This window comes from Mucilaginibacter celer (assembly GCF_003576455.2).
In the GTDB taxonomy this organism is placed as follows: domain Bacteria; phylum Bacteroidota; class Bacteroidia; order Sphingobacteriales; family Sphingobacteriaceae; genus Mucilaginibacter; species Mucilaginibacter celer.
The window spans coordinates 5,473,989-6,396,734 of record NZ_CP032869.1 but is presented as its reverse complement, the minus strand read 5'-3'; the positions used below and the strand labels follow the sequence as shown (position 1 = coordinate 6,396,734).

788 protein-coding genes, 15 tRNA genes, 3 rRNA genes, 3 pseudogenes and 2 riboswitches (1 of these 811 cut by a window edge) are annotated in these 922,746 nt (G+C 44.1%); of the genes and pseudogenes, 350 read left to right on the top strand and 459 right to left on the bottom strand.

What is annotated here, in order from left to right; genetic code table 11:
- Positions 1 to 101 precede the first annotated feature (101 nt).
- The 4 genes from HYN43_RS26635 to HYN43_RS26620 form a co-directional block, all read right to left on the bottom strand.
- Positions 102 to 524, bottom strand: a complete 423-nt coding sequence (locus tag HYN43_RS26635; protein ID WP_119406902.1) for a hypothetical protein — start codon at positions 522 to 524, stop codon at positions 102 to 104.
- Between the two features lie 68 nt (positions 525 to 592).
- The gene (locus HYN43_RS26630) at positions 593 to 898 is read right to left on the bottom strand and encodes a hypothetical protein (RefSeq protein WP_119406901.1); all 306 of its coding nucleotides are present in this window, start codon (positions 896 to 898) and stop codon (positions 593 to 595) included.
- A gap of 105 nt (positions 899 to 1,003) precedes the next feature.
- Complete coding sequence (locus HYN43_RS26625) at positions 1,004 to 2,824, bottom strand: serine hydrolase domain-containing protein (RefSeq protein ID WP_119406900.1); 1,821 nt, start codon at positions 2,822 to 2,824, stop codon at positions 1,004 to 1,006.
- Entirely contained in the window at positions 2,811 to 4,442 is a 1,632-nt protein-coding gene (locus tag HYN43_RS26620; RefSeq protein ID WP_119406899.1) for an amidohydrolase, read from the bottom strand. The genes HYN43_RS26625 and HYN43_RS26620 overlap by 14 nt, the downstream gene beginning before the upstream one ends.
- 130 nt (positions 4,443 to 4,572) lie before the next feature.
- On the opposite strand from HYN43_RS26620, the gene mutL reads away from it, so the two are divergent.
- The 5 genes from mutL (at position 4,573) to cysS (ending at position 10,762) form a co-directional block, all read left to right on the top strand.
- Positions 4,573 to 6,438, top strand: a complete 1,866-nt coding sequence (gene mutL, locus HYN43_RS26615; RefSeq protein ID WP_119406898.1) for a DNA mismatch repair endonuclease MutL — start codon at positions 4,573 to 4,575, stop codon at positions 6,436 to 6,438.
- Positions 6,439 to 6,458: 20 nt separating this feature from the next.
- On the top strand, positions 6,459 to 7,202 hold the full coding sequence (locus tag HYN43_RS26610; protein WP_119406897.1) for a rhomboid family intramembrane serine protease: 744 nt from the start codon (positions 6,459 to 6,461) through the stop codon (positions 7,200 to 7,202).
- 32 nt (positions 7,203 to 7,234) lie between these two features.
- Positions 7,235 to 8,107 carry a rhomboid family protein gene (locus HYN43_RS26605; protein ID WP_119406896.1) on the top strand — a complete coding sequence of 291 codons (873 nt, stop codon included), beginning with the start codon at positions 7,235 to 7,237 and terminating at the stop codon, positions 8,105 to 8,107.
- Entirely contained in the window at positions 8,108 to 9,217 is a 1,110-nt protein-coding gene (locus HYN43_RS26600; RefSeq protein ID WP_119406895.1) for an endonuclease/exonuclease/phosphatase family protein, read from the top strand.
- Between the two features lie 78 nt (positions 9,218 to 9,295).
- Positions 9,296 to 10,762 carry a cysteine--tRNA ligase gene (gene cysS / locus HYN43_RS26595; protein WP_119406894.1) on the top strand — a complete coding sequence of 489 codons (1,467 nt, stop codon included), beginning with the start codon at positions 9,296 to 9,298 and terminating at the stop codon, positions 10,760 to 10,762.
- 199 nt (positions 10,763 to 10,961) lie between these two features.
- Here cysS and HYN43_RS26590 read toward each other — a convergent pair whose 3' ends face one another.
- Positions 10,962 to 11,636: a hypothetical protein gene (locus HYN43_RS26590; RefSeq protein WP_119406893.1), complete on the bottom strand. Its 675-nt coding sequence runs from the start codon at positions 11,634 to 11,636 to the stop codon at positions 10,962 to 10,964.
- A gap of 249 nt (positions 11,637 to 11,885) precedes the next feature.
- On the opposite strand from HYN43_RS26590, the gene HYN43_RS26585 reads away from it, so the two are divergent.
- Positions 11,886 to 12,749 (top strand): Cif family virulence factor, encoded by an 864-nt coding sequence (locus HYN43_RS26585; protein WP_119406892.1) that lies wholly within the window; start codon positions 11,886 to 11,888, stop codon positions 12,747 to 12,749.
- 113 nt (positions 12,750 to 12,862) lie between these two features.
- Here the strand turns inward: HYN43_RS26585 and HYN43_RS26580 are convergent, their stop codons facing one another.
- From HYN43_RS26580 to HYN43_RS26550, 7 genes are all read right to left on the bottom strand, one after another.
- On the bottom strand, positions 12,863 to 13,876 hold the full coding sequence (locus HYN43_RS26580; protein WP_119406891.1) for an LLM class flavin-dependent oxidoreductase: 1,014 nt from the start codon (positions 13,874 to 13,876) through the stop codon (positions 12,863 to 12,865).
- A 137-nt stretch (positions 13,877 to 14,013) separates the two neighbouring features.
- Positions 14,014 to 16,242, bottom strand: a complete 2,229-nt coding sequence (locus HYN43_RS26575; RefSeq protein ID WP_162996643.1) for a response regulator — start codon at positions 16,240 to 16,242, stop codon at positions 14,014 to 14,016.
- 46 nt (positions 16,243 to 16,288) lie between these two features.
- Positions 16,289 to 16,894: a TlpA family protein disulfide reductase gene (locus tag HYN43_RS26570; RefSeq protein ID WP_119406889.1), complete on the bottom strand. Its 606-nt coding sequence runs from the start codon at positions 16,892 to 16,894 to the stop codon at positions 16,289 to 16,291.
- Between the two features lie 178 nt (positions 16,895 to 17,072).
- Positions 17,073 to 18,146, bottom strand: coding sequence for an acyltransferase family protein (locus HYN43_RS26565; protein WP_119406888.1), 1,074 nt, complete (start codon positions 18,144 to 18,146; stop codon positions 17,073 to 17,075).
- Positions 18,147 to 18,243: 97 nt separating this feature from the next.
- Positions 18,244 to 18,705 (bottom strand): DUF1569 domain-containing protein, encoded by a 462-nt coding sequence (locus HYN43_RS26560; RefSeq protein ID WP_119406887.1) that lies wholly within the window; start codon positions 18,703 to 18,705, stop codon positions 18,244 to 18,246.
- Positions 18,706 to 18,914: 209 nt separating this feature from the next.
- Complete coding sequence (locus tag HYN43_RS30540; protein ID WP_162996642.1) at positions 18,915 to 19,076, bottom strand: hypothetical protein; 162 nt, start codon at positions 19,074 to 19,076, stop codon at positions 18,915 to 18,917.
- 76 nt (positions 19,077 to 19,152) lie between these two features.
- Entirely contained in the window at positions 19,153 to 22,281 is a 3,129-nt protein-coding gene (locus tag HYN43_RS26550; protein WP_162996641.1) for a cadherin-like beta sandwich domain-containing protein, read from the bottom strand.
- Positions 22,282 to 22,906: 625 nt separating this feature from the next.
- Between HYN43_RS26550 and greA the strand changes: the two genes are divergently transcribed.
- Both greA and HYN43_RS26540 read left to right on the top strand, forming a co-directional pair.
- Positions 22,907 to 23,380, top strand: coding sequence for a transcription elongation factor GreA (greA, locus tag HYN43_RS26545; protein ID WP_119406884.1), 474 nt, complete (start codon positions 22,907 to 22,909; stop codon positions 23,378 to 23,380).
- A 98-nt stretch (positions 23,381 to 23,478) separates the two neighbouring features.
- Positions 23,479 to 23,874 (top strand): HIT family protein, encoded by a 396-nt coding sequence (locus HYN43_RS26540; protein ID WP_119406883.1) that lies wholly within the window; start codon positions 23,479 to 23,481, stop codon positions 23,872 to 23,874.
- A 116-nt stretch (positions 23,875 to 23,990) separates the two neighbouring features.
- On the opposite strand, the gene ruvC is transcribed toward HYN43_RS26540, so the two are convergent.
- From ruvC to HYN43_RS26520, 4 genes are read right to left on the bottom strand one after another with little or no spacing between them, the layout of a single operon-like run.
- Positions 23,991 to 24,575 (bottom strand): crossover junction endodeoxyribonuclease RuvC, encoded by a 585-nt coding sequence (gene ruvC, locus HYN43_RS26535; RefSeq protein ID WP_119409139.1) that lies wholly within the window; start codon positions 24,573 to 24,575, stop codon positions 23,991 to 23,993.
- A gap of 20 nt (positions 24,576 to 24,595) precedes the next feature.
- Complete coding sequence (gene aat / locus HYN43_RS26530; protein ID WP_119406882.1) at positions 24,596 to 25,234, bottom strand: leucyl/phenylalanyl-tRNA--protein transferase; 639 nt, start codon at positions 25,232 to 25,234, stop codon at positions 24,596 to 24,598.
- A 13-nt stretch (positions 25,235 to 25,247) separates the two neighbouring features.
- Positions 25,248 to 27,185, bottom strand: a complete 1,938-nt coding sequence (locus tag HYN43_RS26525) for a DUF3857 domain-containing transglutaminase family protein (RefSeq protein ID WP_162996640.1) — start codon at positions 27,183 to 27,185, stop codon at positions 25,248 to 25,250.
- Between the two features lie 8 nt (positions 27,186 to 27,193).
- Positions 27,194 to 29,128 carry a DUF3857 domain-containing protein gene (locus tag HYN43_RS26520; protein WP_119406880.1) on the bottom strand — a complete coding sequence of 645 codons (1,935 nt, stop codon included), beginning with the start codon at positions 29,126 to 29,128 and terminating at the stop codon, positions 27,194 to 27,196.
- Between the two features lie 416 nt (positions 29,129 to 29,544).
- Here HYN43_RS26520 and hflX point away from each other — a divergent pair, with 416 nt between their 5' ends.
- A complete protein-coding gene (hflX, locus tag HYN43_RS26515; RefSeq protein ID WP_119406879.1) occupies positions 29,545 to 30,729 on the top strand; it encodes a GTPase HflX in 1,185 nt (394 codons plus the stop codon).
- A 2-nt stretch (positions 30,730 to 30,731) separates the two neighbouring features.
- On the opposite strand, the gene HYN43_RS26510 is transcribed toward hflX, so the two are convergent.
- From HYN43_RS26510 to mqnB, 5 genes are all read right to left on the bottom strand, one after another.
- Positions 30,732 to 31,937: a hypothetical protein gene (locus HYN43_RS26510; protein ID WP_162996639.1), complete on the bottom strand. Its 1,206-nt coding sequence runs from the start codon at positions 31,935 to 31,937 to the stop codon at positions 30,732 to 30,734.
- Positions 31,938 to 32,019: 82 nt separating this feature from the next.
- Positions 32,020 to 32,169 (bottom strand): PIN domain-containing protein, encoded by a 150-nt coding sequence (locus HYN43_RS30535; protein ID WP_162996638.1) that lies wholly within the window; start codon positions 32,167 to 32,169, stop codon positions 32,020 to 32,022.
- Between the two features lie 308 nt (positions 32,170 to 32,477).
- On the bottom strand, positions 32,478 to 32,711 hold the full coding sequence (locus HYN43_RS26500; protein ID WP_119406877.1) for a hypothetical protein: 234 nt from the start codon (positions 32,709 to 32,711) through the stop codon (positions 32,478 to 32,480).
- Positions 32,712 to 32,783: 72 nt separating this feature from the next.
- On the bottom strand, positions 32,784 to 33,653 hold the full coding sequence (locus HYN43_RS26495; protein ID WP_119406876.1) for a menaquinone biosynthesis family protein: 870 nt from the start codon (positions 33,651 to 33,653) through the stop codon (positions 32,784 to 32,786).
- A 10-nt stretch (positions 33,654 to 33,663) separates the two neighbouring features.
- On the bottom strand, positions 33,664 to 34,284 hold the full coding sequence (gene mqnB, locus HYN43_RS26490; protein ID WP_119406875.1) for a futalosine hydrolase: 621 nt from the start codon (positions 34,282 to 34,284) through the stop codon (positions 33,664 to 33,666).
- 75 nt (positions 34,285 to 34,359) lie between these two features.
- Here mqnB and HYN43_RS26485 point away from each other — a divergent pair, with 75 nt between their 5' ends.
- The 4 genes from HYN43_RS26485 (at position 34,360) to HYN43_RS26470 (ending at position 40,260) form a co-directional block, all read left to right on the top strand.
- Positions 34,360 to 34,776, top strand: a complete 417-nt coding sequence (locus HYN43_RS26485; protein ID WP_119409137.1) for a 6-pyruvoyl trahydropterin synthase family protein — start codon at positions 34,360 to 34,362, stop codon at positions 34,774 to 34,776.
- Between the two features lie 9 nt (positions 34,777 to 34,785).
- The gene (gene folE / locus HYN43_RS26480) at positions 34,786 to 35,427 is read left to right on the top strand and encodes a GTP cyclohydrolase I FolE (RefSeq protein WP_119406874.1); all 642 of its coding nucleotides are present in this window, start codon (positions 34,786 to 34,788) and stop codon (positions 35,425 to 35,427) included.
- A gap of 119 nt (positions 35,428 to 35,546) precedes the next feature.
- Positions 35,547 to 36,434 (top strand): ACP S-malonyltransferase, encoded by an 888-nt coding sequence (gene fabD, locus HYN43_RS26475; RefSeq protein WP_119406873.1) that lies wholly within the window; start codon positions 35,547 to 35,549, stop codon positions 36,432 to 36,434.
- Positions 36,435 to 36,522: 88 nt separating this feature from the next.
- Positions 36,523 to 40,260 carry a sensor histidine kinase gene (locus tag HYN43_RS26470; RefSeq protein ID WP_119406872.1) on the top strand — a complete coding sequence of 1,246 codons (3,738 nt, stop codon included), beginning with the start codon at positions 36,523 to 36,525 and terminating at the stop codon, positions 40,258 to 40,260.
- Positions 40,261 to 40,345: 85 nt separating this feature from the next.
- Here the strand turns inward: HYN43_RS26470 and HYN43_RS26465 are convergent, their stop codons facing one another.
- Positions 40,346 to 40,882 (bottom strand): YfiT family bacillithiol transferase, encoded by a 537-nt coding sequence (locus tag HYN43_RS26465; RefSeq protein ID WP_119406871.1) that lies wholly within the window; start codon positions 40,880 to 40,882, stop codon positions 40,346 to 40,348.
- 251 nt (positions 40,883 to 41,133) lie between these two features.
- Here HYN43_RS26465 and HYN43_RS26460 point away from each other — a divergent pair, with 251 nt between their 5' ends.
- Positions 41,134 to 41,424: an RNA recognition motif domain-containing protein gene (locus tag HYN43_RS26460; RefSeq protein WP_119406870.1), complete on the top strand. Its 291-nt coding sequence runs from the start codon at positions 41,134 to 41,136 to the stop codon at positions 41,422 to 41,424.
- Positions 41,425 to 41,438: 14 nt separating this feature from the next.
- Here the strand turns inward: HYN43_RS26460 and treY are convergent, their stop codons facing one another.
- The 10 genes from treY to HYN43_RS26410 form a co-directional block, all read right to left on the bottom strand.
- Positions 41,439 to 45,407, bottom strand: a complete 3,969-nt coding sequence (gene treY, locus HYN43_RS26455) for a malto-oligosyltrehalose synthase (protein WP_119406869.1) — start codon at positions 45,405 to 45,407, stop codon at positions 41,439 to 41,441.
- Positions 45,400 to 47,205 carry a malto-oligosyltrehalose trehalohydrolase gene (gene treZ / locus HYN43_RS26450; RefSeq protein WP_119406868.1) on the bottom strand — a complete coding sequence of 602 codons (1,806 nt, stop codon included), beginning with the start codon at positions 47,203 to 47,205 and terminating at the stop codon, positions 45,400 to 45,402. Before treZ ends, treY begins: the two co-directional genes overlap by 8 nt.
- Positions 47,198 to 49,330 carry a glycogen debranching protein GlgX gene (gene glgX, locus HYN43_RS26445; RefSeq protein ID WP_119406867.1) on the bottom strand — a complete coding sequence of 711 codons (2,133 nt, stop codon included), beginning with the start codon at positions 49,328 to 49,330 and terminating at the stop codon, positions 47,198 to 47,200. The genes treZ and glgX overlap by 8 nt, the downstream gene beginning before the upstream one ends.
- Before the next feature lie 318 nt (positions 49,331 to 49,648).
- Positions 49,649 to 50,500, bottom strand: coding sequence for an NAD(P)-dependent oxidoreductase (locus HYN43_RS26440; RefSeq protein ID WP_119406866.1), 852 nt, complete (start codon positions 50,498 to 50,500; stop codon positions 49,649 to 49,651).
- A 58-nt stretch (positions 50,501 to 50,558) separates the two neighbouring features.
- Positions 50,559 to 51,332: an SDR family NAD(P)-dependent oxidoreductase gene (locus HYN43_RS26435; RefSeq protein ID WP_119406865.1), complete on the bottom strand. Its 774-nt coding sequence runs from the start codon at positions 51,330 to 51,332 to the stop codon at positions 50,559 to 50,561.
- Between the two features lie 80 nt (positions 51,333 to 51,412).
- Positions 51,413 to 51,985 (bottom strand): Crp/Fnr family transcriptional regulator, encoded by a 573-nt coding sequence (locus tag HYN43_RS26430; RefSeq protein ID WP_119406864.1) that lies wholly within the window; start codon positions 51,983 to 51,985, stop codon positions 51,413 to 51,415.
- Positions 51,986 to 52,004: 19 nt separating this feature from the next.
- Positions 52,005 to 54,899 carry a DEAD/DEAH box helicase gene (locus HYN43_RS26425; protein ID WP_119406863.1) on the bottom strand — a complete coding sequence of 965 codons (2,895 nt, stop codon included), beginning with the start codon at positions 54,897 to 54,899 and terminating at the stop codon, positions 52,005 to 52,007.
- A gap of 356 nt (positions 54,900 to 55,255) precedes the next feature.
- Positions 55,256 to 57,310: a M13 family metallopeptidase gene (locus HYN43_RS26420; RefSeq protein WP_119406862.1), complete on the bottom strand. Its 2,055-nt coding sequence runs from the start codon at positions 57,308 to 57,310 to the stop codon at positions 55,256 to 55,258.
- A 144-nt stretch (positions 57,311 to 57,454) separates the two neighbouring features.
- Positions 57,455 to 59,503, bottom strand: a complete 2,049-nt coding sequence (locus HYN43_RS26415) for a M13 family metallopeptidase (RefSeq protein ID WP_119406861.1) — start codon at positions 59,501 to 59,503, stop codon at positions 57,455 to 57,457.
- Positions 59,504 to 59,587: 84 nt separating this feature from the next.
- A complete protein-coding gene (locus HYN43_RS26410; protein ID WP_119406860.1) occupies positions 59,588 to 59,830 on the bottom strand; it encodes a helix-turn-helix domain-containing protein in 243 nt (80 codons plus the stop codon).
- Positions 59,831 to 60,224: 394 nt separating this feature from the next.
- Between HYN43_RS26410 and HYN43_RS26405 the strand changes: the two genes are divergently transcribed.
- Positions 60,225 to 61,364, top strand: a complete 1,140-nt coding sequence (locus HYN43_RS26405) for an acyl-CoA dehydrogenase (RefSeq protein ID WP_119406859.1) — start codon at positions 60,225 to 60,227, stop codon at positions 61,362 to 61,364.
- Positions 61,365 to 61,421: 57 nt separating this feature from the next.
- A complete protein-coding gene (locus HYN43_RS26400; protein WP_162996637.1) occupies positions 61,422 to 62,663 on the top strand; it encodes a peroxiredoxin family protein in 1,242 nt (413 codons plus the stop codon).
- Positions 62,664 to 62,795: 132 nt separating this feature from the next.
- Here HYN43_RS26400 and HYN43_RS26395 read toward each other — a convergent pair whose 3' ends face one another.
- The 6 genes from HYN43_RS26395 to HYN43_RS26370 all read right to left on the bottom strand — a co-directional run bounded on the left by HYN43_RS26395 (position 62,796) and on the right by HYN43_RS26370 (position 69,489).
- Positions 62,796 to 63,491 carry an ABC transporter ATP-binding protein gene (locus tag HYN43_RS26395; protein WP_119406858.1) on the bottom strand — a complete coding sequence of 232 codons (696 nt, stop codon included), beginning with the start codon at positions 63,489 to 63,491 and terminating at the stop codon, positions 62,796 to 62,798.
- 1 nt (position 63,492) lies between these two features.
- Positions 63,493 to 64,968, bottom strand: a complete 1,476-nt coding sequence (locus tag HYN43_RS26390; protein ID WP_119406857.1) for a DUF5687 family protein — start codon at positions 64,966 to 64,968, stop codon at positions 63,493 to 63,495.
- A gap of 66 nt (positions 64,969 to 65,034) precedes the next feature.
- Positions 65,035 to 66,315, bottom strand: coding sequence for a replication-associated recombination protein A (locus HYN43_RS26385; protein WP_119406856.1), 1,281 nt, complete (start codon positions 66,313 to 66,315; stop codon positions 65,035 to 65,037).
- A gap of 71 nt (positions 66,316 to 66,386) precedes the next feature.
- Positions 66,387 to 67,454: an SGNH/GDSL hydrolase family protein gene (locus HYN43_RS26380; RefSeq protein ID WP_119406855.1), complete on the bottom strand. Its 1,068-nt coding sequence runs from the start codon at positions 67,452 to 67,454 to the stop codon at positions 66,387 to 66,389.
- A 148-nt stretch (positions 67,455 to 67,602) separates the two neighbouring features.
- Positions 67,603 to 68,766, bottom strand: a complete 1,164-nt coding sequence (locus HYN43_RS30530; protein WP_162996636.1) for a DUF6515 family protein — start codon at positions 68,764 to 68,766, stop codon at positions 67,603 to 67,605.
- Between the two features lie 150 nt (positions 68,767 to 68,916).
- Positions 68,917 to 69,489 (bottom strand): thiamine diphosphokinase, encoded by a 573-nt coding sequence (locus HYN43_RS26370; RefSeq protein WP_119406854.1) that lies wholly within the window; start codon positions 69,487 to 69,489, stop codon positions 68,917 to 68,919.
- Positions 69,490 to 69,642: 153 nt separating this feature from the next.
- Here HYN43_RS26370 and HYN43_RS26365 point away from each other — a divergent pair, with 153 nt between their 5' ends.
- Entirely contained in the window at positions 69,643 to 70,056 is a 414-nt protein-coding gene (locus HYN43_RS26365) for a hypothetical protein (RefSeq protein ID WP_119406853.1), read from the top strand.
- Positions 70,057 to 70,064: 8 nt separating this feature from the next.
- Here HYN43_RS26365 and HYN43_RS26360 read toward each other — a convergent pair whose 3' ends face one another.
- From HYN43_RS26360 to HYN43_RS26340, 5 genes are all read right to left on the bottom strand, one after another.
- On the bottom strand, positions 70,065 to 70,691 hold the full coding sequence (locus HYN43_RS26360) for a thiamine phosphate synthase (RefSeq protein WP_119406852.1): 627 nt from the start codon (positions 70,689 to 70,691) through the stop codon (positions 70,065 to 70,067).
- Positions 70,692 to 70,797: 106 nt separating this feature from the next.
- Entirely contained in the window at positions 70,798 to 72,480 is a 1,683-nt protein-coding gene (pafA, locus tag HYN43_RS26355; RefSeq protein WP_119409135.1) for an alkaline phosphatase PafA, read from the bottom strand.
- Positions 72,481 to 72,639: 159 nt separating this feature from the next.
- A complete protein-coding gene (locus HYN43_RS26350; RefSeq protein ID WP_119406851.1) occupies positions 72,640 to 73,719 on the bottom strand; it encodes an acyl-CoA dehydrogenase family protein in 1,080 nt (359 codons plus the stop codon).
- 93 nt (positions 73,720 to 73,812) lie between these two features.
- Positions 73,813 to 74,445 carry a nicotinamide riboside transporter PnuC gene (pnuC, locus tag HYN43_RS26345; RefSeq protein ID WP_119406850.1) on the bottom strand — a complete coding sequence of 211 codons (633 nt, stop codon included), beginning with the start codon at positions 74,443 to 74,445 and terminating at the stop codon, positions 73,813 to 73,815.
- 11 nt (positions 74,446 to 74,456) lie between these two features.
- Entirely contained in the window at positions 74,457 to 76,925 is a 2,469-nt protein-coding gene (locus HYN43_RS26340) for a TonB-dependent receptor (RefSeq protein WP_342633820.1), read from the bottom strand.
- A 705-nt stretch (positions 76,926 to 77,630) separates the two neighbouring features.
- Between HYN43_RS26340 and aspS the strand changes: the two genes are divergently transcribed.
- The 8 genes from aspS to HYN43_RS26300 all read left to right on the top strand — a co-directional run bounded on the left by aspS (position 77,631) and on the right by HYN43_RS26300 (position 86,093).
- Complete coding sequence (aspS, locus tag HYN43_RS26335) at positions 77,631 to 79,376, top strand: aspartate--tRNA ligase (RefSeq protein WP_119406849.1); 1,746 nt, start codon at positions 77,631 to 77,633, stop codon at positions 79,374 to 79,376.
- Positions 79,377 to 79,440: 64 nt separating this feature from the next.
- A complete protein-coding gene (locus HYN43_RS26330) occupies positions 79,441 to 79,905 on the top strand; it encodes an FKBP-type peptidyl-prolyl cis-trans isomerase (protein WP_119406848.1) in 465 nt (154 codons plus the stop codon).
- Between the two features lie 82 nt (positions 79,906 to 79,987).
- The gene (locus HYN43_RS26325) at positions 79,988 to 80,443 is read left to right on the top strand and encodes an FKBP-type peptidyl-prolyl cis-trans isomerase (protein WP_119406847.1); all 456 of its coding nucleotides are present in this window, start codon (positions 79,988 to 79,990) and stop codon (positions 80,441 to 80,443) included.
- A gap of 27 nt (positions 80,444 to 80,470) precedes the next feature.
- A complete protein-coding gene (locus HYN43_RS26320; RefSeq protein WP_119406846.1) occupies positions 80,471 to 80,938 on the top strand; it encodes an FKBP-type peptidyl-prolyl cis-trans isomerase in 468 nt (155 codons plus the stop codon).
- Positions 80,939 to 81,047: 109 nt separating this feature from the next.
- Positions 81,048 to 81,647 (top strand): MiaE family protein, encoded by a 600-nt coding sequence (locus tag HYN43_RS26315; protein ID WP_205589831.1) that lies wholly within the window; start codon positions 81,048 to 81,050, stop codon positions 81,645 to 81,647.
- A gap of 201 nt (positions 81,648 to 81,848) precedes the next feature.
- The gene (locus HYN43_RS26310) at positions 81,849 to 83,009 is read left to right on the top strand and encodes a sensor histidine kinase (RefSeq protein WP_119406845.1); all 1,161 of its coding nucleotides are present in this window, start codon (positions 81,849 to 81,851) and stop codon (positions 83,007 to 83,009) included.
- A gap of 2 nt (positions 83,010 to 83,011) precedes the next feature.
- A complete protein-coding gene (locus HYN43_RS26305) occupies positions 83,012 to 83,710 on the top strand; it encodes a LytR/AlgR family response regulator transcription factor (RefSeq protein WP_119406844.1) in 699 nt (232 codons plus the stop codon).
- Between the two features lie 463 nt (positions 83,711 to 84,173).
- The gene (locus HYN43_RS26300) at positions 84,174 to 86,093 is read left to right on the top strand and encodes a T9SS type B sorting domain-containing protein (RefSeq protein ID WP_119406843.1); all 1,920 of its coding nucleotides are present in this window, start codon (positions 84,174 to 84,176) and stop codon (positions 86,091 to 86,093) included.
- 94 nt (positions 86,094 to 86,187) lie between these two features.
- Here the strand turns inward: HYN43_RS26300 and HYN43_RS26295 are convergent, their stop codons facing one another.
- Both HYN43_RS26295 and HYN43_RS26290 read right to left on the bottom strand, forming a co-directional pair.
- A complete protein-coding gene (locus HYN43_RS26295) occupies positions 86,188 to 87,792 on the bottom strand; it encodes an FAD-dependent oxidoreductase (RefSeq protein ID WP_119406842.1) in 1,605 nt (534 codons plus the stop codon).
- Entirely contained in the window at positions 87,789 to 88,505 is a 717-nt protein-coding gene (locus HYN43_RS26290; RefSeq protein WP_119406841.1) for an SAM-dependent methyltransferase, read from the bottom strand. Before HYN43_RS26290 ends, HYN43_RS26295 begins: the two co-directional genes overlap by 4 nt.
- Before the next feature lie 54 nt (positions 88,506 to 88,559).
- On the opposite strand from HYN43_RS26290, the gene HYN43_RS26285 reads away from it, so the two are divergent.
- Positions 88,560 to 89,276, top strand: a complete 717-nt coding sequence (locus HYN43_RS26285) for a hypothetical protein (protein WP_119406840.1) — start codon at positions 88,560 to 88,562, stop codon at positions 89,274 to 89,276.
- Between the two features lie 269 nt (positions 89,277 to 89,545).
- Here the strand turns inward: HYN43_RS26285 and HYN43_RS26280 are convergent, their stop codons facing one another.
- On the bottom strand, positions 89,546 to 91,525 hold the full coding sequence (locus tag HYN43_RS26280; RefSeq protein ID WP_119406839.1) for an alpha-ketoacid dehydrogenase subunit alpha/beta: 1,980 nt from the start codon (positions 91,523 to 91,525) through the stop codon (positions 89,546 to 89,548).
- Positions 91,526 to 91,584: 59 nt separating this feature from the next.
- Here HYN43_RS26280 and HYN43_RS26275 point away from each other — a divergent pair, with 59 nt between their 5' ends.
- Positions 91,585 to 92,436, top strand: a complete 852-nt coding sequence (locus HYN43_RS26275) for a DUF4198 domain-containing protein (protein ID WP_119406838.1) — start codon at positions 91,585 to 91,587, stop codon at positions 92,434 to 92,436.
- 153 nt (positions 92,437 to 92,589) lie between these two features.
- Here the strand turns inward: HYN43_RS26275 and rsmA are convergent, their stop codons facing one another.
- On the bottom strand, positions 92,590 to 93,369 hold the full coding sequence (rsmA, locus tag HYN43_RS26270) for a 16S rRNA (adenine(1518)-N(6)/adenine(1519)-N(6))-dimethyltransferase RsmA (RefSeq protein WP_119406837.1): 780 nt from the start codon (positions 93,367 to 93,369) through the stop codon (positions 92,590 to 92,592).
- 229 nt (positions 93,370 to 93,598) lie between these two features.
- Here rsmA and pdxA point away from each other — a divergent pair, with 229 nt between their 5' ends.
- Both pdxA and HYN43_RS26255 read left to right on the top strand, forming a co-directional pair.
- Positions 93,599 to 94,654: a 4-hydroxythreonine-4-phosphate dehydrogenase PdxA gene (gene pdxA, locus HYN43_RS26260; RefSeq protein WP_119406835.1), complete on the top strand. Its 1,056-nt coding sequence runs from the start codon at positions 93,599 to 93,601 to the stop codon at positions 94,652 to 94,654.
- Between the two features lie 84 nt (positions 94,655 to 94,738).
- Positions 94,739 to 95,926 (top strand): DUF5009 domain-containing protein, encoded by a 1,188-nt coding sequence (locus HYN43_RS26255; RefSeq protein WP_162996635.1) that lies wholly within the window; start codon positions 94,739 to 94,741, stop codon positions 95,924 to 95,926.
- Positions 95,927 to 95,937: 11 nt separating this feature from the next.
- On the opposite strand, the gene HYN43_RS26250 is transcribed toward HYN43_RS26255, so the two are convergent.
- Complete coding sequence (locus HYN43_RS26250) at positions 95,938 to 97,842, bottom strand: DUF4153 domain-containing protein (RefSeq protein WP_119406833.1); 1,905 nt, start codon at positions 97,840 to 97,842, stop codon at positions 95,938 to 95,940.
- 367 nt (positions 97,843 to 98,209) lie between these two features.
- Here HYN43_RS26250 and HYN43_RS26240 point away from each other — a divergent pair, with 367 nt between their 5' ends.
- Positions 98,210 to 99,193, top strand: coding sequence for a pyruvate dehydrogenase complex E1 component subunit beta (locus HYN43_RS26240; RefSeq protein ID WP_119406831.1), 984 nt, complete (start codon positions 98,210 to 98,212; stop codon positions 99,191 to 99,193).
- 80 nt (positions 99,194 to 99,273) lie between these two features.
- On the opposite strand, the gene HYN43_RS26235 is transcribed toward HYN43_RS26240, so the two are convergent.
- Complete coding sequence (locus HYN43_RS26235) at positions 99,274 to 100,824, bottom strand: tetratricopeptide repeat protein (protein ID WP_119406830.1); 1,551 nt, start codon at positions 100,822 to 100,824, stop codon at positions 99,274 to 99,276.
- Positions 100,825 to 100,985: 161 nt separating this feature from the next.
- On the opposite strand from HYN43_RS26235, the gene HYN43_RS26230 reads away from it, so the two are divergent.
- A complete protein-coding gene (locus HYN43_RS26230) occupies positions 100,986 to 101,480 on the top strand; it encodes a hypothetical protein (RefSeq protein WP_119406829.1) in 495 nt (164 codons plus the stop codon).
- A 207-nt stretch (positions 101,481 to 101,687) separates the two neighbouring features.
- Here HYN43_RS26230 and HYN43_RS26225 read toward each other — a convergent pair whose 3' ends face one another.
- From HYN43_RS26225 to HYN43_RS26195, 7 genes are all read right to left on the bottom strand, one after another.
- Entirely contained in the window at positions 101,688 to 102,383 is a 696-nt protein-coding gene (locus HYN43_RS26225) for a molybdopterin-dependent oxidoreductase (RefSeq protein ID WP_119409132.1), read from the bottom strand.
- A 137-nt stretch (positions 102,384 to 102,520) separates the two neighbouring features.
- Positions 102,521 to 103,177 carry a metal-dependent transcriptional regulator gene (locus HYN43_RS26220; protein ID WP_119409131.1) on the bottom strand — a complete coding sequence of 219 codons (657 nt, stop codon included), beginning with the start codon at positions 103,175 to 103,177 and terminating at the stop codon, positions 102,521 to 102,523.
- Positions 103,178 to 103,294: 117 nt separating this feature from the next.
- A complete protein-coding gene (locus HYN43_RS26215; RefSeq protein ID WP_205589830.1) occupies positions 103,295 to 103,846 on the bottom strand; it encodes a hypothetical protein in 552 nt (183 codons plus the stop codon).
- 367 nt (positions 103,847 to 104,213) lie between these two features.
- On the bottom strand, positions 104,214 to 105,089 hold the full coding sequence (locus HYN43_RS26210) for an OmpA/MotB family protein (RefSeq protein WP_119409130.1): 876 nt from the start codon (positions 105,087 to 105,089) through the stop codon (positions 104,214 to 104,216).
- 251 nt (positions 105,090 to 105,340) lie between these two features.
- The gene (locus HYN43_RS26205) at positions 105,341 to 105,832 is read right to left on the bottom strand and encodes a hypothetical protein (protein WP_119406828.1); all 492 of its coding nucleotides are present in this window, start codon (positions 105,830 to 105,832) and stop codon (positions 105,341 to 105,343) included.
- 530 nt (positions 105,833 to 106,362) lie between these two features.
- Positions 106,363 to 108,096, bottom strand: coding sequence for a S41 family peptidase (locus HYN43_RS26200; protein WP_342633819.1), 1,734 nt, complete (start codon positions 108,094 to 108,096; stop codon positions 106,363 to 106,365).
- Between the two features lie 81 nt (positions 108,097 to 108,177).
- Positions 108,178 to 108,393 (bottom strand): hypothetical protein, encoded by a 216-nt coding sequence (locus tag HYN43_RS26195; RefSeq protein WP_090532134.1) that lies wholly within the window; start codon positions 108,391 to 108,393, stop codon positions 108,178 to 108,180.
- A 196-nt stretch (positions 108,394 to 108,589) separates the two neighbouring features.
- Here HYN43_RS26195 and HYN43_RS26190 point away from each other — a divergent pair, with 196 nt between their 5' ends.
- Positions 108,590 to 109,162, top strand: coding sequence for a porin family protein (locus HYN43_RS26190; protein ID WP_119409128.1), 573 nt, complete (start codon positions 108,590 to 108,592; stop codon positions 109,160 to 109,162).
- Positions 109,163 to 109,588: 426 nt separating this feature from the next.
- On the top strand, positions 109,589 to 110,635 hold the full coding sequence (locus tag HYN43_RS26185) for an IS110 family RNA-guided transposase (RefSeq protein WP_119406621.1): 1,047 nt from the start codon (positions 109,589 to 109,591) through the stop codon (positions 110,633 to 110,635).
- A gap of 107 nt (positions 110,636 to 110,742) precedes the next feature.
- Here the strand turns inward: HYN43_RS26185 and HYN43_RS26180 are convergent, their stop codons facing one another.
- From HYN43_RS26180 to prfA, 11 genes are all read right to left on the bottom strand, one after another.
- Entirely contained in the window at positions 110,743 to 112,134 is a 1,392-nt protein-coding gene (locus HYN43_RS26180) for a hypothetical protein (RefSeq protein ID WP_119406827.1), read from the bottom strand.
- Positions 112,135 to 112,147: 13 nt separating this feature from the next.
- Entirely contained in the window at positions 112,148 to 112,948 is an 801-nt protein-coding gene (locus HYN43_RS26175) for a hypothetical protein (protein WP_119406826.1), read from the bottom strand.
- Positions 112,949 to 112,974: 26 nt separating this feature from the next.
- A complete protein-coding gene (locus HYN43_RS26170) occupies positions 112,975 to 113,475 on the bottom strand; it encodes a heavy-metal-associated domain-containing protein (protein ID WP_119406825.1) in 501 nt (166 codons plus the stop codon).
- 72 nt (positions 113,476 to 113,547) lie between these two features.
- Complete coding sequence (locus HYN43_RS26165; RefSeq protein ID WP_119406824.1) at positions 113,548 to 113,937, bottom strand: HYC_CC_PP family protein; 390 nt, start codon at positions 113,935 to 113,937, stop codon at positions 113,548 to 113,550.
- Positions 113,938 to 114,105: 168 nt separating this feature from the next.
- Entirely contained in the window at positions 114,106 to 114,786 is a 681-nt protein-coding gene (locus HYN43_RS26160; RefSeq protein WP_119406823.1) for a YiaD family glycine zipper/OmpA-like lipoprotein, read from the bottom strand.
- Between the two features lie 253 nt (positions 114,787 to 115,039).
- Complete coding sequence (locus HYN43_RS26155) at positions 115,040 to 116,374, bottom strand: sensor histidine kinase (RefSeq protein ID WP_119406822.1); 1,335 nt, start codon at positions 116,372 to 116,374, stop codon at positions 115,040 to 115,042.
- Positions 116,375 to 116,378: 4 nt separating this feature from the next.
- The gene (locus tag HYN43_RS26150; RefSeq protein ID WP_119406821.1) at positions 116,379 to 117,062 is read right to left on the bottom strand and encodes a response regulator transcription factor; all 684 of its coding nucleotides are present in this window, start codon (positions 117,060 to 117,062) and stop codon (positions 116,379 to 116,381) included.
- A 3-nt stretch (positions 117,063 to 117,065) separates the two neighbouring features.
- On the bottom strand, positions 117,066 to 117,974 hold the full coding sequence (locus HYN43_RS26145) for a hypothetical protein (protein WP_162996634.1): 909 nt from the start codon (positions 117,972 to 117,974) through the stop codon (positions 117,066 to 117,068).
- Complete coding sequence (locus tag HYN43_RS26140) at positions 117,964 to 118,224, bottom strand: hypothetical protein (RefSeq protein ID WP_119406819.1); 261 nt, start codon at positions 118,222 to 118,224, stop codon at positions 117,964 to 117,966. The genes HYN43_RS26145 and HYN43_RS26140 overlap by 11 nt, the downstream gene beginning before the upstream one ends.
- Positions 118,225 to 118,492: 268 nt before the next feature.
- On the bottom strand, positions 118,493 to 119,422 hold the full coding sequence (locus tag HYN43_RS26130) for an FAD:protein FMN transferase (protein WP_119406817.1): 930 nt from the start codon (positions 119,420 to 119,422) through the stop codon (positions 118,493 to 118,495).
- Positions 119,423 to 120,047: 625 nt separating this feature from the next.
- Positions 120,048 to 121,121, bottom strand: coding sequence for a peptide chain release factor 1 (gene prfA, locus HYN43_RS26125; RefSeq protein WP_119406816.1), 1,074 nt, complete (start codon positions 121,119 to 121,121; stop codon positions 120,048 to 120,050).
- Between the two features lie 281 nt (positions 121,122 to 121,402).
- On the opposite strand from prfA, the gene HYN43_RS26120 reads away from it, so the two are divergent.
- Entirely contained in the window at positions 121,403 to 121,738 is a 336-nt protein-coding gene (locus HYN43_RS26120) for an SHOCT domain-containing protein (RefSeq protein WP_119406815.1), read from the top strand.
- A gap of 10 nt (positions 121,739 to 121,748) precedes the next feature.
- Here HYN43_RS26120 and HYN43_RS26115 read toward each other — a convergent pair whose 3' ends face one another.
- Positions 121,749 to 122,504, bottom strand: a complete 756-nt coding sequence (locus HYN43_RS26115; RefSeq protein WP_119406814.1) for a UDP-2,3-diacylglucosamine diphosphatase — start codon at positions 122,502 to 122,504, stop codon at positions 121,749 to 121,751.
- A gap of 114 nt (positions 122,505 to 122,618) precedes the next feature.
- On the opposite strand from HYN43_RS26115, the gene HYN43_RS26110 reads away from it, so the two are divergent.
- Complete coding sequence (locus HYN43_RS26110) at positions 122,619 to 122,861, top strand: hypothetical protein (RefSeq protein ID WP_119406813.1); 243 nt, start codon at positions 122,619 to 122,621, stop codon at positions 122,859 to 122,861.
- Between the two features lie 10 nt (positions 122,862 to 122,871).
- Entirely contained in the window at positions 122,872 to 123,219 is a 348-nt protein-coding gene (locus HYN43_RS26105; RefSeq protein ID WP_119406812.1) for a hypothetical protein, read from the top strand.
- A gap of 76 nt (positions 123,220 to 123,295) precedes the next feature.
- On the opposite strand, the gene HYN43_RS26100 is transcribed toward HYN43_RS26105, so the two are convergent.
- Complete coding sequence (locus HYN43_RS26100; protein ID WP_119406811.1) at positions 123,296 to 124,054, bottom strand: hypothetical protein; 759 nt, start codon at positions 124,052 to 124,054, stop codon at positions 123,296 to 123,298.
- Positions 124,055 to 124,397: 343 nt separating this feature from the next.
- Here HYN43_RS26100 and HYN43_RS26095 point away from each other — a divergent pair, with 343 nt between their 5' ends.
- The 4 genes from HYN43_RS26095 (at position 124,398) to HYN43_RS26080 (ending at position 128,440) form a co-directional block, all read left to right on the top strand.
- Positions 124,398 to 126,515: a prolyl oligopeptidase family serine peptidase gene (locus HYN43_RS26095; RefSeq protein WP_119406810.1), complete on the top strand. Its 2,118-nt coding sequence runs from the start codon at positions 124,398 to 124,400 to the stop codon at positions 126,513 to 126,515.
- Between the two features lie 11 nt (positions 126,516 to 126,526).
- Positions 126,527 to 127,297, top strand: a complete 771-nt coding sequence (locus HYN43_RS26090; protein WP_119409127.1) for a GDSL-type esterase/lipase family protein — start codon at positions 126,527 to 126,529, stop codon at positions 127,295 to 127,297.
- Between the two features lie 10 nt (positions 127,298 to 127,307).
- A complete protein-coding gene (locus HYN43_RS26085) occupies positions 127,308 to 128,162 on the top strand; it encodes a hypothetical protein (protein ID WP_205589829.1) in 855 nt (284 codons plus the stop codon).
- An 89-nt stretch (positions 128,163 to 128,251) separates the two neighbouring features.
- A complete protein-coding gene (locus HYN43_RS26080; RefSeq protein WP_119406809.1) occupies positions 128,252 to 128,440 on the top strand; it encodes a hypothetical protein in 189 nt (62 codons plus the stop codon).
- A 3-nt stretch (positions 128,441 to 128,443) separates the two neighbouring features.
- On the opposite strand, the gene HYN43_RS26075 is transcribed toward HYN43_RS26080, so the two are convergent.
- The 7 genes from HYN43_RS26075 to pdhA form a co-directional block, all read right to left on the bottom strand.
- A complete protein-coding gene (locus HYN43_RS26075) occupies positions 128,444 to 133,771 on the bottom strand; it encodes an Ig-like domain-containing protein (protein ID WP_119406808.1) in 5,328 nt (1,775 codons plus the stop codon).
- 325 nt (positions 133,772 to 134,096) lie between these two features.
- On the bottom strand, positions 134,097 to 134,879 hold the full coding sequence (gene trpC, locus HYN43_RS26070; RefSeq protein WP_119406807.1) for an indole-3-glycerol phosphate synthase TrpC: 783 nt from the start codon (positions 134,877 to 134,879) through the stop codon (positions 134,097 to 134,099).
- Between the two features lie 152 nt (positions 134,880 to 135,031).
- A complete protein-coding gene (locus HYN43_RS26065) occupies positions 135,032 to 135,604 on the bottom strand; it encodes an anthranilate synthase component II (protein WP_119406806.1) in 573 nt (190 codons plus the stop codon).
- Positions 135,605 to 135,657: 53 nt separating this feature from the next.
- On the bottom strand, positions 135,658 to 137,067 hold the full coding sequence (locus HYN43_RS26060; RefSeq protein ID WP_119406805.1) for an anthranilate synthase component I family protein: 1,410 nt from the start codon (positions 137,065 to 137,067) through the stop codon (positions 135,658 to 135,660).
- 247 nt (positions 137,068 to 137,314) lie between these two features.
- On the bottom strand, positions 137,315 to 137,740 hold the full coding sequence (locus tag HYN43_RS26055) for a cytochrome B (RefSeq protein WP_119406804.1): 426 nt from the start codon (positions 137,738 to 137,740) through the stop codon (positions 137,315 to 137,317).
- Positions 137,741 to 138,131: 391 nt separating this feature from the next.
- Positions 138,132 to 139,787 (bottom strand): dihydrolipoamide acetyltransferase family protein, encoded by a 1,656-nt coding sequence (locus tag HYN43_RS26050; RefSeq protein WP_119406803.1) that lies wholly within the window; start codon positions 139,785 to 139,787, stop codon positions 138,132 to 138,134.
- Positions 139,788 to 139,923: 136 nt separating this feature from the next.
- Positions 139,924 to 140,919, bottom strand: a complete 996-nt coding sequence (gene pdhA / locus HYN43_RS26045) for a pyruvate dehydrogenase (acetyl-transferring) E1 component subunit alpha (protein ID WP_119406802.1) — start codon at positions 140,917 to 140,919, stop codon at positions 139,924 to 139,926.
- A 467-nt stretch (positions 140,920 to 141,386) separates the two neighbouring features.
- On the opposite strand from pdhA, the gene HYN43_RS26040 reads away from it, so the two are divergent.
- The gene (locus HYN43_RS26040) at positions 141,387 to 141,992 is read left to right on the top strand and encodes a C40 family peptidase (RefSeq protein ID WP_119406801.1); all 606 of its coding nucleotides are present in this window, start codon (positions 141,387 to 141,389) and stop codon (positions 141,990 to 141,992) included.
- Between the two features lie 63 nt (positions 141,993 to 142,055).
- On the top strand, positions 142,056 to 143,186 hold the full coding sequence (locus tag HYN43_RS26035) for a CapA family protein (protein ID WP_119406800.1): 1,131 nt from the start codon (positions 142,056 to 142,058) through the stop codon (positions 143,184 to 143,186).
- Between the two features lie 270 nt (positions 143,187 to 143,456).
- On the opposite strand, the gene HYN43_RS26030 is transcribed toward HYN43_RS26035, so the two are convergent.
- Positions 143,457 to 143,645 (bottom strand): hypothetical protein, encoded by a 189-nt coding sequence (locus HYN43_RS26030; RefSeq protein ID WP_119406799.1) that lies wholly within the window; start codon positions 143,643 to 143,645, stop codon positions 143,457 to 143,459.
- 93 nt (positions 143,646 to 143,738) lie between these two features.
- On the opposite strand from HYN43_RS26030, the gene HYN43_RS26025 reads away from it, so the two are divergent.
- Positions 143,739 to 144,686 carry an SPFH domain-containing protein gene (locus HYN43_RS26025; protein ID WP_119406798.1) on the top strand — a complete coding sequence of 316 codons (948 nt, stop codon included), beginning with the start codon at positions 143,739 to 143,741 and terminating at the stop codon, positions 144,684 to 144,686.
- Between the two features lie 24 nt (positions 144,687 to 144,710).
- Entirely contained in the window at positions 144,711 to 145,271 is a 561-nt protein-coding gene (locus HYN43_RS26020; RefSeq protein WP_119406797.1) for a DUF922 domain-containing protein, read from the top strand.
- 122 nt (positions 145,272 to 145,393) lie between these two features.
- Here HYN43_RS26020 and HYN43_RS26015 read toward each other — a convergent pair whose 3' ends face one another.
- Positions 145,394 to 146,713: an IS4 family transposase gene (locus HYN43_RS26015; protein WP_281024328.1), complete on the bottom strand. Its 1,320-nt coding sequence runs from the start codon at positions 146,711 to 146,713 to the stop codon at positions 145,394 to 145,396.
- Positions 146,714 to 147,163: 450 nt separating this feature from the next.
- On the opposite strand from HYN43_RS26015, the gene dinB reads away from it, so the two are divergent.
- The gene (gene dinB / locus HYN43_RS26010; RefSeq protein ID WP_119406795.1) at positions 147,164 to 148,282 is read left to right on the top strand and encodes a DNA polymerase IV; all 1,119 of its coding nucleotides are present in this window, start codon (positions 147,164 to 147,166) and stop codon (positions 148,280 to 148,282) included.
- Between the two features lie 156 nt (positions 148,283 to 148,438).
- On the opposite strand, the gene HYN43_RS26005 is transcribed toward dinB, so the two are convergent.
- A complete protein-coding gene (locus tag HYN43_RS26005; protein ID WP_119406794.1) occupies positions 148,439 to 150,265 on the bottom strand; it encodes an FAD-dependent oxidoreductase in 1,827 nt (608 codons plus the stop codon).
- 208 nt (positions 150,266 to 150,473) lie between these two features.
- On the opposite strand from HYN43_RS26005, the gene HYN43_RS26000 reads away from it, so the two are divergent.
- On the top strand, positions 150,474 to 151,025 hold the full coding sequence (locus HYN43_RS26000) for a nuclear transport factor 2 family protein (RefSeq protein ID WP_119406793.1): 552 nt from the start codon (positions 150,474 to 150,476) through the stop codon (positions 151,023 to 151,025).
- Between the two features lie 117 nt (positions 151,026 to 151,142).
- On the opposite strand, the gene HYN43_RS25995 is transcribed toward HYN43_RS26000, so the two are convergent.
- The 3 genes from HYN43_RS25995 to HYN43_RS25985 all read right to left on the bottom strand — a co-directional run bounded on the left by HYN43_RS25995 (position 151,143) and on the right by HYN43_RS25985 (position 153,497).
- On the bottom strand, positions 151,143 to 151,760 hold the full coding sequence (locus HYN43_RS25995) for a Crp/Fnr family transcriptional regulator (RefSeq protein ID WP_119406792.1): 618 nt from the start codon (positions 151,758 to 151,760) through the stop codon (positions 151,143 to 151,145).
- A 143-nt stretch (positions 151,761 to 151,903) separates the two neighbouring features.
- Positions 151,904 to 152,671: an SDR family oxidoreductase gene (locus tag HYN43_RS25990; RefSeq protein WP_119406791.1), complete on the bottom strand. Its 768-nt coding sequence runs from the start codon at positions 152,669 to 152,671 to the stop codon at positions 151,904 to 151,906.
- A 94-nt stretch (positions 152,672 to 152,765) separates the two neighbouring features.
- A complete protein-coding gene (locus HYN43_RS25985) occupies positions 152,766 to 153,497 on the bottom strand; it encodes an IS1595 family transposase (protein WP_119406790.1) in 732 nt (243 codons plus the stop codon).
- Between the two features lie 27 nt (positions 153,498 to 153,524).
- Between HYN43_RS25985 and HYN43_RS25980 the strand changes: the two genes are divergently transcribed.
- The 3 genes from HYN43_RS25980 to HYN43_RS25970 are packed head-to-tail and all read left to right on the top strand — an operon-like array spanning position 153,525 to position 156,408.
- The gene (locus HYN43_RS25980) at positions 153,525 to 154,136 is read left to right on the top strand and encodes a hypothetical protein (protein ID WP_205589828.1); all 612 of its coding nucleotides are present in this window, start codon (positions 153,525 to 153,527) and stop codon (positions 154,134 to 154,136) included.
- 25 nt (positions 154,137 to 154,161) lie between these two features.
- Positions 154,162 to 155,685: a DUF5000 domain-containing lipoprotein gene (locus HYN43_RS25975; RefSeq protein ID WP_119406789.1), complete on the top strand. Its 1,524-nt coding sequence runs from the start codon at positions 154,162 to 154,164 to the stop codon at positions 155,683 to 155,685.
- Positions 155,686 to 155,706: 21 nt separating this feature from the next.
- Positions 155,707 to 156,408 carry a DUF4998 domain-containing protein gene (locus HYN43_RS25970; protein WP_119406788.1) on the top strand — a complete coding sequence of 234 codons (702 nt, stop codon included), beginning with the start codon at positions 155,707 to 155,709 and terminating at the stop codon, positions 156,406 to 156,408.
- 212 nt (positions 156,409 to 156,620) lie between these two features.
- Here HYN43_RS25970 and HYN43_RS25965 read toward each other — a convergent pair.
- The 6 genes from HYN43_RS25965 to HYN43_RS25940 form a co-directional block, all read right to left on the bottom strand.
- Positions 156,621 to 156,694 (bottom strand) — tRNA-Asp (locus tag HYN43_RS25965).
- A 144-nt stretch (positions 156,695 to 156,838) separates the two neighbouring features.
- Positions 156,839 to 156,912 (bottom strand) — tRNA-Asp (locus HYN43_RS25960).
- Between the two features lie 166 nt (positions 156,913 to 157,078).
- Complete coding sequence (locus HYN43_RS25955; protein WP_162996633.1) at positions 157,079 to 159,463, bottom strand: hypothetical protein; 2,385 nt, start codon at positions 159,461 to 159,463, stop codon at positions 157,079 to 157,081.
- A gap of 35 nt (positions 159,464 to 159,498) precedes the next feature.
- Positions 159,499 to 160,683, bottom strand: coding sequence for a DUF4249 domain-containing protein (locus tag HYN43_RS25950; RefSeq protein WP_119406786.1), 1,185 nt, complete (start codon positions 160,681 to 160,683; stop codon positions 159,499 to 159,501).
- A 3-nt stretch (positions 160,684 to 160,686) separates the two neighbouring features.
- Positions 160,687 to 163,470, bottom strand: coding sequence for a TonB-dependent receptor (locus HYN43_RS25945; protein WP_119406785.1), 2,784 nt, complete (start codon positions 163,468 to 163,470; stop codon positions 160,687 to 160,689).
- 72 nt (positions 163,471 to 163,542) lie between these two features.
- Positions 163,543 to 164,274, bottom strand: coding sequence for a hypothetical protein (locus HYN43_RS25940; RefSeq protein ID WP_119406784.1), 732 nt, complete (start codon positions 164,272 to 164,274; stop codon positions 163,543 to 163,545).
- A 202-nt stretch (positions 164,275 to 164,476) separates the two neighbouring features.
- On the opposite strand from HYN43_RS25940, the gene HYN43_RS25935 reads away from it, so the two are divergent.
- Positions 164,477 to 164,740, top strand: coding sequence for a hypothetical protein (locus tag HYN43_RS25935; RefSeq protein WP_162996632.1), 264 nt, complete (start codon positions 164,477 to 164,479; stop codon positions 164,738 to 164,740).
- A 217-nt stretch (positions 164,741 to 164,957) separates the two neighbouring features.
- Here the strand turns inward: HYN43_RS25935 and infB are convergent, their stop codons facing one another.
- From infB to HYN43_RS25915, 4 genes are all read right to left on the bottom strand, one after another.
- Positions 164,958 to 168,089: a translation initiation factor IF-2 gene (gene infB / locus HYN43_RS25930; RefSeq protein ID WP_119406782.1), complete on the bottom strand. Its 3,132-nt coding sequence runs from the start codon at positions 168,087 to 168,089 to the stop codon at positions 164,958 to 164,960.
- A gap of 66 nt (positions 168,090 to 168,155) precedes the next feature.
- Positions 168,156 to 169,391 carry a transcription termination factor NusA gene (nusA, locus tag HYN43_RS25925; protein WP_119406781.1) on the bottom strand — a complete coding sequence of 412 codons (1,236 nt, stop codon included), beginning with the start codon at positions 169,389 to 169,391 and terminating at the stop codon, positions 168,156 to 168,158.
- Positions 169,392 to 169,394: 3 nt separating this feature from the next.
- Positions 169,395 to 169,859: a ribosome assembly cofactor RimP gene (gene rimP, locus HYN43_RS25920; protein WP_119406780.1), complete on the bottom strand. Its 465-nt coding sequence runs from the start codon at positions 169,857 to 169,859 to the stop codon at positions 169,395 to 169,397.
- Positions 169,860 to 169,985: 126 nt separating this feature from the next.
- On the bottom strand, positions 169,986 to 170,408 hold the full coding sequence (locus HYN43_RS25915) for a lipoprotein (RefSeq protein WP_119406779.1): 423 nt from the start codon (positions 170,406 to 170,408) through the stop codon (positions 169,986 to 169,988).
- 65 nt (positions 170,409 to 170,473) lie between these two features.
- Between HYN43_RS25915 and HYN43_RS25910 the strand changes: the two genes are divergently transcribed.
- The 3 genes from HYN43_RS25910 to HYN43_RS25900 all read left to right on the top strand — a co-directional run bounded on the left by HYN43_RS25910 (position 170,474) and on the right by HYN43_RS25900 (position 172,821).
- Positions 170,474 to 171,076 (top strand): murein L,D-transpeptidase catalytic domain-containing protein, encoded by a 603-nt coding sequence (locus HYN43_RS25910; RefSeq protein ID WP_245447023.1) that lies wholly within the window; start codon positions 170,474 to 170,476, stop codon positions 171,074 to 171,076.
- 193 nt (positions 171,077 to 171,269) lie between these two features.
- Positions 171,270 to 171,845 carry a Crp/Fnr family transcriptional regulator gene (locus tag HYN43_RS25905; protein WP_119406778.1) on the top strand — a complete coding sequence of 192 codons (576 nt, stop codon included), beginning with the start codon at positions 171,270 to 171,272 and terminating at the stop codon, positions 171,843 to 171,845.
- A gap of 79 nt (positions 171,846 to 171,924) precedes the next feature.
- A complete protein-coding gene (locus HYN43_RS25900) occupies positions 171,925 to 172,821 on the top strand; it encodes an SDR family oxidoreductase (protein WP_119406777.1) in 897 nt (298 codons plus the stop codon).
- A gap of 179 nt (positions 172,822 to 173,000) precedes the next feature.
- Here the strand turns inward: HYN43_RS25900 and HYN43_RS25895 are convergent, their stop codons facing one another.
- Positions 173,001 to 175,361, bottom strand: a complete 2,361-nt coding sequence (locus HYN43_RS25895) for a prolyl oligopeptidase family serine peptidase (protein WP_119406776.1) — start codon at positions 175,359 to 175,361, stop codon at positions 173,001 to 173,003.
- A 70-nt stretch (positions 175,362 to 175,431) separates the two neighbouring features.
- Between HYN43_RS25895 and HYN43_RS25890 the strand changes: the two genes are divergently transcribed.
- Entirely contained in the window at positions 175,432 to 175,959 is a 528-nt protein-coding gene (locus tag HYN43_RS25890; protein WP_119406775.1) for a GNAT family N-acetyltransferase, read from the top strand.
- 5 nt (positions 175,960 to 175,964) lie between these two features.
- A complete protein-coding gene (locus HYN43_RS30680; protein WP_205590003.1) occupies positions 175,965 to 176,516 on the top strand; it encodes an ATPase in 552 nt (183 codons plus the stop codon).
- 45 nt (positions 176,517 to 176,561) lie between these two features.
- Here the strand turns inward: HYN43_RS30680 and HYN43_RS25880 are convergent, their stop codons facing one another.
- The 3 genes from HYN43_RS25880 to pepT all read right to left on the bottom strand — a co-directional run bounded on the left by HYN43_RS25880 (position 176,562) and on the right by pepT (position 179,727).
- A complete protein-coding gene (locus HYN43_RS25880; RefSeq protein WP_245447287.1) occupies positions 176,562 to 177,752 on the bottom strand; it encodes an IS256 family transposase in 1,191 nt (396 codons plus the stop codon).
- A 116-nt stretch (positions 177,753 to 177,868) separates the two neighbouring features.
- The gene (locus tag HYN43_RS25875; protein ID WP_119406774.1) at positions 177,869 to 178,363 is read right to left on the bottom strand and encodes a GNAT family N-acetyltransferase; all 495 of its coding nucleotides are present in this window, start codon (positions 178,361 to 178,363) and stop codon (positions 177,869 to 177,871) included.
- Between the two features lie 113 nt (positions 178,364 to 178,476).
- A complete protein-coding gene (pepT, locus tag HYN43_RS25870; protein WP_119406773.1) occupies positions 178,477 to 179,727 on the bottom strand; it encodes a peptidase T in 1,251 nt (416 codons plus the stop codon).
- 82 nt (positions 179,728 to 179,809) lie between these two features.
- On the opposite strand from pepT, the gene HYN43_RS25865 reads away from it, so the two are divergent.
- The 4 genes from HYN43_RS25865 (at position 179,810) to HYN43_RS25850 (ending at position 183,470) form a co-directional block, all read left to right on the top strand.
- Positions 179,810 to 180,553, top strand: a complete 744-nt coding sequence (locus HYN43_RS25865) for a hypothetical protein (RefSeq protein WP_119406772.1) — start codon at positions 179,810 to 179,812, stop codon at positions 180,551 to 180,553.
- The gene (locus tag HYN43_RS25860) at positions 180,553 to 180,906 is read left to right on the top strand and encodes an MmcQ/YjbR family DNA-binding protein (RefSeq protein WP_119406771.1); all 354 of its coding nucleotides are present in this window, start codon (positions 180,553 to 180,555) and stop codon (positions 180,904 to 180,906) included. Before HYN43_RS25865 ends, HYN43_RS25860 begins: the two co-directional genes overlap by 1 nt.
- Positions 180,907 to 181,091: 185 nt before the next feature.
- Positions 181,092 to 182,837: a M14 family zinc carboxypeptidase gene (locus HYN43_RS25855; protein ID WP_119406770.1), complete on the top strand. Its 1,746-nt coding sequence runs from the start codon at positions 181,092 to 181,094 to the stop codon at positions 182,835 to 182,837.
- Complete coding sequence (locus HYN43_RS25850; protein ID WP_119406769.1) at positions 182,838 to 183,470, top strand: rhomboid family intramembrane serine protease; 633 nt, start codon at positions 182,838 to 182,840, stop codon at positions 183,468 to 183,470. It begins immediately after the preceding gene.
- Here HYN43_RS25850 and HYN43_RS25845 read toward each other — a convergent pair.
- The gene (locus tag HYN43_RS25845) at positions 183,436 to 184,443 is read right to left on the bottom strand and encodes a hypothetical protein (protein ID WP_342633818.1); all 1,008 of its coding nucleotides are present in this window, start codon (positions 184,441 to 184,443) and stop codon (positions 183,436 to 183,438) included. The genes HYN43_RS25850 and HYN43_RS25845 overlap by 35 nt on opposite strands.
- Positions 184,444 to 184,479: 36 nt before the next feature.
- Here HYN43_RS25845 and HYN43_RS25840 point away from each other — a divergent pair, with 36 nt between their 5' ends.
- Positions 184,480 to 185,490: a dipeptide epimerase gene (locus tag HYN43_RS25840; protein WP_119406767.1), complete on the top strand. Its 1,011-nt coding sequence runs from the start codon at positions 184,480 to 184,482 to the stop codon at positions 185,488 to 185,490.
- Between the two features lie 76 nt (positions 185,491 to 185,566).
- On the opposite strand, the gene HYN43_RS25835 is transcribed toward HYN43_RS25840, so the two are convergent.
- The 4 genes from HYN43_RS25835 to HYN43_RS25820 all read right to left on the bottom strand — a co-directional run bounded on the left by HYN43_RS25835 (position 185,567) and on the right by HYN43_RS25820 (position 187,524).
- Complete coding sequence (locus HYN43_RS25835) at positions 185,567 to 185,854, bottom strand: hypothetical protein (protein WP_162996631.1); 288 nt, start codon at positions 185,852 to 185,854, stop codon at positions 185,567 to 185,569.
- On the bottom strand, positions 185,851 to 186,756 hold the full coding sequence (locus tag HYN43_RS25830; protein ID WP_119406765.1) for a prohibitin family protein: 906 nt from the start codon (positions 186,754 to 186,756) through the stop codon (positions 185,851 to 185,853). The genes HYN43_RS25835 and HYN43_RS25830 overlap by 4 nt, the downstream gene beginning before the upstream one ends.
- 233 nt (positions 186,757 to 186,989) lie before the next feature.
- Positions 186,990 to 187,208 (bottom strand): DUF6358 family protein, encoded by a 219-nt coding sequence (locus HYN43_RS25825; RefSeq protein WP_119406764.1) that lies wholly within the window; start codon positions 187,206 to 187,208, stop codon positions 186,990 to 186,992.
- Position 187,209: 1 nt separating this feature from the next.
- The gene (locus HYN43_RS25820; RefSeq protein ID WP_109609949.1) at positions 187,210 to 187,524 is read right to left on the bottom strand and encodes a rhodanese-like domain-containing protein; all 315 of its coding nucleotides are present in this window, start codon (positions 187,522 to 187,524) and stop codon (positions 187,210 to 187,212) included.
- 120 nt (positions 187,525 to 187,644) lie between these two features.
- On the opposite strand from HYN43_RS25820, the gene HYN43_RS25815 reads away from it, so the two are divergent.
- Positions 187,645 to 188,763, top strand: coding sequence for a DUF4407 domain-containing protein (locus tag HYN43_RS25815; protein ID WP_119406763.1), 1,119 nt, complete (start codon positions 187,645 to 187,647; stop codon positions 188,761 to 188,763).
- 164 nt (positions 188,764 to 188,927) lie between these two features.
- Positions 188,928 to 189,548, top strand: coding sequence for a DNA-3-methyladenine glycosylase family protein (locus HYN43_RS25810; RefSeq protein ID WP_119406762.1), 621 nt, complete (start codon positions 188,928 to 188,930; stop codon positions 189,546 to 189,548).
- A 335-nt stretch (positions 189,549 to 189,883) separates the two neighbouring features.
- Here HYN43_RS25810 and cphA read toward each other — a convergent pair whose 3' ends face one another.
- A complete protein-coding gene (cphA, locus tag HYN43_RS25805) occupies positions 189,884 to 192,520 on the bottom strand; it encodes a cyanophycin synthetase (RefSeq protein ID WP_119406761.1) in 2,637 nt (878 codons plus the stop codon).
- 174 nt (positions 192,521 to 192,694) lie between these two features.
- Here cphA and HYN43_RS25800 point away from each other — a divergent pair, with 174 nt between their 5' ends.
- The 6 genes from HYN43_RS25800 (at position 192,695) to HYN43_RS25775 (ending at position 201,390) form a co-directional block, all read left to right on the top strand.
- Positions 192,695 to 193,615: a cyanophycinase gene (locus HYN43_RS25800; RefSeq protein ID WP_119406760.1), complete on the top strand. Its 921-nt coding sequence runs from the start codon at positions 192,695 to 192,697 to the stop codon at positions 193,613 to 193,615.
- Between the two features lie 72 nt (positions 193,616 to 193,687).
- A complete protein-coding gene (locus HYN43_RS25795; RefSeq protein ID WP_119406759.1) occupies positions 193,688 to 194,530 on the top strand; it encodes an isoaspartyl peptidase/L-asparaginase in 843 nt (280 codons plus the stop codon).
- Positions 194,531 to 194,711: 181 nt separating this feature from the next.
- Positions 194,712 to 195,338 carry a tetratricopeptide repeat protein gene (locus HYN43_RS25790; RefSeq protein ID WP_119406758.1) on the top strand — a complete coding sequence of 209 codons (627 nt, stop codon included), beginning with the start codon at positions 194,712 to 194,714 and terminating at the stop codon, positions 195,336 to 195,338.
- A gap of 187 nt (positions 195,339 to 195,525) precedes the next feature.
- Positions 195,526 to 197,670, top strand: coding sequence for a carboxy terminal-processing peptidase (locus tag HYN43_RS25785; protein ID WP_119409124.1), 2,145 nt, complete (start codon positions 195,526 to 195,528; stop codon positions 197,668 to 197,670).
- A gap of 275 nt (positions 197,671 to 197,945) precedes the next feature.
- Complete coding sequence (locus HYN43_RS25780) at positions 197,946 to 198,875, top strand: NAD(P)-dependent oxidoreductase (RefSeq protein WP_119406757.1); 930 nt, start codon at positions 197,946 to 197,948, stop codon at positions 198,873 to 198,875.
- A 235-nt stretch (positions 198,876 to 199,110) separates the two neighbouring features.
- Positions 199,111 to 201,390, top strand: a complete 2,280-nt coding sequence (locus tag HYN43_RS25775; protein WP_119406756.1) for a Tex family protein — start codon at positions 199,111 to 199,113, stop codon at positions 201,388 to 201,390.
- A gap of 135 nt (positions 201,391 to 201,525) precedes the next feature.
- Here the strand turns inward: HYN43_RS25775 and HYN43_RS25770 are convergent, their stop codons facing one another.
- Positions 201,526 to 202,002: an Lrp/AsnC ligand binding domain-containing protein gene (locus HYN43_RS25770; protein ID WP_090532141.1), complete on the bottom strand. Its 477-nt coding sequence runs from the start codon at positions 202,000 to 202,002 to the stop codon at positions 201,526 to 201,528.
- Between the two features lie 151 nt (positions 202,003 to 202,153).
- Here HYN43_RS25770 and HYN43_RS30525 point away from each other — a divergent pair.
- From HYN43_RS30525 to HYN43_RS25750, 5 genes are all read left to right on the top strand, one after another.
- Positions 202,154 to 202,264, top strand: a tRNA-Asp gene (locus HYN43_RS30525).
- 569 nt (positions 202,265 to 202,833) lie between these two features.
- Complete coding sequence (locus HYN43_RS25765; protein WP_119406755.1) at positions 202,834 to 204,024, top strand: ROK family protein; 1,191 nt, start codon at positions 202,834 to 202,836, stop codon at positions 204,022 to 204,024.
- 64 nt (positions 204,025 to 204,088) lie between these two features.
- Positions 204,089 to 207,208 carry a SusC/RagA family TonB-linked outer membrane protein gene (locus tag HYN43_RS25760; RefSeq protein WP_119406754.1) on the top strand — a complete coding sequence of 1,040 codons (3,120 nt, stop codon included), beginning with the start codon at positions 204,089 to 204,091 and terminating at the stop codon, positions 207,206 to 207,208.
- Positions 207,209 to 207,236: 28 nt separating this feature from the next.
- The gene (locus HYN43_RS25755; RefSeq protein ID WP_119406753.1) at positions 207,237 to 209,150 is read left to right on the top strand and encodes a SusD/RagB family nutrient-binding outer membrane lipoprotein; all 1,914 of its coding nucleotides are present in this window, start codon (positions 207,237 to 207,239) and stop codon (positions 209,148 to 209,150) included.
- Positions 209,151 to 209,438: 288 nt separating this feature from the next.
- The gene (locus HYN43_RS25750) at positions 209,439 to 212,861 is read left to right on the top strand and encodes a ThuA domain-containing protein (protein ID WP_119406752.1); all 3,423 of its coding nucleotides are present in this window, start codon (positions 209,439 to 209,441) and stop codon (positions 212,859 to 212,861) included.
- A gap of 243 nt (positions 212,862 to 213,104) precedes the next feature.
- Here HYN43_RS25750 and HYN43_RS25745 read toward each other — a convergent pair whose 3' ends face one another.
- Positions 213,105 to 213,866 (bottom strand): phosphosulfolactate synthase, encoded by a 762-nt coding sequence (locus HYN43_RS25745; RefSeq protein ID WP_119406751.1) that lies wholly within the window; start codon positions 213,864 to 213,866, stop codon positions 213,105 to 213,107.
- A 520-nt stretch (positions 213,867 to 214,386) separates the two neighbouring features.
- Entirely contained in the window at positions 214,387 to 215,790 is a 1,404-nt protein-coding gene (locus tag HYN43_RS25740) for a tetratricopeptide repeat protein (protein ID WP_119406750.1), read from the bottom strand.
- Positions 215,791 to 216,029: 239 nt separating this feature from the next.
- Between HYN43_RS25740 and amaB the strand changes: the two genes are divergently transcribed.
- From amaB to HYN43_RS25675, 13 genes are all read left to right on the top strand, one after another.
- Positions 216,030 to 217,571: an L-piperidine-6-carboxylate dehydrogenase gene (gene amaB / locus HYN43_RS25735; protein WP_119406749.1), complete on the top strand. Its 1,542-nt coding sequence runs from the start codon at positions 216,030 to 216,032 to the stop codon at positions 217,569 to 217,571.
- A gap of 450 nt (positions 217,572 to 218,021) precedes the next feature.
- The gene (locus HYN43_RS25730; RefSeq protein WP_119406748.1) at positions 218,022 to 219,671 is read left to right on the top strand and encodes a S8 family serine peptidase; all 1,650 of its coding nucleotides are present in this window, start codon (positions 218,022 to 218,024) and stop codon (positions 219,669 to 219,671) included.
- A gap of 160 nt (positions 219,672 to 219,831) precedes the next feature.
- Complete coding sequence (locus HYN43_RS25725) at positions 219,832 to 220,353, top strand: YceD family protein (RefSeq protein WP_119406747.1); 522 nt, start codon at positions 219,832 to 219,834, stop codon at positions 220,351 to 220,353.
- A gap of 15 nt (positions 220,354 to 220,368) precedes the next feature.
- Positions 220,369 to 220,560 carry a 50S ribosomal protein L32 gene (gene rpmF / locus HYN43_RS25720; RefSeq protein ID WP_119406746.1) on the top strand — a complete coding sequence of 64 codons (192 nt, stop codon included), beginning with the start codon at positions 220,369 to 220,371 and terminating at the stop codon, positions 220,558 to 220,560.
- A gap of 16 nt (positions 220,561 to 220,576) precedes the next feature.
- On the top strand, positions 220,577 to 221,515 hold the full coding sequence (gene plsX, locus HYN43_RS25715; protein WP_119406745.1) for a phosphate acyltransferase PlsX: 939 nt from the start codon (positions 220,577 to 220,579) through the stop codon (positions 221,513 to 221,515).
- Positions 221,516 to 221,525: 10 nt separating this feature from the next.
- Entirely contained in the window at positions 221,526 to 222,515 is a 990-nt protein-coding gene (locus HYN43_RS25710; protein ID WP_119406744.1) for a beta-ketoacyl-ACP synthase III, read from the top strand.
- Positions 222,516 to 222,770: 255 nt separating this feature from the next.
- The gene (gene accB / locus HYN43_RS25705) at positions 222,771 to 223,244 is read left to right on the top strand and encodes an acetyl-CoA carboxylase biotin carboxyl carrier protein (protein ID WP_119406743.1); all 474 of its coding nucleotides are present in this window, start codon (positions 222,771 to 222,773) and stop codon (positions 223,242 to 223,244) included.
- Between the two features lie 149 nt (positions 223,245 to 223,393).
- Positions 223,394 to 224,728 carry an acetyl-CoA carboxylase biotin carboxylase subunit gene (gene accC / locus HYN43_RS25700; RefSeq protein WP_119406742.1) on the top strand — a complete coding sequence of 445 codons (1,335 nt, stop codon included), beginning with the start codon at positions 223,394 to 223,396 and terminating at the stop codon, positions 224,726 to 224,728.
- 76 nt (positions 224,729 to 224,804) lie between these two features.
- A complete protein-coding gene (gene tatC / locus HYN43_RS25695) occupies positions 224,805 to 225,674 on the top strand; it encodes a twin-arginine translocase subunit TatC (protein WP_119406741.1) in 870 nt (289 codons plus the stop codon).
- 178 nt (positions 225,675 to 225,852) lie between these two features.
- Positions 225,853 to 226,290 (top strand): ribose 5-phosphate isomerase B, encoded by a 438-nt coding sequence (gene rpiB / locus HYN43_RS25690; RefSeq protein WP_119406740.1) that lies wholly within the window; start codon positions 225,853 to 225,855, stop codon positions 226,288 to 226,290.
- An 84-nt stretch (positions 226,291 to 226,374) separates the two neighbouring features.
- Positions 226,375 to 227,976, top strand: coding sequence for a M28 family peptidase (locus HYN43_RS25685; RefSeq protein WP_245447021.1), 1,602 nt, complete (start codon positions 226,375 to 226,377; stop codon positions 227,974 to 227,976).
- 331 nt (positions 227,977 to 228,307) lie between these two features.
- Entirely contained in the window at positions 228,308 to 229,699 is a 1,392-nt protein-coding gene (locus tag HYN43_RS25680) for a LutB/LldF family L-lactate oxidation iron-sulfur protein (RefSeq protein ID WP_119406739.1), read from the top strand.
- Between the two features lie 5 nt (positions 229,700 to 229,704).
- On the top strand, positions 229,705 to 230,253 hold the full coding sequence (locus HYN43_RS25675) for a dihydrofolate reductase family protein (protein WP_119406738.1): 549 nt from the start codon (positions 229,705 to 229,707) through the stop codon (positions 230,251 to 230,253).
- Between the two features lie 240 nt (positions 230,254 to 230,493).
- Here HYN43_RS25675 and HYN43_RS25670 read toward each other — a convergent pair whose 3' ends face one another.
- From HYN43_RS25670 to HYN43_RS25640, 7 genes are all read right to left on the bottom strand, one after another.
- Positions 230,494 to 231,054 carry a hypothetical protein gene (locus HYN43_RS25670; RefSeq protein ID WP_119409122.1) on the bottom strand — a complete coding sequence of 187 codons (561 nt, stop codon included), beginning with the start codon at positions 231,052 to 231,054 and terminating at the stop codon, positions 230,494 to 230,496.
- A gap of 79 nt (positions 231,055 to 231,133) precedes the next feature.
- Complete coding sequence (locus HYN43_RS25665; protein ID WP_119406737.1) at positions 231,134 to 232,057, bottom strand: ROK family protein; 924 nt, start codon at positions 232,055 to 232,057, stop codon at positions 231,134 to 231,136.
- A gap of 60 nt (positions 232,058 to 232,117) precedes the next feature.
- The gene (gene gldD / locus HYN43_RS25660; protein WP_119406736.1) at positions 232,118 to 232,696 is read right to left on the bottom strand and encodes a gliding motility lipoprotein GldD; all 579 of its coding nucleotides are present in this window, start codon (positions 232,694 to 232,696) and stop codon (positions 232,118 to 232,120) included.
- A complete protein-coding gene (locus HYN43_RS25655; protein WP_119406735.1) occupies positions 232,693 to 233,499 on the bottom strand; it encodes a shikimate dehydrogenase family protein in 807 nt (268 codons plus the stop codon). Before HYN43_RS25655 ends, gldD begins: the two co-directional genes overlap by 4 nt.
- Positions 233,500 to 233,576: 77 nt before the next feature.
- Entirely contained in the window at positions 233,577 to 234,587 is a 1,011-nt protein-coding gene (locus HYN43_RS25650) for a hypothetical protein (protein WP_119406734.1), read from the bottom strand.
- 114 nt (positions 234,588 to 234,701) lie between these two features.
- On the bottom strand, positions 234,702 to 236,141 hold the full coding sequence (pyk, locus tag HYN43_RS25645; protein WP_119406733.1) for a pyruvate kinase: 1,440 nt from the start codon (positions 236,139 to 236,141) through the stop codon (positions 234,702 to 234,704).
- 66 nt (positions 236,142 to 236,207) lie between these two features.
- Positions 236,208 to 236,633 carry an IPExxxVDY family protein gene (locus HYN43_RS25640; RefSeq protein WP_245447019.1) on the bottom strand — a complete coding sequence of 142 codons (426 nt, stop codon included), beginning with the start codon at positions 236,631 to 236,633 and terminating at the stop codon, positions 236,208 to 236,210.
- 148 nt (positions 236,634 to 236,781) lie between these two features.
- Between HYN43_RS25640 and HYN43_RS25635 the strand changes: the two genes are divergently transcribed.
- Genes HYN43_RS25635 through rnc form a run of 3 tightly spaced genes read left to right on the top strand, consistent with a single transcriptional unit; the run spans position 236,782 to position 239,031 of the window.
- The gene (locus HYN43_RS25635) at positions 236,782 to 237,018 is read left to right on the top strand and encodes an acyl carrier protein (protein WP_031266521.1); all 237 of its coding nucleotides are present in this window, start codon (positions 236,782 to 236,784) and stop codon (positions 237,016 to 237,018) included.
- 20 nt (positions 237,019 to 237,038) lie between these two features.
- On the top strand, positions 237,039 to 238,292 hold the full coding sequence (gene fabF / locus HYN43_RS25630) for a beta-ketoacyl-ACP synthase II (protein ID WP_119406732.1): 1,254 nt from the start codon (positions 237,039 to 237,041) through the stop codon (positions 238,290 to 238,292).
- Between the two features lie 13 nt (positions 238,293 to 238,305).
- The gene (gene rnc / locus HYN43_RS25625; RefSeq protein ID WP_119406731.1) at positions 238,306 to 239,031 is read left to right on the top strand and encodes a ribonuclease III; all 726 of its coding nucleotides are present in this window, start codon (positions 238,306 to 238,308) and stop codon (positions 239,029 to 239,031) included.
- Between the two features lie 261 nt (positions 239,032 to 239,292).
- Here the strand turns inward: rnc and HYN43_RS25620 are convergent, their stop codons facing one another.
- Positions 239,293 to 240,855: a glycoside hydrolase family 10-like protein gene (locus HYN43_RS25620; RefSeq protein ID WP_119406730.1), complete on the bottom strand. Its 1,563-nt coding sequence runs from the start codon at positions 240,853 to 240,855 to the stop codon at positions 239,293 to 239,295.
- A 338-nt stretch (positions 240,856 to 241,193) separates the two neighbouring features.
- On the opposite strand from HYN43_RS25620, the gene HYN43_RS25615 reads away from it, so the two are divergent.
- From HYN43_RS25615 to HYN43_RS25605, 3 genes are all read left to right on the top strand, one after another.
- The gene (locus HYN43_RS25615) at positions 241,194 to 242,108 is read left to right on the top strand and encodes a hypothetical protein (RefSeq protein WP_119406729.1); all 915 of its coding nucleotides are present in this window, start codon (positions 241,194 to 241,196) and stop codon (positions 242,106 to 242,108) included.
- Positions 242,109 to 242,654: 546 nt separating this feature from the next.
- Entirely contained in the window at positions 242,655 to 245,993 is a 3,339-nt protein-coding gene (locus HYN43_RS25610) for a vitamin B12-dependent ribonucleotide reductase (RefSeq protein WP_119406728.1), read from the top strand.
- Between the two features lie 168 nt (positions 245,994 to 246,161).
- Positions 246,162 to 246,950 (top strand): DUF1835 domain-containing protein, encoded by a 789-nt coding sequence (locus HYN43_RS25605; RefSeq protein ID WP_119406727.1) that lies wholly within the window; start codon positions 246,162 to 246,164, stop codon positions 246,948 to 246,950.
- Positions 246,951 to 246,979: 29 nt separating this feature from the next.
- Here the strand turns inward: HYN43_RS25605 and HYN43_RS25600 are convergent, their stop codons facing one another.
- Positions 246,980 to 247,780, bottom strand: coding sequence for a hypothetical protein (locus tag HYN43_RS25600; protein ID WP_119406726.1), 801 nt, complete (start codon positions 247,778 to 247,780; stop codon positions 246,980 to 246,982).
- A gap of 281 nt (positions 247,781 to 248,061) precedes the next feature.
- Here HYN43_RS25600 and HYN43_RS25595 point away from each other — a divergent pair, with 281 nt between their 5' ends.
- The 4 genes from HYN43_RS25595 to nadD all read left to right on the top strand — a co-directional run bounded on the left by HYN43_RS25595 (position 248,062) and on the right by nadD (position 250,646).
- Entirely contained in the window at positions 248,062 to 248,937 is an 876-nt protein-coding gene (locus tag HYN43_RS25595) for a YicC/YloC family endoribonuclease (RefSeq protein WP_245447017.1), read from the top strand.
- A gap of 87 nt (positions 248,938 to 249,024) precedes the next feature.
- On the top strand, positions 249,025 to 249,597 hold the full coding sequence (gmk, locus tag HYN43_RS25590) for a guanylate kinase (protein ID WP_119406724.1): 573 nt from the start codon (positions 249,025 to 249,027) through the stop codon (positions 249,595 to 249,597).
- Positions 249,598 to 249,708: 111 nt separating this feature from the next.
- Complete coding sequence (locus HYN43_RS30830; protein ID WP_342633836.1) at positions 249,709 to 250,002, top strand: four helix bundle protein; 294 nt, start codon at positions 249,709 to 249,711, stop codon at positions 250,000 to 250,002.
- A gap of 71 nt (positions 250,003 to 250,073) precedes the next feature.
- A complete protein-coding gene (nadD, locus tag HYN43_RS25580; RefSeq protein ID WP_119406723.1) occupies positions 250,074 to 250,646 on the top strand; it encodes a nicotinate (nicotinamide) nucleotide adenylyltransferase in 573 nt (190 codons plus the stop codon).
- 20 nt (positions 250,647 to 250,666) lie between these two features.
- Here the strand turns inward: nadD and HYN43_RS25575 are convergent, their stop codons facing one another.
- The 5 genes from HYN43_RS25575 to HYN43_RS25555 all read right to left on the bottom strand — a co-directional run bounded on the left by HYN43_RS25575 (position 250,667) and on the right by HYN43_RS25555 (position 254,941).
- On the bottom strand, positions 250,667 to 251,530 hold the full coding sequence (locus tag HYN43_RS25575) for a hypothetical protein (RefSeq protein ID WP_119406722.1): 864 nt from the start codon (positions 251,528 to 251,530) through the stop codon (positions 250,667 to 250,669).
- Between the two features lies 1 nt (position 251,531).
- Positions 251,532 to 252,191 (bottom strand): hypothetical protein, encoded by a 660-nt coding sequence (locus tag HYN43_RS25570; protein ID WP_119406721.1) that lies wholly within the window; start codon positions 252,189 to 252,191, stop codon positions 251,532 to 251,534.
- A gap of 44 nt (positions 252,192 to 252,235) precedes the next feature.
- A complete protein-coding gene (locus HYN43_RS25565) occupies positions 252,236 to 252,730 on the bottom strand; it encodes a nuclear transport factor 2 family protein (protein ID WP_162996630.1) in 495 nt (164 codons plus the stop codon).
- Positions 252,731 to 253,031: 301 nt separating this feature from the next.
- A complete protein-coding gene (locus HYN43_RS25560) occupies positions 253,032 to 253,631 on the bottom strand; it encodes a hypothetical protein (protein ID WP_119406719.1) in 600 nt (199 codons plus the stop codon).
- Complete coding sequence (locus tag HYN43_RS25555) at positions 253,628 to 254,941, bottom strand: amidohydrolase (protein ID WP_119406718.1); 1,314 nt, start codon at positions 254,939 to 254,941, stop codon at positions 253,628 to 253,630. The genes HYN43_RS25560 and HYN43_RS25555 overlap by 4 nt, the downstream gene beginning before the upstream one ends.
- A gap of 176 nt (positions 254,942 to 255,117) precedes the next feature.
- Between HYN43_RS25555 and HYN43_RS25550 the strand changes: the two genes are divergently transcribed.
- From HYN43_RS25550 to HYN43_RS25540, 3 genes are all read left to right on the top strand, one after another.
- Positions 255,118 to 256,227 (top strand): ligase-associated DNA damage response exonuclease, encoded by a 1,110-nt coding sequence (locus tag HYN43_RS25550; protein ID WP_119406717.1) that lies wholly within the window; start codon positions 255,118 to 255,120, stop codon positions 256,225 to 256,227.
- The gene (locus HYN43_RS25545; protein WP_119406716.1) at positions 256,224 to 257,840 is read left to right on the top strand and encodes an ATP-dependent DNA ligase; all 1,617 of its coding nucleotides are present in this window, start codon (positions 256,224 to 256,226) and stop codon (positions 257,838 to 257,840) included. The genes HYN43_RS25550 and HYN43_RS25545 overlap by 4 nt, the downstream gene beginning before the upstream one ends.
- Positions 257,841 to 257,913: 73 nt before the next feature.
- Positions 257,914 to 258,375: a MaoC family dehydratase gene (locus tag HYN43_RS25540; protein WP_119406715.1), complete on the top strand. Its 462-nt coding sequence runs from the start codon at positions 257,914 to 257,916 to the stop codon at positions 258,373 to 258,375.
- 109 nt (positions 258,376 to 258,484) lie between these two features.
- Here the strand turns inward: HYN43_RS25540 and HYN43_RS25535 are convergent, their stop codons facing one another.
- From HYN43_RS25535 to HYN43_RS25460, 16 genes are all read right to left on the bottom strand, one after another.
- Positions 258,485 to 258,868 (bottom strand): hypothetical protein, encoded by a 384-nt coding sequence (locus HYN43_RS25535; protein WP_119406714.1) that lies wholly within the window; start codon positions 258,866 to 258,868, stop codon positions 258,485 to 258,487.
- A 1-nt stretch (position 258,869) separates the two neighbouring features.
- Positions 258,870 to 259,940, bottom strand: a complete 1,071-nt coding sequence (locus tag HYN43_RS25530) for a hypothetical protein (protein ID WP_119406713.1) — start codon at positions 259,938 to 259,940, stop codon at positions 258,870 to 258,872.
- Positions 259,941 to 259,962: 22 nt separating this feature from the next.
- A complete protein-coding gene (locus HYN43_RS25525; protein WP_119406712.1) occupies positions 259,963 to 261,912 on the bottom strand; it encodes a polysaccharide biosynthesis protein in 1,950 nt (649 codons plus the stop codon).
- 190 nt (positions 261,913 to 262,102) lie between these two features.
- Positions 262,103 to 263,053, bottom strand: coding sequence for an MraY family glycosyltransferase (locus HYN43_RS25520; protein ID WP_119406711.1), 951 nt, complete (start codon positions 263,051 to 263,053; stop codon positions 262,103 to 262,105).
- 3 nt (positions 263,054 to 263,056) lie between these two features.
- Positions 263,057 to 263,983: an NAD-dependent epimerase/dehydratase family protein gene (locus HYN43_RS25515; RefSeq protein ID WP_119406710.1), complete on the bottom strand. Its 927-nt coding sequence runs from the start codon at positions 263,981 to 263,983 to the stop codon at positions 263,057 to 263,059.
- Positions 263,980 to 264,723, bottom strand: a complete 744-nt coding sequence (locus HYN43_RS25510; protein WP_119406709.1) for a glycosyltransferase family 2 protein — start codon at positions 264,721 to 264,723, stop codon at positions 263,980 to 263,982. Before HYN43_RS25510 ends, HYN43_RS25515 begins: the two co-directional genes overlap by 4 nt.
- A 21-nt stretch (positions 264,724 to 264,744) precedes the next feature.
- Positions 264,745 to 265,878, bottom strand: coding sequence for a right-handed parallel beta-helix repeat-containing protein (locus HYN43_RS25505; RefSeq protein WP_119406708.1), 1,134 nt, complete (start codon positions 265,876 to 265,878; stop codon positions 264,745 to 264,747).
- Positions 265,853 to 266,386 (bottom strand): acyltransferase, encoded by a 534-nt coding sequence (locus HYN43_RS25500; protein ID WP_119406707.1) that lies wholly within the window; start codon positions 266,384 to 266,386, stop codon positions 265,853 to 265,855. The genes HYN43_RS25505 and HYN43_RS25500 overlap by 26 nt, the downstream gene beginning before the upstream one ends.
- Positions 266,383 to 267,522, bottom strand: a complete 1,140-nt coding sequence (locus HYN43_RS25495; protein WP_119406706.1) for a glycosyltransferase family 4 protein — start codon at positions 267,520 to 267,522, stop codon at positions 266,383 to 266,385. The genes HYN43_RS25500 and HYN43_RS25495 overlap by 4 nt, the downstream gene beginning before the upstream one ends.
- Positions 267,519 to 268,985, bottom strand: coding sequence for a hypothetical protein (locus tag HYN43_RS25490; protein ID WP_162996629.1), 1,467 nt, complete (start codon positions 268,983 to 268,985; stop codon positions 267,519 to 267,521). The genes HYN43_RS25495 and HYN43_RS25490 overlap by 4 nt, the downstream gene beginning before the upstream one ends.
- Before the next feature lies 1 nt (position 268,986).
- Positions 268,987 to 269,538, bottom strand: a complete 552-nt coding sequence (locus tag HYN43_RS25485) for an acyltransferase (RefSeq protein ID WP_119409120.1) — start codon at positions 269,536 to 269,538, stop codon at positions 268,987 to 268,989.
- Positions 269,539 to 269,564: 26 nt separating this feature from the next.
- Entirely contained in the window at positions 269,565 to 270,830 is a 1,266-nt protein-coding gene (locus HYN43_RS25480) for a lipopolysaccharide biosynthesis protein (protein WP_119406704.1), read from the bottom strand.
- A 4-nt stretch (positions 270,831 to 270,834) separates the two neighbouring features.
- Positions 270,835 to 271,857 (bottom strand): SDR family oxidoreductase, encoded by a 1,023-nt coding sequence (locus HYN43_RS25475; RefSeq protein WP_119406703.1) that lies wholly within the window; start codon positions 271,855 to 271,857, stop codon positions 270,835 to 270,837.
- A complete protein-coding gene (locus HYN43_RS25470; RefSeq protein ID WP_119406702.1) occupies positions 271,844 to 273,142 on the bottom strand; it encodes a nucleotide sugar dehydrogenase in 1,299 nt (432 codons plus the stop codon). Before HYN43_RS25470 ends, HYN43_RS25475 begins: the two co-directional genes overlap by 14 nt.
- A gap of 80 nt (positions 273,143 to 273,222) precedes the next feature.
- Entirely contained in the window at positions 273,223 to 275,601 is a 2,379-nt protein-coding gene (locus tag HYN43_RS25465; RefSeq protein ID WP_119406701.1) for a GumC family protein, read from the bottom strand.
- Between the two features lie 10 nt (positions 275,602 to 275,611).
- Positions 275,612 to 276,313 carry a polysaccharide biosynthesis/export family protein gene (locus HYN43_RS25460; protein WP_205589827.1) on the bottom strand — a complete coding sequence of 234 codons (702 nt, stop codon included), beginning with the start codon at positions 276,311 to 276,313 and terminating at the stop codon, positions 275,612 to 275,614.
- Between the two features lie 363 nt (positions 276,314 to 276,676).
- On the opposite strand from HYN43_RS25460, the gene HYN43_RS25455 reads away from it, so the two are divergent.
- The gene (locus tag HYN43_RS25455; protein ID WP_119406699.1) at positions 276,677 to 278,092 is read left to right on the top strand and encodes a S41 family peptidase; all 1,416 of its coding nucleotides are present in this window, start codon (positions 276,677 to 276,679) and stop codon (positions 278,090 to 278,092) included.
- Here HYN43_RS25455 and HYN43_RS25450 read toward each other — a convergent pair whose 3' ends face one another.
- From HYN43_RS25450 to HYN43_RS25405, 10 genes are all read right to left on the bottom strand, one after another.
- The gene (locus tag HYN43_RS25450) at positions 278,093 to 278,956 is read right to left on the bottom strand and encodes a hypothetical protein (RefSeq protein ID WP_119406698.1); all 864 of its coding nucleotides are present in this window, start codon (positions 278,954 to 278,956) and stop codon (positions 278,093 to 278,095) included.
- Between the two features lie 109 nt (positions 278,957 to 279,065).
- Positions 279,066 to 280,457, bottom strand: a complete 1,392-nt coding sequence (locus HYN43_RS25445) for a hypothetical protein (RefSeq protein ID WP_162996628.1) — start codon at positions 280,455 to 280,457, stop codon at positions 279,066 to 279,068.
- Positions 280,458 to 280,516: 59 nt separating this feature from the next.
- On the bottom strand, positions 280,517 to 283,492 hold the full coding sequence (locus HYN43_RS25440; protein ID WP_162996627.1) for a TonB-dependent receptor: 2,976 nt from the start codon (positions 283,490 to 283,492) through the stop codon (positions 280,517 to 280,519).
- 860 nt (positions 283,493 to 284,352) lie between these two features.
- Positions 284,353 to 284,464: ribosomal RNA gene (gene rrf / locus HYN43_RS25435) — 5S ribosomal RNA — on the bottom strand.
- 246 nt (positions 284,465 to 284,710) lie between these two features.
- A 23S ribosomal RNA gene (locus HYN43_RS25430) occupies positions 284,711 to 287,591 on the bottom strand.
- A 255-nt stretch (positions 287,592 to 287,846) separates the two neighbouring features.
- Positions 287,847 to 287,920, bottom strand: a tRNA-Ala gene (locus HYN43_RS25425).
- Between the two features lie 90 nt (positions 287,921 to 288,010).
- A tRNA-Ile gene (locus HYN43_RS25420) sits at positions 288,011 to 288,085 on the bottom strand.
- Between the two features lie 241 nt (positions 288,086 to 288,326).
- Positions 288,327 to 289,847, bottom strand: a 16S ribosomal RNA gene (locus HYN43_RS25415).
- The 16S, 23S and 5S rRNA genes sit together here with 2 tRNA genes alongside, the layout of an rRNA operon.
- Before the next feature lie 977 nt (positions 289,848 to 290,824).
- Positions 290,825 to 291,532 (bottom strand): RibD family protein, encoded by a 708-nt coding sequence (locus HYN43_RS25410; RefSeq protein ID WP_119406695.1) that lies wholly within the window; start codon positions 291,530 to 291,532, stop codon positions 290,825 to 290,827.
- An 84-nt stretch (positions 291,533 to 291,616) separates the two neighbouring features.
- Positions 291,617 to 292,030 (bottom strand): BLUF domain-containing protein, encoded by a 414-nt coding sequence (locus tag HYN43_RS25405; protein ID WP_119406694.1) that lies wholly within the window; start codon positions 292,028 to 292,030, stop codon positions 291,617 to 291,619.
- A gap of 247 nt (positions 292,031 to 292,277) precedes the next feature.
- On the opposite strand from HYN43_RS25405, the gene HYN43_RS25400 reads away from it, so the two are divergent.
- On the top strand, positions 292,278 to 295,631 hold the full coding sequence (locus tag HYN43_RS25400) for a response regulator (RefSeq protein ID WP_119406693.1): 3,354 nt from the start codon (positions 292,278 to 292,280) through the stop codon (positions 295,629 to 295,631).
- Positions 295,632 to 295,678: 47 nt separating this feature from the next.
- Positions 295,679 to 296,788 (top strand): sensor histidine kinase, encoded by a 1,110-nt coding sequence (locus HYN43_RS25395; RefSeq protein ID WP_119406692.1) that lies wholly within the window; start codon positions 295,679 to 295,681, stop codon positions 296,786 to 296,788.
- Positions 296,789 to 296,983: 195 nt separating this feature from the next.
- On the opposite strand, the gene HYN43_RS25390 is transcribed toward HYN43_RS25395, so the two are convergent.
- The 3 genes from HYN43_RS25390 to metG form a co-directional block, all read right to left on the bottom strand.
- Positions 296,984 to 297,751 (bottom strand): hypothetical protein, encoded by a 768-nt coding sequence (locus tag HYN43_RS25390; protein ID WP_119406691.1) that lies wholly within the window; start codon positions 297,749 to 297,751, stop codon positions 296,984 to 296,986.
- Positions 297,752 to 298,322: 571 nt separating this feature from the next.
- Positions 298,323 to 298,394, bottom strand: a tRNA-Arg gene (locus tag HYN43_RS25380).
- Positions 298,395 to 298,527: 133 nt separating this feature from the next.
- Positions 298,528 to 300,600 (bottom strand): methionine--tRNA ligase, encoded by a 2,073-nt coding sequence (gene metG / locus HYN43_RS25375; protein WP_119406689.1) that lies wholly within the window; start codon positions 300,598 to 300,600, stop codon positions 298,528 to 298,530.
- A 122-nt stretch (positions 300,601 to 300,722) separates the two neighbouring features.
- On the opposite strand from metG, the gene HYN43_RS25370 reads away from it, so the two are divergent.
- The 3 genes from HYN43_RS25370 to HYN43_RS25360 all read left to right on the top strand — a co-directional run bounded on the left by HYN43_RS25370 (position 300,723) and on the right by HYN43_RS25360 (position 303,753).
- Entirely contained in the window at positions 300,723 to 301,688 is a 966-nt protein-coding gene (locus HYN43_RS25370; protein WP_119406688.1) for a S66 peptidase family protein, read from the top strand.
- Between the two features lie 250 nt (positions 301,689 to 301,938).
- Positions 301,939 to 302,808, top strand: coding sequence for a hypothetical protein (locus tag HYN43_RS25365; RefSeq protein ID WP_119406687.1), 870 nt, complete (start codon positions 301,939 to 301,941; stop codon positions 302,806 to 302,808).
- Positions 302,809 to 302,871: 63 nt separating this feature from the next.
- Complete coding sequence (locus HYN43_RS25360) at positions 302,872 to 303,753, top strand: hypothetical protein (RefSeq protein ID WP_119406686.1); 882 nt, start codon at positions 302,872 to 302,874, stop codon at positions 303,751 to 303,753.
- Positions 303,754 to 303,829: 76 nt separating this feature from the next.
- Here HYN43_RS25360 and HYN43_RS25355 read toward each other — a convergent pair whose 3' ends face one another.
- The 4 genes from HYN43_RS25355 to HYN43_RS25340 form a co-directional block, all read right to left on the bottom strand.
- Positions 303,830 to 304,798: a hypothetical protein gene (locus HYN43_RS25355; RefSeq protein WP_119406685.1), complete on the bottom strand. Its 969-nt coding sequence runs from the start codon at positions 304,796 to 304,798 to the stop codon at positions 303,830 to 303,832.
- Positions 304,799 to 304,950: 152 nt separating this feature from the next.
- On the bottom strand, positions 304,951 to 305,907 hold the full coding sequence (locus HYN43_RS25350; RefSeq protein WP_119406684.1) for a DUF1735 domain-containing protein: 957 nt from the start codon (positions 305,905 to 305,907) through the stop codon (positions 304,951 to 304,953).
- Positions 305,908 to 305,929: 22 nt separating this feature from the next.
- Positions 305,930 to 307,450, bottom strand: a complete 1,521-nt coding sequence (locus HYN43_RS25345; protein ID WP_119406683.1) for a SusD/RagB family nutrient-binding outer membrane lipoprotein — start codon at positions 307,448 to 307,450, stop codon at positions 305,930 to 305,932.
- Between the two features lie 14 nt (positions 307,451 to 307,464).
- Complete coding sequence (locus HYN43_RS25340) at positions 307,465 to 310,656, bottom strand: SusC/RagA family TonB-linked outer membrane protein (protein ID WP_119406682.1); 3,192 nt, start codon at positions 310,654 to 310,656, stop codon at positions 307,465 to 307,467.
- 183 nt (positions 310,657 to 310,839) lie between these two features.
- Between HYN43_RS25340 and HYN43_RS25335 the strand changes: the two genes are divergently transcribed.
- The 4 genes from HYN43_RS25335 to HYN43_RS25320 all read left to right on the top strand — a co-directional run bounded on the left by HYN43_RS25335 (position 310,840) and on the right by HYN43_RS25320 (position 315,853).
- Positions 310,840 to 311,172: a PadR family transcriptional regulator gene (locus HYN43_RS25335; RefSeq protein ID WP_119406681.1), complete on the top strand. Its 333-nt coding sequence runs from the start codon at positions 310,840 to 310,842 to the stop codon at positions 311,170 to 311,172.
- Positions 311,173 to 311,196: 24 nt separating this feature from the next.
- Positions 311,197 to 312,855 carry a PspC domain-containing protein gene (locus tag HYN43_RS25330; protein WP_119406680.1) on the top strand — a complete coding sequence of 553 codons (1,659 nt, stop codon included), beginning with the start codon at positions 311,197 to 311,199 and terminating at the stop codon, positions 312,853 to 312,855.
- 20 nt (positions 312,856 to 312,875) lie between these two features.
- The gene (locus HYN43_RS25325; RefSeq protein ID WP_119406679.1) at positions 312,876 to 313,097 is read left to right on the top strand and encodes a hypothetical protein; all 222 of its coding nucleotides are present in this window, start codon (positions 312,876 to 312,878) and stop codon (positions 313,095 to 313,097) included.
- Between the two features lie 308 nt (positions 313,098 to 313,405).
- Complete coding sequence (locus tag HYN43_RS25320; protein ID WP_119406678.1) at positions 313,406 to 315,853, top strand: outer membrane beta-barrel family protein; 2,448 nt, start codon at positions 313,406 to 313,408, stop codon at positions 315,851 to 315,853.
- A 490-nt stretch (positions 315,854 to 316,343) separates the two neighbouring features.
- On the opposite strand, the gene rplS is transcribed toward HYN43_RS25320, so the two are convergent.
- The 13 genes from rplS to HYN43_RS25255 all read right to left on the bottom strand — a co-directional run bounded on the left by rplS (position 316,344) and on the right by HYN43_RS25255 (position 323,405).
- Positions 316,344 to 316,691, bottom strand: a complete 348-nt coding sequence (rplS, locus tag HYN43_RS25315; RefSeq protein ID WP_119406677.1) for a 50S ribosomal protein L19 — start codon at positions 316,689 to 316,691, stop codon at positions 316,344 to 316,346.
- Positions 316,692 to 316,844: 153 nt separating this feature from the next.
- Positions 316,845 to 317,084, bottom strand: coding sequence for a hypothetical protein (locus HYN43_RS25310; protein ID WP_119406676.1), 240 nt, complete (start codon positions 317,082 to 317,084; stop codon positions 316,845 to 316,847).
- Between the two features lie 6 nt (positions 317,085 to 317,090).
- Complete coding sequence (locus HYN43_RS25305) at positions 317,091 to 317,582, bottom strand: hypothetical protein (protein WP_119406675.1); 492 nt, start codon at positions 317,580 to 317,582, stop codon at positions 317,091 to 317,093.
- 44 nt (positions 317,583 to 317,626) lie between these two features.
- The gene (locus HYN43_RS25300) at positions 317,627 to 318,193 is read right to left on the bottom strand and encodes an RNA polymerase sigma factor (protein ID WP_119406674.1); all 567 of its coding nucleotides are present in this window, start codon (positions 318,191 to 318,193) and stop codon (positions 317,627 to 317,629) included.
- A 253-nt stretch (positions 318,194 to 318,446) separates the two neighbouring features.
- On the bottom strand, positions 318,447 to 319,130 hold the full coding sequence (gene trmD, locus HYN43_RS25295; protein ID WP_119406673.1) for a tRNA (guanosine(37)-N1)-methyltransferase TrmD: 684 nt from the start codon (positions 319,128 to 319,130) through the stop codon (positions 318,447 to 318,449).
- 72 nt (positions 319,131 to 319,202) lie between these two features.
- Positions 319,203 to 319,934 (bottom strand): hypothetical protein, encoded by a 732-nt coding sequence (locus HYN43_RS25290; protein ID WP_162996626.1) that lies wholly within the window; start codon positions 319,932 to 319,934, stop codon positions 319,203 to 319,205.
- A gap of 206 nt (positions 319,935 to 320,140) precedes the next feature.
- A complete protein-coding gene (locus tag HYN43_RS25285; RefSeq protein WP_119406671.1) occupies positions 320,141 to 320,512 on the bottom strand; it encodes a VOC family protein in 372 nt (123 codons plus the stop codon).
- 51 nt (positions 320,513 to 320,563) lie between these two features.
- Complete coding sequence (locus HYN43_RS25280) at positions 320,564 to 320,953, bottom strand: VOC family protein (RefSeq protein ID WP_119406670.1); 390 nt, start codon at positions 320,951 to 320,953, stop codon at positions 320,564 to 320,566.
- A gap of 16 nt (positions 320,954 to 320,969) precedes the next feature.
- Positions 320,970 to 321,170, bottom strand: a complete 201-nt coding sequence (locus tag HYN43_RS25275) for a helix-turn-helix transcriptional regulator (protein WP_022829645.1) — start codon at positions 321,168 to 321,170, stop codon at positions 320,970 to 320,972.
- On the bottom strand, positions 321,167 to 321,604 hold the full coding sequence (locus HYN43_RS25270; protein ID WP_119406669.1) for a hypothetical protein: 438 nt from the start codon (positions 321,602 to 321,604) through the stop codon (positions 321,167 to 321,169). Before HYN43_RS25270 ends, HYN43_RS25275 begins: the two co-directional genes overlap by 4 nt.
- Positions 321,601 to 322,071, bottom strand: a complete 471-nt coding sequence (locus HYN43_RS25265; protein WP_119406668.1) for a hypothetical protein — start codon at positions 322,069 to 322,071, stop codon at positions 321,601 to 321,603. Before HYN43_RS25265 ends, HYN43_RS25270 begins: the two co-directional genes overlap by 4 nt.
- A 161-nt stretch (positions 322,072 to 322,232) precedes the next feature.
- On the bottom strand, positions 322,233 to 322,760 hold the full coding sequence (gene rimM / locus HYN43_RS25260) for a ribosome maturation factor RimM (RefSeq protein WP_119406667.1): 528 nt from the start codon (positions 322,758 to 322,760) through the stop codon (positions 322,233 to 322,235).
- Positions 322,761 to 322,883: 123 nt separating this feature from the next.
- Positions 322,884 to 323,405 carry a 30S ribosomal protein S16 gene (locus tag HYN43_RS25255; RefSeq protein ID WP_119406666.1) on the bottom strand — a complete coding sequence of 174 codons (522 nt, stop codon included), beginning with the start codon at positions 323,403 to 323,405 and terminating at the stop codon, positions 322,884 to 322,886.
- 236 nt (positions 323,406 to 323,641) lie between these two features.
- On the opposite strand from HYN43_RS25255, the gene HYN43_RS25250 reads away from it, so the two are divergent.
- The 3 genes from HYN43_RS25250 to HYN43_RS25240 all read left to right on the top strand — a co-directional run bounded on the left by HYN43_RS25250 (position 323,642) and on the right by HYN43_RS25240 (position 326,185).
- Positions 323,642 to 324,178, top strand: coding sequence for a 5' nucleotidase, NT5C type (locus HYN43_RS25250; RefSeq protein ID WP_245447016.1), 537 nt, complete (start codon positions 323,642 to 323,644; stop codon positions 324,176 to 324,178).
- Between the two features lie 132 nt (positions 324,179 to 324,310).
- Positions 324,311 to 325,582, top strand: coding sequence for a PAS domain S-box protein (locus tag HYN43_RS25245; RefSeq protein ID WP_162996625.1), 1,272 nt, complete (start codon positions 324,311 to 324,313; stop codon positions 325,580 to 325,582).
- Between the two features lie 129 nt (positions 325,583 to 325,711).
- Entirely contained in the window at positions 325,712 to 326,185 is a 474-nt protein-coding gene (locus HYN43_RS25240; protein ID WP_162996624.1) for a hypothetical protein, read from the top strand.
- Positions 326,186 to 326,331: 146 nt separating this feature from the next.
- Here the strand turns inward: HYN43_RS25240 and pfkA are convergent, their stop codons facing one another.
- The 4 genes from pfkA to HYN43_RS25220 all read right to left on the bottom strand — a co-directional run bounded on the left by pfkA (position 326,332) and on the right by HYN43_RS25220 (position 330,492).
- Complete coding sequence (gene pfkA, locus HYN43_RS25235) at positions 326,332 to 327,312, bottom strand: 6-phosphofructokinase (protein ID WP_119406663.1); 981 nt, start codon at positions 327,310 to 327,312, stop codon at positions 326,332 to 326,334.
- Between the two features lie 144 nt (positions 327,313 to 327,456).
- Positions 327,457 to 329,223 carry a protein-disulfide reductase DsbD family protein gene (locus HYN43_RS25230; protein WP_119406662.1) on the bottom strand — a complete coding sequence of 589 codons (1,767 nt, stop codon included), beginning with the start codon at positions 329,221 to 329,223 and terminating at the stop codon, positions 327,457 to 327,459.
- Between the two features lie 20 nt (positions 329,224 to 329,243).
- A complete protein-coding gene (locus tag HYN43_RS25225) occupies positions 329,244 to 329,696 on the bottom strand; it encodes a protein-disulfide reductase DsbD domain-containing protein (protein ID WP_119406661.1) in 453 nt (150 codons plus the stop codon).
- A 19-nt stretch (positions 329,697 to 329,715) separates the two neighbouring features.
- Entirely contained in the window at positions 329,716 to 330,492 is a 777-nt protein-coding gene (locus HYN43_RS25220; RefSeq protein WP_119406660.1) for a biotin--[acetyl-CoA-carboxylase] ligase, read from the bottom strand.
- Between the two features lie 47 nt (positions 330,493 to 330,539).
- Here HYN43_RS25220 and rsfS point away from each other — a divergent pair, with 47 nt between their 5' ends.
- The 10 genes from rsfS to HYN43_RS25165 all read left to right on the top strand — a co-directional run bounded on the left by rsfS (position 330,540) and on the right by HYN43_RS25165 (position 338,287).
- Entirely contained in the window at positions 330,540 to 330,914 is a 375-nt protein-coding gene (gene rsfS / locus HYN43_RS25215; protein WP_119406659.1) for a ribosome silencing factor, read from the top strand.
- A 90-nt stretch (positions 330,915 to 331,004) separates the two neighbouring features.
- Positions 331,005 to 333,122 (top strand): ATP-dependent zinc metalloprotease FtsH, encoded by a 2,118-nt coding sequence (ftsH, locus tag HYN43_RS25210; protein WP_119406658.1) that lies wholly within the window; start codon positions 331,005 to 331,007, stop codon positions 333,120 to 333,122.
- 56 nt (positions 333,123 to 333,178) lie between these two features.
- Entirely contained in the window at positions 333,179 to 333,817 is a 639-nt protein-coding gene (locus tag HYN43_RS25205; protein WP_119409118.1) for a LutC/YkgG family protein, read from the top strand.
- Positions 333,818 to 334,129: 312 nt separating this feature from the next.
- Positions 334,130 to 334,492 carry a hypothetical protein gene (locus HYN43_RS25195; RefSeq protein ID WP_119406656.1) on the top strand — a complete coding sequence of 121 codons (363 nt, stop codon included), beginning with the start codon at positions 334,130 to 334,132 and terminating at the stop codon, positions 334,490 to 334,492.
- A gap of 54 nt (positions 334,493 to 334,546) precedes the next feature.
- Complete coding sequence (locus HYN43_RS25190) at positions 334,547 to 335,206, top strand: hypothetical protein (protein WP_119406655.1); 660 nt, start codon at positions 334,547 to 334,549, stop codon at positions 335,204 to 335,206.
- The gene (locus HYN43_RS25185; RefSeq protein WP_119406654.1) at positions 335,167 to 335,997 is read left to right on the top strand and encodes a sensor histidine kinase; all 831 of its coding nucleotides are present in this window, start codon (positions 335,167 to 335,169) and stop codon (positions 335,995 to 335,997) included. The genes HYN43_RS25190 and HYN43_RS25185 overlap by 40 nt, the downstream gene beginning before the upstream one ends.
- 25 nt (positions 335,998 to 336,022) lie before the next feature.
- Entirely contained in the window at positions 336,023 to 336,604 is a 582-nt protein-coding gene (locus tag HYN43_RS25180; RefSeq protein ID WP_162996623.1) for a response regulator, read from the top strand.
- A 29-nt stretch (positions 336,605 to 336,633) separates the two neighbouring features.
- Complete coding sequence (locus tag HYN43_RS25175; protein WP_119406652.1) at positions 336,634 to 337,704, top strand: PA0069 family radical SAM protein; 1,071 nt, start codon at positions 336,634 to 336,636, stop codon at positions 337,702 to 337,704.
- Between the two features lie 51 nt (positions 337,705 to 337,755).
- Positions 337,756 to 337,941 carry a hypothetical protein gene (locus HYN43_RS25170; protein WP_119406651.1) on the top strand — a complete coding sequence of 62 codons (186 nt, stop codon included), beginning with the start codon at positions 337,756 to 337,758 and terminating at the stop codon, positions 337,939 to 337,941.
- Positions 337,916 to 338,287, top strand: coding sequence for a type II toxin-antitoxin system VapC family toxin (locus tag HYN43_RS25165; RefSeq protein WP_119406650.1), 372 nt, complete (start codon positions 337,916 to 337,918; stop codon positions 338,285 to 338,287). Before HYN43_RS25170 ends, HYN43_RS25165 begins: the two co-directional genes overlap by 26 nt.
- Here the strand turns inward: HYN43_RS25165 and HYN43_RS25160 are convergent.
- The 4 genes from HYN43_RS25160 to HYN43_RS25145 all read right to left on the bottom strand — a co-directional run bounded on the left by HYN43_RS25160 (position 338,268) and on the right by HYN43_RS25145 (position 341,301).
- Positions 338,268 to 338,645: a ribosomal maturation YjgA family protein gene (locus HYN43_RS25160; RefSeq protein ID WP_119406649.1), complete on the bottom strand. Its 378-nt coding sequence runs from the start codon at positions 338,643 to 338,645 to the stop codon at positions 338,268 to 338,270. The genes HYN43_RS25165 and HYN43_RS25160 overlap by 20 nt on opposite strands.
- Before the next feature lie 67 nt (positions 338,646 to 338,712).
- Positions 338,713 to 339,459, bottom strand: coding sequence for a zinc ribbon domain-containing protein (locus HYN43_RS25155; protein WP_119406648.1), 747 nt, complete (start codon positions 339,457 to 339,459; stop codon positions 338,713 to 338,715).
- Positions 339,459 to 340,556: a Nif3-like dinuclear metal center hexameric protein gene (locus HYN43_RS25150; protein WP_119406647.1), complete on the bottom strand. Its 1,098-nt coding sequence runs from the start codon at positions 340,554 to 340,556 to the stop codon at positions 339,459 to 339,461. Before HYN43_RS25150 ends, HYN43_RS25155 begins: the two co-directional genes overlap by 1 nt.
- A gap of 382 nt (positions 340,557 to 340,938) precedes the next feature.
- Complete coding sequence (locus HYN43_RS25145) at positions 340,939 to 341,301, bottom strand: TM2 domain-containing protein (RefSeq protein ID WP_119406646.1); 363 nt, start codon at positions 341,299 to 341,301, stop codon at positions 340,939 to 340,941.
- Positions 341,302 to 341,430: 129 nt separating this feature from the next.
- On the opposite strand from HYN43_RS25145, the gene HYN43_RS25140 reads away from it, so the two are divergent.
- The 4 genes and pseudogenes from HYN43_RS25140 to HYN43_RS30675 form a co-directional block, all read left to right on the top strand.
- The gene (locus HYN43_RS25140; protein WP_119406645.1) at positions 341,431 to 342,411 is read left to right on the top strand and encodes an NAD-dependent epimerase/dehydratase family protein; all 981 of its coding nucleotides are present in this window, start codon (positions 341,431 to 341,433) and stop codon (positions 342,409 to 342,411) included.
- A gap of 4 nt (positions 342,412 to 342,415) precedes the next feature.
- A complete protein-coding gene (locus HYN43_RS25135) occupies positions 342,416 to 343,207 on the top strand; it encodes an SDR family NAD(P)-dependent oxidoreductase (RefSeq protein WP_119406644.1) in 792 nt (263 codons plus the stop codon).
- 3 nt (positions 343,208 to 343,210) lie between these two features.
- Positions 343,211 to 343,483, top strand: coding sequence for a hypothetical protein (locus HYN43_RS25130; RefSeq protein ID WP_119406643.1), 273 nt, complete (start codon positions 343,211 to 343,213; stop codon positions 343,481 to 343,483).
- 306 nt (positions 343,484 to 343,789) lie between these two features.
- A pseudogene (locus tag HYN43_RS30675) lies at positions 343,790 to 346,102 on the top strand (ABC transporter permease); the annotation flags it as partial.
- A gap of 471 nt (positions 346,103 to 346,573) precedes the next feature.
- On the opposite strand, the gene HYN43_RS25120 reads toward HYN43_RS30675, so the two are convergent.
- Positions 346,574 to 347,926 carry a UDP-N-acetylmuramoyl-tripeptide--D-alanyl-D-alanine ligase gene (locus HYN43_RS25120; protein ID WP_119406642.1) on the bottom strand — a complete coding sequence of 451 codons (1,353 nt, stop codon included), beginning with the start codon at positions 347,924 to 347,926 and terminating at the stop codon, positions 346,574 to 346,576.
- A 340-nt stretch (positions 347,927 to 348,266) separates the two neighbouring features.
- Positions 348,267 to 350,432 (bottom strand): DNA helicase RecQ, encoded by a 2,166-nt coding sequence (recQ, locus tag HYN43_RS25115; RefSeq protein WP_119409117.1) that lies wholly within the window; start codon positions 350,430 to 350,432, stop codon positions 348,267 to 348,269.
- 249 nt (positions 350,433 to 350,681) lie between these two features.
- Between recQ and HYN43_RS25110 the strand changes: the two genes are divergently transcribed.
- Positions 350,682 to 353,189, top strand: a complete 2,508-nt coding sequence (locus tag HYN43_RS25110) for a M14 metallopeptidase family protein (RefSeq protein WP_119406641.1) — start codon at positions 350,682 to 350,684, stop codon at positions 353,187 to 353,189.
- A 635-nt stretch (positions 353,190 to 353,824) separates the two neighbouring features.
- Here HYN43_RS25110 and HYN43_RS25105 read toward each other — a convergent pair.
- From HYN43_RS25105 to HYN43_RS25090, 4 genes and pseudogenes are all read right to left on the bottom strand, one after another.
- A pseudogene (locus HYN43_RS25105) lies at positions 353,825 to 354,478 on the bottom strand (phosphatidylserine decarboxylase family protein); the annotation flags it as partial.
- A gap of 26 nt (positions 354,479 to 354,504) precedes the next feature.
- Positions 354,505 to 355,311 (bottom strand): phosphatidate cytidylyltransferase, encoded by an 807-nt coding sequence (locus HYN43_RS25100; protein WP_119406640.1) that lies wholly within the window; start codon positions 355,309 to 355,311, stop codon positions 354,505 to 354,507.
- Positions 355,308 to 355,520, bottom strand: coding sequence for a putative signal transducing protein (locus tag HYN43_RS25095; protein WP_119406639.1), 213 nt, complete (start codon positions 355,518 to 355,520; stop codon positions 355,308 to 355,310). The genes HYN43_RS25100 and HYN43_RS25095 overlap by 4 nt, the downstream gene beginning before the upstream one ends.
- A complete protein-coding gene (locus HYN43_RS25090; RefSeq protein WP_119406638.1) occupies positions 355,521 to 356,465 on the bottom strand; it encodes a CPBP family intramembrane glutamic endopeptidase in 945 nt (314 codons plus the stop codon).
- A 39-nt stretch (positions 356,466 to 356,504) separates the two neighbouring features.
- Between HYN43_RS25090 and dusB the strand changes: the two genes are divergently transcribed.
- Positions 356,505 to 357,497 (top strand): tRNA dihydrouridine synthase DusB, encoded by a 993-nt coding sequence (gene dusB, locus HYN43_RS25085; protein ID WP_119406637.1) that lies wholly within the window; start codon positions 356,505 to 356,507, stop codon positions 357,495 to 357,497.
- Positions 357,498 to 357,542: 45 nt separating this feature from the next.
- A complete protein-coding gene (gene apaG / locus HYN43_RS25080) occupies positions 357,543 to 357,929 on the top strand; it encodes a Co2+/Mg2+ efflux protein ApaG (protein ID WP_119406636.1) in 387 nt (128 codons plus the stop codon).
- Between the two features lie 101 nt (positions 357,930 to 358,030).
- On the opposite strand, the gene HYN43_RS25075 is transcribed toward apaG, so the two are convergent.
- Positions 358,031 to 358,966 (bottom strand): hypothetical protein, encoded by a 936-nt coding sequence (locus tag HYN43_RS25075; RefSeq protein ID WP_119406635.1) that lies wholly within the window; start codon positions 358,964 to 358,966, stop codon positions 358,031 to 358,033.
- Between the two features lie 203 nt (positions 358,967 to 359,169).
- Positions 359,170 to 359,901, bottom strand: coding sequence for a zinc metallopeptidase (locus HYN43_RS25070; protein ID WP_119406634.1), 732 nt, complete (start codon positions 359,899 to 359,901; stop codon positions 359,170 to 359,172).
- A 151-nt stretch (positions 359,902 to 360,052) separates the two neighbouring features.
- Here HYN43_RS25070 and HYN43_RS25065 point away from each other — a divergent pair, with 151 nt between their 5' ends.
- On the top strand, positions 360,053 to 361,198 hold the full coding sequence (locus HYN43_RS25065; protein ID WP_119406633.1) for an NAD(P)/FAD-dependent oxidoreductase: 1,146 nt from the start codon (positions 360,053 to 360,055) through the stop codon (positions 361,196 to 361,198).
- Positions 361,199 to 361,435: 237 nt separating this feature from the next.
- Complete coding sequence (locus tag HYN43_RS25060; RefSeq protein ID WP_119406632.1) at positions 361,436 to 363,094, top strand: glutamine--tRNA ligase/YqeY domain fusion protein; 1,659 nt, start codon at positions 361,436 to 361,438, stop codon at positions 363,092 to 363,094.
- Positions 363,095 to 363,474: 380 nt separating this feature from the next.
- On the opposite strand, the gene pgl is transcribed toward HYN43_RS25060, so the two are convergent.
- The 9 genes from pgl to HYN43_RS25015 form a co-directional block, all read right to left on the bottom strand.
- Positions 363,475 to 364,206 (bottom strand): 6-phosphogluconolactonase, encoded by a 732-nt coding sequence (gene pgl / locus HYN43_RS25055; RefSeq protein WP_119406631.1) that lies wholly within the window; start codon positions 364,204 to 364,206, stop codon positions 363,475 to 363,477.
- 9 nt (positions 364,207 to 364,215) lie between these two features.
- Positions 364,216 to 365,730, bottom strand: a complete 1,515-nt coding sequence (gene zwf / locus HYN43_RS25050; protein WP_119406630.1) for a glucose-6-phosphate dehydrogenase — start codon at positions 365,728 to 365,730, stop codon at positions 364,216 to 364,218.
- Positions 365,731 to 365,755: 25 nt separating this feature from the next.
- Positions 365,756 to 367,180 carry an NADP-dependent phosphogluconate dehydrogenase gene (gene gndA, locus HYN43_RS25045; protein ID WP_119406629.1) on the bottom strand — a complete coding sequence of 475 codons (1,425 nt, stop codon included), beginning with the start codon at positions 367,178 to 367,180 and terminating at the stop codon, positions 365,756 to 365,758.
- Positions 367,177 to 367,803, bottom strand: coding sequence for an HAD family hydrolase (locus tag HYN43_RS25040; protein WP_119406628.1), 627 nt, complete (start codon positions 367,801 to 367,803; stop codon positions 367,177 to 367,179). The genes gndA and HYN43_RS25040 overlap by 4 nt, the downstream gene beginning before the upstream one ends.
- Positions 367,804 to 367,898: 95 nt before the next feature.
- On the bottom strand, positions 367,899 to 368,987 hold the full coding sequence (gene tal, locus HYN43_RS25035) for a transaldolase (protein ID WP_119406627.1): 1,089 nt from the start codon (positions 368,985 to 368,987) through the stop codon (positions 367,899 to 367,901).
- Between the two features lie 148 nt (positions 368,988 to 369,135).
- A complete protein-coding gene (gene rpiA / locus HYN43_RS25030; RefSeq protein ID WP_119406626.1) occupies positions 369,136 to 369,840 on the bottom strand; it encodes a ribose 5-phosphate isomerase A in 705 nt (234 codons plus the stop codon).
- Positions 369,841 to 369,914: 74 nt separating this feature from the next.
- On the bottom strand, positions 369,915 to 371,918 hold the full coding sequence (tkt, locus tag HYN43_RS25025) for a transketolase (RefSeq protein WP_162996622.1): 2,004 nt from the start codon (positions 371,916 to 371,918) through the stop codon (positions 369,915 to 369,917).
- Between the two features lie 32 nt (positions 371,919 to 371,950).
- Positions 371,951 to 372,706: an ROK family protein gene (locus tag HYN43_RS25020; protein ID WP_119406625.1), complete on the bottom strand. Its 756-nt coding sequence runs from the start codon at positions 372,704 to 372,706 to the stop codon at positions 371,951 to 371,953.
- 463 nt (positions 372,707 to 373,169) lie between these two features.
- A complete protein-coding gene (locus HYN43_RS25015) occupies positions 373,170 to 375,554 on the bottom strand; it encodes an alpha-L-rhamnosidase-related protein (protein WP_119406624.1) in 2,385 nt (794 codons plus the stop codon).
- A gap of 302 nt (positions 375,555 to 375,856) precedes the next feature.
- On the opposite strand from HYN43_RS25015, the gene HYN43_RS25010 reads away from it, so the two are divergent.
- The 3 genes from HYN43_RS25010 to HYN43_RS25000 all read left to right on the top strand — a co-directional run bounded on the left by HYN43_RS25010 (position 375,857) and on the right by HYN43_RS25000 (position 380,952).
- Positions 375,857 to 378,259: a DUF2339 domain-containing protein gene (locus tag HYN43_RS25010; protein WP_119406623.1), complete on the top strand. Its 2,403-nt coding sequence runs from the start codon at positions 375,857 to 375,859 to the stop codon at positions 378,257 to 378,259.
- On the top strand, positions 378,231 to 379,469 hold the full coding sequence (locus HYN43_RS25005) for a hypothetical protein (RefSeq protein ID WP_119406622.1): 1,239 nt from the start codon (positions 378,231 to 378,233) through the stop codon (positions 379,467 to 379,469). Before HYN43_RS25010 ends, HYN43_RS25005 begins: the two co-directional genes overlap by 29 nt.
- A gap of 436 nt (positions 379,470 to 379,905) precedes the next feature.
- Positions 379,906 to 380,952: an IS110 family RNA-guided transposase gene (locus tag HYN43_RS25000; RefSeq protein ID WP_119406621.1), complete on the top strand. Its 1,047-nt coding sequence runs from the start codon at positions 379,906 to 379,908 to the stop codon at positions 380,950 to 380,952.
- A gap of 137 nt (positions 380,953 to 381,089) precedes the next feature.
- Here HYN43_RS25000 and HYN43_RS24995 read toward each other — a convergent pair whose 3' ends face one another.
- From HYN43_RS24995 to HYN43_RS24985, 3 genes are all read right to left on the bottom strand, one after another.
- Positions 381,090 to 382,280, bottom strand: coding sequence for an IS256 family transposase (locus HYN43_RS24995; RefSeq protein ID WP_245447287.1), 1,191 nt, complete (start codon positions 382,278 to 382,280; stop codon positions 381,090 to 381,092).
- 165 nt (positions 382,281 to 382,445) lie between these two features.
- A complete protein-coding gene (locus HYN43_RS24990) occupies positions 382,446 to 383,375 on the bottom strand; it encodes a TIGR01777 family oxidoreductase (protein WP_119406620.1) in 930 nt (309 codons plus the stop codon).
- Between the two features lie 2 nt (positions 383,376 to 383,377).
- The gene (locus tag HYN43_RS24985) at positions 383,378 to 384,196 is read right to left on the bottom strand and encodes a DCC1-like thiol-disulfide oxidoreductase family protein (RefSeq protein WP_119406619.1); all 819 of its coding nucleotides are present in this window, start codon (positions 384,194 to 384,196) and stop codon (positions 383,378 to 383,380) included.
- Between the two features lie 931 nt (positions 384,197 to 385,127).
- Between HYN43_RS24985 and HYN43_RS24980 the strand changes: the two genes are divergently transcribed.
- From HYN43_RS24980 to HYN43_RS24945, 8 genes are all read left to right on the top strand, one after another.
- Positions 385,128 to 385,745, top strand: a complete 618-nt coding sequence (locus HYN43_RS24980) for a hypothetical protein (protein WP_119406618.1) — start codon at positions 385,128 to 385,130, stop codon at positions 385,743 to 385,745.
- Positions 385,742 to 386,044, top strand: a complete 303-nt coding sequence (locus HYN43_RS24975; RefSeq protein WP_119406617.1) for a winged helix-turn-helix domain-containing protein — start codon at positions 385,742 to 385,744, stop codon at positions 386,042 to 386,044. The genes HYN43_RS24980 and HYN43_RS24975 overlap by 4 nt, the downstream gene beginning before the upstream one ends.
- 54 nt (positions 386,045 to 386,098) lie before the next feature.
- A complete protein-coding gene (locus HYN43_RS24970) occupies positions 386,099 to 388,597 on the top strand; it encodes an XrtN system VIT domain-containing protein (protein ID WP_119406616.1) in 2,499 nt (832 codons plus the stop codon).
- The gene (gene xrtN / locus HYN43_RS24965; protein WP_119406615.1) at positions 388,578 to 389,930 is read left to right on the top strand and encodes an exosortase N; all 1,353 of its coding nucleotides are present in this window, start codon (positions 388,578 to 388,580) and stop codon (positions 389,928 to 389,930) included. Before HYN43_RS24970 ends, xrtN begins: the two co-directional genes overlap by 20 nt.
- A gap of 365 nt (positions 389,931 to 390,295) precedes the next feature.
- Positions 390,296 to 390,715, top strand: a complete 420-nt coding sequence (locus tag HYN43_RS24960) for a cobalamin B12-binding domain-containing protein (RefSeq protein ID WP_119406614.1) — start codon at positions 390,296 to 390,298, stop codon at positions 390,713 to 390,715.
- Positions 390,716 to 390,721: 6 nt separating this feature from the next.
- Positions 390,722 to 391,504, top strand: coding sequence for an enoyl-CoA hydratase/isomerase family protein (locus tag HYN43_RS24955; RefSeq protein WP_119406613.1), 783 nt, complete (start codon positions 390,722 to 390,724; stop codon positions 391,502 to 391,504).
- A 100-nt stretch (positions 391,505 to 391,604) separates the two neighbouring features.
- Positions 391,605 to 392,684: a glycine cleavage system aminomethyltransferase GcvT gene (gene gcvT / locus HYN43_RS24950; RefSeq protein ID WP_119406612.1), complete on the top strand. Its 1,080-nt coding sequence runs from the start codon at positions 391,605 to 391,607 to the stop codon at positions 392,682 to 392,684.
- Positions 392,685 to 392,774: 90 nt separating this feature from the next.
- Positions 392,775 to 393,491: a 2-phosphosulfolactate phosphatase gene (locus tag HYN43_RS24945; RefSeq protein ID WP_119406611.1), complete on the top strand. Its 717-nt coding sequence runs from the start codon at positions 392,775 to 392,777 to the stop codon at positions 393,489 to 393,491.
- Between the two features lie 271 nt (positions 393,492 to 393,762).
- Here HYN43_RS24945 and HYN43_RS24940 read toward each other — a convergent pair whose 3' ends face one another.
- Positions 393,763 to 394,263 (bottom strand): GNAT family N-acetyltransferase, encoded by a 501-nt coding sequence (locus HYN43_RS24940; protein ID WP_119406610.1) that lies wholly within the window; start codon positions 394,261 to 394,263, stop codon positions 393,763 to 393,765.
- Between the two features lie 172 nt (positions 394,264 to 394,435).
- Between HYN43_RS24940 and HYN43_RS24935 the strand changes: the two genes are divergently transcribed.
- The 3 genes from HYN43_RS24935 (at position 394,436) to HYN43_RS24925 (ending at position 398,707) form a co-directional block, all read left to right on the top strand.
- Positions 394,436 to 395,680, top strand: a complete 1,245-nt coding sequence (locus HYN43_RS24935) for a DEAD/DEAH box helicase (protein ID WP_205589825.1) — start codon at positions 394,436 to 394,438, stop codon at positions 395,678 to 395,680.
- Positions 395,681 to 395,893: 213 nt separating this feature from the next.
- The gene (locus tag HYN43_RS24930; protein WP_119406609.1) at positions 395,894 to 396,889 is read left to right on the top strand and encodes a glycoside hydrolase family 43 protein; all 996 of its coding nucleotides are present in this window, start codon (positions 395,894 to 395,896) and stop codon (positions 396,887 to 396,889) included.
- Between the two features lie 204 nt (positions 396,890 to 397,093).
- Positions 397,094 to 398,707: an aminopeptidase P family protein gene (locus HYN43_RS24925; RefSeq protein WP_119406608.1), complete on the top strand. Its 1,614-nt coding sequence runs from the start codon at positions 397,094 to 397,096 to the stop codon at positions 398,705 to 398,707.
- Positions 398,708 to 398,857: 150 nt separating this feature from the next.
- On the opposite strand, the gene HYN43_RS24920 is transcribed toward HYN43_RS24925, so the two are convergent.
- The 5 genes from HYN43_RS24920 to HYN43_RS24900 all read right to left on the bottom strand — a co-directional run bounded on the left by HYN43_RS24920 (position 398,858) and on the right by HYN43_RS24900 (position 408,785).
- Positions 398,858 to 400,765 carry a beta-N-acetylhexosaminidase gene (locus tag HYN43_RS24920; protein WP_119406607.1) on the bottom strand — a complete coding sequence of 636 codons (1,908 nt, stop codon included), beginning with the start codon at positions 400,763 to 400,765 and terminating at the stop codon, positions 398,858 to 398,860.
- Between the two features lie 194 nt (positions 400,766 to 400,959).
- Positions 400,960 to 402,087 carry an acyltransferase family protein gene (locus HYN43_RS24915; protein WP_119406606.1) on the bottom strand — a complete coding sequence of 376 codons (1,128 nt, stop codon included), beginning with the start codon at positions 402,085 to 402,087 and terminating at the stop codon, positions 400,960 to 400,962.
- Positions 402,088 to 402,223: 136 nt separating this feature from the next.
- The gene (locus HYN43_RS24910; protein ID WP_119406605.1) at positions 402,224 to 404,008 is read right to left on the bottom strand and encodes a RagB/SusD family nutrient uptake outer membrane protein; all 1,785 of its coding nucleotides are present in this window, start codon (positions 404,006 to 404,008) and stop codon (positions 402,224 to 402,226) included.
- Positions 404,009 to 404,031: 23 nt separating this feature from the next.
- The gene (locus tag HYN43_RS24905) at positions 404,032 to 407,565 is read right to left on the bottom strand and encodes a TonB-dependent receptor (protein ID WP_205589824.1); all 3,534 of its coding nucleotides are present in this window, start codon (positions 407,563 to 407,565) and stop codon (positions 404,032 to 404,034) included.
- A 158-nt stretch (positions 407,566 to 407,723) separates the two neighbouring features.
- Positions 407,724 to 408,785 (bottom strand): FecR family protein, encoded by a 1,062-nt coding sequence (locus tag HYN43_RS24900; protein WP_119406604.1) that lies wholly within the window; start codon positions 408,783 to 408,785, stop codon positions 407,724 to 407,726.
- 446 nt (positions 408,786 to 409,231) lie between these two features.
- Between HYN43_RS24900 and HYN43_RS24890 the strand changes: the two genes are divergently transcribed.
- From HYN43_RS24890 to HYN43_RS24850, 9 genes are all read left to right on the top strand, one after another.
- Positions 409,232 to 409,837: an outer membrane beta-barrel protein gene (locus HYN43_RS24890; protein ID WP_119406602.1), complete on the top strand. Its 606-nt coding sequence runs from the start codon at positions 409,232 to 409,234 to the stop codon at positions 409,835 to 409,837.
- 174 nt (positions 409,838 to 410,011) lie between these two features.
- Positions 410,012 to 411,457, top strand: coding sequence for a sigma-54-dependent transcriptional regulator (locus HYN43_RS24885; RefSeq protein ID WP_119406601.1), 1,446 nt, complete (start codon positions 410,012 to 410,014; stop codon positions 411,455 to 411,457).
- Positions 411,458 to 411,459: 2 nt separating this feature from the next.
- Positions 411,460 to 411,660 (top strand): histidine kinase dimerization/phospho-acceptor domain-containing protein, encoded by a 201-nt coding sequence (locus tag HYN43_RS24880; RefSeq protein ID WP_119406600.1) that lies wholly within the window; start codon positions 411,460 to 411,462, stop codon positions 411,658 to 411,660.
- A gap of 157 nt (positions 411,661 to 411,817) precedes the next feature.
- Positions 411,818 to 412,852 carry an AI-2E family transporter gene (locus tag HYN43_RS24875; protein ID WP_119406599.1) on the top strand — a complete coding sequence of 345 codons (1,035 nt, stop codon included), beginning with the start codon at positions 411,818 to 411,820 and terminating at the stop codon, positions 412,850 to 412,852.
- A 162-nt stretch (positions 412,853 to 413,014) separates the two neighbouring features.
- Positions 413,015 to 413,281 carry a YtxH domain-containing protein gene (locus HYN43_RS24870; protein ID WP_119406598.1) on the top strand — a complete coding sequence of 89 codons (267 nt, stop codon included), beginning with the start codon at positions 413,015 to 413,017 and terminating at the stop codon, positions 413,279 to 413,281.
- Positions 413,282 to 413,345: 64 nt separating this feature from the next.
- The gene (locus tag HYN43_RS24865; protein WP_119406597.1) at positions 413,346 to 413,696 is read left to right on the top strand and encodes a phage holin family protein; all 351 of its coding nucleotides are present in this window, start codon (positions 413,346 to 413,348) and stop codon (positions 413,694 to 413,696) included.
- Between the two features lie 3 nt (positions 413,697 to 413,699).
- Positions 413,700 to 414,146 (top strand): hypothetical protein, encoded by a 447-nt coding sequence (locus HYN43_RS24860; protein WP_119406596.1) that lies wholly within the window; start codon positions 413,700 to 413,702, stop codon positions 414,144 to 414,146.
- 281 nt (positions 414,147 to 414,427) lie between these two features.
- A complete protein-coding gene (gene trmB, locus HYN43_RS24855) occupies positions 414,428 to 415,087 on the top strand; it encodes a tRNA (guanosine(46)-N7)-methyltransferase TrmB (protein ID WP_119406595.1) in 660 nt (219 codons plus the stop codon).
- The gene (locus tag HYN43_RS24850) at positions 415,087 to 415,419 is read left to right on the top strand and encodes an MGMT family protein (RefSeq protein WP_119406594.1); all 333 of its coding nucleotides are present in this window, start codon (positions 415,087 to 415,089) and stop codon (positions 415,417 to 415,419) included. The genes trmB and HYN43_RS24850 overlap by 1 nt, the downstream gene beginning before the upstream one ends.
- Before the next feature lie 157 nt (positions 415,420 to 415,576).
- On the opposite strand, the gene HYN43_RS24845 is transcribed toward HYN43_RS24850, so the two are convergent.
- Complete coding sequence (locus HYN43_RS24845) at positions 415,577 to 415,936, bottom strand: VOC family protein (RefSeq protein WP_119406593.1); 360 nt, start codon at positions 415,934 to 415,936, stop codon at positions 415,577 to 415,579.
- A 109-nt stretch (positions 415,937 to 416,045) separates the two neighbouring features.
- A complete protein-coding gene (locus HYN43_RS24840; RefSeq protein ID WP_119406592.1) occupies positions 416,046 to 416,426 on the bottom strand; it encodes a VOC family protein in 381 nt (126 codons plus the stop codon).
- A 115-nt stretch (positions 416,427 to 416,541) separates the two neighbouring features.
- Between HYN43_RS24840 and HYN43_RS24835 the strand changes: the two genes are divergently transcribed.
- From HYN43_RS24835 to HYN43_RS24800, 8 genes are all read left to right on the top strand, one after another.
- Positions 416,542 to 416,889: a carboxymuconolactone decarboxylase family protein gene (locus HYN43_RS24835; protein ID WP_119406591.1), complete on the top strand. Its 348-nt coding sequence runs from the start codon at positions 416,542 to 416,544 to the stop codon at positions 416,887 to 416,889.
- A 95-nt stretch (positions 416,890 to 416,984) separates the two neighbouring features.
- Entirely contained in the window at positions 416,985 to 417,584 is a 600-nt protein-coding gene (locus HYN43_RS24830) for a biopolymer transporter ExbD (protein ID WP_119406590.1), read from the top strand.
- Positions 417,584 to 418,147: a DNA-3-methyladenine glycosylase I gene (locus HYN43_RS24825; protein WP_119406589.1), complete on the top strand. Its 564-nt coding sequence runs from the start codon at positions 417,584 to 417,586 to the stop codon at positions 418,145 to 418,147. Before HYN43_RS24830 ends, HYN43_RS24825 begins: the two co-directional genes overlap by 1 nt.
- Before the next feature lie 235 nt (positions 418,148 to 418,382).
- Positions 418,383 to 421,190 (top strand): DNA polymerase I, encoded by a 2,808-nt coding sequence (gene polA, locus HYN43_RS24820; protein ID WP_119406588.1) that lies wholly within the window; start codon positions 418,383 to 418,385, stop codon positions 421,188 to 421,190.
- A gap of 112 nt (positions 421,191 to 421,302) precedes the next feature.
- The gene (locus HYN43_RS24815) at positions 421,303 to 422,256 is read left to right on the top strand and encodes an AraC family transcriptional regulator (RefSeq protein ID WP_119406587.1); all 954 of its coding nucleotides are present in this window, start codon (positions 421,303 to 421,305) and stop codon (positions 422,254 to 422,256) included.
- A 121-nt stretch (positions 422,257 to 422,377) separates the two neighbouring features.
- Entirely contained in the window at positions 422,378 to 424,768 is a 2,391-nt protein-coding gene (locus HYN43_RS24810) for a TonB-dependent receptor (RefSeq protein WP_119409113.1), read from the top strand.
- A 281-nt stretch (positions 424,769 to 425,049) separates the two neighbouring features.
- Positions 425,050 to 426,474 carry a glycogen synthase gene (locus HYN43_RS24805; RefSeq protein WP_119406586.1) on the top strand — a complete coding sequence of 475 codons (1,425 nt, stop codon included), beginning with the start codon at positions 425,050 to 425,052 and terminating at the stop codon, positions 426,472 to 426,474.
- Positions 426,471 to 427,733 carry a glucose-1-phosphate adenylyltransferase gene (locus tag HYN43_RS24800; protein ID WP_119406585.1) on the top strand — a complete coding sequence of 421 codons (1,263 nt, stop codon included), beginning with the start codon at positions 426,471 to 426,473 and terminating at the stop codon, positions 427,731 to 427,733. The genes HYN43_RS24805 and HYN43_RS24800 overlap by 4 nt, the downstream gene beginning before the upstream one ends.
- 287 nt (positions 427,734 to 428,020) lie before the next feature.
- Here HYN43_RS24800 and HYN43_RS24795 read toward each other — a convergent pair whose 3' ends face one another.
- The 3 genes from HYN43_RS24795 to HYN43_RS24785 form a co-directional block, all read right to left on the bottom strand.
- Positions 428,021 to 428,698 carry a metal-dependent hydrolase gene (locus tag HYN43_RS24795; protein WP_119406584.1) on the bottom strand — a complete coding sequence of 226 codons (678 nt, stop codon included), beginning with the start codon at positions 428,696 to 428,698 and terminating at the stop codon, positions 428,021 to 428,023.
- Positions 428,699 to 429,096: 398 nt separating this feature from the next.
- Positions 429,097 to 429,411 carry a YbaB/EbfC family nucleoid-associated protein gene (locus tag HYN43_RS24790; RefSeq protein WP_109609127.1) on the bottom strand — a complete coding sequence of 105 codons (315 nt, stop codon included), beginning with the start codon at positions 429,409 to 429,411 and terminating at the stop codon, positions 429,097 to 429,099.
- Between the two features lie 151 nt (positions 429,412 to 429,562).
- Positions 429,563 to 430,774 (bottom strand): serine hydrolase domain-containing protein, encoded by a 1,212-nt coding sequence (locus HYN43_RS24785; RefSeq protein WP_119406583.1) that lies wholly within the window; start codon positions 430,772 to 430,774, stop codon positions 429,563 to 429,565.
- Positions 430,775 to 430,882: 108 nt separating this feature from the next.
- Here HYN43_RS24785 and HYN43_RS24780 point away from each other — a divergent pair, with 108 nt between their 5' ends.
- Positions 430,883 to 431,860, top strand: coding sequence for a tetratricopeptide repeat protein (locus HYN43_RS24780; RefSeq protein WP_119406582.1), 978 nt, complete (start codon positions 430,883 to 430,885; stop codon positions 431,858 to 431,860).
- Positions 431,861 to 432,603: 743 nt separating this feature from the next.
- Positions 432,604 to 433,290: a helix-turn-helix domain-containing protein gene (locus HYN43_RS24770; RefSeq protein WP_119406580.1), complete on the top strand. Its 687-nt coding sequence runs from the start codon at positions 432,604 to 432,606 to the stop codon at positions 433,288 to 433,290.
- A 174-nt stretch (positions 433,291 to 433,464) separates the two neighbouring features.
- On the opposite strand, the gene HYN43_RS24765 is transcribed toward HYN43_RS24770, so the two are convergent.
- The 3 genes from HYN43_RS24765 to HYN43_RS24755 all read right to left on the bottom strand — a co-directional run bounded on the left by HYN43_RS24765 (position 433,465) and on the right by HYN43_RS24755 (position 438,330).
- Positions 433,465 to 433,956, bottom strand: coding sequence for a hypothetical protein (locus HYN43_RS24765; RefSeq protein WP_162996621.1), 492 nt, complete (start codon positions 433,954 to 433,956; stop codon positions 433,465 to 433,467).
- 113 nt (positions 433,957 to 434,069) lie between these two features.
- Positions 434,070 to 435,446 carry a hypothetical protein gene (locus tag HYN43_RS24760; protein ID WP_119406578.1) on the bottom strand — a complete coding sequence of 459 codons (1,377 nt, stop codon included), beginning with the start codon at positions 435,444 to 435,446 and terminating at the stop codon, positions 434,070 to 434,072.
- A gap of 46 nt (positions 435,447 to 435,492) precedes the next feature.
- Positions 435,493 to 438,330 carry a TonB-dependent receptor gene (locus HYN43_RS24755; RefSeq protein ID WP_119406577.1) on the bottom strand — a complete coding sequence of 946 codons (2,838 nt, stop codon included), beginning with the start codon at positions 438,328 to 438,330 and terminating at the stop codon, positions 435,493 to 435,495.
- A 225-nt stretch (positions 438,331 to 438,555) separates the two neighbouring features.
- Here HYN43_RS24755 and HYN43_RS24750 point away from each other — a divergent pair, with 225 nt between their 5' ends.
- From HYN43_RS24750 to HYN43_RS30520, 4 genes are all read left to right on the top strand, one after another.
- A complete protein-coding gene (locus tag HYN43_RS24750; protein WP_119406576.1) occupies positions 438,556 to 438,873 on the top strand; it encodes an ArsR/SmtB family transcription factor in 318 nt (105 codons plus the stop codon).
- Positions 438,874 to 439,046: 173 nt separating this feature from the next.
- Positions 439,047 to 439,427, top strand: coding sequence for a glycine cleavage system protein GcvH (gcvH, locus tag HYN43_RS24745; protein ID WP_119406575.1), 381 nt, complete (start codon positions 439,047 to 439,049; stop codon positions 439,425 to 439,427).
- Positions 439,428 to 439,823: a VanZ family protein gene (locus HYN43_RS24740; RefSeq protein WP_119406574.1), complete on the top strand. Its 396-nt coding sequence runs from the start codon at positions 439,428 to 439,430 to the stop codon at positions 439,821 to 439,823.
- Positions 439,810 to 439,953: a hypothetical protein gene (locus tag HYN43_RS30520; protein WP_162996620.1), complete on the top strand. Its 144-nt coding sequence runs from the start codon at positions 439,810 to 439,812 to the stop codon at positions 439,951 to 439,953. Before HYN43_RS24740 ends, HYN43_RS30520 begins: the two co-directional genes overlap by 14 nt.
- A gap of 58 nt (positions 439,954 to 440,011) precedes the next feature.
- Here the strand turns inward: HYN43_RS30520 and HYN43_RS24735 are convergent, their stop codons facing one another.
- On the bottom strand, positions 440,012 to 440,443 hold the full coding sequence (locus HYN43_RS24735) for a DUF1801 domain-containing protein (protein ID WP_119406573.1): 432 nt from the start codon (positions 440,441 to 440,443) through the stop codon (positions 440,012 to 440,014).
- A gap of 558 nt (positions 440,444 to 441,001) precedes the next feature.
- On the opposite strand from HYN43_RS24735, the gene HYN43_RS24730 reads away from it, so the two are divergent.
- The 11 genes from HYN43_RS24730 to HYN43_RS24680 all read left to right on the top strand — a co-directional run bounded on the left by HYN43_RS24730 (position 441,002) and on the right by HYN43_RS24680 (position 449,630).
- A complete protein-coding gene (locus HYN43_RS24730; protein WP_119406572.1) occupies positions 441,002 to 441,217 on the top strand; it encodes a FeoA family protein in 216 nt (71 codons plus the stop codon).
- A 10-nt stretch (positions 441,218 to 441,227) separates the two neighbouring features.
- Positions 441,228 to 443,342 carry a ferrous iron transport protein B gene (gene feoB, locus HYN43_RS24725; protein ID WP_119406571.1) on the top strand — a complete coding sequence of 705 codons (2,115 nt, stop codon included), beginning with the start codon at positions 441,228 to 441,230 and terminating at the stop codon, positions 443,340 to 443,342.
- A gap of 168 nt (positions 443,343 to 443,510) precedes the next feature.
- Entirely contained in the window at positions 443,511 to 444,140 is a 630-nt protein-coding gene (locus tag HYN43_RS24720) for a SprT-like domain-containing protein (RefSeq protein ID WP_119406570.1), read from the top strand.
- Positions 444,141 to 444,196: 56 nt separating this feature from the next.
- Positions 444,197 to 444,721, top strand: a complete 525-nt coding sequence (locus HYN43_RS24715) for a Uma2 family endonuclease (RefSeq protein ID WP_119406569.1) — start codon at positions 444,197 to 444,199, stop codon at positions 444,719 to 444,721.
- 63 nt (positions 444,722 to 444,784) lie between these two features.
- Positions 444,785 to 445,423 carry an MBL fold metallo-hydrolase gene (locus tag HYN43_RS24710; RefSeq protein ID WP_119406568.1) on the top strand — a complete coding sequence of 213 codons (639 nt, stop codon included), beginning with the start codon at positions 444,785 to 444,787 and terminating at the stop codon, positions 445,421 to 445,423.
- A 61-nt stretch (positions 445,424 to 445,484) separates the two neighbouring features.
- Positions 445,485 to 446,711 carry an FtsX-like permease family protein gene (locus HYN43_RS24705; protein ID WP_119406567.1) on the top strand — a complete coding sequence of 409 codons (1,227 nt, stop codon included), beginning with the start codon at positions 445,485 to 445,487 and terminating at the stop codon, positions 446,709 to 446,711.
- A 10-nt stretch (positions 446,712 to 446,721) separates the two neighbouring features.
- Positions 446,722 to 447,093 carry a hypothetical protein gene (locus HYN43_RS24700; RefSeq protein ID WP_119406566.1) on the top strand — a complete coding sequence of 124 codons (372 nt, stop codon included), beginning with the start codon at positions 446,722 to 446,724 and terminating at the stop codon, positions 447,091 to 447,093.
- A 101-nt stretch (positions 447,094 to 447,194) separates the two neighbouring features.
- A complete protein-coding gene (rbfA, locus tag HYN43_RS24695; RefSeq protein WP_119406565.1) occupies positions 447,195 to 447,566 on the top strand; it encodes a 30S ribosome-binding factor RbfA in 372 nt (123 codons plus the stop codon).
- An 8-nt stretch (positions 447,567 to 447,574) separates the two neighbouring features.
- Positions 447,575 to 448,282: a peptidoglycan DD-metalloendopeptidase family protein gene (locus HYN43_RS24690; RefSeq protein WP_119406564.1), complete on the top strand. Its 708-nt coding sequence runs from the start codon at positions 447,575 to 447,577 to the stop codon at positions 448,280 to 448,282.
- 53 nt (positions 448,283 to 448,335) lie between these two features.
- The gene (locus HYN43_RS24685) at positions 448,336 to 449,007 is read left to right on the top strand and encodes a TonB family protein (RefSeq protein ID WP_119406563.1); all 672 of its coding nucleotides are present in this window, start codon (positions 448,336 to 448,338) and stop codon (positions 449,005 to 449,007) included.
- 287 nt (positions 449,008 to 449,294) lie between these two features.
- Entirely contained in the window at positions 449,295 to 449,630 is a 336-nt protein-coding gene (locus HYN43_RS24680) for a hypothetical protein (RefSeq protein ID WP_205589823.1), read from the top strand.
- A gap of 6 nt (positions 449,631 to 449,636) precedes the next feature.
- Here the strand turns inward: HYN43_RS24680 and HYN43_RS24675 are convergent, their stop codons facing one another.
- Positions 449,637 to 450,482 (bottom strand): SGNH/GDSL hydrolase family protein, encoded by an 846-nt coding sequence (locus HYN43_RS24675; RefSeq protein ID WP_162996619.1) that lies wholly within the window; start codon positions 450,480 to 450,482, stop codon positions 449,637 to 449,639.
- Between the two features lie 355 nt (positions 450,483 to 450,837).
- A complete protein-coding gene (locus HYN43_RS24670; RefSeq protein ID WP_119406561.1) occupies positions 450,838 to 451,191 on the bottom strand; it encodes a bleomycin resistance protein in 354 nt (117 codons plus the stop codon).
- 203 nt (positions 451,192 to 451,394) lie between these two features.
- Between HYN43_RS24670 and HYN43_RS24665 the strand changes: the two genes are divergently transcribed.
- Complete coding sequence (locus HYN43_RS24665; protein WP_119406560.1) at positions 451,395 to 451,955, top strand: RNA polymerase sigma-70 factor; 561 nt, start codon at positions 451,395 to 451,397, stop codon at positions 451,953 to 451,955.
- A 23-nt stretch (positions 451,956 to 451,978) separates the two neighbouring features.
- On the opposite strand, the gene HYN43_RS24660 is transcribed toward HYN43_RS24665, so the two are convergent.
- From HYN43_RS24660 to HYN43_RS24630, 6 genes are all read right to left on the bottom strand, one after another.
- Positions 451,979 to 454,216, bottom strand: coding sequence for a histidine kinase dimerization/phosphoacceptor domain -containing protein (locus HYN43_RS24660; RefSeq protein ID WP_162996618.1), 2,238 nt, complete (start codon positions 454,214 to 454,216; stop codon positions 451,979 to 451,981).
- A 349-nt stretch (positions 454,217 to 454,565) separates the two neighbouring features.
- The gene (locus HYN43_RS24655) at positions 454,566 to 454,955 is read right to left on the bottom strand and encodes a cupin domain-containing protein (protein ID WP_119406558.1); all 390 of its coding nucleotides are present in this window, start codon (positions 454,953 to 454,955) and stop codon (positions 454,566 to 454,568) included.
- A gap of 233 nt (positions 454,956 to 455,188) precedes the next feature.
- On the bottom strand, positions 455,189 to 457,345 hold the full coding sequence (locus HYN43_RS24650) for a c-type cytochrome domain-containing protein (RefSeq protein WP_119406557.1): 2,157 nt from the start codon (positions 457,343 to 457,345) through the stop codon (positions 455,189 to 455,191).
- 22 nt (positions 457,346 to 457,367) lie between these two features.
- The gene (locus HYN43_RS24645; protein ID WP_119406556.1) at positions 457,368 to 458,393 is read right to left on the bottom strand and encodes an NHL repeat-containing protein; all 1,026 of its coding nucleotides are present in this window, start codon (positions 458,391 to 458,393) and stop codon (positions 457,368 to 457,370) included.
- Between the two features lie 225 nt (positions 458,394 to 458,618).
- Complete coding sequence (locus tag HYN43_RS24635; RefSeq protein WP_119406554.1) at positions 458,619 to 460,076, bottom strand: DUF1501 domain-containing protein; 1,458 nt, start codon at positions 460,074 to 460,076, stop codon at positions 458,619 to 458,621.
- 5 nt (positions 460,077 to 460,081) lie between these two features.
- On the bottom strand, positions 460,082 to 462,400 hold the full coding sequence (locus HYN43_RS24630; protein WP_119406553.1) for a PSD1 and planctomycete cytochrome C domain-containing protein: 2,319 nt from the start codon (positions 462,398 to 462,400) through the stop codon (positions 460,082 to 460,084).
- A gap of 397 nt (positions 462,401 to 462,797) precedes the next feature.
- On the opposite strand from HYN43_RS24630, the gene HYN43_RS24620 reads away from it, so the two are divergent.
- A complete protein-coding gene (locus HYN43_RS24620; RefSeq protein ID WP_119406551.1) occupies positions 462,798 to 464,012 on the top strand; it encodes an alkaline phosphatase family protein in 1,215 nt (404 codons plus the stop codon).
- A gap of 108 nt (positions 464,013 to 464,120) precedes the next feature.
- On the opposite strand, the gene HYN43_RS24615 is transcribed toward HYN43_RS24620, so the two are convergent.
- The 4 genes from HYN43_RS24615 to HYN43_RS24600 form a co-directional block, all read right to left on the bottom strand.
- Entirely contained in the window at positions 464,121 to 464,609 is a 489-nt protein-coding gene (locus HYN43_RS24615; protein WP_119406550.1) for a TlpA family protein disulfide reductase, read from the bottom strand.
- A 39-nt stretch (positions 464,610 to 464,648) separates the two neighbouring features.
- On the bottom strand, positions 464,649 to 465,665 hold the full coding sequence (locus HYN43_RS24610) for a Gfo/Idh/MocA family oxidoreductase (protein ID WP_119406549.1): 1,017 nt from the start codon (positions 465,663 to 465,665) through the stop codon (positions 464,649 to 464,651).
- A gap of 29 nt (positions 465,666 to 465,694) precedes the next feature.
- Positions 465,695 to 468,136: a zinc-dependent metalloprotease gene (locus HYN43_RS24605; protein WP_119406548.1), complete on the bottom strand. Its 2,442-nt coding sequence runs from the start codon at positions 468,134 to 468,136 to the stop codon at positions 465,695 to 465,697.
- A 125-nt stretch (positions 468,137 to 468,261) separates the two neighbouring features.
- Entirely contained in the window at positions 468,262 to 468,870 is a 609-nt protein-coding gene (locus HYN43_RS24600) for a DUF4142 domain-containing protein (RefSeq protein ID WP_119406547.1), read from the bottom strand.
- Positions 468,871 to 469,075: 205 nt separating this feature from the next.
- Here HYN43_RS24600 and HYN43_RS24595 point away from each other — a divergent pair, with 205 nt between their 5' ends.
- The gene (locus tag HYN43_RS24595) at positions 469,076 to 469,681 is read left to right on the top strand and encodes a hypothetical protein (RefSeq protein ID WP_119406546.1); all 606 of its coding nucleotides are present in this window, start codon (positions 469,076 to 469,078) and stop codon (positions 469,679 to 469,681) included.
- 52 nt (positions 469,682 to 469,733) lie between these two features.
- Here the strand turns inward: HYN43_RS24595 and HYN43_RS24590 are convergent, their stop codons facing one another.
- Entirely contained in the window at positions 469,734 to 470,273 is a 540-nt protein-coding gene (locus HYN43_RS24590) for a hypothetical protein (protein ID WP_119406545.1), read from the bottom strand.
- A 719-nt stretch (positions 470,274 to 470,992) separates the two neighbouring features.
- Between HYN43_RS24590 and HYN43_RS24580 the strand changes: the two genes are divergently transcribed.
- The 9 genes from HYN43_RS24580 (at position 470,993) to HYN43_RS24540 (ending at position 479,872) form a co-directional block, all read left to right on the top strand.
- Positions 470,993 to 472,363 carry an outer membrane protein assembly factor BamB family protein gene (locus HYN43_RS24580; RefSeq protein ID WP_119406543.1) on the top strand — a complete coding sequence of 457 codons (1,371 nt, stop codon included), beginning with the start codon at positions 470,993 to 470,995 and terminating at the stop codon, positions 472,361 to 472,363.
- Between the two features lie 127 nt (positions 472,364 to 472,490).
- Positions 472,491 to 472,823, top strand: coding sequence for a hypothetical protein (locus HYN43_RS24575; protein ID WP_119406542.1), 333 nt, complete (start codon positions 472,491 to 472,493; stop codon positions 472,821 to 472,823).
- The gene (locus tag HYN43_RS24570; RefSeq protein ID WP_119406541.1) at positions 472,820 to 473,728 is read left to right on the top strand and encodes an IS3 family transposase; all 909 of its coding nucleotides are present in this window, start codon (positions 472,820 to 472,822) and stop codon (positions 473,726 to 473,728) included. Before HYN43_RS24575 ends, HYN43_RS24570 begins: the two co-directional genes overlap by 4 nt.
- Before the next feature lie 376 nt (positions 473,729 to 474,104).
- Complete coding sequence (fumC, locus tag HYN43_RS24565) at positions 474,105 to 475,502, top strand: class II fumarate hydratase (protein ID WP_119406540.1); 1,398 nt, start codon at positions 474,105 to 474,107, stop codon at positions 475,500 to 475,502.
- A gap of 50 nt (positions 475,503 to 475,552) precedes the next feature.
- Positions 475,553 to 476,125, top strand: coding sequence for a hypothetical protein (locus HYN43_RS24560; protein ID WP_119406539.1), 573 nt, complete (start codon positions 475,553 to 475,555; stop codon positions 476,123 to 476,125).
- Complete coding sequence (locus HYN43_RS24555; RefSeq protein WP_119406538.1) at positions 476,125 to 476,916, top strand: S1/P1 nuclease; 792 nt, start codon at positions 476,125 to 476,127, stop codon at positions 476,914 to 476,916. The genes HYN43_RS24560 and HYN43_RS24555 overlap by 1 nt, the downstream gene beginning before the upstream one ends.
- Positions 476,917 to 477,199: 283 nt before the next feature.
- A complete protein-coding gene (locus tag HYN43_RS24550) occupies positions 477,200 to 478,153 on the top strand; it encodes an MBL fold metallo-hydrolase (protein WP_119406537.1) in 954 nt (317 codons plus the stop codon).
- A gap of 380 nt (positions 478,154 to 478,533) precedes the next feature.
- On the top strand, positions 478,534 to 479,334 hold the full coding sequence (locus HYN43_RS24545) for an FkbM family methyltransferase (RefSeq protein ID WP_119406536.1): 801 nt from the start codon (positions 478,534 to 478,536) through the stop codon (positions 479,332 to 479,334).
- A 97-nt stretch (positions 479,335 to 479,431) separates the two neighbouring features.
- Positions 479,432 to 479,872: a low molecular weight protein-tyrosine-phosphatase gene (locus HYN43_RS24540; RefSeq protein ID WP_119406535.1), complete on the top strand. Its 441-nt coding sequence runs from the start codon at positions 479,432 to 479,434 to the stop codon at positions 479,870 to 479,872.
- A 243-nt stretch (positions 479,873 to 480,115) separates the two neighbouring features.
- Here HYN43_RS24540 and gltX read toward each other — a convergent pair whose 3' ends face one another.
- The gene (gene gltX / locus HYN43_RS24535; RefSeq protein ID WP_119406534.1) at positions 480,116 to 481,639 is read right to left on the bottom strand and encodes a glutamate--tRNA ligase; all 1,524 of its coding nucleotides are present in this window, start codon (positions 481,637 to 481,639) and stop codon (positions 480,116 to 480,118) included.
- A gap of 297 nt (positions 481,640 to 481,936) precedes the next feature.
- Here gltX and HYN43_RS24530 point away from each other — a divergent pair, with 297 nt between their 5' ends.
- Positions 481,937 to 483,154, top strand: a complete 1,218-nt coding sequence (locus HYN43_RS24530) for a sensor histidine kinase (protein ID WP_119406533.1) — start codon at positions 481,937 to 481,939, stop codon at positions 483,152 to 483,154.
- Positions 483,129 to 483,644 (top strand): DinB family protein, encoded by a 516-nt coding sequence (locus HYN43_RS24525; protein ID WP_119406532.1) that lies wholly within the window; start codon positions 483,129 to 483,131, stop codon positions 483,642 to 483,644. Before HYN43_RS24530 ends, HYN43_RS24525 begins: the two co-directional genes overlap by 26 nt.
- A 14-nt stretch (positions 483,645 to 483,658) precedes the next feature.
- Here the strand turns inward: HYN43_RS24525 and HYN43_RS24520 are convergent, their stop codons facing one another.
- Positions 483,659 to 484,114, bottom strand: a complete 456-nt coding sequence (locus HYN43_RS24520) for a DUF1129 domain-containing protein (protein WP_119406531.1) — start codon at positions 484,112 to 484,114, stop codon at positions 483,659 to 483,661.
- 97 nt (positions 484,115 to 484,211) lie between these two features.
- Complete coding sequence (locus HYN43_RS24515; protein ID WP_342633817.1) at positions 484,212 to 484,589, bottom strand: DUF6249 domain-containing protein; 378 nt, start codon at positions 484,587 to 484,589, stop codon at positions 484,212 to 484,214.
- A gap of 173 nt (positions 484,590 to 484,762) precedes the next feature.
- Here HYN43_RS24515 and pdeM point away from each other — a divergent pair, with 173 nt between their 5' ends.
- From pdeM to HYN43_RS24495, 4 genes are all read left to right on the top strand, one after another.
- The gene (pdeM, locus tag HYN43_RS24510) at positions 484,763 to 485,422 is read left to right on the top strand and encodes a ligase-associated DNA damage response endonuclease PdeM (protein ID WP_119406529.1); all 660 of its coding nucleotides are present in this window, start codon (positions 484,763 to 484,765) and stop codon (positions 485,420 to 485,422) included.
- A gap of 185 nt (positions 485,423 to 485,607) precedes the next feature.
- On the top strand, positions 485,608 to 486,399 hold the full coding sequence (locus HYN43_RS24505) for a succinate dehydrogenase cytochrome b subunit (protein WP_119406528.1): 792 nt from the start codon (positions 485,608 to 485,610) through the stop codon (positions 486,397 to 486,399).
- Positions 486,400 to 486,440: 41 nt separating this feature from the next.
- Positions 486,441 to 488,375 (top strand): fumarate reductase/succinate dehydrogenase flavoprotein subunit, encoded by a 1,935-nt coding sequence (locus HYN43_RS24500; protein WP_119406527.1) that lies wholly within the window; start codon positions 486,441 to 486,443, stop codon positions 488,373 to 488,375.
- A 106-nt stretch (positions 488,376 to 488,481) separates the two neighbouring features.
- Positions 488,482 to 489,267, top strand: a complete 786-nt coding sequence (locus HYN43_RS24495; RefSeq protein ID WP_119406526.1) for a succinate dehydrogenase/fumarate reductase iron-sulfur subunit — start codon at positions 488,482 to 488,484, stop codon at positions 489,265 to 489,267.
- A gap of 282 nt (positions 489,268 to 489,549) precedes the next feature.
- On the opposite strand, the gene HYN43_RS24490 is transcribed toward HYN43_RS24495, so the two are convergent.
- Positions 489,550 to 490,560 carry a zinc-dependent alcohol dehydrogenase family protein gene (locus HYN43_RS24490; RefSeq protein WP_205589822.1) on the bottom strand — a complete coding sequence of 337 codons (1,011 nt, stop codon included), beginning with the start codon at positions 490,558 to 490,560 and terminating at the stop codon, positions 489,550 to 489,552.
- A gap of 97 nt (positions 490,561 to 490,657) precedes the next feature.
- Between HYN43_RS24490 and HYN43_RS24485 the strand changes: the two genes are divergently transcribed.
- A complete protein-coding gene (locus tag HYN43_RS24485; protein WP_119406525.1) occupies positions 490,658 to 491,518 on the top strand; it encodes an AraC family transcriptional regulator in 861 nt (286 codons plus the stop codon).
- On the opposite strand, the gene HYN43_RS24480 is transcribed toward HYN43_RS24485, so the two are convergent.
- Positions 491,515 to 491,973, bottom strand: coding sequence for a DUF4348 domain-containing protein (locus HYN43_RS24480; RefSeq protein WP_162996616.1), 459 nt, complete (start codon positions 491,971 to 491,973; stop codon positions 491,515 to 491,517). The two genes, HYN43_RS24485 and HYN43_RS24480, sit on opposite strands and share 4 nt — an antisense overlap.
- Positions 491,974 to 492,315: 342 nt before the next feature.
- Between HYN43_RS24480 and HYN43_RS24475 the strand changes: the two genes are divergently transcribed.
- The 3 genes from HYN43_RS24475 (at position 492,316) to HYN43_RS24465 (ending at position 495,914) form a co-directional block, all read left to right on the top strand.
- Positions 492,316 to 493,764, top strand: coding sequence for a circularly permuted type 2 ATP-grasp protein (locus HYN43_RS24475; RefSeq protein ID WP_119406523.1), 1,449 nt, complete (start codon positions 492,316 to 492,318; stop codon positions 493,762 to 493,764).
- Between the two features lie 107 nt (positions 493,765 to 493,871).
- Positions 493,872 to 494,807, top strand: coding sequence for an alpha-E domain-containing protein (locus tag HYN43_RS24470; RefSeq protein WP_119406522.1), 936 nt, complete (start codon positions 493,872 to 493,874; stop codon positions 494,805 to 494,807).
- Between the two features lie 96 nt (positions 494,808 to 494,903).
- Positions 494,904 to 495,914, top strand: coding sequence for a transglutaminase family protein (locus tag HYN43_RS24465; protein ID WP_119406521.1), 1,011 nt, complete (start codon positions 494,904 to 494,906; stop codon positions 495,912 to 495,914).
- A gap of 104 nt (positions 495,915 to 496,018) precedes the next feature.
- Here the strand turns inward: HYN43_RS24465 and HYN43_RS24460 are convergent, their stop codons facing one another.
- From HYN43_RS24460 to HYN43_RS24430, 7 genes are all read right to left on the bottom strand, one after another.
- A complete protein-coding gene (locus tag HYN43_RS24460) occupies positions 496,019 to 497,239 on the bottom strand; it encodes a glycosyltransferase family 4 protein (RefSeq protein ID WP_119406520.1) in 1,221 nt (406 codons plus the stop codon).
- Between the two features lie 58 nt (positions 497,240 to 497,297).
- A complete protein-coding gene (locus HYN43_RS24455) occupies positions 497,298 to 497,894 on the bottom strand; it encodes a ribonuclease HII (protein WP_119406519.1) in 597 nt (198 codons plus the stop codon).
- A gap of 75 nt (positions 497,895 to 497,969) precedes the next feature.
- Entirely contained in the window at positions 497,970 to 499,208 is a 1,239-nt protein-coding gene (locus tag HYN43_RS24450; RefSeq protein WP_119406518.1) for a PP2C family protein-serine/threonine phosphatase, read from the bottom strand.
- 41 nt (positions 499,209 to 499,249) lie between these two features.
- Complete coding sequence (locus HYN43_RS24445; protein ID WP_245447011.1) at positions 499,250 to 500,458, bottom strand: ABC transporter permease; 1,209 nt, start codon at positions 500,456 to 500,458, stop codon at positions 499,250 to 499,252.
- A 194-nt stretch (positions 500,459 to 500,652) separates the two neighbouring features.
- Entirely contained in the window at positions 500,653 to 501,783 is a 1,131-nt protein-coding gene (locus HYN43_RS24440) for a glycosyltransferase family 2 protein (protein WP_119406517.1), read from the bottom strand.
- Entirely contained in the window at positions 501,767 to 502,741 is a 975-nt protein-coding gene (locus HYN43_RS24435) for a lysylphosphatidylglycerol synthase domain-containing protein (protein WP_119406516.1), read from the bottom strand. Before HYN43_RS24435 ends, HYN43_RS24440 begins: the two co-directional genes overlap by 17 nt.
- An 82-nt stretch (positions 502,742 to 502,823) precedes the next feature.
- Positions 502,824 to 503,672 (bottom strand): dienelactone hydrolase family protein, encoded by an 849-nt coding sequence (locus tag HYN43_RS24430; RefSeq protein WP_119406515.1) that lies wholly within the window; start codon positions 503,670 to 503,672, stop codon positions 502,824 to 502,826.
- A 216-nt stretch (positions 503,673 to 503,888) separates the two neighbouring features.
- Here HYN43_RS24430 and HYN43_RS24425 point away from each other — a divergent pair, with 216 nt between their 5' ends.
- Positions 503,889 to 505,097 carry a GAF domain-containing sensor histidine kinase gene (locus HYN43_RS24425; RefSeq protein WP_119406514.1) on the top strand — a complete coding sequence of 403 codons (1,209 nt, stop codon included), beginning with the start codon at positions 503,889 to 503,891 and terminating at the stop codon, positions 505,095 to 505,097.
- Between the two features lie 161 nt (positions 505,098 to 505,258).
- Here the strand turns inward: HYN43_RS24425 and HYN43_RS24420 are convergent, their stop codons facing one another.
- The 4 genes from HYN43_RS24420 to HYN43_RS24400 form a co-directional block, all read right to left on the bottom strand.
- Positions 505,259 to 505,639, bottom strand: a complete 381-nt coding sequence (locus HYN43_RS24420) for an RNA recognition motif domain-containing protein (RefSeq protein ID WP_119406513.1) — start codon at positions 505,637 to 505,639, stop codon at positions 505,259 to 505,261.
- A 333-nt stretch (positions 505,640 to 505,972) separates the two neighbouring features.
- Positions 505,973 to 506,425 (bottom strand): 3-oxoacyl-ACP synthase, encoded by a 453-nt coding sequence (locus HYN43_RS24415; RefSeq protein WP_119406512.1) that lies wholly within the window; start codon positions 506,423 to 506,425, stop codon positions 505,973 to 505,975.
- 583 nt (positions 506,426 to 507,008) lie between these two features.
- Complete coding sequence (locus HYN43_RS24405; protein ID WP_119406510.1) at positions 507,009 to 507,806, bottom strand: alpha/beta hydrolase; 798 nt, start codon at positions 507,804 to 507,806, stop codon at positions 507,009 to 507,011.
- A gap of 8 nt (positions 507,807 to 507,814) precedes the next feature.
- Complete coding sequence (locus tag HYN43_RS24400; RefSeq protein ID WP_119406509.1) at positions 507,815 to 508,936, bottom strand: alcohol dehydrogenase catalytic domain-containing protein; 1,122 nt, start codon at positions 508,934 to 508,936, stop codon at positions 507,815 to 507,817.
- Between the two features lie 299 nt (positions 508,937 to 509,235).
- Between HYN43_RS24400 and HYN43_RS24395 the strand changes: the two genes are divergently transcribed.
- The gene (locus HYN43_RS24395) at positions 509,236 to 510,804 is read left to right on the top strand and encodes an alpha-amylase family glycosyl hydrolase (protein WP_119406508.1); all 1,569 of its coding nucleotides are present in this window, start codon (positions 509,236 to 509,238) and stop codon (positions 510,802 to 510,804) included.
- Between the two features lie 221 nt (positions 510,805 to 511,025).
- Here the strand turns inward: HYN43_RS24395 and HYN43_RS24390 are convergent, their stop codons facing one another.
- From HYN43_RS24390 to HYN43_RS24380, 3 genes are all read right to left on the bottom strand, one after another.
- Positions 511,026 to 511,673: a gluconate 2-dehydrogenase subunit 3 family protein gene (locus HYN43_RS24390; RefSeq protein ID WP_119406507.1), complete on the bottom strand. Its 648-nt coding sequence runs from the start codon at positions 511,671 to 511,673 to the stop codon at positions 511,026 to 511,028.
- A gap of 21 nt (positions 511,674 to 511,694) precedes the next feature.
- Positions 511,695 to 513,431: a GMC family oxidoreductase gene (locus tag HYN43_RS24385; protein ID WP_119406506.1), complete on the bottom strand. Its 1,737-nt coding sequence runs from the start codon at positions 513,429 to 513,431 to the stop codon at positions 511,695 to 511,697.
- 135 nt (positions 513,432 to 513,566) lie between these two features.
- Entirely contained in the window at positions 513,567 to 514,226 is a 660-nt protein-coding gene (locus HYN43_RS24380) for a 3-keto-disaccharide hydrolase (protein ID WP_205589821.1), read from the bottom strand.
- A 618-nt stretch (positions 514,227 to 514,844) separates the two neighbouring features.
- On the opposite strand from HYN43_RS24380, the gene HYN43_RS24370 reads away from it, so the two are divergent.
- The 3 genes and pseudogenes from HYN43_RS24370 to hisS all read left to right on the top strand — a co-directional run bounded on the left by HYN43_RS24370 (position 514,845) and on the right by hisS (position 517,931).
- Positions 514,845 to 515,894 carry a phospholipase A gene (locus HYN43_RS24370; RefSeq protein WP_119406504.1) on the top strand — a complete coding sequence of 350 codons (1,050 nt, stop codon included), beginning with the start codon at positions 514,845 to 514,847 and terminating at the stop codon, positions 515,892 to 515,894.
- Between the two features lie 204 nt (positions 515,895 to 516,098).
- Positions 516,099 to 516,305 (top strand): annotated as a pseudogene (locus tag HYN43_RS31020) (hypothetical protein); the annotation flags it as partial.
- A 303-nt stretch (positions 516,306 to 516,608) separates the two neighbouring features.
- Positions 516,609 to 517,931, top strand: a complete 1,323-nt coding sequence (gene hisS / locus HYN43_RS24365; protein WP_425373718.1) for a histidine--tRNA ligase — start codon at positions 516,609 to 516,611, stop codon at positions 517,929 to 517,931.
- Positions 517,932 to 518,153: 222 nt separating this feature from the next.
- On the opposite strand, the gene efp is transcribed toward hisS, so the two are convergent.
- From efp to HYN43_RS24330, 6 genes are all read right to left on the bottom strand, one after another.
- On the bottom strand, positions 518,154 to 518,714 hold the full coding sequence (gene efp / locus HYN43_RS24360) for an elongation factor P (protein ID WP_119406502.1): 561 nt from the start codon (positions 518,712 to 518,714) through the stop codon (positions 518,154 to 518,156).
- 447 nt (positions 518,715 to 519,161) lie between these two features.
- Positions 519,162 to 519,782 (bottom strand): ABC transporter ATP-binding protein, encoded by a 621-nt coding sequence (locus HYN43_RS24355; protein WP_119409110.1) that lies wholly within the window; start codon positions 519,780 to 519,782, stop codon positions 519,162 to 519,164.
- A gap of 121 nt (positions 519,783 to 519,903) precedes the next feature.
- Entirely contained in the window at positions 519,904 to 520,689 is a 786-nt protein-coding gene (gene lpxA, locus HYN43_RS24350) for an acyl-ACP--UDP-N-acetylglucosamine O-acyltransferase (protein WP_119406501.1), read from the bottom strand.
- Complete coding sequence (locus HYN43_RS24345) at positions 520,686 to 522,092, bottom strand: bifunctional UDP-3-O-[3-hydroxymyristoyl] N-acetylglucosamine deacetylase/3-hydroxyacyl-ACP dehydratase (protein WP_119406500.1); 1,407 nt, start codon at positions 522,090 to 522,092, stop codon at positions 520,686 to 520,688. Before HYN43_RS24345 ends, lpxA begins: the two co-directional genes overlap by 4 nt.
- 21 nt (positions 522,093 to 522,113) lie before the next feature.
- Positions 522,114 to 523,163 carry a UDP-3-O-(3-hydroxymyristoyl)glucosamine N-acyltransferase gene (gene lpxD / locus HYN43_RS24340; RefSeq protein WP_119406499.1) on the bottom strand — a complete coding sequence of 350 codons (1,050 nt, stop codon included), beginning with the start codon at positions 523,161 to 523,163 and terminating at the stop codon, positions 522,114 to 522,116.
- Positions 523,164 to 523,419: 256 nt separating this feature from the next.
- On the bottom strand, positions 523,420 to 524,652 hold the full coding sequence (locus HYN43_RS24330; RefSeq protein ID WP_119409109.1) for an HD domain-containing protein: 1,233 nt from the start codon (positions 524,650 to 524,652) through the stop codon (positions 523,420 to 523,422).
- 291 nt (positions 524,653 to 524,943) lie between these two features.
- Between HYN43_RS24330 and porX the strand changes: the two genes are divergently transcribed.
- Positions 524,944 to 526,497 (top strand): T9SS response regulator signal transducer PorX, encoded by a 1,554-nt coding sequence (gene porX / locus HYN43_RS24325; protein WP_119406497.1) that lies wholly within the window; start codon positions 524,944 to 524,946, stop codon positions 526,495 to 526,497.
- A 134-nt stretch (positions 526,498 to 526,631) separates the two neighbouring features.
- Here the strand turns inward: porX and HYN43_RS24320 are convergent, their stop codons facing one another.
- The 6 genes from HYN43_RS24320 to HYN43_RS24295 form a co-directional block, all read right to left on the bottom strand.
- Positions 526,632 to 527,660, bottom strand: coding sequence for a YihY/virulence factor BrkB family protein (locus tag HYN43_RS24320; protein WP_119406496.1), 1,029 nt, complete (start codon positions 527,658 to 527,660; stop codon positions 526,632 to 526,634).
- Positions 527,661 to 527,931: 271 nt separating this feature from the next.
- Positions 527,932 to 528,612, bottom strand: a complete 681-nt coding sequence (locus HYN43_RS24315) for a M15 family metallopeptidase (RefSeq protein WP_119406495.1) — start codon at positions 528,610 to 528,612, stop codon at positions 527,932 to 527,934.
- A 4-nt stretch (positions 528,613 to 528,616) separates the two neighbouring features.
- On the bottom strand, positions 528,617 to 529,843 hold the full coding sequence (locus HYN43_RS24310; RefSeq protein ID WP_205589820.1) for an alanine dehydrogenase: 1,227 nt from the start codon (positions 529,841 to 529,843) through the stop codon (positions 528,617 to 528,619).
- 52 nt (positions 529,844 to 529,895) lie between these two features.
- Positions 529,896 to 530,312, bottom strand: coding sequence for a tRNA (adenosine(37)-N6)-threonylcarbamoyltransferase complex ATPase subunit type 1 TsaE (gene tsaE / locus HYN43_RS24305; RefSeq protein ID WP_119406494.1), 417 nt, complete (start codon positions 530,310 to 530,312; stop codon positions 529,896 to 529,898).
- 213 nt (positions 530,313 to 530,525) lie between these two features.
- A complete protein-coding gene (locus HYN43_RS24300; protein ID WP_119406493.1) occupies positions 530,526 to 533,045 on the bottom strand; it encodes a TonB-dependent receptor in 2,520 nt (839 codons plus the stop codon).
- Between the two features lie 72 nt (positions 533,046 to 533,117).
- Complete coding sequence (locus HYN43_RS24295) at positions 533,118 to 533,441, bottom strand: hypothetical protein (RefSeq protein ID WP_119406492.1); 324 nt, start codon at positions 533,439 to 533,441, stop codon at positions 533,118 to 533,120.
- Between the two features lie 290 nt (positions 533,442 to 533,731).
- On the opposite strand from HYN43_RS24295, the gene HYN43_RS24290 reads away from it, so the two are divergent.
- The 3 genes from HYN43_RS24290 to HYN43_RS24280 all read left to right on the top strand — a co-directional run bounded on the left by HYN43_RS24290 (position 533,732) and on the right by HYN43_RS24280 (position 535,833).
- Entirely contained in the window at positions 533,732 to 534,079 is a 348-nt protein-coding gene (locus tag HYN43_RS24290; protein ID WP_119406491.1) for a hypothetical protein, read from the top strand.
- Between the two features lie 217 nt (positions 534,080 to 534,296).
- A complete protein-coding gene (locus HYN43_RS24285; protein WP_119406490.1) occupies positions 534,297 to 535,010 on the top strand; it encodes a peptidylprolyl isomerase in 714 nt (237 codons plus the stop codon).
- Positions 535,011 to 535,065: 55 nt separating this feature from the next.
- Positions 535,066 to 535,833, top strand: a complete 768-nt coding sequence (locus HYN43_RS24280; RefSeq protein ID WP_119406489.1) for an exodeoxyribonuclease III — start codon at positions 535,066 to 535,068, stop codon at positions 535,831 to 535,833.
- Between the two features lie 123 nt (positions 535,834 to 535,956).
- Here HYN43_RS24280 and HYN43_RS24275 read toward each other — a convergent pair whose 3' ends face one another.
- Positions 535,957 to 537,282: a D-alanyl-D-alanine carboxypeptidase/D-alanyl-D-alanine-endopeptidase gene (locus HYN43_RS24275; protein ID WP_119406488.1), complete on the bottom strand. Its 1,326-nt coding sequence runs from the start codon at positions 537,280 to 537,282 to the stop codon at positions 535,957 to 535,959.
- Positions 537,283 to 537,500: 218 nt separating this feature from the next.
- Here HYN43_RS24275 and HYN43_RS24270 point away from each other — a divergent pair, with 218 nt between their 5' ends.
- Entirely contained in the window at positions 537,501 to 538,592 is a 1,092-nt protein-coding gene (locus tag HYN43_RS24270) for an aspartyl protease family protein (RefSeq protein WP_162996615.1), read from the top strand.
- A 99-nt stretch (positions 538,593 to 538,691) separates the two neighbouring features.
- Positions 538,692 to 541,334, top strand: coding sequence for a zinc-dependent metalloprotease (locus HYN43_RS24265; protein ID WP_119406486.1), 2,643 nt, complete (start codon positions 538,692 to 538,694; stop codon positions 541,332 to 541,334).
- A 60-nt stretch (positions 541,335 to 541,394) separates the two neighbouring features.
- Here the strand turns inward: HYN43_RS24265 and HYN43_RS24260 are convergent, their stop codons facing one another.
- Positions 541,395 to 541,742: a hypothetical protein gene (locus HYN43_RS24260; RefSeq protein ID WP_162996614.1), complete on the bottom strand. Its 348-nt coding sequence runs from the start codon at positions 541,740 to 541,742 to the stop codon at positions 541,395 to 541,397.
- 128 nt (positions 541,743 to 541,870) lie between these two features.
- A complete protein-coding gene (locus HYN43_RS24255; RefSeq protein WP_119406484.1) occupies positions 541,871 to 542,143 on the bottom strand; it encodes a hypothetical protein in 273 nt (90 codons plus the stop codon).
- A gap of 402 nt (positions 542,144 to 542,545) precedes the next feature.
- Between HYN43_RS24255 and HYN43_RS24250 the strand changes: the two genes are divergently transcribed.
- Entirely contained in the window at positions 542,546 to 545,512 is a 2,967-nt protein-coding gene (locus HYN43_RS24250; protein WP_162996613.1) for an outer membrane beta-barrel protein, read from the top strand.
- A gap of 575 nt (positions 545,513 to 546,087) precedes the next feature.
- Here the strand turns inward: HYN43_RS24250 and HYN43_RS24245 are convergent.
- A complete protein-coding gene (locus HYN43_RS24245; RefSeq protein WP_119406482.1) occupies positions 546,088 to 546,459 on the bottom strand; it encodes a response regulator in 372 nt (123 codons plus the stop codon).
- A 286-nt stretch (positions 546,460 to 546,745) separates the two neighbouring features.
- Here HYN43_RS24245 and HYN43_RS24240 point away from each other — a divergent pair, with 286 nt between their 5' ends.
- The 3 genes from HYN43_RS24240 to HYN43_RS30515 all read left to right on the top strand — a co-directional run bounded on the left by HYN43_RS24240 (position 546,746) and on the right by HYN43_RS30515 (position 550,378).
- Positions 546,746 to 548,149 carry a glycoside hydrolase family 30 protein gene (locus HYN43_RS24240; RefSeq protein ID WP_245447009.1) on the top strand — a complete coding sequence of 468 codons (1,404 nt, stop codon included), beginning with the start codon at positions 546,746 to 546,748 and terminating at the stop codon, positions 548,147 to 548,149.
- A gap of 36 nt (positions 548,150 to 548,185) precedes the next feature.
- A complete protein-coding gene (locus tag HYN43_RS24235) occupies positions 548,186 to 549,976 on the top strand; it encodes a cellulase family glycosylhydrolase (protein WP_119406480.1) in 1,791 nt (596 codons plus the stop codon).
- Positions 549,977 to 550,198: 222 nt separating this feature from the next.
- Complete coding sequence (locus tag HYN43_RS30515; protein WP_162996612.1) at positions 550,199 to 550,378, top strand: hypothetical protein; 180 nt, start codon at positions 550,199 to 550,201, stop codon at positions 550,376 to 550,378.
- Positions 550,379 to 550,503: 125 nt separating this feature from the next.
- Here HYN43_RS30515 and HYN43_RS24230 read toward each other — a convergent pair whose 3' ends face one another.
- From HYN43_RS24230 to HYN43_RS24200, 7 genes are all read right to left on the bottom strand, one after another.
- The gene (locus HYN43_RS24230) at positions 550,504 to 551,424 is read right to left on the bottom strand and encodes a DUF6624 domain-containing protein (protein ID WP_119406479.1); all 921 of its coding nucleotides are present in this window, start codon (positions 551,422 to 551,424) and stop codon (positions 550,504 to 550,506) included.
- A gap of 99 nt (positions 551,425 to 551,523) precedes the next feature.
- On the bottom strand, positions 551,524 to 552,975 hold the full coding sequence (locus tag HYN43_RS24225) for a serine hydrolase (RefSeq protein WP_119406478.1): 1,452 nt from the start codon (positions 552,973 to 552,975) through the stop codon (positions 551,524 to 551,526).
- 132 nt (positions 552,976 to 553,107) lie between these two features.
- Entirely contained in the window at positions 553,108 to 553,584 is a 477-nt protein-coding gene (locus HYN43_RS24220) for a hypothetical protein (protein ID WP_119406477.1), read from the bottom strand.
- A gap of 96 nt (positions 553,585 to 553,680) precedes the next feature.
- Positions 553,681 to 554,064 carry a hypothetical protein gene (locus tag HYN43_RS24215; RefSeq protein WP_119406476.1) on the bottom strand — a complete coding sequence of 128 codons (384 nt, stop codon included), beginning with the start codon at positions 554,062 to 554,064 and terminating at the stop codon, positions 553,681 to 553,683.
- Between the two features lie 2 nt (positions 554,065 to 554,066).
- On the bottom strand, positions 554,067 to 554,420 hold the full coding sequence (locus HYN43_RS24210) for a hypothetical protein (protein WP_119406475.1): 354 nt from the start codon (positions 554,418 to 554,420) through the stop codon (positions 554,067 to 554,069).
- 12 nt (positions 554,421 to 554,432) lie between these two features.
- On the bottom strand, positions 554,433 to 555,974 hold the full coding sequence (locus tag HYN43_RS24205) for a YifB family Mg chelatase-like AAA ATPase (protein WP_119406474.1): 1,542 nt from the start codon (positions 555,972 to 555,974) through the stop codon (positions 554,433 to 554,435).
- 113 nt (positions 555,975 to 556,087) lie between these two features.
- Positions 556,088 to 556,495 (bottom strand): hypothetical protein, encoded by a 408-nt coding sequence (locus HYN43_RS24200; RefSeq protein WP_119406473.1) that lies wholly within the window; start codon positions 556,493 to 556,495, stop codon positions 556,088 to 556,090.
- 210 nt (positions 556,496 to 556,705) lie between these two features.
- Between HYN43_RS24200 and HYN43_RS24195 the strand changes: the two genes are divergently transcribed.
- The gene (locus HYN43_RS24195) at positions 556,706 to 557,116 is read left to right on the top strand and encodes a cupin domain-containing protein (RefSeq protein WP_162996611.1); all 411 of its coding nucleotides are present in this window, start codon (positions 556,706 to 556,708) and stop codon (positions 557,114 to 557,116) included.
- Between the two features lie 351 nt (positions 557,117 to 557,467).
- The gene (locus HYN43_RS24190; protein ID WP_119406471.1) at positions 557,468 to 560,176 is read left to right on the top strand and encodes an outer membrane beta-barrel protein; all 2,709 of its coding nucleotides are present in this window, start codon (positions 557,468 to 557,470) and stop codon (positions 560,174 to 560,176) included.
- A gap of 260 nt (positions 560,177 to 560,436) precedes the next feature.
- On the opposite strand, the gene HYN43_RS24180 is transcribed toward HYN43_RS24190, so the two are convergent.
- The 12 genes from HYN43_RS24180 to ruvX form a co-directional block, all read right to left on the bottom strand.
- Positions 560,437 to 562,017, bottom strand: coding sequence for a M1 family metallopeptidase (locus HYN43_RS24180; protein ID WP_119406469.1), 1,581 nt, complete (start codon positions 562,015 to 562,017; stop codon positions 560,437 to 560,439).
- A gap of 99 nt (positions 562,018 to 562,116) precedes the next feature.
- The gene (locus HYN43_RS24175; protein ID WP_119406468.1) at positions 562,117 to 563,040 is read right to left on the bottom strand and encodes a hypothetical protein; all 924 of its coding nucleotides are present in this window, start codon (positions 563,038 to 563,040) and stop codon (positions 562,117 to 562,119) included.
- Positions 563,041 to 563,121: 81 nt separating this feature from the next.
- The gene (locus HYN43_RS24170; RefSeq protein WP_119406467.1) at positions 563,122 to 563,859 is read right to left on the bottom strand and encodes a hypothetical protein; all 738 of its coding nucleotides are present in this window, start codon (positions 563,857 to 563,859) and stop codon (positions 563,122 to 563,124) included.
- Between the two features lie 241 nt (positions 563,860 to 564,100).
- Positions 564,101 to 564,844: an energy transducer TonB gene (locus HYN43_RS24165; protein WP_119406466.1), complete on the bottom strand. Its 744-nt coding sequence runs from the start codon at positions 564,842 to 564,844 to the stop codon at positions 564,101 to 564,103.
- Between the two features lie 113 nt (positions 564,845 to 564,957).
- Complete coding sequence (gene ffh, locus HYN43_RS24160) at positions 564,958 to 566,286, bottom strand: signal recognition particle protein (RefSeq protein ID WP_119406465.1); 1,329 nt, start codon at positions 566,284 to 566,286, stop codon at positions 564,958 to 564,960.
- A gap of 144 nt (positions 566,287 to 566,430) precedes the next feature.
- Positions 566,431 to 567,453, bottom strand: coding sequence for a DUF3078 domain-containing protein (locus tag HYN43_RS24155; protein ID WP_245447006.1), 1,023 nt, complete (start codon positions 567,451 to 567,453; stop codon positions 566,431 to 566,433).
- 131 nt (positions 567,454 to 567,584) lie between these two features.
- Positions 567,585 to 568,373 carry a peptidase associated/transthyretin-like domain-containing protein gene (locus HYN43_RS24150; RefSeq protein WP_162996610.1) on the bottom strand — a complete coding sequence of 263 codons (789 nt, stop codon included), beginning with the start codon at positions 568,371 to 568,373 and terminating at the stop codon, positions 567,585 to 567,587.
- Positions 568,374 to 568,572: 199 nt separating this feature from the next.
- Entirely contained in the window at positions 568,573 to 569,409 is an 837-nt protein-coding gene (locus HYN43_RS24145) for a glucosaminidase domain-containing protein (RefSeq protein ID WP_119406463.1), read from the bottom strand.
- A gap of 63 nt (positions 569,410 to 569,472) precedes the next feature.
- Positions 569,473 to 570,021, bottom strand: coding sequence for a glucosaminidase domain-containing protein (locus tag HYN43_RS24140; protein ID WP_119406462.1), 549 nt, complete (start codon positions 570,019 to 570,021; stop codon positions 569,473 to 569,475).
- Positions 570,022 to 570,024: 3 nt separating this feature from the next.
- The gene (locus HYN43_RS24135; protein ID WP_119406461.1) at positions 570,025 to 570,663 is read right to left on the bottom strand and encodes an O-methyltransferase; all 639 of its coding nucleotides are present in this window, start codon (positions 570,661 to 570,663) and stop codon (positions 570,025 to 570,027) included.
- 224 nt (positions 570,664 to 570,887) lie between these two features.
- Positions 570,888 to 571,298, bottom strand: a complete 411-nt coding sequence (locus tag HYN43_RS24130) for an acyl-CoA thioesterase (protein ID WP_119409106.1) — start codon at positions 571,296 to 571,298, stop codon at positions 570,888 to 570,890.
- 148 nt (positions 571,299 to 571,446) lie between these two features.
- Positions 571,447 to 571,860: a Holliday junction resolvase RuvX gene (gene ruvX / locus HYN43_RS24125; RefSeq protein WP_119406460.1), complete on the bottom strand. Its 414-nt coding sequence runs from the start codon at positions 571,858 to 571,860 to the stop codon at positions 571,447 to 571,449.
- A gap of 180 nt (positions 571,861 to 572,040) precedes the next feature.
- Here ruvX and HYN43_RS24120 point away from each other — a divergent pair, with 180 nt between their 5' ends.
- From HYN43_RS24120 to HYN43_RS24090, 7 genes are all read left to right on the top strand, one after another.
- Positions 572,041 to 573,186: a DNA polymerase III subunit gene (locus HYN43_RS24120; RefSeq protein ID WP_119406459.1), complete on the top strand. Its 1,146-nt coding sequence runs from the start codon at positions 572,041 to 572,043 to the stop codon at positions 573,184 to 573,186.
- 3 nt (positions 573,187 to 573,189) lie between these two features.
- Positions 573,190 to 574,704 (top strand): regulatory iron-sulfur-containing complex subunit RicT, encoded by a 1,515-nt coding sequence (ricT, locus tag HYN43_RS24115; protein WP_119406458.1) that lies wholly within the window; start codon positions 573,190 to 573,192, stop codon positions 574,702 to 574,704.
- Positions 574,701 to 575,183, top strand: a complete 483-nt coding sequence (locus tag HYN43_RS24110; RefSeq protein WP_119406457.1) for a gliding motility lipoprotein GldH — start codon at positions 574,701 to 574,703, stop codon at positions 575,181 to 575,183. The genes ricT and HYN43_RS24110 overlap by 4 nt, the downstream gene beginning before the upstream one ends.
- An 80-nt stretch (positions 575,184 to 575,263) precedes the next feature.
- Positions 575,264 to 575,494, top strand: a complete 231-nt coding sequence (locus HYN43_RS24105; RefSeq protein ID WP_119406456.1) for a hypothetical protein — start codon at positions 575,264 to 575,266, stop codon at positions 575,492 to 575,494.
- An 86-nt stretch (positions 575,495 to 575,580) separates the two neighbouring features.
- Positions 575,581 to 577,008: a DUF4932 domain-containing protein gene (locus HYN43_RS24100; protein WP_119406455.1), complete on the top strand. Its 1,428-nt coding sequence runs from the start codon at positions 575,581 to 575,583 to the stop codon at positions 577,006 to 577,008.
- 78 nt (positions 577,009 to 577,086) lie between these two features.
- Complete coding sequence (locus HYN43_RS24095; protein WP_205589819.1) at positions 577,087 to 578,457, top strand: DNA recombination protein RmuC; 1,371 nt, start codon at positions 577,087 to 577,089, stop codon at positions 578,455 to 578,457.
- Positions 578,458 to 578,852: 395 nt separating this feature from the next.
- Positions 578,853 to 580,172, top strand: coding sequence for an IS110 family RNA-guided transposase (locus tag HYN43_RS24090; protein ID WP_119406282.1), 1,320 nt, complete (start codon positions 578,853 to 578,855; stop codon positions 580,170 to 580,172).
- Positions 580,173 to 580,365: 193 nt separating this feature from the next.
- Here the strand turns inward: HYN43_RS24090 and HYN43_RS24085 are convergent, their stop codons facing one another.
- From HYN43_RS24085 to nadA, 3 genes are all read right to left on the bottom strand, one after another.
- Positions 580,366 to 580,803, bottom strand: a complete 438-nt coding sequence (locus HYN43_RS24085; RefSeq protein ID WP_119406454.1) for a hypothetical protein — start codon at positions 580,801 to 580,803, stop codon at positions 580,366 to 580,368.
- Positions 580,804 to 581,850, bottom strand: a complete 1,047-nt coding sequence (gene thiL, locus HYN43_RS24080; protein WP_119406453.1) for a thiamine-phosphate kinase — start codon at positions 581,848 to 581,850, stop codon at positions 580,804 to 580,806.
- A gap of 472 nt (positions 581,851 to 582,322) precedes the next feature.
- Positions 582,323 to 583,315 (bottom strand): quinolinate synthase NadA, encoded by a 993-nt coding sequence (nadA, locus tag HYN43_RS24065; protein WP_119406450.1) that lies wholly within the window; start codon positions 583,313 to 583,315, stop codon positions 582,323 to 582,325.
- 408 nt (positions 583,316 to 583,723) lie between these two features.
- Between nadA and nadB the strand changes: the two genes are divergently transcribed.
- Entirely contained in the window at positions 583,724 to 585,316 is a 1,593-nt protein-coding gene (gene nadB / locus HYN43_RS24060; protein WP_119406449.1) for an L-aspartate oxidase, read from the top strand.
- Positions 585,317 to 585,447: 131 nt separating this feature from the next.
- Here nadB and HYN43_RS24055 read toward each other — a convergent pair.
- Positions 585,448 to 585,520 (bottom strand) — tRNA-Gly (locus tag HYN43_RS24055).
- A gap of 76 nt (positions 585,521 to 585,596) precedes the next feature.
- On the opposite strand from HYN43_RS24055, the gene HYN43_RS24050 reads away from it, so the two are divergent.
- Positions 585,597 to 586,112, top strand: coding sequence for a gamma carbonic anhydrase family protein (locus HYN43_RS24050; RefSeq protein WP_119406448.1), 516 nt, complete (start codon positions 585,597 to 585,599; stop codon positions 586,110 to 586,112).
- Here HYN43_RS24050 and HYN43_RS24045 read toward each other — a convergent pair.
- From HYN43_RS24045 to HYN43_RS24025, 5 genes are all read right to left on the bottom strand, one after another.
- Complete coding sequence (locus HYN43_RS24045) at positions 586,099 to 587,745, bottom strand: Ig-like domain-containing domain (protein ID WP_119406447.1); 1,647 nt, start codon at positions 587,743 to 587,745, stop codon at positions 586,099 to 586,101. The genes HYN43_RS24050 and HYN43_RS24045 overlap by 14 nt on opposite strands.
- A 115-nt stretch (positions 587,746 to 587,860) precedes the next feature.
- On the bottom strand, positions 587,861 to 589,723 hold the full coding sequence (gene mnmG / locus HYN43_RS24040) for a tRNA uridine-5-carboxymethylaminomethyl(34) synthesis enzyme MnmG (protein WP_119406446.1): 1,863 nt from the start codon (positions 589,721 to 589,723) through the stop codon (positions 587,861 to 587,863).
- A gap of 273 nt (positions 589,724 to 589,996) precedes the next feature.
- Positions 589,997 to 590,242, bottom strand: coding sequence for a CBU_0592 family membrane protein (locus tag HYN43_RS24035; RefSeq protein ID WP_119406445.1), 246 nt, complete (start codon positions 590,240 to 590,242; stop codon positions 589,997 to 589,999).
- On the bottom strand, positions 590,242 to 592,107 hold the full coding sequence (locus HYN43_RS24030) for an ABC-F family ATP-binding cassette domain-containing protein (RefSeq protein WP_119406444.1): 1,866 nt from the start codon (positions 592,105 to 592,107) through the stop codon (positions 590,242 to 590,244). The genes HYN43_RS24035 and HYN43_RS24030 overlap by 1 nt, the downstream gene beginning before the upstream one ends.
- On the bottom strand, positions 592,104 to 592,760 hold the full coding sequence (locus tag HYN43_RS24025) for an NAD(P)H-binding protein (RefSeq protein WP_119406443.1): 657 nt from the start codon (positions 592,758 to 592,760) through the stop codon (positions 592,104 to 592,106). The genes HYN43_RS24030 and HYN43_RS24025 overlap by 4 nt, the downstream gene beginning before the upstream one ends.
- 379 nt (positions 592,761 to 593,139) lie before the next feature.
- On the opposite strand from HYN43_RS24025, the gene HYN43_RS24020 reads away from it, so the two are divergent.
- From HYN43_RS24020 to HYN43_RS24010, 3 genes are read left to right on the top strand one after another with little or no spacing between them, the layout of a single operon-like run.
- Entirely contained in the window at positions 593,140 to 593,919 is a 780-nt protein-coding gene (locus HYN43_RS24020) for an MlaE family ABC transporter permease (protein ID WP_205589818.1), read from the top strand.
- A gap of 1 nt (position 593,920) precedes the next feature.
- Positions 593,921 to 594,712, top strand: coding sequence for an ABC transporter ATP-binding protein (locus tag HYN43_RS24015; RefSeq protein WP_119406442.1), 792 nt, complete (start codon positions 593,921 to 593,923; stop codon positions 594,710 to 594,712).
- Complete coding sequence (locus HYN43_RS24010) at positions 594,709 to 595,539, top strand: MlaD family protein (RefSeq protein ID WP_119406441.1); 831 nt, start codon at positions 594,709 to 594,711, stop codon at positions 595,537 to 595,539. Before HYN43_RS24015 ends, HYN43_RS24010 begins: the two co-directional genes overlap by 4 nt.
- A 261-nt stretch (positions 595,540 to 595,800) precedes the next feature.
- On the opposite strand, the gene HYN43_RS24005 is transcribed toward HYN43_RS24010, so the two are convergent.
- From HYN43_RS24005 to HYN43_RS23980, 6 genes are all read right to left on the bottom strand, one after another.
- On the bottom strand, positions 595,801 to 597,684 hold the full coding sequence (locus HYN43_RS24005) for a retaining alpha-galactosidase (RefSeq protein WP_205589817.1): 1,884 nt from the start codon (positions 597,682 to 597,684) through the stop codon (positions 595,801 to 595,803).
- Positions 597,685 to 597,878: 194 nt separating this feature from the next.
- The gene (locus HYN43_RS24000; RefSeq protein WP_119406440.1) at positions 597,879 to 598,769 is read right to left on the bottom strand and encodes a hypothetical protein; all 891 of its coding nucleotides are present in this window, start codon (positions 598,767 to 598,769) and stop codon (positions 597,879 to 597,881) included.
- Positions 598,770 to 598,833: 64 nt separating this feature from the next.
- Positions 598,834 to 600,069, bottom strand: a complete 1,236-nt coding sequence (locus tag HYN43_RS23995) for a family 16 glycosylhydrolase (RefSeq protein WP_205589816.1) — start codon at positions 600,067 to 600,069, stop codon at positions 598,834 to 598,836.
- Between the two features lie 42 nt (positions 600,070 to 600,111).
- The gene (locus HYN43_RS23990; RefSeq protein WP_245447002.1) at positions 600,112 to 601,998 is read right to left on the bottom strand and encodes a glycoside hydrolase family 30 beta sandwich domain-containing protein; all 1,887 of its coding nucleotides are present in this window, start codon (positions 601,996 to 601,998) and stop codon (positions 600,112 to 600,114) included.
- A gap of 617 nt (positions 601,999 to 602,615) precedes the next feature.
- Positions 602,616 to 604,529 (bottom strand): 7TM diverse intracellular signaling domain-containing protein, encoded by a 1,914-nt coding sequence (locus HYN43_RS23985; protein WP_119406439.1) that lies wholly within the window; start codon positions 604,527 to 604,529, stop codon positions 602,616 to 602,618.
- A gap of 186 nt (positions 604,530 to 604,715) precedes the next feature.
- Positions 604,716 to 606,206 (bottom strand): glycoside hydrolase family 30 protein, encoded by a 1,491-nt coding sequence (locus HYN43_RS23980; RefSeq protein ID WP_119406438.1) that lies wholly within the window; start codon positions 606,204 to 606,206, stop codon positions 604,716 to 604,718.
- Positions 606,207 to 606,429: 223 nt separating this feature from the next.
- Here HYN43_RS23980 and modA point away from each other — a divergent pair, with 223 nt between their 5' ends.
- The 4 genes from modA (at position 606,430) to HYN43_RS23960 (ending at position 609,950) form a co-directional block, all read left to right on the top strand.
- On the top strand, positions 606,430 to 607,206 hold the full coding sequence (gene modA / locus HYN43_RS23975) for a molybdate ABC transporter substrate-binding protein (RefSeq protein WP_119406437.1): 777 nt from the start codon (positions 606,430 to 606,432) through the stop codon (positions 607,204 to 607,206).
- A 15-nt stretch (positions 607,207 to 607,221) separates the two neighbouring features.
- Entirely contained in the window at positions 607,222 to 607,893 is a 672-nt protein-coding gene (gene modB, locus HYN43_RS23970) for a molybdate ABC transporter permease subunit (RefSeq protein WP_119406436.1), read from the top strand.
- Positions 607,890 to 608,522: a sulfate/molybdate ABC transporter ATP-binding protein gene (locus tag HYN43_RS23965; RefSeq protein WP_119406435.1), complete on the top strand. Its 633-nt coding sequence runs from the start codon at positions 607,890 to 607,892 to the stop codon at positions 608,520 to 608,522. The genes modB and HYN43_RS23965 overlap by 4 nt, the downstream gene beginning before the upstream one ends.
- 180 nt (positions 608,523 to 608,702) lie before the next feature.
- Positions 608,703 to 609,950, top strand: a complete 1,248-nt coding sequence (locus tag HYN43_RS23960; protein WP_119406434.1) for an RDD family protein — start codon at positions 608,703 to 608,705, stop codon at positions 609,948 to 609,950.
- Positions 609,951 to 610,021: 71 nt separating this feature from the next.
- Here HYN43_RS23960 and HYN43_RS23955 read toward each other — a convergent pair whose 3' ends face one another.
- The 3 genes from HYN43_RS23955 to HYN43_RS23945 form a co-directional block, all read right to left on the bottom strand.
- Complete coding sequence (locus tag HYN43_RS23955) at positions 610,022 to 610,648, bottom strand: hypothetical protein (protein ID WP_119409101.1); 627 nt, start codon at positions 610,646 to 610,648, stop codon at positions 610,022 to 610,024.
- 119 nt (positions 610,649 to 610,767) lie between these two features.
- Positions 610,768 to 611,046, bottom strand: coding sequence for a NifU family protein (locus HYN43_RS23950; protein WP_119406433.1), 279 nt, complete (start codon positions 611,044 to 611,046; stop codon positions 610,768 to 610,770).
- A 31-nt stretch (positions 611,047 to 611,077) separates the two neighbouring features.
- Entirely contained in the window at positions 611,078 to 612,166 is a 1,089-nt protein-coding gene (locus tag HYN43_RS23945) for an Mrp/NBP35 family ATP-binding protein (RefSeq protein WP_119406432.1), read from the bottom strand.
- 115 nt (positions 612,167 to 612,281) lie between these two features.
- Here HYN43_RS23945 and HYN43_RS23940 point away from each other — a divergent pair, with 115 nt between their 5' ends.
- Positions 612,282 to 614,534 (top strand): transglycosylase domain-containing protein, encoded by a 2,253-nt coding sequence (locus HYN43_RS23940; RefSeq protein WP_119406431.1) that lies wholly within the window; start codon positions 612,282 to 612,284, stop codon positions 614,532 to 614,534.
- Positions 614,535 to 614,790: 256 nt separating this feature from the next.
- Positions 614,791 to 615,420 carry an NAD(P)H-dependent oxidoreductase gene (locus HYN43_RS23935; protein ID WP_119406430.1) on the top strand — a complete coding sequence of 210 codons (630 nt, stop codon included), beginning with the start codon at positions 614,791 to 614,793 and terminating at the stop codon, positions 615,418 to 615,420.
- 133 nt (positions 615,421 to 615,553) lie between these two features.
- Here HYN43_RS23935 and HYN43_RS23930 read toward each other — a convergent pair whose 3' ends face one another.
- A complete protein-coding gene (locus HYN43_RS23930) occupies positions 615,554 to 616,567 on the bottom strand; it encodes a LacI family DNA-binding transcriptional regulator (protein WP_119406429.1) in 1,014 nt (337 codons plus the stop codon).
- Between the two features lie 208 nt (positions 616,568 to 616,775).
- Here HYN43_RS23930 and HYN43_RS23925 point away from each other — a divergent pair, with 208 nt between their 5' ends.
- Both HYN43_RS23925 and HYN43_RS23920 read left to right on the top strand, forming a co-directional pair.
- Positions 616,776 to 617,141, top strand: a complete 366-nt coding sequence (locus tag HYN43_RS23925; protein ID WP_162996609.1) for a response regulator — start codon at positions 616,776 to 616,778, stop codon at positions 617,139 to 617,141.
- A 120-nt stretch (positions 617,142 to 617,261) separates the two neighbouring features.
- Positions 617,262 to 617,492, top strand: coding sequence for a hypothetical protein (locus HYN43_RS23920; protein ID WP_119406427.1), 231 nt, complete (start codon positions 617,262 to 617,264; stop codon positions 617,490 to 617,492).
- Positions 617,493 to 617,679: 187 nt separating this feature from the next.
- On the opposite strand, the gene HYN43_RS23915 is transcribed toward HYN43_RS23920, so the two are convergent.
- From HYN43_RS23915 to HYN43_RS23905, 3 genes are all read right to left on the bottom strand, one after another.
- Complete coding sequence (locus HYN43_RS23915; RefSeq protein WP_119406426.1) at positions 617,680 to 618,414, bottom strand: heavy-metal-associated domain-containing protein; 735 nt, start codon at positions 618,412 to 618,414, stop codon at positions 617,680 to 617,682.
- Between the two features lie 245 nt (positions 618,415 to 618,659).
- Complete coding sequence (locus tag HYN43_RS23910; protein WP_119406425.1) at positions 618,660 to 619,220, bottom strand: helix-turn-helix domain-containing protein; 561 nt, start codon at positions 619,218 to 619,220, stop codon at positions 618,660 to 618,662.
- A 13-nt stretch (positions 619,221 to 619,233) separates the two neighbouring features.
- On the bottom strand, positions 619,234 to 620,304 hold the full coding sequence (locus HYN43_RS23905; RefSeq protein ID WP_119406424.1) for a serine hydrolase domain-containing protein: 1,071 nt from the start codon (positions 620,302 to 620,304) through the stop codon (positions 619,234 to 619,236).
- A 212-nt stretch (positions 620,305 to 620,516) separates the two neighbouring features.
- On the opposite strand from HYN43_RS23905, the gene HYN43_RS23900 reads away from it, so the two are divergent.
- From HYN43_RS23900 to HYN43_RS23865, 8 genes are all read left to right on the top strand, one after another.
- Positions 620,517 to 621,479, top strand: a complete 963-nt coding sequence (locus HYN43_RS23900) for a heme-binding domain-containing protein (protein ID WP_119406423.1) — start codon at positions 620,517 to 620,519, stop codon at positions 621,477 to 621,479.
- 4 nt (positions 621,480 to 621,483) lie between these two features.
- Positions 621,484 to 621,951: a hypothetical protein gene (locus tag HYN43_RS23895; protein ID WP_119406422.1), complete on the top strand. Its 468-nt coding sequence runs from the start codon at positions 621,484 to 621,486 to the stop codon at positions 621,949 to 621,951.
- A 195-nt stretch (positions 621,952 to 622,146) separates the two neighbouring features.
- Complete coding sequence (locus HYN43_RS23890) at positions 622,147 to 622,698, top strand: RNA polymerase sigma-70 factor (protein WP_119406421.1); 552 nt, start codon at positions 622,147 to 622,149, stop codon at positions 622,696 to 622,698.
- Positions 622,695 to 623,678, top strand: a complete 984-nt coding sequence (locus HYN43_RS23885) for a FecR family protein (RefSeq protein ID WP_119406420.1) — start codon at positions 622,695 to 622,697, stop codon at positions 623,676 to 623,678. The genes HYN43_RS23890 and HYN43_RS23885 overlap by 4 nt, the downstream gene beginning before the upstream one ends.
- Positions 623,679 to 623,694: 16 nt before the next feature.
- Entirely contained in the window at positions 623,695 to 625,836 is a 2,142-nt protein-coding gene (locus HYN43_RS23880) for an LA_2272 family surface repeat-containing protein (RefSeq protein WP_119406419.1), read from the top strand.
- Positions 625,837 to 625,927: 91 nt separating this feature from the next.
- Entirely contained in the window at positions 625,928 to 626,098 is a 171-nt protein-coding gene (locus HYN43_RS30510) for a hypothetical protein (protein WP_162996607.1), read from the top strand.
- A 32-nt stretch (positions 626,099 to 626,130) separates the two neighbouring features.
- Positions 626,131 to 626,520: an outer membrane beta-barrel protein gene (locus HYN43_RS23870; RefSeq protein ID WP_162996606.1), complete on the top strand. Its 390-nt coding sequence runs from the start codon at positions 626,131 to 626,133 to the stop codon at positions 626,518 to 626,520.
- Positions 626,487 to 627,128: a hypothetical protein gene (locus HYN43_RS23865; RefSeq protein WP_162996605.1), complete on the top strand. Its 642-nt coding sequence runs from the start codon at positions 626,487 to 626,489 to the stop codon at positions 627,126 to 627,128. The genes HYN43_RS23870 and HYN43_RS23865 overlap by 34 nt, the downstream gene beginning before the upstream one ends.
- Before the next feature lie 74 nt (positions 627,129 to 627,202).
- On the opposite strand, the gene HYN43_RS23860 is transcribed toward HYN43_RS23865, so the two are convergent.
- From HYN43_RS23860 to HYN43_RS23850, 3 genes are all read right to left on the bottom strand, one after another.
- Positions 627,203 to 628,705, bottom strand: a complete 1,503-nt coding sequence (locus HYN43_RS23860) for a TonB-dependent receptor (protein WP_119406415.1) — start codon at positions 628,703 to 628,705, stop codon at positions 627,203 to 627,205.
- Positions 628,706 to 628,888: 183 nt separating this feature from the next.
- Entirely contained in the window at positions 628,889 to 629,500 is a 612-nt protein-coding gene (locus HYN43_RS23855; RefSeq protein ID WP_119406414.1) for a hypothetical protein, read from the bottom strand.
- A gap of 59 nt (positions 629,501 to 629,559) precedes the next feature.
- Positions 629,560 to 630,054 (bottom strand): hypothetical protein, encoded by a 495-nt coding sequence (locus HYN43_RS23850; RefSeq protein ID WP_162996604.1) that lies wholly within the window; start codon positions 630,052 to 630,054, stop codon positions 629,560 to 629,562.
- Between the two features lie 135 nt (positions 630,055 to 630,189).
- Here HYN43_RS23850 and HYN43_RS23845 point away from each other — a divergent pair, with 135 nt between their 5' ends.
- Positions 630,190 to 630,447, top strand: coding sequence for a hypothetical protein (locus HYN43_RS23845; protein WP_119406412.1), 258 nt, complete (start codon positions 630,190 to 630,192; stop codon positions 630,445 to 630,447).
- Positions 630,448 to 630,541: 94 nt separating this feature from the next.
- On the opposite strand, the gene HYN43_RS23840 is transcribed toward HYN43_RS23845, so the two are convergent.
- On the bottom strand, positions 630,542 to 632,995 hold the full coding sequence (locus HYN43_RS23840) for a tetratricopeptide repeat protein (protein WP_119406411.1): 2,454 nt from the start codon (positions 632,993 to 632,995) through the stop codon (positions 630,542 to 630,544).
- Between the two features lie 426 nt (positions 632,996 to 633,421).
- On the opposite strand from HYN43_RS23840, the gene HYN43_RS23835 reads away from it, so the two are divergent.
- On the top strand, positions 633,422 to 634,936 hold the full coding sequence (locus HYN43_RS23835) for a cryptochrome/photolyase family protein (protein ID WP_119406410.1): 1,515 nt from the start codon (positions 633,422 to 633,424) through the stop codon (positions 634,934 to 634,936).
- A gap of 26 nt (positions 634,937 to 634,962) precedes the next feature.
- Here the strand turns inward: HYN43_RS23835 and HYN43_RS23830 are convergent, their stop codons facing one another.
- The 4 genes from HYN43_RS23830 to HYN43_RS23815 form a co-directional block, all read right to left on the bottom strand.
- Positions 634,963 to 635,346 (bottom strand): YybH family protein, encoded by a 384-nt coding sequence (locus tag HYN43_RS23830; RefSeq protein ID WP_119406409.1) that lies wholly within the window; start codon positions 635,344 to 635,346, stop codon positions 634,963 to 634,965.
- A 75-nt stretch (positions 635,347 to 635,421) separates the two neighbouring features.
- Positions 635,422 to 636,192, bottom strand: coding sequence for an isocitrate lyase/PEP mutase family protein (locus tag HYN43_RS23825; protein ID WP_119406408.1), 771 nt, complete (start codon positions 636,190 to 636,192; stop codon positions 635,422 to 635,424).
- A 90-nt stretch (positions 636,193 to 636,282) separates the two neighbouring features.
- Entirely contained in the window at positions 636,283 to 637,095 is an 813-nt protein-coding gene (locus HYN43_RS23820) for a helix-turn-helix transcriptional regulator (protein ID WP_119406407.1), read from the bottom strand.
- Positions 637,096 to 637,116: 21 nt separating this feature from the next.
- Entirely contained in the window at positions 637,117 to 637,581 is a 465-nt protein-coding gene (locus HYN43_RS23815) for a YybH family protein (protein ID WP_119409100.1), read from the bottom strand.
- Positions 637,582 to 637,787: 206 nt separating this feature from the next.
- Between HYN43_RS23815 and HYN43_RS23805 the strand changes: the two genes are divergently transcribed.
- The 4 genes from HYN43_RS23805 to HYN43_RS23790 all read left to right on the top strand — a co-directional run bounded on the left by HYN43_RS23805 (position 637,788) and on the right by HYN43_RS23790 (position 642,332).
- A complete protein-coding gene (locus HYN43_RS23805; protein ID WP_119406405.1) occupies positions 637,788 to 638,783 on the top strand; it encodes an alpha/beta hydrolase in 996 nt (331 codons plus the stop codon).
- A gap of 269 nt (positions 638,784 to 639,052) precedes the next feature.
- Positions 639,053 to 639,775, top strand: coding sequence for a hypothetical protein (locus HYN43_RS23800; protein WP_119406404.1), 723 nt, complete (start codon positions 639,053 to 639,055; stop codon positions 639,773 to 639,775).
- Between the two features lie 105 nt (positions 639,776 to 639,880).
- Positions 639,881 to 641,899: a sensor histidine kinase gene (locus HYN43_RS23795; protein ID WP_119406403.1), complete on the top strand. Its 2,019-nt coding sequence runs from the start codon at positions 639,881 to 639,883 to the stop codon at positions 641,897 to 641,899.
- A 46-nt stretch (positions 641,900 to 641,945) separates the two neighbouring features.
- Entirely contained in the window at positions 641,946 to 642,332 is a 387-nt protein-coding gene (locus tag HYN43_RS23790; RefSeq protein WP_119406402.1) for a VOC family protein, read from the top strand.
- Between the two features lie 64 nt (positions 642,333 to 642,396).
- Here HYN43_RS23790 and HYN43_RS23785 read toward each other — a convergent pair whose 3' ends face one another.
- From HYN43_RS23785 to HYN43_RS23770, 4 genes are all read right to left on the bottom strand, one after another.
- A complete protein-coding gene (locus HYN43_RS23785; RefSeq protein ID WP_119406401.1) occupies positions 642,397 to 642,894 on the bottom strand; it encodes a hypothetical protein in 498 nt (165 codons plus the stop codon).
- 243 nt (positions 642,895 to 643,137) lie between these two features.
- On the bottom strand, positions 643,138 to 643,539 hold the full coding sequence (locus HYN43_RS23780) for a DUF1634 domain-containing protein (RefSeq protein WP_119406400.1): 402 nt from the start codon (positions 643,537 to 643,539) through the stop codon (positions 643,138 to 643,140).
- An 11-nt stretch (positions 643,540 to 643,550) separates the two neighbouring features.
- A complete protein-coding gene (locus HYN43_RS23775) occupies positions 643,551 to 644,384 on the bottom strand; it encodes a sulfite exporter TauE/SafE family protein (protein ID WP_119406399.1) in 834 nt (277 codons plus the stop codon).
- A gap of 4 nt (positions 644,385 to 644,388) precedes the next feature.
- On the bottom strand, positions 644,389 to 645,036 hold the full coding sequence (locus HYN43_RS23770) for a FadR/GntR family transcriptional regulator (protein WP_119406398.1): 648 nt from the start codon (positions 645,034 to 645,036) through the stop codon (positions 644,389 to 644,391).
- A 269-nt stretch (positions 645,037 to 645,305) separates the two neighbouring features.
- On the opposite strand from HYN43_RS23770, the gene HYN43_RS23765 reads away from it, so the two are divergent.
- Both HYN43_RS23765 and HYN43_RS23760 read left to right on the top strand, forming a co-directional pair.
- On the top strand, positions 645,306 to 646,466 hold the full coding sequence (locus HYN43_RS23765; RefSeq protein WP_119406397.1) for a patatin-like phospholipase family protein: 1,161 nt from the start codon (positions 645,306 to 645,308) through the stop codon (positions 646,464 to 646,466).
- Complete coding sequence (locus HYN43_RS23760; protein WP_119406396.1) at positions 646,463 to 648,520, top strand: tetratricopeptide repeat-containing protein; 2,058 nt, start codon at positions 646,463 to 646,465, stop codon at positions 648,518 to 648,520. The genes HYN43_RS23765 and HYN43_RS23760 overlap by 4 nt, the downstream gene beginning before the upstream one ends.
- Positions 648,521 to 648,685: 165 nt before the next feature.
- Here the strand turns inward: HYN43_RS23760 and HYN43_RS23755 are convergent, their stop codons facing one another.
- The gene (locus HYN43_RS23755; RefSeq protein WP_119406395.1) at positions 648,686 to 649,822 is read right to left on the bottom strand and encodes a toll/interleukin-1 receptor domain-containing protein; all 1,137 of its coding nucleotides are present in this window, start codon (positions 649,820 to 649,822) and stop codon (positions 648,686 to 648,688) included.
- Positions 649,823 to 650,118: 296 nt separating this feature from the next.
- Here HYN43_RS23755 and HYN43_RS23745 point away from each other — a divergent pair, with 296 nt between their 5' ends.
- Positions 650,119 to 651,114 (top strand): DUF4062 domain-containing protein, encoded by a 996-nt coding sequence (locus tag HYN43_RS23745; RefSeq protein ID WP_119406393.1) that lies wholly within the window; start codon positions 650,119 to 650,121, stop codon positions 651,112 to 651,114.
- 242 nt (positions 651,115 to 651,356) lie between these two features.
- On the opposite strand, the gene HYN43_RS23740 is transcribed toward HYN43_RS23745, so the two are convergent.
- The 11 genes from HYN43_RS23740 to HYN43_RS23685 form a co-directional block, all read right to left on the bottom strand.
- A tRNA-Pro gene (locus HYN43_RS23740) sits at positions 651,357 to 651,430 on the bottom strand.
- Between the two features lie 308 nt (positions 651,431 to 651,738).
- A complete protein-coding gene (locus HYN43_RS23735; RefSeq protein ID WP_119406392.1) occupies positions 651,739 to 653,442 on the bottom strand; it encodes a DUF262 domain-containing protein in 1,704 nt (567 codons plus the stop codon).
- Between the two features lie 156 nt (positions 653,443 to 653,598).
- A tRNA-Pro gene (locus HYN43_RS23730) sits at positions 653,599 to 653,672 on the bottom strand.
- Positions 653,673 to 653,829: 157 nt separating this feature from the next.
- On the bottom strand, positions 653,830 to 654,540 hold the full coding sequence (locus HYN43_RS23725) for a caspase family protein (protein ID WP_119406391.1): 711 nt from the start codon (positions 654,538 to 654,540) through the stop codon (positions 653,830 to 653,832).
- Between the two features lie 3 nt (positions 654,541 to 654,543).
- Positions 654,544 to 654,927 carry a hypothetical protein gene (locus HYN43_RS23720; RefSeq protein WP_162996603.1) on the bottom strand — a complete coding sequence of 128 codons (384 nt, stop codon included), beginning with the start codon at positions 654,925 to 654,927 and terminating at the stop codon, positions 654,544 to 654,546.
- Positions 654,928 to 655,145: 218 nt separating this feature from the next.
- Positions 655,146 to 656,231 (bottom strand): efflux RND transporter periplasmic adaptor subunit, encoded by a 1,086-nt coding sequence (locus HYN43_RS23715; protein ID WP_119406389.1) that lies wholly within the window; start codon positions 656,229 to 656,231, stop codon positions 655,146 to 655,148.
- A 2-nt stretch (positions 656,232 to 656,233) separates the two neighbouring features.
- Positions 656,234 to 659,488, bottom strand: a complete 3,255-nt coding sequence (locus HYN43_RS23710; RefSeq protein ID WP_119406388.1) for an efflux RND transporter permease subunit — start codon at positions 659,486 to 659,488, stop codon at positions 656,234 to 656,236.
- 11 nt (positions 659,489 to 659,499) lie between these two features.
- Positions 659,500 to 660,891 (bottom strand): TolC family protein, encoded by a 1,392-nt coding sequence (locus HYN43_RS23705; RefSeq protein ID WP_119406387.1) that lies wholly within the window; start codon positions 660,889 to 660,891, stop codon positions 659,500 to 659,502.
- Positions 660,892 to 661,144: 253 nt separating this feature from the next.
- Positions 661,145 to 661,513: a hypothetical protein gene (locus HYN43_RS23700; RefSeq protein ID WP_162996602.1), complete on the bottom strand. Its 369-nt coding sequence runs from the start codon at positions 661,511 to 661,513 to the stop codon at positions 661,145 to 661,147.
- Between the two features lie 126 nt (positions 661,514 to 661,639).
- The gene (locus HYN43_RS23690) at positions 661,640 to 662,341 is read right to left on the bottom strand and encodes a hypothetical protein (protein WP_119406384.1); all 702 of its coding nucleotides are present in this window, start codon (positions 662,339 to 662,341) and stop codon (positions 661,640 to 661,642) included.
- The gene (locus tag HYN43_RS23685) at positions 662,338 to 665,796 is read right to left on the bottom strand and encodes an MBG domain-containing protein (protein WP_119406383.1); all 3,459 of its coding nucleotides are present in this window, start codon (positions 665,794 to 665,796) and stop codon (positions 662,338 to 662,340) included. Before HYN43_RS23685 ends, HYN43_RS23690 begins: the two co-directional genes overlap by 4 nt.
- Positions 665,797 to 666,135: 339 nt before the next feature.
- Between HYN43_RS23685 and HYN43_RS23680 the strand changes: the two genes are divergently transcribed.
- The 8 genes from HYN43_RS23680 (at position 666,136) to cysM (ending at position 674,616) form a co-directional block, all read left to right on the top strand.
- Entirely contained in the window at positions 666,136 to 666,564 is a 429-nt protein-coding gene (locus tag HYN43_RS23680) for a hypothetical protein (RefSeq protein ID WP_119406382.1), read from the top strand.
- A 145-nt stretch (positions 666,565 to 666,709) separates the two neighbouring features.
- Positions 666,710 to 670,036 (top strand): DUF4175 family protein, encoded by a 3,327-nt coding sequence (locus HYN43_RS23675; protein WP_119406381.1) that lies wholly within the window; start codon positions 666,710 to 666,712, stop codon positions 670,034 to 670,036.
- 1 nt (position 670,037) lies between these two features.
- The gene (locus HYN43_RS23670; protein WP_119406380.1) at positions 670,038 to 670,460 is read left to right on the top strand and encodes an ATP-binding protein; all 423 of its coding nucleotides are present in this window, start codon (positions 670,038 to 670,040) and stop codon (positions 670,458 to 670,460) included.
- On the top strand, positions 670,460 to 670,885 hold the full coding sequence (gene ybeY / locus HYN43_RS23665; RefSeq protein WP_119406379.1) for an rRNA maturation RNase YbeY: 426 nt from the start codon (positions 670,460 to 670,462) through the stop codon (positions 670,883 to 670,885). The genes HYN43_RS23670 and ybeY overlap by 1 nt, the downstream gene beginning before the upstream one ends.
- A 42-nt stretch (positions 670,886 to 670,927) precedes the next feature.
- Positions 670,928 to 671,443 carry a glutathione peroxidase gene (locus HYN43_RS23660; protein ID WP_091174940.1) on the top strand — a complete coding sequence of 172 codons (516 nt, stop codon included), beginning with the start codon at positions 670,928 to 670,930 and terminating at the stop codon, positions 671,441 to 671,443.
- 311 nt (positions 671,444 to 671,754) lie between these two features.
- Positions 671,755 to 672,648, top strand: coding sequence for a DMT family transporter (locus HYN43_RS23655; protein ID WP_119406378.1), 894 nt, complete (start codon positions 671,755 to 671,757; stop codon positions 672,646 to 672,648).
- 237 nt (positions 672,649 to 672,885) lie between these two features.
- Positions 672,886 to 673,716: a serine O-acetyltransferase EpsC gene (gene epsC, locus HYN43_RS23650; RefSeq protein ID WP_119406377.1), complete on the top strand. Its 831-nt coding sequence runs from the start codon at positions 672,886 to 672,888 to the stop codon at positions 673,714 to 673,716.
- Positions 673,717 to 673,743: 27 nt separating this feature from the next.
- Positions 673,744 to 674,616, top strand: a complete 873-nt coding sequence (gene cysM, locus HYN43_RS23645) for a cysteine synthase CysM (protein ID WP_119406376.1) — start codon at positions 673,744 to 673,746, stop codon at positions 674,614 to 674,616.
- A gap of 46 nt (positions 674,617 to 674,662) precedes the next feature.
- On the opposite strand, the gene dtd is transcribed toward cysM, so the two are convergent.
- Positions 674,663 to 675,121 (bottom strand): D-aminoacyl-tRNA deacylase, encoded by a 459-nt coding sequence (dtd, locus tag HYN43_RS23640; protein ID WP_119406375.1) that lies wholly within the window; start codon positions 675,119 to 675,121, stop codon positions 674,663 to 674,665.
- Between the two features lie 185 nt (positions 675,122 to 675,306).
- On the opposite strand from dtd, the gene HYN43_RS23635 reads away from it, so the two are divergent.
- Positions 675,307 to 676,545: a cystathionine gamma-synthase family protein gene (locus tag HYN43_RS23635; RefSeq protein WP_119406374.1), complete on the top strand. Its 1,239-nt coding sequence runs from the start codon at positions 675,307 to 675,309 to the stop codon at positions 676,543 to 676,545.
- A gap of 114 nt (positions 676,546 to 676,659) precedes the next feature.
- Here HYN43_RS23635 and rsgA read toward each other — a convergent pair whose 3' ends face one another.
- The 5 genes from rsgA to HYN43_RS23610 all read right to left on the bottom strand — a co-directional run bounded on the left by rsgA (position 676,660) and on the right by HYN43_RS23610 (position 680,969).
- Positions 676,660 to 677,580, bottom strand: coding sequence for a ribosome small subunit-dependent GTPase A (gene rsgA, locus HYN43_RS23630; RefSeq protein ID WP_119406373.1), 921 nt, complete (start codon positions 677,578 to 677,580; stop codon positions 676,660 to 676,662).
- Positions 677,581 to 677,690: 110 nt separating this feature from the next.
- Complete coding sequence (locus HYN43_RS23625) at positions 677,691 to 678,524, bottom strand: N-acetylmuramoyl-L-alanine amidase (protein ID WP_245446999.1); 834 nt, start codon at positions 678,522 to 678,524, stop codon at positions 677,691 to 677,693.
- Between the two features lie 119 nt (positions 678,525 to 678,643).
- Entirely contained in the window at positions 678,644 to 679,699 is a 1,056-nt protein-coding gene (locus tag HYN43_RS23620) for an alpha/beta hydrolase (RefSeq protein WP_119406371.1), read from the bottom strand.
- A 167-nt stretch (positions 679,700 to 679,866) separates the two neighbouring features.
- Positions 679,867 to 680,715: a helix-turn-helix domain-containing protein gene (locus HYN43_RS23615; protein WP_119409099.1), complete on the bottom strand. Its 849-nt coding sequence runs from the start codon at positions 680,713 to 680,715 to the stop codon at positions 679,867 to 679,869.
- Between the two features lie 98 nt (positions 680,716 to 680,813).
- Positions 680,814 to 680,969, bottom strand: coding sequence for a lmo0937 family membrane protein (locus HYN43_RS23610; RefSeq protein ID WP_119406370.1), 156 nt, complete (start codon positions 680,967 to 680,969; stop codon positions 680,814 to 680,816).
- A 163-nt stretch (positions 680,970 to 681,132) separates the two neighbouring features.
- On the opposite strand from HYN43_RS23610, the gene HYN43_RS23605 reads away from it, so the two are divergent.
- Positions 681,133 to 682,296, top strand: coding sequence for a hypothetical protein (locus HYN43_RS23605; RefSeq protein ID WP_119406369.1), 1,164 nt, complete (start codon positions 681,133 to 681,135; stop codon positions 682,294 to 682,296).
- A 157-nt stretch (positions 682,297 to 682,453) separates the two neighbouring features.
- Here the strand turns inward: HYN43_RS23605 and HYN43_RS23600 are convergent, their stop codons facing one another.
- Both HYN43_RS23600 and ku read right to left on the bottom strand, forming a co-directional pair.
- Positions 682,454 to 682,999, bottom strand: coding sequence for a YciE/YciF ferroxidase family protein (locus HYN43_RS23600; protein WP_119406368.1), 546 nt, complete (start codon positions 682,997 to 682,999; stop codon positions 682,454 to 682,456).
- A 214-nt stretch (positions 683,000 to 683,213) separates the two neighbouring features.
- Positions 683,214 to 683,984, bottom strand: coding sequence for a non-homologous end joining protein Ku (gene ku / locus HYN43_RS23595; protein ID WP_119406367.1), 771 nt, complete (start codon positions 683,982 to 683,984; stop codon positions 683,214 to 683,216).
- Between the two features lie 192 nt (positions 683,985 to 684,176).
- Between ku and HYN43_RS23590 the strand changes: the two genes are divergently transcribed.
- From HYN43_RS23590 to HYN43_RS23570, 4 genes are all read left to right on the top strand, one after another.
- Positions 684,177 to 684,875: an SIMPL domain-containing protein gene (locus tag HYN43_RS23590; protein WP_119406366.1), complete on the top strand. Its 699-nt coding sequence runs from the start codon at positions 684,177 to 684,179 to the stop codon at positions 684,873 to 684,875.
- 108 nt (positions 684,876 to 684,983) lie between these two features.
- Entirely contained in the window at positions 684,984 to 685,832 is an 849-nt protein-coding gene (gene ypfJ, locus HYN43_RS23585; RefSeq protein WP_119409098.1) for a KPN_02809 family neutral zinc metallopeptidase, read from the top strand.
- Positions 685,833 to 686,214: 382 nt separating this feature from the next.
- The gene (locus HYN43_RS23575; RefSeq protein WP_119406364.1) at positions 686,215 to 687,540 is read left to right on the top strand and encodes an APC family permease; all 1,326 of its coding nucleotides are present in this window, start codon (positions 686,215 to 686,217) and stop codon (positions 687,538 to 687,540) included.
- Between the two features lie 132 nt (positions 687,541 to 687,672).
- Positions 687,673 to 689,319: a M28 family metallopeptidase gene (locus HYN43_RS23570; protein WP_119406363.1), complete on the top strand. Its 1,647-nt coding sequence runs from the start codon at positions 687,673 to 687,675 to the stop codon at positions 689,317 to 689,319.
- Between the two features lie 191 nt (positions 689,320 to 689,510).
- Here HYN43_RS23570 and HYN43_RS23565 read toward each other — a convergent pair whose 3' ends face one another.
- From HYN43_RS23565 to HYN43_RS23550, 4 genes are all read right to left on the bottom strand, one after another.
- Positions 689,511 to 689,873 carry a TM2 domain-containing protein gene (locus HYN43_RS23565; protein ID WP_119409097.1) on the bottom strand — a complete coding sequence of 121 codons (363 nt, stop codon included), beginning with the start codon at positions 689,871 to 689,873 and terminating at the stop codon, positions 689,511 to 689,513.
- Between the two features lie 324 nt (positions 689,874 to 690,197).
- Positions 690,198 to 690,746: a hypothetical protein gene (locus HYN43_RS23560; RefSeq protein ID WP_162996601.1), complete on the bottom strand. Its 549-nt coding sequence runs from the start codon at positions 690,744 to 690,746 to the stop codon at positions 690,198 to 690,200.
- Positions 690,747 to 690,772: 26 nt separating this feature from the next.
- Positions 690,773 to 691,081: a DUF2752 domain-containing protein gene (locus HYN43_RS23555; protein ID WP_245446997.1), complete on the bottom strand. Its 309-nt coding sequence runs from the start codon at positions 691,079 to 691,081 to the stop codon at positions 690,773 to 690,775.
- Entirely contained in the window at positions 691,074 to 691,484 is a 411-nt protein-coding gene (locus tag HYN43_RS23550) for a DUF4199 domain-containing protein (RefSeq protein ID WP_119406361.1), read from the bottom strand. The genes HYN43_RS23555 and HYN43_RS23550 overlap by 8 nt, the downstream gene beginning before the upstream one ends.
- 156 nt (positions 691,485 to 691,640) lie before the next feature.
- Between HYN43_RS23550 and mfd the strand changes: the two genes are divergently transcribed.
- The gene (mfd, locus tag HYN43_RS23545; RefSeq protein WP_119409095.1) at positions 691,641 to 694,988 is read left to right on the top strand and encodes a transcription-repair coupling factor; all 3,348 of its coding nucleotides are present in this window, start codon (positions 691,641 to 691,643) and stop codon (positions 694,986 to 694,988) included.
- 213 nt (positions 694,989 to 695,201) lie between these two features.
- On the opposite strand, the gene HYN43_RS23540 is transcribed toward mfd, so the two are convergent.
- The 3 genes from HYN43_RS23540 to hpt all read right to left on the bottom strand — a co-directional run bounded on the left by HYN43_RS23540 (position 695,202) and on the right by hpt (position 697,112).
- A complete protein-coding gene (locus HYN43_RS23540; protein WP_245446995.1) occupies positions 695,202 to 695,636 on the bottom strand; it encodes a transposase in 435 nt (144 codons plus the stop codon).
- A 322-nt stretch (positions 695,637 to 695,958) separates the two neighbouring features.
- Positions 695,959 to 696,459: a hypothetical protein gene (locus HYN43_RS23535; RefSeq protein WP_119406359.1), complete on the bottom strand. Its 501-nt coding sequence runs from the start codon at positions 696,457 to 696,459 to the stop codon at positions 695,959 to 695,961.
- 113 nt (positions 696,460 to 696,572) lie between these two features.
- Entirely contained in the window at positions 696,573 to 697,112 is a 540-nt protein-coding gene (gene hpt, locus HYN43_RS23530) for a hypoxanthine phosphoribosyltransferase (protein ID WP_119406358.1), read from the bottom strand.
- Positions 697,113 to 697,267: 155 nt separating this feature from the next.
- Here hpt and HYN43_RS23525 point away from each other — a divergent pair, with 155 nt between their 5' ends.
- The 3 genes from HYN43_RS23525 to HYN43_RS23515 all read left to right on the top strand — a co-directional run bounded on the left by HYN43_RS23525 (position 697,268) and on the right by HYN43_RS23515 (position 700,227).
- Positions 697,268 to 698,500 carry a M16 family metallopeptidase gene (locus tag HYN43_RS23525; RefSeq protein WP_119406357.1) on the top strand — a complete coding sequence of 411 codons (1,233 nt, stop codon included), beginning with the start codon at positions 697,268 to 697,270 and terminating at the stop codon, positions 698,498 to 698,500.
- A gap of 17 nt (positions 698,501 to 698,517) precedes the next feature.
- Entirely contained in the window at positions 698,518 to 699,090 is a 573-nt protein-coding gene (gene def / locus HYN43_RS23520; RefSeq protein ID WP_119406356.1) for a peptide deformylase, read from the top strand.
- 252 nt (positions 699,091 to 699,342) lie between these two features.
- On the top strand, positions 699,343 to 700,227 hold the full coding sequence (locus HYN43_RS23515; RefSeq protein WP_119406355.1) for a sugar phosphate isomerase/epimerase family protein: 885 nt from the start codon (positions 699,343 to 699,345) through the stop codon (positions 700,225 to 700,227).
- A 274-nt stretch (positions 700,228 to 700,501) separates the two neighbouring features.
- Here HYN43_RS23515 and HYN43_RS23510 read toward each other — a convergent pair whose 3' ends face one another.
- The 3 genes from HYN43_RS23510 to HYN43_RS23500 are packed head-to-tail and all read right to left on the bottom strand — an operon-like array spanning position 700,502 to position 702,868.
- A complete protein-coding gene (locus tag HYN43_RS23510; RefSeq protein ID WP_119406354.1) occupies positions 700,502 to 701,311 on the bottom strand; it encodes a molybdopterin-dependent oxidoreductase in 810 nt (269 codons plus the stop codon).
- The gene (locus tag HYN43_RS23505; RefSeq protein WP_162996600.1) at positions 701,286 to 701,993 is read right to left on the bottom strand and encodes a cytochrome b/b6 domain-containing protein; all 708 of its coding nucleotides are present in this window, start codon (positions 701,991 to 701,993) and stop codon (positions 701,286 to 701,288) included. The genes HYN43_RS23510 and HYN43_RS23505 overlap by 26 nt, the downstream gene beginning before the upstream one ends.
- Before the next feature lie 38 nt (positions 701,994 to 702,031).
- A complete protein-coding gene (locus HYN43_RS23500) occupies positions 702,032 to 702,868 on the bottom strand; it encodes a DUF1223 domain-containing protein (RefSeq protein ID WP_119406353.1) in 837 nt (278 codons plus the stop codon).
- A gap of 249 nt (positions 702,869 to 703,117) precedes the next feature.
- Here HYN43_RS23500 and HYN43_RS23495 point away from each other — a divergent pair, with 249 nt between their 5' ends.
- Positions 703,118 to 703,693, top strand: coding sequence for a sigma-70 family RNA polymerase sigma factor (locus HYN43_RS23495; protein WP_119406352.1), 576 nt, complete (start codon positions 703,118 to 703,120; stop codon positions 703,691 to 703,693).
- 3 nt (positions 703,694 to 703,696) lie between these two features.
- On the top strand, positions 703,697 to 703,966 hold the full coding sequence (locus tag HYN43_RS23490) for a hypothetical protein (protein ID WP_119406351.1): 270 nt from the start codon (positions 703,697 to 703,699) through the stop codon (positions 703,964 to 703,966).
- A 13-nt stretch (positions 703,967 to 703,979) separates the two neighbouring features.
- On the opposite strand, the gene HYN43_RS23485 is transcribed toward HYN43_RS23490, so the two are convergent.
- Positions 703,980 to 704,585 carry an HAD family hydrolase gene (locus HYN43_RS23485; protein WP_119406350.1) on the bottom strand — a complete coding sequence of 202 codons (606 nt, stop codon included), beginning with the start codon at positions 704,583 to 704,585 and terminating at the stop codon, positions 703,980 to 703,982.
- Between the two features lie 72 nt (positions 704,586 to 704,657).
- Here HYN43_RS23485 and HYN43_RS23480 point away from each other — a divergent pair, with 72 nt between their 5' ends.
- Positions 704,658 to 704,843 carry a hypothetical protein gene (locus HYN43_RS23480; protein WP_119409093.1) on the top strand — a complete coding sequence of 62 codons (186 nt, stop codon included), beginning with the start codon at positions 704,658 to 704,660 and terminating at the stop codon, positions 704,841 to 704,843.
- Here the strand turns inward: HYN43_RS23480 and HYN43_RS23475 are convergent, their stop codons facing one another.
- The 5 genes from HYN43_RS23475 to serS form a co-directional block, all read right to left on the bottom strand.
- The gene (locus tag HYN43_RS23475) at positions 704,844 to 705,200 is read right to left on the bottom strand and encodes a hypothetical protein (protein ID WP_162996599.1); all 357 of its coding nucleotides are present in this window, start codon (positions 705,198 to 705,200) and stop codon (positions 704,844 to 704,846) included.
- A gap of 60 nt (positions 705,201 to 705,260) precedes the next feature.
- Positions 705,261 to 706,571, bottom strand: a complete 1,311-nt coding sequence (gene thrC / locus HYN43_RS23470; RefSeq protein ID WP_119406348.1) for a threonine synthase — start codon at positions 706,569 to 706,571, stop codon at positions 705,261 to 705,263.
- Between the two features lie 171 nt (positions 706,572 to 706,742).
- Positions 706,743 to 707,741, bottom strand: a complete 999-nt coding sequence (locus tag HYN43_RS23465; protein WP_119406347.1) for a homoserine kinase — start codon at positions 707,739 to 707,741, stop codon at positions 706,743 to 706,745.
- Positions 707,742 to 707,930: 189 nt separating this feature from the next.
- Positions 707,931 to 710,381, bottom strand: a complete 2,451-nt coding sequence (gene thrA / locus HYN43_RS23460; protein WP_119406346.1) for a bifunctional aspartate kinase/homoserine dehydrogenase I — start codon at positions 710,379 to 710,381, stop codon at positions 707,931 to 707,933.
- Positions 710,382 to 710,818: 437 nt separating this feature from the next.
- Positions 710,819 to 712,090, bottom strand: a complete 1,272-nt coding sequence (serS, locus tag HYN43_RS23455; protein ID WP_119406345.1) for a serine--tRNA ligase — start codon at positions 712,088 to 712,090, stop codon at positions 710,819 to 710,821.
- A gap of 159 nt (positions 712,091 to 712,249) precedes the next feature.
- Here serS and rsmI point away from each other — a divergent pair, with 159 nt between their 5' ends.
- A complete protein-coding gene (gene rsmI / locus HYN43_RS23450) occupies positions 712,250 to 712,969 on the top strand; it encodes a 16S rRNA (cytidine(1402)-2'-O)-methyltransferase (protein ID WP_119406344.1) in 720 nt (239 codons plus the stop codon).
- A gap of 123 nt (positions 712,970 to 713,092) precedes the next feature.
- Positions 713,093 to 714,715: an apolipoprotein N-acyltransferase gene (lnt, locus tag HYN43_RS23445; RefSeq protein WP_119406343.1), complete on the top strand. Its 1,623-nt coding sequence runs from the start codon at positions 713,093 to 713,095 to the stop codon at positions 714,713 to 714,715.
- On the opposite strand, the gene HYN43_RS23440 is transcribed toward lnt, so the two are convergent.
- From HYN43_RS23440 to HYN43_RS23400, 8 genes are all read right to left on the bottom strand, one after another.
- Entirely contained in the window at positions 714,712 to 715,293 is a 582-nt protein-coding gene (locus HYN43_RS23440; RefSeq protein ID WP_119409092.1) for a TetR/AcrR family transcriptional regulator, read from the bottom strand. The two genes, lnt and HYN43_RS23440, sit on opposite strands and share 4 nt — an antisense overlap.
- Positions 715,294 to 715,368: 75 nt before the next feature.
- On the bottom strand, positions 715,369 to 716,118 hold the full coding sequence (locus HYN43_RS23435) for an SDR family NAD(P)-dependent oxidoreductase (RefSeq protein WP_119406342.1): 750 nt from the start codon (positions 716,116 to 716,118) through the stop codon (positions 715,369 to 715,371).
- 547 nt (positions 716,119 to 716,665) lie between these two features.
- On the bottom strand, positions 716,666 to 717,532 hold the full coding sequence (locus HYN43_RS23430; protein ID WP_119406341.1) for an N-acetylglucosamine kinase: 867 nt from the start codon (positions 717,530 to 717,532) through the stop codon (positions 716,666 to 716,668).
- Positions 717,529 to 717,909 (bottom strand): response regulator, encoded by a 381-nt coding sequence (locus HYN43_RS23425; RefSeq protein WP_119406340.1) that lies wholly within the window; start codon positions 717,907 to 717,909, stop codon positions 717,529 to 717,531. Before HYN43_RS23425 ends, HYN43_RS23430 begins: the two co-directional genes overlap by 4 nt.
- A 181-nt stretch (positions 717,910 to 718,090) precedes the next feature.
- Positions 718,091 to 719,416: a TolC family protein gene (locus HYN43_RS23415; RefSeq protein WP_119406338.1), complete on the bottom strand. Its 1,326-nt coding sequence runs from the start codon at positions 719,414 to 719,416 to the stop codon at positions 718,091 to 718,093.
- A 6-nt stretch (positions 719,417 to 719,422) separates the two neighbouring features.
- Positions 719,423 to 722,584 carry an efflux RND transporter permease subunit gene (locus tag HYN43_RS23410; protein ID WP_119406337.1) on the bottom strand — a complete coding sequence of 1,054 codons (3,162 nt, stop codon included), beginning with the start codon at positions 722,582 to 722,584 and terminating at the stop codon, positions 719,423 to 719,425.
- Positions 722,585 to 722,590: 6 nt separating this feature from the next.
- Positions 722,591 to 723,673, bottom strand: a complete 1,083-nt coding sequence (locus HYN43_RS23405; RefSeq protein ID WP_119406336.1) for an efflux RND transporter periplasmic adaptor subunit — start codon at positions 723,671 to 723,673, stop codon at positions 722,591 to 722,593.
- A gap of 8 nt (positions 723,674 to 723,681) precedes the next feature.
- On the bottom strand, positions 723,682 to 724,152 hold the full coding sequence (locus HYN43_RS23400) for a MarR family winged helix-turn-helix transcriptional regulator (RefSeq protein WP_119406335.1): 471 nt from the start codon (positions 724,150 to 724,152) through the stop codon (positions 723,682 to 723,684).
- A 180-nt stretch (positions 724,153 to 724,332) separates the two neighbouring features.
- Here HYN43_RS23400 and HYN43_RS23395 point away from each other — a divergent pair, with 180 nt between their 5' ends.
- From HYN43_RS23395 to HYN43_RS23385, 3 genes are all read left to right on the top strand, one after another.
- Positions 724,333 to 726,087 carry a M61 family metallopeptidase gene (locus HYN43_RS23395; RefSeq protein WP_119406334.1) on the top strand — a complete coding sequence of 585 codons (1,755 nt, stop codon included), beginning with the start codon at positions 724,333 to 724,335 and terminating at the stop codon, positions 726,085 to 726,087.
- A 112-nt stretch (positions 726,088 to 726,199) separates the two neighbouring features.
- Complete coding sequence (locus HYN43_RS23390) at positions 726,200 to 726,619, top strand: very short patch repair endonuclease (protein ID WP_119406333.1); 420 nt, start codon at positions 726,200 to 726,202, stop codon at positions 726,617 to 726,619.
- Positions 726,620 to 726,644: 25 nt separating this feature from the next.
- The gene (locus HYN43_RS23385) at positions 726,645 to 727,484 is read left to right on the top strand and encodes a Cfr10I/Bse634I family restriction endonuclease (RefSeq protein WP_119406332.1); all 840 of its coding nucleotides are present in this window, start codon (positions 726,645 to 726,647) and stop codon (positions 727,482 to 727,484) included.
- Here the strand turns inward: HYN43_RS23385 and HYN43_RS23380 are convergent.
- On the bottom strand, positions 727,438 to 728,697 hold the full coding sequence (locus HYN43_RS23380) for a DNA cytosine methyltransferase (protein ID WP_119406331.1): 1,260 nt from the start codon (positions 728,695 to 728,697) through the stop codon (positions 727,438 to 727,440). The genes HYN43_RS23385 and HYN43_RS23380 overlap by 47 nt on opposite strands.
- Positions 728,690 to 728,989, bottom strand: a complete 300-nt coding sequence (locus HYN43_RS23375; protein WP_205589815.1) for a DUF6471 domain-containing protein — start codon at positions 728,987 to 728,989, stop codon at positions 728,690 to 728,692. Before HYN43_RS23375 ends, HYN43_RS23380 begins: the two co-directional genes overlap by 8 nt.
- A 173-nt stretch (positions 728,990 to 729,162) precedes the next feature.
- On the opposite strand from HYN43_RS23375, the gene HYN43_RS23370 reads away from it, so the two are divergent.
- From HYN43_RS23370 to HYN43_RS23350, 5 genes are all read left to right on the top strand, one after another.
- Complete coding sequence (locus tag HYN43_RS23370; protein ID WP_119406330.1) at positions 729,163 to 729,486, top strand: hypothetical protein; 324 nt, start codon at positions 729,163 to 729,165, stop codon at positions 729,484 to 729,486.
- A 139-nt stretch (positions 729,487 to 729,625) separates the two neighbouring features.
- Positions 729,626 to 730,306 (top strand): DUF6134 family protein, encoded by a 681-nt coding sequence (locus HYN43_RS23365; RefSeq protein ID WP_119406329.1) that lies wholly within the window; start codon positions 729,626 to 729,628, stop codon positions 730,304 to 730,306.
- Between the two features lie 18 nt (positions 730,307 to 730,324).
- Positions 730,325 to 730,966 (top strand): RNA polymerase sigma-70 factor, encoded by a 642-nt coding sequence (locus HYN43_RS23360; RefSeq protein ID WP_119406328.1) that lies wholly within the window; start codon positions 730,325 to 730,327, stop codon positions 730,964 to 730,966.
- Positions 730,963 to 731,949: a FecR domain-containing protein gene (locus HYN43_RS23355; protein WP_119406327.1), complete on the top strand. Its 987-nt coding sequence runs from the start codon at positions 730,963 to 730,965 to the stop codon at positions 731,947 to 731,949. The genes HYN43_RS23360 and HYN43_RS23355 overlap by 4 nt, the downstream gene beginning before the upstream one ends.
- Positions 731,950 to 732,197: 248 nt before the next feature.
- Positions 732,198 to 733,955 (top strand): carboxypeptidase-like regulatory domain-containing protein, encoded by a 1,758-nt coding sequence (locus HYN43_RS23350; RefSeq protein WP_119406326.1) that lies wholly within the window; start codon positions 732,198 to 732,200, stop codon positions 733,953 to 733,955.
- 68 nt (positions 733,956 to 734,023) lie between these two features.
- Here HYN43_RS23350 and HYN43_RS23345 read toward each other — a convergent pair whose 3' ends face one another.
- Both HYN43_RS23345 and HYN43_RS23340 read right to left on the bottom strand, forming a co-directional pair.
- A complete protein-coding gene (locus tag HYN43_RS23345; protein ID WP_119406325.1) occupies positions 734,024 to 734,233 on the bottom strand; it encodes a DUF2683 family protein in 210 nt (69 codons plus the stop codon).
- A 164-nt stretch (positions 734,234 to 734,397) separates the two neighbouring features.
- Positions 734,398 to 735,933: a Do family serine endopeptidase gene (locus tag HYN43_RS23340; RefSeq protein WP_119406324.1), complete on the bottom strand. Its 1,536-nt coding sequence runs from the start codon at positions 735,931 to 735,933 to the stop codon at positions 734,398 to 734,400.
- 192 nt (positions 735,934 to 736,125) lie between these two features.
- Here HYN43_RS23340 and dapF point away from each other — a divergent pair, with 192 nt between their 5' ends.
- Positions 736,126 to 736,911: a diaminopimelate epimerase gene (gene dapF, locus HYN43_RS23335; RefSeq protein WP_119406323.1), complete on the top strand. Its 786-nt coding sequence runs from the start codon at positions 736,126 to 736,128 to the stop codon at positions 736,909 to 736,911.
- A gap of 142 nt (positions 736,912 to 737,053) precedes the next feature.
- Here dapF and HYN43_RS23330 read toward each other — a convergent pair whose 3' ends face one another.
- The 5 genes from HYN43_RS23330 to HYN43_RS30505 form a co-directional block, all read right to left on the bottom strand.
- On the bottom strand, positions 737,054 to 737,467 hold the full coding sequence (locus HYN43_RS23330) for a hypothetical protein (protein WP_119406322.1): 414 nt from the start codon (positions 737,465 to 737,467) through the stop codon (positions 737,054 to 737,056).
- A gap of 226 nt (positions 737,468 to 737,693) precedes the next feature.
- A complete protein-coding gene (locus tag HYN43_RS23325; protein ID WP_119406321.1) occupies positions 737,694 to 738,569 on the bottom strand; it encodes a DUF4349 domain-containing protein in 876 nt (291 codons plus the stop codon).
- Positions 738,570 to 738,685: 116 nt separating this feature from the next.
- On the bottom strand, positions 738,686 to 739,012 hold the full coding sequence (locus tag HYN43_RS23320) for a nucleotide pyrophosphohydrolase (protein WP_119406320.1): 327 nt from the start codon (positions 739,010 to 739,012) through the stop codon (positions 738,686 to 738,688).
- A 251-nt stretch (positions 739,013 to 739,263) separates the two neighbouring features.
- Positions 739,264 to 741,636: a TonB-dependent receptor domain-containing protein gene (locus HYN43_RS23315; protein ID WP_162996598.1), complete on the bottom strand. Its 2,373-nt coding sequence runs from the start codon at positions 741,634 to 741,636 to the stop codon at positions 739,264 to 739,266.
- Positions 741,637 to 741,807: 171 nt separating this feature from the next.
- The gene (locus HYN43_RS30505) at positions 741,808 to 741,981 is read right to left on the bottom strand and encodes a hypothetical protein (RefSeq protein ID WP_162996597.1); all 174 of its coding nucleotides are present in this window, start codon (positions 741,979 to 741,981) and stop codon (positions 741,808 to 741,810) included.
- A gap of 168 nt (positions 741,982 to 742,149) precedes the next feature.
- Here HYN43_RS30505 and HYN43_RS23310 point away from each other — a divergent pair, with 168 nt between their 5' ends.
- Both HYN43_RS23310 and HYN43_RS23305 read left to right on the top strand, forming a co-directional pair.
- Positions 742,150 to 742,746: a Crp/Fnr family transcriptional regulator gene (locus tag HYN43_RS23310; protein ID WP_119406318.1), complete on the top strand. Its 597-nt coding sequence runs from the start codon at positions 742,150 to 742,152 to the stop codon at positions 742,744 to 742,746.
- A 115-nt stretch (positions 742,747 to 742,861) separates the two neighbouring features.
- Positions 742,862 to 743,449, top strand: coding sequence for a DUF308 domain-containing protein (locus tag HYN43_RS23305; protein ID WP_119406317.1), 588 nt, complete (start codon positions 742,862 to 742,864; stop codon positions 743,447 to 743,449).
- A gap of 300 nt (positions 743,450 to 743,749) precedes the next feature.
- On the opposite strand, the gene HYN43_RS23300 is transcribed toward HYN43_RS23305, so the two are convergent.
- From HYN43_RS23300 to flxA, 18 genes are all read right to left on the bottom strand, one after another.
- Positions 743,750 to 744,121 (bottom strand): ApeI family dehydratase, encoded by a 372-nt coding sequence (locus HYN43_RS23300; RefSeq protein ID WP_205589814.1) that lies wholly within the window; start codon positions 744,119 to 744,121, stop codon positions 743,750 to 743,752.
- Entirely contained in the window at positions 744,099 to 744,746 is a 648-nt protein-coding gene (gene lolB2 / locus HYN43_RS23295) for a flexirubin biosynthesis protein LolB2 (protein ID WP_162996596.1), read from the bottom strand. The genes HYN43_RS23300 and lolB2 overlap by 23 nt, the downstream gene beginning before the upstream one ends.
- Entirely contained in the window at positions 744,709 to 745,323 is a 615-nt protein-coding gene (gene lolA2, locus HYN43_RS23290; protein WP_205589813.1) for a flexirubin biosynthesis/transport protein LolA2, read from the bottom strand. The genes lolB2 and lolA2 overlap by 38 nt, the downstream gene beginning before the upstream one ends.
- 205 nt (positions 745,324 to 745,528) lie before the next feature.
- Entirely contained in the window at positions 745,529 to 746,302 is a 774-nt protein-coding gene (locus tag HYN43_RS23285; RefSeq protein ID WP_119406313.1) for a polysaccharide deacetylase family protein, read from the bottom strand.
- A complete protein-coding gene (locus HYN43_RS23280) occupies positions 746,296 to 747,345 on the bottom strand; it encodes a beta-ketoacyl synthase N-terminal-like domain-containing protein (protein WP_119406312.1) in 1,050 nt (349 codons plus the stop codon). Before HYN43_RS23280 ends, HYN43_RS23285 begins: the two co-directional genes overlap by 7 nt.
- Positions 747,346 to 747,348: 3 nt before the next feature.
- Entirely contained in the window at positions 747,349 to 748,548 is a 1,200-nt protein-coding gene (locus tag HYN43_RS23275) for a beta-ketoacyl-[acyl-carrier-protein] synthase family protein (RefSeq protein WP_119406311.1), read from the bottom strand.
- Positions 748,549 to 748,554: 6 nt separating this feature from the next.
- Complete coding sequence (locus tag HYN43_RS23270) at positions 748,555 to 748,839, bottom strand: phosphopantetheine-binding protein (RefSeq protein ID WP_281024327.1); 285 nt, start codon at positions 748,837 to 748,839, stop codon at positions 748,555 to 748,557.
- Positions 748,840 to 749,011: 172 nt separating this feature from the next.
- Entirely contained in the window at positions 749,012 to 749,644 is a 633-nt protein-coding gene (locus tag HYN43_RS23265; protein WP_119406309.1) for a hypothetical protein, read from the bottom strand.
- A 23-nt stretch (positions 749,645 to 749,667) separates the two neighbouring features.
- On the bottom strand, positions 749,668 to 750,948 hold the full coding sequence (locus HYN43_RS23260; RefSeq protein ID WP_119406308.1) for an NAD(P)/FAD-dependent oxidoreductase: 1,281 nt from the start codon (positions 750,946 to 750,948) through the stop codon (positions 749,668 to 749,670).
- 4 nt (positions 750,949 to 750,952) lie between these two features.
- Positions 750,953 to 752,089 (bottom strand): beta-ketoacyl synthase N-terminal-like domain-containing protein, encoded by a 1,137-nt coding sequence (locus tag HYN43_RS23255; RefSeq protein WP_119406307.1) that lies wholly within the window; start codon positions 752,087 to 752,089, stop codon positions 750,953 to 750,955.
- Positions 752,090 to 752,098: 9 nt separating this feature from the next.
- The gene (locus HYN43_RS23250; protein WP_205589812.1) at positions 752,099 to 752,524 is read right to left on the bottom strand and encodes an acyl-CoA thioesterase; all 426 of its coding nucleotides are present in this window, start codon (positions 752,522 to 752,524) and stop codon (positions 752,099 to 752,101) included.
- Positions 752,525 to 752,535: 11 nt separating this feature from the next.
- Positions 752,536 to 753,180, bottom strand: a complete 645-nt coding sequence (locus HYN43_RS23245; RefSeq protein ID WP_119406306.1) for a hypothetical protein — start codon at positions 753,178 to 753,180, stop codon at positions 752,536 to 752,538.
- A gap of 8 nt (positions 753,181 to 753,188) precedes the next feature.
- A complete protein-coding gene (locus tag HYN43_RS23240; protein WP_205589811.1) occupies positions 753,189 to 753,611 on the bottom strand; it encodes a hotdog family protein in 423 nt (140 codons plus the stop codon).
- Between the two features lie 3 nt (positions 753,612 to 753,614).
- Complete coding sequence (locus HYN43_RS23235; RefSeq protein ID WP_119406305.1) at positions 753,615 to 754,493, bottom strand: lysophospholipid acyltransferase family protein; 879 nt, start codon at positions 754,491 to 754,493, stop codon at positions 753,615 to 753,617.
- Positions 754,493 to 754,750 (bottom strand): phosphopantetheine-binding protein, encoded by a 258-nt coding sequence (locus tag HYN43_RS23230; protein WP_119406304.1) that lies wholly within the window; start codon positions 754,748 to 754,750, stop codon positions 754,493 to 754,495. Before HYN43_RS23230 ends, HYN43_RS23235 begins: the two co-directional genes overlap by 1 nt.
- An 11-nt stretch (positions 754,751 to 754,761) precedes the next feature.
- Positions 754,762 to 755,982: a beta-ketoacyl-[acyl-carrier-protein] synthase family protein gene (locus HYN43_RS23225; RefSeq protein WP_119406303.1), complete on the bottom strand. Its 1,221-nt coding sequence runs from the start codon at positions 755,980 to 755,982 to the stop codon at positions 754,762 to 754,764.
- A gap of 319 nt (positions 755,983 to 756,301) precedes the next feature.
- Positions 756,302 to 757,030, bottom strand: coding sequence for a flexirubin biosynthesis SDR family reductase FlxB (gene flxB / locus HYN43_RS23220; RefSeq protein ID WP_119406302.1), 729 nt, complete (start codon positions 757,028 to 757,030; stop codon positions 756,302 to 756,304).
- A gap of 33 nt (positions 757,031 to 757,063) precedes the next feature.
- Entirely contained in the window at positions 757,064 to 758,602 is a 1,539-nt protein-coding gene (gene flxA, locus HYN43_RS23215) for a flexirubin biosynthesis tyrosine ammonia-lyase FlxA (protein ID WP_119406301.1), read from the bottom strand.
- A 166-nt stretch (positions 758,603 to 758,768) separates the two neighbouring features.
- Here flxA and HYN43_RS23210 point away from each other — a divergent pair, with 166 nt between their 5' ends.
- The 8 genes from HYN43_RS23210 (at position 758,769) to HYN43_RS23175 (ending at position 770,820) form a co-directional block, all read left to right on the top strand.
- Positions 758,769 to 759,194: a hypothetical protein gene (locus HYN43_RS23210; RefSeq protein WP_119406300.1), complete on the top strand. Its 426-nt coding sequence runs from the start codon at positions 758,769 to 758,771 to the stop codon at positions 759,192 to 759,194.
- Between the two features lie 423 nt (positions 759,195 to 759,617).
- Positions 759,618 to 760,814, top strand: a complete 1,197-nt coding sequence (locus tag HYN43_RS23205) for a DUF2062 domain-containing protein (RefSeq protein WP_119406299.1) — start codon at positions 759,618 to 759,620, stop codon at positions 760,812 to 760,814.
- A 3-nt stretch (positions 760,815 to 760,817) separates the two neighbouring features.
- Positions 760,818 to 764,672, top strand: a complete 3,855-nt coding sequence (locus tag HYN43_RS23200) for a trifunctional MMPL family transporter/lysophospholipid acyltransferase/class I SAM-dependent methyltransferase (protein ID WP_119406298.1) — start codon at positions 760,818 to 760,820, stop codon at positions 764,670 to 764,672.
- The gene (locus tag HYN43_RS23195) at positions 764,673 to 766,187 is read left to right on the top strand and encodes a phytoene desaturase family protein (RefSeq protein ID WP_119406297.1); all 1,515 of its coding nucleotides are present in this window, start codon (positions 764,673 to 764,675) and stop codon (positions 766,185 to 766,187) included.
- Complete coding sequence (locus HYN43_RS23190) at positions 766,180 to 767,862, top strand: C45 family autoproteolytic acyltransferase/hydrolase (protein ID WP_119406296.1); 1,683 nt, start codon at positions 766,180 to 766,182, stop codon at positions 767,860 to 767,862. The genes HYN43_RS23195 and HYN43_RS23190 overlap by 8 nt, the downstream gene beginning before the upstream one ends.
- Positions 767,859 to 768,236, top strand: a complete 378-nt coding sequence (acpS, locus tag HYN43_RS23185) for a holo-ACP synthase (RefSeq protein WP_119406295.1) — start codon at positions 767,859 to 767,861, stop codon at positions 768,234 to 768,236. Before HYN43_RS23190 ends, acpS begins: the two co-directional genes overlap by 4 nt.
- On the top strand, positions 768,233 to 769,534 hold the full coding sequence (gene flxY, locus HYN43_RS23180; RefSeq protein ID WP_245446993.1) for a flexirubin biosynthesis putative acyl-CoA ligase FlxY: 1,302 nt from the start codon (positions 768,233 to 768,235) through the stop codon (positions 769,532 to 769,534). The genes acpS and flxY overlap by 4 nt, the downstream gene beginning before the upstream one ends.
- 23 nt (positions 769,535 to 769,557) lie before the next feature.
- Positions 769,558 to 770,820 (top strand): cation:proton antiporter, encoded by a 1,263-nt coding sequence (locus HYN43_RS23175; protein WP_119406294.1) that lies wholly within the window; start codon positions 769,558 to 769,560, stop codon positions 770,818 to 770,820.
- On the opposite strand, the gene HYN43_RS23170 is transcribed toward HYN43_RS23175, so the two are convergent.
- From HYN43_RS23170 to HYN43_RS23130, 9 genes are all read right to left on the bottom strand, one after another.
- Complete coding sequence (locus tag HYN43_RS23170; protein WP_119406293.1) at positions 770,813 to 771,289, bottom strand: hypothetical protein; 477 nt, start codon at positions 771,287 to 771,289, stop codon at positions 770,813 to 770,815. The genes HYN43_RS23175 and HYN43_RS23170 overlap by 8 nt on opposite strands.
- 142 nt (positions 771,290 to 771,431) lie before the next feature.
- Positions 771,432 to 772,508 (bottom strand): phosphatidylinositol-specific phospholipase C1-like protein, encoded by a 1,077-nt coding sequence (locus tag HYN43_RS23165; RefSeq protein ID WP_119406292.1) that lies wholly within the window; start codon positions 772,506 to 772,508, stop codon positions 771,432 to 771,434.
- A gap of 79 nt (positions 772,509 to 772,587) precedes the next feature.
- Positions 772,588 to 774,204, bottom strand: coding sequence for a RagB/SusD family nutrient uptake outer membrane protein (locus HYN43_RS23160; protein ID WP_119406291.1), 1,617 nt, complete (start codon positions 774,202 to 774,204; stop codon positions 772,588 to 772,590).
- Between the two features lie 27 nt (positions 774,205 to 774,231).
- Complete coding sequence (locus HYN43_RS23155) at positions 774,232 to 777,225, bottom strand: SusC/RagA family TonB-linked outer membrane protein (protein WP_119406290.1); 2,994 nt, start codon at positions 777,223 to 777,225, stop codon at positions 774,232 to 774,234.
- Between the two features lie 366 nt (positions 777,226 to 777,591).
- Positions 777,592 to 778,074, bottom strand: a complete 483-nt coding sequence (locus HYN43_RS23150) for a hypothetical protein (RefSeq protein WP_119406289.1) — start codon at positions 778,072 to 778,074, stop codon at positions 777,592 to 777,594.
- 29 nt (positions 778,075 to 778,103) lie between these two features.
- Positions 778,104 to 778,826: a hypothetical protein gene (locus tag HYN43_RS23145; protein WP_119406288.1), complete on the bottom strand. Its 723-nt coding sequence runs from the start codon at positions 778,824 to 778,826 to the stop codon at positions 778,104 to 778,106.
- A 206-nt stretch (positions 778,827 to 779,032) separates the two neighbouring features.
- Positions 779,033 to 780,073 carry a DUF4097 family beta strand repeat-containing protein gene (locus tag HYN43_RS23140; protein ID WP_119406287.1) on the bottom strand — a complete coding sequence of 347 codons (1,041 nt, stop codon included), beginning with the start codon at positions 780,071 to 780,073 and terminating at the stop codon, positions 779,033 to 779,035.
- Between the two features lie 77 nt (positions 780,074 to 780,150).
- Positions 780,151 to 780,636, bottom strand: a complete 486-nt coding sequence (locus HYN43_RS23135) for a peptide deformylase (RefSeq protein WP_119406286.1) — start codon at positions 780,634 to 780,636, stop codon at positions 780,151 to 780,153.
- A gap of 55 nt (positions 780,637 to 780,691) precedes the next feature.
- The gene (locus tag HYN43_RS23130; RefSeq protein ID WP_119406285.1) at positions 780,692 to 781,138 is read right to left on the bottom strand and encodes a DUF1569 domain-containing protein; all 447 of its coding nucleotides are present in this window, start codon (positions 781,136 to 781,138) and stop codon (positions 780,692 to 780,694) included.
- Between the two features lie 228 nt (positions 781,139 to 781,366).
- Between HYN43_RS23130 and HYN43_RS23125 the strand changes: the two genes are divergently transcribed.
- From HYN43_RS23125 to HYN43_RS23110, 4 genes are all read left to right on the top strand, one after another.
- Positions 781,367 to 782,914 carry a DHA2 family efflux MFS transporter permease subunit gene (locus HYN43_RS23125; RefSeq protein WP_119409088.1) on the top strand — a complete coding sequence of 516 codons (1,548 nt, stop codon included), beginning with the start codon at positions 781,367 to 781,369 and terminating at the stop codon, positions 782,912 to 782,914.
- Positions 782,915 to 782,979: 65 nt separating this feature from the next.
- Positions 782,980 to 783,588, top strand: coding sequence for a TetR/AcrR family transcriptional regulator (locus HYN43_RS23120; protein ID WP_119406284.1), 609 nt, complete (start codon positions 782,980 to 782,982; stop codon positions 783,586 to 783,588).
- Positions 783,589 to 783,689: 101 nt separating this feature from the next.
- Positions 783,690 to 784,715: a glycoside hydrolase family 53 protein gene (locus HYN43_RS23115; protein WP_162996595.1), complete on the top strand. Its 1,026-nt coding sequence runs from the start codon at positions 783,690 to 783,692 to the stop codon at positions 784,713 to 784,715.
- Positions 784,716 to 785,309: 594 nt separating this feature from the next.
- The gene (locus tag HYN43_RS23110; protein WP_119406282.1) at positions 785,310 to 786,629 is read left to right on the top strand and encodes an IS110 family RNA-guided transposase; all 1,320 of its coding nucleotides are present in this window, start codon (positions 785,310 to 785,312) and stop codon (positions 786,627 to 786,629) included.
- 276 nt (positions 786,630 to 786,905) lie between these two features.
- On the opposite strand, the gene abc-f is transcribed toward HYN43_RS23110, so the two are convergent.
- Positions 786,906 to 788,495, bottom strand: a complete 1,590-nt coding sequence (abc-f, locus tag HYN43_RS23105; RefSeq protein ID WP_119406281.1) for a ribosomal protection-like ABC-F family protein — start codon at positions 788,493 to 788,495, stop codon at positions 786,906 to 786,908.
- A 232-nt stretch (positions 788,496 to 788,727) separates the two neighbouring features.
- On the opposite strand from abc-f, the gene HYN43_RS23100 reads away from it, so the two are divergent.
- Positions 788,728 to 789,342, top strand: coding sequence for a PAS domain-containing protein (locus HYN43_RS23100; protein WP_119406280.1), 615 nt, complete (start codon positions 788,728 to 788,730; stop codon positions 789,340 to 789,342).
- Between the two features lie 20 nt (positions 789,343 to 789,362).
- Here the strand turns inward: HYN43_RS23100 and HYN43_RS23095 are convergent, their stop codons facing one another.
- Together HYN43_RS23095 and map are read right to left on the bottom strand one after the other, a co-directional pair.
- On the bottom strand, positions 789,363 to 790,547 hold the full coding sequence (locus tag HYN43_RS23095) for an acetyltransferase domain-containing protein (RefSeq protein ID WP_205589810.1): 1,185 nt from the start codon (positions 790,545 to 790,547) through the stop codon (positions 789,363 to 789,365).
- A 144-nt stretch (positions 790,548 to 790,691) separates the two neighbouring features.
- On the bottom strand, positions 790,692 to 791,456 hold the full coding sequence (map, locus tag HYN43_RS23090; RefSeq protein ID WP_119406279.1) for a type I methionyl aminopeptidase: 765 nt from the start codon (positions 791,454 to 791,456) through the stop codon (positions 790,692 to 790,694).
- Between the two features lie 226 nt (positions 791,457 to 791,682).
- Here map and HYN43_RS31015 point away from each other — a divergent pair, with 226 nt between their 5' ends.
- Complete coding sequence (locus HYN43_RS31015) at positions 791,683 to 791,817, top strand: ATP-binding protein (protein WP_425373717.1); 135 nt, start codon at positions 791,683 to 791,685, stop codon at positions 791,815 to 791,817.
- Between the two features lie 98 nt (positions 791,818 to 791,915).
- Here HYN43_RS31015 and HYN43_RS23080 read toward each other — a convergent pair whose 3' ends face one another.
- The 3 genes from HYN43_RS23080 to HYN43_RS23070 are packed head-to-tail and all read right to left on the bottom strand — an operon-like array spanning position 791,916 to position 795,548.
- A complete protein-coding gene (locus HYN43_RS23080; protein ID WP_119406277.1) occupies positions 791,916 to 793,865 on the bottom strand; it encodes a DUF3732 domain-containing protein in 1,950 nt (649 codons plus the stop codon).
- A complete protein-coding gene (locus HYN43_RS23075) occupies positions 793,862 to 794,326 on the bottom strand; it encodes a three component ABC system middle component (RefSeq protein WP_119406276.1) in 465 nt (154 codons plus the stop codon). The genes HYN43_RS23080 and HYN43_RS23075 overlap by 4 nt, the downstream gene beginning before the upstream one ends.
- 1 nt (position 794,327) lies before the next feature.
- Positions 794,328 to 795,548 carry a hypothetical protein gene (locus HYN43_RS23070; protein WP_119406275.1) on the bottom strand — a complete coding sequence of 407 codons (1,221 nt, stop codon included), beginning with the start codon at positions 795,546 to 795,548 and terminating at the stop codon, positions 794,328 to 794,330.
- A gap of 278 nt (positions 795,549 to 795,826) precedes the next feature.
- Here HYN43_RS23070 and HYN43_RS23065 point away from each other — a divergent pair, with 278 nt between their 5' ends.
- Positions 795,827 to 799,483 (top strand): ABC transporter permease, encoded by a 3,657-nt coding sequence (locus HYN43_RS23065; protein ID WP_119406274.1) that lies wholly within the window; start codon positions 795,827 to 795,829, stop codon positions 799,481 to 799,483.
- A gap of 145 nt (positions 799,484 to 799,628) precedes the next feature.
- Here the strand turns inward: HYN43_RS23065 and HYN43_RS23060 are convergent, their stop codons facing one another.
- Positions 799,629 to 799,916, bottom strand: coding sequence for a hypothetical protein (locus HYN43_RS23060; protein ID WP_119406273.1), 288 nt, complete (start codon positions 799,914 to 799,916; stop codon positions 799,629 to 799,631).
- Positions 799,917 to 800,096: 180 nt separating this feature from the next.
- Between HYN43_RS23060 and HYN43_RS23055 the strand changes: the two genes are divergently transcribed.
- Both HYN43_RS23055 and HYN43_RS23050 read left to right on the top strand, forming a co-directional pair.
- Entirely contained in the window at positions 800,097 to 800,972 is an 876-nt protein-coding gene (locus tag HYN43_RS23055) for an alpha/beta fold hydrolase (protein ID WP_119409086.1), read from the top strand.
- Between the two features lie 126 nt (positions 800,973 to 801,098).
- The gene (locus HYN43_RS23050; RefSeq protein ID WP_119406272.1) at positions 801,099 to 801,347 is read left to right on the top strand and encodes an FUSC family protein; all 249 of its coding nucleotides are present in this window, start codon (positions 801,099 to 801,101) and stop codon (positions 801,345 to 801,347) included.
- A 98-nt stretch (positions 801,348 to 801,445) separates the two neighbouring features.
- Here the strand turns inward: HYN43_RS23050 and HYN43_RS23045 are convergent, their stop codons facing one another.
- Positions 801,446 to 803,716, bottom strand: a complete 2,271-nt coding sequence (locus HYN43_RS23045) for a PAS domain-containing protein (RefSeq protein WP_119406271.1) — start codon at positions 803,714 to 803,716, stop codon at positions 801,446 to 801,448.
- 144 nt (positions 803,717 to 803,860) lie between these two features.
- A tRNA-Met gene (locus tag HYN43_RS23040) sits at positions 803,861 to 803,933 on the bottom strand.
- A 219-nt stretch (positions 803,934 to 804,152) separates the two neighbouring features.
- On the opposite strand from HYN43_RS23040, the gene HYN43_RS23035 reads away from it, so the two are divergent.
- Both HYN43_RS23035 and HYN43_RS23030 read left to right on the top strand, forming a co-directional pair.
- The gene (locus HYN43_RS23035) at positions 804,153 to 804,566 is read left to right on the top strand and encodes a nuclear transport factor 2 family protein (RefSeq protein WP_119406270.1); all 414 of its coding nucleotides are present in this window, start codon (positions 804,153 to 804,155) and stop codon (positions 804,564 to 804,566) included.
- Between the two features lie 28 nt (positions 804,567 to 804,594).
- Positions 804,595 to 804,894: a DUF1330 domain-containing protein gene (locus HYN43_RS23030; RefSeq protein WP_119406269.1), complete on the top strand. Its 300-nt coding sequence runs from the start codon at positions 804,595 to 804,597 to the stop codon at positions 804,892 to 804,894.
- A gap of 49 nt (positions 804,895 to 804,943) precedes the next feature.
- Here HYN43_RS23030 and HYN43_RS23025 read toward each other — a convergent pair whose 3' ends face one another.
- Complete coding sequence (locus HYN43_RS23025) at positions 804,944 to 806,110, bottom strand: hypothetical protein (protein ID WP_119406268.1); 1,167 nt, start codon at positions 806,108 to 806,110, stop codon at positions 804,944 to 804,946.
- Positions 806,111 to 806,313: 203 nt separating this feature from the next.
- Positions 806,314 to 806,415: riboswitch (TPP riboswitch) on the top strand.
- 98 nt (positions 806,416 to 806,513) lie between these two features.
- On the opposite strand from HYN43_RS23025, the gene HYN43_RS23020 reads away from it, so the two are divergent.
- From HYN43_RS23020 to HYN43_RS23005, 4 genes are read left to right on the top strand one after another with little or no spacing between them, the layout of a single operon-like run.
- Positions 806,514 to 807,227 carry a class I SAM-dependent methyltransferase gene (locus HYN43_RS23020; RefSeq protein ID WP_119406267.1) on the top strand — a complete coding sequence of 238 codons (714 nt, stop codon included), beginning with the start codon at positions 806,514 to 806,516 and terminating at the stop codon, positions 807,225 to 807,227.
- A 9-nt stretch (positions 807,228 to 807,236) separates the two neighbouring features.
- Positions 807,237 to 808,289 (top strand): AIR synthase family protein, encoded by a 1,053-nt coding sequence (locus tag HYN43_RS23015; protein WP_119406266.1) that lies wholly within the window; start codon positions 807,237 to 807,239, stop codon positions 808,287 to 808,289.
- Positions 808,289 to 808,957 carry a thiamine phosphate synthase gene (locus HYN43_RS23010; RefSeq protein ID WP_119406265.1) on the top strand — a complete coding sequence of 223 codons (669 nt, stop codon included), beginning with the start codon at positions 808,289 to 808,291 and terminating at the stop codon, positions 808,955 to 808,957. The genes HYN43_RS23015 and HYN43_RS23010 overlap by 1 nt, the downstream gene beginning before the upstream one ends.
- Positions 808,938 to 809,195 carry a Trm112 family protein gene (locus HYN43_RS23005; RefSeq protein ID WP_119406264.1) on the top strand — a complete coding sequence of 86 codons (258 nt, stop codon included), beginning with the start codon at positions 808,938 to 808,940 and terminating at the stop codon, positions 809,193 to 809,195. The genes HYN43_RS23010 and HYN43_RS23005 overlap by 20 nt, the downstream gene beginning before the upstream one ends.
- A gap of 21 nt (positions 809,196 to 809,216) precedes the next feature.
- Here HYN43_RS23005 and HYN43_RS23000 read toward each other — a convergent pair whose 3' ends face one another.
- On the bottom strand, positions 809,217 to 809,855 hold the full coding sequence (locus tag HYN43_RS23000) for a C40 family peptidase (RefSeq protein ID WP_119406263.1): 639 nt from the start codon (positions 809,853 to 809,855) through the stop codon (positions 809,217 to 809,219).
- 215 nt (positions 809,856 to 810,070) lie between these two features.
- On the opposite strand from HYN43_RS23000, the gene HYN43_RS22995 reads away from it, so the two are divergent.
- Entirely contained in the window at positions 810,071 to 812,401 is a 2,331-nt protein-coding gene (locus HYN43_RS22995; RefSeq protein WP_162996593.1) for a T9SS type B sorting domain-containing protein, read from the top strand.
- Between the two features lie 56 nt (positions 812,402 to 812,457).
- Here the strand turns inward: HYN43_RS22995 and HYN43_RS22990 are convergent, their stop codons facing one another.
- The 3 genes from HYN43_RS22990 to HYN43_RS22975 all read right to left on the bottom strand — a co-directional run bounded on the left by HYN43_RS22990 (position 812,458) and on the right by HYN43_RS22975 (position 815,080).
- The gene (locus tag HYN43_RS22990; protein ID WP_119406261.1) at positions 812,458 to 813,588 is read right to left on the bottom strand and encodes an acyltransferase family protein; all 1,131 of its coding nucleotides are present in this window, start codon (positions 813,586 to 813,588) and stop codon (positions 812,458 to 812,460) included.
- A gap of 165 nt (positions 813,589 to 813,753) precedes the next feature.
- Complete coding sequence (locus HYN43_RS22980) at positions 813,754 to 814,422, bottom strand: hypothetical protein (protein ID WP_119406259.1); 669 nt, start codon at positions 814,420 to 814,422, stop codon at positions 813,754 to 813,756.
- A 76-nt stretch (positions 814,423 to 814,498) separates the two neighbouring features.
- A complete protein-coding gene (locus HYN43_RS22975) occupies positions 814,499 to 815,080 on the bottom strand; it encodes a Crp/Fnr family transcriptional regulator (RefSeq protein WP_119409085.1) in 582 nt (193 codons plus the stop codon).
- A gap of 166 nt (positions 815,081 to 815,246) precedes the next feature.
- Here HYN43_RS22975 and HYN43_RS22970 point away from each other — a divergent pair, with 166 nt between their 5' ends.
- From HYN43_RS22970 to HYN43_RS22960, 3 genes are all read left to right on the top strand, one after another.
- Positions 815,247 to 815,597, top strand: a complete 351-nt coding sequence (locus HYN43_RS22970; protein ID WP_162996592.1) for a hypothetical protein — start codon at positions 815,247 to 815,249, stop codon at positions 815,595 to 815,597.
- A gap of 154 nt (positions 815,598 to 815,751) precedes the next feature.
- On the top strand, positions 815,752 to 816,354 hold the full coding sequence (locus HYN43_RS22965; protein ID WP_205589809.1) for a DUF1349 domain-containing protein: 603 nt from the start codon (positions 815,752 to 815,754) through the stop codon (positions 816,352 to 816,354).
- A 254-nt stretch (positions 816,355 to 816,608) separates the two neighbouring features.
- The gene (locus HYN43_RS22960) at positions 816,609 to 817,496 is read left to right on the top strand and encodes a dienelactone hydrolase family protein (protein ID WP_119406257.1); all 888 of its coding nucleotides are present in this window, start codon (positions 816,609 to 816,611) and stop codon (positions 817,494 to 817,496) included.
- Positions 817,497 to 817,640: 144 nt separating this feature from the next.
- On the opposite strand, the gene HYN43_RS22955 is transcribed toward HYN43_RS22960, so the two are convergent.
- The 4 genes from HYN43_RS22955 to HYN43_RS22940 all read right to left on the bottom strand — a co-directional run bounded on the left by HYN43_RS22955 (position 817,641) and on the right by HYN43_RS22940 (position 820,703).
- Positions 817,641 to 819,482, bottom strand: a complete 1,842-nt coding sequence (locus HYN43_RS22955; protein WP_119406256.1) for a transthyretin-like family protein — start codon at positions 819,480 to 819,482, stop codon at positions 817,641 to 817,643.
- Positions 819,483 to 819,492: 10 nt separating this feature from the next.
- Positions 819,493 to 819,699 carry a hypothetical protein gene (locus HYN43_RS22950; RefSeq protein WP_119406255.1) on the bottom strand — a complete coding sequence of 69 codons (207 nt, stop codon included), beginning with the start codon at positions 819,697 to 819,699 and terminating at the stop codon, positions 819,493 to 819,495.
- Positions 819,700 to 819,761: 62 nt separating this feature from the next.
- Complete coding sequence (locus HYN43_RS22945) at positions 819,762 to 820,049, bottom strand: hypothetical protein (protein WP_162996591.1); 288 nt, start codon at positions 820,047 to 820,049, stop codon at positions 819,762 to 819,764.
- A 231-nt stretch (positions 820,050 to 820,280) separates the two neighbouring features.
- Complete coding sequence (locus tag HYN43_RS22940; protein ID WP_119406253.1) at positions 820,281 to 820,703, bottom strand: hypothetical protein; 423 nt, start codon at positions 820,701 to 820,703, stop codon at positions 820,281 to 820,283.
- Between the two features lie 353 nt (positions 820,704 to 821,056).
- Between HYN43_RS22940 and HYN43_RS22935 the strand changes: the two genes are divergently transcribed.
- From HYN43_RS22935 to HYN43_RS22920, 4 genes are read left to right on the top strand one after another with little or no spacing between them, the layout of a single operon-like run.
- Positions 821,057 to 821,548: a hypothetical protein gene (locus tag HYN43_RS22935; RefSeq protein ID WP_119406252.1), complete on the top strand. Its 492-nt coding sequence runs from the start codon at positions 821,057 to 821,059 to the stop codon at positions 821,546 to 821,548.
- 13 nt (positions 821,549 to 821,561) lie between these two features.
- Positions 821,562 to 822,200: a hypothetical protein gene (locus HYN43_RS22930; RefSeq protein ID WP_162996590.1), complete on the top strand. Its 639-nt coding sequence runs from the start codon at positions 821,562 to 821,564 to the stop codon at positions 822,198 to 822,200.
- 24 nt (positions 822,201 to 822,224) lie between these two features.
- The gene (locus tag HYN43_RS22925; protein ID WP_119406250.1) at positions 822,225 to 823,025 is read left to right on the top strand and encodes a sensor histidine kinase; all 801 of its coding nucleotides are present in this window, start codon (positions 822,225 to 822,227) and stop codon (positions 823,023 to 823,025) included.
- Between the two features lie 51 nt (positions 823,026 to 823,076).
- Positions 823,077 to 823,733, top strand: coding sequence for a response regulator transcription factor (locus HYN43_RS22920; protein WP_119406249.1), 657 nt, complete (start codon positions 823,077 to 823,079; stop codon positions 823,731 to 823,733).
- On the opposite strand, the gene HYN43_RS22915 is transcribed toward HYN43_RS22920, so the two are convergent.
- Positions 823,730 to 824,623 (bottom strand): AraC family transcriptional regulator, encoded by an 894-nt coding sequence (locus HYN43_RS22915; RefSeq protein WP_119406248.1) that lies wholly within the window; start codon positions 824,621 to 824,623, stop codon positions 823,730 to 823,732. The two genes, HYN43_RS22920 and HYN43_RS22915, sit on opposite strands and share 4 nt — an antisense overlap.
- A gap of 124 nt (positions 824,624 to 824,747) precedes the next feature.
- Here HYN43_RS22915 and HYN43_RS22910 point away from each other — a divergent pair, with 124 nt between their 5' ends.
- Positions 824,748 to 825,569 carry a phytanoyl-CoA dioxygenase family protein gene (locus tag HYN43_RS22910; protein ID WP_119406247.1) on the top strand — a complete coding sequence of 274 codons (822 nt, stop codon included), beginning with the start codon at positions 824,748 to 824,750 and terminating at the stop codon, positions 825,567 to 825,569.
- A gap of 167 nt (positions 825,570 to 825,736) precedes the next feature.
- On the opposite strand, the gene HYN43_RS22905 is transcribed toward HYN43_RS22910, so the two are convergent.
- From HYN43_RS22905 to HYN43_RS22880, 6 genes are read right to left on the bottom strand one after another with little or no spacing between them, the layout of a single operon-like run.
- A complete protein-coding gene (locus HYN43_RS22905; protein ID WP_119406246.1) occupies positions 825,737 to 826,726 on the bottom strand; it encodes an L-histidine N(alpha)-methyltransferase in 990 nt (329 codons plus the stop codon).
- A gap of 24 nt (positions 826,727 to 826,750) precedes the next feature.
- A complete protein-coding gene (egtB, locus tag HYN43_RS22900; RefSeq protein WP_119406245.1) occupies positions 826,751 to 827,902 on the bottom strand; it encodes an ergothioneine biosynthesis protein EgtB in 1,152 nt (383 codons plus the stop codon).
- A gap of 5 nt (positions 827,903 to 827,907) precedes the next feature.
- Positions 827,908 to 829,479, bottom strand: a complete 1,572-nt coding sequence (locus HYN43_RS22895; protein WP_119406244.1) for an ABC transporter permease/substrate-binding protein — start codon at positions 829,477 to 829,479, stop codon at positions 827,908 to 827,910.
- Positions 829,472 to 830,434 (bottom strand): ABC transporter ATP-binding protein, encoded by a 963-nt coding sequence (locus tag HYN43_RS22890; RefSeq protein ID WP_119406243.1) that lies wholly within the window; start codon positions 830,432 to 830,434, stop codon positions 829,472 to 829,474. The genes HYN43_RS22895 and HYN43_RS22890 overlap by 8 nt, the downstream gene beginning before the upstream one ends.
- Positions 830,435 to 830,447: 13 nt before the next feature.
- Positions 830,448 to 831,833 (bottom strand): mercuric reductase, encoded by a 1,386-nt coding sequence (locus HYN43_RS22885; protein WP_119406242.1) that lies wholly within the window; start codon positions 831,831 to 831,833, stop codon positions 830,448 to 830,450.
- Positions 831,834 to 831,835: 2 nt separating this feature from the next.
- Positions 831,836 to 832,117, bottom strand: a complete 282-nt coding sequence (locus tag HYN43_RS22880; RefSeq protein ID WP_119406241.1) for a DUF427 domain-containing protein — start codon at positions 832,115 to 832,117, stop codon at positions 831,836 to 831,838.
- Between the two features lie 200 nt (positions 832,118 to 832,317).
- On the opposite strand from HYN43_RS22880, the gene HYN43_RS22875 reads away from it, so the two are divergent.
- Positions 832,318 to 832,392, top strand: a tRNA-Glu gene (locus HYN43_RS22875).
- A gap of 85 nt (positions 832,393 to 832,477) precedes the next feature.
- Positions 832,478 to 832,549, top strand: a tRNA-Glu gene (locus tag HYN43_RS22870).
- A gap of 258 nt (positions 832,550 to 832,807) precedes the next feature.
- On the opposite strand, the gene HYN43_RS22865 is transcribed toward HYN43_RS22870, so the two are convergent.
- On the bottom strand, positions 832,808 to 833,863 hold the full coding sequence (locus HYN43_RS22865) for a ligand-binding sensor domain-containing protein (protein ID WP_119406240.1): 1,056 nt from the start codon (positions 833,861 to 833,863) through the stop codon (positions 832,808 to 832,810).
- Between the two features lie 100 nt (positions 833,864 to 833,963).
- On the opposite strand from HYN43_RS22865, the gene HYN43_RS22860 reads away from it, so the two are divergent.
- Positions 833,964 to 834,857 (top strand): winged helix-turn-helix domain-containing protein, encoded by an 894-nt coding sequence (locus HYN43_RS22860; RefSeq protein ID WP_342633815.1) that lies wholly within the window; start codon positions 833,964 to 833,966, stop codon positions 834,855 to 834,857.
- Positions 834,858 to 834,937: 80 nt separating this feature from the next.
- The gene (locus HYN43_RS22855) at positions 834,938 to 835,360 is read left to right on the top strand and encodes a GCN5 family acetyltransferase (protein ID WP_119406239.1); all 423 of its coding nucleotides are present in this window, start codon (positions 834,938 to 834,940) and stop codon (positions 835,358 to 835,360) included.
- Positions 835,361 to 835,457: 97 nt separating this feature from the next.
- Here HYN43_RS22855 and HYN43_RS22850 read toward each other — a convergent pair whose 3' ends face one another.
- From HYN43_RS22850 to HYN43_RS22835, 4 genes are all read right to left on the bottom strand, one after another.
- Complete coding sequence (locus HYN43_RS22850) at positions 835,458 to 835,886, bottom strand: VOC family protein (protein WP_119406238.1); 429 nt, start codon at positions 835,884 to 835,886, stop codon at positions 835,458 to 835,460.
- A 30-nt stretch (positions 835,887 to 835,916) separates the two neighbouring features.
- Positions 835,917 to 836,414 carry an SRPBCC family protein gene (locus tag HYN43_RS22845; RefSeq protein ID WP_119406237.1) on the bottom strand — a complete coding sequence of 166 codons (498 nt, stop codon included), beginning with the start codon at positions 836,412 to 836,414 and terminating at the stop codon, positions 835,917 to 835,919.
- On the bottom strand, positions 836,414 to 836,731 hold the full coding sequence (locus HYN43_RS22840; protein ID WP_119406236.1) for an ArsR/SmtB family transcription factor: 318 nt from the start codon (positions 836,729 to 836,731) through the stop codon (positions 836,414 to 836,416). Before HYN43_RS22840 ends, HYN43_RS22845 begins: the two co-directional genes overlap by 1 nt.
- 210 nt (positions 836,732 to 836,941) lie before the next feature.
- Entirely contained in the window at positions 836,942 to 840,607 is a 3,666-nt protein-coding gene (locus HYN43_RS22835; RefSeq protein ID WP_162996589.1) for an ABC transporter permease, read from the bottom strand.
- A gap of 223 nt (positions 840,608 to 840,830) precedes the next feature.
- Here HYN43_RS22835 and HYN43_RS22830 point away from each other — a divergent pair, with 223 nt between their 5' ends.
- The 3 genes from HYN43_RS22830 to HYN43_RS22820 all read left to right on the top strand — a co-directional run bounded on the left by HYN43_RS22830 (position 840,831) and on the right by HYN43_RS22820 (position 843,548).
- Positions 840,831 to 841,547, top strand: coding sequence for a YoaK family protein (locus HYN43_RS22830; RefSeq protein ID WP_119406234.1), 717 nt, complete (start codon positions 840,831 to 840,833; stop codon positions 841,545 to 841,547).
- A 132-nt stretch (positions 841,548 to 841,679) separates the two neighbouring features.
- A complete protein-coding gene (locus tag HYN43_RS22825; RefSeq protein WP_119406233.1) occupies positions 841,680 to 842,555 on the top strand; it encodes an SDR family NAD(P)-dependent oxidoreductase in 876 nt (291 codons plus the stop codon).
- A gap of 66 nt (positions 842,556 to 842,621) precedes the next feature.
- Complete coding sequence (locus tag HYN43_RS22820; RefSeq protein ID WP_119406232.1) at positions 842,622 to 843,548, top strand: helix-turn-helix domain-containing protein; 927 nt, start codon at positions 842,622 to 842,624, stop codon at positions 843,546 to 843,548.
- Positions 843,549 to 843,576: 28 nt separating this feature from the next.
- Here the strand turns inward: HYN43_RS22820 and HYN43_RS22815 are convergent, their stop codons facing one another.
- Positions 843,577 to 845,205, bottom strand: a complete 1,629-nt coding sequence (locus HYN43_RS22815; RefSeq protein ID WP_119406231.1) for a hypothetical protein — start codon at positions 845,203 to 845,205, stop codon at positions 843,577 to 843,579.
- A 79-nt stretch (positions 845,206 to 845,284) separates the two neighbouring features.
- On the opposite strand from HYN43_RS22815, the gene HYN43_RS22810 reads away from it, so the two are divergent.
- Complete coding sequence (locus tag HYN43_RS22810; protein ID WP_119406230.1) at positions 845,285 to 845,593, top strand: hypothetical protein; 309 nt, start codon at positions 845,285 to 845,287, stop codon at positions 845,591 to 845,593.
- Positions 845,593 to 848,100, top strand: a complete 2,508-nt coding sequence (locus HYN43_RS22805; protein ID WP_119406229.1) for an Hsp70 family protein — start codon at positions 845,593 to 845,595, stop codon at positions 848,098 to 848,100. The genes HYN43_RS22810 and HYN43_RS22805 overlap by 1 nt, the downstream gene beginning before the upstream one ends.
- A 28-nt stretch (positions 848,101 to 848,128) precedes the next feature.
- On the opposite strand, the gene HYN43_RS22800 is transcribed toward HYN43_RS22805, so the two are convergent.
- The 6 genes from HYN43_RS22800 to murQ form a co-directional block, all read right to left on the bottom strand.
- Positions 848,129 to 848,473 carry a HopJ type III effector protein gene (locus HYN43_RS22800; protein WP_119406228.1) on the bottom strand — a complete coding sequence of 115 codons (345 nt, stop codon included), beginning with the start codon at positions 848,471 to 848,473 and terminating at the stop codon, positions 848,129 to 848,131.
- 103 nt (positions 848,474 to 848,576) lie between these two features.
- Entirely contained in the window at positions 848,577 to 849,533 is a 957-nt protein-coding gene (gene metF / locus HYN43_RS22795; RefSeq protein ID WP_119406227.1) for a methylenetetrahydrofolate reductase [NAD(P)H], read from the bottom strand.
- Between the two features lie 145 nt (positions 849,534 to 849,678).
- Positions 849,679 to 853,383 carry a methionine synthase gene (gene metH / locus HYN43_RS22790; protein ID WP_119406226.1) on the bottom strand — a complete coding sequence of 1,235 codons (3,705 nt, stop codon included), beginning with the start codon at positions 853,381 to 853,383 and terminating at the stop codon, positions 849,679 to 849,681.
- A 198-nt stretch (positions 853,384 to 853,581) separates the two neighbouring features.
- A riboswitch (SAM riboswitch) is annotated at positions 853,582 to 853,692 on the bottom strand.
- 132 nt (positions 853,693 to 853,824) lie between these two features.
- Positions 853,825 to 854,556, bottom strand: a complete 732-nt coding sequence (locus tag HYN43_RS22785; RefSeq protein ID WP_119406225.1) for a Bax inhibitor-1/YccA family protein — start codon at positions 854,554 to 854,556, stop codon at positions 853,825 to 853,827.
- Positions 854,557 to 854,741: 185 nt separating this feature from the next.
- The gene (locus tag HYN43_RS22780) at positions 854,742 to 855,308 is read right to left on the bottom strand and encodes a hypothetical protein (protein ID WP_119406224.1); all 567 of its coding nucleotides are present in this window, start codon (positions 855,306 to 855,308) and stop codon (positions 854,742 to 854,744) included.
- A gap of 103 nt (positions 855,309 to 855,411) precedes the next feature.
- Positions 855,412 to 856,221, bottom strand: a complete 810-nt coding sequence (gene murQ, locus HYN43_RS22775; protein ID WP_119406223.1) for an N-acetylmuramic acid 6-phosphate etherase — start codon at positions 856,219 to 856,221, stop codon at positions 855,412 to 855,414.
- A gap of 105 nt (positions 856,222 to 856,326) precedes the next feature.
- Between murQ and HYN43_RS22770 the strand changes: the two genes are divergently transcribed.
- A complete protein-coding gene (locus HYN43_RS22770; protein WP_119406222.1) occupies positions 856,327 to 857,913 on the top strand; it encodes a S41 family peptidase in 1,587 nt (528 codons plus the stop codon).
- Positions 857,914 to 857,976: 63 nt separating this feature from the next.
- Here HYN43_RS22770 and HYN43_RS22765 read toward each other — a convergent pair whose 3' ends face one another.
- The 4 genes from HYN43_RS22765 to era all read right to left on the bottom strand — a co-directional run bounded on the left by HYN43_RS22765 (position 857,977) and on the right by era (position 862,341).
- Positions 857,977 to 858,888 carry an NAD(P)/FAD-dependent oxidoreductase gene (locus HYN43_RS22765; protein WP_119406221.1) on the bottom strand — a complete coding sequence of 304 codons (912 nt, stop codon included), beginning with the start codon at positions 858,886 to 858,888 and terminating at the stop codon, positions 857,977 to 857,979.
- Positions 858,889 to 858,995: 107 nt separating this feature from the next.
- The gene (locus HYN43_RS22760; protein ID WP_162996588.1) at positions 858,996 to 859,664 is read right to left on the bottom strand and encodes a hypothetical protein; all 669 of its coding nucleotides are present in this window, start codon (positions 859,662 to 859,664) and stop codon (positions 858,996 to 858,998) included.
- 337 nt (positions 859,665 to 860,001) lie between these two features.
- Positions 860,002 to 861,303, bottom strand: coding sequence for a ribosome biogenesis GTPase Der (gene der / locus HYN43_RS22755; RefSeq protein ID WP_119406219.1), 1,302 nt, complete (start codon positions 861,301 to 861,303; stop codon positions 860,002 to 860,004).
- A 162-nt stretch (positions 861,304 to 861,465) separates the two neighbouring features.
- A complete protein-coding gene (gene era / locus HYN43_RS22750; protein ID WP_119406218.1) occupies positions 861,466 to 862,341 on the bottom strand; it encodes a GTPase Era in 876 nt (291 codons plus the stop codon).
- Between the two features lie 151 nt (positions 862,342 to 862,492).
- On the opposite strand from era, the gene HYN43_RS22745 reads away from it, so the two are divergent.
- From HYN43_RS22745 to HYN43_RS22710, 8 genes are all read left to right on the top strand, one after another.
- Positions 862,493 to 862,565: transfer RNA gene (locus HYN43_RS22745), tRNA-Met, on the top strand.
- Between the two features lie 175 nt (positions 862,566 to 862,740).
- Positions 862,741 to 863,295 (top strand): type II toxin-antitoxin system toxin DNA ADP-ribosyl transferase DarT, encoded by a 555-nt coding sequence (darT, locus tag HYN43_RS22740; protein ID WP_119406217.1) that lies wholly within the window; start codon positions 862,741 to 862,743, stop codon positions 863,293 to 863,295.
- 4 nt (positions 863,296 to 863,299) lie between these two features.
- Positions 863,300 to 864,337, top strand: a complete 1,038-nt coding sequence (gene darG, locus HYN43_RS22735) for a type II toxin-antitoxin system antitoxin DNA ADP-ribosyl glycohydrolase DarG (RefSeq protein ID WP_119406216.1) — start codon at positions 863,300 to 863,302, stop codon at positions 864,335 to 864,337.
- A gap of 288 nt (positions 864,338 to 864,625) precedes the next feature.
- A complete protein-coding gene (locus HYN43_RS22730) occupies positions 864,626 to 865,033 on the top strand; it encodes an EthD family reductase (RefSeq protein WP_119406215.1) in 408 nt (135 codons plus the stop codon).
- A 123-nt stretch (positions 865,034 to 865,156) separates the two neighbouring features.
- Positions 865,157 to 868,561, top strand: coding sequence for an ABC transporter permease (locus HYN43_RS22725; RefSeq protein WP_119406214.1), 3,405 nt, complete (start codon positions 865,157 to 865,159; stop codon positions 868,559 to 868,561).
- 632 nt (positions 868,562 to 869,193) lie between these two features.
- On the top strand, positions 869,194 to 875,274 hold the full coding sequence (locus HYN43_RS22720) for an NACHT domain-containing protein (protein WP_119406213.1): 6,081 nt from the start codon (positions 869,194 to 869,196) through the stop codon (positions 875,272 to 875,274).
- Between the two features lie 317 nt (positions 875,275 to 875,591).
- Positions 875,592 to 878,063, top strand: a complete 2,472-nt coding sequence (locus tag HYN43_RS22715) for a TonB-dependent receptor (protein WP_119409082.1) — start codon at positions 875,592 to 875,594, stop codon at positions 878,061 to 878,063.
- A gap of 289 nt (positions 878,064 to 878,352) precedes the next feature.
- Positions 878,353 to 879,636, top strand: coding sequence for an MFS transporter (locus HYN43_RS22710; RefSeq protein ID WP_119409081.1), 1,284 nt, complete (start codon positions 878,353 to 878,355; stop codon positions 879,634 to 879,636).
- Positions 879,637 to 879,641: 5 nt separating this feature from the next.
- On the opposite strand, the gene HYN43_RS22705 is transcribed toward HYN43_RS22710, so the two are convergent.
- Positions 879,642 to 880,982 (bottom strand): BamA/TamA family outer membrane protein, encoded by a 1,341-nt coding sequence (locus HYN43_RS22705; RefSeq protein ID WP_245446991.1) that lies wholly within the window; start codon positions 880,980 to 880,982, stop codon positions 879,642 to 879,644.
- A gap of 236 nt (positions 880,983 to 881,218) precedes the next feature.
- On the opposite strand from HYN43_RS22705, the gene HYN43_RS22700 reads away from it, so the two are divergent.
- Positions 881,219 to 882,946 carry a glycoside hydrolase family 13 protein gene (locus tag HYN43_RS22700; protein ID WP_245446989.1) on the top strand — a complete coding sequence of 576 codons (1,728 nt, stop codon included), beginning with the start codon at positions 881,219 to 881,221 and terminating at the stop codon, positions 882,944 to 882,946.
- A gap of 46 nt (positions 882,947 to 882,992) precedes the next feature.
- Here HYN43_RS22700 and HYN43_RS22695 read toward each other — a convergent pair whose 3' ends face one another.
- Together HYN43_RS22695 and HYN43_RS22690 are read right to left on the bottom strand one after the other, a co-directional pair.
- The gene (locus tag HYN43_RS22695) at positions 882,993 to 884,612 is read right to left on the bottom strand and encodes a GH35 family beta-galactosidase (protein ID WP_119406211.1); all 1,620 of its coding nucleotides are present in this window, start codon (positions 884,610 to 884,612) and stop codon (positions 882,993 to 882,995) included.
- Positions 884,613 to 884,874: 262 nt separating this feature from the next.
- Complete coding sequence (locus HYN43_RS22690) at positions 884,875 to 885,894, bottom strand: nucleoside hydrolase (protein WP_205589807.1); 1,020 nt, start codon at positions 885,892 to 885,894, stop codon at positions 884,875 to 884,877.
- Between the two features lie 179 nt (positions 885,895 to 886,073).
- On the opposite strand from HYN43_RS22690, the gene HYN43_RS30925 reads away from it, so the two are divergent.
- Positions 886,074 to 886,208: a hypothetical protein gene (locus HYN43_RS30925; protein ID WP_281024303.1), complete on the top strand. Its 135-nt coding sequence runs from the start codon at positions 886,074 to 886,076 to the stop codon at positions 886,206 to 886,208.
- Positions 886,209 to 886,302: 94 nt separating this feature from the next.
- Here HYN43_RS30925 and HYN43_RS22685 read toward each other — a convergent pair whose 3' ends face one another.
- From HYN43_RS22685 to HYN43_RS22635, 11 genes are all read right to left on the bottom strand, one after another.
- On the bottom strand, positions 886,303 to 887,064 hold the full coding sequence (locus HYN43_RS22685) for an MBL fold metallo-hydrolase (RefSeq protein ID WP_119406210.1): 762 nt from the start codon (positions 887,062 to 887,064) through the stop codon (positions 886,303 to 886,305).
- Between the two features lie 3 nt (positions 887,065 to 887,067).
- Positions 887,068 to 888,156 (bottom strand): NAD(P)H-dependent flavin oxidoreductase, encoded by a 1,089-nt coding sequence (locus HYN43_RS22680; protein ID WP_119406209.1) that lies wholly within the window; start codon positions 888,154 to 888,156, stop codon positions 887,068 to 887,070.
- Between the two features lie 10 nt (positions 888,157 to 888,166).
- Positions 888,167 to 888,544 (bottom strand): nuclear transport factor 2 family protein, encoded by a 378-nt coding sequence (locus HYN43_RS22675; RefSeq protein WP_119406208.1) that lies wholly within the window; start codon positions 888,542 to 888,544, stop codon positions 888,167 to 888,169.
- Between the two features lie 120 nt (positions 888,545 to 888,664).
- Positions 888,665 to 889,399: an SDR family NAD(P)-dependent oxidoreductase gene (locus HYN43_RS22670; protein ID WP_119406207.1), complete on the bottom strand. Its 735-nt coding sequence runs from the start codon at positions 889,397 to 889,399 to the stop codon at positions 888,665 to 888,667.
- 8 nt (positions 889,400 to 889,407) lie between these two features.
- Complete coding sequence (locus HYN43_RS22665) at positions 889,408 to 889,626, bottom strand: tautomerase family protein (RefSeq protein WP_119406206.1); 219 nt, start codon at positions 889,624 to 889,626, stop codon at positions 889,408 to 889,410.
- A 29-nt stretch (positions 889,627 to 889,655) separates the two neighbouring features.
- Entirely contained in the window at positions 889,656 to 890,189 is a 534-nt protein-coding gene (locus HYN43_RS22660; RefSeq protein WP_119406205.1) for a YceI family protein, read from the bottom strand.
- A 383-nt stretch (positions 890,190 to 890,572) separates the two neighbouring features.
- Positions 890,573 to 891,457 carry a PfkB family carbohydrate kinase gene (locus HYN43_RS22655; RefSeq protein ID WP_119406204.1) on the bottom strand — a complete coding sequence of 295 codons (885 nt, stop codon included), beginning with the start codon at positions 891,455 to 891,457 and terminating at the stop codon, positions 890,573 to 890,575.
- Positions 891,458 to 891,595: 138 nt separating this feature from the next.
- On the bottom strand, positions 891,596 to 892,768 hold the full coding sequence (locus HYN43_RS22650; protein WP_119406203.1) for a glycosyltransferase family 4 protein: 1,173 nt from the start codon (positions 892,766 to 892,768) through the stop codon (positions 891,596 to 891,598).
- A gap of 29 nt (positions 892,769 to 892,797) precedes the next feature.
- Complete coding sequence (locus HYN43_RS22645; RefSeq protein WP_119406202.1) at positions 892,798 to 893,670, bottom strand: phosphatidylinositol-specific phospholipase C/glycerophosphodiester phosphodiesterase family protein; 873 nt, start codon at positions 893,668 to 893,670, stop codon at positions 892,798 to 892,800.
- 190 nt (positions 893,671 to 893,860) lie between these two features.
- Positions 893,861 to 894,751, bottom strand: a complete 891-nt coding sequence (locus HYN43_RS22640; protein ID WP_119406201.1) for a glutamate--tRNA ligase family protein — start codon at positions 894,749 to 894,751, stop codon at positions 893,861 to 893,863.
- A 53-nt stretch (positions 894,752 to 894,804) separates the two neighbouring features.
- A complete protein-coding gene (locus tag HYN43_RS22635) occupies positions 894,805 to 895,548 on the bottom strand; it encodes an SDR family oxidoreductase (RefSeq protein WP_119406200.1) in 744 nt (247 codons plus the stop codon).
- Positions 895,549 to 895,740: 192 nt separating this feature from the next.
- Here HYN43_RS22635 and HYN43_RS22630 point away from each other — a divergent pair, with 192 nt between their 5' ends.
- The 4 genes from HYN43_RS22630 (at position 895,741) to HYN43_RS22615 (ending at position 899,010) form a co-directional block, all read left to right on the top strand.
- Positions 895,741 to 896,559, top strand: a complete 819-nt coding sequence (locus HYN43_RS22630; RefSeq protein ID WP_119406199.1) for an SDR family NAD(P)-dependent oxidoreductase — start codon at positions 895,741 to 895,743, stop codon at positions 896,557 to 896,559.
- Positions 896,560 to 896,635: 76 nt separating this feature from the next.
- Entirely contained in the window at positions 896,636 to 897,526 is an 891-nt protein-coding gene (locus HYN43_RS22625) for a helix-turn-helix domain-containing protein (RefSeq protein ID WP_119406198.1), read from the top strand.
- Positions 897,527 to 897,541: 15 nt separating this feature from the next.
- Positions 897,542 to 898,231 (top strand): SMUG2 DNA glycosylase family protein, encoded by a 690-nt coding sequence (locus tag HYN43_RS22620; protein WP_119406197.1) that lies wholly within the window; start codon positions 897,542 to 897,544, stop codon positions 898,229 to 898,231.
- Positions 898,232 to 898,437: 206 nt separating this feature from the next.
- A complete protein-coding gene (locus tag HYN43_RS22615; protein WP_119406196.1) occupies positions 898,438 to 899,010 on the top strand; it encodes a Crp/Fnr family transcriptional regulator in 573 nt (190 codons plus the stop codon).
- A gap of 237 nt (positions 899,011 to 899,247) precedes the next feature.
- Here the strand turns inward: HYN43_RS22615 and HYN43_RS22610 are convergent, their stop codons facing one another.
- The 8 genes from HYN43_RS22610 to HYN43_RS22575 all read right to left on the bottom strand — a co-directional run bounded on the left by HYN43_RS22610 (position 899,248) and on the right by HYN43_RS22575 (position 907,733).
- Positions 899,248 to 900,009: a tetratricopeptide repeat protein gene (locus HYN43_RS22610; protein ID WP_245446987.1), complete on the bottom strand. Its 762-nt coding sequence runs from the start codon at positions 900,007 to 900,009 to the stop codon at positions 899,248 to 899,250.
- 1 nt (position 900,010) lies between these two features.
- A complete protein-coding gene (locus tag HYN43_RS22605) occupies positions 900,011 to 901,858 on the bottom strand; it encodes a BatD family protein (protein WP_119406195.1) in 1,848 nt (615 codons plus the stop codon).
- 24 nt (positions 901,859 to 901,882) lie between these two features.
- The gene (locus HYN43_RS22600; protein ID WP_119406194.1) at positions 901,883 to 902,647 is read right to left on the bottom strand and encodes a tetratricopeptide repeat protein; all 765 of its coding nucleotides are present in this window, start codon (positions 902,645 to 902,647) and stop codon (positions 901,883 to 901,885) included.
- On the bottom strand, positions 902,644 to 903,690 hold the full coding sequence (locus HYN43_RS22595; protein ID WP_119406193.1) for a vWA domain-containing protein: 1,047 nt from the start codon (positions 903,688 to 903,690) through the stop codon (positions 902,644 to 902,646). The genes HYN43_RS22600 and HYN43_RS22595 overlap by 4 nt, the downstream gene beginning before the upstream one ends.
- A gap of 4 nt (positions 903,691 to 903,694) precedes the next feature.
- Complete coding sequence (locus tag HYN43_RS22590; RefSeq protein ID WP_205589806.1) at positions 903,695 to 904,699, bottom strand: vWA domain-containing protein; 1,005 nt, start codon at positions 904,697 to 904,699, stop codon at positions 903,695 to 903,697.
- Positions 904,696 to 905,667: a flagellar basal body-associated FliL family protein gene (locus HYN43_RS22585; protein WP_119406192.1), complete on the bottom strand. Its 972-nt coding sequence runs from the start codon at positions 905,665 to 905,667 to the stop codon at positions 904,696 to 904,698. The genes HYN43_RS22590 and HYN43_RS22585 overlap by 4 nt, the downstream gene beginning before the upstream one ends.
- 5 nt (positions 905,668 to 905,672) lie before the next feature.
- Positions 905,673 to 906,554 carry a DUF58 domain-containing protein gene (locus HYN43_RS22580; RefSeq protein ID WP_119406191.1) on the bottom strand — a complete coding sequence of 294 codons (882 nt, stop codon included), beginning with the start codon at positions 906,552 to 906,554 and terminating at the stop codon, positions 905,673 to 905,675.
- Positions 906,555 to 906,677: 123 nt separating this feature from the next.
- Entirely contained in the window at positions 906,678 to 907,733 is a 1,056-nt protein-coding gene (locus HYN43_RS22575) for an AAA family ATPase (RefSeq protein ID WP_119406190.1), read from the bottom strand.
- A 535-nt stretch (positions 907,734 to 908,268) separates the two neighbouring features.
- Here HYN43_RS22575 and HYN43_RS22570 point away from each other — a divergent pair.
- On the top strand, positions 908,269 to 909,294 hold the full coding sequence (locus tag HYN43_RS22570; protein WP_162996587.1) for an SdiA-regulated/phytase-like domain-containing protein: 1,026 nt from the start codon (positions 908,269 to 908,271) through the stop codon (positions 909,292 to 909,294).
- 183 nt (positions 909,295 to 909,477) lie between these two features.
- Here the strand turns inward: HYN43_RS22570 and HYN43_RS22565 are convergent, their stop codons facing one another.
- The 3 genes from HYN43_RS22565 to ileS are packed head-to-tail and all read right to left on the bottom strand — an operon-like array spanning position 909,478 to position 913,850.
- On the bottom strand, positions 909,478 to 910,083 hold the full coding sequence (locus HYN43_RS22565; protein WP_119406188.1) for a lipoprotein signal peptidase: 606 nt from the start codon (positions 910,081 to 910,083) through the stop codon (positions 909,478 to 909,480).
- A complete protein-coding gene (locus HYN43_RS22560) occupies positions 910,084 to 910,467 on the bottom strand; it encodes a TraR/DksA family transcriptional regulator (RefSeq protein ID WP_119406187.1) in 384 nt (127 codons plus the stop codon).
- Entirely contained in the window at positions 910,467 to 913,850 is a 3,384-nt protein-coding gene (gene ileS / locus HYN43_RS22555) for an isoleucine--tRNA ligase (protein WP_119406186.1), read from the bottom strand. The genes HYN43_RS22560 and ileS overlap by 1 nt, the downstream gene beginning before the upstream one ends.
- Before the next feature lie 72 nt (positions 913,851 to 913,922).
- Here ileS and HYN43_RS22550 point away from each other — a divergent pair, with 72 nt between their 5' ends.
- From HYN43_RS22550 to HYN43_RS22530, 4 genes are all read left to right on the top strand, one after another.
- Entirely contained in the window at positions 913,923 to 914,117 is a 195-nt protein-coding gene (locus HYN43_RS22550) for a hypothetical protein (protein ID WP_119406185.1), read from the top strand.
- A gap of 793 nt (positions 914,118 to 914,910) precedes the next feature.
- Positions 914,911 to 915,228: a hypothetical protein gene (locus tag HYN43_RS22540; RefSeq protein ID WP_119406183.1), complete on the top strand. Its 318-nt coding sequence runs from the start codon at positions 914,911 to 914,913 to the stop codon at positions 915,226 to 915,228.
- 102 nt (positions 915,229 to 915,330) lie between these two features.
- Positions 915,331 to 915,408 (top strand) — tRNA-Val (locus tag HYN43_RS22535).
- A gap of 83 nt (positions 915,409 to 915,491) precedes the next feature.
- A tRNA-Val gene (locus HYN43_RS22530) sits at positions 915,492 to 915,566 on the top strand.
- An 87-nt stretch (positions 915,567 to 915,653) separates the two neighbouring features.
- Here the strand turns inward: HYN43_RS22530 and HYN43_RS22525 are convergent.
- The 4 genes from HYN43_RS22525 to HYN43_RS22510 all read right to left on the bottom strand — a co-directional run.
- The gene (locus tag HYN43_RS22525; RefSeq protein ID WP_119406182.1) at positions 915,654 to 916,688 is read right to left on the bottom strand and encodes a hypothetical protein; all 1,035 of its coding nucleotides are present in this window, start codon (positions 916,686 to 916,688) and stop codon (positions 915,654 to 915,656) included.
- A 173-nt stretch (positions 916,689 to 916,861) separates the two neighbouring features.
- A complete protein-coding gene (locus tag HYN43_RS22520) occupies positions 916,862 to 917,701 on the bottom strand; it encodes an endonuclease/exonuclease/phosphatase family protein (RefSeq protein ID WP_119406181.1) in 840 nt (279 codons plus the stop codon).
- A 17-nt stretch (positions 917,702 to 917,718) separates the two neighbouring features.
- A complete protein-coding gene (locus HYN43_RS22515) occupies positions 917,719 to 919,512 on the bottom strand; it encodes a RagB/SusD family nutrient uptake outer membrane protein (RefSeq protein WP_119406180.1) in 1,794 nt (597 codons plus the stop codon).
- Positions 919,513 to 919,532: 20 nt separating this feature from the next.
- On the bottom strand, positions 919,533 to 922,746 hold the 3' portion of the coding sequence (locus tag HYN43_RS22510; protein ID WP_119406179.1) for a SusC/RagA family TonB-linked outer membrane protein. Its footprint extends 323 nt past the window's final position; the window shows 3,214 of its 3,537 coding nt (coding positions 324-3,537); its start codon lies beyond the right edge, outside the window; its stop codon occupies positions 919,533 to 919,535.

The following is a 922,746-nucleotide window of genomic DNA, read 5'->3' as shown; positions in this document are numbered from 1 at the left end:
AATAAAAAAAGAAGAAATCTGCTGTGTAGTTGATAGTCAATACAAAAAACAGCCGCAAATTCTAAAACTTGCGGCTGCAATTAAAAATATCGAAGAACAGGTTATTTAACCCTCGTGTAAATAGCGGTGTAAGCTGAAGGTGTATCCTTTAAAAAGTACATAGTTATCCTGTTTGCACTGGCATTAAAATAAGCATCATCTCCTTTTAACGGCGCATTTTTAAATATCATGAGTTGGTTGTACCGGGTTGAGCCAATTACAACCGAGGTATCCTTCACTGTATATTTCGAACTGATAACAATGCCCCGGTATGATGTACTACTGTAAACCGAATCGGTAATGACTACCCTCGACACGCCATCGTCGGTAATATTGTGCTTTGTGCCGTCAAGATCAATTTCGGTTGTAACTCTCCATGTGCCGGAAAGATTGTAATTATTTGATTCGGCCGAATTATCATCTTTCGAACAGCCGTTTAATGATAGGATAACCGCAGCCGCTAATACGCTTAAATATTTTTTCATGGGATGTGACGTTATATAAAGATATAACGAAGAAAATAAGACGAGCGCTACAATGGGCACGCAGAAAGTTATTCGCCAATAACTAATAAACCATTACTTGCGGTTTCAAAATACCGAAGCAAACGATTTAATACCTCGTGCTTTTTTAACTCCTTATTCGTTTTACCCTCCAATAACTCAGCTTTAATTAAAGAAATAATAAGTTCAACGTGATCAGGATATATCCGGGTGGTGCCATAAGGATCAATTTCGACACCCGATACTTTCTTCAACTTTACTAATACCTCCTGTAAAGTTCCAAAATCAACATGTTCTATTTCAAAAAGTCTTTGACGATGTTGGGTGTCGGAGATATCGTAAAAATCTAAAGGCATAATTAAAAAATCTTATACTGCTCGTTTCGCAGGTATTCAACATTTAATTGAGATCTCAGCAATAAGCAAATCCGAAATCGAACATCCCAAATCCGAAATCAAAAACTAAAGCCCCTTCGCTATCGCCTCATAAACCACATCCTGAATCCTCGGCCTGATATTCAAACTCAGCAATTTGCTGGCCACCGATGGGTGTACCCTGTTGGATAGGAATACATAAACCAGGTTATACTTCGGATCGACCCAGATACAGGTACCTGTAAAACCGGTATGACCATAAGCCTGATCTGATGCCAGTTTGGATGGGTAGTGCCGCTCGGCAATCGGATCCCAGCGGTCAAAACCCAAACCTCTGCGGCTTACCGGCGATTGTTTGGACGTGAACAGGTCAACCACTTCGGGTTTAATATACTGGTAGCCACCGTAGCTGCCGCGGTTCAGCATCATTTGGTAAAGTATGGCAATATCATTAGCGCTGGCAAATAAACCGGCATGCCCGGCTACTCCGCCAACAAGGGCCGCCGTGGGGTCATGCACATAACCATCCAGTAATGAACCACGGTATTCCCTGTCATTTTCGGTAGGGACAATTTGATCGGGACGAAAGCGGTAAAGTGGTAAAAATCCCGCAGTCTGCATCCCCAGCGGGTTATAAAAATGTTCCTGCACGTATTTGTTTAACGGCACCGCGGTAATGTTTTCAACCACCTCCTGCATAAACAGCATGCTTACATCGCTGTAAACATATTGTCCGCGGGTTTTTAATGGCGAGTTAAGCATATCGGGCAGCATTACATCTTTATAATAATCCTTTCGCAGGTAATAATGATCAGATACCTTGGTTGGATAGGCTGCGGATGAATCGGTGCTATGATCTGCCGGTTTTACTTTTTCGAAGGATTGAATATCGGGTATCAAACCAGCCTGGTGCATCAGCACTTCTTTAATCTGGATATCGTTTTTATTGCTTTTGCGGGCCAATGGGATATAATCCCCCAAGGTTTTTTCAAGGCTTAGTTTACCCTGATTCGTTAGCTGCATAGCTTCCATCGTAGTGGCCGATACCTTGGTCATGGAGGCTACGTCAAAAATATCGGTAAGTTTATCGGGTATTACATTATCATAGGTGTGGTAGCCGTAGGCTTTGTTAAATATTACCTTACCATCTTTAGCAACCAGCACTACGCAGCCGGGGGTGGCATGCTCGCGCATGGCTTCCTGGGCTATTTTATCAATGCTCTGCAAATTGGCTGCGTTAATACCGGCTTCTTCGGGCACGGTGTATTGCAGCCTTGTTTTTTCGGTAACAAAACCCATCCCTGCTTTATAAACATTACTGTAGGTTTTGGTAAGCTTTTGGGTGATGGCAATGCCGCCAAAAATAGCCTCGGCGCTGTACATGGCCGATACCTGCGATACGCGTTCCGTCCATATTACCGGCGCGGTAATAGCGTCCAATTTACCCAGAACGGCCCCGTTGCCAAAGGCTGCCACAATTACGTTTTTATTTTTTTGATTACTGCTGATAAAATCCAGCACATCGGCATTATTCAGGTCGGCATCGTTAACCTGTACAATAATGGTGTTGTAAAATTTAAGATCGGAGGTGAGGTTAGCCAGCGTTTTATTACCGCTGTAGCTGTTGCCATCAAACAAAGTAACCTTGTTGTATTTGGTAAGCAGGCTATCAAAAACAGTTGCATACTGATTACTGAAATGTACACTTGCAATTTTCAGTTCGTCCAGCTTTTGCAGCGGAATCAGGTATGAAGCATTATTAAGCAGCACGGTTGAGTTGCCAACCAACCTTTCTTCGGCAATAAAGGCCTGGCCTGTAAGCATCGGCGGGTTTTGTGCGCAGGCGGTATTAAATAATGCAAAGCCCGATAATACTAAAAAAACCTGGTACCACTTATTTTTTATCATATACTTTAACTCCGTTTATATAGGTTTTGGTTACTTTGGTTGTTGGTAATTCGCTGCCTTTTACTTTCATGATATCTTTATCCAGTATCACAAAATCGGCGTATTTGCCGGGCTCGATGCTGCCTTTCTCTTTTTCTTCAAAATTGGCTTTGGCCGCCCAGATGGTCATGCCTTTAAGCGCCTCAATGCGGCTCAGGGCGTTTTCTTTCTGGAAGCCCGCGGCAGGGAAACCTTTCAAATCCTTACGTTCAACCGCTGCATAAAACGTGTAAAGCGGGTTAATGTTTTCAACCGGAAAATCGGTACCCAAAGGGATCCAACCGTTCTGATCAAGCAATTGTTTGTAAGCATAGGCGGTTTTGAGGCGCTCTTTACCTAAACGCTTGCCTGCCCAGTACATATCTGATGTGGCATGGGTTGGCTGCACCGATGGGATCACGCTGTATTTGCCAAACATAGCCACATCTTGGGGCGATACAATCTGCGAGTGCTCTATCCGCCAGCGTAAATCATTTTTACCCTTTAGGTTGGCGGCATAAATTTTAAGCATGGTGCGCACTGCCGAATCGCCGATGGCATGAGTACACATCTGGAAACCATGAGCGGCAATTTTTGGTGCTATCTCTTCAAAATGTTTAGGGTTACTCAATAAAAACCCGCTCCATTTGGCCGAATCGGCATAAGGTTTTAGCAGGCAGGCACCTCTTGAGCCCAGCGCACCATCAGCATAAACTTTAAATGACCGCACGTTGAGTCCCGGCGTTTTAATTGCACCTTTTTTAAACAGGTATTCATAGTTTTCGGGTCTGTCGGCAAGCATTACATACATGCGCATTTTCAGGTCGCCTTTATGTTGCAGCTCGTTAATAATGTTTACCATGGTGTATGGCAAACCGCAGTCATCAACCGTAGTAAGCCCGGCCGCAAAACAGTTTTTTTGTGCCGAAAGTAAAGCCGTATCAACCATTGCCGATGTTGGTTCAGGTATTTTGCGGGTTACAATGCCTACCGCATTATCAACCAGTACGCCGGTAAGTTTGCCGTTGCGGGTTTCAATTTCGCCGCCAACAATGGTTTGCCCCGGTTTAACACCGGCAATGTTTAAAGCTGCCTGGTTAGCTATAGCGGCATGCCCGTCAACCCGGCTCAGCAGCACCGGGCGCATCGGGAACAACGAATCGAGCTTGGCTTTATCCGGAAAATGTTTGTCGGCCCAGTCGTTCTGGTCCCAGCCGTTGCCTATAATCCAGCCGTCAGTATTACGCTCGGCATAAACCTTTACCGAATCTACTATCTCGGGCCAGCTTTGCGTACCTACCAGGCTAACCTGCTGCAAGCCCATGCCATACTCGTAAAAATGTGCATGAGCATCAATAAAGCCCGGGTATACAGCAGCGCCTTGTGCGTCAATCACTTCGCGGGCATTGTATTTTTGTTCCAAACTATCGGCGCTTCCTACTGCAAGTATTTTTCCTCCGCTCACCACAAATGCACTGGCTGTTGTAAAATTACTGTCAACGGTGTAAACAACTGCGTTTTTCACCAGCATATCGGCATTGTATTCTTTTTGTTTGCAGGCAGCCGCCAGTAAAAGCAGCGCGGGCAATAGTCTCTTCATATTAAAGCAATTGTATATTTATTGTAATTGTATCAAGCTGCAAATGTATATACAACTATCTAATCATAAAGTTATGCCATCAAATATTTAATTTAGCATCGAAATAGAAATTGAAGGGAAATTATTTTAGATGTCAGATATTATACAGCTTTTACCGGATGCCGTTGCCAACCAGATTGCCGCGGGCGAAGTAGTTCAGCGACCGGCGTCGGCGGTAAAAGAGTTGGTGGAAAATGCTATTGATGCCGGGGCCGATAAAATCCAGCTGATTGTTAAAGATGCCGGTAAAGCGCTGATCCAGGTTATTGATAATGGCTGCGGAATGAGCCTTACCGATGCCCGGATGTGCTTTGAGCGCCATGCCACCTCTAAAATACGCAAGGCTGATGATCTGTTTGCCATCCGCACCATGGGTTTCAGGGGCGAGGCTATGGCTTCTATAGCGGCTATTGCCCAGGTTGAGCTGAAAACCCGCCGCCATGAAGATGAACTGGGTACCTGCATCACTATCGAAGGTTCGGAAGTGATCAGCCAGGAGCCGTGCTCGGCCCCAACCGGCACATCAATCGCTGTAAAAAACCTGTTTTATAATACCCCCGCCCGCCGTAACTTTTTAAAAAGCAACCCGGTAGAGATGCGTCATATTATTGACGAGTTTCAGCGAGTGGCTTTGGCACATCCGCAGATCTTTTTCACGCTGCATCATGATAGCCAGGAGGTATATCACCTGCCTGCAACAGCGCTTAAACAGCGTATTGTACATCTGTTTGGCGCTAATTATAACCAGCGTTTGGTTCCGGTTGAAGAAGATACAACTATTATAAAACTACGCGGCTTTGTAGGTAAGCCCGAGTTTGCCCGTAAAACCCGCGGCGAGCAGTTCTTTTTTGTAAATAACCGCTTTATCAGGGATAGTTACCTTAACCATGCGGTAACCACGGCATTTGAGGAGTTGTTACCTGATGATTGCTTCCCGTTTTATGTGCTCTTCATTGATATCGATCCATCAAAAATTGATATCAACGTACACCCCACCAAAACCGAGATCAAGTACCAGGACGAAAAGGCCATTTATGCCATCATCCGCTCTGCAGTAAAACGTGCGTTAGGTAAGTACAACATAACGCCTACTTTAGATTTCGACCAGGAAAACAGCATCGAACACCTCATTACACCAAAACCATTTGAGGAGATCATTGCGCCTACCATATCATTCAACCCCAACTTTAACCCTTTTGCCACCACCGAAGACAAGCCCCGGCAGGAACATCCTTTTTTAAGGGAATCATCCGGAGGAGGGTATCGTAAGGAATCAATCCCGCAAAACTGGGATACACTGTACGAGATCAGCAAAAAAGAAACACTTTTTCAGCATGAAATTCATGAAGAAAAAACCATTGCGGTTGAGGAGCAGGAGGTAAGTAAACCAAGCGAGGCGCAGTTGTTCCAGATCCATAACCGGTTTATCCTGTCGCAAATTAAATCGGGCTTTATGTTGATTAACCAGCAGACGGCACACGAACGCATTTTGTACGAACGGTTTTTGCAACAATTGCAAAACCATTCGGGGGTAAGCCAGCAAAGTTTATTCCCGCAGTCGGTAACACTAAACGGCAGCGATTTTGAGTTATTGAGAGAGTTATTGCCGGATATCCGCGCGTTGGGTTTTGATATCCGCGAGTTTGGTAAAAATACAGTTGTTGTTGAAGGAATCCCCGCCGAACTGAATAACGTAGGTGAACATGAACTTTTAGAACATTTATTGGAAGGTTTTAAAAACAATATGGCCATCCTTAAATTAGATAAACGTGATAACCTTGCCCGCTCGCTGGCCCGCAACGGAGCCATTAAAACGGGTACCAAATTATCGCTGGAAGAAATGAACCAGTTGATTGATCAGCTTTTTGCCTGCCAATCACCCAACCAGGCGCTGAATGGTAAGCCTGTAATCAGTACCTTCACCATGAATGAATTAATGGAACGCTTTGAAAAATAGCCCTGTGGCTAAATTTATATATGAACGGATACAATCAATCGCCTTTTGCCAATATCACGCCCGTTGTTAAAAACCTGCTGATTATTAATATTATCCTATTTATTGGGGTAAATACCATGGAGCTGGTTAATATTAACCTGTATAAATGGCTTGGCGGCTATTACTTTAATGCTCCAAACTTCCACCTCTGGTCGTTTATCAGCTACATGTTTTTGCATGCCGATTATCATCAGCCTGCCCATATTATTTTTAACATGTTCGCCCTTTTTTCGTTCGGGCCGATATTGGAGCAAACCCTGGGATCAAAAAAGTTTTTTAACTTTTACTTTATCTGCGGTATAGGCGCTATGCTTTGCCAGATGCTGGTACAGGCCTACGAGGTGCATGCCATTACCGGCGGTTTTACATTGAGCAATGTAAGCGCCGATCCGCAGGATTTTTCGGCTTTTGCGCCTTACGGTATGTTGGGAGTAAAGTTGTATTCCATATACAATGTACCTATAGTAGGTGCGTCGGGGGCCATTTTTGGTTTACTGGTAGGCTTTGGAATGCTGTACCCTAACCTCGAGATGATGGTATTATTTATTCCTGTACCGGTTAAAGCCAAATACATTATCCCGGCGTATATAGTGTTTGAATTGTATATGGGTTTAAACCCAATGGAAGGCGATTCGGTAGCGCACTATGCCCACCTTGGCGGGGCGCTTGTGGGCTTTTTAATGATTAAAATATGGCGTTTGCAAAGGCCAAACAATTTTTATTAATTACATTAGTTATCATGTAATATAACTTTATTATGAGCACTCTTTGGCAAAATATCCAGCACAAAATATTACGCTCAGGTAATAACATCAGGTTGCTAATCAGCATTAATGTTATTGTTTTTTTGGCTATCAACATCTCGGCAGTTATTGAGCAGGTTCTAACTCATTTTGGCGATGGCAAGATCCTTCAATTTACAGATGAATACCTGAGAATGTCGGCCCATTTGCCAACATTACTTAAACACTTCTGGACGCCTTTAACCTACATGTTTATGCACGCCGGAGTGCTGCATATTTTATTTAATATGCTTTGGCTGTATTGGATGGGGCAGATATTTGAAGAATATTTGGGCAATAAGCGCACTATCGGCCTCTATTTAATGGGGGGACTCGCAGGAGCCCTGTTTTATGTGCTTGCGTTTAATTTACTGCCTGGTTTTACAAGTATCAATGCTGCGCGAGGCAGTACTATTGTAGGTGCTTCTGCCAGTGTGATGGCTATTGTAGTAGCAACGGCCACTCTGCTGCCCGATTATACCATATCGCTAATATTGTTTGGCCCTGTTAAGCTTAAATGGCTGGTTTTTGTTATTTTAGTATTAGACTTTTTAGGAATAGCCAGCGGCAATGCCGGCGGCGAAATTGCCCACCTCGGCGGTGCTTTAATGGGCTTTATCTACATCAAACAATTACAAAAGGGAAATGATTGGGTAGGCAGCATAGCCAAGCTATTTAAACCGAAACCCAAACTAAAAGTGGTATCAAACAACGTGGGTAAAAATCCGGCCGATTACCCTCGCCAGGACGAGATCGACCGCATTTTGGATAAAATCTCGCAATCGGGCTATAACAGCCTGAGCAAGCAGGAACGTGAAACCCTTAAACGAGCAAGTAAACAGGATTAAATGATAAAAAAAAGGCAAGGCATATTCGGCAGGATCCTGTTATGGATCAACCTGTTTTTTTGCGTGGCTTTGCTTATCAGTTACCTGGCGCCTTATGTCGATCCGCGTAAGGCCTGGCTTATCGCCTTTTTCGGGCTGGGTTACCCCCCTTTATTGCTTTGTAATATCATTATGATGCTATATTGGCTGCTGCGCAAACGCTGGCAGTTTTTATTTTCGCTTGTAAGTATTTTGGTGGGATGGACGGTGCTTACCAACAATATCGGCTTCAGGTTTAGTTCGGGTTTCAGCAAAGCTCCCGGGCTTGATGTAATCAGGGCTATGACCTACAATGTGCATAATTTTAAACACTTTGGCTTTGTAAATGATATTTCAACCAAGCACGAGATACTTGAATTAATTAACCAGGAGCAGCCCGATGTAATTGGTTTTGAAGAGTTTTTTACCCGCAATAAAGGCCAGTACGAAATGCGCGACTCGATTTGCAGGGTATTGGGTACAACTTACTTTTATTTTGAGCCTTTTAACTTTAATTACCTCGAGGCTATTGGCATGGCCATTTTTTCAAAATACCCAATTGTTAACCATGGCCTCATCCACCTGTCAGACGAACGGGGTTCGGGCAATCAATGCCTTTATGTTGATGTTAAAAAAGGCACCAAAATGTTCAGGTACTATGCCATTCACCTGCAATCCATCAACTTTAACCCGGAGGATTATAAATACCTCGATAGCGTATCAAAAAAAGGCAAAACCGATTTGGAGGCTACCAAAAAACTGGGCAGCAAGCTTAAGCTGGCATTTATGAAGCGCAGCGAGCAGGTGTTTAAAATTAAGGCTCACGCTGCACAATGCCCCTACCCCTATATTATTGCCGGCGATTTTAATGATACCCCCTCATCCTTTGCGGTTAACCAGATGGCAAAAGGCCTTACCAATACGTTCAGGGAAAAAGGGTCGGGCCTGGGGCGTACCTATAACGGCGATTTCCCTAACTACCAAATTGATTACATCATGACCAGCCCCCAGTTTGAAACGCTGAGTTATAAGGTGATCGAAAAAAAGCTTTCAGACCACTACCCTCTTCGCAGCGATCTCACCCTCAATTAAATTGCCTCGCGTTTGTAAAAATATATAGCGGCAATACCGGGCATTAGCTTAAATTTGAAAAAATCGTAAGTTTGCGCCATGCAACAAAATTTGTTTGTTTACAATACTTTATCCCGTAAAAAAGAATTATTTAAACCGCTTAACGCGCCACATGTTGGCATGTATGTTTGCGGCCCTACTGTTTATAGCGATGTTCATTTAGGCAACTGCCGTACCTATATATCTTTCGATTTAATGTTCAGATACCTTACCGCCATTGGCTATAAGGTACGTTACGTGCGCAATGTAACCGATGCCGGTCACCTGGAAGGTGATGCCGGAGACGAGGGCGAAGATAAAATTGCCAAAAAAGCCAAGCTGGCACAGCTTGAGCCTATGGAAATTGTACAAAAATACACTGTTGGTTTCAGGGATGTGATGCGCATTTTAAATAACCTGCCCCCAAGTATCGAGCCTACAGCCACCGGCCACATCATTGAGCAAATTGAAATGGTAAAGGTGATTCTTGAAAAAGGCTATGCTTACGAGGTAGATGGCACTATTTATTTTGATGTTGAAAAATATAACAAAAGCCAGGATTACGGCATACTGAGCGGCCGCAACCTCGACGATTTGATGAACAATACGCGCACGCTTGGCGGCCAGGACGAAAAACGCGGCAAGCTTGATTTTGCCCTTTGGATAAAAGCCAAACCCGAGCACCTGATGAAATGGCCTTCGCCATGGGGTGTGGGTTTTCCGGGCTGGCATTTGGAATGCTCGGCCATGAGCCAGAAATATTTAGGCAGCCATTTTGATATTCACGGCGGCGGGCTTGACCTTGTGCCTACGCACCACACCAACGAGATTGCACAAAACGTAGCCTGCTGTGGTACAAACCCGGCTACATACTGGGTACATACCAATATGCTTACGGTAAACGGGCAAAAAATGTCAAAATCTTTAGGGAACAGCTTTTTGCCCCATGAGCTTTTCAGCGGCGAAAACTCTATCCTCAATAAAGGCTACAGCCCCATGACGGTACGTTTCTTTATGCTGCAGGCTCACTACCGTAGCACCCTCGATTTTGGTAACGAGGCCATGGAAGCATCCGAAAAAGGTTTTAAACGCCTCATGAACGCTTTTGCCCTGCTAACTGACGGCTTAAAAGCCTCTGCCACTACCGAGGTTGAAATAGCACCATTGATGGAACGCTGCTACGCCGCTATGAACGATGATTTTAACAGCCCGGTATTAATTGCAGAACTGTTTGAGGCATCGCGCATCATAAATTCTGTATATGATGGCAAAATGAAAATAGATGCGGCTAACCTGGAGCAGTTAACTACGCTGATGAACACCTTTGTGGTTGATGTGCTGGGTTTACAAAATGAGCAGGCCGCTAATGACGATCTGCCCAAAGTATTAAACTTTATTGTTGATCTGCGCAGCGGCGCTAAAGCCAATAAGGATTATGCCACATCGGATAAGATCCGCGATGGGTTATCGCAGATAGGTTTCCAATTGAAAGATAGCAAAGAGGGCACTACCTGGAGTAAGGCGTAGGTTAGAGGTTAGAGATTAGTGATTGGAGAATAGAGATTAGTTGTTCGGGGGTAACTATATAAAAAACGTCATTGCTGATAAGTAAAAGCTGAGGCGTCAGAAGGAAATAAGACATCATTTTCTTGTCATGCTGAGGAACGAAGCATGACAATGTTGAATAGGTACAAAGTAATGACGTCATTACATCAAAGATAGCCCCCTAAAGCGAGTTATAATACCCAAATAACTTAGCCAACGCTACATCACTTTTAAAATCAACTTTGTTTGCTTTAAGATATTCCTGCATTTTATCGGCCTTATCATTCATGGCAGCCAGTACTGTTTTTTGCGATGGCTTTATTTTAACCATCTGGTTGTTGGCAAATAAATAATAGCTGTTACTGGTAACAAGCGTTCTGGAAACTATCTGCGATGAAAACTCGGTTGATTCAAGCACTTTCTTTTTGTAATATCTCAGCAGTTTTATTTTCCCGTCGCCAACCACCTGGTAAAAAGTTTTGTTGGTTTGATCATCAACCGCCGGGAAACCGCTGGCAAAGGTGATATCAGCCTGGTCGCTTTCTTCTAATCGAATCCCTTTTATCGAAAAACTTTTCACCGGCTCAACAAAGGCTAAAACCGCCGAATCTTTTGGATTTTTAAACAGTAACTCATCGCCGCGGAGGTTGTAATTTAATATGGCATTGGCCGTTTTGCCGTTGGCAAAATCAACGGTGGCCGTGTACCAGGTTTCGGTAAGCAGCGGATTTCCCTGTACGCCATCATTGGTTTTGAGGTAATACGGGCGCCCTGTATAGTCCTGAAGATACTGTGCTTTAGCCTGCGCGCCAATAAACAGGAACAGCACGATGCAGTATAAATTGTACTTTTTCATGAATAGAGTTTATATTGGTTTAAACAAAAACGGATGTGATCGGTTATGAAGTTAATTATTTTTTTTAATTACTTCAGTTTTAAATGATCAGAGTTATTCTCCGCAATTATTTGCCCGTATTTTCGTTTCATCATCAAATAAAAATAACGCCATTGTTAAATTATGTTATGTGCCTCTGCGCATTTTGACTATTGCGTTTCCTACTTAAAATTTATTACTAAATTGCTCCCTTAAAACCCCGCTACACGCATGAAAAAAATCATATTAGCTGCTACATTTATTGGTTATGGCGTTTTTGCTTTTGCCCAGGACGTTGTTAATGTAAACAAGGTAGTTAGTGTTGAACAGGCTTTTAATAAGTTAGTTGAACGTAAAGGTATAAAAGATGGCTTTTTGGCCGTTGCCGATCCGGAAGGTATTGTATTTAAGCCCGAGCCGGTTAAAATTGTTGATTTTTACAGTAAGATAGATAAACAGGCCGGCAAGCTGAGCTGGGAACCTAAATTTGCCCGCATCTCGGCCAACGGCGATCTGGCTTTTACCGCCGGCCCCTATGTATATCAAAATAGTAAAACCGAAGATGATAAAGTTTTTGGCGACTATGTATCCATTTGGCGCAACAGCGGCGACGGTAAGCTTAAACTGCTGATAGATCTGGGCATTCAGCACCCTGAGGCCGAAGAAGAAGCGATTACCGACTTTAAAGAACCAGATCCGGCGCAGCGCTCGGGCCCGGCTAAAGATCCGTTTGGAGCCAAAAATGTAATTATCGGTACCGATAAAACATTTAACCATGGTTTAAGTCTTTCAGCAATGGCCAGCTATAAAGAGTTTTTAAGCCCGGAAGGCCGTTACTATTTCCCCGGCTTTTCGCCAATGACGGGTACCGATGTGGTGATGAAGTTTATCAATAACGAAGCCATCAGCATCACTGCCGAAACTACCGATGGTGGCCGCTCATCAAGTAACGATCTGGCGTACACCTATGGCCACGCCCGCATTACCAAAGGTAACGTGGTAGGCAATTACAACTATGTACGCGTTTGGGAAATTGACAAAGCCAAAAGGTGGAATATCCTGCTGGAAATTTTCTCACCTATTGAGAATGAGTAATTAGTGATTAGAGGTTGGAGATTAGAGGTTAGTATCACCTCCCGGAGAAAGATAAAAGGCCTTTGCAGTATTAAGTTGCAAAGGCCTTTTACTTTTTATTTATATTATCCTTTTTATACTAATTCAAACTGCTGCGCCAGTAAACGGTATGATTCCAGCCTGTCTTCAAAATCTTCTGTGATGGTAACAACCATAATTTCATCTACTCCATAATCATTGGCCAGCCAGGTAAGTTTAAGTTTCAGCTCGGTTGGCGAACCTGCAATTACCCGGTAGTTATTGGCGCGCAGGCGCTCCTGTTCGGCCGGGGTATATTCAACATCTTTTACATCATCATAGCTCAGCGGCACTATCGGCCCGCCTTTTTCAAATTGTAAAAAACGGTGGTTCATTACAGCGATGTGCCGGCGCACTTTTTCGGGATCTTCCGAACAGAAAACAAATATAGCCACATTGGCTTTCGCCTCCGCCAGATCATCCGAAGGTTGAAAACGGTCGCGATACATTTTAACATTTTCGGGCCCGCCGTTAGGGTTAATAAAATGTGCAAACGAGAAACCCATACCAAAATGCGCGGCAAACAAACCGCTTTGCCCGCTCGAGCTTAGCAACCACATATCGGGCACAGTTTTTACCTGCGGGATAGCCCTGATGCGGGCCTGGATGGTTCCCGGCTCGTAGGTATCGTGAAAATAGCTCTGCAAATCGGCCAGTTGCTCAACAAAATCCTGCTCGCTGAATTGGTTTGAGGGATTCAGCGCCGCGGCCGTAATCCTGTCGGTACCCGGCGCACGCCCCATGCCCAAATCAATGCGACCGGGGAACAAGGCCTCCAGCATCCTGAAATTTTCGGCAACTTTAAGTGTACTATGGTTAGGCATCATAATGCCGCCCGACCCCATGCGCATGTTTTTGGTTTCGCCGGCCAGGTGGGCCAGCAATACCTCGGGTGTGGAACCGGCAATAATGCCCATATTATGATGTTCTGAAACCCAGAAACGGGTATAACCCAGGGTATCGGTAAGTTTTGCCAGTTGTACGGTTTCCTGTATGGCCTGCGCGGCAGTAGCCCCCTTGCGTATCGGCGACTGGTCGAGCACGCTTAGCTTAATTTTATTTGCGCTCATATATTCAGTATAAACACAAAAATAAACATCAGGTTGCAGGCGGGCTTTATGCCAAAGGTTTTATGGCATTAAGATTACCATTCCGGAACGATGCGTCCAATATAAATAATAAAGGCAAGTGCGTTTAGCTAATCGGTTCAGGCAACTGCGCTTTTGCTATTTGATGCTGTATACCATTTGGATAGCTTGTTCATCAACTCATCCAGCTTTACAGGTTTGCTTAGGTAATCGTCCATGCCGGCCTGTAAGCAGTCCTGTTCATCGCCTGGCATGGCGTTGGCCGTAAGCGCTATAATAACGGGTTGTTTAACATCAGCTCTACGGATAACACGGGTAGCTTCAAGCCCATCCATAACCGGCATTTGCATATCCATTAATATCAGTTCATAATTACCCAGTTCCGTGGCTTCTACAGCTTCCAACCCGTTTTTTACCATACCGGGTTTATAGCCCATTTTGCCAAGAATGTGTTTTATTACATGCTGGTTTACCTCGTTATCTTCGGCAATCAGGATGTTGAAAGGGTACTTATCACAAAAATCAACAGAGAGCTTGCTTTTAACCTGTTTATCATCACTGATGGCCGTTTTTTCGCGCAGCGCCATAAAAACCTGCTTGCCCAGCACCTGCTGCTTGATAGGCTTATTCATTACCGAGGTGAACAGGCCGCGCTGATGCTTAATCAGGTCTTCACCTACCGAGCTGAGTAATATGATAGGGATGTGGCTATACTCGTCTTTAATTAGTTTGGCCAGCATAGCGCCATCCATAACCGGCATGTGCATATCGGTAATTATAAGGTCGATATCTTTATTTTTCTGTAACACAACCAGGGCTTCAGCACCCGATTCGGCAAGTATGGGCTGCAGGTTCCAGTTTTCAAACTGGCGGCTTAAAATGGCCAGGTTGGTATGATTATCATCAACAACCAGTATTTTTTTGCCCCTCAAATCTTCAATATCGATGTTGATAGGCGGTGCCGATGAAGCTACGCCCGGATAGGCGTTAATAGTAAAATAAAACTTTGCCCCCTCTCCCGGTTTGCTTTCAACGCCAATGCTGCCGCCCATTAATTTTACCAGCTTCTCACATATAGCCAATCCCAAACCGGTACCGCCATATTTGCGCGTAGTTGATGAATCAACCTGCGAAAAAGCTTTAAACAGGCGGTGCAATTTATCTTTGGGAATGCCGATACCTGTATCCCAAACATCAAAACGCAGTTTCAACAAACCGTCGGTTTCTTTTTGCAGGCAGCTTATTTTGATACCAACCTCACCCTTTTCGGTAAATTTAATGGCATTGCTTACCAGGTTAATCAAAACCTGTTTCAACCGTAGCGGATCACCGATAATATTGGTTGGCAAATCTTCGGTTATTTCGTAAACCAGGTCGAGGCCTATTTGCCCGCCTTTAATGGCAAACATATCCATTACATCCTCTACCGATTGGCGCAGGTTAAAATCCTCCTGCTCCAGATCGAGATTGCCCGACTCGATCTTCGAAAAATCGAGGATATTATTAATTACGTGGATCAGCGTTTCGCCGCAATTGATGATGGTTTCGGTAAACATGCGCTGCTCATCATCAAGCGGCGTTTCGCTCAATAGCGCGGACATGCCGATAACCCCATTCATCGGCGTACGGATTTCATGGCTCATGGTAGCCAGGAAGATACTTTTTTCCTGGTTAGCCTGGTCGGCGGCTAACCGTGCTTTCTGCAATTCCTGGTTCGACCGGTTAAGCTCGGTATTGGCTTTGGCCAATACTTCTTCATTATGTTTACGCTCGAGCGAAAGCAGTGCCTCCTTTTGCAGTTCGGCCATCTGGATTGTTTGAAAAATCCTGATCTCGTTATATTTTTTTAATTGATAGCCCCACAAACCGCATATAAACATAATTACACCGGTAAGCAGCGCGTGGATAACAAAGGTTTGAAAATCGAAATAATTAAGCTGTGTGAAATAGATGCCGTTATAGCCAATATCCTGCAGGTAGCTGAACGTTGCGTGGTGTATAATTACCACAATAAGCAAAGGGATCTGCAGTTTCCAGTTTTGATAGGTGATAAGCAGGGCGCTCGAAATAAATGCAAAAAAATGCATCTCGAACAAACCATGCATCTGGTAAATGTACTGGGCCATAAAAATGCCCAATATAGCTCCCAGCACATACTGATACAGGTTTGAATTGGGCAGCAAGATCTTGGTTGTATAGTACGCCACAAGGCAAATACTGCCAACGCCAATGCCAATAAGCCAGGTATCGTAAAAAAAAGCCAGTACAATGCCCAGCAAAAAGTGAATGGGCAAAAAATAATTCATGAGCCTGTCTGACCGATCTTTGATCTCGGTTTGGAAAAGCATGTTATGTTCGATGGAGGCTGTCAATATTTTAATTTTTGGGGGTATGTTAATTATGACAATCGGGCAGGCGACAACCATAAGAGGTTAGGGCCAGCCTATTAAAAGTTAAACGTGTATTCGCATTCAGCAACCCGTTAATGGCTATTTTGGCAAAGCTTGTTTTCTCGTCGGTACAATAGCGGCTTACGTTGTAGTTACCCCGGTAATACAGTTTTCTGCCGGCATCAAGCAGGGCTATCTGTGGGGTTGAGTAAACACCGCAGGCCTCAGCAACGGATGGATCGAATATCACCGGGAGCTTCATGCCAAATTTATCCTGGATCTCATCAACGGTAAAATGCTTATCACTCATAATCACAATCATGAAATTTACCTGTGCCGAGTATTGCGCTACAATGGCCTTAAACTGGTTGATGTTGAATCTTGAACAGGGGCAATTCGGGTTAAAAAAATGAAGGAACAGGGGTTTACTATTATCGCTATAAACTTTATACAGGTTTTGGTTGAGCTTAACCAACTCGCCTTGATTAACGGGTTTGTAATTTGCCGGGATTGGAGTAGGCAGGCGATATTGCAAATCGTTGTACCAAAACAATGCCCCCACTGCCGTGCAGAGTATCAACAGCCAAACGATGACGAAAGTCTTTTTCATTGTGATACGGCCCTTGCCATAAAGGTTGTTGCAAAATCCTTAACAAAAATGGGCAAAAACAACAATAAATATGATAAATACTACGGTTTATGCGTCATTTAAACACATAGGTTTTAAAAAACTCGCTTTTTAGTGTATTTTCAACACTTTTAAGTAAGTTTGTGGCAGATAATTACTGCTATTTTCGTTTTTTGGTAAGGTAGCTGCGCAACGGGATGTCGTAAACCTGCATCACGAAGTATGCAAAGGCCGGCAGCACAATTAACGCTGCAATAATAATTAAGGTAAGATGAGTAGTATCGGGCTTATTGGCTGCATAATAGTTGCCAAACATCCACAACACGGCATAATGCGTCATATACAACGGATAGGAGATGTTACCAAAAAAATTGCAGATCTTTTTTAATCCGCCAGATAGCGTGGCCCCGGCACCAAGGGATACGATGAGCGGAAAGTAAAAAAGTATTACGAAAGGCTCGCTCAGCCAGTTCCATTTTGAAAAAGGCATGATAAAGGCCAGGAACAACAATATCGAAATGCCGATAAACCCCAGTTTATTTTTAATGATGAGGTTAAACCGGTAAACGATAAGCCCGGCCGTAAACGAGTATAAAACCCTTGCGCCGCCGTGCCAAAAAGTGCCGCCGCTCCAGCCGCCCAACAGGTTACCGGCCTGGTAGCCAACCATACACAAAATAATGCCGGCAATAATTGCGATAGGGACAAGGTAGCGTTTGGCCAGGCGGCAAAGCACCAAAGCGTAAACTATATTGGCTATATATTCCCAAAACAATGACCAGGCCGGGGCGTTTAAGCCAAACAAGTTAAAGTACCTATCCTCCATTACCGGGTACGGGATCAGCAATATCGAACTTAAAAATATCAGGCCCAGTTTACCTAAACTATAGGCCTCGGGATGGCCTCCAAAAGGATCAAAAAGAAAAGTTATCAAACCTAATACCGCCCCAAAAACAACCAGCGGATGCAGCCTGATCAGTCTCGATTTAAAAAACTCCTTAATCCCCATTTTGCCTATCCTGTCGTCATAAGCGTAGGCTATTACAAAGCCCGATAAGCAAAAAAAGAAATCGACGGCTAAAAAACCGTGGCCTATAAAATCCTGGCTGTAATCGGTATAAGCTATCTCCATAAAATGGAAGGTAACCACGGCCAGTGCCGCCACTCCCCTTAATCCGTCTAAAATTTCAAAATGCTGTTTTGTTTTAAGAATACCGGGAGATAATTTTTCCATGCCGTATGCAAGCCCTCCTTTCAGGGCTACAGCAAATAAAACAATATATTTTAAAAGATTGGCCGGGTTTAACGCTTTATCCGTCTAAACCCTAAAATTAAACGCCAAATTGCGTTAGGTGATGATCAAGATGTTTGTAAAACAGGTTATTCCATTGGGTAATGCTTAAAGGCCCAAATGAGTGCGACATTTTACCATCAAACTCACTTTCGCCCAATTGCTGTGTTTTTTTAATATAGCCAATCAGGCGCGCTTTTTCTGTTTCAAAATCCCGCTCGCCGGTTACAATAAAGGCGGGGGCAGTTGGACTGCTATGTTTATAAGGTGCTTCGCTTACCACTTTGTTTTTTACCAGCATTTTCAGCATCAGCCGCATCAATGCACCGGGTTTGGGGTGTTTATCGCCCTCGTACTCCAGTTCGTACGCAACGCAGCAGTGGGCCAGCATTTGCGGTGCATTCATTTTACCCCATTGCGCAGTGGTTGAGGACGTAAGTTTATTGATGCGACCGATAACATCATCGATAACCTGTACGGTAAAAATATTAGGAAATGCCATGTGTACAAGATAGGCACTGTTATCCAAATAACATCAATCTTAATTTATCACAATTAAAATTTGTGTTATCAGTTTTCTTAAAAATCCACCGGTTACTCATGTCACGAAATATCGCACAAAAAAACATACACCTGTATTAAAAAAGTGTATAAACAAAAACAGCTTCCAAGGGGAAGCTGCTATCATAGGTAGATGAAAATATATGTTGATCAGGCAATCATGCCCGGAGTTGCTGGGTTAAAAGCCTGGTTATTACGCAAAAACTGCAGGTTGGTGGCTTTAAAGGCATCAAGATCTTTTTTCAATTTAGCCTTAATGAGATGCGGAGCTTGCAGCGCCTGGAAATTGATGTTGAGATTTAATACTTTCATGCCTGATAGATAACCAAAGCCGTGCCAATAATGCAGGCATCGGGCCATAATTTTTTGACAGGGTTGGTTAACATCCTCAATACCTGATAATAATGTACCCAGTCTGCGTTTTTGAGCCATTACCTAAAGTTAAGGTGTAAAAATAGGTTCCGGGTATAAGCATTTTGCCGGTTACGCCCGAGTGTCCATCAAAAACATCAGTGTTGTTATCATAGCCTTTTTTTTGATACACTATAAACCCGTTTTGATTGACGACGGTGAGGTTATTATCCGGACAGGCGATAATGCCAGCTATAACCAGTCTGTCGTTGACGCCATCACCATTTGGTGAAAGGGCGGATGGTACCACAACTTCTGGTATTCGCTGTATAGCAGCAGCATAAAACGAGCCGGTATTAACTGTTGCGGCCCTTACAACATTAATGTTGTAAGTTTTTGTTGAGATACCGTCATTAGCAGCTACTGTGATTACAATGCTGTTATTACCCGCATTTAAGGATATCGGCGCCGAGGCCAATCTTGAAATTATATCTTTGCCATTTACAGTTGCCGTAGCCAACGAATCGCGGAGTGTTGCCGTTACAGTAACTGTATTTGTTACGCTTGCCACATTTACTGTGTAACTTGTTACATTGGCACTAAACACAGGCGAAAGTGTACCGCTGTTTGTTTTAAGATTAGCAAGGTTTGCCGCTATAGGAGCTGCCAGCCTGGTAATTGTAAGCGTGTATGTTTTGGTTTCGGCTCCGCTCGCGTTTGTTACTATTTTAATAACATTGACACCAATTTTAAGTGGAAAAGACTGCGAAGCGTTTCCTGATATTACCGTAATTCCATTAATGGCGATTGTAGTTGTAGCAGAAGATACCGTTGGTGTTATAGTTAATGAAGGCTGGGCGTTGGCCACAATAGCGGTATAACTTTGTGTTTCGCTACTAAAGGCTGGGCTAAGTGTGCCGCTGCTTATTTTTATATTGCTTAAATTCAGGCTGGCGGGTAACCGCGTAACTTTAACAGTATAGGTTTTGGTACTGATACCATCAATTGCAATTACTTTTATATTAATAATGTTTTCGCCAACATTTAGTGAAATTGGAGTTGATGACTGCCTGGAGCCAACAGAGGTCCCGTTTATTGTAGCTGTAGCCAGCGAATCGCGCAAAGTAGGTGTAACAGTAACAGATAATGTAGCATTAGGCACACTTAAGGTATAATTTGTAATGTTGGCAATAAAGGCAGGCGAAAAGCTCCCGCCGCTTATTTTTAAATTAGCCAGGTTAGCCGAAATAGAAGATGCTATCCTGGTTACCCCAATAGTGTAAGTAATTGGCACCGTAGAAAGAGCCCAGGTTTGCGTAGGTGCGGCAGCAAGCCCACCGGCCGGTGTAAACGCAATCGCCGGTAATGAAAATAATGAAGTATAGTTTTTGTTCACATTTTTAATGGAGCCATCAGATACGACATTGTACATAGCTCCTGAAGCGGACGTCCAGCCATAGTTACGCAACAATAGGTTATTAACAGTAGCCGCGAGACTAACGAGGGTGCCGTAGGTTGCGGGGCTATTGGTACGTGTATTGGTTACTATTAAACTATCAACAACGGCATTGCTTCTGATATTAAGATCACGATTGATATAGTCATAATTTGCCGAATCAATTACGAGTTTATGAATTGCAAGATTGTTTGCACTGGCTGTTCCAAGTGCAAGGGCTATGCCTGTTCCCTTACCCGCCGTTCCGTTGCTTATTATATGATTTTTGACGCTGATGGTGTTAATAACACCGCCCTTGGCCAACAAAATATCTGTTTGGTTTAAATCGCTCGCATTTGCCGATGTAGCAGCCGAAAGGGTTTTATTTAATGTGGTTGAGATATTAGATAATTCAATCAACCGGGCATTAAGTGTAAATTCGGCTTTAACGGTTGGTACGTTAATGTACTGATTTTGCGTGTGCGATACACGATCAATAATAACATGATCAATATTATCATTAATAATGATATACCCGGTTTGCTTATCGCCTGTGGGAATGATGCTGTCAATAGTAGCATTTACATTAGCTATTTTGATAAGCCCGAATTTGCCTGTACCGTATTGCCTTTGATAGGCAGATACTAAAACAACGCTATTGGTCGCCCTGCCTGTAATGCCGTCAATCAGCACGTCATCTAAAAAATAATCCTGACTAAGCAACCTGATCCCTCTTTTAGCATGAATAAAGTTAGTGTTCAGGATGCGCACGTTGGTTATCTGACCGCTTTTTTTTGTGGTTTTTGACTGAGGAACAGGATCGGTACCGCAAACACATATAGCATCATCTGTAGTAATGTATTTTACGTGGTTAACATAAATATTTGAAGAAGGCCCGTAAAAATGGAGGCCATCCTGGTTAAATTCGGTCAAACCACCCGAATTAGTGCTGATATACTGCTGGTTGATAAATATGCTGTCTATATAAATATCACGTCCTTGTATTGCAACCGAAAATGTTCGCATGCTGTCGAGTTGCATATTTTTTAAAGCGAGTTTTTTTATTCCCATTAATTTAACACCAACTATAAACTCGCCGCTATCAATACCAGCCGTGAGGTGGTGTTGTTGCTTTAAATCATTTCCGCTTAATAAAAAGCCTTCAATGGTTATATTGGTGTCGATACCCTCATCACGCCAGTGAGCATTAGTAAAAATTGGTCTGTTGGCGTTATCTGCAAGTCTTACTTTTGCGCCATAGCCCACAAGGTGATTATTAGCATAAAGCGTGTTACCGCTGGTATAAAACAAACCTCCGCTATCAAAAAGTTTAACTTTTTGTGTAGTATCGTTAATATATTGCTGTATAATAACGCTATCGTTTCCCCCTGCGCCGGCAGTTTTGCCATGGGCTGCGGCATACTCTTTAAGGGTTAGCTGCTGTACCGAATTAATTTTACTCATCCCGTTCACTACAACACTAATAGTATTGAGGCCTTGATTTAACGGGATGCTTTGAGATGCCGACCCCGAATTCACATCCTTTCCATTTACCCGGACGGGGGACGCGTTATTGGTAAACGGCAAAAACGTTATAAATGATGTAGTATTAGGAACTACCGCATTGTAGCTTTTTATCGTTTTATTAAATGCGGGGGTAATAGTACCCACTGATAGTGCTAAGGCTTTAAGCGTATCTGCTTTAGATGCCATGCTTGAAACAACAGCCATATTAGACTTGTTAAACGTAAACGCAGGGCAAACTTTAACCGAAGCCAGTAAAAGCGTAACTATAATGAGGCGTTCTTTTTTTACCCTCCTTAACAGAAGAGTAAATAACGACACCGCTTGCAGGCTCACTTGCATACAGATTGTTGAAATTAACATGATAAGGTTACTCATTGAGTTAAGCGGCAATGCGTTTATAAACTAAAAACGCTGCAATTTACTGATTTATAACGAAAATGGGATACCAACAAATGTTTTCAGATACGATTTATCGGTTTCAAAATGATAAATTAATTATACCAATTGTATGTAGTTTCATTATTTTCAGCATTAGCTCAAATAAACTCAAGCTATCCTGAATAAACCGGTGGGTATAAGCTGATGAAATACATAATTCCGGCAATCGGTAATGGGCGGTTATACGTGCTAAAAATCGATAGTTAAAAAATTTGGATATTAAAACTTAAATCACTTATCTTCGTTAATTACCAAAAAGCAAGACTATGTAGGCAAACGGCTTACATAGTCTTGTTTGCTTTTATAAGCATTGCGCGTCCTTTCTTACAAACAGGGAAGGGCGGTTTTTTTTGGATAACGAACAGTAATCATATTAATAAATTTTTGCGTTATGGCAGAGGTATCATACTATACCAAAGATGGTTTAGAGAAATTAAAAGAGGAACTACAACGATTAAAAACAACCGGCCGTGCCGATATATCAAGGGCTATTGCCGAAGCACGCGATAAAGGCGATTTATCTGAAAACGCCGAATATGATGCGGCCAAAGAAGCCCAGGGCTTGCACGAAGCTAAAATTGCGCAACTGCAGGAAACCCTGGCCAATGCACGTTTGCTTGATGAATCGAAAATAGATACATCAAAGGTTTTGGCTTTATCTGTTGTGAAGATCAAAAACCTTAAAAACGGTGCCACCATGAGCTATCAACTGGTATCAGAAAGCGAAGCCGATATGAAATCGGGCAAAATTTCGGTTACGTCACCGATAGCCAAAGGCCTGCTGGGCAAACGCGTTGGCGAAAAAACCGAAATTACGGTACCTGCCGGTAAAATTGAATTTGAGATCCTCGAGATCAGCAGGTAATTCTGTAAAAATATATTAGCGGGGCGGATGATTTAGTTGAAAAGATCATCGGCCCCGTTTATATTAGTACCCTATCTACCCATAAAACAAAACCCGTTATGAGCAGCATTTTTTCAAAAATAGTAGCCGGTGATATACCAGCCCACGTAGTAGCCGAGAGTGTTGATTTTTTGGCATTTTTGGATATTAACCCGCTTACCGAAGGGCACCTGCTGGTGATTCCTAAAAAAGAAGTTGATTATTTGTTTGACCTGGATGATGAAACCTACACTGGTTTACAATTGTTTGCCAAAATAGTAGCCGTAGGTTTAAAGAAAGCCATCCCCTGCCCAAGGGTTGGCGTGGCTGTTATGGGGCTTGATGTTCCGCATGTACACATCCACCTCATCCCGCTTAACGGCATGACGAGTATTAACTTTTCAAACCCAAAACAAAAGTTCGCGCCGGAAGAGTTTAAGGCAACTGCAGAGAAGATAAAGGAAGCGTTGAGATAGATTAGTGGATGTGCAGATTTCAGATATGCAAATGAAGCACCGGTTGAAGTTTAGTGATATCGTAACTTTCACAAATAACCTGCACATCCGCACATCTAAAATCCGCACATGATTCCCTACTTAATCACCCGCTTTGCATTATCCTTCACAAAAGTATCCCAGCCCGAATACGATTTTTTACTGCCCGCTTTGCCTGCACCGGTTGTAACCCGTTGAAAGGAATGACAAACGGCCACGGCCAAACCATCGGTAGCATCTAAAAAATCGGGAGTTTCTTTAAACTTTAACAGGCTTTGCAACATGGCGGCCACCTGTTCTTTAGTGGCACTTCCGTTGCCGGTGATGGATTGCTTTATTTTACGGGGGGCGTATTCGTTAATTTCCACATTACGCGACAGCGCGGCCGCTATGGCCATCCCCTGCGCCCTGCCCAGTTTAAGCATTACCTGTATGTTTTTACCATAAAATGGAGCTTCAATGGCCAGGCAATCGGGGTGGTAGTTATCAATAAGAGCAACTGTTTTTTCAAATATGCGCTGCAGTTTCAACATCTGATCGTCGGTGGCCGGCATTTTTACCACACCCATGGCAAGCAGTTCAATTTTGGGACCGGTTTCCTTAACCAGTCCGTAGCCCATTACCACTGTACCCGGGTCGATGCCTAAAATTATCCGCTCTTTTATATTTACCGCCTGCTGCATATCAATCCAAAGGTAACCAATCAAACCAAACTATTTTGCAGCACGGCCATATATTGCTCCCGGCTTATCATCCGCGCGCCCATCGATTCGAGGTGGCTGGTATGTACCTGGCAATCTATCAACTGGTATAAACCGGTATTGCATAAATAAATCAGCGCTGTTTTGGAGGCATTACTAACATGGCTAAACATGCTTTCGCCGCAAAACACATCGCCAACATGTACGCCGTAAAGGCCGCCTACCAATTGGTCACCCTCCCAAACTTCCACCGAGTGTGCATGCCCTTCAGCGTGCAGGGTATTATAGGCTGCAATCATATCGGCTACTATCCAGGTGCCGTCCTGCCCCTGCCGCGGGGTAGTTGAACAAGCTCTGATCACCTCATCAAAACAGGTATCAACCGTTACCCTAAACTTTCCTGACCGCAACACTTGCCGCATGGATTTGGAAATCTTCAATTCATCGGAAAATAAAACAAAGCGTTCATGAGGCGAATACCACAGGATAGGACTATCATCACCATACCACGGAAAAATACCGCTTTGATAAGCAAGAATCAGGCGCTGGGTGGATAGATCACCACCTACAGCCAAAAGCCCGTCTGGTTCGGCCAGATCGGGCTTTGGAAATATTAGTCGTTTATCAAGCCTGAATATCATTCAGGAGGCAAATTTAAGCTTTGCGGCGAATCACCAGCTTTTTATTTTGGGCTTTGGCTATAGCATCCATATACACCTGCATTTCATTGTATTTAGCAGCAGGGATCACCTGATTTTTTAAATTGAATTTAGTGGTGCTCACTACCTGATTTTTTGTTGCATCGTAAACATACTTAACGTCATAACTGCCATAAGTAAATTTAAGGTTTTGATCGGTCGGCAGTGTTTCTACTTCAAACCCGGCAGGCAAATCAATAGTGGTAACGCATGTTTTAAGCATCGGCACTTCAAAATAATAATCCGTTTTTCGCTTTTCTTCTACCGGGAGTGTTGATTGCCATAAATCAAAAACCCTTGGTTTATAAAACTGCTTACTGCCTGATAGTACATCGCAAAACCTATCGTATTCCAATTCAAGACCCACTTCCTTCACACCATCTTTATCGGACGAAGGTGTAAAGCTGAAAGCCGATGGCTGGCGCATATTCAGCATCCTGATCATGCGTGACTTTTGCTCGTCTTCCTTCAGGTACATCAGGCCCATATAATCGGCACGGTAATCACCGGTGCTTAAAATTTTAACCTGCGCCAGGGCGCTGCCGTCTTCATTAAGTTTAATGTGTACTTCGCTGTTAAACTGGTTATCAACATCCGTACTTGCCGGGGTCTTCACCAATTTGCCCCCATCTTCGGTAACCAGTAAGGCATACCTGTTTTCGGTAAACGGCCCCAGCTTACCAAAAGCCTGGGTAGAGCTGGTGCACTCAAGCCAGGCGGTGTCTGCTTTAAAAGGAATGCAAAGTATCACGTGGTTAAACGGATTGTTCGGAAATGCCGGATCGGCCGGTTGCATATTGGCACCTGCATTAACAATGGCATAGCACGACGGTATATTTACCGCCTTAAGCAGTGCCGACATGTAATTGGACAGAGCCTTGCAATCACCATATTTTTTCTGATCTACAAAAGTTGCCGGGAAGGGCTTCCAACCGCCAATGCCCAATTGTATGCCTACATAGCGCACGCTTTTCTGCATGTACTCGTATAAAAATTTTGCCTTTTCCCTGTCGGTTTTTATATCGGCGGTCATTTTACGTATTTCCTCCGCTCTTTCGGGTGTAAGGCTGCAAACATCAGCATTTAACTGCTGCTGCCATTTGCCGTAACCTTGCCAGGTTGCCATATCGCCGGGTACACCATAAAATTCAAACGCGCCGGCAGCAAAGTAAACCTTAGGTAAAACACGCCAGCTTTGCGAACCGCTTTCGTGCTTAAATGCCTTTAGGTTACTTACCTTCCAGGTGTAGCTGTCAATTTTTTCGGCTGTGGTTTTTACCGGTTTAATACTGGTATTGAAGTTTTTATACCTGAAACCGGCATCGCTGTTAATAGAAATACGATAAGAAGAGTTTTGAACCGATTGCTCATAGTCCTGGTAAGCCCATGCGCCGAGGCTCATCAGGCTTTTTCTGTCGTAATCGTAAATAAATTCTATCGTGCTTGGGTAGGTAGCAACGGTATGGCTTATGGAAAGTATTCTGTCGTCGGTTACCAAAGTTTCGTTATCTACTGCTGACTGATCATACATATCGCTTTTATGATATTTTTTTATCAAAGTTCCATCGGCCCCATAAACACGCATTTCAAATGAACTTAACGAAATAAACTTTTTATTGTACTGCAAAGCTATTTCGGCCTCATCGCTTCCCTTTTCATTTAAAATGGTGATGATGGTGTGATAATGTTCTTCGGCTCTGCCCGGTCCGGTAATGTTACGGTCCTTAAGGCTATATCTAACTACCGAGTTGGCATCCTCTTTTAACGAATCAGGGATGGTTGAGGCAATATAAAGATCCTTCGGGATGTTTTTTTCCTGCGAAAAGCTTTGCCCCGCTAAAACAAACAGTGCTGCTGTGGTTAGCAGCAGCCTGCTAAAATATCTGATACACATGTTATTCATTACGATTTTTTAAGCACAACCTGCTCATTCAACATTTCGAACATTTTTTTCCAAAACTCGTGGAACTCCGGATAATTCTCCTTAAAAAATATAGTCTTTTTGTTGTCGATGCTAAGGCGTACCATTAATGAGCCATCCTGCTCGGCAACCATACGTTTAAAAACAATTGAACCATCGGGCATGGCCATGCTTACACTTTTGGGCAGGGCATCAACCTTATATCCGGCAGGCAGTTTAAAAATGCCGGTTACATTGTAATTATCGCGATAGCCAAAATCAATATCGGTAGTGCGGTTTTCGCTCAGGAAGGGGTTTTTGCCCAAATCTGTAAACAGGTTTGAGTTAAAGTAAATGTAATTCTCGTCCGAACCTGCAAGATCAAGGTTAAAATCAATATTCTGTCTTACCGGAACTGTGTCGATATCAATGTTTTCGATTTTAAGTGACGAGATTTTCAGGTTGTTATTGTTATCACGCAGGTTTTCGATATATTTTTTTTCACCATCGGTTTTATAATGCTTAACTACATTGATGCGATTGTAAGCAAAGCTGCTGATATCGGCAGCGCCGGCCATTTTGCCATCAGGTTTAATTTCGGCATTAATCAAAATCACCTGCCTTACAGGTTCGGCATCCTGTAAAAAGGTCATATCATAAAATTTATCGGCTTTGTTTAGCAGCAAGCCAAACGAATTTAAAAAGTTGGTTGGCACCTGGTTATACAGGTTGTATTTGTTACTGGCATCAAGCACATAATATTTGGCGCTATCGACAGGAATATATGCCACCGTGCTGTTAAACTGGTATGAGTTAGGGAAGCTTGGATTTACGCGGCCATGCTTACGGGTGCTTACCATCATCGGGAAAACATTTATACCTGTTTTTTGCAACAGGTGATAAAGGATCAGGTTTATCTCGGTAGAGTTACCCACCTTTTTCTCCCAGGCCTTAACGGTGCCATCCATGGTGTAGTTGCCATAGTCGTCATTCCATTTCATGGTGTTTTTCACCTCGTTAAAAATGTAGGCTATGCGCTCATCATTTGTTTTAAAGGTTTTGGCTTTGGCTATAATGGCTTCCTCGCCGGTAAGCTTGCGGTTAAGCTGCGCACCAAAATCGTCCCACTCCATTACGTTTTCGCCAACCTTGGTCCAGCTATCCTGAAAGCTTTGGGTATAGGTTAAACGCACACTTAATAACTGAAAAAGAATGCGTTCCATATTATCATTCAGCGCACCCATATAAGGCTCTTCCTTAACCGATGGGATATTCATCAGCGCCTGTGTATGCGTATTGGTACCCGAGGTTTTATCGACTACAAAAGGATAATGCAGGTTTTGCAGGTTTTTATAGGTTAATATATCGGGGATATTGGTGCTTAATTCGCTATAGCGGGTTGGTATGGTGCTTTGAAAATACCAGTCCGGAAAATTTACAACGCTGGCCGAAGTTAAACGATATTTAAACTCGAGGATGCTGCCTGGCTTAACGTTAGGGAACGAAAACACAATGGCCGAACGAAATTTATCTACAGCCTCGGTAAAAATCTGCTTTTTATCAACTTTTACAGGTACAATGGCGCCATTTTCCATGTTGATGGTCTGGGCTTCAACACCGGTAACAAACTGCGAGCGGTTATAGCTCAGGAATTCGATGCGTACGTTAGCCGCGTCCTTTCCGCGGTCGTTAAATACTTTAATACGTTTGTGGCGCTCAAATACAATCTGGTATTGAGTGTCAAAATACACGTCGCCCTTATCGAAAAGTATTTCGGCATTGGCATCGGGTTCAAAATCACATTTGGTCATTTCCAGGTCGGCTTTATCAACTTTACCAAACGACTTGGTAACCGGAATAGCAGCAGGAGCCGGGGTTTGTGCTTTAACAACTGTAGCAAAAGCAGCTAAAGCGATAAGGGTAAAAAACTTATTCATTTTAAATTAATAGGATTTCGGTTTAATTGTGAATAATGGCAAAAGAGAATAACGCAACCGGCGGTTTAAATTTTAAACCGGGTTTGATAGGTTGGATCTGTTGCTGTATTTGTTATTTCGACCGGCTGGGACTTTAGAAAGCCTGTATTTATAGTGATATATTTAATACCACGGGCCGATTTAGTGGGTGTTAAAAGCCTGTTCATCGCAATAAGGTTTGATCGGTACTAAGATAGCAATAAATCAACATTGTTACGAAAAGGATTTAATAGCCATTTTATTTATTTTTTTTGAAAGAAAGCCATTTTACCCGCCTCATGGCATTCAATTATGCTAATTTGGCATTAAAATTTTATTTGGAGCGCCGGTTTAAGTACATTTATTTAACTGGCATTTGGATTGATATACTGTAATTAATGAGACAAAAATTTTATGATACTGCTGTGAAGCAGGAGAAAGCTGTACTTGTGGGTGTGATAACACCCGATGAAACTGATGAAATGGAGAAGGAGCACCTGGAAGAGCTGGAGTTTTTAGCCAGCACCGCGGGCGCTTTAACTGTTAACCACTTCACTCAAAAACTACAGCGCCCGGACAGGGCAACCTTTGTAGGCTCGGGCAAACTCGAAGAAATTAAAGCCTATGTAAAGGAAGAAGAAATTGACATTGTGATTTTTGATGATGGCCTTTCGCCATCGCAGCTGCGTAATATTGAGAATGAATTACAGGTAAAAATTCTTGACAGGAACAACCTGATCCTGGATATTTTTGCCAGCCGCGCGCAAACAGCCCAGGCCAAAACCCAGGTTGAACTGGCCCAGCTGCAGTACCTGCTGCCCCGCCTTACCCGCCTCTGGACTCACCTTGAGCGCCAGAAAGGTGGTATTGGTATGCGCGGCCCCGGTGAATCGCAAATTGAAACTGACCGCCGTTTGATTCTGAATAAGATCTCGCTGCTGAAGGATAAGCTGAAGCAAATTGATAAGCAGAACGAAACCCAGCGCAAAAACCGCCATCAACTGGTACGTACCGCTTTGGTGGGTTATACCAACGTAGGCAAATCAACCATCATGAATATGATTGCCAAATCGGAAGTATTTGCCGAAAACAAGCTGTTTGCCACACTGGATACCACGGTAAGGAAAGTAGTGATAGAGAACCTGCCCTTCCTGATGTCGGACACGGTAGGATTTATCCGCAAATTGCCGCATCATTTGGTAGAGTGCTTTAAATCTACCCTCGATGAAACCCGCGAGGCGGATATTTTGATCCATGTGGTGGATATTTCGCACCCCAATTTTGAAGATCAGATCCGTACGGTTAACGAAACGCTAAAGGACATAGGAGCTATTGATAAACGCATCATCACGGTATTTAACAAAATAGATGCCTTTAAACCCGAAGACCATTTGGTTGAAACCCAGGGCGAGCCTTTAACGCTTGAAGATTTTAAACATAGCTGGATGGCTAAGAATAATGCGCCGGCTATATTTATTTCTGCCACTAAAAAGGAGAATGTGGAGGAATTTAGAGCGTTGTTGTATAAAGAGGTGAAGGCGATACACACGGAGCGATATCCGTATGATCAGTTGTTATATTAAGATCATTTGCCGGCCGGCGTATATTGATACACCACTTCATAAGGCTTATCAGCCAATTTTTTTGAGATACTGCCAATACCCAGGTTTTCGGCCTGTGGTGTTGGCTCGCAAAATGAATATACCCTGCCTCTATAAGTTACAGATGTACCGATAGGCTTATCAAATTGTACCGCCATGGTAATATGAGTAGGATACAAAACGGCTATCATCGGCAAATCATAAATCTCTTTTACGAGGTAAAAAAACAAGGCGGCCCTGTCGTCACAGTCGCTGTATTTGGCAAACAGCGTTTCCTCGGGCGACAGGCGCTTTTCTTTGCCGAAGTTTTCCTCGTCGGTTTCGTATAAAAAGGCGTAGCGGGTAAAGCGCATCAGGTAATCAACACCTTTTTTCTGATCCATATTTTTCACATTTTTCTTAAGCAGGGGGATTAGCGAACTATATGTTTCCTTACTCATCGGGATATTGAAGTACGATTCAAAATCAACCACCGGGTAGTTGGCAAATATGGTTTCCACATCTTTATTCAGTTTGATGTTGAAATAATAAACTTTGTGGTGATAGGTAAACTGAAGCTCTTTATCAATATAGCCTGCCGGGCTAAAATCGGGCATGCGGGTTATTTTGTATGAAAACGCTTTGCTTGCCCCGGGTATGTTAATATTAAAAGGAATGGGTGGATCCTGGTTAAGATTTGTATTGGGATAATCGTGATAATTAAGGCAGATATATTTTTTATCGCCATCCATAAAAAACGGGATGTCTTCCACATCTTCATCATTCAAAACATAAAAAATAACTTTGGTTGATGTAAGCGCCAGCCGGGCATCATACCCGGATTTTGTGAGCAGAAACCATTTATAAAGGGTGTAACGGGCGTAGTTGTTTTCTTTCGGGCTGATTTGCTGCGCTGTTTTGCGAATTAGCTGATAATAAAGCCAGTCGCTCAATTCATAACGTTGTTGAAAGGCCTTTAATGAGTCAATTAAAGATTGATAAGTCGATAAGTTTAGCTGGCTATAAAACACTTTAACATCTTTAGATGTTAGCGTTTGTGGAGCATCAACCCATAAAGAACTGTCCGCAGCAGCATTAAAAAACCCTTCATAAAAGTCAAAGCGAAGCCTTTGATCTTTAGGTTGGCCGTACGCGAAAGTCAATGAAAAGATCAGCAGTAATGTAGCGGGTACATTAAACAGCCGTATCATAAAAGTTTATAATTGGTGGGTTAAATATATGTAATTATAAAGTTAATTACATGTTAAGTTGAAAAATATTTTTATGGGAGGATTATTTATTCGGAGATAATAAATCTTCCGGAGCGATGCGTTTTACCTCCATAAAAATTTGGTGCAGGTGATCGAAATCTTTGTCGGTAGTTACTAAAGTTAAGCCGAGCAGGGCTGCTGTTGATGCTATCCAAAGATCATTTTTGCCCATGTTGCGGGGAGTGGCGAAGCTGTATTCATGAAAGGATGGGTTGCGGCGTTGGGAGTAGGCATCGATTTGGGAATAAGAATTAACCAGAATTTGCGTCGCCTCTATTTGATAACACTCATCTATTATCGGTTAAATAAAATCCCATTTTTCTTTTGTCCAATTGTTTTGAAGAGCAATAGACCGCAACTCAGCCAGGGTAACGACAGAAACATATAACTGCCGATTATCCGGGTTAATAATCGTACTTAAAAGCTTTAATTTGGGATTTCTTGATATGAAAACGAAAATGTTGGTATCAAGCAATAAATTCATCTTTTCTCTTTCAAAATTTCGAGTGCAGCCTTAACATCTTCATCGGTTAAAAATCCTTCATCGGGTAAAGCCTCAAGGGCTTTCTCAATATTTTCCGGCTTTTTACCCATTTTATTCGCGAAGGCCGTAGCACCACCAGCAGCCAAAATTTCTTCTACCGAATATGATTTAGGTATTGGTGGCATATACGGAGTTTTAAATTCCTCTATTTTGAGTTTTGTCGTCTTCATTTTTTATCCTCCTACACAAATATACTCAAAATAAAAGTCGCGTATTTACATATTTACGTAAATACAAATAGATCAATCCGTCAAAAATATGCCATCCTTTATCTCCGGAATAATCCCTTTTTCCAAAGCCGTATCAAACATCAAATTAATCGCCTTACGTCCTTCCACACCCAAATCAACCGAGTACTGATTCACATAAAGCTCAATGTGTTTATACATCACTTCCTCGCTCATTTCCTGCGCATGCTCGCGAATAAACTCCAAACCCGATTTAGGGTTGGCAAAAGCAAACTCAACAGATTTACGCAGCACCCTGTTTATTTTATGCTGAACATCTAAGGGCAATTTGCGGTTGGCTACAATGCCCCCCAGGGGGATGGCGCAACCGGTACGTTGTTCCCAGTAATCGCCAAGATCGATAATCTTTTTCAGGCCTTTATCCTGGTAGGTGAAACGGTTTTCATGAATGATAAGGCCAATATCGATGCGGCCATCCAACACAGAATCTTCAATTTCCGAAAACACTATTTCTTTTTTGTTGGTAGCCTCGGGAAAAGCAAGCCCCAACAAAAAGTTGGCAGTAGTGTATTTACCCGGGATGCCTATTACAGGTACCCGCTTGCCCGATTTCGGATCATTGATCTGGTTTTTCTCCATATCCTCAATCGAAATTTCCAAATCCGAAATCAAAAGCGGCCCTACCCCAAAACCCAGCGCGCTGCCCGAATCAAGCAGCACATACTTATCGGTTACATAAGCAAAGGCATGGTAACTCAGCTTGGTAATATCCAGTTCGCCGCGGAAAGCTTTTTGGTTAAGCGTTTCCACATCATCATAAAATACTTCAAACTCCAGGCCTTCGGTATCAATTTTATGGTGAATAAGGGCGTCAAAAATAAAAGTATCGTTAGGGCAGGGCGAAAATCCGAGCGTTAGTTTCATGGTAGATAGATTACGTGTTAATGATCTGGCCAACCAGGTCGGTAGCAAATGTATTCAGATTTTTAATAGCCAGGCCAATGTTCCAGGCCTCCCGGTTACGTTTTTCAACATAATTTGACACTGCTCTGATTTGCATGCAGGGCACGTTCATTTGCCTGCAGGCATAAAAAAAGGCCGCCCCTTCCATGCTTTCCAACTGCGGGTTTAAGCGTTGCTGTATTTTTTGGATAGATGGCTCATGCCCGTGCACGGTATTAACGGTTATAGCTCGGGCTTTTTTTAAATAAAAGTTCGGGTAAACCTCATTAAGCGATGTGGTGGGTGTAAAAACGCTTTCGCCAAAACCAAGGGTATCTATATTAACAAAAGCTTCGTCATCCTGTGCGCCAAGCTCGGCAAAAGTGTCTTCGGTAACTTCCAGCACATCCCCCAAATTAAAATTACGGTCAAAACTACCTGCAATACCGAGGTTAATGGCCAGATCATAAGTGTGGTTGCTGAGTTGCCGGGCCATGCCAAAGGCAGTTGGCACCATGCCTGCGCCGGTTACAAGTACATCTGCTTTATTGCCAAAAGTGTTAATTAGGGGTTCAACTTCAAACCTGGTGGCTGCAACAATGAGTATAAGCATATTGCATTATTTTGACGGCTAATATAAAACAACTCACCTGTTTTTGTTTTGTATATTTGCACCCAATTTGTTATGATGATACATATAACGCGCAAGGAACATTTTAATGCCGCTCACCGGATGTACCGTGAGGAATGGAGCGCTGAAAAAAACTTTGAGGTGTTTGGCAAATGTGCCAACCCCAACTGGCATGGCCACAATTACAACCTGTTTGTAACTGTAAAAGGCGAGGTTACCCACGCTACGGGCTACCTGATTGATTTGAAAGAGCTTAAAATTATAATTAACGAACACGTGATTGAAAAGCTCGATCATAAAAACATCAACAAGGATGTTGATTTTATGGCAGGCAAAATGGCCTCGACCGAGTTGCTTTGCATCGAGATTTTTAACCAGTTAAAAGGCCCTATTGAAGCTTACGAAGGTGTGTTTTTACACTCGGTAAAGCTGTACGAAACCGAAAATAATTCTGCCGAGTATTTTGGCGGTTAATTTTATACGATGAGCGATTCACAATTTAGCCAGGATACCGACGATGACGACTTCGGCGGATATGTCAAAATAGACCGTTACAACCAGGAGCGTGTAGATAGTTTAAAAGACAACTATCATAACGTGCTTACACAAATTGGTGAGGATGCAAGCCGCGAAGGTTTACTAAAAACCCCCGAGCGTGTAGCCAAAGCCATGCTGTACCTCACCCACGGTTACGAGCTTAATGCCGAAGAGATCCTGAACTCGGCCAAGTTTAAGGAAGACTACAGCCAAATGGTAGTAGTAAAAGATATTGAGGTATACTCAATGTGCGAACATCACATGCTACCCTTTTTCGGCAAGGCTCACGTAGCCTACATCCCCAACGGGCATGTAGTTGGCCTGAGCAAAATCCCCCGCGTGGTTGATGTTTTCGCCCGCAGGTTACAGGTGCAGGAACGTTTAACCAACGAAATCCGCGATTGCATTCAGCAAACCCTGAACCCGATAGGCGTAGGCGTAGTTATTGAATGCCGCCACCTGTGCATGAGCATGCGCGGCGTACAAAAGCAAAACTCAGTAACCACAACATCAGCCTTTACCGGCGAGTTTCTGAAAGAAAAAACAAGAACAGAGTTTTTGAATTTAATAAGTTCGAAGTTGAGTTGATTAGGAGAGATTAGAGGTTGGAGATCAGAGATTAGGTTTTAGAAGCTTGATCATGATACCAGCCTTTAATCGCCAGATAACTAATCTCTAATTAACTAACCTCTAATCTCTAAAACACAATGAAAGCATATATTTTCCCGGGCCAGGGTGCCCAGTTTCCGGGTATGGGTAAGGACCTGTACGAGCAATCAGAAAAAGCGCGTGAGCTGTTTGAAAAAGCTAATGAAATCTTGGGTTTCCGCATTACTGATGTAATGTTTGAAGGTACTGCCGATGATTTGGTACAAACCAACGTTACCCAGCCGGCCATATTTTTACATTCAACCATTTTAGCTACAGTTTTGGGCGATGATTTTAAACCCGAAATGGTTGCCGGGCACTCATTAGGCGAGTTTTCTGCATTAGTTGCCGCCGGTGCGTTATCATTTGAGGATGGTTTGAAGCTGGTTGCTGCCCGTGCCAATGCCATGCAAAAGGCCTGCGAAATTCAGCCGTCAACCATGGCCGCCATTTTAGGTCTGGACGATTTTACCGTAGAAGATATCTGCGAACGCATCAGCGAAGTGGTTGTGCCTGCAAATTACAACTGCCCCGGCCAGTTGGTAATATCAGGCTCAATTGCCGGTATTGACGAAGCCTGCGCAAAAATGACCGAAGCCGGTGCTAAACGTGCTTTAAAACTTAAAGTAGGCGGCGCTTTCCATTCGCCGCTAATGGAAGCTGCAAGGGTTGAACTGGAAGCTGCTATCGTAGCTACCGAGATTAAAGCGCCGGTATGCCCTATCTATCAAAACATTGATGCCAAAGCATATACCGATCCGGAATCGATCAAGAAAAACCTGATAGCCCAGCTTACCGGTGCCGTTAGGTGGACGCAAACCGTACAGCATATGTTAGAAGACGGTGCCACTTCATTTACCGAAGTAGGACCCGGCAACGTTTTACAGGGCCTTGTTAAAAAGGTTGATAAAACCGCCGTAACAGCCAGCGCTGCACTGCCGCAATAAAATTTTTTGAGGGCCGCAATCAACATTGTGGCCCTTGTTTTTGTTATAGGCGTGTAACAAAATAAAAATCTATCTTTATAGCTATATCTTGACCACCTCCGGAAAAATACGCCTTTTACTTGCCCTGCTGGTTGTTACTTTGCTGGCAACAGCCGTTATTGTTCAAAAAACATATACTCCGGCCAATAGCCTGGTACAATCGGCACGCACGCTGGAAGATAATCTGCACAAAAAAGAAGCTTTTATCACCCAAAAGCTCAATAATCCGGCAACATTTAAAAAGCTCATTAACCTGCGCAACAATGATCAGGACGCCATTAATGCTATTGAGGAGTTTACTACCCATAACAATACCTGGTTTATAACCCTTGTTAACCATAAGCTCAGCTTTTGGAGCGGAGTAAAGGTACTGCCCGATAGTACCGATACCATCAAGGAGGGCTTTTCATTTATACAACAACCTAATGGCTATTATGAAACCATCAGGCGAACGGTGGGTAAATTTTCGGTCATTTTCTTTATCCCGGTTAAGATAAACTACGCATTTGAAAACCAATACCTCAAAAATAAATTCTCAAAAGACCTGCTCGATGACGACAATATAGATATTGCCGATTTTACCGATATCAATGTTTATGAGGTACATAGCCTCGATAACGACTACCTGTTTTCAGTAAGGCTCAAAAACAACCCTGCCGATGACAACTTTGTTTATTACGAGCTTTCGTTTTGGGTGTTAACCATCCTGGCCTTGTGTGTGCTGATGTACAACATCTGTAACTACGTTGCTCAAAAGGGATATGCGGCCTTATCAGTAATATTGCTTGGTTTGTTTATTGTATTGCTCAGGTTTATCAACCTGAACTATAACCTGCCCGATTTTACCTATAAACTTCATGTTTTTAATCCATCGTATTATGCCTCAAGCGCCATTTTTCCTTCCCTCGGCGATTTTTGCATCAATATTCTGCTCATATTTTGGTTTGTATCCTTTTTATACAAACAGCGCCATCAGCTTTTAAGTAATGTACAAAACAAGGCCGCCGGTTACATTATAGTTGTTGCATCCATTTTAATTCTGATTGTTTCGTCAACGGCCTTACTGCGTTTATTTTACGGCCTGGTATTAAATTCAAAAATCAGTTTCGATGTAAATAATGTACTTAGCCTCACAGGGTTCAGCATGCTCGGGGTGCTTATGCTTTGTTTTGCCTTTTTAATATTTTACCTGCTTAATGAGGTTATATTAACCATTTGCCTTAAACTTAATGTATCGCGCTCGCACCAGGCATTCCTGTTATTTTTTGGTGTGATGACCACCACCGTAGTGTTTGCATACTACCAGGAGTTTACACTGTTTTATATTTTGTGGATGATACTGGTGTTTATAAGGGCTTACAATTTCATTTATCAAAACGAACAGCTTTTTGCACCACCCTTTTTGGCAATAGTATTTGTTTGCGCACTGATAGCAGCTATTAAGCTTAATCACTTTGAAGATTTAAAAGAGAACGGTACCCGCCGCGCCCTGGTGCAAAAACTGGAAATTCCTGATGATCCGTCAGCCGATCAGATTTTTAAAAAAATAGAAAACCAGATAGTTGCCGATACAGCCATTGTACGCTATTTTGCTAATGGCACCCACAATGGCGATTATCTGAAAACCCGTTTCCAGAAGCTCTATTTTGATGGATACCTGTCGAAATACGAATTCAGGGTACATGAATATGATGATAAGGAGGAACCTACATCTGCTGATAAAAACTATTCGCTCAGCGTTTTTAAGGACCTGGTATTGTACAGTTCGTTTAAAGTATCAGATTATTTTTACCGCGAAAATGAATCATTCGGTTATCAAAACTACTTTGCCATATTGCCGGTAAACACCAATGATAAACAGCTTGGCACTATCGTAATCGAACTTAAATCAAAGCCGCTGCAATCATTCAGTGCTTTTCCCGAACTGCTGATAGACGGTAACCTGAACCGGGATGATGATTTTAAAGATTACTCGTACGCTTTTTATAGTGATAACAAATTGCTAAGCCAGCGCGGCGGCTACATCTACTCGCGCAACAACAACGAGTTTAAAGGCGAATTAAAAAAATATATCGAAAAAACAACTCAAAACCATAGTGCCGTATGGTACGAGCGTTTTACAACCTACAGCCACCTGATATACAAACCCAGCGAGAGAAACCTGATTGTAGTGAGCCGGGAGCAAAACTCGTTGTATTACAGCGTTACTTCGCTTACCTTTTTCTTGGTGGTACTGCTCATATTCAGTGCGGTTATCATCAGCTTAAAATGGTTGTGGGCCCGCATAAAAATTTTCAACGTAGCCACCGATGGATTTAAATTCAGGCTGAGGATAAACTTTGATAAGGTGCTGTATAAAACCCGCATCCAGATCTCCATGATCCTGGCGGTAGTAATTACCCTGGTGCTGGTTGGTTTTATCACCTTTTTATCCATCAGTAACCAATACTATACCCAGCAGGAAAAAATGATCAGGGATAAAATAACCCGGATCTCGGCCACCCTCGAAAACGGGCTTTTTACAAAATATATAGCCCACGTTGACGAGGAAAGCCAGGTACACTTTAACGAACTGGCCAACACCTACGCAACCGACCTTACCCTGTTTGACACAACCGGCGTTCCGTTATTAACTACACAGCCCAAAATTTACGAGAACGGACTGGTTGCCAAAAGAATGAATGCACGTGCATTTATTAATTTAAGCATGCTGCAAAAAACAGGCTTTGTTAACGACGAAAAAATTGGCGATTTGAGCTACAAAGCCGCATATGCCCCCATCACCATCCCTAATACTTATAAAACTGTTGCCTACATCCAGCTGCCCTATTTTAGTAATGAAACAGACTACCGCGAGCGGATAAGCTCGCTGCTAAACGTGATGATAAACGTTTATGCCATTGTTTTTATAGCAATAGGCTTGTTTGCCATTATCATAGCCCGGCAGATTACGGCACCGCTTAACTTTATACAGCAAAGCCTGAGCAAAACCATTTATGGCAAAAAGAACGAGCAAATTAAATGGTCGCGCGATGACGAGATCGGGGCATTGGTGAAGGAATATAATAAAATGATCTCGGCTCTTGAAAACAGTGCCCAGCGATTGGCCCAAAGCGAACGTGAAAGCGCATGGCGGGAAATGGCCAAACAGGTAGCCCACGAAATTAAAAACCCGTTAACACCATTAAAACTGGGCTTGCAGCTGCTTGATAAATCGTGGAAGGATAAAGACCCTAAGTTTGATCAGAAATTTGAGCGCTTCAGCAAATCGTTTGTTGAACAGATTGAAAGCTTATCATCTATCGCATCCGAGTTTTCGGCCTTTGCAAAGATGCCTGATACTAAAATTGAGCAGATTGATATTTTCCAGATGCTTAATCAGGCCGTAACTATCTTTAAGCAGATGGACGGCGTGTTTATAGCCTATGTGCAGCCGGAAGCTCCTTTTATCATTAATGCCGACCGCGACCAGCTACTGCGCTGCTTTAACAATCTGCTTAAAAATGCCATCGAAGCAACTCCGCAGGGTACGCAATGCATTATTGAAGTAAACTACCTCATCACCAGTAAAAATATCCTGCTTACCATTAAAGATAACGGCAACGGCATCCCCGAAGAAATGCGTGAAAAAATCTTCGAACCCAATTTTACCACCAAAAGCTCGGGCACCGGTTTGGGATTGGCTTTTATCAAAAACTCAATCGAAAACGCCAACGGCAAAATATGGTTTGAAACTACCATGGGTGTTGGCACAACGTTTTATTTAAGTTTGCCGGCCGCTTCTTGAAGCTGAAAGCAGAAGGCTCAAAGCCTAAAGCTTGATTGTGCTTTTTGCTTTGAGCCTTTGGCTTTATGCTTTCTGCCTTCGGCTTTCAACTCGCTTTTACAAACTTCTTCACCGTTTCTGTAACATGAGCCAAATGGTGGCGGCTGTGCCATGAGTAGGTTGCCAGGCATTTTTTTAGTGAGATGGTATCGCCCGATGCCGGGTGTACAAACGTGCGTTCCCACTCGTTTTCAGTAAAGCTTTCAAACAGGGCAACCATGTGCTGGTGGATGCCTTCCAGCATTTTGATGGATGGCTCAACCGGCAGGCGATAGTCGGGCAGCAGGGCCCAGTCGGCCTCTTCGTAAGGTTTTATTACCGGGTTGTTTTCGGTAAGGGCCAGTTTAATGCGGGTTATGGAGTTCATATGGCTGTCGGCCATGTGGTGAATCACCTGCCTTAATGTCCAACCTCCTGTACGGTAGGGAGTATCCAGCTCCTGGTAGTTGAGGCCGGCAATGGCATGCCTTAACTTACCGGGCAGTGTGGCAATATCCTCAATCCAGCCACGTAAGTCTTCGGCTGTATATGAAAGCGGGTTTACAAACCTCCCGATAGGGTATCTCATTTGTTCGTCTGTCATGATGTGCTATGTTAAAAAAAATTAAAATAGCTATTATTTTATGCTGTTGCAAGTTGCCGGGTCCACATTAACAGGATAAGGCCGATGCCGGTATGCGGCTAAGCCGATGATACCTCTCACCTGCAACGGTTATGATCTGTCATCAGAATGCCTGTTTTTCTTTTTAGTTACATTTTTTTAAACAAACTTTTTTTCTGTCGTGTTATAAATCAATAACTACAGCCCAAACGGCTGCTAAAACCATAACCCACATGAAAATATTTGTTGCCAATTTACCATATCATATTACCAACGAGGGCATCCGCCAGCTATTCGGATTGTTTGGTGTAGTACTATCTTCAAAAATTGTAACCCACAACGGTAAAAGTAAAGGTTTTGGCTTTCTGGAAATGGCCGATCCTAACCGTGCCGAAATGGCCATCAAAGAACTTGACGGTGCGCCGATAGACGATAGAAATATTGTTGTACGCCCGGCCGATAACCAGGAGATGGAAGAATCTGCAGTGCATAAACGCCCACGCATCTCGTTTAAAATAAAATAAACCCAAGCAAGGTGTTAAATCCTGTTATAAAAGGCGGTCAATTTTTTCAGTTTTTTTACCGGTAATGCCTGCAGATCTGCCTGGGTTAAGCGCCAGGCCCAGTTACCCTCGGTGGTAGCGGGCTGGTTCATCCGGGCGGCATTGTCAAAGCCAAGCAAATCCTGTACAGGTATGATAGCTATATTGGCTACAGATGCAATGGCGGTTTTGATAAACAACCGGTTTATATTTTTTGCCTTTGCTTTTGCGCCGGTATAACGTTCAAGCTCGTTCCGGGCCTTTTTACCGGCCTCCTGCTCAAACCAGCCGCGGGCGGTATTATTGTCATGCGTGCCCGTATAAACTACGTGGTTTTTGGTATAGTTATGAGGGGTATGGGTTGATATTGCGGTACTGCCAAAGGCAAATTGCAGCACTTTCATACCCGGCAATCCCCAGGCATCGCGTAGTTGATATACGGCTTCGTCAATATCGCCAAGATCTTCGGCTATGAAAGGCAAACGACCAAGTGACTTTTTCAATACCTTGAAAAAATCATCGCCCGGACCCTTTTTCCATTCCCCGTTTATGGCGGTGACTTCTGTTGCTGCAACCGACCAGTACGACGAGAATGCCCTGAAATGATCAAGCCTCAACATATCAAACATTCCGATGTTTTTTTGGATTCGTTTTACCCACCAGTCGTAGTGCTGTTGCTTCAGTTTTTCCCAGTTAAAAACAGGCATCCCCCAAAGTTGTCCATCGGCGTTAAAATAATCGGGCGGTACGCCGGCAACAAACTGCATCTCCCCGGCTTTGTCCAGGGCAAAGATCTGCGGGTTGGCCCAAACATCTACCGAATCATAACCTACATAAAAAGGCAGATCGCCTATAATTTTGATATCAAGCTCATTACAATGGCGCTTAAGCGCTTTCCATTGCCTGGCAAAAATAAATTGATGCCATTTTACCTGTTCAATTTTTGCGGCATTGTTAGTTGCTAAATTAAGCAAGGCTTTCCCCTGGCGCATTTTGTATTTAACCGGCCATTGGTACCAGGGTAAATTTTTATACTGAACTTTAAGTACCGAATAAACCGCAAAATCATTTAACCAATAATCCTCCGTTTTGCAAAAGGCCGCGAATGGTTCTGCCAACCAGATACCCTTCTCATTAGTATAGTTTTCCCAGGCTTTATCCAGCAGTAATTCTTTAACACGGGCTGTAGCAGCCAGATCCGCTTTATCGGTTCCTTCTTCAAGATATGGATCAAGATCGGCCTGGGTTAACAAACCATCAAGCACCAACAATTCCAAACTGATTAACGAAACATTCCCTCCCATGGCCGACCATGAGCTGTAAGGCGAAAACTGTGCTTTATCATTTACCGGGCTCAGCGGTAATAGCTGCCAGTATTTTTGCCCGGCCCGGTGCAGCAGGTCTGCAAAAGCCTTAGCTTCTGGCCCCATATCGCCCGCGCCAAAGGCCGAGGGCAGCGAGGTAATATGCGCCAATATGCCTGAGCCTCGTTGGTTGGATTCGCTTTCAAACTTCAAAAAAGCAAGCGGAAGTTGTTTAAATATTGATGAAACCAGTATTTTCCCGGTAGCGTTATCCTTAGTTTTAAACAGCACGTGTTCATATGCGGCAGGCATACTCTCAGGTAAAATTATCGCGGTATCATCCCATTCAACAGCCAGCGGGTCATTAGTTATGCCTGCCAGTCCCAACGGGATAGCAATAACATAGCAGGTATTTTTATATTTGCGGGCAAAGGCCAACAAGTTGGCTTTAAATTTTCCTTCGGTTTGTAGGGTTATATAATCACCTTCGGCAAACAATAGCGAGTTTACTTTGCGTTGCCTCAATACCGCACTAAGCAGGCATTGTTTAATGTGCCCGTTAAATTTGTTGTCCCAAAGCTGCCCAATGTCTGTACCCGCTTCTAATAACCCGTTCCTAAGCACATAATCAACCGGGCGGCGGTTATCCGGGTCAACCATGCTTAAATCCCACAATTCGCATCCCTGGTAAATATCGGGGGTACCGGGGGCGGTTAACTTTAGCAACAATTGTGCAAGCGAGTTAACCACCCCAAAAGCTGCTGCCTTTTGATGGAATGCCTTAAAGCTTTGCCAAAAGTCGCCGCGCTTTTTCAGCAACTCTTTTACAAACTGCATAGTTCCGGCCTCGTACTCCTCGTTTGGCTCGGCCCAGCCCGAATGGAGTTTGGCTTCGCGCAGCGTTTTTTCAAGATACTGCTCTATCCGTTCCGGGTAATTATCCTCATCCTGCCCGGGCATAGGATAGGTACCCAGCAACGTTTCATAAATAAAATACTCATCGTTAGCATCGGGTATGTTATTTTGTTTCAGATGGCGGTTAAGGTTCTGCCACTCGGTTACTTTTTCAATCCATTCGTCGGGTATATCTGTAATCACATTCAGGCGGGCGCGGGCATCTTCGCCTCGTTTGGTATCGTGGGTAGAGGTGCCGTTTATAGACAAGGGCCATTCCTTTAACCGTTTTTTCATCGCTTTATGAAACACTTTTGTTGATAGGCCAAAAGTATCGGGCGTATCCCCAACTTCGTTATGGGCTATGAAACGGTTATAGGTATACATCAGCGTGTCCTCAACCCCTTTAGCCATCAGCGGTCCGGTAAACTGCATGCAGCGTCTGAAAAACCTGATCGTATCCGGGTTTTCCTTATCTTGCCACGCCTTTTTTAACAGGTTTACCGCGTGTTTTAATTCGGGATTGATGTTGATGAGTTCTTTAAAGATTTTTTTTAACGGTGGATGATCTTCATAATACCTATAAACCGGGCAGCAGATCAGCAACTGCGCTATTGCCCTTTTTACCTCATCATCCGATACTCCCGAATCCTTGGCAAAACCGGATGTTAAAAACAAACGGCTAAGGTTTTCCAGTTCTCCTGCCATTTGCTGATGCAGGATGTAGGCTTTTTTACGCCTGATCTGTTCCTGTACCGGAGTAGTACTTCGCGCGAGTTTTTGATAAAATGAGGTAAAAACGGGCTCGCTTTTACGGTTGGTTAGCAGGTTGTTCACCATGGCTAAAAAATCGTAACCTGTATTTCCCTGCACCGGCCACGCGGGCATTTCTTCTTCATGCTCCAGTATTTTTTCTACTATGATATAAGCATCCGGCCCTGTCAAATCCCGCAACTGCTGTAAATATTTTTCGGGATCGTACAACCCGTCCACATGATCAATCCGCAAGCCCTGTATCACATCCTGCTGCAACAACGCGTGGATAAGCTGATGGAAATGGTTAAAAACCTCGTCGTGCTGTATATTAAGGCAAATCAATCCATTCACCGTAAAAAACCTGCGGAAGTTGATCTGCTTATCGGTTTCCTTCCAACTGCAAAACCTGTAGTGTTGTTGCCCCGTGATAGTTTTCAGCGATTCCTTATCACCATTTATAACGGCTAACGTTTTATTTTTAGGTGGATAAGATGCCGGTTGCAAGGGCCAGTGGCTATCGGCATAGTTAAAAAACAGTTTGCCTTTTACCCTTACTATACCGAGCTCTCCGTTATCAATAACCGCATCCAGATCATCACCTAAAAAAGGCACCATAATTGGGCCTTTAAAAAGCATAGCATCGTCAAGGCTTTGTTCAAAATAATGTTTGTATGCCGATTCAGGGCCATTTTGAAGCAGATCCATCAACCAGGTATTATCCGGATGATAAGCGAGGTGATTGGGCACAATATCCTGGATCCAGCCGATGCCTTTAGCCTTTAATTTTGTGCTGATTTTTTTAAGCTGTTCAAGTGTGCCTATTTCAGGATTGATCTGTAAAGGATCGGTACCATCGTAACCATGGTTACTCCCCGGCACGGCTTTAAATATCGGCGAAGCGTAAATTGTACTGATTCCAAGTTTTGCCAGGTAAGGGATGATCTTTTCAAAATGGCGAAAAGTAAAATCTTTATGAAACTGGATGCGGTATGTGCTTACAGGATTAAACATTGCTACTTGTGTATATAATGATAGATTGAGGCCTGATATACCCCTCGGCTGCCCTGCCAGGGCCACGCCATTCCGAGTCGGCCGAGTTAAGTACCACGCTGTAGGTTCCGTTTTCGGGGAGATTAACCGAATGTTCTGTGTCTGAAAAATTCATCAGGCAAAAAACAGATTGGTTTTCATACCAGCGGTGCAGCAATAGTATTTTACCGGCTTCGTAAACGGTAGTTTTTAATTTTTTTCTGTCGAGGATTGCCAGGGCCGGTAATTGTTTCCTGACGCGGATAAGGGCCTGATAAAAGCTTAGCATCTGCTTGTGCCCATCTTTAGCCGGTAAATCCCATTGCAGTTTGGAACGTTCAAAAGTTGCGATGGCCTGTGGGTCGGGGGCTTCTTCATCGGTGTGAAAAGAAGCAAATTCAGCCTTGCGGCCTTTGCGCACGGCTTCAACCAGTTCGGGTTCGGTATGGCTTACAAAGTACTGGAAGGGGTTGGATTCGGCCCACTCCTCGCCCATAAACAGCATCGGAATAAAAGGGCTTACCATTACGGCAGCAGCCATCAGCTTTTGCATTTCGAAACCGAACAGCTGGCTGCTCCGTTCGCCAAGCATGCGATTGCCTACATGATCATGGTTTTGAGAAAATACGATGAACTGCCTTCCGGGGTTATCATTGGCATTAGCGCCAAAAGTTTTTAACCTTCCCGGCGAGTAAATGCCATCATACACATAAGCATCGTTATATGCTTTGGCAAGATGACCGATCCCTTCAAAATCCGAGTAATAACCATCACGCTTTTCGCCCGCAGTTACACGCAAAGCATGGTGAAACTCATCAATCCATTGAGCATCCATCCCGTAACCTCTTTTTTGTATGGGATCAATAAACAATGGGTCGTTCAGGTCAAATTCTATAATAAGGTGATGCTTTCGCCCGGTTTGGGCCATCAGCTCATCTACATTTTCCTTTATTTCTTTAAGGATATGTTTCGCGCTGAAATCTTTAATGGCATGTACGGCATCAAGCCTAAGGGCATCGATATGAAAATCCCGGAACCACATCAGGACATTCTGAATAAAATAATGCCTCACCTCATCGCACCAGGCATCATCAAAATTAATGGCATCGCCCCAGGGCGTATGGTATTTGCCTGTAAAATACGGACCATAAATGCCCATGTAATTACCTTCGGGCCCAAAGTGGTTGTAAACAACATCCAGTATTACGGCTATGCCTTGTTTGTGGCAGATATTTACCAGTTTAGCCAAACCTTCAGCACCGCCATAGGTGTTTTGAACGGCATAAGGAAACACACCGTCATAACCCCAGTTGCGCCCTCCCGGAAACTGGGCCACGGGCATAATTTCGATAGCTGTAATGCCGAGCTGTTTTAGATAGCCCAATTTTTCGGCAATACCTTCAAACGTACCTGCAGGGCTAAATGTACCCGCATGCAGTTCATAAATAACATACTGTCCCAATCCGGGATTTTGCCAGGCAGCATCAGTCCACTTAAATTGATTAATATCGATAGCCATCGATGCGCCGTGTACCCCATTCGGTTGCGACAGCGAAGCGGGATCGGGCAGGGCCATTTTATCGTCCAGTTTAAAACGATACCTGTCTCCCGGTTTTAAAGCCGCGGTTGTTAATACCCAATAGCCATAAGCTACCGTGTTAAGATCTATCACGGTTCCATCATTAATAATGACGGCTACTTTTTTTGCATACGGTGCCCAAACGGCTATTTCGGCCCGGTTATCTTTAAAACGCACACCAGGCGTTGGTTTGTTATTCATGGGTGATGATAGGATGCTGCAATAAAACCACCGAACGGCCCTGTACCGTTATTTTTTCGTCGTTATTTAAAATCTGTTCCTGAAAATTATCGTCGGCCGTATCGAGGATTTTTTTCCAGTCGTCGCCATAAATTTTGGGTGGCATCACATAATCTAAAGCTTCATCATGAGCGTTGAAAATAATATAGAAACTATCATCAATAACCGGCTCGCCTTTGGGCCCGAGGTGGTGCAAGCCCCTGCCGTTAAGAAATACACCTAACGATTTTGCAAAATCGTGGTTCCAGTTCTCTTCATTCATCTCATTACCCTCGGGCAAAAACCAGGCGATATCCTCCAGGCCTTTCCCCATAATGGGCAGGCCCTGAAACCATTTACGGCGGCGAAACACCGGGTGTTCCTTACGCAGTTTAATTACCTTTTTGGTAAATTCAAGCAAGCCCTTATCGGCTTCGGCCCAGTTAAGCCACGAAATCTCGTTATCCTGGCAATAGGCGTTATTGTTACCATTTTGTGTACGGCCAAATTCATCGCCCGCTACCAGCATTGGTACTCCCTGCGACAGAAACAGCGTGGCCAGCAAATTTCGTTTTTGCCGCGCTCGCAAGGCATTAATCACCGGATCATCGGTTGGGCCTTCAACACCGCAGTTCCATGACCGGTTATGGCTTTCACCATCGTTATTATCCTCGCCGTTGGCGTCGTTATGCTTTTCGTTATAGGTTACCAAATCATTCAAGGTAAAACCATCGTGAGCGGTAATAAAATTAACGCTGGCCGTGGGCTTACGGTAATCGTCCTGGTACAGGTCGGGGCTGCCTGTTAAACGCTGCCCAAACTCGCCCAACATACTATCGGCACCAATCCAGTAATCACGCATCGAATCGCGGAATTTCCCATTCCATTCGGCCCAGCCGGGCGGGAATTTACCTACCTGGTAGCCACCCTCACCCACGTCCCATGGCTCGGCAATCAGCTTAACCTGCGATATTACAGGGTCCTGGTGAATGATATCAAAAAAGGGACTCAAACGGTTTACCTCATGCAACTCACGGGCCAAGGTGGCGGCAAGGTCAAACCTGAAGCCATCCACGTGCATTTCGGTTATCCAGTAGCGCAGGCTATCCATAATAAAGCGCAGCACATTGGGCAGCATGGCATTCAGCGTATTGCCCGTGCCTGTGTAATCCATGTAGTAGCGTTTGTTATCATCGGTTAGGCGATAGTATGATGAATTATCGATACCTTTAAATGATATGGTTGGGCCGAGCTGGTTACCTTCGGCGGTATGATTATAAACCACATCCAGTATCACCTCTATCCCGGCTTTGTGCAAGGCCTTAACCATCTCTTTAAACTCCTTTACCTGTCCGCCCAAAACTCCCGAGCCTGAGTATTTTACATCGGGGGCAAAAAAGCCTATGGTGTTGTAGCCCCAATAATTGGTGAGGCCTTTATCCAGCAAACCACGATCATTTACAAACTGGTGCACAGGCATTAGCTCGACCGCGGTTATGCCTAATTCTTTAAGATAGTTGATGGTTACCGGGTGCGCAAGAGCGGCATAGGTTCCCCTGATCTCTTTAGGGATCTCGGTGTTTTGGATAGTAAATCCTTTAACATGGGTTTCGTAGATGATGGATTTATGGTAGGGTATGCGAAGCGGCGCATCATCTTCCCAATCAAATCCGGGGTCGATAACAACCGATTTGGGGATGAAAGGCGTGCTATCCAGATCGCTAAAGCTCAGATCGGCATCCGGATCGCCTATGTTATAGGCAAAAAGGGCGTCGTGCCAATCAATCCTGCCGGCAATTGACTTGGCATAAGGATCAATAAGGAGTTTATTGGCATTAAAGCGGTGCCCGTTCTCAGGTTCGTAAGGTCCCGATACTTTGTAGCCGTATAGCAAACCGGGCTTGGCACCGGGGATATATACATGCCAGATTTGGTGGGTACGTTCGGCAAGTTTAATTTTTTCGTATTCAACTTCATCGGCTTCGCCTTTAAAAAGACAAAGTTCAACGCCGGTGGCGTAATCGGCAAAAAGGGCGAAGTTAACGCCTTCGCCATCCCAGGTTGCTCCAAGGGGGTAAGGTTTTCCGGGGTAAGTTTTTGTTGTCATAACAACATAAATCAATATGCTGTTAAAATGTTTGCCCCCCGGCCCCCTGAAGGGGGTGGAAAAGTGGATTTTTTTGAACTTTTGTGTGTAATTATTACACTAAACATTTCAATAATAATTCAGAAGTTGAGTTATGCCGTTAGCCACGGAAAAACTCTTCAAAAGCAGGAGGATGTGCGATTCCCCTCTTGAGAGGGGCGGAGGGGTGTGTTATTCTACATGTGGCTTATCGCTTGTATAACACACCCCTGCTCCCGCGCTTTCCATCCGCGCCCCCTCTCAAGAGGGGAGCTTTAATATTCTGCTATTGCCGTATGCTTAACCCAAATGTTTTATCACCGCGATAATATCCTCCTCGCCCAAAGCGGCCTCAGCATCCTGATAAGTTTTATACGCAGTTTGCGCAAGCGGCGTGTCGGCGCCCATATCTTTAGCCAGGCGCAAATCTTTGGCGATATATTTCAAAGCAAAGGCCGCGTTAAAGTTATTGTTCACTATTGCTTCGCCTTTTATTTTAATAAGCGGGCTACCCAACGCGCTATTATTAAGCAAAGTTGTTAATGCTTCAGCATCGATGCCGTTTTGGCGGGCCAGGGTAACCGTTTCGGCAAGGCCTTGTGCAACTATGCCCAGCAGGGTATTAATAGCCAGTTTGGCGGTGTTGCCCGCGCCGGTATCACCAACCAACATAGCCAGTTTGCCCAGTTTTTCCAATATCGGCTTCACCTGTTCAAAAGCTGTCGCATCGCCGCCAACCATAATAACCAGTGCAGCATCTTCGGCTTGTTTCACACTGCCCGATACCGGGGCATCGAGGTAATGATTACCCTGTGCAATACATTTAGCGGCCATTTCTTTACTTATCGCCGGCGAAACGGTGCTCATATTAATAATTACCCTGCCGCTAACTTCTGGCTTGAGCAAGCCATTTTCACCGGTAAAAATATCGTCGATGGCCTTATCATCCGATACCATAACAAACACCACATCGGTATGCTGTATCAATTCTGCCGGAGAAGCGGCGCTGCCTATACCCTGTGCTTTAAAAGCATCTTCCTTATCCTTACTGCGATTGTACACGTTTAAAGGGTACCCCGCCTTTACTAAATGCTGCGACATAGGGATGCCCATTTTGCCAAGGCCAATCCAACCAATTTTTACTGTATTCATGATAGTTATTTTACCAATTGTTTATTATAGATTTTATCTATGTTGATTTTTATATGTATTAGGCCGAAAATTTAACACCTGATAAACGTTCACATTCGGCAATAAACCGATCCTGAACCGCAGGATCGGAAGCGGCCGGGTGAACGGTGCGCAACTTCTTGTGGTAAAAATATTTGCTGCTCACCAAAGCGCCAGGCTCATCTGATACGGCAAGCCATACCTGCGTTTTTGGAGCTTCATCCAGACTATCAGGAGCACCCGGGCCTCCCATTTTGGTGGCTACCCAGCCGGGTTCCAAAGCGTTTGAATATACATCGGGCCATAAGCGTGCGGCATAAAATGCAAGGATCACGTTATGTAGCTTCGAATCGGCGTAGGCCGAGAAGCCGTTCCAGCGGCGATTGTTCCACTCCAGGTCTTGCAAGCTTGGGTCGCCGTCCCGGTGCAGGCCCGAGCTCAGGTATACCAGCCGTGCGGGCTTGTTAATTAAACAGGTGAGTATGTATGGCGAAAGGCTGTTAATGGCAAACACATGCGGCAAACCATCAACGGTTGCAATGCGTCGCCCTTCCTGGTAACCAACCGCAGCGTTATGGATTACGGCATCAAAATCACCGAGTTTGTTTACCTGTTCAGCTACTTTTATGGTTTCAGCAATGATGGAAAGATCGCCGGTTACAACGGCTTCCGCTCCCGGTACAGCCGCCATGGCTTCATCGCCTCTGCGCTGGTTGCGGGCGTGTAACACTACCTGGTGCCCATCTTTAACCAATAGCGTTGCTGCCATTTGTCCCAGGCCATCGGCCGATCCTGTTATCAATATTCGTGACATGTAATTTCTGTTTTGTTATCTAACAAAGATCAGGTCGAAATGTATAGCAGGGCTTAACAAATGGTAAAAATGACTGTTGCTCAACGCAAATTTTTTCGCAGCCTGCTCAACGATTGCGGCGTAACCCCCAAATACGAGGCAATATCAGTTAACTGTACCCGCCGCGCAATATCCGGCTGCCGCTCTAAAAATAACTGGTAACGTTCGGATGAATCATGACCCAGGTAAGCGTTACGGGTCTTTATTTTATCCATCAGCGTTTGCTGGCTGATCTGATCAATAAGCTCCTTTACATAGGGTAGCTTTTCGTAAAGCGCGAGCAGGTTATTTTTACTGATCACCAACACATCCGAGTTGCAGGCGGCCTGGATGCTTTCTTCGGCAATCATATTGTTATTAAAGCTGTACAGGATGGTGCAAAACTGGTTATCTTTTAAAAAAAAGTAAGTAACCTCGTTGCCTTTTTCATTACGCTCCATCACCCGCAGCACGCCATCGCAAATAAAAAATAAATTGCGTGCCACCTGTCCCGACGGCGAAAGTGTTTCGCCCTCTTTAAAATGCTTCTGTTCAAAAGCATCCATGATGATTTGCTGATCCTCAACCGGGATGGGTTTTACCTGTTGCAGGCGAGTTATGAGTTGGTGTTGCATGGTCAACAATTAAATTCCCTTAACCCAAAATCTCCTTAATATCCTCGGCAGTGAGCGATTTGATAAAACTTTCTTCGGTAGTGATCAACGCTCTCGACAGGCTAAGCTTACGCTGCTGCAGCGCCAGGATCTTTTCTTCAACCGAATCTTTGGTGATGAATTTATAGATGAATACGTTTTTGGTTTGACCTATGCGGTGCGTACGGTCAATAGCCTGCTGCTCAACCGCCGGGTTCCACCATGGGTCGAGGATAAACACGTAATCGGCTTCGGTAAGGTTGAGGCCTACGCCGCCTGCTTTTATCGAGATCAGGAATACGCGGGTTTTTTCATCTTCCTGGAATTGTTTAACCACATCGCCGCGGTTTTGGGTAGCCCCGTCAAGATATACATAAGGGATACCCGTTCTGTCAAAATGCTCGCGGTAAATGGTAAGCTGTTTTACAAACTGCGAAAATATCAGCACTTTGTGGCCGCCATCCAACACGTTGCCCAGGGTATGCACCACGTCTTCAAACTTGCCGCTGTCGCCCTCATAGTCACCGTCAATCATTACGGGGTGGTTGGCTATCTGGCGTAGTTTAATGAGGCCTTGTAAAACCTGGATCTGTGTTTTGGCAAAGGTGCCATCCTCCAGGCTTTTCAGTAATTCGTTACGATATTCTGATTTTACCTGTTCGTATACCGATGATTGTTCTTCCGTCATCTGGCAATAAAACAGGTTTTCGGTTTTTGGCGGCAGTTCGGTAGCCACCTGCTCTTTGGTACGACGCAATACAAAAGGCTTGATGAGGGCCTGCAATTTACGGGCCTTATCTTCGTCTTTCTTCTTCTCTATAGGCGTTACAAACTCGTTCTGAAAAAACTGCTGCGAACCCAGCAAACCCGGGTTAATAAAACTCATTTGCGTCCACAAATCATTCACCGAGTTTTCTACCGGGGTACCGCTCAATATCAGTTTAAAGCGAGATTTAAGCTGTTTTACAGCCTGGTATGATTTGGACGATGGGTTTTTAATATTCTGGCTCTCATCCAAAATCACATAATCAAAAAAGAAATCTTTAAACATTTCAATATCGATCCTACTTATGCCATATGTGGTAATCACTACATCATAATTGGCAAAAACCTCGGCACTGCGGTAACGCATGGTACCGGTATGCACCATTAGCCGTAACTGCGGGGCAAACTTACGGGCCTCGTTAAGCCAGTTGTATATAAGCGAGGTTGGCATTATTACCAACGAGGTAGCCTTGCCGCCCGCGTTTTCGGTATCTTCTTTATGTTTTTGAATGAGCGACAGGGTTTGTACCGTTTTACCCAAGCCCATATCATCGGCCAAGCAGCCCCCAAAATGGTATTGCTTTAAAAAATGGAACCAGTTATAACCGGCCTTTTGGTACGGCCGTAAGCTGCCGGCAAAGTTAGCAGGCATAGCCGCGTCTTCAAGCTCATCAAAATTGGTGAGTTTTTGCAGTTTGCGGGTCATGGTAACGCTGGCCATTTCACCCTCGGCCAAATCTGTAACCAGGCCTATGTGATGGCGGCGAAGTTTCAGATCATTGCCCCCCTCGGTAAAGTGCAGCAGGTTGCCGTATTGCGAAAACCATTTTTCCGGAATTACCGCAATCTCGCCCGATGGCAGTACAAATTCTTTTTTATGGTTGAGGATATGATTTTTTAGCTGGATAAAAGGGATACGATACGGGCCGAAGCTTACCATGGCGTTGATATCAAACCAATCGTTATTCTCGCTTACTTCCAGTTCAATTTTACTGCTTCCAAATACGTAACGCTTTTGGCCTTCGGGTTGCTCCAGTTCAAAGCCCTGGGCAATCAACTGGTCGTGGTGCTGGTTAAGCCATTCAAAAACCGAGAATGATCGGTCGTCATCATCGTTATGCCCGGCAACTTCCAGGTTTTGAAATAACGACGAGGTTATTTGCAGTCCCAGTTGCTCCAACTGCTGCATTTTACCTTTCTCCCAGGTGGTTGAGCGTTTAATGCGGTGAAACAGGTAATCATCACCCGTTTTCTCCATCCTTACCGAAATATTCCGGCCATCGCCATACGGAAAAATGTAACCTGCATATTTAAACGAAAGCTGCAATTGCGATGTGCCTCCTTCAATATATATAGGCTTCAAAACCGGGCGGGCATCGTATTTTTCGGTATTGATGGTAAACCCCTCGGCATAAACATTATGCTTCTCTATCAGCGGGGCAACAAATTTTTCAAAGTACGATTGTTCCGACGATTTGGGGATGGCGATATAGCGCTTATTTAAAAACGGCTGCAGCTTTTTACCCTCAATCTCCTTATCAAAATAATACAAGGTATCATCAAGCAGCATCCATGCCGGGTGATTGCAAATGATCTCGGCGTTTTTAAACATAAACTCGATGCGCATACCCTGGTATTTAATGGTAGGAAAATACCTGATCTCCTCCTCGTTACGCCTGAAGTGGAATAACACCGAAGCTGCTTCTGTTGCCAGTTGCAGTTTACGCTCGGCAGGGTAACCCTCCTTGCTCATCTGGTACACCTGTTTGCTGCAAAGCAAGCCCAAAGCTTCGGCAATACGCTTTTCAAGCTTGGGGCGGATCATATCAAACATCTGCTCGTTAAAAATCTTCGAGAAAAATTCGAACGGGCGGATGGGCTTTTTATAGTATCGTTTAATCACATTACCCTGCTCCATCTCTTCCAAAAGCTTAATGAGTTTGATATCGGTATCATCCAGAAACTCGCAAAACTCTTTGGCTGTGTTGGAGAAAAGACGTTGATGGGTTAAGGAAAACTCGCCGTTAGGATTAAGCTGAACAATATGAGGCTCAATTACATACGACAGGTAGTCATGCTTGGCAATAGCATAAATAATTTGGCATGGCTTGGAACTGTCTACGCGTAACATGTGCTTCTGAGGTAAAAAATTATTTGAAGCTACATCAAGAAAAAATTCAAACGTAAACAGAATTTACTGCAATTGAAAATGTTTTATATTAAAAAAATGTTAACATGGTGAAATTGACATGTTGTTGATAACATTGATGGTATTTTTGATGGTTGGGATGATTGTCTGAACCGGGATTTGGGGGGATTTTTAGGATTATAGGATTTTGCTTTTCTGTCTTTTGCCTGAACTCGAATTTGGGGAATTATTTGAATTTTTCGAATTTGCCTGGCATTCTGTCAATTCCTTAATTTCATAAATTCGAGTTCAGACAAAATCCTGCCCATCCCAAAAATCCCCCCAAATCCCGGTTCAGGCTACCAAATCTTCACCCGCTTATCCGGATCAATCCACATCTTATCGCCCTTTTTCACACCAAAAGCTTTATAAAACTCCGGCACATCACTAAACGGACCGTTTACCCTTAAAAAGCCGGGAGCGTGAACATCCGTTAAAATCTGGTTTGCAAGGGCTTCGTCACGTTCTTGTCCTAACCAGCCCAGGGCGTAACCTAAAAAGAAACGCTGCATTGGGGTTAAGCCGTTTATCAGTTTGCCTTCTTTATATTGCTTCGTTTTTTTGAACGCGTCGATGCCCAATGCAATTCCGCCAAGGTCGGCTATGTTTTCGCCTAAGGTGGCTTTGCCGTTTACGTGCAGGCTGTCCAGCACTACGTAGCCGCTAAACTGGTCGGCCAGTACTTTGGCGCGTTGGGTAAATTTTACCGAGTCGGTTGCTGTCCACCAGGCGCGGAGGTTGCCTTTGGCATCAAACAGGCGGCCTTCATCATCAAAGCCATGGGTAATTTCATGCCCGATGGTTGACGCGGCAACGTAACCGTAAGCCACAGCATCATCAACCTCGCTATCCTTAACACCAGGGATGCTGAATTGCGCGGCAGGCAGGGTGATCTCATTATTTGATGGGCTATAGCTGGCGTTATAGGTTTGCGGTGTCATACCCCATTCGGTATGATCAATTGGCTTGCCAAGTTTATTGATGTTAAACAGGTAAGCCCAACGCCTGGCCTGCATCACATTGGCAGCGTACGATTCACGGCCGATCTGCATGTTCGAAAAATCCTTCCATTTATCAGGATAGCCAACTTTGGGGTGGATGGCGTTCAGTTTGATTAGGGCTTTTTGCTTGGTTTCGGGGCTCATCCAATCCAGTTTGGCAATGTGCTCGCGATAGGCCTGGCGAATGGCCTCCACCATATCGGTATAGCGTTGTTTGGCTTCGGCCGGGAAGTATTCTTTTACAAACAGCTGGCCCAGCAGCTCGCCCATTAAGCCATTCTCGGTATCCAAAACGCGTTTCCAGCGTGGCAGTTGCTCTTTGCGGCCCGAAATTACCTTGCCGCTAAACCTGAAACTTTCGGCATCAACAGCCGAGTTTAAATATGGAGCATAAGATGAGATCAGTTTCCAGCGCAGGTAAGCCTTCCAATCATCAATACTGAACGATGAAAGCGCGGTGTTTACGGCCCGGTAATATTCGGGCTGCCCAACAATTACGGTATCAATAGCCTGCTTGTATTCCATTTTACCAAACAGCGCCGGCCAGTTAATATTAGGTGTAAGCTTGCCCAACTGGGCAATGGTCATCTTGTTATAGTTGTGGTAAGGATCGCGCAGGTTTTCGAGTTTGCGGCTGCTATCGGCCAAAAACTTTTCTATTTTAAATACGCTGGCCGCGCCCTGCGTTGCCCTTTGCTCGTCCCAGCCCGATAGTTTGAGCATGGTGGGCAGGTGTGTGGTAGTATAATCCGCGCGTATTTTAGTTGTACGGGCATCGGTTTTAAAATAATAATCGCGGTTTGGTAAACCCAGACCCGTTTGATTTAGCTGCACCAGTGTTTTGGCGCTGTTTTTAGCGTCCTGGCGCACGCCGCTGCCAATAAAGTTGCGCGTACCGGTGGTAGTTAATATAGCGGCGGCATTTAAAATACCGGCAATATCAGTGGCCTGGTCAATCAGATCGAGCTGCGCTTTTATAGGGCTCGTGCCTTGCTTTTCGATATTTACCGAATCGAGGCCGCTGTAATAAAAATCGCCAATTTTTTGGGTGGATGAGCCTTTGGGGGCGTTGGCTTTCAGGGCATCTTCGTTAATTTTTTTAAGCCTGTCGCGCAGTTGTTCTGATACCACATTGCCAATCCCCCAGCTTGAATAAGCCGCCGGGATAGGGTTGCGCTTAAGCCAGCCGCCGTTAGCATACTTAAAAAAATCATCGCGGGGGCTAACCGACTGGTCGAGGTTATCATAAACCGGGTCGGCGGGTTTATCGTTAATTTTTGTTTGGTAGGCGCTCAGGGCAAACAAAGCCAAAGCCGCCCCGCCAAAAAGGGTGCTTTTGTAAAATTTGGTCATATCAACTCGTTTTAACAAATCTATTATTCTGAACCGGGATTTGGGGGGATTTTGGGGATTTATAGGATTTTGCTTTTCTGAGGCTGTGTTCCCATAACAAAAAATCCTGCCCATCCTATAAATCCCCCCAAATCCCGGTTCAGACTACCATATCTTCACTCTCTTCTCCGGCGCTACCCACATCTTATCACCCTGTTTAATATGAAATGCCTCATAAAACTCGGGCACATCAGTAAACGGACCGTTAACCCGCAAAAAGGCCGGTGAATGTTCGTTGGTAAGGATCTGGCTTAGCAGGGCCTCTTTCCTGTCCTGCGTTAACCAGCCCAATGAATAACCTAAAAAGTAACGTTGCAATGGGGTTAAGCCGTTAATCAGCTTACCTTCTTTATACTGCTGTGTTTTTTTAAACGCGTCGAGGCCTATTACTATGCCGCCTAAATCGGCAATGTTTTCGCCCTGGGTAGCCTTGCCGTTCACGTGCGAACCATAAACATTGTAGCCGTTAAACTGATCAATAAGCATTTGTGCCCGCGCGCCAAACTTAACCGAATCCTGCGGTTTCCACCATGCTTTCAGGTTCCCATCGGCATCAAACTGGCGGCCCTGGTCGTCAAAGCCGTGTGTCATTTCATGGCCTATGGTTGATGCTGCTGCGTAACCATAAATAACGGCATCGTCAATGTTCTCATCTTTAAAACCGGGGATGGCAAAAATGCCGGCAGGCAATACAATCTCATTATTTGACGGATCGTAATAGGCGTTATACGTTTGTGGTGTCATACCCCACTCCGTCCTGTCAACCGGTTTGCCCAGTTTAGCGGCATTGAAATTATGCCACCAGATGTTACCGCGCAAAACATTAAGGGCATAAGGGCCACAGTTAATCTCCAGCGTTGAAAAATCCTTCCATTTATCGGGATAGCCAACTTTAGGGGTAACTTTCGATAATTTATAATAAGCCTTCTCTTTGGTTTCGGGGCTCATCCAATCCAGCTTTTCAATATGTTCTTTAAAGCTGGCGCGCATTTCTTCAACCAGTTTTACATAGCGTTCTTTGGTTTTTTCGGGAAAATATTCTTTTACGAAGATCTGGCCCAACACTTCGCCCATCAGTCCGTTTTCGGTATCCAGTACACGTTTCCAGCGCGGAAGCTGGGCGGTGCTGCCATAAATCACCTTATTGTAAAAGCGGAAGTTTTCCTCGTCAAAAGGTTTGCTGAGGTACGAGGCAAAAGCCTCCACCAGGTTTTTGCGAAGGTAATTTTTCCAATCGTCAATACTATACGCTTTCAGGGTTTTGTTCAGTGCGCGGTAATACTCGGGCTGGCCTACAATAACGGTATCTACATTTTTGTAGTCCATTTTTTCAAATGTAGCTTTCCAGTCAATATCCGGTGCGAGTTTACTCAGGCCGGCAAGCGTCATTTTATTATAGTTGTGGTAAGGATCGCGCAGATCTTCCAGTTTGCGGCTGCTGTCGGCCAGGAAGGTCTCGAGCGCGTAGGTTTTCTTTGTGGCTGCATCTGCCTGCCCGGCATTGAGGCCGGCCAGTTTAAACACGGTAGGCAAATGCGTTTGCTGATAATCTGTACGGATGGTTACGCTATGCTCATCTTTATTAAAATAGTAATCGCGGTTAGGCAGCCCAATGCCCGATTGATACAGGCTCAGCGCCATCTTCGAGCTGTTTTTGGCATCCTGTCCTACATAGGCACCAATTGGCTGCTCAACGCCAATGCGTTGCAAATGGGCAAATTCATCAACCAGGCTTTTTATATCGGTAATCTGATCAATTTTATTCAACTCCTCTTTCAAGGGGGCGATGCCTTGCTTTTCGATACTTACGGTATCCATCCCGCTGAAATAAAAATCGCCTATTTTTTGTGTGTTGCTCCCTTTTGCTGCATTGGCCTTAAGGGCATCTTCATTAATTTTTTTCATACGGTCGCGCAGCTCTTCCTGCACTACGTTGCCAATGCCCCATGCCGAGTAGGCCGCCGGGATAGGGTGTTTAGCAAGCCATGCACCGTTGGCGTATTTAAAAAAATCGTCGCCGGGTTTTACGGTGGTGTCCCTGTTGTGGGCTACCGGATCATTAGCTTCGTAGATTTTAGTTTTATCGTCCTGGTTACAGGCCGCAAAAAGCAGGCTGATGCCCGTTATTAATAAGGATGAGATTTTGGTGTTCATTTTTTAGATGTGTGTATGAATTAAGATACAGCAACTGTATGGTAAAATAGATTTTAGGACAGTATTTTTTCGAAATAAGATAATTTATGAGATGCCCTGAAAAAAACCAGTTAAGGAAACATCAAAATAATAACAAATTTTTCGCAGCGTTTCCAGCCTGATATCAATAATACCCGTTTCCAACCGCGCGATATTTATGCGCGTTTCGGCAAAAAATTTTTCCTGCGTTACCCGGTTTTGCTTGCGCAGATTCCTGATTTGCTGGGCTACTTTGCGCTTAAACGCGCTATCTGTTTCGTCAAGATACTCAAAATCAGTAAATAACATATCAATATAAGTTTATGTAATTAACATTACTATAAATGTAAAATAACGCGCTGATATTTTATAGGCAGATATTATTGTTTTATAAAAATGAACATTTAGCGTTTAAACATGAAATATTAATGCCACAATTTTATAATTATGGCAACAGATTTGTATATAAATACTCGCCCTGTATCATCTGTGAAAAAAAGAATTTAGTAACATCTACCTGTGAAAAATTAAATTGAATTCTCAGACGCCCAAGTTGAGATTTTTTGTTCTTTGTTTTGGGTTTAATCAATAGTTTAAATTAATTAGGGGAAAGGGAGCTTCGCAAAAGGCTCTCTTTTTTTGTTTACAGATTTTTTACTATGCATGCATAGTAATTTTATATATTTAGGTAATAATTAAACCTATGCATTTCGAACTAACCGACGAGCAAAAAATGATCCGCCAGGCGGCGCGTGACTTTGCCCAAACCGAATTAAAACCCGGTGTTATTGAACGCGACGAACATCAAAAATTTCCGGCCGAACAAATAAAAAAGTTAGGCGAGCTCGGCTTTTTAGGCATGATGGTATCCCCCCAATACGGCGGTGCCGGTTTGGATGCCATATCTTATGTACTGGTAATGGAAGAGCTTTCAAAAATTGATGCCTCCACATCGGTAGTGGTATCGGTAAATAATTCGCTGGTTTGTTATGGGTTGGAGAAGTACGCGAACGAAGAGCAGAAGCAGAAATATTTAGTGCCCCTAGCCAGCGGCCAACAAATAGGCGCTTTTTGTTTATCGGAACCTGAAGCAGGCTCGGATGCAACGTCGCAACGCACCACGGCTATTGATATGGGCGATCATTACCTGCTTAACGGTACCAAAAACTGGATCACCAATGGTAGCACAGCATCTACCTACATCGTATTCGCCCAAACTGATATCGAAAAAAAGCACCATGGTATTAACGCCTTTATTGTAGAGAAAGGCTTGCCCGGCTTTACCATCGGCCCCAAAGAAAACAAAATGGGGGTTCGCGGTTCAGATACCCACTCCCTAATGTTTACCGATGTTAAGGTACCTAAAGAAAACCGCATTGGCGAAGATGGCTTCGGGTTTAAATTTGCCATGAATTTGTTGGAGGGCGGGCGTATCGGCATTGCTTCGCAGGCTTTGGGCATCGCGTCCGGGGCTTATGAGCTGGCTGTTCAATATGCAAAGGATCGCAAAGCTTTTGGTAAATCGCTTGCCGATCACCAGGCCATCCAGTTTAAACTGGCCGATATGGCTACCGAAATTGAGGCGGCCCGGTTAATGTGCTTCAAGGCCGCCTGGCTTAAAGATCATGGTAAGCCTTATGCTCAGGCCTCATCAATGGCTAAACTATATGCATCGGAAGTTGCCATGCGCACCACCACCGAAGCCGTGCAGATTCACGGCGGTTACGGTTACGTGAAAGAATACCACGTTGAGCGCCTGATGCGTGATGCCAAGATTACCCAGATTTATGAAGGGACCTCTGAAATTCAAAGAATTGTCATTTCGCGCGGAGTGTTGAAATAACGCCGTTGTTTTTATACCTTTGAAAGTATATAGATTTAGTAGACTATATATTTAAGTATGACTTTCAAAAATATCGCGGCCGGTATTTGCGGCATGCTATTGCTGCAAACCGGCTTTGCCCAAACCAAACTGCAAACCGGCGTATGGCGCGGCGCCCTAAAAACCAAATCGGGCACCGAAATTCCTTTTAATTTTGATGTAAGCAACACCGGCGGCAAACAACAGCTGGCCATTATTAACGGTGCCGAACGCTTTAAAGTAACCGATGTAAGCGCCAAAGGCGATTCGGTTTTTATACACATGCCCCTCTTCAATTCCGAATTTAAATTGAAGCTGGATGGCGGAAACCTGAGCGGTAACTGGGTGCGTCACCTGGCCGATAATGATTTGCTGATTGAATTTAATGCTACCCCCAATACCTCATGGCGATTTTTAAAAGATGCCGAAAAACCGGCAGCAGATATCACCGGGCGCTGGTCGGCTGTTTTTGGCGAAGGTGCCGGAGCAGATACCACTGTAGCCGAGTTTAAGCAAAGCGGCAATAAACTTACCGGCACATTCCTCACCACCACCGGCGATTACCGGTTTTTAGAGGGATCGGTAAGTGGCCATAAACTATATCTATCCACCTTTGATGGCGGACATGCCTACACGTTTACTGCTACCATTAATGATGATAAAACCATTACCGATGGTAAATTTTACGCGGGATATTCGGCACAGGAAGGATGGAAAGCCCTAAGAGACGAAAACGCTAAACTGCCCGATGCCTATTCGCTTACCTCATTAAAACCAGGCTATAAAAAAATCGCGTTCAGCTTTAAAGATCTGGATGGCAAAACGGTATCGCTGGATGATGCCCGCTATAAAAACAAAGTGGTTATTGTTCAGATATTAGGATCATGGTGCCCCAACTGTATGGACGAAACCGCCTATATGGTTAACTACTACAAAAAATACCATCATAAAGGTGTAGAAGTAATTGGCCTGGCCTACGAGCGCACTACCGATTTTGAAAAATCGAAAAAAGCGCTGCAACAGGTTAAAGACAGGTTTAATGTTACCTACCCACTATTGATAACCGGCTACACCAGCGATAAAAAACAAACCGCCCAAAGCCTCCCCATGCTGGCAAAAGTTGTAGGCTTCCCTACTACTATTATTATTGATAAAAACGGCGATGTGCAAAAAATACACACCGGCTTTAGCGGCCCCGGTACCGGCGAGCATTATACCGAGTTTACCAACGAGTTTGAAAAACTGACGGATGATTTATTGAATGCCCCGCCTGCCCCCTGAAAGGAGTGCTTATACACAAGAGGACTTTCCAAAACCACGAAAAAAGAGGCTGCATCATTTTAATTTATGATACAGCCTCTTAAAAAACTGATAGCCAACCAAGCTCTCCCCCTTTTAGGTAGCAGGCGGCCCCTACACCCCAAAATACGCTTCCAATTCATCCAGCGTTGACGAACCCTTGGCAATATCTTTTATAATCGCACCTTTTTCCATCAGCAAAATGCGGTCGCACACATCGGTAATATGATTCAAATCGTGACTGGACACAATGGTGGTTACGCCTTTATTTTTGTTGAGATCTTTAAGTAAATTTTTGAGCCTGAATTGCGTGCTCGGATCGATATTGGCGAAAGGCTCATCCAGCATCAGTAATTGCGGCTCCTGCAGCAGGCAGGCGGCTACCCCAACTTTACATTGGTTTCCTTTGGATAGATCACGGATGTATTTTCCTTTCTTCAGGATCTCGCCGTTAAAAAAATCGCTGAGGCCGGTCAGCACTTCATCCACATGTGCGCGGTTGTAGTTATGCAATCCTCCAACAAAATAAAAATACTCTTCGGGGGTAAGGTAGTCTATCAAAAAACCCTCGTCGAGATAGGCGGCGGTATAATCCTTCCAGTGCTCGTGCCCAGCAACCGTTTCACCGTTAGAGAGCACCTCTCCGCTTTCGGCGCGGATTAAATCAAGCACCATCCGGAACAGCGTAGTTTTGCCTGCGCCGTTATTGCCAACCAGGCCTACACTTTCGCCCTTGTTTATTTGCAGTTCGGGTACATTTACTACGGTAATGCCGTTGTAAACCTTTTTAATGTTTTTTACTTCGATCATATTATTTGTTTCTGAAGCCTTCGGCAATGGTGTAACGTTTTTGCATAAAATCCTCTTCCAGTTTTTTGATCCAGAAATCGCGGGTTAAAATAAATGTGATTCCCGTAGCGGCAAGGATCGCTAACCCTATATCAGCATGCTTAAACAACTGGAATGGCAGGTAAATGATATACGGCGTTATAATAAGCGGGAAAGAAAGCAGCATTTGCGTTGCGCCTACACCTTCCCAGTTAAATGAGGCCCCTTTCGACAGGTCGATGCGCTTGGCATTGCGGTTGGCAAAAAACAGCACGATGGTGGTGTTGATACCAATATTCCAGAGGTACATTACAAAATGCACCAATACTATTTTCCAACCGAAGTAAGCGTAAGGAGTGGTGAGGATAAAAGCCACCGTAGAGATGATGGTGAACAACAGGTATTTGGCTTTTAAAAAATCGGCAAAATTAATTTTGGTTACCAGCAGGCCATCAAAATGGGCGGCCTGCCAGCTGTACATGAACTGCCCGTAACTGATAATAAAAATACCGGTCATGAACATACCCACAAAAATATACCACGACTGACCGTATAAGGCGTTGGTGTAAAATATCAACCCGTAAAACATAAAAAACAAGCCCATTACCAACGCCGAGCGGGGGCGTTTATTGCGGAAGATCAGTTTCAGTTCGTTAGCTACCAGGTCGCCCACGCGGCCAAAACGGCTTAACAGCGGAAACTCGGTACTGCTTTTATAGGCTGAGGCCTTGCGCGAGCTCAGCTCTTCGAGATACAGGTTTTGTTTGAGATAGGAAAAATTGATATAATACATTGCAGCGGCAAGGATCACGGGCAGCAATACCAATACCGGGTTACTGATCAAGTGTCCGAAATACAGGTAGGAAATACTGCGCACCGAATACAGGTGAAAGCGAAAATCGCCCAGGATAATAAGAATTAACCCAGCCGCAAAGCCCAGAAAAACCCAGCCGTTAAGATTGGCCTTGCGCTTAATAAACAGCGAAAAATAATTATTGAAAAGCATTAAGCCTGCAATAGCTATTATAAAAACCAACGCGGTTACCAGGCCCGAATCGGCAAGGATCACTTTTAATACAAAAGGTACAAAAAGGATGATGGGCCATAGGTTAAAAACAGATAACATGGCCGTAAACGCCAGGTAGCCCACAACCGTGTTTCGTTTAATAGGCAGATGCAGATAAGGCTGCACTTTTAATGTTGGCAACTCTTGTAGCTGCATACGCATCAGCAAATCGAATAAAAAGTAAATAAGGATAATACCACAAAAAGATACTGTGACATCATCGTGCTTAAAAACTCCCTCCAGGATATCATTTAAATACAAACCTGCAAGAAGCACAAGGCCGAACAAGTATAAGATCATTAAGCCCATCACCACGCGTATGGCAATGCTTTTTCCGGTGTTTTTTGATCGCCAGAATGCTTTTAGCTCATGACTGAGAAAGGTAGAGATCATAGATATAAGCGGTTAAGGTTTGCGGCATATATAACCTAAAGTATGCCTTGTAGTACAGGGTGTAAATTAGTATTTATACCTGTCGCCCCAAAGTTTTCTTAACTTTTCTTTTGATTCGTTTTCGCGGGCGTTGTTACCGGGTTCGTAAATTTTTGTTCCGCGCAGGGCATCGGGTAAAAAATCAAGATCGGTAAAATTACCTTCGTAGCTGTGGGCGTATTTGTAGTCTTTACCGTAACCTATATTTTTCATGAATTTGGTTGGGGCATTGCGCAGATGTAAAGGCACGGGCAGATCGCCGGTTTGCTTAACCAAAGCTATGGCAGCACCAATGGCTGTAGTAGCCGAATTACTTTTTGGCGATGTAGCGAGATAGATGGCCGTTTGCGACAGAATAAGCTGCGACTCGGGCATACCTATTTTATTCACCGCCTCAAAGCAGCTTTGCGCCAGCAGCAGGGCATTGGGGTTGGCATTGCCGATATCCTCTGATGCAAGGATCAGCATCCTCCGGGCTATAAACAGCGGATCCTCACCCCCTACTATCATCCGCGCCAGCCAGTAAACCGCCCCGTTTGGATCAGAGCCACGCATAGATTTGATAAAGGCCGAAATGATATCATAATGCTGCTCGCCGGTTTTATCATACAGGGCCATGTTTTGTTGTACATGTTCAAGCACAACCTCGTTAGTTAGCACCACATCACGCTTATCAAAAGCATTTACCAGCAGCTCGAAAATATTGAGCAGCTTGCGGGCATCCCCGCCCGAGAGGCGCAACAGGGCTTCATAATCTTTTATGGTGATCTTTTTTTGCTGCAGCACCTCGTCTTCCTTCATGGCTTTGTTTAGCAGATCGATCAGATCCTGCTCGGCCAGCGGCTGCAAAATATAAACCTGCGCACGCGACAGCAAAGCCGAGATTACCTCGAAGGATGGATTTTCGGTGGTAGCGCCTATCAGCGTAACAATGCCCCGCTCAACAGCGCCCAGCAATGAATCCTGCTGCGATTTAGAGAAACGGTGGATCTCATCAATAAACAAAATGGGCAGCGTGCCTCCCTGCGCTTTCATCAGGGATGCTTTTTCAATCACCTCCCGCACATCCTTTACGCCCGAATTAATGGCACTTAAAGCAAAGAACGGCCTGAATAAGGATTGAGAAATGATATAAGCCAAAGTGGTTTTACCAACCCCAGGCGGCCCCCAGAATATCATGGAGGGTAAGGCGCCCGATTCGATGGCTTTACGCAGTACAGCTCCCGGCCCCACCAAATGCTTTTGCCCCACATAATCATCAAGCGATTTGGGGCGCATACGTTCGGCTAATGGCGGGAGATTGTTCATAAACGTAAAATTCAGAAAAGAAAATGCTAAATCCTAAAAAAATTAGTAAATAACAAATCAACAGCCTGTGCCTACCACCCTTTCAGGCGTTTAATATAAGCGGTAAGCTCATTAGCAATCAATTCATGTTCGGCCAGATCGGGGTGGGTACCGCAACCACTCCAATATCTGCAGGAAAAGAAATACCGGCTTACTTTTTTATCGCCCCTATTATTTACATAAGCTGTGATGGTTGTCAGATAACGCTGCAGCACGGCTGTAAGTTTGGCGTCAGCCATGGGGCTGGTAAGGCAAACAATGTCAGCATCAGGATATTTTGCGCGGAGGGTATCAATAAATTTAACGTAAGTACTGCAAAACAAGGTTGAATCCTGTACACCGTCATTCTGACCAAGGCATACGGTTACCACATCGGGCCGGTAGCGTTTAAAATCCCAGGCCAGTGAATCATTACGGAGGTAAAGTTTATCATATACCTGCGGCATCACCACCTTCATATCGCAGCAACTGTGTACCAGACCTATGCCTGCAACCGAGGTAAGCTGCCATTCAGCATCCAGGTTGCGCGAGGTTCGGGCGCCGTAACTCATGTAAGCATTGTGCTGATCGTACCACTCCCCCTTATCGCAGGGCACTGCCGAAAGATCCATGCCTGCGCCGCTGGTTATCGAATCGCCAAAGTATTCGATTTTATGTTTAGACTGATGTTTAAGCGGCAGCAATTGTGCACAACGGATGCCCGCAAATTCAATATAACCAATGTGCGTTTCGGTATCCTTGCAAATTAACAGGGTGTTTGCACCATCATTAAGCAAACTATCCGGAATAGCAATTACATTTGTTTTTCCGGTGGTTTTAATGCGATAAGGCCTTTTATCGTTAACCACAATCTCTAAATAATTATGGCTTTTGCCGTACATTACCTCATCGTTAACCAGCACTTCGCATTGTTTGCCTTTAAAGCGGGCCAGCATATAAGCACCGGCCGTCCACACGCGGGGAGCCCGCGGGTTAGTCATTTCAAAGCGGCCTACGTACTTTAGTAACGGGTTATCGGCCGTAAAAAGCCTTAACTGGTTGTTTTGGGCAGATGCAAGCTTGCTAAACAATATAAATAGCAGAAAAACGTAGTGTTTCATGGTGCAATAAAATTAGCCATTAGCCGGCTTGCACACTAATACTTTTATAGCATAATGAAGTACCGGCCATCTATGTCAAATATCCGGAAATAAAAAAGGCTGCCTCCTTATAGAAGCAGCCCTGATATATATGCTGAATTTTTATTAATTACTGCTGATTGGGGTTTTGATCGCTATCGCCACCGTTATCTTCCGGATCATCAGATGGGGTGCCTACAATTTTGTAAGCTTTATTGCCATTCTGCTCGGTTTCCTGGTAGTAAAAACCATCAGGCGATACAAACAGCTTTTCGCCGTTTATTTTAATCTTCCTGCAATCGGGAGGCAACTGGCCTACAATATCGCCAATTTGCGGGCCCTGATCCATGGTGTCGGCGCCGCCATTACCCTGATCGGTATTTAACTCGCCATCTTTACCGGCAATTACGTAAACAGTGGTTCCGTCATCTTTGGTATATGGCTGGTAGTAAACGCCGTTTAACTCATAGTACTGTTCGCCGTTAATGGTGATTGATTCGGCACCAGATGGCAGGCTTTTAATTTCGGCACCTACCGGTGGCTCAACCACGGTGTATTGATCATTGTACTGGCGGTAGTACAAACCATCCGAATAGTAATACTGATAATCGCCCCACCAGAAAGGATAATAGCCATAAGGTAAATAACCAATGCTAAAACCTAAACGCGGATAGTAATTTGACCAATAGTAGTTACGATATGGATAATAATAGTGGTTACCAAAATAACCACCGCGGCCACCGTAACGGCCACCATAGTAAGTACCCGGGTAAACCCTGCGGCCGCCATAAGCGTAACCACCGCCACGGTAAAATGTACCGCGACCGCCGTTATAAGCGCGCCTGTCGACAGTGGAATAACCACCGCGGCCTATGCCGCCATATACTGTACGACCGGTGCTGCCATAACTACGTTGCGGAGCAACAGCCGAGCCATTAGGCCTGATACCATAACTGCCGCGCCCGCCGTACTGGCCTGATGACGGGGCTATTGAACCGCCGTAACTGCCACGTGGGCTGCCGCCGTAACTGCGTGATGGGGGTGCTATAGCCTGGCCACCACCAATTGAAGGAGCAGGGCGTGAAAAACTTCCACCCGAAGGACGGGAAAAACTTCCACCACCTCCGCCACTACTACCGCCTCCGGATGGGCGCGAACCGCCACCTCCGCCGCCTCCACCACCGCTACCGCCACGAGATCCACCACCGCGTTGTGCATCGGCATTAAATGCTAAGGATAAGCTCAACAGGCCCCCCAAAGCAATTGTTAACAGATTTTTATATGTCCTTTTCATGATGAAAGATTTTTTAACTGATCAGCATGGTGTTTTTTGCTGATATAAATATATAGACTATTAAATGTTTAAACGGTTTAACGCGTTTTTAATTATTTTTTATTCAAAAAGCCCGCCAATATTAACTATACGTACCGGCAGCTTGTTTAGCTACTCCAGATCTTCGGCAATGAACAAAAAAGATGGTTCAAACTGCAGGGTAAAGAAACCATCATGCGTGGTTTTGTACCTGTTGCTACCAAGCGCTTCAAGGCCACTTGTGTTTAAACTTGTGGGCTGAGATAGTAATTCAATGAACTCATTTGCGGGTTTCCATTTGCTGAAGCCTGAATTAACCGGGTAGATCTTTTGGGAGCCTTTAAACACCACCAGGTTTATCTTATCGGCATACAACTCAAAATTGCCGGGTTCAAAATCATCAACAACTACATTTACCGATGGATAGTTGTTTTGAACCAGGTATTTTAAGGCCGATACAGTTGCCCCATCTTCGCCAACCGGCACCAGCTTTACGTCCGATTGCAGATCTGCTGTATCGTTGTCACTTATTATCCAATCAACCTTTATTTCAAGCGCGTTCAGCTTTTCGGCAGTATCAATAGTGCAAATAACAGTAGGGCTCCACTCCAGCAGCTGGCCCAGCATCTCCTCATCAAAAGTATCCATACTTAAAACCAGTAAAGCAGGTTCCTGTTTTTCGCGTACTATATGATGTGATGACATTGCTAATGTAGATGGATGAGATGAATATTAAATGAAAATATAAAGATGGGGTTTTTATTGGGATTGGATGTAGAAGAGGTGTTTTATGACCGTAGTATAATAATAACGGTCACCTTTTTATTAACCATGTATTAATAGGAGATAAACCAAACTATGAAGAAGCTGATTTTATTATTTGCGCCCATACTGCTCACGGGCTGTATTATGGATTACACCGACTATCGGATGTCTGTTATCAATAACTCGCAGGCTCGTATTGCGGTAGAAGTGAGTAATGATACAACCAAACGTACCAACAATGAAATTGCCTACTATATTTCAGAAAGCATAGCGCCCAGTGATACTTCTTTGATAAGCAAATCGGGAGAAAATGCCTGGCTTGAATATATTAAACAAAGCAAAAGTAAAAGTTTGTATATCTATGTTTTCAGCACCGATTCATTAGCCAAATACCAAAGAGGCGGCGCGGATATGAGCTATCTGCCCGGGAATAAAAAGTACCTCAAACGGTTGGAATATTCGCTTGATGAATTAACCGCAACTAATTGGCAAATAATGTATAAGTAATCCTACTGCTAATAAAGCTTCCTGTAAAACTCTTTAACCTTCGTAGCCGGATCGGCAACAAGATTTATGGCCGACGATACGGCTATGCCATCTACGCCCGTTTGAAGCAGATTTTCTACATCGCCCAATTGAATTCCGCCAACAGCTATTACCGGAATTTCAATGCCCAGTTTCTCCAACTGGCGGTAACCGTTAAATCCTATTGGGATGGAGCCGTCCGGTTCTTCGGTTACAACAGATGCGAAAGGGCCATAAGCATAATAATCAACCACGCCGGTGCTTTGCAATTTTAATAGTTCATCGGTATCAGCAGCCGATACACCGAGGGTTTTATCCTGGCCGATAACCTTGCGGATGGTGGGCAGATCGGCATCGGTATCGTCAATATGTACACCCTGGGCATCAACCCGGTCAATCAGGTCGTAGTGGTTGGCTATGATAAGGGTTGCTCCCCACTCGTCACATATTTCGGCTATTTCGTTTATTTCATCCACCAGCTCGTCTTCGGGTTTGGTTAGGCAACGGTATTGAATCCAGTTGGCGCCGGCGCTGCAGGCCATTTGCACCTGCTGTATGTGGCTAAAGCCAGGGAGATCATGCGTGAGGTAATGAAATTTAGAAACGTATTTTTTCATTGTTAAAATCCAAAAATCGGCCTGAAATATAAAGTCCGAAAAACTACAAAGAATCTTTCGGACTTTAACGTAAACCGGGCCTGCCGGGATCAATATTATTTCAACATTATTTTAAAACTTCGCTGATGGTTTTGCCAACATTACCGTTAGGTGCCTGGATATGCAATAATGAGGCAATAGTGGCCGAAATATCCGTCATGTGGGTTTGGCGGGTAAGGCTGCCGTGTTTAATGCCCCAGCCCATAAATACCAACGGGATGTGCGAATCGTATGGGTTCCAGGTGCCGTGGGTGGTGCCGGTTGGGCCGCGATCATTAGTACCATGACCGGTGTACCATGCCGGTTTCAGGATAATCTGTACGGCACCGCTATGCTCTGCATTATAACCGTTAATGATCATGCTGCGCAAATCATCAGGAATATTGGCAGTTTGTACCCTTTGCAAATCGATAGCGTAAGCTACGCCCGGTTGTTTTTGCAGGTAAGCAATGCAATCCTGTTTAATGGCTTCTTCGCTTGCACCTGATTTTTGCAGGGCGGCGTTGTTAAAATTAACCTGGTAATTATCCATGCTGATGATCAGGTTATTGATCTTGTATTTATCACTAATCATCGCATTCATAGCTTTTGCGGCCTGGCTATCGTCCCAAACACCTGCCGGTATTTTATGATCTCTTAAAAAGTTAGGGTTATGGGCAGCACCATGGTCGGCACTTAAAAATACGGTGTAGTTGCCTTTACCTACTGTTCCGTCCAAATAATTAAAAAACGCGGCCAGATCCTGATCGAGCCTTAAATAAGTATCTTCAGCTTCAACCGAGTTAGGGCCAAACTGGTGACCAACATAATCTGTTGATGAAAGGCTTACGGCTAAAAAGTCGGTTACGGTGTTTTTACCCAGCTTTTCACCTTCTACGGCAGCTTTGGCCAAATCCAGCGTCATGGTATTGCCGAAAGGGGTTGAACGGATCATGCCGATACGGCCTTTGTACAATTCGGAAGTTTTAACAGGCAGGGTGGGCGTTGCTGCGCCATAAAATTTACCTTCATAACGATCGCTGTTATCCGGCGCGCTTTGCACATAGGTACTGATAGGGTACAGCGGGTTCCAATCCTGCTTCAGGTATTTTTCGGCAATTTTTTGATCATTGAACGATTTTACCCATACAGGCAAATCGTTCATATAATAAGTGCTAGTGATCCAGTTACCGCTGGCATCATCAAACCAGTAAGCTGCATTGGCCGAGTGACCGGCAGGCAGGATTCCGCCGCGATCTTTCAACGCAATACCAATAACTTTTGAGCGGAAATTGGTAGCCAAACGCAACTCATCAGTAACAGTAGAAACCAGCAAATTGCGGGGCGACATCTGCCCTGCTTTTGAAGTACTGCCAACAGCTACAACGGTACTATCATCAGTGCAATACATTGATTTACCGGTAGCCTGGATAATAAAATCATTACCCACTATGCCGTGGATAGCCGGGATAGAGCCGGTGTAGATACAGGTATGGCCCGCGGCTGTTACGGTTGGGATATAATCGATATTGGTGTTTTCGCAGGTGAAGCCCTCGTTTAGCATCCGTTTAAAACCGCCCGATTGATAACGGTCATAATAACGGTATAAGTAATCCCAGCGCATTTGGTCAACCACTAAACCAACAACCAGTTTAGGGCGTGGTACTGATGCTGATGCCGGGGCAGCCGGTGTAATCGCTTTCTTTTTTTGTGCCGATACCGAAACGGTGGCCAGGGAGAGGGAAATGAACAGCAGATGTTTAAACTTCATCGCGAAAAATATTTTTTTATTGCGCCAAATATCAGCAAAGCAATTAAAATGCAATATGATGTTTTTGTTAAGCGTGGGGATTGTTACAAAGGCCCCCGCCCCCTGAAGGGGGTGCTTTTGAAAGCCGCATATAAGCACCCCTTCAGGGGGCCGGGGGGGCTAAAACGTAAGCAACGAATGCTGCCCCGCTGTGTGCATATCCCGCCATACCTGGTTAATCTCGGTATCCGGGTTAGCCGCCGATAATCCGCAATAGGTATAAAGCTTATCTACACTATCGCGGGATATTTTGGCCAGCTTGCGGCTGATTACGCTAACCTGATCCAATCCGTTATCATCGGCCGATTCAAATCTCGTCCAACTATTATCCACAGTTTCGTAAAACTCAGCCCTGATTTCATTTAATAAGATAGTCTGCTCGGCCAATAACTGTTTGATATATTCTTTCTGAGGATCTGTTAACCTCGGATTTCTCATCCGCTCATCAAAAGCAGGCCCGCACAGATCGAGAAAATGTACCGCGAGGCCAGAAAGGTTAGCGGCCAGTGTGGCTTCGGCTAATTGCAAAAAGGGATAGCGATATAAAAGCGCATCGGTCACGGTATATTCCGGATCAATTTTAAAACAGCGGTTTTTATCTACATATAAATCTTTAACCTCGTAAGCATCGCTGCCCGTAGCCATCATACCAACGTATTTCCACGCCGGGAAAACGCGTACATCCTTTTTATCAAAAACAAAAGGTAAAATCAACGGCTGCCCATCGTTATTTAAAACAGTTTCATCGCCGTTTTTAATGATGCAGTTGGCGGTGATGTGCGTTGCATGATGCGCCCCGCTGGCGTATTTCCAGGTGCCATTAATAGTGTAGCCATCGCCGGTGATAGTGGCTGTGCCGGTAGAAGCGCCGCTTCCGGCAAAGCATAACTGTGGGTTGGTCATGATGTCTGCAGCAAATCCGGCATCTAAAAACCCACCAAACCAGGCAGCGCCCGCGCAAAGGGTTACCACCCAGCCAAGGCTGCCGTTGGCCCAGGCCAGGCTTTCTTCTAATCTTACCATTTGCGGTAAATCCAGTTGCAAACCCGAGTAAGCCTTCGGCGCTAAAAATTTAAACCAGCCCTGCTCATAAATCAACTCCAGTTGTGATGGTTGCAGCTTCCCGGCTTGTTCAGCTTCGGGAGCAGCTTTGCGTATAATATCAACCCATTCGGGTTTTAAGTTTTGTGATGGATGCATTTTTAATTTTTTTTGCTTAAAGCAAAAAGCTGAATGCAAAAAGCTTTTTCATATAAGCTTTAAGCTTTTCGCTTTCGGCCTTCAGCTTTTTAATTACGCTTTAAGCTTTAAGCCTTCGGCTTTCAGCTTTTTAGCCCACTCAAAATATCCCCAGATAGCCACCATAAACAGGAAAATAGTTAGCATGGCAAATAGCGGCAGCTTTTTATAAAACAGCAGCGGCACCGCGAAAAAGTTAGAGATATTCAGAAAAATCCAGTTTTCCATTTTGCGGCGGGCCAGCAGCCACATGCCCGCCCAGGCGGTTGATGATACCAAAGCATCCCAGCCCGGCACATTTGATGGGGTGAAATATTTAGCGGGCAGATTTTTAATAAGATAGTAAAACACTACCCAACCTATTATACTGATAGCTAAACTAATTACCCACTCGTTTTTGGTAGAATAAGTGATTTTTACCGGTGGCTCATCGCGCTTTTTAATCCAGTAAATCCAGCCGTAAAAGCTCATTACAATGTAGTAGCCGTTCAGTATCGATTCGGCATACAAATGGACTTCCATCAGCAGGAATATGGATATGGCCGTACCCAGTATACCTGCCGGGTACAGCCATATATTATTAACGCGGGCCAGCAGCACTTCGGTAACACCCAGCGCAACGGCAAGCCATTGCAGCCAGGTAGTTTCCTTAATTTGTTCTATGAACAGATCCAGCCAGTGTTGCATGATTTTGCCTTTTAAAATCCTAAACTTAACGAAGCCATAAAGTTGCGCGGCGCCTGCGGGAAGTAGTAGTTATAGTTAATAACATGCCCGCCCTCAATATCGGGGTACGTAGCGCCATTGCTCTCATACTTCTCGCTGAAAATATTATTAACCTGCAGGCCAACAGTTATGTTTTTAACCGACCGAACGCTGAAGCTGTACCTCAGCCTTACATCGTTCACAAAAAAGCTGTTCAGCATGCGGTTGGCAGCATAAGGGTTAGCAGCGCTTTCGGGCGTTACATTAAAACCCTGCGGATTGCGGTTCATGGTATTATCCAGGTACTGCTTGCTTGCATATTTGCTCAGGAAAGCAATTTCGCCGCCTTTAACAGGGCTGTAGCTGATGGTGCTTGAACCGGTAAGCGATGGCGAATAGGCGATATCGGTTTTAGCGAAAACCTGCTCGGCCTGCGTTCCATCATCATAATTGTTAAAAAACTGGTGGTAGTTTTTGATTTTGTTGGTGCTCCAGGTAGCGGTTAGGCCCCAATTTAGCTGACTGGTTATTTTTACCTTCCCGCTAAACTCCAAACCTGCACGGTAGCTATCCTTAACGTTGGTACGCACCGCGCTGCCTACATCATTCAAGGCACCGGTTAATACCAGTTGGTTTTTGTACAGCATATAAAAAGCATTCAGCTCACCACTAAAAACAGACGAGCTAAAGCGATAACCCGCCTCAAAATCTTTCAGGTTTTCGGCCTTTGGGCGGTTTTGCGGCGGCGATTGAACGTAGTCGTCGCGATTGGGTTCGTGGTTGCCTACCGCGAATGAGGCGTACACATTACTGCGATCGTTAAACTGGTAAGTAACACCGGCTTTAGGGTTAAAGAAATTTAACTGTGCTGTTTGCTGCGCGTTTTGCTGATATTGATCAATACCGTAGAATGAGTAATTAATATGGCGGTATTGCATATCGGCATAAATTAAAAACTTATCTACGTGCCACTCGGCCCGGCCAAAAATATTGAAATCTTTTTTGTCGGCCTCATTGCGGTAGTACTCGTAGTTAGGGCTTACGCCAATGCTTTTTTCGCTGTAAATAATATTGCCGTAGTGGCCGCCCCTATATTCGTTATAGGCACCGCCTAAGTTAAAATTCAGTTTGTTGGTAGGCTGATATTTTAAGGCATAGGTAACGCCGTAAAAGTTATTGTTAAGCCATTGGCGGCGCACAAGGTTGGTATTAGTAAGCGTATCCGTGCCGTATATTACAGGTGTTAAACCATAATCGGTAACACTTTCGCCGGTGTGGTTGTAGCCGTCTTTGTATTCCTCATAAAAGCCCTCACCGTGGGTATAATGCAAAGCACCGCTGAAGGATAGCTTATCCGAAAACTTTTTATCGTACAATAGCTGGTAATGGTTTTGCAGGTAATCGTCAACCTGATCTTTGTAATAGGCATTGTTGCCCATATCACCCAGTTCGTTGTAGGTACGATTATCCGGGCGGGAATCATCGCCAATTACATAATCGGCAACACCATTCCAGGCCTGGTAAGTACGCTCGTGGCCCGAAAATATATTTACCCTTAAAGTGCTGTTATCGCCATAATAAGCAGCGCTCACGAAAAACGATTTTAAACGGGATGATGCGCGGGCGATATAACCATCTGAGCGGATTCTCGATAAGCGCCCATCTAAACTAAACCTGCCGCCAAGCAAACCTGTACCGGCGCTCACCGTGTTTTTCAACGAACCGTACGAACCAGCCGAGTTATCCAGCTGCGCATATGCCGTATCCCTGCGGGTAGCAGTTTGCACGTTGATACTACCGCCAAATGCGCCTGCGCCATTGGTTGAAGTACCCACACCACGCTGAATTTGCAGGTTATTGATAGAGGAAGCAAAATCGGGCAGATCGACAAAGAATGCACCCTGGCTTTCAGCATCATTAAGCGGAATACCGTTAACCGTTACGTTAATCCTCGAAGCGTCCGATCCGCGGATGCGGATGCCTGTGTAACCAATACCTGTGCCCCCGTCAGAGCTGATCACTACCGATGGTGTCTGGTTCAATAAATAGGGAAGGTCCTGGCCAAAGTTGTTTTTCTCCAGGTCTTTTTTGCTAAGGTTGGTAAATGCCGTTGGCGAGTTTTTACCCGCACGGGTGGCGGTGATGGTAACCTCATCGGTGGTTAACGCGCCTGCGGTTAAGGTAAAGTTGAGGGTCTGATCGGCTCCCAGCGCGGTGGTTTTGGTTAATGATTGATAGCCGATGTAACTTGCCCTCAACGTATAGTTACCGCTTTTTAAATTGTTAAAACTGTACTTACCGGCAGCATCGGTAACTGCACTTTGCTGCGGATTTAAAAGAGTGATGGTAGCGCCGGGCAATACTTCGCCGGCCTGGTTGGTAACCTTTCCCGAAATGGAAAGCTGGGCCGATGCCATAACAGGCAACAGCAGGGCCATTATGGCCACAATTAAATTTTTCAAAATGTGTTAAAACAAAATTGAGTTAAACCATCTGCACGCCAGGGTAAAGCGACAGTACACTTAACTTATTTACCTTTATCCCTACGCCGGCATTATCCGGATCAGGTGCAACCACCCGGTTCTTTTTAGCGAACCTGATGATATGGGTATGATCTCAGCCTGTCTTTCAGTTTGGTAAAACAACCTGCAGTTTGTTTTGCAACCAAAGCAAGGCACCCCTTGAGAATTGTATTGAGGGCAAAGATAGGTTTTGATTTGGGATTTCGGATGTTGGATTTCGGATTTATGAAGAAACAATCGTTTTTTTAGTGAATTTGTTATTAAAACATACCGGAGGTTGTTATGCACGCTAAGACGCAAAGCCTGTCTTTCTTTTTTGTGCATTGGCGTCTTAAATCTCATTACCCAACCACAAAAAACTTTGCGCCTCTGCTTCTTTGCGCGCTCAACCCTCTTAAACCATCCACAAAAAAACTTAGCGTCTTCGCGCGTGCTCAAAACTCTTGAACTATCCACAAAAAACTTCACACCAAAAAATCTTTGCCTGAAATAATCCAATTGAGATATTCCTAATCCACCCATACAAAAATCCCTTTTTAACCTCTTTATTGGCTTTTAAATTAACATGTTACTAAATTCGAAATCGAAAATCCGAAATCCGAAATCAAAAACTTACTTTAGCAAACTTTTTTATAAAACATTGTTATGCTTAGAACTCATACCTGCGGCGAATTAAATATCAGCCATTTAGGCCAAACCGTTACTTTATGCGGTTGGGTACAAAAATCGCGCGATTTGGGCGGTACTACTTTTATCGACGTGCGCGACCGTTATGGTTTAACCCAATTGATATTTAACACCGATACCGATGCCCAGCTACGCGAGAAAAGCCGCGAGCTTGGTCGTGAGTTTGTGATCCAGGTTACCGGTAATGTAATTGAGCGTACCAGTAAAAACACCAAGATCCCAACCGGCGAAATTGAGATAGTAGTAACTGCTATTGAAGTGCTTAACGCTGCCAAACTGCCTCCGTTTTTAATTGAAGACGAAACCGATGGCGGCGAAGAATTGCGCGCCAAATACCGTTACCTCGATCTGCGCCGTAACCCTATCCGCAGCAACCTGGTGCTTCGCCACAAAATGGCGCAGGAAGTGCGCAAATACTTAGATAAGCTTGATTTTATTGAGGTAGAAACCCCGGTACTGATCAAATCAACCCCCGAAGGCGCGCGCGACTTTGTGGTGCCAAGCCGCATGAACGCGGGCGAGTTTTACGCCCTGCCACAATCGCCCCAAACATTTAAACAATTACTGATGGTAAGCGGTTTCGACCGTTATTTCCAGATCGTAAAATGTTTCAGGGATGAGGACTTACGTGCCGACCGCCAGCCGGAGTTTACACAGATTGACTGTGAACTTTCATTTGTTGAGCAGGAAGATATCCTGAACATTTTTGAAGGCCTTACCCGCCACCTGTTTAAAACCGTAAAAGGTATTGACCTTGGCGAGGTGCCGCGCATGCTATACGCTGATGCAGCACGATTATACGGATCAGACAAACCCGACCTGCGCTTCGGGATGGAGTTTGTTGAACTGAACGATATTGTTAAAGGTAAAGGTTTTGGCATTTTTGATAATGCCGAACTGGTTGTTGGTATCAATGCCAAAGGCTGCGCCAATTACACCCGCAAACAAGTTGATGAATTGACCGAATGGTTAAAACGCCCGCAAATTGGCGTAACCGGCATGATATATTGCCGTTACAACGAGGATGGCACCCTGAAGTCATCTGTAGATAAATTCTATAACGAAGATGAGCTTGCCAACTGGGCCGCCGCGTTCAACGCCGAAAAAGGCGATTTAATGCTGATTTTGGCTGGTGGTACAGATAAAGTGCGCAAACAACTTAACGAGCTGCGCCTGGAAATGGGTAACCGCTTAGGCCTGCGCGATAAAGACACTTTCGCGCCACTTTGGGTTATCGACTTCCCGCTATTGGAGTGGGACGAAGAAAGCAGCCGTTACCATGCCATGCACCACCCGTTCACCTCGCCAAAACCGGAAGATATTGCCCTATTGGATACCGAACCGGGAGCCGTGCGCGCCAATGCTTACGATTTGGTGATTAACGGCACTGAAATTGGAGGTGGTTCTATCCGGATACATGACCGTGCTTTGCAAGCCCTGATGTTTAAACATCTTGGTTTCTCGCCGGAAGAGGCACAAAAACAATTCGGCTTTTTGATGGATGCCTTTGAATATGGTGCGCCTCCGCATGGTGGTATCGCCTTTGGTTTTGATCGTTTGGCATCGATATTTGCCGGATTGGATTCTATCCGCGATGTAATCGCCTTCCCTAAAAACAATTCGGGCCGCGATGTGATGATCGATTCGCCGTCAACCATTGCCGAAGCACAAATGGCTGAGCTAAAAATTAAAACAACGGTTTAAATCAATCCAAAACATAAATTAAGCCTCCTTTATAGCAAAGGGGGCTTTTATTTGCATTACAGTTATGAAAAAATATCTTTTATTGCTAAGTGTGGTAATTGCGGCGTTCATTAGCTCATGCGATAACTCGGTAAAGGTAAAACAGGAAAAACAGGCTGCTACCGATGATTCGCTGATCCGTGTTTACCTCAAGGCCAACCCACAAATCAAGGCGCAAAAACATCCTTCGGGCATTTATTTCCAGATCTTGTCGGAAGGTAAAGGCGAACATCCTAACGAAAATTCGCTGGTTACGGTAAACTACACCGCCGCCATGCTGAATGATATGGTGGTTGATAAAGGCAGCGGTTATTCAAGCTCGCTCGACAGACTGATTAAAGGCTGGCAAATCGGCATTCCTTTGGTAAAAGAGGGCGGCAGTATCTTGCTTATCGTACCATCAGGACTTGCTTATGGCGGTAACGGCGTTGGCCGCATCCCTGAGAATGCAGTACTGGTTTTCTCTGTCGATTTAACAGAATTTAAGTAAAAGCACCAAAATAATATATAGCTTGTAGCGTTTAGCTGCTTTTAACCGTCAGGTTGATTAGCATATATATAACTATTAACTAATGAAGAAATTCCTATTATTCGTATTCGCGCCGCTGGTGATCCTCGCTTCATGCTCAAAAGACAAATTCGATGCCTCCAAACAGGCAGCCACAGATGATGCAGCTATTAAAGCCTATATCGGCACTGATACCGCTTACCATGCTACTGCAGATGGATCTGGTGTTTATTACAAAATTGTAACCCAGGGCACCGGTGCAAAACCAACACTTTCATCTACTGTTAAAGTAACTTACAATGGCAAACTGCTTAACGGCACCTCGTTCGAGTCGGGAACCATTACCCAGCCATTAAGCGGCCTTATTCCCGGCTGGAAATCAGGCTTGCCTTATCTTAAAACCGGCGGGCGTATTATTCTGGTTATCCCATCAAGGGCAGGATACGGTAACAATGCGGCCGGCAGCATTCCCAAAAATTCTGTTTTGGTATTTACAATTGATTTGCTTAGTTTGAGCTAAATCTAACCCATACTATTTTAATCTAAAATGAAAAGAACCCTGTTTGCATTGCTGTTTGCCTCATCGTTGATGCTTACTTCGTGCCTTAAAGATAAATCGCCCGATCCGAAGGAGATTGCTTTAAACGAGGACGGTAATATCAAAAATTACCTGGCCGCCCATCCCGAAATCAGCGCAACCAAAGATACCTCAGGGGTTTATTACCAGGTTATCAGTCCGGGGTCGGGCACGCACTCGGGTCCTAACGCTACCATAACTATTGATTATTCGGGGCAGTTGCTTAGCGGCGTTACTTTTAACGGACAAACCGATTATAAAGGCAAATTATCGGATCTGTTAAGGAGCTGGCAAATCAGCATCCCGCTGATAGCCGCCGGCGGCGAAATTTTGATTATTTCGCCCTCGCGCCTTGCTTACGGCACCGCCGGCACAAGCCAGATTCCGCCAAACTCGACAGTGATATTTGATATCAAGCTAAAAAAAATCGAGCAATAAAAAACCAAAGGCCATCCCCAAAAGATGGCCTTTGCTGTTCTAACGCAAAACAAAACACCTTTTGCCTTTAGCCTTTAACCTTTCGCCTCAAAAAAACTACCTTTGTACCGTGAGCGAGAAAACCATACTTAAACTGCAATTACCAACCGACCCGCGCTGGGTTAAAAACGTGGTAGAGAGCAATATTGAAGAGATATTGACCGATCATGCCTTTTGCGAACAAAAAGCTGCGAGTAATGCGATAACCCTCATAGTTCAAAACCCAAACCTGAGCGAACTGGTGCAGGAAATGGCCATGCTGGTGCAGGAAGAGATGGACCATTTTAAACGCGTACACGATATTATTTTAGAACGCGGATACATCCTTGGTCGCGAGCGCAAGGACGATTATGTGAACGAGCTGCGTAAATTTATGATAACCGGCGGCGGTCGCGAAGCGCAACTGATAGATCGCCTGCTGCTTTCGGCCATGATTGAAGCCCGCAGCTGCGAACGCTTTAAAGTGCTTTCAGAGAACATTAACGACCCGCAACTGGCCGAATTTTATCACGAACTGATGATCAGCGAAGCCACCCATTACTCAATGTTTATCCGCCTGGCAAAAAAGTATGCCGAAGAAATTGATGTTGAAGCCCGGTGGAAGCAGTTTTTAGAGTATGAGGCTATCGTGATTCAGAATTACGGTAAGAGTGAGACGATACATGGGTGAGGTGGAGGTCCGGAAGTCGGAAAGTCCGCAAGTCCGAAAGATTATTGTGTTGGGGCAATTTACCTAATAATTTTCTGTTTAAATTTTTGCTTGCGGACTTTCCGGCTTACGGACTTGCGGACTAAAGAAACTCATCCATACAAAACCACAAATCACCGATACCCGCTTTTATTGCTGTAACATAATGCGTTATTTTACATTATGTGGCGTTTTAAAGCATTTTCGGTTATTATACATATTGCGGGCTGGTTGTTGTTCATGGCCTTTCCGCTGGTGTTTTTAAACAGCCGGGGGCAAAACACTACTATCGTTACTTTTTTACAGGAGCCTGCTTACTGGTTGTTTTGCCTTACCTACATCGCGCTGTTTTACAGCAATGCCTACCTGTTTATTCCTAAGTTTTTTATTACCAAACGATACTGGATCTACAGTGCCATAGTTATTGTTTTATTAGCATGTGTTTTTTTACTCCGCCCTTTTGATAAACTGCTGAGGAGTACCGAGGCCAATCGCTGGCTACGGAACCGCTTTGATATGAATGCGCCGCCACCATTTAACGGTCCGCAATTTGGCGACAGCACCTTTCGTAAATGGGATGGTTTTAGGCAGCCACCGTTTACACAGGATAGTACCGCCCGCTTCTTTCGTCCGGGTTTCAGGCATCGCCAGCCGCTGGATAGCACCAGTTTGTTTATATTTTTGATGATCATGGCCTTGAGCACGGCCATTATAACTGTACAGCAATGGCAGCAAACCGAACAGCGGGCCGCCCGCGCCGAGGCTGATAAAACCAGCGCCGAGCTCTCATTTTTGAAAGCGCAGATCAATCCACATTTTTTGTTCAATACGCTCAATAATATTTATACGCTTGCCGCCATTAAGGATGATAACGCTGCCGATAGCATCATGAAGCTATCAAACATTATGCGTTACGTTACCGATGATGTTACCGAGGATTTTGTGCCCCTGCAAAGCGAGGTGGATTGCATCAGCGATTATATCGAACTTCAGCGCCTGCGCATAGGTAGTAACACCAAAGTTAATTTTGAAGTAATTGGCGAAACAGGCGTTAAAAAAATAGCGCCGCTGGTTTTGATGACTTTTGTTGAAAACGTGTTTAAATACGGCGTAAGCAAGCACGAACCATCCCAAATAGATATCACCATCAACATAGGCGTGCATGATATTTCATTTTATTGCAAAAACCGGGTGTTCGCGGTACAAAACAGTGATTATCAGCGTACGGGCATCGGCATAAAAAATACCATACAACGATTGGAACATTTATATCCTGGCAGGCATTTGCTCAATATCAGCAATACAAACAATCAATATATTGTACAGTTAACCTTACAAACATAACCATGGTGCTTAAATGTATAGCAATTGATGACGAACCGCTGGCCCTGCGATTGATCAGCGAATATGTTTCCCGCTTTCCCTCCCTGCAACTGGTAAAAACTTTTGAAGATGCAATTTCGGGTGCCGAGTACCTGAAAACAGCGCAGATCGACCTGCTTTTTGTGGATATCAATATGCCCGATATTACCGGTATCGACCTGGTGCGTTCGCTGAAGGACAAACCGATGGTAATATTCACCACGGCCTACAAAAATTTTGCGTATGAAGGGTTTGAGCTTGAGGCGCTTGATTATATTTTAAAGCCGATAGATATTAAACGCTTTACAAAGGCAGTAGAAAAGGCAGTGGATTACTTCAATTATAAAAATAAAACCACCGTTGAAGAAACCGACGAAAGCCTGTACGTATATTCAGAATACCGGATGGTGAAGATAGAGCTAAACACCATCGAGTATATCGAAAGCATGGAGGATTACATCAAGATCCATATCACCAACGACAAAACCATCCTTACTTTGATGCCGTTAAAAAAGGTGCTGGAAAAACTGCCATCTACTAAATTTCAGCGCATCCACCGCAGTTATATTGTGCCCGTAGGTAAAATCCGCTCCATCCTTAACCGCAAGGTACAGCTTACAGACGCTGAATTGCCGGTAAGCGAAAGCTATCTTGATTTTGTAAGGAACTGGAAGCAGCGGTAAGTCTGAACCGGGATTTGGGGGGATTTGTCAGAATTGGAATTTTAAAGAATTAAGGAATGATCAGCATATAAAAGCAAATTCGAAATTCTGGTTGTTACGTCCTCACGGCAGCGTGTTCGTGCTTGTCTGAACCTGAATTTATGGAATTTAAGAACCACCCGAATGCAAATCAAATTCAAAAAATTCTAATAATTCCCCCAAATCAGTTCAGACAAAAATCGGTGTAATCCACCAAAATAAATCCCAAACCGAACATCCGGATTCCGAAATTCCCCCGGTTAACCCACACAATCTCCCCGTTTATCGACACATAATTGCCCGCCCAAAAGGCAACACGCATCTTTATATCATTAAACCAGTTATCAAACCCCGATGATTGTTTTAATACCCCTTTTCATAATAGTTGCGATAGTAGCGTCTGTATGTGTGGTACATGCAGGCGCTTTTTTAAAAGTATAAACCCTTGAATGCAAAAGCACTGATTCCCCTGTTTGGTGGCTTTCTACTTTCTTTTTCAACTTCTGCGGCAAACGCTCAAAGCCTTGGCGATCCGGTGGTAAGCATCACTTTTGGTGCAGGCAGTTCAACACATTCGGGCGCTTTGCCTGCTGATTCGGGCACTACGAGTTATACCTACAGCAATGCCGATTTTCCGCAGGATGGTTCATACACAATCGAAAACAGTACTGCAGGTTCGGGCAGCGTATGGTGGTCGGCAACAGATCATACCGGCAATACCGGCGGTTATATGATGGTTGTGAATGCCAGCGTATCCAAAACCGATTATTTTTATAAACGCACAGTTAAGGGGCTTTGCTCCAATACCAAATACCAGTTTTCGGCCTGGATAGTCAATCTGTTGCGGAGTAATGATATCAGCCCGCCCAATATCACCTTCTCTATCGAAAAAACAGACGGTACCGTTATCGAAAGCAATAATACCAACACCATACCCCGCACAAGCGGCAATTATCAATGGATACAAAAGGCTTTTAATTTTACCGTACCCGCGGGCGTAAGCGATATCGTGATCAAAATGACCAACAACAGCGCAGGCGGCGCACCTGCTAACGATTTGGCCATTGACGATATCACCTTCAGCCCTTACGGGCCAGATATTTCGGCCAGTTTCAGCAGCACCGGCTCAAGTATCACAGCCTCGGACTGTGCTGATGTACCGCAAACCTATACCCTCAGCACCGGCATCCCGGCCGGATACAGTGTTTTATGGCAATCGCGCATCGGTAACGGGGCGTGGAGTGATCTGCCTGGTGCAGCCGGCAGTTCATCTACCTATAAAATAACCTCGCCCACCGCGGCGGGCACTTATTATTACCGGGTGGTAACGGCTCAATCGGGCAATATTAATTCGGCGTATTGTCGTTCGGCTTCTAATGTGCTTACTTTAACAGTTGGTTCAGCGCCGGTAGCAACGGCAACTGTAAATACACCGGTTTGTGCGGGCACAACATTATCGTTTAGTGCATCGGCTGGTGTTAGTTATAAATGGACGGGGCCTAACGGCTTTACATCAGCCTTGCAGTCGCCCGCAATTACCCCTGTTACAACAGTCGCTACCGGCACTTATTATGTTACCATAAAGGCATCATCAGGTTGCGAGGTAACAACGCAGGTTAATGTTACCGTAAATGCACAGCCTGTAGCAGTAGCCGATGTTGTTGAGCCAATTTGCGAGGGTAGTTCAGTAACGCTGCATGCCGGCGGCGGCTCAACCTATTTATGGTCGCCGGCAAAAGGTTTATCGGATGTTAATATTGCCAATCCGGTTGCCAGCCCTGCCGATACCACGCTTTATACGGTAACCGTAAGCAACGGCACCTGTACCTCCACGGCAACCGTACAGGTGAATGTGCTAAAAAAACCAATAGCCAATGCCGGGCCCGACAGGTACATAACGCAAGGGCAATCAACAACACTAAACGGCAGCACCGAAGGCACCAACGTAAGCTATTACTGGACACCTGCCGATAACCTGAGCAGCACACTTGAACTGAAACCCACCGCCACACCAACCGAAGACATTACCTACACTCTGCACGTAGTATCAAACGAAGGTTGCGGTGATGAAGCTACCGACGAGGTGTTTGTTCGCGTTTACAAAAAAGTAACTGTGCCGAATACCTTCACCCCCAATGGCGATGGCGTGAACGACACCTGGAATATTGAAGCGCTGGACACCTACCCGACTTCAACCACGCAGGTTTTTAACCGATACGGCACACTGGTTTACAAAAGCACCGGCTACCCTAAAGCCTGGGACGGCACCATCAACGGGCAAAACATCCCCGGCGGAACCTATTATTATGTAATTGATTTGAAAAACGGGAAAGTGATGAGCGGCTGGGTGATGGTAGCGAGGTAGTTTTAAGTCTTAAGTAGAGAGTTTTAAGTTCAAAGTCTATACAGGGGAGACCAGGTATTTTCAATTCCTGGGTGAGACTTTCGGACTGCGGACTTCAGACTTCCGACTTTAAAAATCCCACCACATTCTGCAAATAATTATCCATCATATCAATATCTACCACATCATTCAATAAGCCGATATGCATATCCGGGCGGATCATAAGCGCTTTCTTTTGGTTTTCTTTTACCGCAAAAGCATCAAAAATATGCTGATTTTTTGTAGATGGCGGCAGGTAGAAAAAATTGAGGCTGGCGCCGTATTTTTGGGTGATCCATTTGGCAACGGTAAATAAATCCAGTTCTTTGAGTTTGCCGAGGCAGATGAGCGTGAAACCGGGTTTACTGCACCATTCGTGCAGATCGGATTCCTGCTGGCGTTTTTCGTCAAATACTTTGAGATAAGGAAGCCTGTCGCCGGCTTTTATTTGGATTGATTGGCTCAGGTGCAGGCTGATCTGGCTATCGCGATAGCCGATGCCTGTTTGTGATACCCGTTTAAAAAACATATCGCGCAGTTTGGGTTTTGCCCAAACCCATTTTAGCAGTACGGGCATCAGCCACTTTTTTAACAGGTTAACAAACCAGTTTTGCGACAGGATGATTTTAAAAAGCCTGTCGGTAGTGCTTAACAGCTCTTTGGCCACCGGCATCCGCTCGGCGGCGTAGCTTTCTAAAATGGCTTCGCCCAATTGTCCGTTAACAACTCCGGCCATTTTCCAGGCTAAATTATAGGCATCCTGCAAACCGGTATTCATGCCCTGCCCGCCAACCGGCGAGTGGATATGCGCGGCATCGCCAATCAAAAAACAACGTTGCTCCCTGAATTTTTCGGCTTTGCGATGATGCAGCCTATAGGTTGTGAACCATTTTAGCTGCTCAACCGTTACGGATTGATGCATTACAGCTTCTAAATGCGGCAGCACATCATCAATCTGCAGGTTTTCTTTCGTGTCGAAAGTTTCAGGAAGATTGCCCACCAAACGGTAGTGCTGTTCATCAGGCATCGGAAAAAAACCTGCGAAGCCTTTTTTCGACAGGAACAGATCGACATAATTACCCAGTTTACTGTCAATCTTAATATCGGCAAGGTAAAACTGGTGCGGATAGGTATCACCGTTAAAGGGAATATTGAGTTGCTTACGCACTATGCTATGCGCTCCATCGGCACCAACAAGCCATTTGCAGGTTATAGTTTGAGTTTCATAGCCGCTTTGCAGTTGCAGGCTAATCTCGTTTTTACTTTGATTGAAGGAAGTTAATGATGTATTCCAATAAACCGGGCAGCAGTTAAGCGTTAAAAAATCAAGCAGCAGGCGCTCGTTTTTGCTTTGCGGATACATCTGGATAAAGGGGTAAGGCGTTTGCCCTTCGCCTACATTGGCCAGTGTTAGGGTGCTAACTTCACGGCCTTCCTGGTTAAACTTGGCGCCACCGGCCTGCTTACCGTCCGCCAGCACTTTATCAACTATGCCCATTTGCCGGTAAATCTCCAGCGAGCGGGCCTGTACAGCCAGGGCTTTTGAGTGGCTGGTTGGCCCCTGCCTGCTATCAATTATAACAGGCTGTACACCATAACGCAAAAGCTGGGCGGCCATCATCAATCCCGATGGACCGGCACCTACAATCACTATATCGGTATGCTGCTGGGTGATGGTCATTTATTGCCGTGGTACAGTAAAAATATGGTTGGGCGTTTGTGCAGATCGGGCACTTTTTTTTGCCAGTCGGCAATGGTTTTGGTTTGTACAAACTCGGTTGCAGCAGTCAAATCGGTTGCTATGCAAAGCTTTGTTTTTGGATTGGCCGATTTCAGGATCTCTTCCAGCATAGGATTATTACGGAAAGGCGTTTCGATGAACATCTGCGTTTGATCCAGCTTTATCGCCTGGCTTTCCAGTTCTTTGATCTTCTTGGCCCGCAGCACTTTATCAATAGGCAGGTAGCCATGAAAAGTAAAGCTTTGCCCGCTAAAGCCCGAAGCCATCAGCGCCAGCAAAATAGAGCTCGGGCCAACCAACGGCACAACTTTAATACCCATGCGGTGAGCCTTATCAACAATATCGGCACCTGGGTCGGCAACGCCGGGGCAACCGGCTTCGCTCATCAGGCCAACATCATTACCTGCCTGCAGGCCTTTAAAAAATTCGGCGTTAGTGGTTTCGCGGTTGTGTTTGCCATAGTCATGAATAACCAACTCGCTTTGCGGCGTTTTTAAACCGGCCTCCTTTAAAAAGCGGCGGGCGGTTTTTTCATTTTCCACAATATACTCTTTAATACTGTTGATGGTATCAACAAGATAGGGGGTAAATGATTTGGCAGCCGCAGCATCGGCCAGCGGTACGGGGATTAAATAAAGCGTTCCATAGGGCATATTGCAAAGTTGGTGTTTTTTGATTAATTTAAGCTATCAAAAGGAGACGGAAAAATGAGACAATTAGGCACAAACTGGTTTATTGAAGGTCATATTGATTTCGAACACAAAAAATATATACTGTTAAGCTACCTCCAGGAGATTAATGCCCACTTTGATAAAAGCAGGTTATATCCAAACCTTGCCGATTTGATTTTTCATTACAATAACCTCATCGAGTTTAAAAAAAATAAATCGCTGCTGCAGCAAGCCTTTCCGCAACGCCTTACCCAGGCTGATATTGAGGCGGTAAAATTAACTTATCAAAAAATAATTACCGACAACGAGAGCATGATGGAGATTGAGCAGATCATCAGTTACGCGCTTACCAAAATGGATCCGGCTATAAAAACAGGTAAGGATATTTATGATTATGTAGAAAGCCATCTCAACATCGATCCGATAGGTATTATGCCGCTGATGCCTTATCATGGCTATTTTTCGTTGCGAAACGGCAGGGAGCGCACCCATTTAATATACGAATACCAGATCACAATTTTTGAGGGTAAGGATGATAAGTACCGGGGCATAAATGTAAGCTTTGTGGATACTTATGAGCAAAGTATCACCAATACCCCGCAGGCTATTAAGCTGCACCTCATTAAGCAAAACCGGTTTATACCCAACCCAGCGGTTTATTATGTACACAGCGATATTACTTTCCCGCTTGAGCAAACACTGCTGCCCGTGGCAAAAAGGAGTTTGGTGAAGTATATTTCGAGTGCGGCGTAGGGGGAGAATTCCGGTGCTTTTTTAATTTCCACTACCCTCTCCCAGCTTGCCGTGGAGAGTTTAAAAATTGGGCTTTTAAGTTCCCCTCTTGAGAGGGCGCGCGATGGGTAGGAGCGAAAGCAGGGGTGTGTTATACGAGCGATCAGCCTTGCGTACAGTAACACACCCCTCCGCCCCTCTCAAGGGGAATCGCACAATTCCACCGCTTTTTTGTTTAAGTGACGGCCATGCCTCGCAGGGGAGTGAATCGCATAACCCCGCCGCTTTATTTAATACCCCAACAACTTCTCCATCGTCTCCTCCAACCTCGCCTTGGCCAAAAACTGATCTTCCAAGGCTTTACTCATGGGGATGGCCGTATCCAAACTGCCGCAACGCATAACGGGGGCATCCAAATATTTAAAACAATGCTCGGATAAATGAGCGGCGATTTCGGCACCGAAGCCGCTGGTTAGTGTATCTTCATGCAATATTAACGCGCGGCCTGTTTTTTTAACGCTTGCTTCAACAGCCTCTGTATCCCATGGCTGCAGGCTGCGCAGATCAATGATCTCGATGGATTTGTCGGGATATTTCTCTGCGTATTCCATCGCCCAATGCACGCCGAGGCCAAAAGTGATGATACTGGCCTGTTCACCCTCTCTTATCACATTAGCCTTGCCTATCTCAATCATCACATCATCATCGGGCACATCGCCATGCATGCCGCGGTACAGGTATTTATGCTCAAAATAAATAACCGGGTTGGGGTCATCAATTGATGCCAGCAGCAGGCCCTTGGCATCGGCCGGGAAGGCGGGGTATACAATTTTCAATCCCGGCGTTTTGGTAAACCAGGCTTCGTTACTTTGCGAGTGGAATGGCCCTGCGCCGGTACCCGCACCGGCCGGCATCCTGATTACCACATCAACCTGCTGGCCCCAGCGATAATGCGTTTTGGCCAGGTTGTTCACAATCTGGTTAAAACCGCAGCTTACAAAATCGGCAAACTGCATCTCTACTATGGCTTTGTAACCATTAAGTGCCAAACCCATGGCAGCGCCTACAATGCCCGATTCGCAAATGGGAGTGTTACGTACCCTGCCTTTACCAAATTCTTCAACAAAGCCCTGGGTAATTTTAAAGGCACCACCATATTCGGCAATATCCTGGCCCATAATTACCAGGTTATCGTGTTTGCGCATGGCGCTTTTCAGGCCATCGCTAATAGCATCAATATAACGCTTGTTGCTAACCGCTAAGGCCTGCGACTTTACCGCCGGAAAGCTGTAGGGCTTGTACATATCCCTTACCTCGGTATCCACATCGGGGATAATATCGGCTTCGGCATAGGCTTTTTCAATTTCGGTTTCGATAATTTTGCTGAATTCCTGCCTTATAACCGGGATCATATCTTTTAACAATACGCCCGAGGTGAGCAGGTATTTTTCAAAATTAGTAACCGGATCTTTAGCGGCCCACCACTGAAACAGGTTTTGAGGCACATATTTGGTGCCCGATGCCTCTTCGTGGCCGCGCATCCTGAAGGTCATGCACTCCAGCAAAACGGGGCGCGGGTTTTCGCGGATGGCTTTATTCAGTTCGGTAATGGTATTGTAAACTTCAAGTATGTTGTTGCCGTCAATACGGCGGCCTTCAATGCCGTAACCAATGGCTTTGTCAACCAGTTCGCGGCAATTATACTGTTCGGCGGTTGGGGTAGAGAGTGCGTAGCCGTTATTTTCAATTAAAAATATCACCGGCAGTTTCCATACCGAGGCAATGTTAAGCGCTTCATGAAAATCGCCCTCGCTGGTGCCACCCTCGCCGGTATAAACCAGTGTTGATTTTTTCTTTTTCGATAGCACATCGGCCAGGGCAATACCATCGGCCAGGGCCAGTTGCGGGCCGAGATGCGAGATCATACCGATAATCTTATATTCCTGCGTACCGAAGTGAAATGATCGGTCGCGCCCCTTGGTAAAGCCCGAGGGTTTTCCCTGCCACTGGGCCATCAGCCGCGAAAGTGGGATACCCCGCGATGTGAAAACACCCAGGTTGCGGTGCATGGGTAAAATATATTCATCAGCATTCATGGCCAGCGTACTGCCTACGGCTATCGCTTCCTGGCCTATGCCCGAAAACCATTTGCCTATGCGCCCCTGTCTTAACAGTATCAGCATCTTTTCTTCAACCATGCGGGGGAACAGCAGTTTTTTGTAAAACGCCAGCAAAGTTTCATTATCGAGGTTTTTCCTGTCAAAAATCATACTGTAAAACTACTGAAGTTTTCAAAACTTTGTATGTTTGGTGTTACTATCCAAAAACTATGAAACGTACCACTGTTTCCATCATTATATTGCTGTTGCTTGTTGGTTTTACCGCCAGCGCGCAGGATTTTTTTTTATTGCCACATAATTTTTACGTGCCCAAAGGTGATAAGCTAAGTCTGCACCTGTTAAGCGGCAGCGAGTTTAAACCCGAGAACGAATTTAAATTTGCCAACGCCAAAGCCACTAAGCTGATGCTGTACGAAGGATCGAAAAAAACCGATCTGTCAAAAAGCGGAAGCGCTGCCGATAGTACGTTACTTACCTGTACGCTGCAAAATCCCGGGCTGGCATTGTTTGAACTGGTGAGGGACGACGAAACAGAATCGGAACGAAATAAGTTTTTAAGAAACCTTGAAAACGAAGGCCTTGATAAAATGGCCGAAGAAGCCAAAGCCAGCAGCCAGCAGTATTTTGTTGAAAGGTTTCACCGCTACACCAAAACCCTTGTGGTGGTTGATAAAGCCAGCGGCAAGGATTTTGATAAACCGCTGGGCCAGGATTACGAAATAATTATCCAGCAAAACCCCTACAAAGCCGCATACGGAGATGACGTTACCGCCCAGGTATTGTTTAAAGGTAAGCCTTTAAAAGATGCGGTTGTAATTCAATACGTACGCACCATCAACGGCAGCATCATTCCGCAAAAACTACTAAGCGATAACAGCGGACTGGTATTTTTTAAACTAAGCCGCGAAGGCGTTTACATGATCAGCTCAACCCACGTTGAACCATCGCAGGATAAAAAAGCCGATTACGAGAGCTGGAGTACCACTTTCACTTTCGCCTTTGCCAATACCGATGATGAGCCCAATACTTACCGCGAGTTTGGGTTTGGTAGCAAGCATTGAGTTTAATTAGTAGCAGTTGCAGGTTTTTAGTGGCAGTTAACCGGTAGAGACGCATCACATGCTTCTGCCGTAGGACAAGCCACTTTGCACATCAACTTTGCTGCTCTGATTTGCATAAGGGAGACGCATGTGATGCCTCTCTATATGAAACGGCTATCTGCTTTCTGTTACAGCATTAGTAAGCTTCACAAAATCATCAACCGTTAACCTTTCAGCCCGAAGATCGAGCATGGGCTCGTCGGCCAGTTTTTCTTTATTGATGAGAGATGATATGGCATTACGCAAGGTTTTACGACGCTGGTTAAAACCGGCTTTTACAATTTGCCAGAATAGCTTTTCATCGCAATCCAGTGTTTCTTTCTCATTCCGGCTAAGCCTGATCACGGCCGAAAGTACTTTTGGCGGAGGGTTAAATACGCCGGCCTTTACAGTAAACAGGTATTCAACTTTATAATAAGCCTGCAAAAACACGCTTAGGATGCCGTACTCCTTGCTACCTGCTTTGGCTGAGCAGCGCTCGGCAACTTCTTTCTGAAACATGCCTACCACCTCAACCACCTGCTGGCGGTTATCCAATACTTTAAATAAAATCTGCGATGAAATATTGTAGGGAAAATTGCCGATGATGGCAAAATTATCACTGAAAATACTTTTAAAATCAAGCTCCAGGAAATCGGCATTGATCAGCCTTTCACCAAGTTGAGGATATTTCTTCTTCAAAAAATCGTACGATTCGGTATCGATATCTATCAGCGAAGTTTGATAGGCCTCTTTCTGCAACAAAAAATCTGATAGCACGCCCATTCCCGGCCCAACCTCAAGCACTTCAGTAAAGCGACCTTCGGGTTTCAGGCTGTCAACTATCTTAGCAGCAATGTTTTTATCTGTAAGAAAGTGTTGCCCTAAATGTTTTTTTGCCCTTACCAATGTCATTATTAATCAAATATTTGAGCAAATTAAATCATATTTGTGCTTTTATCAGGAACTATAAGCTTAAAATCTTTTATTTGCGGGATGAAAGCTTAAAGCCAAAGGCCCAAAGCCGAAAGCTTAAAACCTGGTTTGGCATAAAATTTAACAATAAATTATCGCGGTTAAAATCAATGGAATCACCCCAAAAATCGGTGAAATCATCATTTAATCGGTGAAACCACATAAAAAAATGAGCGACAAATTAAAAATAGGGATCAGCATTGGCGATGTAAACGGCATCGGTTTGGAAATAATTATTAAAACTTTGGCCGATAGCAAAATTTATGATTATTGCACGCCGATAGTTTACGGCCATACCAAGGTGGCATCATTCCACCGCAGGGCTACCCATGTTAACGAGCTCAATTTTTTGGTGATCAATGATCCCTCTCAAACTCATTTCCGCAAACCCAACATGATTAACTGCTGGGATGAGGATGTGAAGATTGAGCTGGGCCAGGTTACCGAAACCGGCGGCAAATATGCCTTTAAATCGTTGGAACGGGCCGTTTATGATTTGAAGGAAGGCTATATCGATGCCCTGGTTACCGCGCCTATCAATAAGGATAATATCCAGAACGATAAATTTAACTTCCCCGGTCATACCGAATATTTACAACAGTACGATGGCGCGGCCGAATCGCTGATGTTTTTGGTGAGCGATACATTGCGTGTTGGCGTGGTTACGGGCCACATCCCGGTATCAAAAATAGCCGAAAGCATTACCGCCGAAAAAATACTGGCCAAGCTAAAGCTGATGAACCACAGCTTGCAGAACGATTTTTGGGTGCGTAAACCAAAAATTGCCGTACTGGGCCTTAACCCGCATGCGGGCGATAACGGCCTTATCGGCAGCGAAGAAAAAGAGATCATTATCCCGGCTATTGAAGAGGCCCGTAATAATAACATCCTCGCTTTTGGCCCGTATTCGGCCGATGGCTTTTTTGCCAACGGCACTTACCTGCAGTTTGATGCCGTGCTGGCCATGTATCACGACCAGGGCCTGATCCCCTTTAAACAGATCGCCTTCGAATCGGGTGTTAACTTTACGGCGGGCTTAAACTTTGTGCGCACCTCGCCCGATCATGGTACGGCGTATGACATTGCCGGAAAAAATCAGGCTTCCGAAATCTCTTTCCGCGAAGCTTTATTCACAGCTATACATATTGTAAAACACCGCCGCGAAGGCCTTGAACTGAACGAAAACCCGCTTGCATTTAGCAAACTGAGCCGCGACCGCGACTAAAAAACAGGCTTGTAATAGCAATGTTTCAATTTAATTGCCGTTAAATTAAAACATTTGCCCTGCTTCTGCATTTTACATGTCTGAATGAGTAGTTTTCTGAGTCGTATACGTTCAATTGATGCTTTCCGCGCAGTAACAATGTTCCTGATGATATTTGTGAATGACCTGGATGGCATTCCGAATACCCCAACATGGCTAAAACACGCAGGCGAGAACGTTGACGCGCTTGGCTTGGCAGACACCATTTTTCCGGCGTTTTTGTTCATTGTGGGTTTATCCATTCCCTTTGCTTTTCAAAACAGGTTAAAACAGGGCGATAACTTCAAACTGCTGTCGCGGGTGGTAAGCCGTTCGTTCTCGCTTATCTTTATCGGCTTTTTCCACGCCAATATGGAAACATATAACGAGGCCACAACCCTGCTGCCCAAACCCGTGTGGGAAAGCCTGGTAACCTTCAGTTTCTTTTTCATTTTTTTAGATTACGGTAGGGATACCCCGCCCCTACGACGATATCTGTTACAAGGCTTCGGCATTGTGCTGCTCATTGCCATGGCCGCGCTTTATAAAACCAGCGATCCGGGCCATACCTGGCTGCACTTTACCTGGTGGGGCATTTTAGGGCTGATAGGCTGGGCTTACATGCTTTGCGCTTTGATTTATTATTACTCAGAAGGCCACCTCTGGATCCAGCTGGCGGCCTGGATGTTTTTCATGTTTTTTAACCTCGATGTACATTTCGGCTTTTTAGATTTTATCGACAAGCTGCAGGGTTATATCTGGATAGCCGGCAACGGGGCCATGCAATCGTTCACCATGGCCGGGGTATTTGTTTCGGTACTGTACATGCGCCTCAAGGCTAACAACGAAATGAAAATGCTTTGGGTGGCCATGATATTGATAGCCATTATCCTGTTTAACCTCGGCTTTATAGTGCGTTACTTTAGCGGCGGCATCTCTAAAGAACGCGACACGCCATCGTGGGTATTGATCTGTACCGGCATCAGCCTGGTGGTGTATGCCTTTTTCATTTACCTGGTTGATGTTAAAAACAAGTACGATTGGTTTAAGGTGATTGAACCCGCCGGCACCAATACTTTTACCTGCTACATCGTCCCATTCCTGTTCTATCCCATTTATGAAATGACCCGCATCGGCTACCCCGAATACTTTAGCCAGGGCATAGGCGGATTGATCAAATGCGTTATATTCGCTTTTGTGATGGTATGGCTTACCGGGTTGCTTGATAAGATCAATATCAGGTTGAAGATATAAAAGCTTATCCACTACTTCACTTTAACAAGATATTGGCCCGAAACCGCTAACAACTCGAGTTTGCCTTTCAGTTTTCGCTTAAAAGTTATTTCATCGAATAATAAAGAAACCTTGTACCTTGGGCTTTCCTTAGTGATTTGCATTAAATAAGCCGGGACATCATACGTTTGAGTAGCATATAGCTGGCTGTTTTCTTTTCGTCCAAAAGCCTTCATCTTTACCGTATCAGCAACCAATTTATTAACAATTTGAATGGGTTCGAATTGAAAAGATTCATCATTTACTTTCAAAATAAAAACTTTCTGATCAATATGGGTTTGCATAATTTTCATCCCGTTATAATTATTTATAACGCTATCAGCCGATTGATCAGTGGACAACATAAAATCATAATCTTTTACAACAGTGATGTTGTTTTTTTGATAAAGAAAATACTCATTATCGATGGCTTCTCCATGTCCCGTTGTATCCCCATAAGCGTAATATTTTTCAAAGCGATTTAAACCAAGTGTTTTTTTCGCCCATTCATATTTTGCATCGCGAAGTCCGCTCCGGTAGTAGGTGAGATCACCCTCGGCATCTTTTTTACCGGCTATTGAATCGGCTACCAGTTGCAGATTTCTTTTAAAATATGGCTGCAAAGCAACAAGGTCATATTTGTCAACAAAATAGCTTAACCTGTCAACCGCCTGGCCTCCTTGCAATTTGCTGATCTTTGTACTATCAACCGGTACCAGGTATCCGTTTTTAAAAGCGTTATGCTTTTTAAAAAAACTAACCACCATACGCCTCTGCGAATACATACTTGTGGTAAACGCGCTTTGCGGCCCGTAAATACTCAATAGGGTTAACACGGCAAGCGACATGGGAATAAGCTTAATATTCTGTTTTTTAAACAACAAAAAGTACAGCGAAATACCCAGCAGCCAAACAGCCAGCACAATTAAAAAATACCTGAACTCGGTTACGCCATAGCTAAATACCCTTGTGCCCACAGCCACAAACAGCAAACCTTGTAAAGGAATTAGTAAAAAATAAAAACTACGGGCATAGGTTTTAAGCCATTTGTTTTCGGTTTGCTCGCGGATGGGGTATACCAGCAGCAAGGATAGGATACCGAATACTGCATAACCCAGTATCAGGTTTGATACCGTGCCTTTGGGTAATTTCCATTCAATTAATATTTTAATTTCATAAGCCAGCAGGATGAATACATATACAGTTGATAGTGGAATGAGCACGTACTGTGTAAAAATTTTTAAACCTTTGGGATAGCTTTCATCTTCATCAAGCGCTTTGGTATCGATAGGCACGCCTGCCAAAAAGAATATGGTGGTAAACATCCCCGTAATCCATACCCATAAAATGAAATAAGTATCATATTCAAATTTAAAGTTAAACAGGAAGTTGGTAGCGCCTATTGCCGCCGATAAACCTGCAAACAATACCACACCGTACAACATGCTGGCTAAAATGCGTAAAAACAGCGTTTTGTTAAACTGCCAAAAGCCCTGTATATGTCCCTTGCCGGTAAAAGCCGCGAACGATACCATTAGGTGAAATGCCAAACTCAACAGAAAAAAGCGCACGTAATCAGCTTCGCGGTTGGGCGGGTCAAGAATAAAGATGATGCTGGCAGCTATTATTGCCGCGGCTATTTTTATGCCGGCCTTTTTACCGGCGCCCCAGTTTTTGCTTTGTGCGTATAGCGTGGCCGATAAGCATAACAGGAAACCCAGATTGGCGACCATGATGATGCGCATACACCAGTTTTCGGTGTTCAGGTTCAGCCGGTCGAGTTCAATTTTAACTGTTGCGGCTATGGTGCCGGTTAGGGCGAAAAGTGTTTCGAGCGGATAACGTTTTATGGTATTGCCAGCACTTTGCGCCAGGTTTTTTATGGATGGAAATTTCATTTGTATAAGGTTTGGGAGCTAATGTAGTACTTTGATTTCGGAATTCAGATGTTCGATTTCGGATTTGTTTTTGGGGATTACACCGTTTTTTTTGTCTGAACTCGAATTTGGGGGAATTATTAGAATTTATAGAATTTGCCGGGCACTCTGCTCATTTCTTAATTCTATAAATTCCGGTTCAGACATAATCCCGCCCATCCCACAAATCCAGGTTCAACATAATCGGTGTAATCAATCCTCCAATCGGTGCAATCCCAAACAAAAAATGTAAAATATATGTATTAAAAATCAATAGCATACCACCGTTAATTGCATTTAACACATTAGTGTTTATATTTGCGGTCGCAAAAAACATCATTTTATTATAATGAGAGAAATACAATTCAGAGAAGCGCTAAGAGAGGCCATGGTCGAAGAAATGCGCAGCGACGGAAATATATACCTGATGGGTGAAGAGGTTGCCGAATATAACGGCGCGTACAAAGTAAGCCAGGGCATGCTGGATGAGTTTGGCGCAAAACGTGTTATAGATACGCCTATCTCTGAATTAGGTTTCGCGGGTATAGGTATTGGCTCGGCCATGAACGGCTTACGCCCTATCATCGAGTTCATGACCTTCAACTTCTCGCTGGTAGCTATCGACCAGATCATCAACGGCGCTGCCAAAATGATGTCGATGAGCGGTGGCCAGTTTTCGGTTCCAATTGTGTTCCGTGGCCCAACCGGTAACGCGGGGATGCTTAGCTCACAGCACAGCCAGTGCTTTGAAAACTGGTATGCCAACTGCCCGGGCTTAAAAGTGGTTGTACCATCAAACCCTTACGATGCTAAAGGTTTATTAAAATCAGCTATCCTTGATCCGGATCCGGTTATTTTCATGGAATCGGAATTGATGTATGGCGATAAAGGCGAAGTACCTGAAGAAACTTACTATATACCACTGGGCAAAGCCAAAGTGGTTAAAGAAGGTACCGATGTTACTTTGGTAGGCTTTGGCAAAATTATGAAAGTGGTTGTAGCCGCTGCTGCCGAACTGGCAAAAGAAGGTATCAACGCCGAAGTGATCGACCTGCGTACCGTACGTCCTATCGATTACCCTACTGTTATCGAATCGGTTAAAAAAACAAACCGTTTGGTAATTGTTGAAGAAAGCTGGCCTTTAGGTTCTATTGCTACCGAGGTTGCCTTTAAAGTACAAAAAGACGCATTTGATTATCTTGACGCTCCTATCCTGCGTATTATGGGTGGCGACGTTCCGCTTCCTTATGCTCCTACCTTAATCCAGGAGTTTTTACCAAACCCGGAAAGGGTAATTAAAGCAGTAAAAGAAGTAATGTACGTAGCTAAGTAATTTTAGCAAACGGAAAATATAAAAAATGGCTGGTGTGCAAATACCGGCCATTTTTTGTTTGGATATTTTACAACAGGCTCTTATTGGCCTGCAGGCTGCTGTGATGAAGCCATTAATGCTATATAATCCTGGGTTTTGCGGATATTATCAAAACGCTCATCCTGGGCGATAAACTTTTTTAGGAAACCCAGGTCGAATGCTTTTTTCAGGTAGATATTTGCCTCCGTTGCCTTGTTCATTAAGGATAGCAGGCAGGCCATGTTATAATAATCGCCGGGAAGATCGCTGTTTGATGACGCCAGGAACTTTTTTTGCATGGTGCTAACCGCCAAATCGGCATTGCCGGTATAATATAGCGAAAACACGTACTCGGCAGATTGTTTAGTGCCATCAAGCGTCATCACCTCATTAAAATCCTTCAGGGCAAGGTCTTTTTGGTTTAATTTAAGATAAAGCCGTCCGCGTGTAAAAATTGGCTGCCAAAACAACGGTAATAGCGCTATTGCTGTTGTGCAGTGGCTTATACCTTTCTGGTTTTCTTTAATAATGAGTTCGTTAGCGGCCATGTTATTGTAAAAGATGGCCTGTGTTTTTTTATCGGTTTTATAAAAAGGCAAAGCCTTGTTATAATCGGCTATGGCAAGTGCGCACTCACCCGAATCGCTGTAGGCCACAGCCCTGATCCAGTATAAATGCTCGCGCTGCGGAAACAACTCAATAGCTTTATTTACATCGTTGATTGCTTTTGCCGTTTGATGCAGGTTATTCTCATTAACGGCACAATTTTCATAAAGGATGGCTAAGTTTTGTTTATCGTTGGTATGAAGCGGAATGAGATGCCGGTAATCATTAATGGCAAGCTGGTAATCGCCATGCTTTTCATAGGCCATGCCGCGGCGCCAGTACAGATCGGCGTTTGCAGGTTTTAGCTGGATGGCCATACTCAGGTCATTAATGGCATCCCAGTTTTTTTCGGTGTTTTCGCGGGCCAGGGCGCGGCTGTTATAAATTTTGGCAAGCGCTGCAAGATTATCCTGGTAAAAAAAGGTTGCCGAAGTATAATCGTCAACTGCCTGCTCATAATTGCCCTGGGCATTGTAAGCCAGCGCCCGGTGCCAGTAAGCAGGGCCGTTTTGTCCGTTGGCGCTAATGGCATTGGTAAAATATTCAATTGCTTTGGGGTAATTTTGCAGGGCAATTTCGTTTATCCCAAGGTTATCATACAAGATAGAGAGCCGCGGCTTATCGCCCGAAAAAAACAAAACGGCCTTTGAATAATCTTCTGAAGACTGGCGGATATGACCGCTTAAAAAATAGGCTGCCGCCCTGGTCCAGTAAGCATCGGCACATAAGGGGTCGGCTTTGATGGCATCGTTATCATCATCTATCGCCTCCATAAAGTTCTGAAGGTCAAGCTGGCACTGAGCCCGGCTATCGTATAATTTAGCAAGCAGATTTTTGTTATGTTTATTGGCATTGATAGCTTTCGAATAGCTTGCGATAGCTTTATCATAACTTTTAGCGTTATAAAGCGAATCGCCCATTTTTATATGATCAACGGCTTGCCCGTAAACATTAAACACACCGGGGACTAACAGACCAACAAGCAGAACCCAAAAACACTTTTTCATTAATTGCGACAGGTTATAGTATTTGAATATAAAGCATTGCTTTTAAGTTTCAAAATTACTGGTTTCTGTTTGTTTTTTAAACGCAATATTCGGGTTACTTAAGCATGGCTGCTTGTGTTTTTACAAAAAATACCTACTTTTAAAAATTAACTTTCCAGAACATGCAATACATCTACTTTAAAGCATTTAAGCCACTTTTTTTATTCATATCAGCACTTATTATAGCAGGCAGCGCAGCAGCGCAAACCCAGCCGGCAGCTACACCAACACCAGCAGTTGCCGCTGCTCCGGGCGCGCAAGCCCATATTGATAAGTTTTTTAAAGCGTACGATAAGCAAAGCACAGCGCGTGCAGTTATCGAGATTTTTAAAACCAACAAAAACATCGATTCAACCCGCCTTACAGGCCTTATTGTTAAAATAGATTCGATGCGGAGTATTATAGGCAAGTACATCGGTAAAGACCTTATTATGCAGCGCAAAGCATCAAACAGCCTGGTGCTGTACAGCTACCTGCTTAAACATGAGTTACAACCCGCCCGTATCACTTTCATGTTTTACAAACCCAAAAACGAATGGGAAATTTACCGCCTATACTTTGATGTGGATGTTGACGGCGAACTGGCAGAATCTGCCAAAGTAACGGGAAAGCCTTAGTTTGGGCTGAAAGCGGAAGGCATAAAGCTTAAAGCAATAAAAGCACAGCCTTAGTTTGAGCTGAAAGCGGAAGGCATAAAGCTTAAAGCAATAAAAGCACAGCCTTAGTTTGGGCTGAAAGCGGAAGGCATAAAGCTTAAAGCAATAAAAGCACAGCCGAAGATTGAAGCGTAAAAAGCTTTCAGCCTTCGGCTTTTGCTTTAAGCTTCAGTCATCGTACCGGTCATTACGCCATGGGTAGGCGGTGTTTGAGTAACCCCGGCCTTCCCAGAAGCCTAATTTATTTTCGGTTAAAAATTCAATACGCTTTATCCATTTGCTGCCTTTCCAGGCATAAAGCTGCGGGGTTATCATCCGCAGAGGTCCGCCGTGTTCAACAGGCAGTGGCTGGCCATCAAAGGTGTGTACCAGCAAAACATCGGGCTTCAAAGCCTCCTCTAAAGCTATATTGGTGCTGTAAGTATCATAACCATAACACATAATGTGGGTTGCATTTTCTTTTGGATGAACCAGCGCGGCCAAATCAAGCATACTAACGCCTTTCCAGTGCATATCAAATTTAGACCATGTGGTAACGCAATGAAAATCTGAAGTATCTTTGGTTTGGGGCAAATCCATAAACTGTTTCCAGGTTAACTTAACCGGGTTTTCAACGGCGCCGTCTATAGTAAGCCGCCATCTGTCTAAAGGGATATTAGGATGATAACCTAAATCAAGCACGGGCCATTTAAACGTGGCTGTTTGGCCAATAGGCAAACCGGGCATGCCGTGCCTGTTGAGTTTTCCTGATCCTTTGGGCGTATCATCAGCAACTGATGGTGTAAGCTTCATTTTTTCTTCAAAACGGGCTTTCAGCTTCATGCGGGCTTCTATAATCTTTTCAAGTTTATCCGGTGTTTCCATAGCGGCGGCGGTTTCATATAAAGTTAGGTAGAAAAGCTGAAAGCTCAAGGCTTAAAGCCGAAAGCGATAAACTTAAACCGTTTAAAAAAAAGCTACAAAACGCTTTTTGCTTTCAGCTTTCTGCTTTCCCCTCAAACTCAATCCACCAAAATATTCTCACCAAACTTTTGCGATACGGTGGTATCTTCCCTATCGTCAATTTTAATCACCAGCGAGTTATCATAGCTTATTTTTTCAATCACCTGGATACGGGTACCAATACCGATGTTCAGTTTTTGCAGGTATTGCAAAAACGGGCTGCTGGTATCGCGTACGGCGGCTACGCGGCTTAGCGAGCCGGGCTTCAGGTCAGACAGGGTTACCGAAAAAGGTTTGGGTACTTTGCCGTTTGCCTTGGGGATAGGGTCGCCGTGGGGATCGTATTCGGGGAAGCCTAAAAACTTGTCGAGCCTGTCGGCCAGGGTGGCATCGTTAATGTGTTCCAGTTCTTCGGCAATATCGTGAATTTCGTCCCAGTGATAGCCCAGTTTTTCCAGTAAAAAAACCTCCCACAGGCGGTGGCGGCGCACTATCAGTGTGGCGTCCTTAAGGCCCTGGGGGGTAAGCCTTACGCCTTTCTTTTTATCATATTCTATCAGCTGCTTTTCGGTAAGCTTACGGATCATATCAACCACCGATGCGGGGTTGTTGTTCAGGGTTTCGGAAATAGCAGTGGGGGTTATCTTAAAATCCTTGCCGTGCGATGCAAGGCGGTAAATGGCCTTTAAATAATTCTCTTCCGATAGCGTATACATCTCAGCAATAAATTTGATAAAATACAAACATAAGCAAAAGCGGGGGGCTTATTAACATTGTAATTATTTATAAACAAAACAGGCCCCCAAAACGGAAGCCTGCTGTAAGAACTTTGATTAATGGTGACCATGTCCGCCCGGACCGTGACCTGGGCCATGACCACCGTGCCAACCGCCACGACCCGGGTTGCCACCATGCCAGCCATTATCATGATGGCCGCGGTAAACAACTGTACGGCTTACATAACGGTTTTCGCCGCGCCAGTGATTAGCATAACGCACATCACGGCTGTTGCGGATAATAACCTGATCATGACGACCGCGGTAACCATAGTAGTGATCCCTGTAGTAAGCATGGCGGTACCATGGGTTACGATCGTTCACCACTACCTTATACCCGTTGTACACATTATAATTGCGATACCTCACAGGCAAATACCTGCGGTGTACCCAAACGTTATTTTCATAATATACATAGTTGTGGGCAGGCACATCATAATAAGCGTCAATATCGGGCATGTAATAATAGTTAACATAATCGTAGCCCACCGGCCCCCAATCTGGCTGGCTGCCTATATTGATTCCTAAACCAACACTAACCTGTGCCGAAGCTATTTTTGCAGTGAAGCAGCTTAGTAAAATTGCTGCCGATAAAATGATCTTTTTCATAAAGCGTGTAATAAGTTATATAGGTATGACTATGGTTTGTAATGATAGTTTAACCGTTTTCGATACCTCTTATGGCTTTTATCTCAAAACCGGTGCCATTAGCCTTAACCGCTTAGTGTAGTGGAGGCTTACTGCACCATGAAAACAAAGCCTCTTCAATACATTACCTTATTAATTAATTTAAACTTATTAACAGTTAAAAATTCTGTTTTTCTATCCGCATAAACAGAATTTTAGATTAGAAATCACTTATCTATTTATCTATGCCCTGGTCTGACAAATATTAAACTTGTATACTAAAGCATACAAAAAAAGCCGCTCCTTAATGAAGCGGCTTTTCAGATAGCCAATGATGAGCTATTTAAAATTATTGTTTTGCAGGTGCAGGTTGCTCAGCAGGTGCTTTACCGATCAAATCCATAAACTGATCAAGTTTTGGAGTGATGATAATTTGCGTACGCCTGTTTTGGGCTTTACCTGTCGGGGTTGAGTTATCGGCAATCGGATTGTACTCACCACGGCCACCCGCAGTTAAACGTTTAGGATCAACCTGGTAGGTAGTTTGCAGGGCCTGCACTACCGATGAAGCACGCAAAGCACTTAAATCCCAGTTGTTGCGGATATTTTTCTGCGAGATAGGCACATTATCGGTGTTACCTTCAATCAGCACATCGTAATTACTGTAATCCATAATGATTTTGGCAATTTTGCTTAGCGTAGCGCCTGCTTTATCCGAAATTTCGTAGCTACCCGATTTGTACAGCATATTATCAGACAGCGAAATGTAAACCACGCCTTTTAATACTTTCACATCAACATCCTGTGTTTCCTGCGGAGTTAACGAGCGGGTAAGGTTATTGGTTAACACCATATTAAGCGAATCGCTTTTGTTTTTGGCGTTAACCAGTTGCTGAATGTAGCGGTTTGAGCTGTTGATCTCATCAACCAGTTTAGAGATGTTCACGTTACCCTGGCTGCTGGAGTTTAAACATTTGTTCAAGGCATCCTGCAGGGCGGTCACATTGGCTTTCTGCTGATTGATCTGCTCTTCCAAACTTTGATTACGGCTGCGGGCTACGGCAAGAGCCTGCTCGCTGGTTTGGTATTTTACGCTCAAATCGCGCGTGCTGTTTTGTAATTGGGTGTAGTTAGCGTCCAGTTCTTTGTACTTTTTGCTGCTTACACAACTTTGGCCTAAAACTGCTACTGCAAGCAGCGCCAAAAAGGAGATCCGGTATTTCATAAAGGTAATTTTTGGTTTTTTAAATTTAACAATAAACCAGTTAACTAAGTAACGGATATAATGTATGTAAACTATGAAGAACAACAGTATACCCGCGTAAATTAACCGGAGTGTGACACTAAAGGCAAGTTCTGTGCCGATTAGCTATAAGGGCCCGCATAGCAAACTATAACGGGTTTAGCATAAAAAAAGACCGTCCTCAAAAGAGGACAGCCCTTCATAAAAACAATCAAAATACAACAATATTAAACTTAGTGACGGTGGCCATGGTCGTGATCGTCATCATGGCCGCGGCCACGGTTATCACGCACATCAACCCTGCGTACGGTTTTCTTTTCAACCCAATGGTTTTTGTATTTAACATCGCGGCTATCGCGAATCACTACCTGGTCGTGACGGCCACGGTATGAAGCGTATTTGCGCCTGTACACATCGTTACGTACCCATGGTGTGCGCTCGTTAACCACTACCTTATAGCTGCGGTAAACATCATAGCTGCCAAAGCGTGGAGGCAATACAGCGCCGTGCACCCAAACGTTGTTGTCAAAGTAAACGTACTGGTGGGCGTTGATATCGTAGTAGGCATCAATATCGGGCAGGTAATAATAATCGGCACGATCATAACCTACAGGGCCCCACTCGGGCTGGCTGCCAATGTTAATACTTAAACTGATTTGGGCACTGGCTATTTTTACGCTTAAGCTGCTTAGTAAAATGGCAGCTGTTAAAATTATCTTTTTCATGGTGTGTTATCGTTTTGTTTGTAGGTATGACAATAACAGGGCCACTAAGGTTTAGTGCAATGTGTGTTGTAACGGGTAACTAATTGGTTACAATGTTGGGTGTGTTTTTGAAGTGATTGATTTATAGTATTTTGATTGTTTTTGGTTTGTATTTGTAGTGGGTATCTAAAGAGCGATCTCTTTAGAGTTAAAGAATTACTAAGCTGCACCAGAGGTGCAATATCTTTGTAGAAAACGCATTAATGAATTTTTGCGTGCCAGAAGTACGCAACATTGTAGGCCTCTGCAGTTGTTGGTATTGTCACCACAGCTGTTCGGAAGATTTTTTAATTCCCTCCCTTGGGAGGGGTGCGGTTGGATGGCGTAGTGGCAGGGAGGGGTTTATACGGCTTGCATAGTCGATTTGCAGGGCATATAAACCCCTCCCTACACCCCCCCAAGGGAGGGAATCGCACGTTCCCCCGCTTTTTATTTCTTCCGACCACCAACAACGGCGGGGGCAACTTGTGTTCTAAAAGCGGTTTTCCGACTTACTCGTCGTCGCTATCCTTATCGGCAGCTTTTTTACCGGCCATAGCCAACACAGGTTTGCCAATAACTTTGTAAGTGCCTTCGCCTTTTAATATAGAGGCCAGCTGGGCTTTATCCTGCATGGTTTTAACCGCCTGGGCCAGCTCTTTATCATACTTAAAGTTAGTTTCGTAACGGCCCTTTTCGTAGTAGTAGCGGGATGCTATTTCGTTTTCCAGCACCTGTTTAATCTCATCTTTATGCTGAATAAGATCATTTTTTTTGCTGGCGAGGAGCTTGGCGCGCAGACCGTCGTATTCGGCCTGGATTTCGGTAAACTGCTTTTCTTTCGAGGCTTCGTCCTTCAGCTTATTCAGTATTTTTTCGGATGAAGTGGTGTAACTGTAATTTTTATCGGCCAGGTATTTTACAAAATCGTTGTACTCACCATCGCTTAGTTTAAACGAACGTGCGTCCGAAATTTTGTTGTGCTTATCATGATAAACGGTGGCATAATCAAATATTAACAACTTGCCTACTAATGCCTGGGTTACATTAGCAAATTTTTCCTGCTTAATAAATAAATCGGGGTAAATGCCGCTGCCATCATAAACCGAACGGCCGTTTTTGGTTTTAAACTCGTGGATCAGCGAATCGGCAACTTTCAGCACGCTGCCATCATCCTTACGGTGCGTATAATCAAGCTCCTGGATACAACGACCTGAGGGAATATAGTATTTGGCGATGGTTATTTTAACCAGGCTATTGTATGGCAGGTTAAAGGTTTGCTGAACCAGGCCTTTACCGTAACTTCTCTGACCGATAATAACAGCACGATCAAGATCCTGCAACGAGCCGGCCACAATTTCACTTGCCGAAGCCGAGTGGCTGTTAACCAAAACTACCAATGGTAAACCGGCTTCGAGCGGTGTGCTGATGGTACTGTAAGTGAAATTCTTTTCTTTGATTTTTCCTTTTTGTGATACGATCTCTACATCCTTCTGCACAAAAAGATTCACAATTTTAACGGCCTCCTGCAAAATACCGCCCCCGTTCGAGCGCAGATCGAGGATGATGCCGTTAGGATTTTTCTTTTTTAACTCGGTAAGCGCATTGGTAACTTCGGCAGCCGAATTTTCGAGGAATTTATCCAGTTTGATGTAGCCCATGCTCCCGTCAACCATACCAAAGTAGGATACGTTAGGCTGCTTGATCTCATCGCGGATGAGGTTTTTTTCGAAAGGCTGCGGCGTATTGTCGCGTTTGATAAGCAGTTTGATAGCAGCTCCTTTTGATCCTTTAAGCAAAGCGCTTACCTGGTCGTTATCTTTCCCGTTAAGGTCGATATCGTTTATCTTCAGGATCTGGTCGCCGGGATGTACATCACCTTTTTGAGCCGGGAAGCCGGCGAATACATCAGATACGTAAACCTTTTGGTTACGTAAAAAAATGCTGGCACCAATACCGCCGTACTGCGTGCTTACATAATGCAGTTTGTAATCCTCTATTTCCGATTCGGGAACAAACTCGGTATAAGGGTCAAGGCCATCCAGCATGGCATCAACACCGGTTTTTACCAGTTTGGCCGAATTGATATCGTCGACATAATTAACGTTTACCTCTTTATAAACCGAGGCAAACACATCCAAATTTTTAGAGATCTGAAACAGGTCGTCATTAAACGCTAATATGCCTGTAGCCAAAATGGCTATCCCGGCAAATAAACCAGCTCTTTTGTATACTTTTCTGTTCACTGTACCCTGTTTCATCATTTATCCTAAAAAAAATAAAAATACAAAAAAGCGAGCCAGTTTTTATAACCCGGGTGTCCTATTTTACAGCCTGTTGGTATCGATATTAACCAAAGCCTTTTTTAAGGTGAAAACCACATATTTACGATCGCGGTTTACCAGGTCCATCAGTTTGGTAATCAAGCTTTCTTCCTGTCCTTCGCTGTATTTTAACTGTTCGTCGGTAAGGTGGTTGTATTTGCGTTGAATTTTGATCTTTACACGTTCCCAATCCTTGTTAGTGATACTGATCTCAGCCATGTTCAATTTTATTTTCAGCAAAAATATAAAAAATACCCGTTGGGCATGTTTAAATGTTTGGCCCGGGTATTGATTATATGTTAATACGGCCAAAAAATGGGCCGGGTTATAAACCAATATAAATTAACATGGTAAAGCCGCATACAATTTTAAAGGATTAGTGCGTTAAGGGCTTTACAACTAACAAATGAAAAACATGAAAAAGTATCTATTAAGTGCGCTGATACTGATAGCAGCAAGCATCAGCGCGAAAGCACAGTTCTCATTAGGTGTTAAAGGTGGTGTCAATTTTTCAAAGATCAAATTTGACGGTGCCAGCGACAAAAATCTAACCGGCTACCAGGCGGGTTTATTTGCACGCGTGGGTAACGACCTTTATTTTCAGCCCGAGCTTTACCTGAGCGGTACCGGCGGCAAATTTGAATCGAACCAAAACAATACCGCTTTTGAAGGTAAAGTACGGTTCACTAACCTGAACGTTCCGTTATTAATCGGTAAATCATTTGGCGAGAAAGATTTGAACTTCCGTATTATGGCAGGCCCTATTTATACCTACACGCTTGATCAGAGTACAAGCCTGGGCAATAACATCAGTAATGCCGCCGACAATTTTAACAAAAGCAATTTCGGTTTCCAGGCCGGTGCCGGTGTTGATATCGGCTCCATCACTGCCGATTTACGTTACGAAGGAGGTTTGACTAAAGTAAGCGACAGCTTCGCCAAACGCCAAAACCTTTGGGCTTTGAGCGTAGGCTTTAAAATTTTCTAAATCACAGGTAGTGTGTTCGCAGTTGCGAATGCAGATTTTACAGAACAGCCCGGCAGGATAACCCACCGGGCTGTTTTTTGTAGAGACGCATCACATGCGTCTCCGGCATGCAGATCTGTTTTGCTAAGCGTTGCGCGTTAAATATGGCGGCTTGTCCTACGGTAGATGCATGTGATGCGTCTCCTATGTTTGTCATCAAATAAAAAAGGGAATAAATTAGAAATCTTAAGTGAAAAGAATGAGAGTTGGGTCGCGTCTAAACAACTTTTATAGTATGTACATGTAGAGATCAGGCCTCATTCTTTTTACCTTTTAGAGTCTGAACAGAATGTAAGGAATACAGCAGGTCTGTATATTCAGGATATCCGACCAGGAGACAAGACGAAGAAAGGTTGTTCACTTAAGAAAATACAAACCTAATAAGTGATGGCAAAAATTTTAAAACAGGTAGCAGGCATTGATGTAGCTCAAAAAGAGTTGGTAGTTTCTCTTGGACGTATGGATGATTCTATTGAACCAGATATCTATGCTTTCAAAACATTTGCCAATAAACCATCTGGGTTTTCTGCTTTAGAAGTATGGATAAAGAAACATACGGATAAACAGGTAAAGGTCCGGTTTGTAATGGAAGCAACGGGCGTTTATCACGAAAAATTAGCGTATCATCTTTCAGGCCTGGGCTATGAAGTAAGTATTGTACTTCCTAATAAGATCAACAATTATGCTAAGTCACTCGAAACAAAAACGGTCACCGACAAAACAGCATCACAGGCTATCTGCCAGTTTGGACTGGAAAAGAAGATTAGTTTATGGCAACCACCAAAAAAAATATTCAGAGACCTTAAACAATTGACACGCGAAAGGAATCAGATAATCGCAGAACGTACGGTAGCTAAAAATCAACTGCATGCAGAAAATGCAGAAGCGTTTCCCAACGAAAGAAGCATAGCCAGGCTACACCAACGCATCCGGTTATTCAATGAACAGGAAAAGGAAATTAAAGCAGACCTCGCTGAAATAATCAAAAAGGATAAGGAATTGGTTGAAAAGATAAACAATATCAGCACAATACCAGGGGTTGGGAAGCTTACAGCCATAATTACCATGGCAGAAACCAATGGCTTTAACCTGATTAAAAGTAAAAAGCAAATCGAAAGCTATGCGGGATTTGATGTAAAGGAAAAGCAATCCGGCTCATCGGTAAAAGGAAAATCCAAAATATCAAAAAGAGGGAACAGGCACTTACGTAAAGCCATGTATATGCCGGCATTAGCAGCCATCAGGCATGACGATCGGTTTAAAGCTGTATTTATTCGGCTGGTAAGTAAACACGGTATTAAGATGAAGGCAGCTGTTGCGGTACAAAGAAAGCTACTGGGGCTCATCTATATCGTTTGGAAAACTGATATTAAATATGATCCCAAATTCCTGAACAAAGTAACAGAGAACGAAAAAGTAGTTATAAATAGTTAGAGCGGTGACATCATAAGATGAACCGCCCTAATCTGGCTGGCTTGTGCCGCCTTAATAAACAAATCTAAAAATTATTTGATGTTAACACAGAATCTCTACATAAAAAATTACATCTTCATCATAGCCGGCGTTATCCTTAAATAAACCTCAAACCCAACCGGCGAACTACCATAAAGCGGTTTTAATGCCGATGGCGAAACGTTAAGCGTAGCCTGTAACCCTCCTGTTACGTTGGTGCTTTTAAAGCTGCCCAAGATCCGGTTAACACCCAGCGTTAAAGCGTTGATATTTAAATTAGGGTCGAGCGGGAGCTGTTCTTCCAGGTCGAGCTCGTGGGCGTCTTTCTGTACAAATTCATACCGGCCATAAATAGCTGTTTTATTGAGTTGGAAAGTGTTTTCGAGCAATACCGATGGTTGTGTACGCTTGTTATCCGAATAATGGTTTTGCCCGTAAACCAACGTTGTTGCCACATAGCTGTTGTTGCCCAGCATTTTGGTATGGATGGCCGATGCGGTAAACCTGTTTACGTTTTGCTGCGGTTCAGCTTCTTCCGGGCTGTGAATCCAGCCATCGGATACCTGCAGGGCCCATTCTTTGGATGGGTTACAGGATAAGCGTACCGAGTACGAATCAAACCTTGCCTTATCAAAATTATAACGGTACTCATCCGGTTCGCGGCCGGTAAATATGGAGCCCTCCAGTTTTACATTTTTAATCCTGAAACTCAAAGTGGCCACACCAAAGGTAATGTGCGTTGCATCCTGGTAATGGTGACCCAGCGGAGCATCCGGATTATTCATGGCCGAAAGCCGGTGCATAAACACCGGTGGCCCCAAAGCCGGTTCGCCGGGATAACCTACCGAAAGGGAGATGTCGGCATCTTTGGCCACGCGCTGGGTATAGGCCACGCTCAGTTCGGCAAACAAATCGTGCGGGTGTTGCTTATCAACCAGTTTATGCCCCTGGTATGATTCGCCGGTTTGATAAAGCAACGGATAGCCGCCGGCGCCCACCAAAAAAGGATCGAACGAGAACATGGTATTTACCGAAAACAAACCGCCCGAACCAACCTTGCGCTGTGTCATAAACATGAGCCAGTTGGGTACATCAAACTTGTTTTTACCGCCGCGTTTGCCGTTGTTAAACAAATCCTGGTTGTTGTAGCGGGCAAAAAAACTGCCATGTACCATACTCATCCATTTTTTACCGTGAATCATGTAGGCATACATCGGCGTTTCATCCGGCACCCATGATGTTCCGGAACCATCGCGGTTCATGGGCAAGTCGCGCGAGAACTGGCTGGTCATCATCATGTGGTGACGCATGGGGGTATCCATTTTCATATCGCCCATATCCATACCATCCATCATCATGGGTTTGGTGCTTTTCATGTTCAGGTTTTTCTTCGCGCTATCGGTCATGTTCATTTCATGGTGATGCTGGGCGAAGGTTGCCGTGCTTATCAACAGCACAGCAACCAGTAACGTATATTTCATAGCAGATATAGGGTTAAAGGTTAAACAAATTGTACTCCAGCCTGATGAGGTACATGTTTTTAGTGTTGCGCACCATATCATTATAAATAGGGGTACGGTACGAAAAATCGAGTCTGAACGTACTGTTGAATATAAACTGCACGGCAGGGGCTACGTCGAGATAGCTTTGGCCTTTGCCCGGATTGGTTTTACCCAGCAGTTCCACATACAGGTTAAGATTGGTTTGGCTGTAATCGCGGTACTTGCGCGGTAGCAGCAGGTATCCACCCGATAGGGTATAAGCAGCCGCGTTACGGGCCTGCCCATCCGGCAGGCTATAGCCTCCGCGATTATCAAACGCATGCAGATAACTCACCGAACCCGAAAGCGCCAGTTTATGCAAAAGCTGCGTAAACACAACACCGCTTTGCAAGCCACTGTTATCGCCCTCGAGGGTGATTTCCTGGTTAACTATCGGGTTGTTAATGCTCGAAACTTTGGCAAATACAGCCCCCCTAAAGTGCTGCTGTACGGTATCGACAGATAAAAACCTAAATTTGGCGTACACACTGCCGCCTTCGAAATGCTGCCCGCTGCTGTAGTAGTTTGAAGTGTACAACGAGCCATGCACCATTACCGACCGGCTAAGGCCATACATTCCCTCAAACGTGCTGCGGTTTTTAAAATCGGGTTTAAAGTAGCCCTGGTTTTCAAGGCGCAGGCCTAACGAGTTGGTGGCCATATTGCTGGCAGGCTCGGTATTTACATACAGTTCCTGCGCGAATAAAGGGCAGGCTATAGCTATAAGGCAAACAGCCAATAAGATCTTCTTCATAAAAAATAAAATTTAAATGAAGAGGCTTAGATAGCTAAATGATAAACCCTGCCACTTGCAGGTGTAGCGTCGGTAACCTGGCTCAGGTATTTTTTGGATACTGATTTTGGTGCGAAACCGTTATCAACCACGGTTACATTAACATCGCCGGTAAATGATTTATCGCCGGCATTAAGCAGGTGATAGGTATCGCCGCCGTAGGTAAACTTGCTTTCGGCCACTTTGGTGTTGGCAAAATTGTAGGTAGCTTTTAAACTGTTAACCGAAAAGCCTGAACCCTGTACTTTTTTGCTGATCTGCTCGAAGTTTACCGGAACATCATTTTTAAAAGTGATGATATAGGTATTACGGATCAGATCGGTTTTAATTTCGCCTACAAAGGGTAATGTGCGCAGGGCTTTTTCGGTTGATTTGGCGCAAAGGGCGCAGGTTAAACCGCTAACCTGTAATTCGGCTTTAGTAAATTGGGCTTTTGCCGCGGTTACCGACAGGGCGAATATGATGACAAATATTTTTAGAGCTTTCATGTTGATCTTTTTTAATTAACTGTTTGAGAATAAACTGTGGATAAGGTTTATCGGGGTTAAACAATTAAAAGATCAGATACGGAAGATGCAATTTTTAATAAAGGTGGCGATGCTTTGCACGGGAGGATCGGGCGGGCCGCGATCATAAAATTTTTCGGAAACCGACGATGGCAATGCCGGGAAAAGGCTATCTAACGACAGATTTGGCAATTCAAAGCCAAACACTTTAGCAAGGAACGAGGTTGCTTCGGCCTGGTGAGCGTCTTTCACCTTTACCTCAACCTGCTTGTCCTTGCAGCATTTCATTTTGCCTTCGGCCTTATCCATGCCGCAGTTAACCGCCGGCGAATCAATTTTCACCGAGGCCACATAATCGCCGCAGATATGAAAGTTTAGCGCAAAACCCAATACCGTAACTGTGTACAGCATAGTAAGTAATATTGCGCCGGTCCTTTTTACCATAAAACAAAAGTAAGGGATTAACTTGTTGATTGCAAGTTGTTTTTAAGGGAGATGGAAAGATTGAATTAACAAAGGTTAGAATCGCATATACGGAAATACATTACAAACAAAAAATCCCTGGCGTAAAGCCTGGGACTTTCAAAACTATTAACTGATCTTATTAGAATTTTACTGAGCCTGCTGTTTAGCCTGCTCTTTCATTTTATCATTAGCCACAATAGTAATTTCTACGCGGCGGTTTTGAGCGCGACCATCAGCTGTGGTATTATCGGCAATAGGCTCGCTTTCGCCTTTACCGGTAACTGTCATACGTGATGAAGCTACGTTGCCGGCCATTAAATATGATTTAACCGCGTCGGCACGTTTTACCGATAGTGTTTGGTTGTAGGTATCCGAACCGGTGTTATCAGTATGACCAATGATGGTAATATTGGTTTCCGGATTTTTTTGCAATGAAGCCGCAAGATTTTGCAGGTTGGTTTGCGCTGCTGCTTTCAGATCCGATTTATCGGTATCGAACAAAATGCCCGAATCAAATTTTACCAAAATACCTTCGCCTTCGCGGGTTACGGTAGCACCTGGTACGGTTTGCTTAATTTCGGCGGCCTGCCTGTCCATATTACGGCCAATAAAAGCGCCGGCGGTACCGCCAACGGCACCACCAATAATAGCACCTAAGGCGGTGTTACCTGCGGCTTTACCAATAAAAGCACCTACAGTACCACCCGCGCCCGCGCCAATTGCCGCTCCTTTTTGTGTTTTTGTTAGCGAATTACATCCCGAGCCTAATAATCCCACGGTAGCCAGTGCTACACCCAGGGTAGCTATTTTTATCTTTAACGTTCTCATTGTACTTGTATAATATGTTGTACAATACATTTACAAAGCAGATGCCAAAGCGGTGGCGTGGCGGCATTGATCCGTTATAATCATTAAAGAGACAGTAGCCCTCCTGTCAAGCAACATTTTTTTAATGATTAGTAAAGTAAATATCAGGAAAGTAAAAATAGGTTTTAGCAGAATATTCTAACCGACCGGTTTTTAGTACAATTATTACAGTAATATTGTTGCTACAAGGCAATTTGACACACCTGCTTTTGTTTTAATTCACTATGATAAGGGTGGCCGGTAAAATTAATTTAAAAGTAGTGCCCTTTCCTTTTTCGGAAGACACGTCAATTTCGATATCATGAAACAGGGCTATCGATTTTACAATAGGTAAACCCAGACCGAAACTATCCTGCTGCAGGGCCTGCCGCAATTTTTTAAAGCGGTTAAAAATGAGCGGGATAACATCGGCATCAATCCCAATGCCGGTATCAGTAATACTGATCACGTATTTATCGTACACTGGTACGCCGGTTATGTTGATGCTGCCTCCCTCGTTATTGTATTTGATAGCGTTGTTAATGAGGTTGAAAAACAGGTTAAACAACAAAAACTTGTTTATATTGACAAAATGCCAGTTATGGGGCACTGTCATGTCATAACTAATATCCTTGTCCTGCAATCGGATCGAGATTTCATCGTAAACCTCCTGCAACAGTTCGGCCGTCTGTATAGTATCCTCCTTTAAAAACTGTTCGTTTTCAATCTGCGAGATCAGGAGCAGCGTTTTGGTGATGCTTTTAAGCCTGTTCAGGATGCGTTGCATTTCCAGCAGGCGGCTTTTCAAATCATCGTTAATATCCTCTTCCTCAAACATGTTTTCAATTTTTGATTGGAGGATGGAGATCGGCGTCATCAATTCGTGCGAGGCGTTGGAGATAAACTCACGCTCTTTATGAAATTTGTCGGCAATGGTTTCTATCATGTTATGGATACTGATATCCAGGTGTTGAAAATCCGATGTCGTGGTTCGCACTTTCCGGTACGAATGAAAATTGGGGAACTTTTGTCCTACCAGTTTGGTTTTGATAATGAGCCGCAGGGGTTTAAGCACATAGGTAGAGTATACCTGGTCGGCCAGTACGGTAAGCAATATCATGCCCAGCAATACCTGGAAAGCAATGTTTTGCAGCGGTGCGCTGGTTTCATCAAGCGTATCAACGCTTTTGCCTATTTCCAGCAGATAGTTTTTTTGTTTTATTTTGAAGGTATGGCTCAGAATACGGTACTCCAGCGTATCGCCCTCGCTAAAAAGGCGCTTGCCGCGTTTTATGGTATCGAGGTAATAATCCGGGTCAACCTCATCCAAACTAATGTATTCTTCTTTTAAGGGTAGGTAACTACCGTAGCTCTCGCCATTTTCAATATAGGTTTCAATGCCTTTGCTTTTTACTATTTGCAGCAGTTTGTTTTTTTGTTTGATAAGCTGGCTGTCAACATAGTTACGGCTGATGTTTTTAATCAATACCGGTAGCAGCAATACAAACAGTATCACAATCACCAGTTTTGATATGGCGTTAAAAAGTGTAAGTTTTGTTCCTAATTTCAAATACTCAGGCGTTGATCTTTATTTTGTAGCCCAAACCGCGTACCGTTTCCAGCCAATCGGGCGGGGCAAAGGCATTTAATTTTTTGCGGATGTTTTTTATGTGGGCATCAATGTAATTGCTGTCGTAATCATTATTTACAACGCTGCCCCAAATATGTTCGCTTAGCTGCATACGGGTAAGCGTACGGTTTTTATGCAAAATTAAATAGGCAATCAGGTCAAATTCTTTTTTGGTGATGGTATTAACAACGCTGTTATAGTACGATATAGTACGCGCTGTTAAATCAATCAAAAAGCCACCCAGTTCAACAATATTATTTTTTACGCCAAATTTGCGGCGCACAATAGCCTGCATGCGGCTTTGCAGCTCGAGCAGTGAAAATGGCTTGGGCAGGTAATCATCGGCACCAAGGTCAAGGCCCTTTATGCGGTCATTGATCTCGGCACGGGCAGTGAGAATAATGCATGCTGCTTCCTGGTCGTGTTTTTTTGCTTCGCGTAACAAATCCAGGCCATCATAATCGGGCAGGCCGAGGTCTATCAAAATAAAGTCGTACAAACTGGTGGCAATTTTTTCGGATGCGGACGTGCCGTCAAAACAAACCTCGCATACATAATTATAATTGGTAAGGAAAATTTCCAGTTCGCGGGCCAGTGCTGTTTCGTCTTCTATTATTAAAACATTCATATATTAATAAAAAACGTAGTAAAAGGTTAGGTTATAAAACGATTCGCGGCGGTTAAGTAATACCCCTTCCACATTAACGGGGATAGAGTATTTGTACGAAAACTCGAAGGTATAATGAGGTCGATTATAGGCCACCGGTACTTTAAAGCTGTAATTAAGCATATTAAACCGGCGGTTACGGGCGGCATAACGCGGATCATAGTGAGCCGAGATATTGCTGGCCTCATCCCTGAAAGTATGATCGAGCGAGTAACGCTGCACAAAGTTTTGCGTACCCATTATAAAATTGAATGAGGGATTGAACGATAGATAATCCTGATCATCAAAAATACTCCAGCTGCTTTCCCAATATTTAGAATGGCTTACAGTAACAAAAAAATCGTTCGATTTGCCAAAAAGGTAATCAAGCACCACACTCGATTTCAGAAATTTCCAATCGTACGAGTTTTTAAAGTTGATATCATTTGATGAGGCCGATTTAATAACCTTAGCTGCATCACGCGCAAAAAAGAAACGGGTATAACTTGCCGAGCCCGAAAAAGCTTTCGAAAACTTATAAAAATATCCTCCGCCCACATCAACCTCATCAACCGGCGCATATCCCAAAACCTTAAAAGCCGAACCATACAAAAACAAGCCCGATTTGGTGTTGTAAATCAAATCGGCAGTTACAAAAGGATATTTTACCGGCCCTGTACGCCCAAAAAAAAGCACATCGCTGCCATAGCTCACCCCGGCAGATACCGAGCGCTTGCGGATAATGGTATCAGTATCGGCTGTTAATTGATGCTTACCCATAAATAGGTGCAGGTTAACCGGGGCGCTGAAAACAGCACTGCTTGCAACTACAAATAAAAGTAAGCAAAGGTATCTCATCAATATGGTAGATTGTTTAACCAGTTTAATTGCCATTTCTCCTCGGTATTTCGGGCGGGCGCTCCATGCCTTCGGGGCGGCGCTGCCTTTTGGGTTTAGGTTTGGGTGGCGTGGCGGCATCGTCGTCAACCGTAGCCGGTTTGGCCTGCTTTTTTGCCTTGGCTATCTCTTTAATCTTTTTCTTTTCATCCTCCTGCTGCTTTTTAGTTTTAGTAGTTGTATCGGCCAAAGCTTTTGGATACGACACCGCAACCAGCATTTTGTTACCGGCCGGCGCAATTAACATAATATCCTTAGTGTTAACGTTGGCAGATGATATACGTGGTGCAAATATCAATAACAAGACAATATACGCAAACCACTTTATCATTGAGGGGAAGAAAAGCTTAAAATTATTTTCAAATTTCGACCAATTTAAACTTTATTACAAAAAGCTGACGGATGCATCAAATAAAAAATCAGTTACATTGGCACCAACCGTACCAATGCAACTGAGGCAAACAATCTTAATTATGATGTAGGTTTAATAATATTTAAATTGATCGGGCTGATCCTTACAGGCTTATATCCTTCGAGGTATAAACGCGGCTCTGATCATCTATAATAACGCAGGCAACCTGGTTAAGCTGGTTTATCATGTACAAACCGGCGTTAACACCCATGGTAAGTACAGGGGTTGCCATGGCATCGGCAAACTCGGCAGTTGGGCTCAGGATGCTTACGCTGCTGATGCCGCTAACCGGGAATCCTTTTTTGGGGTTAAGCACGTTAACAAATTTTTTGCTGCTGATGCTGGTATAGTTTTCGGCATTAACCGAAGTAGCAAAAGCCATATTACTGATCTCCAGATCGGCAAAAGGCTGGTTAATTTGTTCAGCATTGGCATCGGCCACCGTCCAGGGCATTGCTCCTGGCTGTAAGCCCCATGTAAGCAAATCGCCGCCGGCATTAATCACACCGCTATCAACACCGTTTAGCTGCAAAATATATTTGGCCCTGTCGGCAGCATAACCTCTGCCATTGGCACCAAAGCCAATGCGCATACCTTGTTCCTTTAAAAATACGGTTTGGTTAACAGCGTCAAGCACAATGTTTTTGTAGCTGGCCAAAGTTTTGGTTTGTTTGGTAGCTTTAACGGCAACGTCGCCTTTATCTTCATTTTTACTTGCCAGGTAAGTAATATCAAAAGCGCCGTAAGTAAGTTCAGAAATCTGCACCGCGCGGCTAATCAGCCTGAATGTTTCACCATCAGCCTTTACCGGAGCGATACCTGCGTTGCGGTTTATCTGGTTAATGCTGCTGTCATCGCTAAACGCCGAAAGCAGTTTTTCAACACGGTTTATTTCATTAATGGCAATGTCAATTTGCTCATCGGCCAGCAGCGGGTTACTACCCACCACACTAATTTCAAATTTATCACCCATTAAACGCACCGCACGCCTGTAGATGGTTAAATTATCGGTTAAAGTTTTTATAGCCAGCATAGAATCAAGTTTTTAAAAATTTCGTTTACACTAATGCAGTGTTAAAAGCTTTACGGTTGTAAGTGCATTTACGCTACATACTCCTTTACAAAAACTAAAATAGGCCCGCTTTATGAAATTGAGATGAAAATGCCTTTTCAATTAACATAATTAACTGATTTTGACATTTTTTAACATTTGGGTGATAAAGGCATGATTGAGGTGGGGAGAGGGATTTTAAGGTTGTCTGAATCAGAATTTACAGAATTTTAGAATTAGCAAAATATTTGTCGTTAAAGCTTTTTTATTCTACTAATCTGTCTATGTCTGTCGTTTGCGATTCCAGTTAAATAATATAGTAGGTTTTCTCTCTATTATTCTGTAGTCGCAGACTACAAGCATAGTCTTCCGAAGTTGTAAACTTCGGACAGCGGGGAATGAGCAGAATAAAAGCAAACTCTCTACCCCGGCGGCCGTGTCCTCACGGCAGCATGCTCGTGTTTGTCTGAACCCGAATTTATAGAATTAAGGAATGAACGGAATGCTAAGCAAATTCAATAAATTCTAATAATTCCCCCAAATTCGAGTTCAGACAAAATAAAGTCAACCGCAAACTGCCTACTCAAAACTGCCAACTGAGAGGGGCTTACGCTACCGTTCCCTCTTTCAGTTTCTCAGCATTTTCAGCAAACTGCAGCGATTCTAAAATCTCCTGCAAATCACCATTTAAAACACCCGGAAGGTTATAGATAGTTAAACCGATACGGTGCTCGGTTAAACGGCCCTGCGGATAGTTGTAGGTACGTACCTTGGCCGACCTGTCGCCGGTTGATACCATGGTTTTACGTTTTTTGGATGTTTCTTCAAGGTGTTTCTGCAACTCCATTTCGTACACCCTTGAGCGCAGTACCTGTAAAGCCTTATCGTAGTTTTTTAACTGCGATTTCTGGTCCTGGCATTGCGCTACTATACCTGTAGGCAAGTGGGTTAACCTCACCGCCGAGTAAGTGGTATTTACCGATTGTCCGCCCGGGCCTGAAGCACAAAACAGGTCTTTACGGATATCGCTTACATTCAACTCAATATCGAACTCATCAACTTCGGGCAATACCACCACCGATGCGGCTGAGGTGTGAACACGGCCCTGGGTTTCGGTATCAGGCACGCGTTGCACGCGGTGCACGCCCGATTCATATTTCAGGGTACCATAAGCATCTTCGGCGTTTACGTTAAATACAATCTCTTTGTAGCCGCCGCTGGTGCCCTCAGTATAATCAACCAGTTCGGTACGCCAACCACGTTTTTCGCAGTAGCGCATGTACATACGGTATAGGTCGCCCGCAAAAAGGGCTGCTTCATCGCCACCGGTACCACCACGAATCTCGACAATAGCGTTTTTCGAATCCTCAGGATCTTTCGGGATCAGCATCAGGCGGATCTCCTCTTCCTTGGCTTCCTGCTGGGTTAACAGTTCGTCGAGCTCCATTTTGGCCATCTCCCTAAACTCCTCGTCTTTTTCGGTAGCCAGAATGTTTTTATTGGTATCGATATTGCTCATGATGTTGCGGTAGATATAATACTCGTCAACAATCTTAGCCAGATCTTTATATTCCTTATTTAACTGGGCAAAACGCTTCATATCCTGCATGGCATCAGGACTGCTCAATTCACCTTCAACATTTTTCCAGCGCTCGTATATCAGCTCTAATTTATCTAACATAATAGTATAAAATATAAGTGCAGCTAAGCTGTTGACATTGAACCGGCTTTTGAAAGGCTTAGCATTTCGGGCGGTTTACAAACCTGCTGCAAAAAAGTGTACAAAAGTACGCATTTTTCTGCAAAGAAATACCGCAACCCTAATGCCCGCGCTGTTATTGTGGTAAGGTTATTACACTTTACAAACAAAAACAAAACTTGATTTAGCCAACCTCTACAATTAATTATATTTCCTTTTATTCATATATCCGATCAATTATTATAAACTTAAATCTTAAAATTATGGGATTAGGCGCACCGGAAATTATTTTAATCATTGTAGCTTTTGGAATACTTTCAGTATTCGCCGTTATTTTTCCGATATGGGGATATAAAGCAGGATCTGTACGTAAAATCGGAGCAGTGCCCGGATTGCTTTTAGGCCTTTTTTTGAATTTTATAGGGATAATTATTGTTTACAGTAGTCCAAAAATTGAAAATATCAATCCGTTTAGCTTCCCGCCGCAATCTTCGGCAGATGAGCTTCAAAAATTTAAACAACTATTGGATAGCGGTGCCATGACCGAAGCGGAATACAACAATCAAAAAGCAAGAATCCTCAATTCGGGTTACAAATAAATAGCGCAAATCAGGGTTGCTTCTCAAAATATTCCAGTTTCAGCTCATGTCCGTCAAAAACAGCATAGCTAAAATAGCTAATCCATTCGCCCAGGTTGATATACCTGCTTTCGGGGGTTAGCTGTATATCAAGCGGCAGATGCCGGTGGCCAAAAATCAGGTAATCGTAAAAGTTGGTTTGCAATTCTTCGCGGCAAAATTTAACCAGCCATTCCTGCTCGCCTGGTTTGGGGTTATCCTTTTTTTCGTTGGTATCGCGGCTGTGCTGGCTCCAGTTATTGGCTATGCCTACGCCTAAATTAGGATGAATGCGCGCAAACAACCACTGGCAAAACGGGCTACGGAAAAAATTCTTTAAAATTTTATAAAAATTATCGCCGGGGCCCAGGCCATCACCATGATGGATAAAAAACTTTTTGCCGCTACGTTCAATTTTAAGTTCGTTGCTGATGATGGTGGCGCCAAACTGTTTTTCAAAATAATCAAACATCCACATATCGTGGTTGCCTTTAAACATATAAAGCTTTACGCCGGCATCGCTCAGCTCGGCCAGTTTGCCTAAAAAACGGATGTAACCTTTAGGCACAACGGTTTTATACTCAAACCAGAAGTCAAACACATCGCCCACCAAAAAAACTTCGGCGGCATCGTGTTTAATCATGTCCAGCCAGCGTATTATCCGGTCTTCGCGTGCGCGGGTAACGGTGTGTCCGCCGGCACCCAAATGAATATCAGAGGCAAAATAAAGTTTATCGCGTACGGGCATAGGCGCAAAAGTACGTTTTAAGCATCATACCAAAAAGATAAACATTGTTACATAACAACCCGCAAACAACACCGTAACTTAGGGGTTATTAATGGTACACAAAAAACTAAGGTTATGCCACTACCCGAAAACCCCAACCTTGACGATGCCCGGGAAGATAAAGACCCCGGCAACGAATTTGAGCAGAACGAAGGCCAGGATACCGGCAATGAAATTATTGATAACAGCGAACCGGATGTAAAAGGTTTAAACGCAGCCAGCCGGGCTTCCGAATCATCGTTTACATTGAATTATGAAGATGGTTATGCCCCGACCCCTAAAAAAGAGGATGGGGACGGGCAATCCCTCAAACACTGAAATACTGTATATGAAAAAACTACTGATCCCGGCATTGCTGCTGGGTTTGTTTGCCGGTAAAGCTTCGGCCCAGTCAAAAGATTTCACCATGGCCGATTTTAAAAATAACCTGGGCAAAACCGGCACCCTTTGCGATACTGTTTACTCGCTTAAAACCGTAAGTGATACGCTTACCCTACTTAATATGGGAGGCATTTACCCGCATCAAAAATACACCATTGCGGTAAAAGGCAAACAGATAAAACTCGATTTGCCAAACATAAAAGGCAAGCACGTATGCGCAACCGGCGTGTTCGAAATGTTTAAAGGCCAGCCCGAAATTGTGTCTGATAAGCCTGAACAGATCACGGTTAATTAAGCGCTACCGATCATTAATAAAACAAAAAAAGCAGCTCTGTTAAAAGAGCTGCTTTTTTTGTTTTATGGTATTGATATTAAAACGCTTTGGTTAAGCCAAACACAATCTGCCCTTCGGTAATAGGTTGTTTGGTTACCAAACGGCCAACATTCAGGGTACGGCCGGTGGTAGTAACATCATATCCGTCGCTTTTAACGTAGTTGCCTTTTAATGATAAGCCCCAGCCTGCCCCCATATCAAAACGGATAGCGGCGCTGCCGCCGTAGGCAAAGGCATATCCCTTGGCACTTTGCTGTACAATGCTGCCGCTTTGTGCATCAACACCGGTTACGCTGATGGTAAGTTGCGGCGATGTTTGGCTTTTAATAGCACCGGCCGATGCCCTTAAATCAAACGCCAGCCTGCGCCAGGTAAAAGTGTATTGCGGGCCGAGTAAAAAGTTATAGCTGCGGTAACGCTTATCTGCAGTTACTGTGGCTCCATCTGCTTTAAAATCTTTGGCATAGCCATTTCCCAAAATCAAATCGTCATCGTACGAAAAATTGCTTTGATCCTGTTTGGTAATGGTATAACCAATCCCAAAATGCCTGTATACGTAAATGGCACCATCCAGTTGAAAAACAACGCCCCTGTTGGCAAAACCGGCTTTGTTGTTGCTGTAATCTGCTTTTGCAAAATCGCCCAATGCATATGATACACCCATACTTAAGCCAACATAGCTTCTGAGCTTTTTTGGCTTGCTTTCGTCATCGCTATCGTTATTATCCTGTGCTTTTACCGTATACGCCATCAGCATTAAAAGGCCCGCTGTAAAAAAAGTAAGGGTTTGTTTCATGTTTTATTCTGTAACTATATTACTGTATGTTTTGCCTGCGTACTATTAATTGCAAAGCAAAAACGTGTAAAAAAAAGCATTATTATTGATACCTGCACGATGATATTTCGGCTATCCGAACTTAAAAATCAAGCCCGCTATCCTGCATTTTAAAGCAACATCTTTATTATTAAGCCATTACCCGGATACCAGCAATACTTTTTTACGCTGCTAATATAGGCTGCCCCGCCCAATTAAACAGCACAAGGCGGTAAAATTAACAACTTTTAACCTTTTAAGCTATAAATAGCTTGGCCATGCGGCGGGCGGATACTATCTTTAGTAACCTGTAATTTAAGCCGACATGAAAAAAAACCTCAGTTTATTGTTATCAGCTGTTTTACTTCGCAGCTCCACTTTTGCACAAATGACTATCAAAACACTTCCCTATCCCCAAACAAAAAAAATTGATGTTACCGATACTTACTTCGGCACCGCCGTTGCCGACCCGTACCGCTGGCTGGAAAACGACCGCGCCGATGATACCAAAGCCTGGGTACAGGCCGAAAACAAGGTAACTTTTAATTACCTGGGCCAGATCCCCTATCGCGACGAGATTCATAAACGCCTTGAGTTTTTATGGAATTACGAAAAATACAGCGCTCCTTTTAAAGAAGGCCAACACACCTATTTTTATAAAAACGACGGGCTGCAAAGCCAGGCCGTACTTTACCGCCAGCCGGGCGATAACGGCACAGCCGAAGTGTTCCTCGATCCGAACAAATTTTCGGCCGATGGCACTACCTCGCTGCAGGGTATCGAGTTTACCAAAAACGGCGAACTGGCCGCCTACCAGATCTCGGAAGGCGGATCGGACTGGCGCAAGGTGATTGTTATTAAAACCGATGACAAAAGTGTTGTTGGCGATACCCTGAAAGACGTAAAATTTAGCGGACTGGCCTGGCACGGCACCGATGGCTTTTACTACAGCAGTTACGATAAGCCCGCCGAAGGCAGTCAGCTTTCTGGCATGACGCAGTATCATAAATTATATTACCATAAACTGGGTACGCCGCAAAGTACTGATAAACTGATTTTTGGAGGCGATAAAACCCCGCGCCGCTACATCGGCGCTTACCTTACCGAGGATGAGCGCTTTTTGGTTATTACCGCTGCTACCTCAACAACCGGCAACGAACTTTACATTCAAGACCTGAGCAAGCCGGGCAGCGGGATAGTTAACGTTGTGAATAATTTTGATAACCAGCACAGCGTGCTTGATAACCTGGGCAGCAAACTTTATATCCTCACCAATATTTACTCGCCCAATTTTAAAATTGTAACTGTGGATGCTGCCGACCCGGGTGTTACGCATTGGAAAAATTTGATTGAAGAAACCAAAAATGTATTGAGCGCCACAACCGGCGGCGGTAAAATTTTTGCCGAGTATTTACAGGATGCCACTTCAATGATTCAACAGTATGATATGAACGGCAAACTTGAACGTACCATCACTTTACCGGCGGTAGGTACGGCATCTGGTTTTGGCACAAAAAAGGAAGAAAAGGAAACCTATTACACTTTTACCAATTACGTATACCCGCCAACTATTTTTAAGCTGGATATAGCCACAGGGCAATCAAGCGTTTACAAAAAATCGGGAGCGAAGTTTGATCCGGAGCAGTACGAATCGAAACAGGTTTTTTATACATCGAAGGATAAAACCAAAATCCCGATGATCATCACCTATAAAAAAGGCACGGTGCTTAACGGGCAAAACCCAACGCTGTTGTATGCTTACGGCGGTTTCGGCATCAGTTTAACCCCGGCCTTCAGCACATCAAACATTATTTTGCTTGAGCATGGAGGCATCTACGCAGTGCCCAACCTGCGTGGCGGCGGCGAGTACGGCGAAACCTGGCACCGTAAAGGCATCAAACTAAAAAAACAAAACGTGTTTGATGATTTTATTGCCGCGGCCGAATACCTCATCAAAAATAAATACACCTCCAAAGATCAGCTGGCCGTTTCGGGCGGATCAAACGGTGGTTTGCTTATAGGAGCCATGCTCACCCAGCGGCCCGATCTGTTTAAAGTAGCCTTCCCGGCCGTTGGCGTACTGGACATGTTACGTTACAATAAATTTACCGCCGGCGCCGGCTGGAGCTATGATTACGGCACGGCCGAAGATTCGGAGCAGATGTTTCAATACCTGTATAAATACTCGCCGTACCATGCTTTAAAACAGGGCGGATACCCCGCCACCATGATCACCACCGCCGATCATGACGACCGCGTTGTACCGGCCCACTCCTTTAAATTTGCAGCACGTTTGCAAGAGCTTCAGCAGGGCCAGGCCCCGGTTTTAATCAGGATTGAAACCAATGCAGGTCATGGTGCAGGGCAAAGTACCGCGCAGTTAATTAACGGCCAGGTTGATAAATGGGCCTTTATGTTTTGGAATGTAGGCTTAAAATGGTAAAGCGAAAATTCATGAAAAAATATATTGCCGTGCTGGTGCTGGTGTTATTTATTAGCTCATCTTTTACACAACGCAATAAGCCGGATCTTAATATCGTATTTATTGGTGACAGCATTACGCAAGGCGTACAATTGGCCGATGCCTCTACCGAAGCACCACCGGCCACAACAGTCGCTTATCTGCAAAAACAAAAAAACTTAGGCAGGGTAAATTTCAGCAACCAGGGGCACAGCGGTTATACCACGCTTGATTTTTTGCCCGGAACGGATACGTTTGCTAAGGTTGAGGAAGCTGCCAATGGCTTTGCTGATAAAAATGCACTGCTGATATTTTCGATAAAATTGGGAACTAACGACAGCGCGATACAAGGCCCGCACGGAGCACCGGTATCGTCGGATGATTATCAAAAAAACCTGAAAACCATTGCCGATAAACTGCTGGCCGATTTCCCGAAAGCGGTTATCATTTTTCAACACCCTTTATGGTATAGCCCCAACACCCACAACGGTGCCCGGTATCTGCAGGAAGGCCTTAACAGATTGCAAAGCTATGTACCGATGATTGACATCCTGGTTAACAGCTACAGCCTAACCAACCCCAAACAGGTTTTTACTGGTGATACCAAAGCCTTCGACTATTTTAAGAAACATCATCTTACCGACCTCATCCCCGAAAACGGCAAGCAGGGAACATTTTATCTGCACCCCAATAAAAAAGGAGCCGCAGCGTTAGGTGTTTTTTGGGGGAAGGCCATCAACAAAATAGTTAAACGCAATTTTTAAACCCGCAGCAATGAAAAGGCATAGCAAGATCAGTAAATGTGTTTTATTTATTTTGCTCTGCCTTTTTTGTTTTGCATGTAAGCAATCTGCAAAGCAAACCTTAGCAGCCCCGGCATCCAATCCACCCAACCCAAACGTTAAAAACATCAGTTATGCTGATCCTGCCATCAGGGTAATTCATGTGTTTGTTGCCTTGTGCGATAATAAATACCAGGGGATAGTTCCGGTGCCTGCTGCCATAGGTAACGGCCAGGATCCCGAAACTAACCTGTACTGGGGTTGTGACAACGGTGTACGTACCTATTTTAAAAAAAGCCGCGACTGGCAATTAATCAAAAGACAAAAAGGCCACACCATGGTGCTTGAACGGCTTGTTTTTAAACACCGCAGCAAAAACGTTTACCTTGTAGCCGATGCCTGGGACGGGCAGGCCATTGAAAAAACCACCGAAGATTATTTGTTCAGCAGCTCGGGGCAATTGAAAGACACCTTACATATTAACAAAAAAATTATAGGCATTAATGGCAACGCAAACCTGCTGGCTTATATAGGGCATGATGGCTTGATGGATTTCGGCCTGGCCAATAAGTTCAGTAATGCAGATCATAAAACCCGCGATTGCATTATATTGGCCTGTATCAGCAAAAAATATTTTAAAGATTTTATTGCCTCAGCTAAAGCCACCCCACTGGTTTGGGCAACCGGCCTGATGTGCCCCGAAGCCTATACCCTGCATGACGCCATTACCGGGTATCTGAATAACGAACCCACCGAAAAAATACAGCAACGGGCAGCCCAGGCTTATGCCAAATACCAAAAATGCAGTTTTACAGCCGCTAAAAACCTATTGGTAACGGGTTGGTAAATAACAGTCGGCCTTAATAACCCTGTTCATTCCGTTCAGTTTTTGCAATCGTTAACTAAAAATTAACTGCGGTGTTTAATTTTATGTTAATGAAATATTTTTTGCTTTACATACCGCTTGTGTTATTCCTGCTATCCTACGGTTATAGCCGAAGATATTATCGCCTTATCCACTATGGCAGGGCTACTGATATTATACAGGCCAATCAGCGGTCAAAGCAATTTATAACGCTTGCCGTGCTCTCCGTGATATTCCTTGCAGTAATCAAACTGCTGTAATCTTTATTTTAATACCACCACGTAACCAGATAGCCGCAGTTTTTCCTGCTTGCTGTTAATTACGTAATAGTAGGTACCGCTTGGTACCAGCTTACCATTAACGCCGCCATCCCAGGGTTTTGGATAACCTAACGAATGGAATACAGGCTGGCCGTAGCGGTTATACACATCTACGGTAACGTCCTCATAAGCTATCAGGCCCGTAATTTCCCAGTAATCATTCACGCCATCGGCATTAGGCGTAAAGGTGTTTTTTACAACAATGTTTGGCGCAACCTTTACATTTACAAAACTGCTGTTAGGGCACCCGTTCGACAGATCGGTAATGGTAAGCTTGTAGGTTATATCTACATCACCGGTTACTTCGGGGTTTTTAATGTTAGCATCGCTCAGGCCTGTAGCCGGGGTCCATGTATAACTTACGTTTTCATTGCTTACTACCGGGTTGAGGGTTATGGTGTGGCCTTTTAAAACATACCTTGTATCGCCCGCAGCATCGGCCTCAACAGTTGGCGGCGGTACAAAGTTTATGGTCATATCATCGGTAGGTGTATGGCATTCATCTGCACTGGTAGCAGTAAGTGTTAACTTAACAAAACCTTTGGCTATATCGGCCGGATCAGGCTCGAATGTAGGATTGGTTACATTGGCCGATGGAATGAACCTGCCTTTGCCCGAGGCCGAACTCCAGGTTACCGTGCTGCCCGAAAGCGGTGTGCCCTGTAACTGAACCATCGGGTTTTGATTACAGATATTATTTTGATCGGGCCCGGCATTGGCACCAGGGCTTGGGGCAAAATTAATTTTAACAAAAGATGAAACAGGATCGCAATAACCGGTGGATGTTAATTTAAGTGTTATAAAATCTTTTTCTCTATCAGCCGGCGAGGGGGTGTAGGTAGTTTTAGGATCATCAACCTTAGTAAATTGTCCGCTGCCTCCGCTCCATACGCCGGTGCCCCCGGTTGGTATCGAACCATCAAGCTGAATAACGGGTATTGTTTTACAATAGGTAACCTCGGGACCGGCAATTACTACCGGTGTAGGTTTTACCTCTATCCGTACACCTTCAGATGGTTCGCTGAAACAGTCGCCTATTTTAATAAAAAGCCTGTATGTACCAGCATTGGCTGCTGTTGCACCTGGTATGGTTGGCGAACGATCTGTTGATTGATAATTATTTGGCCCTGTCCATAAATAGGAAGCTCCCGAAACCGGGGCGGTATCAAAATGTATGGGTGTGCCTTCGCAAACCGGTGTGGTTCCGTTACCCACGGGCTTCGCTATCTGCGATAAAACAAACCTGGTATAGGTAAACGGCTTGCCGGCACAACCGTAGGCAAAAGGCGTTATAATGTAAGTTACCCTAAGCGGGAATACACTGGTATTTACAAGCGTTTCGTTAATTGTTGCATCGGTTTGATTGTCTACGGCAGGGTTGTCGCCGGCTGCAGCACGGCTCCATAAAAAGGTTGACGAAGGAATACTTGATTGTATAGTATATGCTAACGGAACATTGCTGCAAACAGGCGTACCGTTCGTTGGGTCGTCTATAATCTGGGGCTCGGGGTTAACGGTTACCTTAACCTCACGCGGTTCGCCGGGGCACAGGCTTGTTCTGTAATTAAATACATAAGTTACATCAACAGGGGCTGTTGTGGTATTAAACAAAACCTCTTTGATGGTAGCAGCCGCCTGCCCCAAAACCGGGGCATTGCTGATACCCGGCACCGCAGCCCTGCTCCAGGTAAAGCTGGTACCGGCGGTATTGAAAGTTACCGCATAATTTGTACTTGTGCCATTACACACAGGCTGAGGATCGGGACTGGTAACCACTGGTGTTGGGTTTACCGTAACTTTATAATTAAATGAAGGGCCCGGGCAGGTGCCGTTATAAGCTGTTATCACATAAGTAACATTTACGGGAGCAGCTGTGGTGTTAATTAAAGTTTCGGTAATGGTACCCGAAGTTTGGTTTGTTACCGCCGGGTTACTGATACCCGTTACGGCAGCGCGGCTCCACGAAAATGTAGCATCGGCCCTGTCGGCAGTTAAGGTATAATTTAATGCGGTGCCACTGCATACGACATCAGTATTATTGGTGTTGGTTATATTAGGCACAGGTGTCACCAAAACATCAACTTCCGTTCGGGGGCTGGTACAGCCGTTAGCAGTTGCATCTACATAGTACTTTTTGTTGGTGGTTAATGCTCCGGTGGTAAATGTATCGCCTTGTTTTACCAGGCTGCCGCCAACCGGTAAATCATACCACCTGTAAGTTCCGGTTGATCCGGAGGCCACCAGCGTAGCCGGCGAACCTTCACAAACAGTTACCGGTGTAGTAACTACCGGCGCTGCAGGTTGTGCTATGGCTTTTACCAATACCGCTTTCCGGGCGCTGGTTATACCGCCTTTGGTAACGGTAACATAATAAGTTATATCGGCTGTAATTGGCGGTGCGGTAAATATCGGCCCGGTTTTTAAAAGCGTACCGCCGGTGGGGGCATCATACCAGCGATAGGTACCGCCGGGTGCCTTGGCCACCAGTGTTGCCGGGCTGCCAACGCATACCGGTTTGGCATCAACTACCGGCTCGGGCGGAACGGGGTTAAAGGTAATAGTCACCTCATCGCTAACCGGCCCGCAGGGGCCCGAAGGAATATCTGAAGTTAAAGTTAGCGTAACCTCCGTTTCGCCTGGGGCTGGTGTGTAAATAGCCCTCGGCCTGGCCGGGTTTGAAAAAGTTCCGGCTCCACCTGTCCATTTGCCTGTTGTAATACCGCCCTTGATAGAACCCTGCAACTGCACAGGTGTTCCCTGTAGTACTGTACGGTCGGGTCCGGCATCAACAACAACCTTGGCGTTGATAGTAACCTGTGTAGTATAGGTGCTTGCAGCACAGCCCGCACTGGCAGCTATGGTGTTGGTAACTGAATAGGTTCCGGGAGCACTCTTGTCAAGATTAATTTCGCCCGTGCTTGTATTTATAAAAACAAGATTTGACGATGATGCACTGAACACGCCTGCACTTGCCCCCGCAGTAAAAACCGGTAGCGGATTATTATCGCTTTGGCAAAAGGGGCCGTTATACGTGAAGCGGGCATCCGGCGTGGTTACAATAGCTATTTTCTGGCTCGCTGCACCTGCGCAGGTTCCGCCGAAGGTAAATATTACGTTGTAGGTGCGTGGTACACTTGCGGCTACATCTATTTCGCCTGTTTTGTTATCCACAAATACCAAACCTGCCGGTGAACTGGTAAATGTGCCCCCGGCCGGGTTAAAAATAACCGGTTTAACATTGGCTCCCGAGGTACAAACCGTGCCCGAAGGATACTGAAACTGCGGATTGATAATCGGCGTTATAGATACGGTAAAAGGCGTGCGGTCGCTTGTACATGTGCCGTTTGATACCTGCACGTAAAAAGTTGTCTGGCTAAATAATGGCGATGTGGTATACGAATTACCGGTAAATAAAAGCGTACCGCCTGTTGCCGCGTTATACCATTGTACGGTTCCTGTTGCCGGTGTACTTAAAACTGCCGAAGTGCCCGGGCAAACCGCACTGGGGCCATTTACATTGGGTGCACCCGGCAAAGGGTTAACGGTTATCGTAACAGTCGTTCTGGGGCTTGCGCAGCCATTGGTAATACTCTGCACATAGTAAGTGGTTGTGGTGGTAAGTTCGGGAGTTACATAGGTATCGCCGGTAATAAGCAGGTTGCCACCTGTTGGCTGATCATACCACTCATAATCATCGGGCGAGCCCGTAGCCGTTAATGTAACCGATGTACCCGCACAAACAGGCGAAGTATTTACTACAGGCTGCGGTATGGCATCAAGTACTGTTACCGTTACAGATGCACGTGAGCTAACGCAGCCGCCGGCATCAGTAACCTGGGCATAGTAAGTAGTTGTTTTGGTTAAAGCCGGCGTTACAAAGGGCGAGCCGGTAAATGCTGTTGCCCCACCGCTTGCCGTTGCAAACCACCTGATGGTACCGCCCTGGGCCGACGTGGCTGTTAATGTAGCCTGCGATCCGTTGCAGATAATCGGCCCTTCTGAAACAACCGGCTGCGCCGGCGCAGGTGTGATGGTTACGGTGATGGCCGTGCGTTCGCTGGTGCAGCTACCGTTTGTGTGCTGTACGTAATAGGTAGTTGTGTTGGTTAATACGGGCGTTGTAAAGTTATTTGAAGTTGATACTGCAGTACCGCCAACAGCAGTGGTATACCAGGCATAACTTCCGGTTGGATTGGCATCGGCTGCTAACGTAATATTTGTGCCGTAGCAGGTTGAAGGCGATTGCGAAGCAGGGGCCTGTGGTACGGGTGTAACCGTTACCGGCACAGCTGTACGGGGGCTTACGCAATCGCCAACGGTTGATTGTGCGTAGTATGTTTTGGTTTGATTAAGGGCAGGCGTGGTATAATCAGGACTGGAAATTACCGGGGTGCCGCCGGTTGGTACATCATACCACTCAACAACCCCCACACCATCGGCGTGCAGGTTTACCGAAGAGCCTGCACATACTGTATAAGTACCCGTAACGGTAGGCTTATCGGGTGGTGGGGTTACCTTTGCAACAACGGGTATAGGATTACCAGGACAGCCCTTAATAACCGCTACCAGGTAATAAGTTGTGGTTTTGGTTAAAGGAGGAGTTTGGTATGTAGGTGAATTACTCAAAGCAGTACCCGTACCCTGCGCGTTGGCATACCACGCATAGCTATCAGCACCCGAAGCTATTAACGTAGCCGGGCTGCCCGAACATACCGGATCGGCAACAATGTTAGGCCTGCCGGTTACATTTACCAGTACCGGGCTGCGAAAGCTTGTACAACCGCCAACGGTGGTTTCAACATAAAAAATAGTGGCTCCGTTTATAGGGTCGGTAACGTAAGGGTTACCCGTAAAAAGAAAATTACCATTGGCATCATACCATTGGTAGGTACCGCCCGGTGCCGTAGCTCTAAGCGTGGCCGGGGTTCCCGGGCAAACAATTTGCCCCGCAACCGTAGGCGGATCGGGTGTGGGTGAGGCGGTTACCTGTTTGCTGGCCGTTTTAGGCGAGCAGCCCGGAGTTTTATCAGTTACCGTAACCGTATAGTTGCCTGCGCGGTTTACATCAATTGATGCGGTGTTTTCGCCGGTATTCCAAAGGTAGGTAAACGGCCCGGTGCCGCCTGTGAGAGCGGCTGTTAAAGTAACTTTACTACCCGAACAGATAGTATTAGCCGAAGAAGATATGTTGACGTTTAGCGTACAATTTTGACAGAAACCCGTAAATGAGCAGATGAGCAAAAAGAATAGTACAAGTAATGGCTTATTCATAAAATCATAAGTCTCCCTTCATACACAATAATCGTTACTACAGGTGGGCTCCGGTTGATTAAGATTACCCGCCTGAGCATCGTTTTCGGGCGGAAGGCAGATGATGTTTTAATTAACCAACCCGAAAATCCGGCCTTTATACGTAAAAGGTCGGCATTTTGTTCGAGAAAATTTGAACAAAATGAACAAAAGTCGTTTACGGATATTATTTATTTCAGAGGTTAAAAAAATACCCGGACAGGAAATTGCCGGGTAGGTTTTTCACTTTCTCTAAAGGAAATGAGCGCATACTATTTTCAGCATTCCTGACAAAGCGTTATAAGCACTACAACAAAGCTACAAAATCACGCATGCCCTGCCCCGGATCTGCCTGCTTCATAAAAGTTTCGCCAATAAGGAAGCCATTAAAACCTTCCAGTTTAAGATGGCGGATAGTTTCGGGATCGCTGATGGCGCTTTCCGAAATTTTCATAAATTCGGCAGGAATGTGTTTGGCCAGTTGGTAGGACGTTTCTACCGATACGGTAAAATCGGCCAGGTTGCGGTTGTTTACGCCGATGGCATCAAGGTTAGGGTTGATACTGCGCTCGAGCTCTTCGAGGTTATGCACCTCGAGCAATACATTTAAACCAATGCTTTTGGCCAGTTTGGCTAATGTATCGATTTCGGTTGGAGTAAGGATAGCGGCTATCAGCAGGATAATATCCGCACCTAAAGCTTTGGCTTCTATCACCTGGTACTCATCTATCATAAAATCCTTGCGCAATACCGGGATGTTATTTACCGAGCGGGCTTTTACCAGATCGGCTTTGCGCCCCATAAAAAATTTACGGTCGGTAAGTACAGATAGTGCCGAAGCGCCGGCGGCGGCATAATCGGTAGTGACGGCGCTTACCCTTACCTTATCATTTATAATACCTTTTGACGGCGATTTACGCTTAAACTCGGCAATGATACCCGTACGTGCCGGATCAAGCAAAAAACTCTTAAACGAACAGGTGTCCCGGTGGAAGTATTCCGATTCTTCAAGCGCTATGTACGATGTACGTTTTTTGGCAGCAGCTACTTCTCTTTTTTTATTGGCAACTATTTTATCAAGTATGGTCATTTGGCCCCATTTTTAAAACTGTCATGTTGAGCAATAGCGAAACATCTTTTTCGCCCTGCAAATCCGCTATGCATATCGAAAAAGATCCTTCGTTCCTCAGGATGACAAATTGTATTAGCTTAATTTTTCAAAGTTATCATTATTCATCAAAACTAAGCTTTCAGCCAGTTTTGCATCATCTCCTTACCGTATTCGGTTAATATCGATTCGGGGTGGAACTGTACACCACGTACATCGTACTCTTTATGGCTCAAAGCCATGATCGAGTTATCTGCCTCATCAATGGCGGTAATATGCAATGAATCGGGCAAGCCGTTTTCACTTACTACCCACGAGTGGTAGCGGCCAACCTTAAAGTTTTCGGGTAAGCCAACAAAAAGCTCCTCGGCTCCATCGGTAACCCTTATCGGCGTAGCTATCCCATGCATAGGCTGGTTAAGGTTATGCAACTGCCCACCAAAGGCCTCGGCAATAGCCTGTTGGCCTAAACATACGCCAAAAATACTTTTGGTTGGCGCATATTTCTCGATCACATCCAGCAACAAACCCGCTTCCGACGGGATACCCGGCCCAGGCGAAAGAATGATCTTATCAAAAGCTTCCACATCCTCAATTGCAAACTGATCGTTCCTCCAAACTTCGCATTCCAGGCCAAGCTCGTTTACCAAATGCACCAGGTTGTAGGTGAATGAATCGTAGTTATCTATTATTAAAATATTTTTCATGTCTCTTTTCTAAAAATTCAACTAACCTCTTATCTCCAATCTCTAACCACTAATTACAGCTCCTCCGCCAGCTCAAACGCCCTTCTCAATGCCGAGATTTTGGTATCCACTTCTCTCAACTCACTTTCCGGTACCGAACCAGCTACAATGCCTGCCCCGGCCTGGTAATGCAGCGTATTGTTTTTGCTGAGGAACGAGCGGATCATGATAGCGTGATTAAAATCGCCGTTGAAGCCCAGGAAACCAATGGCTCCGCTGTAAAAGCTGCGTTTAATGTTTTCATTTTCATCGATGATCTCCATGGCGCGATATTTTGGCGCGCCGCTTAGCGTACCTGCGGGGTAAGTATCGGCCACTACTTTAAATGCTGACACACCGGGTTTGAGCTTACCGCTTACGTGCGATACGAGGTGGATAAGGTGCGAGTAGTACTGAACTTCCTTAAATGCCTTTACGGTTACGTTTTCGCAATGGCGGCTTAAGTCGTTACGGGCCAGGTCAACCAGCATTACGTGTTCTGCTGATTCTTTAGGGTCGTTTTCGAGGTTGCGCGCTATTTCGGCATCCTTCTCGTCATCGCCGCTTCGTTTAAAGGTTCCGGCAATTGGAAAAATGTTGGCTACGTTGTTTTTTATGGTGATTTGCGCCTCGGGTGATGAACCGAAGATCCTGAAATCGCCAAAATCAAAATAGAACAAATATGGCGATGGGTTGATAGAGCGTAAAGCACGGTAAACATTAAACTCATCGCCTAAAAAAGTGCGGGAGAAAGCCCTTGAAGGTACTATCTGGAATACATCGCCACGGTAAATGTGCTGCTTCATTTTCTCTACTATAGCAATGAACTCATCGCCGGTAAGGTTCGATTTTTCGTCGCCATTGCTTTTGAAGCTATATTCAGGAAAATTTTTGTTTTTGATGAGGTATTCGAGCTTTTCGATCCCGCCGTTGGTTGGGGCACCTTCGGGCTGGTTGTGGAATATGTAGAGTTCGTTTTTAAAGTGATCGATGGCGATGATGTAACGGTAGATGTGGTACTGCATCACCGGGATCTGGCGGGTGGTATCGTCGCTTTGTTTTAGCTTGATGGTTTCGTAGTGTTCAACTGCCTCGTGGGTAAAATAGCCGAACAAACCGTTGGTGATCATTTTTAGCGGTAGCGAATCTGTTTCAAAACTACCGGTAAAATTATTGAGCTGTTCTATCAGATCGAAAGTACCGGCCTCATGTGTTTCCTGGCTACCATCGGGGTAATTTTTTTTGAGGGTGCCGTTGTTCAGCACAATGCCGCTTAATGGTTCGCAGCAAATGTAGCTGGTACTGTTTTCGCGGCTATGGTAATCCGAACTTTCCAGCAGCAGCGAGTTGGGGAATACATCGCGCAGGCGCAGATAAATACTTACCGGGGTAGTGGTATCGGCAAGTAGCTTTTTATAAGTAGTAACAATTTTAAATGTGCTCATCTTTATTTTCAAAATATCTTAAAACAAAAAAACCCGACGAATTGGGGTCGCCGGGTTTCCTATTTAGGTTCACAATTGATTAGTTGTCTCTGATCAAAAAGCGCAAGCCGGCTGCCAATTTAATTGGTGCCACCAGCTGTTTTTATGTGTGTTTTTAATCATCGCGGTCACAAATTTATAAAGAAATTTGAATTGTCAAATTTTTTGTAAACTTTTTTATTTGCTAAATCCTATTAGCTACATAGAATTACTTCGGAATAAGCATAATTGCTACCGAAATCAGGATCAAACCTATCAGATAGAACACTGCCACGGCTTTGTGTTTAGCCTCAGGCAGAGCAGCTTTCTTCGATTTGCTGTGGCCAATAGTGATCAAAGCGATAGCAATGATCATCATTACCCAATGCTCAACCGTCCAATAACGGCTGATAGGATTTTTCATGGTTTCTTTGCTAAACTGCACCATCGGGCTAATAAAAAATAAAATGATGCCCAGCAAAAATTGGGTATGCACCGAGATCATGGCAAACAGGTTTAGTTTGCGGTTTCCCTCGCCATACGGCCTTTTACCCAGCCAGCCCATAAAAGCGCGCACAATGGCCAGCAATACCATAACGATAACAATGTACCTGAAACCTGAATGGGCTTCTTTAAAAAAGCTATAAAGTGTCATACCTCAAAATTTGCCGTGAATATACACATATCGGTCATTGATGTCATTAGGTCATTGTGTCATTTTTTTGTAGGGTTCCCTTGATTAATACAATTTTAAATAAGAAAACTTAACTGCCGCGGGTTTAGCGATAGCGTAACCCGTGGTGAACTATTATTGAAGTTTTCAACTTCAGTGTTTTTTAAATTATGCCTGCTCTCAATGTATTCCTTCGTTATCACCTCAGACCAATTGAAGTTCTTTGGAGGGAGCTTAAGTTGAAAACTTAAGCTATTGTACACCACGGGTTACGCTATCGCTAAACCCGCGGCAGCTTTTTAGATACAAAAAAAAGCGATGAGCCTAAACCCATCGCTTTTATCTTTCGGACTTCCGACTAAAGACTTCCGACTTATATAAGAAGCCTTACCGGCTCTTCTAATAATTGTTTTAAGGTTTGCAGGAAGGCAGCGGCTGTAGCACCGTCAACCACGCGGTGGTCGGCGCTTAGGGTTACCTTCATGATGTTGCCAGGTACTACGGCACCATTTTTAACAACCGGAACAGCCTGGATGCCGCTAACAGCAAGGATACAAGCGTTTGGTGTGTTAATGATGGCCGTAAACTCGTCAACACCAAACATACCTAAGTTTGAAATGGTGAAGGTTGAACCTTCCATTTCGGCTGGTTGCAATTTTTTAGATTTTGCTTTACCGGCAAACTCTTTCACTTCAACCGAGATGTGGCTTAATGATTTACCATCGGCAAATTTAATAACCGGTACTAACAAACCTTCATCAACGGCAACAGCTACACCAACGTGAACATGCTCGTTAGTGCGGATCTTATCGCCCAGGAACGAAGAGTTGATAGCCGGGTGCTGGCGTAATGCAACAGCACAAGCTTTAACAACAAAATCGTTAAATGAAATTTTAACCGGGGCAACCTCATTCATACGGTTACGGGCAGTGATTGCCTGATCCATATCAATGCTCATGGTTACGTAGAAATGCGGAGCAGTGAACAAGCTTTCGCTTAAGCGGCGGCTGATAGCTTTACGCATTTGAGTAACCGGCCTTTCGCTAAATTTCTCTTCGCCTGTAAAGGTTGGCAGTACGATAGGTGCTTTTGCAGGTGCGGCCGACGGAGCAGCGGCAGGCGCGGCTTCGGCAGCTGGAGCAGCAGCTTTAGCAGATGGTGTATATTCTTCAACATCTTTTTTAATGATACGGCCGCCCTCGGCGCTGCCTTTTATATCATTAAGGTTGATGCCTTTATCTTTAGCTATTTTACGTGCTAACGGAGATGCTTTTACGCGGCTGTCATCTTCAGATGAAGCTTCGGTGGCAGTAGCAGTTGCAGCGGCAGTTTCTGATTTGGTTTCAGCAGCTGGTGCAGCTTCAGCAGCAGGGGCCGAACCACCATCCTGTAATAAAGGCGTGATATCGGTACCTTCTTTACCTACTATAGCAATAATGTCATTTACTTTAGCGGCTTCGCCTTCTTTAAGGCCGATATATAATAAAGTACCTGCTTCGTAACCCACAACTTCCATGGTAGCTTTATCGGTAGCCACATCAGCCAGTGAATCATCAGCTTTTACTTTATCGCCAACTTTAAAGTTCCATTTTTCAATGGTGCCTTCGGTCATGGTATCGCTAAGCAACGGCATGCGGATAACCGTAGCCGGGATGCTTGAAAGGTCAACCTTAGGAGCAGCCGGTGCCGGAGTAGCGGCAGGTGCTTTATCAGCTACCGGAGCAGCTTCTTTAGCAGGTTCTGCAGCAGGGGCGCTTCCAGCCTGGTCAAGCAATGATTTGTAATCTTCGCCCTCTTTACCTAAAATGGCAATAACGGCATCAACCGGAGCAGCAGCACCTTCCTGTATACCGATATACAGCAGGGTCCCATCCTGGTACGATTCAAAATCCATGGTAGCTTTATCGGTTTCAATCTCGGCCAATACATCGCCCGATTTTACCTTATCGCCAACTTTTTTATGCCATTTAGCCAATACCCCTTCGGTCATGGTATCGCTCATCTTAGGCATTTTTACTACTTCGGCCATATACTATTTATATGTGTTTAATTTTTTAGTACTTCTTTGCGGAAAGTCCAAAGTCTGAAGTCGATAGCCCAAAGTTATTTACACAACTAAAAACATTCGGCTCAAGACTTAGAACTTAAGACTTCTGACTTAAAACTTAGTCCCTGATGTAAGGATAATCTTCCTGAACGTACACGTCAGTATATAATTCAGAAGCATCCGGCCATGGCGACTCTTCGGCAAATTGAACCGCTTCGTCAACAATAGCTTTGATCTTAGCGTCCATTTCATCAAACCATGCTTCATCAGCATATTTTTTATCAAGGATGGTTTGTTTGGTAGCCTCAAGAGGGTCTTTCGCTTTGTAGCTTTCCAACTCTTCTTTGGTACGATATTTTTGAGGATCGGACATCGAGTGGCCTTTAAAGCGGTAAGTACGCATTTCAAGGAAAGTTGGGCCTTCACCTGCACGTGCGCGCTGAACGGCTTCGTCCATTGCTACGTGTACAGCTGCCGGATCCATACCATCAACCGGTGATGAAGGGATACCGTAAGGCAAACCTAATTTATAGATATCAGTTTGAGCAGTAGTACGCTCAACCGAAGTACCCATGGCGTAACCGTTGTTTTCGCAAACAAAAATTACCGGCAATTTCCAAAGCGCTGCCATGTTAAAAGTTTCGGTAAGTGCGCCCTGGCGTACGGCACCATCACCCATATAGGCGATGTTTACAAACTCGGTACCTTTATATTTTTCGGCAAAAGCGATACCGGCACCCAGTGGTACCTGGCCGCCCACAATACCGTGGCCACCGTAAAAATTCTTTTCTTTATCAAACATGTGCATAGAACCACCTTTACCTTTTGAGCATCCGGTAGCTTTACCATACATTTCGGCCATAATGGCTTTAGGGGTTACACCTTTAGCAAGCGCATGAGCATGGTCGCGATAAGCGGTGATCAAGCTGTCTTCAGGTTTAATTACAGACATAGCTCCGGCCAAAACAGCCTCCTGCCCAATATATAAGTGGCAAAAGCCCCTTATTTTTTGCTGTCCGTATAACTGTCCTGTTTTTTCTTCAAACCTGCGCATCAACAGTATCTGTTCATACCACATCAGGTAAGTGTCCTTAGTTATTTCGATTGAACTCATGTATTAAACAACCTTTTTGGAGTAAAGCGCAAATCTAAATATATCCTGCAAATTATCGAAACATCCGGTAATTTGTTGCAAAATTTTATTTGGCGGGTAAGCGATTGTGTCAAAGCAACAGCTTAACCCAATATTAGTTTGGTATAGCTAATTGTTACGAAATAAAACGTGAAAAAAATTCACAGCAAGGCAATAATTTATCGTTTAGCGAAGTTTAAGGAGTTGTGTTTTTATCCCGACAGCAAAAAATGTCGCAAAATAATTACAACCAAATTACACATCGCTGCGTAGAAAAGTCTGTTTTCTAAATAGATGCGTAATAAATGGCATTTTTTTATCTTTTTTGAAAAAAAAGCGTCAATTATTTGCAAATAAATAAATAATAAATAGTTTTGTAGAGAACGATAGACATAGTGTCTTTTTTAATAAACAATTTGTTGTCCCTACTCAACAAACAAACTGATTAAATGAAGAAATTTGCCCTGGCTATTGCCCTCCTTTTCAGCGTCGTAGCTTCACAAGCTCAAACAAAAAGTGCAGCAAGCACTACCACTGATGACAAAGACGACCAGGAAAGTTTAGGCAAAGCATACTTTTCCCAAATTATGGGAGTTGCTTTGTCTGCCACCTCAAACATGAAATTGTTTCACTTCGTTTACGATTGGATAGGTACCCCTTACCATTTTGGCGGAAGCTCGAGAAGAGGCATTGATTGCTCGGCCTTCACCAAAGAATTGTACAGCGAAGTTTTTAACCTCGATATTAAACGTAACTCGCGTGATATTTTTAGCATGGTTAACCCGGTAGCTAAAGATGAGTTGAAAGAAGGCGATTTGGTTTTCTTTAAAATTCACAGCCGCAGTATTTCGCATGTGGGTATTTATCTGGGCAATAACAAATTTGCGCATGCTTCATCAAGGGGTGTTGCCATCAGCAGTTTGGATGATGCCTATTACAGCCGCTACTTTTATAAAGGCGGCAGATTGTTAGCCTCGTTTAAAAACGAGTTTAAAGGTTCGGCTTCCACGGGTAACAACGACATGGGCGACGACGTTGACGAAAGTAAAAACTAAACGATTTTAAATTAAATATATAATTTAGTCCCTTCATTAATTAATGAGGGGATTTTTTTTGTAATGAGATTTTATTTATACGCAGCCGCCTGCATGGCGCTGTTTTTACAGGCCTGCCAACACCCGCCTGATAGAAAAGCAGTACTAAGTCCGGCTCCCAAACCTAAACCCGATACCGCAAAAGTAGCAACCCCGGTTGCTCTGCAACCTGATTCCATAACCATAGCCGCCGTTGGCGATATGATGCTCGGAACATCCTACCCCAATAATTATACTTTACCGCCCGATAGCGCCAAAAACAGTTTTAATGTAATTGCAGATGAACTACGGAATGCCAGTGTAACCTTTGGCAACCTGGAAGGCAGTTTGCTTGATGGCGGCAGCCCCGCGCATTATAAATTGCATCAACGCTGTAAAGCGTACCTGTTCAGGATGCCTACTGCCTATGCCGGCGTTTTTAAAGATGCCGGTTTTGATGTACTAAGCCTGGCCAATAACCATATTGGTGATTTTGGAGATACGGGCCGCGTAAGCACTATGCATGTTTTGGATAGCGTTGGTATTAATTATGGGGGATTGCTTGCACACCCTACAAGCGTTTTTGAACGTAATGGTATTAAATACGGCTTTTGCTCATTTGCGCCGAATGCCAATACATTGCCTATTCTTAACCTGCCGAATGCCGCCAAAGTCATCAGCGAATTAAAACAGCGCTGCGATATTGTGATTGTATCCTTTCATGGTGGTGGCGAGGGTGTGGGATATGAACACGTGCCTTTTGCCATGGAATCTTTCATCAGCGAAAAACGGGGAGATGTTCACGCCTTTGCCCATAACGCCATTGATGCCGGGGCGGATGTAATATTCGGGAACGGGCCACATGTGAGCCGCGCTATGGAGGTTTATAAAAACAGGTTGATAGCTTATAGCCTTGGTAATTTTTGCACCTATAAAAGTGTAAGTGTGGCGGGCGTGTGCGGCCTGGCACCGCTGCTTAAAGTGCACCTGAATAAAAAAGGTGAGTTTTTAAACGGGCGTATTATATCATTGAGACAGGATCATAATAAAGGATTGGAATTGGATACACTTAACCGTGCGGCTATCCGGATTAAGCAATTAACGGAGGCTGATTTTCCGGACGCGGGATTAGTTATTTCGGATAGCGGTAAGCTGAGTTTGGCTCCGGCTATTTAAGTAGATATTCAGTACAATAACAATGATTGTCATTTCGACGAACAAGCGATGGAATTGAGCGTGGCGTGAGGAGAAATCCTGTACGCCCTGTAATGCGGCCTTGCATACTTTAAGCCGGGGCGTAGAAGATTTCTCTTTCGCTCCTATGCTCAATCCTCCCCGCCGCTCTATCGAAATGACATTTTTTTAGTTATAAATTTATTCTTCTAACCCTCTTTGCGGCTTGCCGTAGAGAGGATGGCCCGGCGAAGCGCAGACCGGGTGAGTAATCTACGCCGCCTCATCCCTGGTATTCCTCACCAAACTTATCCCCGTCGAGAAAAAGATCAGCGAAATAATGCCTATAACCACCATAGTGGTTACCTGCGCGCTATGGTTAATAATAGCAACGCCGGTATAAATAAGGCCAATGATACCAAGCACGCTTAGTATGGCTCCAAATGTTCTTTTTAAGTTCATGACAGATGTAATGTTTTTTAAAGCATTTTTTAAAAAACAAATAGCACACCAATAATTAGTGTTACTTTTATTTTAAACTAATAAACCAAAGCCATGCCCGAATCATTAGGATCATTTGTAGGAATAATCATTTTTGTAGCAATTCTTATTGGACTTTTTAGCTCTTTTGTGTCTGTAAAACAGGGCACAATAGTAGTTATTACCGTATTTGGCAAGTACCGCCGCATCCTTACTCCGGGGCTTAATTTCAAGATCCCTTTTATCGAAAGCATTTATTCTAAAATTTCTATCCAAAACCGCTCTGTCGAACTGGAGTTCCAGGCCGTTACTTATGATCAGGCCAATGTTTACTTTAAGGCCATGTTGTTGTATTCAGTATTGGATCAGCAGGAAGAAACCATCAAAAACGTGGCCTTTAAATTTGTTGATGAGCGTAACCTGATGCAGGCCCTTATCCGCACCGTTGAAGGCTCCATCCGTGCTTTTGTAGCCACCAAACGCCAGAGCGAGGTATTGATATTACGCCGCGACATAGTTGAGCACGTAAAAGAACAACTCGACCAGATCTTAGAAACATGGGGCTATCACCTGCAGGATTTGCAATTGAATGATATCACTTTCGACGACGTGATCATGAAATCAATGAGCCAGGTAGTCGCTTCAAACAACCTGAAAGCCGCTGCCGAAAACGAAGGACAGGCACTGCTCATCACCAAAACCAAAGCCGCCGAGGCCGAGGGTAACGCCATCAAGATTTCGGCACAGGCCGAGCGTGAGGCTGCACAGCTGCGCGGCCAGGGTATCGCCCTGTTCCGCGAAGAAGTTGCCCGTGGTATGACTGTTGCTGCCAAAGAAATGGCCGAAGCTAATATGGATACCTCGGTGATTTTATTTACCATGTGGACGGAATCGATCAAACATTTTTCGGAAAACTCGAAAGGCAACGTTATTTTCCTGGATGGCTCAACCGATCAGATGCAGCATACGTTAAAAGAAATGATGGCCTTAAACCTTTTACACACCGACAACGTCAAAAAGTAAAAGTTTGAAACCGCCATTTTTTAAATGAAAAAGAATATTGTGAAAGGGGTAGGCCTTACGGCTATGTGTGTATTAACGCTGATAACGACGGCTTCGGCCCAATCGTCATTTCATCAGCTTACCGCCAATGATTTTTGGGGAACGCCGCGGGCTAATGCCGGCGGCGTTGTTGCTTATACCAATTGCACTATCGATTATCGCTACCAGGCCCGGCGCGAAAGCGGGGGCTACCGGCTTAACTTTAACATCAGGCTTATCCTCAATAACAATAAATCATGGCTGGATAAAAGCCGGGTAAGTACGCCTCAGCAAATGACGGAGATATTGAAGCACGAGCAAGGTCATTATACCATTGCGTTTTTAGAGCAGCAGGAGTTATTACGTATAGTAAGCCGCACCCGTTTCAGCAGCAACTATAACTACGAGGCTATGGCCATTTTTAACCGGATTGATGCCAAGTACAAGCAACTTAATGCCGACTATGATGAAGATACCGTACACATGACTGACCGTGTGCAGCAGCATAGCTGGGATCTGTATTTTCAGCAAAAGCTTAAGTTTTTGCCCGAGGATGATGAGGGGTAAACAAGTCATTTATATTTAAGAATCGTCTGCTATCACCGCATGTTCAAGCGTCCTTCGCTTGAATAATCCGAAGTAGGAGCGTCCACGCTCCAGTAATGCCGTAAGCGTGGACGCCATAGCCGTTAACTTAAGGAAAAGAACACTTCATTCAGTATATGTAGACTGGCTTTTTTTCCTTTTTTAGGTTCAATAAGAAGATTCTTCACAACGCTGGCTGAAAATAAATCACACCAAATGGTAAAATGCAGTTTTCCGCTAACAACCATTCTCAACAAGTGAGAGCATTGCCTGGCCTGCTTAAAAAACTTCCATACGGAGCAGGCATTATCCGGTGAATTTTGCCTAATAAAGTTCGCCAAACATCGGAATATCTTCCAGTTAAGGATTATCCAAATGAATTTAGCCATCAACTGGCATTCCAGTCGTTCTTTTTTTACAGCTTTAACTTTGTGCATGTCGAGCAACGATTTCCATGTCTTAAATACCAATTCAATTTGCCAACGTAAACGGTACAGTTGAATAACTTCTGTAGCATTGAGTAACTCAATTGTTGTATTTGTAATAAATATGCTAAACCGGCAGCGGTACTTATAGTCATCAGTAAGTTCATAACCAACGCTTTTGGCCCGTATTTGAGCCTTCCGGATCCTTTCAGACCATACTTTTTCGGGCACAGGCACAGCGATCAGCCGGCAATCAAAGGCATCCTCTCCCTTTCCTATAGTGACCATGGTTTCAAAACGATTACGCTTGCTTAGTTGCATTTCCTGATAAAGTGTATGCCAATTAATCGCTTTTCCCGTACTGCGCGAGATCGGTTTCCAGCCCGGATGCAGCCTGTTAAGGAAAAAGGCTTTTTCTGTAGATACCTTCAGCAAATATCCGTGGGTAACATAGCCAAGGTCACGGATATGCAAATCTCCCGCCTTAATATCCTGTAAGCTTCTTTTTGAATAAGCTTTATCATTTTCAGATACTTTGGTCAATTCAAGGGTTTCCCAGTTACCTTGCTTAAGATCAAAGGCATACTGCATATTCATCAAGGCCTTGCTTCTGGCTCCGCCAAACCCAGGATAATCATCTTTATATTGTTGAGGTAAGGCAAATTTGCATGAATCTGTAATCATTACCCGGGTAAAAGGCTTCCAGTCCTTTCCGCTTTTTATATCCAGCTTTTGGGTGATCTGTTCTGCCAATACTGATTTTAAAAAACTGAAGCTATGTTCATTAAACCGTTTGTGCAAGGCTACTTTACTCAGCGATTTTTGATGTTGGTGAGCCAGATCGTTACAGCAATCCTGAAGGCTTAGCCTGCTATGATCGAACTCGCTGAACATCAGCGTATCGATAAACTCTTTTGGCTTAAGTTTAGAAGTCCTTTGCAAAAATCCAGTTCTGCGGGCTATGGTATCAAGTTGTAAAGGATCAAGGAAGCCGGCTATATTGTTTTTTAATGCAGATGAGCAACTTGTGATAAATGCCTCCTGATTGAAAATAAATGGAACTTTTCCCCTACAAAAAATTCAATTTGTTTTTAAAAATGCCTATATTTAAATAGAAAAAGGCGGTATACGTCTGGAAAACAACCGCCTTTTTTATTAAAAATAAAACTATACAAATATGGGAAAATCTAAGTGGTTTTGCCCATCGGCGAAGCCCCGCCTATACAACATCTTAAAAAAAACTTCTCAAAATTTCCTTAAGTTAACGGCTATGGCGGGGACGCTTACATTTAGTATGGTTCAAGCGTGGACGCTTAAACCTGCATCTCGCTGTGTTTTATCTTCGCTGCTATCTCTTTAAGTTTTGATTCTTTTTCAAGTCTTGTTTCATGACTATTGTAGTCTTGCCTCTTTTCTTAATTTAACTGGCCTATATTTGCTATTATCCTCATGGCCGATCAATCCTCCAACTCCCACCGTAAAATCATCCATATTGATATGGACGCTTTTTACGCATCGGTTGAGCAGCGGGATTTTCCGGAGTATCGGGGCAAACCATTAGTGGTTGGCGGGTTACCCGAAGGCCGGGGCGGCGTAGTTGCAACCGCCAGTTATGAAGCCCGGAAGTTTGGCGTACGATCGGCCATGTCATCAAAAAAAGCATTGCAGCTTTGCCCGCATGCCTTGTTTGTAAGGCCGCGTTTTAACGTTTATCGGGAGGTTTCGCAACATATCCGGGAGATTTTTAGCAGATATACCGATTTGATCGAACCGCTTTCGTTTGATGAAGCTTATCTGGATGTAACGCAGGATAAACAGAACATAGGTTCGGCCATCGAGATTGCCAAACTTATTAAACAGGCTATTAAAGATGAGTTGCAGCTTACCGCATCAGCCGGAGTATCTATCAATAAATTTGTAGCCAAAATAGCCTCGGATATCAATAAGCCTGATGGGTTGAAATTTATAGGCCCGTCAAGCATCGAAACTTTTATGGAGCAATTGCCGGTAGATAAATTTTTTGGCGTAGGCAAGGTAACCGCCCAAAAAATGAAGAATATGGGCTTACACACCGGAGCAGACCTGAAACGGCTGGAAGAAGGCGAACTTGTAAAACATTTTGGCAAGGTTGGCCGGTTTTACTACCAGATAGTACGCGGCATTGATAACCGTGAGGTGCAACCCCATCGCGAAACCAAATCTATGGGTGCCGAGGATACTTTTGCTTATGACCTAACTACGCTTGAAGAGATGGAAGCCGAGTTGGATAAAATCGCGCTTATTGTTCATAACAGGTTACTGAAATATGAACTGAAGGGCCGCACGGTTACGCTCAAAGTAAAGTATCACGATTTTAAACAGATCACCCGAAATCAATCTTTCACTTCACCAATAAATGACCTGGAAACTATTAGCAATACGGCAAAACAGTTAATGGCAGCTACGGGAGTAGATGATGTTAAGGTACGTTTATTGGGGATCTCACTTTCTAACTTTGGCGAGTTGACGGTGAAACAGCGGGATGATAAAGAACTGGGGCCGGGCGATCAGTTGGAGCTGGAGTTATAAAGGATTTTAGTTCGGAAGCAGAATGCTTCCAACAGTTTAGGTCGAAGTTACGCTATCGCTAAACTTCAACCAATAAATCTAAACCCTGCGAGACCGTGTCTCCACGGCCGATTGCATACCTGAGCATTGCCCATGAAGACACGGGCAGGGGGATTTTTAGTTCATCATCCTACCCGCAATATCCACCGTTCTTCCAAACGGATTAAAATACCTGTTGGCCAATATAGCAAACTCCCTCCGTGTCACCGGCCGTTTCAAATCAAAATCCGAACTGAATTTATACTGCGCCTTCCAGGCTTTTTGCATGCCAATCTCCAGCGTATGCGGATCTGTCAATGTGGTTTCGCTGATGAATGAAAGCAGGTTGCCTATGGTAAAAACCGGGCCCGGTTTTTCGCGGTTAAACCATAAAAAAGCCCGGGTGTAAATTTCTTTCAGCACGGGCTCAACCTCGGCAGTAGCCACAAGCGAGTCGGGTTGAAACAGCAGCTTTGCGGTATTGCCATCAGCCTTTTGCACACCTCTTAATAAGCCCGAAGCACCTATTTGCTGTATGGCCCTGAAATAAGGATCAGTTGGCTTAACATCGGCAAAAGGCATAATCCAGGCTTTAAAATCAAGCAGTTCGCCCTGTATTATCCTTACATTGAGGTTTTTTGTAGTGGTTTTAAAAAAGGCACAATACGCGGCCGTGGCACCTGCCCCCTGCCCTACAGCCATCTGCACAGATGGGTACATCGTGCTGGCATTTAGCAAGTGCGTTACCGACATAGCCTTGCCCGTAACCAGTAAATTGTCCTGATCTTTTAAAACAATAGCCCCAAGCGGAACCCCATAGGCCGGAAAAGCTGTATAATTAACCACGGGCGCGCCACCTTCACTATAATGCTGCCCCGGAAAAGCATCACCTACCGCTATAGCCGTACGGTAAAGTTTCGATTCGTAATCATAAGGTTTATACACATCATCAAGCGTCATACGAATCAGACCGCTTGCTGCACGGCCAGCTTCGCGCAAATAGGGTTGTGAAGGTAAATTATCGGGGGTGCCAAAACCATCGTCAAGCCCAAGGTTTTTATAACCAAATTCGGTTTGTAAATAATAAATCAAGCCCAGGGTATGTAATTTAGCTTTGGCGTAAAACGCCTCGCGATTTTCAGGCTTTAAATCGTTTGCGGTTACCGGGTATTGAGTGCCGCAAATCCATTTAATCATGTATTTATCATTAGGTAGTTTGCCTTCGTTAAGCATTTGCCCGATGTTTTTACCTTTCAAACAAGCATACCTTGAAGGATCGTATCCTTCCGGGCGGGCAATTGTTTTATCGGCCGATTTGCCAAAATCTTTTAAAACAGCAATCCAGTTCAGATCCTGAATTTGTGGTGATGCGTTTTCAGGAGCGAGCACTTCGCCCGTTTCTTTTTTGGCATCGAAGCCGTAAATCAACTTTTCGCCGGCCTTCAGGGCAACATCTCCCATTTCGGTGGCGTCAATAACCACTTTGGCTTTTATTGTTGTTGTTTTACCATCAAGCGTGGCGCTCACATCCCAGCCGGTTCCATCTTTTTTTATGCTGATGAACGGGCTGTTTAATTTTACCGTGAGGCTTTTTACAGTATCGGTTATTTTTTTGAGGATAGCTGCGCCGGTATAAGGTTCAAACCTTAGTACGGCGTTGTAAGTTGTATCGTAGCCCGGAGCCTTAGCATAAAATTCGCGTACCCTTCGCCTGAACTCGCCCCAGATGCCGGTTGGCAAATTGCGGTTACCGTCTAACACGCAAATCCCGCCCGAGGTAAGACTGCCGCCAAGCCATGGGCCCTGCTCAATCAGCATTGTTTTCAGTTTGCTTCGTGCCCCCTGTATAGCCGCTGCGGTTCCGCTGGCGCTGCCGCCTATTACCAATATGTCGGTTTTAATGGTTTGGGCAAAGGATTGTGTACAATTAAATATTAAAAGTACAAACAGTAACTTTTTTATCATCAGTTAAATCTACAGAACGCTAAAATAAGCAAGGCAGATATAATAAAACAATTGTTTTGGTTTTGTGAACTAAAAACAGCAACCGGCCTTGGCTATCTCCTGATATCATAAAGAGCACTTATTGATAATTGTCACTATGATATTGTAACAAATGTCCTCTTAGCCCGAACGGAGGCAATCTACCTTTGACTTATTAAATTAAAATAAAATGAAAAAACTAATTTTGATCACAGCGTTTGCCATCATATCCATGGCTGCCAATAGTAAAAATGCTACGCTTGCAACAGTAACCGATAAGCCCCTGGAAAATAATTTAAAGCGCCACTCAATAGTTAGTGCGCACAATAATACCCTTCAGGATTCTTCAGCATTGAAGGTGGTTAACAGCTTCTTTGATAAATTCAGGAAGGGTGCTACGCCAGACGAACTGGCGGCCTGTTTTGATGAACAAGCTGAGTACTTTATTCCCGGCGATACCAAAAATGTACCCTGGATTGGTAAAAGGGTTGGCAGAGCTGCCATCAGCGAAAGTTTCCGCTTACTTAAAGCAAACATTCAACCCGAAAAACTGATCTTTACCGATATACTGGCTAAAGGCGACCGCGTGGTTATTCTCGGATATCTTGAATCCCGCATGAAAAAAAACAACAAGCAAATGAAGTCTGAGTTCAGTATTGATATTATTGTTAAAAATGGCCTGCTTACCCGTTATCATCTCCTGGAGGATTCTTTTGAAGTTGCTGATAAGACCAAACTTTAAAATTATACAATTAAATAAGGCGGCTTCTGTTTTAGAGGCCGCCTTTTTGATTTATAATATCCTTCGTGATTGACTATAGTAATTAAATGATACCATTCAAAAAAACACCTGCACGGATTAACCGGCATCTCCATGCGAACCCTGTATAATTGAAGAGCTTCTCTTTCCGGCATGTTTTCGGACCCGACTAAGTGTTTCACGGGTAAGCCCAAGGAAGGAAGCGATCATATAAAGCGGAATTCTATTATATAAAGTTGGATATTGGCTAACAAAATTTTCATATCGAATCTCAGCAGTTTCGCTGATATTGCTGTAAATCCGATTCTGATGAGCTTCGAAATTCCTGGCGGTGAGATTGTCAATAATCTGCTTAAAGTTGGGGGCTGCTTCCAGCACCAAATTCCATTTTTCTTTTGTAAACCTGATCAGCTCGCTATCCTCAAGTGCTTCTATATAACAAAGAGAAGGCTGGCCAGACATAAAGCTTGTAAAATCGGAGATCCACCAGTTCTCAATAGCGAATTTCATCACATGTTCTTCCCCGCCCGCACTTACGCGGAACAAACGGAAACTCCCCTTAACAACAAATCCGATAAAATCACTAACCTCACCTTCTTCAAGCAGGTATTGATTTTTCCGGATTCTTTTTTGTACCGAAGCATTTGCAAGCAACTTCAGTTCCTGGCTTGTCAATGTTCCTTTTTCATGAAGATATTCTACAAATGATGCAAGCATTTGAGCGCCTTTTTAGCAAAGCTATTTAAAAGGAGCAGCATTTTTTTGATGTTAGCACCAATATGTTGCTAAAATGACGCTAAAGCGAATTAGGTGTTAGCTGTGGAATTACGGGCGGCACAATAATGCCGCCCGTGGGATGATTATTTCATTAAATTGATATTGGTCAGCCCGCCATCTGATAAAATTTCTGTACCAACGATAAAGGCGGAATCATCTGATGCCAGGAAAGCGGCAGCTTTGCCAATGTCGCCGGATGTGCCCATCCTGCCAACAGGTGTTATATCAACCCACATTTTCTTAACAAAGTCCACCTGTTCGTCCGGTACTATCTTTCCAAATACCGGGGTGTCGATTGATCCCGGAGACAAGGTGTTTACCCTGATCCTTCTTGAAAGGAGATCAAGTGATAAGCCTTTGGCAAGCGAAATCACGGCGGCCTTGGCAGCGCCGTAAATAGTCATGCCGGGCGCTGCACGGTGGGCAGCGCTTGACCCGATAAGGATAACGGATGCCCCGTCATTCAGGTAAGGCAAAGCTTTTTTCACCGAAAAATAGGTACTTTTAAGGTTAAGGTCCATATAAAGGTCATAGTTTTCCTCGGTCACATCATCTATTCCTGACATTTTCTGCCCGTCAACAATGCCACCGGCATTCACTACAAGCGTATCGATCTTACCGAATCTTTCGGCCGTTATCCTGAACACATTCTCCAGATCGTCTAAATTGGTCACATCGCCTTTTAATCCGATAAATCCATCACCCAATTGTTTTGCAGCGCTGTCAAGCGTGGCCTGGTTCCTTCCCGTAATCACACCAGTGGCACCTTCGTTCTTTAATGCCTCGGCTACGCCGAATCCTATCCCGCTATTACCTCCGGTAACAACGGCAACTTTGTTTATTAACTTCATTTTTTTGTTATCTGTTATTGTTCAAAGTTGACGAGTTCCCGGCAGTAGAAAAAAGACATTTGTAACCAAATCACTGTGACAAATGTCAATAAATTCAAACCAGATACGGAGCGTTACCGGTTAAAGCGATGCGATAACAGATGCCTGCCTCATGGTGCTCCTGATGTAGTTTATCCAATCCTCTATAAGCCCCAAAGCCATCTGTGACTATTTTCGCATCAGCACTCACAGTTTCGGCTATAACCGGCTTTATATTGACTTTATTTGCCTTTTCTATCACCTTTAATTTTATCCTTCCGTTTCGCTCCAATAAGCCAATAACCGGTTGCTTATGTTCCATCCCGGTAACCTGGGTCCCCTTTTCTTTGCGCTCATCCCGTTTTTTCTTTGAGTGATTACGCATTGCCCCGCCCAGATAGGTCTCATCTATTTCAACTATCCCATTAAAAAGGTCTTTATCTTCTCCTTCCTGCATCGCTTTACGGATACGCATCTGTAAATACCAGCCTGTTTTTCGGTTGATACCTAAATCCCTGGCAAGTTGGCGGGCAGATAAGCCTTTTTTAGCATTCAAGATTAAACTAATAGCCAGGAACCATTGGGGTAAAGGCAGCTTCGTATCTTCGAAAATAGTCCCGACCAATACACTGTAGCTGCGATTGCACTCATGGCATTGATGCCGATGGGTGGCTGTACGTTTACTGCTTCGCTTCCCCCCACAATAAGGGCATGTAGGCTCTGCCTGCCACCTTATGTGCTCAAGATAGTTTATACAGGTAGCTTGATCCGGAAATTTATTAATCGTCTCTATTATGTTCATCTCCATAAAGATACGTATTTTTTATGTCAATTTATGGGCTATTACTCTCCCAAGAGCGGCGATATCAAATACCGCGACCTGAACGGCGACGGAAAAATTGATGGTGCGGATCAAACTTTTTTGGGCAATCCGGGCATCCCGCAAATAGTTTACGGTTTCGGTATATCCACTACCTATAAAAACTTCGACCTGTCGGGATTTTTCCAGGGACAGGCCAAGGTTTCTTTCATGAGTGATGCTGCCCGTACAGCGCCGTTTATCAAAAGCCCGGATTCGTACTTTACCGGTAATACGCAGTTATTGAAAGCTTATGCCGATGATCATTGGTCGGAAGATAACCAGAACCTTTACGCCCTTTATCCAAGGCTGGGGCCGGATGGCGCGGTGATTGAAAATAACCGCCAGTCAAGTTCATGGTGGCTGCGCGATGGTAGTTTTCTTCGCCTTAAATCAATAGAGTTCGGCTATTCCTTACCAACGCAATGGACCAAGGCGCTCAATGTTAAAAAAGCGAGGATTTATTTTAACGGGCTTAACCTGCTTACCTGGAGCCCTTTCAAACTCTGGGATCCGGAACAGGGAGGGAATGCCTTTGCCTACCCGGTGCAAAAAGTATTTAACGTAGGCCTTAACGTGAACCTGTAATATTTAACAAAGACATTAATTTGATATGAAAATACACTTCAAATACATATTGGTCGCATTACTGGCAACAGGTTTCCTTGGTTGCAAGAAATACCTTGATGTTACCCCCGATAACGTAGGAACCATAGATTACGCCTTCCTCAACCGCAACGAGGCCGAAAATTACCTCTTTACCTGCTACGCTACTTTACAGCAGCTACGCTACCCGCAAAACGATGGCGGCTTCACCAATTCGGGCGAGGTAATTTTTCCTAATAACCTGAGCGATAACCAGGGCATCGACCCAACCGGCTTTAACCTCATCCGCGGAACACAGAATACCCAAAACCCCGGCTTAAATTATTGGAACGGCGAAAACGGTGGCCAATCAACCTTTAAAGCCCTGCGCCGCTGCAATACAATGCTCGAGAATATCGACAAGCCTACCGACCTGACTGCCGGTGAAAAGAAACGCTGGATAGCCGAGGTTAAATTCCTGAAAGCGTACTATCATTTTTACCTGTTCAGGATGTATGGCGCCATCCCTATCATCGATAAAAACCTGCCTATCACCAGTTCGCAGGAGGATGTAGATATTAAAAGGGCACCGGTAGATTCGGTGGTGAACTACATGGTGCGCCTGCTTGAACAGGCCGCTCCCGATCTGCCAGAGGTGATCAGCAACCAGGCTACCGAGTTAGGGCGCATTACCAAACCTATCGCCCTATCGGTAAAAGCGCAGATTTTGGCTACGGCTGCCAGTCCGCTTTATAATGGTAACCCAGATTACGCAAGTGTGAAAAACAAAGACGGACAAGCTTTATTTAGTTCGGCCTATGATGGTACCAAATGGGATAAAGCCGCGGCAGCTTGTTTGGAAGCCATAACAGATTGCGAAGCGAATAGCATCAGGCTAAGCAGATTTACAGCCCCCGCCAATATCCCCGGAAACTTAACCGACTCGCTAAAACAAGTTTTAACCCTGCAAACAGCCATCACTGCCGAGTGGCAGCTTAACCCGGAACTGATCTGGGCCTTAAGCCCTACTTTCCCGGTACAAAGTTTTTGTATGCCGAGGTTAACCGCGGCTTCGGCCGCTACCGCAATTTTCCAGGGAACTTTCGCGCCGCCTATTTCTGAGCAGGAATTATTTTATACCAACAAAGGTTTGCCTATTGATCAGGATGCAAGCTACAAGCTAAGCCGTTTTGTGATGTGGGAACGCCAGAACGAGTTCGCCTACGGCTTCAGTAACCCTAAAACGTTTACCATATGGGGATCTAACAAAGCGCAGCCGCAGGATGTACAGCTACCACTTTCATCGCCTGTGGGTACGGTGGTTGGTGATTGGATTAACCTGGGCAATTACCGCTATCCTGATCCGCCATCGGGTGCCTCGCCTACTACCATCACCGCTGCCGACAGGGCCTTTGTTGCCGCCGGTGTTGAGTTTAAAGTTGCCATAGCGGCGCCTGCCATCCATTTTATAAGGGTAGCTGTAGCCAATGTATGGTCGGGCGGAGATTCGGCACACATTATGGAATTATCTTTTTATGGCAAGCCCGAGTAATTAACCATTAAAACTTTAGCAATGAAAAAATTGATCTATATACTTTGCTGCTGCTTTATGCTGATAGCGGTTTACAGCTGCAAAAAAAATCACCAAACCGATTTCAGAAATTTTTTGGGCGATCATGAAGTTGTTTACACCGGCTCGGTTGGCAAGGTAACCATCCAACCCGGTAACCTGGAGATAGGGCTGAAATGGGCTGCCAGCAGCGACCCATCCATCACCAAATATGTAATTTACTATAACAACAAAGCCGATTCGAGCGTGGTAAACATCAGCGGGAAAACTGATACCATCAGGGCGGTTATTAAAAACCTGGCCGAGTATACTTATTCATTCACCATATACTCGTATGATGCTAAGGGCAACAGATCGATCCCTACCGAGATCAATAACGCCAAGGTTTATGGGCCGCTTTATATCGGCACTTTGCAAAACCGCAGTTATAACGCAACAAGGCGAAAATCATTTGCGCGGGAATTGGAAACACTGATCGGCGAAGGTTACCTGCTGTCTCTGTCTGAACAGGATATGGAACCGGTATTAGGCGCTTTATCCGCCACGGGCCGCCTGTGGATCAGTGAGGCGACTATCGACGGATTGATCGATCAGGAAGAAAAAGCCGTGTTTACCTACCTGCGCAGAATGGCTGGCCTGTTGCAGTTGATCGCTACAGAACAAGGCAAAAAGGATCTGCAGAAATTCATGAAAACCTTAAAATAAAGTTCGCATATATATCAAAAATGGGAAGAAGAGTATGCCCGGCAAATTGTGGAAATAGAACGGAAGAATAATCGATCAATAAGTCTCCTTACAAGCCTTCGAAATACTGACTTTTCAAACTCACACTTATGCAATTTTAACAATTGCCATTCAATTAGTTGTGAAAATAAAAAAGCGAAAACAAGCATTCGTTTGCTCATTTTCGCTTTTAGCGGAATGGACGGGACTCGAACCCGCGACCCCATGCGTGACAGGCATGTATTCTAACCGGCTGAACTACCACTCCTCCGTTTGGGAGTGCAAATATACAAACCGTTTTGGTTTATGCAAATTGTTTTTTCTTAAAAAGCAGAAAAAAAATTTGACATATAAAAAAAGCGCCTTAATCAATGATTAAGGCGCTTTTTAACAAGATTTGAATCTTTTCTTGCGGAATGGACGGGACTCGAACCCGCGACCCCATGCGTGACAGGCATGTATTCTAACCGGCTGAACTACCACTCCTCCCGTTTGGGTGTGCAAATATACAAACCATTTTATTCCACGCAAATTGTTTTTTTAAAAACAATCAAAATATTAAATTTTAAATTATGCAGGTGTTTTTAACATTCCGTTAAAGTGCTGTTTATCAAATTTTAGCATATGCCGATTAAGAAAAACGCTCAAAAGCTTATCGCACATCAAAACTAAAATATTGACTTGCCACATCGCCCGATGGGGTGATGCCTTGTATAATTCCGATGTATTTGCCGGCTATATCCGAGGTATAAAATGAAACCTCGCTTTTTTGCTCCGGTACTGTATTGATATCAGGAGCCCAGTAAAGCGTGGTTCTAAAATCGGGCAACCTGCTTTTACCTGTAGCATCGGTGTCATAAGCGGGCGAATAAAACTCGCGCTGAAGCTGTAAACCTTCATAATCAAGTACAACTGCATGCGGATCCATTTCAACGCCTCCCAGGTCGCCTTTGTAGGTTGTAAAACTTAGTATACCCTCGTGTACCGATGGGCCCCAGTAATACCTGTATGGTACATCCTCAAGCTTTCGTATTTTTAAAGGATCGATAGCCATTACCTTATCAATATTAAATACTGGTACATCATCCAGCAAAACCAGTGGGTCGCCGTCAAGAAAGCCCTTTTCGTTCAGCACTTTTATGTGGTATCGTTTTTGCGATTTGTTGACCCATACCTCTCTTACGTACTCCCGCAGCACTTCTTCCATGGTAGTAAAACGGGTGTAATTATCCAGGAGATAGGTTTTAAACGGAGTTGCATAAAAACCCGAGCTATCAACCCGCGGTTCATAAAAATTCCTGATTTTGGCACCCGAGTATGTGTTTTGAACCTGCACGGCAAGGTTATGCTCTTCAATCGATTTTCGCATGGCGGCAAGCAACTGAAACTTAGGCTCGGTATATGCCGAGTATTGTTCAGAAAAAGGGCTTAAAATGTCGATACGATAGGTCGAGTCGCGCTCGGTATTGGTTTGGGCTACTATTTCGCCGGGGCCAAACAACTGCGCTGTGTTGAAGATAATTTTACCGGTAGTATCACTATTGGCTGCAAACAATTGTACTCTTTTGCCGGGAACGCTTAAATAGGTCACCACATCTTTTGCAGGAGTACCCGTTATGGTGTTGGTTACTTTTCCGGTTATCAGGTGGCCGTCATGTTCGGGCAAAAAGGTAAAAGCAGGCGTTTTGTTGCTTAATACGTTACTCCACATAAATCTTCTCCAACCCTGCGAAAGCATCAGGTTATCAAGGGCCGTATTTGCTTCGTTGTTGTTATTATTCATATAGTAAGCTGCCGAGTCAATATTACCCCTTAAGTCTGCTCGTAACCACATATAACTGAATATATCGCCGGCATCAACCTGCTGCAGCGAGTCGATCCGGTAAACCGACATAGATAAGTTTGCTGCCAGCGGCTTCCCGGCCATGTCATTTGCCGAAATGCTTACGTTCACTTTCTTTCTTTGCGCGTATTGCGTTTGGTTAGCAGTGGTTTCAAGTATCACCTGTTTTTTTGGGCGTTTAAAATAAAGGCGTTCGCAAACGGGGTGTTTTGCATCATCAAAAATTGTAATGTGCGAGATCCCTTCGCCCAGTTTAGCCTTATCAATATTAAAGTGGGCTGTGCCGTCGTTAACAGATGCACTTTCGGCTATTGAAACAGATTGCCTGGTGTGTGCCAAAAGATAAACAGCGCCCGCATTAACATTTTTAATCTTTACTGTTACATCCAACGCCGGACCTCCGTTATCGTTCAATGTCATTACAAAACCCGCATTATTAGCCACCGGTAGTTCTTTAATTACAGGCGCGCCCTTATCCGTTTTAATTATGGCTTTGTACGTATCGCCTTCAAGCGGCGTAAAAATGAAACTGCCTATACCAAATTTTAAAGGCCTGAAACGTGCCACAGTATCGTTTCGCTGGTTTATAATGGTTCCGTTAAAGTTATTTACAGCGCCGTTTTCATTGCTCAGCTTAAACGCTACCTTGCCGGCTATACCGTTAACCAGGTTGCCTCCCTCCGGAAAAAACTGAACATCATAACCCAACGTGGCTTTCGCAGCAACATCTGGTGTTTTAAGCGGATTAACGATGGTTATGCTTTTTTCAAAATAATAATCAGCATTAAAATTTTTCATCCAGCTGGTATACGCACGCAGCTTATAGTTGCCGTTGGTTAATGATACGGGTATGTATAACGAGCCGTTGCCCAGACCCTTGCTTACGGCAATTTTGGCTTGCATTACGGCGTTTTGTTTACCGTCGAGCACATCGATATAGGCAACACGGCTTAAATCAAGCGGGGTATGATTACCTGCATTAACAATATAGGCTTTAAACCATAAAACCTCGCCGGGTATATAGGTGCTTTTATCGGTATGTATAAATATCTTTTCCTGGATGGTTGATTGCCCGTATTGGTTAAGGCTTTTCGTAATCTGATCTGTTACCTGGGCAAAAGAGGTTGCCTGCAAAAACAATAATGCCGAAAATGAAAAAGCAATAATCAGGGCAACTTGTTTAATTTTACTCATAGTTTGAAAGCTTATTGTATATCCGGGCATTATTTTCATTTTTTTTCGGTCCAAAATGATGGTGCCTGCACTCGTCCCCTGATCCTGCAATCGGTGCACTCAATGGTCGAGTAGGTGAAGCCTATAATACTCCTCGCCTGTGTTATATCAAGTATCGGAACTCCTGTGCCATTAACAATGAGGTTTTTTACATCGTCTTCCTTTGTTTTAGGGTTAACAAACAAAGCCGAATCGGCAGGGCCGCAATCGTATGGATATGTAGCAGTCCATTCTCTTGGTATATCGGTATTATCAATAAACACCCTTTTGGTTTGGATATTGGTTACACTTATATAACCAATAACAGGTTCGGTAGCATCCTTCAAATTGTGAACGTTGCCGGTTAGCTGGCTGGGCTGGGCATCAAATATGCTGCCTAACTGCTCGGTGTTTTTTTTTAAATTTTCCCAAAACTGGTAGGCTTCCTTGGTAAGTGCATACTGTTTTAACAATATGGTATACCGCATTTCAATTTTTTCAGAAGTGGCTGCGATAGTTGTTATCGGTTGCTGAAAAATAACATCCTGCGATAGTTTGGCCGAAGAGCCCAAAACTATTGTAGTTGATTTGTCGCCGGCAAAGCAATAGTAATTCTGCTCGGCCACGGTTCTGGGAACCACGCCCTTAATTACCTGGTCAACCATATACGATGACTGGTACCGGGCGTGGAAGCGCCAGGCTTCTTCATAAGCCCAACGGTAGTACCTTGTGCTGTTTGTAGCATCATGTGTATTTGCATAAACCTGCAGGGTGTTGTTTTTTACCGTAAAACCAATGCTATCAATTGGCTGTGTTTTCTTTACCTCAACATAATCCGAGGCATATTCTTTGTTATCGCCGGTAACTATATGCAGGCGATATTTTTTTGATGCATCCAAACTAAGGCGTGGCGCAACATAATATCCGTTACCCTGGGGGGTAAGCAAAATGGTTGATCCGCCTTCGGCTTCAACCTGTACCGTGCAGTTATCAACCCCGTTGGTTTTTACGCTGCTTGATATATTTACCGTTTTGCTTAGTTTAACGATGGTCGAGTCGTTGCCGTTATTAATCATACCCTCCACCACAAAATAGCTGTTAGGCGCTGTAATTACGCCGGGATTGTAAGGTTTTTTACAGGTGCTGAGTATTGTGCCTATTAACAGGCATCCCCAAAAACTATATTTCTTTATCTTTTCCATTACTTAAAACCTGATATTGTAATTGATAAACGGGATTGGCTTGGCAAATATGGACAGTTTATAGCCCGTAATTACGCCACCCTGCTCGGTAAAATACGTTGAATACGCGTTTTGCCGTCCTGTTAAATTGTATACACCGATAGTGAACGAATTATGCGTTAACTGGTGCACCTTATGATTGCCCTCGATATTCATTGAAAAATCTGAGCGGAAATAATCGGGAATCCGGTATGCATTCCTGTCCGAATAAAATACCCGTTCCGAGCCGCCATATTCGTATTTAGCTATAGGTAGGGTTATTGGTCGGCCGGTACTGTAGGTAACATTTAATGATACGCTGAACCGGTGCGAAAACCTGTAATTGCCAATAAAATTAAAATCGTGAGGCTTATCAAAATTGGCCGGATAGTAGGCACCTCCATTAATAAGTTCGCCGGCGTTGGGGTCGTTTTGCCGTAAAAAGGTACGCGAGTAGGTATAGCTTATCCAGCCATTAGCCTTACCTGTGGTTTTTTTAATCAACAGCTCAACGCCATAAGCCTTGCCCTCGGTGCCTATCACATCGGTTTCGATATGGTGATTGAGTACCAGGTTGGCACCGCTTTTATAATCGAGGTAATCGCGCAGCCGTTTATAATAAACTTCAACCGATGTTTCGATGGTGTTTGATTTAAGATTGCGGTACAAACCAAGCGATACCTGGTCGCCGTACTGGGGTTTGATATTGGGATCGCTTAGTTGCCAAACATCTGTAGGCGCAATGGCCGTGGTGTTTGATAACAGGTGAATGTACTGACGCAATGTATTGTAACCGCCCTTTATAGAAAGATTATCACCCAACTGGTACCTTGCCGAAAGCCTGATTTCGGGGCCCGAATAGGTTTTGATAAACTTACCGCTGGCATAATTGGTACTATCTAAAAAATTTGAACTTGTTTTAGGCAGATTAGGCGCGTAACGGTAAACTGTTTGAGGGCCGAGGTAATTATAGATAGAATATCGTAAACCGCCGCTTATCGAAAAATCTTCATTAACATCAAACTTGTCGCCTAAGTAAACAGCACTTTCAAGCGCCTTTTGGGCTGCCACAACATCAGGTGCCACCAATGATTGAGCGCTGTTTGGCTGAAAATTACCCGGATGTAATTTATAATAGATGGAACTTACCCCAAAATCGATGGTGTTTTTACGATCTCGGTAATAAGTAAAATCGGCTTTAAAATTGCCTTGATTAACATCAAAATTAAGTTTATAGGCATTTACCGGGTTTACTGTGCTTGATATATCATACTGATACCTGTCGATACCGGTTGTTATAACGCTGAATAGTTTATTGTTGAAATTATGTTTCCACTTCAGGTTGATGTTTTTATTACTGTAACCGTATGATGTATCGCTGTTAAGCTTAAACTTATCCCTGCTAAGATAGGTGGTTAAATACAAGCTGTTTTTATCATCAAACTGGTGGCTGATATCGAGGTTAACATCGTAAAACGAGGCCTGGCTGTGCTTATAGGCATCGGGCAGTAATTTAAGCAGCCAATCTGAATAGGTGGTACGGCCGCCAAACGAAAACGAGGTTTTATCTTTGATGATAGGCCCTTCAACATTAAGCCTGCTGGTTATTAAACCGATACCTGCCGAGCCAGTGAATTTCTTTTTATTACCATCGCGGTTGGTAACATCCAAAACGGATGATAAACGCCCGCCAAATCTTTCGGGGATGCTGCTTTTGTACAGTTCAATATCCTTAACTATGTCGGGGTTAAATGATGAGAAGAAGCCAAAAAAGTGCGATGGGTTATAAATAGTGGCATCGTTCATCAAAATAAGATTCTGATCGGCTGAGCCGCCGCGTACGTTGAAACCTGTTGTGGCTTCGCCTACCGATTGTACACCCGGCAGGGTTAATACAACCCGCAATATATCGGCCTCGCCAAATACGGTAGGCACCTGTTTGATGCTTTTTATATCCAGTTTATTTACGCCCAGCTGTACGTTGCGAACATTGGCCACTTTTTCGGCAGATATTTTCACCTCTTTTAAGCTGGTTACCTGCTCCTGCATCTCAATGATGATCTTACCATCCGAGTAAAGCATAATTTGCCTGCGGGTATCGCGCATGCCAATACCTCTTACGCTCAAAATTTGCCGGCCTTTAGGCAACCTGATAGTAAAATATCCAAACTGATCTGTAGCTACGCCGGTTTTGGTATTGGTTACATAAATGCTGGCCCCAACTATTGATTCGCCCGATTTTGCTTCCTTTACATAGCCCGATAAGGTAGCAGTACCCGCCTCGAAGGTATTGGTTTTTATACCTATTTCATATAACTTATTTTCGGTAGTGGCCTCCGGAATTTTACTGTCTTTATTGTTAAATGCATTATCTATATCTGTTGATGACACGCCGGTGTTAGCCGTAGTGGCATTTGCAGGGGTAATATCAAAATAACCAACGGCCAGCCCGGTTTGTATTTCGCGGCCCCTGGTTAAAAAAACCTGTTGCTGTTTGGTTATGGCATATCTGTAAACAGTATTTTTAAAAGCAAGGCCCAATATGGTTTCAAGCGGTTTATCGTTTACCTGGAGGGTAACCTTTAAACTATCAAACTGCATCGGATCATAAAAAAAACGATAGCCCGATTTGGCCTCCAGTTCTGTTGCAAATTGTTCAATGTTAGCCTGCTGAAAGTTTACACTTAATAATTTTACAGCGGCTTGCTGCGCGTGGGCCGTTTTTAATAAAATCAGAAAACAGAAACTTAGAAAGTAAATTTTTTTCATCCGATTGGTTTATTTTTCTGCCTGTATCTGTTAAAGGCGGTAATATTTTTTAGGCTCTGAAAACCTGCTGCATTAATTAACCAAATGATCATAGTAAGCTCCGATACCGGTCATGGCCGGTTCCGGGTTTTCGCGATAGTCGATATTGCTGGTTTTGATATATTGGCGCAGCTCTTTCTTTTTATCCTTCAAAAGATCGAGCAGGGCTCCCTTGCCGCCAAAACCAAAGTAGTCATTCCCTTTTTTGAGATAATAATCGGTGGTTTCGGTAAATAAAGTTTCGATGGTTACGGCAGCCGTAACGTTTTGAATAGCTTTGGCCCTTTTTACCAGTATACTTATATTTTTACCGGCATACAACTGGTCGTAAAAGCCGGCAGATACAGGATGTTTGCCGGCAGCATCGGCATTGATATAAACAAAATGGTGATTATGAAGCCAAAATTCGGATACCCGGTTGCTTAACAGCGAAATTTTGGTAAAATGGTTATAAAGCAGGATTACCACAACATCTTTATTGATATCATACAACATAGGTACGTTGTAGTAAATAACGCCATCGTATTTTACCGAGCCCGGGGTAAACTCTCTGATATTAAAAACATAGGCGTTGCCTTTTATAACAGGATCATAAAATTCATACTCCGGCCCGTTATACAGATGCGACTGCCTGTCTATGGCGGTGTAATAATTGGCAACTATATGATTAAGCGCCACGCTGTCTGTTGCCATTTGTGCCGATGCTTTTTCGGCAGAGATAATGGCCCAGGCAACAAATAAGGTTAGGAGGATTTTTTTGGTCATTTAGACTGCAATAAAAATGGAATTTACATGACTTTGAGGGAAATAGGAAATATGTGACGTTAAAAGTTGTATTATTTATGTTACAGGGCAATAACAATCCAGATCTTCTTTACATAAAAGGACGTCCTCTTAATTGATAATTCTAAAATCAAAACGATATAGGTGTCTTTTTATCATACATTAGTAAACAATGCTTTTCAATATGATTACATCAACTAAATTGGCGATATATTCAAAGTATCACGGCGATGGCGATATGTGGGTCAGGTTAGGGACGCTGGAAGAAAAATTAATTTTGGGTTATGACGACTGGAAATTGATTGACAGCTTAACAGAAGACTTGAATCTTAGTAAAAACGTTAAAACCTCCAGAGAATATCAGGACAAATTGCAAAATACGATAGCTCAATGCTGCGACAATGCGGCTACCATCGCATATTTAATTCAAATTGCGTCAGAACACTAAGTTGTTTTAGGCGTCTTTAAGCATTTTAACTGATATAAGTTTTCCCTGCTAACGCACGCTCGCCCTCTGGTGCGCGGTTGCCGCGCGTTCCCCGCATGCAAAGTAATAAAACATGCCATTCCGCCACGTAAGTATTTTTACTAAAGCAGGTATTATCCCAACAAAAAAAGGCCTATCCATAACAGATAAGCCCCTCAATATTTAAAAGCTGATTAATTTAAGCCAGCTTACGTTTAACTTCCACATTCTCGTAAGCTTCAACAATGTCGCCTACTTCAATATTGTTAAAGTTAGCAATGTTTAAACCGCACTCGTAACCCTGGCTTACTTCTTTCACATCATCTTTATATCGTTTCAGTGAAGCCAGTTCGCCGGTGTAAATTACCACACCATCGCGGATGATGCGGATCTTGCTGTTACGGTTAATTTTACCATCCAACACCATACAACCTGCAATGGTACCAACCTTGCTGATCTTGAAAGTTTCGCGGATCTCAACGTTAGCCACAATCTTCTCCTCAAAGGTTGGCGCAAGCATACCTTCCATCGCCGCTTTGATCTCGTTGATCGCGTCGTAGATGATCGAGTACAGCCTGATATCGATCTGCTCGGCTTCGGCCAGTTTACGTGCACCTGTTGATGGGCGTACCTGGAAACCGATAATGATCGCATCAGATGCTGATGCAAGCAATACGTCTGATTCGGAGATCTGACCCACGGCTTTCGAAATGATGTTCACCTGGATCTGCTCGGTAGATAGTTTCAGTAATGAATCTGATAAGGCCTCGATCGAACCATCCACGTCACCTTTAACAATGATGTTAAGTTCCTTAAAGTTACCAACTGCCAACCTGCGGCCAATCTCATCAAGGGTGATGTGTTTCTGGGTACGTAAGCCCTGCTCGCGTTGTAACTGCAAACGTTTGTTGGCAATTTCACGTGCTTCAACTTCGCTTTCAAGCGCGTTGAATTTATCGCCCGCGGTTGGTGCGCCCTGCATACCCAACACCTGTACCGGTGTTGAAGGCCCTGCCGAATCTACACGCTGGCCGCGCTCGTTGGTTAAGGCTTTTACACGCCCGCTGTAACAGCCTGCAAGTATCGGATCGCCCACTTTTAAGCGGCCTGATTGTACCAATACCGTTGTTACAATACCACGGCCTTTATCCAGCGCAGCCTCAATAACAGTACCCACGGCACGTTTATTAGGGTTGGCTTTCAATTCAAGGATCTCGGCTTCAAGCAATACTTTTTCCAACAATAGGTCAACATTTAAGCCTGTTTTGGCTGATATTTCCTGCGATTGGTATTTACCGCCCCACTCTTCAACCAAAATATTCATAGCCGATAATTGTTCCCTTACCTTATCGGCGTTGGCACCCGGCTTATCAATTTTGTTAAAGGCGAAGATGATCGGTGCGCCTGCAGCCTGCGCGTGGTTTATGGCCTCGCGGGTTTGCGGCATCACGCTATCATCGGCAGCTATCACTATAATAACTATATCCGTAACCTGTGCACCCCTGGCACGCATAGCGGTAAACGCTTCGTGACCCGGTGTATCCAGGAAGGTGATCTTTCCTTTATTATCTGGCAAGGTTACCTCGTAGGCACCAATGTGCTGGGTAATACCACCCGCTTCGCCGCCAATTACGTTGGTTTTACGGATAAAATCCAACAATGAGGTTTTACCGTGGTCAACGTGGCCCATGATGGTTACTATAGGAGCACGTGGCACCAGATCGGCCGGATCATCGGGTTGGTCAAGGTTGGCTTCCTCATCCTGTGGTTTAACAAATTCAACCTGGTAGCCAAACTCGTCGGCCACGATAGAAAGTGTTTCGGCATCAAGCCTTTGGTTAATGGATACGAACATACCCAGGCTCATACAGGTTGAAATAATCTGCGTTACAGATACATCCATCATGCTGGCCAACTCGTTGGCAGTTACGAATTCGGTAACCTTCAATACTTTTGATTGAAGTTCCTGCTCCATTGCCAGTTCTTCGGCACTTGCGGCAACATCATCACGTTTTTGACGACGGAATTTGGCACGTTGTGCAAACTTGCCCGATTTACCCGCGCCGCTTAAACGTGCAAGGGTAGCCTTAATCTGGTCTTGTATATCTTTTTCTGAAGGTTCTTCCTTCGGAGTTGTGTTTTGCGGCGGATTATTGCGGTTGTTCCTGAAATCCGGACGGTTAGCACCACCGTGATGACCACCGCCACCATGATGACCTCCACCTCCCTGGCCAGGAGCACTGTTACCAGGTGCACCGTGAGTACGGTTCCTGAAATCGGGACGGTTAGGATTGATAGTACCACCACCTTGCTGACCTTGCTGCTGATTACCGCCACCCTGCTGGCCATGCTGACCGTGAGGATGGTTACCACCACCTTGCTGCGGACCTCCCTGGTTATCCTTACGCTTGCGTTTGCGTTTATGATCGGCCTGGTTATTATTTGAGTTTGATGACGAAGCCACCGGGTTGCGTTTTGGCGCATTTACCGGTAACTGGATCTTACCAATAATATTCGGTCCGGTTAAGCGCTCGGCTTTAGCACGGATCACATCTGGTTCCTGGTTATCATCAGCTGCGGCCGGTGTTTCGGCAGGGGCGGCTGGTGCTACAGGCGCAGGAGTTTGCGCAGCCGCAGCTGGTGCCGGCGCCTGGGCAACCGGGGCTTTCGGCTCTTCTGCCTTTGGTGCTTCGGCAACAGGTGCTTTAGGTGTTTCAACCTTAGGCGGTTCTGGTGCTGCCACCGGTTTTGGCGCCTCAACTTTTGGCTCAACAGGTGCGGGTGCAGGCGTTGCTGCAACCGGCTCTGGCTGTTTAACAACTTCCACAGGTTTCTCAACAGGTTTTTCGGCCTGCGGCTGTGGTTTAGCATTCAGGTTGTTAAGGTCAATTTTCCCAACTATCTTAACACCCGGTAATACGTCATTGCGCTCTTCAGAACGGGCAGGGGCCTGTGCAGCCGGAGCTGCAGGCTCGGCAGCAGGTTTAGGTTTTTCAACCTGTGGCTGTGCAAATTGCCCTGCGTTCTTGATCAGTATCTCTTCGTTCTCAAAATCGCGCGAACGGCGGTTCTCAACCGGCTTTTCAGGAAACTGTGCAGCAGGCTCTTCTTTCCTTATCTTTCCGATACTGATCTGCTTAGCTTCCTCCTTAATACTTTTGTCAACAGCAAATTCCTTCAACAGCGCGTTGTACATGTCGTTATCCAGCTTGGCCATAGGATGCTTGTCAACCTTGTATCCTTTGGTTGCTAAATAATCGACAAGGGTACCCATGCCAATGTTCAGTTCTTTTACTGCTTTAATTAATTTTATGGATTTGTCTTCTGACATTTATTATTACTTACTTTCTTCGCTTATTCGGGTGCAAAAATACGATTTTAATTTTGCTTATTATGATTATTCAAACTCTGCACTTAATATTGATAACACTTCTTTTACAGTTTCCTCCTCTAAATCGGTACGTTTTACCAATTCACCTACGGTTAAGGCTAAAACCGACTTGGCGGTATCTAAACCGATACGTTTAAATTCGTCAAGAATCCAGCTATCAATTTCGTCCGAGAATTCTTCAATGTCCACGTCTTCATCGTGCTCATCAGCCTCGCGGTAAACATCAATTTCGTATCCTGTCAATTTTCCTGCCAGTTTAATATTGTGTCCGCCTCTGCCGATTGCCAACGAAACCTGGTCGGGTTTCAGATACACTGCCGCTGTTTTTTTCTCATCATCTAACTTAATAGAAGTGATTTTAGCAGGCGATAATGCACGCTGAATATATAATTGAATATTGTTGGTAAAGTTAATTACGTCGATATTCTCGTTTTTCAACTCACGAACGATACCATGAATCCTCGAACCTTTCATACCTACGCAGGCACCAACCGGATCGATACGGTCGTCGTACGATTCTACGGCAACTTTTGCCCTCTCGCCCGGTTCGCGAACAATTTTTTTAATGGTGATCAAACCATCAAAAATCTCCGGAACTTCAAGCTCAAACAAACGCTGTAAAAACTCAGGTGCTGTACGCGAAATGATTATTTTAGGATTGCTGTTCAGCATATCTACCTTATGTACAACGGCTTTTACGCTGTCACCTTTCTTGAAAAAGTCGGCCGGGATCTGCTCTGTTTTTGGCAGTAACAGTTCATTGCCTTCGTCATCAAGTACCAAAGTTTCTTTTTTCCAAACCTGGTAAACCTCGCCGGTAACAATTTCGCCTACGCGGTCTTTATATTTTTTGAAGATCTCGTCTTTCTCTAATTCTAAAATTTTTGATACCAAAGTTTGGCGGGCGGCTAAGATAGCACGACGGCCAAAGCTCTCTAAAGTGATCTGTTCGATATAATCGTCGCCCACTTCAAGGTCGGCATCATAAAGGTGAGCCTCGGCTAATTCTATCTCCAGGTCATCGTCCTCACTAAAGCCATCTTCCATTACCTTACGGGTGCGCCAGATCTCCAGGTCACCATTATCGGTGTTCACAATTACGTCGCAATTTTCGTCCGTACCGTATTTTTTTCTGATCATGCTTCTGAAAACGTCTTCCAGTACGCTCATCATGGTAGGGCGGTCAATGTTCTTGAAATCTTTAAATTCCTGAAAAGAATCAATTAAATTAATATTGCTCATTTTTTACTTAAATGATATTAAAACCTTTGTTTCTGTTATTTGCTCAAACGGGATAACGCTTTCCATAACCTGCGCTTTTTTCCCTTTTTCTTTTACTGTTTCTTCAATGGTGATGGCATCTTCGGTAAGGCTGTTCAATATACCTTCACGTTTTGCGCCATCCTTCATTTTAATACCCAGGTTACGGCCAACATTTTTGGCGTATTGCCTTGGCGATGACAGCGGATAATCAATACCCGGCGATGAAACTTCGAGGTTATAAGCCGTTTCGATCACGTTTTCTTCCTCTAAATGGAAACCTACGTGCCTGCTTACCTTTACGCAATCATCAATACCAATACCGTTATCGCCATCAAGCAGAATGATCAGCTTGCCGTTACTGTGCATTTTAATGTCTACAATAAACAAGTCTGGCTTATCTGCTAATTTCTCTTCTACCAGTTCTTTTACCCTTTTTTCAATATTCATTACCCACCGGTGTTTTTGACAGAATAATTTTGATTGATAAAATAAAAGAGGGGACTAATTGCCCCCTCTTTTATTAATGGTTGCAAATATAATCAAAATTATTAAATTTTCAAGTACTTAGGTAGGTTATTGCTTAAAAATCAAATCTGTATAGTGCAGTGCACCTGGTTTGCTGCGGCTTTTTATCAAATTGGTAAGGGTGGTACCTGCTTCAAAATTATAGTAACGTAAAAAATAGGTTTGTTGTGTGGCGAAGGCGGTATCGGGCGTAAAAACAACTACATTGTTATTAACGGTATAATGTCCGGGTTGAACCGGCTGCAGGTTTTTTAAATCGGTATCGGCAGGCATGCGATAAACGGCCATCAGGGTTTGCCAGGCCTGGGCCGATGAATCGCGGTCGATATCGTTAATGATGGCTGCATCAAAACCTGTTATCTGTAACGACTTTTTATTATTGATGAGGCTGATATCCACTTTGGTAGCAGCGGTATCTGAAGCGCAGCCGGCAAGCATCACCATCAATAAAAACGCAAAAAAATATTTCATGAGGCAAGATAGCTTTTTGTAATAAAAAGATGCTTTTTAAGTTTACAATCCAAAACCTGTTACAATTGAAACTTAAGCTTTTATCCCTGTTTGTTTTTATGGTTGCCGGTTGCTTCTGCGCCCGCGCAGCCGCACCTCATCTGGACATGGCCCGGCTCAAAACCAAAGCCACGCAAAGCCTGATCTTTTGCAGGCAGCGCGGTTATAATATCCGCTATTGCATTTTAATTGACATGAGCCTGCCGTCGGGCATTAAGCGTTTTGCGGTTTGGGATTTTAAGAAGAACGATACACTGATAACCGGACTGGTTAGCCACGGCTGCGGCCGCAACCCATGGAGCGGCGTATGGTCAAAAGATAAGCCGGAGTTTAGCAACCTTGATGGCAGCCATTGTACTGCTTTAGGTAAATATGAGATAAATGGCAGGGCTTACAGCGCCTGGGGCATTCATGTAAAATATTATTTAAAAGGATTGGAAAGCACCAATAGCAATGCACTTGCCAGGCAGGTTGTTTTTCATTCGTGGGATCAGGTTGCCGAGGCCGAAGTTTATCCAAATGGTACGCCCGAGGGATGGGGTTGTCCGGCTATTTCAAATAATACGATGAAAGTGGTGGATGCTTTGTTAAGGAAGCAACGGAAGCATGTTTTGATGTGGGTGTATTAGCCCACCGGCCCCCTGAAGGGGGAGTTTAAAAGGCTCCGCAGTCTCGCGCTCGTTTGCAAACGAGTGCGTAACGCGGGTTTAAGTTTGTAACGCAATGGGGGTTGCAAACAAGCAAGCTGGCGGGCGTGTCTCCACGCCCGCTGGGAATTATACTTGCACTTAGCAGCCATCTTCCTTATTTTTGATATTACCGATGAAAGAAGCGTTCGAAAACTATCTCAACCAATATACCCAGCTCTCTGATGAAGAGATGAGGCAGATCCTTGATCTTGCCACCACACGGAAACTAAAACGCAATGAGGCCCTGCTCAGCGCAGGGCAAATTTGCCGCCATAAAATTTTTGTACTAAGCGGGATGCTAAGAAACTACGCCGTTAAAGAAGACGGCAGCGAACATATCCTCCAGTTCTCACCCGAAAGCAGCTGGACACTGGATGTTGAAAGCTATGATAGCCAGCAACCAGCCAAATACAATATCGCAGCCATAGAGCCCACCGAGGTATTATTGTGGAACAAAGCTGATTTTGACGGGCTTATTGCGGGGCTGCCTCAATTTAAACAGCATTCGCAGCAGCTGATATCGCGCAATATTTACAACAGCCGCCAGCGTATTTTAACAGCACTGAGCGGCTCTCCCGAAGAAAAATATGAGGATTTTGTAAAAACTTATCCTACCCTCCTGTCCCGTTTGCCCCTGCGAATGATAGCTGCATACCTGGGCGTATCCATCAAAACCCTTACCCGCCTCAGGCACAATCAGTTGCAATGATTTTAAATCATGGTCAGATGACCTCGTTTTTACGCATCGTTTCAGGCCAATTTTGTAGCTCACAAAATTTAATTGACCTATGCGTGTATTTGTTACAGGAGCTTCGGGATTCGTAGGCTCTGCAATTGTTAAAGAATTATTATCAGCCGGGCACAAGGTGTTGGGCATGGTTCGCTCGGATGCCGGTGCCGAAAAAGTAGCCGCCTTAGGTGCCGAAGTACACCGCGGCGATCTGTACGATCTGGAAAGTATTAAAAGCGGTGTTGCTGTTTGCGATGCTGTGATCCACACCGCCTTCAACCACGATTTTTCGAAATTTAAGGATAACTGCGAAACCGACAGGCTGGTTGTAGAAGCCATGGCCTCGGTACTGGAAGGCAGCGACCGCCCGCTGGTGGTTACCTCGGGCATTGGCCTGTTTAGCGAAGTGAGCCACAAAGTAACCGAGGATGAAAAACCATCGGTTGGCTCAGATGTAGTAGCCCGAATGGCATCTGAAGAAGCGGTGCGTGCAGCCCAGGCTAAAGGCGTAAATGCTTACACGTTAAGGCTGCCACCAACCACCCATGATGCCGGCGACCATGGCTTTGTACCGATGATCATTAATATGGCTAAAGAAAAAGGTGTTTCGGCTTATATTAATGGGGGCGCTAACCTTTGGCCCGCCGTTCACCGCCAGGATGCAGCCGTATTGTACAGATTGATTGTTGAGCAAAAGCCGGCCCTAAGAAACTACCATGCCGTTGCCGAAGAGGGTATCCCTTTTAAAGAAATAGCAACCGCCATTGGCGAAGGGCTAAACCTGCCGGTTGAAAGTAAAACCGGTGATGAGGTTGCTGCTCACTTTACCTGGTTCACCCATTTTGCAAGCATGAATTGTGAGGCTTCATCGGCTAAAACCAGCGAGGTTACTGGTTGGAAGCCTAAGCATATTGGATTGATGGAGGATTTGCAGGTTGGTGGATATTTCAATTAATCACTTATCTGCTGCAAACAAAATCAATGTCATGCTGAACTTGTTTCAGCACCCCACTCGCTAAGCAATCGTGCTAAGAAAATCGACTACCTGTCCTGTGGGATGCCGAAACAAGTTCGGCATGACGATGAGGTAAAAATAAACCCGCGCTCGTTTGCAACAGGCGCGGGTTTATTTTCCTACTTCTTCAACGTCCCCTCAAACAACTTATAGATTCGCTTATACTCATCAGCCCAACTACTCGGCTGTTCAAAACCGTGGTCCTCTACCGGGTACGAAGCCAGTTCCCAATTCTCTTTATGCAATTCGATAAGTTTTTGAGTCAGGCGGATAATATCCTGGTAATTCACATTCTGATCTATCATTCCATGCAGCATCAGCAGGTTGCCTTTTAAACCATTGGCAAAATAAATAGGCGAGCTTTTGCGATAAGCCTGCTCATCGGTAAAAGGTTCGTTCAGGATATTGGAAGTGTATTCGTGGTTATAGTGCGCCCAATCTGTAACTGAGCGGATAGCACCACCAGCCGCGAAAACATCGGGCTCGGTAAACATGCCCATCAGCGTAATAAAACCACCGTACGATCCGCCGTATAGTCCTACATGTTTTGGGTTAACGCCGTATTTATTGACTAACAGTTTCACTCCGTCTACCTGGTCGGTAAGGTCGCGGCCGCCCATGTGGCGGTAAATACCTGTGCGGAAATCGCGTCCATAGCCCGCGCTGGCGGTGTAGTCAATATCTAAAACGGTATAACCATTATCGGCCAGCATATTGTTAAACATATACTCGCGGAAATAATAGCTCCAGGAGTAAGTTACGTTTTGCAGGTAACCCGCACCATGTACAAATACCACGGCGGGCTTAGCCGGATCTGCTTTTTTAGGCTGATACAAACGCGCATAAACATCGGCGCCATAACGATTTTTAAAGCTGATGATCTCCGGATCGCGCCATGGATATGACAGGTATTCGGCCGACACTGAATTAGTTATTTTCACCGCTTTTGTACCCGGTTTGTTGGCCTGGATATACAACTCCCACGGACGGTTGGAGTAGGAGTAGCGGATAGCCAGCCACTTTTCATCAGGAGAAAGCGTTACCTCATTACCACCTTTCATACCGGTAATTTTAACCGGGGAACCGCCGGCAACCGGCATGCTATAGAAATGTGTAATACCAGGATGATCGATATTGGCGGTAAAGTAAAAAGTCTTTTTATCGTTGCTCAATTGCAGGGTTTGCACTTCCCACTTACCGCTGGTAAGTTGTTTTTTGGTGCCATTTTCTACATCAACTACATAAATATGCGAATAGCCGCTGGCCTCGCTCTGGTAGTAAAAATGAGTGGCATCAATAAAACCTGCATTGCCCGGATTATCAATACCCGGCCCGCCAATCCAGGCTTCGTCACGCTGACGGTCAAGTAGCGTAAGTTTACCGGTTACCGGATCAAGGCGCATGATCCAGCAATCTTTATTATCCTGCGATGAAATGATTACTACAGCATTACTGCCGCTTTCGTTCCATAAAACGCCATCAACGGTTACGGGCCTATCAGCATTTTGCTTTTGGCGTTCTTTCAGTTCATCAGGATAATCTTTCAGATAATCGGGCAGGTCTTTTATACCGGGAATATCTGAAGTGATGATGGGATAGTAAGCTTCGCGCCGTTTATCGTAAACAAAAGTTTCGGATGTTGAAGAGGCACGGCCTACTTTTGATCGATTAGGGATATCCTCCGTAAAACCCGAAGCGGTTACATAATTAGGCACAATAGCATTCTGCACACCATCCGCACGTTTGGTAAGCCTGTAGGTTATAAACCTGCCATCGGGGCTTAGCTTTACCCCACTTATCCGCTTATCGCCAATCACAATTTCCTTTAGCTTTTCGGGCTTCAGCAATTCTGTTTGGATCGAATCTTTCTTTTCTTCTTTAGCTTGTTCTTTAATAATATCAAACAACTCCAATTGCTGCTTTTTAAGCCATTGCTCCTGCTCGTTAGGTTTCTCCTTACCTTTTTTATCTGTTGCCGAGCGTACAAAGTTGGTAAGCTGCACCAGTTCACCATTTTTCAGGCTGATGGCAAACAGGTTATTATCTTCCCGGTAAATGATTTTGGTTTCATCGCCGCTAAACGCCGGGGCGGTTTCCTGGGCTATGGTATTGGTAAGGCGGGTGGTTTTGTTGGTTTTTAAATCGAACAAAAACAGGTCGCCGTTTTTGCTGAATATTTTTTGCGAGTGCTTTTTGTTCCAGTCGCCGTTATCGGTGCTCAGGCTGCGCTGATCAGCAATGCTTACTTTTTGTGCGCGATTATCGCCGGGGTTAACCGAATATAGTACCGTATTACCCGATGCATCGTCGTCCCATTTAAAGTATATTTTTTTGCTGTCGTCGGCCCAGTTAATTCCGGAGGGAGAAACGCCTATCCATTTCGGATCGCGCATTATTTTTTCGATGGTTAATGTATCCGGTTTTTGGGCAAAGGAAGTAGTAGCCGGCAAAAGCAGCATAAGGCCTAACAGTTTTTTCATATCAACTTAAAACGTGCAATTTAACAGTTTGGATAATCATTGCTATTTTTAAACATTTTATTGTTACAAAATGGAACTACAGGGCGAAGGTTTTTTATTGAGAGGATGGCAAGCAGGCGATGAGGCATCATTACAAAAACATGCCAATAACCCAAAAGTGCCCCTGTTTTTGCGCGACAGGTTTCCGTATCCTTATACCATGGATGATGCCAAATTCTGGATCAACCTTGCCCAAAACCAACCACAGCTTACCAGCTTTGCTATCGTGATTAATAATGAAGCCTGCGGCGGCATAGGTATTGAACCTATGACAGGCGAAAGCCGCATAACTGCCGAAATTGGCTACTGGCTTGGCGAAGAACACTGGGGCCGCGGTTTAATGACGGAAGCAGTTAAACTTATAACCGCTTACGCCTTTGAACATTTCCCGTTGGAACGTTTAGAAGCAGGTGTGTACGATAAAAACACAGCCTCCATGCGGGTGCTTGAAAAGGCAGGGTATATAAAAGAGGCCATACTACGCCGTTCGGTAATTAAAAATGATGAGGTGATGGATAAGCATTTATATGCTATTTTTAGGGAAAGTTATATTAAATAAAACAGATGCCGAATTTATATATCATAGCAGGTTGCAATGGCGCGGGTAAAACAACGGCGAGTTATACCGTTTTGCCTGAGTTGCTTAATTGCCGGGAGTTTGTGAATGCAGATAATATAGCAGCTGGGCTTTCGCCATTTGATCCCGAAAGCGTAGCACTTGAGGCTGGGCGCATTATGTTACAGCGTGTTGACGAATTATCAAATCGAGGGGTTGATTTTGCACTCACAACAACGCTTGGAGTTCAAGAGTATGCCTTGCTGATAAAAAAGGCCGAACAAAAAGGCTATAAAGTAAAATGGTTATTTGGGAGATTAGCCTCTTATCAAAAGACAGAAAATCTTACATATCCAGAAATAACCAATACTGATGCGCACAAAATGAGTATCGACGAATTAGAAGCAAAAGTATTGGAAGGGATGAGACGTGCTAACCTCAAATTGGTTGAATCAGCAGCAGCAAATAACGAAAGCCTTATCATAGGCGATAAAAAAGGCGGCTTCAAAGCCGTTCCCGCCAAAGAGCTTTTAAAAACCCTGCCAGGGTCTGTAAAATAAACTGTGTCAGCCCCTGCCGGCCCATGGGCCGGCAGGGGCTGATTGCTACATCAAATCTAATATCATTCTCCCAGGAAACCAAATGGCCAGCTTCTGGGCCGTTGTCGCCCAATTAGAAAGTGGCATCGTCCATTTTTGTTTAATGTTGTTATGAGCCAGATAGATCAGTTTTAACAGAGCCATATCGGATGTGAAACCACCCTTGGTTTTGGTTACTTTTCTGATTTGCCGGTGAAACCCTTCGATGGTATTGGTGGTATAGATCAGTTTACGAATAGTGGTATCATACTGAAAATACGTGGTCAGCTTCGACCAGTTATTACGCCATGATTCCAATACCTTTTCATATTTCTTACCCCACTTTTCTTCTAATTGCTCTAAACGAAGTTCTGCCAGTTCGAGGGTTTCTGCCTGGTACACCGGCTTAAGATCTTTCATAAATACTTTTTGATCTTTAGAAGCCACGTACTTCAGGCTGTTGCGTATCTGGTGGACGATACAGGTCTGGATTTCTGTTTGAGGGAATACTGTATTTATGGCCTGTGGGAATCCATTGAGGTTATCAATGCAAGCAATCAGGATGTCTTTTACACCTCTGTTTTGAAGGTCGGTCAATACACTTAACCAAAAATTAGCGCCTTCGCTTTGAGATACATACATTCCTAACAACTCCTTGTGACCGTGACGGTCAATACCAAGAATGTTATAAACAGCATGCGCTACCATGCGGTGTTCCTCTTTAACCTTGTAATGCATCGCATCCAGCCAAACAATGGTGTAAAGTTCATCCAGCGGCCTTGATTGCCATTCTTTTACTTCAGGAATGATCTTATCTGTTATAGCAGATAAGGTACTGTGACTGATATCTGTATCATACATGTCTTTGATATGCTTTGATATATCGCGGAAACTCATGCCCAGTCCATACATGCCGATGATCTTGGATTCAAGACTTTCTGCTAATATCGTTTCCCGTTTGCGGATCAGTTCGGGTTCAAAACTGGAATTGCGATCACGAGGGGTACTAATAGATATGGTGCCATCAGAGGTTCGGATATTCTTACTGGTCTTACCGTTCCTGCGATTGCCTGAACTGCGTTCTGCTTCATCTAAATGGCTTTCCAATTCCGCCTCAAGGGCGGCATCAAGGAAACTTTTTAGCAACGGTGCAAAGGCTCCATCCTTGCCATAAAGCGATTTGCCCGAGCGGAGTTGCTCAAGGGCTTTCTTTTTCATTTGCTCGTATTCGAGCGATTCTTCTTCTCTCTTCATCTTAAACTGTGTTTTAAGTTAACATTTAACGCTTGACACAGTTTATTTTACACTCTCCCCTGCCACCTAAAGAAGCTTAATTAAAGCTCCTTCCGCATCACAAAATCATTCATCCAATATTCCCCTATCGGGATATCCTCTTCATAAGCCACAACAAAGCCCATTTTTTCATAAAATGATTTGGCGTTGTTGTACTTGTTCACATTAAGTTCCAACACTGTTTTTCCAGCTTCAACGGTTTTATCAGCAACGGCATTGATAAGTATTTTGCCATAACCCTTGCCTTGTGTTTCGGGCAGGCAGTAGAGCTTGTGTAGTTTGTATATTTCGGCATCTTCCTCACGGGGTGAATAAGCTGCAAAAGCTACCGGGCGGCTTTCTTCTTCCAGCAATAAAAAAGTTTGTAGGTTTTCGGCAATTTGTTTGGTGATCTTTTCTGCCGAGTAGATCTCAGCCAGCATAAATTCTATCTGCTCTTTTTCTAAGATCGGGCCGTAGGTTACCCACCAGGTTTTATCGGCTATTTCACGGATGGTTTCCACATCGTTTACTGTGGCTGTGCGTATAGTGTACATTTTCTTTATTTTAGTCTTAAATCGGAAGTTAAGTCTTAAGCCCGAAGCCCTCAGTATGAAGTCGAAAACAAAAAACGGCTTTTGACTTCTAACTTAAGACTCGCGACTTCCACTTAACTTCTTTCTTCCCAAATCATACAAAGGTGCAAAATGGTCTCCACGGCTTTTTGCATATCCTGTACCGATACCCATTCGTGCCGGCCATGAAAAGCATGTTCGCCGGCAAAAATATTAGGACAGGGCAGGCCCATAAATGATAAACGGGAGCCATCGGTACCGCCCCGGATGCTGCACAGTTTAGCGGTAAGCCCTGTACGGTTAATGGCTTCCATGGCATATTCCACAATCTGCGGGTTTTGATCAAGCACGCCTTTCATATTGCGGTACTGCTGGCTTACGGCTATATCATAGCTCGAGCCGGGGAATGCTCTTAATACATCATCGGCCGTTTTACGAATTACATCCACATGCCCGGCCAGTTTCGCCTCATCAAAATCGCGGATAATAAAATCTATCGTAGCCGTTTCTACATGCCCTTCCATGCCCACCGGGTGTACAAAACCCTGCATGCCTTCGGTATGCTCGGGCGACAACTCATCAGGCAAAGCAGCAATAATTTGCCCGGCTATTTTAATGGCGCTTTCCATTTTACCTTTAGCAAAACCCGGGTGCGAACTTACACCCCGAATGGTAAGCCTTGCACCATCGGCCGAAAATGTTTCGTTTTCCATGTTTCCGGCACTTTCGCCGTCCATGGTGTAACCCGCAAAAGCACCTAATTTGGCTATATCCACATGGTCAACTCCGTGGCCTACTTCTTCGTCGGGCGTAAATAAAATTCTGATGGTGCCGTGTTTTATTTCGGGGTGATTAACAAGTTGATAGCAGGCATCCATAATTTCGGCAACCCCCGCCTTGTTATCGGCACCGAGCAGCGTTGTGCCGCTGGCTGTTATTACATCTTTACCTAATTGATTTTTTAAGTCGGGATGCTCGGCCATTTTGATTACCTGGGTAGTATCATCAGGCAATATTAAATCTTGGCCCTGGTAATTTTGATGTACTATAGGTTTTACATTGGTGCCGCTGCAATCGGGCGCAGTATCCATGTGCGAGCAGAAACAGATCACCGGTGCATCTTTATCTGTATTAGAAGGGATAGTGGCATATACATAGCCCCACTCATCTAAATGAGCATCGTTTACCCCCATGGCCTGTAGTTCATCAACCAATAACCTGCCCAAGTCTTTTTGTTTTTCTGTTGATGGAAATGAAACCGAAGCAGGGTCTGATTGCGTATCAATAGTAACGTAACGCAAAAAACGTTCGGCTACAGTGAATGTAATAGATGAGCTGAAATTCATATAAAGCTATTATATTAGTAGCATAATAAAGGCTTGCCGACCTAAACCGGAGCCAATTGTAAATATTGATTAAAATTATACATTGAAAAAATATTTTCTGCTTTTTGTTTTGCTTGCAGCCTCGGCAATGGCAAAGGCCCAGAGTGGTTTTAACTATTATGAATGGGGTGCCGGTTTCGGTGCGAGTTACGGCCGTGGTTATGATGATCTTAACAGGCAGGTGGCGCATCCGGGCGGAAGCCTGAATTTAACTTACAATTACAGCCCGTATGTGCCTATGAGTCTTGAAATACAGTTTGGCACGCTTGAAGGCGGCGGGCGCACTCCCGATAAAGATCTGTATGGCCGGTATTCAAAAAACCATTATAAAGCTCTTGTACTGCATGCCGACATGCAGATGGGTGAGATAATTGATTACGACAATAGCTTTTTTTTAAACGCCATTAAAAATTTTTACATAGGAACCGGTATCGGTGCAATATCCAATAGCATGAAAGGGAATGATATCCAACGCACCAATCTTTATTTGTATAACGGCCCCAATACTTATGTTTTCCCGGGTAAAAACAGCAGCGTTAACCTGATGGTTCCTATACGCCTGGGCTACGAATTTAAAATATACGATGATTACGACCAGGTGGGTTATACCATAACCCTTGGTTATCAACATGCCTATACTTTTGGCGAAGGGCTTGATGGTTATAACGATAACTCGCAAAAATTTAAAAACAACGCCCCCGATCAGTTTGCCATGTTTACCCTCGGCTTTAAATACAACTTTGGCAACACAGTATCATACACCAAACTGGTACGCAATTTCAGATAGTGAACATAGAAGAACTGCGCGATTACTGCCTGCAAAAACCGGGTGCTACAGAGGGTTTCCCCTTTGGCGAAGATACCCTTGTATTTAAAATTGCCGAAAAACTGTTCCTGCTCACCAACCTGCAAACCGGCGACAGGTTTAATGTAAAATGCGACCCCGAATGGGCCGTAGAACTCCGCGAACGCTACCCCGAAGTACAGCCAGGCTACCACATGAACAAAAAACTCTGGAATACCGTGTACATGAACGGCTCGCTTACCCGCAAGCAACTTTGCGAAATGATTGACCACTCGTATGAGCAGGTGGTGAAAAGTTTGCCGAAGAAAGTGCAGGCGGAGATAACAGAGTTATAAGAAAACGTCATCCTGGACTTGTTTCAGGATCCCACAGGACAAGTGAAGATGCATAGCGTACACCTTATATAATGGGTGCCGAAACAAGTTCGGCATGACTAAATTGTGTACTTCACCCCGTAAAAATCCCCTTACACCCTCCCGCTTTACCATACTTAAACTATATTTGAGCATTACAGCTTTTTATGAAGAGATTTTTATCAGCATTACTGGTTTATTTTATCGCCCTGCAGGCAAAAGCCCAGCTTACGCCTTTTGAGTTAAGCAAGGATAAAAACTATACGGCCACCTACCCCGAGGTTATTGATTACTATCAAAAACTTAACAAACTATACCCGCAACAAATGCGGCTCATTAACTATGGTACTACCGATGTCGGCAAACCATTAACGCTGATCGTGTTATCCAAAGATAAAGTATTTGATCCTACACTCATCAAAAAGCAAAACAAACGGGTACTGCTCATCAACAATGGCATCCACCCCGGCGAGCCGGAGGGTATTGATGCCAGTATGATGCTGGTGCGCGATATGCTTAAAAACAATGCCCTGCCCAAAGATGTGGTGATTTGCCTTATAGCCCTCTACAATATTGATGGCAGCCTTAACCGTGGTTTAAGCCGCGTTAACCAGAACGGCCCTTCGGCTTATGGCTTCAGGGGCAATTACCGTAACCTTGATTTGAACCGCGATTTTATTAAGGCCGATAGCCGCAATGCCCTGACGTTTACGCAAATTTTGACTACCTGGAAACCGGAGATCTTTTTAGATAACCATACCAGCGATGGTGCCGATTACCAGTATGTGATGACGCTGATTGAAACCCAAAAGGATAAGCAAAACCCCATCCTGGCCGATTATACCACCAAAACACTCACCCCGTACCTGTATAGTAAAATGAAAAAAAGCGGGTATGAAATGATCCCGTATGGTGCAGGTGAAGAAGGCCTCCCCGACTCGGGCATTGTTAGCTTTTTAGAAACACCCCGTTTTGCCACCGGCTTTACGGCCCAGCATAATATCATCAGCTATATTACCGAAACCCACATGCTTAAACCTTTTGATAAGCGCGTGTATGCCACTTATGATTTTATGCAGCACCTGATAGAGATCAATCAACGCGATGCCAAACTGGTAGGCGAACTGAAACGCAAGGCTGATGAAGATGTAAGTAAACAAAAAACTTTTGCCATGGGCTGGGCGGTTGATAACAGCCGGGTGGATACCATCACCTTTAAAGGCTACGAAGCCAAATACAAAACCAGCGAGGTAAGCGGTTTACAGCGTTTATATTACGACAGGGATAAACCCTACACCAAAACAATCAAATATTTTAACAGCTATAAAGTTACCGCCACAGCCGATAAGCCGCTGGCTTATGTAATTCCACAGGCGTGGGGTAAAATCATTGATCTGTTTAAGCTGAACGGCGTACAGATGAAACAACTGGCACATGACACCACGCTTAAACTGCAGATATATTACATTGCCGATTACAAAACCGCTCCCCGCCCTTTTGAAGGCCACTATATGCATAGCGGTGTAAAACTTAATCCGGTTGATATGCCTGTTAAATTTTACAGCGGCGATTATGTGGTATATACTAACCAGCCCATTAACCGTTATATCGTGGAAACGCTGGAGCCACAGGGTGTGGATTCGTTTTTTACCTGGAACTTTTTTGATTCGATGCTGAGCGAAAAGGAGTATTTTTCAGACTATGTATTTGAGGATATTGCCGCCGACCTGATCAAAAAAGATCCCTCCATCAAACAAAAACTGGAAGAGGCTAAAAAGAACGATCCCAAACTGGCCCAAAGCGCCGAAGCGCAATTGTTTTGGGTATACCGCAATTCGCCTTATTTTGAAAAAACATTTTTACGTTACCCCCTGGGCCGTATCTTAACTGAAACTAAACTCGATCTCAAATAAATGGAAGCTCTGCAAACGGCCCCCGTGGCCTGCGTTATTTTTATTATAACTATTATTACTTCATTACTGGCATTTTCAAACAACAACCTGTACAGCCGGATGATGCTGCACCCATACACGGTTTACCGGGGCAAGGATATCCACACCGTAATTACCAGCGGACTGATTCACCGCGATTGGATGCATTTATTTTTCAACATGCTGTCGTATTACTTTTTTGCTTTCAACCTCGAGCCGGTTATCGGGCATTGGCAATTTGGAATGCTGTATGTGTTGAGTCTTATCCTAAGCGATATGCCAACGGTGGTTAAGCATAAAAACGATTATAATTATTTTAGCCTTGGTGCTTCGGGCGCGGTAAGTGCCGTAATTTTCAGCACCATCTTATTCGATCCCTGGAATAAGATCCTGATTTTTCCTATTCCTGTGGCCATCTGGTTTTGGGTATTTGGAATCTTATACCTGGTATACTGCCATTACGCCTCGAAATACTCGCGCGATCAGATTAACCACGACGCGCACTTTTTTGGCGCTATAAGTGGCCTGATGATCACCATCGTTTTTAACCACCATGTTTTGGGCGAGTTTATTCAGCGGATTATTTCGGAAGCTCCAGAGCATTTCCGTTTTTAAAACTACCGTCAGCATCAAATAAAAAACTCATAGGTTTTTCGGGATTCCTGATGATCTCTAACAGCAGGAATCCCCAGTTTTTCCAGAAGTTTTCCAGTACCTGGCCATAGGTTTTATTCATCCAGTCATCAAACAGGGGTTTGCTGCTGGTACCGCGGAGGGGCAGGGCCTCTATCGATATGGTATCCTCAATGGTAAAAATATCATACTCGGGCAGGCGGTTAAACAGGTAGGCCGAGTAAAAAAAGCGGGCATTCAACTCCTCAAACTGGATTGGATGCAGGGTTTGGCCGGCAATTTTATCCAGCGCTTCCTGGTGGTAACGGGCGTTGGCTCCGTTATCCTGCAGGCAAATAATCAGGCCGAAATCGTTAACCCGTAACGAGAAAGTCATGGTATTGATCTCGTCGCGGTAGCCAAAAACATTATCAGCATTATCTACCTTAAATAATACCAGGCTGTAAGGCTTAAAACCATCAAACTCTATGGGTAAATTCAAACTCTGCAACATCATGTGCAGGTTATTGAATTTATGGATGATAGATTGCGAAATATTAAACTCTTCCCCCTGCGAATGCTGTAACTTAATACCGGCCTGAACCTCATTAAAAATAATACCGTACAATAATTTACCGGCCCATTGAAACAGCTTGTTTTCATCTAAGGCCTTCACAGCTTCATAACCACCATCAAAGGCAGCAGCTATTTCGTTTTCGAGAGGCTCGATATATCGCTCATTTACCTCGGCAGTGCAGGGTAGCTTCAGGTCTTTGTAGGTGGCCATACTTTCGTCAAGCAATTTAAAAGGCTTATCTTCCAGCTCGTAGCGGCTCATAAGCCATTGCGGAAAAACCTGGATACGCTCTTCTGTAGGGTTAACATTTTGGCCCGTAAGGAAGCATTTATTATTACTGAAGTTAAAGTTGGTGAACGGTGAATAAATTTGTGCCGGCATGGCCGCAAAGATAAGCACGATTTTGGTACTAAAATTTTAGCTTTGGTTTTTAACATGGAACTGACATATCAACCCTACGAGCTTCAGTTGAAGCATGCATTTACAATAGCCAAATTTTCGCGCACCTCAACGCCGGTAATGCTGGTGCAGATCAATCATGATGGTAAAACCGGTTACGGCGAGGCATCTATGGTGCCCTACATGGGCGAAAGCCACGAAACGGCTACGGATTTTTTGAATAAGGTTGATATTAGCGAATTCAGCTATCCTTTTGATTTTGGGTCGATCATCAGGTATCTGGATAGCATCGCCCCCGGTAATCCCGCTGTTAAAGCGGCCATTGATATTGCCCTGCACGATTTAGATGGTAAACTGAAAGGCAAGCCCTGCTGGCAATTATTAGGTAGCAACCCGGCGTTGATGCCAGTTACCAGTTTCACTATCGGCATTGATACGCCCGAAATGATCATCAAAAAAATAAAAGAAGCCGAAGGTTTTAAAGTGATTAAAGTAAAGCTGGGCCGCGATACCGATAAGGAATTGATCACCACCATTCGCTCAGTTACCGATGTGCCGCTGTATGTGGATGCCAACCAGGGCTGGACAGATTTACAGCAAAGCCTCGATATGACCTACTGGCTACAAGAGCAAGGCGTACAACTGATAGAACAGCCCATGCTAAAAACCGACCCGGATAGTAACGCCTGGCTTACCGAACGCAGCCCAATTCATATTATTGGAGATGAAGCCGTACAACGGTTTGAAGATGTGGAAAAAGCCAGAGGCGTTTACACCGGCATCAATATTAAACTAATGAAATCGGCCGGGCTGTATGAAGCAAAGCGAATGATAGACAAAGCCCGCGAGCTGGATTTAAAAATAATGATAGGCTGCATGACCGAAACCAGCTGCGCCGCCCTGGCAGGCTTAGCCATTGCCCCGCAGGCAGATTGGGTTGATTTGGACGGGCCGTTTTTGGTGAGCAATAACCCGTACATAATGCCTGAGTTTGCCGATGGGAAGTATATTTTGAATGAGGATGACGGGTTGGGATTGAGGTTTTAGCCCCAATTTTAAGGAGACTTACGAAGTTTTTAAAACTTCGTAAGTCTGAACACGTTTTGCAGGCTGTCAGCGAATTTTAAATAGCACACAACCCAATAAACACCACCAACACAAACAAGTTCAAAGCCAGGTTGGGCAAAAAAGCTTTACCATATCTAATTAAATTGAAAACAGAGCGGTAAAGAAAGAACAATATCCCTATCACCAACACCAATAAAAACAACATATCCAACCCCGGACCGGCCAGATTTGTTGCTGAAACAGCATGCCCCATAATCACTCCCACAATTAAAAAGATATAAAAATATAGCGCCGTTGATAGTTTATCTATCTTTTTGATTTCCACTTTTTCGTCCGTCATCATTTATCACTCAACATAATAGGATTCCCCTTTCCTCCACCAATGATAATGATCTTTGTATTAGGCGACAGCGCAATATCCTTCTGAGCCTTAATAGCCTCATACTGCAACTGTTTATCCGATAGCCCGGTCGAAAGAATGCGCTGGTAATCGGCAATACCTTGTGCTTCCACGCGTTTACGTTCGGCTTCCTGTTTTTCTTTTTGCAGCACGAATTGCATTTTCTGGGCATCCTGCTCGGCATTGATCTTCGATTCGATGCTGGCCCTTACCGATGCAGGCAGAGTAATGTTCCGCACCAGGATTTGTTGTAGTTCCAGTCCGCGTTTTTCAAAGCTGGCGGTGATGTACAGGTTTATTTTATCCTGAAATTCCTGGCGCTTGGTAGAGTACAGGTCGACCGCGGCGTAGGCAACCGCGTTATCACGAATCGCGGTTCGGGCTACCGGCCTTACAATTTTATCAACATAGTTTTTGCCTATGTTCTGCATAATGTAAGGTGCTTTGTCGGGTTTAACTTTGTAAAGTACGGATAGGTCGATGGTTACTTCCAGGCCGTCTGATGATAGTACACGGATGGCATCGTCGCCCTCTTTTTGGCCCTCGTTACTCACTGCACTCATAGTGTAGGTTTGGGTTTGCACATCAAAAACGGTTATTTCCATGGCGGGGTTTATAATATGCAGACCGCTTTCAAGCACCTGGTCCTGCACTTTGCCAAAAAGGGTTTGCACGCCAACCTGGCCAGGTTCAATTACTTTAAAAATATTGAGTAGTAAACCTAATGCTACCACGGCAATGCCAACACCGGTTACTACGCCGCTAAAACGCCCTGCGGGTGGGGGCGATTGTTTGAGCACGATGCCCACAATGAGCACAATTACTCCTAATACTGCTATAAACATATAATGAAGTTAAGCTTTTTTTGGATGTTGCAAGTAAGAAGCGAAAGAATGATTTTAAGAGGTGATTGCAACATTTATGCAAGCGAGGTATCTGGCAACGCGGGCGGGCACAAGTTAGCCGAAGCTTGTTGCCGACGCACAAAACTTGCGCCAGGGAAAAGTTAGTTTTGTTAGGGTATGTCAAGACTTACGAAGTTTTAAAAACTTCGTAAGTCTGCCCGGGCAAGGTTTAATTACTTCACTCCTTTGCCTTTATTCTGTTTCTGCGGAGGCTGCTGCGCTTCTTTAACCTCTTTTAAAAGCCTCAGCTTTAAAAATATAACTACCGTACCAACAACCATAGCACCTGCCATAATCAGGTAGTTTTTTTCGGTAGCCATTTTATAGGCAACAATAAAGCACAGTGCCACACCCATGGTGTACAGCACATTAAGCACTAACTTAAAGCCCATTTTAGTATACGCTTATTTCGGGATCAATTTCGGCCTGCCATGCAAGGATGCCGCCGCGCAGGTTGGTCAGGTTGGTAAAACCTTGCTGCTCCAATTGCATAATGGCTGCTGCGCTGCGTTTGCCGCTGCGGCACATTACCACTACCGGTTTATCTTTCGATATCTTGTCCGATTCGATCAGTACGCCACCCAGCGGGATCAGCACACCGCCGATGTTAGAGGTTTCATATTCAAAATCTTCCCTTACGTCAATCAGTTGAAAATCTTCCTTGTTGTCGATCTTCTCTTTCAGTTCCTGTACGGTTATCTCGTTCATGTTATTTTTTATAATTATAATCCAAAGGTAGTTTTTTTCCGGATCAAAAATTTAGGCTTGTTATTTGTAACAATCAATGTGTATGAGCGTTTCATACAATATTGACATAATAATTACTTAATGAAAAAAGTTACACGCTTTTTCTGGTTTTGTTCTGGTGCACATATCGATACCTTAAAAAAATACCCTATCGAGCATAATAAGTATGTAGGCATAGGGGCCACTATATTTTTTACCGCTCTGTTTGCCGCGCTTTCGGGCGGTTACGCCATGTACTTTGTTTTTAACGGTGATGCTTTTGCTGTAGGCTTTGCCATATTGTTCGGCCTGCTGTGGGGCACTGCCATTTTTAATATGGACAGGTACATCGTATCCAGCATTAATAAAGAGGGCACCACCGGGCAGCAAATTTTACAGGCTTCGCCACGTGTTTTGCTGGCTATTATGATAGGTATAGTGATATCGCGCCCCCTGGAACTTAAGATCTTTGATAAAGAAATCCGCCAGAAATTAAAAACGGCCTATCTTAAAGGCCAGCACAGCAAGATCGATACCCTCGAAAAAACTTACATGCAAAAATATGCCATGGAGCTGGGTAAAAATGGCGATCTGAAAAAAGAAAAAGATTCGCTGGAGCGGGATATCAACAGGTCGCGCTATGAATTAAACCAGGAGGTTTTTGGCGATAAAACCAACCAAACATCCGGTATTACAGGTTATGGTACGTATGCCAAACAAAAACAGGCCATATTAGAAGAAAAGGAAGCCCGCCTTAAAACAGTAACCGGCGATTTAGGGCAGATGGATCAATACCTCAGCGCCCGAAAAGATTATGAAGGCCTGAACAGCACCCGCCTTTTCACCGAGCACCAGCTGGATAGCCTGGCTAATATAGCCGGTTTCTCTGATCGTAACTGGGCATTAGGCCAGCTAACCTATAATGATAACGGCACCCGCGATCTGGATACCTACCTCGCCATCTCATTTATAGGTTACCTGTTTATTTTGTTTGAATGCTTGCCGGTATTTGTAAAACTGATGTCGCCTAAAGGGCCTTATGATACGGCAATTGCCAAGACAGCAGAAGCAAATATTCACCTGGCCGAGCGGGATAAGGAACGGGACATAGCTGTTACCGATAATATTTATGATCATAACCTGGATACCGATATCCAGCGGCGAAAGAAGATCATCAGCTCACAATCTGATTATGATTTTGAGCGGCATAGCTATGAGTAAATAGATTTTTTACCGTAGAGACGCATAATTGCGTCTCCCGCATGCTGAGCCGCCAATGTACAAAGCGGCTTGTCCTAAAGGAGACGCATGTGATGCGTCTCTACGTTGAAACTCTTTGTAAATTTCGTTCCAATGCTGCATCTTGCGCAACATAACATCAACCTATGTTCGAGCAATTTTCCCACGCAAATTATCATAACATCTGCGATAAACTCGCGGCCGATGATCCCGACCTTTTACAGATCATCCAAAATCACGGATATCCCCCACTATGGTCAAGGCCAAACACTTTCGAAACATTGGTGCATATTATTCTCGAGCAGCAGGTTTCTCTCGCTTCGGCATTATCCGCACTGAATAAACTGCGCGAAAGGGTACAGGAAATTACCCCGGCAAGGGTTTTATTACTTACCGACGATGAATTTAAAGCCTGTTACTGTAGTCGCCAAAAAACGACCTATATCCGCTACCTCGCCGAAGCCATCATCAGCGGTCAGATTGATTTGAAAGCGATGGAACAGATGCCCGATGATATGATCCGCACGCAGTTAACCGCCCTTAAAGGCATCGGCAACTGGACGGTTGATGTGTACCTGATGTTTGTGCTGCAACACAGTAATGTATTTCCAATTGGCGATCTGGCAGCCGTAAATGCACTTAAACGGGTAAAAAATTTGCAAAAAGAAACTACAAGAGAAGAGCTATTGGCGGTAACCGAACAATGGAAACCATACCGAACGGTAGCCGCGATGTTGTTGTGGCATTATTACCTGTCGCAAGCATAGGCCCTAAAGGTGTAGTGAAATAGCCCAAAGCATAAAACAAAAATGGCGTTGGCTTTGCCAACGCCGAAAAAATACTTTTCTGGTCGAAGTTTAGCGACAGCGTAACTTCGTCCTAAACTGTGTTAAGCTTTCAGCTTAACTTCATAACAGGATATGTGAATACCGCATAAAATTTAAGAGATATTTTATGCCGAACTACGGAAGCAGAATGCTTCCAACAGTTTAGGACGAAGTTACGCTGTCGCTAAACTTCGACCAGTTCCAGCAGGGGGTAAAACAAAAAATGCGTCGGCTTCGCCGACGCATTAAAAATATGCTTTTCAAAAGCTCCCTCTTCAGGGGGCGGGGGGAGCAAACAAGCCATTCCTTTCCTGCTCCTGGTAATCCTGTACGGTTTCGATAGCATTATCTATTACATCGCTAAGCGCCGTAATGAACGATCCCTGACGGGCCATAACCATTGCATGTTTAATGGCATCTACTTCTTTAGGCACAACCTCAACCTGTTTTTCCGGATCAACCGAATAGATCCCTTCTTTCAGCAGGCCGATAATATTTTCGGCCGTACGGCCACGCAGGTGTTTTTCCTGGCGCAGGATGATGTAATCAAACATTTCGGCCGAGATTTTACCCAGTTCGCGGATGTCTTCATCGCGCCTGTCGCCAGTGCCGGCTATGATACCTATTTTAAGCGGCGAATCGATATGCCTTAAAAACTCCTTGATGCCGTTATAGCCATCAGGGTTGTGGGCAAAATCAATCATGAAACGGAAATCTTTAAACTCAAAAATGTTCATGCGGCCCGGTGTTTGCGAAGCCGATGGAATAAAAGTTTCGAGCGAGATTTTGATGTCTTCCGTTTTAAATCCCCACAAAAAAGTAGCTAAAGTTGCGGCCAGCACGTTCTCGATCATAAACGGAACCGTGCCGCCAAAAGTAAGCGGGATGAGGATGGTACGCTGTACGCGGATCTTCCAGTCGCCCTTTAATATGGTTATAAAGCCGTTTTCGCATATGGCTGCAATACCGCCTTTTTTGCAGTGCGCCTTAATAATAGGATTGTTCTCGTTCATACTGAAATAAGCGATGTTACATTCGGCCTTTTTGCCAATGCGTACGCAGTATTCATTATCAGCATTTAAAATACCCCAGCCATCTTTTTTTACCGAATTAATCACCACACTTTTCACCCGCATCAAATCTTCGAGGGTATGGATATCGGCAAGACCGAGGTGATCTTCCTGGATATTGGTGATCACACCTATATCGCATTGCCCAAAGCCAAGGCCCGAACGCAGCAGGCCACCACGGGCGGTTTCCAGTACAGCAAAATCAACCGTAGGGTCTTTCAAAATAAACTCTGAGCTTACCGGGCCTGTGGTATCGCCCTTAAGCATCATGTTGTTTTGCACGTAAATACCATCGGATGTGGTAAAGCCCACGCGGTGCCCGTTATTTTTAACTATGTGGGCAATTAAACGGGTTGTGGTAGTTTTACCGTTGGTGCCGGTAATAGCAATGATAGGGATGCGGGCCGATTTACCTGCCGGGTAAAGCATATCAATCACATGCCCGGCAACGTTGCGGGGAAGGCCCTCGCTCGGTGCAATGTGCATTCTGAAACCCGGTGCCGCGTTAACTTCCAGAATTACGCCGCCGGTATCGGTAAGCGGTTCGGTAAGGTTTTCGGCCATAATATCGATACCACATATATCCAGACCGATAATTTTGGAGATACGCTCGCAAATAAAAATGTTTTGCGGGTGCACATGGTCGGTAACATCAACAGATGTACCGCCGGTGCTAAGGTTGGCGGTCGATTTTACGTAAACCACCTCTCCTTTGGCGGGCACCGTTTCGAGGGTGTAGCCTTTTTTCTCTAACAGATCGAGTGTATCCCTGTCTACCGAAATTTCGGTAAGCACATTTTCGTGGCCATAGCCGCGGCGTGGGTCGGTATTTTCATGATCGATGAGTTGCTGTATGTTCATCAGGCCATCGCCCGTAACATGGGCCGGTTTGCGCAGGGCGGCGGCTACCATTTTATTATCAATCACCAAAACACGGAAGTCGAACCCGGTAACATAGCGCTCCACAATTACACGGCGCGAAATGCGGGCCGCGTGTTCATAAGCTGCAATAGCTTCTTCCTCGGTTTTTACATTGATGGATATGCCGCGGCCATGGTTGCCATCAAGCGGTTTAAACACCAGCGGGAAGCCCACTTTTTTAATAGCATCGGGCACGGCTGAAGCAGATGATATGGTAACACCCTTCGCTACCGGGATAGCCTGTTCCTGCAGTAAACGCTTGGTTTCTTCCTTGTTGCTGGCAATATCAACGGCAATGCTGCTGGTTTTCTCGGTCATGGTGGCGCGGAAACGTACCTGGTTTTTGCCATAACCTAATTGTACCAGCGATTGGTTGTTGAGCCTGATCCAGGGAATATCCCTCGCTATAGCCTCTTCTACTATCGATCCGGTACTTGGGCCCAAACGGGTGTTTTCCCTGATCTCGCGCATTTGCTGAATATCAGCCTCGAGGTTGTATTCTTCACCTGCAATTAAAGCCTCGGCAATGCGCACGGCAGCTTCGGCAGCAAATACGCCAACTTTTTCTTCAAGGTAAGCAAACACCACATTGTACACACCTTTTGTTTTGGTTTCGCGGGTGCGGCCAAAGCCTGTATCCATGCCGGCAAGGGTTTGTATTTCGAGGGCGATATGCTCAATTACGTGGCCCATCCAGGTGCCTGCCATAACCCGCTGAAAAAAGCCGCCGGGTACACCTGGCGAGCAGCGATGATTGTAAAGCGAAGGCAGTAGTTTTTCGAGCCTTTCGTAAAAGCCGGGGATTTCGTTGCTTGGGCGATGCTCCATTTCCTGCAGGTCGAGACGCATTTGGATTAATTTTTTGCGCCTTATGCTCCAGATATTCGGTCCGCGGAGTACCTGTATATTTTCGATCTTCATAGATTGTGATTTCCTGTTTAATTTGTGGGGTAAATTTCCTTTAAAACTAAAAAAACATAACAGTTCAATGAAACTTTTGATGGCGAAAAGGCATTATTTATTATTAAATCCTGTGTTTGTGCATGTTTTTATCTTAATTTGTATCAGGATGTATTAAGATATTGTAAAAAAATTATGATTGTCCCGAAAGGTAAGCTGATTATTATTGGTGGTGCTGTTGATATGGGGAGTAACGTTACCCTGCAGGAGCATATTTTACAGCCCGATTATATCAAATTTTTTGAGCAAGGCATATTGCGCCGTATCATTAATGAGTCGGCCAAACAGGAAGGATCGCAGATTGAGGTGATCACTACAGCCTCGCAAATTCCGGAGCTGGTTGGCGAAGAATATATCAAAGCCTTCGGCCAATTAAACGTTACCAATGTAAACGTGCTGCACATCCGCAACCGCGAAGACGCGGGCAACAAGGCCTACCTCGATCGTATCCGCAAGGCCGATGTGGTAATGTTTAGCGGCGGCGACCAGCTCAGGCTCACTGCCATCTTCGGCGGTACCGAATTTTTGCAGATCCTGAAACATCGTTACCAAAAAGAAAATTTTGTAATAGCAGGTACATCCGCAGGTGCTGCCGCCGCATCCACCCACATGATTTATCGCGGGCAAAGCAACGCGGCCCTGGTAAAAGGCGAAGTACAAATCACCGCCGGGTTGGGATTTATCGATTCGGTAATTGTTGATACGCACTTTGTACAGCGCGGCCGTATTGGCAGGCTGATGTATGCCGTGGCTACCAATCCCGGAATTTTGGGCATTGGTTTGGGCGAAGATACGGGCTTGTTGATTACCGATGGATACATGATGGAAGCCATTGGCTCCGGTTTAATTATTTTGGTTGATGGCCGCAGCATAGTTGCTACCAATATATATGATGTGGAATTGGGTTCGCCGGTATCTATCGAAAACCTGAAAGTGCATGTGATGTCGATATTTGATAAATACGATTTGGTGCAGCACCGTTTAATCATTAAAAAAAGCATGAAGGTTGAAGAAGGTACTTTTATACATGTGCCGGGCAGCAACCTGTTACAATAATTTATACTGCATAAAGTTTTTACAAAATAGCCTGGCCTTATTTATGCAGGTACATCTACTTAAATTATAATTATGAAAATAATTATTCACGGCGGTTTTTTTAGCGAATCGCTTACCAACCAGGAAGTAAAGCTGGCCAAACAGGAAGCCCTGAGCGGCATAGTGCAGTTAGGTTACAAACACCTGCAAACCCATACCGCTTTAGAAACCGCGGTTTACACTGTAAGGCTGCTGGAAGATTGCGAACTGTTTAATGCCGGCACAGGTTCGCAAATACAAAGCGATGGAAAGATCCGCCTCAGCGCCGCGCTGATGGATGGCAAAACCCAGCGTTTTTCGGGCGTTATCAATATCGAAGATGTAAAAAATCCCATTTGTGTTGCCGAAAAGCTGCAAAAGTACGATGACCGTGTGCTAAGCGGCAAAGGTGCCTGCGATTTCGCCATCGAAAACGGGCATACCTACTATAATCCCGAAACCCCTCAGCGCCGCCGCGAATACGAACAAAAGCTAAGCGACTCGATAAGGCTTGGCACCGTGGGCTGCGTGGCGCTGGATATGCACGGCAACCTGGCCGCGGCAACCAGCACCGGAGGCAAAGGCTTTGAAATACCCGGCCGCGTAAGCGATTCGGCAACTACGGCCGGTAATTATGCCAACGCTTTTGCGGGCATTTCGTGTACAGGCGTTGGTGAAGATATTGTAAGCGGATCGGTAGCCACCAAAATTGTTACACGCGTAACCGATGGCATGCCGCTAATGGCTGCCACCGAAAAAACGCTTGAAGAAATGAAACCCTACGATGGTTTTGCCGGTATTATAGGTATTACCGCAGATGGGCAGATCTATCACTCGGATACCCACCCTTACATGGTTTGGGCGCTGCACGATGGTGAAGTGGAGGTTTTTAACTAAAACCTAAATTTATTTTTTCCGTAGAAAGATTAAAAAACAATCCTTGTAAAATAACCGTAGCACTTAGGCGTTTACGCTAATGTTACCCTTTTGTGGGTATTGTTTTCCCTTTAACAAATAATTACATTTGTTAAGCTGATTAATTTAAAATTATACAGTTTAAACCCAGGAAAAAGATTAGATGAGGTATTTCCTACTGCTTATTTTGTGCACCGTTGGTTTAAATGCATCAGCGCAATGGTACAAATACAACCCTTTCCGTAAGCATACCCGCTACCCGCAGGTTGATGAGCCGGTTAATCATTCGGTAGCAAAATTGCCGGGCGCTTCCTTTGCTAAAGTAAAAATCCCGCCTACTACTATTGAGCATACGCCTTATGTAATGGCCATGATTGAGGCATCGGTAATGAAAACGGCGCAGCATAATATGCGCTTTCATGTTTACAATGCTGCCAGCTATAATTTTAGCGACCTGGCCCAAATGTACATGAAACAAAAGCGCCTGGCCGAGGCCAAATGGTTCCTGCTGCAAAGCATCACCATATCGCGCCAGCAAAATGACGACAGGCATACCATTGCCAACCTGATGGACCTGGCTACCGTAAAAGCCGATTACGGCGATTATGAGCAGGCTAAAAAAGATTTAGCCGAAGCCCGCCAGTTGGCTGTTAATAAAGGCCTTACCTACGATTTGGCCCAGGTTGAAAAGAAAACGCGTTATTTACAGGACACTAAATTTAAACCACTACAGTCGGTAAGTCGGTTCCCCGAAACTGCCGAAGCCACTACGCAGACGGCTAACAAATAATTTTTTTGTAACAAAAGCGTAAAATGGTGTTGCCTGCATACTATTAGCAAAACATAATCGTAATATTGTTATTAGTTATTAAGAGACAGCATTTTGACTGTCTCTTTTTTATTTTACATTAGCAATCTAATATTAGGCACAAGTATTGATGTTTTACAACAACTCCAATTTAACCACTGTTAAAGATATGTTTAAGAAGCTATATTTATTATTGGTGCTCGGCACCGCCCTCGCATGTAAAGCATCGCCATCAAAACCGGTTAAAGTAACAGGATCAAACGATTTGCAACCCGACGAACAGCAAAGCGTTGTTTGCAAGCAGGTTGCAGCGCTTATTGCAAACTATAATTATAAAAAAGTTGAGCTGAACGATTCTGTTTCGGCCATTATTTATGATCGTTATATCAAATCGCTTGATGAAAACCACAGTTATTTTTTAGCATCGGATATCAAGGATTTTGAAAAGTATAAAACTGTATTGGATGATGATATTAAAGCCGGCAACCTGGCCGATGCTTTTTACATTTTCAACGTTTTTCAGAAAAGGTATATCGAGCATGTTAAATATTCGCTGGAGCAGATCAATAAAAACTTCGATTTCAACAAAACCGAAACTTTTGTTTACGATCGCGATAAATTGCCGTGGATAGCCACCCAAACCGAAATGGATGCCATGTGGAGCCAACGCGTTAAGTACGACCTGCTGAACCTTAAACTGGCCAATGCAGATATGGCCAAAAACAAAGAAACGCTTAAAAAACGTTATGAAAACCTGCTAACTCAAACCAACAAGTTATCAAATCAAGACGTTTTTCAATACTTTATGGATGCCTTTACCGAGGCTATAGATCCCCATACCAACTACTTTAACCCATCAAACGCGGCCAATTTCAATATCGAAATGTCGCGCCAGGTTGAAGGTATCGGCGCTTCGCTACAGGTAGAGAACGAATACGTAACCATCAAAACCATTGTACCGGGCGGTCCTGCCGATAAAAGCCACCAGATTAGTGTTGATGACCGCATTGTTGCCGTAGCACAGGGAAAAACCGGCGAGTTCCAGAACGTAGTGGGCTGGCGTGTGGATAATGCCATCGCTATCATCCGCGGCACCAAAGGTACAACCGTTAGGCTGGAAATTTTGCCTGCCGGTGCAAGTGCCTCAAGCAAACCAAAAGTGGTTGAAATGGTGCGCGAAAAAATCATCCTGAAAGATCAATCGGCCAAAAAGGAGATCCGTACCTATAACAGCAATGGCAAAACGGTTAAAATCGGTGTAATCTCGATCCCGGCTTTCTATATCGATTTTAACGATTACAAAGCAGGCAACCCTAACTATAAAAGCACCACGCACGATGTTAAGGCTATCCTCGATTCGTTGAAGAAAGAAAACATCGATGGCCTGGTGATCGACCTGCGCGAAAACGGCGGTGGTTCGTTAATGGAAGCTATCGAGCTTACCGGCTTGTTTATTAAAACCGGCCCGGTAGTACAGGTTCGTGATACTAAAGACCAGGTTGAGGTTGATAAAGATGAAGATCCGGCTGTTTCATACACCGGCCCTATGGCGGTATTGGTTGACCGTTTCAGCGCCTCAGCTTCCGAAATTTTCTCGGGCGCTATACAGGATTACGGCCGCGGGTTGATTTTGGGGACCCAAACTTATGGTAAAGGATCAGTGCAAAGCGCTATTGATCTGGACAGGGTGATCGGTTCATCGCTTCGTAACAAGATCAGCAATATGGTTGGTGGTGCTAAAAAAAGTACCTCAACCGGCAGCCAAAGCACTTATGGCCAGCTAAACTTAACTATCGCCAAATTTTATCGCATCAGCGGTAACTCAACACAGCATAAAGGTGTAACGCCGGATATTTCATTCCCCTCGGTTATCCCGTTGGATAAATATGGTGAAGATACCGAGCCATCGGCCATGCCGTTTGATATCATCGCGAAATCTGATTATACCAAAATTGGCGATTTCAGCACCGTGCTACCGCAGCTTAAAAAACTGCATGATCAGCGTATGAGCAGCAGCGACAGCTATAAATACTTACTGGAAGATATTGCAGATTTCAAAAAGCACGATGCCGACGACAGCATCTCATTGAAAGAATCGGATTTGAAAAAACAGCGTGACGATGATGAGGAAAAATCCTTCGAACGTAACAACCTGCGCCGCATAGCTTTAGGTTTACCTGCACTTAAAAAAGGTCAAACCAAACCTAAAAACGAAGACCTGGATTTTGTAAAACGCGAGGCAGGGCAGATCATGACTGATTACATTAGCCTGGATAACAAGTTTACCAGCATTAACGGGCAGCCTGCAAACTAAGCAGCCTGATTACATAATTTGAAGCCCGGTATTGAAAGATGCCGGGCTTTGTTATTTTCCTTGTACACCACGTCATTGCGAGGAACGAAGCAATCGCGAACTATACAGAGCGGACCAGCTTATGTGCGATTGCTTCGTACCTCGCAATGACGTGGTGGCGAGAATCAACGTTTTTCTATCCCCAAAGTAAAAATCGCTCTCCTATTATAAAACCCTCTCAGCTAATACGGTAGCAATTCGTACTTTTATCCCCTAATACAAAAATTAATACTGCGTTGAAAAATAATATTCTGATTGTTGATGATGTGCACGCCATATTTATGGAAATGGCCGAAGCTAAAGGTTACACCTGCGATTACCGTCCGCTGATTAAGGTTGACGAAGCCATGCAAATTATAGGCGATTACGCCGGTTTGGTGATCCGTTCAAAATTCAGGGTTGATAGGGCTGTGCTCGATGCGGCTACCAATTTACAATTCATAGCCCGTGCCGGTGCCGGGATGGATAATATTGATGAAGTTTACGCGCTTGAAAAAGGCATTAACCTCATTAACGCGCCCGAAGGTAACTCGGATGCAGTGGGCGAACATGCTATAGGTTTGTTGCTTTCGCTGATGAACAACTTAAACCGTGGCGATGCCGAGATCCGCAATGGCGAATGGAAGCGTGAAGCCAACCGTGGTTACGAGCTGAAAGGTAAAACCGTGGGCATTATAGGCTATGGGCATATGGGCAGCAGCTTTGCACGCAAGCTTTCGGGCTTCCAGGTAAATGTTATCGCTTACGATAAATATAAAACCGGTTTCAGCGATAAATACGCACGTGAAGTGAGCATGGAAGAAATTGTTAAGCATAGCGATGTGCTCAGCCTCCACATCCCCCTAACCACCGAAACCGACGGACTGGTGGATGATGAATACCTGTTCCACTTTAAAAAACCGATATTTTTCCTGAACACATCGCGCGGAAAAACCGCTAAAGTATCGGCTATACTGAACGCCATTCGCGAAGGCAAAATTTTAGGTGCCGGTTTGGATGTGCTGGAAGTTGAAAAATTCCCGTCGCTGGCCGAGCAAAGCTGGTTTGATGAGTTGAAACAAAGTGGTAAAGTACTTCTGAGCCCGCATGTGGCCGGGTGGACGTTTGATTCGTACAGGAAGATTAGCGAGGTGATGGCGGAGAAGTTGATTGATTTGAAGGGCTGATATTGCTTGAAACCTCCACGCGTCATTGCGAGGTACGAAGCAATCCCCAATAAGCAGAGCAACCAAGTCAATCCGCCCTGCACAGTTCGGGATTGCTTCGTACCTCGCAATGACGTTCTTTTTGTACCTTGTCTAAAAGATAAAACAAGCCAATCAAAATCTTTCAACCCATTGTTAACAACCTTTTTTTGAATTGTAAGCCGATTGCCCCAACTTCGCAATCCGAATTTTGATTATGAGTATTCATTATAAAATAATTGCCACGGAGCTTTCTGTGGCCGAGAAGCAGGTAACCGCTACGGTTGAATTGCTTGATGAAGGAGCAACCGTTCCGTTTATTTCCCGTTACCGTAAAGAGGTTACCGGCAGTTTGGATGAGGTACAGGTAACCACCATCCGCGACAGGGTGCAGCAACTACGCGAACTTGATAAACGCCGCGAAGCCATCCTGAAATCGCTTACCGATATGGGCAAACTAACGCCCGAACTGGAAAAGCAGATTAACGAGGCCGAAACCATGGTTACGCTGGAAGATATCTATCTGCCATATCGCCCTAAACGCAAAACCCGCGCTACCGCAGCCCGCGAAAAAGGTTTACAACCGCTGGCTGATATCATCCTCGAACAACAAAATAAAGATCCTGAACTGATTGCTGCCGAATATATCAGCGATGAAAAAGGGGTTGCCAGTGTGGAAGAAGCTTTGGCCGGTGCAAGGGATATCATTGCCGAAACCATTGCCGAGAATGTAGAAGCTCGTACCAAAATTCGCGAGTTATTTGTAGAGAAAGGCACTTTTGCATCGCGCGTGGTTGAAGGCAAGGAAGAGGCCGGCATTAAATATAAAGATTACTTTGAGTGGACCGAGCCTGTTAAATCGGCCCCATCACACCGGATCCTGGCCATGCGCCGCGGCGAAAAGGAGGAGATTTTATACCTCGACCTGAAACCAGAAGAAGATGACGCGCTTGAAATACTGGAAAGCAGCTTTGTAAAAGCGAACAACGCAGCATCCGGACAGGTACGCTTAGCCATAACCGATGGCTACAAGCGCTTGTTGAAGCCATCGATGGAAACAGAAGTACGTTTGCTTACCAAAAAGAAAGCCGACGAAGAGGCTATCCGTGTTTTTGCCGAGAATGCCCGCCAGCTTTTGTTGGCTGCACCGCTTGGGCAGAAACGTGTTATGGCGATTGACCCTGGTTTCCGTACAGGCTGCAAAACGGTTTGTTTGGATGAGCAGGGTAAACTGTTAGAGAATACGGCCATTTACCCGCACACCGGCGCAGGCCAGGCACGCGAGGCCGAAAAAACTGTTGAATATCTTTTCAAAAAATATAACATCGAAGCTATTGCCATCGGCAACGGTACAGCAGGCCGCGAAACAGAAGTGTTTGTACGCAAGCTGAACTTACCGGGTGCCGTTATAGTGATGGTAAACGAAAGTGGTGCATCTATCTATTCGGCATCTGAAGTGGCCAGGGAAGAATTTCCTGATTATGACGTTACCGTTAGGGGCGCGGTATCAATCGGTCGCCGTTTGATGGATCCATTGGCTGAGTTGGTAAAGATCGATCCAAAATCAATTGGCGTTGGTCAATATCAGCACGATGTTGATCAAAATAAATTGCAAACATCACTGGATGATACCGTGATCAGTGCTGTGAATGCTGTTGGTGTAGAATTAAATACCGCCTCCAAACAGATTTTGGCTTATGTATCAGGCCTTGGTCCGCAACTGGCGCAGAACATTGTGGATTACCGTAATCAAAACGGCGCGTTTAAACGCCGTGATCAATTGAAAAAAGTGCCGCGTTTGGGCGATAAAGCATTTGAACAGGCGGCAGGTTTCCTCCGCATCCACGATGCCGAAAACCCGTTGGATAGCAGCGCAGTACACCCCGAGCGTTACGGTTTATTACAACAAATGGCTACCGATATGAAATGCACGGTAAAAGATTTGATGAGTAACCCAACCCTGCGCAAAAGCATCCCGCTACAAAAATACACTTCCGAAACGGTTGGCTTACCAACGCTTAATGATATCATGGCCGAGCTGGCCAAACCAGGCCGCGACCCGCGCGAGCAGTTCGAGGCTTTCAGCTTTACCGATGGCGTAAACGCGATTGGCGATTTGAAAGTGGGTATGAAACTACCTGGTATTGTTACCAATATCACCGCTTTTGGTGCTTTTGTTGATATCGGTGTTCACCAGGATGGCCTGGTGCATTTAAGCCAGATCACTAATCGCTATATTAAAGACCCGAACGAGGTACTGAAAGTGCACCAAAAAGTTGAGGTTACCGTTACCGAAGTTGACGTGAACCGTAAACGTATCGCCTTATCGATGAAAGAAAATGATAAGAGCGCACCTGACCAGCCGCGACGGAATGATGACCGCAGACCGCAAGGTGGTGGTAACAAGCCAAACTTTAACAACAAACGCCAGGAGCGTGAACCGGAAACAGATATGGCTTTGAAGCTGGCTGCTTTGAAGGGTAAGTTTAAGATTTAATCCTCATTACTCACCACGCGTCATTGCAATGACGTGATAGTTCGAAACTCCAAGCTTCCAAATAATTATAAAAAAATAACGCCCCTATCCCGGTAAAACCAGGGTAGGGGCGTTTTCAATAAGTTGCGTAAAATTTTATTCCAGCGTTATCTGCCTCCTGATGCTTTCTTCGAGCGAAATGAAGGTTTCGGTACGTTGAATGCCGCGCACACCTTGGATCTGCTCGTTCAAAACCTCGCGCAGGTGGGTGGTATCATGACATACAATTTTTGCGAAGATGCTCCACTCGCCGGTGGTGTAATGCAGTTCAACAATCTCTTTAATTGTTTTTAGCTGCTTTACGGCTTCGTTATACTGAGATCCTTTTTCAAGATAAATCCCGAGGAATGCGGTGATGTCATATCCTAACTTTTGTGGATCAACCTCAAGGCTGGCACCTTTTATTACACCCATCTCCTCTAACTTTTTCATCCGCACGTGTATGGTTCCGCCAGAAACAATCAACTCTTTAGCTATCTCGGTGTACGGAGTGGTAGCATTCTTCATTAATATTGACAAAATCTGGATGTCGAGATTATCAATTTCTAAATTTTGAGCTTTTCTGTGGGACATAAATTTGAATATCTATATTGAAATACAAGTTTAATTAAAATTCGATTAAAAATAAAATATTTTTGTTGAAATATTTGCAAGAAATAGATAGTCCTATTAAATTTGTATCAAGCAAAAGGGAAATGCTTACTGTTCTTTAAACGAAAAACAATGTTGGGTGGTGAAATTTTTGGCAGACACACCTCCTTGTCCCGGTGGCGGAGATCATGGAAAACCCGTAAGGGCTAACCACTCTGTGAAGGTTCGAATCCTTCCCCAACAGCAAGTTTAAGTACAAGGTTTAAAGATGGCTACTGCCAACTAAAAACTGCGAACTAAAAACTTAATTCACTGTAGGATGGTGAAATTTTTGGCAGACACACCTCCTTGTCGCGGTGGCGGAGAAATTGGGAAACTTTTAGCAATAAAAATAACCACTCCGTGAAGGTTCGACTCCTTCTCCTACAGCTCTTCTCATAATTTAGGTTTATAATTGGTTAGTAAAGGCCCCTGCCCATCAGGGGCTTTGCTGTTTTTATAGGTTTTTGAAACAACACCTTGCATTAAATAACTCATATTGCCAGGCTTGCCTGTTTAGCCCATTGCAACCACTCCCCCTCCCCCATCCTCTTGCTTCTGAGCTGATAAACAGCATATTCTTCCTGCAATTATTAAGTTTCAAAGCATTATCAAGGGCTAATTATATCTGTGCCACACCAAAAAAATCTATCAAGCCACAAAACTTTATATCCCATAATTTTATAAACCTTTAAAAAGTTTTTAAAAAAAATAAAAAGTCTATTGGATATTTTAAATAAAACACTAAGTTTGAATTAATAACCACCCCAATTAATGGCCATTGTAACCAAGCACGATCTTTTAAGAAAAGAACTGATCAAGCAGTTTTTTTATAACAAGTATCTTACGCTTAACGAGTTGAGCAAGCTTACTCATAAAAGCCTGCCCCTGATAACCACGATAGTTAATAACCTGGTGGAAGAAGGCTATGTACAGGAGCACGGGCTGGCCCCATCTACCGGCGGGCGGCGTGCTTTGTCTTACCTGCTTAACCACCAGTTGCAGCGTTATGTTGTTGCCGTGGCAGTTGATCAGCTGATTACCCAGGTAGTGATTTACGATATGATGAACAATATCAAAATCACTCCCGAAACTAAAGAGATCACTCTTTTAAGAGATGATAACTCTTCGCTGGCAACTTTTATTGATTTTATAAAAGGCTACATCTCCCGGTCGGGGATCCCTCATAACCAAATTCTTGGTATAGGGGTGGGCATGCCGGGTTTTGTTAACGCAACTGAGGGCATAAACCATACCTTTTTCAAACCCGACGGTGGCATCAGTCTTAAAAAATATTTAAGCGATGTTTTTGGACTGCCGGTGAGCATCGATAACGACTCGAGTTTAATAGCACTTGCCGAGTTAAAATTTGGTGTGGGCAAAAATCATAAGGATGTACTGGTAGTTAATATTGGCTGGGGCATTGGTTTGGGAATGGTGGTTAACGGATCTTTATTCAGAGGGCATACAGGTTATGCAGGCGAGTTTAGCCATATCCCATTATCGGAAACCAACAAAATATGCTCATGCGGCAAGCGGGGTTGCCTGGAAGTTGACACTTCGCTGCTGGTAATGATTGCGCGTGCAAAAGCCGAGATGGATGGTGGGGCAAGTTCAAGCATGGAAAAAATTTATAAGGGCACAGCCGATTTGCCTGTAGATTCTTTCCTGCACGCTGCACGCACCGGCGACCCATTGGCGGTTTCCATCCTTTCGGATGCAGCTTTTTTAATTGGCAAGGGCATATCCACCCTGATCCATATCATGAATCCGGGGCTTATTGTGCTGAGTGGAAGCGGGGCCATAGCCGGTAAAATACTGATGGCCCCTATTCAGCAGGCCATAAATGAATTTTGTATCCCCTGGCTGGCCGAGCAAACAGAGATTGAGGTTTCGCGGCTGGCCTCGGATGCAAAGCTTTTAGGCGCAGCAACCTTAGTGATTGAGCACTGCGACTTTAATTAATGCAATACATCGTACTAAAAAGAAACACTACCTATTATTTAATAACTACATAATCCCAAAAAACATGAAACAAATGTACCTGAGGTGTACCGCCGTTTTGTTATTCAGTTTGATGACAATGGCAGCGTATGCGCAAAAAGTAGTTACCGGTACGGTAACTGAAAAAACGGGGCAGGCCGCTCCTGGTGTCAATGTTACCGAAAAAGGTACAACCAATGGCACCGCCACCAATGTTAATGGCAAGTTTACACTTACTGTGAAACCGGGTGCCATATTAACGTTTTCGTTTGTAGGCTATAAAACGCAGGAAGTTGCAGTTGGCCAAAATACAACTATTAATGTGGTAATGGAAAGTGGGGAAAGTAGTTTGAATGAGGTAGTGGTAACGGCTTTAGGTATTAAGCGCGAAAAAAAATCATTAGGCTACGCCGTACAGGAAGTAAAAGGACAAACCATTGCCGACCGCAAGGAAGCAAACATTGTTAACGCGCTTTCGGGCCAGGTAGCGGGTTTACAAATTACCCGTTCAAGCAATGGCCCGGGTGGTTCAAGCCGTATTACCTTAAGGGGTAACAACTCGCTTACAGGTACAAACCAACCCCTCATTGTGGTTGACGGCACGCCTTTAGATAACTTTATAGGTAACGAAAACAACAATAACGATTATTACAACCCCGGCAGGGATATGGGTAACGGTTTGGCCGATATCAACTCTGATGATATTGAGAGTATGAGCGTGTTAAAGGGCCCGGCTGCAGCTGCACTTTATGGCTCGAGGGCTGGTAACGGTGCCATTTTAATTACTACCAAAACAGGTAAAAGCCAAAACGGTTTAGGTATTACCTTCACCTCATCATTTGGTTTTGAAAGCATATTTGCAAGGCCTAAAATGCAAACCGTGTTTGGCCAGGGTACAGGCGGTGGTTTTGTAAACACCTCTGATCAGAGCTGGGGCGAAAAAAATGGCGGGCAAAGCCAAACCGCTCTTGATGGTACAAAGTTTGCACAAAACTATAACGATAACATCGCCAATTATTTTCAAACAGGTTTGCAATCAATGCAAGGCATTTCATGGCAGCAACAGTATAAATCAACATCGGTTTATACTTCATACAACCGTTTGGATGATAAAAGCTACATCCCTGGTGCCAAGCTGATCCGCAATAACCTTACCGCACGTACGGTTAGCAAATTTGGCAGTAATGACAGGTGGACAGTTGATACCAAAGTTCAATACATCAACGCAACAGCAAAAAACCGTCCGCAGTCTGGCTACAACCCTAACAACTATTTTTATTACCTGGAAACACTTCCAAATTCAATAGATGTTACCAGTTATAAAAATCCGTTGAACTCTGCCGGTAACATGCGCTGGTGGCATGACGGACCGGACCTGAACCCTTACTGGGCATCAAAATACAGTCTGAACGAGGATATCAGGGACAGGTTTTTATTAAACGCATCTATCAAATATCAATTTAACAAATGGTTAAATGTTGAAGGCCGTGCCGGTGCCGATAAATATACCACCAATGCCGAAAACAGGCTGTACGCAGGTGCTCCCGGTGTTACAGGCGGTTCATACGGTGTAAGAAGAACCTCTTTCACCGAAACCAACTACAGCATGCTGTTCACTGCCAAAAAAGATAACCTGTTTGGCAAATGGGGCGGCGTTGCAACATTAGGTGGTAATCTTATGGACAGGAACCGTTCATTCCTTAGTGCAAGCGCCGGTACTTTAAATGTACCTAACCTGTTCTCTATAAACAACGTAGTAGGCAATCCGGTGCTTGGCCAGGGTCTCTATCGCCACAACATCAACTCGGTTTATGGTTCGTTAGGTATCAATTATGATCAGTTCCTGTTTTTTGACGGCACTTTCAGAAACGATTGGAGCTCGGCATTAAGCGCTGCCAACCGTTCATATTTTTATCCATCGGCAACCGGCTCATTGGTATTTTCTGAATTGCTTAACAGAAATGGCAACCTGCCATCATGGATCACTTACGGTAAATTAAGAGGTTCGTACGCTGCCGTTGGTAACGATATGGATGAGTATCAGCTGGTAAATACCTACACCATCAGCAAAGACCCGCTTGGCAACACCACCGCAAGCAGAAATGATGTGTTGTTTGATCCGAATGTTAAGAGCGAGCTGATTAAATCGTACGAAGCCGGTTTGGAAATGCGCTTTTTCGGCAGCCGATTAGGTTTTGACTTTTCGGTTTATAAAACTAACGCAACCAGGCAGCTCATCAACCTGCCAATGGATAACCTAAGCGGTTACACTTCGCGCAAAATCAACGCAGGTAATATCCAGAACAAAGGTTTGGAGTTAATGGTTGACGGCAAGATTTTCACCGGCAGGGGTTTTAACTGGAATACGCTGGTAAACTTCTCTATGAACCGCAACCTTGTTAAATCGCTTACAGCCGATGTATCACAATACGCATTAGGCGGTTATGATAACATTGCTGTAGTTGCACAAACCGGACAGATTTACGGTACAATTTACGGTACAACATTTAAACGCGTAACAGATGCCAACAGCCCTTACAAAGGCCAGCTGATCCTTTCGAACGCAGGTTTACCACAAACTGATGACGGCGTAAAAAGCAACCTGGGTAACCAGCAAGCTTCAAGCTTATTAGGTGTTACCAACTCTTTCTCATACAAAAGCTTCAGCTTCTCATTCCTGGTTGATGCCCGTTTTGGCGGCAAAATCTTCTCCGGAACTTTGCAAAAAATGCAGGCCCTTGGTACCGCAAGCAACACCGTTGTTGGCGGCGACAGGAAAGATTTTGTAGTTGATGGTGTGGTATTGAATACATCTACTAACCAATACCAAAAAAATACAGTTGCTGTATCTCCTCAAAATTACTGGGCTGCGGTTGCCGGTCGCGGTAACTTAGGTATCACAGAAGCTAACATTTACGATGCCTCAAACATCCGCGTTCGTAACGTTCAGTTTAGCTATGATCTGCCAAAAAGCCTGATGACAAGCTTAGGTATGCAAAGGGCAAAAATAGGTGTATCTGCCAATAACGTATGGTTAATTAAGAGCCACCTGAATGGTATGGACCCTGAATCTGTTTTTGCAACCGGAAGCAATGCAACCGGCTTTGAAAGCGGAAGTGCGCCTACAACACGTACCATATTGCTTAACCTAACCGTAGGCTTTTAATTAACTCTAACAAAGAAAATTCATAGATATGAAATCGATATTAAAAAAATCATGCATCGTGCTGTTGGCAACTTCAATGCTGGCATCGTGCAAGAAGTTTAATGATGTGAATACCGATCCCTTTGCAGCAAACGGCGATCAGGTTCAAACAGAATATTTTATAAACAACGCTATCATCGGTGCGCAGCAGGACCCCGGTTTATCCGAGCGTATGTTTATCCTTTACTGGGTTGTTGGCGGTCATTCGCTGCAGGATGAGGATGGCGATACTTTTTCGCAAGGTTCATTTGTTGATGATTGGGCATCTGAATACTACAGACAGTCATCGCAGTGGCAAAATAATATCAACACTGCTATACAGGTAGGTACCGATCAAATAGCTAAGGGTACATCAAAACCTTATACACAAAACCTTATCCAGGTTGCAAGGATCTGGAGAGCGTACCTGATGAGCGAGTTTTCGGATACTTTTGGCCCAATGCCTACCGATGCTTTCCAGGGAACAAACCCACAGTTTAAAGATGTAAAAACGGTATATTATTTTGCTTTGGGCGAGCTTAAAGATGCTTCGTCAAAACTGGATCTGAACGTTACCAATCCATCACAGGTTAAATCGGAAGATCCTGCTTACAATTATGATTATGCTAAATGGCGTAAATTTGCCAACTCGTTGCGCATGCGTTTAGCCATGCGTTTATCTGAGGTTGATGCATCAAAAGCAAAAACCGAATTTGAAGATGCTGCCAAAAACAGCGACTTTATTACAGATGCTACCGATATCTTCAGTGTAACCGAATCGCATGGCTGGGATGCATTGGCCAGCGTATTCCGTCGCGAATCATCATGGATGGGCCTGCCAATCTCTGCTACTTATAACAACCTTGCTGTTGGTTTGGGCGGTGTTAAATCGGCCGACCAGTTAAGTGCAACCTTCCAATCGGCTATTAAGCCTGCCAACTGGCTTGGTCAACGCTATACCGATCAGTTTGCTACAAAAACCAACGACCCTATGGCTGGTTACTGGTTAAACGGCTTGCCGAATACTATCGATCCGCGTGCATATAAAATATACAGCATCCCGGGCAATACTACTGATATCAATTATCCGTCAATCAGCACAAGCTTTACAACATCAAAAGGCGATCTGAAAAACACAGCCGGCACAGTTGTTAAAACACTTGATGCAAAATACACCTGGAATGCCAAAGTTGATGGTAACTGGGGCCCTAAAGCATCACGTAATGCGGCTATCACTACCAACGGATGTAAACCATTGTTAAACCTGCTTTATCGCAGCGGCAACAACCGCAGGGTATTTTTTGGCCCATGGGAAACTTACTTCCTGCTTGCCGAAGCTGCCGAACGCGGATGGACATCGCCTGTTGCTGCTAAAACTGCTTATGAAACAGGTATTGCTAAAAGTTTCGAATATTTCGGAACGACAGCTAACCTTAGCACTTACCTCGCTTCTACTGATTACAACCGCGTAGGTACCTCTGTTAACTGGGATAACACCACCGAACCAGCTGCAACCCACACCATGAACTATGAAGATGGTATTACCGGAGCCGCAGGTACTGTTGATGTTGCCTATCCTAAAAATGATCTGTATAAATCGGGTACTGTACGTAATGATCACCTAACCAAAATCATTACCCAAAAATACCTGGCACAACTGCCATGGTTGCCTTTAGAAACCTGGAGCGACCACAGAAGGTTAGGATTACCTTTCTTCGAGAACCCGGCGGTTGAAGATATCCTGACCGATTTGCCGGCATTAACCGGTTCAAACTACATGACCAGCAGCATCCAGTTTTTGCCGCAACGTGTAAAATATCCGTCGAACCTGCGTAACAGCAACGCCGCCGGTTATAACACAGCCGTATCTGCCCTTGGTGGTGCCGATGCAGTGTTAACACCGCTTTGGTGGGCAAAACATTAATAAACTTTACTTTATGTAGTTTTGCTAAGCCGGTCCTGATAACAGGGCCGGCTTTTTTATTAGCCTTCATGCCACCTCAATTCAAATAGATAAACCTGATTTTAAGCTTTAAAAAACAACACAATAATTTATCGTGTCATTTTTACACATTGGCTATTGTTTCGTAAATATTTAGTTATAAATTTGATAGGCAGCAATTTATTGCAATCGATTGAGTAAATTACGGCCCCAAACCCTAAAAATTAAAGGCATAAAACCAATTAACCCAAAACCAATACAAAAGTCGATATGAGAAAAATCGTGCTGATAATGTTTGCGGCCCTTAGCTGCATTTATTTATCCTGTAACAAAACGCGCCCCAATAAACCAAAGGTGCTCATCTTTTCAAAAACCATGGGCTTTCACCATGCATCTATCGATGCGGGTATCGTAGCTATCAAAAAACTTGGTGCCGAAAACGGATTTGACGTGGATACCACAAAAAATTCGGCAATGTTTAATGACGATACACTGAAACAATACTCAACAGTGATATTTTTAAGCACTACCGCCGATGTACTTGATTACCGCCAGGAAGCCGCTTTTGAGCGCTATATCCAGGCAGGCGGCGGCTTTGTGGGCATCCACGCTGCATCAGATACCGAGTACGACTGGGGCTGGTATGGCCGCCTGGTTGGCGCCTGGTTTTATGACCATCCCGGCATCCACGATAAAAACCCCAACGTACAACCCGGCACCTATAACATAGTTGATGCTAATAACGATGCCACCAAAGACCTGCCAAAGGTTTGGAAACGCACCGACGAGTTTTACAGTTTCCGCAAACCGCTGGCTGAGGATGTGCATGTACTGATCACCCTTGACGAAAGCACCTACAAAGGCGGCAAACGTATGGGTCTGCATCCTGCCACCTGGTACCATGATTTTGATGGCGGTCGCTCGTTTTATACCGCCATGGGCCATACCGACGAAACTTATAAAGAAGCCGGTTACCTGAAAATGCTGCTTGCCGGTATTAAATATGCCATTGGCGATAATAAGGAACTGGATTACGGCAAAGCCAAAACACAAAACCCACCCGATGAGGACCGGTTTAAAAAGACCCAGCTCTCAACCGGCGAGTTTTTTGAGCCTACCGAAATGACCATCTTACCTAACTTTGATATACTGGTACTGCAACGCCGCGGCGAAATCATGCTGTATAAGCACGATACCCAAAAGGTAAAACAGGTTGGTTTTTTTGATGTGTACTGGAAAGCCCACGTACCCAATGTAAATGCAGAAGAAGGTATGTTGGGTTTGGCTAAAGACCCCGACTTTGAAAAAAATAACTGGATTTATATTTACTACAGCCCTGCGGATAGTTCGGTTAACCGCTTATCGAGGTTTACCTTTAAAAACGATACGCTTGATAAGAAAACCGAAAAAGTAATATTGGAGGTAAAGGCGCAGCGCGAGATCTGCTGCCATACCGGCGGCTCGATAGCCTTCGGACCGGGGCCTGATAAAACCCTGTTTTTCTCGGCCGGTGATAACTCAACGCCTTTTGATGAAAAGGGTCAGAAATACGTGAGCAGCGGTTATGCTCCGCTGGATGACAGGCCGGGACATTTACAATTTGATGCCCGCCGCTCGGCAGGTAATACCAATGATCTTCGCGGTAAAATTATGCGCATCAATGTAAAGGATGATGGCACGTATGACATCCCGGAAGGCAACCTATTCCCTAAAGGCACACCTAAAACTCGCCCCGAAATTTATGTAATGGGCGACAGGAACCCGTACCGTATCTCGGTAGATCAGAAAAATGGTTACCTGTACTGGGGTGAGGTTGGTCCGGATGCGCATAACGACAGTTTGGATACCCGCGGCCCTATGGGTTATGACGAGGTTAACCAGGCAAAAAAAGCCGGTAATTTTGGCTGGCCTTATTTTGTAGGCGATAACAAACCATACCATCTGTATGATTATGGCACAGGCAAATCGGGCCCGGCCTTTGATCCGAAACATCCGGTTAACGATTCGCGCAACAATACCGGTTTGCGTGACCTGCCTCCGGCACAGCCCGCATTTGTATGGTATCCGTACGGACCATCGGCCGATTTCCCTCAGGTTGGTACAGGCGGCAGAAATGCCATGGCTGGTCCGGTGTATTATACTGATATGTTCCCTTCAGATACCCGCCTGCCCGATTATTATAACGGCAAGTTTTTAGCGTACGATTGGATGCGCGGCTGGATCAAGGCCATCAGTCTTACACCCGAAGGTGATTTTGATAAGATGGAGCCTTTCTTCCCTAAACTGAAGGTGAACTCGATGATTGATATGGAGGTTGGCCCCGATGGCAGGCTTTACGGCCTGGAATACGGCAGCGGCTGGTTTAGCCACAACCCGGATGCAGGCTTGTTCAGGATTGATTATATAGCAGGCAACCGCCCGCCAGAGATCACATCATTTAAAGCCGACAAAAAATCGGGCGTGCTGCCGTTTACTGTTAAACTTTCGGTTGAGGCTCACGATCCGGAAAAAGACAATATCTCCTACACCTGGAATTTAGGCAACGGCGTAACCAAACAAACAACTACGCCAACGCTTAGCTATACCTATACTACTGTAGGCGATTATAAAATTACGGTTGAAACTAAGGATGATAAAGGTGCTGCCGGTAAAGGCGCCCCTATAGCCGTTTACGCAGGTAACGAGCAGCCTACGGTTAGCATCAATATATCCGGAGGTAATAAATCGTTCTATCTGCCGGGCCTGCCCGTTAAATATGCAGTTAGCGTAACCGATGGCCCGGATACCAAAGCGGTTGATCCGAAACGCATTTATGTAGGGCTTGATTATATTGATGGCTTTGATAAAGCGCAAACTGCTGCGCAATTAGAACAGGGCGAACCTGAAAACCGCGGTAAAACCATTATGTTAACCATGGATTGCAAAAGCTGCCATAAGGAAGACGGTAAATCTATCGGTCCGTCGTTTTTACAGGTTTCAGCCAAATACAAAAAAGATCCTAACGCTGCGGCTAAACTTAGCCAAAAGGTAATAAAAGGCGGTGCCGGTGTTTGGGGAGAAACTGCAATGTCGGCCCACCCAAGCATCAAAAAAGGTGATCTTGACCAGATCATCAACTGGGTGCTCTCGTTAGATAAGAGCGATCAGAAACCATCATTGGCTGCATCGGGTACTATTTTGCCTGCTCCGCCAGAAAAACAACAGTCGGCGGCGTTGGTGCTCTCGGCCAAATATACTGATGATGGCGGTAACGACATCAAAAAGATGACCGGAAACGCCGTAGTATCGCTAAACAGCAGCACTTATTTGTTTAAAGGCTCGGAGAAATTTAACGGATTTACCGCCTTTAAATACAATGGTATCAACCTGATGATCTACCCTGGCGGCGATGGCTGGTTTGAGATTGACAATATCGATTTAACCGGCGTGCGTTCCATCAACCTTACCAACTTCTGGCAGGCACCACCAACGGCCCCTCTTAATTTTGAGTTGAGGCTGGATTCTGAAACCGGCGCGGTAGCCGGAAAAGGCAGTATGGCCGTACCGGCTAAGGATGCCAAAGGCGGTGTTGTACACCTTGTGCTTAACCCGGTTACCGATGGTAAAATGCATAAGCTGTTTTTTGTGTATAAACCGGCAAGTAAGGCTGCTATGACAGCAGGGGTAACTTCGGTTATTTTTAGTGCGAAATAGACAGGAAAGAACCCAATACTATAAAAAAGCGGCGAATCTGTTAAACAGGTTCGCCGTTTTTTTATTCTATTTTAATCACAGCCCCAAGCGTACTTCGCCCGCATCTTTTTTAAAGGTAGCGTCCACGCTTCCATACCTGAGCAGCTAAGCGTAGATTCTTAATCCTGCATACCCGTCCAAACAAAAAAAGCCTTCAGAAAATTCCGAAGGCCCTGGTTAATTGTGTATAAGATCAGTCAACAATTACATTTCTAAAAAGTGATCAAAAGTATCACTACGGATGCCGAGGCGCAAAGTTTCCAGGGGGATAATATCTGCCGGGGCGATGTTACCCAAACTTACATTGGCACCTATAAGCTTAATAAACCAAACCTGTTGTGCCTTTTGCGGAGCTTCCCAGATAATAGCTTCTTCCGAAATCTGGGTTAATATTTCATCAACCAATCCCTGGCGTACCTCGCCCGAATCGCGGTAGATCCCTACGTTGCCGCTTTCGCGGGCTTCGGCAATCACTTTCCACGAGCCGGCTTCAAGTTCGGCGTTCATGAGCTTGATCCATTTATAAGGGGCGAAGATTTTCTGTACATCTTTCGAACCTACTTCCGAGATCACGGTTACCTGCCTGGCCAGTTCGCTGATGTAATTACATTTCACATCATGCTCGATGGTGATCGATCCATCTGATACCTCGGCATGCTCCAGTTTATATTTATCCAGTAAACGGCGATAATCATCAAACTGGTTACGCACAATAAATGCTTCGAACAAAGTACCGCCAAAATAAACCGGAATGCCGGCTTCGCGGTAAAGCTGTAGTTTTTGATCAAGGTTTGGCGTAACATACGATGTAGCCCAACCCAGTTTCACAATATCAGTATATGGCCCGCCAACTTCAATAAAATCTTCAACCTGGCGCAGGCTAAGCCCTTTATCCATAACCATGGTAATGCCTTTATCACGTGGTTTAGCTGTACGTTCGGGAAGATGATTGATAGTGTAGTTCATTTCAAGACGGTGGTTATAGCCTATAACTAAAAGTTCTAACTGCCGTAAAGGTCGCAACAAATGTGCAGATGTGCAAATTTCAAATGTTAAATTTAGGTACGTGGTTTATTGGGTTGATTAGGTGAGTGGTTGTTTTTTTTAGTGAGCGGTTGATTGAGTTGATTAGGTGAGTGGTTGGCGTGGATCCTATCTTTTTACTATTTGCTACCGCGGGTTTAGCGCAGCGTAACCGGTGGGAATAACCATTCGGGGCTGTGCCCCGAGAGTGGGGATTTAAGTTATAAACTTTTGCTACCGCAGGTTTAGCGTAGCGTAACCTGTGGGAATAACTATTCGGGTCTCTGACCCGAGTGGGACTTAAGTTATAAACTTAAGTGATGGTGAACCACGGGTTACGCTGCGCTAAACCCGCGGCAGTTAATCATAATAAAACAACAAAGGCGCGAAATTCGCGCCATTGTTGTTTTATGTTCCGCGGCAAAACCCCTCACCTAATCAACCATTCACCACTCACCCAACCCTACCTCGTATACCTCGCAATAATATCAATAATCACCTTATTATTTTGCAGCTGCGGCAGGTAATCAAACAGGATGTAGTGTTTATCCGGATCGGCCGTTAAGGCGTACTCAAGGTTGTTGAGGGCTTCGTTGTATTCGCCTTTGGCAAATAAGTAAGCAACAATGCGATAATAAAGCTCGGCAGATTCAGGGTTGTTTTTTATCGCTTCGGCTATAATCTCGGTAGCTTCGTTAAGCTTTTGCTGTTCGTACAGTATCGATGAATAATCCAGCCAGGCATCAACATCCAGCGGATTTAGCTCAACAACCTTTTCGTAAGCTTTTTCGGCTTCGGGCAAATGACCAAGTTTATACTCGGCATCAGCAATGGCAAACCAGAAATCGGCATTGGCAATATCCAGATCGAGCGCTTTTTTGTAAAAGTGCAGGGCCTCAAAATAACGCTCCTCAAAATCGAGGGTTACACCAATCCCAAACCAGGCATCGGCCAGTTTAGGGTCCATCTTAACCGATTTTTTATAGAAAGCCCGGGCATCGTCCATCTGCTCCAGTTTTTCGTAGCATTCGCCAATAGCGCAATAGGTATCGGCATTGGGTTGCTCGTATTCAAAAGTCTGGCGGTATACTTCTATCGCTTCAGCATATTTTTCAAGGTTAACTAACGCATTACCTTTATTAAAGTAGGCTGATGCAAAGCTGTCTTTTATTAAGATAGCATAATCATAAGCGTCGATAGCTTTTTCAAACAGGCTTAGCTTGGTAAAAGCGTTACCTAAGTTATACCAGGCTGCGTAGCTGTAGGGCTCGTTATCGATATATTGCTGGTAAAACTGTACGCTTTCCTGCTGGTTGTCCATTACGTCGTAGCAAAAAGCCAGTTCGTAAAGGGCATCCTGATTTTCCATGTTTTGCTTAAGGCAAAGCTTAAGGTAGGTAATGGCCGTATCGTAATCGCCCATGTTTTGGTAAACGTAGGCAATGTGCAGCAATATCTCGTCGGTTTCCTCGGCAAGGTCGAGCGCCTTTTCGTAGTTTTCTAACGCTTCCGAGTAACGCTCCAGGCTTTCGTAAAGGTTGCCACGGATGATATAAATATCAGCATCAGATGCTTCGAGCATGGCAGCTTTATCCAGGGCCGCGAATGCCTCGGGTACCTTGTTGGTTACCACAAGCAGCTGGGCCTGTTTAATCAGGAAAATTGCCGCAAAAGGGTGCTGATTTCGCGCGTATTCTGCTACCTGTAAAGCCCTGGCTGGGTCATTTTTCTCGATGTAGTAGTCGATAATGTTCTCAAACGCCTGGGCATCAAAAAAGTACAAGTCCTGATTTCTGATCATTTCCTCGTACCGTTCTACCGAGAATTTTGGGTCTTCGGTAAAACCAAATTCAAATTCTTCTTCCATTCAATTTTGTTTGCAGAACATCCGCTTTAGGTTGACAAATTGCCTTGTAAAGACTTATTGAGTCTTAAATTACAATAACAAACCAACCCAAATGCAATTAAGTTTTCAACATTCACACATTGTTAACAACTGTTTATTACAAAGCCTTGATAATTAATAGCAATGGATACAGCAGGTAACAAATGGGGGATACTGAAAAATTGCCTCAAAGATTTCTACCTTTGGCAAAAGTAACAATTATGGAGCCTAATATTTCAGATATCCTAAAACGTTTACATATAAACGATATTAATGAGGCCTTTAGTACAGGCAACAACTGGGGCAGCAGCGCCAATGCTACTGTAAAAGATATACTATCGCCGGTTGACGGTAAAAAGATAGCCTCAGTACGTTTAGCTACCGAAAGCGATTATAACCAGGCAGTTGAGCAGGCGGCCAAAGCATTTAAAACCTGGCGCAAAACCCCTGCGCCCAAACGAGGAGAGATAGTACGCCAGATTGGCGAGGCCCTGCGCGCCGCCAAACAAGACTTAGGTACACTGGTATCCTACGAGATGGGCAAAAGTCTGCAGGAGGGCCTGGGCGAAGTACAGGAGATGATTGATATAGCCGATTTCGCAGTAGGCTTAAGTCGCCAGTTATACGGCCTGACCATGCACAGCGAAAGGCCTGAACACCGCATGTATGAGCAGTACCATCCGCTGGGTATTGTAGGTATTATTTCGGCATTCAACTTCCCGGTAGCGGTTTGGAGCTGGAATTCATTGCTGGCCTGGGTTTGCGGCGACGTTTGTATCTGGAAACCATCCGAAAAAACTCCGTTAACGGCGATTGCCTGCCAGCACATAGCACAGGAAGTTTTTAAAAAGAACAATATTGAAGAAGGTGTATCATGCCTGGTAATAGGTGAGCGTAATATAGGCGAGTTAATGGCCGCGGATGCCCGTGTTCCGCTGGTATCCGCCACTGGCTCTACCCGCATGGGCAAAGCAGTTAGCGCTGCTGTAGGCGCAAGGTTGGGCAAAAGCCTGCTGGAGCTTGGTGGCAATAACGCCATCATCATCAGCGAAAATGCGGATCTGGATATGTCATTGATCGGTGCTGTTTTCGGCGCGGTGGGCACAGCCGGGCAGCGTTGCACCAGTACCCGCAGGCTCATCATCCACGAAAGTGTTTATGAAGCTTTTAAACAGAAACTGGTTAATGCCTATAAACAGATCAGGATTGGTAACCCATTGGATGAGCATAACCACATGGGCCCGCTGATCGATAATGATGCAGTTGCTTTATACCTCAACTCGATTGAGAAATGCAAAGCCGAAGGCGGCAACTTTGTGGTAGAAGGCGGCAAACTGGAAGGTGCCGGTTACGAATCGGGATGCTATGTAAAACCATGCATTGCCGAGGCGGAAAATCATTTTGAGATAGTACAGCACGAAACCTTCGCGCCGATACTTTACCTCATTAAATACAGCACCATCGACGAGGCCATCGAACTGCAAAACAGCGTTCCGCAAGGCCTTTCATCAGCCATCATGACCAATAATTTGCGCGAGGCAGAACAATTTTTATCCTATGCGGGTTCCGATTGCGGTATTGCCAACGTTAATATCGGTACTTCGGGCGCGGAGATTGGCGGTGCGTTTGGCGGTGAGAAAGAAACCGGCGGCGGCAGGGAATCAGGCTCAGATGCCTGGAAGGTTTATATGAGGCGGCAGACCAATACTATAAATTATTCTAAAACCTTGCCATTGGCGCAGGGGATTAAGTTTGATTTGTAGAGGTTGTCTGAACCGGGATTTGGGTGGATTATGGGGGTTTATAGGATTTGCTTGTCCTTTTTAATAAATTGATAAGGGAAAAATCCTGCCCATCCCCATAATCCACCCAAATCCCGGTTCAGAAAAAGCGTTAGGGATAGGAGCGGATACCGGCCTCGTGGCTAAGGCCTGCGCAGTATGAGCGCATAGCCCGGCCGCAGGCAACGCCCTTATTGAGAGATTAGTGATTGGAGAATAGAGATTAGTTAGGTTCTGAACCGGAATTTATCGAATTAAAGGAATGAACAGAATGCTAAGCAAATTCCATAAATTCTTTAATTCGATAAATTCCGGTTCAGACAAAAAATCCTATAAATCCTCCTAATCCCCCCAAATCCCGGTTCAGACAATTTAAACTAAAACGATTCAACAAAGTCTTTAAAAAAGACAGATTAATAAAAAACAAGTTCAATGTTCAATTTTTGCAAGTACGTTACCGGCACAGCTTTATCAGCAGCATTATTATTCAACTATTCGGCTTCGGCTCAACAAATGCCTGCGGCCGAACCTGCCCCGCCTAAGGCCTGGCACCTGCTGGATTTAAAGGAAACCGGCTACTACGGCATCAGCCTGAAACAGGCTTACCTGTTTGTAAAGGCAAAAAAAAGCAAACCTGTAGTGGTTGCCACTATTGACAGCGGTGCCGATACCCTGCAAAAAGACCTGAAACCGGTGCTTTGGGTAAATAAAAAGGAAATTCCGGGCAATGGTATTGATGATGACCATAACGGTTATGTTGACGATATACACGGCTGGAACTTTTTAGGCGGCCCCGGCGGCAAGGCCGACTTTACCGAAACCACCGAGGAGGTGCGCGAGTATAACAAACTGAAGGGCAAATACGCGTCCGTTACCGACTCGACCGCTACCGATAAAAAAGAATACGCGTACTGGCTACGCGTTAAAACCGTTTATGATTCGACGGTGAATAAGGCCAATACCGAGATCAGCCAGCTTTCGCCTGTGATGAATGCTTTGATGGTTACCAGCGGCTACATTAAACGCGGTTTGAATTTACCGGCCAATGGTACTTTTACCAAAGCTGACCTGGTACGCGTAAAAGCCCTTAACGATACCCTGAGCCAAAGCAAATACGTTTGGGAATCGGTTTTCTCGCAAGAGGGTGTAGGTGCCAACAATGCCAAGATCATCAAAGACCTGAGCGAATATTTGGCCAAACTAAACAACGATGTATCGCCCGATCTTACCTCGCGCAAGCGCATTGTAGGTGACGATCCGGATGTACAGGATGGCAAACCTTATGGCAACAACCTGGTAAAATTTGCCGATGCCGCCCACGGAACAGGTGTAGCCGGATTAATTGGCGCGGTACGTAATAACAACTACGGCATTAACGGCGTGGCCGATAATGTGAAGCTCATGATTATCAAAGCCGTACCCAATGGCGATGAATATGATAAAGACATAGCCAACGCCATTCGCTATGCGGTTGATAACGGCGCAAGGGTAGTTAACATGAGTTTTGGTAAAAAAATCTCTCCGCATAAAGAGTGGGTTGATGCCGCCTTTAAATACGCTGCTTCAAAAAATGTTTTATTGGTAATGGCAGCCGGAAATGATAACCAGGATGTAGATGCCCAGCCGGAGTTTCCGAATGATACTTTTTTGGATGGATCGGCAACTGATGCTGATAATGTGATCAATGTAGGTGCATCGGGCCCTAAATCAGGTCAAAAACTTGCCGGAGATTTTTCCAACTATGGTCAAAAAAACGTTGATGTTTTCGCGCCGGGAGTGAAAGTAACTTCGCTCACTACCGATGCCGAATCAGATACCGAAGATGGCACCAGCTTTGCCTCGCCAATTACTGCGGGCATAGCCGCTTTAATACTGGAGTACTATCCCAACCTCAGTGCCAAACAGCTGAAGCAGGCCATTTTGGGTTCGGCTACGCCGCTTACTACCACCATGGTATTGAAGCCCGGCAGCAAAACCGAGAAGGTAAATTTTACAACACTCTCAAAAACAGGCGGTATTGTAAACGCATATAAAGCGCTGCAACTGGCCTCGAAAATGAAACCAGAGCTTTCAGGCAACTGATCTGCCGATAATCAGGGAGATTATTCACACCGAATAATCTCCCTAACTATCAACCTTTTACCTTTAGCCTTTTACCTTTCAGCTCCCAAAAAAGGCAAAATGAAAAAACACTTTTCAGTTATGGTATTTTTCCATACATTTGCGGGCTAATTGTTGCTCATTGAAATCGCTTAAAAAATATTCGATTCCCTTTACGGGGCTTAAACTGGGGAAACACCTGTTTGAGTATGACATACAGGATGATTTTTTTGACGAGTTTGAATATTCGCTCGTTAAGAAAGCAACCCTGCACTGTGAAATTGAACTGGATAAGCAGGAAACTATGCTGATCCTGAACTTTAAGATAGATGGCACAATTGAAACCACCTGCGATAGGTGTTTGAAGCCCTTGCCAATTCAGCTTGATATTACCGAACAGCAGATTGCTAAGTTTAGTGATGAAGAGATTGATGAGGATGAAGAGATTATAACACTCGGCAAAAACGATCACGAGATTGACGTTGCCGGGTTGATATATGAATATATTAACGTAGCAGTGCCGTTTATTTCAATTTGCGGCGAGGGTAATAACTCAGTCTGCGATAAAGAAATGCTTGATAAGCTGAAAAGCTTATCGGCAAACGGTGAACAAAGTGAGCAGGCAGACCCACGGTGGGATGCCCTCAGGAACATGAATAAATAATTAATTTAGGATATTATGCCACATCCAAAGCGGAAATTTTCGAAATCAAGGAGAGATAAACGCAGAACTCATTACAAAGCGGAAGCTCCAACTTTAACTACCTGCCAAACTACAGGCGCTATACACTTGCCGCACCGCGCGTATACTGTTGATGGTAACGTTTACTACAACGGCAAGTTACTTATTGAAAAAGCAGCAGTAGCCTAAGCTAAATTTTCTGAAAATGAAGATTGGCTTGGATATTATGGGCGGTGATTACGCTCCTAAAGCAGCTGTTTTAGGAGCTATCGAAGCTTATAAAACTTTATCACCCAACCAGAAGCTGGTTCTTATTGGTGATAAGGAGGTTACAGTAAGTATTCTTCAGGAAAATGGTGTAAGCCCCGATCACTTCGAGTTTGTGCATACAACCGAAGTTATTGGCATGGGCGAGCATCCCACAAAAGCTATTGTTCAGAAACCTGATTCGAGCATTTCAGTTGGTTTCCAGCTGTTAAAAAAAGGCGAGATCAAGGCTTTCTCATCAGCTGGTAACACTGGTGCCATGCTTGTTGGTGCCATGTTCAGCGTAAAAACTATTCCGGGTATTTCACGCCCGGCTATGACAACCATTGTACCCAAACTTAAAGGCGGTTTGGGTATTTTGTTGGATGTAGGTGCCAATGCCGATTGTAAACCCGATGTGCTTGTTCAGTTCGGTGTACTCGGCAGCTTGTTCGCGCAATCTGTTTATGATATCAGTAACCCGCGGGTTGCCCTCATTAACATTGGCGAAGAAGAAGAAAAAGGCAATTTGCTTTGTCAGGCTACCTACCCTTTAATGAAAGAAACAAAGTTGTTTAACTTTGTTGGTAACGTTGAAGGACGCGACCTTTTTAGCGAAGGTACCGATGTATATGTATGCGATGGTTTTACCGGCAATATAATATTAAAGCTGGCCGAATCGTTTTATGTTATTACACGTAAAAAAGCGCTTAAGGACGAGTTTTTTGACCGGTTTAATTATGAACAATACGGTGGCAGCCCTATTTTGGGTGTTAATGCCCCGGTTGTAGTTGGCCACGGCATCTCAAGTCCCGAGGCTATTAAAAACATGGTGCTGCTATCAAGGGACATGGTAGAGAGCAATCTTGTTGATAAAATAAAACAAGCATTCCAGTAATTTTATAAAGATGAGTAAAATTCATGCCGCTATTACCGCTGTACATGGTTACGTTCCCGACTATGTATTAACCAACCAGGAACTGGAAACAATGGTTGATACCAACGACGAGTGGATTACCAGCCGTACCGGTATCAAAGAGCGACGCATATTAAAAGGCGAAGGCCTTGCTACATCTGATATGGCGGTCCCCGCTGTTACCGAACTTTTACGGAAGCGCGGTATCGGTGCCGACGAGATCGATCTTATCATCTTCTGTACTACCACCCCCGACATGATCTTCCCGGCTACGGCCAACGTTTTAGCCAATAAAATTGGCGCTAAAAACGCGTGGGGATTTGATTTACAGGCAGCCTGCTCAGGCTTCCTTTACGGCTTAACATCGGGTGCGCAGTTTATTGAAAGCGGCAAGCATAAAAAGGTATTGGTTGTGGGCGGCGATAAAATGTCGGCCATTGTAAACTATAAAGATCGTGCTACCTGTATTATTTTTGGCGATGGCTGCGGCGCTGTTTTATTGGAACCAAACGAAGAAGGTAATGGCCTGATCGACTCTATCCTGAAAAGCGATGGCGCGGGCGGCCAGTATTTAAACCTTAAAGCCGGTGGTTCATTAAAACCTGCAAGCCATGCTACTGTTGATGCCGGCGAACACTTTGCCTACCAGGAAGGCCAGGCAGTGTTTAAATTCGCGGTTACCAATATGGCAGATGTTGCACACGAGGTTATGGAGCGTAATCACCTTACAGGCGATGATATTGCCTGGCTGGTACCGCACCAGGCCAATAAGCGCATTATTGATGCTACTGCAAACCGCACAGGCATCAGTCCCGAAAAAGTGATCATTAATATTGAACGTTACGGCAATACTACCAACGGTACCATCCCCCTTTGTTTATGGGAATGGGAAAGCAAATTTAAAAAAGGTGATAACCTTATTTTAGCAGCTTTTGGCGGTGGCTTTACCTGGGGTTCGGTATATTTGAAATGGGCTTATTAATTTCGGATGTGCAGATTTTAGATGAGCAGATGTGCAAATTGAGTTTTTAAGTACATTTGCAGCATCAAAAAAATAAAACATCCGTAAAAGGTACATGTTATCTGCTTATAGAAGAGTACATAATCCGGATCACCGCAGTATTCGATCCACTAATTAGTTAATTAACATATAATGTGCACATCTGCATATTTGCATATCTGCACATTTGATTATAATTTAGGTATAAAACTGTCCAAAACCAATTAATCCTTCAACATGGATATTAAACAAATTCAGGACCTTATTCGCTTTGTTTCAAAATCGGGCGTAAACGAAGTATCGATCGAGCAAAAAGATTTTAAGATCACAATTAAAACCAGCGAGGTTCAGCCTACGGTAGTGCACGCAACCATCCCGGCCGTTACCCAACCGGTTACACCTGTGTTGCCAGCCGCTCCTGCACCAACTCCAACCGAGCCTGCAGCCCCGGCCGCTCCTGATACATCTAAATACATCACCGTAAAATCACCGATGATCGGTACTTTCTACCGTTCGGCCGGTCCGGATAAGCCTATGTTTGTAAACGTTGGCGACGAAATAAAACCAGGCAGCGTGGTATGTATCATCGAAGCGATGAAACTGTTCAACGAAATCGAATCGGAAGTTTCAGGCCGCGTAGTAAAAGTACTTGTTGACAACGCCTCACCGGTTGAGTACGATCAACCTTTGTTTTTAGTAGAACCAGTTTAATTGATGTGCGGATGTGCAGATTATAAATGTGCAGATGAATGCAATAAGTCATCTGCACATTTATAATTTGACCCGTTCATTGAGTTTATCATATTCGTTTTTTCATCTGCATATTTGCACATCTGTAATTTGCACATTAAAGAAAAACCATGTTTAAAAAAATACTAATAGCTAACCGTGGCGAGATCGCCCTTCGTGTTATCCGTACCTGTAAAGAGATGGGTATTAAAACGGTAGCTGTATATTCAACTGCCGATCGTGATAGCCTTCATGTGCGTTTTGCTGATGAAGCTGTATGTATCGGTCCGCCGCCAAGCCGCGATTCATACTTAAATATCCCTAACATTATATCGGCTGCCGAATTAACCAATGCGGATGCTATCCACCCTGGTTACGGCTTCTTATCTGAAAACGCTAAGTTTTCAGCTATCTGCGCCGAGTACGGTATCAAATTTATTGGTGCCACTGCTGAGCAGATTAACCAGATGGGAGATAAAGCTTCGGCTAAAGATACCATGAAAAAAGCCGGCGTACCTATCGTTCCCGGTTCGGAAGGTTTGTTGAGCGATGTAAAAACAGGTATCGCTATCGCCAACAAAATTGGCTACCCGGTTATCCTGAAAGCTACTGCCGGTGGTGGTGGCCGTGGTATGCGTATTGTTTGGAAAGACGAGGAGTTTGAAAACGCCTGGGATTCGGCCCGTGCCGAGTCGGGTGCTGCTTTCGGTAACGACGGCTTATATCTTGAAAAATATGTTCAGGACCCGCGCCACATCGAGATCCAGGTAGTAGGCGACCAGTTTGGTAAAGTATGCCACCTTTCTGAACGCGATTGCTCTATCCAGCGCCGTCATCAAAAACTGGTTGAAGAAGCGCCTTCGCCTTTCATGACCGAGAAACTTCGTAAAAAAATGGGCGACGCCGCCATTAAAGGTGCCAAAGCCGTTAATTATGAAGGTGCCGGTACCGTAGAATTTTTGGTTGATAAAGACCGCAACTTCTACTTTATGGAGATGAACACCCGCATCCAGGTAGAACACCCGGTTACCGAAGAGGTAATCAACTTCGATTTGATTAAAGAACAGATTAAAGTAGCTGCCGGTATACCTATCTCGGGCAAAAACTACGAGCCAACAATGCACGCCATTGAGTGCCGTATCAATGCCGAAGATCCGTTTAACGGTTTCCGCCCGTCACCAGGTAAAATAACCAATTTCCACTCTCCGGGTGGTCATGGTGTACGTATCGATACTCACGTGTATTCAGGTTATATTATCCCTCCAAACTACGATTCGATGATTGCCAAAGTTATTTGCGTGGCTCAAACCCGCGATGAAGCTTTAAGCACCATGGAACGCGCCCTGAGCGAGTTTGTGATTGAAGGTATCAAAACCACCATTCCATTCCATTTAAAATTATTGAAGGATCCTAACTTCCGCGCTGGTAACTTTACCACCAAGTTTATGGATACGTTTGAAATATAAAACAGCAAATTCAAACTATCTTCATATAAAAAAACGTACTTAGCACGATAACGCTTATACAGCGGTATATATTACAATGAGCGAGAACAAGATCATCAAGGCCATCAAGGAAAAAGGGAAAACGTTAGAGGCAGAAATGTCGTTTTTTGATCACCTCGAGGCTTTAAGATGGCACCTCGTACGGGCTTCGATAGCCATTGTAGTATTTACCGCTGTTGTTTTTTATTATTACGACTGGATCTTTGATACCATTATCATGGGTCCGAGTAAATCAACTTTCTGGACCTACCGCATGCTGTGCAAAATCGGCGCAGCCCTGCACCGCGACGGCTTTTGTATAAACAATGTACATGTTAAACTGATCAATACCGAAATGGCAGGTCAGTTTACCCTCGAAATCAACTCTGCGCTAATTATAGGTATCACCATGGGGATCCCTTACCTTATATGGGAGATTTGGCGCTTTATTAAGCCCGCCCTTCATGATGCAGAGCGCAAAGCCGCCACCGGTTTTGTGTTTTATGCCTGTTTGCTTTTCTTTACAGGAGTTTTATTTGGCTATTTCGTAATCACGCCAATGTCTATCAACTTTCTTTCGGGTTTTACAGTGAGCTCTGCTATTGAAAACCTGTTCGATGTTGATTCTTACATCTCATCAGTTGCAACTTTAACACTTGCCACAGGTGTGGTGTTCCAATTGCCTATTATCGTTTATATATTGGCTAACCTCGGCGTCATGACCCCAAAATTCATGAAAGAAACCCGGCGTTATGCTATTGTAGTTATTCTGGTTATTGCAGCCGTTGTAACCCCAACGCCGGATATGCTTACCATGACGGTAGTAAGTATCCCGCTTTTTGTTTTATACGAGGTAAGTATTGTAGTTGCCGGCCTTGTTGAAAAACGTAAGATTAAAAAGGAGCAGGAATTTGATAAAGTGTCTTAAGTTTTAAGCGCATTTTCAAAAACATTCGATTTTTTCACGTCAAAAACCATCCCTTTTTTTACGAAAAGTGATTTCGGCTTATTTTATGATTCGGCCGCGACCTGTAAAGCCGTAAATTCGCTCGTTGTATAACAAATTATTTACCTTTAGCAGTAGTAAAACGTTATACTTTTGAAAAATGAAGCAAGGACTAAAAATCGCTATCGGCTCGGACCATGCCGGCTTTGATTACAAACAAATTTTAACAGAAGCATTACCTGATGCCGAAATAAAAGATTTCGGTACCTATTCACCCGATTCGGTTGATTATCCTGACTTCGCCCATCCCGTTGCCGATGCCGTTGAAAGCGGCGAATGCGACCTGGGCATCCTGATTTGCGGCGCGGCCAATGGTGTAGCCATTACCGCCAACAAACACCAGGGCATCCGTGCGGCCATCTGCTGGAAGGAAGAAATTGCCGTACTGGCCCGCAGTCATAATAACGCAAATATAGTTTGCATCCCGGCCCGCTTTGTTACCCCCGAAGAAGCAAAAGCCATAGTAACCACATTTTTAAACACCGAATTTGAAGGCGGCAGGCACGCTACAAGGGTAGGGAAAATTGCATGTGCGTAGTTTTAGAGATTAGAGGTTGGAGATCAGAGATTAGTTAGGGCATATCGCTATTTTGCTTTTACTATGATCTATCAACCATGACCTATGAACCGTCCCAACAAAGAACTATTAACTAAAAGAATGAATAAATTACCATTATTGATCCTTGCGTTGGCATCGGCTACAGCGGCCTGTGCACAGCAAAACGCTACGGCTGTTAAATACGCCGGGCTTATTACTGCCGAGGATGCCAAAAAACACTTAAGTATCCTGGCTTCGGATGCCTTTGAAGGTCGCGAAACAGGTAAACCGGGCGCCGAAAAGGCTGCCAACTATATTGCAGGCGAGTTTAAAAAATTAGGCCTGCAGGGCCCTGTTAACGGATCGTACTTTTTTGATGTGCCGCTTACCGAAAACGGCTTAAAAGTCACCGCATTCACCATTAACGGAAAAGCTTTTGAATTTGGCACCGATTTTTATTTCGGCGGTTCGTTCCCTGATAAAAGCACATCGGTAAATGATGTTGTATTTGTAGGTTACGGTACCGACGAGGAAATTGGCAGTATCGATCTTACCGGCAAAATTGTGCTTTGGATAAATGAAGATAAACCGGTGGCCGGCACCACGCCAAACACCAGCTACCGCATGAGTACTGCGCGTACCAAAATTGTAAAAAACTTACAAAGCAAAAAACCGGCTATTATCTTGGCTGCCAATCCCGGTATTGGCGCTGTGCTTAGCCGCTTTGGTAAAAGCATCACCAGTCCACGTTTAACCATTAAAGACGAAAGCAGTAAACCTGCAAACACCAGCGCCCCGGTAATTAACATCAACGGCCCCATGGCTGATGAGCTGGTAAAGCCAGCCGGTAAAACTTATGCCGATTTAAAATCAGCTTCGGCTGCAGCGATAGTTCCGGCCGCCACTATTAAAAACGATGTTGTTGTTAACTACATCAGCGTTAAAAAAGATGTAAAAGCAGTAGATGTATTGGGCTATATGCCGGGTACCGATCTGAAAGATGAAGTATTGATCTTCTCGGCCCATTACGATCATATTGGTTTGGTAGCCGACGAGAAAGCCAAAGATAAAGTAAACAACGGTGCCGATGACGACGGTTCGGGTACTACCGGCATCCTCGAAATTGCCCGTGCTTTCGCTAAAGCCAAAAAAGACGGCCACGGTCCACGCCGCAGCATCCTGTTTTTAGGTAACGTTGGCGAAGAAAAAGGTTTGTTAGGTTCTGAATATTACTCAGATCATCCTGTATTCCCATTGGCTAATACCATTACCGATTTAAATATCGATATGATTGGCCGTGTAGGTGAAGAGTACATTGGCAAGCCCGATTCGGCTAATTATGTTTACCCTATCGGTTCGGCCATGCTGAGCAAGGAATTGCACCAGATAGGCGAAGATGCCAACAATACTTACACCAAGCTAAAACTTGATTATAAGTATGATGATCCTAACGATCCTAACCGTTTTTACTACCGCAGCGATCATTACAACTTTGCTAAACACGGCGTGCCAATTATCTTCTACTTTAACGGTGTACATGCCGATTACCACCAGCCAGGTGATGAAGTAAGCAAAATTAACTTCCCATTGTTGGCCAAACGCGCTCAACTGGTATTCTATACAGGTTGGGAATTAGCTAACCGCGATAAACGCCCGGTTGTTGACGGAAATGCGGGGAAAGAGTAATTGTTAGTGAGTGGTTGATTGGGTTGATTAGGTGAATGGTTGTCTCACAAATAAATAAAACAGAAAAAGGCGCACAGTTTGCGCCTTTTTCTGTTTATGAAGATAGCTGAATAGCTACCGCAGGTTTAGCGCAACGTAACCTATGGTTAGGCATGACTTCAGTTTATAACTTAAGTTCCACTCGGGTCAGAGACCCGAACTATTTTACACCACGGGTTACGCTGCGCTAAACCCGCGGCAGTGAAAATTATTTATCAAAAAACACAACCACTCACCTAATCAACCCAATCAACTACTCACTTTTAAAAAACAAAACCCTATTTTCGCATATATGGGAGCAACCTCGGAAGAATTCCTGGTAAAATCAGAGGAAAAAGCCTTTGATGCCGATCATCGCCGCATTATCAATTTTAATATCGACCGTTATAATACGGCCGTGGCCCGCGGCTTGTCGCGGGTTGTTAATTTGGATAATGCCAAAAAGAAGGGGCATGTAATTAAGTGGAAGGTGATGGAAAACCTGGATAAATTCCTCCCCGAGTTTGAGGCCAACTTTCAAAAACGTGGCGGCAAAGTGATCTGGGCAAATGATGTGCAGGAAGCCCAACGCGAGATCCTGAACATCATCAAAAAAGCCGGTGCCAAAACCGTGGTGAAATCAAAATCGATGGTTACGGAGGAGGTTCATTTAAATGAATTTCTGGAAAGTAATAACATCGAATCACTCGAAACTGATCTGGGCGAATACATTGTACAGTTGCTTGGCCAAAAGCCATACCATATCGTTACCCCGGCCATGCACCTCAGTAAAGAGGATATTGCCAAACTTTTCCACGAAAAATTTGGCACCCCGCCGGATGCCACCCCGGAACAGATTACCCTGAAAGCCCGCGAAATGCTGCGCGAAAAATATGTGCAGGCCGATGTAGGCATTACAGGTGCTAACTTTTTACTGGCGGATACCGGCAGCATTGCCATCAGCGAAAATGAGGGTAATGCAAGGCTTTGCACCACCTTTCCTAAAATACATATCGCCATTGTCGGCATTGAAAAGGTCATCCCGTCAATTACTGATCTTGATCTGTTTTGGCCGATGCTTTCAACCCATGGTACAGGGCAAAACCTTACAGTTTATAATACTATACTAAGCGGTCCGCGCAAACCAAACGAAACCGACGGTCCGGAGGAAATGTACGTGGTGTTGCTGGATAACGGCCGTACCAACCTGCTGGCTCAAAAAGATCAGCGCCAGGGTTTGTATTGTATCCGTTGCGGGGCCTGCCTTAACGGTTGCCCTATTTATAAAAACATTGGCGGCCATACTTTTGCTACCACCTACAGCGGGCCTATCGGATCAATCATTACCCCGCACACGCAGGGCATGGAAGATTTTAAGCACCTCAGCTATGCTTCAAGCCTCTGTGGCAAATGTACCGAGGTTTGCCCGGTTAAAATCGATATCCATAAAATGCTGCTGCTTAACCGCCGTGATGCCGTTAACCAAAACCTGGTAACCAACAAGGAGCGCTGGGGTTGGGCCATCTGGAAAAAAGGAATGCTTAAACGCAGCATGGCCGATTTTTTTGGTGGCGGAATGAAAAACTTCCTGCTCAAAACCTTCTTCAAGCGTACCTGGGGTCATTTACGCGAGATGCCTAAGGTGGCCGATAAATCATTCAGTAAACAATGGCAGGAACTGCATAAAAGCGAACCTGAAGATTAAAGCCCATGCGCAAAATAATTTTGAACCTTGCAGTAAGCCTTGATGGCTTTATAGAAGGCCCCAACGGCGAATACGACTGGTGTTTTAACGACCAGGATTATGGCCTCACGGAGTTTTTCAACGCCAGCGATGCCATATTTGTTGGCCGTAAAAGTTATGAACTCATTATGAATACCGATCCTAACATGTTTGCCGGGATAAAGCTATACGTGTTTTCGGATACTTTGAATGAACCACAGGGCGGGAATGTTGAGCTTATCCGCTCTGGCGATTTCTTAAAACGTGTTGAGGAAATCAGGGCCCAAGATGGAAAAAACATTTGGCTATTCGGCGGGGCAAGCCTTGTTTCGGCTTTTATTGAGCATAATCTTATTTCCGAACTTTTATTATCCGTTCATCCCATAATCTTAGGTGCCGGGCGACCACTTTTTACAGATATTAAAGAGCGGGTGCAACTGGTGTTACTTGGCAGCGAAACATTTTCGAGCGGCCTGATCCAGTTGCGGTATACTATGAAGCCTAAGTTTGATTTGGGGATGCTTGAGGGGATGTAGTTGGTTGGTAATCTTAAAAAAAGCTGTCATTTCGACGAACTGCGAAGGAATCCGTGGGGCGGGTGAGGAGAAATCTTGTACGCTCTGCTTCATAACTTTGCATCGCGATTTGCGAGGCGTACAAGATTTCTCTTTCGCCCCATCACTCAATTCCGCCCTGCTCTATCGAATGACATTTTCTTTTTATGAAAAACTTGTACCCGCATTAATATATCATCAATTTCCTATCAGGAATAAAATCTATTCAATCGCTATCACCACAAACTCCTTCTGCATCTCTTTTACCCTTGCCGCCATGCGTTTTATAAACAGGTAGTTTGCGGTACCGCCAATCACAGCGCCAACAACCGGCACCAGGCGCTCGGCTGTACGGGTGCCTAATATCATCAGCATCCGTTCGGCAATGCCTTCCATCATGCTGCGGGTAATGGCTACACCAGCCTCTACCTTAACCGAGGTGGCAACAAGACTCATAAAATCATCAAAGCCATTTTCGTAAGTACCGCGGTAATAATACATGATGCCCATAATGGCCCTGAATTGCTGGGTAATCAGGTTTATAAAATCAAACGGAATCCCGGCAACAAGCGTGAACATGCCCCCGCTACCGGCCATAGCGCCCGAGCCTGCAGCCAGACAGGCACATTGGTTAATAAAACCATCTATACCAAGTTTATCAACGCCGTTTTTTATTTTAAGCTGATCGATACCGTCGAATATTTTACGGAAGCCGATATGGGCAAGGTTTTCGGTATGCAACCTGAGGTCGCTGCCTATTTTATTGAGTTTGATGAGTTTCATGGTTATCATATAAGCACTGTTTTTAACATTGCTTATATCGATAACAAAGGATATAGCGGGCTGTTTGTTTAGTAACTAATTATCTTAAATGCTGCCTCAAATTTTCAATGGCCCCAAGGGGTACAACCCTTTCACCCAATTCGGCAATTACCACTTTAGGTCCCGGCAAAAAAAGCTTCATGATGTGCTTTTGCATCTCCTCATATACCTTAACGGCTAATGGCTCTCCCAGCAATGATAAGCCTCCCCCTAAAACAATAAGATCCGGGTGAAAAAGATGTACTGCATGCGATAAACCGAAGCCAAGATCGGCAGCGGTAACATTCAATATTTTTAAGGCAGTGGCATCTCCCTCGTCAATAGCGGTTAAAAGTATTTTTGCCTCGCCGCCATTTAATCCCTCGCAAAGCCGGGCGAGAACACCATCCGGCTCACGGGCCATCGCGTCCCGTATCTTTTTATCAACCGCCCAGCCGCTGCAGCTATCTTCAAGTGTTAAACCTTCGCGGTTAAGGCGGATATGTCCTATTTCTGCTTCGCCAGGTTTGGCACCGTGATAAATTTCGCCGTTAACAATCATGCCGGCACCTACGCCGCTGCCAAGGGTTATGTAAAGCACATGTTCATAACCTTTGCCTGCGCCCTGTATTGCTTCACCAAGGGCGGCAACATTGGCGTCGTTTTCTAAAATAACCGGCACATTAACCATTTGCTTCAGCCATCCGGAGATATCAAAACCATCCCAGCCACTTAACTGGTGCGATTTGGCAATGCGCCCGGCTTCCCTGTCAACCGGGCCGCCAAAGCCGATGCTGATACCCCGAATATGAAATTCTTTTAAAACACCGGCTATAGTTTGAGTTATGGACTCCTGTATACCTGCAGCGCCGCGGCTTTTATCAACAACAAAACGAAAAGTTTGAATGATGGCCAGGGCATCATCAGCCAACACTACCTGGAGTTTAGTGCCTCCTATTTCGATACCGATGTAGCAGGTTTGCATAGGTTAATTATTTTTCAGCCAAATATATCTTGCATCCTGATTTCTGATCTCTTGCCTCTCTTATCTCCACTTAAAACTTTTAATCATCACGGCTATATCCTGCTTAATAAAATTAAGCACGGGCTGGATCGAATCAAGCCTCGGTTCGCTATTGAAGTACAGCGCGCCGCGGATGTAGTTTTGAGTACTATCGGTAAGAAAAAACTGTGCCGATGAAGCTGCGTTACCATCAATGGTGTAGTAAATGCCGTAAACCTTTTTATCGGCATAATGAATAATGCCTTCATCAATTGATGTGGCCTTTACAGTATGTTTAAACGCAAAAGTGCGGGCATCTTCCACCAGTTCGTTAAACTCTTTTTTTGAAGTAACCGGCTGATAGCTTAAATGCAGGGTAGCTTTAAACTGCGGAAACTGCATGTTAACCCAGCAGGGCTTGGCCCCGGCCTTTTTATCGGGCTCAATAACTGCATATTTGGGATAAGTAAAAGTATAGGGGCAACCGGCGGTATATTCCTGGTATTCCTTTTTAGGGAACATAATGCGGTAAAAGCCCCGCGGCTTTGGCGAATAGTCATGATTGCCACCGCATGCTGCTAAAAGCAATAAGGTCACAATTACTAAAGCTGCATATTTCATGGATGCTTTTCTTTTGAGGTCCAGATCTCCCATGATTTTTCGGCCTGCAGCACCAGCATTTCGTAACCGTTTTTGGTAACAGCTCCGCGCAAACGGCCTTCCCGTAAAAACATGGTTTCTTCGGGGTTATAAATCAAATCATACAGTACATGCCCATCTTCAATATAATCATAAGGTATGGGCGGGCATTCATCAACATTGGGATAGGTGCCCAGCGGCGTGGTGTTGATAATAATTTTATGATGCATGATGTGGTGCGGCTTCAAATCCTTAAACAGGATATTATCCGGCTGATGCGTGGGTTTGCGTGTTACCACTTTATAACTGATGCCTAAGTTTTCAAGCACACACTTTACCGCCTTTGCAGCTCCGCCGTCGCCCAACACCAGGGCATCGTCGTTTCCATCGCCTATCAGGGGTTTTAATGATTGCTCAAAGCCATAAATATCGGTATTGTAACCTTCCAGCCTGAAATCGTGATCTTTTACTCCTATCTCGCCCGAAAAAGCAGCCTCTATCGGGCTCTCGGCGGTTACACGGATACAGTTAACGGCACCTGCTGTACGGGCATCGTGCTCAATCCAATCCAGGTAGGGCAGTACATTTATTTTATGGGGGATGGTAACGTTCAGGCCTTTAATATCGGGATGCTCGTCAAGCAGGTCCTGCAGGTCTTTAATATGTTCTATGGGGTAAAGATCATAGCGACAGTCGGTAATGCCCTCGGCCTCAAACTTTTCGGTAAAAAACTTTTTCGAAAACGAGTGCGAGAGCGGAAATCCTGTAAGTCCGTAGTGTTTCATTATCAATTTTTATATCGATGCTAAAGCGCTAAAGTAATCAATTATAGCTGTACGTGGGTATGGTTTTTGGCGGGCTATTAGTCAAAATGAATTTCCTCAAGATATAAAAACTCACCGGATGAGCTATCCCGGGAAAAAACATAACAATTCCAAAAGTGAGGATCGTCCATTGTGCATGACGAATCTAAGTAAGGCTCCTGATCCCAATTAGAAATTTGCTGCAGATCAGCAATGATTAAATCCCCATAAAAAAAGGAAAAGTCGTGTTCAGTTTTACTGAAATAGGTCCATCGGTAAAACTTACCCTCATTAAGAAAAAAATACTCGAGCCTCCATTTACCTTGATTATTTTCTATCAAACCACAAAACAAGGTATACTTTTTATGTTCAGGAAAAATCATTGTGTAACCATATCTTAACTGATCGGCACTTACAAAATTCTCATAATCCCGAATTTTTAACTTTTCAAAAAAGGGTTTTAGGTATTCTTCATTAATATATATACAATAAGCATGGTTCAACCGCTCTTTCCTTTCCTGTTTTATTATGGATACCATCCAGGGAACATTTTTAAACTCGAGAGATGTCGGCGATAAACCCATCTTGGGATAGCCTTTTAGGTCAATCTCTTTTTCGGGCAGAAAAAGGCTACTCTCCCATGTTTTGCCCGATGTAATATTTGCTTCAGCCCGTTCTTTTAGTTTAACCTCTTCTAAGTCATTCCCATAAAAACAGAGGCTTGGAGTAATAAACCATTCGTTCTCAAAAAACACCCCCATAAATAAAACTGAAAAATATAGGTAGATGCCTTCATCTATGCATTCCTTAGGAGTTTTGCTTTGCCAGGAATTTGAATCGACTTGCTTTCTTGTTTTTTCAATATCGAAATACATTGCAGAACTACCCATTAATTGTTCATGGTGCCAGATAAATTCATCATAATCAACTGTAGAAAGTTTCACCCAGGTGCATGCATAAAATTTATCTTCGACAGGGTTAAAAATCCCTCCATAATATCCATACAACAAATTTCGGTGATAACGGCGTTCAAGGATAGCTTTTATATCATGGTTATAAGGTAGAGGCATATTTATTTATAAATTATCCGAATATATAATTTTGGCTCAAAATAAATCCAACAAAAAAGCCCGCCAGTTACCCGGCGAGCCTTCTTCATTAAAAGTAAGATTTTTTATAAAGCCTTATTCAATAACGCTTAATTTAAGCGTATTGGTTTTACCTTGTTTAATAATAGGTGTTGCAGCAGTGTTAACAACCACATCGCCTGTTTTAATCAAGCCTTCGGCTTTCAGAATATTGTTTACATCGGCAATAGTTTGATCGGTACTTTCCAGCTGATCGTAGTAGAATGTACGCACACCCCAAACCAGGCTCAGCGCGTTTAACAGCTGTTTGTTTGAAGTAAAGATGTAAGTGCTGGCTTTAGGCCTGTGGCTCGAAATTTCGAAAGCGGTGTAGCCCGAGGTAGTCATCGATACGATACCTGCAGCGTTACTTTGCCCGGCAATATGCACCGCCGATTCGCAAAGGGCATTGCTCAGGAAGTTTGGAGATGATGGGTCTTTAACAACGGCCTCTTTAGGCGCATTGAAAGGATAGCCAAGCTCTTCAACATTACGTACAATTTTGGCCATAGTTTCGATAACGATAACCGGGAACTCACCAACAGATGTTTCACCGCTCAGCATCACGGCATCGGCACCGTCAAGTACAGAGTTGGCAACGTCATTCACCTCGGCACGGGTTGGGCGCGGAGTAGTGATCATCGACTCCAGCATCTGGGTAGCAACAATTACCGGTTTTGAAGCCGCACGGCATTTACGGGCAATCATTTTTTGCAGCAAAGGCACTTCTTCAAGCGGCATTTCAACACCCAGGTCGCCACGGGCAACCATCACACCGTCTGTAGCGGCAACAATGGCATCAATATTTTCAATAGCCTCCGGCTTTTCAACTTTGGCAATAACTTTGGCTGCCGAACCATTACGGGCAATGATGCGTTTCAGGTCGATAATATCTTCGCCTGTACGTACAAATGATAAACCTATCCATTCAACATCCTGTTTAAGGGCAAATTCAAGGTTGATCAAATCCTCTTCGGTTAAGCTTGGGATAGATACTTTAGTATTTGGCAGGTTAACACCTTTACGGGATGTTAAGATACCGCCATGTACAACCTCGCAGATAACAGTATCGGCACGGTTGGTTTCAATAACTTTTAATTGCAGTTTACCATCATCAAGCAAAATAATTTCGTTTGCCTGTACATCCTGTGGGAAGGTTGGGTAAGTGATGTAAATCTGCTCATCATTACCAATACACTCGTGCGTGGTAATTTTAATCTGAGTACCGTTTACAAGGTGAATACCGCCGTCTTTTACAAGGCCGATACGGATTTTAGGGCCCTGCAAATCGGCAAGGATGCCCACGTTGGTTTTGTATTGCTCGTTAATTTCGCGGATAAGATCGATCACTACTTTATGATCTTCGGGCTTACCGTGCGAAAAATTAAGACGGCAAATGTTAACACCGGCCTTGATCATCGCTAATAAAACATCTTTTTTAGCTGATGCCGGCCCCATGGTGGCAACAATTTTTGTACGATTATAGTATAGTTCCATATTATTCGGGTTAAAAACTGGAGGGTATTATAAATGATTGTAAAACCAACATTTTAAAATTCGGCGCTAAAATAACAGATTTTCCCGTGATTTTATTTTTTTTGGATCAATCTTTACGGCCGCAACCACTTCGGGTATTTTATTGAGGGATGACACTATTGTATCAAGCTCATTATCATCTATATAGTTACGAATCATTAAAAAATAATCGGCACTTTTTATTTCGGGTACAAGGTAACCATCTGATCCTTTATTACCTATAAAATAAAAATCTGTTTCGGTAGTTTCCCAACTGTAGCGGTATAATGAGAATAAAACAGGCTCGCTGCCCTGGTAAATATCAACTTCCAGGTCATCAACCTTAACAAAATCAAAATTTAAATATTTGTTGATAAGATAACAAATGCGGTAATCTTTAAGTGAAGTTGTTACCGCGATGAGCACAAAATCAAAATCGATCTCAAACTTTAAAAATTTCCTGTTCAAAATCATTACTTTTACGGCGTCAAAATTACTAATACAAACCGTTTCAATAAAATTTTGTTTAGAGATTTATATTGTAAAAGTTTTAGATTTGTTTATTGGCAGAATTTATTTTTCTTTGCACAGAATTTTTATTAATCATTAAACTATAAAGACTATGTCTGATATCGCTTCAAGAGTAAAAGCTATTATCGTAGAAAAACTGGGTGTTGACGAAAGTGAAGTTACACCAGAAGCGAGTTTCACCAATGATCTTGGTGCCGACTCGTTAGACACCGTGGAATTAATCATGGAGTTTGAAAAAGAATTTAACGTGGCTATTCCTGACGATCAGGCTGAAACTATTGGTACTGTAGGCCAGGCTGTTGCTTACCTTGAAAAAAACGTTAAATAAGAACTCCCTAACTGGATTAAATGGAGTTTAAAAGAGTTGTAGTAACCGGGCTTGGAGCGCTTACTCCTATTGGTAATACCGTTGCAGATTACTGGAACGGCTTGATCAATGGAGTAAGTGGCGCTGCCTTGATTAAGAGTTTTGATACCGAAAAGTTCAAAACTAAATTCGCGTGCGAAGTGAAAGGCTTTGACGCGGATGGTTTTTTGGGCCGTAAAGACGCCCGTAAATTGGATCCTTTTGTTCAATACGCGCTCTTCTCAACCGAAGAAGCTGTACAGGATGCCGGATTAGATTTTTCGAAACTGGATACCAGCCGTATAGGCGTTATCTGGGGTTCGGGTATAGGCGGTTTAAAAACCTTCCTCGACGAGGTGATGACTTTTGCCAAAGGCGATGGTACTCCACGTTTTAACCCCTTCTTTATCCCTAAAATGATTGCCGACATAGCCCCCGGCCATATTTCTATTAAATATGGTTTGCGTGGACCTAACTTCACTACCGTTTCGGCATGTGCTTCATCAAATAACTCGCTTATCGATTCATTTAACTATATCCGTTTGGGTAAAGCTAATATGTTCATCAGCGGTGGTTCTGAAGCTATCATCAACGAAGCCGGTATCGGCGGTTTTAACGCTATGCACGCCCTGTCAACCCGTAACGACGATCCAGCAACAGCTTCACGCCCGTTTGATCTGGACCGCGACGGCTTTGTAGCAGGCGAAGGCGCAGGCACCATCATTTTAGAAGAATTAGAGCATGCTAAAGCCCGCGGCGCTAAAATATACGCCGAAATGGTGGGTGGCGGCATGAGCGCCGATGCTTACCACATGACAGCCCCTCACCCCGATGGTTTAGGTGCTGCATTTGTAATGCGCGCGGCCCTTGAAGATGCAAACTTAACACCTGCCGATATTGATTATGTGAACGTTCACGGCACATCAACCCCAATCGGTGATCCGCAGGAAGTAAAAGCAATACAGGATGTGTTTGGCGATGATATTTACCGTATCAACATTAGCTCAACCAAATCAATGACAGGTCACCTTTTAGGTGCTGCCGGTGCGGTTGAAGCTATCGCGTCGATACTGGCGTTGAAAAACGGCATCATCCCTCCAACCATTAATCACTTTACTGATGATCCTGCTTTTGATCCTAAGATCAATTTCACTTTCAATACCGCTCAAAAACGCGATATAAGGATGGTTCAGAGCAACGGATTTGGTTTTGGCGGCCACAATGCTTCTGTAATATTTAAAAAGTACGAAGATTAATTGTGGTAATTTGATGCCTATAAGTCGGTTCTACAAACTATACCTGTCCCCTAACCGGAAATATGTTAAAATATTAAAGAATTTGCTCGGCTTCGTGCCGGGCAATTTGTCTTTATACCGAATGGCCTTTCGCCACAAATCGGTTGCGCAAAACATTAAGAAGGGGGTAAAGAACAGCAACGAACGCCTGGAGTTTCTGGGTGATGCCGTGCTGGGCAGCGTTATTGCCGAAGTATTATTCAAATTATACCCTTTTGAGGACGAGGGTTTCCTCACCGAATTGCGCTCAAAAATTGTAAGCCGCGTAAACCTCAACGCGCTTGGCAAAAAACTTGGTTTCGATAAACTGATTGAATATGATAACCGCATGCTTAACTCAAGCAGGCAGGGATCATTACTGGGCGACGCCTTTGAAGCCCTTATTGGTGCCGTATACCTTGATAAAGGGTACGATTTTACCAAAAACTTCCTGATTAACCACATCATTAAACCCCATATTGATATCCACAAGCTTGAGCAAACGGAAACCAATTTCAAAAGCAAGCTTATTGAATGGTGCCAGCGCCACGGCCGCGATATCATTTTTGAACTGGTAACCAACCAGGACGGCGAAAGTACTAAACTTTTCACCGTACAAGCCAATATTGATGGCGAAGTAATGGGATCTGGCAAAGAATTCAGCAAAAAGAATGCTGAGAAACTGGCAGCTGAGAAAGCTTGTGAGGCTTTGGGGATATAATTGTCTGAATCAGAATTTACAGAATTTTAGGATTAGCAGAATTTGTCTGAACCAGAATTTGGGGGAATTATTAGAATTTATCGAATTTGCTTAGCTTTCTTTTACCCCGGCGGTCGTGTCTCCACGACCGCATGCAAGTGTTTTGTCTGAACTCGAATTTGGGGGTATTATCAGAACTTACTTATTTATTCTGTCAATTCATTAATTCAATAAATTCGAGTTCAGACAAAAGCGAAAAAATCCCATAAATCCCGGTTCAGACTACGGTACCGTCACCGCAATAGTAGGTGATCGCTCACTCTCATTCTTCATCCTATCCAGCGCCGTGACCACATAAAAATAGGTTTTGCCCTTCACCACGGTATTATCATCATAACCTAATGCAGCATCGTATTTTATTTTGAGGATGTTTTTCGGGTTATCCACATTAATCTTTTCACCATCATCAAACCTGTAAATCACGTAACCATAAACGGGTTCTTCATCCTTGGCCTGTGTGGGTGTAAGCCATTTTAATGAAACTGATCTGCCGATAGCTTTGGCGGTTAGCTGTTGCGGCGCATTAGGCGGTATCGAATCGCGCCATAACATTACCGGCGGCAGGGCCGGGTACTGGTAATAATTATCGCGCAGCGAGTCGGTAAAGCCCAGCGGATTGCTGGTGAGCGAGTTTGAACTGAAGTATACGCTGCCCTGTACCCTCGGATTATCGCGAATCAGCTGAATCTGTTGCGGCAGTTGTGATGGATTTTTAAACGCCAGCACCTTACGCTCGTTGATACGATATGCGGCCTGGCCAATATATAAATGCCTGCCAAAGGTATTATCGCCCCACCAGTTTAATAGCTTTTGAAAATCGGCAGCGCGGTTGCCTATCTGCCAGTAGAGCTGTGGGTTGATATAGTCAATCCAGCCCTCCTGCACCCATTTGCGGGTATCGGCATAGTTTTCATAATATGACGAGCCTCCGTTAGTTTCCGAGCCCTCTTCATTTTGCGTCTTGTTTGCCCAGATGCCAAACGGACTGATACCAAATTTAATGTTAGGATCGTGCGCATGTACGCTGTCGGCAATCATGTGGATCAGCAGATCAACATTGTGGCGGCGCCAGTCTTTGATATTGTCATAACCTTCGCCGTATTGCTTAAAGGTTGCATCGTCGTTTATTTTTTGGCCGGCAATGGGATATGGATAAAAGTAATCATCCATGTGTACACCGTCGATATCATAATTATCAACCACATCCAGTATCACCTGTACAATATAATCGCGCACCTCGGGCAAACCCGGGTTAAAGGTTTTGATGCCGCCGTAGGTAAAAAACCACTCAGGCTTTATTTTGGTGATATGCTGCGGACTCAATGCTGCAAAATTACCATCAAAAGTGGCCCGGTAGGGGTTAAACCAGGCATGCAGTTCCATGCCACGCTTGTGTGCCTCGGCAATGGCAAACTCCAGCGGATCATAAGCAGGAGTAGGCCCCTGCCCCTGTTTTCCGGTTAAATATTTTGACCATGGCTCGCGGCTTTTGGCGTAGAAAGCATCGGCAGCGGGCCTTACCTGCAGCATCACCGCGTTAATACCTGTTTCCTGGTGCGAGTTGAGGATATTAATCAGTTCCTGCTTTTGCTTATCGGATGGCGATTTGGAGTTGGTTGGCCAATCGATATTAACTACGGTAGCTATCCATACTCCCCTGAATTCGCGTTTGGGCTGCATTTTAACATCAACCGGGGCGGGAACAAGCTCGGCCGGTTGTGCGGTTGCACGGAGGCTTGCAAACAGAATTACAATCAGGAGTATGAGGCGTTGGGATATATGCATTAAACAGATTTAAACGTAAGCGCTGCAAAGATATAAACTACTAACGTAGCGGGTTTATTATCAAGTATAAAAAACCAACCTTTATTGTGTTTTAAACATATTGTATTTAATTTAGCTTTACGCCTACACAATTAATGCAGTAAATTTTATTTAAAATCATATTTTTAGTGTTTCAACGTTCAATACGTTTAATCGCCAAAAATAAAACACCTGTATAAGCCTACAGGAAAACAGGTTATATCAATTAACCGTTGATATGCCCCATTTTTTTAAACACAATAGTAAAAACGGTGTTATCACACGGCTTACTATGCTAAAACTTAAAACATTTAATTGCTATGGAAAACCAATCTGGGCAACAACCTAAAAAAAACTCGAACGTTATTTATTTTTTAATTGTGGTTGTACTTGCTTTGTTAGGAACCGATGTTTACCTGTACCTGCAAAAAAACAACTCTGATAAAAAAATAGTTTATCAGCATGATGAGCAAACAAAGCTGCAAACCGAACTGGACAGTCTCGAATCGCAGGTGGAGCAGGTAACTGCAGGCAAAGCCAAAATGACTGCCGAATTAACCGCTAAAAACGACTCGCTGAAATCGACCATTAAAGTATTGCGGGCAAAGCTGGCCAAAGGCAAACTTACCGCCCATGAACTTGCCAAAGTGCAGGAAGACGTTAAACAGCTGCGTTACTTTGTAACCAACTACACTGCCCAGATTGAGGAACTGAAAAAACAAAACACCACCCTTGCCACCGAGCGCGATACGCTGAAAACCAACCTGGCTACGGTATCAAAAAAGGTGGATACGCTATCAAAACAAAATGAAGATCTGGGCGCTAAGGTTAAAGTGGCGCAGGCACTTAAGCTGGCTACAACAGATGTAGTTGCCTACAAAATAAAAGGCAGCGGTAAAGAGGTTGATGTAACCCGCGCCGGCCCGGCCAAAAAACTGAAAATTAACTTCACAGTTGCAAGCAACACACTGGCAACCAAAGCTATGCACGATATTTATGTGCGTGTGATAGATCCAACCGGTAACCTGATCACCGCTCCTGATTCGGGCACATTCAGCGCCGATGGCCAGGATTTGCAATACACCTACAAAACCGCTATTGATTTTAAAGACGACGGCGCACAGTATACTATCGATTGGATTAACCCAACCCTGCCATTTCAAAAAGGCACCTACACCATTATGCTGTATGCTGATGGCGGCACTATGGGTAAAACCAGTATTACGCTTAAATAATATTTTCTAATCAGTTTAAAAGCTATATAATAAACTCCCGGTAGCATGATTGCTGCCGGGAGTTTTTATTTGATGAGTTTTCATTTCTTTTTATTGCTGGTGCACGCGTGCCGCGTGTACCCCGTATGCACATCGTCGCCATTTATCTCCCGGCATCCGTCTGCGCCCTTATATGGGTCCCAGTTATTTCGGCATTGTCCTGATGTGATCTTTATATAACTCTCATAAAGGTATACGCGGCACGCGTGCACCAGCACCTGAATTTAGTTCGGCACTACAGTTTTAGGGTAGCCACCTTCGTCATGCTAAAATATATTCCCCTTATCGCTATTTCGATTGCACTACTTTTGAGTTATTAACACCATAAACAGCTAAAAAACAGCTAATTTAAATTCTGGTAAGTTCAGCTTGGGCCGTTTTCTTTCATCCTGTGGAAAACTCCAACTGGTATGCTATTCAGTATACTAATAGCTTTGATCTAAAACCCCTGAACCTTTTTTGTGTTGCATCTACTTGTTTAACTGTTATCATAATTAGGGAAAAGCTATGGCTAAAAACATTACCAAAAAAGCCTCCGCAAGCGAAGGAAAGGGACTCAAAACACAACGCTATTTCAGCAGGGAAGGCACAAGCGTTTATGACCTGTTTAAGTATGAAAAACGATCGTCGGTAATCCGCAACCCCTCGGGCGATGCCGTATTTGAGATGAATGATGTAGAGGTACCGGCGGGCTGGTCGCAGGTGGCAACGGATATCTTAGCTCAAAAATATTTCCGCAAGGCTGGTGTGCCACAGCCCGATGGTACAACCGGATCAGAAAAAAGCATTAAGCAGGTTGCCCACCGTATGGCCAATTGCTGGAAGGATTGGGGCATGCGCTATGGTTACTTCGCTACGCCAAAAGATGCCGAAATATTTTATGATGAAATTGTTTATACCATTGTTGGGCAGCAGGCTGCGCCAAACTCGCCGCAGTGGTTCAATACCGGTTTACATACCTCGTACGGTATTACAGGCAAGCCGCAGGGCCATTATTTTGTTGATCCGGTTACCGAACAGTTAAGCAAATCAACATCGGCTTATGAGCGGCCGCAGCCGCATGCCTGCTTCATCCTTTCGGTTGATGACGATTTGGTAAACGAGGGCGGCATTATGGATCTGTGGGTACGTGAAGCCCGCATTTTTAAATACGGATCGGGCGTGGGCACCAACTATTCAAAAATCCGCGGCGAAAGTGAAAAACTATCCGGCGGCGGCTATTCATCAGGCCTGATGTCGTTCCTGAAAATTGGCGACAGGGCGGCCGGGGCCATCAAATCGGGCGGAACAACCCGCCGCGCGGCCAAAATGGTTTGCCTTGATCTGGATCATCCGGAGATAGAAGGTTTTGTAAACTGGAAGGTGGAGGAAGAAAAAAAAGTAGCTGCGTTGATAGCTGCCGGTTACTCGTCGGATTATGAGGGCGAAGCTTATCGCACCGTATCCGGGCAAAACTCCAACAATTCAGTACGCATTCCCAACAGCTTTTTCACCGCTTTAAAAACCGGTTCGGCCTGGAACTTAATCAGCCGCATGAGCGGCAAAACAGTTAAATCAATCTCATCACAAAAGTTATGGGATGATATAGCCTTTGCAGCCTGGGCCTGTGCCGATCCGGGTGTGCAGTTTGACAGCACCATTAATGAGTGGCACACCTGCCCCGAAGGCGGCCGCATCAATGCTTCCAACCCCTGCTCAGAATACATGTTTTTGGATAATACGGCCTGCAACCTCGCATCCATCAACCTTGCCCATTTCTTTAACCCGCAAACCCGCGTGTTTGATGTAAAGGGCTTTGAGCACGCCTGCCGCATGTGGACCATCGTATTGGAGATCTCGGTGCTGATGGCCCAGTTCCCATCAAAAGAAGTGGCACAGCTATCTTATGATTACCGCACACTGGGCCTCGGCTATGCCAACTTAGGCTCGGCCCTGATGGTAAGCGGCATTGCGTATGACAGCGATGAAGCCCGCGCCATTGGCGGTGCCATTACGGCTATCATGACTGGCACTGCTTATGCCACCTCGGCCGAGATAGCTCGCGAATTAGGCGCTTTTAGCCGGTATAATGATAACAGGGAGCACATGATGCGCGTAATGCGCAACCACCGATACGCGGCCTATAACTCGACAGAAAATTTTGAGGGTCTGGAAATAACCCCTCCGGGTATCGATCAAAAAATCTGCCCCGATTACCTGCTTTCGGCCGCTTGCAATGCCTGGGACAGGGCTGTAGAAATGGGCGAAAAATATGGCTACCGTAACGCCCAAACCACCGTTATTGCGCCAACCGGCACTATCGGCCTGGTGATGGATTGCGATACCACCGGCATCGAACCCGATTTTGCGCTGGTTAAATTTAAAAAACTATCGGGCGGCGGCTACTTCAAAATTATTAACCAGGCTGTGCCCGAAGCCCTGCGCAATTTAGGTTACCAGGAGCATGAAGTTACCGCCATAGTTAACTATGCTAAAGGAGCCGCAACCTTAAAAGGTGCACCGCATATCAACTTAGATACCCTCAAAGCCAAAGGTTTTACTGATGATGAGGTGGAAAAGGTAGAGAAAGGCCTGGCATCCGCTTTCGAGATCAGTTTCGCGTTTAATGTATGGTCATTAGGCGAAGAGTGTTTAAAACGCATGGGGTTAACGGCTGAGCAATATAATGCGCCTGATTTTAATTTACTCCGGGCTATCGGCTTCAGCAAAAAACAAATTGCCGAAGCTAACGAATACATCTGCGGTACCATGACCATTGAAGGTGCGCCGTACTTAAAATTACAGCACTACCCTATTTTTGATTGCGCCAACAAATGCGGCACCAAAGGCGAGCGTTATATCCATGCACATGGCCACATCAAAATGATGGCCGCCGCCCAGCCTTTTCTTTCGGGCGCTATCTCCAAAACCATCAACCTGCCAAACGAAGCCCGGGTTGATGAAATTAAAGATTGCTATGAGCTATCCTGGAAACTTGGCCTGAAAGCCAATGCGCTTTACCGCGATGGTTGTAAACTATCGCAGCCGCTCTCAACCAAATCGGATGTGAAAGAGGAAGCAGATGATAAGCTGGATACGGTTGAAGAGGTTTTAGGCGAGGCCGCCAACGTAAAACTGGCCGATCTAACACCCGAGCAGGTAATTGAAGCAGCCATGGCCATTATGGAAAAATCGAAGGATACGGCTTTTATGCGCCAGTTGTCGCGCGTGGTGGAAAAGAAAAACCTGCCGTACAAGCGCCGTGGTTTCACCCAAAAAGCCAACATAGGCGGTCAAAATGTTTTTGTGCGCACCGGCGAATACGAAGACGGTACCCTGGGCGAGATTTTTGTGGATATGCATAAAGAGGGGGCCACCTTCCGTTCGTTGATGAACTGTTTTGCCATTGCCGTTTCGGTTGGTTTGCAATATGGTGTGCCACTGGAAGAATATGTAGAGAAATTCACCTTTACCCGCTTTGAGCCGGCAGGCATGGTAATTGGCCACCCGAACATTAAGAGTGCCACATCCATCATCGATTATATTTTCAGAATGCTGGGCTATGAATACCAGAACCGTACCGACCTGGTGCATGTAATTACCGAGGCGAATGGCACGCTGGGCAACCCACAGATGGATGATGCCGATTTCAATACCGACGAGACAAATGTTTATACCCCATCATCTACCGGAAATCAGGTATATGCAGATAACGCTGTAAATATTCAAAGAAAAGGCCTATCTTTCGATGTTAGTATGGGTGTGCAGAGCGATGCGCCCAGCTGCAATGTTTGCGGGCATACCACCGTACGTTCGGGCACCTGTTACAAATGCCTTAACTGCGGCAACTCGATGGGTTGCTCGTAATTAAATAAGGATTTCGCAATCAGTTATAAATAGTTTTTATGAGACAGCCCTGCCGTCCTGGCGGGGCTTGTTTGCTATCGGGGGCCAATAATTTTCATTATTGTCATAACAAATCAAAAACTCCTCCTTTAGGGGGCTGAGGGGCATTATTTTTTTAACTTAGCCTCTATGAACTCCATTCTCCACATTTTAAACGGCGATGCTGCCTTAGATGGTTTTGAGCAAACAGGTCTTGACGGCGATGTTATGGTTTGGCGCGAGGTATTTTCTGAAGGGCCTCTACAGGAAAACATTCTTTCCGCAGATTTCTGGAACGACCGCCGCGATTGGATAGGCCGTGCATTTGATGCTCCGGCCGATGATTATCAGCATAAAGTATTGGATGAATTGGGCAAACTGAACTGTCCCTACAAGGAGATTAACCTGTGGTTTGAGTTTGATTTGCATTGCCAGGTAAACCTGCTGGGTGTGCTGGAGATACTTTCGTTAAAAACCGATATGTCGGCCCCGGCTATTTATCTGATTTGTTTGGCCGATTGCGTACAGTTTGAAAATAAAAAAGGCCTCGGCGAACTAACCGGCCGGCAATTTGAAGAACTATACGATGCCCGCGAACGCCTTAACGAATGGGAGCTTGGCCTTGCCGCCGATGCATGGCGCTTATATGTAAACAATGATACAGCCGCGCTGGAAAAATGGCTTAATGAAAATACTTTTTGGGGAGGCATACCGCTGCTTAAACCTGCATTAAAAGCACATCTTAAACGTTTGCAGGTTAATGCTGATGGCTTAAGTTATATTGAACAAAAACTGCTCGGGATCTATAATGGCGGTGCAAAAACCAAAATAGATCTTTACAAAACCTTCTGGAAAAACGAGGCTATTTTTGGCATGGGCGATTCAGAGATTGATATTTACCTGGATAAATTAACGGAGAAGGGGTTGATCTCGCTATAAACCCATAAAACAACGAAAAGATATGGCGTTTACTGATTAGGCTTCTTCAACGTTACCGGTCCCTCGCCAAGTTTTACGGTGGTATCCTGCTTAATAAAGGTAGGGCTATTCAGGCTTTCAAGCTTATCCTTTTCATTGCTGTCCTTATAATAATTATAGGCTTTCAGCATGTGCTTAATCAGGTCGTACTGTGTCCAGCCTTTCAAATCTTCGTACGTTGGGCTGTAGTAATTCATGAATTTACGGGCCAGTGTATCGGTTGCCAGGCCGGTGTACTGCTTCACAAACGGAATGTTGTAGCGCTTATTAATTTCGGCCTGCTCCAGTTCGCTTTTTGCATCGCGTGCAAAGCGGCGGGCGCGGCCGGGGGTTTTACCAAAAAGCTCATACACGCCCTGCAATGGGTTTGATAACATGGATAATATGGGTGGCTTTCCGTTGTAATAGGCTCCCTGCTTTTTATACTCGTTCATTACCTCATTAAGCTCCTGCCTTTTGGTTTGGCCTACAATTTTCACCTCGCTTAGTTTAATAACGGGTTGCAGGGCAACGGGCATATCGCTGTTGTTTAACACAACTACTTTTAGCGGGGTATATTCGTCTTTGGTAAATAGCAGGGTATCACCTATGCGGGTTTTAATGGTAAACCAGCCAACATCATCGCTCATCATCATCACCTTGGTATTAAGGTCTTTGATCAGCACCTGCCCAACCCTGTCGGGCGAACTTTTTTTGGAAGTTATCCCTTTCAGGGTAAACTCCTGTGCCGAAGCGCTAATGGTAAACAGGCATAATAAGCCTATGATATGCAGGTAAAAACGATTATGCATTAGTGATAATTGAACGTAAATATAGGAGTTGTATTTTATACCAAATGTGAAAAAGTGTTAAAGGGCGCGCTTGCGCGCTGGTGATTAGAGGTTGGAGATCAGAGATTAGAGGTTGGAGGTTAGAGATTAGTTTTTTGTCTCAAAAGCCAACCTAATCTCTAACCTCCAACCTCTAATCTCTCAAAAATCAGCCTAACCTCTAATCTCCAACCTCTAATCTCCCGGTAAATTCCTAATCTCTAACCTCAAACCACTAATCTCTAAATTTACTATCTTTGCACATGATAAAATCCATGACAGGGTATGGAATTGCCAGTTTTGATACCGGCAATACAAAATATACCGTAGAGGTTAAATCCCTGAACAGCAAATTTTTAGAGTTATCGCTTCGTTTACCGAAAATTTTCGCCGAAAAAGAGTTTCAGCTGCGTAATGATTGCAGCAAGCTTATTGAGCGCGGTAAAGTGAATTTATCCATCAATGTGGAACAGGTTGGCCAGGCCGTTAAAGCTGCCGGTATTGATAAAGATCTGTTGAAACACTACTACCAGCAGCTTAAAACAGTAAGCGAAGAGCTTGGCGAACCAACCGGCAACCTGCTGCAATTAGCATTAGGCTTGCCCGAGGTGGTTAAATACGAAGAGGATACCATATCTGAAGATGAGTGGAAAGCTGTTGAAAAAACATTTCAGCAGGCACTGGCCGCTTTCCAGGATTTTAGGGCGCAGGAGGGTAATGTGATTGAGCAGGACCTGAAACAGCGCATCGGCACCATCCTTAAAAACCTTGAGCTGGTTGAACTGGAAGACCCTAAACGGGTACCCCTGATCCGCGAGCGCCTGGATACCTTTTTGGCCGAAGCAGCTAACCGCGAAGCTATCGATCAAAACCGCTTTGAGCAGGAATTGATCTATTACATCGATAAGCTTGATATCACCGAAGAAAAGGTAAGGCTTAAAGCTCATTGCGAATATTTTATCGAAACCCTTAAAAATGCCGACGCCAATGGCAAAAAGCTGGGTTTTATTTCGCAGGAGATAGGCAGGGAAATAAACACCCTTGGCTCGAAAGCCAACGATGCCAACATCCAGAAACTGGTTGTAGGCATGAAAGAAGAACTTGAAAAAATTAAAGAACAGCTTTTAAACGTATTGTAAAGTTCATAGTTGTTGGTTCATAGTTCATGGCTGCTACATTCCATTTACTAAAACCAACTATAAACCATGAACTATGAACCATGAACTATGAGCCAAAACGGTAAACTCATCATATTTTCGGCTCCGTCGGGAGCGGGTAAAACCACTATAGTACACCATTTGCTGGGGAAGATCCCTACGCTCGAATTTTCTATTTCGGCCACCACGCGCGAGCGCCGTGGCGATGAAGTACATGAACAGGATTATTACTTCATCAGCAAGGAAGAGTTTTTGCACCGAATTGCCAAAAAGCAATTTGTAGAATTTGAAGAGGTTTACACCGGTACATTTTATGGTACCCTGCGTACCGAGATTGAACGCATCTGGGCAAACGGTAAAACCGTGATATTTGATATTGATGTAGAGGGCGGCCTGCACCTTAAGCGTAAATACGGCGCACAGGCATTGGCTATATTTGTTCAGCCGCCATCATTGGAGGTTTTGATTGAGCGGTTAACCGGCCGCGGTACCGATAGCGAAGAAAAACTGCAGGAACGTTTTGCAAAAGCCGAAAAAGAGCTTAAATACGCACCCCAGTTTGATATTATCCTAAAAAATTACGATCTTGAAACGGCTTGCAAAGAAGCTGAGGAATTGGTGAGCGCGTTTTTAACAAAATAGTTTGCAGTTTTCTGTTGGCAGTTTGCAGTAATTAATGGGAACTTATAAAGACTTATTGCTGTACAAGAAAAGTTTTAGTCTTGCTATGGAGATTTATTTTGTCACAAAACAATTTCCGAAAGAAGAAACATTTTCACTCATAGACAAATCCGCCGATCATCAAGATCTGCAAACATCTGTACTATTGAAGCTTATCGCAAGCGTCGCTTTCCAAATCACTTTGTAAGCAAATTAACCGACGTTGATATGGAAAACAGCGAAACACAAGGCTGGCTTGAGTTTTCGTTGGCTTGTAATTATATTAACAACGAGGTTTACGATAAATTACACTCATTGTCTGATGAAATAGGACGTCTCGTTCAATACATGATCGACAATCCCGGAAAATTTGGGGCAGGCCAATAAAAAGGCCAAACCCTGTAAAAACAGTTGCCGTTAACCAACTGCAAACTACCAACTGAAAACTGCAAACTGATATGAAAATTGGCTTACTGTTTGGTTCATTTAATCCTATACACATAGGGCATTTAATTATAGCTAACTACATGGCTAACCATACCACGCTTGATAAGGTGTGGTTGGTGGTATCGCCCCAAAACCCGCTGAAAAAATACGGCGACCTGATCAATACCTACGACAGGCTGGAGATGGCCCGCCTGGCTACCGATAATGCAACCAATATCAGCGTAAGCGATGTGGAGTTAAAACTGCCTCAGCCATCGTACACTATTGATACCCTTGCCCACTTAAAGGAAAAATACCCCGAGCATGAATTTGCCCTCATTATGGGGTCGGATAACCTGGGCACCCTGCATAAATGGAAAAATTATAAGCTTATTCTGCGCGATTACCGCATCTACGTATACCCACGCCCCGGTTATGAAAACGCCGAACTGGCCGATCATCCTTCGGTAACCATTACCATGACGCCACAGATGGAACTATCTGCAACCTTTATCCGCAAATCCATCGCCGAAAAAAAGAACGTGCAGTATTTTGTGCCCGATGCGGTGCTGAAGTTTATTGAGAGTAAAAGTTTGTACAGGTAAAAGATAAACAGGTGGGTGATTTACTCCCTTTTGATTCGTTCCGGCTGATCATCCATTATTTTTTTCCAGGCTTCGGTAGTTAATATTACAAGCGAATTCTTTTTACAGTCCCATAGCGATATAAAATCTTTCGACACCACCATATATTGGTTCCATGTTGTAAATTTCTCATACAACATCAGAGTACAGATATCGGTAACCGTTATAAAACCATCAAACTCCGGCAAATGCGAGTGCATGGCCGATACCTGAATTTTGCTGCTATCTGCACCCGGCTTTGAATAGTAGGATGGAATAAGACTTTTATGCAGTTTTTTCACTTCGGTTACCTTATTATCCTTATCAAAATTAATCAGATAATCATTCCCAAATAGTACTACGCCGGTTACTTTAGGCCCGGTTAGCACATACACTTTTTTAACACCGTTTTGGATAATTGGCACCGGGTTTAAATTGGTATTGTTAAACACCTTGAATGTGGAATCGTGCACCATACATTGCTGCGCGGCATTTTTTAACTCATACAATTCACGCTCTGCAGGCGTTAATGCTCTGGCTGTAGTATCAAGTGTGTAATTGGCCGCGTTAAAGTCCGAACCGAAAGCTATGGTTATCAATGCTCTGGGCGATTCATCGCGCGAGTAGAAAACATTATTACGGCCGGTTGGTGTTTCGTACGAGATAAAGCCTCCGGCCGCCTGCTGTTTATCCTTACATTTTTCTAAAAAGATATCAGTGCCATACCACGATGCCCACTCGGAGTTATAAAGTGTTTTGGCCTCTTTTTCAATTGTGCCTGCAATTTTATTCAGATCCCTTTCCTGGGCGAAAGAATGCAGTATGGGGATTAATAAAACAAGTAACAGGAAAAATATTCTATTCATTTCAATTAGCTTTTGAAATTGCGGTCATCACTTCATAGATAACCGTAAAAAGTGACATCATAAATGAAATAAGAAGTATCAGCTCGCCATGCTTCCGGTCGCCTTCATTGTATTCATAAACCCGCCAGCCATCAGGTAAGGCTCTTTTCTGAAATGCAAGGCGCCAGCCAATCACTAAACCTAACAAGCCACCCGCAAACGCTAATATATAACCGGCTGTTATCCATCCCTTCTGCGATTCTTTGTAGGCTGCCAATGCAATTTCCCGATCTCTTTTAAGCCTGGCCATAACATTGTCGCTCACGTCAACGCCACGTTCGGCAAGCTGCTCGCGGGCATTATTGTAATCGGATATGCGCCACTCGTCGGGTCTTTCAAGTATTTCCATCAGTTCCGCATCGGTAAACTCAAACAGCTGGGTGTCTTGTTCAAGGCCTTCCTCTTCGCTGTTTTTTAACAGTTCGGCGGCGCGAATAAAATCATCGGGTTTTATTTTTACTATGTATTTAACAGCAGGTATTTTATTGTTATACCGGTCTACATCAGCAGAAATGGCACTTTCTTCACTTTGGTATTCGATGTCGTTTTCGTCCAATAACCCGGTGAACTGCCAGGCAGCCGGGGCATCGTCAAATACACTAAATGTGATAAATTCAGGCATATTATTTTGCTGTTATTACAGCGGTATATATTAGTGTAAAGGCATTACATCCCGTTACGCGGAATCCAGGCCTGGCTTTTAATGAGCCATTTGCCGCTTACCACGCGCAGCACAAATGAAAAAGCGCCCTGCTCTTCAAAATGTTCGCCGTTTACGGTGCCGGTGTATTCAACCGGGGCCACGAGGTAAACAATCTCTTCGGTTTGCTGAAAAGTTTTGATGCGCTGCAGATCAACCTTAAAATCTTTTATCTTAAAATCTTTAACAGCTTTTTCAACCGAGTTAATCCATTGCACACCTGCCAGCTGACCATTCCATGAAAAAGGCGGCTGCTCATCGGCAACAACAGCATTTGGGGCGTACAGATCAGACACTTCATCAATACTGAACGTGCCCGATGCTTTAATCACTTTTTCGATGATCTGTTTAACTTCGGGTTTTAACTTAACAACGGTATCGGCAGGTAAAATTGGGCTTGCAAAGGTTTTACCAGCAATAAGCATGCAGAGGCATATCAGGGGGAGTAAATGCTTTTTCATGATCTTATTTAATCCGTGTTCCATGTTATATTAAAGGCCGTTCAATATACAAATAACTTTTTGATTGTTACTGTTCAGCGCTCGCGCTAAAAGGAAAATTGCTTTTAAAATAATCCGGATAACACGGGGCTCCTATGGAGCCAATTCCAATCTTTAACATATTGCTATAAACACGATACCTCCTACCGGAGTTATAAAAAAACATCCGTAGGGGTAACGTGTTTATAGCAAAAACAAAAGGTGTTTCCTGGCTCCATAAGAGCCTCGTGTTTTAAAAAGTGATTCCCTACACGTTCTCCCATCAATCAGGTATGAAGTAATCAACGCTCAGCAGCTTTCCGCTCACGGTATCAAACTCAAGGATCCAGGCATCATCAGTATTGCCTTTGGCAACATTAAGCCTAAACGAAGCGCGTTTATCCATATCCGTACCATGTAAAGCTTCATTTGCCGATTTTGGGAAAAGCTTTTTAAACTCATCCAGCGTTGTAGCAGGGCTCAGCTTAATTTTATCAGTGGTTAAAAATAGCTTGGGATTTTTGCTGAAATCAACGCGGCTAAAGGCCAGGCTATCGTTTTCGGTTTCAAACTGAAGCCCTTTATAATACACATATTTAAAGGTTTTGCCATTAAAAAACGAAACACTCACATCTTCATACCTGGGTGTAACAACGCTATCGGGCTTGCCGAGTTCCTTGCCCGAGGCTTTAAAGCTGGATAGCATTGGCAAGTTACCGTTTAGCTTAACCTTATACCAGTCGATATACTCGCCGTTGGTATCGGCTTTGGTGATAACCAGGGCTTTAACAGTATCGGTTGTTGATTTGGCTGCATTGGTGTTTTTAGCATTTTGCCCGCAACCGAGGCTAAGCAGCATTACTGCTGTAAAAAGATATTTCATTTATGATTAGTTTTGGTTTCCATGTAGTCGATGGTCAAATTGCATAAAGCTTTCACGCCCAGCACAAATCCGCTTTCATCAATATAAAAATCGGGTGTATGGTGCGATGGTGCCCTGACCGGGTCGGCGCCTTTGGGCATCCCGCCTAAAAATATAAATAAGCCCGGTACTTTTTCCTGGTAAAAGCTAAAATCTTCGGCCCCGGTTACCGGCGGGCGTAACAGCACGTTAGCCGTCCCAGCCGTGCGCTGCAGGCTGGGCAGCATTTGCTGGGTAAGGTCGGGATTGTTGAACGTTACCGGGTAGTGGTTACTGTAAGGTATTTTTACTGTAGCGGTAGCGCCCTGGGCTTCGGCCGTTTTGGTGGCAATCGCAGTTACCTTTTCAACCAGCGTCTTCTCGTCGGCCGGGGTAAATGCGCGCAGGGTGCCCAGCATCTCCACCGTTTCCGGAATAATGTTTGATCGGTTGCCGCCCTTTATAGCCCCGATGGTAACCACAGCCGGGTTTTCGGTAATATTGATATTGCGGCTTACAATGGTTTGCAGGTTATTAATGATCTGGGCCGACACCACGATAGGATCCACGCTCGACCATGGATAAGCACCATGCGCCGACCGGCCTTTAACAATGATCTGCATATCATTAACCCCCGCCATGATCCCGCCCTGCCGATAGGTAATTTTACCCACTTCGGTTTGCGAGTTGATATGCAGGCCAAATATGGCATCAACCTTTGGGTTTTCCAATACGCCTTCCTTCACCATTTGCTCGGCGCCGCCTTTCTGGCCGGGTTCCACACCCTCTTCGGCGGGTTGAAAAATGAATTTTACGGTGCCATGTAAATCAGCCTTCATAGATGATAGCACCTGCGCCACGGCCATCAGGATAGCCATGTGCGAATCGTGTCCGCAGGCATGCATCACGCCAACTTCCTGCCCGTTATAGGTTGTTTTTACTTTGGATGCAAACGGAACATCAACACGCTCAATAACCGGCAGGCCATCCATATCGGCCCTTAGAGCAACAACCGGTCCCGGATGACCTCCTTTTAAAATGCCTACTACGCCTGTTGTTGCCACACCGGTTTGTATCTCTATCCCCAGCGATTGCAGGTGTTTGGCAATGATGCCCGAAGTACGCACTTCATGATTACCCAATTCCGGATGTTCATGAAAATCGCGTCGCCAGGTAACTACCTGGCTTTGCAGGGCATCGGCTTTGACATCAACCTGTTTGCGCAAGTTATTTTTTTGCGCTGCCGCGGATAGGGAGAATACCGACAGCAATAAAATGAGGTTTGCTTTCATCAGAGGTTATTTGCTGCAAGTTAAGATAGCAACAATAGGTTGAATATTTATATTTATAAAAAAGGTTGATTTGAGGGGAGATTTGCCGGACGGGATAATTTACTCACCCGCCATCCAAACTCCCCCTTTAGGGGGCCGGGGGGCAAACCAATTTGCACATCAATAGTTTATATACCATGGCCAATAAACCATTGCTTGAATTTACCGACAGGGGCATTTACTGTGCCAAAGGCAAATTTTATATCGACCCATGGAAACCTGTGGATGACGCTGTAATAACCCACGCCCATGCCGATCATGCTTATGTAGGGCATAAGCGTTACCTGGCCCATCATCTCTCACGCGAGGTTTTGCTATACCGCCTGGGCGAAATCAACCTGCAAACGGTTGAATATGCCGAAACGGTGATGAAAAATGGTGTAACCATCTCCTTATATCCAGCAGGGCACGTAATTGGCTCGGCGCAGATCAGGGTGGAATACAAAGGCGAGGTTTGGGTAGTATCCGGCGATTATAAGGTGGAGGACGACGGAATTTCCACACCTTTCGAGCCGGTTAAATGCCATCACTTTATATCCGAATGCACCTTTGGCATGCCGGTGTACCAATGGAAGCCGCAGGTGCAAACTTTTATCGAGATCAATAACTGGTGGCGCAGTAATCTGCACAATGGCCTGGCAACTGTGTTGGTGGGTTACTCGCTGGGCAAGGCGCAACGCATCCTCCAAAACCTCGATCTGTTTAACGGCAAGGTTTATACCCATGGCGTTATCGAAAACACCAACGAGGCCCTGCGCCGCAACGGGGTGCAACTTAATCCTACCGAAAGAATCACGCCCGAAAGCATAAAAGAGGAAGTGCGAAAAGGTATTATCATAGCACCACCATCATCAGTAGGCACACCCTGGATGCGTAAGTTTCAGCCTTATAGTTTTGGTTACTGCTCGGGATGGATGGCCATTCGGGGAGCCAAGCGCCGCCGCGCTGCCGACAGGGGTTTTGTACTATCAGACCATGCCGATTGGGACGGCCTCATCAGCGCCATTGATGCCACAGGCTGCGAGTGTGTTTATTTAACTCACGGCTATACCGCTACGTTTACAAGATATTTGAATGAGATTGGTTTTAATGCGAAAGAAGTGCATACGTTGTATGGAGGGGAGGAAGAAGAGGCCTCACCCGAGCCCTCTCCCGAGAAGAGGGAGCCTGGAACCCAGGTTGAAAATGCAAATAAAGGCCTCTCCTTTGGAGAGGATTTAGGTGAGGCTGGAGGCCCGGCTTTATGAAAGCATTCGCCCAACTCTTCCTCTCTCTTGATGAAACCAATAAAACCAACGAAAAGGTTAAGGTGCTGAAAGATTATTTCAACGCCGTACCCGATACTGATAAAATGCACATGCTGGCCCTGTTTACCGGCAGGCGTCCGCGAAGGCCTATCAATTCAACCCTGGTACGTAACTGGGCTATTGAGGCCTCCAATATTCCGGCCTGGCTTTTTGAAGAAAGCTATCACGTGGTGGGCGATCTGGCCGAAACCATGGCCCTGCTCATGCCCCAAAGCAATCAAAGCAGCAGCAAAACCCTTACCGAATGGATAGCCGAAATCAACACCCTGTACGATAAAAGCGAGGAAGAGAAAAAAGAGTGGCTGATACAAAGCTGGGCTATGCTGGATACGCAGGAACGTTTTGTATTTAACAAACTGCTTACCGGTAGCTTTAGGGTTGGGGTATCGCAAAACCTGGTGATCAAGGCCCTGGCCGATATTTCTGGCCTGGAAGCCGCCGTGCTCACGCACCGTATTATGGGCAGCTGGCTACCCGAAACTTACCAGTTTACGCAACTGATGGAAGAGCAGGACGAGGCGGCCAATATTTCCCGCCCCTACCCCTTCTTTTTGGCCTATCCCATACAGGAAACATCCGAAAAACAAAAAACACCCGCCGAAGTAGGGATAGCTTTAGGTGACGCCGCCGATTGGCAAGCCGAGTGGAAATGGGACGGCATCCGCGCGCAAATGATAAAGCGCGGCGGCGAAATTTTTATCTGGAGCCGCGGCGAAGACCTCGCCACCGAAAAATTCCCCGAATTGCATCCATTTTTAAACGCCCTGCCCGATGGTACCGTGATAGATGGCGAGATCCTCAGTTTTCAACATGGTTTACCCATGCCCTTCAATGTGCTGCAAACCCGCATCGGCAGGAAAAACCTCAGCAAAAAAATACTGGAAGAAAGCCCGGTAGCTGTTATTGCTTATGATTGCCTGGAATACGCGGGCGAGGATATCCGCTATAAAACACAATCAGAACGTCGTGAGGTGCTGGAGCGTCTGCAGTCGGTAACGGCTTATTCCGAAGTTTTCCGGATTTCGGCATTAATTAAATTTGATAGCTGGGAGGAGTTGGGGAAAATTCGCGAACAATCGCGCGCTATGATTGCCGAAGGCATTATGCTGAAACGGAAAAGCGCTGCCTACCAGGTGGGCCGCCGCCGGGGCGACTGGTGGAAATGGAAGATCGACCCGCTATCTGTTGATGCCGTGATGATCTATGCCCAAAAAGGTCACGGCCGCCGGGCCGACCTGTATACCGATTATACCTTTGCCGTTTGGGACGGCGATAAGCTGGTTCCCTTTGCCAAAGCCTACTCGGGCCTTACCGATGCCGAGATCAATAAGGTTGATTATTTTATCAAACGCAATACCATCGAAAAATTCGGTCCCGTACGTACCGTAAAGCCCGAGCTGGTTTTTGAAATAGGCTTTGAGGGTATCAATAAGTCAAGCCGGCATAAATCGGGCATAGCGCTGCGTTTCCCGCGGATCTTGCGCTGGCGGCATGATAAACCCAAGGAAGAAGCCGACACCCTTGAAAGCCTAAAAGCTTTATTAGGTGAATGATAACGATTAATTTGATACCTTTGCGCCTTCAAAATTTAAGGCCGCTGCGTGTGGCCGGTTATTAAATACCGATATGATAGTTATAAAAAGTTTCCAGGAATTTGAACAGCATGTAGGCGAAGAATTGGGTACCTCATCATGGCATACCATTACCCAGGAGCAGATCAACAAGTTTGCCGATGCCACTTTGGATCATCAATGGATCCACACGGATGAGGAAAGAGCTAAAACCGATAGTCCGTTTAAAACCACCATCGCGCATGGATACCTTACACTGTCGCTTACCCCATACCTGTGGAAAGAGATTGTAAAGATCGAAAACCTGAAAATGGAAATTAACTACGGTATCGAAAGCCTGCGCTTTGCCCAGCCCGCACTGGTTAACAGCGAAGTACGCTTAAAAGTGAAACTGGCAGGCTTATTAAACCTGCGCGGCGTAATCAAGGCTACCATGGCTATCGAAATGGAAATAAAAGATCAGCGCAAACCGGCCTTCAGCGGCGAGGTGGTATTTTTATATCATTTTATAGATTGAGCTAACATATTATACCCAACACGCTACAATCTTCTGCTTGTCAAACAAAAAAATCCCGCCGGCCAAGCGCCGAACGGGACATGCATTGCAGGTGCTTATAGTGATATGGTCAGTCGGAAATTCCGTAGGCGGTGTGGATATTGTCCTTCAGCAGGTCAAACCGCACCTCGCCGGCGCTCACTTTGCGCTTTAACTCTTTTAGTTTTTTACTCACGTATTCCAGGCGCACGTGGTTAAACAGTTTATCATAACGTTCAATAACCTCGGCAAGCGATACCAAAATGGTATTGTATTGCGTATAGATCTGGTCAAGTTCTTCGCGGTAAACGGCAGCCAGTTTATGCTCGCCGCTGTAATCGGCAATGTCGGCCCCGTTTCCGTTCAGCTCGGCGTTTGCCCGCTTTATAATGGCCTGTTCTTCCGCAAGTAATTTTTCAAGCAGGAGCAATGATTCAATTAAATGCTCATGTTTACTTTTACTGATGCCGTGCATTTTATTTACCGTAGCTTAAAGTATAAACAGGAATAGCAACAGTTAAGCCCAATAAACCTTTATCAGAAAACCTCGCATTTTTATTTAATTTATTGCTGATATCCGGCACCTCGTAGTTAAGGCTTAGGTTAACCAGCGTGCGGCGCTCGTTTTGTACCGTGCGCTGAACCGGGATATTGATACCAAAACCGATATCAGTTGATTTCAATGCTTCGGTAAGCCTGGTTTTACCGTAAAAATTAAGACCGAATGTGTATTTATCGGGGCTGATTAAAAAAGTAACATTATAAAGGGCACTTGTTGTATTAGCTTTTATAAATAACCCTTTTTTTGCCGATGTTTCCTCGCTGGTGGCCTCAAGCGCTTCGCTGCTTTTGGTTGAGGTGATTTTATCATACGAGCGTACAATAACCGTTTGCATAGCCAGGTAATTATTATCATTTTGCCTGTACTCAAAACCCAGGTTACCGGTAATATTTAACCACGACATGCCCGTGCCTTTAAACGGCGTTAAATAAAAACCGCCGGTTAACTGGCCAAACAGGCTGTTATAGTTTTTACGCGAAATCTGGCTTTCAACATTGCTGGCGCCGTTATCCAAAAAAAACAGGTAGCTCTGAAAATTGTAACCACCTTTGGCAGTTAACCATGCCCACATCACGCTTGATGGCTGGGTATAAGCAGCGTTGCTTACTGCCGAACTTTCATATTTGGTATCGCGGTTTAAAAACAGGGTATAGGCCAGGTTGCCTGAGGCGTTGGTGGCCCATTTTCCTTTTTCAAACAGCGGGATAAAATCATTATTAGAGGTTACCGCTGCCTCAACAAACAGCATCGACATGTTGCCCTGGTAAACAGGTATCGAACCTTTGATAACCGGTTTTTTTGAAAAATCAACCAGGATGCCGGTTTGCGGCGTGGTGCTGTTGAGCGAGAACACCCTCGAGGTAAGCCTTTCAAAATCGGCGTTCTTGTACAGGCTGTCGCGCCCGGCAGCCGGCTGATCCTGCGCGTGTACGGCCGAAGCGCAAATCATGAGTAAAAGGAACAGGTTTAGTGCAAATGTTTTCATTATCTTTTTTTATGTTTTAATACTATATAGGTTCTTTATCAAGTTTTTGGTAGTATGAGTTGTTGCTCAGGTATTCGGGTACCATTTGTTTCATCTTTTTCACAATCTCCTCCTCGTCATCGCGTTGCACCAGTTGCAGTAGCTTTTCCACATCGGCCACTACATCCTTATAATCGTAAGTGCGTACGTTGGCTACTTTAATTTTTTCGTGATGGGTTGGTTGGGTAAGCTCTTCGTTGTTCAGTAGTTCTTCGTACAGCTTTTCGCCAGGCCTTAAACCGGTGTATACAATTTCAATTTCGGCACCGGGGGTGAAGCCTGCCAGCCTGATCATTTTTTTGGCCATGTCGCTTATCTTCACCGGTTCGCCCATGTCAAACACAAATATTTTTCCGCCCTGCTCGGTTACGCCGGCTTCCAGCACCAGTTGCACAGCCTCGGGTATGGTCATGAAATAGCGGGTTATTTCGGGGTGGGTTACGGTAACCGGTCCGCCTTTTTTAATCTGCGCCTTAAACCTCGGGATCACCGATCCGTTGGAACCCAAAACATTACCAAAGCGCGTGGTGATAAATTTGGTGTTAGCGGTAGCCGGGGCGGCTAATAAACCATCAACCGTATTTAAATGATCGCGCCCGTGGGTAATGGCCTCATTAAGCGATTGGATATAAATTTCGGCAATGCGTTTTGATGCACCCATGATATTGGTAGGGTTAACCGCCTTATCCGTCGAGATCATTACAAACTTATCGGCATCGAAATAAACGGCCAGGTCGGCCAGGTTTTTGGTGCCGCCTACATTGGTCTGGATGGCCTCGGCAGGGTTATCCTCCATCAGGGGTACGTGCTTGTAAGCTGCCGCATGGAATATAATTTCGGGCCTGAACTCCTTAAACATTGCCCGCATGCGTTTATAGTTGCGCACGTCGGCAATAAATAATTTTACGGTACAGTTGGGTGCAAGCTCTTCAACTTCCAGCCCCAAATCATGCAGGGGCGATTCGGATTGATCACAAAGGATGAGCATGGCAGGCTCAAAGCGCAGCACCTGGCGCATAATTTCTGAACCTATTGATCCGGCAGCACCGGTAATCAGGATGCGTTTGCCGCTCAGTTCGCCATGAATTTTTTGGTTATTGATAACGATAGGCTTGCGTGATAACAGATCTTCAATTTTCAGATCCTTAATTTGCCTCGGCAGGCTCTCGTCCGAAAACCATTGATCTGATGGGGGTACCGATGATATTTTGATACCGGCCTGCAGGCAGCGTTCAATCAGTTGCTGCTTAATCTGGCTATCCAGCTTTTCATCGGGGATAATAAGGCGCTCCACATTCATGCGGCGGGCAACCCTGTCAAGTTCGGCAAGGGGGTATACCTTACGCTGCTCAATAAACTTGTTTATTTTGGGGTTATCAATCTCTACAAAACCGGCTATATAAAAATTGCCCGTTTTGCTGGCCTCCAACGCTTGTTTCAGCAGCAGCGAATTATGATTGGTAGCGTAGATGAGTACCGATTTTTTACTGGCGGATGAATGGTACTTGATATAGTAGTACATACTGCGCACGGCAGTACGCAAAAAAATCATGAGCGAACTTTTAATAGAGAAATTGATGATAAGCAGCAGGATCACTTTGTTAACGGTAAACTCTTTAATGCTGAAAGCAAGGGCGTAAACAGCGCCGGATACCACATTACAAATTAAAACCGCTATAAAAATCCGCAGCATATCCTGCGAATTGGTAAACCTGATAAGCCCGGTGTGGATGCGCATTAAAAAAAACACGCCGAAAGTGACAGCGAGATAAACTTCGCACATCATCAAAAACTCTTGCTTATCTATCGGTACCAGGCCTATTTGTTTAATAAGCACACAGGCCGCAGTGAAAGCGATTGACGCTATAAACAGGTCAATAAAAAGCACTATCCAGCGCGGAACAGTACGCGCCTTCCGTAAAAATTTTAGCATGACAGGATAACAGCAGTGTGATATTGTTAACGCGGATTACAAGATCGATTTGTGATAAGGACGCTTGTAATCCATAACGAAAGTAGAAACCAAATGATAAGCTATAATTAATTCAGCATTAATTGTAAAAGGAATATTACAGCATTTCGGTCAATAAAACCCCTCAAAATCAGCGTGTAACAAGTTAATATTATGCCATCTTTAACTTAAGGTTGCGTTGTAAAATTAAATACAGGGCACTTAAACAGGCTGTTATAATTAACAGGTAAACGTAGAAATGCAGATGTGTGCAGGCCAAAAATAAATTAACTAATAGTTGTATTCCGCCATAAATTAAGGCCACTTGCCGGTGTGTGTAGCCCCGCTCATGCACCATCAACTGGTACAGGTGCAGCCGGTGCGCCTGCATAATGTTTTGCCCAAGTCTTAGCCTTTTTATAATGGTTAAAACCACATCGGTACCATAAACTCCAAATAAAAACAGGTATTTAAAATTATGTGTTTTGTTAAGCAGCATAATGGTGAGTGCTATCAGTATAAAGGCAATACTGATACTGCCTACATCACCGGCAAAGCACCTCGCCTTTTTCCTGAAATTGTAAAACAGGAAAATAAGGCAGGCTATCAGCAAACAAATTATGAGGTGCCAGGCGGCAAACAGGCTGATAAAATAATTAATGTACAACATCGTGATTAAAGCCACCGAGCAATAAATGCCGGTAATGCCGTTAATGCCATCCATAAAATTAAACCCGTTAATGGTGCCGATGATGGCAATGTAGCCGGCAATAACCATCCATAACGGCCAGGTGTTATAAACATCCAACGCATAAAGCATCATCGAAACCGCTGCCAGATGAACCGCCAAACGTAAAACCGCGCTAAGGGGCATTAAATCATCAACAAAGCTAATTACGCTAATGAGCAGCAAGCCGGCCATTAACCATACCGGCACATCGCCAAAAAATAACCAACCCGCTATAACAGCCAGCGGAAAAATAATACCCGCCCCCCGAATGGTAATTTCCTGGTGCGAGCTGCGGTGATTGGGCACATCAAAAATATTATAGTGTACCGAGAGACTGAAGTAGGCATTAATCAGCACAATTAAAATAAGTGTTATAAGCAGGTAAGGCAGCATAACTTATAAGTTTAAAGCGGTGTAGGTAAGCCCATCGGTTGCGCTCTGCGGCATTTGGTCTACCCCGATGGCGGCTTTTATTTTGTCATTGCTTACCAGGTAGCTTTCGGTAAGTTTTTTAAGCCTTTCGGAGTTGAGCGGGAGCCTCAACACATCACCTGTTTTTGCAATTGATTTGATAAGGCCGGCATTGATAGCCCATTTTTTAGGCCTGATATTCTGAGCTGCGGCCAAAACATCGATGATTTGTGATGTGGCAAGTGGTTCATCATCGGCAACATTATAACATCCGCTAACAATATAGTTTTTATCTATAATAGCCTTTATAACAAACAGGAGGTTGTTTATGGATAGTAATGAGCGCTTATTTTGGAAAGCAGCCAGCGGATAAGGGATTCCTTTTTTTACAAATTGATACAGCAGATTCAGGTTACCTTTATTACCGGGACCATGGATCATGCAGGGCCTTAGGATAATAACCCGTTTCCCCTCGGGCAGCGCGGCATTCAGTAAAAACTCTTCTGCTTTTAGTTTGGATTGGCCGTAGGGAGTTTTAGGCTCGGGCTTGTCGGTTTCAAGCAAAATACCGTTTACCGTATCGGCAGCAGCCTTTACACTACTCATATAAATAAAGGTAGATGCTTCGGATTGTAAAAAACTGCTAAAAAGCTTGATAGTGAGATCGGTGTTTACTTCAAAATACGCCTGGTCATCGGCAGTTTTTTTCAGGTCATGGGCTTTGCCGGCCAGGTGTACTATGGTATCGTAGCCGGTAATTTGGGGCAGCTCATCATAAGTAAACTGGGCAAAGGATTGGCCTGCCGGTTTTGTTCGCCCCAAACCAATCACCTCAAAACCCTCATTTATTAAATAGGGCATTAAATTGCTGCCAACAAAACCGGTATAGCCGGTTACTACTATCTTTTTCATCGGGCGTATTTTCTTAATCCGTTAATCACATAATTAACCATCAGCCAGGCCGAGTATACCATATTCAGTTTCTCCACATCGCGGTAAACCTTCCATACATACAACATTGCCTTGTATTTATTGCGCGATACCGAGTTTTTGCGGATGCGGTATACGGCCAGCGGCTCGGCAATTCCGTAGGCATAATCAATTTTTTTGAGGATAGATAGCCACAGGCCATAATCTTGTCGCTTCTGGATATCGGGCATGTAAAACTTGCCTATGCGTTCAATATCCATCACCGCGGTAAGGCAGGAGATAGGGCAGGTTTTCAGCAGGCTATGATAATTAACCTTTTCAGGTACAATAAAATCGGTATACAAAGGATTCAACTCCTCATCAACCCTTTTGTACGAGGCAAAAACAAAAGGATAATTGTGCGCCTGCATAAAATTTAACGAGGTTTCGATAAAGCCGGGCAGCCACAAATCATCCCCATCCAAAAAAGCAAGGTATTTACCCGCCGCCAGTTCAATGCCCCGGTTGCGGGTTTTTGCCGGACCGAGGTTGCTTTCATTAACCAAATATTTAATCCGGCTATCGGCAGCAGCTTCGGCTTTAATAATGCTCAGCGTATCATCCGTCGAGTTATCATCAATAATAATCATCTCCCAATCACCAACCGTTTGGTTTTGTACCGAGCGGATGGTATCGGCAATATAGGCGGCGCAATTGTAAGCGGCTGTTATTATGGAGATCATGGCGTGTACTGTTTTCTGTTGTTAATCTATCTGCACCCCGGGCTGTGCCTGCGCGGCTTTTTTCAATTTGTCAAAATCGCGGGGCTTAATGCCTTTTACGGGGTTGCTGATGTGCAGCCGCATACCGTAATTACGCAAAGGCAGTTTAATGGCTGCATCGCCCTGGTTAAGATAAACCGGGTTTACTATGCTGATATTTCCGTTGAGTGTATCATCGGCCGATGGCCTGCCGATAATGGCTATACCATTGCCCGAGCCATCATCAACCGGGTTTTTAATATTGATATTGGTCTCGCCCGCTTTGCGGCCCCGCAATTGCTGCAATGAGATCACAATGCCGTATTTAGGGTGATTATAGGTTACCACATCGCTGATATTGATATGATCAATTACATCGGTAGGGCGGTTAGGTTCGATATCGATGCCGCTTTGGGGCATCTGCCCGTTGCTGTTGGCTATCACCCCGCCGGTAATGCTAAGCTGGTTTGCCGAAGTAACCGAGATGCCGTTTCGCCGGTTATCATCCAGCAAAGGATTCACAATATTGACGTTTTGCGAGGGCACATTTTTCAATCCCCCAACATAAATACCATCGCCCCAGCAACGGTAAACTTTGGGGTTAATGATGGTAATGTTTTTTGAAGCCCGGATAGCAATGCCCATCCCCCATTGCCCGTCGGTGCCTGTATGCGTGGTTTTATCGCCCAAAATCACGGCCGAGTAAACCGTTACATTTTCAACATTGTGGATCCTGATAATCTCATAAGTGCCCGGTGCACTGGGTTTTAAAATCAGCTTCGAGCTGTCTTTAAAAACAACCGTCTGGCCGCTGTTTAAAGTTAAACCGGCATCGTTTACCATCACCGCGAAATTGGGCATAGCAACTTTGGGGTGACTATTAAGGGCCTGTTGCAGGTATGCGGTATAATCAACCGAGCCATCGGTAACGTAGCCCTGGGGTAATGCACGGGTAATATCGAAAGCGGTATCCCGGTTTGTTTTGTTTCGGGGAACGAAGCTGTAGTCTCGTAAATAGTCGGCAGGCACCGGCTTGTACACAAAAGCTTTGCTTTGCCCATAGCCATCGCATGCCGAAAGCAGCATACAGAGGGCTATCAGCCAAAAGCTATTATGCAACAACTTCTTCGGGAACATTGGTTAACTGTTTTAAAAATTTGGCGGGCAAACCGGCGTAAAGGCTATCGGTTTGTTGGCAGGCTTTGGTTAGTACCGAACCTGCTGCCAGCACCGATCTGTCGGGCAGTACGCTACCTGCCGTAACTACGCAATTGGCGCAGATCCATGATCCTTCGCCTATTATTACTTTTTGGGCCACATGAGGACCAAAGCGGTACGAGCCATTTAAAAACGTATGGTTTCCGCCCGATATTAAACTATTGGGGCCAATCAGCACTTCATTACCAATCTCCACATCCAAACCAATAATGATTGCCCGGTGACCGAACAATACATTATCGCCCATAACCAAACCCGATAAGCTGTTAAATATTACCGTAGAAGGTACCTGCAGGTTTCGTCCGCATTTTTTCATCATCAGCGAATAAAGCCAGCCCCTAAACCGCATAATAAAAGGCACATCGGGCATCCAGGCAGTAACTACGCGGATAAACCAGGAGTAAATGATGGTGATGCGGGTTTTCATTGAAAGATATTTTTAATGAACTGAGCGGTGGTATATGTTTTAGCTTTTTCGAAAGCTGATTTTTTTAGTTGCAGGCAACGCTCATGGTCGGTTACCAGGGTCGAGATTTTTTGATGGAAATCATCCGGATTTCCGGCTTCGGCAAAAACTATATTCTCACCATCTTTAAAAACGGTGGGTAGCGAACCAACCGGGGTTGATACCACATTAAGCCCATTGGCCATAGCCTCCAGCACCACCCTTGGCGAGCCTTCCGAAAAACTGGCAAAAGCAAATAAATTGTGTGTGCGGAAAAGTTGGTTCAGTTCCTCCCGCTTATCCACGTGGCCGGTAAATGTTATTGATTGGCTGATGCCCATAGCACTTACCTTGGCTTTCAGTTCGGCCTCACTTTCGCCCGAACCCACGATAGTAAAAGTGGCTGTCGGAAAATCTTTGATAAGCTTAGCAAAAGCCTCAATCAATACCTCAACGCCTTTGGCCTTGCGCAGGTAACCGGCATATAATATTTTTAAATTATCCCGAGATGGCAGGCTGCCTTCATCCATATAAAAATCATCATCGTTTAAAGTTGATGAAATCACTGCTTCGGCCCGGATGCTGTATTTTTTTAGTTTTTGTTGCAGATGGAAGCCGTTGGTTAATACCCTCGCTTTTTTACAGGCCTGCATATACATTAAATGCTCGGGCATAAACATGCTGATAAGCGTAGCTTTTTTCAGCTTGCCAAAATTAGGGTTGGTTTGGGCAGCATCAATAGGGTCGCCTACAAAATGGATAATCGCGTCTTTAAAATACCGGATACCAAGCCAGCCGAAAGGGGTGGGATAGCGCACATAAACCCTATCATACACATGCTGCAATTGTTTGTAGGCTGCAACGTAGGCTTTAAAATTTTTTATGGCCGATATGTAGCTGTTTGAATAAGGCAATTCGTGCACTAAAATATCACCCGCATTTTTTAATGGGGTAAGCGCGCTTTTGGTACCGGCCGGCAATTGTTTTACGGGGGCCAGCAGGCAAACGGTACTGTAATACTGTACAATTTCTTTGATGTAGATATAATGCGTGGCGGCTATATGATAACCCTCCTCATCTTTTTCGAGCGACCAGCCCTGGATCAGTAATTTTTTCATGCGGCGAGCTTGTTGTTGTCCTCGTTAGTACGTGTCATGGCAAACTTGCCCGATACCAGCCACAGCATCACTATTACCAGCAGCATCCTCTTCATGTAAAAAAATATCACGTTATCCAAATCGGCGCTGAACAAAAACACGATGAAGAGGATCCAGAGCGGCACAATAAAATTGCGTACATCCGTTGGTGTAAGCGAATAAACCCATTTATCCAGCCGCGCCATAAAAAAGGCAAGGGGTAAAAAAATGAGGAAGGCGGTATAGTAGCCAAAGTTTAAAATGTACTCGCCCAGCAGACCGAAAATACGAGTGGTATAAAACCCCATCGCCTTTCCGTCATAATCATACAACAGTTCGGTAGCAGCGGTTTTTTTGGTAGTTAACGATTCCTTATCTACCCCCGGGATATAATGCAGCAGACCGCCAATATAGGTTGCCCCTAATTTGGGTTTATAGTTGGAGTTTTGGTAGCGGTAGATCATGTAGGGCTGGATATCACCCCGGGCAAAATCGGTAAGCAACATCTCAAACACGTTAAAATTGTATTTATCTTCCGATACATCCAGCGTGCCCTCGGTGTATTGCGCTACAGCTTCCGAGCCACCCTGTTTGTAAAATTTGTATACGTACATAAACGAAATCAGCATCACCATACCAATCACCATTTCTTTAACCTGGAACTTGCGGATAAAATAATGGATCACCATACAGGCATGCAGCATGGTTAATATGGTATTACTGCGGCTGCCGCGTAAGCCGCCAAACAGCATACAGGCTACAAACAGTAAAAACAGGAAGATCATGATACTTTGCCCCTTGCGCAACGCCGGGTTGTAAAGCGCCTTGATATAAAAAAGAAAGATAAGCGCAATGGGGAAAAATTCGGAGATAACGAATAACAGGCCGAAACCTGCAAAGCCCTGATCTTCCGAGCGGGTTTCGTAAGTGCTGATAAAGCCGGAGATGCCGCCCAGTTTGGCGTAAACAATAATCTGGCATACAAAACTTACCGCGCAAAGCAGGTAAACATAATTAAGCTTGCCGGCCTTAAGCAGCAGGTAAACTTTATTATGCGGCTTGCGGATGCCGTAAAAATACTTGTAGGCATAAATAAATAATACCAGGCCACCCGCGTTAAGCAAACCGATAATGAATACATAAGGCTCCCAGCGCTTGGGCAGGATTAACGAATTATTGAAAATGAGCCAGAAGTTTAAGGCAAAATGCAGCAGCGGCGCAAAGTAGCAACCAAACCAAAGCGTGCAATAAAAATAAAACACCAATGGCAGCCTCAAACCATGCTGCCCGGTAACCTGGAAAATATAAATAATTTGGTAGGTAGCTAACACCCCGCAAACCGATACCGGCAGCAAATACCAATCGAACGGAACATTGAAAAACAGCATCATCACCAGATCGATAACGCAAATAAGCGCTATCGCCACGGTCGATCTGTTCAGCATATTATCCATTTATTACCAACTCCTTTCCGTTTTTCAGGGCGTCGATAGCCTGGGGATAAACCTGTTTATAAAATTTTGCCGGGTTGCCTACGTAAATTCCGTTAGCAGCCGGGCTTTTGGTTACTATGCTGCCTGCGCCAATAATTACATTATCGCTGATGGTGATGCCGCTCATTACCCGTACCCCGCAGCCCAACCAAACGTTATTGCCTATCAACAGGGGTTTATTTTCAACCGGGTTAAGGCGGATGGGCAAAGTAGCGTCGGCCCAGGTATGACTGGTACTTAATAGCGAGCAGTGGTGCGCTATGGATACATCGTTACCGATGGTGATGCCACCATAGCCTTCAACATAACAACTATCATGAATGCTTACATTATTGCCTATGCTGATACCCTTCCAGTTTTTAATAGCCACGTTGGGACCTATGATCACTTTACTGCCTACCGATGCGCACAGCCTTTTTAATATGCAATAACGGATGCCTAAAAACAGCTTTCCAGAGAAAGGCTTGATACTATCATACCAAAAAACCAACAGCGGCTTCGGCATTATCGAGCAGATAAACAACAGCACTTTCAACATACCTCCACCTCCTTCGGCATAACGCTCAACTCTTTAATACGGTTGTGCAACCGGTTGTAAATGATGATGCCCATCATTAGGCACAGGCAAACATTCACCAGTAAAAAAACCATGCCGGCACCGTTTAGGCCATATTTAGGGATCAACAAAAAACCAAGCACAAAGGAGATAGCCACCAGCGCGGCGTAAACCGGCAGCTGCACCCTGAACATTTTCATGGCATTGATGGCGTTGTTTAACACAAAGGCCATGAACGAAAACAGCGAGCCCGCGAAAATGATACACAACAAACCCTCGTTCCCTTTAAAATCTTTATTAAATAGTATCGGGAACAGATAGTTACTTAATGGTACCAGTATAAATTGCGCCAGCCCAAGCCCGCCAATTACCAGTGCTTCGATTTTTAATTTGGATAGAAATTTATCGAAGTTATTTTCATCATAATGTTGCGCGAGATAAGGCAGGCTGTTTTGCACCACCGATTGCACAAAGATGCGGCTGAAAACAATGAGCGACAGGTAGCCCGAAAATAACCCCAACTCAAAACTATTCCTGTATTTTTCGAGGACAAAGCGGGGGATATTGGGCAGCAGATAAACCAGCAGCAGGGATAAACCCGTAAGCACACCAGTAGTTACAATTTTTTTGATAAGCGGGTTGCCGGCATCAAACCTGATCTTCACTTTCAGATTGCTGAGCAGCTTAAAATCGATCAGCATGCTGCAGCAATAGGCGATAGGCAAGGAAATGAGTGCCAGTTGGAACGATTTAACAAACCTAAACATCAACAGGTTAAGCAAAATAGCCAGCACCGAACGGAACATCAGCATTTTGCTGTACACCTCAATCTTTTTGCGCTTATGAAACTCGGCATGGATAATATCGCTCATCATTTCGATGGCTTTAAACAATCCGCCTAATAAAAATATCATGAAGATATCGCGGTAAAACAAAAAGCCGGTTAAAGCGGTGGTGAGCAAAAAGGCGATGGCGCAAACCACCCGCACCATAAAAAACACGTTGAAGCCGTACGTATCGGTTTGGTCGGCCACGTGAATATTCCTTATCTGGAGCGAGAAAAAAGCATAAAAAGGCAAAATCCAGGCCATGGCCAGCGAGTATGAGCCCATCTGTGCCGTTCCGTACAGCTTGGAGATCAACATCAAAACCACCCACTGGCTCACCGAACTGAACAAATTGCCCAGGAAGGAGTAGGAGTAGCTTTTGGCGTTCGCCTTTTTTAATAACCGGCCTATCATTAGCTTATGTGTTAAGCTTTAAATTTGTTTTATACCAATTGTAGGTTTTTTGCAGGCCTTCGGCAGCCTGTACCTGTGGCTCATAGCCCAATACTGCTGCGGCTTTATCTATCGAGGCCAGGCTTCGCCTTACATCGCCCAACCTTTCGGCGGCATGCTGTACATTGGCCTCAATACCGGCCATCCCGGCTATCCGCTCCCAAAGCTGGTTAAGCGTGGTTTGGCCGCCGCAGGCTATGTTAAATATCTCGTGTTTATCCAGGCCATCAAAAAACAGGGCTTTCATGTTGGCCTGGATTACGTTTTCAACGTAGGTAAAATCACGGCTGGTTAATCCATCGCCGTTAATGGTTGGCGTTTCATTATTTAAAGCGGCTTTAATAAACAATGGGATCACCGCCGCATAAGCGCCCAAAGGGTTTTGCCGGGGACCGAAAACATTAAAGTATCTCAACCCAATGGTATTAAAGCCATAAGTACGCGCAAAAACATCGGCATACAACTCGTTAACATATTTGGTTACCGCGTAAGGCGACAGCGGCTTGCCTATGTTATCCTCAACCTTGGGCAGCTCCTTGCTATCACCATAAGTGCTCGAACTGGCGGCATACACCATGCGCTTAACCCCGGCATCGCGGGCGGCGGTTATCACATTTAAAAAACCGGTGATATTAACATTATTTGTAGTAAGCGGATCTGAAATAGAGCGCGGTACCGAACCCAAAGCGGCCTGGTGCAGCACAAAGTCAATATCCTGCATGGCGGCTTTACAATGCTCCGGCTCGCGGATGTCGCCCTCCAGCAATTCAAAAGCGGGGTTTTCCTGAAATGGCAGCAGGTTATCTATCGATCCGGTAGAAAAATTATCCAGCACTCTTACCTTACCAGCCTTGTGCCTCAACAGGTACTCCACCAAATGGCTACCTATAAAACCGGCACCGCCTGTTACCAGGAAATGGTAGTTGCCCAGATCGGACGAATGGAATACAGCCTCGCTTATTCCATCGGTTGCATTATAATCTTGCATCGGCCAGTTGTTTTGGTAATACCGATTTCACATCATAAATTACCTTGTGGCCGTTGCAAAGCTTTTCAATATCCAAAGCTTTAAACTCATCATGGGCCACGGCCAGTATTACGGTATCATAAATTTTGCCTTCCTGCAGCTCGCTTACGCATTGTACACCGTACTCATGCTCCACTTCTGCACAATTGGCCAGCGGATCATAAACGGTGATGCGGGCATCAAACTCGTTAAGCGTATTTACAATATCAACCACGCGGGTGTTACGCACATCGGGGCAGTTTTCTTTAAAGGTGATACCCAAAACCAATACCTCGGCACCTTTCACCGGGATATCCTTTTTCACCATTAGCTTAATTACCTCGTGGGCTATATATTCACCCATGCCATCATTCAGCTTTCGACCGGCCAGTATAATTTCGGGGTGATAGCCCACCTCCTGCGCCTTTTGCGACAGGTAGTATGGATCAACACCGATGCAATGCCCGCCCACCAATCCGGGGCTAAAGCGTAAAAAGTTCCATTTGGTTGATGCCGCATCCAATACCTCGCGGGTATCGATACCCAGTTTGCAGAAAATTTTAGCCAGCTCGTTTACAAAAGCGATATTGATATCGCGCTGCGAGTTTTCAATAACTTTGGCCGCTTCGGCAACTTTGATAGATGGGGCTTTGTGAGTACCGGCCACAATGATGGATTGATAAAGTTTATCAATAATCTCTGCCGCTTCATCAGTTGAACCCGATGTTACCTTTTTTATTTTAGTAAGGGTATGTTCCTTATCTCCCGGATTGATCCGCTCGGGCGAATAACCCACCGCGAAATCGGCATTAAATTTCAGGCCGGAGAATTTTTCAAGCACCGGTACGCACTCATCCTCGGTAACGCCGGGATAAACTGTCGATTCGTAAATTACAATATCGCCATGCTTTAAAACTTTGCCAACGGTTTCGCTTGCTTTATACAGCGGGGTAAGGTCCGGGTGGTTATATTTATCAACCGGGGTGGGTACGGTAATGATATAAATATTGGCGTTTTCAATATCGGTGTTGATGTTGGTCAACTTCAGGCCGTTGATACCGGTATCGGCTAAAACTTGTTTAAGGGTATCATCATCAACTTCTCGGGTGGTATCAAAACCGGCATTAAGTGCGTTAATGCGGTTTATATTGATATCGAAGCCGGTAACGTTGTATTTTTTTGCAAATTCAACGGCCAGCGGCAGGCCCACATATCCGAGACCGATGACAGCTATTTTTGCATGTTGCAGGTCAAAATCAGCGTTCATTTGTCGAGACAGGTTAGTATGTATAATCAGGATATAAATTAACTCATCAAATATTCAGGGTATGTCAATACAACTTTAAATTAATCTACACGCTGTTTTTTTCTTTTCAGGAACTTTTCAAACCAGTTAGGCCCGTCTTCATCAAGCATATAACCGTAGCCATAACTGTAGTTATAACCATAGCCACCATAGCCCTGCATATTACGCTTGCGCCCGTCGTTCAAAATCAGCATCAGGTTGCGGAGGTTATTTTTATCGTAGATGTCTTTGATGATATTGATCTGGCTTTTCAGCGTGTAGTTATACCTGATCATGTACAGCGTTCTATCCGCAAAGGCCGATAAATTATAAGCATCGGCAATCAGTCCTACCGGCGGCGAATCGATCAGGATATGATCAAACTGCTCCCTCAACTGCGCAAACAGATCGTTCACGCGGCCATTCAAAATCAGCTCGGATGGGTTGGGAGGGATTTCGCCCGAGCCCATAATATACAAGCCTTCAAAATCAGGTACCGGCTGGATGAGGCTGTCGATATTTTTTGCACCCGATACGAGGTAATGGGTGATACCCGTAGCAGCCGAAAGGCCCATATCTGATAATAATCTTGGCTTGCGTAAGTCGAACTCCAAAATGATCACTTTTTTACCGGCCAGCGCCAAAGTGGCACCCATATTAATACTGAAAAATGTTTTGCCCTCGCCGCTCATGGTCGAGGTGATAAGCAATACTTTGTTTTCTTCTTCCGGGGCCGATAACTGCAGCTTACTCCTCAACAGCCTGAACATTTCAGAAAATACGGTGCGGCTATCCTTACGGATCAGGAAGCGTTCTTTAGAGATGGTGTGGATGATCTCACCCAAAACAGGTGCGCCGATTTTCTTCACATCGTCAACATTGGCCACCTTATTATTAAGCAGTGCAATTACAGATATTATCGATATAGGGAAAATAAACCCGGCCATCAGGGCCGCCAATAAAATAATTGAGCGCTTGGGCTTTACCGGAATTTCATCGGCATCGGCTTTATCAATTATCCGCAGGTTTGATACCGCGGCGGCTTTTGACAAACTGGCTTCTTCGCGTTTTTGTAACAGGTATTGATACAGGTTTTCCTTTATATTTTGCTGCCGCTTTATCTCCAGTAATTCACGCTCGATGGATGGAACATTCTTTTTCAGCGACTCGAACTTTACGTTTTTGCCGCTCAGCGAATTGCGGGCTATGATCAATCCTTTTTTGATATTACGGATATCTTCGAGGATGTTTTGACGCAGGGTAGAGATCTGGTCGCTTAGGTTAACGGCAACCGGGTTGCTCTCGTAGTTTGATTTGAGCAGGCGCTTGCGTTGTAATTGTAACTGGTTAAAATTGTTGATCAGCTCAACCAAAGTAGGGTCCTGAATGGTGAGCGAGCTTGGCACCAGGTCGGCTTGTGTTTTTTGGCTGGTGATATAACTTTCGATAGACTGCAGAATGCTGATCTGAATTTCGTAATCGCCCAGTTTTTTATCATAATCGCCGGTGCTTTGCAGGTACTGCTGCGATTCGGAACTGATATCCGTTACATCATTTTTCTTCTTGTAATTTTCTACATCTTTTTCAACGCCTGATAATTCCTTCACCAAAAACACCAGCCTGTCGTCAATAAAAGCAATAGTTTTGGCAGCGGTTTCATTTTTGTTTTCGATGTTTTCGAGGTTGTAATACTCTACCAGTTTATTCAGCACATCAATGCCCTTGGCAGGCACCGAATTATTGAGCGAAAGTTTAAGTACATTGCCGTTTTTATTAACCGGGCTGATGGTTAAGTTATCCAGGTAATCCTGCACCAGTTTTTTCATATCCTTAAACTGGCACAGCACGGCATTACTCACCAGTTTATTAACCGGCACCATGGGGTATACCGTAAAGGTACCGTAACTCCTTTTTACCGGCTGCCCAAATGTGCAGGTTTCATGGCCGCCTACATCATCCAACGTAAATTGCGTGGCCGAGATGGGGTTGATGGCTACTTTTTTTTCAAAAGCCGATGAATCAACCCGGCCTACCACTACCTTAACCGGCACCGAGCTGCCGTAAACCTCGTTATTCTTTATCTTTCCTTTTTTAAAATAAGATACCTGCAGGTTTAAATCGCGCAGTACCCGTTGCATCAGGGTTTTGCCTTTGATAACTTCTATCTCGTCGTCAATATTTTTTCCCGATTTAAATAGCTCCAGATCGCTGAAGAGGTTATTCATCTGCGACAGATCGGAGCCCTTCGAATCGTCGGTAATTAATATGGTGCTTTCAATGTGGTACTCGGTAGTAGCATAGCGCAGGTATAAAAACGCGGCTATAACACAAACTACTACCGATATCAGGAACCAGCCCCAGTTACGGGAATATTTCAGAAAAGCATCCTTCACATTTACAGGCTCAAGCGGCTGTAGTTGAAAGGGATTGGGTTGTGACATGATTAATTATTTAAAATAACCGGGATATGATAACAGTGATAACGGTAGCAGCCGCTACAATGATTGACAGGGTTTTGGTATCGGTACGGGCCTGTTTTTCGCGCAGTTTATCGGGTATTACATAAACCACATCGTTTTGCTGCAGGTAATACGCCGGCGATTGCAGGGCATCTGCATTATTGAGGTTGATGCGGGTTACCGTACGCCGCCCGTTCTCTTCGTGAATTACCTGTACGTTTTCGCGGCGGCCGTAAACCGTCATATCGCCGGCCATGCCCAGGGCTTCCAGTACATTAACCCGGCTGTTGGGGATATTAAATACGCCGGGTTTATTCACCTCGCCTACCACGGTAATTTTAAAATTGATAACTTTTATACTGATGATCGGATTTTTTACCACATTGGCCAGTGCCTGGCCCATGCGGCCAACCGCCTCTTCAACCGTCATACCCTCCAGCCTAACCTTACCCACCACCGGGAAGGTAATCTCGCCCGAGCCATCAACAAGGTAACCCGGTGCATCGGCGGGGGCAGCATTGCCGGGCAGCACAGCAGTGTTAACCACAGGCAACAGGCCTTTATTTAATAAGGTACTCGTTTCCGGATCGACATTGGTAATTACTATGCTCAGCATATCGCCAGGCTGCAGGCGGGGTTGTACCAGGTTGGTTATTTTTGAGCTGTACTTCGCGGTATCGCCCAAATTGCTCATATAAACCAAATTGCGTTTGCCGGCACAAGCAGAAAGGAGCAGGGCAAACAAAATACAGGAGCAATACTTTAAGTTGTGATAACTTAGTTCAAAAAATTTACTAATCATTAATTTGCAGGATATTCCCCCGTGACAAGGAATGTTAAACAGCGGTAAAGATAACCGGGCAATGTAACTTTTATATTACGCTTATATTTTGTTAATGTATCTTTTACCTCCCTGTTAAATAGCAACTTACGCAAAAGCACAGGTGTTTGTTAGGCAATTATTAAGTGCAGATTATATTATGGGCATTTACCCGTTGCCCCCGATTTTAGGCCGGGCGCTTCAGTAAATTTGCCCGTATTATCACCCTGCACAAACATGTTATTAAAACGCTTACTGCCTTTAAAAAACTTAAAGGTTTTATCGCTGGCGGCTGCCTCCAGTGTTATTATTTATGGTTGCGATAAAAAAGGCGACGGGCCGGTTAACCCCACAGGTCCCCCTACCAATGCCGAAATAAATAAATGGATTTTGGATAGCCTGAAACGGTATTATTACTGGACGGATAACCTGCCCGCATCACCAAACACCGGCCAGGAACCAATCCCGTTTTTTAACAGCGTAAAGTATAGTGCCGACAGGTTTTCATTCATCAACATCCCCAACGGCGCAACCTCGCGCAAGGCCGATAGCCGATCAAAATATGGTTTTGACTATGTGGTTTTTAAAGAGCCCACAACCAACCATGTTTTGGGCCTGGTAACGCTTGTATTAAATACCTCGCCTGCGCAGGGCCAGGGCTTAAGGCGCGGGCAATATTTTAATAAAATAAACAATACCGAATTAACTGAAACCAACGCCGCCTATTTGCAAAGCCAGTTGCTAAGCGGCTCATCGGTTAAATTGACGGCAGCATCGTTTGATACCGGTAGCATTAAAGAAACCGGCTCGATAACTATTCCGGCAGGGAATACCCTCGAGCAAACCGCTGTTCAAAAAACATTTACGGTTGGCAGTAAAAAAGTGGGGTACCTGTTTTTCACCGCATTTTTGGCTACCGACAGGGAAGCTTATTTAACTGTTTTTAATGATTTTAAAACCAGTGGGATAAATGACCTGATCCTCGATCTGCGTTATAATGCCGGCGGCGATGTATCAGCCGCAGCGGCCATGTGCAGCATGATTCCGGTGGGTATAACCGCATCAAGCGGCTTCATTGAATATAAAGGAAACAGAAATGCCGGCGAACGTAATGAAACTTTTGCCGAGGCAGCCACGGTATCCGGCGGCCCGTCATTTACCGCCCTGCAGCAGCGTAACCTTGGATTAATTCGCCTGTATGTTTTAACCACTGCCGCCACCGAATCGGCTGCCGAACTGGTGATCAATAACCTGCAGCCTTATCTTACTGTTGTGCAAATAGGCCAAACCACCCGCGGTAAAGACGAAGCATCCATCACCATTGCCGACAGGCGCTCTGCCAAACGGGTTGACTGGGTGATGTATCCCATCGTTTACAAAATACTCAACTCCCGCGGTAACGGAGGCTATTCGGCGGGTATCACCCCGGCTTATTCTATGGTCGAATCGGCACACCTGCCCCTCATGAACTTCGGCATCGAAACCGACCCTATGATAGCTGCCACGCTCAGATTGATTGACGGCAAAGGCTTTTCAACAAGCGGCTCGGGCTTAAGTAACAACAGTTTAAGAAGTACGTCACAAACGCAAACCGCCGAGATCTTCAACTCAGCGGTGTCGGCATTTAGTGCGCCTTTATTGAAAGATCATTAATTATTGAAAAAGGCTTGCCCTGTCATCAACTTTATAGGTAATCACGTTAGGCTTTTCGGCAGTTACCCTGATATCGGTAATGGTGTAAAGCGCGAAGTAATCGGGCTGAAACGGCAACAGATCATACGGGGTAACAACAACGCCAGTAGGATAGGGCAGCGGATTGCCGGTATTAGCTACATGGATATAAACAGCATAATCAACAAATGTTGGCGATGCCGGTGGGTTTAATTCGGTGTAAGTATTAAATTCGGTTTGTTTAACGCCGTGTATTATGCCCGCAGGCTCGGGTTTAATCAATACGGTATCAACATTTACAGTAATTGGTTTCCCGGTTTTAGGATCAACCCTGGTAACCTTAACCGTGGTTGAATAACGTTCATGAAGTTCTATATCAACCGGGCCTTTATAAGTTGAAGCTGTGCTTTTAAAAGTGATCCTCAAACCCATCGAACCCGCAGTTGGAGCAGGGAATACCGGGTTTTGAAAAAAGGTTTTGCCATCGTAAAAAATCTTTACGGTAGTATCGCGGTTTGGCGTATTAAACCTGATCTGGCTACCCGCATAAGGCACACTGCCGTCTTCTTTATAAAAAACCACCCGGTTTAGATCCTGCGAAGGATTAAAGGGCACCTCGTATGATACTCCTGAAATTTCTTCAGTTACATACCCGGCAACCACGCTACGCGGGCCTACACGTACCTGCATCCGCTCAAGGGTGTACCCTTTAAGGTTGATAATTGGGAATGTGGTACCAACAGCATAACCCGGGCGGTAATCTTTTTTTGCACAACCCGAAACAGCGGCCAGTACAAGCAGAATGAAAACGCCTTTAACTAATTTATAATTGTTGAAATTAAGCATAACTTAATGTTTTAATGATAAAGGTTAATATGAAAAATCTACGCCCTGTTTATGTAAGGCGTAGATTTTTCTGACAAGCAAATAGTATTATTTAATTAACCTTTATTAATTAAAAATAATATTTAGTCCAGTTAGCGTTAAACCAAACCGGACGGCTTGTGTTGTTGAAAGCACCCCAACCGCCTGCAGTTGCTGGTGAAGCACTTGTAGGGATTACGTTAAGGTATGATTTAGTGTTGTTTAAGTAAGGCTGAGTTAACCTTGCAAAACCATTGCTGTTAGTAGCAAACACGTTACGTTTGTTGCCAGAAGCATCAATTTTAGTGTTTAAGCTGGTTGGGTTAACAGCAGTAGTGAAAGCAGAGATAACGTTGTTGGTAACTTTAGTAACACCGCTGGTTACGAAACCTGAAGTGGTAGCATCAAAGTTAAGAGCCTCCGGGTAACCTAAGAAAATTGAGTTAGAGATCTCCATTTCAGAACCCCTGCGGATACGTGCAGCATACAGGTAACCTGGAGCCGACCATACATTGATAGCGTTAGCACCAATGATAGTAAGGTTTTTAACAATAGGGTGAGTTTTTGGAGTTAAAGAGAAGGTACCATCTTCTGCAGGAGCGTTGTTATCAGACTCGATACCGTTTGAATCGCTATTAGTACCGCTTGCGCTGTGAGTAGCATAGATATCAGCTACAGCTAAGCAATACTGTAAAGTACCAGTGAAACCGTTATCAAAATCGAAGTTATCGTCATCCGGTGCTAAAGAAACCAGGTAAGAAGCGTTAACTGTACCACCGAAGAACTCGAAAGAGTCGTCTTTGCCATAAGCAACTTCGATGTGGTCAAGAGAAGTACCGCTACCAACACCACCGCAAGTTAAGCCGTTAAGCTCGTTGTTTGGAGACAGGATATAACCAGCATACTCGATACGGGCATATTTGATAGTACCTGAAGAGTGAGTTGGAACGGCGCCACCATACCTGTTATCAAATGGTTCGATAGCATCTAAACCTTCGATGGTTTTGTTAGCTACGTTAACCGGAGCCTGACCTAACAATACCACACCACCAAAATCACCTGGCTGAGCAGTAGTGAAAGTGTTACCGTCAACAAGGTTACGGCTGGTGAAGATGATAGGAGATGTGTTGGTACCAACAGCATTGATCTGACCGTGACGGCAGATAACCAATGTACCTGGTTTGTTGTTAGCGTCAACAACGCCAACTACTACTGTACCGGCTTCGATAGTGATAGTAGCGTTATCAACAGCAACGATACCTTTCAAAACCCAAACTTTGTTTTTTGTTAAGGTGATGTTGCTTGAAATGTTACCAGAGAGGGTATCTTTTGGAAGTGAGCTCTCTGCATAATCAGCAGCTTTGGTATTTACTTTACCAAAGTCTTCTGATGAAGAATCAGCAGTTGATACCGCTGCTTCTTTTTTACAGCTGCTCATTGCAAATGTTGCCAAAGCAGCTCCTAAGATTAAGAATTTTTTCATTTTAATTTGATAATTGTTTTGTTTGCAGGTATAGTTTTAATTTGCTTGTTTCTGTGTGATTAAAAGGAGTAATTGAGTGATACTGTGAACGTACGCCCCACTTTACGCGAGAAAGTCACGTTATCATCTTTTTCAAAATTGTCCGAATACCCCGACTTAAGTTTTTTACCCAGTTCTGGTCCGTTAGGGTCAATATTTTCGTAGCTACGCTGGTTATCGTAGTAAAAATCAACACTGTTAAAAAGGTTGGCTACGTTAAAGCGAATCTTACCTTTCTTTTTCCAGATGTTTGCGCTCAACTGAACGTCCGTCTGGTCGTAAGCACCTTCAAATTCGTTGGTATTTAAATCGTTGGTAAGGATATAAAATTTACGCCCGGTATGGTTATGTACAATGTTTAACCCAAATATGTCGCCGTCATATCCAACACCGGCATTAAGCAAAAAAGGTGTCTGGCCATATAAAGGCCGTGTCTGAAGCGATTCTTTATAAGTAAGCATCAGAAATCCGGGTCTGTCGGGTACCGGGGCCAGCTTATCAAACTTCAAGCCCAATACTCTTGATCTAATGTAGGTAGCGTTACCAAATACGGTTATTTTATCTAAAATGGGCAAGTTATCATTTATAAAGCCTAAGCGCTTCCTAACTTCGGCTTCTATACCGTAATCTTTAGCCCACTTACCGTTATTGTAATAATACAGTGTAGTGCTTTGCTGTACCAGCTCGAGCGGCTTATCAAGGTATTTATAAAAGGCGCCTAATGAGATAATTTCACCAACTCCCGGAAACCACTCGGCCCTGATATCATAGCTGGTAGTTTTCGTACTCACCACGAGGTTACCTGTTACGTCGGCCAATAATTCTGAGTTGTAATTACTTGCCAATGAACGTTCGTTAAATTCAGGCCTTACAATACTTTGCGAATAAGAAGCTCTTAGATTTAACTGATCATTTACCGAGTAGGTTAAGTTACCCGATGGCAGAAACTCCCATTTTTTATCAACGAAAGTAGGAATTAGCGAATCGGTAGTATTAAGGAGTTTATTCGCCGAACTAAAGCCGTCGTTTGCTAAACCAAGCTTAAAGTTTTCGGCTCTTAAACCTCCCACAAAACGCACTTTTGGTCCAATTTTTTGATCAACCATTGCGTAAAAGGTGTGCGAGTTTGACGAACCGCTGTAACTGCTTAAACCGAAAGGGTAAACCTGGTAAACAAGCTTGTCGTTACTGAAATTTTCGGGGTTATTATGCGCATCCTCAATAATCAGTTTCTTAATGAAATCACTGCCGATATCGGCATCCGTTCCGGCTCTTAAATAGGCGGTCACAAAATCATTAGTCTGCTTTTTGCTGATGCCGATATAACCGACTTTAACCAGGCTGGCATAATCAGCCTTGCCAAACGTGCGCTGTAAAGATGTAGACCAGTTATAATCTGTTTCGGAAAGATTAAACGTTTGCCTTGACAGCGGGAAAACGTTAACAGCATCTTTTGAAACGTAATCAACAAAATAACTGCCGTACCGTTGTGCTAAATTGGTCATTTCGCGGCGAAGCATATCTTTTCGTTTACGATTAATATTGGTGCGGCTTGCGTCCCAGTTCCATTTAACCTTACCAAATTTGTGCTCGCCCTGTAGTTTATTTTGCAACAGTCCTAAAAAATCCGGTTCGGTTAATATACGTTCTGTAGTTGGCGCATAGGCCGGATCAAAAACTGCGTTTGGCTCGTCATCCCGGTATCCAAATAAATCGGTAAGCGGATTGGAAAAAATGCGGGTATAAGTGTTTCTTAAACCTATTGAATGGTTTTTGCTTTTAAAGCCAATATTTAATAAGCCCCCGTAGGTAGTATTGAAATTATAAACTTTTCCGTATCCTGATGGGTGGGTGGCATCAAATTGCGGATAATTATCATTTACCCCTAAATTGAAGTCGCCCCTTTGGTTTACAATATCTGTTATTGTTTGTGTATTGCGATAGTTAATGGATGCGATATATCCTATTTTATTATCGGCATTTTTAAGTGGAAACGACTGACCAAAGGTTAATGTATAATTTTGATTAGGCTGAGCTTTATATTTATACAATCTCCAATTATTAGTAAACTGCCTGCTGAAGGCGATATCATCATCAGTAAAAGGTTTCGGATTTGCCGGATCAACCGTACCTTGGGTAACAGCAAAGTAACCTGCCATTTTGCGCGTACCATCATCAAAACCAAAATAATCATATTTTCCGCGTTTGGTCGAGATCAGATCTTTACCTGTTGATTGATCGTTAAAACCGGTACCAATCGAAAAGTTGATGAAGTTTTTTGTAGGGATATCACGGGTATTGATCTGCACCATGCCACCTGCAAAACCAACCGGCAAATCAGGCGTAACTGTTTTATAAACGGTAACGCTCTCAATCATCTCAGAAGGGATTACATCGAATGAGAAATTCCTTCTTGAATAATCGGTACTTGGCAGCGGCGTACCATCGAGCGTGGCTACGTTATATCGCTCAGAAATACCCCTTACAATTACATATTTATTATCGAAAGTACTAAGTCCGCTGATCCTTTTTAAGGATTGGCCCAAGTTGGCATCGGGGGTTTTAGCTATTTGTTCGGACGAAATACCGTTGGTAATACCTGCGGCATTTTTTTGCCTTGTGTAAACACCCTCTACAGATGATTTACGATAACTCGAAGTGATTACAACCTCTTTAAGCTCGTTTTTTGAAGGCTTGAGGGATACCGACAAGGTGGTTACCTCGTTGTTTTTTACAACAACCTCGGTGATACGTTTGGTTTGGTAGGATACAAAGCTGAACTCAAGTGTGTAAACACCTGGTTTAACCGACAACGAGAAGCTTCCATCGATGCTGGTTTGTGCACCTATTGACTGGCCTACTATTTTTACGGTAGCGCCCGGAATAGTTTCTCCCTTTTCATCAACTACCTTACCGGCAATTTTGCCTCCATCGGCAGTTTCAGTTACTGTTGAAACATTATTAACAGTTACCGCCCCGGCGTAAGCCGGTAACATTGCTACAAATGCAACGAGCAGGAGACATCTGTTAAACTTTGTAAATAAGTTTAAAACGTAATAATAAGGCATAGAACACTTGTGTGATAACAGTTACAATATTTTATAGGTTGTTGAGTTATAATAGGCTTGCAGGCTTATAACTCATACCCGACACCACAAAGTAACCGCAACAAAGTGATTACATTATAAATAGCCCGTTAACCTTTTATTAGCTGTTAGCCAGATAATTGGCGAAAACACAGCATGTAACAAGTTAATTTTATGCCATTATTAAATTAAATAACAATTACAGCTTTACAACTGATTATCAATTACTTATATAAAAACTCAAAGACACCCTGGCCCGGGCGACTGCCCACAGGTTGTATCAAAAAAAATGCCCTCCGAGGGGCATTGTCAGTGTTCCACTTTTAAAAACGCAGTGTTCCAGTTTTGATTTTCGATTTTCGTAAATAACTGATTGTCAATACCAAGGTGTTCCAATTTGCTTTTGGAGGTTTTTACGATTTTACAACACGCTGATTATCAGGTGTTCCATTTTTCAGATTTCCACAAAGTGTTCCACCTTTAAAAGTGGAACAGTAGGTTTTTGGATGAGTGGTGAGCGGAGAATGGAGAGTTGGTGATTTTAGAGATTAGTGATTGGAGAACAGAGATTAGTTTCTTTGCGTCCTTAGCCTCTTTGCGTGCTTATGATCGCCAACTATCCACAAAAAACACTTAGAATCTTCGCGTCTTTGCGAGCTCAACCCTCTGCGCCAGGACAAGGCTTACCTAACTTACGAACCCTTATCAACGCAAAAAGCCTTAGTTATTCACTAAGGCTTTGCATTTGTTGCAGCATTGAAGCTGATAAAGGGTGGCACCGACCTACTCTCCCACGTTTTACCGCAGTACCATCGGCTCTGGCGGGCTTGACTTCTCTGTTCGGAATGGGAAGAGGTAGACACCGCCGATATAGGCACCTGAATTTCTTTTGAGCTTAATGCTCAAGGCTGAAAGCTAAAAGCCTTTTTGCCAATTCTTTTATTATTCTATTATTTTATTGTTTCGCTTTTCAGCTTTCGGCTTTACGCCTTCCGCTTTTAGCTCAACATGACATATTATTGAAAGAAGTATTTGAATAAGAGAAAACAACAGCATTATTGTTTATCTGTTTTGTCGCGGATTAGAGGTAGCGACTAATCTCTTAATCGCTATCCTCTAATCTCTGATCCGAAGAAAGCTTCGGGCAATTAGTATTACTCGGCTTTGATGTCACCACCTTTAGACCTGTAACCTATCAACGTAGTAGTCTACTACGACCCTCTATGGAAGTCTCATCTTGTGGCTAGTTTCGCACTTAGATGCTTTCAGCGCTTATCTATTCCCAACGTAGCTACTCTGCAGTACACCTGGCGGCATAACAGATTCACCAGAGGTTAGTCCAACCCGGTCCTCTCGTACTAAGGTCAGCCCCACTCAAACTTCCTACGCCCACAACAGATAGGGACCGAACTGTCTCGCGACGTTCTGAACCCAGCTCGCGTGCCACTTTAATGAGCGAACAGCTCAACCCTTGGGACCTTCTCCAGCCCCAGGATGTGACGAGCCGACATCGAGGTGCCAAACCTCCCCGTCGATATGAGCTCTTGGGGGAGATCAGCCTGTTATCCCCAGCGTACCTTTTATCCTTTGAGCGATGGCCCTTCCATGCAGAACCACCGGATCACTATATCCGTCTTTCGACCCAGCTCGACTTGTCTGTCTCACTGTCAAGCAAGCTTTTGCTATTGCACTCCGCGTACGGTTACCAAGCGTACTGAGCTTACCTTTGAAAGCCTCCGTTACCTTTTTGGAGGCGACCACCCCAGTCAAACTACCCGCCAAACAATGTTCTCCGCTTTGCAGAGTTAGACACCAAATACAGAAAGGGTGGTATTTCAACGTTGACTAAACTACTCCTGGCGAAGCAGCATCACAGTCTCCCACCTATCCTACACATCCTGTATCCGATATCAATGTTAAGCTATAGTGAAGGTGCATGGGGTCTTTCCGTCCCGTTGCGGGTAACCGGCGTCTTCACCGATACCACAATTTCACCGAGCTCATGGCTGAGACAGCGCCCAGATCGTTACACCATTCGTGCAGGTCGGAACTTACCCGACAAGGAATTTCGCTACCTTAGGACCGTTATAGTTACGGCCGCCGTTTACTGGGGCTTCGATTCAATGCTTCGCCTTGCGACTAACATCCCCTCTTAACCTTCCAGCACCGGGCAGGTGTCAGGCCTTATACGTCATCTTTCAATTTTGCAAAGCCATGTGTTTTTGTTAAACAGTCGCCTGGGCCTTTTCACTGCGGCTGCATTTCTGCAGCGCCCCTTCTCCCGAAGTTACAGGGCCATTTTGCCGAGTTCCTTAGCCATGATTCACTCGAGCACCTTAGGATTCTCTCCTCGACTACCTGTGTCGGTTTACGGTACGGGTTTTTATTACCTGAAGCTTAGCGGGTTTTCTTGGAAGTCTGATTACCTGAACTATTACCTCGCCCGAAGGTTTGGTATACTATCAGCTTTCAGCAGAGTCTGCGTACTTAACTACAATCTCTATACCTACAGCCTTTAACGAACTATTCCGTCAGTTCGCGTCAGTGTCACTACTCCGTCACCGCATCGCAGTAATAAAAAGTACTGGAATATTAACCAGTTGTCCATCGGCTACGCCTGTCGGCTTCACCTTAGGCCCCGACTAACCCTGATCCGATTAGCGTTGATCAGGAAACCTTAGTCTTTCGGTGGGCGGGTTTCTCTCCCGCCTTATCGTTACTTATGCCTACATTTGCTTTTCTATTCCCTCCACAGTCGGTTGTCCCTCCTGCTTCGCCGGATAATAGAATGCTCCCCTACCAGTGCATTTTCATGCAATCCATAGCTTCGGTATACTGCTTGATGCCCGTTTATTATCCATGCCCGATCGCTCGACTAGTGAGCTGTTACGCACTCTTTAAATGAATGGCTGCTTCCAAGCCAACATCCTAGCTGTCTGTGCAATCGGACCTCGTTAGTTCAACTTAGCAATAATTTAGGGACCTTAGCTGATGGTCTGGGTTCTTTCCCTCTCGGCCATGGACCTTAGCACCCATAGCCTCACTCCAGCGTATATTATAAAGCATTCGGAGTTTATCTGGATTTGGTAGGATTTGACTCCCCCGCACCCAATTAGTAGCTCTACCTCTTTATAACTCAACCGCCAGGCTGTTCCTAAAAACATTTCGGGGAGTACGAGCTATTTCCCAGTTTGATTAGCCTTTCACCCCTACCCACAAGTCATCCGGAAACTTTTCAACGTTTATCGGTTCGGTCCTCCAGTACCTGTTACGGCACCTTCAACCTGCCCATGGGTAGATCACAAGGTTTCGCGTCTACCTCCCCTGACTATACGCCCTATTCAGACTCGCTTTCGCTTCGGATCCGCGTCTTAAACGCTTAACCTTGCCAGGGAAGAGTAACTCGTAGGCTCATTATGCAAAAGGCACGCCGTCACCCGTTAGTTAACGGGCTCCGACCGCTTGTAAGTACACGGTTTCAGGTTCTATTTCACTCCCCTGTTCGGGGTTCTTTTCACCTTTCCCTCACGGTACTGGTTCACTATCGGTCTCTCAGGAGTATTTAGCCTTACCGGATGGTGCCGGCAAATTCCCACAAGGCGTCTCCGACCTCGCGGTACTCAGGATACCACTATCTAATTATCGATTACCCGTACGCAGCTCTCATGCTCTATGGCCGGGTTTCCCACCCCGTTCCGGTTCTCTTTAATTGTCATGTTGTGGTCCTACAACCCCTGCTATGCCGTAACATAACAGGTTTGGGCTTCTTCCATTTCGCTCGCCACTACTCTGGAAATCACTATTGTTTTCTCTTCCTCTGCTTACTTAGATGTTTCAGTTCGGCAGGTTAGCGCTATTGCAATTAGTCTTCAACTAATTAGGTTGCCCCATTCGGAAATCACCGGATTAAATCTTATTTGCAAATCCCCGGTGCTTATCGCAGCTTATCACGTCCTTCATCGCCTCTGAGAGCCAAGGCATCCCCCGTGTACCCTTTCTTACTTTCTTCTACTCATACGCCTTTTGCGCCGTATGGTATGTCTTTATTTGAGTATTAAGTTCCAAGTGCTTAGTCTTAAGTCTTTCGACTTTTAACTTCAGACTTTCGACTCAATGTCTCTATCTGTTGTTTTCTCTTGTTTTCAATTACTTCTTCCAATATGTCAAAGAACGTTTTGCGGATGTGCAGATGTTTTGATTTCAGATGTGCAGATGATTTCTCATTTGCATATCTGCATATCTTCACATTTGCTAATCTGCATCGTGGAGAATAACGGATTCGAACCGTTGACCCCCTGCGTGCAAGGCAGGTGCTCTAGCCAGCTGAGCTAATCCCCCGTCGATGAGTGATCAGAGATTGGTTAATCTGTGATTAGTTGCCTAATCTCTATTCTCTAACCTCTTTTCGCCTGCGGCTCCGCCGCATAGTAGTCCCGAGCAGATTTGAACTGCTGACCCCTACATTATCAGTGTAGTGCTCTAACCAAGCTGAGCTACAGGACTATTCTTAGTTTGCAGTGTTCAGTTTGCAGTGTGCAGCTCTTATTCTGCTTCCAGCCAGCTCTTGTTGCCAACTGCTAACTGCTTACTGCCCACTGAAGACTGCCTACTGTGTCCTGGCCTCAGCGGCCGGCCCACATCGATGGCTTCATCTTCTGGGTTTCCTTTTGTCTTTTTGTTTCTGTATTTAAGAAATTATCATGTAGGTAACAGTTCTTCGTTACTCTTGCGGAAACTGCTCCAGAAAGGAGGTATTCCAGCCACACCTTCCGGTACGGCTACCTTGTTACGACTTAGCCCCAGTTACCGACTTTACCCTAGGACGCTCCTTGCGGTTACGCACTTCAGGCACTTCCAGCTTCCATGGCTTGACGGGCGGTGTGTACAAGGCCCGGGAACGTATTCACCGCGTCATTGCTGATACGCGATTACTAGCGAATCCAACTTCACGGGGTCGAGTTGCAGACCCCGATCCGAACTGTGAATGACTTTTGGAGATTGGCATCCTGTTGCCAGGTAGCTGCCCTCTGTATCATCCATTGTAGCACGTGTGTAGCCCCGGACGTAAGGGCCATGATGACTTGACGTCGTCCCCTCCTTCCTCTCTATTTGCATAGGCAGTCTGTTTAGAGTCCCCACCTTAAATGCTGGCAACTAAACATAGGGGTTGCGCTCGTTGCGGGACTTAACCCAACACCTCACGGCACGAGCTGACGACAGCCATGCAGCACCTAGTTTCGTGTCCCGAAGGACTGTGCCGTCTCTGACACATTCACTAACTTTCAAGCCCGGGTAAGGTTCCTCGCGTATCATCGAATTAAACCACATGCTCCTCCGCTTGTGCGGGCCCCCGTCAATTCCTTTGAGTTTCACCCTTGCGGGCGTACTCCCCAGGTGGAACACTTAACGCTTTCGCTTAGACGCTGACTGTATATCGCCAACATCGAGTGTTCATCGTTTAGGGCGTGGACTACCAGGGTATCTAATCCTGTTTGATCCCCACGCTTTCGTGCCTCAGCGTCAATCATAGCTTAGTAAGCTGCCTTCGCAATTGGTGTTCTGTGACATATCTATGCATTTCACCGCTACTTGTCACATTCCGCCTACCTCAACTACATTCAAGCTCTTCAGTATCAAGGGCACTGCGATAGTTAAGCTACCGTCTTTCACCCCTGACTTAAAAAGCCGCCTACGCACCCTTTAAACCCAATAAATCCGGATAACGCTTGGATCCTCCGTATTACCGCGGCTGCTGGCACGGAGTTAGCCGATCCTTATTCTCAGAGTACATTCAGCTTCTTTCACGAAAGAAGGTTTATTCCCCTGCAAAAGCAGTTTACAACCCGTAGGGCCGTCTTCCTGCACGCGGCATGGCTGGTTCAGACTTCCGTCCATTGACCAATATTCCTTACTGCTGCCTCCCGTAGGAGTCTGGTCCGTGTCTCAGTACCAGTGTGGGGGGTCATCCTCTCAGATCCCCTAAACATCGTAGCCTTGGTATGCCGTTACCACACCAACTAGCTAATGTTGCGCATGCCCATCTTAGTCCTATAAATATTTGATTATAATACGATGCCATATCATAATGTTATGCGGTCTTAATCTCTCTTTCGAGAGGCTATCCCCCTGACTAAGGTAGGTTACATACGTGTTACGCACCCGTGCGCCACTCTCATCGGGAGCAAGCTCCCAAATCCCGTCCGACTTGCATGTATTAGGCCTGCCGCTAGCGTTCATCCTGAGCCAGGATCAAACTCTCCATTGTAAAATGTTTTGTTTGATTTCCCGACCCTATTATTAATTAATAGAATCTGTTATCATTATTGTATCTTTATACAGATTCCGCTTGTTTTATTGTAACTCTTCAATCTTCCTTAACCTTAGTCTCGGTCAATCTCCCGTTACGCTACATGATTTCCATTTCTTAAAAGAACTTGCTCGCTTCATCATCCGAATCAGCTATTATGTTTTTGCTTTACTTTCGCTTAGCTTAACTTGTCATTTTATCAGTGCGGGAATCGCTCCCTTTCACTTTTCTTGTTTGAAGCTTTTATTAAACTTCTTCTTTTCTTATCGGCTAAACTCGCTTAGCCTCAACTTCTTTCGCCCTTTTAAGCTCCCTTCCGTTCGGGGTTGCAAAGGTAAAAACCTTTTTTGTTTTTCCAAAAAAAATATTTTTTTATTTTTTTGGTGGTTTTCGCGGCTTTTCTACTTCTCTTTACCCCTGCTTCTCAGCCGCTTTCAATCCCTTTTCAGAACTTCCGCTCCTTTTCGAAGCGGCTGCAAAGGTGCGAATTCTTTTTCATTTTCACAAAAGATTTTTAAATCTTTTTTTCCTTCTCTTCGCCTTTTCTAATCCTTTAATGAACTTCCCCGCTGCCTCGTTTCCTCGTTTGCGGGCTGCAAAGGTACATCCTTTTTTCATCCATCCAAATTATTCTTTACCCTTTTTCCTTAACACTCACTTAATATCCTGATAACGAAGTGGAAAAATTTGAAAAAGCTTAATAATAACGTGTTTTGTGTTAGGGATAGCAGCGGATACCGGCCCCTGTGGCTAAGGCCTCCCGATGGGCATCGGGACGGGTAGTGCAGTATGAGCGGATAGCCCGCGCCGAAGGCAACACCCTTATTCAGTTGGCAGTTTTTAGTTGACAGTTTGCGGTTTTATGGATATCTGAACCGGGGAGAGGGGAGATTTTTAGTATTTATGGGATTTCTTGTAACATATAATATATCCTATCAGCTTTTGCTCACCTTATATTTCAGCCACAATACATCATCGTCCAGTTTTTTAACATCTTCAAGCTGCAGCAGCGTGGCGCCACCCCGTTTTGCTTTTTCGTCGATATCAAAAACAGTGGCCGTTTGCGCTGTGCCATCGGCAATTGGCAATAATAATTGATGGAACTCGTCAATCAAACCTTCATTTAAAAAGCTTCCGTTAATATGGCCGCCGCCTTCCAGCATTAGTTTTTCGATATTAAACAAGGTATAAAGCTTTTCGAGAGCAATGGCCAAATCAATCCCCTTCTCGCCGGCAAAAATGTACGAGAGGCCGATGTCCTGCAAATGGGCCAGGTAAGCATCCTCTACCTGTGTGGTTAGTATAGTAATTACATGATCGCCGTGCATAGTGGCTTTTTTCCAGCCCAGCTTGCCTTGCGCATCAATGGCGATAGCAAAAGTTTCAGATTGATGACCGGCCACAAAGTCCTCCCGCGAAACTTCCTGGTGCCCTTTTTTTAATACCGGGCTGGCTCCTTTAGTAAAATCCTTCTCCATGGTAGCGCGGCCAACTATCCAGGCACCTATACCAAAGGTTTCGTGGGTATCTTCAAAGTTTTTTAAGAGTTTGGTGATAGCCGGCGCATTACCCCATTGCTCGGTGAGTATTTTACCGTCGACAGATGTCATCATCAAACAGATTACGTAGGGGCGCTTTTTCATCGGTATTGGATTAGTAGTTATATACTATACCCAAACAGGGGCAGTTTTGTTTATTTACTTAGTTTTTAAGTTCGATAACAGTGGCTATTGCAAATTGGTGCGCACAAAAGTTTTAAGCATGATAAATGCCGGATGATCTGAACCGGAAACAAGTTCGCTCAGTTTACGCGGATCGGTAAAGGCCTCAAGCTCGGCAAATTCTGTTGCCGTACCCCTTCTGAAACCCATCGACCAGGCGGCGAAAGCACGCTCATCATGCTCGCCATCGGCAATTTTAATGAGGTCTTTATGCCTGTTATCGGCTTTTATCGTATCGTATACCGCGTCAACGTCTGTTGCATCGCCTTCTAACACCTGTATAAAACTGCCATCGTAATAAAGCAACATCCCCGTAACCGATTTTTTGGCGTTGTTGGCGCGGGCTTTTTTTAATAATTCTTCCAGTTGATCCTGGCTAAATAAATTAACTGCCGTGCTGAGGTAAATGAGGTATTTCATAAGGGCTAATATACCAATCGCCACCCCCTAAAAACTAACCGTAGGCCCATATTTATTTCTCACTCCTTTTTGCTATAAGGCAAATCTCAACAAATGCAAACCCCGTATATATAAGTTGCGAATTGTGGCATTCCCCGGAACTGCAACTGTCGTCTGTCACATAAAAACAACGTAGCGACTATTTGATATTGATTTATCGAAATACCGGGATCACCTTATTTACAATTTTTAATTAGTTAGTCGCTAAATGATAAACAAACGTCTTCTACCCTGGTTTACCCTCGCGGTTTTGTTAGTTATTGCTGTTGGAATTGCCGCTTACACATCGCTAAAAAAGCAAATAGCTGATGAGGTTGATATTACCCAAGCGTATAAGGTAATTGATCAAACCAGTAAAATAAGCGGCTTGCTCATGAATATGCAGGCCATAAGGCAGGCCTATCAAAGCAGCGGCGACCGTGCTTATCTTGATAAATATGCAGGTTTGCAAAGTGATGCTGTTACCGCCACCGATAGTATTGCCATAGCCAACAGTACAGACAGGCAGAGTGCGCAGCTTTTAAAAGCTGACATCCAGATGCTCAACCTGTTTTGGGAAACCCGGGTAACGCAAAATATAAAGTTTGACCAGAGCAGCTTCCGCCGCGAAAAAGAATTGGTTGATGCTGTTCAAAATCGGCTCCGTAATATCAGCCTATCCGCAGGCAAACTGCTTGAAGAACGCCAACAGGCAAAAAACAATGGCATTGAGCAGGCCATATTGATTATTGCAGTTGGCACCGTATTAATACTTTTGGTGATTTTGGGCCTGATACGCCTGGTTATTGCCGAACATACCAACCGTACCAAAGCCGAATTGTTGCTGAACGAAAAATATGCTGAGTTAAACCAGGTTAATGAGGTTACCAATACCGCCAACCTGCTGCTTGACGGCCTTCGGCAGATGAACGATAGTCTGATGGGTAACGATAGCGTAACCGAACTGGTGATGAGCTGCCTGGAAACCCTTACCACTTACCTTAAAGTGCCCTGCGCCGTTTGCTACCTGTTTGACAACCAGCAGAATGAGTTAATACAAACCGGAGCGGTAGCCCTGGCACCCGGAATGAAGGAGCGGATAAAACCAGGCGAAGGTATTACGGGTGCGGCCATTAAACGAAAAACGCTTACAGTAATTAATGAAATTCCTGGAGACTACTGGCAAATTGGCTCGGCCAGCGGCAGTGCAATTCCGGATACACTTGTTATACTGCCCCTGTGGAAAGGTAACGAGTTAATAGGCGCTATTGAAATGGGCTGCTTTGGTAAAGATGTGAGTGATGCAGTTGAATTGTTAAATGGCATGGCTGCCAATATCGCTTTGGGTCTTTCGGCTGCGCAATTACTGGCGCTTACCCAGCAGCAGCGCGATGCCCTGGCGGTGCAGCAGGAAGAGCTGCGCCAAAGCAATGATGAACTATCGGTACAAGCAGAAGAATTGCGCGCATCAGAAGAAGGCCTTAAAGAGCAGGAGGCCGAACTCATCCGGATGAATATCGAGCTGGAAGAAAAAACCGAAGGGCTTGAGCTGGCCCGCATGGAGGCATTAAAAAAAGCCGAAGACCTGGAACTGGCCGGCAAATATAAATCGGAGTTTCTGGCCAATATGTCGCACGAGTTGCGTACCCCTTTAAACAGCATCCTGATCCTTACTGCACTGATGCAGGAAAATAAAGACAAAAACCTGAGCCATAAACAGCAGGAAAACCTGGGTATTGTTTATAAATCGGGCACTGATTTACTTAACCTTATTAATGATATCCTCGATCTGTCGAAGATTGAGGCCGGCAAAGCTGATTTTAATTTCGAACAGGTATCCATCCGTGGCCTGGCCGAAGATATGCACCAGGCATTTGCTCACGTGGCTACCAATAAACAGATCAACTTTAGAGTTACCAATACTTTGCTTACAGCCGAATATGTAACAACCGACCGGCAACGATTGGGGCAGGTGATTAAAAACCTGCTCTCGAACGCCTTTAAATTCACCCCTAACAAGGGTAGTGTCGATCTGAGTTTTTCATCCGTTGATGAAGCACTGAGGATAACCGTAACCGACACCGGTGTAGGTATCCCCAAAGAAAAAAAGGAACTTGTTTTTGAAGCCTTCAGGCAGGCAGATGGTGCCACCACAAGGCGCTACGGCGGCACCGGACTTGGTTTATCCATCAGCCGGGAACTGGTAAGCAAACTGGGCGGTACCATCACCCTGCAAAGCACCGAAGGCAAGGGAAGCACATTCATTGTTCAATTGCCCTTACAACAAGTGGTACTAACTGAAAATACTGCTTCGGCCGGGACTGTGACAGAATACATTGCGCCGGTAGCCTTACCTATTCATGAGCAAACGCAAATTGATGATAGCCGTGCCGGGATAATCCGCAATGAGCGCGCTATATTGATTATTGAAGATGATGTAAATTTTGCCCGTGCGGTAAATGATTACGCCGTGCAGCGCGGCTTTAAAACCATTATTGCTCTTAGCGGCGATGAGGGCCTGCATTATGCAAGCAAATACAGCCCGGCAGCCATTATTCTTGACCTTGCCCTGCCGGTACTGAGCGGGCAGCATATCCTTAAAAGCTTAAAAGCCGAGCCTGCCCTGCAGCACATCCCCGTTCATGTAATATCGGCCCATGATGGTTTTGATCTCCCGGCCAGGGATGTGGCAGGTTACGTACAAAAACCCGTAAAACAGCACGATCTTGAATATACCTTTAGCAGCATAGAAACCTATATCAGCCAACACTACCGCAAAGCGCTTATACTGTGTGATAATAGCGCCGCTTTGAAGCAATTATTTGAAAACGCTACGGCCAGAGGCCTGCCCGGAATAGTTTATGATATTACCGCCAGTCGCGAACAGGCGCTGCAGATGATAAAAGCAGGATTGGCCGATTGTTTAATTGTTGATTGCAGCGCGCCGATTGCCGAAGAGGCAGAAACGCTCAAGGTATTCCGTGAGGCAGCTGCCGGGCATTTATATGTGATAGCTTATGCCAACCGCGATTTGAATAACGATGAGATCAAACAGCTTAAGGCGGTATCCAACGCCATCATCGGTCCGTCGGCACAGGCTAATAACCGTCTTTTTGATGAGATTGAATTGTTTTTGAAAAAGGTTGATGATACCGGCGCTATTCAATCTCCGCAAAAAATAAGTGCTTCATTTACCAGTGCACTGCAAGGCCAAACAGTATTGATAGCCGATGATGATATGCGCAACATTTTTGCCCTCTCGGCCCTGCTGGAAGCACAAGACATGGTAGTGCTTACCGCCGAACATGGCAAAGAGGCAATAGAAATGTTGCACCAACACCCCGAAACAGCTATTGTACTGATGGATGTGATGATGCCCGAAATGGACGGCTATGAGGCCATGCAGCTGATACGGACCGATGATAAATATGCGCGGTTGCCGATAATTGCCCTCACCGCGAAAGCAATGGTTGGCGACCGGGAAAAATGCCTTGCCGCCGGAGCCTCGGATTATATTACCAAACCTGTTGATAACCAAAAATTACTGGCGCTGCTACGTGTATGGCTGGCGGCCGATAAATGAAATTGAAACTATTTAGCTGATACTATTCCCCCTAAAACTGACCCAACATGCGACCCTTTAATCAAACGTTTACTATTTTATTAGTAGATGACCGCGAAGAAAACCTCATATCACTACAAGAAATACTGGAAGCGCCTGATCGTAAATTTTTAAAAGCGCATTCGGGCAACGAAGCCTTGAAGATGGCGCTGAAAAATGAAGATATAGGGCTAATTATGCTGGATGTGCAAATGCCCGATCTGGATGGTTTTGAAGTTGCCTCCATCCTGAAATCGAACCCGCGCACCCGCGATATCTCCATCATTTTTGTAACCGCCATCAGTACCGAATTAAATAATGTACTTAAAGGCTATGCACATGGCGCGGTTGATTACCTGCAAAAACCCCTGCACATTGCTGTAACGCAATCAAAAGTTAAGGTTTTCCAGGATCTTTATTTTTACCAGCAGCAACTTAAAGAAACCATCGAACTTAAAGACAAGATCAATAAACAGCTGGAGCGCTTTATGTTTATGGTTGCTCACGATTTAAAATCGCCGCTGGCGGGTGTGGTAGGTTTGCTGCAATTAATGAAGGACGACGACAGGATCACCTCGTCTGACGAGTTGCTGGATTATATGAAACTGATGCTTGAGGCCTCCAACCATCTCATTAACATGATAGGCTCTATATTGGAATACAGCCGTCAAAATCAAAAAGATCAAAGCATTGAGGAATTTGATGTGCATGAACTGGTGGCCGAAATGGCCAGGCTGCTTTTCCCGCCCAGCCATATTCACATTGGTTTTGATAACCGTCTGCCCAGTATCCGAACCAAAAAACTGAAACTGCAGCAGGTTTTTCAAAATCTGCTCACCAATTCTATCAAGTATATTGATAAGCCGGTAGGCGAGATTAGCATAGGCCACCGGGAAGAAGGGGATTTTTACAATTTTTACGTGAAAGATAACGGTGCCGGCATCCCAAAAGAAGCCAGGCAGAAAATATTCAACCTGTTTGAAACTGCGGGGCATGCCTCCAAACGGGATACCAGTACCGGTGTAGGCTTAAATATTATGAAAATGCACGTAGAAGAACAGGGCGGCAAAATTAATGTGGAATCTACTCCGGGCGAGGGCAGTACTTTTTATTTTCAATGGTTAAAACGGATGAGTTAAGTTAAAAAAGCCGATTGGAGGGAGATCACTGATGGTTGGCCTCCAATCAGTTTGATTTACCTGCCTTTTGAAACCGCCTACGCGATTATTTGATCGTAGGCATACACTCGTTGGCCCAATAGTATAAGGCCATTGAAAACCAGCGTGTAGTAATTATGTAGAAAGCTAATGGTAGTTCTTTAGGGATTGGACAATTTATCTCGATAATCCTCTGATTTTTATAATACTGTCTGCCAAATCTAAAGGAGATTTCAGATGATAACCAATTAATGGAATAGCATCTCCCATTGTATTAAAAATCAACCCTTCTTTTTTATGTTCCGGAAATTCTATTCCTTTTTCCTTTAGCTTATTTACAAGTACAACGTTCCAAAACGCTGAATACCAGGATCCGGTAGTTTTAGGAAGCATAATAAAAACGCTCTTCTCCATCAGACTTTCGTTTTCGTATATTTTCACAATCTCTTCAATAATACCAGGCGTTGGTCCGGCTACGATCAATATACCCATTGAAGACTCCAAAAGCAAATCTATATTTTCCCTCCAGTTAGCGTCGTCCGTTTTTATTCTTGCTGCGCCTGCTTTTAATTTTTTTGTATCACCCAAAGAAATTAGTTCAATTTCCATTAAGCTTAAACAGTAGCTCAATTCTTCCTCAATGGTTGTTTCTTTAAAAATATCCGCTGTATAATGAACAGGTTCCCAATACCAATTATGGGATATGTTTTCGAATTTAAAGGAACGTAAGTGGACAAAATAAACATCGTTACTTTTATTATTCTCTAACCTGCCGATGATCTCCAACGCCTTTTTATTTTTTTCAAGTATCTTGGTTTTATTAGATGATACATGAAGTTTATCAATGAATAAGGTGACAAAATAAAAAGTTAGAGGCAGCCACAATACTATATAAAACCAAATAAAATATTCATCCACACCCGTTATGAAGTAGGATGCAATCAAGTACAATATGGTGATTAAGAGCCACGAAATGAAAATACTAAGAGGAAATAGAATCCAATTTGATATCCACTGTGTGGATTCGGAATGCCTATGCCTCCGTATTTTTATTTTGCTTGTCATGATAACTTTGCTTTAGTGTTTGATTCACAAGGAATGAAAACCGGAGTTTGTACTGAACTTGTATTTTCCGATTACTAAGTTTGAAAATAGAATTGAGATTTCGAAGCTTGGTTTTTTCTTTAGAAGTTAAGTTGTCTTCTAAACAGTATGAGTTTACGTAATGTAGAAATAGAAATTTCATCCCTCAGAAATAAACCGTTGTGGCTACATGAAAAGTAAAATTCTTCACTCCCTCATTAACCATAAGCTATTTGCTTCTCTTCAAATCATTTATAAGAACAGTGTTCTTCATCACTTCGACATACATTAAAACCTCCATCTGCCGGGCGAGCATAATTGGTTGAATATATTGCCAAAAAAACCAAAGAAATTATCAACCTTATATACTGATAAACAAAGGTTAAGAAATAAAAAACGGAATGGCGAATTAGATTTTCACCATTCCGTTCAGTAGCCCCGACGGGAATCGAACCCATATCTAAAGTTTAGGAAACTTCTATTCTATCCGTTGAACTACAGGGCCATTACCGGCTTTTAAGTACCGGTGTTTTATTTAGTTTGCAAAGGTGCAATTTTTCATTGAAAAATCACACCCTAAAAATTCAAAATTTAAAACATACTTCATCTGCACATCCGCACATTTGAAATTTGCACATCTACCGGATCACCGCACCGTTGTGAAAATCTTCGGTTGGGGCAACAAAGCTTAGTTTACCTTCGCTGTTTTCGGCCATCAGGATCATGCCTTGCGATACAATGCCTTTAATCTCCCTTGGCTCCAGGTTTACCAGGATGCTCACTTTTTGCCCGATAATGTTTTCGGGCTCGTAATATTCGGCAATGCCCGATACTACGGTGCGCTCATCGATACCGGTATCAATAGTTAACTTTAGCAGCTTTTTGGTTTTGGCAACCTTCTCGGCGGCTAAAATGGTACCTGTGCGGATATCCATGGTAGCAAAGGTTTCGTAGTTAACGTTTTCTTTTGCCGGCAGCACATCTGCCGATTTTGGCGGAACTGCAGCAGCTTTTTTATCTGCCAATTTTTTTAACTGGGCTTCTATCACATCGTCCTCAACCTTTTCAAACAACAAAGCAGCCGGGTTTAACTGGTGGCCGTTATTAAAATACATTTCCTGATCGTACGTAATGGGCTCATTGGGCAGATTAAGCATCGTGATAATTTTTTTAGCTGTAGCCGGTAAAAAGGCCTGCGCAGCGGTAGCCAAGTGTCCAATCAGTACCAGGCAATTGTGCAGCGCCTCTTTGGCAGCCGCCGGATCTGTTTTAATGGTTTTCCATGGTTCTTTTTCGGTAAGATATCGGTTACCTAAACGGGCCATGTCCATTACAGCCTGCAAGGCCTGGCGGTAACGGTATGCCTCGAGGTTTTTCTCAATCTCATCGTAGTACTCGCCTATACCGTTGCTAAGGGCCTCATCTGTAAACTCTATCCGGTCGGTATCAGCCTCAATTTTACCGTCGTAAAACTTGTGCATTAATATCATTACCCTGTTAACAAAATTACCAAGGATGGCCACCAGTTCGTTATTTACGCGGGCCTGGTAATCTTTCCAGGTAAACTCGCTGTCGCTGGTTTCGGGCAGGATGGAGGTAAGCACATAACGCAGTTCGTCCTGTTTACCCGGAAACTCTTCCAGGTACTCGTGCAGCCACACAGCGTGGTTGCGCGAGGTGGAGAGCTTGTCGCCTTCCAAATTTAAAAACTCGTTGGCAGGTACGTTTTGCGGTAAAATATACTCCCCGTGGGCGTGCAGTATGGATGGAAAAATAATGCAATGGAATACGATATTATCCTTGCCTATAAAATGCAGCAAACAGGCATCATCCTGCTCGTCGGCTTGTTTTTTCCAGTATAGCTTCCAGTCTTTATTGTTATCGATAGCCCATTGTTTGGTGGCCGAAATATAGCCTATCGGCGCGTCCATCCAAACGTAAAGCTTTTTGCCTTTGGCTTCAGCAAGGGGCACGTCGATACCCCAGTCCAAATCGCGGGTCATGGAACGTGGTTGCAGGCCCGATTTGAGCCACGATTTGCATTGCCCAAATACATTCACCTTCCAGCTGCCTTCTTTGGCATCAATCCATTGCTCCAACCATGGCTGATATTTATCTAAGGGCAGGTACCAATGTTTGGTTGATTTTAACACAGGCGTTTTGCCGCTTAGGGTTGAGATTGGGTTGATCAGATCGGTAGGGTTGAGGGATGTACCACAACGTTCGCATTGATCGCCGTATGCGTTTTCATTGCCGCAGTTGGGGCAGGTGCCGATGATGTACCTGTCGGCCAGGAACTGTTGGTAATCCTCGTCGAAATACTGATCCGAGAATTTCTCAACAAACTCGTCCTTTTCATAAAGGTTCAGGAAAAACTCCTGGCTCAGTTCGTGATGAATTGGCGATGAGGTACGGTGGTAAATATCAAAGGCAATTCCAAAATCCTCAAAGCTTTCTTTAATCTGCTTGTGGTATTTATCAATAATAGCCTGCGGCGTGGTATCTTCTTTTTTGGCTTTGATGGTGATAGCTGCTCCATGCTCATCCGAGCCGCAGATATACACTACATCCTTTTTTTTGAGCCTTAAATAGCGCACAAAAATATCGGCAGGCAAATAAGCACCCGCCAGGTGACCGATGTGCAATGGCCCGTTGGCATAAGGCAGGGCCGATGTAATGGTGAATCGTTTATATTTGTTGAGTTGTGACATTAAATATCGCCTTGGTAAATAGTGTGCAAAGATAATTGATTTATACGGGAGTGAGGTAGTTGGATGTCCGAAAGTCGGAAAGTCAGTAAAGTCCGGAAGCCGAACCCATTTTTTATAAAGCGATGGATAATCTTGATAATAATATAAACTCTTACGGACTTGCGGACTTACGGACTTACGGGCTCCCAGCCTCCATCCAACCTCCATATTTAAAAAAAGGCGACAAAGTTGCCATTACCTGCCCGGCCAAAAAGCTACCCGCCCCCATGACGGATGCTATAGATCTGCTGCAAAGCTGGGGCCTTGAAGTTGTTTTGGGCGAAACAGTTGAAGCCTCCTACCATCAGTTTGCCGGTGATGATGATTTGCGTGCCCGCGATATGCAGCGTTTTATTGATGATGATAGTATTAAAGCCATTATTGCCGCGCGTGGTGGTTACGGCGCTATCCGGATTATAGATAAGGTTGATTTTAGCCGCCTCGCCACCAACCCCAAATGGCTTATCGGCTTTAGCGATATCACCATTTTGCATACGCACCTGTTAGCCAATTATGGCCTGCAAAGCATCCACGGGCAAATGCCTATTAATATCCCCGATGCATCCAAACACTCGCTGGATACTTTGCGGCAGGCTTTATTTGGCGAATCATTAAGCTACGAATTTACATCGTATGGCATTAACAGGAGCGGGGAGGGGCAGGGTATTTTAATAGGCGGAAATTTATCTCTACTGGTTGCCGCCTCGGGTTCGATATCCGACCCGGACTATAGCGGCAAAATTTTATTTATTGAGGATGTGGGCGAATACCTGTACTCGGTAGACAGGATGCTGCGAATGCTGAAACGCGCCGGGAAGCTGGCCGGCCTTGCAGGGCTTATTGTGGGCGGTTTTTCGGGCATGAAGGATAATGACATCCCTTTTGGCCAAACTGTGCCCGAAATTGTGATGGATGTTGTAAGCGGGTATAATTATCCGGTTTGTTTTGATTTCCCCGCGGGGCATATCCCGGATAATAATAGTTTGGTGCTGGGGCGGCCGGTACACCTGATGGTGAATGAGCAGCAGGCGAGGCTGAAATTTGTATAAGAAACAACCGATTTTTTTTATAAAATACTTATAAACACCCTTTTATATACACCCGGGTTAATTATATTTCACTTTTACATTGCACTTCTCTCAAAATGGGCATTTATATTAAAAAATAAATATTAACACAGAGTAATTTTTGTATCATTTTTACACACCACAGTTAAAACACTTATAAAAAATAGTTAAAACACCTATTTGAACGAAATATTTTATATGGTATACTTACAAAAAATATACTATATAAAATATGAAAAAACAATTATTATGGGCTGCGCTGCTAATGGCTGCAGTGTTTACTTCGTGTTCAAAAAATGAGCTTAAACCCGAAGTTACAACTACCGGTAAAGACAAGTTAAAAACAAACACTACCCAACCTACGTATCATTATGCAGATCTGCTATTGCAGCCAAGGCAAGCGGGGGAAAATTTTGACACTTATAAAGGTGTGTGGTCCGGAGCAGAGGTTAAAATGATCGGCACACCAACATGGTATCAGGCCGGATACCCAACATTAACAAACGGAATTCCAGGATTAAACGCATCCTACGGAGTCTATAGTAATGGAAACATGATTTCATCGAGTGTCGCCGCCGGCCAGGATTTTATTATTTTATCTATTGGAACAATAGCTTTGCCCGACCTTCAGGCTTTTCAAAAAGATGTAGATAGTTACATGAAAGCGCGCGATAACTATGAGAAGCTGGGAGGCCAAACCCAAGTTCCGTTGGCGTCTGATTATATTAAAGACTCCTATACATCCGGAATGGGAGGATATATAACCGTAACCGGGAAATTAATACGCGTTACCACCGGTTCACACTGGGCCTTAGCTTCTGTTGATTATCCTACTCCGACAGCTACTGCGCCAGCTTCTCCTAAATTTGTGGGCGCTGTTCCTGATCCAAATGATAACACCATCGTATACGATGTTTACGGCACCAACGGCAATATTACTATTACCAAAATATTTAAAAATGGCACAGAGCAAGGAATGGCTGGCGGTTTCTCTTCAGGAACATATACGTTTGTTGGAGGAAACATTTACCATGTTTCTGTAACCGTTTATCGTGCTAACGGTACTTCCTTTACGTTTAATGGCAATTTAGATATTTCATAACTCGTTGTCCATTAACAACCTTTATCAATAAACATAAAATATCTAAACTATCCACAAATCATTATGAAAAAACAATTATTATGGGCTGCGCTGTTATTTGCTGCGGCGTTTACTTCGTGTTCGAAAAATGAGCTTAAATCGGTTGATGCATCTACAGCCGGTAAAAACCAGCCGAAGCCAAATTCCGTTCAGCCAACCTATTCTTATGTCGATCTGATTTTACAGCCAAGGCAAGCCGGAGAAACCTATGATACCTATAAAGCCACATGGGGTTCGGCCGATATCAAACTGATGGGGACTCCAAGCTGGAACACCGTAAAATATCCAACCCTGCAAAATGGTGTGCCTGCTTTTGGCGGCGCATACGCGGCGTATGTTGGTGCAAACAGTGTTGATTTCAATATTTCAGGCGAGGAGGATATTATCACGGTAACAGCCGGCTCTACACCATTTTTTAATTTCCAGGCTTTTCATAAAGACCTTGGTACATTCCAGGATTCGCTTGAAAGCTGGCATAAAAGGAATGACCCTAAACCGATGCCCGACACTACTTCTTATCCACTGATTTACAACTATGTTAAACTATCTTACACCGATCCAAATACTCCCCATTTAATCACAACTACAGGCAAGCTGATTCGCGTAACAACGGGATCGCATTTAGCTATTGCAACTATCAACTACCCGCTACCTAAAGCTCAGGGCTCTACTGCCACTTATCCTACATTTCTTGGCGGTGTACCCCATCCTGAAAATCATAATCAGTTTTACCACATTTTTGGAACCGATGGTAAAATCACTAAAATAAACGATAGTGATTGCAAATCAGCCTCGGGAACTTATACGGCCACCACCAATCAATTCATCTTCAACGTTAACGTTACTATTGTGAAAAATGACGGAACAACAGTAACTTATAGCGGGCTAACCGTTGATCTTTCGTAATTTATTCTATCTATAAAAATGCAAAAGCCGCTGATGTAGCGGCTTTTTGCATTTTAAGCTTTTTTGGGTTAAGCAGTTATTGATTCAATGCTTCACCTAATTGTGTCAAATAAACTTCATCGATATCGCTTGAACCCGCGGCAGCCATAAACTTATTCAGTTTATCAGCATCTGCTGCAAATACTTCTTTAATGGCTTTTTTCTTAAGCTGTAATTTAACCGGCTGGCCGCCATCCTTAACAACATAGTAAAAATTCTGATCAATATATTCATCATAGTTGTTACCTGTAGAAGCAATGCCGTTGGTTGCAAAATCGGCCTTGTGAAATTTAGTAGCCAAATCCTTATATATTTTATACTTAGCACCATCTGCTATTACCTCAACATAACGTTGCGGACTAATTGCAGGCACCTTGGCAAAAGGATGTGCTTTGGCCTGCCCATCAAACAATATAAATGTTTTAAAGCTGCTGCCATCAATCTGCAATACGGTGTTATCATCTTTATTAACTAACAGGTTCCCGCTTATTTTATCATAATTGAACAAATAATGAATATTCTCAACTATCGAATCGGCCGCGCTGGTAACATATCCATGTACCCAGGTATCATATAAGTACCTGCTTCCTTGCGTGGCATCCTGGTGACGTGTAACAGCTATGGCGTTTGTGTTTGCCGCCATGGTATTGATCCTCGAATTAAAACTATCAGAGTTATTAACTATCGAAGTGTTTAACCGCGCAGCCTTCTGCGTGCTCCCATCTCCTCTCAGATTAATATTTAAATTAGTTTGATTGTTTACGTTAACTACCGTATCATTAAAATTGTAGGCTTTAACAGTAAGTTTGGCCTCAGGGTTGGCTTTCAGGTTAAATGATCCGAGTGAATCTGAGTAGGTGGCAGATTTATTGGTAATATCCGCTATAAAGGCAAAAGCTACCGGTTTATTATGTACATCTGCTATTCTGCCGCTCACTACACTTGTCTGGCTGAATAATTGCCCCCCTGTTAATGTCAAAAGGCCAACCAAAAGAAACTTTTTCATACAATAAGATTTAAATTTTTTTGAATATAATCAGTAAATACCCGCTTTACAACAACAATAAGTAACACGCTTGTTACCTCAATTTATTTTATTGTTGTAAAAAAAAACCGGCCCCCATAACTGTGGGGCCGGTTTTTATAACAAGGGTTTTATTATTTATGATATGTATCATCAATATACCTGCCCGAAGCACCACCCGATACGTAATTCAATTCAAAGAATTTCGGATCGGTGCTTGTAGCCGGTGGCGGCAATGTAAACGCAGGAGCTACCTTATTGGTAATGCCGGCATCTGCCCATTTCTTCAGGTTATCATCATCAAAAGTTACCTGCCAATCAGTGTAACGAACGATGCTGCCATCAACAGTTCTGGTGAATGACACAGTATACGCAACGTTTTGACCGTTGTAGTTTGTCACCATCGAGAATGATGTTGGTGTTATAGGGCTGATTGCCACTTTGGTGTTAGGATCGTTGGTAATATCCGGAGGCAAGCCTTCACCTTTTGAAGGAATTTTGCCAGGACCAGGGCCTGTACCATTTTGATACCTTCTGTAATCATAAATATAAGTACCGGCAAAATCGTTACCAATGATGTGGTAATAGTGAATGCCTTTATTAGCACTGATATTTAAGCCGCCTGCATCAGCAATTTTGATTGGAAGCATATAGCTTTTTGATGGATCAAGCTTGGCTTTGTAAAAAGTAACCGAAACGATGGCAACCCTTTTACCTGCAGCGATAGATACGCTGGTATTGGTAAATTTAAATGCATCGGTTGGAAATGCCTCGTAAGATACTACTGACTGGCTTTTGTTATAATCAGCAACAATTGAATTATCTACAGCAAGTGTTAGTTTTGTTTCTTTAGTTGGCAATTCCGGCGAAGCTACGTTTACCGCAAATTCCCTAACTATGGTACTGTTATCTGATGGATCAGGAGTTTCGGTGATTGCATCAGCCGCAAAATTAATTTTACCGCCAAGTGGGAATTCAACAATAGTACCTGATGCACCAAAATCAACATATCTGTCGTCCTTCAGGCACGAGCTGAAAAACACGGTTAGCACTAATAATGCTAAACCTTGGGTTATGTATTTCATTTTCATCTTTATCTCTTTTTAATATATATTACTTAGCCCAGAAAATTTTTGATGTAAACTGGTTTATTGTGCCCTCCGCACCTACGTTAGCTGTGTTTTGGCTGTATTCGGTATCAGGATAGAAAATACGGCTTGGTAATTTTCCATCACCAATTGCGCCGCTCGCTACCGAAGCAGGAGGATTAGGGAAACCAGTCCTTCTATATTCATTGTAAGCCTCAAACATATTATAGCCTGTTAAAGCAAAATACTTTTGAGTAATGATGGCTTGAATCTTATTTGAAGAAGCCGCATAATTTACATTATTTTTCGCTTGCGAATAATAAGTAACGGCATCAGCATCTGCCGCTGTGTTATTACTGGTTTTTGTTGTACCGGTGTAACCTACATAAGCGCTTTCAAAAGAAGCCTTAATACCTGAATTGTAAAGATCTTCAGCACTTGTAGTACCAACGGCCAGGCCCCTGAATTTTGCTTCAGCTTGCAGGAAGTATGATTCGGCAGCCGAAAATAGTATCGCATCCATGTAAGGGCTTTTTAATAACCCCTTACCGCTTATAAAAGAACCGCCAGATATAGTAGTGTTACCAAAATTACTTGCAGTAACCGGTACAGCAGCACCAAATACATTCCCTATGATATCGCCGCCAATTGGCTGATAAAACAACGGACCACGCGGGTCATTATTGCTTTTAAATAAGCCTACTGCATAAGCACCAGCAGTTGTGGCCGGGCTTTTTGTTGAACCCGCCTGGCTATATCCATAAACATTCCAGAAAGGGCTTTGCTTACCATCAATATTCTGGAAACCAGGGTTGGCACCAGCGTCAGCAGTAAGGTAACCTTCGGTAGCTGTACTTGCAATGCCACCAGAGATAGTGCCGAAGTTTGACGTATTTGACTGCCTTAAAATTAAGCGCAGTTTCAATGTATTTGCAAATTTTTTCCATTTGGTCATATCCCCGCCAAACACGATATCTGCAGATGAAGGACTAACTGCAACCTTGGTATCCGCACCGTTAATAGCGGCAATAGCGCCGTCAACCCTCTTAATCAGGTCGGCATAAATATCCGGTCCCTTATCGTACGATGGTAACAAATTAGCAGAACCCTGGAAAGCTTTGGTATAAGGAACGTTGTTATAGTTATCAACCAATCCTTCAAAACCGTAAGCCGTCATGATCTGCGCTATCGCGTTGAAATAAACCTGGGTTTTATCACCGGCGGTTTGTTTCAGGACATAATCATAGTTGGCAAGGTTTAGGTAATAACCTGTCCAAACCTGGTAATCAGTTGTTGTAAAATTATAGGTTAATAACGTTTGGCTTGGCGCATAACCGGCAGCCGGTGATAAATAACCCATCCAGTAACCATATACGGTATAGCTTCCGTTTACCAATGCTGCCGACGTGCTTAAAGCACTTGGCAACACTAAGGCCGCCGACGCCGATGTAGGCTGATTCGGGTTCGTTAAATCAAAGAAATTCTTCTTGCAACTGCTAACCGCTCCCGCAATCAGCATTAAAGAATATATGATATATTTTTTCATGATCTTATACAATTTTAAAATTTAACAGTAAGATTTGCTCCGTAAATCCTTGTTGGCGGAGTTTGATCTTCTGTGGTTATACCAACAGCGTTCGAGTTATCTACGCTATATTCAGGATCTGTCCATGGGTTGCTTTTCGGCCTGAACATTAACAGGTTACGGCCTACTAAACCAAATGTTAAACCTTTAATATATTTCTGGCCTTTAATAAACTGGTAAAGATCAAAATTCAGGGCAACCTCCCTCAGCTTCCAGAAAGCAGCGCTGCTTACATAAGTAGCTGTTGAAGTATAGTAAGCCGAGTTAGTCCAGAATCCGGCGTTGCCATCGTTAACTGATACATTGGTGTTTGGCACGTAAGTGTTAGCACCTGTTTGGATAACAGAGTTTGGATAAACAAAAGGCTGACGGCCTGCAGAAGCAGAGATAGCTGATGTACCGGTAAAGTTTAAGGCCCTGCCCACAGCGTTGTAGATGCTGTAACCGCCACGGTATTCGGCCACTGCAGATAAGGTAACAAATTTGTACCTGAAAGCAGTATTGAAACCTAAGATATATTTTGGAGCGGCATTACCCAATTCCTGGTTAGTTTGGTTAAGTGAAGGTAAACCACTGATGGCATCAACAATAACATGCCCTTGCGGATCGCGGTTAACATCGGTACCCATAATCATCGGGTAAGGCTTACCTACTATAGCGTAGCTCGTACTTTTTGCGCCGCTGGCAAATGGGATATTAAACGACTGAACACCTGGCAATAATGATAATACTTTTGAGTTGTAGATAGAGAAGTTAGCACCTAAATCCCATGAGAAACCACCAGATTTAACAACCGGAGATGCTTTTACCTCAAACTCCCAGCCTTTGTTTTGTAGCTCGCCCGCGTTTTGTACTGCTGTTGAGTAACCTGTAGCAGGTGAAATCGCTACACCAAAAGTTTGGTTTTTAGTATGGGTGTTATAGTAGCTTGAGTTGATGTAGATCCGGTTATCAAACAAACCTAACTCCAAACCATATTCCTGCTCGTATGATAACTCGGGCTTAAGGTTAGGGTTATTTAAGTTTGAGCTTAGCGCTACCGATGCAATGCTGCCATAAGGATAACCGCCGGCACTTGCAAATACGTTTTGTAATGCATATGGGCTTACATCAACCTGACCTACCTTACTATAGCTTCCCCTTACTTTTAAGTATGATAAGAAATCAATTTTCTTTAAAGATGGGATAGCATCAGTTAACACCAATGATAGTTTTGCTGATGGGTAGAAGAAAGACCTGTTTTGTTTTGATAACAAAGAAGTTTTATCTCTACGACCGGTTACCTCTAAGAAAGCCCAGTCTTTGTAGCTTAAGTTAAAATCGCCTAAGAAACCAACCAGGTTTTGCTCAAGATAGCCTGTACTTGCTGTAACATCACCTGTACGGTAAGCTAAGTTGTAAAAATCTTTCAGCAACAGGTTGTTTGCACCGTTTTGTACAAATTTAAGTTTTTTGGTATAGATAGAGTTACCCAATAATAAGCTACCGGTAAAATCACCTATCTTATGTTTAAAGTTCAGGAACAAGTCGCCTTGTAAACGAGAGTAGCCGTTACCGGTACCGTCGCCAAATACATCGGCATCGGCAACACTGCCTGGTTTAAATTTAACCTGCGAAGCGATGTTACCTGTACGGTAAGTATTACCATCAGCATCGGTATAAGTATCGGCAATTGCATAAGGGCTAAAATCAACCTGTGCATTTGTTGCCCTGTACTGCTGCCAGCCGTAAGATGCAGACACCTTATATGAAGCCTCGAACCATTTTACCGGGTTAATCGAGATAGTTGCGTTACCGATAAGGGCGTCTTTACGGGTTACCTGGCGCGAGTTAACTGTTTGCCAGTATGGGTTTGGATAGTATGCGTTGTAAAAACCATCAACGCTGCCATACCTGCTGTTCAGATCTTTATAATCTGTTAAAGGCGCGTTAGCTTGCTGGTTAAGTACGTTCCAGTAAAAACCACGACCCTGGAAAAAGTCAGGACCCGAAACGCTTGTATTGGTTTGAGTGTACTGAACACGGTAATCAGTTTTGAAGATACCATAGTTTCTTGAACCGGCTACAGTGATACCATCGCGGCGGTTCCTGTCGTTAGGTACCACGCCTTTAGTATATACATCCTGTGCCGAGAAGAAGAAAGTACCTTTATCATCACCGTATTGGTAAGAGATATCATTTTGCTCGGTTAAGCCGGTGTTAAATACGGCTAAACGAGGATCTTTACCGGTTGATGAATATTTAACCATAGGAGTTGAACCATCAGAGCGAGGTGCACCCAGTGGTACAGTTGAACCATCAAATAACGGACCAAATGATTGGTTTTCGTAAGGCACATAACCGTAAGCACCGGTTAAAGGATCGATGATCTCGCCTGCGCCACCGCCAAACTGCCTTTGCAGTTTTGGGAAGTAAGAGAAATTTTCAACCTGTGTTGTGTTGCTGTAAGTAACAGTTGGTACGCCGCCACCACGTTTGGTAGTTACCAAAACCACACCGTTCGAACCTTCAGAACCGTAAACAGCCGATGCACCGGCACCTTTAAGTACGGTAATGTTATCGATATCGTTAGGGTTGATCTGGTTAAGGAAGGCATTACTTACCGGTGTACCGTCAACAACAATCAGCGCCTGGTTGTTACCGTTGATACTCCTGTTACCACGTAATACGATACGGGTATCCGGGTTAACGCCGTTGTTTACCGTGTTTACCTGCAAACCTGCAATTTTACCGGTTAAACCGTTAGCAGCGTTGGTAACCTTAGCTTCGGTTAACAATTTATTGTCAACGTTTGTTGAAGCATAACCAACAGCCCTGGCTTGCTTTTTAACACCAAGGGCGCCCTGCACAACAACCTCACCAAGTTGTTTGCTGGCACTAACCAAAACAACATTGAAAGTTAAACGCTGCCCTGAAGCAATTTCCTGTGTTTCGTAGCTGATGAACGAGAAAACAAGGGTTGCATTTGCCGGGATGCTGAGAGAGAATTTACCGGCTGCGTTGGTTTGGGTTCCGATGGTAGAACCTTTCACCTTTACTGTTACTCCCGGGATGGGTAGGCCGTCGTCTTTGGCCGTAACCGTACCAGTAACTGTACGGTTTTGCGCGAATACCTGTGTTATAGACAACACAAGCAAGCACAAACTTACGAGTAGAAGTTTTTTCATTTCGCTAATAATAAGATCAGTTAATAGTTAATTAATCATAAAAGTAATGTTACATTATCAAAAAGTCAAGTAATTTCTAACAAAAGCGTATTTTTTTTTCAAAAAATCAATCTAAAGCTAAAAAATTAATAATTATAGTACTATGTATTGCATAATACAATCTTAAACATATATCTTTGTATTATGATCGTAGAAAACACTCAAACCCAAATGAGGAAAGGCATACTGGAGTACTGCATTCTTTCCATCATAGCTAAGGGCGAAACATATGCATCAGACATCATTGCTGAACTTAAGAAAGCCCAACTGCTTGTAGTTGAGGGTACTCTGTATCCTCTTTTAACCCGCCTAAAAAATAACGGCCTGCTCACTTACAACTGGGTCGAGTCCATTTCCGGGCCTCCCCGAAAGTACTATGTCCTGTCTGACGAGGGCCGGTCGGTGCTTGAACAATTGGATAAAACCTGGCAGGAACTGGTATTTGCCGTGCAAACAGCTATCGGCGAGAGAAAATAAAAAAACCTAAAATTTAAAACACTCATGAACAAAACAATCATCATAAATATTAACGGCATGGTTTTTCACATTGAAGAAGATGCCTACGAGGTACTGAAAAACTACATGACCGATGTAAAGCGTCATTTTTCAACCTCAGAAGATAGCCTCGAGATCACAACCGACATTGAAAACCGTATTGCCGAAATGTTTAACGAGATCCTGGCTGCCGAAGCCAGGCAGGTTATTGTGGATGCCGACGTAAAAAAGGTGGTAGAGCAAATGGGCTCGGTACAGGATTTTGAAACCGCAGAAAACGATGCTAAAGATCCGCGTAATCCATTTTCTTCATATAACACCGAACGCCGCAGGCTTTTCCGCGATCCGGACGATCATTTGGTAAGCGGCGTTTGCGCAGGTATTGCCAATTACTTTGATATCAGCCCGGTATGGGTGCGCCTGGCCTTTGCTATCCTGGTACCTTTTGCCGCCATCGGCCTTATTATATATACTATATTATGGATGGTAGTGCCCAAAGCCATCACCCGCGCCGACCGCATGGCTATGAAAGGCGAAAAACAGGACCTGAAAGGTTTTAAAAAGAACTTTGAGGAAGAGTTAAGCACCGTACGCGGAAACCTGCAAAACTTAAAACACGAAGCAAAACCATTTATATACCAGCTGCGCGATTTGTTAAGTGATATTTTTCATCATCTGGCCGCTTTTATCAGAGGTACCGGTAATATAGTGGGTAAAATTATTGCTGCCGCTATTTTAATAGGCTGTTTCGGGATGGCTGTGGCGCTTATCATATCGTTAATCGGGTTGTTTGCCGCCGGTAACATGGGGATCTATAATGTATTCCCTTTTAATATTGCCAATCACCAGGCCAACGGTATATTTATGGTAGCAGGCTTCCTGTTATTATCTATCCCATTGCTTGCCATCATTTTAATGACCATTGGGTTTATATTTAAAAAGGTATCCTTCAACCGTTCTATCGGCACTACCTTATTATGTATCTGGCTGGCATCTTTGGGCGCAGTAACGTATTATGGTATAAAAACCGCAGCCAACTTTCGCGAGGGCGGCAGGTTTACCCAAACCATTAAACTGAAACCAACAACCAATAATGTTTATTACCTGCGCTTAAATGATACCAAATATTTAAGCAATGAGGATAGCACCCGCCTGCGCATTAATGATCGCTTTAAAGGCATGATCATACTGGATGATGATTTTAACGGATCGGACGGACCGTATCACAGTGTAAATATTGATATTGAAAAAAGCGATGTGGCCCAGCCAACCCTGGTTGAAACCTTCAGCGCCCGCGGTACCGACCTGGAAGATGCACTTACCAACGCCCGCGCCGCCACCTACCGTTTTGACCAGAGAGATTCGGTACTGAACTTTGATCGCCATATTTCAACCCCTAAAGGCTTTTTATGGAGAGGGCAGGAAGTTCATTTAACCTTAAAACTGCCGCTTAACGCCAAAGTAATTATTGACGATAAGCTTGATCGTAACTTAAACTTCAACTTGTACGAGTGCAAAACCACCAACAATAATGACCAGGGCAGCACCGCCGAGTTTGTGATGACAACTACCGGTCTCGAATGCAAAATATCGCCGGTGGTTGCCGCCAAAGCAAAAGCCGATAGCCTTAAGGCCATCGCTGCGGATACTGCCCGTACAGAGTAAACCGTAAAAACAACCTGCCTGTGAAAACCATTTTAAAATATATAAGCCTGCTAATTTTTAGCGGGCTTATTATACCTTTTTATTACCAGTTTAAAGGAGTTGATGCCGTGGTAAAAAGCAACTGCGTTGGGCGCATTGCTACTCATCCCTCAACAGCTGATAACCTGCTTGTTACTTTCCGGATAATTAAAGAATTGGCAAAAAATTTTACTCCGGTATTAAAAAGTGAAAATAATCTGTAACCAAAGCACCGGTTTTTGCATCTTAATGTAAAAAGCAACACAATCACCAACCGGGTAATCCGGAAATATAAATTTCGATACTGTTAAAAAAATGGCGCAAAGCCAGGTGGAATTGTTTTGCCTTAATTTTTAAATCATAAAACAAGGAAACAATGAAAACAACTGCCTATATCTCATAAATACTAAACACCCAAGCCCCAAGCCGGTAAACAAGCCGGAATAGCAAAAAACTTATTTACAACACAAAAAAAGAAGCAGGCGCTTCTTTGTGGCATCGCTTTGCCTTTACAATCTAAAACTATAAAAAAATGAAATCCATCATACACAACATATTTTTCACACTTCTGCTTGTTGCTATCAGTTGGAGTGCATCTTTTGCCCAGCAGGCCAAGCCCGCGGCAAAGGTATCAGGCTCGCTGGTAAACGAGCAGGGTAAACCGCTTGATTATGCCTCGGTAAGTCTTTTGCGCGCTTCCGACTCAACCCTGGTTAAAGGTGCGCTGAGCAACGATGCCGGTGTTTACGTTTTTGATAACATTAAAGCCGGCAATTATGTAATAAAGGCTACCGTTGTAGGCTATAAAAAAGCCGTAAGCAAGGCCTTCACCGTTGCCGAAAACTCAACCCACGTAACCGCCCCGGCCCTCAACATGCATGCGGGTGCCACCGAATTAAAAGGTGTAACCATTACCGCCAGCAAACCCCTGGTTGAACGCAAAATTGACCGCACCGTAATGAACGTTGAAAATAGCGTACTGGCGGCCGGCAACACGGCCATGGAAATTTTAGAACGCGCCCCCGGCGTTACCGTTGATAAGGATGATAACATCAGCCTGAAAGGCAAGCAGGGCGTAACCGTAATGATTAATGATAAGCTTACTTACCTAACGGCAGCGCAGCTGGCTACCCTGCTGCGCTCTACCGATGGTAATACCATTAAATCTATCGAGATCATTACCAATCCATCGGCCAAGTACGATGCCGCAGGTAACTCGGGCATTATCAACATCAAACTGAAAAAGAATACCCAATCGGGCACTAACGGCAGCATTACTGTTGGCGGGGCTAAAAGCCAGTACTGGCGCGATAACAGCAGCCTTAACCTTAACCACAAGCAAGGTAACCTTAACGTGTTTACCTCATTAAGTAGGGGCGATAACAAACGCGGGCACGATATAGGCATTAACCGCATCATCAGCGATTCGTTGGGCAATAAAACCTATTTCAACCAAAAATCGGATATGCCAAGCGTTAATCATTATAACAATTACCGCCTCGGTGCCGATTATGATCTTACCTCTAAACATACCATCGGCTTTGTGGTAAGCGGCTACTCCAACAGCGGAAAAGATCTGAACGACAACACTACTATAATAGGTAAACAATTTGGCGTGGCCGATTCGTCATTGCGTACCACATCGGATATCCGCCAAACCTATAAAAACTTTGCGCTTAATCTTAACGACAGGCTTAAACTGGACACCAGCGGACAGGAATTGAGCATTGACCTGGATTACTCGAAATTTAAAAACAACTCGAACGCGATGTACAATACTGACTATTTTTTACCGGATGGCAGTAAACAGCACGATCCGCAGATGTTGCGTAACCAAACCCCATCAACCATCAGTATTTATACGGGCAAAGCCGATTATGCCAAACCGCTTACCAAAACCATTAAGCTGGAAGCCGGCGTAAAATTCAGCAGTGTTAAAACCGATAATGATTTGCAGGCGCAAATTTTTGCTAACGGTGCCTACAGAAACGATAGTACGCGTACCAACCGTTTTATTTACGACGAAAAAATTAACGCCGGATACCTGAACCTGAACAAGCAGTTCAAAAAGTTTTCTATACAGATAGGTATCCGCGCCGAGCAAACCCGTTCAACCGGTAACCTTATTGGCAGCACGCCGGTGAAAAGGAGTTATTTAAACTGGTTCCCGAGCGCATTCATCAACCAAACCATTAATGATAAAAACGAGGTGAGTTTTTCTTACAGCCGCCGTATCGATCGCCCGGGTTATGATGATCTGAACCCATTTGTTTATTACCTGGATCCATACACCTACTCGCAGGGTAACGCATTCCTTAATCCGCAATACACGCAAAACTTCGAGTTTAACTATACCTATAATAAAACCGTTAACGTAAGCCTTGGTTACAGCCACACCACCGATGCTATTACCGAACTGATTTTAACCGAAGGCAAGCGCTCGTTCGAAACGCACCAGAACCTGCAAACACAAACCGCTTACAACATTAACGTTAATACACCTTTTACCATCACCAAATGGTGGGAAGGTAACGTAAACCTCACTTCATTCTACCTCGGCTTTAAATCAGACACGCTGGCCGGGCAAAAATTTAACGACGGGCAGTGGGCTTTCCAGGGCCGTGCTACGCAAACCTTTAAATTTGCAGGCTACCGTTTTGAAGTGATGGGCGACTACCAATCACCTTTAACTTATGGTATTTATAAAATAAGACCGCGTTATTCGGTTGATATGGGCATCAGCAAATCATTTATGGAGAAGAAATTCAACATCAAGGCATCATGCGATGACATTTTTAATATTCGCCGCAATGATTTAAGCAGCCAGGTGGTTAATAATAACTTTGTTATTAAACAGAAAAACGACACCCGCGTGATGCGCCTTACCTTTACCTATAATTTTGGCAACAGCGCCATCAAAATGCGCCAGCACCGCAGCGGTGCCGATGATGAAAAGGGCAGGGTGAAAGGGAATAATTAGTTAGCAGTTGCCGGTGGGCAGTTTGCTTGGCTACAAAAAAAAGAGGCCGGTCATCAGTCATGACCGGCCTCTTTTTTCTTGTGATTATCCCGATGCCTGACAGAACGTAAGTTCGGGGCAGGGAAACAATTGATGTCCTTTCGATCGAACGGCGGAGAATTGCTATAAAGGAGTGAGGAGAAATTTTCTACGCCGTGCATAACCGCTTTGCATGGCGTAGAAGATTTCTCTTTCGCGCCATCCCACAACCTCCCCGTCGCTCTATCGAAATGACATTTTTTATTAATGGGAGTTGATTTCCCTTATTCTGAACTTAGTCAGCTACCGGAAGATTTCTGATTGAATTATTTAATCGCCAATCCCGTGTTTCTGAAAATGAAGCCGTTAAACAACCTGCAATTCAAAAACCATCGCATAGCAAAAGGCCTTACCGAAAATTGCTTTCAGAAAGGCCTTTTAATTTTTTATATGCTGCTAAGCAGCGAGGTAATTAAACGCGTTTTGATTTGATACGGGCAGCTTTGCCGGTAAGGGCACGCAGGTAGTAAAGTTTTGAACGACGAACTTTACCTACGCTGTTAACCTCAATCTTGTCGATGTTTGGAGAGTTAACAGGGAAGATACGCTCAACGCCAATACCATTTGATACTTTGCGTACAGTAAAAGTTTCAGTTACACCAGTACTGTTGCGCTGAATAACAACACCTTGGTAAACCTGAACACGTTCTTTATTTCCTTCTCTGATTTTATAGTGAACACTTACAGTATCACCAGCTTTGAAGGTTGGAAGCTGCTTTTTTTCTACTGATTGCTCTTCAACAAATTTTACTAAATCCATGATTTTAAGCTCTTAATGCGATTTTTAGCCCGTAAAAATCGGATTGCAATATTAGGCATTTTTTTCATTAAATAAAAACCAAATTTAAAAATTTCCACATTTAGTTTTTTTATTAACAAACATCTGCGGTTTTTAGGGTATTGCACACGATGGCTACGCTGTTCCGGGCTGCGATTTTCGCTCGGTAAAGTATGCGATAAGGGTGTACGCCAATCCGCTTAAAAGCAGGTTAAATATAGCATTGATAAGCATATCGCCCACCGAATTTGAATGTTTGCCGATAATTACCGAGGCAATCGCCGCGTAAGTTACCGCTATTGTTAATATAACCCAGCCAATTATTGATACCGGCAGGTAAATGATCCCTTTACGGGTAAACCAGTTTAGTTTCATGATGATTTAATTTTTAATGGAGATGTTTTCTGTCATGGCGAAGGCGAGAAATGCGAATAATATACCCAGGCTGATAAGGATTAATATAATATTCCACAGCTTCAGCCTGATGCTGATGTTGAGTTCTTTAGCCATACGCCGGTTAGGGTCGATTTGCTTAACGCCAACATGGATAATGGATAGCAGGTTGATGATAATGCATACTACGGGCAATATAAATAGTACAATAGGGCCGGTGTAGTTAATGTACGGCACTTTTTCAAGCTGTATCATCACACCAAACATCGAACTGAACCAGTTGGTGTTTGGGTGGAAGTAATAATATAAAAATACGCATATCATAAAATAGCACGGCAGTATTACCAGCCATAAGCCCAACGCAGCAGAACGGCTGGCATTCATAATCGCCATTTTTACCAGTTGCTGGTGTTGGGATGGATTTACATCGGGTACTTTTAGGTTTTCCATTTGTTTTAAAAATTCGTCCTGATTTTTCATGTTAATTACCCTTATAATGCATTAATTGATTTTGGTTGCAATGCTTAAAGCATATTTCTTAATTTTTCAAGCCCGCGCGATAGCAGCGATTTTACCGTGCCCTCGTTTTTATCCAGTATCTCGCTGATTTCGGTATTGCTTTTCTGTTCAAAATAGCGCAGGGCTATTACCTCCTGGTATTTGATATCCAACTTCAGCAGGTTTTGGCGGATGCGGTTATATTCATCAAAGGCTTTGAGTTCCTGTTCTATTATTTCGCGCTCGTTGCCGGCGTGGTCATGCAGTAGTTTTTCCATCTGCGGGTTTTCGAGCAGTTGCTGTAACGATTCGGGTTTGTATTTGCTGGCGCGATAGTATTGGTTAAGCTCGTTGGTGGCAATGCGGTAAAGCCATGCTGAAAGACTGATGCCCTTCCATTTAAACAAACCGATTTTTAAAAAAGCTTTCAGAAATGTTTCGGCGGCAATATCGCGGGCCAAATCGTAATCGCCGCAACGGCGCATCACGTAACCAAAAACCGGCTTATACCAACGGTCAAACACCTGCCCGAAAGCAGCCGGATCGGTTCGGCATTGTTCAATAAGCTGGGCTTCGTTATGGCTTGGGTTCATAGCTGCAATGCCACTATAATGCACGATGCATTATTTGGTTGCAAACTAATTTAAGGTTTTTGGGTGAATGGTTGATTGGGTGAGTGGTTGATTAGGAGAATGGTTGTTTTGTCTGAACTCGAATTTGGGGGAATTATTGAAATTTTTAGAATTTGCTCAGCATTCTGTAAATTCTTTAATTCTAAAAATTCCGGTTCAGACAAAACAACCATTCACTTAATCCAACCTAATCAATTACTCACCAAAAAAATAACTACTCACCTTCCCCCAACAAATCAGGCCTTCTCAGCCTCGTCCGCTCCAGCGCCTGTTCGTGACGCCATTTTTCTATTTCGGGGGTGTTGCCGCCTAACAGGATGTCGGGCACTTTGTGGCCGTTCCAGTCGGCGGGGCGGGTGTATACAGGGGCATCCAAGAGATCATCCTGGAAGGAATCCGACAGGGCCGATGTTTCGTCGCTCAGTACGCCCGGGATGAGCCTCACTACGGCATCAACCAGTACCGCGGCGGGTAGTTCACCGCCCGAAAGCACATAATCGCCTATCGAGATTTCGCGGGTTACATAAATATCACGGATGCGCTGATCTATCCCCTTGTAATGGCCGCAAAGTATAATGATGTTTTTTTTGATGGAGAGTTGGTTGGCTATAGCCTGGTTAAGGGTTTCGCCATCTGGGCTCATAAAAATGATCTCGTCGTATTCCCGTTCTGATTTTAGCTTTTCAATACAGGCTGCAAAAGGCGGAATGGTCATTACCATGCCGCTGCCGCCGCCGTAAGGATAATCATCCACGCTTTTTTGCTTATTGGTAGCATAGTCGCGCAGGTTATGGACTACAATTTCAGAAATACCTTTTTTTTGCGCACGCTGTAAAATTGAGTGAGCAAAAGGACTTTCGAGCAAACCGGGCAAAACAGAGATGATATCAAAACGCATGCGCAAAGATAATAAATCAATATGCAGATATGCGGAGATCAAATTTGCGAATGCGGGGGAGGAATAGTTGGCCTACGAAAGTGAAACTGTAACTCCCGGTTGTGATTTTTGCCGTGATTTAAGCCAATAAAAAAGCGGAATAAACAAAAGCGGCACGGAAGCCATGCTAATATATTGCACTGCAAGATAGTTGATGCCGTAAACGGCCCATGTTAGCACAATAAATAAGCTATAATTAAAACCTACACTTATAAGCATAGCCTTTAACCTGATGGGCTCGATCAACTCACCTTTTGTTTGGTCGCCAGAGCCGACCCATATCAAAATTGCCGGTAATAAAATGAAAATTGCATAGTCGAGCGCTTTTATTTTAATAAGATCTAATGAAGCACCAAGGATATAGGTGAGCAATATAATGGTGATTGCTTTGGCCGCTAAGACCAACGGGCGGAATGAAATATAGTATGGCTTCGGGCTCTGTTTATTACAGTAATACAAATAGTAAAATCGTAATAGATAGGTGATGAATAAAATAACCAGATTGTTATTGTTTATGAAAACGAGAACAGGCGTATCGTATTGTTGGATAAAATCAATTTGGAATAACCCGGAATTGAAGACGATTAACAATGCCGACTCAGAAACCCCCTCGACTAAAACGGCCCAAAACAATGCGCTAAGCCTCAGTTTAAGTGTTTGATCGTTTTCGTTTTTTAACTTGCTGAGGCCAATAAAAAACAGTCCGAAGATTAAAAGAGTAGTTGCTATTTCATCCGTCATATTGTGATCGCCAATAGCCGCCATAGCGCCTCGTCGCCTTCCTCCATGATAATTCAAAAAGGGGATAACATAGTCGGCAAACTCAAACAGTACACCAATTACCAGCGAGGGAATAACCAGGAAAAATCCGATAAATTTAAAATAGCGGGGCAGTAACATATTGTGATCGGTTTATAATTAAAGCATTAACGAACTGTTGTACAATATCGTATAACAGTTCGTTAATGCCTTTATCCTCCGTGCTGATAAATTCCCCATAAATTACCGGCCGGATCCGTAAAGTGAGCGGTAATTTCGGATGATTCCTTGTCTACCGGTTTAATAATTATCCCGCCGTTAGCTTCTATTAATTTAACAGCTGTTGCGGCATCATCAACCATAATAGATATCAGCAAGCCAGCCTTGCCCATTGGTTCCCTGCCGGTTACCCACATGCCGCTTACTTCGCCGACGACGTCATCAAAGGCCGCGAAGCCGTGATTATCCGTTCGCACATTCCATCCAAAAACAGTTTCAAAAAACTTTGCCGAGGTTGGTATATCAATGGCCGGGATCTCGATGTAGCAGATCTTGCCGTTACCGAAAGTAGGTTGCTTCGCCATATTGCGTGTTTTATCTTGTTAACTGATTTTTTACAGCTTGCTTCTCTGCGCCTATATCGCTTTCTCAATCATCCACCTGTGCCCAAAGGGGTCAACAAAATCGCCCTGGCGGTAGCCGTAATCATAATCCTGTACCTCCGAGGCAACTTTAGCACCGGCTTGCCTTGCCTGCTCCATTACCGCGTGCACATCATCAACAAAAAGACCGATGGTTACGCTTGTGGCTTTAATGGTATCGGGGCAAAGTACGGCCGTGCGCTCTGTTTCTTCGTGCAGGTGGAATAGGGTGCCATTTATCGATAATTCGGATACGTGGATGCTGCCGTCATCATTACTGAAACGGCGCAGCTCGACAGCGCCTAAGGCGTTAATATAAAAACTAATGTCAGTTACGCCATGCGGAATGGCCAACTGTGGTGCGAAAGCTGGTTTTGTTGCCATGGTTATATGGGTTTGGTTAATCTTCTTCGTCCAGGCTAAAAATTTCCTCAACCGGCTTGCCAAATACACGGGCTATTTTTAAAGCCAGCACGGTTGATGGTACGTACCTGTTGCTTTCGATGGTATTGATGGTTTGCCGCGATACGCCTATCAGTTCGGCCAGTTCGGCCTGGGTTATGTTTTTGATGGCCCGCTCCACCCTGATGTTGTTTTTCATATCTGCCCCTCTTCCTTATTGATAAGACGGTTGTTTTGAAAAATTTTCCACCTGAAACGCACGATGAAAAAAACCAGCGGCACCAGTAAATTTAAAAATAAAATATGTTCGGTGTCTTTACTTAATATTAAACTCACTACCAAAAGTATATAATTTACATAAATGGCCCATTGCAATGAGTCGAGGCGAAGCTGAAAAATCTGTTCGTCTTCAATGCGCTCTTTAGCGAAGGCGATAAAGAATAAACCGATAGCCATAAGTAATGTGGTGAGCATAAAAAAGAGGTGATGGCTGTTGAACAGGTCTTCGTTTACCGGTTCATCCTGAGTATTGAAGCCGAGGTCTCTTTTAAACATCACAATAGGAATATGGATCAGGAACAGCGCAAGGCCGAGGTATCTGAACCAAAGCGGAAATAAAAAGCGTGATTTCATGATATTGCCCCCTTCACTTCGGTAGTTAATCCTTTGTTTAATAAAAATATCTTCCATCTGAAACGGATAATGAAGAACACCAGCAGGGTTAATACATTATACATGGTAAACATCAGGAAACCAATCCCATAAGCTACAAAAATCAGAACCGCGAACACCGAGTAGTTTACATAAACCGCCCATTGCAACGAATCGGAGCGAAGTTGAATGATGTGCTCGTCTTCCACACGTTCTTTTGAAAACGCCAAAAGGATCAGGCCGGATAATACCATGAATAGCTGGACCTCATCGTCAAAATTTTCATCCAATATGCTGCCTGTAAGGCTTTGTAACGATTTTGGAAGGTTATGCCATACGAGGATTTCTTTGGTGCTGTTTTGCGAATAAATATAAAATGCCAATCCTCCTAAAAATAAGAGCAACCCTAAAAAGCGGGCTTTTGCCGGAAATAAAAAACGTGATTTCATGATTGTAAAGTTTGATTTACCAAATGTAAAATAAACTTTACAAATGTCAAATATATTTGACAAAATATTTTGCACCCAATTTTAAACGAAAAATGCCCGTGGAGACACGGGCATTAGTGTAGCATCATGCTTCTTTATTCTAAAAGTCTCGCTTCTAAAATCTATCCTTCCAAATAAATATCCAGCAAGCCTTCGGGCAGGTCAACATAAATTTCACCACCTTCAACATCAATACCTTTAATAATCTCCAGGTTAAGCGGAAACATCACTTCTTTGTTTTTGTACTCAACTGTAGCTATCAGTTGTTGAGGATACTCCTGTACGCTCAGGATCTCGCCCAATTCGCCGTGCGTCTCGTCGATAGCGATAAAACCTTCTACATCGTTTAGAGTAAACTCTTCTTTCTTTTTCTTCGGCTTTAATTTATTGGGTAGATAGATATCACGCTTTACCAGCGGCAACGCTTTTTCGATGGTATCAACATCCTCCAGGTTTAAATAAGCGTTATTTTTTTGCAGGTATTTGATGGATGATACAAAATAAGGGATCAGCTTGCCTGCAATATCAATAAATACAGCATTAAATTTGATAGCCTCGATGCCATCAAAATCTACGTAGATCTGCAACTCGCCTTTCAGGCCTTTGGTTTTTAAAACGCTGCCAATCCTGAAATGATCTTCAGTTTTCATTTAAAAATATTTTAAACAACAATGGCGAAGCTGTTTGCTTCGCCATTAGTTAGATTTAAGAAATCAAGACGTAAGATGCAAGACAGGAACTGCCAATTTGCTCTTATGCTTGCTTCAAATAAATTATTCTGCGCTTTCGGTGTTTTCAGCAGCTTCTTCTGTAGCGGCTTCAGTTTCTTCGGCAACAGGAGCGTTTTTAGCGGCGATAGCAGCAGCTTTTTCTTCGCTCTTTTTAGCTTCGGCAGCTAATGCAGCTTTGCGGGCCTCATCTTTAGCTACGTTAAGGCTGGTTTTTTTACCGGTGATTTTGCCTTCTTTCTGGTCAAGCCATTCAGCAAATTTGGTTTCAAGTTGCTCTTCAGTTAAAGCACCTTTTTTAACACCACCTTGTAAGTGTTTTTTGTAAAGCACACCTTTGTATGAAAGGATAGCACGACAAGTATCGGTAGGCTGGGCACCGTTATTAACCCAATCTAAAGTTTTGTCGAAGTTGATGTCGATAGTTGCGGGGTTAGTGTTTGGGTTGTATGAACCTAAACGCTCAATGAAGCGTCCATCACGTGGAGCGCGTGAGTCTGCTACCACGATGTAATAAAAAGGTTTACCTTTTTTACCGTGTCTTTGTAGTCTGATCTTAGTTGCCATTGTAAATTGTTATGTATTCAACATTATCCCCGGAGTTCTTTCTGCGGGGATGCAAAGGTATAAATAATTATTAATATTAAAAATGATTGATAATTAATTGTTTGTGGTTGTTTTTGGGATGAGTGGTTGATTGGGTTGATTAGGTGAGTGGTTGTTTTTGTTTGGGAGAATGGTTTGCCCTGCCGTTATTAAAAACTTAACATTGCAATCAATTAAAAAAATTGCATTTTACCACCATGAGCATCAACCGTAAAACACGTATAGCTATTGATATGGATGAAGTTATTGCCGATACCATCGGCAAATTCATCACCATGTATAAGGAGCGCCATGATGAAGATTTTTCGATGGGCAATATGGAGGGCAAAGAGTTTAGAGAAATCCTGCCTCCGCACCTGAGCGAAACATTAAGAGTATATATTAACGAGCGCGGTTTTTTCAGGGATATACCGGTAATGCCCGGTGCGCAGGAAGTAGTAAGGGCCCTGCATGATAAGTATGACGTATACATAGCCTCGGCAGCTATGGAGTTTAAATATTCGCTGGAGGATAAGCAGGCCTGGCTGGAGGAGCATTTTCCGTTCATCTCCTGGACCAACATCATCTTCTGCGGACATAAAATACTGGATGTGGATATTATGATTGACGACCGGATTAAAAACTTCGCCACTTTTAACGGGCGCAAAATACTGTATACATCCCCGCACAACATGCTGCTTACCGATTATGAACGGGTAAATACCTGGCAGGAAGTTGCAGCTAAATTATTGTAACAGTAGCATTTGTAATTTAAAAAAACATTATAACTTTATACTGTCCCCCCCCTTGTTTTGTGCATGTTAAACCCAGTCACAACCGGAAAGTATAGTTGTACAATTGTTTTTGATCTCAGCCGGCAAAATTACTTGGTTGTTAGCGATAGCTTTTGCGATATTTTTGGGGTAGATGAAAACCACCTCAAGCAAAATAATGATTTTTTAAATGGCTTGATCGCTCCGGAAACGCACAGCCAAATCCGGGAACTTACGCAGGCGCTTACCTGCGGGCAAAGCGTTGTTTTAAACTACAGCCCTACAACCAATAATCGTCATTTAACCGAAACCCGCAGGCTTGTTAGCGATGCCATCACCGGCAACAGTATATTAATAAGTGAAATAGCCGAAACGCAGATCCCCGCCCAGGAAACAGAGGATATCAGGACCGAGCAGTTTTTAAATTCGCTGATAGATTCGCAAACCAATTTCCTGATCAGGATTGATACCGGGGGGAATTTTACTTTTATCAATAAACAGTTCAGCAAAACCTTCGGCTACAGCAAAAGCGAAATTATCGGCCAGCATTTTTCTAAAACAACCATACCCCAGGAGCTGTATCTCTGTGAAGAAGTTTTTGCCAACTGCCTCAGCAACCCGGGCAAAATTGTAAAGCTTATTCATAAAAAACCCGATAAGCAAGGCTTTTTGCATGATACCGAGTGGGAATTTATTTCGATAGTTGATGAAAGCGGCAAGGTTATCGAAGTGCAGGGGATAGGCCAGGATATAACTGTACGGTTCCAGGCTCGCGAAGAAGCCATGCGTATAAAAAACAGCATGGAAGCGCTCATTAATAATACCGAAGATCATATCTGGTCGGTTGATAGGGAAAAGCGCTTTGTGTACATGAACCAGGCCTATATCAACCAGGTTACTTACCTAACCGGCGTTGAGCCGCAACGTGGCGAGTACTCTTACAAGCACGCCGGCTACACACAACAAATAATTGACGATTGGAATGTTTACTACCAGCGTGCTTTGGATGGCGAGCGTTATACCATAGTTAATGCAAGCATCGACCCGCAGGGAGGCCGGCGTTTATACTTTGAGGTAAGTTTTAACCCTATTTATACACAAAAAGGCGAAATTATTGGCGTGGGCTGCTTAGGTCACAACATCACCAACCGCCTTAAAACCCAGCAGGAATTGCTTAACCAAAACGAGCGCCTCCGTAATATAGCCTCCCTAAGTTCGCATGAATTACGCCGACCGGTGGCCAGCATGCTCGGGCTCATCAGCCTGATAGATCGCGAAAACTTTTTCAATCCCGACAATGAGGATATTATCGGCCATATACTAACCGTTAGTAAGGAAATTGACGAGGTGATCAGGCTGATTGTGGATAGTACGTTTATTAAATGAGGGGGTGATGCAGATGTTTAAAACAAACAAAAAAGAATGGAAAGGTGCGATTCCCTCCCTTGGGAGGGCGGAGGGAAGAGTTTCTACGATAGGCCTCACCGTCCAGGATTATCAAACTCTAATTAAAACATGGAAATCGAATATTTAAAGCAACTAAATAATTGTCCTTCAGTTATTAGACCAAGCGGCTATGAAGCAAAGCTTAAACCCATATCTATGGATGAAATCATTAGCCTGGAAAAAACATATAACAATGGTAATCCATTCCCAAAAGCTTTAAGAGAATTGTTATACTTAGCAGGTAAAAGATGCTATGTATTAGCTTACTATAGTGATAGCCAGGCAGAAATGCAGGAAATGGCACGAGAAGATCTGGCCGATTATGAACTAAGCATACCGAGGCCATTTTATGTGGTAGATGTTTATAATGCCCACGATCAATTTTTATTCATATACTTAGACGAAGGGAAAGATAACCCCACTTTGTATGAAGCGGTATTTGAAGGAGATCCCAGAGGATGGGTTCATTCATTAGATTGCTCATTGGCTGGATTTATAGGTTCGCAGCTTTCAAGTTATTTGAGGGGCGAAAATCCATTTTAAATGATTTGCGCCCTTCCGCAGTTGTTTGTAACAATATCAACAACGGCGCTGGACTTCCACTAAACAAGATTTATTGTAAACCCATCAAAACAAAACAGCCCCGGATATTAATACCGGGGCTGTTTCTTTTATCGTTTTAACTGAAATTACATCGATAACATCTCAACCAGCTTAATCATGTTAGGATCAATGCCCTGGTGGTGTTTAATAGCATGCTCAAAAGGTGTGTAAGCTACTTCGCCATTAATTAAGCCGATCATTTCGTTGCGGTGGCCATCGCGCAGGGCCTCAACGGCTGCTGCGCCAACACGGCTGGCCAATACCCTATCCATACAGCTTGGCGCGCCGCCGCGTTGTATGTGGCCTAAAATAGAAATGCGGGTATCGTAATTAGGGAATTTCTCTTGTACTAAACGGCCAACTTCAAAAGCGCCACCGGCGGTATCATCACCTTCGGCAACAATTACAATGCGCGATGTTTTATCTTTACGGCCAAACTCCAGGCGGTTAAACAAACCTTCCAAACCGGTTTTACTTTCAGGAATCAGGATGGCTTCGGCCCCGGTAGCGATACCGGTGCGCAGGGCAATCAGGCCCGAATCGCGCCCCATTACCTCAACAATAAACAACCTGTCGTGCGATTCGGCGGTATCGCGAATTTTATCTACTGCATCTACAACGGTATTGATGGCGGTATCATAACCGATGGTGAAATCGGTACCTACCAAATCGTTATCAATGGTGCCGGGCAAACCTACAACCGGGATATCAAATTCGTTTCCAAAAACTTTGGCGCCGGTAAAAGTACCATCGCCACCAATGGCTACAAGGGCGTCAACTTTATGTTTTACAAGCTGTTCGTAAGCATTTTTACGACCTTCGGGAGTGCGGAAGTTATCGCAGCGCGCGGTTTTTAAAATAGTGCCGCCGCGTTGAATGATGTTTGATACCGATTTGCGGTTCATGGGTACAAACTCGCCTTTACCCATGCCATCATAGCCACGGCGGATACCCGTGACCTCGATGCCATAATACATAGCAGCGCGTACTACCGCCCTGATGGCGGCATTCATACCCGGTGCATCACCACCTGATGTAAAAACGCCGATATTTTTGATCTGAGTCATTTTTTTGTTGCGGTTATGATATAGGTTTCCCTATTCATAACTTAATTAGGGTTATAAATATTGTTCGCTAATTAAACGCCGCCAACCAATAAAACGCGGCGTTTAATATTTTGCGCGAATTTACACTAATTTTTTACCCGATTATTATTTTTTATAGGCCGAAATGCCGCTATCTAAAAATTTAATGTATAGCGGGATGTGATATTCGGCAGGTAGCGGGGCTATCTCATTACCCGTAGCATCCTTTAACAGATTGCCTTCGCTATCCAGCATAACATAAAGTGGCTGCGAATTTGCGTTGAAACGTTTAGCCTCCAGATCGCTCCATTTACCACCAAGGGTTGTGATTTTTTTGCCGCTATAATCAGATGTAAACTGTTCGGCCACCGGCAAATCAGCTTTATCGTCAACTACCAGCTGTAACAATACAAAATCGTTTTTAATGCGACGGAAAACCTCCTTGTCCGACCATACATCGGCTTCCATTTTACGGCAGTTAACGCAGTTAAAACCGGTAAAATCTATTAATATCGGTTTGTGCAGGGCTTTTGATACCTGAAGGGCCTGGTCATAATCATACCATGCGTCAAGGCCCCTGGTTTTTATACTGGTGTAGTTTTCGGCATATTTTGGCTGCCCGATATTTGCAGGCAACGCTACGCTGGCTGAAGCCGGGCCTGCACTGCCAGAACCACCGTCGGGCACCGCTGAAAGGTTGAAATCCTGGGTGCCTTCGGGAGGTAAAAACGCGCTGATTGACTTTAAAGGAGCGCCCCATAAGCCCGGAACCATATAAATAACAAACGCGAATACTACGATTGCCAGGAAAGTGCGTGGAATAGTTAAAAATTTAACATCGCTATCGTGCGAAAATTTGATCTTGCCTATCAGATACAATCCAACAAGCAGGCCGATTGCAATCCACAGAGAAAGGAATACTTCCCTATCCAGCCAATGCCAGTGGTAAGCCAAATCTACATTTGATAAAAACTTAAGCGCGAAAGCAAGTTCCAGGAAGCCTAATACCACTTTTACGCTGTTAAGCCAACCGCCCGATTTAGGCAAAGTTTTTAATGCCGATGGGAATAACGCGAATATGGTAAACGGCAATGCTAATGCCAGCGAGAAGCCGAACATACCCATAGCCGGGCCTAACCTATCGCCTTTTGAAGCGGCGTCAACCAGTAATGTGCCTATAATTGGCCCGGTACATGAAAAAGAAACCACTACCAGCGTGGCTGCCATGAAAAATATCCCGGCAAGGCCACCCTTATCCGAGTTTTCATCCAGTTTATTGGCCAACGAGCTTGGCAGCGTAATTTCAAAAGCTCCCAAAAATGAGGCTCCGAATACCACCAGCAATAAAAAGAAGAAAATATTAAATATCCCGTTGGTTGCTAATTCATTCAAGGCATCTGAACCAAAGATGATCGAGATCAGCAAACCCAATGTAACGTATATTACAATAATAGACACCCCATAAATGAGCGACTGCATAACAGCCTTGCTTTTGTTGCCACTTTTTTTGGTAAAAAAGCTTACTGTTAAAGGCAGTAAAGGGTAAATACAAGGCAGGATTACCGCGGTAAAGCCCCCTATTAGGCCCTCAATAAAAATTTGCCAAAGTGTTTTTGGCTTTGCGGCCTTACTTTTTGATACGGAAGTTTTTGTTACCGCCTTTTTTGCCGCCTCGGCTTTTTTAACCGAATCCAGGTGCTTTTTCCTGATAGCAATACTGTCGGCAGCGGTAGGGATTGAGGTAAAATTAAGGTCGTTTGTTGATACTGTTGTATCGGCAGCCTTTTTCTGTACCGCATAAACCGGGTTTACCCCGGTTGCGGAAATAACAATAAGCGTAATTAATGCAATAAGCCCGGCGCGCAGGATAGCACCTTTATTTAATAATTTCATGACTGTTGAAATGCTGCTGATTATTTAGCTAAAGGGATAGTAAAGTCAACATCTTCGGGCGGAAGGCATTTCATATCGTTACAGGTCATGTACGTTAATTTACCTGTAACTGCCGTTGCTTTTGGCGATTTTAAGCTGATCTTCTGGCTAAACACAACCTCTTTTTCAAAGTAGCTTACATTCATGCTGAATGCCTTCTCATACTTCGTAATCGGGCTTGGCTCGGTAGTTTTGCCTGTTGCAGCATATAATTTTGACGGAGTAAACTCAAACGATGTTTTAATTGGCCCGCCGTCTTTAACGGTTTGCGAGTAAATATGCCAGCCGCTTTGTATAGTAGCTTTTAAAAATACTATAGCTTCCTTATCATTCACCTTTTTTGCCGCGTACGACCACCTTACCGGCGATTCAATCTGAGCGTAAGCGCCGGCGCTGATAATAAGCGCGGTTACCAATACCAATAGTTTCTTCATTTGTGTTTTGTAGTTTATTTTATTTGTTTAAAAATTTCAATTCTTTGAGGTTAAACTCCATTTGTACGCCCATAGTATCTTCAATAACAAGTAAACCCGCCGGAAGCACGTTTTTTACAATGCCGTTAAAAACACCTCTGTTTTCTGACTCAAAACTGCGCTCTTCGTTTAACCAATATAGTCGCTGCAGGTAGGCATTCCTTACAAATTCTGTTTGCCCCGCCCTTAGCTTTAAATAGTACACTTCTACGTACCTACAAATTTCCGATAATATAAGGGTTAATTCATAATCCTTTTGTAAGATTTGCTTTACCGAAGTGGCATTTACCGCGCCATCAGGAAAATTTTCCTGGTTTATGTTGATGCCTATACCCACTACCGAGTCTTTAAGCTTATCGCCCTGAATGCTGTTTTCAATCAGCATGCCGCCCAGTTTTTGATCGCCATAGTAAATATCGTTAGGCCATTTTATTTTCAGTTTGTCGCCAAGCAGCGGATATAAAGCATCGTAAACGCCCAAACTTGCGGCCCGGTTAAGATCAAACTGCTGGCCGGGCGTTAAAAAATGGGGTTTGAGCAGCAGGCTGAAAGTGAGGTTTTTGCCCGGTTCGCTGTGCCAGGTGTTTTGTTGCTGGCCCCGGCCGGCGTATTGCTCTTCTGCCATAATGACCGTACCTTCGGGTACTGGCGTGGAATTTGACAATAAATTTTTTAGGAAACTATTTGTCGAGTCGACTTGTTTAATTGTTACTAAATTTTGACCAACAAATAATCCTGAAAATATGTTATTTTGCAATGTGTAATAATTTTATACTCAAAAACGTTCAAAACTAATTCTTTTTGATGGTAAAAAACAAAGTGTTAAGTGAATCTGCCTATATTTCAGAACTGGCAATACATGGTATCCAGGAAAAAAAAGGCAATGATATTATCAGGTTAGACCTACGTAATATATTCAGTTCGGTATCAGATTATTTTGTGATCTGCCATGCCGATTCGTCAACACAGGTAAAAGCAATTGCAAATAGTATTGAGGATGAAATTTTCAAGGCCACCCGGCAAGATCCCTGGCGCAAAGAGGGTATTGAGCACGGCGAGTGGATTTTGCTTGATTATGTGGATGTTGTAGTTCACGTATTCAGGACCGATAAACGTGAGTTTTATGGAGTGGAGGATTTGTGGGGCGATGCCGAAATTAAATATTATAAAAGTGCATAAACATTCGTCACATAAAGGCTCAACGCATAGTCTTACTGTTACCGCGTAAAATTTAAATTATAGATTGTAAGTTTGAGCTCGTATAAAGAAATGAAAGATATTAAAGATTCTAAATCAGAAAATCCCAGGCCTATCCGTAAAATTGTGAATAAAAAGCCCTCATCGCCCAAGCCGCCTAAGTTTAACATCATGTGGCTTTATGGCATTGTTATTTTAGCTTTTTTACTGATCCCTACCTTAATGACCGGTGGTACCGGGAAACTTGTTAATTTCCAGGAGTTTGAAGCCAATATGCTTCGCACCGGCGACGTTGAAAAAATTGTAGCTTATAAAAACGGCGACCTTGTGGTGGCCGAGGTTTACATTAAAAAAAGCAGCCTTTCAAAACCATATTTTGCCAATAACGCACAAAAAGACAAAAGCATTTTCAATAGCAACACAAGCAACAGCGGCCCGCAGTTTTCGTTTACTGATGCCACTTACGAAAGCCTGAAAAAATCAATTGCCGATGCGCAAAAAGATGTGCCTGATGACCAGAAAGTACCCGTTACCTTCGAGCAGGGCCACGAAAGCCTGTTATCAAACTGGCTGGTGCAGGGCGTAATTATGGTGGTGTTGTTTGCCGGTGTATGGATTTTTATTATGCGCAGGATGAGCGGCGGTTCGGGCGGTGGCCCGGGTGGCCAGATCTTCAACATCGGTAAATCAAAAGCTACCCTGTTTGATAAAGAGGCCCAGGTAACCGTTACCTTTAATGATGTTGCCGGTTTGGAAGAAGCCAAGCAGGAGGTTATGGAGATTGTTGATTTCCTTAAAAACCCTAAAAAATACACCAACCTGGGTGGTAAAATCCCTAAAGGCGCTTTACTTGTAGGCTCGCCGGGTACAGGTAAAACTTTGTTAGCTAAAGCCGTTGCAGGTGAAGCACAGGTGCCTTTCTTCTCGCTTTCAGGTTCTGATTTTGTGGAGATGTTTGTGGGTGTGGGTGCATCACGTGTGCGCGATTTATTCCGCCAGGCCAAAGATAAAGCGCCTTGTATCATTTTTATTGACGAGATTGACGCCATTGGTCGCGCCCGTGGTAAAAACAATATAGTAGGCGGTAACGATGAGCGCGAAAACACCCTGAACCAGTTACTGGTTGAGATGGATGGTTTCGGTACAGATTCTGGCATCATTATCCTTGCTGCAACCAACCGTCCGGATGTACTGGATTCAGCTTTATTGCGTCCGGGCCGTTTCGACAGGCAGGTATCTATCGATAAACCGGATTTGATTGGCCGTGAGCAAATTTTCAAGGTTCACTTAAAGCCTATCAAATTATCTGATGGCGTTGATGCTAAAAAACTATCAGCCCAAACCCCTGGTTTTGCAGGTGCCGAAATTGCTAACGTTTGTAACGAAGCAGCGCTGATCGCTGCCCGTAAAAATAAAGAGTCGGTTGATATGACAGATTTCCAGGATGCTATCGATCGTGTTATCGGTGGTTTGGAAAAGAAAAACAAGATCATCTCTCCAGAAGAAAAACGCATTGTTGCTTACCACGAAGCCGGTCACGCTATTGCAGGCTGGTTCCTGGAACATGCCGATCCATTGGTTAAAGTTTCTATCGTTCCGCGTGGTGTTGCAGCTTTAGGTTATGCCCAATACCTGCCAAAAGAGCAGTTTTTATATACCACCGAGCAACTACTCGATGAAATGAGCGTATCAATGGGTGGCCGTGTGGCTGAAGATATTGTTTTCGGCAGGATCTCGACCGGTGCATTGAGCGATTTAGAACGGATAACCAAACTTGCCTACGCCATGACCAAAATTTATGGTATGAACACCAGCGTTGGTAACGTATCCTTCTACGATCCGCAGGGCGAATATCAGTTCAACAAACCATATTCGGATACAACTGCCGAAATGATTGATAACGAAGTACGCAAACTGGTTGATGAGGTTTACCAAAAAACCAAAGTTCTGTTGATCGAAAAACGTGCAGGTTTAGAAAGCATAGCTCAAAAACTATTGGAAAAAGAAGTACTTTTCCAAAGCGACCTGGAAGAAATTTTAGGTAAGCGTCCGTTTGATGAGCGTACCACTTACGATAAGTTTGTAAACGGCGAGGCCGCGTTAAACCCCGATGTGGATAACAACGCAATCCCCGAAACTGTTACCAACCCCGAAGTTACAAGGGTTGATAGCGAAGATCCGAAATTTTAATTTAAAATAACTATACAAAGCCACCAGCCTTGCTGGTGGCTTTTCTTTTTAGCACCATGAGGGACATCACCACATCAAAAGAAAAACTGCTTAAAAAAATACGCAAGGCGCTTCTGGAGAAAAGGGATAACCCATACCCTCAGCTGGAAGACCTTCCGTTTTATCCACCAACGGATGAAATGCCCGAGGTGATCTTCGCTGAGCAGTTCACCAACGTAGCCGGGCAGTTTGTTTTTTGTGAAGATGAGCTTCAGTTTATCGAAAACCTCATTAACCTGGCCGAAGCCCGCGAGTGGCGTAAAATTTATTGCTGGGAACCTAAGCTGCAGGAAATACTAAACCAGTTTGAATACCCTTTTTACGAAACCGATAAAGATTTTGAACAGGCTGAAGTAGGCTTTACCCTCTGCGAAGCTTTAATTGCACGCAATGGCAGCATTTTACTCTCCAACGGTAATATGGCCGGGCGCAGGTTAAGTATCTATCCTTCGGTACATATAGTGCTGGCCTATACATCGCAAATGGTGATGGATTTAAAGGATGGTTTTAAGCTGATCAAAACTAAATACGGCAATAACCTGCCATCCATGATCAGCAATGTTACAGGCCCAAGCCGTACGGCCGATATCGAAAAAACACTGGTTTTGGGAGCGCACGGGCCAAAAGAGCTTTTTGTGTTTATGCTGGACGGTTGACCGTTGATGGTTTTGATTACGCTGATTTCGTTGATTTTTTTGGGATCACACCGATTATTTCTGAACCGGGATCTGGGGGGATTGAGGGATTTCCGGGATGCCACCTTGCCTTTTTCCTTTTTCCTTTCGTCTTTTACCTTTTCCCTTTCACCTTTTGCCTTTCGCCTGTCACCTTTTCCCTTTCGCCCTTCGCCTTTCACCTTTCGCCTCCCTTCTCCGTGTTTAAACGGGTTAAAAAAATGGTGAAATAACGGGTAGAATAGTTTGCATTATTTATATAGATTGGATGCAAATTTAAATCCCCGAAATTACATGAAAAACATTGACTTACAGGCCGCCCGCGACATGGTGGAAAGGTACAAAAGTACCCGCAAACAAGTTATCGACAAAGAACACAAGGTTAATGACACCGAATCGACCTGGTTTCCGTTAGATAAATTGAAAGAATATATTCAAAACCTGCCTGCGGAAGCAACCGGCGTAAGGCTGCATCTTGGTGTACACGCACCAGGGCATGAAGATGCTCCTCATCAAACCTCTTTTGCAATGGTAGCAACAGTGGCAGATGAGAACGGAAATCATGTTGACGCCATACAAAGCGACAGCGTTGATGCCGGAGGCAGCTTAGGTGCGATAGTAAGCGGAAAAGACTGTCCGCCAATGTGTAGGCCATAAGAATAAGTTAGCTTGTTGCATGAATGCTAAAGTATATGTGTTATTTTAGCATTCATGTTGGTTTACTTTTACTACGCTATGGATGTGGTGGCTTTTGTATGCTGCCTCATTACATATAAATGGCTCGACAAAAATTTTAAATGGCTACTGGCTTTATTAAGCTTTTTAGTTGTTTATGATTTTGTTAACATTTTTGACTGGCTAAACCTTCACAATTCAAACGCCTGGTGCAATAACCTTGAAGATATTTTATTGTTCGGATTTTTTACGCGCTTTATTTTATCGTTCAACAAGAGACCTAAATTTCAAAAACGAGTTTATCTTATTGCTGCGATCATCATCCTGCTCTCATTGATAGATATTTTTTGGATACAGGGCCCCTGGACAAGGGCTACCGCGGCTACCGTTGTGCAAAACATGTTTCTGATATGGCTGATATGTAACTACTACTACCGGCTGCTTAATGATGAAAGCGATGAGTATATCGAACTGATAACACATCCTCCATTTTTAGCTTTAACGGGAATATTTTTTTACTATCTGGCCATGACGTTTTATTATTCATGTTTTAGCTATATGGCCTACCGCAAAAACTATGATTTTTACCTGATAGCAGCCACATTGCTCAATTTAACAACATTTGCCTTGAATTTCTTATTTTCATTTGCTTTTATATGCTCTTTAAGGAAGAACAAATTATCCTCATTATCATAGCGGGCACAGCCCTTATGCTCCTGTTGGGGGTATTTATTATCGGCTTTATGCTCATGTATCAAAAAAAGCATAACCGTAATTTAATGGAAAAGGAGCAGCTTAAAGCATCTTTTAAACAGGAAATGCTGAAAACACAGATCGAGATCCAGGAGCAAACCCTTAATGATATCAGCCGCGAAATTCATGATAATATTACCCAGGTACTGTCATTTGTAAAGCTTAACCTCGGCCTGCTGAATAATAGCCTGGATGAAGATAAAAAGGCGCGGGTAAACGAAAACCGCGAACTGGTTTCGCAGGCAATTAATGATTTGCGCAACCTATCGAAAAGTATGAGTTTTGAGCACATCGGCGAGCAAGGGCTGGTTAGCGTGCTCGACACTGAAGTTGGGCGCCTGACCCGCAGCGGCATTATCAATGCCGAACTTAGTGTAGAAGGTGATGTGTTCAGGCTGGGCGAGCAGCGCGAGCTGGTGTTGTTCCGTATTTTTCAGGAGGCGGTTAACAATACGTTAAAATACGCCAAAGCGGCCACTCTAAAAATCAGTTTGTATTATAATGAGCAAATGTTTAATTTGCTCATCGAAGATGATGGTGCTGGTTTCAATACCGAAAAAGTTGAGGGTAAAGGCGGTTCGGGATTGCGGAACATTGAAAACAGGGCGGCTTTAGTTGGTGCAACTGTAAATATTGATAGTTCATTGGGTAAAGGTTGCCGGATAAAATTGTCGTTCAATCCCCTGGTGCAACAAATTTATGCTAACGGAACCCATTCAAATAGCCCTGATTGATGACCACAAACTTTTTAGAAGTGGCATGGCTGCCCTTGTTAGCAATTTTAAACGTTACAATATCCTGTTTGAAGCCGCCAACGGCCAGGAACTGGTAAACACCATTAACCGCGGCATCATTCCCGAAATAGTTTTGCTCGATATCAGCATGCCGGTGATGGATGGTATAGAAACTACGCAATGGCTGCGTAGCAAATACCCCCAGGTTTGCATCATTATCCTATCCATGTTTGAGGATGCCGAAAAGGTGCTGCTGATGGTAAAGATGGGGGTTAAAGGTTATCTTTTAAAAGACTCCGAACCATATGAAGTGGAAGAGGCGCTGCTGAAAGTATCACAGGGCGAGCTTTACTACCCCGAATTTGTAACCCGCCACCTGATCACCAATTTCAACAACAAACTCGAAAATATTAAGCTTAACCCCCGCGAGATTGAATTTTTACGCTTTACCGGCACCGAGCTTACCTACAAGGAAATTGCCGAGGCCATGAACATCAGCGTGCGCACAGTTGATAGCTACCGCGACCAGCTTTTTGAAAAACTACAGATTAAAAGCCGCGTAGGCCTGGTTTTATACAGCATAAAAAATAAACTGATTGAATTGTAATTTGCTAATTTATTTAGCAAATTTGTTCAATGTCACACGAGGAAAATCCCGAATTTTTTAAGGGGCGCGGCGCACAGGTAAACACGCACAATAAGTTCCTGAAAAACAGCTATGTGCTCGATCATATCGAGGGCCTTGACGAACCTTTGCTCGAAAACAGCAATACCCAGCTTTTTGAAGAAACGCCAAAAAAAATAGTAAGCGAATCAAACAGTCCTGATCTGAGCCACATGTACTCCATTAATCCCTACCAGGGATGTGAGCATGGTTGCATTTACTGCTACGCCCGTAACAGTCACGAATATTATGGTTTTAGCGCCGGTTTGGATTTTGAACGGAAGATTATCATCAAACCCAACGCTCCGGAACTGCTGGAGCGATATTTTAATAAAAAGAACTACAAGCCGGTTTGCATCATGCTCTCCGGCAATACGGATTGCTACCAACCCGTGGAGCGCAAATTAGGCATAACCCAAAGGCTGCTCGAGATGTTCTGGAAATACAAAAACCCGGTAAGCATCATCACCAAAAACAATGTGATATTAAGAGACATCGACATCCTGAGCGATATGGCCAAACTTAACCTGGTGCATGTTAATGTATCCATCACCTCATTAAACGAGCAATTGCGCCAAAAGCTGGAGCCTCGCACTGTTACAGCCACGGGCAGACTATCGGTGATCCAAAAACTTTCTGAAAAAGGCATCCCGGTAAGGGTAATGGCAGCGCCCATTATTCCGGGATTAAACAGTAATGAGGTGCCCAACATTATCCGCGCAGCCGCGGATAGGGGAGCATTAGCCGCAGGTTTCACCATGGTGCGTCTGAACGGCAGCATAGCCGAAATTTTTAGCGACTGGATTTACAAAGCTTTTCCCGACCGGGCCGAAAAGGTACTGAATATGATCCGCTCCACTCACGATGGCCAGCTGAACGACAGCGATTACGGCCGCCGTATGAGCGGCGACGGTAAAATAGCCGAATCCATCCATCAAATGTTTAAAATGGCCTGTAAACGCTTTATGGGCGACAGGCAGATGCCTGAGTATGATTATAGTTTGTTTGTACCGAGGAAAGGGAAGCAGACGAGTTTGTTTTGAGAATTAGTGAGTAAAATAGATTTTATGTAAATTTGATAAAACAGGAAAAAGATGGTAGTCGTATTAAAAAAAGGAGCTACAGAAAAGGATATCGAAGCTATCGAGCGTGAAATTTATAAAGACGCTCCGGATACGGGCTTCGATGCAAAAAAGTATAACGGTGTGATTTCCTTAAAAGAGGATCCAATGACCATTCAAACCAAGCTTAGAAATGAGTGGGAAAGAGATTTTAGCTGATACCAATATCATTCTATATTTACTTAACGGCGATAACGCCGTTGAGAAGATCTTACAAGGTAAACGAATCTACGTATCTTTTATAACAGAGCTTGAACTACTTGGATTTAAAGGACTTTCGGAAAAAGAAGAAAAGAAGATCAAAAATTTATTGGACGATTGTACAGTAATTTCAATGAGTAATTCTTTAAAAGATAAATATGTTGACGTAAAAAAGAAACATGCTTTAAAGCTTCCTGATGCAATTATTGCGGCAACAGCTATTCTTTATAATCTTCCCTTTATTACTTCTGATAAGCAGTTCAGAACAATAGACAAGTTGAAGCTTATTGTGTATGAAGTTTAAGTTGTTTGTATTGATCAACCCCAACACCTAACCCCACCCCCAAAACATAGCACAACAAATCGCTCCATAAAAACCCTTGTCCCAAAACCAGCCTACCCAAAACAGTATGCCGCAAATCATTTATCCATGATGCCTGGTATAGCTGGCTAAATTCTATCGCGAAGCAAAATAGCAACGCAGCCACAACACTAAATTTAACAGCCCTGCTGATAAATATAAACCGCATCATAAAGTAAACCATTGTGGCGTATAAAACATCGCCAATAAATAAAGGAATAATCTTAAAATGCCGGGACAGCAGGCCGAGGATAATAGTGGCAATGGCTAAAGCAAAATAGGTGACACGGTTTTTAGGCATAACCAAATATCAACATAAAAGGCACCTTTTAGGTGCCTTTTCATATATTTAACTTTATAACGGTTGCTTATTGAGCTTCTTCAACTTCCAAAGCCATCAACTCGTCAACCAGAATGCGTCCGCAGTGTTCGCAAACGATGATCTTTTTGCGCTGACGGATGTCTGACTGGCGCTGAGGCGGGATCTGGTTAAAGCAACCAGAGCATGAATCACGCTGAATGGTTACAACTGCCAGGCCGTTTTTAGCGTTTTGACGTAAACGGGTGTAGGCGGTTAATAAACGCTCTTCAATGTTTTCTTTAGCTTTTGCTGCCTGTGCGTTAAGTTCGGTCTCTTCTTTTTCAGTTTCAGCTGTGATGGTACCTAACTCTTCTTTTTTGGCATCCAGGTCGGCCTGGCGAGCTTCAAGGTCGGCAAGGGCTTTTTCGTAAACCTGGGTTTTGTTGGTAATCTCGAAGCCGTACTCGCGGATCTTCTTTTCGCTCACCTGTATATCTAAGCCCTGGATTTCGATCTCTTTCGAGATGGCATCGTACTCGCGGTTGTTTTTAACTTCGTTAAGTTGGGCTTCGTATTTTTTGATGTTTGCCTGAGCTTCTTTGATCAGGTTTTTACGGGTAACAATATCATCCTCCACATCGTCAAGCTCACCTTTAATTTTTTGGATGCGGGTTTCAAGCCCTGCAACGTCATCCTCAAGGTCGGCAACTTCCATTGGCAATTCGCCTCTTACCTGGCGGATCCTGTCAATTTTGGTGTGGATAGTTTGTAGCTCGTATAAAGCTTTAAGCTTTTGTTCTACGGTTTGTTCCATTAAATAAAATATTTGACGGGGTTTGTATTTACTTCTGTTAAACGGACGGCAAAGATAGGAAATTTTTTCCTAATTATTTCATACAATAATTGCTGCGTAAATTGTTCACTTTCAAAGTGTCCGATATCGGCTATCACTATCTTTCCTTCGGCATCAAAAAACTCGTGGTACTTGTAATCGGCCGTAATAAAAATGTCGGCCCCGGCGGCTATGGCATGCTTCAGCAAAAAGCCTCCCGAGCCACCGCAAACTGCTACTTTTTTTATCGGCTTGCCTAATAATTTAGTATGCCGTATTACATGGGTACGCATTTTATCCTTCACCTGGAAAAGGAAACTTTCTTCATTAAACGGCATATCCAGTTCGCCTACCATACCTGAGCCTACCTGTTGGTGTTGGTTGCTGAGGTTGTAAAGATCATAAGCTACCTCTTCGTACGGATGCGCCAGGATCAGGGCTACCAATATTTTGCTTTCCAGGTTGGCCGGGTACACCGTTTCAATGCGTACTTCACTCTCCCTATGGCGTTTGCCTGCTTCGCCCACATAAGGATTGGCAGCGTCGTTACCTTTAAAGGTGCCTGTGCCTTCGGCATTAAAACTGGTTTCGCTGTAATTGCCAATATTGCCGGCTCCGGCGACAAACAGGGCGTCGCGAACTGCATCGGCATGGCTTTGGGGTACGTAGGTAACCAGTTTTTTAAGCAGGTTATGTTTTGGAGCGAGTATACGGCAGTTTTTTAAACCTAAAGTTTCGCAAATACGGGCGTTAACACCGGTCATCACGCTATCCAAATTGGTGTGGATGGCATATATGGCAATGCCCTTGCGGATGGCTTTTTCAACCACGCGCTCTACATAGGTTTTGCCGTTAAATTTTTTTAGGCCTTTAAAAACTATAGGATGGTGTGATATGATCACCTGGCAATTGGTGGCAATGGCTTCATCAACCACGGCTTCGGTACAATCCAGCGAGATGAGGGCCTGGTTTACCTCCTGATCGGGATTGCCTACTATAAGGCCCGAGTTATCGTAATCTTCCTGGTAGCTGAGCGGGGCAAGGCTTTCGAGGAAATTAGTTAAAGCAGATAATTTCATATTAGCAGTTACGCTAATGTATTAAATAAATTGTTGTGAATGTAAAAAGAAAATAAACAGGAAATAATTCAGAAAAGCCCTTACATAGTTTGAAGCGGCGTTTGCGTTAGTGATAGGAGCGTATACCGTCCGTTAGCTAACGGATAATGCCTCCCGATGGGCATCGGGACAGGTCGCGCAGTATGAGCGGATAGCACGGGCCGCAGGCAACGCCATAATTGTTATTTCGGATTTCGAATGTTCGATTTCGGAGTTTTTTGAATTACATCGATTTTTGGATGATTAGACCGATTATTTTGAAAATGCCAATTTGTGATTGATCGGATCGGCAGGTATTCTGTTAATTCTTAAATTCTGAAAATTCTGATTCAGACAATTTTGCTTAACTGCTCATCTTCGCCATCTGGTAGCTTTCGTAAGCCATATTTTTATTATACTCCAGGGTGATGGATTTATTGTTGATCAGATCTACAATAGTGCCAATACCACAAAAGCCTCCGGTTAGTAAATACAGTATCCCCATGCCTGTTTGCCCCAAAACAAAGCGCTGTACACCTGCAACACAAACAAAGCCCAGCAGGGTAAATAACAATACATCCTGCGAGTTTTTGCGCTTGTTGCTGTACACCATATAAAAATATTTTTTCTGGTTGTCCGTCAAATCGGGTGTGGCGTATTGTAAAAAGCCTAATTCTTCGGGCGAAAAACCTGCAAAATTATTGTAGGGGTCCTGGTACGTGTTCATTTTTGGTAAGGCTTGTTTTGATAGTTATTCCAAATTTAAATATTTCTGTCATTAAACCTAACAGTTAATCAACCCGAAAAATTTTAACTACGGCATAGGGGTAAGCCCGGCCACAGTTGTAATACCGGTATGAAAGTATTAGTAACCGGTGCTACAGGTTTTATAGGCAGGCAGCTTACCTTAGCTTTAGCAGAGCAAGGTTATGATGTTAAGGCGCTATGCCGCAATACCGATCATCCCTATTTAGTAAAACACCCAAACATTGAGCCGGTTACCGGTAATATCCTGTACAGGCAAAGCCTGGGCAGGGCCATGCAAGGCTGCTGCCAGGTTTACCATACAGCCGCGATGGCCAAAATGTGGTGCCGCAACCCTGATGATTACCACGAAACCAATGTGGTGGGCACCCGCAATGTGCTTGAAATTGCTGCTAATGCCGGCGTGCAAAAAATAGTTTACACCTCAACCTGCGGGGTATGGGGACCAACCATTAAACATCCCATGAGCGAGGACGATCCGCGCATAGCGGGCTTCCCGATAGCATATGAACGTACCAAGTACCTGGCCGAACTGGAAACACAAAATTTTGCCAAACAGGGTATGCACATCGTTACCGTAAACCCATCGCGTGTGTATGGTGAGGGGCCGGTTACCGAAAGCAATACTGTTGGCAAAATGGTTTCGGCCTACCTGCGGGGCAAATGGCGCTTTATACCCGGCAGCGGGGAGCAGGTAGCCAACTATGCTTTTTTAAGCGATGTGGTTAACGGACATGTGGCAGCAATGCATAAAGGCATCGGCGGCGAGCGTTATATATTAGGCGGAGAAGATATCAGTTTTAACGATTTTTTTAACACTGTAAACCAGGTATCGGGTAAGCAGCAAAGGCTTTTTCACCTTCCGTTAAAGGCTATTGAGGTTTACAGCCATATCGAAAAAATAAAAACCCAGCTTACCGGGCTGCAGCCTTTCTTTTTGCCGGAGTTTGCTGAGCGGTTAAAATATGATCAAAAGTATAGCAGCCAGAAAGCTATCAGCCAGTTAGGTTATTGTATTACGCCTTTTACCGAGGGGATAGACAGAACCATTAAATACCTTAAACAAGCGTAAGCACATGACAATTCAAACCGCCATTATAACCGGAGCCAGCGAGGGGCTGGGTAAATCGTTCGCCATCGAACTGGCCCATCGTGGTATTAACCTGATGCTTGTTTCGCTGCCCGCGTCGGGCCTGCCGGAGCTTGCATCATTTATACGCAAAAATTTTGAGGTTAAGGTAAATTATATTGAAATTGATTTGACTGAAGCGGAAAGTTATCCTGCTATATTTGAATATCTTAGCCTGCATCAAATTACGGCTCACGTATTGATAAACAATGCGGGCTTGGGTAACTGGTCGTGGTTTGAGGATATGAACATCGGGTTTTACAAAAAGCAGATTGAGCTGAACGTGATTACGCCGGTACTGCTAACGCGTTTGTTTTTGGCGCAGACTGATGTTGCTACCACTTCGTATATATTGAATGTAGGTAGTTTGGGCGGATTGTTTGTGGTGCCTAAAAAGCAGGTTTACGGTGCCACCAAATCGTTCATCAGGTATTTTACCAAATGTTTGCAGCTGGAGTTGATGGAATCGAATGTGAAAATAAGTTTGCTGAGCCCCGGAGGCATCAATACCAAACCTGAGTTGCTGGTGATGAATAATAAGCTGAAAGGCATCTCTAAAGCAACCATTATGGAGCCCGGCCACGTAGCAAGGATAGCGGTTGATGGTTTGCTGAAAGGTAAAAAAGAGATTATACCGGGTTGGATTAACCGGATGTTGGTTTTATTAAACAGTTTACTGCCGGCCGGTGTTAAGGATATCATTATCAGGCAGCGCCTGGCCTCTGTTATAAAAAGCTGAATTATGATTGCTTCATTACTAACCTATCGCCATATCAAAAACCTGTGCAGCTTTTTTAAGCGTACCCATAGCGGTTTTAAACTGATTAATAACGAACGTATTGTGGTGCTTACCGGCAATATGCGTGGCCTGGTGCTTTATTTTAACCGTGATGCCTGCGAGGTTAAAAACGGCAACCAGGATTTTATTAGTATTGATATAACACGTAATTTTTCGGTAGATATGCTGATGCAGGTTTTGGCGAGCCATAATATGATTACTCCTGTTTTTGAATAGTGCGGCGCATTCAATAGTTTACTCACCCGGTCTACGCTACGCTGGACCACCCTCTCTTCGGCAAGCCGCAAAGAGGGTAGGAGAACTAAAAAACAAATAACCCCCTCTTTACGCGCAGCGTAGAGAAGGGTGACGAGCGCAGCGATGTCGGGGTGAGTAAACGCAGGACAAATGCGCAAAGCCGGACACCTGATTGTCCGTATCCGAACGATAATCTTTCTTTGTTAAAATATAAATTATTGGTAATTAAGTTGTTAATATATTGGCATTGTTTTGATTGTTGAGTAAGCAGATAAAACCGGTATTATGCTTAAAAACTATATCAAAACCGCCTGGCGCAATTTGGTGCGCAATAAGTTTTACTCAATCATTAATATTGCGGGCCTTACTATGGGCCTTGCCGTTGGCATCCTGATCCTGCTGTGGGTACAGGACGAACTGAGCTTTGATAGCTTTCATAAAAACGCATCCAATATTTACCGCATGGAGCTTTTTGGCGGCACAGGCGCAAGCAAGCAAATCTGGTCGACTACGGTAGCGCCCATGGGGCCTTTAGCTAAACAGGAACTGCCAGCAGTGCAAAACCAGGTACGCATTACCAATAACTGGTTTTTTTCGTTATTTAAGTACCAGGATAAAGTTTTTAATAACGAAAGCGCGGGCTTTGCCGACCCGACATTGTTTACGGTTTTTGATTTCCCGTTGATAGAAGGCAACACTGCGAGGCCATTTACAAACGATAACTCGGTAGTAATAACCCGCGAGGTAGCTAAAAAATATTTTGGCGACGGTGATGCCATAGGCAAAGTGATTGTTGCCGATAATAAAGAAAACTTTACGGTATCGGGCATTATCGACAACTTTCCGCTCAACTCAAGCATCCACTATGATATGATTATGCCGATGAGCTATCATATCAAGTATATGCTGAAGAATAACAATGTTGACCTGAACCACGATTTCAGCAATTATTCGTACGAAACTTACCTGCAGCTGAAACCCGGCACATCGTTAAAACAACTCTCAGCCGATTTAAACAAAGTTCACCTTAAGCGTCGCCCCGAAGATACCGATGCCGATTACCTGTTGCTGCCATCTACAAAAATGCACCTTTACAATGCCGATGGTACCGACAAAGGCATCAGTACTGTACGTATTTTCATAGTGATTGCCCTGGTAATTTTGGTGATAGCCTGTATTAATTATGTAAACCTTTCAACGGCACGGGCTATGCTGCGTGCCAAAGAGATCAGTATGCGCAAAATTATTGGCGCAGCCAAAACGCAATTATTTATGCAGTTTGTGGTAGAAACTGCTTTGCTGTTTATGCTTTCGTCGGTTTTGGCCATATTGCTTATTTATAACCTGATGCCGGTATTTAACAGTATAGCGGGTAAGCAACTGGTGTTTAACCTGGCCAATTACCATATCTGGATGGTGATTGGTGGTACAATTGCTGCAACATTACTGCTCTCGAGCATTTACCCTGCCTTGTTACTATCATCCTTCGAGCCGCTGAAAGCTTTAAAAGGCAAAATATCAAACAGCATTGGCGATGTACTTTTCCGCAAGATACTGGTGGTGGTGCAGTTTACATTTTCGGTGGTGCTTATCATCGGTACCATTGTCATAACAGGTCAATTGAACTATATCCGGTCGAAGGATTTGGGGTATGATAAAAGCCATGTATTCGCTTTCTGGATGCGCGATATGAAAGATCATTATGATGCTGTTAAAGCCGAATTGCTTAAGCAACCTGGTGTTGAGGCGGTAACGCGCTCTACCGGAAACATTGTTCATAACGGCGGCATATCCGGCGATACCGATTGGGATGGCAAAGCCGTTGGGCAAACTTTTATTGTGCATCCTCAGGGTATTGATAAAGATTTTATCTCGTTTTTTAAAATGAAGATGGCCGCTGGCAGTAGTTTTACCGGTTCGGTAAGCGATTCGGCGCATTACATCCTGAACGAGGCCGCCATTAAAGAGTTGGGTATGAAAGATCCGATTGGAAAGCGTTTTAAACTCCGTAAAACCGAAGGAACGATTATTGGCGTTGTTAAAGATTTTCATTTCGACAGCATGCGCGAAAAAATTGGTCCGGCAGTATTTTTTTACCAGCCCGATGCTTATGCCTCCATCTATATCAAAACCACAACTAACGGCGCACCAAACGCCATAGCCGCTGCCGAAAAGCAGTTTAAACAATACAACGGCCTATTCCCGTTCGATTATACGTTTTTGGACGACGTTTTCAACAACCTTTACAAAGGCGAACAGCGCGAAGGCGTTTTGTTTAACTATTTTGCCGGGATAGCCATTTTTATTTCATGCCTTGGCTTGTTTGGTTTGGCAGCCTTTACCGCCCAGGTGCGCACCCGCGAAATTGGTGTGCGTAAGGTTTTAGGTGCAACGGTTACCAATGTTGTGGCGCTATTGGCTAAAGATTTTATGAAACTGGTGCTGATAGCTATCGTTGTAGCATTTCCGGTAGCCTGGCTGGCTATGAGTCATTGGCTGGATGCCTTTGCCTATCGCGTTGGTATTAGCTGGGTAACATTTGTTTTGGCAGCGGGCATTGCGGTGCTGATTGCTTTTGTTACTATCAGCTTTCAATCGGTTAAGGCGGCGCTTACTAATCCGGTGGATAGTTTGCGGAGGGAATAAAACTCTTAGAAAAAAACACTTACTGCGAGTAATTAAACGCGGAGACATCTGAAAGAAATATGACACCCCCCTCTTGTCATCCTGAGTAATTAAAAGCCGCGGCATCTGAAGGAGATATGACATTTTCACCTTTGTCATGCTGAGGAACGAAGCATCTTCTTCGCCCTGTATAGCCGCCATGCTTGTTGTAGAAGATCCTTCGCTATCGCTCAGGATGACAAACTTTTTTAATCATGTCATGGGTAGGAACGAAAGACCTTCTTCGCCCTGTATAGCCGCCATGCACATTGTAGAAGATGCTTCGTTTCTCAGCATGACAACGTATTTAACACGTCATGGGTAAGAACGAAGCAATCCGACGGTAGCTTAAATCCACCTGTAAACATCGCGATTGCTTTGTGCGTCGCATCATAAATAGTTATCTTAAAACAACTCCACCAACCGCTCTAATGCCATCCCTCTGGATCCTTTAATCAGGATAGTTGAATTGGTAATGGGAATAGCTTTCAAGGCAGCGATAGCATCCTCTGCGGTCTCATAAAATATGGCAGACCCGGAGCCTCCTGCTTCAGCTTGCTGGCTTAAAAAATCCTTACCAATAAAAATCCGCTCATCAACAGGTGTCTCCATTGCTTTCCGGATAACGGCTGCGTGCTCAACGGCGGCTTCCTGTCCCATTTCAAACATATCGCCCAAAATAAGCACCTTACGTTTAGCCGCAATTTTGCCCACATTTTCGATGGCTACAAACATGCTGCTGGGGTTGGCATTATAATAATCGCAAATGAGGGTGTTGGTAACCGTCTGCACAATTTGTGAACGGTTGTTTTTAGGTTGATAGCCTTCAATACCGGCATTAATCTCATCGGCAGACAAACCTAAATATACGCCGATGCATATCGCCACCAAAATATTTGGCAGATTGTAGGTGCCGGTTAGCTGTGTTTTAACTTTATAGCTCTCGCCGGTTTTGTTGTTGGTCCATGCCAAAGTGAGGAGAGGCGAGTTTTCTAAAAGTTCGCCGCTAATGAGGTTATCAATGGCATCTGTACCATAATACTCCACATGTTTTAAATGACGGGCGGAGGCCATCTCCATCAAAACATTGTCGTCGCTATTAACGAAAACCACATTTTCACTTCCGGACTTCCCGACTTCCGGACTTTCGGACTTTTTAAAGTAATCATACAGCTCTCCCTTCCCTTTCTTCACTCCTTCAACGCCACCAAAGCCTTCCAGGTGCGCTTTCCCCACATTGGTAATTAAACCATGCGAAGGCTGAGAGATACTGCACAGCAATTCGATCTCTTTTTGATGATTGGCCCCCATCTCAATAACAGCAACCTCATGGCTGGCATCGATGGTTAAAATTGTAAGCGGTACACCTATATGATTATTTAGGTTACCCTGTGTGGCCTGGGTTTTAAAGTGCTGCAATAAAACAGCATTAATTAATTCCTTAGTGGTAGTTTTACCGTTAGTACCCGTAAGGCCAACAACCGGGATATTTAACTGCCTGCGGTGATGGCGGGCCAGATCCTGCAATGTGGTTAATACATCATCAACCAACAGATATTGTTCTCCCAATTGGTATTCCGGGTTGTCGATCACAGCGTACGCTGCACCCGCTTCAATTGCTTTTTGTGCAAAAGTGTTGGCATCAAATTTATCGCCTTTAAGAGCGAAGAACAGGCTGCCGGGCGCTATTTTGCGGGTATCGGTGCTGATAGCCGGGTGTTTGAGATAGATATCGTATAGTTGTTGGGTGGTGGTCATGGGTGATAAACAAGTATAATTCAAAAATAGTTATTTCGCTTACGCTTCCCTTGCGCTCGTTTGTAAACGAGCGCAAGGGAGTATTGTATATACTTCGAAGCTTGTTTACAAACCCAAATTGTTAGGAAGAGTTTTTCAATTCCCTCCCTTGGGAGGGGTGCGGCAGGATTGAGCGGTGGCAGGGAGGGGTTTGTACGCAATGCATATTTGCGAGCATAGTGTATAAACCCCTCCCTACACCCTCCCAAGGAAGGGAATCGCACAACCCCCGCTTTGCCTTGATCATCCGGGCAACCGATGGTTTGTAAACAGGCGCAAGTTACTATTTGCTGAGCAAAAATTATTCCTCCCGGTTCATCCAGCTTATTACTGCTTTAATTTCGCCATAACTATAATCCTCACCCAAAATTTCTTTTAGCGGCGATAACTTTTCGGCACCATAAGCTTCAACAGCATCGGCTATTACCGGCAGCTTTTCTTTTGAAACGATTTCGTAAACGTCAATTTCGCCGCTTTGAATGTAATGGCTGAGATGGCCCTCGATGGTAACGGTGGCAAGCCCCCGCTCGTGGGCTATTTCAGCAACCGTTTTACCGGAGCGATATAGGTTAAAAGATTCCGCTTTAGTATCGTTAGTCCGCGAAGAAGAAACTGTACGGGCAGGCCTGGTTTTTCGTTCCCGCTTAGGCGATTTCTGTTTTATTTTTGATTCGAGACCTTTTTCTGCGCAATAAACTTTCACAGGCTCCAGCAACTCGCGGCCATAGCGGGCCAGTTTAATATCACCAAAACCCGAGATCATCCGCAATTCATCCAGGTTTAGTGGCAGATAGGTTGCCATTTCCTGCAGGGTGGCATCGGATACAATAACGTAGGCAGGCACATTTTCACCTTCGGCTATACCCCGCCTTACTTCTCGCAGGCGGTTAAATAATGGGGTTTCATAAGGTAAGGTTTCTTCGTGGTGTACCTCTTCTACTTTTTCTACCTCAATAAATTCTATTTTTTGCCCGCCTTTTAATACCGCCATGCTTTGGTCGGTTAGCTTTAAAACGGGATACTCATCGCCGCCTATTTTTAAATAGTCCATGGCAATAAGTTCGTTGATGTGATGGTGCCATTCGGCTTTGCTGATATCGGCACCTATGCCGTAGGTTTTTAGCTGCTTATGCTCCTCGCGGATCTTTTCGCTTTTTGATCCTCTTAAAAAATCAATTACATAATTGATGCCGAAACGCTCATTTAAACGCGCCACCGCCGAGAGCGCTTTCTGGGCAATCAGCGTACCATCAAAACGTTTATACTCGGTGAGGCAAACATCACACGAGCCACACTGCGCCGGAAAATCTTCATCAAAATACTTCATGAGGTATTGACGGCGGCAGGAGCGTAACTGGCAAAACCTCATCATATCATTAAGCTTATTGAGCATAATGCGGCTTTGCTGCTCGTTACCTTCAACTTTGGCAAAGCCCTGCAGCTTCATCCCATCGGCCGGCGAATAAAGTAACAGCGCTTCGGATGGTAGTCCGTCCCTCCCGGCCCGGCCTGTTTCCTGGTAGTAACCCTCGATGTTTTTGGGCAGATCAACATGAACCACATAGCGCACGTTCGATTTATTGATCCCCATACCGAAGGCAATGGTAGCTACAATAATTTTAATATCATCGCGCAGAAAAGCTTCCTGGTTGCGGGCTTTTACCTCGTTGCTTAGCCCGGCGTGGTAGGCTTCGGCAGCAAAGCCTTCTTCTTTCAGGTCTTCGGCCAGGGCCTCGGTAGATTTACGGGAGAGGCAATAAATAATACCCGACTCATCCTTATGCTCATTCAAAAAATCAACCAGCTGTTTAAAACTGTTTTTTTTAGGTGTAACCCGGTAGGTGATGTTGGCGCGGTTAAACGAGGATACAAAAACGGCAGGGTTTTTAAGGTTTAGTTTTTCGAGGATATCCCGCTGGGTGAGTTTATCGGCCGTTGCAGTAAGGGCTATAACCGGCACGCCCGGAAACTCCTCTTTTAAGCCAGCCAGCATCAGGTACTCCGGCCTGAAATCATGCCCCCATGAGGAGATACAGTGCGCTTCATCAATAGCAATTTGTGATACTTTGAGCGTTTTTAAAAAGGGGATCAGTTTATTCTCCTTGTTTTCGGCGCTGAACAAACGCTCAGGGGCAAGGTAGAGCAATTTGATCTGGTTATCGCGCAGGCGGTTTACCAGGATGCGGGTATCTTCGGGATTTAATGACGAGTTGAGGAAAGCCGCCGGGATGCCGTTTACATTCAGGCTATCTACCTGGTCTTTCATCAGGGCTATCAGCGGCGATATTACGATGGTTAATCCGTTAAGCAACACCGCGGGCAACTGATAACATAATGATTTACCGCCGCCGGTTGGCATCAGCGCCATTACATCGTTACCCTTTAATATATTTTGAATAATAGCTTCCTGCGCGTGCCTGAAGGCGCTGTAGCCAAAATACTTTTGCAGGGCTTGTTGTGGATTCATAGAGATAACCATTTCAATGCTGTAAGTTAATAAGATTCAGGAACACAAATATGTAAATTTTGCTATTGATTTTAGCTAAAGTCGGGGCTGCATTTTTATCTTTTTTGATCGCCGTGGTTTAAGAAACAAAAAGATGTGTAAAAATTATATCGAACCAACTGATATTTAATAAAATCTGTTAACGGTTACGAAATACATCGGGATTTTATTTTTAGATTAGCTACTGCTACAATCTGCATATATAACTATATGATAAAAAAACTACTTTTCGTTTTCATAACTGTCGCTTCAGCCTTTACGGGCTTCGCGCAAAAAATTCAGTCTCCGCAGGAGTTTTTGGGTTATAAACCGGGCGAGCAGTTCACGCCGCATTACCGTATTGTTGAGTATTATAAATACATCGCTTCGGTATCAAAAAATGTTAAGCTACAGCAGTTTGGTACCACCAACGAGGGCAGGCCACTGCTGGCTATGTTCATCGCATCAGACGAAAACATTGGTCGTTTGGATGAGATCCGCCATAACAATATGAAACTGGCCGGCATTGAAAGCGGCACAGGCAGTACCGCCATGCCCGTAGTAACCTGGCTCAGCTTTAATGTGCATGGTAACGAACCGGCATCAAGCGAAGCCTCCATGTGGACTTTGTACGATCTGGTTGATCCATCAAACACCACCACCAAAACCTGGTTAAAAAACATGCTCGTGGTGATTGATCCTTGTTTAAATCCCGACGGGCGCGACCGTTACGTAAATTTTTACAACTCGGTACACGGCATTTCCCCCGATCCATCGCCAACCGCCCGCGAACACGTTGAACCATGGCCGGGTGGCAGGGTAAACCATTACTATTTTGATTTGAACCGCGATTGGGCCTGGCAACAACAAAAAGAAACCCAGGCACGTGTAGGCCTGTACAACCAATGGTTACCGCAGGTACATGTTGATTACCACGAGCAGGGTTACAACGCCCCTTACTACTTTGCCCCGGCAGCCGAACCGTACCATAAAGATATCACCAAATGGCAACGCGAATTCCAGGTAACCATTGGTAAAAACAATGCCAAATATTTTGACCAAAATGGCTGGATGTATTTTACCAAATACGAGTTTGATTTGCTTTATCCATCCTACGGTGATACCTACCCGCTGTACAACGGCTCGATAGGGATGACTTATGAGCAGGGCGGCATCAGTGCCGGGCTGGCGGTAGTTACCCGCGCGGGCGATACATTAACCTTGGTGCAGCGTGTGGCTCATCACCATTCAACAAGCCTAAGTACGATAGAAATAGCATCCCTCAACACACAAAAGCTTTTAGAAGAGTATAAAAAGTTTTTTGATAATAATCGCAGCAACCCACCGGGCGAATACAAAACCTACGTTATTAAAAATGATAACAATGGCAAAGTAAGCGCCCTGGCAAAAATGCTCGATCGTAACGGCATCCAATATGGTTTTGGGCTGGCCAATAAAACGGTAACCGGCTTTAACTATATCTCTCAAAAAACCGAGCAGTTTAATGTAGATGCAAATGATTTAGTGGTGAATGCCTATCAACCCAAAGCCGTATTGTTGCACGTACTGCTCGAACCTAAAACCTTTATTCCCGATTCCGCAACCTATGATATTACGGCATGGTCATTACCTTATGCTTATGGCCTGAAAGCTTATGGCGTAAAGGAATCATTTAAACCGGCCACGGCTAAATGGGGTGTTCTTGATCCTAAGCCTTTAACCAATACACATGCTTATGCTTATGTATCGGCATGGCAATCGGTTAATGACGTGAAGTTTTTGGCTGCCCTGTTAAAAAAGAAGATCAAGGTGCGTTATGCCGAGAAGGCTTTTGAGGTGGGTGGAAAGCAATTTACCGCAGGCTCGCTGATTATTACCCGGGCCGGAAATGACAGTCCTGATTTTGATAATGTAGTTACCCAAACCGCAGCCTCACTTAACCAGGAAATTACAGCGCTATCAACCGGTTTTGTTGATAAAGGATCAGATTTTGGATCGGATGCCGTTAGGGTGATCCGCCAGCCTAAAGTATTGCTGGTAGCCGGCGATGGCGTTAACTCGGAAGCTATGGGCGAAGTTTGGCATTTGTTTGAAGCGCAGATAGGATACCCGGTTACTTTAGTGAGATACCAGGACCTTGGCCGTACCAAACTGGGCGATTTTGACGTAGCCATTTTCCCCGATGGACGTTATGACGATTTTCCATCAGAAAAACTGCAAAACTGGGTGCGCGACGGCGGTAAGCTGATCGCTATCGAAAACGCAGTATCCCTGCTGGTTGATAAAAAAGGCATTCTGCTGAAAAGAAAAGAAGATAAAAAAGACGATAAGGATAAAGACAAGGAAAAAGATAAACCGGTTAAATTATATGGCGACCGTGAGCGCTCGGCCATCAGCTCAACCATTCCGGGTGCTATTTATAAGCTGAAACTGGATAATACCCACCCGCTTGGCTTTGGTTTACCGGAGTATTATTACTCGCTAAAACTGAACGATGATATTTATGATCTGTTTGGCGATGAAGATGGCTGGAACGTAGGTACCATAAAAAAAGATGGCTATGTGTCAGGCTTCGTTGGTTCCGAATCAAAAAAGAAAATCAACAACGGCTTGCTGTTAGGCGTACAACCTATGGGCCGCGGCTCGGTAGTTTACCTGGTTGATGATCCGTTGTTCCGCAGTTTCTGGGAGAATGGCAAGTTGCTGTTTAGCAACGCGGTGTTTATGGTGGGGCAGTAGTTCAGTTTGCAGTTGAATAAAAGGAACTACACATTATCGAATCGAATACAAAAAGCGCGGTGGCCCGACAGAAAAGCGGGCCGGGAGTATGGCCTGCGGGCTGAAGCTTTTTTCTGTCTTGGGTTTTTGGTTACTTTTGGGCCAAGCCAAAAGTAACAGCCCCCGCGGCAAATGAGCGGCCAATGTTAGTTTATTAGCACAATTACCATTAGTATTCCTATAGCTACATGCTTATAACCGCTTGATTTTCGGGCTTCGAGTTACGCTATCGCTAAACCCGCGGCAGATTGATTTATAAAGTAAAAGAGCCGATGGATCCCCCACCGGCTCTTTTGCGTTATTGCAATATTTGATTATTCTGCACTCTCTTATTTCGGTTCATCACTGCCAGCTTTCTTAGCTTTCGATGCAGCAGCTTTTCTAACCACTTTTTTAGGCTCAGCTTCTTCAGCTGGCGTTTCTGCATCAGCAACCTCTTCCGGATGATCGATAATCAATGACGGGGCCGGGGTAACGGCGTTCATAGTAGGCGTTTCCTCTATCACGGCAGCAGGCTCAACAGGTGCTACAGGAGGCTCGGGAGTAGTAACAGCGGCTTGTTTTACAGGAGCTTCTTTCACCGGTTCCGGATCAACCAGTTCAGCCAAAATAGTGCGACCGCCTTTTACCACATCGCCAATATTCACCAATATTTTAGTACCCAAAGGCAGAAACACATCCACCCTCGATCCAAACTTAATAAAACCAAACTGCTGGCCCTGCTCAACAATATCGCCCTGTTTTACATACCATACTATACGACGGGCCAACGCGCCGGCAATTTGCCTGAACAGCACAGTTACGCCTTTGCTGTTTTCGATAGCGATGGTTGTACGCTCATTTTCGGTTGATGATTTGGGGTGCCAGGCCACCAGGTATTTGCCTTTGTGGTATTTAAAATAGCTAACCACACCCGCGATAGGGTTACGATTAACATGCACATTTACCGGCGACATGAAAACCGATAGCTGAATGCGTTTATCTTTCAAAAACTCAGTTTCTTCAGTTTCTTCAATCACAACCACTTTACCATCGGCAGGGCAAAGAATAGTGTTTTCGGCCGTTTCGATATCAAAAAACGGGCTGCGGAAAAACTGCAGGATGATCAAAAATAAAGCACCCGAAAAAATATACACTATCCATTTTAAGGTATGCGCGGTTGGGAAATAAAACTGGATCACCGCGTTCAGTACAAAAATGAACAGGATAGTAATTGCAAGCGAGGTATAGCCTTCTTTATGTATGGTCATTATATATAAGTTTTAATACAAAACTACTAATTTGAAATTAAGTACAGGTATGCGTATACAATTGGGGCTGCCATCAGTAAACCATCAAACCTATCCAGCAGGCCTCCATGGCCGGGCAAGATGCCACCCGAATCTTTTACGTTGAGGCTGCGCTTGAACATGGATTCAACCAGATCGCCCATGGTACCGAAGTTGGAGATGATGAGCGACATGATAATCCACTGCAAAACAGAATACTCCACATAAAAATGGCTTAATATATAAGCCGCCAACGCGCAAATCAGGATACCGCCGATAAAACCCTCCCACGATTTTTTTGGCGAATGCCTTTCAAAAAGTTTATTACGGCCAAATTTGCTGCCCACCAGGTAAGCCCCGGTATCATTACTCCACAGCATAATTAAAAAACCAAGCGGTACGTGGAAGTTGAACACACCATCGCCCCTTGCAAAAGCCATGGCATGGAAAAATATAAAAGGCACAACGGCCATCAACAGACCCAGGTAGGTAAAGCCGATATTGGTAAAAGGCACTGTCGATTTTTTATACAACTCGCCAATCGGGATAAAGCTGAGCAATACAGGCAGCAGCAAAATATATTTATAAGCAGGGAAATAGCCGTTGGCAGCGAAAAACAAAAATGTAATTATCCCCACAAGGGCACCCGTAAAACGCTCGGGTTCAAGGCCGCCCTGCTTAACCAGTTTATAAAACTCCAGCAGGCAAAACAGGCTCAGCAACAGGTAAAATACACTAAAAACATAAGGGCCTAACAAATTAGACCCAATCATTACGATAATAAAAAATAAGCCGGTTATGGCGCGTTGTTTCATATATTAAGTTGATTGAGGATCATGATCTCGATAGCCCTGCTAAAATCCTCCTGGTGAATGTAAACCTCAATTTCGCCAAAGTTGCGGTGCGATGAATCCTGCTTGTTTAATAAAACGGTATCAATATGGTGCCCGGTAAGCATCTGCTTAACAATTTCTGATTGGTAAAAATTAGTAGAAGTAAAAATTTTAACCCAGTTTTTTTCCATTTAGCTCAGCAGCAAACTTTTCCCTTTGGCTATATTACGATACATAAAAAGCAAAATTAATATAATTATCAGGCTTAAAGCATAGCTCTGGTAATTAAATACGTGCTGATCATCGGGGTTAAGGCTTATTTTTTTTTGCTGATAAAGGTACATGATCACCACCTGGGTGGCATTGTTTAAAAAATGCGCCCAAACACCCGGCCAGATGCTGCCGCTCCACATCACAAAGTAGCCAAAAAACACACCCAGCGCCACACGGGGCAAAAAGGTAAAAAACTCCATATGGAAAGCGCTGAACAGGATGGCAGTAATCCAAATTCCGGCATGCGGATTTTTGGTAAGCCTGATCATGATGGTTTGCAGTACCCCTCTAAATAAAAACTCCTCGGCAATAGCAGTTAACAGACCTACCACCAATACACCAAAAAGCATATCCCAAACGGTTTTCATTTGCAGCATGGCCTCGGTGGCCTTCTGAGCCTGCTCTTCCATGCTCCGCAGCAGGTTTTCCAGCGCTTTCATCGAATCGGGCAGTACCAGTTTTTCATTAACATTAACCAACACTTCCATCACCGGCGATGAAAAAACCATAATGGCCAATATAAAAATGAGCAATACGGGCTGAAACTTAACATCGGCCTTTAAATAACTATGAGCATCTTTCATAATAAACTTAGCGAAAAGCCATGGTGCTAAAAACAACGGCAAGGTAGTGCCAACTATCTGTAAAAGCCAAAGCGCCCGGCCCATGTTAGGGTTTTGGGTATTAAAACTCAAGGCATCGGTAAAGGTTTTTTCGCCAAAAAACACCCAGATCAGTCCGGTAGCTATCAGCGATAAAACAAAAACAAGCGCTACGGTACCCACCGAGAGGATGATAAACTGTAAAAACGGTGTTATTTGACTTCCCTGTGGCTGAGGCTGTTGATATGGTTCTTTTATCATTCGGTGTAAAATTCGTATTTTTGCAGGCTAAAGATAAGGATGTCTGTACAAATAGGAAATATTGATTTAGGGGAGTTCCCGCTGTTGCTGGCACCGATGGAGGATGTGAGCGATCCGCCCTTCCGTTATGTGTGTAAGCAAAATGGCGCGGATATGATGTACACCGAGTTTATTTCGAGTGAGGGATTGATTCGCGACGCGGCCAAAAGCCGCCAAAAGCTGGACATTTTTGAATATGAAAGACCTATCGGCATCCAGATCTTTGGCAGCGATATTGATCACATGCGCGAGGCTACCGAGATAGCCACACTGGCTGGTCCGGATTTGATGGATATTAACTACGGCTGCCCCGTAAAACAGGTAGCCTGCCGTGGTGCAGGTGCAAGCCTGTTACAGGATATTGATAAAATGGTAGCCATGACCAAAGCGGTGGTTGAGGCAACTCATTTACCTGTAACTGTTAAGACCCGCCTTGGCTGGGATGATAATACCAAAAACGTTTACGAAGTGGCCGAACGCCTGCAGGATGTAGGTATAAAGGCATTAACCATACACGGCCGTACCCGCGCGCAGATGTACAAAGGCGTGGCCGACTGGGCTTTGATTCGCGATATTAAGAAAAACCCGCGGATTAAAATCCCCATTTTTGGCAACGGCGACATCGATTCGCCCGAAAAAGCTGCCGCCTGGCGTATGGAATACGAGGTTGATGGCATGATGATAGGCCGCGCAGCCATCGGTTACCCATGGATCTTCCGCGAAATAAAGCACTACTTTAAAACCGGCGAATACCTGGATAAACCCACAATTGCCGAGCGTGTTGGTGCCTGCCGGACCCATTTATACAAATCGATAGAGTGGAAAGGCCCTAAAACAGGCATTTTTGAGATGCGCAGGCATTATTCAAACTATTTTAAGGGGATTGACCACTTCAAGGAGTTCAGGATGAGGTTTGTTACCGCCCCTGATCTGGAAGCGGTAGACCAGATTTTGGCCGAGATAGAGGAAAAATATAGCGTTGAGTTGGCGTAATATTTGCTCCCATTCATTATATTTGAAATAAACGATACTTGTCACATGGTTACCACTATAACTGAAGGTGTTAAGGTTTCCATCGAAACCATATATCAGCCGGAATATTCAAACCCGGCAAATGATCATTTTATGTTTGCTTACAAAGTAAGCATCGAAAACATGACCAACTACGCCATCAGACTGATGAGCCGCCACTGGTACATTTTTGATTCGAACGGAGCCAAACGCGAGGTGGAAGGAGAAGGTGTAGTTGGCCAGCAACCCATTATTGATCCGGGCCATACCCACGAGTACGTATCGGGCTGCAACCTGAAAACAGATATGGGCAGCATGAAAGGCGAATACCACATGGTACGCATGCTGGATAACGCCAATTTTAATGTACAAATCCCTGAATTTTATTTGATAGCGCCGTATAGGTTGAATTAGTTGCTCCCCGGCGCCCTGAAGGGGGAGGAATAGCGGTAATGATTAAAATACAAAAGGCCGGTTTTCAATAAAAACCGGCCTTTTGTATCTATCTCCAATCTTTAATTGTTTTTCAATAAATTCTTATACATCTCATCACGGTTTTTAAATGCCTTTTCACTTCCTATGGCTTCGCCCTTTTCTGTTAGTAAATAATTAAACTCCCATTCTTTATTCTCGTTAAAAATAAATTGGATTTTTTCCGGCTTTAAGTTTTTTAATCTCTCAATCTTTTCTTTAATTGTTTTTAATTTTTCTTTTGTAACTGAATTTAAAACCTCATCATGCTTATGCGTAGTAACTATTAACTCAATTAGATATGATAGATAGTTGTATTGGATTACAAAATTTTTAGGTCGATTAGCAGGAACGGCTCTTTTGATTATTTCAACAACCGCTTTTGATAAAAATTTATAAAACTTAACAATATCCTCGCCAATAGCTTCGCCTACTTTCTCAGGTATCTTTGTTGCACCAATGCCCAGCGCCAATACAATCGTTTGCGTTAGTTTTATAATCAACTCTGGATCCGGCAAGGCTGATTTTCTGCCTGTCATTGAGCTCGCAAACTCGAATTCTGCACCTTCGTTTAGAATATTTATAAATTCATTAAAGTTATTAAAACTTTCAAAGTTTGCGGGATCTGTGCTAATCTCAATAATATTAATTTCTTCTATTTTACTTTCCCAAAAAGGTTTACCTCCTTCTAAAAAAGATTCTTTGATTATTACAGAGCCGTCGTCAAGAACAGCTTGTTCTTTATTATCGAAGTACGTGGCTTCACCAATAAGGTAATACGCTTCATCTTTTCCTTGGGTAACTTCACCATTAATTATTGCACCCATTGGAGGAAATGTCCTAATATGTTCAACACCTAATTTGACCATTCGATCTCCGTTTAGGTAAGATAGACCACTTAATAGCGCTTCCTTGGTCATCATCATTCCCTGTGAATCCAAATGAGTTGAACTTAACACGAGTTTTTGTTTGTCTGACATATTTGATTGTGATTGGTTCTCGATTTATCTTGCAATTCGTTTAGAAGTATTAAATATAAGAATATATATTATCCTTACATTTATTAACTCATATCTCAAAATATACAATTGGTGGGTTATAAAGTAAAAGGCCGAATGATAGATTCATTCGGCCTTTTACTTATCCGCCATTGTTCCCCCTTCAGGGGGTTAGGGGGCCTCGCTTAATTCCTCCTACCATTAAACAAAAACGAAGCATAATAAACCAAAGTAGCCAATGCGCTAATAGCGGCAACCACATAGGTCATGGCGGCCCACCAAAGGGCGTCTTTAGCCATTTCATGTTCCTGGCCGGTTTGCACCACGGCATAGTTATTATCTAACCAGGCCAGGGCCCTGCGGCTGGCATCAAATTCTACAGGCAGCGTAACAAAACTAAAAAATGTAACCAATGCCAGGGCTACTACACCTATAGCAAGTACATATGGGCTGCCTGAAAAGGCCAGCAGCATTACGCCGATAAACAAAGTCCACTGGGTTATGGTTGAAGCCACGTTAATTGCAGGCACCAGTGCCGAGCGAAAACTCAGCCAGCTATAAGCCTGCGCATGCTGAACAGCGTGACCGCACTCGTGGGCGGCTACTGCGGCAGCGGCAATGCTTCGGCTGTAAAATACATCGGTGCTTAGGTTAACCGTTTTTGTTTCGGGGTTATAGTGATCTGTTAGCTGACCATCAACACAGATTACCTGTACATCAAAAATACCATGAGCACGCAGCATTTTTACAGCCACCTCCTGGCCCGATAAACCGGATAATAAACCGATTTCTGAATACTGCTTAAATTTACTCCTGAACCTCCATTGTACAACGAAGCTTACCAGGGCAATAATGATCATGAGGAACCAGGCCGAATTTGGCGCTATGTTTCCCATAATTAACGAAAGATGATTCATATATCTTTTATATAATATAAGTTAAAACTAAGTAGGTTGAAACGCTACAAACGTTACAAAGCATGTTCAAAAATTATTCCGATTTAAATAAAAGTTCAATCATGCTACCTGTTTCAGGCAATTTTGCCTTCTGTAATGGCTATTTTTGATCATGACCAAACCCTCATTTTCATACTGGGAACGCACCTCATTTATTGACAACGCCGATGTTATCATCATAGGCAGCGGGCTTGTTGGCCTCAGCGCCGCCCTCCACCTTAAAAAACAGCAGCCATCATTAAAAGTTTTGGTGCTTGAGCGTGGCTTTTTACCATCGGGCGCCAGTACTAAAAACGCCGGTTTTGCATGTTTTGGTACAGTTTCGGAGCAAATTGAGAATATAAAACGCTCATCCGAAGATGAAGCCATGCGTTTGGTTGCTTATCGCTGGCAAGGCCTCCAACGTTTAAGGAAAAATCTGGGTGATGCCAATATTGGATATCATCAATACGGCGGCCATGAGCTTTTTATGGACCATGAATCGGAACATGCAAAAGCTTGTATAGACCAGATAGATCACCTGAATAAATTACTGCATCAGGCTATAGGCAAACCTGACATTTATTCAGTGGCTGATGAAAAAATTGCAGAATTTGGCTTTAGCAAGGTGAAGCATATTATGTACAACCCGTTTGAAGGGCAGATAGATACCGGCAAAATGATGCGCGCGCTTTTGTATAAAGCATATGAGTTGGGTGTATTGGTGTTGAATAACTGCAGCATATCTGCTATCGAACAAAAAGACAATTATATTTTGCTAAGCACCTCGCAGGGAAACTTTAAATCATCGAAAGTTATTCTGGCAACCAACGCTTTTGCCGGGCAGCTTTATCCCGAACTTGATGTGGTGCCCGGCCGGGGGCAGGTACTGGTTACCAAACCCATTTTCGGTTTAAAGCTCCAGGGTACCTATCATTTTAACCAGGGATACTATTACTTCCGCAATATTGATGGCCGGGTGCTGTTTGGCGGCGGCCGGAACATTGATTACAAGGCTGAAGAAAGTTATGATTTCGGGCATACCGAAGCGGTGAAAAACCAACTGATTACCTATTTAAATAAAGTGATTTTGCCCGGCCAAAACGCGGAGATTGATTACTGGTGGAGCGGCATCATGGGATTTGGGCAGGATATTTCGCCGATTGTTAAACAGGTGCAACCGGGTATTTTTTGCGCGGTGCGATGCAATGGCATGGGCGTGGCTATGGGGAGCTTGGTGGGCGAGGAGGTGGCGGAGTTATTGCTGGGGAGTATATAATATTGAACTGATTAAAAAGAAACGTCATTGCGAGGCACGAAGCAATCCCAGACTATACAGGGCAAATTTGCATAGCTCCTCTGCTTCTTGGGGATTGCTTCGTGCCTCGCAATGACGTGGTGGAGGAAAACTTTTGCGTTTTCGCGCCTTGGCGAGCTTAAAACTCTTCGCCACAACACAATACTTCTTAGCCTAATCCCTTGCCTCACCGTATAAAATTTTGTTACTTTTGCCTTTATGAGCGAAGAGAGATCACTGAACTTTATAGAGGAAATTGTTGAAGACGATTTGGCTACCGGAAAAAACGGCAACCGTGTACTTACCCGTTTCCCGCCCGAACCAAATGGTTACCTGCATATTGGCCACGCCAAGTCCATTTGCCTTAACTTTGGTTTGGCAAAAAAATATAACGGCCTTACCAACCTCCGTTTTGACGATACCAACCCCGTTAAGGAGGATGTTGAATATGTTGACAGCATTAAAGAAGATGTAAAATGGCTTGGCTTTGATTGGGCCAACGAACTTTATGCTTCTGATTACTTCGACCAGCTTTACGCCTTCGCGGTAGAACTGATTAAAGCCGGTCTGGCTTATGTTGATGACAGCACAGCCGAAGAAATTGCCGCGCAAAAAGGTACGCCTACCGAACCGGGTACGCCAAACCAGTACCGCAGCCGTTCGGTTGAGGAAAACCTGCAGTTGTTTGCCGATATGAAAGATGGCAAATACCCTGATGGGGCCAAAGTGCTACGCGCCAAAGTTGACCTTGCCTCGCCAAACATGCACCTGCGCGACCCATTGATGTACCGCATTAAACACGCGCATCACCACCGCACAGGCGATAAATGGTGTATTTACCCGATGTATGATTTTGCCCACGGCCAGTCGGACGCTATCGAAGAAATTACGCACTCTATCTGTACGCTGGAGTTTGTACCTCACCGCCCGCTGTACGAGTGGTTTATCGAAAAACTGGAGATTTTTCCATCTAAACAATACGAGTTTGCCCGCTTAAACCTTAACTATACGGTAATGAGCAAGCGCAAGCTGCTGCAATTGGTTACCGAGAAATTTGTTGACGGCTGGGACGATCCGCGGATGCCTACTATCAGCGGTTTACGCCGTCGTGGGTATACCCCGGCATCTATCCGCGAGTTTTGCGAACGTATCGGCGTAGCCAAACGCGAAAACATGATTGATGTTGGCCTATTGGAGTTTTGTATCCGCGAGGATCTGAACAAAACAGCCTGGCGCCGCATGGCAGTACTTGATCCGGTTAAACTGATCCTGGATAACTATCCTGAAGGTGAAACCGAAGTAATGCACGGCGAAAACAACCCCGAAGTTGAAGGTGGCGATGGCGGCAGGGATATTCCATTCGGCAGGGAATTATGGATAGAGCGTGAGGATTTCATGGAAAATCCGCCTAAAAAATTCTTCCGTTTGGGTATCGGCATGATGGTGCGCCTTAAAAACGCCTACATTATTAAAGGCGAAAGTATTGTTAAAGACGCCGATGGCAATATCATCGAAATACATTGCAGCTACCTGCCCGAATCAAAATCGGGCAATGACACCAGCGGTATCAACGTAAAAGGCACCATTCACTGGGTAAGTGTCGAGCACGCCAAAACCGCCGAGGTGAGGTTGTATGATCGCCTGTTCCAGGTAGAAGATCCATCAAACGAGGATGGCGATTTTAAAGATTATATCAACCCTAACAGTTTACAAATATTACCAACCGTTTACATGGAGCCCGACCTGGTTAATGCCGAATTAGGCAAACCAGTGCAGTTTATGCGCAAAGGTTATTTTACGGTAGATAAAACATCAACCGCCGATAAGCTGGTATTTAACCGTACGGTGACGTTGAAGGATGGTTGGGTGAAGAAATAAAGCGACGCCCCCCGGCCCCCTAAAGGAGGAGTTCGAATAATAAAAAAAGTGGTTGAGCCAAAGCTCAACCACTTTTTTTATTACATACCCGCCGCCGCTTGGCTCCAGCCGAGTGGCAATTATTTCAATACCGGTCGAAGTTTAGCGATAGCGTAACTTCGTCCTAAAGTGTTGGAAGCATTCTGCTTCCGAAGCACAACATTCAATATCTATTCAAATCTGGAAAACTTAACTTGAAAGTAGTAAAGTTAAGCTGAAAGCTTAACACAGTTTAGGTCGAAGTTACGCTGTCGCTAAACTTCAACCAGAAATCTTTTAGGGGGATTAAAAAAGGGCTTAAGCATCCGCTTAAACCCTTTTCATTATAAAGTAAAATCTGATTACTCTTCAGTTTCCAAAGCGGCAGCAGCCGGTTCATCCAGAAACCATTCTACCTCGCCTGCGATTGAATCTATCAGTTGAGCCGGATATAGCTCAATATCCTCATCATCCTCAAGGACGTGTTTAACAGCTTCGGCTTTACCTGCACCGTATACTAAAAATGCTATTTGGGCAGCATCATTAATTAACGGGGCATTCAGGGTGATACGCCATACCTGCTGATCTTCCAGCCATACTTCTTTTACACCCGGAGTTCTGTCGTGCAGTACCGGGGTGTATGGGAATAATGAAGCGGTATGTGAGTTATCGCCAAGGCCTAACAATACCAGGTCGAAACTTACTTCGCCGTCGTCAAAAAACGCCGAGATCACCTCCCAGTATTTTGCAGCAGCTTCGGCAGGGCCAAATGATGTTTCAACCGGGAAGATCTGTGCCGGGCTGATCAGCAATGGCTCAAACAGTGCCTTTTTAGCCATCAGGTAGTTACTGTCTTTATGGTCATGAGGTACGTTACGCTCATCGCCAAAAAAGAAGAATACCTTTTCCCAGTTTACCTGGTCGGCATAGGTTGTTGAAGCCAGTAGCTCGTACAGTTTTTTTGGCGAGCTGCCGCCAGAAAGGGCCACAGTGAACTTACCGTTTTTGTTGATGGCTTGGGTGGCCAGCGTTACAAAATGATCGGCAAGGCCTGTTAAAACCTCTGCTTCGGTGTTATATATGTTCAGTTTCATCTGTATGTTTTATTTTTTACCGTTTACAGGTAAAGTGAACCAGTTATAACCATCGCGGGCAATTAAAGCTTCAGCAGCTTCAGGTCCCCATGAATCGGCCGAATAGTTAGGGAAGTTGAGGCTCTTTTTGTTTTGCCATGCACTCAGGATAGGCATTACTAAAGCCCATGCTTCTTCAACCTGGTCGCCACGCATAAACAGAGTCTGATCGCCCATCATGGTATCCAAAATAAGGGTTTCGTAAGCTTCAGGGGCCTGGTTGGTGTAAGTACCTTTGTAGTCAAACACCATATCAACAGCGTTTAATACCATATCAATACCAGGGCGTTTAGCCTGTACCTGCAAACGGATGCTCATTTCTGGCTGGATGCTGATGATGAGCCTGTTTTGCTGCCAGCTTTCAGTAGCCTCGGCCGGGAAAATCTGGTGAGGAACATCTTTAAACTGGATGGTAATTACCGATGATGACTGGTGTAGCCTTTTACCTGTACGCAGGTAGAAAGGAACACCCTGCCAGCGCCAGTTATCGATGAAGAATTTTATGGCCGCGAATGTTTCAGTGTTCGATTCTTTGTCAACTTTAGGTTCTTCGCGGTAGCCCGGTACTTCTTTGCCTTTCATCCAGCCGCTGCCGTATTGGCCGCGTACGGTTGAGGTACGGATATCTTCGGCGGTGAATTTGCGCATCGCTTTCAATACATCAACCTTACGGTCGCGAACCTCATCGGCGCTGAAGCTGATAGGCGGCTCCATGGCAATGTGGCAAAGCAATTGCAGCAGGTGATTCTGGATCATATCGCGCATAGCGCCCGAGCCGTCGTAGTAATCGCCACGCTCTTCAACGCCCAGTTGCTCGGTAACCGAGATCTGCACGTGTTCGATATGGTTACGGTTCCACAGTGGCTCCATAATGGAGTTGGCAAAGCGGAAAGCCATAATATTTTGTACGGTTTCTTTACCAAGGTAATGGTCGATACGGTAGATCTGGCACTCATCAAAAATACTTTTTAATAAAGCGTTCAGTTCTTTAGCTGTTTCCAGGTCATGACCAAATGGTTTTTCGATAATGATCCTTACGCGTTTTTTATCTTCAGCCAATTTGGCTTTAGAGATATTCGAGGCGATGATCGGGAAGAAGTTTGGTGCTACTGCAAGGTAAAACAACACGTTTGCTTTGGTTTTCCACTCGGCATTATGTTTGTCAATACGTTTGCCAAACTCTTTGTAAGTTTCAAAATCGTTGGCATCCGATACCTGGAAGTAAACATTCTTCACAAATTCGGCCCATTGTTTCTCGTCGGTTTTACCGCTGCGCGAAAACTGGTTGATATCCCTGTACAGGTTCTCCCTGAATTGCTCGTCGGTTAATTTGGTACGGCCGGTACCGATGATCGAAAATTTTTCCGGCATCCAGCCATCCAGGTAGAGGTTGTATAAGGCCGGAGCAATTTTACGGGCGTTCAAATCGCCGGTGCCGCCGAAAATAATAAATATAGTAGGCTCTGATTTAGCAGTTGTGCTCATTGTTGTGTTTAATTAATAGCGTTAATTAGTCGTTTGCAGGTGCCCATTGGGTATGGAAGGTACCTTCTTTACCAATAAGCTCGTAAGTATGCGCGCCAAAGTAATCGCGTTGTGCCTGGGTTAAGTTTGATGGCATCCTTTCGCTGCGGAAAGCATCGAAATAGCTTAATGCCGAAGCATAGCCCGGAGCGCCAACACCGGCAGCAGTTGTAGCCGATAATACTTTACGAATACCCGGCAATGTTTCTTTAACCAATGCCGCGATATCGCTGTCAAGCAATAAGTGTGGCAATGTTTGATCTTTGCTGTAAGCGTTGTAAATATCGCTCAAGAACGCTGAACGGATAATACAGCCGCCTCTCCAGATCTTAGCGATCTCGCCAAGGTGCAGATCATATTTGAACTCTTCTGATGCTTTGGTTAACAAGTGCATACCTTGTGCGTAGGTAACGATGCTGGTGAAGTAAAATGCCTGCTCTAAAGCAACCAATAATTCTTCTTTATCGCCCTGAAGCTCGATAGGCTCGTTGTAAATAGCCGATGCTTTTTCGCGCACTGATTTGTATTTTGACAGATCGCGCATGGATACTGATGTATCGATGGTTGGGATCGGGGTTACCAGATCCATAGCAACTTGCGAAGTCCATTTACCGGTACCTTTAGCTTTAGCTTCGTCTTTAATATCATCTAACAATAAATGATCGGTACCCGGAGCTTTGTATTTGAAAATATCTTTCGTGATATCTAACAGGAATGATTGCAAACGGCCTTCATTCCATTTTGCGAATAGTTCGCCAATTTCTTCGTTGCTTACTTTCAGGCCTTTTTTCAGGATCTCGTAAGTTTCGGCAATTACCTGCATAATACCGTACTCGATACCATTGTGTACCATTTTAACAAAGTGACCTGATGCGCCAGGGCCAATATAGGTAACACAAGGTTCGCCGTTAACTTTAGCGGCAATGGCTTCGAAAATAGGTTTCATTACGGCGTAAGCGTCTTTATCGCCACCCGGCATCATGCTTGGGCCGCGGCGAGCGCCTTCTTCACCACCTGATACACCCATACCGAAGAAGTGCAAGCCTTTAGCTTCCAATTCTTCAACACGGCGGTTTGTATCAGTAAAATGCGAGTTACCGCCATCTATCAGGATATCGCCTTTATCCAACAGCGGGGTTAATTCCTCAATAACAGCGTCAACAATTTTACCGGCAGGTACCAGCATCATGATGGCCCTTGGCGTGGTTAAGCTTTGAATAAATTCTTTAACATCGGCAAAGCCTTTAGCGGCCCTGTCGCCGGCTTCCTGGTTTAATGAATCTACTTTACCGGTATCTTTATCGTGTCCGGCAACCGCGAAGCCGTGATCGGCCATGTTTAACAACAAACTGCGACCCATAACACCCAGGCCAATCATACCAAAGGCGTATTTATTTTCTGTTGCGCTCATTTTTTCTTGAGGTTTTCGTTTTTAAGATTTTCTAAAATTTGTTTTGTGCTTTCGAGGCTGGTGTGCTGGAACGAGCGGATGCCCAATTTTTGCGCGGTATCAACAAACATTTTACGGTCGTCGAAATAAACGCATTGCTGCGGCGACGCCTGGGCAATACCCATGGCCAGCTGCCAGATACCCGGATCAGGCTTGCGCATTTTTACCTCGCACGATGATACAAAGGCATCAAAACACTCGTGCAGTTTAAACTTGCGTACCCTGTAATCGTTAAGCTCTTTACCTTCGTTATTTACTGATATAATGCGGAAGCCGCAATCTTTTTTCCAATCCTTTAAAAATTGCAGCATAGGCAATTCAACCGAGGTGGAATAGATAAAATCCTTAAAGTCTTCACGTACAAAATCCCTTGGGTGGTTAAAAATTACCGTATCCAGGTATTCGTCGAGCGTGACACTGCCAATTTCGTATACATTGAAAATAAAATTGTGGAGGGCGTTTACCTCGGCATAATCAAGGTTAAACCTTTTAGCCGCTTCTTCGCGGGCTTCGTGTCCCCATCCGTTCGACAGCAAAATGCCGCCCACGTCAAAAAAAAGGATCTTTAAATCGGCAACTTCCATAGGAGTATTTTTGATAGTCGAAAGTCTTAAGTCTCAAGTTCTAAGTCAAAAAATGACTTAAAACTCAAGACTTTCGACTTCCGACTTAGAACTTATTACTTATTTTTCTGTGTTTCGATGGCGTTCAACAGCTTTTCGAAAGGCTTGTTGAATTTCTCGATGCCTTCATCTTCTAACTGTTGGGTTACAGCAGCCAGGTCGATGCCTAATGAAGGTAATTTTGCAAGGATCTCGGTAGCTTTATCTAAACCTGTTTCTAAGGTTGCAGCAGCAACACCATGATCGCGGAATGCTTCAACAGTTTCCAACGGAACGGTATCAACAGTTTCAGGGCCGATCAAAGCCTCTACATATTTGGTATCTTTAAATGCAGGGTTTTTGCTGCCTGTGCTTGCCCAAAGTAAACGCTGTGGTTGCGCACCTTGCTCGGCAAGTTTTTCCCATCTTTCGCCGCTGAATACGCGTTTGTAAATTTCGTAAGCTTTTTTAGCCGATGCGATTGCGACCTCGCCATACAGCTCTTTTTCGCCTTTAGCTTCGATGATCGGATCAACGATAACGTCGATACGGCTCAGGAAGAAGCTGGCTACCGATGAAATATGAGCAATTTTGTGGCCTGCAGCCAAATGCTCTTCCAAACCGGCAATGTATGCTTCGGTTACTTCTTCATAACGCTCCAAGCCGAACAATAAGGTAACGTTGATATTGATCCCTTTCGCAATTGATTGCTGAATAGCAGCCAAACCCGGTTTAGTGCCAGGGATTTTGATCATTACGTTTTCGCGGTCAACTTTTTTCCAAAGTTCTTCAGCTTGTTTAGCAGTGCCTTCGGTATCTAAAGCCAAAAACGGAGAAACTTCAAGGCTTACATAGCCATCAACTTTGTTCGATTCTTCGTAAACACCTTTAAACAGGTCGGCAGCAGCCTGGATATCTTTAACAGCAATTTCAAAAAATAGCTTTTCGTTATCAGTTTCAGATTTAAGCGCAGCGATATCAGCGTCATAATCAGAACTGCTGCTGATTGCTTTTTCAAAAATTGCAGGGTTTGAAGTAACGCCGCGAACGCCGTCAACGTCAATTAACTGTTTAAGTTTTCCTGATGAAATGATTTCACGATCGATAAAGTCAAGCCAAATGCTTTGACCAAAACCGTGTATCTGCGCTACATTATTAGTTGCCATAATTGGGTTTGTTTTTGTGTGATTTAATTAATTTGTTAAAAGCGCGATGAAGGTAGTAAAAATTGCTACCAAATCGATCTGTTATGTAAAGTTCTTAATAACTGAGCCGTTAATTGTAAGATTTATATCATAGTTTGTTAACATGCCATCAATTAGCGGCCATTACAATGTTCAGTTCGTAGCCTATAAACAGTCCGCTCTCAATTACGCCCGTTATCGATTTAATATCCCTTTCAAAACTTTTCCCTATCTCATCAAATTTGCAATCCAGTACCAGGTTGCCGTTCTCCGAAATTATCGGTCCGTCTTTACCTTTTGCCGGTCGTATAGCTATTTCGGTAGCCCCTAAACTTTTCAATTCCTTTTCCACATAAGGTAAAGCCTGCGGGAACACCTCGATAGGCACCGGGAATTTCGCGCCTAATTTATTAACCATTTTCGATTCATCAACTATGATATAGCTAATAGCACTCGAACTGATCAATAATTTCTCTTTAAACATGGCCCCGCCCCTGCCTTTTATCAGGCTTTTATCCGGATCAACCTCATCGGCACCATCAAAAAGCCAATCGGGTTTATGCTCGTACAGTGATGTAACAGGCAAACCCAGCTTGGCGCAAAACATCGAAAGCTCTACCGAAGTAGGGATAGCCTTTACATTCAGTTTTTCATCTTTAACCCTTTGGGCAATAGCCACCAAAGCCAGGTATGATGTTGAGCCGGAGCCAACACCTATAATGTCGCCATCCTTAACTTTAGCGGCAATCTCGGCCGCTACCTTTTGTTTGCCTTCAATGTTGATGATCTTATCGGCCCACTCCAGGTTATTTATCAGGTTGCTGTTCCAGTTCATGGTATGGTGAATGGAGAGCAGTGAATGGTGAGTGGTGAATAGCAAACTACTCACCGCTCACTAATCACTACTCACTATAATAATGCTTTCGCTTTTTTAACAACGTTATCAACAGTAAAGCCGAAGTGTTTGTACAAATCTTCTGCCGGGGCCGATTCGCCGAAGGTGGTCATGCCTAACATGTCGCCCTCATCGGTAGTGTATTTGTGCCAGCCCATTGGTGATGCCATTTCTACAGCCAAACGTTTTTTGCTTGCTTTAGGGAATACCGATTCTTTGTACTCAGCATCCTGTTTTTCAAACAGCTCCCACGATGGCATACTAACCACACGGGTCGAGATACCTTCGGCTTCTAATTTTTCCTGAGCCTGCATGATCAGTGCCACTTCCGATCCGGTAGCGATCAGGATCAGATCCGGGCCTTTGCTGCCTTCTGATAGCACATAAGCACCTTTCTCCAGGTTTTCGGCTTTGCCATATTTATCCTGGTCGAGGATAGGTAAGCCCTGGCGGGTGAATACCAGCACAGTAGGGCCGCCTTTTTTCTCGATAGCTACACGCCATGCATGCGCACTTTCGTTGGCATCTGCCGGGCGGATCACGGTTAAGTTAGGGATTGAACGTAACGAAGCCAATTGCTCAACAGGCTGGTGGGTTGTACCATCCTCGCCCAAACCAATACTATCGTGCGTATAAACAAATATCGGGTTGATTTTCATGATGGCCGCCAAACGGATTGGCGGGCGCATATATTCAGAGAACATCAGGAAGGTAGCACCAAATGGCAACAACCCTTTAGTTAAGGCCATACCATTCAGGGCCGATCCCATGGCATGCTCGCGGATACCGAAGTGGAAGTTACGACCGCCACGGTTTTCTGATGTAAATGAATCAAATTCTTTCAGGTTGGTTTCTGTAGATGGAGCTAAGTCGGCAGCGCCACCAATCAGGTTAGGCAATGCAGGGGCGATAGCGTTCAACACTTTGCCCGACGCCTGGCGGGTTGCCATTTTAGGGTCTGAACCTTTAAATACAGGCAATTTATCTTTCCAGCCTGCCGGTAACTCACCTTTGGATGCAGCTTCGTACTCGGCAGCTAATTCGGGGAATTTGGCTTTGTAATCGGCAAACAGCTTGTTCCATTTTTCTTCGGCCGATGCACCACGTGCGCCTTTTTTGTGGTAGTAATCCAGCACTTCATCAGGCACGTTGAATGATTTTTCAGGATCGAAACCGAAAAACTCTTTTACCAGTTTAATCTCGTCAGCACCCAGCGGCGAACCATGTGAACCTGCAGTACCCGATTTATTAGGGCTACCGTAAGCGATCAATGAACGAACACGGATAAATGATGGTTTCTGAGTTTCAGATTTTGCGTTGATCAATGCCAGCTCTAAAGCATGGGTATCGTTCACATCTGTCAGGTCCTGTACGTGCCAGCCATATGCGCGGAAACGGGCGCTTACATCTTCATTAAAGGCAATATCGGTACTGCCTTCGATAGAGATGTGGTTATCATCATATAAATAGATCAGGTTACCCAATTGCAGGTGACCGGCCAGCGAAGCGGCTTCGGAAGTTACACCTTCCATCAAATCGCCATCGCTGCAAATGGTGTAAATGTTGTAATTGAACAGCTCAAAACCAGGCTTGTTATAGCGTGCAGCCAAATGTTTCTGCGCAATGGCGAAACCCACCGCGTTGGCAAAACCCTGGCCCAGCGGACCGGTTGTTACTTCAATACCCGGAGCCAAACCATATTCCGGGTGACCGGCAGTTTTGCTGTTCAGCTGGCGAAACTGTTTGATATCATCTAAAGAAAGATCATAGCCGGTTAAATACAAAAAGTTGTATTGCAAAATACAGGCGTGACCAGCCGAAAGGATAAACCTGTCGCGGTTTGCCCAATCGGGGTTTTTAGGGTTGTAGTTTAAAAACTTTGTCCATAAAACATGCCCCATCGGTGCTAAGGCCATCGCTGTACCAGGGTGACCGGAATTTGCTTTTTGAACCGCATCGGCAGCAAGTACCCTTACGGTATCGATTGCCAATTTTTCTATGTCTTTTGTGTTTTCCATTATCTGTAGGTATTGTATGTTTAATGTTTTACTTATTCGGTAGGGGTAGCAACTTTGCGTTTGGTTTTGCTTTCCTCTTCGGTAAGCCAAAGCCTTGCGCCGCCTTTTATACCATCGGCATTGGTAACAATTTTCATATTTTTATCCAGCTTAAAGTCAAGCTTGTCTGAATTGCCTCCGCCTATATATAAAGTATCGTAGTTGAATACGGTTTTCAGTATTTTGAAAACCTTTTTCATGCGCTTATTCCATTTTTCCTTGCCTTCTTTATCTAAAGCCCGGTCGCCTATGTAGTCATCGTAGTCCATGCCCTCTTTTACAGGCAGGTGTGATAGCTCGAAGTGAGGCAATAAATGACCGTTCATTAACAAAGCGGTGCCAAATCCGGTACCCAAAGTGATCACCATTTCAAGTCCTTTACCTGATGCAACGCCAAGCCCCTGCATATCGGCATCGTTAACAACCTGTGCAGGTTTGCCTAATGATTTTTCCAGTTTTTTGCTCAGGTCAACATCTGCCCAAAAATCAGTACCCAGGTTAGGGGCGGTTTTTACCACACCATCTTTAACATAGCCCGGAAAGCCAACCGAAATTTTATCGTAAGCCGGGAAGTCTTTTACCAGGGTATTGATAGCTTTAATTACATTATCAGGATTGGCAGGCGCGGGGGTTGGAATTTTATCATATTCCATTTTTAACTCGCCTTTTTTATTGAGGATAGTGGCTTTGATGTGCGAACCACCGATATCGATAGACAGAACTCTTAACTGGGCTGGCGTATTTTTCATTTAGCGTAATTTATTTAGCTGGTTAGTAAACTGTTACAATCAATTGATCGACCAGCGCATAAATATCACATTTTTAATAATATCAAATTGTTAAATCGTGCGATAAAATCAATTTGCCCTAAGGCAACAAAAGTAAAGTTAGGCTTGCTTTTGTTTAAGGGGCAAATTTTAAACGGTATTTTACTTATGCGTGGCAAAATCAATGCAATTAAGGTAAAATGTTAATAACATGTGCGGGTTTTATCAAATAACATGGTAAATCTACCCTTAGGTATAGCCTAATGTAATCCCAGTCTTCCACCACGTCATTGCGAGGTACGAAGCAATCCCCGACTTTACAGGGCGGATTTGTATAGCCTCTCTGCTGCTTGGGGATTGCTTCGTACCTCGCAATGACGTGATGGGTTTGTCGAGTTGTTTTAAAGCGTTAGTTAATACTGGCTTTTTAAACCCAATCGCATTATCAAATCACCAGATTATTACTACCTGTTTTAAGCTGAAAAGTTTTCCCTTTCCATACAAATATGCCTGTTGTGTTTTTAGGTAGATCAACGTTCACATTCCACTTGCCGTTAACCAATGCGTATTTGGCAACCACTTTTCCATTAGGATGCGGCACTTCACCGCTTATATTTTTGATCGTCCCCAAATGCGGCTCGATCTTTATTTTGCTAAAGCCCGGCGCATAGGTATCCACTCCTAAAACTGTTCGGTAAAACTCAATGTTCGGGCTTGCTCCCCAGGCGTGGCAATCAGACCGGTTGTGATCCAAATCAGAGATCTCGGCCCAGGTGGTGAGGCCCATTTCAATATTATCACGCCAAATGCTGAGCCAGTTGAGGTAATCATCGCCCAAACCTCCTTTAACCAAAGCTTGATGTAAATAGTATTTAAAGTAGATGGTACATTTGGTGATCGAAGTATCGTTCAATAATTTCAAAGCAAGGTCATGTTCGCCGGTAGAGTTAAGCATCCCGGTTAACAGGGCTATTGAATTGGTATGCTGCGAAAACAGCTGTTTATCCTCGGTATCGGCGTAAAGTTTTTTGCCTGCATCCCAATATTTACGCTGAATGGTTGCTTTTAACTGCGCGGCTTTGGCCTTATACAAAGCGGCAAAAACCGGCATGCCCATTTTAGCCTCCATTTGGGCGGCTTGCTGATAGGCCCACATCAATTGCAGATCTAAAATTGCCGATGTTCCTTTCGCGCTTTTGGGGGCCTGGCCAAAATCCCAGCCTTTATCGTTTACCCAATCAACAAATGTCCAGTATGGGGTATTTTTTAAAGAGCCGTCGGCCTGTTGATATTTAGAGAAGAAGTTGAGCACATCGCGTGTGCCGGCCAGTTTATCTTTTATAAAAAGGCTATCGGGGCGGTACATCCAGTAATCATGCAACATGCCGATATACCATAACGAAAACGTAGAGATTACCTGTGGCGAAAATGAGGGGTGACGGCTCAGCGTTACGCCCTCGGCCAGGCGGGAACGGTCCATCAGGTTAATGGCATTGCGTACCAACCTGTCGTCGCCGCTGTTGTAAAATGATACAAGAGCCTGGATACGCGTATCACCCACGTATTGTAACTGCTCGTAATATGGGCAATCCATATAGGTTTCGGCGGCGCAAAGGCGGGCGGTGCGCCAGCCGATATCCAGCATCTGTTGGATCTCGGGGTTGCCGGTTTCCAGTTTGGCATTCATCCGGAAAGGGTAGCCGGTGAAGGTTCCGTAGATATCGTCAATAATCAATGGCTCGTTTTGGGTAGTTATTTTTAGTTCGATATAGCGGAAAGTTCGCCAGGTTAATGTGGTAAAACTATTACCGGATGCACCATCGGCAATAATGCTATCCCTCCTGCCTGCAAATATTTTCCCATCAACATCGTTCCTGTTGCCTTTTACATGCCCCTCGGGGCCGGTTAAGGTTTTAAATAACGATTCGGTATAGCTGATGCCGATGCCCGCGTTCTTTCCTTTACTAAAATTGAGGGTAACAAAAGCGTTGGTTAAATAAGCTTGATCGAGTATTAAAGTTGCCGTAGTATTTGCCGGTATAGTAACGGCTGTTTGCGTTGCAGGGAATGAAGCAGGAACCGTAACGCCATCGGCTTTACGAAGCTTTTCGATCCGCTGCAGTTTCATTTCCATTGATGGGATTGGCGTTGGCACCAGCATCCATCCAAAAGCATTTACGGTACCTTTTGGATTACCGGCATCAATGCGGACAGCGTTTTTCCATGCGCTATCGTCAAAATCCGGTTTGTCCCAACCCTTTACAGATGCGTTCAGATCTAAGCGCTCGCCCGGCCCGGCCACATAATAGGGATGCCAGCCTATGCCGGTAATCGGTTTAAAAGCCTTATCGCGGATGCCTTTCCAGGTTTTGTTGGTGTTGATAACCTCTTCGGTTGGCGTATCGCCCTGCATAATAAAACCGGTTTGTAGCGAGATCTGTGCTTCGGGGCGATAATCACCATCGTTCCAAACCTCGGCGGCAATGGTGTTTTTTCCTGCGGATAGATAAGGTGCCAGATCAACCGTTTCGTAGTTCCAGTAATAAGTATCGCTGCGGGCGGGGCCTAAGGAAACCAGTTTTTGATTTACATAAAGTTTATAACGGTTATCAGCAGATACATGCACCACAAATGTGGCAGGCTTTGTAGCAAGTTCAATGCTTTTCCTGAAATAGTAAACCCCGTAATCCCGTGGAGATTCATCGGCAGCGGCGATCCATGATGCTTTCCATGGCCCGCGGAGTAACGCGGGGTTGATAGTTTGCGCGAAGCTGGTGTTAATAAAAAACAAGAACGCGATAAAGATGAATCCTTTTAAAACTGTTTTCATGAAACGATGCGGTTTACAGGCGGTGTTGGGCTAAATTAAATTTTAGTCACGAATAATTAGTGTGATATTTACAATTTATTCGATGAAGATCAAAATCAATCGCTACCGCAAGCGTCCTCGCTTGTGGGCATCATGCTAAGCTATACATGCGGATTGTTAAATTGGCGACCTAAACGCGGGCCACAAGCGAGGGCGCTTGCGGCAGGAAAGGAATATTACATAGCCAATCGCCCCCCATTATTCCCCCAAACACTGTTTTATTTCATATTTCCGCTATCTTTAGTTTTTACAAACCTAAAACTATGGATGTATTAACCGTCTTTTTATTGCTGGTGATCATTGTTATAATGCTAAGCCACAAGGGCAGTTTAAGCAAAAAGATCGACGATCTCGAACAAAAAATACACGAATTAAAGCGCCTTGTTGAATATCTGAAAACTACCAGGATAGTTGATGAAGCCGATAAAAGAGCAGCGGCCCATAAACCGGTTATTCCTGAGCCAACGCCGGTCCCCGCCACACCAAAGCCAGACCCGGAACCACACCCTCCTGTTGGTCATGAAATAAAACCCGAGCCTGTTACACCGCCTAAAATTGAACGGCATACCGAAATTATTGCAGATAGCGGCTCAACCATCCATCGCCCAATAAAAACCCGCGATTATGAACCGGCTAGACCACGCGAACCACGTCAGTCGTTTTTTGAACGCCATCCCGACCTGGAAAAATTTATCGGCGAAAACCTTGTTAACAAAATCGGTATTGCCATATTGGTATTGGCCATTGGCTTTTTTGTTAAATATGCTATCGATAATGATTGGATAGGCCTGGTTGGTCGTGTAGGTATTGGTATAGCCTGCGGCGGCATTTTAATAGCGGTGGCGCACCGGTTACGCAACAGCTACAAGGCTTTCAGCTCGGTATTGGTTGGCGGCGGTTTGGCTGTTTTTTATTTTACCATTACGCTGGCTTTTCAACAGTTTCACTTATTTAGCCAGATAACTGCTTTTATTATTTTAATTGTGATTACCGTTTTTGCGGTAGCATTGTCATTATTGTATGATAAGCAGGAACTGGCGGTGGTAGCTTTGGTGGGCGGCTTCGCCAGTCCGTTTATGGTGAGTAATGGCAGCGCAAATTACAGCGGCCTGTTAACTTACCTGCTTATATTGAATACCGGCCTGCTCGTTATAGCCTACTTCAAAGCCTGGCGGGTGCTCAATATCGTATCGTTCGGGTTTACGGTTATTGTTTTTTCAACCGTGTTGTATACACTTCCGCCTGCTGCTTACCGTACCGGGTTTATTTTCGCCAGTATATTTTATGCGCTGTACTTTGCGGTGAATGTGGCTAATAACGTGCGGGAGAATAAAAAATTCATCGCTTCGGATTTTACTATCCTGCTGCTCAATACCGGGCTGTACTTCTCGGCGGGGCTGTACCTGCTTACGCTGATGCATGATGAGCAATATCGCGGGTTGTTTTGCGTGAGTTTGGCGATAGTGAACCTTGTTCTGTCGTACATATTATTCCGCAACCGCAAGGTGGATACCAATATTCTGTACCTGCTTATCGGTATTACGTTAACCTTTATATCGCTGGCTGCGCCGATACAGCTGCATGGGCATAGCATCACCATCTTCTGGGCTTCGGAAGCGGTGCTCTTATACTGGCTCTACCAAAAATCAAACATCGGCTTAATGAAATATACCTCGTTATTGCTGTGGGTGGCTATGCTTTTGAGCCTGCTGATGGATTGGTACCAAATTTACAGTGATGCCTCTGCAACACTCACCATCATCGCCAACAAAGGGTTTATTACTACACTTTGCGCTGCGGTTAGCTCATTCCTGCTGGCGGTGCTAATGGCCGATAACACAATACAAACCAAAAGAGGACTGGTGATAGACCGGCGAATTTTCAGCATAACCGGGTTGATCCTTTTGTTTTTGAGCGGACTGGTTGAGATCAACCACCAATTCCTGAACAGGTTCCCTTATACCGGTTTGAATGTGTTGTATATGATGGTATATACGCCGGTGTTTGTATTTGTTTACTACCTGGTATCCTTTAAAATAGCGGTTATCAATTTTACCGAAAACCTGAAGCTCGGCTTGTTATTAACCTGCATTGTGGTTTACCTGTTATTAACCCCACAGTTTTTTGATCTGCAATATGTAATGCTCGAAACCGGTAAAGTGCCTGCAAGTCATTTTATGGCACATTGGATAGGGGCTGTGTTTGTTGCCCTGTTGCTTTACCGGGTAATTATGTTAAGCCGCAAAAGTCAAAGCGCCGGCGCGATAGGCCTGTTTACCTGGGGCTTAAGCATAGTGGTAGTGGTGTTTTTAAGTTTAGAGGTAAGCCTGATGAGCAACCTGTTATTTTATAACCAGACGCACTCGATAGATAGAATAGAAACCGTATACATTAAAACCGGTCTGCCCATCCTTTGGGGACTGCTCTCCTTCGAGCTGATGTGGCTGGGGATGAAGTACAAACAGCGGATGATGCGCGTTGCTTCATTAACGCTGTTCTCGCTTACCTTAGTAAAATTGTTTTTGTTCGATATTAAAAACATCCCGGTTTGGGGTAAAATTGTGGCTTTCTTTTGTTTGGGCGTATTGCTGCTTATAGTGGCCTTTATGTACCAGCGAACCGCCAAAAAAACCGCCGATGAAGAGGAGGCTAAGCAAAATGAATAAGGTATCGTTTTTACTATTGTTGTTATGCGGATCGATATTATCCGCATCGGCACAAAAAAACTTTAAATACAAAGCTCCGCTAAAAAAAATTGACAGTACCGGTTTTTACCGGATAGCTTTGCAGCCTGCATTGGTAGCCAAAGCTAAACCCGGGTTATCAGACATTCGCATTGTAGATGATAAAAGCAATTTTGTGCCTTACGTACAGGCCGGCAGCCTGCCGCAAAAAAGCCAGAAAAGTTTTTTGGTTTTCCCGGTGATTGCTGATCGTGCAACTACCGATACCGGTACAACCTTCACCATCGAAAACAAAACCGGCCTGGCGCTCGACAGGCTTTGGATCCGCCTGCAAAACACGGCCGTTAAACGCAAAGTGAACCTGTTGGGCAGCGATGATATGAACCAATGGTTTGCCATACAGGAGGAGATTCCCTTGCAGGAGGCTGTTCAAAACAGCGAAGGTACCTACATGCAATCCTTATTTTTTCCGGCGAGTAATTATCATTATCTAAAAATCCAGGTTAACGATAAAAACAAAAGCCCCATCAAGTTTTTACAGGCTGGCGTTTATACCGAATACGTTTCGGCAGCACAGGCTTACACACCTATCAAACCGGTTAAAGTTATTAAGGCCGATAGCAACCGGACAACTTTTGTTGAGATCAGGCTTGATGATAACTACCTGGTTAACCGCCTGCATTTCAGCATAAGTGCCCCTAAATATTACAAACGGGGGGTAACTGTTTACCAGTTTGTAAACAATGGTAAAGAACTGATCAGTGATGCCGAACTGTCATCAGCCAAAACACCCGATCTGCTCATCGCCGCAAAATCAAAACACCTGCTTATTGAGATCAGTAATGGCGATAATCCGCCGTTAAGCATCGGTGAGGTTACCGCCTTTCAATCTGATGAGTACCTGGTTAGTTATCTCGAAGCGAAACAGAACTACCTGCTTTTGGCAGGCGATTCATCAGCAGTAGCACCGGAGTATGATCTGAAATTTTTTACGGATAGTATTAAGGATAACATCCCGGCTATTAAACACGATGCCGTGGTTAAGAACGATGGTTACGAAGCGAAAGTTACGGAAGCCAAACCTGATCGCACACCGCTGATTTGGATTGCCATTGTGGTTTCGTTGGGGATATTGCTGTTTTTAACTTTAAAGATGACCAGGGAGGTGAAGAAGAAAGAGGCAGAGAAATAAAAACACTGGTTGAAGTTTAGCGATAGCGCAACTTCGACCAGGGACAGGATAAACAGCTTCTTAGACGCTGTTTAAACAATTAAATATTTCTTTTATGTAGAGACGCATAATTGCGTCTACCGTAGGACAAACCGCTTTGCAGGTTATCATCAGCCACCGTAAATTGCATGCGGGAGACGCAATTATGCGTCTCCTATGTTTGTCATCAAATAAAAAAGGGAATAAATTAGAAATCTTAAGTGAAAAGAATGAGAGTTGGGTCGCGTCTAAACAACTTTTATAGTATGTACATGTAGAGATCAGGCCTCATTCTTTTTACCTTTTAGAGTCTGAACAGAATGTAAGGAATACAGCAGGTCTGTATATTCAGGATATCCGACCAGGAGACAAGACGAAGAAAGGTTGTTCACTTAAGAAAATACAAACCTAATAAGTGATGGCAAAAATTTTAAAACAGGTAGCAGGCATTGATGTAGCTCAAAAAGAGTTGGTAGTTTCTCTTGGACGTATGGATGATTCTATTGAACCAGATATCTATGCTTTCAAAACATTTGCCAATAAACCATCTGGGTTTTCTGCTTTAGAAGTATGGATAAAGAAACATACGGATAAACAGGTAAAGGTCCGGTTTGTAATGGAAGCAACGGGCGTTTATCACGAAAAATTAGCGTATCATCTTTCAGGCCTGGGCTATGAAGTAAGTATTGTACTTCCTAATAAGATCAACAATTATGCTAAGTCACTCGAAACAAAAACGGTCACCGACAAAACAGCATCACAGGCTATCTGCCAGTTTGGACTGGAAAAGAAGATTAGTTTATGGCAACCACCAAAAAAAATATTCAGAGACCTTAAACAATTGACACGCGAAAGGAATCAGATAATCGCAGAACGTACGGTAGCTAAAAATCAACTGCATGCAGAAAATGCAGAAGCGTTTCCCAACGAAAGAAGCATAGCCAGGCTACACCAACGCATCCGGTTATTCAATGAACAGGAAAAGGAAATTAAAGCAGACCTCGCTGAAATAATCAAAAAGGATAAGGAATTGGTTGAAAAGATAAACAATATCAGCACAATACCAGGGGTTGGGAAGCTTACAGCCATAATTACCATGGCAGAAACCAATGGCTTTAACCTGATTAAAAGTAAAAAGCAAATCGAAAGCTATGCGGGATTTGATGTAAAGGAAAAGCAATCCGGCTCATCGGTAAAAGGAAAATCCAAAATATCAAAAAGAGGGAACAGGCACTTACGTAAAGCCATGTATATGCCGGCATTAGCAGCCATCAGGCATGACGATCGGTTTAAAGCTGTATTTATTCGGCTGGTAAGTAAACACGGTATTAAGATGAAGGCAGCTGTTGCGGTACAAAGAAAGCTACTGGGGCTCATCTATATCGTTTGGAAAACTGATATTAAATATGATCCCAAATTCCTGAACAAAGTAACAGAGAACGAAAAAGTAGTTATAAATAGTTAGAGCGGTGACATCATAAGATGAACCGCCCTAATCTGGCTGGCTTGTGCCGCCTTAATAAACAAATCTAAAAATTATTTGGGTCTGTAAAATAAACTGTGTCAGCCCCTGCCGGCCCATGGGCCGGCAGGGGCTGATTGCTACATCAAATCTAATATCATTCTCCCAGGAAACCAAATGGCCAGCTTCTGGGCCGTTGTCGCCCAATTAGAAAGTGGCATCGTCCATTTTTGTTTAATGTTGTTATGAGCCAGATAGATCAGTTTTAACAGAGCCATATCGGATGTGAAACCACCCTTGGTTTTGGTTACTTTTCTGATTTGCCGGTGAAACCCTTCGATGGTATTGGTGGTATAGATCAGTTTACGAATAGTGGTATCATACTGAAAATACGTGGTCAGCTTCGACCAGTTATTACGCCATGATTCCAATACCTTTTCATATTTCTTACCCCACTTTTCTTCTAATTGCTCTAAACGAAGTTCTGCCAGTTCGAGGGTTTCTGCCTGGTACACCGGCTTAAGATCTTTCATAAATACTTTTTGATCTTTAGAAGCCACGTACTTCAGGCTGTTGCGTATCTGGTGGACGATACAGGTCTGGATTTCTGTTTGAGGGAATACTGTATTTATGGCCTGTGGGAATCCATTGAGGTTATCAATGCAAGCAATCAGGATGTCTTTTACACCTCTGTTTTGAAGGTCGGTCAATACACTTAACCAAAAATTAGCGCCTTCGCTTTGAGATACATACATTCCTAACAACTCCTTGTGACCGTGACGGTCAATACCAAGAATGTTATAAACAGCATGCGCTACCATGCGGTGTTCCTCTTTAACCTTGTAATGCATCGCATCCAGCCAAACAATGGTGTAAAGTTCATCCAGCGGCCTTGATTGCCATTCTTTTACTTCAGGAATGATCTTATCTGTTATAGCAGATAAGGTACTGTGACTGATATCTGTATCATACATGTCTTTGATATGCTTTGATATATCGCGGAAACTCATGCCCAGTCCATACATGCCGATGATCTTGGATTCAAGACTTTCTGCTAATATCGTTTCCCGTTTGCGGATCAGTTCGGGTTCAAAACTGGAATTGCGATCACGAGGGGTACTAATAGATATGGTGCCATCAGAGGTTCGGATATTCTTACTGGTCTTACCGTTCCTGCGATTGCCTGAACTGCGTTCTGCTTCATCTAAATGGCTTTCCAATTCCGCCTCAAGGGCGGCATCAAGGAAACTTTTTAGCAACGGTGCAAAGGCTCCATCCTTGCCATAAAGCGATTTGCCCGAGCGGAGTTGCTCAAGGGCTTTCTTTTTCATTTGCTCGTATTCGAGCGATTCTTCTTCTCTCTTCATCTTAAACTGTGTTTTAAGTTAACATTTAACGCTTGACACAGTTTATTTTACACTCTCAATTATTTGATGTTAACACAGAATCTCTACAATTAAAAACGGCTCGTTCGCCACTTTGCAAGCCTAACTCATCTACTCCCTGATACTCAAAATATCATGCACCGCATACTCTGCCTTTTCAAACTGAAACTTAAAACCACTATCCAGCAAACGTTTAGGCATTACCCATCGGCTTTTTAATATCAGCTCGGTTTCGGTGCCTATCACTGCCGCGCCAATGCCTAACAACCATTGCGGGGCGGGTAAGCCAAACGGCGCGCCATAAGCCTCGCGGATAATACGCATCATATCGGCATTTTTTTCGCCACAGGGAGCGGTACAGTTAAATACGCCCTGCAATTCGGGATGATCAAGCAGCCATTGGGTGCTGCGGGCAGCATCATGTTCATGTACCCAGGCCATGTATTGCTGCCCATCTCCCTGTTGCCCGCCGAGGCCCAGCCTGGCCAGGTTAAGCAGGCGCGGAAAAACGCTGTCGCTCCTGCCCAGCACAATTCCCATGCGCAATGCCACTTTACGGGTATGCGGCGTATCGGCCTCAAAAAAGGTTTTTTCCCAGATGTTGCAAACATCTATAGAAAAGCCGTAACCAATCTCGCCGGTTTCCTCATCCTGCGGGTGATCTTCGGCATGACGGTAAATGGTGGCAGAGCTCAGGTTGATCCACAGTTTAGGCGGATCGGTCATTTTATTAATCACGCGGCCCAGCAGTTGAGTGGGGACAACTCTTGAGCGCACAATCTCCTGTTTGTTTTTTTCGGTATAACGGCAGTTTACGTTTTTGCCACAGAGGTTGATGAGCATTTCGGCCCCGGCAAGGTGAACCGTCCAGCCGGCTTCTGTTTCTCCATCCCAAAGGGCGGTGTGCACATTACCGTCAACCGGTTTTTGTTTACGGGCCAGGATAATCACTTCATTAGCCAAATCGCGGTAGTATTTTGCCAGTACCGTGCCGAGGTAGCCATTGCCGCCTGCCAGCACTATTTTTTTATAAGGTTTCATGATTAGTTCAGTTTTAAAATAAGCCCCAGTAAAACGATGCGATAGATTACCCAGGTAACGGTAAGCACCCAGCCCAGCCCCAATAGTTTGGTACGGCGTACATGTTCTAAAAACATGAGCCCTGCAACTGCCATAAAATACAGGGTGTAAACAAGGGCGTGCAGTTGTACAAAATGGCTAATCAGCAAACCAATCAGCAACAATAAGCTGCCGGCGAAAGAGATGGTCATCATATTGCCCAGGTATGTCCACAGGTTGCGGCGGTCGAAACTGCATATCGCTGCGCCCTGAAAAATAATCTGCCCACCGCAAATCACATACTCGCGGTAAGGATTACCCAGCGGCACCATACCAACCAGCAGATGGGCATAAGCGGAGAGGATAAAGCCTGTGCAAAACCAGGTAAACAGCAGGTACAGCAGGCGGTAATGCAATTTAAAAGTTGGCTGGTATTCAAACCCGGTTTCGGCGGCGGGAATAATAACCCGGCGGTTGTATGATATAAAGGCGTATACCTTACTCATTAGCCAAACAAAGGGGTTAAAGCTAAACAACGGCGCAAACAGGGGCCAGGCATTGGCAAGTATTTTAAACAGGCTTTTTACGCCATAAGTTACTTCGCCGTTTTCAAGGTTGATGAGTGCAATCTCGTTAACGGCACGCCGCCTGTCGTAAACCGGGCAGGTGGTGGCTTGCTCACTTTGGTAGGCCGTGCGGCCGCCCTGGTCAAGCATCCCTGTTTTTACAAACGCGTTGGTATAAACCCTGCACATCGGGCACTCGGCATCAAAAAGGATGACATGATTTTTTAGCGCTTTCATAACTTTCAGTGTTTTCTGAAACAAATATACAATATATTTTAAACTTTCAATAAATACTGAAAATAAAATCTTCAGAAAGAAGCAGGAGATCAGGAAGAGAGATTAGAGACTGGAGATTAGAGGTTAGTTTTAATCCGGGTTTAATTAACAAGAAACTAATCTCTATCCCCGCGTTGGATTGCAGCGGAAAGCCCGCAGCGCGCGCTGGGATAGGGTGCTGGCAAAGCGAGGACTTGTAGCGGATAGCCCGGGCCGCAGGCAACGCCCAAATTATAATTGAAAACGAAATTCTGTTGCAGAGAGCCCTGAAGTTCACAACGGCCATATCCTTTCATACTAACATTGGCGCTCATCTGCTGTGGAGGTTGTTACTTTTGTCCTTATACCATAGGTGTTCGGAAGAAATAAAAAAGCGGGGGAATTGTGCGATTCCCTCCCTTGGGAGGGTTTAGGGAGGGGTTTCTACACCCAGCATATTCGTCGGGCAAGGCGTAAAAACCCCTCCCTGCCACTGCGCAATCCATCACACCCCTCCCAGGGGAGGGAATGAAAAAATCTTCCGAACAGCCATGGTCCTTATACCAACAACCAAAAGTCAAGACAGAAAAAGCTTCGGTCAGCAGGGCCTGCCCCGAAGTCCATCGGGGCCAACTCGGTCCGATCTTCTTTCAGGCCACCGCCCATTCACAAAAAAAACTTGATATTCAATAGCTTACATCTGCTTCATTATGAGATACGAAGAGATTTCCGACTTGCAGAGCCGCTCTGCATATTCGCGATTGCTTCGTGCCTCGCAATGACGGCTTTTATATATTTTAAACAGCTTCTCAAAAACCGAAATGACCACAGCAACGAACCGGTAAAAAATATTTAACGGCCCCTATTGCAAATCCAATTTCAATCTTTAACTTTGAACAACAAAGTACTTTTGATGAAAGAACAAGATATTCATGCAGAGTTAAGTTCCATTCGTGATTTGATGGAGCGGTCGGCCAAATTTATTTCGCTTAGCGGGCTATCGGGTGTTATGGCCGGCATTTATGCGCTTATAGGCGCAGCGGTTGGCTGGGGCTTACTTCAATACGAATACCTTGGGCTTGACAGGCATCATACTTTTAACGAAACCCTACTGGTTATCAAATTATTTTTAACCGCCTTTGCGGTGCTTGTTCTTTCAATCGGTACAGGTGTATGGCTTTCTATCCGCAAGGCTAAACGCAACGCACAGCCCTTTTGGAATACAGGCAGCAAGCGCCTGCTTATTAATATGGCTATCCCGCTAATAAGCGGCGGGTTGTTTACCCTGATATTGATATACAGGGGTTATTACGGCATAGTGGCACCGGCTACGCTGATATTTTACGGCATGTCGTTGGTTTCGGGCAGTCATTACACCTATTCGGGCGTGATGAGCCTCGGAATATTGGAGATTTTATTAGGTTTGCTTTGTGCTTTAATGCCGGGCTACGGCTTAATATTCTGGACAGTGGGCTTTGGCCTGCTGCACATTATTTACGGCACAGTAATGCATTTTAAATACGATAAGTGAATATATCATTAGAACAGTTTGACAAAGCTTTTGAAAACCGCATCCGCCTGCAAATTATGAGCGTACTGGTTGCCAACGAAAGCTATGATTTTAATTCGCTTAAAGAATTGCTGGATCTTACAGATGGCAACCTGGCCTCGCATCTCAAAGCTTTAGAAAAAGAGGAATACATCCAGGTGCAGAAAAGTTTCATAGGCCGCAAGCCAAACACCCGCTACCTCGCATCCGAAAAAGGGCGGGCCGCTTTCAGACTGCATCTTCTGGCTCTCGAAAATTTAATCAAACAACAAAAACTGTAATTTTTTTTATCCATAAACTTTGGAATACAAAGTACTTTTTAAAAATAAAAAACAATGAAAAACATCCTTGCAACCCTATCACAAAACAACATTATTAAAACAGGCCTAATCCTCATCACTATATCCGCCGGATTCTTCTGTATAGTAGAGTCCGGCTTTTTTGAAATTACTGAAGGTACAGCATTCGGAGCCTTTTGCCTCAATTACCTGGCCTCGCTGGTATTTTTCTTTTTAGTGATTTTTAAAGGCTTTAAGCGCCTGCATTATTGGGTATTATTACTGGTATTGTGGTTTGTAAGCGCATTTGCACTTAACCGCAGCCTAAATGTGTTTGACAGCTCGGTAACCTGGCTCTGCGTTGTAATCTGGCTATCGGCCATAGGGTTAATCCTCTCTGTTTTTATGGATGATCTTGGGGTTATTGCCAAACATACAGTGTCTTTTTTATTAGGAATTGCCCTGCTGCTGTTCATTTATTACAGCGTTTACCTTACATCCATGTACATTTTAGGCATTTTTGGAGCCATTGCACTGGGCTTTTCGCTTCATGCCTTTGTGCCCGCAGGTTTGGCCATAGCAACCTTTATTGCCTTAAAGCAAAACTTAAAAGGAAACCCATCACTAAAAATGGCTTTTGCAGCCGGGATCTTGATTCCTCTTGTGGCATGTGCTGTTTTTATCTGGCAATGGAAAAGTATTAACAAACAGGTAAACCTCGCTATCAATCACAATACCTTATCCGAAGGGAAGCTGCCCACCTGGATGGTGATTGCCCAGAATATCCCGCACAATGCCCTGGCCGAAAAAATTATTAAGGCAGATATTGTTTATAAAACCGCGAACCTGAGCGATAACTGGTTTTGGGGTAACTGGCACAGCGCCGCTTTTGACGAGCCTAAAAAGCACGATCCTTTTGTAGTGATAGCCAGTTTATTTGGCGGAGAGATCAACCTTGACGAAAACGATCGCATTAAAATACTGGAGGCTATGTACAATTCACGCCACCAGGCACAGGAGCGGCTTTGGACGGGCGATATGCTGAGCACAGCCAACGTGATCACCAATATTAAAATATTCCCCGAATACCGCCTGGCCTATACCGAAAAAACGCTTACAGTACACAATGCCGAAAAGCGTACCTGGCGCGGTAATGAAGAAGCTATTTATACTTTTCATGTTCCGGAAGGTTCGGTAGTGAGTTCGTTATCGCTGTGGATAGATGGCAAGGAGCAAAAATCAAGGCTTACCACCAAGGCTAAGGCCGATTCGGCTTACCACGAGATTGTTGGCGTTGAACAACATGACCCATCGGTATTACACTGGCAGGAAGGTAATACCGTAACCGCGCGAATTTTTCCCTGCACACCAGAGGAAAACCGAAAATTCAGGGTGGGCATAACCAGTCCGCTGTTAAAGCGGGGTGATATGCTCACCTATCAAAGCAGTTATTTCGATGGCCCTTCGCCGGATGCGGCTACCGAAGCAATCCAGGTATCGTTCAGCAAAAAGCCGGAGAGCCTTGATCTCCCCGGCTTTGATGAAATAAGCAGTGGTGTTTACACGGCCGACAGGAATTACCGGCCCGATGAGCAGATCACGTTTAAAGCCCCGCCGCTTGCCAATACCCCTTTTACGTTTGCGGGTAACGGCTACCAGCTAAAGGATTACCAGCCGCAAACCACCGTTTTTACACCCGAACGCATCTATCTCGATTTAAATGCCGAATGGACTGCCTCCGAACTCGACGAGCTTTGGCCCGCCATCAAAAACAAAAAAGTATATTATTACGATGGCAAACTGGAAAAACTAACCGACCAAAACCGGGACCAGGTATACAACCGGATGAGCAAGCTCAACTTCAGCATGTTTCCGGTTAACGAGATCAGGCACCCCGAAACCGCTCTGCTTATCACTAAATGTGCCGAAACCTCGCCCAACCTGTACGATCTGAACGAATCGGAATTTGGGAAAGTGCTTACCACTTACCTCCCCAAAGCCAAACCCATACAGCTTTATAATATAGGTACCAACCTAACACCGTATTTGAAAGCACTGAAGGAAATGAGGGTGTTTATCTATAATGAGGGCGACCTGGAAACCCTGCAAAACCATCTTGCAAAAAACCGGTTCAACAATCCGCAGGAAGATTCGACGCATGTGGTGCTCGCACAATCGGGCCTGATGATAGCACAAACTGCCGACACCCTGAAAATCGGCAATGCGCCTGATCATTTGCTGCGCCTGTTTGCCTATAACGATATTATGAAAAAGGTTGGTCCGCATTATTTTGATAAAACCTATGTGCAGCCAGATGTTATTGCCGAGGCTAACCAGGCTTTCATCGCCTCTCCGGTTTCGAGCCTTATTGTGCTGGAAACGCAAAAGGATTATGAGCGCTTCGGGATTGATGAAAATAAAAACAGCCTGCAAAATGCCTCGGCCAAATCATCCGGCGCAGTACCCGAGCCGGGCGAGTGGCTGCTTATTTTGGTTGTGATTGGAGTTATTAACTTTTTAGTTTATAAAAACAAACATGTTCAGCCGGAGCTATAATTTGCAGGAGTATGTACCTTTTAAATTAACCGGCAGCCGGGTTGTTATTAACAGCTGCTGGTTAATTTACACAGGTATAGCTATAAAGTTATGCCTCACTTACTTTAAGTGGAATGCCGATATGCTGCTCGGCCTGGCATTGCTGCCCTATATCTGTAAGGTGAAGCGCGGCGGCTTTTCGCCCAGGTACCTGGTACCGGCTTTATTGTTTGCCGTTATCGCCTTCCGTTTTCCGGTTAAAACAAACTTGTTTTTGGCATTGCTGTTTGCAGGTTTATTGTTTTTTGAAAATTTGAAGGGGAAGATCAGCCCCGTGCTGTTCCTGTTGCCGCTGCTTATCTCGCCCGCGTTCGAATATATCAGCGGCACCTTCAGCTTTCCGCTCAGGATCGGGCTGAGCGAGGTGGCCGCTACCCTGCTCGGCTTCATGAACATAAAAGCGCAGGCTTCGGGCAATATTATCCAGCTAAACGGTGCCGAATTTTCGGTAGATCAGGCCTGCGCCGGCTTGCATATGCTGGCCTCATCATTTATGATCGGCTTGTTCATGATAGCTCATTACCAGCGGCAAACGGCAAAGCAATTGCACCTGATGTGGATACTGCTTGTGTTGGTGCTCACATTTGCATTAAACATAGCGTGCAATCTTTGCCGTATTATGCTGCTGGTTATTTTTAAAATTGAGGCAGGAGCACCCATGCATGATATTACCGGCATTATATGCCTGCTGGTGTATGTGGTATTGCCTTTATTGTGCCTATCGTCATTTATTTTAAAACGAAGCGAAAAGCCACACCACGATCCGCGGTTTCACAATACCATCCGGCTGGTACCCGATCAGTTACGTTATCCGTTTTTACATTTTACACTCGCCGTTTTATTGTTATCCGTAACGTTCAACCTTAAAACCACCGATCAGCTTGCCGATAAAAACCAAAGCAACATCAGCCTGGTCGGCTATCAAAAAACTGTTTTGGAAAGCGGCGTAATCAAATTTGAAAAACCGGGCAAACTGGTATACGTAAAGCCCTCCCCATTTTATGCCCCCGAACACGACCCCATGATATGCTGGCAGGGCAGCGGCTATGTTTTCGGCAAAATAAAAAAACAGGTTATTGCCGGCCGACAGGTTTACTCGGGCATATTAACCAAAGCAAAAGATAAGATTTACGCGGCCTGGTGGTTTGATAACGGCAGCCTTAAAACCATTAACGAGTTTGAATGGCGATGGGCCGCCGCAAAGGGTGGCAAGCTTTTTTATTTGGTGAATGTGAATGCGGAGACTGAACAGGCGCTATGGGAAGAGGTAAAAAGGTTGCCCGGGATAAAATGAGTGTTTTTGACATTGGGAGGGTGGCCTGTGACCCTGAGCGACAGCGAAGGATCTTCTACAACAAGCATGGCGGCTATACAGGGCGAAGAAGATGCTTCGTTCCTCAGCATGACAAAGGGGAAAATGCCGTATCGCATTTAAAAATCGCCAAAAACTCACAAAAACTTTGCGACTTTGCTCCTTCGCGCACTTAAAAATCGCCGACATGTACAAATCAAAAAACTTTGCGGCTTTGCGCCTTTGCGTGCCTAAAAACCCCCAACAATTCACAATTCAAAAAATTTGCAATCGGTACACTCACACAAAACCCCAATCAACTTCCATAATTTTCTTACTACATTTACAAAAACCAATAAGGGTTATACATGAGTAATACCTTTAACCGACCAATCCGTGTTTTAGTTGCCAAAGTAGGCCTGGATGGGCATGACCGCGGCGCACGCATCATTGCCACATCCCTGCGTGATGCCGGCATGGAGGTGATATACACCGGCCTGCGCCAAACGCCCGAAATGGTGGTGAACACAGCCCTGCAGGAGGATGTGGATGCCATCGGCATCTCCATACTTTCGGGCGCACACATGACGGTTTTTCCGCGCATCATCAACCTTATAAAAGAAAAACAGATGGATGATGTGCTGCTTACCGGCGGAGGTATCATCCCTCATGATGATATGCTGGAGCTACAGAAACTGGGCGTAGGCGAGCTTTTTCCGCCCGGCACCAGCACACAGGATATAGTTAAATATATAACCGCCTGGGTTCATGAACACCGCAATTTTTAATTACCTATGGAATTTCAGAATTTATTAATAGCCGATAATGGCCGCATCCGCTATATCACCATTAACCGCGAGAGCAAACTGAACGCACTTAACAAGGCCACCCTTGCCGAACTGCATACTGCATTTTCGGATGCCTTTGCCAATCCGGAGGTTGGCGGCATTATTATTACCGGTGCCGGGCCAAAGGCATTTGTGGCAGGTGCCGATATCAGCGAATTTGCCGATCTGGATGTGGAAGGAGGAACCAACCTGTCACGTACCGGCCATACCGAAGTTTTTGATCTGATAGCCAATGGCAGCAAACCCGTAATTGCAGCCATCAACGGCTTTGCCCTGGGCGGCGGACTGGAGCTGGCCATGGCCTGCCATATCCGCATTGCATCTGATAATGCCAAAATGGGCCTGCCCGAGGTTACCTTAGGCTTAATGCCGGGCTATGGTGGCACCCAGCGCCTTACCCAACTGGTGGGCAAAGGCAAGGCCATGGAAATGATCCTCACGGCCGATATGATTACCGCACCCGATGCTTTACAATACGGATTAGTTACCCATGTTACCCCCGCCGCCGAGCTTTTAGCTAAAGCAGAAGAGATCCTCAATAAAATTTTAACCCGCGCACCACAGGCCCTCGCCGCCGCCATCCGCTGCATTAACGCCGCCTATACCGATGGCGTTAACGGCTACGAAACCGAAATTGAAGAGTTTGGCAAATGCTTCGGCACCGAAGATTTTAAAGAAGGCGTAGCTGCATTCTTAGAAAAAAGGAAAGCTGATTTTAAAGGCAAATAACATTCTATTCAAAAAAATCAGCGAAATCAACGCAATCACAAAAATCAACGGTCAAAACCGACGCTATTGATTACCTTTGCCGCCATATTTTAAGTTGACGATGAAGAATACCGCATTAACCGAAACCCACATCAAAGCGGGTGCTAAAATGGTACCGTTTGCAGGTTATAATATGCCTGTGCAATACGCGGGCATCAATGCCGAGCATGAAACCGTACGCAAAGCCGTTGGCGTTTTTGATGTAAGCCACATGGGCGAGTTTATTTTGAAGGGCGAAAACGCAATCGACCTGATACAACGCGTTACCAGCAACGATGCATCAAAATTATACGATGGCAAAGTTCAATATTCATGCCTGCCCAACGAAGACGGCGGTATTGTTGACGACCTGCTGGTTTACCGCATTGACGAGAAAACCTACATGCTGGTAGTTAACGCATCGAACATCGAAAAAGACTGGGAATGGATCAGCAAGTACAATACCGGCGGCGTAGATATGAAAAACATATCCGACCGTACATCGCTGCTGGCCATCCAGGGGCCCAAAGCTGCCGAAGCACTGCAAAGCCTTACCGAGGTCGACCTGGTATCGATGGAATACTACACCTTTAAAAAAGGAACTTTTGCAGGTGTGGATAACGTGTTGATATCAGCTACAGGCTATACCGGTGCAGGTGGTTTCGAGATCTATTTTGAAAATCAATATGCCGACCAAATCTGGGATGCCATTTTTAAGGCCGGCGAACCGTTTGGTATCAAACCGATTGGTTTAGGCGCGCGCGATACTTTACGTTTGGAAATGGGTTTCTGCCTTTACGGTAACGATATTGACGATACCACTTCACCGCTTGAAGCCGGTTTAGGCTGGGTAACCAAATTTAACAAGGAGTTTACCAACGCCGAAGCCCTGCAGGCCCAGAAGCAAGCCGGTGTAAGCCGCAAACTGGTAGGCTTTGAGATGATAGAGCGTGGCATCCCCCGTCATGATTATGCTATTGTTGATGCCGATGGTAACAGCATTGGCAAGGTAACTTCGGGCACCCAATCGCCGTCGTTGCAAAAAGCTATTGGTATGGGTTATGTAGATACTGCTTTTGCCAAAGAAGGCACCGAGATTTATATCAGCATCAGGGATAATAAAATTAAAGCGAAGATTGTAAAACCGCCGTTTTATAAGTAGGTCATTTCTTTCGGGTCATTGGTCATTAAGTCATTTTTTTATCGGCTTAACCAATGACCTGATGACTCAATGACCTAATGACCAATCACAATGAAAAAAAGTTTACACGTTTGCCTAAGCCCTGCACTATTGCCCCTGTTTAAGGTGGAAGATTATATTGTAGTGGTGATAGATATTTTCAGGGCAACATCATCTATATGTTATGGTATTGAAAACGGTGCTGAGGCTATTATACCGGTATCACAGGTTGAGGAGTGTGCCGCGTATAGAGAGAAAGGGTTGGATTACCTACTCGCCGCCGAGCGCGACGGATCGGTAGTGGACGGGTTTGATTTTGGTAATTCGCCATTTTCGTACACTAAAGAAAAGGTTGAGGGTAAAACCATTGTGTTAACCACCACCAATGGCACCCATGCATTGCATTTATCGCGTGCAGCAAAAAAAATAGTGATCGGTTCATTCCTGAATCTTACTTCACTAAGCAACTGGCTTAAAACCCAAAATGAAAACATCCTGTTGGTGTGTGCCGGCTGGAAAAATAATTTTAACCTGGAGGATACCCTTTTTGCAGGTGCCGTAATTGAGCAGTTAAAGGAAGAGAGTTTTGTTTTGGATGATGCCGCCATTGCTGCTAACGACCTGTTCCGGATTGGAAGGAACGACATCAATCAATACCTCAAAAAAACCTCGCACGGCGAACGGTTGAAAAAATTGGGTATCGAAAAAGATATTGAATTTTGTTTACAGATTGATTTGACAACGGCTATCCCGGTTTTGGAGGGAGAGAAGTTGGTAAAGTTGGTTTGATAAGAAACGAGATTGCGAGGAAGTAAAAACCGGGGCCTTTGAAGGATGTAAGGCATTCCCCACCGTCGTGCCGAATTTATTTCGGCATCCCACAGGACAGGTAACCAGCTTTGCTTAGCAAGGTTGCTTAGCGAGTGGGGTGCTGAAACAAGTTCAGCATGACCTTAATTTTAATTATGTTATGGGTAGGAACGGAGGATTACAAGCGAATAAATGTCATTTCGCCTTGAGAAATAACGGAACTTATTCCTCGCAATAACGTTATTGCTCTTTACTTCCTCACCCTAAAAAACGGCACTTGCTCACCGTACCAAAACACAGTACCATCCTGTACAAGTCCTGCTTTTTTCAACACTTTTTGCGATGCCGCGTTGTCTGGATGCGTAACGGCGCAAACTTCATGAAGGCCAATTTTATTTAATCCGTAGTTTACCAGAGCTTCGGCCAGCTCAGTGGCAATTCCCTGGCCCCAGTATTTGAGGTGCAGGCGGTAGCCAAGTTCGATATGGCTGCGGTCGTATTCGCTCGGCTTTAGCATGCAAACGCCAATAAAATCATTATCTACCGTATTAAAAATACCCCATCGGCCCAGGCCGGTGTTGTTTTTATATTCCTTCAGGGTGTCTTTAAAAACCTGTTTACTTTCCTGGGGTGTACGCTTTTTTACGTATTGGGTAAGGCGCTCGTCGGCATCCATTAATACAGATATCTCCTCATCATCAGGCGTAAACTCGCGGATCAGTAACCGGGGTGTTTGTGTGATAATTTTCATAGGTTTTCAAAAATATATTTTTTGAATGGGTAATGCATACGGCTTTGGTAAAACTGGTGTCAATAAACTGAAAACCATGCCGTACAATCCCTTTAACCGTAGCCCAATTCCGCACAAAACCCTCATTTACCGTTAAATTTTTATACCTTGCATATCTTACATACAAGATATAGTGACTTTTCAGGATTTTAATTTTAACGAGCAGTTGTTTGAAGGTGTAGAGAGCATGGGCTTTACCACACCTACCCCCATACAGGCTATGGCTATCCCAACCATTATGGAGGGCCGCGATCTGATAGCCTGTGCTCAAACAGGTACCGGTAAAACCGGCGCCTACCTGCTGCCGGTGCTCAATGCCATTAGCCAGGGGAATAAACACCATACCTGCGCGCTTATTTTAGCGCCCACCCGCGAGCTTGCCCAACAGATAGATCAGCAGGTGGAAGGCCTTGCTTATTTTACAGGTATCAGCTCGATAGCCGTTTTTGGCGGCGGCGATGGTATTGTTTACGAGCAGCAACGCCGCGGCATTCAAAACAATGTAAATATTATTGTGGCCACGCCGGGCAGGCTTATTGCCCACCTTACATCGGGTGTGTTGAAGCTTAATCATCTTACCCATTTGGTACTTGATGAAGCCGACCGGATGCTGGATATGGGTTTCTCTGATGATATTATGCGTATCATCAGCTATCTGCCCAAAGAGCGGCAAACGCTGCTGTTTTCGGCTACTATGCCGGGACGCATCCGTTCGCTTGCCAAGGCTATCCTGAAAGATCCGGAGCAGATCAATATTGCTATTTCGCAGCCTGCCGTGGGGATTGATCAGCAGGTTTACCGCGTGCATGATCAGCAGAAAACACCGCTGGTGCAGCATATTCTTAAAGATTCGGCTTTTACAAGCATTATCATTTTCGCTTCCCGTAAGGAAATTGTTAAAGCTTTGTACAGAGAACTTAAAGCAATTAAGATCAACGCCATGTCTTTCCATTCCGATCTGGAACAGAAAGAGCGTGAAGAGATCCTCCTTAAATTTAAAAACAAACTACTGCCGGTTATAATCGGCACCGATGCCCTTTCGCGCGGTATCGACGTGGAGGGTATCGACCTCGTGATTAACTACGATGTACCCGGCGACCCGGAAGATTATATCCACCGCATTGGCCGTACAGCCCGCGCAGCCACCACAGGCACCGCCATCACCTTTGTAAACCACCGCGATGAGCGTAAACTGAAAAATATCGAGAAGCTGATTGAAAAGCCCATCAAACTGATGACACTGCCCGACGAACTGGCCGGCATTCAGCCCCTTAAGCCCGAGCCTACCCAGGGAGGTAACGGCAGCGGCGATAAAAAGAGAAAGCCAAACCGCCGCTGGGGCAAAAAGAAACCAAAGCAACAAAACACCGGTAATTAAAACGCAGAGGCGAGAGCTGAAGCAATATGAATATTAAAGGCGTCATTGAGAGGTATGAAGCAATCGCACGTTAGCAGGTATGCCCTGTATAGTTCGCGATTGCTTCGTTCCTCGCAATGACGCCTTTTTAGCTTCGCTTTGGCAAAACTTATTTTTGATTTTACTAAAACGTTTTATCAATTTTAATATCTTAGAACCCAAAATCCATTCCCAATGCATATCCCTAAAAAAATCACGTTCCTGCTCGGTGTTGGTTTAGCATTACTCCCGTTTGCCAATAAAACATTAGCCCAGGATAAAAAAACATCCGGCAACCCAATTGTTGAAGGCTGGTATGCCGACCCGGAAGCTAAAATATTCAATAAACAATATTGGGTATACCCTACCTACTCCGCCAAATACAACGACCAGGTATTTATGGATGCCTTTTCCTCGCCCGACCTGCTACACTGGACCAAGCACCCCCGCATTATTGATACCGCTGCCGTAAAATGGGCCAAACGCGCTATGTGGGCACCCGCCGTTACCCAAAAGGATGGCAAATACTACATCTTTTTTGGCGCAAACGATATCCAAAACAATAACGAAGTTGGCGGCATTGGCGTTGCTGTTGGAGATAAACCCGAAGGCCCTTTTAAAGATTTGTTAGGCAAACCACTGATAGGCCAGATCATCAACAAAGCGCAACCTATTGATCAGTTTGTTTTTAAGGATGATAACGGCCAGTACTACATGATATACGGCGGCTGGGGCCAGTGTAACATTGTAAAGCTTAAAAATGATTTTACAGGCACAGAGCCTTTTGATAACGGCGAAACCTACAAGCTCATCACTCCTAAAGATTATGTGGAAGGGCCTGTAATGTTTAAACGCAAAGGCAAATATTATTTTATGTGGAGCGAGGGCGGCTGGACCGGTCCGGATTACCGTGTGGCTTATGCCATTGGCGATTCGCCTTTTGGGCCGTTTAACCGCATTGGCACTATATTGAAGCAGGATGCCAGCATTGCTACAGGTGCCGGGCACCATTCGGTGATCCAGGTGCCGGGTAAAGATGAATGGTATATTGTTTACCACCGCCGTCCGCTTACCGAAACCGATGGCAACCATCGTGTTACCTGTATTGATAAAATGTATTTTGACAAGGATGGAAAAATTTTGCCGGTTAAGATTACCAATGAAGGAGTAGCAGCAAGGTCAATTAAGTAAAGGCACGTTTTTCTAAACTCGTTATTGCGAGGTACGAAGCAATCGCACGGCAGCAGGCCCGCCCTGTATAGTTCGCGATTGCTTCGTACCTCGCAATGACGTTTTTTATATACTGTTTTCTTTTCCCCCTAAAAGGGTGAGCAAATTATCTGCTGATAATTACTATCTTAAACCGATTTATTGACTGACAAATACTTTATCATTATGACCCGATTTTTTTGCCGGGCATTAGTTACACTAATTGCCCTGTGCGGCGCAAGCCATAGTTTTGCACAAACCGCCGAAAACCTCCCAACCGATTATTTAAGCAAAGAATTTCATGCCGGAAGGCGACAGGCCCTTCGCAATTTGATGGCCCCAAACTCGGTAGCCGTAATCTTCTCGTACCCCGAGCAGGTTTTCTCTAACGATGTTAACTACGTTTATCACCCCAACCCCGATCTGTATTATTTTTCGGGATACAAGGAGCCTAACGCAGTGCTTTTGGTATTTAAAGACATACAGGCCGATGGCGACAGCAGCTACAACGAAGTGTTGTTTGTACGCCAGCGTAATGCTGCCCGCGAGCAGTGGACCGGCAGGCGCCTGGGTGTTGAAGGCGCCAAAACGCAATTAGGCTTCAAACGCGCTTACAACAGCGAAGAGTTTGCCAAATTCCCTGTTGATTTTAAAAAATTCGGCAAAGTTTATTATGATAACCTACCCGAAGATGTAACGGGCGACGGCTCGGTAGGAGAACTTAAAAAGCTGATTGCTGCGTTTAAAAGCAAAGCCGGCATTGCCGATGTTGACAGGCAGGCCCTGAGTGATATGAATGTGATTGCCAACCGCGCCACCCCGCAAAATCTGCCGCGCGTGGTAACCTTCTTTAAAACCAAATACACCGATTTAAGCAAGGCAAGCCCCCTTGTACAGGAGCTGTTGGCTAAACCAGATTCGGTTACCTTAGCTGCGGTTAAAGCAAAAATTGGTAATAACTTAGGCGGCACCATGGATTTTGACACTTTTACAAGCAAGCTTCGCGGTGTAAAAACTCCCGAAGAAATTGCTGTACTGAAAAAAGCTGTTGAAATATCAAGCCTTGCCCACCTCGAAGTAATGAGGGCCGTAAAGCCATCTATGAGCGAGCGCGAGGTGGAAGGCATTATGCTGTATGTACATAAACGTTATGGTGCCGAAGATGAAGGCTATCCGCCAATTGTAGGTGCCGGTGCAAATGGCTGTATCCTTCACTATGAAGAAAACGCCGCCACCAAATTGGATAACCAGTTATTACTGATGGACGTTGGTGCCGAATACCATGGCTACTCGGCCGATGTTACACGTACTGTACCAGCCAACGGCAAATTTACCGAAGAGCAAAAAGCCATTTACCAATTGGTTTATGATGCGCAGGAAGAGGTTTTTAAACTTTGCAAAGCCGGTGTGCCTTATGCCAGTCTGGAGCAAAAAACAGCCGAAGTACTATCGGCAGGCCTGATTAAATTGGGCATTATTAAAGATGCATCAGAAGTACGCAAATATTACCCGCATGGTGTTTCGCACCATTTAGGGCTTGATGTGCATGATAAAGGCGGCCGCGGTAGTCTGGAAGAAAACATGGTGATCACCGTTGAACCGGGCATCTATATCCCTGCAGGCAGCCCATGCGATAAAAAATGGTGGAATATTGGTGTACGTATTGAAGATGACGTACAGATAGGCAAAGATGGCGGTACCAATTTATCCGCCGATGCACCGCGTAAATGGCAGGATGTGGAGAAAGCTGCGACAGAGAAAAGCATTTTTGAAGCGGCTAAGTTTCCGGCATTGAAGTAAATAATGCTAAAACACCATTACAACAAATAAACAAAATGAGCCGCCGCTCGCCTGCTGGAGCCGAGCGGCGGCACACAAGATATAAAAATGGCAACGCCCTTCAGAATTAGTCTGAAGGGCGTTGCCATTTTTATCAAAATTATCCAGCTACTACTTCTTTATCCTGCTCTTCAACTCGGCCAATGGCATGGTAACCATGCGGCCTACCGGTTTTTTACCGCGATAGGTGATTACCCTAAGCGTGGTGGCATCTTTAGGCGCATCAATCGGCGCGGTGTATTTAGGATAAAACCTGTCGGGGAACGAGTTATCAAAACTATAATAGGTGTCCAACCCGTTCACCTCGTTGATAAGTGTTATTTTTAATGTGCTGTCTGCATTAAATTTGGCATCGAATGATGGATCATAAGCGCTTGGCGCTATTTTGGTTTCGGCCTCATCAAAGCGGGGGAAATGTTTTTCAACGCGGCTAAAGAAACCATCCCAATTTTTAGGCCCTTTGGCCGACCATACATCCTCAGCAATGGCCATACCACGCGGCCAGGTCATGTACTCGGCCTGGCGGATATTGTATACCTGCTCAGTCCATAGGTTTCCTTGCCCGCCTTTAATCAGGCGCGCATCAACGCTATCAGGTACCGGCTCCCACGAGTAAGTTTTGCTCAGGCGCAACGTTGCATAGATTTTTGTTTCATTTACACGATCGCTTTGCATGTAATCCAGGTATGCAAAAGTTGTAGGGCTCATCACCACTTCGTGACCCGCTTTTGCAGCTGTTATGCCACCCTGAATACCCCGCCAGCTCATTACCGCAGCATTAGGACCAAGGCCTCCCTCGATGATCTCATCCCAACCCATAAATTTTTTACCTTTTGATTCGACGATCTTTTCCAAACGCTTTTCAAAATAGGCCTGCACCTCGTTCATGTCCTTCAGGTTTTCTTTAGCCATCAGCGCCTTGATGGCATCGCTTTGCTCCCAGAAGTTTTTGGCGCATTCATCGCCGCCTAAATGGATATATCCAAAAGGAAATAGCTGTGCAACCTCGGTAACAACCTTATCTAAAAAAGTATAAACAGCTTCATTTGCAGGGCAAAGCGTATTATCAACAATAGCCCTGTTATGCGGCCCGCTCCAATCCATAAAAGGCTCGCCCGAGTTTACCACATATTTATCGGCACCCGGTGTGCACGAAAGCTCGGGATAGGCAACCACCGCGGCAAGGCTATGGCCCGGCACATCAATTTCGGGCAGGATGTTTACAAACCGGTCTTTTGCATATTGTACCAGTTCTTTAATATCTTCCTGGGTATAAAAGCCGCCGTAAGTGCGCGGCTCATCAGGTGTTGGCGGGGTGAAGGTACCAAACTGCCCAACTTTTTTTACATTGTGCGATCCTACTTCGGTTAACCTCGGCAGGCTTTTAATTTCAACGCGCCAGCCTTCATCATCAGTAAGGTGCAGGTGCAGCAGGTTAAATTTGTATTTAACCATGGCATCAATATATTGCTTAACCTCGGCCTTGGTAAAAAAGTGGCGCGACACATCAAACATTAACCCTCTCCAGGCAAAACGCGGATAATCTGTAATCTCAACAGCGGGGGCAGCCCAGGTTACACCTTTGGCCACTTCAAGGCCTTCAACCTCTTTAGGCAACAGCTGGAAAAATGTTTGTACGCCATAAAACAAACCGGCGGCATCATTAGCCCTGATCACTACTTTTTTGGGTGTTACCGATAGTTTATAGCCCTCGGTTTTGATAAGCGTATCGGCAGTTTTATTAAGCACAAGCCTGATTGAGGCAGTTGGCGCAGCACTTTTTATGCTGATGAAAGCGCCTGTTGATGTAGCAAGCTTTCTTTTAAGATAGGCAGTAACGTTAGCTACATCGGCCGAAGATGTTGCCTCAACCACAATGGTTTTGGGCAGCACAAACTGACCCGTAGTTTGTGTAACCTTTACCGGCTGAGGGATAAGCGCGGGCGCAGGTTTGCTTGCCTGTGCAGCCGATAACAAATGCGCCACGCAACCGCAGAGCAATAAGGATAATTTCTTCATAAAAAACTGTTTAATTATGTTTTGAATTGGTGTATGCAAATTAAACTTTTTAAATAATATTAAGAAGTATTTCCATAGAGAAGCGTCATTGCGAGGAACGAAGCAATCGCGAACTATACAGGGCGGACCTGCCTCTGTGCGATTGCTTCGTTCCTCGCAATGACGACTTTTTTATCTTTCAACAATGAACTTAATCACACCCTGATATAAATATTCTTTCTATCCAGCAAATAAGCCACCAACCAGCAAATCGTCATAAAGCTTATAGCAAACAGCAGCGAACCTATTGGCCCGGGCGCTATTACCTGGTAAAAAACATTGTTGATCCAGTCAACCGCATTGGTACCGCCAATGATGATCATACTAACCGGAAGCAGCAAGATCTCTGAAAGCACATAAACCGGCAGCGGGTTTTTACCCATAATGGTAAAAAAGCGGGCCCAGTTGCCTTTGTTCCAGTTATTGATCTCGAGCACATAGATCAGGGCCGAAAGGATCACCAGGTCGAGGCCGGTGGTTACCAATACAAACGAGCTTGTCCACAGTTTTTTGTTGATGGGGAATACCATGTTCCAACACAGGGCCAGGAAAATGAACAGGCATCCTGTTAGCAACAGTTTGGTTGTGGTGTCATAACCTTTGCCTTTTTGCTGTACAAATTTACCTGCATAATAACCAACCACCACGTTAACGATGGCAGGCAGGGTGCTCAGCACACCTTCGGGATCAAAAGGAATACCTTCGCCGTGATACAGGTGTTTATCCCCAAATAAAAATTTATCCAGGAAGATGCCTGCATTACCTGTCATGCTCAGCGGATCGGCAGGGTTGCCGTAAATGAGCAGCAGGATCCAGTAAAGCACCAAAAACAAAGCCGATAAAATAATAACCGATCGCTTTGCCAAAAAATGGATCATGAGCGAGGCGAAGCAATAGCACAGCGCAATACGTTGTAAAACGCCCATAATACGGGTGTTGGCAATAGGTTTCCAATGGAAGCCGCCATTCATCGAAAAGAAAGGGAACCAGTACATGAGGTAACCTATTAAAAAGATAAGCAGCGTACGCCTGAAAATTTTGCTCAGCACTGCTGCATTTCCCAGTTCCTGGTAGCGTTTCATCGAAAAACTCATGGCGTTGCCTACGGCAAACAAAAAGGAAGGGAACACAAGATCGGTAGGGGTAAAGCCATGCCAGGCGGCATGCTCGAGCGGCGCGAATGGTGCGGCCCCGCTGCCGGGCGTATTTACAATGATCATGAAACATAAAGTCATGCCACGAAATACATCCAGCGATAAAAACCGCGGTGATGATTTGTCCATAAAGGGTTTAAAATGAGTTTATAATCAGCTTAAAAAAAGCAGGAATGTTAAGGCAAGATAGTAAACTTACCGGGAAAAAATATTCCCGGTAAGTTATAAATAGCTTTCGGCTTTAAGCCTTTTGCTTTCGGCTCAATTAATGGTACCCCGGGTTCTGTTTCAATACCGGTGTACCGCCTTTTACGCTAAGGTCAATTTCCTTTTGAGGTATAGGGTAATATTCGTTTTTGCCTTTCAAAAATTTACCGCCCTTAACATCATTGGTTTGGGTGCTTTGGAAAGTGATATAGGCGTTAAGTTCGGTATCGGCAATGCCCCAGCGCACCAGATCGAAAAAGCGGTGGCCTTCCATCGCCAGCTCTATTTTGCGCTCGAAATAAATAGCTTTCAAGGCGAAATCTTTACTGGCAAAAGCGCCGGGTAAATAAGGGCTAACTTTGTAGTTAGCAGCAGGCTCGTCGGTAAAGCCACCTGTCGGGTCGTCATTGTCAACATACTTATGTACAAAGCCTTCGGGGTTGGCGGCACGGTTACGTACCTGGTTCACGTAACTTTCGGCTTTGTCAAGGCTCCCCACCTGTGCTTCAACTTCAGCTGCCATCAGCAGCACATCGGCATAACGGATAATATTATAATTGATGCCCGAACCTGGTGCCCAGGAAGTGTTATCTCCATTGGTTTCCTGCTCGGCCTGGCCGTAAACGTTTTTAAGCGGCGAGTATGGGCCGGCATAAGCCTGATCGCGGATCCAGTCGGAGCCTGGGTGTAAACCCCAATCGAGGTAAGGGATACCACGACGCCCGGCTGTCCAGTCTAAACGAGGGTCGATAGTACCGTCATCAGGCGTAAAGCTTTTTGAAGATGCTACGTTCATGTCGGTTTTAATGGCATGGCTGTTGTAGTCATCCAAATAAGGCAAGCCGGTTGTTGGGTTGGTGCGGAAGTGGTTGGCCAGATCAATAGATGGCTGGTAAAAACCGCAGCAGCTAAAAGGACTGCTGTTACCGTAAGGAAAATTCAGCATATCGCCGTTGTTTGCCTGCGACGGGCCGTTAGGATCAGCATTGGCAGCAGCCTGCACCGCAAACACCGACTCGGCACTGTTGTTAGTGGCTGTACGGAAATTATCGTTAAATTTGGCATTCAAAGCATATTTTTTGCCGTTGGCTGTTACACCCTGTGCTATCACCGCATCAAAAATTGGTTTGGCCTCGGTGTATTTATGCTCAAACAGGTAGGTTTTGGCAAGGTATGCACCTGCAGCCCATTTATTAGCCCGGCCTGCATCGGGTTGTGTGCCTGGTAAATTAGTATAGGCGTATTTAAAATCGTCCTCTATCTTAGCCCAGATATCAACACCCGAATTTGGTTGATTGATATCTTTAGTGGTTTCATCAAGATAAGGCACGTTGTTGAACATTTTTTTCAGATCGAAATAGTAGTGCGCCCTCAAAAACCTTGCTTGTGCCAAAAGACTGGTTTTGGCTGCGTCGGTTATTTTAGGGATAGCCATGATGGACCTGATGGTGTTATTGCAACGCGAAACGCCCTCATAATCGGCCCTCCATTTCGAATCGAAAAAGCCATTGCTGCCATCGGCATTGTATTTCATAATCGGTTCGATAGGGGTTTGATCACCGGCTACGCTTCCTTTTGAGGCATCACCGCCGGCAACACCACCATAAATCCAGTTATCGGGAGCTGCTTCCCATGCGCCGCCGCCGCCAACGGAGGCATCGCCGCCTTGTTGCCCGTCAAGCACGGCGTAAGCACCTATCAGCAATTGGTTAGCGCCCTCCTCGGTTTGTAAAAACTGTGGCTCGAGCGCGCCGGTAAGTGGTTTATCTAAATATGATTTTTTACACGCGCCAAGTGCTAACGTACCCAGCAATATGGTTGTGATATGTTTTAATGCTTTCATCGTAATCCTTCTTGAGTAATCTGTTATAATGAAAAGTTAACACCAAATAAAAATGTACGCGGACTGCCATAGCTGCCCTCATCAATACCAAAAGTGGTAGTACTGCCGCCAAGTTCTGGATCAACACCTTTGTAACCGGTAATGGTGAACAGGTTGGTTGCCGAAGCGTAGATCCGCAGTTTTTGTACGCCGATTTTTTTAAGGCTGTTGAGGTTGAACGAATAGCCTATCTGCGCATTGCGCATGCGTACATAAGTGCCGTTTTCAACAAAGTACGAGTTTGGCGTAGATCCGCTGCTGGTTGATGCATCAAGCTCCTGGATAGGCGCTTTGGCATTGTGGTTGGTTGGTGTCCACGAATCATACAATGCGGTATGGCTTTTGGCGGTTTCAAACGATGAGTAAAAATCTGTCCAGTATTTTACACTGTTCCAGATCTTGTTACCAAACGAGCCGTAGAAGAATACGCTGGCATCAAAATTTTTATAGGTTACGCCAAGGTTAAGGCCAGCTGTAACTTTAGGGTTTGGATTGCCTATAAAGGTGCGGTCGGCATCGGTGATTATGCCATCGCCGTTCACATCTTTATATTTAAAGCGGCCGGGTTTCACATCACTTTGGTAAACCTCATCTGGGTTATTGGTAATTTTTTGTGCCGATGCGTTGGCCGCATCAATTTCGGCCTGGCTGTTCCAGAAGCCTTCTATCTGGTAACCATAAAACTCACCTAAGGAGTGACCAACCTGGTTGCGGCTTATAAAATTGTCAAACCGGCCCAGGTGGCTGCCATAAAAATAATCGGCACCTGTTGATACAGTTTTGATCTTGTTGTTGTAAGTGGTAAACGTACCTGTAGCATTAAAGCCAAGATCGCTGCTGGCTTTGAAATTACCGGTTACGGAAACATCCAAACCATCGGTTTTCATTTTACCAACGTTTATGAAAGGCGGTGCGCCGTTACCTGCCGTACCCAATTGCGGCGCGTTAAACAACAGGTCGCGGATGTCTTTACGGTAGTAATCGGCAGTGATCGAGATTTTGCCATCAAACAGGGTTGCATCAAAACCAAAGTTGGTATTGATATCTTTTTCCCACTTGGCATCCGGGTTGGAGATCTGTGCCTGGTAAAAGCCCGGTACAATATCGGGGCCGCCGTTAATAGGATAAAACGACTGGCCTATGTTAGTATTAAATGTAGTAAAGGCGTTTTCAGGGTTGATATTGATCTGGTTACCCATAATGCCCCATCCACCCCTGATCTTCAAATCAGTAAGCCATTTGGTGCCTTTCAGGAAGTTTTCCTGCGAGATGCGCCATGCGCCGCTGAAAGAAGGGAAATACCCGTATTTGTTTTTCTCAGAAAAAGGAGAAGCCCCATCCCTGCGGATAGTTGAGTTAAACAAATACTTATCATCATAAGCGTAATCAAAACGGGCAAATAATGAAAACAGCGTTTGCGAATTGCGGCTGCTATAATTACTGCCCGGCGTACCTGTTGACAGGTTTACATAATTAGGATCAAAAGAAAAATAGTTTTTACTGTTGGCCCCCATGCTCGAGTTGTAATTTTCTACCGATTCGGTACCTGCCAGCAACTTTATATCATGCTTACCAAAATTATGCTGATAGGTTAATGTGTTGGTCCAGTTATAGGTGTAGTTGCTGTATGAATCTTCCGAATAGCTGTTTGTTAACGAGTTTTCAACGTTTTCGTAAGTTGGGTAGCTAAAGTAGTGGTCGTGCCCGTTGGTAATATCGCCACCAAAGCTGGTGCGCAGGGTAAGGCCTTTTAAAATGTCGGCTTCGGCAAATACGTTACCAATTATACGGTAGTCAACAGCGCCATTTACTGCCGATCTGTTTTGGATAGCTACCGGGTTATTGGCATCGCCCAGGCCTGAACCATAGCTGCCTGCGTAATTGCCTTTAATATCGTAAACCGGGATAATAGGCTGTTCACGAATAGCCATGGTAATTACACCATCCGGATCATTAGCGCCAACTTTAGGGTTTTTGGTAATGGAGTACGCAATGTTTTCACCTATCCTGATATGTTTTGACAGGTTGAACGACGTATTTGAACGCAGGCTGTAGCGTTTTTGATAGGTATCTATCAAAGTACCCTGCTGGTTGTAATAATTTAATGAGAACAAATAACTGGCCTGCTCAGTGCTACCGCTAACCGATAAGTTATGGCTTGTCATCGGCGCGGTTTTAAAAATTGCGTGGTACCAGTCGGTACCGGCTTTGTTAGCCTTTGTTATGCGGTAAAAGCTGTTATAATCATCAGGCGATGTAAAATATGGGTTTACATAATACAACTTCGGATCAACAGCCGGGTCGCCGTTTTTTGCGCCTGCCGGGGTAATATAATCGGGCAGAGTATAGGTTGAGCCATTGCCGTCCGGGTTGTATTGGTCGTCCTGAAAATCGGTAATGCCGGAGTTTTTTTGCGCGGTCATTTTCAGGGTTGCCATATCCTTCGGACTTAAAATGTCCCAAACATTGCCGCCTTTAGGTTTCTGCGAACCGTAATAAGCATCGTACTGGATATTTACCTTGCCTTTACCTTTTTTGGTGGTGATGATAATAACACCATTTGCCGCTCTCGAACCATAAATGGAGGCCGAACTGGCATCTTTTAACACCTGGAACGATTCGATATCATTTGGGTTAAGTGTGCTTACATCAGTTGTTTCTACCCCATCAACTATATACAAAGGTGTGTTGATGCCGAAAGTGTTAAAACCGCGGATGTGAATCTGTGGTTCCTCGCCTGGCTGGCCCGAACCGGTAACGGTAACGCCCGAGGCCTGGCCTTGTAGCTGGTTAATAACCGATGACGTTGCCTGCTTGTTTAGATCTTTTACGTTCACCACTGCAACCGCACCTGTCAAATCCTTCTTTTTCTGCGTGGTATAACCAACTACCACAACCTCGTTCAGGGCTTTTGATTCTTCGAGCAGGGTTACATTTACAGTAGTTTGCCCGTTAACCGGAACCGACTGCGTTGTAAAGCCCAAAAAGGCAAACTCCAGTGTTCCGGTACCATCGGGCAGGGTGAGGCTGTATTTACCATTCATATCGGTAACGGTGCCCAGGTTACTGCCTTTCAATTTTACGCTAACGCCCGGCAAGGGTTGGCCATTAACATCTTTTACCACACCGGTAACCGTTACGGTAACAATTGGCCTGTCATTTACCGGTTTTACCACAATAATATCATCCACCACCTGGAAGGTAAGCGCCTGCTTTTGCAGCACCTGTTTCATTACCGTTTCGATAGTGGCGTCCTGCGCGGCAACGCTTATTTTTTTGTCAACATCTACCTGGTCAAGCCGGTAAAAAACAGTGTATTTACTGCTTTTTTCAATTTGCTTAAACATTTGCTTAACAGAGATATTGCTTACATTAAAATTGTAAACGTTTTGCGAGTAAGCGGCAGCGTGTATTTGCATAATGCCCGTTAAGAGCAGAACGGTTACCAGCTTCATAATTTTGATAGTTTTTTGCCACAGGCCATCAGCCAGAGCGGTCTTTCTGTAAAAATTAATCATAAATTTGTTTGTTAATCAGTTAATACGATGCTTCCCCAAGCGTAGGGTATTAGCTTTGATTGCTTATAGGCCCGGGTTGTGTTGGTAGCACATCCGGGCTTTTTATGTTATGATGAGCGTTAGTTTTTTATCATATTTTTCTGTTGGTTTTTTGATGTTTAGTTATTGTTGGTTTTAGTGATGTTAATTACGTTTCCTGTGCGGGTATAATCAATAGGAGTATTCTCCATAATGAGGGCCAGCACTTTTTCAATGTCGGGCACATTTTTAAAACTGCCCGAGTAGCGGATGCCCGCAAGCTCATCATTATTAATATTGATGCTTACGTTGTAGCGGCGCTCAAGCACGCCGGCCATTTCTTTAAGTGTGGCATCATCAAATACCAGCAGGTTATCTTTCCAGCCGTCGTAACGGTTTAATTTAGCTTCGTCAACCTCGGTAACCTGTATCTCGTTCAGGTTTTTGGTATCCGGAACAGTGTAACTGTAGTTTTCTTTTTTAGGGCGATAATAAATGCGCAGTACCTGGTGAGGTTTTACGTAAATGCGGTTCATTTCGTGATTACTGCTTTCAGCATTACCCTCTACAGATACCTCGCCTTTTACAACCGTAGTTTCCAAAAAGGGGTCGGAGGCGTAGGCTTTAAGATTAAATTTTGTTCCGATATCCCTTACAGTATAATTTTTTGTATTAACAATAAAGGGGATCTCTTTTTTTCCCGGTGCTATTTCAAAAAAAGCTTCGCCTTCCAGGTAAACGGTACGGGTAGTTTTGCCAAAATCGGCCGTGTAGTTAAGCTTGCTGCCTGCGTTGAGCCAAACCATTGTGCCATCAGCTAAAACAATCTTTTTGATAGAACCATGGTTAACCGCTATTTGCTTTACGCTTTGTATATTTTTTGAATAACGTTTATAAAAGGTAACCGAAACCGTGGCAAGCAACACAACGCAGGCCGCTATTTTGCCCCATGTAATAAGCCGGGCATAACGATGCGGCGTTTGCGGCTCAAGCGTGTCAGTAAATTTATCGTAGGCATTATCCTTATTTACAACCATGGGCTGCAGGTAAAGTATATTATGCCAGGTTTCATATAGCTGTGCAAAATACTGTTCGTTTTCGGGGTGCGCACCAATCCACTGCTTCACCTGCTCAAGTTCCTGTTCGGTAGCCTCGCCGGTGATGTATTTAACCAATAGCAGTTTTACTTCTTCGTTATCCATTTGTAATATTATCGTTAAGACAATCGAAAAAACGGATACCCTCAAAAGGCGGTAAAAATTATTTTTGACCGTTGATAGGGATGATTACTTTGATTGCGCAGATTTTCCTGATCCGTTTGATTTTGATCTGGATTATAACCAACTTAAAAATTTTGATGCAGGCAGTTTTTTACAACGATTATCCCCCGTTTTTACCAATTTCACGCAGATTTCATCAAATTTGCGCCCCAAAACCCATGTTAAGACAATGTTAATTTTGACACAAAAAAGGCAATTCATAAACCCTTTGACAATAAGCTGACCATCGAACTCATCCGGTCAAAAAATAAATTATTATCAATCAATCGATTAAATACTCATGACTTTCGGATGAAAAATCGGATTTATTTTCTGTTGTTACTTTGCCATGTGTTTCAATCACAATATCAAAAACACAACAATTAGTTATGAAAAATTTATTCAAAATTTCAGCATTAGTCCTTGCATTTGCAGGCTTATCATTCGGTGCAAAAGCACAAACATCTACACCTACTACCCCTTCTACATCAACAACTACTACTAAAAGCGGCATCCGCTATAGCATCGGTGTTGACGCCGGTATTCCTTTGGGCGATTTTAAAGACAACTACAAATGGAATTTAGGCGGTTCGGTACAGGCTGATATCCCGGTTTATTCAGATAAATTATTTGTTACCGTTAACGCAGGTTACAACAACATTTTCGGCAAAAACGATGTAGTTGTTGGTAACACCACCGTTAGCCCTACCGATTTTCATCTGATCCCGGTTAAAGCAGGTTTAAAATTCTTCCCTATCAGCAATTTTTATGTACAGGGTGAAGCAGGTGCAGCGTTTTTGCTAAACAAATCTGACGTTGGTGCCAACAAATCAACCGCTTTTGTTTACGCACCGCAAATTGGTGTTCAGTTCCCGGTAAGTGCAGGCAGCTTTATTGATGCAGGTGTGCGTTACGAAGCAACTACCAAATACGCAACCGGCGTTGATGCAAGCAAAGTGAACTTTATTGGTTTACGTGTAGCGTACGGCTTTTAATATATGGCCCTACATATACCTTATTAAAAAAGGGGAGCTTCCAACAAGCTCCCCTTTTTTATTGCTATTTTTTAGTTGAGCCGAACCCTATAATTAAATAAATCGTATAAATTAGCACATTGTTTGTATTTTAACACCAAACAATACATTTACCGCTAACACTAATTGCCGAATATGAAGAGGATTCTCATCATTGATGATGAAGTTAATGTAGCGTTATTGCTATCGAAGTTTTTAACGCGTAACGGGTTTGACGTAAGTACCGCATCCAGCGGTACAGGGGGGATGGAAGCGCTTAAAAACGGCGAATTTCAACTCGTGCTGTGCGATTTCAGGTTGGAAGATACCGATGGACGCGAGATGCTGCGCAACATTAAACAGCAATATCCTAAAACCGGCGTTATTATTATTACCGGCTACTCGGACATTAAAATGGCCGTTGAGCTGATTAAAATGGGGGCGTATGACTACATCACCAAGCCCCTGTATCCCGATGAAATATTAAATACTATTAATAAAGCTTTTGAAACCCACCACGCCCTGGTTGAGGTTGACGAAGAGCCGCAGGCCGCCATTGTGCCCGAAAAAGCCAAAGCAAGCAAAGACACCAAAAAAACCGTTTTTGCCAGCGAGTTTGTAACCGGCACCAGCAAGGCATCGCGTGAGTTGGCCCGCCAGATTGAACTGGTAGCTCCAACCAATTACAGCGTTATTATTTTGGGCGAGAGTGGTACAGGTAAAGAGTCGGTTGCGAAGAGCATCCACCTTAACAGCCCGCGGCATAACCAGCCATTTATTGCGATGGATTGCGGATCATTAACCAAAGAGCTTGCCGCGAGCGAATTTTTTGGCCACGAGAAAGGGTCGTTTACCGGTGCCCTGTATACCAAAATCGGGCACTTTGAAATGGCTAACGGTGGTACTTTGTTTTTGGATGAGGTGGGTAATTTATCCTACGAGATCCAGGCCGCCCTTCTGCGTACGGTACAGGAGCGCAAGGTAAAAAGGATAGGCAGCACCAAGGAGATTGACCTGGATGTGCGCATTATTATAGCCACTAATGAGAATTTGCAGGACGGTATCCAGAAAGGCCGTTTCCGCGAGGACCTGTACCATCGTTTTAACGAATTCAGTATTTACATGCCGCCGCTGCGCGACAGGGGGCACGATATTATTTTACTGGCCGAGCACTTTTTAAAAATTGCCAACCAGGAATTGGGCCGCAACGTAGAGTCGCTGTCGCAGGAGGTGATTGATTGTTTTATGAACTACCGCTGGCAGGGCAATATCCGCGAGTTGAAAAACGTAATGCGCCGCGCTACGTTGTTAACCGAAGGTAACGAGATTACATTGAAAGCGCTGCCGTTGGAGATGTCGACCTATAAATTATCGTACGAACCATCATCACACAGCAACGGGCATCACAGCAGTACACATACCGAAGTGCCCGAAGTAAAAGAAAACCGCCACGATTTGAAAAATGCCGCGTTGGAGGCCGAATATGAAACCATTATCCGTGTGCTGCGGGAAGTTAACTTTAACAAAACCAAGGCAGCCGAAATCCTCAACATCGACCGTAAAACATTGTACAATAAAATGAAGGCCATTAACCTGAAATAACGATGGGGGCCGACGAAAAAAACGATGCCGAGGCCCTACATAAGCTTCGGCATGATATTAAAAATCAGTTATCAAACATTATCCTTGCGCTTGAACAATTGCGGTACGAGATTCCGAATCCATCAACCGATGTTTTGTTTTATATCGATACGATAACCATCAGCTCAAACAGGATTAACAGTTTGCTTAAAGATACAGAATAGTGGCTTTTTTTAAGTCTTAAGTCGGAAGTTATAAGTTCAAAGCCAACCATATTCGAGACTTCAGACTCAAGACTTTAAGCTTCATACTTAAAATAAAAACGCCAAAACTTTTTGGCGTTTTTTTGCTTTTTAGCAATGTAATAATACATCAACCTAAATGTCGGTTTTTAATTATAAACAGCGCAACAACATTATCCTGGCCAGTATCATTATACTCGGCTGTTTTTTACTTTACGCACTAAGTGGCTTGTTCAGTTCTATACTTGGCGCCATTGTGCTTTTTACCATGTTCAGGCCGCTTTATATCAACCTTGCCGAAAAACGTGGCTGGAACAGTTCGCTGGTGGCTTTGCTTATTATCTTTATTTCGCTTATTGTTATCGTTATCCCGTTTGTTACGCTTAGTGTGATGGTAGTTGGTAAAATAACCTCTATCAACATTAAGGATTTGCCAATTGAACAGTGGACAACCAAGATAGACACCTTCGCGGCAGCAAACCTTAACCAGCCTCACCTTGCCGAAGAAACCCTGCAAAAACTGGGTGGCTTTGCTACGGGCCTGTTCCCATCCATAATAGGCAGTGCGGCAAACTCCATCATAACGCTGCTGGTGTTGTATTTTATTTTATATTTTATGTTTACCCAAATACGTGAGTTTGAGGCTGGTTTGCTGAAATACGCCCCTTTCCGCGAACAACATGCGCTAAGATTTGCCAACGCCCTACGCGATTCTACGTATTCGAACGTTTTAGGACAAGGCATCATCGCGTTAACACAAGGTATTTTGCTGGCCAACGGATTTTGGATATTTGGTATCCCCGACCCTATTTTTTGGGGCGTTATAGCTATCTTTATTTCGTTTTTACCTGTGGTTGGTGCGCCAACGCTGTGCATACCGGCCAGCATCGTTCTTTTTGCCCAGGGACACAACTGGCAGGGCGTATTGTTACTGGCTTATGGCTTATTGTTTATCGGCAACATCGATAACTTTTTGCGCATGATCATCAACCGCCGGGTAGCTAATACACATCCCATCATATCGGTAATTGGTGTGTTTATCGGCTTGCCGCTGTTTGGTATTCTGGGCCTGGTATTTGGGCCTGTGCTGTTATCGTATTTTTTATTGCTGATGGAAATTTACGAAACCAACCGCCTTGCTGCCGACAGGCTGGAGCGGATAAGCAATGTATAAAGTATAGCTACAACGCTGCACAGTTTTGTGAACAGCGGGTAAAAATTGGGCACCGCCAAAAAATTAATTTATACTTAAATAAAAATAAATGGGCCAAATGCACATATTTGGCAGGATATTTACAAGTAACTAATCAAGTGTTCAACTTATAATTATATTACAATGAACGATAACTCAAAAATAGTTGTTGCATTACTTGCCGGTTTGGCGGCAGGGGCAGCTTTAGGCATTTTGTTTGCACCTGATAAAGGCAATGAAACCCGCGATAAGCTTAGCGAATCATTAAAAAATCTTGGCGAATCTATCAAAGATACTGCCGCTGCCGAAATTGATAACCTGGTTGGTTTGAAAGACAAGGTTGTTGAAAACATCAAAACCAAAATTAAAGGCGCCGAAGAAGAATACCAGGACGACCTGGAGCACGCTTAAACATCATTATACCCTGTCCCGGGTTTAGCCCTTCAGCTAAACCCGGGATTCTATAACCTTACCTATGGAAGAGAAAAAAGAAACTCCGCCACCAGTACCTCCTATTATTGAGCAATTAAAAGAATACGCCGAACTGCGGTTTAAGCTTTTAAAGTATGAAGCAATTGAAGGCGGCACATCCATTTTGGCAAGCATTATTGCTGATGTGGTAGTTGTAATCAGCATGGTGCTGGCCTTTCTTTTTGCCAGTGTTACACTTGGTTTTTACCTGGCCACTGTATTCCATTCGTATTGGGCAGGGTTTGGATGTGTTGCCGTACTTTACTTTTTGATAGCCATGTTTATCAAGATATTTAAACGGAACCTCGAGCGGCCGTTGATCAACATCTTTATCCAAAAAATATTTAAACGATAAACCATGGATCTTCACATCACCAATATAAGCGATTTACAGGCCGAAATATTCAGACTTAAGGCCCTCGAAAAGGAACAAGCCATTGCATTAAAAGCAAGGGTAAACAGCCCCTCTGCCATTTTTTCAACGGCATTAACCTTATTTCCACGCTCCAATGATACTGATGCCATAAAAGGCACCAGTATTTTCCACCCGGATATGCTTAACCTGGTATCAAGATTTATCATTCCGCTGGCATTAAATAAAACGCTGTTTAAACACTCCAACTTTTTGGTAAAAACCCTGGTTGGTTTGGTATCGCAAAAAGCATCCAACTATGTAAGCGAAGAAACCGTAAGCGGCGTTTGGGATAAAGCCAAAGCTCTGTTTGCTAAATTCACTAAAAAGAAAGAGGATAAGGAATATAAGCCGGCACCTTATGTTAAACCGGTGGGTGGGGCGGTAGTGTAAGTTTTTTTACTATCTACATCAAAAAATTGATCGATTGCTTTGCTGTTTGCAAGGCAATTTGTGTTAATACTCAATATATTCTCTCCCAGTCGTCATTGCGAGGTACGAAGCAATCGCGAACTGTACAGGGGGATTTGTATAGCTGCTCTACTTCCGTGCGATTGCTTCGTACCTCGCAATGACGTGATGACTATTCTTTCCGCTTTAATCACCCACTATCACTCAAACTATCCCTGTTAAAATAAATTCAATACTTTTGCGCTTTATTTTAAAAAATTAAAGTGGGAAAAGATAAGTTAAGGCGTTTTGCCGAAGTTGAAACTTTTAGCAATGTACTGCAATTAGATGCAGGTAAACCGTTTAACGGCCAATGGAGCCGGGAGTTTTTTAAAAATGATAACCCGGTTGTACTTGAACTGGCCTGCGGCAAAGGTGAGTACACCGTTAACCTTGCCCGCCTTTTCCCAAATAAAAATTTTATCGGTATCGATTATAAAGGCAACCGCATTTGGCGCGGAGCCAAAACTGCCATTGAAGACGGCGTGCCTAATGTGGCTTTCCTCCGCATCCAGATAGAAAACCTGCTGGATTATTTTGCTCCCGGCGAGATTGACGAGATCTGGATCACTTTCCCGGATCCGCAGCCACAGTTAAGCCGCGAAAAAAAGCGTTTAACTTCGCCACGCTTCCTCGAAAAATATGTGAGCATCCTTAAACCGGGAGGCTTTGTTAACCTGAAAACAGATAACGACGGCTTACACGCTTACACCGCCGAAAAGATTGAAGAGATGAAACTAAACCTTCACATTAAAACCGAAGATCTGTACAATTCAGAATATGCAGATGAGGTGCTCTCGATCAAAACCTATTACGAAAAAAAATATTTAAATGATAACAAGAACATTAACTACCTTAAGTTTTCATTTCCGGGAAATGCTTAATGGAGGAGATTAATTTTTTTGAAAAGGTATACCAGGTAGCCCGGCTCATCCCGGTGGGGCGGGTAACATCATATGGTGCTATTGCCGCTTACCTTGGTACCAAAGGTTCATCGCGCATGGTGGGTTGGGCTATGCAAGCTGCCGGAGGTGCAAAACCACCTGTGCCGGCACATAGGGTAGTAAACCGCGTTGGTTTGCTAACCGCCAAGGGGCATTTTGGTGGTAACTGCATGGCCGAGATGCTGGAAAGCGAAGGGGTAAGGGTGGAAGATGATCAGGTACAGGATTTTAAAACTGTGTTTTGGGATCCGATGGTGGAGCTGGCGCTGTGATTAAAAATAAAAATTGTCATTTCGAAACGAGGAACGAGTGAGAAATCTTGTATACCGTGCAGAGCCAAAATGCTTATCGGATTTGCGGGGCGTACAAGATTTCTCTTTCGCCCGGGCGCTCTTCCCTCCCCGCCGCTCTATCGAAATGACATTCGGTTTAGGGAGTAAACTGCAACAACTCCATCCTGTTACCAAACGGATCAATAAACGAAAACCTTGTACGGCCCGGAATAACCGGCTCTTCCCAAAATTCAACTCCGTAACATTCCAAATGCCTGCGGGCTTCGGCAATATCTTCAACTTCAAAAGCTGTATGGCGCGATGAGCGCGGTAAAGCCTCTTCGGTACTTAAATGCAGCTGAATATCGGCTATCTGAAACCAGTAGCCTTTGGAGTTGAAAGCCGGGCGTTCAATACGCTCCAAGCCCACAACATCGGTATAAAAAATTCTTGCCTCCTCCAGCCGCTCCAACGGAACGCAAACCTGGATATGGTCGGCGCGTTTAAAGTTGATCATAAAGCCCCTATTCTATTAAGGCGTCATTGCGAGGAACGAAGCAATCACGAACTATACATAGCGGATTGGCTTCCGTGCGATTGCTTCGTTCCTCGCAATGACGATTTTGTTAACTCTCGTGCTCCGCAAAAGTAAGCACGTAACCATTATTATCTTTTATCGAAAACTCGGTAGCGCCGTAAAAAGTTGTCTCGAGGCCTTTCAGCACTGTTACTTTATCTTTGATCTCATCAAAAAAACCGCGGATATTTTTAAGGTTGATGTAGAGCAGCAGCGAGCCCCCGTCGGTGCGGTGTATTTCGGGCAGGTCTTCGGCCAGGCTTTCGTACGTTTGGAACATCATGGTTACAGCGCCTTTGGTCATCATGGTCCAAACCAGGTCGGCACCGGTTTCGGGTACGCTCATAACCACTTTAAAACCTAAAAGTTCATAAAACTTAATGGTTTCGTTCATGTTGCTTACAAAAATATTGGGCGAAAGGCTTTCCATAACCGGGGCGTAAAATTTGATTTACGGCGATAAAAATAATCATCAATATTTTAAAATGCTAATTAATTTAGCTTTATTAGCTTCATAATTTATTCAACAATAAACACTGCATCCCATGGGAAAACTGATAGAAGAATTTGATGCCTATCGTACCAAAATGAACGACAGGATCACGGAAACCGCCAACACCAATATTAAACGCTTTTTCGCCCTCGATACCACCAGCTACGCCGAAGGTGCGTTGGATGTTAAAACTAAAGAAATGCTTGGCCTGGTTGCCAGTATGGTTTTGCGTTGCGATGATTGTATTAAATATCACCTGGGCAAATGTTTTGAGGCAGGTGTTAAGCATGATGAGATGAACGAGGTGTTTATGATTGCCAATTTGGTTGGCGGCTCGATAGTGATTCCGCATTACCGCAGAGCAGTGGAGTACTGGGACGAATTGAATGAAGTGAAATAAGTACATGACGGCAGCGTTATAAGGAGTAAATGCGCTATTACAGAGTTTACGCCTTATAATATTGCTGATTAATACGTCACTTAACCTGTCACATCATGTATAAATCTAAATCCCGCAGAAAACATTTCGGTATCGATATGTTTCCGATGTTTAACTTATTGTTTATCGCTCTGGCATTCCTCATCCTCTGCGGTCGGCCGGCTATCCGTTATCCTTTGGCTATCAATTTGCCAACCGGATCGTATTTTAATACTGCTGACCCCGATGGCTATGCGACTACCATACTCATCGGCCAGAACAAATTGATGTTAAAGCTTGATGTCGCGGATATTCGCGAAGTGGCATTAAAACAAATAGGAAAGGGGCATGGTACCGAATTTACACAGGCTGAGGCAACCAAATTTTGTGAAACAGATGTGATCGGGACACCCTTGACAACAATAAAAAAATACATTTCAGGCTACTATAACGCTACGGATTATTACAATCAGCCAGGATTAACAACCGATGAATTAGCTGAATGGATAAAAATATCCCGCAAGGTTACGTTTGAAAAGTATGGCAGATGGTCGCACATTTTTATTATGGCTGATGCTGATACGCCATATCCCAACATCAAAAATGTGATAGCGATGTTGGGGCAACAAAAAATCAATAAATTTTCAATCATCTATTCCTACAAAAAACAAATATAATGAGCAATCAAACTGATAACGTACAACGCTGCCGCTGGCCGGGAATCGACGAATTATACATCAAATACCACGATGAAGAGTGGGGTAAGGAAATTCACGATGACCATACTTTTTTCGAGTTTTTAATTCTCGAATCGGCACAGGCTGGATTAAGCTGGATCACCATATTGCGCCGCCGCGAAGCATACCGTAACGCCTTCGCTAATTTTGATGTGCAAAAAGTAGCGGCCTTTACGGACGAGGATGCCGATCGTTTGATGCAGGATGAAGGTATTATTCGTAACAGGCTCAAAATAAAAACTTCAATCACCAATGCCCAACTGTTCATTAACATTCAAAAAGAGTTTGGTTCGTTTGATAAATACCTGTACAGCTTTATGCCGGGAGGTAAAGCCATCATGAACCACTCAAACGCTACTCCGGCAACCAGTCCCGAATCTGATGCTATTGCTAAGGACATGAAAAAGCGCGGATTTAAATTTTTTGGTACTACTATTTGTTATGCCTTTATGCAGGCTACGGGCATGGTGAATGATCATATACCTACTTGTAGTTTTAAGTGATTTTTTGCGATTGCACTGATTGATTTGATTTCACCGATTCTTTCCGATGCTTTACGGCTTCTCACTTTCGGGCAGGAGGCGATGATTATTCGTCAACAATAATTGTATTTTTGAGACGGGAAAAATCACATTGATGAGTTAAGTTATCAATTTGCTGCGGTTTATCGTTTTCAATCTGTGAAATCAAACCAATCAGTTAAATCATAAAAAAACTAATCAGTGAAATCATAAAAAGATGAAAAAACTATTTCTATTGGATGGAATGGCCCTCATTTACCGGGCGCATTTTGCTTTAAGTAAAACACCCCGCTTTACATCAAACGGGTTAAACACCTCGGCAATGATGGGTTTTACCAATACACTGCTGGATGTGTTGAAAAAAGAAGCCCCCACCCACATGGCGGTAGTTTTTGATACCGAAGCCCCAACCGAACGCCATACCGATTTTGAAGGCTATAAGGCCCACCGCGAAGCCATGCCCGAAGATCTGGCCAAGGCCTTGCCTTATGTTATCAAGATCATATTAGGTTTCAATATCCCGGTTATCACTTCGGATGGTTACGAGGCTGATGATATTATTGGTACCCTTGCCAAAAAAGCCGAGCAAAAGGGCTATACCGTTTTCTGTATGACGCCTGATAAAGATTTTGCCCAGCTGGTATCTGATAATATTTTCATTTACAAACCGGCCCGAATGGGTAACGAGATGGAAATATTAGGCGTTAAGGAAGTGCTTGCCAAATGGGAAATTGAGCATGTTCACCAGGTAATTGATATTTTAGGATTATGGGGTGATGCAGTTGATAACATCCCTGGCATACCAGGCATCGGCGAAAAAACGGCTAAAGCGCTCATTAAACAGTATGGCTCGATGGAAAACATTATAGCCAACAGTCACGAGTTAAAAGGCAAGCAGCGCGAAAACGTAGAGCAATTTGCAGAGCAGGGTTTGCTATCAAAAAAACTGGCCACTATATTGCTGGATGTGCCGGTTGAGCTTGACGAAGAAGGCCTGGAAGTATGCGCGCCAAGCAAGGAGCTGTTGGAACCGCTTTTTGCCGAGCTGGAATTCCGCACTTTGGGCCGTCGTGTGTTTGGCGATGATTTCAGCATTACCGAGTTAAAACCCGCCGGCACCCAGATCGATCTTTTTGGTAACCCAACGGCAACCGGTCGCGCTACTTTAGCTGTTGATGTGGAAGATATCCGCGAAGACATTACCATCGCTGCCAAAAACATCAATAACACCCCGCACCAATATCACCTGGCCGATACGGTTGAAAGCCGTGCAGCGCTTATCAAAGTATTATCAGCGCAGCAAACTTTCTGCTTTGATACAGAAACTACCGGTACCGATCCTAACTATTGCGAACTGGTAGGCCTGTCGTTTTCAGTTAAACCCGGCGAGGGCTGGTATGTACCTGTTCCGGCAGATCAAACCGAGGCGCTAAGCATTGTTACCGAATTTAAGGCGGTGCTTGAAAACGAAAGCATCGGCAAAATAGGGCAAAACATTAAGTTTGATGTGCTGATGCTGAAATGGTATAATATTGAAGTTAAAGGCACCCTGTTTGATACCATGCTGGCTCATTATATCCTCGATCCGGATACGCGCCATAATATGGATATCCTGTCGGAAAATTACCTGGGCTACAAACCTGTTTCCATTACCGAACTCATAGGCCCTAAAGGCAAAAACCAGGGTACCATGCGCGATGTGGAAATTGAAAAGATCAAAGAGTACGCTGCCGAAGACGCCGATATCACCCTGCAACTTAAAACCATTTTTGAGCCCAAACTGAAGGAAGTTGAAGGCGAAAAACTGGTAAATGAAATAGAGCACCCGCTTATTTATGTACTGGCCGATATGGAGTACGAGGGGGTAAAAATAGATCATGATACCCTGCGCGATTTCAGCAAACAACTGGAAACCGACATAGCGCAGTACGAAAAAACGGTTTATGAAAAAGCCGGCGTAAAATTCAACATCGCATCACCAAAACAACTGGGCGAAGTGCTGTTTGAAAAACTGATGCTCGACCCCAAAGCCAAAAAAACCAAAACCGGCCAGTATCAAACCGGCGAGGATGTACTGCTTTCATTGGCTGCCAAAAGTGATATTGTGCGCGATATTTTGGATTTCCGCCAGTTGCAAAAATTAAAATCAACCTATGTTGATGCGCTGCCGCAAATGGTGAACCCCAAAACCGGGAGGGTGCACACCTCATACAACCAGGCCGTGGCCGCTACCGGCAGGCTAAGCAGCGTTAACCCTAACCTGCAAAACATCCCTATCCGTACCGAGCGGGGCCGCGAGGTGCGTAAGGCATTTATCCCTCGGGATAAAGACCACACGATAGTATCTGCCGATTACTCGCAGATTGAACTGCGCATCATTGCCGAGATCAGTAAAGATCCGAACATGATGCAGGCATTTGTTGATAATCTGGATATTCACACCGCCACCGCAGCCAATGTTTACGGCGTGCCTCTTGACCAGGTAACCAGCGACCAACGCCGAAATGCCAAGGCTGTTAACTTCGGGATCATCTACGGTCAATCGGCTTTTGGTTTATCACAAAGCCTGGGCATTCCGCGTAAGGAGGCTGCCGATATTATCGAGCAGTACTTTGTGCAGTTTGCCGGTATTAAACAATACATGAGCGATACCATGAACTTCGCCCGCGAAAACGGTTATGTATGCACGCTGATGGGTCGCCGCCGTTACCTGCGCGATATCAATTCGGCCAATGCCACCGTTCGTGGTTTTGCCGAGCGAAATGCCATTAACGCGCCGATACAAGGCTCGGCAGCAGATATGATCAAGATAGCCATGATCAATATCCATAAAGAATTTAAAGCCCAAAACCTGGCATCCCGCATGACCATGCAGGTGCATGACGAGTTGGTGTTTGATGTACCCAACAACGAGGTTGAAATTGTTAAACCCATTATTATGCACAACATGAAAACAGCCATTAAAACCGAAGTGCCTATTTTGGTGGAGATTGGTACGGGTGTGAACTGGCTGGAGGCACATTAGCCCCCCGGCCCCCTGAAGGGGGAGGAATAGTTTTATAGAATCCTGCTCCCGTTTGCAAAACGCGAGCAGGATTAAAAATGATGTTAGTAAGGGTAACATTATTTAACCCGCCATGGAAAAACAAAACATCCCATACCGAAACCCCAACCAGTTTTTCAGGCAATTTCTGTCGGGCGAAGCGGTGCCGTTATTATCACAGGCAGCCCGCAGTGCGGATGGCCTTTACCCCGAGCATAATATCTTTGCCATTATGCGGATAGAGGATTTTGCGCGGCATATCAACTTCCCCATCAACCCGGCCCGGAGTACCGTATATGAGTTTTGCTGGCTGAAAAAAGGGCAGATGGTACGTACCGATGCTTTGCAGCGTTTTAAAATAACCGCAAATATGATCTGCTTTTATGCAGCAGGAAGTATCAAAGCAATTGAGGCCTGCAGCGAAGATGCCGAGGGATATTATTGCATTTTTGATAAAGATTTTATCCTGCAGTTTTTAAAAAATCAAAGCACGCTTGATGAACTTCCTTTTTTCCAGGCAGATGCTAACCCGCTCATTAGGCTATCAGCAGAGGAAAGCGGCGGGGTACAACAATTGCTTACACAAATTGAAGAGGAGCACCTGAACGATTTTGGCGATAAACAGCGGATGATAGGCGTTTTGTTGTGCCAGCTGCTCATTCAAATGAAAAGGCAGTATGTTTCAATGCCTCCGTCTAAATCATACTCAGCGCCCGAGCTTATTGCGGCGGGGTTTTTACAATGCGTAAAGCTAAATGCCCGGCAGCAAAAGTCGGCTGCTTTTTATGCCGGGCAGCTTAATATAACAGCCAATCACCTCAATAAATGCGTTAAGGAATGTACGGGCAAGCCGGTTACCGCGCACATTACCGATGTACTTATTTTAGAAGCCAAAGTACTGCTTAAACAAAGCGACCATAATATATCGGAAATTGCCGGGATCCTTGGCTTTGAAAATTCGGCCTATTTTGCACGGCTGTTTAAAAAGCATACCCAATTCACACCAAAAAGTTACCGCGAAAAATTTATACACCCTGTTATTGAATGATTTGTGCTAACAATTGCCTGATTGCTCCTGACTTACCAGCCAAACACCTCACTACTTTTGCCTCAAAATATTTCCTGTTTATATGGAGCAAATAAAACCAACATATCCTGCAAAAAACATCATGTATAAACCTCTGTCAATAATATCCAAAACAGCCTTCGCTTGTGTTTTTATCCTGCTGATGTGTTTATCAGCCAATGCACAAACCGCAAAAATTAAAGGTACCGTAACCAGTGGCTTGTCAAACACACCCATACCTGGCGTTACGGTTAAGGTAATCAACCAAACTATTGGCACCACTACCGATTCGCTGGGTAATTACGTTATCGAATTAAAGCCGGGCAATTTTGGGCTCCAGTTTTCAAAAATCGGCTTTAAAAGTAAAACCTCGCTGGATATCCAGGTGAACAACGTTAAGCCGGCAATTATTGATATAGCCCTTGATGAAGATGTAGCCAGCCTGAACGAGGTGAAAATTACAGCCAGCAGCCGGCTCAACAAAACATTGGAAAGCCCGGTATCCTTACGCAGCATTGGCGTGGCCGAAATAAAGCGTAACCCGGGCGGTAACCGCGATATCTCGAAAGTGATCCAGTCGTTACCGGGTGTTGCCGCGCCGGTAAGTTTCCGTAATGATATTATTATCCGTGGAGGAGCGCCTAACGAAAACAGGTTTTACCTGGATGGGGTCGAGATTCCCAACATCAACCACTTTGCCACACAAGGCTCATCCGGCGGCCCGGTTGGGTTAATTAATGTTGATTTTGTAAAGGAGGTTAATTTTTATTCGGGCGCGTTTCCCTCAAACCGGGGCAATGCCCTGAGCTCGGTATTTGAGTTTAACCAAAAAAATGGCCGCTCCGACCGCATGGGCGCTACGCTTACCGTTGGCTCAAGCGATTTTGGTGCTACCCTTGAAGGACCGCTGGGATCAAAAACTACCTACCTGGCATCGTACCGTTACTCATACCTCCAGGGCTTATTTAAATTACTGAAACTACCATTTCTGCCCTCTTACCAGGATTTTCAGTTTAAAATTAAAACCAAATTCGATAATAAAAACGAACTTACGCTGATAGGCCTGGGCGCCCTGGATAAGTTTAAACTAAACTTTAATACCGAAAAAACGGAAGAGAACGAGTACATTTTGGCTACCATCCCTACCAACGATCAAAAGAACTATTCGGTAGGTGCGGTTTACAAACATTTTGGGCAGCGCGGTTTTTCGCAGTTGGTGATCAGCCGGAGCTACCTGGATAACGGGGCGCTAAAGTTTAGGGATAACAACGAAAGTTTAGGCCAAACGCTCAACTACCGCTCAACCGAAGCGGAAAACAAATTCAGGTTTGAACATACCGAGCAGGCGGGCAACTATCGTATAAATTTCGGCACCGGCGAAGAAACGGCATCATACAGCACCAATACGTTTAACCTGTTGCCCTTTGGTAATCATATCTATCAATCAAAAATTAACTTTTTCAAGTATAATGTGTTTGCGCAAATCAGCAGGTCGTTTTTTAATAACAAGCTCTCGCTTTCGGCGGGCGCAAGGGCGGATGCCAACAATTACTCAAGCCGGATGAATAACCTGGCTAAAACATTGTCGCCGCGTTTTTCGGCATCTTATAATCTAAGCGATCAGTTCAGCATTAATTTTAACACCGGCATTTATTACCAGCTTCCGGCCTATACGGTTATGGGCTATCGCGATAGCACCAATCAACTGGTTAACCGTAACGTAAACTATATCGAAAACAAACAACTGGTGCTTGGTTTTGAGTACAATACCTTCAAAAACACCCGTTTTACTGTGGAAGGTTTTTATAAATACTACAAGCACTATCCCGTTATCAGCCAGTTGAATGATTCCATCCCCCTGGCTAACCTTGGTGCCGATTTTGGCGTTATAGGCAACAACCCTGTTGTGGGCGAGAGCAATGGCCGCAGCTATGGCGTGGAGTTTTTCGCGCAACAAAAGCTAAACAAAGGCTTCTACGGTATTTTTGCCCTTACCTTGTTTAAAAGCGAGTTCCAGAATAAAAACGGTAATTATATCCAATCATCATGGAACAGCCGCTACATCCTGAGCATGACGGCCGGTAAAATCCTTAAAAAGAACTGGGAGATAGGTGCAAAATTCAGGTTTACAGGCGGCAGCCCTTATACACCTTATGATCAGCAGCTTTCATCGCTCAAAGCAAATTACAGCACCTATCCGCAGGGAATATTTGATTATACACGGCTTAACAGCCAGGTTTTGGATCCCTTTTACCAGCTGGATGCAAGGGTTGATAAAAAATACTATTTTAAGCACTACTCCTTCAACTTTTACTTCGACATTCAGAATTTAACAGCGCATACCTATAAAGAACAGGCGGTGGTAGTACCGGTAAAAGACGCCGGCGGAAAACTGCAGGATCAGCCCGGCGATCCATCCCGCATCCAAACCAAACTGCTCAACCGCAATGGCGGCAATGTGCAGCCTACGCTTGGGGTTATTTTTGAGTTTTAACCTTACCGGCAATAACCTTGCATCTGTTTGCAAACCGATGCAAGGTTAAATGGCCATGCCTTAATGTATTAAGTTAAATTAGCATTTTACATCATTTTCCTAACGTTTGGCATCATCCCGTCTTTATAAAATTTTGTCATTTTAACTGCTAAAATCACAACTTTAACAGGCAATAGGTAGTAAAATTTCAGTAGTTTAAATCTAAATTTTTCAAAACTATATTAATTCTCGCAGGTTTCTCATTTGGTAATCTTTGCTTAAATTGAGCCAATAAAAGCCGGATGAAAATATACCATTTGAGTGCCGAATGTTATCCCGTTGCCAAAGTTGGCGGCCTGGGCGATGTTGTTGGCGCGTTGCCTAAGTACCAGAACCTTGCGGGTTTGCAGGCTGCTGTTGTACTGCCTTTTTACGACCGTAAGTTTACCCGGGAGAACGAATTTGAAACCGTATTTGCCGCGGCAACTTTGCTCGGCAACAAGCGTTACTTCTTCGAAATTCTGAAAGAAAAAACCAACAAGCTTGGTTTTGAACTTTACCTTGTGAAAATTCCGGGCCTGCTTGACAGGGAAAATATCTACAGCTACCCCGATGAGCGCGAACAGTTCATAGCCTACCAACTGGCATTTTTAGATTGGATCAGCTATTCGCAGCAAACACCCGATCTGATCCATTGTCATGATCATCACACCGGTTTAGTGCCTTTTCTGCTTTACCACTCAAAACTGTATACAAGGTTAGCTAATGTGCCAACCGTATTTACCATACATAACGGCCAGTACCACGGTGCTTTTGGCTGGGATAAGCTTTCACTACTGCCCGAGATCGACCTTACCAAAACCGGTTTGCTTGATTGGGCGGGGGGCATTAATCCATTAGCTGCCGCTGTAAAATGCAGCTGGCGCTATACCACAGTGTCGCCAAGTTATCTTGAAGAGCTTACCTACAACTCCAACGGGCTCGAATACCTCTTTTACACCGAGCGTGGTAAAGGCACAGGCATCATGAACGGAATTGATACCGACGTTTGGAATCCGCAAACCGATGCCATGATAGCCGCAAAGTATACCGCACGCACATTGGCCAAAGGTAAAAGGGCTAATAAGGAAACGCTTTGCCAACGTTTTGAACTCGACCCTGAAAAACCGCTGTTTACTTTCATCGGCCGGTTGGTGGTTGAAAAAGGTGCTGATTTGCTGGCCAAAGCCATTGAGCGCAGCCTGCTTGAAAATGAGGGCGAGATAAACTTTTTAATTTTAGGTACCGGCGATAAGGAAACAGAACTTGAGCTGCTTAAACTGAAAAATAAATATGCCGAACATTGCGCCGTATTTATTGGCTACGACGAATCACTGGCCCACCAGATTTATGCCGGGGCCGATTTCCTGCTGATGCCATCGCGTGTTGAGCCTTGCGGCCTTAACCAGTTATACGCCCTGCGTTACGGTACTTTACCTATTGTACGCGCAACCGGCGGATTAAAAGATTCGGTGATTGATTTTGGCGATGCGGGCGGTTATGGAATCCGTTTTGTTCAGGATAATGTTCAGGACATCTGCCACTCTGTTTTCAGGGCCAAACAACTTTATCACGATGGCAATAAACTACAACAATTACGCAAACAAATGATGGCGCTCGATTATTCGTGGACGCGTTCAACCCAGCAATATACTGATCTGTACAAAAGCTTAAAACCAATTATATGACATCTAAAGTAATTTCCATTGTGCTTGGTGGCGGCCAGGGCAGCCGCTTATCACCGCTTACCGCTACGCGGTCGAAACCGGCAGTACCAATAGGGGGCAAATACCGTTTGGTGGATATTCCTATTTCAAACTGCCTGCACTCGGGTATTACTCGTATTTATGTGCTTACGCAGTTTAACTCGGCATCGCTAAACAAACACATCAAAAACACCTATCACTTCAGCAGCTTTAGCGATGCTTTTGTTGATATCCTTGCCGCCGAGCAAACACCGTCAAATGTAACCTGGTTTCAGGGAACGGCCGATGCCGTTAGGCAAAGCTTGCATCACCTGGCCGTGCACGAGTTTGAGTATGTGCTCATCCTCTCGGGCGACCAGCTGTACCAGATGGATTTTGAAGATATGATTAACCATCATATTGAAACCAATGCCGAAATTTCGATAGCTACCATTCCGGTTGATGCCGCCGACGTTCCGGGCTTCGGGATCCTGAAAACCGACGAAAACAAGATGATCACCGCCTTTATCGAAAAGCCGAAAAGCAACTTTGAAAGCTGGGCATCAGAGGTTAGCCCCGAGATGGAAGCCGAAGGTCGTGTTTACCTGGCATCGATGGGTATTTACATCTTTAACCGTAAGTTGCTTTACGAATTGCTTGAAGGCAATGAACGTACCGATTTTGGTAAAGAGATAATCCCGCAATCCATCGAAGGCCATCGTGTAGCCAGCTATCAATATGAAGGTTACTGGACAGATATCGGTACCATCCCGTCATTTTTTGAGGCCAACCTTGGCTTAACCGACGATATCCCGAAATTTAACCTGTTTGATAAAAACCCGATCTATACGCGTGCACGCATGCTGCCGCCGTCTAAAATCTCGGGTACAACTCTTAAAAGCTCTATCGTTGCGGATGGTTGTATCATAAGTGCGAAAGAAATTACGCATTCTATCATTGGCGTTCGTACACGCATAGGCGTGGGTACCATTATCGAAAACTGTTATGTGATGGGTAGCGACAATTACCAGACCCTCGAGCAAATTGCCGAGCTGAAGGAAAGCGCTTCGCCAATTATGGGTATCGGTAATAATTGCCATATCAAAAACGCCATTATCGATAAAAATACATATATAGGCGATAATGTAATTATTAACTGCGGCGAAAAACTGGAAGATGGTGACTATGGAACGCACACCGTACAGGATGGTATTGTGGTGGTTAAAAAGCGCGCTATAATACCAAGCGGCACGGTTATTTAAGCAACTTTACAGCATTAAGCTTGAACTGTTTTAGGTGCTCAAAATACAAGAATATACCACAATAAAGACGAGGATGTGAGTTCTGAGTTTGAAATTTAGATTCAGGTGGTACCAAATAACAAAGGCCCGATATTTCGGGCCTTTGTTATTTGTAAAGCATTCCTCTTATAGTCGTCATTGCGAGGTACGAAGCAATCGCGAACTGTACAAGGCGGATGTGCACGGCCGCTCGGCATCCGTGCGATTGCTTCGTGCCTCGCAATAACGTATTGGGTTATACTATGAGTTTACAACTCAATAGTCTCACCAATTGCAGGCAACTTCAAATTCAGCCCTGCTTTAACAAATTTCGCTGCAACCTCATCTTTATTAATTTCAATTACCGGGAACGAATCGTAATGTACGCCGATAATGTTTTTACAGTTGATAAAGGCCGCGGCTTTGATAGCGTCATCAGCGCCCATAGTGTAATTATCGCCGATAGGAAGGAAAGCCCAATCCAGGTTATCATCTGCCAATAATTTCATATCGTAAGTAAGCGCGGTATCACCTGCAAAATAAACAACCTTGCCTTCGGCAAAAATCAGGAAACCTGCAGGGTTACCACCTGGCGAGCCATCAGGCAAAGTGCTTGAATGTACGGCGTTAACCATTTTAACCCTGCCAAAATCAAAGTTAAAACCGCCGCCAATATTCATACCGTGTACATTTTCAATCCCTTTGCTGCCCAACCATCCGGCAATTTCGGCGATGCAAATTACCTTGGCACCGCTGCTTTGGGCAATCGCTAACAAATCGGCAACGTGATCGCCGTGGCCATGCGATACCAGGATATAATCAGGCTTCAGGCTGTGGATATCGATATCTTTAGCTAATGGATTTGGAGATATAAAAGGATCAAAAAGCAGTTTTTTTCCGCTTGCTTCAATCATCAGGGCCGATTGGCCGTAATACGTAGTTTTCATCAGTAAGTGGTTTTTATGTAAGCTTATCAAAGTTAAACACTAATAGTAAACATTTAGTTCAAAGGTATAAATGTTACAAATTGGTGTTTAAACAGCAGATAGATTTCATTGATAAGGGGGGAATTTGACTCAAAATGCCATTGCGAGGTATGAAGCAATCGCGAACTATACAGGGGGCGGGCCTGCTCATGCGCAATGGCTTCCTACCTACCCATTATACGTTTAAAAACATGTTGTCATGCTGAGGAACGAAGCATCTTCTACAACTTGCATAGCCGCTATACAGGGCAAAGAAGATCCTTCGTTTCTCAGGATGACAAAATGGTAATGTCATATTTTTTCAGAGGCCTTGGCTCCGATTCACATGCAATGAAGTCTTTTACAGCCTTCCGTCGGGCTTACTTACCAAACAAATTACCCAAACCACCCATGCCGCCAAACATACTTTGCGTCATGGCAGCCATTTCGCTTTGGCTCACATTTTCGGCCTGTTCCATCGCTTTGTTAATGGCAACCACCAAAAGCTCTTCCAGTTCTTCCTTATCGGCATCGGCCAAAAAATCCGGATCGATCTGCACCGATTGCACAACCTTATTGGCGTTGGCATTAACCACAATTTTGCCGCCCTCGGCACTGCCAGATACGCTGATGGCATCCAGGCGTTTTTTCATTTCGCCAGCCTTTTGCTGGGCTTCCATTAATTTATCAAACATGTCTTTTTTATTTAATATGCAGATGTGAAGATTTCAAATGTGCAGATGATTTTAAATTGTCATTCTCATCAAAATCAATTTTCATTTCATCTTATCAATCTACAAATTTAAATCTGCACATCCGCACATCTGAAATCTGCACATCAAAACACTAATCATCACTGGTATCACCATTACCGTTATACGCACTTTTACGCACAACAGGCATGCCAGCTGTCTTAAACAGGTCATCAAGTTTCAGCAGACTGCCGTTGGCCAGGTTTGTTAACAACACAACCACTACATCTTCCTTCATATCGCGCAGGTAAATGTGCCTGAAACCGTGCCACCAGCCGGTATGGTAAATCACTTCCTGGCCGGGTGCGGTAAAGGTGCGCCAGCCGTAGCCATAGCTAAAATGGCCGTGCACCATGGGGTTGCGGGGAACATAAGCCGAATCGAGCGTTGCTTTTTTTAGCAGCAGGCCGGCACGCAGGGCGCGATCGTATAAAAACAAGTCGCCTACGGTGCTGTAAACGCCTTTATCGCCTACGGGGCCATCCAAAAAGTTTTGCACTACCGAGTAGCGCCACTGGCCCCTGTCGTGCCCCACAACATCAACCGGAATTTTATCATAAACCGCTTTGGAGTATACGTGGGTATGGTTCATGCTGGCCGGCTTAAATACGTTTTGCTGCATGTATTGCGCATAGCTCATGCCGCTGGCTTTCTCTACAATCGCCCCCAACACCATAAAGTTTGAGTTATTGTAATGAAATTTCTTATCAGGCGCAATATAGCGGGCCGGTTTACGCTCGGCTATAATTTTCATGGCATCAGCATTGGTGAGGCCTTTGCGCTGGTCAAGGTGTTCTTTACGGTAGATATCATCAATAAAGTAAACATAGTTCATCAGGCCCGAGCGGTGGGTAAGCAACAGGCGGATGGTGATGCCCTCGTAAGGAAAATCGGGGAAAAACTTTTTTACGTTATCATCTAAGGTGAGTTTACCGCGTTCCATCAGCTGCAAAATGGCGGTGGAGGTCATGGTTTTGGTAACCGAAGCCAGTTCAAACTGGCTGCCTATTTTCAGGCTGTCGCGGTGCAGGTAATCGGCCCAGCCAATGGCGTTTTCGTAAACTATTTTGCCGTTTTTGGCTACCAGCACATTGCCGTTAAAGCCGCGGGTGCGGTGCAGCTCCTGCATTACAGCATCAATTTTTTTATCGGCCTTTTGTGGGTTATAAGCCAAAAGTGCAGTGGTATCAAGCGGCTTGGGTGGCAGGGCGGCAGCTGCTTTATTTTTATCTTTATTGTTGGATGAACAGGTTAACAGTAACAGGGGGGCAGTAAAAACTACAAGGCTTTTGTACACTAATCTCATAAAATCAATATCTCACGCTAAAACGAATGCGAAAATTAGAAATTATACAGCAGGTAACGATTAAAGTTTTAAATTTTTGTGTTAGTTAGCATTAATAAGCTTTATTATATGAATTTGTTTAAAAAACTTGTGCTCACTGTTGCAGCCATCGCGCTTTCGGTAAGTCTTTATGCCCAGGCTGCAGATGTTGCCGGCCTGGTAAAAGAAGGCATTGCGCTTAATGCTCAAAAGGATTATAGCGGCGCCATCGAAAAATATAAACAGGCCCTCGCCGCCGAACCGGAAAACCCCCAGGCCAATTACCAGATGGCCTACAGCCTCAACGCTTCCGGAAAAGGGAATGATGGAGTGCCGTATCTGAACAAAGTAATCAAAACTAATGGTACCTTAACGGGCCCCGCCTACGAACTTTTAGGCAGTATTTACGATGCCGCCCATCAGCCGCAGCAAGCTATTGATGCCTATAAAGAGGGTATTAAACTTAAACCCGATTATCAACCCTTATATTTTAATTTAGGCATTGCTTATTTCCGCGCACAAAAATATGCCGATGCCGAATTTGCCGCTATCGAAGCCATTAAACTCGACCCAAAGCATGCCAACAGCCAGCGCCTATATGGCCTGGTAACCTTCCATCAAAACAAAAGGGTACCTGCGCTGATGGGGCTATGCAGCTTTTTATTGCTCGATCCGGAAGGCGCAAGGGCAGATGAAGCTTATACCAACCTGCAAAGTTTGCTTAAGGGCGGCGATTTGAAAGCCGGTAAAGCCGATGCCGAAACTTTATTGCTAAATAAAACCCTCAGTGCTTCTGTAACTGCGGTCGGAGGCAATTTGGAAGCCCAGTTAAAAAACATTTTTATAAATGTTGGCAAGCTGGGCGAAAAGCCAAGGCATGGAGGCTTTTTCTGGAATTATTATGTGGCTTTTTTTTACAAATTGGCACAAACCGAACATTTTGCGACAGCAGTCAAGCTCATCAGTTTAAGTGCCGATAAAACAGCTTCGGCACAATGGCTACATGATAATGCCGATAAGCGCAAACAACTGGAAGATTGGATTGCGGCCCAGGGCAATAGATTTTAAGATAATAACAAATTGAAAAAACGAAACGGGGTATGCTCAATCCCAATAAAACCTCACTTAACTCTTTGGTAACATTGAAATTATGTTATTATAATATTGTATGGGTAAATTTGTGTTCATTTAAACAAACTGCGCAAAGCACTCATTATAAGTTCAAATGCATTTAAAATACACCCGGCATAAATCATTGATATTTTTAGTATCGCTGGTGTATCTTGTTTTTTCGTGTTGCTATGTAACCAAATGCCCCAAATTTGGAACTTTATCTGCACCTGCATTTAAAGTCCATTCAACCATACAAAAGGCGCCAACACAGGCCCAGAAAAAAACTAAACATCCGGCAGGTACTTTTATGTCGAGGCCGCGTGTAATTTCGCACGATATTAAAATACCGGGTACCTTTTGTGCTATTATAATTTTAAGCTGCCTGTTTATTGGTGTTTATAATAAAAGAGATTATTATTATCCTTTTATTGTCCATTTTAAACAACTGTATTGCCCTGATCTTGTAATCTCGCTCGGCAATTTAAAAATCTGATCCATTTATTTTTAAGCCTCAACGTTAAGCCTTTGCTGCCGCGGATATTTTGCGGCACACCTATGCGCTAACGTTCGCCTTTGCATCCCTATGCTATAGGTTTTGCAAGGTCATCCATTTAATATCCGGTAGATCTTTTTATACAAATGCTCCCCTTTGCCGGTGGGCATTGTCACTAATATAAACGGCATTTTATCCTGCATTAATGAAAACCTTTAAATACAGTATCAACGAGAACGATGTGAAACTGGCAGATTTTGCCCGTGCTTTAGCTTTACCTATCAGGGTGCAGATTATCAGGCATATTATTGAAAACGGTTTCAGCATAGGTAAAGACGACCTTTACTTTGCCGATACCAACCGCGAAACTTTAATCAAACACATTAGCGAGCTGCGCAGCCTTGGCCTTATCCGCATGGAAGGGAAACGCGGCAACATCACCTATCATATCGATCAAAAATGGTTTACACAAATGATGATTGATTTTTCGGCTGTTTTTGGCGCAAATTTACCTGGCATACCAACATCATATGTTAACATGCCTCCTTCTCAAAAAAACAGTAGTACGCCGGATGATTTGCCGGAAGTTTATCCGCACTTTGGAGCGTTCATTAAAAAACACCGTGAAGAGCTTAACATCAGCCAGGAAAATTTTTCGCAAAAAATAACTATCAATCGTAGCCAGCTAAGCCGGATTGAATGTGGCAAAGCAGCCATTAATCCGGATAAATTAAAAATGCTGGCCAAAGCGTTGTACATTAGTTATCCGGTTATTAAAAAGGAATACTACAGTTACCAGCTTGCCGAAATGATTGACGAAAACGGGTATGATGAAAGCATGCTGGCCAGTGCCCGGGAAAAGTTAACTTACGCGTCAAGACGCAAACAATAAATAATATAAACTGTAATTGAACAGCATTTCTTTTTTGCCCACAAGGGTTTGTTGTATCTACATTAACAATGCTTGTGAAACTTAATAGGTTTTAAATGCTTTGTTGCCCGCTTTTAAAAATCCCGGAAATTTTAACATAGTCGATCTAAATTTATTGGCCATATCAAACAGCCTCTACTTCACCGTAAAATATTGATTGATTTTCAGCGTATCTATCCGTTTTAGCGATGGAGTACCCAATAATACTACTGCTTTTACCAGCCATTTCCCATCGCTTACGCGGGTACCCTTTATTTCGCCGCCAACAAGCTCCTGGCTAATATAATCGCAGCAGGCACAGGTAAAATTGTATAACACATGGCCCGATGTGATCTGGCTACCTGTAATGTTAAAATCAGCATTGCTTAACCCTGTTTTAAAATAAAGCGTTGACGTGGCACTGCATAACCGGGTGTTTACACCGCTGTAAGAAAATACGCGGCTATCGCCCGTCACAATTTTGGCAGGCTTATCAAAATCGGCATGGTCTGTAAAACTGTAGCTGCAAGTGGTGTTCAGGGGGCAACCGGTAAGACGCTCGGCTTGGTCTGTTCTTTTGCTTTTTCCACACGCTGCTACAGCGACCGAAAACAAATTGATAATTAATAACTTACAGGAGGTTTTCATTAGTTTAAGGTTTAAATAAATTACGTGTACAAAGCCTGATCCGCTACATAAAAGCACAAAAAAACCTGGTTTTACAACCAGGCTTTTGTTATTAACACAATTGAAAAGTAGTATTATTTTCCGTAAACAACCCATGAAGCTTTTGTCCAGTCGGTACCGGCAGGATCAATTGCACCTACGTAGGTAGTTTTGGTAAAGAAAGCATCAGCTAAAGCGGTTGCGGTAAATGCCGCAGTTGCAGTAGCGGCGGCCGAGCCTGCCTTAGGAGCAAGGTTAGGCGATGCATTGTTAAATGGATCAGTTAAACCGATATCGGCTGCTGCTGCATAGGTTTTGCTGGCATCGCGGCCTTCAACCAATGTTTTTAAACCTGCAGCGGTTAACACTGTAGCTACGTTTAGCTTATCTACCTTATAGTTATCGCCGTATGATTGTAACAAGCTGTTTTTAAACCCGCTCATGCCATCAACATAGTACTGGGCAGTTAAATCATTATCAATATCCATACCTGCTTTTTGGCCTCCCATTACAATAGAGTTAGCCAGGGTGAATTTTGAACCCCTTCTCCAACGCATACCGTAACCGTAATCGGCAGATACGCCTGAAGCATTGTTAGGACCGATAGCGGTAAAGTTTGATAATGTTGGGTTAGTGATAGGAGTTAATAAATAACCTTTAGCATCGGTAGTGTTATCAACCTCAAAGTTGTTCGAGATATCGCCGGTAGTTCCTTTGTTATCGGTAAAGGCCGGGTCTTTGATTGAAACAGCGAACTGAATTTTACCGTGGTATCCATCGTCCATATCGTAGTCATCGTCGGCGCAGTTGTAAGCAATTAAGTATTTAGCGTTGAAAGCACCGCCAAAAAATTCGAAGGCATCATCAAGGCCGCGTACAACCTGTACGTGGTCAACAGTAGTACCGCTGCCAACAGCGTACATACTTAAACCGTTAATCTCATCGCCAGGGTTAACCGCTTTACCACCGTACTCAATACGTACATATTGTAAAACACCAGAGTTATCGGCATCGTTGGTACCGCCAAAGTTTTGGTGAGCAACGTCAACACCGCCTTCTAATACAGCGTGGTTGCCATTACCTGTAGCGTTACCAACCAATACTACACCACCCAGGTCGCCTGGTTTTGGTGAAGCTTCGGCCGATGTGAAAACAATAGGTTTATCGGCAGTACCGGCAGCGTTAATTTTAGCGCCTTTGTAGATAACCAATACGCCAGCCGAATCCTTGTTACTTACAATTTTTGTACCCGGATCAATAGTTAATGTAGCGTTGTTGTCAACGTAAACATAACCGCGAATACGGTAGGTGATACCGGCGGTCCAATGGGTATCTTTTGTAATGGTGCCACGCACGTCAAGATTGGTTGTTGGCGGGGTAATGGGCGGGTTAGTTCCCGGATCATCTTTCTTTGAGCAAGATGCAAAAGCCATAACGGCTAATGATCCCAATAAATAAATTGTTTTTTTCATAATAATGTAACTAATCTGTATTTCTAATCTGTCTTGTGTGCTGCTTTTAGTTTTTGAAATCGAAGTTGTACTTGAATGAAAGGTTGATGCCAAAGCCCGAGTAGCGGCTTTGAATAACCCTGTCTTCGCCGGCCTTGAACGCGGTGCTACCTGCCGATCCGTAGTTGTTATAGTAAACAAAGGGCTGCGCCAGTAAATCGGCTACGGTAAGCTTTATTTCGGCACGTTTCTTTAAAATGGCTTTACTTGCCTGGAAATCGATCACATCGCGGGCCTTTTCATAAATATCGGCTGCTCCGGTAACCGCGCGGAATTTTAAACGCTCGCCAATACGGTTGTAAAGGATGTTGAATGAAAAATCGCCTTTTTCGGGGGTATAATACAAGCCCGAGTTAATAAGGTAAGGCGACTGGCCCTGCAAGGGAGTTGATACCGCCCTGCCATCGGCCAGTTTAACCTTGGCGTTGATGTACGAGGCGTTTACATAAAAGGTAACGTTTCGTAAAAAGCTGCCCTCGGCTATAAAATTTAACTTTTTGCGTAACTCGGCCTCAAAACCAAAATCTTTGGCGTTTATAGCGTTTTGATAGGTAAGGATGTCATTACCCTGATTAATTTGCTCAATAGGGTTTTTGAATTTTTTATAGAAGGCCGATACCGAAATGATCTCGCCGCCTGATGGGTAATATTCATACCTGATATCGGCATTATCAACAATACTGCGTTCCAGATCGGGGTTACCGGCTATAATAAAGTTGGTTTGGTAATCAAAATACCTGAAACCTGCCAGCTCCCTAAACTCGGGCCTGTTTACCGAACGGAAGTACGACGCCCTCAGGTTTGATTTTTCGCTTAGGCTGTAGGTTAGGTTTCCAGATGGCAGCAGGTCGGTGTTATTGTATTTCTGTGTGGCTTTACCGGCTGCGGTAAGTTGCTGATCATAACGTTCAACACGCGCACCCCAAACCAAACGCAACTTATTGCTAAACTTATTGTCGAGCATGGCGTAACCGGCGCTTTGATCGGCCTTGGCTTTATAATCTGTCGAACTCAGGTCCAGCCTTGATAAATCGATACGGTTTTGCCCTACGCTCTGGGCACTGAAAATATTGAATATGGTGTAGCCGTTTGTAAGGGCTATAGGCTGGTTACCAAAAGCATCGGCACTGGTATAACCAAGGGCGTCGATACTGAAATCGCGGTCGCGGTGCGATACCAGGCCACCAAATTTCAGCTTCTGTGGTTGTTCCATCCATTTAAACGGCACCGACAGGTTAGCTTTACCACCATAAATATTTTCATGAAGTTTGGAGTATACGCGGCCCAGATCATTAGGTTTAGGGCTGTTCTCACTCGATAATGAAATATATTCAGTAGCGTTATCAGGGGTATAAATAGTTACTATACGCTGATCGGGCTGATTGCGGTACGATAAGCCGTACGACGCGTTCCAGTCAAAAACAATGTTACGCTGACCAAAGGTGTGCTGACCTTCCAAAACAGATGAATAAATGCCGTTTTGTGTGGTTTCGACAGAATAACCTTTGTATTTAAGCGGGTTTTGCTGATCGGCCTCGAAGTTTTTGGCATTATTGGTTTGTTCAAAATCAACCGAGAAATCGTTGTTGTATAAATTTCTGAACGCGATTTTGTTTTTACCAAAGGTGTAGGCAAAGTTCAGCAAACCACCAAGGCTTTTGTAGTTAGTAAATACATTTCTGTCAAAGCTGTACAGGGGCAACTGGTTAGCGGCGTCGTTAAAGCCGGTATAGCCAATCCTGTCGCCAAACGAAGTACGGTGGCCGTTACTGTAGTTAAGGCTGAAGTTATAGCCGAAACGGTTGTTGTTTTTTGAAATATGTGAGTTACCCGTTGATAACTGGAAACCAACATTAGGCAGGCTGCCCTGGCCTTCCTGGTAATAAAATGTATTGGGGAACCGCTGCGCTATAGCTATTTTCTGATCGCTGGTAGTACCCGAAGTATAGTTATTTTTGATGTTTGAATAGGCAGAAGGTAATTTTCTCGAGCCATCGTCATAGCCCAGGAAATCGTATTTGCCGTTTGGCCTCGCATCAATAAAATTGTTTTTGAAGGTTGTTTTTGAATTGTAACCTACGCTTAACGAAACTTCTAAAAACTGCTTATCGGCAATATCTTTGGTAATGGTATTAATGGTACCGCCCGAAAAATCGCCCGGAAGATCGGGAGTGGCGGTTTTATAAATCACAATGTTATCAACCATGCTCGATGGGATAATATCAAAAGCGAAGGCTTTTTTATCCGGCTCCGAACTTGGCAGCAAGGTGTTGTTAAGCATATTGTTGTTATAGCGCTCGGCCAAACCGCGCACTACCACAAACTTGCCATCCTGTACCGAGGTACCGCTCACACGCTTTAAAACATCACCGGTATTCCTGTCGGGCGATTTACGGATCACGTCCGCCGAGATCCCATCGGTAACCTGCACGCTCGATTTTTGCCTTGCATACAATGCGTTAACCGATTCCTGGCGATAGGTGGCTTTAATAACCACTTCTTTAAGGGCTTGTGTATTGGCCTCATCAAGCACAGCATCTAATTGCACAACGGCGCCACCTTTTACCTCAACATCTGATACCGATTTGGTTTGATAGCCAATATAGCTGATAGTGATGGTATACCTGCCGGGTGCGATGCCGCTAAGTATAAAACGGCCATCAACGTTGGTTGATACGCCTTTGCCCGTACCTGTTATACCAACGCTTGCACCAATAAGGGCTTCGCCTGTTTTTTTATCGGTGATTTTACCGGCTACCTTTCCTGTAGATTGTGAAAACACCTTGGATGCCGACAGGATTAGCAGTATGGAAATTATTGAAAAATAGCTTTTTAACAGACGCATAACACTTTAATGATGCGGCAAAACTACCCCAATCGCGTTAAATCTATATTAAGATAGTATTATCATATCGAATATCTTAGATATTAGATTTAACAAAAATCAATCACTCATCTTTTCTTCATAAAGCATTTATTTATTTGCTGCCGGATTGGCAAACGCAAAATGATAACATCAATTTGTTGGTGAATAAGCACCGGGCGTAGTATCTTTAGGGGATTTTATCACATGGCTATTCATAAAAAGGAAGAGTTTACTTCAACAGATCAAATGATATCGATGGTTGCCAAGGCCATGTCGCATCCGGCACGCATCGCCATTTTGCGTATCGTATCCGAAAACCCAAACTGCACTACCGGCGATATTGTTGAACTGTTGCCACTGGCGCAGGCCACGGTTTCGCATCATTTAAAAGAAATGGCCGCCGCGGGCCTTATCATAGCTTCCAACGAGGGAAAGAAATCCATCTACCAGGTAAATTGGCCAAGTTGGAAATTGTACACCTCGCTTTTTGGAGGGCTGGCCGATAATATCCGTGAGAAATAGAAACCTTATTGATTTTACTGCAAAAAAATGGTATAATTTTAACATCGGCATCAACAATCAAAAAAAGAGCGTCAAAATTTTCGCCGGCTTTTCGTTCTATTGTTATTTAAAAGCAATTTGCTGATTGCAAAAACCAAAGTTTTACTATTTTTGAGCACAAAAAACATAACGACATGAATTTTCCGGCTGAATTAAAATACACCAAAGACCACGAGTGGATAAAGGTTGAAGGCAATGTTGCTACCGTAGGCATCACCGAATTTGCGCAGAGCGAGCTGGGTGACATTGTTTATGTTGATATTACCTCATTAGGTAAAGAGGTGGGTAAAGACGACGTGTTTGGCACCGTTGAGGCGGTAAAAACAGTATCAGACCTGTTTATGCCTGTTGCCGGTACAGTAACCGAAGTTAACCCGGCCCTGAACAACCAACCCGACCTGGTAAACACCGACCCTTACGGCGAAGGCTGGATGGTAAAAATTACCGTTGCCGATGCTGCCGATGTTGATGCCCTTTTATCTGCCGACGATTATAAAACCGTTATCGGCGTATAAATGAAGCTGTTTTTAAAATATCATGGGCCCGCTTTTTTGTGGGCCTTATTTGTTTTATATATCTGCGGTATCCATATCGATAAAATAGATAAGGATCCGGTGTTTTTTGCCGGTTTTGATAAGCTTACCCACTGCGGTTTGTTTTTTACCATGACTGTGCTTTTATGCTTTGGCATCATAAGGCAACAAAAACCGGCCCCTTTTACGTATAAAAAGGCAATTATAGTACTGGCAGTCTCCATTTTTTATGGTGCCTTGATAGAAGTACTGCAATCACTGTTTTTTACCTGGCGCACAGCCGACTGGAACGACCTGTTTTGCGATGTGCTGGGTTCATGTATGGCTATTTTTGGTGTGATGTTAACCGTTTGGGCAATTGAAAATGAAAAAAAATAAACTGATCATATTATTGGGCGTACTTACCTTGATGACGGCCTCATCATGCGGCATTTTCCACAAAGGCTGCGGATGCCCGCATTTTGGTAAAGTTAAAGCTGTTGCCGGGCATCAATATACTATTGCCTAAGTATTAAGCCGGGCAGTTTTTTTATACCCAACATTGGGAAACGCTTATTGCCCGAAGCTTAATTTTGGCTTGTAGTCTCAAACCCGTATCGTATAGCGGCTTCAAGTACATCGGTGTTTATATCTTTTAAATGATTAAACCTGATGCAATAACCCGTAACCTTGGCTTTGCCAATTTCCTTTCCAAACGTTTGGCTTAAGTAGGTTTTATCTTCAATACCCATAATATAAACAGAAATACCTGTTGCGTTTGCACTCAGGCCAACCTGGTAAAACTCCTTCGTTGTTCCATCGGCGTACCTTATGGTATAAGCACCATAGCCTATATTGGGGTTGCTTAAAATTTTACCCTCACTGTCTTTACCATCCAGAAACCATAATTTACCTTCGGGCAATACTTTAAGTATGAGTGCATGCAGGGTTTGCATATCACTACGCTTTTTTTCGGCCTGGCTGTTAATATACTCCTTGATTGCGTCCTGTACGTTCATATCAAATATTGAAATATGGGTTTACTTAATTTGTTGCTTAAATTTCGGTTTATTTTTAATGATTAAGACTTTTTCCTTACAAGCTGTTTAAAAAAGCCGTCATTGCGAGGAGATATAGCAGTTCTTTTGAATCGTTTTTAAACAGCTTCTTAACAGGCGTTCAATTTTAATTGAAAGAGATTGCCGGATAGCAATATTTGGTGACAGGATTTTGTCAGCGTTCCACTTTCAAAAAACGGGTGTTCCAGTTTTTATTTTCGGAAACCGTAATACATTGATTATCAGATGCAAGTTGTTCCAGTTTAACTTTTAGCGATTATCAACAAAACACAACATACTGATTATCAGGTGTTCCATTTTTCAAAAATACCCGAAGTGTTCCACCTTTAAAACTGGAACAGTGGTTTTAGCTGCGCATAAATAGGCCGGTTACTGTCATTTGTAATTCAAAGTATCGTGATTAACGTAAAAACCGCACATTCCGCTCATCAATAAACGCACATCTTATTTGGATTTATTATAAATAAGATTACATTTGCCTTGTTTTAAATTTATAGGATGAAGCTGTCACAGTTAGCAATAGGCGAAGTTGGTATTGTAAAGGAGTTTACTGATCTCGAGATGTCGGTAAAACTGATGGAGATGGGCTGTTTACCGGGCGAGGAAGTCCGTGTTTCGCGCATTGCCCCCCTTGGCGATCCTATTGCCATCAGCGTATCGGGCTACCAGCTTAGCCTGCGTAAATTTGAAGCCTCAACCATCATTTTGCAATAACTTGTAAGCATTGAACGCCGATATAAGAGTTGCACTTGTAGGAAACCCCAACACCGGTAAATCAACTCTGTTTAATATACTCACCGGGCTAAATCAAAAAATAGGAAACTTTCCGGGGGTAACGGTTGATAAAAAAACCGGCACCTGCCAGTTACCGGATGGCCGCACGGCCGAAATTGTTGATCTGCCCGGGACCTACAGCATCTACCCAAAAAGTAAAGACGAATCTATCGTATTTTCGGTACTCGCCGATAAATCAAAGGGCCTGATGCCCGATCTAATCGTTATCATCCTTGATGCTTCCAACCTTAAACGCAACCTGCTGCTCTATACCCAGATTGCCGATCTTAAAATACCGGTAATTGTAGCCCTTAACATGATGGATGTGGCCGCAAAGGCCGGCATTAAAATCAATGTTGATCTGTTTGCCAAAAAATTAGGGGTGCCTGTAGTGCCTATTTCGGCACGCAAAGCCGAGGGTATTGATAAACTTAAAGGCGCTATTGCCCATGCCAATAAAATAGCGTTACAGCAGGATACTATCGACGTGGAGGCCATAGCCCCCCACATCATCGCGCAGATAAAAACCGAAATGGAGGTTGAAAACTCCTACTTCGCCCTGCAACTGGCCCACCAGCACGAAACCCTCAGCTATCTTTCAGCTACCGAGAGCGACCGGATTGAGCTATTGGAGCATGAGCACGGGTTCCACTCGCAAAAAGCCCAGGCCACCGAAACCGTGGCCCGCTACAATTTTATTAATGATTTACTTTACGACACTGTTACCCGGCCCGAAACTGCCCACGACGAAACGGTGAGTAATAAAATAGATAAGATCCTTACTCACAAAGTGTTTGGCTTTGTAATTTTCTTTGCCATACTGCTGTTTATATTCCAGGCTATTTTTTCATGGTCGGCCTACCCCATGTCGCTCATCGAAGATCTGTTTGTATGGCTTCAGGGCGCTACTACCAAAGCATTGCCTCCGGGCCCGGCTTCCAGCATTTTGGTAGATGGTATTTTGGCCGGTTTAAGCGGCGTGCTGGTATTTGTGCCGCAAATAGCCATCCTGTTTGCCCTCATATCAATTTTAGAAGATACCGGCTACATGTCGCGCGTTACCTTTATGATGGATAAGGTGATGCGTAAGGTGGGTCTTAACGGCAAATCGGTAGTGCCGCTTATTGGTGGCTTTGCCTGTGCAGTGCCCTCTATCATGAGTACCCGCAACATCGAAAACTGGAAAGACAGGATGATTACCATTATGGTAACCCCACTGGTAGCCTGCTCGGCCCGCCTGCCGGTTTATACCCTGTTAATTGCCCTGGTTGTACCCAACCGCAACGTATGGTGGATTTTTAACCTGCAGGGCCTGGCGCTTACAGCAATGTATGTGCTCAGCATCTTCTCGGCCATTATTGTTGCCTTTGTAATGAAGTTTGTGCTTAAAGCCCGCGAACGGGGTTACTTTATTATGGAACTCCCGGTATACCGCATGCCAAGGTGGAAAAACGTGATTTTTACCATGTACGATCGTTCAAAAACTTTTGTGCTGCAAGCCGGCAAGGTGATTATTGCCGTATCCATTATACTATGGGTGCTGAAATCATATGGCCCCGGCGATAAGTTTGCACAGATAGATAAACAGTACGCCCAACCTCAATACACCAAAACCATGACACCCGATAGCCTTACCAAGGTTATCGCCTCCGAAAAACTGGAAAACTCGTATGCCGGCGTATTCGGTCATGTTATTGAGCCGGTTATCAAACCACTCGGCTTCGACTGGAAGATAGGCATAGCCCTCATCAGCTCGTTTGCTGCCCGCGAGGTATTTGTAGGCACCATGGCCGCTATTTACAGCGTGGGGGGCGATGCAGATGAACTGCAGCCGGTACAGGAAAAAATGCACGAGGCTAAAAATCCCGATACAGGGCAACCGGTGTTTACGCTGGCTGTAGCCTTCTCGCTCATGATGTTTTATGCCTTTGCTATGCAATGCGCCAGTACGGTGGCCGTGGTTTACCGCGAAACCAAGGATTGGCGCTGGCCCGCCGCGCAGTTTGCTTATATGACTGTGCTGGCTTATACGGCTTCGTTTATTGTATATCACTGGTTGAAGTAGGGTTTGTAGTTCATGGATCATCGTTAATGGTTCATGGCAGGAAGAATGATTTCTTACTTCTGCCGGAACTATGAATGATGATCTATCAATATGAACTCTCCAAAAACTATGATCTATGAACTATCTACCATGAACCACAAAAAGCTTATATTTGCATTGAGGTAAACATTGGATAAAGTAAAAATTTTAGAGAAATATTTACCGGCACAAGCAGCCCCGCTTATTGCCCGGTGGATTGACTACTTTAAATGCGAGTTTAAAATTTCGCGCAACCGCAACAGTAAATTTGGCGATTACCGGTCGCCTTATGGCGGTAAAGGGCACCGCATCTCGGTTAATTACGATCTTAACCCTTACGCCTTCCTGGTAACAACAGTACACGAATTTGCACACCTGCACACCTGGAACGAGCACAAGCAAAAAGCCAAACCGCACGGTACCGAGTGGAAAAACAACTTCAAAAAAATGATGCAGCCCTTTTTTGAAAAGGACATTTTCCCTGTGGATATTAAAAAAGCAATAGTAAGCTATTTGGATAACCCGGCAGCATCAAGCTGCTCAGATTTAAACCTGTACCGGGCACTGCGTAAATACGATCCACCCAAAGCTTCCGAAGCTATTTTGACGGTTGAAAAAATTCCGCTTAAGGCCTTGTTTAAGTTGAAGGATGGCCGCGTATTCAGAAAAGATGAGAAATTGCGCAAGCGGTTTAAATGTACCGAGATAGCGACAAGGCGCATTTATTTGTTTAGCCCGGTTGCAGAGGTAGAGCTGATTGAAGGGGCTACGGCGGCGTAGTAATAGTTTTTTATTTAAGCCGTTTTTAACTAAATTAGCATAAAAGCATTTACAACATGAGCGCTACCATCCCTGCAACTGCTGTCGATATTTACCGGATGCTGCCGGAGGGGACAAGGTGCGAAGTGTTGTATAACCAATTGATCATGACCCCGGCACCTAATACCGATCACCAATTTATTTCTGTAAAGCTTTCGGCTCTGCTATATAATTATCTCGAAGAAACAGGCAAAGGCGTTATTTTGCACGCCCCGGCAGATGTTTATTTTGAACCGGAACAATCTGTTTTGCAGCCAGACGTATTGGTAATTCTAAATGAAAACAAATCCATCATCCGCAAGGACGGCATTTATGGCGCACCGGATGTTGTTTTCGAAATTCTTTCAGGCAACCGCATCCACGATACGTTAAAAAAGAAAAACCTTTACGAAAAAGCAGGTGTGAAAGAATATTTCATTATTGATCCTGCAGATAAAAAAGTGGTGATGTTTGCCCTGAATGAAGCCCGTCAATATGAGCTTGTTTATGAGTTGGCAGGGAAAATCACCTCGGACGTTTTGGGGTGCAGCTTTAATTTGTGATCTAAGCCCGGGTTGTAAAGCTAGTATTCACTCCCTAACCAATTTATTCCGTACTTTTACCGCATGGCAAAAGTTATATCGTTTGTAAATAACCCTTACCAGGAAAATACATATCTCCTATACGATGAAACCGGCGAATGCGTAATCATCGATCCGGGCATGTACACCGGGCCCGAGCAAAATACGGTTACCGCTTTCATCAAAAATAATAACCTTAGGCCGGTACACCTGCTCAACACCCATTGCCATATCGATCACGTATTGGGTAATAAATTTATTTTCGATCAATACGGATTAAAGCCTAAGTTTCACCAGGGCGAATCGGAAGTATTGGCCTCGGTTGTGGCCTACGCGCCTTCCATGGGTTTCAGGTACGAGGTTTCGCCCATGCCTGATGAGTTTTTACCCGAAACCGGCAGTATTCAATTTGGCAATACAACTTTACATTTAATATTTGCCCCGGGCCACTCGCCTGCGCATTTGTGTTTTTATAACCAGGAAGATAAGGTTTTGATAGGGGGCGACGTGTTGTTCAGGCAAAGCATCGGTCGCACCGATTTACCGGGCGGCAACTTTGCACAACTGATAGATAATATCGAGACCAAACTTTTTACCCTCCCCGATGATGTTACGGTTTATCCCGGTCACGGCCCCTCAACAACTATCGGTTACGAAAAACAAAACAATCCGTTTTTAACTTAGTTTAAAGCTTAGCAACGTTTTATTAAAGCAATACAACCTGAACGCATAACCCCGCCACAATTTGAACACCTCTATTTACATAGCAAAGCGTTACCTGTTTTCGGGCAAAAAAATGCATGCTATCAATATCATTTCGGGTATCTCCATGCTGGGGGTATTGATAGGTAGTGCGGCGCTGTTAATTATCCTGTCGGTGTTTAACGGTTTCGAGAAGGTGATCCTGTCGTTATACAGCAATTTTACGCCCGAAATTAAGATTGAGGCCAAGCTTGGCAAAACCTTTAACCCCAATACACCCTACTTCAAGGCGCTGCACCAGGATGCTCACCTGTTTTCGTTTACCGAGGTTTTGCAGGAAAAAGTACTGATCAAATACGGCGACAGGCCCTTTTTAGGAACAGTTATGGGTGTAAGCGACGATTTTTTAAAAAACAAACAACTGGATAGCACCATAGCCAGCGGCTCGTTCACCCTGAAAAGCGGGGGGCAATTTATGGCCGTAATAGGCGCTACCATACAGGGCAGCCTGGGCATTAACGTACATGACCAGCTTTCGCCCATAATTATTTACTCGCCCCGGCGCGATGCCGAAAACTCGGCCAATCCGCTAAACGAGTTCGTGCTGCGTTCTATCAATCCCTCGGGTGTATTTGCCATTCAGCAGGAATTTGATGATATCGCGGTAACCCCCATCGAGTTTGCCCGCGATCTGCTCGATCAGCCGGTAAATGTTTCATCCATCCAGCTCAATTATAAAAAAGGCACTGATCTTAATGCGGTTCAAAAAAGTATCACCGAAAAAATAGGAAAGGATTTTACCGTAAAAAACCGCAGGGAACAAAACGGCGAACTGTACAAAACCCTCAATTACGAAAGCTGGGCCGTTTACATGATCCTTACCTTTGTGCTTATTATCGCAATATTTAACATCATAGGCTCGTTAACCATGCTGGTTATTGATAAGCGCAAGGATATTGCCATTTTAAGCGGGCTCGGCGCAAATAAAAGCCTCATACAAGGCATCTTCTTTTTTGAAGGGATGATGATTACGGCGATAGGCTGCGTAGCAGGTATTGTGCTGGGTACTATATTTTGCGTGGTGCAACAGCGTTACGGACTGATAAAAATGGGTTCCCGGATGTCGGTACTGGATGCTTACCCGGTTGATCTGCGGCTTAAGGATTTTGGCCTGGTGCTGCTAACCGTTGGAGGAATTTCGGTGATTGCAGCAGGTATCAGTGCCCGTTTAAGTATTAAAGGATTGGACGAAATAAAACAGGATTTGTAAATTTGCCATTATGGGTACAAGGTATATCAAAGTTTTAGTGTTGCTGCTTGTGGTTATTGCCGTTTATGCCTGTAATAATAACAACGATAAAAACAACCAGTTAGTTGTTTACAAAGGCTTGTACAGTGCCGGTCCCGAAATAAAATCATTTAAAGATTGCGATAGCGGGCAGGAGTTTTGGGCTGTTGACAGTTCGGCAAAACTCGAGCTGCAATATTCTCAGCTCAATTTTGAAAAACCTTACGAACCTGTTTATGTTGAGGTAGAGGGCATCAAATCAAAATCGGGCAAAATAGGGATGGGCTCTGAGTTTGACAGCACCATTGTAGTAAAAAAAGTAATAAAAATAACCAAAGAAATTCCGCAGGATGTGTGTAACTAACACTCCCTGCCGCATTGTTAATAAAAGCCTGAAACAATAGTCCAGGCCCGGGCATTAAGCATTAAATACACATCTGCCTTATCGGCGTTAACTTACAACCAATGGAATCAAAACGTCAGCAAAAATTTGCCGGAGTAATACAGGAAGACCTTGCCGCAATATTTCAGCGCGAAGGCATGAACTATTTGCCCAACACCCTGGTAACCATAACCAAAGTACGTGTAACGCCCGATTTGGCCATAGCCCGTATATTTTTAAGCTTTTTGGGTAACCCCAATGTGCAAACAGCCTTGCATACCATCAAATCGCACGCTTCCGAAATCAGGTACAAACTGGGTGCCCGCATTAAAGACCAGGTAAGGATTATCCCTCAGCTTGAATTTTTTATAGACGATACCAGTGAGTACGTAGAACGCATGGACAAAATTTTTGACAAGATAAGCAAGGAAGAACGCCAGCCTGATACCGAATAACAGCATTTATGAACAGGCATACGCTGTTGGCTGATTATATCAGGAATAATCCAGGTGCCATTGGCAAGGTGGTTGATTTTGATGCAACTCACGATCATCTTTTTCAACCTGACCTTACCGCTGCCAATAATGAGTTAACCGCGGAGCTCATCAATAACACAGGCCTGTTTAGCCAATGGGTTAATCATAAGCTTCGCGATAACAATTGCCGGTATGGCGTTGGCGGCTATATGGAGCATCGCACCATTTACGCCTTCAGCAGCCATTTTGATACCGGGGATGAACCGCGGCGTTTGCATCTGGGGGTAGATATCTGGGGCGATGCCGGGACTCCTGTTTATGCCCCGTTAGATGGTATTGTTCACAGCTACCAGGATAATAACCACGTTGGCGATTATGGCCCCACTATTATTTTACAGCATAATTTAAACGGACTTACACTGTACAGTTTATACGGCCATTTAACCCGCGAAAGCCTGCATAATCTATCGGTGGGCATGCCCATATCCCGAAACCGGCAAATAGCGGCATTAGGCAATATTGACGAAAATGGCCAATGGCCGCCGCATCTCCATTTTCAATTGATGTTTGATTTGGAAGGCAGGAGGGGCGATTATCCAGGTGTTTGCAAGTTTTCTGAAAAAGAAATGTGGCAGCAAAACATTCCTGATCCGGGCTTGATCCTCGGGTTTCCCGATGCCGTTAATGCTATATAGAACAATAGTTTAAATCCAAACATATTCATCAATTTATTGTCGATATTTATACTATGCTTAAAGCAGGTTGTATTTATATCGCATTGTTTCTCACTGCCGGCCTGGCTGCGGCCCAGCAACCTGCATTTAAAGGCGGGCAGCAGGCGCTTAACGATTTTTTGAAAGCCGGGATAGTATACCCCGAATATTCGCGGCAAAACTGCATTGCAGGTACCGTTAACGTATCTTTTAAACTAACAAAAGAAGGCGTTGTACATGATGCAACGGTGCAACAAGGCCCGGGTATCGATCTGGACGACGAAGCTTTACGGGTGATTAACCTTACCTCCGGGCAGTGGACCATCCCGGCGGGGTATAATTTTAACACCGTCCTTATTCAGCCCATCCGTTTTGACCCCGATCCGGCCCGCTGCGGCCCTGCAAACATCCGCGATATGGAGAGTGCCATAGCCGGTTATAAGGCCCAACAAGCGCTTGAAAACGCGGTTACCAATTATTACATCAACAAATACAAGGGAACAGCCGATACCACCAAAGAAGCGATCATCATCGGCTTAAAAAAACAGCTTGGTTATGATGATGATTTTGTGAGCGATTTGCTAAGCCAGGCCAACGAAAAATTTAAACAAGGTGATAAACCCGGTGCCTGCCGCGACTGGAATTTTATCCGGAATATAGGCAGTAACAAGGCCGATAATTTTATCAATAAATATTGCGCTCACTAATACAAAAACAGCACCGTCAAACACAAGTTCATTTACGCTCCTACATTCCCTTTGCAGACGCAACTTTCTAAACTTTCGATAAATACTGAAAACATATTTTAACCGGAGTCTTATCCAACTAAAATTTCAGTAATTTGCCGGCATTATGAAAACCGAACCTATCCTTCGCAAACGGGTGAAAACCTGGGTAATTGTATTTATTACTGGGCTTGTACTAAGCGGCATTACTGCTTTCCCTATCCAAACCGAGCTGGCTGGCTACCCACTCATCCGTATTTCCCAATTTTATGCAAGCCTGGATAACCCAGGTCTATCTTGCCGTAAAAACCACCAACCAGGCTTATCCATATCTTGCTTATGGCACCGACTGGCTGGCCTTTGCTCACCTGGTTATTGCCCTGGTGTTTGTGGGACCATTGAAAGATCCGGTTAAAAACATCTGGGTTATTCAGTTTGGCATGATAGCCTGTGTAATGGTGTTCCCGCTGGCTTTTATTGCCGGGCCGGTTAGGGGCATCCCCGTTTATTGGCGGCTGATAGATTGCTGCTTCGGAATTTTTGGGATTATGCCTCTTTATATTGTTTACAGGAATATTAAAAAGCTGGAAAGCATGGCCGCATAAAACTTATCAGGCCCTTTTGTTTTTCTTTAACTGTGCGGCTTCAACAATATTGCTGTCGGAAGATTGCTTTTGGCCGGCCTTTTCTTTTTCTAAAATATATTCAACTATCAGCCTGCCCATTTTTTGCTTGCCAACGGTTGAAAGGTGACCGGTATTGCGGTAAAGGATCTTATGTTTTTCGTAATCATCGCATACCAGGTTAAAGGGCACCACTATGCTCGAATCTTTCAGGTGTGTATCCTTCAACATTTCGCCGGCCTGTTTACGGTATTCATCAAGGCTGCGGGTACTGCCATTATCTATCAATAGGGATGAAACCTCGTTGCGAACTTTTTTAAGCAGGTCAAGGCTGTCTGTCTCCTCCTTAAAGCCGAATGCGGGCATGGTTACAAAAACAGGTTCGATACTGTTTCGGGCCAGGTCACTGATGATGAGCGAACAATAATAGGCATAAAACTTTGCACCCATTTCGCCCTCGGCATCACTGGTGCCGGCCAAAATAATGCAGTAATCAAGGTTATGATGTAATATCTCGTAGCTTGAATAAGGCTGATCGGGGTTTGCGTATAAATTATCGTAAATCTGTTTGGTTTTGGCTTCGGGCTGGCCAAACGAAATAACTTCAGTTTTAATACCGCGCCTTAAAAACTCATCCCTGATAATGGTATCAATGGTGATGCCCGTAGCCCAGCTATCGCCAATTATACCAACTCTCAGCACGTTATTTTTGTGCTTTTTTTCGGGGGTAAAGGAGTAGCGTTTCTCCAGCGAATAACGCTGGTACAAGTAAAAACCAAAACCGGTTATCGCTATCAAAACCAATAGCAGTACAAGTTTTAATCTCAATTTCATCCGGGTATTAGTGGGGGTTTGTTTACTATGCCTTTGTAACAAAAGCATAGCATAAAACTACAATGTTTATCTCCGTTTTACGAAAAAAATTTATTTAAGGTTAACTCAATATTTTTTATGAACCGGACTTCGTGTGATAGCAGGATTTATTTGTCTGAACCGGAATTTTAAGGAATTATTAGAATTTATCGAATTTGCTTTGCCTTCTGTTAATTTCTTAATTCTAAAAATTCGGGTTCAGACCAATCAATCAGCGAAATCAACGTCATCAAAAAAATCAACGGTCAAAATCGGTATAATCAAAAATCAATCGTGTAATCCCCAAAAGAAAAAATCAGCAAATCAACGTAATCACCTAAATCAACGGTTCAAAATCAGCAAAATAAAAGATATTACCATTGTTATCCACCGCAGCAAACTGCCGCAAACCAAAAGGCATCATCTTTAGCGGGCCGTTGGGATGGACAATGCCTGCCTGCTGATACTCGGCATAAAGGGTTTCAATATCGGTTACGTAAATATAACAGCCCATATTGCGGCACTCATCGGGGTTGGAACAGTGAAAAAGATGTACATGGATCCCATCGCGCTCAAATATCAGGTAGCCATTGTGATTCACTACAAAATTGAAACCTAATTTTTGTGTGTAAAAGTTTATTGTTTTGGCCTCATCAATTGAAGCCAGTACCGGGGTTGATCGTTTAAACATTGTTGCAGATTATTATAAGGTGTAAAGCAATTTATTCGGCTTTATGATGAAATGCAAGGTTGATATTGGGCGTAACTTCTTTTTTACAAAATGTTTTTAGTTAGGTTTTTATTATTTCCATATTAAATTTGATACAGCGACGATTTTTTTGTAACTTGTTAAAGTTTTTTAAAAAGTGTTCGGATTAATTAAAGGCAATATTAATGGTTCCCGAAAACAAGCTACCTATAACCACATTTACACGGGGTGATGCCAGAGCATTCGAAACCCTGTTTAAACTGTATTATACCCGGCTAACCTTGTTTGCCAACCGTTTTGTAAACGATTTAACTATTGCCGAAGAAATAACCGCCGATGTATTCACTCAGCTTTGGGAACGCGGGCACGAAGTGAATTTTGCCACTTCGGTAAGTTCCTACCTTTTTAAAATGGTGCAAAATCGCAGCCTTAATTACCTCAAGCGCCAAAAAATAGAAAACCTTTACGTTAACTATCTCGAAAAAAACAACCTGTTTGATGAGTTGCGTAACACCCTCGAAAACGGCCTTGAAGAAAAGGAACTGGCCTTACAAATAGAAGCGGCCATAGCTACCCTGCCCGAAAAATGCCGCGAAATATTTGTATTGAGCCGCTTTAGCGATATGAAATACCGCGAAATTGCTGTACAGCTTAACCTATCGCCCAAAACTGTAGAGCGCCAGATGAGCATCGCCCTCGAAAAATTACGACAGGTGCTGAAGCACGTGAGCTATATGCTTTTTTAGTGCAATAGCTGCAGCAATGAACGCTAATTAAAAAACTCATTTTCCTCGGGTATTTTCTCCACGCCCTGTTCAATCGGAAAGGTTAGCATCAGCGTAACGCCGTATGCGTTTTCTATACTAAATTTCCCCTTTAACTGTTTACCAAGTGCTTTCATCATTTCCATACCCAGTGAGTTAGCTTCGCCAAAGTCAAAATCGGGCGGGAGGCCCCGGCCTGTATCCGCTACTTTTAATGCCGCAGTTCCGTCGCCGCCCGCCATAAGGGTCACTGTAATTTCGCCTCCTTTGTTATCAAAAGCGTATTTTATGGCATTGGTGATAGCCTCGTTTAAAATTAAACCTATGGGTACAGCCAGGGCAGGATCAAGGTTCAGGGGATCTAATACCTGCTTAATTTTAATTTTCCGGTAACTTGTATCAAACGAATCGCTCAGGTAATCAATCAACTCGGTAATATATGACGGCATGGATACCGATGCCACTGTAGCGCTGTTATACAATTTTTGGTGCAGCAGTGCGATAGCGTTTACACGATGCTGGCTGCCGCGGATGGCTTCGAGCGCCACATCGTTTTGCAAATAGGCCGATTGGGTATTGAGGATACTCATCACAATTTGCAGGTTGTTTTTCACCCGGTGATGCACTTCTTTCAACAACCACTCCTTTTGCTGCAGCAAATCTTCGAGCAAGGTGTTTTTGGAGGTAATAACCTCGTTACTTTTTTGCTTATGCATAATTTGCCGGTACAACAGGCCCGCTATCACCAGCAATAAAAATATGGCGCCTATAGTAAGGTTTTTAACCAGGATGGCCTGCTTTAAGTTAGCTTGCTCGAGCTTGCTTTTCTGACTTAGCAGATTAATTTTTGCTTCCTTTTGCCGGGTTTCATATTCTATTTGCAAAGCCTCTATCTGCCTGCTTTTAGCCATGCTGAAAATAGAATCTTTGATGGTATTGGCCGATATTAAATGATGTATGGCCGATTGATATTGCTGCCGCGTGGTATCCAAACCAAACCAAAGTACCTCGTTTGTGCCAAGGTCATTGTCATTACCTATTTTATGCAACAACTCTTTATTAAGATTCAGGTATTTTAAGGCCTCGGGGAAACGGCCGGTTGCTGTGTAAAACTTAATAATCAGCTCGTAATAGCTGCTGCGGGCATACATATTAAGATTAGGATTATTGGTTTGTGCTACAAGGTTATCGCAATAGGGTTTGGCGGTGGTATATTGTTTTAGGGCGAGGTAAATTTTTAAATAGGTTTGGCTCACCTCGTCGCCGCCTTCATACAATTTGCTTTTAGGATAAACAGTTTTTTGGGCTACCTGCGTTAAAAAAGCTTTTGCCTTAAGCGGCTGCTTCATGTGCAGGTAAACATCAACAATGTTGCCGGCAAGCAGGTATATGGTAGCATTATCCTTTTCCTGACGGGCAATTTCCAAAGCGCGCGAAAAGTAACTGATGGCTTTGGGGTTATCGCCAAGCTTTATGAAATCATAGCCAAGGTTATTATTGATCTGGCATATCAGCCTTACGTTATCAGCGCTGCTTGCTGTGGCTATTTTCAGGGCCGATAGTTGATAATCGATAGCTTTCCTGTAATCTCCCTGGGTGTAATAAAGCCGGCCCAGCAAGGCGTAAAGACCCTGGGTTTCGGTATAGTGCGCCTGGCGGTAATAGGCTAAGGCTTTTCTTGCTTCAACAAAGGCAAGGGTGTAGTTATTCATCATATGATGCAGATCGGCCAATAGTCGGTAGCACCGGGCCAAATCAACCAAATGATTGGTATGTTCAAACGCGCCTGCGGCCAGGTTAAGAATCCTGATCCGCTCAAGCATGGTTTGCTGTAAAAAATCCTGGCTGTAGTATTCTGATAATTCAAAATAAGCGTTGCCAAGCAGCGGCAGGTTGCCGGCTTGTTTAATTTCGGCTATGGTTTGCTCAAGCAGGAAGCGCCCGTTTTTAAGATCGCCACGGGCTTTATAAAGCGCCGACCGGATCAGCGCAATACGAAAATGTGTTTCGGGCTGCGGCGAAAGCTGGTTAAGCCGCCCCGCCTGGTTAATAAAATAAGCTGCACTATCTAATTGCTTTGATTCAGGATGCCGCAGATGACTAAAAAACTCGGCCAGTTGTAATATCGATGCAAGGCTGTAAGCTCCCGAACCAGAAACATTGCCTTGTGAAAGCAAAGAATCAACATGGCGCCGGGTAATCTCCTGCGCGTTTGCCGTGTTGATAAAAAACAAACAGAGCATAATCAGTTTGTGTTTTAGTGCTCCACCTGCCCGTTTCCTTTTTGGTTTTGAGCCTTTATGCATGCTATCTTTTTATAAATTTAACATATTTAATCTGATGTGTTAATCTGAGTGAATAAACAAATGCAGGTAATTTATTAAAGTTCAATTGCTTGTGTATTATTATGATTCGGTTTCGGATTTTAGCCGCGCTTTGCGTGTGTATTTAACAATAATTAAACGGGCGGCCGAAAATGATTGTTTACACCGGTTTGCACAATGTACAAAACATGGCTGTTGATGTATCAACTATGGATAATCGGTCGCATTAAAACAGGTTAAACCGGCGCAAACCGGTTTAACGCCAAAATTATTTGGTTAATACCACAAGCGGTTTTCCTTTTTCAACAACATAAGTCGCAAGTTCTTTTGCTTCGGTATTGCCCACATTTTTTGCGGTGTGCACGGTTCCGGCGGGAATAAATAATACATCGCCGGCTTTAAGGGTTACGGGAGCTTTGCCCTCAACCTGGTATTGCAACAAGCCTTCAAGTACATAAATAATCTCCTCGCCGGGATGTTTGTGTTTACCAAATGCGGTCCCGGGCGCAAAGTCTATCCGGGCCTGTACTGTTTCATGGCCCGGGATGCTAAGATCATGGCGTTGAAGTTCGGTGCGTTTAATGCCTGGTTGCTGAGCTATGGCAGTATTGGCAAATACAATTGCTGCAACTATGCCGGTTAAAAATTTCTTTTTCATTTTATTGATGTTTTGTTGAGACAAAGATGGCAGAAGCGAAATTTGTTATCCATCAATAAATAGTTTAACCGAGCAGAAAGGGGAGTGAAGCGGACTTTTTGTGAATTAAAAGAAACCACCTTTTATAAAATAGCGTGCGCAAAACCAGAAGAAAGCGTATTTCTATCAATTAACTATCCAAACAAAAATTTTGCGGCCCGCCGCCTTTGCGCGGAATAATATTCAGATAAAGCTTAATTCAAAAACACTTCATCCATAAATACCCAACCAGGTTTGCCTTTGGCCGGATGCCAGGCAGGCACACTTTTAAGCGGTTTGGCTACCAGTTTGATGCAGGATACCTGCTGCGGAGATTTCAACTTGCATTCCAACGGAATCAACCCAAATTCGTCTGTTTTATTAGCGGGAGCAGTTTTGAGTAAGCTCAACAGTTTAAGGTGACTCTGATCTGTCCCTCCCCAAACCTCCACTTCGGCAGGTAAAAAAATCTGCGGACCGGTATTGCGCATCACATTCAAAGCAACCGAATGCAAATCGACAGGTTTGTTAAACCACATCATCACCGCCAGATCTTTTTGCGAAGCAATCCATTTGCCGTTACCAAAGTTGCCTCCGCCAAGTTCTTTATCAATAATGGTTTTAGCGCCATCGCCTTTGTACTTATCATCCGGATTTTGAACAAAGTTGATAATATCGGGCGTATACGCACATTTATAGATGTTAAACTGTACGGTATCGCTGCCACGCCATCCGGCTTTAAAAGCCCGTGCTTTTATTACCGCGCTTTGCGTAAATACAATGCCTGGTTTATAGGTTGCGGCGTGAATGCTATCGGGCACACTGCCGTCTGTTGTATAACGAATCTCTGCGCCTTTAATGGGATTAGTTAACTGCAAATTATACTGCTGTTTAAAAATAATCGCGGCATCTTTTAACTGCGGACTGGTAAGCTTCATCACCCGGCCATCATCTTTAAAACCTGTTAGCAACCTTAGTTTGGGGTTTTGTTTTTGGAGAGATTTGATATCCTGAGGATTTAACCCCGTATCCCATATGGCCAGCTCAGCTAAGTTTTTCAACGCAGCAATTTGTTTAATGTCATCACTACCCAATTTAACACCGGCGATTGACAGGCTTTTGAGATATTTCAATCCGGACAAGTCTTTTAAACCACCACCAGTTATATCACTAAAATTAAGAATCAACTTACGCAGGTTTTCAAATTTGGCGATGATTTTCAAATCAACATCTTTTACAGGCATTTTGTTCAGATCGAGCGATACCACCTGCTTTTTTATCGGGCTTAACTCGTCCAGAACTTTGCCGCTGTAAGTGGTTTTATTGTAGATATTTACCGCCAGCGCAGGCGAACCGCTGGCCAGGGGATAAACCGAACGGTAATTGTTATTAAGTTTTTGAATATCCTTTTCATTGGCCGCCGAAAAATCATAAACATCTTCGGTTGCTTCGGCATGCTTTAAAAAGGTAGCAGCTATTGTACGTAACGAATCGTTGCCGGGCAAATCAATCACTTTTTTACCAAACTTCGCTTTGCCTTTTATCCACAGGTAAAGCAGCAGTTTTTCATTGTCGCTCAACTGCATTTTGCCGGTGGGAGGCATATGTTTCTTTTCTGTTTCGGGGAGGTGAACGCGTTGCATCAGCAAACTCATGGCCGGATTGCCGGCTATAAATAGCTTACCGCTTTTGCCGCCTTTCATTACCGAGGCCGAATCGGTAAGCATTAAGCCACCCTTCATTTTATCGGCACTATGGCAGCTTTGACATTTTACCTCAAATATGGGTTTAATCACATCGTTATAAACCAAAGCTTCATCTATCGGCACAGTATTAGCGCCTTTATCCATTACGGGGCCTAAAACAAAATCCTGCCCGTGGGTAAGGTTGCCGCCAAGGTGACCTGCTATCAATAAGCAAAGCACCGTTATAACCGCCCCGGCTTTGGCAAAAGTGATGGTATATTTTGATGTATTGCGGATAAGATAAACAGCGTAGCCCACAAAAGCCACGCTCACTCCAAACCATTTATGCCATTGCAGGGTATCGCCCTCGTAACCCGGCTCGCGCGAGAGGAATAGCCCCATGATCACCGTTATTGACGAGAGCAAGGCACCCAGAACCAATAAGTAATTGGTAAAAGTTTGATACAGCTTTTCGGCAGCAAATTCCGGCCTGAAACGGAAAAACTCCATCACCATGGCCAGCATCAGTATTACAATGGGGAAGTGCAAAATAAGCGGGTGCATACGGCCAACCGGTTGTAACCAACGGGGTACAACTAAGCTATCGCCTGCAATAAGCAGCACTACAATAAAAATATTAAGGGCAAACAATGCCCCTTCGGCAAAACCTTTATGGCTGCTTTTCATATTTACCCGCTACTCGTTTTAATTAAACCCTGGTAAATTTATAAGGATACACCTTGCCCGATGCCCATTGCGCCACGTACAGGTTCTCGTCATTATCCACACAAACATCATGCGGGTTCAGGAAGATCTTTTCGGCCTGGGCCATTGGCTGCAGTACGCCATCGGTATACACAGGCTCGGTGCCGCCAAGGTTGGATACCACTTTATTATTTTTATCAAGTATGGTGGTAAAGCCGGTATTTTCGCTGTTGAGGTTAGGCGAACGGAGTACGGCCGCATATAAATGATCGCCTTTTATTACCGGGCGGCAAACGCAGGCTCCGGGCAACCTAATCACCTCCTGTAATTTACCATCCATACTGAAGCGTTTAAAGCAGTTGCGGGTACGGTCGGTTACCAGCAGGGTGGGGGTGTCGTAACGCCTGTCTATCACAATGCCGTGGGCGTTATCCAAATGCTCGTCGCCTTCTCCTTTACCACCAAAAAAACCTTTCAGCTTACCATCTTTATCGTAGTGGGTAACGTATTGTGCACCGTAGCCATCGGCTATGAAAATATCGCCGTTGCTATCTATGGTAGTTTCGGTAGGTACAAACTCTTCGGCTTTTTTGTACACTCCTGTTTCTAAAGGCACATCAATGGTCATCAAAATACGGCCATCCAGCGTAGTTTTGTAAACCTGGTGTTTTACAGTATCGGTAATGAACAAAAACTCGATGCCGTTTTCATTAAACAGGGTTAAGCCATGTGCGCCCGGAAAATCATGCCCCCAGGTGCTTAACAGCCTGCCCGATTTATTGTAGATAAGCACGTTGTTCTTTGTCTCGTTGGTGAGCAGTAAAATTCGCCCTTTCTTGTCCTGCACCATCTCGTGGCAATCGTTCACGGGGTTTTTCTGCGAATCGGCCTTGCTCCAGTTTTTATCCATGCGGTAGCGCATATTGCCGTGGCCGTAAATTGGTCCGTTATCTTTTGCTAACATGTCCTTAGCTATAAAAAAGCCTGCTGATAAAACTGATGTGTGCCTGATAAATTCTCTTCTTTCCATACCGTTGATTTTTATGATTGCGTTGATTTCGCTGATTTTTTTTTTGATTACACCGATATTGGGTGATTTTAATGATTACACCTATTTTTTGATTGCTTATCCGGCCCGTCATTGCGAGGCACGAAGCAATCGCGAACTTTACAGGGCAGATTTGCATGGTCGCTTTGCCTCCGTGCGATTGCTTCGTACCTCGCAATGACGGGTTGGCTAAAGCGAGTGGGAGGTTTACGTTATTATTCCCTTCACCACATTCCCTGCCACATCCGTTAGCCTGTACCGCCTGCCCTGGCTTTTAAATGTTAATTTTTTATGGTCGATACCTAACTGGTTTAAAATGGTGGCGTGAAAATCATGCACATGTACCGGGTCTTTCACTATGTTGTAGCCAAACTCATCTGTTTCGCCGTATACGATGCCGGGTTTAATGCCGCCGCCAGCCATCCAGATGCTGAAACAGCGTGGGTGATGGTCGCGGCCGTAGTTGGCTTTTTCCAGTTTGCCCTGGCTGTAATTGGTCCGGCCAAATTCGCCGCCCCATATTACCAGTGTTTCATCCAGCAGGCCGCGTTGTTTAAGGTCGGTTACCAGGGCTGCCGATGCCTGGTCAACATCTTTAGCCTGGCCGGCCATTTCCTGTGGCAGGTTGCTGTGTTGGTCCCAACCCTGGTGATAGAGCTGCACAAAACGCACCCCATTTTCGGATAGCTTGCGTGCCAGCAGGCAGTTGGCTGCGTAAGTGCCCGGAATGAGGCATTCCGGACCATACATTTTCACAATATCATCCGGCTCCTTGCTTACATCCATAATCTCGGGTACGGCGGTTTGCATGCGGTAGGCCATTTCGTATTGCTGTACCTTGGTGTTTATTTCGGGGTCGCCAAACTCCTTGTAGTTCATATCATTCAGTTCGGCCAGCTTATCCAGCATTTTGCGGCGTTCGTGGCGGTTTAGGCCTTCGGGATCTTTCAGGTAAAGAATCGGATCTTCGCCGCTGCTGAATTGTACGCCCTGGTGAATGGAATCGAGGAAACCATTGCTCCATAGTTTGGAGTAAACGCCCTGCCCGTTCCCTTTTCCTTTTGACAGCAGAACGGTAAATGCAGGCAGGTTTTTATTTTCGCTGCCAAGGCCATAACTTACCCACGAACCCATGCTTGGCCGGTTACCTTGCTGCGCCCCGGTTTGAAAAAAGGTAAGCGCCGGATCGTGGTTAATGGCATCGGTATTGAGCGATTTGATAATGCAGATATCATCGGCAATTTTACCGATGTGCGGAAACATATCGCTGATCCAGGCCCGCGATTCGCCGTATTGCTTAAAATCATAAAACGAACCCACCAGCGGGAATGAAGCCTGTTTGGCCGTCATCCCTGTAAGGATCTGGTTACCACGTACAGATGGCGGCAATTCCTGCCCCATCATTTCGCGCAGTTTGGGTTTATAATCAAACGATTCGAGTTGCGATGGTGCCCCATCCTGAAAAAGGTAGATCACCCGTTTGGCCTTGGGCGCAAAGTTGGGTATGCCGGGAATAAAATCGGCTTCTGCTTCATCGCCCTTGCCGCTAAACAGATCGGGGATGAGCAATGATCCCAGCGCAACGCTGCCTATCCCAAGACTAAGCCTTGAAAGAAACCTGCGACGATTTATGTTGAGCCTGTTCTCTAAAAAATCTTTTTCCATGTTGCTCAGGTTTTGGTGATGGCTTCTTCCAGGTTATACATGGTATCCACGGTTTTCATCATCGCCGCCAGTGTTATTTTATCCAGGTTAACCGGTACCGGGTACTCGCCAACGGCAAGCAGCTTTTCGGCTTCGGAATTTTTCATACTTTTTAACTCATCGTTATAGTACGATGTTAAAATAGCCAGTTCTTTTTGCTGCGGGTGCCGGCTTAAAATCAACCGGAACGCTTTGGTTATTTTTTCTGTTGATGTGCTTTTATCCTGCAATAACTTCGCTGCCAAAACCCGTGCACCCTCCAATACTGTCGGATCGTTCAGCATAACCAAAGCCTGCAAAGGCGTATTGGTGCGCAGGCGTTTTACCTCGCACTGATCGCGGTTACTGGCATCAAAAATCCCTAATGATGCGGGTGGAACAGTACGTTTAATGAGTGTGTACATACCCCTTCGATACAGGTTTGGCCCATGCACCTGCTTGTAATTGGCCAAAAGCCCCCTGCCCGATGTTGCGTTTTCCCAAAGGCCGGGCGGTTGGTAGGGGTTTACGCTTGGCCCGCCGATGGTTGGGTTAAGCAGGCCGCTGCTGGCTAACACCAAATCCCGTACAAACTCGGCCGGAAGCCTGCCGCGCGGGCCGCGGGCCAGGAATGTATTGTCCGGATCATCCTTTAGCTTCTCAGGCGTTACCACTGCCGATTGCCGGTAAGTAGCCGACATCACAATTTGTTTCACCAGGCGTTTAATATTCCAGCCATGATCGCGAAAATCAACCGCCAGCCAGTCCAGCAGTTCGGGATGCGATGGCAAATCGCCCTGCATGCCAAAATCGCCCGAACTTTTTACTATGCCCTTGCCAAAAAACTCCTGCCATAGCTGGTTTACAAACACGCGGGCGGTAAGCGGATTGTTTTTATTGAAAAGCCATTCAGATAAACCCAAGCGGTTTTTGGGATAGTTACCGGTGAACGGCAGTATCGATTTTGGCGTACCGGCCTGCACCTCGTCGCCATGGGCATCGTAATTTCCCCGTTTAAGGATATAGGTTGGCCGCACCTTGTCGCTATCTGTCATGATGGATACGATAAGCTTGCCGGTGTCCTGCTTGTTTACAAACTTCAGTATCTTTTTAACATCCTCATTGCTGATCTGCATCATGGGGTTTTTGGCATAAGTTTCGGGGCCTCCCACGGTTGATTGCAGGCCAACCTCTTTCACATTATTAAAAAAAGCATAAACCTGGTAGTATTCTTTCTGCGAAAACGGATCGTATTTATGGTCGTGGCAATGGGCGCACTCCAGTGTAATGCCCAGCATGGCCTTGCCAAAGGTATTGGTGCGGTCGGTTACGTAGCTTACCCGGTATTCTTCATCAATAACGCCACCCTCTTCGGTTATTTTATGGTTGCGGTTAAAACCGGTTGCCAGCAATTGTTCTTTGGTGGCATTGGGCAACTGATCGCCGGCCAGCTGCCAGGTAATAAATTTATCGTAAGGCAGGTTTTCGTTATAGGCATGAATCACCCAATCGCGCCAGGGCCATTGCGTACGGTAGTTATCATCCTGGTACCCGTGCGAATCGGCGTAGCGGGCAACATCCAGCCAGTGCAGGGCCATTTTTTCGCCGTACTGGGGTTTGGCCATTAGCTTATCCACCATTTTTTCGTAGGCGTTGGGGCTTTTATCGGCCAAAAACTCGTCCATCAAAGCTATTGATGGCGGCAGCCCGGTTAAATCGAGCGAAATGCGTTTCAGCAGGCGTTCTTTATCCGCTTCCGGATTGGGCTCCAGGCCGGCCTGTTCCATTTTTTGCAATACAAAATTGTCGATAGGATTTTTAACCCATCCGGTATTCTTCACCTGCGGAACGGGGTAATTGCGCGGAGCCACAAAAGCCCAGTGTTTTTCATACCTGGCGCCTTGTTTTATCCATTTTTGGATAAGAGATACTTCATAAGGAGATAACCTTTTCAGGTTTGACGAGGCAGGCGGCATTTGCTCGGTGGTATCTTTGGTAGAAATGCGGCGGTAAACCTCAGAAGCTAAAGGATCGCCGGGTACCAAAGCATGAGATGATGGGTTATCCTTTAAAGCCCCGTAAGCACTTTCGGCAATATCCAGCCTTAAATCGGCCTCCCGATGACCTGCGTCCGGCCCATGGCATTTAAAGCATTTATCCGAAAGGATAGGACGGATATTAAAGTTATAGCTGATGGTATCCGGAAGCTGTTCGCTGCTTTCACCGCCACCCGAATGGCAGGAATAAAGCGTATACAGCATGCTTACGGCTATCAAAAGCCACACATAATACAATTGCCGGAACATGGTTTTATTATTGGTTTACTGTTTAAAGTTATACAATTTAAACTACAATTTGCAAATACATAGTTGTGTTTAAAATGGATTTACCGGCCCAATATACAATCAAAACGGCAATGTATATACATTTTGTATGAATGTTTTTACATTGATGTTTTTTTTTGTTGGGATTACACCGATTAAGGATTTGATTACACCGATTTTGATAGTTGTTGATTTTTGATTGGGTTGATTTTTTTGTTTTGTATCGGCCCGGGGGGATTGGCAGGATACTTTTACGCTTCTATCCGTAATACAAGCCATGCGCCCTGTTAAAGTTAAGCAAACATCATTATTGTATTAACTTATTTGTTTGGCTTGGCACATATATCCCTGCCCGATACTTTTAGTCCAAAACAAGCTTATGAAAATTCCTGCCCGTTATTTCACAGTCCTTATCTTTTTGCTCGCCGGTTTTATCACCCACGCCCAAAACTCTTCCAAACAATTTAACGGCGGCAAGCGGGTGGTGATCATTATGATGGATGGCTTTGGCATGAGTTATTTTAACAATGCGCCTATGCCCTGGTTAAAAGGAATGCTGGCTCAAAAAAACTTTGTTAAACCGGTAGATGCTTTGATGCCTACCGTTACCAATGCCAATAACACTTCCATTTGCACCGGTACTTTCCCCGAGGTTAATGGCATTAGCGGCAATTTCTTTTTGAACGATAAAGGGCAGGAAGAATATATGGAAGATAAAAGCCTGGTGCTTGCCCCAACTATTTTTGAAAAGCTGAAAGCTGACGGTATCAAATCGGCATTGATCTCAAGTAAAAAGAAAAGCACCACCCTGCTTTGCCGCGGAACCGATATTGTGGTATCGCCCGAAACTGCGGATAGTTCATGGATCAACAAAATAGGTACCCCGCCCACTATTTACAGCAGGGAGGTAAACTACTGGTCGATGAAAGCCGGGATTTACCTGCTTAAAAATCGCCCGGATATCAGGTGCCTGTATATCCATACCACTGATTACCCCATGCATACCTGGGCACCAACAGATAGCAACTCCGTCCAACACCTGCAAAATATTGACGCCCTGCTGAAACAGATTAATGAAGCGGCCCCCGATGCCACCATCCTCATCACGGCCGATCATGATGTAAACCATAAAAGCCGCTGCATCGATTTGCAAAAGATGTTATTGCAGCAACAGGTAAAAATTAAACTGGCCCTGAGCCCCGAAAAGGATAAGTACGTAAAACATCACCGCGGCTTTGGCGGTGCAGCTTATGTTTATTTAAATGATGCCTCCGATGAGCCCTCGGTAATCAAAGCTCTCAAAAAAATTAATGGTGTTGAAAACGTGCTTACCCGCGCGCAGGCTGCTGCCAAATATCACCTGCCGCCAAACCGCATTGGCGACCTGGTAGTACTCGGCGACCCGACCACCGTTTTTGGCGACCTGGAAAACCAGCCCGAAGAAGATTTGCCTGCAACCTACCGCAGCCACGGCTCGGCATACGAGTTAAAAGTGCCGGTTATTATTTTAAATGCCGGTAAAATGCCCACGCCGTCGTACTTCAAAAACAATAAGGATCTGGCCATTTGGCTGGCCGATAAAAAATACTGGTAGTTCAATTATTCAATAACGGGCAGGCATTTTAATAATAGCCATATATGATATACAACAAAGCCGGTTAAACAAATTGCTTAACCGGCTTTGCATCTATTTGCAGTATCCTTAAACTTTCTTAACTGTTTCCATCAGCACCGGAATTTTTGGCACTTTATCATAAGCCTGGAACAGCTTACCATACTTGTCATAAATAGCTATGTAAGGTGTGGTTTGCACATGATAAAATTTTTGAACCAGGTAAGTATAACCTTCAGTACCAATGGTAATATTATGATACTTAGCCAGGTCAAAATCGCGCTGAAAAGTTTGGATGCCTTTTAACATCGGCATAAACGTGATCATCACAATCTGCACATTCTTCAACTTAGGCAGTTCAGGCTTCAAATCGTACATCAGGTGTTGGCAGTGGCTGCAATCGGGCGAAAAATAAATCACCATTACCGGCTTATTTTTCTTGAGATTGGCAGGCGTAGCGTAAACACTATCGGTAGTGAGGATGTGATATGGCGGAAGGCTTGAGTTTGCAGGAGGAGTTTGTGCCTGGCTGCAACCTGCGGCTACAATAAGGCAAAGCAGTAAATACAGTTTTTTCATTATTTTAATACACAATTAATAAGCATAGTTACAATATTTTTAGCTTTCAAGCAATTCAATTTGCCAGGCAACATGCTCTTCGCTTACAGGGAATAACGCATTTTCACGCACGGTATGATACACGGCATCAAATATTCCGTTGTAATTACCTTTTGGTGCTTCAATCCATTCGATGGTTTTCTGCCCGTCGGCTCCCATTAGCACCAGTTTGCCGTCGCTGCCTTCGGGCTCAATGCCAAAGCCATCGTCGGTGGGCATCATATCGGCATCAAGTTGGGCTTCCTGCACATCGGTACGCATTTTAACAAAGCTGCCCAGGGTGCCGTGTACAACAAAACCATAAGTATGCTCGGCAATAAGCAGGCCCGAAGTTAGGTATACATTAAGTTGGTTTGGATATTTAAGGTGGATATGAAAATAATCATCCACCTGCGAATCGGGGCGATAGGCGGCCGTCGTTTTTTCATAGCTCAGCGGCCTGCCAAAAATGCTGATGGCATTATCAACCAGGTGTGCACCCAAATCGTAAGTTAACCCATTGCCCGGAACGCCCGCCGTTTCCTTAAATTTTTTGGCGCCAATGGCCATACGGTATCTATCCAGGCGGAAATGAACTTCCATCAACTCGCCCAAACGTCCGCTTTCTATCACTTCTTTTACTGATAAAAAACCGCTGTCATAACGGCGGTTTTGATATACCATCACTTTCAGATCAAGCTTCCGGCCCAAATCATAAAGTGCTTTTACTTCGCTTACGGTAACGGCCGCCGGTTTTTCAATAAATACGTGTTTGCCCGCATTAAGTGCCTGCACGGCATAATCAAAATGGGTATTGTTGGGGGTGTTTACAATAATGAGTTCTATCTCATCGTCATTCAGTAATTCATCAACCGTATCGTAGCTTATCACATCCGGATACTTTTTACCCGCCTTTTTTTCGTGGCGTTCAACCACCGCTTTAAATGTAAAACCGGGATTGGTAGTTAAAAAAGGGGCATGAAAAATCCTGCCCGACATTCCGTAGGCCATCAGGCCGGTTACTATTGGTTTCGACATTGCGTTTTTATAGGTTAAATATTATTATCTCACATCCCACAGGCCATATCATCCATCCCAATGGGCGAACCATCGGGCATATTGAGCGGTGCAGCAGGTTTAAATTTATCCGGGTTACCTTCAAACAGTTTTATCTGGCTTAACCCAAATAACAGGTTGGCTTTTGTTGCTCCGGTTGCGGTAGCAGAAGCTTTCTGTATCCATGCTTTCAAATCTATTATTTGCAGCAAGGCTATTCCGCGCACACTTTCAGCAGCCGAGCCATCAGCGGCTAAAGTTAGCAATTGTTTAAGGGTTAAATTGTTTACCAGCCTTTGCAATTCGCCTTTGTATCCGCTTTGTTGCGGGGCCTGCCAGGTAAGGGCTATCAGCTTATTTAGCACCGGCAGCAAGCCGGGCTGGGTATTATCCCTCGAATTATACTCAACCAAACGGGCCGCGCGGGCTGGCTGCAGCATAAAGCTCAAAGTAGCGCCCGCAGCAGATTCGGCAGCAGCCATCGGGTCGAACGTTAAGCCGGTGTGCGATTTAAATGTTTCCTGGGTGCGAGGGTAACCTACCGGCCTTGGCGGTATTTTTTCTATCAGTTTTTCGGGCAGGGCCAGTGCGTCGGGACTAAGAGTGCCCATCAGTGCATTAAACGCTTTCCACTGCTCGGCCGGCGGTACAAATCGGGTTACCGTTTGTCCGTCATTTTTTAATGCATACGTATAATAAAGGCCGCCCAGCATTTTACTTGCCGCTTCGGCCTGGTAGCGGTGGATGAGGTACATCGGCACCAAAACCTCTTCAATAGTAGCCATCGGCGCATCCTGCCTGATCGCTTTTTCCGAAAAATTATCGATCACCTGTTTCCTCAGCACCATCAAACGGTTTAGTTCATCCGCTGCGTTATTGCCGCTATCCCATAAGTGAGCCTGCGGATGAGCACTGCCTGCAGGGCGCGCGTCCTCATCACTGATGTATTGAAAACCCTGCTTCAGGGTTTCGTTCATAATTTCCTTCAAGGCCTTATCCTCATCAATACCCGGCGCAAAATCCTGGTAGCCGTATAAAATGGCGCGTTTGTCCCAGCCGCCTATTTCGGTTTTGTAGGCATCCGTTAAATCAATGGTACCATCGGCTTTCAGGCTGATCACCGGTGGCGGGTAATCCATTACCGATGCACGGTTGTTAACACTCGCTGTAAAATTGTGCAGTAAGCCAAGCGTGTGCCCAACTTCGTGCGCGGCAAGCTGCCTTAAGCGGGCCAAAGCCAGTTTCAGCATTTTGTCGCTTACGGGCTTGCCATCTTCATAGGGCTGTACCAGGCCTTCGGCAATTAAAAAATCCTGCCTGTCGCGCAGCGAACCTAATGATACCTGGCCTTTAATAATCTCGCCCGTACGCGGATCGGCAATACTTTCGCCGTACGACCAGCCCCTGGTTGAGCGGTGCACCCATTGGATAATATTATAGCGGATATCCATCGGGTCGGCATCTTCCGGCAGTACCTCCACTTTAAAAGCATTTTTGTAACCGGCGGCTTCAAAAGCCCGGTTCCACCATGAAGCACCCTCAATAAGGGCGTTACGCACCAACTCCGGAGCACCTCTATCTACATAATAAACTATCGGCTTTACAGGTTCGCTCATGGCCGCTGTCGGATCTTTCTTTTGCAGGCGATGGCGCATCAGCAGGCGTTTAACTATGGGATCGCTGATGGGGGTGGCAAAATCCATGTACTCGGTATCGAAATATCCCGAACGGGGATCAAACTTGCGCGCCTTATAATTATCATCGGGTAATTGGATGAACGATTGATGCATGCGCACGGTAACTTTATCCGGATCGGGCGTAACAGAGCGGATTTCGCCGCCCCGGGCCTTACCGCTTAAAGTGATGATGGCTTCAAACTCCGAGTTTTGAGGGAAGTTTTTGGTATTGGGCAAATACACTGCCGAAGAGCTTTCATCGGCCTGGTAATTACCCTGCCCGCTATCGCTTAACTGATCGGCTATCTGCTGGCTGTCATGCAATAAAAATGGGGTAAGATCAATAAGTGTATGATCGCCGTTTTGGGCCATAGCTTTAAATCCAAATATCACCGATTGCGCAAAGGCCTCTTCTACCGATTTGCGCTCGTCGGCATTACTACTCACCGCCCTGAAGCTATAATTAGGCTGAATCAGCAATACCTTCGGTCCGCTTTTTATAAATCTTACTATGCGGCTGTTACCTATCTTTCCCCTGTCCAACCCCAGCACGTTCGAGCCTACACCGGCCGGCAAGGTGTTGAGGTATAAAAATTCCTTATCCAGCTTATCCACATCAAGGTAAATCTTGCCTTCGGCTTCATCCCAGTAAAAATCAAAGTAGCCGCTAAATTTTTTACAGTTTTTGGTTTTGGATGCGATGTCGTCGGTTTTTTGAGCCCTGGCGAAAGGTGCGTAAACCAACAAAAGCATTATAATAAGTAAGTTTTTTTTCATGAGGACGACGGGTTTTCTGGATTTTTAAAAATATTCAATTCCCGGCCGCCATCCAAGCTTAAAACAAAAAAGGACCGGCTGCTGTAGCAACCAGTCCTTTTCAGGCAAAGTTCAATCAATAGTTATTACTTCATGCCTTTCTGTATAGCCTCAATTTCGGCCAAATGGTGTTGTATGGTTGGCAAAGTTTTAGCTGCCCATGCTTTTAAATCGGCATCCTTGCAATTTTTTGACGCATCTTCAAACATCGATGCCACTTTTTTATGCCCGTCAACCATGGCGTCTACATAAGCCTTATCAAAATCGGCACCCGATTTTGCTGCCAGATCAGCTTTCTTTTTCTGATGTTCTTCATCCGGTGCTGTTGGCAGGGTGATGTTTTTGGTTTTTGCAAGGGCCATCAATTCGTCATTGGCTTTGCTGTGATCTGTAACCATCATTTTGGCAAAGTCTTTTACTTTGGCATTGGTAGCTTTTTCGCTGGCCAACTGGCCTATGGCAACCTCGGCCAAACCTGCGTTGGCTGCGCCGGTTGCAAATTTGGCATCATCGGCAGTCACGGCTATCCCGGTTTTTCCGGTTGTGGTGGTGTCTTTAACTTTATTGGCGCTGTCGGCAGTATCTGTGGTTGCCGCCGTTGTGGTATCGCCGCCGCCGCCTTTTGCGCCGCCATTACAGGCCTGAAACGATAAAGCCGCTAAGGCCATCATTGCAATTAAACTTAACTTTTTCATAGTAGGTGTTTTATGTTTTTATTTTTATAGTTAACATTTTACACTCAATTAAGTTTTATTTTCTTATTTGTAAACATTGGCTATAGAAACCTGCTCCTGATAGCTACGCTTATATTATGTTTTTAATAAACATTTAACAATTGTTTAAAAGCATCTTTCTATATTAAGGTATATTAAATAATACACAACCAAAATATATTATAACATGCTGATCGGGTCGTTGTTTTTAGGTCGGGTACACGAAGTGAACGGCCAATGGATAGAGACCAAATTTGTGGTTTTCGGAATTCCGCTGTTTCCAACAGGCTCCATGCTGGTAACCAAATCGGCCTGGCGAAGCCGCAATGGCTTTAATATTTCATTAAATAAGCAAAGCATTATTGCCGGTTACGCCCGCATGTTTTCGGTAATAACGGCAGCTATATTTTTTATATTATTTTTTTTGGACAGAGATGCCGGTTCATTGCTTCCCGGCTTTTGCTTTTTAGCCGTATGGGCCTATTTTTATTTTGTTTTTGGCAGCCCCGGTACCGCCGAGGCCGAAGACCGCAAGCGCATGGGCGACCTTACGGGCTTATACATTCTACCCGAATGGCTTAGCCCTGAAGATGCCTGGCGTATTTACGAGCGCCTTGAAAAAAAATACCGCAAAGAGTTTGATAATGCCGACTGGCTGCATGATTTGCAGCAAAACGAAATAGCGCCTGTAAAACTGCCTTTGTTGTATGCACTTTCACGCTTCAATTATTCTTTAAAAGCTACCGGGTGTAATTTGAAACTTTTTGAGAAGGCCAATAGGCTATATCTTTAATACCACAGTAAAATTGATTGTTAAAAACGCCGTGATTACCTGTTTAGGATAATTAGTTATCCCATTTAAAACCTGCCACCTCAAAATTCATTTCACGCTCTCCGGCATCATAAAAATCGGCCTGCACGGTCATTTTCCGGGCCGACCGGAGGTTTTTAATCAGCCTGTCTGCATCATCTATGGCGATAACCGCGGCTCCTTCATCCGAAACCGAGGAAGCTTTGAACGCCATGGGCTGTTCATTATCAAAACCGATGGTTATGGATGAACCGTCGATACCGGCACCAAACTGGCCTTTTGAGATATTGATGAGTGCCCTGTTTTTGCGTTTGGTTTTATCGATGCTAAGGGTTACGGTCGAACCCCCATTGTGCGGAAAATCAAATTGCAAAAGGTTGTCGGCTATGATATTGGCGCTATATATTTTTTCAGGATTATTATGAGAATATACCCAACCGATACGGCCGAACGCAGGTGCCTGGTTTATGGCGATATTATTTTTTTCGGGTGTAACTCTGTCTGCAGAAAAGTTGCCGTTAGGACTGCAACAACAGAAGCAAAAAATTATAGCCGTTAAATAAAAAAATTTCATAATTGTGAGTTTGGTAAGGGGGCACGAAAATAAATTAAAAAAATAATTTTCATATTAAAATATTTACAACATTCAGGAATGAGGTAAAATGTTTTATCACGGCCTCTAACCGGGTTTTTGCTTTAATAAAGGCGCAAACTGCTAAATCATTTCAGTGATAAATAAAGCGAATAAATACTTATAGTTAATAATATTTTATTGCGGGAGATAATTAACTCTATTTAAGAATATGCCGGAACTTATAACGCGCATAAATAAAACTTTATCTTCATCAAAACTTTATTATGATTAAAATTAAGCGCCGCTACATCGGGATCAGCGTTGTCATTTCCCTTTTACTCGCCCTTTTTTTTGGATATGGATGGGTTAATAACATGGTTAGTTATAAATACGAGGTACAGGATTTTCTAAAACCGGGCCTGCAGCCTAATTCAGGCTTAGACAGCGATCAATTGGAAATTATACATGCGCTTCTTTTTTGCAAATACGCTATGATCGCTTGTTTGCTGTTGCTGGTTGGGTTACTTGTTATAAACGAAAAAGAGCCATCTTTTAAAGGCCGCATTCAATGGGTTTGAAAATTCACTATGCTAAACCCTCAATTACCTTATTTACTTTAACTACAATCTTTAACGCAAATTGCGATACTTTATAATTGGCTATAAACAAATAAGATAACAAAAAACATAGCTATATTTGTTTAAACCCCTCTCATTTTAATGAAAGCCGCCCGATTCATTTTATTAGCTGTTGTAGCATTAGCCGGGTGCAAAAAATCTGTCGACCCCAAAACCGACCCGGTGATCCCGGATACTAAAGTAACCGTAGTTGACCGTATGGAAGATTACGCTATGCTTACCTGGACCAAGCCCGATTTACCGGCCGGCGATTCGGTGCAGTATTATGTAACCCTTGATGCGGATACCATCGGGTGGCGATTAACCGGGCCACCATTTGAAATTTTCACTGCCACCGGCGACGTGCACACCGGCCAGGTAATTGCAAAAACCAGCAAGGGGCAAAAAATAGCAAGCGATTACACGTTGCTACCTTTTCATGGCACATATTTTCCTTATACCAGCGATGGAAGTTACCATAAAGTAAACGTAGCGGCCGAAGGCCGCATCTCCTGGAAAATCAGCCCCTCGCCGGGCGGTACGGTAATGCCGGCTATTAGTGGCGATACCTTATTTATAGCTTACGGGCAAGGTATAAAAGCTACCAGCATAAAAAGCTGCAACGATTACTGGGACCTTGAAACAGGCCAATCTACATGCTATTCTATTTTATACAACAAAGGCACCATTTACGCCTCGCTAAGCGGCTATCCACAACACCTTATCGCAATAAATTCAAAAACCAAAGCGATTAAATGGAGTTTTATGCCTGCCGAAGCCACCTACAATTCAAATGTTACCGATGTGGTTTCGGGAGATAAAACGCTTTTTTACGGGCTCGATTTCAGTATTTATTCGGTTGATGCCCTTACCGGCAAACAAAACTGGATGTTTACTACCGGCGGAGCTATGGGCTTCCCTGCTACAGACGGCACCAACGTATATTTTGCTACTCAAGACCGCTATCTTTACTCGTTTAACGGAAAAACAGGGCAATTAAATTGGAAATATAATTTCAGTACCGTGTTTTACAGCGGGATTACCTGCGTGCGCCAAGGAATAGTGATACAGTGCCTTGACGACAGAACAATTGCGCTTGATGCAAAAACCGGGAAGCTGCTTTGGGAAAAAGCACCATCGGGCATGCCCGATTTTAGAGGCGATACTATTTTCATGAGCCATCCCGGAGCCGTTGCCGCCCTGAATATAAAAACCGGCGCGGAGTTTTGGCAATCGCATAATGACTATTGGAGACGCGAAGATGTGATAGTAACCGATAGCCACGTATTATACACTGGCCGTGTAGGCGCCACATTTGTGAGATACAACTCCCTCAACGGCACCCAATATCATCCGTTAGATGGCTTAAACGGTATTCCTTATAACCAATCAATAGCCCTCCCCGCGCTTATTATTAACGGCAAGGTTTATTATGGTGGTTCAAGCAGTATCAAAAGATCGGCATTGGAGTAAAGGCTTATTTCTGGCATTACGATTCTTGTTTGATTACACCGATTTTGAACCGTGAGATAGATGATTGCGTTGAATTTTGTCTGAAACTGACTTGTCCTGCTATAGGTTGACACAAAAGTAGTCAGCAATGGATTATACATTAAGAAAAGCGCTTGCCATAGAAGAATATTTGGCGGGCGGCACAACATCAGCTAAATTAGGGCAGAAATACGGATTCGGAAACGCGAGCGTATCAAGATGGGTTGTGGAAGAAAAGAAAAAGAACAATAAAATAGCGCAAAGGGCAGCATCCCTTCAAGTGGCAAAAGAACGGGAGGGCATGCCAGAGGACATCAAGGCCTTACAGGAAGAGTTACGTAAAGCCCAATTGAAGATCCATCTACTGGAAGCAATGATTGATATATCGGATGAGCAGTATGGCACCGATATCAGAAAAAAAGCTGGCCCCAGGCAGTCATGAAAGTAGAACAAAGCCAGGGTTGTAGCTTATCCCTGTTATGTTCACTGTCTGGGTATTCGCGCCAAGCCTATTATAAGCGACGTTTATTGGAAGAGGAGGAACCCATCAAGGAGGAATTGCTGGTTCAGCAGGTTATCGGCTACAGGGATTTACAGCCCCGTATCGGAGGCCGTAAACTATTCTTCCTTATGACCCCTTTTATCAAGGCCCATAAATTAAAAATGGGTAGAGATCACTTTTTCAGGATGCTGGGCAAGTATGGCTTGTTGAACAAAAAGCGGCGTGGTAAACCACAAACTACTGATTCCAATCACTGGATGAAGAAATATCCCGACCTGATCAAAAACATGGTCCCTACGCGCTCAGAACAGTTATGGGTAAGTGATATCACTTACCTTGAACTCAGCAGTGAATTTGCTTATCTGAGCCTTGTAACGGATGCCTATAGCCGTAAGATCGTTGGTTTTCATGTTAGCGGGAACCTTACAGCCGAAGGCAGCATATTAGCATTGAAAATGGCTATTGAGGGGCGTCAGAATAAAGAAGAATTGATCCATCACTCAGATCGGGGAACGCAATATTGTTGCCACGATTATATAAAAACACTACAGGAGAACAACATAGATATTAGCATGACCCAAAGCGGGGATCCAAGAGACAATGCGATTGCTGAGCGGGTAAACGGGATCCTGAAAATGGAACTACTAAAGCCATCGTTCATAGATATTGAAGATGCAAGAACTGCTGTGACACAGGCAGTCAATATTTATAATTACTTACGCCCTCATAGCAGCATATCGATGTTAACACCTGCACTGGTACATACCAGAAAGTTTAAACTCAAACGCCTCTGGAGGAACAATTATAAGAGTAAACCTGCAAAAAGGGAGGAGACAGCCGGGTAGTTATCAACAACAAACGCCCGTTTTTAAAAAGAAAAAAAGAAGCAAAAAAAGAAAAACGTGTTAGGATGTGGATAACGCTACGCGTTACCCACATCCTAACACGACAAACAAACAATAATTATCTTTATTTTTATAAAATCACTGTCAACCTTTTTTAGGACAAGTCAAACTCTAATTTGGGGGAATTATTGGAATTTATCGAATCGGCCTGACATTCAGGCAATTCGCTTAATTTCAAAAATTCGAGTTCAGACAAACATTCTGTAAATTCTCAAATTCGGTAAATTCTGATTCAGACATCTTATCAAAAAGTTTACAACCCGCCGTTCCCCGCATTGGATAAAAACATAACTTTGCCCCTGCAAAATTTAATACCATGAGTTTCAGAACCGAACACGATACCATGGGCGAGGTACAGGTACCTGCCGACAAATACTGGGGAGCGCAAACCGAACGCTCACGCAATAATTTTAAAATTGGCCCCGAGGCATCAATGCCAAAGGAAATTATCGACGCATTCGCGTACCTGAAGAAAGCAGCCGCCTACACCAATACAGATTTAGGCGTATTACCTGCCGAAAAACGCGACCTGATTGCGCAAGTTTGTGATGAGATCCTGGCTGGTTCACTGGCTTCAGAGTTTCCATTAGTGATCTGGCAAACAGGCTCGGGCACACAATCAAACATGAACGTGAACGAGGTTGTAGCCAACCGCGCGCATGTACTACAAGGCAATAAACTGGGCGAAGGCAAAACTTTCATCCACCCAAATGATGACGTGAACAAATCACAATCATCAAACGATACTTACCCAACAGCCATGCACATCGCGGCATACAAAATGCTGATCGACGTGACCATCCCGGGTGTTGAGAAACTGCGCGATACTTTGCAGGCCAAATCAGAGGCTTTTAAATCGGTAGTAAAAATTGGTCGTACGCATTTGATGGATGCTACTCCGCTTACCTTAGGCCAGGAGTTTTCCGGTTATGTATCGCAACTGAACCACGGGTTGAAAGCTTTGCGTAATACGCTTGATCACCTTTCTGAACTGGCTCTTGGTGGTACTGCCGTAGGCACAGGCATCAACACCCCTAAAGGTTATGATGTAAAAGTTGCTGAATACATTGCCGAATTTACCGGCCTGCCGTTCATCACCGCCGAAAATAAATTTGAAGCCCTTGCCGCTCACGATGCTATTGTTGAGAGCCATGGTGCCTTGAAACAGATAGCGGTTTCGTTAATGAAGATAGCTAACGATATCAGGATGCTGGCTTCGGGCCCGCGTTCGGGTATTGGCGAGATCCATATTCCGGATAATGAACCAGGCTCATCAATTATGCCGGGCAAAGTTAACCCAACCCAAAATGAGGCTGTTACCATGGTAGCTGCACAGGTTATGGGTAATGATGTGGCTATCTCTATCGGCGGATCGAACGGTCATTACGAGCTGAATGTATTTAAACCGGTTATGGCTGCCAACTTCCTGCAATCGGCAAGGTTAATTGGCGATGCCTGCGTATCATTCAATGATCATTGCGCTGTAGGTATCGAGCCAAACTACGAGGGCATTAAAAAACACCTCGAAAACTCATTGATGCTGGTAACCGCGCTTAACCCGCACATCGGTTACGAAAACGCGGCAAAAATTGCCAAAACAGCACTAAAAAACGGCAACTCTCTGCGTGAAGCCGCAATTGCCTTAGGCTTACTAAGCAACGAGCAGTTTGACGAGTGGGTTCGCCCCGAAAATATGATAGGCAGTTTAAAATAAGCCTCACCCCAACCCCTCTCCTGAAGGAGAGGGGCTTTTATTTTTCGCTTATGCAAAAACGCAATAGCCTTTTCTTTTTTCTATCAAAAACTTTCGGCCTTAAGCCTTCCGCTTTCAGCTACAAAAAAACTTTCCCGCTAATTGCTTTCAGCCTTCTGCTTTCAGCTTTCGGCTCTTGCTCACGCAATCCTGATATGCAGGAACCCGGCGAGGCTAAATTACAGGGCGAGTGGCGACAGGATAGCGTACCCGGGCAAAAAAGCCTGGTAACATATTCGCTATACGACATTAAATTTAGCTGCGATTCGTTTCTTTTGAAGATCAGTACCGTGAGTAAAGTAAACTACGGTGCCGACACCTGTATGAGCAAGGGCCACTGGGACGAATTTGTGCGCGGAACATATTCGCAACGGCAAGACACCCTGCATATTAAAGGACAATTTTGTAATGCCGATGGCACGTACAAAAACGAGCAGGGCTGTTTTCGCTTTGGCGATTATGAAGAATATTTTAAACTCAGTTACCCTGCGGATTCGGCCATCCGGCTTTTAAGCACATCAAACGTAATACCCATTAACGCGCATTTAATAAAAAAAACAAGCTGCATTCCAAAACCATTGTAATGAAAACACTATTTAAAAAACTGTTACTGCTGGCAGCAGTAATTTATATCCCGATGCAAAGCATGGCCTGGGGCACCAACGGTCACCGTATTTGCGGGCAGATTGCCGATAGCTACCTGAACGCCAAAGCCCGCAAGGCCATTAAAGAAATTTTAGGCGATGAATCAATAGCCATTACCAGCAACTGGGCCGATTTTATTAAATCAGACCCTGCTTACAGCTACCTGTACAACTGGCATTTTATCAACCTCGAAAAAGCTTATACCTATCCGGAATTGCAAGCTTATTTAAAGGCCGACACCATTACCGATGCGTATACCAAGGTAAATTTCCTTACTGCCGAACTAAAGAAAAAAGCAACTACCAAAGCCAATAAATTACTTTACCTGCGCATGCTGATCCATATTGTTGAAGATTTGCACCAGCCCTTGCACACCGGCCATTTGAGCGATAAAGGCGGTAACGACGTTAAAGTAGTATGGTTTGGCAAAGAAAGTAACCTGCACTCGGTTTGGGACAGCGAACTGATAGATTTACAACAGTTAAGCTACACCGAGTACACCACTATGATTAACCATACTACGTTGGCGCAACGTACAGAATGGCAAAAAGCCCCGTTAAGTCAATGGATTTACGAAAGCAATCAAATGGCCGATAAACTTTATGCCGAAACCAAAACCGGCGATAAGCTAAGCTATAAATACAACTTTGCCCATATTGCAACCCTCAACCAGCAGCTGGTAAAAGCAGGTGTGCGTTTAGCGGGTTTACTGAACCAGGTATTTGGATAATTTAGCAAAAAACAGTTACAATAGGTAATTAATAAAAGCCCTTTAGGTGATCATCTAAAGGGCTTTCGCATTTTATGCCTGATTATGCTCCGACCACTAAACATGAAGCGAATTTCATAATACTAATAACTGCTATAAGTATTGTAATTTGATTTGCCTGCATTAGTGTACGTAAGTTTGGGATAAATAAAAACATAACAACATGCCAGTTTGCAGTTTAGGCTCTTGCATGTATTTTAAGTAAAATGCACAGTCCGGATTAAGAAGAATCAAAAACATAACTATGGAATATCAACCTAAACATCAAATCAGCCGTCGTGGGTTTATTGGCTCTGCCGGTTTGTTAGCAGCCGGGCTATGCATATCGCCTAAATGGGTTTTAGCACAGCAAAGCCCGGTAATTACTATCACCAATGCTGCCAAAACCGCAAAAATTACAATTATCAAATTGCGCGGCAATATCAGCATGTTAGAAGGATCGGGCGGTAATATAGCTGTGCTTAACGGCCCCGAAGGGAAATTGCTGGTTGACGCAGGCATTGGCGTATCAAAACCAAACATACTGAACGCACTTAACAGCATTAGTAACAAACCTATTAAATACCTTGTTAACAGCCACTGGCACTTTGACCATGCCGGCGGAAACGAATGGCTGCATAAAGCCGGAGCAACAATTATTGCGCAGGATATAACCCGTAAACACCTTGAAAAAACTACCAGGGTTGACGACTGGAATTATACTTTTTCGCCGCCTCCGGCTGCGGCACTGCCAACCGTACTTTACAAAACGGAGCACACACACCATTTTAACGGCGAGAAAATTACTATTAAAGCCTATCCGCCTGCCCACACCGATGGCGATAGCTCTATCTTTTTCCCCAATGCAAATATTCTGCACATGGCAGATACTTTTTGGAACGGATATTATCCCTTTATTGATTACTCGACTGGTGGAAATATTGCGGGCATGATCAGAGCCGCACAAATGAACATCGACAAAACAACAAAAGAAACCATCGTAATTCCCGGCCACGGTCCCGTTGGTAACCAACAGCAGTTGATCGAATTTCATGATATGCTGGTTACTATACACGCAAAAATAGCCAACATGAAAAAGCAGGGAAAACTGCTTAACGAAGTACTGGCTGCAAAACCAACAGCTGCCTACGATGCTAAATTTGGAGGCTTTGCTATTGACGGCAACTTTTTTACCAGGCTTGTTTATAAAGGAGTGTAAAAAAATTAACTAATGTAAGAAAAAAGAATTGTTATCAATTTCGGCGTTACTGTTCACCCAACAAAATTTCAACAAGTAAGCATATTTTGTTTTATCTTAAATATCAACTTTAAATGGTATCCATCTATGCTTACTTATTTACTTTCTTTAAAAATCTCTATCTTTTTCCCAATGCAAATACCCTGCATCGCCCGGTAAGCAGATTTCTGATTAACATTATTATAGGGTTACTTGCACCCATCATTTCTTGCCTCAAAAAACATTCCCTTAATATTATTTTGACAACAAGACAGCCAAATTTTTAGCGGCTTAAACCGGACTCATGTTATTTTAACACTCTTTTCGACGGTAATTACTACCTTGGCTGTTAAATTATTATAATGACCGTTTACGACAGGCTTTTAATATACTTAAACAAACATTCGTTCAGGGGAAAAGACAGATTTTACGCTTTCCTGCAAAGGTTTGGGTTTAAAAAACTACTAACTGTTAATTGCGCCTTTAATATCCGGATGAACCTCAATCCGTATGAGTACATTGACGGCATAGCCATTAAGGAGGGTTTTTACGAATCGGAAGTAACAGATGCCATATTGTTAAACCTTGGCAATAACGGTACGTTTTGGGATATTGGCGCTAACATAGGGCTGCACAGCATAGCTGTTAAAAAAAACAGGCCCGGGGTAAATGTTGTGAGTTTTGAGCCGAATCCAAAAACGCTGGGATTGCTTTATGAAAATGCAAAGCTCAACGAACTGAATATTGATATATGCGAATTTGCATTGTTTGATCAAATGCAGATCACCACACTATATATTGCCGAAGGTAATTCGGGCATGACAACAATTACGCCCTGGAACAAGCTCGACTATAAATCGACCGTAAAGTGCCAAACCTTAACAGGAAACTACCTGGTAAAAAACGGCTTTGAAATCCCCAACATTTTGAAAATTGACACCGAGGGCTCGGAATTGCAGGTAATAAATGGTTGTTCTGATTTTTTGGGCAAGCCCGAAGTTAAAGCGGTTATTTTTGAGGGGCATATGGATTTGGCAAACGACGATTCGGCAAATGAAATTGTAACTACATTAAAAGGACACGGGTTTAATATAATAACTGAACTTAAACGGAAGGAAAACACGCATCACGCGCTTTCCAACTATATTTTGCTTAAGTCGTAGTTCTCTTCTTTTGTATCTTCACAGTCACAATTAACACGTTTTTTTAATACGGACGCAAGGAGCTTTCTTCGGCGATCAAAAACTTTTACATTAAAAAATGAAAATCCTAATGGTATGCCTTGGCAATATCTGCCGTTCGCCGCTGGCGGAGGGCGTAATGCAGCACCTTTCTGATGAACATAATCTTGGCTGGCAGGTTGATTCGGCCGGAACAGGCAATTGGCACGTGGGTGAAGCGCCCGACAGGCGATCTATCCGCGCCGCACGCAATCATGGCATCGACATCAGCAAACAGGTATGCCGTCAATTTCGCCGCGCCGATTTCGAGTACTTTGATCACATTTTTGTGATGGACCGTAATAACCTGAGCGATGTTTTGAATATGGCCCGCAATGATGATCAGGCTGCTAAAGTAAAGTTATTGCTTGGCGATAAAGTGGTGCCCGATCCATATTATGATGATAGCCAGTTTGAGCCGGTTTTTGAATTGATTGAGGGTGGGTGTAAAGATATTATCGCGAAGTTGAGAGAGGTTTAAAGCTGAAGGCTGAAAGCAAAAAGTACTCAACCCATCACCCCCGCAGTCGCTCAGCTCCAGCCGAGTGACGATTATCCGCAGGCCTCTGGCCTGCACACCGTGTATGTTCGAACTTCGGCGGCCAGGGGCCGCTTCAATAGTTGCCACCCGGCTGGAGCCGGGCGGCTGCAAAACTTTATTAAAATAAAAAAGGGGATATTGAACTTGTTTCAACACCCCCTTTTTTATTTTTTCCAACTTTTATCAGGCTGCGGTGAATTCAACAAGCGCTTTTTCTATCCTGCTAATAGTTTCCTCCTTACCCAACAACACCACAATATCAAACACATGCGGGCCAAACTTACCACCAACCAACATCACGCGGAAAGGCAGCATCACATCGCCAATTTTCAAACCTTTTTCTTCGGCCAAAGCTTTAAATTTGGCTTCGAGCTCGTGCGCATCTGTAGATGTTTCGGTACTTAATTGGGCTATGTACGTATTAAAAAACTCAGTTTTAGCGTCTGTCCATTTTGGTTTAACCGCATTCAGGTCATATTCTTTAGGTTGCTCAAAAAAGAACCCTCCCTGCTGGTAAAAATCAGGGATCAATACACAACGTTCTTTTACCAGACTGATAACTCTTTCAAGATACTCTTCATCATCTATCACAATCCCTTTATCAGCCAAAACCTTACTAACTTCCGGCTTCAGACTTCCGGCTTCAGACTTCTTGATCCACTCGGCGTTGAACCATTTGGCTTTTTCAAAATCAAACTTAGCGCCCGATTTATTAACACGTTCTATCGAGAATTTTTCGATCAGTTCATCCAGTGTAAACAATTCCTGATCGGTACCATCGTTCCAGCCTAAAGTTGCCAACAGGTTAATAAAGGCCTCAGGCAAAAAGCCTAACTCGCGGAAACCGGGAGTTAATTCGCCCGTTTTAGCATCAAACCAGTTCATGGCATATACCGGGAAACCAAGGCGCGCACCGTCGCGTTTGCTTAACTTGCCATGACCATCGGGTTTTAGTATCAGTGGTAAATGCGCCCATTGCGGCATATCGGCTTTCCAGCCCAGGTATTCCCAAAGCAACAGGTGTACAGGGGCAGATGGCAACCACTCTTCACCACGGAAGGCATGGGTAATTTTCATCAGGTAATCATCAACCACTACAGCCAAATGATAGGTTGGCATGCCATCGGCCTTTAGCAACACTTTATCATCAACCAAACCGGTTTCAAAACTTACAAAACCGCGAATCATGTCATTAAAGCTGATGGTTTCTCCTTCAGGCATTTTAATCCGGATCACGTGCGGGGTACCGGCGGCAAGCAGTTCATCAACCTCGTGCTGAGGTAATGACAACGAGTTGCGCAAAGTTTGGCGATAAGCCTGCCCGTATTGAAAATTCGGAATCTCCTTACGGTTTTTATCCAATTCTTCGGCGGTATCAAAAGCGTAATAGGCATGACCTTCCATTACCAGGCGCTCAGCATATTCGCGGTAAAGCGGTTTGCGTTCGCTTTGGCGGTAGGGCGCGTAAGGGCCGCCCACTTCCGGGCTTTCATCGGCATGAAGGCCGCACCATTTAAGGCAATCTAAAATATATTGTTCGGCACCTTCCACATAGCGGGTTTGGTCGGTATCCTCAATTCGCAAAACAAAATCGCCGCCATTTTTTTTGGCGAACATGTAGTTAAATAATACGGTGCGCACGCCGCCAAGGTGTAAACCACCGGTAGGGCTGGGTGCAAAACGGACTCTTACTTTTTTATCGGTCATGATGGGGGCAAAGATAAGTTTATCTATGTGCAGTTTACAGGTGTGGATGTGCAAATTTCATATGTGCAGATATGCAGATGAAAAAAATGTTAATAATTGTTAATTGTATGACTTGAAAACTCCTTTTTAAACCATACCGCCAGTATATGAATAAACCACAAATATGTAATTGAATGCCTTAATCTGCACATTCGCACATCTGTAACCTGCACATCCACAAATCCGCACATCTGAAATTTGCACATCCTCACATCTGCACATCTGAATTAATTTTACGTTATTTGGCATGTGCCCGGCATGAACCCATATCAACATAAAAAACGTTGGAAGTATTTGCTCCTCGCCTTTGCGGTAGTGATAGCCAGCGGTTCGTTATTTTACACCAGTTATCTTGTAAAAAACATTGCTAAATCCGAGCGTACGCGTGCGCAGGTTTGGGCTATAAGTATGCGGCAGATCCTTGCTTCGGATGATAATGATTTTTTAAATTACGTGTTTGCCGTTCGGGACAGCCTCACGGTACCAGCCATTATTACCGATGGAAAGGGCGAAATAGTTACCTATCGCGGGCTTGATACTACCCGAACGTCTATCAAGCTTGAAGCAGAAACCAAAAAATATAAAAAGTACGATCCGGCTTATTTTAAAGAAGAGCTGGAGTATATGAAAGAGCAACACGCGCCCATCAAGCTTAAAGTTTTTGGCGAGGATAATTATGTTTATTATAAAGATTCGCCTTTGCTGTCGCAGCTGCGCCTGTTTCCTTATGTACAGCTTACCGTAATAGCCATATTTTTGCTGATGGCCTACACGGCATTCAGCTCCTCGCGCAAATCAGAGCAGGACAGGGTTTGGGTTGGTCTTGCTAAAGAAACGGCCCACCAGCTGGGCACGCCCATTTCGTCGCTTATTGCCTGGATTGAGTTGATGAAGGAGAAATTCAATGCCCAGGATGATGTGCTGATAGCCGAAATGGAAAACGATGTAAAACGCCTGGAAATAGTAGCAGATCGTTTCTCGAAAATTGGATCGAAGGCCGTACTGGAAGAGCACAGCGTGTACGCCGTTGTAAAAGATTTTGTTGATTACTTTAAAGTGCGCGTAAGTAAAAACATCAGCTTTGAGTTTACCGGCAACCCGCATTTAAAAGCCGGCCTTAATGTGCCTTTGTTTGATTGGGTGTTGGAAAACCTGTTAAAAAACGCAGTTAACGCTATTGAAGGTAAAGGCAGCATTAAAGTGGATATTTGCGGTAACAAGGTTAAAAACCAGGTTTTTATTGATATTACTGACACCGGTAAGGGAATTGCCCGCTCAAAATTCGATACTGTTTTTCAGCCGGGTTACACCACACGCAAACGCGGCTGGGGTCTGGGTTTATCGCTAACCAAGCGTATTATTGAAAATTACCACAACGGGCAGATTTTTGTAAAAGACTCTGAATTGGGTAAAGGCACAACTTTCAGGATTGTATTAAAAAACACACGCAATGATAAAAAAACCACAAACGGGTGATTATTCGCCTTTTGCAGCGGGATATGTGGGCCTTTTAGGCGATAATGATGTAATTGCGATGCTTGAACAGCAAATGGATTATAGCTATCAATTGTTTAACAACCTGAACAATGAGCAGGGATTATATGCCTACGAGCCCGGCAAGTGGACTGTGAAACAGGCCCTCGGCCACATGATTGATACCGAACGCACTTTTGCTTACCGCGCCATGGTTTTTTCGCGCAACAACATCGAACTTCCGGGTTTTGATCAGGACATCTATGTAAACAACACTGATTTCAATAATCAGGATATCAAAGCATTGGCCGAAGAGTTTAGGTCACTCCGCCGTGCTAACCTTTATATGGTTAAAGCCTTTAGCGATGAACAATTAGCGCGCACCGGTATCGCCAGTAACCACCTGTTTACCGTAGCTGCCTTTGTGTTTATGCTGGCCGGGCACGAGCGCCATCATTTAAATATTTTTAAAGAGCGGTATGGAATTGGATAGCCTGCTGCTTTCTTTTAATATCTCCTGTAAAAAACGCGGGTACGCAAAAAAGGCCAAACCAGGCAAAATAGTATCCCGCGTAAAAACCAATACCAGGTCCAGGGCATGCTCGAAAATATATTATTAGGCATTTCCGGCTTCCCCGTTGACGCGATCCATATCGCCCCAATTATTGGCGATATAAACATCCAGCAAGCCCAGGCACCTAAGCCCCATAAAAAGGCTTTCCAAAACTTTGGCCTCGGGCTAAATACCGCATCATAAATGATCTTATTTTCTGCGGACATGGTAACCGGGGTTTCCACAAACTGAGGAGTGCGATCGCGCCTGTCCTGACGGTCTCGTTTTGGATTGTCTTTTTTAAACTCGGTGCCACAGTAAAGGCATTTACTAACTTCCTGCGAATAATTGTATTCAAGCTGTCCGCCGCAGTTAGTGCAGGTAAGCGCTTTATTGTTTGGTAATGCCATGGTTTAAGTCCCGATTTATTTGGCGAAGATAATTGTTGGCCGCAAACAAAAAAAGCCCCGCCACAGGGCGGAGCTTAATAATTATTGGTAAAATGGCTTATAGTTTTTCAATGCGCTGATCTTCCTTATCCAGCACTTCGCGTTTTTCAATTCGGTACGATACAAATAAACCGGCTCCACCGAAGATGGCTATTAAGGATATATATAAAAAGAATGCGTCATCGTTAAAACCGTTAAACACGGCACGGTTTAAAACATAAGCTAAAAACAAACCCAAACCCGAGCCGATTAGCAACAGCCCCCATTTTAAGTTTTGATAAGGAGCCGATTGTGGTTTGTAACTCCGTGGATCGATATTTCTTTCGATCATGGCCAAATTTTCACGTTTTTTTAAGTAAACGATCCCGAAGATCATTGCGAATAAGCTGAGGGGTATTATAATTCCTGCTAATACGCCCAATTCACCTGCATGCATAATATTTAATTTTTTAAGTTATTTAATGTTGTTGTTTCTCTCTGTGTATAAATCACTCACCGTGGTGTATTTGTAAGCTATGACCACATGGTTTTTAAACAGGTTACACCCAATTTGAATTTTTTTTCACTCCCCCTTCAGGGGGTCGGGGGGCTTTATTAACTTTGCTCTTAATGATAAGTGCGGCTACTCCTTTTAACCTGCTGGGGCAGGACCTTTTATTAACACCACAAAAAGCTATTTACTGGCAGCAACAAAAAGCCCTTATTATTGCCGATGTGCATTTGGGCAAGGTAGGCCATTTCCGTAAGGCGGGCATTGCTGTACCAAGGGATATGGAGCAAAGCGACCTGGCCGTACTTTCCGATCTTATCTACGAATATCAACCCGAAAAACTGATCTTTTTAGGCGATCTTTTCCACAGTGATCTCAATAACGACTGGGATTGGTTTGTACTCTGGCGCAGCCAGTTCCCGGCTTTAAATATCATCCTGATAAAAGGCAACCATGATATTATTGCCGATAAACACTATCAAAACCTCAACGTCGAGCTTCATGATGAACTGCTGATAGGCCCTTTCCTGATGATGCACCACCCATTGCCTACCGAAGCGCAAACGCCCGAAGGCTACGTTTTTTGCGGCCACATCCACCCAGGCGTAAACCTAAGCGGCAGGGCCAGGCAAAGCATCACCTTACCATGTTTTGCCTTCGGCGACAGACAGGCGGTTTTGCCATCCTTCGGCAAGTTTACAGGCAGGGTAGCCATCCGCAGCCGCCAAACCGATAGGATTTTTGCCGTATTGAAGGATAAAGTGATCGCTATCGATTAAAATCATACCGCTCCGATATTGCTTTATTACAGATGGTTAAATGTCATGCCAGTGTATTTATAGCTTAAAACACAGCACATTGCTTTAGATTGATTCTAAATAGATTTTTGGCCTTCAATAAGCCAAAACCTCTTCTATGTTTTGTTATTTAATAAATACTTTTGCCTAATAAATCAAAATTCATAATGAGCGAATTCAAACAAACCTTAAACTCGTCGCTGGGCAAAAAGCTTATCATGGCTTTAACAGGCTTGTTTCTGTGCACATTTTTAATTGTGCATGTGGGCGGCAACCTGCTGTTGTTTAAAAACGATAACGGTTTCAGTTTTAACGTGTATGCCAACTTCCTTACGCATTTTCCGCCTATTGAAGTGATAGCATACTTGTTGTACCTTTCCATTTTAGTGCATGCACTATACGGTTTGATCCTGACTGTCAAAAACCGTAAAGCCCGCCCGGTGCGTTACGCCGTAGCGGCAAAGTCTGATGCCTCATGGTCGTCAAAAAACATGGGCCTTTTAGGTTCTATCATGTTCCTTTTCATCGTTATCCACATGGGCGATTTTTGGTTCCGTTACCATAACGATAAAAACATGGGCTTTAAAGAGTACCGTACCGATCTGGCTACCGGCGTAACAACCGATGCTGAATACAAACCGGTAAGTGCCGATTTCAGCCACTCGGTATCAACCGAAAACAATGTTGAAATTGTAAGGGTGAAAGATTTGCACGCACGCGTATCCGAAAGCTTCAGCAACCTTATTTACGTTATATTTTACGTAATAGCTATGGGCGCTGTGGCATTCCACTTGCTGCATGGTTTCCAGAGCGCGTTCCGCACGCTGGGCTGGGTACACCGTAAATATACCCCGGTAGTTTATTTTATTGGCACATGGCTGTTCGCGGTTATTATTCCGCTGGCTTTTGCTGCCATGCCGGTATATTATTACTTTTTATCAACCCAGGGAGCTCACTAAGTTAGCTGGCCAAAAGCCACAAACATAAATATCAATAAGAGATGACATTAGATGCTAAAATTCCTCAAGGCCCATTAGCCGAAAAATGGAGCAAGCATAAATTTGATCTGAAGCTGGTTAACCCCGCCAATAAGCGTAAATACGACATCATTGTTGTAGGTACTGGTTTGGCCGGAGCTTCGGCGGCTGCCACTTTAGCCGAGTTGGGTTACAATGTTAAGGCGTTTTGTTTTCAGGATAGCCCACGCCGTGCACATTCTATCGCTGCGCAGGGTGGTATCAATGCCGCTAAAAATTACCAGAATGACGGCGACAGCGTTTTCCGTTTATTTTACGATACGATTAAAGGTGGCGATTACCGCGCCCGCGAAGCCAACGTTTACCGTTTGGCCCAGGTTTCGGTAAATATCATCGACCAGTGCGTTGCACAAGGTGTGCCATTTGCCCGCGAATACGGCGGCTTGCTGGATAACCGTTCATTCGGTGGTTCGCAGGTATCGCGTACTTTCTACGCGAGGGGACAAACGGGACAACAATTATTATTAGGTGCTTACTCTGCGCTTAACCGCCAAATCCATGCCGGTAAAGTGAAAATGTACACCCGCCATGAGATGTTAGATGTGGTAACTATTGATGGCCATGCCAAAGGTATTGTTACCCGTAACATGCTTACCGGCGCTATCGATACACATGCAGGCCATGCGGTATTATTATGTACCGGTGGATACAGCAACGTGTTCTACCTGTCAACAAACGCGATAGGATCTAACGTAACGGCAGCCTGGAGGGCACACAAACGTGGTGCTTTCTTCGGTAACCCTTGCTATACTCAAATTCACCCAACCTGTATCCCGGTAACCGGCGATCACCAGTCGAAGCTTACGCTAATGTCTGAATCGTTACGTAACGACGGTAGGGTATGGGCGCCTAAAACGGTTGAAATTGCCGAGCAATTGCGCAAAGGCACATTGAAAGCCGACCAGGTTAAAGAGGATGACCGCGATTACTTCTTAGAGCGTAAATACCCGGCCTTCGGTAACCTTGTTCCGCGCGACGTGGCTTCACGTAACGCTAAAGAAATGGTTGAAGAGGGCAAAGGAGTGGGTGGCTCGGGCTTCGCGGTATTCCTTGACTTTGCGGATGCGATTAAGCGTTTAGGCGAAGAAACCGTTAAAGCCAAATACGGTAACCTGTTTGATATGTACATCCAGATCACCGACGAGAACCCTTATAAACAACCAATGCGTATTTACCCTGCGGTACACTATACCATGGGCGGCCTTTGGGTTGATTATAACCTGAGCACTACCATCCCTGGTTTATATGCTTTGGGCGAGTGTAACTTCTCCGATCACGGCGCTAACCGCCTTGGTGCTTCGGCGTTGATGCAGGGTTTGTCTGACGGTTACTTTGTGATCCCTTATACCCTTGGCGATTACCTTGCTAAAATTGGCCCTAAAAAGGTTGATACCAGCCACCCTGCTTTTGAGCAAACCAAACAGGATGTTATTGCGCATGTAAATAAATTATTATCGCTTAAAGGCACTAAAACTACCAACGAGTACCACCGCGAACTTGGCCACATTATGTGGGAGTACTGCGGCATGGCCCGTACAGATGAAGGTTTAAGAAAAGCAAAAGGTTTGATCCAGGCATTGAAAGCAGATTTCTGGAAAAACGCTATCGTAACCGGCGAGAACGAAGAAGTAAACGCTTCGTTAGAGAGAGCCGGCCGCGTAGCCGATTTCATCGAACTGGGCGAGCTGATGATCGACGACGCATTGATGCGTAAAGAATCATGCGGTGGCCACTTCAGGGTTGAATCGCAAACTGCCGATGGTGAAGCCTTACGTGACGACGAAAACTTCGCGTTCGTAGCTGCCTGGGAGTTTAAAGGCGAAAATCAGCCGGAAGAGTTACATAAAGAACAGCTGACATTTGAAGCAGTTCATTTATCACAACGTAATTACGCTTAGTGAATAGTTGATTAGGTGAATGGTTGATTAAATTAACAGACCACTCACCTAATCAACCGCTCACTCAATCAACAAAAAACAACGATAACTCAAATCTAAAACAAAGATGAGTAACGGAAATATGAACCTGACGCTTAAAGTATGGCGTCAAAAAAATGCTCAAACCGCGGGTAAATTTGTAAGCTACAAAGCTGAAAGCATTTCGCCTGATATGTCGTTCCTTGAAATGCTCGACGTGGTTAACGAAAGCCTGACCCACAAAGGCGAAGAGCCAATTAACTTTGATCACGACTGCCGCGAAGGTATTTGCGGTATGTGTTCGTTATATATCAACGGTCACCCGCACGGCCCAAAACGCGGTATCACTACCTGCCAGTTGCACATGCGTACGTTTCATGATGGCGAAACCATCACCATCGAACCATGGCGCGCGGAAGCTTTCCCTATCGTAAAAGATTTAGCGGTTGACCGCTCTGCTTTCGACAGGATCCAACAAGCCGGTGGTTACGTATCGGTAAACACAGGCGGTGTACCTGATGGTAACGCTATCCCGATCCCTAAGGTTATTGCCGACGAGGCTTTCAACTCGGCTACCTGTATTGGTTGCGGTGCTTGTGTTGCGGCTTGTAAAAACGCTTCGGCTATGCTGTTCGTTTCGGCTAAAATTACCCAGTTGGGCTTATTACCGCAAGGCCAGCCAGAGCGCTACCGTCGTGTACAATCAATGGTTGCCCAGATGGACGAAGAAGGTTTTGGTAGCTGTACCAATACCGGTGCCTGCGAAGCTGAGTGCCCTAAAGAAATTAAGCTTACCAACATTGCCCGCATGAACAACGATTTCTTCAGCGCGAAACTGTTCAGGCAGGAAGAAATCCACGAACAAAATCATTAATTGATTTTTGTTTAGATATTGATAGCGGCCCGGTTTATCCGGGCCGTTTTTTGTTTTAAAGATTTGCCCTGCCTACACTCTCCATCACGTCATTGCGAGTAATAAAAGCCGAGGCCTCTGAAAGAAATATGACATTTGACCCTTTGTCATGCTGAGGTACGAAGCATCTTCTTCGCCCAGTATAACGGCCATTCTTATTGAAGAAGATCCTTCGCTATCGCTCAGCAATGACGTGGTGGATCATTTTCGCTCTATTAGGGCGTTTCACCTGTTACAAGAAACTTATTCGGCCACATCAATAACCAATTTACCATTAGCCTTACCGTTTTCCAATATCTCATGCGCTTCATTAGCGGTAGCCAAAGTAAACTTGCGTTCATCAACCAATGGGATCAATTTACCCGCTTCAGCCAGTTTGGTAGCGTCTTCCATAATCTCGCCATGATGTTTCCGGCCTTTACCGGTAATCATCGGCATCAATGTAAATACTCCCGAATAAGTAGCACCACGGAAAGATAATGGAGCCAGTTTATGCTCGCCCCAACCCAAACAGCTTACCACGTGGCCGGTATAAAAACGCGCAGCGGCAAATGAAGCATCTAAGGTAGCGCCGCCAAGGGTATCATAAACAATATCAAATCCCTCACCGCCGGTATATTCATTCACATACTGATCAACTGTTTTTTCGCGGTAATCAATAAATGTAGCGCCAATGCTTTCAATATATTGTTGCTGGGCGGCGCTGCCTGTAGCATATACCTCGGCACCATATGCTTTGGCTATTTGCACGGCTAAATGGCCAACACCACCGGCACCGCCATGTACCAATACTTTTTGGCCGGCCTCTACTTTTGCCCTGTCAACCAAGCCTTCCCAGGCGGTGATGAAATTAAGCGGCATTGACGCCGATTGGCGCATGTTTAACGTTGATGGCTTTACGGCTAACAGATCAGCATCAAAAGCGCTGTATTGGGCATAAGTGCCTTGCAAGCCGCCAATGCCACCGGCAAGGCCGTAAACTTCGTCGCCCACTTTAAAACGGGTAACACCAGCGCCAACGGCTTCAACAACGCCTGCAAAATCCATCCCTAAAATAGCCGGTAGCGGTTGTTTGGCGTGGCCGCCTTTACCTGTCCTAATTTTATTATCCAGTACGCTTACACCGCTGGCTTTAATTCTTACCAATACCTGGCCTTCGGCGGCAATGGGGCGTTCAACCTGGTTTAATGTAAATGAGGCGTTTGCTTCGGGAGCTATAAGGGCTTGCATGGTTGTTGTATCTTGAGTTTTCATTGTGTTTGTGTTTTGTTGTTTAATTACAATGCAAAATTATACAAGGGCATGCCCCTTAGCCTTGTACAATCCCTCGTAACATTTGTACATTTACACTATGGTAAAAGATAATTTATACCAGCCCTTCGAGATTGTTTTGCGCGAGCCTCTTGCCGCCTGCCCGCGAAGCGAGCATTCGCATAGCTTTTTCGAGTTTATCTATATCGTAAGTGGCAGTGGGAAGCAGTGCATCAACAAAAGCAAATTCGCTTATAAACCCGGTCATTTGTTTTTGCTTACGCCTAATGATTCGCATTACTTCGAGATCCAAACCGAAACGCAGTTCCTGTTTATCCGCTTTAACCCCCTTTATGTTAAAAACAGCGCGCTCACAGGTGAGATGGCCCAACACCTCGATTTCCTGTTGAAAAACGCGGGCCAGGCACCCGGCTGTATTTTAAAAACAGATGAAGATAAAGCTGTTGTAAAACCTATTATGCAGGCCATCATCAATGAAAAACAAAAAAGCGGACTATATAGCAAAGCGCTTTTACAGCAGTATATTAACACCGTTATTGTAATAGCGGCACGCAATGTTGCCATGAACATGCCCGACGAAGTTGATGAAAACACCGAGGATAAAACATTAGACATTTTGCAATACATCCAGGCCAATATCTATTTCCCCGAAAAGCTGAAAGCAGATGTTATTGCCGATAAAATGGGGATCTCCGAAACATACCTCGGCAGGTATTTTAAAAAACATACCAGCGAAACCATGCAGCAGTACATCATCAACTACAAACTTAAACTCATCGAGAACCGCTTACTGCATACCAGCATGCGCATGGCCGAAATAGCCAACGAGCTTGGTTTTAATGATGAAAGCCACCTGAATAGGATTTTTAAAAAATACAGGAATGTAAATCCATCAGAATTTAGAAAGACAAGGCAAGGTGATCAGAGTAACGAAAGTTAATCGGATGCATCTTCCAGTTGAACTAACCACCATTCACCTTTAATACATTTAAAATAATGGTATACTGATACCCCGGTATCTTCAATCATCAATTGTACAGTTACAGGTGTTTTACTGGCCTGTTGTTTTCGTATAATTATATTCCCTTTTTGAATCAGTTTAACTCGTTTCCAATCCTTTTTTAGAACAAAGCGAGCTGGCGCCTGCTTTCCTTCCTCGTCGGGCGACTCTATTATTTTAAAAGGGAATTTAACTCTTGAAAGTTGAAAACCCGAATCGGTATTAAATTTCTTAAGAAACTGATCAAAGTTTTCAGGAATGCTACTATCAATGGGTTTATTTGATCTTTTAAGGCTTTTGTTAATTTGACCCGTCGCGTTTATACTACAAAACAATATCAACGTCATAATTGACAGCACAGGGAAGCGAGATTGCTTTTTAAAGCTAATTTTCATGATCTGGTTTAGAATAAACATATAAGGCTACAAAACTATTTGTTATTCCACTAAAAACAATAATCAACTTTAATAAGTTGCTTTTTTGCTTTCCGTCTTAGCGCGTTTGCGTGTTTATAAACTTTCTATCATTTTTTAAAAAGCTATTTTATTGAGGCTAAAAACAACCATTAACATCAAGTTAACCCCGTATTAACAATGTTAATTCCAACATAAATTAACAATTTAATTAAAATACCTTTAAAAAATTCAAAATAATTTGCTTTTTTATCAAAAACACTTCATAAATTACAATTCTTAAAGATAACTGATTGTCAATTTTTAAACTATTGTAATTTTTTCATGGAAGAATCAGCTTATTTTGATAAATACAGCCCGATTGACAACGTTTGGGACGAAATGTATGGCCTTGATGCTAATGTTCGCGAACATTATCGCAAGGTTATTGATTACATTTCGAAAGAATCGGCTGACGACCTGAACAAAAAAGAGGAGCTTGCCAAACGACTTTTCATGAGCCAGGGCATTACCTTCACCGTATATAACAGCGGCGAAGGCATTGAAAAAATTTTTCCTTTCGATATTATCCCCCGTATCATTACGGCGAGCGAATGGGCTTTTGTTGAGAGGGGCATTAAACAGCGCCTCACAGCGCTCAATCTTTTCCTGAAAGATATTTACCATAACCAGTTTATTGTTAAAGACGGTATTGTACCTATAGATATCATTTACTCTTGTCCGCATTTTTTGCGCGAGATGTATCAACTCCAGGTGCCTTATGATATTTATGTACACATTTCAGGTATCGACCTGATCCGCGACAATGACGGTACCTTTTATGTACTGGAAGACAACCTGCGCACCCCATCGGGCGTAAGCTATATGCTCGAAAACAGGGAGATCACAAAGCGCCTATTCCCCGATCTGTTGCCGCAATGCAGCGTACGCAGCGTTACCGAATATCCATCTATCTTATATAAAAACCTGCTGGCGCTATCGCCAAGGCAGGTTCAGAACCCAACCATCGTGCTGCTCACACCAGGCATTTACAACTCGGCCTATTTTGAGCATACCACGCTGGCCAGGTTGATGGGCGTTGAATTGGTTGAAGGCCGCGATTTGGTGGTGAACAACCATAAGGTATACATGAAAACCACCACCGGCCTGCAGCAGGTGGATGTGATCTATCGGAGGGTGGATGACGAGTTTTTGGATCCGCTGGTGTTTAACCCCGAAAGTATGCTGGGCGTAGCCGGGCTAATGGGCGCTTATCGTAAAGGCAATGTTGCCATTGTAAACGCCACCGGGACCGGCGTTGCCGACGATAAGGCCGTTTATGCCTACGTGCCGGATATGATTCGCTACTACCTGAACGAAGAGCCAATACTCAAAAACGTACCAACCCACCAACTGGGCAACCCTGATGAGCGCGAGCATGTGTTTAAAAACCTCAACACTATGGTGGTTAAAAAAACTAACGGCAGCGGTGGCTACGGCATGCTGATGGGGCACGCGGCAAGCGAACAGGAAATTGAAGAATACAAGAAAGAAATACTAAAAGATCCGCGTAACTTCATAGCGCAGCCAACCATTAACCTATCGGCAGCGCCGTGTTACATGCAAGGCTCATTAAAACCCCGCAGGGTTGATTTAAGGCCCTACGCGCTGTACGGACCGGATGGTATTGAGATAGTGCCGGGCGGCTTAACCCGCGTGGCACTGAAAGAAGGATCGTTGGTGGTTAACAGCTCGCAGGGCGGCGGAAGTAAGGATACGTGGGTATTAACCTGAGGCGAAAGGATAAAGGTGAAAGGCAAAAGGTTTTAATCAATTAAAAAATAAAGGGTGCGGACAAATAAATCCGAAATCGAACATCCGAATTCCGAAATACAAAAAATATGTTAAGCAGGGTAGCAGCAAGTTTTTATTGGTTAAGCCGTTACATTGAGCGCAGCGATGGTTTGCTGCGGATGCTCAAAATCAATTACGCATCGTCGCAGGATACGGTACAGGAGTTTACCTGGGAGCCGGTGATGCGCATTTTTGCCGGTTTGGATGCCGAAGAAGCCGATGCATTGGAAAATGACAGTCGCGCGGTTTTAAAATATATGGTTACGGGTAAAAGCAACTCCAACTCTATATTAAATATCATTACGCTGGCCCGCGAAAATGCCCGCGGCGTGCAGGAGCACATTACCAAAGATTTGTGGCAATGCCTTAACGAGTACTACCATGCCGTAAAAGATCCGCGCCTTGACCGTGCCTTGCAGCGTGAAGACCCAATAGGTGTGCTTGACGTACTGATAAAACAGGTAATGCTTTACTATGGCACCGTAGAGATCACGATGGAACGCGGCGAAGGCCGGGCGTTCATGAATATCGGTAAGTATCTTGAGCGGGCTATCCAATCGGTAGATATCCTGGATACTAAATTCAGCTCTATCAGCGAAAACCCCGATTTGCTTACCGATACCACCTACTGGAAACACCTGCTACTTTCATTAGGTGGATATGAGTTGTACCTGAAAACCTATCGCGAAGGCTTCGAATCGGAGAATGTACTTGAACAGGTGGTATTAAATGTTGATTTCCCGCGCTCTGTTATTTATTCGGTAAATAATATCCAGCGTTACTTTGACAGGCTGAAGAACGAAAGCAATGTAGACGACTACCGCGAAATGTCGTTCCAGATAGGCAGGTTGCAAAGCCGTATTAAATACAGCTCGGTAAAAAGTATTAAGGCCGAAGGATTACACCTGTTTTTAACGCAGATCAGGAGCGAATTGTACAGCATAGGCAACTCGTTAAACCAACATTATTTTGCCAACTCATAAATTTAATTTGAAGATGTGTTGATTTGAAGATTTGAAAATGCAGCGCAATTCTTTCATTTTCAAATCTTCAAATTGCCCAATTAACCAATTAACAAAATGCCCGAATTTAAAATTCAACATATCACCAAATACACTTACGAAGGTCCGGTACGCGACAGTGCCAACCAGATTATCCTTTTCCCTATAAAGGATGATTACCAGGAGGTGGTAAAGCAGGAACTGCACATAACCGGCAACCCGGTTGTTGATACGCATATTGACTACTATGGCAACGAGGTTGGCAGCTTTACTTACAGCGAGCCGCATACAACCCTGCTCATCAATTCAAAGCTTGATGTGATTACCCGGCCACGGCCTTTACCGGTGAATGATATTTTCCCCGAACAGCACTGGGAGGATTTGAAACGGCTGCAATATATGGTGCCTTATATCGATTTCCTGAAACAGGAATACTTTGAAGGCCTTCCCGAATTACAGGCCTTTGTTGAAGGCGAACGCAATAAACAGGAAACCCCCTACCAGGTGGCCCTGAAGTTTTGCAACTGGGTATATAAAAACTTCGAGTACATTAAAGGTGTTACCACTGTAGAAACCACGCTTGATGAAGTTTGGAAACTAAAGGCCGGCGTATGCCAGGATTTTGCCCATATTTTAATGGTGATGCTGCGTCTGCTTAAAATTCCGGCCCGCTATGTTAGCGGCTACATTTGCACGCATAGCAGTGCCATGCGCGGCGCCGGCGCAACACACGCCTGGGCCGAAGTTTACATTCCTGATTACGGCTGGCTGGGCATTGACCCAACAAACAACTGTGTAGCCAATGAAACGCATGTACGCCTGGCTGTAGGCCGTAATTTTTCGGATTGCTCGCCGGTTAAAGGCGTTTACAAAGGATCATTTGGTCACAAACTTGAAGTATCAGTTTTGGTTGACGACGCCGACGCCATTTTGTTTGAAGAAAAACCCGCTGAAACACCGGCCGTACATGCCACCGGTTTTGCCAGAAACAGCTACCAGCGCTATATGGAGGTTATTCAACAGCAGCAACAGCAGCAACAGCAGCAACAGCAGCAACAGCAGCAACAGCAGCAACAACAGCAACAGTAAGGCAGTTTGCAGTGGGCGGTTTGCAGTTGGCAGAATGAATAGGCAGATGATAGTTTGCAGTTAGCAGTAGTGCGGTTGGTTTGCTTTACGGCCTATAACAAAGCTCATGAAATTGTATCATCAGGCAAATCATGGTTCATATAAAATGCTACCAGTTTTGGGGCAATTACATTTACGTTGTGTTGCTGTTCAATTAGTTTACGGGCGTTAATGCCTATGTTTCGGCAAAATTCCTCGTCGCTTATACAGCGTTCAATAGCATCGTAAAATTCCTGGCGGTTGTTGGCTATCAGGATATTGGTGCCGTTGGTAAAGCCAATCCCTTCGGCCCCTAACGAGGTGGAGATAATGCATTTTTGCATCGCCATGCCTTCAACAATTTTTACGCGCATGCCCCCGCTTGATAGCAGCGGCACTATCATAATGGCCTTACTGTTTACAAACTCCGAAGCATCGTCAACCTCGCCCTGGATAAAAATTTTGCCAAGTACCTCGTAATCGTCAAAGCTATCCGGAATGTTATGTCCTGCTACGTAAAAACGTACGCGGAGGTCACCCTCGGTTAGGTCGTTATAAAAATTCTCTATAAACCATTCAATCCCTTCGCGGTTGGGCATCCAATCAAGCGAGCCCAGAAAAAACAAGCTCGGAAACTCGGTTTTGCTGTAATCGGGCTTATAATCATCAAGTACAATACCCACCGGAAAAATCTCAACCGGTATATTGATACCATAGGAGAGCAGCGTTTTTTTATCCTCGGCAGTAAATACCGCAATGGCGTCAAATTTATTCAGTACCTGCAACTCATAATCCTTTACCCGGCGGGCCAGCAGGCGCAGGTACCATTTTTTAAACAGATCACTTTTTTGCTGGGCCAGGCGCATCCATACCTGGTGTTCAATATTGTGCGACCGGTAAATAAGCTTAGCCCGGCTGTGCTTGCGAATGGCCGTTAAATACGGGGTTACAAACAGGCCCTCAAACTGAATTACATCATAAGCGGTTTGCCTCAGTTCGCGCAGCAGCAGTTTTTCAAACTCGGCATCATAATACCGGTCAACATCGTTTGATTTTTTGCTGAACAGGTTGGTAAAAGCATCAAACATAGAGATGCTGATGTTTACATTGTATGATGTATACTGGATTTTTTGGAGCAACTCATCCTCGGTATTTTGAGCGCTGCCATAGTATCTTTTACCATTTAACGCCACCAACGCTACCTCGTGCCCAAGGGCTATCAAACCCTTAATGGTATTGCAAACCACAATGGCATATCCACCATTTTGCGGAAATGGAACACGATGCGTTAAAATAAGGATCTTCAAACGATGGATTGGGTTTTCAACAAAAATACCAACCTTAAGGGGGTATTCAAAGCAAGGTTTAAAAAATACTTAACTGCGGGTCGCTTACCCTGAACGTGCGGCGGTGATAGGGCGTATAGCCTATTTTCATCACAGTTTCGCGATGCTTTATGGTTGGATAGCCCTTGTTGGTATGCCAATCGTACTCGGGATGCTCGGCTGCAATCTGCGTCATAAAATCATCGCGGTATGTTTTGGCCAGTATCGATGCTGCTGCTATACTGAAGTATTTGCCGTCGCCTTTAATAATACATTCGTGCGGGGTACTGCGGTATTTTTTAAAGCGATTACCATCGATAATCAGGAACTGCGGTTCGATATGCAGTTTTTCGATGGCCCGGTGCATCGCTAAAAAGGATGCGTTGAGGATATTGATCTCATCAATCTCTATGTTATCAACCGATGCCACGGCATAGGCAAGGGCTTTTTCCTCAATTTCGGTGCGTAACCGGTATCTAACCTCTTCGGTAAGCTGTTTCGAATCATTGAGCAGGTGGTGGTCAAAATTGTGAGGTAAAATAACTGCGGCAGCAAAAACCGGTCCGGCAAGGCATCCTCTTCCCGCTTCATCACATCCTGCTTCCAAAAACTCGTACTGGTACCTTGCTGATAACATTGTGCAAATATAATACTGTTGTGAAACGTTGGTGGAAATTAATTAGTACTGTGCCCGGCTGTAGAAACGTTTTCGTTAAAAAATCTTCAGCGTAAGCAAGGTAATGTCGTCAATCGGCTTGCTTTTGTGTACCGAACCGAGGTAATCCATCAGCGCCTGGTTAAAATTATCGGGAGATAATTCGCCGTGGGCCAGCACAAAATCCAGCAGTTTATCCTCGTTCCACACCTTGGCATTGGGCGATTCAAAGTCCATCAAACCATCGGTATAATTAAATATCAGGCTTCCGGGCTCAACATCAACCTCTCCCTCATTTAAAAAAGGAAGCTCTTCAAAAACGCCTATCATCGTAGTGCCCAGTTTAAGGGGGATTGCCCCACCCTCCGAGTATAATATGGTTGGGTTATGGCCGGCGTTAATATAATTAAGCCGTCGCTTTTTTTGATTGTAGCGGGCCAGGAACAGGGTGATAAAACGTTCGCCCTTGGTATTGCTGAGCACTATTTTATTCAACCTGTCAATAATATTGGTAAGGTCGTCTTCCACCGCGGCCCAGGCGTGCAAACTGGCCTGGAAGTTGGCCATCAGCAGCGCCGCCGAAATTCCCTTGCCCGATACATCGGCAATACACCACAAAAACTCGTTTTCGTTAATGCGGATAAAATCAAAGTAATCGCCGCCTATGTTTTGATGTGGGAGATACCTCGCGCCAATTTCTACGCTATCGTCTTTGTGTACGCGCAGGGGGATAAGCATGTTCTGCACTTCAACGGCAAGCTCCATTTCGCGCTGAAAACGTTCGGATTGCAGCCTTTCGCGAAAAAGCTTTTTATTTTCAAGCGCCACCACAATCACATTCATCAGCGTTTGAATAAAATTCAGATCGTTGCTAAGCATATCGCCCGAGGTATTGAAATCGCCGATGAGGGCGTAGGCGAGGGCTTTGCTTTTATGATAAATGGGGATGAAGTAATTATAACGCTTAAGTACCGGATCGGAATGATCGGATATAGCAATAGGCGTTTTAAACTTATTCATTTTACGGCAGGCCCGGCTCAGCACCATGGCCGATTCCAAATCGCCGCCGTATTTGGCAATACAGGCAAACTTTCCGTCTTTTTCAATCAAAAACCTCAGCTTACCTACCTGCAGGTAATTTTGCAGTATAACCTCCAGCATTTGCACCAAAATAGGTGTAGCCGTATTTTTGTTAATTGCCCGTGTAATTTCTAATAATGAATTCAACTCCGACTGCCGTTTAAGCAGTAGCCTGATCAGTTCGTCTTCGCCGGAGCTATCACCAATATTCGCCATTTTTTATATTAGTCCGCTGACTAAAATAGAAGAAATAATTTTTAAATACGAGTACTTTGTGATTTTATGTCGAAGGCATCGCGCAGGCCAACCGTAACCAGGTTAAAAGCATACACCAGCAGCATAATAGCCAGGCCCGGCACCACGGCCAAAAAAGCCGAATCCATCACAATATAGCCATAATGCTCCTTAATCATGCCGCCCCAGGTGGGCATTGGGGGCTGTGCGCCAAAACCCAGAAAACTAAGTCCTGCCTCGAGCAATATAGCCGATGCAAAGTTTGACGAAGCCAAAACCAGGATGGGCCCCGTTATATTTGGCAAAATATGTTTGCTGATAATGCGCCTGTTATTAAAGCCCAAAGCCCTTGCAGCCTCGATGTATTCAACTTGTTTCAGGCTCATTACCTGCCCACGCACCAACCGGGCCACCTCAACCCACATTGACATGCCCACCGCAATAAATATCTGCCAAAGTCCTTTACCTAATGCAAATGATATGGCAATAACCAGCAGCAGGGCAGGCAGCGCCCATAAAATATTCATCAGCCAGCTCAGGCAGGCATCTATCCATCCGCCAAAATAGCCGGCAATAGCGCCTATGGTTACACCAAGCAGCATGCTTATCAGCACGGCCATCAAACCCACGGCAAGCGAAACACGGGTACCCAACAGCAGGCGGCTTAGCATATCGCGCCCGTAAGTATCGGTACCCAGCCAAAAGGTTTTACGGTAAATGTTTTGTTGGGTAAGCTGCACTCTTATTTGACGGTAAAGCTTTTCATTAAGCTGACCGGTTATTGTTTTTCCGTTATCAATATAAGTTACCGCTCCGTTTTTGTAAACCGGTTTTTGGCCGGTTAGTGCTTCAAAAATATTGTAGGTTTTTTTTTCGGGTTTATCTTCATCGCCAATGTATTCGTTGGCATAAATAACATCACTGGTAAAGTGATAGCCTGTTATGGGTATCTCTTTATAAAATGAGGGTTGCCCGTAAAGCATCTTTTCAAAAAGGTTTACGGTATCTACCGGCTCGGCTTTGCGCAGCCTGAGTATGGTATATGTTGAGCCTGGCTTTTTAATGCTAAGCTGAATGATCATGTTATTGGCCTGCGGCGTATCATCGGGCATAATTGCATAACCCAATATGGCCGCTAACAGGGTAAGGACAATAAAGAAAAGCCCGGCCATAGCAATTTTATTGCGCCTAAAAATATGCCAGGTGCGCTTTGCGGGTGTAAGTTCGGCCAAGTTTAACAGTTAATGTGTAGGCTAAATATCGTTTAAATAGCGGCAATTAACAATTAAGCGGCGTTTCTTTACATTATTTTGAGGAGAAAACCGAAAGCTTAAAGCTAAAGGCTGAAAGCCTAAAGCTATTTAATTCAGCCCTGGTTTTTGAGTTTTGGTCTTTGGCTTTAAGCTTTCCGCCTTCGGCTTTCAGCTCACTTAACCATCCGCCCCTTCCAGGCGTATTTTTTGTTTTTGCCTAAAAAGCCGATGATGATAAAGTAAATGATATTGGCGGGCAAGGTAAAGCTTACGTACCAAAGCAGCTGGCGGCGTTTTAAAAAGTTCATGATAGGGGTCATGTATACCATATCAATAATGTATTTGGCGCCGATGGTAATAAAAAAAAGCTTCAGGAAGTATAGATTAAAAATGCCCAGCACAGCTGTAAAAAACAGCATAAAATTGCAGAGCCATACGCTAAGGGCAAAAGCAACCATGCGCTTATCCTTGTATTTGGTTGATTTTGACGCCCACCTGCGCCTTTGGTTCATAAACTCTTTAAGGTTTGGCTTGGCGTGGGTGTAAACAATAGCTTCACGGTGCTTTAAAAATCCTATCCTGCCAGGATATTTTTGGGCAACTTTATGCAGCAGCAGCTCATCATCACCCGAGGCCAGTTCATCAATACCCGAAAAGCCTCCAACCTCGTAAAACACATCTTTACGATAGGCAAAATTGGCCCCGTTACAGGTTGCCGCAAAACCGAGGGTAATAAAAGATCCGCCCATGCCTATCAGCGATGAAAAATCAAGCGTCTGCATCCGCTCAAATACCGATTGCTCCTGGAAATAGGTAACCGGCGATGAGATCATCACCAAATTATTTTGCTCATAAAAACCAACCACCGTACTGATCCACGATTTACCCATGCGGCAATCGGCATCGGTAGCCATTAAAAAATCGCCTGTTGATAGTTTAATAGCCTCGGCAATGGCTTTCTTTTTATAGGAGTTTAATACCTCGCCCAGTTTAAGCTGTAATAATTTTACGCCTTGTGGTTCGTAACTCCTGATGATATCGGCGGTACTATCTGTCGAGTGATCGTCGACTATAATAATCTCAACCAGGTGTTTGGGGTAATCCTGTTCCAGCAGATCCTGGATGGTTTTGCCGATGTTTGCTTCTTCGTTGCGGGCGGCTATTAACACGGTAACGCGGGTTTTAAACGAAGGGCCTGGAACATGCCTTACCGTAGCCTTTGCCCAGCCTATCCGTAAATAGATCAGTAAAACCACATATAAGCTAATGGAAAATACAGAAATGATACTAATCAGCGCGATCAAAGAATTTGAGTTTTAATACGAATAACGACCCTAAAATAGCAGGAATAAATAAATTAATAAGCCATATTGATGATACCCCTGCAATAACAGCAATATTTTGATCGGTAATGTAAACAAACAGGTGTGATGCCGTAAAACCACGCACGCCGATATCAAAAAGATCAAGCGATGGTATGGCCGACGACACCAGGAAAAACAACATCAATATCATCAGCATTTCAAAAACCGGCATGGTGGGTATCAACATCCTGAACACCAAAAAGTATTGAAACGAGAATGTAGCATACCGGGCTATACTGAAGCCCATAATTTTAATAAGCTCGTGGGTATGATAGCGACCCATCACCTCAAAAAAGCGGTGATATTTTTTGATGAAAGGTATCCTGTCGAAAAAGCTAACTACCCAGTTAATATGGAAATAAAACACCAGCTGTATAGCAACAATAAGTGTACAAACGCCCGTTACGCTCCAGGCCAGCGTTGTATTGCTGTGAATGTAGTTAAATACAAACCACACCATGGCAATCACCCCTAAAACATTGGTTACCGTACCCTGGCTAAACGAGCCTACCCCCATGGCAAATATACCCGGAACCCGTTTGCGTGGCGGTAAGAACATTACGCGGCCGCCGTATTCGCCTAAGCGGTTGGGTGTGGTAACAGCCCAGGTAAGCCCGCAAAAAACGGCCTCAACGGCCTCCCATAAACTGATATCAATAAGGGTTTTGGTTACATAACGCCATTTAAGGGCTTCCAGAAACCAGTTTAAAAACATCAGCAAAACAACCAGACTCATGGTTACAACCACATGTGTTGTGCTGATGTGCGATGCAAAATATTCAAATTGCTTAAGATCGTTATTCTTTTTATTGAACTGCCGGTAAATAAACCATCCGGCAACGATCAATATCCCCGCCTTTAAAAGATAGGAAACGATCTTTTTGTTAAAGTTTGTCAAACAGGTAAAAATTTATGCAATGTTACAAAAAAATGGGGCAAGGTTTTGCCTGCCCCATATAACACTACTTAGTTCCTTTTGTTCACTTAAGCCGGGCTTTTAAAAATGCGAGGGTATTGGTATATGCATCTTTTGTGGCTTCGCTGTTGTATATCGGGTTGCTGGGGTTCGCAAAACCATGGTCGGCGTCGTATTGGTGTACCGAAAGTTTTTTACCGGCGGCTTTCATATCTGCTTCAAATTTGGCTACAACCTTTGGGTTTATCCACTGGTCTTTATTGGCAAAGTTGCCCAGTACATCGGCGTTAAGGGTTTTAAGTTTTGCTACATCCTGCTCGGGCATGCCATAGTACATTACACAGCCTGCTGCTTTTTTACCGGCCAGCAAACTGGTTTGCAGGCTCCAGCCGCCGCCAAAGCACCAGCCAATAGTTGCAATATGCGCCTTGGGGCCTGCATAAGTTATGGCACCGTTTACAATGGCGCGGGCCCTGTCATCATTAACGGCCTGCATAAATTTACCTGCGTCTTCGCGGGTGGTGGCAACTTTGCCATCGTACAGGTCAAGATCGATGATGTTTACGTTGCCCAGATCGTTGTATAACTTTTCCGATTCTTTTTTTACGTAATCATTAAGGCCCCACCACTCGTGTATAACAAATAAATAGTTGTCGGTTGGCTTTTTGGCTTTCATAAAAAAAGCGGTAGCTTCTTTTCCATCGGGTGTTTTATAGGTGATGGATTGACCGATACTGCTTTGAAAACGGATAGGCAGCGGGTTTTTGTGCGACATTTTAAAGACCGGATTTGAAGCCAGCATGGCAAACTGTTGTGTTGCCGATGAGGGGTTACTGCAGCAAACCACTTTGCGCTGGGCAAAGGCCAGGGCTGTAAAACCCATAAACAATGTTAACAGGACGATTTTTTTCATGAGGATTGATTTAATACGAATTTATTAAAAATACGCGTGGCCGCAAAAACCGGTTGCTAACGATCTCATTTTTTAACCACTTTAATATAACACTATGATGTTCATACTTTGTTTCTATCTTAGCTAACGATAAAATTACCTAAAAAGGGTCGTTAGAATAAACCAATAACGAGCGTATAACCGCTAACATATTAATATTTAATATATCACACAATTATGCCGACACCTCCTATTCCTCAAAACGAAATGGACAGGTTATTATCTCTTTCTGATTTCGACCTTGATTACGCCGAGTATAAAGACAACTTTAAGGACCTTGCCAAACTTGCCGCAAAAGTAGCCGGTACGGAGATCTCACTGGTAAACCTGATTGATTCTTTTACGCAGTGGAGCATTAGCGGTCACGGCCTCGAAATTGAGCAGATGCCCCGTGAAGATTCAGTTTGCCAGTATACCATCATTAACGGCGAACATTTTGAGGTGGAAGACCTGCAAAACGATGAACGCTTTAAAGATAAATTTTATGTAACCGACGAGCCCAAACTACGGTATTATTACGGCATCCCCCTAAAAACAAAAAGCAACCACAACATAGGGGCGCTATGCGTGCTGGATAAAAATGCCAGGGAACTCTCGCCCGAAAAGGTTGAACTATTAAAAATCATTGCCGACGAGATTGTGAGTCGGCTATATGATATTAAAGTGATCAGTAAATTAAAAAACAAACTAACTGAAGCTCGCGAAACACAAAAAAAGGTTGCCCATGATATCAGGGGCCCGTTAAGTGGCATCATTGGATTAGCCCAGCTCATTGCCGAGCAGGGCGAAGACAACCAGATAGAAGAGGTGTTGGAATTTATGCAGCTAATCCACAGAAGCGGCCGTTCCATACTTGATTTGGCCGATGAAATATTAAGTGCCGATAAAAAAGATCTTAAACCAGCTGCAAACAGCAACGAATTTACCCTGTTGGTATTTAAAGATAAACTGGAGCGACTGTTTATACCACAAGCCCGTAACAAAAACATCCAGCTTACGGTTAGCACATCGGCCAACTCAGAGCAAATCCCGCTTGCTAAGAATAAATTGTTGCAAATAACCGGCAACCTTATTTCAAACGCCATTAAATTTACCCCGCCGGGCGGCCATGTTGAAGTTGAATTAAGCCTCGAGGTAAATGATACCGATAGTACCCTTCAAATAAGGGTAAAGGATAACGGCACCGGCATTGATGAAAAGGGCATTGAGAAAATATTACAAGGCAATGCCACCTCAACAGAAGGAACAGCCAGCGAGGCCGGTTTTGGTTTCGGCCTCGCATTGGTGAAACATCTTATTGATACGTTAAATGGCTCGGTAAATATCTATTCAAAACCCAATGAGGGTTCGGTATTTGAGGTTAGGTTACCTCAAATACGGCAATAGCACACAAAGCTTTCAGAAAATATATTTTTTGAACATAGGAAACCCCGCCGGTGCGGTAACCCGATTAAAAAAGAATTGTTTTTCTGAAAAGGTAGATGTAAGCGTACTTTTAAATTAAAATACCGGATTGGGAAAACCCGGTATTTTAATTTAATATATTTTTACCAGCTTTTGCCGCCGCCGCCACGGTTATCGCGCGAGTAACCGCCGCCACCGCCACGGTTGCCGCCACCGTAACCACCGCCACTGCGGTTGCCACCACCGTAACCACCACCGCTGCTTCTGCGATCACCGCCTGGTTTTTTTTCTTCTGCCTGGCTTACTGCAATTGATCTTCCTTTAACTTCTGAACCGTTAAGGCCGCTGATAGCTTGTTGTCCTGCTTCATCATCTGCCATTTCAATGAATCCGAACCCTTTGCTTCTTCCTGATTCCCTGTCAATAATAATTTTTACGGAGTTAACTTCACCATAAGCTTCGAAAAGCTGTCTTAAATCGGCTTCCCCTAAAGAAAAAGGAAGACTTCCTACGAATATGTTCATTAATATTTAGTTTTTAATGGGTATGCTTTGTTAATTACCCACGTTTTGTTATCATCAAATATAGCAATAGATATTTGATGATTACTGCATGTTTGTGTGAATGAGTGCTTTTATTTTTAAAAAAAGTTAATTTTTTTCGATATTAACGAAAAACAAGGTTGCGTGCAACCATATATTACAAAATCATAAATTATTTGTTTTAAAAATATGATGGTTTTGTAAAAAATATCTAAATGACCGCCTTTCATGCGTTTACGTACGCTAAAACAATAAAATTTTCAGATTATAGATACAACCTCTGTGTTTTTAAAATATTCTTTGACGAGCGAGCCATCACAAAACCGATTCGATAATGTATGTTTTGCCGTTCAATATAAAGCTGTCGCCAGGCTGTTTCCCCATAAGTTTGCTGCCTACCGGCGATGCCGGCGATACGGCAAAGTAGCTTTTACCATCCAAAATTAAACTTCCTGCGCTTATGGCCAGGTAAAAGTTGCCGTTATTGGTGCTAATCACACTACCGGGCTCTGCTTTTGCAGATGTGCCTGCGGTACTGATTCGGTTAAGGGCTACCAGCAATTTATTAGCCTCGTTAAGTTGGGCCATATTACGGTCGGTTTCCTGCTGCATCATTTCGCGGCCGGTTTCGTACTTATCGCCTGCGCTGCTTTTGGTATCATCTGTTGATGCTTTTTGGGCATCATTTATTGCATCCTGGGCCGCCTCCATGCTTTTGCGCACATAGTTAATGCATAGCTGGTGTAGTTGTTTTTTAAGATCGCTCATTTACGGTATTAACAAAAAAACTAAGGTAGAAGAAAAGAAGAATATCGCACAGCAAAAACAATGGCACCTATTAAAATAAAAGCCCCCTTGCACTCGCTGCTTGGGGGCTTTAAACCTAAACCTTATCACTATTTGCAGGTGTTAACCTACAATGTAGATTAACGCAGCCAACAGTGATAATGGTATGTTCGACTAATCAAAACTGACAAAATAATGATAATCGCACATTATTGTTCAACTGTTAGTTTGTCTGAATCAGAATTTACAGAATTTTAGAATTTGTCTGAACTGGAATTTGGGAGAATTTAAAGAATCTACAGAATGCTGATAGACTATTTAAAAATTAAAATACTCATAGCCGTTGGTTTTAACCAACGGAAGAAGAGCTGCAAATTCCGGGCTTTAGCCCAACTAAGCAAGCTGATTTGGGCTGAAGCCCTCTTGTCGCCGCTAATTATTCCGTTGGTTAAAACCAAGGGCAATGAAGTTTTACTTATATGTAAATGGCTTTCACTGCTTCTAAACAACTTCTGAACCAATTCAAAAAATCCTTTAAATTCCTTAAAATTTAGGTTCAGACAACTTACAGCTTACTCGCAAAAAACTTAAGGGTTGTTATGATATGCTTACCCCAGTATGCCCACTCGTGTCCGCCCGGGTGTTCTTCGTAGATGTGAGGGATCTTTTCTTTCTCCAGCTTTTTATGCAGATCGCGGTTATAGTTAATGAGCAGATCGTTGACGCCGCAATCAAATCTTACCGGCGGCAGCTGATCGCGGTATTTTTTAAATGTGGCCAGTACATCTTCGTCGGCCACCACATCCTGGGCGTATGTTTTTAGTGGCTCGCCGGCAAAAAGCTTGATTTGCGGCAGGCTGGTAATGGACGAATGGCCTGCTATCGCCTTAAATTTATGACCATATTTAGCCCCCACACGCAAGGCACCGAAACCGCCCATCGAAAGCCCCGCAATAAACAAAGGCGAATCGGGTTTTGCACCTGTTATGTTTTCTACCACGGCAGTTTGCACATCCTCGGCAATCCATTTTTCAAAATTAAGACCACTGTGCGGCAAATAGCCCGAGCCATCGCCCCAAAGCCCATCAGATGGCATGGCCAGTATCATTTTAGGCAGTTCGCCCTGTTCAATAAGAGCGTTGGTTTTGATATGCACGCCGGCGCTCATGGCCCAGCTCCAGGCGCTGCCATATACGCCATGCAGCAATATCACAATGGGCAGCGTTTCGGTTTTGCTAACGCCCCGCGGTACATAAACGCAAATATCGCCCCGGCCTTTCAGGTTGATGGTTTTAACCGTGATAAAACGTAAATTATTACTTTCGAATTGCGGGTTGGAGATCTCTGTAGTTCTGAATGGCATGAGCTTGTTTAGTCGAAAACGATAACTCCTTTTGCGTTGCGGCCTTGCAGCATATCATCAAAAGCGTTATCCAGTTCGTGTATATTATAAGTGCGTGTAATCATTTCTTCAAGCAATAAGTGCCCTTCACTGTAAAGCTGTACTATATGCGGCAAATCTATTTGTGGGCGGCATTTGCCATAAAGCGGATTGATGTATATTTTATCCCATTCAAACAGACGCATGTCTATCGTAATTTCCTGCTCAATACCGCTTACCTGCACGGCAGTACCGGCATTACGCACCATGGCCAGCGGAGCGGCACCTAATTCAGGAATAGCGGTGCATTCAAAAGCATAATCGGCTCCGCGGCCCTCCGTAAGCCTTTTTACTTCCTTAGCTGCTTCAAGCAGGCCAGCATCATTTTTATCGGCCAAAATGGTATGTGTAGCACCAAATTGCATTGCCATTTCGAGCCTTTTGGCATTGATATCGATTGCGATAATCTTGCCGGCACGGGCAACTTTTGCCCCCTGGATAACATTAAGGCCAACACCGCCGGTTCCTAATACTACAACACTTGCCCCGGCTTTTACTTTGGCTGCGTTAATAACCGAGCCATAACCCGTCATCACCCCGCAACTGATAATACTTGCCGCCGGGAACGACATGGTTTTTGAACTGTTTTTAACCACCGCCGATTCTTTTACCAAAGTATATTCGGCTATGGTGCCAATATTGAATGACCGCAGAATGGGTTGGTTATTGAGGGTGGTTCCGGCCAGGTGGGCATGCCCGGGGGTATAGCCGTTTTCGCCTGCTGCAACAGGCGAGGCCACTTCGCACAAATGCTGGTTTCCTTCAAGGCATTGAAAGCATTTACCACAGTGCATTGCCCAGTTCAGTATCACGCTGTCGCCTGCAGTTACGCTCTTAACATCGCTCCCTGTGGCTATAACTATACCTGCCCCCTCGTGCCCCAAAATCAGTTGTTTACCCCAGCTTAACGAATCATAGTCGGTATGACAAAGGCCTGCCGCCTTTATTTTTATCAATACCTCATCGTTTTGGGGCTGCTGAACTACAATATCCTCAACAAAAAAACCACCTTTGCCATCGGCAATTGCAGCTTTACACGTTATAGCCTTCATGCAGGAATAAGGCAATTAAATTTCATTTACAGGATATGTTTTACATAGTTAATATGCTGCTGCAAATGCTTTGGCGGCACGGCGCAACACGTGTTACTTAACAAAAATAAACTAACAGGCATATTAAAAACATTATCAAATTAGCCAAAAAGTGGCATATTTTATCCCTATCCTATACAGTCTTACCGGTTTATTTGTTAATTATTTGCCGAAGCGGATAAAATCGGCAATTTTTTAGCCTTATCATCATTGTTAATTATCAGCGCTTTACGTTACTTTAAAAACCAATTACATGTACCATGAAATTAACACGGCTGATAACATTTGCCTGCTTACTGTTTTGGCTTACGCCCGTTGCGGGTCAAAGCCTTAAAAGCGGGGCGGCAAATAACGACGAAATCATCTACCATATATTTCAACGAAGCTTTTACGACAGTAACGGCGACTATCATGGCGACCTGAACGGCATCCGGCAGAAACTTGATTATATGCAGCAGCTTGGGGTTACCTCCATACTGCTTACGCCGTTATATGAATCAGCTTTTTACCATAATTATTTCGCTGCCGATTTTGAAAAGATCGACCCGAAGTATGGCACTATGGCCGATTACCTGAAACTGATCAGGGAAATCCATCGCCGGGGTATGAAGTTTTATATGGATATGGAAACCCAGTATGTTACCGAAGATTCACGATGGTGGAAGAAGGCTTTCGGCAACACCCAATCACCCTATAGTGATTATATTTTATGGGATGATAAGGAAAATAAAAAGCCTTCAACCATTGTATTTAACCTTACAGGCCTAAGGGGATATGACGGCGTAACACGTAAAATAACAACCGCCAACCTTAACAGCGAAGCCTCAAAAGCATACAATTTAAAACTATTCAGCTACTGGATTGACCCTAACGCGGATGGCAAATTTGATGATGGAGTAGATGGTTTCCGCCTGGACCATATGATGGATGACCTTGATAATAAAGGCCGCCTCCCGCACCTGTTTCAAACTTTTTGGAACCCCTTGTTGGCTAAGCTCCGGACTATCAACCCGAAAATAAAAATAGTGGCAGAGCAGGCTAACTGGTTTAGCCTCGGTAACGAATACCTGCAAAATGCGGGTGTAGACGGTGTATTTGGCTTAAGGCTCTGCTTCGCGATCCGATCATTTGATAAAAAATTGCTTTTAGCTAATGCCGATTCAACACTGGCTATGCTGCCTCCCGGTAAGCAGCAGGTGGTTTTTATCGAAAACCATGATGTGCCCCGCTTTAGTTATGGCGTTAAAGGCGATTTGACAAAACTGAAAGTTGGTGCCGCTTTCAACCTGCTGATGGGTGGCATCCCGGCTATTTATTACGGCCAGGAGCTGGGGATGACAGGCACTTCTGCAAACTTCGGCGCTACCGATGCCAACGAAATACCCGACAGGCAGGCTTTTGAATGGTATAAAAGCGATACCGGTAAAGGCATGGCATTGTGGTACAAGCAAACCGGGCCATGGAAGGATCAGTTTAATGATGATAAACCTAACGACGGGATCTCGCTGGAAGAAGAGCGTAACGACCCTAACTCGTTATGGAATTATTACCGGCAAATGATTGCCATCCGTAAGGCAAACCCTGCTTTTGTCAGCGGTAGCTATAAAACTGTTAATAATGATCAAGAGCACGTTTTTTCCTTTATCCGTAAAAGTGCCGGTCAAACTATTTTGGTGGCTATTAATTTGTGGGATAAGGAAGCTGAGGTTGTTATTAATGCAGGTGGGAACGCGGTTAACATTATTGGTGATGTGCGCCCGGTGTTGAAAGAAGGGAAGCTTGTGGTTAGATTGCCGCCCTTTGGGGTGGGGGCGTGGGAGTTGAAGTAATGTTTGTACTTGTTTGGCAAGCCGGTTGCGTTATAAACGCAAACCCATGTTAAGCACTCATTATAAATGAGCGCAAGGACTAATGGTTATATAAAAACAAAAAACAACTTGCGCTCGTTTGCAACGAGCGCTTAACATGGTTTCGCGTTTGTAACGCGAGATGCAGTAAATAAAAAAAGGGCGTTAAGCCCCTTTTTTATTTATATCTGTTTTAGTACCTATTACATCGAAGCCGAAGCTTTCACATTCTCCATACCGTAATGTTTCAGGATATCTTCAGGAACACCTGTCCATTTGCCGGGTTGGTTGCCGGCAAAACCTACGTCCTTTACACCCATTTCGCTGGTGAAAAAGCCTGAGGCGGTCAAATCGCGCATGCGGTTAAAGAAGGCTACGCCTTGAGCCATTTCGGGTTTGGCTTTGTTAGGGTAGGCTATCATATCAACCAGCTGGATCTGCTGATCTTTAGTGCAATCAGTAAATGGCTTACCGAAGCGGTTAAGGCATTGCAGATCTAACCAACGTAAACCACCGCGCATAGGGGTTTGATGATCGGGCATGTCTTTTACAATAAACTCGATAAAATCGGGTACTTTGGCATCTGAAGCGCTGCCCGATTTATCATCCTTAGGGATAATGATATCGGCCAGTACGGTGATGGTTGCCATTTCAGCGGTGGTAAAAAATTTGTCGGCATGCAGTTTTTTGTCACGCTCAACCTCAAAGGGCTGGCGGCCAACCTCGTCGCCTGCGGCGGCTGTGGTTGTTTCTTCTGCGCCTTTTTTAGTATCGGTTTTACAGGCTTCCAGTAATAATCCTGCCGATAGTGTGGTAAAGCCTAATGCTTTAAGGGAGTCACGTCTGTTCATGATATGTTATTGGATTGCTTGTTAAACGTTTAATTTTTTTCTTTCCTGTAAAATGTATTCGGCGGTACGCATAGATAGGGCAAGGATTGTCCATGTTGCGTTTTTATCGCCTTGTTGTACAAACGGAGCGGCATCAACCACAAACAGGTTTTTACAATCATGTGCCTGGCAATATTTGTTCAGGGCCGACTTCTTAGGATCGTTACCCATACGGATAGTACCTACCTCATGGATAATTTTACCCGGTGCCTCTAAGCCGTAATTGGTTTCAGGGCCTTGCGGCGGACCGTAAATGGCACCACCCATATTGTGCATAATTTCCTGGAAAGTTTCCTGCATGTGTTTGGCCTGCTTAATTTCTTCAGGAGCCCATTTGTAGTGGAAACGCAATACCGGGATGCCATATTTATCAACCACGTTAGGGTCAATCTCGCAATAGTTATCGTAACGGGCAATGGCTGTACCACGGCCGGCCATGCCGAACTGCGTACCGTAAAAACGACGATAATCATCTTTCAGTGAAGCGCCGTAACCACCGGCCTCTTTCATTTTACCATCACGACCAGGAACGGCACCGTTCATATTCTGGATACCGCCGCCGAAACCGTACGATGGCATGTGGAAGCCGCCGCCGTACTCGATGTGATAACCGCGGGGGAAGTCCAATTTTTTATTGTCCAGCCACCATGGCGAGTAGATGTGCACACTGCCTACGCCATCTTCGTTATAACGTTTGCGGTCCATCAGTTGCGGAAGGAAACCACCAGCGCTTGAGCCTGTAGAATCGTGCAGATACCTACCAACAACACCGCTGCTGTTAGCTAAACCGCCCGGATGCGCTTCTGATTTTGAGTTTAACAGGATCCTTGCCGATTCGCCCGCGCTTGCGCCCAGTACTACTACTTTGGCATTTACCTGGTATTCCTGCATATCATCCTTGCTTATGTAGGATACGCCGGTTGCGATGCCTTCTTTATTGGTGATCACTTCGCGCACCATGGCATTAGGGATCACTTTCAGGTTACCGGTTTTAATAGCCGGGATCACCAAACATGATGATGCCGAGAAATCGCCGTAAACTTTACAGCTGCGGCCGCACTGCCCGCAGAAGAAACATGCGCCACGATCTTTATTACCCGGCAAAGCCTCGGTTAATACCGAACCACGGCCCGGGATAATTTTTACACCTGCTTTTTGAGCGCCCTGTACAATGTACAGCTCGTTAAGTCTTGGTTTTGGCGGAGGGAGGAAGATGCCATCCGGCTCGTTTTCTAAATTTTCTTTCGTGCCGTAAACCCCAATCATACGGTCAACCTTATCGTAGTATGGTTTTACATCATCATACGTAATTGGCCAATCATCGGTAAGGCCATCTTTGGCCTGGAAATCTTTCGGACCCATCCTTAATGAGATCCGGCCCCAGTGATTGGTACGGCCACCCAGCATACGCGAGCGGAACCAGAAAAACTCGGTGTTGTCTTTGGTGGTATAGGGCTCGCCGTCAATTTGCCAGCCGCCAAAGGCAGCATCAAAATCGCCGAAAGGGCGGGTGGTGCCGGCACCGCGACGTGGTGATTCCCACGGCCATTTTAGTTGCTGTGAATCTTTAGCGGGATCAAAGTAAGCACCGGCCTCAAGCATTAAAACTTTTACACCGGCATTGGCCAGCACATAACCGGCCATACCGCCGCCCGCGCCCGAACCAACAATAACCACATCATAAGTGGTTGATGATTTTTTAATTTGCAGATCGCTCATATCGTATCAAAAAGTATCCTTCTTTTGTTTTGCGAGGAGAAATATTTGTGCACACCGGATGGTATGCTAAACATAATTTAAGTTTTGGTAAATATATCAAACAAGGCGCTATTACAAACCCTGTTCGGTAAAATATTAAAGCTCTTTCAGTTTAATGTTACGGTAGCTTACCAGGTGGCCATGATCCTGCAGGGCAATGTGACCTTTAGGGTATTGTGCAAAACCTTTCCAGTTTTTGAATTTGCTATCGGCAAGCGCTTTGTTCCATTCGTCGCTACCCATTTTTATATCAACAATCTGGGTGCCGTTAAGCCAAAAGGTAAGTTGGCCGTCCTTTTTGCGTAGTTTCACTTTATTCCATTCGCCGGCCGGTTTGCATACATCTTTTGATGGGGCTATCATATCATATAATGAGCCTGCAAGGTGGTTTTCTTTTTTATTGTCGCTGGCATCCTTGTTATCCAATACCTGCATTTCCATACCGGTTAGGTAGGTAGCGCCAAATTCGGGATCTTCATGAACACCGAAGATGATGCCGCTGTTGCCTTCCTTTGTAATATTCCACTCTAAGGTAAGTTCGTAGTTTTCGTACTCGCCGTCGGTAACCAGGTCGCCGTGGCCTTGTGCAGCGGGGTCAAGCTGCAGTGCGCCATCAACAACTTTCCAGCCCGTAACTTCCTGTTTTAAATAGGTGTGCCAGCCTTTGGTGGTTTTACCGTCGAACAGTTTGGTCTGGGCCGATACCGACAGGCAAAAGGCAGGGATGGCCATCAGGCCAAGCATCATCTTTTTCATAAGTTATAATTGTTAAATGTAGGCAGAGCTATCGGGTATAAGTTTTGGTTGGTTAAGACAGCCCCGTTTTTTGGTTTCATTGTTTTTCTTCTCTCAGGTAAACTTAAGGTTTACAAACATACCGATGGTTTAATTGCGGCAGGTTGATAAAACGTTTTAATTACAAATTAAAGCAAAACGCCTTAAGGTTGGGTTAAATATATTGGCATTTTTTCAATGCTAAAACGATTATCGCAAAAATTAAGTATACGCCTGTTAAAAAAGAGGTAAAAGCTTGGTTACAATGGATAATTTGGGGTGGATGAGCCTCATGAAGAAATACGAAAAGCGGTGGAATTGTGCAATTCCCCTCTTGAGAGGGATAGAGGGGTGTGTTATTCTGCGTGTGTTTATCGCTCGTATAACACACCCCAGCTCTCGCTCTATCCACCGCGCGCCCTCTCAAGATGCGAGTTTTTTTCGCCCCATACATTTACTTAATACTGACACATTCCTAATTAAACAAAAACTTATAATAAGTAATATTGCGCCGTTATTGTTAACAGTGTTTTAACATGACACATTGAAATACAAACAGTTCTATTTCAGGCATTATCGGTAAAAATAATACACAATACATTGATCAATTTTACTTCTGTAAAACCGGCTTTCGCGAAGCCTGTTTTATCCCGTCGCTTAGCTGCTACTGCGCTTAAAACTGTCTGCGCAATCTTTCTTTTTATTTTAGCCGATGGATTTACAGCCTCGGCGGACATTCGTTATAATGCCCCGGCTGATACTACAGCCGACAGTGCGTTAATTAAAAAACGCTTAGTTAACCAGGCATTCGGTCATATTTATGAGCAAAATCTGCGTGTATCCGAAGGGGGTAACGATTACTTCAACAAAATAAAAACACAGTTAACGGCCGATCTTGCTCCTAACTTTGTTTTGTTCAATACGCCAAAGTCTCCACTATATGCTGTGTTCACAGCAAGGGTGAAAATCCGTTTACTATCATCACAGGGCGCACCCGTAAAATCGCCAAGCTTTATGCCGGGCTTAACCTTCTTTTACAGGCTTAATGCCGATACTTATAAACCGCAGTTTTTATCATTCGGTTATTCGCACCACTCAAACGGGGTACGCGGCCCATCGCTTAATCCGGATGGCAGTTTTAACCGTGATAGCGGTAAATTCACTACCAACTTTTATACCCTTACTTTTTACAACGGTAAACGCATCGATAAAAAAGATCTCATTATTCAGCGGTATGATAATTTGGGACTGGAAGTTCATGCCGGCTTGTTTAACCTTGGCTTATCTGAAGGACTGAAAGATCACTACGGCTTTATCCGTATTAATGGCAGCCGCATGTACAACTTTGCCAAGGCAGAGGTTGACCCAACTGATAAAACCAAAAAAATCTACCAAAACTGGCAGCGCATCCGCTTCGACTTCACATACATTGCCGATAAGTATGACGACTACTCGCATTTTAACTTTAAAAAGCGACTAAACGTGAGCCTGAAATACTACTACCAGTTTCCGTTTATGCCGGATGCCGCGCTTATGGTTGGCGGTGGCTATCGCGGCCAGGATGATTATAACCAGTTTTTTGAGGATAGTTACGCTTATATGACTATAGGCTTTGCTACGAGTTTGAGCTTTAATGCGCATAAGCGTTAAATTTTTTCTCACACACATCTACCATCACGTCATTGCGAGGTACGAAGCAATCCCAAACTATACAGGGGGACTTGCATAGCCGCCCTGCTAATCGGGGATTGCTTCGTACCTCGCAATGACGTGGAGGGAACAAGAAAGGTGGTTTCACACACGAAACCACCTTTCTTGTTAATCGCTGCCGCAAGCCTGTGGCTTGTGGCTCACATGCAAAGTAATCACCATGCCAAACAAGCATACCCCGCTTTTTTGTACATTTGCCGCATGGCATCCATTAAACCATCTGTACCCAAAGGCACCCGCGATTTTTCACCTGCTGAAATGGTGAAACGCAACTATATTTTCGATACGATCAAATCTGTTTTCCGCAAATACGGCTATCAGCAAATAGAAACGCCGACTATGGAAAACTTCGATACTCTAATGGGTAAATATGGCGAAGAGGGAGATAGATTAATATTTAAGGTCTTGGAATCGGGAGAATACACTTCAGGGATTACAAATAAGCTGATCGAAGACTATCAAAACACGCCTGTTGAAAGTGAGGTAAAGGAAACCTTTTTGAAACTCGCTGAAGAATTTTCGGAGCAAATTGCTTATCTCGATAATGTTATAATAAGTAAAAGCGACTTAGAAATTAAAGAGGATTTACCTTGGTTTTTAAAATCTAATCTATTCAACACAGAAATAAGCAGTCCCCCTCAATATTTCTTTTTCATCAAAAATGCTTTTGTGAAATACCTATTTAACAAGGGTGATGCGGAAAAATTTAAACCATATAAAAACCGATTTAGATATTATTTATCAATCAATAATCCGAATGAAAGATATTCTGAGATTCTTAAGGGGTTTAAATTTCTAATCAAAACAAACTCCACTTTAGAACGACTTATCAATTTTGAAATATTGATTAAAAAAAGTTTATCGCCTTCTAAATTATCTCCCAATATATCTAAAAAAGCCCTCCGTTACGACCTTACCGTGCCCTTCGCGCGCTACGTTGTACAACACCAAAACGAGATCACCTTCCCGTTCAAGCGCTTCCAGGTGCAGCCGGTTTGGCGCGCAGATCGTCCTCAACGAGGCCGTTATCGCGAGTTTTACCAATGCGATGCCGATGTAGTTGGTTCTGATTCGTTATTGAATGAGGCTGAATTTGTGATGATTTATGATGAAGCTTTAACCAAGCTCGGCCTTAAAGATTTCAGCATAAAAATCAATAATAGAAAAATACTATCAGGAATTGCGCAAGTTATAAACAAAGCTGATAACATTATTGATTTGACTGTAGCGATAGATAAGCTGGATAAAATTGGCTTGGATGGCGTAATAAAAGAGCTGCTTGAAAAAGGTTTTACTGATGCCGATATCGACAAATTAAAACCTGTTATCCTGCTTGAAGGAAACAATGTTGAAAAGCTGGCCAGCCTGCGCGAAGCTTTGGCATCATCAGAAATCGGCTTAAAAGGTTGCGACGAGATAGAAACCGTTTTCGGCTATATTGAACGCTGTCCGCTGCAAACCGCCAAACTGGAACTGGATATTACCCTTGCCCGTGGCTTAAACTACTATACCGGTGCCATATTCGAGGTTAAAACCAACGAGGTAAATATGGGTAGCATTGGCGGCGGTGGCCGTTATGATGACCTTACCGGCATGTTCGGTTTAAAAGGCCTAACCGGTGCAGGGATCTCTTTTGGTGCCGATAGGATTTATGATGTACTGGAAGAGCTTAACCTTTTCCCTGCCGATAGTAACCAAACCACCAAGGTACTGATCTGTAATTTTGATAAAGGGGGTGAGCTTTATGCACTGCCTCTACTAATGCAGTTACGCCGCAACAATATTAACGCGGAACTCTATCCTGCCGGGGCCAAGATTAAAAAACAAATGGAGTACGCCAATAATAAAAACATCCCTTATGTGGTTGTGATTGGCGCCGATGAAATGCAGAGTGGATTGTTGAGCTTTAAAGATATGACCAGCGGGGAGCAGGAGAAACTGACGGCGGATGAGATAGTGGAGAAACTGAACCGTTGATTTGGAGTGATTACGTTGATTTCGCTGATTTTTTCTTTTGGGATTACACCGATTGAGTTATGATTACACTGATTATTTGAGGCGCCCAGCTGTATGCTTATTATGATTTGATTTTTTAACGCGTAGCAGCGGTAGGAGATATAAAAAGAAAGAGGTTTTCGCTCACGAAAACCTCTTTCTTTTTATGAACCTTTCCTCCCTATCAGGGGAGGGGCGCGGGGCTTATTTCGCGCGCTCTACGTATGAGCCTGACGCGGTATCTACTTTAATTTTGTCGCCGATATTGATGAACAATGGTACACGGATCTCGGCACCTGTTTCGAGGGTTGCAGCTTTAAGCGCACCGCTTGAGGTATCGCCTTTAACAGCAGGCTCGGTGTAAGTAACCTCTAATTCGGCCGAGCCTGGGATTGAACCCATAATAGGCTCATCGCTTTCAAAAGCTACGATCACGTTCATTCCTTCTTTCAGGAATTTTACTGCCGGGCCAAATAATGATTTTGGTACGTTGTGCTGATCGTATGTGGTGTTATCCATTACTACTAATGAATCACCTTCGTCGTACAAATATTGGTAATCGTTAGTTTCAACGCGGGCAATATCAACCTCTTCGTCGGTACGGAAACGGTATTCAACCAGTTTACCTGTTTTCACATTGCGCATACGGGCCTGGTAAAATGCGCGCAAGTTGCCCGGGGTACGGTGTATAAACTCTTCAACCTGAATTAATTCGCCGTTGAAGCGAAGTATATTTCCGTTTTTAACGTCTGATGCCTTAGCCATAAAATTATATTGAGGCGCAAACTTAGTTACTTAAGTGCAAAGAAACAAGTAGTTATGTGGGTGAATGGTTGATTTGGGGGTTAGTGAGTGGTTGATTGGGTTGATTAAGTGAATGGTTGGGTTGTTGGATCAGCGGTTTTTCTGAACCGAAATTTATCGGATTAAAGAATTTTTGGAATTTTAATGGCGCCTTTTTCTATTCAAAACCTATCAGTTGTTTACACGAGGCTCCTATGGAGCCGTTTTGTTTATGGCTGGGTTTTCTATAAACACGGCACCCCTATGGGGTATGATATTGCATAAAATCCAACTCCGTAGGAGTATCGTGTTTATAGCAAAACTAACGACATTGTCTTGGCTCCGTAGGTGCCTCGTAATTGAACTGTGCAAGCCAGCCATTCTCATCGAACCTCAACCACTCACCTAATCAACTCAATCAACCACTCACTAACCTTTATAATCCACAATGCTCAACCTATGCTCACAAAAACCATACTCATGCTCCTGGTTAGAGCATACAATGGTTAAACGCCCTTCCGCAAATTGTTGTACCAAACTAAGGTACCAATCAACGCCCTGGGTATCGAGGTTGGATGTTGGCTCGTCCAGCATCAGCATAGGGGTATCGGCACAAAAAGCCAGAGCCAGTTTAAGGCGCTGTTTCATGCCGGATGAGAAATATTTGATAAGCTTATTGGTGCTTTTAGGCAGGTTTAGCAAAGCTATGAGTTGCTCTTTATCCATCCCCGATTTAAAGCTTTTAAACTTGAAGTGGAAATCGATCATTTCGCTCAGTGTAAACTCTTCTATCAACTCCAAATAAGGTGCGGCAAGGCTCAGATAATTAAATACCTTATCAATTTCAATAGCGGTTCCGTTATCGGCAAATTCAATTTTACCTGCAGAAGGGGAAAGGCTGCCATTTAAAACCTGCAACAGGGTTGACTTTCCGGAGCCGTTATGGCCGAGGATGGCGTACGATTGTCCGGAAGTAAAAGTGTAATCTACCCCTTTAAAAATCCAGTCGCGGTTAAAGCGGCGGCCGATGTTTTGGAGGGTGATGGTCAACATATATTTGTCTGAATCAGAATTTTCAGAATGGGAGAATTAACAGAATTGAAAAGAGCAAGATCAGAACTTACAGGATTCTGAAAATTCTAAAATCCTGTAAATTCTGATTCAGACACTATCAGGTATTCCCAAACCCTTTCATGATACCGCGTTGCGAGTTTTGGAGGAAGTTGATGATCTCATCGCGTTCTTCGCTTGGGGTAAACTCGGCTTCAATGATATCGAGGGCTTTGGTTACGTTGTACTTTTTTAAGAAGATAATACGGTAAATCTCCTGGATCTCGGCAATGGTTGCAGCAGAAAAGCCACGGCGGCGCAAACCTACCGAGTTAATACCTACGTATGATAATGGTTCCCTGCCAGCCTTGGTATAAGGAGGCACATCCTTACGTACCAGCGAACCGCCCGAGATCATGCTGTGTGCGCCAATTTCTACAAACTGGTGTACTGCAGATGAACCGCCGATAAAAGCATAATCATAAACTGTAATGTGACCAGCCAGCTGTACAGCGTTGGCTACGATAACGTTGTTACCGATAACACAATCGTGCGCTACGTGTACGTAGGCCATCAGCAGGCAGTTGCTGCCAATGGTGGTAGTATTCTTATCGAGGGCGGTACCGCGGTTAAGGGTTACGCATTCGCGGATGGTGGTGTTATCGCCAATGGTTACGGTGCTTTGCTCGCCTTTATATTTCAGATCCTGCGGCGGGGCAGATACTACCGCGCCGGGGAAGATCCGGCAGTTTTTACCGATGCGGGCACCATCCATAATTACCGAGTTGGAGCCGATCCAGGTGCCTTCGCCAATTTCAACATCCTTGTGGATGGTTACGAAAGGCTCAATTACCACGTTATCGGCTATTTTGGCCTGTGGGTGTATGTATGCTAAAGGCTGGATCATGCTTCTGTTTCTTTTACTTTTACAATTTGGGCCATCAGTTCGGCTTCAACAACAATACGGTCGCCTACCATGCCTACACCTTTCATTGTCGCGATGCCGCGGCGGATAGGGGCGGTAAGGTCGCACACGTAAATAATAGTATCGCCGGGTACTACCTTGCTTTTAAAGCGTGCGTTCTCAATTTTCAGGAACAGGGTAAGGTAATTTTGCGGATCGGGAACGGTATTCAATACCAGGATACCGCCGGTTTGCACCATACCTTCAATCTGCAACACACCCGGAAATATCGGTGCTCCAGGGAAGTGGCCCTTAAAAAACTCCTCGTTAATGGTTACGTTTTTGGCTCCCACAACGTGGCTTTTGGTAAGTTCCAATATCTTATCGATCATCAGGAATGGCTGACGGTGGGGTAGCATCCCCATGATATCAACCGTATCAAAAAGCGGTTTGGCGTTCAGGTCGTAAGTTTTTACCTGCTTGCGGCTTTTTTCTTTTTTAATTAAAGCTTTGATCTTTTTAGCGAAAGCAACGTTAGCGGCGTGGCCCGGCCTTGCAGCCATGATATGACCTTTCAAAGGCACGCCAACCAAAGCCAGATCGCCTATCATGTCAAGCAGTTTGTGACGTGCAGGCTCGTTTTGGTGGCGAAGTTCGATATTGTTCAGGATGCCTTGAGGGGCAACGCTGATATCTTTACGGTTAAATAGTTTGGCCAGGTGGTTTAATTCTTCCTGGTCAACATCTTTATCAACAACTACGATGGCATTGTTCAGATCGCCGCCTTTTATCAGGTCGTGCTTCAACAGCATTTCCAGCTCATGCAAAAAGCAGAAGGTACGGCATGAAGCGATCTCCTTTTTAAACTCGCCAATGGTTGAGATACTGGCATGCTGGCTACCCAACACCTGCGAGTTATAATCAACCATGCAGGTAAAGCGGTAATCATCCAAAGGCATAGCTACCATCTCTACCTTACGGTCGGGCTCAGAGTAGTGGATGTTGTAGGGGATATGGTAATATTCGCGGTCGGCATCCTGCTCAACAAGGCCGGTTTCGGTAATTACATCAACAAATTGTATCGAGCTGCCATCCATAATGGGGGTTTCAGGACCATCCATATCAATCAGCACATTATCCACCTCAAGGCCAACCAACGCCGCAAGCACGTGCTCAACAGTGTTAACCGTAGCACCGTTCTGGCTGATAGATGTTCCGCGCGAAGTATCGCTTACGTTATCAACGTCGGCATCAATAATAGGCGAACCGGGGATATCAACCCTCCTGAATTTGTAACCGTGGTTTTCAGGGGCGGGGTTAAAGGTCATGGTAACCCGCTGACCGGTGTGCAAGCCTGTTCCTGATACCGAAACCGGCGCTTTAATAGTTCTTTGTTTAACGTTCATATTTAATTTAACAGGCTACAGTTATTCTGCTGCTTTGCCTTTACGTAGTTCTTCAATCAATTTTTCAAGTTCGTAAACCCTGCGGTCAAGCTCGGGCAGTTTACGCAACTTAGCGTGGGCACGAAGGTAATCTTTATATGGCATATATGGAGTACCTCCCCATACCTTACCCTCTTCAGTTATAGAACTGTTGATACCCGTTTGTGCCGAAAACTGTGTACCGTTAGCTATACTCAGGTGACCGGCAATACCAACCTGCCCGCCGATTACAACCCTGTCGCCAATTTTAGTACTGCCCGATATACCTGCCTGCCCTGCAATTACCGTATTTACACCCACCTCAACATTATGCGCCACCTGTACCAGGTTATCAATTTTGGCACCTTTACGAATAATGGTAGAACCCATGGTAGCCCTGTCGATAGCCGTATTGGCACCTACCTCAACATCATCCTCAATCACCACATTGCCTATCTGGGCAATTTTGGTGTAAGTTCCGTCAGGGTTAGGGGCAAATCCAAAGCCGTCGCTGCCAATAACCGTACCCGAGTGGATGGTTACGTTATTACCAATCACACAGTCAAAATAAACGGTTACGCCGGCAAAAAGGGTAACATTATTACCAAGTGTTACATTATCGCCAATGTTTACGTTTGGATAGATTTTGCAGTTATCACCAATTTTTACGTCCTGGCCTATGTAGGCAAAAGCGCCTATGTATGGGTCGGCACCAACCTGTGCGGATGGATGGATAAAATTAGGTTCCTCAATCCCTTTTTTGTTAAGCCGGAATGAGTTGTATTGCTGCAACACCTGGGTAAACGCACTGTAGGCATTCTCCACACGGATCAGCGTTGCCTTTACCGGGCCGGTTAACTGCTGGCCATTATTAATAATTACGATAGAAGCATTGGTAGTATACAAATACTGCTCGTACTTGGGGTTGGATAAAAAAGAAAGACAGCTCTCGCCGGCCTCTTCTATTTTAGCCAGCTGGTTTACTGTAACTGCTGCATCACCCTCAACTGTTCCGTTAAGCAGCATCGCTATATCTTGAGCACTAAATTGCATCGGGCAAATTTATAATGTTAAAATTGAAGCAACAAATTATTAATGAGTTATGAACACGCGTTAAAAAGTTTTGAGACTCAAAGTGTTTTGATTTTCATGGTATCTTCATTTGTGAGAGGGCTTGATCTGCTCTACCTACACAAAATCCCAACAAACCTCCATCCGTCATTGCGAGGTACGAAGCAATCGCGAACTATACAGGGCGGACCTGCCTGCGTGCGATTGCTTCGTTCCTCGCAATGACGTTCCATTAATTTTAATTCAACAACTCCTTATTATAACACAATATGTGTTTCTTAACCGTTTTGGCCAATGCTACTAAATTCGAGTTATCGCTCGCCTCGGCAATATCTTTTACGTGGCCATTTTTCATTAAGATGCCGATATTGCCATCGCCTGGGCTATAGGCGCTATTGCGGATAGATGTGGTGAACACAAAATAAGCAGCCGCATCATCATAAGTAATACCATATTTTTCGATTGCTTTCTGCCGCAATTGCTCCACAAAAACCTCATCCGGGCATTCGTTAGTAATATCAACCCTGAATAAATTGCGCTGCACCAGGTTTTTGCAAAGTGTTGATAATACAAAATCAGGGTGTGAGGCCCATACTTTTACCGAGGCCATGATATCGGTATCATCCAGGCCGGCAAAAGTTTCAAGATGATGATCCTCGTTCATAAAAGCATCCCGGCTGATGCGGTTTTTTAAAAAGTGCATCAACGCGGGTGTAGCGAAAAGCTCTTCGCCATCGGCAATCAACTTACGGCCGCGTTTAAATATTTTGGTCAGCACTTCCTCGCCTGCAATTACGGTTTTATGCAGATACACCTGCCAGTACATCAGGCGGCGGGCAATCAAAAATTTCTCTATCGAGTAAATGCCTTTTTCGTCAACCACCACATGATCATCTTTCACGTTCAGCATTTTGATGATACGCTCTGAGCTGATCACCCCTTCGGATACACCGGTGAAGAAACTGTCGCGATTCAAATAATCCAGCCTGTCCATATCCAGCTGGCTCGATACCAGGTGGTGTAAAAACTTGCGCGGATAGGTATCATTAAAAATGCTGATAGCCATGGTAAGCTTACCTTCAAACTCCTCGTTAAGCTTGTTCATCAGCATAGACGAAATATCCTCATGCGCAATGCCGTCAATAATGGTATTTTCTAAAGCGTGCGAGAAAGGGCCGTGGCCTATATCATGCAATAAAATAGCTATGGTTACAGCTTCCTCTTCTTCGTGGGTGATGTTGTGCCCTTTTCCGCGCAGGGTTTCCAGCGCGGTAGCCATGAGGTACATGGCGCCTAAAGCGTGATGAAAGCGGGTATGCAATGCGCCGGGATAAACCAGGTGTGTCATGCCCAATTGCTTAATATACCGCAACCGCTGAAAATAGGGGTGTGCTATCAAATCGAAGATCAGCTCGGTTGGAATGGTGATAAACCCATAAACCGGATCGTTAATTATTTTCTTTTTATTCAATGTTGCTGTTGTGAATGCAAAAATGTAAAACAAAGGTAAAATAACCCCGGCAGCTTTGTTAAATTTTGTTAATACCTTTACTAAGCAACAACAAATGTTTCACTTTGAGGTTTATTGTCTGAATCAGAATTTTCAGAATTTAAGAATTAGCAAAATTTTGAAAAGCTGAGGATTTACGGAATGTAGCGGCAAAAACCGATATTTGAAAAGCGTTTAACCTTACACTGAATCATTCTGAAAATTTTCAAATTCTGAAAATTCTGATTCAGACGAAAATATAACACATATACCATGCAAGACACCACCATTTTGTGGGCCGATGACGAAATTGACCTGCTACGACCACATATACTTTTCCTGGGCGAAAAGGGCTACAAAGTAACCACCGTTACCAACGGTTACGATGCAGTCGATTCGTTCAAAAACAATTACTACGATCTTGTTTTTTTAGATGAAAACATGCCTGGCCTAACCGGCCTGGAAACGCTGCAGCAGATTAAAAACATCAATAACGACGTGCCTATCGTACTCATCACCAAAAACGAGGAAGAGTATTTGATGGAGGATGCCATCGGCTCGAAGATTGATGATTACCTGATCAAGCCGGTACACCCAAAGCAGATACTGCTTACCATTAAAAAGCTTACCGAAAACAAGCGCCTGGTTACCGAGAAAACCACCATGGCCTACCAGATGGATTTCCGTACCCTGGGCATGACGCTTAACGAAAACCTGAGCCATCAGGAATGGGTTGATGTTTATAAAAAGCTCATTTACTGGGAACTGGAACTCGAGAAACTGGAAGATGCCGGCATGCACGAGATCCTTACCCTGCAAAAGGCCGAGGCCAACATGCAGTTTTGCAAATTTGTGGAACGTAACTATTTAAACTGGATCAAAAACCCGGATTTGGCACCAACGTCGTCAATCCAATTGTTTAAAAAGAAGGTATTCCCTAAGCTGGATGGAAAAGGTCCGGTTTTCTTTATTTTGATAGATAACCTGCGTTACGATCAATTCAAGATCATCAACCCGATCATATCCGAATATTTCAGGTTGGAGGAAGAGGATACTTATTATAGCATCCTGCCAACCGCAACACAGTACGCCCGAAACGCTATCTTCTCGGGTCTGATGCCGCTGGATATGGAAAAACGCTATCCAAGTATGTGGCAAAACGACGAGGACGAAGGCGGCAAAAACCTGTACGAAGCCGAATTTTTAGCCGATCATCTGAAACGTGTGCTGCGCAAGGATTGCAAACACTCATACCACAAAATATTAAACATTGATGAGGGCCGTGCGCTGAACGAATCGGTAAACAACCTCATGAATAACGAGCTTAATGTTGTGGTGTATAACTTTGTGGATATGCTGTCGCATGCCCGTACAGATATGCAAATGATCCGCGAGCTGGCCAGTGATGATGCCGCTTACCGTTCATTAACGCTATCATGGTTTGAGCATTCACCATTGCTTGATCTGCTTAAATTCCTCGCGCAAAAACAGGTACGCGTAGTAATCACTACTGATCATGGTACCATCCGCGTAAAAAACCCAAGCAAAATTGTAGGCGACCGTAATACCAACACCAACCTGCGCTATAAACAAGGCAAAAACCTTAATTATAATGCCAAAGAGGTGTTCCACATCCGCAACCCGCACGATGCAATGCTGCCAAGACTGCACATCAGCTCAAGCTTTGTGTTTGCTAAAGAGGATAGCTACTTTGTGTACCCTAATAACTACAACCACTTTGTTAATTTTTATAACGAAACTTTTCAGCACGGAGGCATTTCGTTAGAAGAGATGATTGTGCCTATTGTTACTTACGGGCCTAAGTAACGGATGTGTTGCTACCATCTTGGGGGCTCTACGCCGCCGCCCGGCTGGAGCCGGGCGGCGGCGAGGTTTAAAAAAAGCAAAACGCCGTTGCAAATCCAATTATGCAACGGCGTTTTCATTTATAAGTTCTGATATTATCCCTTCTTCGCTTCTTCCTTTTTTTCCTCCTTCTCAATCTTTTGCTCCACTTTTTTCAAATTGCCCTGCAATTGCGGGTTTTGCGCCGGAAGCACGCTTACCTTGTGTTCAACTTCGGTTTGTAATATATGAACCGCGTATGATGCCGGTTCTATATGGCTGCCGCTGGCCTCGGCATAAACCTGGGTAAATTCGGCTCCAATATATAATATGGCAGATGTATAATAGATCCAAACCAAAATAACAATGATCGATCCTGCAGCACCATAAGCTGAACCTTGCGCGGTGTAATGTATATATAAGCTTATAATGTATTGGCCTAACATAAACAGAATAGCAGTAAATATTGATCCGCTGCGAACATCCTTCCACTTAATCTTAACATCGGGCAAAAACTTGAATATAATGCTAAACAGTGTTGTGATAATTACCAGGGTGATACCCAGGTTAAGGCCCTGAACCAGTATTTTCGTTACCGAGTCGATACCCGGCAAAAACCGTTGAACCTGGTCTTGTATCGCCTGGATAATGATATTTATGATCAATGATGCCAGTAATAAAAAGCCCAGGCTAATGATCAATGAAAACGATACGAACCTGTTGCGTAACAACTGCAACCAACCGCTTTTAGGTCTTGCTTTTACCCTCCAGATGATATTAAGTGAATCCTGGATCTCGATAAAAATACTACTCGCACCCAACAGCAATGTACCAACACCTATTACCACAGCCATACCCGATTTGCCCGAAAGCGCCAGGTGCTTCAAGGCATCCTGAATTTGAGCCGCCGGCTGCGGACCAACGTACCGCACAATCTCCGGATAAAGTTTATTAGTAACCGCATCCTGCTTGAATACCAATCCCGCTACCGACATCACGATAATCAGCAGCGGAGCTATAGAAAAAACGGTATAATAAGCCAGTGAGGCACTTAGTTTTAAGCCATTATCTTTAGAGAAACCTGTAAAGGAAGCCAGTAAAATCTTCCATAATTGTTTAAAGTAATCCTTGCTGAAAAACTTCATAACTGTTTTTTTATAGGGTGTAAATGTTGTTTCAATTGTGTTTAAGCAATATTGATGCCTTTTGTAAACTACGGGATCTTTAATAAAAAGAAAATGTCGATAAAGCAGGGGAATGGCTTGCGGGTGGCGCGAAAGAGAAATCTTATACGACATAACGGCGGCCTTGTAAGGCTGTGAAGCAGGGCGTACAGGATTTCTCCTCACCACCCGCGCTCATTCCTCTGCAGGTTCGTCTAAATGACAATCGGTTTTTGAATCGTATCCCGCCATCTCAAAGTTTCTGCAACGGCACATCCAACAGTTCATAATCACTCCATCCATTAAAATCATAATGCCACCACTCAGTAGAAAGCACCCTGAAGCCATATTTAGCCATTACAGCCTTAAGCAATTCCCGGTTTGAGATCTGCAATTGCGATAAATTAGGGTAATTAGCCGATGCTTTACGGCTAAAACTGTCAAAGGGTGTAGGCATATCCAGCTCTTTACCCGTTCTAAGGTCAATCAACGACAGGTCAATGGCACAGCCCCGGTTGTGTTTTGATCCCAAACGCGGGTTTGCCACGAAATTAGTATCCGGCGTTTTTTCGTAAAAATCTACGGTAACCGAGTAGGGGCGGTAGGCATCGTAAATTTTAAGTCCTAAATTTTGAGTCTTGAGTTCAGCCTCCACCTGTTGCAGGGCTTTTACCACCGGTAAACGGGCGTAGGCTTTGGCAACAGTGTACATGCGGCGGTGCATAAAATTATTGGTGGTAGCATAGCGGATATCCGGAACAATTTGCGGGATATATTTTTTTATTTCGACAAGTTGCTTATCCGGATTGGCTTTTACCTGTACTTTATACCGGGCAATATTGCTGATTTTTGTACTATCGATATATTTATAGTGCTGGGCGCGGGCATTCAATCCCACAACAATAAAAACCAGGATTATAAAATATCTGCCCATAAAATTAACGGTGCGATACGATGAGCAGGTCGAGATCTTTACAGGGGATGGAGAACCTGTCGCCGATGTGTTTGTTGGTAAGCTGCCCCTGGTAAATGTAAACAGCGTTACGTACGCCCGATTTTTCCCAGATCACATTTTTGATACCGCCATGATCGCCGATATCCAGTAAAATAGGTGCGAAAATATTGGTAAGCGCATAAGTAGCGGTGCGGGCCACCCGTGAAGCAATATTAGGCACGCAATAATGAATAACATCATACTTGCGGAAAACCGGGTGGGTGTGGTTGGTAACTTCGGATGTTTCAAAGCAGCCCCCCTGGTCAATACTTACATCAATGATCACCGAATCGCGCTTCATTTTACTTACTGTTGTTTCCGAAATAATGCACGGACTACGGCCATCTTCGGCACGCAACGCGCCAATGGCTACATCGCAGGTAGTAATGGCTTTTTCTAAAACAATAGGCTGTACAACAGATGTAAATACCCTGCTGCCAATGTTATTCTGTAATCTGCGGAGTTTATAAATTGATGGGTCGAATACCTTCACTTCGGCACCTAATGATATCGCTGTACGGGCAGCGTATTCGCCTACTGTACCCGCTCCTAAAATCACGATCTCGGTAGGGGGCACGCCGGTAATACCACCCAACATCAGGCCTTTGCCTTCGAAAACATTGCTCAGGTATTCGGCAGCGATGAGGATAGAAGTAGCGCCAACAATTTCACTCATCGCCCTAACAACAGTAAGGATATTACCCTCATCGCGCAGGTGTTCAAAGCTTAGTGCCGTAATTTTTTTGGCCATCAGGGCCTGGATGCTTTCGGCTTTGAGCGTTGCCATTTGCAGGGTAGAAATCAGCAACTGGCCTGGTTTCATCATCTCAATTTCCTGCATGGTTGGCGGGGCAATTTTAATGATGATATCGGCTTCGTAAACCTTCTTGGTATCGTAAATGATGAGTCCGCCCTGATCGGCATAATCTTTATCCGAAAAATTGGCCGCCTGCCCGGCATTGCTTTCCAACAGCACGTCGTGGCCGTTATTAACCAGTAAAGCAACCGATAACGGCGTTAGGGGCACCCGGTTTTCCTGGAAAGAAATCTCTTTGGGAATGCCGATATATAATTTGTTCTTCTTAGATTTTACCTCAAGCAACGACTCCTGGGGCTGCATCATTGCCTGCTTGGCAATATCCGAAAACCCACTAATGATCCCTGAACTCATGATGTATTTTTTAAAGGCTGATGAAGATAAGAAAATTAGCCGGATGATGGAACTAAAAGTTTTGGATGCTGATGAGCCTCGAGTTATCATCCGCGACCTTGATATTCACGGTTGTATAATGATCAGGCAGCAAATCCGGAATTTTTTCGGGCCACTCAATAAAGCAATAGGCACCGCTGTAAAAATATTCTTCATAGCCCATATCCAGTGCTTCGGTTTGTGTTTTAAGGCGATAAAAATCAAAATGAAAAATGCGGCTGTCGCGGCCGATGTATTCATTAACAATAGAGAATGTAGGACTCGTGGCTGGCTCATCAATACCCAGTTCTTCGCACAAGGCTTTGATGAGGGTTGTTTTGCCGGCACCCATATCGCCGTAAAATAAAAAGATCTTATTCTCCGCCGAATGATCCAATATGGCTTTGGCAGCTTGCGGTAGCTGGGCTAATGTGTTAACAGATAGTTGCACTTGTGTATGATTACCATTTACGCTATTGCTTCGTACTTCGCAATGACAGTTATGTGTGAATTGAGTTTATCAAAAATAAAAAAATTAAATATTAGCCACCAAACTTTCAAAAATTGCATCACGGCTTGAATATGTGATCATCTATAAAACCTGTTTTAATAAAAAAAGCTTCGCCTTACAGCGAAGCTTCCAATAAATATAGTTTAAATTAAGTTAGGATTTTTTATTGGTGTTAAACCCAAACGGCACAACAACTTTAAAACTGATGTTGCGGCCCATATTAAATATACCGGGGCGCACACCCTCCGGCACAGTAGGATTGTCGAAATATTTAAGCCTGCTCATGTTTGATTGATAGTTAACATTGGCAAGATTGGTTCCTTCAACAAAAAGCTTAATAACCGGTTGGCCTGCCTTGTTTACAATGCTACCTCCAAAACCAGCACTTAGCAAATTATACCCGGCGGTGTAAGTTTCCGTTCCGTAGGCGGCAAAAAACCGGTCCTGCGCACTGTAGTGATCAAAGCCAACAAAAGCGTAAAGGCTCTTCAGCTTGCCTAAGCCCCCATTAAATGTTCCGCGAAGCTCAGAGTGAATGTGCAAGGGTGGTATAAATGGCAAATATTTCAAGCTATCGGCAATCGGGCCGCCATTACCCTTATTTTCGCCATAAGTTAAGCTTAATGCATTTTCAAAATGCAGCCACGAAATTGGGTGCAAATCAACACTAACCTCGCCGCCGTAAATGCGGGCTTTACTTTGCACATAAGTAAAGGTTGTATAACCCTGTGTATAAACCGGACTGCCATCGGCCGCTAAAACCTGTTGCTGATAAATGTAATTGCTCAGGTTATTATTAAAAACCTCAACACTGGCCGATATATTGGGCAACGTTAAAAAAGTACCGATATCTTCCTGCAGGCTAAACTCCGGTTTAAAGTTTTTATCGCCAATGTGATAGATCTGTGAACCCGGATCCGGGCCATTGGCCGAAATTTCGGCAATACTTGGCGCCCTGAAACCGCGTGAAATGTTGCCCTTGATCAGGAACGCGTCGGAAACATTATACGTAGCGCCGAAGCTGCCCGAAAACCCGCTGAAGCGCTTGCTGAAGGCATCAAATTGTTTGGTAACGTTAGCCGCGGTTTCGGGATTACTACCGGTGTACAATTGCGGGTAACCCTTAGCACCCAAAGTATCAACGTAGGCTGCCGCGTTTGAGAACGAACGGGTATCATACCTTGCACCCGCCGAAACATCTAACTTGCCAAAGCTTTTTTTGATAACAAAAAACGGACCTACATCAAATTGATGATAAGCGGGAATAGGAAAATCGGTAGCATCGCCAATGGTATTATTGCCATACTGCCCGTTAATGCCAAAGGTTGTTTCATAATCGTTACCGATATTAAAGTTGTATTTAACATCATAAGTATAAGTAGACAGGTGTAAGTTAAGCCCTGCAATATCGCCATCTTCGGGGTGCGTGTATTCGCGGCGGTGGCTGTATTGAAAGCCGAGGTTAACCGCGAGGTTACCATTTCCTAAAATAAAATTACTGTTGTTGTAAATACGGTAAAGTTGCACATGCTGGTGCAGGGTTGGTATTTTATAGGAGTTTAAAACCGAGTTTGGCACAATTGGCCTATATGCATCGTCTTCGGTAATTTGCTGTGTAAACTTGCGGGTAAGCGAATCGCGGCTACCATCGGGGATAGACTGTTCATCATCAAACACCGATGCATGCAGGTATGAATATCCCCATGATTTGTTAAGCCCAACCATAACGCGGGCATCTTTTTCGCGGTAGTTGGTACCATATACACGGCCATCGTGCTCGTTTTGATAATCTTTACTGCCTTTGGCTGATACTACTGTACCCCAAATCAATCCGTTTTGATTACCCTGCAACCTGAACGATCCGTTATATAAACCCTGGTTAGTGCCATAAAGCCCCTGAACCGAGCCTAATATCTTTCCTTCGGGAACAGGTGCCGGCGAAATCAGGTTTACAACACCACCAATAGCGTCAGAGCCATAGCTTAAACTTGCCGGGCCTTTGATCACCTCTACACGGTCTATCGAATTTTGATCAACTTCAATACCATGTTCATCGCCCCATTGCTGGCCTTCCTGGCGGATGCCATCCTGTAATGTTATCACCCGGTTATATCCCAACCCGTGGATAAATGGCTTAGATACATTTGGGCCTGTAGTAACCGCGCTTACACCCGGCAACGTAGCTATCTGATCAATAACATTACCAGACGCCGCACGCTGCTCAAGATATGCTTTTCCTACCGCCAACATAGGCACAGGGCTGCGTTTTATTTCGGTGGCTTTGCTTACACCGGTAACAACAACCTCACCGGCCTCGAGCGATGAGGTTTGCATTTTCACATCAAAAACACTTGTTTTTGAAAAATCAACCCTTTGGGTAACTGTAAGGTAGCCTATATAAGTAATCTGCACCAGGAAAACCCCTTTGGGCACTGTACCAAAACTGTATTTACCATTTACATCGGTAATAGTACCCTTACGTAAATCGGGAATATTTACCGTTGCACCAATAATTGGCTTGCCATCGGCCTTATCGGTAATAGTACCTGAAAGGGTACCCGCGGCATCCTCTACAAGGTTGATTTTTATGTTACGAGTAGCGCCGTCCGCAAGCGCGACAAATTGAGCGGACAAAAACAATAATATAGCGAAGCTGATAAGCTTTAATTTCATGACGAAAACTTAAGAAATAGATAAATGCCCCTATAACAGCGGCTTGTTTAGAAAAATAAATAAGAGCAGAAACTATGCCGCAACAGGAGGTGCGCGGCCGGCAGCGAGAATAAGCGCAAGGCTTACAAAATTGTAATCGCCCTGTTTAAAAACATGGGTAGATGGTACAAGGGGTATTAAAAATAATTTGTTGGTTAACACCACGGCATCGGCATGATGCATGGCATCGCATAGCAAACATTTTTCTTTGATGGTTTGCCTGTCGGCAGCGATGTGGCTATGTTTGGTGATGCCCTTAATTAGCGCGTGCTGGTGCGAATAAACGGCATACTGGCCAACTACAAAGCTTAGCAGTAGCAACCACGCGAATACGATATGTAGGCGTTTTTTATTCACAGTCAACACCCATTAAACGGGATAAAGCAAAAGTAAGTATTAAAACGGGAATATTAATGCAACATTGTAACAATATCGAAACCTTTCGCTTTAATATCATTGGGTCATTAGGTCATTTTTTATTGTCCTCTTTATTAACCAAGGCTAACCACGTGCAAAGCAAATGACTTAATGAAACATATTAAGTCATTTTTCCGGGTGCCTTTTCCTGGCAGGAAGGAATAGACCACATGCAAAGCAAATGACTCAATGACCTAATGACCCAATGAAATAACCTATCTTTGCAAGCTATGACACCTGCCGAGATCAATAAAAAATGGGATATACTGCAGCAACACATTGCCGAGGATTTTGATAACGAAAAGCCCGACATTAAAGTGATGCTGTTTTTAATAGGGGTACAGGAATTAGGGCAGGGACCACGCAAGTTCAGCAAGCGCCAAAAGGAAGAGCTGATGCACATAGCCACCTGCAGACTATTGAGCATGATGGGTTTTTACGAACTGGAAGGCCTTGACCAGGACGGCTGGCCGCATTGGAAACGCACCAAGGTTATCCCCAACTACACCCTGTTGGAACAGGAGATGATGATGAAATCGCTCATTATTAGTTATTTTGAGGAATTAGGGGTGATTTAGGTTTGGGTGAGTGGTTGATTGGGTTGATTAGGTGAATGGTTGTTTGTAACCCCAATTGTCATGCTGAATTTATTTCAGCACCCCACTCCCAAGCAACCACGCTAAGCAAAGCGAACACCTGTCCGGTGGGATGCCGAAATAAATTCGGCACGACGGTACCGGGAAAATAAAATTCTAAAAATTCATAAATTCGATAAATTCCGGTTCAGAAACCCTTATGAAGAAACTTTTTACTTTAAGCATCTTATTACTAAGTATTACAGCCGCCGCATTTGCCCGCCCGCCTAAAAACCAGTATGTGCGCATCCATACTACTTATGGCGATTGCATTATCCGTTTGTATAATGAAACACCTTTACACAGGGATAACTTTATCAAGCTTACCAAAAAAGGCTTTTTTAACGGAACGCTTTTTCACCGGGTAATTCAAAACTTCATGATCCAGGGCGGCGACCCTGATTCGAAAGATCCCGTAAAAGCCAAACCCGGTGCCGAACTGGGTAACGGCGATGTAGGTTATACAGTTCCGGCCGAGTTTCGTGACAGCCTGTTTCACAAACGGGGCGTATTGGCGGCAGCCCGCGATGAAAACCCAACCAAAGCATCAAGCGGCTGCCAGTTTTATATTACGGAGGGTAAACGCTTTACAGATGGTAAACTGGATACACTGGAAAACACCAGGCTAAAAGGCCGCAAAATACCGGTATGGCAACGCGAATGGTATAAAACTGTAGGAGGCGTACCGCATCTCGATCAAAACTATACCGTTTTTGGCGAGGTGGTTTCAGGCATTGATATGGTAGATAGGATAGCTGCTGTAAAAAAAGATAAAAACGACAGGCCGGCTACCGATATACCCATGACTGTAGAGCTGTTAAGTAAACATGAATGCAAGCAGCTGGATAAAATTCTCTATCCGCAGAAAAAATAAAAACATCTAAAATTGCTGCCTAACCAAATCCGAAATCGAACATCCCAAATCCGAAATGAAAATAATCACTTATAATGTTAACGGTATCCGCTCGGCTATCAACAAAGGCTGGCTGGCCTGGTTGCAGGCAACAGATGCCGATGTTGTTTGCCTGCAGGAAATTAAGGCAACACCTGATGTACTGACCGATCTGGGTTTGGTAGACGCCATGGGCTACCAGCACTACTGGTTCCCGGCCGAAAAGAAGGGGTACAGCGGCACCGCCATTTTTACCAAAATTTTGCCCAAACATATTGAATACGGCTGCGGCATCCCCGATTTTGACCGCGAAGGTCGTTGCATCCGCATTGATTTTGATGAGGTATCAGTAATGAGCGTTTATTTCCCCTCGGGCTCGAGCGGTGATGAGCGCCAGGTTTTTAAATATCGTTTTTTAGATGAGTTTGGCAAATATCTCACCCTGCTTAAAGTAACCATCCCCAACCTGGTAGTTTGCGGCGATTATAACATCTGCCACAAGGCTATCGATATCCACAACCCAAAATCAAACGCCAACTCATCAGGCTTTTTGCCCGAAGAACGTGAGTGGATGGAGAATTTTATTGAAGGTGGCTTTATCGATACCTTCCGGCATGTAAATAAAGAGCCGCACAATTACACCTGGTGGAGTTTCCGCGCCGGGGCACGTGGTAAAAACTTAGGATGGCGTATTGATTATGCTATGGCCAGCACACCGCTTGAAGCTAACATTCGCCGGGCGGCTATTTTGCCTGAGGCTAAGCACTCAGATCATTGCCCGGTTTTGCTGGAGCTGGAGTTTTAATTCTGCTGTTAAAAAAAATATCCATCCTGGCGGTCGTGTCTCCACGACCGCGTTTTTCCTCTTTCCGCCGGGAGTACAATCCGTGGAGACACGGATCGGGGAGGGGGCGAGGAAAATCACCTCCTAAAACTCCTCGTGTATATACGTTACAATCCTCACCATTTCATCTCTTATCTCGCGGGTTGGCTGTACAAAATTATTGTTCATAAAAGCGAAGGCCAGCCGTTTGCCTTTGCGGGTAACAATGTAGCCGCTTTGATTGTGATTGTTGCTTAACGAGCCCGTTTTGGCCCAAACAAAAGGCTGGCCATTATCGGTTTTGTAAGCACTTTTAATGGTGCCCGCTACCCCGCCAATGGGCATCATACTGTGCAGCAGGGCCTCATCCTTCACTTCATCATGTATTTTTAACAACAGCGCTACCAAATCTCTCGGTGTAAATAAATTATAGCGTGACAGGCCCGAGCCATCAACCCATTGCGGGGCATCAGGCAAATCATTCAAAAAATTTGCTTTAGCATAGCTGATCACCGAATCAGTATTTAAAGTATTAAACTTTACTGCCGAGCATACCAACAGCAGCTGCTCGGCAATAAAATTATCGCTGGGTTGCAGCATGCGGCGGTAAACCGAATCGGCGTTGGTGTTGTAAATGGTTTGGGCATCGGCGGGCATCGGGATTTGCAATAGCGATACCTGTTTTTTCAGGGTATCCTGCAGCAGGGCCATAGTTAATTGCAAACTCGTTTTCCAGGGAATTTCCTGCCTGTAGCCCGGCGGAATCTCCCCGGCAGGGTAAACAAAATTGTTGCTCAGCAAATCGCGCTTTACTTTAAACTTTTCGGGGTGATAATTGATGTCCGGGTTTAAAAAACGCTTTAAATAATAAGGCTTTACCTGTAGGTTGCCGTCATGGTCGACATATAGTTGGGCTACGTTATCTTTAATAGGCAGGGCGGTTATTTCGGCCTGATAGTAGTCATTATAATCGTCCCAGCCCCAGCCGGGGCCAAAAAGCTCGCCCGTATAATTTCCCGGTGAGTAAAAAAGCTGTTTGCTGTTGTTTTTTAAAAAGTTTAAACCGTTGATACCTTTCAGGTCGCTGTGTAAAAATGAAGGATCGCCGGTACCCCAGAATATCAGCGAATCGCCACGGATTTGGTAGCGCAGCGCCGGGATGCTATCGCCCAGCATTTTAAGGCAGGTATAAAAAGTGAACAGCTTGGTATTGGATGCCGGGGTAAAATATTTATCGGCATTAAGCTCATAGATCATTTTGTGCTCGTCGATATCATATAGTGCAAAACCGGTAAAATGGTTGTTTACAATTGCCGAGTGTTTGAAAAGCTTTTTAATCTTCCTTTTTTTTATCGAACGGGCGTAAACACTATCATGAAACAGGCTTAAAACACTTATGATTAACAGAAATGAAATAGTTGCTTTTCGCATAATAAAATATTTATTTAACAAATAAATGTCGTAAATTTAATATACCAACTATAACCACTTTGTTACACAAGCTATATTATATTTTACGCCGATCCGGGGCATTGTGGCTTGCAATTATATTCACATTTTGCTTCGCCAACACGGTTCGGGCTCAGTACTTTGATCTTGCGGTAAATAAAAAGAAGGTTAACATTCCCTTTAAACTGGAGCGTAACCTGATGGTCATCCAACTCAAAATCAATAATAAGGGGCCCTTTAATTTTATTTTGGATACCGGCGTAGGCCTCATGATCATAACCGATCCCAAATTAATTGATTCTATCAGCATTCCCAACAAACGCACCCTCAAAATACCGGGCCTTGGCGAGGGCGAAGACTCTGAGGCCTATGTAACTTCAAACCTAAGCGTGGAAATACCCGGCCTGGTGAGTTATGATATTGCTGCCGCCATACTCAAAAAAGATGTTTTTAATCTTTCGGGCTATGCCGGTATGCCGGTGCACGGCCTGCTGGGTTATGAGTTTTTTAACAACCTGGCCGTAAAAATCAGTTTTCAGGACAGCACCGTTACCGTTTGCCGCCCTAAAGACCTGAAACCCATGCGCCGCGCCAACAAAATACACATGAGCGTTGAAGACAGGAAACCTTATGTTGAAGCCAGGGTTATTGTGCCCGGCATTGCACCTGTAAAAACCAAACTGGTGGTTGATTTGGGTGCCGGCCACCCGGTATCAATTGAGCGGTATGTTAAAAACTATGGTCTTCCGCAAAAATTTATTTCGTCGGCCAATCTCGGGATAGGGCTTAACGGGCCTATTAACGGCTTTATAAGCCGGCTTGATGAATTTGACCTCGGAAAGTTCAGGATAAAAAAAGTGCTTGCATCTCTTCCTGATGATGACAATAATCAAAACCATCTTTCGGTAAAGCGCGATGGTAACCTGGGGATGGGCATTTTAAAACGTTTCACGGTAATATTCAATTATGCCGATAGCGCAATGTATTTAAAACAGGCACCAACCTTTAACGAACCTTTTGAGCATGATATGAGCGGGCTGGAATATTATGCTGCGGGCAATAACTATGATCGTATCATCATCAGCAGGGTTGAACCTGGTTCGGCCGGGGATGAAATAGGGTTGGAGAGAGATGATGAGATAGTTGCCATTAATTTTAAACCCGTAGCAAAAATGACCCTGCAGGAAATTGACGAGCTCCTAAAATCGAAAGACGACCGGAGCCTGCTGTTGGATGTTTATCACGATAAACGCCTGGATAAAGTTGTACTTACCTTAAAACGCCGCATATAATTTTATTAATATGTGTAATTTTCTTATTAATAAAACCCCGTGGCATTAAAAAAGGCGCTCTTTTTTATATAAGTTTACGGTTCAAACTATTATTAATAAATGAAGAAACATTCGCTGCCGGGCATCTGTTTGCGCGGCTCAGTATTGGCACTTGCAGTTTTTGCCGGCTCATGCGCCACAAAAAAACAGGCTGCCAACCAAACCTTAACGCTTAAAACCACAACAACAGCAAACGGTACGGTGGCCACCGCTACAACCGGCGCCCCAAAAAAAGAGGGTATTAAAAAATTCAGCGACCTTATCCCGGCCAAAACCAAGGTGGATAGCGGGCTGTTCAATACCTATAAGGTTGATGGTAAATATTACTACGAAATTCCCGATTCGCTGTATAACCGCGAAATGCTGGTAGTTACCCGCTTTGTAAAAACACCGGGCGGCCTGCGCACCTTCGGCCAGCAATATGGCGGCGAAGAAATTAACGACCAGGTTTGGAAATGGGAGCGCCACGATAAGCAGGTATTTATCCGCGTGCCCAGCTTTTCGATGCGAGCCGACAGTACCAGCGATATGTACCAATCGGTAAAAAACTCAAACCTGGATGCCATATTAGCTTCTTTCGAGATTAAGGCTTTTAATAAAGATACTACAGGCGTACTGATTGATGTTACCGATTTTTATAACGGCGATATCCAGTCGATAGGTTTATCTGATGATATCAAGAAAGCTTATAAAACCATGGGCATGGATAACTCCCGCTCATATATTGACAGCATTAAAAGCTTCCCGATAAACATCGAGGCACACACGCTGAAAACCTATCGCTCGGGCGAATCGCCAACGGATAACAGCACCGGTGCGATTAGTTTCGAACTGAATACTTCGATGCTGCTGTTGCCTAAAACCCCGATGAAGCCACGTATTATGGATGCAAGGGTAGGCTTTTTTGGCCAGCGTCAAACCGATTATGGTACCAACGCGCAAAAAGCTTTGGTTACAGCCTACATTCACCGTTGGAGGCTGGAACCTAAAGACCCGGCAGCTTATGCGAAAGGCGAATTGGTTGAGCCAAAAAAACAAATTGTATACTACATCGATCCGGCAACACCTAAAAAATGGGTACCATACCTTATTGCCGGTGTAAACGACTGGCAAAAGGCGTTTGAAACTGCCGGCTTCAAAAACGCTATTGTTGCCAAACCGGCTCCTACAGCTAAAGAAGACCCGCAGTTTAGCACCGAAGATGCCCGCTATGCCGTGATCCGCTATTTTGCATCGGATGTTGAAAATGCTTACGGTCCGCACGTTGCCGATCCGCGCAGCGGCGAGATTTTGGAAAGCCACGTAGGCTGGTACCACAACGTAATGCAGTTACTGCGCGATTGGTACCTGATCCAGACAGCAGCAGTAAACCCCAATGCCCGTCACGCTCAATTTACCGACGAGCAAATGGGCGAACTGATCCGCTTTGTATCATCGCACGAGATTGGTCACACCCTGGGTTTACCGCACAACTTTGGTTCAAGCTATGCTTATGCGGTTGATTCCTTACGTTCAAAAGCCTTTACGGATAAACACGGCACGGCACCATCAATTATGGATTATGCCCGTTTTAACTACATTGCCCAACCAGGCGATGGCGTAACCCACCTGTATCCGCAAATTGGCGAGTACGACGATTGGTCGATTAAATGGGGTTACACCTGGTTTGCAGGCAACAAAACTGCCGAACAGGAAAAAGAGATCCTGGCCAAGTGGACCGATAAACATGCCGGCGATCCTAAATACTACTTCGGCCGCCAGGGCACTTCTATCGATCCGCGTTTGCAAAACGAGGATCTGGGCGATAATGCCATGAAAGCAAGCACCTACGGTATTGCCAACCTAAAACGCATTTTGCCTAACCTTGAAAAATGGTCGTACCAGCAAAATGAGGATTATGATGATCTGAGCGAGCTGTACAACGAGGTGCTTGGCCAATTTTACCGTTACATGGGCCATGTTACCACCAATATTGGCGGCATGAACGAAAACTTTAAAACCTACGATCAGAAAGGCGCTGTTTATGATTTTGTTGCCAAAACCCGCCAGCACGAAGCTGCCATGTTTTTGAACGAGCAATTGTACAAAACACCAACCTGGTTAATCAATCAGCCGGAACTGGCTAAATTTGATAACGGCGTGGTTATTAACCGCATCAAAGCCATGCAGGGTTCATTGCTGGCAAACGAGATCAACCCATCAAGGCTGGCGCGTATGTATGATAACGAAGCAAAAAACGGCAAAAATGCTTATACTGTAGCTGAGTTATTTACCGATCTGCATACCGGCATATTTGGCGCAGGCACACCAGACAGCTACAAACGCAGCCTGCAACGTACCTATGTAGATTACCTTAAAACGTTGTTAAACCTTGACGCAAGCGCTTCATATCCCGGCGTACCGGCAGCAGCGCTGGCAAGCTGGGGTTTAACGCCTATCAACGTTGCCATGTCTGATATCAGGCCGATGGTGCGTGTTGAGTTAAAGAAAATTGATGCAGGTTTGCCAAAAGGCGGCGATGCCATTACATCTGCCCATTATGCTGATCTGCACCTGCGAATCAAAGAAGCCCTTAACCCAACCCGCCCGGTGGTAAACATCAACGGCGGCATGGTAAGAGGATTAACAGCTCCGGTAAAGGATCCGTTAGATGCTAAACAAGGCAGCATGAACTGCTGGCCAAAAACCAATTTCGATTTTTAATTTGAACTGAGGTTTAAATCATCTTATTCCCAATCCTGCTCATAAAAAGGGCAGGATTTTTTATTTAAAGCTGTTTTGGTGCGGGGTCCGCGTTAGGATTGCAGCGGAAAGCCCGCAGCGTGCGTTAGGATAGAGTGCAGGCAAAGCGAGGACTTGCAGCGTAAAGCCCGGCCGCAGGCAACGCCCTCGTTTGATTTCGGATTTCGAATGTTCGATTTCGGATTTGTTTTTTGGGATTACACCGATTAATTTTTGATTACACCGATTTTGACCGTTGATGATTTTGATTTCGTTGATTCCGCTGATTTCTTTATCTGAACCGTGATTTGGGAAGATTTTTGGGATGGACAATATTTTTTCTCCACATGCCCGTGTTTTATCAAAGCTTGCTGTTATTATTATTGTCACCAACAACGGTACATCACTGCAAGGTACAAGTCTCCCCATCTTCGGGGCCCTTCCATATTATCCGCGCCAGTATGGCTGGAATAATTTACGTTTTTAAACCGCGGCTAAGAAAACCCTTAACAAGTTTACTATTTCAACTGGCTGATATTTTCAAAAAAAGCAACCTGCAAATCAAGTAGCGACTTTACATTGACCTTTTCGCCGTAGGCATCAAAACATAAAATTTTGGTGTATTCGGGATGCCCTTTTTTCGATTTTTCGAAAAAGTTAAACGTTTCAAAAAAATAATGATTGGTGGTGATATGACTTCTGTTATTCGTTTGTGAGGCGTTTAGCCTGAAACCGATCGCGTCGATCCACTTGTGCACTTTTGTGTGCAGCGAGTTGCTAATTTTGTTCATAGGTTAATGTTTGGTTAAGTATAACGAAAATTCGTGCCATAATGTTACCATTGCATAAACAGTTTTTAAACAATAGTTTATTATTGGTGTGAACTATTTAACGCTTTAACAACATTGCTTATTATTTACGCGCCCGAAACGGTTATCATTACAGCCAAAATCAAAAAAAGCCTAAAATATTGGGGCATCATCGTTTAAAGCGCGATGTTGATGAAAAAGAGACGAAAAACGCACTTCGTTTTAATCTTCACATGTAACAATAATATGATTGATAGGGCTTTAGGGCGTAAAAATGTAACAATCATATATTGATTAAGCTATAAGTACATTTTAAGTTGAACATTTGTAGTTTAAATATGTCTTATACACCAAACACAACAATTGTACGCTGAAAAAAAATTTATGAAAGCCCTTCTCCTTATTTTGAGTTTTACCCTTTTCCTCACTTTTACCGGCCGTGCACAGGCGGGCAGGGAAGTGAAGGGAACCGTTGTCGATTCAACCAAACTGTCGTTGCCCGGCAGCAGCGTTAAGCTGGTATCAAACGCAGGCGACAGTACCATAGCCATAGCCGATTTAAACGGCAAATTCTCTTTCCCGGTGGTTAAAGGCAATAAATTAACCCTTACCATTACCTCGATAGGTTTTACTGCCATCAAAAAACATTACTCGCTTGATGCCGGTACACAACCGGTTGATCTGGGCGCGATTGTTTTAAAGGCCGAAACCAATATGCTTAACCAGGTTACCATTGTTGGCGTTAACCCGGTGGTTTTAAAAGAAGATACCACTGAATACAAGGTAAGCGCCTACCCGGTGCGTGAAAATGCCCCCGTTGAAGATGTACTTAAAAAGCTGCCCGGCGTTGACGTGGATAAAGATGGCAACGTAACAGCCCAGGGAAAATCGGTTACCAAGGTGCGTGTAAACGGTAAGGATTTTTTTGGCGGCGATGTTAAAACAGCAACCAAAAACCTGCCTGCAGATGTGGTGGAAAGCATCCAGGTAATTGATGATTACGGCGACCAGGCCAACCTTACCGGCGTAAAAACCGGCGAGCCGGATAAGATCCTGAACATCACCATCCGCAAGGATAAAAACCATGGCTACTTTGGCCAGGCAACCGCAGCTGATGGCAGCGACTTTTTACCAAAAGCACCGGGCATATCAAATGATAACCGTTACCTGGGCGATTTGAAGTTTTTTAACTTTAATAATGAACAGCAGATTGCTGTTTTAGGAACTATCAATAACACCAACGTAAATACATTCACTTACGGCTCGCCAACAAGCGGCGGCGGTGGCGGCGGCGGTTTTGGAGGCGGTGGCGGCGGGCGTGGTAACGCGCTTCGTGGTAACTCCGGTTCAACAACAAGCGCTCCCGGCATTACCAACGCTCATAACATCGGTGCCAACTATCGCGACCAATGGGGCAAAACCGTATCTGTTTACGGGAGCTACAGCTTTACCGATAATACTACACACACCATAAGTTCATCAATCCAAACCAACAATTTCCAAACCCCAAGTGTAAGTAATCAAAAAAGCGATCAAACGGACAACCCAATCAACCATCGTTTCACTTTCAACATTGAGTGGAAGCCGGATACCATCAACTATTTTAAAATAACACCAAACTTTAGCTATTCAAGCACCAACACCACCGCTAACGAAACGGTATCATCAACCGTTGGTGGTTTACAGGACCAGGCTTATACATCGTTATCGCACAGTGATGGTACTTCGCCCAACTACGGTATCAACGTGTTGTACAACCATCGTTTTAACGCTCATGGCCGTAACTTCAGCATTAATGTGAGTGCCAACTCGTCAAAAACCACGCAGTTTGATAATCCTACTTATCAATATGCCGACGGAGCCCCGCATACCGCACCAGAAAATCAGCAAATATTTACCAATAGCCGCGTTACCAGCGTGGGTACCAATATGTCGTACCTGGAGCCGGTAAGCAAACGCGGCTACCTGGAATTAAATTATGCTTTCAATCGCTCATCAACTAAAAGCGATAAAGAAACAGATACGCTTAGCGCAGCAAATACTTTCAACAATTACGATTTGCTAAGCAACAACTATAAATACAATTTCACCACAAACAAAGTAGGATTGAACTACCGCTTTGTTGAGAAGAAATACAACTTCACCCTGGGGGTTGGTGTACAGCCGGCCATATTAAATGGCCTTAACCTTAAAAATGATTCGGCTACCCATGTAACTACGTTTAATGTGGTTCCAACGGCGCGTTTCACTTACAACTTTTCGAGGGGCAAAGGCTTAAACTTCAATTACAACGGGGGAAGCAATCAGCCGTCATTTAGCCAGTTACAACCGGTTATCGATTTCTCCAACGCGCTTTATCCTGTACAAGGTAATCCTAACCTGAAGCCAGAGTTTGCCAACAACTTTACTTTAAGGTATAATAACTTCAGTTTCCAAACCGGCGATATATTTTTCACCAACTTAAACTTCACGGCTACACAAAACAAAATAGTTCAAAACACCATCACATACCCGCGTAAGTTTAGCGCGGCAGCTTTAGCGGCAGATCCGTCATTAAAAAACCTGCAAAGCACCAACCTCACAACTTACCTTAATGCCGATGGTTATTACTCGGGCAATGCCAACATTACTTACGCCAAACCATGGGCCGAGCGTAAATTCACCCTGCAATTTAATGGCGCCCTTAGCTATACCAACAACATTGCCTTTTCAAACAGTATTGATAGTAACAATGTAGCAGCATCGGCCATTGCGCTTAAAAACATATCAAAAAACCTCAACTTTACCCCGGGCTTAAAATTCAGGGTAAATATTGTTGATATTATTGATGCCGAAGCGAGCGGCAGTTATGGTATTAACAAAACAACCAACACCGTACACACCGAACTGATAGACGGTAGTTCAAACTTTCGCACTTTAAACCTTGGCCTGGCCGGTAAAAACTATTTCTGGAAAGATTGGACACTAAGCTATGATTTTACCCGCACGGTGAATTACGGTTACGCCAGCAGTTTGGATATCAAAAACCCCAATATTTTGAACGCCTACGTTGAGCGCCGCTTTTTAAAAGATCATCGCGCTACCATCCGTTTGGCAGCCTATGATATGTTTAACCAAAACACTGGCTACACATCAATAGTTAATGGTAACATCACCACACAATCAAGCGTGAACAGATTAGGACGCTACTACTTACTGAGCTTCACCCTGCGTTTACAAAAATTTGCGGGCAAGGCCCCGGCGCAAGATCCGGGCCAACGCAGGTTTAACCGCGATGGCGGCGGCCCTGGCGGCCCCGGTGGGGGACCAGGCGGCGGTCCGGGAGGGCCAGGCGGACCCGGATCGTTTTAATCGGTATTAGATAATCAAAAAGGCTCTTTGCGGTATTGCAAAGGGCCTTTTTTGTCTGAATCAGAATTTACAGAATTAAGAAATTAACAGAATGTAAAGCGAATCCGATAAATTCGTTTAATTCAAGTTGTCTCATCCTGTGCCAAGCATCCCATAAATCAAAAAAATCCCCCCAAATCCCGGTTCAGACAAACAGAGGGATAGTAGCGGATACTGGCCCTGTGACTAATCCGTTGCAAACGCGAAACCATATTAATCATCCGTTAAAAACGAGTGTAAGGAAGTATAAAAAGTGGTTATGATTCGATAAAATGAGAGACAGTTTGCGCTACAAATAAATTCGGAAGAATAGGGCGCGCTCAAAAACTTTGCGTCTCCTCTTTGTGTGCTTAAAAGCAGCCGGCTATACACAACTCCTATTTTAGATTTGCGGCTAAATCTAAAATAAGAACCGACACTATTTTAAACTTAGGCGAAAATCTAAAATAAGGATAGGTGCTGTTTTAAATTTAGCCGCAAATCTAAAATAAGAGCAGGGCTGTTTATTGAACAAGAAAAAAATATGCCTTCTTACCCTACGCCGCAATAACCCTGTTAATTACCCGCTCCAGATCATCCAGATCAAAAGGTTTGGCTAAATAGGTTTGGGCACCGGCGTGGCTGGCCAGGATCTGGATATCGCTGTTGGCCGAAAAATAGATAACGGGAATATCTTTTAATGCATCGGTTTTTTTGAGCGTTTGCGTTGCAATGATGCCGCCCGAATCGGGGATCCAGTTATCCATCATAATTACATCGGGTAAAATTGCAGATACTTTTTCAACAATGTTATTGCAATCGCTGTAGGTGTGTACTTCCCATCCCTGTTCTTCTAAAATATAACTGCAAATAGAAAGGATGTCTTCATCATCATCAAATATGATAATCTTTTTTGTCGAAGTACTCATGAGATAGTTGTATGTGAATTTATAAACATGTTTTCATAAAAACAAATGTTTTAAATTGAAAATTAAAACGGATATGCTTAAACCGTCACTTTAACGCATTTGCAGATTTTTTGTTTGTTCAGATTACCACTTCTTAACTACTACAACCCATCTTTAATGCTTTTGTAACCGATTAATTACCCCTTTTTATTGAAAACCTTGATATTTTTACTCAACCAATTTTCAAAAAGCCTTAAAAAATCCTGTTTATACCAACAAATACACCTGTAAATTATATTTCATGAACATGCAAATCAAATCGATTTTATTGGGCGGCCTGCTGATGTGTGCACTTGCGCCGGTAAACGCGCAAACAACCGGGGCCAGCCTTTGGCTTACCAAGGCTGATAGGTCGGCGCTTTTTGAGCAACAAAAAGATGCCCTGATATTTAAACCGGGAGAAGGCTCGGGCACCACTATTACCGTTGATGATAAACAACGCTATCAGCCCATTGATGGATTTGGATTTGCGCTAACCGGGGGCAGTGCCATGCACATTATCAGGATGAGTGCCGAAAGCCGCGCCGCACTGTTAAAAAATCTGTTCGCTACCTCTGGCAATAATATCGGTATCAGCTACCTCAGGCTCAGTATTGGTGCTTCGGATTTGAACGAAAAAGTTTTTTCGTACGATGATCTGCCCGATGGCCAAACCGACCCAACTTTAAAACACTTTGATCTGAGTGCGGATAAAACAGACGTGATCCCGGTGATGAAACAGATTTTGGCCATTAATCCGGCCATTAAAATTCTGGGCTCGCCATGGTCGCCGCCGGCCTGGATGAAAACCAATAATGATACCCGCGGCGGCAGGTTAAAACCCAATTGTTACCCCGTTTATGCCAAATACCTGGTTAAATATATCCAGGCCATGAAAGCTAATGGTATTATTATCGATGCCATCACTATACAAAACGAACCGCTGCACCCGGGCAATAACCCAAGTTTATTGATGGTTGCGCCGGATGAAGCCGATTTTATTAAAAACAATCTCGGCCCGGCCTTTAAAGCAGCCGGCATCAAAACAAAAATTATTGTTTATGATCATAATGCCGACAGGCCCGATTACCCGATCTCGATATTGAACGATCCGGCAGCACGCAAATATGTGGATGGCTCGGGCTTCCACCTGTATGGCGGCGATATCTCGGCGCTTACGGATGTACATAACGCTCACCCGGATAAGAACATTTATTTTACCGAGCAGATGACCGTTGAACCCGAAAACCAAAGCACCATTAACATTGCCTGGCCGGTAAAACGCCTGATAGTTGGCGCTACACGCAACTGGAGCCGCAACGTACTGGAATGGAACCTTGCAGCCGACCCTGAATATAAACCCTATACCGACAGGGGCGGCTGCCCATCATGCCAGGGTGCTGTTACCATCGATAAAAACGAGGTGAAGAAAAACGTGGCCTATTACTCGGTAGCTCATGCTTCAAAATTTGTACGCCCCGGCTCGGTGAGGATTGCCTCCAACAGTTCGGATACCCTACCCAACGTGGCCTTTAAAACGCCAGATGGTAAAAAGGTACTTATTGTAGCCAATACCGGCGATAGCGCGCAGGATTTTAACATCAAATACCAGGGAAAAGTGCTGGCAGTAAGTTTGGATAAAGGATCGGTAGGCACATATATCTGGCAGTAAAAGGTTAGGGTAACATTCAAAAACAAGGCAAACAACATGTTAACAACATTGATAAAAAATATAAAACTAAGTACTGCTGCAAAGGCTATACTGGCCGCAGCCCCTGCTTTATTATTTAGTTTGAAGGGAAACGCTCAAACCGGCTTTTTAAAAGCCGATGGTAAAAAGATAGTGGACGAAAAAGGGCAGAACGTATTACTGCGCGGCATGGGCCTGGGTGGTTGGATGTTGCAGGAAGGTTATATGCTGCACATTAATAAGGATAGTCGTCAATACCGCATTCGCGAGCGGTTGGAAGAGTTGATGGGGCCTGCCGAAACCAAAGAATTTTACGATACCTGGCTCACCAATAATACCCGCAAAATTGATGTTGACTCGATGAAGCGCTGGGGTTTTAACTCCATACGCCTGCCTATGCATTATAACCTGTACACGTTGCCGGTGGATAAAGAGCCTGTAGCAGGCCAAAACACCTGGATTGAAAAGGGCTTTAAAATGACCGACGATTTGCTGGCCTGGTGCAAAGCCAACCACATGTACCTGATTCTTGACCTGCACGCCACACCGGGCGGCCAGGGTAACGATCTCAACATTTCTGACCGCGACCCGGATAAGCCATCGCTTTGGGATAGCGAGGCCAACAAAGCCAAAACCATTGCCCTGTGGCGCAGGCTGGCCGAGCGATACAAAAACGAACCTTACATTGGCGCTTATGATATCATTAATGAACCAAACTGGGGTTTCGATGATCCGCAGAATGATAAAAACGGGTTGAAAGAAAAAACCAACGCCCCTTTACGCAAGCTGATGGTTGATATTACCGCAGCAATACGCGAAGTGGATAAAAAGCATATTATTATTATTGAAGGTAATGGCTGGGGTAATAACTACAACGGTATTTTGCCGCCATGGGATAAAAACATGGTGCTGAGCTTCCACAAGTATTGGAACTTTAACGATCAGAAATCCATCGATCATATCATCAAAACCCGCGATCAGTACAACATCCCCGTATGGCTTGGCGAAACCGGCGAAAACTCCAACACCTGGATAAGCCAGGCGATAGGCTTGCTGGAGCGCAATAACATTGGCTGGAGCTTATGGCCGCTTAAAAAACTGGGTAATAACAACCCGATGGAAATAGTATCTAACCTTAATTATGATGATGTGGCCAAATACATGAACAGTGGTCGCCGTAAACCAAAGGAAAGCAATGTATACAGCGGCACCCTGGAACTGGCCACTTATGCCAAACTGGAAAACACCATTATTCACCATGATGTGATCGATGCTATTTTCAGGCAGCCGCATTCGGCAGATACCAAGCCGTTTAAGGCCAATAAAATTGGTAATGGCACGGTTATCAACGCTGTTGATTATGACCTGGGCCGTAACGGCTCGGCTTATTTTGATACCGACACTGCCGATTATCATACCTCGGGCAAGCCGGGCGTTGGTAACCGCGGCCATGTTTACCGTAACGACGGAGTGGACATCACCAAAGATTCGACCCAATACAACAGCTACTATGTTGACCATATTGAAACCGGCGAATGGACACAATACACCATACAGGTAAAAACGCCGGGTGTATATTCCATTAGCCTCAAAATTGCTTCGGCTACTGATGATGCCAAACTATCGGTATTGGTTAATAACACCACACAAGCTAAAGAGGTTGCTGTGCCCAATACCGGCGGATTTAAAAAATGGCAGGTTATTGCTGTTAAAAATATTGTGCTGAAAGCCGGGGCTAATAAAATAAAAGTACAGGCGGATAACGGTGGGTATAATTTGCATTACCTGCAGTTTTGGAAGGGGAAGTAAACACGTAGCCGGGGTATTGAGAGCGCCATAGTTAAGGCGTTATTGCGGCACGAAGCAATCGCACGAAAGCAGGTAAGCCCTGTATAATCCGCAATTGCTTCGTGCCTCGCAGTGACGCCTTTTTTAATTTATTTTTTATTTAAAGCTATTGCAAATCAGTAATCTTATAGTTAAATTTATTATACCAATTATCTACATGATCTAAACTAAGGAGGAGTCGTTATGAAAAAACAAACTACCATAGTTAGTCAGCCTAATAAGACTGAAACTATCCCTGCAGCACCTGTAAACTGCCAGCCATCAAATCAAAAAACGTATCGCGACCACAGCCACTGCGATCACTCGCACGGCAGGGTAAATAAATTCGCGATAGGGAGTAACAGGGGGCCTTGCTTTTTTTAAGCTTTTGATAGAATAATATCCATGGTTGATGAGCATTTGCTATGCTTGTTTAGTTTACTATGCTTAAAAGGGTACACGCCACGGGCGTGCACCAGCAAACAGTATTCAGCGACACATTTGCGCTATCATTTTACCAGGAAATATGACCTGCCATCCGGCTTAAAATTGTGTAAATAAATAGCCAGCGAGCAAAGCCCTATTTCTTCTCTGCGCTTGTCAACGCCAGCCTCATCGGCTATCGCGAAGCTTTGGTATTGCCCATCATCGGTGATTTTTACGTGTGTTCCGTATATTTGCGTGTTATTTTCATTCAGGTCGATATTTTCTGCAATGATGGCAAAGCCTTCGGCAGGTAAAGCGCCTTCGAGGGCGGCATTGCGCACTATCGAAAAATACTTTTTTTGGCCGGCGATATCGGCATGCATTAAAACGATGATCATTGCTTCGGCGGCATCACGGCCGAAATAGGTTTTCCCCCTCCATCCGTAGGTATTAACAATAGATGATACTTTGATAAAGTTAATGGAGTCCGTTTCGTGCAGGTATTCTTTAAATTCTTTTACCGTTGCCGAATTTTTCCCGTATCGATTCAACAGCCTTATATACTTATCATAGTTTGCCTGGTACTCCTTCAGCATCTGCGAAAACTCGATAGCTACCGGCTCAATTAACTGGGTGCGGTTGTGTATCACGGCATCCTTTAATACTTCCCACCGTACTTCATGTTGATATTTTCGGAAAAGTGGTTCGGCAGCAAGCTTATCGTAATTTTTAAACCTTCGTTTGCTTAGTAGTTCCAGGTAACGGTAAGCGCTATCGCGCCTGTTCAATGCAGCCCAGCAGGCAGCGGCGTTATAAAGGTGTGCTGTGTCCATGATACCGTTAGCACCGGCACGCAAGGCCGTATAAAACTTTGCAGCTTTTTTATATTTTTTTACGGCGAATAAAGAATCGGCAGCCCGGAACGTAGCAGCCCTGTCCTGCCCGCTAACCGACGTATGGAACGAGCAGATCATCAGCAATAAAACAAGATATTTCAACCGCATGATAAAGGTTTGATGGCATTAATTTACACTTATCAAACGGTTAAAGCCGGCCTCATGATACTAAAACCGGCCTGTTTAACATTTTTTAACGGCCACGGTTTACTCCGCGCGCTTTAACTCCATCTTATTCCCATCGCCATAAAATATCAAATGCTGCTTGCCATCGGCATCTTTATTAAACTCGAGTTTGTAGGGCAAATCGCGGAAAAAGAAATGATTGACCGCTTGCGGGTAAAGCTCCCGTTTAATATCCCCGATGGCTTGGGCAAACAGGCGTCCGCCATCTTCGGTAATACTTAAAGTACGCGGCGGACCAATCAAAAATTTGCCTGTATAGGTTTTCAATATGTCGGCAGGTACGGTTACAAGTGTTTTTATGTTGGGATGATACAGGCCTTTAAAGTCATAAACTTTGGCTACGCTGTTAATCAATTCGTTGATAACGCCATCATTGTTGCTGTTTACCATTACCACTACGCCGTTACCGCCCTCAAAACTACCAACGTAGCGGGCACGAAAACCGGCATTGGCACCATCATGGCTGAAATAAAAAACATTATCGGGCTTGCTTATAAACACACCGAGGCCAACATCATTACCGGCATGCACGGTAAACATTTGCTTTACCATTGCCTGGTTTAATACATTGCTTGATTTACCTTCATAAGCCTGCTGTATGGCGATGATGTATTTGGCCAAATCTGTCGGATTAGTCCATAAACCGGCGGCGGCTTGTTCCGGGTAGATATGGTAATTGCCCCTGATAGGTTTACCATCTTCATTATAAGCTGTAGCTAACAGCGCTTTATTAACATCGATAGCCGGTTGCGCATAGGTACTGCTGTTCATACCCAGGGGGTTCAACACTTCCTTTTTCATATAATCAGCGTAGGGCAGATGGGTAATATCCATCACCATCAATTGCGAAACGGTAATGCCACCGCCCGAATACTGATAGTTTAAGCCAGGCGCGGTAACCGAATGAATGCGCGGCGTGTTGGCGGGCTTTTCGCCATTAAGCACCTGCACAATAGTTGGCAAGGGAACGCCCGGTTCATAACCGCCGAAACCATGTACATTAAGGCCCGAGCTATGGCTTAACAAATTGACTGTGGTGATTCTTTTGCCTTTGGAAACGCTATCGTAAGGGAACTTCCACGAGGTTAAGTAGGTGTTGATATCGGCATCCAGGTCAAGCTTTTTATCCTGCGCCAGCTTAAGCACCCCAACCGCGTTTAATGATTTACTGATAGATGCCGCCTGGAAAAGTGTTTGAGTCGTTACCGGCGTTTTAGCGCTATCATTGGCAAAACCGTACCCCTTGGCCCAAACAATTTTATGGTTTTGGATCACCGCGATGCTTAGGCCCGGAATTTTGTAGAAAGCCATCCTGTCGGCAAGGCTCCAGGTTTTTTCACCAGCTATTTGTACCCGGCCGAAGAGGTTGTTTTCAACTTGTTTGATTTGTTCAACTGCGTCTGTTTGGGCTCGGAGAATTAGAGGAGTGGTTATAAACGCCGCCGATAATAAAATTCTGCTAAAGGTTTTCATTGATTTGTTTTAGATAGGTTTACCTACGCAAGGTAAAAACAATCAAAATAAAATCAAATAAAAACAAAATTAAATTTTGAATAAATCAAAAAATTAAAATTTAATATCAACAAAGCACACAAGAATAAAACATTAGTAATCTTTATTGATATTATCGGCTTTCAATACACTGTCTACCATACTCCTTGAAACCTGCTTTGCAGTGTGTTCAATCTGGTAGGTGTAAACTACCGAGTCTTTTCTTGTTTTAGTAGGATAATTATATTCTATCTCTATCCATCGTCCCTGTCCGTTTTGCTTTGGAAGTGTGTATACATCATATTCCTCTACGATATCGCAACCGGAAAAAGATATCGATTTCCTTTTATGGCCTATCACGTTTTCATCACCTGTCCACCAAATAAAATCGGGATTACGCTCCTTAATGTGCCAGTGGCTGGGGATGGCTGGTATCCCTAATGATTTCCTCTTCCGGTTATAGGATAACCCATATTTTTTATCCTGGCAGCTTGTTACCCAATATTCTTTTATCGGTTCATATCCAAAAGCCAACAAACAAGCCGATATCAAAATAATTCGGTAGCTCATTGAGGGTTTCTTTGCTTCCATTGTTTAGGTTTATACAGGTGTGCTATTGAATTTACCAACTATACTATCTCTGGTAGCTCATTCTACTTCATAATCATAATAAATACCGCAGCAAAATCAATGCGTGTACTTGCTAACTATGGTAAATATAATAGGTGGAATAATTAACGAAACTAATACCAAAATGCCTTTAAGAAATCTCCTGTTGGGATCTTCATTTTTCATTTCAAACCTTAGCTTATTGTACTTCCCATAGTATTTACGGTAGTTAAAGTAATACACCAGAAGAATAGGAATAATGAGAACAAATTCGATTAGCTCTTTATATAAATCCCTTGCTGTTTTTTCAATAAACTGGTTTTCTAAAAGCACAGCTACAGCCATTATTAAAAACGATTGCGACAGAGAAATAACCATAACACCAGGAAGCCCTCTGCGCCCGCCCCGTTTATAAAACAGCTGCACAGTTCGGTAAAAAATATAATCAAGCCAGGTGTTCATTATCATATCTCATAATAATTCCCTTCATTTCCGCTCAAATATCTTTGATAATCTTTCATTACATTAACTTTCTTTAATACATCGTACTCCACCCTGATATCAAACTCTTCGGGATTAAAGAACGAACAATAAGGACAAACAGCATTTTCGGCAATTCCGTAAACATTAACAGCGGGCAAATTGGGGGCTCCGATATCACCTTTACCTTTATCTTCTCCGTCTGTCCGTATTATCTTTTCGTACAACTGATATTTAAGCTGTCTTTTAAATCCAAACTTAAACTGGATCTCAACCGGAAATAGTTTATTACAATTAATACACGGAATTTCTGTTTTTAAGATATTGAAAGCTCCCATAGAAGTTGATTATCACCCAGCCCAACCCTCTCTATCCAAACTCCTGAAATGAATAGCCTCTGCCAGATGCTCCAGTTTAATATCCTCGCTCCCTGCCAAATCAGCTATAGTTCGTGATACTTTCAAAATCCTGTCATAAGCCCTTGCCGAAAGCCCCAGTTTTTCCATTGCTTTTTTAAGGAGAGTTTGGCCGGCAAGATCAATTTTACATTGCTCACGCACCATTTGGGAGCTCATTTGGGCATTGGCATGCAAATCGGGTCTGTCGCCGAAGCGATTTACCTGTACCTCACGAGCTTTGATTACCCGCTCGCGGATCAGTTCACTTTTCTCGGCGGCACGGTCGGATGATAGCTCGCTGAAGTTAACGGGCGTTACTTCCACATGCAGGTCGATCCTGTCCAACAGCGGACCGGAAATTTTACTCAGATATTTTTGCACCATGCCGGGAGGGCAGATGCATTCTTTTTCGGGGTGGTTATAATATCCGCAGGGGCAGGGGTTCATACTTGCCACCAACATAAAACTGCTTGGATAATCAACCGTAAACTTTGCCCGCGATATGGTTACTCTCCGCTCTTCCAACGGCTGACGCATTACCTCAAGGGCGCTGCGTTTAAACTCCGGCAATTCATCCAAAAACAAAACGCCATTGTGCGCCAGCGAGATCTCACCGGGGGCCGGGTTGCTTCCGCCGCCAACCAGGGCTACGTCGCTGATGGTATGGTGCGGGCTCCTGAATGGCCTTACGGTAACCAAAGCATCCGCTGCCGAAAGCTTCCCGGCTACCGAGTGAATTTTGGTAGTTTCCAGCGCCTCGTATAAATTAAGCGGCGGCAGTATGGAGGGCAGCCTGCGGGCCAGCATGGTTTTACCAGCTCCCGGCGGACCGATCAATATTACGTTATGCCCTCCGGCTGCTGCAATTTCCAGCGCGCGTTTAATGTTTTCCTGTCCTTTTACTTCGCTAAAATCGCTGTCGTAATTGCACAGGCTGTCGTAAAACTCTTCGCGGGTGTTTACTATTTCTGGCTTAAGAGGGGTTGTGCCGTTAAAAAAGCCAACCACATCGGCAATGCTTTCAACGCCGTAAACTTCCAGGTCGTTCACTATTGCAGCTTCGCGGGCGTTTTGTTTGGGGAGGATAAAGCCTTTAAAGCCATCCTTGCGGGCCTGTATCGCTATGGGTAAAGCCCCTTTTATGGGCTGCAGGCTTCCATCAAGCGAAAGCTCGCCCATAATGATGTATTTTTCAAGTTGTTCGGTTTCAACCTGGCTCGAGGCGGCCATAATGGCAATGGCTATCGTTAAATCATAAGCCGAGCCCTCCTTGCGGATATCGGCCGGAGCCATGTTCACCACAATCCGCTGCCGTGGCATGCGGTATCCATTGGTTTGCAAGGCTGTTTCAACACGCTGCATTGATTCGCGAACAGCATTATCCGGCAGGCCAACCACAAAATAGGCAGCCTTTCCGCCACCGGCGTTCACTTCAATAGTTATGGTAATGGCTTGTATGCCGTAAACTGCGCTTCCAAAGGTTTTAACCAACACTGTGATAATAGTTAATTGAAGCGAAAGTATATATTTTTACCGATTGATAAAACCTCCAGCCAACAAAAAACCCACCTTGCAGGCGGGTTTTTAATATATTGTAAATATTATTCTTATCGTAATAAAGCACCAGCCTCGCAAACCACCAGCACAAAGCTGCATGAAACTATCACACAAATCATCAGCATTACACTCCAGGTATTAGGGTTGTGTTTGCTGATCCGTTCGAAAGCGAGATTAACTTTTTTAAAGTAACGGCTGTTTAACAAAACAAAGTAGTTAAGTACCAACGCACCGGTAGCTCCCAATAAAATCATCAGGCCGGATGCAGGGCTTACTTCAAACCAGCCGGTGTTTAAAAGCAACTGGGCAACGGTAGTTAAAATGGCCAGCAAAACGATCATTAAAAAACTGGCACCAAAAAGGGCATTGGCTTTTGGCAGGCCGCCATGACCGAAGTTTTTAACATTCCACCTGTAAAACGTTACGTAAATGGATTTGTAGATTCCTGCTGCTTTCATAATGTTATGGTTTTAGGTAATTAATTGGGTACAATATACTATTACTTGTACAATATTAGTTTAAAAACGCAATCGGCAAAATTTTATTATGCAACGGGCTTTATTTTATCGTGTTTTTGCGCAATTATTTGGTTAAACACGTATAAAAATTTATTGGGCTGTGTAACATTCTTATTATCAATGCCGTCTATACCATCAATACACAACCTTATGAACACAATTAATCAAACACAACCCGCCGGGAACGATACCGCCGGTGAGATGAACATCAACATTATCTTCAATAAAAAAGTTGATGGCGGTAATTTAAGCATTATTGAACAGCAAATACCCTATAAAGCCGGCGTGGCCTTAAACCTTTGCAATAACCACGATAAGGTGGTTTATGTTATTGAAGGCCGTTTCAGGTTTTTTGCCGGTGGCAGATATTACGATGCCGAAAAGGGTGCAAGCCTCTTCATACCAAAGGGCACATTGCATGGTTATAAAAACCCAGCCCCGCAAACAGGCAAGGTACTGGTTACACTAACCCCGGGCGGTGCCAACGGCTTTTTAAATAAAATTGAGCGTACAGTACAGCTTGTACAGCCCGGCAAATCGGCTTTGGCTATGGCCGTTTAGGTAAAACAAATGTTACAAACCTTAAAATGCCGCTATTTCGCGGCATTTTTGCTTTGCGGGGGGCAATATTTGTGCCTTTTGCCTGTTATAGGAACAATTTACAGCATATCAGCCCCCTTTGGGGAGTTATAGGTGCGGTGGGTTAAGGAGGTGAGTGGTTTTTATGCTTTAAACCTTTGCTGCTTGTTTTTGTCGAAGCGAAAAAGATCAGCAGCAAAACAGTTAACAAAATATAAAATACTAAACCCTACCCAACCCTATGATATAAGTTATCCATACTTAAGCCGCCGGCCCTACAAATACCTATAACACAATTTTTTAACCCTTATCGTCTTGCACCTAAACCGCTGAATGAAGACAACCTTTATTTCACTACTGCTTTTTTGTTTCTTTTCTGTTAGTTATGCCCAAAACCGCGCCGCTATTAAAGGTCGCGTAACCGATTCTGTGAGTAAACAGCCGCTTGAGCTAAGTACTGTTGCCATGGTTGATGTTAAAGATTCATCGCTTATTGCCTATACCTTAAGTAAAAAAACCGGCGACTTTGAGTTACAGCGTCTCCCGGCCGAAACGCGGGTAAAGCTGGTGATCTCGTACGCCGGCTATAAAAGCTATATCCGCCAGTTTAATTTTAAAAAAGGCGAGGTTATGGATATCGGCAATATCAGCCTTAATAGCAAAATGCTGAGCGAGGTTGTGGTACGGGCCGAACGCGTACCTGTTAAAATGAAAAAGGATACCATCGAGTTTGATGCAGCCGCCTTTAAAACCCGGCCCAATGCCGCGCTCGAAGAGTTGCTTAAAAAACTGCCCGGTGTTCAAATTGATGGCGATGGCACTATCACCGTTAACGGTAAGGATGTGAGCAAACTGCTTATTGACGGCAAACAGTTTTTTGGTAACGATCCTAAAATAGCTACCAAAAACCTCGATGCCGAAATTGTTGCCCAGGTGCAGGTTTATGACGACAGGGAAAACGACCCGGATCACCTCATTAGCGATACCAAGGTGCCCAAAATCATCAACATCAAACTAAAAAAAGCTATTAAACGAAGCATTTTTGGTAAAGTGTTTGCCGGTGCAGGCTCGCGCGACAGGTATGAAACCGGCGGCTTGTTTAACATGTTCAGGGATACTTTACAACTGAGTTTAATTGGATTGAGCAATAACCTCAATCATACAGGCTTTTCTAACCAGGAAATCTACTCGGAGGGGGGATTTGACCGCAGTGGGGGAAGTACCTCCTTTAACGGCCGCCCAAGCTGGGCCAGTAACTGGGGCGGAATTGAAAAAATCACCTCGGGTGGTTTTAACCTTAATCAAAACTATGGCAAAAAGCTGAAGCTTAACCTGCAGTATTTTTACTCGCAGCGCAATAACATCAATAACTCGTCGAACTTTCAGCAGCAGTTTTTAAAGGATACTACGCTGCTAAGCGCTAACACCAATAACCGCAACTCAAACAGCCATAGCCATACAGCTACAGCTTTGGTTGAGTGGGAGCCGGATACTGTTCGTCACTTACGGTTTAGCCCTTCGTTAAGCTTTAGCGGCAATGATAATACAGCTTCATCAACAGGTAATACCCGCAATAATTTTAATATGCCGGTGAATACCTCGGTAGGGAATAATTTTGGCAATGGCAGCTCTACACAGTACAGGCAAAATTTTTACTTTCATAAACGTTCAAGGAAGCATAAGGGCGAATCGTTTAACATCTCTAACAATCTGCAAATCAATCCGGGTGAAAACACTTCGTTTAATAATAGCGATGTGGTTAATTACCAGCATGCCAACCTGTCGGATAGCCTGCATCGCCGTTCAAGCCGTACCACCAACAATGTGTCGGGCAATATTGATCTGAGCTATCGCTATCCGATTACCAAAAAACTTACAGTGGATATCACTACTTCAAACTCTTACAATAAAAGCAGCGACCAATTGTTTACCTACGACAGGAAAACCAACACCTTCGATTCGCTGCTGGTAAACCAAAGCTCTGATCTTAAACGCGACCAGTGGACAGAGAACATTAAACCTGGTATTACCTATCAGCTGGGCAAAAACACACAGATTATTGCCGGTCTTAATACCCAATGGCAGCAGATAGAAAACAACTTTGTAAGCAGCAGGCTGAGCCAAAACTATTTTTTCCTGTTGCCAACTCTTCGCTTTGAAACCGACAGACTATCGATAAGTTATGACCGGGGCGTAAACCAGCCGGGCATATCAAGCCTGCAGCCGGTTACCATTGTTTACAGTCCGCTGTATACGTTTACCGGTAATCCTAATTTAAAGCCCACTATTAACAATAATTATAATATCAGCTACCGCCTTTACACTACGCAAAGCCAGGTAAGCCTGTGGGCTTACGGGGGCGTTTATAAACAGGAAAACCTGTCGATAAATCAGCAAACCATCCGGTCAGACGGGTCGCAAACCGTTACTGTAGTTAACCGCGACGGTCGGCCCAGCTATAGCCTCAATGTTGGGTTCAACAAACGTTTCAGAAAGATGAAAGACTGGCAGATCTTTTTCTCCACCTCGTTAAATGGCTCGTACAATCAAAACCTCAACCTGCTAAACAATGTTGAAGGCTGGCAAAATACCTTTAACCGGGGAATCTATCAAAACGTTTATTTTGACTGGAAAGAAAAAGCAACTTTAAACATTGGCGCAGGCTATAACATAGGCGATACCAAGTACAAATACGACGATTTTAGAATCGTGCATACCGGCAACTTTAACTTGAACAATAACCTGGTATTAAGGCCCATCAGGCGATTGGTTTGGGAAACCAAGCAGGATTTTTATTACAACACCCAGATAGCCCCGGGTTTAAAAAAGGGAGTTAACGTAATAAGCACCTCGATAGCTTTGCTGATGCTCAAAAAAGATAGGGGAGAGCTTAAATTTACCGTATACGATGTGTTTGATCAAAACGTGAGCATCTACCGCTACACGGGCACAAACTCCATTACCGACACTCAAAATAATACGCTAAACCGGTATTTTTTGGTTACTTATAGTATTAAGTTTAATAAGCTGAGTACGAAGTAGGGGAGGTTGTCTGAATCAGAATTTACAGAATTTTAGGATTTTCAGAATGTTGTCTGAACCGGAATTTGGGGGAATTAACAGAATGCAAATCAAATTCAATAAATTCTTTAATTCCCCCAAATTCCGGTTCAGACAATACCAGTATGCGGTCTTGTCTTCACGACCGCCGGGTGAAGATTTTGGGTGGAGAATTTCAGGATTTTTAGAATACATTCTGTTAATTTAAAAATTCTGTAAATTCTGATTCAGACAATCAAACACTACATTTCCTCATCAAAAGTAGCCAGCAAATTCACGTTCGGGTCAATCTTAACATCCGTTGGCTTTGCCTTCATTTTGTAGTGTATCGTTGCCGATTTTTCCTTTACCATGATGGTTAATACTTCACTATCAATCCCAATCTCTAACGGAAACTGGTAAACATAATCCTGGTTTTGCAGTACGTTGATGGTTAGGCTGCTTTCCTTCTCGTCCCAGGTCCATTTAACGGCCAGTTTGGGGTGGCCGGCGGTGCGCAGCCATTGGGTAAAAAATTGTTTCAGATCTTTACCGCTGGTTTGCTCCATTATGCGCCTTAAATCATCCGTATTGGCGTTGCTGCCCTGGTATTTGGCGTAGTAATTACGTATGCCTTTCCAAAACGTGGCATCGCCTAAGTTGCGCCTTAGCATATGCAGTACCCAGCCGCCTTTTTCGTAACTGTTGGCATTGAGCAGTTGCATGTATTTGGTTTTAACGGCGGTGTCAACAACCGGGGTTAAACGGGCTTTTTCAAAGCCTATCACTTTTTTACGATCGGCAATAAGCCTGGTTTTCAGGGTATCGGCACCGTATTTGTTTTCGAGGTACAGGTTGGTCATATAAGTAGCAAAACCCTCACTTAACCACAGGTGACCAAAGCTTTTTTCGCTGGCACCATCGCCAAACCATTGGTGGGCAATTTCATGGGCCATCAGCTCTTCAATGCCCGGTGTTTTAACCGATTCTTCAAAATAAAAAATGGCACTGGCATTTTCCATACCGCCAAAAATGGTTTTTGACTGCACGTTGGCCAGCTTCTCATAACTGTAGGGGCCAACATTTTTTATAAAATAGGGCAGGATATCTTTAGCTACCGCATAATTCTTAAATCCAACTTCCTTGCTTTCCGGAAACACGTAGGTAAACACCGGGATGCCATTAACATCACCCGGATGATCGATGGCAAATTCGGCAACGCCTATCACCATTACCTTGGTTGGCAGGGCTACGGTTTCAACCCAATGGGTTAACTTCATTTTGCCGGGTAATTGTTTTTCTTCGGTTTGCAAACCGTTTGATACTACCTGGTAATGGTCGGGCGCGGTTACTATAAAATCAACAGGGGCTTTATCCGCTATATTATCAACACAGGGCAGCCAGTTGTGGGCGCGGTTTGGCCAGTTATCACCAAAAAAAGTACGGTGACCATAAGCGTTGGTTGATATAATGAGGCCATCGGCCGGGATGCCGCTGTAAGTAATGGTATAATCTCGTGTATTGCCTTTTAGCGCGCGGGTGGTTATTTTCAGCTGCTCATCATCCTGGGTAAATTTTACCGGCTTCCCGTTTTCAGTTACCGCCGATACCAGCATGCCTTTACCTTTGGCATTAGTTTTTACCAGGTCGAGGTTGAAGCCGGTGGCATTGCTTAAAAACTTTGCGGTAACTGTAGCCTTGCCTTTGATGTTGTTATCGGCATCGTTAAGTTTAATATCAAACGTATAATGCCTAACATCAATATTGGCTCCGGGCACCTGGGCAAAAGCCGGGATGGTAAAAAGTGTTGATAATGATAAAATAACTAAAAATATCCTGCGCATAAGCTTCCTTCAATTTGTATTGTACAACAACAAAGCTAATAAAAACAGCCTTTTATCTGCGCTTATAGTGTGCAGGGCGCAGGATATTTTTTAACACCGCTAAAACGTTACGTTAACACCTGTGGTAAATAAAAAATACAGGCCGTTCATTTTGGTGTTGCTCACATAATCAACCTGGTTAAAGGGTTTGATAAGATAAGGAGTAAACAAAATTTGCCATTTGTTGATGTTATACGTTACCGGTAATGAGCCGCTAAAAGCCAGTAGTTTATACTGCCTTACCTCGCGCTGGTTTTGCTGTGTTACTGTTTGAGTAATAATAGTTTGCTTAGGCTGATTGGGAAACAAAATATTAATAGGCGTTTGTTTCTGCGGAACTGCAACCGAGCGGGTAACCTGCGATTCGGTATAATAGGTTTGATAGAAAGATTGCGTACCGGCGTACAGTGTAGCGGTAGGCGTAACTTTCAGGCCACTTTTTTTATCGGCACCTGTTTTCAGCGCAAAAATCTCTTTGGATAGTTCGGCGGTGTTAACAACGTCGTTACTGTTATTTTTATTGAAACGGTAGCTGATGCCGGCGCTTAATTTTACAATATCATCGGGATTGGCATACAGTTGCCCATCCAGCGTGGCATTAAATGATGAGAGGATAATAGGGCTGCTGCCGGTAATAAAATATTTAGTGGCCGATATATTACCTCCGTAATACCGCTTCGCATCAAACGCAAAAACATAGCCGGGTGTTACGCTCAATCCTTCGGTACCCGATTTGTCGCCGTTTAAATCAAAATATCCTATAGCGCTTATAAAAAAGCCATGTTTGCTAACCAGTGTAAGCGAAGGGAGTAAAACCGGAACACTGCTTTCATCCCGCCGGCCGGCATAAGTAAGGTTTGAAAGATATTGAACACCCGCATTTACAAAAATCTCTTTGGTTTTAGTGACGGTATCGGCTTTTTGCTGGGCGTAAACTGCGGGGCCGGCTAAAGCCAGCAGCAGGATAAGTTTAAGTTTTTTCATGGTTGATGCTGATCAAAAAAATGTCCGGATAATCAAAAAGGCCGGAACCGGCCTTTTTGATTTAGTGTATAGTAAATGATATTACTGTTTGGTGGCGCTCAGTTTTGATGAACCGCTGCCCGATGTTTTAACAGTTACAGTTTTTTTACCTGCCTTAACGGCTGTGTTTGAAGCCCCGCTGTTTGAAACGGCAGACCTTAAGCTTTTAGCACTAACCGCAGTATTGCTTGTGCTGTTTAAATTACCTGTTGAGGTTACGCTCACATTTTTGCTAACCTGATCAATCCCGGTACCTGCAGCAACGGCAGTATTACCCGCTGTGGTAGTTGCACCAGCCCTTAAGGCAGCAGCATTGCTGCTTACTTTTTCGGTGGTATTAGCAGCTACACCTTCGGTAGTATTTAAGGCTTTTTCGCTGCCGGCGGTTACACCTGTTGTATTTACATTACCTGCAACGGCGGTGGTGCTGTTAACACCAGCCTGTGCAGCTGTTGAGCCCGCAGTAGCGTTAACTGTTGAAGCTACATTGCTGTTAACATTGGCCGCCTGGTTTACCGCAGTACCTGCTACAGCCTGATTAGTGGTTGCCTGCGTTGCGGTGCGCGCTGCTACATTTTGAGCCTGGTTAGTAGCCTGGGTAGCTACGGTTGATGTAGTATTAACTGTTTTTTGTGCAATTGATGCTGCGTTAACTGATGGCGTAGCCACTTTGGTTGCTATTTTAGTTGCAGTGGTTGCACCAAGATTAATCTGTGCCGAACTAACTTTGAAAGCAAATAATGCCGCGGTAAACAAAACCGGTTTAATTAAATTTTTCATGGTCAAATATTTAGTTAACAATAATTACATTAAGGGGGGAAGCTAAATGCACGACCCTTATTGGTTATCAGTACTAAATCAAAGTGAATGCCATAAGCCCTGTAATGACATTTTAATGACTTGCAAACTCTAAAGAAGCAAAATGTGTATATTAATTTATACACTTGTTCATTTTGTTCGCCAGGGGGTTATGCAAATTCTCTTTGTAATTATTAAAATCCTCTTATTTCTTATTTGTACTCTAATAACTGAGCGTAAAACTAATTGGAAGTTCATTTTCAACAACAACTTCCCTGTCCTGATATACAGCAGGAAGCCATTTTCCCTTTATATTTTTAATAGCTTTTAATGCTTCCTCATCGCATCCGTAACCCAATGACTTTGAAACTCTAAAACTGCTCACCGTTCCATCAAGATTAACTTTAAAAGCAACTATTACTTTGCCCTCAATGTGCTGGCTTCTCGCCTCTTCCGGATACCTTAGCGTAGCAGCTATTGCAGACCCCATAGTGGATGACCCATCAAGAAAAATCGGTTTTCTATCCAGTTCTACCAAAGTTGTGTCATTTCCCTCTATCAGGTTATACTGCTTTTTAAATATCTCCTGTATAGTTGGCTTATAAAACAACAAACTGTCATTATCGTAATCAAACTGCAACTCTAATTCTCCTTTGTTATCAAAAGCACTCCATACCCCAATACGCTTGTCGGCTTTATAACCGCCTGTCTCCGCTAATTTTTGCCAGTTATTGTAATACTTCCAGGTGCTATCTTTTTGGTTGTTTTTGTAATATCCTTCATTAAGTATTGAGTTACTTTTCAGGTTATATTCGGTGTATTTTCCTTGCCAGATATTATTATCGGCTTTCAGCACACTTATTTTTTGCCTGATTTTTTGCTCTTTGTCAATTTTGTTAATATATGTGGTTTGGGCAAAAAGCTTAGTGCAGGCAAGCACCGGTATAAGGAATAGGTTATATTTCATACCCTAAATATACTTCTTTTATCAAGAGAGATGTGTTAATTAAGCCTTTTTTAAATAAAAACGCCGCTTGTTGTTGGCAAGCGGCGTTTTGTATTATTGTTTATCAGATGCTTTTACATCTTCGGCATTCTGCGCATCATATTGGCCATGGCAGCCGGGTTGCTCATTTGCTTCATCACCTTTTTCATATCATCAAACTGCTTCATAAGGCGGTTAACTTCCTGGATATCGGTACCCGAACCTTTGGCAATACGGGTGCGGCGGCTTTGGTTGATGCTTTCGGGGTTTTCTTTTTCAAACGGGGTCATGGATTGGATAATGGCCTCAATAGCTTTAAAAGCGTTATCATCAACCTCTACATCTTTCATCATTTTACCCACGCCGGGAATCATGCCCATCAAATCCTTCATGTTACCCATTTTTTTGATTTGTTGGATCTGGCCGTAAAAATCGTTAAAGTCGAATTTGTTTTTGCGGATCTTTTTCTGGAGTTCGGCAGCTTCCTTCTCGTCAAATTGCTGTTGTGCGCGTTCAACAAGGGATACCACGTCGCCCATGCCCAAAATCCTCGATGCCATACGATCGGGGTGAAACACATCGAGCGCTTCCATCTTCTCGCCGGTACCAATAAATTTGATAGGCTTGTTAACTACCGATTTAATGGATAGCGCCGCACCACCACGGGTATCACCATCAAGCTTGGTTAATACCACACCGGTAAAATCCAAACGGTCATTAAACACCTTGGCTGTATTCACGGCATCCTGGCCTGTCATCGAATCTACCACAAACAAAATCTCGTGCGGTTTAACAGCCGATTTAACCTGCTCAATCTCCACCATCATGGCTTCGTCTATCGCTAAACGGCCGGCGGTATCAATGATCACTACATTCTGGCCGTTCTGTTTTGCCAGGGCTATACCTTCGCGGGCAATGGCTACCGGATCTTTCGAATCGCGGTTCGAGTATACCGGCACGCCAATCTGCTGGCCCAGTACCTCCAATTGGTCGATAGCCGCGGGGCGGTAAATATCATCGGCAACCAATAATGGTTTTTTATTGCGTTGTGTTTTTAAGTAGTTGGCCAGTTTACCGGTAAAGGTTGTTTTACCCGCACCGTTTAAACCTGCAATGAGGATGACGGTAGGAGTGGCCGGAAAAGTAAGATCGGCAGTGGTGCCGCCCATCAATTCGGTCAGCTCATCATTCATGAGCTTGGTTAGCAACTGGCCCGGCGAAATTGAGGTCAATACGTTAGCGCCAAGTGCTTTCTGCCTCACATCATCGGTAAATGCTTTGGCTGTTTTATAGTTTACGTCGGCATCAAGAAGGGCCTTGCGGATCTCCTTCATGGTTTCGGCCACGTTTATTTCTGTAATAGTTCCCTGACCCTTCAGGACCTTGAACGCCCTGTCGAGTTTATCCGAAAGATTTTCAAACATTATAGTAAAAAACTTTAATCTTTTTTATAAGGATACAAAGGTATCATTTTGAACTATATTAACTTATATTTTGGCGGTTTTCCTAAAACAAAACCGGCCCGATTTAAAAGTCGGGCCGGATAAGGTTATATTTTTAAACTACGGTTACGGGAATCGGTAAAGCATCCCCAGCCCCAGGCCTTCGTAACCCTGCGCCTCGTCTGAAGTATGCCTGTCGTATAAAAACGTTCCGTTCACCGTGGCACTGATCAGCCTGTTTACTTTGGCCGTTATCACCATATCAACACGGTGGGTAATAAATTTTGGTGATTGCCCGTAAGGAATGAATAATGCGTAACGGGTATTGAGGTGAACGTTTTTGGCAATATCCTTATCAAGCAAAGCCACCACCTGGAACGCCAGATCATTCTTTACGGTTTTCAGGGTATCTACACCGTAGTTATCCTGCTTTTTAATGTGAATTTTATGATCCAATACAAAAGTTTGGCGGGCAGTACCGGTACCTAAACGCAAGTCGAACCAGCCGGTTGGCTTGTACTCGAAACCGACAGATTCGGTAGTGTAACCGGGCGACATGAAATTTGAAATGTATTGCTGTTCAAACTTTCCGTTACCCTGGTCAACATAATTGTAACCTTTATCAAATTGCGACTCGAAGGTTAGCGCCCCGAAAAAGTACCAGCTTTTTGACAATTGCGAGGCTACTTTATTATCAAAATAAATACGGTCGTTAGTTTTGCGTTTGCCCTGGCCCTTATTTTTTGATACGCCGTATGTCAAGTTTAGTTCGGATACATAGCTAAACGGCGCTTTATTGTATTCAGTATGGTAAATAAAGTTGGAGCCTAATGCCACAGCGCTTACACCACCAGAGCTATAGTTATTACTAAATGCCGACTGGCTAAAGTTTAAGCCAAATGTTACAGCCTTTTTCCAGTAGTTTACCTTGTAATCGAGCATGGTTACAGGCACTTGTTCGCGCTGTATTTGTACGGGCCTTGTGCGGGTGGGGATGGCGTTTTTCCGGGAGTCGATCCGGTATTTGTTCAATACGGCGGTGTCAATTTTAACAGTGTCTTTTTTCAGGGTATCGGTTTGTGCACTGGCAGATAACGCGCACGTGACTGATAATGTGATTAACAGTAGTACCGGTTTTGTTTTTAACATAGTAAACAAATTAAAGCAAAAATCTCCTTTTTTACCTACAATAAACAAAAATGTTGGCTGTGGGTTTAATGGGGTTGGTAAATTTTGTCGCAACAACAAACCAAACGTTGGATACTAAAATGAAGCGCCTGTTAATATTGTGGTATATCCCCTTTGCCCAAAGGCTGTTTATCTGCTTCGGGGGTAACAAGTGGCGAGAGCGAGTATGAGCGTTTGGTACTATACTTTAAAAACCGTTTCAGGTTGGTTTTGATAGAAGCGATAAACTCATAATCGCTGGCGTTTTTTACCTGGAAGTAGCCCGGCCTGTAACGGATCATAAACTGGGTTAACTGCTCGCCCTGCAAATTGGTAATGGCACCAACATAAGTGCGGTTAAAGCGGTAATCAATAACACTTTGCTGGTAATCTTTTTCGATAGTTTCGCGAAGGTGAGCCGCATTACGGCCGCTTCGGCTTAACGAATTATAAATAGCATCAATACTCAAACCGGCACCACCGGGGCCAAAACTCAGCAGGTCCTTATCATTCAGGGGGCCGAATATTTTGGTGTAATCGTTTTTTGTGGCAGCCAGCTTTTTCTGTGGGTTCATTAAAGTATCGCGTACAATAACCTCCTTAAGCTGTATGGCCTTTGGTTTCATATACACGGCCAGCGCTTCACCATTTTGCACTTTTAGGGTATCGGGATGATGATCGGCTTTGGTAAAAACCAACACATCACCAGGCTGTGCCTCTATTTTGAATTCGCCTTTAAAAGTATTGTAGATGGATTTGCCGGTGGTGATGTTCTGAACATTTACTTTGGCTATGCGGTCTTTGCTGTCTTTATCAAACACCACACCGTCAATCGTTTTTTGCTGGGCAAAAACAGCGGGGGCAGTAAGGGCAAAACATATCAGCAACAGCCAAAATTTCATAATGGCTGTAAATTTACTTGTTATGCCCGGAGTGATCATGCTATTTAACAACAATTAACTATTGGGGGAATAGAGTCAAGAAATCAAGATGAAAGAATCAAGAGATCATGAGCCAGGATACATGATAATCTAATGCTCTCTTTCCTAATGTTTCTTATCGTCTTAAATCTTGATTCCTGACTCTTGCTGTCTTGCCTCTCTACTTAACAACTACCAGTTTCTGACCAATTTTGATGTTGTTGTCACTCATGCTGTTCAGCGCTTTCAGGTCATCAACAGTTATTCCAAAACGTTTGGAAATGTTGTATAGTGTATCGCCCTGTTTTACGGTGTAAATCTTGTCATCGGGAGGGGTTTTGCTCAGGGTGTCCTGGGCGGGGGTATTGATGGTGTTATTGATCTGGCTCAATACCCGGTCTTCGCGTTTAATTTTGGCTATTTCGCCTTCCGGACGGTCGTACTGGGTGAGGTTATATTTTTCGATGATGTTGATCAGAAGCTCGGGATATTTGGGGTTCGTGGCGTAGCCTGCTTTTTTTAGGCCGTAAGCCCAGCCCTTGTAATCATCCTTATCCAGTTCAAAAAGTTTGGCGTAGTTTTTCCGTTTCAGAAAGGCAGAATGATCGCGGAACGAATCTTCGGGATTATCATAAACACGGAAACAATCGTTCACCTGGTCGTCATCCTTATAGTAGCTTTTACCGGTCCAATCGGCGGTGCATTTTATGCCGAAGTGGTTGTTGGCATATTTAGCCAGATCGCTGTTGCCGGCTCCCGATTCAAACAAACCCTGCCCCAAAGTAATGCTGGCAGGGATGCCATACTGGTTCATTTCCTGTATGGCGATAGCTTTAAAACGTTCGATATAATCTAACGATGAGTATGAGCGGTAATTTGCAATAGCATCTTTATTGGCTTTTTGGATGCTGCTGTTATTGCGCTTAGCGTCGCGGTTGGATACAGACGAAGTTTTTTTGCGGGCAGAACATGAACTGAAACAGGCGAGCGTTAAAAACAGGTATATAATTTTTCGCATTATAGTTAAATCTTATTACTTGGCGGATAAATAACGCCAAAGTAAGACTTATTAATGTAATTATTACTGTTTTGTTGTTGAAGCGTTAGCGTCGGCCAGTTGTGTTTGAGTAGCCGGATTTTCGTCCAGTTCGTTCAATTTATAATGGCTAATAATACCTAAAACCTGCGAAGCCCATTTGCGGCTGCCTGCATAACCCGCACGCTGGATGCCTTTTGCCCAGCCTTTATAATCATAATGGGTAAGCGCATCGGCCAGGTGGCTAAATTGTTTGCGCTCGGTCATGATACGGGCAAAATCCTGGAACGAATCAAAAACCGAATCGTAACGTTTGTATGCGGTGCGAACTTTTTTATTGTGTTTGGTATAAACTACAGTGTTGTAGCCCTTTACTCCAAACTGGTTATTGAGGTTTTGCGCTATGGTACTGTTACCACAGCCCGATTCGTGCATGGCCACACCTAAAACGATGCTGGCCGGGATGCCGGTTTCGTGCATAATACGAATGGCATCATCTTTGAACTTATCAATGTAAGAAGTTGAGGTATTTTTCTGTGCTGAAGCAGCTAATGTTGAGATCAACAGTGTTGTAATCAGTAAGATTTTCTTCATAATTTATTTTTTTCTGATAACCAGCAAACCGTCGCGTACCGGCAGGATTAGTTTTTCTATCCTGCTATCAACAGCTATCTCGTTATTTAGTTTGCGAATTCCCTCCGTATCGGCATCTTTTTCGGGGCCATATACTTTTCCCTTCCACAAAACATTATCAATTATTATTAATCCTCCGGATCTGACTTTGTCAAAAACTAATTGAAAGTAGGTATAATTATTCTTTTTATCAGCATCAATAAACACCAAATCGAAAATATCTTCCTGTAAATCAGCAATAATGGCCTCTGCCTGCCCAAAATGCAGCTTTATTTTATTTTCAACATTTGTTAGTTTGAAGTGTGAATTGATGATTTCCTCCATTTCGCGGTTCACTTCGATGGTGTGAAGGATGCCATCTTCGGCCAATCCCTCAGCCAGGCAAATTGCCGAGTAACCGGTAAAAGTACCTATCTCAAGAATACGTTTTGGCTGTACCATTTTGCTCAAAAAACTAAGCAAACGGCCCTGGTAATGCCCTGATAACATGTGGGGTTTTAATACCTTGATATGCGTTTCGCGGTTGAGCTTTTGCAGCGCTTCCGGTTCGGGATCGCAATGGTCATCTAAGTAAGCCAATAGGGCATTAGGGAGAATATCCATGGGGGCAAAGATACGGAATTTATTTTAAGCGAGAATTTCAGAAGCTTTAGCGCTGATAAACAAATATTTATCTTACTCCAAGCAGTCGTTATATAAACGCGAATCTCTCCAAAACGTCATTGCGAGGTACGAAGCAATCCCCGATTGGCAGAGCGGCTGTGCAAGTTTCTCTGTAAGTAGGGGATTGCTTCGTACCTCGCAATGACGCAGTTAAAAAATTCTTCTTATTCTAATACCGGTTGCCCTGCTATTTTTTCAAGTATGCTCTCCGGCAAATAAGGCCTTCCACCAGCCGAGATACAAGTCCCCGTAAACATCCCGGTAGTCATCACTTTATTTTTACAGGTAATGGTTTGTTTAAAATGTAACCTCGGCAAACCCTTTGCGTCGCCAAACAACTCGCAGCTAACGGTAAATTCATCACCACTTTTTAACGAGCGCACAAATTTCAGCGAATATTCAGATAGTACCATGTTCACGCCTTTATGCGCCTGCTCTTCAAAATCAAAGCCGAGAACTTCGCGGATAAAATCGTGGCGGCACCACTCCATATAAAAAGGATAGTAAAGGCCGTCCATTATGTTTTGAACGTCGATGTGTTCGTCTTTTACGGTGTACGTTTTGGTAAAACTCATTTTATTGTTTTTATAGATAAAAGGGATAGTAACGGGAAAGGCGGCTAACAAATTATAGCCTGCCAGGCAGAAAATCATAACTGATTGTTTTCAAAGCGAATCAAAATCACTAATCAGGCGCCAGGAAAAATCAGCGAAATCAACGTAATCATAATAATCTACGGTCCATCCAGCTTTGTAATAATATCACGGCCGATATCGTATCAACCAGTTCCTTATTTTGCCGGTTCTTTTTATTCATGCCGCTTTGAGCAATAGTGGCCGAAGCCATTTTGGAGGTAAAACGCTCGTCAACCATTTCAATAGGCATCTCCGGGAAAGTTTTCTTCAGCAGGTTCACAAAGCCCTTTACATGCTGGGCCGATTGCGATGGTGTATTATCCATTTGCTTTGGTTCGCCTACTATAAATCGCTCCACCAGTTCGGTTTGTAGGTATTTTTTTATAAACTCGATGATGTTATTTGGGTGGATGTTATCAAGCCCGGTAGCGATGATCTGCAAAGGGTCGGTAACCGCAATGCCTATGCGTTTGGTTCCGTAATCGAATGCCATTACTCTCATTTTGTAAAGATAGGAGATGTGAGATATGAGATGTGAGATTTTTTGAAGATAGCGCTTCTGCCCCTCGTCATTGCTTCGTACCTCGCAATGACGACTTTTATATTCCGCTAAACATCATTCCTCTCTCAAATCTCACATCTCATATCTCACTTCTAAAATCTAATTCCTATTTTGCACCAAATGCAGTTTAAAGAAATAGTAGGACAAGAGGCAGTAAAGCAACGTTTACTTAACACGGTGAGCGATAACCGGGTAAGTCACGCGCAGTTATTTTTGGGACCCGAAGGTTCGGGCAGCCTGGCGCTTGCTGTTGCCTATGCCCAGTACCTTTCGTGCGAAGATAAACAACCTGGTGATTCGTGCGGGGTATGTTCATCCTGTCGAAAATACCAAAAACTGGCCCACCCCGATCTGCATTTTTCGTACCCCTTCTTCGCCAAACATAAGGATGATACCGCGCTCACTTTTATTGAGCAATGGCGCGATGCCCTGCTGGCTAATCCATACATCAGCCTTGATACCTGGCGCGGATATTTGGATGCCGAAAACAAGCAGGCCAATATCAATATTGCCGAGTGCCACCAGATTATCAAGAAACTCAGCTTTAAACCTTTTGAATCTGAATATAAAATTCTGATCCTTTGGTTGCCCGAGTATCTGGATAAAGAAGGAAACTCGCTGCTTAAAATTATTGAAGAGCCTCAACCCAATACGCTGTTTTTACTGGTAGCCCAAAATCAGGATCAGATCCTGAATACCATTCTTTCGCGTACGCAGCTGGTAAAAATTCCGGGTTTAACGTATGATGAAATAAAAGATCATCTGTTAGCCGCCCATCACCAAACCGAAGAAGCCGCTGCCGAAATAGCCTATTTGAGCAACGGTAATATGACCGAAGCACTGGCCATGTTACAGCAAGACAACAAAAGTTACCATGAGCTGTTTGTACAATGGTTGCGCTATTGTTTCGGCAATAAAGGCATCGAGGTAATGGCTTTTGTTGATCAGTTTGCCAAGATGGGCCGCGAAAACCAGAAAAACTTTTTGCGCTACGGCGTTAGCTTCGTGCGGGAGTGTTGTTTGTTGCTGGCCGGTGCAGGTAACCTGGTTCACTTACCCGCAAAGGAGTTGGATACAGCGCAAAAAATGAGCAATGTACTCACTATCGACAACGCACAATCTATCATAACCGAACTGGAGAAAGCGCATTATCATGTGGAGAGAAACGCTAATCCAAAAATTTTATTTTTAGATGTATCTTTACAAATTATAAGAGTGTTAATTACAAGAAACGTCCCCGCGGGGAATCAATATATGCCGAATTAAATTATGGAATGTGGAAGTTGCTCAACAGGTGGCGGATGTTCGCCTGCGGGCTGCAAAAGTAATGGCAGTTGCCTTACTAATGGTTGCAGCAAATTAGATGTTTACGATTGGCTGTCGCATATGGACATGCCGACAAACTATAAGCCGTTTAAGGTTATCGAAGTAAAGTTTAAAGGCTCGCGCAAGGAGTTTTATGTAAACAACGATAATATATACCTCGAAGCCGGCGAACTGGTAGCCGTTGAAGCTACTACCGGTGGTTACGATATCGGTCACGTTTCGCTAACCGGCGAACTGGTGCGCATGCAGATGGTTAAACGTCATGTAAAGGAAGCCGATGTAGTAAAACGCATTTACCGCAAAGCTACCGTTGCCGATGTAGATAAATGGAAAGCCGCCAAAGATATGGAATGGGAAACCATGCATAAATCGCGTAAGCTGGCCCTTGATCTGAACCTGAGCATGAAGCTGAGCGACGTGGATTACCAGGGCGATAAAACCAAAGCTACATTTTATTATACTGCCGAAGGCCGGGTTGATTTCAGGGAACTGATCAAAAAAATGGCCGAAACTTTCCGCATCCGCATCGAGATGAGGCAGATTGGCATGAGGCAGGAAGCAAGCCGTTTAGGCGGTATCGGCTCGTGCGGCCGCGAACTTTGCTGTTCAACCTGGCTTACCGATTTTAAAACGGTATCAACCTCGGCGGCGCGTTATCAAAACCTTTCGTTAAACACGTTGAAGTTGGCCGGCCAGTGCGGTAAACTTAAATGCTGCCTTAACTACGAGTTGGATACTTACATGGATGCCCTGAAACACATCCCTGATAATGTGAACATTCTCCGCACTGAAAAAGGTGATGCCCGTTTACAAAAAACGGATATTTTTAAGCGCATTATGTGGTTCAGCTATCCTAAAGAAGAAAGCTGGATTCCGCTGCCGATTGCGAAGGTTAAAGAAATTCAGCAGCTAAACAAAGATGGTGTGATCCCTGAAGATCTGGGCGAAATTGTTGAAGTAGAAACCGTGCCGGCAAAAGTACTGGATTACGAAAACGTAGTTGGCCAGGACAGCCTTACCCGTTTGGATGAGCGCCGCAACAACAATAAAAAGAAAAACAAAAACCGTAATAAAGGCGGCCAAAGGCCCGAAGGCCAGCAACAAGCCGATGGCAAACCGGCTGGTCAGCAGCAACGCCCGCAGCAACAGCAACAAGGCGGTAATAATTCTGGGCAAGACAGGCAGCAGCAAAAGCCCCGCCCTGAAGGCCAGCGACCGCAGCATCCAAACAACAGGCAGCAGCAACAAGGTAACAGGCCTCCGCAGCAAAATAAACCGCAAGGCGAACCACGCCCGCAGGGCGAGAGCAAACCACAGGGAGAAGGTAAGCCGCAAAATGAAGCCAGGCAACAAGGCGAAGGTGGCGGTAACAATAATAACAGGCGCCGCAGGCCAAACCGCCCGCATAACCCTAACCGCAATAACAACAACAATAATCAACAGGCCAAACCTGAATGAAACGGGCTTTAAATATTTTTTACCCGGCAGCATTGTTACTTTTAACAATGCTGGCCGGTGCTTGTACCGATCCTAATGCGGTTATTGACAACAATACCGAAATTGCCGACCATAACTGGTCGTACGTAAACCGGGTAAAATTTGATGTGAAGATTGACGATGAGCGGGCGGCCTATAACGAATATCTGAATTTACGGGTTACCGGTAATTACCGATACTCAAACATCTTTGTACTGGTATCGCAAACCCTCCCCGGTAAAAAGAAACAAACCACCCGTTTTGAGGTAAAACTGGCCAATCCAGATGGCGAGTGGCTGGGTAAAGGATCGGGCAATTTATATAGCTACCAGGTGTTGCTGCGCAAGGGATATCATTTCCCTGCAAAGGGTAATTACCATTTCGAGATAGAGCAAAATATGCGCGATAACCCGCTGCATGAGATCAGTGATGTGGGCTTGCGGATAGAGAAAGCTAAGTAAAATCTTTGCGTCTTAGCAACTCTACGTGCTTAAATCAACAACTTCTATCCCTTATATTTTTTTATATCAAAACCCTCCCCATGAAAAAACTGATCATCTTATCTTTCGCAGCCTCTGTAACTCTGAGTGCCTGCCATAGCAACGATAAAAAAACAGACAGGCAAAGCGATACCAGCGCAGCTAAAGGAAGCGGCGGTCCTACAGATTCGGCTAAAAGCACCGCGCCAGGTAATAGTGCTGTTACGCCTAATTCTTCAGATACCACAACTTTACAGGGAGATACAGATTCGGCTGTGCATCCTGTACATTGATGTTTTTTAATGCACAGTCGTTAAACCTGAATATGTAAGATATATCTATACTCAGGAATTGTTTCCCTTACTTTAAAATCTTTTAAATGAAACACCTAAACCTATTTCTAATTTTCGCATCATTCTGCCTAAAACTGTCGGCGCAAACTGGTAACAATATTGCTCCCCCTAAAGTCGATAAACGAGTTGAATTGCTGAGTATCGTTTTCCGATTAGCTGGTAATGAAGAGTACAATACAACCGAAAACGCAAAGTACGTTGCAGACATCCACCGTCATTTTGATAAATTTAGTAGTCATCCTCTCATAAAATATGCAGCAGAACTACGTGATAGTTTGGGCATCAGCTACGATGCAGTAATGGCGATGGCTATTCATTTAAATAATCCGCCTCTTTTAGATCCTATTGTTCCTTTTTCAATTTCTTTGCCCGATCAACGGTGGAACCTTAAAACCGCGGCCAAATTCAATATCATGTTAAAGCAATTTTACACCGACGCCGACTGTAGTTCTTTTTTTGATGCACATTTAAATGATTATGCAGTTGCAAAAAGCCGTTTTAATACTTTATTTAAAAATTTAGATGTAAGCTGGTACTATAAATTTTATGGCAAGGCACCTACAGAAAATTTTAATATAATAATAGGCCTTGGCAACGGAGGCGGAAATTATGGCCCGCATATTGATTTAAATGATCATTTAAAAAAAGTATATGCCATTATAGGCTCAGGTTCGTTTGATGAGCAGGGCGCTCCTGTATATAACTTATCCTCCTATTTGCCTACATTAATTCATGAGTTTAATCATTCGTTCGTCAATTACCTTATTGATAAATATGAACAACAATTAACCACATCAGGTACTATCATTTTTGAAAAAGAAAGTGCAAAAATGCGTAGACAAGCATACACAAGTTGGAAAACAATGATGAACGAAGCTTTAGTACGGGCCTCTGTTATCAGCTATCTTAAAAGCCATAATGCCGACACCCTAATAGCAGATAAAGAACTTAAACAGCAATTAGCAAATGGGTTTGTTTGGATGAGGCCATTAGTAAAACTACTGGATACCTATCAAACACAAAGAAAAACCTACCCAACGCTTGAAAACTTTATGCCTGTTGTAGTTGCTTTTTATGATGACTTGGCAAAACGCATAAATTTTTATAACGATGACTATCAACAACATTGTGCCAGGGTTATAGCTGTACGGCCATTTAAAAACAGTGATACAACCGTCAGTTCGGGCATTACTCAAATTATATTCGACTTCGACAAAAAGCTTGATGGAGTACGGTATTTTTTTGGCCTAGGAGCCAAGGGCACAACCTATTATCCTAAACCTATAAAATTTAAGTTCACAAACGATAATAAAAGTATTGTATTGGAAGTTAAATTGAAGCCAAATACTGAATATCAGATCAATATGGTTGGCAGTATGATGCGGGCAAGCGATGGATATAGTGTGCAAAACTATACGCTCAACTTTAAAACAAGCTCTGATCCATTACCATAATACCGGTTAGATCTTCAATTAATTTTATTAGCATTTATAAATTTTAATTCTTTACTTTACTAATATTTTTATCAAAAAATGATTGGTAACCTATTAGTAATAGTATCCCTTGTTATCCTGCTCGTAGCGGTTTTTTTATTCCTGAAAAAACCGAATGCTATCGAGTTGATCTCGCCCGAAGAACTGAACCGTTTACGTGCAGATCATGATCTGCTTAAAATATCCCTCGCTAAAGCCGAAGAAAGGTCAGCCGGTTTAGCTGCCGAAAAGGAGAGTATCACCAACTTTTTAAAGGAAGAAAAAAACCGCGTTATCGACGAACTTTTGTATGAGCGTACCCAACTGGCTGAAGCCAATAAATCATTAGAAAATGCCCGTGCTTACTACAAATCTCAACAGGAAAAACTCCAGGAACAAAAGGAAGAAATAGAGCAGATCCGAACCCAATTTCAGCGCGAATTTGAAAATGTGGCCGAAAAACTGCTTAAAGAAAAATCTAAAGAGTTTACCGATATCAACCGTAGTAATTTGGATGTTATCCTCAATCCGCTAAAGGAAAACCTGAAGGCATTTGAAGACAAGGTTGAGAAAGTTTACAATATGGAAGCCGCCGAGCGCAACACCCTGAAAGGAGTAATTACCCAGCTGATGGACCTGAACAAACAGATCAGCGATGAAGCGCAAAATCTTACCAAGGCGCTAAAAGGCGATAACAAACGCCAGGGCAACTGGGGCGAGATGATCCTGGAGCGGATTTTGGAACGTTCGGGCCTTATCAAAGATCAGGAATACCGTATTCAGGCGGCGATGCAGGCCACTGATGGTACAAGGTTTCAACCCGATGTAATCATTGATCTGCCTGATGATAAACACCTCATCATCGACTCGAAAGTTTCATTAATTGCCTACGAAAAACTGGTAAATGCCGATACCGAAGATGACCGTAAACTATTCGCCAAAGCCCATATCGAATCCATCCGCGGACACGTGGCGGGTTTGTCGGCCAAAAAATATCATGATCTGTATAAGATCAATTCACCCGATTTTGTATTGCTTTTTGTGCCGATAGAATCCTCATTCAGTATAGCTGTACAACTGGATAATGAACTATTTAATTATGCCTGGGACAGGAAAGTGGTGATTGTTAGTCCCTCTACATTATTGGCTACCCTCCGCACTATTGCCAGTATGTGGAAACAGGAACGCCAAAACCGTAACGTATTGGAAATTGCACGTTTAAGTGGCGATATGTACGATAAGTTTGTTGGCTTTTTAAGCGATATGGATAGCATTGGTAAAAATATTAACCAAACGCAATCGGCTTATAATAATGCTATCAATAAACTATCGGAGGGTAGGGGCAACCTTACTACTACTGCCGAAAAAATTAAAAAATTAGGGGCTAAAGCGGATAAGCAGATCGACCAGAAGTTTATTGGAGATGAGTAAATTCTTGAGTTATTAATTATCTCGTCATTGCGAGGTAGGAAGCAATTCCAAACTATACACGGCGGATTTGCATAGCCGCTTTGCTTATCGGGGATTGCTTTGTACCTACCCATGACAAGTTAAAAAAAAAGTTTGTCATCCTGAGTAGGGTTTATTTGCGCACAAATAATAGCATTGCAGATGACAAGCGAATGCTGAACTTTGCAAAAGCAACTTATGGCAGAGTAGCAGTTTAGCTCTTGGTGTTATTTACCCGCCCCTGAGATTTGCTTTAGGAAATAGCGTAAGCATTTTGGTGATACTGTTACCTGCAGTATTCCCGTATGGCAGCGTGCCTTTTATTTATCGCTTTCCTGAGCCATAAGTTGCTTGATTTTAAAATCTAAAGTAAAGTTATGGCAAAAGAAACGACTTTTGAAACAGTCCACCAAAATGTTGCAGGTATTGATATCGGTGCTGAGCAGATTTTTGTATCCCCTGATGGGAAAGAGGTGGTCAGCTTTGAAACCTTCACATCAAGTTATTATGCTTGTGCAGTGTATCTGAAAGAGAGAGGCGTAAAAAAGGTAGCAATGGAAGCCACAGGTGTTTACTGGATCGCTTTATACTTTCTGTTAGAAGAACTTGGCATATTGGTTTGCCTGGTCAACCCTAAAGAAACCAAACAGGTGAAAGGCAGAAAAACTGATGTAAGGGATTGCCAGTGGATCCAGAAGCTGTTTTCTGCCGGCATCCTCAGACATAGCTTTATCCCCCAGGGCAAGTTCATGGAACTTCGTCATTTGGTGCGGGAACGCCTGGATATCATCAGTATGGGCAGTACCTATGTTAACAAGATGCAGAAATGCCTGGAGTTGATGAACATCAAACTTCCGGAGGTACTTAGCCAGATCCATGGTACCAGCGGCATTAATATGATCAAAGCTATATTATCCGGGAACCGGGACAGCAACTATTTACTTAGCCTTTGTGATGAACGCATTCAAAAATATAAAGGTGAAAAAGTATTAAAAGCATTGGAAGGCCGGTATAATGATACCTATTTATTCATGCTTGAGCAGAACATGCAGCTTTGGGATATACACCAAAACCAAATAAAAAAGATAGACGGGGAGATTAGCCGCCTGTTGGACGAACTAAGTGTAGATAAAGAAGAGGTAGTTACAGGAAAAGCCAAAGCAGTACGGCATCATGCCCCAAAAATACCGGGGCTTCACGCCACTATGGCGCGCTTATACGGTGTTGACCTTACCAGCATTCCCGGGATAAATGATTATACGGCATTGCGGCTGATTGGGGAAACTGGTGTGGATATGAGCCGTTTTCCTACAGTTAAAAGCTTTGTAAACTGGTTAACCTTATCCCCTAAAAGTCATCGGAGCGGAAAAATGAAAAAGAATGTCAGGGGTATGCCTTGCAATGTTGCCGGGCAGATCTTTAAACAATGTGCCCAGTCATTATTGAATAGTAAGAATAATGCTATCGGTAGTTTCATGAGAAAGCTCCGTGGCCGTAAAGATTCGGGGATTGCTATAAAAGCCGGTGCCAGAAAGTTGGCCATTGCTTACTATAATACATTAACCAAAGGAACCGCATATGTTGAGGAAGGAACTAAACGCTACGAAGATCAATTGCAGAGAAGAGAAATGGCATTGTTGAAAAAAATGGCTAAAAAATACAATATGCAACTTTCTGAAAACCAAATAGCTGCATAATGTGTCAATGGCAGCGATAGCGAAGAATCTTCTTCAATAAGCATGGCCGCTATACAGAGCGAAGAAGATGCTTCGTTTCTCAGCATGACAAAGGGGCAAATGTCATATACTTCTTCAGAGGCCTCAGCTTTTATTACTCAATGACGTGGTGGAGAGTATTACAGAACGACGGCAATAATAAAGGAGCCAAATTTTATTTCTTCCTGTTAAACCACCAATCGGCTTCTTTATTAATCATTAGCGCCCATCCCCAAAGCTCAAAAAACATTTCGGCTATGGTTAAAGCAATCAAATAAACCGGCATTTGTAGCTGCTTTTTGGCATCCGCTGTTTCGTGCAAAATACCTAAAGCATAAAGCACCGACCATCCTAACAGTAATACATTCAATAATATTAATAAAGAAAGAATAGACTTAGCCCATTTCCTACCTTCCCCCGTGGCAAATATTAAAAAACCACCAACCAGGAAGAAGAATAAAGTAGCCGAAATATTGAACCCCCCCAGGTAATTGTTTGCAGTTTGAATAACTAAAGCCAGGTAAAGTATCAGTATCCCCTTAACAAACCCAACTGGTGGTTTCCCATCCGGGTGATTGTTCAGGTAAAATTTATCAAAAACACCCTGCAGCATTTATTCAGATTTTTTGAAGGCGTTCCATCCCTGGGCTTTCAGCTCGTGTACAGTACCGCTTTTGGTAACCAGATTGCAACCGGCCGATGGTTCGGTGATATAGCCAATAATGCTGATATCCATTTTGAATTTGATCTTATCATAATCGGCTTGTTTCACAGTGAACAGCAATTCGTAATCTTCTCCGCCGCTTAAAGCGCAGATGGTAGGATCGAGGTTAAACTCGCGGGCCGTTTCGAAAGTCATCGGATCCAACGGGATTTTCTCTTCGTACAGGTTACACCCCTTGTTGCTTTGCCTGCAGATATGTAAAAGCTCGGAAGCTAAACCATCCGATACATCGATCATCGAAGTTGGTTTTACTTCAATGCTTTTCAGCAATTCAATCACATCCCGGCGGGCTTCCGGTTTCAGCTGTCGCTCAACAATGTAATCTTTTCCTTCCAGATCAGGCTGAATATTAGGGTTTTCGAGATAAATTAATTTTTCGCGTTCCAGCAATTGCAAACCGGTGTAAGCGCCACCCAAATCACCCGATACACAGATTAGGTCACCCTCTTCGGCACCATTGCGGTAAACAATATCCGCCTCATCCGCGTAACCAATGGAGGTTACACTGATCACCAACCCTTGTTTCGAAGCGGTGGTATCTCCACCAATCAAATCCACATTGTATTTTTCGCAGGCAATATAAATTCCCTGGTAAAGTTCTTCAATAGCTTCCAACGGAAACTTGCTCGACATCCCGATAGAAACCGTAACCTGTGAAGCGATCCCGTTCATGGCATAAATATCGCTCAGGTTTACCTGTATAGCTTTGTATCCCAGGTGCTTAAGCGGCGTATATGCCAAATCGAAATGAATGCCCTCCAAAAGCATATCGGTGCTTATCAACGTTTTTTTGCCGGCAAAATCCAGCACGGCAGCATCATCGCCAACACCTTTGTTACTGCTTTCGTTGGTAAGCTTGATGTTTTTGGTAAGATGACCAATCAGGCCAAATTCGCCAAGTTCCTCTAAATTAGTCCTATCCTGATTTTCAAACATATAATTTCCATTAAATCTCCCCGAAGGGCGACCTTTAAAAGCTTTTCATTTATAAATTTTCGGGCCGCAACCCGGTATCAAATATTCCGCCGAAGGCGGGAAATTTTTTTGAGATTTTAGCCATTTCCGGCTAAAATCAACTGCTACCTCTAAAAGAGGGCTGCAAATATATCGAAGCACTTTGCAGTTTGCAGCCAAAGCACCCTTTGTACTTTTTAACAACATTGTGGATAACTCAAAAATCCGGGCCGCAACCCGTACACATCATATCCGCCAACGGCGGAAAAATTTTTGGCGATTTTTAGCCTTTTTAAGCTTTGGGAGGCATTTTATTCAAAAAATACCTCCCAAAAACCTCCCCCGGGTTTTCCACAATTACCCGGTTTATAACTTCCCTATCAAGGCCATCCAACCGATCAAAAAATCGGTGTAATCAATCCCTAATCGGTGTAATCCCAAAAAACAAAAAGAACTATAGCCCTAATTGTGCCGAGATTTCCAGCATCCGTTCGATAGGTTTTACAGCCCTCTCGATAATATGCTCCGGTACGGTTACTTCCGGCGTTTCGTTTTTCAAACACAGGTATAACTTTTCCAGCGTGTTACGTTTCATGTGCGGGCAATCATTACATGCGCAGTTGTTATTAGGTGGCGCCGGGATAAATATTTTATCCGGGTTTTCCTTCTGCATCTGGTGCAATATGCCCGATTCTGTAGCAACAATAAATTCCTTTTCCTGGCGGCTGCCGGCGTATTTCAAAATACCGGTTGTTGAACCAACATAATCGGCCATTTCCAGTATAACGTCCTCGCATTCAGGGTGCGCCAACAGTTTTGCACCGGGATGGCGCTCTTTCAGTTTGGTGATCTTTTCTCTCGAAAATATCTCATGCACCATACAGGCACCATTCCACAACACCAGGTCACGGCCGGTTTTCTTGGCTACATACGCGCCAAGGTTTTTATCAGGACCGAAAATGATCTTCTGATCTTTCGGTAAGCTCTCCACAATCTGCACCGCGTTGCTTGATGTACAAACAATGTCGGTTAAAGCCTTTAGTTCGGCCGTGCAGTTTACATACGTGATCACCAGGTGATCGGGATAGTTTTCCTTAAACTTTTTAAACAAGTGAGGAGGGCAACTATCTGCTAATGAACAACCTGCCTTCATATCCGGCAGTAAAACCTTTTTTGTCGGCGACAGGATCTTGGCTGTTTCGGCCATGAAGTGCACGCCTGCAAAAACAATAATGTCAGCATCAGTTTTGGCGGCTTGTTGCGACAGGCCTAAACTATCGCCAATGTAATCGGCAATATCCTGAATGTCGCCATCCTGGTAATAGTGCGCCAGGATCACCGCGTTCTTTTGCTTTTTTAATTTTTCGATTTCGGCGAAAAGATCAAGCGTTGGGTCGATCTCTTCATCCACATATCCTTTCAGATTAATTTCTTCGAAGGTATTCATTTCCACAATTCAATTAATAACAACTACTTTTTAAATAAAAGAAAACTATTGTTTGTTATGGTGTTGGTATTGTGCAAAAGTCGCTCTAATTTTTCTTTTATAAATTAGTTTTCACAACTTATTAACAGATATAAACATTTTTCCACCAAAAAGTATGCTGATTTTTAGATATCTGTGACAATCAATTTTTATTTGAAAAAGTTTTATGTTAAAAATTAGCGGGTGGGGAAAATGTTAGCTTTATGACTAAAGTGTCGTAAAAGTCGCTCAAAAAATATTGATATTCGACGCTTAAATGGGAGTTATACACATTCAAATCTATTTTTAAGTTTTTCTTTACATAAACTTAACAGGTTTTATAGCTGTTATTAACATTAGTACTACTTTTACACACATTTCATATAAAACATGACCCGATCTGTTGATTTCCTCGTAGTGGGTTCAGGCATTGCCGGTTTAAGTTTCGCGCTCAAAGCGGCGAAGCATGGTAAGGTTCTGATAGTTACAAAATCTAACGAAGACGAATCGAACACTAAGTATGCCCAGGGCGGGGTTGCTGTAGTTGTGGATAAAAAAGAAGATTCGTTTGAAAAACATATCCAGGATACCTTAATAAGCGGCGACGGCCTTTGCGACCGCGAAGTTGTTGAAGCCGTTGTTAAGGAAGGGCCGGAGCGTATTAACGAGATTATTGAATACGGAACCAATTTTGACAAAACCAACGAAGGTGTTTATGACCTGGCGAAAGAGGGTGGCCATTCTGAGTTCAGGGTGTTGCACTATAAAGATGTAACTGGCTGGGAGATAGAGCGTTCGCTTTTGGAGGAAATTCATAAAAACCCTAATATTGAGATACTCACGCATTATTTTGCGGTTGATTTAATTACCCAGCACCATTTAGGTGAGCTGGTGGGGAAATCAAGTACCGATATTACCTGTTTCGGTATTTATGCTTTTAACACCGAAACGAAAATTGTTGAAAAGATCCTATCTAAAGTTACCGTAATGGCTGCGGGTGGAGCCGGGCATATTTATGCGGTTACTACCAACCCAACCATAGCCACCGGCGATGGGATAGCGATGGTTTATCGTGCTAAGGGGAAGGTGCGCAATATGGAGTTCATGCAGTTTCACCCAACGGCGTTATATAACCCGGGCGAGTATCCTTCATTCCTGATCTCGGAAGCTGTACGCGGTTTCGGAGGAGTGTTAAAACGTACCAACGGCGAAGAGTTTATGCATGAATATGATGCGCGTAAATCATTGGCGCCACGCGATATTACTGCCAGGGCCATCGATGCGGAGATCAAAAAATCGGGTGAGGATTATGTTTATTTAGATGTAAGGCACCGCAGCAAACAGGATATCCTGAACCATTTCCCTAATATTTATGCTAAATGTTTGGAAATAGGTATTGACATGACCAAAGATATGATCCCCGTTGCGCCGGCCTGTCATTATATGTGCGGTGGTATTTTGGTTGATCATGTTGGCCAGTCATCTATATTAAGGTTATATGCCTGCGGAGAATGTTCATCAACGGGTTTGCATGGTGCTAACCGTTTGGCATCTAATTCATTACTGGAAGCTTTGGTTTTCGCGCATCGGATTTATGAGGACGCGATCAAGAATTTTAAAAATAATGTGATTCCGGATAATATACCGGATTGGGATGAGAAGGGTGTGCAGCTCTCTAATGAAGATATCCTTGTAACCCACAACGTACGCGAAATGCAAAAGTTGATGAATGACTATGTGGGTATTGTGCGTTCTGATTTCAGGTTGGATAGGGCCTTGCGCAGGTTGAAGCTATTGTACGAGGAGACTGAAGATTTCTATAAAAAAACCAAACTTTCGGTAAAACTTTGCGAGCTGCGTAATTTGATCCAGGTATCGTTTATTGTAGTAAAATCGGCTATGTTACGTAAGGAGAGTAGGGGGTTGCATTATACTACAGATTATCCGGAGCATGCTGCGGAAGTGAGGGATACGGTGTTTTAAAAGATAAGTACCATCACGTCATTGCGAGGAACGAAGCAATCGCACGTAGGCAAGTCTGCCCTGTATAGTTCGCGATTGCTTCGTTCCTCGCAATGACGGGTTACATAAATTCCGAGAAGATTATTGATATGAGCGAAAAACGGGATTCGAACCCGCGGCCTTCAGTTTGGGAAACTGACGCTCTACCGACTGAGCTATTTTCGCTTGATTTATAATCAAACATAGTTAAAATTTCGGATTTCGGAATTTCCATTTCGGATTTTAATTTTAAATTTAAGTCATGCCATTAATATTACCTGTAAAAGATAAAAGCCCGGTTTGGGGCAATGATTGTTTTATTGCCGAAAACTGTACCATAGTAGGGAATGTGGTGATGGGCGATAATTGTTCGGTTTGGTTTAACGCCGTGATCCGTGGCGATGTGCATTATATTAAAATAGGTAATAACACCAATATCCAGGATGGAGCGGTTATTCATGCTACTTATTTAAAAGCCCCCACTAATATTGGTAACCACGTATCTATAGGCCATAACGCGCTTGTACACGGCTGCACTTTGCATGATCATACTTTGGTAGGCATGGGCGCCATTGTGATGGATCATGCGGTTGTAAACGAGTTTGTGATCATTGCTGCAGGTGCTGTGGTATTGGAGAATACCATTTGCGAATCGGGCTATTTATACGCCGGTATTCCTGCTAAAAAAGTAAAGCCCCTTACTGATGAGCAAAGGGCTATGCTGAAGCAATTGCCTCAAAATTATATCATGTATTCCGGTTGGTTTAAGGAACAATAGGTTCCTTAGGTACTGTTATAGGCTCTTCTGCTTCCCAGTTTGGCCTTAGGGTGATGAGTTTTTCATTGAGCCAAATCTGTTCGGGCTGGCGGCGTTGTTTTACGTTACCGCTATCCCATTTGCCATTTTTATTATCATCGTAAATAACGCGGATATAATACTTGGCTGCCAGGATGCCTTTGTAAACTATCGAACCACTTTTGGTTATCGGGTTACTTTGAATCTTCTTTTTGTCTTCACTTAAAAGTTCAACAACATAAGCTTTACCTGTATCGGCCGGTAAAGTTATTTTGGCCGTAAGCTGGCTATAGTTTTCTATTTTATTGATCTGGAATTTTTTAGAAGGAAGCCTTTTGTTTTTGTCGCCATAAACATCAGTTAACGCACCTTCATTTAAAATCAGTTCGTACCGGCTTTGTTCGCGCCACCGGTATTTTAAGTTGAGCACCTTGTAATTACCGGTATCCTTTTGGATGGTGAAATCATTTGTGGCTACAGAGTCTTCATTTAAAGTGATCAACGATTGATCGAAACTTTCGATAGGGATATTTGCCGTTATTTTAAGGTCGGTACCAGGTTTTAATTTACTGTCGTTACCAAGGTTGTAGCTTGCGGTAAGCACGCGTGTAAAGCTTTCATTTTTACGTTTAAGCTGATAAATGGTATCGATGGCTTTCCCTTTTTCATAGATGGCTACACGTACCGAATCGAAGTTCATGTTTCGTAAATAAACTGAAGCTGTATCATTGGTGGGGGTGTAGGTAACCTGTTTTCTATCGTCAACATTGGCCGGGTAAATAACCTTAATACCCGGCTGAATCAAGCCGCGGTTAAATATCAACTGTAATTTTCCGTCCTGGTCAAAACGTTTTTCAGTTACCCTGAATTTATCGGGATCTTGCCTGAATAAATTTAACTGGATATTGGATGTATCGCTCCTTAAATGCACCGGCTTTTTCAGAAAAGCGATCAACTCATTATCGTTATCAAATATTTTATTTGGGCTTGCTTCTTTCAAGGCATAAATGCGGTAATCGTCTTCACGCAAATTGTTCAAAGCAAAATTTCCTGATGAATCGGTGAGCGCGAAAATGGCCGGCTTCTTTTTTCCGAATAAGGTATCCTGTTTCACCGGAAATAAAAATACCAATACATCTTTTTCTTTTTCCTGGGTGAGGGTGTTGGTTACCGTACCGGTCATGCTTAATGAGTCGATATGGTTACCGGTAGAAAAAACGTAAGTGAAATTTTTAAGGATATTACTTTCGTTCACATCCTGGATCGACTTGCCGAAGCTGATCACATAAGTTGTATTTTTTTGGAGCGTGTCTTTAAACTCAACTTTTAGTTTGCGTTTGTTGGACGAATACTCCGGTTGCTTTTCCATCGCCGGGCTCATACTGATTTCCTGGTAGGCGTTGGTGAGTTTAATAAACTCGTCAAATTCCAGGTCGATTTGTTTGGCATTAAAATTCCGGGTTTTGTTTCCGGGAATTGCCTTCACCAATTTGGGTGGGGTCTGGTCGCGCGGCCCTCCCTGGGGTGGTTGCTGAGCCGCGCAGCCAAAAATGAATAAAACGATAAAAATCAGGAAATAATTTTTGTAAAAAATAGCCGGTTTTGCGTTTAACATAGTTTTTAGGCGATATAAGCGATTTTTATGTTTTTATGAACGGTAATATTAAAAATTAAAAATAATTGATTTAAAACGACTTTTTGTAATTAATTAATTATCAATATTTTACGTTTTATCTTGATACGTGAACCATTAAAACAGAAATATCTGATGGTGAAACGCCCGAAATACGTGATGCCTGGCCTAAAGTGCGCGGTTTGATGCGCATCAATTTTTCGCGGGCCTCTTTTGATAACGACACCAAAGTGTGGTAATCAAAATTTGGGTTGATCTCGCGGTCTTCCATTTTTTTCATCTTGTCTACTATCTCCATCTCCTTGATGAAATAACTCTCATATTTGATTTTTATTTCAGCCTGCTCAATAGTTTCTTTATCGTAGGCTGATAGGAGTTCGGCTAATGGCGCGTCGGCTTTTTTCAGGTCTTCAAAAGTAACCTGTGGCCTGCTCAGTAAATTGAAAAGTTTATTGCTTTGGGTAAGCGCGCTTGTACCCAACTCTTCCAGCAATCCATTTACTGTAGATGGATCGATGGATTTACTTTTGGTATAGGCTACAATGTCATCCGAGTTTTTTACTTTTTGATTTACCTTTTCCAAACGCTCATCATTGATCAATCCCAATTCATGACCAATAGGAGATAGCCTGATATCGGCATTGTCTTGACGAAGCAACAAACGGTGTTCGGCCCTTGAAGTGAACATGCGATAAGGTTCTTCGGTACCTTTGGTTACCAGGTCATCAATCAAAACACCGATATATGACTCTGATCTTTTAAGGATCAATTCATGTTTATCATTAATTTTTTGGTGCGCGTTGATACCTGCAATGAAACCTTGTGATGCCGCTTCTTCATACCCGGTGGTACCATTGATCTGGCCGGCGAAGTAAAGGTTGCTGATCTGTTTGGTCTCCAAAGTTAAACTCAATTGGGTAGGCGGGAAGAAATCGTACTCGATAGCATACCCCGGCCTAAACATTTTAGCGTTTTCAAATCCCGGTATTTTGGTGAGTGCTTTGTATTGTACGTCTTCGGGTAGGGAGGTAGAGAAACCGTTTACATAGATCTCAACCGTATTCAAACCTTCAGGTTCAACAAAAATCTGGTGACGATCACGCTCTGCAAAGCGGTTAATTTTATCTTCAATAGATGGACAGTAACGCGGACCTAAACCTTTAATTCTACCGGTAAACATTGGCGATTTTTCAAAGCCCTCTTTCAAGGTTTCGTGTACATCGGTATTGGTATAGGTGATCCAACAGCAGCGTTGTTCTTCAATCATCGGTACATCGGTGAACGAAAATTTGCCCCTTACCGGGTCGCCCCATTGCTCTTCCATCTGGCTATAGTTCAAACTACGGCCATCTACGCGGGGTGGGGTACCAGTTTTCATACGGCCTGCTTCAAAGCCTAATTCAACTAATTGTTCTGTTAAACCGGTAGCTGCTTTCTCGCCTGTACGACCTCCGCCAAACCTTTTCTCGCCTATATGAATAACACCATTCAGGAAAGTTCCGTTGGTTAGCACTACTGCATCGGCTTCTATTTCGATACCGATTGATGTGCGAACGCCACAAACTGTGTTACCTTTTACTAATAACGAGGTAACAGTATCCTGCCAAAAATCAACGTTTAAAGTAGCTTCCAAAGCTAAACGCCACTCTTCAGCAAATCTCATACGGTCACTTTGGGCTCGTGGGCTCCACATGGCCGGACCTTTCGATTGATTCAGCATCCGGAATTGGATAGATGTTTTATCAGTTATAATGCCCGAATATCCACCCAAAGCATCCACCTCACGTACTATCTGGCCTTTGGCTACACCACCCATAGCAGGGTTGCAGCTCATCTGGGCAATGGTACCCATATTCATGGTTATCAGCAAAACCGACGAACCTAAGTTGGCAGCAGCAGCGGCAGCTTCACAGCCCGCATGCCCGGCACCAACTACAATTACATTATATTTCTTAAACATTTTATCCTCCTTGTTCCACTTTTGGTAAGTCTTAAGTCGTAAGTTTTAAGTCTGAAGTAGGCTTGTTAATACGTTTATTAAAGACTTGTTCCACGTGGAACGTTATTTTAAATTCTCAGTAGCGAGTTTTAAGCTTTATATAAATAAGCTTAGAAGCTTAGTTTTTAAAAGTTCCACGTGGAACTTTTGCTTTATATTGATCTGATAGTTTTACTAAAGTGACTGTTGACTCTCTACTTAGAACTTCAGACTTAATTCACAAAATTACCCCAATTAAACAGATGTTCCACGTGGAACCCTGAATAATGATATTAAAGCTACAAATGCCCACACGCCTTCCAATACCACAAAAGGGTAGAAGTTTACCATGAACGATGCATAGCAGCATGTGCCTGCACCTATAAAGTTCATGAGGCTGTAAGCTTTGTTTTGAGCCGATAGTTTATTGGTTAAATTCAATAAAAAGGCTATCAAAAGGATGATAACACCTGCTGATGCTATAATATCTGATGTTTTCATTATCCTTCGTTTAGCTCGGTTAGTTCCATCCAACGGGCAGTTTTGTCATCCAGTTGGCTGTTTAAAACTTCTATCTGCTTTAATAGTTCATCCAGCTTTTTAGGGTCGATACCTGAAGCATTTAGTTGGTCGTTTTTATCTTTGATATTAGCTTCAATAGCGCTGATCTCGCCTTCTATGCCTTCCAGTTCTTTAGCTTCTTTGTAGCTTAGTTTGCTTTTCTTGGCGGTAGGAGTAGCTTGCTGTGCTACCGGCGCAGGCTTTTTAGCTTGTTGTTTTGCTTCTTCCAGTTCTAAACGGTAGGATGAATAGTTGCCATTGAATATGCGTACATGGCCTTTCTCTTCCATAATGAATAGCTGGTCGGTTAGCTTATCCAGTAAATACCTATCGTGCGATACCATCATCAATACGCCGCCATAGTTGGTTAAAAACTCTTCCAGTACGTTTAAGGTATCAATGTCCAAATCGTTGGTAGGCTCATCCAGAATCAGGAAGTTGGGGTTCTTCATCAGGATGCTCATTAACTGTAAACGTTTCTTTTCGCCACCGCTTAGCTTTGATATAAAGCCGTATTGCTTGGCAGGAGGGAAGAGGAACAAGGTAAGCAGGGCAGAGGCCGAGATGGTTTTACCATCGGCCATAGTAATAAACTCTGCTACATTTTTTACAATATCTATTACACGTTCATCCTCTTTAAATGTAATACCTGCCTGGTGAAAGTAACCTATTACGGTTGTTTCTCCTTTTACTACAGTACCGGCATCGGGCTGTAAACTGCCTGTAATGATATTTAATAAGGTTGATTTGCCACTACCATTACGGCCCGCCAAGCCAATCCTATCACCTCTTTTAAACGTATAGCTGAAGTTATTGATGTAGGTATTGCCATTAAATGATTTATAGAGATTATCCATCTCCATAATTTTATTTCCCTGGCGTGCTGTTTTAACGCTTAGCTCTACCTTATCGCGGGGGCCACCATTTTTGGTTTTCTCTTCCAGTTCGTAATAGGCATCAATACGTGCTTTTGATTTGGTGCCACGGGCCTGAGGTTGGCGGCGCATCCATTCCAGCTCTTTCCTTAACAGGTTAGAGTTTTTCTGAAATGCTGCTTCGTCTGCTGCTTCACGCTCGGCTTTCTTTTCAAGGTAATACCCGTAGCTGCCATTGTAGGGTTGTATTTTGCCACGGTCTATCTCCAATATCTCGTTACATACATTGTCCAGGAAATACCTGTCGTGCGTAACCATTAATATGGTTTTATTGCCTTCGGTTAATAGTTTCTCCAACCATTCTATCGTATCAATATCCAAGTGGTTGGTAGGCTCATCCAGTATATAAACTTCCGGATCTTCAATAAGCAGTTTGGCTAATGCCAAACGTTTCTTTTGACCGCCCGATAGGGTAGTGATCTTTTGATTTAGATGATGGATATCTAACCGGCCTAAAATAGTTTTGATCTTGTACTCATACTCCCAGGCATCAACCTCGCTCATTTCTTCCATCACTTTCTCGATGGCTTTGGCATTGTCCGGCTCATTTTCCATCAATTCCTCATACCTGCGGATAAGTTGCTGCTGCACGTCATCTGCATGAAAAATATAATCACTGATGGTAACCGCGTTTTTAAAATTTGGATCCTGCTCCAGGTAGCCCATATTTAAATCGCGGGCCTGCACTACTTTACCTTCGGTAGGTTTAATAGTACCGCCAAGTATTTTTAACAGGGTTGATTTGCCGGCACCGTTAACGCCTACCAGTGCAACCTTGCGGCCGCGGTTAATACCTATGGTTACATTTTTAAATAACCAGTTGTCATGAAATTGATGGCCAAGGTTCTCGGCGGATAGATAAGTACTCACGATATTTGTTCTATTTTATCCGACTCGTGTATAAATACACCAGTCGCGTTTTTTATTGATTGTTTATACATGGCCATGGCAACAGTAGCGCCCTCAATGCTGCGGTATTTTTTGTATCGCCCAACAAACAGCGGATTGATCAGGCTCATGATAACAGCTACTACTTTTTCCATGGGCCTTTTTTCGTTCCTGTCGCCGGTTAAGGCTGAAGGGCGATAAATATGCAGTGTTGGCAAACCTATAGCTGTAATATCCGCTTCGGTTTGGCCTTTGGTTTTAGTATAAAAATTGCCTCCGTTAATATTAGCGCCTATAGACGATACCAGATGATATTGTTTAACGCCATTTTGTAAGGCTAATTGTGCTAACTGCACAGCATAATCATGGTCTATTTTGTAATAGACACTCAAATCCGGGGTTTTCTTTTTGGTCGACCCCAGGCAACAAAACACAGCGTCGCCTTTCAACTCTTCCAAATAGGATGTGAGTTGATCAAAATCTACCACAAGCTGCTTTAATTTATGATGTTCGATTGGTAACTCTTTTCTTACCAGGATCAATACTTCGTCATAATAGGCTTGTGTTAATAAAATTTGCAGGAGATGACTGCCAATAAGTCCGCTCGCGCCTGCTACAATAGCTTTTTTGGCCATTACTTATTGATTTTTTGCAAAAATACGCATTATTATATTGTCGATTTTATTACATGTTGTAACGTGCTTTTTAGTGAGTGGTTGATTAGGTGAGTAGTTGTTTTGGAGTGAATTTCTAACCACTCACTCAATCAACTATTCACCATTCACTTCCTGGAGACCCAACCACTTACCATACATAAAACAAAAGATAAATACCATGTGTTTACCTTACAAGTTCACTTACAATTATAACCGAAGAGCCATCTCCCTTTCCTGATCATTGACGTACCCCTGTCGTAATCAGCACTACTTGATACCAGTTAAGTGAATTTTATTGAAAGTTCAAAAACAATTGAACTTTATTTTGTTGTAATTAACAATTATTTAAGATCAAAAAATGGAAGCACAACAGGAACTAAGCGGGTGGCGGAAATGGATGGAAGGCATAGGCGACTATGTGCTGTTCTTTTTGCGATTTTTCCGCAACATATTTACCGGCGGCTTTGAATGGTCGGAATTTGTGAGGCAGTGCTACGAGATAGGTTACCGATCTATGATGCTGGTTGGCATTACCTCATTTATTATGGGCCTGGTGCTTATTTTGCAGTTACGCCCTTCGCTGGTTGATCTGGGGGCCGAGGCGATGTTGCCTAAAACACTTTCTGTGGCCCTGGTGCGTGAGATAGGGCCTGTAATTACGGCCATCATTTGTGCAGGCAAAATAGCCTCAAGCATAGGTGCCGAGCTGGGTAGTATGAAGGTTACCGAGCAGATTGATGCCATGGAGGTATCGGGTGCCAACCCGGTGCAATACCTGGTTGTTACTCGTGTACTGGCTACCAGTTTTATGATACCCTTGCTGGCTATTATTGGTGATGCTATTGGTCTTTTCGGTGGTTTCCTGGCTTTGAATTTTACGGATAGTATCAGCTTCTCCCTTTATTTTAATAAATGTATCGCTTCGTTGGATTTTACTGATCTGCTGCCAGCTGTAGTTAAAACTGTGCTGTTTGGCTTCGCGGTGGGGTTTGTGGGATGTTATAAAGGATACCATTCCAATAAAGGTACCGAGAGTGTAGGTATTGCCGCTAATTCGGCGGTGGTAACGGCTTCGTTATGGATCTTTATTATTGATGCCATTGCTGTTCAGATAACCAGTTTGCTATTCTATAAATAAGATGAAAAAGGCAGACGAACATATCGAACCAAAAAAAGAAACTCCTGAAACCAAACAGGAAGTAGTAATCCATGCCAAAGGCATCAAAAAATCATTTGGTAAAAAGCAGGTACTTAAAAATATTTCTTTCGATTTAAAGAAGGGGGAGAACATTGTGGTACTTGGAAAATCGGGCCAGGGTAAATCGGTTACTATACAATGTGTTGTAGGGATGCTTACGCCGGATGCCGGTAAGTTAGAGGTTTTTGGCGAGGATGTAACCGCGCTGAACGATGATGAGTTGAAGCAGTTGAGGATGAAGATAGGTTTTCTTTTTCAGGGAGGGGCGCTGTACGATTCGATGACCGTGAGGGATAACCTCGAATTTCCGCTAACAAGGGTTTTGAAATTGAAAGATCAGAAAGAGATTACCAAAAAGGTAGAAGGTGTATTGGACGCCGTTGGCCTGTTAGATGCCATTGATAAAATGCCTTCCGATCTATCCGGCGGGATGCGCAAAAGGGTAGGCCTGGCCCGTACGCTGATAGTTAACCCCGAAATTATGTTGTACGATGAGCCTACCACCGGTCTGGATCCTATCACCTCGCGCGAGATCAGCGAACTCATCAACCGCCTGCAACGCAAATACGAAATATCATCCATCATTATCACTCATGATATGGAATGCGCCCGCATCACTGCCGACCGGATCCTGGTAATGAACGAGGGAGAATATATAGCCGAGGGCTCATATAAAGAGCTCGAAAAATCAGACAACGAAATGGTCAGATCATTTTTTAACCAACCATCATGAAAACCACATCATCCCAAAAAATAAAAATCGGTCTGTTCACCTTTTTAGGGTTGGCAGTGCTGTTAGTGGCCATATTTTTAATAGGCAACCAAAAAAGTCTGTTTAACTCAACGTTCCATGTGTACGGGCGATTTAAAAATGTAAGCGGCCTGCAGGTGGGCAATAATGTACGCTTCGCGGGCATTAATGTAGGCGTGGTACAATCTATCAATATTGTAACGGATAGCTCGGTACGTGTTGATCTTACTTTAAATAAAAGCGTAAAAAAATTCATCAAAAAGGATTCGAAGCTGAGCATTGGCAGCGATGGTTTGATGGGGGATAAGCTGGTGGTGATAGCACCGGGAGGTATAGTAAGTCATGAAGAGATTGAAGATGGCGGCCGATTAAGTTCGATAAACCCGGTTGATGTGGATAAGATCATCAATAAACTTACCCGCGTTGCTGATAATGCCGAGGCGCTTACTACCAATCTTACCGGCATAGTGGCCAAGATCAACAATGGCAAAGGCAGCATAGGCCGTTTACTTAACAGCGATAAAATGGCGCGCGATTTGGAAGGCACTGTAAAACAGGCCCAAACAACCATCAAAACCGTTCATAAAACCACCAACACCCTAAACGAAGACCTTACCGCCGCCCAACATAACTTTTTGCTGAGAGGTTTCTTTAATAAGAAAAAGAAAATGGAGCAAAAGCGCCAGGATAGTATCCGCAAGGCACAAGAAAAGATCCAGGAGGATAAGGAGAAATCAGCAAAGGAGGCGCAAAAGCAAAAAGAAAAAGCCGCTAAGGAAGCGGCTGATAAGCAGAAGGATAATAATTAAGTAATTGATAGTTAGTATTTTATAATAAAATCGTCATTGCGAGGTACGAAGCAATCCCCAATATACAGAGAGACAATGAAGTCCGCCCTGTACAGTCGGGGATCGCTTCGTACCTCGCAATGACGTGACGGAGGCCCTTGTAATTATCTCAAAAAAAAAAGAGAATTAATTCACCTTCTCCAACCTTGCAGCCCAACCTCCGCCCGAAGCTAACTTAACATTCAACTTATCTTTAGCAGAAACATTAACCACTGTACGTTTTTAGTCAGTACCATCCCTATCCGCATTTACACCATCTTCAAAAATCACCGCTTTATAAGTACCCTCGCCTAAAAAGGAAAAATCGATAGTCAATTCACGCGCATCCCAATTGGTCATAGCACCAATGTGCCACGTGGAACCTTTTCGGCGGGCGATGGCTACGTGCTCACCAACTTTCCCGCTTAAGGCCACGGTTTCATCAAAAGTTGTAGGCACGGCGGCTATAAAATCTGTGCTTTCCTGTTCTTTTTGGTACGCTGTTGGGTTATCTGCCATCATTTGCAGCGGAGCTTCAAATATGGTGTACATGGCCAGCTGATGGCAGCGCGTACCCTGGCTCATAGGATTGCCATTTACCGGGCGGAAATTGGCTTTGCTGGCATTGCGCATAGCACCAGGCGTATAATCCATAGGGCCGGATAACATGCGGATAAATGGGATGCTTACATCATAACCGGGATGATCCTTAACGCCCCATTTTACATTTTCCAAACCTTTAACTCCTTCAAAATTAAGAATATTTGGAAAAGTGCGCTGAATACCGCTTGGTTTGTACATGCCGTGATAATCAACTATTAAATGATGATCGACTGCTTTTTGGGCGATCTCATATAAGGAGGAAACCATTTTCTGATCATCGCGATCTATAAAATCTATCTTAAAACCTTTGATCCCCATGGCAGAGAATTTGGCCATGGCCGCGTCGGTTTGGCGGGTGAGGGCATACCAGCTTGTCCACAAAATAAGACCTACGTTTTTCTGTTTGGCATAAGCTACCAGTTCGGGCAGGTTAATATCCGGCGAGATCTGGTTCAGATCAACAATGTTCGACCAGCCCTCGTCAAGCACTACATACTCCACCTTATTGGCCGATGCAAAATCGATATAATATTTATAGGTAGGGTTGTTGATGCCTGCCTTAAAATCAACATGGGTAATATTCCAGTTGTTCCACCAATCCCAGGCAACTTTACCCGGTTTTATCCATGACAGGTCTTTAACCCTGGGTGGTTCGGCCAATTTTTGAACCATATCACTGTTAGCCAGTTGTTTATCGTTTGTACTGATAACCACAACCCGCCACGGAAAACTTCGGGTACCCAAAGTTTTGGCAATATAATCGGCACGGCCGTTAACTACATAGTTCATATTGGCATATCCACCGGTGGTTTCTACAGTAGGGTATTTGGCAAATGCACCCTGTAAACTTTGGCCTGCACCGGTTAAATACATACCCGGATAATCCTGCAGATCAGCCTCGAGGATAGCCGCTTTTTTACCGTTGCCCACGTCAACTAAAACCGGTAAAAAAGCCAGACTATCTTTGGTAACTTCGGATAGTTTCAGGTTACCGTATAATGCTTCGAAGGATGTTGTCCATTTATCTTTATTACGATAATCGTTTACAAAGGGGAGCCAGGCTTTATCATCGGCCTTAAAATTAAAACCAGCTTCTTCGTTAGTAATGGTGATATCATCATTTTTTTGAGTAACGAAGCGATAGGCTACACCATCATCATAAGCCCTGAATATTAAACTGTAATCTCCTTTAAAACTGATAGTTAACTGGTTGTATTGGTCATGAACCTTATCTTTTTTATAGATAGGGGTGCTGAAGTATTCGTTTTTTACTGAGGTTTTGGCACTTTTTACAATTGGTAGTTTTCCCAATACTTCGCCGCTTTGAAGCGTTAAGGATATTGCCGCAGGTGTAATGATTTCTGTATCCTCATGTTTTACCCACCATTGGATATTACTGCCCGTTGTTATACTCAGATCGATCTTGCCATCGGGAGATTTTACATGATAGTTTTTTGATGTTTGGGCTATTGTTATTGATGCTGAAAAGCATACAAAAAATGCGGCTGCGAGAAATTTATTCATTGAAGATGGGAATTACCAGGTTTAACGATGGTTTATCGTTAACTAAACTAATTAATAATCAGCTTAATGAGTGATGATTTTATGACGATTTGTGGTGAGAAATAAACGCGGAGTTGTCTGAATCAGAATTGTCTGAACAGGAATTTGGGGGAATTAAGAAATTTATAGAATGAAAAATTGATTACTATGTTGATTTACAGCGAAACCTTTAATCCCCCAAACACCCTAAACCCATTTCGATATGCCCCATTCATCTGTGTTTTATCAACTTCGCCGCTGTTTAGATAAAGCTCATCTGTACCATTACCTGTCTGCCAGTGCAAATAGCCCGCTCCGGCTTGTATCCCGATATTTTTAGTAATATCATAAACTAAACCGCCACCCAAATTAAGTCCGTATCCGTTTGCATGATGCCGGTAGCTAACCGGGTGCTGAAAAGTAGTGATCAGGTTCCAGTTACCCTGCGCGTTGTAGCTAACCTGGTTATAGGTAACATCGGCATTAAAATGTAATTGATCAACAAGCTTTAACGAAGCAATAGCCTTAATAAAAACACCTTTCCAATCGGTTGAATAACTGCTGTTTAAATTGGGGAAGCGGTTGGCACTTCCATATAAAAACAAAGATTGCTTGTTATCACTATAACCCGCATAAGGAGTAAGCCTAAATAAATTGTTGTTAATTAGTTGATAGCCAGCGCCAACAAACCAACCCTGTGTATGCCCTTTTCCGGCATCAAAAGTTTCGTTATAGGTATTGCCGCTACGGTTATCGCCACTATAGTCCGAATCATTTACCGTGCCCGATGTGATGAACTGCCGGGTATAATAACCATAAAAAACAAATTTTTGGTACACATTCCATTGCAGGGAGGCAGCAAGGCTTTGCCCGCCCAGCTTTGTCCATTTTAATTCCGAAAAAACGTTAGGATTTTGCCCGCTGCTGTTGCCGGCTATCGACCAGCGGAAGTTTTCGCGCTGATAGCCGTCAGTAATATCTATCTGTACCTTTTTATCAGCCGTTTGTGCAAACAGCCGTGCAGATGATATCATCAGTAAAAAACAAAAGCCAGTAAATTTTTTCATACGTAGGTTTAAAAAAGGAAGCCTGCCCCTGTAAAAGGAGCAGGCTAAATATATCATTTTTAAATTATTGGTTAACACCAAAAGCTTCCCAGCCCGATGCGGTTGCGCGGGTACAGGTCATGGCCTGGGTACCGTTCTCGCTCGAGATGAATTTGCCGTTGTTGCCCCTGAAGGTTACTTTACCATCGGCAGTAGCTACCCAGTCAAATTTTTCCCAATCGCCAATGGTGGTGCGGTTACAGGTAATGGCTTGTGTACCATTTTCTGATGATACGTATTTGCCCATGCTTTGCAGTGCAACTTTGCCGCCGCCTGCATCAACTATGGTAAACTGCTCCCAGGCCTGTGCAGTAGCGCGGGTACAAGTCATGGCCTGGGTACCGTTTTCGCCGCTTACATATTTGCCGTTGAAGCCTTTTAGGGTAATGGTTTGACCGATAGGTGGATTGCCTGGGTTACTGGTACCCGAAAGGTCATAAACCCTCACATAATCAACCACCATGCTGCAAGGCAACGCGCCATCATTGATGGTATTGCCTGGCAAATCGCCTCCGATAGCCAGGTTTAGGATAATGAAGAACGGATTGTGGAACGCGCCGGTGTTATTGATGTTATTAGCAATGTTGCCGGTAACGTACAGCGTATTATCCACATACCAGCGGATAGAGTTGGCATCCCACTCAACCGCATAAGTGTGGAAGTTTGTTGGCGAAGTGGTAGTGCTGCCGCCATATTGTACGTGACCGTTATTGTTCCAGTGCATGGTGCCCAAAATGGTGTTTGAGGTGTTCACCTGCTCCATAATGTCAATTTCACCGCATTGTGGCCACCCTACGCTACCTATGTTGGCACCCAACATCCAGAAAGCAGGCCATGTACCTTGTACAGCAGGTAATTTAATGCTGGCTTCGATACGACCTGATGTTGGCTGATACTTACCGGCAGTAGTTAATTTAGCCGATGTATAAGGCTGGCCTCCAACTGATTGCTTACGTGCAGTAATGGTTAGGAAACCGCCCGATACGGTAGCATTGGCTGCCTGGTAGTATTCCTTTTCGTTATTCACGTTGGGGTTACCTACGTCAATGTTCCAGTTACCGGTATTAACGCTGGTACCATTAAATTCATCGCTCCACAGCAGGGTACCGGCACGGGGTGTAGTTGTTGAGCCTGTGCTTGCATCCGGAGTTTTAATGGATGGCGATGGTTGTTTGTTGAGGTCCTTACTGCAGGAAGAGAACAGCATGACCAGGGCGGATACTGCTAAAGCACCCTTCGCAAAGGTTAAAAGTTGTTTCATAATAGTGGTATTTGGTAAATAAATAATTGGTTTTGCTGATAATTACTGGTTTACCCCAAATGCTTCCCAGCCCGATGCTGTTGCCCGGGTACAGGTCATGGCCTGGGTTCCGTTCTCGCTTGATATAAATTTGCCATTGTTACCACGCAATGTCACTTTGCCGTCGGTTGTGGGGATCCAGTCAAATTTTTCCCAATCGCCAAAGGTTGTACGGTTACAGGTAATGGCTTGTGTGCCGTTTTCTGAGGATACATATTTGCTCATGCTTCGCAGGGCAATTTTGCCGGCACCGGCGTCAACTACAGTAAATTGTTCCCACGCCGATGGACTTGGGCGATTACAATTCATGGCCTGTGTGCCGTTTTCGCCGCTTACATATTGGTTATTAAAGCCTTTAAGTGTGATAACCGAACCTATAGGAGCCCCGGTACCAGTGCCACCGGTTGATTGTGTGCCTGTCCATTTAAAAGTAGCTACGGCACCTGCGGCTAACGTATAGGTAAATGATTCGGCACCCCATTTCACTTTAAAAGTGCTGCTTGATGAGCCGTTATTAAGAGCGATAAGCACCTTGCTGCCATCCGAATTTTTAAAGGCCACGTTTTGGATACTGCCCGAAATGTTTGACGAAATGCGCACAGCCCCCGGCCTTACAAATTTTGAAGCATGACCAATAATGTAGTAACCAACATTGCGGGTGATAGATGTGCCGCTAACTGTTATGCCGCCTAAACAGGTACTGCAGCCGCCATTGGTATGCGGGTTATTGTTAGGGTCGGCAGCCAGGTTCCATTCTAAAACGTTGCGGCTCCAATTGCGGGTAGCGCCGATAATGAGGGTGTTTACATGCCATGACAGGTCGCCGCCAAAATTGCTTGGTGCACCAACCCATTGCTCGGTAAAGTAAACGTTTTTGCTGGGGTAGGAGTTATGCATATCGGTTAACTTGTCGATAGTGCCGGCATACAGGTGAAATGCCGAACCGTCTACATAAGGATTGGCTCCGCCATCGGCCAGTACGGTTTGAGGGTAATCAATCCTGTCGGTATTATGATCGTAGGCAATAATTTTGGTTTGAAAACCGGCAGCCCTGATTTGCGGACCCAGGTTGTTTTTGATAAAATTGGCCTGTTCATTAGGCTGCATCACCATACTTGGGTTATTATATGGATTAAGCGGCTCGTTTTGAGGCGTAATGGCATCAATGGTAATGCCCTGGGCCTGCATAGCTTGCAGGTATTTTACAAAATAGCGTGCGTAGGCATCATAATAACCGGCTGCCGTATTCAGGCTGCCACCGGTATAGCCGTTATTGCCGGTAGTATTCACCTTCATCCAGGTTGGGGCCGTCCAGGGGGTGGCTATAATTTTTATGGATGGATTAATAGCAATGATTTTTTTGAGTATCGGCAGCAGGTCCTGATTTTCGGCACTGATGCTGAAGTTGTTCATGTTAAAGTCGCCGGCGGTTTGGTTGTAGGTAAAATCACTGGCGCTGAGGTCAGAAGCGCCTATGCTGATTCGGATATAGCTGATACCGATTTGGTTGGTACCGGTACCAAAAAGTTCATTCAATACATTGGTTTGGTTACTGCCCAGACCGTTAAGCAACCCGGCACTGCCGCCGGTTAAGGTAAAACCAAAGCCATCAATACCCTGAAAGGTTTGGTTTTCATCAACAGTTACGGTAGTTGCGTTGGTACCGGCATCTGCAGCGAAATTAAAACTGGTTTGGGCCTGGAGTAATTTAGATTGATCGGCTGTGGTAACCCAGGCATTAACCACTTCGTTGGCAGCACGGGCTACGGTGCCTGAGGTTTTCTGCTCAGGAACATCACCACGGCTTACATCCTTTTTACAGGAATAAAACACTACAGCAGATAGCAGGGTGAGGGCTGCCAGCCACTTCATTTTGTAATTGATTTTCATTGTTTATTATTTAGTTGATTGATTTGAATGCGTAAAAATCAGGGCACAAACAAACCGGCCCCACAAATAAAATGTGACAAACACATTTAACTGTAGTTTAATAATGTCCATTTGGCTGTGCAGGTGATTTAATGTAAGCACGTGCAAACAGGATGGTTTTTCGGCAGGTTAGTTTATGTATAGTTTAAAATCGGTTATCACAAATCTACATCAATTTAAACGTAACAAACAAATAAAATGTTCATAAATAATTGATTTATAGTATATTATGCTAAATTTAATACGCTTGCATCACATTATTTAAAAACCAAAAAATAAGTTTAAATAGTTTGTGTAGCGTTTTTGTTGCAATGATTTTTTTTTGCTGATACGCTTATTTCGCAATTAATTGTAAGGAAAAAAACTTGTATAATATAGCTGCAGGCTATAGGTGTATAGATTACACGAAGCGAACCGTTGATTGGTTTTGATTACGTTGATTTCGCTGATTGTCTGAACCGTGATTTGGGGGGATTTGTGGGATTGATGGATTTTTGTCTGAAGCAGGATTTGGAGGATTTGTGGGATTAATAGGATTTTTTGTCTACAAATCCCCCTAAATCCCGGTTCAGAAAATCTTATTTATCCGTAACCGAATTATCTATCACCAGCTTACTCCAGCCCTTATCGCCGGCGTTTTTGATCTCCTTTTTGCGCTGCTCCATTACTTTTTTAATGCGCGAGCTATAAGCCCAGCACGTGCTTTGGCGGATGGACAGGATTTCGGATAATTTATGTGATGAGATCTTGCCCTTGGTTGAGTACATCAGGAAGATCATATAAAAAGCTTTATTGATAGGGATGCGGGTGTTTTGCAGGATGGTGTAAGCGATTACCGATTCCTCATAACCGCATTTTGAGCACCGGCGACTGTAGGGCAAGTGCCCGCTGCCATAATGGGTATTGCTGCATTTGCGACAGGCATAACCGTTTTCCCATTTCAGATCCGACAGGAATTTGAAGCAGGTTTCCCTATCGGGATAAATGCGGCTAAACTCTTCAAAATCAACCTCGGTGAGCATTACCCTGTCGTGGGTTACTTTTTCGATATCATTGTGGAGGATGATATTATCCTTTTCGAGCAGTACATTCATTCGGGAAATTTCCTCGGCCTGTTGTTGTAGTAACTCGTTAACCGATTTTAGTTCCTCGTTTTGCTCGGCAATCATGGTCGATTTTTCAACCAGTTCGCGGGTGCGCTGCTGTACCTGTTCTTCCAGGCTTTTGTTCAGAATGTCTTTCAGCTCTTCGTTCTGCTTCATCTGGGCTATGATACTGAGCTGGGCATCATCTTTTTCTTTTTTAAGGATGCGTACCTTATCGCCAATAGCAAAGGAGATGAACAGCATCTCCATAATAAAACAAACGCTAAGGCTGTAGTAATCAAACTCGGTTACCGGTAACCACCAGATATTTAGGGCAATACAGCTTTTAATTACAAAGCCGGTAAGTAAAAAGGTGTAGCCGATAACAAAAAAGCGGGCTGGTTTATAGCCTTTGATGAGCACATAGCAACCTGCATAAAATGAGATGCAAAGAGGTAAAAACTCGATGATCTTGTAGTTAAACCAGGCCATATTGATGGTGATACAGGCCAGGAAATAAACACACCTGAAAATAATAACACCTTTAATTACTTTATTAAGTACCGGCGCGTTAACTTTTAAGTTAAGCAGTTTTTGTGCAAAAAGGATAGCGAAAATACTGGCCGAAAACAGGGCGATGCCGTAAGCATAATTATTAAAGCCGGGATTATTTGGCCAGATATATTGATAGGCTATGCCATCGGCACACATTTCATATAAACCGATGCTGAGATTGTAAACAATATAATACAGGTATTGCACCTGGCGCATGGCAATAAACATCATGAAATTGTACAGGCCAAAAACCAGGATCATGCCGTAAAACACCCCGAAAAAGAAATACTCATCGAGTGCGTAACCTATAAAACGGCTTACGGTACGCATTACCATGATCACGTTTACTGAGTGCCCCGCTTTAATGCGGATATAATACACATCATCGGGCCCGCTATTGCTGTTGATGTTTACACTAAAATTTTTGTGCTTGTAAAACCGGGCGGCAAAGGGATGACTGCTGCCCAGCGATGTTGCCTTATAAGTTTCGCCCATAGGCGAGTAAACGGTAATGCTATCAATAGTTTGATCAAAAAACTCCAGGATCCAGTTGTTATTGGTTGAATTGGCTTTGCCAATTTTAATGCGATACCAATAGGCCGAGTTATTGTGATGGGTTACCGGGGTTGGTTCGGGGTTGGGTTTAAATTTACCGGCGAGGTAGGCGGCGTGAATACCATCGAGACCGAGTTTATTGGTGGTATCTTCAAAACAAACAATTTGTTTGTATTCAAAAATATGCTGATTTACCTTATCGTTTATTTGTACGGTAGTTTGGGCTTTTACGCCGGCAGCACGACATAAAAAAAGGGCAGCAACAACTACAAGATACCTTAGTACAAGTTTAAACATAGGCTCGGCAGATGGATGTTTTTCGCACCTGCAATGTTGGTTTCATTGCAGGCGCGAAAGAAATGGTTGTTTGGTTAGCGTCAGGCCGGATACAATTATAATATATTTATTTTTTTAATCCTATTAAAAGTACGTTATACAGTTATTTAAAATGCTAATTTTTAGCACGTTTTGGTTAAAATTGGGTTATTGCCATACATAAGTAGCTACCGCACCGTTGGCTAATGTGCTTGTAGCCGATTTTCCGTCAATCTTAAAATTAAATGTTTGCTGGCTTCCGCTCGAGTTTAGTACAATAAGCACTTTGCTGCCATCGGTATTTTTAAAGGCAACGTTGGGCAATGCACCTACTGCGGTTGATGAAATACGCACCGCACCAGGGCGTACAAATTTGGATGCATGGGCTATAATGTAATACGAAACATTGCGTGTAACATCTGATGATGAATTGATGGTTAAAGCACCTTTACAAACATCGCAGCCTCCATCAGTATGCGGGCCGTAAGTTGGATTGGTAGCCAGGTTCCATTCAAGTACGTTGCGGCACCAGTTGCGGGTTGCACCAACTATAAGGTTGGTAACGTGCCAGTTAAGGTCGCCGCCAAAACCGCCGCTTGCCGGGGTATATTGCTCGGTGAAGTACAGGTTTTTGGCAGGATAGGCATCGTGTACCGCCTGCAAATCATTGATTTGACCATTGTACAGGTGGAATGCCGAGCCATCAACAAAAGCACTGGCCGCTGCATCTTTAAAAATATCCATCGGATAGGCGGTGTTATCAGCATTATGATCCCATACAATGATTTTGGTATTCAAACCTGCCGCTTTAAACGCCGGGCCCAGGCTGTTTTTAACAAACTTGGCCTGATCGCCAGATTCCATGTACATAGCCGGGTTATTATAAGCATTAAGCGGCTCGTTTTGCGGGGTAACCGCATCAATGGTAATACCTTCGGCTTTCATAGCCTGGATGTATTTTACAAAGTATTTGGCATAGGCATCATAGTAAGCCGGGTTAAGGGTGCCGCCTTTAAAACCATTAAAACCAAGGGTATTAAGCTTCATCCAGGTAGGGGCCGTCCAGGGGCTGCCTAATATTTTGATATTTGGATTGATAGCCAGTATTTTTTTAAGGATAGGGAGTAAATCAGTTTTCTCCATATCGATAGAAAAGTTTTTCAGATCGACATCGTCTTTAACACCTGGCAAAACTTCGTCATAAGTATAATCTGTAGCGCTCAAGTCGGAGGCTCCGATGCTGATGCGAAGATAGCTGATGCCGATGTGATTATCATCGGTAGAAAAAAGATCTTTTAGCAGGTCGTCTTTTTTTTGTGCCGTCATGGCGTTAATTACGCTGGCGCTGCCCCCGGTAAGGCAAAAGCCAAAGCCATCAATAGTTTGGTAAGAGGTACCGGCATCAATATTAATGGTTGTTGTGCCCGAGCCTGCTGCCGTGCTAAAATTTATAAGCGTACTTTGTTTGGTAAAGGTCACGCTTTGGTCGGCCGTGGTGAGCCACATAGCCACATCACTTTTAGTTGGTGTAACCGGAGGATCGACCGGTTTGGTAGGCGTGGTAGGTGTAGCGGTTGATTTTTTGCCGCAGGCCTGCCCGCTAAAAACTCCTAATGTAATACATGTTGCCAACAGCACGTGCGTAAAATTCTTTTTCATGATGGATACAGAAAGCAACTAAACTTATGACGGTTTAAAAGCCTTATTTTTGTTAAAATTTGGTTTATTTGATAGCTTAACATCACTAATATATAAAGCGGTTGCGGCTATAACAAGAGCCTTATTGTGGTGTTATAGTATCAAAAGCTGCATTTTGAAAAATTATGATACGCTTCGATACCAAACGCAATCGATACCATCAAGCCGAAAAACTATAAAACCAATGAAAAACGAACAATACAATAACAAGCCAAAAAAAATTATATTTTTTTTATTGGCGCTGTTTTTTTGCGCCGCGGCGCCGGTTTTTGCACAAAATATCAAGGTGGCCGCAGCTGCTAACCTGCAACCCGTGATGGAGGTTTTACAAAAGGATTTTAAGCAGAAAACAGGCATCAGCATTGATGCTGTTATAGGCTCGTCGGGTAAACTGGTAGCGCAAATCAGCAACGGGGCACCCTTCGATGTGTTTTTATCTGCCGATATGGATTTTCCCGAAACGCTTTTTAAAAATGGTTTCGCCAAACAAAAACCTGTGGTATATGCCTTGGGGAGCCTGATCATTTGCAGCACTCAAAATATAGGTTTTGATAACTGGGAACGCCTGCTACTGAGTGCACGGGTAAAAAAGGTTGCTATAGCCAACCCGGCAATAGCTCCGTATGGTAAAGCCGCCGAACAGTTGCTAACAGGTAAAGGCATTCTCGATGATGTAAAACCCAAAACAGTTTATGGCGAAAGTATCTCGCAGGTAAATACCTACGTTACTACCGGGGTGGTTGATGTTGGCTTCACCACGCAATCGCTGGTTAAGGAAGTGGCTGATAAAACCCCGCTGTTTTATAAAGTTATCGACCCTAAAACATACGATCCTATTTTGCAGGGCATCGTGATACTGAAACATGGAGCCGATAATGCCAATGCCGATAAGTTTTATAAATATATACTAAGCCCGGCCGCAAAAAGTATTTTCAAAGCTTACGGCTACCGGGTGCAATAATTTGTATTTTTATTGATGGACCTGTCGCCCATATTACTTACCTTAAAATTAGCAGGTATTACCACGCTGCTGTTGCTGCTTATCGGGCTGCCCTTTGCCTGGTGGTTATCGCGTGGGAAAGCGTTTTTTAAAATCATTATTGAAGCTATAATTACCATGCCGCTGGTGCTGCCTCCATCGGTTTTAGGTTTTTATTTGCTGCTGGCTTTTAGTCCGCAGCATGGTTTGGGTAAATGGCTGCATGATAGCTTTGATGTGCAGCTGGTTTTTTCTTTTCCGGGATTGATCCTGGCATCTGTTATTTACAGTATGCCTTTTATGATAGGCCCGGTAAAATCGGCCCTGCAAACTTTACCTGCTTCATTGGCCGAGGCATCCTTTACTTTAGGTAAAACCCGCTGGCAAACCTTTTGGCATGTATTGTTACCCAATATCAAACCCTCATTATTTACAGCAACTGTTTTAACTTTTGCCCATACTTTGGGCGAGTTTGGCGTGGTGCTGATGATAGGCGGCAATATCCCAGGGGTTACACGCGTCGCTTCTATCGCTGTTTATGATTCGGTGGAAAAAATGGATTATGCCTCGGCCAATAATTATTCGTTGATATTATTCGCTATCACTTTTGTTTTGGTGATAGCTGTGTTTGTGTTTAACAGGTACCAGGCAAAAAGCCCCTTAGCATGATCAGGATCAATATAGAAAAAAGAATGAGGGCTTATAAAGGAGAACAGGTACTGCGAATAGACAGAACTTTTGTTGCCGGCAGCATTACAAAAATTTACGGGCCCTCCGGCTCCGGTAAAACTACGTTACTGAAGCTGATTGCAGGACTTTCTAATCCGGATGAGGGTGAGATTGTAGTAAACGGCAATCCCTGGTACGATTCATCCCGCAAAATTAACCTGTCGCCCCAAAAAAGAAATACTGGCTTTGTGTTTCAAAACTATGCCGTGTTTCCTAACATGACGGTTTTGGAGCATTTGAAATATGCTGTTAAAGACGCCGAATGGATAAAACGCCTGCTGCATTTAGGCCGGTTGGATACTTTAAGTACGCATAAACCGGATCATCTTTCGGGAGGGCAGCAGCAGCGGCTGGCTATTTTACGAGCGCTGGCTATTAAGCCAAAAGTGCTTTTGATGGATGAGCCATTTTCTGCATTGGATAGTAAGATGAAAATGGAGTTGATAGGCGAGTTGAAACCGCTGCTGAGCGAATTGGGTGTTACTACTTTGATAGTAAGCCATAATCAGCAGGAGTTGGAGTTTTTTGAGGGGGAGGTAATGGATTTTGAGGAGATAATTGATAATTGAGGAAGGTTGTAGATCGTTTCTTACAGAGATTTTAAAGATGCAAAGGTTTTTTAGCGCTTCTGCACTTTTGTGCGTTTAATTACAATTGGTGTTCTCATCAGTCTGTCGGTTTTTATGCTGCTGATTATTAAATATTTACTAAATTTATAGTAGTCAAATATAAACCTAACCCCCATATTTATGCCCGAAAAATCTTCTGTAACTCTAATTGCCGAACGTAGAATGAAAAGGAAGATAGCAGGTTTATTTGCAGTACTAATTGCGGGAGTTACAGTCATCTTACCCCCTGCGTTGATATCGCCTGACTACGCTCTTAAAGGAGGATTGCTTTTATTCCTTATTTTTTTCACCTTTTATAAATCTCTTTATCGTTTTTTCTTAACAAACTTTAATAAAGATGATCTGCGTATTCTGATTGACACAGATTTTACTACTTTACCTGAAAAAAATTTTGTCCTATACCTTCGCCCTTTTTTATCAGATGAAGAAAATGGAGTTTACAAAACAGGGCTCACTCTTCCTATGGAAATGCCGTATTCTAAGCTTTATACATCTGAGGAACAAATAGTTAAACCTTTTGAGGGAGTTGGGTTAGATGTTATAGCCATTGATAATCCAAAACAAGCGCAAATAATACTTGGAGCAAAAAGATATAAGGTAGAAAATGATCAGGATTGGTATAATGTTGTAAAAAAGCTAATTGAACGGGCAAACTATATTTGTGTTAACTGTGCTTTATCGCAAGATGGTTTTAAAGCGAAAGGGCTTGGTCGGGAAATTAAACGATGTTTTAGTAAAAAAGGATATCGCAATAAGACATTAATATTGATGCCTGGTGAAAAAAAGCAGGCAAATAATTTGCGCATATTATTTCAACAATGGAGAATTGGGTACGCATTGCCAACTTCTATTAAATTTAATAATAAAGTTTATGGTGGTATAAGCTATTTTTTTAAGGGGGTGCCTTCTTTTTTTCCTTTTGAAACAGCGCGATTAACTAACGATTCAAGGTTTTATATCTGGGGTGGGATAATTGATTTTATGCGGGTGCATAGTAATTATGCTTTTGATGAGCGTGCATCAATTGTAAGATGCTTATTGGCCAATGTTATTGATTTGACGGCGATATTTTACTTGTTTAAACTTTCAAAAAACTCTGATTTGGTTATGGGTGTTTTTGTATGTGTTCTTGGATGTTTTTTATTGTCTTTCAGTTTAGGTAGGAGGCTTCTTAACATTCGAATTCGTGATAGATCTGGAGCTCCTGTTCAGGGAGGGCAGCTATTTTTTCGGCAACAGTTAAAAGCTTTAGTTATAATTTTGATGCCGATTACGCTAATAGGATCTTTGCGCAATAAGAGGTTTACTTGGGCTCATGATTTACTATGTAAAACAGATAAATTTCCAACCAAAAGAAAACAGAACTAACAGTGTGCTAATGGATATTAAAAAAATACCGCCGCCACTTGGCCGGAGCCTGGCATTGGAGTTATATATTTTTATTTCTTACTATCCGCGTCAGAAATAGTCTTAATCAAACTACCCCAGGCCAAAGGATTTAGCAGCGGGTTGGGTGTAAGCGAGTGTTGGTTAAGAATGCTGGTATGCATAGCCTGCGCATTGGCCGATTGAATTTCCTGTGCATTGCGTGGCAATGTATTGTACAATGCCATTAACGTTGCTTTGCTGATGTTTTTGCGGGCAATTTCCAGATCATCGTCCGCCAGCTTAATGGTGAGGAAATCCTTCTTAAACTCATCGGTAGTAGCCCATGGAAATACGTGGAAGGTTGGCAGATTAATGATCTGTGCTTTTAAGGCAACCTCGGTAGTGTAGCTTTTGTTGGCTACGTTTGATGGGATCACCACTAACATCTGTCCGTAACCCACGCAGCTAAAGCGCAGGGTATCGCGCTCGTGTGCCACAAACGAAAAATATCCTTTATAGTTGCTGGTATTAACCACCTTGTTGGCCGATAGGTTGGTTATGGTTACATATGGTATGGTAACCTTCGAGCTATCGGCATTGCGTACAATCCCTGTAAATTGCACAATAGGCCTGTCATTGCTTTGCGCCAAAGCACCCATCGATACTAACAGAAAGAATAAAGCAACTAAATATTTCATAAAATCATTAACTACTTGGGCCTGCATATATTACGCCTGCACGGCAAAAATAGTTTTCAAACATTATCAAAAGTACCTTATAACGGCTAATTAAGTAGTGTATTTAACACTTCTTAACATTAGCGCAGGTTTTCGGGCAGCACCGCATTCGGATCATCAATATCCGTTAGGTTGATGGCTTCGATAGCTGTAACCTCGGGCACAGCTTTTTTAATAGCCTGCTCAATACCTGCCTTAAGCGTCATGATACTCATCGGGCACGATCCGCACGAACCCAATAGTTTTAATTTAACTACATTTTCAGGGGTTATCTCCTCAACAGAAACATTCCCGCCGTCGGCCTCCAGATACGGACGGATGGTATCTAATGCTGCCTCGACCTGACTTAATAAACTCATTTTTATTAATTTATAACGATATGTAAAGTTATTAATTATTTGCAACATTTTCGGCACTCAACGCCTTCGCGTTTGATATGGCCACCTGTTGCGCTACACGCTGTGCCATCTCAACAAAAGCGGCCGTCATCGGGCCATCTTCTTCAAGCACAGTAGGTTTACCGGCATCTCCCGAATCGCTGATGCCTTTAATCAAAGGAATTTCGCCTAAAAACGGTACCCCAAGGATCTCGGCAAATTTCCTGCCGCCGCCTTTTCCAAATATGTAATATTTATTTTCCGGCAGCTCGGCAGGGGTAAAATACGACATATTTTCAACCACACCTAATATCGGCACATTAATAGCCGGCATCATGAACATGCCCACACCTTTCTTGGCATCGGCCAAAGCCACATTCTGCGGAGTAGTTACAATAACCGCGCCCGTTACCGGGAAACTTTGGGTTACGGTGATATGGATATCGCCGGTACCGGGTGGCAAATCCACTACCAGATAATCCAACTCGCCCCAATCGGCATCGTTGAACAATTGTTTTACCGCTGTTGATACCATGGGCCCGCGCCACGGCACTGGCTGGTTTGGATCGGTAAAGAAACCTATCGATAACAGCTTGATACCATATTTTTCAATCGGCTCAATGCGGGTTTTGCCGTTCTCTTGCGTAGCCATCGGGCGTGCGCCCTCTAAACCAAACATAATGGGGATTGACGGACCGTAAATATCGGCATCAATCATCCCTACTTTTGCACCGGTTTTTGCCAGTGCCAAAGCCAGGTTAACCGATACAGTTGATTTACCTACGCCACCTTTGCCCGATGCTACTGCAATAATATTTTTAACACCCGGAACCCCGGTGTTTTTCTGCGTGGTAACCCGCGAGGTCATGTTGATATTGATCACGGCCTCTTTGCTCACAAAATGCAGGATGGCATTACGGCAGGCATTCTCGATCATGGCCTTCAGCGGGCAAGCAGGGGTAGTCAAGATAACCGAGAAGCTTACGTTGTTGCCATCGATATGGATATCCTGGATCATGTTGAGGGTAACCAGGTCTTTTTTCAGGTCCGGCTCTTCAACATTGCCCAGGGCTTGTAATACTTGTTCTTTAGTAATTGTCATAATATGAGGCAAATTTATGAAAACCGGGCGTTGATTGGCTTTGCTTAGAAACAATTTGATGAAACATCCGTTTGCAGGGGATAAGATTTAGTTTAGTTTTGGATAAAATTGACAAATGAAGCGCCTTAATCCTAAATATATACGCATAGCCGCATACATCCTTGTTCCCTTAATTCTTATTCTGCTTATCGGCGGATATATTGCCTACTCAAAACGCGAAGCCCTGCTTGAAAAAGCCATCAACAAAGCTAAGTTAAAAGCCAAAAACGAGTATAATTTAGATGTAAAAATAGGTTCGGCCAAATTTACCGGTTTAAGCACGGTGGCATTTTCGGATGTGAGCATTGTGCCTGAAGGCCGCGACAGTTTATTGAACATCAAAAACTTTGCGGTTAGCGTGCGGATTTTACCGCTGGTTTTGGGCGAGGTAAAGCTATCCGATGTAACTTTAAAGGATGGCTTCATTCATCTTGTAAACAACAAGGGGGTAAAAAATTTCGATTTTCTATTTAAAAAGAAAAAAGATACTACAGCTACCGGCAATAAAGCCGATTTAAGTGTACTGGCCGATAACCTGGTTAACCAGTTGCTATACAAAATTCCGGATAACCTTTCGCTCAATAATTTTACCATCAGCTTTAAAAGCGATAGCGACCAAGTCAAGTTGCAGGCTCAAACCGCGTTAATTAAAGACGGACAGCTAACATCAACCATTAAAGTTAACGATGGCGAGGCTACCTGGCACTTTGCCGGTAAAATGCACCCATCGGATAAGGACATTGATGTGATGCTTTATGCAGATAATAAAAAAGTGGAGTTCCCGCTCATCGAAAAAAAGCTGCATCTCAAACTGAATTTCGATACGCTGCAAACCAAGCTTACCAAAGAAGATCATAGCAGCGGCGAAACCAAAATTTCGGGCTCATGGTCGGTTAAAAACCTGCTGATCCATCATCCCGGCATTTCATCAACCGAGATTGTTTTTCCTTCTGCTTCTATAGATGCGGATGTTAGTGTAGGAACAAACTATGTGGCTATCGATAGCACATCACTCATCCACATAAAAAAACTAACGGCACATCCTTACATCAAATACACACTTAAGCCAACCAAAATTTACGAGTTGAAAATCAATACCGGCTGGCAAAACGCTCCTGATGTTTTTGATTCTTTCCCTTCGGGGATGTTCGACGCGTTGGATGGTATCCAGGTGGCCGGCAAGCTGAACTATCACATGAATTTTTTCATGGATACTTCAAAACCGGATGACCTGATTTTTGATTCGGGTTTGGATAAGGATAATTTTAAGATCCTGAAGTTTGGCCGTACCGATCTCTCCAGGTTGAACAGTCCGTTTGTTTATACGCCTTACGAAAACGGAAAACCAATGGCACCGCACCTGATTGGTCCGGATAACCCGGAGTTTACCCCGCTAAGTCAGATCTCACCTAACTTAAAGTACGCGGTAATGACTGCCGAAGACCCGTCATTTTATACCAATCATGGTTTTGTGATGGAAGCCATCCGCAAATCGATAGCTACCGATTTTAAAACCAAAAAATATAAGCGCGGTGGCAGCGGCATTTCGCAGCAGCTGGTTAAAAATGCCTACCTGAGCCGCGAAAAAACCCTGGCCCGTAAAATTGAAGAGATCATGATTGTGTGGTTGATAGAGAACAATCGCATCATGACCAAAGACCGTATGCTGGAGGTTTATTTTAATATTATTGAATGGGGACGCGGCATTTACGGTATTGCGGAGGCTTCACACTATTATTTCGGCAAGTCGCCATCAGAGCTTAGTCTTGGCGAGGGCATTTACCTGGCCAGCATTGTACCATACCCTAAGGGCGGCTTGTACGCTTTCCAGCCGGACGGTACCCTGCGACCGGGGCTGCACGGCTATTTTAACCTGATAGGTAAACTGATGGCCATGAAGGGCTACACCGCCCGCGATACCAATGCATACGGCTTTTACGACGTAAGACTGAAGGAAAGCCTTCGCCGCCAGATTGCCCCTGTTGATACTGCTACTGCCGATAGCCTGATGAAACAGGGCGGTGCCGATGATGATGGAATTTTACCTGTGGTAGAAGAACCGGTAAAACGACCAAACTTTTTCCAGCGTTTGTTTGGCAAAAAAGATACCACCGAGCAAAAGGCCGAAGAAAAGCTGAAACAAAAAGAAGAAAACCTGAAAGAGCAGATCAAGGCACAGATTGAAGCCCTGAAAGCCGAATACAAAATTAAGATAGATGCGGTAGATACCACAGGAGGCCGAACCCGTAAGGAAGTGCGGCAGGAACGGCGACGGTTGAAGGATGAAGAGAAGGAGAAGGAAAAAGAATTGAAAGATAAGATGCCGTAAGGCATGGAAAGGGGCGAAAGCCCCTTTTTTATTTGATGTTGATAGGAGAATAGTCTCCGGGCCGTGATTGCGAGGTACGAAGCAATCGCGAACCATACAGAGTGGATCTGCCTACGTGCGATTGCTTCGTACCTCGCAATGATGTGCTGGTGATAAAGATATGCTTAACCAGAAAAATCTCTTTACAATTGCATGGCTAAACATATATGTTTAAACACATATATTTGTTTCAACAAAACATTCAAAAAGAATAGTCATGTCATTAGTAGAAAAATTACAATGGAGATCGGCAGTAAAAAAATTCGATTCCAGCAAAAAAATAAATGCAGAGCAGTTAAGCGCTTTAAAAACAGCCATCCAATTGGCCCCAACTTCATTAGGCTTACAATCATTTAAAGTTATTGTAGTTCAGGATGCCGAAACCAAACAAAAACTGCGTGCAGTAGGGTATGACCAGGCGCAGATCACCGATTCGTCGGCTTTATTTGTGTTCGCATCATTAACCAACCTCGACGAGGATTTCGGTAAAAAATTCATCGATTTGGTTGCCACCACCCGCGGTATTGCCCGCGAAGCCCTTGCCGGTTACGAGCAAATGGTATTGGGTACATTAGCCAGCCGCACCGATGAGCAGAAAGTGGCATGGTCGCACAAGCAGGCTTATATTGCCTTGGGTGTTTTATTATCAGAAGCAGCCGAACTTGGTGTTGATGCCGCCCCGATGGAAGGTTTTGATGCAGAAAAATTCGACGAGATTTTGGGCTTAAAAGAACAAGGCCTAACTACTTCAGTAATTGCAGCAGTTGGCTTCCGTGCCGAAGATGATGCTTACAGCAAAATGATTAAAGTACGCCGCCCGCAAAGTGAGCTGTTTATTGAGGCGTAAATTTTAAGTGATTGGTTGATTGAGTTGATTAGGTGAGTGATTGTTTTTTGGAGAATAGTTGATTGCTTTTTCTTGTTGCTGAGGAAAAGGACTATTTCCACTTAACAAAACCATTCACCTAATTAACCACTCACTATTCACCAATCGAAGATTTCCTGATATAAAGCTTCGATTTCAATACATGCTCTTTTTTAGCTACGCCGTTGCCGTTATTTTCCAATGCTTCAAATAGCAGTGTGGCAGCTTTAACGCCCATTTCGTAAGCCGGCTGGGTTATGGTTGAGAGGGCAGGTGCCAGTAAGGGGGCCACCCTAAGGCTCGAGAAACTGATCACTTTTAAATCATCGGGGATGGAAATTCCCAAATCATTACATACATAATAAGTAGCAAAGGCCAAACGCTCCACCGAACTGAAAATGCCATCGGGCTTAACATCCTGCAGTACTTTTTTCAGTATTTTATAGTTTACCTTTTCGTCGTTGCTGCAATCAATCACCAGGCTATCGTCGAAGGGCGTTTTATGTTTGGCGAGGGCATCCTGGTAGCCCTGCATACGCACTTTTCCAATCGAGATACTTTTATTTACCACCAGGTAAGCAATTTTTTTACACCCGGTTTTGATGAGGTGCTCCGTGGCCGAAAAGCTGCTGTCGTAATCGTTAGTGGTTACTTTGGCGGCATCAATATCTTCGTAAACTCTGTCGAAAAATACCACCGGGATATGTTTCTTTTCCAACTGGCGCAGGTAGTTATGATCGTTGGCTTCGCCCGATACTGACATGATGATGCCATCGGCCTTGCCATTGTTAAGGTAGTTTACAAATGATACCTCCTTTTCAAAAACATCATCTGTGCGGTAAAGCAAAATGTAAAATCCCTTTTTTCGGGCTACTTCCTCGATGCCGTTAATGGCCTGCGAAAAAAAATCGTTGGCAATTTCGGGAACAATTACAGCAAGTGTTTTAGTTTTTTTATCGCGCAGGTTACTGGCGTAATGATTTGGCAAATAGTTGTGTTGTTTGGCATAGGCCAGGATCCGCTCTTTGGTATCCTTGTTAATATCAGTATTATCATTAAAAGCCCTTGATACTGTTGATGTGGATATATTGAGTTCCTTTGCAAGCTTTTTAATATTGATACTATCCATTTTCCGGGCAGCTAAAACTGTTTACTGAAACCAAATGTAATAAAACAGATCAATTGTGATTAAACATTGACATTATAATTGTTAAAATATCATCACAAAAATCCAGCTAATTAGGACACCTTCTTTTGCCGCCGAAGCCGTGTTTAACTGTAAGTTAATCAATGGCATGGGCTTTGCATTGCTATTGTACAGAAAGGAGGATACAACCATGACCGGTAAAATATTAATATTGGAGGATAACGAGCTGATGATAGAGGTAATGACTTATATCCTTCATAACCATGGCTACGATGTAATTTCTTCAACCCGGGCCGAACTGGTATTTGATCACATTAAGGCAAACCGCCCCGACCTGGTAATCCTGGATACTCAGCAGGCCGGTATGGATAGCCAGGAAGTTTGCAGGCTCATCAAATTAAACATCGCTACCAGGAAGCTGCCGGTAATAATTTGTTCGGAAAGTGAAGAGAATGATGCCGTTTTGAATCACCAGGGTGCTCCCGATGGCATTTTACATAAGCCCTTTGGCATGAACAACCTGATTAGAACCGTTCAATTCCAGCTGGCGGCTTAAGTTATTTTTTAATTTAAACGGTTGAATACTAAATTTTTATAATACTATTTGCCGATAAGCGCAAAAGCCTGTTGCTTTTGCATTTGCTGTTGTGTATGTTTACTGCCAGAGAAGATAAAGATGGGACTGCCACTACGAATAACCTTTAATGATACCGATTACGTGTATCAACTCAATACCTCGCCAATTACCCCTGCCACCAGCGAACTTGAAATTTTATTAAATGGCGAGAAGATCATCCTGCAAAAAGATGCCCGCCGCGTATGGGTACAAGCCGGCGAAGGCCCGGTAATTGAACCGGATTTTGCCCAGGCCTTGGGAAGATCGGTAGCGTTGCGGTTTAGGATGTGATAGGGTTTATATTCAAACCATTTTAATTACAAATTGTCATTTCGACGACCAGGGGTGGCCTTTGCGAATGAGGGGAGGAGAAATCTTCTACGCCCTGTTATTCATTACGCGTGGTGTAGAAGATTTCTCTTTCGCCCCCGTACTTCTGCCCCCCGCGGCTCCATCGAAATGACAAATAGGAGGAAGTTTACATCAACCCCAACGTCACAATTCCCATCACAATCATCAGCCCATCCTCAATAATAGTAACCGTGCTCATGGGCAAATTAAACACTGCGCCCAAACATGCGCAACGGATCTGCCTTTTATTAAACACACTTTGTAACACGCCAACCAGGCTTATGCTCATTACCGCCACCATTATCGCATTAATAATCACGGGAGCAACATCAAGCGCAAAAGCGATCCCTAAACCCAACTCAACAAATACATAAACAAAACCCCATCCTTTCCAGCGTTTGGCAACAATATCATACATGCTATAACTATCAGCAAAGCCCCGGATATCTAACAGTTTAAAAAAAGAGAATACCAGGAAAAATCCACTCATAAAAACCCGCATCATGGTCATGATGCTAAAACTGCTGTGATAACCCGCTATCAATGAGACTACCAAAAGATAACCGAAGATGAGCAGGATAGGTTTATAAGTTTGAAGCCATGTCCTGTTTTCCTCATCGCCAATAGCGCCGCTCACCTGGTGGTGGTGGCTTTCGGCTTCGCTAAGCTGGTATTTGGGATACGCAGCTAAGGCCTGTTGAAGGTCGGCAGTGGCTACGTGTTTTTTCATGGTGATATCGGCGGTGCCTTCGGCCAGTGAGATCTCTACTTTTTCAACGTTAGCAACCTGTTGTAAAAGCCCTTGCACTTTGGCAAGGCAGCCGGTACAGGTCATCCCGGTGATGTTATACGTGTGTGTCATGGTAATTTTATTGTTTGTTGATACAAAATTACCGCAGGATGGGAGGGTAGATGTTACAGGATTATGGGTATGATTTATAAGATTTACAGGTTAATGGTGGGTTGATTAACACACATAATGTCATGCCGAACTTGTTTCGGCATCCCACACGCTAAGCAACCATGCTAAGCAAAGCAGGCGAACTGTCCTGTGGATTCCCGAAACAAGTTCGGGATGACGATTTTTTATTGGAGGGATGAACCGGTTTATATATCCTCCAAATTCTTCCGCTTGCTCCCCTGCAAAGCTTTAAAAGCCGAAGGTGTTAACCCGGTAACCTGTTTAAACTGGCTGGAAAGATAAGCCACACTGCTATAACCTAACCTAAAAGCAATTTCCGAAAGGCTCAACTCATTATAAACCAGTAATTCCTTCACTTTTTCAACTCTTTGGGCTATGAGATATTTTTCGATAGTGGTGCCCTCTACCGCGGAAAACAGGTTGCTGAGGTAACCATAATCGTAATTAAGTTTTGAGGTAAGCACCGCCGAAAGTTTTAATGGCGATTGCCCGTCGGCATAATGCACCTGTTCAATAATTAGAGTTTTGATCTGCTCGATGAGGCGGCTTTTTTGATCGTCGATCAGTTCAAAGCCCAATTCATTTAACGATGAACTTAGCTGTTTAAGCTGGTCACCGGCCGGGACCTGTTCCAGTTCCACTTCACCAAGCTCGATGCTGAGCGGGCGCAGGCCTGCCTTTTCAAGTTCGCTTTTCACCATTATTTTACAGCGACGGCAAACCATATTTTTGATGTACAGCTTCATGCTGGTAAAAATACTATTTCACGGCTTCACCCACCAATTGCTTCAACTCTTTGTAACGCTGCTGGCGGCCATCGCTTTTAATATAAAAACAAAGCATAAAAGCCGCATATTGCTTAGCCTTATCTATCCACGGAAAACTCCCAAACAATCCCGGACTGCTTACCGTATGCGCATCAAACACCCACTCGCCATAGCCATAACCTAATCCACCGGCCTCGGCGGGGGTGTAGGTTATTTTAACATCCGGTGTAATTCGGTTTACCTGCATCTGGGTAATGCTGTTTTCGCTTAAAATATGTTTGCCGTTAAATACACCACGATTCAGGACCATGGTTAAAAAGTTCAGATAATCTTCGGAGGTACTATATGCGCCGCCTGCCGGTAGGGCTACTTTGGCATGGCCAAAATCGGTATTCTTTATGCCAAGCGGTTGGGCAATGCGCTCTGCAAACAGGGTTTCGAAACTTTTACCGCTTATTTTTTCGAGGATGGCCCCGGCAATTTGTAATCCGGCGTTGCTGTAGTGAAAAACTTTGCCTGGCGTACCTTCCATGGGCAATGCGGCGATATCGGCCATGGCATCATCCATCGAGTTTTCCTGCCGCATCTCTTCGAGGCTTTCTTTTAAAGGCGAAGTTTTAATACCTGTTTGGTGCGAAAGGCATTGGCCAATGGTGATCATCCCCTTACCATGCTGCGATAATACGGGCAGGTATTTGCCAACGGTATCGGTGAGTTTCAGTTTGCCTTCGTCAACAAAAGTCATCACCAAAGCCGCGCTCAGCCATTTGCTGCAACTGGCTATGGCCACTTTCGATGTGCTGCTAAAATCATCCAGATCGGCTTTTTTGCCTTGTTTACGGGCTATCATGCGGGTAACAAATTTTTGCTTGATGCTCATGTTGTTTTCGGCATGGTTGTAAATCAGTTTGCCATCCTTATATACAACCAGCACAACCCGGCCGCCCATTTCTGCAGCATTGTTTTTTAGCCAGATATCTACCTGGTTAAAGTTGGCTTGAGCATGGGCTTTGATAGCGCAGCTTATGATGATGGAGAGAATAATAAAAACTCTTGTTTTCATGATGATTAACCATTCGAAGGTACTAAGCTAATTTAATACTTATCACAGATAACAGCCATTCAAAGAGTATCAAAAGCGGCAAAAAAACATAATGTTTTGTAAACTCAACTTCCTTTTTTCCCTGTTTAACGATTGTTTTTCCCTGCTCAACTAATTGAAGCTGCCGTTGTTATGTATTGTACTTTTCTTTGTATCACAAAACCGAAAGGGCTATGAAAACCGATAAAAAACCGTTATACCAGCGAAAAGCATTTATCATCATTTTAATATTGCTTGCAGGCTTTATAGGCATCCAGTTTGTACGTCCGGATGTGCCGAACCCACCTGTAACCGGCGATTTTACTGCCCCTGCCGATGTAAAAGCTATTATTCAGCGGGCCTGTTATGATTGCCACTCTAACCAAACCAATTTGCGATGGTATGATAAAATAGCACCGGTGTACTGGGGCGTGGCCGGGCATATTAAAGATGGCAGAGCCGGTCTCAATTTTTCGGAATGGAACAAGTTTGCCCCCGCCGATCAGAAAGCAAAGTTGTGGGAATCCATTAACCAGGTGCTGGCCGGGGCTATGCCTTTGCCAGGTTACACTGCGGTACATACCGAAGCTAAATTATCACCGGCGGATATCAACATATTAAAAAACTATCTCGCAGGTATGATCCATAGCAAACCTGCCGACACCGCTGCCATTAACGCTGCAGACAGGCAATACCAACACTGGCAAGGTAAATCAACTTCGTTCGCAAAATTGCCGGTTGCAGCTAACGGCATAGCCTATATCCCCGATTATAAAAACTGGCAGCCCATCAGCACAACCGATCGGGAGGATAACAACACTCTACGGGTGATTTTCGGTAACGATGTGGCCGTTAAAGCCATTAAAGAAAACAAGATCCACCCCTGGCCCAACGGAACCATTTTTGCCAAAGTGGCCTGGGCCCAATTGCAGGATAAGGACGGTACCACCCACACCGGCGAGTTTAAACAGGTGGAATACATGATTAAAGACGATAAAAAATACGCGTCGACCGCGGGCTGGGGCTGGGCCCGTTTCAAAACGCCTAAGATGGTCCCTTACGGCGGTGCCAACGTACTGTTTGCCAACGAATGCGTAAGCTGCCACAAACCATTGGCCAACGAAGATTTTGTATTTACCCAACCCATTAAACACTAAACCCATGAAAGCATTACATATATTTTTAGGCGGATGCGCTTTATTGCTGGCTGCCTGCTCAAATAACAAATCGGTTAAATTATTCAATACCGATGCCGCGCTCCCTGCGTCGCCAAAATATAACCTCGACGGGTTTAAGGTGATTACATCCTTTGTGAACAAAACAAAAGCTACAACGAGCACGCTTTACGGTAACGATGCGGCTTTGAAATCGGCTCTTGATGGTAATAAATCACTTGCCGCGGGTGAAGTTTTTACCCTGGTTACCTGGAAACAGCAGGATGATGAGCATTGGTTTGGTGCGAAGATTCCATCAAAGGTACAAACAATTGAGGTGTTGAAAACCGGTGCTACTGGTGTATTTGATTATAGCCGCCTGGAAGGGAAGGAGTTAACATCGTCTAAAGATACTTTAGGGCAAGGGGAGAGGATAGGGTATATTTTGGGGCAGAAGCCTTCGGTTATGCCCTAAATAAAATCTTAATAATTGTAGGAGGCCGGTGCATCAATATGATGTATCGGCCTTTCTTTTTTAAAAACGCTCAAAAAATCTTTCCTTCCGCATAGGGGTAAGCTCCAATCTTGTTGTCTCCCCGTTAATAAATGTTTAAAATAGCACAATTAACATCAGCATTTGCAACAGGATAATACCAATACAAGTCCGTTTATGCTATATTTAAAGGTAAATGAACCCGAGTTTGATAGGGTTTACCTGGAGCACTATGCCGCGCTGCACCACTACGCTTATACTTTGCTGGAGGATAGCGCGCATGCGGACGAAATGGTGCAGGATGTTTTTTTGAAGATTTTGGAGCGGGATGAACCTTTAAGTATCCATACATCGCTCAAGGCTTACCTGTACCGGTCGGTACATAACGAGTGCATGAATTACTTTAAGCATCAAAAGGTTAAACAAAAATATCAGCAGCGTAATATGCACCAGGCCGATAACCATACCGAACATGCTTTAAATAAGCTTCAATACCGGGAGTTTGAGCAGCAGCTGCTCAAAGCCATTAACGAACTGCCCGAACAATGCCGCACCATTTTCCAGATGAGCCGGTTTGACGAATTGAAATATGCCGAGATAGCCGAACAGTTAGGCATCTCCATAAAAACGGTAGATAACCAGATGGTAAAAGCGCTTAAACGTTTACGACAACAACTGGCCGACTACCTGCCTTTATTGATCTGCTTTTTAATTAAAATATTTAAATGAACCAACGTTTACATATAACAGATGAGCTGCTGATTAGCTATATGCTTAACGAGGTTTCGGCAGAGGAGGCCCTGCATGTTGATGGCTGGCGTAATCTCGATGCTGAAAACGAACGCCGTTTTGAGCAATTCAGGCTGATATGGGAAAGCAGCAAAAATTTTAAGGCGGATACCGGTATAGATGCTCATGCCTCTCTGCAAAAAGTAAAACAACGCGCTGCCGAAACAAAAGAACAACAGGTTAAAATAGGGCCTATGCCTGGCAGGTTTAACTGGCTGAAAATAGCCGCGTCCATTATCTTCATGGTGGCTTGTGGTTGGATCTGGGTTACACGGTTCGCCAACCCTGTGGTGCAGGTTGAAAGCAAAGCCGCCATTAAAATCGATACCTTATCAGATGGTACAGTTGTAACCCTTAATAAAAACACCCGGTTTAATCATCCCGAAAAATTTACCGGCGACCAGCGTTTGGTAAGCCTTGTTAGCGGCGAAGCATTTTTTAACGTAGCGCACAATAAGGCAAAACCTTTTATTATAGCCGCAGGTAAAGCATCGATAAAAGTAATGGGTACATCATTTAATGTAAAAAACAAAAACGAAAAGGTTGAAATTATTGTAGAAACCGGGTTGGTGCAGATAAGCAATAGCGTAAATGGCCTGATGATTATGCTTAAGCCCGGCGAAGTAGCAGTGTTTGATCCTCAAACCGGCAAGTTTACCAAACAACACAATCCGGATAATTTATACCAGTACTATCGTGATAAAAATCTGGTATTTAAAAACATCCCGCTGTCGCGCCTGGTGGCCGTATTAAATGAAGCCTATGGAGCTAATATAGCAATAGCACGCAGGGAATTAAACAGCATGCAAATAGCAGGAAGCTTTAATATAGATGAAAGCCTGGATATGAAGTTAAATGTGATAGCCATGGCGTTAAATATAACAGTGGAAAAAAAGCAGGATAGGATTATCCTTAAATAAAAACACAAACCGTTTGATGATATCTACAGCTTTCAAAGTACCTAAAACCTGTCGCCTGATTGTTTTGCTATTGCTCGTGTTATGCACTGGCAGGTCAAATGCGCAAAGTATTTTTAACAGAAAGGTATCGGTAAACGCCGAAGGTGTTGCCCTCGCGGATGTTTTGCAGGAGGTAAGTAAAAGGTGCGAATTCCATTTTTCGTACAAAGCGCAGTTATTACCGCAGGATAGTTTGGTAAGTATAGCCGTAACCAACCAAACGGTGGGCATGGTTTTAAGCAAGCTTTTGCACGATAAATACAATATCCGCGAGTATCAAAACTACCTGATCATCACCGAAAAACTACCCGGACTGGCTTTTTTAGATACCGATATCACCAACGATAACAACAACTATTCGGTAAGCGGACTGGTGGTAAGTGTACGAACCGGCGAGCGCCTCATGAACGCGAGCGTTTATGTAAAAGCCCAATTGGTTTCGGTTTTAACGGATGAGCACGGCTATTTCCGCATTAAATTCAGGGCAGATAACCCGGGGCAAATCAGTGTCACGGCAAGCAAGGTGGCTTACCAGGATACCACCATTAATTTCTTGCAGTCGGTATCAGTTCGCAGCCGTTTTAGCCAGGATGGTTATAACAGTACCATAATAAGGAATAACAGGGTAGAGCGCACCGGTATCGGACGCTTTTTTATATCTGCCAAACAGCGGATCCAAAGTTTAAACATCCCCGACTTTTTTGCGCACAGGCCATTCCAGGTTTCTTTAACGCCGGGGTTGAGCTCGCATGGTATGTTTAGTCCGCAAGTGGTTAATAAGTTTTCGTTGAATGTAGCCGGAGGATATACCGCAGGGGTTAATGGCTTTGAGTTTGGCGGCCTTTTCAACATCAATAAAATGGATGCCAAATATATGCAGGTGGCTACGGTTTTTAATTTGGTTGGCGGATCGGTTACCGGTATTCAACTTGCCGGGGTGAGTAACCGTGCTTTAGATACTGTGTGTGGTATGCAGCTGGCAGGTTTTATAAATAAGGGCGATGGTACCGTTGCAGGAATCCAGCTTGCGGCACTTAACAACAGCGCCCATAAATTAAAAGGCTTGCAAATAGGTCTCGTTAATATTGCCGATACTTCTATGGGCGCCAGCATTGGCTTGCTTAATATCATCGGAAATGGGTTTTATCGGCTATCGGCAACTACTAATGATATTACCAATACCAACCTCTCGCTTAAAACAGGTAGGCACGGTTTTTACAGCGATTTGCTCATCGGCACCAATATCTCTGCTGGAAATAAACTTCACTCTTTTGGGCTGGGTATAGGTCATGATTTTATGCTGAGCGATAAATTTTATGTTTCGGCCGAGGCTGCTTATCAGTTTGCCTATACCGGTTTATGGGATGATAGATGGTTCCAAATTAAAACATTGCTTAACCTTCAGGTATCCAAACATATTAGCCTATTGGCCGGACCTGTATTTCACAGCTATAACCACAGCGGCTCATTTCACCTGGATGGCTATAAAAACATCACCCATGTTCCTGATTACCCAGACCAGCCTGCCGACAACGGACACCAAACCCGTAGCTGGATAGGATGGGAGGCTGGTCTGGCTTTTAATTCGGTTTTTAAACCGATGAAAAAGGTTGTTGATAATAGCCGCGCCTGGTATTTAGGTGCTGCAATTACAGTGGGACTTGGCTGGGACAACCCCTACACCAAAGTTTACGGTGCGGAGTTATTTGTTCAGCGCGATCTGGGTGAGCATCTTTCGGGAGTGATTACTACAGGTTTTACATCGTTCCCGGTTGATAAGGGATTCCAACCGTTTTTCGGCAACGATAGTGTAAATATCTACGATGTATCGCGCCGGATGATACCGCTTAAGTTTGGCGTTCGGCTACGCACAGGCACCGCTTTTTATATTTCGGGCGATGTTGGCATAGCTTTCGGACTGTTTAATCAGCCGGTTTTCTCGTCTTTCGATATTTTCACTAAACCCCGTTACAGGGCTTATAATGCTGCAATGATCTCTGCCGGGGCGGGCTTCAGTTTCGCTGGAGGCTTAGAAGCCGGGTTTAAGTTTGAAGATTATGGATTTTTCTACAAAGAATTTGCTTTAAGGCTGGGATACAGGTTTAAGTTGAGCAGGTAGGATAGAAATAATAATTTGAAAATAACTCTGAATAAAATAATCCGGCATAGGGGTAAATCGGCGTCTTGTTGTCACATCCTCAAAAACAGCAATGAAGAGGTTTCGCCTGCTTAAAATTGTCCTGCTATCGGTTTTCAGTGTTTTGCTTACCGGCGTTTATATCTCCTGCCTGCTTAAAAGCTGGCAACTGGTGGCGCTGCTGGTATTCGCGCTGAGTGGCTTCATCATTAAAAAAGCGGTTGATCTCCTTCATGTTGATTAAACCTGTTAGATCATCTAAAATTATTACACCACATGAAACATCTATTTTCATTATTTATCCTGATCATTCTTTCGGCAACCATGGCAAACGCGCAAAGTAATAATAGCAGTTGGCGGGTTGGCTTTGGTATTGATGCCGGCATAACAACATCTGATGCTTTTAAATATGCCCTTGGCGGCGATATTCATATTCAAAAAGATTTTAACCCTCAGATTTCCGGAACATTGACTACCGGCTTTAGTCACTTTTTTGAGAAAGATCATTTTGCCGGTTACAGCCAATATGCCAGCCCCTACAACGTAATTCCCATAAAACTGGGCGTAAAATATTTTGTAGGCGATAACCTCTATTTGGGCGGCGAGGCCGGTGCCGGGTTTGCCTTTGAACAATGGGGAACATCTTTTGTATGGGGCCCTCGGTAGGCATGGCCTTTAAAAACGGCATCGACCTAAGCCTGAAGTATGAGGATTATACTAAAGATAAAGCTACTAAAACACTTGGTTTACGTCTGGCTTACGGCTTTAGCGCCGTAAAAATGGCTGTGCACAAGAAAGCAGGGTGTTCGGTAAATAATAGTGATACAGAGATAGGCATCAGTATTAATCCCGGCGTTGATGTTAACTCATCAAATAATAAAATATTGGGTGGCGATATTGCCCTTTATCAACCCGTAACGAATAACCTGATGGCTACCTTTTCGGCAGGGTTTACGCATATGAACCGGCAGTATCTTTCAACCTATGGCTTAATGGATGGCAATGGCAATATTTATTATAACAACAACCTTACCGTACGTAACATAGTACCTGTTAAAGCAGGTTTAAGGGCATTTTTGGGGGATGTGTTTTACCTCGGTGGCGAAGCGGGTGTCGCTTTTGCATCTAACCGGAATACTTCGTTTGTTTATACGCCATCATTGGGTTTTAAACTTCGTAATGGGTTGGATATTGGTGCGAAGTACGATAATTACAGCCATAGGCTAATACAGGATGCTTTATCGCTAAAACTGGGCTACCGTTTTAAGCTCTGATAATGTTTAATGACAGTAAACAGAAACGGCGTGACGAATTTACCCTCATCACGCCGTTTTTTTTAATCAAAAAATTAAGCAATATCAATCTCCGTCCTCGGATCGGCTTCTTTTTCGGCAGCCAGCTTTTGTTGTGCTAAAACCTCGGGCGATTCGCAGGCGTAACCAAACAGGCAGCGCTCTTTAATAATGGTGGCTACTTCTGCAGGTACAAATTGTTCCCAATCGCCTGCTCCCTGTTTAATTAGCTGTAGTACATTATCGGTATCAACGTTCAGGTTGCTTTCGTTATAATGCCTGATATCCTCAATTTTATTGTTGGCTATCAGGTAGCGGTACAAATCAATCAAATGTGCGGGCAGGTAAAAACGTAAACAGTTCCAGATCACGCCATCGCGCAGGGTAGGGTAAATAAACAGCTTCACCTTACGGCTAAACAGCGTGGCGAACGATTCGAGAATTCCGCCGGGCAAGTCTTTATAATGCTCTTCCGAAAAGATATACTCAAGGTTAGGGAAGCCCAGTACCACGCCCATTTTAAGTTTGGTGATTTTTGAAAGATAGGCCACCAGCTTATAATACTCGTGAAAGTTGGAGATCATTACCGTTTGGCCCAAGGAGCAAAGAATATCCACCCGGTCAAGAAAATCCTTCTCGTCAATATCGGCATTGATATCGGCGTTGCGTTCTTTCAGGGCCTGCAGGGTGAGCTCGGTAAGTACCACTACGTTATCTTTATCAACATCGGCTTCCTGTAAAAATTGTTTAACGCCGGTGTTCAACATATCCATGTGCACGTTGATAACCGGGCGGAAACGGCCGCGCACCACCACAATGTGTTTTTTATACAGGGCTTCAGATGGCTGCATGTTTTCTCCATCGGGCCCGAACAGTGCTGCATCCGAAAAGCCGTATTTTACCAGGTGAAGGCTCATCAGGCGGTTATCAACCTTGGTAAAGTTTGGCCCCTCAAAGCGGATCATATCAATCTGGATCCTGTCGCGCGAGAGGTTGTCCATTAGCGAAAGCAGGAAAACCGGCGGAATCTCGTTATAATAAAAACAGGCGTACATCAGGTTTACACCCAATATGCCTACGGCCTGTTGCTGCAGGTTATTATCGTTGTCCAACAGTTTAACGTGGATCACCACATCATTATACTGGCCGTTAGGTTCTAACTGAAAACGTACCCCCATCCAGCCATGGCCTTCGTTGGTTTTGTTGTAGTTTAGTGCCGATACCGTATCTGCAAAAGCAAAAAACGTTGAGGTGTCGCCGCGCTGTGCGCCAAGGCGCTCAATGATCAAACCGTATTCGTGGGCAAGCATGGCCATCAGCCGGGGTTCGCTTACGTAGCGGCGGGTTTGCTGCACGCCGTAAATGGCATCCGAGAAAAGCATATCGTAAGCCGACATGGTTTTGGCGATGGTGCCCGATGAGGCTCCGGCTTTAAAAAAGTTGGCTGCTACGTCCTGTCCGGCTCCAATTTCGGCAAATGAGCCATAAATTTCGGGGTTAAGATTAATGGCCAATGCTTTTTGCTTGGTCCCAATATCTTTATTGTGAATGGCATTCATACCCATCAAATTATTATAGTTTACTGTTACCAGTAGTATAACCGTGCTAAGAAGACCTAAAATTACACTTTTTATTGCAAAGAGGTGTTAACAGAATATAACAAAATGATAAAGCGTTGATTTTAAATGTAGCTATGACATAAAACACATTTGTTTCCCATTGACAGTTGTTTCTGAAGGAGTTTACGGCCTCCGCATCGCTATGTTTTTATGCACCCACATAACCTCTTCTTCCGGCGAGGTGGAATCAACCGTACTGCTTACCCGGCTAAAGGTAGCCCCGGGAAAATCATAAGGTTGGCTATCGTCAAAAAACGGGCCTACAACGCCCAGTATCCAGTTGCCGTTGGCCCAATGAGGTGCGTAAACCCGGTATTTAAACACCTCGTAATGGATAAAATTATTGCGCCCGTCAAAATCTATGGTAACTCTTTTAACATGCTCAATTTCATCCGGACATGCATCCAGTTCGGTTGGGAACTCCAACCAAACGGCAAGCGAGCTTTCAGCGCCTTTTATCAGCGTAAAATATTCTTCCGGAAAAAGATCCAATAACATAAGTTCTTTCAAATACAAAAAAGTATCATAGCGGGTAAGCGGGTTTTGGGCAAAGGGTAACACATCTTCGGCAGTAAGGCCAGCACGGCTTTCCGTTTTATTATAAAGCGGTAAAATCCTGGCCGAACGCTCCAGTTCCAGTTTCTGCTTTTTCTTTTTAACATCAAACAGCCTGAACGCGGCGAAAGCCACAATGAAAACAATAATGGTAATGATGATAATACTTGTTATATCCATAACATTACAGATCTGAATTTTTTGATATTTCGCTGTAAGATTTGGGCTAAGTTAGGATATTAGGGATGTTTTACAACCATCGGAAAATCTACGTTCAATGTTTTCCCCGCAGCCGGGGCCGAAATTTTTAAAACCAGATCCCATGGATTAACGGCACCGTCAACGTTAATGTCCTGGTACTTGTTTCCGCCAACCGTACCGGGAGGGGTTTGCGCCGGCGAATAGTCGATATCGTGCTGCGAATCAAATTTACCGATGAGCATGTATGAACCGTTTGCCGGATCGAGCGTCCATTTATAGGATTGATGAGAAAGATAATAGGTTTTGCCGGGGACTACATCAAACTGAAGCCGGCCGTTATTATCCGCCTTGGCCGATACCGAATCGGCCGACCAATAAATCCGGTGCTCATCGGTTAATAAAGAAACGTAAACGTTTGGTATCGGCGCACTGCCCGATTTTACATTTACAATAATATGGGCTTTGCCATCCTCTTTTTTACAGGCGGTAAAAAGTAACGCGACAGATAGAATAGTAAGAAGCTTGATCCGCATAAATAATTTGTGATTAAGGTTGGGCGAAAATAATGAAAAACTACATACAAAGGGTTGCCGGTTGCTTAATTGATTTTGCGTTGATGTTTTTAACAACAGCCATTTAATACACACAGAAGTATTTAAGTTTGCATCATGAAAAATTTTAAGGTTGAAGCAGAGGGAGCCGAGTTTGATTTTGTAACCATGCATGTGCGCGAGGTAAGGTTATTCCAGGTATATGTGCAGCATGAAGGCGTCACCCACCGTTTCCACATGCAAAAAAATGAGGATGGCGACTTTAAAATAATGGATAAAGACCATTGCCCCGCCCAATACCATATTGCCGAAGAATTGCTGAGCAAAGCCATAAAAATTTACGGCGGCGAAGAGCGGAAGTCCGCGGGAGCGTAGCTCTTAATAGATTTTATAAGAGACCGAATGGCAGTTTATTAGTATGCTATAATTTACAAAGGAGCCCGGCAATTGTACCGGGCTCCTTTGTAAATTATTCAACAGTAATAACTATATCAAAATATCCCTGGTTATTGGCCGCATCCGAGTCGTTCACTGCAAATTGCAATACACCGTCTGCGGGAGCTACCAAAGTGCGGTTGCTGCCGGCCAGTGTCCAGCCGCTTGCCACTTTAACCATAACTGATCCATGGGGCATAGTTGGGTCAATGCAATAAGATTGAAAGCCACCGATGCCATCCGGGCCGCCAATGCCGGCAATCATACCAAAATTTACTCTGCCATATGAAGCAATTTTAATTTTCTGCCCGGCATTAAGCATAATATTACTGGATACTTTCGAACTCAGCGTTGCTCCGTATACTTTTTTATTACCGGATGAGTAAATGAACTTCGCGCCGTTAATTTGCATTTGCTGGTTTTCGCGGCGGTTTTTATAAGCACCCATAAATGATTTGAAAATGCCTCCCAGCAAATCAGGTCCATCGTTTGAGCTATACAGGTCGCCGGTTTGAGTATCCCGGTATATGGTGTGCTGGTCGCTCAGGTCGATATTGGTTAGCACGTTCATAAAATCGTTTGAACGGGCTTGTTGCGCAGTATTGTCGGCATCGCCGGTACCATGCAGCCTGGCCTGGTTGGCCCAAAATCGTGATATGATAACATCTTTTGGGGTAACTGAGCCCTCAAGATACATATGTGCCAGTAGCGGCATGCAAGCGGCCGAGCCTGCCTGGGCTGCCTTTTTAGCCCATGTAAAAGCGGCTTTTTCATCTTTAGGAACACCCGTAGCTCCATCCAAAAACAGGTAGGCCAGTGATGTCATGGATACGTTATCGCCAAGGGCAGCTGCTTCTTTGTATAAAGCCAGTGCCTTAGGGATATTTCGTGGCAAACCCACACGGCCGTCCAGGTAAATACGGGCAAGGTAATTTATTGCCACAGTATTCTTAAGATTGGCAGCTTTGGCAGCGTACAAAACAACCTTTTTTGGGTCGGCTTTATGATCATCATCATTTAAATCGTAAATCCGGGCCAGGTACATCATTGCTTCCGGATCGCCAAAGGCATCTCCTTTTTTATACCATTCAATAGCCTGCGAAAAATCTTTACCTACCGAATATCCCATTTGGTAAAAACGACCAATATCAGCAGCGGCTTTTACCAGGCCTTTATTGTAAGCTATCATCAAATAACGGTAGCTATCATCATATGCGCTATCGCGGGCAAGGTATTTGGCATAATCATAAACTGCAGGTAAAAAACCCGCTTCGGCCGATCGTTTAAGGAAAGCTCCGGCAATATTGCGGGAAGCATCGCCTGTTAAGCCAAAGCCAACAGCATAAAACATGAGGTATTGTGCTTCGGCGTCACCGTTTCGGGCCCCGCTTAACACATCTTTATATGCTTTACGCCCCAGCGCTACCCCAGCTTCCTCATCGCCCGAGTAGCCGCCCTGTCCCATCACGGTAAATATCGCCTTCCACATGGGGGCCATTTTATTACCGCTTAACGCAAATTGGTTCAGGCCGGTTACTATAGGTGCCGACATGGCTTTATCAAATCCGTAGTACGGTTTCAGCACGGATAATATCTGGTCGGAACTTTTGTTAACCGTTGTTTGATCGTTCAGGAAAAACGGTATAGTAGCCAGCGAGAATTTTTTGGTAAAAAGTGTTACATTGTTAAATGCTCCTGTAACAGTAAAGTGTATTGAGTCTTTTGGAAGGTTGAACCCGGAAACAAGATCGGCTTCGGGGTTAAGGCCTTTTTGTTTGGCTAATGAAAATGTTCCGTTATTGCCTTCCATGCCTTTTATTTCGGCATTGGTTTCAAGCATTGTCATGCTAAGGTTAATGCGCTGCAAGTCGTAATCCGAATTGTTTTTTACCGAAAATGAAAGTACGCCACGGTCGTTATATTTAATTTGGGGTGTTTTTTCACTGTTTACAAATTTCAGCCCGCTCACCTCGATCAGGTCTTTTACATAAGCTTCATATTCGCCGGGAAAGTCGTTGTTTTTTTTGGTGTATTCAACATTCGGCGCGTTATTCTGCAATAACTTTTCTTTACCTTTTGATTTTTCGTATCTAAAGCTTCCCGCGTCGAGCCTTACGTTCATGGTAGCCTGGCCTATTATACCCAGATCCGAATAATTTAGTATGCCTTTTGAGAAACTGGCAACAGTTTGGGTTAGCGCGTTTTCTTTTTTATCGCCAACATTGCTTTTAAAATTAACCCGGGCGTTACTAAGGTTGTTTAGGTTGAAGTTGCTTGTATTAATCTTGAACGTGGTTGCTTCTTTAATAAGCGTGATTCCTACATAGCCCCCGCCGGGTGTTTTAGCGAGGTATAGCGAAAGTTTATACTTTTTATTGTTAACGTTTTGCTGTGCTTCCCAGGTGCCGGTTAGGTCTTGCGCCTGCAAGCCGAAAGAAACTAATAGCAAGCAAACTTTGATCGCTAAAAATTTGATGTGGTGTTTCATGGAGGTTTAGGAGTTTTAATGCCCTTAATTGTGGTAAAATAGTATTGTTTAGACAGTTGAAGTTAATACAAAACATTTGATTTTCAATTGATTGTGTGTTAAAAAAAATAATAAAACAATATTTCCTCAAAGGCAATAATTGTTATTGTGGATATATGTGCTTTAGTATAAATTTATTTTTGTTGCCGGATAAATAAATTGGAGAGTAAAGCAGTTGAAAAAACAATTGTATAAGTTTACAATAAGAGAAGAAAGGATAAGACAGAGCCGAAGTTTTTAAAATAGAATAGCCGTATTGCTACAGGCCAATAAGGCAGGCTTAAGGTTATCGCTCCCGCAAAATAAAGATCTAAAATCATCAGTTAGCGGCGTCCTCATTCATTACATTGTGGTAAAACATATTTTACCCGTACAACTTGTTAATAAATGGATTACAACAGTGCTACACTTATATTTCCTCACCAGTTATTTAAGCAACATCCACAAATAAAGCAATCGAGGCAGGTTTACCTGGTTGAGGAAAGCCTTTTTTTCAATCAATACAACTTCAATAAAAAGAAGCTGGTATTACACAGGGCATCGATGAAATTTTATGCCGGCGCGTTATCAGCAAAAAATATCGATGTAAAATATATTGAAGCTCATGATGAGCTTGCTGATATCCGAAAACTTATAATCGCCCTGGCTAAGCAGGGCTTTAAACATATTTATTATGTTGATACCGCGGATAACTGGCTTGAAACACGGCTTAACAGCGCCTGCGCTAAACACGATATAGCACTTTCTAAATATAAAAGTCCCAATTTTCTTAACAGCCCGGAGGATGTGGCAGATTTTTTCGATGAAAAGAAAACCTACTTCCAAACGGATTTCTATACCCATCAGCGTAAGCAGCGTAACATCCTGTTGGAGCCGGACGGGAAACCTATTGGCGGCAAGTGGACTTATGATGCCGAGAACAGGTTAAAGTTTCCAAAAAACGACATAGTGCCCTTGCTGGATGTGCCAGTAGAAAACGGTTACGTGAAGGAAGCCCGGCATTATGTAGATAAAAATTTCGCCAATAACTACGGTAATACATCATCGCCCTTTGGTAACCTGGGCGGCTTTTATCCAACAACACACCACGAAGCCGAACAATGGTTGGATAGCTTTTTGAAGCAACGCCTTCAAAATTTTGGTGTTTACGAAGACGCCATGGTGGCAAACGAAAGTTTTTTATATCATTCGGTATTAACACCCATGCTTAATATAGGTCTGTTAAATCCGCAGCAAATAATTAACAGTGCGTTAGATATAACTGCCGATGCAGATATTCCACTAAACTCATTAGAAGGTTTTATAAGGCAGGTAATGGGCTGGCGCGAGTTTATTCATATTGTTTATGAGCGTGAAGGGGTAAAACAGCGCACTAAAAATTATTGGGGCTTTAAACGCCGGATCCCTACCTCGTTTTGGAAAGGCGATACCGGTATCCACCCGGTTGACGTGGTAATAAAAAAAGTATTGGCTACAGGGTACACCCACCATATTGAGCGCCTGATGGTGATGGGCAATTTCTTTTTACTGTGCGAGTTTAACCCAGATGACGTGTACCGTTGGTTTATGGAAATGTATGTAGATAGCTATGATTGGGTTATGGTGCCTAATACCTACGGCATGACCCAATTTGCCGATGGCGGCCTCATGATGACTAAACCCTACATCAGCGGCAGTAATTACCTGCTGAAAATGGGTGACTGGAAAAAAGGCTCGTGGCAGGATGTGTGGGATGGCTTGTTCTGGCGTTTTATGCATGTTCACCGCAATTTTTTTCTGCAAAACCCGCGTTTGGGGATGTTAGTGAAAACGTTTGATAAAATGCCTGCCGAAAAGCAAAAGACTCACCTGCAAAATGCCGAAGCATTTTTAAGTAAGCTTGATAAGCAGACCGAAAGGTAAATTCGGTCTGCTATTAAAATGATGCTTCAATGAGCTTTAAGTACACTCTCGGCCCCAAAGGCATGGTCAATAATAATTTTCCAACCACCATCCGCTTGTTGTTTCATTACTTCGATGCCTTTAGCGGCAACTTTAACCTCACCACCATCGGTAATACTCCATTCAGATCGGCCAAGGGCAACATCACCGGTTTGCACACAATAAACGGTTTTAATTTGCATGGTGCCGGGAATGGCTAATATTCCGGTTATAGCTTCGGTCCATCCGGCTTTACCGCTTACTGTTTTTTCCGGTTCGGGAAACATGATCCCTTCGGTATCATACATACTTAATACGGTTTGCAGGTTTTTAGTGTTAAATGCCGCCGCTAAACTTGCGTGTGCTTCCTGTGCTGTTTTTGGTAAGTTCATTTTTATTTTTTTTGTTTTGGATGATTTTTTTGAATGTAGAGAGGTATAATCACGACTCTGTAAATGCCGGTTTAATCAGGAAAACAGAGAACCGAAGCCCTTATCGTTAAAAATTTGTGTGGCTGCTTTCCCGGCATCTTCATAAAGCTTGCTGAAAAGAAAGCCACCCATGCTAATCCTTTTTACGCCCAGGTTAGCCAGCTCATCAAAGCCGGGGAGTTGCGGCATGCACATTACGTTAACAGGCAAAGTAGTAGCGTTTACAGCTGCAGTTATATCAGCCGGGGTAGTTATGCAGGGCGTAAAAATTCCGGAAGCCCCGGCGTTTTCATAATGTTTGATGCGACCCAGCGTTTCATCAAGCGCGTTGGGCAGGCCAAGCAAAAAGCCGTCTGTGCGAATATTTAGAAACAACTTAATATTGTTGCGGCTAAGGTGATTGGCAATGGCCGAAATGGTTTTCGCAAAATCATCCGCCGGTTGAAGTGTGCGTGCTGAACCGGCAACGGTATCTTCGATATTGATGCCGGCAACGCCTACGTCGGCCAGTTTTTCAATATTGGTAATAATGTCGTTTACATTACGGGAATAGCCCCCTTCAATATCGGTAGAAAACGGGATGTTAACCGTTTCAACCACCCGTTTTGCCAGCGAAACTAAAATATCAAAGGGGAACTGCTCGCCATCGTCATAACCGTTGGCTATGGCTACTGCCTGGCTTGAGGTACCAACGGCCTGGTAGCCGGCGGCTTCAAATATTTTAGCGCTTTGTACATCCCAGATATTGCCTAATAACAGGGGAGAGGACTGCTGATGTAGCTGTTTAAATTTTTCGAACTGATTCATACAACGATGTTTTTGGTGTTTGGTAATTATGTTGAATCAAAATTACCGCAATCAAAAACCTCAGAATTGTACAAAAAGGAACAGTTGTATTTATTGCATTAAAAGCTGGTTTACGGGCGTAACGTTATCCAGGTAGGCCGATGGTGTAATACCGGTAAACGATTTAAAATCACGAATAAAATGCGACTGATCAAAATACCCGCTGCTGTAAGCAATAGCAGTGAGCGACTGGCTCCCTTTCGAGATGAGTTTAAGGCTGTGCTGAAAACGGTTGATTTTATGATAAGCTGTTGGCGAAAGCCCGGTATATTGGTTAACAAGCTTATGCAGGTAACGGGGCGTTACATTGTGCTGCGAGGCTACCAGGCTCAGGCTGTTTTCGGCAGTGCTGGTTTTGATAGTGCTGAGCATATCGCCAACCTTGTCTATTTTAAAAATCTTCCGCTCGTTCCGGGCCAGCATTTTTAACAGGAAGTTTTCGATAAGTTTAATCCGCGCTGCGGTTTCCTTGGTCTCGAGCAATTGTTGGTGCAGCGTTTTAATGGGTTTGCCCATAATCTCATACAGATCATAAACATGATCATTAAAAATGGTCATTTCCTCATTCAGGAAACAGGCAGCCGAGTGGGTGAAAAATTTAACACCCAGCATGGTGTGCTTGCCTTTTGATTTGATGGGCAGCGGCCGGGTAATCTGGCCCCAAAGCTCAACCGGGGGTGTGCGGTAATAGCTATCGCCTTCGGCCGCTTCCCAGGTGCCACCACCCAGGTTAAAAATCATTTCCATATCGCCGCTCGGGAAAACGGTATCGGAAAATTCGGTATCAGCATCCGATTGAAAGAGGTAGTAATGCCTTACATAAGGCTTTAATAACTCCGATGGCAAAAACTGCTGAAAATCCATAAAGTAAATTTAAGCTATTTATTAATGATCGCTGCTAAACGAATCGCGAAACATTTTCCAGCCTTTGGCAGTCTTTTTCCAAAGCACCAGGAATTTGCCGTTATCAAACTGCCGGTGGTTTTTATCCAGCGACAGCCAGGTACCTTCTTCAACCACATAGCCGGTACCGGCACCATATACATTGGTGGTGATGAATTTGCCGCCGCACAAACCTATTTTTTGGTAGGCTGTTTTAAAAAATTGCATAGCGCCTTTGCTGCCTTTAAGTGCGGGCATGTTAGGAGCCATAATCATACAATCATCAGCATAACAGTCAACAAATACCGATGGATTGTTTTTTGCAAAGGCTGTAAAATAGATGGCGTTGCTTGCAGCTATCGCCTTTTTTGCTTCGTTAAGCGGGCTGGTTTGGGCCTGGGTGTTGCTAATAGTCATGCTTAAAACAAGGGCTAAAGCAGCTGCAGTTGCTGTGAGGTTTTTTTTCATTTTCATGAAGATTTTATGATAAGCCAAAACTACTGCGCCTGGTTTATGATAAATTGTACAAAACGGAACAGTTACCCCCTAACGCTTGCACCGGCATATTTCAACGATGCGAAATGCCTTTTCAACGATTTTAAAAACCGGGATGCTCTCTTTAAGGGTAGCTTTACATCAACAAAACAAATCATACATCATAAAAGTAAAACATCATGGAAAACACAAGCACTGCCGAAACCGTAGTTGTTAATTACGCCGAAGACACCCACATTGATCGCCAGGTTAAAGAATTTTTAAAAGTTTTAAACTCGGGCGGCGTACCGTTGGAAACCCTGTCGAAAGAAGCGGCGAGGAAGGTTTTGGTTGACGCCCAGGCCTCGGTTAAAGTTGATCTGTCGGGGGTAGAATTTTCTGAAAAAACGATTACTGTTAACGGCGAAGAGATCAAATTGAACATTGTTCGCCCCGAAGGCGTGAAGGAAACATTGCCGGTTTTCATTTTTATTCACGGCGGCGGCTGGATTTTAGGCGATTACCCTACACACGAGCGTTTGGTGCGCGATTTGGTGGTAGCATCAGGCGCTGTCGCGGTATTTGTTAACTATACCCCATCGCCCGAGGCGCAATATCCCGTAGCCATTAACCAGATTTATGCTGCCACTAAATGGGTTTCCGAAAACGGTAAGGAAATCAACGTAGATGGCAGCCGCCTTGCGGTTGTTGGTAACAGCGTTGGCGGCAATATGACAGCCGTAACCGCCCTGCAGGCGAAAGAAAAAAATGGTCCGAAAATTAGTTTACAGGTCATGTTATGGCCGGTTACTGATGCCCGTTTCGATTGGGAATCGTATAAGCTGTTTGGTGAAGACCGCTTTTTAACCGCCTCGCTTATGAAATGGATGTTTGATCAATACACCACTAATCCAACCGAGCGCGCTTATAAGCTGGTATCGCCGCTTAACGCCACTTTAGATGAATTGAAAGGTTTGCCACCGGCATTGATTCAGGTTGCCGAAAACGATATCCTGCGCGATCAGGGTGAAGCCTATGGTCGCAAACTGAACGAAGCCGGCGTAACGGTTACTACCGTCCGCTTCAACGGCATGATCCATGATTTTGGTTTACTGAATGCTTTGGCGGATGTGCCATCGGTTAAATCGCACATTTTACAGGCGGGTGCCGAATTGAAGAAATATTTGTTTGTGTAAACCTAAGGGTGAAATATGGAGGCCTTCGGACTATTTGTCTGAAGGCTTTTTTTTTAACTTAATCTAAAATTCCGGTTGCGCATTTACATCCCGTAAGCTATATTTAAGCAACTTAAACCATTCGCAATGAATAGCCTAACGTATTTTATTTTAAACCGCTATAGCAAATCGATCCAGCATCGGAATCGGGATTGCCGGTCCGGGTTCATTAATCTGGGTAAAGAATCGCCGGGCTTTTTTAGTAAAATCATCATTTATAAACTCCTGTCATGAAATTAAGCCAGCACGATATTTTAATTTCGGTAATAACCTTTTTGGGAATACTGCTTGCTATTATGGCCGCCCTGGTTTCGATGAAGAATGAAACTGCGTCCGGCAAAAAACGGTTGAATAAATGGGGCTACTTATTTATCCTGTTAAACGTTTTGTTTTTGGGGTTGAGCTATCTGAATCAATACCTTTTTAAAGAAGAAAAATCTACCCTTCAACAACAAAATAAAAACTTCAGTACAAAAATAAAGCAGTATGAAGATGCTGCGCACAAGGCATCAGAAAACCAGGATGCAATAGACCGGTATTCGGCTCCTGATACAGAGACAGAGCTTCAGAATTGCCGCGATTATCCTAATGCCCGAAGCGAGTACTTTGGCACTTACGCCTTTGTAAATCATACAGGATATCAATTGCTACTATATGCTATTGTTGCCCCCAATGTAAATGCCAGTCCCCGTAAGTATAGTATAAATATTGCTCCCAATGCCACTGCCCAGGTTCCGCGGCTTTATGTAGGTACCACTGATAATGATGCAAATATTTTGAATAAAACACAGGCTTTTACTTTTTACTTTCGTACCCTTGGCGATACGGCGCTTTACGGCAGACTTTTATTTGATGTAAAAGCATGCACCGTTATAACCCATACAATAACAACAAAAAACATGTACCTGGGCACCGACGGCGACAAGTATATATTTGATAAGTTTGAAAGATAGCCCAAAGCAGTTTTATCTGATTGATAACCGGGAACAACATCAACTGGAAAATAAAATCCTTTTTCTTTTTACCAACAAAACCCCATCATCGGGTGTTAACCAGTGATGATAACCGACCACGGCCTGTTACAGATCTTATCCCGGTCAAAAGACGCTACTGCGGTTTATGACGATGAAAACCTGCGCATCAGGTTTGCGAACGATGCCATGCTTACTATTTGGGGTAAGAACATCAGTGTGGTTGGAAAAACCTTTGAAGAGGCAATACCGGAAATAGCCGGACAGCCCTTTGGCGGCCTGCTAAAAACCGTTTGGAAAACAGGTGAAACCTACAAGGCTACAGAAATGCCCGCAACCCTGGTGATTGACGGCGAGCAGAAAACCTCATTTTTTGATTTTGAGTATTGCGCTATCAAAAACCTCGTGGGAGATACGATAGCTATATTGCATACCGCTGCCGACGTTAGCGACAGAAAACACGCCCGCGAACAACTCGGCATAAAACATATCCGCGAACAGGAGTTGATGGATGAACTATCGGCAAGTAGTGACAGGATCCAAAGGGCAAACGATGACCTCTCGGCGATTAACAGGGATCTTAACGCATCCAACGAAAACATCTCGCGACTTAATACGCGTTTGTTAGAGTCGGAAATGGATTTTAGGCGGCTTGTTGCCCAGGCACCGGTGGCTATCCTTGTATTTCGTGGCCCCGAATTGGTGATCGAGCTGGCAAACCCGCCCATGCTGGAGATTTTACATAAGGATGCCTCTATTGTTGGCCGGCCAATATTGGATAGTATGCCCGAACTTAGGGGAGAGCCCGCTGTTGCATTAATTTTTGAGGTTTACCGTACCGGCAAGGGTTCAAACGGGTATGATGTTCCGGTTAAAATGATGCACCATGGCGTTACAGAAATCCGTTACTTCAATTTCTGCTACCGCCCGCTGCTGGATAATGGCGTTGTGGTTGGCGTGATGGATTTAGCGGTGGAGGTAACCGACCAGGTACTTGCACGGATGAATCTTGAAGCTATTATTGCAGAGAAAACTACGCTCGAAGAAAATTTGCGTGCTAATGAACGACGGCTGCAGGGTATATTGGATACCATGGCCGAAGGGGTAGTAATTGTTGACCACAGCGGCCGGCCTATCTATGCCAACCCCATGGCCCAAAAGATTATGGGTTTAAGCGAGACCCAGTTTTTAGACCGGGCGTACAACGACACCAAATGGCAAAACGAACGGCTCGACGGGTCGCTATTACCGATAGAGAATCACCCGATGCAAGTTGTACTGCAAACCGGTATGGCCATTTATGACCAGGAGATCGGCGTTGTTTTCCCTGATCGTGAAAAGATTTTTATATCTGTAAATGCGGCTCCGCTTATTGATGCCCATGAACAGGTATCGGGTTGCATTGTTACTTTTACCGATGTTACCAACCGCATTAAAACACTGCGCGAAAAGGACGATTTTATAAGTGTTGCCAGTCATGAACTTAAAACGCCGCTCACTTCCCTTAAAGCCTCGCTGCAAATATTAAGCAGGCTTATCCCCGCCGATGCCGGCATGCAGGCCAAAATGGTGCAGCAGGCCAACCGCAGCATGGATAAACTGAGCGATTTGGTTAACGTACTCCTAAATACAAACAAGGTAAGCCAGGGCCAGTTCCAGATTCATAAAACAACATTTATACTTGCCGATTTGATAAGTGATTGCTGCCAGCACGTTCGTACAACCGGAACGCATACGGTTAGGCTTGAGGGCGATTTGCAACTGGAAATTATGGCCGATGAGCAACTGATTGACCAGGTAATTGTTAACCTTGTGAATAATGCGGTTAAATATGCCCCCGATTCAAAAGATATCATTATTGATGTGCGCAGAGAAACCGACGCCGTAAAAATTTCGGTAACCGATTTTGGCCCCGGCATCCCCGCCGAAAAACAAAAGCATATTTTTGATCGCTATTACCGGGCCGAGCACAACATCCAGGTATCGGGCATTGGCCTGGGCTTGTACATCTGTGCCGAAATTATCCGCAAACACGGCGGCCGGATAGGGGTGATCAGCGAGTTGGGCAAGGGGAGCACCTTGTGGTTTACCCTGCCGCTTATATAACATCGTTAATAAATAACAGCTATTTAAACCAACAAAACCTACAGTTATGAAACCAAAAAAAATCTGGGCAAATTTCGGCGTTAAAAATTTAGACCGCACCACCGCTTTTTATAAGCAGCTCGGCTTTAAACACAACGGAGCTTCAGAGCAGCTTACCAGTTTCTTTTTTGGCGAAGAAGATTTTATTATTCACTTCTTTTTAAAGGAAGTGCTTGAACCCGGCATGAAAGGGCAAATAGCCGATACCAATACCGGTAATGAAATTATATTTACCATATCGGCCCGGAGCCGGGAGGAGGTTGATGCCTGGGCCAAAGAAGTTGAGCCGGCGGGTGGTACGCTTGTTTCAAACCCGGAAGCATTTGGCGAGGGATATTATGGATTTGTATTTACCGATCCGGATGGGCATAGGTTTAATGTGTTTTTTATGTAGAGGGGAAGATTGTCGAAAAAACAAGAAATATGATCAACACTCAATGGCTTTAAAAAGCATGCGATTATCCTGTTCGCCAGGCACCAATCAATGTTAAGCCGTTATAATTAGAGAAGCGTGCACGATACGTGTAGTATACATCAATTAAAATATCAATTTCCGATTCTAAACAATAATGAACATCATATTCAAAATGCGGAACCAGACCCGCTCCGTCACCGCCGATATCCGACACTTTTTTTAACTTAATATTTTCCGGTTGAAAATATCCTTTATCATCAGATAATGATTTTGGGCCGTAAACCTGGCTATGTAATTCTGTAAACAGCGCTGTGGCTTTTAATTTTATAGCGTTTATATGCTCTAATACATGCTCAACAACATGTACCATCAGCTTTTGGTCGATTTTTGGTTTGAGGATATTATTGTTGGAAAGTTCGCTTTCATCAAAATCGAAATGTAACTGATATTGATGATACCGGATAATTGTGCTCCAGCTTTTAACCCCTAAAATGGCGCTGCAGCCAAAGTAAACGTCTATATCTTTGATTTGTGCTTTCATGCGTTTAGGGAATAAAAATTTACTTATAATAACAAGGCTCTATTTTTGCGCCCAAAAAACAAAGCATTCAGGATAAGGCATTCACTTTGTATAAAACTAAGGTAATTCCGATGATAAAGTAAGCAATAATATCGGGGTATTCTGGCATATGGCAACCAAACACGTTTTACCGTGTTATGATACGTTGAATCCACAAATACCGCGTTGGTTTTATTGCAATCGCTCAATGCTTTTCAACCATCATCAAATTTTCAACCCGCCAATAGTGCTCAGTAGCATCACTGCCAATACAATAGTAGTGATTATTACATAAAGCCAGTCTTTCTCTAAGGCAAAGCCAAATAAGGATAGCGCTATTCGCAATACCGGCGTTGCAATCAATACCACAATCCCAAGCTGCACTATACCTTTGGCATTGAGATGCCAGGCACTTGATAAAATACCCTGAAAGGTGGTATAACTTGCGTTTTCGCCGCCAAAATGGTGGTAGGATGGCATTGCCGATGAGCCGTTTTGCAGCAGCAGATATATGCCGCCAATAAGTACAATACAACTGGCTGTAATAACGCCGCTGCGTAACAGGCGGCCCACCAGCAGTTCAATGTCACGGTCGGCTATGCCTTTGGTTTTATGTGGAGTGTTCATGATTGTTGGTTTTAAAATTTATGCTGAATGCCGTTGTACATCATCTCGGCAGCAACAAAAACAATGGCGGCGCAAAAAATGTAGCGTAATACTTTCGGGTCGATTTTTTTAAGCAGGCGTGCACCGGTAAATGCACCGCCCAGTACACCCAGCACTACCGGGAAGGCAATAGCCGGATCCATGTAGCCGCGCTGCAGGTACACTACGGCGCTTGCTGCAGCGGTTACGCCTATCATAAAGTTACTGGTGGTTGTACTTACTTTAAAAGGGATATGCATGGTCGAATCCATAGCCAGCACTTTCAGCGCGCCCGAGCCAATGCCCAACAAGCCTGATAAAATGCCGGCAACCGTCATGATAGAAAAGCCTGCGCCAACGTTTTTAAGTTTATATTCAACAACGCCCGCCTGGGTTGGATAGTTGCCGTTTAGTTTCAGGAAAGCGGCGGTTCGGCTGCCATCGGTAAGCGCAACCTGGTTCTTTTTCCTCAAAGTCATGGCGGCCGAAAAAAGCAGGATACAACCAAATAGTATGGCTATGGTATTGGTTGGGGTATACACCGCCAGCATTGCGCCAACTACAGCGCCCACCGTAGTAGCAATTTCCAGAAACATGCCAAGACGGATATTGGTAATCCCCTCCTTAACATAAGCGCTGGCCGCGCCCGACGAGTTTGCGATAGAGGCCAGCAGGGCTGCGCCGATCGCATACCGGATATCAACATGAAATACCAGCGTGAGCAATGGTATAACAACTACGCCGCCGCCCAGGCCGGTTAGTGAACCCACCAGGCCGGCAAGGTAGGCGCCGGCCAGTAATATGAGGGTGAAAGTTAAGATAGTCATGACGTTAATAATTGTTTTTTAAAATTTGGATGGTGATTTGCCGGGCCTCTTCGGTATTGCCGTTTGCAATGGCCTGGTAAAGGGCCTCGTGCAGGTGATGGCTCATGGCAAAATGATTGATACCCTGTTTTTCGCGTTTCTCAAAAAAATCGCGGATAATATGGGTGAAGTTTTGATACAAATCAGCCAGTACCCCGTTTAACGAGGCTTTGGCTATGGCATAATGAAAAGCAATATCGGCGTTGATACAGGCTTCGCGCTCGTTTGCCAGTATGGCATCCTTACGTTCATCCAGCCTGGTTTTTATTTCTTCGAGGTGATTGGCCGAACGATGTTGGGATGCCAGCGTGGCAATTTCCAGCTCAAGCATCCGGCGTACACCGTTAATCTCATCAAAGGCGGCGCGTTTAAGGCGTTGTTCTATGCTTTCCGATTCGGCCACCGGGTTAATAAAAGTGCCCGAACCTTGTTGTACCCGCAACACCCCCGCGTCGGCCAGCGATTTTACGGCTTCGCGGATACTTGAGCGGCCCACGGCGTACAGTTGCATCAACTCATATTCTGAGGGAAGCTTTTCGTCGGCTTTCCATTTGCCGGCTGTGATATCATCTTTTATCAGGCGGATGATTTTATTGCTTAGTTTTTCGGCCATTGTTTGATTAATAAACAATGCAAATATAGGATGTTTAATTAAACATCTGATGTTTTAATTTCATGTGAATGTAATTATTGGGAGGATGGTGGCATTGAAATAAAATGGAATACAAGTTGTACAAGTGAGCACACCCTTTGGCAGTCCGTTTTTTTTACCTGCGTAAGGTGCTTTATTCTAAAAAACAGTACCTGATTAAATATTTTTTTAAGTATATAAGGTATTAATTATCATTATATTCGTTCATCAGTAAACCTTATCTTTTTATCATGGAAACGCAAAATATCTGGGGCCCGCTTGCCCATCGTTACGAAACCGAACGCCCGCGCAAAATTTTATCCCTCGATGGCGGGGGCATCAGAGGAGTAATCACACTCGAAATGCTTTTGGAGCTTGAAAATAAACTCCGCGCCGAACTTAACAACCCTAACCTGTTACTGGGCGATTATTTTGATTATATAGGAGGCACAAGTACGGGGGCAATTATAGCAACAGGTTTGGCGCGAGGGATGTCGGTGTCGGCCCTGTTAAACTTTTATGCCAAAAAAGGGCAGGCCATGTTTGATAAAGCCTTCCTGCTAAAAAAGGTGAAGTATTTTTATAACGATGGCCATTTGCTACAGGAATTAAAAAACACTTTCGGTAGCGGTGACATCGATTTAAAAAGCGGCGAATTTAAATCTTTGTTACTGGTGGTAACCATGAATCGCAGTACCGATTCGCCCTGGCCCATCAGCAATAACCCCAATGCAAAGTATAACCACTCCGGCCGGTCTGATTGCAACCTGCGTATCCCTTTATATCAACTGGTGCGGGCCAGTACCGCAGCCCCGGCCTATTTCAGGCCCGAAACTTTGCAATGGGACCCAAACGATCCTGAAAAGACTTTTATTTTTGTTGATGGCGGGGTTACACCGTATAATAATCCGGCATTTCTTTTATACCGAATGGCCACACAAAAGCCCTATGGTTTGAACTGGAAAACAGGCGAAAAAAATTTACTGATTGTTTCGGTTGGTACCGGGGCAGCAGTTTCAACCGGGGGGTACAGTAACCTTTTGGATACGCTAAGTAGCTTGCCAACAAATTTAATGTATGCCATGTCGGTAGATCAGGATATTAATTGCCGCACAGTTGGCCGTTGTATTTACGGAGCGCAGATTGACCGTGAAATGGGCGATCTGATACCGATGGATAAAGATGGTAAAGTGCTGCCTTTGGATAATGATGCCAACCGCCATTTCAGCTATATCCGTTATAATGCTGATTTAAGCGATAGGGGTTTGGCTGCGTTAGGCCTGCCGGATATTGATGCCGAAAAAGTACAGCAGATGGATTGTGTAGACGCGATGGATGATATGCGCGAGGTAGGAAAAGCCGCCGGAAAAGCACAGGTAAATATGGATCATTTTAGACACTTTTTGAAATGAAAAAGGTATTCATCGTACGTCCGTTTGGACTAAAGACTATTTATAGCAAAGCAGCTGAAGGAGAGGCTCCGAAAAAAAGCGAATTTGATTTTGATGAGGTAGAGAAACAACTGATCCGGCCGGCCACTGAAGCCGCAGGCCTGCAGGGCGGTACAACTGCCGAGGTGTTTGAAGCCGGAGATGTGCGTGAAGATATGTTTTCTGAACTGTTGCTGGCCGATTTGGTGATTGCCGATATCAGTATTTATAATGCCAATGTTTTTTATGAGCTTGGTATTCGGCACGCGTTGCGAAATCAACATACCATATTAATTAAATGCCGCGGTTTTGACGATACCCCTTTTGATATTGTAGGGCCCCGGTATGTAACCTATAAAAAAGAGTCGCCGGATAAAGCACTTGAAGACCTCAAGAGGGCAATAAAAGATACTCTTGCATCTGACAGAACAGATAGCCCGGTTTTTAAAACATTACCAGCCCTGGAAGCGCAGGATCCGGAGAAATACATCTCCATTCCTGACGATTTTTTGGAGGAGGTACGCGATGCTGAGGCTAAGAAAGATTTGGGCCTGCTTGCCTTGCTTGCCGATGAAGCCGGGTATTTTGTTTGGTGCCTGAGAGCCTGGAGGTTGATTGCCGAAATTTTGTATCAAAACAAATCATTTGAAGCGTCGCGGGTGCTTTGGGAAAAAATACGTTCGGAAAAAGCGCGGGATTTGAACGCTAATGATCGTTTGGCTACCGTTTATCAACGATTGGCTGAAAGCGAATTAACTTTGAATGAAGCGGAGGGCTTGGGCCTTTTAGGAAAATCTGACAGGGCAATTGATATTACCCTGCTACATAACAACATAACACCAAATTCACGTGCCGAAAGTTTGGCCTTACGGGCACGCAATGCAAAAACACGTTGGACGTCATCATGGAAGGATAAAACGGACGAGGCCTTATTTCATGAAGCTTTACGTTCTCCCTATTTAATAGAATCATACAACTGGTATTACGCCGGTTTTATGGCCGATCTGAATCATTTTTATTCGGGTTTAAACGCATTGGGTATGCTGGTGATATTGATTAGCCTGGCCGAAGCTTATCCGGAGGTATTTGAGGAAGGCTTTGATAGCACAGAAATCGCCGCCGGTAAATTAGCGGAGTATCACCGGCAAAAACAACAATTGTCGATAGCGGTGCAGGTATCAGTTAACGCTGCTAAATTAAAGCAGGAGGACCTGGCAAAAAAAGACCATTGGGTTTTTGTGGCTGATGTTGATTTGTTTTGTTTGCTATCAACAGAGCCCAAAAAGGTTGCAGCCCGTTATGATAAGGTACGCAAGGAGGCCGGGAAACTGAACATCGACGCTATTGTACGGCAGTTAAAGCTTTACCGAATGCTTAATGTGCAAACAGCCAACGTAGAGGCAGCCCTGGCAATACTTAATCCGCAATCAGCACCCATGCCGAAGCGTCGCCACTACTTGTTGTTCACCGGCCACATGATTGATAAAGCAGATCGGCCAAAACCAAGGTTCCCGGCAAGCAGCGAGCAGGATGCGCGAAACAGGATTAAAGATTGTGTTTTAAGCGTTATTAATAGCTTAGCCAAAGATGAGGAGTTGTTTGGAATTGCCGGAGGTGCCTGTGGAGGGGATATCCTGTTTCATGAAATTTGTGTAGAATTAGAGATACCCTCGGCTGTTTACCTGGCCTTGCCCCGCGAACAGTTCCTGAAAGAATCGGTTGCTTTTGCCGGAAAGCCCTGGATTGAACGCTTTGATAAGCTATTGGCTACTCATCCGCATCCGGTATTGGCGCAAACCACCGAATTACCCCGCTGGCTCCGTACCATGCCAGATTATAGTATCTGGACACGCAATAATCAATGGCTGCTCCAATCGGCCCTGGCAAATGGGGGGCAGCAGCTTACCTTATTGCTGCTGTGGGATGGGGGAGGCGGCGATGGCCCCGGCGGAACCGAGCACATGGCCCGTGCTGCAGAAAAACGCAGCGCCAAAATATTGCTTATTGATGCCAATAAACTAAAGCAAGAGCAGTAAACAGAATTTTCACACTCTTAGCGCCCTCAAATGGTTAGTTTGAGGGCTTTTTGATAAGGGAGAGAGTGCTAACTTCGGTATTGTGTTAAAACAAAATGCTTTAATTGAGTAAGAAAAATGCTTTAAGCTGTTGTGAAAGCGGATAGCGTAACTGATTACCGAAGTTTAATTATTACTAATCATATATTTTTGAAATAAATTCATCAAAGGCACCTTATCGTTAAATAACGAAACAAACACATTTTGCGGGATAAAATATTTATAAACCAAATCGCCAAAAACCATTTCAGCAAATGGCAATTTACCATATTTGGAGATCTCCCTAACTTCAGATAAAGCCTTATCTGCCCAAAAAACAAAATGATTGGTATCATTAAAAACAATGAGGCTGGCGTGTTCGTTTACCGAGTAAAATTTTTTAAACGTTTCGTCATAACCAAACGGCGAGAAAGCAAGGTCTTCCCGCCTTAAACCGAAACGAAGGGTTTCCTCCGGATCAGTATAAATAAGTATATAAGCATAAATTGAACCCATGATGGCTTTTAAAAACCAAAAGATACTGGTAGATAATAGTTCAATATGGTTATAGTTTTTATATTGATTCAGGATAATCAGGATGCCCCGGTGCATATCGTCGATAAGGCTTTCTATTTTAAGGCTATGCCGTTCAAATTGCAATGATAGTGCTATATCCCCCGTCCATTTATCCATTCGCTGCCGGGCAATCCCGAACACTTCATCAATCATGCCCAGGTTTGTAAAAAAGAGTTGTTTCCGGCCGATTTCACTTTCCGGGTTTTTGTGCAGATCAAACAATAAGTTTTTTAACAATAAAACATCCACCTCTACCGGGCTTTTGAAATTAAATACGATTTGTCTTTCAGATATGGGTATAGAAGAGATATTTATATGCTCCGACTTGAAGAAGCGAACCAGTTTTCGCATCTCCGAATCGTAATTGGCACTTAAGTTTACCCTGATCCTTTCTTCAATTTCTGATGGCAAAGGATGCTCATCGATCCTTACGGGAATAAGGTATTTTTTCTTATCGCGTTGTTCCTTTTCAAGCACGGCTTCAAACTCCCTCGAAGTCCATGGTGATTTTTTGTAAATGGCAGAGAACACAACGAGGATAAAAGGGCAATCGTCTATACCTTGAAAGATAATGTCTGGTAAACTATCGCCTATTGAAAGCTCGTAAGCATCAAGCCAAACCGGTACCTGGTGTTTCAGTAAATCAGTGGAGAGCCTTTTAACAAATTGATCATCTTTAGAGGAATAACTGATGAATACTTTAGCCATGATTATAGTTTAGGTTAGTGTTATGCCCATTTGGTAAAAAAACAAATCTGCCCGAAGGTGGCGATAAATATAGTTATATGTATATTGGATGAAGCCGCTTTTCCTGTACAAATTTCGAATCTTTCCTCCACGGCCTGCGATTATTGGTGCATTGATCTTATTTGTTTTATAAAGCAAAGCTTTATTGTTTTCACCCGAACAATTAATGCTATACACAATTATAACATTAATGCACAATTGTTTAAACATGAAAATTGGTGGTGATTTTGCGACGCGATAACTTTAAAAAAAAAACCATGATAAAAAGATACAATATATTTATAAGTCACGTTAACAGATCGCTTCCTGAAGCACGGGAGGCTGTTGTTAAATGTATTTTAAGCTTGGGGCATTTCCCAACAGAGATGACTTACTTCCCTGCAAGTGAGCAACAAAGTTTGAACTATATTAAGAATCGTATTGACGAATGTGATTATTTTATTGTATTGGTTGCGGGCCTTTATGGATCTGGATTTATGGAGAGCGAGTACCAATACGCTAAATCCTGTAATATCCCTATCTTAACTTTTTTACATAGTTTTCCGGAAGGTTTGGACGAGGAACAAAGAGAAGTTACAACAGCAGCAATAGCAAAGCTAAACACCTTCCGAAGCATATTGGCAGAAAGCGCTTATGGAAGATGGAAAACCGTGGCAGACTTAGTAAGCGTCGTTAATTCCAGTTTGCAATTTATCTTTAATGATAAACCTCAAAGAGGGTGGATCAGAGATATCGTTATTCCGGGCAAAAGTTTTTTTGAAATGCCGGAAAGTGTTAAGGAGTTGTACACTTTAAATTTTATAAATCGCTTTTATCCTATGGAGTTTCAGGATGAAGACGGTTACATATTGGAAGATATTCGGTTTGATGTTTTTATACAGTTTGTTATTTGGATATTGAACAGCGAAGAAGCGGATGCAAAAGAATTAGCAGAAAAATATAAGTTCTGTTCACCATCCTATGTTTATTCAAGAATTTGTATGACTCTGGAAGAATTAAATGGGGTTGGTCCTATACTTTGGCCGGTAGAAGATTTTCTGAATAAAATGAAGATTTTAGAGTGTCTTGGGATTGTCAATAAAGGAAGTGTAATATCTTTAACCTCATTTGCCTATAAAATCTGGGATCGTTTGTTTGATGGTATTAATTATTCGAATGGAGAATTAAATCAAATTATGGATGATTCATCATTCTTTGATGCTCCTGAATTGGATGAGGAGACTTCTATCCGGTTGAACGGGTGGTTTTTGTGAGAAGCTAAACCATATAAGGTTGAACGAGTTAAATTATAAGTAGTTTCCGACTTTTCTTTATGGATCGCATATCCTTTCCCAGGATGTTTGATCATCAATAATATCAATTTAAACGCGGCGGTAGTAAATAGTTTTGCTATGCCTGTTTTGTTATAAAGTGCCTAAAAGCGTAGCCCAATACAAAACGAGACCTCGCAAAAAAACAAAAAACCTGTTCCTTTTCGAAAACAGGTTTTCCTTCGTCGGGATGGCGGGATTCGACCCCACGACCTCCAGCACCCCATGCTGGCGCGATACCGGGCTACGCTACATCCCGAATTAATGTATCCCTTTACCGGCGCGAGTATGTGGTGTTGGGTGGGAGGGGGGCTTACTCGTGACTTTCATCGCTAAAAAAAATCACGAATATGCCACGCCTTTCCCCATACTGCATACTCGCGCCTCTTGAAGAGATCAATTACCGTTTCTTGAATTTATAGAATCTGTTTTACAGGCAGAATAAAATGCAACAGCTGCAAGTAATAGCAGGGTAGATTTTCTCATAAGTAGTTCCGTTTTTACAGAACAACCTTGTTTGTGATGTTTTGTTTAGATTGAGTTGAATTGTTCGAAAGGTAGTTAAAGTTATATTTTAAAAACTTTGTTATAAACGATTGATGCCAATTTTTCAGTCCTCAATACAATTTCCCCTTCCGCCCATTTAGTTGCCTTAACAATTGTTTCGTCCAAGAAAATGTTTGAACGTTCCAAGATAACTTTCTTGTCCTTGAACTGTTTGTTTGCAAGAGTATTATTAGTTTGTTCGTCGACTAAAATTAAATTACCTAATAAACCAACATTTTGATCGTGTGTTATTGTTCTGGATGATGGGTTTTGCGGTAATAGGTGTTCAAGTGTCATCAAATCATAATTTATAGCAACTCCTTTTTTGTTATAAAATTTATCAACCTTGGCCAATGTGTATTGAATTATCCTTTTTTGCTTAGTATAATCATCAGTAAACTTTATCGTTTTAAAAGAAGCGAGAAACTCATCATATGTAGGTAGCTTTTCACGCATTTTGAGTTTCAATTCTCTGATTACGTCCAATTTTGATTTATCATCTTTTGCTTCAGAAAGCTTTCTGCCATATGTAGAGTACATTGAGCCGATTCCACCGGAAGATCGCTGAGAAGTTATCGCTGTAAATATATAATGAAAATGTTCAATCGCTTCTAAGGCTTCGTGGGCGTATTTATATTTTAAATTGCCGGCAAAATATTCTCTCATAATAGACAAAACCATAGGCGTTTGTTGAGTTACTCTGAAACTGTAAAGTGTCGAGAGAGAGTTACGTATAGCAAGTTCGTTTTTATTCCATTTTCTGGAATCCGGTTCAAAGATAGTTCTATAAGTTTTAGAATCCGTTACAAGGCTGTTTAAAAAAAACGAGGCTTGAGTTGACTTAACAGAAATTTTGATCTTTTTAAATAGTGTTTTTACAGTGGTGTATTCATATTTGGAAAGCCAAACATGCAATAGAAAATTATCAATATCAAGGTCGGAGGATGTTCCTTCAATATTGTCCCTTAATAAATTCCACTTGTCTTTAGGAATATCCACACTTGCGTTTCTTGCCTTAATGTGTTTAGTTAAGTAATTTTTAACCAAATCACCTACACTTAAGTCTTTTCCGCGTGTGTTTAGTGTCTCAAATATAATGTAAGCGTCGTCTTCATCATCTAATTCAATATAAATGACTTTTAGTTTTAATATTTTATCTCTGATTTCGTTTAATTTATTGATTAACTCGTTGTCAAGATTGGTTGCCTTTTGTTTATCAACCTTTATATTTTTAATTTCCTGAGCTATGTAGCCATTAATTTGTTCAAAACCATTTTTTAAATTTATTTCTTCGCTTCCATAATCTATATCAATTTCTGGGTCATCAAACTTTTGAATATGCTCTTGAAAATATGGATATGAAGTCTCTGTTTGTAAAATGAATCTATTGTCATCGTTTAAATCCATTTTCTCTATTAGTGAATGTACACCACGCGCTTGTTTTTCAAATCCTAAGACTCGATACGCATCTCTTAGTGAACATAGTATCATTGTTATTGTAGTCAACCTCTGTTGCCCGTCAACTATGCCATAAAGCTCATCACTTTTTTTATAGACTACAATTGAGCCGATAAAGTAGTCGGTTTCACTTTCTATCAAAGTGTCGTTCCAAAATTCTGAAATATGATCTTTTTCCCAAGAATATGGTCGTTGAAATCTTGGTATATGATAATAACCAGTTTCAAATATTTTTCTGATTTCCTTATCGATACAAGTGATTTTCATTTTGAAAAGATTTAAGTTCTTAAATATAAGTTATAGTGATATTTATAGTGTGATATTTTTTAAAATCTTGGATTGGACATTGAGACGTATGTTTTGTGGTCAAGGATATTAAAAAGAAAAAGCCACCGAAATAATATTCGATGGCTTCTTCTATAGTCGGGATGGCGGGATTCGAACCCACGACCTCCAGCACCCCATGCTGGCGCGATACCGGGCTACGCTACATCCCGAATTAATGTATAGCTGGATTGCAAATATAATTGACGGGATATAAATTCAAAATAAATTGAACACTAATATTGGCCATTATTAATGGTTTGTCTGATTATAGTTTGATAAATAACCCTAAAGCATCTTTAGAGAATATGCTCATTTAATCATAGCATACTATATCAACTTCGAATAGTTGGGATCAATACCTATTATTAATTGTTGGGATGAAAGGCTTTTTACTAATACGGCTTCTGGGTTCTGATCTCTGAATTCATTTTTCGTTAATACAGCAGCTGTATTATGCGCTGTGCCTACTAACTGAAATTCATTAATAGAAGAAGTTGCAGCATCAATTAGGTGTCGGGAATAAACGCCTCCTGTAGCTGTGTCGTGAGAAACTTCACCAATTGAACATGAGTATAAGGATGCTTGTTGAGGAATAGCTTGCATAATACGCTTTTCAAATTTTTCTCGTGTACCTGTTGCTGCAGAAAAAGCCTTAGTAAATCTCTCATTTAACCTCGTTTCAACCTGAGGAGAAGGGAATGACCTACAGCAATCAAAGATATTTAATTGTCTTGGGGCTAAATATTTTAAGGCCGATTCGGTTATCGCTTCGCCACTTGAATTTAATTCTAATACAGTTTCTCTGTCTTGACCTCCATGGCCACTAAATATAACGATAAGATAATCTAAATTAAGTTGCTTTAATCTTGACAAAGTAAGAGATAGCTCGATTAAAGAAGGATCGGTCTTTATTACGAATTCAAACTCCAGCCACCCACCGCCATATTCACTTTTAAAAAACTTCTGATAATTAGCAATATCAATTTTGACACCTGGTAATCCATCTGTATTTCCGATTATAAGTATTCTTTTGTTCATATTTTAGTTTAAATATCCTTTAACAAAATCTACAAAGGCATGATCATAGCTATCAACATTTTCGTAGGAAGATGTTGGGTCTTCCCAATACTTTCTATGCAGTCTTATCCAGTCTTTAATCGCAATATAACTTTCAACCTTGTGCTTTTTATATTTATGATGTTCTGCAACACGAGATAAGTAGTTGAAAAGCAAAGTGCAATAAACATCATATCTTAAATATTTCTCATCATTGGTATCAAATGCACTTGTCCACGAACCAGTAAAATGCGAACTTTCTAAGTAAGGATATTGGAGTGCTATTTTTAGAATGGCATCCAGTTGTTCATCTAAGCTTTTTCGTTTATTTACCTTCGTTATCCATAGACTTATTGATGTAGAAATCACTATAGATGTAATCGACGCAATTGTCGTGGATGTTATATCAAAAGAGAATTGCATTTTCGTATAACTGGCGCTTTATGATGCTCGGTTTAGATTCTAAAGATAGTATTATTTTATCCAAAACAATATATAGATATAAAAAAGTTTTTATAGGGTGACAAAGAAAATAATTCGATCCGAGTATTCATAGGATAAGCAGATCGAATTATTTTCTTTGTTTCTTACTCTATCTCATCCCCATCCCTAATAGCATCACTCGCCTGCGTAATGATCTTTTCATTAGGCTTCAACCCGCCAAAAACCTCGGTCGAATCGTGGGTGCTTAGCCCTTCCTTTACATCAACCAGTTTGGCTTTTCCGGCTTCAACCACCACCACGTACTCCCGCTCGGTAGAGCGCACGATGGCTGTGTTCGGCACCAGTAATGATTTCGCGCCCGAGAGCATCGGGATCTTTACTTCGGCGTACATGCCGGGTTTCAGGTTGTTGTTTTTGTTTTCAACGTCGATCTCAATAGCTTCCGAGCGCATGCTGCCCAACGCATTGGCCGAGCGACTGATCCTGGCCGTTTGCTGCGAGCCGGGCATGGCATTAAAGGTGAAAGTAACGGGTTGCTTCAGGTCAACCTTATCTACATAGTTTTCGGGGATGGCCACTTCAAGGCGCAGCTTGCGGGTATCCTGCAGTATCAGCATCGGGATATCTGCCGCTTTGCCGGGGGCCACCAGCGCGCCGGGCGATACGTTACGCTGTACTATCATGCCATCAAAAGGGGCATAAACGTTAAGGTAGCCTTGCATGGTTTTTACCGAGGCCATGTTGGCGCGTTCGGCTTCGGCAATGGCATTGTCGGCACGCATGCGGGCGCTGGCATTGTCAAGGTCGAGGGGCGATACCGAGCCGGGTTCGGCGGCGGCCTGTTTCAGGCGGTTGTATTTTTCTTTGCTGGCGTTGGCTGTTTCCTGTGCCTGTAAAAAGCGGGAGTTGGCGGCCTGGAACTGCGATTCCATTTCGGGCGCTTCGAGGGTAAGCAACAGTTCGCCCTTTTTTACTATCGAACCGCGGTCAACATAAATCTCTTTTATAAAGCCGTTAACGCGCGGAAATATGTTCACCTCGTTAAACGGCTTCAGCTGCCCCGGCAGGCGGGCCGAGCTGGAAAGCGCCTTTTCGTAAACGGTGCTCAACGCATATTTTTTGGCCGATGGGGTTTTATTTTCGGTAAGGTCAACCGGTTTTTGGTTGCCCCCGCAAGCCGCGAAAAAGCAGGCTATAAACGCTGGGATGATGATATGTTTGGTTTTCATGATTATACTGTGGTGAGGGTGCTTTCTGTGGTTTCTTCTGTTGGTTGTTCGTCGGGCATTAATGATGGCGATTGGTAGGTGGTTTTTTCCTGTACCCATGCAAATACCAGCGGCAGGATAAACAGCGCCGCCAGGGTAGAGGCCAGCAAACCGCCAATAACGGCGCGGCCCAGCGGCGCGGTTTGTTCGCCTGCTTCGCCCATGCCTGATGCCATCGGGATCATCCCGGCAATCATGGCCAAACTGGTCATGAGGATAGGGCGCAGCCTGATGGATGCACTGGTTACGGCGGCGCGGGTAGCATCGCGGTATTCAAGCCGGAGCTTCTCGGCATTGGTAACGATCAAAATAGCGTTGGCCACCGATACCCCGGTAGACATGATCATCCCCATATACGATTGCAGGTTAAGTGTAGACCCGCAGATGAGCAGCGCTGTGATCGACCCTAAAATAACGGCGGGCACGGTAGATAGCACGGTAAGCGAAACTTTAAACGATTGGTAATTGGCTGCCAGCAATAAAAAGATCACCAAAATGGCAAAGGCCAAACCGTTTTGCAAACTGGTTAAAGTTTCAACCAACAGGCTCGACATTCCTTTTACCTCGGCTATTAAACCTTTAGGCGGATCGCCCACCTCGGCCAATGCTTTTTGTACTGCCGAGGTAGCCGTACCCAAATCCTTTTTATAAATATTAGCGCTCACCGTCAAAAACCTCCGTGGACCGCTGCGGTCATATTCGCCGGGGGCGTATTCGGTTTTAAACTCGGCCACATCGGCAAGGGTAGGGCTGCTCTGGCCTTTCACCAGCGGGATCTCCTTCAGCTCATCCATGGTGTTCATCACATACTCGGGCACCTGTACCTGCACCTGGTAGGTATAAGCCGATTTATCATCCAGCCACAGGTTTTTTTCGGTAAAGCGGCTTGATGAGGTACTTGCCGTAACCGAGCGTGCAATATCTTTAATATTGAGGCCCAGCTGCGATACCTTCAGCCTATCCAAAGTAATAGATACCACCGGGAAGCGCTGCGGCTGATCTATCTGCACATCGCGCAGGTAAGGGATCTGTTTTAAGCGACTTAGAACTTTGTTGGCATAATCCTGGATCTGCTGCATGTTTTTACCGGCCACCTGCACCTGGATAGGGGTAGATGCACCCTGGCTCATGATCTTCTCGGTCATATCGATAGGTTCAAAACTGATATTCATTTCGGGCATCTCGTGCGCTATGTTTTTGCGCAGGGCATCCTTCAGCTCGTCCATATTTACATGATAGTTTTCATCAAGGTTAACCTGCAAAACGGCCTCGTGCGTACCGGTATTAAATACATACAGGTTACTGCTACCAAAACTGCTGGGGATAAGGCCGATATAGCCCGACGAAATTTCAACATGGTGGTTCACCGTTTTATCGATGATAGTAAGCACCTGTTTAAACTTATCTTCGGTTCGTTCCAAACGGGTACCCTCGGGTTCTTTAATGCGCACCTGGAACTGGCCGTTATTCAGCTTGGGCATCATATCTTTTCCTATCACCACAAAACCAACTGCCGCCAAACCGATAACGCCAATAAGGTAAACCAGTATAATGGTTTTTTTGCGCTCCATCCACCGGCTGATGATTTTCATATAGCCCATTTTCACACGCTCAAACAGGTCGTTCTTTTCGGGGTGTTCCTGCTCATTTTTCAGATGATCGTTTACTTGTTGTTCTTCGAGGCGATCTAAAGCTTCGCCGGCATGGGCGTGTACTTCCCCGTGGTGATAATGCTGGTATTGCTCGGCCTTGATCAGCCAGTTGCTCATGATAGGTACCAATGTTTGGGCTATCACATACGATACGATCATGGTTAAACCTATCGACATGGATAGCGGCAAAAACATCGCCTTAGGCACACCATTCATCATAAAGGATGGCGCGAATACGGCCAGGATACAAAGCAGGATCAGCAACAGCGGAAAAGCGATCTCCTCGCAGGCGTCAAAAATGGCCTGCCGCTTGGATTTGCCCATCTCCAGGTGCTGGTGAATATTCTCGATGGCTACCGTGGCCTGGTCCACCAAAATACCGATGGCCAAAGCCAGCCCGCTCAAGGTCATGATATTGATGGTTTGGCCGAACAGGCTTAATAACAATACGCCGATGAGGATTGATACCGGGATGGTAATTACCACGATGAGGCTGCTTCGCCAGTCGCGTAAAAACAGCAGTACCATTAAACCGGTGAGTAAAGCGCCGAGACCGCCCTCGGTCATCAAACTTTTTACCGAGTTCACCACGAAAATGGATTGGTCAAACTCGTACGAGATCTTCACATCATCGGGCAGCAGGTTTTGCATTTCGGGCAGTTTGCTTTTCAGGGTTTGTACCACTGTCCAGGTAGATGCATCGGCGGTTTTCACTACCGGGATATACACCGAGCGTTTGCCGTTAATGAGGGCGTAATCAACCGTAACATCGGTGCCGTCGCTTACCCGGGCTATATCTTTAATGTAGATAGGCACCCCGTTTTTTGCGATGACCGGGATATTGCCAAAGTTTTCGCTGTTTTTGATGAGCGAGTTTAATGTCGTTAGGTAGATGGTATTATCCAGCCTTAAATTGCCGGATGGTGCCATGGTATTGAATTTAGATAGCGCCTCAACCACTTCATCGGGCGTAAGGTTATAGCTCCGCAGCTTACTTGGATCGATGCTCAGGATGATGGACCTCGCGTTAGATCCAAACGGCGGCGGTGCCGATAAGCCCGGAATGGTAGCAAACATAGGCCTGATGCGGGTGGCTGCCATATCATAAATATCCTTCAGGCTGGCGGTTTTACTATCAAACACCAGCTGCCCAACCGGTAACGACGAGGCATCAAACCTCACCACCTGCGGCGGCAATGCACCCGGTGGAAAAAAGCTTTGCGCACGGTTTACCTGCAAGGCTACCTGGGCGCTGGCCTCGGCCATGTTGGTGCTTTCATAAAACGAGAGTTTTATTAATGTAAGCCCCTGGATGTTTTTGCTGCTGATATTTTTAATACCGTTTACATACAGAAACTGGTCCTGCAAACGGGTACTAAAGAACCCTTCCATTTGCTGGGGCGACATGCCCCCGTACGATTCGATAACATAAATAGTAGGCAGGTTAAGCTGCGGAAAAATATCTATGGGGATGTTGATTGCGCTAAGTACTGCAAAAATTAAAAGGCTGAGGGTGATAACCACCGTTGTGATGGGCTTTTTAAGCGCGGATGTGACCATTGACATAGTGTTCGATTTTAGTTTAAAAGGTTTAAAACAGTGTTCACCTCGTTGCCGCTTAATGCTTTCTGGAAAAGCGCACTCGAAAAGGCATACCGGGCCTGCACGTAATCGGTTTCGGCGCGGTAAAGGATGTTGAGGGCGGCATTCAGGTCGATGATATCCGTTAACCCGTTTTTGTACAACGATAGTTTTTGGCGATAGCCGGCATCCGCGGCCCTTAACTGGTTGGGGATCTCTTTAAGGCGTGCCCGTGCGGTATTCAGTTCAACATCAGCCTGGCTAATGCCTAAGGCCAACAGCGATTTTTGCTCGTTCAGTTGCTTTTGAGCGTAATCGGTAGCGGCCCTTTGGGTAGTTAGTTTTAAATGCCTCCGTCTGATATCGAACAGATTGTAGGAAATGCCGATCCCAACCAAATAATTATTACGATCGAAGCCCCAGCCGCTGGATAGGCTGTTGAAATGATCATTGGCATCAACGCTCGATCCGCGGCCCCAGGCAGCGGCCTCGAGTAATATTTTAGGGTTGTACTGTTTTTTAACCAGGTTTTCGCGCGCTACGCTGTTTTGCAGCAGCGATTTGTAATAGTTAATAAGCGGATGGTTGGTTGTATCGGCATCCGAAATAGCGGGTAACAATACCGATGCTGTGAGCCTGGTTTGAATAGTTGTATCCGGGATAATATGATCCGCCGGTAAGCCGCTCATCTGCGCCAGGCGCAACTGAACCTGTTTAAGCTGGTTATCCAGCTCAATATTATTCAGGCGTGCTTTTGATAACTCGGCCTCGGTAATGCTGGTATCAACACCGGGCCTCACACCGCTTTTAGCCAGCGACCGGATTGACCTTACGATTTCCTCATTACGGCGAATATTTTTTTGTTGTATGCTGATATAATCCTGCAGGCGCAGCAGTTGAAGGTAATACCCTATGGCATAGGTTTGCAACTGATATTTTGACTGTTGAAACTGATCCTGCGCCAACTGCACTTCCGATCCTGCCACTTTATTCTGCGCGCCATAAGAACCGAAATTGTAAACCTCCCAATCAAGGGCGGCAATACCCAGGTTGGTGAGCACGGCGCTGGTGTTGCTTTCGGTGCGCACCCCGCGCGAGTTGGAGGGAATAATACCGAAACCAAAGTACGGCCCGGCGGTATTGTTATTGGTACCCACATCGGCCTGGTAATTCAGTTTTAAGTTGGGTAGCCAGTTGTTGCGGGCCTCAACGGCAGCGGCCTGCTTAATGCCAATAGCCGCCGAATCGGTAATTAAGGAGGGGGCGGTATTGCCAATTTTGTTTAAAAGCGTTTTTAACGTAAGCGGTGGTACATTTTGCTGCGCACACACGTTACCGGCCGTTAACAGTAACAGTACTATGCACAAATACCTGTTAAGATGTTGCATCTTATGTTGATGAATGATTTAAAAATTAAGAAAACGGGTTGAGGGGCTTACGAGGAGGAAGGATGGATTTGAGGCGATTACTTCTCCACCCGTCATTGCGAGGTACGAAGCAATCCCCGATTTACAGAGCCGCTATGCAAATCCGATCTGTACAGTTTGGGATTGCTTCGTACCTCGCAATGACGGATCAGGCAATAAAGCCCTACCAATCTTCGCGTAAGCAAAAGCAGGATCGTGTAAGCGAAAAAGAAAATCAGATAGTAAGCTTGCCCGATAGCAAGTACAATGGGAGGGAACCATCAACAGCCGAAGCCGGACGATCAGAAAAAATACCTTTGAGCTTTTTGTAGTTGCCGAAAGCAAATGGAAAAATGATATTCAGTAAAGATGAAAATAACAACAGCAAAGGCACAATAGGATTAGCCAAACGTTGCTGTATGTAATCCGGATGCGATTCGCTGGTTTCGTTAAATTCCTGTTTGCGTTTGCTGAAAGCCTTGATCAGGATGGTGATATTGGTTTCGGATTTCAGTTGCTCATAGTAGCTGAAACCAATGAAGGGCTTCAGCGCCAGCATCAGCACTGCAAAACAGAGGCAATATTTAACTTTTAATCCGGCCACGTTAATTATCAAACGTAATAATAACCTCAAAGTTGATAAGAAAATGATTAACAGTATGGTTGTAACAAAAAAGTTGCGGCAGCAGATATTAATCTGGTGCCGCTATAGTTACAATGTGGCCTTAGTTTACTTTACAGAAAACTGGTAAACAGCCGAGTTGGAAGAGTTACCGATAAAATCATGTGTAACTACCTTCCAGTAATAGGTTTGGCCGGATGTTACGGATACATTATTTAAAAAGCTGTCGGTAATTTTATCTTTTAGCAATGGAGGGCTTTGGGCCGTGCCGAAATATACATCGTAATTTTCGATAGTGCCCGCAAGTACCGATTTGCCCTGCCAGGTAAGGTTAACCTTGCCCGATGTAGCAGTTACCGCCTGGCTAAATGTTGGTGATGTGAGCGTGGCCGGATATGGCGGGTATGATATCTCCCCTTTACCGGCATTATAAAATTTCCAGGTATCGCTCTGCGCGGTAACTGTGCTTGATGATGATCGCGAAATAACGTACCATGAAAATGGCGTGCCTCGTTTAATGTTAAGTGCCAGTTGATTATCTGTGGCCGAATAAGTTTTTGACGATTTATCTAACAGGTTTTGCAAGTACAGATCATAATGATCTGTATTGGCTGCGGTTTTCCAGGTAAAGGTGATGGTGCTGATACTATCAGAAACAACTGTTCCGGTAGCACAGAGCGCGTTATTTAAAGGGAGCGTTAAAACAGCTTTTGTAGGTGCCGGTGGTGTTGGAGGGGTAGGGTTATTGCCTTTTCCTCCGCAGCTTGCCATAACAAATGCAGCTGCTATTATTAATATATTTTTTTTCATTGTTGTTTTAATATTTTATAAATGTTTTCCTGTCCGTCGCGGGTGAGTTTGAGTGAGTAAACGTGGTTTTTTAATTCACCAAGGTCGAGGTTTAAAATGCCCGACTGGTTGGCATACTGCTTCAGGTAAACGAGTTTACCATCAGCCAGGTCATGGATCTCTACCGCTACCGAACCTACGTTTTTATTACCAAGGTTAAGCTTCAATGAGCTTTGAAACGGGTTAGGGTACGGAATGATGCGCGTGCCGATGCTGAAAAGCTTTTTAAAAATGCCCTGGCAAAGCTTATCGGTAGTTACCTCTACTTCATTATCGCCCAGGCCAAGTGGCAAATTGATGCTGCTTTCGGTAGTGGAGTATTGCATGCCGTTAAGCTTAATGGTATAGCTGGTGCCCCCATCCAATGTTAAGTTTAACTGGTCCTGGTTGGGGTTAATGGCAGCATAAACCGAAAGGTTTTTCGGTTCGGTTATAACAACATCGTAACATTGTTTATAATCGGTATATCCGGCAACAGTGATGCAAACATTGTAACTACCGGCTGCGAGGTTACTGATGGTTTTAGCGGTAGTAAAGGTATAGGGAGTGTTAAGTCCGTTACCGGTGATAGTTGCGGTGTAGTTTAACGTTTGTTCGGCTGTTATATTTACAGCACCGTTTATGCTGCCGTTGCAGCTTGCCCCGGTTGTTGTTAGCTTGAAATTGCTTTGGGGTAGTGTATACATAAATGTAAAGCCCGATAATGTAGCGGTACCGCCCGGGGCTACTATCAAAACAGTACCCGATGCGCCCTTACCAACCACCGCCTGTAGGGTTGTTTTTGAAGAGGCCGCGAACGAGGCGGCGTTAGTTGCGCCAAACTTTACCGAAGTAACCTTATCCAGGTTGGTGCCGGTTATGGTTACCACCGACCCCTCAATAGCTGTTGATGGGCTAAATGATGTTATGGTAGGTATGGCGTTGGTAACGGTTAGCTTGCCGCTTGTATAGGTAATTAGATAATTATTGGATGTTGCTCCCGACAGGGATATGACGTACGTGCCTGCATCCGGTGTGGCAGGCGCGCTTGTACTAAACCTGACAGCCGATAACAGATCGGCACTGCCATCACCGTTTACAAAGCCCGCATAAGTGGCCGTTAACGTTGGGATAGCATCGCCCGCATACATACTTACATTGTGTGCGGTAATCGTTAGCGGCGCTTTATCTACTGTTAAAGGTTGTGTTGTACTGTAAGCCGGATAATAGCCATCTGTAGCCTGGCTCGCGGTTATTTGCGTTGTGCCTGCTCCAACAATATGTATTTTGTTGCTTACAATGGTTGCAACAGCCGGGTTTGAACTGGTAAAGGTTATTGGTTGTGTGGTATTTGGACTGGTTGCATTAAGTGCGAAATCTGCTTCGCCGTAAATATGTTTACCGGCAATTGTGAATGCTACAGGAGGGTTGATCACAGTTAATTTACCATCTATATTGGTTACATCATAGTTGCTTGTTTGAATATAAGCGGTGATGGGATAAACGCCAGGTAGGCTATTTTTACCCGCTGCGGAGCTAACCCGGAAAGATGAAAACGATTTTTCAGTATCGCCATTTACGAGGCCAGTATATTTAACGGTGAAGGCAGGGTTATCTTGCTGGTAAATGCGGACTGTATCATTTGGTCTTGCGGTTAAAGGGGCTTTGTTCACTGTAAAATTTACATATACTGTAGACGGGCCGTAATAATCATTGCCATTATCCTGCGAAGCGGAGATATTAATATTTCCCGCACCTGTTACGTGGAGTTTGCCATTTACCATAGTGGCCGGACTTAATTGGTTTACCACGTATTTAATTGGCAGACCTTTATTGGTACTTATAGCGCCCGGATCAAAATCCGGGATTCCGTAGGTTACCGGCCCGGGTGGTGTAAAGGTTATAGTTTGTGATGACCTGCCATAAGCAGCAAATATCCAGGGGCATCCGCCATCACTGCTGTTTGACACGCTCCCTGCAATTGATACCCGCCCGTCGGCGCTTATTGCGGATGCGAATCCCTGGTGATGGTTAACCGTATCCACAAGGGCTCCCGGATCGTTTCCTCCCGGCGTATTGAGATTTTTTCCATATAATATGCTATTGAGATCCGGAGCTTTCCAGGTATTACCGTTGCGGGTAAAAAACATCATTGCACCACCTTGCTGTGCTCCTGCAAAATTATTGTAGCCGGGCATTCCTATCGCTGCGGTATTACCATCCGCACTCAGGCTAACAGAGCTGCCGAAACGGGAAAACTCATTATAAGGGCGTGGGCTTGGTGTTAACTTTGCCTGCTGTGCCCACTGGCCGGCTGTTCTTACAAATACCCAGGCCCCGCCAAATTGATAGGTTTCCGGCGAGCCGCCAGTTATAAGCGTATTGCCATCGGCATTTAAGGCCAGGGCTGTAATTTGAAAATCCGGGTAATATTGGGACGCTGTTTGATCATTTCCGAGGATACTGCCGCCTTGAGCAACCCATCCATTTGCTGCGTGATAAAATACATATGATGCGTTTAGTCCTTTTAGTGCTACAGTATTTCCATCTGCACTTAATGCAACGGGCTGTTTATCCTTACTGCTTTTTCCGCCATCAGGAGCTTCCAGTAAGGCCGACTGCTGCCATCGGTTGTCGCTTTGTGTAAATACCCAAACCGCGTTTTTTGAGGCGGCGCTAAATCCGCCGGCTATTATTGTTTTTCCATCGGCACTTATTGCTGCAGAACGGCCAATAAAGGCGCCATTTTGATTGCCTCCTGTGCCTTCAAGTTTTATACCGGTTTGTTGCCATGTATTATTGGTTCTTGTAAATATCCAAACCGCTCCATTTTTTTGATTATGGTTTGGGGCGCCAACAATGGCAATGTTACCGTCGGCGCTTAGTGCAACGGCGTTTCCAAAATTTTCGGGCGAGCCATCAGTATTAATTGCCGTTAGCTTGTCACCCTGTTGTTTCCAGTTTTCTTTGGTTCGGGAATAAACAAATACTTCTCCATTATCCGTCGGGTTGCCGGCTAAGATGGTGCTCCCATCCGCATTTATTGCTACCGAATAACTTTGCTTAAGGGTTTGCCCGGCGGTAGTAAGTTGCGATAGGTCTTTCCCCTGTACCTTTGTGGGGTAAAAAGAATTGCCTATTGTAAAAGTTTGCGCTGCTGTAATAGCACCCCCGCTTGTGGTAAGTTCTACTGGCCCGCCGGTTGTTCCTGACATAACCATAGCGGTAAGTTGCGTGCCTGTGTTAGATAAAATTACTGTAGGAATGCCCCCGATGGTGAGCTTTTGCGCATTGTTAAATCCTGTGCCGGTTACAGTGACAATTGTACCGGCTACACCATTTGTTGGATTGTAATTGGTAATAACCGGTGCCTGTGCCCAAACAAAACTACCCGTAATAAGAAATAAAAAAAGGGATAATAGATTTTTAGTACCCATGGTAAATGTTTAAAAATGATAAGGTGTGTTTACTTTGCGCAGTTACGGCGCAATTTATGCTGAGGGGTACTTCAGCTTTAAATCGATTTAAAGATAGTTTTTAAAACTGTTATGACAAAAAAAATCTTTCCATCAGGGGCGGTTTAACTTACTTAAACCGAAGCAGAAGGGACGTGCGAAACAGCTTGATTTGTTAAAATATGTTAATTTAATAACGTTTTATGTATTCGTTAATTAACTTGTATCAACAATAACCATTATCCCGATTGTCAATACTGTTGCTTAAAAACAGTAGTCGTTTTTAAAACCGTTTTATATTATTCTTCTGCCGGATAAATTATGAACAGGTCGTTTTTATACAGTTTAAAAGTTTGGCTGCTGATGGTGATTGTAGCACCGTTGCTGCACCTTACCTTGTCATGGCTGATGATGCACGATCCCGAGATCAGTCTTTTTGACGAAATTAAAAAAGACTATATCATTGCCGCCGATATCGTGCTGTTGCTTACCATTCCGTTTGCCCTGATCTTTTGGTTCTCCGTTTCGTCGCTGTTAAAAAACCACGCACCTCACTACGTGAAGCAGGCATTAACTTCGGCTATATTTATAATTATGGGGCTCGCTTTTTTCGAAATGCTTTTTGAAAAAGGTACACCATCGCTAACATCATTGGCCGTAATCATATTTCCTTACGCAATAGCCGGCATTTCCGGAATCTGGCTGCACGAACTTGAACCTGCCGGGGTGGAAGAGGAGGAAAGCGCGTAAAAACACCTAAATATCACTACACAGTTAAAATGATAGGTATTTTAACTATTATTGTTTTAATTTTTTAACTTAAACCAATAATAAGTATAAAATGCGCTTCTTTTCCGTTTAAGGGAAGATTGCTGTTGTTTTATTAACCCGCGGTATGGCTCCAACAGAAAATTATGAACTTTTGCTTGGCAAAATCAATACTTTCATCCGGAAGTATTATTTCAATAATTTTTTGCGCGGATTGATATTTTTAGGTGCCGGTTTATTTACCGCCTATGTGGTTGTAGCACTCAGCGAGTATTTTGGCAATTTCAGTATCCTGCTGCGTACCATCCTGTTTTATTTTTTTATCATCGTTAATACTGTACTGGTTTGTTGGCTGGTGCTGCCTTCCCTGCTGGCCTGGCTTAAAGTAGGCAAAACCCTGAGCCATGATGAAGCTGCCGAAATTATAGGCCGCCATTTTCATGATGTTAATGACAAATTGCTCAATACCCTACAGCTAAAAAAACTTGCCGCTGCCGATGAAAGCCATCGGGCACTGATAGAGGCGAGTATTGACCAAAAGATCGAAACGCTTAAACCGGTAAGTTTTCCGTCAGCCATCAACCTTAAAGAAAATACAAAGTATTTAAAATGGGTACTTGGTCCGCTGGGGGTAATCATAATTATCGCGTTTGCGGCACCATCTGTTTTAACCGAAAGTACCAAACGGCTCATCAGGCATAATGAATATTTTGTGCCCGCCGCCCCTTTTAAGTTTATAGTACTCAATAAAACCCTTGCCGTTGTGCAAGGCGATGATCTGAAGCTGGACCTGAAGCTGGAAGGCGACAAACTACCGGCCGATGTTTATGTAGAAACGGATAACAACGCCTTTAAGTTAGATAAAGAAAGCATCAGCCGCTTTCACTACCAGTTTAGCAACCTGCAGCAAAGTGTTAAGTTCAGGCTGATGGGTAACGGTTTTAGTTCGGTGCTTTACCAAATAAAGGTTAACCAGAAGCCGGCATTACTTCATTTTGATGTTGATTTAACTTATCCGACTTATCTGCATAAAAAAAACGAAACCTTGCTTAATGCAGGCGATTTAACCATTCCGGCCGGAACCATGGTTAACTGGCATTTGCATACCCAATATGCCGCCAGTTTACAATTTGATATGGATGGCCTGAGCCATAAAGCCAATGCTACAGGCACCGACGAATTTGAGTTTAAAGCCAGGATTCTTAAAAATTCGGTTTATAAATTGTTACCGCTTAACAACGAGGTAAGTCGCAGTGACTCGGCTACGTACCGCGTTAATGTGATTACCGACGAGGCTCCCTCAATTACGGTAGATGAAAAACCCGATTCGGTAAGTATGAAGGCTTTTTATTTTAACGGAAAAATCCAGGACGATCATGGTTTTTCGTCGCTTACTTTTCATTATAGCATCGAGGAGAACGGAAATAGTAAAGCCAAAGAGTTTACTAAAAAGGTGAATGCCGATCTGGCTCAAACCCAGGCCGATTTTTTTTACTACTGGAACCTCAAAGACCTGGGCATTAACCCTGGCGACCATGTAAGTTACTATTTTGAAGTGGCCGATAACGATGGCGTAAACGGAGCCAAGGTTGCACGCACAGCCAAGCGCACCCTGAATGTACCTGATAGTAAAGAGATAGAAAAACAATTGAATGCCGGTAGCAAGGCCATTAAAGATAAAATGCAATCGGCCATTAAGCTGGCCGGGCAGGTGGAGCGGGATGCGCAAAAGCTTAATCAAACCCTGCTCAACAAAAACACGCTGAGTTTTGACGAAAAAAAGCAGGTGGAAGATTTGATGCAGAAACGGAAGGATCTGGACGATCTGGTAAAAGAGATCCAGGCCGATAACAAGAAAAACCTGTACAACCGCCAGGAAAACCAGCAGCAAAGCGAAGAGATTTTAGCCAAACAAAAACAGATTGAAGACCTGTTTAATAACGTGCTCGATCAAAAAACAAAAGAGCTGCTGCAAAACCTGCAGCAACTGTTAAACGAGCAGCAAAAAGATGCCACCCGCGATGAGCTCTCTAAAATGCAGATGGATAATAAGTCGCTAAAAAAGGAACTCGACCGTGTTTTGGAGTTGTACAAAAAACTGGAATTTGAGCAGAAGCTGAATCAAAACATTGATAACCTGAACAAGCTGGCCGATGAACAGCAGAAACTTTCCGAACAAACGCAAAAACCGGGTGCCGATCAAAAAAATCTTCAGCAGCAACAGGATAAGTTGAAAAAGGATTTTCAGGATGTAAAAAAAGGGTTCGACGAATTACAAAAAAACAACGAGCAATCCGAAAGAAAATCCGACTATCAAAATCCTGAAAAGGAAACACAGGATATTGATAAGCAAATGGATCAGAGTGCCGATGATCTGCAAAAAAAGAACAATCCGAAAGCCTCAAAATCGCAAAAGCAGGCGGCGCAGCAAATGAAACAGCTGGCTGCTAAAATGCAAAAGGATAGTGACGAAGGCGAATCGAAAGAAAATGCTATCGATGCCCAACAACTTAGGGAGTTGTTAAAAAGTTTGGTAAACAGCTCGTTTAACCAGGAAAAGCTGATGCAAACGCTTAAGGGCACCAATTCTAACGATCCGTCGTATGTTACATTATCGCAACAACAAAAGGATATCCGCGATAACCTCAAAACTGCCGAAGATAGTTTGTACGCCATCAGCAGGCGCATTCCTCAAATCCAATCGACGGTTAATAAGGAGATCACAAGCATTAACGAACATATTGACCAGGCGCTTGAACAATTAGGCGACAGGCGCACGCTTGAAGCCAACCGCAACCAGCAATACGCCATGACATCGATGAACAACCTGGCCCTGATGCTGAGCGAGGCCCTGGCGCAAATGCAAAAAATGATGAACAAAGGCGGAACAGGTAAAGGTAAACAGCAATCCATATCCCAGCTGGCCAAAATGCAGCAGCAGCTTAACCAGAATATGCAAAAGGCCCGCGAACAAATGCAGCAGCAAGGCAACCAGGGGCAGGGTAAACAAGGTAACCAGGGTAACATGAGCGAGCAGTTTGCCAAAATGGCCCGCCAACAGCAGATGATAAGGCAGGCCTTGCAGCAAATTGACAGGGAGGAAAACAAAGATGGCACCGGCGGGTTAGGAAATCTGGATAAAATATCGAAAGAAATGGAACAAACCGAGCGTGATCTCGTAAACAGGAAGATTACAGATGACGCTATCAAGAGGCAGCAGCAGATTCAGAGCCGTTTGCTGGAAGCCGAAAAGGCCGAGCAGGAGCGAGAGCAGGATCAGCAAAGGCAAAGCAATGCCGGTAAAGACATGCCTCCGGGATATATAAAAGCGCTGCAGGGATACCAGCAGCAAAGAGTAAAACAAACTGAGCAGATCAGAACGGTATCTCCGGCACTCAATTTGTATTATAAACAAAAAATTAAATCTTACTTTGACCAACTTAATGCCAAATAATATGGAACAGGCAAATGTTCAAACCAGCAAGCTTTATACGTTACAGCTGCCGTCGAAACCGGAGAGCATAGCGCAACTTGAGCAGCTGATAGAAGAAATTGCTGATAAATATCATATAGCCGAGGATACCTTTGCCAATATGATGACCTGTCTTAATGAAGCTGTTATTAATGCCATTGTGCACGGAAATAAACTGGACGAAACCAAAAAAGTGATTGTTAATGCCGAAGTTGAACCCCGCCGCATTGTATGGACAGTTACCGATGAAGGCCCCGGTTTTGATTACAACAACCTTGCCGACCCAACCGCGCCCGAAAACCTCGAAAATTTGACAGGGCGCGGCGTGTTCATCATTAAACACCTTGCCGATCAGTGTATATTTAATACAGCAGGTAACGAGCTCGAACTTCACTTTAAGATCTGATGCCCGCGATAAATTTTTTTGAAGAAGACACTACGTTCAAGCCGAAACAAAAAGCACAGTTACGCCAGTGGATCAAGGACACCGTGGTTGCCGAAGGGTTTAAACTGAAGGAGTTGAATTACATTTTCTGTTCGGATGCATACCTGCTACAGATTAATCAGCAATATCTGGATCATGATACTTATACCGATATTGTAACTTTTGATAACTCGGAGGTTGAAGGGGATATTGTTGGTGATATTTTTATTTCGATTGATCGCATCCGTGAAAACGGTGCCAAATTTGAAACCGGGGAAACCAACGAGCTGCACCGCGTTATTATTCACGGGGCACTACACCTGTTGGGTTACACGGATAAAAGTGTTGTTACAAAGAAAAAAATGACACAAAAAGAAGATGAGTACTTAGCTAAAAGAAATTTTTAGCCTTACTTTTATGCTGGATTATTAAAAATCAATCAAAAAACCATGAAAACACTGGCACTCATCATCGCCTTATTGTTTGCGACGGCACCATCATCTGTATATGATTTTAAACTTAAAACCATTGATGGTAAGGATTTTAGTTTGGCAAAATACAAAGGCAAAAAGGTACTTATTGTAAACACTGCTTCAAAATGCGGTTTCACCAAACAATATGCCGACCTGGAAAAACTATCTGAGCAATACAAAGGCAAACTGGTAGTAGTAGGTTTCCCGGCCAATAACTTTGGCGGACAGGAACCCGGAACCAACCAGGATATCAAAACTTTTTGTAAAGAAAACTTTAACGTAAAATTCCCGATGAGCGGCAAGGTAAGCGTTTTAGGTTTGGATATCGACCCATTATTCCAATACCTTACAACCGCCCCCAACCCTGATTTTACCGGCGATATTAAATGGAACTTTGAAAAATTCCTTATCGACGAAAACGGTAAACTGATTCACCGCTTCAGGTCGCAAACTACACCGTTATCAGAAGATATTACCAAATACCTTAACTAAGGGTATAGATACTTAAGATGTACAGGCCCCGGCGACAGCCGGGGCTTTTTTGTGCAGTTTTTTCTATCTTTGGTCATCAACCCAAAATGACAATAAACATTAAATATAGCCCCTCGCATAATCAGAAATCCCACATCAGTGTATTTCTTGTGTCGGAGCCTTTCTTTAATGATCCGCCACTGTCTGTTTTTTGCTAACAGTTACCCGCTTCAGGTAACCGTTTCTGAGTTTTTACCATTAATTTCAAAACAACTTAAACATGGCCGGGCAAATGGGTTATCATACCTTGTCTGTACCTATCTTAGCAAAAAATGAAAAAGACATTTATAATGTTGCACATAGCCGTAATACTTGCCGGGTTTACCGGTGTGTTCGGCAAGCTCATCTCTTTAAACGAATATACACTTACTTTATATCGAACTTTATTTTCATTCCTGTTCCTGGCACTGATTGTCTGGATCAGGAGGCCGCATTTTCGGTATCCTGCCGGTAACATCTGGCAAATGAGCCGCGCCGGGCTTTTAATTGCTACCCACTGGGTTTTCTTTTACGCAAGCATCAAATACTCCAATGTATCGGTAGGGGTGGTGTGCTATTGTTTAACCAGCTTTTTTACCGCCTTTCTGGCACCGATGGTTAATAAAAAACCATTCAATATTACCGAGTTATTATTGAGTGCGCTTACCCTGGCAGGTATAGGCTTGATATTCCATTTCGATACCTCATTTCGCACGGGTATTGTATTAGGTGTGATCTCATCATTCCTGGCCTCGCTTTACACTATTTTTAACGAACGGTTGGTTAAACTGTACGATGCTGGGGTTATTAACATGTATCAGATGCTGGCGGGTAGTGTTGCCCTGGCGGTGCTGTTACCGGTTTACCTTAATTTTTTTCCATCGGATAAAATAGTGCCCGGAATTACCGATACGTTGTACCTGCTTCTTTTATCGCTTTTTTGCACGGTTGGCCTGTATGTTTTAGTGGCCGAAGTTTTAAAAAAGATCTCGGCCTTTACCGTTAACCTGAGTTTTAATCTCGAACCCGTTTACAGTATTTTACTGGCGATGGTTTTGTTTAACGAGTCGCGGCAGTTGAATATCTCTTTTTATGGAGGATTGTTAATTATTATTATTTCTGTAATACTACAGGCGGGATTAAGCCAGCGTAAAACAAGTGCGGCAGGCAGGGCGCAAGTCAGTTAGCAGTTTGTCTGAATCAGAATTTACAGAATTTCAGGATTTTCAGAATGCCAGTAAGAGGCCGTATGTATATATATAATGCGACCTTTTTTTATTTTGTTAATTCTCAAATTCTGTAAATTCTGATTCAGACAACACTCAACTATTATTTATCCACTCATTTTACATACAAACAACAATCTTTTATCTAAACTTGTAGCGCTAACAGCTGTTTACCCAAAAGCAGCGCCACCATAAAACATGAGTCAGGAGTTTTACCAATATATTTTTGCTAAACAGCAAAACCTGGAGGCTGTGCCTTCAAACCGGGAAATTACGGCCTGGGCACTTAAAGTGATCCATTTGCTGTACCCGGAACGCACAGGACAAAAATTTGCCTCAATAGAAGACCTTAAGGATGAGTTTTTGCGGCTTGAAAATGAACTGTGTGATATTATGCATGCAACCAAAGCCTGCAGCAATTGCGATACAGCTAAACTGGCCAAAAAATTTTTTGAAAACCTGCCAGAGTTATTCCGCGTGCTGAATACCGATATCCAGGCTATTTTTAACGGCGACCCGGCTGCCAGAAGCGAATTTGAAGTGATCCGTACTTATCCGGGCTTTTATGCCATTTCGCTTTACCGGGTAGCCCATAGTTTGTATATTGATGATATTCCGTTGCTGCCAAGGATCCTAACGGAGTACGCTCACTCTAAAACAGGGATCGACATTCATCCTGCTGCCAAAATAGACGAGTATTTCTATATAGATCATGGCACAGGCATAGTAATTGGCGAAAGTTGTACCATTGGCAAACATGTAAAACTGTACCAGGGTGTTACGCTTGGCGCATTAAGTGTTGACAAAAGCATGGCCAACACCAAACGCCACCCAACTGTTGAGGATAATGTGGTGATTTACTCAGGCGCTACCATTTTAGGCGGCGAAACAGTAATTGGGCACAACAGCGTGGTAGGGGGGAATGTGTGGCTTACCAAAAGTTTGCCGCCAAACTCGCGGGTGTACCATACGCCCAATCACAGGATTTTGAAAAGATTGAGCATGCGGTTTTTTGGCGAAAAAAAATAAAGCATTTACTTATAAAAGACATATACGATGGCCGGATTGATAGACCTGATAGGCAACACGCCTATGGTAGAGATAAAAAAGCTGAACCCAAACCCCAAAGTGCAAATTTTTGCCAAGCTGGAGGGTAATAACCCCGGCGGGAGTGTAAAAGACCGCGCATCGCTTAACATGATTCGCAGCGCTATTGAGCGTGGCGATATTAAGCCTGGCACTAAGCTGATTGAGGCAACCAGCGGTAATACCGGGATAGCGTTGGCTATGATAGCCCGCCTGTTTGATCTGGAAATAGAGCTGGTTATGCCGTCAAACTCTACCCGCGAGCGTACCCTTACCATGGAGGCTTTCGGTGCTAAAGTTACCCTGTTGGAAGGCATAGAACTTTGCCGCGATTATGCCGAAGAAAAAGCCGCCACCGGCGAATATTTTTTGCTGAACCAGTTTGCCAACCCCGATAACTACATGGCCCATGTTAAAACAACAGGGCCCGAAATATGGAAGGATACCGAAGGTAAGATAACCCATTTTGTAAGTGCCATGGGCACAACGGGTACCATTATGGGCTGTTCGAGGTATTTAAAGGAGCAAAACCCGGATGTGCAGATAGTAGGCTGCCAGCCTGTTGAAGGATCATCAATCCCCGGCATCCGCAGGTGGCCTGAAGAGTATCTGCCAAAAATATTTGATGCCACGCGGGTTGACAGGGTGATGGATATTTCGCAGGAGGAGGCTACTCAAATGGCGCGGCAAATGGCTAAAGTTGAAGGGGTTTTTGCAGGGATGAGCAGCGGTGGGGCACTATCGGCCGCCCTACGATTGGCACAGGAACTGGAGGAGGGCCTGATTGTGTTTATTTGCTGCGACAGGGGCGACAGGTATTTGAGCAGTGAGCTGTTTGGCTAAGGGAAATTAAAAACAAGTGCCCGCCGTAGATGAATGTGGGCTTGGCTTAGTGGTTATCCTTGTCCCTTGTATCCATAATAATAGTCACCGGGCCATCGTTTAGTAAACTGATCTTCATATCGGCGCCGAAAATGCCGGTTGCCACTTTTTTGCCGGTGAGGTTTTCGAGGGTGGTGATCATCTGCTCATACATCGGGATGGCTTTATCCGGTTTGGCAGCCCTTAAAAACGATGGCCGGTTACCCTTTTTGGTTTGGGCGAAGAGTGTAAACTGCGAAATGAGCAGGATATTGCCGTCAATATCGCAAAGGGCTTTGTTCATCAGGCCGTTTTCGTCGCCAAAAACGCGCATGCCCACAATTTTATTGGCCAGCCATTGCAGGTCTTCGGCGGTGTCGATATCTTCAATGCCTAATAAAACCAAAAAGCCGTGGCCTATTTCGCCGGTGATATTTCCGTCAACCGTACAGCTTGCCTGGGTAACACGTTGCAAAACAGCTCTCATATTTTCCGAACCTTAATTTTTTTACTAATAAAGCGATTTTAATAAAATTCAGCAGCTTATTTGATAACATAAATGTCAATTAGGGGCGCTTAATGAAAATTCGTGGGGCATCCATTCGTGTATTTTGGTGTAATTAACTAAGTTCGCAACCGCTATTATGTATATCTAATTAATAGGATTAAAAAATGAGTACCAAAAGAGGCTTTACTACCAACATATTACATGCCGACCGCCTTGGCAAACCCGAGCACGGTTCATTACATAAACCCATCCATACTTCGGTAACCTATGGTCACGAAGATGTGCAGGACCTGGTTGATATTTTCCAGAATAAAAAAAGCGGTTACGCATACTCGCGCCAGGGTAACCCTACGGTTACCGCCTTAGAGCAAAAAGTTACCCAAATGGAAAAAGGGGTATCAAGCATCGCGTTCTCAACCGGGATGGCGGCAATCTCGGCAACGGTAATGGCGCTGATAAAAGGGACAGACCATATTGTGGCCAGCTCATTTCTGTTTGGCAACAGCCGCAGCATTTTTCAAACTTTTATTGATATGGGTATCAGCATTGATTTTGTTGATGCTACCGATGTTGAAAATGTACGCACTGCTATAAAAGATAACACCCGCATGGTGTTTGTTGAAACCATTGCCAACCCCGCCACCCAAATAGCTGATCTTAAAAACATTGGTGATCTGTGTGCGGAGAAAGGCATTTTATATATGGTTGATAACACCATGACTTCGCCATACCTTTTTAACCCTATAAATGTGAAGGCCAGCCTGGTAATCAATTCGCTTACCAAATATATTGGCGGCCACGGCAATGCATTAGGCGGCGCGGTAACCAACACCGGTTTGTTTGATTGGGCAAACTATCCCAACATTTTCCCAGGCTTTAAAACAACAGTAAAGCCCGATGCGCTGGGCATGACCCAGATTCGTAAGAAAGGCCTGCGCGATGCAGGAGGCACTTTATCGCCCGAAGCGGCGCATACCATTTCGGTAGGTGCCGAAACTTTGGCCCTGCGCCTTGATCGCGCCTGCAGCAATGCTTTGGCGCTGGCTAAATTTTTTAATGATCACCCTAAGGTGAAAAAAGTATTTTACCCCGGCATCGAATCGCATCCGCAACACGCTTTGGCCGGCGAACTTTTTGCCCGCTACGGTGGCTTAATGAGCATTGAGCTGGATGAGAGCATTGATTGCCTTGCATTTTTAAATAAACTGAAACTGGTGGTAAAATCAAGCAACCTTGGCGATACCCGCACCCTGGCCATCCCGGTTGCGCAAACTATATTTTTCGAGCTTGGTGCCGAGCGCCGTGCCGAGATGGGCATCCCCGAAAGCATGATCCGCCTTTCGGTTGGTATTGAAGATCAGGAAGATTTGCTGGAGGATTTTAAAACAGCATTGGAGAGGTAGAAGCAGGAAATCAAGCAGTAAAGATCCAGGAAGTCAGGAATCAGGAGTAAAGAGGTAGGAATTACTCACAAACAAGCCTCTTGGCTCCTGATTCTTAAAGTCTTGCCTCTCAACTTAAGCTCTTGTATCGTTGCCGTTATAAATGCTCAGATAGCTATCGTAACGTGACGGGGCTATCTCGCCATCTTCCAAAGCTTCAAGTACTGCGCAGCCCGGCTCGTTAATATGGCGGCAGTTGTTAAAGCGGCAATCATTCATTCGTTCACGCATTTCGGGGAAGAAATGACCGAGTTCCTGTTTTTCTATGTCGATAACACCCAGCTCGCGGATGCCGGGAGTATCGATAATGAAACCGCCTTGCGGCAGTTCAAACATTTCGGCAAAGGTGGTGGTGTGCATGCCTTTGTCGCTCCAGTCGGATATCATGTGAGTACGCAATTCAAGCTCGGGTAACAGGGCGTTGATCAGGCTTGACTTGCCCACGCCCGAGTGACCGGAGAACAGGGTTACTTTATCTTTAAGCAGATCCTGTACCTGGTTAATGTTAGTGCCTTTAATAGCAGAGATCTCGAAACAAGGATAGCCGATATCCTCATAAATCGCTTTATAATCAGCCAGGATTTCGAGGCCTTCGTCACTAAACAGGTCGAGCTTATTAAACACCAGTCGGGCCGGGATATCGTAGGCCTCGGCAGTAACCAAAAAACGGTCGATAAAGCCGAGCGAGGTGCGTGGGGATGCTAATGTAACCACCAGTATAGCCTGATCAAGATTGGCAGCGATAATTTGCGCCTGTTTGCTCAGGTTAATGGCCTTGCGGATAATATAGTTTTTGCGCTGATGCAGGTTGGTGATCACGCCTTCTTCGCGCTCGGGTTCCATTTCAAAATCAACAATATCGCCAACGGCAATGGGGTTGGTGGTAGTGATACCTTTAATGCGAAACTTGCCCTTAATGCGGCAATCTATCTTTTGCCCTTCGGGTGTTTGCACCTGGTACCAGCTTCCGGTTGATTTTGTTATGAGTCCCTGCATATTATCGAGCCTCAAAAGTAGCAAATTATATTTATTGAGAATTTTTTAGGGATGCCGGAATATAGGTTATCGTATCACCATTGCCTCTGTTTTGTTAACAACACCGGTTATTAATACTTTTTATAAACATTATAAAGGATATTCAAATCAAAATCCGTCATTACCGGCGTTTCGTCGGTTTGTACAAAATGGCGTTTAAAGGCCACGATAGCTGCAGGCAAATTACTGATATCATAGCCTATCAGCTTAAGCGCGCTTGCATAATCAAATTTATCCGGCGGTAATTCCAGTAACTCCTCCCTCCAAAAACCAAAGCCTTTCTGGGCCAATAGTTTCCATGGAAATAACGGCCCCGGATCGGGCTTGCGCAATGGCGCAATATCCTGGTGCCCGATAAAATTGGCTTGCGGGATATTATAAGCTTTTTTGAGCTGAGCTAATAAAGCAATCAGGCTTTTAACCTGTACATCATTAAATCGCTCGTGCCCGTTATTATCAATTTCGATGCCTATCGAGCAGCTGTTCATATCGCTGATGCTGCCCCATTTGCTGATGCCCGCATGCCAGGCGCGCAGGTAATCGTTTAGCATGTGATAAACCTTGCCGTCTTTACTCACCACGTAATGGGCACTCACCTTGGGTTTTACCAGGGTAAATGTATTGATGGTTTGCTTAACCGAATCCTGCGCCGTGTAGTGGATAATGACGTAATTGGGTTTGCGCAGGTTGAAATTTACGGTTCCCACCCACTCAGACGGGATGGCCCCGCCCGCGCTGTCAACCAGCATGGCCGGTTGCTCGCGGCTTATCACTTCTACCAGCGAATCGGTTTGAGTATGATATACCTTATTGGTTGCCGCATAAGGCGGTTGTGTTTTTGGCGAGCAGGCGCTTAGTGCAATTACCGAAGCAGCGAGTAAGAAAAAATTAGAACCTTGATTCACTTGATTTAAAGATTTCCTGATGATTTGAACCAAGTATACAAAAACCATGCTACACAAAAAAATTGCCCGATGCTTTGCAACATCAGGCAATCCTTTAATCAAGAAAATCAGGTTTCTGATTATTTACTTAAAGCTTTTTTAATTTCGGCAGCTGCATGTAACATGGCCGATTGTGTGGCTGGTACGTTTGCAATTGGGTTTAACAAGCCCCAGTCGTGAATCATGCCGTTGTAGCGGATGGCGGTTACTTTAACACCGGCTTCGTCCAGTTTGCGGGCATAAGCTTCGCCTTCGTCGCGCAGTACGTCGTTTTCGGCAGTTTCAACTACGGCTGTTGTCAGGCCTTTTAACTGATCGGTAGTGGCTTGCAAAGGTGAAGCATAAATCTGTTTACGTTCATCAGGGTTGGTGGTATAGTTATCCCAAAACCATTTCATGGCGTTTTTAGTAAGGAACCTGCCGGTAGCAAACTGGTTATACGATTCAGTTTCGAAGTTAGCATCAGTTACAGGCCATAATAATACTTGTAATTTAAGTTCCGGGCCTTTTTTGTCTTTAGCCATCAGGGCAACAACAGCAGCCATATTACCACCCACGCTGTTTCCAACTACGGCTAAACGTTTGCCGTCAACGTTAATTTCGGCACCGTGAGCGGCCACCCATTTGGTAGCGCTGTAAGCCTGGTTGATAGCTACCGGGTAATGTGCTTCGGGAGATGGCGTGTAGTTTACAAACACGGCAGCTGCGCCCGAGTTAACCACCAAATCGCGCACTAAACGTTTGTGGGTAGGGAAATCACCTAAAACCCAGCCACCACCATGGAAGAACATGAATACCGGTAATACACCTTTTGCATTAGCCGGTTTAACAATATCCAATTTTATTTGCTGTCCGTCTTCGGTAATTGTTTTTTCGGTAACGGTGATATCGCTGTAATTAAATTTTACAGATTCCTGGGCGCCGGTTAGCACGGCACGGGCATCTTTAAGCGAAAGCTGTTCGAGCGGTTTGCCTGTGCCTGAGTTAAGTACATTTAAAAATGCTTTAACATTGCTTTCAATATGTGGGTCCTGTGCAGGATTGATGGGTTGTACGGTTTGTGCTGATGCGTTTACGCCTAAGCTTAAAGCTAATGTCACTGTTGCAATTTTGCTGATTATAGATTGAGTTTTCATTTTGTTATGTAATTAAGTTTTTGATCTCTTATTGTACACAACAAAGGTAGGGCGCTAATCAAGGCCACTCAATGCACGGATGTAGACACGGATAGGACATTTTGCCCCTTTTATTCAGTTTGCAGTGGGCAGTTTTCAGTTTGCAGTAAACAAAGCCGTGTTTTCACTTAGGTAGTTGGCACATTTGTATATTGTACCCGGAAGTTTTGAGGAGATGTTTCAACTTGTTTACTAAACAATCTGATAAAATACGAGGGATCATCGTATCCCAGTTTATACGCTATTTCTTTTACGCTTAGCTGTGTATGTACCAACAGGCGTTTGGCTTCAAGGATGATGCGGTTTTTGATAATATCGTTAGGGGTGGTATTGCTGTAGCGGGTAATGCGTTTGTTAAGGGCTTTGGGGCTGATGTTGAGCATATCGGCATAATCGGCCACGGTGTGCAGTTTGGTGTAGTTCCATTCAACCATCTGGCTGAAGCTGCGCGAAAATTCAACTTCCTGGCGGGCTTCTTCAGTGGTAATATGATGCTCCTGTTTCCAGATGCGGGTTGAGCGGATAATGATCTGTTTTAGCAGGATCCTCAGCATCTCTTCCAGGCTGCTGTCGCTGGCATCAATCTCAGCCTTGATTTCGCCTATCGACCGCTGCATCATCTCCGAGCATTGTTCGTCCATCATCACCACCGGGATATCATACACGTTATGGAAAAGAATGCCGTCGCAGGCTACTTCTTTGTCATGCACCTCTACGCAATAAAAATCGCGGTTATAGTACAGCATGGTGCCCATGCAGTTATCATCAATTTTATGAAACTGGCCCGGGTTGATAAAAAACAAGGCATCCTGCTGTAAATCGTATTCCTTGAAATCAATAACGGCGTGGCCGCCTGCTTTTACAAACAATATCTGGATAAATTCAGCATAGTCCTTTTTTTGTAGTTGTGCGGTGTAATCGTGTTCAAAATCCAGGTATCCGAATTTTTTAAAGGAGAATTGTTTGAAGCCGGCCATGCGCTTAAAATATTTTTTATGCAGGTAAAAGGCAAAGATACCAAACAAAAATGCCCCGGATAAAAAGCCAGGGCATCAATTTTATATTTCAGGAGGCTTTATATAGCCGATGAGCGCCTGATTACGCCCAGCAGAAGCGCTATAACAGCTATTACCAGCAAAATGTGGATAAGGCCACCTACTGAAGTGAAAAATACACCGATTGCCCATCCTATTATCAGGATAACTGCAATTACATACAGGAGTGAGTTCATAATACTTTTTATTTTAATTAATGGTTTTCATAGATGTTAGTATAATATCGGCAGGCAGGTAAAAGTTTTAAAAAACTGCTTTTTTATAAGCTATGTTACTTATGTATAAATGTTTTGCAATTATTTAATCGCGATGTACCTTTAGGCAACATCTTATTAAACAATGAAATATATTTTTTTGTCGATAAGCCTGCTAATTGCTGTTGGTGCCATGGGCCAGGCTAAACTGCCTGTTATTAAAGCAACATCAAAAAGCGTGGCCATTAATGATGGCGGTTTGCTGGATAAAAACGCCTGGTTGCTATCGCCCAAAACCCGACCCGATATTTATACTGCCGACAGAACCCGGCAAACCAAATGGGTTACTTTTTATACCGATATCGATTCGATACGAGTAAAAGTGAAACCCGGAACCAGGTTCGACTTTGTTATCCTGCTGAACGGAAAAGATTCCTGTTTTACACAAATCGCCAGCGCCATTCCTCCGCAAAGCAAACAGAGCGATGTTGTAAAAAATGACACTATTCCATTTAGTGTTTCGGCTTACAGTGCCATCGCGGTAAAGGCTGTACTGAATGATACCGATACCTTAAACCTGCATTTTGATGTAAGCTCGTTCGATTTTCATTTAACCCGCGATGCCATCATTAAAAAAACAAAATTGTTGCCCAACCAGGCGGATGTTTTGGCCGGGAATGCCAAACCAAATTTTAATGAGATGGCTAAAGCGCAAAAACTGCAAATAGGAACGGCTATATGGCACAACCAGGAAATGTTGCCTACCGGCATAACTTCTACAGGTATGGACGGCCGTTTTGCCTGGAACCTGTTTGAAGGTAAACAGGTGGCGGTTGATTATGATAACAGCCGGATCATTATCTACAACAAATTGCCCAAAGATTTAAAAGGCTACGAGCGATCAAAAATGGGCTTTATCCGCTCCTTCCCGTACGCTACCGGCACGTTTGAAATAGCAGGCAAAAAATACACCGGCAATTTTTCGATGGATATCGGCTCCGATCAATCTCTCATTCTGGATAGCGCCTGGGTGGCCCGCAATAATTTCCCCAAGGATTTGAAACTCATCAAAACCTCCACCATCACCGATCCGCGTGGTGTTAAATACCAGATCAGGGTGGTGGAAGCACCCCGATTCAGCGTGAATGGCTTCCCGGTTAACAATGTGCCCACGCTTATTTTAAGCAATAAAAACCCGGTAGGTTTTGAGATAAACTTTTTGGGCAACGGCCTTTTAAAACACTTCAATATGATCCTCGATTTTAAAAACGATTACCTGTATTTGAAGCTCAACAAATTATCAACCTGAAATTAGTTTGCTACAGATATGGCCCAGACCTGCACATCGAAAGTTGGGTTTAGTTCGATATTATCATATTTGTAATCCGGCTCGCAAGTTCATATCAAACAAAAAACGGCCGCAAGGAAATATTCCCGGCGACCGCTCTTAAAAAACTAATTAATAGTTACGCTTTTTCTGTTTTTGACGATTGGTTGATCCCCGCTTCGGCAATTTGGGTTAACAGGCTGTCGCACGTTTTTTCTTCCTGCAGGGTTGAATCAAGCAGTTCGGCGGCATGGTCGTAACCTAAAACCCCGGCAAGGGTTTTTAAGGTGCCGTACGATGCAATTTCGTAATGCTCAATTTTTTGTGCTGCCGAAATGATGCCTGCGTCGCGGGTGATACTGCCTTTTTCGGTTTCGGCTACAATTTCTTCGCCCTCTTTAATCAGGCCTGCCATTGCCTCGCATTTAACTGCAACGGCTTTTTGGCCAATTGAAGCAAAAGTATCTTCCAGGCGGATGATCTGGCGCTCGGTTTCGGCCAAATGGTTTTCGATAGCCGACCGTAGTTCATCAGACGTAGCGGCTTTAGCCATTTTTGGAAGTGCTTTTGAAAGATGTTTTTCGGCCCAATAGATGTCCTTTAATTCGTCGATAAATAATTCGTTCAATGCCGATTCCTGTACATCGGTAGTTTGCTCAGGTGTTTTTACTTTTGTAGTTGCCATGATAGATGTTGTTAATGTTTTTGCATGGATATAACTACAAACACAACGCCAAAAATACCATATTAAAAAAATAATTTAATTATTAGGATAATTTACTAAGGCTCAGCTAAATGATTATGGATATCTTAAAACCACAAGTTCTAAAAACTAAACAGCGTGACTGCTTTTAAGGAATCTGCCTCAATGGTGTCTCCGGCTCTGCACTTAAAATCTTTCAGGCTCCCTTTTTTGTTTTTAAACTTGCCATTAATTGATCGTACAGATCGTCGCCGCCTGTTTTACGAGGCTGCAATTTCTTAATTTTGGCCCGTTTGCCTTTTGCCTTGGCCTCGATGATCCTGAGCAGTTCATCGTTATACTCATCCTTAAATTTAGCTACATCAAAATCTTCGGCATACTGGTTTATCAGCGTTAAGCCCATGTCCAGCTCTTTTTTGCTTACATCAATCTTATCGGGCAAATTAAGATCTTCAGTATCGCGAATTTCCTGGCCGAAGCGGATCCGGGTTACCACCAATACATTTTTAAGCGGATGCACAATGCAAAGGCTTTCGGTGCTGCGTAAAACAAAACGGGCCAATCCGGCTTTTTTTGATTTGGTCAATGCCTGGATCAGCAGGGCGTAGGCTTTATTGTTTTTGGTGTCGGGCTCGGTATAGTACGATGTTTCGTAAAACATGGGGTTAACATCGGCAATATCTACAAAGCTTTCTATTTCAATTACTTTGCTTTTTTCGGGAGCGGCATCTTCAAAATCGGCGTCGTCTATAATCACATACTCGTCGTTAAGCTTGTAGCCTTTTACTATTTTATCGTAGGGTACTTCCTTGTGCGTGTTTTCGTTAACGCGCTGATAACGAATGCGGGCATGATCGCGGCTATCCAGCATATCAAAATCAAGCGAGCTGGTTTGCACCGCCGAATACAATTTAACAGGAATGCTTACCAGTCCAAAACCTATCGAACCTTTCCATATAGATCTCATGATCACGTAGTTTTAATGTTGTAGTATAACTGCCAAATAAGTAAAGAGTTTGGTTGATTGGAATTTCTCAAACAAAACCACCCATTGTTTTATTTACAAGCATATCAGCTGCTTAACAAATAATTGTAGCCTTGCTGTTACAAATTAAACTAAACACCCGTTAACTTAGTCATACATACAAATAACATACACATGAAAAAGCTATTTATCCTTGCCGCACTATTAGCAACTACCGTTGGTGCTTTTGCCCAGAATGTTGACCTTAGGCGTAAAATTGAAGTTACCGGCATTGCCGAACAGGAGGTTACTCCGGATATTATCCATGTATCCATCACCCTGCAGGAGTATATGGATGGCAAAAAGCACATCGCCATCAATGATCTTGAAGCCCAGCTTGAAAAAGCTGTTAAAGAAGCTGGTATCCCATCTTCAGATTTTACGGTGAACGATGTATCGGCCTGGAACAACACCTATCAAAAGAAAAAAGCACCTGATTTTCTGGCCAGTAAAGAATACGGCCTGCGCGTGCGCGATTTGAACAAGTTTAACCAGATCATGTCGAAACTTGATCCTAAAGGCATTCAGTCTACCAATATTGACGGCTATGATTACTCGAAAATGGCCGATTTGAAACGCGATCTTAAAATTAAAGCCCTGCTTGCTGCCCGCGATAAAGCAACCTATCTTTTAACTGCGCTTGGCGAAAAATTAGGCGGAGCTATCAATATTACCGAAAATGATAATGCCAGCTTCCCGCAGCCCCGCATGTATTCGATGGCTAATACCATATCCTTTAAATCGACAGCTAATAACGTTGGCGATTCGGATATTGATTTCAAAACCATTAAGTTAAGCTTCGAGATCCATGCCGTATTTGAAATTGTGAAATAAGCCCCCAACCCTAAAGGGGGAGCTAAAAAACTGATGCCTCTGTTAAAACAAACAGGGGCTTTTTTCATTATCTTGTATGAAAAATATAACAACTCCGGAGGTACAATTATGCAATGGTTTGGCAGGCGCGAAAGCGATAACGTTGATGATGAACGCGGTGGCGGCGGTGGCCGTTTGGCGATAGGCGGTGGTTTACTTGGCCTTATCGGGGCTGCAATTTATTTTTTTACGGGGATCAATCCCTCGGAGGTGCTTAACCAGGTAGCAACCAATCAACCCCGGCAGGAGCAAAGCGCCAATAATGGTCCCGAAGATGAGGGCAAGCATTTTGTACGTGTGGTACTTGCCGATACCGAAGATATCTGGACAAAGCTTTTTAATGATATGGGCCGCACCTATCAAAAACCACGTTTAACCTTGTTTACCGATTATGTGCAATCGGCATGCGGCAATGCCAGTTCGGCAACAGGTCCGTTTTATTGCCCTGGCGATGCAAGGGTTTACATCGATTTGTCGTTTTATGATGAGCTTAAAAATCGTTTCGGTGCCGGGGGGGATTTTGCGCAGGCTTATGTAATAGCGCACGAGGTTGGGCACCATGTTCAAAACCTGTTAGGCATCTCGCAAAAAATGGACGAGGCCCGCTCAAGGCTTAGCCGCAAGGCGTACAACAAACTTTCGGTAAAGCTTGAACTACAGGCCGATTTTTATGCGGGCGTTTGGGCACACTATGAGCAAAGCATGAAAAACGTGCTGGATAAAGGCGATATTGAAGAAGCCCTTAACGCCGCTAATGCCATTGGCGACGACAGGTTGCAAAAACAGGCCCAGGGCCATGTAGAGCCCGATAGTTTTACCCACGGCACCAGCGCCCAACGCATGTACTGGTTTAAAAAAGGTTTTGAAACAGGTGATGTTAACCAGGGAGATACTTTTGGGAACGGGGATTTGGAGTGATTTGCTGAGCATAGCGAAGAAATGAATATTGCGCGCAACAGCAAAGTTTCTCTCATGGTTTTGGATTATACATGTTGGAGATTTTTGGCACGCAAAGGCGCAAGGGCGCAAAGGTTTTGTAGATAGTTTTAGAGTTGATGGATTTAAGAACGCAAAGGAGGGAAAGACGCAAAGGGCTTCAATACAAGAGAATTCGGAGCAAGAGCGCGGTGGCCCGACAGCAAAGCGGCAAATGACCGGCCAATGTAGGCGTGTTAGCACTACATATCTTGCGGGCATGTAAAGGTTGGCACAGTTTCAAACCCGGAGTAATCTTGAATACCTCACTTCTTCGCGATAAAAAATCAAAAATATTACAGCATAAATTATATTTTTATAGCTTATGCCCTCAGCCGCCTCTTTAAAAAAAATACGTCCTATACAGCTTGTTGCTGTTATTTTCTTTACCGTATCCGGCGGCCCCTACGGGCTCGAACCTTTGTTGAGTTATGCCGGCGATCATGCAGCATTGCTCATCCTGCTTATTACACCAATGATGTGGGATGTTCCCGCCATTTTAACCGTGCTCGAACTGAATAGCATGATGCCCATAACCGGCGGCTATTACAAATGGGTTAAATATGCCTTAGGCACGCACTGGGGTTTTATTGAAGGCTGGTGGACCTGGCTTTATACCTTTGTTGATCTGGCCATTTATCCCGTACTGTTTGTACAATACGCCGGCTTCTTTTTCCCCGAATTGCTCAATTTCCAGGTACCGGTTTGCCTCGTGATCATCTGGGCATCGGCAGGTTTAAATATTTTAGGTATTATGCCTGTTGGGCGGGTATCATTGTTTTTAAGCGCTGCTGTACTTGCACCTATTATTTTGCTTATTGCTTTGGGTATTTATCATCATAGTGGTCCGCTGCACATTCCGCAGCCTTCGTTAAAGGGTATTAACTTTCCGTCGTTCGGGATGGCTTTGTATACCGTAATGTGGAACTGCCTGGGCTGGGATAATGTAACCACCTATGCCGAGGAGGTTGAAAGGCCGGTACGTTCATACCTCGTTTCGGTGTTTACGGCCTTTGCGCTGGTTATGGTGGTTTACTTTTTTGCCATTTGGGTAGCGCAGCAATCGGGCATTAACCACGATACTTTAACCGAAGGTGGTTTTCCGGTACTGGGTATACTTATTGGCGGGCGTTGGCTGGGTATTGTAATAGCCGCCGGCGGTATGGCCAGCACGCTTGGCATTTATACGGCAGTATTGCTCTCGGTATCGCGGGTGCCGCAGGTAATGGCCGAAGATAAATTACTACCCGAAGGGCTCAACAAACTTCACAGCCGTTTTAAAACACCGTATATTTCTATTATTATATGCTCCATCGTGGTAAGCTTTATGGTGCTCTGGACGTTTGCCGATTTGCTGATTATCGATGTTACAGTATACGGTGCAGGTTTGGCGCTTGAGTATGTTGCCCTTATTAAACTGCGCATCAAAGAACCTTTAAAGTATCGCCCGTTCCGTATCCCGCTTAGCGTAACCGGCTTGTGCCTGCTTTTGCTGCTGCCTGTTGTTGTGTATAGCGTTGCTCTTGGCGGGGCGCTTACATCAACCCCCAAAGCCTTACTGGCAGCTTTATTTGCTATTGTAGCCTTGTTAAGCGCAGAGGTTGCCTGGCGGATCATCAAAATTGCTAAGCCGGAATTAAAAAAGGTATAACCTATCGGATCGTTTTATAATTAAACAGATCAAACAGTGCTAAGCACCTGCAACTGATTTGATTATTTGAATCGAAATTATGTAAATTCGGTTCGCGGGCCCAATCAGTATCCGTTCAATTTCTGTTGACTTATGAAAATCACTCTCCGTAAATTTCTTTTTTTAGGGAGCCTTGCCGTTTTTGCAGGCTGCCAGAACAATAAAAGCGTACCGGCCGAAAAGGCGGTTACCGGTGCCGACATCAAAAAATACATCTCAGCCCTGGCTAACGATTCGATGATGGGCCGCAAGCCTTTCACTGCCGGCGAAACCAAGGCCATCAATTACATCTCGCAACAATTTAAAAAGATTGGCCTGGAGCCGGGCAACAATGGCGGCTATTTTCAGGATGTGCCCCTGGTTGAAATTACCAGCTCGCCATCGCCAACTATGGAGATCAGCGGAGGCAAAGATCCACTGTCATTAAAAGCAACCAGCGATTTTGTGACTTTCAGCCGCCGCGAGGTTGACTCGGTAAGCCTTAAAAATTCGCCGCTGGTTTTTGCCGGTTACGGTGTTGTGGCCCCCGAATATCACTGGAATGATTATGCCGGCCTCGATGTAAAAGGCAAAACCGTTGTGGTACTGGTAAACGATCCGGGCTTTAAAAACGGCGATCCGCATTTTTTTAAAGGCGATACCATGACCTACTATGGCCGCTGGACTTACAAATATGAAGAGGCCGCCCGCCAGGGTGCTGCCGGTGTACTCATCATTCATCAAACCGAACCGGCAAGTTATGGCTGGGAAGTTGTATCAAACAGTAATACCGGCGCCAAGCTTTATTTACAACAGGCTGATAAACACCTTAACCGCTGCAAGGTTGAAGGCTGGATAACCGAAGCGGCCGGTAAAAAGCTATTGGCAGAGGCCGGCATCACCGGCGATTTCCGTGCATTGGCCCGCAAAAAGGATTTTAAGGCAATTCCGCTTAACCAGTCGGTTACTATAACTATCAATAACCATTTAAAATATGCAATGTCGCACAATGTGGTGGGTGTTATAAAAGGCAGCAGCCAGCCCAACCAGTATGTGCTATACAGCGCCCATTGGGATCATCTTGGCGTAGGTAAACCTGATGCCAAAGGAGATAGTATTTACAACGGTGCAGTTGATAATGCCGATGGTGTAGCCTCCATGCTCAGCGTAGCTAAAGCATTTACCAAAGCCAAAGAAAAGCCTAAACGCTCCATCATATTTTTAGCGGTTACCGCCGAAGAGCAGGGGCTTTTAGGTTCAGAATATTATGCAACACATCCCATTTACCCGGTAAACAAAACCGTTGCCGACCTGAATATGGATGCTCTTGGCGATTACGGCGAAACCAAAGACATTGCCGTTACCGGCAAAGGCCAGAACGATTTGGAAGATTATGTTGAGGAGATAGCTAAAAGCGAAGGCCTCAGCACCGTTGGCGACAGGCACCCCGGCTCGGGCAGCTACTACCGCTCAGATCATTTTAATTTTGCCAAAGTAGGTGTGCCGGCACTGGATATTAATAATGGCAGCATCAGCGTAGTGCACGATGGTGGCTATGGCGAAGCCCGCCAAAAAGATTACGGTGATAACCGCTACCACCAGCAGGCCGATAATTACACCGATACCATGGATGCCACCGGCATGGCCCAGATTGCCGATATCCTTTACAGGGTAGGTATTAAATTAAGCAACGAAACAACGTTTCCGGGTTGGAAAACGGGATCAGAATTTAAGGCTGTAAGGGATAAATCGATGAAGTAAAAAAAACTGTCATGCTGAATTTATTTCAGCACTCCACCAAACAGGCGGCCCGAATGCTTATCAAGTTTGCTTAGCGAATGGGATGCCGAAAACAAGTTCGGCATGACTTCTTTTCTATAAAAAAAATCCACCCCGTAACAGAAGGTGGATTTTTTGTTGATATATAGTGAAACTATACCCTCAAAGGGATTTTAGTTGCTCATTTTAGCAATATTGAAGCTTTCGTAGGCCATTTGGCGGTTATAATCGTTGGCGATGGTTTTGTAATTGATTAGATCGACAATGGTACCGATAAAGCAGAAACCTGCGGTAAAGAAGTACAGGATGCCCATACCAATCTGATCAGTCATGAAGCGTTGTACACCTGATACGCCAAGAAAACCTGCCAGCGTAGCAAACATGATATCCTGAGGATTACGCCTTTTGCTGGCATAGAATGACATAAAGGTGCGAGCCTGATTTTCTGTTAACGAGGCAGTGGCCTGTTGCAGAAAATTGTATTCTTCGGGAGTGATACCGTCGAATGACATATATGGGTTTTGATAGGTGTTCATTTTAGTAAGTTTTAAAGTTTGCGATTGTTTTATGATGTAAAGGTATCGCGGCAGCATAAAAACGCCTACGGGAGATAGGTTAGCGGAGATAAGATGTCGGTAAAAGAATAGGTTTTGGCGGTGAAAAAAGGAGGCGAGTTTTACCGACAAGGTAGCTTGTTTGGAGAAATTATAGCGCGATGGCCAGCGTTAGATAGTAGCGCCCGCAGCGCGGGTTAGGATTGCGCAGAGGCAAAGCGAGGACTTGCTGCGGATGATCCCGCCCGTTGGATAACGGAAATGCCCATGTCGGTGACCATTTGAAACCCGGGGCTGAATACTTTATTATTCGGTTTCAAGCCAAAGAATGAGATTATTATGGAAAGTAGGATAGTAACCTATTTTAACATAGAGGCCTTTTTTAAACACGCCGCCGTGCACCGCCGTCTTCTTATATCCTCCCGTTCCTGCACCTTCAGAAAAACCAAACCAAACATCCTTAACTTTAACAAACTCTGGTCGATGCCCTGCTCCAGGCATGGGATCGAAATCAGTTACCCTCCCTTCTACAAATTTAAGTTGATGAGTATTGCAGATTTCCCGCAGATTTAAAAAACCCGGAATAGTCATACTACAGATCAAAGAAAATATTACCCCGATAAAAAAAGAAGCGAACAAGGCATTATTCCAGGCATTATCCTGCCAAAGCAGTTCTAACAGGTATGTAATTATATTTCGCTTTTTGAGGTAGTATGAAATTGTAGCAAATACAAATAAAGCGAATACCAGGCCTACACTTAAAGGAAATTCCAGATCGGAATAATCATCAATAAAATTATAAACCAAATGAAGTTTAGGCATGTTCAAAGCTAAGGAAACAATTGAAAGCGGCAAGATAACCGGTCTGAAGATTATTTACTTTAAACAGCGCTCCTAAACTGCTTCCCTTCCTGTAACCTTGAGCGGGTAAGCACAAAAATGCGGTTAAGTATAACAGCCGTAGCGGGAATGCCCAGCCAGTGCGCGTTAAATGAACCCGCTACATCGCCATGCAGCAGGTAAATAATGCTGTGGCCCAGGCCGCAGCCCGGGCACCAGCTTATGCCCATCAGTTTAAGCGGGCATAGTATAAAATGCGATTCGTCGGTTGGCGAAGTTATGGCCATGGAAAGCATTGCCGCTATCCAGAATAGCAGTTCGAAATATCTCGAAAATATACGCTTAATCAACTTTGTTTGCCCTGTTTGTAAATATTAACGATACCGCGAAGGCCAGTAGTATACCAACTATCAATGCCCCAAAAATCCGTTCAGAAAAATCTTTGATATTAGAGCCCGATGATGAAACATAGCTGATATAAAGGATTGAGCCAAAAACGGCTATGATACCGCCCACAATTAAAATTTTAAAGCTTTGAAAAAGGGCCTCTAAAAAGCCCATCTGGCCGTTGCACTCGTTTTTACGGTAACTCATGATGCCGAAAAACAAACCGATAGCCGGTATTACAAACGAAAAATATTCGGCCGGGGATACCACATCTTTTTGCGGCATCACACCGAAACGGGGCATTAAAAAGATCCATAAAATACTTAGTATGCCGATAATGCCCCCAGATAAAACTGCATTCTTCATGATTATAATTTATTAGGTGTTATAAATATGTTTATGCTTGTTTACACGCATAAATTTATCATTTAAAAGTAAATAAGCGGGTATATTGTTTGCATTAATTTTTAGCATCAACGCTTTTTTATCAGGCTTTTGTTTTTTGCTTATCTTTGCGCCGATTTGAATATCCGCGATATATTAGACAGATACAAAGCTGATGACCGGATCAAAGCGTTGGCCACCGCGCTCAACGCCTCAAAAAATCCAAGGGTTCAGCTCCGTGGTTTGGTGGGATCGAGCGATTCGGCCATGGCGGTAGCTTTGTACTTTTTGCAGCACAAACACATGGTGTTCGTACTGCCCGACCGCGAGGAAGCCGGCTTTTTCCAGGCCGACCTGGAAAACCTTACCGGCAAAGAAGCCCTGCTTTTCCCCTCATCCTACCGCAAGCCATTTGAGTTTACCCAGCCCGACAGCAGCAACGTACTTGCCCGCGCTGAGGTACTGAACGAGCTTAACCACAGCACCGAATACGGCCAGCTGATAGTTACCTACCCCGAAGCTTTGGCCGAAAAGGTGATTGACCGCGCCGCGCTCGAAAAAAACACCCTCGAAATTGCTGTTGAAAATAAACTGAGCATCGATTTCATCAACGAGTTTTTAATTGAATACGATTTTGAACGTGTTGATTTTGTGTATGAACCGGGCCAATTCTCTATCCGTGGAGGTATTGTTGATATATTCTCGTTTTCGCATACGCTGCCCTACAGGGTTGAGTTTTTTGGCGATTATATCGAGTCGATCCGCACGTTCGAGATTGAGAGCCAGCTTTCGGCCGAGCGGGTCAAAAGCATCACCATTGTACCCAATGTACAATCCAAGTTTTTAACCGAGAACAATATCTCGTTATTAGAATATGTTGAGCCTGGCACCCAGGTATGGATAAAAGATGTGCAGTTTACACTGGATATTATCCAAACAGGCTACAAAAAAGCCGTTAACCTGTGGAAAGCCCTCTCTGCCGATGAAAAAACGCAAAACCCGGATTGGATAGACCCTAAATTCGGCTTTACTGATGAGAAGTTAATTGGCGATCAGCTGCATGATTTTCCGGTGGTGGAGTTTGGCAAGCAGTTTTTTTATAACGATGCTACGGTTATTAATTTTGATATGCGGCCGCAGCCATCGTTCAATAAAGATTTTACGCTGCTGATCCACAACTTTAAAAATAATGAAGCCGATAAGATCGAGAATTTTATCCTTACGGATTCGGCTAAACAGGTTGAGCGTTTATATGCTATCCTGGATGATCTGGATAAGACCGTAAAGTTTACACCGATCAGCATTTCGGTACGCGAAGGTTTTATTGATCAGGAACAAAAACTGGCCTGCTATACCGATCACCAGATTTTTGACCGTTACTATAAATACAAAACCCGCAAAGGCTACCAGCGCTCGCAGGCCATCACCCTGAAAGAACTGCGCGACCTTAAACCCGGCGATTTTGTAACTCATATTGACCATGGTATTGGCAAATACGCAGGCCTGGAAAAGGTTGATGTAAACGGCAAGCAACAGGAAATGATCCGCTTGATTTATGCTGATAACGACCTGCTGTACGTAAACATCAACTCGCTTAACCGCATCTCTAAATTCAGCGGCAAAGAGGGTACCGTTCCTAAAATGAACAAACTGGGTACCGATACCTGGGAACGCCTCAAAAAAACCACAAAAAAAAAAGTTAAGGACATAGCCCGCGATCTGATTAAGCTTTACGCACTGCGTAAGGCCCAGCACGGCAATGCCTTCTCGCCCGATAGTTACCTGCAAACCGAACTGGAAGCATCCTTCCTGTACGAGGATACCCCGGACCAGGAAAAAGCCACAGCCGATTTCAAAAAAGACATGGAATCGCCCCACCCTATGGACCGCCTCATTTGCGGCGACGTAGGTTTCGGCAAAACCGAAGTAGCCGTGCGCGCGGCGTTCAAAGCCGTTGCCGATAGCAAGCAGGTGGCCATTCTGGTTCCAACAACCATTTTAGCGGCCCAGCACTACAAAACTTTTACCGACAGGCTGAAAGGATTCCCGGCCAATATTGATTACGTAAACCGTTTTAAATCGAGCAGGCAGATTAAGGATACTTTAGAAAAACTGAAAGAAGGCAAAGTTGATATCATCATCGGCACCCATCGTTTGGTAAGTAAGGATGTGAAGTTTAAAGACCTTGGTTTGATGATCATTGACGAAGAGCAAAAGTTCGGCGTATCAACCAAAGAGAAATTGAAACAAATGCGCGCCAATGTGGATACGCTTACGCTAACGGCCACGCCTATTCCGCGTACACTGCACTTCTCATTAATGGGCGCGCGCGACCTATCTATCATATCAACGCCACCGCCAAACCGCCAGCCGGTAGTTACCGAGTTGCATGTGTTTAATGATAAGCTGATTAAGGAAGCCGTTGAGTTTGAAATTGACCGCGGCGGGCAGATCTTCTTTATTCATAACCGCGTGGCCGATCTGCCTCAGTTAGGCGGCATGATCCGTAAGCTGGTTCCTAAAGCCCGCATAGGTATTGCCCACGGTCAGCTGGAAGGTGACGACCTGGAAGATGTGATGCTGAAGTTTGTGAACCACGAGTATGATGTGCTGGTGGCCACAACCATTATTGAGGCCGGTTTGGATATCCCTAACGCCAATACCATCATCATTAACTACGCCCACATGTTTGGCCTCAGCGATTTGCACCAGATGCGTGGCCGCGTGGGCAGGAGCAATAAAAAAGCTTATTGTTATTTGCTGAGCCCTCCGTTATCAACCTTAACCAGCGAAGCCCGCAAACGACTCAGCGCCATTGAAGAGTTTAGCGATCTGGGCAGCGGCTTTAACGTAGCCATGCGCGATCTGGACATTCGCGGCAGCGGAAACCTGTTGGGTGCCGAACAAAGCGGTTTCATTGCCGAGATTGGCTTCGAAATGTACCACAAGATCTTGGACGAGGCAATACAAGAGCTGAAAGATGATGAGTTTAAAGATGTATTTCCCGAGGATAAACCGCGGCCATACATTTCCTTCACCCAAATTGATACCGACCTGGAGATCCTGATTCCGGATGAGTATGTAACCAATATTTCTGAACGCTACAACCTGTACACCGAACTTTCAAAACTGGAAAACGAGGTTGAACTGAAAGCCTTTCAACAAAAATTGCATGACAGGTTTGGCCCCGTGCCGCCGCAGGTGAACAGCCTGCTTAATACCATGCGCCTGCAATGGCTGGGCAAGGCTATCGGTTTTGAAAAGATCTCGCTTAAGAAAAATGTGTTGCGTGGGTATTTTATCACCAATCAGCAATCAAGTTATTTTGAAACTGAGGCTTTTCGAAATGTGCTTAATTTTGTGAAGGAAAACCCAAGGCGAACTAATTTGAAGGAGGTGAAGAATACGCTACGTTTAGGGATTGAGGGAGTTGATAGTGTGGATGAGGCGGTGAGGTTATTGAGTGAGGTGGCGGGGATAGGGTAAATGAAGTTAGTTGGCGTGGAGACACGCCAACAGGTAAAGAAAACAACATCCAATAACCCGGTTGTCGTGTCCTCACGGCAACATGTATGCTAAGCAAAAGCCAATCACATTTTAGAATGGTTAGTTGGCGTGGAGACACGCCAACGCGGAAGAGAAAGTGCTCTTCACCCTGGTTGGCGTGTCTCCACGCCAACATCCATGCAAATCAAGCGGCTAAATGGCATCCATATAATGCGTTAACCAATCAAATTTCTTATCCTCCTGTTCATAAAACGAACACGATGAAAAATAATAATCGTTCGGATCGCTTACTAAATTCCAATGCGGTTGCAATGGATTAAGGTGAATATAATCCAGCTTTTGCTCCAGCATTTTTCGATCATGAATTTTTTTGGCGAGGGCATTGGTTTGCGAAAACAGGTAATTTCTGTTCAGCAAATCCGTTTTGAACCGGGCCAGCAAACCCTCATCGGTTTTTCGCAATTCACTTAAAAAACGGTGCCCGGTAAACTTCGTAAAACTGGCAAAGGGCTTCTCCTTTCCATTCATTTTAGATCCCGACCAGATCACATGAATATGGTTTGGCATAATCACAAAACCATAAACCTCAAGCTTTTTTTGTTTAACAAGAAAGATCAGGCTATCCAAAACAATACGCTTAAACTCGTCTGTTTCAAGTAAAGGAATCCAGTTGTTAATAGTTGCCGTGTAGAAGTAACCTCATCTAAATCCATTAATTAAACATAACAAGAATTTATGTTGTTTAATCTGTTTTACTAAACACGTAGTGTTAAACTGAGCGCGACAAAAGCATGTTGGCGTGAAGACACGCCAACCGGGGAGGACGTGAAACTTGCCTGACAACATATACATTGCCATTGATTAATAAAATTTTAACTTACTATGCCTGCTCATAAAAAAAGCCACCGGCTTACACCGGCAGCTTTTAAATATTGTTTTTAAACGGGAATTAATATACTGCGATATTAAACAAAGCTGTTTGATCAGATTCGAGATAAAGCGTAGGCGCTACCGTTTTATCCGAATCATTGATAATCCCATCAGCATTGGTATCCTTAAACTTCACCGAGCCAACGGTGGCTACGGGCGTTTGTTTCGGGCTGCTGTCAATTTCGCTCTGGCTTTTAAAAATACCTATTGGGATGAGGCCGTTGTAATAGCTTTTCTGGGTACCTTTTTCGGCAACTACATAGTAACCGCCGATGTAATCAACCTGGCTGGTAATTTTTCCTGACGCATCGGTAGTTAACGTATAAGCCGGTGCCTCGCCGGTATTGGCTTTGTTCGGATCATCATATAGTTTAACGGTGGCCCCTGCCGATCCTGTGCCGGTTATGCCGTTGGTTACCGTAATATTTACACTCGATACAGCCGCCGATTCCTTATCGCACGATGAAAACAAAAAAGATGCTGCAACACAGCCTGCTAAAAGTAAAGATGTATGTTTCATACACCCAAAACCACCCTAAATACCTTTTGTTTTAATTGGGTATTAAAAAAGTTTCGCCCGACGATTGGTTTGCTCTAAAAACAGATTTTTTATGTTGTTTATAACCAGGTAGTTTAATTTACCTTTTTATAAATATCAGCCAGGTTTCGGCCCATTTCTTTATAATCCAGGCCGTATCCCACCACAAATTCGTTTTCAATTTCGAAGCCTATATATTTAAGCTCTTCAATCTTTTTTTGCAGGGCGGCGGGTTTAAGCAGTAATGAACACATTCTTAACGAAGCCGGCTCTCTTAACTTTAGTTTTTCTATCAGGTAATGGGCTGTGTTGCCGGTATCAACAATATCTTCAATAATCAATACATCGCGGCCTTTAATATCTACGGTAAGGTCGATATCCTCGCGTATTTTGAGGGTACTGGTGGTACCGCCGTAGTATGATGCCAATTTGGTGAAGTTAATTTCGCAGGGAATGGTAACCTGTTTTATCAGGTCGGCTATAAAAATAAAGCTGCCGTTAAGTACGCCAACGATAACCGGAACGGTATCTTTAAAATCTTCGCTTATTTGTGCGCCAATAGCTTTTACGCGGTCTTCAATCTGGCTGGCGGTTATAAGGGTTTCAAACCCGAGGTCTGCAATCTGTTTTTTCATTTGATGGGGTCAGTTTAAGTTAAAAACGGCATCCCGCGCGGTAATATTTCAATATTAACCGTTGCGGAAGTTGGTTTTAAACGCCTAAAATACTATAAATCACTTACAATAACATGAAAAATAATTGTGACAGATAAGCTTATCTTTGCAGCCTGATGACAGATTATCAACTTTTTACCTTGCCCAATGGCATCCGTATACTTTATAAACATTGGCCTTCGGCAATTACCCATTGCTGCTTTATTGTAAATGCCGGCTCGCGCGATGAGTTGCCGGGCCAGGAGGGGCTCGCTCATTTTATTGAGCACCTGCTGTTTAAAGAAACCGAACGCCGTAACACCAGCCAGATTCTGAACCGGCTTGAGCTGGTAGGTGCCGATTTAAACGCTTATACCACCAAAGAATATACCTGTATCCACGCCTCGCTGCTAAACCAACACCTGGAGCGTACGATGGATCTGTTTGAGGATATTTTATTCCATTCCACCTTCCCCGAAGACGAGCAGGAAAAGGAACGCGGCGTGATTTTGGACGAGATAGCTTCTTACCTCGATCAACCCGAAGAGGCCATTCAGGACGATTTTGAAGAACTGCTGTTTAAAGGTCACCCCATAGGGCAAAACATTTTAGGCACACCCGAAACCGTTGGCAGGCTTAATAGCACTGATATAAACAATTTTATTAAAGCCAATTATAATACCGGCGAGATGATTTTTGCCGTTCACGGTAATTACGATTTTAAAAAACTGGTGACCTTATCCGAAAAATATTTTGGCGCGGTGGCTTATCATCAGCCGCAAAAAAACAGGCTAATGCCGGGTACAACACCGGGCGGCATTCATGTAGTTAATAAACCCATTTCGCAAACGCATTGCATTATTGGCGGGCAGGCTTATGGCTCATCGCACCGCAATAAATGGGGTTTGCTGCTGCTTAACAACCTGTTGGGCGGTATAGGCATGAGCAGCAGGCTTAACCTTGAAGTGAGGGAAAAACATGGCATTGCCTACACCGTCGAATCAAACTATACGCCTTTAACCGACACCGGCATTTTTTCCATCTACTTTGGTACCGATACCGAAAAGGCGGCTAAGGCATCCAAGCTGATCCACAGGGAGTTAAAGAAACTGCGCGACCAAAAATTGGGCAGCCTGCAATTGCACCAGGCCCGCCAAAAATTTATAGGCCAAATAGCCCTGGCCGAAGAAAACCGCATGAGCGTGATCATAGCTATGGCCAAAAGCATGATTGATTTTAACCAGGTTGATACGCTTGATGAGATTTTTGAAAAGATAAATGCAGTAACCGCCGAACAATTGTTAGAGATAAGCAATGAAATTTTTGATACGGCCAGCTTAACCACTTTGTTGTTTGAGCCTAAGCAATAATCCTTTATTTTTGTAAGATGAAATACCCTATCATAGCCTACGGTGATCCTGTATTAAGAAAAAAGGCTACAGCCATTGAGCCCGACGAATATCCGCATATAAAAGAGCTGGTTGAAAACATGTTTGAAACCATGTATTCTGCGCGTGGTGTGGGTTTGGCCGCGCCGCAGGTAGGGATGTCCATGCGTTTGTTTGTGGTGGATGCCACGCCTTTTGATGATGACGAGCCGGAACTTAAAGATTTTAAAAAGGCATTTATCAACGCCACCATCCTTGAAGAAACCGGCGAGGAATGGGGTTTTAATGAAGGCTGCCTGAGCATCCCCGATATCCGCGAGGATGTTTACCGTAAGCCGGTTGTGCGTATGTCATACTACGACGAAAACTGGAAACATCACGAAGAAACCTTTAAAGGGATGGCTGCCCGCGTTATTCAACACGAGTACGATCATATTGAAGGTAAGCTGTTTACTGATAAATTAAGCCCGCTGCGCAAACGCCTGATTGAAAAAAAATTGAACGATATCTCGAAGGGAATGGTTGATGTTGATTACAGGATGAAGTTTCCCAATGTTAAAAAAGGAAGATAGATAGTTTTAAAAACTAAATAAAAAGGTCATTCGGAGCACGGATGACCTTTTTACTTTACACTAAACCCCAACCAACCTCTAATCTCCAACCACCAATCACTACTTCTTATTTACACTAAACCCCAACTAACCTCTAATCTCCAACCTCCAATCACTATGATTGCCGCTTAAACCTTTCAATAAAATTTCAGTCTTTGAATTGGCATTTTTAATGCGTTATATTTACACAACCAATCATTAAAAAATAAACCAATGACTACCAGACGCTCATTCTTGAAAACATCGGCGCTACTTTCGGCAGGTTTGCTGGCAGCACCCAAATTGTTTGCTTATGATAAAAAATATATAGGCCTTCAATTATATACCGTACGCGATGCCATGGCTGCCGATCCGGTGGCGGCATTAGCTAAAGTTGCAAAAACAGGCTTTACATCGGTAGAAGGTGCAACCTATACCGGCACCGAGTTATTTTACGGCATGAGTGCCAAAGATTTTTCGAACGTTTTAAAGCAGAATGGCCTCATTATGCCAAGTGCTCACTACCGTTTGGGCGAGGAGTTGGTTAACGGAGAGCAGCAAAAAGGTACCATCCTTAACGATTGGAAAAAAGCCGTTGATGATGCTGCCGAAGCAGGCGTACAATACATGGTATGTGCCTACCTGTCGCAATCAGAACGCGGCAATCTTGATCACTATAAAAACATAGCCAATATGCTTGACATAGCCGGCGAAACCTGTAAGGAAGCAGGCATCCAGCTTTGTTATCATAACCACGATTTTGAATTTATACAGGAAAACGGCAAATACCCTTACGAGATTTTGTTAGACAGCACCGATAAAAGCCTGGTAAAAATGGAAATGGACCTGTACTGGGTTACCAAAGCTAACCAGGATCCGATTGCATTGATCGACAAGCATCCGGGCCGTTTCCCGCTGTGGCACGTAAAGGACATGGACAAAAGTCCAGAAAAACGCTTTACCGAGGTAGGCAATGGTGTTATCGACTTTAAAAAGATTTTTACCCAGGCCAAAAAATCGGGCCTGAAATACTTCTTTGTTGAGCAGGATATCTGCCCAGGCGATCCGTTTGCAAGCATCAGCCAGAGCATTGGCTACATCAAAAAGAACCTGGTGTAAAATTGCTTTTACAAATACAAAAAAGGCCTGCTATTAAAACAATATGCAGGCCTTTTTTGCTTTATAGTTATAAATGACATGAACGGAGAAAAGATGAACCAAACGATGATTAAATATCTGATAGCTATTTTAGCGGCATCTTTTCTTTATGCCTGCGCGGCAGAAGCGCGACCTGCCGGACATACCGTTATGCAATGCCACTATCAATCTGCTTATTGATCTTTTCTTGTTTAGCTTTTCTATTTAAAAAGCTGTGTTAGCCACGCTGTTTCTTCTACAACCCTGCATAATAATCATACCCCTGCTCGGCCCAATAATCACGCGGACGGGTGTTGCTAAAATTGATGCTGCCTATCCGTTTCAGGTTTTTTATCCCGTATTTAACCGGAATAATAAGCCTTAAAGGCGCCCCATGTTTTGGTGGCAGCGGCTTTTCGTTCACCTCGTAAGCCAATAAGGTTTGGGGGTGCATGGCGCTGGGCATATCTACGCCAACATAGTATTTTTTATCAGGCGTTTCCATGCCTACGTACTCAAAAGCTGTTTCGGCATCCAGCTTAAAATGTGCTATAAAATCGCTGAATTTTACACCACCCCAGTGCGAGATCTGGTCCCAGCCTTCCACACACTTAAAATCGTAAATAATCTCGGTTTTGGGCAGCTTCATAATTTCGTCTATACCGATACTCAACATTTCTCCGTTGCTTTTTTTAACCACCAGTTTCCAGGCCTCCACGTCAACCAATCCGGCCGAACCTATATCGCTGTTATGGCGTACTGTTTTGGCCGCCATTCCTTTTGGATAGGTTTTTACCAAATTTTGATTACTGTATAGCCCGCGTACAATTTTTTCGTTGGTGTTGAGTACTGCGCGCAATGGTGCATGGGCCTGGGCGGTTATTCCCTTTTTTTCAAGCGGTGAGGTATACAGCCACCGCCAGCCACCGTAAGCCGCGCTTCCTAATGCCAGGAAGCTGCCAAACGAAATAAAATTACGCCTGCTGATCTTCTGCTCAACGGTAAGCTCTTTTTTAGGAGCCTTCTTTTTACTGAAAACTTTATTCAGCCTTTTCGTTAGTTTCATCGTTTTCAATTTGGATAACAGGCTGCGGTTTTTCGTCAATCACCTCAAACCCCGAAATTACCGACCTGAAATTGTTCCAGCCCGCAAGTACCACCTGTACAACATGCACCAAAAAAAACAGCACATAACCTATGGTTAACACAAAATGCCAGATGCGGGCCAGGTGATATCCGCCGCAAAGCCATACGAGGTAATTAAACTGTACCGGCTTATAAATGGCCAGCCCTGTTATCAATGAGCCAAAGCCCATAACAATAATAGCCGTATAGGCTATGCGCTGGGCGGCATTGTATTTATTTTGAGGAGGTGCCATTTTGCGGATGTGCAGATCATGCAATACCACCTGCCAGGCTTCTTTAAACGAATGCCGGTTGGGCAACAATTCGCGCCACTGGCCCGATATAATGGTATAAGCCACATATAAAAAGCCATTCAGCGCAAAAAACCACATAAACAAAAAATGAAAGGCCATACCCTCGGCCAGGCGTTTGGGGATGTGGAGGGCATCATAAAAGCCTTGCGGAAAAAACCGGATAAAGGTTACCCCAAAAAGGCTGAAGGTATAAGTATCATTAGCCCAGTAAATAAGTAGCCCACTCCAGATCATGATAGTGAGGATGGGAAAATTTACCCAATGCGTCCAGCGCATTAACAGCGGATGCTTTTCTTTAATTACCTTCATTTATTATACGTTGTGGTTTTGCGGTCAATAGTTTGTGCCTATTTTGTGCTTTTTGTGCCGATGGTATTTTCGGTGGTGGCAGTTACGTTAAAGCCGCTTTTTGCCGCAGCCAAAATGCCGCCGTTATCGTTATCCTGTATAAAGCCTATCACTTCATATCCGTTTGCATCAAACCCGGCAGGCAAGGCTATATTGGTGCTGCCATAATTTTTTAACGGAACGTTTTGTATTTCGCGAACAATTTGCGAATGGGCAAGTGTGCGCCCGCCATTCTCGCCGGCTTTTACCTTGCTTACGGCCTGTTTTTGCACAAGCGCCAGCAATACAGCTTTACCCGAATTATTAGTACTTCCCTCAACGCTATACTGAATGGTAGCTGCGCCGCTTGTTGCACGCTGCGCGCTGATCTTTAGTTTAACAACGTTGCTGCCCTGTAGGCCGTTTTTAATGGCATTGCGTAAAGCACCTTCCTGCGAGCCCACAAATTCGGTTTTGCCGTTAACCACAATTTGAGGGGTATAAATTTGCGACAGGTTTAACCAGCCGGCATATTGGTTTTGCCTTTTAGTGTAAGCAGCATCGCTAAATGAATCCTTCCAGCCCAGGCGGTCCCAGTAATCAACATGGTAGGCCAAAATATAAACAGGTTTATCGTCAACCTCTTTTTCAACCTTAGCTACCAGCTCATCAGCTGGCGGGCAGCTCGAACAGCCTTCGGAAGTGAACAATTCTACTACCGCAAAACCCTTGCCCTCAATGCTGGTCGTCTTACCTGCACTATTTTTAGCGGCACTTGTGCAGTTTATAAAAGCCACAGCAACAACTGCAATGCCTATTAAAAACGGCATAATTGATGATATTTTTACCCTTTCCATTGTTTCGGTATTAAATGATATACGTTTTTATCGCTTTGTCGGGTTTAGGGACGAAACCTTACAATAAATTTTTTTATTTGGAATAAACGATATAAATATCGGTATAAAGCATTCATTATCAAGTTGCAAAATGTAATTTAGTGATTAAGTTCGGGGTTGGTTTTTTGCGGCGGATAAATTTATATTTTTTTGTAAGGAATATTCCCCGCGCCCGACTAAGGGGGTAATTGTTTTAGTATACTGCAATTCATGACAACCGAAAGTAATGTATTAAACCCGCATAAATGGGTTGCCAACTATGCCGATTACCTGTATATGTATGCCATTGTGCGTATTAATGATGAGGATACCGCTAAGGATTTGGTACAGGAAACCCTTTTGGCCGCTCTTGAACGCGCCGATCGCTTTGAAGGCAAAAGCACCGAACGAACGTGGCTTACCGCTATACTTAAAAATAAGATTATTGACGTTTATCGCAAAAAATCGTCGGGGCTGGCCATCGCATCGGCTAATAAAGCTGCGCAGGAGCAGGACGCGTTTTTTGAGGAAGACAATGGCCACTGGAAAGCCGAGTACGCCCCACAGCCTATAGCGGCAATGGACGAGCACGATCCGCTGCTTAAAAAAGAGCTGAACGCCATTTTGCAATTGTGCCTTAAAAAACTGCCGGAGCTTTGGAAGTCGGTGTTTACGATGAAACATATTGATGATGCCGCAACCGAAACGATATGTACCGAGTTGCACGTTACGCAGGCCAACTTTTGGGTTATTATTCACCGGGCAAAAATTAACCTGCGTGCCTGCCTGCAAAAAAACTGGAATTAAGCAATGAGCTATTTAAATAAGATATTAAACAACTGCAAGCAGGCCACATTTTTGATTGAGAAAAAACAGATCAAACGGCTAAGCTTTCGCGAGGGTATTGAGCTGCGTATTCACCTTGCCGGATGCGGCCTTTGCCAGCTATATGATAAACAAAGCCATATCATTAATAGTATGGTACAACAGCTTTATCACGACACGTTTAAAAATGAGCTAAAGCTTGATGATACTTTTAAGGCTGATTTGCAGGCCCGAATTGAACGCGAGATGAATTAAATGTGCGGTTTAGCTACAAAATTTCCAGCTTCTGCAATTCTTCTTCCAGCACTTCTGCCGATGTAAAGTGAATGCTTTTGATACCCATTTTTTCGGCTGCTAAAATATTGCGGTAATTATCGTCGATAAATAAAGCTTCACCGGCGTTTACCTGGTACCTGTCAAGCAAAATCTGGTAAAAGGCAGGTGTTGGTTTACGCATCTTTTCTGTTCCTGATACTACAATGCCATCAAACCAGCCCAAAAAATCAAACCGCTCCAAAGCCATCGGAAAAGTCTCGGCCGACCAGTTGGTTAGTGCGTAAATTTTGTATTTGCCGCTTGCTTTCAACTGCCTGAAAATTTCGATCGTGCCATGAAAAGGATCGCCAAGCATTTCTATCCAGCGACCATAAAAAGCCCGGATGTTGGCTTCATGCTCCGGGAATTGCGCCACAAGCAGTTCTGTCCCCTCGTGTAACGGGCGACCGGCATCTTGTTCTTCATTCCAGTCGGACGTGCAGACATTGGCCAGGAAATTCTTCATTTCCTGTTCGTCGGTAAACAGGGTGCGGTACATGTAATGCGGGTTCCAGTCGATTAAAACGGCCCCCAGATCGAATATGATGGTGTTGATCATTGCGCGTAAAAACTTAAAGCTAATAAACACTTTAAATTTTAATTAGTAAATTAGATTATTAAATAGTTAATGATGTTGACCAAGCAAGAAGTGTTGAAAACGGTTAATGAGCTACCTGGCGAATTTACTTTTGATGAGATCTTGGACAGGTTGATGTTGCTAAACAAAATAGATATTGGTCTCGAACAATCAAACAACGGCGAAATTTTATCGACAGATGAAACCAAAGAAAGCCTGGGTAAATGGTTAAGCAACTAACTACTTCTTCTTCAAACGAATTTCGTGTACCTCGGCCTTAGTAACCACCGAATCTTTCAGAAAAACAACAAGCGTTTCGGTATAGGTTAATGTCCCTTTGCTGTATTGCCTGTCAACGTCATACACCATACTATCCCTGCTGCTTAATTGCGGGCGGTGCAAAAGGTGGATCACCTGTTGATATTTCAGGTTATTGAGTTGCTTACTGGCAATCAAATCCTCAACCATAGCAGGGCGATAGGCAAAAGTAAGGCCGTCGCCGTCATCCCATTTATCACGATCAAATTTTAGTTTGCGGCTGCAGGCGGTAAGGCAAACTGCCGAAAGGCAGATAAATATCAGGGTTTTGTTGAACATTTTATGTTTCGGTATCAGATGCCGGAAGGTTACATCTTCCGGCATCTAAAAATACTGAAATTAATCAACCCCTAAAAGGTAACCTTTAAAATCAGCAAAATCTTTACTGATGGCCACAGCCAGTTTGGTTTTTGATTCCAACTCTTTCACCTGCTCCGGTACATCAATTTTAGCGGCAACTTCCGGGCTAAATACATCCGGGAATTTGCAAGGATGCGCGGTTGAAAGGAATGCACCGGCGGTATCTGCTGCCACGTGATCCTGCTGATAATCGGTAAGTGCCTGCCATGCTATGGCGGTATGAGGGCAAACCACATAATCATAACTATCAAATACCCAGTTAATGGCTTTTACGGTTTGTTCGTCATCATACTTAAAGCCAACAACTAATTCTTTTAACGCTTCGGTATCGTTTTTAAACAGATCGGCAATACGAACCCAGTTGCTTGGGTTGCCAACGTCCATCGCATTTGATAATGTGGCTACAGATGGCTTAGGCTGATAAACGCCGGTTTTTAAAAACTCAGGCACGGTATCATTAGCATTGGTGGCGGCGATGAATTTCTCGACAGGTAAGCCCATTTTCCAGGCCAATAAACCGGCGCCGATGTTACCGAAGTTACCGCTTGGTACCGAGAATATTACTTTTTTAATGCCCTGCCTTAACAGTTGAGCATAAGCATTGAAATAATAAAAAGTTTGCGGCACAAGGCGGGCTATATTGATAGAGTTGGCCGATGTTAAACGGAATTTTGCATTCAAATCCTCATCAACAAAAGCTTGTTTTACCAAAGCCTGGCAATCATCAAATGTGCCATCAACTTCAAGCGCGCGGATGTTTTGGCCATTGGTGGTTAATTGCTGCTCTTGCACACCGCTTACCTTGCCTTTGGGGTAAAGGATGGTTACACGAGTGTTAGGAACACCTAAAAAGCCAAGCGCTACGGCACCGCCGGTATCGCCGCTGGTGGCCACTAATACGTCGAGCTGCTTTTCGCCCGGCTCAAGAAAATAGCTCATTACGCGGCTCATGAAGCGGGCACCAAAATCTTTAAAAGCCAGTGATGGGCCGTGGAAAAGTTCGAGCACATAAACATTGTCCTGCAGTTTTACTATTGGGGCAGGAAAGTTGATGGCATCATCAATCAGCGCTTTCAGATCGTCTGTCGGGATCGAATCTTCAAGCAGGTTTTGGGCTACTTTAAAGGCGATCTCGGGCAGGGAATATTTATCAAGGTTGTTGATAAATTCATCATCCAAACGCGGGATGCTGTAAGGCATGTACAGGCCTTTATCCTGCGGCATGCTGTTAAAAACGGCATCTTTAAAGGATACTTCAGATAGGGTATTATTGGTACTGTAGAGTTTCATTTTTTGATTTCGGAATTCGGATGTTCGATTTCGTTTTTTTTTATTGAGGGCCTCCTCCGCCACGTCATTGCGAGGTACGAAGCAATCGCGAACTATACAGAGCGAACCTGCTTCCGTGCGATTGCCTCGTACCTCGCAATGAAGTGATGGGTTATAGCGGATTTTGGATGATTAGCCCAAAACTTTCGGCCCTGCGTCATTTATGGTTGATACATAACTATTAGAGCCAATCTTAAGCCCGGTTAAGTGCTGCTGTAACTTCTGCGTAATAGCACGGGCTGTCGCTTCATCTTTAGTAAAAGCAAAAACCGACGGGCCTGAGCCGGAGATACCAAAGCTTACCGCGCCAAGTTCCATGGCCATTTCGCGCATTTTATAAAAATCGGGGATGAGCATGGAGCGTACCGGCTCAACCAGCACATCCTTCATACTGCGGCCAATCAGGTCGATGTCCTGCATAAACAAGCCGCTTACCAGGCCGGCTATGTTGCCCCACTGGGTAACGGCGTCTTTCATCTGGATGTTTTTGCGGATAATCTGGCGGGCTTCGCGGGTAGGTACATCCACATCAGGGAATACAATGGCACACCACAAATCTTTAGGGTGCGGTAATCTTACCACATCCAAAGGCTCATAACTACGGATCAGCACAAAGCCACCAAACAAGGCTGGAGCCACATTATCGGCGTGGCCATGCCCGCAAGCCATTTCCTCGCCCTTCATAGCAAAAGGAAGCAATTTTATCGGGTCTGCATTATCGCCCAACAAAGTTTTAATAGCAAACAACCCCGCAACGGTACTGGCCGAGCTTGAACCCAGGCCACTACCAATAGGCATTTTTTTATGCAGTTCGATATCTAAACCGATATCGGTACGACCAACGCTCTGCAAGTAATGTTGAACACTCACGCTCACGGTGTTCTTAGCCGGATCGAGCGGTAAACGACCATCATCACCGGTAATTTTGCTTAGGGTGATGCCGGGCTTGTTGGTAACGCGCATAATCACTTCGTCGCCGGGCTCATCAACGGCAAAACCTAACACATCGAATCCGCAAACTACGTTGGCTACCGTTGCCGGGGCGAAAACGTGAACGCTGTCGCCCTCCCGGCCCCCTGAAGGGGGAGCTAAAGGAGTGGGGGCTAATTCTTGTAACTTATTATCTTCCATTATTTAAAATATCAAACTATTGATCATCGCCTGCATAGCTTTTTGAAGCTAAGAAGCGGGGACTGTGTGATTCCCCTCTTGAGAGGGGTGGAGGGGTGTGTTATCCTGTATGGTTTATCGCTCGTATAACACACCCCTGCTCGCGCTCTTTTCCTCCGCGCCCCCTCTCAAGAGGGGATTTGAAAAAGCTTAATTCGCGCCTACGTTTATTAAATCAGCAAATACACCTGCGGCGGTTACTTCGGCACCTGCGCCGGGGCCTTTTACAACCAGTGGGCGCTCGCGGTACCTGTCGGTTGTGAAAGAGATGATGTTATCGCTGCCCGATAGCATGTAGAATGGGTGGTTTTCATCAACCATTTGTAGGGTGATGCTTACTTTGCCATTTTCAAGCTTACCAATGTAGCGTAAAACCTTGCCATCTTTCTCGGCCGCATCTTTCAGTTTGGCAAAGTGCGCGTCTTCGGTTTTAAGGGTAGCATAAAAGTCTTCAACGGTTTTGGCTTCAAGGCTGGCTTTTGGCAGTACGCTTTCAATTTCTACATCGCTTTCTTCCATCGCATAACCTGCATCACGGGCAAGGATGAGCATTTTACGCATAAAATCCTTGCCGCTCAGGTCGTCGCGCGGATCGGGTTCTGTGTAGCCTTTATCCTGTGCTTCTTTTACCACATCATGGAAGTTGGCATCGCCTTTAAAATTATTAAAGATGAACGAGATGGTGCCCGAAAGGATAGCCTCGATACGCTGCACCCTGTCGCCGCTGTTCATCAGGTTGTTAAGTGTGTTAATGATCGGCAGGCCTGCACCAACGTTGGTTTCGTAAAAGAAATCAACGCCATGGGCGCGGGCGGTATCTTTAAAAGTACGGTATTGCTGATAGCTGCCCGAGTTTCCTATTTTATTACAGGTAATAACCGAGATATTGGCTTTGAAAACCTCCTCGTAAAAAGCAATTGGCTTAGGGCTGGCGGTGTTATCAATAAATACGCAGTTAGGCAGGTTCATTTCCTTCATGCGCTCTACAAAATTAGCCAGGTCGGCTTCGTGTAGCGCGTTATCCAGATCATGCTGCCAGGTATCCAGCGAAATACCATCGCTGTTGAAAGTCATTTTGCGGGTATTGCTGATACCGGCTATTTTAACCTGGATACCGTTGTTATCTTTCAGGTATTGGGTATGGGCATTTAATTGGTTGAACAAAGTTTTGCCTATGTTGCCGGTACCCAAGCAGAATGCATGCAGGGTTTTAGTAAGCTGTACAAAAAAGGCATCGTGCACGGCGTTTAGCGCTTTTGATAAATCATTAGCCGAGATGATCACCGAGATATTATATTCTGAAGAACCTTGCGCTATAGCCCTTACGTTAACGCCGTTACGGCCCAACGCATGGAACAACTTGCCCGACATGCCGGGCGTTTGCTTCATGTTTTCGCCTACTATAGCCAGGATAGCTAAGTTTTTTTCGATTACGATATGCTCCAGTTTTTTGGCGGCCAGCTCCAGTTCAAACTCCTGCTCAATAACCTGTTTGGCTCTTTCGGTATCCTGAGGCTGAACGGCGAAAGTGATGCTGTGCTCTGAAGATGACTGGGTAATGAGGATCACGTTGATCTGCTCACGGGCCAGCAGCGAGAACAACCTGCCGCTAAAACCCGATTTACCAACCATGCCGCTACCCTCTAAATTGAGGATGCTGATATTATTGATAGATGAAATACCTTTGATAGGCAGGGTAGAAGCCTTGCAATCATGACGGATCACGGTACCCTCAAACTCCGGCTCGAAAGTATTTTTGATAACGATAGGAATCTTTTTCATGAAAGCCGGGATCATGGTTGGCGGGTAGATCACCTTGGCACCGAAGTAAGAGAGCTCCATCGCTTCGGTATAAGTAAGCTCGGTTAACGAGAATGCTTTTTTCACCATCCGCGGATCGGCGGTCATCATACCGTTAACGTCCGTCCAGATCTGAATTTCCTGGGCATTTAACGCCGCGCCGAAGATGGCAGCAGTATAATCAGAACCACCGCGACCTAAAGTAGTAGTCTGCCCGACATCGTTTGAGGCAATAAAGCCGGTAACGATCAGGGTTTTGCCTTTGTTTTCGGCATACAGGCCTTTTATCAGTTGTTCGGTAAGCTCGGTATTAACACGGGCATTGCCGAAGGCGCTATCCGTTTTGATTACGTCGGCGGCATCAACAAACAGCACATCGCCAAAATGCTGGGCGGCAATTTTGCTCACCATCAGAGTTGAACAGCGCTCGCCGAAAGCCAGTACCTGGTCGCGGGTTTTCGGGGTAAGTTCGCGCAGGGTAAGTACGCCCTGTAACAATTCTTCCAGCTGGTTGAAGTGGATTTTTAAGCGGGTAAGTGCCGGGTTTTGGTTTTGCACATCAAGCAGGGCTTTTACCGTATCAAAGTGGCGTTTTTCCAGCTCGGCCAGTCCGGCAGTAAATTCTTTGCCGTTTGCCGCATCTTCGGCCATAGCCGAGAGCAGGTTGGTTACGCCGCCCATGGCCGATAGCACCACCACCGGTTTCTCTTCATTTTTTACTTCATCCTTCAGGATGTTTAACAGGGTTTGGATGCTGGCTACAGACCCAACGGAAGTACCTCCGAATTTTAAAACTTTCATTTATGGTTTAGTAATCGTTCTATAACAAAAAAACCTTCCTCTTTGCGGAGGAAGGTTTTTTCTTTTGGTTTTCATTTTATGTTTTTACACCATACGATTATCTTCCTCCGAGGTTTATACCGGTGGTAATAATAATGGTAGAAATGGTGTTGTTAATTGTCATATATAATGTCGGTAAAGTAAGTAGATTATTTTCTGATTTGCAAGGATTATTTTACAAATTATGATTTTAGCAATAATTATCAACGAGTTAGTGCCTGATTTAACAGTTTTGTAAAAGGCGTAGTATAATTTCGGCACAGACATCCGCAGGATGCCGCTGTATTAAAAGCATCAGCATATAAATAACAAAGCCACCCCAATTAAAGAGGCGGCTTTGTTCGGATGATTATGTAATGCTTTAATGAATTAACTATGGATGTTGCGTCATTAAAAAATTAATCTATCCACTCAAACTTAGTGTAAGGCACCAGCACTTCGGGTACTTTAATACCTTTTTCAGTTTGGTTGTTCTCTAATAAAGTAGCCACGATACGAGGCAAAGCCAACGCGCTGCCATTAAGCGTATGCGCCAACTGCGTTTTACCATCGGCATTACGGAAACGCAGTTTAAGTCTGTTGCTCTGAAAAGTTTCGAAGTTTGATACCGATGATACTTCCAGCCAGCGTTGTTGCGCAGCGCTCCAGGTTTCCATATCGTAAGTTAAAGCCGAGCCAAAGCCCATATCGCCGCCGCAAAGGCGCAATACGCGGTAAGGCAAACCTAAGTTTTTCAATAAGCCCTGTACGTGATTGCTCATTAGTTCCAATATCTCGTACGATTTATCGGGATGTGCAATGGTAACAATCTCCACCTTATCAAACTGGTGCAAGCGGTTAAGGCCACGTACATGCGCGCCGTATGATCCAGCTTCGCGGCGGAAACATGGCGTATGCCCGCAATTGCGGATAGGTAGCTGGTCTTCTTTCACAATAACGTCGCGGTACAGGTTGGTGATAGGTACCTCGGCAGTAGGGATGAGGTACAGGTTATCAATACCTACATGATACATCTGCCCTTCCTTATCCGGCAGCTGTGATGTGCCGAAACCTGATGCTTCATTCACCATCAGCGGTACGCTTACTTCGCTATAGCCAGCTTTTTCGGCCTCGTCAATAAAATAATTGATGAGTGCGCGTTGCAGTTTGGCACCTTTGCCTTTATATACCGGGAAACCGGCACCGGTTATTTTAACACCAAGTTCAAAATCTATCAGGCCGTATTTGGCAGCCAGTTCCCAATGCGGCAGGGCATCGGCAGGCAGTTCCGGTTTATCGCCGTTCTCTAAAACAACTTCATTATCCTCGGGCGTAAGGCCTTTGGGTACCGAGCTGTGGGGCAGATTGGGTAGCAAAACCAGTTTTTGGTAAAGCTCTTCTTCTGTGGCAGCAAGCAGATCGCCAAATTTTTTGATCTCTTCTTTCCATGCACCGGTTTTAGCTTTGATGCCTTCGGCTTCGTCTTTTTTGCCGGTACGCATCAGCTCGCCTATTTGTTTTGCAGCTGCATTGGCCTCGGCCGAAACGTTATCCATACTGGTTTGAGTGGAGCGGCGTTTATCATCCAGTTCAATTATTTCATCAACCAGTTCGGGCTGTTTAAAATTTTTTACAGCCAAACGTTCCAAAACCTGTTCCCGGTTATCACGGATATAACTAACTTGCAGCATTATTTTATTTTTTAGGCAAAGATATAATCAGTTGGCAGTTTGTAGTGTGCAGTTTGCAGTTTTTTATTCAGGATGCTATGCTTCAGTAATAAATGCAAATAGCCAGTCACTTACCAAAACTGAATTGCCTACTGCAAACTGATAACTGCAAACTAACTAATGCCCGGTAAACTATACTTAGTTCCAACCCCGATAGGTAACCTTGAGGATATGACCTTCAGGGCCATCCGTGTGCTGAAAGAGGCCGATCTGATTTTGGCCGAGGATACCCGTACTTCGGCACCTATGCTGAAACATTTCGAGATCCATCAAAAAGTGTTTTCGCACCATCAGCATAATGAACACCAATCAAGCAACGAGATAGTGAAATTTTTGCTGGAAGGGAAAAACATTGCGCTCATCTCGGATGCCGGTACGCCGGCCATTTCCGACCCGGGATTTTATCTGGTGCGCGAGGCTTTAAAGTTCAATATCGCTGTTGAGTGTTTGCCCGGTGCTACTGCTTTTGTGCCGGCGTTGGTTAACTCCGGCTTCCCTACAGATAAGTTTTGCTTTGAGGGTTTTTTGCCGTTGAAAAAAGGTCGGCAAACCCGCTATAAATTTTTAGCGCTTGAAGAGCGTACCATTATACTTTACGAGTCGCCGCACCGTTTGTTAAAAACGCTGGATGAGATGGCCACCTATTTTGGTGCCGACAGGCAGATCTCGGTATCGCGCGAACTAACCAAAATGTTTGAGGAAACAGTACGGGGTACAGTTGCCGAGGTAAAGCAGTACTTTGAAACCCATCCTATGAAAGGCGAGTTTGTGATGTGCGTGGCCGGGGCTCCGACTAAACCGACCAAGGGGAAGTATGACAGGGATGAGGAGGAGGAATAAATAGTATATAAATTTACCCAGACGTCATTGCGAGGAACGAAGCAATCCCCGATAAGCAGGTTCGCCCTGTATAGTTCGCGATTGCTTCGTTCCTCGCAATGACGGACGGGAATCATATCTTACATGAAAAAAAACCTACCATTAGCTATACTATCAGGTCTGCTTTTGTGGATAGCCTGGCCGCCTACACCTTATACCACTTTTTTACTGTTTATTGGCTTTGTGCCAATGTTGCTGGCTATCGAAAACATTATTAAAGATGATAAGGCAAAAAAAGGCAGACGCGTATTCAACACCGCCTTCATTGGTTTTTTAATCTGGAATACGCTTTGCGTTTACTGGGTTTATAATGCCCTTAAAATAGTGGGCGAAATTGTAGCAATTCCTATTACATTGATCCCTTATTCGCTTGGGCCCTTGTTAATGGCTGCGGCTTTTTGGCTGTACTACAGGTTAAGATTAGTTGCTCCGCGATGGGTGGCGCTCATTGGCCTTGTTTGTTTTTGGGTAGGTTACGAGTACCTGCACCAAAGCTGGGATCTGAATTTTCCGTGGATGACTTTGGGCAATGGTTTTGCCATTTCGCACCAGTGGGTACAATGGTATGAGTATACCGGCGTTTACGGCGGTACATTGTGGGTCTGTACAATTAATATCCTCGTGTTTTTGATTTACGTTGGCCTCCGCGAAGCGCAAACAAAAAATACCCGTTTATCGCTAATCGGCGTTGCGTTAGTGGTTTTATTGGCACCGCTTGGCTACTCGCTGTCGGTTTATAGCAATTATGTTGAGGAGCAAAACCCATCAAACGTAGTGGTGGCACAGCCCAATATTGACCCTTATGAAAAAGAGGGGAATATTCCGGCTAATTTGCAGGTTGATATCCTGATCCATCTTTCGCGGCAGATAGCGCAGCCTAATACCGAGTATTTTATCTGGCCCGAAACGGCTTTACCCGAATATATTGATGAGGATAAACTGCGAAGCAGCAACCTGATAGGGCAGGCCCGCTTCTTTTTGCGCAATTACAAAAATGCAAACCTGATAACCGGTGCCGAAACGTATAAAACATATGATACCAGGGCCACCGAAACTGCCAAGCCGATGCAGGAGGGAGGGTTTTATGACAGCTACAACACGGCCCTGAGCATTGAAAACGGCGACAGGCTGCAAACCTACCATAAATCGCGATTGGTACCCGGTGCCGAGTCGTTGCCGTTTGGCAATGCGCTATCGTTCCTGAAGCCGGTATTTGAACATCTGGGCGGTGCTACCGGTACTTATGCTCCTGATAAAGATGCGGGTGTGTTTTACTCGCAAAGCGGCATTGGTGCTGCGCCATCAATTTGTTTTGAATCTATCTGGGGCGGCTATGTTGCCCGGTCGGTTAAAAAAGGGGCGCAGTTTATAGCGATAATTACCAATGATGGCTGGTGGGAAAACACTTCAGGCAAAGATCAGCACCTGGATTATGCCAAGCTGCGCGCCATCGAAACCCGCCGCTGGGTTTGCCGCTCGGCCAATACCGGGATCTCGGCATTTATCAACCAACGGGGCGATGTGGTTAAACATACCGAATGGTGGACCAAAACTGCCATTAAGCAGGATATCAACTTAAACAGCGAACTTACCTTTTATGTGAAGCACGGTGATTATATTCCGCAGGCAGGTTGTATACTTACAGGTGTAGGTGTGTTGTTTTTGCTGGGGATGCGGTTGAAGAGAAAGCAGGTATTAACTGCTTAATCAAGTACCGAAAGCGTAGTCTGGATAATATCATCAAAAAAAGCGCGGTCCTGAATTGATTTTGCCGATACCTGCAAGCCTTTAATGGTATTAGATATGAAACGGGCAAGCGCGCGGGCATCCTGGCGGGCCGTGATCTCGCCGGTTTCCTGGCCGCTTTTTATAGCGTAGTGGAAAGCATTTTCCATTGTTTGCACACTTTTACAAATCATTTCTTTTACACAATCATCGTGCGATGCTACTTCAATTTCGGCATTCACCATAAAACAGCCTTTTTGCTGATCATCTTTTATCAGGTCATCAACAGTTAGTTCAAGCAGTTTTTTTATAGCCGCCTTGGCGCTGCCGTTGGTTTTAATGATGTTACAAACGTGCTGATCGGCCTTTTTCTGATAGCTTTCAAGGGCTTTAATATACAGGGTATGCTTATCTGTAAAAGTATCGTACATGCTTGACCGGCTTATGCCGAGGCCATCTACCAGATCCTGCATAGAGGTGCCATTGTATCCCTTGTTCCAAAAAATACAGATGGCCTTATTCAGTACCTCTTCTTCATCAAAATCCTTGGTTCGTGCCATAATAAAAAAAGCTTCGCCTGTTTTAAAAGGCAAAGCTATTCATTTTTAGTTAATTGTTTAAACGCGAACCTTAGCTTACCTTATACCGCCGCTGGCAATAATGATCTCGCCGGTTAACCAACGTGAATCATCAGATGCCAGGAACACGGCCACAGGCGCTATATCATTTGGCTGACCGATACGGCCAAGCGGCGTTGTCGCTTCCATATTTACCTGAAAATCACTACCGATAAAACCCGCGGTATGTGTACCCTCAGTTTCAACCATGCCTGGGTTAATGGCGTTTACACGGATTTTCTTTGGACCAAGCTCTTTTGATAATACCTGTGTGATAGAATCAACCGCGCCTTTTGTGCCGGTGTAGATAGCACTTTGCGGAGGAGTGATACGGGTTACAGTTGAGCTGATGTTAATTATGCTGCCACCTTTATCACCAAAGCTGGCCACAGCACCTTTGGTTGCCAATAATAACCCTAATACGTTGATATTAAACTGACGGTGAAACTCTTCTTCAGTTACATCCTCGATAGGGGTAAATTGATATACACCGGCATTATTAACCAGGATATCGGCCGAACCGAAAGCCTCAGTTGTTGTTGCGAAAATACGCTCCACATCGGCGGTTTTTGAAACATCGCCCTGCACTGCGATAGCTTTGCCGCCATTGCCGGTAATATCAGCAACTACTTTATCCGCGCCTGCTTTATCTGACGAGTAATTTACCACTACCGTAGCACCTTCTGCTGCTAATCCTCTTGCTATTTCGGCACCGATGCCTTTTGATGCTCCGGTTACAACGGCTACTTTGTTTTCTAACTTTTTCATTTTTTTCAGATGTTTTGTTTTGTGTTTTTGGAATGTTTGTTCCGCAAATGTAAGCCTGTTTTGGAATAATCGTTCCTGAATTAATTTTTATTAGGCAGGGATGACAAAAGGAGGGGAAGAAGAGAGGCAGGACAGTAAGAGTAAAGAGGCAGGAGAAGAAGAATGAAGAAGCAGGAGAAGAAGCAAGAAAGCAAGAATAAAGAGGCAAGAACGCGAATGGAAGGAAAATCTTAGTGGTATTATTTGTGTTGCTGAGACTTAGCATGCGGGGGGGCACACGCGGCATGCGTGCGCCCAATGTCATTAAGTTAAGGAAATCTCCCAGAGGGAGAACAGCTTTGTAGTAAAATATTCAGCTTGCTAAGCCGTGCCAGAGGTACGGAACGTCGGCGTTGTGTACCTCTGGCACACTAAAAATTCGATATATTTCATTTTCTACAAAGCTTTTGCACCTCTGGTGCAGCCAACCAAATCTCTTAACTTAATGACATTGTGCGTGCGCCAGCTGTAGCATAAAATTTACTTATTTAATTTAGCAGTTTCAATACTACTCCTCGGTAGCCATTTCATTCCGCTTCAGCACAAAAGCCATCAGATCATGAATAGGCTGCTTGATGATTTTACCCGTTTTTACACCGTGAAGGTGGCACAGCGAGGTAAGCTCATCGGCAAAAGAGTAGGCTATTGAGCCAACAAAATGGCATTTGTATTTATGGTATTCGGGGTACGATTTGATATTGCTTTCAATAAACTCCACCAGGCCGTCAACCAGCATGGCGTGGCCGTACTCGGTTTCTTTAATCTCGCTTACAAACTTGCTGAACGATGCCAGGTAGGTATTGGCGTTAGGCTTTTGGTAAACGTTTTTAATAACGATTTCTTTGTTGAGGTGATATGCCCGGTTAAATTTAAGGCTGATATCGTGCGGCATATTGCCGTATAAAAAATCGGTGATCAATTTTTTGCCGAACCAGGTGCCCGATCCTTCATCGCCCAGCACAAAGCCCAGGCCGTGCTGTCCGTCGTAAATACTTTCACCATCAAAATAAGAAATATTACTGCCGGTACCCATTACGCAGCAAATGCCTTTTTCGTGCCCGCAGGTCGCGTAGGCGCAACCCAGCAGGTCGCTATCAACACTGATGTATGATTTTGGGAAGTGCTGGCTAAGCGCGTTGGATACAATTTCGTGCCTGTCGGGACTGCTGCAGCCTGCGCCAAAAAAATAGATCTCAGAAATTTCAGACGCCAGGGCCACCATCTCGGGGGCCTGATCAAGCACTATACGTGCTATTTCTTTTTCAGTTAAAAAGTAGGGATTTAATCCGGCGGTAAGGAACGAACGCGTTTCCTGGTCTGAAACGGTGAGCAGCCAGTCGGTTTTTGATGACCCGCTATCTGCAACTAAGATCATAGACAAATTTCTTCGAGCGCTTTATTGGTGAGTGGTTTGTGGATAAACTGGGTGATGTATTTATTATCGGCCGATTCGCGGATATCGGTCGGATCAAGCGATGAAGATAACATATAGATCCTGATCCCTTTTTTGGCAATATCCAAACCGTCAAACTCGTGCAAAAATTCAAACCCGTTCATCACTGGCATCCTGATATCAAGGAAGATCACATCCGGGTCAACCGTTCCGTCTTTCAAAAGCTCGATAGCTTCCATGGGCGATTGCCTCACGATGATCTGCTCGGCAAATTTATTGCTCTCCAAAACCCTGCGCGTAACAAAGTTATCGATGTAGTTATCATCAATAAGCAAACAGGTTTTGAAAGGGACGGTCATATTTCAAAAATAGGGTTTTAAACTTATTATTAAAATGTTTTTTTTGGATTGTTAACGTAAGTACCTTAAAGTAAGTTTTGTTTTTGCTTAAAAAACAAGCAGATACTGAAATGAAAAACCCTTCTTTGCCTGGCAAAGAAGGGTGATAGGGTTTGTATAAGGCCCGGAGCCTTAAATACAATTACTGTATGTTAATACTGTTGGTGATCTGCTTCAGCATAATCTCGGCCTGTTTACTCTGGTATTGGGCAGCAAAAAACTTCGATTGCGCATCAAGGTAGTTACGCTGCGCTTCCCTAACTTCCAGCGGAGTAATATTGCCCAGCTTATATTTATCAAGGGTGATATCAAGGTTGCGTTTGTTCAGGTTAACATTTGCCTCTTCCAGCTTTACCAGGTCCAGGCCGGATAAATAGGTCACAAAAAGATTATTGATCTGCGCTTCCACATTCAGCTTGGCCTGTTTGGCGCTGATATTGGCATTATCAATCTGGATTTTTGCATTTTTTTCGCGGCGGTTTTGGTTAAAGCCATCAAATATGTTGATTGTGGCCGTAAGCCCGTAGTTAAAACCATGCACATTTTGCGATAGCGTGAAACCAGCAGGCGTTTTGCTGTTGGTAAACGTGTAGCCGGAGGTAAGGCCTACCTGCGGGTACCGGGTTGCCCGTACCTGCTTCAGGTTAATCTCGGCCAGGCGCTGGTTAATTTGTGCCGACAGGATGGTTGGATTTTGCAGCTGAGCATTATTGATCACATCGGCCAGGGCCAGCTTATCATCAACAATGATGGTATCGGCAACCGAAAAATCGGTTTGCAGATCGCGGATAAGCAACTGGTTAAGCTGAATTTTGGTGGTTTTAAACTGCTGGTACTGGATAACGAGGTTGCCGGTATCGGTGTTCAGATTAACCTGTGCATTCAACACTTCAAGCCTTGAAGCACGGCCCACATTAAATTTATCGGTGGCGATACGCAGTTGGGTGCGCGAGATGGCTATAGCGCCCTTTAAGGCCTTCACCTGCTCGTTTTGGCTGATGAGGCTGTAATAGGTATCAACCACGTTAGCAACGGTGCTTTGGATGGTATCCTGCAGGCGCAGGATGCCAAGCTTATCTAGTTGTTTTAACTGATCGTAATTGGCAAACATAGCAAAACCATCAAAAATGGTCCAGTTAAGGGCTACGCCGTAATTGTTGTTAGAGTTTTTGGCGTTGCGGATATTGTTTACCGTACCATCATTACGGGTTTGCTTGGTGGTTTGGCGGCTGTTATTATCGGTAAAATTACCATTTAACTGCGGCAAAATACCGGCATTGCCCAGCGTAACATTGTTTGATGCTATGCTTGAGTTATTTTGCGACAGCTTAATATTATAGTTGTTTTTCAGAGCTATCTCCACGGCTTCTTTCAGGGTAAGCAGCGGAGCCTGCGGCTGCTGGGCTTTCGCGATGGTGATGGCTGTCGCGAAAGAGAATACCAGGCAAGCTATTTTCTTGATCATCATATTTAATTACAGGTTTTCGATCAGTTTAGGTTCTTCATGGTGATGCGGGCGGCGGGCAGCCTCCGCAATTTCGGCCTCTGCAGCCAGATCTTCCGGATCATGGTCGTGGTCTTTACGGGTTTTGGCGGCCATCAGCATATACATCATCGGGATAATATAAAGCGTTAACACCAGCGAGAACAGCATCCCGCCCATAATTACAATACCCAATGATACACGGCTTTTTGCACCTGCACCCAGCGCAAAAGCGATAGGCACAGAACCCAGCACCACGGCCAAACTGGTCATGAGGATGGGGCGTAAACGGGCGGTGGCGGCTTCAATAACGGCCTCATATTTGGCTATACCCTGTTCCATACGCTGGTTGGCAAACTCAACAATCAGGATGCCGTTTTTAGTTACCAGGCCTACAAGAGTGATGATCCCGATCTCGCTGAAAATATTAAGCGTTTGGTTAAACAGCCAAAGCGAAAGGAATGCACCCGAAATAGCCAGTGGTACGGTAAGCATTACGATAAACGGATCGATAAAGCTTTCAAACTGGGCGGCCAATACCAGGTAGATGAGCAACAGCGCAAAACCAAAGGCAAACAAAATGTTTGATGAACCCTCTGCATAATCCCTTGAAGGGCCGCTAAGCGCTGTGCTGAACGTATCATCCAACAAACCTTTGGCAATCCTGTCCATCTCTTTAATACCATCGCCAACAGTATAGCCCGGCGCTAAACCGGCCGATACTGTGGCCGATTTATAGCGGTTAAAGTGATAAATAGCCGGAGGCGTTGCACCTTCGGTAGTTTTCACCACGTTATCCAGCTGTACTAAATTACCTTTTGAGCTGCGTACGTAAACCGATTTCAGATCAAGAGGCTGATCGCGGTTGGCCCTGTCAACCTGGGCTATTACCTGGTATTGTTTACCGTTGATGAGGAAATAATCTAAACGGCCGGCGCTATAGTACAGCTGCAGGGTTTGGGCAATATCATCAACAGAAACCCCCAAATCGCGGGCTCGCTCACGATCGGTTACTACGCGCAGCTCGGGTTTGGTGAATTTCAGGTTTACGTCTGTTCCCTGGAAAACAGGGCTTTTGGATACCTCGGTAAAAAACTGGGGCAGCACCTTGCGAATCTTTTCAAAATCCTGGTTTTGGATTACGTATTGTACCGGCAGCGAGGTGCGTGAACCCGAACCGCCGCCGCTGATGGTTTGTTCCTGCACTACAATGGCGCGGGCATCGGGCATGCGTTTCAGTTTTTTGTTCATCCAGTCGGCCAGTTCCTGCTGTGTGCGCACGCGCTGATCCGGTGCTACTAAGCCAACCCTGCCAAAACCGGTATTGGATGCGCCGCCGCCGCCAAATGATGGCGAAACAATCTCGAGGTTAATATTAGCCTCGGGAATGGAATCTTCAACCAGGTTGGAGATCTTGTCCATGTATTTAGTCATGTACTCGTAGGTGGCACCTTCCGATCCGGTAACGCTGTAACGCAGTAAGCTTCGGTCATCCAAAGGGGCAAGCTCGGATGGGATTACATTAACCAGTACGCCGATTATAATAACCGATGCGGCAAGGATCACAAACGATACCCATTTACGCTTCATAAATTTTACCAGCGATTCGTGGTATGATTTAACCATGTTAACGAAGAAGGGCTCCGTACGTTCGTAAAACTTAGATTTCTTCTGGTCTTTACGAATAAGTTTCACGTTCAGCATCGGCGTTAATGACAGCGATACGAAAGCCGAAATCAATACCGAACCGGCAACCACCACCGCAAACTCGCGGAATAAACGGCCCGTAAAACCTTGTAAAAACACGATAGGTAAAAACACCGCCGCCAAAGTAACCGAGGTGGAAACAACCGCGAAAAATATCTCGGCCGAACCTTCAAAGGCCGCTTTGCGGATGGCCATACCTGCTTCTACCTTTTTGTAGATGTTTTCTGTTACCACAATACCGTCATCCACCACCAGCCCCGTTGCCAGTACGATACCGAGCAGGGTTAGGATATTGATGGAGAAACCGAAGATGTACATGATAAAGAAGGCCCCGATCAATGATACCGGGATATCTATCAAGGGGCGGAAAGCAATGAGCCAATCGCGGAAGAAAAGGTAAATGATAATTACCACCAGCACAAAGGCCACAATTAGCGTTTCCTCCACCTCAGAAATGGATTGGTTGATGAACCTTGTATTATCCAAAGCCACTTTTACCGAAATATCGGGCGGAAGATCTTTTTTGATCTGCTCTAAACGGGCATAAAAATCTTTGGCTATCTGCACATAGTTGGCACCAGGCTGCGGCACAATGGCCAAAGCCACCATCGGCACACCCGATTCTTTAAAAATAGTTTCTTCGTTGGCCGAACCTAATACAGCATAACCCACATCGCGCAGGCGGATAACCCGGTTGCTATCGGTACGGAGAATGAGGTTGTTAAAATCCTGCTCGGTGGCCAGCTTACCCAGGGCCCTGATGGTAACCTCGGTATTGTTGCCTTCAATTTTACCTGCAGGAAGCTCCACGTTCTCTTTAGCCAAAGCGGCACCTATATCGGTAGCGGTAAGGCCTTGTGCCGAAAGCTTGGTAGGATCGATCCATAAGCGCATAGCGTATTGGCGCTGGCCCTGTACGTTAATAGTACTTACGCCGGGGATGGTTTGCAGGCCTTCTAACAAAACGTTTTCGGCGTAATCATCCAGTTGGTTAATGTTACGGGTGTTACTGCTTACGGTGAGGGTGATGATCTGGTCGGCACTGGCATCGGCCTTGGTTACTACCGGCGGGGCGTTAATATCCTGCGGCAGTTGGCGCTGGGCCTGGCCAACCTTGTCGCGCACGTCGTTGGCGGCGGTCTCGAGATCGGCATCCAGATCAAACTCAACGGTAATATTGCTCGAACCTACCGAACTGGTTGAAGAGATGTTGCGGATACCCGGAACACCGTTGATAGCCTTCTCTAAAGGCTCGGTGATCTGCGATTCGATTACATCGGCGTTGGCACCCGAGTAACTGGTAGATACGGAGATGATAGGCGGATCCACAGAAGGGAAATCCCTCACCCCTAAAAATTTATAGCCGATAATACCGAACACAACAATAACCACAGACATTACTGTTGCCAATACCGGCCGTTTTATACTTACTGATGATAAACTCATATCGGTTTATTTAATAACTTTTAAAATTTTCAAAGGCACTTTTGGTCGCATCTGGATGAGGCCCGATACCACCACGCTGTCGCCGGGATTAAGGCCCTCAATAACCTGGATTTTGGTGTCGGTACGCATATCGGTTTTAACCGGTTTTGATGCCGCGGTGCCGTTTTTATAGATCCAAACAATACTGCTTTTTAAATCAGGAATAACGGCTTGTGTTGGCAGCAGGATGGTTTTGGGGATCTGATCTAACGTTAAATTAATTTTGGCAAAGCTGCCTGCGGTAAGCAAACCTTTAGGGTTCGGCGCTTTGGCGCGTACGGTAATGGTACGCGAAGCGGCATCGATAGATGGATCGATAGCGTAAACGGTACCTTCAAATTTCTCGCGTGAGCTTTCTGTGCTAAACCTGATTTTACTGCCAATGGTAAGGATAGACAGGTAACGCTCGGGCACGGCAAAAGTAACCTTGGCCGGATCGATATTCACCAGATCGGCAATGGGTGATGACGGCGACAGGTAGCTGCCGGGACTTACATTACGTAATCCGATTGTGCCCGAAAATGGCGCGCGGATTTCGGTGCGGGCTATCTGCGCTTTGATCACATCGGCGGCAGCCTTTAACGAGTTTAAGCCGGTTAACGAAGTGTCATACTCTTCCTGGCTGATGGCTTCTTTTTGCAGCAACTGCCTGTTGCGGTTTTCCTGCTGGCGGGCCAGGGCTACCTGGTATTGGTTTTGCTGCAATGAAGCCTCGAGGTCTGAATTGTAAACTTTAACCAATAACTGGCCTTTTTTTACCTTACTGCCCTCGCTAAAGTAAATATTGGTGATATTGCCGGCAGTTTGGCTCACCAGGCTTACTTTTTCATTAGCGTCGATATTGCCGGTAATGTCAATAACATTGCGTACGGCGGTATCTTTTACAATCATCACATTAACGCCCACCGGGCCGCCGCCTTTATTTTTCCCTCCCTTACCCGAAGCCATAGCGGCAGCGGATTTTTTTGCCCCCTCGCTAAAAAATTTATTGTAAACTAAATAGGCAACCAGCAAAGCAAGTGCCGTGTAAATGATATACTTTGTTTTCATACTGTTTTTTAATCCGTGTGTGGTTTAGCTTGTAGGGTTGTTGTTTGGGTTGATATTAATGGTTTTAAATTGTTGTGCATGCGGGTTAGTACGCTTTCAAATACCTGCATCTCGGCGGTAGAGATGCCCTCGGTAATGTCGGTGTTGATATTTTCGAAAGTCTCCACTATTTGCGGAACCGCCAGTTTGGCCTTTTCGGTTACGCGCAGTAATTGCTGGCGCCTGTCGTTCGGGTTGTTTTCGCGGTAAACAAAGCCTTTTGCGGTAAGCAGGTTGATGATGCTCACCATGGCCGATTTATCTTTGCCCAAAATGTGCGCCAGCGCGTTTTGCGTAAGCTGCCCATCATGAAAATAAATGAGCGATAATATGTAATGATATCGCGAAACATCCAGATGCCCGGTATGTTTAACCAATACGTTTAAGTACAATTTACCTAAGCGGATCAGTTTGCGCGAAATAGGTTCAATTAGTTCCATTTTGAAAATCAGCTGTAAAACTAACAGGCCAATGTTAAGAATAGTTGCATGTATCAACCATTTTACAACGTCACATAAACGCTACGAAATGCACATACTTAACTGATTATATAATTTTTATAAATTGCGGCCATGAAACTGACCAACCTACGCACGTTAATTTTACTGACGATTTTAATTATGAGTACTACCATCAGCGAGGCCGCCGCCAATGCCACTATCAGCTATAATGTTTCGTTTCCTGAAGCCCAGGCGCATTATGCCGATATTGAAATGCATATTACCGGCCTCAAACAAAACACCCTCGAACTGAAGATGCCCGTATGGACACCGGGCTCGTACCTGGTTCGTGAGTTTGCAAAAAACATCGAATCGTTTAGCGCCGAGGCCAACGGAAAAGCCATTGCCTCGCCCAAAATCAATAAAAATACCTGGCAAATTGTTACAAAAGGAGTTTCGGCCGTAACGGTAAAATACCGTGTTTACGCTTTTGAACTTTCGGTGCGCACCAGCTTTGTTGATGCTTCGCACGGTTTTCTTTCAACTACGGGCATCTTTGTTTACCCGGCCAATATGCTGCACTCGCCGGCAACTATCCATATCATCCCCTATAAAAACTGGGATAAGGTTTCAACCAGTTTAGAGATGGTAAACAATGATCCCTTTACACGTCACTCGCCCAACTTTGATATCCTGTTCGATTCGCCTATCGAAGTAGGTAACCAGGATGTTTTCGGGTTCGATGCATCTGGCGTGCATTATGAAATTTGCATGTACGGCGGCGGTAACTACGATAAAGAAAAGCTAAAAGCCGATCTGCATAAAATTGTTGACCAGGAAGTAGCCGTATTTGGCGAAAACCCTAATAAGCATTATGTATTCATCGTTCATAACCGCCAGCGCAATGGCGGCGGCCTGGAGCACCTAAGCTCGACAGTTTTAGGCGCATCGCGCGATAGCTATGCGAATGATAAAGGGTACCAAAGCTTTTTGAGCCTTGCTGCTCATGAGCATTTTCACCTGTGGAACGTGAAACGTTTACGCCCCATTGTATTAGGCCCCTTTGATTATGATAACGAAAACTACACCACCAACCTGTGGATAGCCGAAGGTTTTACAGAATACTACCAGGGCATCATTGTACGCCGTACGCAGTTGTTCCCGGTTGAGAATTATTTTGATGCTTTGGAATCGGAGTTCAACACCCTTGAAAACCTGCCGGGCCGCAACGTACAAACCGTAGCCGAATCGAGTTTTGATGCCTGGATTAAAGCCTACCGCCCTAACGAAAACTCGAACAATACCACCATATCATACTACAACAAAGGTGCTATTGTGGGTATGATGCTCGATTTGGAGATTATTAACGATAGCAAAGGCAAATACAAACTGGACGATGCCATGAAATACATGTACACCCAGTACTACAAAACCCTGAAACGCGGCTACACCGATGCCGAGTTTAAAGCCGCCTTCGAAAAATTTGCCGGCAAAAAACTGGATGATTTTTACGCCAAATACATTAATGGCTTAACCCCGGTTGATTACAATAAATACCTGGGCTACGCCGGCTATAAACTTGTTGACGAACTGGCCGATAAAAACGATGCTACTTTAGGCGTAAGCACCGTAACCACCGGAGCCAAAAAGGTAATAGTTACCAGCGTACAGCGCGGAACTGCTGCCTACATAGACGGCATTAACGTTAACGACGAAATTACCGCCATTGACGGCACCCCGGTTACCGATGCTGCCGCCATGATAAACGGCAAAAACCCGGGCGACAAAATCCAGGTAACCGTAACCCGCGACGGACAGGCCATTATTTTACCTGTTACCTTGCTGAAAAGCACCCGTGTTAAATATAATATTACAAGTGTGGATAACCCGAGCAAGCAGCAATTGGCTGTGCGGAAGAAGTGGTTGAGTTTGTAAGAGATTTGATTTGATATTGGAAAGGTCGGCGGGAGCGTCGGCCTTTTTTTGTTGGGATGGGATTGGTTAGGCGATGAAACCGAAGCCAGTTATAATTGTATAATTTTATAATATGGCAGATGTGCATTCAAAAGAAACCCGCAGCTACAACATGTCGCGAATCAAAGGTAAGGATACCAAGCCCGAGCTTTTGGTGCGCAAGTTTCTGCATAAAAACGGTTTTCGATATCGTTTGCATGTTAAGGATATGCCGGGCAAACCAGATATAGTACTGCCAAAATATAAAACCGTGATTTTTATACATGGGTGCTTTTGGCACGGGCATGAGGGATGTAAAAAAGCAGCTTTACCAGCAACAAGAACCGAATGGTGGAAAAACAAAATTAATAAGAATATGGAGAACGACGCAAATGCTGAAGCGGTCTTAATGTCAACTAATTGGAGAGTTATAATTATTTGGCAATGCGAAATGAAGGCTGGCTGGGACATAGCATTGTTAAACAAGTTGTCGCATTTTTATCCAAAAAAATAACCATTTTTGTTTTTTGCTTTATTATATGACCTATATTAGAATATTAAAAGACGGTAAATCTCAAGTTATAAAAGATTTAGCCTTTAGTTCTTTGTTAAATAATACATTGCCGGATCAAGACAAGTCAATACGCGAGTTAATATCTGAATTCGATAAAGCAATACAACTAACTGATCCGTCCGTAACTAAAGATGCGCTGAATAATGTTCATGGTGATTGGTATGAGTGGCTTTTAGCGATTGCTGCGTGGAATTATTGTGTTGATAATGAACACGCCAACCTTGTATTACTAACGCCCAATATTAGTCAATTTACTATAGCAAAACTATATAATGAAAAACTATATGGTTTGATCTTAGATTTAAGACAGAAAGTTCTCTTGTCTTCCTCTGTTCAACTTATTTCTTCAAATCCAGATTTCGTTATTATTGATAGATCCTTGGTTAATAAAATAATACCAAATCTTACTAAGATTACCACAATCGATCAAAATGAGATTATTAAAATAGATCAAGCTCATAGAGCTTTTGAAGGGGAATGTGACTTTGACGATATAATAGGCTATATATCCGTAAAAACCTCATTTAGGCCAGATCGACGTCTACAGATTTCGCATGAAGGGAGTTTGATGAAAGCAATATATACTCATTTACAAACGAGAGAATGGATATTAAATCCTAAAGGAATTAAATATTACGCAATGGCAACAAAGGTAGGACTTCCAGATAGATTGTCATTAAAAACAGTTGCGACCCATAGTATAACTTCAGTACAAAGTATTCCACAGGCCGCCGTTGATGATGTATTTGAAGTAGATACTATGCGACAAGCTCAGATTGTGTTTGAACGGATTTTGAATCCTTAGCCAATAACTGCTTCTTTATTGCTATGCCTAATGCTTTAGCTAATCCGGGTGGCACAGCGTTTCCTATTTGCTTTCCACCACTAACTAAAGTTACTTTTTCTCTGTTTTTAACTTTGAATGTCCAATCATAAGGGAAACTTTGTAATGATGCCATTTCTATTGTACTCAATCCCCTGTTTTCAAAGGGATGGATATACATCCCTTTGGCAGGGTTATAGCCAGCAGTTCTGATTGTAACTGAAGGTAGATCTGATATTAATCTACCAAAGGTATCATTACCTTGATGCTTGCCGTTTTTCCAGCATTGGGGTCTTAAGTCCATTGGCAAAGCTTTGAAATTTTCTCCCTGTTTTATGTAAGTCATTCTATCTACAACTTTTTCAGAAATATTCATCAGCGCAAAGTCTGGTCTCTCAATGTTACTTGCAGGGATTTTTTCAAATGCCTCATTTACAGAAACCCATTTGTTATGTTTTTTAAATGGAATAGTATCTAAATCCTTTATAAACATCTGATAATGTTTTTCATCTTTAAAGTTTGTAGGAAAAGGGAATGCAGGATTTTCTACTCCTTTTATACCGATAAGGAAAAATCTTTCGCGTCTTTGAGGAACTCCATAGTTTGCTGCGTTTAGGACTGTGTAAGAAATTCCATAGCCTAAGCCCTTGAATTTTTCCACCATGTATTCTATAACATCTGAATGTTTTCCTTGGGTTATACCGACAACGTTTTCAAAAATAAAGGCTTCTGGTTCAATTCCTTTAACCATTCGCACAAACTCAAGGAACAAGTCGCCATTACGTTCATCATTTTTACCTAACTTTTTCCCAATATTGCTAAACGGTTGGCAAGGTGCTCCACCAACCACTAAAGATGCTTGTCCTTTTTCTAAGCCGGATAAAGCAAGTAATTCGTCAACTTCGATATCTCGAATATCACCCGGGATACGTTTCCTTATTTTACCCTCTTCAATTTTAATGCCGTCTTCAAATAATTTCCACTCCGGGCGATTATATCTTAATGTCTCTCTGCAATCAGTATCATATTCTACACAACTAACTGTATGTAGGCCTGCATCTTCCAAGCCAATATCTAACCCGCCAGCGCCTGTAAATAAACTTATTACAGGAAAATTACGAACCTTTTGAGTCGAGTTATTGCTTTGTGAAATATCGATATATTCAGTTCCTGTTTTTTTATTTTTGCTAATCATTTGATTTGACTTTGATCTTTCGTTGGCGTTTATAAATTCCAGCTGGTTCAGCGGCAATATTTAATGAGGATATTTCGGGGTTAAAGTTCTCACAGCCAATAACATTTAAACACTGAAGTAAAAATGAGGCGCTAAACTTCCCTCGGCTAATTTTACTATCTACACTGGCCTTGGTTTCAGTTATTCCAATGTCTTTTAATAGAGCAACTAATTCATCATTAGATACGCCACGCCTTACCAACTCTGATTTCAAAAGTCGTTTAGCTTGATCGTTCCAGTATGATGTTTCCATTATTTCAAAAATGAATAAAAACCGGCATATATGCAAATTTTAAGGCAAAAATACCGGCTAATATTTTTAGTTTATCAAGGTTGGTTGTTATTGGCTAAAGATATTGGTTGTCAATATTGTAAAGTTCACTTATCTCCGATTGACAACCACACCCATCCGGCCTAACTTGCCGCATGCCCAATATCAAATTCAACTACCTATACCGCGATGCCAGTAACTACAAAAACTTCAACAGTATCATATTCAACAATCAGCAAAACATCGAGTTATCAGTATTGGACGAATTGATCCGCTCCAAATTGATATCCCACCACTGGTTTTACGTACACGAATGGCAAGTACCAGATCTGCACTTCAACACCTGGAATAACGAACTCGATCATACTTTCCACGAATTTGAAAGTATAGAATACACCGATGAGGCAGCCAACAGCGAAAAAGATTTAACCTCATTTACTCAAATGCTCGAAAAGCTAAATATTTCACTATACTTGTAAAATATATAATACAGATAGATTAAGTAGAACAAATCCAAGCCAACAAAAAAAATGCAATCACATAGGGGTAACACTTTCGGTTGTTGTAATAAAGTAAACGCGTTAGCTACTTTATTCAATTACCTTAAAATGATTACTCATGATACCCGCATTAATAATTTGGTTATTTAAAAAATATATACTCCCCGCCTGGCATGCCAAAAGCTTCCCGGTAATAAAAATTCTTAAACCGCTAAAACGGGCGGCCGCTATTCTGGCGTTGCTGGGCCTGGCCTCGGGCAGTGCGGCGCAGGAGCAAACGGTAAAATACAATGTGCTGCACAGCGGCAAGGTGGTTGGTCACCTTAATTTGTACCGCAGGCAGCAGGGCGATGAGCTGTACCTCAAAATGATCTCGGAAGTAAAAATGCGCTTCATTTTCAGCGTAAAAGTTGATATCCAGGAAGAGAGCATGTTTAGCAATGGCAAGCTCATTAACTCTACCGTGTGCCGCCATGTTAATGATAAGGAAAAATGTAACCGCCAAACCAGGGCTGTGGCTTCGGGTTATCAAACGGTGGCCGAGGGCAAATGTGGCAAGTTGGATCAGCAGCAGATTGGCGCTAACCTGATGCTGTTGTACTGCCGCGAGCCTGATGATGAGGCGCAGGTATATTCGGATAATTTTCAGCAGTTTTTGCAGGTGAAGCAGGTGAGCCCGCATGTGTACCGCATTGACCTGCCCGATGGTAATTACAATTTTTACAGCTATACCAACGGCGTGTGCAGCAAGGTTGATATCCACCATTCGCTGTATACCATCCAAATTCAGCTGGCCTGATTTTTAACATTCCACGCTATGAATTTAAAGGCCAAACCTGCTATCTTTAATGCCGACATCTACACCCTGAAAGTGGAATACAGCGATAGCACGGCCATTACTTTAATAAAGCAGGGAAGCCCAAAGGCTTTTGAGCGACTGTTTAAAGATCACTTTAAAAGTTTGCACGCCTACGCCTATACTTTTTTAAAGGACGATGAACAGGCCGAAGAGGTGGTGCAAAACGTTTTCTGCCGTGTTTGGGAAAAACGCGATCAGCTAAAAACCGACGGCAGCATCAAGGCCTACCTGTACCGGGCTGTACATAACGAAAGTTTAAACTATCTGAAACACCAGAAGGTGCGCGCCGGCTTCGGCGTTTATTATGCTGATGAGATGGAACAAAACACAGGCGGCGATGAACCGGCCTCAAAAAAACTAATGGCTGCCGAACTGCAAAGCCATATTGAAAAAGCCATGAGCGAACTGCCCGAGCAGTGCCGCATTATTTTTCAGCTCAGCAGGTTCGAGCAGTTAAAATACCAGCAAATTGCCGATCAGATGGGCCTCTCGATCAAAACCATCGAAAACCAGATGGGCAAGGCGCTGCGGGTAATGCGCCAAAAGCTGGCCGAGTTTTTACCCATTGTTTTATTGTTATTAATTGATTGGTTTGTATGAGCTATACCGGTATGCCCATAAATGATGATTTGCTGGTGAAATACCTTGTTGGCGAAGCCACGCCCGCCGAGGCCGAAGCGATACAAAACTGGCTATTGGCCGATGCGGCCAACCAGCAGGAATACGAAAATTTCAAGCTGATATGGGATCAGAGTCAGCAGATTGCAGGTACCCGCAATGTGGATGAGGACGCCGCCTTTATCCGCCTGCAAAACCGGATGAATAAAGAAGTAGCTTCTGCCCCGGTTAGAGTGCGCAAAATGAAGCCAAGGTATTGGGTCGGCATAGCCGCATCTGTACTGTTGGTATGTACGGTGGCCTGGCTAACCATTAGCCATTATTATGATAACAGGGCTATAGCTTTTGTTAAGATAGAGAGCCATGATAAAACCCGGGTGGCGGCCTTGCCAGATGGATCGGAAGTTACGCTGAATAGCCATAGCACCCTGATTTACCCCGAACGGTTTACCGGAACAATCCGCCCGGTTACCATGCTAGGTGAAGCCTTTTTCAAAGTATCGCCCGATAAAATAAAACCTTTTATAATTAAAGTGAACGGTGTAACGGTTAGGGTGGTTGGCACGTCATTCAACGTAAAAAGCCGCGGCGGCAAAACGCAGGTGATTGTTGAAACCGGCATTGTTAACGTAAGCGAAAAAAGCAAAAACATCAACCTCAACCCCGGCGAAAAGGTACTGGTGACAAAGAAAGATGGGCTGCAGGCCAAAGAAAGCATCCGCGGCCGGCTTTACAATTACTACGCCACCCACGAGCTGGTATGTGATCAAACCCCGCTGCACGAGCTGGTGGCATCGCTAAACGAGGTGTACGGTGCACATATCAGCATTGGCAATAAGGCGATAGAAGGCTTGCCTATCACCACGGTTTTTAAAGATCAGGCTTTGGATGATGTGTTGCTGGTGATTAAAGAAACATTTAAAGTGAAAGTGGAGAAGGGGAAGAAGGGGATTGTGTTGAGGTAAAACCGACAGTTTTCAACGCCACGTCATTGCGAGTATCCATCAGGGAAAACCCTGAAAAAAAACGTGATGACGTGTAAAAAAACATATTTGATAATCAGACATTTACGATTACGTCATTATAAGGAACGAAGCAATCCCCGATTAGCAGATCGGCCATGCAAATCCGCCCTGTATAGTTTGGGATTGCTTCGTTCCTCGCAATGACGTGGTGGAATGGAGCTGGATACCTAAATTAACGTTATACATCTATGCTAAATAAAATACATGGTTTTTTGTATTGTTTTATCCTGCTCCTCCTCAGCAGCTTACCCAACCGCGCCCATGCCAATTCCATCCTTTCCAAAAACATCTCCGTACATGTAACCCAAATGCGCCTTGGCACGGTGCTCAAAACCATCGAAGAAAAAGGCAACTTCTACTTCTCCTACAACAGCAACATTGTAAAAACCGATAGCCTGGTTACCGTAAACGCCGATAATTGGACGATAAAAGAGGTGCTCGACCACATGCTGAGCTATCGCTTTGAATATCGCGAAGCCAAAAACTTTGTGATATTGAGATACGCCCCGCTGCAACTAACCATAGTAACCGACAAAGCCGCCACCGAAGGCGACAGCTACACCATAAGCGGCACTGTAACCGACGAGCAGACAGGCAAAAAACTACCCAACGCCAGCGTATACTCGCACGAGGAACTGCAATCGGCACTAACCGATAAGGATGGCCGCTTCGAGCTCAACCTCCATAACCAGGGCCGGCCGGTTACCATCACCATCGGCAAGGAGTTTTATAAAGATACCACCATCACCTTTCTGGCCGATGTTAAAGTGATAAGTACCGATACCGCCGCCGCCAAAAAGAAAACCCTGCTGGGCTATATATTAAGCAATGACTATGATGGCGTTGAAAAAACAGCATTAGGAAAACTGTTCCTTTCTACCAAACAACAAATCCAGGCGGCCAACCTGGGCGGCCTGATAGCGCAGGCACCGTTTCAGGCTTCGGCCATACCCGGCGTAAGCACCCACGGCGATTTCAGCGGACAGGTGGTGAATGTGGTTTCGCTCAATGCCGTAGGCGGATACAATGCCGGCGTAGAGGGCTTTGAATTGGGATTGATCTTTAATCTGGATAAGGGTGATGTAGGCGCGGTGCAAATAGCCGGGATTTTTAACGTGGTTGGCGGTTCGGTAAACGGCGTGCAGCTTGGCGGGCTTTACAATAATGTGCTGGGCAATGTGCGGGGAATACAATTATCGCTGATGCATAACAGCGTAAAGCAGGATCTGAACGGTATCCAGCTCTCGGGTTTATATAACCATACCCGCGGCTCGGTAAGAGGGATACAATTGGGAGCTATAGGTAATATTGCCGGTAAAAACTCAGATGCCGTACAGGTAGCGGCCATAGGTAACATAGCCAGCCAAAAGTTTGATGGTTTACAGGTAGCCGGACTTTTTAACTATGCTAAACATCTAACAGGTGTGCAGATAGGTTTGGTTAATATTGCCGATACTTCCTCTGGCTTCAGCATCGGCCTGCTTAATATCATAAACAGTGGCTATCATAAACTGGTAATTTCAACCAACGAAACACAAAACCTTAATCTCGCTTTTAAAAATGGTAATAGTAAGCTATACACCATATGGCAGGGAGGGCTGCGGTTTGATGGGGACGGTAAACTATACTCGTTCGGTTTAGGTTTTGGGAGAGAGTTTGGTTTGGGCAGAAAACTGGCTATCAATACTGAGCTGGGCTCAAGTTATCTTTACCAGGGCACCTGGCTAAAAACCAATCAACTCAGCAAGTTCAATCTCGATCTTACTTTTAAAACAGCAAAGATGTTTTCCATCTCTGCCGGGCCGTCTTTAAACTTTCTTTATTCAGATCAGCGTTCGCGGGTTGATGGTTATGCTTATGTGCGCGATCTGCATCACTCCTTTATTGAAGGCAACCGCAACTGGACTGGCTGGGTTGGATGGAGTGTGGGGATTAATTTGTTTTAAGATGTTGATCTCGCCTTTATGTAGATCGTTCAAGTTCTATTCGTAATGCCCTCGTAGGGAATAAACATTTATAATGTCATCAACCACAAATCGGTGTTTACTCTAACACCTTTTTTTCCTGCCTTACGCGCAGTTTCACCCGCTAATACCTGCTCCACAAATTCGGGATTGTAGGTGCCTTTTTCGTGCTTTTCAAAGTTGATTTTGAGTGCCTTTAAAAAAGCCTTGATAGCTGCCGATTGTTCTTTGTTTTCAGGATGTACAATAAACGTTTCCATACACAAATTTAATTATTAAAAAATGTAAACAATAATGATTGGCATTCACCGCTCTAAACAAATGCCCGACAGGGATCAAACTTAGCCCCTGCAACCAATCTCATCAAACAAAAAGCCCCGATCCAAAGACCAGGGCTTTCCTATAAAATCACTATAAAAAAAGCTTATTGAGCCGGGAACGCGCTGCTAAAGTGCGAACCATCAGGATATAAACCGGCAATAATAATATTGCCCTGTATCGGTTTCACAATAGCCTTATCAATATCCTCAATACTGCTAACCGGTACTTTGTTAATGCTGGTGATCACCACACCTTCCGGTATTTCGGCAGCATCAAACAAACCACCTTCGCGCACCTGGGTAACCAACACGCCGCTGTTAACGCGCAGCTTGTTTTTCTCGGCAGGGGTTAAAGCGTGGAAGCTTGCCCCCAGCTTGTTAAACAACTCCTCGGCCGATTTTGAGTTGGCCGCTGTACGGTTCGATGGTGCTACGGCATCGCCTTTAAGTGTCACCGCGAAATCTTTGTTTTTACCATCGCGCAGCACGGTAATATTAATCTTATCACCCGGTTGTAAACGGCCTACACGTTCTTGCAAATCAGATGATTCGTAAACCGGTTGGCCTTCAACTTTTACAATAATGTCGCCTTTACGTATACCGGCCTGCTCGGCGCCGCCGCCCGGTACCAGGTCGTTAACATACAAACCGTTTTCGGTTGTTATGTCCAGTCGCTTCGCGTTATCCGGGTTAAGTTCGGTAAAGCTTACGCCTACGTAACCACGTTTCACGGTGCCGAATTTTTTGATATCATTTAATACCTTTTTAGCCAGGTTTACCGGGATGGCAAAGCCATAACCTTCGTACGAACCGGTGTGCGAAGCAATTGCAGCATTGATGCCGATCAACTCGCCACGGGTGTTAACCAAAGCGCCACCGCTGTTACCAGGGTTAATGGCAGCATCTGTTTGAATGAATGATTCGATGGCCTTATTCAATTTCGGGCCGGTTTGGCGACTTGTACGGCCAAACGGATTTTCATCTTCACTGTTTTCGCTGCCGATGATGCCAATGTTACGGCCTTTGGCGCTGATAATACCTGCAGTTACTGTTGAGGTAAGGTTAAAAGGATTACCTACGGCCAACACCCACTCGCCAACTTTGGCGTCGTCGCTATTGCCTAATTTAACTATAGGCAGGTTAGCAGCGCTCACTTTAATCAGGGCAAGGTCGGTGCTTGGATCAGTGCCAATAACCTTGGCGCTGTAATAACGGTGATCGTTAGTATAAACGGTGATCTTATCGGCCTTTTCAACCACGTGGTTGTTGGTAACGATATAACCATCAGGTGAGATAATTACGCCCGAACCGGAAGCCATTTGCGGGCCTTGCGGACGCGAACGCTGGCCAAACATATCGCCAAACATTTGCTCCAGCTGGTCCTGCCCGCCGCCGTTTGATTTGGCGCTGTACGTAGTACGGATGTAAACCACCGCCGGTGTTGCCACGGCTGCTGCCTGTGTAAAATCCAGATCGCCGGTTGAAGAAACCGCCGGCATCGGGTTACTGGTAAAATATACTTTTTGTTTATCCTCAAAGCTTAAACCGTCTGAGTACTTGTTTTCGATAACCTTATACACTCCCAAGGCCATCGCACCTCCAACAAAAGCGGTTAATAATGTTAAACCTATCTTTTTCATTTATAATTTGCCTTTCTTATTTTAAGTTTACTTATTTTACAGATCAAATTTAATACCATATAGACGAGATAATCAACCATAAGTTATCCCGGATTTTGTTAAATTTTGTTAAATAGATTAAACATTGGCCGCGTTGATTGTTAGCACGGGTTTTGCTGATAATAACACGTTGACATTAAACGGGATACTTACGTGAATTTACACTTTTATAAATACCAGGGCGCTGGTAACGACTTTATTTTAATTGATAACCGCGATAACCGTGTTGATCATCATAATCCTAAGCTGATTTCGACTTTGTGCGATCGTCGTTTCGGTATTGGTGGCGATGGTTTGATGCTGTTGCAGAACAAGGATGGCTACGATTTTGAAATGGTATATTACAATGCCGATGGCCAGCCAAGCAGCATGTGCGGCAATGGCGGCCGTTGTATTGTAGCCTTTGCCAAATTTTTAGGTGTTATTGACACCGAAACTGAATTTTTGGCGGTTGATGGCCCGCATTATGCCAAAATTACCGGCGAAGGCAATTGGGTGAGCCTGCAAATGATAGATGTAAATGATGTAAGCCGGGATGCTGAGGCCTATGTACTCAACACCGGCTCGCCGCACTACGTAAAACTGGTTGATGGCCTTGCCGGCCGCGATATGTACACCGAGGGCTATGCCATCCGCAATAACGAAACCTACCACGAAAAAGGCATCAACGTAAATTTTGTTGAACCGATGGAAGAGGGCTATTTTGTACGCACCTTTGAGCGCGGGGTGGAGGATGAAACTTACGCCTGCGGTACCGGAGTAACCGCCGTAGCCCTGGCCATGGCGCAGCATAACGAGCAAACAGGCCATGTTACCACACCGATAAAAGTATTAGGGGGCAATCTCAATATTCGCTTTGATTATGACGGTAAAACTTTTACTGATATCTTTTTAGAAGGCCCGGCGGAAAGAGTTTTTGAAGGGGATGTGGTGATTTAACCCTTTTGTCATGCTGAATTTATTTCAGCATCCCACAGGACAAGTAGACGGTTTGCTTAGCGAGGTTGCTTAGCAAGTGAGGTGCTGAAATAAATTCAGCATGACCTATCTCCGCTTCCTCCCCCTTAAAGGGGCCGGGGGGCTAATGCGCAGGCTTAGCCAACAAATTAAGCACGGGTACATCCAGCATGCCGCTCATTGATTCGAAAATATTTTTCCTCACAGGTTCTTCTTTCATATCCTCGGCATAAAAAATATGATCAACACCTAACGTTTTCAAAAAAGGATCAATCTTAGAGTGCCACTTGTTTTTATAGCAACAGATTTTGATGTTTTTATAAGAAGGGTTGGTACTTAAACGACGAAGAATTTTTTCGATATCGTTAATAAGATAATCGTAATCTAAAATGAGCAGATTGGGTTTGATCTCGTGAATGGAGGGGAAAATTGAAAGCGTGGCCGAAATATGCTTAAAAACCTTATTGTTGGGTAATACCTTAACGCCAACTATTTCGGGAGCGACTAACAGTACAATTTTAGACCGTACACGGATCATGATCAATCAATTAAAAGGGTGATTAAAATTAGTAGTTAATTTTCTACTTGTCAAGCATTTATTAATTAATTTAATAAAATATCTACCCTTATAATTAAATATTAGCTAAGTAATACCATTTATCATTGTTGTTTTTATAATTTTAATATCAAATTAACTTTAAGTATAAATTTGTTAACAGAAATGTAGGGTTTTAATTTGCAGCATACCTGTGCATTAAAAATTATCAGGCAATATCCTGCGGAGCTATCACCATATTTTTCCTTTTTCTCCAACGCTTTACCAACAGCCAAACAACCACTATTACAGCCAGTAAAGGCCACAAGGCAATTAATGCAAAAAACATATTTTGTAAAACTTCCCAACCCTCGCCCAGCGCGGTTTTAAACTTATAAGCAAATCCGGTACCGGGGTTTACTTCGCCGGCTTGCCTGGTGTAGAAACTTATATCGAGCGAACTGTAGCTTACCTGGCTGCTCAGGTAATTAAGCTGGCCCTGTGCCGAATCGATAGCGGTGCGAATGCTGGCCAGTTTATCCTCGATAGCCAGCAGATCGGTCATTTTGGTGGCTTTGGCGGCAAGTTGCAGGTAGCGTTGTTCCAGTTGTTTATTATTGCTGATTTCGGCGCGGGTATCAATAAACTGTGTAGTAACATCGCGGATGTGAATGTTTTTCGATTCGATATGATCCGCACTGGATGTAAGGCCATTTAAAAACGCATCGAAATTTTTGGATGGCACCCTGATTTTAAGGCTGTATTCTTTTTGATTGGTTTCGCCGCTGTTGGTTTCATTTTCTTCGGCAAGATAGCCGCCCAGTTTTTGCAGTGAGCCTACGATGTTTTGTCTCGCGGCTTTTGGGTTGCGGGTTTCGAAGCGGATGTTGCCCTCTTTGATGATCTTTTTTGCCGTGTCGGCGTTGGTAGGGGGCTGTGGTGAGGGCCTCCGGGCCATATCTGCGTTGCCAACGCTTTCCATCTCACTAACGGCCGGAGTGGGCGTAAGCATCACATCTGATATTTGAACCTTTTGTTCGCGCGGATGGTTGCAGGAGGATAATATCAGGCAGAAACCAACAGAAAAAATAAAATAAGTTTTCATAACAAGGCTGTTTAATCATTTTAGATAAAACGCAGACCTCGTTATTAAATTGTGTTAAATAAAATAAATACAGAATTTAATTCTGTTAAAATATATTTCTTGTAATTTAATTCTGATTATTTTAGTTTTTCATTGTTTTTATGTCGATCAGCATCCCGTATGCTTTTCTTCTCCAGGTTTTTCTCTAAAGCGTTGGTGAGGTTGATGCCGGTTTGGTTGGCCAGGCATATCAGCACAAAAAGCACATCGGCCATTTCATCGGCGAGGTTAACTTCTGTATCCGATTTTTTGAACGATTGCTCGCCGTATTGCCTGGCCATAATGCGGGCCACCTCGCCAACTTCTTCCATTAAAATGGCGGTGTTGGTGAGTTCGTTAAAATACCGGATGCCGGTTGTTTTGATCCAATTATCAACCAGTTGCTGGGCTTCTTCTATGGTCATGGGTAGATTTTTATAGTGGTTCAATTTCACTATTTTTTCCCAATTGACACGAACGGAGAACGGAATATTATGGCGAATACACGGAACTCCTATGGAGTCTGGAATAAGAGAGAGTACGTGCTATAAACACGATACCCCCATGGGGTTTTAGAATTTCGGTTTTCTACTCCGTAGGAGTAACGTGTTTATATCAAAGACAAGGAAGAATTTTCGGCTCCATAGGAGCCTCGTTATCTGCGCTTGATAAATGTTTAATGCACCCTTCCCCGCTCATCCAAATTCCCGGTATCCTGTTTCTCGGCCTTATTTTGGCTATTACCAAAATGATAACTAAATCCCAGCATAGCGTACCGGTTAATCTGGAAATTAGTAAACTTTTGCCTCACCCCATTAACCGTAGTAATTACCGCCGAAGCGCTGCTCCGGAACACATCATTCATTAAAAAAGATACATCAATCTTCCTTTTGGCAACCGAAGCTTTAAAGCCCAGATCAAGTTTATAGTACGCATCGCTTCGGCCAATATGGTCAATTTCCGGAAACTGGTACCAAAAGTTTACAGCGCCTGCAAAAGTTTTACTGCTATTAAAGTAGATATTATTAGTTGTGGCGATATAAGCCCCAAAACCGCTGATACCCCTAACCTGGCTCAAGGCTGATTTGGCATCGGTATGATAAACGGTTAACTGGTTATTATTATCGAGCCAGCTAAAAGCCTGTAATGAATAATTTTCAGAAATTCCGATGCGATAGGTTTTAATAAAATTAAGCGGCGTAGTAAAAACCAAATTAGTATCCGGCCGGGCAATGGTTACATTGTTGAAGCCATTGTTGGTAACGTTTACAAATATGGCGGATGTAAGCCTGTTTTTATAAGTATGCGATAATTCGAAATTGGTATTATACTCGGGCTGCAGATAGGGGTTACCCTCACCATAACTATAAGCGGTAAACAGGCTTTTAAATGGATTAAGGTTCCAGAAAGTAGGGCGGTTTATCCTGCGGCCAAAATTAAGCGCTATACTATGGTCAACCCCGGCCCGGTAGGTAATAGTGGCCGATGGAAAAAATTTAGTGTAATTGTTAATGGTGGTTTGGTTAAGTGTGTGCGAAAAGCCTTTGGTTTCGGTACGTTCAACCCGTAAGCCTGCCTGGTATTTCCATTTACCCTCCTCCCGGTTCATGCTGCCGTAAACCGATTGGGTGTTTTCGGTATAAGTGAACTCATTGCTCAGGTTGTCATCATACTTTAATGAATCATTAGCTAATCGTTTATAATAAAAGGCATTGCTGTAATTGTTGATAAAACTCAACTTGGCACCAAAAGCGAAGCGGGCATATTTGGTGGGTACTGTAACATCAGCCTTAAAAGTGTAAATGTTGATATCCTGTTTATTGGTATCGTGATAACGGTTGCGGTTGGTGGCAATTAACGAGCCGTTGGCAAGGTAGCTGTTACTCTCAAAGTCCGACCGATCTGTGCGGTAATAATTAAAATAATCGGCATTGAGCACCAACCTGCCGCCCGCAGTATCCAGGCTTATGGTGCTGTGAAGATTAATCGCGTTACTGATGGCTACCGGATGATAAGTTGCATAAGTGCGCAGCGTTGAATCGATAGCGCCGGTGCTGTTATTGATAATTGGGTTATTTACATGGTCCGAACCATCGTATGTATTTTTTCCGCCCTGGTAATTTACTCCGGCAGTTACTTTCGGACTAAGCCGGTAATCGGTCCCGGCAACAAAATTCAGGTTATGGTAGCGGTAGCTGCCGGTATCCGTTTGCAGCCAGGTTTGTTTGGGATAATAAATATCGGTTTCAAAGCCTTCCAGTTCATGGTCGTGATCAACATTTATGCTGGCGTAAGCCGATAGTTTATCGGTGTTATAGTTGATATCGCCGCCGGCGTTTAACCACCAGTAATTGCTGGTGCCGTAAACAGAGGCCGGGCTATGCAGCCATTGCTTATCATTAACCTGTACACTACCCGAATAACCGCGTTTTTTTGTGTTTTTTAGGGTGATATTGATCAGCCCGGCATTACCTTCTGCATCATAGGCCGCGCCCGGGTTTTTGATCAGTTCGATCCGGGATAACTGGTTTGCCGAGATCGACCTTAAATACCTGAGGAGATCAGTACCTGATAACTGAACGAGGAGTTCGTTTACCATCACTTTAACAGCCCCTTTACCAACAATGCCCAGGTCATTATCACCTACACGGATGCCCGGCACCTGGCTAATGGCGGTAAGCGCATCAGCACCGGTGGCAGTTACGCTGGTTGCTACATTGTAAACCAGCTTGTCGCTCCGGTTTTCAACAGAGGCTTTATTGGCGGTTATGGTTACTTCATTAAGCTGGTTGGTGCTGGTCCTCAACATAATGTTGACCGTTGTATCATTGTTAAGATTTAACTTCAATTCGATTTTTTGATAGCCGGTATAGCTGATACTGAGCAGGTAAGTGCCTTTATCCACATTGGTAAAATGAAATATCCCTAACGAATCTGTTTGTACCACCCTTGTTTGCTCAGAGTTTTGCTGCCCGAGGTTTACCACAACGAAGGCTACGGGGCTTTTATTAGCATCGGTTATTTTACCATTAACTTTTACCTGGGCCAAAAGGTTATTGCAGAGCAAGCCGAATAATAAAATGCAGTAAATATGTTTCAAAACCGGGAGAGGGATTGGGTTTATAAAATTGTAAATTAAATAAAAAACCGCCGCAATTGTTTCGCGACGGTTTGTTTTTATAATTTGTATTGTCCCGGCTCAAAGGGGAAGTTTTAAATTTTAATTGTCGGCTTCTACATATTCCAGTCCGCCGTTGGCGGTAACCCGGTAGGCCGATGGGGTTTGGGCATCGGGGTTAATTTTAACGCCCTGCTTTTTCTTTTTCGGCGGACCGGCAACTGCCAGCACAATAACTGCCAGGAAAAGGATTATCTCTATCAAACTCACTAACATGGGGAGGTGTTTTTATATGCATCATGATGTTATTGATTTTTTGATTGTTTTTTTATTCGATTTAGTTTGATTGTAAAATAAGAAAATAAAGCGGCTTGTTTTAACCGAGGTGAAAATTACTGTGTTTTTTTGTGCCGATATTTGGCATAATTACGTTTTGTTAACAGTATGCAATCAAAACAGGAAGTATTGAACGATGTGCTTGGCAGGTTTGCCGATCTGTCGGCTAATGATGTCAACATCAGTTTGCCCTACTGGCGCAACCGCAAAATAACCAAAAGCGACTTTTTCAACATGCAAAACTTTGTATGCACCGATCTGGCGCTGATCACCAAGGGCATCTTCCGCATTTACTTTGTACACCCTGAAACGCAGGAAGAAAAGAATATCTATTTTTTTTCGGAAAGCCAGTTTTTGGTTTCGTTCCGCAGTTTTATTAATCAATATCCCTGCGCCTATTTTATCCAGGCCATGGAAGATGCCGAGATCATCTCCATTAACTACAACGATTTGCAATACCTGTATAATACCCCAACCGGTTGGCAGCGCTTCGGTCGGCTGATAGCCGAACTGTTCTTTAACCTCTCGCAGGCCCGTGCCGAAGAGTTTCAGTTCAATACCGCCGAAGAGCGTTACTTAAAAATGGTAGCCCAGCATCCTAACATCGTAAACCGCATTCCTGCGTATCATATTTCATCCTACCTGGGTATCAAAAACCCATCGTTAACCCGTATAAAAAAACGCCTGGCCCAACAAAAGCCGTAAAAGCGATATTCCGCTGACAAATACCCGCCCCGGTTTTCACCATGGTGAAAATTATTGCCGCGTTTTGTGCCCAGTTTTGCTTCATCAAATAAAACACAAACAAAACTTAAAAATCATGTCAGCAAATAAAACATTGATCATAGAAACATCAGCGGCCACCAAAACCGCCGCGGCATTGCGTAAACTTTATTTCATCAGGGTAGCGTTCTCGGTTATCTGGGTGGTATTGGTAGCACTACTGGCCAAAACCTCGTTTACAGCAGCAACAATACTGTTGGTAATTTACCCACTATGGGATGTGGTAGGTACGCTTTTGGATATCCGCGCCAACCAAGGCAACGGAACATCAGTAACGCCGCAATATGTTAACCTTGCTATCAGTATCATTACTACGTTAGCGGTTAGCTTTGCCATTGGTAAAGGCGTTCCATCAGCCTTGATAGTATTTGGTGCCTGGGCGTTGCTAACGGGTTTAATCCAATTGGTGCTGGGTTTAAAAAGACGTAAAGAATTTGGCGGCCAATGGCCAATGATATTGAGTGGCGGCCAATCTATGCTTGCCGGCGTATCATTTATTGCTATGGCTCATTCGCCTAATATGGGCATTGCTAATTTGGCGGGGTACTCGGCCTTTGGCGCTTTTTATTATTTATTGGCGGCTATCAGGTTGGGGAAAAGCGCAAAAGGTACTTTACAAGCTTAATATAAATAATTGTGATTTGATTAGCCTCTGGTTTGGTGTACCAGGGGCTTTTTCATTTATATAAAATAACAAAAAGGCTATTTTGTATAATACCCCTTGTTGAAAATAGCATGATAAATGATTGTTGAGCTGCACCAGAGGTGCAAAAGGGTTGTAGAAAAAATCAAGAACAAGCCTCGCGTGCCAGAGGTACGCAACCTCTCCGCCTTGCTGATAATTGCATGCTGGTGTTCCGTACCTCTGGCACGGTAAGATATCGCTTTTTTATGCTACAAACCTTTAACCCCTCTGGGGTTGTTTTTATTTGAATATCCCCTTAAACTTCAAAAACACAATCCCCTCATTCACCAACTGAGCATCTGCTTTGATCTGCCCATCAATCTCCGAAAACTTTATCTCTAATCCAACATTCATATGCTGCGCCGGATCAATAAACGATAAAAATTTTACGTTATCAGCCTTTACCAACCGCAGCTTTTTATCAGCATAATTTTCCAAAACTTCTTTTACCATTTGCATCATACAAACGCCAGGCACCACAGGTTGCCCCGGAAAATGTCCTTTAAAAATATCATGCGCGGGATTAAGTGTGATGGTTGTTTTAAGCAGGCCCGCTTCAGCAACAGGCTGAGCAAAAGTGAAAAAGTTACTATTGAGCATCGTTTTTTTCAATACGTTTTAGACCGATGTTGAATTTGAAATTTTTATGGCTGATGCCGATGGTATCAGGAATGCCGTTGTGAAAACCATTCATAATGGCCTGCACCACCGGTTTTCTGTCCGATGAGCGTTCCATACGAATCAGTTCCGTTCCGGTTTTGTTGGTGATATAATAGTTGGCACCTTTTTCCTGCGGGAAAACATAGTAGGTAAAATTATCGTCCTTACGCAGGTACCCGGTTTCGGGGTTTTGTTTGCGCATCATCACCAGTTCAAAATCTTTTTGCAGGGTGATGATCACCGGGCGTTTATCCATTTGTTTAATGATGTAGTACACTTTGAACTCGCCATCAGGCTTAAACTCAAAATCAAAAAACTTAAAACCCATTTCGTTGCTGAACACCATGCGCACGCTTTTATCGGGCAGGGTTTTAATTAGCAGCAGGCCGCTTAAATGATGACCGCCAATTACATCAACCTCCGTTTTATAAAGCGCACGGGTAAAATCGGGCGCGAATTTTTTGATTTCGCGTACTTCGCCTTCGGCTGGTTTCAGGTTTTTGTAAACCGATTTGCAGCCGGCCAGCATCAGCAGACAACTACTTAATAGCAAAAAGCGCGTCGGGAATAGTGGCATTGATTTCTTTATTAGTGAAATGGAGCGTGGTGCTATCGCCCGAACTTTCCAGCATCTGGATGGTGCTTACCGAGTAATCTTTTTTATCGACGGTGATCTCGATGGTTTTGAAAAATTCGCTTAGTTGTTTATTAACGGGGGAGAGGGCCACCAAATAATTACCCTTACTTTCATAAACCGCCGATTTAAAATCGCCGCTGTTTAAGGCTGTCCCCTGTATGCAATCCACAACAATTTTGTTGATCTGCTTAAATACTTTGTTTGATCGGGTGGATACCTTGTTTTCCTTCTGCCCGTCTTTGATGTACACATTGTCTTTGTTCAGGATCATCAGGTAGCTGAAAGGTTGGGTATATTCCATCCTGAGCATATCGGGCTTGCAGTACCAGAACCTGCCTTTGGAGGTGATTTTGTCTGAGAGCATGCTCAGGCTTTTTTCCTGGGTAAAATCGCTTTTTATGCTGTTGGTTTTCTGTGCAACCTCGGCAAACTGCTGTTTGAATTTGGTGAGATCGGTAAGTTGGGTATAGCCGGCGTGTTGGGCATTGGCGGTAAGGATTACGTTGAAAAAAAGCAACAATGCAATCCCAATTTTTAACAGCAGGGGCCTGTGCGATTCCCCTCTTGAGAGGGGTGTAGGGGTGTGTTTTTGCGGTATTCCTAAATCGCGCGTAGAAACACACCCCTGCTTCCGCGTGTCGCCGCTGCATCCTCCCGAATATAATTCGGGACAAGCTCTCTCAAGCGGGAAGCTTCTTAATATATCTCCAATAAAAATCATCTTACGCATAAGCCTGTAAATTTAGCATTTTATCCAACCGCACTATTTCGTACCCATCGGCTTTGGCCTGTTCAATAAACAGGGGCAAAACCGAAATTGTTGCCTTGCCTGTATCATGAAACAGGAAAATAGCGCCGGGGTTTAAGCGGCGGGTTATCTTATTTAATAATTTTTGCTCATCATTAATAACCGTATCCATCGAGCGTACGCTCCAGCCTATGGGCACCATCCCGCTTTTAACAATGGCTTTTTTTAAGTTAGGATTAATCACCCCATAGGGCGGCCTGAATAACAGGGGGCTCAAACTGATATTCTGCCTCACCGCCTGGTTAGCCAGCAACATATCATCCAGCATTTTAGCCGATGAAAACAAATCGAACCAAAAATGATGTGAATAGCTATGGTTGCCGATGATATGGCCTTGCTCATTGATTTGTTTCAGCACGGCTTCATTCCCGGCAATACGGTTACCTATGCAAAAGAATGCCGCCGGAACATTGTGCTGCTTTAAGATATCCAGGATCTGCGGAGTAGCAATAGTATCCGGCCCGTCATCAAAAGTAATAGCAATAACCTTTTTGCTTGTTTTAAAAGAGCACATTACCGGCATAAAAAAGTTGGAGCCGATGTAATAGCAACCATAAAATAATATCAGCGAGTAAACAAAGATCAGCACCACGTAACTCCACAGCGAAACACCTTCTGTAATATGTACCCAGGCGATTAACCCCAACAGGCCAATAAAAAGAATATTGGTATTCCTGAAGTTTAACATGCGGAAAGCAGGATTAACGAGTGATGAATATTTTGGTAATGATTATAGATAAGCACTTTTTTTAACGGTATAGTTGCGCTGCTTATTGTTGGCGGAAAACCGCCATTTTTGAGGGCATTAGCAGCAAGCCAAAAGGCAAATGCCGATGAGGTTGGGTATTCGCCGCAAAGGTGTTTATAGTTGATGGTTGGCGTGTTGGCAAAAAGCAACTGATTCAATTGCCCATAAATGCCATCATTAACAGTATACCCATTTTTACCGGTAATGATTGTATCAATATCATTAATGCTGATATTTTGTGCTGATAGGAAATTGTTAATGCGCTGCTCAATCTCGCTTAAATTATCCGGTTTATAAAAGCCGGATACCGCATCTATTTTGGCCAGATCATTACCTGAAGCATCATTACTCAACAGGAAAAAAGCTGAACCTTCGCCAGCCATTGTTCCTTTTCCGGGGCAATGGAGAAGGCTAAGGCTTGAAGTGGGTTGGCGACGATATGAGCCCATCCTGCTTAAAATGGCATGGCTGTTTGCAGTGATCTCATCTATCCCTCCGGCAAGCACCGTATTCGCTTCGCCTTCGTTTAGCAGCATCATAGCATCAAGCAAGGCATTTTCAAAAGAGGCGCCGCCATTAACAAACGTATTATTGTACCGGTGGCATTGCAGCAGCAAGGCTATCTGCGCGCTGATGGTATTATGGGTGGATTGGATAAACGCAGTTGGTGCAAGGGCGTCTTCGTTTTGCTGTACCATTTTGCTGACGAAAGTATTGGTATCTTCCAGGCAGCCGTAAGCTGTACCGGTAACAATGGCATCAGGCGCATCAATGCCTGCCTGCTGCAAACAATCCATCCCTGCGGCCACGCCCATTTTAATGATGCGGCTCATACGGCGGATGAGTTTCGGATCGATCAGCGATTTATAATCCGGTTCGATACAGGTAAGTTTGTCGCCAGTGTATTCAACCAATTCCTGAAGAAAGGATTGATTACCGAAAGTGTTTTGTGGCGATATATTGCTTGCTGCCCTGATGTACATCGCCTATAGTTTTGAAAATATTAATGATGAACAATTACCTCCAAACCCGAAAGAGTTGGATAGCACATGTTTTATTTCCGGCTGTTTGGAAAAGCGTGTTTCGGGTGTAAATGGCAAGCCTTCCATTGGCGTTTCAAATTTCAGGTTTGGATAGATCAATCCTTTTTGAACAGCCAATGCCGAATAAACCGCCTCGATGCCGCCGCTGGCCCCGAGCGTATGCCCGGTAAAGGCCTTGGTCGAGCTCATTTTAGGATAATGCCCTGCAAATAATTGGCTAATGGCCGCCCCTTCCGAACTATCGTTGTTTTGCGTACCTGTGCCGTGTAAATTGATGTAGCTAATATTATTTGGTTGCAGAGCCGCTTTTTTAAGCGCACCTTCCATCGCCAGCAATGAACCCGTACCATCCGGTGATGATGCTGTTTGGTGATAAGCATCGTTGGCATTGCAATAGCCGCTTAGCTTACAATAAAGTTCCTTTTTTATAGAAGAAGCTACCCGTTCAGAAACCAGCACCACATAACCTGCCCCCTCGCCAAGGTTAAGCCCCCGGCGCTTGGCGTCAAACGGTTGGCAGGGTTGCTTATCCAGTATCATGAGGGTATTGAACCCGTTCAGCGTGAAACGGGTGAGTGCATCGGTTCCTCCGGCTATCACCACATCCAGCAGGTTGTTTTTGATGAGCCTTGCCCCGTACATAATGGCGTTGGCCGATGATGAACAGGCTGTACTGATAGTGCTTATGTAATCTCTGATGCCAAGCTTATCGGCAACTAAATTGGTAACAGCCCCGCACTCATGGTTGATCACATTGCGCAGGCGGCCTTTAGCATCGTCGGGTAAAAAATCCCTGAAAAAATCTTCGGTTTTGTCCATGCCGCCAACGGTGTTGGCAGAGACGAAGCCTGTTCGCAGCTTAGCGAAGTTTTCTAAGCCGGCATCGGCAAGTGCTTCTGTTGCTGCAACTAAACTAAGCAAAGCGGTGCGACTAATGCCTGGTTTAAATCCCGATAGCTCGTTAAGCTCTCCATTGCTCAGCTTAACTTCACCAACCGGAAACTCATGCCGGTGCTCCGTATCCAGGTATTGGATAGGCGCAATGCCTGTTTTACCTAATTCAAGCGACAGCAGGTTTTGGGCCACAGTGTTACCTATGGCCGAAATTACCCCAAGGCCGGCTATGAATACAGGTTGCTCCATTTTTGCTTAGGCGTTCGAAGCTTTATATTCCTCAATAAACTCCGCAATGGTGCGTACCGACCGGAAAATTTTCGGGCCGTCCTCGGCATTGGATAGCTTTACTTTATACTTCTGCTGCAATAATACGATCAGTTCTAAAGCGTCTATCGAATCCAAACCAAGGCCATCACCAAAAAGCGGCTGATCATCGCCTATATCCTCCGGCTTTACATCCTGTAAGTTCAACTGCTCAATGATCTGCTCTTTCAGATCGGCGATTAATTTATCCATTTGCTGTACTGTAAATTTTATTAATATTTTCTGCGAAACCTTTGAGGTTTCTTTATTTCTATTTAGCCAACTATTACTTCATTGCCGTTGGCTTTAGCCAACGGAATAATGAATTTGAACACGAGGGGCTTTAGCCCAAGTCCCCCTCGAATGGCGTATTTGGGCTAAAGCCCGGAATGGGCCCCCTTAACAGTTACCGTTGGTTAAAACCAACGGCAATGAATTTCTCTTCAATGCTTGCTGCATCGAAAAGTATTGAATTTTCTTTTTTGTGCTTTTCCACCAAAAACAAAACAGCTTTGTAATCGGTCGAGGTCATTTCAACCCAACCACAAATACAAGCTTGCATTTGTCCTGTTTCCAATAAAAGGGAAACATAGCGAGCGATAAAATCAGCATCAAACCGTTCAAAAATATAAAATGCGTTTTCGCCTTTAAAATGATGACGGATGCAGATCTCGCCGATAACAATATTAGGCAGCGTGTACACAAACAGCGCCGGGCTTGCTATGTCCTTTGTCGATTCAAAATACCGTTTATCCGCATCGAGGCTCGAACCGGCATTGGTTAACACCACGCCGATATCCGTAGGTTGATATTTAGTTTTATCAAAATCTTTCAGCAACACGTCGGCGGCAAGCCAGCCCAGTTTGGCCAGGTTGTCCATTTTATAAAACTTAGGATATTTTACCCCAAGGTGCTGGTAAACCGAAAGCAAAAAAGAGGCAATATCATTATCGGCAGCAGCAAACACCACTTCGTTATTATAACGAACGGTGTTTTGATTGATACTGCAATGGGATGATATGTAAAACTGCGGGTTCAATTAATGCTGCGTTTTGTAAATGATTATAATTTGCTTTCGGCCTCAAGCGTTCCGCTTTCTGCTCCAAATTCAACCATATCCCTCAGGGTAATAGTGCGGGCCAGTTTGTGCAGAGCTGTTTCATGATTTTTAACATAAGGATTATCCAGATCCCAAACATAACCTGCCAGTACCGAGCAAATCTGGCTTTTAACAAGCGGGTCCTGATTGTTAGAAAAGAATATGGTATCCAGCACACCCTCATACCACGACGTAACATACGAACGGAATGTGTCTACCCCCTGCATCATATGTTGCATATATTCTGTATCCCAATCTACCGCCTCGCCATTCAGTTTGCGGATAACCAGTTTGGCGGCTGTCTGGCTCGATACGGTTGCCAGCATTACCCCCGATGAAAATATCGGATCTAAAAACTCGGTTACGTTGCCAGTAAGCACAAAACCATCACCATAAAACTTATCGGTAGTAGCCGACCACGACTCTAAAGTTTTAGGAGCAAATGCGAACTCTACATCCTCAAACCGCTCGGCAAAATAAGGCTGCGAAGCGATCAGGCCGCGTAAAATTTCTTCATCCGTACCCTCGTATTGCTTAAAAAACTCCGGGTTGCCCACAAAACCCAGCGAGGTAATGCCATTGGCAAAAGGAATAATCCAGATCCAAACGCCGGGCTGGTGCACCACAATGGTAATACGGTTTGGCTCATCGGCCATCGAACGTTTTTTATCAACTGTGTGCACAAACAAGGCCTTGCGTGGAACCTGAGTAGATGGCCTGTCGAGATTGAATAGTTTAGGGATCACACGGCCGTAACCGCTGCCATCAATAATAAAGCGGGCCGCAATCTCGGTTTGCTTGCCATCTTTATCCTCTACGGTAGTAACCGAATCCTGGCCGTTGAAAACGATGTTGGTAACGGAAGTCTCGTAATGCACAGGCACACCCATTTGCCCAACCGTATCGGCAAGGGTTTTATCAAAATCGGCACGGGGCACCTGCCAGGTCCAGTTATAGCCGGGGGTAAACTGATCGGCAAACTGGTAATCGCAAATTTCACCGTCTTTTACAAACTTGGCACCTGCTTTTTGCTGAAAGCCTTTTTCGGTTACGGCATCTATAAAACCGGCTTCGGCAAGCGCTTCCATACAGCGTGGCAGCAAGCTTTCACCAATTACAAAGCGGGGGAAAAGCTGTTTCTCTACAATTTTTACTTTGAAGCCTGCGTGGTGTACAATGGATGCGGCTACCGTTCCGGCCGGGCCGGCACCTATTACCAGTACGTCTACCTGTTCTGTGTTCATATTATTATATTTCCTTTTGTGATTTGGTTAGGATGATAGCCGCGTTACAGCCCCCAAAGCCCGAGGCTATTTTGAGGCAGTTGTTAAGCGGTTTTGATATAGGTTGGCTGCAAACATTTACCGGGTTATCATCGCCCTGTTTGTTGAAGCCTTGGGTTGGAATAATTATATTTTGTTTTAATGATTGTGCCGAGATAATGGCCTCTATCAGGCCCGAAGCGCCTAAAGTATGCCCGTAAAAACCTTTAAGGCTATTCAGCGGCGTATGCTGCAGACCGGCCAGCGTTACTGCTTTGGCTTCCATCTCATCGTTATAAACGGTTGCTGTGCCATGGGCGGATATAAAATCAATATCCTCCGGTTTCAATCCGCCCGCATCTATCGCTTTGTTAATGGCATAATATAACTCTTCGCCGGCACGTGATGGACCTGAAATATGATTAGCATCATTACTAATTGTACCCGAAACTAATTCAATAGCCTCATCTTCTGTTTTTATTTCCGATAGAATAACTGTTGCCGCACCTTCGCCTAAATTAATGCCATCCCTGTCAACATCAAATGGCTTACACAAAGCCGGACTAACAGCCTGAAACGATTGAAAACCCGAAAGCACAAATTTTGAGATCACATCGGCCCCGGCAACTACCGCATGGTCATACTGGCCGGATTGGATTAACCTCATTCCGGTAATCATGGCGGCTAAACCTGAAATACAGGCATGTGAAATAACTATAGGCTCGTTTACAAAACCAAAATGCCGGGCTATTTTTTTTGCCGAGGTATGCAGCGCTATCCGTACATCCAGTTCGGGGCCAGGTGTTTCGGTTTCCAGCAGGCTGATATTGCCTTTGGTGGTAGAAATGATCAGGACGGTGTTTTTGCCCGCGATATTTTTATCTACTCCAAACAGGGTTTCAGTTAATGAAGCAATGATGAGATGCTCGAACTTCGTCCAGCGTTCATCGGTTTGAAAATATCCTTTTTCAAATAGCGCTGCAAAAAAGGGATCATCGGACAAGGTTTCGTTATCATGTTGCCTCACGCCCGTAACGCCGTTAACCAGGTGCTCAAAATTTTGAGCAGTGGTGGCGCCCAGCGGCGAGGTAATATTATCAGCAACAAGGTAAACCTTCTTCATCACGCTCCTTTATATCAAACCTTGTTGCTGTTTCCAATCCATAAAAAAATCCGGATTGGTAAGTTGCAGTTCAAAATTATCGCGGCGCACAAATACCTGTACGGTCGAGCCTTTTACTATCAGTTCGCCGGTTTGGGCATTGAGCAGGCGATAGGTAAAATTAATCTTTGCCGATTCGGTAGGTGTGTAGGTGGTTTCGATAATCACCCTGTCTTCGTACTTCAAAAACCGTTTATAATCGCAATTAACGTTAACAATAGGCACAACATAGCCCGCGTTATATACATCCATATAACCCAGGCCATATTGTTTGCCGAAAGCTTCGCGGCCATCTTCAAAATAGCGGATGTAGTTGCCATGCCAAACCACGCCCAGCATATCCACATCACTGAATTTAACTTCTATTTCGATAGTATTTGTTAACGATTGCTGCAAAACGCCCGGGCTTAGTATTTTTTAAACAAATCGAAATCAGAACCAAAATCATCCAGAATTACAGGCCATGGATGTGCCCAGTAATTTCTGAAACCAAACCCGCGGCTGTTGCCTGTGCGGAAAACGGTGTATAATACAGTCTTTTTATCCATATCAACAAAGGTGATCCAGGCACCGCCCTGCGCACGGCCTTTGTCCATCCCTTCAACAATCAATAACATACCGATCCCTTTATTGCCTAAAAAATCGTAGTTTTTGATAAGGGCTTCTATGTCTTTTTCGGTTAGTGTTTTAAAATGACCGGGATCTGAATCAAAAAAGTTTTTAGTGATGGCACTGTTTACTTTTTCGGTTACATTCATGGCAAAATGAACGGTATCGCGGTGCACCGCCCTTGCCGGGTTATATTTTTTAGGCTCTTTTAAAAAGAAATTTTCCCACATAGGGATGTACTTGCCAACAAACTCGGCGTTGATCACTTCTTTTCTGTATGCCTCTTCCGAGCCAATAAATTTCATTTGCGAAAAATCAAGACCTAACCAGGTAATCGGCGTTTTTTTATCAAATACCTCGGCTTTGGTTTGGGCAGATGCCGGTTTTATAAACAAGCCTGATAATGCTATGAGTAAACTTAGTTTAATTGCGGTTTTTTTCATGGTTGATATTATTGTGGTTGAATAAATATTTTCATTTCGCATTGGGCTAACGTGTCGCCCTTGCAGGTTATTTTTCCTTTAATGATGGTTACATCAAAAACCTGGTTCTCTATTTTAACTTCAGTTTCGATGGTATCGCCAACTTTTGGGAGGGCAAACACCCCCAGGTTTTTTATCGCACCTATAAAGCCCGGTTGCACGGGTTTATTTAATTGCCGGGCCGCATATCCCGCACCTGCCGCAGCTGTTTGGGCGATGTTTTCGGTAAGCCCGGCTTCGCTTAGTTCGCCATCGTTTACCAATACATTACCGGGCAATACCAGCAGTGTGGTGCGCGTGGTATCTTCGGATGCCGATACCAGGGTATCAACCATTACAAATGGCGATCGCTGGGGTATTAAAGCCAAAACATCGGTTGTTGGTAAGGTCATTGCTTATTGCCAAAAATTATAGTAGTTGTACCATTGTTCGGGGTACGTTTTTACTTTGTTTTCAAAACCGGTTATAAAATCAGTTGTGAGCTGCTGCATAGCTTCGCCTTTGGGCAGGTCCGAATAATCTTTTACCGGGCTCGAAAAAAAGTGATAATGCAGTGCACTTTCCTTGAGGGCGTAAACAAAAGCTACCGGTACTTTAAATTTTTCGGCCATTACAAAGGGGCCAGCCGGGAATTTCGCCTCCTCACCTAAAAACTCCCTGGTTATGGTTTTATTGCCCTCAATAAACCTATCGGCATGCATACAAACCAGCTCGTTATTTTGAAAGGCCGCGTTGATCTGGAAAATATGCGACAGATCGTTTTTGATCACAATGATGTTTATTTTCCGCTCGCCGGTTACCGAGTCCATGTACTGCTTAATTTGCTTGTCCTCACCATCAAACATTACTATATTAATGCGGCTTTTGATATGGTCGAGGATTTCGCCGGCTATTTCCCAGCTGCCAATGTGCGCGCTGAGCAGTAATCCGCCGCGGTTCATGGCTGCTATGGCCTGCAGGTTTTCACGCCCGTCAAAATTAAAGGTGAACTTGTTAGGGATGCCCGACATGATCACCACCTTATCGATTATACTTTGCCCAAACAGGTAGTAGTTGCTATAAAGCTTAAACAGAGATTTTACCTTACCAAAACCGAGCCGCTTATGGAAATAATAGTACGTGCCTTTGGATGTTTGCCACGAAAACAGGAAGTAGTAAAGTGCCACAAACCTCAGCATAAAATAAGCCGGCTTAACGCCTGCCGTTTTTAAAACACTAACAAAAATGCGGTAACCAAGGGTTGTGCCTTTTGATTTTCCCTGCCAGGCGGGCATTATACAAGCTCCTTAGGTTGTACGCGCGATAATACGTAATCGTAAAAATCCTGGAAGGTAACGATGCCTGTAAAATCTTCGGGCTTTACCTTGAACGCGAAATTGCTTTCAATTACTACTACGAGGTCGATATAATCAAGGCTATCCAGATCAAGGGTTTCTTTCAGATTTGCTGTGGGTACCATTTTTTCTGCATCCACCTCAAATTCCTCGGCCAGGAAGCTGTTAATTCTTTCAATAATCTCTTCAATTTGCATAATGGCTGGGTTTAAATATATTTTTTAATAATCAGGGACGAGTTGGTGCCGCCAAACCCAAACGAGTTTGACAGGAATACATCTATATTTTTTTCGACGGTTTCGGTAGCTATATTAAGCTTAGCCGAATCCTCATCGGGGTTTTCGAAATTAATGTTAGGTGCCACGAACGAATTTTGCATCATCAGCATCGAATACACAATTTCGCTTGCTCCGGCCATCCAGCACTCGTGGCCTGTCATGGATTTGGTTGAGCTTACCAGCGGTTTGTACTCGCCAAAAACTTCATCAATCGCTTTAGCCTCGCTGGCATCACCGGCAGGGGTTGATGTAGCGTGGGCATTGATATAATCAATTTCGGATGCCGGCATATTGGCATCTTTCAATGCCATATTTAATGAACGTACCGGGCCTTCAACCGTTGGGTTTGAGATATGGGCGCCGTTTGATGAAAAGCCATAACCTACAACCTCGCCTAAAATGGTAGCACCTCTTTTTAGTGCCGAATCCAGGCTTTCCAATATCACGGTAGCCGCGCCGCCACTGGGTACTAATCCGTCGCGGTCACGATCAAAAGGCCGTGAAGCTTTGGCCGGATCGGCCTCATGTACTGAAAACGCCGAAAGGGCATCAAAGCTCCCCATCGAATAATGGCTCAACTCCTGCGCTCCTCCGCAGATAATGCAATCCTGCATCCCGGCTTTGATGAGGTGGTAGCCCATCCCGATAGAATGCGAACCGCTGGCACATGCCGCGCTAATGGTAAAATTAACCCCACGCAGTTTAAATATAGTAGCCAGGTTCATGGTAACGGTAGAGTTCATGGTTTGAAAAACCGCTCCCGAACCGATGAGCATGGTGTCTTTTTTTTCGCGAATGATATCGGTGGTTTCAATCACGGCCTTGGCTGTGCTGTCATTACCGTATAAAATGCCTACATCGGTTTTGGCGATGTAATCAGCATCTATTCCGGCCTGCTGCAAAGCTTCGGCGGTGGCTATGTAGGCGTATTCGCCCTGTTCGGGCAGCATAATGCGGGCCCGGCGGTCAAGCGTACCTTTAAGGTTGGGTTTTTCTACCGCGCCGGTGAGGCCCGAGCGGTAACCGAAATCTTTACGGATGGGATCATAAACAATACCAGACCGACCCGCGTAAAGGGACTCTTTAACCTCTTCAAGATTTTTCCCAATACACGAATAGATACCCATCCCTGTTATCACAACCCTATTCATATCCGAGCAAAAACTTGTAGTACATAGTCAACAAAATGCAATAAAAATACAAAAAAATAAAACTTTATACGTTTTTGTATGTATCGCGTTACTTCGGGTTCAAATATCGGCCAATAAGATATTGCTATCCTAATGGCTGATGGTTAAGTTTATATTAAGAGTTAATTGCTCTTTTGTTTGTTACTTGTAATTTAAAAATGCCGTCGCTCGGCTCCAGCCGAGTGACCGTTATTTTCAGGCCTCCGGCCTGCGGTGCTTCGTCGGCCAGAGGCCGTTTGATAGTTGCCACCCGGCTGGAGCCGGGCGGCGGCGGTTGCTTTTATGAATACAACCCGCCATTTATCGAAAGCACCTCTGCAGTGATATAAGCCGCCTCCGCTGATGCTAAAAATCCAACCGCATGTGCAACCTCTTCGGGCGTACCAAATCTTTTCAGCGGCACCATCGCTTTCAACTCCTTTTCATCCAATCCCGCCGTCATATCGGTAGCGATAAAGCCCGGCGCCACGGCATTCACAGTTACTCCCCGGCGGCCAACTTCCTGCGCCAGGGCTTTGGTAGCACCAATCACGCCAGCTTTGGCGGCCGAGTAATTCACTTGTCCCGGTAAACCTTTCAATCCCGACAGCGAAACCACGTTTACAATGCGGCCGTATTTTTTTACCAACATGCCGTTAAGCACCAGGCGGGTAACGTAGAAAAATCCGTTGAGGCTGGTGTTTAGCACACCATCCCATTGCTCGTCCTTCATCCACATCATCAGGCCATCATCCTTAATGCCGGCGTTGTTTATTAAAACTTCAATGTACTTTTCGGTATTGGTTTCAATCCAGCTACCTAATTTTTGCTGGATGTCGTTTTTGTCGGCCACATCAAATTGCAGCAACTCACCATCGCCTCCATTTTCCTTGATTTGGGCGAGGGTATTGTTGGCCTCCTCAACGTTGCCTTTATAGTTTACCAGCACGTAATAACCCATGGCTGCCATTTTATAGCAAATGGCCCTGCCAATCCCTCTCGAACCTCCGGTTACTAATGCACATTTCATAAGATATATCGGGTATTAAAAGGTTTAATAGATTCAGGAAATAAGTTCGGCGTTTTCCAGCCAGTTTTTAACGTTTTGCAGATCAGGATATTTAGGCTGATCCTCTACAAATTTGGGGAATATCGCCCTTAAATCTGTATAAATTTTATGGGTTTGAGTAGATAGTTTATCAGCGCAGTCAAGATGATCAACGGCCTGCAGCAAGGTCATGGCCTGGATAGCCAGCACCTCGAAACTGTTATCGATCACTTTTTTGGTTAACAACGCCGCGTTACAGCCCATGCTTACAATATCCTGGTTATCATTGTTGTTCGGGATGCTGTGTACGTACATCGGGTACGAAAGGGTTTGGTTTTCGGCAACGGTTGAAGTAGCAGTAAACTGCATACCCTGCATGCCGAAATTAAAACCAAGTACGCCTAAGTTCAGAAACGGTGGAAATTTCTGGTTTAGCTTATCATTCAGCAAATAATTCAATTGCCTTTCGAATAGCATTGACAGGCGGGTAACGGCTATCTTAAGCTTATCCATCTCCAACGACACATAATCTCCATGAAAATTGCCACCGTGGAAAATATTATGGTTTTCATGGTCGATAACCGGGTTGTCATTTGCCGAGTTCAGCTCATCAACAACCACATGCTCGGCATGGGCAATGGTATCATAAACCGGTCCGAGGATCTGCGTGACGCAGCGTAGGGAATAGTACTCCTGCACTTTATCCTCAAAAACTTCCTGATCGATATTTTCGGGATTATATAAATGCTCCGAACGGCTGCGCGTCATTTGGCTGTCTTTCAAAATCTCCCGCAGCTGTGCCGCAACCGCGTTTTGGCCGGTATGATGTTTTACCCTGTTCAACTCCTGCGAGTAATGATCGTCAAAAGCGCCCACAACCTCATTGATCATGGCCGATAGCCTAATCGACCAGCCCAGCAGTTTTTTAGCGCGAACGATATTCAACAGCCCGATACCCGTCATGGCCGAAGTGCCGTTGATAATGGCCAGGCCTTCGCGAATATGGATCTGTAGCGGTTTAATATTCAGTTTTTCAAAAACAACAGCGGCTGGTTGTACCTCGCCATTGTAAATTACCTCGCCCTCGCCAATTAAAACAAGGCCAAGGTGGGCGAGCTGCACCAAATCGCCGCTGGCACCTACGCCGCCATGTTCAAATATGCAGGGCGTAACGTTTTTGTTGATAAGTTCGGTAAGCAGGCTCACCAGTTCGGGGTGCACGCCCGAGTGGGCCTGCATAAAGCTGTTTAACCGGGCGAGCATCAGCGCTTTCACCAGTTGGGGCTGCATTAAATTGCCTCCGCCAGAGGCATGGCTGCGAATAAGGTTATACTGTAATTGCAACCGGTTTTCATCGCTCACCTTATACTGCGCCATAGGGCCAAAGCCGGTATTGATACCATAAATCAATTTATTGGCCGAAAAGCCATCCAGAAAATTAAAGCTGGCTTCCACGTTTTTCAACGCCCGTTCATCCGGAACAATAGTGCTGTTATTAAAAATTACCTGGTAAAAATCATCCAGCGTTAGGGCCTTCCCTCCAACCTGTAGCATCGGCGCAATTGTTTTATTTAATAAGGTTTGATTATTCGTCTCCACAAAATCAGCGCGAAAATAAGGTAAATGTTTGGATTTCGGAACGATGGTGTATTCATGTATGTCAAAGTAGTTAAACAGCCATCATTTTAATTATGGCGAACTCGCCATAATTAAAAAGTAAATGCTTGAATTTGAAAACAAGATTGCAACTGCTTGCCCTGAGACAAGCGGCAATTATCTAACGGACTCAAGTGATGAAGATTGTAGGAAAAGCAAAGAAACAATATCAATCCATATAACGAAAAGCCTACTCATAGCAGCTCCCGTCAGCAGGAAAGCTTCGGGCGAAAGCGGGCAGAACGATGGTGGACTTGAGCGTGGGAAGGGGCATCGCTACTTTTTGCAGAAGCGTGGGGCACGAGCGAACGCAGTGGGGCAAAATTTAGCAGCCCGTGGTTCTGCCTGGTTTGCAGGGAAGGAAAGGGGTAGGGATGCGCGCAGGCCAGTGCGACAAAGAAGCCTTCCTGGTGACTTGATTTTTGGTTCTTTTTATCAAGAAAAAGAACAAAGCCAACCCGCGGCGATTGAGCGGGCCAATGTATGTTAAATAACAGAATGCTCGTTTTGAATGCTCTCGCCAGCATACGAGTAACTCCCCGAGCAAACGGCTTTCGTTATTCGCGATAGATGACGGACTTTGATTCAATACAACAAGCATTGGCCGCTCATTTGCCGCGGAGGCTGTTACTTTTGTCTTGACACAAAAGTAACCAAAAAGTCAAGACAGAAAAAAGCTTCAGCCCACGAGGCCATACGCCCGGCCCGCTTTTCTGTCAGCCCCACGCGCTTTTGTTATCGTCTTTGGAATATGATTTTTCTTAATTACAACACTTAATTTTAGATCAGTATATCTCCACACAAAAATTTAACGTTTAATTTAACCTTAAACAATAACTTTGCAAAACAATAAACGTAAACCCACAAAACCCCTAAAACCTGGACTGAAGCCGGTACGTGCGATTGATACAATATGACGGATAACTTACAACTTATACAGGCAAAGTTTAAACAATTACAAGTATGCGTTATTATACCCACCTATAATAACGAGGGCACACTGGCCTCCGTCATTACCGATGTATTGGCTTATACCAACCAGGTTATTGTGGTAAACGATGGTTCTTCGGATAGTACACCGGCCATCATCCAGTCATTTCCGCAGGTACAATCCGTTAGTTATACCCAAAATGTGGGCAAAGGTTGGGCTTTACGCAAAGCATTTGAATTTGCTACCGAACAAGGCTATCAATACGCCATCACCATCGATTCGGACGGGCAACATTTTGCTGCCGATTTGCCTGCTTTTATCGAAAAACTGGAGCAGGAACCGGGCGCGCTTATCATCGGTTCGCGCAATATGGAGCAGTCATCCGTGCCGGGGAAAAGCAGTTTTGGGCATAAGTTTTCTAATTTTTGGTTTTGGGTAGAAACGGGGATCAAATGCCCGGATACACAATCGGGCTACCGTTTGTATCCTATACACCTGTTAAAAAACAGCAAATTCATTACCCGTAAATACGAGTTTGAGATAGAAGTAATAGTACGCGCTGCCTGGAAAGGTATTAAGATAGATTGGGTGCCCGTAAAAGTTTACTATGCGCCGAAAGAGACCCGGATCTCGCATTTTCGCCCCTTCCAGGATTTTTCGCGCATCAGCGTGCTGAATACTTTTTTAGTGATCATCACTTTTGCATGGATCAAGCCGCGTGATTTTTTCAGAACGCTTTTTGATAAAAAAAAAGCGAAGCTGATGCTGAAAAATCTATTCTTTAACCCGGCACACTCGCCGCAGCTTAAAGCAAAATCGGTAGCGTTTGGGGTTTTTATGGGGATAGTACCCATCTGGGGTTTTCAGTTGTTGGTGGCTATTTCGCTGGCTATTATTCTGAGGTTGAACAAAGCCATTGTAATTACGGCTGCGCACATCAGTTTCCCGCCCATGATCCCGGTGATTATTTTTTTGAGTTACAAAACCGGCAGCCTTTGGATGGGGGGCAAGGATGTGGAGATACCGCTTGACAAAATCTCGCTCAAATCGATAGGCGAACACCTGGAACAATACCTTTATGGCAGTATTTCGCTGGCCATTATTGCCGGTATTACGGCAGGATTACTCACCTTTGCTTTGTTAAAGCTGTTTAAGCGGAGGCCCGTAGCCGCGTTGTAGTACATGGAAAAAATCCTAATAGGTATTTATAACTATTTCAATGCCCGCAAGCCGCTGTTTTATGTTGTGTTTGCGGCAAGCTTTCTGTTTGTTGGTTTTTTCGCTTCGCGGATAAAATTTGAGGAGGATATTTCTAAAGTACTGCCGAAGGATAAAAAGATTGAGAAACTCAACTACATTTTCCAAAATTCCAAGTTTGTTGAAAAGCTGGTGGTGATGGTTTCGTTAAAAGATACCACCAGGCAGGAACCTGATAGCCTGATAGCCTATGCCGATAATTTTACCGCAACCGTTCAGCAGAAGCTACCAGGATACATCGGCAAAATAAACGCTAAGGTTGATGATGGGTTGGTAATGCAGCTTTTCAGTACTATTAATAAAAATCTGCCTATTTATCTTAGCGAACGAGACTACAAGGATATTGACACGCTCATCCATCCGGATAAAGTAAAAGAAACCCTCGCCCGCGATCTGCGTACGCTTACCTCACCGGCCGGCCTCGCCCTTAAAAGCATGATCAGCGCCGACCCGGTTGGCATCTCCTACCTCGGCCTCAAAAAACTACAGCAGCTGCAATACGACGAAAACTTTGAACTGTACGACAGCTATGTGATGACCAAAAATCACAAAAACCTGCTGCTCTTCATTACACCAAAATACTCACCCAATAACACCGGCGAGAATGCTGTTATGCTGAAAGGTATCGACAGTATCATAGATAGCCTGCAAGCTAAACATTTCAAAACCATCAATTGCAGCTATTTCGGTACCACGGCGGTATCGGTAGGTAACGCCCTGCAGTTACGCCGCGATTCGATGTTTACGCAGGGTATTACGGTGGTATTCCTGATCGTTTTTCTTGGATTTTATTTCAGGAAGAAGCGCGCACCTGTAGTGATTTTGGTGCCGGTGCTATTTGGGGCACTGTTTTCATTGGCGGTGGTTTATTTTGTAAAGGGCAGCATTTCGGTTATCGCTTTGGGTACAGGTTCTGTGGTGCTGGGCATCGCGGTAAATTATTCATTGCATGTTTTTAATCACTACCGCCACACCCGCAGTATTGAACAGGTGATCCGTGACTTGGCTATGCCGCTCACCGTGGGCAGCTTTACTACCATCGGCGGTTTTTTCTGTTTGGAGTTTGTTGAATCGGAAATGCTGAAGGATCTGGGCCTGTTTGCCGCTTTCAGCTTGATCGGCGCCTCTTTTTGCTCGCTCATTTTCCTGCCGCATTTCATCGCATCACAAAAAGAACAGGATGAGCATATCGCCAAATTATCATGGATTGATAAGCTCTCGGCCTACAACCCCGAGTACAATAAATTCATTATTACCGGCATTGTTATACTAACAGTAGTATTCAGCTACACCGCCCGCAACGTGAGCTTTGAAACGGACATGACCCGCATGAATTTCATGACCGATAAACTCAAAGCCTCCGAAGCCAAACTGAATGCCATCAATAAATACGCCCTGCAATCGGTTTATTTATTGGTCGAAGGCAAAACGCTTGATGGGGCTCTCCGCACCAACGAAAAGCTCTCGGCGCAAATAGAGCAGCTGAAAGAAAAGAACATCGTTAAAAAATACTCGGGCGTATCATCTCTCATTATTTCCGATTCATTACAGCAGGCCCGTATTACCCGATGGAATAACTACTGGACACCCGCAAAAAAACAACAGCTGATAGCTGTGCTGCTTAAAGAAGGTGCAGCTTTAGGTTTTAAGCCTTCGGCCTTTGATCATTTTAAACAGCTCATCAATAAAGATTTTCGACCTGTTGGGCAGGATGAAATGGCCGGTATCCGCACAAGCTTATTGGACGATTATATCACCGAGCGACCGGGCCGGGCAGGTGTGATCACCCTGGTTAAAATATCCCCGGAAGATAAAACCAAACTGTACAACTTGTTTGATGATATGCCGAATGTTACGGTTGTTGATAAACAATACCTTACCAATCGTTTTGTAGGCATTATCAATAATGATTTTGCCAGCATCGCCATCATGTCGTCGTTACTGGTATTTACGGTGTTGCTGCTTACTTACGGGCGCATTGAGCTTACGCTGGTATCCTTTATCCCGATGTTTATTTCCTGGATTTGGATTTTAGGTTTGATGGGGCTATTGGGTATCCAATTCAACATCGTGAACATCATTATCTCGGCCCTGATATTTGGTTTGGGCGATGACTACAGCTTGTTTATTATGGACGGGTTGCTGCAGGAATATAAAACCGGGAAGAAAAACCTGTCATCCTACAAATCATCTATTTTCCTTTCGGCCATTACTACGGTGGCCGGGTTGGGGGTGCTGATCTTTGCCAAACATCCGGCCTTGCGCTCTATCGCTTTGATCTCCATCATCGGGATTGTTTGCGTGGTGGTAATGGCGCAGATTTTAATCCCGTTTTTGTTCAATTTGCTCATCCGGAACAGGGTGCGGAAAAAGCAATTCCCCTGGACGTTGAGCGGCTTTGTGATCTCGGTTTTCGCATTCACTTATTTTGTGAGCGGTTGTTTGTTGTCAAGCTTCATCGGTTTATTCCTGATCAAGCTTAATCCTTTTAAGGGCAGGCGGAGCAAGTATGTATATCATGTCATCCTGTCAAAATTCTGCTGGTCGATGATGTACATTATGCCCAATATACGTAAGCGTGTTGTGGATAAGGATCCGTTTGAAAAACCTGCCGTGGTGATCAGTAACCATCAATCGTTTTTGGATATTCTGACGCTCGTTATGCAGCATCCTAAGCTTATCCTGTTCACCAATCATTGGGTTTGGAATTCGCCGGTGTTTGGAGCGGTTGTGAGGATGGCCGGGTATTTTCCGGTGGCCGAAGGGGTAGAACAGAACGTTCATGAGCTTGCCGAAAAGGTGAAACAAGGTTACTCGATGGTCATCTTCCCCGAAGGCAGCCGCTCGCCCGATGGCAAAATGAAGCGTTTCCATAAAGGCGCATTTTTTTTGGCAGAACAATTAGGGATGGATATCCTGCCCATTATGCTGCACGGCACAGGCTACAACATGACCAAAGGCGATTTTCTGCTAAAGAACGGCACTATCACCATCAAATACCTGCCGCGCATAAAAGCCGACGATACCTCATTTGGTATAGGTTATGCCGAACGTACTAAAAATATCAACCGTTATTTTAAACAGGAATACCAAAAGCTAAGCGACCAGATTGAGCAACCGGCCTACTTTAACGAGCAGCTATTTTATAATTACCTGTACAAAGGCCCGGTGCTGGAATGGTATATGCGTATCAAGGTCCGGTTGGAAAAAAACTACCAGGTATTTCACAATCTGCTGCCCAAACAAGGCAAAATGCTCGATTTGGGTTGCGGCTATGGTTTTATGCCTTACATGCTGCATTTTGCCGCACCGGAACGGGAGTTTACCGGGGTTGATTACGATGAGGAAAAAATAGAAGTTGCCAGCAACTGTTTCAGCAAAACGGATGATATCAATTTTGTGTATGCCGATGCCCTGCAGTTTGAAATGCAGCAATATGATGCCATCATTATGGCCGATATGCTGCACTACCTGCAACCTGATCGGCAAACGCACTTGATAGAAAAATGTATCACCGCATTAAATCCGGGCGGTAAATTGATTATCAGAGATGGTGATGCCGATCTGCAGCAAAGGCAAAAAGGCACAGCTCTTACCGAGGTTTTCTCTACCCGGATATTGGGCTTCAATAAAACCGTTGATAAAGGCCTTTCCTTTATTTCAGGGAGAGCTTTAAAAGAAATTGCCGCGGTACATGGCCTGCAGTGCAATCAAATTGACAATAGCCGATACACCTCAAATATTATTTTTGTGATGACAAAAGAAGGGAAGCCCCAATAAATGGACGATAAGTTTGATGTATTGATTGTTGGCAGCGGCATGGGCGGCCTCGTTTGTGCCGATATGCTTGGCCGCGAGGGTTACCGGGTTTGCGTTGTTGAAAAAAACAAACAGCTTGGCGGCTCGCTGCAAACTTATGTGCGGGATAGGGTGATCTTTGATTCGGGCGTGCATTACCTTGGCGGCCTGGATAAAGGGCAGAACCTGTACCAGATTTTTAAATACATCGATATTATCAATGGCCTGAAACTGGAAAAACAAAACCCGGATGCCTTTGATAAGATCATGATCGATAATGACCCGGTGGAGTATCCGCAGGCGCAGGGTTATGATAATTTCATTAAACAGTTATTGGTTTATTTCCCGGATGAAGAGCGTGCTTTGCGTGCTTATTGCGATAAGTTGAAAGAGGTTTGCGATAAGTTCCCGCTGTATAACCTCCGCTCGTCGGATGATTTTTATGAAAAGGCAGATGTGCTGGAGGTGGATACCGAAGCTTTTTTGGCATCCATCACCAATAATAGAAAACTGCAGCAAGTGTTAGCGGGTAATAACTCGCTGTACGCCGGGCAGGCCGATAAAACGCCGCTGTATGTACACGCGCTTATCCTCAACAGTTATATTGAAAGCTCCTGGAAATGTGTTGACGGTGGTTCGCAGATAGCCAAACTCATGGCCCGCAATATCCGCGACAAGGGAGGCGTTATTATCCGGAACAAAGCCGTAAAAAAACTGGTGGAGCAGGAAGGTAAAATAACATACGTCGAACTGCAAGGCGGCGAAAAGCTGTACGCCGATCATTTTATATCCAACATCCACCCGGTAAAAACACTGGAAATGACGGATTCGGCGGTGATCAAAAATGTCTACCGCAACCGGTTGAAAAGCCTGGAAAATTCGGTATCCTCCTTCACCATCAACATTGTATTTAAAAAAGACACGTTTAAATATTTCAGCCATAACGTTTACAGCTTTAAAGACGGGCAGGTATGGCACATGGCCGATTATACACAGCAAAACTGGCCCCTGGGCTATGCCGTGTTCATGACGCCATCATCAAAAAACAAGGAATATGCCGATGGTATGACCATTTTGGCCTATATGCGCTACGAGGAGGTGAAGCCATGGGAGGATACTTTCAACACTGTATCTGACGAAGCTTTTCGCGGCGAAACCTATGAGCAATTCAAAAAACGCAAAGCCGAAGTTTTATTGGATGATGTGGAACTAAAATTTCCGGGCTTACGGGAGCAAATCCACTCATACTATACAGCCACGCCGTTATCCTACCGCGATTATATTGGTAATGACGATGGCTCGCTTTATGGTATTGCCAAAGATTATAAGCACCCTTTAAAAACCTTCATCTCACCGCGTACCAAGCTGCCTAACTTGTACTTCACGGGGCAAAACCTTAATTTACATGGCATTTTAGGTGCCGCCATGAGTGGTATAGTAACCTGCTGCGCTTTGCTGGGCAATGATAACCTGATAGAAAAAATAAGAAATGCGTAACCGGAAATTCAGCTGGAAAAGATTTGGGAAAAGGCTGTTGTACACAGCGCTTGTATTTGTGGGTTTGCTGCTGATCGGTTTTATTTACCTGTATTGCGTAGCTATTGAACATCCACCCACGCCTGCCGATTTGAGCAGTTTGCAACTACAGCGCAAGCAACCCTCGCCGGGATTTTATACCATTGGCAACAACTGGTTTAGGAAAAGCAAAAGCGGCCTGTTCGAGATGTATGTAGCGGGCAAACCTTTTGAGCGCGGGGTAATTAACGGCAAACTGAGCAAAGAATTGGTAGTGAACCAGGAGGTTTATTTTACCGACCAGATAGGCAAGATCATCCCCTCAAAATCGTACCTCTCATTTCTCAAATATTTCATCGCCTGGTTTAACCGTGACCTGGCCAAAAATGTAAATGAAGAGTATAAAGAGGAGATCTATGGCATCTCCAAATCAGCTTCGGATAAATTCCAGTACATCGGCTCAAACTATCAGCGCATTTTAAATTACCATGCGGCGCATGATATTGGTCATGCTTTGCAGAGTATGGCATTGGTGGGCTGCACCTCGTTCGGTACCTGGAACGACCGCTCGGCAGATGGTACGATGATAGTAGGCCGTAACTTTGATTTTTATGTGGGCGATAACTTCGCACACGATAAAATGGTAGCTTTCTTCAACCCATCCGAAGGGCATAAATTTATGACCATTACCTGGGGCGGTTTTGTAGGCGCGGTATCCGGCATGAACGAAAAAGGCCTGAGCGTTACCATCAATGCCGATAAAACTAACATCCCATCAGGCTCGGCCACGCCGGTATCTTTAGTGGCCCGCGAGATATTGCAATACGCCCAAAACATCGATGAAGCCATCGCGATAGCCAAAAAACGCAAAATGTTTGTGTCCGAATCGTTTTTGGTGGCTTCGGCCGAGGATAACAAGGCCGTAGTGATCGAGAAAACGCCAGATACGCTGGACGTTTACGACCCGCACCAAAACTATATTTTATGCGCCAACCATTTACAAAGCAAGGGCCTGGCGCACTCGAAAGAAAACGAGGTGCAGCTAAGCAACAGCGCCTCGCCTTACCGCTACCAGCGCTTAATGGAACTGCTAAATGCCGACAGTAAAAATACTGTTCAAAAAACCGTTGATATTTTACGCGACCGCGGCGGCCTGCACGGCGAAGATATTGGCATGGGTAACGAAAAAGCATTGAACCAACTAATTGCCCACCACTCGGTAGTATTCGAGCCGCAGAAACTGTTGGTTTGGGTGTCCACCTCGCCATGGCAACTGGGCCAGTTTGTGGCTTACGATCTGAAAAAGATCTTCGCCATGAAGGGCATGCAAACCGATCATGAAGTGATAGACAGCACGCTTACCATCAAACAGGATACTTTTTTAAATACCAAGGCGTACCGCGATTTTATCACCTACCGCACCCTGAAGCAAAAAGCGTTTGATGGCGGCGAAATCAATCCGGATAGCGTGGTAGCCAGCAACCCACAGTTTTATCATGCCTACGTAATTGCCGGCGATTATTCCTTCAAGCATAACAACTACAAAAAAGCCCTCAGCTATTATAAAACGGCTTTAACCAAAGTGATAGCCACTGTAAACGAGGAAAACTATATTAAAAAACAGGTTGAAAAATGCATTAAAAAACTAAGCTCATGACAGTAGCGGGCGTAGGTATTGATATGATAGAGGTAGAGCGTGTGCAAAGCAGTATTGCCAAAGAGCAGGGCTTTCGTGAGCTGGTTTTTTCGGCTAAGGAGATAGCTTATTGCGAAAGCAAAACCAACAAGTATCAGCATTATGCCGCCCGCTTTGCCGCCAAGGAGGCTTTTTTTAAAGCCCTGGGCACTGGCTGGCTAAAGGATACTGCCTTTAACGAAATAGAGGTTAGCAACGACGAAAACGGCAAACCCTCACTCGAACCCATTGGCGAAAGTGCCGTGGTTATTAACCGCAACGGCCCGCTTAAAATTTCGGTATCATTAACTCATTTAAAAACAATGGCATCGGCCGTGGTAATTATTGAAAAGTGATCACATATCCACCTAAATCATTAGCATTTCAACCAAAACGGGAGGTTGCAAAAATACAGGAGCAAAAGCTTCAGGAACTGCTGGCGTATCTCAGCCAAAACTCTCCGTTTTATAAAGATCTTTTCGCTACAAACAATATTGATATCAACCGGATCAAAACGCTTGATGACCTGCGTTTAATCCCCACAACAACCAAAGAGGATCTGCAAAAACGCAACGATGATTTTTTATGTGTGGATAGGTGCGAGATCATCGAATACAGTTCTACATCAGGCACCCTTGGCAGCCCCGTAACCATATCCCTTACCGAAGGCGATCTGGAAAGGCTTGCCTATAACGAATACAATTCCTTCACCTGTGCCGATGGTTCGCCGGCCGACTTATACCAGTTAATGCTAACGCTCGACAGGCAGTTTATGGCGGGAATGGCTTATTATTCGGGCATCCGTAAAATTGGCGCGGGTATTATCCGTTTGGGGCCGGGCGTGCCGTCGCTGCAATGGGAAACCATTTTAAGGTTGAAGCCAACGGCCATTGTAGCCGTACCATCCTTTATTTTAAAACTGATCCAGTTTGCGCAGGAGCATAACATCGATATCAATTCGTCATCGGTAAAAAAGGCGGTTTGTATAGGCGAGAATATTCGCAACACCGATTTTAGCCTCAATATCCTCGGCAAAAAAATAACCGAGGCCTGGAATATTAAACTATACTCAACCTACGCCTCCACCGAAATGCAAACCGCTTTTACCGAATGCGGCGAAGGCCACGGCGGTCACCATCAACCCGATTTGTTGATTGTGGAGGTATTGGATGAGCATAATAACCCCGTTACTCCCGGCGAATCGGGCGAGGTTACTATTACTACCCTCGGCGTAGAGGGGATGCCCTTATTGCGTTACAAAACAGGCGATATCTGCCATTATTATGATGAGCCATGCGCCTGCGGCCGTGCCAGTATCAGGCTGTCATCCATCGTTGGCCGTAAAAAACAGATGATCAAATTTAAAGGCACCACCCTTTATCCACCCGCGCTGTTCGATTTATTGAATGGTATGGAAGAGATTAAAGATTTTGTGGCTGAGGTATATTCCAACGAAATAGGAATGGATGAAGTGCTGCTGCACCTGCTTCCCGTTAGTTATACAGATGACTGCGACAGGAAGATCCGCGCCAACTTACAGGCCAGGCTACGGGTAAGCCCGCATATCACCTATTTAAAGCACGATGAAATGCAGAAACTGCAATTTCCGGAAGCAGTTAGGAAGCCGGTTAAATTTATTGATAAGCGCAAATAAACCTTTATGTGCTAAATTGCGCTATGCATAATGCCGATATCTTTGGCCGGTTGACACAGCAATTCAATTTGCCATTTAGCAACCCGGTACTCGTTTTCTCGCTGATCCTCCTCATTATTTTGCTTGCGCCCATTATTATGGGTAAGTTTAGGTTTCCGGGTATAGTAGGGTTTATTTTGGCCGGAATAGCAATCGGTCCTCATGGTTTAAACCTGCTCACCAAGAACGCGGCAATTGAGTTATTCTCAACCATTGGCTTACTGTACATCATGTTCATTGCCGGTGTCGAGTTGGATTTAACCGAGTTTAAGCAGAAAAAGCACCGCAGCCTGATATTCGGCTTTTTTACTTTTAGCATCCCTATCCTCATCGGTTTCCCAATATGTTATTACCTGCTGGGTTATCCGCTTATTACTTCTGCGCTAACTGCCAGCATGTTTGCAACCCACACCTTAGTGGCTTATCCCATTGTTAGTAAATACGGTATAGCCAAAAATGAAGCGGTAGCAATTAGCGTTGGCGGCACCATCCTTACCGACACCGCTGTGCTTATTTTATTACCCGTAATTATGGGCGCGAAAGATGGTGGGCTGGGTTTCAACTTCTGGCTGCAACTTATGATCTCGCTATCCATATTCGCCTTCATCATGTTTGTGCTGATTCCGCCCCTGGCACGCTGGTTTTTTAGCCGTTACCAGGATAACAAAACATTGCCGTATGTATTTGTGCTGTTCATCGTGTTCCTGTCGGCTTTTCTTTCGCAACTGGGCGGGGTTGAGCCTATTATCGGTGCCTTTGTGGCCGGGCTGGCGCTGAACAAAGCGGTGCAGCAATCGCAGGCTTTAATGCACCGGATAGATTTTGTGGGTAACGCCATCTTCATCCCGTTCTTCCTCATCAGCGTAGGCATGCTGGTTGATTTGCGTGTGCTTACCCGCGGGCCGCAGGCTACCATTGTGGCTGTGAGCCTTACATTGGGCGCTTTGTTAGGCAAATGGCTGGCCGCTTTATCTACCCAAAAAATATTTAAATATTCACCAACACAGCGTACGCTTATTTTCGGGCTAAGCAGCGCGCACGCTGCCGCTACGCTGGCCATTATTTTGGTGGGTTTTAAAGCGCAGATTATCGATGATAATATTTTAAATGGCACTATTATCCTTATCCTTGTAACCTGCGTGGTGGCTTCATTCGCTACTGAACGGGCTGGCAAAAAACTGGTTAAGCAGATTGATGAACGGGAGAAAAAAACTCTTGTGGACGAAACGAGCGGTAACCTCAGTTAGTCAGGTTAGGAAAGAGCTTTACCAGGACGACAGCTAAAATCCAGATGATCGCAATAAAGGTCATCAAACGTTTTGTTCGCTTTGTTTTTAGCTGAAAGGCAACCAGGAAAGAAATAATGGAATTAAAGATAGTCATTGCTATCATTGCCACAAAAAAATGATGCAACCTGTTATCCGGCAATGTTGATTGTCTGAAAATCTGGTAACATAACTGCGTAACAAACCACATACCTGCTGCATAAAAGGTAAGACGACCAATTGTTAAATCGGCATTGGTGCGTAAAACCTCTTTTTCATAAAAAATAATGGTTGATATGGGTATAAAGGCAAAAATAATGCCTCCGGGCCGGATAGGGGTATAGGGGATAACCTCTGGTACAAAGGCCTGATCGGTTACATAAAATGCAATTAATAACCAGATCAGCTGGATCACAAAATATTTAAGTGAGATTTTTATGATAGGGTTCATTGCTAACAAAAATAATAAAAATGACATGCATCCATTTTCCCCAGGCTATTTAGGATTTTAACTTTGAACCGTATTAAACCAAAACAGGTCTTACTTTTGGCAAGACCTGTTTTGGTTTAGAATTTATGTAGACTGGCTTGTTTTACTTCCCCGAAGCAAACAACGGATCAGCCTTAAAATATGTCCCCCCATCAAAACTAATCACATAATCAGATTTAAAATGGGTGCTTTTTTTATAATAATCAGTACTGATGATCTGTGCGCCTGATTTTTGGGCTGCGATAAATGAGCTTTTATCATTAGCACGGGCTTCTTCGGTATCAGAGTCGGCGCGGGTGCGAATGATGTAGCCTTTTTTAACCAGTTTTTGAATGCGTGTAAGATCTTTCCTGGCATCGTTCATAATGTGGATAGCGGCTTCCGGGGTTCCGGGCTCGGCATCGGCAAATAACACACGACCTTTTAATGATGGGTGACCGGCAATGTAAGCGGCCCTTTTCTCACCTTTTTCATCCAAAATAAAAATGAACTTGCCTTTGGCTGCCTTAAGTGTTGGCCAATTGTTGTGCAGTACCGCGGCCTCGAGGGTTTTGTAGCTCCCACGTACATCATCGGGCGTAATTAAATATTTTTTGCCCAGGTTATCCAGGATCTCTTTATCCAGATCGGCAAAGGTTTTGGAGGTGAATTTTTCAGGAACGGTGAACTCCGGTTTTTTTGATGGCTCGTCTTTGGCATTCATGGTGATGTAGATGGGGTTATGGTCCGGATGTCCATCACTCCATTTTTTTAATTCCTGCAGGCACAATTTAAAGGTGGCGCAATTGCTCCGAAAATCAATATCCTCAATGTGAAAAACTTTAAAACCGGGATCTTTCATTACACCCTGCGTATCGAAAGCCGATTGGCCGGGCACCCAATCCAAACCTTTAGGGTGCGCGTATTTACCGCCTTTGCTATCGGCATAAACGTCAATCTCTAAAGCGTTTAAACCTAAATTAAGCTGATCGCTCAGGCTGATGTGCTCGTAATCTATCTTGCTCATGCCAACCGAATCGCGCTGCTGCAAAAATTTAAACAGTTTTGGGTTGATAGCCTGTTTGTAGCTATTGTGCGAACCAATTACCTGGAAATGGTTCATGGTTTCATCGCCGGGGTTGTTTATTAAAGCTGATGCCGAAAGTATGGCACCGGCAAGTAAGCCAACGGTAAGTTTCATTTTTAGTAGAGTTGTTTTTGGTTTAACAAAACAAAGCGCAAAAGGTAAGTCCTTTTGCGCTTTTATTAAAAAGTTACGATTAATAACCCGGGTTTTGTTTCAGGTTAGGGTTGGTTTTCAACTCGGTTGATGGAATTGGGTATAACCTGCGGCTTGGATCGGTGTTCATTTTCAGATCATCGGTTTTGCCACCCATAACCGGAAGCGGATATTCTTTCTCGAACAATCCATAACGGATCAGGTCGTTACGGCGCCATGCTTCCCATGACAGTTCGCGGGCGCGCTCGTCTAACAAGCCATCCAAATCAATCGATGAAGCGGCCTGTGCGTGGGCGCGGGTGCGCAGCTTGTTCACTAAGCTAAGCGGTGTTTGTGCGTCGCCGTTGATAGTGGTTGGCGCAGCACCGCGTAAAATAGCCTCGGCCTTCATTAAATAAACATCAGCCAAACGGAATACCGGCACATCGTTACTGTTTAAACGCGTAGCCTGGATAATGTTCACATCCGGGTAGTATTTGATTGAACGTACACCTTCCGACTGTGATGTTACCACATCATTACCCAAATCCATCGGTTTTAAACCGGTAAGTGTTAGAGTTGGGATAATGTTGATCTGCTTATCGGCATTTGGCGCAGGATAGTAAACCGGCTGATTGGTGAAACCGCCATTGCCATCAGGGTAATACTGCGGACCGGCCAGCCATGTTTTGGTACGGTCATCGCCCGGAATATTAAAGCGGTTATAAAACTCGGGCGTGGTGCTCATAGCAATACTTAAACCAACGTTAAAGCCATATGCGTTAACCAGGTAGTAGAAAAAGCCGAAACGGGTAAACTGGTTGCCCGGAATCTGCTGATCGTAAGGAACGGCAAAAATGGTTTCATTAACCTGCGGTCCGTTGGTTGGCAAAAAGATATCGCGGAATTTAGCATCCAGGAAGTAATTGGTATTAGCCTGCACGCTATCGCACATAGCAACGGTTTCCTGGTAACGGGTAGTACCGGTATACACGCCCGAGTTAAGGTACATTTTTGCAAGCAAGGCGAAAACCATGCCTTTGGTTGGGCGGCCGTATTGCGCAACATTTACTGATGCGCTGTTACTTTTTGAAGGCAATAATGGCAACACGCTTTTCAGTTCGCTTTCAATAAACTCATATACTTTGGCGCGCGGCTGGGTAGCCGGTTGTGTAGTTACCGGGAACTCGGTAATGATGGGTACGTTACCGTACAAATCCATCATAAAATACATGTAAAGGGCACGCATGGCTTTAACCTCGGCAATTGACGAGGCTTTTTTGGCAGCCGATGATGATGAACCGTTAATAACGCTCATGATCCGGTTACAGCTGTTGATACCGCCAAAACCCCATTGCCATACGCCAATTACGTTTGGATGATCAAAGGTCCAGGTGTGGTAATGTAGCTGGCGGTACTGGCCGCCGTCGTCAAAGTTACCGTCGCGGGCCGGCAAAATAGCCTCATCGGTCGACATGTCCTGCATACGCCAGTAAGGTACGGCATAGCTTGACGACAGGTTAGAATAAATTGAACCCAGCAAAGCGGTATAATCCGCATCGGTTGATGGGAAGTTTGATTGTACGTACTGCGATTCTACAGGTACGTCCAATTTTGTACATGAATAGGTGCCCACCATGGTGGCAATTGCGGCACATGCTAAAAATATCTTTTTCATCTCGTGTCTTTCTTCTGGTGTTTTGTTTTAGAATGATGCGGTTAAACCTAAGCTGAAGGTACGTGTTTTAGGATAAAAATCGCGGTTGTCAATACCCGGGGTCAAACCGCCGATGTTAACCTCCGGATCAACACCACGGTATTTGGTGATGATGAAAATGTTGTTGCCCGAAGCGTAAAAACGAAGGCTTTTAATAGCCTGGATATGTGGCTTGATGGTATAACCAAAAGTGGCATTATCCAAACGCAGGTACGAGCCGCTTTCCAGGAAACGATCCGAAATGAGGTAGGCATTGATATCTTTAAACGATTCGCCTAAGGTAAACCTCGGGATGTTTTGCAGTTTGGCATCGGCGGGGTTGTTCAGTGACGCAAGGGTTGCGTTCAGAACTTTGTTGCCATACACGCCGCGCACCAAAAAGTTTAAATCGAAGTTTTTGTAGAAGAAGCTGTTGCTCCAGCCGTAGATCAGTTTTGGCTGCGCATCGTATTTGATGAATTGATCGCTGGTTAGCGGCTGGCTGGCTACTACAGAACCATCGGCTTTTTGAAAAGTACTTACACCATTTTGGTTTTTGCCCATATAGTGCCATAAATCAAAAGTACCCAAAGCATAACCCGGTTGGATAATCTGGCTGTAATTACCTGATTGGCCTTTACCGCCGAGTTGAGCTGTTTGGATGTAAGGAAGTGCCAGGTTACCTTGCGACAAGCTTTCAACCATGTTTTTGTTGTGCGTAACGTTAAATGATGTACGCCATGTAAACGCCTGCGATTTTACCGGGATGGCATTGATCACAACCTCGATACCGGTATTTTTCATTTTACCCACGTTAGCGGTTAAATACTGGTAAAAATATTGAGTGGTTGATACCTGCAGGGTGGTGATCAGATCAGACGTTTTCTTGATATAATAATCAACCGAACCGGTTAAGCGGTTGTTGAACAAACCGAAATCCAAACCGATGTTGGTGGTGGCAGTACTTTCCCATTTCAAATCGGGGTTAGGGTTACGTACCGGGCCAATTGGGTTTACAATGTTGCCATTGCTTAAAAATTTACCGCCACCCGGAGGCACACCGTAAATCAGCTGTGCGGTAAAGGCATCAAAACCAAGGCTGTTACCAGATACGCCGTAACCTGCTCTTAATTTTAAATCGCTTACAACCGGAACAGATTTCATGAAATCTTCGCTGATGATTTTCCAGCCCGCAGAAGCAGCAGGGAAATAACCATGACGGTTGTTTAAACCGAATGCTGATGAACCGTCTTCCCTTAACGAAGCCTGTAACAGGTATTTATCAGCAAACTGGTATTGGGCACGGCCATAGAACGAGATAAGCCTTAAGGTTGAGATGTACGACTGGTTAAAAACAATTTGCGAAAGCTGTGTAGGGTTTGACAGCGCCAGGAAATTGTAAGTTAAAAAGTCGTTCGAGAAACCTTGCGTTTGTACACCGAAACCATCGTTGTTACGATCCTGCTGGTAGGAGTAACCGCCTAATAACTTCAGTGAGTGCTGGCCGAAAGTACGGTCGTAGTTAAAATAAGCTTCCAACACGTTGCTGGTATTGGTATAAGCGCTGCGCACAGCCACACCACCTGCATTAACATAAATACCCGACTGGCTGGTTGAGTAGGTATTAACGTTGTTTTGTTCTTTTTGGGTTGATCCCGAAATGGTGAATTTTAACCCTTTCAAAATGTCTACCGATGCAAAACCATTGATCAGGGTTTTGTTATTCTCGGTTTTGGTGAAGTTGTTGTTAATTAACGATAATGGGTTTAGCGGACCGCTACCGGTACGGGTATAGTTTTCTTTATAAGTACCATCGGCGTTGAAAGGACTAACCGTTGGCAGGTAGAACAGGATTCCCGATAACACCTGGCTCTGAAAAATATCGTTGTTTTTGGTAGCGCTGTTGGTAAGCGTGATGCCCAGCTTTAAACGATCATTAAAAAAGCGCTGGTTGATATAGCCTTTGTAAATGGTACGCTCCAAACTGGTGTTTTTCAAAATACCATTGTTTTTCATATAGTTTACGCTTGCACCATACTCCGAGTTGGTACCTGCACCACCATACGATAGGTTGTGGTTTTGAGAATAACCTGTACGCTCGGCCAGTTTTTGCCAGTTGGTGTTTGAACCGTCGTCGTCGGCAGCACTTAGTTTAGGCACACCGTTATCAGTAAGGTATTTACGTAGCTCATCGCCGGTTAATACATCGATGTTTTTTGATACGTTTTCAACCGCGGCATAAGCGCTGTAGGTTAACCTGGTTTGGCCTGATTTGGCACGTTTGGTAGTAACGATGATAACACCGTTTGCCGCACGCGAACCATAGATGGCTGTTGATGAAGCATCTTTCAACACATCAATACTTTCGATATCGGCAGGTGCCAACAAATCGATAGATGCGCCTGGCACACCGTCAATTACATAAAAAGGCTGGATGGCAGCACCGTCGCGCAGGGTTGACGGCCCCCTTAATATGGCCGCAGGCGGTTTGTTAGGGTCGCCGCTTTTGCTGATGTTTAAGCCGGCAACTTTACCCTGCAATAACTCGGCAGGAGTAGTAAGTACGCCATTGTTAAACTCATCGGCTTTTACTGAGGTAATGGCGCCGGTTACGTCTTTACGGCTGGCCGTGCCGTAACCAATAACCACCACATCTTTCAGTTGCTTGGTATCAGTTACCATGGTTACGTTAACCACATTTTTTTCGCCAACAGTAACCTGTTTTGGCACCGAGCCTAAAAAGCTGAATTTAATTACATCGTCGGCGCCGCTTACGGTAACCTGGTAGCCGCCGTTGGCATTGGTTGAGGTTGCCTTGCCTGTACTTTGCACGGTTACCACAACGCCCGGCAGGGGTAGGTTACTCTCGTCGGTAACAGTACCTTTAACTACGCGTTGCTGCGCAAACGCAATTGATGAGGCCATCAGCATCAGCATAAAAAGACAAATCGTTTTACCCGATCTGTGCAATGGCCCGAAAATAAATCTGTAGTGTTTTTCCATAGTTTTTAATTAATGATAAACCCCTTTTTAAAAGATGCCCAAGTTGAGAATAGGCGGGCGATAATTGCGGCAAAGCAACGGTTGTTTTATTATCGTGAAATAAATAGCAGGTTAACTTATCTATTAATTAAAATTGATATTGATTTATTTAATTGAGGCGTTTGTGGCTGATTTCCAAATGGTTGTTGCAGATAAGCAGGAAAGCTCTGTTAATGGAAGATTAACAGGCTTTAAACTTTAACGCTTTGTAAAAACGCTGTTATAAGGCAACTGCCAAGAGGATATAAACTCAGGGTATTATTATGGGCAAAAACCAATTGGAGTTTATGAACAATCTGCCACCTGATTGTAGATTGGCGGGAACATTTATCTGCCGGCAAGGGATATCATTACATATTGGCCATCAGCTTCGATAGTAAAAATATAGTCATTGTTTTCAAAGATTTTTTTTGTGGCTTTTGAAGTGCCGGCGGGGGCGCTGATACTTATCAGGTTAAAATTATGGCTTTCAAGATACGTGGAAAACGAATTGTAGTATTTAACCGGTTCCATTAATCGCAGCTCGTTCATCCTGATGGCCAGGGCGCTTTGCCGTTGTGGGTTAATCCATCGGTTTTTATCCGGGTTGAATGTCCAGCCGGGAATAATTTTATTGAGTTCGGTGGTGTAATCGGCAGGATTACTATTGATCAACTTTAAAAGGTCGGGAGCGGTGATTTCCCGGTTGCCGGGTGTTTTATTTTTGTTTTTAACCGAATATATCAGAATGAAAAAGAGTACAATAACAATGGAAACAAACAAAGCTGGCCATGAATAAAACCAACGCCTGTTTGTTCCATCGTTATTCATAAAATTTGAAAGGTTATCCGGTTTAGCTGTTACAGTTTTGCGTTTGCCTTTTTGATGATTTTGGGCATATCTTTTTGCAAATCGTTCATTAGTTCGGTTAAGGCGCTTTCGCACATGGGCAATATTTTTTCAGGAGTCATTACAGGTACGCCGCCAATTAACGGGCTCGAACTTTTTGACCTCGCATCTTCTTTTATCGAAAATACTTTTTCTCCATCCTTATTGAATAGGGCGATGTTGGCAAAAGCGGTTACTTTAACAACACCCATACCGCCGAAGCCTATCTGCGAAAGCGAAAAATTGATATAAACTTTCATTACGCCATCGGCCTGGTTGAAAATTCCAAGCAGGTTTTTTTCATTAGCGTGCCCCATTAACGGCAAAACAATTTTATAACCGTTATATGGCAGGTTATGGGTATCTTTTAAAACACCGCTTGTTGCTTCTTCGCCAACAGGTACATAAGCTTTGTAAGCATCGTTATTGATAATCTGATCTTCCGGAAGCAGTTGAAAAGGAAAACTTTTAGCATAATCATTAAAAAACTGATCGTGAAAGTTTGTTAGCATCGGCGCAACATTAAAATTAGGATCATCGGCCAGTTTAACCGCCAATTGAGCTGCGTTGCCAAAGCCGCCAACGTCAATTTGTTTAACGGCATAAAATGTAACTACTGCAACTTTTTTGTCCTGGGCGTAACTATTTAAAGTTAAGGCAAAAAACAGGATAACAGGAAGGATTGTTTTCTTCATTTTTGTGAATTGGTTTAAGTGCTTTTTTAATAATTAATTCAAAGGTATACATCCTGCGTTAATAAACAATTATTTGTATTGATTAAGATCAATTGCGAATATTAATTTAAATCAACGAATTAATAAGGGGTAAGAATGCACTCATTGCAAAACTAAAAAGCCCCGGTTTATGAAACCAGGGCTTATACTTAATCTATATAAAACGATTACTTCAATCGCAGGTTAACGCTGCCGCCCGATGATTCGGCTTTAACCGGGATGCCGCCGCCGTTGTAGCTGCCGCGTACACGTTCTTTTTCCCACGAACCGTTAAATTTTGCCAATGATGATGGTGATACGCCATCGCCGCGCAGATCAAGGTCATAGCCCTGGTTTTGAGGTAATTCGATATCAACATTACCCGCGCTCGATTCCAGTTTCAGGTATTTGCCAACTTTAAGCAACTGGGCATACAAACCGCCGCCGCTGGTTGAGGCGCTGATGCTGCCGGCCATACGTTTAAGGCTGATGCTGCCGCCCGATGTGGTGGTGATCAGTTCACCATCGATGTTATTGCCGTCAACGCCGCCGCCGCTGGTTTCGGCATTAATGGTACCTTTCAGGTTTTCTAAAGTGATGCCCCCACCGCTGGTTTCCAGTCTGATCTTTCCGCTGCAGTTTTTGGCCTCGATACCGCCGCCGCTGGTTTCGAGCGAAATATCATTACCCGAGTTAGATACATGGATGCCACCGCCGCTGGTATTACCGCGAACTACGCCGTAAAGCCTGTCAATCTGTAAGCCGCCTCCGCTGGTGCTGAATTTTTGGTTACCCTTTAAGTTATCGATACCTATACCGCCTCCGCTGGTTTGCAGATCGGTTGAGCATTGCTCGGGCACGTAAATTCTGAAAGCGATATTTAACGAACTGCGCCAGTTAAAAAAGCTCTGGTGTTTGCTTTTCGCGATAGCTCTAACCTGGTGCCCGCTAACCGATACATCAAGCGTATAATCCTTTTCAAGGCGTTTTTGAATCTCTTCTTTCGATAATATGCTGCCGTTGTTGCCTTTAATGTAAACTTCAACACGCGGAGCCTCGCCGGCTTTCCCGCTCACAACAATACCACCGCCCGATGTATTGACCAACACACTGTTAACAGCATCATTAGCTAACGATTTGGTAAGGTATAACGAACGGCTATCTCTGTCTTGTGCTGTTGCCATGGCGGTTTGCCCGGCAAGCAACAACAGTAAAATGTAATTTTTCATAATGGGTTTAGTTTGCTTTGTAGTATGACAACGTTTGGCGGGCATACGTTACAGGCCTTTTAACATTTATTTACCCTTTATGGCCGCCATTTAAATGCCATGTTATCCACTGCCCGCATAGTGCACAATATGCCGTTTAAATGATCGTGCTCGTGCTGCATCAGTTCGGCCAGATCATTTTTCATTACCCATTGGTGAGGTTGCCAGTTTTCATCAAGGTAATTAATGCTGATTTGTTTATGCCGCTTTACCTTCACCAACAAATTAGGGAAGCTCATGCAATCATCCCAAAGCTCAAAAAGCTCATCACTTGCATCACGTATTTCGGGGTTAATAAAAACAACCGGCTTATCAATATTCATATAAACCAACCGCTTCATAATGCCCAGTTGGGGTGCCGCAATAGCCCTGCCGAAGTTGTACTTTTCCCTTATTTGCTGCATCACGTTGTGCAGATCGGTAACCCGGTCTGCTACAAGCGGCAGCTCGTTTTTTAAAACCGGATCGCAAACCTGGTACAGGCGCTCATCGCCAAGCAACAGTAAATCGTTAAGTGTTTTCATAGCCGGGCATAAATGTAGGCACAATTTGGGGTCTTACCCGTTTAATTTACTTTGCTTAGCTTCCAAACTGCCTTAAATGATGATCGGTATGTTTGTAAACAAAAAGGCCTACCTGCTCTTTGGTCATCTTACCAAAAAACCAATGCTCAATTTCGGGGTGCGAAAAATCTGCATAGGCCTCCATAAGATCTATCCAAAGGTGCTTTTGGGCTGAAACACTGCCACCGGTTTCGGTTACAATAAAGTGTTTGCTTGTTGGCGCATTCCGGCTCATCGGCGTTTCGTCTTTCAACAGGCTTTTCAGCGCAATTTTGCCAAACAGCAGGCCGGGCAAAGTGCGTTTGTAATGTGTTTTACCCAGGTACATTTCTTCGGCCAGGGTGCAATGCTTCAGCATCTGGTAAACACTCATTTTACCCCATTGGGCTCTACTGTTTTCATTTAATGAATTAATCCGGTTAATCAGGTCATCGCGTACTGCTTTATCAAATACTGTTTTCATGTTTAGGATTATGTGTATAAAGCTACCGCATTTTAAATATCCTCCGGAGGTGTTGATTATGCCGCTTTTGAGGGGGATTTATGCCAGATACTTAGATTATGATCATCTATCAAAAAGTCAAAGCCATGTAAACAAACAAAGCTTGTGTTTTAAACAATTGTTTTAATCAAACGATTGATTAATTTTGTTTTGTCAAAAAACTCAACAAATCTTTTAAAAATTAATCAAATGGCTGAAACAGGATTTAGAAAATGGATCATCACCATTACCGTAATAACTGCATCATTGCTCGAACTGATAGATACCACCATAGTTAACGTTTCCATTCCCCAGATCCAGGGAAACTTAGGGGCCACCATTACCGATGCTGCCTGGATTGTTACCGGTTATAGCGTTGCCAACGTAATTATACTGCCCATGTCGGGCTGGCTGGGCAGCTTTTTCGGGCGGAAGAATTACTTTCTCACGTCCATCGTTGTATTTACCATCGCTTCTTTTTTATGCGGAAATGCCCAAAGCCTTACCGAGCTGGTACTGTTTAGGATTTTACAGGGGCTTGCCGGGGGCGGCCTGATCTCGACAGCGCAGGCTATCCTGCTTGAAACCTGGCCTCCAAACCAGGTAGGTACAGCTACCGCCCTGTTTGGCCTGGGAGCCATTGTTGGCCCGACTATCGGCCCAACCATTGGTGGCTACATCACCGATCATGCCGCCTGGCGCTGGATTTTTTACGTAAACATCCCCGTTGGCTGTATCGCTGCCCTGTGTACCTATATGTTTGTGAAAGCCACCCCAAGCGATGGCAAAGGCAAACCGATAGACTGGTGGGGCATTGCCCTGCTGGCCATAGCCGTAGGCAGCCTGCAAACCATACTGGAAAAAGGGGAGGATGAAGATTGGTTTGCCACCAATTACATTATTGTGTTAACCGTAATGGCTGTTTTAGGTCTGCTGCTTTTTATCTGGCGCGAAACCAGTACCGACCATCCTATTGTTAATTTTAAAATTATGCGGCACCGCAGTTTCTCGGCAGGGATGGTTACCTCGTTTATATTGGGTGTTGGTTTGTACGGATCAACATTTGTGTTCCCGGTGTTTTGCCAGGGCTTGCTGGGCTTTACCGCGCAGCAAACCGGCGAGATCCTGTTTCCGGGCGGGATGTTTACCATTGTGATGATGCCGTTTGTGGGTATTATGCTGAATAAAGGGATCCCCGCGCAATTTATGGCTGCGGTTGGGATGGTGTTGTTCTTTGTTTTTTCGTTGATGCTGGCCGGCTCTTCGCTGGCGTCTGGCACCGGCGATTTCTTCTGGCCGCTGGCTATCAGGGGAGTGGGCCTATCGTTATTGTTTGTGCCGCTTACCACACTGGCTATCGGCGGATTGAAGGGGGCAGAAATTGGCCAGGGCACAGGGTTAAATAATATGATGAGGCAGCTGGGCGGCTCGTTCGGGATAGCGGGTTTAAATACCCTGATCCACATCAGGCAGGCCACGCACCGCAATAACCTGCTGGTTAACATTAACCCCTACAATTCATTTTATACCGAGCGGTTTAACAATTACATGCATGCTTTTGTAGCCAAAGGCAAATCAATTACCGATGCTACCCGGATGGCTTATGGAGCTATAGAAGGCGCAGTGCAAAAACAAAGCGCATTACTAAGTTATAATGATGCCTACTGGGTGGTGGGTATAGTAATGCTTTGCGCCATCCCGGTGGTATTTTTGGCCCCGTTTGTAAAAGGGCAAAAGGCTGTTGCAGATGCACACTAAACAACAAACTATTTATGGCGTTTATTTTGTTAAGCAATAATTAGCTTTACAAAATAAACGTAACCATGCCGCAAACCGCCGAGCTATCAACAGAAGAAAAAATAAAGGAAGCAGCCAGGATGATCTTTACCAAAAAAGGTTTCCTGGCTACTACCATCAGGGATATTGCCGCCGAAGCCCAGATTAATGTAGCCTCGGTTAACTACTACTTTCGCAGTAAGGAAAACCTGTTTGCTTTTATAATGGACGAGGCAATTAAAAAGCTGTTTGATAAAATAGAGCCGGTACTTAACAATGAAAACACCTCGCTGCACCAAAAAATTGAGCTTTGCGTTGGTTATTATATCGACCAGGTGGTGCAAAACCCCGATTTTGTTTTTTTTATGGTGAATGAAGTGATGGGCGGCAAAACCAAACTCCCGATGATTGGCAATATGAAAATCCTGATCAATTCGCATTTTGCCAAACAGCTTAAAGCCCTGCATACCAATGGCGATATCAGTTATCACCCTGTGCATTTAATCTGGAATATTTTTGGCATGATCGTGTTTCCTTTCCTGAGCCGCCCGCATCTGCTGCAGGAAAATTATTTTAACTCCGATCAGTTTTTGAACATGATGCAGGAACGTAAAAAACTGATCCCTGTTTGGATGGGAAAAATTATCGCGGCCTAAGCTTTTGTTTCTTGTTACCATCTTGTAACAATTATGTGGCGATTTTGCAGCAAGGTACCCAACCGGATTTTACTTGTAAATTCGATTAAAACTCAATGGATATGAAAGCGAAGATTGGTTTGAAAGCATTGTTAGTAATTGTACCCGGTTTTATAGCTACCGGAGTTTTATCGGCCTATAAGTTTTCGCCGCAAAAAGTAAAGCCGGTAAAGTTTAAGCAGATTATGGGGGCCGATATTTCCTTTATCCCCCAGCTGGAAGCCGAAGGGCACAAATTTTACGATAAAGGCGTAAGTAAGGATGCTTTTACCATACTTAAAGATCATGGCTTTAACTACGTAAGGCTGCGCATTTTCAATAACCCTAAAGCCGATAGCGGTTACTCGGCAAAAGGATATTGCGGTTTGGAAGATACTAAAAAAATGGCCCTGCGTATTAAACAGGCCGGCATAGGCTTCCTGCTCGATTTTCATTACAGCGATAACTGGGCCGATCCCGGCAAGCAATACAAGCCCGCCGCCTGGAAGCATCTCAGCAACCAGCAATTGCATGATTCTATCAGGGCATTTACCCGGCTTACTTTGCTCGCCCTTAAAAAACAAGGCACCCTGCCCGATATGGTGCAGGTGGGTAACGAAATTAACCACGGTATTTTATGGCCCGACGGCCGGCTTAAAAACCTGGATACCCTTGCAGGGTTTTTAAAAGCCGGCATCAACGGGGTGAGGGCTGTAAGCATTAAGATTCCGGTAATGCTGCACATTGCCTGCGGCGGCCAAAATGCCGAGTCGCGGTATTTTTTGGATAATATGCTTAAGCGGGGAGTAAGTTTCGATATCATAGGCCAATCCTACTATCCCGAATGGCACGGTACGCCCGATAGCTTGCGAGATAATCTTACCGATTTAAATACCCGTTACAAACAGGATATTATTGTTGTTGAGTATTCGCAGCGTAAGCGCGAGGTAAATGATATTACCTTTTCGCTGCCCGGTAATAAAGTTAAAGGCACTTTTATATGGGAGCCGTTTAGCTGGGGCGAAACCATTGTGGATAAGCAGGGAAATACAAACACGCATATAGCGGTTTATGATAGCGTTAAAAGGGCATATCATATTGAGCACTGATAGGTGAAATATACATCTCCGCAAGTTTAAGCGTCTGCGCCATAGCCGTTAACCTAAGGAATTATTTTAGCGTAAAAGTTTTAAAATCCCCTCTTGAGAGGGGGCGCGATGGGAATGAGCGGGAGCAGGGGTGTGTTATACAAGCGATAAACCGCATGCAGAATAACACACCCCTCCACCCCTCTAAAGAGAGGAATCGCACATTCCCCATGCTTTTTAACGGTTTTCCACTTAAGTTAACGGCCATGGCGTCTGCGCTTGAACTTGCAAAGTGCGAAGGCCTATCTCACCACGCTCTGACAAGCTACCCATGACAAGTTAAAAAAAAAGTTTGTCATCCTGAGTAGGGTTTATTTGCGCACAAATAATAGCATTGCAGATGACAAGCGAATGCTGAACTTTGCAAAAGCAACTTATGGCAGAGTAGCAGTTTAGCTCTTGGTGTTATTTACCCGCCCCTGAGATTTGCTTTAGGAAATAGCGTAAGCATTTTGGTGATACTGTTACCTGCAGTATTCCCGTATGGCAGCGTGCCTTTTATTTATCGCTTTCCTGAGCCATAAGTTGCTTGATTTTAAAATCTAAAGTAAAGTTATGGCAAAAGAAACGACTTTTGAAACAGTCCACCAAAATGTTGCAGGTATTGATATCGGTGCTGAGCAGATTTTTGTATCCCCTGATGGGAAAGAGGTGGTCAGCTTTGAAACCTTCACATCAAGTTATTATGCTTGTGCAGTGTATCTGAAAGAGAGAGGCGTAAAAAAGGTAGCAATGGAAGCCACAGGTGTTTACTGGATCGCTTTATACTTTCTGTTAGAAGAACTTGGCATATTGGTTTGCCTGGTCAACCCTAAAGAAACCAAACAGGTGAAAGGCAGAAAAACTGATGTAAGGGATTGCCAGTGGATCCAGAAGCTGTTTTCTGCCGGCATCCTCAGACATAGCTTTATCCCCCAGGGCAAGTTCATGGAACTTCGTCATTTGGTGCGGGAACGCCTGGATATCATCAGTATGGGCAGTACCTATGTTAACAAGATGCAGAAATGCCTGGAGTTGATGAACATCAAACTTCCGGAGGTACTTAGCCAGATCCATGGTACCAGCGGCATTAATATGATCAAAGCTATATTATCCGGGAACCGGGACAGCAACTATTTACTTAGCCTTTGTGATGAACGCATTCAAAAATATAAAGGTGAAAAAGTATTAAAAGCATTGGAAGGCCGGTATAATGATACCTATTTATTCATGCTTGAGCAGAACATGCAGCTTTGGGATATACACCAAAACCAAATAAAAAAGATAGACGGGGAGATTAGCCGCCTGTTGGACGAACTAAGTGTAGATAAAGAAGAGGTAGTTACAGGAAAAGCCAAAGCAGTACGGCATCATGCCCCAAAAATACCGGGGCTTCACGCCACTATGGCGCGCTTATACGGTGTTGACCTTACCAGCATTCCCGGGATAAATGATTATACGGCATTGCGGCTGATTGGGGAAACTGGTGTGGATATGAGCCGTTTTCCTACAGTTAAAAGCTTTGTAAACTGGTTAACCTTATCCCCTAAAAGTCATCGGAGCGGAAAAATGAAAAAGAATGTCAGGGGTATGCCTTGCAATGTTGCCGGGCAGATCTTTAAACAATGTGCCCAGTCATTATTGAATAGTAAGAATAATGCTATCGGTAGTTTCATGAGAAAGCTCCGTGGCCGTAAAGATTCGGGGATTGCTATAAAAGCCGGTGCCAGAAAGTTGGCCATTGCTTACTATAATACATTAACCAAAGGAACCGCATATGTTGAGGAAGGAACTAAACGCTACGAAGATCAATTGCAGAGAAGAGAAATGGCATTGTTGAAAAAAATGGCTAAAAAATACAATATGCAACTTTCTGAAAACCAAATAGCTGCATAATGTGTCAATGGCAGCGATAGCGAAGAATCTTCTTCAATAAGCATGGCCGCTATACAGAGCGAAGAAGATGCTTCGTTTCTCAGCATGACAAAGGGGAAAAATGTCATATCTCCTTCAGATGCCGCGGCTTTTACTTCCCCAGGATGACAAAATGCTAATATCACGTATCATCCATAGGTATTCGCTTCTGCCTACCCTGCATGACATAAATGTGTCGTTCGTATCAACGACTGCTTTTTTCCGTATTAAATAGCTTCTCAGAATACATTTCATTTCCTACTCCAACACAACCGCATCCTCAATACCAACCTGCTTTAAAAAATATTCATCGTGCGATATTACAATCAACGTTCCGCGGTAATCATTAATGGCCGATGTTAAAATGGCTATGTTCTGCAGATCGAGGTTATTGGTGGGCTCATCTAAAATAATAACATCGGGTGCCTGGTTACCAATAGCAAGGCAGCAAAGTGCCAGCCGCATTTTTTCGCCGCCACTGAGTGCGCCGCAGGGTTTATCCCAATCTTCCCGGGTAAATAAAAACCGGTTTAAACGAATTTTGATTTCATGTTCCTGCAATGTACCTGAGTTAAAATACTGCGCCTGGTCGTACACTTTAAACGCTGGATTAATCAATGAATAGTCCTGATCGATATAAACAGATTTAACGTTGGCACTATCAACCAACCCAATAACAGGTTGCAGCTTACCAAGAAGCATTTTTATCAAGGTTGTTTTACCCGATCCGTTTTGCCCCCTGATAGCCATGCGCTTGCCGCTTGTAATTTGAAAATTAAGGTTTTGCTGCCAAAGCAGGTTATCCTGGTATTTAAAATTGGCATCCTGTACCGTAATTAGCACCTTACCATTATGCAAACCCGAATTATCAAAATCCATCTTCATTTTATCGGCGTCGGGCAGGGATGAACGCAGCTGACTTAATTGCTGCGAAATGGCGCCCACCTTTTCGGCATGAACATCCTGTACGCGCGAGGTGCTTTTTTCGGCATTGTTACGCATGGTGTTCATCATAATGCGGGCCACACCGGCTTTTTCCTGTTTCTTTTTACCGCGGGCGTCCAGTTTTTGCTGCCGCTCCATTGCTTCGCGCTCTACCTCCTTCGCTTTCCTGAGGGCTTTTTCTTTGCTTTTAACATCCTGGCTCAGGGCCCCGGTAGCTATCGTTTTCTGTTCGGCGTAAAAATCATAATTGCCTCCGTACACGATGATGCCTCTTTTGCTCAGCTCATAAACAGGGTTGAGCAGGTTAAGCAAAGCCCTGTCATGACTTACAACAACCAGGGTGTTTTTTGTATTGATGATATAATTGTACAGCAACTCCCGGCTGCGGCTATCCAAATGATTACTTGGTTCATCAAGCAAAACTATTTCGGGCTGATGAATTGTGATGCCCGCCAGCAGTACTTTGGTTTTTTGTCCGCCGCTAAGTGTGCCCATCTTCTGGCTGGCTGCGATATTGTCCAGCCCCCAGTGTGTTAATGCTTCCCGGTAGCGTTCTTCTATAACCCAATCATCGTTAAGATTTGTAAGATATTCGTCGGTTACATTGCCGTTCAAAATCTCGTGCAGCGCTTTTAATTTATGGTTGATGCCAAGCGCTTCGGCTATGGTATGTTCGTTAAACCTATCGGTTAACTGCGGTACATAGTAGGGTTTTGAACTGGTTTTTACCAATCCGGCGGCAGGTTTTAAATTTCCGGCCAGGATATTTAACAATATAGATTTACCCGCACCATTGTTGCCAACAAGGGCGGCTTTATCATTTTTGTTGATGGTAAGATCGAGATCAGAAAAAAGGAGATCGCGGTTGGGGTGTACATAGGCAAGGCCTTGTGCTGTAAGCATGATCAAATTTCTTTAAAGGGTGAATAATTGCAGGAGTGCAGCTGTGCTGCCCCGTTTTATTTTTCCTGGAAGAAATTGCTGATCACATAAAGCCTTTGCGCGGATATTTTTTTACAAAAGAAAGGAAAAATATTTTTCTCTCCAAAAAACGGATACATCAGTGTAAATTCATCTTTTGAAAAATGTTATTATTCAGGCATTTAACTGTATTGTTCGTGTATATATTTATAGGATGGAAACCGGCAATAAACTTTTACACTCCATTTTCGACGTAACGCACGTCGAATTTCAAACCTTCGATCTGGCACAAAATAAACTGGCGTTTTCGAGCGGGATGGCCTGCCAGCTGCTGGGTTATTCGGACGAAGAATACCGTAGGTTAAGCAATGGTTTTTATAAAGAGATCATTCATCCGGACGATCTTGAAACAGTGCAGCAAACTATTGCCAGGGTTATGAATGCACGGCAGGGTGAGGTGGTAGAAATGACCGCCCGTTTCCGTAAAGGTGATGGCAGTTACATCTGGCTGTACTCGCGGCAAATGATATTTGAACGGGCTGCCGATGGCCGCGCCGGTACCATTATCAGGCAGGTTGAAGATGTTACCCGCCTCATTAACCTGCAATATGAACTTAAAAGCAAAGTTGAGCAACTTAACCTGGTATCCTTTAAAAACTCGCATTTATTACGAAGCCCGGTAGCCAGCATTATAGGCCTCGTAAACATCATCGAAGAACAGGAAATTACCAGCGAACATAACCGGCAGATTCTGCATTTTTTAAAAGATGCAATTACCCGGCTTGATGAGGTGATTCATGAAATAAATGATGTTGCCCGCCCCTATTAACCGGGCTGGGCATTAACAATTTACAAATAACTCAGCCACCATTTTTGCTTATTAGCCTGTTTGTAAGCATCGTAGCGTTTGCATAACGGATATAAACCCACAACTATAGCTATCCAAACCAGGTAAGCTACCGGTAATGAAAAACCGTAACCCTTTAAATCATGAGTAAACCAAATGGGTTTTGTAAGGATCCATAAATGCCAGTTTTGACCGGGCGTAACGGCCGACGCAATAATGGCTATGAGGTGGATAATATAAATATGGATGAGATAGTAAAACATAGGTACCCTGCCATAAACCGATACCACGTTTACAAAACCATTCTTAACCTTTTCGGTAAGTGACAGGAATATAAACGCCGAACCCAGTGTAATTAACAGGTACAGCAGCGATGGCGGATATTTGTTAACGTTAATGAACGACAGGAATGTGAAGAATACATTTTTTTGTACGCTCCATTTAACCGGATCGCCGTAAAGGTTGCTGTAACGGAGTACAATAAATACCGCGATACATGCGCCGCCTGCAATAAGCAAATTTCTTTGTCTTTTTGCTACATCATAACCCGATGTGTACCACCCGCCAAGGCAATAGCCCAGTGCCATAACAGCCATAAGCGGTACAATAGGATACCCTACTAAAAACAACTCGTTATGCCACATAAAAAAACGCTGATCATGAACCAGCGACCAGCCAAAGCCCCCTAATGTATTACCATCAAAATGAGTACTATCCAATAGGTTATGCCCGGCTATAATAACTATACTGATGCCAAGGATGAGTTTTTTAGGCAGATGGATAAGCCCGGCCAAAATGATCATGCTTAAGCCCAATGCCCAGATGGTGATGAAAAAGAACATCGGGAAGGTGATGTTGAAATTCCAGCCGAAGTTTACCACAATCATCTCCAGAAAAATAAGCCATAACCCGCGTTTAAGCAGGAACGCCGATAATTGGGCCTTGGTTTTCTTTTGCCCGATGAGCGATGCCGAGGTGCCGGCCAGAAGCATAAATATGGGTGCGCAGAAATGAGTGATCCACCGGGTGAAGAACAATACACCGTTGGTTTTCCCAAAATCAAGCGGATCAAAATAAAACGACCCGAAAAATAAATAATCCCTCACATGATCAAGCGCCATAATGATCATTATGGTGCCGCGCAAAAAATCGATAGATGTTATCCGGGTTTTGGTAATTGTGCTCACTTAGGTTTTTGGGATAAATATAGGGCTTTGATGAAATACTTTTGATGAAGTATTGTCATTTATTCCCCCGCTCAACAGCAGGTTTTTACGCAAAAAAATGCGTTTTATTAATGTCGCAGCACGTTTTTACCGGTCATCCTGGCATTAATCCCAAATGCCGTTCTGCGCTGTAAATATCACCGGCTGGCCGCTGGTTACCATAATGGTATGCTCGTGCTGGGCAACATAGCCGCCTTTGTTTCCAATCAATGTCCAGCCATCGTCCTGGGTATCGGCAATGGTTGATTTGGTTGAAATGAAAGTTTCTATCGCCACCACCGAATTCTTTTTAAAGCGGGTAGTGTTATATCTGTCGCAATAGTTGGCAATTTCGTGCGGTTCTTCGTGCAGGCTGCGGCCAACGCCGTGCCCGGTGAGGTTTTTGATAACGGTGTAGCCGGCTTTTTTAGCTTCGGTTTCAATCAGTTTGCCTATCTCCGAAATCCGTACACCGCCTTTAATATTGCTTATAGCTTTTTTCAGGATATCTTTTGAGGCTTCCACAAGTTTGCCATGGCCGTGAATATCCTCGCCTAAAACAAATGATCCGCCGTTATCCGCCCAATAACCATTCAACTCGGCCGATACATCGATGTTAACCAGGTCGCCTTCCTGTAAAATCAGTTCTTCCGACGGTACGCCGTGGGCAACTACGTTATTCACGCTGATACAGGTATAGCCCGGGAAATTGTAAGTTAAATAAGGGGCAGATTTTGCGCCCATTTGTGCCAGTAATTCGCCACCGTACTCGTCAAGCTCTTTGGTTGAGATGCCGGGTTTGGCATACTCACGCATTTTTTTGAGGGTGATGGCTACAGCATCGCTGGCTTGCTGCATGCCGTTTTTTTCGTTATCGGTGGAGATTGACATGGCTCAAATTTTTGATTTGCAAAGATAAGGAATATGGATACGGCGACCGTTGAGAGAATGTAATTTAGTTATGGTACACATGTAAATGATATGCTCAATGTAACCACCTCGCCAACCAACCGTACGCAGCTTTAAACAAGACGACGAACTGGTGTTTGAAGTAAGCGACAACGGCATAGGCATAGCCAAAGAAAACCATCAAAAAATCTTCTAAACTTTTAGCCGACTGCATAATAGTAGCAGCCAATATGAAGGGGTGGGGATGGGCTTAACTATTATTAAACGGATTTTAGAACGGCATAATGGCCGGATTTGGGTGGAATCGGAGTTGGGGAGGGGACGAGGTTTTTGTTTGGGGTGAGGGGGTGAGTTAAGTGGACGTAATTTTTGTTGAAATGCAATTTGCATAAGCATAAATAAAGGCAAATCAAGATTTATGATTTGCCTTTATTTGTCCGATTATTTCTTTTTTGAACCACCTTTTGGTTTTTTCGGTGTGTCGTTTTTCGTTTCTTCTGTTGTCTTTTTTACAGGTACAGTTGCTCGTTCAGGGATTAGTGCGTTTCCATTACGAAATTCCTCGACAAGATGGAAATTGTTCAGATTCTTTTCCGTCCAATAGCGCTCTGGTGCATGTTCGAGCATAATGATTTGAAAATCGGTCTTATAATCAGTATTGATTTTGGTAATAAAATCATTCAGTAATTGAAAGGCTGATTGTAATTTGATCTTGTCGTCATCTTTAGGAATATCCGTTACGTTTTCATTAACTTTTGTATTCTCATAATATGGTTGACTTGGTTGATCTAAGATTAAAAATTGCGGGACGTAACTATGCGGCAAACTGATGAAATGTTCATGCAGACCGAGAAATAAAAATAGATGCAAGAACATGTAATTGGATTTGCTTCCAATTGTATTTTGAGCCTGGAGTTCTTTTGCTTTACGAAGTTTCAGGCTTTTTTCAGAAACATCAACAAGAACTTTGTAGCCTTTATAAACTCCCAAAGCGTCTTCTGAAGAATCAAAAAAGTTTTGAATTAAGCCCTCAAGATCGGATAGGATTAATCTGCGTTTTTCGTTATTGTTTTTTAATACACCCCTCAGTGTTTCAATTTCCTCAGCCAATTCTTGTTCATTATCAGCATCAAGCTCGAGTTCCCAATTTTTCTCATAAAAGGCCAATTGGGATTTTAATTCTCCGATAAAAATAAATTTTTGTGCTTCATCGGTATAATCTTTAGTTGATGTTGGCAATGTGGCTAATTCTGCATCAATCTCTATGATCCGATTTTTTAAAGTAGTAACTTCTGCTTTGACATTTATTGAAATAGGCTTCTTTTTGGCGATCTCATCCCTAATAGTCCGAAGTGAACCTTCGAGAGAGTTAAGAAACGTACGCACCTCTAATGTCGGAATCAACTCACCAAAATTTTGATTGAGATATTCTATAGGTTTTAAACTTTCGTAATCGTTGCTAAGATTCTTTTTATAGGTATCATATTCAACATTAAAGCGTTCTAAGTTTCTGATTTGCCTATAGATAGTCCGTTTTCGCTTATTCAATTCGTCAACCTGCTGCATGTTATTAGAGTAAGTAGCTGTTCGGAATTGGTTGACTAATTGATTTAGACGTTCACGTCCTTCTTCAATTGTGAACAGACGTCGCTCTATAAGATCATATTCTTGTGCGCGATTGATAAGTCGAATAATTTGTTGTGCGAAAAGCTTTTCCTCTTTATCAAGAGCTTTTTTTCGTTTCTCGATCTTTGCTAAATCTTTTTCCAGGCCATCAATCTTCTCTTTAACCAATACGTTACCTACATCGTCTACTCCGAGAGCGAGATAGAATATTCTATCGAGAGCTTCGATATATTTGTCCCTATCATATAAATGATAATCGAAGAACTCTTTAGTATGTGCGATAGTATCCTCCGAAAGTGTATTGAATAACAAAAAATATCTATAAGAAATTTTTGATCCTGCTGAGATATACTTACCCCCAAATGGAATTTTTAGACTTTCATCAATGCCAAACTCCTTTTCCAAAATAGACTTGACTTGTTTAATGTCATTATTTTTTGCCAATTTTTCTGGAAATGTATTGTCGCTGGAAAAATAAATTTCATCTGATCCTGTATTACCTACCGGACTTTTGCGAGCGAGAAGAAAATCTTTATCATTAATCTTAAAGTCTATGCCATACCATGCGACGTTCTCATTAATTGCTTCTTGGGGGATATTGGCTTTAGTAGAGAGCATGCAATAATCGAAGATGGATAAGATGCTGGTTTTACCAGTGCCACTCCCTCCAGTAATTACGTTAACTTTATTTGGTATCAATTCGAGCATACGCGGAGCAGACTCATTTTTGAACCAGAGTATGATTTTGTTGATATGGAATCTCATAATTCGATTTTAAGTTTAAGGTAGAGTGAGTTCTCATTTTGATCACGGAAAAGATCAGCCAAGGTGTTAATGGCGACAAAAAAATCATCTGCCCGTTTTCCAACGTGGCTACTATATTCAGGACTGAAATTTGATGCGTGATTATATGTAATTTGATCACGTACAATGCTTATTATATTCATTTCCTGTAGAATTGTCACTGCGTTAACAGATAGAGGAAGGTAGTCATTAAAACGTGCGTTGAAACTTATAAAACACTCGGGGCTTTTTACAATAAACTCTTCTAAGCTTCTTTTTAAAGAGCTTCCCCGAAGTTTACGAACAGTAGGAGGATGCAGAATGAAAGGTAATATTAACATTACTTTAGCTGCACTAATTGTTCCGTAAACCTTTAGCAAATAGCCAACGGCAAGGCTTGCCAAAGCCTCATTATTATTTATTGTCGCGGAAGTTTGATTCATATTAATAACGATTTTTCCAGTCCATGTGCCAACCGATTTCGCTTTCCTCTGTTAAAAGATAAAAATGCCCATGGCTCAGTTCTAATGAAAGTTGGGTTTCATCAAACTGAAGAATTTGTCTCCGCATTTCGTCAAGTAGTGAAACGGCAGATGTTTTAATTTCATCGTCGAGGTCGTCGAGATTTTGACCTCCTTCAATCTTAGCTTTGATACGACGAAATGTGGCTTTAAATGCGGTCTGTTGAATTAAGGATGTTTCTTTATTAAATTTTTTGCGATCGGATTCCAGAAAATCACCATTGCTTTCCCATTCTTTTAGATTATTAAGTAATTGAAGCATTTGAGTAGTGTAAGCAATAATTACATCTTTTTCAGTAGCCGACATGTCACCAATATCCAAAAATTGCCGTATGAAAAGTTGTTGCTCTGGATGGTCTGGTAGGATATAAGGCAAATCTCGGATGGGGAGTTTTGTGCTGATTGCTACCTGAAAACATTTGCCAAACTTTTGATTAAATCGTTCAAAACTAATCACATTTTTAATATCAGCTTTAACGTTGAGGTAATTGGTGTCTCTTAATTCGGAATGCAGATTTCTATAAACGTCGTCAACACGTTCTTTAATATGGATTTTTTCCAATAGACGCATTTTTATAGCACTGATTAAGTCGTCATGATTGAGTTGGAAGGCAATCTTTTTTGCGAAGAGAGTTAGTAATTCAGAAGCCATTCCTCTAAAGCGATCTATGTAGTCTTTAATTGTGGCGTCTTCTGTGTTCTTAGCGAGTTCCTTGAGATAATCTTTAAAATCTTTAATCTTAATGTCTCCATTTTGTAATCTAATAATGTTTAGAACAAAAGGGTTAGTTACAGCTTGTTTATTGGTTGATAATTGGAACGTTGTTAGTTTTAAGAAAGCTTTCGCATCGCTTTGATCGCTGATTACTTTAGTCCAATTAGATAGAGTTTTCCAAAGATCTTTATCTCTTTCTGTGAGATTGATTGCTTGTCCAGTTGCATTTATCTGAACGGTGTGCTTGGTTTGGATTAGCAACTGCGTCCCGTCCGCTAAATCAACATGTACATCGTCTTTTTCCTCAAGGCCGATTTCCTCGCCGTGGCGAAGGTCTAACAACAATAAAAAGAATTGATAAAATTGATAATCAAACCCAATCGAGGTATCCGAGGCTGATGTCGCTTGCTGAGTTTTTGATGCGGGCATTAAAAGTACTGTGATATAGTTTGATATTGGAAAATAAATATATGAATATTAATAATACTCATTGTGAAGAAACTAAAATTTGTTTTTTTATGTAAACATCAGCTAATCAAAAGAGTAGTTTTTGAAAGCTTTAGAAAACAAATGATTATCCTTCCTCCCCCCAAAACCGCACACCCACCCGTCCGCTTCCATTACACCCACCCCACAACCCAATAATCCAACACACTCAAAATAAATAACTTATAACTTTGGCGCAGCAATTGCGCCAAATAACCAGATTGAAAACCTACACATTCCATATCAACGCTTACGACCTGGCTTTTTTAGGAACCATCTTCCTTGGCCTGGCCTCGGCTGCGCTTTTATGGTTCGGCAAAAAGGAAAATAAAACCGCCAACCGGTTTTTGGCCCTGGCGCTGGTGGTTATTGTTTTATACATAGCCCGCGTATTGGCTATCGATGTGGGGCTATCAACCTATCTCCCCAATTGGAGCCGGTGGCCTTTGCAGTTTTCGCTGGCTTTTGGGCCGCTTGTTTATTTTTATGTGCTCAAAATAACCAGGCCGCAATACCGGTTCCGCTTTAAACAGCTGCTGCATTTTGTGCCTGTATTGTTGGAGCTGGGCGCTCAGCTATGGGCCGGCAGCGAAAGTGTTAAAACGAGCAAAGCCGTTTACGATACATTGCTGTGGCAGCAGGTAAATCCTGTGTTGCAGGCGTTGGCCTTTATCGGGGCTATTGGCTACCTGTATGCGTCGCACAAACAAATAGAAAACTTTTACCACTGCATTAAATTTACCAATGGCGATAGATACCGCTACCAAATGCGGTGGCTGCATCAGCAGTTGGGTGGTTTCGGTGTGCTGTGGTTGTGTTGGATGCTTTTCGCGGTGCTGGGCTGGTTTTTTTATCCAAACGGGTTAGGCGCTCATACCTGGTATCCCTTTTACCTGCTTTTGGCTGTACTGGCACTTTACACGGCAGGCACCGCTTTTTTAAGGGTAGGGGCGGGCGAGCCCTTGGCTACGCCGCCGGTTTATAAGCCTGCGCCCCCGGCCCAATCAAAGCAAAAAGGTACCTGGTTAAAGCAGGCCCTTAAAGCCAACCGCTATTACCAGGACCCGGAGCTGAGCCTGCGCTCGCTGGCCGAAAAGCTTGATCTGCACCCTAACGAATTATCGCGCATTATCAATACGGTGCTCAAAAAAAGCTTTAACGATTTGATTAACGAATACCGGGTTGCCGAGGTAGCCCGCAACATGCAGGATCCGGCTTATGATCATCTTACCCTGCTGGGCATCGCCTTCGAATCGGGCTTTAACTCCAAAACCACTTTCAACCGCACTTTTAAACAACTAACCGGCAAAAGCCCCGCCGAATACAAAATTGAACTGAAAAAAGAGCGACCAAATTATAACATGGAACGCCAGCCCCATTTTGCGGCAGTAATTTTAAACCAGGAAACGGCCAAAAAGCTGGTCGTTAAAAAATCAAATCCTTACGTTATGTTTAAAAATTACTTCAAAATAGCCTGGCGCAACCTGATGCGCAATAAAAGCTACGCCACCATTAATATTACCGGTTTGGCCATAGGCGTGGCGGCCTGCCTGCTCATATTTTTGGTTGTGCAGTATCAAACAAGTTTTGATAACTACCATACCAATAAAGATCGCATTTACCGCGTGCTGAACGTAAGCCACGGCCCCGATGGGGTACACGCCGGTTCGGGTACGCCTTTGCCCATGGTAGAGGGCCTGCGGCTCGACTTTCCCGAAATAAAGCTGGCGGCCAACATCATGAAAAACGATGGTTCGCACTATACCGTTGGCGATGTGCGCAATACCAGCACCTTTAAAAAATTCAGGGAAGACCTGGCCTACTATGCCGACCCCGAATTTTTTAAAATGTTTGATTATAAATGGCTGGCCGGCGATAAAAACACCGCCCTCGCCGATCCTAAAACCATTATCCTCTCCCGCGAGGAAGCCAACAAGTTTTTCGGCGACTGGCACAATGCCATGGGCAAAACCATCCGCTACGAAAACCGCCGCGACCTGAAAGTGACCGGCATTATTGAAGATACCCCGGTAAACACCGATATCCCCATCAAGCTGGCCATCTCCTGGATCAGCCTCATTGAAAAAGGCGGCGACCTGAACGGCAATGCCAAGGACTGGATCAGCACCTTCGGAGATCGCAACAGCTTTATTATTTTACCAGCCGGCGTAAACGAAAAACAGTTTAATGCCCAGCTTGCGACTTTCGCCAAAAAACGCATCCCGCCGCCTTACAATAAAGACAGCGGCTATCAATTGCAAGCCCTTAAGGAGATGCACTACAATACCGAGGTAGGCGTGTATGGCGGTCACCCGTTTAGCAGGCAGTTGATCAATGTGATTAGTTTGATCGGGTTATTCCTGCTCATCATCGCCTGTGTTAACTTCATTAACCTGGCCACGGCCCAGGCCGTAAACCGCTCGAAAGAGGTAGGTATCCGTAAGGTGCTGGGCAGCAACCGTTACCAGTTGGTGTTGCAATTTATAAGCGAGACGCTCATCATTACCTTATTTGCCGTTGTGCTGGCCGTGTTAATAGCCATGATAGCCTTACCGATGCTTAACGGCCTGCTGGAGATCAAGCTAAGCGGAGGTTTCCTGGCCGATCCGTTAGTGATTTTGTTTTTGATAGGCCTGATCATCGGCGTTACGTTTTTGGCAGGCTTTTACCCGGCGCTGGTATTATCGGGCTATAACCCGATAACGGCTTTGCGAAATAAGATCAATGCCGGGCGCACAAGCGGCATTTCCCTGCGCCGGGTACTTGTGGTGGCGCAGTTTTGCATAGCGCAGCTTTTGGTGATAGGCACCCTGGTGTTGATTTACCAGATGAATTATTTTCGAACCAAATCCTTAGGGTTTAATAAAGACGCGGTGATTACGGTTCCTTTCCCCGGGGATAGCATAAGCCGGTCGAGGGTGAGTGCCTTGAAGGATCAGCTGTTGGCGCAGCCGGGAATTAAAGATGTGAGCCTGAGCTTGTACGGCCCTTCGGATAACAGCGGCTGGTACAGCGATTTTAAATTTAATAATGCCGCTAAACAGGTTGATTTCGGTGCCTGCCTGAGATGGGCTGATGCTGAGTTTTTCAATCTTTACGACATTAAATTTGTAGCAGGAGCTCCGTATAAAAAAACCGATACCATATCGGGCTATGTAGTAAACGAAACCCTCATCCACAAACTTGGCATCACCGACCCGAAGCAGGCCATCGGCAAATACATTATGCTTTGGGATGATAAAAAGCTGAAAGCCCGCATTACCGGCGTGGTGAAGGATTTTAACACAATCTCGTTGCGTAACACCATCCCGCCGGTGCTAATGGGGCCATGGAAATCGCAATACTCTAAATTGAATATCAAGGTGCAGCCCCAAAATATAAAACAAACCCTCGCCGGCATCGATAACCTCTGGAACAAAACTTTTCCCGAAGGCGTGTACGAGTACCAGTTCCTGGATAAAACCATCGAAAGCTTTTACCGCGACGAGGATAAATTATCTACGCTGTACAAAATATTTGCGGGCATAGCCATCTTTATTTCCTGCCTGGGTTTGTATGGCATGGTGTCATTTATGGCCCTGCAACGCACCAAAGAGGTGGGCATCCGTAAAACTTTAGGCGCTTCGGTAGGGCATATTGTTTATTTGTTTTCTAAAGAGTTTACGGTACTTATTGTTATCGCCTTTGCCATATCAGCACCGTTGGGGTATTATTTTATGCACAAATGGTTGCAGGATTATGCCTATCGCATCAGCATAGGGGCGGATATTTTTATTTTGGCGATACTGACTTCGGTGGTTATTGCCTGGGTAAGCGTAGGGTACAAAGCGGTGAGCGCCGCGTTGGCTAACCCGGTGAAGAGTTTGCGGAGTGAGTAGGAAAGGAGTTTAAAAGGTATACCATCATTTTAACCATCCCGTCATTGCGAGGAACGAAGCAATCGCACGTGAGCAAATCCGCACTGCATAGTTCGCGATTGCTTCGTTCCTCGCAATGACGACTTAGAGATGGTGTAAGCTAACGCTATATAAACTCTGCCACCAACTGCTCCCATTCTTCATCTAATGAAATATCCGGCCTGGTTTGCCTGGCCTGTTTGTACCAGTAGTCGGCGTTCCAGATGTCGCCTTCTTTGCGGTGCAGGTAGGCATGTACCCAGGCCGATTGGCGGTCGCTGAGATGATCAACCTGGGCGTGGGCCTGGTGCCAATCGCCTTTACCATCGTACCAGAGGGCCTGGAGTTGTGGGGAGAGGCCGCCGGGGGCTTGTTCTGAGGTTAATGAGGCTTTAAAGTCGGAGATTGTTTTCATGGAAGCACTAATTTAGGTAATAGTTATCTGATTGCTGTGGGAAGTTAAACTAATTGTAATTTAGAGAAAATGTAACGGCAACACCTTGTCGCTATTCACCCCTTAACATGTCGTTTCCACACAGTACCAAATGCTTAAATGCCGGTGATATTTGTATCATCAATCAAATTAAAAACAATTATGAAAAAAGTATTTAAACAATCTGGTATCCTGCGCCCGGTATTAATTATAACCTTGTTTTTTACAACCATGTTTCAATCAAACGCTCAGCAAAGCAAGCCCGCGCAAAGCGGCTATGCGCCCGTTAACGGCATTAAGGTTTATTACCAGGTATATGGCGAGGGCAAACCCATCGTTTTGCTGCACGGCGCTTTCATGACCATTGAGGGAAACTGGGCCGAAATTATCCCCCAATTATCCAAAACCAGGAAAGTAATTGCCCTTGAAATGCAAGGCCACGGCCGCACCCCATATTCCGACAGGCCGCTAACCCACGCCAACATGGCCCGCGATGTGGAAGGCGTACTGGATTACCTGAAAATTGACAGCGCCGATGTGGTGGGCTACAGCATGGGCGGTTCGGTGGCTTACAAGTTTGCCATTCAAAGCCCTAAAAGGGTAAAAAAACTGGTGATCATTTCGTCAACCTATAAAAGTACCGGCTGGAACCCCGAAATAAATGCCGCCTTCAAATCCTTCAAGCCCGAGTTTTTCGACAAAACCCCGATGCATGTTGCCTACGATGCCGTAGCACCCGATAAAACAAAATGGACAAAGTTTATAGAGCAAATGATAACCTTCGCCTCGCAACCATTTGATTTTGGGGATGACAATATCGCGAAGATCGCCGCGCCGGTACTGATCATAGTCGGCGATAACGACGGGATAGATAAAGTTGAACTGGCCAAAACCTATAAACTGCTGGGTGGCGGCGTAGCTGCCGATATGGCCCCGATGCCCAAATCGCACCTGGCCATTGTACCTGCACAAGGGCATGTGAGTTTGATGATGCAAACAGATGTGATATTGGGTTATTTGAATGCGTTTTTGAAGTAACAGGTGATTGTGCTTAGATAGCTTTAAGAGTTTTATCCTGCCTGCCAGAAGGATTTTTAGTAAACTTGTAAGCCGGATAGCAGCCTGCAACCTGCTGCCGGCATTTTAATGTTAACTATCACATCCATGAAACAAAAAGAATTAGCCGATTTAACCAACGAAGAGTTATTACAGGAAGCCAAAAAAATCAAAACCAATAACATTTATGATGCCGCCATCTTTGGTTTTTTGATAGGCGTAGCTGTTTATAGTGCTGTTAGAAACGGATTTGGATTGCTTACTTTTTTACCGTTGATTTATGTGCCCATTGCGGCTAAAAATAAGATCAGGAATAAAGAGGTGGAGAGGCTGGTGAAAGAGAAGGGATTGAAATAAGGTAGAGTGGGGGCATTGTTAAAATGCTCCTGCCATACAGGCATTGATAGATACCTGCAACAGGATAGGGGAGTTGCTGATACAGCGCTTTACAAAACCTACTTTTGGTTTACCGTTTTATCCGAGATATCCTGAACAACTTTGTCCAGCTCGCGCGCTGTGGTCATAATAAAATCAAGCAGTTCGTGTTCTTCGCCGCTGTTCATTCGTTCTTCTTTCAGCAAATCTACCAGGCCTATCAGGCGCACCAATGGCGCCCGAACTAAATGTGATTGCATCCATGCAATATCCCATAGTTTCGATTCGGCAATTTTAGCTGTGGTGATATCCAGGCAGGAGCCAATCATTTTTTCGGGCTCACCGTCGGCGTCGCAAAATACCCTTCCCCACGATTTCAGATACCTCATCTCTCCATTCGGCCGGATTATTCTTTCTTCAAAAACAATGTCTTTGCGTGTGTGTAGGGCGTTAAGTATAATGTTTTGTATGGGCTCCCTGTCGTCCGGATGCAGTAATGCCAGGTAGCCTTCATAAGTGGCTGTGTGGTTTTTTTTGTCGACGCCGTAAATATTGTATAATACATCAGACCATTTAACAACATTATTTTTGATATCCCATTGCCAGTTGCCAAAGTTGGCCAGTTCCTGTCCTTGGGCAATGAGCATAGTAGCTTCTTCAATAGCCCTGGCACGCTCCCTGTTTTCCAATATTACCTTCAAAATAGCTACCGCGCGTTCTATTACCAGTATTTCCATCGCGCCCGAAAGCTTTACATCATTGTAATACATGCCAAATACAGCAATTACCTGGTTATTGCTGTTAACAATTGGATACGACCAACACGACCGGAGGTTGTGTTTTAAAGCTTCATCCTTAAAATGTTTCCATAAGGGATCAACCGAAATATCGGCCGCTATCACCTTTTCTTTACGATAAGCCGCCGCACTGCAGGAGCCGGCCTCTTCGCCTATCGGCTGTTTATTTAGCGCATTGATAAATTCTGTTGGTAAAGATGGTGCTGCCAATGTATACAGCCTGTTGTTGTTGATCTGCAACGCCGAGCACTTCATATTGGGCAATAAATTTTCAATCCCCCTCATATAAATATTGAGGATCTGGTGCAGATCTTCCTCTTTATTCGCAATAAGCTCCAACACGTTTTTTTCAAGGTTATCAAGGCTTGCCAGTAATTTAGGTTCGGTAAAATCAATCATCACGCCCCTCAATAATTTAGCCTTGCCGGCTTCCTCAATTACCGAAACAAAATCTTTTATCCAAACAATGCTGCCATCGGCTTTGGTCATCCGGTAATCAAAAACATGGTCGGATACCTTTTCTGTTTGGTTTTGACAAAATGTTACAGCCCACTCGCGGTCGTCCTGGTAAATATGATTTGCCCAAAAATTCGGGTCGCTTAACCACTGTTCAGGTGTATAGCCCAACAGGTCATGAATTTTATTGCTGATATAGGTAAATTCAAATGTCATTGCATTAGCCTCCCACACTATTCCATCTACCGATTCGATAAGGGCCTGGTACTGGTTCCGCGACTCAGTTAATGCTTTTTCAACGCTTTTAAATTTGGTTATATCCTGTGTTACACCGTATAGCCGTACGCATTTCCCTTCAATTACATCGGCCTTGCCTGTGCTGCGGAGCCAGCGTTTGTTGCCTGCAACTGTAATTATTTCCAGTTCTGCATCAAACACATTGCTTTTCTCAATAGCTTCATTTACAGAGATTTGTATAATCTCCCTGTATTTATCATTCTTGTAAAAAGCAAGTGACGATTCAAACGTGGGCTGATAATTTAACGGTACCTCGTAAATCTCTTTCAACACATCCGACCATAGGATGGTATCATTTATCACATCAACTTCCCAGTTACCGATGTTGGCTATCCGCTGCGATTCACTTAAAAGCTTTTCGTGTTTTACAAGGTTTTGATAAATAGCTCTTTCGTTTTGTTGAGTTACAACCAGATCGGTAACATCATTAATAGTACGAATAATAAGCTCAACTTCGCCGTTTGCGCCTAATAATGGCGTATTGAATATGTCGAAATATTTGACCACGGTACCGCTGTTTTCCGGAGCAGAAAGTTCATATCTGACAGCAGAATGCTTGTGGGCCACTTTATCCTGCAATACCTGGTGCAGTACAGCTAATATTTCATCCGCGTTGGCATAATGGCTGTAAAACAGGTTTACAAAGCCATTTCCAACTATCTCTTCTTCGGTTAACTTTGCAAGTGTAAGATAGGCTTCATTTGCAAAAGCAATGGTATAGGCAGGATGATCTGCTTTTAACAGTATAGTTGGCATTGGGGCCGCACGCAGTACGGCGCCGCAATATTTATCTTCTATCATAACTGAATAAGCAATTTCATGCCATACAATGTTAAATATAATATAAATAACACTGTATAAGTGTTATAAGTTATAAATAGCAAATCAGGGCGTTTGTAAAAGCAAAAAGCCTCAAATCTTTCGACTTGAGGCTTTTTTACTTTGTAGCGGGAGCAGGACTCGAACCTACGACCTTCGGGTTATGAGCCCGACGAGCTACCAACTGCTCCATCCCGCACTGTTTTGATGTTGCAAATGTACAATAAGTTATAACACCGCAGTGTAAAAATGGACCTCCTTTGCTTAACATTCGCTTAACACACTATCAGTTAGGTTATTAATTTCATTGATAAATATCAATTTCTTTCTTACCAAACATCAATGCACAGGCTTTCGGCTTGCTGCACCTTTGTATTGTTCTGAACGATGAACGTACAGAGCTACAAAAAATAACAAAATGAAAACCGCTAAAGAATTATTACTTGGTTACCTCGAAAACGTGAATAACCCCGATATAGCTATCGAACTTTTTGCCGATGATGCCGTATTTGAACTCCCTTACCTGGCAAGCTTAGGTTTACCCTGGCAATGGAAAGGCCGCGAGGTGATCTACAATTTCCTCAAAAACCTGTCTAAAACGTTCGGCAATTTCCACTTTCAAAATATCCGTATCCATATTGATACTCCTGAACAGGCTTTTGGCGAATATGATGTGGATGCCATAGCCAACTCAACCGGCAGGCCTTATCCGCAAACTTATATGGGCCGTGTTGTCGCCGAAAACGGGAAGATCAAACTGATCCGCGAAGCTTTGGATATGGCTTTAGTAGCAAAAGCCATGTTTCCGGATGGGTTAGCACATTTAGCTTAATTATTTATTCAACTTTAAAAACACTGCTATGAACACTTATATGATATTCAGCTTTGATGTAGCTGATGCTGAACAATTTGCGCCTTATGGCAAAGCCGTTATGCCTGTAATACTTAAACACCATGCCGAAGTGCTGGTAGCCGACTTCGGTGGTAAAAACCTGGAAGGCGAAAGCCGCGGCACCTATGCGATATTGAAGTTTCGGTCGGAAGAAGAAGCGATGGCTTTTTATAACGACCCGGAGTATGCCCCGCTTAAAAAACTGCGGATGGAAACAACGGTAAACAGCACCATTACGCTAACCAAAGAGTTTGTAAGGCCCGCCTGATTTTTAGTCCGGTATTGCAGCAATACAACACTGCAATATCGGGCTTATTTTAGTGTTTCGCCGCTTCGGCTGCTGCGGCTACGTCTTTATCCTCGCCATTCCAGGTGCTTATGTATTTCCAGGGGATCCCTGTTAGTACCAGGATCTCATCCCCGGCCCCATTGCCTTGCGGGTCGAGCTGTACACCTATCACATTTGCTGTGCCAACGCTGCCTGTGTCGGTGCCAACGTGCATGCCGTGGCCCCCGATAGGTGTAAACTTAAGCGGAATGGTACTCACATAAACACTATCGGCATTTTTTTGGGCATCACCTTTTCCTGTTGCTACCCATGGGTTTCGCTCTTCGGGTGGTGGTGTTGGCCGTTTCCATGCATTAGCCCAGGCTTTTTGTGCCTCGGGAGCCATCGCGCTAACTTTGTTTACAATGGCGCGTGCATGTTCGATAGTTACTACGCCCGGATCCCAGCCGTATAAGCCGCCCTGTTGTTTAATCACATCCGGACGGCGGGTATCACCACGGCCAACTGTTACCGTTTGGTGATGCACAGTTATATCGGGCGCAGCTGCTGCATTAGTGGCGCGGATATTGGCAGCGGTTGTTGATGCCTGTACCCCGGTTGCTTTTTCAATCAAATCGGGTATGCCGCGAATCAGAATCCTCGGATCTGCTTCGGTTGAGACTATTTTATTTTTCACTTTTTCCTTATCGGTATCGGTAATAATGCCGTAACCGGCCAATAGTGGTTCAATATCGGCCCATACAGGATGCTCCATCCGCGCCATGGTTTTTCCTTTTAATGCATGCGTAACTGCAGCAGGGGGTGGGACAGCGAAGGGCACTGCAACCCCAACGGCGGGGGCTTCAGGCTTTTTCTTTGCCTCAAGCCAGGCAATAATGTTTTCGCGGTTATAAACCTCGCCCGATTTTTTTATATCATTAAACAGTGTACTTTTTTCTGAAAATTTAAATCCCTTTAGCTGCTCGGCAAACTGCCCGGCAAAGTGCTCAACAGTAGCAATATCCAACGATGGGTCAAAAACACGTTGCAAAACAGGGTTTACCGGCACCTGTTTTTCAAGTCTTTTTGCCTGTGCAACCGAGGTCGCACGGTTATCAATAAGCGGCAAAGCAAATTTTCCCTCAATTTTTGGCGATTGTTTTATTGCGGCCGATTGACTTTTGGGCTCATGTGTTTTATTGGCTATGGTATTCATGATAATGTTTTTAGGCTTGATGCACAGTTGCTTATGTTGAAGAAAACTAAAAAGCAGCTTGCTTATTTAAAGATATAAATAATTTATTGATAATATTATTCAGGTAAACTGATATTAATTACCACATCATTCCATTTTCAAATACTTTTTAGTTTTATCCTGTATGTGTTATTAGTTTTTACATTAAATAAACTACCTTCGTTTTATATAGCACGGGGTGCTTTAACCGCATGGTTAAGGCTGAGATAATACCCGCACAACCTGACACGGATAATACCGGCGTAGGGATGCACTGGCTTAATTGGTTGGTTTTCGGCATTTGCTGTTTATTGATACATGGCCTTGTTTCTGTACCGGTACGCCCGTGCATTAACAAGGCTTTTTTATTTAATGAACTAAAAACATGGAAACCCAAAACAACTTTGGCCTGGTAACCAAAAGCCTCAGTAACTGGCAGGGGCGCAAAGAGTGGTTTTTTAACCGCGAACACACCGATACCTACGAGCAATGGTACGAAGGCCGCTACAAACGCGCCGAAGTATGGCAAAAAAAGGTAATGACCCAATTACTGGCCACCGATACGCGCGTTAAAGAACTACTGGAGTTTGGCTGCGGCACCACCCGGTTTACCCGTTGGTGGCACGAAATTGGCATCGACGCCACCGGCGGCGATCTCTCGCCTTTTATGCTTGGCCAGGCGGTGCATCTTTTTAAAGGCGATTTGGTAAACGCCGATTCGCACTTTATGCCTTTTAAGGATGATACTTTTGATGCCGTTGCCTTTATTACCACGTTTGAGTATTACCGCGACCCGGTACAGGTGATCCGCGAGGCGGCACGTGTGAGCAGGCACGGTATTGCTTTCGGGATGATGAACCGCAACTCGCCCAAGGTGCTACGCCGCCGGGTACAGCAGATGTTTGGCAAAAACCCGTTTTACGTTACTGCCACTTTTTATACCCCGGCCATGCTTACCAAAATAATTCACGAAGCGTTAAAAGGCCGCAGGTACAGCCTGGAGTGGACCTGCACCGGCCTACCCGCATGGTTCCCGGTGCAGCAATGGAGTGTGCCTGCCGGCGATTTTTTTGGCCTGTATGTTAAATTTCTTGATTAATACCAGCCGATGTCATTATCAGGAAAAATAACCGGCGAGGGCTTTGAGCACATCATCCTGCCCCGCCGGGGGCGGCAGCGTAACGAAGTTTTAAGTGGCCCGGCCTTCGGTGTTGATGTATCCGTAATAAACCTGCCCGGCGGCCTGGGGCTGGCCCTTACCAGCGATCCGCTTTCACTTATCCCATCGTTGGGTTTGCAGGAATCGGCCTGGCTTTCGGTGCATTTAATGGCCAATGATATGGCTACTACCGGTTTTGCGCCACAATACGCACAAATGGTATTAAACCTGCCACCGGGTTTAAGCGAGCATGATTTTATAATATACTGGGACCACATCCACCGTTATTGCGATGAGATTGGTGTGGCCATTACCGGCGGGCATACCGGCAGTATTGAAGGGCAAAACTCAACCATTGCGGGCGGCGGCACCATGCTGCTTACTGCGCCGGTTAACGATATTTTGCTGAGTAAAAATGCCCGCCCGGGTGATGTAATAATTGTTACCAAACAATGCGCCATGTCATCGGCGGCCATACTGGCTATGAGTTTTCCCGAAACAGTTAAAAACAAGTTAGGAACTGATATTTATAACCGGGGCTGTGAGCTGTTTTATCAAACATCGTCGTTAAAAGACGGCCTCACTGCTGCCGATGTAGAAAAACGTTTTAATAAAGTAACGGCCATGCATGATGTTACCGAAGGAGGCGTGCTGGGCGCGGTTTATGAAATGGCCATAGCATCGGGCAATGGCGTAACTATAGATAGCGGCTTACTGCCCATAGGTGAGGTACAAAGTCAGATTTGCCAGTTGTTCAATATCGATCCGCGTTATTGCATCGGTGCAGGCGCCATGGTCATCGCCGTAAAAGAAGAATGGAGCCGAAACGTAATGCAACGCTTAAATGAAAATAACATACCTGCCACTGTTATCGGCCATTTTACCGAAAAACAAAAAGGCTGTACGCTGATAGAAAACGGCCGGGAAAAACCCCTGCCTTACTTTAGTAAAGACCCTTATTGGGACGCTTTTTTTAACGCATACAAAAACGGATGGAAATAATGGATAAACCTTATAAAATTAATGGTGGCGTTTACCTTGTGTTAAATCCTACCATTGACGAGCCTATACTATTAGCTAAGTTAAAATCAGCTTTATCAGGTGGGATTAAAGTGGTTCAGATCTGGAATAATTGGCAACCGGGGGCCGATAAGCGGGCGCTGATAGAAAAGATAGCAGCTATATGTAAACCGCACCAGGTACCTTTGCTTATTAACCAGGATTGGACCTTGCTTCGCGATGTTCCGGCTTTGGATGGCATCCATTTCGATGCTGTTCCGGCTTCGTTACTCCAAATAAAAGATGCGGTGAACCGGCCGTTTATATGTGGTATTACCTGCTCCGGCAGCCTCGATACGGTGGCCTGGGCCGAAGACAACAAACTCGATTATGTATCCTTTTGCTCCATGTTCCCCTCGGCATCGGCAGGCAGTTGTGATATCGTTACGCCGCTTACCGTAACCCGGGCCAGGGTACTCACCCCGATGCCCTTTTTTGTAGCCGGCGGCATCACGCCACAAAATCTCATCGGCTTAAAAAAGCTAACCCCCTTTGATGGCATTGCTGTAATATCAGGCATTATGAGTGCCGACAACCCCGAACAACAAGTTAAACAATTTAAAGCCGCGCTAAGCGCCGACACTACCCAACATGCAACTCAAAACAATTAAAAAACTTTGCTGCCCTTTTGATAAAAGTGACCTCGACTTACAGGTGCTTGCAAAAGATACCAAACAGAATATTATTGAAGGGATTCTCACCTGTAACGCTTGCAACCGTAAATACCCAATTGTATACGGCGTACCCATTATGGCTCCCGACGAATATCGGCAGATTCAATTAGAGCAACCTATAGTTGAAAAGTGGAAACTGGAGTATGATATAGCGGATGTAAAGCTGTTGCCTTGAGCAATAACAAATTGTAGTAAATTAACGGGCCACCATTTCGGTAGCCTCTGCTGTGGTTTCTTCCTCTACGGCAGGGGCTTCATCTTTAAATACCCGGATAGTTTTAATATAACGGCGCTGGTAAAGATCATTCATAGCGGTTTCGGTAACGCCATTCTCGGCGCCCGAAGTAGAGTGGATAAATACCAAAGGTTCGCCGGGTTGAGATATCACAATGCCAATGTGTCCGGCACTGTGGTAATTATGGCTGCGGGTGCCGGTAAACAAAATCAGATCGCCAAAGCGGGCTTCACTGATATCGATGCCCTTTACGGGTGCAAAATCTGATGAACTGCGCGGGATGGAAATACCAAAGTGGGTAAAAACATAATTTACAAAACCCGAGCAATCAAAACCCCGCTCCGGGTTGGTTGAACCGTAGCAATACCTGGTACCTTTAAGCGTTTGTGCAAATTCAACCAATTCGGCCGGCGTAATTTCACCGGTATTATAATTGGCTTCAACCTCGGCATAATGATGCCTCACGCGTGTATGCCTGTGTGCCTTTGCTGTTTTATTAGCTTTATATTTTTTGGATACGTGATGCGCGGCAGGTTTTACCGGCTTCGAAAATGATAAAAAAGCAATAAGAAGGAGTTTGGGGCCAACTGCAAAATGCATGTTGTAATGATAGGAAAAAAACTTTCAGATTGCCAGAGAAATGTAAAAAATTATAGAAACTTTTTTTCACGTTTGTTGTTAACCTCGTTTTGCTGCTGCTGATTTTTAAAACCTGGTGACTAAACCTGTAACATTGATATTTAAACCTCAATAGGTTGCTGTGCATATCACATTTGTTCTATCTTTACCCCAACCAATTAACCTTTACGGAAGATTTGACTAATTATCAAATAATTAGAGCCGCCATCATGGTGCTATGCCTTTGCATGCACAGCTTTCTTTTTGGCCAGGCACCAACCATTATTCCCAATAATCAACCTATTGTATTAAAACCGGATGCTTCGGGCAAATATACTTTTAAAACCACCGGCGATCATCCTGTGCTGGTTAATGACCTGGCCAGGGTTATTAATAATACCGACTCCACAACCAAATTAAGGTTCAGGCCCGAATTTTTTGATTGCAGTACTACCGGACCGCAAACCCTAACCCTAACCGCGGCAAGCGATGGGCTGACAACAACACCCACCCCTGGCAATATCCGCTTAACCGACGCAGCCGCACTTTGCTTTGATCCTTCGGGTAATTTATACCTGGGCGGATTTTCATCACATCTCATCAGGAAAATTACCCCTGATGGTAAGATTACCATTTTTGCCGGAGGTCCAACCGGCACCGGGGCGGATGTATTTACGGGTTTGGGCGGTACGGTTGGCAAAATGCCCCGGGGCGGGATGATTTGTGATGATGCGGGAATTATCTATTTTTCTGATGAGGATACAGGCTACATAAAAAAATTAATGCCCGATGGTACGGTTTCAAATTTTGCAGGCCCTTTTGAAAGTCCAGGTGCGCTGGCTATTGATAAACAGCATAATTTATATGTTACGTTGCCCCTTGGCTTTCGCGTTGATAAAATAACACCCGATGGTAAAATCAGCCTGCTGGCCGGAAGTACCGAAGGCGATAAGGACGGGCCCGGTAACCTGGCCCGGTTTGAATATTTATATGATATTGACGTAGATGATGCAGGCAATGTTTTTGTAGGTATTACCGAATTTTTGATGGAAACCAGGGTGAAAATAAAGAAAATCGCCCCGGATGGTACCGTTTCCACCTATTTTGATCCGGGTAAGTTATACCGCCCGGATGTTAAAGATCCCGATAACGCATTTAACGCCGGGCCCACCGGCCTGAGGTTTGACAGGGCCGGCAACATGTACATAGGTGATGCCGGCCTGTTAAAAATAATTGATAAATACGGCAAAGCAAAAGCCGTTTTAGGCAGCACAACCCTGGGTTATGCAGATGGCACAGGCAGCGATGTAAGGTTTGGACAATTAGGCCCCATGGATATGGACCTTTGCGGCAATATTTACCTGATTGATGAAACTAATAACCTAATCAGGAAGGTTACCCTTAATGGCACAGTTTCAACCGTATTGGGTGGCGGCAGCACCCAACTTACGGGTGATATAGGGTATTTTAGCTGCCAGCAATCGGCGGTAAATATCCCGGTTGATGTACACAGTTCGCCGGTTTTTACATCAACTTATAATAACCTAACCTTGCAGGATTGCGCCAACCTTGCCGACTATACCATTGCAGCCGCCATTGCTGATAACTGCCCCGATGCACAGGTAAAAATAACGCAAAGCCCCGCGCCGGGTTCGCCCATTTACAATAATGTGCCGGTGCAGGTTACTTTAACCGCTATCGATAAAACGGGAGGCACAGCTATAGCCTCGTTCACGGTTACCGCTAAATACGAAGCGGCTCCTCCCGGCCGGTCGGTTAGGGTTTCAACCGCATCATCTAAAGTATGCGCCGGTATGCCCGTTACTTTTAAAGCCGATGTAGTTAACGGCGACGCCGGCACCACCTATCAATGGCTGGTGAACGGGGTTAATACAGGCCCCAATAAGGATACTTTTACAACAACCGATTTAAAAGATGGCGATTTAGTTAATTGTGCAGCTACAACAGGTACCGGCTGCGGCATTCCCAACATCGGTACAGATATTAAAGTAAATGTTGTACCTGTCCCCGTTATCATGCTTAAAGCCAATGAAGAAATTTTAGCGGGCAATAGTATAACGCTAAACCCAACGGTAACAGGCAGTACCATTGCCGCTTATTTATGGGCGCCTGCCACAGGCCTTAGCGATGCCGGGGCCGAGCACCCGGTAGCAAGCCCGGAGATAACCACCACCTACAAACTTAAAGTAATATCAACAGATGGTTGCGAAGCCGAAAGCAATGTAACCGTAAAAGTGATAATCCATATCGACATCCCCAACATATTTACTCCCAACGGCGATGGCATTAACGATGTGTGGAATATTAAATACCTGGATAATTATCCAAACGCAACGGTTACAGTATATGATCGTAACGGCGGAATTGTATTTCAATCAAAAGGCTATCCTAAACCCTGGAATGGTACTTACAACGGCCAATCTGTACCCACAGGGGCATATTATTACATTATTGATCTGAAGGACGGCAGCGCCATCCGCAGCGGCAATGTGAATGTTTTGCGATAAAAAAAGCCGCTGTCCTTTGGCGGAATGCGGCTGTATTTTTTTAGCAGATATTTTACTTAAGCTTTCTTCTTCACCAAATAACGCTTCCTCAACCATTCCCTCACCGGTTCATCATACAGTTTAAGGCAAGCGTAAGCTATGGCAACGCTCGATACAAAAAGTACTGCGCCCCAAATCATTCCATAACCCATTGGCACCTTGTTATCAACAACCCAGGCTGTATACCAGTATATAAGCGGATAATGGGTAATGTAGATGGGATAAGAGATATCACCAAAAAACTTACAAACTTTAACCGCGGTATTGCCGGTAAGTTCGGCGCCTGCGCCTATGGAAACTATAAGCGGAAAAATAAAAATTATACAGATCGATTCGTACAAACCATTCATCCAAAGTTGTTGCTCGCCGCCAACGCGCGGAATGAATAATACAATAATGAGCAGCAGGCTACATACGGTAAAAGCCCATTTAACATGAATAAGTTTTCCCATCCGGCAAAGTAGTATCCCGCCAAAAAATGGATAAAGCAAGCGGGTAAAACCTATATTAAGCTGGGTTTTATCAATAGTCCATCCGCCTATTACATCACCCTGTGGGCCCCAGATTTCGTAACGCACCAATAAAACAGCCGATATAAGCACCAATATGGTAAGGGCTGTTTTTGAAAATCTGCGGATAAAAAGCGCATACAGAATATTGGCTACATATTCAAAAAATAACGACCATGCCGGTCCGTTAAGCGGATGCATTTCCTGCCAGCCACGGATATCCATTGATGGCAACAGCGGGATCATGGTACAGCCAACAAGCATCACCAAAAGCATTTTCCAAACGGGTGTAGCAGCAACAAGCGGAAAAAAGTTACCGGCCTGCAAATAAAAAAATATAGCACCGATAACTGATCCCATAATAACCATCGGCTGCAGGCGGATGAGCCTGCGTTTATAAAAATCCCATTGGGTCATCTTACCCCAGCGGTCATCATAAGCATAGGCCACTACAAAACCCGAAAGCAAGAAGAAAAAGTCGACAGCGAGGTACCCGTGGTTAATAATCTGTTTGAATCGCGTGCCCGAATAGGCTTCAAAAACATGAAATATTACAACAATAATAGCGGCCACACCGCGCAATCCGTCAAGAATTTTATAATGGCTTTTTGTTTCGAGATAAGCAGGAGTCTGGCTCATTACAGGTTTAATAAAAAGTTTAAAGTTAATTGGCTTACGGCCGGGCAAGGTTATACCGGGCAGCTAAATATGCTGTTATTTATCAACAAATACAAGGGGCATACACCGCCCCTTGCTGCATATCGCATAAAAAGCTTTTAAGCTTAACTAAATTAAACCCTTATTTTATCTTGCCAATCGCCTTACTGCCACCAGGTGTGCAAACAGCACAGCCGGAACAACAAAAGCAGGAAGCCATACAAACGGAAAGTAAAACAAAGCGATATTGGGCTGCTCAAACCCAAACTGCTGAAACCTGAAGGGGGCCGATAAAACCGCTGTAATAACAATATTGGCAAGCAGCAACATACAAATGATATTCCATGCCATCAATACCCTTTTGCTCAATACCTTTTTTATAAAGCCAAAATAGTATATAAAGGGCGCGCTTAAACCGCACAGGATATCAAAGTTATGGCCCTCAAAAGTCATTACCTGGGGCACTGCTTTATGCAGATAAAGCCAATATAGCACAAGCTCGACCGGGATGCGTACGATGTGCAGCAGCGTTAAGGTTTTTAAACTGAAGTTATTGATAAGCTCCTTCCCCTTTTTGGTAAAGAAGATAACCGTTATTAAAATTACCGGCGGCGCAAGCAAAAGCATAAAACGCGGCGGCACTCCGCTGCTTATGGTATAAAAACCGCTTAGGCCAATAATGGCTTGCACTGCAAGCCATAATGTGGTAATGATAATTAATGGTTTTGAATAATTGCCGGCTTTAAACAGCAGCAGCATAGTTAAAAGCGTAGTTAATATAAATACGATGTTGATATAATTGGGTAAGTTTTCCATTGCTTGTTTTTTTAAAACAAAGGAAGTGGAATTAACAGGCCCGGCTCTTGCCAATTGACAAGAAATCAATACGTTGTTATTTTTTCAATAGTTCTTTCCTGATGCGGCTTAGGGAAGTATCTGTAATACCCAGAAACGAGGCTATATGTTTTAACGGCACATGCTGAAAAATCTGAGGATAGTTGGTCAGCAGGTAGCTGTAACGTTCCTCTGCTGTTTCGGTGATCTGCATCAGCATCCTGGTTTTAAGTTGTGTATAGCCTTTTACCAATACCGAACGGCCAAATTCCCTGAAATCGGGTGAGGCATGGAATAGCTGGTTCAGTTGCTGATAGGTAATGTACCAGCCTTCACAATCTGTTAGCGCCTGGATGTTCTCTTTTGATCGGATGCGGTTAAAAAATGAGGATACCTCGAATGCCAGCTGCCCTGCCTGGCAAAAGGCCGTAGTTACCTCATTGCCATCAATATCGTGCGCAAAGCCCCGCATATATCCCTTTTCTAAAAACAGATATTCATCGCATATTCTTCCCTCGCTAAGCTGAATTTGATTTTTGGCAATGGTTTTATAGGTAAAATGATCGGCTGTTTCTTTAGCTGCCGACATGGAGATCAGATTGCTGCCATGCAAAAAAGCGATAAGTGCGTCCCTGTTCATGATTTGATGATTAAACCGCATTGTTAAATATCGCTAACATAATTATATACTTTTCAAAAAACGGCGATATTGCAAAATAAATACCCTCAGGGTGCTTTCTTGCCAAATGGCAAGATTATCGGGCAAAATACGCTGCAATTTTGCTTACACAATAAAACACAAGATCATGGAAAATCAAAAAAACAATATCCCCGATTTTACAACTCCAACCACCAAAATACTGGCCATTGGCCGCTGGACAGAAAAAGGCCTCAATCCCGAAACGCGCCTCCCGGTTATGACCAAAGAAGTACCGGCCACCGTACGTTTATATTTAACCGGCGCCATCGAGATGTGGTATGTAAAACCCGATTTAAGCGGCGTGGTATTTATTATGAACGTGGCTGATGTTGATACGGCCCATCAACTTTTAGAAAAATTACCCTTAGGCCAGGCCGGCATGATGGAGTTTGATTACACTCCGCTTGGCCCGATTACGCCGCTTCGCTTTTTGTTGAGCGAAGAGGATGCTGCGTAAATAATTCTCTGGTCCGGAGCGAAAGCCGGTATCAAAAATGGAAAGGCTTCCCCTGGTTCGGAGGCTTTTTCCGTTTGTGGGCGATGATAAAATTTAACATTAAACAGCGCTGCAAAATGCTAACTATTTTGGTAATAAACCTTATTTTGCAGCCATGAAAAAACATCTATTAACATTTGCCCTGCTGCTAAGCACCATGCTGAGCTATAGCCAAACTATGAAATGGTTTAACAAACCAAAGGCATGGAAAGGTAACGCCAAACAGCTTACCATGACGGTTGATCCCAATACCGATTACTGGCGTGTTACCCATTACGGCTTTATTCGCGATTCGGGACCATTTTATTATGAGGATGTTATCGGCGATTTTGAGGCATCGGTAAAAGTTACCGGCAACTACCAGGAACTTTTTCACCAGGCCGGCCTGATGGTGCGTATCGATTATAAAAACTGGATAAAAACCGGTATTGAGTATGTAGATGGCGTGCAAAATGTAAGTGCTGTGGTTACCCGCGAGGTTTCGGACTGGTCGGTTGTGCCCCGTACCGATAGCCCTAAATCGGTATGGTTAAAATTGCTTCGCAAAGGCGATTATGTGCAGATTCAATACTCGTTTGATAATAAAGATTTTAAAATGCTGCGCCTGGCTTATTTCCCGCCAAAAGTAAAAGCGCAAATTGGTGTGGTAGCCGCAGCGCCGGGCAAAAAAAGCTTTGATGTGGTTTTTGATGATTTTGTGGTAAAGCCGGTAAAATAACCTTTTACTTAGCCTAACGTTGCTACACCCGTTATCCCCTCTTTGCAATTACATGTAAAGAGGGGATTTTTATTTTCCAACCCTCTTTGCGGCGCAGCCGGAGAGAGGTTGATCCAGCGAAGCGCAGATCGGGTGAGTAAACCATGCGCTATGCCAGCCACTCTTTCTTCATGTAACGCAACCGTTACCAAAACCAAATTCATTTTGCAATGCCATTACTAACAGGATACCTAAATTTGATAAAACCTTTAATTATGAGCCAGATAAAAAAAGAAGATCTCAGCCAGGACGTATTCGATCTGTATGACGATTATGCACACAACCGGTTGGACCGCCGCGCATTTATGCAAAAGTTATCGCTGTATGCTGTTGGCGGCTTAACTGTGCCCGCGTTGATGAGTTTTTTGATGCCCGATTATAAAAACAACATCCAGGTTGGGGCCGATGATCCTCGCTTAAAATCGGGTTATATCAATTATGCATCGCCAAAAGGTGGAGGTACTATTAAAGGTTTACTATCAAAGCCGACAGATGCAAAAAGGAAATTAGGTGGTATAATAGTGGTTCACGAAAACCGGGGATTAAACTCATATATTGAAGATGTTGGCCGCCGCGCCGCCCTGGCCGGCTTTGTTTCTTTAGCACCCGATGCCTTAACACCGCTGGGTGGCTACCCCGGAAATGACGACAAAGGCCGCGAACTGCAAGCCCAAAGAAATAAAGGCGAAATGGAAGAAGACTTCATAGCCGCCTTTAACTACCTTAAAAACCATGAGGATTGTAGCGGTAAAGTTGGCGTTGTTGGCTTTTGCTTTGGTGGCGGCATAGCCAATACCATGGCTGTCCGGGTACCCGAACTTGCCGCAGCCGTTCCTTTTTACGGCGCCCAGCCGGCTGCTGCCGATGTTCCTAAGATTAATGCACCGCTGATGCTGCATTATGCCTCGCTTGATACCCGCATTACCGATGGCTGGCCGGCTTACGAGGCCGCCTTGAAAGCCAACGGCAAAAAATACCAGGCTTTTATTTACGAAAACGTGAACCACGGTTTCCATAACGATACCACTCCCCGTTATGATAAAACAGTGGCCGAACTGGCCTGGAAACGAACTATTGATTTTTTTACTGAGCAGCTGGCTTAGCTATCTCCCGAAGACGATCGTCGATTCGGCAAAACTGGCAGGGGTCCTTCGGTTGTATAAAGGTCGGGTTAACGGTTGTGGGTGTATTTCAAAACAAAAAACGGCACCGCCAAACGCGGTACCGTTCTCCCTTCCACATGTAGGTTATTTGCAAAAAATAACCTGGTTTGTTCTTCCCTGGTCGTTAGCTTCGCCTGTGGTTAGCTTGCGAATGGTGCCTAAGGTTAGGCTATAAGCACAAGATGGCCAGGCGCTGAATGGCTGATCTAAAACATAACCCGCCGGAGGATTTACCAGGTCGAACTTGGCAAAACCGCCACGTGGCGCGTTGCCTTGCGGTAACCCGTGTACCTCGTGGGCAAGGGCGTTTGAATTTACTCCCAATGCCCAGCTAAGCATCAATTCATGATCGGCAGTAAAATTAGCATGTGCCGCGGCCTGAACCGGCGTACATCCGTTGCTGCCGCCATTAAACAGCTCCTGTAGCTTAAGCAGGTTAACATCGCTCCAGTTGTTTACATAAATTTTACCAATGAGTGCCTGTGTATTTAAATTAGGCGAGCCCGGATTGGCCGGATCATCCGTAGTTTGAAATTTAACATACAACAGCGTACCATTTTTTTGATTTACAGGCAATACCTCATCGCCCGGAAGCAACCCGGCACCGGCATCGCCTCCGCCAATAATAGCGGCAGTATTTACGTAAAACAGCGGACCGTTAAAGGCGTTGTCAATCGAGGCCTGGTCAACCCTTACCCAGCCATCAGCATCGGGGTGCAATACGTGCGGTGCAATATCGGCAGGGTAATTATCCGGTGGAAGCGTATCTGGTACTGATGCAGGCAACGCGCCATCAATAACCACATCCTGGAAAGCATCCATACCGTTCCATGTTATTTTGCGCGACGCTACTTTAACACCGCCAACCGGCGTATGCCCCAAGGTAAGCGGGCTAAAATTTACATTATCAAGCGAATACAGAAACCGGTAATAAAGCGGGCTTGATGGCGCTGTAGGAACCTTTTTTGGCGCATAACCCACCAGTTTCACCGCACCAAAAAAGCCGTAGCCTACTCCTCCAACTCCATACTTGGCATGGGCCGTTTTACCAAGGCTATCAATATCCGAAGTGATATTAAAATATCCGAATGACGTGAACCAGGGTTTATTTTCAACAATTACACTTCCGTCGATACAAAACTTCACACAGAAACAGTTGTGCGCATTGTGCCGGTCGTTCTGGCGGCCGCGGGTACGGTCTTCGGCCAGCAATACATTGCCCGATGAGCTTTCAACACGGAAATAATAATCCGGACCGGCAGGCCATTCAACGTTTAACCATGGCAACAAGGTTTTCCTGAAATTATCTCCCGGGTATACAATAGTGAATTTGCCGTTGCTATCGGTATAGGCATTACCCAGAACGTCATCCTGCAATAAATCAACATCATAGGCAAACACCTTAACACCGGCAATAGGTGTTTTGGTTTTGCAATCGGTAACATAACCGCAAACCACCCAGATGTCCAACAGCGTAAGGATCCGGCAAAACCATTTGGGATCGATCCGGTAATCGAATCTGGCGTATTGGGCGTTTTCCTGCGTGCTTTTGTATAAGGGTTGCAGCGTGGTGATATGAAACTGCAATACCGGGCCTTTTTTAGGCAGCGGGATTTTGAAAGGTTCGTTGCCGCAATACCAGTCTACATCAACACTACCGCCTTCGTAGCCGGATTTAGCGCCGTCAATCTCGATGCTGAAATCTCCGTTTTCCTGCACGTCGGCCTGGGTGATGAACAGGCGCTCTTTGGTTTTCAGTTCATCATCGCTTACCTGGTGAAAAGTTTGTTTAGGATCGGCAACGGCAAGGCGGGTTTCGTTTTGCTGATCGGCAGTTTTATACACTTTTACCGATGTGCCCGCAACAGGCAATTCACAATCCGAACATAATAAACCGCGTAGGTTTCCTTTAATAATGTAATTCATAGGTTTTTGGTTAGATTTTTAACCTGCTTACTCTTTGATATTGGATTTTCAGCATACTCCGCACAATAACACCGAAGGGCAGTTTATCGGGCAGATCAAAGTTTGGGTTAAAGCGGGCGGCAAACAAGGTTGCCAATACGCTATTATAGCCTGTGGTTGTACGTAATGTGTAAGCGTAATAGTAGAAGGACTGCCAGCGTATAAGTACGCGCGGCATTTACGGAAACAAAAAAAGCGCCTTCCGGGCAGGAAAGGCGCTTCAAATCACATTTTAGGTTGTTATTGATACAAATACATTTCGGTAAGGTGCTGCATAGCTTCCCGGAACAGGGCGAAAGCAGTAGCCTCATCATTTTGGTTGATGGCGTTTATTGATGTTGCAATGTACTTATTGTACAGATCTTTAAACACCGCGTCTTTATCAGCAACTTTCTCAATGCCCTCTAACAGGGAAGCCGAAATGGTATAATATTTTTCAACCTCTGCACCGCTAAAGTGTTCTGTTAATATTTTATCGCGGAACGATCTTAAAACATTGAGCTGGCCTTCGGCTTGGGTACCTAACATGGTAGTGGTGATGCGGGTGAGAGCGCAGGGATCATTTGATGTTGTAACAGCGGGACAACCAGCAGTACCAGGACAGGGTACGGCTTGCTCTGTGTACATTTTAATGCCGTTAGCCGGTTGTATAATAGGTTTATATGGCAGATTCTCTTCTATAATGAAACCAAAGTGGTATATAAATTTATCACAATCAACTGCATTAAGAGTTTCAGTTAAACGTACCCGTCCGAAAAACTACCCACGGTTGATTTGGGTATATCCCATCTCCGGATCCAGTTTTTTATAATTCAAAACATGATTAAACAATACCTGCCACGTTCTTTCTAACGAAATCACTTCGCCGGTATTGGTCATGAAACCGTTCGGGTTGATAATTGAATTAGGCAAAGTTGCAGTTACGGTATAATTACAAGGGATCAATACCAGTATCCTTGATGAAGGATCATTTGCATCTGCAAGGCCATTCATAAATTTGATGCCGGATACATTGTCGCTACTTAAAACAGTTTCGAGGGCTGCACGGCTCAACATTACCGACTTTGCCTCGGTTGGAAATTTTTGCTGGAAATTTTCGGTTAACTCCTGGTAAAAGCTTTCGCTGATAAACTCACCTACCTGATCAGGGCTGATCTGTGAAATTTGCATTTCTTGTTTCATAAAAATGGTTTAAGGTTTTTGTATTATTTTATTAAAAGCAATTTAATAAATAACCATCGCATCCTGATATTATATATGAAATATTTTTATCAACAATAAACCAAAGCATTTAGCATTAATCAGGCTTCAAAACAATAGAAATACATACACGTAAGATTACAGTTTTTGATACGTAAAAATACGTATTAATAGTAGGGCGATTAAGTCTCATTCAAGGTAAATATTTGTTAATCAGATACTTGCAATAAATCAAAGCTAAGGCATCTACCTATTCCCTTTGTATCGAAATTGAAATAGTTACGTATTAGCATTAGTTTTATGTAAAAACTAAAAACCCTTATTATCTATTTTCAATGGAAACACAAGAAAAAAGACCTACATCACCTATCACCGGCCAGGAAGGCGCACCGATTGAACTTGATTTAGCTGCACAATGGACAGAAAACCACAGGCATCGTAACCCAAAAGATATCATATCTCAATTTTTCGGACAGGAGATATTACATAGAATACTTGATCAGCCCGGTTGTATGGGCATTCGTATTTACTATGCAAATGATCAAAGGCTTAACAGCTGGCAAAAATTTTGGGTTGCTGTAAGTAATTTCCTTTTGTCTGTTATTGCTAATGTTGGAGGGCAAAAACATTTTATCATCACAGGGGTGCTTGAAACAGGTGAGGATCAGCTACCTGAAGAAACTACTTCAAAAGCGAAATCAGCAGAAGGCGTACAAACTTTCTCGTTGATGTCTGCAACAACCTCTAATATCATAGGAGAACAATCGATGCCATGTCCGGGCTCGGCAAATTGTCCTCAAAACAAGCTCACTGGACCAACAGCATAATAAAGTCTAAAAAATGCCTACTAATTACTCACGGCAATTGGAAATCGTTTCGGTAATATCGGGGGCACTTCCGATTGCTGCTGCTGTATTAAACTTCCGAAACCTAAATGTCCTGTTAAAAATAATCGCTGCCCTATTCCTATTTTCCTTTATTGTAGACGCAGGATTATGGATGGCGCTACTGGACGGGCTGAAGAACGACATGTATGTGATTCATGTTTATATTGTAGTAAGTCTAATCTTTTATACCATTATATATCACAAGCTATTTGAAAAAAAACTTTTAAAGAATATAACAATAATATTTTCATGCGTTGCCGCGATTATCATGCTGATTTATAATCACAACTTGAATGAATATCCATCCGTATCAAATACAGCTCTTGGAGTATTTCTTATTACATTATCCCTTTGCTACTTCTATCAATTACTTAATCCACAAGAGTTTGTCCATATAGAAAAACAAGGCCCGTTTTGGATCAATGCTGGCATTTTATTTTACTCAGCTGTTAATATATTTCTTTTCATGTTACTGAATCAGATACCCCAAAATGACAGAGCCGGCTTTTACATGATTCATAGCATTTCTAATATTATCGCCAATATATTATATTCGATAGGTTTACTCTGCAAGCCGCAAAAAACATCGTAGCTTTAAGCCTGAACATATTTAATAATGCACAACTCCCCAATATTACAGGTATCTCAAAACGGCCTTGTCCCGGTGCTTATCATCGGCACATTGGTGGTTGTTGTATTAATTATTTTCCTGTTCTTCTTCGTAATCATTTACCAGCGAAGAATGCTTAAAAACCAGGCCGAGGTACGTGCCCTTCACGACGCCCGCCAAACCGACCTGATGAATGCCGTTTTTGAAACCCAGGAAAGCGAACGCAAACGCCTGGCCGAAGATCTGCACGATAGTGTTGGCCAGGTGCTTTCGGCCATTAAGCTTAACCTGCACAGGCTGGATAAAAACTGTGTGAACGAGGTAAGCCAACCCCTGTTGATGGATACCCGCAAACTGGCCGATGAGTGTATCCAGGAGATCAGGAATATCATCCAGAACGTGCTGCCCCCCATCCTTACCGATTATGGTTTACTGGCCGCCATCGAAGCCTTGTGTGCCAAGGTGGAGCAAAACACGCATATCAAAGTTAAGTTTACCAAAAACATTGCTGATAAACGTTTCCCGCACGAAATTGAACTGGCATTGTACCGCATAGCACAGGAACTGTTTGGTAACGCCATAAAACATTCGGAAGCTACCATTATTAACCTTACCATCAGCATGGATGCCGGGTACCTGGTAATGGAGTTTAAAGATAACGGCAAGGGGTTCGATATGACGGATGTGAAGCATGGCTTCGGCCTTAAAAACCTGCAGAGCCGCGTGCAACTTATTAATGGCGAACTTAATACCTACAGCAAGGCCCAAAGCGGGGCCATTACCATCATTAAATTAAAAGTGGCATAGTTAAAAGCAATAGTCTATATTTATTGATTATTTGAAAGTTTGAATTAAGCAATGGGTCCGGTAAAATTAGGCATAGTAGATGACCATAAAATTTTCAGAAATGGTTTAAAGGCTACCCTTGAAGATTGCGAGGATTTTGAAATTATACTCGAAGCATCAAACGGGAAGGAGCTGGTGGGCCTGCTGGCCACCAAAACGCCCGATGTTATCCTGATGGATATTAAAATGCCCGAGATGGATGGCATCCAAACCGCCACCTACGTGCATCAGCATTTTAAAGATATCAAGATCCTGGCGCTATCCATGTTTAACGAAGACAAGTATATTGTTGATATGATGAAGGCCGGCGCATCGGGCTACCTGCTTAAAAATGCCGAGCCCGAAGAGATCATCGAAGCCGTATCAACTGTTTACTGCAAGGGCTTTTACTTTAACGAACACCTGTCTATCACCCTCATCAAACAACTGGTAGGCAACGATCCATCCGAAGGGGCTGCCAGCAATAAAACCGATTTGAATGAGCGCGAGATAGAAGTGCTTAAACTGGTATGCCAGGAGTGCTCGAACCAGGAAATTGCCGATAAAATTTTTCTGAGCGTACGCACGGTTGAGGGATACCGGGCGCGTTTATTCGAAAAAACAGGATCAAAAAATTTAGTGGGACTGGTAATTTATGCCATTAAACGCGGTATTATCAACGTAAACTAAGCCGACAGCTTTTTATCGCCTGCCAAATTGCGCACAAATCTTTTACGGTAGTTTAACGGGCTTAAATTCATTTTGGCCTTAAACATTTTATAAAAGTGCGATACATCGCCAAAACCACTCTCGTACGAGATTTCTGATATTGGCTTATCTGTTTGTACCAACTGCTGGATGGCGTAATTTAAGCGGTACTCAATAATGGTTTCCATAAAAGTTTTACGGGTAACCTTTTTAAAGTACTTACAAAAAGCATTAGGCGTCATGTTGGCAATGCTGGCCGCTTTATCCAATGATACATGTTTCCTGAAATTTTCTACCAGGTAGGCAAACACCGGGTTAATCCGTTCGCGCTCGGTAATTGATCGTTCGGCAATAATGCGGTGCTGATCAAGCAGGTTATATTCTTCGGATGAGGCCAGGCGGTGCAGGATCTCCAGTAAACCTATCAAAATCCTGAAATTGCTTTTTTCTTCAACCAGGCCAAGCAGCATCTGGTTAATCTCCCTGCTCGTTTCGCCATAAAATGATACGCCGCAACCTGCTTTCTGAAAAAGCTTTTTGATGAGCTGTAACTCAAACTTATTGAAAAACTCTTCGCCCAAAAAGGCATCGTTAAACTGGATCACAACGGCGCTGGCTGTACGCAGCGTTTGCTCGTTCGATTCCAGTTTCCAGCAATGTGGCAGGTTGGGGCCAAGCAAAACCAGGTCGCCCTGGTTAAAATCTTCCATGTGGCTGCCAACGTAGCGTTTGCCGCTGCCGTTTATAACACAGGTAAGCTCATATTCCTCGTGAAAATGATAAGGGGCATCAAATGCCAGCTTATCAAATTTGCGCACAAGAAACGATTGGCTGTTTGCGGGCTGAAGAACTTCGTACGAGGCTTTTATCATTGCATATTTTAGCGTGAAAATAATATTTATTTAAATTACGGATAAAATCACCCATAAATGCACCATTCATTTCATTTTTTTTCACTTAAAGATAAGCTTACTTTGAGATATAAACCTAAAAATTATGAATGCACAGATCGCTCATCTACCACGGCTTGATAATTTTAAAAAACTATCCAACCACAATATTAATGAATTTAATGAAAAAGGCCATACGCTTGTGCACGAAGTGCTTACAAAAGAAGAAATTAATGCTTACCGCCCCGTAATTGTTGGCGCAGCCGACCGATACAACACCGAAAAACGTAAACTTGAAGATCGCGACACCTACGGCAAAGCCTTTTTACAGATCATGAACCTGTGGCAGGTTGACGAAGATGTAAAGAGTTTTGTACTATCAAAACGCCTGGCCAAAATAGCTGCCGACCTGATGGGGGTTGAAAACGTAAGGATCTACCATGATCAGGCCCTGTTTAAAGAACCCGGTGGCGGCCCTACCCCCTGGCACCAGGATCAATATTACTGGCCTATTGATACCCATAACACCGTAACCTTGTGGATGCCGTTGGTAGATATTGATGTGGATATGGGCATGCTCACATTTGCATCCCGATCGGACAGGGGCGGCGCCGTATTTAACACAGAAATTTCGGACGAATCGGAATCGGCCTTTGATGAATATGTAAAGGAAAAAGGCTTTGAAATAACCCGTGCCCAAACCATGGCCGCCGGCGATGCCACCTGGCACCGGGGTTTTACCATTCATAATGCCCCCGGCAATAACTCGGATAAAATGCGCGAGGTTATGACGGTTATTTATGTGGCCGATGGTGCCCGCATCACCCCATACAAAAACAACTGGCAAAAAAATGACCACGAGAAATGGTTAATGGGGAAACCCATTGGAGAGGTAATTGATTCGGAGTTAAACCCGAAGGTGCTCTGAACCGTTGATTAGAGGTGATTACGTTGATTTTTATTTGTCTGAACTCGAATTTGGGGGAATTATTGGAATTTATCGAATTTGCTTAGTATTCTGTATATTCTTTAATTCTGTAAATTCTGATTCAGACACCATCAGCGAAATCAACGTAATCAAAAAAGCATCAACGGTTACGCTGCCACCCACACCGCATCAATAAACCATTTCTTGGTATCAAAAAACTGGCCCACCGGCTGGAAGCCTGTGTTTATCGCAATCTGGTCGGTTTGCATAATGGTGAACTTTTGTGAGATCTCCATATAAATGTATTCATCCTTTTTGAAGCTTACCTTTTCGTGGCCTATCATTACTTCCTGATCCTGCAGGCTGATGAGGTAACTTTTGCATGCTCCCGATTCGGGATCGTAGGTTGGATAATGCTCAAACTGATCTATATTAAAATCAGCATGAAGCTCGCGGTTAATGCGGCGCAGCAGGTTGAGGTTAAACTCGCGGGTAATTCCGTCTTTATCATTGTAGGCGGCAAGGATAACACGTGGATCTTTTTTCAGGTCCATGCCTATCAGTACCATATCGCCTTCGGATAAATTACCCCTCAGTTCGCGGCAAAATTCGATGGCATCGTTAATGGGCATATTGCCTATGTTCGATCCTAAAAACAACACCACCTTGCGTCTTGACGAAATTGTGGCAGCTTTTTTCAGCATCTGGAAATACTCGCCGTTAAGGCCGGTTATTTTTATTCCGGGCAGGGTAACGGGGAGGGTGATATTGAGGTACGATATTACATTATCAGATATATCGATAGGCAGATAGGTAAAATCGGCATTTTTATCCAACAGGTATTTAAGCAGAAAGCTTGATTTGGTAGCATCGCCGGCTCCAAGCTCTATCAAATCAAAAGCATCTCCATCGGCAATAAGCGCATCGCAGATCTCGGCTGTTTTTTCTGAGAAGATCTCCAACTCGCAATTGGTGGGGTAATACTCGTCGCAGTTCATCAGCTCCTGGAATAGCTTATCGCCATTGGCATCATAAAAATATTTCGAGTCGAGGTGTTTGGGTTCTGATTTTAAGCCCGCTATAACATCGGCATAAAACTGCCTGTTCTCTTCGCTAATGGTACAGTTGGCTTTTTCTGGTGTAATAACTGGGTTCATAGGTATGGTGGTGGTTTGTGCCGGTTACTTTGCAAGCCTTATGCCAGTAAACTGCCAGCGTAAATTTGTTTGAAAAAAGTTACGGTATGTAATGCGGCTATGCCCCGGCGGTGTAACCTCCGATGCTCCGCGTAGTACTTTTTGGTTTACCATAAATTTGCCATTGTACTCGCCAATAGCTCCGGGGGCTTTGGCAAAACCCGGGTAGGGGAGGTAGGAGCTTTCGGTCCACTCCCAGCGCTGGCCCCAGTTAAATTGGGTAGCAGCAGCTTCCCACTCAAACTCGGTAGGCAGGCGCAGGCCTTTCCATGAGGCATAAGCATAAGCCTCAAAATAACTGATGTGTGTTACCGGGGCTTTTAAATGCAATTGTTCCAGGCCGTGGTAGGTATAGTTATGCCATTCGCCATCAATATTGTGCCAGTATAGGGGGGCTTCTACCTTGTTGGTTTTTACCCAATCCCAACCCTCGGCATGCCAGTGGCGAAAATCTTGATAGCCGCCGCTGTTAATAAACTCAAGGTATTCGGCATTGGTTACCAGTTTGGGGCTTATCTGGTAGGCATTAAGATAAACCTTGTGGCGGTTCAGCTCGTTGTCAAAGCAAAAGCCATCACCGGTAAAACCTATTTCGTAAATACCTTCATTTACGCTGATAAAATCATCAGAAACAACTTTCTCCATATCAGGAGCCGCATGGGCCCTGTTATATGCCGGGAACAGCGGGTTATGGCCGAGGATGTATTTAATATCCGTCATTAATAATTCCTGGTGCTGCTCTTCGTGATTAAAACCAAGTATCATCAATTCCTTTACCTCATCGCTAATCTCACCGCAAAGAAAACCCTCCATGGCTTCATCAACATATTTGCGGTAGCTATAAATTTCGATAACGGTAGGGCGGCTCAGGTTGCCGCGATCGGTACGGATAACACGGTTGCCTACGGTTTCGTAATAGCTGTTAAAAACGTAATTATAATCAGGATTATACTCCTGGTAACCCATAAAATAGGGTTTTAGGATAAACGTTTCAAAAAACCAGGTAACATGACCGATATGCCACTTAGGCGGACTAACATCAACCACGGGCTGCACCACATAATCTTCGGTTTGCAGGTACGAACATATTTTTTCGGTACGGCGGCGCACCTCCTGGTAACGTGTTATTAAATCCATTTAAATTACTTCCTATCCAAAAACTGTTTTAGGTTCGAAATTGTTTTGATGCCCAGTTCATTCGCCTGCTTTTGCCGCATCATTAGGGCATAAGCATTGTTAAAACCGATGGGCCTGAGCCATTTTGTCTGGTATTGTTTTTCAAATTGCTGCTGCACGTAGCTGAATGTACTATCCTTATTTACACTTATCCGGTTAACCGTTTGGGGTGGTGCCTGTAATATGGCCAACAGCCCCGTACCGGTGTACTCGGGATAAAAATCAATCTGGTTATTGGTCATGGCATCAAAACAAATTTTGGTGCCGCCGAGGCCTGTTTTGGTCGATACATCATAATCCGTATATCCTTTTATCAGCATGCTGTACATATTGGCCAGTATATATTGTTCGCCAAAAATTTTTGAGCCGATGCGTACTACGCCATTGCTCCCCCCGCGTTCGGTACGCCACAATTGGTGTGCCACCAAAAAATCTTTGGCTACCCGTTCGGGCGTTTGGTGAAGATAGTCGGTGCGGTAATTTAAATCTGTCATTACCGAATCATTTATTTTGCCTGCAAGCAGGTTTAATGTCTTTTCAAGGTCAGGAAATTTTTGCAGGGCATCATCGCGCACAATCGGGGCGGCATAATAAGGCGGAAAAATGTGCTTATCATCATCCAAAACAACTAAATTATACGCTTTCAACCTGCCATCGGTAGAGTATCCGCTGATCACATCCAGCTGTTTCTCAAAGGCTGCCTTGTACATTACCGCATCGCTTATCACGATGGTATGGATCTTTAACCCGTATTTACTCCTGAGGCCGATATCGCCATCCTGCCGGCCCATAAACTCCGGTGTAAAGCCGGCAGTAAGCTTACTGGTTGATTTTGCCGGGACTATGTAAAACAAACAAAGCAGCACCAGCAATACCGGTAATACATAAAGCGCTTTTTTTATTTTTTTAAAGCTGATTTTTTGCACCAGCGACAAAAGCACATCAAAAATAACAGCGAGCAGTGCCGATGGAATAGCACCCGCCAGTATCATATTGGTATTATTTAACGAAATACCGCCGAAAATAAATTCGCCCAAACCACCGGCTGCTATCAATGACGCTAAAGTAGCTACCCCAACATTGATTACCGTAGCGGTACGGATACCAGCAAAAATTACCGGCATGGCTAAGGGCAGCTCCACCTTAAACAGAATTTGCCATTTACTCATGCCCATGGCGGTAGCCGCTTCTTTAACCGAAGCATCAACCCCTAAAATACCGGTGTAAGTATTGCGGATAATAGGCAACAAGGCATACAGCAGCAAAGCCACAATAGCCGGTTTGGGGCCGATACCCAACAGCGGGATCATGAAGCCCAGCAAAGCAATACTCGGAATAGTTTGCAGCACGCCCGCTATCCCTAAAACAATGCCCGATAATTGTTTTTTACGCGAGATGAGGATTCCCAGCGGCAAGCCCACCAGCACGGCAACGCACAGCGAAATAAATGTTAAGCCGATATGCTGCAAAGTTTGCTCCTGCAGTTTGCCCGATTGCTGCTGCATAAACTGCCATAAAGTTTGCTGCTGCTCATTCATGGCTTTGCTTGTTTTTATATTGATAAAAAGCCGACATTAATTGCTCGAAGCCTGCCGTTTTTATTTGATTCTGATCTTTGCTGATATTGATGGTTTCGCCGGCATTAAATTTAAAGCTTTCCAAAGCCTCCCATAAACTTGAGTCGATATTAAATGACGACGCGTTGGTTTCCTTGTTCAACTCCGGAAGCAGCTCCCACAGATCATTTAGTTTGATGGTTTTAAACTCCAATTGTAAGCGTTGATGTTCAAGGAACTCTTTAACAAAATTGTTAACCGGGTTAAAAAGCAGATCGGCCGGTGTGCCCGCCTGGATGATCCGGCCTTTATCCATCAGGCAGATCCTGTCGCCCAGTTCAAAAGCTTCCTGCACATCATGGGTTACCATGATGATGGTTTTGCGCTTCAGCTCATCAAGGGCCTTGAATTCGGCATGGATTTTTGAGCGGGTAACGTTATCCAGCGCGCCGAATGGTTCGTCCATCAGCAGCACCGGCGGATCGGATACCAATGCTCTTGCCAGGCCGATCCGCTGCTGTTGCCCGCCGCTTAGCTCGTTAGGATATGCTTTTAGATAAGCCGCATCGAGGTGGAGTTTTTCCATCAACTCGGCTATGCGTTTTTCTGTTTTTTGTTTGTCCCATTTTAGCAGGTTGGGTACAACCGCAATATTTTCGGCCACGGTATAATGCGGAAATAAACCATTGTTTTGCAGCACATAGCCAATACTCCGGCGCAAAACCTCGGGTTGCTGCTCCATGATGTTTTTACCGTCGATATAAATGCTGCCACCTGTAGGCTCTATCAACCGGTTAATCATTTTGAGCGTGGTGGTTTTACCGCAGCCGCTGGTACCCAGCAAAATGAGCGTTTCCTGTTCGGGCACCCCGAACGATACACCATCCACGGCCTTAACATCCCCAAAACGCTTGCTTAAATTGTCAACCTTTATCATAGGCTTTTTGGGTTTAATCGCCCAGGGTCATGAACAGGTTGTTTAATGATTCGGAATACAGCGGGTGCGCAAAAACGCAATACCTTATTCTATCATAGGTAATGCCGCCTTCCATCGCCATCTGCAGCACAGTCATAATCTCGCCGCCTTCGGGGCCCAATACCGTAGCGCCTAATATTTTTTTTGTATCCGGATCAACAACGGCTTTCATAAAGCCGCGCGTATCGCCGGTTTCAATGGCACGGGCCACGTGGGCCATGGGTAGTTTGGCTACTTTGTATTTGATGCCTTGTTTTTTGGCTTCAGTTTCGTCGATACCTATGCGGCCCAGTTGCGGATCGGTAAACATACAGTATGGGACCGGGCGATCATTGATATTGAAATTGGCTTTTTCGATAAGGTTGCGGTAAACAATGGTATAATCGTTATAAGAGATATGGGTAAACGCCGGGCCGCCTTTTGCATCGCCCAAGGCATAAACACCCTCCGTCGAGGTTTCCAGTTTATCATTCACTTTAATATGGCCATCCTCATCAGTTTCTATCCCTGCTGATAGCAGATTCAATGCTTCGGTTTGCGGTTTACGGCCTATAGCCACCAACACGTGGGTGCATTTAATTTTTCGTTCCTCGCCTTTCTCATCTATAGTAACGGTGATTTTTCCTCCGGTTTTCTGCTTAAACTTTACCGCATGGGTATTAGTGAGGATGTCAATCTTTTCCAGTTCGAGGATATTCTGCATTTCGGCCGAAATATCCTCATCCTCATGGGCCACTATCCTTGCCGATTTTTCGAGGATGGTAACCTTGCAGCCAAACCTCCTGAACATTTGCCCAAACTCCAAACCGATATAATTACCGCCAAGCACAACAAGATGCTCCGGCACATAATCAAGGTCAAGAATAGTGGTTGAGGTGAGGTATTGAACTTCGCTCAGCCCTTCTATCTCCGGGATAGCCGGAGATGCGCCAGGGTTTAGAAAAACCTTATCAGCCTTAAATGTTTGAACTTTGCCGCTGTTCAGTTTTACCTCAACAGTTTTTTCGCCGGTGAAACTTGCTTCACCGAAAACTACATCAAGGTTACGTGTTTTTTCGGCAGCTTTCAGTCCGCCGTTGCGGGAACGCAGCACAATCTCATCCTTGCGCTTTTTAACCACAGCCATATCAACCGAAAACTTTTTTACCGGCACACCCAGTTCATGGCTTTTTGTGGCCATATAGGCGGCCTTAGCCGATGCTATCATGGTTTTGGTAGGCGTGCAACCGTCATTAACGCAGGTGCCGCCGTAAAACCGTTTTTCAATAATAACGGTTTTTAAACCGGCGTTGGCCAGTCGTTTAGCCAGTGGCGCACCTGCCTGGCCTGCACCTATCACAATAGCATCGTAAGTTTTCATAGTTATTCGGTTATTTTAACACCTTTCCAAAACGCTACATAGTTGGTAATGTTTGTTGCAGCCTCTTTAGGCTCGGGATAATACCAGGCAGCGTCCTGGTTTTCCTTGCCGTCAACTAACAGAGTATAATATGATGCCTTGCCTTTCCAGGGGCAGGTGGTGTGCACGTCGGTTTCTTTAAGGTACTCGGCCTTAACGCTTTCTTTAGGGAAATAATGGTTATTTTCAACAACAATGGTGTCATTGCTTTCGGCAATGACCTGGTTATTCCAGATGGCTTTCATAAATAGTTGGATTGTTTTATGGAATAAAGATAGCTGTAAGCAGATACAAAATGCAATACCGTATAGCTAAATTTAATTTATCAGCCTGAAAAACAGAAACTTTCATGAGGTATATTTATTTTTTTAAAAAAACATTTTGATTTTCTCATCCAATACCTATCTTTGCAATCCCAAACCACGGGGTACTTTAAGTAAAAGTTGGTCCATTCGTCTAGGGGTTAGGACAGGAGATTTTCATTCTTCAAACAGGGGTTCGATTCCCCTATGGACTACCAAAAGCGCTCTGCCAAACAGGGCGTTTTTTTATTATAGTTAATTACCGGCGAGATGGCTTTATGCCGATCGCCGAACCCGAAAAACGGTCCATTCGTCTAGGGGTTAGGACAGGAGATTTTCATTCTTCAAACAGGGGTTCGATTCCCCTATGGACTACGAAAGAAAATTAAAGCCTTTCAGATACAATCTGGAAGGCTTTTTTGCTGACAAAATATCTTACCCTTATCTTCAGAATCCGGCGCAGAAAACCATGCAAGGAAAGAATTGCTATTTTGAAAAACAAGGATTTGGATTACAACACCTTTAAATTACAACAAAAGCCTTTGGATGAAATTGTAAGGGCTTTTTGTCTGCTCCCTTTCTGATAAGAGTTATTTTATAAAAACAGCTACATCTTTAGATAAGTGCATTACATTATTTCATATTCTCTTTACCCTTAAAATCACTTACCTTCTTTCCATCATACCTGTACACGCCATCTAAAGCCCCAAACCAGATATTTTCTTTATTGTCTTCTAAAATTCCAAAAACCATTCCTTTATAAGCTATTTCGGTTGCCGTTGGATTTTTATCAGATAACGATTTTTCATCGTAGCGGGATAGCGCCCAGGCCGCAGAGTTAGCGCCATAACCAAAAAGTATCTTCTTCAAGTCGTTAGCAACGTCTGAGCTGGTCCAGATATTGCCTTTTGTATCCTCCATTATATGGCCAACAAACGCGTGCGCGAAATTGGTAAATGTACGGCCGTCATAACGCCAAAGGCCATCCCTGCCACCGAGCCAGATATTGCCTTTCTTGTCTTCAATTACAGTACGCACATTGGTAAATGGTTTACCATCGTGGGTAAAAGCTGTAAATACTTTGCCATCATACACAAAGGTGTTGCCTCGTGTAGCCAGCCAAAACCGTCCGGTTTTGTCTTCTATAATAGCATTAACTTCATAAGAGGCTCTACCCGGAATAGTTTTCCCCGTCGGGTCTTCATTCATCCCGTTTCCATTGATGATATAGTTGCGAAATGAGATCCCGTCATAACGGCTTGTTCCGCCCCAAACGCCAAACCAGATGTCGCCCTTTTTATCTTCATAAATACTTACAACATCATTATTGAGAAGGCCATCCTTAATCGTAAAATTTTTAAAAGATTTTCCATCGTAACGAAAAACACCAGAGCCAATAGAGCCGAACCACAGGTTGCCTTTCCTATCCTCCAAAACAGAAAAGAAGCGCGCCTTACTTACATTATCGGTAACGTTGGTAAAAGATTTTCCATCATATTTAAAAATACCATCAAATGCAGCAAGCCAGATATTACCTTTTCTATCTTGTATAATATTCCTGGTGATCCGGTTTGGTCCGGCAGAAAGGGCCGTATTTCCGGCGTCTTTTTGCTGAGCCTTAACAGGAAAATAAATCACTCCGGCCAACAGAATAATGAGGCAGAACAAAACGTTTCTTTTATTTTTCATATGCTATCAAAGTTTGTACAGCGAAATTACTTTGATATTTTTTGGCCCTGGAAATCAGAATTGTAAATTAAAATGTAAACTTTGTAAATAAAACGTCAATATGATGGCTGATAGCCTAAATATCCTCATCGCGAAGCGCAAATACCTGTTAGGGATAACTTTACTCTTATTTGTCTCTGTAACCTGCGTGGCTTTCAGTATGGGCAGCAGCAATAACTTTGATATGGCCAGAAGGGAAGTTTTGCTCCGCAAGATCGGGGATGAACTGCTCTTACAATCGGGCGACGTTACATCGAGAGTGCTTCCGGTAGAAAAGATCGCAGACGATGAATACCAGATCAGGTTTGAGAACGAACTTACTTTTAAACCAGATTCCCTGGTAAATACTATCCGGCATCTGTTGGCCGAAGATCCGTTGGCACGTGATTATATTGTTAACGTTCTGAACTGCGGAAACGCCACTATAGCCTATGGGTTTGCCATATCCGGCGATAAAAAAAATGATATTATAACATGCAGGGAAAGGAAACAACCCAGCGCTTGTTATACGATCAGTATTAAATTTAAACCCACAGGAACAGATAAAACAAAGAGCCGGTATCTGCTGGGCAGCCTGCCGGTTTTAGCATTTGTTGGTTTCCTTTTTTTGCGCTCTGTTAAGCCCCGGACAACTTTATCTAAAAATCAATCTACCCAAATATTCTCCCTGGGTACGGTTTTGTTTGATGCACAGCAACGGCAACTGGTAATAAACAATAATGCCACAGACCTCACCGCGACCGAAACACGCCTGTTGCTAATTTTCGCGTTGTCACCTAACGAAACTATAGCAAGAAGCCGGCTGCAAAAAGAGATCTGGGAAGATGAAGGTGTTATTGTGGGTCGAAGTCTGGATATGTTCATATCAAAGCTTAGAAAAAAGCTTGAACCTGATCCGGAAGTAAACATTGTTGTTGTACGTGGTAAGGGGTATAAGCTGGAGGTTAATTCTTAAGTTTAAATTGTTGCTTAGGACTATTTGCAAGCTTTAAATTTGTGGTTTCATTTTAATTTTGTGATTTATCATAGATAACAATGTCAAGATATCCAAAAGTTAAAAACATAGAGTTAGTAGGTACTTATCCTGCGTCTGTCAATTCTGGAGGGGGCTATGTTTGGGATGCTGTTTTGGAATACCGGGTTTGGCTACACCCACACGACGGCGCCCCCGATCTTTTTAACGGAGATGATTATTGCTATTTTTTTGACAACTATGAAGATGCCCTTGAATTTTCAAACGAAAATCAAGGCTCCGAAGAACCTCTGGCCCTTATTTTACAAGAAGAATATTTAGACGAGCCAGAACCCAACAAGTATATTCATATTAAAAAACAACGGATTACAGAATGGGATGTCGAGTTCCTTAATCGTCCGAGGAGAACTTCAAATACTATTCCAGACTTCTTATCTCCCGACGCGCCAGATAACAGGTTGGCAATATTACGGGGCTTGGTTTAATTGTTTAACAAACTCGTTAAAAATAAAGATCAATCCAAATTAAACCACAAAGCCGACTTACCCTGCAAGTCGGCTTTAACTACCTAAAACGTATTAGTTATAAATTCGCATCAAACTCCACAATCCACTCAATACCATATTTATCCCTGAACATACCGGCATAAGTACCCCAGGGGCTATCACCTATCGGCCCTTCCACTTCTCCGCCTGCCGACAGGCCGTTAAAAACATGATCGGCCTCTTCACGGCTTTCGGCAACCACATAAATTTTTGAGCGGTTTTCGTTCTCGCTCACCCGGCCCATAAACTCCGGAACATCATTGGCTACCAATACATTGTGTTTGCCAATTGGCAGGGCAATGTGCATTACTTTCTCAGCTTCATGTTCAGGGACCTGAAATTCATCACTTGCCAGGTCTTTAAAACGGACTATCTTGCTGAACTCGCCGCCAAAAACTGATTTGTAAAAGGTGAATGCCTCTTCGGCATTGCCGTTGAAGTTGATCCATGGATTGATTGTTCTCATGATTGTTATTTTTAGTTGATTTTGTTTCGGTTAGTTTTGTTTTGATGCCGCAAGCAGCTCGTCGAGGTTTTTCAGGGTCATTGCAAATCCGATTCTGAAACCCTCCATTATGCGCTCCATCCGTTCCAACGATTCGTTATAAATGGTTATATACACTTTGGTTATATCGTTTTCTTCGCTAAAGTTGTAATCCCATTCAGAACCAGCCGGTTCGGGATTTTCATCTTTATCGGCAAAAGCGTTATAGAGCTTAAAATTGGTTTTCGGGGTGATGGAAGTATATTTTTGAAGCGCCCAGCGCTCCTCTCCGTCGGGACTGATCATGGCGTAAAACCTTTTGCCGCCAACTGTAAAATCCATATACTTTGTTTTGGCGCGCATGGGTGCCGGGGCTGCCCACTGATCCAATATTTCGGCTTTGGTAAAGGCATCCCATACCAAATCGAGCCCGGCATCAAACTCGCGGGTTATATATACCGTTTTGGCTGCTTTGTCAACATTAAAATCAAATAGCAAATCGTTTTTCATTATTTCTGTTGTTTAAGTGTTGAGAGTACTTTATCCAGTTGATTAAATTGGGTTTTCCAGCTTTCCCTGAACTGGGCCAGCCAGTGGTCAAATTCCTGCATCTTTTTGGCGTTAAAGTGATAATAAATTTCCCTGCCTGATGGCTCGGGCCTGATTAAATCGCATTCGTGTAATACTTTAATATGTTTTGATACGGCTTGCCGGGTCATATCAAACTTTTCGGCCATGGCATTGGGTGTTAACGCCTGGATGGCAATTAAAGTTAAAATTGCCCTGCGTGTAGGATCGGCTATGGCCTGGAATATATCTTGCTTCATCTTAAACGTGCAACTTTTGAGTTGCGTAAATATATATGCAACTTTTGAGTTGCGCAAATTTATTTTGAAATAGTTTTACCTGGTTTACCGGTGGCAGTTTTATAATGATATTCTGAAGGCGAAGTGAATGAATATATCTTATAAAAAACACACAACCCGCTTTGTTGATGCAAAGCGGGTTGTGTGTTTTTGAGCGATGGTAAATCGGTCTTACTCCGATCGCAAACTTTTAACCGGGTTTACCCTTGCTGCTTTTACTGCCTGGAAGCTTATGGTTGTAAGCGCAATAATTATTGCCGAGATCCCCCCGGCGGCAAACAACCACCAGCTAATGTTGATACGATAAACATAAGCCTGCAGCCATTGATGCATATAATACCAGGCTATGGGAGTAGCTATGGCAAAGGCAATGGCAATAAGTATAATAAACTCTTTAGAAAACAGGTAAACAATACTGCCTGCCGTTGCGCCGAGTACCTTACGGATGCCCACCTCCTTTACGCGCTGCACGGCCATAAAGGATGCCAGCCCGTACAAACCTAAACAGCTTAGTAAAATAGCCACTGCCGAAAATATCTTATACAGCTGCGCCAATTGGCTTTCCTGTTTGTAAAAACCCGCAATTTTATCATCCAGAAACTGGTATTCGTAAACAAAATCCGGAAAGTTTTGCTCAAATATTTCTTTAACTGATTGCATGGTTGAGGCCATATGCGTGGTTGCCAGCTTGATCCCGGCCTGGTTATACATGGTAACGTTGGTGGTAATTAACAAAGGGGCAACATAGTTACGAAACGAGCGGTTATTAAAATCTTTCAAAACGCCAACAACCGGGCATTTAATCTGGCCGTTCCAGATGCTGATTTCTTTCAGGATCTCTTCGGGTTTTTTAAGGCCTAAACTTTTTACAAACGCCTCGTTCACCAGGAATTCTCTCGTCATTTTGGAAGGCTGCAAATTCCGTCCGGCTATCAGCGGCAATTTATAGGCCGCTACATATTCATCGTCGGCAAATTTGGTAATTGCCTTAAAATCTGCATCCTTTTGAGCATGATCAAACCGCAGGGTGCTCCACTGGTCGTTACCGGCCTCAACGGGCGTGTTTGAACTGTAACTTACCTCCTGTACGCCGCCTGTCGATAGTAATTGCCGCTTTAAGTAATCAAGCCGGCTGATCCGGAGGCTATCCACCCGGAAGGGGATATTTACAATGGCATCTTTATCAAAACCCAGGGGCTGATCCATAAAATAATTCATCTGCCTTACTATAACCAGCGTGCCTATAATAAGTGCCTGCGCAATAATAAACTGGAAAACCACCAGGCCTCTTCTCAGTGAAATTCCCTGCGAGTTATTTGATGTGAGTTTACTTTTTAAAGCATTAACCGGGTTAAAGCGGGATAAAACTATTGATGGATAAAAACCTGCAAGTGCAGTTACAGTGATGGTTACCGTTAAAAGAAACAGGATAATTGCCGGATTATTAATGATGTTGAAGGTTAGCGAAAGCTCCAGCAGCCGGTTAACAAAAGGCAATGTAAAAATGGTAACAATGGTTGCAAAGCTTACCGAAGCTGCAACTATTAAAAATGTTTCGATAATAAACTGGATCTGTAACTGAGTTTTACTGCTCCCCAAAACTTTTCGTACGCCCACCTCTTTTGATCGGTTAACAGCCTGCGCAGTAGAGAGGTTGATGAAGTTAACGCAGGCAATTAACAGGATAAATGCCGCAATAAGCCACAATACGTTAATAAGCTGATGGCTGATGGTTTGGTTACTGTAATTGCCTATGCGGGTATCATAATGTACATCGCTTAAGGGTTGTATAACATGGCGGTCGTGATTATCAGGAGACAGTACTTTTTGCGAGTAGGCTTTTAGCTGTTGGTTAAAGCTATCGGCATTAACATTGGGCGGCAATAAAACATAGCAGCCAAAATCGGCCTCGGTTCGGTTCCAATCGGTGGCTTTCTCTACATAGTCCGAATAAAAGGTTTGGTAGGATACTGCAAGTTTTATCCGGAAATCGGTATTAGGAGGGATGGTGGCCAAAATGCCTGTAACCTTCAGCACATCGGTGCTGTGGCTAAACATAAAGCCTCCTGCCTGCAGTTTAATGGTTTTGCCTATAGCGGTTTTCCAGTCGCCAAAGTATTTTTCGGCAATCTCTTTGGTAAGTAATACGTTGTTGGGTTCGGTTAAGGAGGCATATGATCCGGCAAGCAGCGGGAAGTTGAAGATCTTAAAAAATGCCGGATCGGTGTAAAACAGGCCTCTTTGCTCTTTAAATACCTTCTCCGTTTTTCCGTTATTATCCAATATCAGCAACTGATCGCTTTGGCTGGCATACACTGGGGCTATCTGTTCTATTTCGGGGAAAGTTGTTTTCAATCCCAAAGGGATAGGGAAGGCCAGATCTTTTCCGTACGAAATATCGGCTGATGATGCACGATGATATTCGGTTAACAAGCGGTAGGTGCGTTCTTTAGCGGGGTGAAAATTATCAAAGCTGGTTTGGTATTGGATAATGATAAAGATCACCATACAAATGGCAATACCAACGGCAAGGCCGGCAATATTAATAGCGGTATAGCTTTTATGGCGCACCAGGTTGCGCCAGGCTATTTTGAAATAATTTTTAAACATATAATTGCGGGTTAATTTATCGTGATACCATTTTGAAGGGTTTTCACGATTTAAAATTACCGGCGCAGCCTGGCCCCGGATGCCCATATTATAAGTTGATTGCTGTTTTTTCAGATCATTTTTATACTCCTGCGGGCTTTTCCCTGCTATTTGCTTAAAAATACGGTTAAAACTGCTTTGCGAATTAAAGCCAGATTCGAAGGCTATGCCTAACAGGGTAATATGATCATTTGCCGGATCCTGCATTTTGCGGGCAGCTGTCTGTACCCGGTACTCGTTAATAAAATCGTTAAAGTTTTTTTTTAGTACGGTGTTGATGATGCGCGATAACTCATGCGTATGTACATCAAGTTTTTGGGCCAATGAGCTTAGGCTTAATTCAGGATCTTCATAGTACCGGTTGTCTTTAACCATCCTCTTCAGCCACACTGCTTTTTCCTTTAATCCGGCAGGAAGCAAGGGTTTTAAAACGGGTATCGCATTTGGTTCTGTACTAAGCTCCGGCCTTAAAAAGGTATTTGCCGCCATCCAGATCATCATCAGTAATAAAAGAAAATATATAAGGAAATAAGCCTGTTGGATTAATGTGTGATGATAATAAAAATAGTCGGCAGCTGTAAGCGGAATCCACAACAACCACAATAGCCCGAGGCCTGTAATTAAATTATGCAGCCAGCGCATTCCGTACCGGAGCCGGTCACTTCCGGTAAATTTTTGTTGCCTGTAAAAGAGTTCGATTTGCGTACGGCTACGATACAAATAAATAGCAACCGAGATAAATGCCAGCAGTTGCAATACGGGATTTAATTGCTGAAATATTTGAGTACGATAAGCGGGTACACCTGTTTTTATATTTTCCACAGCTGCCATCACGTATACGCTCAGTTCCAATAATAGAGGGCCGAAGTGCAACAGATCTGCCCGCCGGAATTGATATTCGGGCTGTGTTGTTTTAAGCACATAAAAAAAGACAAACGGCCCGAGAGCGAGCGAAAACTGCATCGGTAACAAACTCCATAACCGAACATAGCTTTCTAACTGAATATCAATAGCCAGGATCCGGGCTATCCATAAAACAGCAATAGCCAGCGCTGCAGCTAAAAACCGGTTTGCTGCACGAGTTTCTTTCCTGCCGAACAATAACAGCAAAATAAAGGTGACGGCGGTAAACAGCATGCCGAAGAAAGCAGCATCAAAAAAGCTGATATGGAGTGTGTACGATCTCAAGCCTGGAATTGGTTAATTACTCATCCAAATTAGCAAAATACTAATCAGTAATATGTTAACGGACAAATTAATGCCGGCGTTATACTAAAACTGGTTTACTTATCAATATTGTGATAACACCTATAATGTAAGTGATTTTTTTACCGGGTACTGCGCTGTTACCTTTAAGTACAAATAATATGCGGATAGAAAGACAAAGGTTTAATGCTTAAATATAACCACCATGAGCCAGGTTTTTAATACCAATTACGGCAGCCTTTGCCTCTCATTTGCAGGCGGCTTTTGCGATGCCGTAACCTTTGTAATGGTTACCGAAATGTTTTCGGTCCATGTAACCGGGAACTTTATCGAGTTTTCGGGCAGCCTTATTTTGGGAGCCGATAATGAGGCCTGGTCTAAATTGCTGGTATTCCCCGTTTTTGTGATAGCCGTTATGATTGGCGGTGCCATGCTGGCCGTAGGTACCAAACCGTTTAAGGTACTTATTACCGAAGCGGTGATTTTGGCATTTTGTGCCCTGCTCAGTTTTTTGGGATGGTTTTATCACTACCAAACACCACGGCAAAACTACCTGCTGGCTTTGTGTATAGTTTTTGCCATGGGTTTGCAAAACGCCTTCGGAAAAGTTTTCAGTAAAAACCTGTACGGTGCCACCACGGTAATGACCGGGAATGTTGCCCAGCTTTCGTTAGACCTGGTGCACTGCCTTTTTCTGAAACCGGGCGACAGCGAACATTTAAAAAGTCTTAAGCAAAATCTCATAACAGTTTCGGGGTTTTTATCCGGAGCACTGGCGGGCACCCTCGGAGCAAAAATTTTCGGAATAGGCGCAGTTGTTGTTCCTTCTGTTATGCTTTTCGGGTTTTCGTTAACAGGGATGGTCAATGCATCAAAAGCCCGCAGCGGAAATGAGATGCAGGTTATGCCTGATGGGGTTTAAAATGATAACATAACAACCAGCGTAGTATTATAGTTGATTTTGGCATCTTCAATTCAGCTACAAACTCCCTCAATCAGGCTACTTATAACCGGGCATATCTCTTCAATTTTGATGCATCAAGAAAATTAGATTATGATACATCAAAATGAAATAGCAGGTGCTGGTACTCAGTCAAAGCCAGTTGAAAATAATAAAGTATGGTTTATTACCGGCGCATCCCGCGGGTTTGGCCGGGTGTGGACCGAAGCGGCGCTAAAACGCGGCGATAAGGTTGCAGCAACCGCACGCAAACTGGAAAGCATTGCCGGTTTAAAACAACAATACGGCGATGATGTACTTATCCTTGAACTCGATGTAACAAAACCAGACCAGGTTAAAACAGCCGTAGAGCAAGCCCATGCACATTTTGGCCGGCTGGACGTAGTGCTTAACAACGCAGGATACTCGCTTGTAGGCACTATTGAAGAAGCCGCCGCTGATGATGTGAGGGCGCTTTATGAAACAAATATCCTCGGACCATTGGCCGTTATCCAGGCTGCCCTGCCTTTATTACGCCAACAGGGCGGCGGGCATATATTAGGCACTTCGAGTGGGCTTGGCCACGTTACCCTGCCGGTAATTGGCTACTATTGCTCATCAAAATGGGCTTTTGAAGCCATTTACGAAAGTTTGGCGGCCGAGGTTGCAGCATTTAATATCAAGGTAACAATTATCGAACCCGGGGCTTATGCCACCGAATTCGGCAGCCAGGAATCGTTAAAATTTGCAGCTGGTATGGATCTTTACACGGATTTTAAAAATCAGTTTTTTGAACGATTGAGAACTTCCGAAAGGGGTGATCCTGAAGCTACGCCCGAAGCTGTTTTTAAAATTGTGGATGCCGAAAACCCGCCGCTGCGTTTCTTTTTAGGTAGCCACAACCTGCCGTGGGTACGTAAGGCTTATGCCGAACGGCTGGCAACCTGGGAGGCCTGGGAAACGGTTTCGAATGCGGCACAAGGCAATTAAAAGTAATATTCGGGTTTATGATAACCGGTAATAAAACATTACCGGTTATTGTTATATTTATTTGATATGAAAAAGGACGAAAAGATCACCCATTTGTTTGATTCTTTATCTGCTGCGCACCGCGCCATGGGCCTGCCTGCACCGGTGCATCCTCTCATTAGTTTACTAAGTGCTACTTCATATCCAGGTATTTCAACCCGCCCGCCATCGGGCACGCATGTACTCAATTTCTACAAAATATCCTATCGGCCTAAATTAAGCCCTAAGCTAAAATACGGGCAGGATTATTATGATTTTGACGAGGGAGGCCTGCTGTTCGCCGCTCCGGGCCAGGTAATTGGCAATCATGGTGATGATGAGCCGCGTGAATGTTCGGAGTACGCTTTACTTATCCACCCCGATTTTTTGTGGAACTATCCGCTGGCTAAAAAAATCAAACAGTATGGTTTCTTTTCATATTCGGCCAACGAAGCATTGCATCTTTCGGAAAAGGAAAAAAACATCATCATATCTATTTTTAAAAATATTGAAGAGGAGCTAAACAGCAGGATTGATGATTTTAGCCAGGATGTAATTATTTCGCAAATTGAGCTGCTGCTTACCTATGCCAACCGGTTTTACAAACGGCAGTTTATCACCCGCAAAGCAATAAACAGCACCCTGCTGCAAAAATTAGAAGAACTTTTGGATGCATATTTTGGCAATGAAGAATCGTTAAGCAAGGGCATCCCTACTGTTCAATACCTTGCCGACAATCTTAGTGTATCACCCGGTTATTTAAGCGATATGCTGCGCTCATTAACCGGGCAAAATGCACAACAGCATATCCACAGCAAACTGGTAGAAAAGGCTAAGGAAAAACTTTCGGCTACGGAGTTATCGGTAAGCGAAGTAGCATATCAGCTGGGATTTGAACATCCGCAGTCATTCAGTAAGTTTTTCAAAACAAAAACCCGGCTTTCGCCGCTCGGGTTCAGGAAATCATTCAATTGAGACTAACTATCGGATCAAATAAAACCAATCAATCATAACCGGGCAAAAACGTTCTGATCTGGCGGTCACCGTCTGCCGATAGGTCTACATTATTGTTATATCGTTTTAAATCAAGTATCAATGCTTTATTCACAGTAGAGCTATCGGGCATCCTGCGGTCTATTTCCTCGGTCCAGTTTCTGCTCAGATAAAACGGGAACATTCCTGTCCAGCTAAGCTTATAGGCAGTGGAATTGGGCTGCGTAATGATCAAATCCTGGTTAGGTTCCTTGTTATCGTCTCTTCGGCTAAACACAATCCCCCGGCTAAAAAGCAGTGAATCGACAGATGTGAATTTGCTGAATTTAGTATCTGCCGAATCGGGATAAACATAATGCCGGTAAGCATTAAACCTGGCGGGGCGTTTGCCCATATAAAACCTTATCAAATACATACTGAAATCTACCTTAATGCTATCATGCGGTGGAATATACAACGCGTGGATATGAACAGGATTGTCGCGATCAAGCAAGTTATATTTGTTGGTGTATCTGTTATAATGCTGATCGAAATAAAGGATAGCGATACAATCGTTCAGGGTGTTATTAAAAATGCTGATCGATTTTTTGTCACTGTGCTTAATGCTTTGAAAATCGCCCGAAAACAGGGGCAGATCGAAGGGGTTACGATACTTATAAAGCAGGGTTTCGTTGTTCCAGCTGTTAACAGGGTAATTTAAGGGATACAGGCGGGCCTCTACAAAGTTTTGCATATCAATATGCATCTGTTCGGCCTGGTAAGGCCTCTCGCCTAACACGCTTTCCGATTCGGAAGCCCACCTGTTTTGCCGGGGCTGATAGGTTGTTGGCCCCGAGCTGATGCGAATCAGAAAAAATATAAAAAGCAAAATGCCGCCTATGAGTAGGCCATAGCCTATGTTATGGGTTCTGCCGTAATCAAAGTAAGTTTGGTTAATGCGCCGGGTTAAAGCGTAATTGATGTTATCAAAATGTAACATAGCCTTCAACAGCTTCCTGAAAAATGCCCGGCGATGGGTATAGGGTCTGTTCGTTGTTATAAAATCAATAATTGTATTAATGTTTTCGGTAAAATACCGGCTGTCTGCCTCGTTAAGGGTCAGATAAAAATCAGCATCAGTCAAAAACGCAAGCCTTGCTTCTAAATCCTGGTGTTTGGGCTTTGTTTTCATTAAGGCCAGCGCACCGGCAATTTTACTGTTAAACCTGCTTAAAATAATATTGAAAACGGCCGGGGTAAAAAAAGTGCGGTAATGCAATAATACCCTTACATCGTTCCAGTTGTTGTTATTAAGGGCCTGGTTTATATATTGATAAATCTCATCCTGCAAATATTCGGCTATCACAAACCGGATACGCTCCATCGTTTCATTATCAAATCGTTCTATCCGGTCAAGCCGTTCGGCGTCATACCCGGTAAGGATCCCGTAAAAGCAATCGTAGCCTGCAAAAATCCTGAATACATCCGGGTACTTCCGGATGGCGTTAAAAACCTGGTCTATATCGTTTTTTGAAACAGTTCCGCCAAGCCGCTGCTCGGCAAGAAGGCGTTTTTCAATGCGGATAAGGCTTTGTTCATTAATATTTTTAAGTTCGGTGCGGGTAACACCTATACTTACTAATGATTTAAAAAATGGCACAACAGATGTATAAATAATTATACCTGAAAATAAAACAAAAAAACCATATAATTTTGCGTAAACACAACCAATATCACAAATGATTGCAATCATAAACCAGGTATTTGAAATTCAGCAAAAACTGCAGCAACGCGGCGATACCATAGCCGACAGGAATTTTAAACGCATATACCACGAGTTTGAAACCCTGGGCTATAACGTTATTGACCCTGCCGGCCGGGATTATAAAGAAACTGATACCGATATTGAAGCAACGCTGTCGGGTGGGCTAAGCACCGGCATGAAAATAACAAGAGTATTGAAACCGATCATATACCAGGCCGACAGCGGGTTACAGCCCCTGCTGGTACAAAAAGGGATAGTTATTGCAGAAGGAGAACAGAAATAATGAAGAATATTGATTTTGGGATTGATCTGGGTACAACCAACTCGGGCATTGGCCGGTACGAAAACGGTAAGGTACAGGTACTTAAAAACCCTGTTGGGTTGGGCGAAATTTTACCATCTGTAGTGTCATTTTACCGGGGACGTACCCTTGTTGGCAACAAAGCCCGTGAGCAATACCTTACCAACGCAGGCAATGTTTTTGGTGCCTTTAAACGAAAAATGGGCACTGCCGAAAACTATGCTGTAACCAGCGCGGAAGGGGTAACCCAATTGTCGCCGGTTGATTTATCGGCATACATACTCAAAGAGCTTAAAAATTATGTGCCGGGTACCAGCATTGAAGCAGCGGTGATCACCATACCGGCATCTTTTGATACCATACAATCAAACGCTACCAAGCAGGCCGGTTACCAGGCCGGGTTTAAAGAGGTTGTTTTATTGCAGGAGCCTATAGCCGCCTGCCTGGCTTACGCCAACCTGAGTAATTTAAATATCGAAGACGAGCAAAAATGGCTGGTATATGATTTTGGCGGAGGTACCTTTGACGTGGCCCTGGTATATATCAATAAACGCGAGTTAAGGGTATTGGATAACCGCGGCAATAATTTTTTAGGCGGTGTTGATATTGACCACGCTTTTTTGGCAGGTACCGTAGTGCCTAAATTAAGCACCATTACCGGCGACAGCGATATGTGGAACAAGCTGGTTAGCAAGGATGGCGCTTATGAAAAACTTTGGTATTATCTTGGTTATAAGGCCGAGGAAGCCAAGAAAGAGCTATCGGTATCGCAAACCACCTGGATGGAAATAGATTTTCCGGAGCTTGAGATCCTAACCGATATCGAACTGAGCCGCGACGCTATCAATAGCGCTGTAAAACCCAAATACAAGGAGTCGGAAAAGTTTGTTATCGAATTGCTGGCAGAAAACAACCTCACGTTTAAGGATATTGAACGTGTGATACTGGTAGGCGGCACAACTTATATTCCTTTTATTAAAGATGCTTTGCGTGGGCTGGGCGTTAAGGTGGATGACAGTATCGACCCAACTACCGCCGTTATTACCGGCGCGGCATATTTTGCCGGTGCGCACCAGCAAAGCGAAGGAGTAGATGATAATCCAGCAGCGCACGTGGTAAACAAGATTGATGTAAAACTATCATACGAAACTTACTCGAACGACCTGGAAGAACTTATTGCTTTTAAAGCAACTGATGGCTTTGCGGGCCATTACCGCATTACCCGGGCAGATGGCGGGTTTGACACCGGTTTACTACAGTTTAATCAAACAGCTAACGAGTTTGTAACCTTGCTGCCAAAAGCTAAAAACAACTTTAAGCTGAGCATTTATAACAACGGGCAGCAACCGGTTTTTGAAACCACGGCTATTACCATATCGCATGGCCTGTACGGCGTGGCCGGCCAGTTATTGCCCGAGGATATTTGTATTGAGCTGGATAGCAAGGAAGATAACACCTACCTTGAGGTGATTTTTAAACGCAACAATATTTTGCCGCTCAGCAAAACGCTTTATAAAACTTTTTCCCGGTCGATTATTAAAAACTCGACTGATAAGCTGATCATTAATGTGGTTGAGGGGAAAAGCGGCACCCTGCCGGGCTCCAACCTCAGTATCGGGTATATAGCCATTGAGGGCAGCGATCTGCAGGGCGATCTGATACAAGGCACCGATGTGGAGATCCAACTGGATATCGACGAATCGAGGGGATTAAAGGTTGATGTTTATATTCCCTCTACAGGCCAACAAATCAGTCAAAGCTTCCACATCTCGGCCAAAGAGGTTAATTTAGAAAAGATGCTGCTTGATATTGCAGCTGCCGAAAATACCCTGGATGCCGAAATAGCAGAAAGCAGTAAGAGCGAAGCTTATGAGCTTTCGGCGATGTTTCAGCGGATAAAGGAAGAACTGCAGTTGTTGAAGCAAAAAATCCACGAAACAAAAAATGATAAAGTAACCGAAGAGCGCTATCGCCTGGATGATACCAAACGGAAACTGTTGAGCGAATTGGACAGCCTTACCCGTTCGCGGGATGTGTTTATGGCAACTTCGTTATATAAAAAAGAAAAAGAGCGCTACCTGGCCCAGGAAAAGTATGCAACGGCTGTACAAAAAGCCGCGCTGAAAAAGATTTTTGATGGCGAAAAGGAGCTGCTGCAATCGGGCGATAAGCATTTGATAAAGCGGGCTACACAAGAACTGGAAAGCTTAAACGATAAAATATTCCTGCAAAATGATGAGGCTTTTATCAGCTTGTTCTGGCAGTTAAACTCGCTGCCCGAGTTTTATTATGCCGATATCTCCAACCTGGCCGAACTGTCGGAAGCAGGGCAGAAAGCTATAGAAAAACGCGATTATCTGAATTTGAAACACATCGTTACCGTTATGTTCAACAAGGTGGATGACGTGTATAAAGTTAGGCGCAATAGTGATAATGAGCACTTTCAGCACATGCAAAAAAATCCAACATTTAAAACCGGACTAAGTTAGCACAGGTTTTAAATGCCTGTATGTGATTTTAATTTTTAGCAACCAAAGCCTCGCCCTCAAAAACAACGCCTGTCCATCCATGCGCCATAAACTGCCTGATGTTTTGGTGATCGGTAGCATCGGGATGGGCCAGTACCGATTGATAGTGCTCGGCAAATAAAAGCAAGGTATCTTCGGCACCCAGTCCGTTTATTTTGGCGAAGGATAAAACCTTTGCGCTGCCCTGGTTTTGGGTAGCCTCGTTGTAGGTATCGCCGTTTTTAAAAGCCGTTGGCTGGTGCTGATAATAGGTTTCAATAAAAGCGATCACTTCGCTGAATATCTTCTTATTTTCTTTCAGATCTGTTAGTAATGCAGATAGTTCTTGTTTCATGTTAGGATAATATGGGCAAAAAAGGAGGAAAAATTGGCAATCGTGTTCATCCAATCTTTGCTCTTAAAGATTAACTCTTTTGAATCAGCTTATTGTGTGTTGTTTAAAATATCGCCTCAGCAATCCTCTTAGTCGGCCCGGCATTACTCATGGTATAAAAATGCAGTACCGGCGCGCCAAAGGCCATCAGTTCTTTACACTGGTTTATCATCCATTCAATACCCACTTCTTTAACCGCTTTTTCGTTAGCGCAAGCGTGGATAGCATCAGTCAAATCTTCAGGAAGATCGATATGGAATGTTTTTGACAGCGTAACTAATTGTTTTGACGAAGTGATCGGTTTCAAGCCCGGAATAATAGGAACTGTAATGCCATTGGCACGGCAGCCGTTCACAAACTCTTTGTACTTCTCAATATCAAAAAACATTTGGGTTACGATGAACTGCGCGCCCATATCAACCTTTTGTTTCAAGTATTTGAAATCGGTTTTCAGATTAGGGGCCTCAAAGTGTTTTTCGGGATAACCGGCCACACCAATGCAAAAGTTCGTTTTGGCGGTATTGCCATGATCCTCGTGCAGGTAAATGCCGTTGTTCAGGTTTACTACCTGTTGCAATAACTCGGTGGCGTAGCAATGGCCGTTAGGCGTTGGCACAAATGATGAATCGCCAAGGCGGGCATCACCGCGTAATACCAATACGTTTTCGATACCTAAAAACTCCAGTTCGATGAGGGCGTTCTCGGTTTCATCTTTGGTAAAACCACCGCAAAGCAGGTGTGGCACGGTATCAACCTTATACTTGTTCATGATAGCCGCGCAAATGGCGATGGTACCCGGGCGCTTGCGGTACGATAATTTTTCGAGCAGACCGCTTGGGTGCTGCTTGTAAATAAAATCTTCGCGCAGGGTAGTAACATCAATAAACGGAGGCTTAAACTCCATCAGCGGATCAATGGCATCATAAATGCCCTGGATGCTTTGCCCTTTTAAAGGCGGGATCAATTCGAACGAAAAAAGTGTTTTGCCGTTTGCGTTGACTATGTGTTCAGGTATTTTCATGACCGTTTTAGGTGCGTAATTTATCTCTTATCCGTCATTGCGAGGTACGAAGCAATCCCTAACTGTACAGGGCGGATTTGCATAGCGCCTCTGCCTTTTGGGGATTGCTTCGTACCTCGCAATGACGTGGTTTATATCATTGAGTTTAATAGTTAATATTAGGGCCTAACCAGCGCTCAACATCTTCAAGCGGCATCTGCTTACGCTGAGCGTAATCTTCTACCTGATCCTTACTGATCTTACCCAAACCAAAATACCTTGCCTGCGGGTGTGCGAAGTAGAAACCGCTTACCGATGCGGCCGGTAACATGGCCAGGCTTTCGGTTAGTTGCATGTTGGCGTTATCTTCGGCCTTCAGCAGCTCGAACAATGTGGTTTTTTCGGTATGGTCCGGGCAGGCCGGATAGCCCGGTGCCGGACGTATGCCCTGGTATTGTTCTTTGATCAAATCAACGTTAGTCAAATGCTCGTCTTTAGCGTAACCCCAGTATTCTTTACGTACCAGTTCGTGCATTTTTTCGGCAAAAGCTTCGGCGAGACGATCGGCGAGGGCTTTGGCCATGATGCTGTTGTAATCGTCGTGGTCGCGTTCAAATTCTGCTACCAGTTCGTCGCAGCCTAAGCCGGTGGTTACCGCGAAACCGCCGAAATAGTCGGGTACGCCGCTTTCTTTCGGCGCTACGAAATCCGACAGGGCATAGTATGGATCGTTCTTTACCTTTTCGGCCTGCTGGCGTAGGGTGTGGATACGGTTTAGTACTGTAGTGCGGCTTTCGTCGGTGTACAATTCAATATCATCGCCCACGGCATTGGCCGGCCAGAAACCGATCACACCTTTGGCAGTGAACAGCTTTTCATTAACAATGCGTTTCATCAATACCTGGGCATCATCAAACAGCTTTTTGGCTTCGTCGCCCACGTATTTATCTTCAAATATTTTAGGGTAGCTGCCGCGGAGTTCCCAGGTGTGGAAAAACGGCGTCCAGTCGATATACGGAAGCAATTCCTCTAAGGGGAAACCATCAAACACTTTGGTGCCGGTAAATGCAGGTTTCGGTGCTACATCGCCATCAAGGCTGATCTGGAATTTGCCTGCGCGGGCTTCATCGATGGTTACAAAACGCTTGTCCGATTTTTTATTGGCGTGGGCCTCGCGGGCTTTGGCATACTCATCCTTAATGCCCTGGATGTAAGCATCGCGATTATCCTTGCTCATCAAGCTGCTGCATACGGTAACACTACGTGATGCATCCAGCACATGGATGGCAGCCCCCGAATATTGCGGCGCGATTTTCACTGCGGCATGGATACGTGAAGTTGTAGCCCCACCAACAATAAGCGGAATAGTGAAGTTTTCACGCTCCATCTCTTTGGCAAAATGAACCATTTCATCAAGCGATGGGGTGATCAAACCGCTAAGGCCAATAATATCTACCTGTTGCTTTTTAGCTTCTTCAATAATGCGTTGTGCCGGTACCATTACCCCAAGATCGATCACCTCGAAGTTGTTACAGGCCAGTACTACGCCAACTATATTTTTGCCGATATCGTGCACGTCGCCTTTTACGGTAGCCATTAAAACCTTACCGGAATTGGCGCGCTGATCGGCATTTACGTTGTTCTTTTTTTCTTCTTCGATAAATGGCAACAAGTAAGCCACGGCCTTTTTCATTACACGTGCCGATTTTACTACCTGTGGCAAAAACATTTTACCGGCACCGAATAAATCGCCTACGATGTTCATACCGTCCATCAGCGGGCCTTCAATAACTTCAAGCGGTTTGCTGTAGGCCTGGCGGGCTTCTTCTACGTCATTATCCAGGTATTCAACAATACCTTTTACCAGCGAATGGGAGAGGCGCTCCTGAACGGTACCTTTGCGCCATTCTTCATCGCGTGTAACCTCTTTGCCTTTGCTTTTGATGGTATCTGCAAATTCAACCAAACGCTCGGTAGCATCCGGGCGACGGTTTAACAGTACATCTTCAACCAGCTCTAACAGGTTTTTAGGGATCTCTTCGTAAACCTCCAGCATACCGGCGTTTACAATTCCCATATCCATACCTGCTTTGATGGCATGGTACAGGAATGCCGAGTGCATAGCCTCGCGCACGGTATTATTACCCCTGAACGAGAAGGAAATATTACTTACGCCACCGCTCACTTTAGCATGCGGCAGGTTTTGTTTGATCCAGCGGGTGGCCTCGATAAAATCAACAGCGTAGTTATTATGCTCTTCCAAACCGGTAGCTACGGTAAGGATGTTAGGATCGAAAATGATATCCTGCGGAGGGAAGCCCACTTCGTTCACCAATATATCGTATGATCTTTTACAGATCTCGATGCGGCGCTCATACGAATCAGCCTGGCCGGTCTCGTCAAAAGCCATCACCACGGTGGCGGCGCCATAACTTAATATTTTGCGGGCGTGTTCTTTAAATTTCTCTTCGCCCTCTTTCAGTGAGATGGAGTTTACGATACCTTTCCCCTGAACACATTTTAAACCGGCCTCGATCACCGACCATTTCGACGAATCGATCATGATAGGCAGTTTGGCAATATCCGGCTCGGAGGCTACCAGGTTAAGGAATTTAACCATTACGGCTTCCGAATCGATCATGCCTTCGTCCATATTGATGTCGATAACCTGGGCTCCGCCTTCAACCTGTTGCAGGGCAACGGATAAAGCGGCCTCGTAGTCTTCGGCCAGTATCAATTTGGAAAACTTAGGCGAACCGGTGATATTGGTACGCTCGCCCACGTTTACAAAAATGCTTTCGGGTTTTATAGTAACTGCTTCCAGACCGCTCAGGCGCATATCCGGCTCAATTTGCGGGATAGGGCGGGGAGGGAATGCAGCCGCTTTATCGGCAATACATTTAATGTGATCGGGCGTGGTGCCGCAGCAGCCGCCAACTATGTTTACCAGTCCGGCTTTAATAAAATCATCAACCTGGTGGGCGGTTTCGTGCGGGGTTTCGTCGTATTGGCCAAACTCGTTTGGTAAACCCGCGTTTGGATAGGCCGAAATATATACGCCTGCTTTTTCAGAAAGCTCGGCTAAGTGGGGGCGCATTTCACGTGCACCCAAAGCACAGTTTAAACCTACCGAAAGCAGGTTGGCATGGCTTATCGAGTTCCAGAAAGCCTCAACCGTTTGCCCCGAAAGGGTACGGCCCGAAGCATCGGTAATGGTACCCGAGATCATGATGCCGCCCGAATCCCTGAAAGCAGGAAAATCTTTACCGGCAGCTTTGCATTCATCTTCGTAACGTTTAATAGCGAAGAGTGCCGCTTTGGCATTCAGCGTATCAAATATGGTTTCAACCAATAGCAGGTGTGAACCACCGTCAACCAAACCCCTAACCTGGTCATAATAAGCATCAGCCAAATCATCAAAGGTAACTGCACGATATCCCGGATCGTTAACATCGGGCGATAAAGAGGCTGTACGGTTTGTAGGGCCGATAGCACCGGCAACAAAGCGTGGTTTATCGGGGTTGCGTTGGGTATATTCGTCGGCTACTTCGCGGGCAATGCGCGCGCCTTCGTAGCTTAGTTCGTAGGCAAGTTCTTCCAGCTTATAATCAGCAAGCGAAATTACCTGTGTGCTGAAAGTATTGGTTTCGATGATATCAGCTCCGGCATCCAGGTATTCGGCATGGATAGCCTTAATTACATCGGGGCGTGTAATGTTAAGCAGGTCGTTGTTACCCTGCAAATCTGTACCATGATCGCGGAAACGCTCGCCACGAAAATCCTTCTCCGTGAGCTGGTACCTTTGGATCATGGTACCCATTGCTCCGTCAATCACCAGGATGCGCTTCTGTAATTCTTTTCTAATGTCCATTTTTTGATTTCACCGATTTTTTTATTGATGATTTCACTGGTTTTTTTGATTTAGATGATTGATTTATGGACAGGGAACTATTATCTGGTTACGGAAATAGTCGGCCAATGTGTATCAAATCAGTGTAATCAAAAAAATCACTCTAATCACTAATAAATAAAAAGCTTATCTCGAAAAGTCGGGTGTTATCATGACTTTCGCTTATCTGTCCGGGCGCAAATTGCTGCCTGGTAGAATGTAGCACCTTGTGAAAGCCACAGGTTGCTAAGACATCGCAGGGTCTAATCCCTCCGTCTTTCTCCATAAGCACCGCAAAGTTGCGCAATAAAGTTGTCATTTGCAAGTGTATAACACCGGGCTTGTATCATAGCTAAGCCACATTGTTAAACAAAAAAAGCCGCCTTTTTTGGAGGCAGCTTTTGATTGGGTTTCTTTGCGAAATTATCTTCTTCTGCCGAATACACGGAGGATCATGAAAAACAGGTTGATTAGGGTGATGTACAATGTTAATGCACCCATCAGCGCCAGTTTTTTAGAGCTTGCATCTCCGTACTCAATACCTGCGCCAATGCGTTTAAGCATTTGCATGTAGTAGGCAGTTAAGCCGGTAAATACCGCTATGCCAATGTAGCTGATGATGTAGCTCATTTGCTCGCTGTGCATAAAGAAGTTAGCTAATGAAGCTACGAATATGCCGACAAACAGGATATACATGATCGAGCCGAAACGGGTTAAATCCATATTAGTGTTATAACCGGCAACAGCCATAATACCAAAAGTTACTGCTGCTGTAATGAAAACGCCTAATATTGAAGCTGATGTATAAACCAGAAATATGAGGCTTAAGCTAATACCGATCAGCGTAGCGTAAGCCACAAAAAGCAATACCAAAATTGGGTAAGATATGCGGTTGTAACCAAACTGCATCACCAGCGAAAATGCAAGCGGCGAAAAAATGGCGAACAAACCGAAACCTGTTAAGCCGCCTGTTGGTGCAACGATAAGGCTAATCAGGCCCATGTTTAAAAACAGGTATACCGTGATTGCCGAAACACCAAGCGCCACGCCCATCCAGCTGAAAACGCCGGCCATAAACCTACGTGAATCAACTTCTGATTGATCCTGAACTTCGATAATGTTATCGTAGTTGTATTTTGAATCTTTAAATTCCATTTTGTGTTAAAAATTATAGTACGAATATATAAATAAAAGGTGAATGTAGGGTGAAGATGCGAGGCTGCTTCTCCGCCACGTCATTGCGTGGAACGAAGCAATCGCGAACTATACAGGGCGGACCTGCTAATCGGGGATTGCTTCGTGCCTCGCAATGACGTGGTGGGGAAACGCTTTTGGATGCGTTAGTTTAAACGACGCATCAACTGCTCTTCCACCTTTTTAAAAACCTGTATAGGTTTCAAAGTGCGCCAGCCCAGATTATCCAGCTCGCCGCCAAAGTTGATGTAGTAATCGATGTTATTGCGTTTAAATTCCTCTATCACGTGTTCTCGGAAGTTGATTCCGGCTATCCAGCCATCTTCCACATCCTGAAACCACTCTTCGTAGTAACAGTCGTCGCTTGAGTGGAAGTTGAGCACGTTTTCGCCTATCAGGATAAAATGGCTGATGCCGTTATCTATCATCAGGTCTAACAATTCGCGCTTTAGCAGCATGATATCGTTGTTGATGGCATCGTTCCATTCGCCAATCAGTTCAATAATGGTGTAACCTTTTTCATAATCGGCAAAAAGCACTTTTAAATAAAGGGTATTAGAGCCGAACGAATCCCATTGAGGGTGCAGCAGGTAGTTGTATACCTGCTTATCAAATTCAAACTCGCTGTATTCTGTAGCGTAAAAAGGCGAAAATTCATCTTCCGATGCTACGTAATCGTCTCTCCAGCGGTAATATGGTTCAATCTCGTGCATTGTTTTTATTCGATTTCAGATTTCAAATGTGCAGATGTGCAAATTGGCATATGCAAATCAAAATCATCTGCACATCTGAAATTTGCACATTCGCACATCGAAACTATTTTTTAAAATAATGATCAACAGCGCTCCGTACGCTGCCGTATTGTTTCAGTAGTCCGGCTGCATCTTCTTCGCTTAGGCCGGTTGCTTCCATTACCATGTGGGTGCCCCTGTTCACCAGTTTGTTGTTGCTGAGCTGCATATCAACCATCCTGTTCCCTTTTACGCGGCCAAGCTGGATCATTACGCTTGTGCTCAGCATATTTAAAACCAATTTTTGCGCGGTACCGGCCTTCATCCGGGTTGATCCGGTTAAAAACTCCGGGCCGGTTACCACCTCAACCGGGTACTGCGCCGCGGCCGCCACCGGGCTGCCGCTATTACAAACAATGCAGCCGGTAACTATATTGTGCTCATTAGCGGTTTTTAAACCACCGATAACGTAAGGTGTAGTGCCCGATGCCGCTATGCCTACCACCACATCTTTATTATTAACATCATAAGCCTGCAAATCGGCCCAGGCCTGTACAGTATCATCCTCGGCAAATTCAACAGCCTTGCGGATAGCACCATCGCCGCCGGCGATTAATCCTACCACCATATCAAACGGAACACCAAAAGTTGGCGGGCATTCTGAAGCGTCAACCACACCCAAACGGCCACTGGTACCTGCGCCTATGTAAAACAACCGGCCTCCGGCTTTCATCTTTTCGGCAGTAATGGAAGCGAGTGCTTCTATCTGCGGTAACGACTTTTCTACAGCCAGCGGAACGGTTTTATCCTCATTATTAATGTTCTCTAAAATTTCCCTTACGGTTTGTTTTTCGAGGTTTTTATAGTGCGATTCCCTTTCGGTGGTGGTTTCCATAGGCTATTTTCAAATAATTTATAACAAAATTCGGTAAAAAACATCAAATGCAAAGGCGCAGGCAAAAATTATTGGCCCTGCATTTGTTAACTTTGTATCATAACTATGAAGAGGACCGCGGGTGTAATTTTCCGGACAACAATCCTGCTATTTTTGGGGATCATGATAGGCTTATTGCTTAACAGGGATTTTGCTACCCATAACCTCGGCCTTTCATTTGCCAACAACAGCAAAATAGCCAAAGTGCTGCAACTGGTTGATCGTAACTATGTTGATAGCGTTAACATTGACAGCATCGAGGGTGTATCGGTAAACAACCTGCTCCAGAACCTCGATCCGCATTCGCTTTACTTACCGCAACAGCAGGCACAATCCATTAACGAACGTTTGGACGGTGGTTTTAACGGCATAGGCATTGAATATCAGGTGCTGCGAGATACGCTGATTATCACCCAGGTATATGCCGGAGGCCCTGCCGAAAAAGCCGGATTACTGGTTGGCAGCAAAGTGGTGAGTGTAGATGGCGAGAAGTTTTCGGGAACAAACATTACCACCAAAAGGATCAATAAGGTTTTCAGGGGCGATGCTGATTCGGCCTTGAAACTTGGTGTGATTCTACCGCTAAGCACCAAACCTAAAGTGATAGATATTAAACGCGGCCACGTTGACCTGAGCAGCGTTGACGCAGCTTACATGGCCGATGCCAAAACCGGCTATATCAAAATCAGCAAGTTTTCGGCCACTACCGATGTTGATTTCAGAAAAGCGCTAACCAACCTGAAAGTTGACGGGATGGATAAGCTAATGCTCGACCTGCGCGGTAACGGCGGAGGCTATCTTAATGCAGCTACATCATTGGCCGATGAGTTTTTAACCGGTAAAAAGCTGATAGTTTATACTAAAGGCATTCATGAACCGCGTACCGATTATTTCGCTACAGATTCGGGCATGTTTCAGAATGGTAAAGTTGTGGTACTGATAGACGAGTATTCGGCTTCTGCCAGCGAAATATTGGCTGGCGCGCTGCAGGATCTGGACAGGGCAACCATTGTTGGTCGCCGTTCATTTGGTAAAGGCCTTGTGCAGCAACAGTTTGGTTTTGAAGATGGGTCGGCAGTGAATCTTACTGTGGCCAGGTATTATACGCCATCGGGGCGTTCCATCCAAAAATCATACAAAAACGGTGTAGACAGCTACCGGAGCGAGCTTGCCCAACGCATGCAAAAAGGCGAGCTTTTTTCAGAGCAAAGCAACCTGAACGATAGCATTTTCAAATCACCATCCAACTATCATACCTCAAGCGGGCGTAAGGTTTTTAGCGGCGGCGGTATTATGCCCGACGTTTTTGTACCTGCCGATACTACCCGGAGCACCATGCTGATTCAGGATTTGAGCCAGCAGCAATTGTTTACCGCTTATGTGATTGACAGGCAGCAGCAATTATTGAAAGAATATCCTACTGAAGACGCTTTTTTAAAACAGTATACCGTTACCAACGATGATGTAGACAGGTTTATCCTGTATGCATCGCAAACCATCAAAGAAATGGATTCGCACGAAGTAATGATATCGCGCGAGCCAATAAAAACTATTCTTAAAGCACACACCGCCCGCTTTAAATGGGGCGATAATGCTTACTTTAAAGTGGTTAATGCTGATGACGTGACGTTTAAGAAGGGCTTGGAGCAGTAGCGGGATAACAGCTTTTCAGCCTTACGAAGTTTTCAAAACTTCGTAAGGCTATCTTTTGTAAGTCTACCTCCTGGTCAGGAAAACCTCTTCAGTCAATTCCAAATTAGCCATAACTCCAGCCAGTGTACCACTGTTAACAGCGTTAGCAATTGAGCGAATTCCCGATGAGTTATCACCGCAGGCGAAAACTCCGGAAACAGTGGTTTTCTGTTTACCCTCAACCACTATATAACCCGGCTTGTTTACTTCACAACCTAATTGCTGTGCAATGTCGCTATGCTGCACAAACGGAACCCTTGCGTACAAGGCATTCAATTTTATTTCCTCGCCATTTTTTAGGCGAATGCTGTTGAGGTAGCCGTTAGTGTGAGCAAACGCAGTGATCTCATCTTCAATAATATTGATGTTGTTGTCGCGGATGATCTTTTCCTGTTCGGCACTAATGGTAAATTTGCCATTGGTGAAAACAGTAAGATTTTTTGTCCAGTTAGAGATGAGTTTAGCCAGTTCAAAACCTATCTCGCCGTTAGCGAATATACCTGTTGGTTGATCTTTGTATTCGTAACCATGGCAATAGGGGCAATGGATAACCGATACGCCCCAGCATTTGGCAAAGCCCGGAATACTGGGCAGCTGATCTTTAATGCCATACGCAAGAATTAACTTTTTAGCTTTAAATATCTCTCCTGAAGCAATTTTTATTTCGAAGCCTTCTTCGCTCGTTTTAGCTTGGATTGCCTCACCATTGAGCAATCTAATACTGGGATATTTCAAAGTTTGTTCGCGGGCTATGCTTAAAATTTCCTGTGGAGTTTGACCATCGCGAGTGAAAAAGTTGTGGGAGTGTGGCGTTGGCTGGTTGCAGGGTTTGCCGCTATCAATAATTAACACGTTCCTTGCGGCACGTCCCAAAGCCATTCCTGCCGATAAACCTGCGCTGCTGCCGCCTATAATGATCACATCAAAATCCTTCATATACAATTGGAGTTTATAATGCTGGTAAAAGTATATGGTAAAAACACAAAATGCAACTTAGTTGCATTTTGTGTTTTTGATGTGACAAAGAACGAGTGGTTATGATATCACCATTTATTAGCGTTAACCACTGTCATAATACCATTAAAGTACGATAGTAGTTTACGGTTATCATCCTGGATATAGGCTTCCGGATAATCCCAGTTGTTAAAAGTAATTTTCCATGCTTTTACAAAGTGAGGCTGATCGGGTGTATCCTGTGCCAAGTTGTAATACCCAAATTCGGCACGTACACATGATGAAGCGTCTACATGGCCATCTTTGTAACCATCTTTATTAAAAGCATCAATAAAGATCTTGCGGATCTGCGGTAAGGTAGCCGAAGCTTTTGTATCGAGGTTAAGCGTGCCGTAGCGCCTGCCGCTAAGCAGATAATAAGTGCCATCCCTGAAATGATAGCCCATTCCGGAGTTAAAGATTGGTAAACCTTTGCTTTCTTCGGAAGCAACAACATGTTGGTATATGGTAAGCGGGCCATTGGTGGTAATACTGTCGTTTAAAATAACGCGGGTTATCACCAGTCCATTAAGCGAAATGTTATTTTTTTGCAGCAGGCTTACCGCCGCTGCCAGCTCGGTTTTATTGCTATCGCTGTAATCGCGTTTAACGCGGTTGATGCAGCCGTTATCTTCGCCATAATTACCCGAAAGTTCGCCTTTTTTGCACGAAGCAAAGGTCATTAATGCCAGTAGCACTAAACAGTAAAACTTTTTCATGAAGCGTAAAGTATTGAGGTTTAGAGTGTATTACGCAAAGTGAGAGGGATGTGTAACAGGGAGGTGGTAAATTCTTACAACATGTCATTGTGAGTAAGTAAACGCCGAGGCATCTGAAGGAGATATGGCATCACCATTTTGTCATCCTGATGAACGAAGCATCTTCTTCGCTCTGTATAGCGGCCATGCTTGTTGAAGAAGATCCTTCGCTATCGCTCAGGATGACAACGTTTTTTAACTTGTCATGGGTAGGAACGAAGCAATCGTGAACTATACAGGGCGGACCTGCAAATAGGGGATTGCTTCGTACCTCGCAATGACGTATGGAGACCGTTTATTACTTCTGCCTAAACCAAACCTGTACCGGCGCACCCGAAAAATCGAAATGTTCGCGCAGTTTATTTTCAATAAAACGGTAGTACGGCTCTTTTACATACTGCGGCAAATTGCAGAAAAACGCGAACATTGGCGACGTGCCTGCAATTTGGGTAATGTATTTAATTTTAACGTATTTGCCTTTTATTGATGGTGGGGGATAGTTTTCGATAATAGGCAACATCACCTCGTTCAGTTTTGAAGTAGGGATTTTGCGGGCGCGGTTTTGGTAAACCTGGTTGGCTACATCAATCACTTTTAATACCCTTTGTTTTTCGGTTACCGAAGTAAACACGATAGGCACATCGGTAAAAGGAGCAATTTTATCGCGGATCTGCTCTTCAAAAACTTTAATGGTTTTGCTGTTTTTCTCGATCAGATCCCATTTGTTCACCACGATAACGATGCCTTTTTTATTCTTCTCGGCCAGGTGGAAGATGTTGATATCCTGCGATTCAAAACCTTCAACAGCGTCGATCATCAAAATCACTACATCGGCTTCTTCCAGGGCTTTGATGGTACGCATTACCGAGTAAAACTCGATGTTTTCCTTCACCTTGGTTTTTTTACGCAAACCGGCGGTATCAACCAGCATAAAATCATGTCCGTACTGGTTATAGTGGATATGGATCGAATCGCGGGTAGTACCTGCAATTGGGGTAACTATGTTACGGTCTTTACCTATCAGGGCATTGATGATAGATGATTTACCCACGTTAGGACGGCCAACAATGGCGTATTTAGGGCGGGTATTTTCTTCCAGCTCTTCTTCTTCAAAGTGTTTTACCACTTCGTCCAGAAGCTCGCCGGTGCCAGAGCCTGTCATAGATGAGATAGTGAAAATCTCACCAAGGCCAAGGCTGTAAAATACCATGGCATCGGCAACCTGGTTGTTGTTATCCAGTTTATTTACCACCACAAAAACAGGCTTTTTGCTTTTGCGCAGACGGTTGGCAATATCATCATCCAGATCGGTAATGCCGGTAGTTACATCAACCACAAACAACACCACGGTAGCTTCTTCAATGGCGATATCTACCTGCTCGCGAATGGCGGCTTCAAAAACATCGTCGGAGTTGGCTACGTAGCCTCCGGTATCAATAACGGTAAAATTATGGTTAAGCCACTCGGCCAGGCCGTAATGCCTGTCGCGGGTAACACCGCTAAAGTCGTCTACAATAGCTTTACGGCTTTCGGTTAAGCGGTTATATAATGTTGATTTGCCTACGTTGGGCCTGCCCACAATGGCTACTATGTTACTCATATTTTTTTGTTAAGAGTCAGGATGCAAGAAATCAAGATTCAGGAATACAAATCTATTTAACTTAACCGCTGCTTCTACGAAATTTTAAATTTTTATTAATGGTAGATCAAGATACCGGAACAATCCTGCATCCTGATTCTAAAAGTCTTGATTCTATCCTTCTTATTCGTACCCGAATTGTTTCAGGTAGTTTTTCTTGTCGCGCCAATCGGGAATTACTTTCACGAAAGTTTCGAGGAAAATTTTGCGTTGGAAAAAGTCTTCCATCGATCGGCGGGCGTAGGTGCCCACAATCTTCAGCATTTCGCCGTTTTTACCGATGAGGATATTTTTTTGTGATTCGCGCTCAACAATGATCTCTGCACTGATGCGGTAAAGTTTTTCGCCTTCTAAAAATGAAGTAACGATAACCTCGGTGCTATAAGGAATTTCTTTTTTGTATTGCTTAAACACCTGCTCGCGGATCATCTCCGAAGCGAAGAAACGGTCGTTACGATCAGTCAATGCATCTTTTTCGTAATAGGCCGGGTGCTCGGGAAGGTTCTCGATCACAAAATCCATAATGGCTTTGATATTGTGACCATGCAAAGCCGAGATAGCGAAAATGGCTTTCGGGTTCAGTTTTTCCTGCCAAAATTCAACTTTCTTTTTAACGGTTTCCTCATCGCTTTGGTCAATTTTGTTGATGAGGATGGCGAGAGGTGCATCAGATTTTTCAAGTTTTCGCAATACGTCGGCTTCGTCGTATTCTTCGTAGATATCGGTAACGAGGAGGATCAGGTCGGCATCCACAATCGAGCCATCCACCTGGTGCATCATGCTTTCGTGCAAAGCATAGTGCGGTTTGATCACACCCGGCGTATCCGAAAATACGATCTGGTAGTTTTCATCATTCACAATTCCCAAAATACGGTGACGCGTAGTTTGTGCTTTAGGGGTGATAATTGACATTTTTTCGCCCACCAGCGCATTCATAAGGGTTGATTTCCCCGCGTTGGGCTTACCTATTATACTTACAAAACCTGCCTGATGAGCCATAAAAAATAATTAAAAATATATTTGGACTGCAAAGAAACGAATTATATCTTTGCAGTCCAATTAAAACGGAGTGCAAATTTGCATTTTGATAATTGGAAGGACCTTTCCGGGGTTATGGCCGGATCTTAAAATATATAGCACATTAATACAGTGCGGGATGGAGCAGTTGGTAGCTCGTCGGGCTCATAACCCGAAGGTCGTAGGTTCGAGTCCTGCTCCCGCTACAAAGTAAAAAGCCTTGGGTTGAAAAATCTGAGGCTTTTTTGTTGAGTTCGAGTTGCGTTTTCAAGGTATTGAGTATATTTTTCAGTACTTACCAAAAGACGCTGAAAAAGATATATTTATATAGAATGACGCATGTTGGGAATATTCCGCATATTCTTGCAAACGGAATAACTCATCAACGTTCAGCAAAATAGCAATGAAAATTATGTTTCGATCGGTGCCGGTGGCTTAATATCAAAAAGAGAAAATGTTTTTTTGTCAAACGGCAATACTTTGGGAGATTACATTCCATTTTATTTCGGTCCAAGAATGCCAATGCTTTATGTAATAAAACTTGGTGCGCAAAGTGTGTTATATAATTTAAAGCAAACATCATCAGAAGATGTTATATATTGTATCACGAGCGTTGAGCAGATACTTGAACATCAACTTGAGTTTGTATTTTCGAATGGACATGCGGTAAGTGATCTGACCGATTTTTTTGATGGAACAGATGTTGGTAGTATCGCCGAAATAATTGATATGCAGGCAGTAAATGCACGTTATTGGCGAGATGAAAATGATCTTGATTTAAAAAGAAGAAAGGAAGCTGAGTTTTTGGTATTAGGAGATATACCTGCAAGTGCCATATTAGGCTTTGTTGTTTATAATGAAAATGTAGAGCAAAAGTTATTGAAACTGGGCATTGATAAAGGTAAAATAGCGGTTAAACCAAGTTACTATTTTTGAAAGAATGATCAGATATACCGAAGGTAATATATTAGAAAGTGAAGCTGATGCTTTGGTAAACACTGTAAACACTGTTGGGGTTATGGGAAAAGGTTTGGCTTTGCAGTTTAAAAAAGAATTTCCTCACAATTTCAAGGTTTATCAACAAGCATGTAAGAGCAAAAGCTTCAAAATAGGCGATTTGATAGTTACTGAAGATGATTCGCTGCTGTATGGCAAAAAAATAATTATTGACCTGCCTACAAAAACAGATTGGCGTAAACCATCGGAGTACAGTTATATTGAAACAGGTTTAAAACGATTAGCGTCACTTATACAAGAAAAACAACTCAAATCTATCGCTATACCTCCATTAGGCACCGGGCATGGCGGGTTGGAATGGGCCAAGGTACAAAGCCTGATAGAGGCAGCATTAAAGAATACAGACAGTGATATACTGGTGTACTTACCTAATGCTGTGATTAAAGAGGCCATGAAAGAAGAACGCGCAAAACTAACCCCCGCAAGAGCCATGTTATTAGCCGTTTTATTTGACTTAGCCAAAAGCGGGGAGTTTGTATCTGAGTTCGCAGCCGAGAAAGTTGCTTATTTTTTACAACGCTTTGGAGCAAAAAATGAGTTTAAGTTAACCTTCGAGCCTAATTTTTATGGCCCGTATTCAGGAAAAGTACGACGCGTGCTTTATTATCTTAATGGAAGCTACATTACCGGCTATAGCGCCATGGATAAAAAGCCTTTTGAAGAATTAGGAATTATGATGGACGCGGAAGCAGATGTCTTAGCATACCTGAACCAGGAACCCAATCTCAGATATCTTGATATCGTAAATAAAACTAAAGATTTTTTATCGGGATTTTATTCGGCTTTTGGGTTAGAACTCTTATCTACCATAGACTTTCTATCGTTAAAGTTTAAAACTAAAAATTTAGATGAGATACTAACACATTTGAAAGATTGGAGCAACAGAAAGCAAACCATGTTTTCGAATAAAAGATTTATTGAACAGGCAATAGCAAGGCTTGAAGGATATAATTTAGAATAGCAATTCGAGTGCTACTCCCGCTACAAAGTAAAAAGCCTCAGGTCGAAAGATTTGAGGCTTTGTTTGTTACGTGTGCAATTATCCGGCATGCCCGTTTGAGGAAATTAAACTTTAAGCAGTAAGGTGATGACCTGTTGAAGTTTGATTATAGTAACTAAACGCCTAAGGCGAAGAACTACGGTTCAAAACCTCTAAATTTTAGTCAGCATAGTGTTTGCGAAAAAGACAACATTTATCATTTGTTTAATGTGTTAAAATTGAGAATTTTAGCAGTTAAATAAACCAGTTATGAAATTAAGGATAGTTTTATCATTTTTCGCGTTAATCACATGGCTTACCGCGTTTGGCCAGGAAAAGCCGAATCCTGCTATTGTTGAAAAAGGCTTAATTAAAATATCTGTCATGTACCCGTATGCCGAAGGTAAAACCTTCAATATGGAGTATTATGAAACAAAGCACATGCCGATGGTAGCCGGTTTTTTGGGCTCAAATTTGGTTAAATACACCATCGAAAAAGGAATTGCCAGTGGTATTCCTAACCAGCCGTTGCCTTTTATGGCAATCGGCACTTTTTATGTAAAAAGCCTGAGCGATTACCAGGCAGCTATCGCACCAAATAGGGATGCCATTCGGGCCGATTTTACAAACTACACCAATATCAGTCCGGTGATTTTGGTAAGTGAGGTGATTAAGTAAGCATAATTCGATACCGGACAATCGATGTTCGGTATCGTTACAAAGTTTGCAGGGTTCGTTTTTGTAAAGTGTTGTAAATAAGTTTATTGTTGGTGTGGAACAAGACTTGAGGTAAATAACCGAATGATCCGTTATCAACTTTTTATTAGCACACCAGCGTTGCTTTTCCTGTTGGCTGCGTCCGTATGGCTGGCCGTTAGCCTACGGCTATGGTTTTCTCCTAAAAACAACAAAAACGTTAATCGCCTGCTTGCTCTTATACTGATCATAATTTTACTTTGGCTGATCGGAACGGTTTGTATCAACACCCAACCTGAAAATCATTTTAAACAATGGAGCTGGTTACCCACCCGGTTTTTCCTTAGCCTTGGCCCGCTGATATTCTTTTTTGTTAGGAGCATAGCCCTGCCCGAAGAGACGTTTAAAACTAAAGAACTGTGGCATTTCAGTCCCTTATTACCGGAGCTGGGCTTACATATAGTGGAAGTTATTCAAAGCGCAAACTCTGATGCAGCCACCTATAATACTCCGGTGTATAAGCAATGGAGCCCGGTGCTGCAATTACTGGCCTGCATTTCAATTGCTATCTATTTGTATCGCTGCTCAAAACTGGTTAAATATTCTGCAAAGGCAGATGTTAATAAGCTATCCGGCAGGCAATCGTTACGGGTGGATCTGTCATCGACAGATAAGCTGATTCAAAAAGGCTATTGGCTGCGGCATCAAATGAAAACGCACCGGTATTACCAGGATGCAGAACTCAACTTAAACTCGCTGGCCAAAACACTTGGCATCTCTATCCACGAACTATCGAAAATCATCAATACCGGCCTGCGAAAAAACTTTAATGATTTTGTTAATGAATTCCGGATCCAGGATGTCATCCGGAAAATGAGGGATCCGGGGTACGATAGGATAACCCTTTTGGGCATCGCTTACGATTGTGGCTTCAATTCAAAATCTACTTTTAACCGCACCTTTAAACAAATTACAGGCAAAAGCCCGGCAGAATATAAGACTGAGCTGAAAAATAAGCGCCCAAATCATGATTTGAAGCGCCTGGCACCAACTGCAGCTATAATTTCGGATCATAAAACCAATCCTGTATGGGCTGGTGATAAATTAAACCGCAATTATATGTTTCGTAATTATCTGAAAATTGCATGGCGCAATATGCTGTATAACAAAGTTTACAGCGCTCTGAACATTGTTGGGCTCGCAGCCGGTATGGCGGTGGCGCTGCTGATTGGTTTATGGGTAACTGATCAATATTTGTACGACCGGTTTTTGCCCGATTATGCCCGGTTGTACCAGGTAGAAATGAACCTCACTTCACAGCACAATGGTACATCTACCCAAACATCCATAGCGCTGCCGCTGGTTGATGTGTTGCGAAAGGAAATTCCGGGTGTGCAGTATGTGGCCGAGACCGACAATATAGGCCGGATGAACCATGGTTTGTTGGTGGGTGATAAAAAGCTGTACCTGGAAGGCGGTGCCGCCGGTCCCGATTTTTTTAAAATATTTCAATATCCTTTTGTGAAGGGAGATGCCAACTCGGCTTTGAAGGATACCTATTCCATCGTTATTACAGAATCGACAGCTAAAGCATTATTTGGCTATGCCGACCCGATGGGAAAGGCAGTGCGTTTTGATAATGCGCAAAACATGACCGTTACCGGCGTTATTAAAGATCTGCCGGCAAACGCAACGCTTAAATTTAATTATTTAACGCCATTTGCCTACAGTGAAGCAACCCAGGGGTGGATAAAGGAAGGGCGTACCAAGTGGACGTATAATTCATTTTCGGCTTATGTGGCCTTGCAACCTGGCGTAAATTATGCACAGATTGCACCGAAAATAAGGGATCTGGTTGATAAAAGAAGCCCGGAGATGCGATCACTTAAGCCAGAGGTATTTATGCATCCCCTGGCCGACTGGCACCTGTACAATGATTTTAAAAACGGAAAAGTGGCCGGCGGATTTGTGGATTACGTACGATTGTTCGGTATTATCGGCATCCTGGTATTGGCAATAGCCTGTATTAATTTCATGAACCTTTCAACCGCCCGATCAGAAAAACGGGCGCGCGAAGTTGGTGTTCGCAAAGCTATCGGCTCCGGGCGCATTGACCTCGTTTACCAGTTTTTGCTCGAGTCGGTATTAATCACGTCTATATCATTTCTGTTGTGCCTTCTTTTTGTTCAACTGGCGCTTCCGTCTTTCAACGCTTTAACAGGCTCATACATCCAAATCCCCTATGGCAACGTGGCTTTTTGGTGTATCATGATTGCCTTTGTGCTGTTAACCGGCTTAGCCGCCGGAAGCAGGCCTGCGTTTTACCTTTCTTCATTTAGCCCCGTAAAAGTGCTGAAAGGAAGTATCCGGATAGGCAAAGCCGCAACGCTGCCCCGTAAAATATTGGTGGTTGTACAATTTACCTGCTCGGTAGCATTGATTATCAGTACCGTAATTGTTTACCAGCAAATACAATTTGTGAAAGATCGCCCAACCGGCTACAATGCCAACCGTTTGGTAATGACTGATATGAACGGCGATCTTTCCCCACATTATGAGGCTTTGAAAAATGAACTGCTATCATTAGGCCTGGTAGAGAGCGTAGCATCATCAACATCGCCGGCAACGCAGGTATACAGCCATTTTTCGCTGGAGAAATGGCCCGGCAAGAATGCCGGAGACGAACAGGTGAATATTGGTGCGATATGGGTATCGGATGATTATTTTAAAACCCTGGGCATAACCTTTGCCGAAGGACACAATTTTACGGGCACCTGGAAGAGCGACACCTCGAATGTGATCGTAAATGAAGCTTTCGTAAACCGTATCGGCCTTCAAGATCCGGTTAACCGGCTTATAAAAGTTAATTTTGGCAACACACCTGTAAAAATTATCGGTGTGGTAAAAGATGCACTAATGGAATCGCCCTATACACCGGTGGCTCCGGCTGTTTTCGGTCATAGCCCTTATGGTTTTGTAATCACCTATCGTTTGCCAAAAAATGTGAATACACATACGGCAATAGAAAAAATAGGCAAGGTGTTTCAAAAGTATAACCCGGCTTTTCCTTATCAATATAAGTTTATAGATGATGAGTATGCGCAAAAATTTAACCTCGAGGTACTTGTAGGCAAACTGGCTGGCGTTTTTGCCGCCCTGGCCATATTTATTTCCTGCCTGGGCTTGTTTGGCCTGGCCGCTTATGTAGCCGAGCAACGTACCAAAGAGATTGGCATCCGCAAAGTTTTAGGCGCATCAATTGCGCAGGTTTGGATGCTGCTTTCGCGCGATTTTGTAGTGCTGGTTATCATCAGTTGCCTCATTGCTTCGCCTCTTGCGCTTTACTTTTTGCAGCATTGGCTTCAAAAATATGCCTATCATGTTAGTATCGGTTTGGGGGTATTTATTGCATCGGGAATAGCGGCCATCGTTATTACCCTGGTTACTATCAGCTTCCAGGCAATAAAAGCTGCGTTGACCAATCCGGTGAAAAGTTTGCGGAGTGAATGATTGGTATCATCTATCAAAAGCAATCAGACTTAGCTCAGAGCACCTTTTTTAGTATGGGGTTTTGTTAAACATTATTTAAACGTTCCGGGTAAAAGTCCGGAACGCTTTTTGGGAGACAGAAGGTTTAGTAGAGCCTTGAATTAGTATATATGGTGTCATGGCAGTTCGCGCCAATGGCCGCAAACCATCACCCGGCCCTCTCCAATATGTTTTAAGCAAACTCCAGGTAAATGGAAAAATATCAATGTAAACTTTTTTATTTTTTATATTCTTAAAGCGAAAACTTCTTATATTTAGGAAGTTAAACCTTATTCGCAATAACTTATGCTTACAAAGCATCCGTACAGTTATAAGCATCAAATAGCTTTTACTTTCCCGGGAATAAGGCGGTCGCTTTATAGAAGTGCAAGGAGTGCAATTTTGCATCTTCTTATTGATGTTTTAGTCGATTTACAGACCAATCTACGCGAATGGAAGACGAAATTCAATGAAACGGAAGATTCCGGCAACGCCCTTCAGAGCAAAATACTCCAGATCTTATATAGCAAGCCATTCTCCTTCAAAAAGTTTGATTCAAAAACTCCACGTCCCAGGCGACTTGCTTATTCTCCAAACCGATAATCCCCCCCTAAATGAAAAAGCTTTTTGTAATATCATACTCACATACCTTTGCACAAGGATTGGAAATAAAAAGGCTCGTTGACCGCCTTAACAATTTAGGTGTGAATGACTATGCCGAGATTTGGTGGGACTACGAAATTCCGTCCGGCTCCATTTGGGATAAGGAAATAAGGGATAAGCTTGAAATGGCGGCCGGTTACTTTGTGCTTGGCAGCAAATCTTACATCGAAAGCGCCTATATCAGGCAGGTGGAATGGCCGATAATTGAGCGAAAAGCAAAATCGGGTGCCGCAAAATTATTCTGGACTTCATTTGATTATCCTGTAGAAAGCTATCCGCCCGAGGTATATCTTTCTTATTTTCAAACTGCGGCAGGACGTAATACTCCTTTAAATCAGGTCGATACGCAAAAGAAAAAGAATGATTTTCTTACACAGCTTGCCGAAGAGATAGCGGCTTTTCTTGTGACAGATAGTGAGCCTTTATCATTTATTGATTTACCAAAGCGTGAGCCCACGTCAAGAGAAATTGAGGCAGCCTATCTCGAGACATTGCGGAGCCAATGCGCAGAAATTGTTAGTCGTGATCGTTTTTTACCCATGCAACAGCTTTATGTGCGGTTAAAGGCCGACGAGCGAACAACCGAGGAGATCATGGCAGGAGAAGAGCTGATTAAGCGGCGCATTCAAGCGGAAATTGCTGATATCCGGTTCGATACATCAAAAAAAACAGCAGATCAGATCATTGAGGAACAGTTAAAACAACTAAAAGAAGTTGAGCAACTCCCAACAGAAGCAACTGCGAGGTTTGTAACAGGTAATTTATCAGACGATAGTTTGGAAGGTATTTTTCAGCGAAATCGTTTCCTTGTAGTTAGGGGCGGACCCGGCAGCGGCAAAACCGTTTTATGCTGGAAAATTACCGAACAGATGTTAGCCGGCTGGACAGAAGAATTTGAACTTCGGCAGGTTAAATCCATCCGGAGAATGACTGAGTTTGGCACCACGCGTTTACCCATATTAATACCAATCCGGGATTATGCTAAAGCGTGCAGGGAGCATGATGGCAACCTTACCCTGGCCGGGTTTATTGGCAATCACCTGTTAAGGGAAGACCCTGTGAACGCTGTTTATTTCAACAGGTTTTTAATAAAACAAATAGAGGACGGACGTACGGTGATTTTACTTGACGGCCTGGATGAGGTTCCTGCCATGGACCGGCACCGGATTGTTGATTCAATTCAAATTTTTCTTCGCACTTACATTAATCCAACCCTCGATAAATTCTTCGGAGATCCGGGGGATATTGGGGGTAACCAGATGGTTATCACCAGCAGGCTGGCGGGATATGAACTTGCCCCGGTAACCGATAAAGCTTTTAAACACTTTATCATCCGGCCATTTGATGAAAAAGGTATTGAAGACTATTGTCGCAACTGGGCCGAAATGGTATTTAGGCCCAGAACGCCAAATTATGGTGGAATGGCCGATAGGCTGGTTGCGATTATTTTGCGCGATTCGAATCCCACGGTTCGGGAGTTGGCCAAAAACCCGCTTTTGTTGCAGGTATTGTGCGAACTGACTGCCCCGGTAGATGTATTGGATGATTTACTTCCCGAAGATAGTTTAAACGAATTACCGCGAATAAGGGCTGAAATTTATGAACGCGCCATAACCGTTATGGCCAACCGCTGGAAACTGGCATACGAATCGGTTGCCGAAAAAAATGATTACGTAAAGCGCTTGCTCGAGCCCGGAAAAATAGAAGAGCTGCTTTCGTACATTGCTTTAGAAATGCAGCGCAATGAAGTGCTTACCAGGGCCACGCGCGAGCAATTACGCGGCTGGCTTGAAATAGCATTGGGCAAATTAGAAGGCAAGCCGGTTATGTTAATGCCCGCTGCCGAAGTAACCCAAACAATATCGGCTTTACTAAACCTCATCCGCACCCATGTTGGTGTTATTTCTGAAAGTGCGCCCGGAGTTTTCCAGTTTCATCACCTCACTTTCCAGGAGTACCTGGCCGGCCGGGCAAGCTGCCGTACATATAACGGAAAATCGTGGGAAACCGCAGCAAAAATAGGCGAGCTGTTAGCTTCTGTAGATAAAGGTTTGTTAAGCCAACGCTGGCGCGAACCACTACTGCTTGCCTTTGGCTATTTAGGTATCAGGGCAAAAACAGATGAAGCTGCGCCAAAGCCGGCAGAAGTGATGAAAGCTCTGCTTACAGTCTGGGAAAAAGAAGGTTCGGATATAACGCCGGAAGAGGTAGCCCTGCTGAGTACCTCATTATTGCTTGAATTACCGGATGATTTAATTTTAGAGTTGATGGGGCCCATAATCAGTAACCTCGTTGCATGCTATAGCACATGGTTTGGATCCGGTGCGTCTCGCGAAACCGTGAAATTTTTTATCCAGCCCCTGGTAAATCTGCGCAGGAGGTTAACCTCACAGTCTGGTTCAGACGGAAATAACCCCTTTGATATTGAAGCCGCAAATATCATTGAAAATGATTCGGTGCTAAGAGCTCCTTTAGCGAGGATTTTTGTAGATAGAGGATGGTTAACTCCTCCTATCCTGTTGGTGTTTGCTAAAGCAAGAGTGCATGATCAGGAAGCGTGGGAATGGCCGCTTCACCAGGGACTTCGGCGGGCAGTGCTTGAAAAAGAGGATTTGGAACCAAGGGTATTAGCAAACTTGTCTGCGCCAGATGCTTCAGAAAGTATTCAAAAACGAATTAACTATGACAGAGCTCTTGATGTATGGCGCGAGCAAAAAAGAGCGGATGATGAGCGGGTTGCCCGTCCTGAATTATTTAAGGTGCCAGAAATACAACATGTGCTTAACTCTGCCGGGGCAATCCGCAATCAAAGCCCTGCAACATTACGAATGCTGATTGCGCTATGCGGTGGTTTTTCTGATTTTCAATGTTCCCGCTGGATAAAAGAATACGCGGATATGGCTGTTTTTTTGCAGCAGCAAGATGCTATTCGTGAAAATCGTATAAATGAAGCCCCCGAAATATTTCTTCCACGTTGGGGGGGAGAGGATGTAGTTTACAATATGGCAGTATACCTGGATACGCAACAGGGCGGACGCCGTTCTTTAGTTAATGAGCCGGTAAATTTTATGACCGAAAATATTTCGCATGACCCATCCGAAACCTTGCTGCCAGTGTTAAAAGCCTTAATAACGGGAGAAAGTGACAAAAAAATAGTGAAACTTCTACGGCAAATTGTTGCTCTTGATAATGAAGCTGAGATTGCCGCAGAAGCCTGGATAGCATTATTGGCTATTGGGCAGGCCCCTCCTTTTCCTGGTAATTCGGTATTTGCAGAGCACATATACTGGCACTGTGGCCGGATAGTTGATGAGTTGCGCGATGTGGTAGTTCGTTTTGCGCATCGTTCAAAGGGAAATAATGAGAGTAAAAAAAAGGCAGATCAGACCGAAACAGGAGAGAACATCTGGTCGATATTGGCCCAATGGCTTCCAACTTTACCCGAACCTGAGGCGGTTACAATCTTTAGGTTTGTGATGGAGGCACTTATTGAGGCAACGGGCGAGCCGGTTAAACCTGAGTTGAAATGGAAAGGTGCGCCTAATTCACCAATGAACCTGGCAATTTGGGGTGAAGCATGGGCTGTGCTGCTATGTGGCCGGAGTGACGATGCTACATATAATCTTGCGGTCGGTTTGGATACCATGAAGTTTGCTTCCGAGCCGATCGAAATATTCCGTCAGTGTGAAGCAATTATAAAATCTGCAAATATCCGGTTTGCACCCGGCGTTGACGGCACCCTGATTGCACCGCCCCGCTTTGACTCAAATTTAGCTGCTATAAACTATTTTTGCGCGGTTGTTCAATTTTTATGTGAAACTTCAGGCATGCACGATCCCAGACTTGGAGCGGCGTTATTTGACGAGATAACCTCTGATCTTTTTAAAGCGCGTGAAGATCTCCCTCCGATGATTATACTCTTGGCGGCCTATCTCGATGCGTTGAATGAAGATGGCTTTTCTATGTCTCCGGAAGAATTCGAGAGATTGCTCGAAATGTTCTCCGCAATTGATGAAGTTGAATTTCACCTGGCCGATAAATGGAAGTTAGCAGAGCTTTTATCTAACGATGATACGGCTCTTTCAGTTTCGTCCCGCTCACATTTTGATATCATTGCCGATATTTGTCGTTTGGACAATTTATCTTATACCGACGAATGGAAGGCTTTCACAATATTTTTGGCTGCTAATGTTATAAAAAAACTGGATAACAAACTCGGCTCTCGGGAAGATATATGGCTTCAACTGCAATCAGATGTACAAGCAGAAGCAAAAACGCTGTCCCAAACTTTGGCAACTTTGTTGACTCGCGCCGAGGATGGCCGGTTAACCATGAATAAAACGGTCACAAGGGTAGTTGAAGCAATTGCGTTTATAAACTCAAAAACCGCCAGGGACGTACTTAGCTGTGTTGTGCCTTTGATCAGTAGCACCACTCCATCAGAAATTCCGGTATTACGATCCTGGATTGAAAAAAAATGGCAACGTAACATTTCCGATCAAACCGTCATTTTTTTATCCCGTCACGCTGCCTTACTGATGTTTGAGCATAACCCAATTCCGGAACCTTCATGGGTTCGGCCTACATTCGATTTAACTGAATATGGTGACGATGGTTCCAGAGCACGTGCTGTTTTCGCATTACGAGGACCTATTAGTGACATAAAACGTGGGATCAGGAAGCAGTCGGTTTCGGCGTTGGGGTTCGATGTGTTAAAAGAAATTATTGATTACTGCATTGAAAAACCCCAAGAGCAATTTAAATATTTTGACGATGTTGATTTTGACGACCCAAATGTTATTGACTGGTTGAATAGTTATTCTCATCAAGCATTGAAAGATTATTCAGTGTTACATTATATTTTTGGTTGGGGAACTTGGACTTATGAGGTATTAGAAGCATTTGCCGATTCGCTTATTAAGGGATCGATCAGTTGGAATGACGCATTTATAATAGGTTATGGAATACTTGTTTATCATCAAAATGGAGTTATTCCCGTTTCTCTTCATAACATCATTCGTGAAAAAGCGGTATCTAACAAAGTTACCGCATATTTGCTCCCGGAAACGGAATCTTACAAGATGGTTGTAGATGTCGGACTTCGGGCAATTGCAGAATTAGGATTAACAAAACCACATGATAGGGCTTCTTCGATTCTACGTGCCGATTGTTTGTCTATTAACGCCGGGCACTGGGCCAATAGTTTTGGTTTTGCCGAGGTATGTGCCGATATTGCCGCATCAGATCTGCAGTGGCAGGACACCACACCTGAGGACTGCTGGGAATATGTTGAAAAACATTTTGACGACGATCGTCTGTTTGAGCTCTTTTTTTATTGGCTTGTAAAAGAGCTTGATACATTTTTACAGCGACTTTCACTCGGCAATTTCCCCGTCGAGCCGTGTGACGTTTATTCCACGAGTTTAAGAAATGCACTGTTAAGCGTTCTTTGCGTAATGTCGGAGCGAAAGAGAGATGAGCTTGCACTTTTGACAGCTGATCTTGAAGAGCAAGGGGTGCGTTTTTCAACGCTACTTCTGGATGCGGCAATTCCTTACGGTAAACTCCGGTCGAGAGTTGCAGCAGTTACTTTACTGAGTCGGTTGCCTGGGCTAAATGCTACTGAGATAAGTAAAATTATGCCGCAGGCTTTGGGTGCCGATGAACAGATGAGAAACCGTACACTCCTTTTACTCCCGAGGTTCAGGGATTTTGAAATAAGTGAATCTTTTATTGATGAGATTTTTGCCAGATTAAAAGGTGATAGCCCTGCTTCTTTAACCCTGGCCTATGCAAACCTGCTTATTAATTTTTTGAAAGCGAATAAGGTAAATAGCGCCAAAAAGCAAAGGGAAATTATAAATGCGCTCAGAAATGCAGCCACAGATTTGAAGAATATCCGGTTACTTTCACATCTTGGCGGCTCTGGGTCAACAAATTCACCACGCCGGGTTGTTCACGATGGGCGGCTTGACCAGGCTTTACTTGCTGTGATAGGAAAAAGCTATTCTGTTTTTTTTGCAAATGTATAATTGAGGCATATAGTTTATCAGCAGTATGTTTTGGCTTAGTAAAGCTGATAAGGTTTCGCGTTTAAGATTTACTGCAATGAAAATTGTCAGCCTAATAAAGGCTAAGTATGCACAATCGGTATAATAGCCACTAATCGGCCAACAGCAAAAATCTGCCGACAACGCCCGTGTTTTTACCTATAAAAAAGGCCTTTTTATCTCATATTCCTTAAATCAGCGATAATTTACCCCCGGTCGATTTTTTCTGCACGCCCGTCTATTGCTTTTGCCCGGCCGGTTTTGCCATGCTTTATTTGCACGTAAAACCAGTAAATACAATGAAAAAACTATATATCCTGTTGCTGTGTCTTTTTTCGCTCACAGCAGCAAAAGCAAGCAGCCTCAGTACAGATGCCTCCTCATCCATAACCGGTACGGTTATCGATTCACTTAGCCAAAAGCCTGTTGATTATGCTACTATATCGTTATATGACCAGGCAACCGGCAAACTCCTTAATGGTACCATAACCGCAGCCGATGGCAAGTTCTCTATCGGGAAACTGGCTGCCGGTACCTATAAATTAAAAATCAGTTTTTTGAGTTATGCTGATAAAACTATCGCTAACCTAAAAGTTGGCGATGGCGGTTCATTAAAGCTTGGCCGCGTTTTGCTTAGTCCGGACAGCCGTTTGCTGAACGAGGTAAAGGTTACCGGCAAAAAGGCTCTGGTTGAAGAAAAGATTGACCGCACCGTGTACAACGCCGAAAACGACCTCACCACCCGCGGCGGCGATGCCACCGATGTGATGAAGCGGGTGCCTATGGTATCGGTAGATCTGGACGGAAACGTAAGCGTGCGCGGAAGCGGAAACATTAAAGTGCTTATTAACGGCAAACCCTCAGCAATGGCCTCAGCCAGTGTTGCCGATGCTCTGAAGCAAATCCCTGCCGATTTGATTAAAAGCGTGGAGGTAATTACATCGCCTTCGGCAAAATACGATGCAGAAGGCTCGGGCGGGATCCTCAACATCATATTGAAGCAAAATACCTTGCAGGGTTTATCGTTAAACCTTAATACAACAGCCGGTACGCGGGGCAGTAACCTTGGCCTTAATGGCAATTACAAAACCGGTAAGCTCAATTTTTCACTTGGAGGTTTCGGCCGCTCGGGTTATAATACCCCCGGCGATTTTACCAACAGCCAAACCGTTACCGATCTGGCAACAAGCAATACCTTTTTAACCACTCAATCGGCCAATACGCATAACAAATATTTATTTGGCCGCTATAATGTGGGTGTTGATTATGATATAAGCGAACATAACTCACTTAGCCTTGGTGTGGTATTGGGTGCCAATAATCGCCCCACTACACAGGATGATTTTTTAACGCAAAGCTATCTTAATAACCAGCTCAGCAGTTCATCCCTGCAGCGCAATAAAATCACCAATAACTCAACCTCGGTTGATGCTACGTTAACATACACATTAACAGGCAAAAAGCCAGATCGTGAATTTAGTTTCCTTACCGAATTCAGCCAAAACAACCGCGACAATAATTTTGAGAATATTTTTCTTGATCAAACTAACGGAGCAACAACCGGAGGTTTAAAAAACGATAATAATGCCATAAACAGGGAGTTTACCCTCGAGGCCGATTATCAAACCCCGCTGGCAAAAAACCAATTGCTTGAGTTTGGCGCAAAGGATATTATCCGTACCGTAAGCAGCGATTACACTTACCTTACTGCCGCAGATGGTACGCTTAACTACGTACCGGTTTCGTCGGCCAGTTTGTCAAACGCGTTTAATTATAAACAAAACGTGGCATCGGCCTATGCTTCCTTTACTTTTAATCCCTTTAAAAACTATACCGTTAAAGCCGGTACGCGTTATGAGTATACTACCATTAATGCCGATTTTCAGAACGGAGCCGCGGTAAATATTCCTGACTATGGCATCCTGGTGCCCAGCCTCAACATCTCAAAAAAATTCGGTAATGGCGATATTCTTAAACTGGGCTATAACCGCCGGATCCAGCGCCCTTCTATCGAGTTTTTGAACCCCAATATCCAGGCTTCAAACCCGCTGAACATTAGTGCCGGTAACCCTGCTTTACAGCCCGAGTTTACCAACAACTTTGAGCTGGCTTACAGCACCAATATCAAAAATAACCACTTCAATATTTCGGCTTTTATGCGTAATACCAATGATGCTATCCAAACCATCCGGAGCACCATCGGCGATACCATCAAAACCAGTTATCAAAACCTGGGTAAGCAAAACGCCTATGGCATGAGCCTTTCGGCCAATATTGCTATCAGCAATAAACTTAACCTGAACGGCGGCCTTGATCTGTATCATTTAGATCTCGACAATAAAAATCCCGATCCGCTTTTCCGAGCCTCAAATAGTGGCTGGGTGGCCAACTACCGCTTGTTTGGCAGCTATGATCTTTCGGATAATTACTCGCTACAGGCCTTTGCGTTCCGCCGTTCGCGCCAGATTCAGTTGCAGGGTTACCAGGGTAGCTTTGGGGTGTATAACCTCAGTATCAACAGAAAATTTGCCAATAAAAAAGGCAGTATCGGTATTGGTGCCGATAATTTCCTAACCAACGGGCTGCATATCCCAACGGTTGTTAACTCGGGCAATATCAACCAAAACTCGGTAAACATTATGTACAACCGCAGCTTTGAAATAACGTTTAGCTACAAGTTTGGTGGTTTATCGCAGGCAAAACCTAAGAAGCCTAAGAAAACTATTAACAATGACGATTTGAAGGAGGGGAGCAGCAATAATAGTAACTAAGCGGAGTTAGAGATAAGAAAAATCACTCCAAATAATAAAAAATGTCATTTCGATAGAGCGGCGGGAGGACTGTGAGGTGGCGAAAGAGAAATCTTCTACGCCCTGCAAGCCGAATGCATGGTTTAAAAGCAGGACGTAGAAGATTTCTCTTTCGCTCCCGCGCGCTTTCTTATCCCGGCTCTATCGAAATGACATTAAGGTTTTCTTATCCCGAATTCACGTTAATTAAGCAAGGCTGGAGATAAAGAAAATCATTGCAGGTTCGCTCAAATTTAATATGTTTGGCGCTATGAACCAGCAACATCAACCTGTAAATTCTGCAGGGCGGATCCTTACCGCAAGCCTCATCGGCACCACTATTGAGTTTTTCGACTTTTATATTTATGCCACAGCTGCCGTTCTGGTTTTTCCGAGGCTGTTTTTCTCCTCCGCCGATCCTACCTCGGCCACTTTAGAATCGTTGGCAACATTTGCGCTGGCATTTATTGCACGCCCGATTGGTGCAGCCATATTCGGCCACTTTGGAGATCGTAAAGGACGAAAGGCCACCCTGGTTGCCGCCCTCATGACCATGGGACCATCAACGGTTGCAATAGGTTTGTTGCCCGGCTATGCATCCATAGGCATTGCAGCGCCATTACTGTTGGCGTTGTTTCGTTTTGGCCAGGGTTTGGGTTTAGGCGGCGAGTGGGGTGGAGCTGTGTTGCTGGCTACAGAAAACGCACCTGCGCATAAAAAAGCATGGTATGGTATGTTTCCGCAATTAGGAGCACCTATTGGCTTCCTGTTATCAAGCGGGATATTTACTATACTGGGCGAAACCATGAGCGATAGTAATTTTATAAGCTACGGCTGGCGCATCCCTTTTATTGCCAGCGCGCTGCTGGTGTGGATAGGGCTGTATGTGCGTTTAAAAATCTCCGAAACGCCCGAGTTTGTGAAAATGATTGATAATGAAAAGCAAGCTAAAGTACCCTTTGCCGATGTTTTTGTTAAGCATACAGCTGCTATTACATTAGGCACACTTGCTACGGTTACAACTTTCCTGCTTTTTTACCTTATGGCGGTGTTTACATTAAGCTGGGGCACTTCTGTACTGCATTATACTAAAAGCAGTTTCCTCATTATACAAATGATCTCGATGCTGCCTTTTGGTTTGGGCATACCGCTATCGGCCAAACTTGCCGATAAATACGGGCGTAACCGGATGCTGATAGCCGCAACAGGGGCCATCATCATATTCGGGCTTGTTTTCGCCCCGTTTTTCTCTACAGGCAGTTTGGTTATCACCGCCGTATTTTTATCTGTTGGTATGTTTTTAATGGGGCTTACTTACGGGCCTATAGGTACAGCGCTTGCGGGTATCTTTCCGCCATCGGTACGTTATACGGGGGCTTCGCTGGCATTTACGCTTGCCGGTATTTTAGGAGCCTCGTTAACTCCTTACATCGCAACCACGCTGGGGCATAAGTACGGCCTGGCATATGTAGGTTATTATTTAACTGCTGCTGCCGTAATAACGCTGCTTGCTTTATTGGCATCAGCAAAAATGATGAAGCAACAGGCCGAATAACACCATTAAAACGCCTCATTCAACCCCAAAAAGAAACCTTTCGAGCCATACTTACCAAAAGCATAATCCAAACAAAGATTGGTACGTGTGGCTTTGTTAAACAGCACGCGTAAACCACCACCATAACCCGGCTGAAATTGCTTAAATATTTTGGTGCCCGATTCATCATTGGCGGTTTGCAGGTTGCCAAACACCACGCCGCTTACAAATTTGTTGCGCAGGATAGGGAAGCGGTATTCGACTTCGCTATAGTTGTATTGTGTGCCCTTAAAGTATTGAACCACATAACCGCGGCCACTCCTGAAGCCTGCATCTTTACCGGTACCGGCCAATTCGAGATAAGGGATATTACCGCTGATGAGGTATGAGCCCCAGTTCCAGAAGGCGACAACATGCTCCGGGTTTACCGATGAAAGACTGAAGTATTTCCTGAAATCTGTAGTGAACTGTATCGCGTTTCGCGAACTGCCCATCCATGATTGGTTGATGCGGAAACCCGCATCGGCATAAATGCCATGATAGGCGCGGTTCTGGTTGTCGCGGGTGGTGTATTGCAGGTTGAAAAGCAGGCCGTTGGCGGCGTAATGATCGCGGGCAAAGCCGTGGCGGTCGCTGTAAATATTATAGGGTGTAAAATCGGTTGTTGATTTGGTGTCTTCAATTTTCCGGCGGATATCGAAAGATGCACCTGCACCGATGAAGAGGCCTTTATCTATTTCTTTATAAACCTTTTCGCGGATGTTATAGTATTGTGAGTGCAGGGCCCGGCCTTTACGCTCGGGATTGGCCAGCACCTGGTCGGCTGCGCTGCCGTTTGATGCCTGGCCTATACCCAAACCATAATCGGGCGATACCGTTTTGGCTGCAACCAAATTGCCCTGAAAATTCCAGTTATTACCCGGCGTGTATATGTTGTGGTTAATATAAAAATAAATGATGCCTTTTGTGGTGATGGATGCCGACGTAGCGGCTACCGAAAGAAGCGTGTTAGGATCATCGCCCAGCTTTTTACCGGCTACGGCTTTAATGCCTATTTGCGAGCCGATGGTTGGGTTGGATGCCACATTGGGAATAACCGTAATGCCTGATGATTTTTTATTGGGAGCATCTGCCGGTTTACCGGGATGAAAGATGTTCCGCATCAGATCGCCAAAATCATATTGTTTATAAAGGGTATCAGTAGCTTTAACCGGTTTTGGCTCATTTTTATGCAATGAATCAACCTTAGTTGTATCAGACGGTACCTGCACCTGGGCGTAGGCATGGTTTGTTATTACACTTAAAACTGTAAATAAAGCAAGGCCGAATAAGTGACGGAATATTTTATATAATGATTTACGCTGCACGTTAAAATATGTAAATGTTTTAAAATCAATTTATTATGTTTTAACTGTGATAGCGGCGGGTTTTGTTTTAACCGCAAAAACGTGATAATGTTTTTGCAGGATAATATGTTGGTACCTCTGCCGGGTTTTTTATGCGGCCGGTTGCGTGTTAAATAAATAGTTTATAACTTGCTTATAATCAATTTTAAACCTGTAAATCAATTCATTTCTGCTGTATTCTTTTTAAATCAAATTTTATGATGAAGAGAGCCTGTATCCTGTTCACAATAACTACTGTTTGCATATTGGCCGGCGTTGTTTGCCATGCTCAAAACGCCAATGATACCACCGGCCGCAAATGGTGGAAAGAAGCGGTAGTGTACCAAATTTATCCCCGCAGTTTTAAGGATAATAACGGCGATGGGATAGGTGATCTGAAGGGAATTATATCCAAACTTGATTATATCAAAAGCCTGGGTATTGATGTGGTTTGGCTTAACCCTATTTACAGTTCGCCCAATGATGATAACGGGTACGACGTAAGCGATTACCGCAATATTATGAAGGATTTTGGTACCATGGATGATTTTGATGCATTGCTGAAGGGCATGCATGCCAGGGGCATAAAACTGGTGATGGATTTGGTGGTGAACCACAGCAGCGATGAGCACGAATGGTTTAAACAAAGCCGCAGTTCGCGCAATAATCCATACCGCGAATATTATCATTGGTGGAATGCGGAGCAAGGTACGCCGCCGTACCGTTATAGTTTGTTTGATGTAAACCATGATGCCTGGCGTTATGATTCGCTTACCAATGCCTATTACCTGCATTATTTTTCGCGCAAGCAGCCCGATTTGAACTGGGAAAACCCCAGGGTAAGGAACGAGGTACATGGCATTATGAAGTTTTGGGCCGATAAGGGGATAGATGGTTTCAGGCTGGATGCTTTTCAGTTTGCGGCCAAGGATACTACCTTTCCGGCATTTCCGCGCGGATTTGAAAAAAACTTTACGCAATACTACGCCATGCAGGGCAATTTGCATGGCTATCTGCAGGAAATGAACAGGGAAGTATTGAGCAAATACAACGTAATGAGCGTTGCCGAGGGTGCAGGAAACACTTTTGAAGATGCGCACAATTTGGTTGATGCCAACAGGAATGAATTAAATATGGCCTATGCCTTTGAGGGGGCCGACATTGCCAAACCCGAAGGCTACAGCCTATTGCATTTAAAACAGGTATTTACCAAATGGGACAGCGCTTTTGCCTCCAAAGGCTGGCTTTCGGTTTTCCTGGCAAACCATGACCAGGCCCGGCTGGTGAGCAGGTATGGTAACGACAAACCCGAGTTTAGAGCAGTATCTTCAAAAATGCTTACCACTTTTTTAATGACCATGCGTGGTACACCTTATTACTACAATGGCGACGAGCTGGGCATGACCAACGCAGGATTTACCACTATTGATGATTACCGCGATGTACAAACCCTGAATGAGTACCAGCGGCAAAAAAATATCGGCGGCGATTTACCAAAATACCTGCAACGGATAGCGTTTGAAAGCAGGGATAACGGCCGGACGCCTTTTCAATGGAATGGCGATAAAAACGCAGGTTTTACAACAGGCACACCCTGGATAAAAGTAAACAGCAACTATAAAACCATCAACGCAGCACAGCAGGAAAAAGACAGGAACAGTACATTAAATTACTTCAGGCGGGTAGTGAAACTGCGGAAGGATAACCTGGCCCTGGTTTACGGAAAATATACATTACTCGATGCGCAAAACCCGGATGCCTATATCTACACCCGCGAGCTGGATGGCAAAAAGCTATTGATCATGTTAAACTTTAGAGATAAACCGGTTGATACGCAAACCGGCATTGATGTTAGCAAAGCCAATGTTTTGATCGGAAACTATGAGCATCCGTCAAAAGATGGGAAGCTATTACCTTACGAAGCCGTTGTTTATGAATTAAAATAAAGTAAAACCATCTTTAAAAAGAACGTGCAGATAGGACATCTGAGCATTACCTCACCACAAGTGAAATTTGTAATACCTTTGGTTTGGTACCTATGTTCGGTCCGCCCCAGTCTGTTTCATCACCATTCAAAATTCGAACTGCTTTAAATGTACCATGATCGTAAACGCCTTCTTCAACTTTAAGGTATTGCCAGGCTTTGCCCATGTTGTTGCCGGTTGGTTTAAAAGTTACATGGCAATGCGAACCGATCAGCACAAATTTATTTTCAGATAGCGTTACAATCATCGCCTTACCTACCGGCAGCGGGTTGGTTTTAAGGTTGTTTCCGGATCCTGTACCAAAGGTGATAGCTGCATCCCAGGCACCCAGTTTTATAGTTTGTTGGGCATGATCCTCGTGCTCAACAACAGCCCTGATCTTGTCTTCAAAAGCCCAGCCGGCAAGTTGGTGCATCATGGGGCTTGCCATGGCATATTCCTGTGCGTAGGGAGCAAGGCGTTCGGTCATTTGTTGGTTGGTGTGGGTTTCGCCGTTAGCATCTATCCCAAAGGGCGAAAAACCAATGCCGCCATGGGCTAATACATCATAAAAATAGCGGGCGTTTTCGGTTGTAAATCCGGCCTCGGGTACAAATAGCGCATTGTCGGTTCGGGTGTATAAGTCAATTACCTTCTGCACCCGCTGGCTGCCATCTAAATAAATATCCGGCGCAAGCAGGTCGATATGCGGCGCGGCAATTTTCCATATCGGGATCACATTATCCGTTGCGCCGCCACTTTCGTAATGGGTTGCGGGCGGATTGGTAAGCGGATCGCGCAGGGCTACGTTTACGTATAACGGCAGCGGATATTCGGCCTTACCGGCCGCGGCTACCTGCTCAATAAACCGGGCGATAGACCAGGCCTGGAAGTACTCATCCGCGCGTTCGCCAAAAACAGTTTGCCATGAGCCTTTTGCACCGGGCTGGAGCTGGATGCTGAGGGCTTTAAGCACATCGGGCTTTAACAATTCGGCAGGAACGTTAGCTTCAAACAATTTTTGCGCTTGTGCCGAATAATCGCGCACGGTATCCCATGAGCCGGGCTCGTTCTCTACCTGAACCATAATTACGGTATGCTGTTGATCGGCCTGCTTTAAATAATGCATCACTGCTGCAAAAGCTTTAATATCGGCATCTAAAGTAGGTTTGGAATGGGGCGAGGGCGAATCGATCTCTTTACCGGTTTTGCCGGTAATGTTTGGATATTTAGCGGCATCGCGCTTCATCCATTCGGGCATGTAATGATTACTGCCGTTTTTCCAGGTGCCAAACCATAGTAATACCAATCGCACATGGTGCCGGCGCGATTGGGCAAGTAAAGTATCTATAACAGAAAAATCAAACTTACCGGCTTGTGGCTCTATCTGTTCCCAATATATCGGGATCTCGAGGGTGTTGAGGTGCATCGCTTCTACAGATTGCCATACCTGAGGTAACATGCCCGGCCATCCGCTTGAATTATGTGCCTGCCCTCCTAAAATTAAAAATGGCTTGCCATCAACCAGCAGCGCGTGCCTGCCGTTTTTTTCGATAAGTTTGGGGATAGGATTAGTTTGTGCTGTGGTTTTAACTGAGGCTGATGATAGTAATATAAGCCCGAGGAACGCAGTTTTAATTTTGCCCATTGTTGTATAGTATGCCAGGGATAAAATTATTATTTAGATGGGTTTGCGATAAATACTAAAGCAGCGGTTTATAAGCGGAAATTTGCAGACTGCTTAGAAAATATATCGAAGCCGCCATTGCGAGGTACGAAGCAATCGCGAACAATGCAGGGCGGATTTGCATAGCCCCTCTGCTTCCGTGCGATTGCCTCGTACCTCGCAATGACGTGAGGGCTATGGCAATTTTCTTTAACTGTTTTACAGATGAATGCCAATTAGCGTCTTATCTATTCAACTCCAGCTTCGCAAAAAAATCATTAAACATCAGGTTGATATCCAACCGCCGGTAAACCCGGATGTTGCGGCCATGAGCATTATATTCATACCCGCCCTGCGCGTTAATAAGCGGACAAGGTTTCAACACATACTCACTTGACGATGGATCGGCCTCGAACGATGATTGCAATGCAGTTAGCAACACCAGCGGACTATCGCCTAAAATATAAACCTCGCCCAGGTTAAGCTTATATTGCTGAATGCGCAGCATCAAACTTTCAAGCACATCGGCCAGGTATTTACCCGTTTCGCCCTGCGGCTTTATTTTAGTATGCAACTCCGACCATGGCAATATAGCCTGGCGATAACCATCCCTTGGTATTTGCCAAAGCTTTAGCTGTGAGTGATTAAACACAGCCCTTGCTGCAGCTATATCAATATTGAGGTTGTATTCGGGATTGCTGTAATTTGGCGGCGGAATGGCAATATCCAAATATTCCGGGCCGCCTATCCAAACCAAGGTAACCTTATCGGCAATTTTGGGATCGGTTAATACGGCTGATGCTATTTCGGTAAGCCCTGCGCCGCAAAGGATGTACAAGGGTAAAGATGTATCGGTACGTGATGCTTCTTTAATGATCAGATCTACAGCCGCACTTTTAACTGGCGAGGTATCGTTAACCATGGCTGTGTTGGAGCCTGCCACAAGCGGGAAACGGTCTTTCATTTTTAAAACGGTTAACAGCTCGGCCGCTTTTTTAACCGCATTATCGGCCTGTGTTTTTGATTTGTCGAAGCCATCATTAGCGTTGAGGTGCGAGCCGATAATGCCGCGCACCTCTACCGAGGGTGACAATACCAAATGTGTGAGCGCAAATAAACCATCTGGATCTCCGCCGAAATCATTATCCATAATTACCCTGAAACGGGGTTTGATGGCTTTAAAAGCGGGATTAACCTGTGCAAATAAAAATAATGGAGATGCGATCATCAACAGCAAAAAAAGCAGCGATTTGGTTTTAAACATGGCTTTGTTGGGTTTACCGGTTGGTGATCACAATATAAGTGTTTTTATGACACAATGAGATTTTGTGTACGATAATTTTTGCACGTAAGGTGCAATGTACCTATGCTCAAAGACCCACGTCATGCTGAGTAAGTAAAAGTCGCGGCATCTGAAGGAGATATGACATTTTCACCTTTGTCATGCTGAGGAACGAAGCATCTTCTTCGCCCTGTATAGCCGCCATGCTTGTTGTAGAAGATCCTTCGCTATCGCTCAGGATGACAAACTTTTTTAATTATGTCATGGGTAACTTGTTTCAGCACCCCACCCGCTAAGCAACCATGCGCGAATCACCTGCCTGTCCTGTGGGATGCCGAAATAAATTCGGCACGACGTTAAGCCCCCGATAAGATTTTCTTAAATAGCAAATTACAAATCTGTTTTCTTCCCCGGCTCCAAAATATTAAGCCTGTCATCAATGCCCAATGCCTTGAACGATTGCCTCAACATATCCCCGGTTTCCGTATAGTGCGACCATCCCTCAAAATGCACCGGGATAATGGTAGCCTGTGGAAAAGCAAAGGCCGTATCAATGGCATCGTTAGTACCCATGGTTACATTAAATGGCCCGCGGGGTTTGGCTGCTCCCGCGAAAATGAAAACATATTGAGGATCAAACCTTTCGGCAACTTCCTTTACACCTTCATAAAATACAGTATCGCCGGTAATATAAACCTGCAGGTTTGCATCTCCTTTTACAGCCACCAAAAAGCCTATCACTTCGCCGGTTAATTTTTCAACGCCGGTAGGGCCGTGGCGGGCTGGAGTTGCTGTGATTGTAATTTCATCACCTTCGGGCGAGGTAATGGTGATGCTTTCCCATGGTGCTAAACCTTTGGCTGTTCCCTGTAAACGTTGGGCACCTATATGCGTGGTAAGCGTTTGCTTAACGGTTTTAAGTAATTCTCTTCCCGCATTATCCAGGTTATCATTATGCTGATCGTGGCTTAGCAGTACCATATCAATATGGCCAATATCTGTTATTGCCGGCCCTTCGGTTTTCCAGTAGGTGGGGTTATGGAAAGTTTCACCTTCAGGATCGAGCGTAGGATCGGTCATGATCCTAAAGCCGCCGATTTCGAGGATAATGGTAGGGCCGCCAAGGTAGGTTACGCTTACAGGGTTTTTCATGGTTTAGTTTTTATAAGTTTGATTAAAGTAGTCGTTGGTTTCGGTGATGAGCGATTGCATCAGGTCGGCAGCTTTGGTATGTTTCAATACCGGGGCAATCTGCCCGCTCCAAAACAATATCATATCGGTTTGCTGCTTATCAAACGCAGCTTTCCGTAACGACGATATGAACTGCGTTTGCAGGGGGAATGGCAGTAATTCGGTTTCATTACCAACCATATCCGAGCTAACGCGGTTGCGGATACCGCGGCCTAAGCGCCCGGTAAATGCACGGGTTAATATGGTATGGTTTGATTTCTCGGATAGAAGAGTTTGCCGGTAAAATTCGGTAATGTTCGATTCTTCGGTGGCCAGGAATGCTGTGCCTATCTGTACCGCGCTTGCCCCCAAAGCCAGCGCTGCAGCTATGCCTTTACCATTGGCTATACCGCCGGCGGCAATGATGGGTGTTTTTACTTTTTCTTTGATTACCTGCACCAGGGAAAAGGTGCCCATTAATGAGTTTTCAGATTTATCGAGGAAAGATGGCCTATGCCCGCCAGCCTCAAAGCCCGAGGCGATGATCAGATCAACACCAGCGTTTTCTAAAGCAATTGCCTCATCAAGTGTAGTGGCTGCACCCATAACCGGAATGTTTAACTTACGAAACTCATCCAAAAGTGTTTGTGAGGGGATGCCAAACATAAAACTGAATGCCGGTGGACGAGTGGCTAACAAAGCCCCGACCTGATCCTCGAACGTTGAAAACAAAGATGCAGGCTTGGGTGGCAGCGGTATGTCAAGCTCATCAAAATACGGTTTAAAAAGGGCCTTGGTGTTTTCGTAAACGGCATCGGTAATACCGCCGGTTGGCACATCACTGTTAGATACCCAGAGATTAATATTATAAGGTTTATCAGTTGCTGCTTTTATTTGCTGATCGATATTGATGATCTCATCAGGACTAAGCGTATAAGCCCCGTATCCACCAAGGCCGCCCATGTTTGATACGGTTGCCGCCAGCTTAACGGTTGACAGGTTGCCGCCAAACGGCCCCTGTAAAATAGGATACTGAATACCCAGCACCCCGGCTGCTTTTGTATTGTACCACATAATTATATTTTTATTTAGAGGTGTCGGTAATCATTTTGTTGACAATCAGCCACCGGTTATCTATTTTATGAAACGAAAGTAAATCATTGTAAATAAAATCATACATCTGTACGCTTACTTTCGCCACTGCTATCGAGTTAATTACATCGATAGAAATAATTTCTCCCTTATAAGGTTTACCCGAATCTTTGGGGCTTTGGCGGTTTGCAACACCATCAAGATATTGATCGAGAGTTTTGGCGTAAGGCACGCCTTTTATATCGCCAAAAAGCAAAGTGCCTTTATTAAAAGTGCTGCCTAAAAGTTGGGCATCGCCTTCATATATTGCTTTAAAATAAGTATCCAGTACCTGGCTTATAGCCAGTGAATCGTTTTTTGCAGTTTCCATGATATTGATAATTTGTTGCGTTTGCTATCAACTTTCTGCTGTGCCGAAGCTACAGCAATACTACATGATAAAAGCACAGCAGAAAGAAGAGTTTTCATAATATGATGCTGAAGTGATTTATTAATTAAGGTTATGCCCCGCAGCGGTACCTCCGTCAACATTAATAATTGCGCCGGTTATGAATTTGCTTTTGGCAACGGTGTAAACCATTTCGGCAACGTCTTCAACTTCGCCCACGCGGTTTAACAAATGGATGCCGGCGCTGTCGTCGGCATTTTCGGCATGCATTGGTGTACGGATCACGCCGGGTGCAACCGTATTTACACGGATATTGCTTTTACCAAACTCGGCTGCCAATTGCAGGGTAAGTGCGTGGATAGCACCTTTGCTTGATATTGGCGCTGTAGCAGGCACTCCGCCAAAAGCTTTATTTACCAGCGGCGTACCAATGTTAATAACAACACCTTGTTTTTGTTTAAGCATTTGAGGGATAGCTGCCTGGGTGGTGAAAAATGTACCTTTAAGGTTGGTATCTAAAAAACTATCAAGGTAAGCTTCGTCAACTTCCAAAAACGGTTTGGTTCCAAAAATCCCGGCATTGTTTACCAATACATCAACAGAACCAAATTTTTCGATGGCGGTGGCTACCAGTTGTTCGCCTGTAGTTTTATCTTTTACGTTGCCTGCTACCATAGCAAGGTTCGGACCGGCACCAAGTTCGTTGTATACCTGTTCCAGTTTTTCGGCGGTGGCGGAGTTGATTACAACATTATCGCCGTTGGCTAAAAAGTGCCTTGCAACTTCTTTACCTATGCCGGATGATGCTCCGGTTACTATTACTGTTTGTGTTTTCATGATGTGATTTAATTTTTATCGGCAGTGATACCTTTAGCGCGGAGCTCTGAAACCTGTTCGCCGGCATAGCCCCAGTCGTCGAGGTCAATTTCCTGTATTACTACGTGTGTTAAATGTGGGTCTTTATTAAGGGTGTTGGTAATTACCTCGGTTACACCTTTTATAATTTGTTGTTTTTGCTGTTTGGTAACGCCTTCGCGGGTTACTTCAATTTTTACGTATGGCATGGCTGTTTTAATTTCTGCAAAGCTGCCGGTTAAGCAGCTTTTGCGGTTACAGATATGTTCAGATCAAAATCATTGTAGATGAGGGTATCGCCCAGGTTTTGGAAGAAATTACCCGAGCGGAATTTCATTTCGTATTTGGTACGATCAATAGTGATTTTGCCGGTAGCGGTTAATGTATCAGCGCTGATGTTTACCGCTGCATCAAAAGCAATAGGATGGGTAATGCCTTTAATGGTTAGGTTGCCTTCAACCTGATACGCTTCGGCAGTTTTTGGAGCAACTGATGTGATAACCAAAGTAGCTTCCGGATATTTTTCGATAGCGAAAAAATCATCAGATGCCAGGTGGCCGGCAAACTGTGCATTGGTGGCTTCATCTTCAATATCCAGTATTTTAATGCTGGTGGTATCGATGGTAAATTCACCACCGGTTAATTTGCCACCGGCTACATTAAAAGTACCACGGGCAATGTTTATAGTGCCATCATGTGCACCTGTAACTTTACGGCCAATCCATTCGATACGGCTCTGGTTGTTTGCGATTTCAAAATTTTTAGTTTCCATTTTCTTATGTTTTTAATAATGCTTTGTTTGAATTAACAACACAAAGTACGGCAGGGAAACGGAGGTAACTACGTGATGTAGATCACATTGTAAAGGGTGGAAACAGGAAGAGGAGATTATGTGATGTAGATCACTTTGGAGAGGAGGCGGCGATTAAAAGAGGAGCCTTAATTATGCGCCGGCCTCGCTTTTAAGATTTTTTTATTTAAAATAAACCTCATTTTGAACGTACAGGCGAAGCATGGCGCGAAGAAATTTTCGATGCCTCATTTTGCGCATTAACACAACAGCAATGCCGGCGTAAAAAATTTCTTTCACGCCGATCTATGGTCTATTCTGCGTAATCGTAAATAACAGGAATATTTGCCTTTCGGCTTTCTGCCTTAAGCTTTCAGCTCTTTATTAACGGCCAAAAGCGCTAACACGTCCTCTTCTGTGCCTACAAAAGGGCCTGATGTTTGAATGTTTAAACTGGCCATAGCAGCAGCAAATTCACCGGCTTCCTGGTAGTCTTTACCTTTTGCGCGTTGAAATAAATAACCTGCCATATAAGTATCACCGCAACCGGTAGCATCAACAATTTCGGTTGGTTTATAGGCGGGGATGGTGTAGTAAATGCCATCTACATAAATAACAGAACCCATGCTGCCAAGCGTAACAACCACTTCTTTAACACCCCATTCGTTCAGTACTTTGGCACCTTCGCGGATATCGGTTATGCCGGTAAGCACTTCCATTTCGTGTTCATTAACTTTAAGGGTGGTGATGTATTGCAAAGCCTCGCGTTTTTCTGGCCAGTCAACCGGGATTACGTTTTTATCTTCCACCTTGCGCAGGTAACCCTGTGCATCAAGCGAAAGCTGGCCATGTTGTGCCAGTTTTTTAATAAATTCTGTCGAGATATCATCAGCCAATAGCGGGCCCAAATGAAAAACGTTAGCCTCGATACCATTTAGCTGATCGATAACGAAAGGATCCGCTTTTTGAAGCACGCGCTGGGTACGGTGATCCTGGTTGCCGGAGTAGATATTTTCAAAATAAACGGTTTCGCCGCCGTTAGTGGCATTTACCTCAATGCCTTTGTCGCGCAGTTTTTCAACAACGGGCATTTCACTTAAAGCAAGCGAAGTAACAAGCACATAACTCACATCCATATTGCGGATAGCGTTCGAAAAGTAGAACGAAGTGCCCCCCGCCATGTGTTTTACTGCCTGTGGAGTTACCACTTTATCTAATGTTATATGCCCAACGCAACAAATATCGTACATGAATTTTACTGTTTATGGTGATGAAAAACCAGCCTTATTTAAGGCAAACAGCAAAAGTAATAAATACCAAACGGAGTACAAGATTTATAACGGATTATAACATAAGCGTTATAATTGGCCGATAAAGTAAGAGCGCCGCTACACCACCGCACTAAGCACATGCTGCCCGGCCATCTCTGCCAGATCATCAAAATATACCGAAGTAAGGTGTTCCCAGGTTAACCGACTGCTGTATTCGAGCCCCTCTTCAATAAATTGCTGGCGCAGGGTACTATTTCTCAGCAAGATTTCTATTTTTTCAACATAACATGCCGCATTGTAGGGCTTGCATTTAAAACCGTTTACGCCCTGCTCAATAAAATCCTTTGATCCGCCCCCATCGGCAATTACACAGGGCAGCCCCGATGCCATAGCTTCCAATACCACATTGCCATAAGCTTCCGAAACAGAAGGGAAAACGAATATAGAAGCCGAAGCATATAAAACCGAAAGTGTTTTATGATCAACTTTACCTACAAACACGGCATTTTTCATGCGGGCCTCGCTGGCTTTACGGGCTATGCCATCGCCGGCAATTAAAAAATTAACTTCGGGATGCCTGTCCTGCATCAGGGCATAAACCTCAAATAAAGTTTCCAGGTTTTTTTCCCAAACCAGGCGGCTTGCAAACAAAATAGTAGGGTTATTATTACCAGTAAGCGCAGTTATCACTTTGGCGTTTCTATTTACCGGCGAAAAAAGATGGTTATCCATTCCCCTTTGCCAAAGCTTCATGCGGTAGGCATTTACACCAATATCGGCCAGTTCATCCTTCATACTGTTTGCCGGCACGTAAACACGGTCGCATTGGTTATAGAAGGCGCGGTGGCTATCGCACATCATCTGTTTAACCTTATTAATTAAAAACGGTGTGTGTTTAAGGTAATAATCAATATACGAGATGAAATGGGTATGGTAAATGGAAATAACGGGCAGCATACGCTGCGTTGCATACTTCAACGCAAAAGTACCCAGTAACGATGGGGTGGCTATATGCACCACATCGGGCGCAAATTTATCAATCTCCTCTTTCAGTTCGCTGGTAACCAGGGCGGGGATGGCCATGGTGTAGCCGGTATTGATGGGCAACGTAAGCGCCGGCACTTTTAACGACGGAAAGCCCAGCAGATCGTCGGGCCCGGCACCGTATATAAACAAAAACTCGAAGATGCGGCGATCAATGCGCTTAATGATCTGGTACATGGTGCGTACCGCGCCGTCAAAATCTTCAATTAATATCTCGGCAAAAAAAGCAACTCTTATCTTTTTCATTTTATTACCGATTAGCAGATGTAAAAAAACTATTTACTGTTGTTTACCTTGGCGTATCGTACCTGTTCGGCACTGCGTTCTTCCTCTTCACGTTTATCTGCAAAAAAATCACGCAGTTCGGCCAGTTTATCTGTATTGATCAAATCAACATCGCAATCAAGCAGGGCGCGCCAAACCTCTTTGTTTTCGGGCGAAGCCCATAGCCTTACGCGTTTTTTATAGTGATGAGCTACCGCCACGTAGGCTAATAATAACTGTTTCTGGTTTTCGGGCATAGGGCCTTTGCCTGTCCAGTTAAGTAATCTTGAATATTTGCAGCTGGCTGTCTGGTAAACCGCGTTTGATGCGGTATCAGTACGCACCTGCATCAAATCTTCATCAATAAAAGCAAAGCGCTGTGTTTGCTCTTTAATCATTTGATAAGGCTTATTACCGGTTAAAACAATGGTAACCTTACCGGTTGTAACCACGCCGTTATCATAGCCTGACAGGATTGATTTATAGTCCTTAAGTACTTCGGTCAATTTGGCGTAAGTTTTATCCGCGTCAGATTTGATGTCGATCATCAGCGTTAAGGGCGATAGCGGGTATTTGATTTCCTTGTTATTCCCTTTATAATAATCAAGCAGGGGTTTAAGGTAAAGCTGCTCTAAGGTTCTTCTTTTTTGAAATGAAGGGAGGATATGTGCTACCAACAGTTCATCATCGCGCAGGTAAATATCAGCCTCAACATTTAAAAAGCCATGGTCGAGCGCATCATACAGCGGGCGGTTGTGCCAGTAATCATTATGTGCGAAAGCTTTGGGGAGAGGGGAGCGTTGAGCCCGGGTGGTGAAGGCAATGAGTGACAGGGTAACAAAAAACACAAATTTCAGGTGCTTGTGGCAAAGTGCTGCTTGCATCGTAAATTTTATTTGTTGATGCAAATGTAGCTCTCCAATATGTCTCGATAGTTAGGTCATGGTAAAGTAAAGGTATGTTAAGGTTTAACTTTTTGTAAAGAAATTTACATTTTCATTACAATATATTACGATAATAGCCACATGAGGTTTAACACCGATTCATATTAAATAAGCACATTATAAACACCTGTTAATAACCTGGTTGCTGCGAAAGCAACAGCTGGCCCAGTTGCCGCCGGTTTTTAATTGTGCCGCTTAGGCCGATCAAGGCTGCAATCTGTTCAAAAACTGCTGTATTACTCTTTCCTTCAACCTTCATAAACCTTACCGATGCTGAACCGGCCGATTTGGAAAGTTTTTGCCCCGATGGTTCAAGCAGCAGGGGGTGATGATAAAATGTAACCTGTTCAAAAGCTTTTTCATTAAGTGTTTTGGCTAATGCAAGTTGTGCCAGTGTGGAATGCCATAGATCAGCCCCCCGCACTATAAAATCAACCCCGTAAAACAGGTCGTCAATAAGCGAAGTAAGCTGATAGGCCGGGAAACCATCCTTTTTGCGGATGATAAAGTTTTGCATTTCGGCAGGCAGGCTGGTTTTGATAATTTCGCCTGCATAGGTTTTTACACTTAACACAGCATCATCCGTTAACAAACGCCAACTGGCTCCGGGCGTATCAAGGGGGATGCTTTTTTCGATGCAGCTACAAGTACCGGCTTCAGCCAGTTGTTTGCGGCTGCAGGTGCAGGCAAAAATCGCATTTTGATTTTTTAACCTATCCAACGCTGCATTGTACAGTGGCATACGGTGCACCTGGGAAAATGCGGCTTCAAAATCATCCGGATTTGCCGGGCCCACATCCCATGGAATCTCTAAAAACCGAAGCGTATCAAAAACATCGCTTAGATACTCAGGAGCAAACCGGGCTCTATCCAAATCATCTATCCGCAGCAATATTTTTGCATGGTGCTTTTGAGCGAGGGTTGCAGTAATAACAAACGATAAAACGTTGCCCACATGCAAAAACCCGCTCGGCGTTGGGGCCAGGCGGGTTTTATTAAAATATATGGGCTTGTTGGCCATTGGCTATTTATAAACGGCCCAATATACAAAAGCTAAGGGCGATTGCGAACAACTTACACCAGCAATGTGCCGCCATCAATCACCAGGTTTTGGCCTGTGCCAAAGCTCTGTTTCATCAGGTAAATAAATCCTAATGCTACATCTTCAGCATTCCCTACACGGTTAAGCAACAGCGTATCTTTAGCCCAGTTGTACAAACCTTCTTTAGCGGCGGAATCCAAACTATCCCATAAATTAGTATCAATAACTCCCGGAACCACTGCGTTAACACGTATAGGGGCCAGTTCAACAGCCAGGGCGCGTACCAAACCCTCTATAGCACCACAAATACTGCTGGCTATGGTCCATCCTTTGGCCGGGCGGGTGCCCGCTGTGCCGCCGGTTAGGTTAACCGAACCACCTTCGTTAATAAACGGAACGCTATATTTAACGGCCGCATAAGCGCCCCAATAACGTAAATTTAAAAATTTACGCGCGGCATCGATATCGGTTTCGCCAATGTTATTGAGGTTGAGGTTTTCGGCAGCAGTATATACAAGGTGATCAAAATTGCCGGCCTGCTCAAAAAATGCTTTGATATTCTCTTCGTGAGCCAGGTCAACAGCATAGCCTTCCGTCCCTTCGGGCAACTGGCTTAGGGCTTTATCAATACGGCCCTGGTTACCTGATACTATCACAATTTTAGCACCTTCGGCAGCGGCGGCCTGCGCGGTTGAAAAACCTATACCGGTACTTCCGCCTAATATAATTACCCTTTTACCATTTAATGTTGATTTGCTTTCGCTTTGATTATTCATAACAATATTTGTTTTTTGATAAAGCAAAGTTCGGCCGGGTAGCGCCGCATCCACTTAACATTTGGTAAAAACGGAAATGGTTGTTTTTTTAGCACAACAACCATGTAAAAATGTATCATTCTTCCCTACTTCTGTATAAATCCGCCGGGCTAATACGCGGTAGCTTTGTCATATCAATTAATCATTACAACAATGGCAAAAACAATTTTTATAACAGGTGCTTCCCGCGGGTTCGGAAAGATCTGGGCAGAAGCATTTTTAAAACGTGGCGATAAAGTAGTAGCAACAGCACGCGATATCAGCACGCTTAATGACCTTACTAAACAATACGGCGACAGTATTTTAGCGCTGCAACTGGACGTGAACGACCGCGATGCAGATTTCGCTGCCATACAACAGGCCAAAGCACATTTCGGCAGTATCGATGTGCTGATTAACAATGCCGGCTACGGCTTATTCGGCAGTGTTGAAGAAACATCTGAAAAAGAGGCCCGCGACCAGATGGAAACCAACTTTTTCGGTTTGCTATGGCTAACTCAGGCTGCCATACCGGTAATGCGTGAGCAAGGCCAGGGCCATATTATCCAGGTATCAAGCGTATTGGGTTTGGTTGCCGCACCTATTTTAAGCATATATAACGCCTCGAAATTCGCGGTTGAAGGTTTGAGCGAAACCCTTGCTGCCGAAGTAAAAGGTTTCGGCATTAAAGTTTCTATCGTTGAGCCAAACGGTTTTTCTACCGATTGGGGAAGTGCTTCGGCTGTACACTCGGTAGCTTTGCCGCAATATGATGAGATGAAAGCCAAACAACAGGCCAGTTTTACCGCCGATTTCTTTGGCAAACCGGAAGCAACTACCGATGCTATCCTGAAACTGATCGACAGCGAAAACCCACCATTGCGTTTGTTCCTTGGTAAAATCGGTTACCAATGGGTTAAACAGGTTTACGCAGGCCGCGCAGCCGAGTGGGATGAATGGAATGATGTTTCGGTAGCTGCACACGGGCACTAATCATTTCAACGTAAATAAACTACCTGCAAGGTCCATACTGTTTTCTGTATGGATCTTGTTCTTATTTTTACATATTATGATCCATTATAGCAATCTTCCCAGCCTTTTTAAAAGGTACGGTTTTCCGCTACCTGAAAATCCAATGGTAGCCGTTGTGCCTTGCCGCGGTACCTGCGACCTTGCCGAAAGGGAGCTTACGGGCGACTTTTACATGATCGCATTTAAAAAACTTAAATCGGGCACTATAAGTTACGGTCGTACCAAATACGATCATGAAAACGGGTCGCTCATGTTTGTAAAGCCAAGGCAGGTAATTCAGTTCAGGGAGATTGAGCTGGAGGAAGCCGGTTTTAATATCTTTTTTCACGAAGATTTTCTGAACGGCCATGCCCTGCACGACGAGATAAAAAAATATGGCTTTTTTGAATACGAAACCAATGAAGCCCTGCACCTCTCACCCCGCGAAGAACAGATCATCTGGGAGCTGCATGACAAGATAGAGGCCGAACTGAACGGTAATATGGACGAGTACAGCCGCGATATCATCCTTACCCATATCGATTCGGTGTTGAAATACTCGCAGCGTTTTTACAAACGCCAGTTCATTAACCGCACCGAGCTATCGGGCAAAACCGTATCTAAATTCAACAAGGCATTATCCGCTTATTTTGATAAAGGATTACTGCAAACCAAAGGCTTGCCAACGGTAGCCACGATGGCGTATGACCTGAATATCTCGGCCCGTTACCTGAGCGATATGCTGAAACAGGAAACCGGCAAAACCGCTATGGAGCTGATCCACATTTATCTTATTAGCGAGGCAAAAAACAAGCTGAAAGGCGAAGACCAAAGCGTATCTGAAATTGCCTATACCTTAGGCTTTGAAAACCTGCCGTATTTTTCGCGCTTGTTTAAAAAAGAAACAGGATTAAGCCCGAACCAGTTTAAAAAACAATTGGTTAACTAACCCTACATTTGGTTTATGACATTTGCAGACAGGGTTATCCAATTTAATGAGCAACTCACCTACACCGGTGACCCGCTACCGCCCGGCATCCGCATCCTTAACCCTTTTAAAGAGCATCCGCAAACCATGCGTATTGTTGATGCTTTTTATCATAAATATTATAACGATAACAACCAGCGCCATATCATCCTGGGCATTAACCCCGGCAGGTTTGGAGGTGGGCTAACCGGCATTCCTTTTACCGATCCTAAACGATTAATGTCCGAATGCCATGTCCCCTACGAGGGGAAACTCTCGCACGAGCCTTCATCAGTTTTTGTGTATGAAGTGATTAACGCCTATGGCGGCGCGGAAGCTTTTTATAACAAGATCTACATCAATTCGCCCTGCCCGCTGGGTTTTATCAGTATTGATGAGAAAGGCCGGGAGAAGAATTACAACTATTACGACAGTAAAGAACTAACCAAAGCTGTTTATCATTTCATGATAGAAAATATCCGGAAGCAGATTGCCCTTGGTATTAATACCGATAAATGCTTTTGCTTCGGCACTGGTAAAAACGAAACTTTTTTAAAGAAGCTGAATGATGAATACCGCTTTTTTGGCGAGATTATAGCATTGGAGCATCCGCGTTTTATTATGCAGTATAAAACTAAAAGTAAGCAGTTTTATATTGATAAGTATCTGGAGGCGTTTGACCGTTAATTGGGGGGATTATGTTGATTTTTATTTTGGGGATTACACCGATTATTTTTTGATTACACCGATTTAGACCGTTGATTGGGGTGATTACGTTGATTGCGCTGATTTTTGTCCGAACTGAATTTGGGGGAATTAAAGAATTTTTCGAATTTGCTTTTCATTCTGTTAATTCCTTAATTCAATAAATTCCGGTTCAGACAATCTTTAATATGCAAGCTGAAGAAATCCTCAAACAGCACCTCGCCAAAACCATTAGCCTGACTGATGAGCAGTTTGCTTACGTAGCCTCTCATTTCAAGCAACAATCGTATAAAAAAGGGCAAGCCATCATTAGCGAGGGCGATAAAGTAGATCACGAGTATTTTGTGTTATCGGGCTGCCTGAAATCGTTTTTTATTAACGATGATGTAAAAATGTACATCCTGCAGTTTGCCATGCCTACCTGGTGGGCATCCGATTATAATGCGCTTTACAACCAAACACGCGCTACCATCAACCTGGATTGTATTACCGATGCCGAAGTGCTGTCCATCTCCAACGCCGATAGGGAAAAGCTTTGCAACGAGCTGCACCCGGTTGAGCATTTTTTCAGATGGCGTACCAACAAGGGCTTCGTAGCTTCTCAAAAACGGCTTTTATCGTTTATGAATAACGATGCCAAAAAACGTTATGAAGAGTTAATGACCTTGTACCCTGCTCTGTATAATATGGTGCCTAAACATTTAATTGCGGCGTATTTGGGTGTATCCCGCGAGACTTTGAGCAGGTTATATCATTCGTAAAAAGCTACCGGGGGCACATCTTTTCTCGAATAAAAAGGGAAATAGCATATAATTACGCAGAAGAGGGTGCCGGAGATGGTACCGAACAAGAAATATACTTAAGTATGGCATTATAAGATTGCTCCTCATGGCTAATACTCATGCCCGTGCATGTTTTTGAAATGAAAAATTGAAAAAATAACTAAAAAACCTTTCGCCTTTTACCTTTACCCTTTCACCTCAAACCCAAACTCCAAATCAAATCTCCCTCGCATCGGAAGCATTGATCCAACCTTCGCTGCCGTTGGCCAATTTTACCCTCATCCAGCCGTTGTTATTATCCAGTACATCAACCTTGGTACCATCATGAATCAGGAACAGGTTTTTTGCCGTTGGTGTGGGTGCGCTTTTTACGTTTACCGAATTGCTGAAGATGATAGCGCCATGATGGCCATCAAAATATTGTTGCTGCCTGTCGGCGGTAAACATGCTGCCTAAACCTAAAAATATAATAAGCAAAGCGGCGTAAAACGAAGCTTTTTTAACCCCAACCGAATTAGTGAAGCGGTAAACTACCAGCAAGGCAAATCCCGTTATCATCAACAATACGCTTATAACAGCCAGCGTAGTTAATGAAAAACGCAGGATAAACGAATGCCACCAGCGGGTGATAAAAAACTCGGTAGGGGCCTCAACCTTATCGGTAGTTTTTTGATTGGCAAACTGGATATTAAAATTAATGTCCTCATCGCCAGGCGATAATTTATGAGCTTTTTCGTAATAGAGTAAAGCCGATGGTACGTCGTTATTTTTAAAATAAGCGTTGCCGAGGTTAAAATAAACCAGGGCCGACATGTGGCCATCATCTGCTATTTTTTGATAGGTGGCGATAGCCTCCTTGTATTGGCCTTTAGCGTATTGTTCGTTCCCTTTTTTTAATTGGGCGTTCACAGTCACGTCGCCAAACGCCAACAGCGGCATGGCTACAATCATGAACAGGTATATAATGCGTTTTAGCATGTTATATTTTACTTTCAATGTTATTGATCATGGTTTGGGCCTTATCAAATACCTGCTGACCGGTAATGCCCGATACCGGCGCGTAACGTGCCATCTCGCACATATCCAGGGTATCCAGCATCTCGTTAATGAGGCTTTCATCAAGCGAACGGGCTTTCAGTTCATCGCCAATTTTTTCACGGTTCAGGTCGGCATAGGGGATATTCAACTTATCGCTTAAGTAACCATACAATCCGCGGAACAGATCTTCGTAAAAGGCTTTATTATCGTTAGCGGCCAGGCGTTGTTTGGCTACAGCCAAATGTTTGGCAGCCACCCTGCCCGCCTTGCGGCTTTTGGTACCCACCACATCGGCATTGTTTTTATCGCGCCATTTGCCGTAAACCAATGCTCCGGCAAATCCCAGCGGACCTAAAATTAACAGGAAATAATACAGGCCCGAGTCATAAAAATCGCTGCCTACTTCGTTTAATTCATTTTCGGTTTTAATGTAGCGTATATCATTGCTCAGTACTTTAACATCCTGTTTGCCTGCGCTGGAGAAAGCCGTAACGTTACTGTTATCGCCTGTGCCTTTGGCTACTTTAACCGGGAAGGCCCGGGTTGTTAAAGTCACATACTTGCCGGTAGCCGGGTTGAAATACGAGAACTTCACCGGATCAATAGTATAATCGCCCTGGTGTCTTGGGATTAGTAAATAAGTATATCTTCTGCTGCCCGATGAGCCGCTTTCGTTTTCGACGATGGTATCGGTTACCTTGGGATCGTACTTTTCAAAATCGGGCGGGAAGTTGGGGCTTATCGGCTTTAATAATTTCAAGTTGCCGGTACCGCTAACTTTCAGTTGATAATTGATGGCGTCATTGGCCTTGATCTCATTTTTATCAAGCGAGGCCGAGATATTAAATTTGCCTACCGCGCCGCTAAAATCGACCGGTTTACCTGCCAGTGGCAATGGTTTTACGTGGATAACCACCGGGGTACCTTTAACGCGGTATTTTACATCTTCATATCCCCCAAAAAAAGCATCGAAAGGATCGCCGGATGATGATGCGGCCTGTTGCCTGATCACAAAGTTCATGATGGCAGGCTCGATAGTGATATTGCCCTCATGCTGGGGGAACAGGATGGTTTTCTTGATATCGGTTACGTTATACCTTACGCCGTTTAAAACTTCGGTACGCCATTGCGCATTGGGGTTATTGTTTTTAATATCCTGGCTGTAAAAACTATTCAGATCCGGAATTTTTTCAGGTTCGCCGTTAACAATTGACACCCGGGTATAAAGCCTCAGGTTCATTACTATTTGCTGGCCTAAGTATACCGTTGATTTATCAACCGAAGTACGCAAAAAAAGTGATTTTGAAATGTCTCTAACCCTGCCGCGTTGAATATTGCTTTCGTCCGGAGCATTGAATTGCTGCTGCTGTTGTTGTTGCTGGCGGCTATTACCCTGAGGGCCGTTACCGCTGCCGGCCGAACCTTTCACAACCCTTATTTTGATAGGAGTTGTACTATAAGGCCTGCCGCCCGCCATAATAGTAGCCGGACCTATAGTAAATTCGCCCTCTTTAGTAGCCATCAGATCGTAGCCATAAGCCATGCTTACCGAAGTTACCCCGTTTATCATGGATACGCTGTTGGATACATTAGGCCCTGCAACCACCTGGAAACCGGCGAAAGCTGGAGGCGCGAAGCGTTCGCCATTGGCATTGATAGAGAAGGTAATTTCAAAAATCTCGCCCGTGCCTATGGTAGTTCTATCTGCCGATGCCGTAAACTTTACCTGTGCGAAAGCCAGGCTTGAGCAAAACAACAACAGCGTTAATATGAATAGTTTAATTTTCATTAGTTATTTACAAAACAACAAGGTTTACCAGTCTTTTGAAATAGGGACTTTGGCTCCTTTTAATTTTTTATTCTTCAGCTTATCCTGGGTTTGCTTTTCATCGTTGTTTAAAGCATCAAGCATGCGCTGGGCATCATCTTTTGACAACTGGTTGGGCTGCTGGCCCTGCTGTTGCTGCTGATCTTTCTGATCCTGGTTTTGCTTGTCCTGGTCCTGCTTGTTTTTATCCTGATCCTTCTTATCCTTATCGCTCTTGTCTTTATTCTTGTCGTCCTGGTTCTTGTTGTCTTTATTTTTATCCTTGTTTTTGTCTTTGTTATTGTTGCCGCCTCCACCGCCGCCGCCTTTGTTTTTATCCTGCTGGTTTTTCAGCATTTTTTGAGCGTAGGCAAGGTTGTAGCGGGTTTCATCATCCTTGGGGTTGTTCAGCAAGGCTTTTTTATAGGCATCGATACTTTCCTGGTATTTTTTCTCGGTTAAAAACGAGTTGCCCACGTTATGAAAAGCGCCCGCCTTCGCGTTTTTATCGCTTGTGCCGTTGGCAATTTTGTTGAAAAGGGCAGAGGCATCGCCATATTTTTTTTGCTTGAACATGGCATCCGCAAGGTTAAAATTACCCTCGAGGGTTTTGGCTTGTTTGCCTGTGGCCTGGCGGTAAGCTGCTTCGGCTTCTTTATATTTTTTTTGCTGATAAAGCTCATTACCCTGTTTAATGAACTTTTTTTCCTGCTGGGCAAACGTTAATGAAGCCTGCAGCACTAAAATGATGGCTATGATATATTGCTTCATGGTTGTTTTACTTCAACTTCAAATAATTTGATTTTGCTGAGGCGCATGTTTTTACGGTTGGAGATGAAAAACTCAACCAGCAACAGTACAAAAGTAATGGCCAGGAAAAACTGGAATCTATCCTCAAAATCTTTAAACTGTTTGGTATCGGTCATTTTGCGCTGCACTTTGGCAATCTGGTCCATCACGATGTTCAAGCCGCTGTTGGCGTTGTTGGCCCGCACATAAACGCCGCTGCCTGCTTCCGAAATTTCTTTACCCATGGCCTCGTTAAGCTTACTTACCACCGGGTGCCCGGTGCTGTCGTTATGAAAACCGATTTGCTTACCATTCTGCAAAATAGGTATCGGCGCACCTTCTTCAGATCCTACGCCAACAACATTTACCGTAACGCCTCTTGATAACGCCTCTTTGGCTGCTAATACCGCGTCGTCCTCATGATTTTCACCATCGGTAATAATGATCATGGATTTGCCGGTACCGTTCTTAAAATCGAAAGATTGTAAGCCCAAATTGATTGCAGCGCCGATAGCAGTACCTTGTGTAGGTACCATATCCGTATTGATGGTATTTAAAAACAGCTTGGCCGCCGAATAATCGGTAGTAACGGGCAACTGTACATAAGCCTGGCCCGCAAATACGATAATACCGATACGATCATCATGCAGTTTATCTATCAGCTGGGCTAATGCGCGTTTGGCGTTTTCCAGGCGGTTAGGGGCAAGGTCCTGCGCCAGCATACTGTTGGATACGTCGAGCAGGATCATCAGGTCGGCACCCTTGCGTTTTACATCTTCGGTTTTGGAGCCTAATTGTGGGTCGGCTATGCCGATGATCAGGATGGCATAAGCCAAAATGAAAAAGATAAACTTAATGGTTGGGCGCGAATGCGAAACCTGCGGCATCATCTGGGCTACCACATCTTTATTACCCAACGAGGCTATGGCTTTGCGTTTCCACCAGGCAACCCTCAAAAAAATAAAGAGCAGCAGCGGAATGGCAAGCAATCCCCATAAATATTCTGTATTTGCAAAACGTAGCATGCTGTTATGTTATAGCCCCTTTAAGCAGGGTGTTTTTGGTTAAAAACTCCAACGATAAAAGTGCCAGCGCGATAAGTGCGAACGGCAAAAAGCGCTCGGTTTTTTTGCGGTACTGGGTAACATCTATCTTGGCTTTTTCCAGTCTGTCAATCTGTTCGTAAATATCTTTCAGTGCATTGTTATTGGTAGCTCTGAAGTATTTGCCGCCGGTAGTGCTGGCTATCTTGCTTAGCGTACCCTCGTCAATATCCACCTTCATGCGCTGGTATTGTACGCCCATTGGCGTTTGAACAGGGTAGGGGGCAAAGCCGTTGGTACCGATGCCTACGGTATAAACCCTCACGTTAAACTGTTTGGCAATCTCCGCCGCGGTTATTGGCGGGATGGACCCCGAGTTGTTCGAGCCATCGGTAAGCAGGATCACTACTTTACTTTTAGCCTGGCTATCTTTTAAACGGTTAACGGCAGTGGCGAGGCCCATACCAATGGCGGTACCATCCTCAATCATTCCGTTTTTAATATCGGCATATAAATTCACCAACACCGAGTGATCAATAGTAAGCGGGCACTGCGTAAAGCTTTCACCGCTGAAAACCACGAGGCCTATCCTGTCGTTAGGGCGGTTCTCAATAAAATCGATGGCTATTTTTTTACCGGCTTCGAGCCTGTTGGGCTTAAAATCCTCGGCCAGCATACTGCCTGAAATATCCGAAGCGATCACGATATCGATACCCTCGGTAGTGGTATCCTGCCAGCTTAATGATGTTTGCGGCCTCGCCAATGCAACAATCAATGCCGCTAATGCCAATGATCGTAATATGATACCCAAATGCCTGAAACGCGGCAGCGCGCTTTTAGTGATCATGGCAAAACCACGGATGGTTGGCATGGTCATGCTGGCGTTTAACTGCTTCTGTTTCCAGATGTACCAGCCCACAATAAGCGGGATGCTGAGAAACAGCCAAAAAAAGCCTGGATGCGCAAATTCTATTCCTTTAAACCAACTCATTTAGCTTCATCCTCCTTTGTGTTAACGGGTGCCGCTGCAGGTTGTGTATCCTTCACAAAGCTTACTGCGTTTTCCATGCTCTTTTCGTTCTCAAACGGCGTAGGTTTCTCTTTGGCAAATTTCACCATATCCGATAGCACAAGCAATTGCCTCAACAAATTCCTGTCTTCGCTGGCGATGTCCATGGTTTTCAAACTGGCGAAGATCTCCTCAGATGTCTGCTCCAGCGCCTGGATGTTATAGCGCTGTTCCAGGTAATCGCGTACTACATCACTTATTTCAATGTAGTATTCTTTAACCTGTTCCTGCTGCCAAAGTTGTTTGCCTTTTATTTCGGCCAGTTTTTCGAGGGCGATAACGTGTGGTGGTTTTATCGGCTTCGGTTCTTCTGCAACCACTTCCTTTTTAGGGCGTTTAAGCAGGTAGTAAACTACGCCGCCGGTGGCTGCCATGGCTGCTAAAATGCCTACTACCAGTTTCCAGTTATCGCGCAGCCAATCCCAAAAATTGTATTTGATGGCCAGCGGCTGTTTAATATCGTAAAATGCTTTGGTGGTATCAACCGCAACTGTTTTAACATCAAGTATCAGCGAGTCGGTTTGCATTACGCCAACCGGCAATTTAAACGCGTATGAGGGGATAGTATAAGTGCCGCTGTCAAAAGCAGTAATATTATAATGGCGGGTAATGGTTTCGATAGAGTTATCAACCTTATCAAAAACAGTATCGGCTTTAAAACCACCTGCTATTTTGATCTTGCTGCCTATGCTATCAGCAAGTTTTGGGAAGCCAATGCTATCTTTGGCATGAAAACGAACGCTTAGATGCAGCTGCGTTTGCTCGCCAATTAATATTGATTGTTTGGTAAGTGCAGCCCTTGGCCCGAAAGCCTCTTGTGCCCCCGATGTTTGGTGAAAGCCTGCAAGCGAAACCAATATTGCCAGGGTATATTTAATGTACCTGTTCATGTGTATTATCGTCGGCCCCCGCGCTTTTTAAATAGTGTCATTAATGGTTTTACGTATGATTCGTGCGTGCCGATGGTGGTATAATCAACCCCCGAACGTTTAAAGGTATCCTGCAAAGCCGAGTTGCGCTTTACAGCATCCCATTTAAAAGCTTCGCGCACGGCTTTATCGCCGGTATTTACCCACATAATATGGGCGCTCTCTTCGTCTTTCACCGGGATGAGGCCCAGGTTCGGAAACTCCTCCTCGTGCTTATCATACAGTTTAAGAGCAACGATATCGTGTTTTTTATTGGCGATCTTGAGCTCGTTTTCAAATTCGGGCGTAATAAAATCTGATATCACAAAGGCCGTGCATTTCTTTTTGATAGCGCCGGTAAAATACCTTAAAGCCTCGGCCACGTTGGTGCCTTTGTTTTCGGGCTCGAAGTTGATCAGCTCGCGAATGATCATCAGGATATGGCTGCGGCCTTTTTTAGGCGGAATAAATTTCTCAACCTTATCGCTAAAAAATATCACGCCCACCTTATCATTGTTCTGGATGGCCGAAAATGCCAGTACCGCGCAAAGCTCGGTAGCCAGTTCCTGCTTTTGCTGGTTTTGTGTGCCGAAATATTCCGACCCGCTCACGTCCATCAAAATCATTACAGTAAGCTCACGCTCCTCGTCGAACACTTTTACGTAGGGGTGGTTAAAGCGGGCGGTCACGTTCCAGTCGATAGTGCGGATCTCGTCGCCTATCTGGTATTCGCGCACCTCGCTAAAGGCCATACCGCGCCCCTTGAAAGCCGAATGATACTCGCCCGAAAACAAGTGGTTACTTAAGCCACGGGTTTTGATCTCGATCTTCCTTACCTTTTTTAGCAGATCTTTGGTGTCTTTAGCCATAAAAGCCCTATAGCCCCCTCTAAATCTCCTCCTGAAGGGGGAGACTTTTTGATATCGTTATATAATAATGTTATTCGCCTCGTTCTTCAAGCCCTCTCCCTTCAGGGGAGGGTTGGGAGGGGTTTACGGTACCTCGATCGCGTTTAGGATACCGGTAATGATATCCTCGCTGGTGATGTTTTCAGCTTCAGCCTCATAGCTTAAGCCGATACGGTGCCTCAACACATCATGACAAACCGCGCGAACATCTTCAGGGATCACATAACCACGACGTTTGATAAAGGCATAAGCTTTTGATGCCAGCGCCAAACTGATACTTGCCCTTGGCGAAGCACCAAAAGTGATCAATGATTTGTATTTGGCCAGTTTAAACTGATCTGGGAAACGGGTAGCGAACACGATATCGATGATATACTGCTCGATCTTCTCGTCCATATAAACCTCACGAACAATTTGGCGGGCGCGTACAATCTCTTCCGGTTTGATGATGGCGTTTGGTTTAGCCATACCTCCTGCCGAAATATTGGCGCGCATAATCTTTTTCTCGTCTTCCTTGGTTGGATATTTAATTACCACTTTCAGCATAAAACGGTCAACCTGCGCTTCCGGCAGCGGGTAGGTACCTTCCTGCTCAACGGGGTTCTGGGTAGCCAGTACCAGGAATGGATTTGGCAATTTAAAAGTGGTATCGCCAATAGTAACCTGGCGCTCCTGCATAGCCTCGAGCAGAGCACTCTGTACTTTGGCCGGTGCACGGTTAATCTCATCCGCCAAAATAAAGTTAGAGAAGATAGGCCCCTGGCGTACAATGAACTCTTCTTTTTTCTGGTTGTAGATCATGGTACCCACCAAATCGGCAGGGAGCAAATCCGGCGTAAACTGGATACGGCTAAAGCCCGCCTGGATAGCTTTTGAAAGCGTGTTAATGGCCAAAGTTTTCGCCAAACCCGGTACGCCTTCCAGAAGGATGTGCCCGTCGGCCAGTAAACCGATCAGCAAACGCTCAACCATGTAACGCTGACCAACAATCACCTTATCCATCTCCATAATCAGCAGATCGATAAAGGCGCTTTCTTTTTGTATCATCTCGTTCAAAGCCCTGATATCGGTTGAGTACGATACCGGTGCTGCCGGAGCGGCTTGCGACAGGCCGCCTGTATAGCTATTTTGTTCTTCCATTAATTTTTTTCGTTTCGGTAGGCAAACTTAAACACCCGTTCAGTTTTTCGCCAACTAAAAATTTAGCTCAAATGTTAAAAATTGTTAAATACTAATGTGTTGTGGCCCGGTTATCTGTTTAACACTCATTAAGTTTGGTGAAAATTGTTAAATCCGGCCCTTTCAAATCCCCAAGATACGCTATTTAAGCGCTTTTGATGTAATTAAACGTGATTTGGTTGGTTTTATTGGGAGGAGATTGAGTGCAGGATAACTCGTGCTCGTTGCAGATGGGCGACTAATAAGGATCAGTTGCACCAGAGCTGCAAAAGATTTGTAGGAGAATGCAAATGATTGTTTAAGCGTGCCAGAGGTACGCAACCTGTACGCTTGATAGGAATTGCATGTGGTGTTCCGTACCTCTGGCACGGGAAACAAGGCAAATATGTATGTGCTACAAACCTGTACCCCCTCTGGGGGATTTCTACGTTGGCTAATTATGCCTGTGATAAAGAATAGGGTTTATTGATTACTTTTAGCGATATCATCAAAAGCCATGCGGAAATTAATAATGCTATTCATTATAGCTACATCTATTGTTTTAACTGGAAATGCCCAAAGCATCTACAAAAACATCCCACTCCCCAAAGCTATAGCCGGTGTTAACGAAGAATTTTCCGGCATGACTATCTATGGTAACCGCCTCTACCTCGAACCTCAATATGGTGATCATAAGGAAACCAAGCTGGATGGCGTGTTTAATTTATATAGCATCCTTACCGATAGCATTAGCCGGGTAATAGATAATAGGGATACTTCGCTAACGGCTTGCAAAACCATTAGCGTAAAAAATCTTAACCTGCTGCCCGATTCTGTAAAAGCAAACTACGAGGGTTTTGAGGCGATATGTATTGTAAACAATACCGTTTTTCTATCTATCGAAACTGATGATAAATACCCATACTGCTTTTTGCTGAAAGGCAAGCTTGACACCCTTAAAAATGAGGTGATTATTGATCCTGCCCATTTTATTTCTCTGCGGAGATATCCGGCTATCAGCAATGCCGGTTTTGAGGCGGTAACTTATCTACCTAAAGAAAACAGACTGCTGGCCTATTATGAATTTAATGCTATGCCCAAAGGAGGCTGCGGATACCTGATTGACACCTCGTTTAATAAAATTCCCGAACAGGTAAAGGCTCCCTTTTTATATTTCAGGCTGACGGATATCGCCGCCGCGGATGATGGCCGCGTTTATGGCGTCAACTATTTTTGGAATGGAGATTATAACAGTTATTTAAATAACGATTGGGTAAAATCGCCGGAAGTATCGATTGGTAAAATCACTCCAGAATTGGGGGAGAAGCTGAAAACTGATCCTGATTATTTGAAGAAGAACACTTACGTTGCTATTGTTATGTTGGATAGTGCTAAAAGCCGAAAGTGGAAATACGTACGATCATTTGACGGGTTTAAGAATAATTGGGAGGGAATGGCGCTGTTTAAAAAAGGAGCGCTGGTAGTTACCGATGCCAACCGGAGCGGTAAGCAGGTTTGTAAGTTGGTTTATGTGGATTTTTAGCCCGCTATTCTCCCACTCGTCATTGCGAGGCACGAAGCAATCCCCGACTATACAGGGCGGATTTGCATAGCCTCTCTGCCTCTTGGGGATTGCTTCGTACCTCGCAATGACGTGGTGGAGGTGGCAAGTAAAACAAAAAAAGCCGCTCATCGCGGCTTTTTTATATATCAGGTTTATAACAAATTATTCTTCAACCATCTCGCTGTTGGGGCTCGCCACTTCCGGGTGTTCGTGTTTAAAATAGCGTTTTTGATATAGTAATATCATGATAACGCCTACGCAGATCGAGGCATCGGCAAGGTTAAATACCGGCCTGAAAAACTCGAAGCTTTGCCCGGCCCAAAACGGGAACCATGATGGGTATGTGCCCCTGAGCAGCGGAAAATAGAACATATCTATCACCCGGCCATGAAATATCGGCGCATATTTGTACATCAGTCCGTAAAAGGTGGAATCGATGATGTTGCCCGTAGCACCGGCCAGGATGAGGGCCACATTCATGATGAGGCCACGGTGGTATTTGTGTTTTATTAAAAAAATGAGGGTGTAAATTATACCGGCAACCGCAACAATACGGAAAAGTGTTAAAGCAAGCTTGCCCGTATCTCCGCCCCATTCCATCCCGAAGGCCATACCGTTATTTTCGGTATAGTGCAGCATACCCCGCTTGCCCAGAAACTGAATTTCTTCCTGGAGTTGCATGTGCTGGTGCACCCAGGTTTTAATGGCCTGGTCGGCAAGGATAATGAAAGCGGCTGTAAGAAAAGGTTTGGTATAAGCAGCCTTCATTTATTGCCTTAATTTAGCTTCCATCGAAAGCGTAGTGTGCGGTACTGCACGTAAACGCTCTTTCGGGATCAGTTTACCGGTTTCGCGGCAAACACCGTAGGTTTTGTTTTCGATACGTACCAAAGCGGCTTCCAACTGCTCGATAAATTTTTTCTGGCGGGCAGCCAGCTGGTTGATCTGCTCTTTTTCGAGCGTGGCCGAGCCGTCTTCTAATGTTTTGTAAGTACCGGCAGTATCATCAGTGCCGTTAGCATTTGGCGAACTTAATGACGTAGCCAATGAGTTTAACTCTTCGCGGGCAATACGCATTTTATCCAGGATGATCCCTTTAAATTCTTGCAGGTCAGCTTCAGAGTATCTGGTTTTTTCTTGTTCTGGTTTCATTATACTTTACTAATAGCAATCAAAATTTCTTGTTCATCAATTGTAACAGGTTCGCCCCCGGTTAACTCGTTGTTAAGCTGTATGTTATCTGCTAAAATTTCGGCGCAAATATAGGATAAATTGTTTTTCACTGCTTCGCCTAAAAATGTGGCGTTGCTGATGCTTACATTAATCCTGTCGGTTACTTCAAACTCTTTAGCCTTACGCAGGTTTTGGATACGGTTGATCAACTCGCGCGAGATGCCTTCCTGTTTCAATTCGTTGGATATGGTAACATCTAAAGCCACGGTTAGTTTTCCTAAATTTGCAACCTGCCATCCGGGCACGTCTTCGGCTATGATCTCCACATCGGCAACCTGGATCTCATACTTACCGTCCAACACGCCAATATTGCCATTTGCCTCTAAAGCCGAGATATCATCTTGTGTAAAATTGTTGATAGCTTCGGCAACGGCTTTCATATCCTTACCTACTTTTTGGCCTAAAGCTTTAAAGTTTGGCTTGATCTTCTTTTTGATAAAGCCGGCGGTATCGGTAATGTACTCAATATCTTTAATGTTGGTTTCAGACAGTATAAGGTCTTTAACCTGCTCAACGTGTAATTTAAAGCTTTTATCCAGTATTGGCAACAAAATTTTGCTTAACGGCTGGCGCACGTTGATATTCACCTTTTTACGTAACGATAAGGTTAACGATGAAATATCCTGAGCAAGTTGCATACGCTCTTCAAGCTCGGCATCAACCAGCGCGCTGTTATACTCAGGGAAGTAAGCCAAATGAACTGATTCAAACGGTTCTTTACCGGTAACGGCGTTCAAATCGCAATATAACCTATCGGCAAAGAACGGCGCAACAGGCGACATCAGCTTACTGATAGCGATCAAACAAGTATATAATGTTTGGTAAGCCGATAGCTTATCTTCCGAATCGTCTGATTTCCAGAAACGGCGGCGGCTTAAGCGGATAAACCAGTTGCTGAAATGTACATCCACAAATTCCTGGATAGCGCGGGTGGCTTTGGTTGGCTCAAAATCGGCATAGTAACCGTCAACCTCTTTGCTCAGGGTGTTTAACAACGAGATGATCCAACGATCGATCTCCGGGCGTTTGCCGATCTCGATCTCAGGTTCGCTGTACGTAAATTTATCGATGTTGGCATATAGCGTGAAGAACGAATAGGTGTTGTGTAGCGTGCCAAAAAACTTACGCCTTACCTCGTCAATACCTTCTTCATTAAATTTAAGGTTATCCCATGGCGATGCGTTGCTGATCATATACCAGCGGGCAGCATCGGCACCGTATTGTTCGATAGTAGTGAATGGATCAACAGCGTTGCCTAAACGTTTAGACATTTTGTTGCCGTTTTTATCCAGCACCAAGCCGTTTGATACCACGTTTTTAAACGAGATACCTTTATTACCAACCTGCTCGTTAATGGCTTTGATCTCATCGCTGGCTTCGCTCAGCATTACAGCTATGGCGTGCAGGGTGAAGAACCAGCCGCGGGTTTGGTCAACGCCTTCGGCAATGAAATCTGCCGGGTAGGCGTTTTTAAATTCTTCCTGGCCTTCAAACGGGAAATGCCATTGCGCGTAAGGCATAGCACCCGAATCAAACCAAACGTCGATCAAATCGGGCTCGCGGAACATTTTGTTGCCGGTTGATGATACTAATACCACATCATCAACATAAGGGCGGTGCATATCTTCCAGCACAAAACCTTCGGGCATAAAGCCTGCTTTGATCGATTTTTCAATCTCGGCATTCAGCTCGGCAATTGAACCTATGCAGATCTCTTCGGCACCGGTTTCTTCGCGCCAGATAGGCAGCGGGGTACCCCAGTAGCGCGAACGCGAAAGGTTCCAGTCGACAAGGTTTTCCAGCCAGTTACCAAATCGGCCTGTACCGGTCGATTCCGGTTTCCAGTTGATGGTTTTGTTAAGCTCCACCATTTTATCCTTCACGGCGGTGGTGCGGATAAACCAGCTATCAAGCGGATAGTATAATATCGGCTCGTCGCTGCGCCATGAGTGCGGGTAGCTGTGCTCGTATTTTTTAACGTCGAAAGCGCGGTTCTCGGTTTTTAATTTGATCGAGATGAGTACGTCGGTTGGTTTAAAACCTTCTTCGGCGCGCTCGGCCTCGGTGTAGTACTCTTCTTTAACGTAACGGCCTGCGTAGTCGGTAACCTCGGTTACAAAACGGCCTTGTTTGTTAACAAGCGGTACATCTTTGCCGTTTTCATCTTTAACCAGCACCGATGGTACGTTGTTTTCCTTACAGGCCCTAAAGTCATCGGCACCAAATATTGATGCAGTGTGAACTATACCGGTACCATCTTCGGTAGTAACAAAATCGGCCGGGATCACGCGGAAGGCGTTTTGCTCCAGGTCGGCATTGGTTACATATGGCATCAACTGCTCATAGTGGATGCCCACCAGTTGACTGCCTTTTACTTCGGCCTCAATTTTCCACGGGATGATCTTGTCGCCGCCTTTGTAATCGGCAAACGAGGCGTTCTCTCCCTCGGCTTTAAAATATTTTTTAACCAGGTCTTTAGCCAATACCACGCAAACCGGCAGGTAGGTGTAAGGGTTAAAAGTGCTGATTTTAGCGTAAGTGATCTCCTCGCCAACGGCAAGGGCGCAGTTTGATGGTAACGTCCATGGCGTGGTTGTCCAGGCCAGGATAAATACTTCGGTATCTATGCCGTTAAACAAAAACTCCGAATCGCCATCGCGTTTAACTTTAAACTGCGCGGTAATGGTAGTATCCTTCACCATTTTGTAGGTGCCCGGCTGGTTCAGCTCGTGCGAGCTAAGGCCTGTACCCGATTTTGGTGAATATGGCTGTACGGTGTAGCCTTTATACAGCATATCTTTATTATGCAGCTGTTTCAGGATCCACCAAAGGCTTTCAATGTATTCGTTTTTATAGGTGATGTACGGATCGTTCAGGTCAACCCAGTAGCCCATTTTTTCGGTAAGGTCGTTCCAAACGTCGGTATAGCGCATTACCTCCTTGCGGCAGGCATCGTTGTAATCTTTAACGCTTATTTTTTTGCCGATATCATCTTTGGTAATGCCCAAAGCTTTTTCAACAGCAAGCTCAATAGGCAAGCCGTGGGTGTCCCAGCCGCCTTTGCGTTTTACCTGGTAGCCTTTAAGGGTTTTATAACGGCAAAAAATATCTTTAATGGAACGCGCCATTACGTGGTGAATACCGGGCATACCGTTGGCGCTCGGCGGGCCTTCATAAAAAGTATATGGGTTACCGGCCGGACGACTGGTGATGCTTTTTTCGAAGATATTTTTCTGTTTCCAGAAGTCCAGTATCTCTTTGCCTGTTTGCGATAAGTTTAACTGCTTATATTCCTTGTACATCTATTATTTCACCTCGTTTTTAAGAGGTTGCAAAAATACAGAATTAAAAAATGATTTTTTTAATTTAGGCCGATGAAAAATAAAGCAAAACGCTCTGTTTATCTTTTATTAATAGGCATTATCCTGTTTTCGGCAGGAATGGCAATCCCAAGCGCACCTGCCGATAAATGGGACGATATTATGCGGGGAGCCGGAGCCGGGTTATCTATTGCGGGCTTTATCGGCTTGTTTACCTGGTTGATTGATGTGGTGAAGGAGAATAAGTAAGCTGCAAATTCTCTATCCGAAGTTTGAGCATAGATCCTTTGTTCTAAATAAAAAGGCCGAAAAACTCTCGCAGTATTTCGGCCCTACATCTACCTATGAAAACAACCCTTTTTAGTAAGGGTATTAACTGTAATTCAAATGCGGTGCCAATTAAAAAATACGCTTCAGAGCTAATTGGCGCCGTTTTTTGAGATATAAGGAGCTTGGATTGTGGAAACGTATTCCATTTTTGGTACATATTTTTCACATTGGTTAAAAGGAAAGCAAGGATAACCTACAATAAAAATAACAAGAGTTTCAAATCTCGCTCAGTAGCCTGTTTAACAACCTTAACTATCCGGAGAACTCATCGTAAAAATACCTTCCTGAATTGATATGTTTTTTTTTTGCTGGTTAATAACCAGATTGAGATTGATCATAAACAGTTTACAAATCTTGTTATCCGTTATCAGAGAATTAATATAGATAGGAGCAGATAAGGCGAGAAAATTTAGTTAAAAAAAGACCGAAAGACTCTCGCAGTATTTCGGCCCTACATCTACCTATGAAAAACAACCCTTTGAGAAGGGCAATAACATTAAGTCAAACGAAATGCCAATTGCCAAAACAGGCATCAAGCAGCTAAAAAACAGCTTTTTAACAGCCATCCTATGTTAACGTGTAGATAAATTACCCAAATAAGGGTTTATTTTCCCCAAACAGGGGAAACTGTTTTGTTAAATGCACGTAAAACAATTTGTGAGATAATGAATTAATATAGAAACTATCCCCGCTAAACTTTGTTAAACCAATTATGGACTATAATGTATATTTACTGGCAACCGATCCCAGAAACCCATGCCGGGATGTGATCCACTCCAGGGATACACGCCTCAAGGTTAAGGTGTTTTGCCTTGATGAGGAAGGGTTTAGTCCGGACGATAACGAAATTCAGCTTTACGGCTACGCCGATCATAAGCTTTACGCCTTCGAAACCATTGATGTTGCCGCCGAAGATGCACTGGATTTGGTGAGCGCAATACAGTGGTATGCCAATTATATCGGAGATCCGGAGATGGAAATACTGCCCGAAGACCCCCGGCCGCGGGCGCAATACAGGGATGTACAGTGACGGGTACCTATCAATTTACTGCAAATCAAAGCTGTGCTAACTTTTTTCAATTTTATTTTGACAAATAATTACAAACTCCTATGTTTGCAGTCCCAAAACAAGGGGAGCATAGCTCAGCTGGTTCAGAGCATCTGCCTTACAAGCAGAGGGTCACAGGTTCGAATCCTGTTGCTCCCACCAAAAAGCCTTTAGCTTTAACTGAAGGCTTTTTTATTAGATTTAACACATACTGTGGCAAATGTTTTTGTCACCTGTTTACAAAAGGGAGCATAGCTCAGCTGGTTCAGAGCATCTGCCTTACAAGCAGAGGGTCACAGGTTCGAATCCTGTTGCTCCCACAAAATTAAGCCCGACAGAAATGTTGGGCTTTTATTTTTAACACCTAAACATTATTCATTTTGCTTGATCCATTAGTTCGAAATAACTTAATCTTCGTTATATACAGGTTTTACTGGCTCTTTTATTTCCCTTATTTTAATAAATGATCCATTTTTGTGGTCAATCTTCATTTCAAATCTACCCTCCGAATTTGAAACCGCGATACTGCCCAGCATCCCAAAAAGCATGGCCGCAGTAACCTGTTCTGTGGTACCGGTCGAAATTTTCGCATTTCCCGTAAATAAAAAATCGTCACCCACTTTTTTTAACGGATAATATTCAAAACGGGAGGCTATATAAGGCTGCCCCTGGTAAACAATTGCGTAAATATTCTGAGCTTTTACCTTGCGCAGTTTATTATTCTCGTCGGGTGCTTTTACGGCATCAGGGTATATGTTGTAACCCTCTACAACTATCTGTTTTTCCGGCAACTGGTTCATAAATTGTTGATAGGAGGTATACAATCCGTCTGTATAATTTAACACATTAAAAAGTTTTATCCTGCTTTTTTCAACACTGTCAATCCGGATAATTTCACGCATTGTATAAGTTTCAGTCAATTTCGGACTTTTTTGTAAGGCATCGGTAATTAACCCGGCCATAAGCCTACTTCCGGCCCTCAATAAGGTCGAGGTTACATCTACCCCTTTAACCTGTAACAAGGTATCGACAGCCTCAATCAGACCGTATTTTTCATTGGCACCGGCATATAATCCTGCTCTGAGACGGCAAAATCCCTTTTCACTCATTGCTCCGGTAACTTCTGCAAAGCTGAGCTGCCTTAACTGTAACACAAGCTCTCCAGACCCTGCAGATGCATCAATGCTCCGGTTTACCAAAGCGAAAACCTGGGTAGATAAAGGTGGTTCTGAAACAACAGTCGCACTACGATTCAATAAACCGGTTTGAACGAAACCTAAATTGGTTGTATCGTTCCGGATATCAATAAACCGTACCTTGTTATAAAGACTGTTTTTTATACCGGTTGACGCGGTATCTAAATAAAACCCTACTTTGTGTTGTGCATTAAGGTTTAGGGAGGCCAGCAAAACAATAACTTGTAAAACAAGTATCTTACGCATATTTCAATTAATTTGTGATGAACAAATATAACGATATAACAGCCAGCATAACCTGGGCTTTATGAAAAGACCTTAGGCAAGCGCGACTTGTTTAAATTGAGTTTTTCTTTATTAATTATAAAAAAAGGGGCCACCTCCCGGCAACCCCTCACAATTATCAAAAAAACACAAATTTACAAACTCAGCTCAGCCAGCACCGGAAAATGATCTGAAGGATATTTACCATGATAGCTATCAGATAAAATTCCCCACCTTTTTACATCAACCTTACCGGTAGTGAAAATATGATCAATAACACCGCTCTGTTTAATCTCGTGCCCAAACGAGTTGAACGACGGGTTAAACTCATAAGGCTGGGCAGCCTGGCTGTAGGTATCAACCAGGTAGCCTGAGGTGGCCAAACGCTGGTACCAGGTACTGTTATGATCGCCGTTCAGGTCGCCGGTGAAGATGGCTTTTTCGGTTCCTGCAATTTCTTTGATCTTTTTGAGGATGAGTTTGCCGCTTTCTTCGCGGGCAATTTTTCCCTGGTGATCAAAGTGGGCGTTAAAGAAATAGAATTTCTTTTTACTTTCCTTATCCTGCAGGTACACCCACGAGCAGATGCGGTTGCAGCAGGTTGCATCCCAGCCTAAACCCGGTTTATCCGGAGTTTCTGACAGCCAGAAATCGCCTTTTTTTAGCAGCACAAAACGGCTCTTTTTAAAAAATATTGCCGAGTGCTCGCCGGCATCTTTGCCATCGTCGCGGCCTAAACCATAACGCTCGTATTCGGGCAGGGCGGTGTTCAGATCTTCCAGCTGATTTTTGAGGCCTTCCTGGGTGCCGAAAATATCAAACTGGTGGAAACGGATCAGTGCGGCAGCTATCGGGGCGCGTTTAACCCACAGGTTGCCGGTATCCCTCGGGTTATCATACCTCAGGTTAAAAGTTGCTACAATTAAATGCTGTGCGCTGCCTTGCAGGCATATCAGCATTAATAGTGCGCTAAATAAAAACTGTTTTGCTTTCATAGTTTTCAATTTCCCGGTTATTGTTCCCAACCCGGGTTCTGGCCCAATTTAGGGTTTTGAAGCCTGTCGGTTTCCGGAATCGGGTAAAGATAAAATTTGTTGTCCCAATGGCGTGCAATGGTAGTTAACCAGGTAAGCTCGTTATCAGCGCTCAGTCTTTGCGGGTTTGGTGTGCCGCCGGTTAATGTTGCAGCCACGCTTACGTAGGTTACGCCTTTAACCTGCGTTGCCGGCAGTGTTGTATAAAAGCATACATCCGGCACACCATCTTCGTTCAAATCAAGCGGAACATCAAGTGCAGGTACGTAAAAACCGTTCCAGGTTTGGTCCATCAGCTCGCCTCTTTTCCAACGAACAATATCGTTAAACCTAAAACCTTCAAAAGCAAGCTCGATGCCACGCTCGCGACGGATTTCCAGTATCGAAGCATCAGAAATGGCCGGGAAATAGTTGGTTTTAAGGTACTGATCAACAACCATCGGTTTGGTGCTGGTGTTGCCTGTTATACCTGCCCTGCGGCGCAATGCGCCAATGGTTTGGTTCCAGTCGGCATCGGTAAGGGTGCCTAATTCGGCTTTGGCTTCGGCATAGTTTAACAGTACTTCGGCATAGCGCATCATAGGTACCGAGTTGGTATTGCGTGAACCGCCATCCATCGAGGCATCATCCTGCGTTAACTTGATAGGCTGATAGCCGGTGTAGGTGTATGAAAATACAGGCGGCGCAATTTGCTGGGTACCGCCATTCAGCCGGCTGTAATTACCCATACGGATGGTTTGCTGCAAACGCATATCGCGGCCTTTTACTTCCTGGGCAAAAGGCATGGTTTTGTAACCCGGCTTATCAGTGAACGGAGTGCCGTCAATATTAAGATAAGTGTTTACAAACGTGCGGATAAAGCTTAGCCTGTCGCCATAGGTGGCGCTGGTCCAGTACCAGTTCGAATCGTTAAAAACACCCAGGGCAGGATCAGATATCGCGGCCAAAATCACCTCCGATGCTACCGGAGCCTGGCTGGTAAACAGCGCGCGGTATGATTTATCAGTACCACCGGCCGTGTTCAGGCTGAAGCCGCCTTCGGTCATAACCTTTTGGGCGGCATCGGCTGCCTGGGTAAGTAAGCCGTTTGCAGAAGCCTGTAACCCATACTCGTCATGATATTTACGGAAAGTACCTTCAAAAAGGCACACGCGCGATTTAAAGGCATAGGCTGTAAATTTGGTGATCAAACTGCGGGTATTATCGCTTGTGTTGATGTGCAAACCGGCATAATCCAAATCGGCAATGATTGAATCAACTACCAGTGTACGTTTATCCCTGCCGTTGTACAAAGCCGGATCATCAACCTTAAGTGTTTTACCGTACCATGGCACATCGCCAAAGCGTTTCAGTTTATCAAAATAAAACCATGCCCTGAAAAAGCGGGCTAAGCCGATAAAATGCTCGCGCTGAGCCTGGGCAATATTAGGGTTGTTACAATTTTCAATAAAGTAGTTAATGTTACGCAGGCCGGTCCATGTCCAGCCGTTACTTTGACGTGGGCCATAAGCACCTGGCCTTAAAAAATCCGGAACCGAGGTACGGGCGGCATAATCAGCCATTGCATCGCTGCGTACTACATCGCCCGCGGTTGGCAGAATATCGTAAAACGAGTTGGCGTATAGCTGCAGGCCGTTCACGCTTCCAAACACGGCGCTGTTGGTGGCGGTATCGTGCGGTACCTGGTCTAATTTTTTACAGCTAACTGCAATAAAACTCACCAAAAGCATTATTGCGGATAGTTTTGTGTATGTTGATTTTAAAGGAAACATATCTGTAGCTTTTTTAATGATTAAAATGTTGCGGTTACACCTAAGGTTACGCTTTTTAAAATAGGGTAGTTATTACCGTTACCGCTTTTACCATCGGTAACAACCCTGTCTGATCCGTTGATGCTTTCAGGGTCGATATCTTCGGTAACTTTATACAGCGGCGACCAGGTTAGCAGGTTCTCGCCCGAAACAAACACGCGCAGGTTGTTCAGTTTAATTTTCTGAATTAAACGCAGCGGCAGGTTGTAACCTACCTGTACGTTTTTCATACGCAGGTAAGCGGCATTTTGCAAATACTTGGTTTGTGCCTGCGTTAACTCGCCCGAGCCATTTTGTGCCGAGTAACCACGGTATCTTGGGAAGTAAGCGTCGGGATTATCTTCCGACCAGATTTTGCCCAGTTGTGATTGAGGTACCTTGTTATAAGGCCTGTTATACTGTCCCCAGAAAACACTTGCTTCAGAACCAGGGTACCAATCGCGTTTGGCCACACCCTGGAAAAATGCCGAGAAAAAGAAGTTGTTCCAATCGGCATCCACACCAATACCATAAGTATAGCGCGGGGTTTCGTTGCCGATAATGCGTTTGTCGCCCGGTTTATTTACGGTTTGATCACCGTAATCAATTACACCGTCGCCGTTCAAATCTTTAAACTTGATATCGCCCGGTAAAAGCTGCCCGGTAGTTGATGCCTTAATCAAAGTTTGCTTAGGCGAATTAGCTATATCCTGTGCCGATGTAAAGTAACCGGCAGTTTCAAAGCCCCATATCTCACCCACGGTTTGGCCTGCGTAGTAATCGCTTAAACGTTTATCGGGGTTATTGTATTTGGTGATTTTTGAGGTATAATCGGCCAGCGTTAGCCTTAAACCGTAGTTAAACGGTTTTGATCCGGCGTTGAATTTGTCGCGCCATGCTACGGTTACCTCCCAGCCTTTGGTGCGCAGGTCGGCGTAGTTACCTTTAGGCACATCGGTACCAAAAACTGCAGGCAGTGTCATACCAACGGTAAACATATCGGTGGTTTTGCGGATATAGGCATCGCCCGAGATAGTTAACCTGTTTGATAACATACCCAAATCCAAACCAAGGTTTTGGGTGTTTGATGTTTCCCAGGTTAGGCCATCAGGCAATACCCCAGGCTGCCCGGTTTTTTGAGGCAATACGCCATTTAAAATTCTTGTCGATTTATCGATTTTAAATTTTTCCTGGAAAGCATACGAACCGATGCTGCCATTACCCAATGAGCCGTAAGAAGCCCTCACTTTTAAATTAGTGATCAATTCTTTTGATACCTTCCAGAAGGGTTCGTTCGAAATTTTCCACCCGGCAGATACCGATGGGAAGAAAGCGTAACGCTGATCGGCAGGAAATTTTGACGAACCATCGTAACGGCCATCGGCCTCAACCAGGTAGCGATCTTTAAACGAGTAGTTTAAACGGTAAAATCCGCCCACAATATCCCATTTATCCCAACCGCCCGAAGTGCTGATTGATTGGCCCAGGGCAAGGTTAATATCGGTAGCATCATCAAAAATCAACCCGTTACGTGTAACATCAAGCGTTTTTTTGGTTGATTGCTCGAAGTTGAAACCAGCCAGGGCTTTAAAGTAGTGACCACCTTTCAGCTTTGGCTCAAACTCGCCGTAAGTATTGGTAGCGATGTATTGGGCGCTTTGGCTGTACACTTCCAAATCGTTATAAGCGGTACCAATGTATTCAATTACGCCGGGCTTACGGCTGTAAGCTATAGGTACACGTTTACGGTTTTGGCCGTTATCAGTATTCTGGAAAGTGAAATCGCCTTTTACGCGGAAGGTATTGTCAAAAAACTGGGCTACAAAACCGGTGGTGTTTCTAAACACGCGGTTATCAAAGTTGATTCCGTTTTTGCCGTAATAAAAATCGCCTACTGAATAAGCTGCCGAATAGGTTAGCGTACCGTCGGGGTTAAACAAAGGCACCATGGTATGGCCCTCATCCTGGATGTTTCTCCAAACGCTGCCGCCCTCGCCCACGTTAAGCGGGTTGTGGTATTTCATGTTCGAGTAATCGGCATTGTTATAAATACTTAACCATGGGTACACCTGCAATGAACCTTTGGCCCTTAAGTTATAGATGCTATAATCGTCGGAGTTATAGCGGAACAAACCATCCTGCGCAAAATAACGGCCGGTGATCAGGAAATCGGCTTTGCCGCTATTGCCCGAGATGGAGATATTATGCTCGCGGGCGGTGTTATGATCTTTGTATAACAGCTTGTAATAGTCGGTATTGCCGTAGTATTCATACTCGCCTGCGCTGTTAACTATGGTTGATGGCAGTGATGGATCGAGCGAGTGTTTTCTTAACTCCTCTAAATAAGCAGGAGAAAACTTTACCGTTTTATTGATGTTTTGCGGTGTTTGCGAGTAATCGTTCCAGGCGCTCCAGGCATCGTTAAACATTTTGGCAAAAGTGTAGCCATCGGTAACAAATTTTGGCACCGCGGTTGGGCTTTTGATAGATTGGTTGAACGAGTAGGTAACGCTGGTTTTTTCTTTAGATGGATTTTTGGTGGTGATGAGGATCACGCCAAAAGCACCCCTCGCACCGTAAATAGAAGCCGAAGCTGCATCCTTCAAAACCGATACCGTGGCCACATCATTGGGGTTAATGCGGCTTGGGTCGCCTTCAACACCATCAACCAATACCAGTGCATTACCACCCTGGCCGATAGATGTGGTACCCCTGATATTGTACGATGGCGACTGGATTGGCTTACCATCCAGCGGCACCAGGTTTAAGTTGGGAATAACACCCTGCAAACCCTGGGTTAAGTTAGGCAGCGAACGGTTTTCGAGCGCTTTAGAGGTGATCTGATCAACAGCACCGGTTAGGTTTTGCTTTTTCTGCGTTCCGTAACCAACAACCAAAACCTCGTTCAGGGTGCCAGATTGTGCCACCAGCGTAATAGGATTAAGCGTAGTAACCTCGCCCGATTTTATTTTGATACCGGGTATTCGTTTCGATTCGAACGAGATGAAACTTACCATCAGGGTATAGGTACCTTCATCGGCAATGATAGTGAAGTTACCGTTCAAATCGGCCTGCACGCCTTTGCTGGCTTCCACCAGCATAACGGTGGCTCCGGTAAGCGGCTCGCCTTTTTCATCAACAATTTTACCGGTTACTTTACCGGGGGCGGCTTTTGGCGGGTCTTTTTTAAATAAGGTAACTGTTCCTGTTACCTCT

Coding starts and splice junctions, on each gene's coding strand:
- HYN43_RS26635 (WP_119406902.1), bottom strand. CDS start 524: ATGAAAAAATATTTAAGCGTATTAGCGGCTGCGGTTATCCTATCATTA.
- HYN43_RS26630 (WP_119406901.1), bottom strand. CDS start 898: ATGCCTTTAGATTTTTACGATATCTCCGACACCCAACATCGTCAAAGA.
- HYN43_RS26625 (WP_119406900.1), bottom strand. CDS start 2,824: ATGATAAAAAATAAGTGGTACCAGGTTTTTTTAGTATTATCGGGCTTT.
- HYN43_RS26620 (WP_119406899.1), bottom strand. CDS start 4,442: ATGAAGAGACTATTGCCCGCGCTGCTTTTACTGGCGGCTGCCTGCAAA.
- mutL (WP_119406898.1), top strand. CDS start 4,573: ATGTCAGATATTATACAGCTTTTACCGGATGCCGTTGCCAACCAGATT.
- HYN43_RS26610 (WP_119406897.1), top strand. CDS start 6,459: ATGAACGGATACAATCAATCGCCTTTTGCCAATATCACGCCCGTTGTT.
- HYN43_RS26605 (WP_119406896.1), top strand. CDS start 7,235: ATGAGCACTCTTTGGCAAAATATCCAGCACAAAATATTACGCTCAGGT.
- HYN43_RS26600 (WP_119406895.1), top strand. CDS start 8,108: ATGATAAAAAAAAGGCAAGGCATATTCGGCAGGATCCTGTTATGGATC.
- cysS (WP_119406894.1), top strand. CDS start 9,296: ATGCAACAAAATTTGTTTGTTTACAATACTTTATCCCGTAAAAAAGAA.
- HYN43_RS26590 (WP_119406893.1), bottom strand. CDS start 11,636: ATGAAAAAGTACAATTTATACTGCATCGTGCTGTTCCTGTTTATTGGC.
- HYN43_RS26585 (WP_119406892.1), top strand. CDS start 11,886: ATGAAAAAAATCATATTAGCTGCTACATTTATTGGTTATGGCGTTTTT.
- HYN43_RS26580 (WP_119406891.1), bottom strand. CDS start 13,876: ATGAGCGCAAATAAAATTAAGCTAAGCGTGCTCGACCAGTCGCCGATA.
- HYN43_RS26575 (WP_162996643.1), bottom strand. CDS start 16,242: ATGCTTTTCCAAACCGAGATCAAAGATCGGTCAGACAGGCTCATGAAT.
- HYN43_RS26570 (WP_119406889.1), bottom strand. CDS start 16,894: ATGAAAAAGACTTTCGTCATCGTTTGGCTGTTGATACTCTGCACGGCA.
- HYN43_RS26565 (WP_119406888.1), bottom strand. CDS start 18,146: ATGGAAAAATTATCTCCCGGTATTCTTAAAACAAAACAGCATTTTGAA.
- HYN43_RS26560 (WP_119406887.1), bottom strand. CDS start 18,705: ATGGCATTTCCTAATATTTTTACCGTACAGGTTATCGATGATGTTATC.
- HYN43_RS30540 (WP_162996642.1), bottom strand. CDS start 19,076: ATGAAAGTATTAAATCTCAACATCAATTTCCAGGCGCTGCAAGCTCCG.
- HYN43_RS26550 (WP_162996641.1), bottom strand. CDS start 22,281: ATGGCTGTTGTTTCAAGCATGGCATCTAAAGCAGATACGCTTAAAGCC.
- greA (WP_119406884.1), top strand. CDS start 22,907: ATGGCAGAGGTATCATACTATACCAAAGATGGTTTAGAGAAATTAAAA.
- HYN43_RS26540 (WP_119406883.1), top strand. CDS start 23,479: ATGAGCAGCATTTTTTCAAAAATAGTAGCCGGTGATATACCAGCCCAC.
- ruvC (WP_119409139.1), bottom strand. CDS start 24,575: ATGCAGCAGGCGGTAAATATAAAAGAGCGGATAATTTTAGGCATCGAC.
- aat (WP_119406882.1), bottom strand. CDS start 25,234: ATGATATTCAGGCTTGATAAACGACTAATATTTCCAAAGCCCGATCTG.
- HYN43_RS26525 (WP_162996640.1), bottom strand. CDS start 27,185: ATGTGTATCAGATATTTTAGCAGGCTGCTGCTAACCACAGCAGCACTG.
- HYN43_RS26520 (WP_119406880.1), bottom strand. CDS start 29,128: ATGAATAAGTTTTTTACCCTTATCGCTTTAGCTGCTTTTGCTACAGTT.
- hflX (WP_119406879.1), top strand. CDS start 29,545: ATGAGACAAAAATTTTATGATACTGCTGTGAAGCAGGAGAAAGCTGTA.
- HYN43_RS26510 (WP_162996639.1), bottom strand. CDS start 31,937: ATGATACGGCTGTTTAATGTACCCGCTACATTACTGCTGATCTTTTCA.
- HYN43_RS30535 (WP_162996638.1), bottom strand. CDS start 32,169: ATGGGCAAAAATGATCTTTGGATAGCATCAACAGCAGCCCTGCTCGGC.
- HYN43_RS26500 (WP_119406877.1), bottom strand. CDS start 32,711: ATGAAGACGACAAAACTCAAAATAGAGGAATTTAAAACTCCGTATATG.
- HYN43_RS26495 (WP_119406876.1), bottom strand. CDS start 33,653: ATGAAACTAACGCTCGGATTTTCGCCCTGCCCTAACGATACTTTTATT.
- mqnB (WP_119406875.1), bottom strand. CDS start 34,284: ATGCTTATACTCATTGTTGCAGCCACCAGGTTTGAAGTTGAACCCCTA.
- HYN43_RS26485 (WP_119409137.1), top strand. CDS start 34,360: ATGATACATATAACGCGCAAGGAACATTTTAATGCCGCTCACCGGATG.
- folE (WP_119406874.1), top strand. CDS start 34,786: ATGAGCGATTCACAATTTAGCCAGGATACCGACGATGACGACTTCGGC.
- fabD (WP_119406873.1), top strand. CDS start 35,547: ATGAAAGCATATATTTTCCCGGGCCAGGGTGCCCAGTTTCCGGGTATG.
- HYN43_RS26465 (WP_119406871.1), bottom strand. CDS start 40,882: ATGACAGACGAACAAATGAGATACCCTATCGGGAGGTTTGTAAACCCG.
- HYN43_RS26460 (WP_119406870.1), top strand. CDS start 41,134: ATGAAAATATTTGTTGCCAATTTACCATATCATATTACCAACGAGGGC.
- treY (WP_119406869.1), bottom strand. CDS start 45,407: ATGTTTAATCCTGTAAGCACATACCGCATCCAGTTTCATAAAGATTTT.
- treZ (WP_119406868.1), bottom strand. CDS start 47,205: ATGAATAACAAACCAACGCCTGGTGTGCGTTTTAAAGATAACCGGGCC.
- glgX (WP_119406867.1), bottom strand. CDS start 49,330: ATGACAACAAAAACTTACCCCGGAAAACCTTACCCCCTTGGAGCAACC.
- HYN43_RS26440 (WP_119406866.1), bottom strand. CDS start 50,500: ATGAATACAGTAAAAATTGGTTGGATTGGCCTTGGCAAAATGGGCATC.
- HYN43_RS26435 (WP_119406865.1), bottom strand. CDS start 51,332: ATGTCACGAATATTGATAACAGGATCGGCCGATGGCCTGGGACAAATG.
- HYN43_RS26430 (WP_119406864.1), bottom strand. CDS start 51,985: ATGCAACACCAACTCATAACTCGCCTGCAACAGGTAAAACCCATCCCG.
- HYN43_RS26425 (WP_119406863.1), bottom strand. CDS start 54,899: ATGTTACGCGTAGACAGTTCCAAGCCATGCCAAATTATTTATGCTATT.
- HYN43_RS26420 (WP_119406862.1), bottom strand. CDS start 57,310: ATGACCAAATTTTACAAAAGCACCCTTTTTGGCGGGGCGGCTTTGGCT.
- HYN43_RS26415 (WP_119406861.1), bottom strand. CDS start 59,503: ATGAACACCAAAATCTCATCCTTATTAATAACGGGCATCAGCCTGCTT.
- HYN43_RS26410 (WP_119406860.1), bottom strand. CDS start 59,830: ATGTTATTTACTGATTTTGAGTATCTTGACGAAACAGATAGCGCGTTT.
- HYN43_RS26405 (WP_119406859.1), top strand. CDS start 60,225: ATGCATTTCGAACTAACCGACGAGCAAAAAATGATCCGCCAGGCGGCG.
- HYN43_RS26400 (WP_162996637.1), top strand. CDS start 61,422: ATGACTTTCAAAAATATCGCGGCCGGTATTTGCGGCATGCTATTGCTG.
- HYN43_RS26395 (WP_119406858.1), bottom strand. CDS start 63,491: ATGATCGAAGTAAAAAACATTAAAAAGGTTTACAACGGCATTACCGTA.
- HYN43_RS26390 (WP_119406857.1), bottom strand. CDS start 64,968: ATGATCTCTACCTTTCTCAGTCATGAGCTAAAAGCATTCTGGCGATCA.
- HYN43_RS26385 (WP_119406856.1), bottom strand. CDS start 66,315: ATGAACAATCTCCCGCCATTAGCCGAACGTATGCGCCCCAAATCGCTT.
- HYN43_RS26380 (WP_119406855.1), bottom strand. CDS start 67,454: ATGAAACACTACGTTTTTCTGCTATTTATATTGTTTAGCAAGCTTGCA.
- HYN43_RS30530 (WP_162996636.1), bottom strand. CDS start 68,766: ATGAAAAGGACATATAAAAATCTGTTAACAATTGCTTTGGGGGGCCTG.
- HYN43_RS26370 (WP_119406854.1), bottom strand. CDS start 69,489: ATGTCATCACATCATATAGTACGCGAAAAACAGGAACCTGCTTTACTG.
- HYN43_RS26365 (WP_119406853.1), top strand. CDS start 69,643: ATGAAGAAGCTGATTTTATTATTTGCGCCCATACTGCTCACGGGCTGT.
- HYN43_RS26360 (WP_119406852.1), bottom strand. CDS start 70,691: ATGAAAAAATACGTTTCTAAATTTCATTACCTCACGCATGATCTCCCT.
- pafA (WP_119409135.1), bottom strand. CDS start 72,480: ATGAAGTTTAAACATCTGCTGTTCATTTCCCTCTCCCTGGCCACCGTT.
- HYN43_RS26350 (WP_119406851.1), bottom strand. CDS start 73,719: ATGCATCCATCACAAAACTTAAAACCCGAATGGGTTGATATTATACGC.
- pnuC (WP_119406850.1), bottom strand. CDS start 74,445: ATGCAACACTGGCTGGATCTGTTCATAGAACAAATTAAGGAAACTACC.
- aspS (WP_119406849.1), top strand. CDS start 77,631: ATGCTTAGAACTCATACCTGCGGCGAATTAAATATCAGCCATTTAGGC.
- HYN43_RS26330 (WP_119406848.1), top strand. CDS start 79,441: ATGAAAAAATATCTTTTATTGCTAAGTGTGGTAATTGCGGCGTTCATT.
- HYN43_RS26325 (WP_119406847.1), top strand. CDS start 79,988: ATGAAGAAATTCCTATTATTCGTATTCGCGCCGCTGGTGATCCTCGCT.
- HYN43_RS26320 (WP_119406846.1), top strand. CDS start 80,471: ATGAAAAGAACCCTGTTTGCATTGCTGTTTGCCTCATCGTTGATGCTT.
- HYN43_RS26310 (WP_119406845.1), top strand. CDS start 81,849: ATGTGGCGTTTTAAAGCATTTTCGGTTATTATACATATTGCGGGCTGG.
- HYN43_RS26305 (WP_119406844.1), top strand. CDS start 83,012: ATGGTGCTTAAATGTATAGCAATTGATGACGAACCGCTGGCCCTGCGA.
- HYN43_RS26295 (WP_119406842.1), bottom strand. CDS start 87,792: ATGACCATCACCCAGCAGCATACCGATATAGTGATTGTAGGTGCCGGT.
- HYN43_RS26290 (WP_119406841.1), bottom strand. CDS start 88,505: ATGCCCTATGGAACGCTTTATTTAATCCCCGTACCGCTGGCCGATGCT.
- HYN43_RS26285 (WP_119406840.1), top strand. CDS start 88,560: ATGAGACAATTAGGCACAAACTGGTTTATTGAAGGTCATATTGATTTC.
- HYN43_RS26280 (WP_119406839.1), bottom strand. CDS start 91,525: ATGATTTTTGACAGGAAAAACCTCGATAATGAAACTTTGCTGGCGTTT.
- HYN43_RS26275 (WP_119406838.1), top strand. CDS start 91,585: ATGAAACGTACCACTGTTTCCATCATTATATTGCTGTTGCTTGTTGGT.
- rsmA (WP_119406837.1), bottom strand. CDS start 93,369: ATGACATTGGTAAGGGCAAAAAAACATTTAGGGCAACACTTTCTTACA.
- pdxA (WP_119406835.1), top strand. CDS start 93,599: ATGAGCGACAAATTAAAAATAGGGATCAGCATTGGCGATGTAAACGGC.
- HYN43_RS26255 (WP_162996635.1), top strand. CDS start 94,739: ATGAGTAGTTTTCTGAGTCGTATACGTTCAATTGATGCTTTCCGCGCA.
- HYN43_RS26250 (WP_119406833.1), bottom strand. CDS start 97,842: ATGAAATTTCCATCCATAAAAAACCTGGCGCAAAGTGCTGGCAATACC.
- HYN43_RS26240 (WP_119406831.1), top strand. CDS start 98,210: ATGAGAGAAATACAATTCAGAGAAGCGCTAAGAGAGGCCATGGTCGAA.
- HYN43_RS26235 (WP_119406830.1), bottom strand. CDS start 100,824: ATGAAAAAGTGTTTTTGGGTTCTGCTTGTTGGTCTGTTAGTCCCCGGT.
- HYN43_RS26230 (WP_119406829.1), top strand. CDS start 100,986: ATGCAATACATCTACTTTAAAGCATTTAAGCCACTTTTTTTATTCATA.
- HYN43_RS26225 (WP_119409132.1), bottom strand. CDS start 102,383: ATGGAAACACCGGATAAACTTGAAAAGATTATAGAAGCCCGCATGAAG.
- HYN43_RS26220 (WP_119409131.1), bottom strand. CDS start 103,177: ATGTATACGCTATCGGAAGAGAATTATTTAAAGGCCATTTACCGCCTT.
- HYN43_RS26215 (WP_205589830.1), bottom strand. CDS start 103,846: ATGAAAAAGATCATTTTATCGGCAGCAATTTTACTAAGCTGCTTCACT.
- HYN43_RS26210 (WP_119409130.1), bottom strand. CDS start 105,089: ATGAAATACCGGATCTCCTTTTTGGCGCTGCTTGCAGTAGCAGTTTTA.
- HYN43_RS26205 (WP_119406828.1), bottom strand. CDS start 105,832: ATGAAAAAGATAATTTTAACAGCTGCCATTTTACTAAGCAGCTTAAGC.
- HYN43_RS26195 (WP_090532134.1), bottom strand. CDS start 108,393: ATGGCTGAGATCAGTATCACTAACAAGGATTGGGAACGTGTAAAGATC.
- HYN43_RS26190 (WP_119409128.1), top strand. CDS start 108,590: ATGAAAAAGTATCTATTAAGTGCGCTGATACTGATAGCAGCAAGCATC.
- HYN43_RS26185 (WP_119406621.1), top strand. CDS start 109,589: ATGGCAAAAATTTTAAAACAGGTAGCAGGCATTGATGTAGCTCAAAAA.
- HYN43_RS26180 (WP_119406827.1), bottom strand. CDS start 112,134: ATGAAATATACGTTACTGGTTGCTGTGCTGTTGATAAGCACGGCAACC.
- HYN43_RS26175 (WP_119406826.1), bottom strand. CDS start 112,948: ATGAAGAAGATCTTATTGGCTGTTTGCCTTATAGCTATAGCCTGCCCT.
- HYN43_RS26170 (WP_119406825.1), bottom strand. CDS start 113,475: ATGAAAGCTCTAAAAATATTTGTCATCATATTCGCCCTGTCGGTAACC.
- HYN43_RS26165 (WP_119406824.1), bottom strand. CDS start 113,937: ATGGTAAAAAGGACCGGCGCAATATTACTTACTATGCTGTACACAGTT.
- HYN43_RS26160 (WP_119406823.1), bottom strand. CDS start 114,786: ATGAGAACGTTAAAGATAAAAATAGCTACCCTGGGTGTAGCACTGGCT.
- HYN43_RS26150 (WP_119406821.1), bottom strand. CDS start 117,062: ATGAATGTTTTAATAATAGAAGACGAAACAGCACTGGCCCGCGAACTG.
- HYN43_RS26145 (WP_162996634.1), bottom strand. CDS start 117,974: ATGGCAATTAAACTGGTTAAACAATCTACCATATTGATGAGATACCTT.
- HYN43_RS26140 (WP_119406819.1), bottom strand. CDS start 118,224: ATGTTAATTGCGCCGGCCGGTAACAAAATGCTGGTTGCGGTGTCGTAT.
- HYN43_RS26130 (WP_119406817.1), bottom strand. CDS start 119,422: ATGCTGGCTATAAAAACTTTAACCGATAATTTAACCATCTACAGGCGT.
- prfA (WP_119406816.1), bottom strand. CDS start 121,121: ATGTTAGATAAATTAGAGCTGATATACGAGCGCTGGAAAAATGTTGAA.
- HYN43_RS26120 (WP_119406815.1), top strand. CDS start 121,403: ATGGGATTAGGCGCACCGGAAATTATTTTAATCATTGTAGCTTTTGGA.
- HYN43_RS26115 (WP_119406814.1), bottom strand. CDS start 122,504: ATGCCCGTACGCGATAAACTTTATTTTGCCTCTGATATTCATTTGGGT.
- HYN43_RS26110 (WP_119406813.1), top strand. CDS start 122,619: ATGCCACTACCCGAAAACCCCAACCTTGACGATGCCCGGGAAGATAAA.
- HYN43_RS26105 (WP_119406812.1), top strand. CDS start 122,872: ATGAAAAAACTACTGATCCCGGCATTGCTGCTGGGTTTGTTTGCCGGT.
- HYN43_RS26100 (WP_119406811.1), bottom strand. CDS start 124,054: ATGAAACAAACCCTTACTTTTTTTACAGCGGGCCTTTTAATGCTGATG.
- HYN43_RS26095 (WP_119406810.1), top strand. CDS start 124,398: ATGAAAAAAAACCTCAGTTTATTGTTATCAGCTGTTTTACTTCGCAGC.
- HYN43_RS26090 (WP_119409127.1), top strand. CDS start 126,527: ATGAAAAAATATATTGCCGTGCTGGTGCTGGTGTTATTTATTAGCTCA.
- HYN43_RS26085 (WP_205589829.1), top strand. CDS start 127,308: ATGAAAAGGCATAGCAAGATCAGTAAATGTGTTTTATTTATTTTGCTC.
- HYN43_RS26080 (WP_119406809.1), top strand. CDS start 128,252: ATGAAATATTTTTTGCTTTACATACCGCTTGTGTTATTCCTGCTATCC.
- HYN43_RS26075 (WP_119406808.1), bottom strand. CDS start 133,771: ATGAATAAGCCATTACTTGTACTATTCTTTTTGCTCATCTGCTCATTT.
- trpC (WP_119406807.1), bottom strand. CDS start 134,879: ATGACCATACTTGATAAAATAGTTGCCAATAAAAAAAGAGAAGTAGCT.
- HYN43_RS26065 (WP_119406806.1), bottom strand. CDS start 135,604: ATGAAAAATATTTTAATAATAGATAACTACGATTCATTCACCTACAAC.
- HYN43_RS26060 (WP_119406805.1), bottom strand. CDS start 137,067: ATGAGCACATTTAAAATTGTTACTACTTATAAAAAGCTACTTGCCGAT.
- HYN43_RS26055 (WP_119406804.1), bottom strand. CDS start 137,740: ATGACACTTTATAGCTTTTTTAAAGAAGCCCATTCAGGTTTCAGGTAC.
- HYN43_RS26050 (WP_119406803.1), bottom strand. CDS start 139,787: ATGGCCGAAGTAGTAAAAATGCCTAAGATGAGCGATACCATGACCGAA.
- pdhA (WP_119406802.1), bottom strand. CDS start 140,919: ATGAGTTCAATCGAAATAACTAAGGACACTTACCTGATGTGGTATGAA.
- HYN43_RS26040 (WP_119406801.1), top strand. CDS start 141,387: ATGAAGAAATTTGCCCTGGCTATTGCCCTCCTTTTCAGCGTCGTAGCT.
- HYN43_RS26035 (WP_119406800.1), top strand. CDS start 142,056: ATGAGATTTTATTTATACGCAGCCGCCTGCATGGCGCTGTTTTTACAG.
- HYN43_RS26030 (WP_119406799.1), bottom strand. CDS start 143,645: ATGAACTTAAAAAGAACATTTGGAGCCATACTAAGCGTGCTTGGTATC.
- HYN43_RS26025 (WP_119406798.1), top strand. CDS start 143,739: ATGCCCGAATCATTAGGATCATTTGTAGGAATAATCATTTTTGTAGCA.
- HYN43_RS26020 (WP_119406797.1), top strand. CDS start 144,711: ATGAAAAAGAATATTGTGAAAGGGGTAGGCCTTACGGCTATGTGTGTA.
- dinB (WP_119406795.1), top strand. CDS start 147,164: ATGGCCGATCAATCCTCCAACTCCCACCGTAAAATCATCCATATTGAT.
- HYN43_RS26005 (WP_119406794.1), bottom strand. CDS start 150,265: ATGATAAAAAAGTTACTGTTTGTACTTTTAATATTTAATTGTACACAA.
- HYN43_RS26000 (WP_119406793.1), top strand. CDS start 150,474: ATGAAAAAACTAATTTTGATCACAGCGTTTGCCATCATATCCATGGCT.
- HYN43_RS25995 (WP_119406792.1), bottom strand. CDS start 151,760: ATGCTTGCATCATTTGTAGAATATCTTCATGAAAAAGGAACATTGACA.
- HYN43_RS25990 (WP_119406791.1), bottom strand. CDS start 152,671: ATGAAGTTAATAAACAAAGTTGCCGTTGTTACCGGAGGTAATAGCGGG.
- HYN43_RS25985 (WP_119406790.1), bottom strand. CDS start 153,497: ATGGAGATGAACATAATAGAGACGATTAATAAATTTCCGGATCAAGCT.
- HYN43_RS25980 (WP_205589828.1), top strand. CDS start 153,525: ATGGGCTATTACTCTCCCAAGAGCGGCGATATCAAATACCGCGACCTG.
- HYN43_RS25975 (WP_119406789.1), top strand. CDS start 154,162: ATGAAAATACACTTCAAATACATATTGGTCGCATTACTGGCAACAGGT.
- HYN43_RS25970 (WP_119406788.1), top strand. CDS start 155,707: ATGAAAAAATTGATCTATATACTTTGCTGCTGCTTTATGCTGATAGCG.
- HYN43_RS25955 (WP_162996633.1), bottom strand. CDS start 159,463: ATGAGTAAAATTAAACAAGTTGCCCTGATTATTGCTTTTTCATTTTCG.
- HYN43_RS25950 (WP_119406786.1), bottom strand. CDS start 160,683: ATGGAAAAGATAAAGAAATATAGTTTTTGGGGATGCCTGTTAATAGGC.
- HYN43_RS25945 (WP_119406785.1), bottom strand. CDS start 163,470: ATGAAAAAAATTTACTTTCTAAGTTTCTGTTTTCTGATTTTATTAAAA.
- HYN43_RS25940 (WP_119406784.1), bottom strand. CDS start 164,274: ATGACCAAAAAAATCCTCCTAACCTTATTTGTTGCCTGGGCCATTATC.
- HYN43_RS25935 (WP_162996632.1), top strand. CDS start 164,477: ATGATTACATCAACTAAATTGGCGATATATTCAAAGTATCACGGCGAT.
- infB (WP_119406782.1), bottom strand. CDS start 168,089: ATGTCAGAAGACAAATCCATAAAATTAATTAAAGCAGTAAAAGAACTG.
- nusA (WP_119406781.1), bottom strand. CDS start 169,391: ATGAGCAATATTAATTTAATTGATTCTTTTCAGGAATTTAAAGATTTC.
- rimP (WP_119406780.1), bottom strand. CDS start 169,859: ATGAATATTGAAAAAAGGGTAAAAGAACTGGTAGAAGAGAAATTAGCA.
- HYN43_RS25915 (WP_119406779.1), bottom strand. CDS start 170,408: ATGAAATATTTTTTTGCGTTTTTATTGATGGTGATGCTTGCCGGCTGC.
- HYN43_RS25905 (WP_119406778.1), top strand. CDS start 171,270: ATGAAAGAAGCGTTCGAAAACTATCTCAACCAATATACCCAGCTCTCT.
- HYN43_RS25900 (WP_119406777.1), top strand. CDS start 171,925: ATGCGTGTATTTGTTACAGGAGCTTCGGGATTCGTAGGCTCTGCAATT.
- HYN43_RS25895 (WP_119406776.1), bottom strand. CDS start 175,361: ATGAAAAAACTGTTAGGCCTTATGCTGCTTTTGCCGGCTACTACTTCC.
- HYN43_RS25890 (WP_119406775.1), top strand. CDS start 175,432: ATGGAACTACAGGGCGAAGGTTTTTTATTGAGAGGATGGCAAGCAGGC.
- HYN43_RS30680 (WP_205590003.1), top strand. CDS start 175,965: ATGCCGAATTTATATATCATAGCAGGTTGCAATGGCGCGGGTAAAACA.
- HYN43_RS25880 (WP_245447287.1), bottom strand. CDS start 177,752: ATGAAAAAGAAAGCCCTTGAGCAACTCCGCTCGGGCAAATCGCTTTAT.
- HYN43_RS25875 (WP_119406774.1), bottom strand. CDS start 178,363: ATGTACACTATACGCACAGCCACAGTAAACGATGTGGAAACCATCCGT.
- pepT (WP_119406773.1), bottom strand. CDS start 179,727: ATGAATTTCAGCTCATCTATTACATTCACTGTAGCCGAACGTTTTTTG.
- HYN43_RS25855 (WP_119406770.1), top strand. CDS start 181,092: ATGAAGAGATTTTTATCAGCATTACTGGTTTATTTTATCGCCCTGCAG.
- HYN43_RS25850 (WP_119406769.1), top strand. CDS start 182,838: ATGGAAGCTCTGCAAACGGCCCCCGTGGCCTGCGTTATTTTTATTATA.
- HYN43_RS25840 (WP_119406767.1), top strand. CDS start 184,480: ATGGAACTGACATATCAACCCTACGAGCTTCAGTTGAAGCATGCATTT.
- HYN43_RS25835 (WP_162996631.1), bottom strand. CDS start 185,854: ATGATGACGGACGAAAAAGTGGAAATCAAAAAGATAGATAAACTATCA.
- HYN43_RS25830 (WP_119406765.1), bottom strand. CDS start 186,756: ATGTTTATAGCAGTATTAGGAGTAATTGTGCTCATTGTGGGCATCGTG.
- HYN43_RS25825 (WP_119406764.1), bottom strand. CDS start 187,208: ATGGGCTTTAAGTTAGTGCTTAATGTGCTGTACACCATGGGTGTGGCA.
- HYN43_RS25820 (WP_109609949.1), bottom strand. CDS start 187,524: ATGAACGAGATAACCGTACAGGAACTGAAAGAGAAGATCGACAACAAG.
- HYN43_RS25815 (WP_119406763.1), top strand. CDS start 187,645: ATGAAAAAAGTTACACGCTTTTTCTGGTTTTGTTCTGGTGCACATATC.
- HYN43_RS25810 (WP_119406762.1), top strand. CDS start 188,928: ATGTTCGAGCAATTTTCCCACGCAAATTATCATAACATCTGCGATAAA.
- cphA (WP_119406761.1), bottom strand. CDS start 192,520: ATGAAGATCGAAAATATACAGGTACTCCGCGGACCGAATATCTGGAGC.
- HYN43_RS25800 (WP_119406760.1), top strand. CDS start 192,695: ATGATTGTCCCGAAAGGTAAGCTGATTATTATTGGTGGTGCTGTTGAT.
- HYN43_RS25795 (WP_119406759.1), top strand. CDS start 193,688: ATGAAAATAATTATTCACGGCGGTTTTTTTAGCGAATCGCTTACCAAC.
- HYN43_RS25790 (WP_119406758.1), top strand. CDS start 194,712: ATGAGGTATTTCCTACTGCTTATTTTGTGCACCGTTGGTTTAAATGCA.
- HYN43_RS25785 (WP_119409124.1), top strand. CDS start 195,526: ATGTTTAAGAAGCTATATTTATTATTGGTGCTCGGCACCGCCCTCGCA.
- HYN43_RS25775 (WP_119406756.1), top strand. CDS start 199,111: ATGAGTATTCATTATAAAATAATTGCCACGGAGCTTTCTGTGGCCGAG.
- HYN43_RS25770 (WP_090532141.1), bottom strand. CDS start 202,002: ATGTCCCACAGAAAAGCTCAAAATTTAGAAATTGATAATCTCGACATC.
- HYN43_RS25765 (WP_119406755.1), top strand. CDS start 202,834: ATGGCCATTGTAACCAAGCACGATCTTTTAAGAAAAGAACTGATCAAG.
- HYN43_RS25760 (WP_119406754.1), top strand. CDS start 204,089: ATGAAACAAATGTACCTGAGGTGTACCGCCGTTTTGTTATTCAGTTTG.
- HYN43_RS25755 (WP_119406753.1), top strand. CDS start 207,237: ATGAAATCGATATTAAAAAAATCATGCATCGTGCTGTTGGCAACTTCA.
- HYN43_RS25750 (WP_119406752.1), top strand. CDS start 209,439: ATGAGAAAAATCGTGCTGATAATGTTTGCGGCCCTTAGCTGCATTTAT.
- HYN43_RS25745 (WP_119406751.1), bottom strand. CDS start 213,866: ATGAACTACACTATCAATCATCTTCCCGAACGTACAGCTAAACCACGT.
- HYN43_RS25740 (WP_119406750.1), bottom strand. CDS start 215,790: ATGGAAGAAGAATTTGAATTTGGTTTTACCGAAGACCCAAAATTCTCG.
- amaB (WP_119406749.1), top strand. CDS start 216,030: ATGGAGCCTAATATTTCAGATATCCTAAAACGTTTACATATAAACGAT.
- HYN43_RS25730 (WP_119406748.1), top strand. CDS start 218,022: ATGTTCAATTTTTGCAAGTACGTTACCGGCACAGCTTTATCAGCAGCA.
- rpmF (WP_119406746.1), top strand. CDS start 220,369: ATGCCACATCCAAAGCGGAAATTTTCGAAATCAAGGAGAGATAAACGC.
- plsX (WP_119406745.1), top strand. CDS start 220,577: ATGAAGATTGGCTTGGATATTATGGGCGGTGATTACGCTCCTAAAGCA.
- HYN43_RS25710 (WP_119406744.1), top strand. CDS start 221,526: ATGAGTAAAATTCATGCCGCTATTACCGCTGTACATGGTTACGTTCCC.
- accB (WP_119406743.1), top strand. CDS start 222,771: ATGGATATTAAACAAATTCAGGACCTTATTCGCTTTGTTTCAAAATCG.
- accC (WP_119406742.1), top strand. CDS start 223,394: ATGTTTAAAAAAATACTAATAGCTAACCGTGGCGAGATCGCCCTTCGT.
- tatC (WP_119406741.1), top strand. CDS start 224,805: ATGAGCGAGAACAAGATCATCAAGGCCATCAAGGAAAAAGGGAAAACG.
- rpiB (WP_119406740.1), top strand. CDS start 225,853: ATGAAGCAAGGACTAAAAATCGCTATCGGCTCGGACCATGCCGGCTTT.
- HYN43_RS25685 (WP_245447021.1), top strand. CDS start 226,375: ATGAACCGTCCCAACAAAGAACTATTAACTAAAAGAATGAATAAATTA.
- HYN43_RS25680 (WP_119406739.1), top strand. CDS start 228,308: ATGGGAGCAACCTCGGAAGAATTCCTGGTAAAATCAGAGGAAAAAGCC.
- HYN43_RS25675 (WP_119406738.1), top strand. CDS start 229,705: ATGCGCAAAATAATTTTGAACCTTGCAGTAAGCCTTGATGGCTTTATA.
- HYN43_RS25670 (WP_119409122.1), bottom strand. CDS start 231,054: ATGAAACTCATCAAACTCAATAAAATAGGCAGCGACCTCAGGTTGCAT.
- HYN43_RS25665 (WP_119406737.1), bottom strand. CDS start 232,057: ATGCAAACCTGCTACATCGGTATCGAAATAGGAGGCACTAAACTCCAG.
- gldD (WP_119406736.1), bottom strand. CDS start 232,696: ATGAAATATGCAGCTTTAGTAATTGTGACCTTATTGCTTTTAGCAGCA.
- HYN43_RS25655 (WP_119406735.1), bottom strand. CDS start 233,499: ATGAAACACTACGGACTTACAGGATTTCCGCTCTCGCACTCGTTTTCG.
- HYN43_RS25650 (WP_119406734.1), bottom strand. CDS start 234,587: ATGCCTCTACCTTATAACCATGATATAAAAGCTATCCTTGAACGCCGT.
- pyk (WP_119406733.1), bottom strand. CDS start 236,141: ATGGAACTATACTATAATCGTACAAAAATTGTTGCCACCATGGGGCCG.
- HYN43_RS25640 (WP_245447019.1), bottom strand. CDS start 236,633: ATGATTTTGAACAGGAAATTTTTAAAGTTTGAGATCGATTTTGATTTT.
- HYN43_RS25635 (WP_031266521.1), top strand. CDS start 236,782: ATGTCTGATATCGCTTCAAGAGTAAAAGCTATTATCGTAGAAAAACTG.
- fabF (WP_119406732.1), top strand. CDS start 237,039: ATGGAGTTTAAAAGAGTTGTAGTAACCGGGCTTGGAGCGCTTACTCCT.
- rnc (WP_119406731.1), top strand. CDS start 238,306: ATGCCTATAAGTCGGTTCTACAAACTATACCTGTCCCCTAACCGGAAA.
- HYN43_RS25620 (WP_119406730.1), bottom strand. CDS start 240,855: ATGCATATATCCCAACGCCTCATACTCCTGATTGTAATTCTGTTTGCA.
- HYN43_RS25615 (WP_119406729.1), top strand. CDS start 241,194: ATGGAAAACCAATCTGGGCAACAACCTAAAAAAAACTCGAACGTTATT.
- HYN43_RS25610 (WP_119406728.1), top strand. CDS start 242,655: ATGGCTAAAAACATTACCAAAAAAGCCTCCGCAAGCGAAGGAAAGGGA.
- HYN43_RS25605 (WP_119406727.1), top strand. CDS start 246,162: ATGAACTCCATTCTCCACATTTTAAACGGCGATGCTGCCTTAGATGGT.
- HYN43_RS25600 (WP_119406726.1), bottom strand. CDS start 247,780: ATGCATAATCGTTTTTACCTGCATATCATAGGCTTATTATGCCTGTTT.
- HYN43_RS25595 (WP_245447017.1), top strand. CDS start 248,062: ATGATAAAATCCATGACAGGGTATGGAATTGCCAGTTTTGATACCGGC.
- gmk (WP_119406724.1), top strand. CDS start 249,025: ATGAGCCAAAACGGTAAACTCATCATATTTTCGGCTCCGTCGGGAGCG.
- nadD (WP_119406723.1), top strand. CDS start 250,074: ATGAAAATTGGCTTACTGTTTGGTTCATTTAATCCTATACACATAGGG.
- HYN43_RS25575 (WP_119406722.1), bottom strand. CDS start 251,530: ATGAATAGAATATTTTTCCTGTTACTTGTTTTATTAATCCCCATACTG.
- HYN43_RS25570 (WP_119406721.1), bottom strand. CDS start 252,191: ATGCCTGAATTTATCACATTTAGTGTATTTGACGATGCCCCGGCTGCC.
- HYN43_RS25565 (WP_162996630.1), bottom strand. CDS start 252,730: ATGAAAAAGCATTTACTCCCCCTGATATGCCTCTGCATGCTTATTGCT.
- HYN43_RS25560 (WP_119406719.1), bottom strand. CDS start 253,631: ATGAAATATCTTTTTACAGCAGTAATGCTGCTTAGCCTCGGTTGCGGG.
- HYN43_RS25555 (WP_119406718.1), bottom strand. CDS start 254,941: ATGAAAGCAAACCTCATTTTATTGCTGTCGGTATTCTCCCTATCCGCG.
- HYN43_RS25550 (WP_119406717.1), top strand. CDS start 255,118: ATGGCCAATAAACCATTGCTTGAATTTACCGACAGGGGCATTTACTGT.
- HYN43_RS25545 (WP_119406716.1), top strand. CDS start 256,224: ATGAAAGCATTCGCCCAACTCTTCCTCTCTCTTGATGAAACCAATAAA.
- HYN43_RS25540 (WP_119406715.1), top strand. CDS start 257,914: ATGATAGTTATAAAAAGTTTCCAGGAATTTGAACAGCATGTAGGCGAA.
- HYN43_RS25535 (WP_119406714.1), bottom strand. CDS start 258,868: ATGCACGGCATCAGTAAAAGTAAACATGAGCATTTAATTGAATCATTG.
- HYN43_RS25530 (WP_119406713.1), bottom strand. CDS start 259,940: ATGAAAACATTTGCACTAAACCTGTTCCTTTTACTCATGATTTGCGCT.
- HYN43_RS25525 (WP_119406712.1), bottom strand. CDS start 261,912: ATGCTAAAATTTTTACGGAAGGCGCGTACTGTTCCGCGCTGGATAGTG.
- HYN43_RS25520 (WP_119406711.1), bottom strand. CDS start 263,053: ATGCTGCCTTACCTGCTTATAACACTTATTTTAATTGTGCTGATTAAT.
- HYN43_RS25515 (WP_119406710.1), bottom strand. CDS start 263,983: ATGAAAAAGATAGTAGTAACCGGCTATACCGGTTTTGTTGGCAGCAAT.
- HYN43_RS25510 (WP_119406709.1), bottom strand. CDS start 264,723: ATGATCTCCATAATAACAGCCGCTTACAATTGCGCCGCCTATATTGCC.
- HYN43_RS25505 (WP_119406708.1), bottom strand. CDS start 265,878: ATGTTCCCGAAGAAGTTGTTGCATAATAGCTTTTGGCTGATAGCCCTC.
- HYN43_RS25500 (WP_119406707.1), bottom strand. CDS start 266,386: ATGAAAACCCGCATCACCATCATTTACTCCTGGTTTATCCGCGTAGTT.
- HYN43_RS25495 (WP_119406706.1), bottom strand. CDS start 267,522: ATGAAAAAATTACTGATCCAGGGCTGGTCGCTCGAAAAAGATGAGGAG.
- HYN43_RS25490 (WP_162996629.1), bottom strand. CDS start 268,985: ATGCTGAACAGATCGACCGTGGCGATAGCGCTTATTTGCGTTATCGAT.
- HYN43_RS25485 (WP_119409120.1), bottom strand. CDS start 269,538: ATGCCGAAGCCGCTGTTGGTTTTTTGGTATGATAGTATCAAGCCTTTC.
- HYN43_RS25480 (WP_119406704.1), bottom strand. CDS start 270,830: ATGATAGGCCGGTTATTAAAAAAGGCGAACGCCAAAAGCTACTCCTAC.
- HYN43_RS25475 (WP_119406703.1), bottom strand. CDS start 271,857: ATGCAAGATTATAATGCAACCGATGGAATAAGCGAGGCTGTATTCCAT.
- HYN43_RS25470 (WP_119406702.1), bottom strand. CDS start 273,142: ATGAACGCTGATTTTGACCTGCAACATGCAAAAATAGCTGTCATCGGT.
- HYN43_RS25465 (WP_119406701.1), bottom strand. CDS start 275,601: ATGTCACAACCCAATCCCTTTCAACTACAGCCGCTTGAGCCTGTAAAT.
- HYN43_RS25460 (WP_205589827.1), bottom strand. CDS start 276,313: ATGAGCAATTTGGGCGATACCGCGAAGTACAGCTCAAAAATAACCAAC.
- HYN43_RS25455 (WP_119406699.1), top strand. CDS start 276,677: ATGTTATTAAAACGCTTACTGCCTTTAAAAAACTTAAAGGTTTTATCG.
- HYN43_RS25450 (WP_119406698.1), bottom strand. CDS start 278,956: ATGCTTAATTTCAACAATTATAAATTAGTTAAAGGCGTTTTCATTCTG.
- HYN43_RS25445 (WP_162996628.1), bottom strand. CDS start 280,457: ATGAAAAAATTCTTAATCTTAGGAGCTGCTTTGGCAACATTTGCAATG.
- HYN43_RS25440 (WP_162996627.1), bottom strand. CDS start 283,492: ATGTTACCGGCTTACGCCGGGGCGGTAACTGTTAATAATGTTTCAACA.
- HYN43_RS25410 (WP_119406695.1), bottom strand. CDS start 291,532: ATGAAAAAGCGCCCCTACGTAATCTGTTTGATGATGACATCTGTCGAC.
- HYN43_RS25405 (WP_119406694.1), bottom strand. CDS start 292,030: ATGAAATACCTCATTTACCTCAGCACGGCAGTTAATTTATTTAGCCAG.
- HYN43_RS25400 (WP_119406693.1), top strand. CDS start 292,278: ATGATAAACAAACGTCTTCTACCCTGGTTTACCCTCGCGGTTTTGTTA.
- HYN43_RS25395 (WP_119406692.1), top strand. CDS start 295,679: ATGCGACCCTTTAATCAAACGTTTACTATTTTATTAGTAGATGACCGC.
- metG (WP_119406689.1), bottom strand. CDS start 300,600: ATGTCACAACTCAACAAATATAAACGATTCACCATTACATCGGCCCTG.
- HYN43_RS25370 (WP_119406688.1), top strand. CDS start 300,723: ATGGATAATCTTGATAATAATATAAACTCTTACGGACTTGCGGACTTA.
- HYN43_RS25365 (WP_119406687.1), top strand. CDS start 301,939: ATGAAAAAACAATTATTATGGGCTGCGCTGCTAATGGCTGCAGTGTTT.
- HYN43_RS25360 (WP_119406686.1), top strand. CDS start 302,872: ATGAAAAAACAATTATTATGGGCTGCGCTGTTATTTGCTGCGGCGTTT.
- HYN43_RS25355 (WP_119406685.1), bottom strand. CDS start 304,798: ATGAAAAAGTTTCTTTTGGTTGGCCTTTTGACATTAACAGGGGGGCAA.
- HYN43_RS25350 (WP_119406684.1), bottom strand. CDS start 305,907: ATGAAAATGAAATACATAACCCAAGGTTTAGCATTATTAGTGCTAACC.
- HYN43_RS25345 (WP_119406683.1), bottom strand. CDS start 307,450: ATGAAAAAATATATCATATATTCTTTAATGCTGATTGCGGGAGCGGTT.
- HYN43_RS25340 (WP_119406682.1), bottom strand. CDS start 310,656: ATGAAAAAACTTCTACTCGTAAGTTTGTGCTTGCTTGTGTTGTCTATA.
- HYN43_RS25335 (WP_119406681.1), top strand. CDS start 310,840: ATGATCGTAGAAAACACTCAAACCCAAATGAGGAAAGGCATACTGGAG.
- HYN43_RS25330 (WP_119406680.1), top strand. CDS start 311,197: ATGAACAAAACAATCATCATAAATATTAACGGCATGGTTTTTCACATT.
- HYN43_RS25320 (WP_119406678.1), top strand. CDS start 313,406: ATGAAATCCATCATACACAACATATTTTTCACACTTCTGCTTGTTGCT.
- rplS (WP_119406677.1), bottom strand. CDS start 316,691: ATGGATTTAGTAAAATTTGTTGAAGAGCAATCAGTAGAAAAAAAGCAG.
- HYN43_RS25310 (WP_119406676.1), bottom strand. CDS start 317,084: ATGAAACTAAACTGGTTTACCCGTAAAGGGATCATTTACCTGCCGGTA.
- HYN43_RS25305 (WP_119406675.1), bottom strand. CDS start 317,582: ATGAAAAATCAGGACGAATTTTTAAAACAAATGGAAAACCTAAAAGTA.
- HYN43_RS25300 (WP_119406674.1), bottom strand. CDS start 318,193: ATGAACCCAAGCCATAACGAAGCCCAGCTTATTGAACAATGCCGAACC.
- trmD (WP_119406673.1), bottom strand. CDS start 319,130: ATGCGTTTTGATATCATCTCTGTTTTGCCCGGTTTGCTCGAAAGTCCT.
- HYN43_RS25290 (WP_162996626.1), bottom strand. CDS start 319,934: ATGGCGGCTATTGGCGATCACAATATGACGGATGAAATAGCAACTACT.
- HYN43_RS25285 (WP_119406671.1), bottom strand. CDS start 320,512: ATGGCGAAGCAACCTACTTTCGGTAACGGCAAGATCTGCTACATCGAG.
- HYN43_RS25280 (WP_119406670.1), bottom strand. CDS start 320,953: ATGGCAACAAAACCAGCTTTCGCACCACAGTTGGCCATTCCGCATGGC.
- HYN43_RS25275 (WP_022829645.1), bottom strand. CDS start 321,170: ATGAAAAACAACATCAGGGTGGAGCGGGCCATCAAAAACATAACCCAG.
- HYN43_RS25270 (WP_119406669.1), bottom strand. CDS start 321,604: ATGAAATCACGCTTTTTATTTCCGCTTTGGTTCAGATACCTCGGCCTT.
- HYN43_RS25265 (WP_119406668.1), bottom strand. CDS start 322,071: ATGAAATCACGTTTTTTATTTCCGGCAAAAGCCCGCTTTTTAGGGTTG.
- rimM (WP_119406667.1), bottom strand. CDS start 322,760: ATGAAAACTGAAGATCATTTCAGGATTGGCAGCGTTTTAAAAACCAAA.
- HYN43_RS25255 (WP_119406666.1), bottom strand. CDS start 323,405: ATGGCAACTAAGATCAGACTACAAAGACACGGTAAAAAAGGTAAACCT.
- HYN43_RS25250 (WP_245447016.1), top strand. CDS start 323,642: ATGAGCATCAACCGTAAAACACGTATAGCTATTGATATGGATGAAGTT.
- HYN43_RS25240 (WP_162996624.1), top strand. CDS start 325,712: ATGGAAATCGAATATTTAAAGCAACTAAATAATTGTCCTTCAGTTATT.
- pfkA (WP_119406663.1), bottom strand. CDS start 327,312: ATGACTCAGATCAAAAATATCGGCGTTTTTACATCAGGTGGTGATGCA.
- HYN43_RS25230 (WP_119406662.1), bottom strand. CDS start 329,223: ATGAAATTATTAAATAAAGGTGCTATCCTGCGCGCCGGGCTTATTGCA.
- HYN43_RS25225 (WP_119406661.1), bottom strand. CDS start 329,696: ATGAAGAAACTATTGGTATTGGTAACCGCGCTTATTATCAGCGCCGGC.
- rsfS (WP_119406659.1), top strand. CDS start 330,540: ATGGTAAAAAACAAAGTGTTAAGTGAATCTGCCTATATTTCAGAACTG.
- ftsH (WP_119406658.1), top strand. CDS start 331,005: ATGAAAGATATTAAAGATTCTAAATCAGAAAATCCCAGGCCTATCCGT.
- HYN43_RS25205 (WP_119409118.1), top strand. CDS start 333,179: ATGAGGGACATCACCACATCAAAAGAAAAACTGCTTAAAAAAATACGC.
- HYN43_RS25195 (WP_119406656.1), top strand. CDS start 334,130: ATGAAAAACATTGACTTACAGGCCGCCCGCGACATGGTGGAAAGGTAC.
- HYN43_RS25190 (WP_119406655.1), top strand. CDS start 334,547: ATGTTGGTTTACTTTTACTACGCTATGGATGTGGTGGCTTTTGTATGC.
- HYN43_RS25185 (WP_119406654.1), top strand. CDS start 335,167: ATGCTCTTTAAGGAAGAACAAATTATCCTCATTATCATAGCGGGCACA.
- HYN43_RS25180 (WP_162996623.1), top strand. CDS start 336,023: ATGGCTGCCCTTGTTAGCAATTTTAAACGTTACAATATCCTGTTTGAA.
- HYN43_RS25175 (WP_119406652.1), top strand. CDS start 336,634: ATGTCACACGAGGAAAATCCCGAATTTTTTAAGGGGCGCGGCGCACAG.
- HYN43_RS25170 (WP_119406651.1), top strand. CDS start 337,756: ATGGTAGTCGTATTAAAAAAAGGAGCTACAGAAAAGGATATCGAAGCT.
- HYN43_RS25165 (WP_119406650.1), top strand. CDS start 337,916: ATGAGTGGGAAAGAGATTTTAGCTGATACCAATATCATTCTATATTTA.
- HYN43_RS25160 (WP_119406649.1), bottom strand. CDS start 338,645: ATGCCTAAAAACCGTGTCACCTATTTTGCTTTAGCCATTGCCACTATT.
- HYN43_RS25155 (WP_119406648.1), bottom strand. CDS start 339,459: ATGGAACAAACCGTAGAACAAAAGCTTAAAGCTTTATACGAGCTACAA.
- HYN43_RS25150 (WP_119406647.1), bottom strand. CDS start 340,556: ATGAAATTATCTGCTTTAACTAATTTCCTCGAAAGCCTTGCCCCGCTC.
- HYN43_RS25145 (WP_119406646.1), bottom strand. CDS start 341,301: ATGAACACGTACCAGGACCCCTACAATAATTTTGCAGGTTTTTCGCCC.
- HYN43_RS25140 (WP_119406645.1), top strand. CDS start 341,431: ATGAAAGTATTAGTAACCGGTGCTACAGGTTTTATAGGCAGGCAGCTT.
- HYN43_RS25135 (WP_119406644.1), top strand. CDS start 342,416: ATGACAATTCAAACCGCCATTATAACCGGAGCCAGCGAGGGGCTGGGT.
- HYN43_RS25130 (WP_119406643.1), top strand. CDS start 343,211: ATGATTGCTTCATTACTAACCTATCGCCATATCAAAAACCTGTGCAGC.
- HYN43_RS25120 (WP_119406642.1), bottom strand. CDS start 347,926: ATGACCACCACCCAACAACTATACGATATCTATCTCAAACACCCGGCT.
- recQ (WP_119409117.1), bottom strand. CDS start 350,432: ATGAATCCACAACAAGCCCTGCAAAAGTATTTTGGCTACAGCGCCTTC.
- HYN43_RS25110 (WP_119406641.1), top strand. CDS start 350,682: ATGATAAAAAAACTACTTTTCGTTTTCATAACTGTCGCTTCAGCCTTT.
- HYN43_RS25100 (WP_119406640.1), bottom strand. CDS start 355,311: ATGAAACAACGCGCCATAACCGGCTTATTTTTTATTATCGTAATGATT.
- HYN43_RS25095 (WP_119406639.1), bottom strand. CDS start 355,520: ATGGAAAAAAACTGGGTTAAAATTTTTACTTCTACTAATTTTTACCAA.
- HYN43_RS25090 (WP_119406638.1), bottom strand. CDS start 356,465: ATGATAAAAGAACCATATCAACAGCCTCAGCCACAGGGAAGTCAAATA.
- dusB (WP_119406637.1), top strand. CDS start 356,505: ATGTCTGTACAAATAGGAAATATTGATTTAGGGGAGTTCCCGCTGTTG.
- apaG (WP_119406636.1), top strand. CDS start 357,543: ATGGTTACCACTATAACTGAAGGTGTTAAGGTTTCCATCGAAACCATA.
- HYN43_RS25075 (WP_119406635.1), bottom strand. CDS start 358,966: ATGTCAGACAAACAAAAACTCGTGTTAAGTTCAACTCATTTGGATTCA.
- HYN43_RS25070 (WP_119406634.1), bottom strand. CDS start 359,901: ATGAATCATCTTTCGTTAATTATGGGAAACATAGCGCCAAATTCGGCC.
- HYN43_RS25065 (WP_119406633.1), top strand. CDS start 360,053: ATGACCAAACCCTCATTTTCATACTGGGAACGCACCTCATTTATTGAC.
- HYN43_RS25060 (WP_119406632.1), top strand. CDS start 361,436: ATGAGCGAAGAGAGATCACTGAACTTTATAGAGGAAATTGTTGAAGAC.
- pgl (WP_119406631.1), bottom strand. CDS start 364,206: ATGAAACTGAACATATATAACACCGAAGCAGAGGTTTTAACAGGCCTT.
- zwf (WP_119406630.1), bottom strand. CDS start 365,730: ATGAGCACAACTGCTAAATCAGAGCCTACTATATTTATTATTTTCGGC.
- gndA (WP_119406629.1), bottom strand. CDS start 367,180: ATGAGCGCAACAGAAAATAAATACGCCTTTGGTATGATTGGCCTGGGT.
- HYN43_RS25040 (WP_119406628.1), bottom strand. CDS start 367,803: ATGGAAGTTGCCGATTTAAAGATCCTTTTTTTTGACGTGGGCGGCATT.
- tal (WP_119406627.1), bottom strand. CDS start 368,987: ATGGCAACTAATAATGTAGCGCAGATACACGGTTTTGGTCAAAGCATT.
- rpiA (WP_119406626.1), bottom strand. CDS start 369,840: ATGAACTGGAACAGCAACCTGATAAATAACCTGGAGTGGGCCGATAAG.
- tkt (WP_162996622.1), bottom strand. CDS start 371,918: ATGGAAAACACAAAAGACATAGAAAAATTGGCAATCGATACCGTAAGG.
- HYN43_RS25020 (WP_119406625.1), bottom strand. CDS start 372,706: ATGAAAAATACGCCAGCCCAGTTAAGAGTTCTGTCTATCGATATCGGT.
- HYN43_RS25015 (WP_119406624.1), bottom strand. CDS start 375,554: ATGAAAACAGTTTTAAAAGGATTCATCTTTATCGCGTTCTTGTTTTTT.
- HYN43_RS25010 (WP_119406623.1), top strand. CDS start 375,857: ATGGATGTATTAACCGTCTTTTTATTGCTGGTGATCATTGTTATAATG.
- HYN43_RS25005 (WP_119406622.1), top strand. CDS start 378,231: ATGAAGAGGAGGCTAAGCAAAATGAATAAGGTATCGTTTTTACTATTG.
- HYN43_RS25000 (WP_119406621.1), top strand. CDS start 379,906: ATGGCAAAAATTTTAAAACAGGTAGCAGGCATTGATGTAGCTCAAAAA.
- HYN43_RS24995 (WP_245447287.1), bottom strand. CDS start 382,280: ATGAAAAAGAAAGCCCTTGAGCAACTCCGCTCGGGCAAATCGCTTTAT.
- HYN43_RS24990 (WP_119406620.1), bottom strand. CDS start 383,375: ATGAAACCTTATAAAAAAATAGTGCTGGCAGGCGGCAATGGCTACCTC.
- HYN43_RS24985 (WP_119406619.1), bottom strand. CDS start 384,196: ATGAAAGCGCTAAAAAATCATGTCATCCTTTTTGATGCCGAGTGCCCG.
- HYN43_RS24980 (WP_119406618.1), top strand. CDS start 385,128: ATGAAAGAACAAGATATTCATGCAGAGTTAAGTTCCATTCGTGATTTG.
- HYN43_RS24970 (WP_119406616.1), top strand. CDS start 386,099: ATGAAAAACATCCTTGCAACCCTATCACAAAACAACATTATTAAAACA.
- xrtN (WP_119406615.1), top strand. CDS start 388,578: ATGTTCAGCCGGAGCTATAATTTGCAGGAGTATGTACCTTTTAAATTA.
- HYN43_RS24960 (WP_119406614.1), top strand. CDS start 390,296: ATGAGTAATACCTTTAACCGACCAATCCGTGTTTTAGTTGCCAAAGTA.
- HYN43_RS24955 (WP_119406613.1), top strand. CDS start 390,722: ATGGAATTTCAGAATTTATTAATAGCCGATAATGGCCGCATCCGCTAT.
- gcvT (WP_119406612.1), top strand. CDS start 391,605: ATGAAGAATACCGCATTAACCGAAACCCACATCAAAGCGGGTGCTAAA.
- HYN43_RS24945 (WP_119406611.1), top strand. CDS start 392,775: ATGAAAAAAAGTTTACACGTTTGCCTAAGCCCTGCACTATTGCCCCTG.
- HYN43_RS24940 (WP_119406610.1), bottom strand. CDS start 394,263: ATGAAAATTATCACACAAACACCCCGGTTACTGATCCGCGAGTTTACG.
- HYN43_RS24930 (WP_119406609.1), top strand. CDS start 395,894: ATGCATATCCCTAAAAAAATCACGTTCCTGCTCGGTGTTGGTTTAGCA.
- HYN43_RS24925 (WP_119406608.1), top strand. CDS start 397,094: ATGACCCGATTTTTTTGCCGGGCATTAGTTACACTAATTGCCCTGTGC.
- HYN43_RS24920 (WP_119406607.1), bottom strand. CDS start 400,765: ATGAAGAAATTATCCTTATTGCTCTGCGGTTGCGTGGCGCATTTGTTA.
- HYN43_RS24915 (WP_119406606.1), bottom strand. CDS start 402,087: ATGGACAAATCATCACCGCGGTTTTTATCGCTGGATGTATTTCGTGGC.
- HYN43_RS24910 (WP_119406605.1), bottom strand. CDS start 404,008: ATGAAAGCATTAAAACATATCACAACCATATTGCTGGGTACGTTAGCA.
- HYN43_RS24905 (WP_205589824.1), bottom strand. CDS start 407,565: ATGATTAATTTTTACAGAAAGACCGCTCTGGCTGATGGCCTGTGGCAA.
- HYN43_RS24900 (WP_119406604.1), bottom strand. CDS start 408,785: ATGGATAACGAAGAAGTAAAACTGCTATTGGTTAAATACATCACCGGC.
- HYN43_RS24890 (WP_119406602.1), top strand. CDS start 409,232: ATGAAAAATTTATTCAAAATTTCAGCATTAGTCCTTGCATTTGCAGGC.
- HYN43_RS24885 (WP_119406601.1), top strand. CDS start 410,012: ATGAAGAGGATTCTCATCATTGATGATGAAGTTAATGTAGCGTTATTG.
- HYN43_RS24880 (WP_119406600.1), top strand. CDS start 411,460: ATGGGGGCCGACGAAAAAAACGATGCCGAGGCCCTACATAAGCTTCGG.
- HYN43_RS24875 (WP_119406599.1), top strand. CDS start 411,818: ATGTCGGTTTTTAATTATAAACAGCGCAACAACATTATCCTGGCCAGT.
- HYN43_RS24870 (WP_119406598.1), top strand. CDS start 413,015: ATGAACGATAACTCAAAAATAGTTGTTGCATTACTTGCCGGTTTGGCG.
- HYN43_RS24865 (WP_119406597.1), top strand. CDS start 413,346: ATGGAAGAGAAAAAAGAAACTCCGCCACCAGTACCTCCTATTATTGAG.
- HYN43_RS24860 (WP_119406596.1), top strand. CDS start 413,700: ATGGATCTTCACATCACCAATATAAGCGATTTACAGGCCGAAATATTC.
- HYN43_RS24850 (WP_119406594.1), top strand. CDS start 415,087: ATGGAGGAGATTAATTTTTTTGAAAAGGTATACCAGGTAGCCCGGCTC.
- HYN43_RS24845 (WP_119406593.1), bottom strand. CDS start 415,936: ATGATCAACTTTAAACGCGCCGACCATATCCAGGTTTGCGTTCCGTTG.
- HYN43_RS24840 (WP_119406592.1), bottom strand. CDS start 416,426: ATGGAAAGCCTTTCGCCCAATATTTTTGTAAGCAACATGAACGAAACC.
- HYN43_RS24835 (WP_119406591.1), top strand. CDS start 416,542: ATGGGAAAACTGATAGAAGAATTTGATGCCTATCGTACCAAAATGAAC.
- HYN43_RS24830 (WP_119406590.1), top strand. CDS start 416,985: ATGTATAAATCTAAATCCCGCAGAAAACATTTCGGTATCGATATGTTT.
- HYN43_RS24825 (WP_119406589.1), top strand. CDS start 417,584: ATGAGCAATCAAACTGATAACGTACAACGCTGCCGCTGGCCGGGAATC.
- polA (WP_119406588.1), top strand. CDS start 418,383: ATGAAAAAACTATTTCTATTGGATGGAATGGCCCTCATTTACCGGGCG.
- HYN43_RS24815 (WP_119406587.1), top strand. CDS start 421,303: ATGGAAAAACAAAACATCCCATACCGAAACCCCAACCAGTTTTTCAGG.
- HYN43_RS24810 (WP_119409113.1), top strand. CDS start 422,378: ATGTATAAACCTCTGTCAATAATATCCAAAACAGCCTTCGCTTGTGTT.
- HYN43_RS24805 (WP_119406586.1), top strand. CDS start 425,050: ATGAAAATATACCATTTGAGTGCCGAATGTTATCCCGTTGCCAAAGTT.
- HYN43_RS24800 (WP_119406585.1), top strand. CDS start 426,471: ATGACATCTAAAGTAATTTCCATTGTGCTTGGTGGCGGCCAGGGCAGC.
- HYN43_RS24795 (WP_119406584.1), bottom strand. CDS start 428,698: ATGAAAACTACGTATTACGGCCAATCGGCCCTGATGATTGAAGCAAGC.
- HYN43_RS24790 (WP_109609127.1), bottom strand. CDS start 429,411: ATGTTTGATAAATTAATGGAAGCCCAGCAAAAGGCTGGCGAAATGAAA.
- HYN43_RS24785 (WP_119406583.1), bottom strand. CDS start 430,774: ATGAGATTAGTGTACAAAAGCCTTGTAGTTTTTACTGCCCCCCTGTTA.
- HYN43_RS24780 (WP_119406582.1), top strand. CDS start 430,883: ATGAATTTGTTTAAAAAACTTGTGCTCACTGTTGCAGCCATCGCGCTT.
- HYN43_RS24770 (WP_119406580.1), top strand. CDS start 432,604: ATGAAAACCTTTAAATACAGTATCAACGAGAACGATGTGAAACTGGCA.
- HYN43_RS24765 (WP_162996621.1), bottom strand. CDS start 433,956: ATGAAAACCTCCTGTAAGTTATTAATTATCAATTTGTTTTCGGTCGCT.
- HYN43_RS24760 (WP_119406578.1), bottom strand. CDS start 435,446: ATGAAAAAAACAATTTATTTATTGGGATCATTAGCCGTTATGGCTTTT.
- HYN43_RS24755 (WP_119406577.1), bottom strand. CDS start 438,330: ATGCGTCTGTTAAAAAGCTATTTTTCAATAATTTCCATACTGCTAATC.
- HYN43_RS24750 (WP_119406576.1), top strand. CDS start 438,556: ATGGCTATTCATAAAAAGGAAGAGTTTACTTCAACAGATCAAATGATA.
- gcvH (WP_119406575.1), top strand. CDS start 439,047: ATGAATTTTCCGGCTGAATTAAAATACACCAAAGACCACGAGTGGATA.
- HYN43_RS24740 (WP_119406574.1), top strand. CDS start 439,428: ATGAAGCTGTTTTTAAAATATCATGGGCCCGCTTTTTTGTGGGCCTTA.
- HYN43_RS30520 (WP_162996620.1), top strand. CDS start 439,810: ATGAAAAAAAATAAACTGATCATATTATTGGGCGTACTTACCTTGATG.
- HYN43_RS24735 (WP_119406573.1), bottom strand. CDS start 440,443: ATGAACGTACAGGACGCAATCAAGGAGTATATTAACAGCCAGGCCGAA.
- HYN43_RS24730 (WP_119406572.1), top strand. CDS start 441,002: ATGAAGCTGTCACAGTTAGCAATAGGCGAAGTTGGTATTGTAAAGGAG.
- HYN43_RS24715 (WP_119406569.1), top strand. CDS start 444,197: ATGAGCGCTACCATCCCTGCAACTGCTGTCGATATTTACCGGATGCTG.
- HYN43_RS24710 (WP_119406568.1), top strand. CDS start 444,785: ATGGCAAAAGTTATATCGTTTGTAAATAACCCTTACCAGGAAAATACA.
- HYN43_RS24700 (WP_119406566.1), top strand. CDS start 446,722: ATGGGTACAAGGTATATCAAAGTTTTAGTGTTGCTGCTTGTGGTTATT.
- rbfA (WP_119406565.1), top strand. CDS start 447,195: ATGGAATCAAAACGTCAGCAAAAATTTGCCGGAGTAATACAGGAAGAC.
- HYN43_RS24690 (WP_119406564.1), top strand. CDS start 447,575: ATGAACAGGCATACGCTGTTGGCTGATTATATCAGGAATAATCCAGGT.
- HYN43_RS24685 (WP_119406563.1), top strand. CDS start 448,336: ATGCTTAAAGCAGGTTGTATTTATATCGCATTGTTTCTCACTGCCGGC.
- HYN43_RS24680 (WP_205589823.1), top strand. CDS start 449,295: ATGCAAGCCTGGATAACCCAGGTCTATCTTGCCGTAAAAACCACCAAC.
- HYN43_RS24675 (WP_162996619.1), bottom strand. CDS start 450,482: ATGAAATTGAGATTAAAACTTGTACTGCTATTGGTTTTGATAGCGATA.
- HYN43_RS24670 (WP_119406561.1), bottom strand. CDS start 451,191: ATGTTTAAACGATCAACCCCGGTACTGGCTTCAATTGATGAGGCCAAA.
- HYN43_RS24665 (WP_119406560.1), top strand. CDS start 451,395: ATGGTTCCCGAAAACAAGCTACCTATAACCACATTTACACGGGGTGAT.
- HYN43_RS24660 (WP_162996618.1), bottom strand. CDS start 454,216: ATGCTCTGTTTGTTTTTTATCAACACGGCAAACGCGCAGGAGATTACC.
- HYN43_RS24655 (WP_119406558.1), bottom strand. CDS start 454,955: ATGAAAAAGAAATTTTTAACCGGCATAGTTGCAGCAATTGTATTTGCC.
- HYN43_RS24650 (WP_119406557.1), bottom strand. CDS start 457,345: ATGAAAAGCAGCCATAAAGGTTTTGCCGAAGGGGCATTGTTTGCCCTT.
- HYN43_RS24645 (WP_119406556.1), bottom strand. CDS start 458,393: ATGGAAAGAAGAGAATTTATCAGGCACACATCAGTTTTATCAGCAGGC.
- HYN43_RS24635 (WP_119406554.1), bottom strand. CDS start 460,076: ATGGAAAAAGATTTTTTAGAGAACAGGCTCAACATAAATCGTCGCAGG.
- HYN43_RS24630 (WP_119406553.1), bottom strand. CDS start 462,400: ATGTTCCGGCAATTGTATTATGTGTGGCTTTTGATAGCCGTAAGCATG.
- HYN43_RS24620 (WP_119406551.1), top strand. CDS start 462,798: ATGAAAATTCCTGCCCGTTATTTCACAGTCCTTATCTTTTTGCTCGCC.
- HYN43_RS24615 (WP_119406550.1), bottom strand. CDS start 464,609: ATGAAAAAACTGTATTTACTGCTTTGCCTTATTGTAGCCGCAGGTTGC.
- HYN43_RS24610 (WP_119406549.1), bottom strand. CDS start 465,665: ATGTCGAAACCAATAGTAACCGGCCTGATGGCCTACGGAATGTCGGGC.
- HYN43_RS24605 (WP_119406548.1), bottom strand. CDS start 468,136: ATGAAAAAAAACTTACTTATTATAATGCTTTTGTTGGTTTACGCACCT.
- HYN43_RS24600 (WP_119406547.1), bottom strand. CDS start 468,870: ATGAAAAAGTTAAGTTTAATTGCAATGATGGCCTTAGCGGCTTTATCG.
- HYN43_RS24595 (WP_119406546.1), top strand. CDS start 469,076: ATGCTGATCGGGTCGTTGTTTTTAGGTCGGGTACACGAAGTGAACGGC.
- HYN43_RS24590 (WP_119406545.1), bottom strand. CDS start 470,273: ATGAAATTTTTTTATTTAACGGCTATAATTTTTTGCTTCTGTTGTTGC.
- HYN43_RS24580 (WP_119406543.1), top strand. CDS start 470,993: ATGAAAGCCGCCCGATTCATTTTATTAGCTGTTGTAGCATTAGCCGGG.
- HYN43_RS24575 (WP_119406542.1), top strand. CDS start 472,491: ATGGATTATACATTAAGAAAAGCGCTTGCCATAGAAGAATATTTGGCG.
- HYN43_RS24570 (WP_119406541.1), top strand. CDS start 472,820: ATGAAAGTAGAACAAAGCCAGGGTTGTAGCTTATCCCTGTTATGTTCA.
- fumC (WP_119406540.1), top strand. CDS start 474,105: ATGAGTTTCAGAACCGAACACGATACCATGGGCGAGGTACAGGTACCT.
- HYN43_RS24560 (WP_119406539.1), top strand. CDS start 475,553: ATGCAAAAACGCAATAGCCTTTTCTTTTTTCTATCAAAAACTTTCGGC.
- HYN43_RS24555 (WP_119406538.1), top strand. CDS start 476,125: ATGAAAACACTATTTAAAAAACTGTTACTGCTGGCAGCAGTAATTTAT.
- HYN43_RS24550 (WP_119406537.1), top strand. CDS start 477,200: ATGGAATATCAACCTAAACATCAAATCAGCCGTCGTGGGTTTATTGGC.
- HYN43_RS24545 (WP_119406536.1), top strand. CDS start 478,534: ATGACCGTTTACGACAGGCTTTTAATATACTTAAACAAACATTCGTTC.
- HYN43_RS24540 (WP_119406535.1), top strand. CDS start 479,432: ATGAAAATCCTAATGGTATGCCTTGGCAATATCTGCCGTTCGCCGCTG.
- gltX (WP_119406534.1), bottom strand. CDS start 481,639: ATGACCGATAAAAAAGTAAGAGTCCGTTTTGCACCCAGCCCTACCGGT.
- HYN43_RS24530 (WP_119406533.1), top strand. CDS start 481,937: ATGAACCCATATCAACATAAAAAACGTTGGAAGTATTTGCTCCTCGCC.
- HYN43_RS24525 (WP_119406532.1), top strand. CDS start 483,129: ATGATAAAAAAACCACAAACGGGTGATTATTCGCCTTTTGCAGCGGGA.
- HYN43_RS24520 (WP_119406531.1), bottom strand. CDS start 484,114: ATGGCATTACCAAACAATAAAGCGCTTACCTGCACTAACTGCGGCGGA.
- HYN43_RS24515 (WP_342633817.1), bottom strand. CDS start 484,589: ATGCATGCAGGTGAATTGGGCGTATTAGCAGGAATTATAATACCCCTC.
- pdeM (WP_119406529.1), top strand. CDS start 484,763: ATGATAAGTGCGGCTACTCCTTTTAACCTGCTGGGGCAGGACCTTTTA.
- HYN43_RS24505 (WP_119406528.1), top strand. CDS start 485,608: ATGAGCGAATTCAAACAAACCTTAAACTCGTCGCTGGGCAAAAAGCTT.
- HYN43_RS24500 (WP_119406527.1), top strand. CDS start 486,441: ATGACATTAGATGCTAAAATTCCTCAAGGCCCATTAGCCGAAAAATGG.
- HYN43_RS24495 (WP_119406526.1), top strand. CDS start 488,482: ATGAGTAACGGAAATATGAACCTGACGCTTAAAGTATGGCGTCAAAAA.
- HYN43_RS24490 (WP_205589822.1), bottom strand. CDS start 490,560: ATGAAAACTCAAGATACAACAACCATGCAAGCCCTTATAGCTCCCGAA.
- HYN43_RS24485 (WP_119406525.1), top strand. CDS start 490,658: ATGGTAAAAGATAATTTATACCAGCCCTTCGAGATTGTTTTGCGCGAG.
- HYN43_RS24480 (WP_162996616.1), bottom strand. CDS start 491,973: ATGAAAATTAGCTTTAAAAAGCAATCTCGCTTCCCTGTGCTGTCAATT.
- HYN43_RS24475 (WP_119406523.1), top strand. CDS start 492,316: ATGGAAGAATCAGCTTATTTTGATAAATACAGCCCGATTGACAACGTT.
- HYN43_RS24470 (WP_119406522.1), top strand. CDS start 493,872: ATGTTAAGCAGGGTAGCAGCAAGTTTTTATTGGTTAAGCCGTTACATT.
- HYN43_RS24465 (WP_119406521.1), top strand. CDS start 494,904: ATGCCCGAATTTAAAATTCAACATATCACCAAATACACTTACGAAGGT.
- HYN43_RS24455 (WP_119406519.1), bottom strand. CDS start 497,894: ATGTTATCAGCAAGGTACCAGTACGAGTTTTTGGAAGCAGGATGTGAT.
- HYN43_RS24450 (WP_119406518.1), bottom strand. CDS start 499,208: ATGGCGAATATTGGTGATAGCTCCGGCGAAGACGAACTGATCAGGCTA.
- HYN43_RS24430 (WP_119406515.1), bottom strand. CDS start 503,672: ATGAAAAAAATCGTCCTGTTAACATTGTTTATGGGTTTTACAGCCCTG.
- HYN43_RS24425 (WP_119406514.1), top strand. CDS start 503,889: ATGCCGACACCTCCTATTCCTCAAAACGAAATGGACAGGTTATTATCT.
- HYN43_RS24420 (WP_119406513.1), bottom strand. CDS start 505,639: ATGAACATATTCGTAGGAAGTCTTCCTTTTTCTTTAGGGGAAGCCGAT.
- HYN43_RS24415 (WP_119406512.1), bottom strand. CDS start 506,425: ATGAGCGATCTTAAAAAACAACTACACCAGCTATGCATTAACTATGTG.
- HYN43_RS24405 (WP_119406510.1), bottom strand. CDS start 507,806: ATGCCATTCAGAACTACAGAGATCTCCAACCCGCAATTCGAAAGTAAT.
- HYN43_RS24400 (WP_119406509.1), bottom strand. CDS start 508,936: ATGAAGGCTATAACGTGTAAAGCTGCAATTGCCGATGGCAAAGGTGGT.
- HYN43_RS24395 (WP_119406508.1), top strand. CDS start 509,236: ATGAAATTAACACGGCTGATAACATTTGCCTGCTTACTGTTTTGGCTT.
- HYN43_RS24390 (WP_119406507.1), bottom strand. CDS start 511,673: ATGAACAGACGTGACTCCCTTAAAGCATTAGGCTTTACCACACTATCG.
- HYN43_RS24385 (WP_119406506.1), bottom strand. CDS start 513,431: ATGAGCGATCTGCAAATTAAAAAATCATCAACCACTTATGATGTGGTT.
- HYN43_RS24380 (WP_205589821.1), bottom strand. CDS start 514,226: ATGAAAAAGATGATGCTTGGCCTGATGGCCATCCCTGCCTTTTGCCTG.
- efp (WP_119406502.1), bottom strand. CDS start 518,714: ATGGCTAAGGCATCAGACGTTAAAAACGGAAATATACTTCGCTTCAAC.
- lpxA (WP_119406501.1), bottom strand. CDS start 520,689: ATGATCCAGCCTTTAGCATACATACACCCACAGGCCAAAATAGCCGAT.
- HYN43_RS24345 (WP_119406500.1), bottom strand. CDS start 522,092: ATGAACGTTAAACAAAGAACTATTAAAGCGCCGGTTTCGGTATCAGGA.
- lpxD (WP_119406499.1), bottom strand. CDS start 523,163: ATGCAATTTAGTGCTCAAGATATAGCGATGCTGCTTAACGGAACAGTT.
- porX (WP_119406497.1), top strand. CDS start 524,944: ATGCAAGACACCACCATTTTGTGGGCCGATGACGAAATTGACCTGCTA.
- HYN43_RS24320 (WP_119406496.1), bottom strand. CDS start 527,660: ATGAAGTTTTTCAGCAAGGATTACTTTAAACAATTATGGAAGATTTTA.
- HYN43_RS24315 (WP_119406495.1), bottom strand. CDS start 528,612: ATGGGCAGATATTTTATAATCCTGGTTTTTATTGTTGTGGGATTGAAT.
- HYN43_RS24310 (WP_205589820.1), bottom strand. CDS start 529,843: ATGAGTTCAGGGATCATTAGTGGGTTTTCGGATATTGCCAAGCAGGCA.
- HYN43_RS24300 (WP_119406493.1), bottom strand. CDS start 533,045: ATGAAATTAAAGCTTATCAGCTTCGCTATATTATTGTTTTTGTCCGCT.
- HYN43_RS24290 (WP_119406491.1), top strand. CDS start 533,732: ATGACACCTGCCGAGATCAATAAAAAATGGGATATACTGCAGCAACAC.
- HYN43_RS24285 (WP_119406490.1), top strand. CDS start 534,297: ATGAAGAAACTTTTTACTTTAAGCATCTTATTACTAAGTATTACAGCC.
- HYN43_RS24280 (WP_119406489.1), top strand. CDS start 535,066: ATGAAAATAATCACTTATAATGTTAACGGTATCCGCTCGGCTATCAAC.
- HYN43_RS24275 (WP_119406488.1), bottom strand. CDS start 537,282: ATGCGAAAAGCAACTATTTCATTTCTGTTAATCATAAGTGTTTTAAGC.
- HYN43_RS24270 (WP_162996615.1), top strand. CDS start 537,501: ATGGTCATCCAACTCAAAATCAATAATAAGGGGCCCTTTAATTTTATT.
- HYN43_RS24265 (WP_119406486.1), top strand. CDS start 538,692: ATGAAGAAACATTCGCTGCCGGGCATCTGTTTGCGCGGCTCAGTATTG.
- HYN43_RS24255 (WP_119406484.1), bottom strand. CDS start 542,143: ATGAACAAAATTAGCAACTCGCTGCACACAAAAGTGCACAAGTGGATC.
- HYN43_RS24250 (WP_162996613.1), top strand. CDS start 542,546: ATGAAAGCCCTTCTCCTTATTTTGAGTTTTACCCTTTTCCTCACTTTT.
- HYN43_RS24245 (WP_119406482.1), bottom strand. CDS start 546,459: ATGAGTACTTCGACAAAAAAGATTATCATATTTGATGATGATGAAGAC.
- HYN43_RS24240 (WP_245447009.1), top strand. CDS start 546,746: ATGCAAATCAAATCGATTTTATTGGGCGGCCTGCTGATGTGTGCACTT.
- HYN43_RS24235 (WP_119406480.1), top strand. CDS start 548,186: ATGTTAACAACATTGATAAAAAATATAAAACTAAGTACTGCTGCAAAG.
- HYN43_RS30515 (WP_162996612.1), top strand. CDS start 550,199: ATGAAAAAACAAACTACCATAGTTAGTCAGCCTAATAAGACTGAAACT.
- HYN43_RS24230 (WP_119406479.1), bottom strand. CDS start 551,424: ATGCGGTTGAAATATCTTGTTTTATTGCTGATGATCTGCTCGTTCCAT.
- HYN43_RS24225 (WP_119406478.1), bottom strand. CDS start 552,975: ATGAAAACCTTTAGCAGAATTTTATTATCGGCGGCGTTTATAACCACT.
- HYN43_RS24220 (WP_119406477.1), bottom strand. CDS start 553,584: ATGGAAGCAAAGAAACCCTCAATGAGCTACCGAATTATTTTGATATCG.
- HYN43_RS24215 (WP_119406476.1), bottom strand. CDS start 554,064: ATGAACACCTGGCTTGATTATATTTTTTACCGAACTGTGCAGCTGTTT.
- HYN43_RS24210 (WP_119406475.1), bottom strand. CDS start 554,420: ATGGGAGCTTTCAATATCTTAAAAACAGAAATTCCGTGTATTAATTGT.
- HYN43_RS24200 (WP_119406473.1), bottom strand. CDS start 556,495: ATGAAAGCAGCAGGAATCTACAAATCCATTTACGTAACGTTTTACAGG.
- HYN43_RS24195 (WP_162996611.1), top strand. CDS start 556,706: ATGAACACAATTAATCAAACACAACCCGCCGGGAACGATACCGCCGGT.
- HYN43_RS24190 (WP_119406471.1), top strand. CDS start 557,468: ATGAAGACAACCTTTATTTCACTACTGCTTTTTTGTTTCTTTTCTGTT.
- HYN43_RS24180 (WP_119406469.1), bottom strand. CDS start 562,017: ATGCGCAGGATATTTTTAGTTATTTTATCATTATCAACACTTTTTACC.
- HYN43_RS24175 (WP_119406468.1), bottom strand. CDS start 563,040: ATGAAAAAACTTAAACTTATCCTGCTGCTGGCTTTAGCCGGCCCCGCA.
- HYN43_RS24170 (WP_119406467.1), bottom strand. CDS start 563,859: ATGAAAAATTTAATTAAACCGGTTTTGTTTACCGCGGCATTATTTGCT.
- HYN43_RS24165 (WP_119406466.1), bottom strand. CDS start 564,844: ATGAAATATAACCTATTCCTTATACCGGTGCTTGCCTGCACTAAGCTT.
- ffh (WP_119406465.1), bottom strand. CDS start 566,286: ATGTTTGAAAATCTTTCGGATAAACTCGACAGGGCGTTCAAGGTCCTG.
- HYN43_RS24155 (WP_245447006.1), bottom strand. CDS start 567,453: ATGTTAAAAACAAAACCGGTACTACTGTTAATCACATTATCAGTCACG.
- HYN43_RS24150 (WP_162996610.1), bottom strand. CDS start 568,373: ATGAAATTTTGGCTGTTGCTGATATGTTTTGCCCTTACTGCCCCCGCT.
- HYN43_RS24145 (WP_119406463.1), bottom strand. CDS start 569,409: ATGCGAAAAATTATATACCTGTTTTTAACGCTCGCCTGTTTCAGTTCA.
- HYN43_RS24140 (WP_119406462.1), bottom strand. CDS start 570,021: ATGAAGAAAATCTTACTGATTACAACACTGTTGATCTCAACATTAGCT.
- HYN43_RS24135 (WP_119406461.1), bottom strand. CDS start 570,663: ATGGATATTCTCCCTAATGCCCTATTGGCTTACTTAGATGACCATTGC.
- HYN43_RS24130 (WP_119409106.1), bottom strand. CDS start 571,298: ATGAGTTTTACCAAAACGTACACCGTAAAAGACGAACACATCGACGTT.
- ruvX (WP_119406460.1), bottom strand. CDS start 571,860: ATGAGAGTAATGGCATTCGATTACGGAACCAAACGCATAGGCATTGCG.
- HYN43_RS24120 (WP_119406459.1), top strand. CDS start 572,041: ATGCAGTTTAAAGAAATAGTAGGACAAGAGGCAGTAAAGCAACGTTTA.
- ricT (WP_119406458.1), top strand. CDS start 573,190: ATGGAATGTGGAAGTTGCTCAACAGGTGGCGGATGTTCGCCTGCGGGC.
- HYN43_RS24110 (WP_119406457.1), top strand. CDS start 574,701: ATGAAACGGGCTTTAAATATTTTTTACCCGGCAGCATTGTTACTTTTA.
- HYN43_RS24105 (WP_119406456.1), top strand. CDS start 575,264: ATGAAAAAACTGATCATCTTATCTTTCGCAGCCTCTGTAACTCTGAGT.
- HYN43_RS24100 (WP_119406455.1), top strand. CDS start 575,581: ATGAAACACCTAAACCTATTTCTAATTTTCGCATCATTCTGCCTAAAA.
- HYN43_RS24095 (WP_205589819.1), top strand. CDS start 577,087: ATGATTGGTAACCTATTAGTAATAGTATCCCTTGTTATCCTGCTCGTA.
- HYN43_RS24090 (WP_119406282.1), top strand. CDS start 578,853: ATGGCAAAAGAAACGACTTTTGAAACAGTCCACCAAAATGTTGCAGGT.
- HYN43_RS24085 (WP_119406454.1), bottom strand. CDS start 580,803: ATGCTGCAGGGTGTTTTTGATAAATTTTACCTGAACAATCACCCGGAT.
- thiL (WP_119406453.1), bottom strand. CDS start 581,850: ATGTTTGAAAATCAGGATAGGACTAATTTAGAGGAACTTGGCGAATTT.
- nadA (WP_119406450.1), bottom strand. CDS start 583,315: ATGAATACCTTCGAAGAAATTAATCTGAAAGGATATGTGGATGAAGAG.
- nadB (WP_119406449.1), top strand. CDS start 583,724: ATGACCCGATCTGTTGATTTCCTCGTAGTGGGTTCAGGCATTGCCGGT.
- HYN43_RS24050 (WP_119406448.1), top strand. CDS start 585,597: ATGCCATTAATATTACCTGTAAAAGATAAAAGCCCGGTTTGGGGCAAT.
- HYN43_RS24045 (WP_119406447.1), bottom strand. CDS start 587,745: ATGTTAAACGCAAAACCGGCTATTTTTTACAAAAATTATTTCCTGATT.
- mnmG (WP_119406446.1), bottom strand. CDS start 589,723: ATGTTTAAGAAATATAATGTAATTGTAGTTGGTGCCGGGCATGCGGGC.
- HYN43_RS24035 (WP_119406445.1), bottom strand. CDS start 590,242: ATGAAAACATCAGATATTATAGCATCAGCAGGTGTTATCATCCTTTTG.
- HYN43_RS24025 (WP_119406443.1), bottom strand. CDS start 592,760: ATGGCCAAAAAAGCTATTGTAGCAGGCGCGAGCGGACTTATTGGCAGT.
- HYN43_RS24020 (WP_205589818.1), top strand. CDS start 593,140: ATGGAAGCACAACAGGAACTAAGCGGGTGGCGGAAATGGATGGAAGGC.
- HYN43_RS24015 (WP_119406442.1), top strand. CDS start 593,921: ATGAAAAAGGCAGACGAACATATCGAACCAAAAAAAGAAACTCCTGAA.
- HYN43_RS24010 (WP_119406441.1), top strand. CDS start 594,709: ATGAAAACCACATCATCCCAAAAAATAAAAATCGGTCTGTTCACCTTT.
- HYN43_RS24005 (WP_205589817.1), bottom strand. CDS start 597,684: ATGAATAAATTTCTCGCAGCCGCATTTTTTGTATGCTTTTCAGCATCA.
- HYN43_RS24000 (WP_119406440.1), bottom strand. CDS start 598,769: ATGAAAAAATTTACTGGCTTTTGTTTTTTACTGATGATATCATCTGCA.
- HYN43_RS23995 (WP_205589816.1), bottom strand. CDS start 600,069: ATGAAACAACTTTTAACCTTTGCGAAGGGTGCTTTAGCAGTATCCGCC.
- HYN43_RS23990 (WP_245447002.1), bottom strand. CDS start 601,998: ATGAAAATCAATTACAAAATGAAGTGGCTGGCAGCCCTCACCCTGCTA.
- HYN43_RS23985 (WP_119406439.1), bottom strand. CDS start 604,529: ATGTTTAAACTTGTACTAAGGTATCTTGTAGTTGTTGCTGCCCTTTTT.
- HYN43_RS23980 (WP_119406438.1), bottom strand. CDS start 606,206: ATGAAAAAGAATTTTACGCACGTGCTGTTGGCAACATGTATTACATTA.
- modA (WP_119406437.1), top strand. CDS start 606,430: ATGAAAAACGAACAATACAATAACAAGCCAAAAAAAATTATATTTTTT.
- modB (WP_119406436.1), top strand. CDS start 607,222: ATGGACCTGTCGCCCATATTACTTACCTTAAAATTAGCAGGTATTACC.
- HYN43_RS23965 (WP_119406435.1), top strand. CDS start 607,890: ATGATCAGGATCAATATAGAAAAAAGAATGAGGGCTTATAAAGGAGAA.
- HYN43_RS23960 (WP_119406434.1), top strand. CDS start 608,703: ATGCCCGAAAAATCTTCTGTAACTCTAATTGCCGAACGTAGAATGAAA.
- HYN43_RS23955 (WP_119409101.1), bottom strand. CDS start 610,648: ATGAAATATTTAGTTGCTTTATTCTTTCTGTTAGTATCGATGGGTGCT.
- HYN43_RS23950 (WP_119406433.1), bottom strand. CDS start 611,046: ATGAGTTTATTAAGTCAGGTCGAGGCAGCATTAGATACCATCCGTCCG.
- HYN43_RS23945 (WP_119406432.1), bottom strand. CDS start 612,166: ATGACAATTACTAAAGAACAAGTATTACAAGCCCTGGGCAATGTTGAA.
- HYN43_RS23940 (WP_119406431.1), top strand. CDS start 612,282: ATGAAGCGCCTTAATCCTAAATATATACGCATAGCCGCATACATCCTT.
- HYN43_RS23935 (WP_119406430.1), top strand. CDS start 614,791: ATGTCATTAGTAGAAAAATTACAATGGAGATCGGCAGTAAAAAAATTC.
- HYN43_RS23930 (WP_119406429.1), bottom strand. CDS start 616,567: ATGGATAGTATCAATATTAAAAAGCTTGCAAAGGAACTCAATATATCC.
- HYN43_RS23925 (WP_162996609.1), top strand. CDS start 616,776: ATGACCGGTAAAATATTAATATTGGAGGATAACGAGCTGATGATAGAG.
- HYN43_RS23920 (WP_119406427.1), top strand. CDS start 617,262: ATGGGACTGCCACTACGAATAACCTTTAATGATACCGATTACGTGTAT.
- HYN43_RS23915 (WP_119406426.1), bottom strand. CDS start 618,414: ATGACACACACGTATAACATCACCGGGATGACCTGTACCGGCTGCCTT.
- HYN43_RS23910 (WP_119406425.1), bottom strand. CDS start 619,220: ATGAAGCTGTACATCAAAAATATGGTTTGCCGTCGCTGTAAAATAATG.
- HYN43_RS23905 (WP_119406424.1), bottom strand. CDS start 620,304: ATGAAAACAAGAGTTTTTATTATTCTCTCCATCATCATAAGCTGCGCT.
- HYN43_RS23900 (WP_119406423.1), top strand. CDS start 620,517: ATGAAAACCGATAAAAAACCGTTATACCAGCGAAAAGCATTTATCATC.
- HYN43_RS23895 (WP_119406422.1), top strand. CDS start 621,484: ATGAAAGCATTACATATATTTTTAGGCGGATGCGCTTTATTGCTGGCT.
- HYN43_RS23890 (WP_119406421.1), top strand. CDS start 622,147: ATGCTATATTTAAAGGTAAATGAACCCGAGTTTGATAGGGTTTACCTG.
- HYN43_RS23885 (WP_119406420.1), top strand. CDS start 622,695: ATGAACCAACGTTTACATATAACAGATGAGCTGCTGATTAGCTATATG.
- HYN43_RS23880 (WP_119406419.1), top strand. CDS start 623,695: ATGATATCTACAGCTTTCAAAGTACCTAAAACCTGTCGCCTGATTGTT.
- HYN43_RS30510 (WP_162996607.1), top strand. CDS start 625,928: ATGAAGAGGTTTCGCCTGCTTAAAATTGTCCTGCTATCGGTTTTCAGT.
- HYN43_RS23870 (WP_162996606.1), top strand. CDS start 626,131: ATGAAACATCTATTTTCATTATTTATCCTGATCATTCTTTCGGCAACC.
- HYN43_RS23865 (WP_162996605.1), top strand. CDS start 626,487: ATGGGGAACATCTTTTGTATGGGGCCCTCGGTAGGCATGGCCTTTAAA.
- HYN43_RS23860 (WP_119406415.1), bottom strand. CDS start 628,705: ATGAATGCCATTCACAATAAAGATATTGGGACCAAGCAAAAAGCATTG.
- HYN43_RS23855 (WP_119406414.1), bottom strand. CDS start 629,500: ATGGATATAACAAGTATTATCATCATTACCATTATTGTTTTCATTGTG.
- HYN43_RS23850 (WP_162996604.1), bottom strand. CDS start 630,054: ATGCGGATCAAGCTTCTTACTATTCTATCTGTCGCGTTACTTTTTACC.
- HYN43_RS23845 (WP_119406412.1), top strand. CDS start 630,190: ATGAAAAATTTTAAGGTTGAAGCAGAGGGAGCCGAGTTTGATTTTGTA.
- HYN43_RS23840 (WP_119406411.1), bottom strand. CDS start 632,995: ATGAAACACCACATCAAATTTTTAGCGATCAAAGTTTGCTTGCTATTA.
- HYN43_RS23835 (WP_119406410.1), top strand. CDS start 633,422: ATGGATTACAACAGTGCTACACTTATATTTCCTCACCAGTTATTTAAG.
- HYN43_RS23830 (WP_119406409.1), bottom strand. CDS start 635,346: ATGAACTTACCAAAAACAGCACAGGAAGCACACGCAAGTTTAGCGGCG.
- HYN43_RS23825 (WP_119406408.1), bottom strand. CDS start 636,192: ATGAATCAGTTCGAAAAATTTAAACAGCTACATCAGCAGTCCTCTCCC.
- HYN43_RS23820 (WP_119406407.1), bottom strand. CDS start 637,095: ATGGATTTTCAGCAGTTTTTGCCATCGGAGTTATTAAAGCCTTATGTA.
- HYN43_RS23815 (WP_119409100.1), bottom strand. CDS start 637,581: ATGAAAAAAAACCTCACAGCAACTGCAGCTGCTTTAGCCCTTGTTTTA.
- HYN43_RS23805 (WP_119406405.1), top strand. CDS start 637,788: ATGGAAAACACAAGCACTGCCGAAACCGTAGTTGTTAATTACGCCGAA.
- HYN43_RS23800 (WP_119406404.1), top strand. CDS start 639,053: ATGAAATTAAGCCAGCACGATATTTTAATTTCGGTAATAACCTTTTTG.
- HYN43_RS23795 (WP_119406403.1), top strand. CDS start 639,881: ATGATAACCGACCACGGCCTGTTACAGATCTTATCCCGGTCAAAAGAC.
- HYN43_RS23790 (WP_119406402.1), top strand. CDS start 641,946: ATGAAACCAAAAAAAATCTGGGCAAATTTCGGCGTTAAAAATTTAGAC.
- HYN43_RS23785 (WP_119406401.1), bottom strand. CDS start 642,894: ATGAAAGCACAAATCAAAGATATAGACGTTTACTTTGGCTGCAGCGCC.
- HYN43_RS23780 (WP_119406400.1), bottom strand. CDS start 643,539: ATGAACACTCCACATAAAACCAAAGGCATAGCCGACCGTGACATTGAA.
- HYN43_RS23775 (WP_119406399.1), bottom strand. CDS start 644,384: ATGACTATCTTAACTTTCACCCTCATATTACTGGCCGGCGCCTACCTT.
- HYN43_RS23770 (WP_119406398.1), bottom strand. CDS start 645,036: ATGGCCGAAAAACTAAGCAATAAAATCATCCGCCTGATAAAAGATGAT.
- HYN43_RS23765 (WP_119406397.1), top strand. CDS start 645,306: ATGGAAACGCAAAATATCTGGGGCCCGCTTGCCCATCGTTACGAAACC.
- HYN43_RS23760 (WP_119406396.1), top strand. CDS start 646,463: ATGAAAAAGGTATTCATCGTACGTCCGTTTGGACTAAAGACTATTTAT.
- HYN43_RS23755 (WP_119406395.1), bottom strand. CDS start 649,822: ATGGCTAAAGTATTCATCAGTTATTCCTCTAAAGATGATCAATTTGTT.
- HYN43_RS23745 (WP_119406393.1), top strand. CDS start 650,119: ATGATAAAAAGATACAATATATTTATAAGTCACGTTAACAGATCGCTT.
- HYN43_RS23735 (WP_119406392.1), bottom strand. CDS start 653,442: ATGAAAATCACTTGTATCGATAAGGAAATCAGAAAAATATTTGAAACT.
- HYN43_RS23725 (WP_119406391.1), bottom strand. CDS start 654,540: ATGAACAAAAGAATACTTATAATCGGAAATACAGATGGATTACCAGGT.
- HYN43_RS23715 (WP_119406389.1), bottom strand. CDS start 656,231: ATGAAAACCAAACATATCATCATCCCAGCGTTTATAGCCTGCTTTTTC.
- HYN43_RS23710 (WP_119406388.1), bottom strand. CDS start 659,488: ATGTCAATGGTCACATCCGCGCTTAAAAAGCCCATCACAACGGTGGTT.
- HYN43_RS23705 (WP_119406387.1), bottom strand. CDS start 660,891: ATGCAACATCTTAACAGGTATTTGTGCATAGTACTGTTACTGTTAACG.
- HYN43_RS23690 (WP_119406384.1), bottom strand. CDS start 662,341: ATGAAAAAAAATATATTAATAATAGCAGCTGCATTTGTTATGGCAAGC.
- HYN43_RS23685 (WP_119406383.1), bottom strand. CDS start 665,796: ATGGGTACTAAAAATCTATTATCCCTTTTTTTATTTCTTATTACGGGT.
- HYN43_RS23680 (WP_119406382.1), top strand. CDS start 666,136: ATGAACAGGTCGTTTTTATACAGTTTAAAAGTTTGGCTGCTGATGGTG.
- HYN43_RS23675 (WP_119406381.1), top strand. CDS start 666,710: ATGGCTCCAACAGAAAATTATGAACTTTTGCTTGGCAAAATCAATACT.
- HYN43_RS23670 (WP_119406380.1), top strand. CDS start 670,038: ATGGAACAGGCAAATGTTCAAACCAGCAAGCTTTATACGTTACAGCTG.
- ybeY (WP_119406379.1), top strand. CDS start 670,460: ATGCCCGCGATAAATTTTTTTGAAGAAGACACTACGTTCAAGCCGAAA.
- HYN43_RS23660 (WP_091174940.1), top strand. CDS start 670,928: ATGAAAACACTGGCACTCATCATCGCCTTATTGTTTGCGACGGCACCA.
- HYN43_RS23655 (WP_119406378.1), top strand. CDS start 671,755: ATGAAAAAGACATTTATAATGTTGCACATAGCCGTAATACTTGCCGGG.
- epsC (WP_119406377.1), top strand. CDS start 672,886: ATGAGTCAGGAGTTTTACCAATATATTTTTGCTAAACAGCAAAACCTG.
- cysM (WP_119406376.1), top strand. CDS start 673,744: ATGGCCGGATTGATAGACCTGATAGGCAACACGCCTATGGTAGAGATA.
- dtd (WP_119406375.1), bottom strand. CDS start 675,121: ATGAGAGCTGTTTTGCAACGTGTTACCCAGGCAAGCTGTACGGTTGAC.
- HYN43_RS23635 (WP_119406374.1), top strand. CDS start 675,307: ATGAGTACCAAAAGAGGCTTTACTACCAACATATTACATGCCGACCGC.
- rsgA (WP_119406373.1), bottom strand. CDS start 677,580: ATGCAGGGACTCATAACAAAATCAACCGGAAGCTGGTACCAGGTGCAA.
- HYN43_RS23620 (WP_119406371.1), bottom strand. CDS start 679,699: ATGAAAACTCAATCTATAATCAGCAAAATTGCAACAGTGACATTAGCT.
- HYN43_RS23615 (WP_119409099.1), bottom strand. CDS start 680,715: ATGGCCGGCTTCAAACAATTCTCCTTTAAAAAATTCGGATACCTGGAT.
- HYN43_RS23610 (WP_119406370.1), bottom strand. CDS start 680,969: ATGAACTCACTCCTGTATGTAATTGCAGTTATCCTGATAATAGGATGG.
- HYN43_RS23605 (WP_119406369.1), top strand. CDS start 681,133: ATGAAATATATTTTTTTGTCGATAAGCCTGCTAATTGCTGTTGGTGCC.
- HYN43_RS23600 (WP_119406368.1), bottom strand. CDS start 682,999: ATGGCAACTACAAAAGTAAAAACACCTGAGCAAACTACCGATGTACAG.
- ku (WP_119406367.1), bottom strand. CDS start 683,984: ATGAGATCTATATGGAAAGGTTCGATAGGTTTTGGACTGGTAAGCATT.
- HYN43_RS23590 (WP_119406366.1), top strand. CDS start 684,177: ATGAAAAAGCTATTTATCCTTGCCGCACTATTAGCAACTACCGTTGGT.
- ypfJ (WP_119409098.1), top strand. CDS start 684,984: ATGCAATGGTTTGGCAGGCGCGAAAGCGATAACGTTGATGATGAACGC.
- HYN43_RS23575 (WP_119406364.1), top strand. CDS start 686,215: ATGCCCTCAGCCGCCTCTTTAAAAAAAATACGTCCTATACAGCTTGTT.
- HYN43_RS23570 (WP_119406363.1), top strand. CDS start 687,673: ATGAAAATCACTCTCCGTAAATTTCTTTTTTTAGGGAGCCTTGCCGTT.
- HYN43_RS23565 (WP_119409097.1), bottom strand. CDS start 689,873: ATGAACACCTATCAAAACCCATATATGTCATTCGACGGTATCACTCCC.
- HYN43_RS23550 (WP_119406361.1), bottom strand. CDS start 691,484: ATGAAGAATGCAGTTTTATCTGGGGGCATTATCGGCATACTAAGTATT.
- HYN43_RS23535 (WP_119406359.1), bottom strand. CDS start 696,459: ATGAAACATACATCTTTACTTTTAGCAGGCTGTGTTGCAGCATCTTTT.
- hpt (WP_119406358.1), bottom strand. CDS start 697,112: ATGAAAAAACAGATTGCAGACCTCGGGTTTGAAACCCTTATAACCGCC.
- HYN43_RS23525 (WP_119406357.1), top strand. CDS start 697,268: ATGACAGATTATCAACTTTTTACCTTGCCCAATGGCATCCGTATACTT.
- def (WP_119406356.1), top strand. CDS start 698,518: ATGAAATACCCTATCATAGCCTACGGTGATCCTGTATTAAGAAAAAAG.
- HYN43_RS23515 (WP_119406355.1), top strand. CDS start 699,343: ATGACTACCAGACGCTCATTCTTGAAAACATCGGCGCTACTTTCGGCA.
- HYN43_RS23510 (WP_119406354.1), bottom strand. CDS start 701,311: ATGAAACTAACGAAAAGGCTGAATAAAGTTTTCAGTAAAAAGAAGGCT.
- HYN43_RS23505 (WP_162996600.1), bottom strand. CDS start 701,993: ATGAAGGTAATTAAAGAAAAGCATCCGCTGTTAATGCGCTGGACGCAT.
- HYN43_RS23500 (WP_119406353.1), bottom strand. CDS start 702,868: ATGGAAAGGGTAAAAATATCATCAATTATGCCGTTTTTAATAGGCATT.
- HYN43_RS23495 (WP_119406352.1), top strand. CDS start 703,118: ATGACAACCGAAAGTAATGTATTAAACCCGCATAAATGGGTTGCCAAC.
- HYN43_RS23490 (WP_119406351.1), top strand. CDS start 703,697: ATGAGCTATTTAAATAAGATATTAAACAACTGCAAGCAGGCCACATTT.
- HYN43_RS23485 (WP_119406350.1), bottom strand. CDS start 704,585: ATGATCAACACCATCATATTCGATCTGGGGGCCGTTTTAATCGACTGG.
- HYN43_RS23480 (WP_119409093.1), top strand. CDS start 704,658: ATGTTGACCAAGCAAGAAGTGTTGAAAACGGTTAATGAGCTACCTGGC.
- HYN43_RS23475 (WP_162996599.1), bottom strand. CDS start 705,200: ATGTTCAACAAAACCCTGATATTTATCTGCCTTTCGGCAGTTTGCCTT.
- thrC (WP_119406348.1), bottom strand. CDS start 706,571: ATGAAACTCTACAGTACCAATAATACCCTATCTGAAGTATCCTTTAAA.
- HYN43_RS23465 (WP_119406347.1), bottom strand. CDS start 707,741: ATGGAAGATAATAAGTTACAAGAATTAGCCCCCACTCCTTTAGCTCCC.
- thrA (WP_119406346.1), bottom strand. CDS start 710,381: ATGAAAGTTTTAAAATTCGGAGGTACTTCCGTTGGGTCTGTAGCCAGC.
- serS (WP_119406345.1), bottom strand. CDS start 712,090: ATGCTGCAAGTTAGTTATATCCGTGATAACCGGGAACAGGTTTTGGAA.
- rsmI (WP_119406344.1), top strand. CDS start 712,250: ATGCCCGGTAAACTATACTTAGTTCCAACCCCGATAGGTAACCTTGAG.
- lnt (WP_119406343.1), top strand. CDS start 713,093: ATGAAAAAAAACCTACCATTAGCTATACTATCAGGTCTGCTTTTGTGG.
- HYN43_RS23440 (WP_119409092.1), bottom strand. CDS start 715,293: ATGGCACGAACCAAGGATTTTGATGAAGAAGAGGTACTGAATAAGGCC.
- HYN43_RS23435 (WP_119406342.1), bottom strand. CDS start 716,118: ATGAAAAAGTTAGAAAACAAAGTAGCCGTTGTAACCGGAGCATCAAAA.
- HYN43_RS23430 (WP_119406341.1), bottom strand. CDS start 717,532: ATGATCTTAGTTGCAGATAGCGGGTCATCAAAAACCGACTGGCTGCTC.
- HYN43_RS23425 (WP_119406340.1), bottom strand. CDS start 717,909: ATGACCGTCCCTTTCAAAACCTGTTTGCTTATTGATGATAACTACATC.
- HYN43_RS23415 (WP_119406338.1), bottom strand. CDS start 719,416: ATGATGATCAAGAAAATAGCTTGCCTGGTATTCTCTTTCGCGACAGCC.
- HYN43_RS23410 (WP_119406337.1), bottom strand. CDS start 722,584: ATGAGTTTATCATCAGTAAGTATAAAACGGCCGGTATTGGCAACAGTA.
- HYN43_RS23405 (WP_119406336.1), bottom strand. CDS start 723,673: ATGAAAACAAAGTATATCATTTACACGGCACTTGCTTTGCTGGTTGCC.
- HYN43_RS23400 (WP_119406335.1), bottom strand. CDS start 724,152: ATGGAACTAATTGAACCTATTTCGCGCAAACTGATCCGCTTAGGTAAA.
- HYN43_RS23395 (WP_119406334.1), top strand. CDS start 724,333: ATGAGTACTACCATCAGCGAGGCCGCCGCCAATGCCACTATCAGCTAT.
- HYN43_RS23390 (WP_119406333.1), top strand. CDS start 726,200: ATGGCAGATGTGCATTCAAAAGAAACCCGCAGCTACAACATGTCGCGA.
- HYN43_RS23385 (WP_119406332.1), top strand. CDS start 726,645: ATGACCTATATTAGAATATTAAAAGACGGTAAATCTCAAGTTATAAAA.
- HYN43_RS23380 (WP_119406331.1), bottom strand. CDS start 728,697: ATGATTAGCAAAAATAAAAAAACAGGAACTGAATATATCGATATTTCA.
- HYN43_RS23375 (WP_205589815.1), bottom strand. CDS start 728,989: ATGGAAACATCATACTGGAACGATCAAGCTAAACGACTTTTGAAATCA.
- HYN43_RS23370 (WP_119406330.1), top strand. CDS start 729,163: ATGCCCAATATCAAATTCAACTACCTATACCGCGATGCCAGTAACTAC.
- HYN43_RS23365 (WP_119406329.1), top strand. CDS start 729,626: ATGATACCCGCATTAATAATTTGGTTATTTAAAAAATATATACTCCCC.
- HYN43_RS23360 (WP_119406328.1), top strand. CDS start 730,325: ATGAATTTAAAGGCCAAACCTGCTATCTTTAATGCCGACATCTACACC.
- HYN43_RS23355 (WP_119406327.1), top strand. CDS start 730,963: ATGAGCTATACCGGTATGCCCATAAATGATGATTTGCTGGTGAAATAC.
- HYN43_RS23350 (WP_119406326.1), top strand. CDS start 732,198: ATGCTAAATAAAATACATGGTTTTTTGTATTGTTTTATCCTGCTCCTC.
- HYN43_RS23345 (WP_119406325.1), bottom strand. CDS start 734,233: ATGGAAACGTTTATTGTACATCCTGAAAACAAAGAACAATCGGCAGCT.
- HYN43_RS23340 (WP_119406324.1), bottom strand. CDS start 735,933: ATGAAAAAGATAGGTTTAACATTATTAACCGCTTTTGTTGGAGGTGCG.
- HYN43_RS23330 (WP_119406322.1), bottom strand. CDS start 737,467: ATGATCCGTGTACGGTCTAAAATTGTACTGTTAGTCGCTCCCGAAATA.
- HYN43_RS23325 (WP_119406321.1), bottom strand. CDS start 738,569: ATGAAAACTTATTTTATTTTTTCTGTTGGTTTCTGCCTGATATTATCC.
- HYN43_RS23320 (WP_119406320.1), bottom strand. CDS start 739,012: ATGACCATAGAAGAAGCCCAGCAACTGGTTGATAATTGGATCAAAACA.
- HYN43_RS30505 (WP_162996597.1), bottom strand. CDS start 741,981: ATGTTAGTGAGTTTGATAGAGATAATCCTTTTCCTGGCAGTTATTGTG.
- HYN43_RS23310 (WP_119406318.1), top strand. CDS start 742,150: ATGCAATCAAAACAGGAAGTATTGAACGATGTGCTTGGCAGGTTTGCC.
- HYN43_RS23305 (WP_119406317.1), top strand. CDS start 742,862: ATGTCAGCAAATAAAACATTGATCATAGAAACATCAGCGGCCACCAAA.
- lolB2 (WP_162996596.1), bottom strand. CDS start 744,746: ATGCCACTATTCCCGACGCGCTTTTTGCTATTAAGTAGTTGTCTGCTG.
- HYN43_RS23285 (WP_119406313.1), bottom strand. CDS start 746,302: ATGTTAAACTTCAGGAATACCAATATTCTTTTTATTGGCCTGTTGGGG.
- HYN43_RS23280 (WP_119406312.1), bottom strand. CDS start 747,345: ATGTACATCAGGGCAGCAAGCAATATATCGCCACAAAACACTTTCGGT.
- HYN43_RS23275 (WP_119406311.1), bottom strand. CDS start 748,548: ATGGAGCAACCTGTATTCATAGCCGGCCTTGGGGTAATTTCGGCCATA.
- HYN43_RS23260 (WP_119406308.1), bottom strand. CDS start 750,948: ATGAACACAGAACAGGTAGACGTACTGGTAATAGGTGCCGGCCCGGCC.
- HYN43_RS23255 (WP_119406307.1), bottom strand. CDS start 752,089: ATGAAGAAGGTTTACCTTGTTGCTGATAATATTACCTCGCCGCTGGGC.
- HYN43_RS23245 (WP_119406306.1), bottom strand. CDS start 753,180: ATGAAAAAAACCGCAATTAAACTAAGTTTACTCATAGCATTATCAGGC.
- HYN43_RS23240 (WP_205589811.1), bottom strand. CDS start 753,611: ATGACCTTACCAACAACCGATGTTTTGGCTTTAATACCCCAGCGATCG.
- HYN43_RS23235 (WP_119406305.1), bottom strand. CDS start 754,493: ATGCCCGCCTGGCAGGGAAAATCAAAAGGCACAACCCTTGGTTACCGC.
- HYN43_RS23230 (WP_119406304.1), bottom strand. CDS start 754,750: ATGCAAATTGAAGAGATTATTGAAAGAATTAACAGCTTCCTGGCCGAG.
- HYN43_RS23225 (WP_119406303.1), bottom strand. CDS start 755,982: ATGAATAGGGTTGTGATAACAGGGATGGGTATCTATTCGTGTATTGGG.
- flxB (WP_119406302.1), bottom strand. CDS start 757,030: ATGAAATGTGCATTAGTAACCGGAGGTTCGAGAGGGATTGGCAGGGCC.
- flxA (WP_119406301.1), bottom strand. CDS start 758,602: ATGCTACAGGTTGGAGGGAAGGCCCTAACGCTGGATGATTTTTACCAG.
- HYN43_RS23210 (WP_119406300.1), top strand. CDS start 758,769: ATGCTTGAATTTGAAAACAAGATTGCAACTGCTTGCCCTGAGACAAGC.
- HYN43_RS23205 (WP_119406299.1), top strand. CDS start 759,618: ATGACGGATAACTTACAACTTATACAGGCAAAGTTTAAACAATTACAA.
- HYN43_RS23200 (WP_119406298.1), top strand. CDS start 760,818: ATGGAAAAAATCCTAATAGGTATTTATAACTATTTCAATGCCCGCAAG.
- HYN43_RS23195 (WP_119406297.1), top strand. CDS start 764,673: ATGGACGATAAGTTTGATGTATTGATTGTTGGCAGCGGCATGGGCGGC.
- HYN43_RS23190 (WP_119406296.1), top strand. CDS start 766,180: ATGCGTAACCGGAAATTCAGCTGGAAAAGATTTGGGAAAAGGCTGTTG.
- acpS (WP_119406295.1), top strand. CDS start 767,859: ATGACAGTAGCGGGCGTAGGTATTGATATGATAGAGGTAGAGCGTGTG.
- HYN43_RS23175 (WP_119406294.1), top strand. CDS start 769,558: ATGCATAATGCCGATATCTTTGGCCGGTTGACACAGCAATTCAATTTG.
- HYN43_RS23170 (WP_119406293.1), bottom strand. CDS start 771,289: ATGAACCCTATCATAAAAATCTCACTTAAATATTTTGTGATCCAGCTG.
- HYN43_RS23165 (WP_119406292.1), bottom strand. CDS start 772,508: ATGAAACTTACCGTTGGCTTACTTGCCGGTGCCATACTTTCGGCATCA.
- HYN43_RS23160 (WP_119406291.1), bottom strand. CDS start 774,204: ATGAAAAAGATATTTTTAGCATGTGCCGCAATTGCCACCATGGTGGGC.
- HYN43_RS23155 (WP_119406290.1), bottom strand. CDS start 777,225: ATGGAAAAACACTACAGATTTATTTTCGGGCCATTGCACAGATCGGGT.
- HYN43_RS23150 (WP_119406289.1), bottom strand. CDS start 778,074: ATGAATAACGATGGAACAAACAGGCGTTGGTTTTATTCATGGCCAGCT.
- HYN43_RS23145 (WP_119406288.1), bottom strand. CDS start 778,826: ATGAAGAAAACAATCCTTCCTGTTATCCTGTTTTTTGCCTTAACTTTA.
- HYN43_RS23140 (WP_119406287.1), bottom strand. CDS start 780,073: ATGAAAAATTACATTTTACTGTTGTTGCTTGCCGGGCAAACCGCCATG.
- HYN43_RS23135 (WP_119406286.1), bottom strand. CDS start 780,636: ATGAAAACACTTAACGATTTACTGTTGCTTGGCGATGAGCGCCTGTAC.
- HYN43_RS23130 (WP_119406285.1), bottom strand. CDS start 781,138: ATGAAAACAGTATTTGATAAAGCAGTACGCGATGACCTGATTAACCGG.
- HYN43_RS23125 (WP_119409088.1), top strand. CDS start 781,367: ATGGCTGAAACAGGATTTAGAAAATGGATCATCACCATTACCGTAATA.
- HYN43_RS23120 (WP_119406284.1), top strand. CDS start 782,980: ATGCCGCAAACCGCCGAGCTATCAACAGAAGAAAAAATAAAGGAAGCA.
- HYN43_RS23115 (WP_162996595.1), top strand. CDS start 783,690: ATGAAAGCGAAGATTGGTTTGAAAGCATTGTTAGTAATTGTACCCGGT.
- HYN43_RS23110 (WP_119406282.1), top strand. CDS start 785,310: ATGGCAAAAGAAACGACTTTTGAAACAGTCCACCAAAATGTTGCAGGT.
- abc-f (WP_119406281.1), bottom strand. CDS start 788,495: ATGCTTACAGCACAAGGCCTTGCCTATGTACACCCCAACCGCGATCTC.
- HYN43_RS23100 (WP_119406280.1), top strand. CDS start 788,728: ATGGAAACCGGCAATAAACTTTTACACTCCATTTTCGACGTAACGCAC.
- map (WP_119406279.1), bottom strand. CDS start 791,456: ATGTCAATCTCCACCGATAACGAAAAAAACGGCATGCAGCAAGCCAGC.
- HYN43_RS23080 (WP_119406277.1), bottom strand. CDS start 793,865: ATGAGATTCCATATCAACAAAATCATACTCTGGTTCAAAAATGAGTCT.
- HYN43_RS23075 (WP_119406276.1), bottom strand. CDS start 794,326: ATGAATCAAACTTCCGCGACAATAAATAATAATGAGGCTTTGGCAAGC.
- HYN43_RS23070 (WP_119406275.1), bottom strand. CDS start 795,548: ATGCCCGCATCAAAAACTCAGCAAGCGACATCAGCCTCGGATACCTCG.
- HYN43_RS23060 (WP_119406273.1), bottom strand. CDS start 799,916: ATGAAAACAATCTCCGACTTTAAAGCCTCATTAACCTCAGAACAAGCC.
- HYN43_RS23055 (WP_119409086.1), top strand. CDS start 800,097: ATGAAAAAAGTATTTAAACAATCTGGTATCCTGCGCCCGGTATTAATT.
- HYN43_RS23050 (WP_119406272.1), top strand. CDS start 801,099: ATGAAACAAAAAGAATTAGCCGATTTAACCAACGAAGAGTTATTACAG.
- HYN43_RS23045 (WP_119406271.1), bottom strand. CDS start 803,716: ATGATAGAAGATAAATATTGCGGCGCCGTACTGCGTGCGGCCCCAATG.
- HYN43_RS23035 (WP_119406270.1), top strand. CDS start 804,153: ATGAAAACCGCTAAAGAATTATTACTTGGTTACCTCGAAAACGTGAAT.
- HYN43_RS23030 (WP_119406269.1), top strand. CDS start 804,595: ATGAACACTTATATGATATTCAGCTTTGATGTAGCTGATGCTGAACAA.
- HYN43_RS23025 (WP_119406268.1), bottom strand. CDS start 806,110: ATGAATACCATAGCCAATAAAACACATGAGCCCAAAAGTCAATCGGCC.
- HYN43_RS23020 (WP_119406267.1), top strand. CDS start 806,514: ATGGAAACCCAAAACAACTTTGGCCTGGTAACCAAAAGCCTCAGTAAC.
- HYN43_RS23015 (WP_119406266.1), top strand. CDS start 807,237: ATGTCATTATCAGGAAAAATAACCGGCGAGGGCTTTGAGCACATCATC.
- HYN43_RS23010 (WP_119406265.1), top strand. CDS start 808,289: ATGGATAAACCTTATAAAATTAATGGTGGCGTTTACCTTGTGTTAAAT.
- HYN43_RS23005 (WP_119406264.1), top strand. CDS start 808,938: ATGCAACTCAAAACAATTAAAAAACTTTGCTGCCCTTTTGATAAAAGT.
- HYN43_RS23000 (WP_119406263.1), bottom strand. CDS start 809,855: ATGCATTTTGCAGTTGGCCCCAAACTCCTTCTTATTGCTTTTTTATCA.
- HYN43_RS22990 (WP_119406261.1), bottom strand. CDS start 813,588: ATGAGCCAGACTCCTGCTTATCTCGAAACAAAAAGCCATTATAAAATT.
- HYN43_RS22980 (WP_119406259.1), bottom strand. CDS start 814,422: ATGGAAAACTTACCCAATTATATCAACATCGTATTTATATTAACTACG.
- HYN43_RS22975 (WP_119409085.1), bottom strand. CDS start 815,080: ATGAACAGGGACGCACTTATCGCTTTTTTGCATGGCAGCAATCTGATC.
- HYN43_RS22970 (WP_162996592.1), top strand. CDS start 815,247: ATGGAAAATCAAAAAAACAATATCCCCGATTTTACAACTCCAACCACC.
- HYN43_RS22965 (WP_205589809.1), top strand. CDS start 815,752: ATGAAAAAACATCTATTAACATTTGCCCTGCTGCTAAGCACCATGCTG.
- HYN43_RS22960 (WP_119406257.1), top strand. CDS start 816,609: ATGAGCCAGATAAAAAAAGAAGATCTCAGCCAGGACGTATTCGATCTG.
- HYN43_RS22955 (WP_119406256.1), bottom strand. CDS start 819,482: ATGAATTACATTATTAAAGGAAACCTACGCGGTTTATTATGTTCGGAT.
- HYN43_RS22950 (WP_119406255.1), bottom strand. CDS start 819,699: ATGCCGCGCGTACTTATACGCTGGCAGTCCTTCTACTATTACGCTTAC.
- HYN43_RS22945 (WP_162996591.1), bottom strand. CDS start 820,049: ATGTTAGGTACCCAAGCCGAAGGCCAGCTCAATGTTTTAAGATCGTTC.
- HYN43_RS22940 (WP_119406253.1), bottom strand. CDS start 820,703: ATGAAACAAGAAATGCAAATTTCACAGATCAGCCCTGATCAGGTAGGT.
- HYN43_RS22935 (WP_119406252.1), top strand. CDS start 821,057: ATGGAAACACAAGAAAAAAGACCTACATCACCTATCACCGGCCAGGAA.
- HYN43_RS22930 (WP_162996590.1), top strand. CDS start 821,562: ATGCCTACTAATTACTCACGGCAATTGGAAATCGTTTCGGTAATATCG.
- HYN43_RS22925 (WP_119406250.1), top strand. CDS start 822,225: ATGCACAACTCCCCAATATTACAGGTATCTCAAAACGGCCTTGTCCCG.
- HYN43_RS22920 (WP_119406249.1), top strand. CDS start 823,077: ATGGGTCCGGTAAAATTAGGCATAGTAGATGACCATAAAATTTTCAGA.
- HYN43_RS22915 (WP_119406248.1), bottom strand. CDS start 824,623: ATGATAAAAGCCTCGTACGAAGTTCTTCAGCCCGCAAACAGCCAATCG.
- HYN43_RS22910 (WP_119406247.1), top strand. CDS start 824,748: ATGAATGCACAGATCGCTCATCTACCACGGCTTGATAATTTTAAAAAA.
- HYN43_RS22905 (WP_119406246.1), bottom strand. CDS start 826,726: ATGAACCCAGTTATTACACCAGAAAAAGCCAACTGTACCATTAGCGAA.
- egtB (WP_119406245.1), bottom strand. CDS start 827,902: ATGGATTTAATAACACGTTACCAGGAGGTGCGCCGCCGTACCGAAAAA.
- HYN43_RS22895 (WP_119406244.1), bottom strand. CDS start 829,479: ATGAATGAGCAGCAGCAAACTTTATGGCAGTTTATGCAGCAGCAATCG.
- HYN43_RS22890 (WP_119406243.1), bottom strand. CDS start 830,434: ATGATAAAGGTTGACAATTTAAGCAAGCGTTTTGGGGATGTTAAGGCC.
- HYN43_RS22885 (WP_119406242.1), bottom strand. CDS start 831,833: ATGAAAACTTACGATGCTATTGTGATAGGTGCAGGCCAGGCAGGTGCG.
- HYN43_RS22880 (WP_119406241.1), bottom strand. CDS start 832,117: ATGAAAGCCATCTGGAATAACCAGGTCATTGCCGAAAGCAATGACACC.
- HYN43_RS22865 (WP_119406240.1), bottom strand. CDS start 833,863: ATGAAAAATAAAAGAAACGTTTTGTTCTGCCTCATTATTCTGTTGGCC.
- HYN43_RS22860 (WP_342633815.1), top strand. CDS start 833,964: ATGATGGCTGATAGCCTAAATATCCTCATCGCGAAGCGCAAATACCTG.
- HYN43_RS22855 (WP_119406239.1), top strand. CDS start 834,938: ATGTCAAGATATCCAAAAGTTAAAAACATAGAGTTAGTAGGTACTTAT.
- HYN43_RS22850 (WP_119406238.1), bottom strand. CDS start 835,886: ATGAGAACAATCAATCCATGGATCAACTTCAACGGCAATGCCGAAGAG.
- HYN43_RS22845 (WP_119406237.1), bottom strand. CDS start 836,414: ATGAAAAACGATTTGCTATTTGATTTTAATGTTGACAAAGCAGCCAAA.
- HYN43_RS22840 (WP_119406236.1), bottom strand. CDS start 836,731: ATGAAGCAAGATATATTCCAGGCCATAGCCGATCCTACACGCAGGGCA.
- HYN43_RS22830 (WP_119406234.1), top strand. CDS start 840,831: ATGAGCCAGGTTTTTAATACCAATTACGGCAGCCTTTGCCTCTCATTT.
- HYN43_RS22825 (WP_119406233.1), top strand. CDS start 841,680: ATGATACATCAAAATGAAATAGCAGGTGCTGGTACTCAGTCAAAGCCA.
- HYN43_RS22820 (WP_119406232.1), top strand. CDS start 842,622: ATGAAAAAGGACGAAAAGATCACCCATTTGTTTGATTCTTTATCTGCT.
- HYN43_RS22810 (WP_119406230.1), top strand. CDS start 845,285: ATGATTGCAATCATAAACCAGGTATTTGAAATTCAGCAAAAACTGCAG.
- HYN43_RS22805 (WP_119406229.1), top strand. CDS start 845,593: ATGAAGAATATTGATTTTGGGATTGATCTGGGTACAACCAACTCGGGC.
- HYN43_RS22800 (WP_119406228.1), bottom strand. CDS start 848,473: ATGAAACAAGAACTATCTGCATTACTAACAGATCTGAAAGAAAATAAG.
- metF (WP_119406227.1), bottom strand. CDS start 849,533: ATGAAAATACCTGAACACATAGTCAACGCAAACGGCAAAACACTTTTT.
- metH (WP_119406226.1), bottom strand. CDS start 853,383: ATGGACATTAGAAAAGAATTACAGAAGCGCATCCTGGTGATTGACGGA.
- HYN43_RS22785 (WP_119406225.1), bottom strand. CDS start 854,556: ATGGAATTTAAAGATTCAAAATACAACTACGATAACATTATCGAAGTT.
- HYN43_RS22780 (WP_119406224.1), bottom strand. CDS start 855,308: ATGCACGAGATTGAACCATATTACCGCTGGAGAGACGATTACGTAGCA.
- murQ (WP_119406223.1), bottom strand. CDS start 856,221: ATGGAAACCACCACCGAAAGGGAATCGCACTATAAAAACCTCGAAAAA.
- HYN43_RS22770 (WP_119406222.1), top strand. CDS start 856,327: ATGAAGAGGACCGCGGGTGTAATTTTCCGGACAACAATCCTGCTATTT.
- HYN43_RS22765 (WP_119406221.1), bottom strand. CDS start 858,888: ATGAAGGATTTTGATGTGATCATTATAGGCGGCAGCAGCGCAGGTTTA.
- HYN43_RS22760 (WP_162996588.1), bottom strand. CDS start 859,664: ATGAAAAAGTTTTACTGTTTAGTGCTACTGGCATTAATGACCTTTGCT.
- der (WP_119406219.1), bottom strand. CDS start 861,303: ATGAGTAACATAGTAGCCATTGTGGGCAGGCCCAACGTAGGCAAATCA.
- era (WP_119406218.1), bottom strand. CDS start 862,341: ATGGCTCATCAGGCAGGTTTTGTAAGTATAATAGGTAAGCCCAACGCG.
- darG (WP_119406216.1), top strand. CDS start 863,300: ATGATCAGATATACCGAAGGTAATATATTAGAAAGTGAAGCTGATGCT.
- HYN43_RS22730 (WP_119406215.1), top strand. CDS start 864,626: ATGAAATTAAGGATAGTTTTATCATTTTTCGCGTTAATCACATGGCTT.
- HYN43_RS22725 (WP_119406214.1), top strand. CDS start 865,157: ATGATCCGTTATCAACTTTTTATTAGCACACCAGCGTTGCTTTTCCTG.
- HYN43_RS22720 (WP_119406213.1), top strand. CDS start 869,194: ATGAAAAAGCTTTTTGTAATATCATACTCACATACCTTTGCACAAGGA.
- HYN43_RS22715 (WP_119409082.1), top strand. CDS start 875,592: ATGAAAAAACTATATATCCTGTTGCTGTGTCTTTTTTCGCTCACAGCA.
- HYN43_RS22710 (WP_119409081.1), top strand. CDS start 878,353: ATGAACCAGCAACATCAACCTGTAAATTCTGCAGGGCGGATCCTTACC.
- HYN43_RS22700 (WP_245446989.1), top strand. CDS start 881,219: ATGATGAAGAGAGCCTGTATCCTGTTCACAATAACTACTGTTTGCATA.
- HYN43_RS22695 (WP_119406211.1), bottom strand. CDS start 884,612: ATGGGCAAAATTAAAACTGCGTTCCTCGGGCTTATATTACTATCATCA.
- HYN43_RS22690 (WP_205589807.1), bottom strand. CDS start 885,894: ATGTTTAAAACCAAATCGCTGCTTTTTTTGCTGTTGATGATCGCATCT.
- HYN43_RS30925 (WP_281024303.1), top strand. CDS start 886,074: ATGCTGAGGAACGAAGCATCTTCTTCGCCCTGTATAGCCGCCATGCTT.
- HYN43_RS22685 (WP_119406210.1), bottom strand. CDS start 887,064: ATGAAAAACCCTGTAAGCGTAACCTACCTTGGCGGCCCTACCATTATC.
- HYN43_RS22680 (WP_119406209.1), bottom strand. CDS start 888,156: ATGTGGTACAATACAAAAGCAGCCGGGGTGCTGGGTATTCAGTATCCT.
- HYN43_RS22675 (WP_119406208.1), bottom strand. CDS start 888,544: ATGGAAACTGCAAAAAACGATTCACTGGCTATAAGCCAGGTACTGGAT.
- HYN43_RS22670 (WP_119406207.1), bottom strand. CDS start 889,399: ATGAAAACACAAACAGTAATAGTAACCGGAGCATCATCCGGCATAGGT.
- HYN43_RS22665 (WP_119406206.1), bottom strand. CDS start 889,626: ATGCCATACGTAAAAATTGAAGTAACCCGCGAAGGCGTTACCAAACAG.
- HYN43_RS22660 (WP_119406205.1), bottom strand. CDS start 890,189: ATGGAAACTAAAAATTTTGAAATCGCAAACAACCAGAGCCGTATCGAA.
- HYN43_RS22655 (WP_119406204.1), bottom strand. CDS start 891,457: ATGTACGATATTTGTTGCGTTGGGCATATAACATTAGATAAAGTGGTA.
- HYN43_RS22650 (WP_119406203.1), bottom strand. CDS start 892,768: ATGAAAAAGATAAGAGTTGCTTTTTTTGCCGAGATATTAATTGAAGAT.
- HYN43_RS22645 (WP_119406202.1), bottom strand. CDS start 893,670: ATGCAAGCAGCACTTTGCCACAAGCACCTGAAATTTGTGTTTTTTGTT.
- HYN43_RS22640 (WP_119406201.1), bottom strand. CDS start 894,751: ATGGCCAACAAGCCCATATATTTTAATAAAACCCGCCTGGCCCCAACG.
- HYN43_RS22635 (WP_119406200.1), bottom strand. CDS start 895,548: ATGAATAATCAAAGCGAAAGCAAATCAACATTAAATGGTAAAAGGGTA.
- HYN43_RS22630 (WP_119406199.1), top strand. CDS start 895,741: ATGGCAAAAACAATTTTTATAACAGGTGCTTCCCGCGGGTTCGGAAAG.
- HYN43_RS22625 (WP_119406198.1), top strand. CDS start 896,636: ATGATCCATTATAGCAATCTTCCCAGCCTTTTTAAAAGGTACGGTTTT.
- HYN43_RS22620 (WP_119406197.1), top strand. CDS start 897,542: ATGACATTTGCAGACAGGGTTATCCAATTTAATGAGCAACTCACCTAC.
- HYN43_RS22615 (WP_119406196.1), top strand. CDS start 898,438: ATGCAAGCTGAAGAAATCCTCAAACAGCACCTCGCCAAAACCATTAGC.
- HYN43_RS22610 (WP_245446987.1), bottom strand. CDS start 900,009: ATGCTAAAACGCATTATATACCTGTTCATGATTGTAGCCATGCCGCTG.
- HYN43_RS22605 (WP_119406195.1), bottom strand. CDS start 901,858: ATGAAAATTAAACTATTCATATTAACGCTGTTGTTGTTTTGCTCAAGC.
- HYN43_RS22600 (WP_119406194.1), bottom strand. CDS start 902,647: ATGAAGCAATATATCATAGCCATCATTTTAGTGCTGCAGGCTTCATTA.
- HYN43_RS22595 (WP_119406193.1), bottom strand. CDS start 903,690: ATGCTACGTTTTGCAAATACAGAATATTTATGGGGATTGCTTGCCATT.
- HYN43_RS22590 (WP_205589806.1), bottom strand. CDS start 904,699: ATGAGTTGGTTTAAAGGAATAGAATTTGCGCATCCAGGCTTTTTTTGG.
- HYN43_RS22585 (WP_119406192.1), bottom strand. CDS start 905,667: ATGAACAGGTACATTAAATATACCCTGGCAATATTGGTTTCGCTTGCA.
- HYN43_RS22580 (WP_119406191.1), bottom strand. CDS start 906,554: ATGGCTAAAGACACCAAAGATCTGCTAAAAAAGGTAAGGAAGATCGAG.
- HYN43_RS22575 (WP_119406190.1), bottom strand. CDS start 907,733: ATGGAAGAACAAAATAGCTATACAGGCGGCCTGTCGCAAGCCGCTCCG.
- HYN43_RS22570 (WP_162996587.1), top strand. CDS start 908,269: ATGCGGAAATTAATAATGCTATTCATTATAGCTACATCTATTGTTTTA.
- HYN43_RS22565 (WP_119406188.1), bottom strand. CDS start 910,083: ATGAAGGCTGCTTATACCAAACCTTTTCTTACAGCCGCTTTCATTATC.
- HYN43_RS22560 (WP_119406187.1), bottom strand. CDS start 910,467: ATGAAACCAGAACAAGAAAAAACCAGATACTCTGAAGCTGACCTGCAA.
- ileS (WP_119406186.1), bottom strand. CDS start 913,850: ATGTACAAGGAATATAAGCAGTTAAACTTATCGCAAACAGGCAAAGAG.
- HYN43_RS22550 (WP_119406185.1), top strand. CDS start 913,923: ATGAAAAATAAAGCAAAACGCTCTGTTTATCTTTTATTAATAGGCATT.
- HYN43_RS22540 (WP_119406183.1), top strand. CDS start 914,911: ATGGACTATAATGTATATTTACTGGCAACCGATCCCAGAAACCCATGC.
- HYN43_RS22525 (WP_119406182.1), bottom strand. CDS start 916,688: ATGCGTAAGATACTTGTTTTACAAGTTATTGTTTTGCTGGCCTCCCTA.
- HYN43_RS22520 (WP_119406181.1), bottom strand. CDS start 917,701: ATGAAAGCAAAACAGTTTTTATTTAGCGCACTATTAATGCTGATATGC.
- HYN43_RS22515 (WP_119406180.1), bottom strand. CDS start 919,512: ATGTTTCCTTTAAAATCAACATACACAAAACTATCCGCAATAATGCTT.